Source organism: Dyadobacter endophyticus (genome assembly GCF_014641595.1).
GTDB classification, from domain to species: Bacteria; Bacteroidota; Bacteroidia; order Cytophagales; family Spirosomataceae; genus Dyadobacter; species Dyadobacter endophyticus.
Window position 1 is genome coordinate 173,015 of record NZ_BMIA01000001.1, and the last position, 922,746, is coordinate 1,095,760.

The window sequence follows — 922,746 nt, forward strand, 5'->3', positions numbered from 1 at the left end:
CGACAACCATTACAGCCTGATGTATTTCCCGCAGGCATTTTTACCGTCCGACCTGGATGTGGCAACCAAAGCGGCGATTGGTCTCCCGGCAGGGCAGAATTACTGGGCACCGTCCGCGACGATCCGGAGCCAGTTTACTGCGGACGATACCCGGAAGAATGCTTCCTTTATCGAAGTATACACTGCTGCGTCAGGTACCCAAAAGTTCGTCGGGTCGCTTGCTGTGAAGTTCAATGGTTTTGTCAATTCCGGTATTCGGCTGTTCCTGGATGATGTGATCCTGTACCGGTATGCGGATGTATTACTAATGAAAGCGGAGGCAAAAAATGCGCTGGGACAGGACCCTTCCGCCGAAATCAACAAGGTGCGGGAGCGGGCCTACGGCGCAGCGTATAAGCAGCATGTATTTGTAAGCGGCAGCAAGCAGGCCAACGACGAAGCCATTCTTCAGGAGCGTCTTTTCGAACTCGTTTTTGAAGGAAAAAGATGGTGGGACCTGGTGCGTTTTGGAAAAGCATTCGAAAAAATACCCTCATTGAAGGACCGCGTAGGCAAGGATTATCTGCTGCTTTTCCCGATTTCAGAGGCTACATTGAGCCTTGAACCTCAGGTTAAACAAAATCCGGGCTACTGATCAGATTATTACTGAATTAAACTCTTAACCTCATGAAACATCTAATCCTTACTGCTTTTCTCTCGCTGCTTGTAGCGCCCGGTATTTGTACACACGCTCAAAAGCTACCAGCCGGCGGGCCGCAGCTTGCATTGCAGCTCAATCCCGGTCCGGACAATCCGCGAAACAGCGAAGGGGATTTTATCACACTCAAAAACGGCGATATCCTTTTTATATACAGCCGCTATACAGGCAGTTCCACCAGCGATCACGCGCCGGCCTACCTGGCCGGAAGACTGTCCCGCGATGGTGGTAAAACATGGACGACTGCTGATAGATTGATCGTGGAGCAGGAAGGGGATATGAACGTGATGTCAGTATCGCTGCTCCGGTTGAAAAATGGGAAGATAGCCCTGTTTTACCTGAAAAAGAATTCGGAAACCGACTGTATCCCTCAGATGCGGACTTCGGCCGACGAAGGCAAGACGTGGAGTGAGCCCGTGCCGTGCATTACCGACAAGAAAGGGTATTTCGTGCTGAACAACAGTCGGGTGATCCAGCTGTCGGATGGCCGGCTGATGATGGCTGTTGCGCTGCATCGGGCTGTGGACGGCAAATGGCAGAACCAGGCCACGCTGTACAGCTACTATTCCGACGACCAGGGTGCCAGTTGGAAGTCGTCTTCGGCCATCCCTAACAATTCTCAAATCATCACTCAGGAGCCAGGGTTGATCGAATTGAAAGACGGCCGGATTATGATGTTCATTCGCGCCAGCGGTGGTGTGCAGCAATTGTCCTATTCGTCGGACAAGGGAGCCAGCTGGTCGCACATCGAGCCGAGTAACATTGCTTCGCCATTGTCGCCGGCTTCTATCAAGCGAATTCCGGGTACGTCCGATCTGCTGCTGGTGTGGAACAACAACGACGGCAGCCAGCCCCAAACCAAAGACAAACGCACGCCGCTGACCGTGGCCATTTCCAAAGACGACGGTAAAACCTGGATCAACACCCGGAACATCGAAACCGACCCGGATGGCTGGTACTGTTACATCGCGATCCATTTTACCAAAAATGACGTGCTGCTGGGGTATTGCGCGGGAAGCCAGGTAAAAAAGACGCATCTGTCGGTAACGAACGTGAAGCGGTTTTCGCAAAAATGGCTGTACTAATAAGCAGTCACATGAAAGAGCGTCATCGTCGGTCACGGAGATCTTTTCTGCTGCGTGCGCTGGCAGGTACGTTCGCGGGAGTGCTGCCTGCATGGGCAACCGCGAATGTACCTGCGGGCAGGAAAGCGGGCCCGGTAGAAGAGGATTTGAAAAAGATTGCGGCTTTGCTGAGCGGCAAGACACGCAGCATCTGGGTTTTTGCCGGAGACAGCATTACCCAGGGAGCCAAGCATACCCACGGGCATCGGAGTTATCCCGAAATTTTCGCGGAGCGCCTCCGGTGGGAGCTGGCGCGGGTAGGCGACATTGTGGTCAACACGGGAATGAGCGGGCACACTACCCGGCATATGCTGAATGATATGGATTGGCGTGTGGGGCAATTCAGGCCCGGGGTGGTATCGGTGATGCTGGGAACGAATGATTGCGCACGCAATCAGGTAACTCTGGCGGATTTTGAAGCTAACCTGCGGTCCATCCTGGCGCAGATCAGGGCGATGAATGCCGTGCCGATCCTGCATACGCCCAACCCGATAATTGTCGGCAAAGCCCCCGAGCGTGCATCCCTCCCCGAATACGTAGCGGTAATCAGAAAAGTGGCCGGGTCGGAAAATACAATCCTGGTGGATCATGACGCCGGATGGAATACCGAGATACAGAGCCGCGCTGCCGAAACAGTGTACCGTGAGTGGCTGAACGATCCGCTGCATCCCAACCAACGCGGGCACCAGCAGCTTGCCGCAGCGCTATTTAAAACGCTGAACATTTTTGACCCAGCCCAACCCACTTGCGGAGGAGCCTATTATGAAGGAGAACACTGAGAACGAACAAACCAGCGTCATTACCGCGACGCAGCGGGGCCCCGCCGTGCTGATTTCCGCAGGCGTGCATGGCGACGAATACGAGCCCATGGTTGCGGCGGCGGAGCTTGCAGCAACTTTGCCCGGGATGCTAACGTACGGCCAGGTCACGATCGTCAAAGTCGTAAATCCCGACGCCTATGGGCATGGGACACGGCAAGGCAGTGATGGGCTGGATCTGGCCCGGATTTGCCCGGGGGACCTTGGTGGGGCGGTTTCCGAGGCCTATGCGGCCCGGATCAGCAATAGGATAAAACAGGCAGACTACTACGTGGATATGCACACCGGCGGTTTGACCTACGAAATCCACCCGTTGGCAGGATATATGCTTCATCCCAATGAGGCTGTTCTGGATGTGCAGCGGCAAATGGCACGCTGCTTCGATGTGCCGGTGATTTGGGGCACCGATTACCGGCCGCAGGGGCGGACCTTATCGGTCGCAAGAGATGCAAATGTTCCGGCCGTGTATCTGGAATTCGGCGGTGGGGCCGGTTTTCGCCGGGAAGTAGTCAATACCTATTTGGCCGGGGTGATCAATATGCTCAGGTTTTTGGGGATGATTACCGGAGAGGCAATCAAGTCGTCTGAGTCCTATTGGCTGGAAGATCACCGCCCCGACAGCGGCTATCTTCAGGGAAAAATGCCTTCGCCCGCAGAAGGTATCCTGATGACCCAGGTAGCATTGGGAGAAATGGTCAGCGCTGGCCAATGTTTCGGACGCATTTTTGATCCGGTGTCGGGCGTCAGCCATTCGGTTTATGCGGAGCTCGGGGGAATGGTTTTTCTCAAAAGAGCTATCGCGAAAGTGAAACCCGGCGAAGCACTAGGCGGCATTCTGCCCATTACGCAAAAAGGAAAACATACGATTTATGAATAGAGACCAGGTGGTATTGATTACCGGTGCTACCGGAGGCATTGGCCGCGCCACAGCCTGGGCATTTGCCTCGGTGGGTTGCAAGCTGGTGTTAACCGACACAGACCCATCGCAATTGTCGGCATTGGAAGAGGAGTTGAAAGCGGGGCATTATCAGCAGGTTTTATCCTTGCCGGGCGATTTGGCAGAAACCGGTTTTTGGGATGAACTTATAGGCAATGCTTTTGCAAAATGGGGAATTGTCGATGTCCTGGTAAACAATGCGGCCTGGCGGACGATCGAAACCATGCGGACAATCCCGGTTGAGACCTGGGAGAAAACCCTGCGCATTTGCCTGACTGCACCGGCATTCCTCTCACGGGCGGTAGCGGGGCGGACGGAGGCATTGAAACGCCCGGCTGTGATTGTGAACGTGTCGAGTATGATGGCCGACCGGCCTGCCGGCACTTCCCCAGCCTACATTGCCTCGAAGGGCGCACTCGACAGCCTGACGGCCGAATTGGCGGTCACCTACGGGCGCAGCGGGGTCAGGGTGGTAGGCGTGAGCCCGGGTTATGTAGAGACCGCATTGAGCCGTGATTACCAGGATGCCGACGGAGATAATGTAAGCACACGCCTGATCGACGCGGTAAATGACAACATACCGCTTGGAAGAGGGGCAAGCCCGGAGGAAATCGCGGCGGCAATATGCTGGCTGACCTCGGAAGGAGCCTCCTACATTACCGGGACCACATTGGTTATTGACGGCGGCTTCAAACCCAATTTCAGCGGATACAGTGTTAAAAGAAATCAATTCCCTGATCAGTTTTGAAAAATATCTGGAGACATTCCTCACTATTGCCGCAGGTGGCCGCAGAATACCGGATCTTGCTCGGTGAGGCCGAGACCCCATTGGTGCGTTCACGAAGTATAGCAGCCGCGCTGGGCCTGGATGCACTGTATTTCAAACTGGAAAACCTGAATCCGACCGGTTCGTACAAGGACCGGTTTGCGGCGGTGCTCGTTTCGGAAATGCATATGCGCGGCCAGAAAATTTGCATCGCCACGTCAAGCGGAAACACAGGGGCAGCGCTGAGCGCCTATTGCGCGGCGGCGGGCATTCATTGTGTGATCGTCGCGGTAGACGGAGCGCCGGTTCAGAAGGTACGGCAAATGCAGCTTTATGGGGCGGAGGTTATCATGGTGAAAGACTTTGGCAAGGATCCGCAGACTACCACCTTCGTTTTCGATCAGCTGGAAGCGCTTTGCGATTCGCATAACCTTCCTCTTCCGATTAGTGCGTACCGGTATTGTCCGTCGGCCATGAGGGGCGTGGAAACGATTGCCGCCGAAATAGCCGAGATACTGCCGAGCGGTGTACAGATTTTTGCACCGGCCGGCGGCGGAGGCCTCACATTGGCGGTATGCCGCGGAGCAGAGCAGTGCGGAGCCGGTTATACGGTCCATTGCGTTCAGCCCGAGGGGAATGATACGATCGTGAGCGCGCTGCGAAACGGCGACGTTGCGGCTGTTCCGGTGAATGCGTCCACCACGGCGGTCAGCGGGTTGCAGGTAGCGAGCGTGATCGACGGCAATGCGGTGATCAGGCATTGCCGGCGGTCGGGTGGCAATGGGTACAGCGTCAGCGACGAGCAGGTGTTTGGCTGGCAAAGGGCGCTGGCGCAAAAAGAAGGTATTTTTTGCGAGCCTGCCGGTGCGGTAGCATTGGCAGGACTGGAAAATGCCCTTCGGCGAAATGAGCTGGATAAAAGCCGCCCGGTAGTGTGCCTGGTAACGGGCAGCGGTTTTAAAGATATGAACGCGGTGGACCAGCGTTTTCAACTCCCCCCGACGGACACTGTGCCGTCACATCAATGGATAAAAACAATTCAAACTCTTTTTAATCAAGATTATGCGTGAGCAAAGTTCTATTTTTCAGGGCCTGTGGCCGGCGCTTTTTACACCGGTCAACCCCGATGGAAGCCTAAATCCCAAAGAGCTCGAAAAGCTCATCGAACTGCTGATCGCCCAAAAGGTGGACGGGCTGTATTTGCTGGGCTCGACAGGCCAGGGCTTCCTTTTTTCAGAAGAGGAGCGTAAGCAGATTACCCGGCTGACGCTCGAAATAGCCGGAAAGCGTATTCCGGTAATGGTACAGGTTGGAGCCCTTAATACGGAAGAATCTATTCGCCTGGCACGGCATGCCGCCGAACATGGTGCCGACGGCATTTCGGCTGTCGGTCCGATCTATTACGGCGCTTCGGCCGACATGGCCTTTGAGCATTACCGGCGCATCGCGCAGGCTACCGACGTACCTTTTTTTCCTTACCAGATCGGCAATGCGGCCAATATGCAGGTGATCGACCGGCTTCTGACCTTGCCGCAGGTACATGGGATGAAACTCACAACCGACAAGATGTTGGAGATCAGTACGATTAAAAATAGGGCAGGGGAGCAATGGAAGCTATTCAGCGGGGCCGATGAGCTGATGTGCCAGGCGGCGCTTTGCGGTACTGTGGGGGCGATCGGCACGAGTTATAACCTGTTTGGCCCAACCTGTAAATTCATTAGAGAGTCGTTCCTGGCAGGAGAAACAATGCATGCCATGGAGTATATGCTTACTTTTCAGAAGTTTATCGAGACGATCATTCCGGTCATCTGGTCCTTTTTTAACCGCGCAATGTATTTACGCTATAACATCGTCATTGGCGAACCCAAGCCGCCGCTGCTGGCCAAGCAACTGCCCTGGACCGACGAGCAGATTATCGCCATGATGGAAGAAATAGAGAGTTTCTATACGCCTGTCAGCTAATTAAGCGGAGGCATCGCCTGATTTTACTGAAATATCCTGCAAAACCCACGGTTCATGAAAATCGCAAAACCCATTTCGGAAGGCCGGCCGGCTTTGTATGCCTGGCTGGTGGTTGTTATGCTCTGCCTGGTGGGCTGTCTCAACTACCTCGACAGGATGATGATTACCACCATGCGCAGCTCGATTGTGGCTGCGATTCCGATGTCGGAGACGCAGTTCGGGTTGCTAACTTCCGTCTTCCTTTGGGTTTACGGACTGCTTAGCCCCGTCGCGGGTTTTCTGGCCGATCGTTTCAGCCGCAGCAAAGTGATTATTATCAGCTTGCTGGTGTGGTCGCTCGTAACCTGGCTCACCTCGCAGGCGGTTACCTTCGAGCAACTGCTCGCGACCAGGGCATTGATGGGCATCAGCGAGGCATGTTACATTCCCGCTGCATTGGCCCTGATCATGGACTACCACCCGGAAAAGACCAAGTCGCTGGCCACGGGTATCCATATGGGCGGCGTGATGTTCGGGCAGAGCCTGGGCTTTATCGGCGGATGGCTTGCCGAAAACCACTCCTGGAATTTCGCATTCAAGGTATTCGGAGGTTTCGGCATCGTGTATGCCATGTTGCTGGCACTTACGCTGCGTGATTCTCAATCAGCCATTCAAAAATCAGGCGAGGGTATCAATAAACCCACGGGTTTTGCGGGAGCAATCCGCAAGCTGCTCAGGACACGTTCCTACCTGTTTGCGATCCTGTACTGGGGATTGGTCAGCATTGTCGGCTGGCTGGTGGTGGCATGGCTGCCGACCTATTTTAAGGAGCATTTTGCCTTGTCGCAGAGTATGGCAGGTGTGTATTCGACGGGGTATTTTCACAGCGCGTCGCTGGCGGGTGTGCTGCTGGGTGGTTTTCTGGCCGACCGGTGGAGCAGGCATAATCCCCGCGCGCGGGTGCTGGTACCCCTCTACGGTTTGCTGATCGGAGCGCCCGCGATCTTTCTGGCCAGTAATACGGCGGTGCTCTCTGTGGCAATCGGCTGTTTCATGTTGTATGCGCTCACACGCACGTTCACGGATGCGAACATGATGCCTATTCTGAGCATGATCGTCGATGCGCGCTACCGGGCCACGGCATATGGCATTCTCAATATGTTCAGCTGCATTGTCGGCGGTTTGGGGATTTACGCGGGAGGGATGCTCCGCGACGCGGATGTGGCGCTTTCTGCGATGTTCAAAGTTGCCGCAGGCTTGATGCTGGTCTGCGTGGTGGTATTAAGATATATCAGGACGGAGCCTGTTGAGAATCAGGTATTAAATCAAATAGAAAAATGAATATTGAAGAGCTAAAAGACAAATTGTATGTAGCCGTGCTTGCTGACGTGCTCGATCAGCTGGGGTTTACTCAACAGGCTACCCGAACGCCTTTTTTCGCCTACACCGGTACCAATAAGCTGATGGGCCGCTGCAAGACCACGCTTTGGGCGGATATGTACCATCAGGATCCCAACCCTTATGAGCTCGAATTGAAGGCGGTCGATTCATGCCTGCCCGGCGATGTGCTGATCTGCGCGGCGGGCGGCTCCAACCGGTCGGGTATCTGGGGCGAGCTGCTTTCCACCGCCGCAGGTAACGCCGGCTGTGTGGGGGTAGTGGTACACGGCTCGGTGCGTGACATCGATAAAATGACTGCCATGGGATTTCCTGTATTTGCGACCGGTAAAAACCCCTATGACAGCCAGAACCGCCAAAAAGTGGTGGATCTGGATGTGGTCGTGGAAATTGACGGGGTGAAATTTGCGCCCGGTGATCTGGTCATGGCCGATCAGGACGGGATTGTGGTAGTACCGCAGCAGGTTGAAGCACAGGTGCTGGCCGCGGCACTCGAAAAGGTTTCCGCGGAGAATGTCACCCGCGATGCGATCAGGAACGGTATGAAGGCGGTGGAGGCATATCAGAAATTCGGTGTATTATGAAAACAAAACACGTTGTGACCGGCCCGGTCCCGCAGAGTCATTTACCTTTTTCTCCCGGAATCGTATCGGGGGAATATCTTTTTGTGTCCGGACAGGCGAGCGTCGATGATCAGGGCCAGATTATCGACGACACTTTCGAGGGCGAATGCCGCAGGTCGTTCGATAATCTGAAAAGGATCGCCGAGGCCGCCGGGGCAACACTGAACGATGCCGTACAGGTCAGAAATTACCTTGGTCGCCAGCAGGATCTGGCCAGTTTCAATGCCATTTACCGGGAATACTTCCGGGAGCCGTTTCCTGCACGTACAACGTTGATTGGGTGTCTCGGGGATCTGCTCAAATTCGAAGTCGACGCGGTCATTCATTTAGGTAAATAGTCCGGCATGGCTGAATTAACACCACCGAAGTCTGGTTTGCAGGGCGCACCCCGGCGTGTGGGATTGCTGGGAATTTATCATGAGACCAACACATTTATCGAATCCGCCACGACCCTCGCTGACTTCCAGAATGGATATTGGCTGGAAACGAGCCGGATCAGAGTCGAATACCAGGGAGCCAACCATGAGATCAGCGGGCTGATCGAGGAGATAGACAGCGCTCCGGATATGGAACTGGTGCCGATATTTTATGCGATGGCCACGCCGGGAGGGCTGATCACGAGAGATTGCTACCTGGCATTGCTGGATCGTATGATGCAGCTTCTGGACGAGGCGGGGCCATTGGATGCCTGCCTGGTCGCGCCGCATGGTGCTGGTGTGGCCGAGGGGTACCCGGATATGGACGGGCATTGGTTGTCGCTGCTGAGACAGACGCTGGGAGCCGGGGTGCCGATCATCGGCACGCTGGACCCGCACGCCAATGTAAGTCGGGCGATGGCCGATGCCACCGATGGCCTGATCGCCTATGCTACCAATCCACACATTGATCAAAAACAGACCGGTATTGCGGCTGCGCGGCTGCTGGTGAATACCTTGCGTGGTGAGATTTCGCCTGTGCAGCTGCTGGTCAAGCCGTCCGTGGCCATTAGTATAGAGCAGCAGTTTACTTCAAGTCAGCCTTGCCTGGGGCTTTATGCGCTTGCGCAAGAGCTGGAACAGCGTATGGCTCTGGTTTCGGTGAGCGTATTGCTTGGCTTTCCCTATGCGGATATACATGAAATGGGGTCGGGGTTCATCGTGATCGCGGATCGCAATCAGTCACCGGTTGCGGTCGGCCGGGCGGAGGAAGCTGCATCTATACTTTCAGCCTTTTTGCTAGACCGCAAGCAGGCATTCAATGGGAGAAAATCGGGCATTCAGGCCGTGCTGAATGATTTGGTAAATCACCTGCAACCGGTGCTGCTGCTGGATATGGGCGACAACATCGGAGGCGGAGCGCCGGGAAACAGTACTTTGATTCTCGAACAGCTTGAAGCAGGCGCATTGTCGGGCTTTTTTGTTTGCCTTTATGATCCGGAAAGCGTGGAAAAATGTCAGGACGTGAGCGCCGGGGCAGTTGTTCCGCTTTTTCTTGGAGGAAAAAAAGGTTTTCAAACCAGCGTGGAGGTGCTTGCATTACACGATGGCCGCTTCACAGAGGATACTCCGCGGCACGGAGGGTTTGTTCATTATGATATGGGCCCTACGGCGGTGGTCCGTACGCCGAGCGGCAATACGGTCATGCTTACGACGAGGCGCACGCCACCGTACAGCCTGCGGCAGCTCACGGCTTTTGGCCTGGATCCGCGTGGCTTCAGGGGGATTGTAGCCAAAGGGGTCAACGCGCCGATTGCTGCTTATAGCGATGTTTGCCCGTCGATTGTTCAGGTCGATACGCCCGGGGTGACCCAAGCCGATATGACCCTCTTTACATACCAAAACCGAAAAATACCTCTGTTCCCTTTTGAAGAATATGTTTGACCGTTTATGAACCTGCAAAGCACCATAGTAAAACTACTGGATCTGCCTTTTTACACGGAGGGGCCCTGTGCGGATGATGCGGGCAATTGGTTCTTTACCACATTGAGCGGTGGTCAGCTCCTGCGCATGCGGTCGGGCGAAGCTCCGGTAAGATGGGCCGAAGCCGGTTGTCCGAATGGTCAGCTGATCACCTCAAAGGGTACGCATCTGGTGTGCGACAGCGGGGCGGGTACCATTGTGCAGTTTGATCATACAGGAAATCGTAAGGGAGCGCTGGTGAACAAGCAATGCGCCGGGCATACAGTCTATTGCCCTAACGACCTGATCGAAGACCGTGACGGCAATGTGTTTTTTACCGATTCGGTACGCGACAGCGGCAGGGTTTTCAAAGCGGGAAAAGACGGGTTGCAGAATTGCATCGCCGCTGGCCTGGACTATCCGAACGGACTGGCACTGTCGCCGGACCAATCGCTGCTCTATGTTGCGGAGAGTTATCAAAACAGGATACTGGCCATTTCGTTGAACGGGAAAGCGGCCCCGTCGGTATTTGTTTGGGCCGTGTTGCCCGGGCATCGATCCGGCAGGCCCGTTGATAACCTCCCCGACGGGCTGGCAACCGATGCACAGGGGCGTGTTTGGGCGGCCCATTACGGCATGCAGGCTATTCAGGTATTTTCGCCTGGGGGAATATTACTGGCAAGCTTGGATACCGCATTACCCCTTACCAGCAACCTGTGCTTTGTTTCTGACCAACCGCATCGGAAATCAGTTTTGATCACCGGTGGGTATGCAGAGCCAGGGCCGGGAGCTGTACTGATGATGACTGTCGATGTGATATGAATGATTTTATGAAATATTTTTCAATTATAGTGATGATGATGATAGTTGAAGCGGCTGTTGCACAAACCGCATTGGAATGGAAGGCATTCCCCGATTTGCCTGACGAACGCGGGTTTGCGGGCATGTATGCGGGCGTAAGCCATGGCGCGCTGCTGTGCCTGGGCGGCGCGAATTTTCCCGATGGCTATCCCTGGGAAGGAGGTGTCAAGAAATGGTATGACGGGATTTATCTGCTCGAACAGGGCGGTAAATGGAAAAAGCTGCCCCAAAAAATGGAAATCGCCACCGGCTATGGCGTTTCGGTTTCCTATCAGGACAAAGTGATTCTGATCGGCGGCAGTAATGCACGTGAACATTTGAGCCGGGTGATTGGCTACGAATGGGACGGCCATGCGCTTGTCCGACATAAATATCCTTCGCTGCCCTTTCCCCTGGCTAATATGTCCGGTGCGGTACTCGAAGACCTTCTGATTGTGGTCGGGGGAAATGTCTCGCCGACAGGCGCAGGACTCACTAAGTGCCTGATGCTGGATTTAAAGCAAGTTGAAGCGGGCTGGACTGAAATGGAAGCCTGGCCAGGCCCCGGACGTATTTTCCCTGTTTGCGCGACATTCGATGGGGCGTTTTATATGTTCAGCGGCGAGACGACCGCGATCAATTCCAAGGGCAATTCGTACAGGCTGATTCACCAGGACGGCTACCGGCTGAGCATTCAGTATTGGGCCGGACGGCGGACTGCGCATTGGGAAAAACTGGCCGCCATGCCAAGGGGCATGTCGGCAGGTGGCGCTGTGCTGCCGGTGGTAAAGGGCGACCGGTTTTTGTTCTGGGGTGGGGTCGATGCCGTAACAGCACAGCATAAGACGCCATCCTCGCATCCGGGGATTACCAACGACCTGTTGTATTACTTCCCGCACACCGATTCCTGGGAGTTTGTGGGCCGGCAGCAGCGTTTTCCGGCCCGTGTGACGCTGCCTGTGGTGCATTGGCAAAACCAGTGGCTCTATATTAGCGGGGAGATCAAACCCGGCATCAGAACGCCCGCCATTACGGGGATTAATTAACACCTTATGAAAACAATCACATTCAAAGGATACCGCTTTTCCCAGCTTACGTTAGGAACCGTCCAGCTGGGGATGCCCTACGGGATATCCAATTCGCAAGGCATGCCCAACGACCGGGATGCATTGGATATGCTGCTTATGGCGGCGGGTGCAGGGATTACCACTTTCGATACGGCGCGGCAGTATGGGGCTTCCGAGGCGCTCCTGGGCCGCTTTTTAGAAGGCCATATGGGAAAAGGCCTGAATATGGTTTCCAAGTTTAAGATTGCGCCGCAAGATGCCGGTTCATTGGAGCGGGCCTGGAAATCGGTAGAAGCCAGTGTCAGAGCGTCCATTGAATGCCTGGGAATCAGTAAACTGCCTGTATGCCTGCTGCACAAGGGAGAAGAACCCATGGAGACAGTGGCGGGTGTACTGCCTGAAATCATTTCGAGGCTCAGGGAACAGGGGTTGATCGATATAGGCGGAGTGTCCGTGTATGAATCGGAGGATGTTGCTTTTTGCCTGTCTGAGCCTCTTGTTGAAGCGGTGCAGGTGCCGGTAAATATCTTCGATCAGCGGCTGGTCGTTTCGGGCGCATTGCAGCGCCTTGCAGAGGCGCGGAAGCTGGTTTTTGCCCGCAGTGTCTTCCTGCAAGGGCTGTTTTTTATGGATCCCGGGCAAATCAATGGTAACCTTAAACCCGCAATGCCGTTTTTGAGGCAGCTTCATGCATTCGCCAGCGAATATAACCTCGATCTAGCGGGAATGGCCTTTGCTTACGTCAGAGACCTGCCGGGGATCGATAGTATCGTAGTAGGGGCGGTTACTTCGGCGCAGCTGGCCGAGAATGTGAAGTTGCTAGGCACTCCGCAGGTTCCAACAACGCTTCGGGAAGAATTTATTAAAGTATTTACAGCTGTCCCCGACGAAATCCTTACGCCGGGACGATGGAAAATTTAATAAGATGATGAACCAGTTATTTAGTTTGACCGGCAAAGTGGCGATCGTCACGGGAGGAGCCGGCTTTTTTGGGACACCCATATCCACAGCCTTGGCAGAGGCCGGGGCTCAGGTAGTCATCGCGTCGCGCAATGTCGGCACATGCGAGCATTTAGCGTCCGGGTTGTCGGCCCGGGGGCTGCTTGCCACAGCCATGTCGGTAGACCTGGAAGATGAATCTTCCATCCGGGCACTTGTCGAAGCTGTGATGGCCATGTTCGGGCGCATCGATATTCTCGTCAATAATGCTGTTTCGAGGCAGGGTTTTCAAAATCTGGAAGAGATAGAAATGGAAGGCTGGGAAGCTGCCCAGCGCGTCAACGCTACCGGGCTCATGTTGATGACCCGCGCGGTTATAGAGCCTATGAAGGCGGCGGGCAGGGGAAGCATTATCAATATCGGATCAATCCAGGGAGCGGTAGGGCCGCATTTCCCGGTTTACGGAGAGACCGGAATAACAAGTCCGGTTAACTATACCTACGACAAATGGGGCATGGTGGGTTTCACCAAATGGCTGGCCAATTTTTACGGCCGGTACAACATCCGGGCCAATTGCATTAGTCCGGGTGGGTACGGGCCCGGGGTTGCCCAGCTGGTAGGGAAAGAAGAGTTCATTGAAAATTACAAACGGCTCACCCCGTTGGGACGGTTCGCCGATGACGCGGATATCAAAGGCCCCGTCGTATTTATGGCCTCGGACGCGTCAGCATTCATAACCGGGCACAACCTGCTTGTCGATGGCGGCTGGACAAGCTGGTAGCCGCCGATGGAGGTACGATCAGTTGGTCGAGATTCTATTTCTTTAAGATGTTCCTAATTTTTTACCAGGATTATTGTGGCGCCATATGCTTACCTGAAATTTCAGGCAAGCATACAAATACAGGAAAGTCTATGAATAACGGCATTATGTTTCGGGAAAAATAACTTAAGAGGAGCATCGTGAATTTGGCAGGGCGGAGTGCTTTGCAGCTAGGACTATTGTAAGCATTGAATCCCGAATTCTTGGGGAAGTTTGGTTCTTCTGGTTTCTTAGGTTTCAAATTGGGGTTCGACCCCGTATAGGAGAATATACTTGATCAAACCGGAGGGCTTCGCACTTTGCCTTTTGATTATACCAAAATCTATGTTTGCGATGAAACAGGTAAAAGGGTATCAAAAGTCAGCAGTAAAAGCAGCTTCGATGACGATCGTAAATCCGAATGCGGCCGGTATTGACATTGGTGACACCATTCATGCAGTCGCTGTACCAGGGGACAGGGCGCAAACGCCAGTCCGAACGTTTGGGACGATGAGTTGTGGTTTGGATGAAATTGCCGATTGGTTACAGGAATGCCGTATTGACACGGTGGCTATGGAATCCACCGGCGTCTATTGGGTTCTTCATCGCTTTTGGTGGTGGTTCTGTCTATTTTGAGCCAGTAACATTTTTGTAAGCAGGTCAATTCCGGCCCCGTCCGTACGCAGATCTTTTGATTGTTTTCAGTTTGTTAGTCCTCTACTTTCTCGCTTGAGATATCAGAATTAATTGCTTGTCCGACGGCGTGATGGTCATCCTTGATGCCTTTTGCAAAGTTTTTCAAAAGCGACTCCTAATTGGGGTGATCAGTGGCTTCGAATTCTCCACGTATCGACGCCCCCACCCAGCTTAACTTATTGAGGCCCGTATACACTTATTTGGGTTGTGCCGCGGCTATGGCCGGAACCTTATCTTCATAAAAAAGCCCCCCACCCAAGTCTCGTGCAAAACTTAGGCGGGGAGCGCTGAATGATTTAATGTATAAATTCGTAGAATTGCCGTTGTGACATTTTACGGATTGATCTGTACGTAATGTTTGAGGAACTTAAAACACATTTTGGTAAACTGGTATCGCTCACACCCGAAGAGTTTGCGTATGTCAGTTCGCATTTTACCAGCCGTAAATTCAGGAAACATCAGTTCCTCGTCCAGCAAGGCTCGCCGGTGAGCCACGACTTTTTTGTAGTAAAAGGCCTGTTGAAATCGTCATTTGTCAATGAGCAGGGAAAAGACCATATTCTTCAACTGGCAATGGAGGACTGGTGGATATCCGACTACCAAGCGTACTTCAACCAAACCGATGCTACGCTCGACATCACCTGTGTGGAAGATGTGGAAGTGCTCTGCTTGTCGCTCGCGAACCGGGAAAAACTTTGCAGGGAACTTCACCAGATCGAGCATTTTTTCAGGAAGAAGTCAAATGCTGGCTATGTCGCCCTACAAAGGCGCATCCTGTCGTTTATGAACCAAAGCGCTTCCGAGCGTTACCACGAATTGCTGCAAATGTACCCCTCACTGGCGCAGCGCCTGCCGAAAACCTTGCTGGCCTCTTACCTGGGCGTGTCGCGCGAAACGCTCAGCCGTTTGTCTGCCTAGTGTGACCTACATCACACCAAAGTAGTGACATGGTTCCTGTCGCATCCCGGGCGCGGGTGGCAACTTTGCATTGTCAAAACAATTCAGAAAACATGGCAAATGCTTTGGTGAAACTCGCTCTCGCAGCTTCTGTGATCAGTTCGAACAGTGACGCGATGGCCCAGACAGGACAAAAAATGGAAAAGAAAATTCTCTTCGTGGTGACCAGCCACGATACAAAAGGCAATACCGGCGAGCCTACCGGCTATTATCTCGGTGAAGTATCTCATCCCTGGGAAGTGCTCAGCGAGGCAGGTTATGAAATTGATTTTGTAAGCCCGAAAGGTGGAAAGGCTCCCGTCGACGGTTTCGATCTGACCGACCCGGTTAACAAGAAGTTTTGGGAAAATGAAGAGGCACGCAAGAAAGTAGAGCATACACTGGCTCCCGAGGCTGTGAAACCGAAGGAGTACCTGGCAATTTTCTACGCCGGAGGGCACGGGGCAATGTGGGACCTCGCCGACGATGTCAAGATCGCAGCCATTGCCTCTGAAATTTACGAGCAAAATGGCCTGGTGGCGGCCGTTTGCCATGGCCCGGCCGGTTTGGTCAATATCAAACTCACCGACGGCAGTTCCCTGGTGAATGGTAAAAAAGTCAATGCATTTACCAATGAAGAGGAGGCTGCAGTAGGAATGGAGAAAGTCGTACCATTTGCTCTGGAGACGAAGTTGATAGAACGTGGGGCAAAATTCGAGAAATCAGGCAACTGGCAAACGCACGTGGTGACCGACCAACGATTGATCACCGGCCAAAACCCGCAGTCGGCAAAGGCGGTAGGGCTAGCGATGCTCGAAGTGTTGGGTAAATAGGAGAGAGGCAGCATTTGACGAGCCGGTATCCGGAACCAGGAATGGTTTTGGGTACCGGCTTTTGTATGTAAATTAGCTCTTAACCTTTTGATTATAAATTAGATGATCAATCCATGATTGCCCACAATCATTGGCTTAAATAAAAAGCCAGCTGCAAAGTCCCGCCCGCCTTTTAAAACGATCAATTTCGACGATCTTTCCAGCACGCACCCATGTAACCCGTTGGAGCCAGCCAGCCAGCATGACATCACCGATGAGGCTGAATCGGCCAGAGCAACCCTGATGGGGCTCAACCGAGAAGGTATAAAAAACAGGGCGATCGCAGTTATCTGGTTTCGGAGGTGTTATCGGGATGCCGAGTGTATTGTAGGTCGCAATTAATTACGAATGAATTGTTTAGCATAGTCAGTTTCTCCCGAAATGACATTTCTTTGAATTCCGAATTGGGATGATCAGAGGCTCTGGATTATCCAGATACATCGATAGCTGTCGTGTATTTACAAATTACTACAAAATTGTTTGCGTTAGAAAGAGGACGTTTAATAACTGTTTAATTTGGTTTGCCTGTAATTAGGTTCTTCGCTGCTTCCATCTCCAGGTCTCTTTCAGAAAGAACGTCCTTTATCGAATAATTGATCTGGTGGGTCGGCAGGACACCGCGGCCGATGGGATGTTTCCGGTATTTGTATCCTATATGGATATTCGGAGAAATACGGACCATTATTTTGCTATTTGGAAGTTGAACAACTATGTTATCGCCGCCGGTCGGCCCTTCGTACGCTCCGCCGCTCTCTTCGCCAATAAAGATGGTATTCGTCGTTTTCTCTATATCAGCGATGAGATCTGCCGCGCTTGAAAAACTAACGCCGTTCATCAGTACGTATAGTTGGCCTTCGAAAGCATTTTTTTTTGGTAGTTGTAACTGAAGACTTTTGTCGTAATCATAATTGTTGATCCAAAGCGTTTCTGTGAGCTTCCGCATATATTCGTCGCTATTATCAAATAATAGTTTAGAGGTATCCCTTTCGATTATGACTTCCCGGAGTGGGCGGAAATCCAGGTGGCTTAAAAAGATGTTCTGGTAAAGTTTGAAGGGACGTTTCGATAAATATGAGATGAGTGTTTGCTGTTGCTGCTCGCTGCCCCCCTCGTTGTTCCGAAGATCCAATATCAGGTTCTTGATTTGCAAATCCTTGATCCGGGCGAAGGCTGCGCTCAACAGCGAGTCAAAATTTGGGTCGGTCTTCGAGTAAAACGAGCGGGGAACTGTGAGTGTAGCATACTTTTCTTTTTCGTTGATCTTAAATTCGGGAGAAGGTGTGGTGAACCAGCCCTGTTCGTCACGGTTGTAGCGCTCCCGCAATGTTCTTTGTCTTTCGTCAAACGTCAAACCGTTAAGGATAGCAGTACTGGACTTACCGGAACCGTGTTCAATATACTCCACTTTGAAACTGTCGCTGCGGTCGATGTGTAGATGATAGTATAAATCAAATCCATGGAACAGGCGGAAATGATACCGCTCTAACAGCCCTATTTTTCTGGTATGAATATATCCGTCCGCGGCGATGCGCGGCAGCAGGTTTTCCAGTATTTCGTCAATTGTCCTGCCGTTGATCGAGGTAATTTGTGAGCCTCGTTGAACTGACTTGTCACTGCAATCGAATAGGACGTACAGTTTTTTGTCAATAATTTTGAAATACAACGGCATCACTTTTTTGTTAAGGACTTCGTCAGCCAGCTCATATTGAGGAATCGTATACAGATGTCCGCAACGAACAGATGCGTTCATTGTACTCACCAGCGAAAGAAAGTCTATTGCTTTAATGTCGCTTTGGATCATGCTGCCCAGACTGTCGAATCGGGCATCAACGGTATGTTTACTATCGTACTTGTATAAGCGCGGATGAGCGTATTCAAGAGCGCGTCTGAGCCACTTAAAATCGTCCGCGGCTTGCTCCTTGGTTAAAGTCAATTGCATTTTTTGGGCAACTGCCACGCCCCCTATCGCGATAGTCAGCACTAGCAACGGCACGGTGACGAGCAATAGGTTATAATGCTTCATTTTTATATGTGATATTAAAAGTCGGTATCAACAAGATACGAATAGAATTCAGAAAACTTAATGTATCAACAGTGAATTGGAGCTCTCTGTCAGTGACTTACCGAGTTGTAAAGTCTTATTAAACGAGGCCCTTGCCACCCTTACTCTTTTTGCCGCAGCCAGCGAGCCAGAAGAGATGGATATCGTGACAAATCTCATCATAAGTATACTCGTCAGAAACCAGTTGTTTTTGTATCTTATTTGATTCTTAAATTGGTTAATTTGCTGATAATGAGTTATGTAAATATAATATACCGTGCAAATAGGTAAATACAGTATCCGCAAGGAATAATATGCAAGCGCCTGAAAATTAGATAATTGATCTAGATTTTCAGACGCTTGTGTATTGTTCTTCTCCCGGTGATATAGGTGCATCCGTACTATTGCTAATTTTCGTAATTGGAGGCATTTGTATCGCGCTTCTGACAAAAATTAAGGACCTGAAATATGGATGTCAATGCATGAAAGACGGGACAAATCTGCTTTCCTGCATTGTCTTTAGTCCCGTTTCTGCCAAACCAGTAGGCCAAACTTCGCTCCGAACGAAACCAGCCGTGTCCATTTTCTGCCCCGGAAAAACGAAAATAATGGCAATTCTCCATCAACCTGTACCATAAAGCGTTTTCTTTAAGACATCCATCGTTTTCTGCTGTCTTTGCCTTACCAATTTTAAAGCCTTGGCGGCTTTGGATTTTGCCAGTTTTGGATTTTTGGCCATTTTCAATACAGCCGGGGTGATACCTGCTACATCCCCGGGCGTGTCCATATCAAAAAGCCAGTCGTCAAGCCCAATGTCTTTCCACATAAAACCTTTGCTGGTTTGCTCTTCAAAACGGCACACGATGGCTGGTATGCCCAATGCAATGCACATGATCGGCGAATGCATTTCCAGGCCGAACAAACCCGCCGAGCGGGCATACGTACTAACAGCTTCATCGGTCAGCCAATAGTGGTCCCTCCAAACCACTTTTGCTTTTACGTCCTCCGGCAGGGGATCGTAGAGCATTTCCCTGCCAATATGCACCTGTGTCTCGTTCTCGGGAACAATCAGCACTTTCAAGTCTGTCTGGCGGGCCACCGCGATAATGGCATTACGTATCGGAGCATTATCGTGCTCTTTCATTTTCGTATTGTAGGCATTTTTAACCTCATTTACTGGCAGCTTTTTCGCAGGGATTTCCCACCAGGGCGAAAACCGGAACTGCGGGATCACACATAGAAACTTGCCGTCTTCCAGCTGATGTTTCCTAAGAAAACCAATCGCCGACCGATCATCTTTCACATCCACAGAAAATGCGCCATCAGGGCAAAACTCCATGACGGGACATTTGGCTCCTTTATCTTTTGCAAATTGAAGGGATACCGAATCGCGGAAATACGCAAACCGCGCATTGGTAATCAGTTCAATGTCTCCCAGATCGTATTTCTCCCGATCGTCAGCAAAACCGTAAATTCCCGGAAACGTAATGCCATAAATACCGTAAGGTTTCCCCGACGATTCGGCCCATAACTTCAATTCTTTTCTACCAGTGAGCGATGGCCCGGAGCCGTGCAGAAAGAAATCAGCTTCATTGATGGCAGCCGTTTTTTGTTCATGGGTTTTAAGGATGATAAGCTTGGGAAATCTACGCATGAGCATTTCCTCCACGCCATCGCCTACATCCGTTGGCCAAAGCCTGATTTCCGCATCCGGGAAGTTTTGTTCTAGTAAGGTCAGAACGCCAGGCGTATGGGCAATGTCCCCGATGTTGACCGTTTGCCAGGAGGATCTCAGAATGATCGTTTTTTGGGCCCTCCCCTCGCCGGCAATAGCCCGGATACTGGTCAGCAAACTAAATAATGCAGGTATTTTTTGTATAAATGTTCTTCGGTTTTGCATTAAAGCTGATATAAAGGGTTAGGAATAGAGGTTTTTCTTTAAAACAGCCATCGTTTCCTGTTGCTTTTTTACAACAAAGTCCCGGGCTCTGAGCGCCTTCTTTTTTGCATCTTTCGGGTTTTTTGCCATTTCCAGCACGGCAGGTGTCATCGCCGCCACATCTTTTGGCGTGTCCATATCAAAAAGCCAGTCTCCCAGACCAATGTCTTTCCACATAAAACCTTTACTGCTTTGCTCCCCGAACCGGCCCACCGTAGCCGGGATACCGTTTCCTATGCACATAATCGGCGAGTGCATTTCAAGGCCGAACAACCCTGCCGAGCGCAGGTAAGTGCTTACGGCCTCATCGGTCAGCCAGTATTTTCCACGCAGCACCACTTTCCCTTTCACATCGTCGGGCAGTTTATCGTAGAGCATCTCTTTCCCAATTTCCACCTGGGTTTCGTCTTCCGGGCAAATCAGCACTTTCATCGAAGTCTGGCGCACGACGGCCACAATCGCATCCCGTACCGGACCATTGTCATGCTCTTTCATTTTTTGGTTTATCGCGTCCTTTTCCTGGTCGATCGTTCGCTTTTTGCTCGGAATTTTCCACCACGGCGTGTAGCGATAACGAGGTATGACGCAAAGAAATTTACCCTCTTGCAGGTCGTGTGATTTCAGGAAAGCATCCGCCGAGGCCTCATCCCTGACATCCACAGCGAAAGCGCCATCGGGGCCAAAATCCATAACAGGACATTTTACGCCCAGTTCTTTGGCAATTTCCAGCGAAACAGAGTCCCGGAAAAATGCGAAACGCGCATTGTTTAACAACTCAATGTCTTTCGGAGAAGCTTTTTTAGCCTGGTCCGGGGTGCCATAAACACCTGGAAAAGTGATGCCGTATACACCATAAGGCTTGCCTGTTTTGACCCAGTCTTCCAGCGTTACCCGCGCCACTAGCGAAGGCCCCGAGCCGTGCAGCATAAAGTCTGCTTCTGCCATCGCTTGTGTTTTATCCTGGTCGGTCTTGATGATTTTTAAGTTTGGAAACCGCTTCATTAGCATCTCTTCCACACCGTTTCCAACATCGGAAGGCCACAGCCTAACATGGGCTTCGGGAATGTATTTTTCAAGAAGCGCCAGTACGCCTGGTGTGTGTCCAATGTCGCCAATGTTAACTGTCTGCCAGGACGAACGAAGTATGATAATTGGATTTTTATGGGCTGAAAAACCTTTCAACGGCGCCAGTAAAGTAATAGCAACCGCTGCCGAGTTCTTCATAAAGTCTCTTCTGTCCTGGTTAATTGCGTGATTGATCATGTTTTTTGGTTAAATATTTTGCTAAAAAGACAGAGTTTTCGGGTTCCAGACTTGTATCAGGTCCAGCATCGAAATAAGGTTTATCTGGACAGATCAGATCAATGAGCTGATGATGGAAATCAATGAAATGTAGGGCATCTTCTCGAGCAGAACCTGCCGAAGGGTCTTGATCGCCCTATAAATCGTATTGCGCAGGATCTGATAGTCTAGACCGGTTACCGAGGCGATCTCTTCGTAGCTAAGCTTTTCGAAAAAACGGAGAAAAATAACTTCCTGCTGACGCGTCGGCAGTGATCGTACTGCCTGCTGCAAATTGCGGTGTACATCTTCTTCTATTTCCTCGGCAAAATGCTTTTCATGACACCGGTAAGAAAATGAATCGTCAGAAAAGGCATCAGTGGAAAGCAGCGAATTCCTAACCTCCTTTAAGATAATCCGGCGCAGTGAAACCATCAGATAATATTTCACCGACTCTGGCACGGTCAGGTTCTGGCGCCGGTTCCATATATGAACGAAAAGCTCCTGAACGGCATCCTGGACCATCTCCCTGTTATAATTGACCGACAAGCCGTATTTCAAAAGCACGTCAGCATATTTTTCGTAAAAAAATGCCAGTGCCTGCTGATCTCCTTTTAAGAGTCGCCGCCAGATTTTAGCTTCATCTACAACAGGTAAAAACGCGCGCATCAGGTTTGAGAAGGAACTTAGGGAAGTTAATAATCTATAACAATAAAAAGAATAACTATTTATAAATAAATATGTTAGCTCGTCCCTAATCCCACACTTTTGGGAATGGTAACCATAGCCGCTCTCTGGATTGGCATCTAACTATCGCGTTCATTTGTATCCCGGATTTTGTACCAGTTTCGGGTTCACATCCATATCATTTTGCGGGATGGGCAACAATACATGATGCGGTAGGATCAGCGCATTACGGTTGAAACTGTTTTCGGCCTTTACCGCCTCTATTAATCTGCCCGTGCGGACCAGGTCGTAACGGCGGCTGTTTTCAAAAGTGAGCTCAAGCCGCCTTTCCAGCCAAACTGCTTCCTTAAATGCCTGGTAGGTCAGTGCTGACAACGGGGTAAGCCCTGCCCGGGTACGCACTTTATTCAGCGCAGCGTAAGCCTCGGCATTGGGCCCGTCATTACTTTCATTGAGTGCTTCCGCATACATCAATAGTACATCCGCGTAGCGCAATACCGGTCTGCTGGTACCTTCCCCTCCATTGGTTTTAGCCGTTTTGTCCCAGAATTTCTGAAAAGAAACCGCCTTGGTAAAGTCGGGGTCGGAAATCGAAAGCGTAGTAGTTACATTGTTGTAGACGAAAGAGGTAATGAAAGTGACTGCCTTTCTTTTGTCATTGCTTGTGTAGGAATTGTAAAGGCTTTCGGTGGGCCTGGCAATCCCGGCCCCGCCTCCCGGGTATATCTGCGCCGAGCGCACGCCGAAGCCCCGGCCAAGGCCGTGCCCCCGTACGTCGGTCAGATATTGTACCTCAAAAATATTCTCTTTACCACCACGGGCAGTCAATGCAAAGGCATCCGCAAATTCAGCATAAAGATCATAGATGTCCAAGTCGATTACCTCTTTGGCCTTGGCTGCGGCCATGGCCCAAAAAGGAGATGCCTTCTTGGCTCCTGCCCTATACAGATATACCCTGGCCAGTATGCCCTTGGCAGCTCCCTGTGTTGCCCTGCCTGATTCGCCTGCCGGGTAAGTCTTAGGCAAAATACTATCAGCTTCCTTTAAATCAGCCTCGATAAGCTCGTAAACCTGCTCAACGGGTGAGCGCGCAATTTCAAGACCTTCCAAGGAAGCGGTTTCCTTTGTTACTATGGGTACCTCCCCGTAATACTGGACCAAAGTAAAGTAATGCAACGCCCTTAAAAATTTGGCTTCGGCCATGTAACGTTTTTTCAAATCCTCGTCCATCGTAATGCCCGGAAGACGTTCAATGACAATGTTGGACCGGTTTATACCCGAGTACGCCCCAGCATAAGCCGTAATCAGCGAGTTGGAAGGGGTGATGTCGTAACGCCAGAGCAACGGTCTGTCGGCAGCGCCGGTCAGGAATGGCACTGCATCGTCGGATGTGGTAATGTCTAGATTAGGGTCAGGATTGCTGATGACCGCGTAGCAAGCACCTAGAGCGGCCTTGGCATCCTCGGCCGTTTTGTAATACGTGACATTGGTCAGGTTGGTGACAGGCGACAAGTCCAGCTTGCTTTCGCACGCATACAATAAAATGGCCATTGCAGGTAGTACTTTATAAATCTTCATAATAAATGACAGGTTTAAAATTCAAGATTTATGCCAGCCAAAATAGTTTTGGCCGCCGGGTAAGCGCCGTAGTCAAGCCCCTGGCTCAATGACGAACTTCCGTACCGGTTTACTTCGGGGTCTAACCCGGAATACCTAGTGAAAGTCATGTAATTCTGTAAGGTGACATATACTTTTGCAGAGCCGACAGAAACACGGTTAAGCCATGATTTGGGAAGGTTGTAGCCGAACGAAATATTTTTGAGACGCAGGTAAGAACCATTTTCGATGTGCAGGCTCGACAGCAAGCGAGAACCTCCCGCGGCGTTTGCCCTTGGGACAGAATTGCTGGGATTTGTCGGCGTCCATCTCTGCAATGCTTTGGCAGACTGGTTATTCCCACCGGTCATATTCAGAAGGTCAAATGTGCCATAGTTCAGTATTTCGTTCCCATAGCTTCCCTGAAGGAAGAAATTAAGATCAAAACCTTTGAAGGATAATGTGTTGTTGAAACCACCGAAAAAATCGGGATTGGAGTTACCGATAATGTCCCTGTCCAAATCACTGATGGCGCCGTCTCCATTGAGATCCCTATAACGAAGGTCTCCCGGCCTGGCACTTTTTTGCGAAGAAGCGTCCACCTCTCCCTGGTTTTGGAAAATACCATCCGTTACCAACCCGAAAAAGTCTCCCAGGGGACTTCCGACATGCAAAAGGATCGGGTTCTGGGAAGTGTTGTGAATGGTCGCATCACCACCGGCCCTGAACTCCTGGCGTCCGTCCAAGGTAAGAATCTTGTTTTTGTTAAAGGTTACATTGAATTCTGAAGACCACCTGAACCCTCCTTTATCGACATTGATGGTATTGAAGGAGAATTCAAATCCTGAATTTCGGACGCTGCCAATATTTTTCAATGTTGAGGAAAATCCTGATGAAGTGGGCACGCCCACATTGAAAAGTAAGTCGGAAGTATTTTTGATATAGTAATCGGCCGAAAGCTGGATGCGGTTATTGAAGAGGCTGATGTCAAACCCCGCGTCAAATTGTGCGTTTTTCTCCCAGCGAAGGTCAGGATTGGCAATACCCGCAGTGGCCGAGCCTGTGTAAAGCGTGCCTCCGAGCACGTAAGGTGTGGAGATGATGTTGGCCAGGTAGCGGTAATTGCCAATATCCTGGTTACCGGACAGGCCATAGCTTACCCTGAGCTTCGCATCTGAAACCGCGCTGATGTTTTTCACCCATTTTTCATTGGCAATTTTCCAGGCTAGGGCGCCGGATGGAAAAATACCAAATTTGCGGTCCGGGCCAAACCGGGAAGAACCATCCCGTCTTGCCGTAAAAGTCGCCAGAAAGCGGTCGTCAAAGCCGTAGTTGACACGTGCAATGTAAGAAATCAGGCTCCATTCACTGGCTCCCGTACTGGGTGCCACCAAAGTAGATCCCGCACCCAGGTTATTGTATTCTGCAAAATCATCTGAAAAGGTATTCGCCCTGGCAGTCACAGATTCGACATACAGGCCCTGTATGGTGTAGCCCAGCAGTGCACTTAAACTGTGCCGCGGACTTAGTTGCCTGCTGTAATGGAGTGTATTTTCATTAAGCCAGTTAAGGTCCTGCGAGTTGGATACCACCCCGCTTCCTCCCAGGCTTGCCCCTGCAATGGCCTGCCGGGTTATGTAGTTGTTGGCTTTGTCGATGATCAGGTCTGCCCCAAAACTGGTCCTGAAATCCAGGCCTTCTATAATTTTGTAATCAATGTATGAATTGGCCAGAATGCGGATCGTAGTCGCCTTGTTTTTGAATTCATTGGCCAGCGCCAAAGGATTATCCACCGCCAGGCCGTTCAGGGTGCCTTGGTTCTTAAAGTATGAACCGTCCGCGCTCCATATTGGAAACGTGGGAGAATAGCTCAGTGCCGAGCTGATAATACCGCCGCCTGCATTGCCATCTACTTCGGTACGGGCATTGCTTCCGGTCGTGTAAGCGCCCTGCATACTCAGGCCTACTTTGATTTTAGAGTTAAGATCGTTGTCCAGGTTGGCCCGGAGCGTGTATCTTTTGAAACTGGAATTTAAAATGATACCATCCTGACCAAAATAGCCAAACGAAATGGCATATCGGGATTTTTCGGTTCCGCCCGACACGGATAGCTGGTGGCTCTGGATCGGCGCGTTGCGCATAACAGCTTCCTGCCAGTTGGTCCCTTCACCCAAAGTAGCAGGCAATGGTTTGTCCGCACTGCTGCCGTCAAAATAAGGTTTGCCACCATTGTTGACCTGGGCTTCGTTGACCAGTTCGGCAAACTGCCGGGCATTGAGCAAATCAATCGTATTACGCACCGATTGACTTCCATAATAACCATCATAACTGATGCCTGTTTTTCCTGCTTTGCCTCTTTTGGTCGTAACGAGTATAACTCCGTTCGCGCCACGCGAGCCGTAAATGGCAGTTGCTGAGGCATCCTTCAAAATTTCGATGGATTCAACATCATCTGTATTGATGCTGTTGAGGTTACCTGTTGGAAATCCGTCGATCACATATAACGGGTCATTACCTGCGTTTACAGAGCCTGAGCCGCGGATGCGGATCGTGGAGCTTCCGCCCGGACGCGCCGAATTGGATACTACCTGCACACCGGCGGCACGCCCTTGCATCGCCCGGTCCAGGGACGCAATCGGCGTAGCTTTAATGTTCGCCTCGCTCACCTTGGCAACCGAGCCGGTCAGGTCACTTTTCTTTACACTCCCGTAACCCACAACGACGACTTCCTCCAATGCTTTGGTATCCTGTTTCAAAACGATGTCAATAAGCGTCCGGCCGCCCACCCTCACTTCTTGCGGCAAGTAGCCGACGAAGGAAAATACGATCTGGACATTTGCATGGGGTACGTCCAGGGAATATTTGCCGTCCGTGTCGGTAATCGTTCCTTGCTGGGTTCCCTTCATGATTACGCTGACGCCAGGCAGCGGGTCACCCTTTTCATCGGAAACTATTCCCTTCAAATGGATGTCAACGGAGGCTTTTGATGTTTCCGTTTGTTCGATGGATGGCTGTGCGAGGTTGGGATGTTGATGCTCCACGTTGACCGGAGATAGGATGCTTTCATTTTTAATGTTTCTCGCCTGTGGTTTCTCGCCGGGTCTTCCCGTGCTTTCTTGCTCAAAGATCACGTAAGAGTTTTTACCAAAACGTTCGTATTTCAAAGATAACGGAGCAAGTATACGTCTAAGCTTTTTATCCAGGTTTTCATTTCCATTGAGCAGTTTGGTATTGACAACCTTATCCTTCATCAGGCGGTCGTTGAACTCAAAATTGACGTCATAATTTTTGCTAAGCTTGTCGAGTGCATCACTCAGGGAAATGCTCGTGGGCGACTTGCCTTCTTCCTGTTCATTTTTTTGAACAAAGTTGGCTGCGAGCGTCTGTCCGTGTGTTGGTTTGGTCATTCCGCAGAGGTAGTCCACCAGCAAGAGAAAAACAACGATATGTAATTTTCTATACATTTTGCTATTGAGATTTGAGTTATCGGATTTCTTTTGAACCCTAGATCGAACCGGTTAGCGACCTGTTTATTTCAAATGGTATTCGTTCCCGACCTGGCTGACTTGCAAAGGGTACATCTTTTCAAGTTTTTCAAACAGGACTTCTGATGAATCAGTTGGGAATGATCCGGTGAAGGTTTCAGCCCCGAGGGCAGCATTATCGATGATGACCTTCATATCGTAGAGGTCCTCCATCATTTCGGCGATTTCCTTCAGTGATTTTTTTCTAAAAACGATTACCCTGTTTTTCCAGGAAGAATAATCTTCAACGGCGACTTTTTCTTTATGAAGGTGAGGTTTCTTCTCAGAATGCGCAACTGCTTCGCCGGGCCTAAGAAGCACATTGTTTGCGTTATTGTGTTGGTCAACCACTTTCACCTGGCCATGCTCAAGTGTTACATTCACTCGCCCACGGCGATTGTTGACGTTGAATGCAGTCCCTAAAACCTGAATCGAAAGATGGTTTGCATGAACCGTAAAAGGTTGCTTTTTACCATTTACTACGCGTTTGCTAACTTCAAAATAGGCTTCTCCGTCAATCCATATCTCTCTGTTTTTACTGAGAAAATCCCTGGCATATCGCAGTTTTGAATTCGCATTCAGTGTGATCACAGATCCATCAGCCAGCGTTATTTTGCTGATCTGTCCAAATGAAGTCTGCTTTTCACTCATTCGGAATTTGGTCAGAAGAATGCCTGCGGAAGCTAAAATGAAAACCAGACTGGCCGCAGCGAGCCATATTTTACGTCTGGCAATGAAAGGTAATTCCTCCGTTTCTACCGCTGGTATCAGTTCCTGCTTGATCGTTTCCCACATTTGAAATCTTTCCTGATCGGTCCATTTTTCGGAAAAATCAATATGGCAGGCTATCCGTACCGCTTGTTGTATGACGATCCTTTTATCAGGATTTTCTTGAATCCAGCTTTTCCAGAAAGTGTCCGTTTTATTGTCAGGAGCAAGCACCCATTGCTGGAAAAATTCGTCGGCCAGGAAGTCTTCAATTGTAAAATTTTTGTAATCCATCTTCAAATCGGACAAAAATAAAATTGAATATTTAAACTAGTGCTAAAGAACAGATACAGCCCGCTTTGTAACCCTTGAAAAATTGAAAAATTTCAAATTATAGTACATTAAACTTTAAGGAGTTGATAATCAGTGTGGAAAGCATCGGCTAGCGGCCATAGTGGAAAATACGGCACCACAGCCCCCCATTCCGTGGTGAATTGAGCACCAGCCACAATTCGCAGCCTTTGGGGCAACTTTCTGGTGAGAAGAAAGGTAGAATGGTCAATCTAGTCCGAAATGATCTGGTCAGCCCAAATTGAAATCAGTTCGTTAGTATCCCCTTAATCTCCAATGTAGAGTAGCGATAAACGGAATCCCTGACGGTTTTTCTGTCATTTAGTATTCAAGTCAGCCTAACTAGATAATGCTGCCTCGTCCGTAAACTAACAAACCCTGATTTTTGGGTAAAATATAACCCTTTCTGTTTATCTTGATATTGGTATTAGCCTCATTTGACCGTGCAGGCGATACCGCATTTCGGCTATTTGCCTGTCCTGCTCCTTACGACACGGATGAAAATCCGCGTTGACCTGAATGCACTTCCCTTAAAGTATTATCATTCTTTCAAAACGGTAGCACCATGAAATATCTGACTTTACTAGCACTTATTTTGTCAGTTGCACGCGCCTTCGCAGGGATTTTTGATCACAAAATAGCAATCGAAGGAGAGTCTTCCGTTTACAGCGTCGTCAATGGAAGATATTCCTTTTATGAAACAGGGCCGGATCGTTACACCGAATTTCGTGCCAATCGCACATACGGAGAATACCTGTCCCCACAAAAGATCAAATGGGACGTATCAAGTGGCCGGTGGGAGCTCAGGACATACAGAAACATTGGCGGCGCCATTTCTGAACAAGTTATGGCGATTTCCCGACATGCAAGCCGGTTGCTTATCGAGTCTGGTATAACTTACAAATTTCCTCCTCTCACCGGATGGACTTGCTCCCCTGTGCCAAATCCGTTAACCGCCTACATTCCAATCCAACTTACAAGTATCAGAAGTTATAAATATCAATATTGGGACGATCCTGCTGCCTGGTCTACCGGGTCTATACCTCGTAAATACGACGATGTGATTATCAATGGCTTTGTCCTCATAAGGTCGAATGCTTATTGCTATCAGCTTTTTGTTGGAAGGGATTTTCTGCTCCGGTCCGAAGGGGCTGTAACGCTAAATGTGCTGGGCGATTTGGAGATTGTTCCGTGGGGGCGATTGAGCGTTCATGGCATTCGTTTCTGCGGAATGTCCCGCCAGTCACTTAAGGCAATCGCAGGGGGTGATCTCGTCTACAACCGCACCAATTTCGAGAATGTGGCTGTTGACAATCCCGCCGGGGTGGAATTATATACGGGCAGTTCGTTTCATTTTGAAGAGAGGAGCGGTCCGACCGAGTGCACTTTCAGGTTTGTGAAGGGAAACTTGTTTGCGAGATCCTATTCGATGGTCTTCGTTGAAAGAATTATGGGAGCTAGCAATCAGAATTTTTTTGTTTTAGAGGATAGCCCGACCCTCCTAAGTATTTTGGATACACGCCCCGATTTCAGCAGAACGTTTCCAGTAGGACCTACCCAGCACCTGTATACGCCTGCTACATTGACCAGTATTGAATCACCATTCAGGGGCGGCCGCGTTTCGGTTGGCGTTAACCGGGTGGCTGACAGCGGGACCGCGCCTGGAAGGGTCAACGTTGAATATCAATTGCCTGCCGGGCGATGGAACGTTTCGCTCGGTTGGGAACCGGCGGCTGAGTCATCGGGCTATCTTGCGGGCCTACCTGTTCAAATGAAGATGTGGCGTGGGGCATGGGAGCCTGTCGGTGATGCTGAAATTCCTTGGGGAGTATATCGGGACGGTCGTTATTTCTATTCTATTTATGAACCGGCAATTGTTTTGGACGCTGGAACCAGGTTTGGTTTGTTCCAGACAGCGACCACAGCGACCACAGCGAAAATGTCAGCAATGGCGACCGATGACAAACCCAATCAGTTCAAGTCGACTAAACCATTTCCCAATCCGGCCGATAAAGGTGGTTTCAGGGTTTGGATTCCTAATGGAAAAACGGCAATGACCCTCACAGATAAGATGGGGATAAATGTCGAGATGAATGCCACCGCCGAAGCAGGTGGTATGATCCTGATCAAACCGTCCGAACAACTTCAAAAAGGCATCTACCTTCTCAACATCGAGCAGGCAGGCCAGCGCAAGACACACAGGATTTATTTCCATTAGGTTGATAGGTTAATGAAGCCTTACCCTAAATGTAGGCTTCCCATTTTTAGAGGAGCTGTGATTTAGACTTCGTTGTTGATTGCAATGGTTAATTCTTCTTTTTTCATAGCACTTTCTTTCAGCTGTATGCGCTTTTGATTTGGTGTTAGTCCCTTCAATGATCTGTGCGGATGCTTGACGGTAGAAGTTATCAGCCGGAACATTCTCTGAAAGTTGATGAATAATCGTTCCTGTTGAATCTTTTTTCCTTGCATGTACTGAAATTAACCAAAGCCGTGGTTTTAATCAATACTTCTAAATCCTTGACTGGATCGTACAACATGGAAATTCCTCAAAGTGGGTTTAATCCCGATGAGTTGTGCAACAGTCACCAATTACGGAGGGTTTGTAAGAAAAATTTTGAAGACACTACGGGAGAATGCAATGAAGTATTTCAGTATGCGCTACTAGAAGCTTTTTTCCTAATTTTGAAAGCCGAACAAAGGGTCTGGGCACCAGGGTGAGAGCTAGCACCGGTTTTCGGTAGATCGATTTGAAATCCCTAGATTGCATTGTATCAATCGGATGTGCCAGTCAACATAAATCTAATTCAGAAATGAAATTGATATCTTGCCTATTTTGCGTTGGACTAATGTTTGTCGCTGTCGATGCATTTGCTCAATCCGGCGCAGGGAGTAATGACAAGCAATATCTAGTCGGCTGGTTTGTCAGCAACGAAGAAACGAAGGCCGATATCGACACTTCCATAAGGGTACGTGAGCATAGCGTAGCGCAAATCCGCGACTTACTTTCAAAAATGGAGATGGTTGACCAGCTGTATCGGGATAGCTTAATGAGTGTGCCTGGCACAGATAAACGTTACTTGGGTTATGTTTCAAAGCTGATAGTAAATGACAAAGCCAACCAGGCGATTTTGACAAAGATTATAGCGCATATGGGCTGGCCAAAATTAAGCGTGGTTGGAAAGGAAGGAGTCAATGCTGCATGGATGATAGTATGGCATGCGAACAGGCCATATCAGGACCAATATTTCCCATTAATAAAAAAAGCATATCACTCCGGCGAAATTCCTGACGATCATTTCAGGACATTGGAAAAGGAACTCTCGAAAGCACCTTGAAATTGGTGATGCTGTGTGCTTAGATATGATTTTTTGAAAGAGACTCTCTTCCAACGTTACAACAAGCGTAGGTGTCTTTTTGGAAAACAAAGTCTGAGCGTATGAAGAGCCCTGCATTTAACAAATTGCCTTACCTCGTTTTGCTACTGGGTTTGTATGCCTGTCGCGATGCGCGGCCAGAGGAGAAAGCTGCATACATTGGCAGAGCAGATCCGTTGTTTTGTGGTTGGTGCGGTGGATGGTTTGTGACGGTTGATTCAATTACATACCGGGCGAATGTTTCCGAGCCGTATAAGGGAGGGAATCAGGACGTGTGGATACGTTTTGAAAAAGATGAGAGCGACGGAGCGAAAAAACAAGGAAACTGGATCACCATATCCTCGATTCGTCCCAGATAAAATCACCAGACCATGACAGTTCGAAAATTTTTACGCGCGCCATTTCTACTGCCGGTACTCATGGTGGTAGTAGCTTCAAGTTGCCACGGGGACAAAGATCCTGATCCCAGCTGTCACGAGCAGCCCCGAAATGACTCAGGATGTTAATATTTACCACCCGGTTCGTGGTTGCAACGGCAAAACATATGGCAACGAATGTGAAGCGCTCGCCCATGGAATTACTTCTTATCAAAACGGTGAATGTTCAGGATCCAAGTGATGATACTTGCTATTATCCAATGCTTGCATAGAAGATCATAGTTGAAATATTTTTGACAAATAGCTAGTCAATGAGCAACATCTTACGATTTGCATTAATGCCGGCTTGCCCTAGCTGTAAAGAGGATGCGCCGGAACCGCTTAATTGCCCGGATATTTACAGGCCGGTTTGCGGGTCGGACGGAAAGACATACGGGAATATTTGTGAAGCCCAGTATCATGGCATCATGTCCTATACCAACGGAGAATGCTTGTAGCCTGTATTTTCTGTAAAAGCATATTTCACTTACTTTGCTGCAAACCTACCCGCAAGTCCCAGTGATCAACTATGACAACGTCCAGCGCCAATTCGCCAGCGATGGCTTTTTTGTAATCAATGAGATTTTTACTGGTGACGAAGTTGAAATGTTGCTGCAAACCATTTCCAATGCCGATGCCAGCAATGATACATTTCGTCAGAATGGCGACCTGTTCGCAATCAGGCAGTTTGTAAAAGAAATTCCGCAGATTCAACATCAGATTATTTCTTATCACAAAGCCGGTTTGAAGAAAAATGGAATCAGTTACTGAGAACCTGTTGAAGGAACATGTGATAGGGCAAAACTTCAATTTTCCCTTTTGTTGGGATCATTTTCTTCCATACCCAATTGTAATGGTCAATCACCTGGCGTGCGTTCATATTTGGTCTGTTTCCAGTGGTATGACCGTCTTCGATGACTGTGATGTTATAATCCTTGGAAACTGCTGACTGAATCGTGGATTCAACACAGAAATCTGTGGCGCAGCCTGTAATGACCAATTCGTTAATGGCTAACAGGCCGAGCTTCTTTTGGAGTTCGGAGCGATAGAATACGTCATTGGCATATTTGTCAATGCGGATATCATCGGTATCAATTTTCAGATCGTCCAGCAATTCCCACTCCGTAGTAAAGGGCACGAATTCGTTCATTGCGCTACCATCATGCTGAATAAATAACACGGGCCACGATTTCGCACGAAAAGCCGCAGTGAGCGAATTAATAATTTGCACGACGCCTTCCGTGTTATAACGAGGCGTGGCTTCTGTAAAAGAGCCCTTTTGCATGTCAATTATCAGGAGCGCTTTTCTGCTGATCATCTCGGTTGGTTTTAAGTAAGGTTATGAGCTGGTTCTATTCAGGACTTCCAGAGTAAATCAATCAATTTTCTCCATTCGAAGTAATCGGAAAGCTCCCCATTCATCAAAATAATCAGACCCTTTTTTGAAAACGGGTCGTAAAGCATGTAGGTGGATATACCGGGGCCATGCCCGCTATGGCTGTACGCGGGTGTCTCCGTGTTAAGCAAATACATAAACCAGGTGTGAAACCCCAGGGTCATGTCCTTTGGCGTCAGGCTTTGCACTGACCTGGCTTCAATTACACGCTTACCATCATACGTTCCGTCGTTTGACCAGCAGGCAAGAAACTTCGCCAGATCACTTACCGTGCAGCGGAGCTGACCTGCGGGATAATCTGGATATTTGCCTTGGGGTAGTTTTTGATACTGGCCAAGTGAGTCTGAATACTGATAAGGTACTGCCAGTCGGTATGGTTCGAGCGTTTCTAAAAACCAACTGGTATGATGCATTTCAAGCGGAGCAAATAGATGCGTTTTGCAGTACTGATCGAATGGCATCTTCGCAATCCGTTCGACAAGATAACCTAGCAATGCAAAATCGATATTGGAATATTCGAACCTGCTACCCGGTTCGGCGCCGGCAAAATTCTTGTTTGCGTGATAGTGCTTGCCACCGGCAGATAGATAGTCTGCAAGAAATGTTCCCAATGGGATGTCGGCTCCCTTATATTGATTCTCCCAAAATGGGAGCAGGTAGTCCATATTATCGGCTATTGAGGAGCGATGCCGTAACAGTTGCCTGAACGTGATCGGAGCAGCTGGAAACGATGGATTGACAACTTGAAACGGAAGGTACCGGTTAATGTCATCATCCAGCTTGAAGTATCCCTTTGCTTCGAGTTGCATAACCGCCGCGGCCGTTACTGTCTTAGAAATAGAGGCTATGTGAAAAACGGTTGAATCCGACACCGGTATTTTTTGCTCCATGTTTTGGAAGCCGTAATAGCGTGTCCAGGAAATCTTGCCATTTTCAACCTTTGCTGCGGCAAGGCCTGGAACATGCAGGTCTTTCAACTTCCCGATAATCAACGAATCAACCTTTGATGTCTGAGCATGAGCTAATCCAGCCAATAAGGAAAGTGCAACTAACAGCAAAGGACATTTCATAAACTGCGGAATGAATGATACTTGAATGTGAGCCGAAGTTAACAATGCGATCAGTGCAAACGAAAGTTACAAAGCAAAAAATGACGGTTGCAAGCCTGCACTCCGTCATCCGGCTTTTTAGCTGGCCACACGGCAGCCAGCCGCGCCTTAAACCGCCGGATGGGCTTACAACCAAGGGGAGGAGCCCCGTCATTTTTCTTCGATCGATAGGCAGCGATTGCCCTGAGTACAAAGCTGGGGCGGCCCCGCCGGGCCAAAGCAACTTAAATGCCTTTCAATCATGAGAAATCTCGAAAATGCTCCTAAAGTCTATGCGGGAACCTATGGTCAGTATAACAGTGGTTCGCCTTCCGGAAAGTGGTTTGACCTGCCAAAATTCTAACGGAATTACCTCAACATCGCCACCTGAACAGTTGAAGCCTTCCATGGGATTGGAAGGTATGTACTTCTTTTTTGACTCCAATTTTGACGATCTGGCGTGGCGTACTCATTTCACCTCTTTCCTCGCTGTAACTTCCGCTAGTGGTTTAGCGATGTGTAGCGTCAGGTATCCTCAGCAAAGGCGTCAGGGTTGAATTAAAGCGCACAGGCTTATCAAGTAAGCCGCATTTCAAATTTTCTCGCTTCAAGAAATAATACAAAATGTAAATATCAGTTACTTAGTAAACTATCATATTCTATGTTGAAACGGTATATACTCATCATACTTGTGGCACTATCCGACACTGGCTGCAAACTCATAGACAATGTTGTCCCGAAGGTGGAAGAATTTAGCTACGAACTTAATGCCCAGAAGGACACCTCATTTGTTATAAGAAGCAAAGGGCCAAAAACGCAGGCATCCTTTACAATCCAAGGCGAAATCAGCGAACAGGCAAAATTAATTTGGGATAGCATGCCTCTTGATACAATAAAATATTCGTCACCGTTACCAGTAGCTACGAGAGAAATTGTAATTAATGCCGGGACTGTGGATACTACCAACACGCAGGAAAATTACAGCGGACTATTGTATGTTAAATACATGCCAAGCAACGGTTCAACATCAGGGATTTTGAAAGTGAAGGTAAAAATGTAAGTGGGAGCATAGCTACTTGCTTAATGCTAGTTCGTGACGAATTATTGATAGGTGATACGCTTATGCTTGATTGACCTCTTTATAAAACTAACAGGGTCTGTCTTGAAAAATCGTCAGATATTTCATCCGTTGGAAATTCCGGTGAAACAGGTTCAGCACCACTTTGGGGGATACGTCCATTTCGTGTCAACACCCGCAGTCGTAATAAATCAAATTTTGCTTTGCCATACATCGTTCGTTTGATTTTTACTTGCCCTTCCATTTGACCACTACTCCACTCGAATGATACAATTCCTTCAAATGCTTCTGGAAGCATGTTTTGGATATGAGTAGACTTCCCTGCATCGTTCGGACCTGAGATTACCAGCAAGGTGGGTTCAGAATAATTCATACTCCTTTCTGACGCGATCTGCTTCCGAACTAGGTTGCTTTGGCTTGGTTTACCAATGATTCGATTGATTGCCAATCCTCTTTTTCGAAACGCTCCGACGAGAATACCGATTCTAAGATTTCTTCTCGGAGCGTTATGTAAAGTGCATGCGAACTTATTCAGCAAAAAGAAATCTTCCATTTCAAAACTATCAGCTGCATAGTCCGGATACGCGGATATGAAAACACAAACGGGGATCTTCATCATTTTGCTGTGGAATTCCAGGCCATTCAACTCAGGCATATCGATGTCACTGAGCATCACATCAACCGGCATTTGATTCACCGAAGAAAGTGCCTGCGTGGCCGACGAGAAAACTCCGGCAACATTCAGAAATGGATATTTTTCGCATATGACAGTGTCGTAAGACGGTCAATTTTGTCATCGTCGACAAAGATGCAGGATAGCTGCGGCCCAGACATTGTTAGAAGGCGAGTTTTCAGGCTAAAGATAATGAAAACCTGTTGTTCATCTATTTAAAATGCAGTTGAGCGATTCGTTGCGATTTGTGAATTCGGGATCTTATAGTTTTGACATGTCACAAAAAGATCACTAACAATAAAGACTTAAATGAAAAATCTCACATTTATCTTTTTGATAGCATCGGGAGCTTTCACAACGTATGGACAATCTCCGGTGGGTAACTGGAAAATGCTCTCACACATGGCCACCTATGAGGGGAAAGCCTTTGACTCACATGCCGCCTTGCTTAGTCAGCGTCCCTGCGCATCCAAAATCGTATATCGGATTACCTCAGACGGTAATTACCGCCTTGATGCTTCCGCTTCGGGCTGCGATGCCAGTTATGTCAATATCCAGCAGAGACTTTACTCAAAAAACGTGTGGAAAATAGATGGCTCAAAAATATTTATCGGCGGGAAGGAGGGCATCGGACATACGTATACCCTGACATTCTCCGGAAACAAGATGATCTGGAAAAGCGAGTACGGCGAGGTGATCACCTATCAGAAACTTTGATTCAGAACAAAAACGCAACGACGTACTATGAAAAAGCTACTATTTCTCGCATTACTGACTGGTTTCTTTGCATGTTCAAAGTCAGGCACTGATCCGGATGGTTCAGGCGACCCTGATCCCGAACCGATTGGGGAACAAACGGGCCCTGGCAAAGGAGAACCGGGAATCGTGGGCATGTCGGGCATTGAGGCCTGGGACAAACTTACCTCAGCGGAAAGAAACCGGGTAAAAGGATGGAACGCCATATTCATGCACCAGTCGGTCGGTGGTGACCTGGAAGACGGGGCCGAAGCCAACGGATTCAAGTTTGAATATTTCGATCTAGCCTCTGCGCCAAAAGGTCCGTCTGGAAACGTGTTCAGCGTGTCTAATGGTGATCCAATGGGTAAGATGGCAGAGTTCAAAAAGAATGTAATCGCCCACCAGGCGAGTGTCAAGATTGCCATTTTCAAATTCGGGTACGCAGACATCAGCGATACCAACAAGGAGGATATAAAAACAGCATACAAAAAGATGATAGACGAACTGCGTACACAGGTTACCGGTATCCGTTTCGTCCATATCACTCCGCCGCTCATTTACATCGTAACAAGGGACGACGGCAATGCAGCCAAAATGAATGTCGCCCAGTGGATGAAAGACACTTTTAAGGACAAGGATGTAATCTACGAATTACAGCAGATCGAATCAAACAACGGCACCTGCAAGTTGGGCAATGTGCTCAGGATCTGTGACGAAAACCGGTCTACGGCAGGTTGTTCCAGCAAAAATCAGGGCGTGGACGCAGCAGAAGGGCAGGGACACCTTTGTGAAAAAGCCGCGGTGCGAATCAGCAAGGCATTTTTAATGAGTATTTACAATGCAGGTAAATAAAATGAACATGAAAAAGCTACTCTCTTATCTGATACTTTCCGGAATAGTTTTCCTGAACATGGGCGCCGGGTGCGGCGATAAAAGTGAAGATCCTGCACCTGATGAAAAATATATTAAGCTCCTTGTCGGCGGACGTTGGGATGTGTATAAAACCTATTCTGAATCGGAAAGTGACAAAGTAACCCTTACCATTAAAGACGGGGCTCTGGGCTATAAGTTCTATGCCGACGGGACTATGGATGGCTGCCACAAACAAACCTGTGCGAAACAGGGCCGATGGAGCTATAAGGTTAAGAACGCGGCTGCGGGAACCGGGGAGTTAACGTTCTTCAACGACAATAAGGACATAGCCTCCGTGTACGGTGAGAAAACTGTCGGGCACTTGGAAATAATTGACGATAACGAATTTGGCTGGGTGATTACCGGTAATCCATACGTTGGAAGCTCTGACTATAAAGTACTAAGATGGTGGATGAAAAGAAAGCCATGATGCAATATTGCTGTTAGTGCAATTTTACCTGTAAATCAAGCGGTAACAACATTCTGCCTACTAATCCGATTACATTTTAAAACCAACATCATGAAAACCTTAGCCAAGGCGTATGGAAGATCCATGTCCATAGCTGCCATTTTATGCGTGATTATCTTTACCGCCGGCCTATTTTCCTGCTCCAAAAGCAACGAGCCCATAGCGGAAAATCCGCTGGAAAATAGCTATTGGTATGGCCGGTTCCATTATTCCTCGGGCACGCTGGAACGTGTCATGTGCCTGTACCTGAAAGAAAGTGATCGCTTTGAATGGCATGACGCCTCAGGCATGTATACCGGTAGCTGGAAGCTAACCGATGGTAAGCTGACTATCATTTTTGATCTCAACAAACACGAAACAACGTTTATTGTTTCTGACAAAAAACTGACAGGCCAAGCGAACGTGAATCACAACGACTGGGCCATTCTGGAACTTAGCAAGATTGAAAAGTACCCCGTAAAACTGAGTGATTCAAAGTGGTTCGACCCTTACTCCTGGCTGCTCACATTTACCAACGACCGCCTGGTGTTTTATTATGCGGGAATACCGACCGTCATCGGCGGTGGTGGGAATTACACACTCAACGGCCCAATTCTGACAATCAGCAATGGGAACTTCGAAGGCAAGGATAGTGCAGGTCTGTTCGGCGTGTTCAGAGATGAAAGCCTGATGGCCGCCAATATCATGTCGGCACCGGGGCTGGGAAGTGTCCCGACTCGCATCAGCGCCGCTGCCTCATTTGCCAGGCAATAATTTGTTTTAACCCGATATCAACCAAACCATGAAATACCTGGGACGTTTATTTTTTTGGGTGTTGTTTCTACCCCTGTTGGCTTGCCAGAAGCAAGAGGTTGCTACCGACGAGTGCAATGCCGCCCCCACTGCCTGCGGATGCCCCGAAGCACCGGCGAGTTGCGAAACTGAAATTAAAAACCCCGGAGCATTGAGCGGCAAGGTTTACGTCTCCCCTTCGGGCAACGACAACAACGACGGTAGCGAAAGCAAACCATTTAAAACCATCCAAAAAGCTGCCGACAGCGCCGACCCTTCAAAGGGAATTGAAATCATTTTGCGAGACGGAACCTACGAAAGCAGGGAAATAAAATTTCGCACATCCAATGTGTACATGCATTCCTTTCCGGGGGAGTGGGCCGTGATCAGGGCAGTTACCAACGTGGAAGACATTGCCAGTTGCATCTGGTTCCGAGAACCCGGCACAGCCAATGTAACTCTTGAGAATCTGGAAATTACAGGGGGATTCTACTACGGCATCAAGTTTGAAAGCGACTGGGACGATGACCGGAGCGTTTCGTATGCCAACAAAAAAGGGATATCCAATGTCAGGATACTAAGTTGTAAAATTCACGATACAGGTCGCGATTGTATCAAGATCACCCCCGGTTGCAAGGATATCCAGATTCTTAACTGCGAAATTTATAAATCGGGTGTTGGTCCAGCGAACATAGAGGCCCAAAATGCCGAAGGTATTGACAATGTAAATGCTGACCGGATGGTTGTCAAAAACTGCTATTTCCACGACATTGCCACCAATGCACTTTATGCCAAAGGGGGAGCAAAGGATTGCGTTTTTGAGCAAAACCTGATCATGAATTGTGGCGAGGGCGGTCTGCTTGCAGGCTACCTGGATACAGACAGCGAGTGGTTCAATACAACGACTAATCCAAATTATTACGAAAGCATCGACATCATCATCCGAAACAATATCGTAGTCAATACCAAACGCGAAGGCATTGGGTTATATGCCGCCTCCGGAGCGCAGGTTTACAACAATACGATTGTCAATGCGGCCACCGATGAAGGTAGTTCTGCGCTGATCATCTCCCGGGGTGAAATTTACGGTACCCCGGGCGGCGACCGGCACCCAGTTTGCAAAGACCTGAAAATAGCAAACAACATCTTTATCCAGTCTGCGTCTGCGAAGGGCTCCATGGCCCGGCTTCGTCTTAAGCCAACCGGAACCAACGATATTGGGAATAACTTCTATTACCGGCAAGGGGGCCTTACTTATCGGATCGACAGAGGCGAGGATGATTACGAAGAATTTGAGGGTTTTTCACTCTGGAAATCTAAATCCGGCTTCGACTCCAATAGCTCCAACGTTGATCCTAGGCTAAATACACAGTATCATTTGTCCGGCGGCAGTCCGTGTATCGGAAAGGGCAAATCGCTGGGGAATCTCGTGGAAAAGGATTATGACGGAGCCGACAGAGGGAGTATACTGGATATCGGTGCGGATCAGCTGAATAACGGCAATGCCTTGACAATCCCTCCAACCGCACTACCTGTCGGAACAAAAGGTACGGGTGGGAACTAAACCCGTTAAATGTCTTGATGGTCAACATAATACCAATTAATATCACCGTACTCCAATAAAAACTAGTGTGCACGTACAAACACCTTTGGCAAGCATAGCCTACAAGAGGTGACCGGTTCGAGACCGTTTAGCTCCACCAATATTTTCATTTATTTATTTGTTGAGGCAGGTACTAACAAGCAACGTATTCGGGTTTCGTGTATAATCCTGTGCACCAGCTTTATAGGGGCCGTAAGGCGTTTTGCAAAGGGAGCCCAGCAGCAAATTATTGTCTGAAAATCGGGACACTTACATATCAGTCTTTGGACGATCACGCCATCCAGCGCGTCTAGAAGCCTGGGGGCCGGGTTTGGCGGCTGACTTCGGGAGGATATGACTCAAAATTACAAGGCAAAAGATTCAGAACTGGCCCGAGCGAAAAGATCGGAAATGAGGAGGGCAGGTTAAGAATGTTGATGTCAGGAAAAGAAAAATACCCAATGTCGCGCTCCCCGTGATGCTCGTTCCTGTCGTAGCTAAATGTCCATCCAGCTCGCCTTCGAGCACCTTCTCATACCTCGCTTTTGCAACTGCCAAGGGACTCATTTAGCGCATCACGGCTTTTGAACTGTTCTTAAAAATCATCGGCTAACAGATCCTCTCGTCTATAAGCTGTGTTTTTGTTAAAAAAAATCGAGATCATTAACCTCGATTCTTCACTTACACAGTTTTTGAGATAGCGTCTTTACAAATCGCCCTTATCCAAAAATACGCCACTGCCGTTCATTTTCACTGGTCCGTAATAAAGACCGTGATCGGCTTTGATTTTAAATTTTTCCTTCAATTTTTGTTGTAGTTCAACCGGTTGTTTGTTTCCGTTGACAACCAGTTCATCTTCGCTGAGGCCGAACCATTCCAGATCTGTCGGTTTGGAAATTACCTTTTCCTGTACCAGCTCCGAGATTACGCCTCTGACGCGCTCCTGATCGGCAGAAATATCGGCTGGCTCTGGCATTTTTTTTACTCTTGCAGCCCTGTGGACATCAGGACTCGATTTACTGGGTTTGTATTCCCACTTTCCATCCATTCCCTTCTCTTTTGCCCAAACAGCCTGATCCGTCTTAGAACCCTGCTCGAAGTCAGCCTTGGAAAATGCTTTGTCCTTCTTGAATTTTTTATCCTCTTTCCACTCCTTGTCTTTTTGTTTCTCGAATTTGGGATGCTTTTGATTGTCCTTATCTTTTTTGAATTCTTTCTGGCGATTTTTATCGATCTTGAATTCTTTGCGAACTTCCCTTCCACCTTTACCATTCCAATCCCGGCCCTCGCCTTTTTCGAGCTTCTTTTTTTCGTAGGCAAAATCACCCGACTTTTCAAATTTAGATTTAGCGGAGTCCGTGTCCTTGCTGAATTTAGCCCTGTCCCAGTCCTTGCTTTTTAACTCCCTGATTTCCATTTCCTTTCGGGAGTAATTATGTGCCCTTTCCATGGAGGCACGCTTGCTTTCACGTGCCGCGTAATACGACTTATCGATTTCTGCCAGGAGTTTTTCGTATTGCCCCAGCTCGCTTTCCGGAATCTGAGCGTTATTTACTTTAAGGGAGACCACCTTGCCGTTTTCGATTTTCACGCGATACATATTATCCTTATCGTCACGTACTTCCATGTCGCGGTTGGCAGGGTCTTCATTGGTATAAAAAAACCTGAAACTTTGAAACTTCCAGCTCGTATCAACTGGGATTTCCTCTAAAATATCCTGTGCAACACCAACATTCCCAGACCTTTCAGTCAAACGCTCTTTTCCGTTAAAACCTTCTTGTTTTGTGGATGTATGTTCCTGCGAAACAACCTGAGTCACTTCATGGCGCTTGACCTTTTGAGATGCAACAGCTTTAAGCAGCGGCTCCGGATTTGGGATGTAGGAAAAGGCCGAAACAATCAGCAGTCCTGCAAGCAAAACGATTTTTTCCATCTTGTTCAGTCGTTTATTTTCATGGTTGATAATTCTCTTTAAACGGTTTACCAATTGATTGCTGCCAAGCCCGAGAACCAGATCAGACCTCGCTGGTTGCTGGGAATGGAAGGCAAGCAAAGCTTCCAGGTAGTTGCTTTTGACGGTTGTATTGGTAAGTACAATATCGTCGCAACAAGTTTCTCTCTCTTCCTTTATCAGAGAAGACAACCAAAGCAATCCCGGATTAAAAAAGAAGACCGTTTCCAGCAAACTCTGTAAAAGGTTGACCAGATAATCTCTTCGCTTTATGTGAGCCAGTTCATGGATGAGTATGGTCTCAATCTGTTCGGCAGGAAGTTGAAAAATCAGACCAATGGGAATCAGAATTACTGGTTTGAAGTGTCCGACCGTGACCGGGACCTTTACCAACTCAGATTGCAGTAGGCTGATTGATTGGTAGATACCAAGTTTTTGAGTGTAATTCCCCATTCTCTCCTTCCATTCTCTGCTAACCTGGTGCACTTTGTAAAAGCGTATCCGGTGCACATAGAACAGTCCGCTGATCAATCCCAGGCTTTTGAGCGCAAAACAAAGAAACCAAACCGTAAATATCCACCCCGCGTTTTGGTTGATAAAGGCGTTCAGATGAACCAGGACGTCGATGTCCCTGCGGACAAATGCACTCTCGGATGACGAAAAAACGGTTAACGTTATACGATCCGGAATGCTGGTGACCATATTCACCCGATCAAACGATCCGCTTTCCTGATAAAAAACAAAACCGGTAATCAGGACAAAAATGATCAAACAACCACACAGCAAATGGTAGCGAAGATGTGAAGACGATTTTTGAGCACAAACGAGAATTGCACCGGCCAACACAGCAGCAATTAGACCAATCCATAATGAATGGATCAGCGTCCAGCAGATGACCCGGATGTGTTCATCTTCAAAAATTCCTGGAAGCAGGGATGCATTCATGTTTCGCTATTTTTCATCTATCTTTTTAATCAATTCCCTGAAAGCCTCCATTTCCTGGTCAGACATCTTTTTGTTGCCGAGCAACTGCATCATCAAATTACTGGCAGAACCATTGAATATGGTATCCACTACCCGGTCAAGAAGCAGGCTTTTCGTTTTGGATTCTTCCTGTGCAGCCCAGTAAATATGCTTCATCTGGCTTTCGTCCTTTTTCAAAAAACCCTTTTCTACCATGATCTGCATCAGCTTCAAGGTCGACATATAAATGACCTGCCGCGTATGTTGGTTCAAGTGGTCATTTACAAAGCGTGCCGTTGACGGACCGAATTCCCACAACACTTGAAGGATTTCGAGCTCCGACCTGGTCGGCTCCTGATTGGTGTCTTTTTGCTGGTTTTTATCTTTCATGTTTCAAACATAAGAAAAGTTTCTTAGAAAACATAAGAAATATTTCTTATGTTAAATATTTTTTGATAATATTGTCCGGTGCCCTGTAAATCAATGCACTGAACATAAGAAATATTTCTTACTAGCGGTAAAAAATAATACACTTATTAGATCCATGAAAAGAAAAACTGTTTATCCGGGAGTCCTGACCAGCTTAATGGTCCTTTTAACAATCGCATCGTTCGGTCAGCAACTTGCCCCTGTAGGGCAAAGGGTAGCCAAAATTGACTCATTTCTCACCTTGATGGCACACCACAAACTATTTAACGGGAGTATATTGGTTGCAGAAAAAGGAGAGATCGTTTACAAAAAATCATTTGGCTATGCGGATAGGGGCCGCCGCATCAATCACTCAGAGAACACTCCATTCAACCTGGCTTCTTTATCAAAACCATTTACTTCCCTTGCTATTTTACAGCTGATCCAGAAAGGAAAACTCAAATTGGACGATTTTGTTACATCCCACCTGCCCGATTTTTCATACAAACAAATAAGCATCCGGCACCTGTTAAACCAAGCCTCGGGACTGCCTGGTTTGGAAAGAAGTGAAAGAGAATACATTAAAAGCCACCCTGGCGAAATCGTTGCCAATGAAACGGTCTATTCACACCTGGTCGAGTCGAGACAACCATTGTCATTCATCCCCGGGACACAATGGAACTACAACAACATGAATTATCTGATTCTTGCACTGATTGTGGAAAAAGTAAGCGGTGATGATTTTGCCAGTTATATGAAGAAGAACATTTTTGAAGTTGCCGGAATGAAGGGCACCTATATCAGGTCACGTGAAATGCCTAATACAACCAGATATAACAGGCCGGTTATGTACGAGTCCGAATTTCGAAATGTTGATTCACTCGATCACAATCGTTACCAGACTTATTATCATTTAGGCGGAATTACGGGTTCAAATAACGTCGTGAGCACGATACAAGATCTTTGGTCTTTTGACAAAGCGCTATCTAATGGAAAACTAATCAGCCCGGAAATGATGGAGATGGCATTTACTCCGCTAACATTGTCAGATGGTAAGGCTTTCAGAATGGGGAGCAGTACACGATCCTATGGATTGGGTTGGAATGTCTATAACAGTAAAACCGAGCCGGTAGAAAAGTTTGTTTTTCATGACGGCCATATTGTAGGCCTTTCCACGGCCATGCACAAAAACCTTACTTCCGACCAAACCATCCTTCTTTACGATAATATGGATAACAACCCGATACAACTGATAATTTCCGTTTCAAATATCATGACGGGCGCCGCACCTTTAAAGATCCGGCAGACCCGCTCTCTGGCCAGAATCTATGGAGAAGCACTCGTGAGTAAAGGAATTGATTTCGGAGCAGCGAGATTCAACGAAATGAAGAGTGATACGCTAAATTACCATGTAGATGAATCCGAACTGAACCGTCTGGGCTATGATTTTATGAACCAACCCTCCGACAAATTCCTGCCTTTGTCGCTGGAAGTTTTTAAGTTGAATACCGTCATTTACCCCAGAAGTGGCAACACATACGACAGCTACGCAAATGCACTTGAAAAAGCGGGCAAAAAAGAAGAGGCCATTCTTATGTACAAAAAATCAATTACACTTTCCCCGGGAAACGAGGATGGTAAAAAAGCGCTCATGAAATTGCTTGAACAAAAAGAGTAGGCAAGACACGTCTGAAAATAGCCTTTCTCTAAAAACAATTTTGCCCGGAGTACCCGTGTGAAATGAAAACCTCGTGATGCCGGCAGTATTGAGAAGTCAGGCTTGGAGCACGCCTTGTCAGGAGAACTATACGCAAAATGCGGTAGGCTCGGTGGTGAAAGAGTTGTTCATCGATATCGGGGAAATTAATCGGAGCGTTGAGTCGGCTAATCATTTGTTCCCGGTCTACTGTTATTGCACACGACTGCCAGATGTTGTGACCGGGTATAATTACTGGGTTTTTGTCTGTAAATTCTCAAGAAATAGACCACGCAAATCTGTTTTGGACTAACCATCTGGTTTCCGTATAGTTTGATTACTTATCTCTTTTCAATAACGACTTATTTGAAAACCACGAAATTTGGCGGGGAGCAACCTGCTACGGAAGCGGCAATACCACCAGTGGTGATCTGTGGCATCGAGTTTGTTAAACTACAATCATTTTTAAATTACGTAAGCTGGCCAATCGATATGAGGGCCTTATGATACGGAATGGCGATGGTAGGTAATTTGTTAAAAATGAGCGAAAATTGTTATTTGTAAGTTACATAATTGCCAGATTTTGTATTTTACAGATAACACTTTTATGGTTACTCATTAAACGGGTGTCTGGCTGGAAAATACGGTACCACAGACCACCCCATTCCGTGACAGATTGACCACCAGCCACAATTCGCTGCCCTTGGGGTAACTCGCTGGTGAAAAGAAAGATAGAGTGGCCAGTATTCCTGTAATTTCCACCTTAATACGCGATCATATTTACATCGTTTGACATTATTTTCTTGTAAGGATTAGCTAGGAATGATTTAACAATTGGTCGCATGGAATTGCCGATCACGCCGTGCCCCTTGTTTTTAAGCAGGAAACGCTGACTATTGGGCATGTAATGGCTAATGCGATCGATGTACAAGGGGCGGCAGGCGGGGTCGAGCTCGCCGTCTGCGAGAAGGGCTGGGACAGCGGAATAGTATGGCTGTTTCGTGTTTAGACTGACCGAAGGCACTTTCCAGCAGTCGCACATTTCGCGATAAACGTCGTTGATATGGAAGCCCGCCAGATAGGGGTAGATCTTGTCCAGTTCTTTTCGAACTTTTTCGGAGTGGTAGGCCGTCTGGTCGGCGCAGTAGACGGATAGCCGCATGCCGTCCGGCGCACCGTTTCTGCGGAAGAAACCATCGAAATAGGGACGGATGTACGGTTGGTGGTTCCCGTTTACCATATCGGTGATGATGCGGGGTAGCTCCTTTCGGCCGGAGTCATCGTAGAGCTTGTCGAGGATGATGGTCAGCAGCTCGTTTTTGGTGTACTTGATGCGTATGGAGTCTTTGGTGCCTGGTTCCAGGTACGGTAGTTCAAAAGTTTTGGCGGCGATGGAAGTGAAGTATTGGTGAAAAAGGCTCCTAAGCCCACCGTAATGCTGCTGGCTTGTGGAATCCCGGGCAATATTTTCAAAATAGATATGCAATGCCTCCATAAAATTCACCGGTTCGTCTTCATCGATAGGGACAAAGGTTGGAAGCGGCGAGTCCAGGATCAGCGAGCGGATACGGTCAGGGTCACGTTGCAGCACGGCCGTCATCAGGCCACCGCTATATGATACCCCGAACAAGTTCACCGAATCGATCGCCAATGCTTTCAGCAGGTCGTGAATGTCCGAAACGGTTTCGTCGGTATTGTAGCCGGCAAGGTCAATGCCCCGCTTTTCCAGCGCGACCTTGTATTTTTTCAGACCCACAATGGCCATGCTGTCTTTGTTCAGGTTGCGGCGGGTGGCTTCTTTAAGTGTTTTATCGAGCTCGAATGTACGCAGGTAGGGCAATGCAAAACGCGTGCCTCTCTGTTCGAAAACAATGCAGTCCCGGTCTTCGATGAAGGGGCTTTTGGCAAGCCCAGCAGCCATTCCCAGCGAGCTGCCACCCGGTCCGCCGGCCGTAAAAAGTACCGGGTCACGGCGCTTGTCCGGGTTTTTGCTCCTGACGACAATGAATGGCAGTTTGATCATCCGGGCGTTTTTCTTGCTGCGATTCTCGGGAACAAGCAGGTAGCCGCATTGCTTCTCAAAAGTGCTGTCCGGCAGGCTGGGGCCGGAAGTGTAAGATTGCTTCGCATTGTCGGGGACCGTTTTCAAAAAATCGGGATCAACCCTAAAATCGCAGCCCGATTGCTCGATTTTGACGAACTGCGCAGAAAGACGGCCGATGCAAAGGATAATGATCAGGAAAAGGGTGGTAAGACGAGGCATATAATTTTTTTTCCAAATCTAGTTGACTGTCAGTATCTTCGTCAAGGTAAAAATCGGACAATTGAAAGAGATCTTCGACCCTATCCGCGATCACTATACATTCGCCCAACCTTGCGGCGAGCTTGCGAACCATATCGATTTTTTCTCCGAATCCATTGTCAACGACAGCGAATTCACGGTCGAAATGTTCCCAAGCTGGACACCTACGATGTACATCAATCTCGGTAATCCTTACCGGATTTCTCTTAACAAGTCGACTTGGGACATACACGCCGGTACAGACATTCTTGTTCTTCGTGACCTGCCGACCACACGGCATAACCTGCCCGGCGACCGGATTTTTACGATCAAATTTCACCCTGGCGGATTGGAGGCCATTCTGGGTATATGCCAGGTCCAATTCAAAGAAAAGCTTGTGCCGTTGCATAAAATATTGCCCGCAAGCGTGATTAGCCAACTAAGAGACAGCCCCACCTTCCACGTGCGCAGGAAGGTAGCAGAAGCGTTTCTTCTCGAAAAACATCAAAAAAGGGCAAGTGACCATTATCTGACTTTTGTGCAGGATCTGACGGAGACCTATCATCAAACACGTTTACAACTCAACGTGAGCCAGCTTGCAGAAAAGCATTTTGTTACTTCGAAGAGCGTCAACCGATATTTTCACCGCGTCATCGGCATTAATCCCAAAGGTTATTTCTCAATACTCCGGGCCAGGACTGCACTCACAGCTTATGTCGCAAGCCAGGAGTTTGATCCATGTGCATTTGGCTATTACGATAGCAGCCATTTTTATAGGGATGCGGTGAAATTCGCGGGTACCCATTTATCAAGCATTTAATACCACTTTGCGCTGATGTATCAACGACAGATTTGAGTGTTAGCCTGTAAAGCTGGGGATGAATTCGATATCTGGTGTTGGCTCTATATGATCTTGTAGTGAGTATCTAAACTGCTTAAATCTTTGAAGGTCGCTTTCGGATTTAGCTCATCACTGAACAATTCAAATTTGACCGGCCCGTCTTGTCACTCATAGATATAGGAATTTTCATCCTTGAAGGAGTAAATAATGATACCTCAACGGTTCCTTTCAATCGAATCAGCTGTCTTCACAAGCTTTCTGCATTTCGTCCCGGAACAGGCACGTTCGTCCCTTTTTTTTGACTTTATAGCTACCCAAAGCCACCTTTGGGAAAGCTATGGCACTGATCGATCTGGATAAAATTATTGTAAAAAGAACCATTCTGGGTATTCGCTGTACTGTATGCGGAGGAAACCTGCTTGTTTCTGAGAAAGAATCTGCCATTAGCAAGCTTGCCAGGATCATTTCTCTTGGCATCGTCAGACCAAAAGACTATGCATGCGAAACCTGCAAAAAGCGGTACATACTGCTTTGACGGCACCGGCGTGTTCGATTCAGACCTGTTTGAAAATAGTTAATTATAAACCATTAAACCTTTAATCATGCCTACCTACCTGGTTGAAATTCGTCATTCCGAGAAAGTTTCGGATTGCTTGCACGTCATCAATGGTTTCTGAGCTTAGGTTCGCACCTCATTTCACAGGACATTGGGGATGTAAGGATGGTGTGCACAAAATGTGGTTTGACAGCAAAGAACAAGTTCTTCAATTCATTCCCCCGCTAATGCGGCCTCAGGAACACATTGTCGAACTGAATAAGTTCCGTGTCGAGGATGTGGCACAGTATGCCACAGAATGACTCCAAAGCATATATACTCAACGTTTGAAATGATCAAATCCAGCCTGGAAAGGCGGAAACAAATGCCAGGTCCGGAGACGGGTCTGGTTTCGTCCTGTTTAAAATTCAACGAAATGAAACAAACTGTACTTGCTTATAAATTGCCAAAAGCAGTAATGAGACTGTTGCTTGCGCCCCTGATGCTATTATCCGTGGAAGGCGCTTTGGCGCAAACAACCTGGAATGGCAGTGAGGATTCGGATTGGAGTAAGCCGGCCAACTGGTCGGCGGGTGTGCCGGACGCCAACGTGAAAGCAACTATCCCGGACGTGACCAATGATCCCGTCATTTCCGGGATGGCGCTGGCGAATTCTGTACTCGTGGAATCGGGAGGCTCATTGACGATACAAGCGGCGGGAAATCTGACGATTGACGGTTCTTCGGTATATACTACTCCGTTCAATGCCACGGCCACACTTAACAACCTTGGAAACGTCACCAATAACGGCACGCTGACCATCGGATCGGCAACGGGAGCAGGTGCTTACGGTATCGCCAGTCAGGGCGTTTTTACAAACACTTCAACCGGTGTGATCCGTATTGACCGAACAACCGACACTGGCTTATATGTCGTTTCCGGAAGCTTTACCAATAGTGGAGATATCATTATAGGCAGCAGCCAAACTGTTGGGTACCACGGTATCTGGAATGACGGGGCGTTTGTCAACAATGCAGATGGCGACATTCAGATTGACCGTTCCTCGTTGAGAGGCCTTGTAACCAATAGCAACAGCTTCAATACGGGCGGGATAATTACCATTGGTGCCATGGCTAACGTAGGTTCTAATGGGGTTGAGAACCGGGCTACCCTGAATGTGGATGCCTGCGGGAAACTGCTTGTGCTGAGAGGAGGCTTTGTCAATGAAAGCGGTAAAAGCGTGACCAATGCCGGATTGATTCAGATCAGCAACAGATTGACGAATAATGGCACTTTTACGAATGCTGGTGTTCTCAAATACAGTGATTTGAGCGGATCGGTGTCCAACAACTATGTTATTGTCAAAAACGCGCCGACACCAATTTTTAGTTACGGTGTAGGAGCGTCAGAAAGTGTTGAAGGCATCTACAAGGACAGCGACGGCGCGGTGTCGGCAGGTGTATTCTCTGCTCCGAATAATTTTGTTCCCGATGCATCTTTACCGGTCGGTGCGAATACACTTTATGCCAAAGTGGCCATTGCAGCCGGTAGTTGCGAATATCTTGTGCCATTTACCTACGTTGTATCGCCGCCCGCAACGGCAAACCAAACGACCTGGACTGGCGCCATAAACGGGGCCTGGAACGAGCCTGGCAACTGGTCCAATGGTACGCCGACGGCGGATTACCTGGCGATTATTCCAGGGACTTTCAGTAATGCCCCGGTCATTTCCACTACTACGCAAGCAGTGGCTTATGCGGTTCATGTTCAGGAAGCTGCCTTGTTGAATATTGAAGCAGGCGGCAGCCTTACAATCAGCGGTTCAGCACCATATGCGAGTCCCTTTAATCTGACCGCTGCGTTTTATAATGCAGGCGTTTTCAAAAACAGCGGTAATGTGATCGTTGGAACGACGGAAACCGCAGGGTCTTACGGCCTTTTTAACCTGGGACTATTTTATAACAACGGGGGAGCTATCCAAATCGATTATATCTCGCAAACCGCGCTCTATAATGCGTCAGGAGCCTTTTCGAATTCGGGAAGCCTTATTTTAGGAAAAAAATCAAACATCGGCAGTGTTGGAATTTGGAACAGGGCCGATTTCTTCAATTCAAACACAGGATCGATTAGCATAGACCGATCTTCCAGCAGTGCAATCACGAATGAATCAGCCGCTGGTACCTTATTTACCAATAACGGAACGATCACGATTGGCGGGGAAGCTTCCGCAGGAACCTACGGCATTGATAACCGCTTCGATTTCGACAACAATGCCGGAGCAGAGATCAGGATTGACCGGACAGCAGAAGCTGGCCTTTACAACGCCTACACTTTTAATAATGCTGGAAATATTATTATCGGAGAAAATGCGGCTGTTGGCGCCAATGCCATTTACAATCAAGGACTGATCACCAATAAGGCCTGCGCAACGCTTCGGTTGCCTCGTGGCAATTTTCTGATCGTGTATCCAAATCGGGTCGAAAACAATGGGCTGCTACTGATCACTAATTCGCTTGTCAACGGGGGGATGGTTACCAATAATGGGGTATTGAATGTCGGAGACAACAGCTACGAGGTAAATGTTTTCAATAATTCGGTTTTCGTTCAAAATGAGGCACTTCCGATCTTTCGGTACGGCAGCCCATTTTCCGGGACCGTCGACGGCATTTTCAAGGATAAGGAAGCCACGCAGTCCGCGGGAATTTTCACCGCACCGAACACTTTCGTGCCGGACGTAGTTAACAACACAGTCCTGGCGCTATATGCCAAAGTAACGCTCAATTCGGGGTCGTGCAGTTACATCGTACCGTTCCGACTTCCGGCGGCTGCTCCGGCCATCAGCATAAAAGGCAAAGGTGTTATTATTAAAAACGGAGATCATATTGCCGATCCGGTAGACGACACCGCGTTCGGCCTGTTATACCCCAGTGAAGGAACGTCAGTGCGTACCTATACCATTGAGAATGTGGGGCCCGCTGTGCTGAACCTGACAGGAACTCCCGCAGTAAGTCTGACAGGATCCGGCGATTTTACGGTCACCGTCCTGCCGGCCACGACTGTGCCGCCGGGCGGAAATACTACTTTTCAAATCACTTTTGATCCGAGTTCGGCAGGGCACAAAGAGGCAATTGTAACTGTCGCAAGCAACGATTCCTATAAAAATCCCTACACTTTCGGGGTAGCTGGCGACGGAGCTGAGGGCTGCCTCCCGAAGACAGCTAACGGTCAGATGGTTTGGACCGGCGCTGCGGGGACCGACTGGCAGGACCGCTGTAACTGGTCTCCTGCATCGATTCCCGCGGAAATTAATGACATCGTAATCCCGGCTACTGCTAACCAACCGGTGATCCCTGCGGGTTATGATGCGAGGATTAAGGCCTTGGAGGTCCAAAGTGGCGCAACGCTGGTAATCGAAGCCCTCGGTAGTCTTACGGTGATGAGATCGAAACTGACCGGGGATTCAGAAACGGCACTTTACAATGCCGGCAGTATTCAAAACAACGGGCAGCTTACATTGCTGGATGCGGCTGGCACCGCGACTTATGCCATATCGAATGCTGGAACATTTGCAAATACTTCGTGCGCAGAACTTTCGATATCAAAACCACTAAAAAACACTTCTGCATTTGATAACAATGGGCTGATGACGGTCACAACGGCCTCTGCACATATAAATACGGGCACATTCACTAGCGATGGGATCATCGTGTACCCTCAGGGAAATGCGATCCCGGCTGTAACCAACAATGAAATCATCGTCGTGCCGGGCACGGTAGCGTCGTGTGAAACATTAAGTCCCGCCTTTAACTTCAACGGGCCTACAACATTTACGATCTCGGGTGTTTTCAAGGATGCGTCCGGTTTGGTGAGTGCGGGCGCCTATAATGCAGGCGCCAATGCGTTTACAGCTGACGCCGCCTTGGGGGAAGGCATTCATGGGTTATTCGTCAAAATTGAAGACCCCTCTAACAGCTGCGTGAGAACTGTTCCCTGGCAGTTGACTGTGACAAAATGCTGCATCCCACCCGTTTTCGCTGCTCCCACTGTAACGCAACCCGCGTATCCTGTGGCCACGGGAACGATCGTGATCAACATCACGGCTGCGGAACCCGTTGAATATAGCGTGGATAATGGCAGCAACTGGTCTGGAAATGCGACATTCGGTAATCTGCCGGTTGGCAGTTATCGTCTCAAAGCAAGGATTACCGCACTTCCGGCTTGCGAGAGCACTTATGCAAATAATCCTGTCGTGCTTACGGAATTTACAACAGCCATGGATACCTGGACTGGTGCTATTTCGGATGACTGGAACCTGGAAGGAAATTGGCAGGATGGGACAGTTCCGACCACATCCGACGATGTGACTATCCCTGACGTCGCTAATGATCCCATCATCCGGGCGCAAATCACTGGCGTAGCGAAGTCGATATTTGTGCAGGGGGGGGCCTCGCTTACTGTTAATGCCGGAGCAACGCTAACGATTAATGGCTTCGCATCCTACGCATCGCTGCAATCGGGTGCGGCGCCATTCAATTTTACGGCTGGACTCAATAATCTGGGAGCCTTGAACAATAGCGGTACCGTCGCCATTGGTTCTTCGAGTGGGGTAGGGGCTTATGCGGTTGTTAATCAGGGTAATGTGATCAATAAATCCGGAGGAAGCATTCAAATTGACCGCTCGGAGGATACCGGTATTTATAATGCTGCCGGAAGTTTCACCAATGGCGCCGCGATTACCATCGGGGCTGCTGAAAACATAGGTAACCACGGAGTATGGAACGACGCTACATTCACAAACAGCAGCGACGGTGTCATTAAAATTGATCGATCGACGCTGAGGGCATTGATGAACAATGCGGATAGTCCCAAGTCTGTTTACGCAACCTTTCACAATGAAGGGACAATAACCATAGGCCAAAATGCCACTACCGGGGCAAAGGGTGTCGAAAACCTGGCCGACTTCAACAATATCGGTGCGGGTAATATCAACATCGATCAGACGAGCGAAAACGGCCTTTACCACGCGTCAGGCAAGTTTATTAATAGCGCACGCATTACCGTTGGTGGTTCCGCAACTACCGGACTGAATGGCCTGGTGACCTGGGGTAACTTTACCAATAGCGCTAACGGAGACATTCAAATTTACCGGGTGTCTAATATCGGGCTGCATAACGCCTCGGGTACTCTTCAAAATCGAGGAAAAATCATCATCGGAGCAACAGCGGGTGCAGGAAGGACCGGTTTTCAAAACAATGGCACATTCAATAATACAGGCGCGGCAGAGCTTAGGGTCGACCTCACATTGGCGACAGCAATCCATCATCTTGAAGGGGACTTCAATAATGAGGCGCAGATCGTGATCGGCGCACTGGGAACTGTCGGCCGGTACGGCATCACGACAGAAGCACCTTTCACCAATGCCGCCACGGGAACGATCCATATTGACAGAAGCGATCCATACCAAGGACTTGGGATCTATCAGAACCAGGGCGTCTTTGAAAATTTTGGAGATATTATAATCGGGACAAACGCTGCGGGAGGAAAGACCAGTCTGCTCATCGATAAAAACGGGACATTCAACAACAATGCTGGTGGCCTTCTTAAAGCCGATCATAACCAGACTTTGGGGGTAGAAGTTTCAGGAACGCTGAACAATGCGGGCAGCATCGTGATCGGTTCGGTGGAGCTACAAGGGAATTATGGTTTGTATAACAACAACGGCATCATTAACAATAACTTAGGCACAGGCGGCGTCCGTGGTCAGATTCGGATCGACGGATCTAGGGAAGCGGGATTTGAAAACAGGGGAAAGCTGGTCAACAATGCCGATTTGTTCATTGGTTTGACATCGTCTGTTGGTAAAGCCGGAATAGATAACCTTGGCAATATTGAAAATAATACAGGCGCACTAATCGGCGTCGACCAAAGTACTGTCAACGGCATTGCGATTTTGGCTGGAACGGTTTCCAACTCCGGTTCTTTCGTGCTTGGTGCAAACAACGCGTTGGGCTCAAATGGAATTCTTAACAAAGCTACTTTCAATAATCTGAATGGAGGTAAAATCCAGATAGACCGCTCCATCCGGAGCGCGCTGCAAAACTTGGCCAGCTTTACGAATGCAGGTGAGATCACAATCGGGTCGATTGCCGCCGCAGGGGAAGTCGGCGTTGAGACGCATTCCGTATTTAACAATAACACGGGCGGGCATATCCGGATCGACAATACGACCGATATCGCTTTGTCAACACCCGCCGGGACCTTCACTAACGCAGCCGAAATTACAATCGGTGGCGTGGCAAATGTAGGCCGTTACGGTCTGGTAAACCGGGCCGCATTCAATAACAGTGCTGGCGGCAACATTCGGATCGATCGTTCTACCGACACCGGCTTGTATGAATCTGCGGGCACATTCAGCAACAATGCGGTCATCACCATCGGTGGCTCTGAGCAAATAGGTGTTCATGGCATATTCAACGAGGCTACATTTATGAATGCGGGGGAAGGCAACATTCACATTGACCGCAGTACTGCCGCCGGGCTTCGTAATTTCAACGGTGCTTTTAGCAATGCGGCACGCATCTCAATCGGCTCCAAAACTAGTGTCGGCACGTTCGGCATCCGAAACCAGGCCGCTTTTGCAAACAATGAGGGAGCAAGCATCACGATCGACCGCGCGGCTGAGGGGATTTTAGTAGAAGATAACACCTTTGCCAATGCAGGTACCGTCACAATTGGTGGGGTTGAAGCAATGGCCACGCTGCTAACACGGCAGGGACCGGGTAATTTCAGTAATAATGAAAAAGGTATTTTTAAAGCTTCCGGACAGATCGCAGCGGCCGGGTTCACGAATGCGGGTGGCAAGCTGTCGCCAGGCTATTCGCCCGGCAAATTGACCTTTAACGAAAGCAAGGATTTTAGTAGCAGTATCATGGACATCGAGATCAATGGTCCCGGTACAGCCGGCGTGAACTACGATCAGATAGAGGTGCTAGGGATGGCGACGTTGGGTGGTGCATTGAAAGTGACTGTCAACTACGCGCCAATGGACGGCGACGAAGTGATTATACTGAATGCAACAGCCATTGTTGGCAAGTTTAGTACCGTAACCGGTGCCACGCGCTGGCGCATGGAGTATGGATCTGGAACAATCAAGCTGGTGTATGACTCGACTTTGCCTGTTAATCTGGCAGAGTTCAATGCGAGCGCGGCGGGGTCTGTTGTTGAATTGCAATGGCGTACCGCTTCCGAAACGGACAATGCAGGATTTTATATAGAACGCAGTACAAATGCTGCCAATTGGCACGAGATCGGTTTTGTCAAAGGAAATGGGACAGCTAATACTTCAAAAGCCTACCGCTTCGAGGATATCAATCCAATGCCGGGCATGAACTACTACCGTTTAAGACAGACAGATTTTGACGGCAAAACAGAGCACTCTCGAATCAGGGCCGTCAAGTGGCTGACCTCCGGTGCGGAGATTACTGTCTGGGCAGACATTGCCCGCCAGGGTCACATCAAAACAGAAGAGGTTATAAAACAAGTAACAGTATTTGATCTGTCGGGAAGGGTAGTGGCTGTTTCGAAACAGAAAAGTTTTGACCTGTCTCAAGTCGCTGCCGGTGTATTGCTGGTGCGCATTCATACCAACAACGGAATTGTCACGAGAAAGCTGCTACTTTGGCAATGATGTTCATCTGAGTGCGATATTCGGTGCACTGGCATATAAAGGGATTAAGAGCAATCTAATGGGACAAGTTAATCTGGTCTTAAACTCCTGCTGATGTGATCATAGAAAAATACGGGTTGAAGAGTGATCGAGGTAGTCCGAGGCCTTCAACTTTAAGTTCGTGAGATGCTTTCGTAGTCAGATGCGTGTTTTCGTAAAGAATCTGCCAGTATCAATGCTGATTTCTTCCGGTAGGCATCTTTCGGCCAAGCGATGGTTGCCTCCCGGGCCATACCGTCCCCGCTGATGGCGATGGATTTCAGCTCAGGGTCATGTTCGACCGTGGAGCTCATCAGTACTGTCACCCAGCGGCTGGTTTTTACAAGTTGCAACAGCATGTGAATATCATTGACTTCCATGCTTACATCCGGATGTAGGCCTTCACTTTGAAGGATCGTGTCCAGTTGATGGCGGATACTGTAACCGCCCGAGGGCAAGATGAGCGGAAGGGAAACCACTTCTTTCAGGCTGACAGAATGATTTGCATCGACGGGATGTCTGGAATGGACAATCAGGGACAGCCTCGATGAAAATAGTGGCTCGATTGTCACGTGATCATTGTTATGCTGGCCGTAAAAGGAAAGCATTAAATCCAGTTTTCCTGTATGCAATTGGTGGAGCAGTTGCTGTGTCGTACCAAAACTGACGATCAGCTTTACTTTGGGATATTGCCGGCTCAGGTCGGATACGGCTTTTGTCAGCAGGTTGGTCAGGCCGTAAGTTGCGCCGATATTTAAGACGCCCGTTCTCAAATCCATCATATCACGCAGCATCACCCTGCCATCCTCCGAATCCTGCACCGTCTTCCTGGCATAAGGCAGGAAGGAATTTCCTGCTTCGGTGAGCCGCACACGCTTGGCGACCCTATCGAATAGCGGCAGCCCGAGCTCTTCTTCCAATTGCTTGATTTGCTGCGATAGAGTGCTTTGCGTGATGAACAGCGCCTCGGCTGCATTGGTGAAATTCTGCAGCTCGGCTGCCTTGATGAAGTATTTCAACTGTCGTAGTTCCATGAAGACAAGTTAAACAGTTAATCGGTTTTAACGATGAACTATATTGAAAAAATGAGTTTAGACGATTAAAAGATCCATGCGACCTTTGATTCATCAAAAATCAAAAAACAAACAGATCATGGAAATCCAACAAACCGCAGCTAACGCCTTATCTCATGTTGTAGCCAAAGCAATCATCAACGCTCCAATTGAAAAAGTCAACATCGCCGATTGGCTGCTGAACCTGCCTGACGCAGAGTACCAGAAATGCTCGGTCAACCATATTGCTGCTGGGGTAACGACTACCTACCAAGGACAACCGATGTCCATTAACGTGGAAATGATTGGAGACGCGCTCGTTATCCAGCACTATGTCGCCACAGAGCACCGCGCCGACTATTGCCGCATGCTATCCCAATCAGATGTGATCGGAAGGAATGGTCGTAGTAAAGTGCAGGTGCTTTGGGAGTTGAGGGCCACCAGGATTGACGACAACACCTGCGAGTATACCAACGAGATCCACGCAACTGCAACACAAGAATTCCTTGACTTTATTGCGACTCATGGCATTACATTGGCAGAGGCAGCGGCGGCAAGGCAAGCTGCATCCGACCTGCACAACCAGGAAGAAACACCGCTTTTTGCCAAAAGCATAGAGAAGAAGGCATTAACCCGTAGGTACGGAATCTGATCAACCACCCTGAATTCCGCAAAGCATTTGCTTGTTAAGACTAATTGACCTATCGTCCCTACGCTTTGAATGGAAACGCCTTCCGAGGTTTTTGGGGTTATATAAAATTGTCTGATGATTTTTAACATGAGAAGATTACACTTTAAAGATCCAATGACGCCCTCCCAGGTATTCAAACGGCAGAAAGTAGAGTTTCCGGTCACGCTATCTTTGGTAAATCCGTGCTGGGGGATCACCTGAATCTCAACTCAGGCGCCATCTAAAAAGGGAGGCATGATTTTGGAGACAAGCTCCCTTAAATGCTATGCTGTAAATGAGGATTGCCACGTTCAATATTAATGGTATCAATGGCAGGCTGCCGGTGCTAGTTCGCTGGCTTGACGAGCAGCAACCTGATGTTGTCTGCCTTCAAGAATTGAAAGCGCCGACAGACAAGTTTCCACAGCGCGAGCTTTCGAAATTGGGCTATAACGCGGTCTGGCACGGGCAAAAAATGTGGAATGGGGTGGCGATCCTGACCAGGGGGATAGAGATACAAGAAGTCCGAAACTCATTGCCTGGTGATCTGGCTGATGACCATAGCCGGTACATCGAAGCGATCGTAGACCGGATGCTGATTTGCTGCCTTTATCTTCCCAACGGCAACCCTGCACCGGGGCCGAAGTTTGACTATAAACTGGCCTGGCTAAAAAGGTTAAAGAAGCATGCGAAGTATTTGCTTTCAGAACAAGTACCTGTCGTGCTGGCAGGCGACTACAACGTAATCCCAACGGATATGGACGTTTACAAGCCCGAGCGTTGGGAGGATAACGCTTTATATTTCCCACAGGCCCGTAAAGCGTACAAAGAGCTGGTCGGCCAGGGATGGACGGACGCAATCCGTCACCTTTTCCCTGATGAAAGGATTTACACTTTTTGGGATTACCTGCGCAATGCCTACGGCCGCGACGCCGGCCTTAGGTTGGATCACCTATTGCTGAGTCCACAAATTGCGCCGCGGCTCGTCGGCGCAGGCGTTGACCGGCACGTAAGGGGCTGGGAGAGGGCAAGTGACCATGCGCCGGCCTGGATCGAGCTAACCGACCAATGAAATGGTTTCAACTTAAACTTGAATGTTATGCCTTGGTATAACGGGGACTATCCGCCATCCTATAAAAACCAACCAAAGAAGATCCGCGAGAAAGCGGTCGAAATTGCAAATGCCCTTCTGCTGGACGGAGCAGAAGAGGGTGTTGCCATCGCAACCGGGCTGAAAAATGCGAGGGAGTTTTTCAAGCACAAGAAAAGCGAGCAGTAAGCTACAACTCGCGCATGTATTCAATCCTAAGGCATCGGGACGACTTACCGGATCACGTTTGGTACGATGTTTTTTAAATATTGTGACTGTTTAACGTGTAACCATAATATAGAGAGTCATGGGAATAAAGCCGGGACCGAAAAGAATCGCAGATTCGACAGGTAAACCAGACAAGCGCCAACGAGATAATAAAGAATCTGCTGGCAACACACCTTCCTTGAAACCGCACAAGCATAAGAAGGGGGACTGATTGGGGGATTTGAGGGCTATCTGCGTCGCAGGGTGTTATTTATTGCGCACAAACCAAAAAAATAGAGGTCTGATCAGTCACTTCTATTTAACATAACATAAACTTATGAATCCGGTCTGAGCTCGTCTCCCAGGTCACTGAAGCGCCATTGATCGAATGGATTGCCTTCATTGTCACGGGTTGGAACGGAAATCTGCATGAGGTACATATTGATAAGTTCTGTTTCGCCAAATCTCGTCCACAAGCTAATTAACGTTGATAATATCCTGGATGCTATCCACCAAATTGGGCAGCGAATCTGTCTTTTGCAAAAAATGGTCAACGCCGATTTTAGAAAGCCGCTCTCGCCATTCATCGGGAATGGAGGATGAGTAAATCACGATCTGGGGACTGTCGAACCTGCGAAGCTGTTGTAGTTCCTCCAAGCACTGATCGCCATCGATCCGGGGAAGTTTCAGGTCAATTAAAACGTAGCCGGGCGCGACAACGGCATTTTTACTAAAATGGGCGATCGCGGATTCGCAATCCGGGAAAAATAGGCACTGCATGGGCCTATCCAGATCTTCGACAGCCATTTTGAGTATTTCGTGGTCATCGGTGTCGTCATCAATCATTACAAGAAGTCCTTTATTTCCCATAGCGGCGCTGAAAATTTAAGTTTGACGCTCACTTAAAAATCTATGCCGCCGGTCAATTCATGCCTTCGGCGGAACGGGGTAAACGAGGGGATGTGAAGATCAGTCCGTTTGTTTACAATTATTGGGGTGCAGGCAGTATTTCCAGTAGTTTATGATCAACCGAAGGCGATCTCTGCCTTCCTGGAAGCTGTGAAACTTTTTGAAATATCCCTGGATATTACCACTGTAAGCACGACGCACTAGTATGGGACTATCGGAAGTGGTCAGGAAAATGAACGGAATTGACTTCTTTTTCAAGTAGGGGTCAGCATCGATTTGATCGCGCAGTTCGAGCCCATTCATGACCGGCATGTTGATATCACACAAAATCAGCAGCGGGCTTTCAGCTGTATTCAACAGATAATCCAATGCGGCTTGCCCATTTTCAAAATAGCGGCACGGGTTAATGATTGCAAGCTCGTCAAGCATCGCCCCGATCATATCCCGGTCGTCGACATCATCATCGATAATAACAATAGGACCTATCAGTGACATGTAGAAGAAGTTTGACTACTGCAAATATCGGATTTAAAGTTATGCGTTGTGAACAACGGCCCGTTCTGTAGCGCAATTTTTGAATATCACGACCCGCACGTTGCAGCGGAAATTACAAAAAGAAAATACTTCGTTACGGGAACTAAGCGATGCCGTGAAATACGAGTTTGCTTCCGCATTGCTAAGGCATGGAGAGTACACTGTTTCGGAAATTTCTTACAGACTTGGTTATGCTGACCCGGCCACTTTTGGAAAGGCATTCAAACAATGGAGCGGGGTGTCTCCGTTGAGTTTCCGGAAGGTCCGCGAATGAGTCTCCGGGAAGTAGAGTTCCCGGGAGGTGTTTAATGCGATATCATTTATTTCTGAGCAGCCTCGCGTCCAGACTATATTTCCCGCCACACATAAACGAGATTACCAAAGCCAGCAAGACGAAAAGAAACGGGTGCTGATCTTCGTATCATATTATGACTCAGACTGACCTGATTTCCCGCAAAATGTGCTGATTATTAAATCGTTTTTAACCAGAGAAGGCACACTTACAGTGCAACTTGGCAGGTATTAGCCAACTAATGCTTTTCGCTACGATTATCACAGAATAATCTATTTTATTCGCTTCGCAAACTTTTTACAGGATTTGTCAGGGCTGTCCGTACGGATTGGAAACTTACCGTCAGGAAAGCTACGGCAACAGCTAACAGTGCGGCTTCCAGGAATATGAACACGTCGATGCCGATCCTGTACGGATAGTTTTGTAACCATTTATCGATGGCATAATAGGCCAGCGGGAAAGCGAAAACTAAGGAACTCGAAACAAGTTTCAGAAAATCGGAAGTCAGTAACCGGGTAATACTGGCGACGGACGCTCCCATGACCTTACGGATACCTACCTCCTTACTGCGTCGCTGGGCGGAAAGCGTTGCCAGCCCGAAAAGGCCGATGCAGGAAATAAAAATCGTAAGAACCGTACCGAAGAGCATGATTTGCCTCCATTTAGCCTCGGATTCGTATCTTTTCACGTTCTCATCGTCCATGAATTGATAGGTATACGGATTGAGCGGAAACAACCGGGTGTAGGTTTCGGCGATATGCCGGAGGCTGGAAGTCTCAGTTCCGGGTTTGATCTTGACAAAAAACCTTCCATATGGATTGCTTGGTCTCATTGCGAAGAGCTGAGGACCAATTTTCTCATTTAAATCGGTGTAGTGGTAGTCTTTCACAACGCCGATAACCTTACACTTGAAGTTTTCATATGAGAAATCCACAATTTGCCCGATCGGGTCTTTCCAACCGGCTTGCCTGACAAACGCCTCATTCACAAGTACTGAGCTGGTAGAGTCGGCCGGAAAAACAGTCGAGAAATTACGGCCTCTCACAACCGGTACCTGAATGGCCGGCAGGTACTCGGGATCGACAGTTTCGTAGGTAAAAGCTAGATCCGCGCCTCTGTTTACTTTCACTGACGTATTCCAGCGGCCGTTGTTTTTGGGTGCTACCGCGATGATACTGGGGTCTTTTTGAAGTTCCTGCCGGAGCAGTTGGGCTTGCTCCCTGGTTAGGTTGGGTTTTTCGACGCTGATCAAATGCTCATCGTTATAGCCCAAATCCTTGTTGATCAGATAATTGAACTGGGAGTTGATCGTGAGCGTGCCGATGATCAAGAAGGATGCAATGGTAAACTGAAGTACCACCAAGCTAGTGTGCAGATAGTTTTTCCCAGAAAGCTGCAAACGTTGGTAAAGGGTTTTGACAGGATCATAACCAGACAACACAATGGCCGGATAGAACCCGGCCAGTAAGCCCGTGGTCAGGAAAAGAGCGAGATAGCCTAGCACCAGGTTGATGTCAAAAAGGTATGAGAGGGCAAGGGCCTTATCGGCAAGATGGTTAAAGGTAGGTAACACCAACTGTACCAGCACAAGCGCAAAAATGAATGAAACTATACAAAGCAGAAAAGATTCGCCCAAAAACTGGATGACCAGTTGCATACGCCCGCTACCGACCACTTTGCGGATACCGATTTCCTTCGCACGTCTCAACGAACGGGCGACGGTCAGGTTTACGAAATTGATGCAGGCAATTGCGAGTATAAAAAGGGCAATACCGGTCAGAATATATGACCATTGTGGATTGCTGTGCCTCACCAACCCGTTGTCGGAGGGTAACTCGGCGCTCAGGTGCATATCCGTAAAGGGTTGAAGGCTGTATTCCTTCTTATCCTTCATTCCATATTTTTGAGCCACTTCCTTAATAGCTTCTTTCGCGTCTGCATTGTAAACCAGGTTCATCTTCCGCTCAACCTGAGCCAGATTCGCTTCGGGATTGAGCAGGACGAAAGTGTTCATGAAAGTATTGAACCAGTTGGTAGCGCGGTATATTTCACTCTGACCGATGATCATCGGAATGAGGATATCGAATCTAATCGAAGAATTTTGGGGGGATTTTTTTGCAACGCCCGTGACGGTATATGGTTCAAAGCGTGCATCTTTATCAAAGCTATCCTTCATCAAAATCGTCCTTCCGAGCACGTCTTTGCTGCCGAAGTGCTTCTCAGCCATATCCTCGGATAATACCACCGAACGAGGCTCTTTCAATGCCGTTTTCGGATTCCCGCTCAGCAAGGGAAAGGAGAATACCGAAAAGAATGAAGAGTCCACTCGAAAAATTTCCTCACTCTTGATTTCCTCACCTTTTTTAATATCGTTACGGTGTCCATGGTAACGCACGAATGCCTTGATTTCCGGTACGCCCGCAGCAAATTTCGGACCTGCCACATAGCCCGTGTTCCCCGTTGCGCCTACCTGCTTCCCTGCTGGATTGATGTATTTGTTGGTGATGCGGTAGATGTTTGGACTGTTGGCATGAAACTGGTCAAAACTGACCTCGTCTTTGGCGTAAAGCAAAATCAGCATGGCGGCGGCAAGACCGATGCTCAGGCCAACCACGTTGATCAACGAATAGACCTTGTTGTAGGCAAGGGTTCGTCGGGCCATAGTGAAGTAGTTGCGGATCATATCATGGCTGAGTATAAAAGTGGATGGATAGCGTTTTTTTGGTCTTTTGATATACCTCCATTTTAGAAAACCCAAAGCCTCGCGCCAATAGCGCATCCGCGCTTTTCGCTCGCCGGATTCTCCAACCTGGTAATCAAACTCTTCATGCAGGTCGCCCAGGATCGATTCCAGCAAATGTGGAGCGCAAACCAGGCTCAGTAGCTTGTCGGCCCAGATGGGAGGCTGCGGGGGCAGTTTTGATTTCATAAGTCGATAGCCAATGTAAATGGTTTTACAATACGGGACCAAAGATTTTCACGGACTTCGCGCACTTGCGTAAGCGTGTGCTCACCGTAGGCCGTGAGTATATATAATCGCTTGCGCCGCCCGCCACGTTCGGGAGTGGGCTCGCTCATATTGGACCTGATCATCCCTTTTTCCTCCAAACGCTGTAAGGCCGAATGGATCTGGTTCAGCCTTACTGGGCGTCCAGTATTTTCCGCAATCTCGTGCATGAGCAGCACACCGTATGCACGGCCGTCGAGCGCCGCAGTAGAAAGCAACACAATTTCTTCGAACTCTCCCAGATAGGCTCTGTTCATGTTGTCAATTAGTTTCATATTTGCTGATAAAATAGCTTGCCAAATAGCATAAATAAGAGTAAAGAACTCGTATTCAACATGTTAAAAGTCATAATGACTGACGGGGATGTTCATTTTCGGACAGTCGATGTCCGACTCTGTTGTGTTGGTAAAAAATAATGAGGTTAGCAAAACGGTGTAGTTCATTGAATTTTGTGCTTCAATCCGATGTCCTTAACGAATCAAGTAGAATGAGGTCCGAGTGAGGCTGCCTCGCAGAGCCAGATTTCCCGTCTGACAGTTTTCAAATAACGCATTTCTGATATCTCATCCAGGTAGATATCGAAGTCCGGAAACCGGGCCTTGTCGGGGTTCAAGCCGCAGACGCGAAAGCATAAAGTTTCTGGATCATAGCCGCGTATCTCGCAAACCGTGAGGCTGCGGCCGCGTCGGATGATGCAATGCGGAAACTTTTTGTCTGCGAAGTCGATGGTCCAATGACAGCCGGGTTTTTCTTTTGCGTGTGATTTGTTGGAAATCCAACAAGTTCGATTCAAATAAAAATCCGGTTAAGGCTTATCCCGCTGACCAACAAGCTCCCGGTAAACACTTAGCCCAACAACTGCAAATTTCGCCTCGGACTTTAAAGTATCAGCGACGTTCTTTGGGCCACCTAAATTCAACTCACAGTTGTTATATCGAGCTGTTTCGCTATCAATATTGTAGAACTTTTTCTATCATGCAGCAGTTTTCGGACGGCCACTGTTTTTCGTGAGGAGTGCCTTCATCAAAACGTCATCGAATGTGACCTTAGGGTTCCAGGCGACATCAATAGGTCTACCGTTGATATTAGCAATACAAATGCGCACAATACCCATCCCGTTAGCACAATTATTTTTTTGCATTTTCTTTAGCCTAAATTTCGCGCTGGGTCAGCAGATCGAACAAACGTCCTTGCCCGGCTATGAGGTTAAGCATTTCACAGACGAGAACGGATTGCCTCAAAATAGCGTTCGATCGATCATTAGCGACTCACGCGGGTACATTTGGCTTGCTACTGAAAGGGGGTTGGCCCGATTTGATGGAAACCGTTTTTTGAACTACGACAACCTGGGGAACTCATTTGCAGCCCGGAGCATTTACGGCTTCAACCTTGACCCGCAAAGTCGTAAAGGAAGTGTGTTGGCAATGACCAGCAACCAAGTTTGGGTCCGCATCGTTGATGGCAAAGCGGCGATCGACTCTACCCTAAGAGGGTATCCCTTGCGCAGGTCTGCAAATGTGTCAAAAGCTCGTGATCTGCATTTGATTGAGTCCCTACCTGATCTCAACGAGGCCGCCGTAACACATTATCGTCACGGCATTGCCGCCGTATATCCCCTACCAGCCGGAAGGCACTTCGTGTACGATGAACAAAACATTTGCTACTATGTAAATAACAAGGTGGCACAGCTCCTCCCATTTCCCGGAAGGAGTTTTTTTCGCTTTTTCCGTCTGGGTGAAAATCTTTATTATCTGGACGAGAAGCTGAAACCGACGCGTTTTGCTGGAACGGGTGATAATAACGGACCGGAAGAAACAATACTTACTGGTCCCCTTTTAGCCGATGCAAATTATAATTTGACAGGACAATACCAGATTTTTTGGAACAACTGTTCCAATCAGACTTTCATATCTACCGGCTCGCGCCTATACGAACTGCGGCCTTCGAAGGATGGCTCGCTGGTTAGCACTTTGATTCTGGAAGGATTCGATTTTCGCGGCAAGGATATTAAAACCGTATTTCTGCAGAGCGAAACAGGCAGGTTATTTTTCGGGAGCCAGCTCAATGGCCTATATATCCTATCTAAGAAGCCGTTTCGGACCTTAGTGGACCCATCTGCTCAATCAAATAATGTTTATTATGGTCAGGCATTGATCGAACACAACAAGATTGCAACCCTTACAGGGACGGCTTTCTCACTGGATAGCAGAAGTCTCGGGGCTATTACACCTCTGACATTAATTAAAAAACATGTCCAATGGGACCAATACTCTATTATTAGAGACCGCGCTGGCACAATATGGAGCAAGCGAAGAGAAACTTTATTCAGGTTCAATGGCGATGGTAAACGGATCCTGTCAAGCTGGAAAGTACCCGACGAGATAAAGCAGCTTTACCAAAGCCCGAACGGCGGGATCTGGATCGGCACTAACTCGCTTGGTCTGTATTATCTTGATCCCGACAAGATCGGTGCACAACCACATTTTTTTGCAGGCCGACAATTGTCCAACATCTCATGGATGCAACAGCAGGGAAACGAAATAATGTGGATCGGAACAGGGAAAGGACTTTACAAAATCCATTTACCTTCCAAGAAATTGTCTCAGATCAAGGGATTTTTCGACATGTACATACGGAGCCTATACATTCCTGACAACCATGACGAAATCTGGGTTACCACTTACTCTAACGGGGTGTTTCTTTTAAAAAATGGCAAGCTGACGCGATTCCCTCTGGATAAAGAACAATATCTTTCCAGCGCCCATTGTATTATTGAAGATAGCAGCGGCTACTTTTGGATAACGACCAATAAAGGTCTGTTTCAAAGCAGGAGAACGGACCTTTTATCCTATGCAACAAAGCCCTTTGATCTGTATTATCACTATTATTCCAAGATCGCTGGTTTTAACACAAATGAATTCAATGGCGGGTGTCAGCCATGTGGATTGAAAGCATATGGAGGTCTCATATCGTTCCCTTCCATCAATGGATTGGTCTGGTTCATTCCGGAACGAGTGAGGCCAGAGCTTCCAAACGGACAGATGTTCATCGACAATCCGGACATACATGATAGTTCATTTGTGATTAACAGCGGAAAAATATTAGTCAAGTCTGGGGTACCGCAGATCATCCTAAAAGTAAGTACGCCATATTTTGGTGAGCCTTATAATCTAAGGATCTCATACCGGATTTTTAAAGGCGACGAACCATTGTTCGAATGGCAGCCATTACAGGAAAACAGAAGTATCTCAGTCCCTTTTTCCGGTGGTGGAAAATACAAACTCGTTGTTCGGAAGCTTGGCGGTTTTGGTGTCAGAAATTATTACACCATGCACCTGGATATCTCTGTTAGCCAGCGGTATTATGAAACATGGTTGTTCAAAGCGTTCGTTGTGACGTTGGTTCTTTTGCTGTTTTACGTCATTATGAAATAGCGCCTCAAACTCGTAAAACGGCAGAACGTTGCTTTGGAAATGAAAATTAGAGAAAGGACGGAGCATTTGGAAAAAACACTCAGCATCCTGAGTGATTCGGAAAAACAACTCGAACAACAAGTCAAGCTGCACATTCATGTGATCGCCTCTATTTCGCACGACATTCGCGCTCCTGTCAGGCACACATCCTACGTGCTGGAATATGGTCAGAGATTAATCGAAGAGAAGAAGTATGACAGCGCCGTAACACTTCTTAAACAGATAAGACAGGCCGTCGACAATATGTATAATATGATTGACAATCTGGTTACTTTCGTTAAGCCTGAGGTACGAGGCGTAACTAATGCCGTGACACAGGTGAACCTCGGCGAGCTGATCAACAACAAGATTTTGTTATTTGAACATATCGCTGCAGCAAACAATGCCAATATCAAGTACGAAATCGCTGGTGGCGAAACCATTCTTACCGATCCAAAGCTGCTGGGCATCATCATTCATAACCTGATCGATAATGCCATCAAGATTAGGTATGGTAATACGCTGCAAATTTATATAAGGCGCACGCCTTCCGACCTACATCTTATTTTTGAAGATAATGGCCCAGGCCTGCCTGCTGAACTTATCAGATGGCTCAATTCTTCTAATTCTGAGGAAGATTCCTTTCTGCCAGCCGGTTATGAAGGTCTGGGTTTACTGCTGCTGAAACAAATTTCCAAAATATTACATGTGGATTTGGACGTTACAAATCGGCCAGGAGCAACTATCCAGTTGATATTCAGGGGACAATAGCTTATAAGGCCTAGTTCAGGGGTGGTCAGCGGTATTTTCCTCCGGATGCGAGAATTTTTTAGCCAGATATACGATGGAAAAATATTAGAAGAAGCATCTGGCCTCACATAGGGAACGTTTCAGTCTCTGTTGGGAAATTAGATGCTCGAAACGTGAAAAAGGCCATCTATGATCCGGGAAGTGAGAAAATTACGATCTGGGGAAGCCAAGAACCCATATCAAAATACCGGACAGTAGCATTTGGACCTACTGAGGATAGGGGTGTATGTGCTCGGATCCAGAACGGTCAGAGTATTTTGAGGCAAATTAAGACCTGCCTGTCAGACGCCAATACCTTATCCAAAAAATCATTGCGGTTTATAAGTGCCTTTAAAAAGAGCAGCCAGCTTCCTAAAATTATCCAGCAAAAAGTTCGGCTTTTGTGCCGTAGGGCGCACAACGCAAAAAAGAGCGATCAGTTTTTACAAATTGGCCGCTCTTTTTTGCGTTTAAGTTGGTTGGTAATCAGCTTATTATAAACCTTGTATTGTTTTTTTATTGGTTCGAACGAATCTCCTGCTACTGAACATTGCTTTGGTTAAGATATTGATTTTGAGATTGTCATTGGTTCGGATGCGGGCGAAACGCGAAGAATTACAGGAAGGTAGTTCCTGCCATAATGATAATACCGACAATGTGGATTACCAAAGCCGCATTATAGACTGTCGGGTTCATGATCTGTCTGCTTTAACAAATTTTTTTGTGCTTTTTCCTTGCCTGACACGTACCTGATGCAGATAAAAACCAGTGCAAGATCCAGACAGACGAAGATGATCTTACTCGCCGGATCACCGCTGCATATATGTGCTGTGAGTGCAGAGACCATCGTAATTATGAACCCGGCATAAACCCATTCTCTCATTCGCAAAGTACTGAATGGCATGATCAGCACAAGTGCGCCGGCGACTTTGGCAATGACCAGTTCAATTCTGAAATAATCCGGAAAGCCCAGCTTTCGCAGATCGCTGGCATGCGTGTAAGAGTAGTAGGCGCTGAACAAAATGAAGAAAATAATGAAACCCTTAGCGACCCAATAGAGCCGCACTTTGTTGATTGAAGCTTCCATGTGTTTGTTTCGTTTACGTAATAAATTTAACAAAAATAATACGAAAACGAATTAAAAAAAATAATATCGGAATTATTTATTTAAATTTGCTACGATAACGAAGTAAATTAGAATGAACAAGACGGTCGAGCTCGTAAATCATTGGGCAGAATTTGAAAAGAAACATCCCGAAGGGACCATTGATGACTTTTGTCGTTATCATCTGGCTCATCAACAGCACCGGGTGGCCGACGGACCACTGGTTGGTGGCGTTGTTCCGTCTTTTAATGACGGGCTTTTGATGAAAATTATTGGCCGGATAAGCAAGCTCAATATGGCATATGCCAACATAGCTTTGAGGGATACGGGCCTTAACCAAATCGAGGAGTTCGGAATACTCATGACGATCCGCAAGCAGGGAAACCCCAGAAAAACTGACGTGATCAATGCGAACCTCTTTGAGCTGTCGAGCGGCACGGACATGCTCAACCGAATGAAAAAGCGCGGCCTGATCAAAGAGTATGGCGACCAGGAGGATAAGCGCTCAAAACGGATTGAATTAACAACGCTGGGGGAGCAAGTTGCTACGGAGTGCTCGGGTCGAATTGGCAAGAATGCAAAAATGCTCATGGCTCAGCTTCATGAAGAGGATAAAGCACTCTGCATCCAGATTCTCAAAGATGTCGAGATAAAGCTGTCGGCTTCCTGGCAGAAACATAGAGGTAAGGAGTTCAGCGACATATATGATGAGCTAATGGTAGGGTAGCTCATTTCACCATGCAACGAATAGCCCCACTGAAACTGTTTGGAGATAAGTGACCTGGTTCCGTGACACTATCTCAAAAACTGTGTTCAACTCAAAGTCTTCTCCAAATCTTTCAATTTCTCGGGATCCACAATGGTGTTGATGCGGCTTATCTTGCCATCATCCAACAATTCAAACACCTGACAGCTTATCAATCGCTGGCCCGAATAGAATAGCACTGCGGATTGATGATTGACCTCTGCCGAGACGACGAAAAAATTGGTTTGATATTTATCGTAAATGTATAGTAACAGATCGGACACCGGCTGTATACCACTTAATGTTTTGGCTACTACGTTAAGATTGGGGCCACCATCCGCAAAAAACGCTATCTCATTTGCTAAAAGACTTTCCAGTTTTTCCATATAACAGAATCAACGACTATGTTTTAAGGTTTTATTTTTGGCTGAGACCTTTAGTGGAAATACAGCGTTGCGCTATTTAAAGCAAGGAAAAGGGCAAATCGATGAATTTCGATTTGTCCCTTTTTAGTAATTGCTGTGAATCAGGCAATAGCGCCTAACGGCTTCTGTCTTCCGGCCTCGCAGCCAACAACTGCTCCTCCCGTTCGCCTTTACGCCAGTAGCTCACGATCGAATAGCTATCCAGCGGCCATTCCGGCTTTTCCCTCATTCCGGACTCGTTTTTGGTATAAGTCCTGAATGAGGCTGTATTGCACAAACCTGGCTGACCTAGTTCTTCAATATCTTAAAACTTTTGCCGTTCACGACCACGACGTAGATGCCGGGCTTTTGACCGCTGAGGTTAATCTCCCGGAAATTGCGCCCGGGACCAATGATAGCATAGCCCGATTGATTGCTGTCCCACGTTACCTTCGAACCGTCGGCCCGAAATACCTCCAACGATTGAATCCATTATGAAACTGTAAAGATGAGAATCTAAACGCTGTTGGATAGAATAATCTTTGCTTGAAAACTGATAGAAATTTTGCGGCCGGTGTAAGGTACGCTGGAGGGTGCAAATAGGTAAGTGGGAAACGAGGAGCTCACTAAATGGCAAAACCGATTCTAACTTTTGCAATTGCTTCGGCAGAGCTGATTTTTGAGAATCGCTACACCAATATCACAAACAAGACGTTCGTAAATGTTTAACTTAGCCATTTTCAAATCAACAACTAATGGGCATTACGATACAGCATTCCGGGGTGCAGCAACTGCTGGAATCACGTTTCGGTCAATTTGAACCGGAGCTAATCAACAAACTGGCAGAACATTGCGTTGTCCGCGATTTTGACGCTGACCAGCAATTGATGCGTCCGGGCCAGTACTTCAAATCGACGATGCTGATCGTTGAGGGGGGCGTGAAAATATACCGCGAAGACCAGGATGGCAATGAGTTTTTTATGTACCAGCTCGGCCCCGGGGATGCGTGCGCGCTATCGATGATTTGCGCAACGCGGAAAGAACAGAGCCAGATTTCCGCCAAAGCCATTGAGCCTTCCAAGGCTTTACTTGTACCGATCGCATTAATGGATGAGTTGATGACCGGCTATAAAACATGGTACTATTTTGTGCTGGAAACCTATCGTTCCCGCTTCGAGGAATTGCTGGAAGTGGTGGATAACATCGCTTTCAAGAGCATGGACGAACGCATTGAATTTTACCTCAAAAATCAGCGCAAGCTTTCCCGTAACGATGAACTGGCGCTCACACACCAGCAGATCGCCACGGATATGAATTCTTCAAGGGAAGTGATTTCAAGGCTTCTTAAAAAAATGGAGCAGCGCGGCATGGTGCGACTGGGCCGTAACACGATAACCACCCTTTTTTGAAGGACTTTTCCTGCTGTGTAACATTTGTCACTAACCCGCCGGTATCCGTATTGCAATTTTGTGCTCAGTCAGAGCAAAAGCATATGGAAACCATTGGTTATATCGCGTCGGTGTTAATCGGCATTTCTTTGGGGCTTGTTGGTGGGGGAGGGTCCATCCTGACCGTGCCGATCCTGGTCTATATTTTTGGTATCAGCCCGGTCGTATCCACTTCGTATTCGCTGTTCATTGTCGGCTCGACCAGCCTAGTAGGGGCATATGGCAACTACCGGCGCGGACTTGTCAATTTCAAAACGGCATTGTTCTTCGGACTGAGCTCCATGGTGACCGTCTACCTGACCCGGAAGTTCCTCGTTCCTGTCATTCCTCAAAACCTGTTCCGCATTGGTCATTTCCAGGTTACTGAGCCTCTGCTGACGATGGCCTTGTTTGCAGTGCTGATGCTCGCGGCGTCGATCGGGATGATCAGTGGCAGGCAAACTCAGCCCGGCTGCCTGGAATGCGACCTGGGGCGCAATATCGTAAAACTGGGCCTCAGTGCGGTAGGGATCGGACTTACAACCGGGCTGCTGGGCGCGGGCGGCGGCTTTTTACTGATCCCAACATTGGTACTGGTGCTCGGTATGCCCATTCGGGAAGCAGTAGGAACTTCGCTACTAATCATCGCGCTGAATTCACTGGTGGGGTTTGCCGGGGATTTGGGCCATTTCGTCATCGACTGGTATTTTCTGCTGACGGTGACGCTCGTCGCCGTGGCCGGCATCTTCATAGGCGGCCGGCTGGCACGTAAGCTGGACAGCGGCCAATTGAAAAAGAGCTTCGGCTGGTTTGTGCTCGCAATGGGGTGCTTCATCCTCGTCAAAGAACTGGTCCTGTAATTATTAAATGAAATAAACCTGTGTGACAAAGATCACAGACAATGGCCGGCTGTCTGGCGAACTTTGTCGCATGGTTTTCCTACCTATCACTCAAACAGTTAACGAAAAATGAAACTCGAACAAATCTATACAGGCTGCCTGGCGCAGGGGGCCTATTATATTGAAAGCGAAGGCGAAGCGGCGGTTATCGATCCGCTACGGGAGACAGGGCCTTATTTGGCGCGAGCAGAAAGGAACGGGGCAAAAATAAAGTATGTGCTGGAAACCCATTTCCATGCTGATTTTGTGAGCGGGCATCTGGACCTGGCCGAAAAAACAGGCGCTGCGATCGTGTATGGTCCTACGGCTATGCCTGGTTTCAAGGCGCATATCGCGGAGGATCGGGAGGTGCTCAGGCTGGGGGGAATTTCTATCGAGGTCATCCACACCCCGGGTCACACGCTGGAAAGCACCTGTTACCTGGTATCCGACGAAAATGGCCGTCCGAGTGGGCTATTTACCGGCGATACGCTCTTTATCGGGGATGTGGGCCGGCCTGACCTTGCACAAAGGGTCGTACGAGATTTGACCCAGGATAAGCTTGCAGGTATGCTCTACGATTCGCTTCACGATAAAATACTGCCGCTATCCGATGATATCATGGTGTATCCCGCGCACGGGGCCGGCTCGGCTTGCGGTAAGAATATGAGCAAGGAAACCATCGATAGTTTGGGACATCAGAAGGCCACGAACTATGCTTTGCAGCCCATGGATAAGCTGACATTTATCCAAAAAGTGACCAACGGCCTGACGCCACCGCCCGCCTATTTCCCGGCGAATGTGATGATGAATATCCAGGGGTATGAAAGCATTGATGAGGTATTGAGCCGGGGAATGCAGTCCATGACACCCGATGCATTCGAGATAGCTGCCAATGAAACGGGAGCGCTGATCCTCGACACCCGTGCGGCGCAGGTATTTGCCAAAGGTTTTATTCCTAATTCGATCAACATTGGTATTGACGGCAGCTTTGCTCCTTGGGTAGGCGCCCTCATTGAAGACATCCGGCAGCCGATCCTGCTTGTGACCGATCTCGGCCGGGAGGAAGAGGTCGTGACGCGATTGGCACGAGTAGGTTACGATAACGCCATCGGGCATTTGGCGGGAGGTTTTCAGGCGTGGGAAGAAGCCGGAAAGGAAACAGACCGCATTCCATCGGTGGAGCCCGGCGACATACCAGCCCTGCGGGAAGCTAATCCCCGTTGGCAAATCCTGGACGTAAGGAAGCGCAACGAATATCTGGCCGAGCATGTGGAAGGGGCGCAAAACCTGCCGCTGGACTATTTAAATGAACATTTGGCTGAGATTGATAGCAATAAGACCTATCTGGTGCATTGTGCGGGAGGCTACCGTTCGATGATCTTCAATTCAATTCTCCGGGCGCGTGGCTACCATAATTTGATCGACGTAGCGGGAGGCTTTAAAGCTATCAGCGAGTCGGGGCGTATGAAAGTCACAGATTACGTCTGCCCGACCACACAGGAGGCCGCGGCGGACAACGCCGCTGATAACGGCCAGGTTTCACATTCATTAAACGAGGAGACGAAATAAGGATGCTGGAAATGATCAAACAACCCTGGCCGTGGTACGTGGCCGGTCCGCTGATTGGCCTTACGGTACCAGCCTTGCTGATTTTAGGTAATAAACATTTCGGGATTTCGGCCAATCTTCGGCACGTCTGCGCGAGTTGTTTTCCGGCAAATGTTCCATTCTTTCAATACGATTACAAGAAAGAAATCTGGAACCTGTTCTTTGCGGCGGGCATCGTGTTGGGCGGTGCATTGGCAGCTTACTTTCTGGCAAACCCCGCGGCAATTCGAATCGATCCGAAACTGGCCAACGAACTGGCCATCTATGGTATCAACGATTTTTCGGGGATGGTGCCCGTGCAGCTCTATTCGTGGGACAGCCTGCTGACGGTCCGCGGGCTGACGATGATGGTGGGTGGCGGGTTTCTGGTCGGATTTGGCTCGCGCTATGCGGGCGGGTGCACAAGCGGACACTCGATCATGGGGCTAAGCGCGCTGCAATGGCCCTCGCTGGTGGCAACAATCTGCTTCATGGCCGGAGGCTTCCTGATGGCCAATTTTATTTTACCCATAATTTTAAATAGCTAATCCATGCAATCTTCCAATGATAATACCGCCGAGTTGGAAGCCCGGTCGCTAGACACGATCTGCATCAACGAATCGCATTTGCAGCATAAATGGTACTATAATTTTAAATACCTGATCGTCGGCGTGCTGTTCGGCATCGGTTTAGTGAAGGCGGAGGTGATCAGCTGGTTTCGTATCCAGGAAATGTTCCGGCTGCAATCGTTTCATATGTATGGCATCATCGGTTCGGCGGTCGTGACGGGCATTATCTCGGTTTGGCTCATCCGGCGGTTTGGTATTAAAACCATCTACGGAGAGCCGATCACCTTCACGCCGAAGAAATTTAACAAAGGTCAAGTATACGGCGGGCTCCTGTTTGGGCTGGGATGGGCACTTACCGGGGCTTGTCCCGGACCCTTGTTTGCACAGGTCGGAACCGGGGTCACGGTCGTAGCAGTGGTGCTGGCCAGCGCTGTGGCAGGTACCTGGATGTATGGCCGCTTCCGCGACTCGCTGCCGCATTGACCCAGAATTGTTCAGGATATGTGATCTGTATATTTAGATACTTTGCCAGTGAGGGTACGCTTTTCTTACTGCGTTGAATGTAGTTTGGATCTTCTTACAAACCTTCCTTCCGAAACGGTTGCCATTTTCTGTAAGTCAGCGATCTCCAAAGCCATTCTGCCGGGCCGAAATGGAAATAGCGCAGCCATATAGGGCTGTAAATCAATTGGCCAATGTAAATCGCCAATGCGATGAGAGAAAGTTTTGCGGGGCCGACCAATGCTTCCATGGCCAGGCCGTAGCTCATAAATAAGAATGCGCAGATGATAGATTGCATTAGGTAATTGGTGAGTGCCATTTGTCCCACCGGCGCAAAAACGCTGAGCCGCTTTTTCCAGTTCGGCTTTTCAAATAATAAAGTAAATGCAGAAGCATAAAAAAGGCATAATGCCGGCACGCCAAACGCGTACACAATCGGCTGAATAATACCGATTGGTTCAAGTTCATAGTATGCCTCGGAAGTCATCATTATCGCAAGCACAAAGTTGCAGGGAATCCCGATCACTACGCCCCAGATCATCACCTTCCGGATGAGTGGACGATATGCCTGCACATTAGCGTGGATCAGGTTTTTTGATATATAAAAACCAATCAGGAACATCGCCAGCACTCGGAAAAATCTACCGGTGAAGAATAGGTCCGGGTATCTGCCGATGATCAGGCCGCCGAGATTATTTGTTATAATTTCGAGATAAGTGCCTGTGCGATATGTGTCGATCACCTGGTCCAGAAAACGCGGTCCCGATTCAGGCGGGGAAGGAGCAGGAGGATTGGCGAGGTTGACTCCCAGCATAATCGCGTATTGCACGATCGGCAGTAAGGTAAGGATAACAGCAGCCCGCAAGATGAACCGGTCGGATTTGTTTCGAAAAAGGATCAGAAAAAGTCCGGTGATCGCGTAAACTGTCAGAATATCACCGACATAAAACAAAATGGCGTGCAGCAATCCGAGTACGAACATGATAAGCAACCGTCTGCGGAAACGGGAAGCAAAGTTGATATCCGCAGAGGACGCCCGTTTCATCTGCAATGCAAATCCGATCCCGAAAAGCATCGAAAACAGCGAATAGAACTTACCATCGATCAGGAAATGCTCAATCCACTCCACGTAATGGTCTATTTTGGCGGTGTCGAATGCGGCTCTTTGGCCCTCCGAGAGAAAGAAATACCCGGAATGTGAGACCATATTGGCAAGCAGCACGCCGAGCAATGCGAAGCCGCGCAGCGAGTCCAATAAAGAATGCCGTTCGGTGACTTTGGTTGGTTGTAGCATGTTCGGTTGGTTTTTGTCATTTACTGTTTGGTATAGCTTTGGCAGCTAAGAGTAGTTTCAAAAATCCGTCGATCTGATTATCTTCTATCCATCTTACCACAGCGACAATATCATTTTCAGGATCGACATAAATCACGTTGGTGCCGTTTCCGATGTGAGCAAATGCCTTTTCTGGCGCGCTGGGATATAATTTCTTTCCTGTATTTAAAAACCAGTTCATAAAGCCATAAGTTGGCTCCGGCGTCGACGGCGTCTGCGCCCATTTGTTCCATTGCTCGGAAACCAGCTGACGGTCTCCCCATTTTCCGTTACGCAAGGTCAGATAGCCGAAACGCGCCATATCGTAGGCGTGCAGGTACATGCCGCCGCCCCAATGCCCGCCACCTGAAACGGATTGTACCGCTTTTCCGTCTAGTACGATCCAGGAGTTTTCGTAACCATACCACCGCCAGGTATTCGAGGCGCCGATAGGATCCATAATGTGCTCTTTAAGGACTTCGGGTAACGGTTTCCGCCAAACGTTGAGGATCGCGAGTGCCAGTGCGTTTACGCGTGTATCGTTGTATTCGTAAACTGTTCCGGGGGTGTTTCGTTTGGCGAGCCACACTTTGTAATCCTTGTCGGGACGGTCGGCCCAGTCGGGTTTGCCCCATAACGTACCTTCCCAATCGCTGTTTTGCTGCAGCATTTGTCGCCAGGTGATCTTTTTGTTGTGTGGCGTATTGAATGGTTCGAAGAAGTCTGACTTTTTACCAAAATCATCGGCTTTGTTGGCAGAGGGCAATGGATTGTAAAGCTCAATCGGCGGCACATATTTGTAAACCTGATCGTCGATATCGGGGATCAGTCCTTGGTCATAGGCTAGTCCCACTACACTGGATAGAAGGCTTTTACTCACACTGTTCACAATGTCTATTCGATACGGGTCTCCCCATTCGGCTATGACATAGCCATTTTTGATAATAATCCCGGACTGCGCGTCACGTTCTTTCAGAGGCCCGACTGCGTCGCCAAAAGGCTCTCTTCCGAATGTCCGGTAATGGTTTAATTTCAAATCCCTTGGCGCACTGCTTTCATTAGCGATCGCGAACTCGATCGCTGTTTTGAGCAAAACCGGGTCAAAACCCATTTCGGACGGCTCTTTTTTCTGCCATTCTTTATCAGGATAATAGACCCGCGGCGCGGTATTTGCGATTCGCTTTACTTTCTGAGCAAAACCCGGAATGGTGGCAAGAAATAGAAGTAGTAAAAATTTGTTCATACGTTGTGTTTTGCAGGTTGACCTGATGAATTCTGACTTCCCTTTCATTCGATTCAAACAGCCTTTTTAAATTATATCCAATTCCTTTTTTAATACATATCATACTTTCCGGATATCGTAGATGTTCTTGGAGGGATCACTATCGACAACGAGCAGGTCTACGGCCTTTTCGGTTTCAATCGTTCCGATACTCTGGTTCATTCCCAGCGCCGTTGCGCCATTTAAGGTAGCGATTTTAATGGAGGCAAGGGCGTGAATTCGTCAATTTCTACCGGCAATTCAATCGCTTGCGAGTTACCGTGACCGCCCCGACAAGGTACATCAATTTAATATAATACCAGGCCAAATCAAATTGGTAGGGCTTGAATCCGCTTCGGGCGCTTTTGGGGTACAGGTGGTGATTGTTATGCCATTCACCTGCTAGGATGCCCGGCCAGATCTGGTTAATAGAACTGTCTTTGGTGTTAAAATCTACCCCTTCAACTTGTCTGTTGCTGCCTTTGCCACATCCTTCGTAGTTGAAGGTTCTAATCCCGGCAGCCCAAAAGCCAGCGGCTCCGAAAAAGCAACAGACAAGTGCAATCCCATCAACGAAGAGCCAGATATCAGCAATTATTTGGAGCCTCGCATTAAAGCTAAATGCACGAGATGTTCCCTTACCATCTTGACCCCATCTCTGAAACTCATCCGTCCAAAGCCAATGCGCATATTTTTCATGCTGATTTCACATAATATTTCCCAATGCCGGTAAATTTCTCTCCAGGCGAAGTGTAGCGAATGTGCCGGATCGTAGATGTGCGTCGGTTCGCTGGCGGCGCCGTTGAGTTCGATGATGGAGAAATGCTGCCCGGCTTCGAGGTCGTACCAGCTTTTGAAACGGATATCGAGCCGCCCGAAATGGAAGCCGGGTATGCGTGTGCCTATGCGGTCGATCACGTGCGTGAGCGCGGGGGTGATGCGATGGCTTTGGTCGGTGAATTTCGAGCCACGACTGTGGTTGCCGTACGGGACGAGCCCTACCTTTTCGCCGGTGGCCGGAATGGACCTCAATTTTTCGCCCAAAGCTGCATGCAGGGCCGGGAGTTGCAGAATGGCCCGGTCGTTTTGCAGGATCAGGGTCAGAATATCCGAAATCCCGTCGCCGGTAACGCTCAGGAGCTCTTTGCCGACAATGCCTGAAATGTGCCCACTTGGCGCTCCGGGCATCCGGTAGTAGAATATGCCGGCTTCATTCGGGTAATCGATATAGGGCTGTAAAAGGAAGTCGACCCGGCTGCGCTGGCGGTAATCTTCCAGGTCGCTGGCCGTCTCCAAGAGCTTTACCTGCACGCCGCGCTCGCCGATGTCTGGTTTGGCGATCAATGGAAATTTCAGGGAAGTTCTCTTTAATAAAGACTGTACCTTGCCTGTGGAAATGCCAGCTTCACACACCAGGGTTTCAGGATAAGTCCCTTCCGGCATCAGCGAATAAATCCTGCTCTTGCGTTCCTCTGCGAATCCTGCATACCGCATCGAAGGATTGGCGGCACCAAAAAAGCAGACGGAGCGTGCCTGCATGCTCAGCCGAAGCCATGCCGGTACCATGGGCAGGTAAACGAATTCCAATGGCCAGTATTCCCAGTTCTGTAAGCGGATCAGGAACCTTTTTACTTTCCAGCGGAAGCTGTCGAATGCAGTATCCTGGCCGGGAGCTACTGTTTCCGGCCGGGTCACGAAGGTCGCTCCGGCGCGGAGGTCATGGTAATGCACGGCAGGCTCGGGATTGGTGAGATCAATGGATGTGACACTTACCGTAGCTATTGCGGTGCGATCGGCATTAAAACTTTGGCTGGCGTCAAACCTGATGCCTTTCTGGCGGTGGAAATCCAGGATGCTTTTCGTGTTAATGGCGGTTTTGCCATACCATTGTTGCAGCTTTTGCGATCGCATTTGCTGTGCTTGGCGATTGTATAGCGTGGATGAAGCCCAGATGTGCGGCTGCTGCGGGTCGAGTTCGTTCCGGTGCTTTTGGTTGCCGTCCCAGGTGTAGCGCATCAACTTGCCATCCGCAAACAGGATCAGCGTAAAGGGTTCGACCTCTTCGAGTGAAATCGTTTCAAAACAATCAGCCGAAGAGGGAGCTTCGAGGACTTCAAGCATGACGAGCCCCCGGCTTCTGCGGTACGAAGGCTTACGCACATGATTGTTAAAGCCTCCGTTAAGGAGCACTGCGGCATCCCGCCGGCCCTTCAAGGCGATCCAGGTGCCACCCGCGTGGGCGTCTCTCGGGTAGGTGAGCGCCTTGCCTGCGTAGCGGGTTACGGGTGGCTCCGCAGGTGCGCGATCGGTGCGTTCGTCCCGGTTGGAGGTTAGGAATGCACCTTTTTCGGTCGGAATGTAGGTTACCGTGCACATTGCGCCTGACGGTATCGGATGGTGGAGCTGGCTACTCCGAAACTTTCCGGCAGTGGCAGGGAGGTGAGCGCCCGCATACCGATTTTCATCAAAGCCATATGATGTACCGCATGTTCGAGATTGTAAACTAGTTCCCGTTCATAGTTGGTGGCAACCTGAAAACAGGCAGCCTCGGTAGCAGTCGTTAAAAGCAGTGCCTTATTTTCTTTGCCCAGCAAAGCTGCAATGCTGCCTAACTTGGCCAGTGCGACTTCCCGCTGCTGCTCAATGGCTTTATCCCTGCGTCTGGCGTCGTAATTCACATCACCGGTTCGGTAGCCGCGGTCGAGCTCAATAAAGAACTCGATTACGTGGCGTACGTGTCCGCCCAGGGAGGCACCTGATAGCACAGGTAAGCTCCGCCCGTACTGCTCGTCGGACAATGCGTCCAGCATCGCGCCGATCTGCACCAGCAGTGCCTGGATTGATTTTGTTAGTTGTCTGTTCATGTCGTTCATTTTGGAAAAAGGGAACAAAAACAATGCCCTTTTGGGGAGGTTTGGTTTACGTGTTAATCGCGCAACTTCACGCCCGAAATGCTGCTGCGGTGCCGGTACGCAAGCATCAGACAGGTTACGAGCACAATTACTGCCATAGCAAAAAGCTTGCCCGAGTCGTTTTGCACGACAATACCCAGGCGCGTCAGGTGCATAAAAACGGCGCCGGTCATCACGCCGATGCCGATCAGCGCCCCATAGGCAGTTGTGCGGGGAATGAGGATCAGAATCGAGGCGATCAGCTCCAATACGCCGACGAATATACGTCCCCAGGGCTCCATACCGACCGTTGAAAAGATGTACACGGATTCGGGGGCCGCCGAAAATTTGAAATAGAGGGTCTGCAACATAATCACTGCCGCTACCAGCCGGAGGACCCACGACCATTTCGGATGTGTTTGGGGTTTCATCACTGTTTGTCTTTGATCAATGGCCATTGTATATCTGCTTTTTCAATGAATTCTTCCCGTGTTTTCGACCAGTTGTTTTTGACTTTCATATTGTAATTGAAATACAACTTTTCATCCACGATCGTCCAGGTTTCAGCCTCCGTGGGTGCCTTGTGGCCTTCGGAAGTTCCGTAGGCGCAGTAGCCGCCATATTGGGGTATATACATGTCGGGTGCTGCTTTGAAGGCTTCGAGATTGGCGCGACTGCTGAAGAGCCAATCCGCATCTTTGTAATGGTAGGTCAGACTGTCGGCGCCTTCCACCGGTTTGGCGTCTTTGAAAAACGAGACGACATCATAGCCCTTGATGGCTTTGCCTTTCGGCGCAAAAATTTCGGATTTCTGTGCAAATGTTGCAGGGCCCGCCAGCATCAGCGCGGCAGCAAATAGTACTTTGTTCATGGATAATGCAGGTTGATTTAAGGTATAAACTTCATCCAGTTGTGGTCGGCCTGCGTTTTCAGTCGCGCCTCGTCCTGGTTCCAGCTTTTGAGGGTGTTGCTGAAATATTTGTTGTAAAAAAGATAGAGCTTGCCGTTCAGCACTTTGAATGTCTCTGGATCGATCTCCACTTTTTCTCCTTTCTTGCCCATTGCATATGCGCACCAGCCGCCGAATTGCGGTTCGTAGCGTGCGGGGTTGCGTGTGAATTCGTCCTTGTTTTGCTTCGAAGCGAAACGATAGGTAATGCCGTCGTAATTCGCTGAAAGTTCCTTTTTGCCTTCCACAGCCTTGTTCATGGTAAAGTAGGCTACCGGGTCATAACCCCCAATGGCAAGGCCGGATGATTCGAGATTGTACTGCTTTTTGCGCACTTCCGGAGTCTGGGCGAAGGCGGTGGCCGAGAGCACCAGGAAGAGGAAAAGGATATTGATTTGTTTTTTCATTGCAATGTCACTTTGATAATATTGTTAATGGTCGGAAGTGTCGTGAATTTGTTGGGGTTAGGTACGGGGCCGATGGCTTTGCTTTCGTTCAGCGGGGTTCCTGCGAGGTTGAATTGCGTAATGCCTGCGCCGGGGAACTGGTCGATGGCCGTTCCGTTGTCGTAGAGTCGGATGGACCCTGAAACGTCGCCGCTGGCATTGCCATCGATGTCGCTACCGCCTGTGGCAAAGAACCAGTCGTTGGAAAAGCCGTACATGGTGGCAATCGCAATGCGGTCACCGAATGCGAGCGTGAGTGGTTGTGAAACCTTGCCGCCGGCATTTCCGCCGATTTTAGGCAATAGTACTGTGCTGGTCGGTTCTTTGAGCACGTACACATTCTTAATGCCAGCCTTCATTTTCAACGCGGCGGCCAGTAAGTCTGCATTTCCTTTCTGGGCGAGTTCCTTAAGCCCTTCGCCGCGGTCGTTTTCACCAGATTTGAAAAAAGGATTTTCACTGCCGTTGTAAACCACCACCAATACCGGTGAAAGGGGCGTGAAGATGCCGGTTTGTGCTATGAGCCCGATATTCATGGGGCCATTGTCGCCGGCTTCGGCAATGCGGGTCAGCGCTTCGGTGGAAGCTTTGCCTTCCGAGTAAACAGGCTCGGGTAGCAGCAGGTTGCCGCCGGCTACATAGGAAATCGCCCAGGCGCCGGGGCTGAAAGGCGTTTCGTTCGCAGTGCCGCCCGACTGGTTTTTAATGGTGATGGTGAACATCGAATTGCCGTCATAAGCCAGCGAAACATTCATAAGCTGGGATGCAGGCAGAAACGCGTGTCCATAGTCGTCCATACCGGCTACTTCCTTGATATTGCGTGCGGTGGCTTCGGCCGTGCCCGGGTGCGTCACGCTCATGCCGGGCGCCTGGTTTACGCGCGTGCCATTGTCCCAAAGTTTGATTTGTGCTGAAACATCGCCGGTAATGGGGGTGCCATTGTCCTCGTACAACTTGATGCCCGGATTGGCGGGGGCCAAGAACAGGTCGTTGCTCCAACCGTACATCGTAGCAAAGGTGAGGCGCTGGTTTTTGGCGGCTGAAAACGAGAAGGATACGGATTGGCCGGGGAATATCACCGGTGGTGTACCGGTACCTTTGAATGTGCCCGATTGCACGAGCGGTTTGCTGTCGAGGACGTTTTCAATGGTCAGGGTTTTGGTGGTTGGCTGCGGATCGTGGTCTTTGGTACAGGCCCCGAAAATGAGGGCGGTCAGCGACAGCCCTAGCAGAGATTTCATCATATCTGTTTCCGTTTTGAATGTTTGGATGATGCAAAGCAACAAACACGGTATCCCGGCGGCGTAACGGAATTATAACAAAAGTATCACAGCCGCATTCGGCGCTGTTTTATTTGTAAACTTTGCACAAAATCAGCGGATATGGATACCAAAACTGTTCTGATCGTCGAGGACGATACCAACATTACCGAACTGCTTTCAATCCATCTTTCAGACCTGGGATGCAAAGTGGTTTCAGAAAAAAACGGGCAGAGCGGCCTCGCGCGGGCACAGGAGGAGAACTTCAACCTGATCATTCTCGATGTGATGCTGCCGGGCCTGAACGGCATGGAGATTTGCCGGAAAATCCGGCTGGGGGACAGGCAGACGCCCATTATGATGCTCACGGCGCGTTCCGAAGAAATAGACAAGGTAATGGGCCTCGAAACCGGTGCGGACGATTACCTCACCAAGCCGTTCAGCATACGGGAGTTCATTGCCCGGGTGCGGGTGATATTCAGGAGAAGCGAAGAAAAAGCACGGTATGCAACGCCCGTACCGCAGCTGATCAGCGTAGCAGGATTGGAAATCGATATTGACAAGCGGAAGGTCATGCTGCGGGGCGAGCGGCTCGATTTATCACCCCGTGAGTTTGAGTTGATCGTGTTGCTGGCGTCGAATCCGGGGAAAAGTTACAGCCGGAAGCAATTGCTGAGCCTGGTATGGGGGTATGATTTCGAGGGGTATGAGCACACGGTCAATACGCATATCAACCGGTTGCGAGGAAAAATTGAAGCAGATGCTTCGAATCCTGTATTTGTATTAACCACCTGGGGCATTGGCTACCGGTTTAACGAAGAACTGTGAAATGTCAGTAAGAACCATCGGGGGAAACCTACTCTTCTGGAAAATAAGTGGTGTTTTTGCGAGCCTGCTGATCATCCTGGGCATCATATTCGTCATGATCGCCTCCCGGTTTTCGAAGTCGTACTATATGACGGCCCATCAGCAGTTGTACGGCGGTATCGCCCAGCACCTGGCGACGTTTACGCAACCCATTAAAAACGGTAAGCCTGATACCACCGTCACCCACGACATCATTCATTCCACAATGGTCGCCAATCCGAGCGTGGAGGTTTACCTGCTGGATACGCTGGGGAATATCACGGATTACGTCGTACCCGAAGCGACCGTGCAGATGAAGAAGGTCGACATGGCAAAAATACAGGAATGGCTGGCGTCGGATGCCGGGAAGCCCATGGGCGACAACCCCAAACAGCCCGGTGAAGCCAGCATTTTCTCGGTAGCGCCGGTGCTGGAAAATGGCGTGAAGGTGGGGTATGTGTACGCTGTGCTCGCCAGCGAGCCCCAGAAGCAGATACTCGCCTCATTGACCGACGACCTGAATTTCAGATTGGCTGCCTACATATTTTTCGCCGCATTACTCGGGGCATTTGTCGTGGGCGTGGTGACGTTCTTTCTGATCACCGACAGCATTTGCAGCATTGCCGGTGTTGTGAAACGCTTTAAAGACGGCGATCACGCGGCTCGCGTACATGGGTACGCGAAAGGGAACCTGGGCGTGCTGACTTCCACATTCAACGATATGGCCGACGTGATCGTTGGTAACATCGAAAAGATCACCGCCACAGACCGGCTCCGGCAGGAGCTGATCGCCAACGTTTCGCATGATTTGCGGACGCCGCTTTCGATCATGCAGGGTTATGTGGAGACGATGATGATCAAGAAGGATACGCTTTCCGAGCAGGAAAAAGAACGGTATTTGTCCATTGTTCAGGATGGTACCCGGAAGCTTTCGGGGCTGGTGGACCAGTTGTTCCAGTATTCGAAGCTGGAAGCCAATGTGGTGTCGGTACAAAAAGAGGGGTTCCCGCTGGGTGAGCTGGTTTCGGATATACTAAGCTCCTATCAATTGAAGGCGGCGGAGCGGCGGATTCGGTTGTCGTTAGAGGCAGCTGATTCTTTGCCTCCGGTTTTTGCCGACATCGCATTAACTGAACGGGTGTTCCAGAACCTGCTCGACAACGCATTTAAATTCACGCCGGATGGTGGGCAGATTACCGTATATCTGGCCCAGGCCGCAAACGGCATCAAGATCAGGGTGGCCGATACAGGCGTGGGTATTGCGAAAGCTTATCAGGAGCAGATTTTCGAACGTTACAAACAGGCGGAAATGTATCCGTCGGGGCAAAAGGGGGCAGGTCTCGGTCTGGCGATCGTGCGGAAGATCCTGGAACTGCACCAAACGACGATCGAGGTGGTGAGTGATAGTGGCAAGGGTGCGACTTTTCAGTTTGTGATGTATCGGGAATAATTGTTAGTCCTAAGAATACCCTCCCTGAATTGATTCGTGCGGAGATAGCAGGGAGCCTTCTAAAAATGACGCAACTGAGTCTTGGGTGCTCACTTATGGGAAGGATCGTAGGCTACCTGAATAAGGATTCCCTTGGCAATGCTCCATTTAAGGAATCCAGAGAGCTTCAACTTCATTCCCGAAGATGAGAATAAAGGGAGCACTATTTCGAGCTATTACCATTACTCTTTTCAAGGTTAACCCCGACTTTTCAACAAAGCATATTGCGCCTTTTAAACAAAGTTAGCAATATGCCTTTAAACCGAATTTTGTTTCATCAAAATCAAAGAAGATGAACATGAATTCGAAAAATGAAAAATTAGTGCTGGTTACCGGTGGCTCCGGCTTTATTGCAGTGCACTGCATTCTCCAATTATTAAGTGCGGGTTACAAGGTGAGAACGACTTTGCGTTCCCTGAGCCGTCAGGATGACGTACGGTCGATGCTAAAAGAGGGTGGTATTGATGCAGGTGACCGTCTTACATTCACTGAGGCCGATCTATCTTCCGATACGCATTGGCCAGAAGCTATGAACGGTTGTACCTATGTATTGCATGTAGCTTCGCCCACACCAAAACTTAATTATAAACATGAGGATGAAATGATCATCCCGGCACGGGAAGGCGTGCTGCGGGTATTGCGGGCCGCAAGGGAGGCCGGTGTTAAACGCGTGGTATTGACCTCTGCCATAGGTGCGGTTGTGTACGGACATCCCAACCAGACCGAACCCTTTGACGAAGCGACCTGGACAGATACGGCTAATGCACCGGCATATCAGAAATCCAAAACCCTGGCGGAAAAAGCGGCATGGGAATTTATCGAAAAACAAGGGAATGGGTTGGAACTTGCTGCCATTAACCCCGCAACAGTTGTTGGGCCAGTATTGGGGCCCGATTATTCGCACTCCATATATCTGATCAAAAATCTGTTGACGGGCAAGATGCCAGGTTGTCCGAAGATTAATTCCGGTTTTGTAGATGTGCGGGATGTAGCCGATTTGCACCTGCGGGCGATGGAGCATCCTTCGGCAAACGGCGAGCGCTTTATTGCCACCGCAGGCGAAAGTATTTGGTTGGTGGCTGTGGCAAGAATACTTAGGGAGAACCTGGGCGCTGCTGCCAGTAAGGTCAAGGTTAGAGAGCTGCCCAGCATCTTACTGCGTATTGCAGCGCTAACAGACCCGATGGTCAGATCAATGATCCCGCTGTTAGGCAGGGTGATGAACGTCAGCAGCGCCAAAGCCATTAGTATGCTAGGCTGGTCGCCCCGTTCTACCGAACAGGCCGTGCTGGCCGCGGCGCAGAGCCTGATCCGTTTGCAGCTGCTCCACCCATAATTTGTAACTTTGTAAAGATGGAAGTAGCCGAAGTATTTATCGCTTGCAAGAAGCAGGCCCATTACAGCCGGGAACTGATCCTACCGCAACCGGCCCTGGTTCATATCGTTTCGGGTGAAATGCGGGTTGCGACCGCCGAGCGCAGCTATCATTTCTTCGCAGGCGACACCGTACTATTGCCCCGTAATCAGCTTGGCAGAATGAGCAAACTCCCATTGAACGCAGAGCCCTGCATCGCTATATCAGTGCTGTTTCGCAAGGAAAGGCTCCAACATTACTATTCAGCTAATGAATATAAATCAAATGCGCATCATAGCTGTGAGCTTAAAAAGTTCGGAGCGCATCCTTTACTGAAGAGCCTATTTAATTCGTTGCAGCCTTATTTTGAACTGACCGATGCTTTACCGGAAGACATTGCTGCTTTTAAGATCGAAGAAGCAGTTCGTATCCTTCGCGCCATTGATCCGGATGTAGATGAGCTGCTCGGGCAGTTTGACGAGCCGGGGAAGCTGGATTTGGCCGAATTCATGGAGCAGAATTATATGTTCAACCTGCCGCTGGAAAAATTCGGTTATCTGACCGGCAGAAGCCTGACCACATTTAAAAAAGATTTTAAACGCATTTTTCAGAATACCCCCGGCAGGTGGTTGACGCAGAAACGATTGGAGTTGGCCCATTATCAGATCTTCGAACAAAAAAGAAAGCCATCAGACGTTTACATAGAGACCGGGTTTGAAGATCTTTCACACTTTTCCTTTGCCTTTAAAAAGCATTTTGGTTATAGTCCAAACCAGCGTGAAGGCGAGTTAAGAAATCTCCAGACTTTACCCAACGGGACTTTGCCCGCCAGTTCCAGGTAATTAAACGGCAGTAGCCTAAACCACTGCCGTTCCCGTTAAACCTATTTCATTACAATAACTCACCCATCCCGAACACGGTCAATCCTTTGGCAAATTGTTCGGCTACGGCCTGGTTGGCGGCCTCAATGTAGTGGCCGGTGATGGGGTCAACCACGGTGCGTAATGGCCGGGTACCTTTCGGGGCGCCGATCAGTTTTACAATGGCGTCGGCCACGTCCTGCGGATTAGGTTTTTTGTCCTGCATCTCTCCGCCCAATGCGGCTACCATTTTGTTGGGTATATCGGCAATGGCACCGTATCCTTCGAATACCCCCTGATCGGATGCGGGGTTGTTTTTTTGCTGCATTTCGGTCGGGAAAGCGCCGGGCTCCAACAGGGCCACATCAATGCCTAAACGCTTTACCTCGTAATGCAGGCCCTCGCTTATTCCTTCCAGCGCAAATTTGGAGGCCGCATACACGGTAGCGAACGGGAACGATACCCGCCCGAAACCGCTGGTCACGTTAATGATCAGTCCGTCGGCCTGTTTGCGCATGGCGGGCAGCACCTGTTTGATCAGTCGCCAGGGCGCGTAAACGTTGATGTCAAAAGTGGTATGCACATCGGCAGTAGTAAAGCTCTCGGCCACACCAGTCATGCCGTAACCGGCGTTGTTTACCAATACATCGATAGTGCCTTCTTTGACCAAAATGGATTCAACGGCCTGTTTTACGCTCTGCTCGTCGGTCAGGGTAACGTCCAATACGGTCACGTTCTCCACGGCCGCAAGGGCCTGGGCTTTATCGGCATTACGGCCATCGGTATCGCGCATAGTGGCGTATACCTGATGTCCCGCGGCAGCTACGCTATGGGCGGCAAGCCAGCCAAAACCACTATTTGTTCCCGTTATTAATACGATCTTTTTGCTCATCTTTTTTACTTTTACATGAATAAGCAAAGGTTGAAAACGGCAACAACAAAGCATTTATCATTTGGTAAAAAGCGCCGCTAACGGATATTCCGGCGTATCCGGCTGAGCGATTGCTGGGTGATGCCCAGGTATGAGGCCACGTATGAAAGAGGGATGCGGTTGATCATGTTGGGAAACGCCTCAATGAACGAAAGATAACGCGTGGTGGCATCTTCTGAAACCAGCGGACTGCGCCGTTCCATGGCCAACGTAAGGCACTTTTTTACCATGTTGGCCTTCATCATTTCCCAGCCCACAATGGTGTCGGATATCTGGTCCCAGTTCTTTTTGTTGAAAACCAGAACCTTGCAGTCGGTTACGGCCTGCACATATTCGGACGCTACGATCTGCGATTCGAACTTTTGATTATCGACCACAAAGTTGCCTTCGTCCACAAAATAATTGGTGATTTCCTCGCCCTTGTTGTTGTAATAACAAAAGCGGAACACGCCTTCCAGCACGAACGCCACATACCGGGGCACCTTCCCGGCTTCCGAGAGGTAGTCGTCTTTTTTGAATTCAAGCATTTCAACCTTGCTTAGCAAAAACTCGATCTGCTGTTTGTTCAGGTCACCAAATTGCAGGATAAGATTTATGAGTGCTTCCATCACCTAAAAATAGTACACATGGGGGGGCATCCATTTATCATATGGTAAAAAATGAGGCAAGCCGGGCACATAACGATAGACAATGGAAGGCATAAGGACTGCCGTGACAGAGAGTCATTCAGATTTATTGGTAAGGGCTTGTAGTTTTAGATAAGTTACATAAGACGTAACAAGTATGGTCAAGACAATAAGGGGAGCGATGAAAACGGAAGCCGGATCGCCAATAGCAACGTGTGCAATGAGCGCAGACACGAAACTAATTGATAAACCAGTGTAAGCGACTTCCTTCGCTAAACGAAAAGGTATCCAAAGGGCGATAGCGGCAAGGCCTTTCGCGATTCCCAATTCTACCCTAAAGTAATCGGGAAAACCCAAATGTTGAAATCCCGCTTTTGTTGCTGGATTTACCAAATACGCATAGGTTGACAACGCCATTGCCAACGACAGCAATCCTGTCGAAACGTAGTAAGTGATTTTTATTTTATTCATAATAATAGCTTTTAATCAATAACAATACTTTCAAGACCTTTTTGCAACGCAGTTTCTTGAAGACCTGGAATTCTTTGTCCTTCCACACGAAACGTAGTAATGTCGGTAATGCCAAGAAAACCGAGTATGAATTTCAGATATGGGCTAACGAAATCAAACGACTGCATTACGCCTTGAGAATACACGCCGCTTGAAGCGATTGCGATATATGCTTTTTTGTTTTTCAAAAGGCCTTCAGGCATTCCGTCCTCTTTATAGCTAAAAGTTATTCCTGGTCTTGCAATGTGATCTAGATAGGCTTTTAATGTGGACGTTATCGCAAAGTTGTAAAATGGCGCACCAACAACATAGATATCCGCTTCTCGCATTTCCGCAATAGCTTCGTCTGAAATCTTTATCGCTTTTATTTGTTCAGGTGTGTGATTTTCGGCAGGCGTAAACCACGAACCAATTTGCAGTCCATCTAAATGTGGAAAGGATTCTTTTGCCAAATCTCTTTCTTTGACAAAACTGTTAGGGTATTTCGCTTGAATTTTCTCAATGATTACATTACCCAATTGTTTGCTGACTGAAGCCTCACCTTGTGGGCTTGTAATAATATGTAATACTTTTTTGCTCATTATTTTTTGTTTTTTAATGAAGCAAAATTACCTATGTTTGCTAACTAATAATTAGTAGTAAACAAAAGGTTAGTAGTAATATTTAGGTTACCTTATAAGATATGAAAGAAAGAACGCTGTATTCAGAAGAGCAATGCACGAGTCACATCAACGGAGTTGAAGACGCGCTGTATGTGGTAGGTGGTAAATGGAAATTGAGAATTGTTATTGCATTGGTCGGCGGACACACACGTTTCAACGAATTGCAACGAATAGTTAATGGCATTTCGGCAAGAGTGCTTTCCAATGAGTTAAAGCAATTAGAGTTAAACGGATTACTAAAACGGATGGTGCAAGCTGACCAAACCCCCGTCGTGGTAGAATACGTTCCTACGGAATATGCAAAAACACTCAAAGACGTTTTTGCTGTATTAGCAGACTGGGGACAAAAACATAAAAAGAAAATTACCGCTAAATGATAATATTTAGTCTCGACGGGCAACCGGCTGACATCACCGTACGGTTGTCAAACAGAAATTAACCAGCATTCAACGGCCCGTTTACCTGCTCATGGGGAGAATGGCTGAACCCGAAGAAGTTGCTGACCTGGCAGTCTTCGGAAGCTGTTTGACCATATCAGTTGAAGGACTGCCGAAAATCCAATGGGCTTTGTTTGGTCTTGCTTTTAAATAGTTTATTGAAAGACTGAGGATGCTCGAAACCCAGCTGATAGGCGATCTCACTGACAGACATCGTCGTTGTAGATAATTTTTCTTTGGCCTTCTCGATCAGTTTTTCGTGGATGATCTGCTGCATCGTCTGGCCGGTCAGTTGTTTCAGCAGGCTACTTAAATACTTTGAGGATATGTTCAAAGCATCGGCAAAGTATGCTACGGTTGGCAGTCCTTCGGAAAGCAGGGCTTCGTTGTTTAAATAGGTTGTTACGATCTCTTCGACCTGGTTTAGGACCTGGTGGTTGGTGATCTTTCGGGTGATGAACTGACGCTGGTAAAAGCGCTCGGCGTATTTGAGCAAGGTCTCCAGGTGCGAGATAATAATGTCCTGGCTGAATTTATCCATATTGGAATAATATTCAGCTTTAATGTTTTCGATCAGGTCATTGATCACTATTTCTTCCTTGTCTGAGAGGAATAGCGCTTCACTGGTGGCATAGCTAAAGTATTCGTACCGCTTGATCTTGGCAGCAAGCGATGTGTTCCAAAGAAAGTCGGGGTGTACGAATAGCATCCAGCCCTCCAGAGCCTCGGGTACACCATTCTCTTCGCCGCGCAAGATCTGGCCGGGAGACAAAAAGGCCATGAGCCCTTCATCAAAGTCGTATTTCTGTTGCCCGTAATGTAAGCCGTCACACCCTCTTTTCATAGATATTACATACAAATCGAAAATGACCGCCTCTATACCTGTATCATTCTTCAGGCCTTTCAGGTCGACGATGCTGATCAGCGGGTGATGGGGTTTAGGGAGCCTCATCAAACGGTGTATCTCCGTGATGGAGCTGATCCGGTAGGGTTTGCTGTTTGCCATCCTGTGAGCTATTTAAATTTAAACGGATACCATCATCTTAACGGACTCGGGATTGTTTTTGTAATTCAGGGTATCCCAGGCGTGTCTGAAACTGAGCGATACCGAAATGAGCAGCAGCAGCGCGGAAGCTATGTTTTTGATCATGGTTCATATCTGATATTTATGATTGATTATTCAGTTTTTTGAATTTCTCAAATTCCCTGTGTCCGATTTTTATCAATTGATTGGGCATCAAGCGGCTTAAAAATTTGATCACATTCACCAGCAGTGGCTTAATCTCGGGTGTGTCGTTCAAAAGTCCTTTGATGGCTACACCGACGAGTTTATCCACATCCATCATTTGGCTGGGATTAGGTGGCAGCACCCAATCATTCTGAAGATTGGTGTTCACGCCCGGAGGGACCAGTTCGAATACCTTGACACTGGTTTTGTTTAATTGCAGGCGAAGGGCAAGGGAGTAAGCATGAACCCCTGCTTTTGAAGCGCTGTAAACCGGAGCCGTTGAGTAAGGCATAAAAGCAATGGCAGAGGAAACATTCACAATCGCCGCAGAAGGTCTGCTGATCAGGTGCGGTAGAAATTGATGAACCATCCGGATCGTTCCCGTAAGATTGATATCTATCTCACGGGTTATGTTTTCGAGGTCCTTACTGGCGTCCTGAATGTCGAGCAACCGCATTTCACCTGCATTGTTAACGATCATATTCAGATCAGGAAATTGTTGTGTTACCTCTTTATACAGGCGCTCAATATCCTGCGGATCGCTTACATCGCTCTGAAAGGCGTGTATTTTGGGGAAACGCCTTTTGGTATCATTCAAGGCGTCTTGTTTACGACCTGTGACGATGATTGTTGACCCTTGCCGGGTAAGTTGCCTGACAAGTTCCAAACCTATACCGCTGGTTCCTCCTGTGATCAGGATGGTGCTATTCTTTAAGTCCATATTTTTCTTGCTGTTGTTGATGCAAAGTTCAGCAAATGTCAATTAGCGGATGTATCCAAAAGTCGCCAGGTTGTAGTGAAAAGGAAGATTAAGAGCTTCTGTTTCCATCCGTCGATGTCCAGGTTCGGGATTGCTGCTGATTTTGCCTTGATAATTAATGAGACAATAGGCTGCTCAGGCAGATCATATTCCTTTTGGCTACATCAAAAGGCGTTTAGGCTAATTCCGCTTTTTATTCCTGCTGCAATTTTGTGCAAACGAAATCAGGATAAAATGAAACAAAGAAGCAAGATGAAGCTCCATGTGCTGACCCTACTTTTCAGTATTGCGAGCTTGGCGTCATTCGCGCAGGCGACAGGGAATTTCAAAGGTAAAATTTTGTATCAATCCACCAAACAGCCCGTTATCGGCGCCACTGTGCAGATCGATCATTCACAATTCGGGGCGACCACCGATACATCGGGGATATTTACACTCAATAATATCCCAGCCGGTACTTATGCGGTAACGATTTCTTATATCGGTTTTCAGACCAAGAATATCAGTGAAGTAGTCATCACACCGGGTAAAACCTATTATTCCGAATTAGAAATCCTGGAAGCGGTGGCCAACTTAAACGAGGCGACGGTCCGCGCATTTAAGGGAGAAAACAATCTTTTGACTCCAGTCTCCACTTTTTCCTATTCGAGGGAAGAAATTTTCAGAAATCCGGGTGCCCAAGGCGACATTATGCGGGCTTTGGGAAGCCTGCCGGGTGTGGTAAGCAGCGGGGCCCAATTTTCTGCTATCGCCGCAAGAGGGCAGGGGACTCAGGACAACGTTTACATGGTCGATGATATACCGATGTTCAACTTGTCGCATTTGGAGGCGGAGGGTTTCAACTCTGGTTTTAACGACCCTAATGGCGGACGGTTTAGCATTTTTGCACCCAGGATCATTGATAACGTACAATTTCAGAATGGCGGCTTCGATGCGGTGTATGGCCGAAAATCTTCGTCCTATCTCGCGCTTGGCATCAAGGAAGGGAATAAAGAAACCTGGTCATTTGCCGGACAGTTCGATTTGCTGGGGGCTACTTTGATTGCCGATGGCCCGATCTCTAAAAAGACAAGTGTATTCGCCTCGGGAAGGTATCAGAATTTTGCATTGCTGCAAAGGGTTTTGGATCTGCAAAATCCGGTGAGTATCGGCTTTGGCGATTACCTGATTAAAACGACAACAGAGCTCAATGCAAAAAATAAACTTTCATTTATTGCCATGTATAATCCGGAAAGGCCAAGGCGGAGCATTGAAGATATCGATCCAAACTACAATATTAATGATGACAACAGTGGCGGCACGATGCTCTTTAATCACAGGGGTAGCAAGACGCTGGTCGGACTGAATCTGAGGACCCTGATCGATAGCAAAAGTTACATCAAGAACGTCCTTTATTTCCGTACATCGAGGGTGGATAACAACTTTGGCAATTTCACGCCATCCCTGAATGAAGAAGGCATGGTCCTGAACCCAAGACATGGCAGATACGAAGACGATCTCAGGCGGATCAAGAACAACCAGGCAGAAATGGGTTACCGCTCGGTTTATACCAAACGCTTCAATAAAGTCACCTTTACCGCAGGGATAGATGCGGCCATGGTAAACCTGGATTATGAACGGGCCCTTAAACGGGTAGATACGGTCTACACTTTCCGCCGTACCGATCCAAGACCAGGTGCTGGCCAGTATTATCAGATACTGAATCCGGCACAGTACAATTCAGATTTCGATAACAGTGCCTTCAATGGTTCGGGCTACGTAGCGGTATCATGGAAAATTGCTGATGGCTTTACCCTGAACCCAAGCATTCGCTACGATTACACGGGCTTCACAGAGCAGCATACCGTTTCGCCAAGGCTGAGCGGGAGCATTCTGTTGGGGGATAAACAGAGCGTCAATTTTGCTTCCGGTATCTACTTTCAGGATGCTGCTTTCTCCGATCTGGCAGGTCAGAGCGCTGCCAATAAGCTGAAAAATGAACGGACTTTTCAAAACATTGTAGGCTACAAATACCAATTTTCAGGCGATCTGAAACTGGTCGTGGAAGGTTGGCATAAACAGTTCGACGACGTGGTTGTCCAGCCCAACCGGGTGCAGAGCTACCTTAATAATAATGGCACGGGTTACGCATACGGCGCTGACGTGAGCCTTACCAAAAGACTTTCACAAAGCTGGTACGGTACTGTCAGCTACTCATATATGGAAAGCAAACGGGATGATCATAACGGTCAAGGCCGATACGACTACACCTTTAGCGTACCACACAACTTTTCATTGCTAGGCAGCTACAAGCCTAATAACAAATGGATCTTCTCAGGTAAATTCCGGTACAGTACCGGCCGTCCTGCCGATGTGTATACCCTTCACTCCAATGTGCTCGGCGATCCTGATATGCTGCGTTATTCGCAGGAAATCACGGAGATTAATGGCAGAAGACTACCTGATTATGTCAGCCTGGACGTTCGCGTCGATTACAATGTGCCTTTGAAAAGAGGAATGTTCTCCGCTTTCGTAGACCTTGCTAACATCAACAACCAGTTTAATGTGAATTCCGAGGTATTCATTCCCAATACCGGAAACGTGTACAGGGTCGGCCTGGGGATGTTTCCAACATTTGGGGTAAGGGTTGAACTATAAATAACATGCCTATATACGTGGTTGGAGAAAAGTTACCCTTTTAGCGACCTTACTATTTGTAAGCATTGTGTTACACACTTGCCGCCCTGCCACTCGCGCGCATCTCTGATAGGGGTGGTGCAAAAAAAGTACTGGTTTGTTGTATCGCAAACAAAAAAATAGCTGGCATTTGATTTACCATTAATTGTATTTATAAAATCTCTCCAATGAAAATAGTAAGTGTGATACTTATTCTGGCATCCGCATTTTTGAGCGTCAAACATGGCTGGGATGCGTTTCAGCCGCCAAGTCCGGAGCAGGCAAAAATGATGGGCAACCTGGGCGTTACCGAGTCTATCATGCCGTATTTCGGCGTGTTTTCAATCATCATTGGCTTGATGTTGTTATTTCCGCAAACCTTTTTTCTTGGTAATGTACTTAATGCCGTTACCATTGTTCTGATCATGGCTTTGTCTTTACGAGCGGGCGACTTTAAAACCGCTTTGATGGAAATCCCTTTTCTGGCCTTGCCTTTGTTATTGATCTGGTTCAGATATCCTTTCAAATTCTAAGAAAAATATGATGAATGCACCGATTAGAATAAGTTCCATCTCTCAGGCCCATAAGATGCAGGGGTTCGCACCGCCGCCGCATCCCATGATCAGCATTATCGAATGCGGCCAGCTAAAAGACAGTCCTGGCATGAGCGTCGTGCTGGATTTTTATATGATTTCGATCAAACGGAATTGTAACAACCTGATATATGGGCAGCAGAAATACGATTTTGACGAGGGCTTTATGGCCTTTGTGGGACCTAACCAAATTTTAAGCGGGCAAGAGCATGCCCCCGGGTATGAACCCAAAGGATGGATGCTGTTTGTGCACCCAGATTTCTTCTGGGGAACACCGCTTGCCAAAAAGATTAAGCAGTACGAATTTTTTAATTACTCGGTAAAGGAAGCCTTGTTTTTATCGGACAAAGAGGAAAAGGTGATGAACGAAATCGTTGCAAATATTATCCACGAATGCAACGGGAATATCGACCCGTTCACCCAGAACATCATCGTATCGTACTTGGAGACCCTGCTCAATTACTCTGAACGCTTTTACCAGCGACAGTTCATTACCCGGAAGATCACCAACCACCAGATCCTTGATCGGCTCAATGATTTATTGAACAATTATTTTGAAAGTGATGATCTGGTGACCAACGGCTTGCCGACAGTAGAGTTTATTTCCGAGGCGCTTCACGTTTCACCAGGTTATTTGAGGAGTTTGCTTAAAAATTTGACCGGACTAAGCACGCAACAGCACATTCACGAAAAGCTGATTGATAAGGCCAAGGAAAAACTGTCTACGACCACCTTGTCGGTCAGAGAGATTGCCTATGGCCTGGGCTTTGAGCACCCGCAATCGTTCAACAAGCTTTTTAAGAGCAAAACCAAAGTTTCTCCTTTGGAATTCAGGGCGTCGTTCAACTGATGATCTTTGATGAGACGCCAATGTGAATTACAGACTGAATTTCTATGTTGGATCTTTCTGCTTTTGCTGCTGACGGGCTGCGGCAGCTTCGAATTTAGTCCCAACCAGGTCAGCGACAAGGACTCGCCCAGAGATCTGAATTCGAAAAATCTGATCAAGCTATTTGCTAACCCGACCGACGATACGGTAACTGTTGTTTTCGTCGGTGATTCGCAGCGCTGGTATGATGAACTCGACCGGTTTGTAGAAAAGGTAAATACACTGGATGATGTCGACCTGGTTCTCCTTGCAGGCGACGTCTCGGATTTTGGCCTTTTACAGGAGTTTGAGTGGGTGACTGGCCGGTTGGGCCATTTGAAAAAACCATACATCGGCGTAGTCGGAAACCACGACCTGATTGCGAATGGCGAGAAAGTATTTACAAGAATGTTTGGACCGACCGATTTCTCGTTCGTATATGACAGCGTCAAATTTATCTGTCATAATACAAATAGCCTGGAATACTCAAATCGTAAAGTACCGGACATGACCTGGCTTTCCCGGGAATTGTCCGGTACAGAAGATGCTGCGTATATTGTGACCGTTTCTCATGTCCCACCATTCAGCCCGCTGGAATTTGATCGTGAGCTGGCTGAGTCGTACCCATTATTATTAAGCCGAACGCCAAAAATGTTGCTGTCACTTCATGGGCATGTTCACCAGCATCTGGATTTTTACCCATTTGAGGATGGTATCAGGTATATGACCAGCTATGCTTTTAACCAGAATGCTTTTGTACTGCTTAAAATGGTAAACGGAAGAGTCTTCAAATCGATAGTGGGATACTAGAATGAAACCGAAAGTATGGGTAATGCTTGCGCTGCTGATCGGATCAGCAGATCGGAATTGCTGTGCGCAATTTCTGAAAAATTTAGTACCTGATCACTTAGGGGTTCAATATGCAGGGAGCATCGGGTGGGTCAGTGTGGGCACCGGTTACGACTTATTTCGCAGCCGGATACGGACCGGCCTGCATTACGGCTATTTACCCAAGGATTTTGGTGGGGAGTTGCACATACTTTCCGCCTCGGTTTATTGCCAGCCATTGAAGATAAAGGTGGCCAAAGCCTTTACTATTCATCCGCTGGATATTGGAATAAAATCCGCGTACCATTTTGGCGACCAGTTTTATCTCAACTGGCCCGAACGCTTTCCCCGGGGTTATTATTGGTGGAAGTCTGCGCTCCGGCTTCATTTGGCCACAGAGTCCTCTGTTACCCGTGAATTGAAAAACGCAGGTAGCATAAAAGCGGTAACCGGATATATCGAGTTAAATACCAATGATCTGTATCTGGTCAGCTATGTGCTCAATCCAACGGTACTGGCAATCACAGATATCATCAAGATTGGATGTGGGATCAGGATCCATTTTTAAAGCCATCCGTTTTGGCTACAACAAAAGGTGTTTAGACTAATTGCGCCAACTGTATATACAGCACTTTTGTATCGTTCCCGCGACCGGCGAAGTTGAAGAAGTCGCGACCGCACACACCTTGTTGCCATAGTCTCACGAAGTGCTTTTAAAAGTCGATGAAATCTTTACTTTAAAAACATGAAAATAGCGCTCAAAATTAATACCGAAGCCAGCACATTTGAAGCGGATCCTGATATGCCTCTCTTGTGGCTTATCAGGGACGAAGCGAAGTTAAAAGGAACCAAGTTTGGGTGTGGTAAAGGAATATGCGGCGCTTGTTCGGTTCATATAGACGGAGAATTGGTTCGCTCATGCCTGTATCCGGCACATATGGCCCATGAAAAAGCGGTGACCACCATTGAGGGTTTGTCAAAGGGGCAGGATCGCCTGCACTTCGTACAGCAGGCATGGTTGGAAGTGCAGGTGCCGCAATGTGGATATTGTCAACCCGGATTTATGATGGCTGCTGCCGATTTTCTGAAAAGACACAAAAACCCTACGGAAGAAGATATTCAAAACAGCATTTCCAACATTTGCCGTTGCGGGACCTATCCGCGCATTATCAAAGCGATTCTCCTGGCTGCCCAAACAAAAAATCATGAAAGTATCGACTGAAAAGCCAAAAAAGGGATTTTCCAGAAGGAAATTTCTGGCCCGTTCCGGTGCAACAATACTCGGGTCGGTTGCCTTACTTTATTTTGGACGGTCCAGAGTTCGCGGTGCGCTGAGCAATTTGGCCGCTGGTATGAAGTTTGACTCCGGCGTCACTGATTTTGATCCGACGGTGTGGTTTGAGGTTAATGCCGACAATACCATCACATTGAAGTCTCCGAAAGTAGAAATGGGGCAGGGTATTTTTACAGGTTTTGCTATCCTGGCGGCCGAAGAACTCGATGTAGACTTTGCCGGTATCAAGGTCGTTCATGCATCGACGTTATCGGGCCCGCAAAGCACCGCGAGCACCGGAATGAGCAACAGCACCGCTTCTTTGTACACTGGTATCAGAGAAGTGGCTGCCACATTGCGGGAAACCTTAAAACTGGCCGCATCGAAGTTATGGGGCGTTCCAATAACCACTTTGCAAACTGCCGATGGTGTGATCACATCCGGAAGCCATCGGGCGACTTATGCAGAAATAGCGCAGCAAACCAAAAAATGGAAGCTGGCTCAAACTCCTGCTTTACGTCCGGCATCCACTTTTAAACTGATCGGTAAGGAGCACAAACGGGTCGATGCCGAGGAAAAAGTATTGGGCAAAGCAGTTTATGGAATTGATACGGACATTCCCGGAATGCTTTACGGTTCCGTTTTGTATTGTCCGTACTTTGGCGGTGAGGTAAAAACGGCGGATACCTCGCGTGCCTCAGATAGCCCTGGCGTCTTAAAGATTGTTCAGGATAAGCAGTGGATTGGTGTGGTGGCGAGAACAAGGTATGCAGCGGAGCAAGCTGTCTCAAAAATTGAAGTCTCCTGGGCTTTTGAACCAAATTATTCAACAAGGGACGCAATTGAGGCTATTACGGTAGGCAATGGAGTGGCAGTAGTTATGCAAGACGAAGGCGATGCTACGGTCGACTCAAAAAGTGAACGGATGATCGGTGAGTACCGGACCCCGCTTGGCTATCATGCGTCCATGGAACCCAGTGTAATGATTGCAGATGTATCTGGCGAAACCGTAACATTATATGCCTCTACACAGAATTCAGCTTTCATGCGCGAAACTATTGCCGCTGAAACTGATTTCAAAGAGGAAAATATTGAAATTATTCCAAGATTCATCGGAGGAGGATTTGGACGTAGGGGATACAAACACAATGGAATTGAGGCTGTCAAACTTTCCAAAGCTGCGGGTAAGCCGGTACACCTGCTTTATACCAGGCAACAGGAATTTCAAAACGGACATGTAAGGCCCAACACGCATCATATCATTCACGGCCAATTGGATACAAACGGTAAAGTTTCGGTTTTACAACATGAATTTGCGACTGGCTCTATGGCATTCTTAGCTGTTCCCATCGCAAAAACCATCATTGGAGCCGACTTCCCGGCGGCGGGTCACGGAGCCAGGATTCCCTATACCATTCCAAACAAAACCACCAAAATATGGGGCGGTGATCTCCCTTTTCAGACCGGTTTGTGGCGGGGTGTAGGCATGTTTGCCAATACATTTGCTATGGAAAGCTTTATGGATGAAATGGCAGAGAGGGCAGGCGTTGACCCCTTAAAATTTAGAATTGAACATTGCGGCAACACTGAACTGCTGCAACGCCGTAAAAAGTTGTTATTGAAGCTTGGAGAAGAGGGCGGATGGAATACACCTAAAACTGATTCGCTTGGTCGGGGCATAGCGGTCTGTGAGGACCGGGGTACCATATCGGCGGCGTTGGTTGAGGTACAAATTATAGATAAAAAAATAAAGGTCACAAGAGTCGTCCAAGCCATTGATGCGGGAATAATCGTAAATCCAAACGGTGTCAGACAGCAGGTAGAGGGAGCCACGATCATGGCCATCAGCGCTGCCATTTATGAAGAGGCTACGATTGAAAACAGTCAGTTTGTGCAAACAAATTTTGTTGATTATCAGGTAGCTACGCTCAGGGATACGCCTCAAATCGAGGTGATCATCCAGGGAAGTCTGGAATTGCCCTCTGGTGTGGGAGAACCTCCAATTTCGCCTGTGGCGCCCGCTATTGCTAATGCTATTTACAATCTATCCGGGATACGTCTAAGATCGCTTCCATTGCAGGCCGCATTGGAGGCTCATTACCGGGATTCAGAAAAATAGAATAGTTAATCAACACTAATCTGATGGCAATGGAGTGATTTAGCTCTCCAGGTTTCCTGGTGGCTTTGTGTAGGTACAGTTAAAATAAAGGTGGGAGTTTATGACTTCCACCTTTATAGTTGATTTAGTCATTGACAGCAAAGCATCAACGCCTATAAAAACTCCGTTATTTTGCCCTTTGCGGAAGCATGTTCCGGTAGTAGCGACTTTCAGTTAAACAATTGAACAAACTTCTGATATCCAGGCTGCATCATCGGCGGGTAAATCACTTGACCGTAGAGACAATACGTTCCTGCAACGGAAGGGGCACGCGACGATTGTCCAGCATTATAATGTGGTGAACCCTTTTCTTGTCGTCATGAGCTGGAAAAAGGAATGGCTAAATTAACCATTCCCATTTATCCTGTAATTCTCAACGACTGTATCAAATCATCAACTATTTCCAGGTGATAGCTCAATATAATAGGGCTTCCGTCAAATTTTCCCGAAGCCTCCGCCTTTAAAATGCTTTCCGTTCCTTTTTCTTCATAGCTGACAGGCTGCATGGTAGCCTCGTATCGCGCGTTGGCATCCGCAATCCAAAGTTCTATCTCTTTCCGTCCTGTGTGCGTTTTGCCTTCATCATAGACTACGGCTGTTTCAGAAAAACAATTTGAGTAAGCAACGCTATCAAAGGCGTTTTGTGTCTTTACTAAGTCTGATACTACCTTCGGTAAGTTCATATTTTTTATGTAAGGATATTAAATGGTTGGTACTGTGCCGCCGTCAATGACAAAATTTGTTCCTGTTAAATAATTGGCTCTTGGTGAAACCAAAAAGCCAACCAATTCGGCTACTTCTTCCGGTTTGGCGGGCCTGCCGTAAGGTATCCCACCCAATGCATCTACGACACCTTGCTGAGCTTCTTCAACAGTACTATTAGCGTTTCTTGCGATCTCGCCCAACCAGGCTATCGATGCAGTAGTATTTATCCATCCTGGTGAAACAGTCAGCACGCGGACACCTTTTGGCGTAACTTCATTCGATAAGCTTTTACTGTAATTGATCAACCCTGCTTTTGCAGCTGCATATGGCAACGTAGAATCGTACAGCGGCAATATGGCTTGTATGGAAGCTATGTGAATAATAACACCGCTTTTCCGATCGATCATTTGCGGCAAAAATCCTCTGTCAAGCCGGACAGGAGCAAGTAAATTAGCTTGCAGAGTTGATATCCAATCCTGATCATTCAATGCTGAAAAACCACCGGCGGGTGTTGATGAACCACCCAGATTGTTTACAAGGATATCCAGCCTACCATAAGTTGATAGCACCTCGCTTATCACCTTTTGTGATCCTTCTGCCTTACTTAAATCCGAAGGAATGAAATGAAAATTGCTGTTTTCCTGTTCCGGTGCGTTTCTTGCGGTAATAATAACCGTTGCACCAGCTTGTACAAGCCTTTCTGCAATTGCCTTTCCGGCCCCTTTTGTACCTCCTGTTACCAAGGCGATCTTGCCTGATAGCTCATTGTTGAACTTAAACTGTTCCATCTATTGTCCTACTTTTAAGAATTGATTATAGGACAAAATTGACGTATAAAAGAAGTTGAGACAAGTACGGCATTACGATTCATATAGGGATAAATTATTCTCCTATTGTCCAAATCGGAACATACGCTTATGTTTGCATTATGTATGAGAGAAAAACGATACCGAACTTGAATTGTGGACTTGATCTGATAGGTGAGGTCCTTTACGGCAAATGGAAAATCCGTTTGCTGTGGTTTATCAATGAGGGTCATAAACGCCCAAGCGAATTGCAGCGCAAAATCCCCGACGCTTCACGCAGGGTTTTGAATATTCAGTTGAAAGAATTGGAGGAACATGAACTGATTACGAGAAAAATTTATCCCGTTGTACCGCCAAAAGTAGAATACAGCCTTACCGATTTTGGTAAGACGATGATCCCTGTGATTGCCGCATTAGGGCAATGGAGTAATGAACATGAAGACCGTTTACGGGATGTAATTTTAAGACATGCTGTAAATTCCGATTTGGACGTACCCATAGTAAGTTAATCTGTATATCAGTACAATAGCTCTAATCTTTGAGTTTCTATACTACGAGGTATGTATATGTGGACAGACTTGAAGTAGGCAATAATCTTCTTCGCTAAACGATCTATTTATTTTTTAAAGTTAATGCAACCAACTATTTGTTAGCAGCGGACGGTCCCGTTTTTTTCAATTAACTCGGTTGGCCTAAGGCCAAATGTTTTTTGAAGGTGAATGAGAAGTGCGACAGATTTTCAAAACCGACTTCCAGATAAATTTCCGAAGGCCGCATCTCCCTTTTTGAAATCAGATAATGTGCTTGCTCCAAATGCTTGTGTTAAAACCACTTTTCGGGCGTCGTTTCAAAAATCTTTGTAAAATCCCGTTTGAGTGTCGACAGGCTGCGACCCGTGAGTTGGGGCATCCAATGGCAGCCTGATTACTACCAGACAGTTTATGGCTATTTCCAGGCTGCCGTTGCGAAAAAAGCCCCGGATAATTCATCATCGAGAATGCCAAGCTGTTGTCCGCTTTCTAAGGCCATTGATCAATTAAATCTGCATCTACGTAAATCATTTTTGGGGGGTAACCAAAAACAGTGCTGTTTTAGTGCCAAATCAGGACACCAAATGAAGCTGTCTAAAAAAATACCGACCCTCATCTTGTCACTAGGACTGACTGTGCTTAGCTCCGTCTGGATTGCCGGGAATGCCCAGGGTGATCACCCCGCCAAAGGCGAACTGGTGACCCAAAATTTGATTTCAGAGATATTGAAGGAGAACAAGATCGGTATAAATCCCGAACGAAACCTGAAAGTATATCTCCCAACGGGCTACCACAGTTCTACCAGACGTTACCCGGTTGTGTATTTGCTTCACAATATCTTCTGGAACAATGACCGCATGTTTGAGGATGGACGGATTATGGAGCTGATCGACAGTGCTTTCGGTAGTGGTCTTGTCGGGGAGTTTATTCTGGTCGCCCCAGACTATCGCACGGTAACTACCGGAAGCATTTACGATAATTCGCCGGTAAGCGGCCGGTGGTTGGATTACACGACCGAGGAAGTCATACCACTGATCGACCGAAAATTCCGGACAATCGCCAAAAGTGAAAGCAGGGCTGTGATCGGCGAGATGATGGGCGGCAGAGGTGCTTTGAAGTTTGCGATGGCGCGACCGGATGTGTTTGGCTTGGTCTACGCAATGCACCCTGTCGCAACCGGCATGGGTGAGCTTCCATGGAGTTATTCACAGATCGACTGGAAAAAGATTTATGATCAAAAAACAACTTCGCCGGCAAGCCTGGACGGAATTGCACAAATCTTTGTTGCTGTCTGCCAGACTTATCTTCCCAACCCTGACCGACCGCCATACTATTGTGACTTTTTTATGCAGCCCGAAGGGAATACGTTCATACCCAATCCTATTAATATGGCCAAGGCAAGGCGCGGCTTTATCATTGGGGAGTCGTTGGATGAATACACAGATAACCTGAAAAAGCTCCGAGGGCTGGCCTTTGATTGGGGAAGGTTTGATGCCATCTACGCACATGTGGATTCCAATCGTGAGCTCAGCAGAAAATTGCAGGACCTGGGTATTACCCATCAGGCGGAAGAGTATGCCGGCGGGCCGAACGAAAATACGTGGAGCCAGGGGGGGAGGTTTTATCAACGCGTGTTGCCTTTTTTGGCGGCCAAAATGGACTTTGGGGAGAAATAGTAGGAGCGTTTGTATCGAACCGAAATCAAATTGATTCATTTCATTCGGAATTCGCATGGAGAGAGTCTGTGTGAAAGCCGAATCTTGGTCGGAAAACAGATTCTGTAAGGCTAACATAAGTGAGCACAAAAAGCATATTTTTCTATCCAATGAACTGGGTGAAGTCGGAACTGTTCGGAATTTCCGAACAGTTCCGACTATAAGCAACGAAGTGTTGACATGCCAACAAAAAATCTCGTCACCAGCATACTATCGATGCATTTGATCAAGCTTTTTTAGAGAACTAACTAGGTATTCTGAAGCTGTTTGAGCCGGCCCTGATAAGCCTGCAGGTAATTTCGTTTTGTTGTCTGGTCAAGGAATGATGCAAAAATTAACTGCTCCACTTGTTCGGATCCGCTGAGCATACGTGAAACTATTCCGTCCAATACTTTCGAATTAATTCCTGCTATCCGAGCTAGTAAGACAAATTGCTGTATCACCGTACCCTGGGCTAGTTTTTTGGGTAAAAGGCCGTCGTCCAGTGCAAAATCTTTATCGCCGATATGTATACGGCTATTGAGCAAATCATAAGCTGGACTCAAACGATAATCTCCCTGATCTGTTTCAAGCAATGAGAAGTTTTTGAAATGCGCATCACCGTTAGAGAATAAATAGTTGAACATTACTGTGCGGAGCAATTTTGGTGATTCGACTGTGTAGGCGGGAACAAACTTTTGCATCAGCTCAAAAATATCTAGATAATTTCCTAAATATTTATAGTGTTCTCCATGGGTTTGGGGCGTGCGTCCCGCCAGTGATGCAAAATCATCTTGCGCACGTTTCCTGCCATCAGCAAGCCTGTCAAATCGTTTCGTAATGTAGGCCTGGGCTCCGTCCGCAAAAAAGATCAATGCGTTCTCCGCTGTTTCGATACCATAAACCTGCCTGGCGATCTGCATAGTCAGATGTTCGTTGGCCGGCATCTGATCTGGCCGGCGACCGGCGGACGGTATCGGCTTTAAAATATAAGTTCCTTGCTCACCTTCTTCGATCAATCGTAGCTTATTCTTATCAAGGGTTACAGAAAACTTTTCCTGAACACCCGATATTGAGATCCGCTTGCGGTTTTCTTCAAAAAGTTCATCGGTATCTTGATTGGTCGTCGGCGAACGATAACTCAGGATATGGCTTACACGCTTACCATCGAAGACCCGCTTTAGGCAATTTTTGCTATAAGTGTCATAGCCCGGCGCCAATGTGCCTGGGCAAAATTTAATATCCGGTAAGCTCATTGCTTTTCGATTTTAATAATTGTCACAGCTCCAATCGTGTCGCTTTTTGCAGTCGTGAGCAGCAAGCCAAAGTAGTCGTTTTGATCTATTCGGTTTAGGAGACATACCAATTGTTTATTGGAGCCTTCCGGTAACATGTTATAGAAAAAAGGGAATAAGTATTCAGACTGATAGGCTTCAATCGTTTTTGGTAAAGTCAGACTGATAGCAGGTTTCGAACTTTCTTCTACCCATTCTTTGTGGTACTGGAACTCAAACGTACCGTTGTCATCTTGTGATAGAATACCAGCCTCTTCTCCCCTGAAAAGAACTTTTGCAGCTCTCATGGATTAATTGTTTTTTTTACGCTTAGCGTGATTTCAAGGCCTAGGGCGTCACACAGCTTTTTCAGTGTTGATAAAGTAGGGTTGCCTCTGCCAGACTCAAATTTTTTTAAAGCGCCCAGCGCTACACCAGATAAGTCGGAAAGTGCTTTTTGCGTAACCTGCAGTGATTCCCGCCTTGCTTTGATCGCCTCTATGATAGATAAAAAGTGCATTATAGTGTTCTTTTTTGTGTAAAGGTATTGTTTTTTTGCGAGTTCTCTATAAAAAGTACATTATGATGTACTTTTGTGAAGTGAGCTGATCTGAGGTAGAGCATTAGTCGAAAAAGTACACTAAAATATACTTTTTTAAAAGGTCAAGTGGAGATCCGGCGAAACAGGATTTTTCATCACTATCAATGGCTTGCGGTTGTAGATCCTGGTGTACCAAATACCACTCTAATGTAAAGAAATTAATGAACCACGATAACTATGCTTCATTCCGCCAGGCATTACAACCCGCATTTGGTAGGTAAATAAACCTTCAGCAACAATTCCCCTGTAGGTGCCTTTCCAGAGCGTTCCGTGGCTTTCATTCCAGTAGTGGCTATCGGGATAGCTCGCCGTATATCGCGGTCCCGACAGGGAAGGATGTTTACAGACCTGAACGATGGATAGATAACGCATTGTTTTTCCCATAGCCTCGCAAAGCCTACAAAGATCTGGTTGACCAGGGATGGATCGATTCGATCGGACATCTTTATCCCGACGAAACGATTGACACTTTCTGGGACTATCTTAGAAATGCTTACCGCCGAAATGCCGGTCTAGGATTAGATCATTTACTTTTGAGTCCCCCAAATTGCTCCGCGTCTTGTCGCGGCAGGCGTAGACAAGCACGTCCGGGGTTGCGAAAAATCCAGACCATACACCTGCGTGGATTATTTTGGCGGATTTAGAAGAAAGATGCCTTTTTTTATAATGAGAACATACCACTGCCTGATGATCTTTTAAATGACGGCCCATCACAGCGTGCAATCGGAAGTAGTGATTACTTCGGATCGTCTACGAGATTAATTGGAACAATCATGAACTTACCAAGATCAATTAACCAGCTCTTTGTGCCTCAGTTGAAGCTCGCCCTGAATTCCAGGGGGGAAAAGTTTGTCTTTGATTTAAATAATTTACTAAAAGACTGCGGGTGTTCGAAACCGAGCTGGTAGGCTATTTCTCCTACTGTCAGGTCACTGAATGTAAGCACTTCTTTTGCTTTCTCGATAAGCTTGTTGTGGATGTGCTGCTGCGTATTCTGGCCGGTCAGTGCGCGGAGCATGTCGCCCAGGTAGCGGGGCGAAACGTGCAGCTGGTCAGAAAGATACTGGACGCTTGGCAGGCCTTTCAGCAAGGCAGTTTCGTCGTTGAAATAATTGTTCAGCAACTGGTCTAGCTTTTCCAGCAATGCATTGTTGATCGACTTGCGGGTGATAAACTGGCGTTTGTAAAAGCGCTGACTGTAATTCAGCATCAACTCCAACTGTGAAATCAGCACATCCTGACTCAGGTCGTCGATCGCCGTTTCGAGCTCGTCGCCGATGTGCATGGCAATGCCTTCGATGATCGACTTTTCTTTGTCGGACAAATGCAGCGACTCGGTCACCGAATAGGAGAAAAAGCCATACTGCTTGATTTTGGCGTCCAGTGGATAGTTTCTGAGGAAATCAGGGTGGACCAGCAAGGTAAATCCAAGGGTCGATTCGGCCACTTGAATGCCCGTCAGCGGCTGGCCCGGCGAGGAGAAAAACATCCCGCCTACCTGAAAATCGTAGGTGGTTTGCCCGTATCGCATCCGGCAGCCCGCCGATTCATTGTAGGTGATGTTATAAAAATCCATGGCAAAAGTATCAGCCAGCATTTCGGCCGTGATCTGCACCTTATTGAAATCGAGCAAGCTGATCAGCGGGTGCAAAGGTTGCGGCAGGCCAAATGCCCGCTGCATTTCTGCAATAGAGCGGTACACGCGCGGTTTAAGATGTTCCCTTTTCATAATCACATAATTGGCTGCCGGCGCAAATCGTTCCAACCCACGCCGGCAGACCATTTGATTTTAAACAGCGGCTAACAATTGTTTGATTGTTTGGCGAAAAGCCTCGTCGCCCTTAGCCAGGCGCTGCGCATACCATTCCTTGGCATCGTCGCCACAGACGTATCTTAATGTGTCGGTACCATCGGTAGCCGCACCGTACACCACTTCGGCGATTTGTTCGGACGTCGTCGCGGCTTTGTCAGGTGCCAGCATCGCTTTGAATTTGTTCGTCAATGCCTCATAAGCCGCGTGCGTGGCAAACACCGACTTCGTGCCGATTTCGGTCGCCACCAATCCGGGTTCGATGGTTTTAATCCCAATTCCAAACTCATTCAGCTCATAAGACAAGCTTTCAGCCCAGCCTTCCAGCGCAAATTTACTGGCATCATACATCGAGCTTACCGGGAAACCCATCAGCCCTGCCGATGAGCCGGTTGTGATAAAAAGTCCCGCTTTCCGCTCACGGAAATGGGGAATAAAGGCCTGCGTCACCCGCACGACACCGAAGAAGTTGGTGTCCATTTGTTGCACCAACTGCTCGTCGGTCATCGCTTCCAATGCGCCGAACAATCCATAACCCGCATTGTTAAACACCACATCAATATTGCCCAAAGCCAGTGTCTGCTGTGAGGTTTCGCGGATTTGCGCCAGGTTGGTTACATCGAGCGGCAGCAAGGTTACGTTATCCAGCGCATTGAGTTCCGTTTCATTTTCGGGCTTGCGCATGGTTGCGATCACCTTCCAGCCTTTGGCTGCAAATAATTTGGCCGTAGCCCTTCCTATACCTGTTGAAGCACCGGTAATAAAAATCGTCTTTGTCATCTGTCTCACTTGTTATTTTAGTAAGGCAAATTTCCGCGACGCGCGGCCGGCGCTTGTAGCAGATGTGGAAAATGTTGTAGCCGAAATGGTCTTGCGAAACACGGCCATAGTTCAGCTAGTCTTGGGAAAATTCTCCTGTGGATGGTTTGAGAGGCGTTTTGGATGATCAAAAATTAAATCCAAAACGTGATGAACGCGAAGGAACTGACAAGTGTGTATGATACCATCAAGTATCCCTTTCGATAATTTTTCGCGATAGATACTTGAGTCTCTTATGGAAAAAGATATTTGTGATGTCACAAAATGATACCAAAATATCCATCACCTCACTTCGTCAACAGACTTCTACTACCATGACATTTGCATCGCAAACGAAAGTACCAGACATATTTCGAATTATCGGCCTTTCTGAGGAAGATCTTTCGAAGGTAAGAAAGCGGTTTGGACACTCTCCAAAGGAAGTCGTCAAATTAAACCGTTGATGGCGCAATCTCCACAATCCTATTGCACAGAAGTGTCTATTGGTTGATGAGCTAGAAGCCTACCAAGCAGTTGTAAACAAAGCGAGTTACCGAAAAGGTTACCAGATGCTTTGACGTGGATTAGACCGTAATGATGGGCTTATCTTTTAAAAACCCACAATAACTACTTTTTTGAATGAAAAAAGCGACCTTTAAGTCGCTCTGGATTATCCCGCTGGGATCATACAATTCGAAGCAACAAATTGTTTATCAACTCTTTAAGGCCTGTCAAATCTTTTACTCACCTTGTCACTCACCAATTTGTGGTGGTCGGCTTGCAATTGCCTCAAAGATAGAGAATATCGTGAAGGCTTTCCTGAAATATTAACGGGTATCAAGTATGTATCGCCCATTGACCTCGCGAGATTTCTAATTTCGAGGAAATTAGGTTTATCAGGAGGACTCAAGGAAGAAGTGAGTTTACTAACTTGTGCATGTATAAGTCAAATTATCGTCCTATGAAGGTAATCACTGTTCCTTTAACTCATTCCGCTGTGCGCCGCCTTGATTATGATGTTGCCGAGCCCGGAGATTTAATAGAGATGAAATTGGAGGATGAGACATTCCATGAATTGGCTAAATGTGGCCTTTTTGATAAGATCAATGCTCTTTCAAACAAGATTATTGATGAATTCGAGGATGAAATGATAGTAGAACAATCGCAGCTGCAAGCGATACTCGAGAGCCATGTTTTTGAACCTGGCAATTATCCTGCTAGCTTGTCTGACGTTTTAGCTCGAATTGAAGCCATGTTCAAAGAAGCACTTACCAGATCTACTGGTGTATATTTCTATTTTTAGGGTTCTCGGAGACCAGGGCCTCCGTTTGAGGTGGACTTGGAATATTTATAAAAATTCTCCTGCCCGCGACTTCGGAGCGAATGGGCGGCCAGATTCAATTGTCCGACAATTGTACATCTGGCCGATTGCGGGTAAGAGGCAAACGTAGCTTTACATTGATGGTATGGCAATGACGCGTCATTCGAAATCGTCACATTAATGTTTTCAGGAGCAGGACTTCCGGGGAAAGTACAGCAACACTTTTTGTACTTGCGAAAACTTCCGTCTACTGCCCGGTCGGCTATTACATACTTACGACCAGTTTCGTTTTCGCAACAAACCAAGGGACTGGCTCACAGCCATTGCTTTCGTCATTTAGATAGGCAAGAACTTGACCGGAATTCATGTCACTGTCAAAGAGTCCATATTCGTTCAAGTTCAAGTCGAATTTGTTTGAAAATTCTCCTCCGAGATCATGACAATGAAAAGTGTGAAAGTCTCCGCTGAACTCGATACCTATATAATCAAAGCCTAAAAACTGATCATTGTTTGTTTCTTCAATGCCTTTCAGAAGTGTAAGCCGAAGTCCGATTTCCCCCATTCCGTCCGACTGAGGTTTAAATTCGTCAAGGAGGTCAGCACGCTCGCGTTCGTTAAAATACAGAGCGAATACTTTAATATCACTTAAATGAGGAAAGAACGTATTTTTGTATTCCAAAGCCGTGTCAATGTCGGTGAATACATTGATCCAACCTAATTTATGTTCATTGTGATTCTTGTCAACCCAAGCCCTGACTAAGTCGATCTCTCTGTTTGAAAGCTGGAAATTTTCTTTTGCCTCTTCTGCTTGTTCATCATTATCAGTTGTCCAGCTGTAAGACCAAATATTGACCAGATGATCATTAATACACTTACTACAAGTGTGAATCATTGCGTCGCTATATGTTCCAAAATTCATCGGAATAAGCCTTGTCAGAAAATACCCGCCTAGGTAGTGCTTTTGTTTAAGATCTATCATTCTAACTTCGATGTGTACTGCACTGCCACGGTTCTTCTTTGGATTATTGGCCGCCATTAATATACGTAAATTCGTTTGTGTTTGACGTAATCAGGTGTCTGTTTGTTTCAAGTTAGAGTGTGCAATTAGCCCAAGCATTTCGTTCAACTGCCCAAGCGATCATTTTCACGAGATTGGAATTTTCACAAACTCTCCCGCCAGCGACTTCGTAGCGTTTGAGCGGCTAGATGAGATTATGATACAATCTGACATCTGGCCAATTGCGGGTATGAGGCAATCAATAATCTGGGGTTAACCGTTAGGCTGTTAACGTACAACGGAAAAGTGAAATTTATCGGTACAGTCAAGCGTTCCCACTTGAGCAGCAAAGCACCTCGCTTGCGTTGATATGGTGTACGTAATTGATATGGATAAAAATAAAATGAGGTCGCTATGGATAGAGAATGGTTAGAACCTTGGGAAAAGATTTCTGACGATCAGGCTATGTTTTTCAAAGGCCAATTGGTCAAAGAAATTACGTCGACTCACCCTCTTTTTGGTTTGCAGCTTATGCCTATCGGCCGCAGCGAGGCAAACGATGATATTCTGGTCAGTTTAAGCACCGGGAAGTTGGCAGTTGTGCATTTAACCTGGGGGAATTCCGGAGACCATTTATGGCCAAGTACAGAGTTATACGACAGTTGGGAGGAGTTTGTAGATAAGAAGATGCTGGAAGATAACTTTGGCTATTAGGAGCTACCCGAATATTACCAGCCGGTTATTTTCACCTTTTCTCTCGCGATCCCCTCTCACCAATCGGAGGGGTCGTGAGAGAGAAGGGACTTTTCGAGAACTGATGTTAACGGTTCGGCTATCACATTATCACATTATAGAGGACGGTATGTTTTATTGGATTTTTGGGGAAGTTGGTGTGGCCCATGCCGCGAGGGGAACCCACATTTGATAGAACTTTACGAGAAATTCAGTGGGGATCATCTCGAGTTTATTGGAATTGCCTGCCAGGATCGATTTAGCCCCTGGACAAAGGCTATTGAAAAAGATGGCATCGGTATTTGGAAACATATTCTAGATTTAGATCAAAAGGAGATAAATGATACTAAGCAAAAAAAGACGATTGCGGAACGTTTCGCCGTCAATTCATTTCCCACTAAAATATTGATTGACCGTTCGGGAAAGATTGTTGCTCGTTTTCATGGAGGTGACGATGTAAAGTTAGAGGCCAAACTAAAAGAATTATTGGATTAAGATATTCAGAATTTGAGAATAGAGGTAATCTTTATTCAAGTCAAACAGCCTGTCGAAATACGTTTCATTCTCGAAACTTAGCTATTCTACCTAGACACACCCCGTTTTGTGCCATAGAACCCATAGATCATGTTCTCTGATCATCCTAGCCTGGTCAGCAAGTCATCTCGGAAGGTAGCGGACAACGGCAGGACACGATCGGCCAGGGTGATCTGATGTCTTTCAATCTTATCGATTTTGGATATAGATATGACAAAAGATTTATGAATCTGCATGAACGCTTCACGAGGTAGTTTTTCAAAAATCTCTGCAAGTTTCATTCGGGTCAGCACCTTCCGGCCGGATGTATGGAAAGTGAGGTAATTCCTGTCGGCTTCAATATAAAGCAGCAAGTCGAGATCAATGCGCGCCCAGTCGTAACCGGTTTTGACGAAAATATAATCACATGGCTTTAACCCGTTTACAACCTTCGAAAATTGTGCAGTAATCCGGTCGGTGGTCTGCAAGAAGCGGCCAAGGCCTATCGGTTTCAGCAAATAATCCGTTGCAGCAAGGTCAAACTCCTCTACGGCATATCGCGGATGAGCAGTGGTAAAGACAATATGTACCGACGGAGAAAGTATCCGGGCCAGTTCCAAGCCCGACAAATCGGGCATCTGGATGTCCAGAAATATCAGATCCACCGGATTATTTTTAATAAAAGCCAATGCCTCCGCTCCGCTGAAAAACGAGCCCAGAACATTCAGAATAGGTACTCTGCTCGCGTGGGCTAGTAAAACGCTTAGGCCTATGGGCTCATCGTCCACGAAAATGCAGCGAATATGCGCCAGATCTTTTTTCACAATAACTGCTCGATTTGCTTGTACAAAGCCTCCCGGTCGGACGGTCGATTTGCATGGATCGTCACAATTTTCCCCGACTTGTCCACTAATATATAGGAGGGAAGCTTCCGGCTTCCCTGGCACTTTACGAAGAGCTGTGGCTAGAAACCTTTAAAACCAAAGGACACCACATGCGCTCAGTTCGATAGCTAAGAAACCTCAATGAATAAAAACGGCAGATCTGGTTGCGCGTTGGGAATCAGCTTTTATTAGCTATTTTCGCATATCCCTTACTATCGGTTACAATTGTATGATTTCAAGAAAGCAGACGGCTTGTCTATTACTCCTGCTATTATTCTCTTCACTCAAAAGCATTGCTCAACGCTCGTCAGGGCATCAATTATTTCTGAAAAACGGAGTGGTAACACTGCCTGAAAGCACCGCAGACGAAATAGTTACCAGCTACGGCCATCAGCGGTCGACGCCTGAGCGAAAATCGCTGGTGATTATTCAGTTTAACAAAATACCCGATCAGGAAACGCAGTCGCGATTGAAGGATTATGGCATTGAATTGCTGGAATATGTTCCCGATCATGCGTATACCGCAACGCTGACCAGGCCCGTTGATGGAAAAGCCCTGAAAAAGCTGGGCGTACGGGCCGTGTTCAGACCAAGGTCGGAGGATATCGTAGAACCTTCATTGTTGTCTGGGATTATACCAGACCATGCCCGCAAAGTCGCAGGTAAAACAGATGTGAAACTGAGCTTTGCCCGATCATTTTCCCTAGATGAAGTGACGCGTGACCTTATCCAAAATGGCTTCGAGGTGACCAACGACGGCCTGAAATCATATCAGGTTATGGACGTCAGAATTCCAGAGGGCAGTATCCGTCGCCTTGCCGAACTTCCGTGGGTACAATACATCGCCCCCGTGGCGCGCCCCTCCGAAATGCTGAACGACAAGAGCACGACGGGTACCAAGGCCAATGTGCTGGGTTCCGTGGCGCTTTTGGGTTACAAACTGACTGGCGAGGGTGTGGTGATAGGCTTGGGTGATAATGCCAACCCGTTGCTACACCCGGATATTGGTAAGCGGGTGATCAGCTACCAGTCTCTAGGCGACAACACATGGCATGGCATACATGTGGGCGGAACGGCAGTTGGATCTGGCTTGCTTAACGAGAAATACCGGGGTTATGCGCCAAAATCGAAGGTCGTATTCGAGACGACGGCGAATATTTGGACCAATGCCGGGTCGCTGATCAGGGACCATGGAATGGTAGTCACCAGCAATACATATGGCGGTTTAAGCAGGTGTTCTGGTATGGGTATTTATTCGGATGGAGCCGCAGCACTCGATCAGCAAGCGTCTGAATTCCCTTACTTGCAGCATGTTTTTGCGGCCGGTAACAGTGGAACAGAGACGAACTGTCAGGGCCTAGGTTATCCGGCTGGTTTCGGTACCGTTCTTGGCGATTTTCAGTCGGCGAAAAATATCCTGACCGTGGGCAGCACCCTGCCAGTCGGGATCATTAGTCCGACTTCGTCCAAAGGGCCGACTACCGACGGACGGATCAAGCCGGAGGTGATCGCTCCCGGCGGCAGCATTGTCTCAACCATTCAGAACAATGCCTATCAGTCGGCTTCGGGAACGAGCATGGCCACGCCGGCGGTGACGGGCGGCGTAGCGCTATTATACGAGCGGTACCGTCAATTGCATCAGCTGAATAATCCCAAAAATGCATTGGTCAAGGCACTGATATGTAACGGCGCTACCGACATGGGTTTGCCAGGACCCGATTTCAGCCATGGTTTTGGCATTATGAACCTGCTCCGATCGGTAAAAATGCTTGATAAAGGCCATTACTATAATGGACAGCTAACCCATTCTGGCATCAATACGCATGAGATCGTCGTGCCAGAGAACACGGCCAAATTGAAGGTAATGCTTTACTGGAATGACCCAGCCACATCTATGCTCGCAGGAGGTAAAACATTGGTGAACAACCTTGATCTGTCGGTAACCCGCCCCGGAAATACCAAAGTTTTACCCAAATTCCCTTCGGCGGCGGCGCCCCTTGCTGCGGCAGTTCCCGGCGTCGATTCGGTCAACAATATCGAGCAGGTCGTGCTGGAAGAACCGGCGGCGGGCACCTATTCGATCAAGGTCGAAGCGACGCGCATTCCGCAGGGTGTGCAGGAGTATTTCTTGGTGTACGATGTAATTGAGTCTTCGCTAACTGTCACTTACCCCCTGGCGGGAGAGCATCTCACGAAAGGGGATGCCGTTAATATCTGCTGGGATTCTTACGGCGACACGCTCAGCACCTTCAACGTGGCCTATTCCCTCAATAACGGGACGGCCTGGACCACGCTCAATGCCAACGTTGCGGCAGATCAGCGGCAATTGGCCTGGACCGTACCCGACGCCGCCACGGGAACCGCGAAGGTGCGGATCATGCGGAACGGGACGGCTTTTACGAATACCGGCGGCTCCTTTGCCGTGCTCGGTATTCCTGCAGTTACCTTGCAAGCCGTTCAATGCGAGGGGTATATAGCATTACAATGGAATGCGGTTAGCGGGGCTTCCGATTACGAGGTGATGATCTCGACCGGCGATGAAATGAAGTCGGCTGGTGTCACAGCAGCGTTGAAATTCACATTGTCGTCTCTGTCAAAAGACTCGACCTATTATGTATCGGTCAGGGCGCGGAAAGATCAGGCGCCGGGCCGTCGGTCGGTGGCATTGATCCGAAAGCCCGATAACGGCACTTGCCAGGGCACCATTTCGGATAACGATCTCGGTATCGAGGCTGTCGTAGCGCCTTTGCCAGCGGTAAGAGCTTTTACCAAATCAATTTACACTACCGAACAGGCCATAACCGTTCGCATCAAAAACCTCGACGATCAACCACAAACTAAACCATTCGAGGTCGGTTATTCGCTGGGCGGGGCCATGCATTGGGAGCAGGTCAATATCACGTTGCCGCCGACGGCGACTACCGATTACACTTTTCAGCGGCGCGAGAATCTGGCGTCGGTCAGTCAAGCGACATTACAGGTACGCGTACGCCATGCGGGGGATCCCGTGCGAATCAATGACTCGCTCGTGGTGAAGCTGCGCCAGATCCCGAATCCAAAGCTGGTGTTGCCTTATTTGCAGGATTTGAAATCCGTTCCTTCTCAGGATATACGAGTTTCCACCGCGGGGATTCCCGGCGCGGATGCATTTGACTTTACCATTGTCGCCGGCAGCAGCCGTTTAAGGACCGGTGGGGATGCAGGTTACGCTTCCCAGGGGGGATTTGTCCTGGATGCCATCCCGTTTCCGGTTACGTTGTCCCGAAGTTACCTGGATGGGACGTTCAATCTCTCGGGTTACCGGGTGCAAGACGACGAAGTATTGCTGCGGTTCAGGTACCCATGGGGATATTTCCATCGTAATGCCGCTCCGCAAATTCGTGGTAGCAGCAGCGATCCCTGGATTACTGCTGATATTCAGGAATACTGGGATTACGGGAACGCTGATGACGGTTACAAAATAGCGCAGGTGGAAATCACTCCATTGCTTCGAAAAAACGGACAGGAATTTACGACGGATTTCCAGGTGAGGTGGAGCAGTCAGGCATTCGGCATGTTCCCATCTGATGGCGTCGTGTTCGGTGACATACAGCTCTTAAAAGCGAAAAGCGATATTACAGCAACCACGCTGGTTGCCCCCTCTGTCTCACTTTGTGATTTGCCCATCGGCCCCGAGATGAAGGTGGTATTTAAAAATAATGGTACACACGATTGTTATGACTTGCCTTTTAAGCTGTCATTCGACGGAGAGGTATATGATCGCGCGATAGCTTTCATCGCGAAGGACGGCGAGAGCGAGATGGGATTTATATACCCGGAAAAAGTATATCAGGCGGGAAAGCATGTGATGAAGGTTTGGTCCGAAAAAGCGATGGATATCAACCCGGCCAATGATACGCTCACAGCTGAGTTCTTCACGACTGGAACAGTTAACGCCAGCCCGTACCGTGAAAGCTTCGAATCGGGAAATGGCGGATGGTATACCGGCGGAACCAACTCCTCATGGGCGTATGGCGCGCCTGCAAGCGCAGGTTTTTCGGATGTCGTCAGCGGTCGTAATGCATGGAAAACCAATCTGACAGGGCTCTACCACAATAACGAGGAATCCTATCTTTATTCTCCCTGCCTAGATACGCAATATTTGCAAGCGCCGATGCTGAGTTTCATCGCACAGATGGACATCGAACGATGTAACGGCGAACCATGCGACATGCTGTACATCGAATGTAACACCGGTTATGGATGGTTCCGACTCGGTATGAAAGACCGTGGCGTAAATTGGTATAATGCCGAGAACGGTGGCCAGGGCTTCTGGCAGGGCAAGGTGACCGACGGATGGCGGGTATTTTCAGCGGAGCTACCGCGTACCAGCTCCTTGAGACTCCGGTTTGTTTTCAAAAGCAATGGGGCGGGAACGACCGAGGGGGCGGTAATCGACGACATCAATATCGCCGATATGTTGAGTTCTGAGATTTACTATGGGGCAACGCCGCCGAACGCAATCGCACCGGTTCCGACTGTTTATGACGCCTGGTCGCATTTCAGATTGGGAAACTTCATTGTGGCATCTGTCAATACGCATGGACAGGACATTGCGGGGCTAACCCTCCAGACCTTCGTCAACGACGGGCCTTTACGGGTGAGTGAAAATGAGTTGGCAATGGACCGGAATTTTGTATTTAATTCTGCTAAAACCTTTGAAAAGCCGGTCATGGTGCGGCTGTATGTTCCTGAAACGGATATCCAACGACTGATCGCCGCGGCAGACCAACCGAATGTAACGAAACCCAAGTCGGCTTATGACCTTGCCGTAACGAAGTACTCCGGTGCGAACCAGGACGGCTCGCTGGAGAACAATGCAAGAGAAGGATGGGACTATTTCGCGCCCGATAAAGTCACAAAAGTCCCGTATTTAAACGGCTACTACCTGGAATTTGAAACAAAAAGCTTCTCGGAATTCTGGGTGGCGAGAAATTACATAGGGACGGGCAAGCCCTTACCTGTGACACTAATCAATTTTGTCGCGGAGAAAAGCATTTCCGGGGAAAGCGCAGTCGTCGGCCTGAAATGGTCCACCGCTTTGGAAACGGATTTTAGCCATTTCGTCGTGCAGGTCGCGACCGGTGCGGAAAATGTCAGAAAGGGAGTTTTCCAGGATCTGGGGACGATCGCTGGACAGGGCGGAAATGGAACGCGCCTTTACACTTTTACCGATGGCCCATTGAGTTCCTGGGGAACACGCTATTACCGGCTGAAAATGGTTGATCGCGCGACGGACCGCTCCGACAGTAGTTTTGCCTATTCGTCCATCAAATCAGTCGCTTTCGATCACAATCAGGAATGGCACATTTTCCCAAATCCATCAAAAGGAATTTTCAGGCTTGAACGGAAAACGGAAATACCGGGGCCGGTTCTAATTGAAGTGATTGACCTGAATGCCAAGCTATGCAAGAGACTGGAATTTCAGAAAGCTATGCCTGCTCTGGAAGTGGATCTCGGTTCACCGGACCTGGCCAACGGGCTATATGTGATTAAAGTGATATCAAAAGAGGGAGAAAGGCGATTTAAGGTTGTAAAGGAGTAAATCCGAATGTCGTCCACTTACCTCACGAAAACAGCGGGCTTCGTATTTACGCTCATTCCGGCAGGTCGCCGCGAAAAGATGATCGATTTTTGGATGTTCAACTGTTTCTAATAATAGATATTTCCGCATCCCTGTTTGAAGGCTTTTGCGATGGTTTAAGTCTCTAAAATCCAAAATTTACGTCTTCTAACCAAAGCCGAATGAGTTCCGAATGAGGCTGCCTAGCAGAGCCAGATTCCCCGTTTGTATAAAAACGGTACATCTGGCCTACCACGGAAAGACAGGTGGTAGCATCTAATTTTTGAATGTCTGCTCTGAGAGAAATTCCAGATCTGAAAGCAGGCGTTGGCGCCCGAAGCGTCAATATTGAGTCAAATTGAGCGGGAAAAAGAAAATTTAGTCAGAAATGCGTCTTCGAGATCGTTTGGGACAAAAATGCTCCTTTAGGCGCTTTCCGGGCTGCTTTTTGCTCAATCAAGACGTTTTCGCCTCAAAAACAGCTTTTTCGCTTGCGAGCAGTTATGCATCGATGAAATTGGTGGTCAGATTTCTAGCTCGAAACTTATCAATCATCGTTCATAGGAGTTAACCAAATTTTTTCTTGCAAACCTCTCTCGCAATTACGGAGGGGTTGTAAGAAAAAATTTTAAAGAAATAAAAGTGTCGGAATAGGAACCTCGGTAGCGAGTAACTACCCCAAAGAAATGCAAACGCCTTTGGCTGACCCGTCAGAAAGATTGAAAGAGTTCGCAGATAGTCTTTGCCAGTTTCGGCTGATTGCGATATTTCTTTAACCGGTCTTGAATTAGTGCAGTCGATGGAAACCTCAGAACTGCATTGAACCGGTCGCTCATTTGGAAAATTTCGTGCTCTGTAAATTCTTCAGGATTACGTAGGAGCAAGTTCCATCCCACGGCATTATCGCTGTTTTGTGTAACCTGGTTTCTGATGAATTGTCTACTAAGGTTATTATAATGTGCAAACATCGATGAAATTGCGCCTGAATTGCTGCGATTACCCATAAGCGAGGCAAGTGAATCCGAGCGTTGGTGATAGAGCTCCTGCATTTCGGATAATATCGACTTGTAGCGTAGACTCAACGGTGAATTCACGGCTTTGCTTTGCCGAAAGTTCTGTGGATCAATTGATATTTGAACATGATCGGAATCAATGAAAATATAAAAGCATCGGTTGTTCTTACACACTTCGACAGGACAGTATTCGTCTACCGTTATCTCGAAAATCATTGAATAACCAAGGTCAGCGTCTGCATACTCCCGTACCGGTTGAAAGGGTTCCTTGACATAAAGTGTTACGGAGTCAGGCTCGTCTAGGTAAGCGGCCTTAGCGAGCTGTGGTTCGAGATAAAATAAGTCGACCTTGACTTTTTGCTGTGAGAAGACCAGATTGCCAGCCGCCACTGTCAGTAGCACTGTTTGATAGATAGTCGCAAGAAAAAGTCTATTGGCATGAACGAACATGACGAGTCGGATCATTTTACTCATTTCTAAACTCTAAATCAGTAAATATCATTGCGCCGACTGATGCGAAAATATCCAGTGTGTTTTGAGTTTCGCTTTTATTTCAAATAAAATTATCTTTGCACCCAAAATTCTTCGGAAACTCCATAAATGCACCGCGTTAAGTGCCTGTGACCTTCTAACATATCGCCAATCCCAGCTGTCAACCGGCAGCTTGCTTGCAATTGTTTAATTCAACCAAGAATGCAGACGACTTGTAGGATGGTATTGCTATACCCATCTGACTGTTGTCCGCTTTTCCAAGGCAAATTGCTTTGGACCAAACGCGTTATGCTATGGAATCAAGAAAATACGAAAGGACATATCATTTACCCTGGTCGCCGGGCATAACCAGTGACGACAAAGTTCAAATAGATTACTGGCAACATTTGAGCCGGATGAATCAGGTCGTCTTTACCGAAAAGCTCGATGGGGAAAACAACTGCCTCAGCCGCTATGGCGTTTTTGCACGCTCGCATGCCGTACCTACGACTTCTCCCTGGACAGCGCGGCTGCGGGAAAGATGGGCGCATATCAAAGGCGATCTGGGTGAGCTAGAAATATTTGGAGAGAATGTGTATGCTGTGCACTCCATTGAATATACGCGGCTGGAAGACTATTTCTTCGTCTTTGCAGCCCGGTACCTGGATCAATGGCTGGATTGGGATGAGGTGTGCTTTTACGCAGATGCGCTCGGCTTATCAGTAGTACCGGTTCTGGGCGATTTATCCGTACCCGCAGATGAGCAAACATTCAAAAAGACGGTGCTGGAATTTGCCGGCTCGGAAAGCGTGTTTGGATCGATCGATGCGAATACCGGGCTGCATTGCAACCGGGAGGGCGTAGTCGTGCGCGATTTCTACGCCTTTCCCGTGGGGCAGCTATCAACACATGTATTGAAATACGTCCGCAAGGACCATGTGCAGACCTCTGAGCATTGGACGCGCAATTGGCGACCTGCCAGACCTATTAATCAATATTAGCATCAAGGACATGAAAGAACTATTATATAAAAACTGGGAAGAGCTGGCGGGACGTTACGATTGGATCGAAGATATGCATGGCGTGCCACAGGACCCGGTCCATCATGCAGAGGGAGATGTGGCAATCCACACGCAAATGGTACTCGACGCATTGGTGGGCCTGGAAGAATTTAAAGACTTGCCGGAAGAGAAAAAAGCAATATTGTGGATTGCTGCTTTGCTGCATGATGTAGAGAAGCGCAGCACGACCTATCAGGAAACCAACGGAAGCATCGTTTCGCCCGGTCATGCCAAGAAGGGGGCACTGACTGCACGGCAAGTTTTATTCAAAGAATTTGACGTTCCGTTTGAAACCCGGGAACAAATTGTCGGGCTCGTCAGACACCATGGTTTGCCGCTATGGGTATTTCACAAGCCTGATCCACAAAAAGCGCTTTTGCAGGCATCGCTGGAAGTAAACACGAACCTGGTGGCAATCCTGGCCAAAGCAGATGTATTAGGCCGGATATGCAACGACCAGCAGGAGCTCCTTGACCGCATAAGCCTTTTTGAGGAGTATTGCCGGGAACAAAGATGCGCTGGCCAGCCATTTCCCTTTGCTACGGATCTGTCCCGCTTTCACTATTTCCATGCAGAGTCACCTTCCGTGGATTACGTTCCTTTCGATGACACGACATGTGAGGTAACGTTGATGAGTGGCTTGCCAGGGATGGGAAAAGACAGCTATATTCAGCAGCATTTGTCGGGGCTTCCGGTAATCAGTTTGGATGAAATCCGTCAGGCCTATAAGATTAAACCCGAGGATACTTCTGCTAACGGCTGGGTAGCTCAGCAAGCTAAGGAACAGGCGCGGGTATATCTGCGTGCGAAGACTGATTTTGTCTGGAATGCGACCAATATTTCAAAGCAGATGCGGAGCCAGCTCATTGAATTGTTCGCGTCTTACCGCGCCCGCGTAAGGATCGTTTATATCGAGCAGCCCTATAAGCAATGGAAGCTTCAAAATGGATCGAGACAAGAAATGGTGCCTGCCAAAGTGTTAGAGAGGATGCTGGCGAAATGGGAAGTCCCTAAGCTGCACGAAGCGTATTCAGTGAAATATGTTGTTGCGGCAAGAGCAACCCGGTAGGCTTTAAACGACCGTGTTTAGTGTTTGAATGCGATTGACGATCGCAAGTTAGCCTTCTCTTTGTGCAGATAAGGGCTCTCAAAAGAGCCGTTCACCGGCAAAACACCTTGTCCTTCAATCCAAATATCGCTAAACTTGAATCATTGGGAGAACATCAAAGGAGAGATAATATGTCCAGACAAGTGATTAATGACGGGAATGGCAAACCGGTTTCGGTACTAATCGACTACCAGGAATGGCTCAAAATCGAACAGCTTTTAGCAGGGAAAGAGCTTGACTTCGCTGGCCCGGCAAACCCATTGGACTGGTATGTGTTAACAGAAACTACGAATTCACTTCTGAATGAATTAATATCCTATTCTTCAAGGGAGCGTAGAAAGGAAATGAAGCGGACCCAACCCGATCATGGTAAAATCAGCGAGCTCCAACAGTTATTTGAAGAAGTCCACACCATCAATTCAGACCCGGAAAATTTCAAAAGCATCGGCAGGATGGAAGCAATTATCGGCCAATATGGGTTCTTCGTCACTTTTGATGGTGGGCTTATCTGTTTTTAGCCAGTAACATTTTTGTAAGCAGGTCAATTCCGGCCCGTCCGTACATAGATCTCTTGATTGTTTTCATCTTATTAATATGGCCTTCTACTTTTCCGCTTGAGATATCAGAATTAATTGCTTGCTCAACGGCATGATGGTCATTCTTGATGCCTTTTGCAAAGTTTTTCAAAAGCGCGTCGGGATGCGAGGCACTTTCCAGCCATTCGTCAAAACTGGCGTGGTGCTGCTTACCCAAGAGCGCTTTGAATTGTTGGGCAAGCTCGGCCGCCTTCTGAATTGAGCACTGTGTTGGCAGAGAAAAGTAAAGAATTCCAGATCGGTGATTGACCAGGTTGGCTGTCTGGCAAGTCCTGGGGTTTATCCAGGGGTTGCCCCACTAAGTTTTGCGCCACAAGCCGGTTCATTCTTTCGCAAAAGCTGGTGTATTTGTCGTTAAAGCCCTGTGCTATCATGTCTGCAAGAAGCTGCTTATAAGTCGTCTGTGGCCGGTAATTCTGTTGGATGTATGGAATGAAGTGATCAAAATTGGTCGAATGTTCAGAGGTGGGTGGGGTATTCCGACCTGGCAAGACATCCAAATGGATGTATCTCCTTATGGATTTCCTGTTGGACTTCAGATGAGCAGCTATTGCGTTGATACTGTGCCCCTGAGCATAGAGTTTCTTGGTTTGCTCAAATTTAAACTGCCTACGGGGGTTAACATTTCCCGTAAACAATCCAGAATTTTCAGTTTGCATGCGCTTGCTGGTTGCAGTTTCATGGTTAAGAGGAATGGATTGATTATGTGCTTTTTGCTTGTCATGAAAGGCTACGAAACATTTTTTGATCGTTTCGCTTTGTCTTTGCATTGCTCTATCGAGTGCTTCTCTAAGGTTAACCAGCAAATGAAAGCGGTCGGCCACTTGCTTAGCTTGCGGGGCACCTTTGCGAATACCTATTGCATAGGTCGATGCCCGGTCCCTGGCCACAGTATACACCTCCGGGTGTTGTTTGAGCCAAGCTTCAAGCGCTTCGGCACTGCGACCTTCCCATAAGCCGATAACCCTATTCTGATGTAGGTCCACCAGGATTGTACCATAGGTTCGGCCCTTTTACAAAAAATTAATCGAGAAAGCAAAAGAGCGGCTGACGACGACGCAGCTAAGCATGTCCGAAATTGCTTATGAGCTCGGTTTTGAACATTCGCAAAGTTTCAGCAAGCTATTTAAAAACAAAACCAATCAATCTCCGATGGAGTTTAGGGCTTCGTTCACCTAAAAATATTCGCTCAGGGGAGTCAAAGTAAGAATGGCAGAGGATTGATTTTATTAACTTTGCCGCATGCTAGAAGAAGAAACGACTAGAATACCCTGGCTGAATGAAGTGGACCTTCGACTCAAAGGTTTTAAAGTTCATGCCCTTCCGGAATCAACAGAAGTCCCAGTTAAAGCTGGGCGGCGCGACTTTTACAAAATGGGTTTGGTCAATGGCGAGATGACCATTAATTATGGTGGCCAGCTACTGGACATCAAAGGAACAGCACTGTTTTTCGTCAACCCGCATGTACCGCACGCTCTTGTCCGCCGTATCAACCGTACCGGTGGTTACGCCTGTATCTTTACCGAAACCTTCCTCAATGGGCGGGACTTACAAGACTCCCCCCTTTTCAGGGTCGGCGAAAACCCAGTCGTATCCCTTAATGCGGAACAAGCTGCATTTATGACCGGCCTTTTTAAGAAAATGCTGTCAGTATACGATGGCGACTATCTTTATAAAAGCGATCTGATCAAAAACTACATTGCGCTCATCATCCACGAGGCCCTTCGAATACAGCCCGCGCAGCATGTCCCTGCCTTCAGAAATGGCGAAAGCCGCATTTCACACCAATTCACTGACCTGCTGGAAAAGCAGTTTCCAATAGAGCGCAGCGACGAACCGCTCCGCTTACGCAGTCCACAGGACTATGCCAGACATTTAAATGTACATGTCAATTACCTGAATCGGTCTGTCAGGGAAACGACGGGCAAAACCACTTCGGCGAATATATCCTCGCGCATTATTGCCGAAGCAAAAGCCCTGTTGCAACATAGTGACTGGGCCGTGGCCGAGATCGCTTACGCGCTTGGGTTTGAATACCCTGCCTACTTTAACAACTATTTCAAACGGTTGACTGGCAGCACACCGAATACTTTCCGAAAGGTTTGAAAATCATAGTTACTGGTTTGATATTGATTGGCTGTCTGCCAAGCTACGGTCTAATTTTGCCGTATCATTATTAAATCATCCAACAATGAAAATTTTAGTAACAGGAGCAACAGGAAAAGTAGGAAGCCGTTTAGTGCCACGCCTGATAGCCAAAGGCTATGATGTATCGATATTGGTCAGGGACATTGCAAAAGCTGGCGGTCTGATTGAGCTCGGTGCGACACCCATAACCGGCGACCTGTTTGAGCCAGCCACACTGCCGGCGGCCGTATCCGGTATGGATGCCGTGATCCATCTTGCCGCGTTATTCCGGACCTTTACAGATAATGAAGGTATCGTCAAAACCAACCGCGAGGGAAGTATCGCGTTAGCGCAGGCAGCACAGGAGGCCGGAGTCAAACGATTTGTTTTTACCAGCACCTCAAATGTGTACGGTTCAGGTTACCACCGGCCTGCAAAAGAAGACGAACAGGTGGATGTTAACGATCCGCGGGCCTACTCTTCCAGCAAGATCGCCGCAGAAAGGGAATTGATCGGGATGCAGCAAAACCAGGGATTTGACGTCCGTATCTTGCGTCTTGGCTTTGTTTACGGTGACAAGGACCCGCACATCGCCGAAATTATCCCATATATTAAAAAGCTGAACATGCATTCTGGTTCACGCATGCACATGGTACATCACCTGGATGTCGCGCAGGCACTGATCCTGCTGCTCACCACCGAGGGATTGGATGGAGAAATCTTCAACGTAGCCGACGATGCACCAATCACTTTTTACGAACTGGCTGAGTCTGTCGGAAAAGCAGCAGATACCTTTGATGAAATAGAAGGTCCGCTTAAAGACCCTTTCCATGGCGTTCAGGATATTTCCAAACTTCGAAGGAAAACCGGCTTCCGGCCATTGGTGCCAAGCTACTATGTGGCCCGCGATCTTGATATTTTGTAACCATAAACCGTGTGCTGCGCAGCATTGGAAAATTCGGATACCTTTTCCCCGGATTTGGATAATTGTGGCCGCCAGCTGCTTCCTAAGTTTGCATCATAAAAACAACTATGATGATAACAGCAAAAGGATATGCGGCGCAAACGGCAGAGAGCCCACTAACGCCCTGGGAATTTGAAAGACGCGAGCTCGGCGCGCAAGATGTACAGATGGAAATTCTATACTGCGGGGTTTGCCATACCGATATTCACCTGACCCGTAACGAATGGTTTGAAGGAATTTTCCCGATGGTTCCAGGGCATGAGATCGTTGGCCGTATCAGTGCCCTGGGTGCTCATGCTAAAAAGTTCAGCATCGGTGATCTGGGTGGCGTGGGCGTGATGGTAGATTCCTGCCGGGAGTGCCCTGACTGCAAGAACGGGCAAGAGCAGTTTTGCAGTGTAGCCCCGGTCCAAACCTACAATAATCTGGGCCACGATGGCCAGCCTGTTTACGGCGGATATTCCAATACCATTGTTGTCCATGAAGACTTCGTGCATCGCATTTCTGAAAAGCTCGACCTGGCCGGAGTGGCCCCATTGCTTTGCGCGGGGATAACTACCTATTCACCGCTAAAAAGATGGAATGTAGGTAAAGGGCATAAACTGGCTGTGGTCGGCTTAGGTGGACTGGGCCACATGGGCGTTAAATTTGGGAAAGCTTTGGGCGCAGAAGTAACGGTATTGAGCACTTCTCCCGGCAAAAAGGAAGCGGCCATGCGGCTCGGGGCTGATCATTTTATCATTTCCAGGGAGGAAGCAGAGATGAAAGCAGCCTTCAAAACATTTGACTTTGTGCTGGATACCGTTTCGGGCAACAGTGATGTCAATCCTTATCTGGCCGTTTTAAAAAGCAATGGCATTTACGTCAATGTCGGTATGCCGGCCAAGCCCTGGGAGGTAAGCTCCTTCTCGCTGGCAACGGGCAACAAGGTTATCGCCGGGTCTGGCGCCGGAGGCCTGCCCGAAACACAACAGATGCTAGACTTTTGCGCAGAACATAATATCGTCTCCGACATTGAGCTGATCGATATCAAGGATATTCACACTGCCTATGACCGAATGCAAAAAGGTGATGTCCGCTACCGTTTTGTCATTGATATGAAAACCCTGTAACTTCAATCAGTGAACAAGCCATACCTCATCAATTCCATATCCGAGCAGCACCGGCTTCTCGGATTGCCTAAGCCTAAACATCCGCTGATCAGCGTATTCCGGCATGAAAATGCTGATTACGCCAGACTGGTCGATCTGCAACATTTTACCCTCAATTTTTACTGCATATCCATCAAAACGGACTATGACGGCAAGTTGAAGTACGGGCATCGCCATTACGATTTTGAGGAAGGGATGATGGCCTTTATTTCTCCCAACCAGTTGCTGATGAAACTGGACCCGGGATCCAAGCCGCCGGGTGGCATGACACTAATGTTTCACCAGGATTTCATTGCAGGCACTTCGCTGGCTACCAAAATCCGAAATTTTGGCTTTTTCTCCTACGAGCTCCACGAAGCCCTTCATTTGTCAGAGCAGGAAGAGGCGAAGATCAAGGATCTGTTTGCCAGCATAGAGGCGGAATACCAAAGCAGCATAGATCATTTCAGCCACGAAGTGATGGTTGCCCATATTGAGCTTTTGTTGCAGTATAGCAGCAGGTTCTACGCCCGTCAGTTTATCACGCGAAAAGTGGCTAACGACGAGATCCTGATCCGATTAGAAGGTGTGCTAAACGGGTTTCTGGAATCGCAGAAAGGCCTACCAACTGTACAACAGGTCGCCAGGGAGTTGAACGTGTCCGCTGATTATCTCAGCGATATGTTACGGACCGTTTCAGGACAAACAGCGCAGCAGCATATCCAAGCCCGGGTGATTGACAAGGCGAAGCAGCTACTGGCGACGACGAACTTACAGGTTAACGAAATTGCCTATCAGATGGGCTTTGAGTATCCGCAATCCTTTCATAAGCTATTTAAGAACAAGACGAACATGTCTCCGATACAATACCGTGAAAGCTTGAATTAGACCGTGATGCTTGGATCTATTTGCGGGACGCGGTTTGGGATCAGCTTATTGATTGGACCGGGGACGTAACTAGCGCACCATAGAGCATCGCGGAACCATACAACGACCTGCGCTCCCCAAGTTTTGATATCGAATAATTCCCGACACGGCCGAAAATGCTTTTTAAACCTTTGAAGTCAATGGGATATGGCACCCAGGGATTGGATGCTGTTGTGTCATACTCGACAATCAAAAACCTTCTACCTTTACTAAAATGGTTTTCCAGACGCCGGATTAAGGATTCTTTATCCCTGATGAAATGAAGGGAGTTCGCCATCAGGATCCCGTCTAATCCCGTCACCTCCAACGCCTCTGTTTCAAAATCGGCCTCGATGAATTTGATCGAAACCTGGTTACCCATTTGTGGCGGAAGCTGGTGGTTGTTTTTGTCCACGCCGGTAATCTTGCTTTGCGCTGGCAGCATTGTCGCCAAGGCTTCGGTGAAAGTCCCCTTCCCACAACCTAAATCTAACCAGTACTGCGCATGCTCGCCATTGGCACCGCCACCGATTAGTTCAATAGCCTCTTGATTTGTCATGGTTTCTAGATAATTGATTGCTATGGTTGAGAATCAAGCCGTGATCAGGCTATGCTGCCTGAGCCGACCGTAACAAATATAAGAGACAATGGCCCGGGGAAGCATGACCAGCTACGCGATTAAGTTAAATGCAGGGTCGCCCACCATATGGTGCGCAATAGAGGCCGGAAAGAAATGTTGATCTATACTGCTCAGAAACAGTATTGGGTTCCCTTTGCGAAACGCTAACCAAACTAGTTCAGGTTAGGCAGGTTACCGAAAAGGTTACCAGATATTTTGACCTGAATTGAATCGAAATTACACGTAAATCTTTTTAAGAAATCACAATAGCGACTATTATGAATGAAAAAAGCGCTCTCTGAAGCGCTATCAGTTGTCCCGCTGGAACGCCGGAAACTCTACTTTCAGCCGTCTGAATACCTGGGAGGAGGTCATAGTGTCAACGTCCTTGGATTGAAAAATACCCTTCACCCTCAACAATTCCAGAGAAGTTACCGGTGGAGGACTAAAAAATCATCAGATTTCTCGAATGAAGAATGAGCTTAAATACAGCTCATGTTAAATATTTTTCGTATTTAACTATCTGATTATTAGTATATTAAATTCCTTAATTTAAACACTGTTCAAAAAAAATCCCATATAATTTTTTCTATTGAACACTGTTTAATAGATTTGCATATCAAATGAGTTTGACATGTCGATAGCGAAAAGAAAAGAGCAGGAAAAAATAGAAATGCACAAACGAATACTGGATAGTGCCCGTAAGATTTTTCTTGAAAAAGGATATGAGCAGACCAGTATCCGTAACATTGCCAGTGAGATTAATTACAGTCCCGGTTCAATATATTTCTATTTTAAAGATAAGAACGAGATTTTTCATGAGCTTCATAAAGAGGGATTTCGGTTGTTTTTGAGCCAGATGAAAGCTTTGGATATTATTGAAGACCCTTACGAACGTTACAAAGCCCTGGGTTTGGTCTTTATTCGTTTTGCACAAAACCATACGGATTATTACAATTTGATGTTCCTGGTGAGTGAAACGGGCAAATCAGAGGGGGAAGGATTTCAGATAGCGCAGGATTCGATTGAACATTTGTCTGGTGTGATCAAGCAGTGTCAGGACAAGGGAAGATTTCAAGGATTAAATAATAAGTATCTGACACTTATGACGCTGTCGTTGGTACATGGTATTTGCTCGCTATACTGTAAAGACCGGATGTCAGGATTTTTTGAAAAATCAAGTGAAGAGCTGATGCTCCATGGATATGAAACATTTATTGCGCTGATAGAAAAAAGCTAGGATCAGCAGCATTTATATTTTAGTCAGAATGAGTTAATACGGGCCGATTGTAACAGGGTGTTTTTCACCCTAAATAATTAGCCTATTATTTTAGATATTTATTGAACAGTGTTTAAAATTATTACAGTGAATAATTAATTGAAAATTTGTCTAACAATACAATTAAAAATTAAAAAGATGAATGAATATTTTGTGCTCACCGGTGCCTCATCCGGAATCGGTTACGAAATGGCGCATGAATTGGCGGCCAAAAAAATGAATCTGATATTGGTTGCCCGCACGGAAACCAAATTGCAGCAAATGCAAGCTGAATTAACAGACAAGTATGGAATTCTGGTGCAATATTTCGCCGCAGATCTCACTGATGTAAATGCTGCGACAGGCCTTTATAAAGCGGTGAAACAGGAAAACTATTTGGTGACTGGTTTGATCAATAATGCCGGGGTAGGTAACTATGGTAATTTTATTGAAACGTCATTGGAAGAAGAACTCAGCATGATTGAATTAAATATTTCCAGTTTGGTGGCACTTACCAAGCTCTTTGCGAAAGATATGGTTAGCCGCAAATCCGGCAGAATTATGAATGTATCTTCAGTGGTAGCATTTTTACCAATGCCATATTTTGCTGTTTATTCTGCTACCAAAGCTTTTGTAAAGGCATTTAGCGAAACGCTTGCTGCCGAATTGGATGGCACTGGCGTAATCGTTACATCGCTTTACCCAGGCACGGTAGACACAGGCTTTACCACAGCTGAAATGCAATCTACAAATCTTCATAAAGCCAAGCCCATGCACCCCAAAGAAGTGGCAGCGCAAGGTGTGAAACATCTTTTATCTGGAAAAGGGAAAAAAGTAGTGGGCTTTCAAAACTGGCTTAACTCCAACCTACCTCGTTTTATGCCTGATAGTATTATGATGAGAATCAAAAAGAATCTCGCAAGTGTTAGATCATAATTAAGTTATAAATAACACATTCGAAAAAATGAGAACGACAAAATTATTTACACTAGCTAGCTTAACTAGTATGTCATTGCTACTTCCCTCATGTTATTCACACAAAAAAGTAGTTCAATCAAGTTTACCTTATTCCGAAAAAATCAACTGGCCGGAAGGATTTACACCAGCAGAATCTGATTTTTTTATCCACAACGAAATAGACATTAAAGCCTCGCCTCAGGTAGTTTGGGATATTTTCATCCATGCTGCCAAATGGCCAGAATTGAACAAAAAGTCCGAAGGTATCAAGCTGATAAATTCACCCGATGGTAAGCTTAATTCATCTAGTGTTTTTATCTGGTCTCCGGCGGGGAAATTCAAGTCCACTATAAAGGAATTCAAACCTCCTTATAACGTAGCCTGGCTGGGGGAAACCGATAATAAGAAAATGACCATTTATAATGCATGGATGATTATCCCAACCGCAGAAGGCTGCAAGGTTATTTCAGAAGAATCTCAAAATGGACCTAAAACAAAAATTGAGAAAATTTTCGCACCTAATATGGTTAGTAAGGATCTTAAGAATTGGTTAATAAGGCTGAAAGAACAGTCAGAAAGCAAGTAAAGAATTAAACCACAGGAACTGGGCCATGCCTAAGCACAGGGTTAAGAACAAAATAATCGGCCTACATTCATTTTCGTAGCGGTGGTGTTAAATCTAAAAAAGATAAATTTTTTTGCCCCGCTATTAAACATCGTTTAAAGTTATAACAGTGATTAAAATGAGACAAGTATCAGCTACCTTTTACCGGGTTGTCTTAATGGTGGTGGCGCAGGTTTTTGCCACGCACCTGGCAAATGCCCAGGGGCAACTCGATGAGTACATTCGCCAAGGTATCGCCTCGAACCAGAGCATCAAACAGCAGGGTTTTATTCTTGAAAAGAATATCCACGCGCTCGGCGAGGCAAAAAGCATGTTTTTGCCCAGCGTGACCTTCTCGACGGCCTACACGAAGGCAGGTGGAGGCCGCACGATTGACTTTCCTACCGGTGATTTACTGAACGGGGTTTATGCTACGCTCAACCAGCTTACAAGCACGGACGCATTTCCTCAGCTTAAAAATGAACGGATTCTTTTGAACCCGGACAACTTCTACGATGCTAAGTTTAGAACGAGCATGCCCATTCTGAACGCAGAGCTTACCTACAATAAGCGGATCAAATCGCAGCAGGTCGACCTGCAAAAAACGGAAGTACTGCTCTATAAACGGGAGCTGGTCAAGGAGATCAAAACGGCATACTACAATTATCTGAAAGCAGCCAATGCGGTTCGGATCTACCAGACTTTTCTGCAACTGGTGTTGGAAGGCGAACGGGTTAACAAAAAGCTTTATGGGAATGATAAGATCAACCGGACGGCAGTCATCCGAAGCGAGAATGAGGTCTCCAAAATCAATGCGTCACTTACAACAGCCGGAAAAAATGAAGAGTCTGCCCGGTACTATTTTAATTTTCTGCTTAACCGGCCTTTAACGGACAGCATCCTGGTTGATGAGATTGTAAACCTGCCTGCCCAAGACCTGCTGCAAAACAGTGATGTTAACGGCCGCGAGGAACTGGTAAAACTTGGCATCTCAAAAGAGATTAACCAAAATCTGAATGGGCTTGCCAAATCATATATCATTCCCAAAGTAGGTACGTATATAGATTTAGGTTCGCAAGCATTTGACTGGAAATTTAATCAAAACAGCCGCTATTACTTTCTGGGAGTATCACTGGAATGGAATGTGTTCTCTTCTGGTAAAAACAATTACCGCATTAAACAGACCATGGCTGACAAACAAGCCATAATTACCCAAACCGATTACGTACAGCAGCAATTACTGACAGAACTTAAAGTCCGGCAGGCTGCTATGCAAAGCGCAGTCGCCCAATATCAGGCAGCCCAGTCGCAAATAAAAACAAGCCAGACCTACTACAACGATGTCGCAAAGCTATACAAGGAAGGAATGGCGATATACATCGAGCTATTAGATGCCCAGAATCAGTGGGTTGATGCTCAGCTTCAAGCCAATATTGCACTATTTGACACCTGGGCTTCTTATACCGCCATTGAACGTGCGAACGCCAGTTTTAACATACCATAAAAACATGAAAACATTTCAATTAACACTCGCCGCAGCGGCATTGCTTTTATTCTCGTGTAAGAAGGAAGAGCACAAAAATACGAATCCCTTGGGCGAGCCAGACATCATTGCTGTCAAGATAGCTCCATTGTCCACCTTCAATGTTCCTGATGTTATTCAGGCAACAGGCCTTGTCAGCACTGAAAACGAGGCCAATTATGCCTTTAAGATTGGCGGGGTTATTAGCCGGATCCTTGTTGATGAAGGACAGTTTTTCAAAAAAGGTCAGTTGTTGGCTACGCTCAATACGACAGAGATATCGGCTGGTCTGGCCCAGGCCGACCTGGGTGTTAACAAAGCGCAGCGCGATTATGACCGGGCCTCCAACCTTTACAAAGACAGTGTTTTTACGCTGGAACAGTTGCAGAATACTTTGACCGCCCTGGAAGTGGCCAAAAAATCCAGAGAGGCCACCGCTTTTAACGAGCGTTACTCGAAAATTTACGCGGCATCTTCTGGATTTGTGACTAAAAAAATGGCAAACGAAGGTGAAGTGATTGGCGGGGGCATGCCGGTGCTGCTTACCAATGCAGCCGAACAAAACAATGGTTATCTGCTCAAAGTGGGTGTAACAGACCGGGAATGGGCCGCGGTAAAAACCGGCCAAAATGCCAAAGTGACCCTGGATGGCTTTCCGGGACAAATATTTAGTGCCACTGTACTGAGAAAACTGCAAGCAGCAGACAGGGAAATCGGCTCTTTTCAGATCGAGTTAAAGTTGAAACTGGGCAAGCTGGTTCCTGCCGTCGGCATGTTTGGAAAGGCAGAAATAGCGACCAATCAAAAGGAAAGTGCCACTGTGATCCCATACGGCTCGCTGGTGGAAGCCGATGGGGAGAAGGGGTTTGTATTCACGGCAGTTGGCAAAGACAAAGTCAAAAAACTGCCGGTAAGTATTGTCAGGTTCGACAACGAGAACGTGTATATAAAAGATGGACTTGACGGGGTAGATAAAATAGTTATTTCCAATAGCGCTTACCTGAATGAGCAGTCGGTCATTAAAATTATTGAGTAAATCGCTAAAAACATGAAGATTACAAATTTCTCCGTCAAGAATTACCAGTTCACCCTGGTCATATTTCTTCTTGTCGCGGTCGTTGGTTTGCTTACACTTTTTACCATGCCAAGATCCGAAGACCCTACTACGCATCCCCCGCAATATCTGATTACCGTTATTTACCCGGGGACCAGTCCTAAGGATATGGAAGAGCAGGTGGTAAAGCCCATCGAAAATAAAATATATGGGTTAGAGAATATCGATAAGATACTGACCACGGTAGAAGATGGTGTAGCCGCAATCCAGCCCAAATTCAAATACGGTGTTGATGTAGACAATAAATACCAGGAGATATCAACTGAAATAAATGCGCTGAAAAACAGCGAGCTTCCCAAAGATATTTACCTGATCAAGACAGAAAAGATATCTTCCTCGGATGTAAAGATTTTGCAGGTCGCGCTGGTTTCAAATAACGCCTCAGCCAAAACCCTGCGCGATCAGGCGGACATACTGAAAACCAGGCTTGAAAAAATAACCAATCTGAAAGAAGTAAAATATGCCGGGATGCCTGAGCAGGAAATCCGGATCGATATGCAGCTCGATAAACTTGCCAGGCTGAAAATACCGCTGAACCTGGTGATGGGAAGCTTGCAAAGTGAAGCAGCCGATATTCCCGGTGGAAGCATCAACCTGGACAGTAAAGTGTTCAATGTAAAAACCAGTGGCAAGTTTAAGAACGTGGAAGATGTGGCTAACACAGTCATTTACAATGCGAATGGAAAAATTATTTACCTGAAAGATGTGGCCAGTGTGCGCTACAAAGACGGCACAGTCAATCACATCACACGCCTGAACGGGCACCGGTGTGTACTGGTAACGGCCGCAATGAAGGATAATATCAACATCAGTTCGGTGAAGGAAGAGTACATGCCTGTGCTCGAAGAATTCAAGAAAATCCTGCCTGAGAACATCAAAATGGTCAAAAATTTTGATCAGGCCGATATGGTCGCCGGGCGGTTGGGACACCTTGGTTTCGACTTTGTTCTGGCAATCATTCTGGTGGTGGTGACGCTACTGCCTTTGGGTTTCCGCGCCTCGCTTATCGTGATGATTTCCATTCCGCTTTCGCTGGCCTTAGGTTTGATCGCCCTGAACGCGCTGGGTTATTCGCTGAATCAGCTAAGTATCGTGGGGCTCGTTGTGGCATTAGGACTACTGGTGGATGACAGTATTGTGGTGGTGGAAAATATTGAGCGGTGGCTCAGGGAAGGCCACTCGATCAAGGACGCAGTACTGAAAGGTACCCGGCAGATTGGCGTGGCTGTTGTGGGATGCACGGCGACTTTGGTGATTGCGTTTCTGCCTCTTGCATTTTTGCCTGATGTGGCCGGAGATTTTATCCGCAGTTTGCCGATGGCGGTAATGACTAGTGTGCTTGCCTCAATGATCGTTGCGCTTACGCTGGTACCCTTCATTGGTAGCCGGATATTGAAAACGCATGCCAATGGAGAAGGTAATTTCTTTCTTAGGAAATTGCAGAGCTTTCTAAGTTTTTCCTACCGTGGGGTGATGCCAGCGGCTTTGAAATGGCCGAAAGTAACCATTGGTTTATCCATCGCATTGAGCGTGCTTGCCTTTATGCTTTTTCCGTTAGCGGGCTTTAAGCTATTTCCCACATCGGAAAAACCGATGTTTCTGGTCAATGTAAAAATGCCTTTGCAGGCAGACATCCCTGAAACGGACCGTGTGACAAGGCTTGTTGAGAATGAGCTGAAAACGCACAAGGAAATTGTCTATTATACCTCCAATGTCGGTAAAGGCAATCCGCAAATCTATTACAATGTACATCAACAAGATATCAAGCCCGATTTTGCGCAGGTCTTTGTACAGATGGATGAAGAGGCAACGCCCGGATCAAAAACCGATTTGATTAAAAGGCTCAGAAACAAGTTTAAGGATTTCCCGCACGCCAGGATCGAGGTGAAAGACTTTGAGCAGGGAACACCTATTGAAGCGAATATCGTCGTAAGGGTATTTGGAGAAAACCAGGATACGCTGCGGTCCCTTTCGTTTAAAGTAGAAGAAATTTTGCGCAAACATCCCGGCACATTTTATATAAATAATGAGTTGAACGCCTACAAATCGGATGTGAAAATTAAAATCGACAAGGAAAAAGCCAGGACACTGGGGGTGCTTACCAGTGATGTAGACAAAGTTGTGCGTATGGCTGTCGCCGGATTAAACGTCGGCGATTATATAGACGACCGCGGTGATTCGCGCAATGTGGTCATCACGCTTCCCCGGGATAAGTTTTCAAACCTTGATGCTTTGAAAAACCTATATGTCAACAGTATCCAGGGCGCTCCGGTGCAAATTGACCAGATTGCCACCGTATCCTTTGAGACATCTCCAACAGCTATCAACCATTTCAATAAGTCACGCTTTGCCAAAGTAACCTCCTTGACAAAGGACAATTTTCTGGCCAACGATATATTGAAGGACATTGTGCCTCAGCTCGACAAACTAAAATTGCCCTCAGGCTATTATTACAAATTATCCGGCGAGGCTGAATCAGAAGGTGATGCGTTGGGTGGAAATTTTCTGTCGGTGATCATATTGAGTGCGTTTCTTTTCATTGGGGTTTTACTGTTGCAGTTCAAAAACTTCAAGGGGATTATCATTGTACTGTCGATCATACCACTGGGTATATTGGGCGGTGTGGCCTTGTTGCTTTTGACCGGCAACCCGATGTCTTTGGTCTCCATAATCGGTTTTATCGGGCTCTCGGGAATCCAGGTTAAAAATTCATTACTGCTTGTTGATTTTACTAATCAGCTGCGCGCCGAGGGACATAGTATCGATGAAGCCATTGCCATTGCAGGTGAAACGCGCTTTCTGCCGGTGGTACTGACTTCAATTACAGCTATATGCGGGCTGCTGCCCATTGCACTCAACCCGAATCCGCTCATCGCACCACTGGCCATTGTTCTGATCGGTGGACTGATCAGCTCGACAATACTTTCAAGAATCGTCACGCCGGTGATGTACAAGCTGATCCCTCCTAGTTTGGAAGAGGAAGAATAATAGATAGGGGCTGATAGAAATTTATTTCTGTCAGTCTTTAAAATGCATACAACCGGAAATTTGAAAATACAATATGGGCGGGATCCGCGCGCTTCATGGATAAGGAAGAATTTTCTTGCAACACGCAGTAACGTTTTACATTATTTAATAGACGAGTTGAAATGGGATCCATTACTGTGGGAGCTAAAAACAGGCAATGAAGCATTCAAGCAACAACCTGGTAGCTCTTCCGGCTCCAAACCTTTTTCCCTACTCCGGGCGTTGCGAGAAGGTTGGAGTTAAGTGCAACCTCCTGTCCGATTTTATTTTATACTTACGCACTCGTATGTACATTGCTTGGTGATGGCAAAGGAAGGTAGTTGCGAGCGGCAAATCTTTTTGATTATGGACATTTATGGCTTGATAAGTAGCCTAACCAAACTGGTGACTGTGCGCAAGGCAGGTTACCGAAAAGGTTACCAGATGTTTCAACCTGAATTGAATCAAAATGATATGCTTATTTTTTGAAAGCTCACAATAACGACTTTTCTAAATGAAAGAAGCGCTCTTTGAGGCGCTCTTGGTTATTCCGCTGGGATTCGAACCCCGGATCCTTGCGGGTTTGATTTTACGTCAACAATCCTATTTGTCTGAAACATGAACATCACTTAATAGTCGCTCCACTTGCGAGTAAATCATATATTCGGTATGTTGATTGAACCTGTGTCTGAATAAGAGAACTAATTTCCAGCCATGGATTTGGCTCGAACATGTATACCATCAATTCAAGAGTCTTGTCCGATGCTTTTTGCCTGGCTTCTGCAAATTCTTTTTCGTCAGGATTTGTAATATGTTTGTTGCTTGGTTTTTGGCTCATTTGACGATAAGAAAGATTTGACAATGCCTGGGCATCATTGGCTGATTGCGAGAGCAGAAGCTGGTATTTACCTGTTTCGGCTCAATAATTTCCTTATTACAAACTCATCAAAAAACTGAGTCCGATAGGCATCGCCAATCGGGATCTCGTACTTGTCGATAAAAGCGGTGTTGTTATCAAAGGATGTTACCTGGCTCATGTTGATAACGTATGACTTGCTTATGCGCGCAAATGTATTTTGAGGGAGCTGCTCATAAATGGTTTTGATATTCATCGCAGTGATTACTTTTTGCGATACGGTCTGAATGACCACATAGTCCTTTAACCCTTCTATGAAAAGGATATCATTAAACTGTATCTTGAAAATGCGTCTTTCGGCTTTTACAAAGAAATAGTCGTCTGTTATCTGTTGTATACGGTTGGTTGATGTCGAGCTTGATTTTAATAGATCCAGGTAGTTCTATGCTTTGTTAACAGCTTTTTGAAAACGCTCGATTTTGATCGGCTTGATCAGATAATCTACCGCCTCAACTTCATAACTATCCAAAGCATATTCCGCATATGCAGTAGTGAAAATCACCAATGTCAACGGAGGTACGGATTTAGCAAAATCGATGCCGTTCATTCCCGGCATTTGAATGTCCAGAAACAATAGATCAACCGCCTCGTTAGACAGATACCTGGCTGCGGCGTTGGCACTGTTAAAGCTTCCGACCAGCTCCACTCCTGGTGTTTTACTTACCAGGGATGCGATGCCTTCTCTTGCCAATGGCTCATCATCAACGATGATACATCTCATAACTTTACGGTTAAACTTAGCGAATAGCTTTGTGCGGAATCCTCTGCCTTTATAATGTGCCTTTCCGGATAAAGCAAGGCAAGCCTGCGCCTGACGTTTCCCAGTCCAAGCCCTCCCGGACCTTGAAGTATTGCCATCAATTGCGGTTTTGAGTTGATGCACTTGAAGTTCAATTCATCCTCGTGGATACCAAAATAGATATGAATCCAGGACCCATTGTCGGCATCGAGGCTGTGTTTCACCGCATTCTCGACGAAGGTCATAAACAGCAGGGGAGCGACCTGGATGCCGGTGAGCACTCCTTCATTGGAAATGGTAAACTCAAAGTTGTCCCGTCTTATTTTCTCCATGTTGAGCAGGTCCTGAATAAAGCGTATCTCGGAGGTTAACAACACCCTGGGTCTGGCGCTGTCATATAATTGGTATCTCAAAAAGCCGCTGAGTTTCTCAAGTATCTGGGAAGCTTTTTCCGGATCTTTTTGAGTGAGTACATTGACATTATTGAGCATATTGAACAGGAAGTGGGGATTAATCTGATTTTTTAACTGCTCCAATTCGGCAGATTTCGTCAGGTGCTCCAATTCGCTGATACGTTGGGAGTCTATTAACCAACGTTGAAATAGTTTGATCGCAGCCGAGGCTGCAACCCACACCAGGGATATGAAGACATATTTAGCCACTCCCCAATAGGGTGTGGTCGAAAAGCCACTGGCTTTGTAGTTGAAAAATACCAGAGGATATGCGATGGTAATAAACAACGCGATAGCCGCTATAAACTGGACCGGTTTATTCTTGAAGAGAAAATGCGGTACGAGTAAATACATGTTCGCATAAAGAAGGGACATAAAAAAAATGAAGAAACGCAACTTTATCAGGTCCCCTGAAGTGTTGCCGCCGCCTGGCTCCATGCTCAACACAAAAGCCCCGAGCATAAATGCCAGTATCAGGTGCCTATATATCCCGTACCTTCCGGCAATCAAAAGCTCCATGTATTTATCGCGGACTGAAAGCCCATTGGCTGGTTCCATTTGATAGTCTTCACTTTTGCAACTCCAAGATAACGTACTAAATGCTCCCGCAAATGCTGAATTATACAAACGGCTTGCTTTATTATACCAACACAGCTCCCTGATTTCTGTTGCCCGGACACAGGTTGCGGTTCTATAATGGCCGGCATCTTTGGTATAAAAGTTAGCCTCCTTGCTATAATTCGCCGAAGCCGCTGAGGTATAGAAAAGTAGTTTTGTCCGACTTCAATTCTATGTTATGAACAAACTACTGATAGTTGGCATGTTGCTTTTTGCCAGTCTGAGCAGCATCGGGCAGAAAATATATACGATTAGTGGAACAGTAACCGACAAAGCGACCGGCGAGTCCCTGATTGGGGCCACTGTCGGCATCGAGGGTACTGATAAGGGGACGGTAACGAATGAATACGGTTTTTTCTCCATCTCCCTCCCGGCAGCCTCCTACACTATCAATGCCAGCTATATAGGATATGCACGATATGCTGAAAAAGTGGTGCTTGATAAGGACTATAAATTGAAGATAATGTTGGCCACCGAAGGTAACAACTTACAGGAGGTACTCATCAGTGAAAAAGCTAAAAATGAGGCGGTGACCTCGGCGCAGATGGGAAAGGAGAATTTGAATGTGAAACAACTGGCTTCACTCCCTGTATTATTCGGCGAAAAGGACGTCATGAAAATCGTACAGCTCTTGCCGGGAGTGAAAGCCGCTGGTGAAGGCGGCACTGGTTTTTATGTAAGAGGAGGCGGAGCAGATCAGAATCTTGTTCTGCTGGACGAGGCAATCGTGTATAACCCATCACATCTTCTGAGCTTTTTCTCGGTTTTCAATTCGGATGCGATCAAGAGCCTTACCTTATACAAGGGCAATGAGCCAGCGCAATATGGCGGGCGGTTGTCGTCGGTCATGGATGTTAAAATGAACGATGGCAATGATCAGTCGTATCACGCAAGCGGAGGAATAGGCTTGATCGCCGCCCGGCTGAATGTGGAAGGTCCGATCGTAAAAAGCAAAGGATCATTTCTGGTGAGCGCCAGACGGACCTATGCAGATGCATTTCTAGGGTTGTCCGGCGATTCGACCGTCCGTAATAACCGCCTGTATTTCTATGATCTGAACGCCAAGTTAAACTATAAAATCACCGACAGAGATCGGATTTATCTCTCCGGGTACTATGGTAAAGATATCTTGTCATTTGGGGACGTTTTGAGCATAGACTGGGGTAATGCGACAGCTACCCTTCGATGGAATCATATTTTTAGTTCGAAACTATTCTCAAACACCTCCCTTATTTACAGCGACTATCGTTACAAAGTCAAGGTAAATACGGCAGGCGTTAACGGTAATATGTTGTCGTCCATCCAGGACTGGAATTTCAAGCAAGGGTTCGACTACTATATGGACACTAACAATTCCTGGCATTTTGGATTCAATGCTATTCACCATTCAATCGCTCCGGGAATTATCAGTGCCAGTCCCGCCGTATCCGACAGTGCAAATTCAAAGACGTGGGAGAATGCGATTTACATCAGCGACAGCTGGAAGGCGAGCCCAAGACTTAACATCGATATCGGAGCGCGGTTAAGCGCCTTTCTGGTCCTTGGCGGTAATTCCAAATTTTACACGCTGGATGACAGCCGCCAAATCGTTGATACACTTCAATATTCGTCAGGGCATGTATATAAGACCTACCTGAATTTCGAACCCCGGATATCGGCCAGTTACCAGTTGGGAAATGCTTCATCAGTCAAGGCAGCATATGCGCGGAACGCGCAGTACCTGCACCTGTATTCCAATTTCATTACAAGCAACCCTATCGATAAATGGGTGGCGACCAATAACATTATCAAGCCGACGGTGGCCGACCAGGTATCGCTCGGCTTTTTCCGGAACCTCAGCGAAAATGCTTATGAATCCAGTATAGAGACCTACTTTAAAGCGATGCATAACGTCGCCGATTACAAAGACAATGCTCAAATTTTGAACAGCAACGAACCCATCGAGCCGCAGCTTTTATTTGGGCAGGGGCGTGCGTACGGTATTGAATTCAGTCTGAAAAAAAATGAAGGCCGGTTAACAGGCTGGCTGTCTTATACATTATCGCGAACAGAGCTTCGGATCAACGGTGTCAATAATAACAGCTGGTACCCGGCCACGCAGGATCGCACCCATGACTTGGCCATTGTAGGAATGTATAAATTATCGAAAAAATGGATGGTATCGGCCGATTTTGTTTACTACACGGGCAACGCAGCTACCTTTCCAAGCGGTAAATATGAGATCGACGATCAAGCTATACCATATTACACCGGGCGAAACGAGTATAGAAGACCAGCGTACCACAGACTGGATGTGGGCGCGACGGTCAAATTAAAGGAGCGTAAGCATTTTTCGCCGGAACTTTCTATCAGCATCTATAACGCATACGGGAGGCAAAATCCTTACATCATCAACTTCCAAACCGACCCCGACAACCCCGCCAAAACCCAGGCACTCCAGACCTCATTATTCAGATGGGTGCCTTCTGTTTCTTATAATTTCAAATTTTAGTTATGAAAACATTAGTTTGGACGCTCGTATTGGGCGTAATCGCACTTTATTCATGTCAAAAAGTGATTGATATCGAGCTCAATCCGTCTTCTCCCAGATATGTCGTCACCGGAAATATCACCGACCAGCCCGGACCGTATGAAATAAAAATAACGAGCTCCATTAATTTTGATCAGGATAACAATTTTCCGGCAGTCAGTGGCGCCAAAGTCTGCATTACAGATCAGAACGTCGGATTGACAGATACCTTGACGGAGGTGGCCCCTGGCCGGCACCGGACTTACTTTTTGGAGGGCATCCCCGGGCACACCTACAAACTGGTGGTGATGGTGGGAAATGAAATATTTTCCTCCGTTTCCACAATGCCGCTCCCCATTGCACTGGACAGCGTGTACACGAAACCAGCTGCATTTGGCGACGGCACGGACATTGTTGCCATCTATGGTGATCCCGTCGGGCGGGGAAACTTTTATCATCTCGTGTTAACGGTTCAGAACAGACCATCGCGAGAGATATACCTGCACAACGACAAGATCAACAACGGGGCAAGGGTAAGCCACGTTTTAAATAATGACGTAGATATCAGAAAGGGCGATGTCGTTACAGTGGACCTGCAATGCATCGATGCCGCCGTGTATGACTTCTACTACACCCTGGATCAGGCTCTGAAACAAAACTCAGCAGTGATCTCCAACCCCAAAACCAATATATTGGGTGGCGCGATGGGTTATTTCTGCGCACATACCATTAGAACAAGAAGCTTTGTGTTTAAGTAAAAGCTCACCAGTTAAAGGAAAATATGCCACATTCCTGGAGAGTAAGACAGGGCAGTATTCCATCCGGGCTCTGCGAGAAATCATTTGCCCTTATCAATAGCCATACGAACAGCCAGCCCTGTCAGAACACCCGACATAATCCATTTCTGCACGCTCACATAGGTGGGCCGGGTGTGAAACCACCTGGCTACGCTGGCCGCCGCGAAAATAATGATGGTATTTACAAAAGTGCTGATCAGCAATTGCGTAAAGCCCAGCGTCAGATTCTGGCTTATCAGCGATCCATATTCCGGACGGGTGAACTGAGGGAAGAAAGACAGATAGAATACGGCAACCTTGGGATTCAATGCACTGGTTACAAAACCCATGCGTACCAGTTTGGAGTCTGAGTCAATCGAAAGGTTACGGGTCTGAAATGGAGAGGTACTGCCGGGCCTTATACCCTCCCAGGCCAGATACAGCAGGTATCCCACGCCAAGCCAGCGCAACACCTCGTAAGCAATGGGAATAGTCAAGAACACGGCAGATAACCCCAGGGAAACCAACATGATATGTATCAGGAAACCTAACACAATACCTATCAATGACAATAAGCCGGCTCTGCGCCCCTGGCTGATAGAACGCGATATCAGATAAATCATATTGGGCCCCGGGCTCAGCACAAGGCCTAAGGCGGCTAAGGCGAAAATCAAAAGGTTATCAGCTGGTATCATGATTTGTTTTTTCAAAGCTCACATAAAACCCGCTGTTTGTGATAGTCCGTTTTTTCAGAAGTGAGCAGTCCAATCATGTCTGAGCGGCCATTCTACCGGGTTCTGCCTCGATATTTACTGCCGCTACGTCAGGCAATTGAGCGAGTATATTTATATCCGCTAAGAACCCTAGTTCAGCTGCGAACAGGCCAGCATAATCCATCTGGGTGACCGCGGGCCACATGAAGGGGCTTTGCGACCGAATTTTTGCCAGAATGGCGATTGCCGAATCCCAATCAGGGAAAAATATACACTTATGCAAAACCGGCGGTGTATCAAGAACCGCCGGTTTTGCATTTCTGATTTACTTTCATTTATCCTTATCAATGATTTCCTTGATTAATGCATCGCGTTGAGCGACTGTATTGTTCAGCTCGGGTGCCTGCTGCTGGGGCGTTGTACTCTCTGGGGGCTCAATTGAAAAGGGTTGTTGGCGAAGGCGTTGTTCCTGCGGCAGCGGCCTGTCAATGATCCTACTTTTTAGATACAAACCGCGTGCGTCCACGCTGTTAGGCGTTAATTGATCGCCGTCTGAGACACCGGGTGGATTAACAATCGGATCTTCATATCGCTTGCCTGGCTGGGAAACGGATTGACTGTTGGTTACGTCAATGGCGCCGAACTTGTCCATGATCTGGGCGGCAGCGACTGCCTCATCCGAGCTTCCGGCATGAACCGTAACAATACTGCCTCGTTTGCCGGCTTCCGTATATCGTTCGGTCTCGTGACGATCGCCTTTGAAAAGTTCTTTGAAGAAATTAGTAATCCTTTCAAACGCATTTTCATCCGAGTCGGCGGATGAATCATTGTCCCCGGACTTGTAGCTTGCAATTTTAATATCTACATCGCCATCACCGAACCCGTTAGAAAGCAAGTGATTTTGTGCATTCTGCGCATCACTTTCGTATTCAAAAATCCCTACGACTGTCTTTGCCATAAAACAAAAGGTTTAATGTTCATAATTTATTGATTGCTGATGATCAAAATATCTGTGCCGAGTACGCATGCGATAGGAGCTGGACCGTCTTCCGGAAATGGTGCCATGCTGATTTGGTTTACCTCAATGCGGTTACCTATTGTTACAATCTGATTTAATTGATTGATGTGTATTCCGACGATTTGGTTCGAACCGGCATAGTTTTTGACGAGGTGCTTAATAAACAATCAAACATTACATATGGGAATCATCACATGGATTATTATTGGACTTGTCGCAGGTGCAATTGCGAAGGCCATCCACCCGGGCAAGGATCCGGGCGGCTTTTTCCTGACAATTATAATTGGAATTGTTGGTGCGGTCGTTGGTGGATGGATTTCCTCATTGCTAGGCTACGGAACAGTTGATGGCTTCAATATTGGGAGTCTGTTTGTCGCAGTTTTAGGTTCGGTTCTTCTTCTGTTCATTTACAGAAAGTTTGCTGCCGGCCAGAACCGGTCTTAAAGAGGCTGCCGCATCTAAGTGACTGGATTTGGGATTGTACTATTCTTGCAAAAAGCGCATCAACTTAATTGAGCATGAAGGCGGAGCTAATCGGAATTTCCGAACAGTTCAACAGAGGGAGTGATTGGAGGAGTAGAGATGGATACAGAGTCTCATCTGTCTATTTCACATGATTGGTATCTGTGACGTTGCCAAACGGCTTTAAACGGAGACGATACTTCATGTCCGGAGCCCGCAGTAGGTGCAAGGGCCGTAGAAAGACTTATGTTGAATGCTTTTTAGAGTTGATCAGCCATATACGACAAGCGATCCGGGCGGGATCGTAAGCCGGACTGCTTTTCCATTCCTGTCTTCCACATTTAGTTCACCAGGACTAGGGGCCGACGCATACAAGCAAGTCATTCGGGAGCCACTCGGATGCAAACTGTTATCCAACGTAACGTAAACGATAGCGTCATCTTGATGATGAAGGTTGATCGCGCACAATATTTCCCTTCCACTTAAAATTCGGGAAAATGCGACTACATTATTATGAGGCCTACCGGTTTCAGGGAAGCTAAAATTAGTCCCATTTTCAGAAATAGTCCGCCAGTGATGTTCCCCAAATAGCAGATCCGGGCGCTTTTCTATAAGTGTTTGAAGGTCTTTCATCAAATCAGGTCTGAGTTGAAAGGCAGTCAAGAAAGCTGAAAAGCGTTTGTCTTTTGTTCCTTCCATGGGGAAGCTATTTTCTAAGGTCATCATCGATTTGTCCTGCTTTGATATTTTGTTTTAGTTTGATATTGCTCATAGATTTTAAAAAATGAGCAATCGTAAGTACAGTCGCTAGCCATCAAAATTATTCGGAGCTGCACACTTTTTCCAATATTCGATCATGATCCTGATGGTTTCTTTTATTTCCTCGAATGCTCCGGGTTTTACAAAAAAGCCTTGCGCGGAAGTACTATACGCATCGATAACAACCCGCTGATTAATGGCTGTTGTAAAATATATGTAGGGAATACATCTAAGACTTAGTGCGGCATCGGTCTGCACTTTTTTTCTGAGTTCAAGTCCGTTTAATTTCGGCAGATTGATATCAGAAATTATGATAAAAGGCCGTTCAGTGGTTCTATAGAGATAGTCCAGGGCCGATAATCCATCTGCGAAATAAATTCTTTTGTTTGAATAGCCTAGTTCTTTAAATACTTCTTCCAGCACAAACTGATCGTCGGGGTCATCTTCGATAATGATAATTACACCAGTTTTATCCATGGGATTGCCATATATGAAAAGGGAAGTATAAAAAAATGGTGCCACCTACACTTTTTAAAGTTCTCTTCGCCTGCGCCCATACCTAACCTTTGTTGTCCCGAAGTTTTCTGGCATGGCTTTTATAATTCCGCTTGCCATGGAAACGCCCTCGGCCTTTGAGATTCACAAACTTGTAAACGCATTTTATCATGAAAACTATCAGACTTTTGGGGGCATTGCTGCTGGGCCTGTGCATAGCTGTATCTTCCTGCGGGACAGGGAACGATGATACCAACAGGAGTGCCGGTTCGGGAAGTGCATCGCAAACTACCCCCAACGACAGTAGCGGGGCGACTAGCAGGTCAACCTCGGGCGTAGGTGAAGATAACCAGGACGACAGCCTTGGTTATCCTTCCAACCAATCTAATCTGAACGCTGACTCAACCAGCAGAAAGCACGATGTCAAAGTACCTGAGTAACGAAAAAAAGAAAAAATGACGACTAAACAGCAGAACTGCGAGCTGCAAACAAATTTACTAATCCCACTTTCTCAACAGACGACATGCCGGACAGACACATAGAAAATGAACTGCTTGAGGCCCCGGCTTCCCGGCAACTTAAAGCATTGCCGGGAAAACCATTTCCGCTGGGTGCGACCCCCGATGAAAACGGGGTGAATTTTGCAGTTTTCTCTGAAAACGCCGATGGAATGGAGCTTTGCCTGTTCGAAAGCGAAAACGATAAAGAGGAATATATCAAAATTAAAATTGAGGAAGTTACACACCACGTCTGGCACGTTTACGTACCTGGCCTCAAAGTAGGGCAGCTATACGGCTACCGTGTTCATGGCCGGTATGAGCCGGAAAACGGTCACCGCTTCAATCCCAACAAGCTGCTGGTAGACCCTTACAGCCGGGCACTCGCCGGTGAATTGAAATGGGATAAAGCTTTATTTGGCTACCAGATAGGGAGCGAGCAGGAGGATGCAAGTTTCAGCGAAAGCGACAGCGCCTCATTCATTCCCAAATCTGTCGTCATTGATAGCCGGTTTGACTGGGAAGACGACGCCCGCCTGGAAATTCCCTACCACGACTCTATCATCTACGAGGCGCACGTCAAGGGCATGACGGCCTTGCATCCCGATATTCCGGAAGACATCCGTGGAACCTACGCGGCACTGGCTCACCCGGTTGCCATCGATTACTTGAAATCACTCGGTATTACAGCCCTTGAAATTATGCCAGTTCACCAGTTTGTGGCCGATCAGCATTTGCTCGAAAAGGGCCTTACCAACTATTGGGGGTACAATACACTGGGCTTCTTCGCCCCGGATGCGCGTTACAGCGCCAGCGGTCGCGGCGGGGAGCAGGTTACCGAGTTTAAAAATATGGTAAAACAGCTGCATAAGGCGGGTATCGAGGTGATCCTGGATGTTGTCTACAACCATACCGCCGAAGGTAACCATTTGGGTCCGACGCTTTCCTTCAAAGGCTTTGACAACGCTTCCTATTACCGGCTTATCCCGGAAAACCAGCGCTATTATATGGATTATACCGGTACTGGTAACACACTGAATGTACAACTTCCCAATGTGCTCGCTCTGATCATGGACAGTCTGCGTTACTGGATCACCGAAATGCACGTGGACGGTTTCCGGTTTGATCTTGCCTCTACGCTCGCCCGCACGTTACACGAGACGGATACCCTTAGCTCCTTTTTTAACATCATACATCAGGACCCGGTCATTTCGCAGGTCAAGCTCATTGCCGAACCCTGGGACATTGGTGAGGAGGGCTATATGGTGGGCAAATTTCCTGCTGGCTGGGCAGAATGGAACGACAAGTTCCGGGACGAGATCCGCGATTTCTGGCGAGGGGAAGCGATCAGTTTCAGCACATTTGCAAACCGGTTTACAGGCAGCCCGGATCTTTACCGGGGCGACTACCGTCGGCCTACTGCAAGCATCAACTTCATCACAGCACATGACGGCTTTACGCTTCATGACCTAGTTTCCTATAACGAAAAGCATAATGAGGCCAATGGTGAAGACAATAAGGACGGCGCAGACGATAACCGGTCATGGAACTGCGGTGCGGAGGGCGAAACCGATGATGAAAGTATCAACCACCTCCGCCGGAAGCAAAAACGCAATTTGCTGGCGACCATGTTCCTCTCGCAGGGAGTGCCGATGCTGGTGGCAGGAGATGAGCTTGGGCGCACCCAGGGTGGTAACAACAACAGTTATTGTCACGATGACAGAATCTCCTGGATCTCGTGGCAAAACGCAGATTCGGCACTGCTCGATTTTACCAGAGGTTTGATCAGATTTTGTAAAGATCATCCCTCGTTCCGCCGCCGGCGCTGGTTTCAAGGGCTGTCGCTTCACGGTACGGACGCCAAGGACATCATGTGGCTACTGCCGGATGGCAGCCAGATACGCGATGAACAGTGGGAAACCGAGGATGCAACCATCTTGGGCGTTTACCTAAATGGTCGGGGTATCCGGTGCGTAAATATGGATGGAGAGCGGCTGGTGGACGACAGTTTCTTGCTTATTTTCAATCGTACCAGCGATCGCATCGATTTTATGCTGCCCTCCGATGAATGTGGCGATGGCTGGCACGTGGTGATCGATACCGATGCGGGAATGATCGCTGAGAAGGGTGATGATTTCAAGTCCGGCGATAAACTTACAGTTCCTGCGCGTACTGTAATGGTATTGAAATGCTCAGACGCAGGAAGCGACAAAACCAACACTTAATTTCAGTTGCCTCACTCAATTTGAAATGAAAAAGGAAGATATTCTTCCTTGGGAATGAGATCGCATACTGTTTGGCCAGGCGCCGCCGAGTTTCTGCTGGAAGTTCTTATCCGGACCGCTATCATTTAACCTTGCTTTGCTGATTGGTGCAATCGCATCACCTTCCACGCAAATTCCCCAACTCGGGGTGCTGATGGGAATCATGATCCTGGTTTGTTCACTGCCCTTCAACGCAGCCTTATTTAGTTAAAGCCGATGCGACGGGCGAAAACGTGCAGGCAACGGCTGTTTTTCACGCTCAGAAGCGGGCAGCCTTGGGAGTGTAGGCCACGTATATATGAAAGCGTGCGGAATTTTCAGTATTTACAAAAATGAGGGACCAACCGCTGGCCTGATGTGTTTCCACTCCAACATAAAGGTCACCTTGCAGTGACCTTTATGTTTATTGCGGGCCGGTTTTAATATCGTCCAGCCATCAAAAATTAGAGACGGTCTCCTGCTGGTCGTGTCCCTGTGTTTTGACGATCTTGTTGTAGACCCCCATCAGTAAAATCGGTGAGGCCCATTGCCCGACAAACAGAGCGGTGTGTTTACGTCCCATGATCTTTAGAGCAAGCGACACTCCCATAACGCCCACTGATGCCCACAGGAAAATATCGGAGGGTAACTTGGAAGTCTGTTCTTCAATTGCTTCCGCCACTTTGCCTTCTCCATGATCAGCCTTTCTTAAGTTTTCCATAAACATTAATCTTTTAGTACGCGGCCGCCTAACAAAAATCATACCCATTTCAATGAATACCATCAGATTTGTCGCTGCCAGGCATATCTTTGGCTCAATTATAGTACCTGAAACAGTGAGGGTAAGAAAGCGGGGTATACTTTATCATTGGCTACGTATGAAATCGATTGAACCACATCACATTGTTGCCATCGGCGCATCGGCCGGTGGGCTGGATGAGCTGATTTCATTTTTTGAAAACACACGCCTGGACGGCGTTTCCTATATTGTTGTCCAGCATTTGTCTGCCGACTATGAAAGCCGGTTGGCAGAGGTCTTGTCCAGATACAGCCAACTGGTAATGATACAGGCAGAAGATGGCATGGGGCTGGAAACCAATTTTGTCTATATTATCCCAGGCGACAAGTTTATGATCGTTAGAAACGGTCATTTACATTTAAGTGAAAAAGGCAATGTCAAAGGTCCTCACCTGACCATTAATACATTTTTTTCCTCCCTCGCCGTCGATTACGGTCCCAAAGCGATAGGGGTGATCTTGTCAGGCCTTGGCTCCGACGGTAGTGACGGGCTGAAAGCGATCAAGAGGGCAGGAGGGATGGTAATTGCCAGAAACCCGGAAACCACCGAATTCAACAGTATGCCTTCCAATGCGGTTGCCACAGGCTTGGTGGATTTTATTGTCGAGCCGGAAGCTATGCCCAAGGTCATTGAGGACTATGTGAAGCGGGAAATAGAACTGCTGGCAGCAGGCATGTCCGATGTTGAGAATATGGCCGGGTTGGTTGAGCTGATCAGCCAGCAACTACCGCTGGATTTCTCCGACTACAAGGAATCGACCATTTTGAGACGGATCAAACGAAGGGCCGCTTATAATAACTTTGAAAAGCTAGACAACTACCTGGCCTTCGCCAAGGGTTCCCCGCAGGAGATAGAAGCGCTGGCCAAAGAGTTTCTGATCAGTGTGACCGCTTTCTTCCGTGACACGGAAGCATTTGACTGCCTCGAAAAGAAGGTGCTCCCCGCAATAGTGAACGGTCTTGCACCTGATCAGGAAATCAGGATATGGGTGGCCGGTTGCGCGACAGGCGAGGAAGCGTATTCGATGGCGATCATGGTAAGTGAAATTTTAGGAGAAAGTATCAAAGACCGTCAAGTAAAAATTTTTGCTACCGATATCGATACTGCTGCGCTGACCCATGCGGGTAAAGGTATCTACACACCCGCCGTGGTTTCCCAGACAACACCAGCACATCTGGAAAAATACTTCGTGCAGGAAGGCAATGGCTATAAGGTGACGGCCGAAATACGGAAAATGGTCATCTTTTCCAGGCACGATCTTGTGAAAAATCCACCATATTGTAATATGCACCTGATCAGCTGCCGTAACCTGCTGATCTACATGACACCCACCTTGCAGCAGAAAATCTATCAAATGCTTTTTTTTGGGCTTAAACCCGAAGGCTATTTGTTTCTAGGTTCGAGCGAGAACCCGTTACCTATATTGAAAGGTCTGAAAATTGTCGACAAGAAATCAAAAATCTACAAGAAGCTCGACGCTGGTCCAACCGTAAATTTTGAGGGCTTTACCATACCCGAATACATATATCACAAGCCGGCCAGCTTAGGGCCGTCCCAACCGGAAGTCGCTAAAACTCCTGAACGCACCCTGGATGGAGCGATCAATGAAACGGTATTCAGCGAGGAGCAGCGACTGATCGTCTGCATTGATGAAAACAACAAGGTGCTCAAATCCTACGGCCCTACAAGCAGGTTCTTGCATCAAAGGAACTTTACTTCCGATTTAACAGAACTTTTACCTGGCCCTCTCAACATCGCATTTAAGACGGCGCGCAATAAGGTCGGTGAAACCCAGCGAAGAGCGCAGGTAACTGGCATCTTCATCCAACAAAACCAGGAAACGATCAAAGTAAGCCTGTCGGTAAGTCCCATGATTTACAAAGGCCGGCCGAACGGGTTTCTGGTTATCCAGTTTACCGAGGATGACCGGTCGGATTTGCTCTCTGGCACAATGGAGTTTGACGAGAAGCTCTACCTGGACGACTATTCCAGGTTTTTGGAACAGGAAAATAAGGATCAAAAGGACCAACTGGCTACCGCCAGCGAAAAGCTGTTTGCGCTCAACGAGAATATGCAATCTTTTAATGAAGAGCTGCTATCGGCCAACGAGGAAATGCAGAGCACCAACGAAGAAATGCAGTCCATTAATGAAGAGTTGCATACAATCAATGCTGACTACCAGCTCAAGAACAAGGAGCTTTTAGAGCTTAATGACGATCTGAACAACTATTTCAAAAGCAATATTAACGGGCAGCTCTTTGTTGACTCGGAACTTCGGCTAATGCGGTTTTCCCCTGGAACAGTCCTGCATATCAACTTGCTGGAAAGCGACATTGGTCGGTCGCTGAGTAATATCTCGACTAATTTCAGGTTTGAAACCATTGCAGATGATGTCGGCCAGGTCGTTGAAAATGGTTATCCCGTTACCCGGGAGGTACAAGCTAATGATGGTAAGTGGTATCAGGTCATGACCATGCCTTACATCCAGCAGCTTGGCAACAAGAGGACCGGTGCAATCATCACCTTTAATGACATTACGAACCTGAAAGATATTCAACGCCAGCTGGACAAAAAGAATGAAATCCTGACGCGCATTAACGCCGATCTGGACAATTTCGTCCATACTGCATCCCATGACCTGCTTGAACCGCTGGGAAGTATCGCGGCAGGTATTGGTTTAATCGAGCATATGCAAGTTGATAACCCCGACATGCAACCTCTCATAGGGGCCATCCGCAATTCAGTTGAAAAGTTCAGGTCCCTGGTTAAGGATATCGGTGCAGTAGCCAGCATTGAAGATGAAGCAGGATCAAAGGAAATGGTAGAACTGGATGAAATTGTAGACAACATTCTATGGAGCCTTGGGGATAAGATAAAGCAAACTGGTGCTGTCATTCAAAGCGATTTGAAAGTCGGTCAGATCCATTTTTCGAAAAAGAATATGAGAAGTATTCTTTTTAACCTGGTTTCAAATGGCATTAAATATCGCTCCGACGAAGCACCGGCAATTACCATCCAGACATCGGCAGGTAACGATTTCACCGTTCTGTCCGTTCAGGATAATGGTATTGGCATGGCAGAAAGTGATCTCGACAAGATCTTTGATAAATACGGCAGGCTCGGGATTGACCGTGAAGGACAGGGGATAGGGCTTTACCTTGCCAAAAAGATCATTGACGCCGCTGGCGGAAGTATCCGTGTTGAGAGCACGCCCGGCGCCGGAAGTAAGTTCGTAATCTATTTTCCTGTGGCAGGGCTTTTGTAATAGCTCTCAAAATTCTCTTTTGACGTATTGTTATGACTAATCAGGTAAACAGGCAAGGTCCAATGGGAAAAGTGATAGTGATAGGCACATCAGCGGGCGGGCTCAGTGCGTTAAAAGCATTAATCAATCAGCTCCAACCGAGTTTCCCTGCACCGATATTAGTCGTCATGCATATTTCAGCCGACGCGACCGGGAATTTGCTTTTAGATGCACTTGATCAGCAAAGCAACATAAAATGCGAAAAGGCCGTAAGCGGGGCAACCCTGAAAGACGGGCATTTATACCTGGCACCTTCCGATCATCACCTGATGGTCGGCGACGACCAGCGTATCCTGGTGACGAAGGGCGCGCAAGAGAACCGCTCCCGGCCTGCGATCGACCCCTTGTTTCGGTCGGCTGCGGTAGTATTCGGCAATCGCGTGATCGGGGTTCTTTTAACTGGTTACCTGGATGACGGGACGGCCGGTCTGATTGCTATCAGGCGATGCGGCGGGACTTTGATTGTGCAGGATCCGCAAGACGCGGAATATCCTGATATGCCCGCTAATGCTTTAAGCCAGATAAAAGTGGATTATTGCGTCCCGATTTCTGAAATGGGAGGTTTGCTTTATCAGCTTTTGGGGTCGAAAACGGCTAAGAAGATACCAATCCCGAAAGATATACTGATTGAGGCAAAAATCGCCAAACGTGTATTAAGCGATCTGCCCGCCGTAAACGCATTGGGCGAGCAGGTCCCTTTCAATTGCCCCGGTTGTGGGGGCGTTCTCTGGAAAATGGATGACGGGCCCTCCACCCGGTTCCGCTGCCATGTGGGTCACGCTTATACCGCACAAGCATTGATAACCGAGCAAACATTAAAGATCGAAGAGACCATGTGGACTGCGCTGCGCATGTTCGAGGAGCGAAGGAACCTGCTTACCACTTTTGCAAAGGGGCAAACCGGTGCAGTCAGCACGTCCGCATTGGAACGGGCAAAACTGTCCCAGATCCATATTGACCGGATCAAGGCGATCCTGCTTGCTGACGGCGAGGAAGCTACCCAAGACGCATCCGCTTGAAGCCCTGAATTCTCCCCGCCGGCCTCACATTTCCGGATTTGCTCTCAACCTGTGACATGTTACCGCCAGCTGATTGCAGAGCCTTATCGAATATGCAGCTGCCAGGGTATCAGCATAATCATTTTGATTAGCGCTGATATACACTTTATCCTTCCGTTGGATGATGGGCTCACTCTCGGGTAGTACTCTGTCAGCCTGTTGGTCTGTACAAAATACAAAGGTAGTTGTCAGGCGAACGTTTTGATTTGCTTTAAACTTCAAATTCAGTTAGCCAGAAGATGAGCTTCACGGGATTGTCAGAAAACTTTTAGAATTCAGCCATCAAATGCAGCACATTCTTCTGGCGCAGTGTCAAAAAAAACGAATGCTTTTTCAGTGGGTAATTCTGCTGGAAAGCTCACAGGGTCGGATGATTCCACTGATTGTTTGGGCAAATTCAGCAGCGATTATTTCTTATATCCAATATCCAAAGCGCCCTAAAACCCTTTACTAATACAACATGACTCAAAATAATATTGATACTGATCTCAGCCAGGAGGTCTGCCGGCTGCTGAAAGACTATCTGAGCCAGGTCAGTCAGTCCGGGCTTACTTCCCTTTCAATAGCTGTCTATCAGACGCATGCTACTAATTTTGTTAGGTGGATACATGGAGAATTTATTCCTGGCGAGACGTTGTCAAAAAAGCAGTTGAAAACGCTGGCAGCGGCCGATCAAGCGCGATAAACCATCAGCGAACGCGGAATTCGAAGCTGTTTTCTTAAGGGGGCACCGGTATACTATTCCGCCACCACAATTTTCCCGGTATATCCGCCGGTGTCCGTATCAATTTCTACCACATATACTCCCGCTGGTACACCTCTTAGCCCTATCTGGTGGCTAGAAGGCTTTTCATAGCTGCGTACGGTCTTGCCGGCTGCGTTCTTCAACCGCACCGATTGAATTTTTTGCGCGGCGGGTATTGCCATGCTGAAACTAGCAGAAGTCGGGTTAGGGAAGATGGAAACCTGATTTGTCCATTCAAATGTCAGGCAAACAGCTTTTGAATGGGTATATGTACCATCAGTATCCACCATTTTCAGGCGGTACAGGTTGGTGCCCGGGTGGGGATCTGTATGGCTGAATTCGTACCTGTTGCCGCCGGTGAGTCCTTGGGCAACAGTTTCACCGATCTGCCGCCAAGCCTTACCGTTAGTGCTGTGTTCTATTTCAAAACGTTCGGCATTGATCTCTTCGGTGGTCGTCCAGGTCAGTAGTGCCCTGGTTTCGGATTTATGTGCCTCGAATGTCGCCAAGGTCACCGGATACGGGGCAGCTATACGCAGCGTGAGGAGCGGGTCCCCCAGGATCAGTTCGGCTTCGTTGTAGCCATTGAAATACCGGTAGGCGCTTCCAATGGGGTAGTCTTTCGCTAAAAAAGTATAGGCACCTTCTGATTTGTAGAGGCGTTCGAGGCCGCTTTTACCGGTTTCGGAGACCAGGCCGATGTTTTGCGAGAATGCATGCACGTTCATCACATTGCCTTTTCCGAGGTAGAGTCCTCCCAGGAAACCGGGAGCCGTGTAGCCGCCTACCGAGCATGAATAGAGGTCGATCAGCCGCGTGTTGAGGCTGGGTAAATTAGTGATGTCCTGGCCGTATATCCCGAAAGAATGGTATTGCGGCGCGCCATGAAGCGTAAGTGTGAAGATCTCGTAGGAATTGTTGCTCAGCTTGGCAGTGAAATCGTTTTTCCAGACGATGTCGTCGCCTGAATAAACCGGGTCTTTCTCGCGGCCGTATTGAAGGGCTTCGCCGGAAATCCAGTTGCCGCTGCCAATCGCGAGGTCTATGATGCCCTGTTCGCTCACGAACCCATCGGTAGCCAGCATCCGGGGCTCGAAGTTGAATTGCTTTTGCCGGAATGCATGTGCCTTCTCAAGATAATCAACGATATAATCAATCTGCTGATCGGTGTCGTGCAATACATCGGGCAAGACCATGCCCATTGAAAGGGCCGCGTTGTTTTGCTGGAACACCGCAGGGCGAGCGTCCGCAGACCGCACCATGCAGATATCCTGATAGGTTGATTTCTTAAATGCATCCGTCCGTGCGTCATATTGATAAGTCGAGTACAAAGGATGGGCGTAGTAGGAGAATGTCTCCCCGGTATAAACCCAGGCAGCCTGCTCATTGGCGTCGAGCATTTCGGTGTAGGCGGTGATGGATGCGTTGCTGCCCAGAAAGAAAAGCGTCGAAAGGTTGTCGTGCTCAAAACGGTTTTGAATGTCGAGGTAAAGCTGGGCCTTTTTGATATTGCTGGTCTGCTGGTAGTACCGTTCGAAAATCATCAACGGCATAGTGCTTTGGATGTCGGCCTCATACTGATCAAGGGCCGCATTGAGACGTGCATTACCTTCATATTCCTTGTTAATGATAATCAGCATCTTTTCGCTTTTGGACGCGGGCGGTGGCGCAGTGGTGAAGGACATCATGGCTGCGTCCGATCCATTGCACCACTCGCCGTCCAGCCCAAACACGTACGATACAAATGAATAGTTCTTACCGGGAATCAGGCCGCCCATGGTAAAATCGAGGGTCCGGGCCGATTTGTTGATCATCTTCGCAGTTACGTAGCTTGATGCGACCGACTCTTCATTGCAAAATGGCGATGCGCAGGCGGGCTTGATAACGAAGACAAAATAAGCGATCGAATCGACGGGCGTGGCGGGGCCGAAATCGAAGTGGATATCTATCGCACTCTCAGGCCGAAGCGAGTTCTGTGTGATAGAGCCATGAATGTCGTGCGCGGCCGTCCTCAGGCTTGCGTCCGTAGTCGGCATAGCCTCAAGAGCGAGTTCACGACCATTCCAGACGACTCTTTGCGGTCCCTGTGCACGAAGATGCGGAGTGGCAAGGACAATCAGTAGCAAAGCAAGCAGGTGGAAGTATTTTTTCATGACCGGGTTTGGTTTGAAGTTCAGGCTAATGCGTCCGAGGTAACCCACTGGCGTAATGAGTGGTTGTACCATGGCGTTCGAAGTAAAAGGACACTCAAACTTCGCCCGCACGTGGCGCTTTGCTTAAAAATTTAGAAAACCGGCGATTATTTTATTCCTATGAAGCTCACTGGCTCTGCCCCCTCAACTCCCGTCAAAATGGATGGGCTTAGGGATTCCAGTGGAAATTACATCCGAACAGGGATATATATGTTAATCTGTAATGGATTATCGACCACTATTTCCAGCAGGTAATACTTTCCTGCCTGTGTTTTGCAGGCGATAATCGTTTTGGCAGGCATATAGTTGATCCAGGATGCGGATCCTGCTGGTGCGTTGCCAATTACGTTTTGATTAAATGCGAGTTTTGCGACGCTCAGCGGTGTGAGAGTTGAAATATCGACGATTCCCAGATTGTGGAATGCGACTTTTACAGGTTTCAATTCAGGGTAACAAACAGATATACTCCAATTGATGTCGCCAAGCCCCTTGTCGGTGATCGCGTACGGATGGCCAATGTTGAAGCCCTTGCCTATGGGTACAGAGAGCGTTTTTGCCAGGCGCCAGGCGGTCTGACTAGGCTGTTGAATTGTATATCCGCTAGCGAGAGAAGCGGTTCTGAGGTTGGTCGTCAGACCGTCCGCCTGGGCGGCGTTTACATTTCTCTCCGGTAGTGGCTCTTCACTGCTGCAATTGAATAGAATAGACGAGATACCAAGCAACACAAGACTTTTTAATAAAATTTTCATGACGTGTAAAATTTGTTTTGTACTATTTGAATATGTAATTAAAAATTGAAACTGACTGTATTGATACCAGAGGCCATCCATTTGAATTATCGTGTTTTTTGGTGGAGGTGCTGTAAATCAATACCGAAATCCGTTTCGGATGCAAAACAATACGTCGTGACCGTGAATAGCAAATCAATGAGTCTGGTTGTGATTTAGCGGTAAAGTGCAATTTTTTTCACTAATGGTAATTGCGCTTGTAACCCTTAGGGGATAACCCTGATGAGAAAACAAATCCGGTTAGGATCGGGTGCTTGGATGAAAATATCCATTGTCCCCATGTTGATGATCGTCAAATCGCTTTTTGGGGCTCAAATGCGGTGTTTTTGGCGGTAAAGACTGCGGATGCCATTTACAAAATTGATACCCAACCGGCCGCGGTCTCTGCATCGTTGTAAAATCGGTCCTGGCCCGTTGTTGGCTCTGCGGTTAGTAGCAATTCTCGAATGCCCGGCATTTGCGAATTATTTAGTGGTATTCTACTCGGGTCTTAATGCCGCGGGATAAACCATTGGCATAGGTATATTTAAAATAAAAAATGTACTTAAAACCAGGATTTCGAACCACTCACATCACCTCGCCAACAGTGAATTAATCTGGGCCTCCAGTCCCTGGCTTGGCTTATCCGCATTCATTTCCGCAATCTCGTAGTCCCGGTTTATTAATACATATCTCGGAAATACATTTAGATCATATTTTTCAATAATAGTCTTCTCCCACTCCGTATTTGCCCAAAGATTGATGGTTTTCAGACCAAAATGCTCACTCCATGTCTTCCAGACGTCTTTGGAGGTATTCAGGCATACACTAACGATCCTGACAGGTTTGTTTCTGAATTTTTCTGCCAATGCATTTTCAGCAGAAAACTCTTCGATACAGGGCTTACAGCCCGCAAACCAGAAAGACAGTACAATCACATTTCCTTTCAAAGACCTTAGCCATGTAAGCGAATCTTTCGTGTCAGCAAGTACAAAGTTTGGGGGGATTTTACCCTTCGCGGCACGAACCACTTTCGATTTGAAGTAGGCTTCCAGTTCTGCTTTCCAAATATCTTCGCTGAAAATATCGCCGTGAATTTTGAGATATTCAGTTGCGACTTCTCTCTTGTAGTGATTGAAGGTTAATTGAACAATAAAAGCTTTGAATAAATCCGATACCTCCGATGACAATTCCCGGCCTGCCTGATTAATGTGATAATCAATAAAACTGGATTTTGTGCCGTTTGCCAGGTCATTCGCGTTCATTCTTTTGTTAAAAGCCTCGTACAGGAAGTAATAGTATGAAGCGCAGCTTTTGGCCGCTGGATTATTGATATTGAGAGAATCTAAGAAGCGGTAATAATGGACAGGTACCCGCTCTTTTACATTTTGTGAATGTTCCCGCATAATAACCGCATTCATTCGGTCGGTTGCATCAGCATATCGGATGTCCCAATATTCGTGCTGCTGGTACCACTTAGGTAATCTACCGATGTTTTTGTTAAAGAATTGGAGCTCTTCAAGATAAAGCGCATCCATTTGGACGCTTAATTCTTGCAAGCTAGCCGCCGTATGCAGTACACTAGCTCGTCGTGCGCTAAAGGGCATGCTGGCGGAGAAGTTCTTTTTTATCAAGTACTCGTTGATAACCCCCAGGCTGTCGGTTCCATGGAACCTGGCCATAGTGAGATCGGTGAAATCCAGATGGCATATCAGGGTGGAGCCGGGTGTCAATAGCAGTGTGAGGGTCTTACCGGAAGTTGCCAGAGTAACTTTCTGCGGTAAGCTAACTGGCAAAACATAAGTCTTGCTTCCCGACCCGGAGGGAATAGTGTCGCTAAGCCTGGTCTCCTGGTCAGGAACCATTTTAATGGTGCGAATGAACCAGGTTTTGCCGGGACTATTCTCGTAGTTAATTATAAGATTGGCGGTTCCTTTGAAACTATACCAGTTCGCACTTTGCGCAAATAGGGGAGTAGGAGCTTGCAATGAACACCCTACAATGAAGACGAGAATCCTAAGATAAGCCATGAAATTCCTCAGTTTCTAGGTTAGATTAACTTATGCAGATGTAATTTAAATGTATATAGAAATTACTTCCATGAAAAGATAATTGTTTGATTAGGCGTAAAACGCCGGTTCCGTGCGAGACTACGCGCTGGCCGTCAAGTAGGTCAAAACCGGCAGAATGGTCGTCCTCGAAGATAATCGCCTTGTGAACTCGTATGTGCTATGCACGCCGCTGGGCACTTTGGCAGAGAGTGCAGATGCGCTAACGCCAGACTACATCAACGCACTTCTATCAGCTTCTCGGGTAATATCCCGGCTTTCACAACCAACAAAAATGTGTTACCGAAAAATAACTTTGTAATTATTTAATATCGGTTACAAATCTATTTTCTAAATTACGGTCAATCTCGCCTACCTAGCTAAATCACGAACTTCTAATCGGAAAATTTCAACTGCCGTCTGCAAAGCGGTAACGGTTTTCTATTGCCTCCTGCTTTGTTGACGCTAATCCACAATCCACTGGTTTTGTATTGTTCCACTCTAAAAAATGTTTTATGGCAGTAGATTTTGCGGCCCTGGAAGATCAGGGCTTCGTTCAAAAGAGAAGTGAAATGAATTCTCCTGTTGAGGCCAAGGTTGCCGCTTTTGCATCCAATTGGCGCAAGAGAACAAAAGATGTGAACATTGTCCTGCTGGATGGCTCGGTGTCGACCGACATGGATTATGCCAGCGAGCGGGCCGACCAACCTTACCGGCCACCAATGTGTACCGAGCTGAACCTGCCCTCGTACATCGAAGAAAAGTTGCGTTGGAAAGGGCAGCAGTATAGAAGATTCGATGCGAATGGAGAACAAAGCCAGACCAATAACCCGGTTTTCACGGAATCGGGTGGCGTTGCGGTCACTACAAACATCGATACGGCATGGGACTGGCAATTGATTCCCCACGAGACGAATTATAATGGCATTACAAGGCTCATCACCGGGGCCAACCCTCAGGTGAGCTATCTCTTCCGAAGTTCTTACCGAAGATGTGATTTTGTTTATCGGACGGACTATTTATCGTCGGCTAATTTAAGAGTGACGATTTCGGTCGGTAATGGAAAGGTAACCGTCTTCGACGAAACGTCGGGGACTTGGGTGGAAGCTAACGGCTACTCATTCTCGGCCAAGGAATTGGATCAGATTATTCCGGTACTTGCGGGAACCTTCAAGACTGCCACAGGATTTAGAAAAACCATCTTTCAAAAGCGCCTGAAAATGCGAAGAACGGAAGTCGAAACAAGCTGGCAAATCACGATTCGCAGCCAGGATGGGGGGCGTCTTGGTTATTGGGGAATTCAGTATTCGGGCCATGATAACATGATCAATTTCATCAATAGCGCGCGGGGCTCGCACAACATAGCCGCTTTGAGGTGTTTTGAACAATGGTCCGTAGATGATTGGAAGCCGGATCTAATCCTGTACGCTTGTAATACGATCAACGAGATGATCAGCCAGGCTGGCGGGACCAACGAAACCGATACTCCGGCCACGTTCGCGGGCAGGTTTGGCAGCTTCATCAACGCGCTTCGCGCCAAGAGTTATGCGCCCGAAATCTTCGCCTACATGCTTTTTGTCAACAGATGGCAGCAGCCTGTTGACCCGACCGACCGGGTACTGTTGCGCAGGACTTCCGTCGCTGCCGGCCTGAATGGATATACACTATTCGACTACTACGATTATCTGCATGATACGTTAAAATCCCTGCCTATTGCCTCAGTTAACACCTTCTACGAGTTTTTCAATTATGGTGTCCTGAGAGCGGCTGCATCGGCGGGAACCTCCACCATATTCAAAGAACTGTTCGGATATGCAAGCGCGGGCGGCAATGACCCCATTGCGGGCAAAACAGGAAAAGAAGGGACAAGCCTGGTTTCAGATGGTACCCACCTGAACGATGTCGGCAATTTTGTGGGGTGGCGCTTCCTGGAAAAGTATTTCGATTTGTAATCTTTTTTAATTCACAATCACAACAAACAATCATAACACGAACATGCAAGCATTTGTCGATTATTTCACCGATAAGATATTAGCAGACAGGCAAATCATCTGGAGCCCTAATGTGGTTGCCAACGTTTCAGGGACACCGGCCGGTGGTGGCCAGGTTGACGCCGCAAAAAAGACGATTACCATTCCGGTAGGACAGTCGGGCGCAGGCAGCTTTTTGGGAAAGAGCTTCAACATAAGTCAGTTTACAAACTATAACCCTGGCGACGAAATCTGGATCAGGCTTTTATTAACGGAAAGTGCAACGGCGCTGCTCGGCGTGATTACAGCCGTTACGCTTAAATCCGGCGCAACCGATGTAACGCCACCAGCTGCCAATATCATACTGCGTTCTTATGCGGAGAACCCCGCCTGGTTCGAGCTTATTATTCCTTACACGCTCCAGAGTGCCTCGGAGGCATTGGAAGTTCTGCTCAGTATCAAGACCGCCGCGCCGCCACAAAGCACACCGGAGAAAAAAATCACCTGGGAGTCGTTGAATGTCTTTAACGCGACAGACGGTTATACAACTGCCATCGACGTGGTCGATAGCGGTGTAAGAAAGGCGGAATATGTGTACGCGTTTTTCGAAAGGGCCGCCAGGGTTTCAAAGGCGATCGACAATGGCACGACTGATAATACACAAATTCTGCAGACTGAAATCAACGATGCCATTGAAACCAGTGGGGAGCTTCTGTTTTTGCAAAAAAATACCATTTTGGTAAAAGGCACGCTGAATGTCAACAAGAGGCTTGCCATTAAAGGCAAAGGCACGACTTTCCAGATAGATAATCCGGTCGCCAATAAGGAATTGTTCAATATCAATACAGCCGAGCGGTTTGAGTGCTCGGACATTGTTATTATCCCTAAGGCGGCCAATCTGCACCCGACCAGCTTCAAATTTAGCATAGTGAATTACGACAGTGTCTTGGATCACGTTACTTTTAAAAATCTGCCCGAGGCGCTCTATGTTGACAATGTCGATGGACTTTTGCTGAAGAATTGTCTTTTCGTTGGCGGCGAGGAAGGCTTACTGATAGGACATATTGCTCCTACCACTACACGAAATGTTACCGTTGACCGGAACAGGTTCGAGAGTAACTCGGAAAAGAACATCTGGGCGCGGGCATCGAACAATCTAACCATTACAAGGAATCTTTTTAGAAAAAATGTCGACCCTCTTCTGGGGCACAGCAAGCGGAATATTGTCATCGATCTGCTTGGAGAAACGAATGATAATCTTAGGATTGTCGAGAATACCTTTCAGTCGTTTACCGAATATTCCGTGCGGTTTTACACTTCGAATGCCGGGCAGCTAAACAACACGGTCGTATCCGGCAATACATTCAGGGACCTTTCTTCATCTACCACCTCAGGGCCAATACTGATCACGGGCCTGAATCCGCATCCGGCGAATCCGCCCTATACGATCGACAGCCTGATGATCCAAAATAACCATATCACCAACAAGACTGCCGCTATTCAGATAAATGATGTGACGAATCTGAATATTGCAGGTAACAACTTCATCAAAGAAGTAGGGGCAACCTCTGTGGCAGTCGGGTTTATTCTTAATCGCTGTCCTGATCCAAAAGTTTTGTCTGCCGATAACCTGTACTCGTCCGGGCAGGGAAGTAACGTGATCAATCCCTAAATAGAGATGATTGAAATAAAGTGCTTTTTGAATAACGATCAACATTGTCATGCTAATGATCTATGGCCGAAATAACCATCACTACCACTTCGTCCAAAAACCAGGACGACTATCTGTTGCATAAAGACACTGCCTTGTATCCCGCATTCCTGGATAACCTTCCTTATGAATCCTGGGTAGAAGGCACTACGATCGGGGCATCTAAGAGGAGCTATTTTCAACTTCAAGCGACCGGAGCAGCCTCCTATACCTGGACCCCCGCAGGGGGGACGCTCCCTACCGGTTTAACACTTTCCACCGATGGGAAAATATCAGGAACCCCCAGTGTGGAAGGCCTCTTTGCGTTTTCTGTGAAGGCTACTTCCGGAGCAGACTTCGCCACGAAGGAATTGGAATTCAGGGTTTATCCGGAGCGCTCGCGGTGGTTGCGCGATGCGCGCCTGGGCGTCACCGTTCACTGGGGCCGGATGACCGATCCGAGTATTTACACGAATACGCAAGCAGCAACATTGGAATTTGAGGGAAGAACCCTGGCGATGAATGGTGCTCATTTGAATACCTGGGCGCCGGCCTGGGCCGATCAATTTGTTGCCTGGGGAGCAAAGTTCATCGAGTTCTCTACGCTTTGGCAGGACAGTTTTCGCAACTGGCCAAATGGCTTTGATACCTGGAAAAATTTACACACGATTAACAGAGACTATGTCGGACCCCTTGTTGATGCTTTTCACGCTAAAGGGTTAAAGTTTATCTCTTATTTTCCCCCCGACTACCATTCAATCGCCCCCGGGCTTCCTCCGGGAGATCGTGGAGATGTCGATGGTTACCTAGAGGGGTACCATAACTTCGGCGGGATGAATACGCAACTCATCGAAGAGCTCGTCAAGGTGAAGAAAATAGATGGTATCTGGATGGACATTGGAGGAGCATCGGACGTATATCCGGAAAGCGCGGTGCCCGAAGGATGGCTCTATTGGGACAACGTCATGCCGATCATCAGGTACAACAACCCGTTTTTTATCTTTGGCGTTAACCCTGGAACAAGGGACGCTGCACTAAAGGTGAAAAAAGGGGGGACGCAGGTGAGGTTCCCTTATGCCGACTTTGTGATTTATGAAAGCGTACAGAGCGACTCCACCAGTGCGACCCTTCTTGAGAAGGCTACTCCTCTGATGTCAAAAAAGAAAATGGCTATTTATGTCTCAAACCAGATCAGCAACCGCTTTGCATGGGGGCCGGGTGGGGACGCCGCGCCTATCAAGGACATCGAGGGTACAAAAGAGAACATCGGTAAGAATTGGGAGGCCGGGGCAACTGTTTCAGTCGCGCTGCCCGTTCAGGCGGACGGGACCTTGCTCGACGATCACTATGCGCCAATGATGACCGCCATAGGAGCGTATGTTAATGCAAATAAAGGATTCAGTGTGGACCCTACCATTGTTTATGCGAATGGAACAGCTACTGTTTCGACCTCGGAACCCGCCCGCATTTTTTACACGCTAGATGGGACAGAGCCTAATAGGGATAGTAATATATATGTAGGCCCGTTAACGATTCAGCGAAATTCGAAGTTGAAGGTGAGAACATTGCAGGAGGGGAAACCGATCGGATACGTGAAAGAGTTAACAGTTGAATCTTTCTCAACTGCCGATCCCATGCAGAGGTTGTTTGTGTCCAGCGGTACTGACGTTGAGGCGACTCAAGGGGAAAGAAATTTTAGAGGCATGTTTTTAACGGTTGGGAATGCTCCGGTAGTGATCACCGGTATCGGTAGAAAGGTTGTCGGTTCAAATATTCCTCGCGAAGTGATCATCAAGAGGTATTTTGACGAGTATCCGGTGTATTCCGGCCTAATCCAGGCAAATGATCCTGTTGAGAACAACTACCAGTTCTCGAAAACCGCCGAGATCCGATTAGAGGCAGGCATGAGCTACATTATCTGTATTCAGGAAGAGGCTTCGTCAACCGAGCATTACGCCTCCAACACTTTTGCAACTGTGCCATTTACCCAGGATATTCGGATCGTATCTGCTTTTAAATTGAGCATTAATGGCGACTTCTTTCCGGTTCCGGCAGATAATTTAGGCCAAATAATCAACCTGAAATATCGCGCGCTGGAGATTGAACGGAGCTACAATTATGCTTTGGGAAAACCTGCTAAATTTCTGACTAACAGCGTTAATCCCAGCGAGCTTAACCCATCCGCCGGGATATACTACGCGATCAATGCTACCGATGGAAATCCAGAGTCTGTCGCGCGGGCAGGGGGAGATTATGCCTATACCTTGAGGGTAGATTTACTGGATTCATACAAAATCGACAGGATTGAATTGCTTTTCACGACCGAAACCTACGCCACCGAATTCAGTATCTACACTTCCCTGGTTGAAAATGGAAGTAATCCCGTTACGTTACTAAGCCGGGCGAATAACACAGAGGTTGTCTTCTCATTTCGATTTCAGCCCGTGTTTGCCAGATATATTTTTGTTCGGGCGACAAAGCCTGACAACCAAAATCAGCCGGGAGGGCAAATGGTCGTTACAGAACTGGGTGTTTACTGTGATAACCCGTCGTTTGTTTCTCTGGACAGCGAGCTTGACTAGGCCGAGGTGTTATCCGAGATTAGAGTGACTGTCCTCTAAGAGTGGTCGTTGCACAACCTCAGATTGTGCAGATAGAAAATACAGCAAGCCAATTTGGTTTGCTGTATTTTTATTGAATGATTTAGTGTCGCAGGATCTCAGTTGACATCCTCAGAGATGCCAGGGTAGAGACATCTTTGTATCAAAATCATAGTCGGGTACCTGCTGTGAAAACACCGGTGAGGTGGATGTCAAATGTGAATTTTGCCTTCCATTACGATGACGGCCGAGCCGCTTATCCAGATGCCATCCGGCCCGGCGTTAAAGTGGATGACCGACGGGCGCCCGATTTCCACCCCTTGCAATATTTGATAATCTGTTGCAGGTTTTACATAACCCATTTGCTGTAAATACCCTGCCAGAGGGCCTGCGGCGCTGCCGGTCGCGGGATCCTCATCGATTCCGATACCTGGATTGAAGAAGCGCGCTTGTGCCAAATAATTGGGGTCACTATCCAGTATGGTAAAGCAATAAAATCCTTCAAAACCGTAATGCTCGGCGATCTTGATCAGCAGCTTTTTTTCGACAGTTGCAGCCCTGAGTGCGGCGGTATCTTTCAGTGGCACCATCAAATGCGTAGCTTCTGTTGAGACCACGGCGGGATACAAGTCTTCTGACAATACCTGGCCGGCGTCCAAAGAAAGCGCCCTTGCAACGTCTTCCCTGGGCACTGTTGCCAAGATGCTGGCCGGACTCTGGCGCATACCGATTATCGGCGCCTTTCGTACTGATAGGTCAATCGATAAATCGATAACATCATCCTTCATTACCACAAACTGCGTTTGCTCCTGCCCGGAGAAAATGTCGAGCTCGATCAGAATCGCAGCGGCCACCGCACCCAGCAGGTTATGGCCCGCACCACCGACCTCAAATCCGGTAGGTGTAAACGAACGCACCTTTAAGGCTTTTTCCCTCTTGGAATAGTAAATGAAAGAGGTTTCCGAATAGCCAAATTCACGGGCGATGTCTGCGTAGCTTGCAGTATCCAGATCTGAATCAGTTAGCACGACGGCCAATGGGTTTCCTTTGTACCTTACATTGGAAAATACGTCTAGTACGTAGTAAGAATAGGTTTTCATATAGGCAAGGTAATCCTTTATCTTCCCGGCGAACCAGTCGGGTATTTTTGGATGTTGTTGATATCTTTGGTTAGCTTTTTTGAAATTCTCCGAAATGCCATAATATTCCGGAAGGATCATGGACAAAACACTCCCGTCCCCAATGCTCGACACGGATCGGTGTCAGACGAACATTTCTGTATTTGCTTGAAAGATCCAGCTTAATGAGCTCATTCCAAAAATACTGGACATCTTCCACTTCGACAAACACCATTGTGTTGTCAATCCAATCGCGGTTAAACGCATTTTGCAGATAGAAACCATAATTTTCGGTTTTGAACAAGGATAGCGCCGGTGTCAATTTTACCTCCTGGAAACCCAGGTCATGGTAAAATGCCCGTGATAATTCGAAGTCGGCAGCCCCGATGAATGGGCGGATAGATAATGCTCTGTGTTTCATTGGACATATGGTTTTGCCAAAAGTAGCGCATTGCAAGTATCACTCATATTGATCCAAATCAAGAAATGGTGCCATTCGCTATGCTGTTTTTTTCGAATTGGCAAACGCGGGCCTCTTTTTCAAAAAGCAGGGTCTCTTCATCAGTATAATTGCCTGTCGCTCGTAAAATGGCAGGGTATACCGGCGGGAGTTTGCTGACCATACGCGAAAATATGACTTCTCCGGGACTTGAATGTATTCAATTAATTATGCTCACAGCCTTCTTCAAATCAAGGTCGTTTTGCGTGACTATATCGTTTGGGCTGTAATTAACCGGATAGTTGGGCATTATGCCACGGCCGGGAACAGGTTTTTTTGCCATTGATACAACCCGCATTAATGGAAAATCTACGACGATCTTTGTAGCGGGTAAAGTTAACTTTTGCAGGGTTACGCCATTACAACCCTCTTCGCTCCCGGCCGTTTCCCTGCCGATGAAGATTACGCCTTTGCGCTGCGCTTTAAGTGCCGCTGCGAAAAGGGCACCCGATGAAAACGTGGCGCCGCTAATCAAAACCAAAAGTTTTCCCTTGAAGTGGTCAGCTTTATCCAGTGCAAACGGGCCATACAGATTGCCGAAAGCGGGTTTGGGTTCAATATGATACCAGTCTCCTTCTTTGTGATCTGGCCTAAAACCTAACAAAAATCCCTGAGCTGTCGATCTGTCAAAGTATTTGGCAAAACTATTAAGTGCAGGGTTGGGAAGCCTTGATTTTACATCTTTCACAATTTGGAAAGGGGTATCGGCAAGGTAAAAAAGTAATTGTGTGGCCACTCTGATATCACCGCCGGTATTCTGCCTGATGTCCAGGATCAGTGTTTTTACCCTTTTTTGATGGATCAGCTTAAAAGCGTTCTTAAAGACGACGGTATCCGCATAGGCAAACGGGGGAGATTGAAGTAATGCCACCGGTGCATTACCCAGAAATCGCAAACGTGAATCGGGTATGCTCTTTTCAGTTATCCAGCCAGCATAATTGTCAACTTCCTTCGCCGCAGGGTTAATGGGGATACCACGCCCTATATCCTGGATCTGCACTGTCCTGACCGCCCCGGAGATGGTGCGGAGTGTTAGCTGATAAGGTGCATGCCAATGATAATACTTATTGCATACATCTTCAAAGCCGTCGTATTGGCTTAGAAACAGCTCTTTGAATGTTTCATTGTAACCATCATCGCCGTAAAAATCATAGCCACGGTTAATGATTGTTTTGGCTGGTACATTATTCACACCTACTATTTCATCACCGGTGTGAAGCTGATTGGTCTGATGGGTTGTGATCCATGCCCTGTGATTTCGAACCAGCACTTTGAACGGAAGTTGAGCTGTTTGGGAGGGGATGGATCGCTTGTAGCCTTCTGAATGTCTAATTTGTGTGTGACCGCATCGCAAACCACACAAAAAAGGGCAAATAGCTGTGATGAACTGGCTTTCTGTTAACGGGGTTTGAATGGCCGCATATGTTTTACTATACAAGTCTCGCATGTCATCTGTGGTGGTGTAAATACCATAACCCGGATGCATTTCCTGTATCGCCGACCAGAGAATGGCAAGATCATTACGCATGCTTTCTACCGATTTGATCGAACCAGTATCAACGGACGACTCAGAAGGTACTTTGCCTTTTTGCGGATTGGTATTGCAACCGATCAGCATTGCAAGCACCAGCAGGGCGCAACCTAGTTTAACTGTAACTTTCATTTGTCGGATCATCAGGCAACAAAGGTAAGCGCTATTATGAGCTTGCTGAAAATGAGCTAGTCACTAATTTTCTAGTTAGATTTCTATCAACCTGTTGTCTTATTTCAGCAAGGTTAAACACGTGTTGAGGGCATGAGCCAAGCCGGGGTTCAGGGCTTGAAAACCCTGAACGATCGCTCCCGCTTTTGCTCTTCGACTGTCAGGATATAAATTCCCGACGGCCACTGACTGGCCTGGACTTCGTGTGCTTTTGCCGTAATGCCTTTCTTCTGCATCAGCGCCCCGGAGCTTGTGTAGACGCGGATAGTCCTTTTTGCCGCATGTTGAAAATCCAGTCTGATGACATCACCGAACGGGTTTGGCGAGAGCCTAACCTCGAAATTCGGCAAAGGATTTTCGGATGCAAGGATTTCTTCAAATCGCAGTGTGGACGGCTCCTCCACGGTCCCGGCGCCACACACATTCCAAACACCCAGCAGCCTGTAAACTGTCGCGCCCGTACGCTGAACGATCATCGTATCCGGGGAATTGCCGGTTTCCCTTGTTGGGAACGCAGTGGTTGTCCCTACCGAATAGTGCCAAGGCGAATCACCCTCGAATTCCAAAGGCAGCCGCACCAACAAATTGTTGTGGAATGGAATGGAGCTCGCTCCGAACCGGGCTTTGGCGCGCTGACGCAGGAAAAGCGGCTCAGCATAGGTGCTAGCTGAGGTGCCCGGGTCGGATGCGGTTACCCTGAGCCGGTAACCGCGACCGCGTGGCAGATCGCCGGGTATCACTGCGGCGAGCGGCGTTGTGTTACCAATGGTAGTGATATTGCGGAAATTCTGCCCGTTTACATCGGAAACCTGCACCGTGAAGCGGTTGGTAGCCGAAAAACTGCCGCTGGTGCGATACGCGACATGGATGGTATCCATGCTGCAAAACGCAGTCGAAGCAGGCGACCACCAGTTTGCGACGCTTATGTTGCGCTCCGAACGGGGCTGGACGCTCACCACCGACGAGCCCGAGAATGTCCCGGCCCCGCATTGGTTTGTAATGGAGGTAATCTTATAAGTCGTAGTTTTCGATGGATTTACCAGGATATAGCCATCCGGAGCGATGAAGGAACCTTTGCTACCATCAGACAATACATATTCGATACGCTCGTAAAAATCCATATTATTGATGCGAATGCCCAGGCCAGCAGTGTCGCCTGCGACTACGGTCATATCCCCGAATAGCGTAGCATCGACGACCGTGTGAACATACATCGACAGCTGCTGTTTAAGGCCGTATTTGGGCACATTGACAATCATATTGTATTCTCCGGCCGCAATACCTTTGGGAATATCGAAAGCGCGCTGCCCCGATGCCAATTTGGTTGAATCGAGCAGATATTTTTGTTTCGTCAATTGATTTTCCAGTTCGAAACGGATAAAGGAATCCGACAGGTCGTAGTCACCGGTCAGATTGTAGATAATGTCCAGAGATTTCCCCCCGGCACAGACGGTGCCCACAACCACCATGGACATAGTCAGAGCTGGCTTGGGGCTAACCACGACGGCTTGTGAGGGAGGCCCGAAACCGCAGGCATTGCTTACCGATTTGATTTGAAAGGTTGTCCTGCCGGAAGGTGAGTGGGAAAACTCTTCGGGTGTCTGATATTTGCTTTGCTTTTCGTTGTATTGATTCACGGTTGTGATCGGGAACGAACCAGTGTAATCGATGCGGAACAGTAGCTGCTTACTGCCGTCAAGTATGATCGGATTTTCATTAGGATGATTAGGGAAGGTCAGTGAGGCTGCCGGTAGCTGCCCGATTGTTACAGCCACCTCGTTGGATAGCGGACCCTGTTGCGAGCTGATGCGTGAAATGTATTTCCCAGGCCCCAGGGTTGAAGGGATAACTCCGCTTAGCCGGTTGTTGTCGCTGCCGGTAAATATCGTTTGAAAGGCGGAATCATTTTCTTTCCTTACCTGCCAGGAATAAACCGCGCCGCTGGCATCGCCATCCTGAATTACGAATGGCACACTCACGTTTGCTCCCGGGCAAAGCGTCACATCCATAAATGTTTCGGTCATAACGATCCGGTAAGGGATAACTGTCATCGTTTTGCTGACATTTACTTGCTGCCGGCCACAAGCCGTACTAACCGACTTGATGGTGAAAGTGTTCTCACCCACTTTCGGCCTGATTTTGAATGGCGACATCCCCCCGTTTAAACCGGTGAGTGTGTAATCCTGCTGCCCGTTGGAATACACCAGCGTATCAATCGATCCGCCTTTGGAATTGAAATGGATATAAAAATCCCCGTTAGAGGTAAAATCCGGCTGATTAGTTGCCCGGTTCACGAAATCGATAGACATATCGAAAAGCGGATAGCGGAGGTATGGAAAGAACTCCGAGCCGATCACCTCCGGTTGTGTGGAGGCAACCCGGAGGCCGAAATTTTCAGTTCCGTCCCCGGAGGTTCCTCGTGTATCGTCTCCTGGGATTTTCAACTTGACCCTGCCGCCGCGCGTTACCGTAGCGATCGTCTCGTAGTTACAGCAGTTGTCACCCTTCACGATCTGGACCCTGAAAACATTTCCCTCTCCGAAGGTTCCTGCGGTTTGAATGTCCAGTTCAAGGCTGTCGCGGTGGCACCCGCTGAATGCAACAGGCAACACGGAAATAAATGGCTTGGGGCTCGTTGGGTTTTTAACAGTGAGTTTGGCTTTGGGAAGGTCAGTAGTGGTAAAACAGGCATTTCGGACGGATTTTATACCAAAATCCATGCTTTGCTTAACGAACAGTGCTTCATAAAAGAGGGATTCTGCCGGTCGCGGCGGTAACTGGATGCCCGAACTGGTAACCACGTCATACGGTCCTCCACCGGAGATCTCCATGTAAATCCGGGTATTAGTGGGCGTATCGAATACGAAATCGTTTACATCGGTGGGATAAATAAGTTGCGGTTTGGATTGAATGGAAATGTCACCTACTGCCAGCGAGCGCACCGCTGGCGCACTGCTCACAAGCCGGAACTTGAACCTGGCGCGCACGCGGGGATATTGAGTGGTATAATTGGCAAAAACGGGGATTTTGAAGGAAACATAATCTCCCTCTCTGATGACAGAGACCGTTTTTACTTCGCCATTCTCATGACTAATCTCCATTGAAAGTGTGCTGGATGCCGGTATGGGCACGTTGGAAACGAAATGCAAGCGGGCAGTTTGTTGTTCGCAAAAGGGTTTGGCCGGGTCCAGATCGTCGAGTATGGTGCCAGGAAGCACGGTAACTGTGGCCGACGGTGCCGGTGAGGGCGTGCTCACTCCGCAAGCGGAGCTTACCGAGCTGATCGAATAGGTGGTGGTTTGGGCAGGCTTCTTATAAAGCGGGTTGCTTTCATCAAACTCGGTACTGGCACCATTGAAGTAATCCCGGCCGTCGCTCAGTTTCACCCGATAATTCCCGGCGCCACCATTTTGCAATTCCAGCAAGGTAGCTTCTCCAAATGCAACCGTGTAAGCCGCTTTTGCAAATGAAATTTGCGGCGGCAGCTGCACTTGTAAAAACACTTTTCCACGTCCGCCGACGATTTTAGCATCAGGTGTGATTACCCGGATATTCAGCGGCGTGTTGTATTCTGGCACAAAGCCTGCGGGTAGCGCAACTTCAAGCGTGTTTTCGGAAGTTCGCTTTGCCGGCAATTCCATCGTACGGCCACCGGGCTTGTCTTCTCCTGTATAAATCGCTTCTTTCAACCGTACCTTCCAGCCGGCGGCGCCTGCTGGCAACGGACCGTCAGATGAAAAATGGACAGATACATTGTTTCCAGGGCAGACAGTGGATGGTGAAACAGATGCGGTAATCAAAGAAACCGCGTTCACCACCGCCCGCGCCACACCGCTGGTTTGCATCGCCCCGCAGTAATTTTCTGCGCGGGCAACCGTAAAGTTGGTAGTCCGCTCTACCATTCTCGAATCCTTTTGCTCAGGCATTCCAGGGCCATAACTGGCGTAAACACTAATACGGCTACTATCGCTTAACAGCCCAAATCCATCCGACGAACTAATCGTCTGTATCTGGAAGCGGTGGTCTTCATATTTGTTCAGTGTATCGGAGGCAAGCGAGGAAATCATGACCAACCCCTTGCCATGCACATGGAAATTCTCCTGCCAATTGCTGGTTACAGCCGGGGCGGTGGCAGCAATCCGTAACCAGAGCTGAGGGTGCGAGGTGAGTGCAGAATCAGAAAACGATACTTCAATAGCCCCGTTTTTGAGCGTAGCCGCATATTGCGTAAAGCTCCCGGATTCAGCACTTGTTTTGATCTGTACCCAGAATTGATTGCCGGCCTGAAAGGACCCTGTGAGTTTTACGGGGATGCTGTGGGCTGTTCGCAGACATGCGGACCTTAATTCGGAAATAGTAATGGCGGTATTTTGAGCAAAAACCCTGGAAACGGACAGCAGAATAATGAAAAAGCAAGTAAAATGTCTGATCATAACTGATTGAGGGGAACGGGGAAGTTGGTTGTATCTGTCAGGCACACAAATGTACACAATGGAACCATTCTTCCAGTCGAGTCTTGATGAAGATTCCCTGTACCAGTAAAATTCGATGCAAGATTCGCTTTTGTCCATACTAAGCGGTGAGTTGGAAATCTTCGAAACGCAACCTCCTTCATTGTCTTTACAGCCATAGGGCAAAGGAAGCCAGACTGGCAACGATCAGTGCCCAAGTTGCAACAACTGTTTCTTGCAAACTAAATATCCGGCTCATATAAATAAGCTTATCCTCTTGCAAGGATCGCACTAAACACTACGATAATTTCCTCCTCTTTTGTTTTATTTTCTTGATTAGTTTAATGTCAAGTCACTAAACTTAATCGATGGCCTCAATTTGAGAAGTATTACTTATTCATTGATGTTGTGTGGTTTCTAAATTAAAACTGGTATAAAAAGCCTTACTGATTTCGCAAGCTTGATAAACGGAGAGAATTGGATGAAAACTGCTGGAATTCTCAATAAAAAGTGAGATTAAGTTGTGGGTTGTTGTTGCCAAATCACTGTACAATTTGATAAAATAGCAGATCACATGCCTTGATATGTAATTCGTAAACTTGTTTCAATACTGGCCGTATGAGGCCATACGGAATATGGATGTACCGGAACTAACCTGCTAAAAATTCCGATCGAGGCAGCTGTATTCAAAATACTTTAATGCCTTCGAGCGTGACTGCTCATGGCTTCATTAGCAGGGTTCTTGCTCAGCCCAATACGGGATTGTGTGGCCGGGTTTGCCTTCCGGATAATGGACGAAGCGGATTTCTGGCCCGCTCGACCGGAATCTATGTATGTGCCGATATGGCCATTCCACCGATGTTGACTTTGAAAGGTGGCATTTTATTATGTAACCATCGGACTCATATTTGGCTGCAAAGTGCCTAATTATGTCCAAGTGACACTTTTGTTAAATTTCAATAAAAATTTGTATTCATTTTTGACCAAAATTTATAATTTATTATTAACTCTGCACTAGAATAGCTGCAATCATACTCTGTTTCCAATTTACACCTAACAATATGAAAACAACTTTTGCTGTTAACGATGTTGTTCAACTACATCAAATTTTTCTTAGTCATTATCTTCACTTGCGTTTAATTATCATGGAATCGGTCCTCTGAACCAGTGCATTCTATGATAAAACCTAACTAAGAGCCCACTTTTAGTTATCATCTATTGAGCATTAAGCGCCCCTCTATCACATTTCTTTTTATCAGAACATCGCCGGCCCCGCTGTATTTTATTCCAATTTGTTGGTCTATTTCTGTATTCTAAACCTGTGCCTATGACTAAATAAAAAACCAGACTACACTTATATCCATTGTAAGGCAACAACCGGTTTTCGGTAGGGAGGATTTGTTGTGCCCAACAATTAAAATGACGCTACCTAATCATTTATTAACTGAGATTTATGAGCAAAATCATTTACTTAAAACGGCTATGCCCACCTGCTGTGTGCCTGGCTATGATGGCAGTTGCTGTAAACCAACCTTTGCCGCTTCTGGCGGCTGGTCTGCCGGGCGTTAAAACCACTGTTTTCCAGGCGGAAATCATCGTGAAGGGAAAAGTTACCGAGGAAAACGGAACGCCACTGCCGGGTGTAAGTATCCTCGTAAAAGGGACTAACACCGGTACTACCACGGACGCTTCCGGAGAATATACGATCGCAGTTCCTAATGCAGAAGCTATCCTCGTATATAGTTACGTTGGTTTCGTTAAGCAGGAAGTCGCAGTAGGCACAAGGAATTCCATCAATGTAACGCTGCTGGGTGATTCACAAGCCCTTAGTGAAGTGATTGTCGTAGGCTATGGAGAACAGAAGAAAGAGACATTAACCGGAGCTGTAACAACAGTGAAAGGATCTGACGTTGTTAAATCTCCGGCCGTCAACGTAAGTAACAGTCTTGCCGGACGTTTACCGGGGGTAACGCTGGTTTCACGCAGCGGTGAGCCGGGACAAGATGGGTCGACAATCCGGATCCGCGGGATGAATACATTAGGTAACAACGACGCCCTTGTGGTAGTAGATGGTATTCCGGGACGATCACTTGATCGTATTGACCCCAACAGTATCGAAACGATTTCAGTTTTGAAAGATGCTTCCGCTGCGATTTATGGAGCTCAGGCCGCAAACGGGGTTATTCTGATTACCACCAAACGCGGTAAAACAGGAAAACCTACTATTACCTTTAATGCCAATCAGGGTTTCAGTCAGCCTACCATTCTGCCTAAAATGACCAACTCGTCGGAGTATGCCCAGGCATTGAATGAGGTGGATCTATACAGAAATCGTCCGCCCCGGTATACCTCTGAGGACATTGCCAAGTTTGCCGATGGCTCGGACCCATGGAAATATCCCGATACAGACTGGTTCGATGAAATATACAAAAACTGGTCAGGTCAGCACTTTTATAACGCTACCGTATCAGGTGGCAGCGAGGCTGTGCGCTATTTTGTCTCCCTGGGTACAAAAACCCAGGATGGGTATTACAAGAATAGTGCGACCAAGTACACCCAACATGATTTCAGAACAAACCTGGATGCTACTATCACCAAGAATATAAGCCTGCGCTTTGACGTATCTGGCCGCATGGAAGATAAAAATTACCCCACGCGCTCAGCGGGAGATATATTATGGATGGTGATGAGGGGCAAGCCGAATATGCCCGCTTACTGGCCAAACGGTGCTACCGGGCCGGATATCGAGTATGGAAATAACCCTGTTGTGGTGAGCACCAACCAAACTGGGTACGACCGTGATAAGTGGTATGTTTTGAACAGTACGCTACAATTGAATGTCAAAATTCCCTGGATAGAAGGACTTTCATTCACTGGTAATGCCGGGATTGACAAAGGATTCAATTTCAGAAAGCGTTTTCAGACTCCATGGTATCTCAATTCCTGGGACGGGACCAGCCGTGACGCGAATGGAGAGCCCATACTGGTGCGTGGAAAGAAAGGCGTGGGAGATCCCAACCTGACGCAATACACAGAAGACAAGCAGGATATTTTGCTGAATGGTTATCTTAATTACGAGAAAACCATAGGAGCTAACCATATGGTGAAGTTCTTGGTGGGTAGTGAAAGGAGAACTGGTAATGGCGACAGATTCAATGCGTTCCGCCGCTATTTCGTATCTACTTCCCTTGATCAGCTAAATGCAGGTGGGGATGCCGAGAAGGACAATGCCGGGACAGCAAACCAAAGCGCAAGACTGAACTATTTCGGACGTGTCAATTACAGCTTCAAGGAAAAATACCTGATGGAGTTTGTGTGGAGGGTGGATGGATCCTACATTTTCCCCAAAGCAAAACGTTTCGGGTTTTTCCCGGGTGTGTCTGCGGGCTGGCGCATTTCGGAAGAGGGCTTCTGGAAAGATAACATAAGCTTTATTAATCAGTTCAAACTTCGCGCTTCGTGGGGACAAACCGGTAACGACCGTATCGAAGAGTGGCAATATCTTGGAACCTACGGCTTCCAGAACCAAAACATGGTATTTGGTACCAATATTGAAAGTAAAACCCTGGGAGAAACCCGCATTCCGAATCCCAACGTGACATGGGAAGTAGCCAGCCAGGCAGATATCGGTTTTGATGCAAGCTTATTGAATGATCGCATCAATATTACTTTCGACGTATTCGATTATCGTCGCTCGGGATTACTTTGGAAAAGAAACGCGTCAGTTCCTACTTCAACGGGTTTAACCCTTCCCAGCGAAAATATTGGCAAGACGTCAAACAAAGGATTTGATTTCAATGTGTCCTATCGCGGCAGTGTGAAGGACCTGAAATACACGTTCTTTGTGAATGGAGGTTATGCGATCAATAAGGTGAACTTCATTGATGAAACACCGGGGCGTCCCGACTACCAACAGGTTACCGGGCACCCGCTCCCCACTAAACCCAGCGATCCCAATACGCCTTTCGATCCTGATCGTGATCTGTACTATCAGGCGATTGGCATCTTCAAAGACCAGGCTGCTGTTGATGCGTATCCGCACTGGGGAGGTGCTCGTCCGGGTGATGTAATTTTCCAGGATGTGAACAATGATGGCAAAATCGATGCGAGTGACCGGGTTCGCAATTACAAAACAGATGTGCCCCGCTTCCAGGGCGGTATTGGTGCTAACCTGAGCTACAAAGGCTTTGACCTTTCGATCCTGTTCCAGGCGGCTACGGGCGCGCTTCGTTATCTGTCTTTGGAAAGTGGTGATTTCGGAAACTACTGGAAAGAAGATTTTGACGGTCGCTGGACTGCTGAAAACATCAATGCTTCCAAACCGCGTGCGAGCAACAGAAGTGATGAGTATTGGAGATCACAGAGAAATACGCACCTGCTTTTCAACACCAACTACGTAAGGCTGAAAAACCTGGAATTTGGTTACACCCTACCAATGGGACTTGCCAGCCGTCTTGGCTTGCAGAACGTTCGTTTTTATGTGAATGGAAATAATCTGGCTACCTATTGCCCTGGCCTGAAAGGATTCGATCCCGAGGATAATAACACTGGTGGCATCAATTACCCACTTTCCAGAGTCGTAAATGGCGGTTTATCGTTGACTTTTTAATGAATTATATATGAAAAAGATTGTAGCTTTTTTAACAGTTGCGCTGAGCATTGGCAATCTGACTTCCTGTAATCAAGATTTTCTTGACAAGCAGCCACAGGACCAGTTTTCAGAAACCGCAGTATGGAGTGATCCCGCACTGATCCAAACGTTTATCAATAATACCTACCGGGGACTGGGCCATGGTTTCAACAACGTGATGTTCTCTACTTACAGCGATGAATCCATGGCTGTTTGGGGACCTGTTGTAAACGTGACCAAAGGCCTTATCAATGCCAGTGATATCAATGACTGGGCTTATGACCGGGCCGGATATTTTGTCTGGGACAATGTTTACAAAAATATCCGCGCAACAAACCTGTTTTTCAGCAAGATTGACGATGCAACAACGCTGGATGCTGCTACGAAAAACATGTACATGGGCGAAGAGCATTTTGTCCGGGCCTATCTGTATCACAATCTGGTATCGGTTTATGGTGGCGTACCGCTGGTTACGCAGGCGTATGGCCTCGGCGAAGAATATTCAATGCCCCGTAACACCTATGAAGAGTGTATCAAGTTTATCGCTGATGAATGTGATAAAGCTGCTGCTTTGCTTCCTCTAACGCAGTCTGCTGCTAATGCGGGCCGCGCCACCAAGGGGGCTGCCCTGGCACTGAAAGCACGTACGCTGTTGTATGCGGCCAGTGATTTGTATGCCAATCCAACCTGGTCGGCCGGTTATGCCAATCCGGAGTTGATCGGTTATAAGGGTGGTGACCGTGCTGCAAGATGGAAAGCAGCCAAAGATGCTGCCAAGGCCGTTATGGACCTGAACATTTACAGTCTGAACGCACCCAATCCGGCGACACTGGCCGAAGCTTCAAAAAACAGAGCTGACATGTTCGTTTCCAAACAATCGCCTGAGGACATACATGTACGTTTCTTCCTGGCAAAACTGGACAACGACGGTGCCTGGCCGGGACGTTCCAATGGCCCTAATGGCTATCATAACTGGGGTGGAAATACACCACTTGGCCAGCTGGCCGATGATTATGAAATGAAGGACGGTACTAAATTTTCGTGGTCGAACCCGGCGCATGCCGCAGATCCGTATGTTGGGCGCGATTCGCGTTTCTATTCGGACATTTTATTCGAAGGCGCACCATGGAGACAACGTCCGGCTGATGTGATTGACAAAGATCCCAAAGGTATCATTCAAACAGGTTATTGGGAAAAATGGAACGCCACTACTTCAAAAGTGGAAGTTGTGGCGGGGCTTGACACCAGAAAAGGGCCTATCGAAGACTGGAACGGGACCTATTCAGGATATTATCTGAAAAAGTTTATGGATCCTGCGGTGGACGCCCAGTTTTTCAGATCTGAGGTGCCGTGGAGATTTATCAGGTATACAGAGATTTTGCTCAACTATGCAGAAGCATGTATCAATCTGGGTGAAGAAGCCGAAGCTAAAAAGTATCTGAACATGATCCGTAAACGAGCTGCAATGCCTGAAATTACTGAAACCGGCGCAGCGCTGATGAAACGTTATCAAAATGAGCGCCGCATTGAAATGGCTTACGAAGAGCAGCGCTTTTTCGACGTTCGCCGCTGGATGATCGCTCCCCAGATTTATTCCAACGCACGCGGCGTTGAACCGACTTACAAGTTAAATCCCGATAAGACAACCGCCGCAAAAGCGACTTATAAGATCATAGAAGTTCAGGAACGTAAATGGGTGGATAGGAATTATTTCCTCCCTATTAAACTGGATGAGATGAATAAGAACAGCAAGCTTATTCAGAATCCGGGGTATTAATGAAAGTACATAAAAATAAATGCCGGTCACAGACCGGCATTTATTTTCTCTCCCGGCTGGCAACTTATTGCCGTAATGATCAATTCTGCCTTGCCTAAGGATGCTAGCTACCCATCGCTATGCAGCGATATATTACCAAGGGCGACATTGCCCACCATGGTGACCGATCCGACAACCTACATTACCCACCGCGTCGATTTTAGTCAGGTCAATGCGGAACACTTCTCATTGCAACGACCAACTACATTCAAGGTAGGCTGCCGGCTGGCTGCGGAGGGTATGGATTAGTCCCAATAAAGGGGTTGAAAAGTCCGGGCGGGTGTACAAAAAAGCCTCACAGCTGATCCGTACTGCCGCTGAATCAGCTTCGAAATTTGGCAGCTGTGAACGGAAGATCTGACCGGTTGCAGCGATAGGCCGCGCCAGAAACTCCGTAGAAGCCGACAAAATAACGGTAGCAGGCAACATTTGCACCCCTAATTGGAAACAAAACATACCCCTCCGCCAAGTTGACCATTTCTAAATTTGTCCAAGAAATTTTTGGATAAAAAGAAGGTGTCTGCCCCCCATCTATGATTATCCCTGGAATTTCTGCAATTGTTTATCTGTGTAAAATGAAAATTAACTTTTATGAAAAAAACAATTACCAGACAGATGTTCCTATCGATAGCCGGACAAAGCCGCCATTTTCTTGTCCTTAGCTCGATGCTGCTTTTCTGGACTTTTGTTCCGGCTTTTGCGCAGATTTCCCAAGTACACACTTTTAAAAATGTGCGCATGGGTGGTGGGGGATTGGTATCGGGGGTCGAATACAGCCTCGCCGAGCAAAACCTGGTTTATGCCAGGACCGACGTGGGCGGCGCCTACCGCTGGGACCAGGCTTCTCAGGAATGGATACCCATCACCGAGTTTGCGGGAAACAATACAGCCGACGATATGGGGGTGCTAAGCATCGCGCCTGATCCGGGTGATGCCAATAAAGTATACATTTTAACTGGTTTATATACACAGTCCTGGGCCGGGACGGGCGCTGTTTATGCATCTTCTGATAAGGGAAATACTTGGACGCGAAGTCCGCTGAGCATAAAAATTGGAGGTAACGAAGACGGGCGCACCATGGGGGAACGGTTGCAGGTGGACCCAAACCTGGGGAGCACGTTGTTTCTGGGATCTAGCACAGACGGGTTATGGAAAAGTGTAAATTCTGGTTCAAGCTGGGCCAAAGTCAATAGCTTCCCGGTGAGCTCCTCAGCCATTTCATCCGGAGGGATCTCATTTGTACTTTTTGATAAAACCAGTGGTAGTGCTGGCCTTGCCAGTCAGACCATATATGTCGGGGTGGCCGTTACCGGAACGTCGAATCTTTACCGCTCTACCGATGGCGGCCAAAGCTGGTCGCCCGTCGCTGGCGCCACCACCGACTACATGCCGCATCATGCCACGTTGGCATCCAACGGTACCCTGTACATTGCTTATGCCAACGGAGCTGGCCCCAATGGAGCCACGGCGGGCGCCGTTTTCAAATACGCCACAGGTTCGGGTAGCTGGACGGAAATTACGCCAAGTCCGCACACCGACCAGGGAGGGTATGCCGGAATAAGCGTTTCGGCCAGTAACCCTGACGTGGTAATAGTGAGCACACTTGACAGATGGTCTCCCAGAGATGAAATTTACAGAAGTACCGACGGCGGTGTGAGCTGGCAGACGCGTCTCAACGGCGCCGGATACACCTACACGGATGCGCCTTACGGTGCAGCTTCCACACCTCACTGGATTGGTGATGTGGACATAGATCCTTTCGATGAGAACAATGCATGGTTTATTACAGGGTATGGCGTTTTCAATTCTGAGAATATCACGGCCTCGGTCCCCACATGGAACTTCAAGGTGAAGGGCATCGAAGAAACCGTTGTGCTCGAACTGGCAAGTCCGGCTGCCGGCCCGCTGCTGGTGAGCGCGATGGGCGATATTGACGGTTTCCGACACGAAACAAATCTGGATCAATCTCCGCCTTCGGGAAGACTATCACCACATTATGGCACCAACACCTCCATTGCCTACGCCGAGCAGGTTGGCGGTAAACTCGTAAGGGTTCATAACAATGTTTCAGGAAATTATGGCGCCTATTCAACCGATGGGGGAGTGAACTGGACCGCATTTGGTAGCTTCCCGGCGGGTACAACGGGTGCTGGAAACATAGCGATCTCTTCTGATGGCAATACCTTGGTATGGCAGCCTGCTAACGCTGCTGCGTTTTATTCAACCAATAACGGAACTTCCTGGACGGCAGCGTCGGGCCTTCCAGCTGGCATCAAACCAGTAGCCGACCGGGTGAATCCCGTTAAGTTTTACGGTTATGATGCCGAAGCAGGGAAAATTTACCGCAGTACAGACGGTGGCGTGACTTTTTCACTTGCCTCCTCCGGGCTTCCTACGGCATTCAGCTGGGAGTTATGGAAAACAGGCATCAAAGCGGTGCCGGGAATCGAGGGGGAGCTGTGGATTTGCAATACGGCCGGACTTTATTATTCCACTGACGGCGGTGCTAACTATACCCAGGTAGCAGGCATAAACAGCGCTTCGAAGGTTGGTTTTGGCAAAGCGGCCAACGGTAGCAGTCATCCCGCGGTCTACATGGTGGGTTTCGCGGAAGGTGTTTACGGTTTTTATCGTTCCAATGACGTGGGTTCATCCTGGGTGCGTATCAACGATTCCCAGCATCAGTATGGGAATATCAATGATATCACCGGTGACCCTAATATGTACGGCAGGGTGTATTTGGCAACCAATAGCAGGGGTGTGGTGTATGCGACCACCACCGTAGCACAAACCGGTGGCGATAGCCAGGCGCCTTCAACGCCCCTTAATCTCTCGCCAGCCAGCATTACGCAGACAAGTTTTGTGCTATCCTGGACCGGTTCAACGGACAATGTAGGGGTCACCGGGTATAATATTTACAGAAACGGTGTGAAAATTGGCGAAACGGCCGCTACTAATTTTGCCGTATCCGGACTTTCGGGCAATACCATTTACAATATGGCCGTGAAAGCGAAGGATGCTGCCGGCAACACCTCCGATTTTAGCGTATTATTGGCCGTTACCACCAGCAATGCGCCAACGCCGGACCTAGTGTTATACGATGAAGAGATCCTGGCGGGATGGAACGACTGGAATTCCTGGGCGGGCGTGAAAGATGTGGCAAGTACTTCACCTGTCAAAGTGGGTAGCAAAGCCTATAAGGTGAGCTACACCGGTGCTTGGCAGGGTTTCAGATTATCTGTAACGGATGTGGCCAATGCACTTTCGACGGTAACCTATCCGGAAGGTATCGGCTTTTGGGCCTATGCGGAGGGCAGCGCCGGGGTAGAATTGAATGTGCTGACCACCAATGCCTCCGATGTGGCCAGTACTTCCAAATCCATCTCGGTGCCGGCAGGAGCGTGGACCTACTTTAAAATCTCGTGGGCGGATCTGGGTAACCCCGGTCAGGTTAAGTCGGTGTTGTTTCAGGAAACGGGGGGTACAGGCGGGGTTGTTGTCAACTTTGATGCTATCAAATTGCTGGCCGAGCTTCCACCTGTTGCCGTAAATCCCGATAAGGTGATTTATGGGGATGCGCTTCAAACAGGATGGTCAAACTGGTCTTATGCGGTAACACAGGACGCAGGCAGTACTGCCCAGGTGAAAGTGGGGACCAAATCGTTGAAGGTAACTCCCACCGAAACATGGGGAGCGCTCAGTTTTTACAACAGTTCGGCACTGGATATCAGCAGTTACAAAGGCGGGATTTCGTTTTGGATATTCGCAGAAACAGCCTCGGAAGGGACTACGGTCAAATTACGCGTTTATACAGAAAGTACAGGCGGTGGCGTACCGGCCAGCAGCATCAAGCAGATCGAAGTGCCTTTGCATGTGTGGACAAAAGTGATCATCCCGTGGTCTGAACTTACCCTGAATACCACAGCCCGCCTTGGATCGGAAAATGCCCGGGTGATGGCGGATATGGTCCAAAGGGTCACCATTCAGAATGGCAGTAGTGCATTAGGTCAGGTATTCTATATCGATCAGCTGCAATTATCCGGAGAAATTCCCAACCCGCTCCCTGTCCGGCTGGTCGGGTTTAAGGCAGAGCAGGACAGGGACGCTATAAACTTATCGTGGACCACAGCAAGTGAAAGCGGTTCGGCGGGTTTTGAAGTGCAGGCCTCATCGGATGCGTTGCATTGGAAGCGCATTGGATTTATTGCTTCTGCGGGCAGTGAGGGCAAAAGCTCCGATGTTTTACATTACAAATTCAGGGATTCGAACCCGGTCGCTGGTATCAATTACTACCGGTTAAAACAAATCGACCTAAACGGAGAAACCGATTACAGCCGCATTGAAAATGTTCATTTTTCAACCAAAAAATTGCTTATTGCTTATCCGAATCCAGTTGTCAGTGAGGTGAATTTTTCGTTTCCTGATTGGAGCCAGGTAGTGGATTTGCGGGTTGTTGATCGGGCAGGGAAGGTGATATCTACCCATGTTTTAAAAACAAACAAGTTTGATATGAAAGCCTATCCCGTGGGGCAATATCTGTTGCAGTTTAGGCTGAAAAATGGCGAATCTGCGGTAGGTAAGATTATGAAAGTTAACTAGTTGCAGCGGGTGGCTGCAAATTAAAAGTAGGTTTCTGATCTCGAAATTTAGTGGTAAAGCGATCAAATTTATTGAAGGGTGTCCGGTTGCTGATGATGTTTTTACTGATTCACACCGCATTTAGATCGTCCGGGCAGGAGCGTCGGTTTGTTCACATCGACGCCCGCCAGGGGCTTTCCCATGCCCATGTAAGAGCCATTTATCGCGACGAAACGGGTTTTGTCTGGATTGGTACCGAATCGGGGCTCAACCGCTTTGACGGCTACACGATCAAAGTATTTCGTAACGATCCGTCTGATTCTACTTCCCTTTTTCACGACGATGTTGCCGAGCTATTCAAAATGCCTGGCGGGAAAATGGGCGTTCTTACCACCATTGGCCCGTGCGTTTATGACCCGGCAACAGAAACCTTCTCGCGGCCTTTGAAGGGTTTTCAGGCGTATTCCATTCATAAGCCGGAGAACCTGCAAACTGTTATTTCGGACAACAAGGGTAACTATTGGTTTATCATCCAGAACCAGGGACTGGTCTGCTACAATGAGAAGAGCAGAAAGGCTTTTTCTGTTAAGCATCTTGACCGGGATACTTCTTCTATTTCCAGCAACGACGTCACGAACATTGCACCGCACCCGGATGGTACTTATTGGCTGGTACATTCCAGTGGGCTGGTCGAAAATATAATTCTTGAAAGGCAGGGTGTGAGGGTGGTTAAAAGGCTCAATTTCTTTCGCGACAGAAGGGTCCGGAAGCAGGATCTGCTACATTGCCTGCTGATGGTGGACAGGGATGGGGACATTTGGGTGCATCCGACCAATTATGACATGGGTGCCGCCTATTGGAACAGACGGCAGGGCAAGATCCATTATTTTGGGAAGACCTTTGGAAGCCCGCGCCTAAGCTCAGATATGGTAACCGATGTAATAGAGGATCAAAATGGTGATATCTGGATCTCCAATGGCCAAAGCGGTATCGACGTGTTGAACAAGGGGAAGCTATCTGTGACCAATATCAAGCATGCGGTGGAAAATGACCACACGCTGAGCCATAATTCGGTGACCAGATTGCTTAAAGACCAGGAGGGCATAATCTGGGTTGGAACCTTCAAGAGCGGCCTGGATTATTTTCATAGAAACATCAAGCGCTTCCCGCTCATCAACCGGTACAGCAAGCCTGCCGGCCTGCCTTTTGAGGACATCAACGCATTTGTCGAGGATGCCAAAGGTAATCTGTGGCTTGGAACCAATGGGGGAGGACTGACCTATTTTGACCGGCAAACGGGAAAATTTACGACTTATCGGCATAATCCGAACGACCCGCGAAGCCTGAGCAACGATGTCATCGTCAGTTTGTGCCTCGATCATAAAAATCGACTGTGGATAGGGACGTTTCTTGGCGGACTGAACTGTTTTGACGGACAGAAATTCAAACGGTACCAGCATAACCCTGCCCAGGCGAAAAGCCTTTCGGGCAGGAGCGTCTGGGAGCTATTTGAGGACTCGCAGCAACAACTCTGGATCGGCACCCTCGACGGAGGCCTGTGTTTGTTTAATCCAAATACAGAAAGCTTCACCAGGTATCATCATCCCAAACAGCGGGCACTTTACTCCACCTATGTTCCTACCATTTTTGAAGATTCGAAAGGTAATATGTGGTTTGGGACCTCCACCGGGATAGACATGTTGATCAGGTCGTCGGGCGCGATGATCCATTTTGAAACGGAGAAGAATAAAACCAACTCCATTGCCAGCAACGACGTCTTTGGCATACTGGAAGATTCGAACGGGCGGATATGGATAGGAACAAGAGGAGGACTTAGCTTGTGGCAGCCAGCAACCAACACCTTCGCCAATTACACCGAAAAGCACGGACTCCCGCACAACGCCATTTTGTCGATGCTGGAAGACGACCAGGGGCGGCTGTGGCTGGGTACCCCAAACGGACTTTCACGCGCAACCATTGCTTCGGGAAAGGCAGGCTTGCAGGTCAGCTTCCGCAATTATTCGGAGATGGATGGGTTGCAGGGGAGGCAATTCACCGAGGATGCCGCTCTCAGAACACGCAATGGAGAATTGATTTTTGGCGGCGCCAACGGTTTCAACATATTCAAGCCGCGAGACCTGGGTGAAAATAAGGTTGTGCCCCGATTGGTATTTACCGATTTTCAGCTGTTTAACCGAAGTATCCGTCCCACAATTCATGGGAAGTCGGTCCTTCCCACCTCCATCACAACGAAGCCTTCCATTGTGCTGCCGGCGAGTGATAATGTCTTTTCTATCGAGTTTGCCGCCCTGGGTTTTATCCAGGCCGCCCAAAATCAGTACAAGTACAAGTTGGAAGGCTTCAATGACGATTGGTTGGTCACCGACGCAGGCAACCGGAAAGTTACCTTTACCAATCTGGACGCCGGCGATTACGTTTTTCGTGTGGTTGCATCCAACAACGATGGGCTTTGGAATAAAGAAGGCATAGCACTTCCCATCAAGGTGCTTCCGCCTTTCTGGAAATCGCCAATCGCCTATGCCCTTTATGTGCTGGGTATGGTTTTGCTTCTGCTGGCAACACGCAGGCTCATCCAGGAGAGGGAAAGGATGAAGTTTGCGATCATGCAGACACGTGAAGAGGCGAGGCGTTCCCAGGAGCTGGACCTGTTAAAGACAAAGTTTTTTACCAATGTAAGCCACGAACTTCGCACGCCACTTTCCCTTATCCTTTCCCCGATCGAAAAGCTTAGTGAGAAGGCCATGGACAGTCAGGATCAAAAGCATTTTGATCTGATCCAAAGAAACGCGAAGCGATTGCTGAATCTTGTCAACCAGCTGCTCGACTTCCGAAAACTGGAAGTGAACGAAATCAGGTTTCATCCCTCAGAAGGCGAAATCGTCCGGTTCATTAGAAATACGGTCTATTCATTCTCTGATCTGTCTGAGAAAAAGGATATCCGGCTCACCTTTCATTCAAACATCCCGGTACTGGAAACGATGTTTGACCATGACAAACTCGAAAAGATCCTATTTAACCTGCTCTCTAACGCCATAAAGTTTACGCTCGGTCCGGGCGACGTATCAGTAAGGGTCAACGTTCAGGATGCCGGCGAGAGTCACACGGTGGAGATCAGAGTAGAAGACACGGGCATTGGGATACCTGCCGAAAAACAAGAGCTGATCTTCGAGCGGTATTTTCAAAGTGATCTGCCGAATTCAATCATCAACCAGGGCAGTGGTATCGGACTGGCTATTACCAGCGAATTCGTGCGTATTCACGGCGGTTCTGTCCGGGTGGAGAGCGAAGTGGGGAAAGGAAGCTGTTTTGTGGTGGAGCTTTCTTTGAAGAAACTCAACCAGTCAGTGCATGAAGTCATAGCCGAGAACGCCCGAACCACTGCGCCGACCGATCAGCTTCAAACAGAACAGGAGCCGGTAGGGAAACCGCTCATTTTACTGGTCGAGGACAATGAAGATTTTAGGTTCTACCTCAAAGACAACTTGAAGCAATCCTATTCGGTCATTGAGGCTGCAACCGGTGAGCAGGGGTGGGACAAGGCTCTGGCTCAACGTCCGCTCCTGATTGTGACAGATATTATGATGCCTGGTCTGAATGGGCTCGACTTGTGCAGAATGGTAAAGTCGGATCAGCGGATTTCCCATACGCCGGTCATTTTACTTACCGCACGATCGGAGGACGAACAATTCCTCGAAGGATTTAAAGCGGGAGCCGATGATTACATTCCCAAGCCATTCAACTTTCAGGTGCTCGAATCGCGGATAGAGAACCTGATCTCCTCACGCCAAAATCTGCGGGCCCTGTTCGCGCCCAAAAATGGAGTTAAGGCTAGTGAAATTCCAATCACGCCATTGGACCAGCAATTTCTCCGGGATATGGTTCAGGTGATAGAGAAACATATTTCCAATGCTGAATTTACGGTTATCGATCTTGCGCGCGAAATGGGCGTGAGCCGCTCACAATTTTTCAAGAGGGTCCAGACCCTCACCGGGAAATCTCCGCTTGAAGTGATCCGCGATATCAGGTTGCAGCATGCTGCGCAGCTATTGGAGAAAAGCCAGCTTTCGGTTGCTGAAATTGCCTACCAAGTCGGTTTTAACAACCCCAAATATTTCGCGCGCTACTTCAAGGAGTTTTATGAAGTGCTGCCGTCCGCATACTCATCCGGTAAAAGGGCAGCTGGTAAAAACTGAGGCAAAACCGGTGTCGGTTAAAAATCAATTTTTTTCAGTTTTTTGGCTTTTTAATACCATTCTGGACTTTTTATCCCCCTCATTCGGACTAATTCATACCCCTCCGAAGCCCGTTGGTGCTCTACCTTTGATGCAAACAATCCCTGTTATTATGCTAGTCCGATAAGGTACGTGGCGCGCCTACCCCAGGACTATTATGATTGAGGGAATCCGTTTTAAATCACATTGTGTAACGTACTTAAGGCAAATCAATGATGAAGAAAATTTACAGATGCTTCTGTATTACTGCGCTTATTTTGTTCTCGTGTATCATGGCCCACGCGCAGCGACAGCCTGTGTCAGGAACGGTGAAAAGCGAAACGGGAAGTCCGATGCCCGGTGTGACCATCCTGCTAAAAGGAACCACAATGGGAGTCTCAACCGACCCGGAGGGAAACTTTGTTATCCAGGCTGCACCTGAGGATGTCCTCAAAATATCCTTTATCGGCTACCTGTCAGAGCAAATTCCGGTGGGCAATAAGACCCGTTTCGATATTACCATTCAGCCCGATATTGCTACGCTTTCCGAAGTCGTAGTGATCGGGTATGGAGAATCCAAAAGGAAAGATGTTACAGGGTCCATATCCTCGGTTAGCGGCGCTGAAATCCGTAAGACAAATCCGGTCACCTTCGATCAGGCATTACAGGGAAAAGTGGCGGGTATGGTGGTACAGCAGGTATCGGGCCAACCTGGCGGAGGCGTTTCAGTACAGATCAGAGGGATTTCTTCCTTCGGATCGGGCGGGCCATTGTATGTTATCGACGGCGTGATCCTGGGCGGAGCCTCCTCGATGGGCGCTGGTACTAACCCGTTGGCAGCCATTAACCCATCGGAAATCGAGTCTGTCGACGTACTGAAAGATGCGTCTGCTACCGCTATTTATGGCTCGCAGGCTACGAACGGCGTAGTGATCATTACAACAAAGCGAGGCGCGGTAACACCTCCGCGGATCTCTTATGATTTCTACACGGGTTTTCAGCAGCTGCCAAAGAGAATTCCTACCATGAATTTACGGGAATATGCCACCTTCATCAACGAGCGGAACGCCGGTTTGGGCTGGGGCTTTGACACGCGGCCCGAATTTGCGAATCCTCAATACCTGGGGGAAGGTACAAATTGGCAAAAAGTGTTATTTAAGAATGCACCCATGACTAACCATACCGTCACGATCAACGGTGGGGATGTCAAAACGCAATACCTGCTTTCAGGTTCGTATTTTAAGCAGGAAGGAATTGCTACGGGCTCTGATTTCAGAAGAATATCCGTCAGACTAAACCTGGATAACAAGACGACCAATTGGTTGAAGATTGGCACCAGCCTCCAACTTGCCAATATCCGTGAGAATGTAAACGCGACCAGTTCAAATGTCATCAACTCCGCGCTCAGTCAAACGCCCGACATCGCAGTCAAAAATTCGGACGGTAGCTGGGGGGGCGCGTATAACCCTAACGGTTGGGTGAACAGCACGATCAATCCGCTCGCTGTGGCGACTATCAACAAGGATCAGGCCAACAGGAATCAGCTATTTGGAAACGCCTATGCCGAGATCGCTTTCAGCAAATCGCTCACATTGAGAAACGAGGTAACAGGAAGCTTTTCGATGGGCACAGAGGATAGATTTAATCCAAGCTACACGATGGGGCTTGTAAAGAACAACAGTAACAGCGCCTCATACAATTACAATCAAAGCATTTATACAACCGTCAGAAATTACCTCACTTATTCGCATACGTTCAACGACCGGTATAATGCCAATGTGATGGTGGGACACGAAGCGCAGTTGAGCAAGGGCGAAAATGTAGGCGCAAGCCGCAATAATTTTCCCTCCAATAATGTGCAGGTTATCAACAGCGGCGATCCGACCTCGGCAACCAACTCCGGTTCGAAAAGCCAGAATGCCCAGGAATCATACTTTGGCCGGTTGAACCTGGGATTGTTTGACAAATACCTGATAACAGGCAATGTCCGCGCCGACGGCTCTTCCAGATTTGCCGCTGGAAACCGGTGGGTAACCACCTATTCGGGCGCGGTGGCCTGGAAGTTACACAATGAGGATTTCTTTAAAAACTTCAAAGATATCAACGAGTTGAAGCTTCGCGTGGGCTATGGCTTGACCAATAATCAGAACGTCAGGGACTTTGCATATACATCCACGTTAGCTACTGTGGCCACCGGTTTGTCGGGTATATCCCAGCTCACCGAGAACATTGGAAACCCTTACGTGGAGTGGGAAAAAACAAAGTATACCAATATCGGTCTCGACGCCGCATTGCTATCCTGGCGACTCAACTTCTCCGTCGATTTTTATGACCGGAAAACGGATGGTCTTTTAATGCAGATTCCGTTGCCTTTCTACTCGGGAACTGCCGTTGGCTGGTCTCCGGGCGCGCTGGATGCCCCTTATGTCAATGTAGGAACGATCAGCAACAAGGGATTTGATTTTAAAATCAGCTCGACCAACATTCAAGGAAAAGAGCTTACCTGGAAAACCGATCTGACGGTATCACGCAATGTCAACAAGGTATTGAAACTGAATACCGACGGCGCCTCACTTGTTGGATGGCCGTACAGCCAGACTATCGTTGGGAACTCGATCGGCCAATTCTACGGGTACAAGGCAGACGGCGTTTTTGCAAAGAAAGAGGATTTTGAAACCCACGCATTGCCCACAAAGAACGGTGTGCCTTTGCCTGTCGGTGCGGCCGGAGGCAGTATCTGGTATGGCGATCTTAAGTTCAAAGACATCAATGGCGACGGGGTGATCGATGAGCGCGACCAGACCTATCTCGGATCGCCGATCCCCAAGTTTCAATTCGGGCTTAACAATTCGATATCCTACAAGAAATTTGACCTGAACGTATTCTTAACCGGCAATTACGGCAACAAGGTGTTCAATCAAATGCGTATGAACGGCGAGTATCCCGGAACAAGCTTTGGGTATCTTAAAGCACTGAACAATTACGCGAAGACTGCTTTGATCGATCCCGAAAAACCTGCTACCGATATCAATAACGTGTATGTAGTGAATCCCGATACGGATATTCCGGGCATCAGAAATGACAATACCAACGGAAATACCAGGGCTTCCGACAAATATGTCGAGGATGGGTCTTTCATTAGATTCAAAACCATTTCGCTTGGCTACACGCTGCCGGATAAGCTCCTGGAAAAAGCGCACATTCACGCCTTGCGGGTTTATGTGAACGTCTCCAACGCGTTTCTTATCACCAAGTACAAGGGAATGGACCCCGAGATTGGCTCCTGGAACCCATTGAATGCGGGGTATGACAGCGGTTTTTACCCGCAACCGCGCGTGTTCACCGTAGGCGCAAGTTTGCAGCTGACCAAATAGCACCTGATCAATGCGTGCAGAAGCGCCTGAAATGATTTCCTTGGCGCTGTTACTTCTAAATGATGTAATCTAAAATATTGAGAAATGAAAATGAAAAATAAACTGGCGACGGCGTTGCTTTTCGCTGGCGTGTGCATGGCTGGATGCAGTGAGAGCTTTTTGGATCGTCCGCCTTTGTCGCAGATCAGTGCCGATAACTTTTATCAGACAACCAATGACCTCAGACTGGCGACGGCTGCCCTGTATGGCGGTAAGCCGTGGGCGGAATGGAATTATACCTGCTACTTGCCCATCGGCGAAGTTTTGAGCGGCAACATGGCCGTTAATTACTGGGGGGATGCGGTTCAGCTGCATACTTTTTCCGTCAGCGGAAGTAACGAAATTATGATTGCGAGCTGGAAAGCGATGTACAAGATCATCGCACATTGCAATGTTACCATCAAAGCCATCCAGGAAAAAGCGCCTGCTTCCATTCCTGAAAAAGACCGGAACGGAGCTCTTGCCGAGGCAAAATTTTTGCGCGCATACGCCTACTATAATCTGGCCCTGCAATGGAGGGATGTCCCGATAATAGAAGACAATACCAAGCTGATCAATGCTCCATTGGTGTACCGCAATACTGTCGAGGATGTTTACCGGTTTGCCGCCAATGACCTGCTTTTCGCTGCGAAACACCTCCCGGCCAAAGATGCCGGAAGGGTAACAACCTGGTCTGCACAAGGCATGTTGAGCAAAGTGTACCTGACCTGGGCGGGTCTGGATGCAAAAGGCAATGGCCCGCGAAACCAGGCGCTGCTTGATAGTGCCAGGTTACATGCAGGCAACGTCTGTAAGCAAAGCGGGCTAACGCTGCTGGCCAATTATGCGGATCTTTTCAAGACGCAGTTTAACGATAACCAGGAATCCTTATTTGCCTTGCAATGGGCTGCGGGTGCCGGGTGGCTGGAAGGAAACATGCTCCAAATCTATTCGCCGGGAGGAGCCGAGATTTCAGCCGCCGGGCAGGCCGGTTGGTTTTCAATATCGCCCACCTACGATTTGTATAAGCAATACCTGGGAGGAGACTCGCTCAGACGCAAGGCCACGATCATGCTCAAAGGCGACTATTATCCCGAGCTGAATGCGGCAGGAGGAGGATATAAATTTTCCGGCAACACCGGTTTGAAAAAGCACATCATCGGCACAAGGGTAGATAACAGCGCTCCGACGATGTCATTGACATCGTCGACCGAGCACAATGCATTGCTAAGGCTTGCGGAGGTGTACTTAATTTACGCGGAAGCGGTGATGGGCAACAATACCTCGACGACCAATGCCGACGCGCTGATGTATTTCAACAAAGTGCGCACAAGGGCAGGTCTTGCCCCGGTAGCATCCCTTGACGCTGAAACCTTGTTCAAAGAAAGAAGAGTCGAATTGGCGGCCGAAGGGCATTTTTGGGAAGATCTGGTCAGGCTTTCTTATTACAACGAACCTAAGGCCATTAAAAAGCTCAACGAGCAGGAGCGGATCCTGTTTACCTATGATGACAAGGGTGTTGTGACAAAAGGCGACGCGCTGGGAAGCATTACTCCGGCCAACACGACCACATTCAAATTCCCGATCCCTTCGCCGGAAGTGACGGCTAATCCCAAACTGCTGGAAGCTCCGGTGCCTTACTCGTTTTAAAAACTTAGAGAAATGAAAAAGAACATATACGACAGAACATGTTTTCTTCTGTTTTGCTGCCTTGCCGCGGTTGCATTCTTAATGTCTGGTTGTGAAAAGGACGAAGTATCCCCGCCCGTTATCAGCGAAATACGGAATTATGCCGCATCGCCCGGCGACACCATCGTGCAAACATTGGAAGCCGGGCAATGGGTAGTGGTGCTCGGGCATAACCTGGAAGATGTTTCACAGGTCTATTTCGGTAGTATCCCCGCAACCATTAACCATACCTTACTTACTGCTCAAAGCATTGTGGTACAGGTGCCCGCGATCCCCTTTGACTCTGTGGCCAGAGATAAGGTCAATATCGTTACTGTGGTGAATGGCAGTGGCTCGGCTTCTTTCACAATCAATATCACCGGTGCGCCTATGATTTCGCGGGTTAGAAATTACGCTGCCGCCCCCAGGGATACTGTTACCAATACCATCGTTCCGGGCCAGACGATCAACATCGTTGGGTATAACCTAAAAAACGCGACTAAAATAGCATTCCAGGGTCTGGACGCTAATTTGGCGGGAGCTGTCTACACCGATTCGAGTGTGATCGTAAAGGTTCCGGCTAATTTCACCGGAGCCGATCCTTTGCAGGCGAACAAAATCACTTATGCCACAGCAGTCGACACAATCAATTATTCCATCCGAATTTTTGACCCCGCTATCCTGGAATACTACAAAGACCCCTTGTTTACATTGCTTGCCGGCGGAATAGGTAAAGAAAAAACCTGGGTGCTCGATCTGGACGCGAAGGGTGGTTCAGCCAAATTCAAAGGCCCATTGTACTTCTCCGGTGTCGATTACGGCTGGGATAATCAGTGTACCAAAACAGGAGGGGATTGCTGGCTGTATGATGCGAATTATGAAAGCTGGATGGGTGCGGTTCAGGACTACGGCACGATGACATTCGCCATCAAAGCCGGTTCGGCCGAGCCTGTTGTAAAGGTTGTCCAAAAAGGGATAACCAGGAGCGGGACTTTCCTGGGCAGCTACTTTTTTGATATCAAGACAAAGACGATCTCGTTCATTGACGCCGTCCCGCTTAATATGGGCAGGGATCAGGTTTGGTCCAAAGCATATGTTATCAGCCTGAAAGAGGACAGGATGCAGCTCGCTTTCAAGGATCCGAATAAGGCGGAATTGGCTATTCATAACTATGTCCGTAAGTAATAAATGACCGCATGGGTCAGCAGCGGCTAAGGCGCTCTTTGGACAGAGAAAACAAACCAATCAGAAGATTTTAAAAATGATAAAACCAGTACTTCACCAGGCAAAAATGTGCCTGGTCAGTGCATTCTTGTGCAGTATTTCGATTAAGGGATTTGCACAAAATGTAACTATTTCGGTGAATGCCACACAGGACAAGCGCCTGATATCTCCCAACATCTATGGGAAAAATGATTTTCTTGACCACTCCGTGCAATTCTACAAAGATGCAGGGCTGCGCTTCGCGCGGATGAACGGAGGTAATAATGCATCGGCTTATAACTGGCGTGCAAAGCTTGCGGTCCACCCTGACTGGTACAACAACGTATATCCGGCCGACTGGGACGGATTAGCACAAAAAATCAATACCAACTTTCCCGACATGCAGGGTATGTTTGCCTTTCAGCTGCTGGGTAGAGTTGCATCCAGTGGAAGTAACAACTTCAACGATTGGGCTTTCAACCAGTCCCAATACTGGTCGGGGGTTGGGCAGAACCTAGCCGGTGGGGGGCAAGTCAACACAAGTGGCGGAAGTCAGGCGCTTGTTGATGGAAACATTGATCTGTTCAGTAAGCCCTGGCCAGCCGACTCTTCGGTGGCGATCCTTGATCACTGGTTTGGTACGGGTGGTTTAGGACTTAACAAAACCCAATTCCGCTATTGGAGCATGGACAACGAGGTGGATATCTGGAATGGTACGCACGATTGGGCGATGCCGACCTTGATATCGGCCTCTGCCTTTATGGATCGCTACATTGAACTGGCGAAGAAGGCGAAAGCGATCGATCCCAATGTCAAGATCTGTGGCCCTGTCACCACCTCGGAATGGCAATGGTACAGGTGGTCCAATGAAAGTATATGGATCGACGGCAGGTACTATCCCTGGATGGAGTATTTTATCAAACGCCTCGGAGACGAGTACAAAGCGACCGGAGTCAAACTGGTAGATGTGCTGGATATTCATAACTACCCATGGTACAACGGTGATGATGCCGCCGCCTTGCAGGGCCACCGGATTTACTACGATCAGACTTATGACTACCCGGGTTCAAACGGCATAAGGACAATGAATGGCGGGTGGGATACCTCCCTTACCAAACAATACATTTTCAAGCGTATCGACGACTGGCTGACAGAGCATTTTGGCCCTAATCACGGCATAACGCCCGGCGTAAGCGAATGGGGCACCATGTCCGGTAGCAATCCAAGCCTGGAGTCCGTTATTTACGCTTCCCATCTGGGTACTTTTGCAAATCATGGCGTCGAAGTGTTTGCACCATGGAACTGGTCTGTTGGCATGTGGGAAACGTTGCACCTGTTCAGCCGAAACGCCAAAAAGTATAGTGTAGCCAGTACTTCTTCCCTTGATAATACGGTTTCTGCGTATTCCTCGGTCACAGAAAACGCCGACTCACTGACAGTGATGCTGGTTAACCGTGATATGAATGCTCCCCGCACCGTTACAGTCAATCTAAGCAATTTTACGATTGCCAATGGAAACTACAAAACATTGCAATTGGCATCGCTGCCGGCAACGGAGACATTTGTGTCGCACACACAGAATGCCTTGCAGGAAGGCACAGCAGCGGTAAATTCAAATTCTCTGACTATAACCGTTCCCGCACTGTCTACGACGGCCATTTTGCTGGCTAACCAAACCACCTTACCGGTTACATTGATCAATTTTTCGGGAAAGGCTTCATCTGAGGGGAATGTATTGCTATGGAGCACGGCCGAGGAAGTAAACAACCAGGGATTTGAAATTGAAAGAAGTTTGAATGGTGTAAGGTTTGAAAAAATCGGTTTCGTACCAGGTAAAATTAGCGCGTCGGCCAGGGTTGACTATCAGTTTGTTGATAAACAACCGCTTGCGAATGGATACTACCGGTTAAAACAGCTGGATATTGATCAAAGCTATACATTTTCGAAAAGTATTAATGTGAAAAATGAATCCGGAATCAAGGGTGAGGTGTACCCGAACCCGGTCAGCGGGGTGTTGCATTTTGATGTGCCTGCTGCCAAAAGGCGATTGATCGTCCGCAATATGGCAGGCGTGGTGGTGGATGACAAAGTGGATTTTTCGGCGAGTAGCTATGAAACCGCTCATCTTCCCAAAGGGCTATACCTGATCTCACTGGGGTCCTACACGTTTAAAGTAGTGATAGAATAAGTAAGAGGAAGTACACAATTAAAAATTACCGGATTAACCATAAACTGTAACCAGTTAAATGAAAAGTACCACCAACAGACGTACGGCTTTGAAAAATGTCGTCGCCGGAGCTTTGAGCTTGCCGCTATCGATGACCAACCTCATAGCTGCTTCCCAAAAAGCGTTGGGCCCGAAACTCAACGGAAAAATCAATCACTCGGTTTGCCGCTGGTGCTATGGCAAAATTCCCTTGGAAACGCTTGCATTGGAAGCAAAGAAGATAGGACTTACTTCCATAGAACTTTGCGGACAGCAGGAATGGCCGGTGCTGAAACAATATGGTCTGACGTGCGCGCTTCCATGGGGAGAGGGGCTCACCAGAAGCCTGGACAGAGGGTTTAATGACCCCCAGAATCATGAGGAGCTCATCAAGGGTTTTACCGATATCATTCCGAAGGTACAGGCAGCGGGGTACAATCAGATCATTTGTTTTTCCGGTAACCGCCGTGGTATGAGCGATGCAGATGGTATGATGAATTGTGCCGTCGCACTGCGCAAATTGATGCCGCTTGCTGAAAAACATAACGTTACGCTGGTGATGGAACTGCTCAATAGCAAAGTAGATCATAAGGATTATATGTGTGACCGTACACAATGGGGCGCGGGGCTGTGTGAGATGGTTGGATCAGAAAAATTCAAACTGCTTTATGATATCTACCATATGCAAATCATGGATGGCGACGTCATTGCCACCATCCGGAAATACCATAAGTACATCGCGCATTACCACACAGGAGGCGTTCCCGGCCGCCATGAAATCGATGATACGCAAGAGCTGAATTATCCCGCTATTATGAAGGCTATTGCCGATACGGGTTATACAGGCTTTGTTGGCCAGGAGTTCATCCCAAGCCGTAACGACGATCTCGCCTCTCTGAAACAAGGTGTTACCATTTGCGACATTGCCTGATACAGTTAGCAGGCTGTCAACAAACTTCAATTCCATCCGCTGGCCTTCACTCCGGCCAGCGGAATCCTGGTGAATGCATACCCTCCCCATAATTCAAAAAGGAAAGAGAAAGCAAACCAACTAAAAAAATCGAGATGGGAAAAAGAGTACTTTACCTGGCCAAAATGGCCCTGGGATGGGCATTGCTATGCTCAACGCTCACGGCCTTCGCACAAAACGTCACTATTTCAGTGAACGCGACTCAGAACAAGCGACTGATTTCACCTTACATTTACGGACGCAACGAAGGCTTTGACAAATCAGACCAGTTTTACAAAGATGCCGGGCTGCGCTTTGCGCGTATGAACGGGGGAAATAACGCATCCGCATATAACTGGCGCGCCAAGCTTGCGGTTCATCCCGACTGGTTTAACAATGTATACGGTGCGGATTGGGACGCTTCTGCACAAAAAATCAATAACAACTTTTCCAACATTCAGGGCATGTTTGCTTTTCAGCTACTGGGCAGAGTCGCATCCAGCGGGCAGAACAACTTCCCTGACTGGGATTACATGCAAGCCCACCCGGGTTGGAATGGTTACGGACAAAACCTAGCTGGTGGAGGAACACCCAATCCTAACGCCGCAGGTGCGGCCCTGGTTGAGGGGAACAAAGATTTATTCTCCAAGCCATGGCCCGCCGATTCCTCAGTGGCAATTCTGAATCACTGGTTTGGAGCCAATGGTAAAGGGTTTAACCAAAACCGATTCCAGTATTGGAGCATGGATAACGAGGTGGATATCTGGAATGGCACGCATGACTGGGCAATGCCTACACAGATATCTGCCTCTGCTTTCATGGACCGCTATATAGAATTAGCCAAGAAGGCAAAGGCGATTAATCCGGGCATCAAACTTTGCGGGCCCGTTACAACTTCTGAATGGCAATGGTACAAGTGGTCTAATGAAAGTATATACATCAACGGTAGGTATTATCCCTGGATCGAGTACTTCATCAAACGCCTCGGTGATGAATATAAGGCAACTGGGATTAAACTGGTGGATGTGCTCGATATTCACAACTATCCATTTTATAACAATGATACAGAGGCCTTGCAGGGGCACCGGATCTACTACGATGAAACCTATGACTATCCGGGTTCAAACGGGATCAAGACCAGTACCGGCGGGTGGGATGCCTCCCTTACCAAACAATACATTTTCAAGCGTATCGATGGCTGGCTAACGGAGCATTTCGGCGCAAACCATGGCATTACACCCGGTGTTAGCGAATGGGGGACCATGTCCAGCAGCAACCCAAGCCTGGAATCGGTCATTTATGCTTCGCACCTGGGCACGTTTGCAAACAGCGGTGTTGAACTGTTTTCACCATGGAACTGGTCTGTTGGCATGTGGGAAACACTACACCTGTTCAGCCGGAACGCGAAAAAATACAGTGTATCCAGCACTTCTTCCCTTGAGAATACGGTTTCTGCTTACTCGTCGGTGAATGAAAATGCAGACTCTCTGACGGTGATGCTAGTAAACCGTGACATGAGCGCTTCCCGTACGGTTACGATCAATCTGAGCAACTTCAATGTAGCCAACGGAAATTACCAAACGTTGCGTTTGGCCTCCCTACCGGCAACAGAGACGTTCGTGTCGCACACGCAAAATGCATTGCAACAAGGCACTGTTGCCGTGAATTCAAACTCGCTAACGGTCACGGTTCCGGCACTTTCCACGACGGCCATTCTCCTGAAAGCTCCGGCCAGTTCGTATGTCACGCTGGTCAACCGGGCTACCGGCCTGCTCATGGACGGGCTGTATCGGTTCTCGGATGGTTCGCTGGCTGGCCAGTGGAATTCCAGCGGCAGTACAGCACAACAATGGACTATTGAAGCGGCCGGAAGCTATTTTAAACTTAAAAACCGGGCTTCAGGCTTGTATCTGGACGGGAATGGAAGCTCGGTTAATGGCACGGCAGTTGTCCAAAAAGCCGGCAGCAGCAGTTTCAATCAGCAATGGACGCAGGAAGCCGCAGGCAGCTATGTCAAATTGAAAAACCGGGCGACCGGGCTGTACATCGACGGTTTGGGCCAATCACAGAATGGCGTGGACCTGGGCCAATGGCAGACAAGCAGCAGCTCAAACCAGCAGTGGTCGATAACCACGACGGCAAATTCCCAGAACGGAGCGCGTCGTTACCTGGTCGAGGAAAACGTCGCGACGCGAGAACCCGGTAGCCTAAAGATGAATGCTTATCCAAATCCTTTTGTCTCTAATTTCAAGCTTGATGTGCCGGATTCGGGTGAGCCGCTAGAAGTTGTATTTTTCGACTCAGCTGGAAATGTAGTCGAAACGACCAAGCATTCAGGTAACGCCAAGACGGTGACGCTTGGCACTGCTTTGAAGCCAGGCTTATACATAGTTCACCTAAAAGGCTTAACCTGGTCAAAATCGATTAAAGTATTTAAAAAGTAAAAATTGCCAACATAGGCCGGTACGTTCATGAGCCTTTATGGCCACGTTATGATCGCACAACAGTCAACCCGGGGCCTCGATTCTTATTCGAGGTTCATTTAGATGTAGTAGTTAATTTTGGCCGAAGGATTCACTTCGGCCAATTTCTTTTAAGGCATTGACCCTGGCAGGCGATTACTTCTTTGCGAATTTGTCGATGCTGACCCTAATCTTCCTATCAGGCATCTCCTGGATTTCCATCAGGAATGTGATCTTACCAGCTATTCCTTCCACTTTAAGGGTTGCATGCCGCGGTTCAGCCGATGGGTCGTCAAATGAGGCATGGATCACCGTTAATCCCTCGGTGTAAGGTGTCTTCCAGTTGCAGGTATCGGAAGTGATGGTTCCTATCATCACCTGATCGACATTTCCTGGTTTAATAACGACTTTGGTTTTGCTTATTTCGATCGTGCTCGATTCGTCGACAGTTCTTTGCAAAACATCCGAGCCGTTCAGATATTCTGTTTTGGAAGCCGAGAGGATCACCTCTTCGCTGCATTGGGCGAAACTATGGAAATGTACAGCAAGCACCAGGACGGGCAATAGTAATAGATTTTTCATATTTCATGGCAGTTTTGATTTATGTAAATATATGCAATACCATGTACTATTCAATACAAAGTACATGGTATTGCATATGTTTTGAGTGTACGGCATCACCGGCCTGCAACCATTGAATTAACTCGCTGTTGTACAAACGAACCGGACCAGTTTCACTGCGCGACAGGTTTTTAACGCACGGTGTTTTCCAGGAGAATAACTGATGGCCCGTCGGAAAGCCATTTTTTCCCCAGACCAGTTGTATCGCCCTGCGGTATCAGATATACGAATGAGCCGAGCACCAGATCGATGTCCCCGTCCGCATCCATATCACCCGCGTCCATGACTATCCATCTTCCTTTGAAAGATTGGGGGAATGAATAATTCTCAAATTTTAACTTTCCTTTATTTTCCAGGTAAATAAAACTTTCATAACCGCTGAAATGGCGCCGGGCCTTTCATTTAAAATCCTTTTTTGGTAACTACCCCTTCCGCTGTTTTCAAACCAGGCCAATTGCCCGGTTTCATTGCCAAATTCGCAGGCAACAACGTCTTCATGCCCGTCTTTATTCAAATCCCCATAAGCGACAAACACGGGACGTCGCAAATTGGCAATGGCCGTCGCGCCGGGCTGGTAGCCCTGTGTTAAGCCTCTTCTGACCAACCGATGCACGGCACCATGGGCATTATCAGTGGGAAAAACACCGTTTCCTATCGTCGTCAAAAATAGCGTATCTGATTTTTCATAAAACCCGATTGGTGTAGCACCTAGCCAAAACCGGGGTTTCCGGGTAAATACCGGCAGCGTGAACCACTTCGCCACCGGTTTTGGGGTCAAACAAACTGTCGGGTCTGATACCTCTACTGTAAATACCCATTCGGTGACCCATAGCCGGAAGCACGTCCTGCCAGCTGCTTTTTGGTAATAGTTCAGGGGTAACCAATCCGTGGCAACGGCTGCAATGGGCGATCGCTAATTCTTTCCCCGAAAGATTGGAAGCAGGCAGACCTTTAAATTCTACTTTTTGATTTTGTTTTTTTGTATTGCAGCAGACCAACAGGGACATTACAAAGCAGAACAGGAGTGGTCGTCTCATACAAAAATCAGAATCGGGATGGCCAAAATTTCAACGAAAGATGAAGATAATATGCGCAGATTAATTTTGGCAGGGCGACCCTGAGCGGCCACAGACCAAATTGAATTGGCCGCCGAGGGTTGCTTGCCTTAGTTGTAACCCGGATTTTGTTTCAGTAATGGCGTACCGTTCACCACACTCATGTCGATCTGGTATTGAGGGATTGGGAAGTAGTTGTTTTTGCCTTCGAGGTATTTACCGCCGGCGAGATCGGTGGTAATCTTGGACTCGTAGCCGAAATAGGCATTAATTGCCGTACCGGCTTTTCCCCACCTGACCAAATCGAAGAAGCGGTGACCTTCCATTGCCAGTTCAATGCCGCGCTCGTAATAGATCGCATCTAGTAGGCCGTCTTTGCCTTTGGCGGCAAGCGTGCCGGTTGGGTAGGGTTTGATCACGTAGTTTGCTGCCGGAGTGGCTGAGAATCCGCCCAGCGGGTTGGAATCGTTAATATACTTGTACAACCAGCCGGCCTTATCCGCGGCGCGGTTTCTCACCTTGTTCACATACTCTTCGGCCTTTGCCAGACTCCCGCCATTTGCTTCGGCTTCGGCCGCCATCAGCAGTACGTCGGCGAAGCGGATCACCAGCACGTTGATCGCATTGCCGGGTGCCCAGGAGCTCAGGTCGGCGTAAAGGTCTTGTGTTTTCTGGCGGTGAATGTTCTTCTTAGGGGCATATGGCCCGCCGTAAGGCTGGTCTCGCACCCAGTTCATGCCCGGATAGATGCCCCAGTCGTGGTAAGGAATACCCCGGCGACCGACGGTCCAGTCCAGGCGTGGGTCAAGGCTGCCCGCATCGGGGGTGAATGCGGCGGCCGAGGTAAGACCCATATCGTTTTTAACGGCGTGACTGTTGAAATCCACGTAGGGCAATCCATTTGCATCGGTGCGGTACATATTCACCAGCATTTGAGTCGGTTGGAAAAATCCGCAGCAACTGAATGGCGCGCCAGTACCATAGGGGAAATTGAGCATTCCGCCCTGATTGGCATTGGTAATATCCAAAGTTCCGTCATTTGCGACCATCTGAATTGCAAAAACCGATTCTGCATTGTTTTTAGTGGCCGCGTCAAAGTTATCCTTAAAAGATACCAGCTCATACTTCAAGCCATTTGTGGTAACACCACTGGTGATCACCTCACCGAACACTTTTTGAGCGTCGGCGTATTTTTTCTGATACAGAAAAGTTTTTCCCAGGTAAGCGCCTGCTGCCCATTTGTTGGCCCTGCCGACAAGGGTTTGCGTGGCAGGGAGCTGTTCGTAAGCTGCTTTGAAGTCTGCTTCGATCATCGGCCAGATGTCCTTGTCATTGGGCTGGTTAAAATCCGTAGTCGTTTCGTCGATCCAAGGCACCATATTCCACATTTTTTTCAACTCAAAATAGTAGTGACCCCTCAGAAACCGCGCCTGAGCTTCGATATTGGCTTTGTTTTCAGCCGAAACGTCGGTCGCCAGCGCGAGTACTTTAAGGACGGTGTTTGAGCGGGAAACACCTTCGTACAATGCTTTCCATTTACTATTAAAAAAGCCATTGTCGGCGCCAGTAGCGAATGTTGCAATGGCGCTGATGGGCGTCTGGTCACCGCCGTCGCTGCCTTTGTGCGCATCCCCGCCGGGAATCGCGCCGTAAACCCAGTTGTCGGGTGGGGACTCCCAGCCGCTGCCGCCGGTGAAGTCGCCCTGGCCGTCGAGCGCGGCATAGGCGCCGGTGAGCAGGCCGTCGATACCTTTGGCATTGGCAAGCACATTATCGCCCAAGGCGCCTTGTACAGGTTTATCCAGGAAGTCATCCTGACAAGCCTGCAAAATTGTAAAACCGCCGATCCAGCAAAGAACGGCCATATATTTGATGAACTTCTTCATATCGCGTCGTTTTGAGATGGGTTAAAAAGTAAGGTTCAGGCCCACGGTGTACTGTCTGGATGACGGGTAGGAACCCTCGTCGATACCGAACACGGTCGGGTTGCCGCTGGCGTTCCGACTTACCTCCGGATCGAGTCCCGAATATCCGGTAAGGGTGAACAGGTTGGTCGCTTGCAGGTACAGGCGGAATTGCTGGATCCTCACTTTCTTCATCAGCGAAGCAGGGAAAGTATAGCCGATTTGCAGGTTCTTTGCGCGCAGGTAGGAGCCGTCTTCCACAAAATAGGAGTTGGGTACATTAATGGTGCTGAAAGAGCTGCTGTTTTCCTGGATCGGGGCTTTGGCATGGTGGTTTTCGGGTGTCCACGAGTCGTACAATGCGGTTTTACTTTTAGCACCGGAGCGCGAGGAGTTGAAATCGCTCCACCACAGGGTCTGGTTCCAGAGCTGGTTACCCTGAACACCGTAGAGGAACAGGCTGAAATCGAAGCTTTTGTAATTCAATGCCAGATTCAAACCGTAGCTAAAATCGGGGTTCGGGTTGCCGAGCACCTGGCGGTCGGCGGCCGTGATCTGGCCGTCGCCGTTGATGTTCTCGTAGCGGAAACGTCCTACCGAAGCGCCGTCCTGGAATACCGCATTGGGATCACCGGTTAGCCGTATGGCGTCGGCATTGGCCGTTGCAATCTCTTCCTGCGAATTCCAGAAGCCAATCACCTTGTAGCCGAAGAACTGGCCGATCGAATTGCCCACCTGGTTTCGAACGATAGATGCGCCGTCGAAGCCACGGCCTTCCAGATCAAAGTAGTTGGTGCTGTTGGTGACCTTCTTAATCTTGTTGTTATAGGTCGTCAGCGTCAGTGTCGCGTTCAATTTCAGGTCACGGGCAAGGTCGAATTTCGAATCGATTTGAAGGTCGATCCCCTTGTTTTTCATTTGTCCGATATTCACATAAGGTACCGAGCCGCCACCCGCTGTACCGATCAGCGCAGGGTTGAAAAGCAGATCTTTGATCTCTTTTACATAATAATCGGCGATTACGTCCAGCCTGCCCTTGAAGAAAGTCGCGTCGATACCGATGTTGGTGCTTACATTCTTTTCCCAAACAGCATTAGGGTTCCCGATCTGGCTTTTTTCGAAACCTTCCAAAGCGCCCGAACCGCTGGTGCCGCCCAAGTCATAGTAAGAGCTGCGGCGATTAGAGCTGTAAGTGGTAAATGCATTACCGGAAGTTACGTTGATCTGGTTACCCATGATGCCGTAGTTGGCACGTAGTTTCAGATCGTCGATCCAGCTGATGCCACGCATGAATTCCTCGCGCGAGATACGCCAGCCCGCGCTCACGGCCGGGAAGAAACCGTAACGCTCGTTGATGAACTTGGATGAGCCGTCCCTGCGGATGATCGCACCAAACAGGTATCTGTCATTATAGATGTAATCCAAACGGCCCAGCAGCGAGTACAATGCGTCGGCTGAGCGGCTACTGGAATTGGTGCGCGTGCCCGAGCCGGTGCCCAGGTTCATATAATTGGGGTCAAAGGAGAAATAACCCTGCGTGCTGCCGCCCAACTCGTAATACTTGCCACTGTAAGCCTCGGTGCCGGCCGCTACGGTCAGATCGTGGTTGCCCATGGTCTTGTGGAAAGTCAGCAAGTTGGTCCATGTCCAGTTGAAGCCCGAGTAGGAGCCTTCTGAATATGTGTTGGTGTTGCTGTTTTCCTTGTTTTCGTAGCTTGGGAAGGCAAACGAGCTCCATCTGCCGGAATAGTTCTCGCCGCCAAAGCTGGTACGGAATGTAAAGTATTTGAAAAGGTCGACCTCTGCAAAAACATTACCAAAAAGCCGGTTGTCCAGGCCTTTGTCGTAACGTGTGCGGTCGCGCATAGCCACAGGGTTGAAGGCGTCGCCCATACCCGAAGCACGACTGCCCGCGTAGTTGCCCATAATGTCGTGTACCGGCACGATCGGCTGCATACGGAAGGAGAATGCAATGGCTGAGCCGCCATCGGAAAGGCTGGTCTTGGGGTTGTCTGAAATCGAATAGGCCAGGTTTTCTCCGATCCGCACATGCTTGCCAACGTTGTACTGGCTGTTGGAGCGGAGCGTATAGCGTTTCAGGTAGGTGTTCGTTAGTGCACCCTGTTGGTTGAAATAATTCAACGAGAACAGATAATTACCCTGATCGCTGCCCCCACTGAGCGAAATATTATGGCTTGTAGAGGGTGCTGGTTTGAAAATCTCGTGAAACCAGTCAGTACCCTGTTTGTTGGCTTTTACGATCTGATTGAATGTATTGAAATCATCCACCGAAGTATAATTCGGGTTCACATAATACAGCGCCGGATTGGTGCCCGGGTCGCCTTCTTTGGCGCCGGCCGGTAAGATGTAATCCGGCAAAACCGGCGAAGTGCCATGACCGTATTGGTCATCGCCCACGGTCAGGCCGGAGTTCTTCTGTACTTGAAATTTGAGCTGAGCCTGTTCAAGCGGAGTGAGCGTGTTCCATACATTGCCTCCGGGAGGCGTTTGCACGCCAAACCACGCGCTGTAATTGACCTTGACCTTATCCTTGCCCTTTTTGGTAGTGATTATAATAACCCCATTTGCCGCCCGTGAACCGTAGATCGAGGCCGAACCTGCATCTTTCAACACCTGCATCGAAGCTATGTCGTTGGTGTTCAGGTCTGTGATCGAGGTTGTAGGTACCCCGTCGACGACATACAATGGTGAGTTGTTCCCAAATGTGTTCAGGCCTCGGATGCGGACCTGCGGGGTTTCACCAGGCTGCCCGGAGCTAAGGATCGTAACGCCCGAGGCACGCCCTTGCAGCTGGTTGGTAACCTGTCCGTCGGGAGTTTGCTTTAATTGCTCCACATCCACAACAGAGACTGCGCCGATAAGGTCCTTTTTGCGCTGCGCTCCGTAGCCGGTCACTACCAGCTCTGTCAAAGTGGAAACATCCGGTTTGAGGGAGACCTCCACGGTGCTGCGCGAGCCGACCATTACCTCCTGCGCGGTAAAACCGATAAAGCTGAATATCAGAATAGATTCGTCCCCGGGCACATCGATCGTGTAGTTACCCTCCACGTCGGTCATGGTCCCATCATTGGTGCCTTTCACGCGAATTGCCACAGATGGCAGCGCCTCGCCCTTCTCGTCGGTAACCTTACCTTTGACCGGTCGCGTCAGCGTTTGCGTTAACGGAGCAATTTCGCGTGTAATTTCCAGTTTTGGGCGTTCGGTAATGCCAATCATATTTCCCACCTGCCTGAATTCCAGGCCGGTTTGCTTCTCGATCATCTTCAATATGGCCGGCACAGGCTGGCCCAGGGCGTAAACAGTGACCTCGGGCGCTTTGCGCACCAGTTTCTCATCGAACGCAAAAGTGAGACCGGTTTGCTGTTCGATCTGCCTGAGGACCGTCTTTACCCGGCTCTGCCTCACATCCATGCTCACATGCTGGGCCTCCGTAGGTCCGGCCGTCAGCAGAGCGGTTGTCAGGACATTAATACCCAGTATTAGCGTAGAAATGCGCATACATTTTTTGAACAAGGGGATTCCCTTATGGTAATAATTCACCATATTTGTCTGATGTTTAATGGTTAAGCTGTTAAACCGCGTCCACCCGCCGTTCATGGTTCCAAGCATTGGCTGGCAGGGAACATCCGATACCGGGGACATTCGCAGTGTTCCCGGTATTCAACCGGACCAGCCTTCCTGGAAAGCCAGCCCGCATTTTGTGCTCCTATCTGATGACTATCGTGCTATCGTTTAGTTGTGAATAATTGAAATTCTTGGAAAAGCCCAGCACTTTCAGCACGTCATTCATCGGCTGATCGTTGAGGGTAAGCGATATCTTTTCGGTTGAAAGCTCCGGTTTTTCAATGATAATGTGCTGATCGTATTTTCTTTCCAATGCGTGCAGCACCTCTACCAACAGCTCATCCTCGAACACCATCCGGTTGTCCTTCCAGGGGGCAATGGCGGGTTTGCTGATCTCGTTTACCTGGATGTTCTGCGCTTTTTCGGCGACCACGGCCTGCTCGGCCGGAAGGAGCATCAAAGCGGGTTGCCCGGGTTTGTCGCGCACCTTTACGCCCACCTTGCCGGTTTTGACTGTCACTTTAATGTCCGGGTCGTTTTGGTAGGCTTTCACGTCAAATGAGGTGCCCAGTACCGTAATATCCAGCGTTTTGGCATGAACTATAAATGGCTTGGTGGTATCGCGCGAAATGTCAAAGAATGCCTGACCTTCGCGCAGGACAACTTCCCGTGTCTTACCTTTGAATGCGACGGGGTAGCTTAGAGAGGATCCTGCATTGAGCCAGATATGCGAGCCGTCGGGCAGGCTTACTTTCAATGTTTTTCCAAATGGTGCCTGCACCAGTCGGCTAAGCGCAGGGGCGGGTTTGCGCTCGTTGGCCCAGAGCAAAAACCCCACAATTACCACCGCGGCTGCGGCCGAAGACCATGCCGTGAGCCGCCGTACCCAACCGAAGGGTTTTGCCGGACGTTGCTGCTGACGGTTCCTTATGTTGGCCTGCATCCGCTCGCGTATTTCATCCGGCCCCTCGGGTTTGAGGGTGGCGATATTCTGAGGGCCTTCATCTTCGATGAGCTGATCGTACCACTCGTGCAATAGTTGTTTCTCCTCTTCCGAGGCAGTCCCTTCGAAGAATTTCCTGGCGAGCAGTCTGATGTATTCCTGTGTCATCGCAAAGCGGTTTTGCCCTTTGCAGAACATAGAGGGATGTAGTGGTGAAAACCCCTTAGTGTTAGGGTAAATATTTTTATCGGCCGTCGGTAGCCTATCGTCCGGCCCTTACAGCAACAGCGCTACCACATTGCTCAAACTCGCTCTGACGATCTTTAATGCCTTCGTCAGATGTGCTTCGGCGGTTTTTGGGGAGATATTCAGCTCTTCGCAGATATCGGGCAGAGAGCGGTCCTGCAATTTGTTGTACTGAAAAACCAGCCTGCATTTCTCGGGCAGGCGGTTGGTGAGGTTGGTAATGATTTCAAGCAGCAGACGGTTCTCGATTTCCTGGTCGATTGACACCGATGGGGCAGCTTCGTGCCGGATCGACTGCTCCATCTGTTGCGCCTGTTTGGATTTGGCAAGATACCGGTACACCTCGTAGCGCAGCATTGCGGCCAGATAAGGTCCCAGTGAATGTATTTCAAGCGTTTGGCGCTTCATCCAGAAAAGCATGAATGTATCCTGGGTAATCTCTTCTGCCACAGCTGCCGATTTGACCATCCGGTGGGCGGTGTAATAAAGCTTGTCCCAGTACCGGACGTAAATTTCATCGAACACCCGTTCCTCACCCTCTTTGAGTAACGCCGCGAGCTGTTCATCAGATAAAGAGGGGAGCAGATTTTTCATCGTAGGTTAGCGTCAAACCAATTGTCAGTAATCAAATATATATTAATGCATCCATAATATTGTTCGATGTTTCAAATAAACAGAATAAAAAGTATGGAAATTTGCGAATAGTCCTTGGTGTAGTTTTGAAATTGTAAAATTTCAATATTTTATTCTGTTGAATAACTGGTTTTAACACTCCTTATCAGAAGCAGTTGTCTCTGGAATGTGTTTGCGAATCGAAGTTCAGAAACTATTTTGCCTGAATGGCGTAAGCGGTTGCTTTCAACAGATACAAGTAAATAAAAAGGGCGCTTGTATTTATAAGACAAATCAATGCAATCAAAATGAGAAAGGTAGTTTTATTTGCGCACATCTCCCTGGATGGCTTTGCAGGAGATGTCAATGGCGGACTGGGTTTTTTGTCGTATGACCAGGAATTGCAAAAATATGCCGGGGAGCTGGTAAAAACAGTGGGCGCTCCGTTGTATGGCAGGACCACCTACCAACTGATGGAAGGTTATTGGCCTACCGTACTGGGCAACTCCGGTGCTGGTAAACATGAGCTGGAACATGCGCAATGGGTGCATGATATCCCCAAAGTGGTATTTTCAACTACGTTGGAAGGTGTGAGTTGGAATAACACTACATTGATCAAAGAGAATATTACCGAGGAGGTGAACAAACTCAAACAGCAACCGGGAAAAGATCTGGTGATATTCGGCAGTCCGGGCCTGGCCAAAAGTTTTATGAAGCTGGGGTTGATAGATGAGTATAAATTGACGCTGCATCCTATCATATTGGGCGGTGGTATTAGTCTGTTTGATACCAACATAACCACCAGTAACCTGAAATTGCTGGCATCCGAAACGCTCAACTCGGGCGTGGTTACCTTGCATTATGCAAACAGGTAAAGGCCGTCCTAAATCATTAGTGGTGCGCAACCATAATCTAACAGATAAAAATGCGATTATATGAGCTTACTTGAATGGTTGTTTGAATCTTTTAACCCCGGCCCTGTCGGTAAAATAGAGGTACATCAGCAAGATCCGGATGATAATGGCAGGCCGCCCAAAAAGTGGCTGATTTACGTCGTAACCCTAATAGGTTTGTTTTTTGCGGGCCTATGCTTTTACTTGATTTTTCACAACCGGCCCCATGATGACGTTGGTACTATCATAGTGAGGCTTTGCTATTTTTCGATATACGTGATGGCGAGTCATTTTTTTGATGCAACACCGGAACCTACAAATATGGGGTGGGTTAGTGGATTAATTGACAACCCGTTCCGTATATCAGAGGATTACAACCGACTGCTACTATTTTTCCAGGTTGTTTTGCTACCTGGAAAGCTAATTGCATTTAGCCTAATCATCGGTTGGCTGTTAAGCCGGCAACTTTTCAGAGCAATATCTAATTTTACAGCCACCTTTCGAGGCAGGTAATGAAAAGCACGGCTTTCAAATGCATCTGTCTCACCAGACGAGTGTAACGTTATGGTTCTTTGATCGGCTGCGGGAAGCAAAACCTTCCAAGAAATTTCGAGGTTGCCGACTTGGCGAATATTAGATAGCTTACAGATTTAGAGGCGGTCGTTGATTTACTTAGAGCAAGTACTTGGTCATCAGATGGTATACAATAGAAAATAGATCAACCGGGGTATTGATCGACTGTTTTGATAAAATTTTTAAAAATTGGTGACTTCATAATTTGTTGAAAATCATATGTAGGTTACATTTACGTGCTAAACGCATTAACACGTAGACCTCATCTATATCTTCGGAACGGTATGAAACACCTCTTCAAATCCTTGATTGCGAGCCCGCTATTGTTCCTGGCTACGGTTTGTGCGATTCAAGCACAAACGACATGCCCGGCAGACAGGTCAGCTTGTGCAAATGAAGCGCCTTTCACACTTTCGGGCGCCAGCCCCGCCGGCGGTACGTATAGCGGCCCGGGTGTTTCTGGTGGAATGTTTTCTCCTGCCGTTGCCGGAACAGGAGAAAAAACCATTACATACACCTACGACGACGGTGGTAATACCAGCACATGTACATTTGTTATTACCGTCAATCCTACGCCGGAAGCAAGGGAATTTTTAGGAATAATTCCCATATGTGTCAATGACAGCCCAGATCTTCCTGAACAGTACACCACATTGACATTTTTAACTACACCTGCCGAACCTATCTCCGTGTCATGGTCAGGGCCTGGTGTTACAGGAAATTCAGCGACAGGATACCTGTTCGATCCTGCGATGGCGGGTACCGGCCCCCAATATATCTACGCTACTGCCACATCGAGTCATGGATGCACCTCCGGTCCGTTTCCTGGTTTAATTGCTGTTGATGGCGCTCCTGCTGTTTCCTGTCCAAAGGATACGACAATCTCTGTCCTTGACAATGCTTTCACGCTAACCGGGGCGAAAAACCTTACTGTGACGGCGCTACCTCCTTCGTCAGCACTGCCCGATGCAGGAGGGATGTATACTGGGACAGGTGTGAATAGTGCGACTGGAATTTTTGACCCGTCGGTTGCAGGCGAAGGGGTGCATCCGGTCACATATACTGTAAATAACGGTTGTGGTCCCGCCGCCTCGTGTATCTTCAATGTCAAAACGACGACATTACCGGTCAGACTCCTGAGTTTTGTGTCAAAGAAAAAGGAAAACAAAATTCTTCTTAGCTGGAAAACATCGGAGGAAACCGGTTTTGACCGATTTGAAATTGAGAAAAGCAAAAATCCTAAGAACGGCTTCATACAAATCGGCTATATCGCGGGAAAGGGTACCACCCATGATTACAGCTTCGTGGATAACACCATGGTTGCACCAGGTAAGCCACTTTACTATCGCCTTAAAATGGTGGATCTGGATGGGACATATGCTTACAGCAAAATCGTCCGTGAGGCGGTGGATGGCACCAAAGCTATGAGCGTCTACCCGAATCCGGCTTCTGGCGAACTATCCGTTATTTCTCAGTCAGATTTGGTGGATATTCAGTTGATCAATTTGAAAGGTTTGACTGTTATCGCCCAAAAACCGGAGCAATCGAAAATCAACTTCCTGGATGTTAGACGCCTGCCAGTGGGTACGTATATTGTCCGCATGAAGGATATTTATGGTCAGATTTATCAGTCGAAAGTGGCAATACAGAGATAGCACAGCATACTCGGATTAAGCCAGGCTTTCAATTAACATTTTTTATGTTGTCGATGTAATATTCGGTTAGTTGCTTGCTGCCTGAAACTATAAAGCAAGCCATGAAAACCATTCACAGACAACTAGCCTCCTTGGCGATGTATATCGCGTTGGCGTCTACCCCGGCAGTATCTGCTCCTATTTTTGGCAACCAAGCGCTCGTCACCAGGGATACGGCCAGTAAATTAACAAAAAGCGATAGAGTGGTAAATCCAAAAAAGGCCACCATCATGGCAATCATACCAGGCCTGGGGCAGATCTACAATAGAGAGCTATGGAAAGCTCCAATCGTTTACGCGTCGCTGGGGGGAAGTATTTTTGCTTATCATCTAAATTCCATAAAGTACCACGATTTTTTAAAAGCATATTTATCATTTTATGATATGGGCACTGGAAATTTTGGACAAGGTATTGATCATGATACACCCAAGCCCGTCATTGTACGCAATACATTCAATACAAAGGCAACCCTAGCCTCGCTGACGGTAGACCAAATCGCCAGGAGAAAAAATGTGTGGCGTAGGTATAGAAATATTTCCGTTTTGGCAATCGGGATCATATACGGTCTCAGCATTATTGAAGCCAATGTGGCAGCTCATCTTAAAACATTTGACATCTCCGATGATATCTCCGTCCGTATTTCACCAAGCCCGTTGAAGTTCACATCCGCTACCTTCACACCAGGTGTTCAGGTTGTTTTCAACTTCAAATAGATTGCTGGCCAAGTAATTGTGGACAGGGTACAGTGCTTCCCATAGCGGCTGTATATATACGAACGAGGTGGAGCATGTACCCGGTGCACGGTCATATGACCTCCCCGACATCTGTCAAAGGCTCTTCATGGTACCGCCATCTACACGGATAATTCCGCCGCTGATGTAGTCAGCCAACGGGCTGGTCAGGTAAAGAACCGCTCCGGCAACCTCTTCGGGCCGGCCAAATCTTCCGGTGTCGTTGGGTATCAGGTCCATGACGGCCTTTCGTTTGATTTCTTCCAGTTCGGTGCCCCAGCCGAACTTCGGTGCGGCGTTGATGAGCCATTCCTCGACCATCGGGTTCATGATCGCCCCGGGTGATACCACGTTGCTGGTAATGCCGGTGCCCTGCAATTGCCTGGCAAGGGAAACGGACAGGTTGTGGCGTGCGGCCAACGTCGCATTGTAGTGGGGTTGTTCTTTGATCGGCTGGATGGCCAGGCCGCCGCCGATATTGATCACGCGCCCCCAGCCCAGCTCCTTCATTTGCGGGATGATGCGTCTGATCATGCGCACGTACGATACGACGTTGGCGTTGTAGACTTCCAGCCAATCCCCAGCCATTGCGTCCGACCAGTTTTTGTGGCTCACCACGCCGGCATTGTTGATGAGTATATCGATGGCCCCACCTTCCAGGGCGGCATCGGCAACAGCATCTGCCCCCGCGTCGGTGGCCAGATCGCCCAGCGCCACCACGGCCAGGCCGCCTGCATCCCGGATGGCACCGGCTACCTGTTCGGCGCGATCTGCATTGCGGCCGTGTACAATCACTTCCGCGCCTTCAGCGGCGAGCATGCGGGCGATCGCCTCGCCCAATCCTGAACTTGCGCCCGTCACCAGGGCGCGTTTTCCTTTCAGTTGTAAATCCATTTCAATTTTTGTTTTAGTAATTCAATAGTGTCCAACAGGATGAGCACTCAATAATTTCGGACACAAATTTCGCCGGTAGGCAGCATCTCCGTTTTGTCAGAAGGCCCAAATCGCTTTGTTCAAAAGTTCAACGTGCAGGCCTGAGGCGATGTATTCGCAAGAGTGGTGAAGGGGGCTCAAAAACGAGCGATATTGGTAATGGAAAAATTACCAGCAGTTATTTTTCAAATCAATTCATCTGCTTAAATTGACTCCATTATATATCGTCAGCAGCTACACATGAAACTTAGACTAACATTGGCATTACTTGCCCTTGCGATGGCTTCAAGGGCGCAGAGCGTTGTGGTTAATTCGGATGGGACGCATTCTGTTGTCATCAATAACGGCAGTACATCCGTGATCGTTAACCCGAATGGAACACATTCGACGGCTTTCAACAACGGCAGCACATCGACGATCATAAACCCTAATGGAACGCACGCAACTGCATTTCACAATGGTAGCACCTCAATTATCGTAAACTCTGACGGCACGCATGCTACTGCCTTTCACAATGGCAATACATCGATCATCGTAAATCCCAACGGGACGCATTCGACAGCTTTTCATAGCGGAAGCACTTCTGCTCAGTTCAAAACTGACTTGAACCGCAATAAAGAAGAAGAACCCGCGCCAGAGACGTCCTATGGCTATTTAAGTGCATGGGGAAGGGGTCCGGTTGTTCCGCAAGCCGCTTTTGTCGATCTGACTCAATGGAAATCCGGCCCTGTTATTTGGGTTTTTGTAAAAAAACATAAGCGGAAACGGGACCGATAAGGATTGCCTGACAGGCTTGGCGCAGTAGCGCTCGACGGTTAGGGACAAATTAAATATGCGCCCGGGATGGTCCGTTTCAGGAGCCGTATTGCGATAGCTGCCAGATCCCCGAATTTTCAACAGCCCCCATTTTTGGGCATTGCGTAAATCACGTTCCCTGAAACAGATAAATCGAAGACTTTACTTTCAATAGAGGGAAGCAAGAGTGTCCATGTTTTCCCCTTATCTGATGATCTGAAAATACCGGTCGGATGACCACACAAGAAGTACTCACCAAATTGTATTATCGAAGCAATAGATAGGCTTGCCGGCAGGCCGCCATCGATGGGCTGCCAGATTTTACCGCCATCGTAGGAGACCCGCACTCTTCTGGTTTCAGACGCTGTATTGTAAGTGATCGCAGCGAATCCGCCTTTGATCCGTTCTATGGCGATGCCAATACCGCCTTCATTGATCACATTATCCCAGTTTTCTCCATCATCGGCCGACCGTAATATACCGCTTTGGCTGGTTGCCATCAGTACGCCGTCTGCCGCCACCAATTTCATTACCCGGCCGCCGGTATATACCTGCCTCCAAATTTTCCCACCGTCGGTGGATTTAAAAAGCCCGCTGTCACAACCGATGAAAACTGTGCTTCCGTTCTCGAAAACGGTGCGCGCCTGTCTTGTTGGGAAATTCGTCAACATAGGCAACCATAGGCTTGTTCCGTTTATTCTTTGCAAGAATTGGCCGCCGTAATTATATGCAAATATCGCTGTGCTGCCAGGAACAATACTACTGGGTTGGTCGGGGTAAATCTCTTTTCTCCAAAAAGGTGCTTGTGAATTGGGTTTATTGTGATAAATCCCATTTCCTGCACGTATATAGAGCTCACTATCTTTTTCAATGAAACTGTCTGCCTGCAAATTTTCAGGCAGCCCCTCGCTAATGTCCTGCCATGTCTGTCCACCATCCGTAGATTTTAAAATGATGTTTGCAGCTGTTGGCCTCTTAAAGCTCTTGTTTTTTTGTTGACTTTTTATGCGAGGGGATGCCTTTGGGGACTCTAACGACTGATCAAAGACGAGTGAGAATTGAAAAAGGAGCAAAAAAACGAATTTGGAGATAGTCATGACCATAATTGATTTAGTGAACCAAGAATGTAAAGGTAGCTGGCAGGAAATATCGGGAAGCTTTCAAAAGTAAAATGTTGTTAATGAAATGTAAAATGTTTACAAAACAACCCAAAGCTTGCGGCGGCCGGCAAAAAGGAACTCACAAGCTCATTAAATGTTTCTACTGAGAAGATCCGTTTAGTTACTTAATCGATATGGCAAACAAACTTGTTCAGCATATACCACTTTCCATTCTTGACCTTGCACCGATCACTGAGGGTAATAATGCAGTCGTCACATTTAGGAATAGTCTCCGGCTCGCGCAGCGCGCCGAAGAACTTGGTTATCGAAGGTACTGGCTTGCCGAACACCACAATATGGAAAGCGTCGCCAGCTCAGCTACGTCCGTACTGATTGGCTACATTGCCGGCGGCACCAATACCATCCGTGTGGGCAGCGGCGGGATTATGCTGCCCAATCACGCGCCGCTGGTAGTTGCCGAACAATTCGGCACGCTTGCCTCACTTTACCCGGGACGTATCGACCTGGGGCTTGGGCGTGCCCCTGGGACCGATCAGGTTACTGCCCGAGCGCTTAGGCGTAACCATATGGAATCCGCCCAGGATTTTCCAGATGATGTGACTGCATTGCAAACCTATTTTTCGGCAGACAACAGCAGCTCCAAGGTGCGGGCTATTCCCGGCGAAGGGCTGGACATCCCGATCTGGATACTGGGTTCGAGTACTGACAGTGCCCGACTTGCTGCCCATATGGGATTACCTTATGCATTTGCGAGCCACTTTGCACCTACACATTTCCTGAATGCGATAGCACTTTACCGGCAAAATTTCAGGCCGTCGCAACACCTTGCCCGCCCGTATGTAATGGCCTGTGTAAATGTGATTGCCGCCGATACGAACGAGGAAGCCGAGTGGCTTGCGACCTCTTTTTTTCAATTGGCTACCGGAATCATTACCGGCAGGCGGCGGGCATTACAACCACCTGTGGAGAGTATGGAAGGACTTTGGGGAGAATATGAGGAGGAGGCAGTAAGACAAATGATGAAGTTTACATTTATCGGCGACAGGAAGACAGTAGGCAGCGGGCTGGCCGATTTTCAACAACGCACGCAGCTGGATGAGTTGATGGTCACCAGCCACATCTACGATCCTCAGGCCCGTATCCACAGCTACGAGGTGTTGAAAAGTATTCAGGATGAAAGTTTTTTCAGCAGCTAACCCTGGCAGGGTTGCATTCTTACGAAACTTCGTGGACCAGGACGGGTTTTAGTAACAGTTTTGGTAAATTTTTGCAAAATATCAAGTTCTAATATGGGGATTTTTCTTTTTGCTTGTCTGTAAGAGGTGTTTTACGAGTTACATCTTACGAAAAGCAACATTTATGAAAAGATCAATCCGAATGGTGGCCCTGTTGATTGCATTGACAGGCGCCTTACATTTTTTCGCCAGCGCACAGACTTACAACTGGCGGCCCGTGAAAATGGGCGGAGGCGGCAACGTTACAAGCATTAAAGCGCATCCAAAAGTCCCTAACCTTTTTTTCATTACCACCGATGTAGGTACGCCCTATCGGTGGAACCACGCAGCCCAGAAATGGGAAGACCTGATGTGGTACGACAAAATTCCCACTACCTACTGGAACTGGGAAGCCGCGGCCAAATGCGGCGACCTCGCATTTGACCCAAGTGATGCGACCGGAAATATCTTGTACGCGACCCACCAGACAGGTAAGGGCACCGTTCCAGGCGGTGGAACTTCCCCGGGAACGGTGCTGAAATCGACCGACAGGGGCGCTACCTGGACAGACTGCCAGCTCCCGATACAGGTGCTACCCAACAGCGATCAGACTTATTCGGACCGGCTGGCGGTGGATCCCAACAATAGCAATGTCGTGTATATCACCACCCGCGCAAATGGAACCTATAAAAGTACCGCCGCGGGCGCGGTTGGCTCGTGGACGAAGGTAAATACGACATTGCCGGATAACTTGCCGGGGCGTTTTATCTTTTTCGACAAAAGCGGTGGGGTAGTGAACGGCGTCACCCGCAATATCTTTCTGGGCAGCCGCGATGGCGTGTACCGGAGCACCGACGGCGGAAATACGTTTGCATTGATGGCTGGCAGCCCCACTGAGCCACGTCGCGCGAGCATTAGTAATGACGGTACCTTTTTCGTGACGAGGTTGCCGCAAAATGCGAACCGCCCGTTGGGAGGAATGACGCTAAACAAATGGAATGGCAGCAGCTGGGTCGACATTACCCCGGTTACCGGCAAGGAATTCAGTGGTGTGGGTGTGAATCCTGCCAACAGCAACGAGATCATAGTTACAACGACCGGTTCATGGAACCACGATATCGCTTACCGCAGCACGACGGGCGGAAGTGGCGGGAGCTGGACGGCGCTGGTGCCCGCTACCCGGGATGTAACCGAGGCCCCGCATTCAAGTGGAAGCGGTGCCGACGGAAATATTGGTCACAATATCAATGGCTTTGTGTGGGACCCATTCAATGCAGGCCAGGTCTGGTTTTCGGATATGCTCGATGTAGGCCAGACGACGAATGTGTGGGCGAGCAGGGTTACCTGGAAATTGCGTAATAACGGCCTGGAAGAAATAGTCGTAGCCGGTCCGTTGGTTTGCCCGCCTTCCGGCTCCAATTTTCTGGTATCGACCACCGGTGATGTCGGTGGTTTTGACCATAAATCGCTGGATTTGCCACCGGCGAAAGGAATATCCAGTTTTTTTGCAACCAATACGGGTACCAACACATCCGGCGGCGCAATCCAATACTCAAATCCTGACTTTATCGCCAGGGTAGGCAGCGATGGCTGGAATGGTACAGGGATAGGCGGCTATTCCACCAATGGCGGAGCTTCCTATACTAAATTCGCCTCACTGCCCGGAACAAGGGGCAGGATTGCCGTTTCGGCAACGAGCACCAAAATGGTTTGGGTGACCCAAGGCGGCCTTACCTATCAGTCCTCCAACCTGGGGGTAAACTGGACGGCTTGTAACGGGGTGCCCAATGCAGTTTTAAAACCGGGCAGTATTTACGAGATCTGGGCGGGAATGAACCCGCTGGCTGCCGACAAGGTGAACGGCAACAAGTTTTATATCTATGCTGCGGGCAAGATGTATGTGAGTACGGACGGCGGTGTGAACTTTGCGGCAACTGCTGCTACGAACCTGCCTAATGTGGGCAATGTGGCGCAAATGAATGTGGAAACAACCCCGGGCAAGGAAGGAGATTTGTGGATCGCATTCTCGGGCGACGGGCTTTTTCACTCTACGGATGGTGGCCAGAGTTTTACCAAAGTAAACCCCACAGTAATTACCAAACCCAAATGGGTAGCTGTCGGGAAGGCGGATACGACGGCTGCTTCCAATCCGGTAATCTACGTGAGCTCGGAAGGCACTGCCATCAACGGTGTCTCCTACGGTGTGTTCCGTTCCGATGATAATGGGGCCAGCTGGACGACGATTGCCAACCCGGTTCCGGGGATCGTGAGCAATATGGCTGCCGACTTGCACGGCAGGGTATATCTGGGCATCGGCGGAAACGGAATTTTTGTAGGTGAGCCATCGGGCGGGCCAGTAGTTTCGGTGGCAGTAACACCCGCTGCGGATTCTGTGATAGTGGGTTTTACCAAACAACTGAAAGCTGCGCTCACACCCACTTACCCGACCAACAATGCCGTGAGCTGGACATCCTCCGACGCGGGCATTGCTGCCGTTAACGCAAGCGGATTGGTTACCGGCGTGGCTGCTGGTGTAGCCACCATTACCGTCACCACGCAGGATGGTGGGAAAACAGCCCAGAGCAGTATCAAGGTCACGCCCGTCATTGGTGTGACGGGAGTAGTGCTTGACCCTGCGATCACAATAGGATTAGGTACGAGCAGAAATCTGACCGCAACGGTGGCCCCCGCCAATGCAACCAACAAGAAAGTAAGCTGGGCTTCATCAGACACAACCGTTGCCCGGATCAACCCCAGCGGACTGGTTACAGGCTTAAAGCTGGGCACAACGACCATTACCGTTACCACAGATGACGGCGCAAAAACAGCGACATCCCTGTTGACAGTTGGAACCGTTGTTATTGCCAACAACTGCGGCGGCCCTACCATCGGCAATTTTATCGCAGATACACCGCAATCCGCATCTATGTGGACTTCTACTGTTACGACAGCGATAGATCTGAGCGGAGTAGTAAACCCTGCGCCTGCTGATGCCTACAAAACCCAGCGTAACGCCGGACAGCCGCTGATCTACCAATATGATAACCTGATCCCGAATGCATTGTATGTGGTAAGACTGCATTTTGCAGAAATCTCAACGACTATTACAGCAGGAAAAAGGAAATTTCATATGACGGTCGGCGCGGACACACTGCTTAAAAACTTTGACATTTTCACGGAAGCTGGCGGCAGAAATAAAGCCATCGTTCGGGAGTTTGCCATCAGATCAACTACTGCTGGCCAGATCCGGATGGTGTTCCGGCCTATTGCAAATTTAAACTATCCCGCCATCAACGCGATAGAAGTAGGATTGACGCCATTGACCTCAGTGGCCGTAAACCCGGCCACGGCTTCGGTAGGTGTGGGGGATACCACCAGGTTATCAGCCGTGATACTGCCGGCCAATGCGACAAACCGCAAAGTTACCTGGACCTCGTCGAACACATCCGTTGTGGGGGTTGATGCAAACGGTCTTTTGCGGGGAATCTCGCCGGGCAATGCTACCGTCACCGCCACCACCGACGAAGGCGGCAAAACAGCCTCGTCGACGATTACAGCCTATAACATTGACGTAACCGGCGTAACGCTGCCCTCTACCGCTTCGGTCGGGGTCAACAATTCCACTACACTTGCCGCAACCATTCAGCCAGCCAACGCCAGCAATAAGGTACTGGCCTGGTCGAGCTCCGACGCGGGCATTGTTTCAGTAGATCAAAACGGTGTACTCACAGGTATTGCGCCCGGCACGGCGACTGTGACAGTTACCACACAAGACGGCGGCAAAACAGCAAGCAGCGTCGTTACCGCTTCCAATGTGCTGATTACCGCTGTTACATTAAACAAACCAGCCGCCACCGTTGGCGTGGGCGACACGACAACCATTAAGGCGACGATCGCTCCCCTAAATGCGAGCAACAAAACGGTTGTCTGGACGTCTTCGAACCCTGCGATTGCGACGGTGAACACAGCCGGCATCGTAACGGCGGTGGGAGTCGGCACGGCCAGCATTAACGCGACTGCACAGGATGCAGGCGGCGTTTCCTCCGCCTCGGCCCTTACGGTGGTGAGCGCAGGATCTTGCGGGGTGCTTACCAACAATGGTTTTGAAAGCGGTTTTGTAAACTGGATCAGAAACCCGAACAACGGAGTGGCAACGATAGGCACATCCACCCAGAGCGGATTGAAAGCGGCCGTTATCACAGCAGACCAGGGCGCTATTAATTATGGAAAAACCATTACGGTTACGGCAGGCTCGGAAATCACTTTCGATGTTTGGGCCAAAGTGGAAGGTACGCCGAATCCCGGTAACCCTGCCCAACTGATCATGCCGTGGTGGGCTGGTGTTGGGATTGATTTCTATGATGCGCAAGGTGCTAAAATTACCACCGCCTCCACGCAGTTTCAGATCTATCCTTCGCCTACGGCCACGGTTTATACCAAATATACTGTCACCAAACTCGCCCCTGCCAATGCCGCTACCATCGGTTTCTGGGCTTCCAAAGCCGGCCCGACCGGTAATCTTTTGCTGGACGATTTCTGCCTGGCCATCACGCCTCCTGCATTGATCGGCCAAACCGTTTCGCTGGACAGCTTGCCGACCAAGACATTCGGTGATGCTGATTTCGACCCGGGTGCGGTGGCAAGCTCCGGTTTGCCGGTGAGCTATGCAAGCTCGGATACGACCGTGGCCGTTGTCTCGAACGGAAAAGTGCGGGTTGTTGCACCGGGAAGCGCCGTTATTACGGCCTCGCAAAGTGGTAATGCCACATACAGCCCGGCCCAGCCTTCAAGCCGAACGCTGGTGGTTTCATCGGGCTTGAAAGTGCTTTACAAGGATGGTGACAACGGGCAGGTGAATAATAACAACATCAAACCTTACCTGACCATTGCCAACGAAAGCCCCGCTGCCATTCCTTACAGCGAGCTAACTGCGCGTTACTGGGTTACCGCCGAAAATTACGCGGGCATCAGCAAATGGATCGACTATGCCGAAATCGGGAATGGTAAGGTTTCCATGGCTTATGTAGCGCTTGATAAGCCACGCCAGGGCGCATTGGGGTATGTCGAATATACATTCAACGCATCTGCGGGTAACCTGAATGCGGGTGCGAACTCGGGAGCGATACAGTCGAGGTTTGCCAATGCGAATTGGGAGAACCTTGCTGAGGCCGATGACTATTCGTTCAAAAGTAGTTCTGAATATGTGGTGAACAACCATATTACATTGTACCGCAACGGTAAGCTGTGGTGGGGCATTGAGCCCGACACGGCTGCGGTGGTGCAGAGTTTGAAGGTTTTTTCCGAAAACAAAAACACCAGCGCTTCACCGACCTCGCTGAGCACGTGGATCAAAGTGGAAAACGCCGGCAATGTGCCGGTGGACTATTTGGATCTTTCTGTTCGCTATTGGTTTACGTCCGAGGGCACCGCGAGCCTGAACTACTGGGTCGACTTTGCCAAGCTCGGCGCCGGAAATATCTCCGGCCAGTTCACAGGCAACCAGCAGAGAGCCAATGCCAACACCTATTTCGAGCTGAAAGGGGCGCCTTCACTTGGAAAACTGTACCCGCTCAGCAGCACCGGCAACATTCAGTACCGGATCGCGAAATCGGATTGGTCTGCATTTGATGAAACCAATGACTATTCCTTCAAAGCAGCGGCGCCATCTGTGGAAAACAACAAGATAACCGTGTATTACAAAGGGCAGCTCGTGTATGGCCAGGAACCGGCAGCTCAGGCAAATGGCCGGTTTGGTGTAATCGAAAATGAAATAGCACCAGCCAAACTGACCGCGACGCTGATGGGAAATCCAATAAGCAGCGATGAGGCCGAGGTTGTCATAACCGGCGCCAATGCGTTGCCGCTTCAAGTGACGGTTACCGACGTGAATGGCCGTTCTTTGTTTAGCAAATCAATCCCAAAACCAGCCGACCAGGAGCGACATACATTGCCGCTCGGCAAAACCGCAGGGCTTTACCTGATTAAGGTAGGCTCAGCGCGGGAAGGCGTTGTATTGAAGGTTGTGAAGCGCTAGTAGCTTAGTCTCAGTTCGTAATTAATAGTTTCCGTCCGGATCAGCCCAGGTTGATCCGGACTTTTTATGGCGGTTGATTTAATCCGGACCTTCACTATAATAGTGTGCGTATAGCAAGGCCAGCCCGGGCTACCGTTTCACTATCTTCATCACATCAACTGATCCGTTCGTGTGTGTCACCTTTACTATGTATAAGCCGGAAAGAAAATTATTCACATTGAAAGAAGTACGGATATCTGATAAAGAACTTCTTTTTTGATCCAAAATCAACTTTCCGGACATATCATTGAATTGTACACGCTCAATCTTGCTGATATCGCTCACCTCCAATATTAATTGAGCAGTGGTTGGATTGGGATATAAAGCTGTTTTGCTTTTCGAATTTATACTAATGCTCCGTATACTGCTATACGTAAAACTCTCGTCCTTGTCTATCATCTTTAAACGATAAAGATTATTCCCTTCTTCCGGCGCCGTATCAGTGAAAGAATAGGACATCAGTTCGCGGCTTTCACCTTTTGAAGTAACTGTTGCAATCTCTTTCCAGATTTTACCCTTCGAACTGTGCTCAACTTCAAAGCGGTCACTATTTGTTTCCGCAGTAGTAGCCCAATACAGCAAAGCAGTCTGATTTTCTCCTTTTTTGACGGTAAAAGCTACCAGCGTAACAGGCAAAACAACCTCTTCATTGGAAACAATATTGTTGTTAAGCGAAATCTTTCCTGCCGTTGAAAAGGCTCTGCCGGAAATGGAAGCTCCCGAGGCAAGTGAAATCGCGCCGACATTGATTACGGTCCCCTTAAAAGCTGCCCCGGCGTCTAAACTGACCGCACCATTAACTTGCCAGTAAACATTTTGAAGCGATGCACCGTCCGTTAGTATAATGTTTACCGGAGCGGTTACCGAAAGCGCACCGTCTATTTTTATAATAAATATTGCGTTCGGATCGCCTCCTGCATCCAAAGTCAGGTCTCCGGTCAAGACCGTAGCCGTTGTACTACAATAAACCCCGGGAGCAAATGTAGCGCCACCGCCGATAGGGGAAGTCAGAGTATTTCCGCATGGGTTTAAAATGGGGTTTGTCAGTTGCGCGTAGGCTGCTGCAACGGCTAACGTAGCAGCGACTCCCTCCACATCTCCGAAGTGCGTATTACCTGTAACTGTTACTGCATCCCCCGTTACGGCACCAGCACCATTGCCAATATCACCTGTTACGGTGGTGGTACCGGTGTTGGCAAACTCCCCTACGGAGGTAAAAAGGGCGAATCCGGCTGCGGTTCCTAAGCTCGGCGCCGTTTGGGCCAAACCTGGTGCAGCAGTGAAAGCGGCTGAAATAATGACGGCCAGCGTGATGAATGTAGACTTTTTCATATCATTTGGAATAGCTGTGAAATAATTTTCACAATGCAAAGATGAGCCCTTTGCTATCCAATAGTGTTACAAAAAGTGTAGAAATAGTTACCATATTCACACATTTCTTTTGGGATAAAAAGTGATAGGTTTTCTTTACTATTACCTCTTCAAATCATATGTTTTCAAGATTCCCGCTTCGTTTTCCTTTTAATTGCTTATAAAAGGATGGGCTAAGACCTGTAATTCTTTTAAACTGGTTAGACAAATAAGCGACACTGCTGTAATTCAGCTTATAGGAAATCTCTGTGAGGTTGAGCTCATCGTATAACATCAACTCCTTTACTCGTTCAATTTTGTTTATAATAATAAACTGCTGTATGGTAATACCCTTCACTTCGGAGAATATGTTGGCAAGATACGTATAATCGTAACCGAGCTTATTGCTGATGTATTCGGAGTGATTGATTTTAGGCGATTCGTCGGAGTAATGTACCATTTCAACGATCACATTTTTTATTTTTTCGATCAGTATACTCTTTTTGTCGTCCAGTAATTCAAGTCCTGATTTGAGCAGATTTGCTTTCAGCCGCTCCCGCTGTTTGACTGTCATTTCTTCAAGTATTTCCACCATACCCAGGTCAAGATCAGTATACCTGATGCCAAGCTTTTTCAGTTCTTCTTTTACCATCATTTTGCACCGCAAACTGACCATATATTTAATGTAAAGTCTCATCCGTGCACAGTTTAGTCATCAGCCTTGTCAGCCAGTTTAGATTTTATTGCATATGTCTTTAGTGGGTTAAATGCGGTTCTAATTTGTTGCGTCAAATTCGGATCACCTATTATGCAATCCATGTCGGACGGGACTTAATTCAATACCAATGATACACTAGCAATAACCACGCCAAACGGCCGGATGAAATTTCAATTCACCACAAAAATGTCCCAAAATTTCAAAACATAATACTAGCTCTGCGGACAGAAAAACACGCCACAAAAGAGTTCTGCGACCAGGGTATCGTCGATTTCCTGATTTAAGAAGTAAAAAACTCAGTCAGGAAAACAGAGAGAATAATTTATGCAATATAAATCCTATCGCACAAACTGGTGTTAATTGAATTATTTGCTGAAAAAAAAATATTATTTATAGTATGGGGATGGGTCATGCTGACTTGTCTGTAAGATCGAACTGCAAAATCTGCAAATGGTTTAATGAAACGCTATGGCCATTAATTCTACCAAAAAATTACCGCTCCAATCGCCCGAGATCGTGGATCTTTCTGCGCAGGACAACGAACCGGTCATGCTCCACGATGAATACCTCATCCGTGAAATGTTCAGCCGGGAGCCTCAAAAGGGATGCGAGCTGCTTTTCAGGAAGTACTACACCAATTTATGCAACCACGCGATCCGCTTTGTTCATTCCAGAGAAGTGGCCGAGGATATCGTCTCGGAAGTGTTTGCTGCATTCTGGCAAAGCCGCACTTTTGAGCTGGTCACCACTTCCTACCGTGCTTATCTGTACAAATCGGTCCGTAACCGGTCGTACAACTACCTGAAATGGGACTTGAACCGCACTTCCCCGATGGAGACGCTGACGGCGCCTTTCGCGGCCCATGCGCTTAATCCCTGCGAGGCATTGCAATATAATGAGCTCTACCAGCAGGTGGAGCGCATTGTGCAGGAGATGCCGCCGCAATGCAGGAAAGCGTATTTGCTGAAACGTGTAGAAGGCAAAACGCTGGAAGAAATCGCTGCCGAGCTTCAGATTACCCCCAAATCCGTGGAGGCACTCATTACCCGTGCCATTGCAAGGCTTCGCAACGGGTTGAAAGACAGTTGGTTTATATGTCTTGTCTTCTGCTTTCAATAAAAGTGTGAGGCCCGGCATGGGGATGCGCGCATCCTGCTTGTCTGTCCTTTGAAATAAACATCACCGTGTCCTGCCGGACAATGGTGTTGTGGTTGCCCTGAAAGGATCCTAAAAGCCCGTAAAAGCTAAAAAGCATAAAATGAAAGATTCCCTACCCAAAGATGTCCTGTTCGATTTTTTTGATGGACGGACCACATCCATTCAGCGCAAGCTCGTCGAGGACTGGCTTGCCGATCCGCATAATGAGGAGCTTTATTATCAATATCTGGATGAGTGGGAAAGCCGCCATCCGCAGTTCTCACCGAAGATGGATCACGCGCTGTCAAATTACATTTCATTGATCAACAACGAGGATGCCGGCAAGCAGGCCCCATTGTCGCAACCTGTGTCGACGCGGTCTATTTTCTGGAAAAACCCCTGGTTGTACAGCGCCGCGGCCGCCTGTGTGCTGATGGTAGCCGGTTTTGTTTTTAGAAATGAGCTGCTGTACCAATCGCTGGTTTCCGGTAACGGGCGTATCTCGTCCTATCAGCTCTCCGACGGCACGCAGGTGGTGCTCAATGCTAATTCTGTCTTGCTCGTTCCGAGGCTCGGTTTCGGTTCGGGCAACAGGGAGGTGACATTGGAAGGAGAGGCGGAATTCAAAGTCGTTCATACCAGGGAGGATAGCCGCTTTATCGTGCGAATGGATCATGATTATGTGATAGAAGTGCTTGGTACCGAATTTGTTGCATTTTCCAGAAAACGAGGCACCAAAGTATTCCTGACAAAAGGCAAAGTAAAACTGAGCCTGCCTAAGGGAAAGCAGCTTTACATGAAGCCTGGCAACCTCTTCGCTACCGGATCCAACGGCGCGTTTACCCTTACGTCCTCATCCAAACCAGCCGCATTCGTGGCCTGGAAGCAGGATATGTTCTATTTCGACAATACCCTTTTATCGGAGGCGGTGGAACAGATGAACGACCGCTTCAAAGTAGATGTGCGTATACTTGATCCCGTTCTGGGTAAGCGCCGCATTGGCGGCGTCTACAAAGCCAGGCAGGCCGAAGACTTGCTGGCCATCTTATCCGAGCTGCTCCATCTGGAAGTGGTAAAACATAGCGAATTCATCGAATTGAGAACATCAGTAACTAACCCGAATCATGAGTAGCAGATTTCTACAAAAAACCCGTATCGTGCTGACCATGTTATCTGTTCAGCAACTTTGCATAGCGCAGGGCATTTCGTTGGCCAGCCAGCCTATTGCGGCCCAGCCGATTGCGGCCCAGGCTGGTTCGCGCCAGGGCCAGCATGGAGAAAGCCGCAACAGGGCCAAAAACCTGAAAGACCTGCTCGTGGACCTGGGCAAGCAGCACCAGGTGAGTATATTGTTTGAAGAGGAGACAGTACGAAATATCACAGTGACGGGAGCGGATTACCGCCAGGATGGTAGCAAGCTGGAAAAGCAGTTGACTGACCTGCTCAAACCATTCAACCTCCGTTTTAAAAAGGCAGGAAAAGAGGCATATGTGATCGTGCCAAGGTTTGAGAAAAGGACCTCCGAAACCGGAACTGCCACCCTCGAAAGCGCTAACTCGGCACCGACGATGTCGACCGAACCCGTGGGAAGGCCTACTATTGCCGTTTTGAAAACCGCCAAAGTGAGTCCCGAAGAAGTTACTGTAAAAGGCAAAGTGACCGATGAACGCGGAGATGGGCTTCCGGGCGTGAGTGTGGTACTCAAAGGCTCGCAGCGCGGGGTGATAACAGATATCGCCGGTAGATATGAAATCACTGGCGCAGATGCGAACGCCGTTTTGATCTTCTCATTTGTGGGATATTTGCCCAAAGAAGAGATTGTTGGCAATCGTGCGGTGGTAGATGTTTCGCTATTGGTGGATACCAAGGCGTTAGAAGAAGTGGTCGTGATCGGTTACGGAACGGCTAAAAAGAAGGACCTCACGGGAGCAGTTTCCGTAGTGGGCCGCAAGGAATTCGGCGATGTGTCGACCACCTCCGCCCAGCAGCTTTTGCAGGGAAAAATTGCCGGCGTGCAGATCGTGAATACAGGCGGTTTGCCGGGTTCCAATGCCAAAATCATCATCCGCGGTGTAGGCTCCCTTACTAATTCGGACCCGTTGTATGTGATCGATGGCATTCAGGGAGGTGATATCAATTCTGTAAGCCCGTATGATATCCAGGATATTACGGTGCTGAAAGATGCCGCTTCGGTGGCTATTTACGGTGCATCGGCAGCGAATGGTGTGGTTTTAGTTACTACCAAAAAAGGCAAAGCCGGCACTCCGAAAGTGACATATAATGGTTACGTGGGCGTTTCGCAACCATGGAAAAAACTGGATATGCTCGATGCTGCACAGTATGTTCAGCTGGTGAAGGACATCAATGAAGCGCAAGGGAACAAGGTACCCGACAAGCTCAATACGCCCGATGTACTGGTAACCCGCACCGATTGGCAAAAGGAGATTTTCAGGAATGCGAAGATCACCGAGCACCATTTAAATGTGACAGGCGGAAGCGAAAAAGCGACCTATAATTTCTCTGCCGGTTATACCAATCAGGATGGTATTATGAAGGATTACGGCTACCAGCGCATCAATTTGCGGACGCAGCTGGAAGAGCAGATCGGCAAGCGGATACGGCTGGGGCAGACCATCAATTTTAAATATACCAAAACAACAGGTAACGTCGCCAGCTTCGTGGAGGCGCTTCGGATGCCGCCTTACGCGCCTACGCTGGACCCGACGAACCTGGGCGGATACAGCAGAGTTACCACCATTCTCGACCAGAACGACGCCCTGAACCCCTTGCCGGGCATTTACCTGACCGAGAAACTTTCCCGCGGCGTCTCCAATCTGTTCCAGCTTTGGGGAGAGGTAGATATTATCAATGGCCTCAAATTCAGAACGCAGGCAAATATTGGTCTTTCTAATAGCAACAGTTACAATTACACAGGTGAATATCTGAACGGCAATACCAGAACGGACCGCAAGATCGATGAGAGCTATTCATTCGCGGTCTCGCCGATTGTTGAAAATATTCTGACCTATTCCAAAACGATCGGCCGCCACGACTTCTCGCTCATGGTGGGTAACACTTTCAATGAAGGTAACAGAAGTCGGAGCGTCAACCTCACAGGGGCGGGTTTTACCAATGACCTCATCAAACAGATCGGCGTTTCCAAATCCAACAGCATTACCGGTGCCGGCTCGGGCATTTATGCGTCGCGATCGTATTTCGGCCGTATTACCTATGCTTTTCATGACAGGTACCTGGTGAATGCCTCCATACGGCAGGATATTAACCCCGCATTTGGGAAAGCTTACAGGAAAGGGAACTTCCCGTCGGTAGGGGTGGCGTGGAAGTTAGCCAACGAGGACTTTATGAAGAACGTCACCTTCATTTCCGACCTGAAACTCCGCGGAAGCTGGGGCATTACCGGAAACGCCAACATCGGCCTTTTCCTAACTGACCCGACCGTTTACCGTGGTTACGGAAACAACAACATTGTCTATTCTTTTGGAGAAAACAAGGCATTCCAGCAAGGTGCGACTGTTACCCGCGTGCCCAACCCGTTCCTGAAATGGGAAGAGACTACACAGGTCGATTTCGGTGTTGATTTTGATCTTTTGCAAAACAGACTTCAGGTAAGCCTGGACTACTACAAACGCAACAGTAAAGACCTGCTGCTGGATGTAAAACTCCCGGTTTCGACGGGCCTGGGCGATGTTTACAACGATGCGAGCATGGTACAGAATGCAGCCAACGCCGTCAACAAAGGCTTTGAAGCGGCAGTTTCCTATGCGGGCCAGGCGGGCGATTTCAGTTACAGTATTTCAGCGAATACCGGTTATAACAAAAACAATGTCGTTTCGCTGGGCAACGGGGCGCCGATCATCAGCGGCGGTACCAATGGAGGGATTAATATCACCAAAACCGATGTGGGTGCGGCAATCGGTTCGTTCTATGGTTTCAAAGTCGACCACGTCGTGTCGAGCGCTACCGAGGTGGCCCAATACAACGAGCAGGCCATTGCGAACGGCTTTAAAGCCTATCAGGATGGTTTGAAGGCGGGAGATATCGTATACCAGGATCTGAACGGGGACGGGCGCATTACCGATTCGGACCAGGCATTTCTGGGCTCGGCCATTCCGGTCTGGACTTATGGCGGCTCGGTGAGCCTGGGTTATAAAGCCTGGGACCTGTCGATGGGCCTTGCGGGGATCGGCGATGTGAAGGTTTATAATGCATTGCGCTATTGGACAGAGGGAACAACCCGCCCCTTCAACTCCTCGACGGCCGTTCTGGACGCCTGGAAAAAGGACGGTGATATTACCGACATGCCAAGGTCCGGCCAGAACACGCCTTCCAACCTGCGCGCTTCCGATCGCTTTCTCGAAAACGGCTCATTTATGCGCCTCCGCAATCTGACTGTCGGATTTTCCATTCCAAAAGCATTACTAAATGCCGGCAACACAAAGGTGTTTTCAAGCTTTCGGGTCTACGCCACGGCCATGAACCTGCTTACTCTCACCCGTTACAAGGGCTATGATCCGGAAGTCAGCGCGAGTGTGAATGACGCCAAGTCGTTCATTTTCACCAAAGGCGTTGATACCGGTCAATACCCGCAACCGCGTACTTTCCTTCTCGGGGTCCAGGTTGGGTTTTAAATTCTTAACATTCATTTTCATTGAGGCATCATGAAAAAACAGATAATTTCACTGGGAACGCTGGCCTGCCTGGCCATGGCCGGATGCGACAATTCACTGGACAATGTCGTAAACCAGGTGAGCTACAACGACGATACCTATTTCACTACACCAGCCACTATTTCGGAAGCCGTAACGGCCACTTATGGTCTGATGCTTTACAAAGGGCTGTATTCGAGGGACTTCTACTATCTCATGGATCTGACCGGCAATGAGGCCGAGGCTGATGCGCCGCTTTTGGGGGACGTGTTACAGCTGCACGATTACAGCTACGCACCCAATCATGCGCAGATCAATGATCTCTGGTCTACTGCCTATAAAGTCACATTCAGGGCGAACCTGGTGATCGATAAGGCTGCGAAGGTGGTTCCCGCCAACGACGCCGATAAAGCGAAACTGACGCAGTACACATCCGAGGCTTACTTTTTAAAGGCCTATGCGGAGTTTCTGCTCGTAACACTTTGGGGAAGGGTGCCGATTCGCAAGGATTACACTGAAAACAGCGAATTTTATTTGCCGCGAGCCAGCACGGAAGAGGTCTGGAAACAGGTGGAATCCGACCTGGCGAATGCCATTGCCGGATTGCCTGTCGCTTATGCGAACCCTGCTGCCGACCTGGGTAGGGCTACCAAGGGTGCAGCCATTGCATTGCTGGGCAAATCCTATTTGTACCAGAAAAAATATGCCGAAGCAGCCGCCCAGTTCGAGTTGCTGACCAAAGCGCCTTACGCTTACGACCTTGTCCCGAACCTGGATGAGCTCTTTACCAAATCGCCGGTAAAAAATGCTGAAACGGTTTTCGATATTCCTCATAAGGCATGGGGCGGCTGGGCAGAAGGAAGCCCTTATTATATGTTCGGGTCGCAGGAAGGGTCGGGAAGCGGAAAAAATACATTGACCGGCCGTGCTATGGAATACGGGTGGAACGACTGGCGAAATGTATTTATCTCCGACGCCGCCGTTAATGCTTTCACTTACAAGGATGAAGCAGGTAAAACTTACGTGGACCCGAGAGCTAAAAACACGTTCTACGGCGATAAGGCGAGTGGGGGAGACGTCACCTATTGCGACAACTGCACAGGAGGTGCCAAACCTTACCCGTATGCGGAAAATGGAAACGGTTACCGGTGGCGGAAATATGAGCCTTACGAATACAAAGAGAAAGGAGAATTGCCTCAATCGGACATCAATTCGCAGGTTGTCCGCTATGCCGATGTGCTGCTGATGCTGGCCGAAGCACATGTGAATTCGGGTAAAATCGCCGAGGCCCTGCCGCTGATCAATAAGGTGCGTACGCGCTCCGCTGCATTTGCCTACACCACGCTCGGCAGTAAGGATGAAGCGATGAAAAAGATCATGCTGGAACGCCAGCTTGAACTGTCCGGTGAGCAGGTGCGCTGGTTCGACCTGATCCGATGGGGTATCGCAAAGCAAACCCTGAATGCAGAAAAGAAAGCCAAATATCCTGCTTCCAGCCAATCTTTCTTTCAGGACAAACACGTTTTATTTCCCATTCCCCTGACCGAGAAAAATACCAATCCGCTCGTGGCCAAAGACATCAGTGATGATTGGAACTAATTGATGAAATCGTCTCCTGGCTATTTTAAAACAAAACCCGCAGAGACCTGCGGGTTTTGTTTTAAATCAGGTGGCGCAGTTTTTGCCGACTTCTCATAGAAAAGCAGATGCCCTCAGTACAAGGGCATCTGCCAGTTATTATTTAATATGGACGAATTTGTGTGTGTGAACAGATCCGTCAGTGTGTGTGATGCGCAGAATATACACGCCCGCATCGAGCTTACTTACATCAACCTTACCTGATAAGGCCGCTCCTGAGCTGTAAACCTGCAAGCCTGCCAGGTTGTCGATCCGGATGGCTCTCACCTGCTTCCAGCTGGTAACTTTGAGCGTGAGCTCATTGCTAACCGGGTTAGGGTAGATGCTGCTTTCCAGCTTGCTTTCAAAGCGAACGCTTCTGATAGCGCTGAATGCAAACGTGCCATCGATATCGATCATTTTCAGGCGGAAGAGGTTATCGCCAACCTCCGGTTTGTGATCAACAAAAACGTAGGTCTTTCTCACCTTGCTTTCGCCTTGCGCCTGTACGCTGCCGATGGCCTTCCACGACTTGCCGTCAATGCTGCGTTGTACCTCGAAACGTTCCGAATTGGTTTCTTCGGAGGTTACCCAGTTCAATTCAGCAGTATTTTCACGCGCGGTTGCAGTGAAGGACACCAGCGTGACAGGAAGCGGTTTTTCCCAGCGGATCGTGTATGGTGCAGGCGGTGATTGCTCGCCGGCTTCATCCACGTAAGCATATTCAAACTTGATGCTGGTGTAACCCGTGCCTGTGAGCTTGATAGCCAGCGAGTCAGGATTGTAGTTCGGGATCACTTGTCCCGCCGTTACCAGCACACCGTTGTAATACAGCTCGCCATTGTCAGGAAGGGTTGTGATCACCACGGTGCGATCTCTGCCTGAACCATTCAATGTACCATCCTCGGGGTCGGTACCTGTCAGCTGAGCAGGCGTGGTGGTGCCTGTACCGGTGCTGGTATGCGTCCCGTTGAGCGGGATGATCGCATCGGTAGTCGGCTGATCGATCAGGTAATCCTTCGGATCTGCTACCGGCGGCTGCTGCACACCTAAGTTTGCATTGGTCACATCGGTAGTGGTCACTGTGATGTTTGGCAAAATACCATTCACCGTTCCGTCGCTTCCCGCATTGGCGCCCAGGTGTTCACCGGTGTTATTCCAACCGGTAGGCAGGCTAGGTGTCGTCGAGCCGGCCGCTGTCTGATGCAATACCACGCTGTAAGTACCTGGCACTACATTACCGAAGTCGTAAGAACCATTTGCATTGACAGGAACGGTCGCCACCGCATTTCCGGTGCTATCCACGAGCGTCACATACAATCCACTAGGAATAGCAATGGCCGAGGTGGTGTTGACTGTACTGTCGGTCAATGCATTGGCATCGTGGAAGACATTGCCGGAAAGACCAACTGCCGGTGCAGTGAATGGAGCCGTTACCGTGCTTTCATTGCTTACCGCACCACCGTTATCTGTTACTACAAAAGGAACAGAGGCGGTCACAGCGCCGTCGATAGGGTCAATCAAAACAGAAAGACCTGTTACCGGAACCGTTAATGAGTCCGGCCATGCGGTTTGCCCTGAACCCGGTGTTTCACCCGGAGCTACATAGGTAACACCATTGATGGTCACCGTTGTCACATTCTCTGGGAATTCAGTGAATGTAATGGTTTCGACTGTTCCGTCAGCGTCTGTAAAATCAAACTCGTCCGAAATATCGACCGTTACCACACCCCCCGGATTGGGTTGTGAAGGCACTGCTGCATTTGTCGTAACCGGTGGGACCTGTACCCCGAAATTGGCATTGGTCACATCCGTTGTTGTCACTTCTATGCCCGTCAGCACACCATTGACCGTTCCGTCGTTACCGGCAGCGGTTCCCAGGTTTTCACCTGTGTTGAGCCAGCCCGATGGGAGCGAAGGCGTAGCCGATCCGGCCGCAGTCTGGTGCAATACCACACTATAAGTACCCGGAGTAACATTGCCAAAGTCATAGGATCCGTCAGCCTGTATTGGAACAGTGGCTATCACAGTGCCAGTAGAGTCCACAAGCGACGCATACAGTCCGGCCGGTATGGTTATCGGGCTTGTCGTGTTCACTGTGCTGTCAGTCAGTGCATTGGCATCATGGAATACGTTACCAGACAAGTTCACAATTGGCGTCGTGAACGGTTTGGTTACCGAACTTTCGTTGCTTTCCAAACCGCCGTTGTCAGTCACGGTGAACGGTACATCCACAGTCGGGTTGCCATCGATCGGGTCGACGAGCACTTCCAAACCGGTTACGGGAACAGTTACACCCGAATCAGGGAATACTTGCTGCCCGGCTCCGGGAGTCTGGCCTGGTGCCACATAAGTCGTTCCATTGATGGTTACCGTGGTCACATTTGCAGGGAATTCTGTGAATGTGATGCTCTGTACGGTCCCATCCGGATCGGTGAAGTTGAAATCATCGGAGATATCCACGGTCACCGTGCCGCCAGGGTTTGGCGAAGAAGGCAGTGCCTCGTCGGTCGTAACCGGCGGCTGCTGCACACCAAAGTTCGCATTGGTCACATCGGTAGTGGTCACTGTGATGTTTGGCAAAATACCATTCACTGTTCCGTCGCTTCCCGCATTGGCACCCAGGTGTTCACCCGTGTTATTCCAACCGGTAGGCAGGCTAGGTGTCGTCGAGCCAGCCGCTGTCTGATGCAATACCACGCTGTAAGTACCTGGCTCTACATCACCGAAGTCGTAAGAACCGTCTGCATTCACAGGAACAGTCGCTACCACAGCACCAGTGCTGTCGATAAGCGATACGAAAAGGCCAGTCGGGATCGTAGTCACCGAGCCGGTTGTATTGACTGTATTGTCAGTCAATGCATCGGCGTCATGGAAGACGTTGCCGGAAAGTTGTACAACCGGTACAGTGAAGTCGGCGGTTACAGTGCTGACGTTACTTTCCAGTCCGCCATTGTCGGTCACAAAGAACGGGATTTCTACTACCGCGCCGCCATCGACAGGATCGACAACAACAGACAGGCCTGTCGCAGGAAGCGTTAGGTTACCAGCCGGCCAAACCTGCTGTCCAGCACCCGGAGTTGTGCCCGGGGCCACATAGGTTGTGCCATTGATGGTGATCGTCGTAACATCCTCGGGGAATTCCGTGAAGGTAATCGATGCAACAGTTCCATCAGTATCAGTCAAGCCGAAATGCGAGGTCAGGTCAACGGTCGTCGTACCACCAGGGTTTGGCTGGGTCGGCTCTGTCCCGCCGGTGGTTACCGGTGGCAGCTGAATACCGAAGTTCGCATTGGTTACATTGGTTCCCGCTACGGTTACACCGGTAAGGATACCATTCACACCCGCGTCGCTACCTACGCCTGAGCCCAGGTTCTCGCCCGTGTTCACCCATCCCGCAGGAAGGCTTGGAGTAGTAGAACCAGTTGAAGTCTGGTGCAATACGATGCTGTAATCGCCGGGAGCGGTTACACCGAAATCGTAAGTGCCATCTGCATTCACAGGAACTGTTTTTACAGCCGCACCGGTGTTATCCACCAAAGTCACAAACAGACCGGTCGGGATAGCTGGGTCGGTGGCTGTGCTGTTGACAGTCACATCTTTCAAAGCATTGGCATCGTGGAATACATTACCTGTCAGCGTTACCGGTGCAAAACATGCCTCAGGCGCATTGATAGCTACATTGACCTGTTTCACCAACTGGCATTGACTTGCATTATCGGTCACAGTCACTGTGTAAGTTCTCGGCGAGCTGGTAGTGACGGTCGGGTTGGCGATGAATGCATTGGAAAGGCCTATAGACGGGCTCCATGCGTACGAGTAACTTCCCGACGAGGTTACATTCAAAGGCAGGCTTGCCGAAGTACCTTCACACAATGTCACATCGCCTGTGGTAGCGGAGATGGTGTTCGCGTTCACTACAACGACTACCTCTTTATAGTTGCTGCAACCGGTTACCGTGTTAGTCTGCGTAAGGCGGTAAGTTTGGGTAGAACTAGCGGCGATCGTAGTAGACGTCGCGTTCGGGCTGGTTACGCCAGCGACAGGGCTCCATTGCCAGGTACTGTTTGCAGGAGCGGCTCCGGCCAGCGCCAGGGTTGCCACGCCGCCTTCGCAAATCGCAGTGTTACCCGTGATGGTAAAGTTGTTAGGCGTATTGACGGTTACTATTACCTGATCGGTCGTAGTACAGCCATTTATAGTAACGCTAACCGTGTAGGTGGTTGTTACGGTCGGCTTCACTGTCGGCTGGGCCACATTAGCGGCGCCTACGATGCTCGCTCCTGTCCAGGAATAGGTCGCACCTGCGATGGCAGGGGTGCCGATTACGGCGGATTCACCAGGGCACAAGGTGGCGTCGCTGCCAGCATTGGCCGACGGGCTCACTTTAACCTGATCGGTGAACACACAACCGCTAGGCAGGGTCACTGTTACCGAATAGATCGTTTCTGTGGTCACGGTGGCAGTCGGATTAGCCGCAGTTGCGCTGCTCAAACCGGTTGCCGGTACCCAAAGGTATGTCGCACCGGCAGGGGCCGCCGGGTTTCCGGCTGCTCCGTATCCTATCGCAATGGGACCCGCAGGGCATACGCTCTGGTCGGCCAGATCCAGGCCGGTTACGGGATTGACAGTCAATGTCACCTGATCGGTCAGCGGGGTGCTACATCCGGGATAACTTACTTTTACCACGTAGGTAGCCGTTGCTGTCGGGTTGAGCACAGTCGGGTTGGCAGCTGTGGTGCTGCTGAGCCCAATCGCGGGCGTAACGCCATCGGCCATAAACCATTCGTATTGTGCCAACGGCTCGGCCGATCGTCCCAGCTGCGCAGGCTCTCCCTGGCAAGTGGTGATAGCTGCGCCTGCATACTCGCCGGTGGTAACGGTGTTGCGTAGTACAACCGTATCCTTGTCCATACAGCCCGACAACGGGTCAGTAACGGTCACAATAAAACTTTGGGGCGTCGCAGCTGCGAATTGTACCTGTGGCTGGGCATCGGTTGGGCCTGTACCATTGGTCCATGCTGCATTGGAAGGTTCCCATGCGTAGGTCCAGTTGGTACCGGCGGGGCCGGGGCTGCCCAGGGTCACGGTCGCGCCGTTACAAACTGCACGGTCGTTGCCTGCGTCGGCAACCGGTGCGGATACATTCACCATCAGGGTGTCGCGGTTGCGGCAGCCGGAAGCGGTTTCAGTAATAGCCACACGGAACTGGGTTGTACCATTGACGGTTGCGGTCGGGTTGGAAGCCGTGCTGCTGCTCAACCCGGTAGCGGGATCCCACAGGTAAGTAAAGCCTGCCACCGCCGTGCTGCCGATTTGAATGGCCGTTCCCGGACAAGTGTATTTGTCTTCCGCTGTGAATACCGGTAATGACCATCCCGGAGGGTTGATCACAATTGATTTCTGGCAGGAGATAGACCCATCAAATTTGTTGGTAATCGTGACGGTGATCGTCGCTTGCGCGGTGGAGGTAATGGTTACCGTCGGTGCACTTGCATTGTCAACCAGGTTGGCAGGGCTCCATGAGAAGTTGTAGTTGGATGGGTCAGCGATGCTGGTACCCAGTTTCAGGGCCACTGCGCCGAATACTTTCGGACAAGCCTGGCCTGAAAGTGTGAGTATTTCAAAATCACAGCCTCCCGTACCTGTGCACGGCTGCACCGACACGTCAGCCGAGCAGGTCACGCCATTCAGGGTGACTGTGCGGCGGAAGACGGTTACACCGCTGTTGCTTTTCAGGTAAGCATCCTGGCCCGCGTTGGCGGTTTGCAGAATCGAACCGTCTCCGGACACGACGCTCCACGTATAGGTTGCGCCTGCCGCATTTTGTTCATCCATGTGTCTGCTCCAAAGAGGTCCGCAAACAGTTTCATCCTGGTTAGTGATGCGGTTGTTCAGCACTGATACTTTCACTTCGTCGGTGAAGGAGCATCCTCCTTTAATGGCAGATACCGTATAATTGATCGTCCCACCAGCCACGGCTGCGGTTCCGGCATTGAACACGGGATTGGCCACCTGCGAAGCGGAAAGATACTGACCCGATGTCCAGGTATAGGCAAATGTAGCGTCCGCGGTGCCGCCCAGGGTGACAGAGGTATTCTTACAAATCGTCTTGTCCGTGCCTGCAAACGCCAATGTGCTATTTGGGGCTGTCACCGGGGTTACGGTGATGTCATCTGTCGTAACACAAGTTGTTCCGCTCTTTTGCTGCACCGTCACTGTCAACCGGTATACGGTCGCGGTTGTTGGGTTAGCAATGGGCTGCGCACAGGTGGTACAGCTTAGTGATGAAATCGGGTCACCGGAAATCCTTGTCCAAACATATGAAACCGAAGGGCTCGAAACGGGTGGCGCGCCGATCTGAACGCCACCGGCCCCCTGGCAGATCGCCTTGTCGGTGCCTGCATTGGCGATAGCGGGAACGATTGTAACCTGATCGATATCCACGCAGCCTACAGCATCGGTTACCTGTAATGTGTAGGTCGTTGCTTCGGTAATGCCCGGTGTAGTCCAAGTGCCGGTAGAAGCGAGCGGTGTACCGTTGCTGGTGCTGCCTTCATACCACGCATAGGTGTAGGAAGGCGTCCCGCCGGAAGCGGTACCTGCGAGCTGTACCGTATTCGAGCCGGGCCCGCAGACAAACCACTGAGGCCCGTCGGCATTGGCAATAGGCGATACATCGGTACCGATGATCACCGATGCCACCCCGGAGCTGTCTACTGTTTTGAAACCGCAAAAGCCGTCGTTGACCTTCACGATCCGGCGGTAGTAAGCCGAGGTATTTCTGGCCAGTGGCTGTAAATCCTTGAAGACCTCACCGGGCATGTCGGTCCACGGCCCTGTCGCGCTTTCAGCAATTTGCCATTGGTAAAGCATCGTCGTGCTGTACCCGGCCGGAGCAGTAATCGTTGCCGGACTGGCATTGATCACCTGTGGAATACCCAGGATACAGGCCTGCTGACTGGCCGGCGAAAGCGTAGTTGTAGCGAACTGAAGGTTAGGAATGGGCTGTGCTGAAAGCTTCCAAACATACTGGGAGCGAATATTTACGTTCGCCGTCGGCGTGACTGCATAGTGGCAAGGGCCGAATTGGGCGTCAGTCAAATAAGTCCCGGCCGCATAGATATCGCCCGCAGCGTCAACACCAACGGATAGCCCGTCATCAAGGGCTAAGGTAGCGGCTGCCCCTCCCGCTGTTTTGATCCATACGAAACCCGCATCGGTGGTGTATTTGCTTACAAAAATGTCTGTGCTGGCGATGAAAGAGCCCCGATTGGTCACCTTAACAACCCCTGCGCCCGGATCCCAGTCGCGATCCAGGAGCGCGGCCGCATTTGAATAGCGACCAGTGGCCAACAGGTTTCCGGCATTGTCGAGCGTAATGTCTCCAACAACATTACCCTGAAACATTCCCCAGACGTAATTCCCGCTTCCATCCCATTTGGTGATGAAACCGGCTGCTGGGATGTCGGTGGTACCCGGACCCGGGTCCAGGTCCATAGTTCCTCCCGCGTTTCCGCCGATATAGATGTTTCCGGCATTGTCTGCCTCGATCTCGCTCACCGAGCTGGAGCTGGTATTGGCAATCGTCTTGACCCACTGAAATGTTCCGGCGCCGTCCAGCTTGGTGACAAAGCCCGTTTGGGTGGTCGTTGCAGGAATAGTAAAGGGCCCAAAATCGGAAACTCCAGCAGGTGAGAACACAGTTCCTCCGACAAATACGTTACCATTGCCATCAACATCCAGAGTAGATCCATTGTCGCTAGTTGGGCCACCCATTCGCCTGGCCCATATAAATGTGCCATCCGAAGCCAATTTTAAGACATATGAATCTGTCCATCCACCCGCGGATGTCAACGCGGACACACCGGCGCCCGGGTTGAAGTCGACCGTATTGGCAAAGTTACCAGCAACATAAATATTTCCTGCGCCGTCGGTCTTGATGTCATTCCCAGCGCCAGTGATCGTTACCTCTACGGAAACGTCCGCTAACCGGATAGCCCAGGAATAATTCCCGTTACTGTCGAGCTTAAGTACAAACGTTTCCGTGCCGCTTGTCACTCTGGTCGAAAGTTCTGCCACGCCACTGCCGGGGTTGAAGTCGGCGGTTCCTCTGAAGGACCCGGTGATAACCAGATTTCCGGACGCATCAACCGCGATGGCGGAAGTGCTGACCAAAACTGTAGCGCTGATCTGTTTGACCCATACCAGGTTTTTGTTTTTATCCAGCTTCTGGATATAAGCATATTGGCCGGAAGTGCCTACGGTCAAGGGGCTTACGCCGGGGCCCGGATCGAAATCAACTGTTTCGACGGAACGCCCGATCATATAGGTATTTCCGGCCGCGTCCGTAATGCCGCCTTGCGGAATGGCTTGTGCTGCCGGTGTAACAAGGCCGGCTTCTGCGATCCAGACCTGGCCTACATCCTGCGCTTTCGCGGGAACGGAATTAAGCCAGAGTATCAAAAAGCAGCATAAAATGGCCAGCCCGGGGAAGCCAGCCATTCGTGTTCGATTCACCAACCGCGTGACGGTGGGTACAACGAACTTGATAAATAATTGTTTCTTCATTTAATGTAGAGTTTGGTTCGTGAAAAGAGCCTTTTGAACGTGCATTTTTATTTTATCATAGGCAACAGCGGATTAGGATGAACGACTTTCAGGGTTGTGCGTTAGCGCTCGACTTTCTTTGCCAGCTCGATGACACTTGATACGCCCAGTTTTTCGAATATTCTGGCTTTATAGGTGCTGACCGTATTTGCGCGGAGGTTTAAACTCAATGCGATTTCTTTAACCCACTGGCCTTCTATCAGCCTGTCCATCACTTCCTTCTCACGACCGGATAGCCCGTTAGCTTTTTTCACGCGTTTTGCGGATCGGTTGTTTGCGGTAACGGCTTCCAGCAATCGCTCTTGGACCGCCAGGCTCACATACCGTCCGTTTTTCAGGACCGTAGCGATCGCACTAACCATTTCCTCTTTTTTGGCTGATTTAGACAAGTAGCCGTTCGCCCCGGCAGTGATGTATTCCAGGGCGTGCGTTTGTTCATCTGCGGCCAAACATATGAGTATGATAGTGCCAGGTTGTATTTGCCTAATGCGTTCGATCGTCGACCTGCGTTTTTCTCCCGGGATGTCGATATCCAGGATAACCAGATCAAACTGCGACCTTTGGATATGCGATATTCCAGCCTCAAAACTGTCGACTTCCGTGATTGTTGCCTCACGATACAGTTCGTTAAGCACAATCTTCTGACTCATGCGGACCAACAAGTAGTCTTCAATCAATAGAATTTTCATCATTTGGAAATGTGCTGATTAGGGTGCTGAGAAATGGTTGGCTGTTATTGTCTCTTGTTAAGCAAAACCCGGTTAAGCTTGATGGCCAGTTCAACGATGTTGTCAACTTCGAGTTTGCGGAAGATTTTACGCTTATAGTAGCCCACGCTTTTGGGACTTGTTCCGGTGATGATTGCGATCTCCTGGTGCGACTTGTTGATCACCAGCAAATCGGCCATTACTTCTTCTCTTTTGGTCAATTTCTGGTTAAGTGGTTTTTCGACAATATGTGACAGTAGCTGCTGCTGAATATCGGAACTGACGAACCTGACATTCTTTTCTGCCCTTCTGAGCCCCTCATTGATTTCTTCCGGCAAAGCCTTATTTGAAAAAAGCGCTGCTACTCCCGCCCGGATAAAGCGGTACATAAATTGGGTCTGCTCGCCCAGGTTAACCAGAATGGCTGTTTCGGGATTCTGTTTTCTGAATACGCCCAGCAGTGATATATCCTTTGCGTCTGAGGTGCCTGCATCCAGTATCATAGCCCGGAACTTTTGCCTGGCTGAATATTCATTGGCATTTCGCAGAGAATCGGTTTCATCAATGAGGCTTTCGGGGTCTTCACGTTTGATGACCGCACGTATCGCGATGGAAAATAAATGGTTATCGGTAACGATTAATATCGTCATGGTTTGGTAGGGTTATTCATGTAAATGGTGCTTGCGTAATCTGCGTACGAGAATGAATGCGAAATCCGGGTGGCGATTTTGCCACCCGGAGCGCATTCCCGTCATTACCTGGTAACGGCTATTTTGTGTGTGTTGATAGTGCCGTCAAACAGGGTCATAGTCATGATGTAAATGCCTTGGGGGAGCATTGTTACATCAATTCCGGCGGAAGACGGCTGCTGGTTTTTGATCACCTTTACACCGCTCGTATTCACGATATCTATTTGCTTGACCAGCTCATGGTCCCGGATCAGGATTTTGTCCACGGCTGGGTTCGGATAAGGCGCTATACCTTTTTCACTTTGAAATGAGACCTCACGTATTTGGCTATACGCAAACGTATTATCTAAATCGACCATTCTAAGCCTGTAAAGATTCTGGCCTGCCAGCGGACTCGCGTCCACGTGGGAATAATTGACGAGCACTCTGCTGTCTCCCTGCGAAGCCACCGAGGCGATCCGGCTCCATTGCTTTCCGTTGCTGCTGCGTTCGATATCAAAACGGTCGCTGTTGGTTTCCTCGGTTGTCGACCAGTTGAGCACCACAGTCCTGCTTTCCGCAGCTGCTGTGAATTTGGTTAAAGTGACTGGCAACGGCAGAATCAGCGATGCAAACGTATAGGCGGTGTAGGTATCCGGCGCCAGTGGTGAGCTCGTTGTGATAGAACCGGCAGAGAGGTCGCTGCTGCCGCCCAATACCGAGGTAACATCCACTTTGGAGGGAATGGCTACCCATTGCGTCCCGTTCCATCCGACGATCGTGAGTTTGGCAAGGTTACTGCCTGTCAAAGAGGCTATGGCGCTTCCTGTGCCCCAGGTCAATGTCAGCGGCGTTGCATTTGCCCCATCGATATCCCAGTATTCGACCGTACTGACGACATCGACATTAGTTCCCATGCTGCTGGTAGCAAAGGGGCCTCCGCTGGGAAGGGCTGTATAGTTGGATCCTGTAAAAAGGTTGCTGGTAACGGCAGTGTTGGCATCGGCGTGAAAGTAAGCGCCCATAACGCCATCGGCCGAAGCAGCAAACTGGCCAACAAAACCGTTGTCGCCGACAGGAAAGACGAATGCGCCCGCGCCGTATTTGCGCACGTACCCGTCCACGTAACCCGCATCGGAAGCACCTGTGGAAGTGAGGTTGTCGCCGGCGAAGTTGAGCACGCCGAAATTACCTGCTGCGCGTTCGGTCAGAATTACGCCCGGCTGTGCGCCTCCGCCTCCGGTGATGAAGTTATGGTTGCTGAAAAAGGTCATCTGGGCACCACCGAAGATGGTGGTGTTCCCCTGGCTGCCTTCCTGGGCCTGGGCAAAATGCCCGACTAGAAGCAATGCCGAAGACACTGCCATGCTAATCCATCCTTTTTTGGATGAGATGGTATAGTTTTGTTTCATTGGTCCGTCTATTTAATGGTATCTGGGGATACTAGTTACCCAGTGCGTTGCAATGGAAATTTCCTGCTATGGATACTTCTCTCCCAATATTCCAAGGCTCGGATGATTAGCTGATCAACAGGTCAATTCGAGATTTTGTAAGCATAAAAGGTTGATACAGCGACGGCAAAGGTAGCACCAGAGGAAACCCCTGCACCGGCTCGTAGCGTTACTGTATCGCCAGCATTCAATCTCACGAGATTTGAGATGGAAGTGGATGAGAAAACCGCGGATGGAAATGAACATCCTTGCGTGACAGAAGTATTATTAACATAAAGATGTAAACATGTCCGGTCCAAATTAGGGACTCCGGGGAGTGCGGAGTTATCAAATTGTGTTGAACCGAATAACACATAGTGACCTGCAGCGGGTGTTATAAAAGTTCCGGTAGAAGGAGTAAATGAGTTGGTAGGATCAGTCGTTTCTCCGGGGAATGTAATCGTTCCGAGCTGGCCCGCATTGGGTGACTGTGGAAAGTTTTCTCGACCACCCTGTGAAGCAGCAAACGCGGTAAGAGATACACTTTGCCAGCTTCCACCACCGACAGCATCAGAGGTGAAAATCTTCCCTTGACCTTCTGTACCATCCTGAATGGTGACCTGTCCGGTTGTCTTGTCAACCATCATTTTGCGGCCTGACGTTGAAGCTTCAACTTCCAAATTGGCATTTGGAGAAATCGTTGTAGGGTTGCTGCCGATTTTAACCTGTCCAAAGCTGATAGACGATACGCCCAGCATCATAGTGACGAGAAAAGCAGAAGCTAGTCGAGCTGTTTTCATAATCGATTTGTTTTTTGTCAAAATATATGATCAGATGATTTTGAGAATTGCTATTGAGCGAGCAGGGAAATACTGGCCCTCAGGCATCGTAGCTTTTGTTGCGTGACAATGGAAATAGCAATAATCTCCATGGGATCAATTCAGTTTTTATTACAGTCGATGCGGGTGCCCGAGAAAAAAATCGCGGCAGTTGTAACCGAATCAGGCTTGACCCCGCTGACGTGATCAGAATTTATTTGAAACGTGACCTTGTCGCCCGCTGTAAAATAATTGGCAGATGTTACATCCTGCCAGGCGCCGACCCCATATACTAATTCGGGCGAAACAGTATGGCTTAAAAGACCCTTGGAAGCTGAAACTAAATCTATGGAGGTATTTCTGCTGCCGGTAGTTCCGATAGAAACATTATAGGTACCCACAGACCCGTGGAAGAGGTAGAATCCATCCGCAGGGATGGTATACTCCCCGGTTGCGTTGTTATAAGCGCCGGATGCCGAGTAAACAATATTATTGGCTATCAGGGTAACAGGCGTATACTCGCCGGTATTGACTACTGGTGTGGTTGTATTATCCCCCTTCGCATCAAAGCTGGCACATCCGGCCCCGCTGGTTTGCCAGCTTCCACCCCCATTTGCATCGGAGGTAAATACTTTTCCGGCTGCCTGTGTTCCGTCCGTGATGGTCACCTGCCCGGTTGTTTTGTTGATAGCCGTTTTTCTTCCGGGAGTGGAAGCTTCTACTTCCAGGTTGTTATTTGGGTCAATTGTCGTAGGATTGCTTCCAATCTTAACCTGTGCGAAGGAAAGCGATGATGCAGCAAGCCCCAGAGCCAATACGAATGCTGAAAATAAAGTAGTTGTTTTCATAATCGATTTTGTTTCAATAGAAGTAGTTTGATAATAATGAATGCGAAATCCGGGCGGCGATTTTGCCGCCCGGAGCGCATTCCCGTCATTACCTGGTAACGGCTATTTTGTGTGTGTTGATAGTGCCGTCAAACAGGGTCATAGTCATGATGTAAATGCCTTGGGGGAGCGTCGTTACATCAATTCCGGCGGAAGACGGCTGCTGGTTTTTGATCACCTTTACACCGCTCGTGTTCACGATATCTATTTGCTTGACCAGCTCATGGTCCCGGATCAGGATTTTGTCCACAACTGGGTTCGGATAAGGCGCTATACCTTTTTCACTTTGAAATGAGACCTCACGTATTTGGCTATACGCAAACGTATTATCTAAATCGACCATTCTAAGCCTGTAAAGATTCTGGCCTGCCAGCGGGCTCGCGTCCACGTGGGAGTAATTGACGAGCACTCTGCTGTCTCCCTGCGAAGCCACCGAGGCGATCCGGCTCCATTGCTTTCCGTTGCTGCTGCGTTCGATATCAAAACGGTCGCTGTTGGTTTCCTCGGTTGTCGACCAGTTGAGCACCACAGTCCTGCTTTCCGCAGCTGCTGTGAATTTGGTTAAAGTGACTGGCAACGGCAGAATCAGCGATGCAAACGTATAGGCGGTGTAGGTATCCGGCGCCAGTGGTGAGCTCGTTGTGATAGAACCGGCAGAGAGGTCGCTGCTGCCGCCCAATACCGAGGTAACATCCACTTTGGAGGGAATGGCTACCCATTGCGTCCCGTTCCATCCGACGATCGTGAGTTTGGCAAGGTTACTGCCTGTCAAAGAGGCTATGGCGCTTCCTGTGTCCCAGGTCAATGTCAGCGGCGTTGCATTTGCCCCATCGATATCCCAGTATTCGACCGTACTGACGATATCGACATTAGTTCCCATACTGCTGGTTGCAAAAGGGCCTCCGCTGGGAAGGGCAGCATAATCGGATCCTGTAAAAAGGTTGCTGGTAACGGCAGTGTTGGCATCGGCGTGAAAGTAAGCACCCATAACGCCATCTGCCGAAGCTGCAAACTGGCCAACAAAACCGTTGTCGCCGACAGGAAAGACGAATGCGCCCGCGCCGTATTTGCGCACGTACCCGTCCACGTAACCCGCATCGGAAGCACCTGTGGAGGTGAGGTTGTCGCCGGCGAAGTTGAGCACGCCGAAATTACCTGCTGCGCGTTCGGTCAGGATTACGCCTGGCTGTGCGCCTCCGCCTCCGGTGATGAAGTTATGGTTGCTGAAAAAGGTCATCTGGGCGCCTCCGAAGATGGTGGTGTTCCCCTGGCTGCCTTCCTGGGCCTGGGCAAAATGCCCGACTAGAAGCAATGCCGAGGACACTGCCATGCTAATCCATCCTTTTTTGGATGAAATGGTATAGTTTTGATTCATTGCCAAGTCTGTTTAATGCTTTGAGATTGATGTTTGTGTTTGAAAGCTATTAGCTTTCAATCCGCGATCAGCTAAGCGAGGATATTAGAACGGCCCTATAGCGTAGGTTTCAAGAAATTGGACGGTACCGGTAAAATAGCCCGTGTAAAACCAAAAATAGAGTGTCTGAGGCCCGGCCACAGTAACCCGGAATGATGGCGTTGTATGGTGAGCGCTAGACGCAATAACTACCCATTCTGTTGCAATGCCGGCTTCAAGGTAAGTTGAAGAACTGGTTGACAAAGCGGTGTTAATAAAAGCTTGATTCCCGGCCGGATAAGTTGTGGCAGCGGTTGGCGTCATCCACCTGGCGGTAACCATGTAGGTACCTGCTCTAGGAAGAGTGATGCTTGCACCTGAATAGGTTTGCGTTCCAGCACCAGTTGCAACTGTGATCTGATTCCCAAGCGTACCATTGACCATCGCCCCCGACAAAGGATATTGCCAGGCCGTTCCACCGACCGCATCCGAAGTCAAAACTTTCCCCGCGCCCTCTGTACCATCGGTAATGGTTACCTGGCCTGTTGTTTTGTCGACTTTCGTCTTACGTCCGGGAGTAGACGCTTCCACTTCCAGGTTGGAGTTAGGCTCGATAGTGGTCGGGTTGGTTCCGATCTTCACCTGGGCAAATGCGGCGGATGAGCCCAAAAGCATTGCTGCTGCAAATAGTAGGTTTTGTGTTTTCATGTGGTTACAGAGATGTTTTATAGCGTTTATGTGAAACTGTCGTTAGGTCCGGTGTTCCGGCGTCTTACCGGCTTACGGATTTTGTATTTTCGCCACTGCTTAGTATCTGTTCCATTCGGGATATACGGTTGTTGAGGTCCGTGTCAGAGGCTTCCTTGCGTTTTAACTCGGCACGTAGCTGGGCTCTTTCGTTTTTTAGCGATTCTACCTCCTGGCTAAGCTCTTGCACCGATTTCACCAGCATGGGAACGAGCTTGCTGTAATCGACCTGCCAAGGCTTAATCTTCTCATCGTCGCTACCCACGCTGACGGCCTGCGGATATATTTGATGCAGCTCCTGAGCCAGTACCCCTGTGGCCAGCGTTTTTTTGGAATCGGCTTTGTAGTTGTAATCGTACACTTTGACTGCTTTCAGCGCTTCCAGTCCAAATTTCGTAGCGTGGATGTTTTCCTTCAGACGCTTGTCCGAAGTAGTACCGTAAATTACCCCACCCGCGCCGTTGTATGTGATTGCGCCAACACCACCCGGAACGCCATCTACACTAAAAATAGCGAACGAATTTTCAATGGTACCCGAAGGCTTGGAAAGGTGGAGCGGGGCGCCGCCTCTACGCTGGATACCAACCCAACAATCGCCAGCGCCGGCGCTGATCTCCACACCGTCTATATTGGATGTTCCAGTCCAGATGGTTCCGGTTTGTTCGCCGGTTTGTGAGAGGATCTTGGTAGTTCCCCGGATATCCAGCCAGGCTTGCGGCAGTGCGGTGTTAATACCAACAGCCCCGGATTGCAATACCACCGTATGCGTGTTACTACTGGATTCCACATCCAGATGCGCTCCCGTACTTATCGTGGTGGGATTCGCCCCAATTTTTACCTGCGCAAAGGAGCCATTCGAAGCCGCTACAACGGCGACAAAAGAAATGACGGATAACAGTCGTCTTGTTTTCATAGGGAATCGTTATGTTTTAATTTGACAATGAATGAGAACCGTATTGATGGACCCGTTAATCGATCTTGGTAAAGATCATGTATGCACGTCCGAAGGTGGCGGTCCAGATGGGGGGACCGGTGGGTTTTCCGTCAGTCTGCATGATGCAGGCTGGGATCGATCGTCGTTGCGTTTGACCCGATCTTGAACTGAGGATAGGTAGCAGGCCCGTGCAGCAGTAAACCAGCTATTAGTGTAGAAAATAGTATACGTGTTGTCATAGAATTAGTGTTTTGGATTAACTATTCACGTGTTATCTATTCGAAATCCTCCGCGTATAAGAAAATTCGGCTTGATCTGTCGAATCGGAATTAAAGTGGGGTGTCAGGTAAGCAACGCCCGCTTGTGGATGTTACTTCTGGAAGCAAACATAGATAGAGTAGTTCAAATCTGCCTATCGACATCTACGAAACTGACTAAGAAATAGATCGACAATTGTAGTATTTATACGACAAATAATGCTCCTGATTTTGGGTTGTAAGCGCACGTTACCACTAAGGGTAAACTTCGATTATTGAATGAGGGGCGGCCGGGCAGCCAACGGCCCGGAGGAGTGGTTATATCCGTGTTGAAGGCTTACGAAGCTTAAATCGAGCCATTCGCGTTACAATCACTGCCAGATTCGCAATTGTGTTGCGCTACCTTTGATGAAGTTGGGCAGTAACCAACCCGGCTTCTTATTCTTCTGAATGGAGTAAAAATTGGAACCGAAGATATTGCAGGTCTCTATAGTGTAGGGTAATATCTACAAGTGCGCACCGGTTGTGCAGCAGCTGATTTTCAAAACGATTGCATATTCCTGTCATTTCTGACATTAAGTTCTATGTTTGTTTCTTAAGTCATTTTTTCGTGCCGTTTTGTAATTGAACCGCATTGTATTCAATGAATTCCGCTTGTTGCTCTACCAATTCCGCATTCTGGTCTATGAATTGGTTTTTTTGATTAAGTTCCTTATTTTCTGGAACTTAAATGTATGATTGGTCAATCCGTCGCTGTTTTATGCCTATCTATCGAATCTGTTTTTGAAGGTGAGGTCCGGTGGTTAACATTGTGTCGGAAGTCGGGAGCGGAGCCGCCCCGATCGGTTTTAATCAATCATATTTAAACATAAGCAACCATGAAAACGCTCATCGCATTAGTGCTCTTAACAGCATCTCTTGTCTTCTCTTCAACGGGATATGCAAAACCCGGAACAGTAGCCTCGAACCTCGGCGGGGAAGAGGTAAAAACCAGATTTTGGGTTGTAACCACCACCAATGGAAAAATTGAAGTCAACGTTGTAAAAGCAGAAAAACAGGTTTTGGTAAATATTGTCGACCAGTTAGGGTATACCTTAGCATCTAAAACCATCGAAAAGGACGATGCTGCTACCCGTACAAGATTTGACCTTAGCGAGCTACCAGACGGGACTTACAAAGTTGTCTTGATTGACGGCAAACACAAAGAAGTAAAAAGCATCGAGTTAAATACCCGGTCGGTCGAGGCGCAGCGAATCGTATCTTTGGGATAACACATAAACCGGTAGGCAGCCTTTTCGCTCATGTTCAGCGGAAGGGCTGCCGCCTGCACACACGTAGCCTGAGCTATCATGTCAACTTTCTCAAAAATTCATGGCAGACCAATCCATACAAGCTGAATGGAGGAAATTCGGTTACTTGTTCACGCGGGAGGAAGTTCCGGCAAAGACCGTGCTGCTCGACGAAGGTCAGACCGCTAAAAAGGTTTACTTTATTGAAAAAGGGTGCCTTCGGCTTTCCTTCAACAAGGACGGGAAAGATATCACTTTTCAGTTTTTCTTTGAAGGAGAGGGGGTTTCTTCGGCAGAAAGTTTCCGTTACAACCAACCAAGCCTCTATTCGATCGAGAGCCTTGAACCTTCCATTGTGCATACGCTCACCAGGAAGGATTACTTCGAGATCATCGAAGCCTCGCCGTTGATCAGGGAAGCGATGGAAGAGCAGACCCTCCAAAGGCTGCTGTATGTAGAAAAACTGTTTCTTTCAAGGATCAAAAACAGTCCCGAGGAAAGATACAGGGAATTGGTGGAGCAACGCCCGGAAATCCTTCAAAGGGTGCCTCAACATTACATTGCCTCTTTCCTGGGTGTTACTTCCGTTTCTTTGAGCAGGATCAGAAACAGAAGGTAGCTTTATTAACAATTGTTATCGTCGGCCGGCTGCATGGTGCCGATTTTTGTAATGTTATCAGTTTCACATTCAAAACTCGACAATCATGCGACCATTTAAAATTCAAATCTCCGACCAAGACATTGATTACCTCAAAAACAGACTTTCCAATGCCCGTTGGCCCAACCCGACAACGCAGAGCGGCTGGGAAAAGGGTGTTCCGGTGGATTATCTCAAGAAAATTGCCGACTATTGGCTAAACGAATTTGACTGGAAAAAGCAGGAGTCCAGATTGAATCAATACCCCCATTTCATCACTCAAATTCAAGGGCAGGACATCCATTATTTGCTTATTAAATCACCCAAAGCAAATGCAATTCCCTTGATGCTGATACATGGCTGGCCGGGGTCATTTGCGGACTTTACCAGCGTTATTGAACCGCTTACGAATCCTCAGGACTCCGCTCAGACCGCATTTGACCTGGTTATTCCTTCCATCCCCGGCTTTGGATTTTCTGTGCCAGTCCATAGCAAAGGTTATAATATGTTCAGGATCGCAGCGACATTCACCGCTTTGATGGACCAGTTAGGTTATGAAAAATTCGCCGTGCATGGAGGTGACATGGGCGCTGGCATCGCCGGGATCATGTCTGGGGTTGCTGCGGATCATTTGATTGGGACACACATCAACTCGGACTTTTTCGCAGTAGCCGGACTGGGCATGTTTCCTTCAGACCACTCGTCTTTTACAGATCAAGAAAACGTCACACTGGAACGCATGAAGCAATATAAAAAGGACGGGACGGCCTATTTGGAAATACAGGCAACCAGGCCGGAGACGGTCGGGATTGCCTTGTCGGACAGCCCGCTGGGGCAGCTTGCATGGATCGTTGAAAAATATAAAGAGTGGACCGACCAGGACAAAAACCTGCCGGAAGATGCTATTGGTTTGGATCAGATGTTGACGAATGTCTCGTTGTATTGGTTCAATCAGTTGGGCGCGTCGAGCGCTGCAATCCTCTCTGAAAACATGAGTATGGCATTTGATTGGGGCGGCGACAAGTCACAGCAGGCCAACCAGTGGGCGCCTCCGAAGATTCCTTCCGCAATCGCTTGTTTTGGGAAAAAAGAAGATGAAAGCCTTTTGAAGAAATTGGCTTACTCCATGGGCGAACCCGACAGATGGTCTTTTTATGGAAAAGGATGCCATTTTCCGGCAATGGAGGTCCCCGATTTGCTGGTAGACGATCTCCGGCATTTCTTTTCAGCTATCCACAAATAGCTAGTTGGCACTAGTCGGTTGCGTTCGAAGCAACCAAACTTGCAGCTCGTAAGTGAGGGACCAGCTGAAAACCATTACTTGGAGAACAGTTGTTTAAATCTGGATTGTATGATTGACGAACAAGTTAAATTGAAAAGTATTACGGTTGCTCAATGCATAATACTGATCTGGTGTATCGCCTCATGCAATTTTTCGGAAAAAGAGATATACCGAATTTCTTACAATTATCAAGGTAATATCTTGATTTTGAGTGGCCTCAAAGATGGTTCGCAACGGTTATACGAGGGGGGGCGCGTATTTACGATATTCCATCTACCGGTATATTGGTAACTCAGTTTGAGAAGGATTATGGAATGATCAATAAGCAGTTTACATACTTCCACCTTGGCCAGATAAAGCGCTTACCTGGAGTGCATTTCCAGGATGACAAGACAAGACTTGACCAAAATAAAACCTATGCGTTTTATGGTAGGGGTTATAACATAGCTTTTCCACGAGAAGGGCAGATTGGCGTAGAAGTTCTGACTATATGTAAGCCGACTGAACTGCCAATTTATTCGAATGAACCATTCATAGAGTGCATAGCAAGTTTGCCATTAAAGGAGATCTCGTACGCAAACCTTGTTAAATTAAAGCGACAAATGTCAAAGTGAAATAGGTGCACTGGCGAGCAACAAAAGGCAAAACCAACACCGGCGCGGGAGTTTATCTCTCACCATTGCAACTTTGATCGCCTGCGGAGTGTCTGGGCTTAAATCCGTTGCAATTTATCCGATGAATTTGTAGGATTCTCAATCAATTTTAATCTGTGATCAAATGCAAATCGCCCAGATCTCAATTAAGCTATCCGTTGCATTTGTGCTGATAGCACTCACGGGGGGATGCAACAAAGATGAAATCAACCCACAGCAAGCTATCCTTGGCAAATGGGAAAATTTCTACTCGGGTAACGGCGAATACCGACCACCGTATGACAAACCGGGAGGATATTGGAACTTCCTTACTGATAGCGTGCTGGTAGAGTACGATTTGACCACCAATCGAACGAACACCAGGAAATACTGGATTGATACGCTTTTGAATATAGGGACTCCCGGTGGAAGCATATCCTATTACACCGTCAAATTTTATGCTGACACGATGGAGCTTAATATTGAGAATAGAACAGCCATCAATTACGTATCAAAATGGAAACGAGTCAACTAGGCAATAAGGAACAGATCTTTACTGTTTACTGGCAATAATTTTAATACTGCCCCCGGTTGGATCAGAAATGTCTTTTAATGGGTAATTTTCAGGAAGCAGGACGAATCCTAGACCTGCGAGCGAGGTGCGCTCGGTATAAACGCCCTGAAAGATTGTTCCCTCATAAAAATGTGGTGTTGCCGATGACATCGCCAACTGATATTGACCATCCTTGCCTGACAAGCGTAACTGTCGGAAATAAACTGAACTTTGTTTTGATTTGTTGGTCCAGGAATACCCAAGGCTGAGCGAATCGGCACTTTTCCTGCTTACAATCACCTTGAAGTCTTCTACACCAATTTTGTTGATTTTGCCTGCCGAAAAGAGTGTATCATCATTAATAATGTAGGTCTGGACAGGATATTCGCCTCGAAGGCGAGCCGCATCGTCGTCTATGACACGATCCTTTTGGCATGCACAGAAAGCTAAAAGCAGTATGGGAAATAGTAATCTCAACATGACTAGAAAATTTTGTAACCAAAAGTATCGTAATTTATAATATTTGAACGAAAATTATTACACAGATGCCAAGTGTAAAGTCATTTTCATAGTTCAGGAATGGACGCAATTTGTGCGATTTTGGACAAATAATTCACTAAAAATAAGTTAATGTTTTAATATTGAGGTTGTTATGTTTTTGGCATGCGATTTGTTTAGCAAATAGTAAGAAAATAAAAGTGATTGCCGAGAACTATGAGCAGAATCTACCTGGGTGAATTTGAAGAACTCGTTCTGTTGACGGTTGCGATCCTGAATGGAGCCGCGTATGGTCTCAATATTGCCGAAGAACTCAAACAACGAACCGACCGATCCATTAATCTCAGCGGCGTACATGTGGCATTGTACCGCCTGGAAGAAAAGGGTTTTGTGAAATCCGAACTGGGCGGGGCCACAGCCGCCAGGGGAGGGCGTAGAAAGAGATTATTTTCGATCACGGCACACGGAAAACGCACGCTGGATGAAATGCGGCAGGTTCGTGAAGATTTGTGGGGAGCAATGACAAACCTGAATTTCTCATAATCTATGTCAAATCGCTCACAAAAGCCGCTTCCACCCGGGTGGGCTGATCGGCTGCTTCGATTCGTGTGCCCGGCCGGACTGCAAGAAGAACTGATCGGTGACCTGCGCGAACAGTTTGAGCAGCACGTAGCTGCACTCGGAGAAGCTGCCGCGCGCAGGTTGTATGTCCGGGAAACCCTCCGGTTTTGCAGGCCTTACTTTATCAGCCGCCAGCTGCGGGCAATGGCAGCTGAATCAAAAACAGAATCATCTTCACCTTTTTTGAACCCTGCCATGATACAGAACTATCTGACGATCGCATTTCGCAACCTTGCGAAGAACCGGGTGTATTCCTTCATTAATATTTTCGGACTGGCTTCCGGCATGGCCGTGGCTATGCTCATTGGGCTCTGGATCTACGATGAACTGTCGTTCGATAAGCAGTTTAAACATTATGACCGGCTGGCCAAGCTATGGCAGTTCGTCAAGTTCGATGTGGAGAAGTCGTCTTACGACGTAATGCCTATTCCGCTTGCACGGGAACTACGAGGTAAATATGCCGATTTTGAAGCGGTCAGTCTATCGGTGTCGCGGGATGTGATTATGGTCGCCGGCGAGAAGAAACTAATGAGGCAAGGCAGTTATGTCGAACCCGATTTTCTCAATATGGTTTCTTTGGATATAGTGGCAGGCAGTCGATTCGGAGACAATGATGTAAATTCGATTTTGCTGTCGCGATCGCTCGCCAGTGCCATGTTTGGGGCGAGTAATCCTATTAGTAAACTGATTAAACTGGACAATAAACAGACGGTCAGGGTGGGGGGTGTTTACGAAGATTTTCCGGCCAATAACTCGTTCAAAAATGTAACATTTTTGATTCCCTGGAAATTTTTTGCGGCGAATGATCCGGGCGCGAAACGCGACCGCGATGAATGGGATTCCAATTCTTACCAGATTTACGCCCAGCTTAAACCGGGCGCAGACTTCGATCAGGTATCGGCCAAAATCAAGGACATCCGCATGAAACGGGATGATCCGCCGGGCTATAAACCGGAATTTTTCCTGCATCCGACATCGAAATGGCATTTGTATGCAGATTTTAAAGATGGCGTCAACACGGGAGGGACTATTACTTTCGTCTGGCTGTTTGGCAGCATTGGTGTCATCGGACTACTGTTGGCCTGCATCAATTTTATGAACCTGAGCACCGCGCGATCCGAGAAACGGGCCAAGGAAGTCGGGATCCGAAAGGCAATCGGTTCCTTGCGCAGCCAACTGGTTGGCCAGTTTTTCAGCGAATCGCTCCTTATGGCGATGATGGCATTTATCCTTTCTCTGCTGTTTGTCCAGCTCGCATTGCCGTTTTTTAATCAGGTAGCAGAGAAAAGCATGGTTATCTTATGGACAAATCCGCTGTTTTGGCTGGCCGGACTGGGTTTTAGTCTGCTGACTGGGGTGATAGCGGGTAGCTATCCCGCGCTGTACTTGTCGGCATTTCAGCCTGTCAAAGTTCTCAAAGGCATTATGCGCAGCAGACGTTCGGCCACTATTCCACGCAGGGTACTGGTTGGTTTCCAGTTTACAGTTTCCGTTACACTCATCATTGGCACCATCATCGTGTTCCGCCAGATCGAACACGCCAAAGATCGCCCGATAGGTTACAGCCGCAGCGGACTGATCGAAGTTAAAATGAATGTGCCTGAACTATACGGGCACTATACGAGCCTTCGCAATGATTTGCTGAACACGGGCGCTGTAAGCGGCATGGCCGAGTCGACGGGTTCGATGACCGAGCAGTCGGGCGGCACGACCAATATCTCTTGGAAGGGTAAAAGAAGCGATACCAAACCATTGCTGATGGCAAATTTTGTTTCACACGACTTCGGACAAACGATTGGGTGGAAACTAGTGGCAGGCCGGGACTTTTCCCGGGAGTTTACGACGGATAGCTCATCGATAATTCTAAATGAAGCAGCCGTAAAACAAATGAATTTTAAGCGCCCGATTGGCGAGATTGTTCGGACGAACGGTAAGGCATACTCGGTAATTGGTATTGTAAAAAACATGGTTAAGGAAGATCCGTTTAGCCCCGTCAAACCGAGCTTTTTTTTGCTGGATTATCGCAATGTCAATACCATTAATATCCGCCTTGCTCCGCAACTGTCGGCCAGTGAAGCCCTATCAAAAGTTGAGCGGGTCTTCAACACTTACAGTCCCGACGCTCCTTTCGAATATAAATTTGTAGACGACCAATACGCGCGCAAGTTTGGAAATGAAGAGCGTATCGGTCGGCTCGCTGGTGGTTTTGCTATCCTTGCGATATTGATTAGTTGCTTGGGATTGTTCGGCCTGGCCTCCTTCATGGCTGAGCAACGCACCAAGGAAATCGGCATCCGGAAAGTGCTGGGCGCATCGGTATTGAACGTTTGGGGATTGCTCTCGAAGGAGTTTTTGATGTTGATCCTCGTGTCATTTTGCCTGGCTGCGCCGATTTCGTATTATATACTTTCGGACTGGCTCAAAAATTACCAGTACCGCACCGAACTCTCATGGTGGATTTTTGTTCTGGCCGGGCTGGGTGCATTATCAGTAACACTGCTCACAGTCAGTTATCAAAGCATCAAGGCCGGGCTGGTAAATCCAGTAAAGAGCTTGCGCAGCGAATAATGTTGCTTTACATTTTTTAATGTGGCGTCAAAAGCCCTGGTGATAGTCGTCGGCTTCTTTGAGAGGAGCTTCGCTTTCAGCCGTTCATATGCAGCAGTTAGGATGGAGCCGTGGCAGTTCAAGCTGTTGGTTGATTCCAACCAACAAGTGATTTGCAGCGTCTTAGGTTGAAAACTAAATCCTGACATTATGAAAAAAATGTTACGTCTCCTGCTCTTGATGCCGCTTTGGATAGGATGTCAGTCAAGTGACCCTTCTGAGTTTGGAATAGTACCCAATCACGTCGCCTATGACGATGAGGCCCCATTGAAGATAAAGGCATCTTGCAATGATGCAAACTGTAAGGAGCCAAGCTACGAAGAGCGTTACACATACACTACCGAAGGTAAGCTAAGTAAGGTCGAGACTTTTAGCAGGGACGCTTCCGGTGTTTTGCAGATGCAGTCATATACTGACTACTTTTTTGATGTCAACGGCATAACAACGGGTAAAATCCAATACTACAGGCACGGATCCTTGCCGGGCTGGGTGGCTTATTACGAATCGGAATTTGTGTATAAGGATGGTGTGCTGAAATTTGAAAAGACATATTTCAACAGGCACCAGCCCGAACAAAAGATGCTGACCGGAGCGGTCGAATATGAATATAAAAATGGGAAAAAAGTCGGTCAGAGGTGGACCGATGAGCACAATCAATTGTATCGGCGCGTGGAATACGGATACAACAACGCCGTCGTGAACCTGGAAACGTGGTATGATCAGAAAAACAATGTGATCAGAATTTTTGAACACAAGTTTTCAGGGAACCGCCGACAAATAGGGGAGTATCTGCTCAATTCAAAAGAGCTGCTCGCCATGATAGAAAAGACGTACGATGAAAAGGGAAGGTTAGCTACCCAAGAAACCAAGGTGCACAACCCACTGCTTTGCGCGATGACACCGGGACTAATAAAGTATACCTATTAGGGCGGCAGGTGATCGGGGTTTTATGGCGAAAAGTATTTGACATCCGTTAACTAACTTCTTCCGCGGATTGCCCGCAGATTCATTGCAACCGCTCTCAAAATGCAATACTTTTATTTATTATACCATTTACAGACCAGCTTTTCGAGCGTCTTGTTGGCCGGGTATCGATGAACCAAAGAAAATCCAGGTAATCAGGTTGCATTTCCAGGTAACTGTGGCGCATCTCGCTACCACAAGTGGCTCGGCGCGCTTACGGTAGTCTTCAACGACACAAACCCATGAAAAGAATAATTCTGCTTTTCGCTCTGGCGATGGGCCCGGATGTTGCGGCGCAGAGTCCTGAATCGCCGCTGGCCCGCATCTGGCAGCAGAGTCTTCCTTTTATCACTAATTACTCCACAAATGAATATAAAGCAGCGTTTCAAAACTGGGCGCTGGCCCAGGGCGAAAACGGCGTCATCTATGCAGCAAATAATTCCGGGGTGCTCGAATATGATGGGGTTTCATGGAAGCTCATTCCAACTACGGAGGGCAACCCGGTACGGTCGCTGGCCAAAGATTCGACGGGGCGCATTTATGTGGGTGGATCTGGCGAGGTGGGTTACCTGGCGATCAATGACAAAAATAAAACGGATTTCCACTCCCTGAAAAACAAACTGAACCGCTCCGACTGGAACTTCGGAAACGTCTGGTTCACCTTTGCCCACAATGGCTCTGTCTATTTCGTTTGCGATCTGCACATTCTCGAATGGGTGAATGGCAGGTTCAGAGTTTGGAAAAGTGATATCGGTGCGCTCGGTTTTGCCTGGCTCGTCAATGGGGCGTTGTATGTGAGCACAAGTGAAAAGGGTTTGTTGCGAAAACACAAAGATGGGCTGAAACCGGTCCCGGGAGGGGAGGCATTCAAAGGGATGGGGCTCAGCGGCTTGCTGCCATATCAAGGAAACAAGCTACTGGCAGTCGGGCTCAGTAAGGAGTTTTTCATTTACGACGGATCAAAGCTGGAACCGTTCATGAGGAATGGGCAAAGGGTTCGGATCCGGGATGCTGTCTATCATGGTCTGCGGCTGAGTAATGGGGACTACGCCTTGGCTACCACCGGTTCGGGCCTTTACCTGATGGACCGGAACGGCGCGATCCGTAGTAACTTCTGCCGCAAGGAGGGGGTTTCAAGCGATGCGGTCTATTCGGTTTTTGAAGACGCAGAAAAGGATTTGTGGCTTGCAACCGACAATGGGATCAGCCGTCTTGAAACCAACTCGCCGCTCCGGATATTGAACGAAAATCATGGCCTCGACGAAAATCCAATGGATATCGAGGTATTCAATAACAAACTGTTTACGACCAATAGCAAGGGGCTTTTCGAGCTGAACCGCGTGCCGTCACAAGGTTTGCTAAAACCCTATTTTAAGAAAATTGAAGGAATCGACAACTTGACGATGCATTGCCAGGTGTTTGGTGACGAATTGATTGTATCTAACTATGACGGTGTTTTTAGGCTCGATCAAAAAGGAAACAAATCACTACTGGCAAAAGAGCACGTTGTGCGTGTTGAGGAATCGCGCCAGGCGCAGCCGCCAACGCATTTGCTGGTTGGCCTGGAAGGAAACGGACTTACAGAGCTGCTCTTTTCCAACGGGAAATGGGTACAGGGCAGCAGGCGCGAGGATATGAAGTTTTACTCGGAAAGTTTTGCGCGGGCTGCGGACGGGACGATTCTGATAAACAGTCGCCGAAACGGAATCTATGAAATAGCCTGGCAGACGCCTGAGAACATGCGCTCGCAGCAGCATACCCTCGGAGAGGAATTCAAGTTGATCCACCACGGGCCGGAGAATGGACTATCATCGAATAAAATCCGCTGGCTCGAAAGGGTGGGAAATACCGTCTACGCATCCACCGACGAAGCAATGCACCGCTTCAATTCTGATAAGCGCGTTTTTGAAGTGGACTCGCTGATCACGACCAGTGTGGCGCCTTACAAAGGCGGGTGGATCAATGAAATCATCGCAGGCCGCGACGGAACGATGTGGTTTACGCTTTACCACAATTATCAAAGCCATGTTTTCGAGTACAGTTATAACCGGATGCGGCGACTGCCGATTTCGGGCAGGCTATCGGATGCGCTCATTTCCAAAATCCACGATAACGGGGATGGGTTTATGCTTTTTGGGTCCAACAAATGGATCGTGCTTTTTGATAGAAACTTGAAGATCAGCGCCGGGAAGTCGTTTAAAACGCTCATCCGCCAGATTTCAATCGACCAGGACTCGCTGGTTAGTTTCCGGGGGCGTCAGTCGGTGCCAGAAATCGCTTATGGGCACAGGCTACGGTTTCAGTTCGCATTGCCGAGCTATGACCTTTCAAACAAAAATCAATTTCAATATTTTCTTGAGGGTTTTCACGACCAATGGTCGGCCTGGACGGAAGAGTCCTTTGTGGATTTTACCAACTTACCGGAAGGGAATTACGTGTTTCGCGTGCGTGGCAGGGACGTATATGGCAATGCGGGAGCCGAAGACCGGCTGGTGTTTATCGTCCTGCCACCCTGGTACCGCAGTTGGTGGGCACTGGCGATTTACGCGCTGCTTTTGGTTGGAATGGCAGCCATACTGGTACGTTTTCGGGAAAGAAAGCTAAAAAAGGAGAAGCTTGCCCTGGAAGATACAGTACGCGAACGGACGGAAAAAATCTTGCTCCAAACAGAAGAGCTGAAAGAAATGGACCGGCTGAAATCGCGTTTTTTTGCCAATATATCCCACGAGTTCCGCACGCCGCTAACGCTTATCTTAGCACCTCTCGAGGAAGAACTGGCCAAAAAACCACCCGCCGAACAGGGCAGGCTGCTTATTATGAAGCGTTACGCTAACCGGCTGCTAGAGCTGGTCAATCAACTGCTTAACCTTTCAAAGTTGGAAGCCGGAAAAATGGAACTGCAGGTGCAAAATGTGGAGCTGCGCCAGTTTCTGAGTGTGCTGTCATCTTCTTTCGACTCGCTGGCGCAGCATAAAGGAATCTCTTTTGAAAAATCAGTCGGCGTGCCTGAGGGGTCTTTCTGGTTTGATCCCGACAAGCTGGAAAAGGTGATCATTAATCTGCTTTCAAACGCATTCAAATTCACACCGGCAAGTGGTTTGGTGAAGTTTGAGGCGAACATGGATGAGCAATCAGGCAGACAAATGCTTTGCATTGCCGTATCGGATACCGGACGTGGCATTGCTCCGGAAGAGCAGAAACAGGTGTTCGAATCGTTTTACCAGGCCCGGCAGACTGTCGAGAACCAGGATGGCGGCACCGGTTTGGGGCTTGCGTTTGCCAGGGAGCTCGTCAAACTGCATAAAGGCGATATTTCGCTCCAAAGTCAGGTGGGGAAAGGATCTGTTTTCTCTATCCGGATACCGGTCAGCAAGGAGGCGTTTGATGCGAAGCAAATCGTCGAAGCGGGGTTGAGCGGATATACCTTGCCGTCCGCGCAGGCCATATCGCTGCCGCTGGACGAACGGGAAGAAAACAAACGAGATGCTAGCGGACCCAAAAGCCGCGGCTCGGCACAGCGCGAAACAGTGTTGATCGTGGAGGATAATGCCGAACTGCGCGGCTACATGGCGTCATTGCTCGAAAACGACTACATCATTTACAAGGCGCCGGACGGTGCCGAGGCGCTTGCATGTGCACGGAAAGTATTGCCCAGCTTGATCATCAGCGACCTGATGATGCCCAAAATGGATGGTATGCAGCTTACCGCCAGCATCAAGTCCGACGAACGGACCAGCCATATCCCAGTGATTTTACTGACGGCGAAAAGCGGCCAGGAGTCGCGGATCGACGGGCTGAAAACCGGTGCGGACGACTACCTGACCAAACCTTTTTCGGTGGAAGAGCTCACGGTGCGGGTCGCGAACCTAATCGAGCTGAGAAAGAAACTGGCCGAGCGTTACCGTGAACGCATCCGGGTACAAGTGACGCCCGCGGAGGAAATGTCGCTTGACGATAAATTTTTAATGAAGGCCAAAGAGATCGTTGAGGCGAACATGGAGGATGTTTTATTCTCGGTTGAAAAAATGGCCGAGGAAATGAGCCTTAGCCGTACCCAGCTGCTGCGAAAGCTGAAAGCCCTTACTGGCCTTGCCCCGAATGATTTTATCCGCGACCTGCGCCTGCAAAAGGCAGCGGAAATGATCCGCCAAAAGGCTGATACGATCACCCAGATTGGGTATGCCGTGGGCTTCAACGATCAATCGTATTTCAGCAAAAGCTTCAAAAAGGAATTCGGAGAAACCCCCACCGAGTATTCCGCAAGGGTTTCCCACAAAGAAGCGTAAATCAAAGAATGCGTTTGACGAACCGGTAAACGGCGGTGTAAGGCACTTCGGCAGTGGAAGCTATATCGGCCGGAGGGGTTACCGGCGCTTTCCCGCCCTTGGTCGCAATCCTGAAAATGTAACCTACACCCTGGAATATGCCGGTCGGTTCTTGTCCGGTTTTGTTGCTCAGCAATAGCCAATCGATGCTGTTCGGATCGCTCGAAAATGTTTTGGCAGGACTGAATGCCTGTCCCATGATCGTATGGCCGGGACTTGCCAGTTTCCAAGTGGGACCGGCGTAATGGACGCCTATCTTAACATTGGACGCATCATAAAGATCTGCCTGCGGTGCGACAAACACCCATTCGTACTGAACCGGAGTTACACCTGCCTTCACTTGCGCCTTGTATTTCTGCACACCCACGGCAAAGTAGGTCGCCACGCGTTGATAACCCTTCGTGTCGGGGGGAAGAGAAAATGCGGCAGGCATCGCCAGGTTTTCACTTAGCTGGATGTGATCGGCTGGCGTAATGACCGGTTTGGGATCATCGTGATCAGTGCATGCATCGAAGAAGCCAAGCAAAACGACGAATGCTAGCATGTGGCCGGTGCGGCGGAAAAAGATTTTGTTTTTCATAGCTGTTTTTAATGTAAATGATTTGGGTAAGCGTGGTTGATTTAACCGGTGGCAAAACTAAGGGCCGCCGACGGGCGCTGATTGTAATCCGGATGCAAATCCGGGTAGTTATGCGCGGCGCATTCTCAGGCTCGGCAGCTGACGCATAATTACCTGGATTTGCTTCGTCATTACAAGTTTTTGCCAGCCGCTACACCCCAATTTTGCAGCCTCAATTATCTATTAAACATGAAAAATTTAAGAGTCATGAAAAATGCAAGCGTATTGAAACGCATCAGACAATCGGCGATCGGGTTGCTTGGTTGCACCCTGTTCACCCTCTCGTGCACGGACCACGATGGCCCGCAAGTTCCGGCTGAGCCGGTCAGCTCTCCCGAGGTAGTTACCTCGTGGCTCAACATGCAATTGAAAATCGCGCAGGCCATGCCCGCCTCACCGCCCGTTCATGCCCGCAGGTGGGCTTACAGTGGTGTCGCACTGTGGGAATCCCTGCAGCCTGGGTTACCGGGTTATCGGTCGATTGCCTCGCAGCTCAATGGCTTGCCTGCACTGCCGCAACCGTCCCCGTCGCTGACCTATTATTACCCGGCCAGCGCCAATGCAGCGCTTGCGGCTATCAACCGGGCGATTCATCCCGGGATTTCCGCTATCACCCTGGCCCGCATCGATTCGCTAGAAGCCGTCAACCTGGCGAAGTACCAGCAGCACCAGCAACCGGATGTGCTCGCGAATTCCGTCGACTTCGGGAAGAAAATTGCAGCAGCGGTCTTCGAATGGTCTAAAACCGATGGCTATGATAGCGCCACACCTTATACGCCACTAGGTGGAGCCGCGTACTGGAAACCCACGCCGCCTGCATTTGGGCCTGCCATACTTTCGAACTGGGGCAAGGTACGTACGATTGTTTCAAACAGTGATGCGGGGGCGGAACAAGGCGCGCCGATAGCTTATTCGGAAGATAAAACTTCGGAATATTACAAACAGGTGGAGGAGCTCTACAACATTTCCCAGTCACTCACCCAGGAGCAGCGGACGATCGCCACGTACTGGCCGGACAATTCATGGCATAATGTGTTAAGCCAGGTGCTGGCGACCGAGAAGCCAGGGCTGGCAGTTGCGGCAAAAGCATTTACGCAATTGGGAATAGCGATGTCGGACGGTGCCATCAGCCTTTGCAAAGGGAAATACGTCTACCAGGGAGTGCGCCCCGTCACCTACATCCGGACCATCTTGAACCATCCTGAATGGAATACTGTGATCCCGACGCCGCCTCACCCGGAATATCCCTCGGGGCACTCGGTGATGTCGGCGGCGGCCGCCGAGGTATTGACAGCTACTTTTGGTGAACACTACCATTACACCGACAAGCCCTACAACCTCCCCGCTTTCGCGCCGAGACAATTCAACTCGTTTGACGAAGCTGCCGCCGAGGCTGCGGTTTCGAGGGTGTACGCCGGGATTCACTACCGCAAAACGTGTGAAGTGAGTTTGTTGCACGGCAAAATCGTGGGGCAAAATGTGATTAATGCATTGAAATTCGAATAATAAATCGATGCCCGGCTAACCCGCCGGCATACTTAAATTGGCCATGAAAATTCTTAATTTAACAACCCTGCTTCTCGCCCTGTTTCTCTCCTTGATGTGTTATTTGGGAGTGGCTTGACGAAAATCTAAATCAGTATCTATTAACTATAAATGAAAAATAAAATGAATGCAAACAAAGCACTTTGGGAAAAGGGTGATTTCACTCGTCTTGCAGAAACAATGCGCGAAAGCGGCTCTGCATTGGTAGAAAAATTAGGGATAAAAAAGGGCATGGACGTGCTGGATCTTGGCTGTGGCGACGGCACCACAGCGATACCTGCTGCCAGGCTGGGCGCGAATGTTCAGGGTGTGGATATTGCCCGGAACCTCGTCGAAGCCGGCAATGCTCGGGTAAAGCGGGAGGGGCTGACCAATATCACATTCCGGGAAGGCGACGCGATTGACCTCAATGACATTGCCGATGAATCGTTCGACTTGGTAGTAAGTGTTTTCGGTGCAATGTTCGCGCCCAAGCCGTTTGACGTAGCGAAAGAAATGTTTCGCGTGACGCGTCACGGTGGCAAAATTGTGATGGGTAACTGGATACCTGGCGACCCGACCCTTGTTGCACAGATCCTCAAAGTAAGCTCGGCTTACACGCCCGCCCCGCCGGAGGGCTTCGTCAGTCCGATGCTGTGGGGAGTAGAAACCAATGTAATAGAACGTTTCGTTGCGGCAGGCGCCTCGAAAGACAACATCTCTTTCGAAAGAGAAACATTCACATTTCGGGCGCCATTTTCCCCGGCAACATTTCTCGACACGTTCAGAAAATACTATGGCCCTACGATGAATGCATTTGAAGCGGCCGAAGTAAATGGAAAACAAGCCGATCTTCTACGTGAATTGGGAGCTTTGTTCGAAAGCCAGAATCAGAGTAGCGACAAAAATGTGACATCGATTCCTGCCACATTCCTGAAAGTTACAATTCTTCGATAGAAAAACTTGGCGAGAGAGGTCTGTACTCATTTTGCGGCAGCAATTTGGGTACAGGCCTTTTTATTTGTTGCAAGTGCGGTTTACAATGAATTTCAGAACGGACCGATGGCTATTGCCAAAACATCGTCACACAAGAGCCGGGTTGACCCCACTTAGCTCCACAATTGTCAAAGCTCCCAGACCTGCAATGATCCTTTTTGGATTTCTCTAATGTCAATATTGTACAATAGTTTGATAAAATGCGCTAAGTGTAAATTTGTAGACAAAAATGTCAGCTTTTAAATTTTTCTATTGCATTATCCGAGCTATTTGTATTAATTTACCTTCGGTTAAATCAGTAAATGTTATTTGTTATTTGAATAATGCTCTTTTTATTGACTTAAAGCTTCTTTCTTCTTCGACTCAGCAGAGTGGCAGCGTTGCTTAGACTTTACACCCCATTCTGCTTTTATGACCTGCTTTCGTCTACGATCGTACGCACGCTGCCCGTTAGCGTGAACAGGGAACTATTGCCAATGCCTAACTAAAACCAAAACTAAAAACTCCATGTATGCTTCCACCTGACCGCCACCTGATGGCCCGACTCTCGTTATTTCATTCTTCAAACACTAACTAATTTCTTTATGATGAATTTTTCTCAGCGTCTTTTTCGCCCCGTCGGAGAGAACGCGCAAAGGTCCGTGTCTTATGGCATAAAAGGGCTTGGCGCGTTGATCATGATTTGTACATTGTTTCTGGGCAAGGTGTACGCCCAGGACATCGCTATCAAAGGAAAAGTGACAGATAGCAAGGGTAATGCCTTGCCGGGGGTTTCCATTACGATCAAGGGAACCAGCAAGGGCACATCCAGTGATATGGAGGGCGGCTATACGATTACTACACCACCAGCTTCCACGCTGGCGTTTAGTTTTATCGGGTTCACTTCCAAAGAAGTAGTGGTTGGCAGCGAGTCGACCATCGATGTGGTTTTGAACGACGATATAAAGGCTTTGGAAGAAGTAGTCGTGATCGGCTATGGATCTGTTAAGAAAAAGGATGTGACAGGTTCTGTTGTCTCACTGCAACCAAAAGACTTTAACAAGGGGGTCATTACAGCACCCGACCAGCTGATCCAGGGGCGCACGCCAGGGGTTATGGTTATCAATAACACAGGTCAGCCGGGTGGTGCTACCACGGTTCGTATCCGTGGAAACTCTTCAATTCGTGCCGGAAACAATCCCTTGTTTGTCCTTGACGGAATTCCGCTTTCAGGTAGCTCGGCGCGTCCGGGTGGAAGTGGGGGATTTGGCTCAGACGGCGGTAACCCGCTTGCATACCTGAATCCGAATGACATCGCCAGTATGGATATCCTTAAAGATGCTTCTGCGACAGCCATCTACGGTTCGCGCGGTGCAAACGGGGTTGTAATTATTACCACCAAAAGAGGTGCGTCCGGTGCTCCCACAATCAGTCTCAATGCGTCAACCGGGGTATCAAGCCTTTTGCGGAAACCGGAAGTGTTGAGTGCCAATGAATTCAGGGAAGCGGTGCAGTTTTATGCGCCCAACGACCTGAAAGGCGCTGATTTCGGAGGAAATGTCAATGCTTTCGATGAGATAACGCGCGTGGCGCCTGTTCAGAACTATTCAATGGCCATCACGGGTGGTACCGACAATGGCAAGTACCGCGTTTCGGCCGGCTATATGGATCAGAAGGGTATCATCGAAACTTCCAGGCTCAAAAAATATACGGCCAGCATTAACAGCAGTTTCAAGTTCCTTGAAAGCAAAAAACTCGGCCTTGATTTCAACGTGTTGTTTACCCAAACAAACGAAAACCTCGCACCGATCGACGTGGGCGTAGGTTTTACCGGTAATGTAATCTCACAGGCGTTGACCTGGAACCCAACCCGTCCATTGCGTGTGAACGCCGATTCGCTTACCTATGTGAGCCCAACGACGATCAACCCGCTGACCTCCCTGAAAGCTTATAAGGATATTGCCGTTGTCAACACGACCGTAGCCAGTATCGCGCCTTCCTATAAGATCACAGATGATCTGGAATACAAGCTTATTTACAGCGTTACCCGTCAGACAGGTAACAGAAAAGGCAGGTACATAGCAGGAATGGTTGACCCGGCGCAGGTAAGAAACGGTTTCGCTTTTATCGGGAATAATTCGGAAACCAACCAGCAACTAACGCAGACACTGAGCTACAACAAGGACATTAGTAAAGATTTGAATATCAATGCGGTGGCCGGTTACGAATTTTTGGATTATGCTAATAGCTGGAATTCCCTGAGCGGCAGCGGATTTACTGATGTCGGCCTGGATTTTTACGATTACCTGAACTACTCCGTAGCCAGCAACCGCGGAATCAATTCGTACAAATCACCTACCAACCAGTTGCAATCGTTGTTCTTGCGTGTTGGATTGAACTACCAGGACAAGTATCTGCTCACCGGTACTATCCGCAGAGATGGCTCAACCAAGTTTGGAGAAAACAACAAGTACGCCAATTTCCCGGCGCTGGCACTGGCCTGGAACGTCTCGAATGAGTCTTTTCTGAAAGGCAACAGCGTGGTCAATAGCTTGAAGCTGCGCCTGGGATGGGGTAAAACCGGTAACCGGGAGTTTGATTCGGGCGCGTCGCGTGATCGTTACGTGTTTGGCACGCAGAGCATCAGTCAGGCCAATTTCGGAAATCCGGACCTTAAATGGGAAACGTCCGAGACATTTAACGGCGGAATTGACTTTGGTTTGTTCCAATCCAAAATCGTAGGTTCGATCGATTTCTTTAATAAGAAGACGACCGACGGATTGTTCGAAAGGACACTCGCCCAGCCTGCGCCAAGTGGTAAGATCTGGGTCAATCTGGATGGAGAAGTGGTAAACAAAGGAGTGGAATTGGCGTTGACTGGTACGGTACTGGAAACAAAAGACTGGACCTGGAACGTCTCTGCAAATGCAACCTACCTGAAAAACAGCGTTTCAGGCCTACCCGGCTTCTATGAAACCGCCGCGTTGAGAGGACAAGGCTTCTCGGGCGTTTTAGGACAAAGAATGGTAAGCGGCCAGCCGCTCAACGTCTGGTACCTGGCCAAATATGCGGGCCTCGATCCGGCTACCGGAACCAGTATGTACGAGGGAGCGGATGGTAACGTAAGCACTTCCGTGGACCCTGCACAGAACAAATTCTATGTACATAGCCCCAACCCCAAATATCTGCTGGGCTTCTCCACAGACGTGACTTACAGGAAGTTCTCGGCAGTGGTCAATATGAACGGCGCGTTTGGGCACTATCTGTTTAATAACACCTTCGCAACGGTGCTGGGCATCAATAACCTGTCTACCAAAAACATTGCGAAGGATTTCTTCAACAAGGATATCAAGGAAGCCACTTCCAACTCGGCAGCGCCTTCGACCAGGTACCTTGAAAAAGGTGATTACATGAAAATGTCTAACGTTACGCTCAGTTACCGCGTTGGTAATATTGGGAAAGTTTTCAAAAACCTGAACTTTTCATTGACCGGCCAGAATTTGTTTGTCCTGACCGGCTACAAAGGTTTCGACCCGGAAGTAAACACCGATGGTTCCAACGGCGGAATTCCGTCTCTTGGGATAGAATACATTCCTTACCCATCGGCAAGAACATTCCTGTTGGGCGTAAACTTCTCGTTGTAATTCATCAAAAACAAAGATTTTATGAAACTTAAATCATATTGTGCGGCAATTTTAAGTTGCTCAATGCTACTTTCCTGCACCGATCTCGACGAGAAACTCGGCAGTGCATTGGAAAAGGGTACCACAGGAAACATTAATCCGGCCGAGCTGCTGATAAGCGCCTATTCGTCACTGAACGGCCCTTACCAGCAAGACAACCGGTGGTGTTTGCAGGAGCTTTCTACGGATGCGGCTGTGGCACCCACTCGCGGTGGCGACTGGGATGACAATGGAACCCACAGGGCTATTCACCTGCATACGTGGAATGCCGATAATTCGTATATGAGTAATACATTCGGTGGATTGCTAACAGCTATTTATCAAGCTTCCAATGTGTTGCGCTATGCACCCTCGGCCCAGCAGGCAGCGGAAGCTCGCTTCATCCGGGCACTGGCTATGTTCGACGTACTGGATTTGTGGGGCGTGGTGCCTTATCGTGAGAGTCTGGAAGATTTTCGCGAGCTCCCCAAAACGCTTGGTCCACAGGAAGCGATCGACTTTATCATATCAGAAATAAACACGATCATGAAAGATCTGCCTTCGACCGGCCAGGCATATGTTGCCAATAAAAATGCTGCGCGGGTGTTGCTGATGAAAGTGTATCTGAACAAAGGAGCATTTCTGGATAGGCAAAATCCTAAATTCGATGCTGCTGATATGAGTAAGGTGGTCGCGCTCGCCGACGAGATTAAGGACTACACAATCTCTGCTCCAGGCAAGTATTTTGACAATTTTGCTCCGGATAATAATACCAAATCCACTGAAAATATCTTCACCCTATACAATGAAGAAGGCGTCCGGGGCGGCGGTGTGGACAGGGCCTACTGGACGGTATCGCATTACAACATGACCCCGGGCGGATGGAACGGTTGGGCAACGCTCTCTAACTATTACGACAAATTCGCGGCTGGCGATGAAAGAAGAGGTATTTATTACAACTATCCGGCCGATACCACTTCGAACCGCAGCAAAAACTACAAGATCCAGAACGTTGGTTTTCTGGAAGGGCAGCAGACCAGCTGGGTGACAAACAAGCCGTTGATGGCCAGAAACCCTGCCACGCAACCGCTGGTTTTCACAAGGGACATTACGATCCGGACCAGCGGTGCTACATTGGAAACGGCGGGGATTCGGGTTATTAAATATCCATTCGATTATGCTTCAAAAGGCCAGAGAAACAACGACTGGGTGGTTTACCGTTATTCGGATGTACTATTGATGAAAGCGGAAGCGATTTTGCGCGGGGGAACACCGGGCGGTGCTGCCGACGCCCTCACCATTGTAAACTCAATCCGGACCAACCGTGGCGCAGCCAAGTTGGCGACCTTAAGCCTTGATAACCTGCTTGATGAACGCGCAAGAGAATTGTACTGGGAAGGTTGGAGAAGACAGGATCTGATCCGTTACGGTAAGTTCCTGCTCGCAGGGCAAATCAAACCCGCCGATCCGGACCCGAAAACGCTTGTGTACGCAATCCCAAGCCCACAAATAGCCGTTAACAACAATCTCAAACAGAATCCGGGTTATTAGGGTTTATATAGAGCTTTGCAAAAGCCCTTCAAACACGCGTTTGAGGGGCTTTTTACTTCCCTCGGCCCAGGATTTCAAGCAGTGCTTTACGCAGAGAAAATATAGCTTGGCTGACGGGTAAGTCTCTATTGAAAAGTATAAGTCTTCCCGAGAAATCTATAAGCCCGACGCTTCTGGACCAACCACCTTTGCATCATTCAAATAAACAACCAAAATGATGACAAAGAAAGTTTTGATTACAGGCGCTTCTTCGGGATTTGGGAAGGATGCGGTGCGGTTATTTCAAAAAAATGGGTGGAATGTGATCGCCTCGATGCGCTCGCCGGAGAAGGAAACGGAACTGGCCGGGCTCGATCAAGTGATGCTCGTACGTTTGGACGTTACCGATAGCGAGAGCATTCAGCATGCAGTTGGAGAAGGGGTTGCGCGCTTTGGCGGTATCGATGCATTGGTCAATAATGCGGGATACGGGTCACTGGGTGTGCTGGAAGCAGCCCCAGAAGAGGTGGTGCGCCAGCAGTTCGATGTGAATGTGTTTGGAGTGATCGAGGTCATCAAGGCGGTCTTGCCGCATATGCGCAGCAACAGGAGCGGGGTGATCGTCAATGTGTCGTCGATGGGTGGACGGATTGCCTTTCCGTTCTCGACGCTTTACCATGCTACCAAATATGCGGTGGAAGGGATTTCGGAATCTCTGCAATACGAGCTCGAACCGCTGGGTATTAGGGTAAAGATTGTGGAACCGGGCGGTTATAGAACGGATTTTGCAGGCAGGTCGCTGGCAACTTTTGGCGCCGGTGATTTGTTGGACTATATGCCTGCTTACGATGCCTTCGCAGCACAAGTGGACAATTGGCCGATGTCGGATCGAATTTGGGAGGTAGCCGAAGCAATATATCAGGCGGCCAACGACCACTCCCAGCAGTTGCGTTATCCGGTGGGCGCCGATGCAGTGCAGTTGCTCCAAGCCAGAAAGGAAATGGATGATCTCGCGATCAAAAACCTCATTGCCGCCCACATTTAGCAGTTATTATTCAGCCGTTTCACTGTTATGACCAGCCAGTATCTTGATATCGAGTCTATTAGCGGCCTGCACAAATACGTAGGCGCCCCCAGTCCCAAGCATCCGCTGATCAGCCTGATCGACAATACCCGTTTCTACGCGCAGTGTCCGCGGCAGCTTACGGCCTTCCGGTTTGGTTTTTACACGATCTCCTGCAAGCGCATTCACGGTGTATTGAAATACGGCAAAGGACATTACGATTTCAGCGAAGGGTCGCTCATGTTCACAGCGCCATGGCAGGTCATAACGGGCAGCATCGAGGAAGGAGGCGTAGAGGAAGGGTGGGCGCTGTTCATCCATCCGGACCTACTCAATGCCACCGAACTTGGACAAAAGATGCATCAATACTCGTTTTTTAACTATGATGTAAATGAAGCATTGCACATTTCCGACGACGAAAAGCAACTGATCCGCGATTGTGTGGCCAAGATCGAGCGGGAGTATTCCCAGAATATCGACAAGCATACGCTCAGGCTCATTTCCGGCAACATCGAGCTGCTGCTCAACTACTGCGATCGGTTCTACGACCGCCAGTTCTACACCCGCGCCAAGGTTAGTAACGACCTCGTGCAGCATTTCGAAAGGCTGCTGAACGATTACTTTGCCAAGGACACGTTGGTTGATATCGGCCTGCCGGGTGTCAAATACTTCGCTTCCGAGCTGAACCTGTCGCCGAATTACCTTTCTGATCTGCTCAACCGATTCACCGGTAAAACCACCCAAGAGCACATTCACCTGAGGATGATCGACAAAGCCAAATCGCTACTCTGGGGGACAGAGCAGTCGATCAGCGAAATAGCTTACGATCTCGGTTTTGAGCACCCTTCTCATTTTACCAAAATATTCAAAACCAAAACCGGCAAATCGCCCAGCGCATTCAGGAACTTGAACTAACGGTTGGCGTGAAATGCTACAAACTTGGCGGGAAATATTAACTGGTCTGGGATCGCGACCGGCTTATTTTGTTTGATCAAATCAGTCGAAATATGCGTACGGAAGGTTGTCCGGTGGTATTGCGCTCGTCTCCCACCGAGGGTGAATTCAGGATAAAAAATATTTTCAAAACTGGCCGCGAACCGGCTCCCATGGCTAACTTTAAAGGGATGTAAAACCTTTAAATCAATAACGTATGGCAGTCCAAACAAAACGCATTTATGAACCCGCAGCGGCCACCGACGGCTACCGTGTATTGGTAGACCGCCTGTGGCCGCGGGGCCTCACCAAGGAAGCGGCCCGTATCGACCGCTGGATGAAAGAAGTAGCGCCCTCCAACGAGCTGCGAACCTGGTTTCATGCCAACATGGAACAATGGGACGAGTTCGGCGCCCGTTACCGGGAGGAACTGAAAGGTTCGGACGCATTGAATGCATTGCGCTCGCTGGTTGTAGAAAATCAGGTTGTTACCTTGCTTTTTTCGGCCAAAACAGAAGACCGTAACCAGGCGCTGGTTTTGAAAGAGCTGCTGGAAAAAGCATAGTAGCCGCACTCAACGTTCCAATTTTACGATCAATCCCTCATCTCCACTCAAAAGCAGATTGTTTTCAGTGCGTAACCCGATCCGCTCCGCCTCGGTGCTGATGATGATTTCTCCATCAAAAGTTTCATTTTTAGGCAGTAAATAGCAGGGCCTATGGCTGAGGTTGAGCACCACCAGGAAACGGTCGGTGTCGTTTTCGCGAATAAAGGCGAGCAGCTGTTTATCCGAATAGACTGGGGTGTATTTGCCTGTTTGAAAAGCAGGTTGCCTTTTGCGAAGCGTAATAAGGCTGTGGTAGAAGGACAGCATCGAGTCCGGATCCTCTTTTTGTAATTCTACATTTACCCGGCGGAAGCTACGAGGAAGGCGCAGCCAGGGCTTACTCCCCGAAAACCCTGCAAACTCATCCGTGTTCCATTGCATAGGCGTACGTGCAGGGTCGCGGCTTACGTTACGGTCTGGCATATAGAGGCCCTGTGGATCCACGAGCTCGTCTTGCGGGATCGGCACATCGCGCATACCGATCTCATCACCATAATATAAGGTAGGCGTCCCGCGCAGCGTGAGCAGGAGCATTGCGGCCACACGCGCCTGGGAGCGACCCACGCGGCTGGCTATGCGCGGCCGATCATGGTTGCCGAGCACCCAGTTGGGCCAGCCGTCCATCGGTAATGCACCTTCGTATTCCTCGACGGCCCGGGCAATTTGTTCCGAATCCCAGGGTAATGCAAGCAGCTGGAAATTGAATGGAAGGTGTGCCTCCGATTTGTCGGCGCCGTAGTAAGTGATCAGCTTGTGAATGGGTAGGTATATCTCTCCGATCAGTACACGGTCGTCGTACTGGTTTGTTGTCCGCCGCATCATCCGCACGATCTCATGGACTTCCGGCTGGTCGGTGGAATATGCCGGATCGTGGTATTCGTAGATCAAGTCGTTTTCATCAAATGGAGAATTGGCTACCACCGGATTGTTGCGTAGCTGCGCATCCTTGATTATGTGCCACATTACATCTACGCGAAAACCGTCGACGCCCTTCCGGAGCCAAAAGTGCATGACGTCCGTCATCGCCTCGTGAACCTCGGGATTGCGCCAGTTGAGGTCGGGCTGCTGTTTCAGGAAGGCGTGATAATAGTATTGTCGGGTCGCTGGGTCCAATTCCCAGGCGTGGCCGCCGAAAACGCTGAGCCAGTTATTGGGCAATGCGCCATTCTCGCCAGGTTCTTGCCAGATGTACCAGTCGCGCTTGGGGCTGTCCCTCGACGAGCGTGATTCGAGAAACCACGGGTGTTGGTCGGACGTGTGATTCGGGACAAGATCCAGGATCAGTTTCATGCCCCGGCGGTGGACCTGCTCCAATAACTCGTCGAAATCTTCCATCGTGCCAAACAGCGGGTGAACGCCCTGGTAGTCGGAGATGTCATATCCGAAATCGGCCATTGGCGAGGGGTAGATGGGCGACAGCCATACGCAATCCACCCCCAGCCATTGCAGGTAGTCGAGCCGTTGGACGATGCCTTTGAGGTCGCCGATGCCATCGCCGTTCGCATCCTGAAACGAGCGGGGGTAAATCTGGTAGATTACGCAGGTTTGCCACCAGAGGTGATCGATGTCTGCCGGATTGTTGTCTGTGATGGTTTCCATCGGAAGTTCGGTTTGCTGATGCAGTGCGCCCTTAAAAAATCACACCACGCCCAGATCAAAAGTTTTATATGAATTATTTGATAAAAAACATGTATAATCAAAGCAAATTGACTATATTCAGTAAATCAAAAAATTACTCAGACCATGATGCCTTTCATAAAAGTTACCGGAGAATTCGACGAAAGCCTGAATGTAAGCGTTGAGAAAATTCTATACTACATGGGGTATAGCCATGGGTGCACAATTTTTCTCGGCACCAGTATTTCCATTCGCGTGAAAGAATGCGAGGAAGACATTAAGAGGCTCATTGAGGAAGCATATATGCAGGTGGCGTAGGCCGCAGGCTGCATCAGGCATGCAGCATTGACCCAGTACCAAACGGCAAGTGATCGCTGATGGGGAAGCATCCCTGTCGGCGATTTTTTTATGCGGTAGTAATTTCCTGGGAGGTTAAGGTTGCTTAAAAATTGTATTATTTTAATAAATAGAAACGGGTATATGAAGAATTTTGAGCAAATCAGGGAAGAATTAGTAGTTTTGTAAACTATTGATATACAATAATAGTTAATAGATGTAGTGGAGAAGTTGTTTTAAAAAATGCATTGTGACTGATAAATATAATTTAGTATTTTACCGTTGTTTTATGAGCCATTATCAGATTCACTAAAAACCTCCTGAAAATATCGCCCGATGGGCATTTAGTAAAATTCAATACCATGAAACAAGTAAATAAGCGTAGAAGTACTCATGCACCGGTAGGTTTCCGGGCATTTCTGGGTCAGTTTTTCAACGACCGCACAGAAGTGAAAGAGGAGGAATATTCAGCAAACCGGTATTCGGTCCTATATACTTTGAACGATCAATACCAGCATGTGGGTTGTCCGACGCAAGAAGAGGCGCAACTGGTTCAGAGTTTGATGCTCACTGATGAGAACCGCGTGCCTGTGGGTATTTACGATTCCCGCACCGATTCGTTTGAATGGGAGATCGTGGGAGAATATCTCGGCGGCCAGGGCTCCGACGAGCACCAGCGTAACCGTGAAGACGCTATCCTGACTGTCGCACGTGCACTGCGTCGCCGCGACGCAAGCTGGCATCCGGAATATTTGCAACGTCCTAGCTTTTTCGCCTGAACCGAAAAGTAACCCGCTGTGCCGTATAAAAAGCAACGAGGCCGTCTCACAAGAGTACGGCCTCGTTTTTAATGTCTTTGGCTATTACCAGGTAAGGATAACAGAAACATTAGGAAGTACAGAATCAAGCCATAAAAGAAGCTGAGTAAGAGAAAGTCCAATTCCTACCATGATATTGATGAGGTTTGTGTTTTGTTGCCTACTCGTTTCAAGTGGTTTTCGGCTGTCCCACACCTTGCAAGATGTTGTAATATTAGTGCGACATTAAATAGAAAACAAATTCTATAATCGATGCTTGTTCATTGCATTGGCCGGTAAAGCCTAACTTATTAGTCAGGGTCAAATCCGAAACAAGACATAGATTTCTACAATTTGATTTGTCAATAATATGCCTATTATGGGTCTATTGTAACCATTTAATAGTAGCGGTTGGCTTTTGGCCGGCTAAAAAGGGTTGTCGAATAGTGTAGTATTTATGTAGAATAAATTCACTGCATATGAATTAAATTTGACTCCATTTTTGTAATCATGCCACAGATCTCTGGTCTCCCTCGTTAGGATTGAGAAGGGTTTGATTTGCAATGGAACGATGGTTCAGTTAACTTTCAGAAAATTCTAATATTTGGAGTTGATGAAAAGATCTCTGCTACTTCTGCTGCTTTTATTTATTGTTGCGGCATCAAAACCGCGAAAAATTATCTGGGTCGCCATCGGTGATTCGATTACCTACCTGAACGATCATCAAAACGAAACCGGGAATCGGGTCACGAAAGGGTATCTTACCCTGATCTCTGAGAAATTTCCGCAGATTACCTATATCAACCAGGGGCATAACGGCTGGACCTCAGTAAATATCGCCGACAAGATCGAATCGCTCGGGCTTGTGCAGGCCGATGTGTACACAGTTTTCCTCGGTACCAACGACTGGTGGCAGGGAAAGCCGCTCGGCACACTCACCGACTATAAGGAAGCAAATGGCAATGGTACGGTCTACGGCGCGTTCAGGGTTATTACCGATAAACTGAGCCAGCTCAACAAAAAGGCGAAAATTATACTCATTACGCCGATGCAACGTGGGGATTTCGTGTATATCAATAGCTATAAAAACAACGCATTTGGCTCTTATAAGTCCAAAAAAGAGCAGACGCTGGAACAATTTGCCAACGCAATACTCGAGATCGGACGAGAAGGGAGGATGCCGGTTGTGGATCTATACCATGATAGTGGTATCAACCTGGACAATATGGTACGTTTTAAAAGACTAAAAGACCCCCAGACTGGCCTCTATAAGGACTTCGTTTACCCCAGTTACGTGGATGTTCCCTTTAATCCCGAATCTGACGAATACCCATATCCCGTAGAAGCTAGCGACATGACTTACGACGGCCTGCACCCCTCCGACAAGGGCTACGAGGTGATCGCGCAAATGCTGATGAAGAAATGGAAAGGGTTGAAATAATACCCGGTTCTAGTCTGCCTTTGAGCCGACGATGTATGTCTTAAGATCGGCCAACAGGTTATACAATGATGTGTTGATGCCGTCATTGTCGGCTTTTGCTAATTGAAGAGCTAGTTCGGCGTCCTTGCGTTTTTTACGATTATTTTCAGTTTTAGCGATTTGCTCTTTGGCTGTAATATTATCGTTTTCCTTTGCATTCAGGCGCACTGGGCTATGCTCGGCAGAGACGCCGTCGAGCGTGGTGATGCGTGCGTCATATTGGTTGTCTTTATATTGAACGCCCAAATCGAAACGAACATATTGGTAATCTGAATGAATAACCGGTATGTAGCTGGTGATAAGTATGATGCCTGCCTGTTTGTCGTCGCTGGTGATCGCATTCTCTGCGTTCCCAAACTTTTTTTCGACCCATTCCCTGACTTTTTGATGCAATTCGGCTTTGCCGAGTTTGGGCTGGCCGGAATCGGTGTAGTTAATGCTATTTTTGGAATCGAGTGGCAACCGGCCGTCCTGTGCGAAAGTGTGGGTAGTTGCAGCGAGCAGCGCGAAAAGGAGCAGATGTTTCAAGATGAAGTATTGAGTTGGTGACCGGGCAAATATAGCGGAAAACATTTTGGTCGTGCTTTCAGTTGCTTTCTATTTGGTCCGGTTTTTTAAAACGAATGATTTGGTTACATTTAACTATACTAAATTCAACAGGTTATGGCTAAGCTCAAAAATGTTTCGCTTGCAATTGCGCTTCTCATCTGCGCTTCGTTCACCGTCCTGCACCACGGCTGGGCCGACTACGACCAGACCAAACCAACCGATTTTAAAGCCAAAATCGAAGATCTTACCTATGAGAACCCGCACGTATTGGCCAAAGTGAAGTACAACAAGGAGCTCACCACTGTGTACCTCGCACCCGTTACCCGAATGGAATCACGCGGATTGAATGCGGATATGATCAAAAAAGGCACGACGATCCGTTTTGTCGCCTACCCGCACAAAACCGAAAAAAACGAAATGCGCGCTGAACGCATTTTTGTGGGAAATGATAAATACGAACTCCGCTAGGCGTGCAGTCGTATCATCAATGGCTCGAATGGCTGGAAAAATCCGCATGGGCTGTAAGCATCAGGCAATCGCTGTGGTTATACCCGGCCTTGGAGATCGTACATATATTAGGCATTGTGCTACTCGTAGGCGCAGCGTTCCTTTTCGATCTGCGCCTGCTGGGTTTTTCGCGTAACCTGCCTGTTACCGGCTTGTCGAAGCATTTGTTGCCCTGGTCGCAGCGGGGGCTGATACTCATTATTCCTTCCGGCCTGCTGCTCTTCATTACCAATGCACAGGCGCTCGGCGCCGATCCGGTTTTCTGGACGAAGGTCGGGCTGATATTGTTTGCCGGGCTGAATGTATTCGTATTTCACCGGTTTGTTTACGAGCCGTTCAAATTCCGCGGTGCTTCGGGTGATATGCCGGGGATGGCACGGCTCTGCGCAGGTATTTCGATTGTGGTTTGGGTTGCGGTAGTGACTTGCGGGAGGTTGCTGGCTTATTGAGCCGAGCGGTTTGCTCATTTGTGCCTCCGGCACTTATCGTTCGAAGAGCCCAGAGGCACGGACGTTTTTTAAACCAGGTAATTCATTGCCTGGTTTAAAAAGTAAAAAAGACGTACCTTTGCGCCTTAATTGGACATCATGATTTACTTCTTCACTGGCGGGGACGACACCGTCTTTGCACTACAAACCGAGCGAACGCTCACTGCCTCCGATTCCTCTAAATTAAGCTGGCTTTTCGGTGGCGCAGAACTCCGGAAGGAGACCGTTCTCACAGACTATTTCGTTGGGCCCCGCGCTGCCATGATTACACCATGGAGCACCAATGCCGTCGAGATTACCCAGAATATGGGTTTGGAAGGCATTGTTCGCATCGAGGAGTTCAAGAAGGTAGGCGCTGATTTTGAGGACTTCGATCCGATGCTCTCGCAGAAATACAGCCAATTGAGCCAGGATATTTACACCATCAATATCAAACCTGAAAAAGTTCAGGAAATCGACGATATTGCTGCCTATAACAAGCAGGAAGGCCTTGCGTTGAATGAAGAGGAAGTCGACTATCTCATTGGTCTCTCCGAAAAGCTTGGCCGCAAGCTGACCGACTCCGAAGTATTCGGCTTCTCACAGGTCAATTCCGAGCACTGCCGCCACAAGATCTTCAACGGGGTATTTGTGATCGACGGCCAGGAGCAACCTGTTTCACTTTTCAAGCTAATCCGTAAAACATCCGAAACCAATCCGAACTCGATTGTCTCGGCTTACAAAGACAATGTAGCATTTCTGAAAGGCCCGGTAGTACAACAATTTGCGCCTAAATGCCCGGACGTGCCGGAATATTACGAAATAAAGGATTTTGAGTCTGTCCTTTCCCTAAAAGCGGAAACCCATAACTTCCCGACCACGGTCGAGCCTTTTAATGGTGCTGCAACGGGTTCGGGAGGCGAAATCCGTGACCGCCTTGCCGGCGGCCAAGGTTCTATTCCGCTTGCGGGTACGGCAGTATATATGACAGCGCTCTCGCGACTGGAAGAAAACCGGGCGTGGGAAAAAGGAGTTGAGGAGCGCCAATGGCTTTACCAGACGCCCATGGACATTCTTATTAAGGCATCTAACGGCGCTACGGATTTTGGTAACAAGTTTGGCCAGCCGTTGATCGTTGGCTCGGTGCTTACATTCGAACACGAGGAAGGCGGTCGCACGCTGGGTTATGACAAAGTGATCATGCAAGCAGGCGGTATTGGCTACGGAAAAGCCGAACAGGCCAAAAAACATACCCCTGTCACAGGCGACAAAGTGGTGGTAATGGGTGGGGAGAACTACCGGATCGGCATGGGCGGTGCGGCTGTTTCGTCTGCCGACACCGGCGCTTTCGGTTCGGGAATCGAGCTGAATGCGATCCAGCGCTCCAACCCGGAAATGCAGAAACGTGTTGCCAATGCAGTGCGTGGGATGGTTGAAAGCGGAAACAATACAATTATTTCGATCCACGACCACGGTGCGGGCGGACATTTGAACTGTTTGTCTGAGCTAGTGGAGGAAACAGGCGGCAAGATAGACCTCGATAAGCTGCCGGTAGGAGACCCTACGCTTTCAGCCAAAGAGATCATTGGCAACGAATCCCAGGAACGAATGGGCCTGGTAATCAGCCAAGATGATATCGACTTCCTGCAACGCATCGCCGATCGCGAACGCGCGCCGATGTATACAGTGGGAGAGGTGACCGGCGACCACCGTTTCACATTCGAATCCTCGACCACTGGTGCTAAGCCGATGGACCTTGCGATGGACGAAATGTTCGGTAGCTCGCCTAAGACTTATATGCACGACAAAACAGTGGATCGCACTTATGAGCCCGTTCAATACGAGACCTCGAAACTGCATCAATACCTGGAACAGTTGCTGCAACTTGAAGCAGTCGCCTCGAAAGACTGGTTGACCAACAAGGTGGATCGCTGCGTAGGCGGGCACGTGGCCAAGCAGCAAACTGCCGGACCGCTGCAATTGCCATTGAATAACGTCGGCGTAATGGCGCTCGACTTCCAGGGAAAGGACGGTATCGCAACTTCCATCGGTCATGCACCGCTTTCGGCATTGATCGATCCGGCGGCCGGCAGCCGCAATGCGGTAGCCGAAGCACTTTCCAACATCGTTTGGGCGCCCTTGAAAGACGGACTGGCAACGGTTTCGCTTTCGGCTAACTGGATGTGGGCATGCAAGAATGAAGGAGAGGACGCGCGTTTGTACAAAGCCGTGCAAGCTTGCTCCGATTTTGCCATCAGCCTTGGCATCAACATCCCGACGGGAAAAGACTCCCTGTCGATGAAGCAGAAATACAAAGATGGCGACGTGATCGCGCCGGGTACCGTCATCATTTCGGCGGGTGGCCATTGCGACGACATTACAGCTGTTGTGGAGCCGGTACTGCGCAAATCGGGCGGTTCTATTTATTATATCAACCTGTCGGGTGATCGTTTCAAACTTGGTGGCTCATCGTTTGCCCAAATCCTGAATAAAATCGGTTCTGAAACGCCGGATATCCAGGATGCCGCGCAGTTCAAGGCGACATTCAATGCGATCCAGCAATTGATCAAAGCCGGAAAAATCCAGGCGGGTCACGATATTGGCAGCGGTGGTTTGATCACCACATTGCTTGAAATGTGCTTCGCGGATCGTGATTTGGGTGCATCCATTGATTTGTCTGTACTCGGCGGTCAGGATATTATAGAGAAATTGTTCTCCGAAAACATCGGTATCGTATTCCAGGCTGACGAATCGGCCGAAGCCGTGCTCGCGGAAAGCGGGGTCGCATTCCACAAGATCGGGACCGTGAATCTCGCTTCGACGCTAACAGTGAAAGACGCGACAGGCAAATGGGACTTTGATATCGACCGTCTGCGCGATGTTTGGTTCAAAACTTCTTATTTGTTAGACCAAAAGCAAACAGGCAACGGCCTCGCGAAAGAGCGTTTCGACAACTACAAACACCATGTGCTGCGCTACAAATTCCCTGCGCAGTTCGACGGCAAGAAGCCAGTGATCGACGCTTTTAAACCACGCCCGAAAGCCGCAGTACTCCGCGAAAAGGGCAGTAACTCCGAACGTGAGCTTGCCAACGCCATGTACCTCGCTGGTTTCGATGTAAAAGACGTCCACATGACCGATCTTATTTCCGGCCGCGAGACCCTGGAAGATATCCAGTTCATCGGAGCCGTAGGAGGTTTCTCTAATTCTGACGTTTTGGGCTCTGCCAAAGGCTGGGCCGGTGCATTTTTGTACAACGAAAAAGCTAAAATCGCGCTCGAAAACTTCTTCAAACGCGATGACACGCTGTCTGTCGGCATCTGTAACGGTTGTCAGCTCTTTATCGAGCTCGGCCTCATCAACCCGGATCATGAACAAAAACCGAAAATGCTGCACAATGCGAGTCATAAGCACGAGAGTATTTTCACTTCAATGACTGTCCAGCCCAATAACTCGGTTATGCTTTCCTCGCTTGCGGGAGCGACTCTGGGCGTGTGGGTGTCACACGGGGAGGGTCGCTTCCAATTGCCTTTAGCTGAGAATCAATACAATATCGTTTCCAAATACGGCTACGAGACTTACCCGGCTAATCCGAATGGGTCGGATTATAATACTGCCATCCTTTGCGACAACTCAGGCCGCCATTTGGTGACTATGCCCCATATCGAGCGGTCGCTCTTTCAGTGGCATTGGGCAAATTATCCGGAAGGACGCAAGGACGAAGTTTCGCCATGGATGGAAGCATTCGTGAACGCGCGAAAATGGATTGAAGAGCGAAATAAATAGGTTTTAGGAAGAAAGGGGAGGATATTGGCAAGTTCCTTCTGATAATCAGGCCCGTCTCGATGGTAATCGTGACGGGCTTTTTTGTTTTGCTACGGATTCAATTCCCCCACAAACCGGTCTATATCCCCAATCCCCTTCTTGGTAGCATAAGGCCGAAACAAATGTGCCTTCATTCTCAGATAATGTGTTAGCTGCCGCGCAAGGTGTTGTCTTGATTCGGTTAGAACGGCCTCGGAAAGCCAAAACCGGCTTTGCAGACTATTGCTGGAAATGATCAACAACTTATCATCCCCGGAGCTGAATTTCAGATATTTGTTTTCTTCCAAAAGCTCGATATCGTGTACCAGCCCCGATATTCTGTTCTGCATCACATTGCCCTGGTAGTTGGCTGCGATGCGCGTGTTTTGTTCCATTAAATGCACCATGCTCAGCAGAAGGCATTGGTATTTCAGCCCATTTTCAAATAGCAACTTGTTCTTCTGAAGAAAGTCATACAGGCTATCCACAGGTAAGTTGCTGTGAATAGCTGAATTAGACTCGGTGTAGGCCTGGCTGATATTGAAAACAAGGTCGTCCTTGGTAGGGAAGTAGTAGGTGAGGTTACCGATGCGAATGCCGAGGTCAGCGGCAAGCTCGCGCATGCCTACATACTCGATACCTTTGAGATTGAAGAGCTCCAATGCCCGTTTAATAATTTTTTCCTGGGTTGCGTTCACGATGATTTGGTCAATGTCCTAAATTGTTATAATTTTAGGTCGTTGTCCAAAAATATAACATTCCAACCTCATGACGAAATCATTTCCAAACATCTTGCAAATTCTCGCGTCGATCGCCTTCATTACCATCATCGGCGCCGCTACTTATGAACATGCCGCCGTGGTACCAGTGTGGAGCGCTGCACCACCGCGTTCACTTTCCATGTTCCAGGGCGAGTATGGTCTCCAAGCAGTTAACTTTTGGAAACCAGTACACCCGGTTGCTATTCTGTTACTCGCGGCCGCATTGGTTGCGAATTGGCGACAGCCGAGCCGCAGGCAATTGTTGATCGTTGTCAGCGGTTACGTGGTGATACTTGGGCTTACCGCAGTCTATTTCGTCCCTGAACTGCTGGCCATCACCACGTCAGCTTACTCGCCCGCGGTGAACGGCGACCTTGCCGAACGTGCCCAAACATGGGAAAAGCTGAGCCTCGTCCGTTTGAGCGGGTTGCTCGTGCTGGCGGTGGTGTTATTGCATGGTTTAACGACAAAACAGACAAACAAATAATGGAAACCCTCACAATGGAAAAAAACTATCCTGTTACGATCGACAATGGCCACGGTGAGCGGCTGACTTTTCTCGGTCGGGAGCTACGCGACGGCGTCGAGTACGTCCAGGTCGAAAACCAGGTAAGTCCCGGCGCAGGCCCACCCATGCACGTGCATCACCAGCAGCACGAGAGCCTTCATATTCTGGAAGGCAAGATGGGCATCGAAGTCCTCGGCAAGCAACCCTATTTCGTGCACAAAGGAGAATCTGCGACTTTTGAGCCGGGCATCGCGCACCGTTTCTGGAACGCGGGTGATACGGTGCTTCACTGCAAAGGTGAAATCTGGCCGCCGCATAATATCGAGTATTTCCTGGGAGAAATCTACCGCTCGTCGCGCGAAAACGGCCATGGTCGCCCCGGCGCATTCGACTCCGCGTTTCTGTTAAAGAAATACCACACCGAGTTCGATATGCTGGGCATTCCTGCGTTTGTGAAAAAGGTTGTTTTCCCCGTCATATTGTTTTTGGGTAAAATGCGCGGGAAGGATAAGCCTTTTCAAAATGCGCCGGAAGCACAACCAGCTCCATGAGTTGGTAAAGGTCCCAATAATCCATTCTGGAATACCGGTGCTGCTGCACCGGCTTCATGGTGGCCCAAAGTGAGCTAAACCACGACCTGCCCAAGCGACCTATTCCGCACTTTCCTCGAGCTGGTCTTCTTCCAAAAGCTCGGAGAACGAAGTGGGCATAGGAGCAATGGATGATTGGTAAAGCCTCTGGTCACATTCGTAATCACTCATGTTCCTCTATTTAGAGATCGCACTATTGCGCCCCATCAATCCCCGATTTCGAAGTCTTTTTCTCTTCCGGTGCCTTAAACTTCGCATTCGAAATCTTCAAAACCACCGCATTAGGCCAGGTTCGGTTGGTATAAAACCGCTGCCCGTTCACCGCGCTCACAGCCAGCCCAAGAGGCGTAGCGACAGACCGTATCGAAGCATCAAAATTGTTCACGTACTCCACCAGCTCGCTGCCGTAACCCAGTACCTCGACTTTGGTGGCGGCAGTGCCTTCGATTATCGGGAACAGGAATTCTCGGCGTTGACCGTATTTCCATTCGTCGTCGCGCTTCTTGGCGATAAAGGCGTAAATGGTTCTTTCGTCGTTGGACTGCGTGAACCAGATGTCCTTGTCGCGGATGACGGGGAATGGTTTGACGGCGTATATGGATTCTCCGTTCGCGAAGTTCCAGAGGGCGATTTCGCGGAGGAGGGCTTCCTGCTCGATCTGGATCTCGCCATTCGGTTTCGGGCCGACGTTCAAGAGGAAATTGCCGCCCTTGGCGCGGATCTCGATGAGCATGTTGATGATCTCGGTGCCCGATTTGTGCGGGTCGTTGGTGGGTTTGTATTGCCAGTCGGTACCCATCGTGTAGCAGGCTTCCCACGGGCGCGGTGAGGCTTTGTCGGGGATGTTCTGTTCGGGCGTGTTCATGGCGTCGCGCGTGATCACGAGCTCGGGCTGCAGGCTCCACGCGTACTCGCGCAGGCCGTCGCCGGGACCGTCGAAGAACATAATGTCGATTTTGCCGTAATTGGTAAGCAATTCCTTGATCTGCGCCTTGTCGTATTCCATCAGTTTGGGATTGTTCATCGGGAACTGGCGCTTATCCTGCAAGCGGCCGAGCGGGATACCGTTCTGGTGGAAAAACAGGAAATCTTCCGGCGAAAAATACAGTCCGATGGCAATGCCCTGCTTGCGGAATGCGTCGATGATCTCCTTCGTCACGTCCCGTTTGAAAGGTGTATTCATCACATTGAAAGTCGTCGTTTTGGTATCGAACATGCAGAAACCGGCGTGGTGCTTGGTTGTGAAAACGACATATTTCATTCCGGCAAGCCGCGCCATCGTGGCCCATTCGTCGGGATCGAACTTTTTGGGGTTGAAGAACGTCGGCAGCTCCTTCATGTACCGGTTCACATAATCGTCCGAAGCCCCGGCGAGCGAATGGCTGATCACCGTCCCGAGCGACACATCCACATTCCAGTGAATGAACATCCCGAAACCCAGGTCCTGGAACCATTTGACGCGGTCGGGTTTGTTGGCGGTTTGCTGGGCGTGGGTGGCGGTGGCGAGGCTGAGGAGTAGTAGGAGTGATAAGAGTCTGGTGCGCATTGTTTGAAAAGGTCTTTTTGGAAAGACTGGATTTGGCGCTTACGATACTCTGTTTTGGGCGAGTTTTTGAAAATAGTTTCAGGCCCATTGGTTATATTAGGGTTTTCGAAAACACTTCATCATGCATGAAAATCTTCAAATTGACATGGCTGTTTATCTTTGCGACCGTGACAGTTGCGGCAGCGCAGAGCGGTGAAATTTACCGGCTCACATTCAGCGATCCGACTAACTTTGACATTATGAATAGTCTGTCGCACAAACAGCCGAAGACCATCCTCATTTCAAATACAACGAACAGATGGGATTACACCGTTTTCTGGAATGGGTTTGTAGGTGGCGAAACGCAGGACCAGATTGATACAGAAACGAAGACAAGTCGCCATGAATCCTATGATCCGGAATACCTTTTTCGTGATCCGCAAATGTTGAAAGCCATTAGTGGTACCGAGCGCAAATCGCTTCGAAAACGAACTTTGAAGCCTACGACAGCCAAGAAAATAGTCTTAAAAGGGACCAACTACCGCACGATAGCCTCAATCAAACATGTAAAGGGCTTTTGTGTGTCCACCACCGAACCTATTTTTACTTCTGATGGACGCTATGCGTTTATTGATGTTGCAATCTATTTTGGTGGCCATTACCAAATCGACGGCGCGTGGTACGGGGACTTTGGCTCGGTCACGATCGTATACGCAAAGCAACCGAACGGTAAATGGAAGAAGTTTAAGAAGTTTGATCATCTGATTTTGTAGATCAATCTTGATACATAAGCTTATGACAAGAAAAATTGCCATGGTTAAACGCGTCGTTGACATGAAAACGCATTGCCAGCCAAGCGACGACCTGGAATATTGGCTCAGTAAAACACCACAGGAAAGATTGGCGGCAGTTACCTTTCTAGTGAATCAAATGTTAAAGCCTGGCGAACGAATGGACAAAACTGTGTTTATTCGTAGAAAATTAAAAGAATAAGTCATGTCTGGCATTTGCTCATACTCCCTGGCGATCATGCCCCCGTCAACAATTGCCGAAGACGTCCGCGGCTTTAAACAAGACTACCGCAACGCCATCGGTAAATCCTACGGCAGCGCTAATGCCGATGGCCACATTTCGCTGGACGGCTTCGATGCGGCAGAGGCGGATTACCCACTGATCCTCGCCGAATACACGCGCCTTGTGTCCCCATTAACCGCGTTTCAGCTCAACTTCTCCGGCTTCGCCGATTTCGACCGCGCCAACTTCTCCGCATTCTACATCAAACTCACAGAAGCATCATGCGACGCCATTCGCGAGCGCACGCAGGCGATCATGAAGGCTTTTGACAAGAAGTTCAAAAAGCAGTACATGCAGAAATGGGCCGACGAGTCGAAGAACCCGCACATGTCCATCGGGCGCAGGCTTACGCGGGAGTGGATTGCATTGGGCTATACCATTTTCATGGAATATGAGGCTGGGTTTCTGTGCAACTCGTTCGCGATCCGGAAGTATAATGAGAAGCGTCGGCAGTATGAGGTGATTGATACTGTTCCGTTGCTGGGGCAGAATGCATCGGGCGGGCAGATTACTTTGTTCTAGTCTGGAATACTGATTTCCGCATTCTGCCAATGTGCAGCGCACCGCCAAATACTTAATCACAGGCTTCAGCCTGTGGACCAAGCCAATGCAAATGCCGGCTTTAGCCAAAGCTGCTCCTTTTATCTTTGGCTAAAGCCGGAATGCTGATGTGAGTGGCTAACCCTGGGCTGAAGCCGCAGGGTTGGTGGCCAGTCTTCATGGCGTAAGTATACGAAAAGTACAATCTGCCTCTGTTTCAGTGATTCGCAAATAATCCTAAAAAACAATGCTCCAACACTACACCCTCAACGAATTCTACGCCGATGCGCTTTCGCACCGCCTTGCCCTAGCGAAAAAATGGTGGGACAGGATACTCTTTTTCACATTTGCCGCCGTGTTTATAACAGCTTGGCTGGGCTTGTTTTTGAGAAAGGAGCAAACCGGTGCGCTAATGGATCGCTATGGTGGGATATTTACCCAATGGATTTTTGAAGAGCCCTATTCCCAGCAGCGTATGATCGGTATTTTCGGGTTCGCATTCCTGGCTAACGTAGCGCCGACACTTGTGTTTTTCGTGCGGAAGAACTGGATTTTTCCCAAGGCTTCCATGAATTTGCGTGGATATGCGACCGTTCAATCCAAAAAAGAGATAAGGCTGCCGCGGAGCCGCGGCGCAACTAAAACCCCGAAGGCATTTTATGTATACGTCGGACATCCCGTGAGCGGGAAAGTAGTGCCGGTGGAAATCCACGAGGGTTGGTATAACACATTGAATGCCGGAAATTAGGTGAATACATACTACCATCCCAGTAGCGATAATGTCATGTATCTGGTTAATAATCAGCACCCGGTCGCCTCAAACTGACTAATATATAACCATTCCTGACTTGATTTTGATAAAATTTCCGGGAACATTGTCGGGTGGTTCAGAGAATTACTCGTCTATGCCAGTTAATAAACAACTGCGTATTTTTAAGTTTTGGGGAACTTCGAGAGAATAATTGACGACAGCGAGCTTTGGCTGGATTACCGCAACGGTGACAATGAGGCGCTGGGCCTGCTCGCCGACCGTTATTATGGTGCGTTGCGGCGTTATGGCATGAAGTTTCTCGTCGACGAAAGTATTGTCGAAGATTGCATTCAAGACCTCTTCCTGGACCTCTGGCAGAACCGTGAGCGGATCAGTCAAACGCCGTCGGTTAAGTTTTACCTATTCAAAGCCATTCGGCACAGCATTCTGGGGCATATGCGTTACCAACAGCGATTCGCCAACGAGGAGTCGCAGGATTGGGACAGTGCTATGCCCGAAAACTTCAATGCGGAATCGCTGCTGATCGAGCAGGAGACTTTGAATAGCCTTGTAGCGCAAATGCATGCACAAATGGAGGCTTTGCCCAAGCGCGAGCGGGAGGCGCTGTTCCTGCGCTACTACGAGAATATGAGCGTGGCGGATATTTCCGGTGTGATGGGAGTCAATAGGCAGTCAGTTTCTAATTTTCTTCAAAAGGGCATCACCCGCATTCGTGCAAAGTGGTTTGTAACAACGGTATTTAACCTGTGCTTCTTTTAATTTTTTTCTTCATCCGAGGGTATATCGGTTCTTGTCATTCATAATATCATAGAAATCATTTGAAAAATGAAGAATGGACAGGCCAGACTACGATTTGAATACTCCCGAAGACTTTCTGCAAAATGACCGCTTCCGTCATTGGATAAAGCATCGGTTATCACAAGACAGGACTTTTTGGGAAGAATTTTTAATGCAGTACCCCGAAAAACGTCCCGCCTATGAAAGGGCTGTGGCGATGCTGCTGGTAATCTTTGGAAAGGAGCAGGCTGAGACAGGCGCCCTCAGCGATGGTGCAGGGAAGGTTCGTGAAATGCTGAATGCGGCGACCGACTGCGACGAGGCCGACCGCTCCGAGCTCGGCCGTGATGAGCCATTACCACTGTGGCGCTGGCTGCGTTGGTCCGCGGCTGCGGTGTTGGTGATCGGCTTGGGGTTCTGGTGGAGCAAGACAGGGCGTGAGGCCGCACTTGGCGATAAGGGTGTTGCTGGCATTAGCAAGCGCGAGAATGGCAAGTGGGTTATCCATGAAAACGAGTCGCAGGCTATTATGCTGGTGAACCTGCCCGACGGCTCCTCAGTATTGCTCAGTAAAGGAAGCAGCATTCGTTTTGGAAAGGAAATGAATGAGTCCGAACGCAATGTATTCCTTGACGGCGAGGGCTTTTTTGAAGTAGTCAAGAATCCTGCGAAACCATTTCTCGTGCATACCGACAAGCTCACGACGCGTGTATTGGGTACGAGCTTTCGCGTAAGATCTTTTCCGGGCCAGGCGGAGGCCGAAGTAGCTGTCAAAACAGGCAAGGTAGCCGTGATCGCGGATGACGACCGTACCGCAGAACCGCTTATGCTTTATCCCAATCAGCGCGTAAGCCTGGTCCGCAAAAATGACAGGCTGATCAGCTCTGTTACCGGGCCGGCGCACATTGAAACAACTACTCCGATCGAGACAGAGCCATTTTATTTTCAGTTCACGCCATTATCGGAGGCTTTTAAAACACTGGAAACGCATTATGCGGTAAAGATTCTTTTTGATGACGAAAAGATGAGGCATTGCACGGTTACCGCATCGCTGAAAGACGAACCGTTTCTGGAAAAGGTCCGTCTGATATGCCTGGCTACGGAGGCCTCATTTGTGCTCAAAGGCGATACGGTCGCCGTTTCGGGAGCCGGTTGCCCCTAATGCCCGCTGGCCGGGTGCCTATAAAATTCTCACCTAACTTTTGTTTTATGCAAAAAACATCTGCGATTAATGGCTCATAGCCGAATCTGAATGCGTGCCGGGCAGATACAGTGCCGGCGACGCGCTGCTTTTCTAAACTTTAACCAATCATGAAAATTCTTTTACAATGAAATTGAACGCAACAGGTTCCAAACAATCCGTGCGCAGTTTGCTGGGCATCCAGACGCTGCTCATGCTGCTGTTCATGCAGTTCAGCTGGGCCAAAAACGGTGCCGCACAGGAAATGCTCAACCAGCGAATCTCGATCTCGGTCGAAAATGAGCGGATCGAGTCAGTCATTTCGAAACTAGAAAAATCGGCTAATGTCCGTTTTCTGTACAGCCGGGAAATTATTAAATCGCAGCGTAAGATCAGCTTTGAAGCGGAGAATAAACCGCTTTCGGCAGTGCTGGAAAGCATTCTGCAACCATTGGGACTGAAATATGAGGTGTCCGGAGATAAAATTGTTCTCAAAAGACAGCCGCATACTTCCGAAGCGCAGATCGGAGAAGCAACAGCCCCTGAGGCCACCCAGGCCAATGCAGATATCAACGTTTCGGGGACAGTGACGGACAATACCGGCACCGGCCTGCCCGGCGTGAGCATTCTCGTGAAGGGCACACAAACGGGTACCACTACGGATGCCGAGGGTAAATATAAACTCTCGGTTGCGGATGGTAGTTCGGTGATGATATTCAGTTTCGTGGGTTATGTATCACAAGAAATCGCAGTGGGTGGGAAGAGCACGATCGATGTGCAATTGCTATCCGATGACCGCGCGTTGGAAGAAGTGGTGGTGGTAGGTTATGGAACGCAGAAAAAGGCGAACCTAACCGGAGCAGTGTCGACAATAGACTCGAAGGTAATTGAGAACCGGCCATCGAGCAACCTCGCAACGGGTATGCAGGGTGTCACTCCCGGTTTGGTGGTTACGCGCCAAACAGGGCAGCCCGGTCGGGAAAACGTCAATATTCAGATCCGTGGTGCTACTTCGGCCAATGGTAATGTGAACCCGCTTGTGTTGCTGGATGGCGTCAGTGTGCCCATCAGCACGATGCAAACCATGAACCCTAACGACGTTGAGAGCATCAGCGTGCTCAAAGACGCTGCTGCGGCGGCGATTTACGGTGCGCAAGCTGCCGGCGGTGTAATTTTGATTACAACAAAAAAGGGAAAATCCGGTAAAGTTACATTCGATTATCTGGGACAACAAGGTATAGACTGGTCGCTGAACGTTCCCGATCGGATGTCGCTGATGGACGAAGCTTTGTTCTCGAACCTTGCGCGACTCAACTCGGGAAGCAGCCCGGAATATAGCGATGAAGAAATGCAACGTATACGTGACAGGGTACCTTACGCGATTAATCCCGCCGATACTTCGTCCTATTTGTATTACAACCAGGATCCGATTGCTAACCAAATTCTGCGCAAATACACCTCCATGAGCACGCACAACATTACCGCGCGGGGCGGGACTGAGAAGCTCAACTTTCTCATTTCAGGGGGGTACTACAACAAACAAGGCGTTTTTAAGGTGGGGCCAGACAATTATAACCGCTATAATGTGCGGATGAATCTTGGGTCGCAGCTCACAAAACACCTGACGCTCGACAGCCGCTTGGCCTACACCAATGACAAGGCAAGAACGGCTTCGGCAGAGGTGAATGGCGGTGGTTTGATTTACCAGGTCTACCGTTTCCGGACCAGAAACCCGTTTTTTACACCTGAGGGCCGCTATAACACGGCGAACAATACTTATGCGATCCTCGAATCGGGTGGCTATAATGAGAACCGCAGAAATTACTTCGACGGGGTATTTACACTGACAGCCGCCAACTTTGTCAAAGGCCTGCAAATCCGCGCCATTGCCGGAACGCAATACCGCCGCGGTGACCGGCAGCAGTTCAACCGCACCGTGCCGCTTTGGAGCAAATCCAAGGTTGCAAGTTATGTGAATCAAATCAACGGATACACAGTGACCAACGATGTAACCAAGAATACCAACTTGCAAGCATTAGTGAATTACGACTTTGCGGTAGGCAAAGACCATAACTTTGGCCTTTTTGCAGGTTACCAGTGGGAAGACTTCCGGACGGATACATTATCTACCGGTGCTACTAATCTGGTAAGCAACGATTTGCCTACGCTAAACCTGGGCGACGATAAAACCAAAAGCAACCGTCAGATTATCGCGACTTATGCGTTTCAGTCTGTTTTCGGAAGATTTAATTATAACTACAAAAACAAATACCTGCTGGAAGCGACGATCCGTCTGGACGAGAGCTCGAAGCTCGCGCCGGGCTTGAGAAGGAAAGTATTTCCGGCCGCATCGGTAGGATGGAATGTGCATCAGGAAGACTGGTTTGCGAGCCCCTTGCCGTTCTTCTCCGAATTTAAACTACGCGGCTCGTGGGGACGGTTAGGAGGAGCATTGGGCACAAACATCGGCTACTATGATTACCTGAGTCAGCTTAGCCGTGGCAATAACCTGGTGCTGGGCGATTCGCGGACTTCCTATATTTCGCAGGGCTCGATACCCTCTGCTGCCCTTTCCTGGGAAACGATTGAAACGACCAATGGCGGTATAGATATCGGTTTGCTGCAAAACCGGCTGCAATTCAGCGGGGATTATTATGTGAAATACAACCGGAATATGCTTACGCCGCAGCAACTGCCTGGTGTGATCGGGGTAGGAACGCCCAGAAAGAATAATGGGGAATTGAAATCGTGGGGTTGGGAAACCGAGCTCCGTTTCAGGGATAAAATTGGCAAGGATTTCAATTACTCAGTGGCGATCAATTTCTCGGATAACAACAACAAGCTGATTAACTTCTCGGGCAGGACCGTGGTGTCGGCCGGTACCAATGGTTTGATCGAGGGTTATGCCTTGAATACCGTTTGGGGCTACCAGACTAATGGTTATTTTAACAATGCCGATGAGGTGAAACAGTGGGCATTCCAGGACAACCGTGCCGGGGCTGGTGATGTCAAATATGTTGACCTCAACGGTGACAAGCGCCTTTCGGTAGGTAAGGGAACTGTGGCCGACCATGGCGACCTTGTTTTGCTTGGTACCACTGCGCCGCGTTACCTGTTCGGGGTGAATTTGGGGGCAAGCTGGAAAGGGTTTGACTTTACGGCATTCTTCCAGGGAGTGGGCAAACGCAGCTACCGCTCCACGCCCGAGTCTATCGCGCCGCTGCTTGTTACCTGGAAACAAGCCATGGGCATTCACAGCGATTACTGGACACCCGAAAACACGGATGCGTTGTTCCCCAGACCTTACACCGGCGCGACGCACAACTATGTCGCTTCGGATAAATGGACGCTGGATGCGAGCTACATACGCCTGAAAAACATCCAGTTTGGCTATACCGTGCCATCGCGCATTACCGAGCGCATTAAAGTGTCGCGCGCAAGGATCTTCTTCTCCGGACAGGATATTTTGACGTTCTCCGGACTGGGCAAATTCCAGGGCTATTTTGATCCTGAAACGCGCGACGGCGTGGAGAACGACTATCCGTTCTTCGCGACGGCTTCGGTGGGTATTAATGTCTCGTTCTAAAATTCTGACTGATCATGGTTTCTAAGAAAATACCAATGAAAAAAACAATGAAAAAAGCTCTGCTGGGCCTTTCGCTGCTGGTCGGCCTGGCCGCGTGTGATGTGAACAGGCTGCCCGAAACGAATATCAGCGACGACAGTTTCTGGACTTCCGAATCTGACATCAAAGCAGCCAATAATTACCTCTACACGTTCCTGCCGGGGTTTAATAATGACGATGTATGGTCTGACGATGCATTTGGGCTGGCCTCCAACACTGTGAGCGACGGGTCGAGACTCGCCCCAGCAACGGCGGGTGGAGACTACAACACCCCGTACAACCTAATCCGGGCGGCAAATAATGTTTTGGAAAAAGCGCCCCGTGCTGCCGTAACGCCTGCCGTGCTAGATCGTTATCTGGCCGAAGCACGTTTCTTTCGTGCATGGGGCTATTTTGGGCTTGTGCAGAAATATGGAAGCGTTCCGTTGATCCTGAAAACACTCGACGAAAATAGCCCTGAACTGCGCCAACCAGCCAGCCCGCGTGAAGCGATTGTAGATCAAATGTATGCCGATCTCGACTTTGCGATCGCCAATTTGCCTACGATTACCTCGCTTGGCAATCCCGATTACGGCCGCATTTCCAAAACCGCCGCGCAGGCATTCAAAGCGCGGGTAGCACTGTTTGAAGGCACCTTCGCGAAGTTCCACTCAAAACGCGACGCTACGAAGCATTTGACACTCGCGGTGGCTTCCAGCAAAGCCGTGATTGACAGCAAGGAGCATGCCTTGTACGGCAACTATTTCGATCTTTTCCAGCTCGCGGGCGAGGGCCGTCAGAACAAGGAAAACATCATCGTGCGGCAATATGGGGTGTCGACCACCGAGCGCGTTGCGACGCATACTTATTACCGGGGTTCGCTGGAAAACGGGAATGTGAACCCGACCAAGTCACTGGCCGACTCGTATCTGATGAGGGATGGCCTGCCCCTAACCAAATCGAAATTGTGGACTTTACCCGACTCGTCCCACAAGGTATTCCGCAACCGCGACACCCGCATGAGCGCCACATTTATGAAGCGTGGGGATGCGATGATGACTACCAAGCCGATCTTCGACATTGCCAATCTTGTATTCAACAAAACCGGCTACATGTTCCGCAAATTCGCCAATGTGGACGACTGGAATACACAGGCCTCGACCATTGACCGCCCGTTGCTTCGCTACGCCGAAGTGTTGCTGATTTTCGCCGAAGCGTCCTACGAGCTGAACAATGCGGTTACGGATGAGGAGCTGGATATGTCGGTCAATCTGCTGCGGGAGCGTGGCCAGATTGCAAAATTGACCAATGCATTTGCCAAAACCAATGGTCTCGATTTACGCGAAGAGATCCGTCGCGAGCGCCGCGTCGAGCTGGCCCAGGAAGGTTTCCGCTACTGGGATATTATTCGCTGGAAAATCGCCGAAACCGAATTGGTAAAGCCAGTTTTGGGTAATTTCTATTTTAAGAGTGAATTCGCCGCAGCTACCGTTAACCTTACGCCGGATAACATTATCCTCGTCCAGGCTGCCAGCTTCCGCAAATTCGATCCTTTAAAAGATTATCTGTGGCCGCTTCCGATTAACGAAATAGCATTGAACCCGGAGCTGGCTCAGAATCCGGGATGGTAGACTTCCTGGGCGCTGGCATTGGATTCACGTCCAGCAGCCAGCGCCTATTTTTATCCCTTTCTCACCCTGAATGACTTCTTAAAAGCATGGGTCATTGGAACTGACTGTGGTTGAAGGTCGTCAACGAGTTGCTCGTGGAGTGGCAGGAGATGATATCATTCATACAGTCGCTGGCAATTCTCGCAAAAATAGCTGCGCCGTTTCGTACGCCCGAGGTACTCCTTGTGGAACGGAATGTCGCATCGAGGGCAAATCTTCTTAGTATGCGCCAGCCAGTGTTTCTTTAATGTAAATTCCTTCTTCCATTCCAAAAAATCGAAGGCGTAGTTCCGGGTTTCCTTGACCATTTCCTTCAATTTGGCGTCGGGTATTTCTCCGAGCTTGCTGAGCGGGTGGAGCCTGATGCGGAAAAGGACTTCGTTTTTAATGATATTGCCGCTGCCCGCGAAAATATCCTGGTCCAAAAGGGCATCGCAGGCCAGCATTTTAGGCTTTTCCTTCAATTTCCTGAATGCAGATGAAGGCTTCCAGGTCTTGGACATAATGTCCGAGGACCAGTCGTAGATTTCATCGGCCGGTTGATCGATCAGTTTCACGGCCGATGCGTAAAAGTTCAGCACGTTCTTGTCGAAAATAAGGCTCAGCCGCGGCGGAGTACTCTTTCGTTCGTCGATGAGGTATGAGCCGAAGAGCATAAAATGGATCCGGACGGTAAAATCCTCGAAGCAGATCAGGAAATGTTTTCCCCACGACCTAAAATCGGTCACTTTCTGGCCAATCAGTTGATCTTTATCAATCTTTGAATTACCCTCTGCGTACCGTACAGCCTTCCCTTTCAGCCCCAGGTCTTCAACAGCTTCTCTTAAAATAACAATGGACGGTCCTTCGGGCATAGTGCGTATCGTTTTTATGGCGCTATGCTAAAAATGTGCCAAAGGGAAGGGGAGGAAGGGGCTCTCCTCCCTCCCCTTCTTTATCTGGCATCATTCTTTTTATAATTGACAAACATCAACTACCATCAACCATGCGCGATTTCATTACAACGTAAACCTAACCTATCCACTACTGACACCGTATTTATGGGACTATTTTTCAAAAGCCGCAAGCACGAATCTGCACCGGAACTTCCCGAATGGCTCACGGCAAGGGACGGTTTTCCTTTTTACATCAAGGCGCCGATGGTACTTATCGGCCTCCATTTGTTCTTTTATATCCTCAATACCCTACAGGAGATCATCGTCCCATTTGCGTTCGCCGGACTGATCGCCGTGCTGCTTAACCCGGTCTATAACCGTTTTCAGAAATGGAGGTTCAACAAGGTCGTAGCCATCGTGCTCACGATCTTTCTGGCGATACTGGTTGTGGCCGGTATTATGTTTTTCCTGTCGTCGCAGATCGTTCAGTTCGGTGATATGATGCCGCAGCTGGAAAAGAAAGCAGTGAAACTGCTTGGTAATCTACAAGTTTGGCTCTCGACCAGCTTTGGCATTTCTACCGAGAAGCAAATGAGTATGCTCGACGAGGCAGTCAACAACAGCCGGATGTATGTGGGCAAGACGGTCAATACACTTTTCGGTATTATCAGCTTTTTTGTATTGATACCGCTCTATGTATTCCTTCTTTTGTTTTACAAGCCGTTGATACTCAATTTTATTTTTGAGGTTTTTGATGAAAACAATTCCGAGCAGGTGGCAGAAATCTTACAAGAAACCAAGGGCGCGGTACAGAGCTACATTGTAGGGTTGATGATCGAAACGACGATCATCGCAACCCTTAACTCGGTCGCATTGCTCATTCTTGGAGTTGAGTATGCGCTGTTGCTGGGGGTGATCGGGGCGATCCTGAATCTGATCCCTTACATAGGAGGCATTATAGCGATCGCATTGCCCGTTCTTATTTCTTTCATCACAAAGGACGGATATACCACACCGTTACTGATCATCGGTGCGTACACAGTGATTCAGTTTCTAGACAATAATATCATAGTTCCACGGGTTGTGTCATCAAAGGTTTCAGTTAATGCATTGATATCCATATTGGTTGTGTTGCTGGGGGGGACGCTGTGGGGCGTAAGCGGGATGTTTTTGTCGATACCGTTCGTGGCGGTATTAAAGATCATTTTCGACCGTATCGACGAGTTGAAACCATGGGGCAAATTGCTGGGGGATACCATGCCGGACGACCCGCCGGCGAAGGTTGTAAACCCGCAAGAGGCGGAGGACAAGCAGCAGACATTGCTTTAAAACAAGCAGGCAGGCATTCGATCATGAATGCCTGCCTGCCTTGGTTTTAAAGTATTTCAAAAATCAAAAATCCAGCTTCTTGATCGTGCCGTCGCCGAGGCTGAGAACGTAGAAAGTACGGTCTCCCCAGCGTTTGATATCTGTCGGGCGGTCCAGCCCGCTGAATAGCACCGCGCCATCTTCGTTGAGAACCGAGCCGGTATTTGCCTTGAATCCAGGAGGATTGCCCGGGCCGCCGGGAGGCATTGTGAAGTCGGCATAATGCAGCAGAAGCGGTTTGTTGTTAACCGTCAAAGCCAGGTGCGTTAGCGTTGTAAAGCCCGATTTATAGGGGACCATCACACCGCTCATATTGACCTTGTAGATGTTTGCCACCCCCGGAGAGAACGGAAAGCCCGTAAGGCTGCTCAGTACGAAGTGGTTACCATCAAAAACGATTCCGGTTGGAACCGGATCCCTGTTGGGCGCCACGGGAGGAAAGGTGGTGAACAGGCTGAGCGTATGGGTATCTTTATCGCGCTTGATGACCGCGTTCGCGCCGGCATCCGCTATGTAAAGATGCCCGTCCGGCCCCTTGGTGAGGCTAAATGCGTTCGAGTTGTTGTCAAACGTGAGATTGAGTGTGGATACGAAGGCTCGGATATTCTCCTTAGGTATCGTATTCTTAGCAATGGCAGGGCTTCCCGAGCTAAAACCGGAGACGTCGATAATATAGAGGAAGCCTTCAACACCATGAAGCAAGTATATTGTGCCGTTTTCATAGTACAAATGGCTGATTCCTTCGACATTACCCTGGTTAATGATTGATTGGAAACCAGTTACGACCGTTGTCTTGACTCCCTGTGGTGTGATCATCACCAATGAGCCGTCGTTCTGTCCGGTACCGCCTTCGGTAACCCAGAACTGTCCTTTTTCATCGATAACCATTCCGATAGGTGCACGCAGGCCACTGGTAAAATTGCTGACGCTAAATTGGGTGGGTTCCGGAACCGGCTCACCGTGGTCGGTACAAGCTTCGATGGCGATCAGGGCTGCCATCAATGCAATTAAAGAGAGGAAATGCTTTTTCATCGCAGTTGAGTTTAGAGTGAATAGTGTAGAAAGGCAATTGTAGAAGTTGTGAGCAAAAGTAGGGGTTTGAGCTTCTCTACTACTGTGTAAATGCGTCATTATCAGGCGAATTTACTAACCGGTAAAGTTTGTGCCCGGATGCTTTTATATGTCACCAAAAATGGATTGTTTGCAAGACAAAATCCACCACCAAACCGCTCATGAACCAGGACATCCGCCAGCCGTTACCGGCCGCTTACCTTTCCATCGACGAGGCTACCAATGCCTCAGGTTTCACGATGGCTTCCGACATTCACACCTGTTCGTTACTCAAAACCCTCGCAGCCTCCAAGCCCGGAGGCAAGTTCCTCGAACTCGGCACGGGAACCGGTCTTTCCACAGCCTGGATCCTCGATGGTATGGACGCGCGATCCACGCTGGTCTCAATCGATAACGACGCCAGCTTTCTCGAAATCGCAGAAAACCACCTTGGTGGCGACCCGCGTCTCACCCTCGTTCATACCGATGGCGAAGCATGGGTGAATGCACATTTGAGAGAGAAATACGATTACATCTTCGCCGACACCTGGCATGGCAAATACCTCTTGCTGGATGAGGTCCTGGACATGCTCAATCCCGGTGCATTTTATATCATCGACGACATGCTTCCTCAGTCCAACTGGCCCGAAGGTCACGATCAGAAAGCATTGAAGCTCGTCGAATACCTCGACAGCCGTCAGGACCTGGCCATTACCAAGCAAGTATGGGCGACAGGCATTATCCTGGCGGTGAAGCTGTAAGCAATGCCGTTCTTTCCAATCATTTCCTGAAATCGCCCTCTGGCACAACCGGAGGGCGATTTGTAATTTTTTATGGTTTATGTAGGAGTAAATTAAGGGTTTTGTGGGCTTGACTTTGATAATTGTAAGATGATCTTGTAATGATCAAAGATTTAGTGCTAACCCTTAATTACTAGTTTATGTGTCAAAATCATGGAGTAGCTTACATCCGTCCCGGCGAGGTCGAGGTGCAGGAAATCGAGTACCCGAAGCTTGCTATCGGCAACCGGAAATGCGAGCATGGTGTTATTTTGAAAATCGTTTCTACCAACATTTGTGGTAGCGATCAGCACATGGTCCGCGGGCGTACGACCGCACCGGCCGGACTGGTGCTCGGGCACGAGATCACCGGGATAGTTATCGAAGCCGGCCGCGACGTCGAATTCATCAAAGTCGGCGACCTGGTATCCGTTCCTTTCAACATAGCCTGCGGTCGCTGCCGCAATTGCAAGGAAGGGAAAACCGGCATCTGCCTGAATGTGAACCCCGCGCGCCCGGGCGCTGCATACGGGTATGTGGACATGGGTGGCTGGGTAGGTGGGCAAGCCGAGTACGTAATGGTGCCCTACGCCGATTTTAACCTCCTGAAATTTCCCGACAAAGATCAGGGTATGGCATACATCAAAGACCTCACCCTGCTTTCCGATATCTTCCCGACCGGCTACCATGGCGCGGTCACTGCCGGGGTAGGGCCGGGCTCGATCGTGTATGTCGCAGGCGCGGGCCCGGTTGGTCTTGCGTGCGCGGCCTCATGCCATTTGCTCGGGGCCGCCGTGGTGATCGTCGGAGACATGATTCCCGAACGTCTCGCCCAGGCGGCCAGCTTCGGTTGCGAAGTCATTGACCTCACCAAGGACACGCCATTGGAACAAGCGATCGCTGAAATCATCGGTGTCCCTGAGGTAGATTGCTTCGTCGATTGCGTTGGGTTCGAAGCCCGCGGTCACGGTGCGCATGCCGTTGAAGAACGCCCTGCCACAGTTCTGAACACCGCCATGGCCGTCACCCGCGCCGGCGGCGCGATCGGAATTCCGGGCCTCTACGTCACCGGCGACCCGGGAGCCAAAGACAAAGCAGCCCAGGAAGGCAGCCTCAGCATCCGCATTGGCCTCGGCTGGGCCAAGTCGCACTCGTTTTACACAGGACAATGCCCGGTGATGAAGTACCACCGCAACCTGATGAACGCCATTCTTTACGATAAAATCAAAATTGCGAAGGCTGTGAATGTGGAAGTGATTACCCTACAAGACGCGCCGCGAGGCTATGCGGATTTTGATAAGGGTGCAGCGAAGAAGTTCGTGATTGATCCGCATGGGATGATTGTTTGATCTTTGTGCAAAAACAGAAAGCGGCTCCTGTCCTCAAAATTCAGGAGCCGCTGCTATTTCTCAAACCCACTGAAATGGGTCTCCCGACGCCACATGCGTCACCTTAATCCCTGAAATCTTCGGTTGCAACCACTCCACAAAATACTCCATCCCAGGTTCCTCGCTTACGGCGTGCCCGAGTACGATCAATGCCATTTTAGAACCCAGTAGGCGACCGTCCCGGGCATATTCTACACCTTCCCATTCGGGCGTCTCACCCACGATAAGCACATCCGGTTTTTCGGCCTCGGCGATGGATACTTGCCGCTGGCCGCCTGCCGCGCCGGGCATGATGGCGAGCTTGGAACACGGCTGGCTGAGGTCGCCGACGACGCGGAGTTTCTGGATGCCTAATTTGGTTTTGAGGTGCTTCACGAGGTCGCCTAATGTGGTGGCGGGGATGGTGAGCGCAGGAGATTCGTTTTTATAATACTGCGTCCAGCCGGCTTTTTTTACTACACCGTAGCGGATTGCGTCCGGTTTAAGGGAATGGCAGTAATCGTGGAAGCGCCAGACGGCGATTTTGTGCTTTTCGAGTAAGGCCTGCTTCTTTTTAACGATTTCGTTGCCTTTTACCCATTCCGGATCGTCCCGGTGATTATAGAAGGTCGGTTCGTGGGCGATGATGAAATTGGCTTTTAGTTTCGCTGCCTGTTCAATGACGCTCGCAGTGGCGAACATGGTGGTGACAATGCCGGTAACGGCCTGGTCGGGACTGCCGGATTTGATGGTATCGACAGTGTCGGGGATCGGTTTCAGGTTGCCTTCTTTGAGGATCAGGTCGATGATCTGCTGGACGGTATACGCCTTCGGTGCCTGCGCAAAGAGTGTTTCGGGCGTAAGGAATGTGAATGCGGTGGCGGATAATGCGGCCTGGCCAAGGAAGCGGCGGCGGGTTGGAGCGGGTGTTGTCATGAGTAGTCAGGAGTTGTCAGGAATAGTTTATCGAGAGTTATTTCAAGATTTCTCCCAATATAAAACAATTAATAAACACATCTGACTACCCATGTCCACACCTGACCATTCCTGACAATACCTGACCACACCTAACCCAATATCACTCGCTCCTGAGCGACTTTACCGGGTTCACCAATGCGGCGCGAATGCTCTGGAAGCTGATTGTCGCCAGGGCGACCAACGCTGAAAGCAATGCGGCTGCGAGAAAGATCCAGAGATGGATAGGCGTTTTATAGGCAAAGCTTTCCAACCAGCGGTGCATGACAAACCACGCCAGCGGTGCAGCGATCACGAATGCAAGGCCAACCAGTTGAAGGAAATCTTTAGACAACAAGCCAACGATGCTCGCCACAGAAGCGCCCAGGACTTTCCTGACGCCAATCTCTTTGGTGCGCTGAACGGTGGCATAGGAGGCAAGTCCAAGCAGGCCCATGCAGGAAATAAAGATCGCCAGGGCGGCAAAGTTCAGGAAAAGTGCTTCGAAGCGCTCGTCGGCGCGGTATTGGCGGTCGTAGAACTCGTCGAGGAAGTAGTAGCTGAACGGTCTGTCGGGGTATTGGGTTTTCCATTGCGTTTCAATGGCTTCCAACGTTGCTTTCACATTGTGGCCATCCAGTTTGACTGATAACAGATCGCTGTTCCACGGATCGAGCATGCGGAAGGTGAGTGGTTTTACATTTTCCTTTAATGATTTGAAATTAAAGTCTTTAACTACCCCGACGATCGTGCCCTCACGGTCCCACTGACTGAATTTTTTGCCGATTGCCTCGCGCGGAGAATGGTAGCCGAGCAGTTTCACAGTCGCCTCGTTGACGACCAGCGCTTTGGTGCTGTCGGAAGTGAATTCGCTCGAAAATGGCCTGCCTGCTACTACCTTCAGGCCATATTGGGGAATAAAGTCAAAGTCAACGCGGTAAACATCCAGGGTTGCTATTTGCATCTCGCCCCGGGCGTTTTCGAGCTTCGAATGCGCCTGCGAGTTTGGCCCGCCAGGAACCGCAGAAGAGCCGGCCACGGATTTGACGCCGTTCACATTTTGCAGCATGGTTTTCAACGCATTGCGGCTATTTCCCGTGCCCGGCTTGATGACCACCGTCTGGTCTTTGGCAAAACCCAGCGCGTGGCTGCGCATGAAGTCCAGCTGGGAGTAGACGATCATCGTGCCGATGATCAAGGCGATTGAAATGGCAAACTGTATGGTAACCAATCCTTTTCGCAGCATAGCGCCGTTGCCGGTCATCGCTAATTTACCTTTCAAAACTTTGACAGGTTCGAATGATGAGAGCACCAGTGCGGGATAGATGCCCGAAGCCAGCCCGATAAATATGGATGCCAGGAATAAAATGCCGACAGAAAGTGGCTCCTGACCCAGCCCGCGACTGATCGTTTTGCCGGAAAGCTCATTAAACAGCGGGAGTAATGCCGCAGAAAGTATCACAGAAAGCAGAAAGCCCAGAAACGACATTAGCAGCGATTCAGCGATAAACTGCCGCGCGAGCAGCCACCTTCCAGCACCAACCGCCTTGCGCACGCCCACTTCCCGGGCACGTTCCAGCGACCGTGCCGTGGTCAGGTTAATGAAGTTGATACAGGCAATGAGCAAAATGAATATGGCGACGATCGTGAAAATGTAAATGTTCTCTATGCTGCCCGACTGTTCGGCCTCCCGTTTGGAATACAGGTAAATATCCCGAAGCGGTTCCAGCAGCAGGGTCATAGAGATGTTTTCCTGCTGCAACAGTCGGCCCATGTGGTTGTGCAGGAATGCCGGAAATTTTCGTGAAAGTGCGGCAGGGTCGGTTCCAGGTTGTAAAAGCAGGTATGTAGTGGTCCCGAAATTACCCCACTCGTCATTCACTGCCGTGTTGTAATGGCGCGTGTGGGTGGTCATGGAAAGGAACACGTCACCCCTCAATTGTGAGTTCACAGGAGGGTCTTGCATGATACCGGTGACCTGGGCAGCATCCCCATTGTCGCCCACAAGGAGCGTCTGCCCCATGGCTGGATGCGCTCCGAAGTATTTTTTTGCGGCACTTTCGGTCAATACTACGCTGAACGGTGCTTTCAACGCGGTTTTGGGATTGCCTTGAAGCAGTTTCAGGTCAAATACCTGAAAAATCGACGAATCGGCGAGCACCGTGTTCTCCTCGTTGAATTTGACATCACCTTTCCGGAAAAGGTAGTTCTCTTTACTAACCCTGGTAAATGCTTCTATTTCAGGAAAGTCATTTTGCAGGGCAGGACCAAATGGCCATGACGTGATGCTGTATTGCAAAGTGCCCGCAGAGGATTGGATGTCCGAAGAAAGCCGGTAAATACGGTCGGCCTTTTTGTTGAATGCATCATAAGTCAGCTCAAAATGTACATATAATGCGATGAGAAAGCAGGCGGTCATGCCCGCTGATAGCCCCAGTACATTAATAAAGGAGAACAACTTGTGCTTGACCAGGTTTCGGAAAGCGATTTTGAAAAAATTGCGGATCATGGCTGATTGAATGAATGCGGGTTGCGGATATTTTTCTGGTTTTTCCTTCAAGGTGAACGGGCGTATCAGCGAGATCACATCCCGCACGTAACGCCTGCGCGCCTCACGCGGCCCGTGTGTGCGGACACGCTGTGCGAAGAGTTCCAGCAGGTCGCCTTCCAGATCGTTTACCAGGTGCGAAGCGCAGAACCAGTGCAGGAGCCGGGTGGCCCATCGGGGCGGTTGAATAGGGGTGTTCATAGCTCAGGCGGGTTTAGGGATGGCGCTCCACATGCGATTGCGGATCTCGCGGATATTGTCCAGAGCCTTGGTACCGGCCATCGTGACGGTGAAGAACCGCTTGCTTCTGCCGCCACGCTCGGCGGTGGCTCCGCCCAGCCGTGACGACAGCAGGCCTTTCTCTTCCAACCGGTGCAATGCGGCGTGTACCGCGCCCAGATTTACCGACCGCCCCATTTGCTGCTCGATCTCATTGGTAATCGAAGCTCCGTAAGCATCGCTGGCCAGTATGGCGGTGGCGAGTAACACTACTTCTTCAAACTCTCCCAGATAGGTTCCTTTCATAGGGGTTTTATTATTTCTATAAATGTATAACAAATGGCGTGCCTATGACGGAAAATGCTCTCTGTTCGCTCCTAATACACTTTTTTTAAAAACACCATGTTCGAAACCGGACATCCCGTGCAAATGCCGGACAATGCGTGCGGCCATTTGTGCCGAAAGCCTTTTCTTTGCCTCAGCATATTCACCCAACTGTTAATTCATGGTTTTCGACTTCCGTTTGCAGGTTTTCCAGGCCGTAGCCCGCCGCCTGAGCTTTACCAAAGCCGCATCCGAGCTTTTTATCACCCAGCCGGCCGTCACCAAACATATTCATGAACTGGAAAATCAGTTGAAAACCAAGTTGTTTGAGCGGAGTGGTTCCAAGATCAGCCTGACAGCCGCGGGTGAAATCCTGCTGCATCACGCCGAGCAGATTTTTGATATTTACAGAAATCTTGAATTTGAAATAAACAGCCTTTCACAACGGACAAGCGGCAAATTAAGGCTGGGCGCGAGCACTACGGCCGCGCAGTACATTCTGCCACCCATCCTGGCGGCATTTCACCGCAAGTTTCATAATATCGAGGTCACGCTTACGACCAAGAATACCGAGGAAATCGAGCATGCATTGCAGCAAAAGGAGATCGACCTGGGTGTGATCGAGGGCTTTTCCAGGAATGCGGCTATTAAATATACCGAGTTTCTGAATGACGAGATCGTGCTGGTGGCCAATAGCAAAAACCCGCTGGCCGCGACAGGCGTGATCAATGCCGCCCAATTGCGCGAGATACCCTTGCTGCTCCGCGAGCCCGGTTCGGGCACGCTGGAAGTAATCGCGCACGCATTAAAATCGATCGGATTGGGGCTTGGCGATTTGAATGTCGAAATGCAGCTCAGCAGCAGTGAAAGTATGAAGTTGTACATTCTACATTCCGACAGCATGGCGTTCATTTCCGTCCATGCGGTTCTGAAAGAACTGCAGAGTAAGGAGTGCCGCATTGTGGATGTCGAAGGGCTCTCGATCGACCGCCACTTTCATTTCACGACGCTGCACGGCCAGCAGGAGGCTTTACCCGAGCTTTTCATGCGTTTTGCCCTCTATCAGCGCAAATAGGGCTTTTTTTTTAGAGTAGTTCTGACCTGCATCCTATTTTAATAATTTGTGTACTGTACCAATTAATTCTCGTTGAGAGGGTTGAATTATTTTTGTTAAATTATTTATGTTAAAAATTACATTAAGTGTGTCGGCGTTCCTGCTCATGCTGTGGACGACGACCAGCACCCTTCAAAAAGAAGAAAGGTCTGAACTCCGGACCCTGACCCGGGCTGACTCCCTTCCTAACGCGTCTGCTTGGCCGGCAGAGCTGAATCTAACGCATTTCGCTGGCCATGATCTTACTCCAAGCCCGGCTTGTCTGGCCGTAGCGCCAACTGGTGAAGTATTTGTCGGGGTCGATATGATCGGCTCTTTAGGCAAAACGCCCGGTAAAGGCAGTATCGTGCGGCTTGTCGATACCGATAATGATGGCAAAGTAGACCAGCATACTACCTTTGCGATGCTGGACAATCCCCGCGGGATCATTTCTCAGGGAGATCAGGTGTTTGTTTTGCACACCACTTTTTCCAAAGAAACCGGCAAGGCCTCCGGAATGGACCTGGTTGTTTTAGAAGATAAGAACCACGACGGTGTGGCCGACGGCCCTGCCAAGCCACTTATCCAGAATGTATGCTCGCCCAAATTCCTTCAAAGCCGGGGCACCGACCACGCGACCAATGGTATCCGCATGGGGATCGATGGGTGGATCTATATTGCCGTGGGAGACTTCGGTTTTCATGATGCGGTTGACCGCTCTGGTAAAAAAATGACCCAACTCGGCGGCGGCATTGTGCGTGTACGCCCTGACGGTACAGAAATGGAGGTATATACCCATGGATTGCGAAACATTTATGATGTGGCGATTGACCCGTATATGAACATTTTTACCCGCGACAATACCAACGACGGCGGCGGTTGGAATATCCGTTTCAGCAATCAGATCCAGTCGGGCGAATACGGCTATCCGGTCTTGTTCAAGAATTTTACGGAAGAAATCATTCCTGCATTGATCGACCTCGGCGGAGGCTCGGGGACGGGTTCGCTTTTTATGGACGATCCGAACTGGCCCACCAAGTATAACCGTGTTCCGATGATGGCCGATTGGGGCCGGAGTCAGGTCTATGTGCACCGAGTAACGCCGGATGGGCCTACTTTCCAACAGAAAGAGGAGGAATTTATCAAACTTTCACAAGTGACAGACCTGGATATCGACGCCTCGGGGCGCGTGTACCTGGCCGCCTGGGATGGTGCCGGTTATTCGGGTAATCCGGGCAAGGGTTTCATTACGCGCGCAGTGCCGAAAGGATGGCAGTACAAGGCTTTTAAAGATATCAGCAAATCGCCGGTAAAGCAGCTGGCGTCATTACTAAGGTCGGAAAGCGCTGTGCAGCGCTTGGCAGCACAGCAGGAACTGCTGAAACGCCCGGCAAAGGATGCGGCGAAAGCGGCCTGGGCTGTCGCGGATGACAAGAAGGCTCCCTTATATGTACGCGTAGCGGGTATGTACACCTATGCGCAGGCGGCTGGGGCGGACGGGATCGATAACCTGGCGAAACTGGCGTCGGAAACCGATATGCGCGAATATGCATTGCGCGCGCTGGCCGATCGCAAACCTTATGTATCAAAAGTGGCGGTTGATCCGTTCCTGAAAGCGCTGGAAAATGGTAACGCCCGTGAGAAACTGGCAGCGGCAATCGGCTTGGGCCGTTTAGGCAGACCGGAAGGCGCACAGGCATTGCTTAAGGTGAAAGTGCCCGGTTCGTTTGTTGCGCCGCCAAAAGGAAGCGAAGGGCCTCATGCGACGCCTAATTCGGCTATCGTAACTCCGCATATCGCCGTCCGCGCACTCGTAGCGTTGAATGCGGTGGATGCCTGCGTGAAAGCAGTTGGTACCGAAAATTCGACGATCGCATTATGGGCATTGCGTTATATGCACGATTCCAAGGCAGTTGACGGACTTATCGCGGCTTATGGGAAGACCAAAGACAAGGCATTAAAAGACCAGATATTGACAACATTAGGAAGAATCTATAAAAAAGAAGCCGACTACGATGGTTCATGGTGGTGGAGCACGCGCCCGGATACGCACGGACCGTATTATAAAGCTGTTGAATGGGAGTCTTCGGCAAAAGTGAAAGACTTTTTGGTGAAAGAATGGAACAATGCCAGCGATAAAGAGTTTTTTGCCGACCTGAATGGACGCAACCGCATGGGTATTACCGAGTTCGGCGGGGAAGAAGTGGTGGCAGCCAAAGAGGAAATAAAAGTTGACCTTGAAAAAATCCGCAACAAAAAGGGACAGGTAGGAGAGTCGTCGATCGAAGACGTAATGCTGGCCATTGCCAAAATACAGGGTGATCCAGCAGCAGGCCGAAAACTGTTTACAAAGCAGGGCTGTGTTGCCTGCCACAGCCTGAGCCGTAGCGAGGTGATGAAAGGGCCGTTCATGGGCCAGATAGGCTCGATCATGAACCGTGAACAAATTGCAGAATCGATTTTGAAGCCCAATGCTTCTATTTCTCAGGGTTTCGCATCGGTGATGATCACCACAAAAGGCGACAAAACCTACATGGGATTTGTTTCGGAGGAGTCAGCTGAAAAGCTGGTAATCCGTGACATTACCGGTCAGGTTAATACGATCAAGGTCGCAAATATTACCTCACGGAAGGAGATGGAAACATCTATGATGCCTCCTGGATTGGCCAACGAGCTATCTTATGAAGAGTTTGCGTCGCTGATCACTTTCCTTTCTCAACAGAAGAAATAGAAAGGGATAATACTACCTAAAAGCCGGCTCGTAACCACGACGCCGGCTTTGTTTTTCTTTACAATCCTCACTACTAACTAATGAAAGCTCAGGTTGCGATTTGGTAGGATTTCGACGTAAAAAGTGCGAAGTCGACAAAAATCGACGAATTTTTTCGTGATTGTAACCGTTTTTTTTGCGTCATATGCAAAATTTGCGGTAAATTAGTAGTCTGATAGAAGTAGTTGGAAATTGTTGAGTTACACATCTTTTGCACCCATTGTCTCTTACTCGACGTTTATTTATACAGCATTCCCCGGCGAGCCCGCTTTCGCCGGGGTTTTTTGTCTGTGAAGACATAGTCCAGTCTTTGGTTTGATGAGATCAGATTACCCCTTGTCCCGTGGCATTTTACGATTTGTCGAAGTCTGAAAGAGTCGATCGTGTACTGGCGATCCGGAGTGATATTAAGAAAGCTCTATTGAGTCGAAATTTTCAAAAAATACATTCCTACTACGCGGATGCTGATACTTATATACGAAAATCGGCCTATTTGGTGACCGGCCGATTGTATTCGGATGAGGTTGCACTAGGACCAGTCATACTGGAAATGCTTTTTGAATTATTCTCTGATCCGAATTTTAAAGTAAGGCAAACTGTGATAAATGCCGCGGGAGAGATTGGTAAAACGTATTTCGAAGAAGTTCGTACCATTTTTGACGAAGGATTGAAAGACCCACATCATTCTCCACGCAACGCGGTGATAGGTTCGGTGAAGAAAATGGGAGAGGTTAACCCCGGACCAGTTCTTACCTGGGCAAAGCAGTACCTGCATCATGAGGACAAGGAAATCCGCCGTGAAATTTGTCACGGGATCGAATTGCGCGGTCGTAAACACCCCGAAGACATTCTTCCGTTATTGCAGGAGCTCCAACATGATCCTACCGCCCGCGTACGGAATACGCTCGTGCACGTGATTGGGCAGATAGCCTATAAAAAAGGCTGTTTGATCAAAGTACTCGCGCATTTGAAAAATTGGCAAAACCCCGCGCTCGTCGAGGCGGCCCTGGCAGAAATTATCGATGTGCATGACCGTTATCGTAATTTTGCCGCACTAACCCAGGTTGAGGCCATCAAGTTGATCGACGATTATTACGTCGACCAAAAACGGAAATGCTGATGAATGGCCTATAAATTCAAATAAGATATGACTGTAATATCCAGGCTTGCCTCGTCGATGAACCGGCGGGATGAATTGCCCAACCAGGAGCTTGCCGTTGAAATTGCTACAAATGCCGACGGCAAGGCAGTAGCTGAACTGGTCGAAAACCTCAACCATCAAAGCAAGGACATTCGTCACGACTGCATTAAAGTCCTCTACGAAATAGGCGAGCAAGTGCCCTCGCTGATAGCTGCCTATACCGACCACTTTGCGGCTTTGCTTGACAGTAAAGACAACCGTATGCAATGGGGCGGCATGACGGCCCTGAACGCAATTGCACATGAAAAGCCAGAGATCGTATTTGCCTTTATTCCCAGATTAGCCACCGTTGCCGACAAAGGCTCAGTAATCGCACGCGATAATTTTGTCGCGATCCTCATCAAGCTTAGCGGTATTCCCGCTTGCCTTGATCAAACCCTTCCTCTACTCAACGAGCAAATGCTAAGCTGCCCGCCCAACCAGCTCCCGATGTATGCAGAAAATGCATTACCGGTTATGGGAGGTGCTCACAAATCAACATTCGTCCGGACACTGACCAGTCGTTTAGGGGATTTTGAAAAAGAATCGAAGCGGAAGCGGTTGGAAAAGGTTTTGAAGCGGCTCGGATAGGGTAGTTACAAGGTGGATTGGGACCGTCAGTACGACCGTCGTGGCATCTCACGGCTTTTTAATGACGGTCTTTTTTCGCTTAACGGTATATGACGTTGTCGTATCGGCGTCAGGTCGGCCGGTGCTGCTGCGGCTTCCGTCGACACTGCCGGTTGAGTTAACATTCCCATTATCGTTCAGGATGGGGCCGGTTTCTGCGTTGGCCGAATCTTTCAGGATAGCATTCAGGTCAGACGAGTCAGCTGTTTTGATCTGGTGTCGTTTTGTCTTGCGCTGGTATTTTTGCTCCTGCCTGGACGATTTCGATGAAGCGTCGCTGGATTGTCCGAATGCGCAGGCGGGTACAGTAAGTACGAGAGCTAAAATAAGCGTTTTAAGCAGTTTCATGGTAAATGGCTTTTAGTTTGCTTTAAGTCCTTAGCAAATACCGTTCCCCGAATGGAATTCCCAGAATTCCAGCGCTTTCGGGCGCCATTTATACAGCCGCTGCCACCCGGCGTTTGCGACGGTACTCACCAAGGCTCATTCCCTTGCTCTTTTTGAAAAACCGGTTGAGGTGACTTTCATCGGTAAATGAGAGTTCGGTCGCAACCTCGTTCATACGCATATTGCTGTGCAGCAGCCGGGTTTCGACAAGTTTTAACCTCGAATTGATAATGTATTCTTGCATTGTCTCGTTGGCGTGTTTTTTGAAATACCGCCCCAGATACGATTCGGATATCCCGAAATGTTTGCTGATGCTAGCGGCTTTTATCTTTTCGGGATAGTAGATATTTGCCTGGATGTATTGTAGAATGTCGATCGCCTTTTCTTCGCTGCATTCGGTGATCTTTTCGGGCAGGTACATGGCGATGTTCCTGGCAACCAGGATGATCATTGTATTGACGTACTGCCTGATGAGCTCTTTGTTATACATATCGCGGTTGACATACTCACGAATTATCGCCTCGATTAGCGGTTTGACTATGCTCTTGTCTGCCTGGTTTTTGAGAATGCACCCGGGTTGATGGCTGGCATTTTGCAAGATGAATTCCAGCCTTTGGAGCAGGTCTTCCCGTTGTGACGCGCTCAAAAGCGAGGTATTGCTTTTGAGATACACATCATTGAACCGAATGAATACAAATTGCGTGGTGGTTTCGATGTTGAATGAGTGGGTGTCCTCAGGGGTGAGCAGGAACATATGGCCGGCATTGTACGGGAATGTATGCTGGTTGATCTCCTGCACGCCGGTTCCTCTTAGAATATAGATGAGCTCGAAAAAATTATGCTGGTGCGTTGGTTTGGGGCATTCGTCGAGTTCCTTGTAAATTATTTCAAAGGGTTCGTGCAGGTTTTCTTTCATGGTTGAAGCAAGTGTACCGGATTTTGGAAAAATTATACCGTAAAATTAATCGAAATCCGGTACAATTTTGCATTGTCAAACACAAAATCGTTTAACTCATGAAAGCAACATTTTTGACAGATACAAATACCCCACTCATTGTCAAAGAAGTGGAAACGCCGAGGCCGACTGATAACCAGGTTCTTGTCAAACTGGCCTATTCTTCACTGAACCATCGCGATGTTTGGATACAGAAAGGGCAATATGCTGGTCCCAAGGCAGGACTGATCCTGGGTTCGGATGGTTTTGGTAGCGTAGTCGAAATCGGCAGGAATGTCGATTCGGGATGGATCGGTAAGGCGGTGATCATTAACCCGAGCCACGACTGGGGCGATAATCCGGCTGCATTTGGGGATCAGTTCAAGATCCTGGGTAATCCTGAGCCGGGTACTTTCGCAGAATACATTGCGGTAGATGTAAAATATATCCACGAAAAACCGGCGCATCTCACCGACATCGAAGCCTCGGCGTTACCGCTGGCTGGCATTACAACGTACCGTGCGTTGTTTACGCGGGCTGCATTGAAGGCGGGCGAGCAGGTATTGATTACCGGTATCGGTGCAGGTACTGCATTGCTGGCGCTGCAGTATGCGGTCGCGGCCGGCGCGAAGGTGTACGTTACTTCCGGTTCGGAGGAAAAGATCGAAAAGGCCAAAGCACTCGGGGCGATAGAAGGGTTCAATTACAAGGAAGAAAACTGGTTCCTTAAAGTGAAAGAAGCTACCGGCGGCTTCGATGTCGTATTGGACAGCGCATCCGGCAAAGGGTTCGGCAACCTGATCGAAACTGCGAAGCCTGGCGGCAGAATCGTATTTTTCGGCGGAACTGACGGACCCATAGGCAATATCATCCCAAACAAAGTGTATTGGAAGAACCTTTCTATCCTGGGCACGACTATGGGGACATTGCAGGAATTCAAAGATATGCTCGCATTTACGGCAGAGCACAAGATCAAACCCATTGTAGACATAGTTTACCCCTCATTGTCGGACGCCCAGCAAGCCTTCGATTATATGCATGAGGGCAAACAGTTCGGAAAAATCGTGTTGACTAACGGGTAGAGGGAGGAAGGGGAGGAAAGGGAGGAAGGGGAGGAAGGGGAGGAAGGGGGACTGGGCACTCAGACCGACATATCGTCCCTCTTCTCCTTCCTCCCCTTCCTCCGTCCTCCCTTTCCTCCCTTTCTAAAAATTACTCAATCGAAATACCGTCCATATCTTCCAGGCGGGCTATGATTGCCCAGCCGTAAAAGTCATTAGCCAGCGCCACCATCAGCTCATTTTTTCCCGCTTTTAAGGGTATTATAAATGAAGAGTTTTCAATAGAGCATCTGCCTGCGGGTTCCTTCATAATGGGCGCGCCAAATGTGTTTTTATCGACATACAGATAGCGACCGTTTAAAAACACCCATATATCGTCGCTAAAACCCATTGCGATCTTTTTCCTCTGGTCTGTTTTGGAATTAATATCAACCTTCATCCACACGATCCGGCGCTCCTTGCTCATGCCGAACTTGCGCGTGAGGTTGATCATCCCTCTTCTTTCCGCCCAGATTGTCCCCCACATTGTTTCTGCCTTTGGTGCAAAATCGGTGCTGAAATCCACATTTTTGGGCAATACGGCTGGCTCTGAGACCTGCCATTTTCGCAAATAGCGCGGGTCATTCGCAACCGGGTCGGTGCCCTCATACGCGGGAAGCCCCTCGGTTTGGCCGGGTTTGATCACAAGGTTTGACACAATGCCCTCACCTTCGAACGCAAGCGTGCCTTCCATGACATTACCTTCCATTCTTGGGACTTCCATTGTAGGCCGCTGCATATCGTTGACAAACACCCGCAGCTGGTAGCCAGAGGCGATTAATTTTACGTGGTTCCAGGTTTTGTTCTGGAAATTGGCCTTCCCCTGATAGTGTGGCAGCAAATCCCAAAGGTTAACACCATCGATATTGGGGGTGTATTGTACTGCTTCGATGCCGGTTGTGTCGCCCGATCGGTGGGTCCGGAAATAAAATAGCTCCGTTTCTTTGCTATCCTTATACCTGAAATAGAAAGAAGCAAACCTCTGGTCGGTGGGAATATAATCGAACTCGATAGTGCCATTGGAAAATGTGGTGTTTTTCAAAATGACCTGGCCTGGTTTGGGCAGAACTTTCATGGCTGGGCGTCCATCGTGGTTGGTAAACTCTGCATTGGCGCCGGGTGCGTCCCAGCTCCCGGCTGTGAGGTCTACCCAGGTATTGAGGTCTTTCTCTGCGGTTTTTGTTTTTTTCTGACCAAATGCAGTGAAAGTAATGATGCTGAGCGCAACTAATACGAGTTTTTTCATGGCTAATAATGCAAATATGTTAAAGTGAGACTATTTCTTGAAAATGCCCGCGTTCAGCTCTTTTCCGGCCGAATTTGGAAGTGGGTTGAGATAATCTCGGGGCAAGCCGTTGGTTGCTACCTCGCTGAGCAGCAACTTGCCTGAGCGCCCGACATGTACTTCGGAATGCGCGTTCTTTTCCGCCGGTGCTGCGCCGTTCTGACCATAGTAACCCATTTCATGCTGCATACCGGTAAAAAGGCAGTTTTTGAATTTGTATTTCGGGTAGGTCTTTTCCGCGCGGAGCCACAGGTATTCGGAGTTGGCGACGATGTTGTTTTCAAATACAAATGGCTCATGGAAAGTGCCGAACCACACCGCCGATTCGTAGGCGCCTGCAATGACCGAGTTTTTAAGTGAAAAATCCCTGATGGCTGCAAAAAGGAGCAGCGCATTCTTGGTACCGTAAAAAATGCAGTGGTCGACATGAACGCCCGCGCCGTGCGCCCAGATGCTCCCTTGAATGGGGGCCGAATTGCGTTCGCCGATAAAATAGCATTGTGAAACATCCAGGCCGGTCAGGGTCGAGTCTTTGCGGCTCACAGGATAATAGTACTGCACCTCCGGATTGCCGTTGCCGATAAATTTCAGTCCGCGGATACGCACGTGATCGGCTGCTATCAGAAACCCAACCGCATGCTGGAACTGCGTTTTGTTATTGTTGGCCGATATTGACTGGATCACCGGCATTTGCGCGGGCTTCCAGTCCGCATCATCGGGCATAGTAGCTGCTTCGATCGTGAGCCACGCCTCGTCGGTATTGCGCTTGTCGATCACCACCTGGTCGCGCAGTGTGTAAAGGCCCGGTGCGACTTTGATCGTAACGCTTTCGCCGGTTTTAAATGTCTTGGCCAGCTCAACGGCTCGCTGCAACGTCGCTATCGGCGTTTCGACCTTGCCATTGGCTGTGTCGCTGCCTGTGGATGCATTTACGTGAAGCGTCTGCGCCTGCATCCGGCAGACGACGAGCAGTAAGATAATGGACAATAAATAGCTTAATTTGTACATCTTTTAAATATTTGTTGGTCGTTTCGGTTACACGGCCGGTCGGCTGGTTCCTTTGTCTGTTCAAACATAATCAGGCCGTCTGTAATGTCGTTTTCAAGTTCGGATCAAGTTTTGTCAAGTTTTATCACGCTCATTTACAATGGTTTCTGAAATAAATGAATTGCAGCGTTGCAAGGCTGTCATCGAGGATAAACTAGGCTGGGGGCCGGGGGATGGTTGGCAAACGGTCGATTTCGAAAACCTGAGCGAACTGGTCCTGAACGAAACTGGTGTGTCGCTCAGCACAAGCACGCTCCGCCGAATTTGGGGAAGGGCCGAATACAACCATTTGCCAAGCGGAACTACGCTCAATACTCTGGCACGGTTTGCCGGTTCGAGCGACTGGCGTGCGTTTGTAAAGCAAAACCAAACTGCCGTAACGGAACACAACGAGGAAACACCGAAGGATGCCGTTGCCCAAAAACCACGGAGCTGGAGGCAGTTGGCGTGGGCTGCGACTGCCGCTTTGATTGTTATTCTGGCAAGTATGCTCGCATTTGATAAAGGAGAGCCGCAATTGGAAAAGAGTGCCTATTCCTTCGAAAGCCGCTCGGTTACGCGGGGTATTCCAAACTCCGTCATTTTTACTTACGACGCATCGGCTTCACCGACCGATTCGGTATTTATTCAGCAGTCCTGGGACGATTCCAGAAGGGTTTTGGTCGACAAAAATTTGCACAAGCATACCTCGGTGTATTATGAGCCCGGTACGTATCAGGCCAAACTATTAGTCGGCGATCAGATCGTGCAGGAGCATAAACTACTTGTTGGAACTGATGGTTGGTCAGGGCTAATCGATCGGCCGAAAATGCCGGTTTATCTAAGAAAGGAAGAATTTTTACGCGCTGGTGCCATTGAAATCAATACCGGGACTATTGAAAAGAAAAATATTGCAATGCAGCCTGATCCACCTATGATCAAGTTCTTTAATGTCGGCAACTTCGAACCGGTACCGCTTGGTGATTTTTCCTTTTCAACTCAAATTAAAAATGAATATAGCGAAGGTTCAGCAGCTTGCCAGTTAACTTATATTTCACTTATCACCGACGATATGCCCATTGTCATACCATTGTCCGCAAAAGGATGTGTTTCGGAGCTTAATTTGATGAGCGTCGACAATTACGTGTCAGGCAAAAAGGCGGACTTGTCGGCATTTGGGGTAGATTTCTTGGACTGGGCTAGTGTGTCTTGCACAGCATCTGCGGGGAAAATCCGGTATGCTATCAACAACGAACAGGCATTTGAATTTCCGGTCCCCGACCGCCAGATTAAGATACTCGGCATTGCATTTGGCTTCCGCGGGACCGGCTCTGTGCGGAAAGTAAGCCTGCAATCTGGCGGAAAGTCAGTTTTCAATGCATTGTAAAATCATAGCCCCGGCACAAACCGGGGCCTGATTTAATTATGCATCAACTTGAAAATCTTGACGGCTCCGTCGGCCTGCTCAAAATGGATATAATGCATGCCGGTTGGATATTGTTTCATACTGATTGTAAATGAGGGCGAGGTGACCGCCTGTGACAGCCTTACAATCCCTGAATGGCTGATCACTCTAACGTTGCTCACTTTTTTGTTACGTATCACAATGCGTAGCTGATCCTCAACCGGGTTTGGATAAACTTCGGCCCACGAAAAATCGGGAAAATTTATCGAACGCACCTGGCTATAAGTGAAGCTACCGTCAGCGTCTACCATTTTCAGCCGGTAGTAATTCAATCCCTGCCCTGGAAAGCTGTCTATGAAGGTGTAGTTGCGTACCGTATTACTTTCATAGGCCGCCTCAACCGTACCCAGCTGGCGCCAGTCGCGGGTATCATCGCGTCGTTGCACATCGAAATGAGCACTATTGGCCTCCCCTGTAGTGCGCCATTCGAGCAATGCCAAGTCCTCGGTTTTCTGAACATCGAAATAAGCTAGTGCTACCGGCAACGGGTCGGTGAGGATATCGATTTTGACCTGTGCGACGTTGGAAAGCTGTCCGGTCTGGTCGCTAACAGTGTAGCTGATCGTCACCTGGCCGAGGAAATCACGTTCAGGGGTATACGTTATCTTCCCATTTGTACTTGTCGCATTGCCTGAGACGGGGCCTTGCACGACGGCGAGCGACGCAGCGTTAAGGCTGGCGCATTCGGACAAGTCGTTTTTCAACACGTCGATCACCACCGTTGCATTTGTTTTTCCCGCTATAAAGTCATCAACTGCCGATGGCTTATAGTGTTTAACCACGATGTAAACCGACTCCCCGGATTCGCAGCCATCGGCATTCACGCCTAATGCTTTGTAGGTGCCCTCTTCGTTCACGAGTAATTCGGGCGCCGATCTGCCCGTGATCACCTGATTATCCAGAAACCATTCATAACGCACCGCACCGGTGGATTCGGCTTTGATCCGCAATGTGGCATCTTTACACATGAATACTTCCCTGATCTGGCTTTGCGCACAGGCCCAGCCCGATACCAGAAGCATCCATATTAACAGGTAGTAGCGCATAACTGTGAGATTTCGCTCTTTTGGGTTACCCAAATTAGTTAAGTGTGATGGCCGGAACAGTTGGCACCGGCAGGTTATGCAGGATTTCTTTGGTTCCGCCTATTACTGAACCAGTCAGTTTGGAAGCGGTCGGAATAAAATCACCGACGGTAGGGAGTATGTAATTCACCAGGGCACTGTATGTGCCGGCTTCGGTCACGTTCAGGGTCGAACCGGTCTGTCCACTAATCACGGAACCTCCCTTGCTCCAAGCGAACGGGGAAATAGTTACACCATATGTGTCGAGGCCGGTTGTGGCCGAAACTGTTGCTGAAAGGGTTGCGGCTACCGTTTTATCAGTACAGAAATTCTCCTTATCGGCGGTAAGACTTATCGTCAGCTTGGGAAGCACAATAATGGTGTGTTCAACGACATTAGACAAACAGCCTTCGAATACTTCAATCACACCGAGTGTTATTTTGTGTATGCTCGGAGAAGTGATGGCATCCGAGAAGGTGTGGCTGAGAACACCGCCGCTGGCTTGGTCGAGGGTTTCGATTGTTTGGCCGACACCAGGGTCTAGTGTCCAAAGGTACTGGAAGAAATTGGAACCGGCGGCGGGCGATAGCGAAAACGATTGCCCGTTCACGACATAGTAAGTGGCGGCCTTCGATACTGGTGCCAGGCAAGAGAAAAACAAAACTGCGAGGAGGGTGGTAAACAGTGTTTTCATGATTGAAATGATAAAGATGAACAATTATAAAGGACGGTTTAAATTCAAACTGATCAGGGGTTCAGTGCGACGCCCGGCGATACGGGCGGGCTTGACACGATGATATCCACTTTCTTGCGGGGGGAAGCAATGCAACCGGAACCCGACTTGGTTGTCTCAACATAATAGGATGCCGTGCCGGGTGTGCTAAGTCCACTCGCAGTCCAGCTTTGCGCGCTTGAAACAGCACTGCTACCATGCGCAGTAGTGTACCATGCATAGGAAAAGCTACCAATCCCGGAGATGCCCAATTGCTGGGCTAGCGCCGATAATGCGGCAGTGCCTATGTTGCTGCAAGCTTTGGGGCCGGTTGCAGCAGGGATATCGGGCGAGCGCCGCACGTCATGAATATTCAGACCGTTACTGCCAAGCCCCACACCGAGCAGGCCAATATTCAGATCAAGCTCTATGCGATCGAATATCACGGAGTTGCCGCTGGCATCTTTTGGTGCAAAATAGAAGGCCACTTGATTATTGTTCCCAGCTAAAAGCCCTAGTAAGTCTGTGTCCAGCAGTGCATTGACGAGTGTCGAAGTACCAATCGGTGTGCTGCCGTTGTAGCTCTGCAATGTAATGCTCGATGCGAGATTCACTGCCAGGAACGACCCGCTTTGCGACAGGATGACCCGCACCGCATCGGCATTGTTGGAAACCCCATTGAAGAAGAACGTCTGCTTAATATGTCCGCTTAGCAAAGCAACGCCCGTCGAGACGAAGGACGACTTTGAATTCAAATCATTATCAACAGCATTTCCTGCATTCAGCACATCAAAATTTCCAAGCGTCAGACCCGAATAGTCTTTGGTTGAAACGTTGGGGCTGCCGCAATCGGCGACATTGAAAGGATAGGGGTTAGACGTATTCGTTGCTCCTGGCCCGTAAAATGCATAATAAACCTGTAAAGTATTGGTCCCCAATGCGACCGGCGACGAGAGTTTAGTCCTAATGTACTTAAATGTGGCGGTGGGTGTAACGGCCAGAAATACCGACCCGTCCGGAGTGTAGTAGGTTTTATAATTAGCAGACTGAACAGTTACCTGAACCCCATTTTTGTCGTGCGCGGTTAGCTCTACCCCTCCACCCAGCAAGGCATTTGTGTTGTTGTTGGTACGCACATACACAGTCACCGGAGCCGCTGCACCGCTGGTTACCTCTGCGGGAAATTCGAGCTGTATCCAAGCCGTGGAAGTTCCCAACGTGCTGCTGGCAGTAAGCACTGCAAAGTTATTGTTTGGCTTGATATTCCCGGTAGCGTTTCTGGCATTGTCGGCGTTGGCCACCGAATAGCTTCCGGTGAGGCCACCGCCCGCCGCACTACCACCGTTGGTTTGCTTATCGGGATATACTGCATTTGCAGGCTGAGCAAAGGAAAATTGCACAAATCCCCCACTGCCGGCCAAAGCCAGAAGTAGTTTCAGGTAAAATTTTATCAAATGAAGAAGAAGGTTTACATTTAAAATTACTTCTACAAAGTAAGGAGCGGAATGGTGACATGCAAATTTTCTTCAATAATTTATACGAAATTTTACAAAGTGCCTCCCAGGCTCCGTTTGGCAATTAATCCTACTCGGCAAAGATGAAAATGACTAACTTCGGCCTGTTAAACCGATCTAGCTGTTTCAAGTGGACAACCAACTTTTTAGCCTGCGAACTGTCAATGTGCTTCGTTACCTGACCCCGCTTAGGGAAGGCGGTTCGCTGCCGGCCATTGCCGAGGCCAACGATGATTTTCTTTACGTGCTGAAATTCAGAGGAGCGGGGCAAGGTACAAAAGCTCTGATTTCAGAAATGATAGGAGGGGAACTAGCCCGTATTCTGGGACTCAAGGTTCCCGAGATAGTCTTTGCGAACCTCGACGAAGGTTTTGGCAGAACGGAGCCCGATGAGGAAATCCAGGATTTACTGAAAGCCAGCACCGGCCTGAACCTGGCAATGCATTACCTCTCAGGGGCTATTACATTTGATCCGGCTGTAACAAAGGTGGGGCCTCGACTGGCATCCGAGATCGTGTGGCTTGATAGTTTTCTAACCAACGTCGACCGCACCGCCCGCAATACCAACATGCTCATGTGGCATAAAGAGCTGTGGCTGATCGACCACGGGGCAGCACTTTATTTTCATCATTCATGGCAGAACTGGCAGGAGCAGGCTCGGCGGCCATTCATACAGATAAAGGATCATGTTTTATTGCCAAACGCGTCGCTACTAACAGAAGTAAATGCTGAATTTCGCGAGCGGCTGGCCAATGGCGTTATTCCAGCGGTTGTATCCCTTATTCCCAACGACTGGTTGTCGGTGGATTCTCCATTTGAATCTGCCGATGAGCACCGGCAGGCCTACATTTCATATTTGCAGGCCCGCCTCTCAGCGTCTGAAATTTTTGTGAAAGGAGCCCAGGATGCCAGATAGATTTTTATACGAATATGCGGTGTTGCGCATCGTCCCGCGGGTTGAGCGGGAAGAATTCTTGAACGTGGGTGTCGTATTGTATTGTCCTGCGAGAGGATTTCTTGCTTGTGTTTCCGAAGTCGAGCCAGATCGCCTGACAGCTTTCGCTAGTGGCATAGATCTGATCGAGGTTGAAAGATATCTTCATGCATTCAGGCAAATTTGCGAAGGTAACCGGCAGTGCGGAAGCCCTATTGCTGCATTGCCCGCTGCATCTCGCTTCCGGTGGCTTACAGCTACCCGCAGCACGGTTTTGCAGACATCCAAAGTCCATCCCGGTTTTTCTGCCGACCCGGCAGAAACATTGGAAAGGCTTTTTGTGCAGCAAGTAAAATAGTCAGCCATTTCAGTTTAAGGTATTGCTGCACAAGCTCCTTGTTGCGGCGTGAAATCTCGATTCTTGAACCATCGGACAACAGCAAAAAATGTTTATTGTGCGTTACCTGCTTAATATACTTCGGATTGACGAGGTGTGATTTGTGTGTCCGGATGAAATTGAACTCGCCCAGCATCTCATCGAACTATTCTAGGGTTTTACTGGCCAGAAACGGCCGCTTGCCGATCAGGTGAATACCCGTATAGTGTTTGTCGGCTTCCACCCGGAGAATTTCGTCGAGCGTGAAAAAGAACACGCTCTCACTTGAAGACACTGCAAGTCGGAATTCCCTGATCTTCTTTTCGATGTTGTGGACCAGGTTGTCGTACAATTGCTGGGTCTGCTGTTGCGGCTTTTCCTTTACCTTATAGACATGGCGATTGATGGCGGTTTGCAACTCTTCCGGGTCGACCGGTTTCAGCAGATAATCTAATGCGCTGAACCGGATCGCCTGAATGACATATTGATTGAAGGCCGTTGCAAATACAATGTCGTAGGCGGTTTTTGCGGGCCAGCAGGAACTGACCTGTTGCATCTAATCGTTCCCAAAAACAAAATTAAGTACTCCTAGTAGCTTGTCAATTCGACAATTAGTGCGTGTTATTGCGTATTCCGAGCACCAAATTGAGGGCCCCAAATTTTTTGTTTCGAGTGGTTAGTGGTCTGGAAACTATCAATGCCGTTAAAGCCAGTCAAAGACTTTTTTGTATTTCAATACTATTACACCGAGTGGAGGCAATGTCAACGGTAGGGAATGCATATGTCCATGTTTTGGAATAGGGTAGGTTTCAATTTTTTCAAAATTCATAACATCGGCACCACCATAGCGCAGGTTGTCACTATTGAATACTTCTTGATAATAGCCCGGCTTCGAGACACCAATTCGATAATTATTCCGCACCACCGGTGTAAAATTGGCAACAAATAGCAGTTGATCTGATAAGGAGGCTCCTTTCCTGATCCATGCAAGTACACTATTGGTAGCATCCTGGTGGTCGATCCATTCGAATCCTTCTGCTGAGAAATTTCTTTCATACAGCGCCGGCTCGTTGCGATAAAGCGAATTAAGATCCTTAATCAGCTTTTGGATGCCTTCATGCGGCGGATGCAGGTTTTCATTCCAGTCGAGGCTGTAATCATGCCGCCATTCGTGGTGCTGTCCGAATTCCCCTCCCATAAAGAGCAACTTTGCACCCGGGTGCGCGTACATGTATGTATACAGCAAACGCAGCCCGGCAAAGCGTTGCCAATCGTCCCCGGGCATTTTTTGAAGCAATGAACGCTTCCCATGGACTACCTCATCATGCGAAAGGGGCAGCACAAAACGTTCAGAAAAGGCGTAATGCAAGCTGAACGAAAGTTGCTCGTGGTGATAGCTGCGGTAAACGGCGTCTTTTTTTAAATAAGCGAGAGAATCATGCATCCAGCCCATCATCCATTTAAGATCGAAACCAAGCCCACCACTGCTGACCGCATGGGTAACGCCGGGCCAGGCTGTGGATTCCTCAGCGATCGTGATCACATCCGGGAAAGACTGGTGAACGGCCCCATTGAATTCCCGCAAGAATTCTATTGCTTCCAGATTCTCCCTGCCGCCATAACGGTTTGGAATCCATTCGCCTTCTTTCCGTGAGTAGTCAAGATAAAGCATAGAGGCTACCGCGTCCACTCGCAGGCCGTCGATGTGGAATTTGTCCAGCCAGTAAAGTGCATTGGAAATTAGAAAACTTTTAACCTCATGACGCCCCGGGTTGAAAATGGCGCTTTTCCAATCGGGATGCAAACCCTGCCGTGGGTCGGCGTGCTCGTATAGATGCGATCCATCAAAATAGCTCAGCCCGTGCTCGTCGGTTGGGAAATGAGAAGGCACCCAGTCAAGAATTACGCCAATGCCAGCCTGATGCAACGCATTGACAAGAAACATAAAATCCTGAGGCGTTCCGTAGCGGCTTGTTGGTGCATAGTAACCGACTACCTGGTAACCCCACGATCCATAGAAGGGGTGCTCCATTACGGGCAGAAACTCTACATGGGTGAATCCCAAAAACAGGCAGTATTCCGGAAGCTCGGCCGCTAGTTCACGGTACGTCATCTCGCGTCCGTCCTGGTCGTTCACCCGACGCCATGAGCCCAGATGCACTTCGTAAATTGAAATTGGTTTGTTCAGCGCCGGAGATTTCCGTTCTTCGAGCCAGGCTTGATCACTCCATTCAAATTCCAGCCCCCACACCACCGAAGCGGTGCGCGGCGGAACTTCCCAATAAACCGCATAAGGATCACCTTTTTCGACTTCATAGCCATTATTGGAGCGTATGAAGTACTTGTAGAGCGCTCCCTGCCCAACGTCTGGAACAGTACCTTCCCAGATACCAGAGCCATCTGCACGGGCCAAAAGTAAGTGAGCTGCCCTGTCCCAACCGTTGAAGTTACCGATCACAGAAACTTCGGCAGCATTGGGCGCCCACACAGCGAAATGTGTTGCTTGGCCTTCTGTTTGGTGCTGAATATGTGCGCCGAGCTTATTGTAAATATGATAGTGTTTGCCGGATCCGAACAGCTCAACGTCGTGGACGGTAAGTTGCGGTTTGTTCTGCTGTTGTAGCATCATAATACGATCAGTTAAACGATTACCCCCGCCTCTTTGTCGTTAAGAATGGCTCGGATGCCCCTTAAAGGCACCAGTACCCACGATGGTCTGTTGTTTACTTCATAGTTGAGCTCGTAAATGGCTTTTTGAAGCAGGTATGTTCTTAAAAGTGTTTCCAGGTCGCCTTTCTGATGCGGAATGATGGGACTGTTACCGACCGTCTCCAAATATGCCTTCATAAAAAAACCGCTCATGTAGTGATACCATTGCTCCACAAAGGGTAGTAGTTTGTTCACATCCTCGGGCCTGATCTGGTTGTCCAGATACAGACTGCCGTGCGCTGCATAATGGAAAGACCGGAGCATGCCGGCCACGTCCCGCAAGGCGGATCGCTTCAACCTTCGTTCACTATAACTGCGCGCAGGTTCACCTTCAAAATCAAGAAGGACGAAGTCCTTCCCGGTAAACAGCACCTGTCCGAGGTGGTAGTCGCCGTGAATGCGGATTTTAGCAGTGTCGATCTTATGCCTATACACTTTTTTAAGTTCTGTCAGGATTTCTTCCCGGGACTGTATTATCTCCTCAGCCGCTTGCCGTGTTTCGGGATCCAATTTCCTGATATTCCGGTTGACGCTTTGAAATGCCACACGGACCAATGATTGCAGCGATGAATATACTGAGCGTTGGTAATGCAGAGAGAATTCCTCCGGTTTAAAATCGGCATCATCCTTTTCTCCTGCAAGAGCCAGGTGCATTTCGGCAGTACGGACGCCCAACAGTCGGGCTTGCTCTGCGACATGTACATCTAGTAGTTCTTTAAGCATTTCGGGGATCTCCTCGTAGCTTGCCGGGTTAGTAAGTGTTCCCAGGAGTTCGCCCGGAAGCTCAAGGCCAGTAGTCGAGAGGACCTTTTCATTGAAACTATCCAGCCGGTCGAGCATGTTTGCCCAGGCATCTGTGGCATTTGGGACCATTTCCTGCATCATTCCCAGTACCATCGAATCTTTTTTGTATTTCCATTCAATAACCCCAACGTAAGCCGGGATATTCTTAAATCGGGCCTTATTGGTCAGGTATTGTGTGATTTCCACGTCGGGGTTAATGGCCCTGTCGACCTTGCGGTAAAGTTTGAAAAAATATTTTCCATCGTAAGCAATGGATGTATTGCTCTGCTCTCCCGAAAGTACACGAGGCTTGATGCGGTCGGTTTCATTGATATGCTGGGCAAGCTGCCGGTGTGCCGAAAAGTGAATCTGGCTGTCTTTGGCTTGCAACCGCTCGTTTCCGGCCATATTCTGGATCAACGCCTGTTGCAGTTCAAGACCGTAGATAGCATCGAATAATACACCTTCTTCCTCGCCTTTAATCTGAATGCGCGCCAATACCGCCTGCGGGCAGTTTTCACGGACCTTAAACGCGAAGGGCACCTTGCCAAACGCGACAGGGAGCTGGTACATCTCCGGCAGGTCATTCTGATAGGAGATTTCCAGTAAGAACAGAAAGCATGGCGGGTTGTCTCCCAACGGAATGGAGGCATGCGATATGATACTGATTCGCTCCAGACCTTTCCCCTTTCCTCCAAACCACCTCATTTTCATTAGGTAAGAAGGCAAGATGCTGGTTTCCAGTTGTTCAATCACGGAGGGCTCCAAAAGATCTTTCCATCTTTCAAGCCTGATCAACGGCAGCTGCTGGTTCACGTCGATTTCTGGATGCGTTTTCTGCATTATAAAACACTGACAGCCATACGCTTCCAGGGTGAAGAAATAGGGGATATTGTCTTTGACAGAGGGAAATTTGTTTTTGCTATAAATTTCTACCGGCTGAAAACCCGTGTATTGGTCCAGATCCAGTTCTAAGGGCTGCGGAAACCTGGAAAGGTTGGCGATCACCAGCATCGTTTCGTTTTCGTATGTACGGGTGAATGCCAGTACTTTCGCATTCTCATGGTTTAGGAATTTGATGTCACCACGACTGAACGCCTTATACCTCTTACGCGTACTTATCGCCCGCCGCATCCACCACAACAACGAAGAAGAGTTCCGCGATTGTAATTCGACATTCACTGATTCGTAGTGGTATTGAGGATCCAGGATTAGCGGCAAGTACAGGCGCTGAGGGTTGGCCTGGGAGAACCCGGCATTGCGGTCGGGACTCCATTGCATGGGTGTGCGCACGCCGTCACGGTCGCCGAGATAGAAATTATCCCCCATCCCGATCTCGTCGCCATAATAGATGATAGGTGTTCCCGGAAAAGTAAATAGCAAGCTGTTCAGAAGCTCAATCTTCTTCCTGTTGTTTTCCATTAATGGGGCAAGCCGATGCCGTATACCAAGGTTGATCCGGGCTTTGGGATCTTTGACATACACCTTATACATATAGTCGCGCTCCTCGTCAGTCACCATTTCAAGCGTTAGCTCGTCGTGATTACGAAGAAAAATTCCCCATTGGCAATTTTCGGGGATGGCCGGGGTCTGGTCGAATATGTCGGTAAGAGGATAGCGGTCCTCCATTTGTAGCGACATAAACATCCGTGGCATGATCGGGAAGTGGTAGTTCATTTGGCATTCATCACCATCGCCGAAATAAGCTGCCGAATCCTCAGGCCACATATTGGCCTCTGCCAGCAGCAATGTACCCGGATATCGGCCGTCGACGTGCTTTCTGAGTTTCTTCAAAAAAGCATGCGTCTCGGGCAAGTTCTCGCAATTGGTGCCGTCCCTTTCAAACAAGTAGGGTACAGCATCCAGCCGGAAGCCGTCGACGCCCATTTTGCACCAAAAATTAATGATCTTGAAAATCTCTTCCTGAACGTCCAGGCTATCGTAATTCAGATCAGGCTGATGATGAAAGAACCGGTGCCAGTAGTATTGCTCAGCCTCGGCGTCCCAGGTCCAATTGGATTTTTCATAATCCTGAAAAATTATGCGAGCATCCTTAAATTGTTTGGGATCGTCAGTCCACACGTAGTAATTTCTGTAGGCAGAGCCTTTCGGAGCGCGACGTGCCCTTTGGAACCAGGGGTGCTGATCGGAAGTGTGATTGATCACCAGCTCGGTAATCACTTTCAGGCCCCGCTTGTGTGCCTCACGCAGGAAGGTTTTAAACTCCTGAATATCGCCGTATGAGGGATTAATGGTGTAGTAATCAGCAATATCATATCCATCATCGCGCAGAGGCGAAGGGTAAAAAGGTAGGAGCCAGATTGCCGTAACCCCTAGGTCCTCAAGGTAATCCAACTGTTGCATCAGGCCCTGAAAATCGCCTATCCCATCGCAGTTTCCGTCCTTGAAAGCTTTGATATGAAGTTCATAAATAACTGCATCTTTATACCAATGCAAATTTTTCTCGGGCATTCCTTTGCTGTATTCCATCTGCTCTCTTAATTCAATCGTTCAATTTTTAGAATGTGCGCCGGCATTTCGAAGGGATTCATCTGCACGTAGTTATACTCCCCTTGCCATTTGTATTTTTCTCCGCTCAGCATATCGAAGACCAGGTAGGATTGATCGTGTCCGAGCCCGAACTGTTGGAGTGGCACCCGGATGTGTGCGCCCTGTGTATGGTGATGATCCAGATTGACGGCGATAATTAAAGGCTCACCATCGTCCGCTGCGACTTTCGTGTAGCTGATCACCCTATCATTATCGGTTTGATTAAAATCAATATTCCAGGTCGACTGCAATGCGGAATAGGCTTTCCTGATGCGATTTATACGGGTGATAATCTCACGAGTGCGGCTGTAACGGTTCCAGTCCCAATGTTTGATCTCGTACTTCTCATTATCGGTATATTCTTCCTTTCCCGGGTAGGGTGCATTAATGCCGTACTCATAAACCGGCCCGTACAGGCCATAATTGGAAGAAAGGGTAGCGGCAAGGATGAACCGGATGATGTGCGCGTTCTCACCACCTTCTACCAGATGGTGTGGCAGGATATCGGGCGTGTTAGGCCAGAAATTGGGACGGAAATAATATTGCTGGTCGGTTTTGGTGAGCTCGTACAGGTATTGTTCCAGTTCCCATTTGCTATTTCGCCAGGTGAAATAGGTGTATGACTGGTTAAACCCGATTTTCGCAAGCCGCTCCATCACCCGTGGACGTGTGAATGCCTCGGCAAGAAAGATTATCTGCGGGTTCACTTTGCGGACTTCACCAATCATCCATTCCCAAAATGCGAAAGCTTTCGTGTGTGGATTATCGATGCGGAAAACGTTGACTCCCTGATCTATCCAGAAATCTATCACACTTTTAAGCTCACTCCACAGATTTTGCCAGTCTTGTGTTTCGAAATCAAACGGAAGGATGTCTTCATATTTTTTGGGCGGGTTTTCGGCGTATTGCACCGTACCGTCCGGGCGCCATTTGAACCACTGCGGATGATCTTTCACATAGGGGTGGTCGGGTGCGCATTGGTATGCGATGTCCATGGCGATCTCAATATCAAGAAGTTTCGCTTCGCTAACCAGCTCGGCAAAATCCTCGATCGTACCCAACTGGGGATGTACAGATTTGTGTCCGCCAAGTCGGTTGCCTATCGCCCAGGGAGAACCCGGGTCGGCGGAGGACGGGACCAGAGAATTATTTTTTCCTTTGCGATTCAATTCGCCAATCGGATGAATGGGAGGAAAGTAAAGCGTGTCGAAACCCATTTTGGCAACTTTCGGCAACAGCCTAAGTACGTCGCGAAATGTGCCGTGTTCTCCCGGAACCTCAGCTGCCGACCGCGGGAAAAGCTCGTACCATGTGCTGAAACCGGCTTTTTTACGCTCGATTTCGAGGCGAAATGTTCGGTCAAAAACGCTGATGCGATCAGTGTAACGAATCTTTGACATGGCTTCCGCCAACACCTCGCTAAGGGCGAGATCGACAGCTTCCTGTGGATCTGCGGCATTTTCCAATGCTGTAATCCATCTTTCAAATGCAGACTGATACTCCATTGCCGCCAGTCTGGCTGCCTCTTTTAAGATATCAGCTCCGATCCGCAGCTCGATACCAATATCCTGGTTGGCATCGAATTTCTTAAGCAAACCCTTTTTCCAGGCCGTAAAATGGTCGACCCAGCCAGTAAAACGGTATTCATAAAAACCTTCCTTTCCAGGCGTCCACCTCGCATGCCAACGGTCATTGCCCGCGTGCGACATGGGAATGTCGTGCCATAACTGATCGGATCCGTAACGGAAAATCACACTCGCTGCAACCGCATCGTGGCCATCGGCGATGATATCTGCTGAGAACACGACGCTTTCTCCGATCGCCCTTCTGGCTGGAAATCTCCCTTCTTCGATCTGTGGCCTGACATTGCTGATCACCACCCGCTTTCTACCGTCCAGCGTGCTCATTACCAATTCGTTTTTAGTTCTTTTATGATGAATGCCCGAATGATAATCAAAATCGTGCCTGCAGTGGAAGGAAAGAGGTAATGGGCGCCGACTCGAAATCCGGGTTTTATCTTGAGAGTAAAAAAACTATTCATTAACTTTTACATTCAATAACCCACTTCCATCAAAATCTCACAACTCAACGATCACTTTCACCAGGCCAAGGGAACCAAGACAGTACCTGCTCATGAGTTTGCCGACTCTGTCGCCCGGAATCATTGACTACATTTATGCCAAATTTGCCGCAAGACTAAAGAAACAGGTCAATATTTGCCGATTGTCAGTTAGATTTAAAAACTTAGTAGCTTACTTACGACAACTATTTCTACAATTTAATGGTGTGTAGAGATAGGAAGAATCTGATTGGCGTGGAGTAATATGGATATTCTGAACCCCCTTCTCTTACTGTAAAATGGAATTTATTATCGTTGATGACAGTGTATTTGATCAGTTTACCCAGGAAAAACTGCTGCTAAAAAGTGGTTTGACCAAAACGGTAAGGACGTTCAGCTCGGCGCAGCAGGCAATAGATCACCTGCGGGATCAGGGGGCAGATATGCCTGAGACGGTGATCCTTTTGGACCTTCAAATGCCCGGTTTGAACGGCTTCGAATTCACAGAACATTATGGTTTGTTACCCGATGTGGTTCGAAAGCGGATCCGCTTGTTCATGATTTCATCCACCGTTGACACGTCCGACATCGAGGAAGCCGAAGCCAACCCATACATTATCCAACTCTTGCCTAAACCCCTCGAAATACCGTTGCTGAGGGAGCTTCTCAAAAGATAATATCCGATTGTCGGGCCGTTTGCTGGCATAATATTTAACGAGCTGACGATATACTTATCATCAGCATTCATGAATAATCCGGTCTCTACTTACCGCCTTCAGTTTCATAAAGACTTTTCATTTCAGGATTTTGAATATTTGATTCCCTATTTCCGTAAGCTGGGCGTGGGGACGATTTATGCATCCCCGATTTTGGCCTCGACAACAGGCAGCACGCACGGCTACGATGGCGTAGACTCCGAGCGGATAGATACCGAGATAGGCACCCTGGATCAGTTGCGTAGTCTGATATCAGCCCTTCAGGATTCGGATATCGGCTGGTTACAGGATATTGTCCCCAACCACATGGCCTTTCATGCCGAAAACCCATGGCTGATGGACGTTTTGGAAAAAGGAAAACAATCAGTCTTTGCGCCATACTTTGATATCGCATGGAACAGCGGCCTTTTTCATGGCAAGCTTATGGTACCGTTTTTAGCAGAAGAGCTGGACGACTTGATTGCTGAGGGGGAAGTAAGGGTGCGTTACGATGGCAGTCGGTTCGGCCTGGATATTGGCGGACAAACCTATCCGCTCAACCTGAGGTCATACGTTTTGTTGCTGCAAAATGTAGAAGGAAAATCACAGGCTCTTACCCAATTGCTTGACCAGCTGGAAGAAATGAACCGTATCGAGGATGCGCCGGCATTCTCGCAGTGCTGGGGCGAATGGATCTTGCAACTCCGCGCACTTTATAGTACGGAGGGAGCGAAAATTGCGGTTGACGCCACATTATCAAAAATAAATGAAGATCCGGCATTGCTGACTGCGCTGGCAGATCAGCAGAACTATGTACTCTGCCACTGGCGACGAACAGAGGAACAGATCAACTTCCGTCGTTTTTTTACAGTAAACGGACTTATTTGCCTAAATATACAGGATGACGCCGTTTTTGAAAAATACCATACACTGATCAGCCAATTGACCGCAGAGGGTCTCTTTCAGGGCCTGCGAATCGACCACATCGACGGTCTTTTTGCCCCAACGGCATATCTGGAAAGGTTGCGGGGGAAAGTGGGGAACGATACTTACATTATCGCGGAAAAAATCCTGGGTGAGGGCGAAGATTTGCCTGCTCGATGGCCAGTACAGGGAACAACTGGTTACGAGTTTCTAGCAGTTGTCAACAATCTGTTTACAAATCAATCAGCGCGGGAGCCATTTACCGCATTTTATGCAGAGCTGACGGGAGATGATCGGCCAGTTAATGAGCTGTTGCTGAGCAAAAAAAGCGAAATTCTCTATGGGCACATGGCCGGAGAGCTCGATAACCTGTTTGAGCTATTGGTGTCCTTGGAGCTTGTCGACCAGCAAACCCTGGAACGCATTGGAGCCGAATTTATCCGTCAGGCAATTGGCGAATTCCTGATCCACTGCCCGGTTTACAGGTACTACGGCACTGCAATGCCGCTCCCCGAGCAGGAATCCCAGGATGTAAAGCGCATTTTAATCGATATTAATAAGTACCATCTTGACTTGTCTCCGGCAGTGGAAGTATTGGAACAGTGTTTCATTCACCGGCCTGCATTAGGCGATGAGCAGTACAACAGCCGCGCAGCTGAATTTTACCAGCGATGTATGCAGTTTACTGGTCCGTTAATGGCCAAAGGAGGTGAAGATACGCTGATGTACACCTATAACCGGTTCATTGCCCATAACGACGTAGGTGATTTTCCAGATCGTTTTGGGATTACTGTCGGTGACTTTCACAAGTATATGAAAAAGCGCCGGAAAGAATGGCCGATGGCGCTGAGTACCACTTCTACGCACGATACCAAGCGTGGAGAAGATGTACGTGCCAGGCTAAACGTGCTCACGGATTTGGCCGATGAATGGATTGAAAAAGTAAAAGAATGGCGGAGGATCAATAGCACATTGCGCGAATCTGCGGAGGTACCTGATGCCAATGATGAATACCTAATTTACCAAACGGTGGCAGGTGCTTATCCATTGCCGGGGCAGAACCTGGATGATTTCGCGGAGCGGTTGTGTGAATATCTCCGGAAAGCATTGCGCGAGGCGAAAACCAACTCCTCGTGGTCATCACCTAAGGAAGACTACGAGAAGGGGATCCATGATTTCGCCAACGGAGCGCTGAAAGAAGGTTCCGCATTTGCGGAATCACTTCGGAAGTTTCTGGAATCCATCGCGGACTTTGGCATAATCAATTCGTTGGCGCAGCTGGTACTCAAATTCACTTGTCCGGGAATTCCTGACGTGTATCAGGGTTGCGAATTATGGGATCTGAGTCTTGTCGATCCCGATAACCGCCGTCAAGTTGACTTTCGTAAACGCAAAGAATGGCTCGACCAACTAGAAAGCTACGAACCAGACCAACTCCTGGAAAGAATTTGGGAAAGCCGTCACAATGGACTGGTAAAACTGTGGCTGACGCAGCGCTTATTTGGACTGCGCAGAGAGAACCCAATGCTTTTTATTCAGGGCGAATACATTCCGTTGCAAGTAAATGGGATCTATAAAGATAACCTGCTTGCCTTTATGCGGATATACAAACGTGATGTGTGCGTGACGGTAGTGCCGCTGCATACGGCTGTGATGAGCCGGGCGCAGCGAAAGGATTTCTTCGAACTGGATTGGGAGGATACGTACATCACGTTGCCAGAAAATATTCTTTCGGAGTGGACCGACTTGCTCACAGGCAGCGAAGTTACTTTCCAGGCAAAACTTTTCCCCTCGGCTCTCTTCGGGGGTATGCCTCTGGCAATCCTGAAAGGGAAACGGGCGCATAATGAGCGCAATGCAGGTGTGTTGGTGCATATCAGCTCATTGGCGACACCGTTCGGCATCGGGGACATCGGTCCGTCGGCGTACCAATTTGCTGATTTTTTAGAAAGGACTAACCAAAAAATATGGCAAATACTCCCGCTTAACCCCACGGAGCCCTCCCAAGGCAACTCCCCGTACAGCGCTTTATCGAGTCGTGCCGGGAATCCGCTGCTGATTAGCCCGGACATACTGGCAGGCGAAGGGTACCTAGCGGATGAGGATCTGAAAGCAAACTATTTACCGGATTCGTCGACAGTGGATTTTGAAGCGGCCGGCCGGAAGAAGAAGTTCCTATTGGAACGAGCATTCCAGAACTACAAGGCCAGTCCGGGGGAGGCCTCCGGAGAGTTTGAAGCGTTCGCAAAAAGGAATGCGAGCTGGCTCTACGATTTTGCGCTCTATATGGTATTGAAGAAGCGGTTTGAGAATCAACCATGGTACGCCTGGCCGGTAGAGTTCCGCAACAGGGAGCAGGCTGCGCTCGACAAATTGAGCGCGCGCGACCGGGACCAAATCCAATGGATCGAATGGCAGCAATATATATTCGATAAACAATGGACAAACCTTCGGAAGTATTGTAACGACCGGGAGATCAAACTACTTGGCGATATTCCGTTCTATGTCAGTTATGATTCGGCTGATGTGTGGGCTAACCGTGAACTGTTTTGCATAGATCCGGACGGTCAAATCACGGGCATTGCCGGAGTACCGCCCGACGCATTCTCCGAGGTCGGTCAGCTTTGGGGTATGCCGGTTTTCAATTGGAATGCCCTGCGTTCGCAGGGGTATCAATGGTGGATCGACCGCTTGGCGCGGAATATCGAGCTATTCGACCTGATTCGATTGGACCATTTTCGGGCATTTGCAGATTATTGGCAGGTGCCAGGAGGCGAGAAGACCGCTATCAAAGGCGCGTGGAAAACAGGTCCGGGTGAGGATTTCTTTCATAAAGCAGAAGCGGTCCTGGGTCAGTTGCCGTTCATTGCAGAGGATTTAGGAGAAATCAGTCCTGAGGTTTACCTGTTGCGTGATAAATTCAATCTCCCTGGAATGAAGGTGCTGCAATTTGCATTTGACGATAATATGCCGCAATCCCACCACATTCCGCATCATTTTAAGTCGAATTTCCTTGCCTATACAGGTACGCACGATAATAACACGACCAGAGGCTGGTACCGTGAGCTTGCAGCCACGGGTAGGCAGGAGTATGTCGAAATGTATTTGGGCAAACCCGTTTCGGAAGAAAATGTGGCAGTAGAACTGGCCAGGGTGGCCTTTGGCTCGGTAGCAAAAACGGCGATTTTACCCATACAGGATATTCTTAACCTGGATGAAACGGCTAAAATGAATATTCCGGGCTCCAACGAAAACAACTGGGCATGGCGGCTATTACCCGGGCAGATCACAGAGGACGCCGCTCAGTTTCTGTCATCCATTACACAACTTTACAACCGAGAGTGAGTATTCGGGAATTTAAATCGAAAGTGCGATGCAGTTGTGGCTATATTTGCGGATAGTCATCAGCCCTGGATCTCTATGCTTATCAGAAAAATTTTCTTTTTCATATTGCTAATCCTAGCAGGCGCTCTCACCGTTTCCTGCAACCAACCAGCCGACTCGCCGCAAGAGGCAGCCGAATTGCTCACGGCCGTTCCCCAGTGGAAGATAGAAGAGATCGTTGTCAACGACGCTGTCACTTTCAAAGATGGTAAAATCACGCAGCAATTTGGCAGCATAGACTTTCAGAGGTATATGGAAACTGTCCAGGTGAAAAAAGACGGTGTGTTTTCAGGTATTTTCAAGGGGGATTCTAAGTCTTTTTTGCTCAGGTGGCAGGTCAACGATCAAAATATTACTATCGGAGCGACGGACGGCAGTAATAAAGGGGAATGGACGGTGCGTCCGGATGATGTCCGAAAAGAATCTTTCGTGATGAAAACACAAAGTACCGCCTACGATTACCCGCGCATGACAACCATTGTTCTGAAATTCAAGGCAGTACAATAGAATTTACCTATACCAGATCACCATGAACAAGCTCGACAAAGCTTTTGAACTTTTTGACAACTACAACAAACGCTCGCCGGAGCACATTCTGTGGGACAATGTAGACTACCCCGTCGAATATTTTTACGCTGTAAAGCTCCACGAATGGGTTGCCAGGCTGGACCCGCTAGCCGATGAAAGCCTGCTTTTGGCATCGCGGTGCCAGCATATCGGCCGTTGGGAGATCGCGCGCAAAAGTTATCCGGATGGTCGTGTGGGGTACCTCAAATGGCGAAGCGACCTTGCAAAATATCATGCGGGAATCGCAACAGAAATTCTTTCCGAAGTAGGCTACGATGAACAAACCATCAACCGCGTGAAACAGATTGTCCTCAAACAGCGGCTCAAAACCGATTCGGACGTCCAGACGATGGAGAACGCGCTGTGCCTTGTGTTCCTTCAATACCAATACGACGAGCTGATCGCCAAAACGACCGAAGAAAAAATGATCGATATTCTGCGAAAAACGTGGGGCAAAATGAGCGATCCGGGACGCGAAGCAGCATTGTCGTTACAGTATAGCGAGCAAGGGCGGGATTTGATTTTAAAGGCTTTGAAAGAAGACTGAATGCGTGCAACTTTTACAAACACTAAGCTGGAATTGTCTGGTAGATCGAGTCGGAATGGAGTCGGCAAGATCACTACGAGTTTCACTGCCTTGCCTGAGATTTGACGACTTTCTTTGAAAAGGCTGAGTCAGAGCAATAGTAAAAAGCCGGTCGATCATTCATTGACCGGCTTTTGTTTTAACATTATTCTATCACTTCCGTGCCGTTCCCTGCGAGCCGTCCAGGCTCTGTGCCGCCTTTACCAGTTGCACGAACTCTGAACGGTAGCCTTCTTCATCCTTGCCAAATGCGTTTCTGGCGCGCTGGATCACATCCGCATAAGTGGCCTTACCTTTGTATTCAGAGCCTCGCAGGAGCAAGCCGAACTCGGCGACCGCACTGGCAAACCTCAGGTTTTCAGAACATTTTTCAAACCCGACAGATTCGGTTTTTACCGGCAGGTCGAAAAGCACACTTTTTTCGCTGTCCGCTTTTTTGTATCGGACTTTGATCGTCATCATTTCCCCGCTATTGCTGGTGGTCAAGGTGCGGTTCTGCTGGTATTTTAAGGTGTCTGTCGTTTTGACGTAGACGCTTTCTGCGCCTTTGGGGACAATCTCGTAAATGGCCGTCACCGTGTGGCCGGATCCCATATCGCCTGCGTCCTTTTTGTCATCGTTGAACTCGTCATTGCGCAGTGCGCGGTTTTCGTAGCCAATGAGGCGGTAAGCCGCTACATGAGCAGGGTTAAATTCGATCTGGATCTTGACGTCTTTGGCAATAGTGAACAAGGTACCGCCAAATTCTTGCACAAATTCTTTTCGTGCTTCCTGAATATTATCGATGTAGGCATAGTTGCCGTTTCCCTTGTCGGCCAGCGTTTCCACATGGCTGTCTTTGTAATTACCCATTCCAAAACCCATAACGCTGAGGAAAATGCCCGCTTTGCGTTTTTCCTCAATGAGCTTCTGCAATTCTGATTCATTGGAAATACCCACATTGAAATCACCATCGGTTGCCAGGATTACGCGGTTGTTGCCCTTGGGCAGGAAGTGTTTTCGGGCAAGGTCATAGGCCAACTCGATGCCTTCTCCACCTGCTGTCGAACCGCCAGCTTCCAGTTTGTCGAGCGCATCCTTGATGGTTTTTTTCTCGCTTCCCGATGTCGGGGACAATACCATGCCGGCCGAGCCGGCATAGGCAACGATTGAAATTTTGTCTTCTGCGCGAAGCTGGTCAACCAGCAGTTTGAAGGCCTGTTTGAGGAGCGGGAGTTTGTTAGTTTCGCTCATCGAGCCGGACACATCAATCAGAAAGACCAGGTTGGACGCTGGCAGATTTTCGGTCGAAACGCTTCTGGCCTGCAAACCAATGTGTACCAGTTTCAAACCCGGGTTCCAGGGCGAATCGGTGGTTTCGGTAGTGATAGCCACGGGGTGTTCGCCGGCAGGCTGAGGATAGTCATAATCGAAATAGTTGATCATTTCTTCGATCCTGACAGCATCCTCCGGCGGCATCTGGCCATTGTTCAGAAAACGCCGCACATTACTATAAGCGGCACGGTCGACATCCACCGAGAACGTCGTTACTGGTTGCTGGCTAACAGACAAAAAGCCGTTTTCATTGATCGGTTTGTAGCTTTCGGTAGGAACAGACATTTGCATTACGGCTCCTGAAAATGTAGCAGGGGCGGAGGCAACCCTGTTGAACGCGAGCGACTTGCTCACGCGCCCCGGTTGCTCGGACTGCTTGATTTGTTCATCTGCCAGTACTTCTGCTTTCAGTGTCTTTTGCGTTAAAACGATATTCAAAACAGAATCTGAGGGAACAGGCATTGTCAATGGAATGTACCCGGCCTTTTTGAATACCAATGCTCTGGCCTGGTTTGGTATGCGAATTGAAAAGCGGCCGGTACGGTCGGTCACCGTGCCGGCACCGCCGCCTTGTATGGATACGCTCACGCCGGCGATGGGAGCATTGGCACCGTCCTTCACTGTGCCATTGATAATGCGGTCGGGCCGTAATGCGAAGGCGCTCAAAACGATGGCTAACAGAATAATTACTCTTGTTTTCATGGTTTACGGATTTCGTTATTTATCCCCTGGATGCGGGCCGGCAGGTAATTCCATAAAAGTTTTTAGAACATTTTTATGGAATTTTGACTAAACCGCATCCAGTAACCGGAAGGCCGGAAAACATTTCCCAGGGCACACGTGAAGTTTTTGAAATTCTTTCAGGGCAAGGTCAAAGAACCGGTTCCAGAGGCCGAAGGGCTTGCTGCGTACCGGCGCAATGGCGATGTTGCCGTGCTGGGAGCATTGTACGAGCCTTACATGGATATGGTTTTCGGGGTGTGCTTCCAGTATTTGCGGGATGAAGATGAGAGCAAAGACGCTGTCATGCAGATATTTGAAAAGCTGGTAGCCGATTTGAAGCAGCACGAAGTTTCAAACTTTAAGAGCTGGCTGCATAGCGTAGCGCGGAACCATTGCCTGATGAAGCTGCGAGTATCCCGGATTACCGTAGGCGCCGAATCTGTGGACGACCGGGAACAGGAATTGCAGATCGGGGCGCTGTATGATGAGGACACATTCGCATTGGATGGGCAGCTCAATGCATTAGATGAATGCCTTCAAAAGCTGGTAAGCGAGCAGCGAATCAGTATCGAGCTGTTTTATTTGCAGAACAAATGCTACCGTGACATTGCCGGAGAGACCGGTTTTGAAATGGGTAAAGTGAAAAGTTATATCCAGAATGGAAAGCGGAAACTGAAAATCTGCATTGAAAACAATGGCAGCTACTAACGACCTCATACCGGATTTCGACGATTTCGAGCGCTATTGCGGTGGTGAAATGTCCTCAGCAGAACAGCGCTCGCTGGAAGGAAGGATGCTGGCCGAGCCGCTGGTAGCGGAAGCCTATGAAGGTTTCCTGGCCTGGCGGGCACAGCATGCGGAGGTGACAGGCGTACGTGCCGACCTGCGCGAGCGTTTGCACACACGTATGGCGCACGCGCGCAGAAATGCATTACCGCTGTGGGCCTACGCCTCGGCTGCTTCGGTATTACTGGTTCTGTTCGTTTATTGGAATATGTTTTTGTATGATAAAAAAGTTGCTATACAAAAATCTGCGGTTGCTGTAAAGCAGGAAGAAACAACATCATCCACGTCTGAACAAGTAACCCTTCCTACGCCCATAAAGCTCGACAAACCACTCGAATCAGCCGCTCCGGCCCCAACCGGTCCAAATACTTCAATTCCTACTAAACCAGTTCCCGCAAGCCAGCCCAAACAAGCTCCCCAGACTTTGCCAAAGCCTGAAATTGCATTGGCACCTTTCGTTCTGGCAGATGAGAAGGCTCGGCAGGAAGCCGGGCTGGAAGCAATCGATACCGCATTGGCGGATTCGTTCCAGGCTGAAACAGCAATAGCCCAGGCACCTCCGCAGCTCGCCAAAGCGTTGGCTGCGCCAGGATCGGTGCAGGCTGTGGCGAAATCGATGGCAGGGAGGGTAAAAACCGAGCCCTCATCCTGGCACACAATCTCGAAAAAATCAGAAGAAATAAATAAACAGTATGCCAGGCAGGAGCTGCTAGCCTCCAAACCGGTCGCTGGCGATAAGAAAACTGATAACATCGTAGTGCCTGCCGACACGCTGGCGCCCATTCCGGCGGCGGGGTGGGCATCCTACCGTGCTTATCTCGATAAAAACACGGGCTCTGCTTCTACAACTGGTCAAATTGTGGTGACATTTATCGTCAGTTCTTCGGGCACCTTGTCCGGCATTGTGGCCAAGGGGCCTCAGGAACTTCAAAAAGATGCCATTCGTATTATTAGCAACGGTCCCGCCTGGGCACCCGCACGTGCCAACGGAATGCCTGTTACTTCTGTGGGGGAAATACAACTGTGGTTCCGGCAAAAGCAATAATCCCATCCAAATCAGACGGTTATGTGGTGACTTGTAGAAGTAATTTTAAAATTTTTCTAAAATGGGGCGGTTATTTTTTGTTGTCTACGCCGCAGTAGTTAATTTTACTACAAGCTCTTAATTACCCTTCTCTTGATATGTTACCAATTTGAATTTGTAATTTCTACTCCTATTCGCTTGATGACCGTTTTCGATCCGGTTCGGGGTGATGCACAGATGAAATCTGCAATTTTCTGGCTTAAATTTTATACAGCAAGTATTATGACTAATCTTACGAAATAATTATTTGCCATTTTTTTTACAGTACTACAACGAATAATTGCATTTTTATACTCAACCTATGGACAATAGAAGGAATCTGTTGATTATAGACGACGAACCCAGCATTACCAAGATACTGGAACATTTTCTTAAAAAAGACTTCAATGTGGTGATCAAAAGCGACGGCTCCGAAGGAATGCTGTGGCTGGAAGAAGGGAATCAAGCCGATTTGATCATCGCAGACCTTCATATGCCCAACCTGAGCGGTAAAGAGTTTTTGAAGGTAGCGAAGGCTAGCAACCTTTATTCGGAAATACCTGTAATTATACTGTCGGGTTCCGACGAAAGCAGCGAGCGCATCCAGTGCCTCAACTTGGGCGCCGACGACTTCATGGTCAAGCCGTTCAACCCCATGGAGGTGCACGCCAAGATCAACGCCGTTTTGCGGCGCAGTAAACGCTTCTCTTAAACGACGTTGATATCATGGAACTGGCCGGCACAACGACAGAAACGGTAACGGCAGGCAAGACCTACGTTGCCCAGTTCAGGGTTATTTTTGTTCATAACAACTTTCAGGAATACCTCAGGTTTGCCGAGCGCTTTGCCGACTACCTTCAAGTGGAGTATTTTGATACACCTGGTGGCGCACTGGAAGCACTAAGAGAAAACTTTCCCACAGACGTGATCGTGGCCCACGACGGAAGCGGCGGTATTGAGCTGCTCGACACGATCCGTAAAAGCGCCGGGTTTGGTAACATACCATTTGTGCTGCTGGTTGACAGACTCTCCCGCCAGGCCATTGATCTTGCACGTAATAAGCAAGCAGACGATGTTTTTTCTGTGAATTTCGATGATGGCGATCTGATCACCCGCATCAAATATTTCAAAAAACGGCAATGGTATGTGGCCAGCAAAGCGTCGCAGAAAATTGGTTCTCAAGGACACAAAACACCGGTTTGGAAACGCACGATCGACATTGTTACTACCGGCACGGCGGTGATCCTTTTGTTACCCGTGTTTATCATCGTGGCCATCCTGATTAAGCTGGATTCCAAAGGGCCCGTTTTTTACAAATCTAAAAGGGTAGGAAGCGGCTACAAAATTTTTGACCTGTACAAATTCAGGACCATGCGTACGGATGCCGATCAACTGATCCGGAAAATGGCCGCATTGAATATGTACTCCAAGGCTGAGCCTGTCGCGCAGATCGAGACACATGGGCTTTGCGACGAATGCCTTGCCGGAAACCAATGCAAAAGCCTGCTATTCCACGATGGTAAAGAAATCTGCGAAAAGCTTTACCACTTCCAGAAGGAACAGAAGGCCGCTTTTATGAAATTTCAGAACGACCCGCGCATTACGCGCCTGGGTAGTTTTCTAAGAAATTCCAGCATCGATGAGCTCCCCCAACTGATCAACATCCTCAAAGGCGATATGTCGCTGGTAGGTAACCGTCCGCTGCCTTTGTATGAAGCTGAAAAAATGACTACCGATGACAAAATTCTGCGTTTTGCAGGCCCGGCCGGCCTAACCGGATTGTGGCAGGTCACCAAACGCGGAAAAGGCAAGACCGATATGACCGAAGAAGAACGTACGCAGCTCGACATCACTTACGCCCGGGAATTTTCCTTTAAAATGGATATGGAAATCATCCTGAAAACGTTCCCGGCGCTGTTGCAGTCGGAGAATGTGTGACGGGGCAAACGGTATGTCAGGACGTCTTAACCCAATCGTTGTATTCGGGATCGTATTTTTTAATGATGCGCGCTGGATTTCCCACAGCGACCGAATAGGGCGGTATATCTTTGGTAACAACCGCGCCGGCAGCAACCACCGAATGCCGGCCGATCGTGACACCGGCGGTAACCACGGCATTTGCGCCGATCCAGCATTCGTCTTCAATAACAATAGGTGCAACGCTTACGCCTTGTTTATGAATCGGTTGCTGAATATCCTGATAATTGTGGTTCAAACCGCTGGCAACAATATGCTGAGCAAGGATCACATCATTGCCGATCGTGACCGGACCGATAATAACATTTCCGAGACCGACCAGCGAGTTGGCTCCAATATGCACTGCCCCCACACCATTGTTGATTGTGCTGAAATCCTCGATCATCGAATTGTCGCCGATCGAAAACGGATTGAAAGGCAGCACGTCCATCCTTACCCACCGGCGGACGATGACATTTTTGCCCTTTTGATGAAAGAAACGGTTCAAAAACACCCGGACCCAAAGCCTTGGACGGGCCTGATCGGTTGGTATCAGCATCCAGTGGACAAATTTTTTCAGTCCCGGACTGTTCCGAATTTGGTCGGATAACGACATTTTGCCTAGATTAGTGAGATGTAGTAATATTTTTACCAAAAGTATTTCGCATCGCTTCAAAATCAAGCAAAAGTGATTTAAATAAATATTGTACCCTGATATGCCAATAAAATTTACCCTTTTGGGGCTTCTGTTTTTTTTTACCATCCAAGGTGCCCGCGCCCAGGAAACTCTTAGCAAAGACCTGGATTACGCCTACCTGGACAAGCTGATAGCAATCTGCAGAGCCAATTATCCCAAAATCAAGATGTACCAGGCGCATGTCGAGGCCGCTGAGAGCGGCGTCAAAAAGGCAAAGCTTTCGTACTTCGATATTTTCAATTTCTCCTATTTGTATAATCCCAAAAACAACGGAGCTCCTGTATCTGCATCGTTCCCATTCACCTATCAGTTTGGCTTCTTTGTCAACATCGGTGCGATCCTTCAAAAACCTGCCATGGTCAAGCAGGCTAGGAGTGAACTGGCTTCGGCCGAGTACGATAAGCAGTCGTTTGACCTGAATATGGAAGCGGAAGTCAAGAAGAGGTATTTCACCTACATCCAGAAAAAAGCGGTGTACCGTGTACGCTCGAACGCGTCGCTGGACGTCGAAAGTATGCTCACCAATGTGAAGAAGCGCTTCGAGATGGGCCAGGAGACATTGGAAAAGTATAACCAGGTGCTGATCATGCAAACCGACCACGCGCAGAACCTGTTGAATTCAGAAAGCGAGGTACTGGTTGCCAAAAGCAGCCTGGAAGAATTAGTAGGACAAAAATTAGAAGATATCAAATGACCGAGGTTGTACAGTTTCTAAGATTGCTGCAGAGGAATAAAATTACCCTGATCCTGGTTCCGTTGATCACAGTTATTGTCTGCTACTTCCTTGTCAGACGGTTACCGGATACCTACGAATCCCATGCTCGTATTGCGACAGGGTTGGTCGACAAAACCGATCAGGTGGTGACCCGCGCCAGAGACGAGCAGGACCAGCAGATCGCACGTAAGTTTGAGAGCCTGATTCAGGTGATGCGTCTGAAAAGGACGCTTGATCAGGTTTCTTACCGGTTAATCCTCAACGATTTGAAAGGATTGAAAGACTCGACCTGGCGTGAGCCGGTGCACACGCTGGAAGAAATGAGCAAGGCTGACAAGGCGAAAGCCATCGCGCTCATCACCCAGAAATATCAAAAGCACGAGGAACTCCTCTTGTCGAAGCCGGAAGAAAAAAAGCTCAATGATATCATCGTGGACATGGGTTATGGCGCGAACACTCTTCGTGAAAAGCTTACCATTTACCGCACCGGGGTAGGTGATTACATCGATATCCAATACGAAGCGGAGCATCCCGAACTGTCTGCGTACGTGATCAACACGCTGGCGCAGGAGTTTATTTCTGACAATTCCTTGCGTGTGGTGGGCAATAACAAGAAGACAATCGATTTTCTTCAGAGCTTCATGATGCAAAAGCTCAACGCACTGAATGCGAGGATGAACACACTGAAAAATTTCAAGATCCAGAACCGCGTATTGAATCTGAACGAGCAGGCAAAGAGCATTTACGGGCAGATGGCCGATTTTGAAACCCGACGCCAGATAGCACAGAAGGACATCATTGCCTACACGGCTGCTATCGGCAATATCGACCGGCGCTTCAACCCCACCGAGCGCAAGTACTTCGAGAGTGCCTTGACAGACATCAACCAGAAGATCATAGCCACCAAGAGCAATTTGAAAGCCCTAAATGAGCGCTACATTCTGAGCAACTTCGATAATCGGATCAAATTCAGCCTGGATTCGCTTAGAAGCCGGCTTTCAGAGGAAATCAATGAGGCTTCGGACAAGTACGCCTACAATCCGATGGTGGTCAAGCAGGATCTGGTGACGCAGAAACTGGGCATGGAAATGTCGCTGGAGTTAGCCAAAAACAGTGTGGCCTCGATTCAGGGGGAGCTGGACCGCCTGAACCGTAAGTTCGACGGGCTCGTGCCCAATGAGGCCAAGATCCAGGAATATGAGACCTCGATCGATATTGCCAGCAAGGAATATATCGAAGCGCTGCAGCGCTACAACGAGGCCAGCCTCGAATTCAGCTTTCCTGTTTACCTGCGGCTGATCGAGCGCGCCATGCCAGGCGAGGTGCAAGCCTCCAAGAAGATGGTGCTTGTGATCCTTTCCGGGGTGATCAGCTTCACATTCTGCGTGTTTGTTTTCTTTATTCTGTATTATCTGGACAAATCCATTCGCTACCCGTTGCAACTGGCAAACGAGACAGGTAGGCCGGTGCTGGGGTATTTAAATGCGCTGGAAAAAGACTCGAACCTGAGCCTTTCGGGTATGAATGCATCGGAGGACAAGGCCGTGCGCCTTTACAAAAACCTGGTTCGATCGATCCGTTATGAGCTGGACAACGAAATGGGCGATCCCAAGGTTATCGCCGTAACCAGTCTGGGTTACGGGGTAGGCAAAACCCCGTTTGTGATCGCGTTAGCCTGGGCATTTTCGAAGATCAACAAAACTGTACTTATTATCGACGGCAATTTCAGTCAACCTGATATTTCAAAACTGAACCCGGACAGTACTCCGTTTGAAAATTTTGTCAAATCCAACAACCTGCCCGAAGCAACGCCGGGGCAGATCAGCATTCTTGGTGCAAAGACGGGTGACATTTCGGTGCTGGAACTGGCCGACGAAAAAGTGATCAGTGAGCGTTTGCTGGCATTGAAGACCCGATTCGATATTATACTCATTGAAACCGACTCCCTTCGGGCGATGAACCGGGCAAAAGAATGGGTAAGATTCTCGGACTTGGTTGTTTCAGTGTTTGCGGCGGGACGCTCGATTGGCTCCGAAGATCAATCCAAAATACAGTACCTGGACAGTTTGAACGGCAAATTTGCTGGCTGGGTGCTGACCAACACCGAAAGCATCCCCGAACAGGCCGGCAGGGTGGCTAAACCCGTGGAAGCATGAAAATCATCGAATGGATAGGACTGGCGATTCAGGCAGGAATTGGGTATAACCTGGTGTTTCCCGTATTTCTGCTGCTGATCTATGGACTGAGAAAGGCAGTCGTATCCCGTGGCGCGGCGCCTGACAGTCAGCCGCTACTGGATTACGGGATAATCGTGACAGCCTACGAATACACCGCGCAGTTGCCTGCGGTAGTAGGCTCACTGCTGCAGCTGAACTACGACCGCTTTCACATTTACGTTGTCGCCGATAAATGCGACATCAGTAACCTGCATTTTCCTGCGGATAAAGTGGCATTGCTTCGTCCCGAGCAGGTTCTGGGGAGCAACACGCGGTCGCACTTCTATGCAATCCGTCGTTTCATCCGCCCGCACACGCATCTGACCATCATCGACAGCGACAATCTGACTGATCCCGAGTATCTGAATGAGTTGAACAGGTATTTCAATCAGGGTTACGAAGCTGTCCAGGGCGTGCGTGAAGCCAAAAATTTGGATACCACCTACGCCTGTCTTGATGCCGCCCGCGATATTTATTATCATTTTTTCGATGGAAAAGTATTGTTTGGCGCAGGTTCCTCAGCGACGCTGGCGGGCTCGGGGATGGCGTTCAGCACCGGATTGTATGAAAAAGTGCTCGGACATCTGGATGTGACCGGTGCCGGTTTCGATAAAGTTTTGCAAGATGGCATCGTAAGCCGTGGCTATCGCATTGCATTTGCCGAAAAGGCAGTTGTCTATGACGAAAAAACAACCGGTTCCGACCAACTGGTAAAGCAGCGCGCCCGGTGGATCAATACCTGGTTTAAATACTTTGGTTATGGATTTAAAATTTTGTTCAAAGGCATTACCCGTTTCAGCCTCAATCAGATTCTTTTCGGGCTGGTGCTGTTGCGGCCGCCATTGTTCATTTTCCTGCTGCTCTCGGTATTTTTTATGCTGATCAACTTGCTGATCGCCCCGGTAATGTCGCTGGTATGGCTGATAGGGCTGATCGTTTTCGTGCTCGGTTTTTATATATCACTAAAAAGCTCGCCCACCGACTCTAAGATTTATCAATCGCTGATCAATATCCCAAGATTCATGTTCTACCAGCTCACGGCGCTGGTCAATGCAGGACGGGCGAACAAGATTTCGGTGGCCACACGCCAGGAAAACAAAACGCAGGGCTAAATTTTACTAATATGAAGATTTATCCAGAAAAAAAGGTCAGCGAGCAAAAACGGAGCTTCGATGCGCTTACCCCCATACAGCAAAAAATACGTCAGGCTGCATTGCTGCTGGCGTTAGTGAGCACATTCATCTGGTTTTTTAAAATTCTGTTCTTTTAGTGAAAGAAATTCAGATTGCCATTCCGGGGAAAAGTAGCCAGGGGCTGAGCCGCATCGAAAGAGTGCGTGCCCTCTTCGATCGTAAACTGGCCGGGCTAGTGATTCTGTTGCTGATTTCGCTGGTATTGGGCGCACTTATCGCCTATCAGGGGATTATTGCCGGAGTGGGTATTCTGGCGCTGATGTTTGGCCCACCAGCGGTGTACTGCATCGTGGCATTTCCCGAATTTGGCATCACCGTGCTATTGATGTTTGCCTACTTGCTATTCTTTATTGGTAGGCTAGGTGTGAATTTCCCGCTCGGGACAGTGATGGACGGTGTTCAGGGGCTGCTGATCCTGGGTTTCTTCATTCATCAGAAGCGCCGGCCCGACTGGAAGGCGTTTAAGGGGCCCATCAGTGTGATGATCCTGATCTGGATTGTTTTCAACCTTATTCAGGTTGCCAACCCTGCGGCCGAATCCCGGCTCGCGTGGGTATACACTATCCGCGCGGTTGCGATCGTGATGCTGACCTACTTTGTATTCATGTATCAGATCCGCACGGTTCACTTTCTGCGGTTTTTGCTCAAACTCTGGCTCGGACTTGCGCTATTCGCTGCATTGTATGCCTACAAGCAGGAATACATTGGTTTCTCCGCCGCTGAGGACGCCTGGCTGAATTCTGAGGGCGTTGCGGATTTGCTTTTTATTGCTGGTCACTGGCGCAAGTTTTCGATCTTTTCCGATCCTGTCGCATTCTCCTATAATATGGTGGTAAGCAGTATTATCTGCATCGCATTACTCACGTTTGTGAAGAAAATCTGGCAGAAAATTGTGCTCATGCTGATGGTTGCATTATTTTTTTCGTCAATGCTTTTTTCGGGTACACGAGGTGCGTATGTACTTATCCCCGCGGCAATGATATTGTTTGTGATTTTGCGGATCAACAGGCAAGTAATCATCTTTTCGGGCATCGCGGCGCTGTTTTTCTTATTCCTGATATTTGTTCCTACCAGCAATTCAAACATTGTTCGGTTCCAGACGGCCTTTAAGCCGAACGACGATATATCGTTTCAGGCACGTAAGAACAACCAAAAACGGATTCAACCCTACATTCTCACGCATCCGATCGGTGGGGGGCTTGGTGCTACCGGCGCTTGGGGGCAGCGGTTTGCGCCGCAATCTTATCTTGCCAACTTTCCACCCGATAGCGGGTATGTCCGCATCGCTGTCGAGCTAGGCTGGGTCGGCTTGTTCTTGTTCTGCCTGTTGATGTTTTTTATCCTAAGGGAGGGTATCAACAACTATTTTCTGATCCAAAATCCGGAGCTGAAAACATACTGCCTGGCTATGTTATTGGTTGTATTTGCCTATAATGTAGGCAATTATCCGCAAGAAGCGCTCGTGCAATTTCCGTCCAATATCTATTTTTACCTGGCAGCAGCTATCATAAACATTACCCGCATGCTCGACGAACGAGAGCAGAAAGAGAAGATATAAGCTATGAAGGTCGCCCATTTGATTCTCGCGCACGCAGCACCGGCCCAACTCTCGAAGCTCATCGGCGCGCTCGAAGATAAGCACGCATGGTTTTTTGTCCATATCGATCGAAAAGCCGACCTGGACGCATTCTCATTCTTGCAAAACAGAGAGCGGATTACCGTGATAGCCGACCGCGTAGATGTTGGATGGGGCGCATATAGTATCGTGGAAGCTACAATCCGTGGCTTCAAAGCGGCCGTAGATTCGGGGATTGATTTTGGCTATGTGAACCTGCTCAGTGGGACTGATTACCCATTGCGAGCGCCATCGGAAATCCATGATTTTTTTGCCAGGAATACAGGAGAAAACTTCATGGAATACTACCCTGTCTACCATGAATGGGCAGAGGCAATCCCGAGATTGACCCAATATCACTTTACCAATTACAAATTTCCGGGAAAATATCTGGTTCAAAAATGGGTCAACAAGCTATTCCCAGCCCGCAGGATGCCCGCCGGACTAGAACCGGTAGGACGCTCGCAGTGGATGAGCCTGACGATGGATGCAGTTCGCTATTTGCTGCAATATCTGGACGAGCATCCAAAGGTTGTCCGTTTTTTTAAACATACATGGGCCCCGGATGAGATTGTATTTCAAACTATTTTGTACAATTCGCCATTCCGCCCTTCATTGGTGAACGATAATTTGAGGTATATTGACTGGTCGAAAGGCGAGCCGAGCCCGAGAGTACTCACGGGCGAAGACCTTGGCCGGATGTTGTCATCGGGCAAACTTTTTGCGCGTAAGTTTGATCTGTCCCGGTTTCCGGAAGTGATCGCAGCGCTCGATCGGCAAATGAAGGACCATCAATCATAAATAAGCGAATCTCAACGAGGTGGGGATATTAAAACCCACGCATTAGCTACTGCAATATGGATATTGTCATTACAGGACAACAGGCCTGGGATGTAGAAATCGGGAGTAACTGCAAGAATATCGCCCTGGAATTCAGTAAGAACCACAGGGTGTTGTATGTCAATTCTCCTCTGGACCGAATCTCGCTGCTCAAAAATGGCGATGACCCTAAAATTGTGAAACGCAGGAAGGTGGTTCACGGCAAAGCCGACGGCCTGGAAGAAGTACAAAAGAATCTATGGGTGCTCTATCCCGACAAGATGATCGAATCGATCAACTGGCTGCCGGAAATGCTTTTCGATATTTTAAACAAAAGGAATAACCAGCTCTTTGCCGGATCGATTGCCCGTGCCGCCAAGCGGCTTGGCTTTACCGACTATATTCATTTCAATGACAATGACATGTTCAGGAGCTTTTTTCTGAAAGACCTGCTCAAACCGAGGCTATCCATTTACTACTCGCGTGATTATATGCTGGCAGTGGATTACTGGCGCAAGCACGGAGCCCGCCTAGAACCGAGCCTGATTGCCAAAAGCGACCTTTGCGTAGCCAATTCGACTTATCTGGCCGACTATTGCGCCAAATTCAACCCGCGTTCATTCTACGTGGGCCAGGGCTGCGACCTGGATATTTTCATGGCCGGCAACCAGGCCCCGGAGCCTGCCGACATCGGCGCGATCGCTCGCCCGCGTATCGGGTACGTAGGTGCGCTGCAAAGTATCCGGTTGGATATGGAACTGCTCGAATACATTGCCCAGTGCCGGCCCGACTGGAATATCGTGCTGGTGGGCCCGCAGGACAACGAGTTTTTACAAAGCAGCCTGCACAAGCTTTCGAATGTGACTTTTACCGGTTCTCGCAATATTACTGAACTGCCTGCCTACATCAACGCATTTGATGTGTGCGTGAACCCGCAATTGCTCAACGAGGTCACAATTGGCAACTACCCGAGGAAGATCGACGAATACCTGGCTGTTGGCAAGCCCGTTGTAGCTACGGCGACCGACGCAATGAGTGTGTTTGCAGACCATGTATATCTCGGTAAAGGAAAAGAAGATTACGTCAGGCTGATCGACCTTGCACTGGCCGAAGATTCGGACGTGCGGACTGCAGCCAGACGGTCTTTTGCCAGCTCGCATACCTGGGAAAATAGCGTGGAAGAGATATACAAGGCCATCGACCAGGCCGCAGCGGACCGGTGATGGCTTTGAATTAATTACAGTTTTTTGAGCTGAACCAAGCCTGCTTCGGCCTCCTCCTTCAAATCTACCAGCTTCTGGTTCAGTTCGCTGGTCCATTTTCCTTGTTTCAGCGTCGCTTCAAGCTCTTTATACTGATTGGCGGTGTTGAGCAATCCTACCGAAAACAGCGATGAGCGGAATTTGTGAATTGCCTGGCGGAGCCGTTCAAGGTCGCTGGCGGCAGCTGCCTCGCCGATACTGGCGAGCTGCAACTTGCTGTCTTTGTCGAAGAGCGCGATCAGTTCGTCGCGCAGTTCCTGATCACCTCCGGTGATTTCAGAGAGATAGTCGAGATTCAGTATTGTATCTGTCATTTTAGTTGGTGGAGGTTGCTGAGTACTGTTTGGGGACTGCGGTGCTTCGTAATTCTCTTTGTTTCCAAGGTGTGCAATGGTATATAAAAGTTCACTTTCTTTAAAAGGTTTCGAAATATAGCTGTTGGCGCCAATACTCAGGCATTCTTCTTTCTCGCCCACCATCGCATGCGCGGTCATTGTGATGATCGGAATGGTACCCGAAATCGTCCGGCGGATCTCCTTAATAGCTGTATAGCCATCCATAACAGGCATTTGAATGTCCATTAAAACCATGTCAAAGGTTTCTTCGCGCAGCCTGTCGAGTGCTTCCTGCCCATTGTTTACGACGATCAAACTGATATTCAGCCGCTCGAAAATGGCCTTTAACAGCTTTTGATTAAGTGAGTTGTCTTCCGCCGCGAGGATTCGCAGCGAAGTTACCGATGCGTTGATATCTATATCTTTTTCAATACCTTCCAGTAGATCGGCCTCCTTCACGATCCTGAAGGGGAAGTCCATGGTGAAAACAGTTCCCTTGCCCAGCTCACTTTCCAGGTTTAGTGTGCCTTCAAAAAGATGTACGAGCGATTTTACAATGCTTAGTCCCAAGCCCGTTCCGCCAAATACCCGGGTAGTACTTTCGGTGGCTTGCACAAAACGGTTAAAAACCTCTTTGAGCTTATCCTTCGGGATGCCGATGCCGGTGTCTATTACTTCAAAACGAATGTTCTGAATATCGTTAACCGGCTCGCCTATCGGTTCTATGCGCAGTTTCACACTGCCGCGTTCGGTGAATTTGACGGCGTTCCCGCATACATTCAGCAATATCTGAGTAAGCCGCAGCTTGTCAGTTTCGATGTATTCGGGTAAGCCTTCTTTTAGTAAAACTTCATAATCAATGCCTTTTTCGACAGCGCGGTGGTGGATGATGGCCGATATCGAATCGACGAGCTCGCGGATCGGGACCGGCGTTTTTTCCAGATGTACCTGGCCGGCTTCGATCTTGGAGAAATCAAGGATGTCGTTGATTAGTTCGAGCAGGTTTTTACCCGCATATTGAATGTAGCCAACATATTCAAGACTTTTCTGTTCGGTGACCTCGCCCAGCAACAGGTTGGTAAATCCGATGATCGCATTCAAGGGCGTTCTGATCTCATGGCTGACATTAGAAAGGAAGATATCCTTCACACGCACGGACTTTTCGGCCAGTATCCGCGCTTTTTCCAGCGTCGCTTCATAATTCGCACGTTCGGTAATATCCCTGAAAACCGTAATAGCGCTTTTTATCTGACCGTCCAGGCCGATTACCGGCTGCACGTTTGTTTCCAGGTGGTATATCTTGTCATTTTTAACCAGGTCGATTTTGTTGCCCGTTAGTTTTTCCCCTTGTAAAGCGCGTGCCACCGGCAATGTGTCGGCCGAAAAACGGACGTGATAACGGGTCGGGTCAAGCAGTTTAATGCGTTTCACCTGCTCGTCGAGTGTCTCTGGCCTTTCGCCGGCTACGCCCAGGATTTCCCGTCCTGATTGATTAAGAACCTCTATTTTTTGTTCATTATTGATAACCATCACCCCGTCCGGGATTGCTTCGAGGTACTGGCTCACTGTTCGCTCTCTTTCATTGATCTCTTTTTGAAGCAGCCGCTGCTTGCGTTTGTCAAGATTCAGAAACACGATGGAAAGGATCGTAAGGATGAACCCGACTGCCCCCGTAAGTAGTATGAACAGGACCGAGTTCTGCTGGGTAGCCGATACCAGCTTTCTCCGCTGGTCCATATTATGGTTTTCATAGTCCTCGATTTCATTGATCTTACGTGTCAGTAAGTTGTTGAGCCTGATCCCTTCACCTTCCTGTATTTTGGTAAATGCCTGCTGGCTTCCTTGTATGCGATAAATACTGATCACATTTTGCGAGTATGCTACGATCTGACTGGATATTTCAAGCAAGTCTTTGACACGCCGGGTCTGAATCTCATCGGTCTTGACCAGATTGAAGAGCGTGTCGGTAATACCTACGAGCTGGATTTTTTTGTTGTAGTTATCGGTCAGCAGCTCCTTGTTCTGCGAGATCAGATAGCCACGCATATTTGACTGAAAGTCTTTTGTCACCAGGCCGAAATTGGCTGTCTGGTTCAACACACCGATCGTAACGTTCAGGCGCTCGTTGTTCAGCGAGAGGTCACGGACGTTTTTGTAGGTAAAGTACTGAGAACCGAAGATCAGGGCCAGTCCCAGGTAAATGCTCGCGTAATACCATCTGAATGAGTCATTTTTTGCATGGGTCGGCATATCTCAGGGGCGGAAACATTGGATTTGATGGCACCAAGATCGGAATAAACGGAGACTATATTCAGGTCAGGTAATCAAAATTAAATTTCAGATGTCGGTAAATGTGCCTCATTTGCGTGAGTAGAAAGCTATCACTTTCCCGCCAGATATTCCTTTTCATTGTACTGGGCTCGGCCTCGGAATTCTTTTGGACAAACAGACCGGTGAAGTCCTTGTAAAAATAGGCTTTGCCATTGTTTTTCAGGAACGACATCATCATCTGGTACTCGGTCACATCGCCTTTCTGGCCTTCGACATATCTTCCGAACTTGCTAAAAAAATTGCTCCTGCGCAGGTGCGGGTGGTCGCTGTAAGCGTAAAACTTACGATAACCCGGTTTCCAGAGTTTAAAATCCATTTCGTAATAGCCGTGCTCGGGGTTGCGCAGGCAGGGATATTCGAAATAGGCGTAGAACCGAACCACATCGATGCCAGGTTTTTCCCGCATAATGTCCAGCGCGTGCGTGAAGCTTTCCGGGAAAATGATGGTTGGGGTGAAGTCCTCCTGCACATAAAGTGTTAGCGGCGTCTGCACGGCATCCTGGCCCTTATTGATATTGTTGCCCAAACCCCTGTTCTGAGGCGTGGTAATAAGCCTGAACTCATGCTTTTTCTGCAATTGAAGCAGGTAATCGATATGTTCAGGTTTGCTTCCGTCGTCGGACACGACGATGTCGCCGAACCGACAGCCCAGGGCTTCAAACGAACGGAGCAACTGTTCCAGCGACTGGCTCCGGTTGTAATGGGTAATGAGCAGCGTCACCTCCCCGAAGTAGTATTCCTTGTTCATGTAGGCAGTCTATTTCATGAAAACCAAGTCGAGCGTATTTTTTAGCCAGCGATAGCGCAGGTACGTCAGCCGTGCAAGTTTGATCAGCGGATTCTCGCTCAGTTTCCAGTCTGCGCGCTCCATGGTACTCGGCTCATCGGAAGAGTTTTTTTGATAAAACAGTTTAGTGAAATCGTTAAAAAACAGCCCCTTCCCTTTATGCTGTAAAAAACTGACAGCCATTTTGTATTCTGTCAGATCGCCTTTGATCCCCTCGGGGTAGCGGCCGAACTTTGAAAAGAACGAGCTGCGCCGCAAATGCGGATGGTCGCTGTAATAGTAAAATTTCAAATGGTCCATATCCCAGAACCGGTACACCATTTGCGAGTATCCTTTTTTAAAGGGCATCAGGGTAGGGTAGGCAAAATAGGCGTAAAATCGAACGATATCCCATTTTGGGTCCTCTCGCATAAAAGTGAGCGCGTCTTGGAAATGGACGGGGAAAATCTCGGAAGGCTGAAAATCCTCCTGAACGTACAGGGTGTATTCGGATCGCACCGCATCCTGGCCCTTATTGATGTTATGGCCCAGCCCGCGGTTTTTCGGTGTGGTAATGAGCCGGAAATTGAAGCGATTAATGAGCGATGTTACTTTTTCCAGGTGCTCGGGTTTGCTGCCGTCATCCGAAACGACTATCTCCGCAAACTGGCAGCCAAGCGATTCAAATGTGGCAAGCAGCCGTTCGAGCGATCCGCTACGGTTGTAATGGGTGATCAGTAAGGTGGTATCGGGAAAATGGTGCTGCATCATAAATTATTAGAGATAGTCGCGCATGCCTTGCAACTGTCGCTTGGCCCGATTAAAAAAAGCCCTGGAAATGCTGCCGTCGTCGAGCAAGCGGCGAGGTGAGGTGAAAACCGTGGCTTTGGAGCTGGTAACCTGTCTCAGTTCGCCCTCCTTCTTCAGGTTCAGTGCCATCCGGCCATCTTCGGCCTCATTTTGGAAATCGCTGCCGACGATATTGGCATACACCCGTGAGCCGCTAACTCGGAAACCGCCCGTTCTTCGGCCAACCTCGGTCACAAAGCCCATATTAAAGCCGTACACATTGAGGTATTCCCGGTTCTTCTTCCGGATGCGGATCATCAGCCCGGCGAATTGCTCGTATAGCCACAGACCTAACCGGCCTTGCCCGGTGGGCGGAATGAATGCGTAATTGCCGTAAACGCCGGTGATGCCAGCGTTTTTTGCCATCGGCTCCACCATCAGGTCAATCCAGTCGGGTGGGTAGAAGGTGTCAGAATCGGCGCAGAGGTGGTATTTGCCACGGGCCTGGTCGAGGCCCATTTGCCGGGCGAATGGTGTGCCCTGGACAGTTTGCAGGTAGTTTCGTACGCCCAGCGTGTCGAGCACTTTCTGGGTGCCGTCGGTCGAATTATTGTTGACAACAACGATCTCGACCTTGTAATTGGTAATGCTGGCCGAAAGCGAGGAAAGCGTCCGGTATATATTGTTCTCTTCGTTCCAGGCCGGGATCACGACCGATACCTCGGGTGCTTCCTCTCGGAAACGGTTGATGCGGCTGCGCAAAACCTGAATCTCGCCCTCGGTGAGATCTTCGAAACGCTTGTTTGTAAAAAGGTGTGGCAGAATCCATTTAGGTAAGCCCAATAAACTCATATTCTGGCAATCGGTAGGTTTTGTACATCTTTACAGTCAAACAAGCCCTTGTAGCGGGCAGAGGGAGGAAAGTTAAAACAATAATCCTGCTTTGTGCAAAAATATTGTAAAATTACTTCGCATATTGCGTTTGGTACCAACATCGGTAAATAGTTTAATAATCCGTGGACGTAGTTCGTGGTTACCATAATATACAGCCTACAACCTGATGGCCTTTCAGCTTTTACAAAAATTAAGGAACAAACATTTTCTTTCGCTGGCCGGAAACGGCATTATGTCCGTGCTTGGGATGCTGAACATGATCATCCTGTACCGGGCATTGCCTGTGGCAAGTATTGGGATGTGGGTATTCTTTTTGTCAATATTACTGCTGGTTGATACTTTCCGGTCCGGCTTTCTTACAACGGCATTTATCAAGTTCTATGCAGGTGCGAGTGCAGCACGGAAGCGCGAGGTCGTGGGTTCGGCCTGGTTTATCGGCGGGGCGATCACGGGCATTCTTGCGCTGATCAATATTCCGGCGTTTCTATTCTCGGATTGGTTTAAGAATCCATCCGTCGTGCTGTTTGTGGAGTGGTTTGGCATAATATATGTTGCTTCATTGCCTTATTTTATCGCTTCCTGCGTGGTGCAGGCCGAGCAGCGGTTCGATCAGCTCTTATGCATCCGTTTCCTGAGCCAGGGCTTTTTCATCCTTTTTGTGATGGTTATGGCCTTTACCCACACCGCAAATCTGCAAAATATCATCTACGCCTATCTGGGCGGTGCTGCGCTGACGAGCATTTTCACCATCGTCATGGGCTGGGCCAGGCTCGGTAATTTCAGGGACCGTACCACTGAGTGCATCAAGGAAATCTTTCATTTTGGTAAGTTCTCGGTCGGTACCACATTGAGTTCCAATCTCTTCGGTACTTCCAATACGATGATTATCAACTTCATGCTTGGACCTGCCGCATTGGCGGTTTTCAACCTCGGTCAGCGGCTGATGGAGATTATTGAAATACCCCTTAGGAGTTTCGCCGCTACGGGGATGCCCGAACTCTCGGCTGCCTATAACGAAGGCAACCGGCCGAAAGTGATCGAAACCATGAAACGCTACGCAGGTTTGATCACCATAGCGCTGTTGCCGGCCTGTATTGGCGCGGTGATCCTGGCCGACGTGGCCATTCACATCATAGGCGGTGAAAAGTATATAGAATCAGAAGCAGCGAATATTATGCGACTGTATATGACATTTGCGCTTCTATACCCGCTCGACCGCTTTTTTGCATTGACACTCGATGTGATCCATCAGCCTAAAATCAATTTCATCAAGGTGCTGATCATGCTGGCCGGCAGCGTTGTTGCCTCCGTAACGGCTATTTACATAACCGGTAGCGTCTACGGTGTAGCGATCGCCGGTGTAGTGCCAACACTCATCGGCGTGGCCATAGGCTACTGGGGCCTTAACCGCTTCGAGCCTTTCTCTATTCTGAGCGTTTTTACAACCGGTTATGCCGAGGCGGTCGGTCTGGTCAAGATCTGGTGGGGGAAGCTGAGGGTTAATAAGGCGCATCAGTGAATATCGCTTTTTTAAGGCCGGCTTGGCAGCTACTAGCAGTGGGACTTGTAAAAAGTATTAAATTACTGGACAAACAAAGGAGGCGCCCGATCTGATGAGAGCTCATGAAGATGCTTTGCCAATGAAACTGAAAGGAAATCAGATTTTGATTTTTGGATTTGCCCGGTTTGACGCACCCAACGAGTCTACCAGCTACACTATCGCCAAACTGCTCGCGCGGGAGAATCAAGTTTATTATATCGAGGACCCAGTGACGCTTCGCGAATTTTTCAAGTTGCGCAAAACAGCTGGATACCGGTCGCGTGAAGGGCATTTCTCCTTTACCAGCCATTCGCTGGTCGAAACCGACCTGCCTGGCCTGAAAGTGATTATCCCGCCGATACGATTGTCTGCAAACTTTCTTCCGGAGAACTGGCTGTTTCGAACTGTATTAAAGTTCAATGAGTTATTAATCCGTACCAAGCTGAAAGGCATTCTGAAAACCTATAAGATCAGGGATTATATTTTCATGAATTCCTTTAATTTTCATTATCCGACCCTCACCGAAGGCCTGACGCCTAAGCTGAAAGTGTATCATTGCCTTGACCAGGCAGTGTTGCCATTCAACCGGAGGCACGGCGTTGTGGCGGAGGAGATTCTGGTGAAACAGAGCGATGTGGTGATTTGCAGCAGCAAGCAATTGAATGAGGAAAGAAAAAAGCGAAACCCGCACACTTATTTTGTGGCCAATGCCGCAGATCTGGGCCATAGCAGCAAAGCATTGAACCCTGATTTACCGGTGTACCCCGTTATTGCCGCATTGAAAAAGCCCGTGATCGGTTACTTGGGCGCTATCGATCACCGGATGGATTATGATTTGCTGAGAAAAGTAATACTGGCCAATCCCGACAAGAGCTTCGTATTCGTGGGCCCGGTATCCAGAGAGTTTGTGCCCGATTGGATCTTTGCTGCCGGAAACGTCTATTTTCCCGGCCCGATCGATTATCAGTATATGCCTGCGGTGATCAAAGGGTTCGATGTGGCGCTGATCCCGTTTAAAAAGAATGAAGTTAGCAGCAGCATTTTCCCGCTCAAACTTTTCGAATACCTTGGTGCTGGCAAGCCGGTAGTGTCAACCGACTTTAATCCTGATCTAATGGAGTTTACCAAAGGTGCGGTGACGTTCTGTGAAGATTCCGAAAGCTTTTCTCTGGCTATCAATCATGAATTGCAGACCGACAGCACCGCCAAGCGCAAAAGCCGCTTGACAATCGCCGCAGAAAACACCTGGGAAAACCGCATAGATGCCATTGCGGATATCATACATTATCACCTCGAAGAGGTGATCCACCCCTGACCGCCGGCCGCCGGATCGCCGTGCCGCGGGACCGCCAGACCGTCATTATTTGCGGACTACTTCTGCTTCCTGCACTTTTTTGGGTGATTTATATTGAAACCGCATTTCGATGTGTTTGTAGGTCCACGACGAGACAAAGTAGATCAATATGAAATTCAAAATGAACAGGTACGAGTAAGCTTCCGGCGGGAATTTGATTATTCGGATGAACAATACATTGAAAAGACTGATCAGCAACGCGTGCGTCATGTAAATAGAGTAGGAGTACTGGCCCAGCTTATGCAGCAGTTTTACGCTTTTCAGCCCCTTTGAAATAATGCCTTTTTCATAGGAAAATGTGTAAATGCAGATGAAGAAAAGTATTTCAAATACAGCGCCCCAAGGCTTCATAATCTCGCCGTTATAAATGCAGAGAACGATAAGGAGCAGCGATAGGATTTCTATGACTGAAAACAATGCGGGAGACCATTCACGCACCTGCACATGTGTGTTACTGAATAGATTGAAGCAAAGTACCCCGGTAAAAAAGCCCAGAATCCCTCTCAGAAACCCATAATCAAAGCTGTAATTGATTTGAAAACTGCCGGAAACAGACCAGAGTGCTGCGAGCGAGAGGATGATCATCAGACCATACCAGGCGTTGCGGACCCGGAATTGTCGGGTTTGATAAATGTATACAAGCAGACTACCGAAAACCAGGTAAGCCATCATTTCCGCACTGATCGACCAACTGGGAATATTCCAGCTGACATCCTTCACGCCCGGTACCGGGGTGGAATTGACCAGGAAAATCGAGGTGAAGAAAGTATAGACGTTGTTCGCCGGGTTCACCAGATTGTTGACCTTGATGTAGGGGCTGAGCATATTCTTAGCCACTTCCATCCCTGCAAATGCTATCAACATCACGAAATGAAGCGGGTAAATGCGGTAGACGCGTTTTTTGAGAAATAGCCTGAACTGCGCCCAGTCGGCCAACGACTGGTAACTGTAGGCGATTACAAATCCGCTTAGAACAAAGAAGAAATCCACAAACATGTCCGAATTCTCGACGAAGCGGTTGTTCAGGATGGGGGTGTTGGCAAATGGGCCCAGATGGAACAGGAACACAAGCGATGCGAACAAGCCCCGAAAAATGTCCAGTACTTCGAAGCGGTGTTTCATGTAAGTGGTTGGGTGAAGTAGAATGTGCTGATAAACCGGTTGATACCGGTGTCTTGTTCGTATTCGTAGGCGAACTCGTCAGAAGCTTTTGTCATGATAAGCAGCCCAAAATGCTCGCTGGTATCGGAGAGCAATGCGGGCATTTCCAGTTCGGCAAGCTCTTCGATGAAGAATATGGCCCGGCCCCGCTCGTCGGTGCGCACGCAGAGTGAATCCATACCATTGTGGTAGATAGGAAAATCCACTGGCCGCACCATTTCCTGCAGTGGCCACATGATCTTTTTCTTGTGATGCCCCACGAGTGCAAGTGGCTTGCCATAATCTTCCTTTTGAAGAACCACTCCATAGGCCGTCAGGCCGATTCTGAGCACAGATTCCCGCTCGCCTGAATGCTTCACCGCGTTGGTGAGCAGTTCTATGATCACCCATTTGATCTTGGCCATCAGATCTTCGTCAAGCAGTGATCGGCTTACGTTTTGCTGGATGTGGTTTAGGCACAGGTTCAGTGTTCCGGGGATGCTCTCCCGGTTACTCTTGAAAACAATTGTGATCTGATCCGAATCTTCGCTCATAGACTAGTTTAGTGTACCCATCGCCTCCTCAAAATCATCGAATATCCTGAACACCTTGTCCATCCTGATGAGCGTAAGCAGGTTTTTAACATCCGGTTTTAGGGAAACCAGGCAAATATCGGCATTGCGTGGCATGGCGTATTTCAATGCCACTACCAGACTGCCCAGGAAAGAGCTATCGATGTAATTCACATTCTCAAAACTGACGATCACCAGACGGATTCCCTTGCCGATGATCGTGATCATTTCTTCCTTGAATGCATCCGCATTCGAAAGACTCGCCTCATCTGGTAAAATAGTGGCTTGTACCACCCGGTTCATTTCTTCAACTTTCAGTATCATATCAGGGTCATTGTTTTTCTATAAAAATGATGCTTGCATCGTCCATCTGGTTGGTGTCGTCGATTAGTTCAAGTACATGCGTCCTGATCAAGCCGAAACTATCGGGTTTGCCCAGATATGGGGTTATTTTTTCCACAAAAAATGGGTAATCACTTTTCTTTGATCCGTTGGATGGAATATCTATCATGCCATCGGTGAAGATTGCCAGCTGGTCACCGGCCTTCATCCGAACGACGCGGTTGTCGTACATGCCGTCTTCGAGTAGTCCGAGCAGCAGCCCGGTGGATTGTACCGTCGCCGTTCTGCCCGTCTCGGGGGAGTGACTAATCAGCGGCAGATCGCCAGCGCCAGTGTAATGCACTTCGCCGGTGCAGGTATCGAGCAGCAGCAGCGAAAGGCTCGAAAGAATGTTTTGCAGACTCTCATCGAGGTAAATCAGCTTGTTGATCTTTTGCACGATTGTAGCCAGGTCAAAATCATGGTCGAGCACGCAGAAGCGGATCGCGGCGCGGATATAGCTCAGAAAACCGAAGGTGAAGAACCAGGCTTTCCATTTTTTACCCATAATATCGCCCAGGAAGGCGAAACAAAAACGGCTGTCGACCTGCACAAAATCGATAAAATCACCCCCTGGATAACCGCGGTAGCCCTTATGCCAATAGTGGATCCGGTAGCCGCTTACGGTCGGCGCATGCGAGGGGATCGATTTTACATTCAGCGCTTCGGCAGCAACCTTCAATTCTCTTACCGACCTCAGGTGTTCGTTTTCAAGGGTTTTAATGATATTGTTTAGCTTGGTGATGATCACCGGGATCGGCGTTTCTTTATTGATGAAGTCCAGCGCCGACATATTCAGTCCTTCCAGCACCAGTTTGTTGTCGGTGAAAGAGGTCAGAAAAACGAACGGGATGTCTCGGATATTGGGATTCAGAAGCACTGCCTGCCGGAAATCGAAACCGTTCATTTCGGGCATATCGTAGTCGGACAGAATCAGATCGGGCGTTTCTACCAGCAACATTTCCAAAGCTTCCGTCGCCGATTCGCACAACACGCAGTTGTACCCTGCTTTCAAGAGCGCATGTTCAATTACAGTACGGAACAGCAGGTTGTCCTCTACGAGCAGGATTTTCTTAACGGTGGTCGGCGCATCGGGAAAGCTGATCATTTCTTGTTGAAGTTTATTACAAACAAAAGTACTCCACCGAAGATAATCAGCAGCGACACCAGGTCCATAATCGTGACCCCGTCGTTGATATTGAAATGATATACTGTGAAAAGCTCGAAACTGGGCGGCGCGGGCATAATAATCATCGCGAAGCCGACTATGATGAGCAAAATTGAGAGAATAAACATGACGCCTTTCTGGACCAACCTGCCACGCTTGGGTGTATTGATCCGGCTGTCGAACTGGTTTTCAGCCAGCAACTTTTCCAGGCCTTCCAGAAGCTCCTCCCGCGACAGGTTATTTTCCTGGTCGAGCTCTTTGAATGGTGCTAATTTCTTTTGAGTGGTAGCCGAACGCTGAAAAGCATCCGCGATCTGTTTCTGGTACTGTTTCGAATGTTGCGCGCCGATGTCTGCTTGCTCGATCGCTTCGATTAGTTCCGAAACCTTCTTTTCGACCCGAACAATGTCCTGTCGCTGAGGATCATGTGGGGCTTGGTCGGAGTGGTGATCGTTGAGCAGACGTTTGAGTTTCACGCTTGGCACGGTTTGTTCTCGAAAAAGGCTATCAGGGACGATTCAGGATGTTTTTACAAAAACTGGAGGTCATTTCCCGATTTTGGTTAAAGCTATGTTTTTATTATTAAATTTGAAATAGTTCTACAAATCAATATAAATATTCCTTCGTAGTCCGCAATCTAGTGGCACAGTCTTGCGCATGAAAAAAGTTTCCATTGTGACGGTGAATTTCAATCAGCCAAAGGTTACCGAAGACTTGTTGAAATCGCTGGCAGAGGTCAATAGCTATCCCAATCTGGAAATCATCGTCGTCGATAACGGCAGCAAAGTAAACCCCGTGCATGAATGGCGGGAGCGATACCCGGCTGTAACGTTTATCCGTTCTGAGCTAAATACTGGTTTCGCGGGGGGAAACAACATCGGCATTGCGCACGCAACCGGCGACTACCTTTTCCTGATCAATAATGACACCGAAGTAACCGGCGGATTGATCGGCAGGCTCGTGGATACCATGGTGGCCAACCCAAAAATCGGCATGATCTCTCCCAAGATCCACTATTTCGATCAACCCGGCATGCTGCAATACACGGGTTACACCCCAATGAACTACTATACTTGCCGCAATGCGTGTATCGGGCAGTTTGAGCAGGATCGAGGGCAATACGACTTCCTTACCGGCGTAACCGGCTACGCGCACGGGGCGGCGATGATGATCAGCCGGGAAGCGTTGCAGAAAGCGGGAGGGATGGCCGAAAATTATTTCCTTTATTACGAGGAGCTCGACTGGTGCGAGCGCATCAGAAAGGCAGGGTATGAAATACATGTCGACCTCGGCGCATTAATCTATCACAAAGAATCGGTGTCGGTCGGCAAGCGCACAATTTTGAAGGAGTTTTTTATGAACCGCAACCGTATTTTGTTCATAAGAAAAAACGCCCCGGGTTTTAGGTTCGCCGTTTTTTGCTGCTACTTTATGCTGGCTGTGGTGCCTCGGAATATGATCCAGTACATCAAAAACAAGGAATATAATTTTATCGCGGTTTTCTGGCAAGCAATCATCTGGCACTTCAAAAACAAACCCGATAGCGAAAATTTAGGCTTCCCATTGACCCGTTGATTTATGGAGATACTTTTCTGGCTCAGTCTGTTTATTGTTTTCTACACTTTCCTCGGTTACGGCATCCTGCTCTACATGCTGGTCCGCATTCGCAGGGCATTCAAGGGAAAAAGGCTTGCCCCTGGGCTCGATCAGGATTTCCCGACGCTCACACTTGTGATCGCCGCTTATAATGAAGAGAGCATTATCGAAGAAAAAATCGCGGATACGCTTCAACTGTCGTATCCCGCAGGTAAGCTGAACCTAGTGTTCGTCACCGACGGCTCCTCCGACCGCACACCGGATTTGGTTGCCAACTACCCGCAGATCAAGCTCATGCATACGCCCGTGCGCAGCGGAAAGATCCTGGCCATTCACCGGGCCATGGATGTAGTGGATACCGAAGTTGTGGTTTTCACCGATGCGAATACCTTTCTGAACAAGGACGCACTTCTGCTCATTGCAAGGCATTATGCCGACGCCACTGTGGGTGCTGTCTCCGGAGAGAAGCGGGTAATGCAGGACGCGCTCTCGGATGCGACAGCAGGGGAGGGCTTCTACTGGAAATACGAGTCGGTGCTTAAAAAGTGGGACTCTGAGCTGTATTCTGTCGTCGGGGCGGCAGGTGAGCTGTTCAGTGTACGGCGGTCGCTGTACCAGCCGGTGCAGCCGGACACGATCCTGGACGATTTCATGATTTCAATGCAGATCGCCGAAAAGGGTTACCGGATTGTGTATGAACCTGACGCCTACGCCTCGGAGCTTTCTTCGGAGAATATTAAAGAGGAGTTGAAGCGTAAGGTACGAATCGCCGCTGGGGGTATTCAATCGATCCTTCGGTTAAAGAAATTGATGAACCCGTTTCATGATCCGCTGCTCTCATTTCAGTACATCAGCCATCGTGTATTGCGATGGACTGTGACGCCGTTTCTGATGATTCTGGCACTTGTCTTCAATATACTGATCGTAATACAGTCAGGCGGTTTGATATACCAGCTTCTTCTGGCTGGGCAAATCGGATTTTACGGGCTTGCGCTGGCCGGTTGGGTACTCGAAACCCGAAAGATCAAAGTGAAGGCACTCTTTGTACCCTATTATTTCTGTATGATGAACTATGCGGTGCTGGCGGGTATCGGAAGATATTACAAGGGCTCGCAGAGCGCTGCCTGGGAGAAGGCCAAAAGAAAAAGCGCATAGCCGGAAGGCCATGCGCTTTAATGCTGTACGTAGCCACTTACAATTGTTTCAAGCGCTCGGATTCCGATTCCAGGATAGGGATCAGGTCCTCTATCTCGGTTGAAATGCGCTGGTACATGTCCAGAAGCTTTTCTCCTGATTCATTTTCCTTAATAGCCTTTTCCAGCACTTCTACCTTGGGCCGCACCTGCGTGAGGCCGGTCATGGTAAACGAAGGTTTCAGCCCGTGGACGATGCTAGCCGATTCTTTGAGGTCCCCAGATTCTAATGCGCCTTGTAATGTTTGCCAGCGCGGGACAGAGTCGCTCAGAAATGCATCAAAAATCATGTACAGGATTACAGGATCTTCTCCGTAGGCCTGGTCTATGTACGCAAGGTCCAGGGCGGGGTTGAGTTGTAAGGCCATCGGTTTGTGTTAAAGTTTTGCAGAAGCTTAATTAGTGGGATTGGTAAGGTATTATTCGAAGAAATACTTCGACAATATAACCGGTTTCTGCAAAACTATCACATTATTGTTGGTTCTCCTGCGCTTTAACTTCTTCTTTGGCGGGCTGTTTGGCTTCTTCCTTTGCTTTTTTGCGGAAATACCTGCGGAAAAGGAAATTGGAGCGAAGCGCCGTCATGTTTTCATCGAGCTTTTCGGTAGTACTTTCGAGATTTTTTAGCGTTTCTTTCAAGTTTGACGCTGTTGCTTCATCGTGCAGTAATACACCCAGTGGGCTGGTTTTGTTGGAGTTAAGATCGGCGCTGGCAGTTTTAAGGTTATTCACCATGACGTTGGCGGAGGAGACGGTTTCATTGAGCCTGGCAATGGTTCCACGCAGGTCCTTCATGATCACTGTGTCTGTGGCGAAGTCGTTGGCCAGTCCGCCTTTTTCGTTTAACTTGGAAGTGTAGCCTGCCAGCGAGGCCGTTAGAGCCTGCGCATTGACAGATGCCTTTTTCATCGCACCCAAAGTCTGGTCGAGGTCATTATACAGGCGCTCGTCGTTGAGCAGCATTCCGACGGTGCCTTTTCCGGCCAGGATATTTTTGCTGATGGTCTTGAACGCGCTGGTAATGCCAAGCAGGTTCTTGTTGTTTTCTGAAAGTACAGCCAACATTTCTTCCGTGCTTTCCATTTTTTCGACCGCGATTTCGTCGCCGTCTTCAATGGAAGGCACTTTTTGGGTCCCGCCATAGATAACGATGATCTTGTTACCAATCAGACCGTCGGTGCTTACCTTGGCCTTGGCGTTCTTGCGGACAAATTCCTGTGATTTTTCCTCGATGTTCAGCATTACCTCCACCTTGGAGTTGGCCAGGAAACGGATGCTTTTGACAGTCCCGATTTTAACTCCCGAGTACCAGATATTGTTGCCGACTTTTAGCCCGTTCACGTCGTCAAAAATAGCTTTGACAGTGATAGTTGAAGAAAAAACCTTCTTCATACTGCCGACGGTGAGAATCCCAACTACGAAAATCAGGATGCCAATCACGACGAAAAGGCCTACGTTTATGGATCGTTTGGATGATGTTGCCATTATTACTGAATAAAATTATAATCGTAAAAACTCTTGATCCGCTCTTCGTCGGTATCAAATACTTCTTCAAAAGTGCCTGTTTTCAGAAACTTGCCATCCAGCAGCATTGCAATGCGGTCGCCCGTCTCCCGTGCACATGTGAGATCGTGCGTGATGATGATCGAGGTTGTCTGGTATTTTTCCTTAACCTCGTTGATCAGCTCGTTGATTTCCAAACAGGTAATCGGGTCAAGGCCGGCCGTCGGTTCGTCGTAGAGCATCACTTCCGGTTTCAGAATCAGTGTCCGGGCGATGCCTATCCGCTTGCGCTGGCCGCCAGAAAGCTCAGCTGGAACCTGGTTGATCGTTTGGAGCAGGCCTACGGCGTCGAGCACGGACTCCACCTGCTCGTTAATTTCAGCGCGGGTGAGGTCTTTGATATTGCGTACGAGTGGAAATTCAAGGTTCTCGCGCACGGTCATACTGTCGTACAAAGCACTGTTTTGAAACGAAAACCCGATTTTTAATCGCAAATCGCGTAGATCGTTGCCGTCCAGCTTGGAGACCTCTTTCCCTAAAACCAAACAATCGCCACGGTCTTGTTTGAGCAAACCTATCATGATCTTGATCAGCACCGATTTTCCGGTCCCGGAACGCCCGAGTACGACCATATTTTCTCCTTTCGTCACAGTCAGATCGACTCCTTGCAGCACATGCAGATCTCCGAATGACTTGTACAGGTCGCGTACTTCGATAACCGGCTCTCCGGGTTTAAAATCTTCTTCCATATTAAATTCTGAAGTAATTGGATACCTGTACGATGATCACCTCCTCGACGAAAATCAGGAACATGGAGGTCACGACAGCTGCGTTGGCCGCCTTACCGACACCCTCGGTGCCTTTGCTGGCATTGTAACCCTGGTAACTGCCTACCATCCCGATCGTGAATCCGTACGCGACCGCCTTCGCCACCGACGTCCAGATATCCAGGAACGTGATCTGCTCGAATGCATTCTCGAAAAACGCTATGAAACTTGTGCCTTCATTCAAGGTTACGTTCAGGAACGCCCCCATCAGACTTACCATTGAGCAGTAGAACATCAGCACAGGAATGGCAATGGTACAGGCCACCACGCGTGTTACCACCAGGAATTTAAATGGGTTTACGGCCGACACTTCCATCGCATCGATCTGTTCGGTCACACGCATGGAGCCTAGCTCGGCCCCGATGCTGGATCCGATCTTGCCAGCGCTGATCAGGGCCGTTACCAGTGGAGCGAGGGCGCGAACGATCGCGATCGCTACCAGGGAAGGGAGCCAGGACGTTGCCCCGAATTCGGATAGTGAAGGGCGCGACTGTTTGGTGAATACCATTCCGGTGATAAAGCCGGTAAGACTGATCAGCAGCAGCGACCGGTTTCCGATCGCATAGCATTGCCTGACAATCTCCTGAAATTCCATTCGGCCCCGGAAGATCTCGCGGAAAAAACGGATAAAGAAAATATACGCATCATAAACCGCCAGTAAGGCATTATCCAGACTTTTGCCGTATACAAATTGCTTTTTGTTAGCGCTCATTCAATCGGTACATTGTATTAAACTTTATTTATCAGGCGGTTGTGGTCAGAAGCTCCTTTGTGCCGCCGAACATCTGCTCTTCGAACCACCGCATTCGGTAGGCATTCATAGCGTTTTTGCCCAGCTGATCCAGCAGCCGGTAGTTGACGATGACGCCCACAGCCGCGCCGATACCGGGGATAAGCTGCGCCATTTTTGCAAGGTCAATATAGTCCCGGTATTCCTGCTGGAAGGTCTTCCAGTCGAATCCGTGAATGTCTGTCGGAAGGTCCTTGCTGCGTAGGTCCCATCGGATCATTCGCGTAAAGACCTCCTGACGCCCTTTCTGGCTCGAAAACGTCAATTGGAAAATATGAAGTATAAAAAGCCGTTCCCTGTAATCGTTGACCGACCTGCCATACAATGCAGCAATCTCAAAAAGAAGCTTGATCTTGATGCCAATCAGGATAGGGAACTCGGCCAAAGCAAGCCAAAAGCCGCCAGCGCCGGTAATACCGCCTTCGGCTGCGCCGGCCTTTTTGTAGAAATCGATTTTTTTGCGGACAGCCGTTTCAATTTCTTCCAGCGAGGCACCCGGGATAGCCTGGGTGGTCGTGTATTCGGCCCCGGTAAGCACGCCGCGTACCATTTGTTTGATGGTACCGGTGATTATCGAGTGAATTTTATCGGGAATGATGTTATTGATTTTGTCCTGAAATTTCTTGGAAGTCCTGTCTATAAAATTGGGCCGCTTCTGCATTTTTAGCTGCCATTTGGTCAATTCAGGTCTTATCTGCTCTTCATAATTGTGGATGTGCATATCATTTCAGGGCTAATGTCGGACAGGATAGAGCAACGGTGGTCTGCTAATGATTAGCAAAAATCATTCCAATATCGTATAAAGTCATCAAACAGCCGCGAAATTCCCGATTACGCGACCCGCAAGATATGCAGGTGGTTGCCCACTCTGTAGTTCCGGCATGTAACAACGCTTAGTATTATATGTTCAAACTATCTGATCCATAGTTTCTTAGTGAAGGTTCTGCCATTTGATTCAAATCTAATCAAATGCATTCCCGAAACCAGCTTTGGAGCTGTAAAGCCGCTTATGATGCTCCCCGAGACTTTACGGTTTAGTAAAAACTGTCCACGAAGGTCGACCAGACTGATCTGACCTGACTGTGGCTGGGCAAAATTAATGGTTACCTCTTCACCGCGCAGTGCCGGGTTTGGAAATATTTCAAATACTGTGTCCGGATTTGTTTCTGCACCCAATATCAATGTTGGTGCAACCTCTGCGTAGGCGGGGGTTGCAGATTCGGCAACATCGTTTACAGCTACCAACCTGTAAATAATAGGAAGGGTGGATTCGCCCGGTTGGTCATTCCATTCAACACTGCCACCGATCCTTGCGAGTGGGATGAAACTGCCGCTCTCTCCAAATTTGCGTTCGAGAACGTATCCCTTTGCGCCTGAAACCGGCTGCCAGGAAAGCCTAACGCCCCCGTTTTCACGGCTTTGAGCAGAAAGCACCGTGCCATCCAACGCGGCAGCAATAGGTACATTAAAGAAGGTAAATGCACGCATGCCCCTCGCGTTGGTGAGGTAAGGCCCGGTGAAGGGGTAGTAGGGACCCTCTTTTTCCAGGTAGGGAGGCAGGTAGTCGAGCGTAGTCGCGTTCTGCGAGGCCTTCAGGTCAAGGATAATGCGGTTTCCATCGGCTTTACCCGCAGTTACCGCGCCGGATTGATGGTCGAGGTAGAAAAAATCCTTTAAATTCAAAACCGGCCCGCCGGGGTGTGGATAGGGCTCGGGATATTTTAAATTCTGGCCTTCACCGAATACCAGGGTAATACTTTTCCTCTCGGTAGAATTGTAAAATGCCTTTTTCAGCCCCGGCGAGTCGATATTGAACGTATCTGCGGATGCATACAAGTCGCGGAGCATCAGGTGTGAAAGCTCGACGCCACCTTGTTTGTTGCCCTCGCGGTTATAATGCAAGCCGTCGAATCCATTCGTGCCCACGGTTGCGATATTGATAATGTCAGGGTAAATATCGGGCAAGCGCCGTTGATAATCGCGTATGAGCGTACCAACGAGTGATGGCCAATAGATGATATCGATCTGAAATACATATAACTTTTGCAGGTTGGCAAAATCGGTTTTCAGGTTTTTATACAAAACGTCAAAATGCCCTTCCCAATTACCTCCCTCGCCATAGGCCTCGCTTTCGCCTTGTCTGAAAATATAGGCCTTTACTGCATGTGCCACACCAGCTTTCTGCGCGCGGTAGAGCATTCTGCCGTAGCCCGTGGTGAAATCGGTGGGGTTGTTTTCCGTGCGCAGTGAATGCGAATAAGCCGAGGACCAGTGGTACCCCGCGTTGATAAGGCAGTTGGGAATGCCCGACTTTTCCATCAACTGCTTCTGGATTTCAAAACCCATTGTTCCCACGCCATTGTCATAGGAGCGCAGGTTGGAAAGTGCCCAGAGTGTATCGGCAGCTTTGTAAGTGTCATTGTTGAGATTGCCCGTTATTTTCCCGAATGTTCTGCAAAACATGCTGGTATCAGCCTCGCCGAAGAATCCGGTCGCATTGGATTGACCCGACAATATGTATACATCGCCGCTGACCACCCGGGTGCGGGTGATGAGCAGCGTCGAGTCGCGGTCATTGCATAGAAAAACCTTAAAATCATAGTTGGCCAGTTCGGCTTTGATCGTGGTCTCCGTGCTGAATACGCCCTTCGAATTCGACCCGTATTGGACGTTTGCCTTCCGGTATTGGTAGAGCTGGCCGTTTCGGGAGACAAGCACCGACACATACTTCCAATCGGGCGCATCCACAACTCCCGCAATGGGCACGCGCGCCTGGCCGCTGGCATCGCGTGGATAGAGCTGATAATCCTGCGGCAACTTCCCGAAGAGTACCGGGGTGAACTGCTGCCCGGTTCCACGAGTAACCGATAGGAGCGTTAAAATAAAGGAGAACAGAAAGTATGTGGCGGGCCTTTTAAAGAACCAGCCCCGGAGGAGAGTTTTTAGCACAGGGTTTAATTATTTATTTGATCCGAACAGGTTTGACCCCTTCCCGCGTGATTTTTACCGGGTTAATCATGCCCTTATCGTCGAAAGACATAATGTCTATGCAGGTTTCGCGATGGTTTCCGTCGGTTTCGGTCAGCGGACGACGGTGGTAAACAATGTACCATTCGTCCTTTCCCGGAACCTGGATCACCGAGTGGTGGCCTGCGCCGGTTGCTACCTTCGGGTCCTGTTGCAGGATTTTGCCTACGCGCTCAAACGGTCCAAAAGGAGAATCTGCCACAGCGTATGCGACCGAATAGTTGGGGCCTGTCCAGCCGCCTTCCGACCACATGAAATAGTATTTGCCATTGCGGATAAACATGAATGGGCCTTCCACATAGTTTTCCGGCGTGATCTCGCGGAACATTTTGCCGTCTTCAAATGGAATGAAACCGGTAAAATCGGTTTTCAGCTTTGCGACATTGCAATGCTTCCAACCACCGTAAAAGAGGTAATACTGGCCGTCTTTGTCTTTGAAAACGAACTGATCGATGGGCTGCGCGCCGTTATAGAACTTGTCGATCAGAGGCTTGCCCAGGTAATCCTTGAACGGGCCTTCCGGACGGTCGGCCACAGCTACTCCGATGCCGCCTTTTTCGTTGTCATTCTGAATGTCGTTGGCCCCGAAAAACAGATAGTATTTCTTGTCTTTTTCGATGATAGAGGGCGCCCACATGGCCCTTTTTGCCCACTTGATAGCCGAGGTATCGAGAATGTTCGGGTGCTTGGTCCAGGTTACCAGGTCTTTGGAAGAAAATGCATCCATATGCACCTGCTTGTTGTAGGGCGCCGAAAATGTAGGGTAAATCCAGAATGTTTTATTAAAAATAATGCCCTCCGGATCGGCATACCAGCCTGGAAAGACTGGGTTACCGGATGTTTTGGCGGCCGTTTTCGCCGATTGTGCAAAAGCGTGGTAACAAAGGAGGTTTAAAAGTGTTAAAACAAGCAGTTTTTTCATGAGTTAAGTTTCGGTGATCGGCAATGTAACCGCTGCAAGTTCCAAATTTTTGTTCAATTAATAAGCCTCGCCTGCTCCGCCACCGCCGAACGTACCACCACCGAATTCGAGCCCCGGACCGGAAAGTCCTCCGCTGACGGGCGTGGCACCAAGTTGCTGCGCCGCAATGACCGCTTGCAGGTTTTCGAGGCTGCTTTTGCGGTCTTGCTCATCGGATATTCCGTGTTTGGGGGCGTGTAAATATCTGATTACAGCTATTGAAGCGACGATCATGAGCACACCCGCGAGCACGAGCTCCTGTGAGGCGCTTAACGTGCTGAAATAGTTGACATAAGTGTAAGCTGAGAACGCAATGGCCAGCAAACCGATGACAAATGGAATGCGCTCAGCCCGTTTCAACCCTATTATAATGTACAAGAGTGGTATTGCGAATGTGAAAAAGTAAAACAGCGGCGCAAAGGTGATTTGCGGGGCCACCGAAACATTCAGGCCGCTGATCAATGCGTTCAATTCCCTTACTACCAGGTAATTTCCGCCGAGATAGAAGGTGACCAGCGAAAGTACTTCCAAGATCTGACGGCATTCGTGGTAATAAATGTCTTTGCTTTTTCTTGCCAGCCCATAAATCACTGCCGATACAATCATCACGGCGAAAGGCAAAAGAGCTTTCCCGAGTGGAAATTTCATCATCAAATCAGCCATTATGCTGAATATCAGTCCGAAAATGACGATCGGACCAAGCAAGTCGGCGTAACGCAGGGTCGCCGGAATGATGATGGCAAGCGCGATAAGGCAATATGCCCAGAATGGCGCTTGTTGGAAAAGGAGGAAGACAGGCACCATTGCCGCCGTTACACCGGCATAAAGCAATGCATTGTCGACGCCGGAATGGAATAGGAGTTTGGTTTTAATTAAGGATTCCAACACAAAAAAGAAGCAGGCGCAGCAAATAAGGCTCAATGTCGAGAAACCCAGGTCGGAGCCAGTGTCGTAAACAAATAAGGACAGGAAGCCCACAAAGAACGAAGTGGCCACCACGGCAAAGCAAAACAAGCCGATTTTAACAAATAGGCCCGGGCGATAGAATCTTTCGGGAAACAGCTCTTTTACCTGCGCTTCCTGGTCGGCGGTAAGAAGATGCTTGGTTGTCCATTCCGCGGCCTGACGCTGCAAATGCAGGTTTTCAACCCAGGTTTCGTTGTATGCCTTTTTCATTTCTTAAGCTCCGTTTTAATCCCAAGGAATTTTTTAAAGTTTAGCAGAAAGTAAATCACGCCGACACTGGAAAAGAGGAAATAAAAGATTCCAAGAGCGAAGGCCGCATCGGCTCCGAGGCTGGTAAAAATGGAATAAGTGATAATGGAATAGCCGTAAACCGTACCCATCAGCAGGAACAGCAACGACTGGGCATGACGCGCGCGATAGACAAAAAAGGTGCAAATCCCGAGGCCGATTATGAAATATAGCACCTTCGCGTGCTCGCTGAACAGCCCGATCTGCGCCGCAATGCAGGCCAGGTTCCCACCCATGAGCATGTAGGTGAATGCAAAATGCTTTTTGATGTTCTGCTGTTCGGAAATCCATCCCACAACGGTGAGCACGCAGCCCAGCGCAATGGCCGGGATGATCACTTTGCCGTCCGAAAAATCATTGTCGGATAGCACCGAAAGTGGCGCAATGGTAAGTCCAAGCCACGATGCAAGCCCGGTAATAGCCATCGACAATGCCCCACGGTGGTCGAAACGGTAGGCGCAAAGGAAGAAAATGATCGTCGGAATGATGACGGCAAGCCCGTGCCGGGAGCCGAAAAGATTGTATTGGAATTGCAGGTAACCTTCGAGGCCCAGAAACGTCGAACAGCCTAGCAAAAGCACGTAGTCGATGAGCTTGTTGGGGTTTTGGATTTGTTCGTGTGAATAGGGAAGGCTGTTTTTATATGTATAGTAAAAACAGCCTGCGGTAATTATGGCGATGACGGCGATGATTGCCTGATGGCCGATCGTGTCGATGTTTTCGTAGATCAGTATACCGGCGCCGGAGCTGAAAATCAGTATGCCCAGGTACAATATTGACCGCAGCTCCCAATGAACTGAAAAGGCTTTTTCGTGTTCGAAACCGGTGATTGTGTCGGCCTGTTGTTCAGAAATAACTCCCTTGCTTTGCAAGGAGTTAAGGATGGATTTTGTGGTCATGGAAGTTGAGACGAGGTATGGTAAAGTTAACAAACTTTGCCATGAACGCTGCTTCGCTCTGCTCCGGGAATTATTTAATGGAAGATTGAGATATTTAACGGTACAACATCAAAAGCGAAGTGTGAAATTTTCCTTCACCTGCTCGCTACGGAAGAACACCAGCCCGATCCAAAACAGGTCGACGGTGACTGTGACCTGCGGATGCGCCTTAATATATTCCCAGGCCCTTGTCATTTCCTCCGACCAGTATATGTCGTCAAAAACAAACAACGAGCCGTTTTGAATATGGGGGAGGCATTGTTCGAAATATCGGACGGTCGGTTCGTAACGGTGGTTGGCGTCGAAATAGGCAAAGTCGACAGGGCGATCAAGTGTTTCGAGGCGTTTGGGTAATGTCTCGTCAATATTGCCCAGCACGATTTCAATATTATCAGCATGTTCGCGCTGGAAATGCTGCTGTGCTTTTGCCGCTGTTTGCGGACAGCCTTCGAAGGTGATCAGTTGCGCGTCCGGGTTTGCTTTGGACATATACAATGTAGTGAGCCCAAGAGAGGTACCCAATTCGATAATCGTTGCCGGTTGAAAACGGCGTATTAGCCGGTGGAAAAGCATGCCGAACTTGGCCGGTTTTTCTGCGTTTTTGGCGATCGTTTTGATCTTTCGCAGATTGGACTTGTTCACGCGCGAGCCAGCACCCAGGTCAAGTATTTCGATTTGCTCGTCGGAACGCAGTAACTCTTTACGCAGCGAGCGGATCGCCTCGTATTCGGGATTGTGATCCTTCCTGGCCGCGATCACATTGTTGTAAAGCTCAAACAGAAATGGGGAATGGATGGAATGCTCGTTTCCGGAGCGTAAAAGGTACTTGATATAAGCAGCAATCAATGCAGTGGAATTTTAAAATAAGCCGGTGCCCGGCCGGTGATTCAGTTGAGGCGGTAAGGTGCGACGAGCGAAAATGCGGGTATTACGACGCGAAATTGCCGACCGTCGAGCACACGTTCCATCAGGTAGGTTCCGGCCATTTTACCCATATCGGTACGCAGATTGCAGCCGGAGACGTAATCATGTACATCACCGGGTTCCAATACGGGTTGAAGCCCTACGATACCTGCCCCTTCCACTTCGCGTACGGTTCCGTTAGCGTCGTAGATCAGCCAATGCCTTCTGAGTAACTTAACTGTGTGCTCGCTGTGGTTTTCAATCAGAATCTTGTAGGTGAACACAAAATGATCCTGACCCGGATTGGAGTAATCGGGCTGATATTCCGTCAAAACGGTGACCTTGACACCATCTGTAACCTTGGAAACCATATAGATCGAGGGTGTTGGAAAGTAGTGGGACTATTGGAGCTGCGGCAAATATACCGGTTTGCAACGCACCTTTAACGAAAATAGTAATCAATTGCTGATAAAACCAAATCAAAAAACACATAATTTGGTTTCCAAAACAAATTCAACAGGATGGATGTAAAAATTGAGCAGTCGTGGAAAGAGCGGCTTGCCCCCCAGTTTGAGATGCCTTATTTTACCTCGCTTACAGCCTTCGTAAGGGAAGAATACCAGACTAAACAGATATTTCCGCCGGCCAAGCAGATATTCAACGCATTCAATTACTGCAGCTTCGACGAATGCAAGGTGGTAATCCTTGGCCAGGACCCGTACCATGGTCACGGGCAGGCGAATGGCCTGTGTTTTTCGGTGAACGACGGTGTGCGGATGCCTCCCTCACTGATGAATATCTTCAAGGAAATTCAGCAGGATCTGGGCAAGCCCTTCCCTCCGACGGGTAATCTCGAGCGGTGGGCAAAACAGGGCGTCCTGCTTTTAAATGCAACCTTAACGGTACAAGCGGCCGCTGCCGGCTCGCACCAGGGAAAGGGTTGGGAGCGCTTCACCGACGCGGTCATCAAATGCGTGTCCGAGGAGAAAAATAATGTGGTTTTTATGCTCTGGGGCAGGTATGCCCAGGAAAAAGGCGCGGTGATCGATGCGTCGAAGCATTATGTGCTCAAAGCGAAGCACCCCTCACCGATGTCTGCCAATGGAGGCGGCTGGTTTGGTACGAAGCATTTCAGCAAGGCCAATGAATATCTGGAAAGCAAGGGGCTCGACCCGATCAACTGGTAAACGTGTTAATAAAAAGAGAGCCGGGATGCCCGGCTCTCTTTAAGATTTTCACTCCTATTACTATTATTAATTACTTCTCTATGTTGGAATTCATCTCCAACACTTTGTCCCAGTGGCCTTCATTGGCCTTCACAAATGCTAGTCTGTCAGCATTCAGTTTGTATTCCTGGGCAGCTTCGTTGGTACGGAAAGTCAGGTAGTGGATCACGTCAAATTCTTCACCACTGTTATCTGCTTTCTGCACGTGTCCTGCCGAATAGGCCACGACATCTTTCACCGATTTCTTCATCACCGCAAAATCGCGCAGGTGTTTTTCCACTTCCTGTGTAGTAGTACCAGGTTTAAACTTGATACAAACTACCCGCTGGATCTCGGCAGGTTTGTGGGGCACATAAGCGCCGTAAATAACCAGCATAAATACGCAAAGCGCGAAAATGGGGACTAAGTATCCTAATGTTTTATTTCTAGTTTTCATTATAGCAAATTCAATAAATGCAATTATCTATTTCTCTTGCTACAAAGGTAAAACTTAAATCTATTATTGTATTATTTGGATATTAAATATAAATAATTTTGAAAATTTGATATTTAAGAAAAGAAACAACCACTGAAAATCTACTTTCCAAAATATTATTCGGAGAAGAATTTTTTGCGAAATTTTCTAATTGTTCTCTCACTCAGCTAGCTGCATATGGCGATCCGGCTAAAAATTTGCCGTTTGAAAAAAACAAGTTTCAAAAAGGCGCATTTCTGTTACCTTTTTTTGCAAATGGCGTCTCAACAGGTGTAATAATGATGAAAACCACCTTCCGAATATTGTATGGCGTCATTTCTCCAACAAGGCCGAAAAAAATCTGAAAAAGATCGATTTTTTTTCAAAAATGTGCTGAATTTCAGTCTTCTGATCGCCTCAATCATGCTTTTTTGTGGTTTAAAAGTCCATTGGGGCTTCTGGGCACATAAGCGGATCAATCGTTTGGCCGTTTTCCGGCTGCCGGTTGAGATGCAGGGATTCTACAAAAAGTACATTGATTACCTCTCAGAGAACGCAGTCAATCCCGACCAACGCCGCTATGCCGTACCAGGCGAAGCCGAGCGCCACTTTATCGATCTGGATGCTTACGGTGATAGCGCATTGAACAACCTTCCAAGGCATTGGCAGGCCGCAGTTAGGAAAATAGGAGAGGACAGTCTGCGAAAACATGGCATCGTGCCCTGGCATGTACAGGCAGCTGCCTTTCAACTCACGGCAGCATTTAAAGAAAAGAACCGGCCGCGTATCCTCCGCATTTCCGCAGACCTGGGCCATTACATTGCCGACGCGCACGTACCGCTGCACACCACGCGCAACTATAACGGCCAGTTTACAGGTCAGGAGGGTATCCATGGGTTCTGGGAGTCGCGGCTTCCGGAACTGTTTGCCGGGCAATATGACATGTGGCTGGGCCCGGCCATTTACCGAAAGGATATCGCCGGGGATATCTGGAAAGCGGTTGCAGCTTCGCATTCGGCGATGGACTCGGTGTTGCTTTTTGAAAAGCAGCTCACAGAAGCCTTCAAAGCAGATAAAAAATTCAGTTTCGAACTTCGGGGGAATACCCTGACGCGGACGTACTCACACGAGTTTTCCGAGAAATACCACCTAATGCTTGGCCGGCAGGTCGAGCGTCGAATGCGGGCCTCGGTGCAAATGGTGGGCGATGTATGGTACACTTGCTGGGTAGATGCCGGCCAGCCAGATCTTGGCCCTCTGGCAAATGCGGGAGACGATAATGCAGATCAAAATGCAGAATCCGCCGAACAGCAAACTTGGTTACAGCGGCTTTTGAATGTGCGGCCGGAATCTGATAATTAGCAATCGGGACGATTATTTTTGAGGATCTCGTAGCCTGGATCAATGATCGGGACCGGTAGTCAGCACTTTGGCGGTCACCAAAAGCTGGCCGACATGCCGCTGGGTATGTTCGGCAGCATGGAAAAGCAGCCCCAAATGCGTCGAAGGTACCATGGCCCGGCCGACGTAGCGTATCTCAGTCAATGTCTCCGGATTGGTTTCCCGGAGCTGCGTTAACGCAATTTCCAGCTGCTTGCCGAACTGATCGAGCAAATCATTGTAGCTACAATCTTCAAACGGTTCCTTTCCTTCACTTTTGAGGTAGACCATCTGACTTTCGCTGAGCGATTCTTCGCGCGCATAGGTAAACAGGCGGTCGAGCACGCCCGCGAGGTGCTGCAAATGAAAACCCACCGAGGCGAGATTGGCCGGTTTTTCCCAGAGCAGCTTCGAGGGGAATGTATGGCTGAAAATACCTAGTTCCTCGCGCGCCTGCAACAATGCGTGCGCTACGGGTTGGAGCAGATCAGGTATTCCGGGAAGCGGCCCGCGGAGCCATACTTCGAGTTGGTCGTTGTTTTGCATGCCTGAAAATAAACGAAAAAGGGGCCTTTTTACAAGCCCCTTTCCGCACTAGTTGTTGTCAGAATTTATTTTGCAATATCGATTTGCACCGGCTTGCCTTTGATGGTGTTGCCATCCATCGCACGCAATACCGCACGTGCATCGCGCTCAGGCACGTCTACGAACGTAAATTTGTCATAAATGTCGATCGCACCGATCGTCTTGCCAGGGATGTTTGCTTCGCCGGCAATAGCGCCAACGATGTCTTTCGGCATGATGTGGTCTTTACGGCCAAGGCTCAGGAACAAACGGGTCATGCCAGCCTCAGGTGCCGATTGACGACGCTCTCCACGGTCAGCGCCGCGCTCACCACGTGGTGCATAGCGGTCGGTACTGCGGTCTCCTCCAAAACGGCTGCCACCGTCACGACGGTCTCCGCCTTTTTCGAAACGGCTTCCGCCTTCACGACGTTCGCCTCTTCCGAAACGCTCATTACCGCCTTCGCGACGGTCGTTGCGACGCTCTTCCCATGCGAGGTTGCTATCGGCATATTCGTTTTTCTGAACGCCCATGATCTGTTTCGCCATTGCGCCCACGATCTGCTCGGTCGTGAAGCCACTGTGGTGGAGCATTTCAAGTACGTCGTTGTACAGTTCCTGATCGCTGCTTTCTTTGATAGAGGTTGAAATAGTCTCTACAAAACGAGCTTTACGAACACCTACGATATCTTCGAAAGAAGGAATAACGCCTTTTTCGATTTTTACTTTGGTGTAACCTTCAATGGATTTCAGACGGTATTTTTCGTCACGAGCCACAAGAGAGAACGCCTTACCCGACATCCCTGCACGACCCGTACGACCGATCCGGTGTACGTAATATTCTTCGTCCATCGGAATGTCGTAGTTGATAACGCCATCCAGGCCGCTAACGTCGATACCGCGAGCCGCAACGTCGGTAGCCACCAAAATGGTAGTAACACCTGCTTTGAATTTGCTCATTACGTTGCTGCGTTGCTGCTGGCGCAGGTCACCATGGATGCCTTCGGAAGCATAACCGCGCAATTGCAGGTCTTCCACGATCTCGTCCACCTTGCGTTTGGTATTACAGAACACCAAAAGGGATTTGATGTGGTGCATATCGATCAGACGGGTCATTACTTCAACTTTCGCCTGTGGTTTCACTTCGAAATAAACCTGCTCGATATTCTGGTTGGTCAACTCGTTACGAACAACCTTGATCAATACAGGGTCATTCAGGAAGCGCTTGGTGATCGACATGATCGGCTTCGACATGGTTGCCGAGAAAAGGATCGTCTGCCGATCTTCTGGCATATCAGCCAGAATGCTTTCGATGTCCTCACGGAAGCCCATATCGAGCATTTCGTCGGCTTCGTCAAGCACCATCATGCGGACTTCGTTAAATTTCAGTGTTTTACGCTCCATGTGGTCCATGACGCGGCCCGGAGTTCCTACTACTATATGTACTCCTTTTTTCAAAGAGCGGATTTGACGATCGATCGAGTCACCTCCGTAGATCGCTTCAATGCGCACACCACGCATATATTTGGCCAGGCGGCCGAGTTCTTCGGATACTTGAACCGCCAATTCACGGGTTGGGCAAAGGATCAGGGCTTGTACTGCATTGTTAGAAGTATCTATTCTTTCCAGCACGGGAATTCCGAATGCAGCCGTTTTACCGGTACCAGTCTGGGCCTGACCAATTACGTCAGAACCCTGCATTACTGCGGGGATTCCCTGTGCCTGTATCGGTGAGGGTTTAGTGAAACCCATTTCTAGCACGGCTTTCAGGATGTCTTCGTTGAGTCCGAGCTCTTCGAATGTTTCAAAAATTTCAGTAGTCATTCTATTGCTTTTAGTATTAATTCTTGATTTGAACGGTTGTTCCGGAGAGAAGGGCGATGATGGCAGGCCATAACACAATAATCCTCAGGGCGAAGCCCAGCATATGCGTTAGTTCCAATGAAATTGGACCATATCACCGGGATTCCGGTTGTAATCGGTAAATAAGTGAAAGGGATCGCGCAAAGCCCACCACAAACCATCCGTGGGGCTCTGCATGTGAACGGTAGGTCCAGCCGGGACGAATTTTTGAGGCTGGCAGGTGATCTAAAAAAATGGTAGACCGTTTATGAAGCAGAGAAGCGAACGGATGTTCCTTCAAATTCGATGCAAAAGTAAGAAGATAATCCGAAACTGCAATGCTATCGAAAAAATATAATAGTAATATTTTTAGAAAACAAAAACCCGGCGCATTAGAAATGGCCGGGTTTATCTAGTCAGGTTTGCTGATTCAGAATAATTCCTTGACGTCCGTATAAGGCAAATGCCAGGCTTCGGCAACGCCTTTAAATACTACTTTTCCGTGAACGACATTTAACCCTCTGCGCAGTTCCTCGTTGTTCGAACAGGCCTGTTTCCAGCCCTGGTTGGCCAATTGCAATGCATAGGGAAGCGTGGCGTTGGTGAGTGCAAGTGTGGAGGTGTAAGGCACCGCGCCCGGCATATTGGCTACGCAGTAATGTACGACGCCATCAACCTCGTAGATCGGGTCTTCGTGCGTTGTAGCCTTCGAAGTTTCGAAGCAGCCGCCCTGGTCGATGGCCACGTCGACCATGACAGTCCCGGGTTTCATGAGTTTGAGCATATCCCGGGTAATGAGCGACGGCGCTTTTGCACCGGGGATCAGTACGCCGCCGATAATGAGGTTAGCACCCTGGATCAGCTCGCGGATATTATACTCGTTGGACATGACCGTGTCGACGTTCGCGGGCATGATATCTTCGAGGTAACGCAGCCGCGCGAGGCTGATATCGACGATTGTTACATTCGCTCCCAATCCTGCGGCCATTTTCGCAGACTGGGTTCCTACAATCCCGCCGCCGAGTACCAGCACATTCGCAGGTTTCACACCGGCCACACCGCCGAGCAGAATGCCAAAGCCTCCCATCGGTTTTTCCAGGTATTTAGCTCCTTCCTGGACCGCCATGCGTCCGGCAACTTCGCTCATCGGTACGAGTAGCGGAAGGCTTCTATCTGTTTTTTCGACTGTTTCGTAAGCGAGGCATATGGCCTTGCGTTCGATCATGGCATGTGTGAGGGGCTCGGAGGAAGCGAAGTGGAAGTAGGTGAAAAGGAGCTGGTTTTCTTTAATTAGTGGGTATTCAATTTCAATGGGCTCTTTAACCTTGATGATCATTTCGGCGATGCCGTAAACTTCTTCGATCGTTGGGAGAATGCTGGCGCCAGCTTGTGTGTACTGTTCGTCGGTAAACCCGCTGCCTTTGCCCGCCTCTGCCTGCACGTACACCGTGTGTCCGTGCTTACGTAGCTCTGTGACTCCTGCGGGCGTTAAAGCTACCCGGTTCTCGTTGTTTTTAATTTCTTTGGGGACACCAATGATCATCGGTATGTAAGTGTTTATATAGTTTAGATTAACGGGTTCAAAATTAATTTTTGGCAGAAAAACATACTATAAGGACTAAAAAAGACAGAAAAGAAAACTATTTTTGGCCTTACCTGTAAGAAAAATTTCTGTCGGTAACGCTCACAGCCTACACACAGCCACAAAAAATACTTTATGCAGCCCGACCAGACCGACCGCAAAATTCTGGATCTGTTACAGCAAAATGCCCAGATGACGATCAAGGAAATTGCCAGCAAAATCAATTTGTCGGTTACGCCGGTGCACGAGCGCATCCGAAAGCTTGAAAAAGAGGGGTTTATCGATAAGTACGTATGCCTGCTCAACCGACGTAAGCTGGGTAAAAGTCTGGTGGTTTACTGTAATGTGACGCTGGATAAACAGCGGAAGGAAAGCTTTGAAGACTTCAACGAGGCGATCGTAAAAATGCCGGAAGTGCTGGAATGTTCGGTGGTTTCGGGCAACTTCGATTACATGCTGAAAGTAGTCGTCGAGGATGGCGAGGCTTACAATCAGTTTTACCAGCATAAACTTTCTGCCCTGTCGAGCGTGTTACACATCAGCAGTTATTTTGTAATTTCCGAGATCAAGTACACCACCGGAATCGCTGTATTGTAATTATCAACGCTATTTGAATTGATCATCAGGCCGGTAGGCGCGAGCTGATCGCTTAATGCACAGCATATGAACAAGAATTTTAAGGATGGCCTGAACCTGATGTCGAAGGTTACCGTGAAGCGTGCCTGGAATGCGATGCAGATATTGGGGAGCTATTTTTATTCCAAAGCGACGGGAAATCCCGTCCATTGGGGAATGCCCATTGCCATTTCTTTCGAGCCCACTACTTCGTGTAACCTCCGTTGCCCCGAATGCCCCAGCGGCCTGCGCTCATTCACCCGCCCGACGGGCATGATGGAGGAGCAGTTGTATAAAAGGACCATCGACGAGTTGGGTGACACGCTGTTATACCTGATATTCTATTTTCAGGGGGAGCCCTATCTGCATCCCAAGTTTTTTGAGCTCGTCAAATACGCGCACGACAAAGGCATTTACACGGCTACGTCCACCAATGCACATTATCTCACCGACGAGAAGGCGCGCAAAACTGTGGAGTCAGGTCTGGATCGCCTCATTGTGTCCATCGACGGAACTACGCAGGATGTCTACCAACAATACCGTGTTGGCGGCAACCTTGAAAAAGTGCTTGAAGGCACGCGTAATATTATTAAGTGGAAGAAAGAATTAAAATCCGCCACGCCGCATGTGATATTCCAGTTCCTGGTCGTGAAACCGAATGAGCACCAGATCGAGGATGTGAAAAAGCTGGCCGAGGAAATGGGGGTGGATGAAGTGGGACTGAAAACCGCGCAGATTTATGACTACGAGGAAGGTTCGGATCTGATCCCAACCATTGAGAAATACTCGCGTTACCAGAAGCATGAGAATGGCAGCTATTCCATCAAAAACAAGTTCGTGGACCACTGCTGGAAAATGTGGCATTCGTGTGTGATCACCTGGGACGGAGCCGTCGTGCCCTGCTGCTTCGACAAGGATGCCGAGTACAAGCTCGGTGACATGAAAACCTCTACCTTCCGCCAGCTCTGGAAGGGTAAGAAGTACCGCGACTTCCGCGCTTCGCTGATCAGATCTCGTTCAGAGATAGAGATGTGCAAGAACTGTACGGAGGGTACGCAGGTGTGGGCGTGAAACATTCACCCTTTTTTCTGTCCAAATTATTTTTAATTAAATAATAATATCATTTAAAAATCTGACTTTCAGCAATATAAGTGTTTTCTTGAAAACTCCGTGGAACATTCCTTGGTAGATTGCCCCGAATAATAGAAATTTGACATTGGTAACTCAAATGAATACATGGGCAAAGTAATTGCAATTGCAAACCAAAAAGGAGGAGTAGGGAAAACCACCACTGCTATTAACCTGGCGGCCAGTCTGGCTGCGCTTGAATTCCGCACACTCATTATTGATGCCGACCCTCAGGCGAACTCGACCTCGGGGCTTGGTTTCAACCCGCAGGAGATGGAGAACAGCATTTACGAATGCATGGTGGAGCAGGCGCGAACTTCGGAGATCATCCTGCAAACCGATTTTCCAAACCTGAACCTGCTGCCGTCGCATATTGACCTGGTAGGTGCCGAGATCGAGATGATCAACCTTAAAAATCGTGAGCATAGAATGAAGGACGCCATCGCGGAGGTTCGCGATGAGTACGACTTTATCATCATTGACTGCTCTCCATCGCTAGGCCTTATCACCATCAACAGCCTCACCGCCGCCGATTCGGTGATCATTCCGGTACAATGTGAATATTTCGCCTTGGAAGGCTTGGGTAAGCTGTTAAACACCATTACAATCATTCAGTCCCGGCTGAATACCGGCCTGATCATCGAGGGTATTCTGCTCACGATGTATGACCTCCGCCTGCGTCTGTCCAACCAGGTAGTGAACGAGGTTACCAATCACTTCGAATCTCTTGTTTTCAATACCATCATACCTCGAAACGTACGTATCAGTGAGGCGCCGAGCTTCGGGATCCCTGTCATGGCGCAGGATTCGGACAGCAAAGGGGCCGTTAGCTACCTGAACCTTGCAAGAGAGATTCTCAGTAAAAACGGTTTGCTCTCTTCCGATAGGGTGAACTGATCACGATAGTACGAACAGGCAATGGAGAATAGCAGCAAGACGAAAAAAATGACCGGACTGGGAAGAGGGCTAGGCGCTCTTCTGCAGGACTCCGAGAAGATGAACCCGCCAAGGGCCAGCGCACGCATTTCAACAGCCGAGGTCATCGGTTCGATGAACGAGATCGAGGTCAGCCAGATTGAGGCCAACCCTTACCAGCCGCGGACGAAGTTTGACCAGGAATCACTTAATGAGCTCGCCGATTCGATCCGGGTGCAAGGCATTATCCAGCCGATTACAGTGCGCCAGCTTTCGGAAGATACTTATCAGTTGATTTCAGGGGAGCGCCGTTTACAGGCTTCCCGGTCGTTGGGTATGACGACGATTCCTGCCTACATCCGCACAGCGAATGACCAGCAAATGCTGGAAATGGCACTTATCGAGAACATCCAGCGTGAGAACCTGAATGCGATCGAGATTGCACTAAGCTACCAGCGCCTGATCCTCGAATGCAGCCTCAAACAGGAGGAGCTTGGGGCGCGCGTAGGGAAGAACCGTACGACCGTCAACAACTATATCCGCTTGCTGAAACTGCCTCCGGTGATCCAGGCGTCATTGCGTGACGATAAAATCAGTATGGGTCATGCCCGGGCGTTGATCACGATCAACAGCGACCAGAGCCAGCTCAAAATTTTTAACCAGATCATCGAAGAAGGATGGTCGGTAAGAAAGGTGGAAGACGAGGTGCGCAAGCTCGGAATGATGAGTAATATCAGCACCGAGGCCAAAAAGCAGCCGACAATTAATCAGGAAATAAAGTCGTTACAGTTCCAGCTTTCGTCCTATTTCGGGGCAAAGGTGTCTGTTAAGAGCAATGAGCAGCATAAAGGGGAAATCAAGATCCCTTTTGGCTCTCAGGACGAACTGAAAAAGATTTTAGAAACACTGAAATTTAAATAAGCGTTGAAAAACTGGGTTTTGTTAGGGTTGATTTTGCTGTTTTCAGGTCGGATCTCAGCACAGACAGAGGGTAAAAAGGACAGTCTGAAAAGCGAGAAATTGCCGACTATCGTATTAGACAGTACTACTCTGGCCCGGGCGGATTCGTTAAAAAACGTTAAAAAGAAATGGATGCCGGTGCCGAAAACGGCCACACGGTTGGCTCTGATTCCGGGAGCTGGGCAGATTTACAACCGGGATTATTGGAAGGCGCCGATTGTATACCTGGCGTTCGGCGGAGGGCTTTATACCTATTACCTGAATACCATCAAGTACCACGACTTTCTGAATGCGTACAAGTCCTTTTATATTCTGGACAAAAACGATCCTGCTTATGGTACGAAAAAAAAGGAATTGGCAAGTGATGACGCTACGGTAAATGTGAGGGTGAGAAACCTGCTGAATACGAGCAGCGAATACCGGGATGCGACCGAGAGCCAGATCGTGCGTCAGAAAAACTACTGGCGGCGAAACCGCGGCTTTGCCATTATAGTAACTGGCCTGATTTATACGCTATCCATCATCGAAGCCAACGTGGCAGCGCATTTGAAGACCTTTGACCTTTCGGACGACCTTACTTTGAATGTGAGCCCGAAGCTGAACCAGCCGTCTATGCTGACCCCGACGCCGGGTGTTCGACTGGTTTTTAATATGAAGTGATTTAAAAGAGTACTGATTTCAAATAACAGATTAATGAGAATACTATTACTCGGGTACGGAAAGATGGGGAAGACGATCGAACAGATTGCCCTTGACCGGGGACATTCGATCGTTGGAAAAATTGATGTGCAAAACCGGGCAGAAATGGACAAGCTGCAAACTGCCGACGTGGATGTGGCGATCGAGTTCAGTTCCCCCGAATCCGCTTTTGAAAATATCATTTATTGCCTCAAAAAAGGCTGGCCGATCGTGTGCGGCACCACAGGCTGGCTCGACCACCGCAGCGAAGTGGAGGCACTTTGCAAAGCGCAATCAGGGTCCTTTTTCTATGCATCCAATTACAGCATTGGCGTAAACCTGTTTTTCCGCCTCAACCGTATGCTGGCGAGGCTGATGAACGGTCATGAATACCAAAGCTCGATGACCGAGGTGCATCATATTCACAAGCTCGATGCACCAAGCGGAACTGCCATTACACTTGCCGAAGGCATTGTGGAGGAAATGGGAAACATCGACGGCTGGAAGCTGGCCCCCGATAATGAGGAAGGTTACCTGCAAATCCTGGCCGAGCGCCGCGGCGAAATACCCGGGACCCACATTGTCCGCTACGAATCGGAAGTGGATACCATCGAAATCTCCCACACGGCACACAACCGCCAGGGTTTCGCATTGGGCGCCGTTGTAGCTGCCGAATGGCTTCCGGGCAAATTCGGGGTATTCGGGATGAACGACCTCCTCAAAATTTAAAGTATTCTAACTATCAATCATCGCATGGCTGTTAATAAAGAGTTGACTTCCAGTTCAGTTGAATCCAAGAAGAAAAAGTCGCCTGCACGGGAGTGGTTCGACTCCGTTTTGTTCGCGGTAGTTGCCGCAACCCTGATCCGCTGGCTGTTTTTTGAAGCATTTACCATCCCGACGCCTTCGATGGAGAACAGCCTGCTCGTAGGCGATTTCCTTTTCGTTAGCAAGCTGCATTATGGTACCCGCACGCCCAAAACGCCTTTACAGGTGCCACTCACGCACCAGACCATCTGGGGGACCAACATTCCTTCCTACACGAGCCTGGTCCAGCTGCCGCAATACCGTCTGCCGGGTTTTAGTGAAGTGAAAAGAGGCGATGTGGTAGTGTTCAACTACCCGCCCGAATTGCAACATCCGGTTGATTTAAAAACCAATTATATCAAACGCTGCGTAGGTATTCCAGGTGATAAGGTTGAAGTGCGCGATTTGCAGGTCTACGCCAACGGCCAGGCGATGGAAAACCCTGTGCGCATGGAGAACGAATACTTCGTGGCGACCACAACGGCAGTCAATGAGGAAAAAGTTTTCCGCGAAAACGGTGTTTCCGAATTCAATACCTATACGGAAGGCGATAACGACACGATCAAAGGCAATGAGCAAATGGGTTACCTGGTTTTTACGACCACGGAAATCGCGGCAAAGCTTAAAAGCTATGATTTTGTGAAGAGCATCACCCTGGTTAAATCGCCCAAGGATATCAGCGAACCGATGCTTTACCCGAACTCATCGCTTTTTAAATGGAATCGCGACAATTATGGCCCGATTACCGTTCCGAAGGAAGGCATGACCGTGCAGCTGACGCCGGAGAATATTGCAACTTATGGCCCGGTCATCAAAAATTATGAGGATAATGAGGATGTGGTAATCGATGAAAAATCGGTGAAAGTGGGTGGCAAGGCCATCACCAGCTATACGTTCAAGCAGGATTACTACTTTATGATGGGGGATAATCGTCATAACTCGGCCGATTCGCGCTATTGGGGCTTCGTGCCGATGGATCATATCGTTGGCAAGGCGGTATTCGTATGGATGTCCATCGATCCGAACCCGACGAGCTTCTTCAACAAGATTCGTTGGAGCCGCATTTTCCGGGTGATTAATTAGTGGTTTGAACAGACATTGCGAAAGGGGAGAGCCGAAACGTTCTTCCCTTTCTTTTTGCATTAATATATAAAATAATAATATATAATGTTTGTTGCGTTATTGTGTTTAAAGTTATATTGCAGGTAGAATATCGGCTTTTATGCCGTCCAAACATAGCGTCCTCATGTCACTTGCAGAGATAATTTCTAAACCGACCAGCACTCCTGCACCAAAGAAATCAGCCTTCCGGGAATGGTTTGACTCGATTCTTTTCGCCGTAGTCGCAGCCACATTGATCCGGTGGCTGTTTTTCAGCGCATTTGTGATTCCAACGCCTTCGATGGAGAATAGCCTGCTTGTGGGTGATTACCTATTTGTGAGCAGGTTGCATTATGGTACGACCACGCCTGTCACACCATTGCAGATGCCGCTCACGCATCAGACGATCTGGGGCACGAGCATTCCTTCCTACCTCGACTGGATCAGGCTTCCACAATACCGGTTGCCTGGTTTCACCGATGTTAAAAATGGAGATGTAGTCGTGTTTTACCTGCCTGTCGAACATCCGGATATGTATCAGAAATACAGTAATGTGCTACCCGACCTGCGCCCACATCCGACCGATCTGCGGTCGAACTACATCAAACGGTGCGTAGGTATTCCGGGCGATAAACTGGAAGTCCGGCACGGGCAGGTGTATGTGAACGGGCATGTGCAGGAATTGCCGCCACGCATGCAGAACGAATTTTTTGTTTCAGTTAAAACAGCCGTGAATGAGGAGAATGTGTTCAGAAAGAATGGTATTGTCGATTACACTCAATTTACGGAGACATTTGGCGACAGCGTAGCCGCCAACGATGAGGCAGGTTATATAGTGAAGACAACCGCGGCGCTTGCAGAAAGGCTCAAAACCTATGATTTCGTAAAACGCGTAGAACCGGTTTTTATGGAAAAGGGCCTGAAAGAGCCCTACCTGTTCCCGACAACCGATGCGGTAGACTGGAATAAGGATAACTACGGACCGATTGCAATACCCGAGGCAGGGATGTCAGTACCATTAACTGAGGTCAACATCGCGCTTTACGGAGATATTATCCGGAATTATGACGGCAATGAGAATGTCGTAATCGAGAATAACAAAGTTACAATCGCAGGTAAGCAAATCAGCGACTATACATTTAAGCAAGATTATTATTTCATGATGGGTGATAACCGCCACGATTCCGCCGACTCGCGGTACTGGGGCTTTGTACCCAAAGACCACATTGTAGGGAAAGCAGTTTTTGTCTGGATGTCTATTGACCCAAACCCGACCAGCTTCCTCAAAAAAATCCGCTGGGACCGTATTTTCAGGATTATAGAATAGGAGGAGAAAGGGAGGAAGGGGAGGAAGGGTTGATTAGACTGATCCCTTTCCTCCCCTTCCTCCATATAATTACTCTTCCTGCGAAAAGATCAAAGCCGAGTAGGGGGGAATCTGCAACGCCCCGAACTGGCTGCACCCGTCCATTTCTCCCTCCACCGTATCTATGTCAAAGACGCCCAGGTTGGAGAAATCCGCATCGTAGTGTTCATTATCGCTGTTAAACCGCAAGGGCCATTTACCCGCCCGAGGGAATCCGACCTTGTAATCGGTGAAAGTTTCGGTTGAGAGGTTAAATACCACTACGACACTATCTTTCGGCCCGCCTCCGTCCCAGCGGTGCATGACGATCACTTTTTTCTCATCATCCTGTCTGATAATCCCGACGTTCTGGCCTTGAAGACCTTTGGTCACGCCAAACCAGTTTCTCCGGATGTGGATCATATCACGGTGCAATTCGGCGAAACCGCTGAATTTTTCCAGCCTCGACCAGTCGATTGGATCACTGTCCGAAAACCATTTGTCTTCCAACAGTGGCTGGCCCTGAAAAATCATCGGAATACCCGGTGAAGTGAGTACCAATGCGACGCCCAGCGCAGCGCGTTTTTTGGAATACCAGTTATTCACATCACCATCGGCGATTTCTTCCGCTACGCGTGCCTTGCCATTGGCTACTTCGTCGTGTGATTCGGTGTAGATAATGCGCTGGAAAGAATCCGAGTTGTAGCGGTTAGTAATTGCTGCGACTACGCTGTCCATATTGCGGTCCTGATCGTTGGCCGTGATAATCGCATCGCGTATCGAGTGGACGAATTCTGCGTCCCATTGCGATCCGTAGCCCAGGCCGCCATTTTCGACCGAGTTGGTGATAAAGTCCAGCGAATGCATGTCTTCGGCAATGGTAATGCAGTTGCCGTAGCTGTCGCGAATGTCTTTATTGATCCACTGCATCAGCGAAATACCTTCGGGAATGTCATCACCGGGGTTGCCATTGGCTTTCACATTCCGGATGTAGGGGACCATGTCCATCCGCAGGCCATCGATGCGGTAATCCCGCAGCCACATCATCGCATTATCGTGGATGTATTGGCGCACTTCGCCACGGCCGTAGTCGGGACGGGTGTTTCCCCAGGGTGTTTCCGAGCGCCAATCGTTGTAAAAGTAAATGCCGCCGCCGTCGTTTTCTTGCCAGCCGTCGAACTGCCACAGGTCGAGGTCCGACGGACCGAAGTGGTTGTAGACAACATCTAGAATTACGGCGATGCCCGCCTCATGTGCGGCCTTTACAAATGCCTTCAAGCCATCCGGGCCGCCGTAATCGGATTCTATCGCAAAGGGGCTTGCAGGATTATAGCCCCATGATCGCGAACCAGGGAATTCGGAGCAGGGCATCAGTTCCACTGCGTTGAAGCCCATTTCTTTCAGATAAGGAATACGCTCGATTGCCGTATAAAATGTTCCCACCTGTCCTTCCTCTTTTACATTGAAAGTACCAACATGCAGCTCATAAATCACCACTTCATGCCAGCCGGGCATTTGAAAAGTGACATCCTGCCAGTCGAAAGATCCATGGTTGTATACGAGGCAATTACCCGCAGAATTAGTCATCTTTAAGGCATAGGGATCATTGCGGTGCAGCTCGCCGGCGGGCGTTTTGAGGAAATACTTATATTCGTCCCCTTCCTTCGAATTTTCGACCAGTGCGCCCCACATGCCATTATCTTCGGATTGCAGCGGGTTGGCGGAGGCATCCCAATTGTTGAAACTTCCTATGACCGAAACGCTTTCGGCATGTGGCGCCCAGACACGGTAATAAACTCCTTCGGGATGGCAGGTGGCACCCATGCCTTGGTAATGCTGCTCTGTTTCGGCGACTTCGGTTTCGAGGTTTTCCATATATGGTTTTCAGATTATTGTTATATTTTTGAAAATGAACTGTTGACGTATATGGGCAAAATGCATGCCAGCCGTCAGCAGTCCACAAACTCAACCAACACACTATATCATGCAACCATCCTCCGACGCAGAGAAAATCTGCATCCTCGCGCTTATGCACACGCCCGGAATCGGCGCCGTGACGATCCGTCAACTCATTAGCCACTGCGGCAGCGCCTTCCAGGTCTTTCAGGCCGATTACAAAAAGCTTATCAAGATTCCCGGAATCGGCGATAAGATCGTGAAATCGGTTTTGAGTAAAAACACATTGGAACTGGCTGAAAGAGAGCTTGCCGAATGCCGCAAAACCGGAACGCAATTACTTTCCTTCAATGATCCGGATTATCCGGTGCGTCTCCGGGCGCTGTATGATGCGCCTGTTGCCTTATATACAAAAGGCACTACCGATTTCAACTGGCCGCGTACAGTTGGGATCGTAGGTACGCGGAAAATTAGTGAGTACGGGAAGTTGATTACCGAAAATATCATTCGAGATCTGGTGCCTTATCAGCCGCTTGTGGTAAGCGGGTTGGCATATGGTGTGGATATCACTGCACATCGGCATTGTCTGCGGAACAACCTGGCGACGTTAGGTGTGATGGCAAGTGGGCTGGATGTGATCTATCCGGCCCCTCATCAGCGTACTGCTTTCGAAATGCAGGACAATGGCGGAATCGTTACCGAAAACGCGTTAGGGACCAAGCCCGATTTTATGAGATTTCCGGCGCGAAACCGAATTATTGCCGGCCTTAGTGATGTTATCATTGTAGTGGAGTCGGGGCGGACCGGCGGGAGCCTGATCACCGTTGAATTTGCCCAGAATTACCACCGGGAGGTTTTTGCGGTTCCGGGCGCGATCAACGAGGCGCAATCGGAGGGATGTAACTTTTTGATCCGTGATCACAAAGCTTCTATTTTCACGTCGGTAGAAGATATGGCCGAAACTTTGGGGTGGCTCAAAGGAGCGCCGCAAATTGGGTCAGGCGTGATGACAAACGACCCGGTGATCACATTTGAAGGCTTTACACAGGAGGAAGCCCAGGTGCTTTCGCTGTTAAAACAGCGGGGCTCGATGCAGCTCGATGAGCTAGCCTGGCAGTCGGGCATGCATTTGAACAGGCTTGCTTCGCTGCTGCTAAACCTAGAATTCCAGGGGATGGTCCGGTCGATGCCGGGCAAGAAATATGGGTTGATTTAAATGCATGGATAAAAGTATCATTCAGTTAATAAAGGAGGGAGAGGGGCTTACCATCGAGTTTAAAAGGACTGTCGACAGCCCTTTCAAGATTGCCAAAACCATTGTATCCTTTGCCAACACGTCGGGTGGCAATCTGCTGATCGGCGTGGCTGATCATGGTGCTATTATGGGCGTACAGTCAGAGCTGCGCGAGCTACAAAAGCTTGAAAAAGCACTTGTGAAGCTGATAGAGCCGGAATTAGTCGTACAGATCAAGACAGAGAACCTGGACGGCAGGAAGGTTTTGTGGGTGACCGTCAGTGAAAGTGATGACAAGCCGCATCACACGCTAAATGAGAAAGGGGAGCGCATTATCTATGTTCGCGTCAAAGACAAAAGCATGCCTATTCCCAGGCTGCTGCTTTATAATGGAGTCGATACCGAAACAGAAAAATTACTAGCTACGCGGCACGTCAAAACGCTTATAACATACCTCAAAGAAACAGATTCGGTGACAGCGAAGGCGTTTTCAAAAATCATTAATATCTCCGAAAAGAGGGCCGAGCGAATGTTGCAGGACTTGGCCGCACGACAGATTTTACTGAAACTTTCCAGAGGTAAACCGGAAAGTTTCAGCCTAAAATGGACCGAATAAAAACGCGGTCGGCGCCCCGGATTGCCGGGCGGCCGACCGCATACAATTTTATCGGACTATTAGTTGATACCAACCAGTTCCAGTTCAAAAATAAGGTCCTGACCAGCTAATGGGTGGTTTGCATCCAGCACCACGTACTCCTCAGTCACTTCTCTCACAACAACCGGGATAACCTGGCCACCGTCCTGGTGCATATTCAGTGTTCCTCCGATTTCCAAAGGAATGTCAGCCGGAATCTGTGCACGTTCGAATTTGACGATCATTTCTTCGTTCAACGGCCCGTATGCTTCCTCGTTAGGAATATTGATCGTTTTTTTATCGCCGATTACCATGCCGGTCACACCGTCGTCGAATCCCTTGATGACCTGTCCGCTTCCCAGCGTGAAACTCAAAGGCTCCCGTCCCTCGGAAGAATCAAAAAGTTGCCCGTCCGGTAAGGTACCTTTATAATGTACCAGCACTTTGTCACCAGCCTTTGCCTGACTCATAGTTCTATATTGATTTGGTTAAAAAAGTATTCGTGAAAGGTTTCCCGGAAAGTCTTTCCGGGAAAAAACTTTCACGAATAATGAAAATATAAATTAGTATGCCCGGGCGAAAACCACACGTCCTTTCGACGGTTTGCCCGAGTAAATGCAAACGCCCTCTTCGGCCTCCTGGTCGAGAGGAATACAGCGGATCGTTGCCTTGGTTTCTTCCTTGATCTTATCTTCGGTCTCGGAAGTTCCATCCCAGTGCGCAAGTATAAACCCGCCTTTGGTATCTAGAATACTGTTGAATTCTTCAAACGAGTCAACCTTATAGGTATTCTCTTCGCGGAAAGCCAATGCCTTGTCGTAAATGGCTTGCTGTATATTATCGAGCAGATCCTGAATGTAAGTTGCGATACCTTCGATTGAAACCGTTTCTTTGGTTTTAGTATCGCGGCGCGCTACTTCTACTGTCCCGTTTTCAAGATCACGCCCGCCCATCGCAAGCCTTACAGGCACACCTTTCAGCTCATATTCGGCAAATTTGAAACCAGGTTTGTTGTTATCACTGCTGTCATATTTGACGCTGATGCCCAGCTTTTTAAGCTGCTTTACAATTTCTCCTACTTTTTCGGAAATCTGCGCAAGCTGCTCCTCGTTGCGGTAGATCGGAACGATTACCACCTGGATTGGCGCCAGTTTAGGAGGTAGTACGAGACCTGCGTCATCGGAATGGGCCATCACCAGAGCGCCCATCAGCCGCGTGCTCACGCCCCAGGACGTTCCCCAAACGTAATCGAGCTTGCCTTCCTTGTCCTGGAATTTTACATCGAATGCGGTTGCGAAGTTCTGGCCCAGGAAGTGGGAAGTACCTGCTTGCAATGCCTTTCCGTCCTGCATCATCGCTTCAATACAATAGGTGTCTTCTGCACCCGCAAAACGCTCGTTGGCAGTTTTAACACCCTTTACAACCGGAAGGGCCATCCACTCTTCGGCGAATTGCGCGTAAACTTCCAGCATTTGCTTCGTTTCTGCGATTGCCTCCTGTGAAGTGGAGTGCGCAGTGTGGCCTTCCTGCCAGAGGAATTCGGCCGTACGCAGGAACAGGCGCGTACGCATTTCCCATCGTACCACGTTTGCCCATTGGTTGATCAGCAACGGCAGGTCCCGGTAGGATTGGATCCAGTTTTTGTAGGTGCTCCAAATGACCGTTTCGGAAGTCGGACGCACGATCAGTTCTTCTTCAAGCTTCGCCTCAGGGTCAACGATTACACCTTTGCCGTCAGGATCGTTTTTAAGACGGTAATGCGTCACTACGGCACATTCCTTGGCAAAACCTTCCACGTGTGAAGCCTCTTTGCTCAGGTACGATTTCGGGATGAAAAGTGGAAAATAGGCATTTGTATGGCCTGTTTCCTTGAACATGTCATCCAGCGCGCGCTGCATTTTTTCCCAGATAGAATAACCGTAAGGTTTGATCACCATACAGCCCCTTACCGCCGAGTTTTCGGCCAGGTCGGCGCGTTTCACTAATTCATTGTACCATTCGGAGTAGTTTTCACTTCGTGTTGGCAAGGCTTTACTCATTACTTTGTATTATTTTGGAATTGAAATGGAGTATTACGTTAATCCGAGCCCATTTTTCAAGGCAGTTGCAAAGATAGTTTTTTATGTTAACTTTGGAATTAATGTATAGTTACGCACGTTTACTTCGTATTGGGAACGCCTTTTTTAACTACATTAGCAACAAACTTTTAATCCTTAAAAGCCATGAGTATGTTCAATAAAGCAAAATATTTGTCTTTACTGGTGCTGTTGGGAGCTTGGGGATGTACTTCAAATCAATATGCATCACGATCAGGCGACGGATATGATGATCTCTACGGAGGAAGTTCCGGCGGAGGCCTCGTGTTGACGGACAGGGGTGCAGACCAGGAAGTCTCCCGTCTGGACAATCCGGATTATGCCTACACGGGCAAGAACTCCGAAAACGGTACATCCGATTATTACGACGAAAATTATCTGTCATCCAGAGGTCTTAAGCGTCAGGTTTCGACAGATGTCGGTTACAATGCCGGTTTTGTCGACGGATATAATTCAGCCAGCCTTAATAACCCTTATTACGGTGGTTTGGGCTCGTATTGGCCCGGAAGCTATGCAGGTCTTTCGCTTAACTTCGGTTACGGTGGTTTCAGAATGCGTCCTTCGTTCGGCTTCGGTTACGGGTCGATGTTCGGCTACTCACCATGGGGCTACGGCAGTATGTTGGGTTACGGAGGTATGATGGGCTATGGCTACGATCCATTTGGATACAGTCCTTGGGGATATAGTCCTTGGGGTTATAATAGCATGTACGGTTGGGGTGGTGGATATTACGATAGCTTCTACGGCGGCTACGGCTATTCGCCCTGGGCTTACAGCCGCCCTGTTATCGTGATCAATAACCCAGAAAGAGGTATTTCAAGAACTTACGGTCCACGTGTGGTGGATGCGAGCGGAAACCGTGGCAGGGAACGTTACAACTCCAATTTTGTAAACTCTTCACGCTCACGTTCCGAAACTTCAACGAGAGGTAGCCGGGATGGCAACCGTGTGATTTCGGGCGATACATATTCTTCGCCGAGATCGGAACGTTCAGGGCGCGGCAATGCTGTGGCTAACGGCGGCGGAAGAACAAGCGGGGAATCTTACGGCTCCCGCGCCGTAGTGGATGGCGGTAATACTTACTACTCACGTCCGCGATCTGCCAATTCAAGCAATTATTCGTCCGAAGGCGGAAATACCAACGGTGCAAGCTACTATTCGTCTCCTCGTTCTTCGAGAAGCTCTTCGACTTACAGCGCACCGTCATACAATAACAGTACGCCATCGAGGAGCCAGTCGGATTACAGCACGCCGAGTAGAAGCTACTCGACACCAAGAAGTGAATCGTATAGCGCGCCGACCCGTACTTACAGTCAGCCGTCGTACAGTGCTCCTTCCAGAAGTTACAGCGCGCCATCTAGCAGTGGCGGCGGTGGTGGTGGTAGTTCGAGCCGTTCTTCGAGAGGTCCAAGATAATCTACGATTGTCCTGAAACAGAGATAGTCAAGTCAAACCCTGCAAAATGTCATAATTTTGCAGGGTTTTCGTTTAAATTGTATTGAAATAAGTATTAACTGCCATGTCGAAAACATATTCAGGAATTGCGTTCCTATTTTCGCTGCTCGCATCATCTGCGGCATTTGCCCAATACGCTACCGACGCGCTTCGCTATTCAGAAATTAATCAAACCGGGTCAGCCCGTTTCCAGGGACTCGGTGGAAACCATGCGTCTATCGGAGGTGACCCAAGTTCCATTCACGGTAACCCGGCTGGTTTGGGTTTTTATACCAGGTCGGAGCTCACGCTTAGCCCGGCAGTAACGATCGCAGGTACCAAATCCAACTACCTCGGAAATGACACCAAAGAGAGCAGTAGCCTATTTAACATTCCCCAGGCCTCGGTTGTGTTCGCCAGCCAGCCGGGATTTCAGCGTAAGTGGAAGCGGTCAGCGTTCGGGATTTCATTCTCCCGGCAACAGTCATTTCAGAACGGATACACCTACGGTGGGCGCAATAACAACAGTGCTTACATCGATAATGTCTTGGAGAATATCAATAATGCGAATCCCCGATATACCACAGATGAGCTCTCGAAAGGTTTGCAAAACGGCACGAATGGAGAACAAATTGCAAACTCGTTGCCAGCGGCGTATTATCATATGTATCTGATCAATCCTACAACGCCAGACGGGTCTCCATTCCAAGCCATCGACGATAGGAGTGTAGTAGACCAGACAGGCACATTTACCTCCAAAGGCGCTACTTCGCAATGGACCCTGGCCTACGCTGGAAACTTGAACGACAAGTTTTATCTGGGTGGTAATATTGGTTTCAGTCGGATCAGGTACGAATATTCGAATACATTCAGTGACGATTATGTCAATAGTCCGGCATTGACCTATATTGATCAGTTTGAGGACTTTACGGTCCGGGGGAGTGGCGTCAACCTCTCGTTGGGCGCTATTTATAGGTTCAATCCCATGTTCCAGATCGGGGGAACGCTTATAAGCCCGACTTTTAGTGCGATTAAGGAGACTTATAGCCAAAGCGTAGGCGCGGGATATGTCAACGGAAAGGTAAAGGATGCCGATGGAAAGTTGATAACGCCTCCTTACACTTCCCTTGCCGTTCTCCCCAATGATTTTGAGTATAATCTGATTGGCCCGATACGTGGTAATTTTGGAGCGACCGTATTATTTCAAAACAAAGGATTTCTGACGGCCACAGTGGAATATGCGGGCTACTCTGGTATGCGGCTGAGAACCAGCTTCCTCGATGCTGACGGCAACAGGGATTTTAAGAACGATAACAACGCCGTGGTCAAGGATACTTTCCGCAACACGGTTAATTTCAGACTAGGCGGAGAAGTCAGGGCAAACATCTTCCGGGCAAGGATCGGAGGCGCGTATATTTCTGACCCTTACCTGACGCGTGACGACGGCATTGACCGTAGTAAAATCCTCGCTTCGGCAGGGGTGGGTGTGCGTACGGACCGTTTTTTTGTGGATTTGACAGGTACCTTTACGACCTACAAATCGGCATATACGCCTTATTATCTCAACAATCCCAACAACTATGCATCCGTCGAGATTACCAACCGGCCGGTAAATGTCATGGTGACAGGCGGTGTATTCTTCTGATCTTATTTGTAGAGCCTGTAAACGTAAATACCTGCGATGAGCAGGTTTTTACGTTTATAGCAAAGGTGTGAGTATTTCCAGCAAATGGCTGACGTCTATTTCTCCTTTCAGTGTAAAGTCAGCCTGCGAGTAGTAGGGGAGCCTGTCGGTAATGCGGCTTTGCAATGTATCGACAAGTGAAGTTGCACCGGACAGGATGGGGCGGTCGTCTTTGCCATGGTTTTCGATCCTTCTTGCGAGATCTTCCGCAGGAACATCCAGAAAAATGCTGACGCCCATTTCCCGGATTACATTCATATTGTCGAAAAAGCACGGTGTTCCGCCACCGGAAGCCAGTACAATACCTTTTTGGGAAGAGGTTTCTTTCAAAATCCTGCTTTCGACTTCCCGGAAATAGGGTTCTCCCTTTTGGGCGAAAATGGCAGAAATCTCCATTCCCTGATCTTTCTCGATCAGCTTATCAAGATCTGCGAATTGGTAGTTCAATGCCCGGGCGAGCTTTTTGCCCAAAGTTGTTTTGCCGGATGACATCATTCCGACTAGGATAATATTCTTCATCTGGGTTGGTGTAGGGCATTATTTGACAAGATCCACCACTTCTTCGGCGGTAGGCGTGTCGTTGTAGTGCCATTTGCCTTTTACAACGCCGTCTTTCAACAGCCACAAGCCGGGGTTTGACCGGGAAATGGTTTTCAAGACAGTCGCGTCGACATAATAATAGGGCGCGGTTAGCTGGTGCTGCGAAAGGAAGTTTGCTATGTCTGCGCTGTTGCCCGAGGTGAGGATGACCGGCTCCACACCCTTGCTTTTGACCGCGTTGATGAGCTTGTTGATATCCGGCAACGCAGCAGTGTTAATGTCCGTCAGGCTTTTAATGATCAAAAAGAGCTTTTTGCCCTGGAATGTACCTTCGGTGAAATCGCCGGCATCGTTCCAGACTTTGTAATCGGTGATCTTGGGCTTGGCGTCCTCGTTGAGAACCACCATTTCCGTGAATTTTAGCGTAGTGTCACTCGGATACTGCTCATATTTAACTGTTTTGCCGTCTTTTTCAAAAATATACAAATAGCGTAGCGGCTCCGAAGGCTTCATCTGCGCGGGAATGCTGGCACCCACCCGGTAGGGCAGCATATCTACAATAGGTAAATGCCTTAATGAATACACGGCGACACCCAGCGAAACCAGCGTAGAAATCACCACGATGATACCGGTAGGATAGGATTTGAATTTTTTCCTGTAATATACGATTACCAATATCAGCCCCAGCAGGAATATATCCTTGCCAAACGAGGTCCACGGCGTGAGTTTAATCGCCGCACCGAAGCAGCCGCAGTCGGTCACCTTATTGAAATAGGCCGAGTAGAATGTTAGGAATGTGAAAAAGACAATGATCGCCAGCAGCAGCCAGGATATTGTTCTGGGCTTGTAAGCGACCAGCAGCGCAATGCCCAAAACCACCTCGGCCGTGCAAAGGAAAACCGAGAAATACAGCGCCAGCGGCACGAGTGCCATGAAAAAATCATGCAATGCGGGAAGATCGGTCGCGAAAACCTCAAAGTATTCTTCCAGTTTATACTGTGTCCCGATCGGGTCATTCAGCTTGATTATTCCGGAAAAAATGAAGAGTAATCCTACTACAACTCGTGAGATCTGGGCAAAGATTTTCATTGCAGGTTAGACGGCGGTTTGGAGTGTCTTGTTAATTGGTTTTTAAGGCATTCGATTTGATCAGGCAGAATACCGAATAGTTGATTATATCCTGGTAGCCAGCTTTTACACCCTCGGAAACTAGGGTAAGTCCCTGATTGTCTTCGATTTGCTTGATCCTTAGAAGTTTCATGAGAATGATGTCGGTCATGGAGCTCACACGCATGTCGCGCCACGCTTCGCCATAATCATGATTTTTATTAAACAACAATTCCTTTACTTCGTTCACCTGCTGATTGTAAACAATTGTTAATGCCGAATCGTCGATCGGTCGTTGTTCCTCTGCCGCGCCGATCTGGATCAGTGCCATCACGCAATAATTGATGATCCCGATGAACTCCGAAGACACATCCTCATTCACTTTCTGCACGCCTTTGTCCTGGATGGTACGGATGCGCTGGGCTTTGATAAAGATCTGATCTGTAATGGAAGGGAGCCGCAGGATGCGCCAGGATGTTCCGTAGTCCTTGTTTTTTTTTGTAAAAAGATCTTGGCAATACTGAATGATTTCCTGATATTCCGATTCTGTGGATTTCACTGTTTCAAATGAGTTAGAGACTTTCAGACGGTAGGAAGAGAATGCTTTGATATTCATTCCTTTGCCTGTTTTTGAAAAGAATTTATGCTGCAAGTTAGTAAAAAAACGCTCAATATCCGGGGCACACTGCTCGATCTGTCGACGCCTCTGGTGATGGGCATTATCAATATCACTCCCGACTCGTTTTACTCCGGGAGTCGGGTGGTTTCGTCGGATCAGATTGTCGAAAAAGCTGGTCAAATGGTGTTGGACGGGGCGGCAATGCTCGACATTGGCGGCTACTCCACACGCCCGGGAGCCCGCGATGTGAGCGTCGGGGAGGAGGGCGATCGTATCGAATCGGCGGTGGAACCACTAGCTAAGTATTTTCCCGACCTGATCATTTCTGTTGATACCTTTCGGGCCGAAGTGGCCGAAAGAGGCATTGGCAAAGGCGCCCATGTCGTTAATGATGTCGCCGGCGGCACCCTCGATGATGCAATGTTTGAGACTGTCGCCCGTCTGCGCGTACCGTACATATTAATGCATATGCGCGGGACGCCGCAAACAATGAACCAACTGACAGCCTACGAGCGCCTGGTGCCGGATATTCTAAGGGATTTGAGGCAAAAAGCGGCGGTTCTGCAAAGCAAAGGAGTTGGCGACCTGATCATCGATCCGGGCTTCGGTTTTGCGAAAACCATCGCACAGAATTTCGAGCTGATGCGGGAGCTGGACCAATTTAAATTGCTCGGTTACCCGGTACTGGTGGGCATTTCACGCAAGACGACAATTTATAAAACACTTAATATTTCGCCAGAGGAATCGTTAAATGGCACAACGGTGCTCAATACCCTTGCATTGGAGCGGGGGGTGTCGATCTTGCGCGTGCACGATGTGAAGCCGGCCGTGGAAGCGGTAAAACTATGGATGGCCGCCGGTAACTATCCAAATTAAAATAGTAATTTAGTCGCTTTAAAATATCACCTTTCGTATGCGTGTGGGTTTTCTGAACATCAATTGGGCTGATATCCTGGATGTTTTTTTAGTGTCCATTCTTCTTTATCAGGTATATACCCTTGTTCGGGGAAGTATTGCAAGCCGGGTTTTTCTGGGGTATTTGTTTGTATATGTCTTCTACCTGGTCGTTAAAGGGCTTGGCCTGGGCCTGCTGACGGCCATCCTGCAATACTTTATGGGCGTGGGAGCAGTAGCTTTGATCGTGATTTTCCAACAGGAGATCCGCCGCTTTCTTCTGATCATTGGAAAATCGACGATTTACACCAACAATGGTTTTCTTAAAAAGATCATCGGCAGCTCGATGCTGGATTTCAAGGTCAAGAACCTGAAAGAAGTGATCGACGCAAGCAAGACGATCGCCGCTAATTTCACCGGTGCGCTGATTGTATTGAACAAGCGTGATGATCTGGGTAAATATGTGGAAACCGGAGAGATGCTGGATGCGAGGGTTTCCAAGCCGTTGCTCGTGTCCCTTTTTAATCAATATAGCGAGCTGCACGATGGTGCGGTGATAATTGTCGACGGCGTTTTGAAAGCTGCGCGCTGCGTATTGCCCGTCGCCGACGGAGTAGACGTGCCTTCTTCATTGGGTTTTCGGCACCGGGCAGCAATGGGCATGAGTGAGGCTACCGACGCGATTGTGATCGTGATCTCAGAGCAAACCGGTAAGATATCGCTGGCAGTAGAGGGCGAGCTTCATAGCAATATTCCCTATAACGAGCTCGAATCCCGTATAGAGGAGTATCTGGCTTCGGATGTTCAGCGTATGCCGAAGTAGATTATTTAAGTTGAAAATATATTTTGAAAGGAAATTTGGCGTTTTGAGTTGCAATTTCTATTTTTGCAGACTGAAATGAGAAATAGAAAAATATTCATTACCAATGGCAAATCATAAATCAGCTTTAAAAAGAATCCGCGCTAACGAGACTAAGCGTTTGCGTAATCGTTACCAGCACAAGACTACTCGTTCATACATCAAGAAATTGCGTGAAACGTCTGATAAGGCAGTAGCTGTTGAAGTATACAAAACTGTATCTTCAATGTTGGACCGTTTGGCGAAGAAAAATATCATCCACAAGAAGAAAGCTTCTAACCAGAAGTCTAAACTGGCGAAATTCGTCAACGGACTTGCTGTTGCAGCGTAATTTTTACTTCCTGTGATCCGAAACCCCGGCAAATGCTTGCCGGGGTTTTTCTTTTTATTGTATATTGCGAATTCTGAAAAGAACCTTGCAGGGTATAAATGTCCCTGCAAGGTTCTTTTTGATGTAAACTCAAATTGTTCAAACCACCTAAAACTTAAATTCTTTTCTATGAAAAAAGTTGCATTCTTTGCTGGTTTGGCTGCGTTGGGAAGCATCCCGGCGATAGCCCAATCACCCATTACATTCAATGCACGGGGCTTGGTAGTAGTGTCTGATGCCGATTTGGCAGCTTCTGCATTGGTGGATGGGAAGCTATTAAGAGACAACACATCAAAAGACCAACTCACGACCATCAAGTTTCCGGTGGAAAGAGGAAGCAGAGGCCTGGGGACTGCCCTGGTTTCCAATTCAGCGCTGGGTTATTCCAAAACGCTGGCCGTGTCCCCGACGGGAACCCTCGCATTTGTGCTTGAAAACCGGATCAGACCCGAAGACGGGGTAGGTGAGTATAAAGACCTGTCAAAAGATTTCCCCGCAGGAGAAAAGCTGTTTGTGGTCGATATCAGTAATCTGGCGGCACCGAAAGCTAAGTTCGGCTTCCCGGTTGGTAAAAAGCCGACGGCTATTGATGTCAACAAGAACGAGCTGATTCTCTCTACCAGCGATACCGGCAAAGAACTGGTGTTTATTGAGGCTGGCCCGGACGGTAAGCCGGCGCGTTTTTTGAACCTGCCTGCGGCATTAGATACGACTAGTCGGATTATAGACGTTTCGTGGCATCCATCAGGCGATTTCATTGCATTTACCCTCGATAATTCCAATGAAGTTGGCTTGTACAAAGTGATTCGTGAGGCAGGCAAGCTGAAAAACGTGGAGATGGTAGGAAAGCCGGTAAAAGTGGGTGTTGATCCTTCTTTCGGAAAATTCACCGCCGACGGAAAGCATTATCTTGTTCTTGACACAAAAGGCGCGCAAGGAAAAGGTGCTGGGGAAGGGGAAGTCATTGTGGTTGATTTCTCCATGGATGGCGCCGTTGAGCACAAAGTGTCCGGACAAGCACCGGCAGGTCTGAATACCGGTTCGTTTGCATTGAGTCCCGATGGTACATTGCTTGTAACCGCGAACGCAGGCAAAAGTGGCTCGCCATGGGCGGAAGCAGGCGCTGGCACAGGCGCTTCACTCTCATTGTATAAAATAGCTGCCACCGGCGCGTTGACAAAAGTAGCCGATTATCCATTCGATGGCATTTATCCGCAAAGCGTAGCATTCGATAAGGACGGCTCCAACCTGGCAGTTTCTGTATTTGAATACCTCGAATACGGCAGCGGTAATGGTGGCGTCGAATTCTGGTCGGTAAGCAAAGGCGATACGCCGGCTTTGAAAAAGCAGGGGGCAAAAGTGAGTGTGGCCAAAGGGGCACACACATTGCGCGTGATCCCTTGATCAGTAGCAAATAGCCCATTTTAATAGGCAGGCCGGTATGTTACCGGCCTGTTTTGTTTGTATTTAGTCCTCCCAAGGATGCTAAATCAGACCGATTTTTGTAATTTTGCGGTCTCATTCATAAATAATCAATTTACAGATGATTACGGTTCAGAACGTATCGCTGCGATACGGTAAAAGGGTATTGTTCGATGAAGTAAATATAAAGTTTGTCCCTGGTAACTGTTATGGCGTAATTGGTGCCAACGGAGCCGGGAAATCAACATTTTTGAAGATTCTTTCAGGTGAAATCGAGCCGCAGACGGGGAATGTAAGCATGAACCCCGGCGAACGGATGACGTTCCTCAAACAGGACCAGTTCGAATTCGACGCCTATTCTGTGATGGATACGGTGATCCTCGGTCACGAGCGCCTTTACAAAATAATGAAGGAGCGTGAGGCGATTTATGAAAAGGAAGAATTTACCGACGCTGACGGCGAAAAAGCGGCTGAACTCGAAGCCGAATTCGCCGATCTGAATGGCTGGGAGGCTGAAACCGAAGCTGCACAACTTCTGAGTGGCCTTAGCCTGGGCGAAGATCTGCACCATTCGCTGATGGCCGACCTGAATGCGAACGATAAAGTGCGCGTGCTGCTCGCGCAAGCACTTTTCGGTAACCCCGATGTGCTCTTGCTCGATGAGCCTACCAACAACCTTGACGTTGAAACGGTATTGTGGCTGGAAAACTTCCTGGCAGACTTCAAAAATACGGTAATCGTGGTTTCCCACGACCGTCACTTCCTCGATGAAGTTTGTACACACGTAGTGGATATCGATTTCAGCAAAGTACAGATGTTCTCTGGTAACTATTCATTCTGGTACCAATCGAGCCAACTTGCATTGAAGCAGCGCCAGGATGCCAATAAAAAGTCGGAGGACAAGCGCAAGGAATTGGAGGAGTTTATCCGCCGGTTCAGCGCGAATGCCTCTAAGTCGAAGCAGGCTACGTCCCGTGCCAAGCTTTTGGAAAAACTTACTGTGGATGATATCAAGCCTTCGTCCCGTAAATATCCTTATATCGCTTTCAAATCGGAGCGTGAGGTGGGTGACCAGATTCTCCGCGTGGAAGGTCTTTCGAAAACTGCCGAAGACGGTACCAAGCTGTTCGATAACCTTACCTTTACCATTAATAAAGGCGATAAAATTGCATTTGTGAGCCGCAATGTAATGGCGATCAGTGCATTGTTTGACATTGTGACTGAAGTGGATAAGGCTGATAAAGGAGATTTCACCTGGGGGGTTACCATTACGAAATCCTACTTCCCGAAAGATCCCGGACAGTTCTTTGATGTAGATTTAAATCTGGTAGACTGGCTGCGTCAATATTCCGACGAAAAAGACGAAAGCTTCATCCGGGGCTTCCTGGGCCGGATGCTTTTCTCCGGTGAGGAGTCGTTGAAAAAGGCGAAAGTACTTTCAGGAGGCGAGAAAGTGCGTTGTATGCTCTCGCGTACAATGCTCTCGGGTGCGAACGCATTGGTACTCGATGACCCAACCAATCACCTCGACCTCGAATCGATCACGGCCTTGAACAACGGGCTGATCGACTTTACGGGCGCATTGCTGTTCTATTCTCACGACCACCAGTTCGTCGAAACCGTTGCAAACCGCATTATCGAGATCGGACCTAAAGGCATTCTCGACAAGCTGATGACTTACGACGAGTTCCTGACCGACGAGACCGTGAAAGAGCAGCGTCAGAAGTTGTATTGATTTTCAGTCGGGAGACCACTCTGCGGTCGCCTATAAAAACGAACGCCCCGTTTCGAAACGGGGCGTTCGTTTTTATACAAGAAGATATTATTCTCAAAAAATAGAGAGTTGCTTGTCGGTTTTTTGCGTCAGTACCGCGTAAGAGCTTGGTTTAATACCCCTTAAAAAAGGTACCATATTTAACAATGCGAATTTGATTTTCGTAATGTAATACGCCGATTTATTCTTCCCATAAAGCAGTTTTAACACATCATCGTGATAGAAGTAGTTAATATCATCTTTCACTTCAAAGTTTTCCGACTTCAACAAAAACCGGAACAATGAAGGTGTGTAAATATTAATGTGTCCGTACGAGAGGAAATGCGTCAGCTTCCGGTCCACATAGAACGAAAAGTCTATGGGTACTTCAAAAATCTGGTATTTCGATACCCTTTTGATTTCCCGCAGTAACATTCTCTCATGCTCCACGTGCTCCAATACGTGCGAGCACACGACCAGGTCAAAATGATTATCGGGGTAAGGAATCTGGTATCCGTCGAACAAGAGAACATCGTGAAGGTTTTTGATGTTCTTGGACTTGATCTGCTCGATCCCGCTTTCGGAAATTTCAATGCAATTGAGGTCGTCGCAAAAATTGAGTTGCGATAACCAGTTAAGCACACTTCCCTCACCCGCACCGACTTCCAGCACATTTTTGAATTGAATTGATTTAGACAACTCGATGATATTAAGCGCCTTATAACGCGCACCAGTGTTGCGCCATTTTACAGAACCTTCATTGTACTGGCTTGAATAGGAGTCTTTTATGTTTTCAGATAACTGCATGTGTAGAATGTCGAGTTTGCCTCAAAGTTAAGAAAAGTGCGCCATTGACATTCAATGGCGCACTGCTTACTCCCAACATTTTCAACGGGAACCCTTAATCGTAGCTCAAACCGTATTGTTTCAGTACATCTTCGGGTACACCTTCCCACACATTAGGCGTGTTACCTTTGTAACCAAGATCAGCGATACCGATTTTTGAGGTGTAGAAACCGGAAGCTGTCAGGTTACGCATAAAATTGAAGAATGCCACACCCTGGCTGTGGATCGGTTTTGCTTTCTCAGGATACGCAATATCATCCACGATCTGAATCTGCTGTGCCTTGGTAGCGAGTGTAAATCCCTTGCCGAAGCGGTTGAGCGATTCTCTTTCGAGCCATCTCAAACCTCCGCGCAATGGCGTTTGGTGTTGAGGCATATCCTTGACGATGAAGTCGATAAACTCGACCACACCTGCCTGCGATGCGCTCGGGGATTTGTCGTCGGCCGGGATGATAATGTCCACCAAAACCTTGATCGTAGCCAGCTCTGCTACCGTCAGGAACTTCTCCTTAGCTAGTTTGGCATCACGGATTGCTTCCTCCTTCGTTCTTCCTCCCGGAATTTTAAGCGGGGTTTCCGGCGGGTTTTGCGTGTCGAGCTCACGTTGCTCGGCAAGGGCCACCTGCGGGCTTAACGCCACCATTCCCAGGGAGCTCAATGTCAATGACTTTAATGAATCTCTGCGTTTCATATGAGTATGATTTGAACAGGGTTCAAATGTTAAATATTTTTCTGTTTAACCTGATTGATAATGTATTCCGAAGCACGCATCGATAGCGCCAGGATAGTCCAGGTCGGGTTTTTATCGGCCTGTGAGACGAACGAACCGCCGTCTACGACAAAAACGTTCTTGGCATCGTGTGCCTGCGAGAATTTGTTCAATGCGGAAGTTTTCGGATCGTCGCCCATGCGCACGGTTCCTACTTCGTGAATGATACGTCCTGGTGCTGCCAGGCCGTAGTTGGTATCTGCGCCCGGTTTGGTTCCGTTCGCTACGCCACCCAGCGCGTGGATCATCTCCTCGAAAGTATCGTGCATGTGCTTTGCCTGTTTGATTTCATAATCAGACCATTTGTAATGGAAACGCAGTACAGGAATACCGAATTTATCCACAACATTCGGGTCGATCTCGCAGTAGTTATTATAATCAGGCACCGCCTCACCGCGACCGGCCATACCGATGTTGGCGCCATAGAAACGACGGTAATCTTCTTTCAGCGAGGAGCCGTAGCCGCCTGCCGCTTTGGTTACACCATCTTTGGTCGGATACTTGCCATTCAGGTTTTCAATGCCTGAACCGAAACCGTAGCTCGGCATACCCATACCGCCTCCATACTCGATGTGGTAACCGCGTGGGAAGTCGAGTTTTTTGTTGTCAAGCCACCAGGGAGTGTACACGTGCATACCGCCTACGCCATCCTCATTGTAACGCTTGCGGTCCATCAGGTGAGGCAGGAATGCGCCGCGTGAAGCACCGGTCGAGTCGTGCAGGTAGTGGCCTACCACGCCGCTTGAATTCGCCAGACCATTTGGATGGCGGGCTGATTTCGAGTTGAGCAGCAGACGTGAAGATTCCGCGGCACTCGCTGCGAGTACGACAACTTTTGCTTTGATCGTATGCTCGGTCAGTTTTTCACGGTCGATGTAGGAAACGCCTGTTGCCAAGCCTGTCGTTTGATCGGTAAGTACCTCGCGGCACATGGCATTGTTGATCAAGGTTACGTTACCGGTTTTGATCGCAGGGATACACAATACCGACGAGGAGGAGAAATCCGCATATGCCTGGCAAGCGCGTGAGCATTGGCTGCAATAGAAACAAACCCCGCGCTGGTCGTTAATAGGCTTGGTAAGGATCGACAGACGCGAGGGAATTACCGGAATATTTGCCTTTTTACCTGCCTGTTTCAGGAAAAGCTCGTGCAGGCGCGGCTTCGGCGGAGGTAGGAAGATTCCGTCCGGTTCGTTATCAAGGCCTTCGACGGTGCCAAAAACCCCAATCAACTTATCGACCTGGTCATAATAAGGCTTTACATCGTCGTAGCTGATCGGCCAGTCATCGCCGAGCCCGTCAATGCTTTTTCTTTTGAAGTCTTTTGGTCCGAAACGCAGGGAAATACGGCCCCAGTGGTTGGTCCGGCCACCAAGCATCCGGGACCTGAACCAGTCGAATTGCGTTCCGTTCTTGCGTGTATAGGGTTCTCCCTCGATTTCCCAACCTCCCCAGGCAGCATCGAAATCACCGAAAGGGCGGTGGGTACTGGCACCACGACGGGGCGATTCGTACGGCCATTTCAGCTGGGTAATGTATTTTGGATCGGCAGGATCGAAATATCCACCTGCTTCCAAAAGAGCCACCTTGGCACCCGCTTTCGCAAGTTGATAAGCTGCCATTCCGCCTCCCGCGCCCGAGCCGATGATGGCGACGTCGAAAACGGCAGGTTGTTCTTTGATTTGAAACATAGTAAAGGGTTGTTTAGATAGTACTATTTAACCAATAAATATAAACACGTATCAGGTAACGGAGCGCCTACTTTCAGACATTCAAGGTCTATTTAAAAACAATCTAAATGCGGATACTCGGATTTCTTCCGCGCCGCCGTATTTTTGTATTTTTAAAACAGAATCATACTTTGGCAGTTACGGGCAGCGACCTTCATGTCGCAAAAGAATTTCTGATAAAAGGCGAATTAGTAGCCATTCCTACCGAAACCGTGTACGGGCTGGCGGGCAATGCATTGAACGAAAAAGCAGTACTTTCTATTTTCGAAGCAAAGAACCGGCCCGCATTCGATCCGCTCATTATTCATACTGATTCGATCGAGAAAGCGGCTATTTACGTTTCGGACATCCCCGAAAAAGCGCGGGTACTCGCCAGCCGTTTTTGGCCCGGGCCGCTGACTTTGCTGCTGCCCAAAAGGGACATCGTGCCGGACCTGGTTACCTCGGGGCTGGATACGGTTGCCGTACGAATTCCTAACCATCCGCTGACGTTGGAGTTGCTCTCTCAGCTAAGTTTTCCCCTTGCCGCTCCGAGTGCAAACCCATTCGGATACATCAGTCCTACCAAACCTGAACACGTCAATCAGCAGCTCGGCGACCGCATTCCCTACATTCTGGACGGCGGAGAGTGCGAGGTAGGGATCGAGTCGACAATATTGGGTTTTGAAAATGATGAAACGATTGTCTACAGGCTGGGTGGGCTTGATATCAATGAAATCGAATCGCTGATAGGGCCGGTGGTGCTGATGCCGCATTCTACGTCCGACCCGAAGGCGCCGGGAATGCTCAAAAGCCACTACGCCCCGCGAAAGCCATTACATTTATATAGAAGGGATGATATTGTGCCAGGCGGTGCCGAAACAGGCTACCTGATGTTTGACCGGTACCTGGAAGGGGCCGACCGGGAATACCAGCGCCTGCTCAGCCCGAACCGCGATCTGAAAGAGGCGGCACATAACCTGTTCGCATATCTGCGCGAGCTGGATACGCTACCCGTTTCAGAAATCAAAGTAGAGCTGGTGCCTTCCAGCGGGCTCGGACTGGCTATTAATGACCGCCTGCAACGCGCTTCCGTGCCTGCCTGACAGGGGCTATTTGAAAAATTGCTGGTGAAAATTCATCAGGAAAACTTCGTCGGTGGCGCGGGTAATTGCCGTATAAAGCCACCTGATAAATTCGGTGTTGATCTGTTCCTCTGGCAAATACCCCTGATCGATAAACACTGCGCTCCACTGGCCGCCCTGCGCCTTGTGGCACGTAAGGGCGTAAGCGAACTTGACCTGCAATGCATTCAGATAAGGGTCTTTTCGCAACGCCTCGACGCGGTCTTTTTTAGATTTAATATAGAAATAATCCTGCTGCACGCTTTCGTAGAGCTTCTTATTATCTTCTGCGGACATCGATGCCGAGGGAGAGTGCAATGTGTCCAGGAAAATCTTCGCGTCGAATTCGGGTTGTTTTTCGTAGTCGGTCAATCGCAGCGTTACGTCTGCGAAACGGAAACCGTGTATTTCCTGTGTTTTGCGGATTTTCAAAAGCTCCACAAAATCACCATTTGCGATGAAACCGGCAGGAGAGTCTTCGTCCAGGATATTGTAGTTGTTGCGCACAACCATTAGCCTGTCGCCGGCATCGAGCTCGTCTTCCGAGAAATTAATCACCCGCCGGATGTACTCATTATATTGAACCGCCGATTTGTTTGAACGTGTCAGGATAATGGAGTTTTCAGTCCCATATTTATCGTAGGCGTACCGTAGGCCTTCTTCCAGCTTTTCGCCGGTCATTTTAAAAACATCGCGGAAGGAGCGGGTGGTAATATGAATATCCGCCACCCCGGCACTGAGTTGACTACGCAATTGGGTCGCATTGAAAAGAATACCCGATTGCTCGTCCTGGCGCATGACCTCCTTTAATTCCTCCTGAAAAACAGACATATAAAATGTTCTTTCCAGATAATCACCGTCCAGCGCCGGGCTCAGTTCCTTTCCGACTGGCGGCAGCTGCGCGGTATCACCCACAAGCATCAGCTTGTTGCCCGGGTTTTCGAATACAAATTCAACCAGATCCGCCAGCAGGCTTCGACTTCCGAAATCAGCTTCGTCGGTAATCATGGATGCCTCATCGACGATGAAAAGGGTGTTATCGTGGTAATTTTTCTGCCGTTGGAAAGTTAATGTGCCCGAAAATGCATCGGCGGTTTGTTTGTAAATCTTCTTGTGGATCGTGAGCGCGATCTTTTCAGAGTAACCCGACATTACCTTCGCCGCCCGGCCGGTGGGCGCCAGGAGTACCGATTTATACCCGAAGTTTTTAAGGACTTTGATAAGTGTGCTGATGATCGTGGTTTTGCCCGTTCCCGCATATCCTTTGAGCAAAAAACAATCCCGGTAACGTTCCAGGCCCTTTTCTTCGACAAGGAAATTATTGGTCAGCTCAAAGAAGCGAAGCTGCCCGTCGGTAGGTTTGAAAGGGAATTGTCTGCGCAGTAATTGGGAAGGCAAAAGTTTGTCGGTGTCCATGGAACGAATCTAGCGCAAGGATTTTGAATATCAAAAACGGGATTTTTTTTACAAAATAATACTCAGAATTTATTGGATTTTAATAGGCTAAATCCATATATTAGACTCCCTTATCTGAAAATCCCCAAACCTAAACATCTATGCTGGTACAACATGTAATGGGCAACAAGCCTGTCAATGCGATTTGGTCGGTTACGCAGGACAACACAGTGTTTGAGGCTCTGGAACTCATGGCCGAGAAGAACATTGGGGCAGTTTTGGTAATTGAAGATAATGAATTGATCGGTATCTTCTCCGAGCGCGACTATGCCAGGAAAGTGATATTGCTCGGACGCGGCTCGAAAGATACGCTGATCCGCGACGTAATGACCAGTAGGGTGATTACCGTGGAGACGGACGAGAAAATCGAGGAGTGTATGCAGATCATGTCCGACAAGCATATTCGCCACCTGCCCGTGAATCGCGATGGTCAGCTAGTCGGTATTATTTCGATCAACGACATCGTTTCCGCGATCATTAACGAGCAGAAAGAGCATATTAATACCCTCGAAAGCTATATCTCCGGAAGCCCGTACTCCTGAGCGCCGGCCCATTTTACTGAAAGGCCGTCGTTGACCAACCCGTACCGCAATGCGGAAAGTGGGGCGGGATAATTATGTCTTGCCTATTCTGGACGGTTGGTTATCTTTGCCCGTGCAACAAAACAAGCTTTGCAGACCTTAAACGCAGACATAGGAACTATTTTTGGCGGCTCCGTACGTGTACGCGTGTGCGGGATTTGCATTGACGGGGACCGCATACTGCTTGTTAACCACGCGCTTTACGGCCCTGATGATGCGTTCTGGTCGCCCCCGGGCGGTGGCGTGTACTTCGGTGAAATGGCCGAGCACGCATTAGCCCGCGAGTTCCGGGAGGAGACCGGTTTGGAGGTGACAATAGGGGAGTTGCTGTTTGTGAATGAGCATATTGGCGACCCGCTGCACGCGGTGGAGCTGTTTTTTGCAATTAGATCCTTCACGGGCACGATAGCTTCCGGATTCGACCCGGAGCTGGCGGCCGATGGGCAGATTATCCGGGACGTCCGGTTTTTATCCTGGGAAGAAATTCAGGCATATGAACCGGAGCAGCGGCACAGGATTCTGAATATAGCCGGTTCGCTGGCAGGGATTTTTAAGTTGAAGAACTATATTACCGGCGATCAAAACCCGGCTTGACCTATAAACAACACCACCCCACGACGTGGCAAATTCTGAAAACCAGTTAATTGAAGTTATTCCGACGCTGTTGGTAGGAGACAATTCCTTTGATGCGGCAAGCATACCGCTCTGTACGCTCTGTGTTGAGCTGGACGAGCGGCGTATCCGCTTCTGCATTGTCAGGGATGAAAACATGGAATGTATCTGGTTGGAAGACTATTTCTTTGAGAATGCGCTGACTCCCGCCGAAATTTTCGAGCGGCTGAAACGGATTTTTAGCGGGCATTTGTCGTGGTCGTCCAACAACTGGAAGAACGTGCGTGTGACCGTGAACTCGCATGCATTCACGCTGGTGCCAAACGTGCTATTTAAGCCGGAGTCTGCTTATGAATATCTTTCGTTTGCATTAGGCAATCCGGTTTCCAAGCACGAGAAAGTGCTCTGGCATGACCTGCCGTTGGTACACGCGCAAAATGTTTTCAGCATTCAGGAATTGTGGTACGACTGGGTCGTGAACCACTTCAGCGCCTCGACGGTAACCTTCTACCACCTGACGAGCGCCCTGGCGATTGGTTCGCTGGTGAACCACGTGGAGCACCAGGAAATGCGGATGATGTCTTTGTATTTCGAAAAGGACCATTTCACATTGGTGGTCAGCGAAAGCCAGCAGCTGATGCTTTGCAACCGTTTTAAATATGCCCAGGTTCAGGAACTTGCTTATATTATCCTGTTCACGTTGAGCCAGTTGAATATCCTGCCGGAGGAAATAAAGGTTCTTTGTTACGGAGAAATTACACCTGCGACGGATTCCTACCAGGAGCTTTCGCGGTTTTTCCCGAACTTGCATATGGGTACCCGGCCTACAACACTCAGGTACAGCCCGCAATGCGCGGAAGTGCCTGGTCACAGGTACTTCGGTTTGTTCAATACTTATCTCATATCTTCCTAATAAAAGCCTCCTATGACACGTGTTGCATTATTTCCGGGATCGTTCGATCCATTCACAAAGGGGCATGAAGATATCGTCCTGCGGGGGCTGCGCCTGTTTGACCAGGTGGTGATCGGAATCGGTAACAACGCGACGAAAAAGCGCTATTTCCCGCTCGAAGTCATGCAGGAAATGATCCAAAAGACATTTGCTTCACACCCTGATGTGAAGGTAGTTACCTATGATGACCTAACGGCGCACACAGCGAGAGAATTAGGGGCCAGGTTTTTGCTGAGAGGGCTGCGAAACACAACCGATTTTGAATATGAGAACGGTATTTCGCAAGTTAACAGGTATTTATATGAAGAGATCGAAACCGTTTTTCTGATCACCTCGCCAAGTCTTGCCCCGATCAGTTCGAGCATCATCCGCGACCTGCACCGCTACGGACAGGCCGTGGACAACTTTCTTCCCTATTCACTATCCGAATTGAAAAAGGCGGAGCAGAACATCTAAAATAGTGTTCTGAACGCCGTTTTTAGGATTCTTTCAGGTTGTGCATCTTGTTGAGGCTGTCGATCACGTAGCGGATTGAGCTGTAAGACTTGATGAGCAGCGGCTTTACATCCGCAGGCTCGTACCAGTCGAGTTTCTCGATTTGCTCTTCGGCCTGCGGGCTCATTTTAGTATCGTCGATGCAATCGAAAAGGTACCACTTCGTGCGTTTAAGAATGCGGCTGTTGTTGAGCGTATAGGTGTGCCAGGTGGTGCAGATTTTGTCGCGGATCAGCGCTTTGACGCCGGTTTCCTCCTCTATTTCGCGGGTAGCCGCCACTTTGGAATTTTCACCCTTGTCGAGCTTACCTTTGGGCAGGTCCCACATTTTGCGGCGGTACATAAAGAGCCATTTGCCACCTTTCACAACTACGCCGCCCGCAGCTTTGATCACCTTGTATTGTGCCTTGATTTTTTCTTCCACTTCCGCCTTTTCCCGGGTTGCCATTGTGATAGAAAGCATATCTTTCGGAAAATCTTTTTCGAGCATCTGGATCACCTGAATGGCGCTCGCTGTAGTGGAATTCAGGAATAGGACGTGACCTGTCAGCATGCTTCTCTGCAACTTTTCGAGCCGAAGATCCACGATGTGTTCAAATCGTGAGGTTTCGGAAGCAGACAACTGATTGGTCCGTACAATTCTGACAGGACGGTCGTCGAAAAAAATGATCATTTTGGAATGGGTACGTGAATGGATCGCAAAATTAAGTAAAGAGTTTAGTTTAGGCAGAGATTATTATTGATAAATTTGTACTTGTAACAACTAACCAGTTCTTGGAACTCCTTATAATTCTATTTCTGGTGCTGCTCAATGGTCTTTTTTCCATGTCAGAGATAGCATTGGTTTCTTCCCGAAAATCGCGCCTGGAAGCAGCAGCCAAGAATGGCGATTCGAGTGCGAAAGCAGCATTAAGCCTTGCAAATTCACCCACAAAATTCCTTTCCACTGTCCAGATAGGCATTACGCTCATCGGTTTGCTGACTGGTATGTACAGTGGTGATAACATTACTACTGATTTCGAGCAGTTCATTCAAACCGTTCCGCTCCTGGCTCCGTATAGCCATTCATTAGCCGTGGGCACTGTCCTGGTTTTCATCACTTATTTGTCGCTTGTGCTCGGCGAGCTCGTCCCGAAACGAATAGGGATGTCCAATCCGGAAGCCATTTCGAAAGTAATGGCAACGCCGATGAACCTGCTTTCCAAGGCAACCGCACCTTTTATCGCGCTGCTTGGCTTTTCAAGTGATTTGATCATCAGGGTTTTAAATATAAAACAAAGCGAGAATGCGGTCACAGAGGAAGAGATTAAAAGCCTGATCCAAGAAGGGACTTCCGGGGGTGTTTTCGAAGAAATCGAGCAGGAGATCGTGCATAATGTGTTTCAGCTCGGCGACCGAAAGGTAACTTCGCTGATGACCAACCGGCAGGAGATCGTCTGGCTTGACCTGGAAGATACCGTTGAAGAAAATAAGGCCAAGATACTCGATGCGAGGCATTCCATTTACCCGGTTTGCCGCGGTAATGTCGACGATGTCGTGGGGTTGGTGTATGTCAAAGACTTAATAGCGACCGACCTGGAAGTGCAGATGGCCCATTTGAATTCGATCATGCGCGACCCGGTGTATCTTCCCGAGAGTAACAGGGCCTACCAGGCGCTCGAAAAATTTAAAGAGCAGCGCGTGTATTACGGCATTATTGTGGATGAATACGGCGGTACGCTCGGTGTGGTAACCATGCACGACATTATGGACGCCCTGGTTGGCGATATATCCGAAGACATCGAAGAGGCATCGGAAATCGTGAAGCGAGAGGACGGCAGTTACCTGATAGACGCGCAGTTGCCCTTCGATGATTTTATTCAATATTTCAGTATTAATATCCAGGAAAGTGATCGCAGGGAGCTGGTAGGGTTTAATACCTTGGGCGGCTTTGTGCTGCATGTTCTGGAAAATATTCCCCAAACCGGTGAGAAGTTCAAATGGCGACAGTTCGAATTCGAAGTGATCGATATGGATCGCAGCCGTATAGATAAGCTTTTAGTAACCAACCATAATAAACAGGAAGAATCCGAAGATTAATAATGTCGAACGATCTGGATATTACCAAACGAATCGCCGAGCTGCTTTTGGAAGCACAGGCCATCAAGCTCAGTCCCGAAAAGCCGTTCCAATGGAGCTCTGGCTGGTTTTCACCAATCTATTGTGACAACCGCGTGGCATTGTCATACCCTGACACCCGCACTTTCATCAAAAAGGCGCTGGCCGAGCTGATCCGCGCGAAATATCCGAATGCACAGGCGGTGGTAGGTGTGGCCACCGGTGGTATCGCACAAGGTGCATTGGTGGCAGATCTGCTCGAATTGCCCTTTGCTTATGTGCGTCCAGAGCCTAAAAAGCACGGAATGGGTAACCAGATCGAAGGCAGGTTGGAAAAAGGCCAGTCTGTGGTGATCATCGAAGACCTGATCTCAACCGGCGGAAGCTCTCTCAAAACGGTAGACGCCCTGCGCGAAGCCGGCATTGAAGTAGCCGGAATGGTAGCCATATTCACCTACGGTTTCCAGGTAGCAGCCGATAATTTCGCCGTCAAAAACGTCCAGCTCGACACGATCAGCAACTACAATGCGCTGATCGAGGTGGCGTTAGAGCATAATTACGTCAGCGAAACACAGCTTGAAAGCCTTGCCGCATGGCGCGTAGCGCCTGAACAATGGGGCAAATAAAGTTATCGGCGGTCGTCGGCGGTCAGGTTTCTTGACCACCGACGACTGACCACCGGCCGCCGTCTAATTTATCCCCGATGATTATCCAGGCTCTCATAAAGCCCCCCAAAAGCCTCTTCCTTCACCCCGTCGGATTTCAGGAATTCGTGCGGGAAGCCTAATTCTATTTTACTTACCTCATCTAATTTTTGTAGTGCTGCTGCCGGAAGTTGGAAGTCGAGGCAGCCAAGAGAATCAATCAGCTGGCTTTCTTTCGATGCGCCGATGATTGGGATCATTACCTGATCCCGGTGCCGTGTCCAGTTGATTGCTACCTGTGCAGGCGTTACGCCCAACTCTGCGGCTACGTCTACAACGGTCTGCGCTACAATGCTGCTTTCCTGGTTTCGGCGCGTGCTGTTATCAGGTACGCGACCGGTTTCCCCGCGAAGGTATTTACCCGTCAACGCGCCGCCACCGATCGCTCCCCAAGGTGTTACGGCCAGGTCGAGCGCCTTTGCCATGGGCAGCAGGTCGCGCTCGGGTGTGCGCTGCAGGAGTGAGTACTCGAACTGAATTGCTGCAAATGCATTCCAGCCCCGAAAATCAGCGATGGTATTGGCCTGTGAAACGATCCAGGCCGGGGTGTCGGAAATGCCGATGTAGTGCACGATCCCGCGGGTGACCAGGTCGTCCAGCCCGCGCATTACTTCTTCGGTAGGGGTGGTATTGTCCCACATGTGCACCCAAAGCAGATCGATGTACTCGGTATTGAGCCGTTTAAGGCTCGATGTTACCGAGCGCATCATGTTTTTGCGGTGATTACCGGCAAAATTAAGGTCATCGTTGCGGTCCTTGAGCGTAAACTTGGTAGCCAAGACCCAATGGTCGCGGTCGCTTTCGATGAATTCGCCCACATATTTTTCCGAAGTACCCTCGGTGTAACGGTTTGCGGTGTCGATGAAGTTACCGCCTGCGTTGGCGAATGCCTCAAAAATTTTGAAGCTCTCATGTTTATCCGCTCCCCAGCCCCAATCCTTTCCGAACGTCATGGCTCCCAGGCAAACTTCTGATACCCGCAAGCCTGAGCGGCCTAATAATTGATAACGCATAGTAATTTACTTGTGGTTTTGAATGAAGATACAGCTTCTAAAACTTACCGGGCAACGTTGTTTTTTGTCCTGCAAAGTTATATCCTTACCCGCCAAATGTATTTATATTGTACCAAATTTTGAATCTTTTACACCACACTCAATGATCGACGTTGCCTACCCGTATTTTGATACCAATCTCAGCTGGCTTTCGAACAATTACAGGTTGCTGCTGGAAGCAAACGATGAAACGGTACCGGTAAGGGAGCGGTTGCGATTTTTGGGTATTTACGCCTATCAGACCAAAGAATTCTATCGTGTTCGTATCCCAAATCTGCTTGCGATGGGCGAAGTAAGCGAGGATATCCGTTCCAAACTGAATATTTTCCCTGAGTCGTTGCTGGAACATGTCTACGAAACCGTTGAGAACCAGCTTCGCGAATTCAACGACATTCTCATATCAGGTATCCTGCCGGCACTGCTCGAACAGGGCGTGCATTTATACTATCGCGAAGCGTTCGTGTCCGAACATGCCGCATTTGTGAGGCGTTTTTTTCTCGATAGGCTCTTCCGCTATTTGCAGCCGGTGTTTCTGGACAGCCGCCGCACGCTCAAAACGCCGGCTTTCGAGTCTAAGCAGCTGTACCTGATCGTGCGCATGCAGCACCGGCAAGATGCGGAAGAGGATTGGTATGCGTCCGTGAATGTGCCCTCGGAGCATTACGGCCGCTTTCTTGAACTGCCTGAATGGGAGGGGAAGCGCCACGTTGCTTTTTTGGAGGACATAATCCGCGAAAACCTACCTGTCCTTTTCCCGGGCTATAATATCCTGGAAAGCTATGCGTTGCGGGTCGAGCGGGAAACGGAGCTGTCCATCGAGGACGAATACCCGATGCAGGTTGCACAACGTATTTTAAAGCAGCTTGAAAAGCGAAATTTCGTGCAGCCTTCCCAGTATTTTTACGAATCCGGGATGCCCCTGTATGTCCGCGAGTACTTGGTGGGAAAGGTATCCATTCCGATGAACGACTTCCACGAACGCGGCGATTACCTGTTTATGCAGGATCTGGCCAAGTTTCCGGTAGTATCCCGGCGGCTTGATTATCCCTACCAGCGGCCCGTTCAAAACCCGGAATTCGAGGAAACCAAGTCTATCTTTGAGGCCATTCAGCAGGCGGACCAGATGCTGCATTTACCTTATCAGTCATACGAACCGATCGTTAGGTTTTTTAATGAGGCGGCGGTGGATCCTTATGTGCGCGAGATCCACGTTTCTTTATACAAGATCAGCCCTAATTCATTTATATTAAATTCGTTGATAAGCGCTTCCAAGAACGGGAAACGTGTCACCACTTATGTGGAGCTGAATACCAAACTGGACATCCAGGAGAACCTGCAATGGTCGAAGAAGATGCGCGATGCGGGCGTCAAGATATTGCTGAGCGTTCCGGGCTTGAAAGTGCATGCGAAAATGGCGCTGGTGAAGCGAAAAGTGCAAAAGGGATGGGAGCGGTATGCGTTCCTGGGTACGGGCGGTTTTTACAGGCTGACCAGCCGTGAGATCGTCGATCATGCGCTGCTCACCTCACACCGTGAACTAACCAATGAGTTGGAACTGCTTTTCGGGTACCTGTCCACACAGGACGAACCGAAGAAATACACGTATTTGCCTTTCAACAGCTTATACGTAACACAATTCAACCTTCAGAAGCGGCTGCTCGACCTGATGGATCGTGAAATTGCGAATTGTAATGCAGGGCTTAAATCATTTATCACCATTAAAATCAACCAGTTGCAGGACCGTATCTTGATCGACAAGCTCTATCAGGCGGGCAAGGCGGGCGTGCCGGTGCATGTGATCATAAGCGAGAGCTGCGGGCTGATTTCAGGTCTACCCTCTATCAGCGACAATATTGTTGTGAGCCGTCACGTCGACCGGTACATCGAGAACACACGGATATTTCATTTCGGTAACCGGGGTAACGACGAGATTTACCTCACATCCTGCGACTGGACGCACCGGAACCTGCACCGGCGGATCGATATCTGTTTTCCGGTACTGGATGAAACATTGAAAAACCAGATGCGTATTGTGCTCCGGAACTATGTGAACGACAACCAAAAATCGGTGCGGCTTGACCTGTATCAGAATAACTTGCGTATTGCCGACGACGCCCGGGGGAAGGTGCGAGCACAAGAAGCTAATTACCGGATGGTGGAGAAAATCGAACGCAACGGGCTGGCGAGGCGTCCAGAAATATAAGCTTTCCGATGGCTTAAAAAAATTTTATCAGCATTAAATTTCCGAATCGCCTGTCAGATTTAATGGACGGCATTTGTAGAAAACATAAAGAATTTTGAAGGACTTTTTTCGTCGCCGCTACTTGCCTGGCCTTGAAGTGTAAAGGGTATATGCTTATATTTGGATCACATCATTCTGAATCAATCCTAAAAGACATTTTTAAGCATGGGAATAGTAGAGCGAAGAGAGCGGCTTAGAATACAGGTACGCTCAGACATCGTCAAGACAGCCAAGGACATCGCACGGGAGGATGGCTGGACGGCTGTTTCGATTCGAAAGATTGCTGATGTGATTGAGTACAGCCCGCCTATTCTCTATGAATATTTTGAAAGCAAGGACAAGCTCCTGGAAGCCATCCGTCTGGAAGGTTTCGATTATTTGCAAACGGAGTTTGTAAAAATAAAAGGGCATTTCAGCAATCCGCAGAAGCAGCTTGTGGAGGTTGCGCAGACGATCTGGCATTTCGCTGTCGAGAATCCGGAGGTCTTCCAGGTGATGTTCAATCTCGAGGGTGCTTACTGCGACTCGAAAAAAGCCTATTCACAGGCAATGAGCATCAAGGATAACCCGGTTTGGGAAATGATTGCAAGCCTTCGCCCTAAATCGGGAGACCTGGTTACCAAAACTTATTATGAATGGTGGTGCCTTACCTTCGGGTTTATAAGCATTACCATGACCACACAGCCCCGCTACGCATTTCCACAGGCAGAGCCTGTGTACATGGAAGGGATCCGGAGATTCATCCGGAGCATTATGTAATAGAAGGGGAAGAATGTTGGCGTATCTCTATTTTGCTTTGGTGATAAACCAGGGAATATGGAGGTACGCTTTTCGTTAGCCAAGCATTCCCGCCGATAATCGAGTCGTGGCCGATCACGGTCTCTCCTCCCAGAATGGTCGCATTGGCATAAACTACTACGTTATCTTCAATAGTGGGATGGCGCTTGTGCGATGCGAGTGACTTTGAAACATGCGTCGCACCGAGCGTAACTCCTTGATACAGTTTTACATTATTCCCGATATGGGTCGTTTCACCGATCACCACGCCTGTTCCGTGGTCGATGAAGAACGAGTGGCCAATTGTCGCATTCGGGTGGATATCGATGCCGGTCTGGCTGTGGGCGAATTCTGTAAGCATACGCGGCAGCAAGGGAATCCCACTTTTGGCAAAAGAATGCGCAAAGCGGTAAGTCGCAATGGCCATAAAACCCGGGTACACCGAAATCACCTCCTCAATGCTCACCGAAGCAGGATCGTTGTCGGTAATGGATTTGGCGTCGGTCAGAAGTGCTTCATAAATACCGGGGATTTGTGCAAACACTTCGTCCAGTATTTCCGCTGAATCGCGTTCGAGCTGGGGCAGAAGCGGTTGCAGCATGCAATTCAGGTCGTTGCGCAAGTCGGCATACTTCATAGCCAGGTCCTTGGCGGGGCAACTGGGGCAATCCTTGCTGATCGGGAAAAGGAAATTGATCAGGTTCTGGATAAATTTCCCCGCGTCCTGCCGTGAAGGCAGCTTGTACCTGTATTCGTCGTTCTGGGCGGTTAGGCGCTCAAAAAAAAGTGCTTGCTGGGTGGCTGTCATTAAAAATAGAGGTTGAACTATACCGTTAAACCATTGCTGGCATTGCTTTTGCATATCCAACAACGAAATGCACTGAAAAATTTTGAGAGTGGCGTTTTCTTTTCAAAAATGGCCAATTGTCAGCTTTTTCTCCCGATAAAATTGTATATTGAAATATCCTGTGAATTTAGGAAATAAGGCAAGATTCTTTAGGGCGTATGTTAAGTTTTAAATTACTTCGGTCGGTTATCCTGTTCCTTTCTTTGTCTGTTTCACTGAGCTCCTGCTTTTCGAGGTACATTATTTCAGCCAAGGAGGTGCGGAGGCATTATGCTGATAAGAAGGTCAAGCCGAAGGAAATATTTATCAGGAACGACACACTTTCACTTTCGCTGGCCAGCATGGGGCCCGACACGCTGCCGATGTTGCTGCTCATTCATGGTGCGCCCGGCTCTTTGTGGGGGTACATGAATCTGATGGACGATGAAGACCTGCAAAAACATTTTCACATTGTGTCCGTCGATCGGGTAGGATACGGCAAATCCCGGCTAAAAAAGCGGAGGTATGTGACTTCCATCGAAACGCAGGCTAATGCTTTGCTGCCGGTGTTCTCACTCAACAAAAGCGATCAGAAGGTGATCGTGCTCGGCCGGTCTTACGGCGCACCTATTGCCGCCAGACTGACCTCCATGGCACCGGATAAGGTGAAAGAGCTCATTATGGTCTCGCCTGTTATTGATCCTGAAACCGAACGGTTCTTCTGGTTTTCGAAATGGGGCAGGATGAGTTTCGTGCAACTTTTTTTGCCCAGTGCATTCAATGCGGCGACGGCCGAGAAATACAGCCATGCCGCTGAGTTACGCAAAATGCTACCGGTTTGGGAGCAGTTAAGTGTGCCGACTACGGTGATTCAGGGCGGCAACGACTGGATTGCAGACCCGTCAAATATTGATTTTGCTAAAAAACATATTAAGAGCAAGCGCGCTCAATACATTTTCCTTTTCAATGCGGGCCATATGATTACCTTCTCACATGCGGCTATGATCAAGGAAATGCTGCTGAAAAGCCGGTTATTCCAGGATAAGGTCTCTGTATTGGAGCCGAAGGGTGCTGAAATTGATAACTAACAGCTTGTTAAAGAGTTGAAACAAAGAAAGCGGCAGGTCACAGGACCTGCCGCTTTTCTGTTAATAATTAACCTATGGTAGTAGGCGAAATTATATTTCACCTAAAACAACTATATCCCATAGGACGACATTAATGCCGGGCACCATTACAGGCAGGGGCATTATCTTAATACTTTTTGTGTCACAGAATCCTTCGCATTGCTGGCTCGGATCAGGTATATGCCCCGCGCAAGGTTGCGCATATCAAATACTTCCTGGACAGCGATTTCCGGCGCTTTACTGGCAATCTCCGTCAGCACGCGACCATTCATGTCGATCAGTTGCAGGCGGATGATCGCCCGTTGCTTGCTGTATGCTTTCACAGTTACAAAGTTCTCGGTTGGTACCGGGTATGCCTGGACCGCCATCGAAACCTCCGATGAGCTGACAACCGGTGTGGAAGTGATCAGGCCGCCGTATTCCGATGATTCGTAAGGTGGGACTTGGACTGTCTCCCCCGGCCGGTCGATTACAGATACCACCCCTTCGCGATAAGTTTCCGAGATTCTTACGCCATCGCGCCATTCTGCGACAACTATTGCGAAGAGGTAATGACCGACTACCTCGGGTGCAACCCAAATCAATTTCTTCTGTCTGGCATCGACGGTAAATGTTCCGGTGGAACTGATTTCATTGGGGAATAGGTAAGTGTGATCGAGCATCCGAACGCCGCATGTTCCCGGCGATGGTTTACTCAGCCGGACTACTTTCGCTGTAATGCTATCATTATCAGCAACGATCGGTTTGAGATCAACGGAAAAAACCTGACGGACGCCAGCTACAAATTCGAGATTAGGGAGGATTGGGGTCGAATTGGAAAGCTGTGTATCAATCACCGTCCACAGAAACTGCGAGGTCATTCCGGACTGCGGCAAGTTCAGAATTCCGCCTGTGCGCGTATCGAGCGCCACCGAAATCTGATAAATGCCCGAGGAAGGGTAGGTGTATGTTGCCTGGTATTCGCCAACGGATACACCGTTAGAAATGGCTGTAAGCGAAGTTCTTGGAAGATCTTTGACCCCTCCGTCGCCCATGCAAGCCGTTACCGCGCTCAATGCATCAACAGCACCTTGACCGCTTTGCGTATCAAGATAGAGCCTTACCTTGATATTATAGGTTTGCCCCGATACGTGGCTGGCCAGAATTTCCCCGCCTCGCAGGTGCGACGCGTGCGCGTATGCGGAAAGCAGGATCAGTAAGAGAATGCTGTAAACTGATTTCATATGGAGGAAAAGAAGCCGTGAGGTTACATAGTATATGTTCAAAACGCGGGAAACGTTCGTTTTTGTATGGCTTCTTTCCAAAACAAATGCAAAAAATGACGTGGCAAAATTCTGTTTCCCCTGGCGCGCATTGTTAATCCTTATAAATCAATATTTCACGTTTCCCATCGCCTTTAATGTAGCCCCTGTACATTCCCTCGCTGTTGAAGGGCATGGCTATATTGCCGTTCCGGTCGACGGCGATTACACCCCCTTCACCCCCTCTTTCGACCAGCTTGTTCATGACTACCTCATTCGCCGCATCGACCAGGTTTATTCCTTTGTATTCCATTAATGCCGAAATATCGTGCGCTACAACCGAGCGGATGAAATATTCGCCGTGGCCGGTTGCTGAAACCGCGCACGTTGCATTATTGGCGTAAGTACCGGCACCAATGATCGGCGCGTCGCCGATGCGGCCATATTTCTTGTTGGTCATTCCGCCGGTAGAGGTTCCTGCGGCGAGATTGCCATATTTGTCCAAAGCCACACAACCCACGGTCCCAAACTTCCTGCCTTCCATAAAAATCAGGTCTTCCGCAGAACGAAAACCCGTTTTTGGCCTCTTTTTAATTTCCCTCTCCTCCTTTCCTCCCTTTTCTCCCTTTCCTCCTTTTTCTCCTTTTGCATCATGATCGAGCTCCGTTTTCTCCTCTTCTTTGGCCCGTTGTAATGCCTTGTAGCGTGCTTCAGTGTAGAAATAGGAGGGGTCGACGATTTCCAGTCCTTTCTCTTTGGCAAACTGCTCGGCACCTTTCCCGGCCATCATCACGTGAACGGATTGATCCATAACCGCAATTGCTGCCGAAATTGGGTTTTTGATCGTGGTAACACCGGCAACCGCGCCGGCCTTGAGTGTCTTGCCTTCCATGATGGCGGCGTCCAATTCGTTTTTGCCTTCATTGGTAAAAACGGCGCCTTTACCGGCATTGAACAGTGGGGAGTCTTCCATGACATGGATCGCCGCTTCTACCGCCTGCACGCTGGTACCGCCCTTTTTGAGCACATCATAACCTTTTTCCAACGCGTTATTCATTGCTTCACGATATGCCTTCTCGCGCTCCGGGCTCATGTTGGCACGGGTGATCGTGCCGGCGCCCCCGTGTATTACGAGCGTGATCTTGTCGGAAAAATCCTGCGCGAATGCGGAAATACAGGATAGGGTAATCAGCAGGGCAAGGGAAAGTGTTTTCATGAGTAGTAATTTGAGTGATGCTTTCAAATCTAGTAACTAAAATCTTATATCGCTATTCTTCTGATATTCGGATGGTTTGGCCTTTACGGGGGCAGATGTTGCGGTTTTTTGTACAGTAGAGCACATTTAGGCTTTACTTTTGGTAGTTCTAATTGAATTTATAAAAAAACCGAAACTCTGATGAAGAAAGTAGTGCTTAGCCTGGGAGTTCTTCTGGGCAGCCTGTATGGTCGGGCTTATGCGCAGCAAACGGCCGAATTTAAGTCCGGATGGAAGTATGTGCAAGGTAAGATCGTAACGCCATGGGCAGAAAAAGTGGTTGCACAAAATCCCCACCCCGATTATCCCAGACCACAAATGATACGCCAGAACTGGCAGAATATGAATGGTCTGTGGGATTATGCGATCGTGCCGAAAGGTGCAGTAGACGCTAAGCCTGCGGCATTTGATGGTAAGATATTAGTACCTTTTGCAGTAGAGTCCGCCTTGTCGGGAGTAGGGAAGACTGTGGGAAAGGATAGCATTCTCTGGTACCAGCGCTTAATCGATTTTGCGCCGAAACTGAAAGACCAGCGCGTGCTGATCCATTTTGGCGCAGTGGACTGGAAAGCGGAAGTATTCGTCAACGGTAAACCCGCCGGAAGCCATCAGGGTGGCTTCGATCCTTTCACCTTCGACATTACCGACCTGCTGGTGAAGAAAAAGCAGCAGGAAATCGTGGTAAAAGTTTGGGATCCAAGCAGCGACGGCCCTCAGCCCCGTGGTAAGCAGATCAAGAATCCGCACGGGATCTGGTACACGCCGGTAACCGGTATCTGGCAGACGGTTTGGCTTGAAACGGTTGCAACCAGCCATATCGCGAGGATTACCCCTGTGGCCGATATTGATAAACAGACACTTACTGTAAATACGGAAATAGTCGGCGCCGGCGCATCCGATAAAGTGAAAATCATTGCCTGGGATGGTAGTGCGAAAGTCGCTGAACAGGAAGTAGCTGCCGGCCAGCCCGCCAGCCTGACGATAGGCGATGCAAAACTCTGGTCGCCGGATTCCCCGTCCCTATATGACCTAACCGCTACGCTTACTCGAAACGGAAAGGTGATCGATGAGGTAAAAAGCTATGCAGCGATGCGTAAAATCGGTGTGCAGGTGGATGAGAATGGTATTCAGCGAATGACTTTGAATAACAAATTCCTTTTCCAGTACGGCCCACTGGATCAGGGCTGGTGGCCGGATGGCCTTTACACGGCGCCAACCGACGAGGCTTTGAAGTTTGATATATTGAAAACCAAGGAAATGGGTTTCAATATGATCCGCAAGCACGTAAAGGTAGAGCCCGCCAGATGGTACCGCTATTGCGATGAGCTGGGAATGCTGGTGTGGCAAGACATGCCAAGTGGTGATCTGGGCAATAACTGGGAAATGCGTCCGGGTATTACGGGCAACGAAACAGACAAGAAACGTACGCCGGAGTCTGAAAACATCTACAAAACCGAATGGAAAGCCATTATGGATGCCAACCGCTTTTTTCCGTCGATCGTGGTTTGGGTCCCATTCAACGAGGCTTGGGGGCAATTCAAGACGGCTGAGATTACCGACTGGACCATGCAGTATGACCCCTCCCGCCTTGTAAACAGCGCCAGTGGCGGTAATTTCGAGCCGGTGGGCCATATTATCGATTTGCACAATTATCCCGCACCGGTAATGCCGCGCCCGGACTTGTTCGGTCGGAAGCAGATTATTGTTTTAGGTGAATTCGGAGGCTTGGGCTTGCCGGTTGACCAGCATGTTTGGCAGCAGAAGGATAACTGGGGTTATCAGAGCTTTAAAAACCAGGAGGAGCTCTACAATCGTTATGAATCGTTCATTAACCGTTTCGAGCCTCTGATCAAAAAGGGGCTTTCGGCAGCGGTTTACACCCAGACAACTGATGTCGAGGTCGAAACCAATGGGTTGATGACCTACGACCGTAAGGTGATTAAATTCTCTGAGGCTAAGTTAAAGCAAATCCATTCGAAGCTCTACGATCCCTCATTGGTGAAGTTGAAGCCTTAACAGGCCGTTGTAATAAAACGAAAATAGCCCGGAGCAGTCCGGGCTATTTTCGTTTAAAATATCATGCATTAATTGCCTTTCAGCTGCGCTTCTACTACGGCTATCGCAACCATATTTACGATTTCCCTCACAGAGCTGCCCAATTGCAGCACGTGTACAGGCTTTTTCAATCCCAGCAGGATCGGTCCGATGGTTTCGAGCTCCGCAGCCTCTTTCAGCAGGTTGTAAGCAATGTTACTAGCCGAAAGGTTGGGGAAGATCAATGTATTGGCACCGCCGTCGACCAGGTCGCTGAAAGGGTGATTTTCCTTCAATAATGAGGTATTGAATGCAAGGTGCGCCTGCAATTCGCCTTCCACGATCATCGACGGGTTGCGTTTTTTCAGGATGGCCGTCGCGTCGCGCATTTTTTCGGCGTCGGCACCTTTGGCGCTGCCATAGTTTGCATAGGTCACCAATGCAATGCGCGGCTGGATATTGAAACGTTCAACGGCTTTTGCTGTCAGTTCGGTTATTTCAACAATATCCTCTGTTGTCGGATCGAGATTTACGGTCGTGTCCGAGAAGAACAACGGACCCTTGGGAGTGAGCAGAATGTACATACCAGCGACTTTGTTTACGCCCTCCTGCTTGCCGATCACTTGCAGGGCAGGTCGAATCGTATCGGGGTATGTCCTTGTCAATCCGGAAATGAATGCGTCCGCTTCACCGTTTTCAACCATCATCGAACCGAAATAGCTTTTGAAATACATCGAACGGCGCGCCTCGATAGGAGTGAGACCCTTTCTTTTGCGTTTGTCGAACAATTTCGCTGCATATTTCTCGATCATCGGATCGCTTTCAGCTGCGCGAGGGTCGATGATCGATACGTCGGCCAGATCAAGCTTGCTTTCGCGGATCAAATGAAGGATCGTTTCCTTATTGCCGAGCAAGATTGGCGTCGCAATGCCTTCGTCGCGTACCTGCTGAGCGGCACGGAGCACCTGAATATTCTCTGCATCGGCAAAAACGACCTTTTTCGGGGCCAGTTTTGCTTTGTTAAGTATCACGCGGGAGATCTGCTCATTGCGTCCCAAACGGCTCGAAAGCTCCTGGTCGTAGGCATCCCAGTCGGTGATAACCTTTCGCGCGACACCGGTCGCAATTGCTGCTTTCGCAACAGCAGGCGCTACGGTGGTCAGCAGGCGAGGATCCACCGGTTTTGGAATAATATAATTTTTGCCAAAAACGATATTCGTCTCATTGTAGGCGAGGTTGACAATATCGGGCACCGGCTTCTTGGCCAGATCGGCCAATGCGTGCACAGCAGCCAGCTTCATTTCCTCGTTAATCTCCGTTGCACGCACGTCGAGCGCGCCCCTGAATATGTACGGGAAGCCGAGCACGTTGTTCACCTGATTGGGGTAATCGGAGCGGCCGGTAGCCATGATCACATCCTCACGCGCTTCTACCGCATCCGGATAAGGGATCTCTGGATTCGGGTTGGCCATTGCAAGCACGATTGGGTCTTTGGCCATAGATTTAACCATTTCCTTCGAAACGATATCGGCCGTAGAAAGACCCAGAAACAGGTCGGCGCCTACCATTGCTGCTTCCAGCGATTCATAAGCGAGGTCGGTTGCAAACTGCTTTTTCATGTCGCTCAAATCCGTCCGGCCATTGTGAATGTGGCCTTTGGTGTCGAACATGGCGATGTTTTTCGGACTGGCGCCCAACGCGAGGTAGAGCTTCGTACAGGAGACTGCCGAAGCGCCCGCGCCCGAGACGACTACACGAATATCTTCAATCTTTTTGTTGACCAACACTAACGCGTTTAGCATCGCTGCGGCGCTGATGATCGCCGTTCCGTGCTGATCGTCGTGCATCACGGGAATATTGAGCTCTTTTTTAAGCCGGGCTTCTATCTCGAAGCATTCGGGCGCCTTAATATCTTCTAGGTTGACACCCCCAAAAGTTGGTTCGAGGATTTTGACTGTCCTGACAAATTCGTCGACGTCTTTGGTGTTGAGTTCTATATCGAAAACGTCGATATCAGCATATATTTTGAATAGCAGTCCTTTCCCTTCCATCACGGGTTTGGAAGCTTCCGGGCCAATATCGCCCAGGCCGAGCACGGCAGTACCGTTGCTGATAACTGCTACCAGGTTGCCCTTGGCGGTGTATAGATAGGCATTTTCGACATTTTCGGCAATTTCCAGGCAGGGCTCCGCCACGCCGGGCGAATAGGCAAGCGAAAGGTCTCGCTGGGTACTGGTTTCTTTGGTGGGGATGACCTGTATTTTTCCTGGCCTACCCTTGGAATGGTAGTATAGCGCGTCTTCTTTTCTGATCTTTTTGTTCATACCTAAGTGGACGATGTTTCGTGCAAGGTACAAACATTCGGTTCACCGCAATGAATTCTCAGAAGGTATTCGCGAGAATTTCATCACGGCTTTTCGGACAGTAGTTTACCGTATTTACTGAAAGGCAGAAAGGTCATCGTCGGCCAGTGAAGGGCTTTTGACCAATTTTTTCCGCTCTTTGACAGAAGCAATGCGTTTTTTGAGAAAATAGGCAAATACCATATACAAACCGAACATTCCGATGTAAATGTACATGGAAGCGGTGTTGGTAATATCGCCGTGGAAGGTGAAGAATAGTGCCGTGTTGAGGATCGTAACCATCCAGAGGGTGAACGAGGCCCAAAAGTGGTTCAGGCCGTTGTCGATCAGGATATGGTGCATGTGGTTGCGGTCGGCCACGAATGGGGAGCCACCTTTGAAAATGCGAACGATAAAGACGCGTAAGGTATCGAAGATCGGGACAATAAGCAGTACCATGACGATGATCGGCGCATTGAAATAAGCGTTGGGATCATGCAGGTAACCTACGTTCAGTGAGAGGAACTCTACCGCGAAGATCGAAAGCAGATAACCGACGATGAGCGAGCCGGTGTCACCCATGAAGATCTTGCTGGTTTTGGAAAAATTGAAACGCAGAAAACCGAGCAATGAACCCGACATCGCGAATGCCAGGCAGCCGAACGAAAAGTGGTCGTTAGCAATGAACCAGATTCCAAATCCGAGACCGGCGATCAGGCTGATACCACCCGCCAAACCATCAATCCCGTCGATCAGGTTTATTGCGTTGATAATGGCGATAAATATGAATACCGTAAGCGGAATACTGATAAAGTCGGAAACGCCGTGAATGCCGAAAATTCCATAGAAGTTATCGACTTTGAAATTGCCCATCGCCACCAGGATCAGGGAGGCGAAAATCTGGATAATGAGCTTTTTAGTAGGGTCTACTGCCAGGATATCGTCCTTGATTCCCAGAAAAAACAGGATGATCATCCCGGTCATGGCCAGGCTGATCAGGTTTGAATCGAGGATATTCTCCGAATGCGGCCACAGGAAGTAGGCGATCAGGGTCGCTGCAAATATGGCAATTCCACCCAAAGTTGGCGTTTCTGTCTCATGTGAACTTCTGAAACCCGGTTTTGCAGTTAAATGCAGCAGGTTTGAGAGGTTAATGATAATGGGTATTGAAATGATCGAAAGGAAACATCCGATCAGAAACGAAAGAAGGCATTGATAGATGTCGTGATGGACAAGCGTATTGACGTTTCCTTCGGTCAGTATCTGCAGAGGTAATTGTAGTTCCATGTGCCTGTCAAATTAGGAAGTGCGTTGAGGACGGATCTGAAAATCCAAATTCAAATGTCGAAATATAAACCAATAATTGTAATATGCAAATGCCTGAGTATCAAAATATTTACTGTTTGGTTTAAGCTACTTCGGTTAACTTCCGTGTCTTAGATAAATTGTATAATTTTTCTCAAAGGTTTTAACCACAAAGTGTAAAACCGGGGTTCCAGATTGTTGACTTTCCAGGCCATTCTGTCGTTCCGGTTGGCCGCAATGCGATTTTTGAATGTGCTGTTGCTGACTCCGCCTGCCCGCATTTTCACGAGTACTTTGGGCAGGTAAGCGAGCCTGATGTTTTCACGATGTACAAACCGCAGCATTAATTCATAATCCGCTGCACTTCCCAGATCGAGGCGGAAACGCCCGTGTGCGTTATAAACCTCTCTCTTGACAAAAAAGGTCGGGTGTGGTGGCATCCAGCCATTCAGGAATGCGCCAACCTTGTATGCACCTGAGACCCACTTTCTGCGCACCACCGTTGCATCGTTCGCATCAATATATTCAAGATCGCCATAGGAAGCGTCGAAGTTGCTGGAAGCCAGCAATCCGGCCACTTCGCTGATCACTGACGGGTATGCGTAAAAATCATCGGCATTCAGTATCCCTATCACATCACCGGTTGCCAATTGTATGCCTTTGTTCATGGCATCATAAATTCCGGCGTCAGGTTCGCTGAGAAAACGGGCGATTTTCTCTCCGTATGACAACACTATCTCCTGGGTGCCGTCCTTCGAATTGCCATCTATGATGATGTATTCGATGTCCTGATAATCCTGTCCAAGGACGGATTCGATGCTGTGGCGGATAGTCGCTGCACCATTATAGACAACAGTAAGTATGCTTACTTTCAATTCGTTATAGTTCTGGTTTTGACATATTTCGCAGGGTTTCCCTGATAAATCCCATAAGGTTCTAAATGGCTTGTGGCTACCGAGCCGACAGTCAACAGTGCGTGCGAGCCTACTTGGACACCCGGACAAACCGTCGCTTTCGCACCGATCCAAGCGCCAGGTCCAAGTGTTATGGGCTTGACTATCAGGTCGAAAGTGCTTTTTCGGTAATTATGATTTCCTGTCAAAAGCATCGCGCCTTGCGAGAGGCACGCATTTGATTCAATAGTCACCAAAGTGAGGTTATCGATCCACACCTCTTCGCCAATCCAGACGTGGTCGCCTATTTGCAGGAACCATGGATATTTTACGTTTACTTTTGGCTTGATCACCACCCCTTTGCCAATCTTTGCGCCGAACAACCGGAGCAATGCAATCTTGAATGAGGACGGATAGGGAATGTGCGTATGAATGAACAACCGGTTTATCAAATACCAGATCACCATCTTTGGGTAGCCGCCCGGCTTATACCAATCGATGTTATAAACGGACAGATTGGTTTGGGTTCCTGAGGTCTTTTCCATATTCTGTCCTGAAATGTGATATAATAGCTTCCTTGTCGCGTCCTACGCGGTGATACACTTCATAAATCTTTGCATCAACCAGGAAACGGTACCAAAACCCCTGTAAAACGTGCCAAATGAGTCCTTTCGTTCCATCGAGAAACCCCAACTTGATGAAGTATCTGTATGTGAAGTAGATAAATGGCCGTGTGAAAAGCGGCAAATTGGCATATTTGATTTTCAGGAAACGCGTGCGCTGTTCCTGGCTGCCCCAAAAGCTCGGTTCTACGGTCTCCTTGCTATCAAAGTTATATGTAATGTTCAACAGGTCTATAACCTCCCTGATTGCGTAATTGTTATGCTTTTGTGTCCACCATGTCAGGTTGTTGAGGGTGTGGTCAACGATGTCATGCTGTAACTGGGCGGTCGTTCCGCTGCTGAGCTTGATATGCTCGTCCATCCAGAGCTCTTCGCAAGTGCCCAGACCACGGCGCCAGATACGCAACAACCAGATCGGGTAGTAACCGCCCCGGTGAATCCATTTTTCCATGAAAATCACCCGGCGTTTCAAATATAGCCCGGAAACATTGTCTGGCACCTGTGAAAGGGAGCTGTTTAACTCCGTGGTAAGCTCGGCAGTCAGATACTCGTCGGCGTCCATCCGCATGAGCCATTGGGTCTGGAACGGGTTGTTACGAATACCGAAATTGAATTGGAATGCGTAGGAAACCCAGGGATTTTGTACCACGATAGCGCCTAGGCTTTCGGCGATCGCAACGGTGTCGTCGGTGGAAAACGAGTCGACAATGAAAATCTTATCGGTGACCTGTAACAGGCTTTGAATGCACCGGGCAATGTGCTTTGATTCGTTGTGTGTTAAAATGATGACGGATAAATCAACCATAGTTCAAATGTAGCTACTTTTTTGAACTTTCTTGTATTCTTCCAATAACTGGTTGGCGACCACGCGGATGTCAAAGTTTTCGGCTACCATCTTTTGGGCTCGATTTGCGATGGATTCGGCATAGGGCTTGTCTTGTAATATTTTAAGAAGACCATCGGCTACCCCGTCGCTGTTCAGCGGGGTAAGGTAGGCCGCCTCGTAACGCGCAATGTAGTCGCCGAAGCCCACGCGATCAGAGACGAGGGCGGGTACGCCGGAGGTCATTGCTTCGAGCACCGCGATCGAAAATCCCTCGGAATAGGAAGGCGAAACGAAAAGATCCGCGTCCGCCAATGCTTCCTTTTTGATGGTATCCGTAAGCATTCCTACCAGTTTGATGCGGCCTTCCAGGTTGTGTTTGCGGATAAAGTCTTCGGTTTCTGCCTGGTATCCGTCATCCGGGCCGGCTAATATCAGTTGTGCATCCGGCAACTGTTGATGAACCTTCTGAAATGCAGGTAAAAGCAGGTCAAGACCTTTCTTGATATTTAATCTTGCCAGGAAAAGAACCATTTGCTGATCAGGCGAAATGCCGTGCCTGCTCCTGAAAAGACCTTTTGCGGGTAAATTAGACCGGGTGTACTCATCGAGCTTCATGCCGTTCGGCACGATCACCATGTTTTTGGGACGGTAACCCAGGTAGCGGATCACATCTTCTTCCTCGTCGGTGTTATTGATCTGGATCAGGTCGGCTTTGCCTAGCAATCTTTTTTGGTATAAGAGTGTCACCAGGTCCTTTTTCCACTTGCTGTGCGCTACTGCCCATTTGTCGAGCAGACCGTGAATAGTGATCACCTTCACGGCCTTGGAGTGGATCAGGAATGGGGCCAGACTGCCGAAATGCCAGATGCCGTGCATATGGATCACATCGTACTCATGGATATGTTTTTTTAAATATTTGTACAACTCGACAGAAAACTCCCGGTAAAAATTGCTGAGAGGCCTCGTACGGGCAACCTCAATTAGGCGTGCACCCTCGGGTACGGGGTACATCTTCTCGCCGGGCGTCATCGGGCTCAGGATATCGACCTGGTGGCCTTGCCTTACGACCTCTGTGGTGTGGTCGTAGATAATGCGGGCCGGGCCTCCGATTGCCCATGTATATGCACAAATATTCAGTATTCGCATGCTTTGTGTTAATGTATAGTTGTGTTCGTTATGCTTCCCATCGTTTGGCCGCCAGTTCGCGGTAGGCTTCGGCCATTTGCGCCGCCACTGGGCCCGACGCGAACGGAGCGATCAATTTCAAAGATTCCTGCCCCATTCCGGCAATGCGGTCGGGGTTTTGGACAAACCACGTTAAATGTTTTTCCAAATCAGCCTGTTGCATATGGTCGAATGTAAAGCCGTTGACACCATCGCGCACGAGGTCGTCGGCGCATCCGCACGTTTCCGAGACGATTACCGGCAGACCGCACACCATCGCCTCATTCACCACCAGCCCCCAGGGCTCCGACTTGCTCGGCAGCACCAGCACATCGCTCTGCGCCAGCCAGCCCGGCACTTGGTACCACGGAAATCCTCCGGCGAAAATGACTTTGCCCGCAATGCCAGAGTCGGCGGCGAGCTGTTCCAAATTGTCCTTTTCAGGACCGCCGCCTACAAAAAGCAACTGCCAGTCCGAGCCGGTTTTTTTTAACGTTTGGGCAAATGCGAGCATTAAAGTATTCAAGTTCTTTTCCGGTGCCAGCCTTCCTACATACACGAATTTCTTTGAAACAGCATTTGCGTTGTTACCAAGCTCTTTTTTAGCATCGTCGTAGCGCTGCCGGATCACCTGCTCATCGATCACCGCCGCATTCCGCACTTTAATAGCGCTTTTCACGACGCCGAGGCTTTCCAGGTATTCTGCCGATGTTTTTCCAAAACAAAAAAATGCATTAGCACGGCCAACGATCACTTTTTTGATCGTCTCTTTCCAGCCGGACCGGTTATGGTCGACAGAGGACGATTCGGATGAAATCACCACTTTCACACCTTTGCGGCGTGCATAGAACATGAGCAGCACCTGCGCCCAGTCGAAATAGCCCGTGATATTGAGCACGTCGGGCTGGTATTCATTAAATATCCTGAAAAGCGCTTCGCGCCGCTCGCGAAAGCTCACCTGATCGAGGCTGCGCTCGAAAAGAACTTGGTAAGGATAGTCATAAGTGATCGTATCATCATTTTGCATTACTTTCCGGCTCGCCTCGTATAGGGCGATCTGTGCAACGAGCAGTTCGTCTGCCGGGTCGGCCCATTGGATAGCGCGGTCGATCTCATGGAACAGCTTCGATTTGTAGTGCGCCCATAATTGGTTGTGAACAATCAGTACGCGCATCATTTGGAAAGGTTAAGGTATTCCTGAAACAATGGATACAAGTTGTTGGCAAGAAAAATCTGCCCCTGGCTGTTGAAATGCACAACGTCCATCTTGCGGTACCTTTCTTTTGAAACACCGAACTTGAATTCGTCGATCAGCCTGATATTCTTCTCTTTGGCAAATGCGATAATCTCCTGTCCCTGGTCATTGAAGTGCCCAAGATCGATCTCGGAAATCTCCGGATGCAGGTAAATAAACATGGGAATGCTATCCTTTTGCGCGATTTGGTAAAGTTGCTCGTAACCCGGATTGAACGTCAGGCCGGATTTGCGGATGCCGGCATCATTCAACTGCGCGGCTCTTACAGTGTCTTCGACCGCCTTGGCATCTGATGCCACGTGGGCGCTGTCGGTCACGTCGGGCTTGATAATCGCAATTTTTTCCTCTTTCTGAGGCTCGGGCGCAAGGAAAAGGGTATTCAGAAAATAGAAGAACATCCAGCGATAACGGTCCCAGAGCTCATAAAGCGCTACTTTATATTGCTTGTCGGGCCATCCCGGGTCGATGCCCACAGGGCTCTGAGGCGACATGATGTCGTGTGCATCGTGGCTGCTTGTCACCAGGCACATTAGTTTAGCTTTGAAAGTGCCGTATTTTTTGAGATAGGCGGCGATATTGTCCGGTCCCCACGAGCCGGCGGAGATGTTCAGGATGCGCACCCGTTTTTTGAAATCCTTTAAAAAACGTTTTTCGAGCAGGGTGGAAGCAATGCTGTCCTGATCGGTAAGGCTTCCGCCGTTGACGACCGAATCGCCGATCAGCAATATCACAACACTGTCGGTAGGCAGCACTTCTTCATTCCGCATGGAGAGGCTGTTGGTTCGCAGCACCTTGCCGAACCTCTTTACGTCCTGGTTTGGAGCGTATATGTATTCAAAATCCGGATCGGATACGTAGAGTGGTGAGTTACAAAAGCCATATTTTACCCTTAATACAACCTCGGTAATCCCCGCAAGAGTGACAATAGCAATTAAAAAACCGTAAACAAACTTTAACATCAAGTGAACGTCTTCTGCGTCGAAAGTGACTGCAAATTTAGGATTACTTTTGCCAATTACTGCTTTTTCGGTTTTCGTTAACTAAATATGTGGGCATTTATCGGGGCATAGCCCCCCTTAGGAGATCATCTCGATCAGTTCAATGCGGTTTCCGAAGGGATCGCGGAACGAAAAGCGGTTACGGTCGGGGATTTTGCTGTCATTTTTGACGGAAATGCCTTGCTGTAACAGTAACGCGCGCGCTTCTTCCAGGTTGTGCACCTCAAACGCCGGATGGCGCTGCGAAAGATCGTGTACCTCTTCGGCACGGATATGCAGTTGAATATCACCCATTTGAAACCAGATCGCGCCATGGGGTAGCGGGTAACCCAGGTTGGTAAGTTCTTCGAGGCCTAGTACCCCGCCATAAAATTCCCGCGCCTGCTGTTCGGTGCCCGGCGGAATACAAAGCATGATATGGTCGAGTCTTTTGAATTTAATTTTCATGATCAGGAGTGAATTTGGGCGTTAAAACTACTTCCTTATTTTGGATTAATATTATTTTCGCAGAGGCCCTTTACTCACCTCTTTACCATCTTTCCAAACGGATTCGATCTTTCTTGTGTTGCGGATGTCGTCTGTCGGATTAGCGCTCAGGATAAGGAAATCGGCTTGTTTGCCTTTTTCAAGCGTGCCTTTTTTATGCGCGATGCGCAAAGCCGCGGCGGCATTGCGGGTGCTGATGGTGATGGCCTGCGCGGGCGTGAGGCCCGCTTTTACCATCAGTTCCATTTCCAGGTGCTCGGTGAAGCCCTGCGTGCGGATCGGAAACGCGCCCGAGTCGGTTCCGAGCGCCACATGGATGCCGGCATCATGAATTTTCTTCAAATTAATCATCGCTGTCTTAAATGCAGATGTATTACGCTGGAAATCCGGTGAATTTTTGATTTTCTCGCCATAGGCCGCATCCGTGATCATTTCGAAGACACCCGGTTCGAGCGAGGCCTTGAAAAACTCGTCGTTGAGCCAGTCGGGATTGCCGGCGTAGGCAAACTGGTATTCATCCAGAGAAAGCGTGGGAATATAGATTACCTTTTTCTGCTTCATTTTGGTGAGCAGGTCCTGATCCACTTCCTTGTCGCGGATGCTGTGGGCGATGATATCGATACCGGCTTCGGTGAGCTTGCGGGCATCTTCGAGATAGAAAAGATGCGCGGCCACGTGGATATTACGTTTATGCGCCTCACGGATAATGGCCTGGTAAATTTCCGGTTTCATTTTCTGGGCATTGCCGCCGTGGTCATCTACCCAGATCTTGACCACCGTTGGTTTGACTTCCGCCAGCTTTTCCATCATGGCCGGAACTTCGTCGGGCGTATTAGGGCGCAAAAGCAGGTTCATCCAAGAAGCCGGGTTAGGATCGGGGGTGTTGAAACCGTAGCCTGCTGAGTAGAGCCTGGCACCGGGCAGCAGCCCAGCCTGGGTGGAATCAATAAACCCATTGAAGATGAGCGGACGGTCGGTTCCCATTGCCAACACGGCGCCGACGCCATAATTCTCGTATTTTTCCAGATGCCGAAGCAGATTTTTACGCGTGTAATTGTCTGCAGATGAAGTAGTTCCTTTGAGCGTCCCCACATGCGCATGCGCGCAGATGAGCGAAGGCATGACCGTCTTGCCGGCCAGATCGATTTCGTGGGCACCATTGACTTTGATACCTTTTTGAATAGATACGATTTTGCCGTCAGTAACCAGGATATCGGTGTTAGCGCGGGGAGAGGAGCCGGTACCGTCGATCACGGTCGCGTTTTTCAGCAGTACCGTGCCGTTATTTTGGCCTATTGCCTCGGAGCAAAATAATGCACCGGCCAATTGAAACAGCAGTCGTATTTTTTTCATGAACTATGGATTTGGGACCATTAAATGCGGAATAAGGCAGCCCGGGCTATTGGTATGCATTTTGATCAACAAAACACGCGCCGTTGCGGTGCGAAAATTAAAAACATCAACACCTAAAAAATAATATCATGGCCAAATATTCGAAAAAAGCAGGAGAAAAGGTGGAAGAAGCCTTGCACGAGCAGAAAGAAGGAAAGCTAAAATCGGGCTCAGGGAAAAAGGTCACCTCTAAAAAGCAAGCGATCGCCATCGGTTTGTCCGAAGCCCGCAAAGAAGGAGCCAAAGTCCCGATGAAGAAAGATTAGCAGTGAGAAGTGCCCAAAGCCCTTTTTTCCGCCAGTCGGGAAGAGGGCTTGCAAAAAGATAGATGTAACGGACGCGACTGTCGAATTTATTTTAGAATAATATAAAATTAGCTCCCGCATAGATTTCCACTCTTCAAAATCGTCGGATAAATCCTATATTGTACGATCAAGGATTTACCACTACCACTACGTTTCTAATTGTAAGTTTTTTTGAGAATGAATGATCTGAAGAGGGAGCTGTTAAAGCTGCTGCAAAAGGATGAATGTATTTTCGACTTCATTCAGGACTCAGCCATAGACGGATTACTGATTTGGAGGCATTCGGATCCGTGCGATTGCTGGGCCGATGCAAGGTTGCGGCAGATGCTCGGGCCGGGTGTTCAGGAAGGGCCCGGCGGGGTTTCTTCACTTTTTAAGAATCAATCTTTTACATTTCATCTCGATAAAGCCCGCGCAAGTTTCCCGGACAATCCGGAGCCCCGCCATGGCATTATTCGGATTCTTCAGAATAATCAGCAATCGCTGCGCTTGGCCGTTACCTCTGTTTGTACCTATTCCGAGCCGCATGGCTGGCTTGTATTGTCGGGTTTCCGCCGCGATTTCCTGATGCCTGAAATGCCGGGGCTGGCTACGGGCACGGAGCTATACAAGTCGTTATTGAACAGCCATGCGATTTTTGTTACAAGCATTGATCTGGAAGGAAACTACAAATATGTCAACGATCATTTCAGCGAATTTTATGGCATGGAGAGCAGTGAGATCATCGGCAGGTCGTCACTTAGCGGTGTTGTTCCTGAGGATGTCGTCAAATGCCTGCAGGCGGGTGAGCAGTGCTTTATCAATCCGGGTATACCCAATCCGGTAGTACTTCGGAAGTATTCATCTCCCGGCGGTGTCAAAACGACGCGGTGGGAATTCACGGGTATTGCAGACGAGAATGGGGTTGTCTCCGAGATTTTTTGTGTGGGATACGACATTACCAAGCAGCTCAAAGTGCAGGAAGACCTTTCGGTACTTGTGTCCAATATGCAGGATGTCCTCTTTACAATCTCGCCGCTGGGCGTTTTTAGTTATGTTTCGCCGAGTTGGACATCGATGTATGGGCACACGGTTGAAGAAACCGTCGGGAGGCCATTTACCGAATTCATACACCCCGACGATTTTCATATCTGTTTTGAGGCATTGCGGATCACCTCAGAAACCGGCGTACCCGTGCCCGGGGGTGTCGAACATCGGATCAGGCATAGTGACGGATCGTGGTCGTGGAGCAATACCAGCGCCAATATAGATCCGGTCAGCAGGGACATCATCCTTACCAGCCATGACATTACCGAACTGCGAAATTCCCGCGAGCGGCTCAAAGAGCTGGCCATTGTAGCCTCGAACACGACGGACTATATTGTGATCACCAACAGCAAGGGATATATTACCTGGGTCAATAAAGCCTATGAGACGCACACCGGTTATGACCGAAAGGAGGTCAGGGGCAAGAACCCGCTTCATTTACTCCGTGGACCTGAGACCGACCCTGACACCCTTGACAGAATCGCGCTGTATTGCAAGGAGAAGAAGGTCGTCAGGGAGGAAGTGCTCTGCTATACCAAAACGGGTGTGGGTTATTGGGTGGACCTCAAAGTTACTCCTGTATTCGACGATTACGGCAACTGCATCAACTTTATCGCGGTAGAAAGGGATATAACCGACCGCAAAAAGGCGGATATGGAGCTAAAAAGGATCAAGGATATCCAGGAACAGACCCACAGCGTGGCGCATGTGGGTGGCTGGGAATACTATGTGCGCACCGGCGAGCTTTATTGGTCTTCGACGACCAAGGAAATGCATGAAGTACCTGAGGACTACGTTCCCAGCCTCGAAACAGCTATTCATTTTTACAAAGAAGGACATAGCAGGGAGGAGATAGGGCGGGTGGTAAACGAATGCCTGGCAAATGGAACTCCCTGGGACAGTGAGCTGCAAGTTGTAACGGCCAAAGGCAATGAGTTGTGGGTAAGGACGATCGGGAAGTCAGAGGTGATCGATGGTATATGTGTGCGCATTTATGGCGCCTTTCAGGACATTACCTCCAGAAAGCAGGCGGAGGTGGATATTAAGAGCTCGGAAGCCAAATTCCGGAGCCTATACGATTCCACGAGCGATGCTGTAATTCTTTTTGATCATACCGGCTATCTGGATTGCAATAATGCCGCATTGAAGATGTTCGGGATCGATTCAGTTGATCGCTTTGTGAATATGCCGATGGGCGACTTGTCGGGCTTGAACGAGGTAGGTATGGAGAATAACAAAAGCGAGGGCAACAGGCATGTGAAGGCAGTTTATGAAAAAGGTACACATAGCTTCGAATGGAAATACAGGCGTTTCGGCGAATCAAAAGAATCGTTCGTTGCCGAAGTCTTGCTTAATCTGATGAAAGTCAATGACACCGAGATCATCCAGGCGGTGATTCGCGACATTACGATGCGGAAACGCGCAGAACTCGAATTGCTCGAAGCCCGTGAACATGCCGAGGCAGCCAGCAAATTAAAGTCGCAGTTTCTGGCTAATATGAGCCACGAAATCAGAACGCCACTCAACGGTGTGGTCGGGTTTACGGACTTGCTGATGAAGACCAATCTGGACGAAACCCAGCAACAGTATATGTCGATGGTATTTCAGTCGGCCAATTCACTGATGGACATCATCAACGATATCCTTGATTTCTCCAAAATAGAAGCCGGCAAGCTCGAACTAACGCCTGAAAAGACCGATCTGCTCGAAGTTTGTGGCCAGGTCGCTGATATGGTAACCTACCAGGCGCAGCAGAAGCACCTGGAAATGCTGCTGAATATCCCAGGGGACATTCCGCAGTTTGTATGGTGCGACTCAGTGAGGCTGCGGCAGATTCTGGTGAACCTGCTCAGTAATGCGGTCAAATTCACGATTCGGGGCGAAATTGAATTGAAAATAGAATTACTGCATAAGGTAAGCGGATTGGAAAATACGTTCCACTTCTCTGTCCGCGACACAGGCATTGGTATCGATCCTCAGAACCAGCGACGAATTTTCGAGGCATTTTCGCAGGAAGACTCCTCCACCACGAAGCGGTTTGGTGGCACAGGGCTTGGACTGACCATTTCTAATAGCCTGCTTGGTTTGATGGACAGCCGCTTACAACTTTCGAGCACTCTTGAGAAGGGCAGTACCTTCTTTTTCGATGTGACATTCCGCGCCATTGAAGGCGAGGACCGGTTTGACTGGGAGAATGTCGAACAGATCGGGCAGGTGCTGATCGTGGATGATAACGTGCGTAATGGTCAGATTTTGCAGGACATGCTCACCAACAAGTGCATAGCATCGGACTATATTCGTAGCGGTGAAAAGGCTTATGAAATATTGTCTTCGGGCAAAAGATATGATGTGATACTGATAGATTGCCAGATGCCGGGATGGGACGGGATCGAAACGATTCGGATGATCAGGAAACTGGGAGACAGGGGTGCAGGACAACCTGTAATATTACTAAATGACTCGCTTGACGATGAGGCTCTCAGTGCTTTCGGCAATGAGTTGGATGTCAAACATTTTTTAGTGAAACCGGTGAAAATCCAACAGCTGTTTCACGCGCTCTCCGATCTCGGGCTCAAATCGAAAATCTCTCAGCAGCCAGAGAAAATATCTGCAAATGAAGAAATTCCGAAAGCAATTTACGAAACAGGCGAAGTGAAAATACTCATCGCAGAAGATCACAAGATCAATATGTTGCTGGTTAAATCGATGCTTAACAAAATATTACCTGGCAGCGAGCTGATCGAGGCGACCAACGGCAAGGAAGCCATCGAGGCATTCCGCAGGACAAGCCCTGATATCGTTTTTATGGATATTCAAATGCCTGAGATGAACGGGTACGAAGCTACGCGCGAGATCAGGCAGGGGGCGGGGCTCACCCACGTGCCGATCATCGCACTCACAGCCGGTACGGTCGTGGGCGAGCGTGAAAAATGTATCGAAGCCGGAATGGACGATTATCTCACCAAGCCGGTTCTGAAAGATACGCTCGAAGCTGCGGTCCGAAAATGGCTGCTTAAATAAGATATTCGTCCGCGACTAGCCGTCCGCGACTAGCCGTCTGCCACTATCCGTTCACAACCTGCCCGCCATTCGGGTGAAGTACCTGCCCGCTCATATAGGAGGCGTCCTCGCTGGCCAGAAACACGTAACATGTCGCAACTTCGCAGGGTTGTCCGGGCCGTTTGAAGGGTGTGTCTTTGCCGAACTGCTTTACCCGCTCCGAATCAAAGGTCGACGGAATAAGCGGCGTCCAGATCGGCCCTGGTGCTACTGCATTCACCCTTATGCCTTTTTCGGCTAGGTTATCGGCCAGCGACCGGGTGTAAGCAACAATTGCCCCTTTGGTAGAAGAATAATCGAGCAGTGACGGACTACCATGATATGCCGTCACCGAGGTTGTATTAATAATCGAATCCCCTTCGTCCAGATACGGCAAAACGGCCTGGGTGAAATAGAAAAAGGAGAAAATGTTGGTGGCAAATGTGTCATTCAACTGATCGGGTGAAATCTCGGTCACATTCTCCTTAGGATGTTGCTCGGCGGCATTGTTAACGAGTATGTTTAATTTTCCGAACTCGTTCACTGCACGGCTCACCGCTTCTTTGCAGAATACCTCGCTACGGATGTCGCCCCGGAGCAGCAGGCAATTTTTACCTTCGGCCTCGACCATTGCTTTGGTATCGGAAGCGTCCTGGGACTCGTCCAGATAGACGATGGCAACATCGGCACCCTCCCGGGCGAAATGAACTGCCACCGAACGACCTATGCCGCTGTCGCCACCGGTTATAAGGGCTGTTTTACCTTGTAGCTTGCCGCTACCGCGGTAGTTCTCCCGGATTACGACCGGTGCCGGGTCCATAATTTCTTCTATGCCAGGGCGGGTGCTTTGCGTCTGCCCGCGGGTATCGATCTCGAAGCTCATAGTATTTGAATGTTTGTGGATGCGGCATTGTCAAAAAGCACATGCCAATAGCAAACCGAAGCCCGTCAAGCCCTGGGAGCGGCGTAACAGCGGGAGATGAGTAAAGATTTTCACAGTTCACTGTATGCATTAAAACCCCAAAAAAGGGCTGTTGCACCTCTGGAAGCGTTCGGCATAGTTATTAATGCTGTCACGCCATACGGCTGAAAAGACCGGCTAGTAAACAGGTAAATTATGGATGTAAAAAAGGTAGTAATAATAGGCGGAGGCTTCGGCGGGATCAACCTCGCCCAGAAGCTTTCCCGCAATAAATTGTTTCAAATCGTGCTGGTGGACAAGAACAACTACAATTTCTTCCCGCCATTGCTTTACCAGGTAGCGACAGGCTTTCTCGAGGCTTCGAATATCAGCTATCCGTTCCGCAAGTTTTTTCAGGACAAAAGTAATCTCAGGTTTAGTCTCGGAGCCTTTGAGAGGATTTTTCCCGATGAAGGAAGGGTGGCGACCGAAAGTGGCGATATCTATTATGACTACCTCATATTCGCAACCGGCACCGAGAGCAATTATTTCGGGATGGAAAACGTGCGGGCGAATGCGGTACCGATGAAAACTGTACAGGATGCGCTTGCCTTACGGAACCACATCCTGCGACTGAAAGAGGTGGCGGCCAAAGAAACAGACTCCGCTGCCCGCAGAAGGCTGCTATCCATCGTAGTTGCAGGCGCTGGGCCGACCGGCGTCGAAATTTCGGGAATGCTGGCGGAAATGCACAAGTCCATTTTCAAAAAAGACTATCCTGAATTAAGAAAGGAAGATGTGCAAATCTATCTCGTCGATGCATTGCCGGTGGTTTTAAACCCGATGAGCAAAAAATCGCAGGAGGAGACGCTTGCCGAGCTGCGGGGGCTGGGGATAGAAGTGCTGCTGGATCACGCGGTGAAGGATTATGCGAATGGGACTGTCACATTTGCCACTGGTAAGACAATCGAAACCGAAACACTGATATGGACCTCGGGTGTGACCGCAACTGCATTGCCTGGTTTGCCGGAGGAAGTGCTCGGCAAAGGCAAACGGGTAATGGTGGATGCTTACAATCGCGTGAAGGGGTCGGATAATATATTTGCCATAGGCGATATTTGCTTGATGGACGCGGACAAAAAGTACCCGAACGGACATCCGCAGCTAGCCCAGGTAGCAATTCAGCAAGGCAGAAACCTGGCACATAACCTGCGGTTGTGGCAGGAAGGAAAGCCGCCAAGGGAATTCCGATACGTCGATAAAGGTACAATGGCAATTATTGGCGTTAATAAGGCTGTGGCCGATCTGCCGGGCTTGCATTTCAAGGGCCTTATCGCTTATTTTCTGTGGATGGTCGTGCATTTGTTTTCGCTGATCCGTTACCGCAACCAGATCAAAACTTTCTATAACTGGATGGTAGCCTTTTTTACGAGGGACCAGTCACTCCGTTTTATCCTTGATGCGAAGCCTGAAAAACCGGCCCGCTAGTCATGAGCATTTTATTTAACAGTGTAAGTTGTAATCCATTATGATCCAGACTATTGCAGATTCATCCCAATATCCATTCGAATGGATTGACGTCACAGACCCGGATGATGAAGAATTAAAACAGATCAGGGAAAAACATGGATTGCACGAATCCTCGATTAAAGATTGGCTGCAACCCGACCATTTGCCCAAATATGAAGATGTAGGCTCTTACGTATTCATTATTTTCAGGATACACAGCGATAAAGTGGGCACCGAGGCCGATACCGTCGCAGAACTGACCAACAAACTGGCGATCTTTATGACGAAAGAGTTCGTGATCACCATGCATAAAAAAGAGTGGGGCGCACCGGAAGTCATTTTGGAGCAGCAGGTAGACCAGCATTCTTGCGAGGACACGATTCAGCTGGTGAATGAGATCATTAAAAGCTGCATTGCCACCTACGAGGCTCCATCTTTGAAGCTGACCAAGGATATCGAGTTTTATGAGGAGAATATGTTCCTCAAAACCCGCAAAGCGTCACTTCTAAAGGGCTTGTATTATCTGAGGAGAAGGGTGGAGGTTACACGGCGCATACTGATGCTTTCGCACGAGATTGTCGATAAAATGGATGTTCCCGGGCATTCCAATACCTATACGCGCGACACGCGTGACCTGTATGTGAAGTTGCACAACATCTATGATACCCTGTTCGAAAACATGAATCATCTGGTGATGGTTTATTTCTCGATTTCCTCCCAGCGGACCAATGAGATTGTGCGGGTACTTACCGTATTTTCGGTCTTTTTCATGCCGCTCACATTTATTGTCGGCATCTATGGGATGAATTTCGATTTCATGCCTGAACTACGGCTTAAATGGGGGTATCCGGGCGTAATGATCCTGATGGGCGCAATCACTTTCGGGATTTATGTCTGGTTTAAAAGGCGCGGATGGCTCTAACGGGTGGCATAAATGCTTTTAACCCCTATTTTTGCTTCCCTATTTATCCCGAATCCATGAACCAAGCCCGCGCATTTTCGCTTTTAGTAACCTTTCTCATTGCCCTCTTACTTCCATTTAGGACTTTGGCCGTCATTCCAAAAGCGCCCACGACGCTGGCTGCCCTGCCCGCGTCGGCAAGCCAGATTAATCTCACATGGCTGGATCTGGCGAGCGACGAATCGGGTTTTGAGGTAGAACAGTCGACGGACGGGACGAAATTTGTAAAAGTAGCCGATCTGCCCGCCAATAGTATCACTTATCAGGATAAGGGGCTCAAATCCGCCAGCAAATACTGGTACCGGGTGCGCGCCAAAAATGCATCCGGGGCATCCGCCTATTCCAATACCGCTAACGCTTCCACGTTGCAGGCAGCGCCTAATGCACCGTCTAACCTGATCGCCACAGCTGTTTCGACTTCACAAATAGACCTGAAATGGACCGATCATGCAAGTAATGAAACCGGTTACCAGGTGGAACGCTCGCCGAATGGGACCACTTTTACTAAAATCGCCGACCTTGCCGCTAACGCGACTGCATACCAAAGCACCGGCCTGGCTGCGGCGACTGCGTACTATTATCGTGTTCGGGCTGTGAATGCAGTTGGGGCATCGGCATATATCAATACGGGCCCGGTCAAAACGCAGAACGTTCAGGTGCCGGATGCGCCGGAAAACTTCACGGCAGTACCCACCGCGCCGGACCTGGTCCAGCTACGTTGGTCGAAGCCGACGGGCAATGCGACCGAAGTCGTAATTGAGCGCGCGAAAGGCGACGGTAACTTTGCGCAAATAGGCAAGGTCGCGGCGACCGTACTTCAATATGAAGACAAATCGGAGCTTGAAGCGGCCGACTACTTTTACCGTATTAAAGCCATCAATGCAGGCGGGGAATCGCCTTACAGTTTGCTAGGGATCGTTCGCGCGGCTTCCATTATTACCAGTGTAGACACGCCAGGCAACCGGTATTTGATATATATGGCAGGTAGGACCCTTGTGGTGAACCTTAACGGCGCAGCGGAGGCAAAATTGTCGGTATATGACCTTACTGGCCGGCCACATAAGGCAAAGCGAATCAAGCGGGAGGAGCGCGTGGATCTGAGCTTGCTGCCAGCAGGGGTGTATGTGGTTGTAACCGATAATGGTAAGGAAGTAATATCGAAGCGGATACTGCTTTATTGATATATCCTGAACCTAAATTTACTGACCTTTATGAGATGCTGTCCTCCGAAGCCATTTCCGGGCTTCTCTTTCCTGGCGCTTGCCTTGTGCCTGCTCGTGTCCAGCGCCGTTTCGGCCCAAAAGAAGAAGAAATACATTGTGAATGCTTACGTGGGCGGGTTTCGCGGGCTGGCGAATGTGGAAGAAATCGATGCTGAGAAGCTGACGCACATCAATTATGCATTTGTGAATGTACACGACAGCATGGCCGTGCTTACTAACCTGGCGACCGATTCCACCAATTTCAGGAAACTGAATGTGCTCAAAAAGATAAACCCGGACCTGAAAATCGTCATCTCGATCGGCGGCTGGGCTTGGAGTGAGAACTTCTCCGATGCGGTGCTGACCGAATCGTCCCGTCTGAAATTCGCGAGATCGAGCGTTGACATTGTGCGCCAGTTCGACCTCGACGGGGTGGATATTGATTGGGAATATCCTGGTATGCGCGGAGAAGAAGGCAATATCTTTCGCCCGGAAGACAAGCAGAACTTTACGCTGATGTTCAAGGCATTGCGCGATGAATTAAATTTACTTGAAAAGGAAAAAGGAAAGAAATACCTGCTCACCACAGCTGTGGGAGGTTCGAAATCTTTTATCGAACACACCGAAATGGGCCTCGCCCAGGCTTACCTGGATTACGTGCTGATCATGACCTACGATTACGGCGGCCGAAACGGTACCGTAGGGCACCATACCAACCTTTACGATTACGACCCCTCGGGCGAAGGCTCGTCGGCCGACCGTTCTGTGAAGAATTTCATCGCCGCGGGTGTGCCTGCGAGCAAGATAGGGCTGGGCGCCGCTTTCTATGGCAAAGGCTGGGAGGCTGAGACGGCCGATCATCACGGCATGGGTGCTAAGCGGGTGAAATCGGTGCAGGGAGGCGGCTACACCAAACTGAAAGATACGGTCATTGACCAAAACGGCTATAAAAAGTACTATGATAAAAAGGCCAAAGCGCCTTATCTGTTCAACGATTCTACCAAAATACTCATTACCTATGAAGACGAGAAGTCGATCAAAGAGAAATGCAAGTATGTGAAAAAGAATAACTTAGCTGGCATTTTCTTTTGGGAGTATTTCAATGATCCCAAAGAATACCTGGTTAACGAAATCCATAAAAACCTCGACTAACGCGAGATCAGCGCCATTAAATCACTCCTGGTCAATGATTTGAGGATATCCGTATCGGTTTTCACGAGGTCGTTGGCCAGGTCTTTTTTTGCTTCCTGCAATTCCATCACTTTCTCTTCGATCGTTCCGGGACAGATCAGCCGCACCGCGATCACGTTTTTCTGTTGGCCAATACGGTGGCTGCGGTCGATGGCCTGATTTTCGACGGCCGGGTTCCACCACGGGTCGATCAGGTATACGTAATCGGCTTCGGTAAGGTTCAGCCCCGTTCCGCCGGCTTTCAGGCTGATCAGAAACACGCGTACCTGCTCATTCGTCTGAAAATTATCCACGCGGGCTCCGCGGTCGCGCGTCTGGCCGGTCAGGTACTCGTAGCCTATTCCACGTTCTTCCAGTTGGGGCCGGATCAGGTCTAGCATGGAGGTGAACTGCGAGAAAATCAGGATCTTATGCCAGGGCGCCGTGTCTTCTATTTGTTCCATTAGCACATCGATCTTCGCCGAAGAATCGCCATAATACAGGTCGTCGCGCAGCAACGCCGGCGAGTTGCAAATCTGCCGGAGCTTGGTGAGGCCCTGCAAAACGTGCAGTCTGCTGCGTTCGATGTCGCCGTCATTTTTAGTATTCAGGAAATTGTAAAATTCCAATTCGTAGGCATTGTAAACCTTGCGTTGCTCTTCACCCATTTCGCAGTAGATGACCATTTCCGTCTTTTCGGGTAGCTCCGAAGCTACCTGCTGCTTGGTACGGCGCAAGATGAACGGGTTGATCCTTTGTTGAAGTTCTACCGCCCGCTCATTGTCCTTGAACCGGTCGATCGGGATCGAGAAATGGTTGCGGAACTGCGTTTTGTTGCCCAGTAGCCCGGGGCAGGCAAACGAAAGCTGGCCGTAAAGATCGAAAGTGTTGTTTTCGACCGGCGTTCCGGTCATCACCAGCTTGTTGCGCGATTGCAACAGCCTCGCTGCTTTATAGCGTTGCGATTCGGGGTTTTTGATGGCCTGCGATTCGTCGAGGATAATGTAGTTGAAATGGTATGTTTTTAAAAAATTCACATCTGAAAGCAGCGTGCCGTATGAGGTTAGCACGATCTCGTACCGATCGAAGTCGGTTGCTTCCTTCACCCGGTCGGAACCGTAAATGGTAAGTATTTTAATGCTGGGGGCAAACTTTTCGACCTCGGCCTGCCAGTTGAAAATCAGCGAAGTAGGCACGATGATCAGGTTGGTGTTTTTTACCTGTTTTTTTCTCTGTAATAATATGAATGCAATGATTTGTAAGGTTTTGCCTAACCCCATATCGTCGGCCAGGCAGCCGCCGAAATTGTATTCGTCGAGAAAATTGAGCCAATTCAAACCTTGTTTCTGGTAGTTGCGCAGGCTCGCTTTCAATGTCCTCGGCACGGGTACTGCCTGAATGGACCGGAAATCCTCGACTCGCGACTGGTAGAAGGCGATCTGCTCCTTCACCTCGCGGTCGAGCATTTCGCCTTCGTACATTTCTTCTACCGACGCGAAACGGATTTTGGGCGTTTGGATCACCTCGCCTGCAATGTCGCCCGCTTCGAAAAACTTAGCAAATTTTTCGACCCATTTGTCGGGCAGGATACCGATTGTGCCGTCGCCGAGCTCTACATATTTGCTGCGGTTCTTTACAGCCTTGTGCAAATGTTTGAGCGTAACTTTTTGTTTGCCAAATTCCACATTGGCCGTCGTATTGAACCAGTTGATGCCGCTGGCCATGTGTACGGAAATTTTGGCTTTGTGCTGGTTCAAACGGTTTTTGGTCAGTTTGTTAAATCCGAGGATGGTGACACCCTGGTTTTGCCATTCCTCGAATGCGTCGGGAAACCAATCTTCGCTCAGGAATCGCGCGCGGTGTAGGTAAAAGAACTCCCTGCCCAACTGCTCTTCAAAATCGGGGTGTTGGCGCATTACCGCGCTGCCAAACCGAAGTTCGGCTTCCTCGTCGCGCCGCACCATGAACGGATTACCGTGGTTATCGACCGCGTAAATGTCGTTTTTGGAGAAAAGCGGCACTTCTATCTTACCATATTTAAGCACGGGTGTGATCATCACGTAGTTACCGACGTCTTCGAGATAAATAATCTTTTCAATGCCCTGATCAAATCCCTGCTCTTCACGTTGCGCAGGTGTGGCCGCCTTCACATAGGTATAGTTGATCCGGATCGCATTGCCCAACTTCGAGAGCAAATTGACCCTGAATGCTTCGAATTTGGATTCGTGAATGTAAATGCGCTGGTTATGCTGCCTGAAAAATTGCAGCGTCCTGAGAATGTCCTGGCTTTCGATCAGGTGGAGCGAATCTTTGTAGAGCACAAAGTAATCGTAGCGGAACTGTACGTCTTCGATGTCAAGGTGGACATTATTGAGTATCAGCTCGCCCTTGATCTGGAAAAACGGGTCCTTCTTGTCGATCGTCAATTGCAGGTCGGCCGGGGTCGCAGCGAGCTTTACCGGTACAAGCGAGGCGGCATTAAGATTTTCGGAAACCGAAGGGTTATGGTAGTAAAAATCGAGTTTCAGCGGGTTCTGAACAATCGAATGCAGTCCCGGTAGGTCGGTTTCCGGGTTCTTTTTCCTAAATTTGTTCTGAAAGGAAGCAATAGCCGTGTGAAATTTGATTGAATCGGTTTCCTGCGTTTTCCAGATCATTTCGAGCGGATTGAGCAGAACAAAAGGATTTTTTAGCTTTCCCTGCCGCGTTACCGGAGCCTCGTACATTTCCATGTAAAAATGGTCGTAGTATTTGTTCAGGCCAATGGCGACGATCGTTCTTGTATCGACGGCCTGTGGTTTGGGGCCGGGGAAATCGCGCGCCGTTTTGGGTAGAAGCTGTTCCTGCAAAGCCTCCACCGACAATGTATCGACCGGGATCAGCTCCTTCAACTTCGGTTTGACCTGCAATTCGCGGGCTCCGTATTCCAGCTGGAAATACCGGTCGAGCTCAGGCTCATCCTGCATGCCGTAAATAAATGCCACCTCCTTGATTTTCTCGCGTCGAAGCTTTTTATCGAAGAACGCACGCAGGTCCCTTCGATTGAGCAGGTTATACAAAACCTGGCTCTGGTGTTCGCACAGCTTCCGCTTCGGGCGGATGCATTCGCAGTAAAGGTTCACCGATTTATGGTCCTGTTTGACCACCACCTTGAATGTCTCCGTAAGGTTGACGGCTACACGGAATGCAGCATAATCGACATCGATTTCATGAGGCTGAATGTCGAAATAGCCTCTTTTTTCGGTCTGAGGCATTTCAGAACTGTTGTTCAGAATATGCGAAACAGACAATTCGGAAATATTGAAATCGAGAAAAATGAAATTATGCTGTCCGGGTACCGGCATTCCCGCGGGGTCATTCTGGTTCATAAGGCAAATTAACAACTGCGGGTACGTTTGGCACCATTATTTTGCAAAATTTGCGTTAATGAAAAATCTGATCTGCTTCCGTTTCTTCCCGCTTGCCGCGTTTCTTTTTCTTCTAATATCCGTCCCCACACTGGCACAGGACGCTAAACCGGACACGACGGTTCTGAAATTGCTGCCAGCCGACTCCGCTACAAGCGCCAGGCTCGATACGGCCATTATTCTGCCCCGCTTGCTGATTGACACTGTCCGCTACCGGTTCATTGGCGACGGCAACTTTACCAAAGGAAATGTCAACCGGAGCCTGATGGTCCTGCGGGCCGAGCTGGTTTTTAGCGGGCCGATGATCAACATCGCCACCAATCCGCGGTTTACCTACGGAAAGCAGAACGGCATCCTCGCTGAGCGGGATACTTACGTGGATCTTTTTGTGGATGTTTTCAAAAAACGAAAAACTTACGTTTTCGGCCTTGCAGCGTTGGAAACCAGCAATCTGCGTCGCATCGATTTACGGCAAATGGCCGGGGCGGGAATCGGGTACCGGGTGGTCAAGTCCAAGTCGCACGACCTCAGCCTTACCGACGCGCTACTCTACGAATCGACCAACTTTTTTGAAAAAGCGACGGTATCCACCATCCGGAATTCCTTTCGTATCAAGGGGAAGCATTCCTTTTTATCGGACAAATTCCGTTTGAATCACCTTACATTCATCCAGCCCGCGTTGAATGACCTGTCGAACTTGCGATGGAATACGATTCTTTCGGCAGAACTGCCGCTCAACAAATGGGTGACACTCCGGACGAGTTTTGAAAATTCGTTTGAAAGCGTGGTAGAAGCCGGTCGCAAGCGGAACGATTCACGCATTACATTTGGGATTTCCATGGGAAATAAATAGACGATTCCGATATTGAAGTTGTCAGGGAAAGAGGCCTAGAATACTGTCCATAGGAGTAGCACATTATATCTGCCAAAAATGTGCTTTACTAAGTATTCACTACATTCCAAATCGAGCAATGAGAGACCAACAGGACAATCGCCGTGACTTCCTGCGCAATTCGCTTTATTCAGCCGCCGGCCTGGCGATGTTTCCGCAACTGACCCCTAATGCCTACGGGTCGATCAAGACCGTCTTAGCCGACCAGCCTTTTGCGCTGGCAATGCCTCCGCGTATCAAATTTGCGGTGATTGGCATGAACCACGGGCATATTTACGGGCAAGTGGAAGCCGTAACGCGGGGCGGCGGAGAGCTGGTTTCGTTTTTTGCCAAAGAAGCCGATCTCACAGCGGCGTTTGCCAAACGCTACCCGGACGCAAAACAAGCCAAGTCGGAAGCGGAAATCCTGGACGATAAATCGATTCAGCTCGTGCTTAGCTCGGGAATACCCGACGAGCGCGGACCCCTGGGCGTGCGCGTGATGAAGGCGGGTAAGGATTATATGGTAGACAAACCAGGCCTTACCACCCTCGAACAGCTCGCAGAAGTGCGCAAAGTGCAGAAGGAAACCAAGCGCATTTACTCAATCATGTACAGCGAGCGGCTCGAAAACCGCGCGACGGTGAAAGCTGGCGAGCTTATCAAAGAGGGTATCATCGGTAAAGTCGTCCAAACGATCGGCCTCGGCCCGCACCGGATGAATGCCAACACGCGCCCTGAGTGGTTTTTTGACAAAAAGCGCTTCGGCGGTATCATATGCGACATTGCCTCGCACCAGTTTGACCAGTATTTGTTTTTTACCAATTCCACCAAAGCGCAGGTAGTAGCCTCGCAAGTAGGTAATGTAAATCACCCGCAGTATCCTAAATTTGAGGATTTTGGTGATGCGATGCTGCGCGGTAATGGAGGCTCGGGCTACATCCGCGTTGACTGGTTCACCCCTGATGGCCTTAAAACCTGGGGCGACGGACGTCTTACCGTGCTCGGAACGGAAGGATTTATCGAGATTCGCAAGAATATCGATATCGGTGGTCGGGAAGGCGGAAACCACCTCTTTGTGGTGAACAACAAAGAAACGACCTACGTCGATTGCAGCAAGGTGGAACTGCCTTACGGCCGCCAACTTGTGGACGATGTGCTGAACCGTACCGAAACGGCTATGTCGCAGGAGCATTGTTTTCTGGCGACGGAGTTGTGCCTGAAAGCGCAGAAAAACGCCCAGAACGTTTCGGTGGTGAGCTAATGCAACTATCCCGTTCCTGACCATTTTATAAACACTTCACAAACTATGGTACGCAGACTAATCTTCATCTTCGGGTTAATGGGTACTCAGGCTGCGTTTGCGCAGGGACCCGTCAGCAATGTCGACCGCGATATTGTTTTCAAGTCGGTGAATGTGATCCCGATGGACCGCGAGACGGTTTTGAAAGGTCAAACCGTGGTGGTCAGGAACGGAAAGATTGTTTCCATCGGCAGTAGTACAAAAACGAGCGCAAATGCATTAGTAGTGGACGCCAAAGGCAAATATCTCGTGCCTGGCTGGTCGGAAATGCATGCCCACGTGCCTGCTATCGACGATTTTGGACCGATGAAGGATGTGCTGACGCTTTACCTGGCCAATGGCATTACGACGATCCGCGGAATGCTGGGTAATGCGAAACATCTCGAACTACGGGAAAAAGTGCGGAGCGGGGAAGTGCTGGGACCCAATTTCTACACTACCGGCCCGGCATTCTCCGGGCAGACCGTCAAAACGGCCGCGCGGGGAATTGAAATGGTGAAAGAAGAAAAAGCGGCCGGTTACGACTACCTGAAATTGCTTCCGGGACTTACCAAAGAAACTTTCCCCGGCATTGCCAGAACATCCAAAGAGCTGGGTATCGGCATGGTTGGACACGTTTCATTCGCTGTTGGAGTTTGGGCCGCAATCGATGCGGGCTATTCCTCTATTGATCACCTCGATGGATTTGTGGAAGCCATCGTGCCCGGTACAGACACGCTGGCTGAACAGGAAACGGGTCTTTTTGGCACCTGGATAGCCTATGCGGCCGATACCACCCGCATTCCGAAGCTGATCAAAGGCTTGAAGGACAAAAACATCCGCGTGGTGCCTACGCAAGCCATTGCCGAACGCTGGCTTTCGCCGCAGCCAGCATCAGCCTACGAAAACGCTCCGGAATGGAAGTATATGACGTCCGACGAAAAGAAAAATTGGCTGAATGCGAAAAGCAGTTATGTGAACAATCCCAAATTCAATAAAGAACGGGCAGAGGCATTTGTAGCCATCCGCCGCAAACTGATCCTGGCCTGCCAGAAGGGAGGAGTACAGCTGATGCTCGGCTGCGACGCCCCTCAGGTACTGAATGTGCCGGGTTTTGCGACTCACCATGAATTGAAATACCTGGTCGACGCCGGACTGACACCCTACGAGGCATTGAAAACAGGGACAGTGAACGTCGCCAGTTATTTAAACAAAACGAATTCAGGCTCTATCAAAGCCGGTTATGTGTCGGACCTGGTGCTGCTTGCCGCAAACCCACTTGAAAATATTGGCAATACCAAAACGATCGAAGGCGTCATGATCGGCACCAAATGGCTGCCTAAAAGCTTCCTGGACAGCGAGCTAAAAAAGATTGAAAAGTAGCTATTCTTCGTAAATCATTTTGCGCGTCATACCGCCGTCGACGATCAGATTGGCGCCGGTGATGAAATCATTGTCTGGGTCGGTGAGGTAAATACAGGCTCGCGCAATGTCATCGGGCCTGCCAACGCGGCCTGCCGGATGTTGCGCGTGGTCCGAGGTTTTTAGCTGGCTGTAATCGCCGGTTTCGATCCATCCGGGGCTGATCGCATTCACGGTAATGCGGTCGGGGCCGAGGGAGATCGCCAGAGCGTGTGTTAATGCCAGAATCCCGCCCTTTGAAGCCGCATACGCCTCCGTGTTGGGCTCGGACATGAGCGCGCGCGTGGACGCAATGTTCACGATCGCGCCCTTGCCTTGCGCGCGCATGATGCCGGCTGCTTCCCGCGAGCACAGAAATGCGCCCCGCAAATTGGTATTCAGCACGTAATCCCAATCGTCGACGGCAAGCTCATAAGGCGACTTTGTACGCCCCAAACCTGCATTGTTGATCAGCACATCGATCCTTCCCAGCGATTCTTTTATCTTTCGTATACCGGTGACGATTTCATCGGGATTAGTCAGATCGATGGCGTGGGAAAGCGTTTTGATACCTTCCTTTTCCAATGCTTCCTGCACAGTCTGCAGTCCTTTCGGGTCACGGTCCCATAGCGCGACCGCAGCGCCTCGCCGAGCATAATGTGTGGCAACAACGCTGCCGATTCCGTTTCCGGCGCCGGTCACGATTACCACTTTATTTTGGTAGTCGTTCATGATCAGGACAATGCTTTGAAATCTTCGTCAGACAGCTGAATATTTCCTCCCTGCATGTTCTCTTCCAAATGTTGCAGCGAGCTTGTGCCCGGGATCAGCAGGATATTCGGGGCGCGTTTCAATAGCCATGCCAATGCAATTTGAGCGGTTGTGGCGTTGTGCCTACCGGCAATGCCGGAGATTTTAGTCTTCAACTTTTCGGGCCCGGATGCGAGCGGGTACCAGGGGATGAATGCCATTCCGCGCTCAATAGTGTAATCGAGTACGTTTTCCCACTGCCGGTTACCCAGATTATACAGGTTTTGAATCGACACAATCGGCACGGTCTTTTCCGCAAGTTTGATCTGCTCCACATCCACTTCCGACAATCCTACATACCGGATCTTGCCCGCTTTCACGGCATCCACCACAGGCCCGAGCGTTTCCTCGACCGGGAAACGCGAATCGATCCGGTGTAGTTGCCACAGATCGATCACGTCCCTTTTCAACCTTTTGAGGCTTCCTTCGATGGCCTGCCTGATATGTTCGGGATTTCCGTTGACACGCCACTGGTTGGGTCCGGTGCGTTCGAACCCGCCTTTCGTGGCGATCAGCAGATCTTGCGGATAGGGGAAAAGCGCGTCGGCGATCAGTGTTTCGTTGGTGTGAGGGCCGTAAGAATCGGCGGTGTCGATGAAATTAACGCCGGCATCGAGCGCGGCACGAAGTACGTTCTTTGCATTTTCGCGGTCGGGCGCATCTCCCCAAACTCCCTTGCCGGTGAGTTGCATGCCGCCGTAACCCAGCCTGTTGACTTCTATTTCTCTACCGATCCTGAATTTGCCGGCATATCGATGATCATTACGCATATTGATTTTTAGTTAAAGGTCACTTCGCAAGAACTGTCGAATGAGGTTTTCATTCAAGGAAAGGTGAATATATATCTTACTCATTTTTCACAAAGCAAATGTCGGGCCATAAGTTTGAAAAGACCGTTAGCACAAATGTTTGGCATGGTTTTATTCTTTTCATAACAAAACCAACTATCATCAACAAAATGGAAACGACAGTATTTGAAACGCGGGCAAAGGAATTGGTAGCCGACATTCAGGAAATTGTTAAGGTGAAGGGGATCGATCTGGCAGACGCGTTGGAAGAGGTGGGTATTTCCCGAAAATCATCCGAGAGGATCCTTAATCGGGGCGTAATGCCAAACTTGTCAGAGTTTTTGGCACTATGCCAGATTTCGGGCATTACTTTCCATTTACCTTACGTAGAGACGAGCAACAACCCGATGTAGACCTTATCCTACTTCAAAATTGAAATCTCCGTTCATAACCAGCCGCGCGTCGGTAGGATCGGGGTTCCCGGGGATTTGAAGGCCTTTGATTTTGGCCGTTTTGCCTTTGCTTAGCAGATCGAAGACGTGTTTGTCAGTCAGTTTTTTGCCAAGAAATTCGAAGGGTATTTTAAAACCGCACACTTGGAAGTTGCTGCATCCGTAGGCTGTCTTGCCTTTCTTTAGCAAATGTTCCCTGCATTTGGGGCAATTGAGTGCTTCAATCGAAACTTCTTCTTTCGGCTCACGTGGTTTGCGCTCTTTTTTGGGCTTATCTTCCGTCTCGGCAACCGGTGTTTCTTCAATAATGGTAATCGATCGTGCACGTTCATTCTTGACTTCGTGGGTGAGCTTTACTACCATCTCGATCAACTCCTGTTTGAAAGTGTCCATCGCATATTCACCCTTTTCGATCAGGCGGAGCTTACGCTCCCAGTTGCCGGTGAGCTCGGCACTTTTAAGCAACTCGTTCTGAATGGTGTCGATCAGATCGATGCCGGTTTGGGTCGCAAAGACATTCTTTTTCTTTTTCTCTATGTATTTACGCTTAAAGAGCGTCTCGATGATATTGGCGCGCGTAGAAGGGCGGCCGATGCCATTGTCCTTCATTAATTCGCGCATCTCCTCATCTTCGACCTGTTTACCGGCGGTTTCCATTGCGCGCAGCAAGGTCGCTTCGGTGTAGGCTTTTGGCGGGGAGGTCTTGCCCTGGTGAACGCGCGGCTCGTGCGGGCCGCGTTCGCCTACTTCGAAAATTGGCATTACTTTTTCTTCTTCGGCCTCTTTTTTCGCTGCATGATCGTTCACATACAATTCCCGCCAGCCCAGTTCGAGGATTTGCTTGCCCGTAGCCTTAAATTCCACCTGGCCGACCATTCCGAGTACTGTGGTATTTGAAACCTTGCATTCGGGATAGAAAACAGCTATAAAGCGCCTTGCAATCAAATCGTAAATGCGCTTTTCATCTATACTGATATGTGCAGGCAGTACGCCGGTCGGAATAATGGCGTGGTGGTCGGTTACCTTCTTGTCATCGAAAACGTTCTTTGATTTCGGTATTGGCAGGTTGGCAAGGAGCGGAGCGGTAAACTGGGCGTAATAGGTTAGTTCGCGCAGTATGCCTTCTACTTTCGGGTGTAAATCTTCCGAAAGATAGGTGGTGTCAACCCGTGGGTAAGTGACGAATTTCTTTTCGTAGAGGTTTTGAATGTGTTTCAAAGTGTCCTCCGCGGAGTAGCCGTACTTTTTGTTGGCTTCCACCTGCAATGAAGTAAGGTCAAAAAGCCTTGGATTGCCTTCTTTTCCCTCCTTTTTTTCAAATGCTGTTATTTCAAAATCATGCTGTTGCAGGTAGGCAAGACCCTTGTTGGCTTTTTCTACGTTTTTAATGCGGTCGATTGTCGCGGTAAATTCGGTTTCCCGGTAAATGGTTTTTAGCTCCCAATATTCCTCTGAAATAAACGCGTCGATTTCCTTCTGCCGTTGCACGATCAATGCCAGGGTAGGGGTTTGCACACGACCGATGGAGAGTACGGCCTTTCCTCCGCCAAATTTTTTGGTAAAAAGGCGCGTCGCGTTCATTCCCAGCAGCCAATCGCCGATGGCACGGGCGCTGCCGGCTGCATACAGGTTGTCGTACTGGCTGCCTTCGCGGAGTTTATCGAAGCCCTCGCGGATAGCCTGCTCGGTGAGCGATGAGATCCATAGCCGTTTGACGGGCACGGTGCATTTCGCTTTAAGCAAAACCCAGCGCTGGATCAGCTCGCCTTCCTGGCCCGCATCACCGCAGTTGATCACCTCTTCGCATTCGCGCACCAGCTTTTCGATCACACCGAACTGCCGCATTGCGCCTTCGTTATCTATGAGCTTGATTCCGAAGCTGGACGGGATCATCGGCAAATCTTCCAGTCGCCATGATTTCCAGCGCTCGGTATAGTCGTGCGGTTCTTTCAATGTGCAGAAATGGCCGAAAGTCCAGGTCACCTGATAGCCATTGCCCTCATAATAGCCATCGCGACGCTGGCTTGCGCCGATTACTGCTGCAATATCTTTGGCTACGCTGGGTTTTTCCGCAATGCAAACTTTCATAGTTCTCTCTCCGCGGCCGTCTTTTCGCCCGACCGGTGTGTCTGTTCCCGTTACTTTATGAGGGGTGCAAAGATGGTTATTTTTGTCCGAACTTCCCGCCCGCAGACCAGCGATTTGCCCATTTGCCAAACGTCTCGCAGTCCCTGGCGCAAGGATTTTGACCGAGTAATCAATCCCCGGGAAAAAATTTCAAAAAAAATTAAAAAAAATTTCGCGGTTTCTGGTTTCTATGGGGCAATTCTACGGTGATTTTGTGTGTTGGTAGAATCCACTCCAAAGATAATTTGGTTTTTCGTGTTTGGCTTAGAATAAAATCGAGGTGTTTAATATCGCTTAACAATAAGGTAATATAAGCGCTCACCGGGACAAAATCTTATCAGGGCGAAAAAATGAAAATTTGGTGTTTTTTGGATTTGAAATCTTTAAATAATTATATAATTAAAATGCAGTAAAGGTAGATTTGTGGCCCATTTTTGTATTGTATTATTTTGTTGTAGAGTGCCTTGAACGTTTGTTTTCAGAATATTGTATTATATTTGTACTCGAAATACGATGACGAACACAAGTAAAAACACAAAACACTATTACCAATGAAAAATGCAAAAAATCTGCTAGCCGTTGCTTTGATAGCATTAACTAGCGCAGCTTATGCCAACAACAATTCTACATATACAGTTGAAGAGAAAATCAAAGTAGCTGTTGTTAACAACACATTGCCTGCTTCGGCACCAGTATTGGACAGCCCGGCACCGCAAAAAGTGAAAAATACGCCTGACACCAATAACCATAGCGCAGCGCAGAAAGCCGCTATCGTAGGCCTCCAATTGAAAAGTGTAACTACGAAGTAAGTGATTGAACCTCATAGGTTCGGTTAAGATTGATTGATGGTTTTAAAAAGGGGGAAAATTTTCTCCCTTTTTTTGTGGTGCTTAATATCGGATAGGATCAAAAATTAGAAATACGTATGTGAGCCTGTTGGCGCGGCAGGGGAAGATTGATGCTTACAAGGAGGGGAATGTTTGGGTATACTATACGGGAGGCGGTGAAGGATTATGTGGAGAATCGGAAGCGGAAGCGTTAGTCGGCCGGAGGCCTAGTAATAGCGGGGACGAAGCCGGAGCTTTGCACCATCCTATCTGAAAAAGCTTCCGATGGAGATCATCAGCAGTAAGGATTCTTCTTTGGATGTTCCCGCGCTGATGTTGAATGCGAATTGCTCGCGGAAGGGGGTGATGTATAACCCGCCGCCGTAGCCCTGATGCCAGTAGTTTGCGCTGTCCTGGTCGTTTTTGGCCCAAACTCTTCCTACGTCATAAAATGCCCGCACGCCCATTTTGAGTGGGATGAAAGTATTCCGGGTTTCGGTGAGCTGCCAACGTAGTTCGGTGTTGAGAAAGCCTTTTGATTCGCCGGTGAAGCGGTTACGTTTGAATCCGCGCAGGTCGTTGAGCTGCCCGAGCGAGAATAGTTTGTAGAATGGCAGCTGTCCTTTCGCTATGCCGCCTCCCAAGCGCAGGCCTAATGTGAGCGGGTTTTTGCTGTGTGTCGAAAGGTATTGCTCCATTTCAACCTCTGAAATGGATGCCAGATCGTTCCTGGATTGTGAAACGTGGCCGGCCTGCTGGGTCAGTTGAATGCGGAAGCCACGCTCGGGTAATGCGGTGCGGTCGCGGAAATCGAGGTTAAGAATGCCTTTCGCGAATAGTAAATGCAACTGTTCGGTGCCGAAAATTTCGGAGTGGTCGGAGAGGTAGCTGTTGCTCCTTTGAATGCCTTCATCGAGCTCGTAGCTGGCCGTCACTTCAATTTTGCTTTGCTTCCAGAACTGGCGGAGCAGGCCGGCAGAAACGCCAAACGAGTTGTATTGGGCGCGATAGTAGTTAGACGGCAAATCGTTGTTTTTGGGTGTGTTGTTACCTACTCCGAAAAAGAAGTTGTAGTTGAGCGGTCGTGAGAGCGCAATTTGAGAAATTCCGTCCCATTTGCCCAGTAATTGCCGGAACTGATTGTTGTAGGCGAACTCATAATTTCCTTTCACACTCACCGACGCGCTGAGCGAGTGTTTCGAGGCAAAATCGGGCTTACCAAAGCGCTGGCGAGTGAATGTAATGCCGCCATGGACGGCAAACCCTGTAAATGGGTTGTAAGTAAGCAATGCCACTGGCAGGTAAGTGTTGTATTTAAATGCATTGCGGTCATATTCATAATAGCGCTCGTCGACCGGTTTCATTTCCTGCGCCTCGGCACCGAGCACATGGCTTGGGTTTGGGTCTTTTTCATAAACAAGCGTCCGTTTGCCGCCTCTTCGGACATCGGATTGGTCGGAAATGTAATCATCGCCGCCGCCGCTGATGATCCGGATCAGAATCGATCGCTCCGATTTTCCCTGAATATCGAAAATATCATCGCCGCCCAGACCATTCAGCCTGATCTCCCGGGTTTCGGCAGGGTCGAAAATGCGCTGGTAATAGATTTTAGAAGTGTCGGCCTGCCGGCTTTGTTTCGAAACATCATAGACAGACACCTTTACCTGCCCATTATTTTCGCGCATTACTTTAAAATATTCCGCTTTGTTGGAGCCTACAACGTCAACTTCCCTGGCAAGCAGCGTGTAATATCCGGCAGCATATTTTTGAAGGTCTCCGATGCGGGCTTTTAGCTTTTGCTCGATTTCACGGCCATCCTTTTCATAGATTTCCGAAGGCATATTATGCACAGCGGCGGTAATGTCCTGTTCTTTAATGGCGTCCTGGATCTCTTTGGCGGCATTCAGCCAATCAGTCTTGCTTAGCTCACTGCCTACGAAGCGATCAAGGTGGCGCGCTTGCCACATGAGGCTGCGGAGGCCTCTGATGCGTTCTGCGAAGTTTTCCCCGTTTGGCATACCCCATTCCCGGTCGGCGAGCCACGGGATAATGCCGTCCCAGCGCGAAAATGCATGGTCGCGATCGCGCGGGATAGGGCGGTACAGCTCCCCTTCCGCTGTTTTGTATCCTGCCCACTTCCAGTTGTCTTCGTGTTTGCTCCAATCACCGATCCAGAGGTCGAACATGCGTGCCCGCGCGAATTCGTGTTTGTCTACTCGGTTGTCGTGGTCGTGGTATAGTTTATTAAACAATTTAAAACTCTTCTCGATGTCTTTGGCGCCTGCAAACACTTTGGTTTTTTCGATCTTGTCGGTAGGCCGCTCTTCGAGCATACCGAAAAGGTTACCGTACTGATCCCTGAATGCCCCGAGCTTAGCATCTTTGGGCAACACAAACAAACGGGGATTCGCATGCAGAATACCAATCTTGTCGAGCAATGGGGCTACGGCCATGGCGCCGTAGGGTTGCTGGGTAGAGGTCTGATCTTTGAGCACCTGCGAAACGATGGTCCCGCGCAGCTCATATGCGAGCGCACGGAAAGGGTCCTTGTCTACCGAACGGAAAACATATTCTTTTCCATTGCCCGCAACGAGTTTAAGCGAGGTAGTCTGCCGGCCACCGCCTTTTCCTGCAATTACCAGACCGCCAAAGGTTGTGTCCATATCGAGATAGGGAACTTTAACAGGTACAGTCCACGAATCGCGGTAATGTTTTCCCAGCCATTTTTCCTTGAAACGCTTGCTTGCGTATTCGCTGCCGGCTGCAACGGTTACCAGCTCAGGGCGTGGCGTGTCCATTCTGTCCGAGGGCCTGATCACAGGATTGCAGGGTTGAAAGAGTGTATTTTTAATGCCACTACCGGCAGCTTCACAGGCCGATGCGAAGAGCTGGCCGGTTTCCGTTTTGGAAACCTGACTGCCATCAACCGCCCAATGCCGATAGCTTACCTGCCCATTGTCGGAGTAACTTACTTCCACAAAACCGGCTGCCGATGAGGCTAATGCGGCTTTGCTACTGTGCGCAGTAAAGGCGCCACCGGCAATTCCGCCGCTATTGATGTAAAAATTGTTGTCTTTCTGTACCACGGACTGGTTCCGCTCCTGCCCCGAAGCGAGGATTACCGAGCCGTAGTCCTTTAATACATCATTCAATTTGTATAACAACGGTCCCAAGCGGGTATTCGAAATATCGCGCGTGGTACCGATGTTTTGCCGGAAACCCACCAACGCGTTTCCAACCAGGGGTGGGGAGAAGTAGGAAGCTGCTGAAAACCTTCCGCCATAATTCCCCAGCGATTCAACCGGGAAATGAGAGAGCAGCAGGATATTTTTATCGGTAGTTTCGTCGAGGATGCCTTCCAGTTCTTCCACGAAGTTATCCGTGTCGGCAATGGTGCATGCGTCCGAAGAAGGTTTGGGTTTTTCGTGCGGGTGGTTCCACCACTGCGAATTGATCACCACCACTTCCAACATCGGGAAGGAAACCGTCCACGGGCCGGGGCAGCCGTGACCCAAGAAGACTTGAAAACGCGGATGCTTTTCCCGATCCAGCGCTTTTTCCAATGCGACTACCCGCTGCCAGCCTGCTTTTCCCGAACTGAGCCACTCACGGTCGCCCTGGTTCATTAGCATATGCAGTTCAGGATTACGGTCGAGCAACGCATTGGCTTTCCTTTTCCAGTGGGCTACCTGCTCGATGGTCATTTGCTCGGGAAAGACGTCACCATTGAAAACCCAAAGCAGCGGCCCGGGTTTGGTGGCGAGGTAGTTTTCCATAATAGGAAAAATGTCTGCGGGGTTTTTGAAGTCTGCGGTATTGCCTGTGAGTATTACCTTAAAGTCGCCGGCAAAAAGGTTGCAAGCAACCAAAAGGACAAATATGACGGATAATGCCTGGCGTTGTGCGCAGCCTATTAGTCTGTTAATGGGGCGTAGTAGAAGTGTAGCCAAGGTTCGGGAACGTTGCGTGTGAAAACACCGACAATTTAACAGGAATCCCGACAGATTGAAATGCCCCTACCAACGGAAATGGCGGAAAAATATCTTGCCATGCGGTTTTTTTATACCTTACGGGTTAAAATCTCTATTGCAATGCCGTTTTCCAAGCTACCCATGAAGCTCTTGCTCATTGAAGATGAGCCGAACGTAATATCACTGATTCAGCGCAGCCTTACAGCCAATGGCCATGAAATTACGGTTGCTATGGACGGCCAATCGGGCCTGCAAATGGTTTTGCAACATGAATTTGACGTGATTATCCTCGATCTGATGATCCCTATCATTAATGGCATGGAGGTTTGCCGAAGAGCCCGGCAAGCGCAGGTTACGACGCCGATCCTGATGCTCACCGCGCTCGGAACGACCGAAAACATCGTGTCGGGTCTGGATGCGGGTGCCGACGATTATATGACCAAGCCATTCAAACTGGCAGAACTGGAAGCACGGCTTCGGTCGCTGATCCGCCGGGGCAAGGAGCCCGAAAAGGAGAAAAACGATAAAGTACTGACGCTGGGCGACCTCATACTCGACAAGGTAACGAAGACCGTTAAACGCGGAGGGCAGCCAATCGAGCTGACAGCTACTGAATTCCGCCTTTTAGAATACCTGCTTTCCAACACCAACCGCGTGTTAAACAGAATGGAAATCCTTGAAAATGTATGGGATATTAATTTTAATCTGGGCACAAACGTGGTGGACGTCTACATCAATTACCTCCGTAAGAAGATCGATAAAAATCATGATATCAAGCTGATACACACTGTTTTCGGGATGGGGTACGTGATCCGTCAGTCGTATGAAGATACAAAGTAAGATTGCCCTGATTTTCACTGCATTGTGTGCGGGTATTATCCTGGCATTGAGTGTATTCGTGTACTTTTTTGCGTCGGAGAGCATATCTGTGAGTTTTTTTCACCGCCTTGAAGTGCGTTCGGATATTGTCGGGCACGCGGCTTTGCAGAAGAATAAGTCGCTCACATCTATTTATTACGACATTAAAGAGCGTCACCTCGGGAGCCTTCCCCACGAGAAACACCGCATCCTACCCGACCCACCCGATGAAGCCACCAGAAAACGGCTTTCGTTGCCTTCGTCATTCTATGAAACAGCCCGGAACAATATCCCGGTAAGGTTTTTCAATCATGATACCTCGTACGTGGTACTCCGCATTGCGCGTGACAACCAGAAAGTGATGGTCGTGTCGTCGGCACTGGACACGTATGGAATGCAGGAAATGGGTAATCTGAAAAACCTGTTGCTCGTAGGATTTTTCATCGCGATGGTTTTTGTATTCACATTTGGGAAATTGTTTTCCAACGAGATCTTCAAGCCGATTCGTCGCATTATCCGTAATGTGAAGGGGATCAACGCGCATAATCTGCACCAGCGGTTGGTGGTTGAGCCTACGGACGACGATGTGGAGGCACTTTCAAGGACTTTCAATGATATGCTGGACAGGCTGGAAGTGACTTTTGAAATGCAGAATAATTTCGTCAGCAATGCTTCCCACGAGTTTAGAACCCCCCTGACGATCGTAAGCGGCGAAGCAGAGCTGGGGATGTCTATGCAAGGCTTGCCGGCTGGGGCGCGCGATTCATTTATGAACATTTATAAGGAAGTCGAAAAACTCGAACACCTGACCAACAGTATGCTCAGCCTGGCGCAGACTGGGTTTGACGGTAAAAAAGAGCAATGGGAGGAGGTCCGCATCGATGAGCTGATCCTTTCGGTGAAAGAGGCTGCCGACCGCATTATCCCCGATAACCAGGTGGCTATTGATTTTGATAACCTGCCCGAAGACGAATGCAAGCTCACCGTAAATGGGAACCTTGCACTGCTGAAAGCCGCCTTTTCCAATATTGTGCTCAATAGTTGTAAGTATTCAGACAACAAGCCAGTGAAAGTCAAGATCAGCGCCGACAACAAATATGTGATTGTCGAGATCACCGACCAGGGCATCGGCATCCCAGACCGTGAGATAGGGCAGATATTCGTGCCGTTTTTCAGGGCTTCCAACACGGCCAGATATAAAGGTTACGGCATTGGTTTGCCACTGACTCACAATATCATACGCATGCACCAGGGGAAGGCCGACGTACAGAGCCGTGTGGGTGAGGGAACGCGCTTCACAACCTATCTGCCTTTCAAGTATTTTTAGAAGCTCTTACCTCATTTTAATATTCTTATTTCATTCTAATAAGTCTCTCACAACATTATAATGCAGCTCTTAAACAGGGCTAATGTCTCGGCTGTAACATTGCATTGTCAATTGATTATCAACGCTTTGTTAACTTAAAAAGACGGCATTTATATGAAGACAGTGGTGATACCTACCGACTTTACAAATGAAGGCATCCAGATTGCCGAAGGTATTGTGAGAGACATTCGCGATGAGGTACGCGTGATTTTTACACACCTTTTCCACGTGGCGGACGACATACAGGATTTGCTCTTTTCGACCTACCGCGAGAAGGAATATGAGCTTATTCCGGAAGAATTCTGGCAGGAATGTCAGATGCTGAAAGAAACCTATCTTGAAATATCCAGCATCAAGATCGACTTCTTCTATGGTAACAAGCTGGCGCTTCTGAAAAATTTCCTGGAATACTATGAAACCGATTTCATCGCCTACTCCGAACAATACGGCATTCCCAAACTGACCAGGAGCAGTCTGGACGCCCTGCCGGTGCTGAAAAAGACAGGTTACACGATGATCAACGCCGATATGGTCCGTGCATCGTCGCTGGCGGATAGCTACCGGTAAGGCACTTTGATTAACGATGAGATTGTGAAAAAGGTAAATATCAGTGAACTATGCTTCTCAAAAAGAATATCCCGATCCGCTATATTTTTGGCAAAATCAAATATGAAATCCTGTTCGTGACGATCTATGGTATCGCTATTGAGGTCATCTATCAGAATTTTCATATTACCAATATTTCAATCCCGATGACAGTGCACAGCGTGCTGGGGACGATCATTTCGCTGCTTCTCGCGTTTCGCTCCAACCAGGCTTACGACCGCTGGTGGGAAGCCCGGATCGTCTGGGGCGCTATTGTGAATGACTCCCGCACCTTTGCGCGTCAGATTCTCTCATTGATGGAGGATCCACTCGATCCGGGACGCATTGATGGCTTTAAGAAACGGATGATCAAGCGGCAAATCGCATGGTGTTACGGGTTGGGTAAAGGCCTTCGCAGGGACGATCCGATGCCAATGATCAGCAAGTTTGTTTCCGAGGAAGAACTGGAATATCTGAAAGACTATGATAACAAACACGTTGGCCTGATCCAGTTACATGCCCGTGATCTGAACAATGCGCTGAAACAAGGCTGGTTAAACCCTTATCAGCAAGTGGAGCTTGATCAAACTCTAACCCGCCTTTGCGACCATATGGGTAAGTCGGAGCGGATTAAGAACACGGTTTTTCCGTCGACTTACAGCCTTTACATTCATTTAGCATTACATTTCTTCATCCTGTTGCTGCCATTTGGGCTTGTTCAGCTTTTTGGTTTCCTGATGGTGCCAGTGCTCGTGGTGATTACAGCATGTTTCTTCCTGATCGAAAAAATGGCGATCCATTTGCAGGACCCGTTCGAAAACAAGCCTACCGACACGCCGGTGCTGTCGATCTCGCGGAATATCGAGCGTGATTTAAAGCAGATGATGCGGGATCAGCATGTGCCACAGGCTTTTCAGCCCGAGAAGTTTTATATTTTGTAAACGCTGGTGCGAAGCTCGGGCTTCGCACCCATTATTCGCAGGCCTCCGGCCGGCCGGTACCGCAGGATAATCGCTATCCCGGTATCGACCGGCCGGAGGCCTGCGAGTCGTATACATGAAGCAGGAGCTTCGCGCCAGCGGCGCTTTTTGCACCGCTGCTATTTTCGCTTCATGCCGTTGTGAATATCAACCAGAATATGGTGATCATCCCGCACCCAGTTGCCGGTTTTGTATTGCTTATGCTTCGCGGTGAAGAGGTAGTCCTCAAACATGTGGTAGGCCTTGTGTGCTTCCGCAGTAGAGTAGAAGGAACTCAGCCAGGTTACCGGTATTTTTTCTTTCTTGACAACTCCAACACCCACATTGTAAAGCTTCACGATTCCCTGCGAAAATTCCATGGAGATATAATCCTGCTCCCTGACCTGCGCACTGCTGAGGATCGATGCGGTATGTGCCAGATAGTTGAGCAACCTGGCACGGATTTGGGCCTCACTTTCCGATCGCGCGGGCTTGACACGCCACCAGTTGTTTTTTCCAAAATAGGGATCATCCTGAAAACGCAACAGTTTGTGACCATACTCGATCAGTGAAACGCTTTCATTCGGCGAAAACTCGAAATTGATCAGCCGCATTCCATTGTCGGCATAGGAGAAAAACACGCCGATTTCTTCGGTTTTCCGGTTTGAGGTGAGGAAAATGGTATGGGCCGAAGTATCGAAATCCCATTTGCCTGTTGCGTATTCACCCTCTGTTCCTACTCTGGTGAAAGTACTGTCGGGAAAGAATGAGATCAGCATATTATGCTTGCCGCCTGGCTCATATTGCCTCACCGGTCGGCCGTCGGGCTCAACGACTCCGGGGTTGGTCGTGCTCACGCCGGAGATTCGCCACGTGCCCAGCATATTCACGGGCTTTGGTTTTATGCGGTCTTCCCTGACCTCGCGTGGTTGGCGCGCGGTGCGCTTGGAGCCGGTGCGGTAAATGATCCCGTGATGCTGCATCATGGTGATCATCACGAAGAGGATGAAGAGTTTTAAGAAAGTCATGGCGCGGCTATTGATGGAGGTAGCAATAGCCTAAAGTTAGCTATTTTCTTTCAATCAAAAAGAAGTAAACAGATAGGAACATGAAATTTTGAGTAATTCACGGACACTTTTTACTTATCTCCGCATATCGGGATGGTCATACTGCATCCGCATTTAATCCTAAAACCAAGGACTTCTGCCCATGAACTTGCTCAGGTTGCTACCGCTGCTATTTGTTTTTGTATTGTTTGGATTGGAAGATGATTTGAAACAGCCTGAATCTGAATATGCAGCGCTCCATACTGCTGATACGCCCTTACGCGCCGTCCAGGATGCCCAAGGCGAAACCATCAGTATTTTTAGAGGTAACGAAGTCAAGCCGATTTTGACGCAAAATGCCAAACCGGATTTTCGTCCCTATTTGCACCCGATCGTCGCCCCGGATGGCAAAGGCGTGCTTACCGAGTACAGCCCGGGCCATCACAAGCACCAGACAGGCATTTATTGGGGTTATACCCGCGTCAATGGCCGCGACTACTTTCACCACCCGAGTGACGGCTACTGGAAAAAAGTGTCCGCCAGCGTGATTGAAGCGAAAGGCAAGGAAGTAAAATGGCAGACCGTCTACGACCTGCTCGATTCAACGGGTAAAGCGGTATTAACCGAAACACAAAATTGGTCGATGCGCGTGAAAGACGGTAAATATCTCCTGGATCTGGAATGGAGCGGGGAGGCGAGAACGGACGTAACCATCGGCAAGTATGATTACGGCGGCCTTTTTGTACGTATGCCTTGGAAAGAAGGCATTAAAGGTGATGTCGTGAATGCTGCGCGCCAAAAGAATGAAAAGGCAGAAGGGCAGGCTGCTATGTGGGTAGATATTGGTATGCAGGTAGCAGACCGAGATGACCTTGCGCATATTGCCATTCTCGATCACCCATCCAACAAAGGTTACCCGCAAACCTGGCGCGTGGATGGTCAGCTGGGCGCCGGACCTGCGCGTGCACGCAAGGGAGACTGGCACATCAAAAAGGGAGAAACCGAGACCATTAAGCATGAACTGGTTGTTTACACAGGCGACTTTAAGGATGTTGAGTTAAATAAAACATTTGGGGAGTTCATTGGGAACACCGGCCAGTATAATACTACGGCGCTGTGGGCATTGGCGCAGAAGGAGGGTAGGGAGGCCAAGTTCCTGAGTGCGCAGGAGGCTGTTGCTGCCATGACAGTTAAGGATGGATATCAGGTAAATGCATTTGCATCCGAGCCCATGATGACCCAGCCAATGGCATTCTGCTGGGACGACCGGGGCCGGATGTGGATCGCCGAGAACAAGGACTATGAATCACGTGGAAAAGGCTTTTCCAACGCTGGTACCAGCCGCATTCTGATCCTCGAAGATACCGATCATGACGGTGTGGCCGATAGCAAGAAGGTATTTATGGAAGGCATTGCATTTCCGGCTGCGCTGGCGGTTGGTTTTGGCGGGGTGTTCGTTGGGGCACCGCCTAATTTGCTTTTTGTGCCTGATAAAAATGGCGACGACAAGGCCGATGTAGACGATATCGAAGTCCGCCTTACCGGCTGGGGCATCCGTGACCGGCATGAGACACTTAACAGCTTCCATTGGGGGCCGGACGGTTGGCTTTACGGCTTGCAGGGCTTTGCTACGCCTTCCAAAGTCGGAAAACCGGTTGGGAAAGGTAAGCTGTACAGGCATAACGACGCATTTCCTGAGAATGTCGAGGTAGAAGACGGCGTCGATATTAATGGTGGAGTGTGGCGATACCATCCTACGAAGCGCAAATTTGAAGTAGTCGCACATGGTTTTAGTAATCCCTGGGGTATTGATTACGACGCTAAAGGCCAGCTATTTATCACTGCGTGCGTGATCCCGCATTTGTGGCACGTGGTACCGGGCGGTATTTACCACCGGCAGGGCGGGCAGCATTTCAATCCGTATGTGTATAACGACATCAAAACCATTGCCGATCACAGCCACCGCTCGGCGCATGGAGGCGCACGCATTTATCTTTCGGACGCGTTCCCTGTCTCTGAGCGCGGCAAAATTTTCATGGCCAACATTCATGAGCACGGCATTCTATCCGACCAGCTAATACCGAAGGGCTCAGGCTTCTCTGGTAAGCACGGCGACGATTTTCTGATGGCCAACAACGCCCAATGGGTTGGGTTCAGTATGGAAATAGGGCCGGAGGGAGGCATGTACATACTCGACTGGCACGATGCCGACATCTGCGGCTCGGACGTATTGAACGCCGAGACCGGCAGGATTTTCAGGGTAATGCCCAAAAACTCCCTGGCTGAAAACTGGAAAGGCCGCTACGAGGATCTGAACAAACTCCCTGACGCAGACCTCGCTGCATTGCAAACCAGCAAGAGCGAGTGGCATGCCCGCCGCGCCCGGGTGATTTTGCAAAGTCGGGCTTCCACGGGTAAAATATCGCCAGTTGCGGTGCAAAAACTGAACGCATTATATCAGTCCAAAGACAATTCCGACAACCGCCTCCGCGCCATGTGGGCGCTTAAAGTGACCGATAATCTTGATGATACGATATTGAAGCTGGCCTTATCTGACCAGGACGCTCACGTACGCGCCTGGGCGATCCAGTTCCTGTGCGAAGATGCGCAGCCCGCCGCGGACGTAATCAATCAATTTGCAAAAATGGCGGTCAATGACCCTTCGCCCGTCGTACGTTTGTACCTGGCCTCGGCCCTGCAACGCCTCGACGCCAGTGCAACATGGAATATTTCAAAGGGCTTGCTCACACACGCGGAGGACGCACAGGACCATAATCTGCCCAAAATGGCCTGGTTCGGCATTGAGCCTTTGGTGAAAGATAATCCTTCCAAAGCGTTGGAACTGGCCGCGGGGAGTAAAATACCAATGGTAACCCAGTTCATCGCGAGAAGATTGGTGGATGCAGATCAAATCAATACGCTGATAGCAACCCTTGGCAAATCGACAGCCAATCGCGTTGATATTCTCACAGGCATGCGCGACGGCCTCGAAGGTCGTACCGACATCAAAACACCCGAAAATTGGAATGTCGTTTACGCCAAACTCAAACAAGCCGATAAGCCCACTGTCCAGCTTGCCGCCGATCTGGGCCGCCACTTCGGCGACACCGAATCCGCGAAAACTGCCTTAGCGACATTAAAAAACAAATCTGCGGCATTGGCAGAGCGTAAAAAGGCCCTGCAATCCCTCGCCGCCCGCCAGCGGCCTGAACTTGCAACAGAACTCCCCGCATTGCTGAACGACAATGCATTGCGCCTCGACGCGATTCGTGCCGTAGCCGGTTACGACAGCGAGCCATTGGCAAAGCAGCTCATCGATGCCTATCCGAAATTCAGCGCCACGGAAAAATCCGAAGCCGTGCAAACGCTGGCATCCCGTCCGAAATCGGGCTGGTTACTTACGCAGGCTATTTCGAAGAATGTAATTCCTAAAAAAGATGTCCCGACATACGTCGCCCGTCAGCTTCGCCGGGTCGTTGGCAGCGGCTTTGTGGAAGTGTGGGGGCCGATCGACCACGTCGCATTCGATGAAAAAACTTATAGAAAATACCGTACACTACTCACGGACAAGGCCGTTGCCGACGCCAGTAAAACCCAGGGCCGACTCGTTTTCCAGCGCACATGCGCCCCATGTCACAAACTCTACGGTGAAGGTGGGATCATTGGCCCCGAACTCACCGGCTCCAACCGTGCCAACCTCGACTACCTTCTTGGCAACATCCTCGACCCCAGCGGCGAAATTCAGGACGACTACAAGATGGTCGTCATCACCACCCGCGACGGGCGTACCTATGTAGGTAATGTTACCAAGGAAACTGACAGGCAAGTGACGTTGCGGATTGTAGGGCAGGATGCAGTTTCGATTAACAAATCGGACATTCAAACGCGCGAAGTAACGCCGTCGTCGATGATGCCGACAGGCTTGCTGGAAAATCTCTCAGAGAAGGAGGTGACGGAGCTTATTGCGTATTTGCGGACTACGGCACAGGTGCCGTTGACGAAGAAGTAACTTATGGCGCGAAGCTCCGGCTTCGTGCCGGCTATTCGCACGCCTCCGGCCGGAACGAAGACGGAAATTCTCGGATCGGACGGAGGCCGATACATGAGGCAGGGAATTTACTCCTCGTCCTCAACCCCCTCAAAATAATTCAAAACTGTCATCAGCGGCAGCGTTGTCTTATCCGCGGCGTTTGACATTTGTATCACCGCCCGGTCAATTGAATTAGGGTCGAATCCTGAAAAATACCCTTCAATAACCTCCCCGGGCCGTATCTGGTAGGAAATAGCCTTGTTAACATATTTCGAGGCGCGTTTTTGCAGGCCGGTGAGTTGCGGGGCAGACATGGTTGGTATCGGGTTGTTTAGTCAGAGAATGCGGGCATTCTTGCTAACAAAGGTATCGACGCCGTGAAAAGTTTCCGCAAAAGGGCGAACTTTCAAAGATCAGAAACCATCGCGTGCCGCCGCGAACCCTCTGAGCCAGGTCTTAGGATGTATGCATGCGCTCAGCGCGGGTGGTTGGCGCGTTCGTTGCGTGATGCCATTTCTACGGATTGGGTAATGCGTCTCTGACGCGTTTCCGGCCTTTTGGCATTCAAAATCCATTCCAGGATCAGCCGTTTAGACGAAGGCGCGAATTTACCGAAGTTTTCAAATGCAGCAGGATTGGCATCAAATGCCTTTTGCAAATCGTCGGGCACCACGGCATTGCCTGCCGTTTCAAGCGAATCCCAGGCGCCCGTTTCCCTCGCAAGGTCAATCATTGCCTGGCCTTGGGGCCGCATGAGACCCGCTGCTATCATCCGTGCGGCGCGCTCCTTATTAACGGTGCTCCATTTGCTTTTGGGATTGCGCTTCGTGAAAGTGAGGTAAAAACTCTCCTCGTCCCGCTTGATGGCCTTGCTGTCGATCCAGCCATAGCATAAAGCGTGCTCGATTGATTCCTTGTATCCGATGCTCGGTGTGGGGCTATCCTTATGGTAAATAATGAGAAAAACGGCGTCCTTCTTCGTGCCGTTTTTTGCCAGCCACACGCGCCATTCCTTATTGCTCGGTGCTGGGATGGCCTCGATGCCGTTTTTAGTTTCCATTGATGATCGACAGATAATGCTTATTGTACATCACACCCAAAATATTACCGAAAGGATCCACCACTGAGGCTGTCACAAATCCCTCACCCCGCGTTATGACCGGCTGATAACCCGTAGCGCCAAGATCCAGCAACCTTTTGTAAGCTCCTTCCACATCGTCGACATGCCAGTAAATGATCGCGCCTGCTGGGGTGCCGGTAGCCCCGGGAGGCGCCCATTTGGCGTCGATAATGCCCATTTCATGCTCGTAGTCGCCTACGCGGAATTCAATGTAACCCGGTTTTTCGAAATAGGGAGGTATTTCAAATACTTCGGAGTACCATTTCTTGGCGGCATCCAGGTCGGTGGCATAAAAATTGACGGTTGCGAATCCTCTCAGTGATGTTGCCGTGGCCATATTTGTGAAGGTTTTTGGTTTGAAGTTGATACAAAGCTAGATGCAAGTTGTGACAACCTTATGTCAGGAGGTTTTGAGGTGTTGAAAAAAGCTTGCCAGTTTATCCTCTTCTCTTTTCTCCATCCTCCTTACTCCCTTAATAGTGAGCCCAAATTTCAATAGTACAAAAAAAGTATTTTATTGCAATGTGCCTGCTTTTGGTTTAAATTCATAACTCAACCAAAAACCAGGACTATGCGCGCATTTGGTAAATTGATATTTGTTATTGTCTTCTGTGCCAACGTAATCGGGTCGTTGGCTGCCGATCAGCCGGAGACTTTGAAAATTGGAGCGCAGGCGCCTGACTTTAATTTGCTGGGCGTAGACGGCAAGCGGTATTCTTTAAAGAGCTTTGCTAATGCCGACATCCTCGCGATTGTCTTCACCTGCAACCATTGCCCCACGGCTCAGGCCTATGAGGAGCGCATCAAAAAACTGACCTCAGACTATAAGGCGAAAAAGGTCGCGGTTGTCGCTATTTCATCCAATGATCCCAAAGCGATTCTGCTTGACGAATTGGGTTATACCGACATGAGCGACACTTATGATGAAATGAAGATTCGAGCAAAAGATATGGCTTACAATTTCCCATATCTGTACGATGGTGATGATCAAAAGATCGCTCTGGCTTACGGACCGGTGGCTACACCACACATTTTTATTTTTGATAAAGCGAGGAAGCTGCAATACAACGGCCGCATCGACGACGTAGAAAAGCCGACGGGTACGCCGAAAAACCTGGACGCGAAAAATGCCATTGAAGCATTGCTGGCTGGAAACCCGGTGCCGGCACCTGCCACTAAAACCTTCGGCTGCTCGATGAAGTGGGCGGCGAAAGAGGATAATGTGAAAAAAGAACAAACTGCCTGGGCAAAGGAGCCGGTGACATTGGAAACGATCGATGAGGCGGGTTTGAAAGAACTGATCCAGAATAAAACCGACAAATTGCGGCTCATTAATGTGTGGGCGACTTGGTGCGGGCCGTGTGTGACGGAGTTTCCCGATTTTATGGTGATGCACCACATGTACCGTCGCCGTGATTTTGAATTTATTTCGATCAGTGCGGATAACCCCGACAAGAAGGACAAGGCGCTGAAATTCCTGCAAGGCAAGTTTGCTTCCAACAAAAACTATATTTTCAATATCGAGGACAAATACAAGCTCATTGAAGCGGTAGATTCGAAATGGCAGGGCGCTTTACCCTATACCATACTTGTGGAACCGGGCGGCAAAATCGTCTATTCGCAGCAAGGGCCGATCGACCCCGCGAAAATGAAGAAGCTCATCGTAGAGAACAAGTATATCGGACGGTACTACTAACCCATATTCAAACAACTAACCTGACATTATGGAAGACCTGGACATTTCAAGACGCCGATTTATGGGCGCATCGGCCCTTGCGGCGGCGGGTTTTGTGATGGCGCATACACCTATTTTCGGCGCGCCGGCTTATATCAAAAGGCTCGGCAAACCCAATTCGCTTTTCAATGGGGTGCAGGTGGGGGCCATTACCTATTCGTGGCGGAGCCTGCCCGGTAGCGCGGAGGATATTTTGAAATACTGTATTGAAACCAATATCAGCGCAATCGAACTTATGGGACCCACAGGCGAATCGTTCGCCGGTGCACCCGAAGCGCCGCCGCGCCCGAACCTGGCACCAGGCCCGGATGGCAAGCGCCCGGAAATGACGGACGAGCAAAAGGCCGTTCAGAAAGAGTATGCAACTAAAATGGCCGAATGGCGCGCGAAAGTGTCGATGGACAAATTTGTACAGCTTCGTAAAATGTACAACGATGCTGGTGTGAGCATTTACGGTTTCAAACCAAATGCATTGAATGCGAACAGCACCGACGCCGAAGTGGATTATGCATTCCGCGCGGCCAAAGCCCTGGGCGCTAACCAGGCAAATGTGGAGCTGCCCAACGATCCGGCACAGACGAAGCGCCTTGGCGAGATTGCCGCTAAAAACAAAGTCTATTGCGGCTACCATGGCCACACGCAACAGACGCCTACCTGGTGGGATACTGCATTAAGTCAGTCGAAATACAATGCGATGAACTTCGATATGGGCCATTATGTAGCGGCCGGCTTTGATCCGTTCCCGTTACTTGAAGCGAAACATGATCATATTGTAAGTATGCACGTGAAGGACCGCAAGAACAAGGAGCACGGGGGGGCCAACGTGGTATGGGGCCAGGGCGATACGCCGATAGTTGCGGTACTCGAAATGATGCGCGCGAAAAAATATAAGTTCCCGGCCACAATAGAGCTCGAATATGAGATTCCGGCGGGCTCGGACGCCTTGAAGGAAACCGCAAAATGTGTGGAGTTTGCCCGGAAAGCGTTGGGCGCATAGTATTTATAAGTCAAATAAAACGGGTCGTGTAGCGCTGTGCTTCACGACCCGTTTTATTTTTAAATCAAGGAAAATTTTACATAAATATTTTTTCGTACGAAATTTTTCCTACCTTTGAAGAGTTGATTGAAAAACTACCGATGGAACCTACAAAATCAGAACTGGAAATACTGCAAGTGCTATGGGAACATGGCCCGTCGACGGTGCGGTTTGTGAATGACAAGCTCAATGAAGAGAAGCGCGCAGTGCAATACTCATCGACGCTGAAACTGATGCAAATCATGGCCGAAAAAGGCATTGTGATTCGCGATGAGCGCAGTATGAAGCATATTTACAGCCCTGCCGAGCCGGAGGACAAAACGAAATCGGCATTGCTGGAACGTTTCGTGGATTCGATGTACAAAGGTTCGGCATCGAGCCTGGTGATGCAGCTTTTCGGCAATAAGAATACCTCCGCCGAGGAGCTTAGCGAGATCAGGGATTTTCTTAAAAAACTGGATTAGTAATTATCAAACTGCTCATATCCGTTAGCCATGAATTGGAATATCATCGATCAGCCCACAGCCCATGAATGGGTCCGCGCACTTTGCCTCACATTGATGCACTCGCTCTGGCAGGGTCTTGTTGCCGCTATCGTGGCCGGCGGCATTCTGCTTTGCACCCGCAAGAGCAAGCCTGCACTCAGGTACAATATGCTTGCATCGGTAATGTTGCTTTTTGTCGTGGGGACGGTGCTGACATTCAATTTGATGATGCGGGATATAGGTGCTGGGTCGGCAGTTGTTCTTTCCAGAGATTGGGTGATGCACGCTGCTTTCCAAAACACAGAGAACGCCGCTATCGCCGCTGCGGAAAGTGATTGGATGATGCAGATAATGGCATTTTTCAGCGAACATGCTCAGCTGATCGTAGCTGTTTGGTTCGTCATTTTTGCGGTAAAATCCCTATTGGCGGCCAGCGGGTTACTATACCTGCGAAGGGTCGCGCAGCAGGTTTCGACACCGGAAATGAAATGGATTGTCCGCTTTTACGAGCTCGCGGAACGGATGCGGATCGGACAGGAAGTCGAATTACGCGAATCGGTGCAGGTGGCTGTGCCGATGGTGATCGGTTTTTTGAAACCGGTCGTACTAGTACCGCTCGGGATGCTGGCCAATCTTCCCGCAGCGCAGGTGGAGGCCATTTTATTGCACGAACTGGCTCATATCCGCCGGCGCGATTACCTAATTAACCTTGTGCAGATATTCTGTGAAAATGTCTTCTTCTTTAACCCGGCGGTCTGGTGGATCTGCAAACTGATCCGCGAAGAACGTGAGCATTGCTGCGATGACCTGGCTATCAGTGTCATGCAGAGTAAGACCTCATTCATTCACGCCCTCGTCTCTTTTCAGGAGTTCAACTTGTCGCGGCCGGCATTTGAAGTGGCTTTTTCCAAAAAGCGTAACCATCTGCTCGACAGAATCAAACGCATTGTCAATAACAATAATAAACCACTTGATGCCATGGAAAAACTATTTGTAACATTCAGCCTGGCGGCGGCAATCGCACTTTCAGCAGCCACAGCGCCGGAAACGGCTGTTAAACATGTGAAAATTCCCGCTATGAGGGAATACCGCCCTGAAGCCGCCGTTTCTTTGCCGGAAAAAAGCGGAAACTTGTCCTTACGGGAACAACGCCATCTCGTAATCCCGATGCCGGATACACTTCCGAAAAAGAAACTGCGATCGGGCGAAACGGAGATACATTCTGCCAACCTGTACTCGGCACGGCAGGGAATCAGTACGTATAATGTCACACGTAACAACAAGCAATACGAAATTGTCAAGCGTAACGGGAAGATCATCTCGCTCTTTGTGGACGATCAGGAGATTGCCGAGGGCGATTATGCGAAATACCAGCCTGAAATCGACAAGATCATGGAGGAGGTGAGAGCCCAGCACGAACTGGCCGAGAAGCATCGTGAAGAAGCAGAGCGAATGCGCAAAATCGCTGACGAGCAACGTGAACAGGCTGACATAATAAGGCAGGATGCGGAGAAACAGCGGGAGCACGCCGGCCAGATGCGGCTGGAAGCAGAAAAGCAGCGCGAATATGCCAGTCAAATGCGGCTTAACAGCAATTCAAATCGTGATGAGGCAGCCAAGATGCGGGTGGAGGCAGAAAAAATACGTGAAGCCGCCGAGGGGATACGCAAACAGGCCGAGGTAATGCGCCTGGATGCGGAAAAGCAGCGTGAGCATGCCGGCCAGCAGCGGGCACAGGCCGAAGTACAACGTAAACAGGCTGAGGAAATGCGTAAGTTAGCCGAAAAGCAGCGGGAAGTTTACATGAAAAAACAGGCCGCGGTCATTGATGATCTGGCCAGCGCAGGATTGGTGAAAGATAAGGATAACCTGTCATTCAAACTTGGGGATGACGAACTGATCGTCGACGGTGTGAAACAATCCGCCGAGCTGCACCAAAAGTTGAAAGCCAAATACCTGCATGGCGAAGCAGGCGAGAAATCCGAAATGTATTACAACTATAACGGCAGAACGGGTTATTCGACCAAAGCCCGCTAGACTTGCCATCGGGCATCCATCAGTAAAACTACGGTCCGTCTGCGTTTTGTAGGAAGTTACCACGAATAACTTTCGAACGGCATGTATCGCAGGACATTCATTAAAAATACATCCATAGCAGTAGCCGGGGCCGCATTAGCTCCCGGTTTTGCTGTTCCACCGGCAACGGCCCCGGGTCAGGTCGCCCAGAACAAACTACCTAAATGGAAGGGTTTCAATCTTCTTGATTTCTTTTCGCCCGACCCTGCTAAGGGCCGTAAAGCCACCACGGAGGAGCAGTTCAAATGGATGGTCAACTGGGGCTTCGATTTCGTGCGTATTCCTATCGCTTACCCCGCTTACCTGAAATTCGACCGAAGCCGGAACATCACCCCGGAAGAGGTTTATCAGATTGACGAGCAGGCCGTTGACCGTATCGATCAGCTGGTGGCAGCTGCCCATAAGCATAACATCCACGTAAGCCTGAACCTGCACCGTGCGCCGGGTTACTGCGTCAATGCGGGTTTCAACGAGCCCTACAATCTCTGGACCGACCAGAAAGCGCTAGACGCATTTTGTTTTCACTGGAATATGTGGGCCAAAAGATATAAGAACTCTTCGTCGAGGCGCATCAGCTTCGATTTGCTTAACGAGCCGAGCATGCGCGCCGATATGAACGACCAGCATTCGAGACGGTCGTCAGTTCCCGGTGGTGTTTACCGCAAAATGGCCATTGCCGCTTCGGAAGCGATCAGAAGGGAAAACGCCGGGCATTTGATCATAGCCGATGGCAACGACGTAGGCACCTCCGTGATCCCCGAGCTGGCCGACCTGGACATCGCGCAAAGCTGCCGCGGTTACCATCCGGGTATTATCTCGCATTATAAGGCCCCGTGGGCCATGAAAGACCCCGATAATGCCCCTGAACCGAAATGGCCGGGGCAAGTGGGCGACCAGTACCTGAGCCGGGCAATGCTCGAAAAGTTCTACAAACCCTGGATCGAACTGGTCGGAAAAGGAGTAGGTGTACATTGTGGTGAATGCGGCTGCTGGAACAAGACGCCCCACGACGTTTTCCTGGCCTGGTTCAACGACGTGCTTGATATTCTTTCGTCCAACGGCATCGGCTTCTCGCTATGGGAATTCGCCGGAGACTTCGGCGTGCTCGATTCCCGCCGCGAGGATGTCGTTTATGAAGATTGGCACGGGCACAAGCTGGATAGGAAGTTGCTGACGTTGTTGATGAAGTATTGACCTACTTATTCAACTCTGCCAATAACCCGGGTAAATTCAAACTCCTGGTATACATCTCGATAGAGCCGTCGGGCAAGTATTCCCATTGATCCTTTGGGCGGTCCCAGTAGAGCTCGACGCCGTTGCCGTCGGGATCGTTAAGATATAGTGCTTCGGAAACACCGTGATCACTGGCGCCGGTCAGCGGGTAATTGGCCTTTACAAGACGGTTTAATGCAACCGCCAAATCCTTTCGGGTGGGGTAGAGGATGGCCGTGTGAAACAAGCCGACACCGTGGGGGGATGCGGGAGGTGCGCCTTTGCTATACCAGGTGTTTAGGCCAATATGGTGGTGGTAGCCCCCGGCGGAGATAAAGACGGCCTGGGTGCCGTAGCGAGTCGTGATTTCAAAGCCTAGCAGACCACAATAGAAATCGATGGCGCGGTCCAGGTCGGCTACTTTGAGGTGTACGTGACCTATCTTTGTCTGGGCTGGTATGATATAGTTATCTGTTTCCATGGGAGGTGTAATCGATTTGGTATAACAATCAATTTACATGGATTTGCGGTAAAAAATTCCGGAAAGCGGCTTTACAGTTAAATCAGTTAACCATTCAGAACACATTAATGAACCGCCGAGAAGCATTATCCTCGATCGCTGCCGTAAGTGCAGCAGGCATAGTTCCCGCCGAAGCTGCCAAAGCCAAAGTTCAGCCATTTATTTATTCCCTCAACATGAGCACTTTGCGCGGTCAAAAGCTGGGCTTTCGCAAGGAGCTGGAAGTAGCGGCAAAGGCTGGTTACGGCTCGGTGGAAATCTGGATCAGCACTTTGCAGGATTATCTCAAAGGCGGTGGTACCTTGCAGGAAGCCAAGCGCATTATCGGCGACCTCGGATTGAAAGTTGAAGATGCGATCGGTTTTGCAACCTGGATCGTCGACGATGAAACGGCTCGTGCCAAAGCATTGGACCAGTTGAAAGGTGAAATGGAGCAACTGGCAGCCATCGGCTGCCCGCGCGTTGCCGCACCGCCCATGGGCGCCACCACGGGTGCATCACTGGATCTGGCGCGCGTAGCCGAGCGCTACCGGGCTATTCTTGAATTGGGAGATAAAACCGGCGTGGTACCACATCTGGAACTCTGGGGTTTTTCCAAAAACCTCAGCCGGGTAGGAGAAATATTGTATGTCGCCGTCGAATCGGGCCATCCGTCGGCACGCTTGCTGATGGATGTCTACCATTTGCATAAAGGCGGCTCGGGGATGGAGGCCATCCGGGATGTGGGCAAGCCATTGATCGAGATTTTCCATGTGAACGATTATCCTAAAACCCCTCCGCGCGAGTCGATCACAGATGCGGACCGCGTGTACGTGGGCGATGGTATTGCCCCATGGAAAAACGTAATACAAAGTCTTAAAAACCCTGATAAGCCTATCATTCTGTCGTTTGAAGTGTTCAACAAGGACTACTGGGCGCAGGATGCATTGGAGGTAGCAAAAACGAGCCTCACCAAGATGAAGAAGATTGTCGAGGCAGCAGTCTAGCACATCATGGGCCGGTAGTAATACCGGCTCTTTTTATATTTTATCCAAAAACGTCAGTACGCTCAATACTAGCCCGGCAATAGTGGCCATGGCTGAAACGATGATCGCAAAAATCATCAGAAACCCTTTCGAGCCGGTCTTTTTCATGATAACCAGACCATCCCCCTTTTTGATTTCCGGAAGTTGCCCGATCGTTAACCGGTAAGTGCCCTGCGCATCAATATTGAATTCTGCAACCGGCACAATGCGGCTACCGGTCATATCTTTTCGTGAACCGAGGTGGTTGGTCACATTGGTTACATCAAAATGCCTTCCGTCTGACAGGGAAATCAACTTATACAGGACTTGGGTAGGTATGATGCCCAGGAGCGCCGGGCGGCGATAGGCGATCTCATATTCTCCGGGTTCGGTAAGCTGGAATTCGGGAAGCGGTTTGTCCAGCGGCAACATGATTTTTTTACCTCCGTAAATTTCAATGATCCTGCCAACACTGCGGATAAGGAACCATAGCCCGGCAATAAACAGTAACGGGAAAAGGATTTTCAGCATCATAACCATTGCTTATAATGCACTGAAAGTAAGCAATTATGAAGTCAACTTCTGATCAAGCTTGTGATAATCAAAGTATTTTTTGAGTAAAAGGTTAATGAACCTTTTCAGGTATATTTCATTCAAAAACACATTTGACCAATTGTCATACCGCCGCGACTGAATGCCCAGGTAAAAGAAATACAGGCAAATTCCCAGCATCGGGATAAGCCGTTTTTCTTCCGCACTTACGGGCGAAATCGATTCGTAGCCTTGCAAAAACCGCGCGGTTTTGCCCTCGCGTTCATCGTCGTCCTTTTCTGTGGAATATATTTGCAGCATATAATAGGCCATATCCATACAAAGCCAACCATTCCCGCAAAAGTCGAAATCAAAGAAAGTAATGTCGCCCTCGGGTGTGATGTTCATGTTGTCGAACCAGAGGTCCAGGTGGACAGCGCCTTTTCGCAGTTGGCTTTGATCCGAGTTTTGAAGCTCGGCCATGAGATATTCCTGCACTGTTTTCATGTATTGCATTTCCTCGGTCTCGGCTGGCAGGAATTTGCCCAGCTCCGCAAGCGAGTCTACCAAAAGCTCTTTTTCCGTATAGGTAACGCGTTGCAATGCGAAGTCTTTTGTCAGCAAATGCATTTCGGCCATTAGCTTCCCGGCACGGTAATGCGTCTCTGCGTCGAAATTGAGCACTTTGGTTCCCTCGGCAAAAGTGAATAGTACACCAAAACGTTCGCCTTCGGGCGCAGCGAATGAGTGTATCAATGTATTTTCCAGGTCAGGAATTGCATATGAAACCGAAATACCATTTCCCCGCAGGTGCTCCAACAGGCGCAGTTCTTCCGAAATTTCGGCCGGAGTGCGCCATTGGAAGCTGTAAATTCGAAAAATATAGCGTTTGGTGGGTGTGCTGATCAGGTAGGTATCGCTGATTCCCGTTTTCAATATCCGGCATTCAACCTGTTGGCCAGGTAAATAATGTTTTTGAACAAAACGACCCAGGTGAAAAGGGGAGAGGTTGGAATTGGTGACAGGAAAGACGTTCATGGCGCACAGCGATTGGGGCCGCAAAATTATGGATATATTTGCCCCCGACGTAACGCACTTTAAACAAAAATTTATGGCTGAGATCAAATTCAACTTGGATAACCGTCGTCGTGGGGCTTTTTATGTCGAAGAAGACGGAAAACAGGTAGGCGAAATGGTGATTGGGTTGAGTGAAACCGTATTGACAGTGTATCATACCGAAGTCGATCCGGCCATGGAAGGTCGCGGTCTGGCGCGGAAAATGCTCGACGCGATGGTCGCCTATGCGCGCGAACACGGCTTGCAGGTGCTACCGCTATGCGAATATGTGCACGGACAATTCCGCCGCCACCCGGAAGAATTTTCAGATATCTGGCAAAAGTAGCCCTGCCGCATTAGCGCGGTACCGGCAGGTATACGATGAATGTGGCTCCTTTTCCGGGTTGACTCCGTGCGGTAATATAACCTTGGTGGTTCTGAACTACTTTTTTGCACAAAGCCAGTCCAATGCCCGAGCCCGAGAATTCACTGCGCCCGTGTAGTCGTTGGAACATCTGGAAAATGCGGTCGAGGTAAATTTCATCGAAACCAATGCCGTTATCGCTCACTTCCAGCCGAATGTATTTGTGATCCGGTAGCAACTTTGGCAATGTTTCCTTTTCGGCTCCGTCCAAAGTCCGATATGAGAGTCTGATAACCGATTCCTGATCTGGCAGCCGGTATTTAACCGCATTACTAATCAGGTTTTGCACCAGCTGCGTAAGCTGTGAACGATTTCCCCAGACAACGGGCAGGCCCTCGACAATAATATCGGTCTTCTGCTCCTGAATTGATATTTCAAGATCCGCCAGCACCGAATCGACAACATCATCCAGTGCAACTTTTTCAAATTCGCCTTCGCGCGTGGTAAGCCGGGAATAGGCCAGTAGATCGTCGATCATTGCCGACATTCTTTTGGAGGCATCCTGGATGCGGTTGAGCATGTACTTGCCATTTTCGTCGAGCTTGTCTGAATAGGTCAAAAGCAGGCGCGAGCCAAACGACTGGATCTTTCGCAGCGGTTCCTGCATGTCGTGGCTGGCGGCGTAAGCAAATTGTTGCAGGTTATTGTTAGAATTCATCAGTTCGATATTGGCCTGATGCAGCTCGTCGGTGCGCTGCCCTACACGCCGCTCCAACTCGGCGGCAAGTTGCCGGTACCGTTCTTCACTTTGTTCGAGCTCCTGGCGTGAGATGACCTGCTCGGTCACGTCGACGGCCATATCCAGGATCGCGTATACCTCGCCCTTTGCGTTTTTCAGGGGTTTGTAGGTGTAGTCGTAGTAAAATGTTTGTAGCTGGCCGTCCACCACCAGGTCAGCCCTTGCGCCTTGCTCGGAATGTGCTTCGCCGGTTTTGTAAATACGGTCCAGGATGCTGAGGAACGGCTGGCCTTCCAGCTCCGGTAACGCTTCGCGAAGCGGTTTGCCTATGATCGACCTTCCTTTACCCCAGAATTTCAGCATAGCCTCGTTGGGAATATCGATCACCATCTCTTCCCCGACAAATAACGCGGTAGCGACTGGTGCCTGTTCGATCAATGTCCGCAAATGTTCTTCATTTACTTTCAGCCGCTGTTCCGACTCGATACGGTCGGTAATGTCCATCACAATTCCCGACAGCGAAACTGCCTTGCCCAAGCTGTCGTACAAATAGCGCCCTAATACGCGCACCCAGTGCACGGAAGTGTCGTTCCAGATAAACCGTGCCTCGTAGCGCAGCTCTCCGTTGTCCTCCGCCTCGGCATAAGCCTGGTTTCGGATGTGTATGTCGTCGGGATGAAGGCTTGCCAGGAGAATGTTCCTGGTCATGTTGGCCGACTCGCTGCCAGTAATAATCCGTGCCATCGTCGGAGAGTATATTATCTCGTTGTTAGCCAGCGTCACCATGAAAGATCCCGCTCCCGACCCTTCGATCGTCATAGCGGCTTGTTGGTCAGCCCAGGCGATTTTCTCCTGGCTGGTAATCTCTGAGGTAATCTCGCGGGAAATTCCTGAAAAGCGGATAGGTTTCCCCGATGGGTTGAAGTACGCCTGGCCAGTGCAATGTAGCCAGCGAAGTTTCCGGTCGCTGGCGCCAATAACCCGGTAACGAATATCGTATGGCACCCTCAGCGACGGGTCTAGCGTGCGCCCGACAGCTTCCATTACCCTGGTGCGGTCATCGGGGTGGACGAACTGTATCAGGCGTTCGTAATGCATGTCTGTATCGGCCGGATAACCGTAGAGCTCCCGGCAGCGGTCGTTGAATAGCACCGTTTGATCAGCGGGATTCAGGTTCCAGGTGCCAAGTTGAGCCGCCTGGATCGCGAATGTCAGATTTTCCTCGCTTTCCTGCCGGGCTTTATCGGAGCGCAGTTGCTGGGAAATATCCATCATGGAACCTACCATTCGCACGGGCTTTCCTCCGCTCTGGATTGTGTAGCCACGGTCATGCACGTGGGCATACGAACCGTCGGCCCGCCTGAAACGGTAGAAATCGGACCAGTTGCTTTCCCCTTTTTCGATGAGTGCGTGCATCTTTTTTACCACCTGCTCCTGATCGTCAGGGTGAATGCGGTCGAACCAGGAATTGGGGCCGGCTTCAATATCTTCGGGGCGGTACCCGAAAATTTCCTGCATGCCCTCGTTCCACCAGACGGTGCCCCTTGCCAGATCCCAGTCCCAGATTACATCATGGGTAGCTTTTGCCACAAGTTTAAACCGCTCTATCGCCAGCAGCAGGTCATTTTTACGCTCATTAAGGGTAATATCGGTCATTGGTAAAACTTCCTCAGGTTTACGTTTGCGCCAATTATTGGCCGTCACACGTTGTGAAAATACAGATATTAAGCTAAATGCAATGGCGAGTTACTTATAGGGACCATTCAGTAAAAACCTCCCTTAAATCTCTTTAACCATCATAAGAAAAAAGTGTACTAGCATCAAACCTACCGTGCCATGAGGAAACTCCTGTTCTATTTTTCCTTCCCTGTTGCCGTGGCATTTGCCGGCTGCATTATGATCCAACCCCAAAAACCGGCGGCTCTTTTCGATGGGAAAACATTCCGTGGGTGGGAAGGAGATACCGTCAAAACCTGGAAAATTGAAAATGGCAGCATTGCCGGAGGCTCGCTGGAAGAGAACGTGCCGCATAACGAATTCCTGTGTACGCGGAAGCAGTATTCCAATTTCATATTGAAGGTTAAGTTTAAACTGACGGGTCACGAAGGCTTTATCAATACAGGTGTTCAGTTTCACAGTATTCGATTGCAAAACCCGGCCTATGAAATGACTGGCTACCAGGCCGACCTGGGTGATAAATACTGGGCAAGCCTTTACGACGAATCGAGGCGGAATAAGACCCTGATCGCACCCGATTCTGCGTTGATCGAGAAAATCGTGAAGCGAAATGACTGGAATAATTACGAAGTGCACAGCCGCAACGGCCACATTCAGCTGTTTTTGAACGGTACAAAAACGGTCGATTACACCGAGCCCGACAAATCTATCCCGCAAAAAGGGCTTATTGGCCTGCAAATCCACGGCGGCGGAAAGGCGAAGGTGTTTTACAAGGATATTATTATTGAAGAGCTTTAATAGCAGAGAAGTTGTATCAAAATGAGCTTAATCACATTTGATACAACCTCTTTGAAATGCCTTACTTCCAGATTCCCAGTAAACGCCGGGCTACGACAATCTCTGCAATGTGATAGGAATTGTGGTCGGCAATCAGCATGGCTTCTCGGACGATATTCTGCCCGCTACCCCACGGCAAAGGACTGAAAAGGTCCTTTTCTTCATCTTGTAACAGTCGAAAAAAACGTTGCTGATCGTCCCCGATCTCCTTTACACTGTTTTCCCATTGCTCGTCGCTTACATCGTCGGTCGGCTCCGGCCAGTATTCGTCGGGCCAGATGAGCGTTTTATAATCTCTCGATAGTGAAAAATCGACAATATCCTTCTGAGCGATCCGGATGTGTTCAACGAGTTGCCAGATGCTGTATGGCAGGTTGTCGGGTATCGTCGTCCGCAGGTGGGCGGGAATGCCGGCAAGGGCTTCTCCAAGCGTAACGTGCGCGTTTCCGCCCTTGATGAGGTCGGTCAATTCATTAATCAGTTTTTTTCGCTGGTCGGCGTGCATGGAACGTTAGTTAATTAGTAGGGTGGGGAATAAGGTAGCAAAATGTACATATTTTTGATTTACCGGCGCAACAAATCCTGAATTGTTTAAATTAGGGGATCATCTTCTTAAACCTTTGAAATTCTTCAAATGAAGCCTAACCGCCGTAGTTTTCTCAAAAATGTAACAGCAGCGTCTGCACTGTTAGCCACGGAAAGTATTGCCAAGCCATTTCACATTATTAAGGACCTCAAAAAGATCAGTCCTAATGACAAAATTCGTTTCGCGACGATCGGGATGGGTATCCAGGGGCACAGCGATACAAAAGCGGCGTTGCGCAGCTCTCAGGATGTCGAGTTCGTCGCCGCTGCCGACTTGTACGACGGCCGTCTTACCCGCGTGAAAGAGCTTTACGGAAAGGACATTTTCACGACCCGCGACTATCGCCAGATCCTTGAAAGGAAGGATATCGATGCGGTGCTTATCGTAACGCCCGATCATTGGCACGACCACATTACCAAAGCTGCATTGCAGGCGGGAAAGAATGTGTATTGCGAAAAGCCGATGGTACATCATATTAATGAAGGATTATCGGTGATTGACGCCTGGAAAAAGTCGGGTAAAACCATGCAGGTAGGCAGCCAGCGAATCAGCTCGGCGTCTTTTAAGGAAGCCAAGCGCCTTTTTCAGGCAGGGGAGATCGGAGAAATTAATTATGTAGAATCCAATAACGACCGTTTTAATGCCATCGGCGCATGGAACTACTCTATCCCAACCGATGCTTCGCCCAGCACTGTTGACTGGGATACCTATCTGGGCGACGCGCCCAAGCGAGCATTCGATGCGAAACGGTTTTTCCGGTGGAGAAACTACCAGGATTATGGTACAGGCGTGGGCGGTGATCTTTTTGTGCACCTTATCACCGGCGTGCATTTCGTGACCAATTCGCTGGGCCCCGAGCGCGTGATGTCATCGGGAGAGCTCAGCTATTGGAAAGATGGCCGCGATGTGCCCGACGTACTCGTGTCGATCCTGGATTATCCAAAAACCGATATTCACGCCAATTTCCAGATGGTACTCCGTGTGAATTTCGCCAATGCAGGCGCTATTGCCAACAATACCCGAATTATCGGAACAGAAGGGCAAATCGAATTCACGGAAAACAACCTTGTACTAACGAAAAAGAAATTGTCGAAAGCGCCTGGTATGGGAGGGTACGATAGCTTCAATACCTTCTCGGAAGCGCAGCAGAAGGAATTTAAAAAGCAATATGATGCCCAATATCCCGAAGATACCCGGAAAGCAGAGCCGGTAAAGGAAGTGCGGTTCGAGGCTCCGAAAGAAGATGATGCACATGCCAACCATTTCAGGGACTTCTTCGAAAATGTGAAAAAGGGCAGCGTAGGTACCGTTGAAGATCCGGTGTTCGGCTTTCGCGCGGCGGCTCCGGTGCTGGCCTGTAATGAGAGTTATTTCAGCAAGAAGATCGTTCACTGGGACCCGGTGGCCATGAAGATGAAGAAGAAATAAAACCTTCATACAGAGCGGGAGATGCACAACGTCTCCCGCTTTTCTTGTTTCCAACCCTAATCCAACTGTTCCTGGTATGAAGATCATATCTACGATCGCGCTGGCCGCGTTGCTAGCCATTCCTGCGCTTGCCCAGACGGGTAAAGTGCTCGACAATCTGTCGGTGCCATCCAAGCTGCTCAAATCCGAAAGGAAATTTGCCGTATACCTGCCGCCCGACTACGCCACTTCCGAGCGGAGCTATCCCGTGATGTACCTGCTCCACGGCGCGGGCGATGATCACACCGGCTGGGTGCAGTTCGGAGAGGTGCTGCACATCGCCGACAAGGCCATTAGTGAAGGCGACGCCACTCCGATGATTATCGTGATGCCCGATGCAAACACGGGCAGGAGAGGGTATTTCAATGATGTGAAGGGCGACTGGAACTACGAGGACTTCTTCTTCACCGAGCTGATGCCGTATGTCGAAAAGAAGTTCCGTATAAAAGGAGAAAAGCGGTTCAGGGCCATTGCCGGGTTGTCGATGGGCGGCGGGGGCAGTTTTATGTACGCGTTGCATCACCCCGAATTGTTTTCCTCGGCATGTCCGCTCAGCGCATCTACCGGCCCGATTACCCTGGACGATGCCAAGAAGAATCTGATCAGAAATAACCCCAGTATCGCCGATTCTACCGTAGAACGATACTACAACCGCCATAGTGCATTGGCATTGATCAACAACATTGCCGAGGACCAGAAGAAAGCTGTCCGCTGGTATATCGATTGCGGCGATGATGACTTCCTGTACGAAGGCAACAGTCTTGTTCATATCGCATTGCGAAAAAAAGAAGTGCCGCACGAGTTCCGTGTACGCGAGGGCGGGCACACGTGGACCTACTGGCGCGAATCGCTGCCGGAGGTGCTTGCGTTTGTTTCCAAAGCATTTCATCAGTACTGATCGCCATGGTGCAGGACGTTTTACCCGGTATCAAACAATTTGACCTCACCGGGAAGGTCGCCATTGTCACGGGAGGCTCCAAAGGGCTCGGGTTGGCCATGGCGGCCGGCCTGGCCTCTGCGGGATGTGATATTTTGCTGGTCAACAGAAGCGCAGTGGACGGCGAGCGTAGCGCTGCCGAACTGTGCATCTCTTTCGGTACGCGCGTGCTTTCCTATGCGGCCGACATTACCAGCGAAGAGCAGGTAAATGCGATGGTAGCATTTGCATTGGATAGTTTCGGCAAGATCGATATTCTCATCAACAGCGCTGGTATCAATATCCGCGGGCCTATCGACGAATTAACGTCTTCGGATTTCAAACATGTGATGGATGTGAATGTGACCGGTACCTGGCTGGCATGCCGGGCTGTTGCACCGCATATGAAAGCGCGGCACAAGGGCCGCATTATCAACCTGGCCAGCACGCTGGGCCTCGTCGGACTGGCGAACCGTACACCCTACACGGCAAGCAAGGGTGCCATTGTGCAAATGACCCGTGCGCTGGCGCTGGAACTTGCCCCATTCGACATCATGGTAAACGCTATATGCCCCGGCCCATTCCTGACCGAAATGAATATTCCGATTGCCGAAAGCGACGACGCCCGCGATATCATCCTTGGCGCCACGGCGCTGCGCCGCTGGGGGCATCTGCATGAAATTCAGGGTGCTGCCATATTTCTGGCCAGCGAGGCAGCCAGCTACATGGTCGGCTCGATCCTTGCGGTCGATGGCGGATGGACGGCACGTTAATCACTTTTTAATCTGTAAAATATAATTTTTAAAAGATCTATTCGTTGTCGATCCTACCGGTGCTGACGTAGCTGCAAAAATCAGGTAAGTTTCTGCAAAATTGCTATTGATATTCCGACAATCGCCGTTTCCATGTAATGGAAGCGGTTTTTTGTTGCCTATGTAACTAGTTGCTGCGTATAGAGACCGGTTAGTAATATACGTTAAGTAACTACTGGTTATTTTCCAAGAAAACATAGTCAGAAAGCAGGAATCCTTGTTTATGTGAATAATTTCATATCTTTTTGTACATCCGGTTACTCACATCGTTCCATTCGGTACTGCCGGATTAGAAAATATAACATTTTCGAGTTAAGCCCTTTTTTCTAGTATAACAAACACCCGTACCGGTTACGAGCGATGGATTGGAAATTGGATTTTAATGAGTAATAGTAAGACAAATTGTGTAAGGCCGACACTTCTCTGACTTGTTGAAAAACAAGGACTTATATACTAATCGTGGTTGTAATATCTTTTCATTTTTTTATAATTTTTTAACTATTTACTATCTATCTACTTAATCTATGAGGATTTCTGAACGGGAAAAGTACCGGAGCCTAACACGGTATTTTTACTCCCTTCTTCTGACCCTGTTGGTCATGACCGGTGCATACGCTCAGGATGTAACGGTGAAGGGAAAAGTGAATGATGAGCAGGGGCAGGGACTGCCCGGCGTGAGTGTCCTGGTAAAAGGGACGTCGGCGGGTACGGTCACAGACGTCGAAGGTAACTACACGGTGAATGCGCCGGGTACGGCAACGCTCGTATTTTCTTTCATCGGCTACATTACGCAGGAAATTCCGGTAGGGAGCAAAACCAGCCTGGATGTGAAAATGGCAACGGATACCAAAGCACTCGACGAAGTTGTGGTAGTGGGTTATGGTACTGCCAAGAAAGCTACCCTGACCGGCTCGGTAACGGCCGTGAAAGGTGCTGAATTGCAAAAAGCACCTTCGACGAACCTTTCGAATACATTGGGAGGGCGTTTGCCGGGTGTTTCTGCGGTACAATCGAGCGGGGAACCTGGTTACGATGGCTCGGCGATCCGTATCCGCGGTACCAACTCCCTCGGTAACAGCAATGCGCTGATCGTTGTGGATGGAGTGCCCAATCGTTCGGGTGGTCTCGACCGTCTGAACCCTGCCGACATCGAGAGTATTTCGGTACTGAAAGATGCGGCTGCGGCGATTTACGGCTCACGCGCGGGTAATGGGGTTATCCTCATCACGACAAAACGCGGAAAGAGCGGCAAGCCACAGCTTTCTTACGACTTGAACCTGGGTATCGCACAGCCTACGCGCACACCGCAGATGTCGAATGCAGCCGAATACGCGACTATCCGTAACGAGTTGCAGATCTACGACAACCTTCCGGTAGGACAGTGGCAGGGTGCGTTGCAGGGCTTCAATACCAATGGCTCGTACACCCGCACTGACAATGGCAATGTGCTAAGCGCCGTGTTTACGCCAAACGACCTTCAAAAATTCCGCGACGGTTCCGACCCGCTGACCCACCCGAATACCGACTGGTACGGCTCGGTGATCCGCAACTGGTCGCCGCAGCAGCGCCACAATCTTCAATTGACCGGCGGTAGCGAAAATATCAAATACCTTGCTTCATTGGGTTATATCAATCAGGATGGTAACTATGTGAATTCGGCAACGGGTTACAAGCAGTACGACATGCGTGTGAACCTCGATACGAAAATCAACAAATACGTGACCGCCAAACTGGGCGTAGTATTACGTGAAGAATTCCGTCGTTTCCCAAATGGCGGTGGCGCGGGCGATATCTTCCGTATGCTGATGCGCGGTAAACCTACCGAAATCGCCATCTGGCCGGACGGTCGTCCCGGTCCCGACATCGAGAACGGACAGAACCCTGCGGTAATTACAACCAATACAACTGGGTACAACAACGACAAACGTGATTACATCCAGACCAACGGCCAACTGGACATCGATATCCCTGGCGTACCAGGTCTGAAAGTAACCGCAATGGCCGCTGTTGATAAGCAATTGCGCCGCCAGAAGTCATTCCAAAAGCCGTGGACGCTTTATTACTGGGATAAAAAGACTTACGAGGCGGATGGAACAACGCCCCTGTTGACGGGAACGGTACGTTCGACGTTCAACGATCCGCGTTTGACGGAAACTTCTTCACAAGAGCTTTCGATCCAGCTGATGGGCCAGGCTTCTTACGAGAAGTCGTTCGGCTCGCACAACTTCAATGCCATGGTGGGTGTGCAGCGCGAAACCGTAGACGCCGATGGTTTCTTCGCATATCGCCGTTACTTCATCTCTCCGGTTGTCGACCAGCTTTTCGCTGGTGGTACGCCTGAGCAGAACATCGGTAACTCGGGTACCAACAATGGTGATTTGTACAAACGTGCACGTTTGAGCTATTTCGGTCGTGTAGGTTACAACTTCAAAGAGAAATATCTCGCCGAATTCCTTTGGCGTAATGATTATTCATGGGTGTTCCCGAAAAACGGCCGCTCGGGTTTCTTCCCGGGGGTATCAGCCGGTTGGCGTATTTCCGAAGAAGGGTTCTGGAAAAACAATATCCGTTTCGTCAACAACGTGAAACTCCGTGCATCGTGGGGACAAATGGGTGCTGAGCCGTATTTGCTTGGTACTGAAACATTGGCTGAATACCAATATTTGAACACCATGGGCTTTGGTACCTATATCGTGAACGACCAGGTTGTTAAAACGCTGCTTGAATCGCGTGTGGCCAACAACAACTTCACCTGGGAAGTTGCCAACAATACCAACTTCGGTATTGAGGGTACCTTGTGGAAAGACCGTATCGCATTCGAAATCGACTACTTTATCAATAACCGTTCGAAAATCCTGATCCCGATGACGGGTTCAACTCCTTCTACGGCCGGTATCGATGGCAAGCTTCCTCCTGTAAACCTGGGTAAGCTGCAAAACAAAGGTTTTGAATTCAAGGTGAGCTACGATGGTTCTGTCGACAACTTTACCTACTCGGTGGGTGTGAATGGTGGTTATGCCAAAAACACCATCAAATACTGGAACGAAACGCCGGGAATTCCTTCTTACCAGACAACAACCGGCCGTCCCTACCAGGCATTTCTCGCCTACCAATATGACGGCGTTTTCCGCGATCAGGCTGATATTGATGCCAACAAGATCGATTACAGTGGTATCACAGGTACGCTTCGTCCGGGCGACATGAAGTTCAAGGATGTGAGCGGCGATGGTAAAATCACCAAGGATGACATGATGCGTTCGGAAAAAACCAACCGTCCGCAATTCACCGGTGGTGTGAACATCAACCTCGGCTACAAAGCATTCGATCTGTCTATCCTGTTCCAGGGTGCTGCGGGTGGTTTGCAATACGTGGGCCAGACAGAATCGGGCGACATTGGTAACTATCTGAAATACGCTTACGACCACCGCTGGACGATCGACAACCCAAGCTCGACAGACCCGCGCCTGGCTAACCGTAACAACACTTACTATACCAACCTCACGAACGCAGATTCACCAGGAGCGAACACTTATTACCTGAAAAGCAATAATTACCTGCGTTTGAAAAACATCGAACTTGGCTATAACCTGCCATCCGAAATCGGTTCGAAGATCGGTGTGGGCAACCTGCGCGTGTATGTGAATGGATTGAACCTGATCACGTTCGACAAAATCAAGATCTGGGACCCGGAAGCGACTTCTACCAACGGACAATACTATCCACAGTCACGAGTTCTTAATGCAGGTGTACGTGTAACTTTCTAAGATTAAAAAAATGAAACTGAGTTATAAAAATTGGATTTTTCTGGCGGCGCTGGCCACAACCGGGCTGGTGTCGTGCGACACTGACTTTCTGGATGTAACGCCGCCCACCGAAATCCCTACCGAGGAGGTCTGGAAAGACGGTGCATTGGCTGAGGGATTTGTAACAGGCATTTATCAGGGATTACAACAAGGCGGTTTCAGCGAGCAAATGCTGGCATCGCTGACCGACGAAGCGGTATTTACCCACACAGGCCGTAACATCAATACCATCAATGAGGGTAGTTTGAGCCCATCCAACCTTGGCTGGGTGGACGATACTTACGGATGGGGCCCTATGTACACCCGCATCCGCGCCAGCAACCAGGCGATCCAGGAGCTGCCTACCTCTACTTTCACAGATCAGACTTTGAAAGACCGTTTGAAAGGTGAAGCGCACTTCCTACGTGCTTATTACTACCAGCAGCTGGTTCGCTACTACGGTTCTGTGCCTTTGATCACGAAAGTGTATGCGTTGAACGAAGATTACTCCGTAGCAAGGAATACCTTCGAGGAATGCGTGAAGTTTATTGTAGCAGATTGCGACAGCGCTGCTGCATTGTTGAAAGGCAAAGCGGATCAGAAAGGCCGTGCGTCGGAAGTGGCAGCTTTGGCATTGAAATCACGCGTATTGCTGTACGCTGCGAGCGATTTGCACGATGTACCTACTGCCAAAGCGAAATCGGCGGTGATCGCTGCTTATCCGAATCCTGAGTTTCTGGGCTACACTTCCGGCGACCGTAAGGCTCGTTGGACGGCCGCACAGGCTGCTGCAAAAGCTGCCTTGGATGCGAAAGCAGGTTACAAGCTGAACCTCACCGCTCCTGTAACAGGTGCCCAAGGCAAGATTAACTACATTTCGATGGCTATGGCCGGATATAGCGCTGATAAAACCCTGGATGCTTCCGGTGGCGACGACATTATCTTCGGTCGCTATTTCACAGCCAGCCAGACTTCTGACGGTGCGCGCCAGACAGGCTTGAACAACGGTCCGAACGGTTACCACAACTGGGCCGGTAACACACCGATCGGTTTGCTGGTAGATGATTATGAAATGATGGATGGTACGCCATTCTCATGGACAAATCCTACTCACAAGGCTAGTCCTTACGTGAACCGCGATCCACGTTTCTACGCAACTATCATGTATGACGGCGCTACCTGGAAACCACGCCCTTCGGATGCGAAAGATCCTGCTAACCAGATCCAGACAGGTGCTTATGACCTGCTCGACGAAAAAGGCGCATTGTTCAACCGCAAAGGACTGGATACCCGTAGCAGTACCATTGAAGACTGGAACGGTAGCCGCACCGGTTATTACATGCGCAAGTTCATCGATCCGAACCCTGCATTGTACGATAACACCGACCGTCAAAATATCCCATGGCCGTTCATCCGCGTAACCGAGGTTGCATTCAACTACGTCGAGGCGAGCATTGAACTTGGCCAGGACGCGGTAGCGCTTGATCTGCTGAACAAGATCCGTTTCCGCGCCGGTATGCCTGCATTGAAAGTTTCGGGAGCGGCTTTGAAAGAGGCCTACCGCCACGAAAAACGCATTGAAATGGCTTACGAAGAGCAGCGTTACCACGACGCACGCCGCTGGATGGTCGCGCCTACGACCTTGGGCCGCTCATTGCAGTTCATTACCGTGATCGGTAAGTTCAAGGCAGGCAAGTCGATGAAGGAACCGTACCACTACGATCCGACCGTTTACGACTATACCTACACGCCGACGGAGGACAAATCGCACGAAAACCGCACTTGGGTTGACAAGATGTATTTCCGTCCGTTCAGCCGTGATGAGATAAACCGTAATGCGAAGCTGGTTCAGAACCCTGGCTACGACAAGTAACAGGTCCAGCAAGATAGGAATGCAACTGCCCGTGCTCTTTCAGTACGGGCAGTTATCGTTATGGTGGGTTTTGAAGACAAATTCCCACAAAACGTGGAGTTTGGTAAACACTATTAAATTAGTAGGATAAATTTAACTTCCTGAAAGCTAGTCATTTGGTTGTTTTGGCATAATCCTGTTGAATGAGATGCAACAGTGCAAATGCACGAGATCAGAAACATTAATAGTTGTCTAAAAAACAAGGATTATGAAAAAGCTAATAGTATCGGCATTGGCCCTGACACTCATCTCATTTGCTTCCGCTCAGGCCCAGACGGCCAACCAGACAACCGCTGACCATTCAGCACATAAGGAAGCGACGACTCAGAAAGCAGCTAAGGAAGAAAAGGTAGCTGTAAAACCGGAGGATCTGCCGGAGGCCATCAAAAAAACCATCAAGAGTGACGAATTTAGCGGGTGGACTGTTAAAAAAGCATTTTTGGTGACCGAGCCGGACAAACCGCAATATTATGAATTGCAAGTCGCCAATGGCAGCCAAAATGCCAGAGTGAAACTTGATAAAGACGGAAGAAACGTAGGATAACCATAGTATTCCTTCATTATTCAGTGAGTAAGCCGGAGCGATCCGGCTTTTTTTGTGTTCCAGTTGCTAACTTTGACCCCGCTTTTATTAATTCCTAACCATCGTTCAATGACCTTAACTCTACGTTCTTTTTGCTGCGTTGCCCTGGCCTCGTTCCTGCTGCTCAACTGCGTGGGCAGAAAGCAGTCTACGCCCGCCGGCAGCCAGCTCACCAGTGCCGATTCCCAGGGTAAAGAGCTATTCACAACGCACTGTGTTGCCTGCCACAATATGGACCAGGAGGAGATTGGCCCTCGACTGGGCGGAATCACAAGCCTGCTATCGGAAAAAGAGCTCATTGCATTTATCAAAAATCCTATCCATGCCATAGAATCGGGCAACGTACGGGCGGTGAGCCTTTCGAAGCGGTATAAGATGATTATGCCTCCGTTCGACTTTTTAAAGGACGAGGAAATTCGCTCGATCCTGGGGTACATTGCATCAGAGACCAGCCTGCATCATCTTGCGCCGATGGAAGTAAAAATCGACACGGGTGCTTCCAATGCCCGGTTGGGCCAGCCGGTCATTAAAACCGGTCTGAGAATCGAACTGGAAGACTTTGTGACAATCCCGCCATCCAGCGAAAAGATGCCCCGCACGCGTATAGCGAACATGCGCCCGCACCCGTCGCAAGACGGTACGCTGTATGTGAGCGACCAGCGCGGTCTTATTTACCGGATCAAAGGGAAAGAGGTAACGACTTTCGCCGATCTGAGACAAGACGTAGAAAATTTTGTCAACGAACCTGGCTTGGGAACCGGCCTGGGCAGCTTTGCATTCCATCCGGATTATCTCAGTAACGGCTTGATATACATTACCCACACGGAGCCATTCAAAGGAAAACCCGCTGACTATTCCTACAATGACACGATTAAAGTAGCATTGCAATGGGTGGTGTCGGAATGGAAAATGGATGATGTGCAAAGCCCCGTTTTTAAAGGAAAACGAAGGGAATTGCTGCGGATCAATGTGCCTAATGTTGTCCATGGCACGCAGGATATTGGCTTCAACCCGGAGGCCGCCAAAGGGGATAAGGATTATGGCTTGCTCTATATTGGTACCGGCGATGGCGGCTCCACGATCAGTAAGCATCCCGAACTTTGTCATAACCTGCATTCTCTGCTCGGGACGATCATCCGTATCGATCCGTTCGGGAATAATAGTAAGAACGGGCATTATGGTATTCCGTCTGACAATCCGTTTGTCGAAGATAAGGCCGCTACTTACAAAGAAATATATGCATACGGTTTCCGTAATCCGCACCGGTTGTCGTGGCACAGTGGCAAGCTGTTCAGCGCAGAGGTGGGCGAGTCTAATTTTGAAGAGGTGAATGTGATCGTTAAGGGCGGCGATTATGGCTGGAATGTGCGGGAAGGAAATTTCGGGATATCTTCCAAAGACCTTAAAAACGTGTATCCACTGCCCGAAAATGAAACAGGAAAGTTCCAGAAACCCTTTGTGCAGTACGATCATGTCGATGGCAATGCAATCAGTGGCGGATATGTTTACGAAGGCCCGATCGCGGCATTAAAAGACAAATACATTTTCGGGGACATCGTCAATGGCCGTATTTTTTACGCCAACATCGATCCGAAATTAAGCGATCAATCGGTATATGAGCTAATGATTGTCCGGGGCGGCAAAGAAACCAACCTGGTCGAAATGTCTGGCTCGAAGCGGGTAGATATCAGGATTGACTACGACCGTTTTACAAAAGAGCTGTATATCATGACTAAAAGCGATGGCAAAATCCGGCGTGTTGTGAAGGCATATACGTTAACTCAGCCCTGAAGTCGCTAAATAGCTGGCAGCGGCCGCTAAATAATTGAATTGTCTTGATTCTCAATGAGCTTTGTTTCTTTGCAGCCCTCATTAAAACGAAATCAGGACAATTCTTATGGCCAATGTAAAAACAGTACTCGACCAGTGGTCTGTAAAAGACCTCGAAGACAATTCAAGCATTAATGTACTCGTAGAAGGCTGTACCGAGCTTGGGAACAACGCGCAGCCGGGCGTGCAGATTATTTGCATGGGCCAATACGTTACCTACGAACCCAATATTGTAGAACAATGGGCTTACAAAGCCAGTAAGCAGGGAATTTCGGACTATTTATTGGAAGACAAATCGTGGACTTACCATGAGGACCAGTACGTCAAATACTTTCTGGTGCTGGGTAGTCCATTGAAGGCGCGTATTACGGTCAAAACGCGTAGCTCCAAACCGAACACGAAGGAATATGAACTTCCATTTGACGTCTGATCCGGAATACACAAACACACACCGAAACTGAAATGATCAAGTTTACCTACCTCGGCCTGCTGGGCATCTTCTCACTTATTGTGCTGGCAGCCATAGTATACTATCTCTTCAAACCCACCCCGACCGGCGATAGCTCGGTTGGGTGGGCGATCGGGATCTTTTATTTGGCCGGCTTGTTCGGCATACTGCTTTTAGCATTGCTTTTCTGGAAAAACAAGACTGTGGGCCTGATCATCCTTTGTATCCCGCTGTTGTTTTTACTGCTACCTGCATTGAAAAGCCGCGTGCGCGATCTCTATGCCTGGCTCCCGTCCCCGCGCAGTACGCAGCTGACATTACATATTGCGAATAACACGCAAGCGCTTGTAAATGTGAAGCTTGAATGCTGGTTTGGAAAAAAGGAGGGTGAGCAGCAATCTTTATACAAAACACTTGAATTTACCTCAAAACCGCTGGCCGTTAATCAACACTTATTGTCCGATTACGACGCGCAACTGCTTTCGTCCAAATCAGCATTTGTCCGGATTGTTTTCTTCGAATGTTTGCAGGAATCTGGCGATGGTTATTCCTACGTCCGTGAAATCCAGCCGTGTATGCAATACCGTGACGTCGCGACCGAGGCTTTCCAGGTGAGCGACTTTTTGATTGCCATTGACGGTGAAAAGAATTCGGAGGCGTTTCGGGCGGAGGTGAGAAGGTTGAAAACAGATAGTCTTTACAAGAATGGTGTGTTCTGAAATTCCAATTAAAATCCCATGCAATTAACTTTATCGAAAGTAATACCTTCTCCGCTCGACCTGCATTTGCAGTTGGCGCGCACGCTTGAAAAAAGAGGTGCTTTTCTGCTCGCCGACCGTTGGGAGATATTGCTTCTTCACCCAAGCGGAACCTTGGAAGTGATATGGCAGACTACCGACGAAAGCGTTGCGTATCAATGGAGAGGCTTCTTCGATAACAGGCTCGACGATTCGCTTTACGACGAGATCAGGCAATTGCCGAACGGCTTCCAATGGCTGTCAAAGCAAAACTACCTGCGAATTGAGGCATCTGACATTTATAAAGCCGCCAGAGTTACGCCAACAATATATGAAGGGCGCGATGGAATAATTGTTGTTTTTGCAGGAAAGAAAATTTCGATTTTGAACGTGGAAGAAGGAAATGTCAGCGAGCAGACTAACACAAAAACGAAAGGCAGGGACCTGATTTGCCACGCTTTGCATCCCCGGCAAAATTTGATTGCTTATGGTACCAACCACGGCGAATTATTTGCTCAGCCATTTGATCAGGCCGAATTTGGGAAAACTATCAAAATTGACCAGCTTCCAAATACGTGTTATCAGATTACCTTCACTGCGGACGGTAAAAAAATGTTTGTTGGCGGCTTGGGCTACCTTAAAGTGTTTGATTACGATGGTAAGGTTTTTACCGAAAATGCATCCATCTCTTCTGCACTCAGATCTTTCGAGCTCGTCGAAGACTTTCTTGTGCTCAACAAGGGAATGCACGGCATCGATGTCATTCAGGCCACAGATAAACTGCAACGAGTGGCTTCACTGGATTTACCATTTTCGATCGACAAAATGTTTTATCTCGCGTCACGAAAAGTCTTTTTGCTAACTTCTGGTACGACGAATGAGTGGGCATTGCTCAACTGGACAACCTGATCATAAATAAATCTTCACCATCTCCCGCCAATACCTCGGCCGGTGCGCCTCGTCATCCCAAATGTAAAACTGGTGGGGCACGCTGATCTGATGCAACGAATCGCTCAAATGGCGGTTGTTGTCCAGGAAAGTATCCTCCCGGCCGATCACGAGGGTGATCTCCATTTCTCGCAGTTGTCGGAGCAACCCCGGATCCGAAATGCCCGGCACGAAATGGTTCGGCATATTGAAATAGATGTTTTCATCGAAATAGCCGTCGAACAGATCGGCGAAAAAGGGGAGGGGCTGCGTGAGGTCGTAGCGGGCGCTCATACCGACGACTTTGGTGAAAAGCGCGGGGTGTTTCAGTGCAATATTTACAGCATGGTACCCGCCCAGACTGCAACCAGCTGCCACCAGTTCCTGGTGTTTGTTTTGAATACGAATAAAAGGGATCACCTCATCGAGGATGTATTTTTCATATTGAATATGGCGGACAATGCGCAATGGCGGGGGAGCGTCGGAGTAAAAGCTTTCGCTGTCGATGCTGTCGACACAATAGACCTGGATGCTCCCAGCCTCAATCTTTTCCTTCATGGCCTCGATCACGCGCCAGTTTTCAAAATCATAGAAATGTGCCGACCGGGTCGGGAAAAATATCACCGGAATACCCCCGCGACCAAAGACGAGCATTTCCATAAATCTGTCCAAAGTCGGGCTAAACCATTTGTGATAAGTCCTTTCCATGAAAAGAGGCTTGTTTAAGAAGTTTTTTGAAGTGTTCCGTTTACGGCATAGATATTTTCAATAATCACTTTCTTCCAGATTGCATAGCCATCCGAGCTCAAATGCAGTCCGTCCGCTTCAAATAGCGATTTGCGCGGATAACCCTGGTAATTCACCATTAAGGGAAAAATATCGATATAATGCTGGTTGGGGTCCCTGCCGATTTCCTCCCGGATCAGTTCATTGGCGCCCTTAATGGAATCGATGATGTCCCAACGCTGCAAGCTGGGTTTTATGGATACAAAAAAGCATGGAATGTTCCCGTAACGTCCGCGTATCAATACGATGAGCTGCCGGTAGAACAATAATACCTCTGTCGGGTGACGCCCGTCGCCCAGATCGTTATCGCCGGCGTAAATAATGATGCGTGTCGGATCGTTCACGGTGGCCATAATACGTTCGAAGAACCAAACGCATGCAGCGAGCGTCGAGCCGCCAAATCCCAGATTGACCGGCTTCAATTCCGCAAAATCTTGATACAAACCCGTCCATAATGTAAAACTAGAACTCCCATAAAAGATCGTGTCAGGCTCGTAATTTAACGTGTATCGTTCTTTTTCTACTCTTTGTACTTCCTCTTCGTACCAGACCATATTTTCCTGATTTTCGGTAGCGCACTGATTGTGGGTGCTAAATTGTAAAAATAAGCGTGCCAAATTAACATATGGTTAAATAATGGTCAACGGAATGAAAATATCAAAATTTCAGGCAAATCGGTTGGGAATTCGTCTGCTGACTACAAGGAATGTAATTTTTTATAAATCGGTTACAACCATCGGTCCGCCTTCTGTTTCTCTGCATTATATTAAAAACTACTATTGGCATGAAAAAGACGATTTTACTCGCATTAATCTGTATCGCAGCCATTTCCTGCGACAAGAAGGACGATGCTGCACCGCAGCCTGACCTGAATCCGGTCAGCCTTTCCTATCAAAAGGCAGCAACGGTCCGCACTTCCGGAAGTGATTTGAAAGTTGAGCTCAAAGAGGTGAACGACAGTCGCTGTCCCATCAATGCCGATTGCGTTTCGGCTGGAAGTGCAAAGTTGGTGTTCGCAATCTCCGACGCTTCGAATCAGGTGAATGTGAATTTAGAATTCAAGGGCGGTTCCAAAAATGAACAGGTGTTCAGGCTGGGCGGAACAGAGTATGTGCTGACCGTCTCGGAGGTTCTTCCTTACCCCGAACTTCCAAAATCGCCCAAGCTTGAAGATTACAAAATCGCAGTATCCATCGAAAAAAAGTAATAGATTCAGATTTGGTGTGAAGTGCAGCAAAAGGAGCCAGGACTGTCCTGGCTCCTTTTCTCATTTTTGATCCCACAAGTGCTCCCAATGCAATTTGTTTGTAACTTGAAGACTTCAAAACCCATTAACCATTCAATGAAGCATATTTTTTCAAGGCGGGAGGCACTGGCCGGACTGGCCGCAGCTGGTGCTGGACTGGCATTGAACCCGTTTTCTTCCTCGGCAAAAAACGATCTGAAAATGATACTGGAAAGAAAGATCCCGTCTACCGGCGAGCACCTGCCGGTGGTAGGCTTGGGCTCATGGCAGCAGTTCGACGTTGGAGCGGGCACTGCCGAGCGTGCACCATTGAAGGAAGTTTTGCAAAAAATGCAGGAAATGGGTGGCAAGCTCATCGACGCCTCGCCTATGTACGGGCGCGCGGAGCAGGTACTCGGCGATCTGACCACGGATTTGAAACTGAATGACCGGTTTTTTTTCGCCACCAAAGTCTGGACAACCGGAAAACAGGAGGGGATCGACCAGATGAATGCCTCGTTGCAGAAAATGAAGCGCAAAAAAATCGACTTGATGCAGGTACACAACTTGCAGGATTGGGAGACCCACCTCAAAACGCTGAAAGACTGGAAAGCAGCAGGGAAAATCCGGTACACCGGAATCACGCATTATACCGATGCTTCCCACGCGCGCCTGGAACAGATTCTGAAATCGGAAGATATCGACTTCGTACAGTTCAACTACTCCATACGTTCCCGGAATGCAGAAAAGAGCCTTCTCAAAGCAGCAAAGGACAAAGGTGTAGCCGTGATTATCAACGAGCCTTTCGAGCAGGGTGCATTGTTCCGTGCAGTGAAAGGCAAGGAGCTGCCAGCCTGGGCCGGCGACTATGATATCAAAAGCTGGGCGCAGTTTTTCCTGAAATACATTGTCAGCAACGACGCCGTCACGTGTGTGATACCAGGCACTTCGGATGGGAAGCACCTGGTCGACAATCTCGCCGGCGGTGAAGGGCGCCTGCCCGACGAAGCTGGCCGCAAGAAGATGCGCGAATGGATTGCGGGAATTTAATTATTCCAATGCAAAGGCTACATACTGGTTGCCTTTTTTTGTTCCCAACTTGGTTCCGCCGCAGGCAATCACCACATATTGTTTTCCATTTACTTCATAAGTAGCGGGTGTAGCAAACCCGGCAGCCGGCAATTGTGTTTCCCAAAGCAATTTGCCGGTTTTTTTATCAAATGCCCTGAACTTCCCGTCCTTCGTAGCAGCGATAAAAAGCAGTCCGCTGGCGGTGACCACCGGGCCTCCGTAGTTCTCCGTACCGGTAGTCGGTACGCCTTTTGCTTTGAGTAATTCTACTTCTCCGAATGGTATTTTCCAAAGAAATTTGCCTGTGTTCAAATCGATTGCGTTCAGCGTACCCCACGGTGGCGAGATGGCTGGCAGGCCGTTAGCATCGAGAAACTTGTTGTAGCCAGTGCTTTGATATGGCAAGTATACTTTTTTCGAAACCGGTGTTTCAGAAACCGCTTCCACCTTTTCATCGCCAAACAGGAATGAAACCAGCGCCTGTTTTTCCCCGGCAGTCAGCATGGTGAAGCCGGGCATCATACCTTTGCCGGTTGTGAGCAACTGGTTCACAAATGCCTTATCGCGGCGCGCGCCAATGTCGACCAGTGAGGGATAACCGCTTTTTGCATTGCCTTTGCGTTGAGGCCCATGGCAGGTCACGCAATAGGTGGTGTAAACCTTTTCGCCGGGACTCAGGTTGGACAGCTCGCTTTCTTTCGGCGTATCTTTCATTGTCAGAATCCACGCCATTTCATTGCTGTTTACATACAGAATACCCTCGTTCGGATCGGCCGCCGCCCCGCCCCATTCCGCGCCGCCATCGAAGCCAGGCAGTATCACCGTACCTTCTTTGCTGGGCGCCGTGAAAAGTGCTTTTTTGTAGCCTTTGAATTTAATCTTCAAAGAATCTCGGTCGGGTGCGTGAATGCTGATATCGTTCTCGGTCAAGGTATAGGCTTGCCGCGCATACGGTGCAGGCTTGCTCGGAACTGGTTGGGTTGGCCAAGGATATTCGCCGGGTAATGCCGTTTTAGGAGCGGCGACTTCCTTGATCGGAAATAGAGGCTTGCCTGTTACGCGGTCGAAAATGAAGATATACCCCTGCTTACTGACCTGCGCCACGGCGTCGATTTTGCGGGGCTTGCCATCAGGGCCGGTTTGTGTTACAGTAATCAGGTTGGGCGGCGCAGGAAGGTCGCGGTCCCACAGATCGTGATGCATGGTCTGGTAATGCCAGAGGCGCTTTCCCGTACGTGCATCGAGTGCGAGAAGGCAGTTCGCAAACAGATTAGCACCTTTGCGTTTGCCGCCATAAAAATCGTAACCTGCCGAACCTGTTGGTACATATAAAATGCCTCGTTTCCGATCGATTGCAGTACCTGCCCAGTTATTAGCTGCGCCGGTGAATGTGTTCTTGTAAGCATCCGGCGGGAAGGTCTCGTAACCGAATTCACCGAGATAGGGGATGGTGTGAAAAGTCCAGACGAGCTTGCCCGTCCGTACGTTAAATGCCCGCAGGTCGCCGGGAGCCGCATCGGAATCTTCCGAGAGCCGCAATGGCATCACGATCAGATCTTCAAAGATCGTCCCGGGCGTGTTGGAAACCATGTATTTGTTTTTGGCGGTTTCGGGAAGGCCTGTGTGCAGGTCAATGCGTCCGTTATCGCCAAAGCTCTCGATGACTTTGCCCGTGCCTGCGTCGAGCGCGTACAGATGAGAGCCCATTGCGTGCAGGATGCGTTTGTCGTTGCCATCTTCCCAATAGGTAAGCCCGCGGCTGGTATTCGAGCCGTTTTTGGATTTGTCTCCAAAAATCCAAAGTTGCTTGCCGGTTGCCGCATCGAGTGCAAATGCCTGCACCCCCGCGGTTACGCCATACAGCACGCCATTCACCACGATAGGGTTCACCTGCGTTTGCCCCGAATCAGGCATGGACCAGGTCCAGGCTACTTTCAGGTTCTTGACATTATCCTTATTGATTTGTGTTAATGCCGAGTAATGGTTGCGGTCGGGGCCGCCGAGGTATTCGCGCCATTCACGTTTGTCGTCATCTGGGTCAGGCAAGGTTTGTGCGCCAGCCAGTAGCAATGCCAGGCCGCCGATATACCACGATAAGGGTTTCAACATAAAAACTTAAAATCAGATTAGGTAAAGAGCTATTCAAAACGGGCATTTACGGTGATGCCCGGCCAGGCATCGGTACGGAATGCGCTGGCAGGAAAGCCGTCGGCATTGTACAGGTTGGCCTCTTCGGGCGCATCCGACCATGCGTAGCGCACCGCTGCGGGTTTACTCACTTTCGGGCTTGATACTACGACCTTATTGCCCTGAATTTCCGCTTTGGCATAATAAAATACCTTATCGTCGCCCGCAATTTCGAAGCCCTTCAAATAACCGTAGCGGTCCTTGATGGTTAGTCCGTTTTCCGCATTTTTGAATGAAATAACAGCCTTGCTGCCATCAACCTGCATTTGATCATAAACCGGAGAGGCGTACGGGATATTCTGGCCGTAATCGTTTTTTAATGCATTGGTAGCCAAGCGGTGCGCCACGTCCTGTTTGTTGGTCGGGTGAATGTCGTTGGGATTACCTACGTCGGTAGTGACGGCCATACCTGTTTTGGGGAGGCTCAATGTCAGGTTTTGCGCCTCTCGGAGCTCGGCCCAGCCGCTTCCCTTGTTGCTATCGCGGTCGGTGCCGAAGCTTGATAACTGTACCCAGTAAAACGAAAATTCGTCATTCCAGCGCTTGCGCCAGTCGTTGATCATCAAAGGGAACGACTGACGGTACTGGTAAGCACGCCCCGCATTGCTTTCGCCCTGATACCAAAGCGTACCACGGATCGCGAAAGGAAGCAAAGGCGCGATCATCGCGTTGTAAATAGTGGTACCTACATTGTTCATCAAATGCGCGTATTCGTGTTTTTCGGCAAATGCGGGCATTAGGTACCAATCCTTGGCAAGGCTCGTTTTGCGGTTTCCGTCTTCCAGATAAAGGTCGTTGGCCGAACCCATCAGTCCGGGTCCAAACCATGCTGCGCTCACCATATTCCCGGTTTTGATGGTCAGGACATTCTTACCTTCTTTCCAGGTATTCGCAGGAATCTGGATTTTACGCGAGCCTTTGGCTGTGCCTTCATAGACCGGTTTGCCATTGACATAAACCTCGACAGGCCCATCGTTTTCAGCAAGCGACAGCGTTGTCTGCTTCGATGCCCAATCCGATGCGATCGTTACTTCTTTCGCCATATATCCTTTGCCCCGGAAGCCCATCAGACCCTTCCAGTCCCATTGCCCGACGCCGTCGGCTGTTTTTTGCCAGCTTGCAAAATCTACATCCGGCGAAAGGTATTTCTTCTCATCTTCCCAGGTCGGATCGTAAACTGCATTTTTGAAAAGCTGTTTTTTGAGTTTTTTGTCCATAATCACATCCGCTTCTTCCCAGGTTTTGGGCAGATTCTGGGCATAAGAGTGCAGTTCATCATTGCCCAGCATGGCTTCCTTACTAATCCAGCCTTCGATCTGGGAACCGCCCCACGAGGAATGCAGGATGCCGATGGGTATATTCAGTTTTTGATAGAGCTCCCGGGCAAAAAAGAAGCCAACCGCGGTAAAGCCGCCTACCGTCTCCTGGCTGGCAATCTTCCATTCGCCGGCTTTCAGGTCCTGCTCGGGTTGGAGTGTCACCTCATGATCTACGCGAAAATGTCGTATTTGCGGGAATTCGGCATTTTTGCGCTCTTCTTCAAAGTTTTTAGCTGCCGAAACGGGCCATTCCATATTGGATTGTCCGGAGCAAAGCCACACTTCGCCGATAAGCACATCGTTCACTGCGGCATTCCCAGATTTGGCGCTTACCTGTAACGAATGCGGCCCGCCGGCTTCCAGGGGTTTGAAGCTCACCTGCCATTTTCCAGAAGCGTCTGCTTTCACATCCATCGTTTGCCCGGCCAATGCCACTTTTACTTTTTCGCCAGGCTTGGCCCATCCCCACACCGGAATAGGTTTCTGACGTTGCAACACAACGTGATCGGAGAACAACCGGGCGAATTTGACTTGGGCAAACGAAGAGGTTGTGCAGGCAAGCAGCAGCAGTAGTAGTACGCGTTTCATGAAGAGCAGAAATGTTTTATGGTTACCTATAAATGCCGGAAGTGGTCATATTCTACTGGAATAATAGGTTGCCCGAGCCCGGATTATGGAATTTGCCATTATTTTTGGCCAGAATTCAAGTATCAGCCATGATCTCCATCATTATTTGCTCGGCCGATCAGACCGAGTTGTCCAAAGTTTCCGAAAATATCAGCAGTACAGTTGGTATTCCTCATGAAATAATCGCCATTGACAACCGCCAAGCGCGTCGCGGGATTTGCGACGTTTATAATGAGGCGGCAAAGATGGCCAGGTTCGATCTGGTGTGTTTCATGCACGAGGACATTGAAATCAGGACCGAAAATTGGGGCGTCGTCGTCTCGCAAATCTTTGAGCGGGACCCAGACATCGGCATTGTGGGTGTGGCTGGTGGCGGTTACAAGTCGCTTGCACCCGCCGGTTGGTACCAATTGGAATTTCATTCGGAAGAAAGGTCCTACCAGAATGTCCTTCAAGGTTATAAGTTCAACGAGAAGGAGGAAATCCATGCTTATCATAATCCGCGCAATGAGCGGCTTAGCCGGGTTGTCTGCGTGGATGGCCTTTGGTTTTGTACCCGACGGGTTGTAGCCCTCCGGTTTCCATTCGACGGCAAAGTGCTTACCGGCTTTCACGGATATGATCTCGACTTCTGCCTGAGCGTATTTCCGCATTACAAAATCATGGTGACCTACGACGTGCTGATGAAGCACGCCTCGGAAGGGAATTTCAACAGACAATGGCTGGACCATATCCTCAGACTGCACAAAAAATGGAGTTTCGCACTGCCGCTGACGACATCCGTTATGAGGGGAAATGAGATGTACGATATCGAAAAGCGGTCATTCAAAAAGCTCGTAGAGCAAATGATGCGCTGGAAGTACAGCTACTGGCAAATTCAGACGATGCTCTGGCACAGCGCCAAAACAAAGCAGATGTCTACCCGTGTGGTTTTCAAGGGTTTTCTTCACCTTTTGAAACTACATCTACATATTCTTCCGTTTCCGGACGAGCAAAGAACCTAGCCCAGATCAATTTGGAGCGCAAACCCCAGATTTGCCGATAAACGAAGCTCAGTTTATTCGACTTTTTATAAACAGGAATGTAGTAGAGCTGCTCATAGTTGTCCTGGATGATTCCCGCATATTCAAATGAAAAGAATGATTCGAGCCGCTCTTCGAACAGCGAACGCAGCCGATCCAGAAACGGCTGGTCGCGGTTCTTTTTGAACGACGCGCATTGCTGTACCCATGCCAGGTCTCTTTTCAGCTTCTTGATATCGCGGTTTTCGTGGTAATTCTTCCGGATCTTCTTGCGCTTGTTGAGAATATCGGTAGAAGTGGTCGTATGCTGGCGGTATCTGACCAGCGTTTCCGCGATCACTTCTATGCTGCCGAGGTTAACGGCCACATAGGCAATCCAATGGTCGTGGAAATGATTGGGATTGAATGGCAGGAATTCGTCGCGCAGGTCACGTTTGAAGAGGATACTATGGCCTGAGACGCAATTGAAATACAAAAAAACCTTGGGGTCGTCGCCACGGTAAAGGTGGATAATATCCGACATCTTTCGCTTCCAGGTCATTTGCCGGCCCTGCTCGTCCATAAATGCCGAATCGTGGTAAATCAGCAGGTTGTCGCCAATTCCCGCCACCTGTTTACTGATTTTTTCAAGATCCCAGATATCGTCCTGGTCACACAATGCAATGTATTCGCCTGCGCACAAGCCGATTGCCTTTTCGAAATTCTTTACATAACCCAGGTTTACCTCATTTTCAAAAATCCTGAAAAACGGATACTTCTCCTGGTAGGCCCGCAGGATATCAAGCGAACGGTCCCTGCTGCCGTCGTCCACGACCACGATCTCGATGTTCGGATAAGTCTGGTTTACGAGTGAATCGAGCTGTTCTTCAAGGTATTTTTCACCGTTGTAAACACACAATGCAATCGAAACGAGCGGGTAGGGGGCATTATGAATATCAGAATCGGGTCGGTTGTTCACTTTCCTGTCGTTTTAGCTTTCGCGCCCCAGGCTTTTCGGAGCGCATAAAAAAACTTGCTGGTGTCCGGCTTTTTCAAAAGCCGGAGCAATGTGTCGCGGCGCTTCCAGAGGAGTATCCCGAATGCTGCGACGAAATAGCTGTTGTTTCGGCGGAGGCTATGCTTGTATAATGCATAGATCAGCCCCTGCGCTTTTCCGGTACATTGGCGTGCGCAAAGCAAGAGCCAATGGCTTTCCATTTGCAGTGCGGCTACCTTCTGATCAACACTTTTCTCCGCCGTTTTCAATGCAAGAATATCGGTATTGTTGCCCGAATGCTGGCGGTATTTCACCAGTGCTTCCGGCACGAAATCGATGGTACCGAGGCAGGTGGCGTTGAATGCAAGCCACTGGTCGTAGTGGAAGTCATCAGGGAACGGCAGCGATTTTTGCAATACCTGCTTCTTTAATAAAATACTATGGCCAGATACGCAGTTCAAAAAAAGAAACACCTCGGGGGCGTCGCCTCGGTAAAAATTCAGCTTGTCCGAAATGCGACGGTTTATAGATTGCCCTTCGGCATTCACAAACTCGGAATCGTGGTAAACCAATGCATGGTCACCGATCAGCTTTACCTGCTTTTCAAGCTTTTCGGGATGCCAGATATCGTCCTGGTCGCAGATGGCAATGAGCTCACTTCGGCAAAGGCCTAATGCCTTTTCGAAATTCTTGTTGTAACCCAGGTTCTGCTCGTTATAATGCAGACCAATGCGTGCATCGCTTCCAGCATACTCCTCTAAAATAGCAGGTGTGGAATCAGTGGAGCAATCGTCCACAACTACCAGCTCCCAGTTGGTATACCGTTGCCCGAGGATCGAATCCAGCTGTTCTGCAAGAAATGCGCTGCCATTGTAAGTACATAGGGCAATGGATATCAGCGGCTTGTTTTCCATTTAAACGTCGGTGAATTGCTGCATATCGATCAGGCGCTTGTAGAGCCCATCGCGCGCGATGAGCTCGGCGTGGTTACCTTGTTCGATTATTTTACCCTCTTCCAGCACCAGAATCGTGTCCGCGCTCTGGATCGTGCTCAGGCGGTGTGCGATCACAAGCGAGGTCCGGTTTTTCATCAGGTTGTTTAATGCTTCCTGCACCAGTTTTTCCGATTCGGTATCCAATGCGGAGGTAGCCTCGTCGAGCAACATGATCGGTGGGTTTTTTAAAACAGCCCTGGCAATGCAGATACGCTGTTTTTGTCCGCCTGAGAGCTTCATTCCCCGGTCGCCGATATTGCTGTAATAGCCGTTCTCGGTTCCTATGATAAACTCATGCGCATTGGCAATACGGGCGGCGGCCTCTACCTGCTCCATGGTAGCATCCGGACTTCCGAAAGCGATATTCTGAAAGATATTATCATTGAAGAGCATCGATTCCTGGTTCACGAGCCCGAACATCGACCACAGCGATTCCTGTCTGATCTGCCGCACATCCACGCCGTCTATCAGCACCCGGCCTTCTGCTGTATCGATAAACCGGGGCAGCAGATCCATCAGGGTCGATTTACCGCCGCCGGAAGGCCCGACCAGGGCGACCGTTTTCCCTTTTGGAATAGTGACATTGATGGACTTAAGGACCGGCCGGGAAGGGTAGGAGAACGAAACGTTTTCTAACCGGATCGATTCTTTGAAGTTGCGCATATCGACAGCGTCCGAAGCATCGCGGATCTCCGGCTTTTCGTCGATCAGTTCGAGCACACGCTCGCCTGCGGCGATCCCCGCGTGGATGGTGCTAAAAGAGTCGGTCAATGCTTTCGCGGGGCGCATTACCTGGGAAAAAATACCGATGTAGGCTACAAATTTGGACACGTCGAGGTCCGAATTGTTATCGATAATGAGCGAGCCTCCGTACAGGACGATGATCGCTACCATGGTAACCCCCAAAAATTCCGATACCGGCGAGCTGAGTTGCTGGCGTTTGGCCATCTTGCGCCCGAGGTCAGAATAGCGGATGTTTTCCGAGTGGAATTTGTCCTTAATAGCCTCGGTTGCATTGAATGCCTTGATGATCTTGATGCCAGTGAGCGCCTCGTCGAGGTAGCTGATCATCAGCCCGAAGTAATGCTGTGCCAGCGCGGCTTGTTCTTTCAGCCTTTTTACGATCTTCGAAATGAGGAATGCCGAAACGGGAATAACCAGGATGGCAAAAAAAGTCAGCTTGGCGGAAGTGGCAAAAAGCATAAACACGTAAGCAAGTAATTGCATCGGTTCCTTGAAAACTACCTGTAAAGTACTGGTAACCGAAAACTGTACGACCCCGACGTCGGATGCGATCTTTGAGATAATGTCCCCTTTCCGCTGGTTGCTGAAATAGCCTACGTGCAGGTCCATCACGTTGTCAAACACTTGCCTGCGCAGGTTCAGCAGCGTATGGATCCGGAGGTTTTCCATGATCCGTTGCGAGAAATATCTGAAAATATTCGAAAGTAGTACCGAGCCTACGATCACCGCACACACGATCTGCAATGCGCCATGCGGGCCGAAAGTAAGGTTGGCCTGCTGCGCGTAATAGTTGAGCATGCCCGTAGGATCGAGCCAGCCGTTTTCCGGCCTGGGATCCAACTGCCCGCCCTGGTTAAGAAAAAGCGTATTCAGGAGCGGCGCCAGAAGGGCCAGGTTCAATGTATTGAATACGACTCCCAGCAGGGTACAAATAATGTATGGGACAGCAAAACGGGCAATCGGTTGAGCAAAAGATAATAATCTGAGGTACGTTTTCATTCTTAGATAATGGCACACTCGCTGTGTGCCGGAAGTAAAAAACACCGAAACCGGGTTTTGAGATTAACGCGCAAATTAATGCTTATCTGGCGAAAACAACTGTCGGTGAAAGCAATTAATTCCCGACAGGCTGTTGGTTAATACGATACCCGGGTAGGACGAAAGGTTGGAACGAATGAGCAGAAATAGGAAAAAAGCGGACAATCGACGCCGAAACCAACTTTTTAAAACAAGTCGTTGTTCAAAAGTAAACCGCCAGACAATGATTACTAATTCCGATATATTTCCGATTGAAACAGGCGACTCCATGCCTGTAACCACCTATAAGGCAGCCCGCTCGGTTGCCGGGCTTGTCGCCAGCCATTTCGAGCGGCACCACCAGGCGGTTTCCAAATATTACGAGCAGGAACTGGCCCCTATTCCCGATGCCCGGATCGTAGAGACGATCATCGATACGACGTTCTGGGCGAGCCTTCGCCGGGAAGAAGGCCGTTCTCCCAAGGTTTCGATTGCCTATCTGCCGCCCGAAGCTGCCGAACATCCTCTTATTTTCACCGAGAAACTCGCATTGACTGCCAACACTCTTACCAAGCTCGCACCCGCCGTGGAGCGCTCAGGTATACACCTGGGCGTGTGGCTGGAAGACGGCGAACTGCGGATTTGGGGCACGACGCGCGTCATTCCGGGACTGTGCTTCGTACTTGAAGTGATCGAGCCGGGAATGCTGGTGGTGAAACACCGAAGGGTGGAAGGCTTTGGCAAGTTCGTCAATATGGCTGTGCTGAAAGGCGATCAGGTGAAGATCGTCAACGAAGAAAGCCGTAAAGTGAAAGACTGCCCCTCGCTGATCAACTCTTTAATGGGTTTTTCTTCCACTACCTTATGGAGCGATTACCCGAACCTGCTCGTACAGCTTGCCGCATCCATGCGCAGCCATGAGCGTGGTGGAATATTGCTGGTGGTTCCCAAGGGCAAGGACCGCTGGCGCGACTCGATCATCCATCCGATCACCTACGACGTTCAACCGCCATTCTCCGAGCTGGCCGACCTGCACCGTAAGTACGTGGAAGATCCTAATCCGATCACCTGGCAGAACCAGTTCAGTTCGGCCGTGCATAATATGGCAGGCTTGACGGCCGTGGATGGGGCGACGATCATCAACGACCGTTACGAATTGCTCGCATTCGGCGCGAAAATCGGCCGTGCGCAGGGTGCGAAGCCGGTGGAGGAAATACTAACAACCGAACCGGTGATCGGCAATACCGCCTTAGTTGTGCACCCAGTGCAGAATGGCGGTACGCGGCATTTGTCGGCGGCTCAATTTGTCCACGATCAGCGCGATGCGATTGCGCTCGTTGCATCTCAGGACGGCCGCTTTACGATATTCTCATGGTCGAAATGCGAGAATATGGTGCAGGCCCACCGGGTAGACGCCCTGCTGCTATGATCCGAAAGGGAAGAGTTCCAGCTGCTCAGGGTCTTTGTATTTCCGCGATTTGACCTCTGGTTCATGGAAGTTGGACAATGAGATACCGAGCAATCGCACCGCCTTCCCTTCCAGGTCAAGCTTTTCGAGCAACTGTTTGGCCGTGTCGGTAATGGTATCGAGGTCCCCGATGGGGTGGGCGAAAGAATAGTTGCGGGTGATCTGTGTAAAATCGCTGAATTTGACTTTTAATGTGACCGTCCGGCCTTTCAGCTGGTTTTTTTCGAGACGATTAGCAACTGTTACGCCAATGCGGTCAAGTTCTTTGTTCATTTCGTCCGGCGTGGTAAGGTCGTAGGTGAATGTGTCCTCGGCCCCGAGTGATTTCGTTTCACGGTGCGTTTGCACCTGCCGGTCATCGATCCCGCGCACGATTTTGAAATAGAAGTGGCCGGTTTTGCCGAAATGGTTCACCAACTCGTCCTCCGAGAGCTTTTTGAGGTCCGAACCATTAAAAAGTTGCATTCCCTTCATTTTATCGGCGGTGACTTTCCCTACCCCGTGAAACTTCTCGACCGGCAACTGGTCCATGAAGCTTTCAATTTTGGATGGACCAATAAATGTCAGCCCATCGGGCTTGTTGATATCCGAAGCGATTTTTGCGACAAACTTATTGACAGACACGCCCGCCGAAGCGGTGAGGCTAAGTTCTTCTTTAATGGATTGTTTGATCTGCCTGGCAATTTCCATCGCCGAACCGATGCCCATTTTGTCCTCGGTAACGTCCAGATACGCCTCGTCCAGAGAAAGCGGTTCAATTAGATCTGTATAGCGGGAGAAAATCTCCCGGATGCTTCTGGAAACAGATTTGTAAATCTCAAATCTCGGATGCACAAATATGATCTGCGGGCAAAGCTGAATGGCCTGCCGCGAGGGCATCGCCGACCTTACCCCGAATTTACGCGCCTCGTAGCTAGCCGTTGCCACTACACCACGGCCAGTAGGAGAGCCGCCCACCGCGAGTGGTTTGCCCCGGTATTCAGGGAAGTCGCGTTGCTCGACCGACGCGTAAAATGCATCCATATCGATATGGATGATCTTGCGAACCGGTGAAGTATTTGGCGTTTCCTGCATTGAAAAAGGCAAGTTTTCGGGTTAAAGAGGTTTCTGCAATTAAAAACAAATTAAATAACATTGCATTCGCATCACAAGGCACTTTTTTTTCGTAGTAGGTGAATAAATCCGCAACCTGTCTGTAACTAGCCGGTTATTCATTTACTCAATTCCTTAGAATATTTCGATGCGATACACTATACCTCTGTTCAATTGCTTTTTTGCCACCCTTTTTATGCTCTTCATCAGCCTTGGCACGGCGGAGGCGCAGGATCGTTGCGGTTCGATGGAGTTGCTTCAAAAACGGTTCACCGATAAGCCCGCTCTTAAACTGATGTTCGATCAGCGGCAGGTACGGATTCAACAATTGGTCAATGAAAGAATAGCCTCGGGCAAGATGCTCCGCACAACCGGCCCCATCACGATCCCGGTAGTATTCCACGTTGTGCTCAGCCGGCAGTCGATGGTGACCGATGCCCAGATCATGGCCCAGCTGGACACGATTAACAAAGACTACGCCGGAACCAATGGCGGAGCCGCAAAAATTCCTTCGTATTTCAAATCGCTTTTCGGGCAGTCGGGCATTCAGTTCTGCCTTGCGCAGCGCACACCCAATGATGCCCCGTCGACAGGTATCGAGCGCTACACCACTACGCGCAACTCATTTGACTACACCAATAATCAGGTGAAGCACGCCGAATCGGGCGGGGCCGATGCCTGGGATACCGATAAATACTTAAATGTTTGGATCTGCGACCTTTCGGGAAGCACATTGGGTTATGCCACTTTCCCCGACGACGGCGTAAAGGACGAGCAGGGCGTGGCTGTCGACTATGCCTCGCTGCCGGGCGGAGCCGCTACCGGATTCAATCAGGGAAAAACACTGACACACGAAATAGGGCATTATTTTGATTTATACCACATCTGGGGTGACGACAACGGGGCTTGCACGGGAACCGACAATATCGACGATACCCCCAATCAAAGCAACAGCACCACAACCTTTCAGACCGGCATGGTGACCGATCGCTGTACTTCTACGGCGCCGGGAATTATGTACCAGAATTTTATGGACTATTCCCCGGATGCCACCCTTTTCATGTTCACCCAAATGCAGGTAGCGCATATGGAGGAGATCTTTGAAAAATATCGTTCATCCCTTTTACTTTCCAACGCCTGCACGCCGGTCGATGTCAAGAAAAAAGATGCGTCCCTGAAAACAATTCGTCAGCCGGCACAGCGCATTTGTACCAATACACTCACACCGCAGATCACTTTGGTTAACAGGGGTAGCGAGACACTCACTTCACTGATAATCCACGCCGTGATTGATAATGGAACCGTGCAGAATTATAATTGGACGGGTTCCCTGGCTACTTATGCGGAAACAACCGTGACTTTGCCGACCCTTGCAACAGTGGAGGGCAATCACATTCTGAGTATTTCCACCTCGAACCCGAACGGGGCTGCCGACGAGGACACTTCGAATGATGCACTAAGCCTCGATTTTATCTATTACGAACCTTTTGCCACGCCTGTCAAGGAGGGTTTTGAAGGACTTTTCCCGCCGCAGGGCTGGGATATTGTAAACGAAGACAACGGTTCTACGTGGGAAAAAACAACTTCGGCCTCTAAAACTGGCAATGCGTCGGTGAAGATCGGGAACTTCGGCAACCAGGTAGTAGGCCAGCGCGATTACCTCCGCTCGCCGACGGTCAATACCGCAGGGGCAGACTCCGCATTCGTCTCCTTCCAGGTGGCAGCTGCGACATATACCAGCACTTCCACCCAGAACAATGTGTGGGATACCTTGCAGGTGCTTATTAGTACAGATTGCGGACAGACTTACACAAGTCTCTACAAAAAATGGGGATCGAGCCTGATTACACGCAACGCGGCCACGCGGACTGCATTTACGCCCGGCATAAATGAATGGCGGCGTGAGGAGATTAATATCGGCAGCTTCATTGGCCAGGGCGAAATACTCGTGGCGTTCCTAAACACCAATGGAAACGAAAACGATATTTATCTTGACGATATCAATATCAGGACCGTTACGGTGAATCCGAACCTGAAAGAAGCGGGATTCCTGGTAACGCCCAACCCGACGAGCGGGCAGGTTTCGGTGCAGTTCTATCCGCATCCTGAAAAGCTGAAATCTGTTTCGATTTATAATGTAGCCGGGCAAAAAATAGCCGAAACCGTCATTACGGGAGAAGTAGCTTCCAACGTGTATAATTTTGACCTGACTACCTTTCCCTCAGGCCTGTACATAGTGAAAGCGGAGTTCGAAGACCGCGTACTGACGAAGAAGATTGTGAAGAATTAATGGACCGCCGTCGAATGGTGAATTTTGACTGAGTGACCGGCGACCCGGTCACTCAGTCATCAATATATCCTCTTAACGATCACCTTGCTGTTGGTTTGCGAAATGGCAAACTCCTTTGCGTTCTCGTTGGGTGGCGCGATAAAAATCTGTCTTTTTTTCTTGCCGTCGGTATTCACCCAGTTCGCTGAATAGAGGTCCGGAAGCTGCCCGGTGTAGATCGGGTGATGGTCCGAGTACATAAACACTTCTTCCTGTTCGAAAGCCTGTTCGAGGTCGCTACCTTCTATTACGTCACAGATAATCTTCAAACTGCCTGAATCGTCTTCTACCAGACCTTTAATCCGGGCTTTCCCGTAAAAAGGGTCTTCTTCAAATTCCCAACGGATATAGTATTCTATTACGTTTCCGATCTGAGACTCAATGTAGTCGGCAGTTAGTAATTGTTCCTGGTGCATGGTCGAAGTTGGTTTTTTACACTCCTTAATACTTAGCAAATCCAAACCGCCCCTTTATGGGCGCTTTTGACAAATGTAATCGTAAGCACGATGTTTCCAAAAATAATAGGACGCGTTTCATAGATATTTGAAAAATTACGATCAAAGGGACATTTGCAATGCTAAGAGCGGTTGGGATGGTCCTGCACATATAGTTGCATAGGTTAGTTGTGTAAATGTATTTCTAATGTTATTTGTAGAACTCTTTTGTTGCGGCGAAGTGCCTGTTTTATCACCTCGGGAAACATAGCGGTATGGTTTTTGTCGGTAAAGGCTAAACAAATTACTTTTCGGGACGCCGTCCCGTCACTTAGCCAAGAATGATATGAGAAAAACTCAACGAGCCAATGAGCCTGTGCCGTGTCCGGTCCCGCTCATTTTCCTGAGGATCGGCTTCTTTTTGCTACTGTTTTCCGGTCCGATATCCCGAAGCAACGCACAGCAGGCCGGGCCGGATTCAACCCGAAAAACAAAGCCTGATACACTCGCAAATCCGGCACCGGTACTGAAAACGAATCCTGCAACAGCCCGCCCCGCCCCCGATACCCTCCCCAAGCCTCAAAATACCACCGATTCTGCTTCCAAATCCTCCACTTCACCACTGGTGAAACCCACGCAGAACTTCGATCCCCTGGTTAAGCCAGCCCCTCAAAAAGATACATTAAACAAAGCCAGCACTCCGGCTGCCGGGGTTCCGGCCGCCGGGACGCCGGCCGTAGTCAAACCCGACAGTGCCCTAACGCCTGCACAGACGGGGAATACGAACGCCGCGCAACCTGCACAGCATGCAGCGCAAACACCCGATTCAGCCACCGCGCAGAAACCTTCTCCCGGCGGTCCGACCGAAGCGGGTCCTGATGCGCGTGACATAAAAGGGGTGGTAAAAGACGAAAAGGGTGCTGGAATGCCCGGTGTGGCAGTTTTGGTAAAAGGTACTCAGATACAGGCTATTACCGAACCTGATGGCTCTTTCCAGATGAAGGTGCCTGCGAAGGGCGGGATACTGGTGTACAGCTTTGTGGGTTTTACGACCAAAGAAATGCCCATTACCGATCTTACAACATACAATGCCCAGCTTACCCCTGAGGCCAGGGCTTTGAAAGAAGTGGTAGTGGTAGGGTATGGCGCTCAAAGCAAACGCGACCTGGCCAGTTCGACATCCCGGGTTGCATCCCAGGATTATAAGTCGGCGGTTATCAATACGATCGACCAGGCTATTCAGGGACGCGCTACCGGCGTGCAGGTGGTCGAAAGCTCGGGTGAGCCGGGAGCTTCTGCGGTGGTCAGGATACGCGGTAACAACTCGCTGAGCGGGAATAACGAGCCGCTCTACGTGATTGACGGTTTTCCGATGCCGCCTCACCGTGAAGCGGGGACCAATTTCTATGGTTCCTATACACAAAACGGTTTGTATGGGATCAATCCGAACGACATCGAAAGCATGGAAATCCTCAAAGATGCTTCTGCAACGGCCATTTACGGTTCGCGCGGTGCAAATGGGGTGATTTTGATCACTACAAAATCGGGCAAGCGGGGAGAAGGTCGTGTGGAGCTTGTCAACAAGACCTCCTTCGGACGGGTAGCGAACCCGATCCGTATGATGAACTCCCGCCAATATGCGGAGGTGATCAACGAAAGCTTCCGCGTGTCCAACCGGAATCCGCCGTTTGAAAACCTGGACAGTAGCATGACCAACACCGACTGGGTGGATGCCATTACACAGCCCAGTTTCAGGCAGGATATTACGTTGAGCCTTTCGGGAGGCAGTCCCAAATCGTCCTATTACATTTCCGGCAATTACCTCAAAGACAAGGGGACTATCATCAATTCGAACAATGATCGGGCGAGCTTGCGCGTCAATCTGAACAATGAGATCAACGACTGGTATACGGTCAAAGGCCAGGTTTCATTTAGCCGCCAGAAAACCAACCGCGCTGTAACAGCCTCGCGCGCGTGGCCAAGCTCGGGTGGGCTAATGGACGGGCTGCGCGCTGCGCCTACGCTGGAAATCGATTATCTGGGCAATAACAGTCTGGGTATTCCGAACTACCAGGGGTATTATTTTTCCAATCCATATAATGAGCTGATGGCAAAAACCGATGTCACGCAGAGCGATTACTCGATTTTGAATATTGAAAACTACTTTAAAATCGCCAGTGGACTGCAGCTGGTCGTGAGCCTGGCGGGCAACCAGAACCTTACACGGCGAAAAGTATTCCTGCCGCCTTCCACGGCCGAGGGGAACCAGGTGAAAGGAAAAGGCAGTAACAACACGGCTAATACGTATAGCTATAACTTCAATTCGTATCTGCAATACGAAAGGACGTTTAAGAAGAATCATTACCTCAATGCGACGCTGGGTGTGGAATATAACGACCAGACTGTTGAATTCGTCAACACCAACTCGTCGGGTTTCGCGGTACCGTTTTTCGGGGTCGACAATATCGGCAGCGCGTCATCGCAGGTAATCGCTTCATATAAGGAAAAGCGGATTCTGCAGTCCGGTTTCCTGCGAGCGAACTACTCTTTCAAAGGAAAGTATGTATTGAACGCCTCTATCCGTGCAGACGGTGCTTCGGCATTTGCGGCCAATAAAAAGTACGGGGTTTTTCCGGCGGTGGCGCTTGCATGGAACCTGGATCAGGAGGAATTCATGAAGGGGGTTACGTTCATTTCGAATACCAAGTTCCGAGCTTCCTATGGCGAAACTGGCAGTCAGGCTATCGGACCTTACTCGTCGCTATCGCTTTATAGCCCCGGGTTTTATGAAATGGGGCCCGGCGGCGATGGGGCGGTGATCAATACAGGTGTTTTTCCCAACACGATTGCCAATCCGAACCTTTCATGGGAGCGGACAAGGCAGTTCAATGTCGGGGTAGATTTCAATGCCGTTAAAGACAGGGTCGTGCTGAGCTTCGATTATTACAATAAAGTCACTTCGGATTTGCTTCAACAGCGTAAAGTACCGACGCAATCGGGCGTGAGCACGATCATCGACAACTACGGTACCATGCGTAACCGTGGTGTGGAATTGAGCATTCAGGGAAACATCATTCAGAAAAAGAATGTGACCTACTCGACGCGCCTGAATATTTCGAGGAACGTAAATACGCTGGTCGACCTTGGTGACCGCACCCAACCCGATTATGTGAATATCAATGGTAACCTGCTGGGAGGCGTTTCTGGTATACTGGTTCCCGGGCAGGAGATCGGCCGCTTTTTCGGTTACCGCGTGGACGGTTTGAGCCAGAAAGATGACTTCGACGCCGACGGCAATCCTAAATTCGCCACTTTTGAAGGCCCGCGGCCGCCCGGCTCGAAGGGCAGCCCGCTTTACGGCGCATGGAAGTATTCGGATGTAAATGGCGATGGCATCATTACCGCCGACGACCGCGTGGTGCTCGGCAAGTCTACACCCGATTTTACATTCGGATGGAGCCATGACCTAACGTGGAAGAATTTCGCGGTCAATGCATTGTTTACAGGTTCGGTCGGAAACGATGTGCTGAACCTGACCCGCTTCTATATCAGCAATGGTGTCGTCGATTACGGCGGAGTAGGGTTCAACCAATCTGAGGAGTGGTTTGAGAACCGTTATACTGAAGCCAAACCACACAATAACCCCAAATATCCGGGTGTGCAGCGCGGCATCGCCTCAGGAGATATCAACTCGGTGATGCTGGAAGACGGCAGTTTTGCCCGCTTGAAAATGCTTACGGTTTCTTACACGTTCCCTAAACTCGGCCCGATCCAGAACCCGCGGTTATTTGTAACTGGCACCAACCTCTGGACCTGGACCAACTATTCCGGTTTCGATCCCGAAGTGAGCTCCTATGCGCAGTCGCTGCTGCAACAGGGTATCGACTATGGTGCCTATCCGGCTCAGCGCTCGTACACCATCGGGTTCTCCTGCAATTTCTAGTGTTGACCAACGCATTTGAAAAACATGAAAATACATATCAAGATATCCGTAATGCTGCTCGCTCTGCTGGGCATTACATCCTGTAAGGATAATCTGGAAGAGTCGCCCTATTCCTCGCTGGGCAAAGATGTGGCCTTCAAAGACGAGGAAGGCCTGAACCAGGCGACCATTGGCGTGTACCAGGCCTGGACCACCACCGATCATTCCGATATTTACAACCGGTTTATTCTCGCCGAGTCGGGTCACCGGTATGCGACTGCCGGCATTCTGGGTTCTGGCGCCGATCCTTACTACCGTTTTGCGCATACGGCCGTCTCGGGCGCGTTCGAATCGGTGTGGTCGCGGTTTTACAAGATTATCTACCGCGCCAATACGGTGATCGACAATGCTAAATTGGCTGTTCCGGGCGAGGAAGAAGAAGCCGACCCCTATATCGCCGAAGCGCGTGTGCTGCGGGCTTACGCCTATTTTAACCTGGTAAGGTTGTTTGGCGGGGTGCCGCTGATTTTGAAAGAAATCAAATCGTTCGAGGAAAAGGACCTGATTTTTGCGCCTCGCGCTACGGACGCACAAGTGTACGAAGCCATCCTGGCCGATCTGGCTTTTGCTGAAACGGTTCTTCCCGATTCGCGCGGCGGTGCGGAGCTGGGGCGGGTATCAGCTGGTACTGTCAAGGCATTAATGGGTAAAGTTTACCTGACAATGGCCGGCAAGCCTTTGAACAGGACAGAAAACTACCAGAAATCCATCGAAAAGCTGAGCGAGCTTGTGGGGCCGGTGAATGAGGAAAAGTACGATATGGAGCTGCTGCCGGACTTTGCCGATGTTTTCGCATTGGCCAATGAGCGCAATCGTGAAATTGTCCTTTCGTTCGGCTATTTTGTCAATCCTTCGAATCAGAACGGGAATATTTTGCCTTTCCATTTGTTTCCCTCGGGTTTGGTGAACGGCGATGAGCAGACCAATTATGGTTTGACTTACGATTATTACAAGCTGTTCGACAAAACAGATACGCGCCGCGACTATACGCTGGTATCCAGGTACGCTTTCACGGGCGGCGCTCGTGCGGGAGCCGAGCCGGGTGATAGCATTATTTACGACCCGAAAACGTCGCATTACCTCAACCAGCGGACCAAGCAGCCGTTTTCACACGACGATTTCAAATACGGGATCGCATTTGGGAAACTTGCGCGCGAGGCGCGACCTGCGGGAGCCCCCGTGCAAGGTTACAGCTCGGATCTGATCGAAATGCGATTTTCGGATGTGTTGCTCATGCTGGCCGAAGCATTGGTAGAAACTGGCAAACCTGCCGAAGCGCTTCCGTTGCTCAACCGCGTCCGCGCCCGTGCAAAAGCGGCGCCTTCGAAAGCCGCTGGTGTGCCCGCATTGCGTGCCGCTATCCGCACCGAACGCCGGCTGGAACTAAGCGGGGAATTCAATACGGTGTTCGATATCCGCCGCTGGGGGATTTTAAAGGATGAGATAGCTGCTATGTCAGACGACCAGATCGTCGACAATGTGCTGATCCCATACACGCCGCGCCTCGAACTGTATCCAATCCCGCAATCGCAGATCGATGCCAACCCGAATCTGACGCAGAATGAGGGCTGGTAGCGGAAATCCGGAGTTTCAGATGTAATTTCAGGTTTTAAATTACACTATGAAAACTTCTTTCAGACCGGTTTACGGTGCGGTACTTCTGACGGGCCTCGGCCTGCTGGCCTCATGCCAGAAGCACCTGGCCGTTTCCAAAAGCGAATACAAACAGTACGGCATCGACCAGCAGGTCGGTGCCGATTCTGCTATAATCCGGTACTACCAGCCTTTCAAGGACAAGATGCAGGCTGAAATGAACCGCGTCGTGGGTCAGACTGAGGAGGCGCTCACAAAGCCCTCCAACCCTGAAACACTCATGGGTAATTTCTTTGCCAACGCAATGCTTAAAGAAGGCTTGAAGAAAGACCCCACCATACAATTCACGCTGGCCACCAAGGGCGGCCTGCGTACCACATTCCCGAAAGGCAATATCACCGTGTCTCATGTTTTCGAACTTATGCCGTTTGAAAATGAAATGGTTGTGCTTAAACTGTCGGGACAGAATGTGCAGCAGGTCATCGATTTCATAGCCAGAAAAGACGGCGAGCCCGTTGCCGGCATCCGTATGAAGATCAGGGACAACAAGGCCTACGATGTCACGATCGGTGGGGAGCCGTTCGATATCAGCAAAACTTATAACCTGCTCACCTACGACTACCTTGCCGACGGCGGTGACGACCTCGAATGCCTCCGCAACCCGCTCGAACGCCGGGAGATCAACCAGAAAGTAAGGGAAGCATTGTTTGAAAATATTAGTGACCTGACCCGGCAGGGCAAGAAAATAACCGCTCAACTCGATGGAAGAATTATTTCAGATAAATAGGAGAGATTTCCTCAAAAAGAGCGGTCTGGCTGCCGTTGCATTGGGCTTTGGCACGGTATCCGCCTTCGCCAAACGTGACTCGGTCGTTCAACTGACGATTTTGCATACCAATGATGTTCATAGCCGCATTGATCCTTTTCCGATGGACGGATCGCGTAACCAGGGGTTAGGGGGCGTGGCGCGTCGTGCTGCGTTGGTGAAGAAGATCCGCTCCGAGCAGCCCAATGTGCTTTTGCTGGATGCAGGCGACGTTTTTCAAGGTACGCCCTATTTCAACCTTTATGGCGGCGAGCTCGAATTTACGATCATGAGCCAGATGGGTTACGATGCTTGCACGATGGGTAACCATGATTTCGATAATGGCATTGCCGGTTTTGTAAAGCAGCTCCCGCATGCCAACTTTCCGTTTTTAGTCAGTAATTATGATTTTAACAATACAGGGCTGAAAGGTAAGACGCTGCCTTATAAGATCTTCAAAAAACAGGGTCTGAAAATCGGTGTGTTCGGGGTATGCATCGAGCTGGAAGGCTTGGTCAATAAAAAGAATTACCTGGAAACGGTTTACCTCGACCCGATAGCCAAAGCCAACGAAATCGCCTCGTCGCTCAGAAATGATCAGCATTGCGATTTTGTCATTTGCCTCTCGCATTTAGGATACAAATACAAAGAAAATAAGGTCTCAGACCAGATTTTGGCTAAATCGACACGAAATATCGACCTGATTATCGGCGGACACACACATACATTCATGAAGGAGCCGGAGCCAATTTTGAACCTGGATGGCAAGGTTACGACCATCAACCAGGTAGGCTTCGCGGGCATTAACCTCGGCCGTCTCGACTATTTCTTCGACCGCGACAGCGGAAAACAGAAAATGGTATCGGCCGTGCTGCCGGTGCGTGACTGTGTGTGACTGCGTGAGTGATTTTGAATGAGTGACCGGCCACTCATTCAAAATTAGAACTCATTCGATATGCAGGAATTGCTGCCGTACCTTTTCCTCTTCCAGGTCGAGCTGGGCAAGGTGCTGGCGGATGATCTCTTCTTCGTAAGCCTCTTTCTTGTTGAACTGGTGCAGAATATGCCGTTTATGTTCGAGAAGTTCTTTGGTTATTTCCTGGTAACGGCCAATGTAAGGGTGCCCGGCGTCGCTGACTTCCGAATCCCGGACGTGGTCAAGAAAACCGATGTCGCTTTCCAGCTTAAATTTCAGGCTCTGCAATAGTTCGTTCTCGTCTACTTCCCTAAGATATTTGGTATTGATCAGATCCAGCGAAGCCTTGGCGAGTTTCCGACGGATAATCACGTCTTGCTCCTGCGCGGACACTTCGTAATCCCGTTCCTCCACTTTTAACAACCTCACTAATGCGGGAAGTGTAAGGCCTTGGAAAACAAGCGTTACCAGGATGACGATGAATGTTATAAAAAGAATTATGTTCCGCTGCGGAAAGGGCTGGCCACTATCGAGCAAGATCGGTATCGACAAGGCGGATGCCAGCGAAACCACCCCGCGCATGCCGGCCCAGCCGAAAATCAGCGGCATCCGGTACCCCGGGCTGCTATCTGCGGTCGTGATGAAACGGCTTATAAATACCGTAAAAATGGATGCGCCCAGCGTACTGGCAATGCGGGTGATGATCACGACAGCCGAAATGATGAGCCCGTATTTGATCGCCTCGCCCAGCGAAGCTTCCCCGAAGCCCTGGATGATTACCGGCAGTTCGAGGCCGATGAGCATAAATACAATGCCGTTGAGTACAAATCCCACGGTCGACCACACATTAATGCCCTGAATGCGGCTCAAATGGCTGAGAATGCTGTGCTGGTTGCGTGAAAGGAACAGCCCGCCGGTAACCACGGCGATAACCCCAGAAAAATGAAATTCTTCCGCTGCGATATACATGGCATATGGCGCAACGAATGTCATGATCGTGTCGATGCTCGGCGTAGTAGGGAGCCAGCGGAGGATGGCGTAAAAAATGAGCGCGATGCCCAGGCCCACGGCAAAGCCCATGCCGATCACCAGAAAAAAGCTGCCGACCGCATCGGTCAGCACGAATCTGCCGGAGGCGACCGCTACCAATGCGAAACGGAAGACGATCAGAGACGAGGCGTCGTTCAGCAGGCTTTCACCTTCGGCGATGGCAATGAGACGTTTGGGCACTTTTACATTTTGCAAAATGGAAGTGGTGGCCACCGCATCGGGCGGCGAGATGATACCTCCCAGCAGAAAGCCCAGCGCGAGCGTAAACCCGGGTATGATTGCCTGCGATACGTAAGCGATCACGCAAGAGGTGAATATCACGATAATGAATGCGAATGACCCGATCACGCGCCGCCATTTCCAGAAATCTTTCCAGGATGTTTGCCAGGCGGCCTCGTACAATAGCGGCGGCAGGAATATCAGGAATATCAGCTGGGGATCGATTTCTACCGACGGCAGGCCGGGAACCAGGCTCAATGCGAGCCCGCCCAGTACGAGCACGATCGGGTAGGCGATTTTGATCCTTTGCGCCAGCATGACCAGGAACATGATCACCACTACCAGTGAGAGGTAAAGAATTATGGATTCGTGCATAAAATTCGTTCAGTGTCGGCTTATCGAACGTACAATTTAATACCGTTCGTCGATTTTAATACAATCTGCGGATGCATTCCCACGGTAGCCCCCGGCTCGCGCACGAAGTCGAAACGTTTTACCAAGGCGGCCAGCACGAGCTGCATTTCCATCAATGCAAACTGCTGTCCGATGCAGATACGCGGCCCGGCGCCAAATGGCAAATAGTTGAATTTTGCCCGGTTTTTAACGGTTTCCGCCTGAAAATTTTCGGGATTGAACGCGCCGGGGTTGTTCCAGAGGTTCGGGTTTCGGTGCAGCTCGAAAATCGACATGAATACCGAACTCCCTTTTGGAATACCATAACCTTCAATCTCCTGGTCTACGGTGCTTTCGCGCGTCATCGTCCATGCGGGTGGATACAGACGAAGGCCTTCCTCAATAACCTGCCGGGTATAGGGCATTTGAATGAGTTGTTCAAAACCGGGAACATTGTCAAATATTTCACTTTCTTTCCGGATCCGCGCCACGATATCCGGTTGCGCCGCGAGTTCCCAAAGCAGCCAGCTCAGGCCGGTTGCGGAGGTTTCGTGGCCTGCCGCAAACATGGTAATGGCCTCGTCACGGATTTGCTCGTCGTTCATTTGCTCGCCTGTTTCCTCGTCCTTGCTGTCGAGCAGGAGTTGAAGCAGGTCGTTGGGTGTCTCGCCGGAAAGCCTGCGTTTACCTATAAAATCATAAACAAGGCTATTGAAATAGGCCAGGTCGGATTTGAACCGCCGGTCCTCGCCGTTGATCGCCATCAGCGGCAGGCGGTAGGGCTTGCGTACGCGCGTAACGAGGTAGGTCTGTGTGCGGCTTACCTGCTGGTAAATCTGCTCCTTATCCTCGGTATTCATATTTCCGAACAGCGTTTTCAGGGCGATATCGGAGGTAATACCCATCATTTTAGCATCGATATCTACGGCCGGCTTCCCGCGAAATTGTTCCAGTTCTTCCAGAAAAGCAGCCGTTAGCTCGCCCATTGTGGCAAACAGCTCGTGCAGGCGCTCACGATGGAATGCGGGCTGTACCAGCCGCCTTTGTCTTAACCAGAAGTCCCCGTCGCTGATCACGAGCCCGTTACCCAGCACCGGCCGCAGCAGTTTTACTGAATTGCCTTTCTTGAAATTCTTATGGTGCTGTTGCAGCACGTGCCGGAAAAAGGCCGGGTCGCGCGTTACAATAAATTCTCTGAACAGGCGGATTTTGAAGGTATCGCCACATTGGTCGAAGCCCTGCCGGAGAAAACGGAGCGGGTCGCGTGCAAAGCGGATCGCGGATAGCAAGGGAATAGGGCCGATTTTGAATTCGGGAATGGGACGCATTGTGTAGCAAATATTGAGAATGACCGCAAATAAACCAATCCCTCGCAAAATGCAATGCATAAAAAAAGCCGCGCTTCATTCGAAAACGCGGCCCGGGGTGTGCATAGGTTTCATTTATTTTTTTCCGGCGAACGAACGCAGCATCCAGGTATTTTTTTCTTTGAACTGCATGAAACGGTTCACCATGTCGTTGGTGCCGTCGTCGCTTGCCTCTTCGGTGGCCGTAAGAAGCTCTCGTTCGAGGCTGATCAGCTTGCTGAAATCGTCGAGGACGGCATCTACCATGTCGAGGTCTTTCATACCGATCGTGTTGATCTCTTTGATCTCCGATTCGTTGATATAGTCTGCAAACCGGCTGTGCGGCGGCTTGCCCAGGGTCAATACACGTTCAGCAATCTCGTCGATCGTTTCCTGAGCATTGGTATACAATTCCTCAAACTTCACGTGCAGGGTAAAAAAGTTTTGCCCTTTGATGTTCCAGTGGCAGCCTCTCAGTTTTTGGTAATGAATGTGATAGTTGGCGAGGTAGTCATTCAGCAGATCCACAACGGGTTTCACGTCGGTTTCGCTCAGACTAATTGCTTTGGCATCCATAATAAATAAGATTGGGTTGACATTGTTTCATGTAAAAATGTCATCAAAATCATACCAACGGATCAGAAACGGTCAAGTACTGCGTTTAAAGTTGCGGATAATGCCCAATTGATGTCCGAAGGCTGGTTCTTGTTGTCGGAATACGGTTTTGAACGCTTGCGGGCATGATCCTTGAAGTACCTTTTTATACCCATTAATTACAGCAATTTATGTTCCTCAACAATTTGAAAACCATGAAAATGCAAGCCCTCCTGATAATCGGACTGGCTGTTTCGTTGCCTTCTTTCGCGCAGAACAAAGAAGAAGAAAAGATAAACGCCGCCACTGCGGTACTGAGCGATTTTAACGGAATGCAGATTCCCGTACAATTGCTGGAAGCCTCCAAGGGCATCATCATCATCCCGAGAATGATCAACGGCGGTCTGATCGTGGGCGGAAAGCATGGCAAGGGTCTTGCCATGATTAAACGGGAGAATGGCCAATGGAGTGACCCGGTATTTGTGACCATCACAGGCGGAAGCGTAGGTGCGCAGATAGGCGTGCAGGCGGTGGACCTGGTTCTGGTATTTAAAAGTGAGAAATCACTGATGAACATCGAAAAAGGCGACTATACCCTTGGCGGCGACGTGTCGGTAGCGGCCGGGCCGGTAAGCAAAAACGCCTCGGCCACCACCGACTATAAACTGGAAGCAGAGGTTTATTCCTACTCACGTGCCAAAGGCCTGTTCGCCGGCGTGACCGTAAACGGGGCAATGCTCGATGTCGATGTGCGGGCGAATACCGGTCTGTACGGCAGTAAAGCCAACGTCCAATCGATTTTTACGGAGTCAAACATTTCATCCAAAGCCGTGGATCAACTGCGCGAGGCGTTGGATGATTTCAATTAAAAATTGGTCATGCCATCCAGCGTCGTTTCCAAAATGATCTACAACGAGGAGACAGAAACATTGCGCATCGTGTATGTTTCGGGGATGGTATATGACTACAAAAACGTCCCCTGGGAAGTGTACCAGGCCATGAAGACCTCGGGCTCGAAGGGGACGTTTTTGAATAAACATATTAAGGGGAATTTTGAGTTTGAAAAAGTCGGTGATCAAATGAGTGAAGATTGAATGATTCCCGACTTTACAAAAAATGAGTGCTGCACGCATTGAAGGTGTGTTTGATTTTGCATTACTTTGCGATATTTCCGATTGGATATAACGGTATATCGAAAATATGCAGAGAATTCTTACTGCCATCATGTTTATATTGCCGGTAATGGGCCTGGCTCAAAATCAGCCCGACACACTCAAAGCGCGTGCGCTCGATGAAGTGGTGGTAACCGCCTCGCGGGTAATCGAAAGCATTCTGGTATCGCCGGTGAGCGTGCAGAAGGTGAGTGCGAAAGCAACTGCATTATCCCCGGCATTGTCGTTTTTTGACGGGCTGGAAAATGTGCAGGGTGTGCATATGATTACACCTTCGCTGGGTTTCAAGGTGCTGAATGCGAGAGGATTTTCGAATACGACCAACGTGCGTTTCGCGCAATTGACCGACGGGATGGACGTACAGTCGCCGCACATCGGCGGGGCTATCGGGAACTCGCTTGGGCCGACTGATCTTGACATTGCCAGTGTTGAGATACTTCCAGGCACCGCTTCGGCATTGTATGGCATGAATACCGTGAACGGCGTCGCGAATTTTTTTACCAAAAATCCCTTCAATTCCGAAGGACTTTCGGTGCAGCAGAAAACGGCCGTCAACCACTTGAACGACAGCCATCACAAGGCAAAGCCGTTTACAGAAACGACAATCCGTTTTGCCAAAATCATCGCCCCAAAATTTGCATTTAAAGTAAACGGCGCATTCACAAAAGGCTACGACTGGATCGCCTCCGATCAGACCGAGCTGAATGGTAATGCCAACAGCAGCACACAGCTTTTCGGTACGGATAATCCGGCCAGCGATCCCGTAAATAAATATGGCAATGAGAGTTCCAATCGGAAAACGATTACGCTGGGAGGCAAACGTTATGTGGTGAGCCGCACTGGTTACCAGGAGGCTGAGGTGGTGGACTATAACTTACAGAATATCAAAGGCGATGTGGGCCTTTACTATAAAGTGGCGCCTGGCGCCGTGCTGACCTATACTTATCATTTTGGCCTGCTGGACAATGTATACCAGCGCGCCAACCGGTTCCGCCTCGAAAATTACTTCGTGCAGCAGCACGGCATTCAGTACCAATCGGCTTCGGTGCAGGCCAGATTATATGTCAATTCCGAAAATACAGGCCGTTCCTACAACCTGCGCTCGATGGCCGAGAACATGGACCGCAGCTACAAGTCCGACAACGACTGGTACGCCGATTTTACCAAAGGCTTCAACAGCGCCATCACTGGCGGGGTCGCGGTGGCCGATGCGATGCGGCAAGCCCGCACAGCCGCCGATGCTGGCCGTTACCTGCCAGGCACCAGTGCTTTTAATGCCCAGTTACAGAAATTGCAGGACATCAATAACTGGGACGTGGGCGCCGCATTGCGCGTAAAAGCAGATTTTGTACATGCCGAAGCGCAGGTAAGCCTTACCGAAAAGTACCTCAAAGCCTGGAAAGACAAATACGAACTGGACATTCTTCTGGGGGCCGACCACCGGACCTACATCATCGTTCCGGACGGCAATTACTTCGTGAACCCGGAACCTGGAAAAGAAGGCAAGAACATTACCTATGGCAAAACCGGCGGATTCATTTCGCTGAATAAAGACCTGTTTCAGAAAAAACTGCGGTTGGGTATGATCCTGCGGGCAGATAAGAACGACTATTTCAAAACGACGTTCAACCCGAGGTTATCGGTTGTTTACAGTCCGGTACATGACCATAATATCCGCGTTTCGTTCCAGACGGGCTACCGCTTTCCGAGTATTTTTGAGGCTTACAGCAATGTCAACAGTGGAGGGGTGAAGCGGGTAGGGGGGCTGCCGGTGATGTCGCATGGCATTTTTGAGAATGCGTGGCTGGCCAATTCCATTACGAGCTTCCAGCAGGCTGTTTTGAATGATATCAACCAGAATGGCCTCACGCAGAACGCCGCGATCGAGAAAAATAAAGGTTTGCTCAAAAAAAACTCCTACACCTACTTGAAACCCGAGCACACCAAGACCTGGGAAGCTGGCTACAAGGGTCTTTTCATCGATAGGGCACTGTTTGTGAGTGCAGATCTGTATTTCAACCGGTACAGTAATTTCATCGCACAGACCAACATGAATGTACCGTTATCGACCGATGCAGCCGCTATTCCGCACGACCTCTACGACAAAGCCCGGCAGGCGCAATACCGGATGTACACCAATTCGCGCTCGGTGATTAACAATTACGGTTTCAGTGTAGGTTTGAACTATCAATTGGAGAAAAAATGGGTATTCGGCGCCAATACTACCTTTGCGAAACTGAAAAATGCTGAAAATCAGGACGGGTTGGAAGATGGTTTCAACACACCGAAATGGATCTGGAACGGCTCGGTATCCCGTACCAATATCGCCGGTAATCTGGATGCGACGGTGTCTTATAAATGGCAATCCGGATACTATTCGCAGACATTCCTCGTAACCGGCAACGTGCCATCATACAGCAGCCTCGACGCACAGGTAACCTACCGCGTTCCGGCGTTAAAAAGCCTGGTCAAAGTCGGCGCGAGTAACTTGCTCAATAAGTATTACGTATCCTTCCTCGGCGGGCCGTCGGTTGGGGGGATGTATTATGTGACGTTGGCGGTTAATGTGCAATGACATGTCACCCCGTGCGCTCAGGGTGACAACGGCGATCAAATATTACCCTTCCGCATTTGGCCAACCGCATAATCCGCTGCCCGTGCGGTCAGCGCCATGTAGGTCAGCGATGGGTTTTGTGTGGCGGTGGACGTCATACATGCGCCGTCGGTAACGAATACGTTCGGGACGTGGTGCATCTGGTTCCATTTGTTTAGCATGGAGGTTTTAGGATCCTTACCCATTCTTGCTCCGCCCATTTCGTGGTTTTCGCTGCCAGGGTTCCGGTGGGTATCCGAGGTTTTGATGTTTTTAAAACCGGCTTTATCAAGCATTTCGCTGAGTTCGGTGTAAAAATCCTTCACCATTTTCATGTCGTTGTCGTCGAACGAGACATTCATGCGTAGCTGCGGAATGCCCCAGTCATCTTTCAGGCTTTCGTGCAGCGCCACGAAATTGGTTTCTTTGGTCACCACCTCGCCCATCATTTGCGCACCAAGCGACCAGCCGCTTTCATCAGGTGCAAACAGGCTGGCTTTCAGCGATTCCCCGAGCCCGTCGTTGGCATTCCCGACTTTGGAAGCCGAAAAAGACGTAGCATACCCGCGCAGAAAGTCGGTTTCCTGCTTGAAAACATTGCGGAAGCGCGGAATGTAAGCGCCATTGGGTCGGCGGCCGTCAGTGGTGCTGTCGTGGTAGCCGTCGAAATCTGCCTGCACCCTGCCACGGTAGTTGTGAAAACCAATGAACTTGCCCAGCACTCCACTGTCGTTACCCAGCCCATTCGGGAAACGGCTCGATTTGGAATTGAGCAAAATTAGATTTGAATTAATGGCTGAGGCATTGATGAATATGATTTTGGCATAAAACTCTGTCATTTCCTTCGTCTGAGCATCCACCACGCGCACACCAGTGGCGCGCTTTTTCTTTTCATCGTAAATCACTGAATGCACCACTGAATGCGGCCGCAAGGTGAGATTACCCGTCTTTTCGGCCCAGGGTAATGTGGCCGCGTTGGTACTGAAATACCCGCCGAATGGGCAACCACGCTGGCACATGTTCCGGTGCTGGCATTTGGCGCGGCCCTGCTGGGTATGGATCGGCTGCGGATCGGTAATATGCGCGGCACGACCGATGATCACAGGACGCGTGCCTTTGTAATTTTTCGCGGTCTGGTCGCTGAAATGTTTTTCCACACAGCTCATTTCGTGGGGAGGCAGAAACTCACCGTCGGGCAATTGCGGCAAGCCGTCTTTGTTCCCCGAAATACCCGCGAACTTCTCCACGTAGCTGTACCATGGGGCAATATCCTTGTAACGGATCGGCCAGTCGGTGGCGAAACCGTCGCGCTCAGGGCCTTCGAAATCGTAATCCGACCACCGTTGCGTTTGCCGTGCCCACAAGAGCGACCGGCCTCCTACCTGGTAGCCGCGCATCCAGCTGAATGGCTGTTCCTGCACATAAGGATGCTCGTAATCCTTCACCACGAAATGCATGGCATCCTCCCTGAAAATGTAATGCTTGCTGGCCATAGGGCTTGCTTCGCGGACCGCTAGCGGTGGCAAACCCCGGTGCTCAAATTCCCAAGGCATCATATTCGTGGTGGGGTAATCTACAATATGCTTCACATCGCGCCCGCGTTCAAGCACGAGGGTTTTCAGACCTTTTTCGGTTAATTCCTTCGCTGCCCAGCCGCCGCTGATCCCGGTTCCCACGACAATCGCATCGTATGTCTGTGCCTTGGCAGCGTCAATATTGAAATAGCTCATGAGTGATATTTTAATGATAGATTTACCGAAACAGCCCCGGAAGTAGCTTGTCGTGCAGCAGCAATCGCCAGGTGCCCCAGTCGTGTGCGCCTTCGCCGCCGATGAAATAGTCGTGTTTAATGCCGGCCTTTTCCAAAGCTGCGTGTGTTGCGGCGGATCTTTTTCCTACGAAATCAAGCTCACCGCTGCCTAGCCCGACGAGTAGGTAATCTATCTTGTCTTTGATTTTAGGATCATTGAAAAAAGCAGGGTTCAATTTTTCGGGTTCAAGATCACCCGCACTCAATATGCCGAATGAACTGAACAAGTCTATCGCATTGAAACCCACCGCTTCCGCGTGTCTGCCGCCCATGGAAAGCCCCGAAATAGCCCGGCCTTTGCGGTCTTTGATAGTGCTATAATGGGCATCCACAAACGGTACGATCTGTTTGCGAAGTTCTTCTTCAAACAGTTTATAGGTCTTATCCAAATGTTTTGGGTCACTGCGGTGAATGACCTGGTTGTTGGGCATTGCGATGATCATGGGCACGATTTTTCCCTCTGCCAAGAGGTTGTCCGCGATGAAATTGGCCCGTCCGTCGAGCGTCCAGCCCGAAGCCAGCTCGCCGCTGCCGCCCAGCAGGTACAGTACCGGATATTTTTTCTTCGGGTCATAACCCGGCGGCGTGTACACAAACATTTCTCGTTCGCCATTCAGTACACCGGAATGGTAAATGTGCCTTGCAATGCTGCCATGAGGCACATTGCGTGCGTCGTAATACGCGGGCCCGCTTCCGTGTACAACGAGGTTGCTGTACCCTGGCTGGTTGGAAGCGCCTGTGAGTGTGTTATTTGGGTCGGCCACCGCCACCCCGTCGACCAGGAAACGGTACACATAAATATTGGGCGTCACCGGTGCGACAGTCAGCGTCCAAAGCCCTTCGCTGTCTTTTGTGAAAGGGATATTGGCTTTGCTTTTCAATGCCAGCAGGATTGGTCCGCCCGTCAGTTCCACCTTCTGTGCGTCCGGCGCTTTGATGCGGAAGGTGACCGTGTGGTCATCCCTCACCTCAGGCGAGATCACATTACCGCCATAAGGCACAAGCTGCTCAGTGTTTTTCTGCGGCGCCCAGTCGAGGTTGACGTTGGCCTGCTGGGCTGTTACGAGCATGGGCGTCAGCAGCAGGGATGTGATAATGTATTGTTTTAAGGGCTTCATCGGTAAAATGCATTTCGAGAACAAAGACGAGGAAATGGGTTGGATACTCTACCGGAAGGGGGATGATTTTCCGGTTGTCTATTCAAAAGTACCGATTGAGCATCGTATATAGCAGAGCGGTTGCGATGGATGTAATATGCCTGAGAGCAGGCTACTCCTCACGCCAGAATGTCTTTCACCAGTTTGCCATGAACATCTGTCAGCCGGAAGCGCCTTCCCTGGAATTTGTAGGTCAGGCGCTCATGGTCGACGCCCATCAGATGCATCAGGGTGGCGTGGAAGTCGTGGACGTGAACAGGGTCTTTGATGATATTGTAGCTAAAATCGTCGGTTTCGCCGTAACTGATCCCGGATTTGACTCCCGCACCGGCCATCCACATCGTGAAGCAGCGCGGGTGATGGTCGCGGCCGTAGTCGGTGGCGCTGAGCTTGCCTTGTGAATACACGGTGCGGCCGAACTCTCCGCCCCATATCACCAGCGTGTCATCGAGCAGGCCGCGGCGTTTCAGGTCCATGATCAATGCGCCGGTAGCCTGGTCGGTCGCTTTGCACTGCTGGGCGATGGCTTTCGGGAGCCCGCCATGCTGGTCCCAGCCCTGGTGGTAAAGTTGTACGAATTTGACATCCTTTTCCAGCAACTTACGGGCCAGGAGGCAGTTGGCTGCATAGGTGCCCGGGTCGCGGCTGTCGGGGCCGTAGAGTTCGAAAACCTCATCGGGCTCCTCAGAAGTATCCATTACATCCGGCACGGACGTCTGCATCCGGAACGCCATTTCATATTGTGCAATGCGGTTATTGATCTCCGGATCACCATAAGCATCGTTTTGCAGCTGGTTGAGCCTGGAAAGGTAGTCGAGCATTTCCTTTCGGTCATGGCCGTCGTAACCCTCTGGATTGTTCAAAAAAAGCACCGGATCTTTGCCGGAACGGAACTGTACGCCCTGGTGCCGCGATTCCAGAAACCCGTTTCCCCACAAACGCGCGTAAAGCGGCTGGTCTTTCGGCGCATTTTTAGAAACCAAAACAATGAATGTCGGCAGGTTATTATTGTCGGTACCAAGCCCGTAACTTACCCAAGAGCCAATCGAGGGCCTGCCGGGAAGCTGGTTGCCGGTTTGGAAGAAAGTGATAGCCGGATCGTGGTTGATGGCCTCTGAATAAATGGATCTGACAATGCAAAGGTCGTCGACCACCTTGGCCGTGTAGGGTAGCAGCTCGCTTACCCAGGTTTGGGTTTTGCCATGCTGGTTGAAGCCGTAAACAGAAGGCGCCATGGGCAGTACGCTCTGGCTGGCGCTCATACCCGTGAGCCGTTGGCCCTTGCGCACAGAGTCAGGCAGGTTTTGCCCCGCCATTTGAACCAGTTTTGGTTTATAATCAAATGTTTCGAACTGAGAAGGTCCACCGGCCATAAACAAATACACCACGCGCTTGGCTTTGGGTGCGATATGCGGCAATGCTTTCAGAATCTCGGATTCCAGGTCCCCGGCGGACATTGCACCGGCCGATTGCGACGTAGCCTGGCGTGCGGCCGAGCCATAAAGCTTGTCAAGCCCGAAAAGAGATCCCACGGCCAATGCGCCCAGCCCGAGCGATGTCTGGGTCAGGAAGCGGCGGCGGTCCAGTTTACGGTGCAGTTCGTTGAACTCGGGTGTATGCAGGCGAAATTCTTCGTCGTGATGATGGTGCTGCATGGTTATCTTTTGGTTAAGCAGGCGTCGGAATTGAGAATGGTGCTGGCAACCACGCTGTTTGCGGCGAGCAATGCCGGATCGAGCGTTTTGTCGGTGACATGCTGACCCGAATGCAACCAGCCAGCTGCCTTTTTCGGGTCTTTCCTGAATTTATCTTCCTCCACTTTTCGCAGTGCGAGCAGCAGGTCGACTTCCTTCACGGGCGGTTTACGGCCGGTGAGCTTGCGATAGGCGGTTGTGATGGATTGGCGTGCGTCGGAAATACGTGCCATTTGCTCGCCCATTACCCGCATCGCTTCCACGAATGTCGGGTCGTTGAGCGTTACCAGCGCTTGCAATGGAGTATTCGTTTTTTGCCGGCGCACGACGCAAAAGCTCCGCGAGGTGGCATCGAACGTGGCCAATGTGGGGTTAGGGACCGAGCGTTTTACGATCACATACAAGCTGCGGCGGTAAACGGCATTGCCGGAATCGGGGGTGTAAGTAGTGTTGTTGATCGACCATAATCCCTCCGGTTGATAAGGCTTTACGCTCTCCCCGCCGATTTTGGCATTTATCAATCCGCTCGCCATCAATGCATTGTCGCGGATCATCTCGGCCGACATTCTGTTCGCAGGCCCGCGCGCGTACAAGCGGTTCTCGGGGTCGCGCTCGCGTATGTCTCTGCTTGTGCGCGAATCCTGACGATAGGTGGCCGACATAACGATCAGCTTGTTGAGTTTTTTGATATCCCAGCCCGAATCGCGGAAGGTAACCGCCAGCCAGTCGAGTAGTTCCGGGTGAGTCGGCATCTCACCCTGGTTACCGAAGTCCTCGGTAGTTTTGACAAGGCCTGTTCCGAAGAAATTCTGCCAGTAGCGGTTCACGGCCACTCGTGCCGTCAGGGGGTTGTTGGCGTGGGTGAGCCATTGTGCCAGCCCATAACGGTTTTTGGGGAAATTTTTTGGATATTCCAAGATCGAAGCAGGTGTGGACGGAAACACTTTTTCGCCCGGCGCATCATAATTCCCACGTAGTAATATGTGCGCCTGCTTGGGTTTGGGCATTTCCTGCATCACCATCAGCTCGCGGACAGGTTCGGTAGAATCCGAAAGCTGCGTGCGTGCGTCACGCAGGGTCGTACGCGCTTTTGTCATAGCCGGATCGACTGCGGAGATGTAGTAGTCCTTCAATGCCAACATCTCGGCTGCACTCATTGCCGCCGCGTTTTTAGAGGCGACTGCCGACCATGCCGATTTACGGGCGAGAATACGCGTTTCAAAGGGCGTTAGTTCGCGGTTGTAGACGGTAATGTCATCGACTTGCGCGTTTTTTAACCCAAATCCCCTCCACCACGCACCGATTTGCAAGCCTGGCTGTACCGCCGATCTGAACAAAATATCCCTGGTTAGTTGATCCATTGTCGTTTCCATTGCGGCCTCCTGTCCATTGAGATACAATCTGAAACCCGCCGCTTTGGAAGAACCGTCATAGGTAATGGTCAGCTGCACCCATTGATCTTTCGGAATTGGCTGTTTGCTGATCCTTGTCAATGCGTCGGACGGCGCGGTGTGCGCCATGTTCAGTTCGAGGCGGTCGTTTTTGAGGTATAAATGATAGCCGCGGAAATTGTAAAGTCGCTCAGCCTGGCTTTTGTGCAGGATCACACCTTCTTTCAGTTCTTTGGGAATGTTTACCCAAATCCCGACGCTGAACGGTTCCGATTTGCGGAACACGCCGTTTTGCCCCAGGTCGAGGTAAACGTCGCCGTCGAGCCGCAGCGCTTTGCCGTCAGATTTAGCGGTAAATACGGGATCACCGCCAGGAGATCCGGCCTCCCGTTTCATAACGCCGCTCTCTTTGGTATGGGCCGCATTGCGCAGGGTGCCGTTTTCAAACGAATAATAAGCTTGCAAACCTGCGTTTGGGAGCTGTTCTTTGGCCAAATTGCGGTATCCACCCGTATTGAGCCATTGTTGAAACCCGGCCTCTGCATTGCGCTTGCTGGTTGCGAGCTGCTGTTCCCTGGTTTTGATCGTGGTTTGAATAAATCGCAGCGTCTGTTCCTGTGTGGCGGTCGGCAGGAGCATGGTCGGCGTCGGTAGCGCATCGTCCCAGGATATCTGACCTGCTTCTTTTACATTATTGAAGAAGCTGAACAGTTCGTAATAGTTCTTTTGCGAAATAGGGTCGTATTTATGATCATGGCATTTGGCGCAGCCTACCGAAAGACCCAGAAATGCGTCGCCAAAGGTGTTGGTGCGGTCGACCACGTATTCGGTCTGGAACTCTTCCTCGATAATACCGCCTTCCATATTCTGCTGGTGGTTGCGATTGAAGGCGGTTGCAATCCGCATTTCTTTCGTTGGATTCGGCATAAGGTCACCGGCCAGCTGCCATTGTATGAACTGGTCGTAATGCATGTTTTTATTGAATGCTTTGATCACCCAGTCGCGGTAAGGCGACATGTCCCGTAGCCTGTCGACTGTATATCCGTGCGAATCGGCGAAACGTGCCAGATCGAGCCAATCGACCGCCATTTTCTCACCATAATGCGGCGAAGCCAACAGTCTGTCTACCTGTTTTTCATAAGCATTTGCCGAATTATCTTTTAAAAATGCATCCGTTTCGGCCATTGTCGGTGGCAGGCCGGTCAGGTCAAGGGAAACCCGGCGGAGCAATATTTCCTTTTCAGCCTGCGCCGAAGGTTGCAGTTTTTCTTCTTCCAGTTTTTTAAATACAAAATGATCGATCGGGTTAACCGCCAGATTGTCGTGCTGCGTTTCTGGGATTTCGGGCATTTCAGGTTTTACAAATGCCCAGTGCGGTTTATACTCGGCACCTTCGTCGATCCATTTGATCAGAATCGCTTTTTCACGCGCAGAAAGGATCAGGTGCGATGCAGGTGTGGGCATAACATAATCCGGGTCGGCGGATACGATACGATGGAAGAATTCGCTATCGGTCAGGTCGCCGGGATCGATCGCCGTCCGCCCTGAATTTTTGGAGACTTTATGGAATGCAGATTCGGCCATGTCCAGGCGCAGGCCGCCTTTTTGTTTGGCCTTGTCGGGCCCGTGGCATGCAAAACATTTGTCGGAAAGTACGGGTTTTACATGCTGGTTGTAATCCAGCTTATCGGGCAGCTCCTTCATGGCAACCTCCACATCCTCGGGCAACTCGGGCGCACATGCGTAAAAATGCCCGGTCAGCAACATCCACAGAAAGAAAACTTTAATATGTTTCATGCCATCCAAATTAAACCCATATCGTGGTTTGAGCGCTGCTTTTTAATGACGTAAGTATCTTTCCCCTGAACCTTCTTCAAGACGACCGGGACCAACCAGTCAAATGTCAACATGATACGGGTTTAGCCTCTGTCGGATTTAGCGGTTGATAGACATAGCAAAAGCCGGTCGTAGTACTTTTTTACGCCTTTCGATCCGTGTTTTGTTTTGGATGTGGTTGTAAAGGGTTTAGGAAAGCTGAAAGTGATTTTTTTTGTTGCCAGAAGTGGTATCGATTTTATGCAAAAATATAGGCAATAAGTACTGTAAGTTGATTGCGGATTGATTTGTTGTGGTACTAAGTTTGCGTAGTACCTCAGCTTTGAGCAATGGGAGTGCGCCGGGTGTTGACCCGCGGTAGGCGTCGATGGTTGGCCGGAGCGGCCGAAGGAGAAGAAAAAAGGAGGGAACGTTAAGCTTAGAGTGATTACGGCCGCGAACGCACTACGGCTGGTTAACGAGGGTCGTGTCGTTGTTTCGGATGGATACGCGGATGTCCTCGATCTTGTGATGGTTAAGCCAGCGCTGAAAATCCAGTGCCTGTTCAGGCTGGTGGTGAATAATTGCCCCATTTGTCAGCATTAGTGTAAATGTGCTGTACGTCTGCAAGAATTTACAGACTTCATGGGAGTGATATTCAAATCCCGCAAAATAAGGTTTAGTGAACGACATAAGCTGATTTAATTAAATTAACTTCAGTTGCCGAAATTTAAGTACATCGCACTTCCGTCGAAGAATTTATTGAGCTATGTTTTGGAATTACTTATTTAACGGCTTTAAAAGTTATTGTATGGGTTATTTGCGTTACAGAATCTACAAATTGTAGCGGTAAATGGCAATATTTGTACACCAGCACGCATATTGTAAAATTATCGCGGTACGGCTCTTTTCATAGCTGGCATTATTTCTATATTTGAATAAGACGGGTTTGGGAAACCACACCGTATTAGATTTATTGTTAACCTAAAATACATCAACAACATGCGTTGGCAGGATTTACGCAGAAGTAGCAACGTCGAAGACCGCCGCGGAATGTCGGGCGGGGGAAAAGTTGCACTAGGTGGTATCGGGGTGATCATCGTGGTCGCCATCGGGTTGCTTACCGGTCAGGACCCGCAGGAGATCCTTTCCAATATACAAGGCGCGCAAACCGAACAGACTGAAAACCGGCCGGCCGGGCCGCGTCCCGACGACAAGACAGCGGAATTCGTTTCTGCCGTATTGGGGAGTACCGAGGATGTATGGACGCAGATTTATGCGCAGAACAACGCAGAGTACGAAAAGCCGGTGTTGCAAATGTTTTCAAACGAGACGCAAAGTGCTTGCGGCGGGGCGTCATCGGCCATGGGGCCATTCTATTGCCCTGCCGATCATAAAGTTTATATCGACCTCACTTTCTGCGACGAGCTTCGTGACCGGTTCAATGCACCGGGTGAGTTCGCGGTCGCTTATGTGGTGGCGCACGAGGTAGGGCATCACGTACAGAACCTGATGGGCATTTCCCAGCAAGTGCAGGAGCAACGTAGCAGGCTGAGCGAGGCCGAGTATAACAAGCTGTCGGTGAAGTTGGAATTGCAGGCAGATTTCCTAGCAGGCGTGTGGGCCAATCACGCCAACCAGATGGACAAGATCCTTGAACCAGGCGATCTGGAAGCTGCCCTGACCGCGGCCAATGCCATTGGTGACGACAAGCTTCAACAGGAATCGCAGGGGCGGGTAGTTCCCGACGCATTTACCCATGGCACCTCAAAGCAACGGATGTACTGGTTCAAGAAGGGTTTTGAAACCGGCGACCTGAATCAGGGACGTTACCAGGACATCCAATAAGCGGCTGGCTGGCCACCTAGTCGCTGTTTTCGTCCTTAATACCTTTCAATAATGCGTAGATGGCCATGGCGTGTCCCTGGCCAAGGTCGTAGTCTGCTTTAAGCCATTGTACAATATCACCGGCCTTCGTGCTGGCCAGTAATTGTCCGTTGGCAGTGAAGCCTTTTTCTTCGGCCAGCTTGCGGAAATCGGCAGGTCCTTTGCCGGTTTTGGCAAGAATGGTTTTAAGGTATCCCTGGAATGACATATTGTCTGGTAAGAGGTTAAGAATTTAAAACTGCAAAATATAGCGCATATTAATGCTTGTGGCAAAATTTTACTTGATTTGGGCTCTTTTGTAATATAATTTGCAAATGGATTTCTTTATACTCTCAGTTAATGCTCTATCAGAATATCCTCCTCATCGATGATGATGAAGATGATCAGGAAATTTTCCTGACCGCGTTGGAATGTACACGAAAGGCCGTCCGTTGCACTGTCCTGGATAGTGCCAGGAAGGCATTGAACCAGATATCAAAAGGAGAACTCGAAACCGACCTTATTTTTCTCGACCTCAATATGCCCCTGATGAACGGGCAGCAATTCCTGGCAGAGATCAAAAAAGATGAAAAGCTCCGTAAAATCCCAGTGGTGATCCTTTCCACCTCTTCCAATGACGCCACCATAGCTCAGATGAAACAATTAGGCGCACGTCAATTTTTTACAAAGCCGGGCCGTTTTGAGGACCTGGTTGCAATCCTGGAAAAAGTTTTGGAGTAACCTCCATTCATTAAAAGCAGAAGGTTTTCGTCTATTTCCTTCGAGTCTGCAAGTACCCATCAGTATACGTATTTAGATTTCGCCTTTAAAGAATATTTAATCTTTAAATTTTGCAAATATGGCGCAATCGATACGAAGTTGTTTATCGGTCTTACTGGCCGTGCTGTTTTGTGCCTATGAGGCAGTGGGGCAGGACAGGCGTGTGAAAGGAAAGGTTACAGACGAAGCCAGCGCCGGTATACCCGGTGTGAGCGTGCTCGTTAAGGGCACCAACAATGGTACCAATACAGATGCAGACGGCAATTTCAGCATCATGCTTCCTGCGGGTAGCCATGTGCTTACCGTGTCGTCCATTGGTCATGTGACCCAGGACGTTAACGTTACCGCGAGTTCGACCGAGATTACCGTCAAGCTCAAAGCGGATGTAAAGAGTCTGGGAGAAGTAGTGGTGACGGCACTTGGCGTGCAGCGCAGCACAAGGAATGTAGGCTACGCCGTGCAGCAGATCGATGGCGGGGGCATTCAGGAAGCGCGGGAAGTGAACTATATCAATTCATTGCAGGGAAAACTCGCCGGCGTGCAGATTGGAGGAAACAGCGGCTCTATGGGCGGCTCGTCGCGCGTAACGATTCGCGGTTTGAAATCCATTTCCGGCAACAACAATGCATTGTTTATCGTCGACGGCGTGCCGATGGCCAATATGAACCTCAATTCATACGGCGTTACCGGCGGGCAAGGGACAGGTGGCGGCGGGTACGACTACGGCAACCCTGCACAGCTTCTCAATCCCAACGACGTGGAGAATATATCGGTACTGAAAGGTGCCGCCGCAACTGCGCTTTATGGCAGCCGCGGGCAGAATGGGGTGATTTATATTACTACCAAAACAGGCAAAGGCTCCGGCAAGCTTTCGTTAAATTATGACCTTAATATCCAGACCGACCAGGTTTCGCTGCTCCCCAAATTCCAGAACCTGTATGGTGGCGGGGGAAGTCCGAACTTTACGAAGTTGTATGTCGGCCAGAACCCGTCGGGATTCCTGCCGGGCGGCGGTACGTACGACGATGGCGATGGCAAAGGCCGCTACGATCTGATTCCCGACTACGGTACCGACGAATCGTGGGGGCCGAAGATGGAGGGGCAGCTGGTGCGGCATTACTGGTCGTGGGACCAGGACCGTAACAACCCGAATTTCGGTAAGACGGCCCCCTGGAGCCCGCATCCTGACAATGCGAAGAATTTTTTCAAAACCGGCGTAACCTTCTCGAATAACCTTTCGGTTGCAAGTAGCGGCGATAATGGTTCGATCCGTTTTTCTGCGGGGCAGACTAAACAGAACTTTATTTATCCAGGCAGCAGCCTGAGCCGCTTTTTTATCAGCCTTAATACGGTTTATAAATTCACAGAGAAGTTTACTTTCAGCGGCGGGATCAATTATATAAATGACCATTCCAAAGGCCGGCCGGGAACGGGTTTCTTCGGCAATAATCCGATGTTGTTTTATGTGATGTTCGGCCAGCGGCAGATCGACGATGCTTACCTGCGTAACTATAAATACGCCGACGGTACCGAGCAGTCGTGGAACCGCACGGCATGGAATATCCAAAAACCCGCATTTACGCAAAATCCCTACTGGAACCAGTACGAAAACTATAATACCGACCAAAATAACCGCTATTTCGGCAATGCGGGCCTTACCTACAAAATCACCGACTGGCTCTCGGCCGACGTACGCGTCTTCTCCGATTACCTGAACCACCTCGACGAGGTCAGGAGCGCGAAAGGCTTTTTTGTAGGGTCATATGCCAAGCGGGCGGTGATTAATAACGAGAATAACTACCAGGGAACGCTGAATGTCAACAAAGCTTTCGAAGACTCGAAACTGACGCTTGAAGCCGTGGCAGGGGGTAATATATTGAGGATTAAATCCAGCATCGATGCCGGCAATACCAACGGCGGGCTGCAAAACCCGATGGTATACGTGCTGCAAAACTCGGTAACACCGGCGACTGTTTCAAATTCTTACGGCAACAAACAGATCAACTCGTTTTTTGGCTCTGTGACATTGGGGTATAACAAATTCCTCTACCTCACTGCAACAGGCCGGAACGACTGGGCTTCCACATTGAAACAAACCGGCAACTATTCTTATTTCTATCCGTCGGTGTCGGGTTCATTCATTTTTTCCGACCTGATCACCGACGCGAAATGGCTTACGCTCGGGAAGGCGCGCCTTTCGTATGCACGCGTGGGCAACGATGCCGATCCGTACGCCGTGTCGAGATATTACGATTACGTGGCGCCATTTGATACCTATCCTTTGCAGAGCACTTCCGATAAGCTTTTCAATAGCGGCTTGAAGCCGGAGTTGTCGTCGGAAACGGAAGCTGGCGTAGATTTTAAATTCTTCAACGACCGGCTTGGGGCAAACTTTACCTATTACAACCGCAAGACCAAAAACCAGATATGGAATGTGCAGATCCCATCCGAGAGCGGTTTTACGACGAAGGTCGTCAATGGCGGTACGGTGCAGAATAAGGGGATCGAGCTGACACTTTCGGCTACGCCTGTGATGACTACCAATTTCAGCTGGCGGGTAGGGCTCAATTTTTCTAAAAACAATAACACTGTCGTCGACCTGAACAGTACCGGCGATAATATCGCGGGTATCGAACGGTTCATTATCGGTACCGAGCGCCGAACCAACAAAGTGTCAATGGTGGCGCAGAAAGGGAAGTCGCTCGGCACGATGCTGGGGACGGACTATGTGTATGATTCCAAAGGCAACAAGACCGTGGCCGATAACGGTACTTACAATGTTACCGCCACGCCGGTGATCATCGGCGATGCCAACCCGGATTTTATAGGAGGCGTGTCCAATATGCTGAGCTACAAGAATTTTTATCTCTCGGCGCTGGTCGATTTTCAAAAGGGTGGAGATTTCTTTTCATATACCAATTTGTACGGAAACAAATCGGGGATGCTGAAAGAAACGGCTGAAAATGGTATCCGTGAGAATGGCGTGATCAATCCGGGCGTGAAGGCGGACGGCTCGCCGAACGATATTGCAGTACCGGCGCGGACGCATTTCAATGCCGACGGCGGTAACCGGATCAGCAGGGCCAATCTCTACGACGGCAGCTTCGTTTACCTGCGCGAGGTGCGGCTGGGATGGTACCTGCCCGATAGCTGGGCGAAGAAGGTCCGCATGCAGGCGCTGCGCGTGACACTTACCGGGCGGAATCTCTGGCTTATCAAGAGCAATGCACCCAACGTCGACCCGGCCAATATTACCAATTCCATCAGCAACCAGATCGGCTTTGAGGGTGGCGCACTGCCAGCGGTGCGAAGCTATGGTGTGAACCTGAATGTTACTTTCTGATCCGGTTTAAAATCGATTGATATGAGAAACAAGCTATTAATACTGATAGTCATACTCGTGACATTCACGGGATGCGACAATTTTGATTCGCTGAATACCGACCCGGCGCGGTCGAGCGAAACACAGCCTGAATTCCTGCTTTCCAATGCCGAAAAGCGCGCCAGCGATCTGATGTACGATACCTATTTCAACGGGCGGATCGGCATGGAGCTTTCGCAATACTGGATGGGTACAGACAAGACCTCCGACGGGCGTTTCCTATTCACCAACGACGGTCTCTGGGCAGGGCTCTATGCCGGCCCGCTGATGGACCTGAAAGAGATCAGCAACTACTACGACCGGCATCCGGCTGAAAAAAGCCCGCATACCCTGGCTGTGGCCGAAATATTGAAAGCCTGGATTTTCCATGTGCTTACTGATGTGTACATCGATATCCCTTACACACAGGCGTCGCAGGGAGAGCGCATTCCCCAGCCCGTATTCGACCAGGGTAAGGACGTTTACACGGCGTTGCTGACCTCACTGAAAACGCAGATCGATGTACTTTCGGGCACTTCTTCCAGCGTGGTCCGCGGGGATATAATTGCCAAAGGCGACGTGCAACAGTGGATCAGGATTGCGAACGCATTGCGCATGCGGATTGCGATGCGCATGGTGGACGCTGCGCCTGCGGAAGCGAAGGCTGTTATTGAAGACGCTGTCAAGAATACATTGACCGGTACTGTCCAGGATGTGTATTTTCCTTACAATGTGGCAACTACAACCAACCGTTTTCCCTATAATGACGTAGAAAGGCCGTTGGTCGAATTTGCGGTGACTTCTACGCTGGTGGATTACCTGCAATCGGTCGACGATCCACGTCTGCCCGTTTTTGCGCGGCCTGATGACACCAATGGCAAATATATTGGGAAGGTTTATGGCACCGAAGCTAATTCGCCTACAATGATCGGCCTTTCCAAACCGGGCGTAATCGCTTACAGTGGTTCGGCCAAAGGTTATGTGATCACCTTCGCGGAAATAGCGTTCATCAAAGCGGAGGCTGCCGCGCGCGGCATGAATGTAGGGAATGATGCAGCTGAAATACTTTATAACGAGGCTGTGAAGGCATCGATGGCACAATGGGGCATTACGGATGCGAGGACGGTCGAAACTTATCTGAAAAGTGTGCCTTACAAGGCAGGAGCGTGGAAAAATGTGATCGGTACGCAGAAATGGATCGCATTGTATATGCAGGGGCTGCAATCGTGGCTGGAACGCCTGCGACTCGATCCGAAGAAGCCGGATGGCAGCGTGCTGTTTATCCCCCCGGCATCGGGTAGCCTCGATCCCGACGTTACGGATGTGCCCAAACGGTTGAAATACCCCAGTACCACACGCGCCAGCAACGCACTAAACAGCGAAAGTGCTGCCAAGCGGATAGGCGGTGATACTCAGGCAGTGAGGAACTGGTGGGACGTCCAATGAAAATTAAGATATTGTTAAAGCATCCCGTATCTTGATTCGGCTCCTTACCTTTGGCGCCGAATTAAGTTTGGATGTGAGATGACGCACGAAAAAATATTTGTCTTAGAAACCGGAAGAGCCGTGAAAGTAAAAGTGGAGGGTGTACTGGCCGACGACCTCTCGAAAGTAAGTATCCAGGTCGGTGTTTTGATTAAAGACGGGAAAGAGGAGGAGTTCAGGCCACCCATCGGGCTGACTCATCCTAAGTATTGGAAACTAAAAAATCTGGATCCGGAGAAAGCCAGTCTGCTGCAGATACAATACAGCGGCGTGCATCCGAAGCAAATCAGAAAGACTATCCGGGAGTTTGATAAATTGCATGCATTGGAAATACAAGACTAACCCTTTTCAAATTATCGCATGAAATACACCGCTATTGTTAAAATGGGCCTGGCTCTGCTTTGGCTGGGCTTTAATGTGCCGGTTGCCTGCGCGCAAGCCCCGGGCCAACCGCTACCGGCCTGGCAGGAGGGCGAGCTGGACATTCACCATATCAGCACAGGAATGGGTAATGCCACCTTCATGATCCTGCCGGACGGTACGACATTTCTTGTGGACGCCGGTGCGCTTGATCCCACGGAGGCGCGCACGCAAAGCCCCCGCAACACGAAAGCAATGCCGGGCAAGGAGCGGCAGCCAGGCGAATGGATCGCCCGGTATGTTCGCAAAGTTGCTAAAACACCGGTGGTAGATTACGCCCTGATTACCCATTTTCATGATGACCATATGGGTACACCGACTTCGATTTCCAAGAGATCGGAACAGGGTAAATATGCATTGGCAGGCATTACCGAGGTGGCGGAGTTTGTGCCGGTGAAAAAGATCATCGACCGCGGATGGCCAGCTTATGCCTATCCGCGACCGGTCAATGACAGTATGATGCTTAATTACCGCAGGTTTCTCGACTGGCAGGTAAAGAATAATGCATTACGTGTAGAGACAAGCGTTCCGGGCCGCAATGACCAGATCGTTTTACTCTATGATCCCCAGAAATATAAGGACCTGTTCGAAGTGCGGAATATTTCTGCCAATGGTGAAATATGGACGGGCGTGGGCAACCTAACCCGCAAGCATTTTCCCGATTTGAAAGACCTGAAACCAGAGCAGTATCCGAGCGAAAACATGTGCAGCATTGCCACAAGGATCAGCTACGGGAAGTTCGACTACTTTACCGGCGGCGACACGCCAGGTGTTCTTCAACCTGGTGTTCCGGCCTGGCATGATGTGGAAACGCCTGTGGCAAAGGCCGTTGGCCCGGTGGATGTACACATTCTCGATCACCACGGCAACCGCGATTCACAAAATGACTTTCTGCTCGGAGCATTGCGGCCGCGCGTGCTGGTAATCCCGGTGTGGTCATCGGATCACCCCGGCCACGACGTGCTAGACCGTATTTATTCCCAACGCATCTACCAGGGTGAACGAGACGTATTTGCTACGGGTATGCTTGAAGCGAACAAGCTGGTGATCGGAGAAATGCTGAACCGTTTGAAGAGCGACAGCGGGCATGTGGTGATACGGGTAGCGAATGGGGGAGATAGTTACAAGGTTTTTGTGCTTGATGATCGTGATGAGCAGCTGACAATCAAGGCGATACACGGGCCCTACGCTTCCCGGTAAAACGATCGGGAGGTAAAAGGCCTCAATTCGTTGTCAAGTGCCGTTGGGACATTCCCTGGGCGGAGCTTTTGTTCATAGACAGGTGCTTAGGTGCCCGCAGGATAAACGGTGTAATTCCCCGGCACCCTTTCCGGCACCGGGGAACGAAGATTATAGCGTAGCCATATCAATCACGAACCGGTACCGAACATCACCTTTGAGCATACGCTCGTAGGATGGGGTAATGTCTTTGATATCGATCAGTTCAATGTCGGACACAATGTTGTGTTCGGCACAGAAATCGAGCATTTCCTGTGTTTCGGCAATGCCCCCGATACCGGAGCCTGCCATGCTGCGACGACCTGTCAGCAATGAAAACGGGTGAACAGAATAAGGCTCCGTCGGCACTCCTACATTGATCAGCGTTCCGTTCGTGCGGAGTAACGACAGGTACATATCCATATCGTGCACCGCCGAAACAGTGTCGAGAATAAAATCGAAACTGCCTTTTACGGCATTTACCTGCTCAGGATCAGAAGTTACTACGAAATGGTGCGCACCAAGGTCTTTTGCTGCTTGTTCTTTTGAAGCGGAAGTGCTTAGAACGGTCACTTCGGCACCGAATGCGACGCCGAACTTTACGCCCATATGGCCCAGGCCGCCTAAACCGAGTACAGCCAGTTTATGGCCTTTTCCGACTTTCCAGTGGCGGAGAGGGGAGTAAGTCGTGATTCCCGCACAAAGAAGGGGCGCGGTGGCTGCCAAAGGTAGTTTGTCCGAAACCGAAAGTACAAACTCCTCGCGTACCACAATCGTGTTGGAATAGCCGCCGTATGTGGGTAGACCGCTGCGGTCGAGATTGTTGTAAGTCTGCGTATTTCCCTCGAGGCAGTACTGCTCCAGGCCATCCTTACAATTTTCGCAGACCTGGCAGGAATCTACCATACAGCCCACACCGGCAAGGTCCCCGGTTTTGAATTTCTTTACGTGCGCGCCCACCTGCGTAATTTTCCCAACGATTTCATGGCCTGGCACCATCGGGAAAACGCCCGGAAACCATTCGTCCCTGATCTGGTGAAGATCGGAGTGGCAGACGCCGCAAAAGTGGATCTCGATCTGAACGTCATGGGGGCCGACGTCCCTTCTTTCAAATTCCCAGGGAGCCAGGTCGGTTTCGGGTGTTTGAGCTGCGTATGCTTTTGCTTGTATCATGTCAGAATATGAGGTTGAATGCAGCTACAAAAATAGCAGCCTCCTTTCGATCAGGATTAATACTTTCAAATCATTACTTATAGTTTTCAAACAATGCCCTTAACAGGCCATTTTCGAGCCCTTTCTTTTTCGTGAGTGGGAGATCGGATACTGCGACGATAAAAAAAACAGCCCTGTGCATCCTAAAGGCGCGTGCGGAGCGTTTATTAATGCATGTGGGCTTGACGTATATCAGTGGTGCGTTCTTACACCGGATTTCATCAGGAACTTAATGGATATGTTGATACGTTACCGGCTCATAGCGAAGAATTTAGTGCAAATTAGAACTATTACAACCATTTACAGGCAAAGTATGCAGTTTCGGAAGCCGGAGGCGTTTGCAATTTTCTTATCCTTGTGGGGCATAAGCATGGTTTGTTGTGCCCAGAAGCCCGGTTTGGCTGGAATGGCTCCGTCCAAATGGATCACATTTCGTACGACGCATGCACCCGGAAAGGTGTACCGTTTCGCCAACAGCGGTACCAAGACTTTCACGAACGAGGAAATGTACGTCCGGGCGTGGATTCCGGTGATTCATAAAAAGAACTTCGCCTTGGTTCTTGGGCCTAATTACCGTGCTGAACAGCTGGAATTCAAGAGCAGTGGCGAAAACCCCGCGAAAAAGTTCGAGGGGTGGAACTTGCGGACATTCGCGCTGGACCTCAATTCATTTGTACGTCTCGACAGTACTTCATGGCTTTTGTTGACTTCCCACATCAATAAAACGGGCAATTTTGCCATGCTTTCCGCCAAGCAAATTCCGCTGAACTACACCGTTTCCGCATCCTATTTGAAAAGACAATCACCTAACAAGGAAATCGGCGCAGGGATTATTTTTAATAAAAGCTATAAGCTGACCTTCCTGCCGGTTTTTGTCTTTAACTACAACTTCTCAGAAAAAGAGGGCGTGGAAATCATGCTCCCTAAGAAAATGGCATGGCGCCATAATCTTTCCCCCTACGACCGGCTGTATTTCAAAGCCGAGGCAGTCACGCGGACGTATTATCTTAACCAGGTCGCCGAAGGTACCCCCGATGTGTGCCGCCGGATAGACGTCGACATGGGAATCTCCTACAACCGCAGGTTCGGGAATTTCGCGGGCGTGGAGGTCTTTGGCGGTTACCGCAAGAATATATCCAACAAAATGGTACAGGATGCGGTGCCGGTGCGTGCTTCCGGGCTTGCTGCGACCGTCGAATTCTACATTCAGCCGCCCAGTTTCAGGGGAAAAGCCCGGAAATAACGCTTCACAATATGTTGATTTGAGAGGGTACGAATTAACTTTCGGGTAAAATCGGCCGGTGTAGTTTTACGCAAACTAACCTGGATACAGATGAAGCCCTTTTTACTTTCCCTGATTTCGACAGCTGCTGCCGTTGCGATATTAAATAGCTGCGCAGACCATAGCGTTCCCACAGAAAATTATCCCGATAGGGCAGAAGCACAAAACCCGGCGATCATCACGCAAGTCGGTAATGTAAAAGTATACAACGGTGGCTTCGGATCGGCTGTGGTGCAGGACCCGAACGACCATATGGTTTTTTACCTGCTTACCGATCGCGGTTCTAATATCGACGGCACGGTTGCCGATTCGAAGGTATTCGCAGATCCTGGCTTTGCGCCGCAAATCGGCAAGTTCAGGCTGATCGGAGACCAGCTGGTTCTGGAAAAGACCATCGACCTTAAAAATGAGAGCGGAGCAAAACTCAACGGCCTCCCAAACCCTCCCGGATTTGGGTACAGCGGAGAGCTGGCGCTGGATGTAAACAATAATACGCTCCCTAAGAGCGTCGATGGGCTGGATTCGGAAGGTCTGGCGCTCGCACCTGACGGGACCTTCTGGGTGAGCGATGAATATGGTCCTCATATCGTCCATTTTGATGCGAACGGCAAGACGATCGAACGGATTAATCCATTCGGCAATGGGACAGGAGGTCGGAAAATACCTTTGGTACTGGCTAAAAGGCGCCCAAACCGCGGAATGGAGGGGCTTACAATTACTCCCGACGGCAAAACCCTCGTAGGCATTATGCAATTCCCGCTCTACAACCCTTCGGCCAGCGACGTGTCCGGCTCGCTGGTAACGCGTATTCTTAGCTTCGACATCGCCACTGGCCTCAGCAAGGAGTATGTGTACCTGATCGACCGCGCCAATTTGCAGGCGAACAGCGAGATCGTAGCGATTGACAACACATCTTTCCTCGTGCTCGAACGGGATGGTGAATACGCAACCAATGCCAATCGCGCGTCAGTGATCAAAAAAGTGTACAAAGTAGACCTGAGTAATGCTACCGACATCTCCGATCCGGCCAACGGTGCCAACGGCAAGTTATTTGGCGGGCTTACGGTGGAGCAGCTGAAAACTGCGGCTAACCTGACTGCCAATGGTATCAAACCTGTAACAAAGACGCTTGTCGCTGACCTGATGGCCGATATTCCGGCGCTTTATCCGCACGACAAGGCCGAAGGCATCACGATCATCAACTCGACGACCATCGCTATTTCAAACGACGACGATTTCGGCGTAGTTGGGGCGGGCGGTGTTTATGCGCAGAAACTTCTGCCGGCTACCGGCGCTGTGGACCGCAACACGATCTACTTCGTAAAACTCAAACAGCCACTTTGGTAATAATCCCAATTTTCAAGCGGGTGCGGGGCTTTGCGCTGCACCCGTAATTTTTATTGGCACTTCTTCGAAAGGCATTGCAGTGAAGTAGTCGCGCAAAAGCAACGTATATGAGCTGCGCGTGCGTTGGTGATCGGTTTTTTCTGGTTCTTTAAAACTTTACATTTTCATAATAAACAGGTTTGATTCGCTTAATAGGTAAAAAATACTTTTGCGCTCGATTTTTAAACACAACGCAGAAAGGTTGTAAAGCGAATCGAAATGTGTTTTCTTGTTTTTGTTAAATTTTTTAAGACTATTATGAAGAAACTGATACTACCAATTGTTCCGTTGGTCATCACAGGTATCCTGGTTTTCAGTCCGGGTAGGTGTGCAGTGGCTTCTGGTAAGGGCCGGATGATCTTTGAGATGCCAACCCGCGCATTGACCGTGACGGGTAAGGTGGTGGATGAGACCGGTCAGCCGCTGCTCGGCGTTACGGTTTTGGAAAAAGGTACTCACAAAGGTACGGTAACCGACGCTGCGGGTAGTTTTTCGCTTGAAGCCGGAGCTGGTTCTACGCTTGTGTTTTCTTTTGTTGGCTTCATCGCGCAGGAAGTGGTGGTTTCGGGCAATGCACCCCTGGCCGTTACTTTGAAAGAGAATGCGATGATGCTGAACGAGTTTGTAGCGGTGGGTTATTCGACGATGCGGAAAAGCGACCTCACCGGCGCAATTTCCAGCGTAAAGGCAAAGGAATTGAATCTCAGTACCCCGACTGTCGGACAGGCGCTGGTGGGTAAAGTGGCAGGTGTGCAGATCTCGCAGGTGAGCGGCGCGCCTTACGTGGGTACGAAGATTCGCGTGCGTGGCGTAGGATCGGTGAATGCGAGCTCGGATCCTTTGTATGTGATCGACGGCTATCCGGCTGGCAACGATGTTTTCATTAACCCTAATGATATTGAATCGATCGATATCCTCAAAGATGCCGCGTCGGCGGCCATTTACGGTTCGCGTGCTGCGGGTGGGGTCGTGCTGATTACCACCAAGAGAGGGAAAGAAGGAAAGGGCCGGTTGGAGTACGAGTATCAGTTTGGCATGCACCAGCTCAGTAAAAAAGTTGACCTTTTGAACTCCTCCGAGTTCGGTCAGCTGATGATCGATGGCCGGAATGCGAGCTATCGCGACCTGATGGTGAATGCGGGCAAAACCTGGAACGACGGGATGTATTCCGACGATAATGCCACCCGTATCAAAAATGTGGGTAATGCGGGTTCGGTAAGCATTCCGACTGATTTATACGATTTTGCGAACCAGAAGCTGATTACTCCGAAATACAATACAGACTGGCAGAACGAGCTCTACCGAAACGCGCCGGTGCACCGTCATAACATTTCGTTTTCGGGCGGGAAAAATGGCTTGCGTTATGCGATCAGCGGCGGGCAGCTCAACCAGCAGGGGATTATTCTGAGCACCGGCCAGCACCGGACGAATTTCCGGACGAACCTGGATGCGGACATTAACAAAAAGCTGAAAGTAGGCGCCAACCTCGCATTTACCTATAATACCAACCGTGAAGTGCAGGAAGGACGTTTCGACAAAGGCCCGATCCTTGGCGCATTGATTTACATGCCGATTTTCAAGGCGTACAATGAGGATGGTAACCTTTCGAAAAACGAAGCGGCAGCATTAAGCTCGGGGTATGGGTACCAGTCCATTGAGAATCCGGTCGCATTGGCAACCGAAACGCATATCAATCGCAAAGGCCAGCGTGGGACGTTTAATGGTTTTGCTACCTATGAGATCATTCCAGACCTGACTTTTAAGGTTAACCTCGGTTTACAGACCTACAACGAGAAATACGAATTTTATGCGCCAACCAGTCTGAGCAGCGGCGCGAACCCGCCGGGATCACCACAAGCCATTGCGGCGGCAAATGCCGTGTCGACGATGACGACCCAAATGGACAAGCTGGCAGAGTTTACATTGAACTACAAAAAACAAATCGGCAAGCATAGCATTGATGGTTTAGTGGGGTATACCGCGCAGGAAAACAACCGCGACATTGTTTCGGTAACTGCTCGCGGGTTTTCCAACGACCGCATCGTGGAAATTACCGGAAAAGGTGCCGATGCGACGCTTTTCTCTCTTAACACAGGAACTGACCAGACCGGCAAAGTGAACTGGACATTGCTTTCGTACCTGGCACGCGCTGCCTATAACTACGATGGCAAGTATTACCTGACGGCTACATTCCGTACCGATGGTTCGTCGCGTTTCGGCCCGAATAACCGCTGGGGTAACTTCCCGTCGGTATCTGCCGGATGGAATATCTCCAACGAGCAGTTCTATAAAGATGCGTTAGGCAACAACTCGACTTTGAAACTGCGTGCAAGCTGGGGGTTGAGCGGTAACAACAATATCGGTAACTATAACTTCCTGCAGACCATGGCTGCGCCGGGTGGGGTAGTGTATGGAAACGGAACCGTGAATACCGCCCTGTGGGCAACGGGCATCAAGGACCTGAACCTGGGCTGGGAGTCGACCTCGCAGTATAATTTTGGTGCCGACCTGGGCCTTTTTAACGACCGTTTGTCGATCATGGCGAACTATTACATCAGCCGCTCGTACAACCTGTTGTTCAATCAGCCATTGTCGGCAATTTCCGGTGCTTCTACGATTTTGACCAACCTCAGAAACTCGAAAGTGCAGAACAAGGGTATCGACCTTCAAGTGGATGCCCGGGTGATCTCGACCCAGGATTTTGACCTGAATGTAAGTGGTAATGTTTCGGTAAACCGCAATAAAGTACTCGATATGGGCGGCGCCAGCACGATCATTACCAACGGTGCCGAGCGCTCTTACCTGACCCACATTACACAGGAAGGCCGGCCGATCGGTATGTTTTATGGTTTTAAAGTGAAAGGAATGGTTCGGGAGTCGGATATGGAGAATATTGCCGCAGATAATGCGGTTTATAATTCGTCGACGCAGTCGTATCCGGCTGGTTATCAGCTTAAAGGTCCTGCCCGCTCATCGGCTTCTACCAATCCGCTTCGCCCGGGAGACCTGTATTTCGAAGACGTGAATAACGACGGTGTGGTAAACGATGCGGACAAACGTGTGATCGGCTCGCCGCATGCGAAATTCACTTACGGGTTTGCGATCACTGCCAGCTACAAGAACTTCGATTTCAGCTCTTCTTTCAACGGGACCTATGGAAATAAGGTGCTCGATGGCCAGGATTATTACCTCTATAACATGGAAGGATCGGGTAACCAGTATGCGAAGGTGGCAAACCGCTACCGCTCCGAATCTCAACCGGGTGACGGCCATGTGTACCGCGCCTCACGTGGGGGAACGCAAAGCAACAGCACGCGTCTGTCAACCTTCTATTTGCAGGACGGTTCATTCCTGAGATGTACCAACCTGACATTAGGCTACAACATGAGCAGCATCGGCAGCCTGACCAACAACGCCGTCAGCGCGTTGCGCTTGTACGTGGGTGTAGACAATGCTTTCACTTTGACCAAGTACCTGGGTTACAACCCGGAGGTAGATTATAACAACGGGGCTAACCTGACGCCGGGTGTCGACTACGGAAAATACCCGCTCGTGCGTGCCTACAACATCGGTGCCCGTATCACATTTTAAGCAGCAGAAGAGATGATCAAGCGTAAATACATTTTCAATACATTATTTTCTGCATTCGGGCTGGTAGTGCTGGCGGGTTGTTCAAACGACTTTTTGGACCAGGAAAATCCCAATGCGGTGTCGGCGCCCACTTTTTACAGGTCGCCCGACGACGTGGCACTGGCCGTGAACGGTATCTACAACTCGCTCCGCGATGGTAACGGCATCGGCGAGAATAGCGGTTTGTTCAGTGAGGAGCGTTCCGACAATACCGGCCGCAACGATAACCAGTCGAATGCCGGTGAACCGTTCCAGTTCAATGATTTTTCGCTTTTGCCGAGTAATACCTACCTGAAATCGCACTGGCTGACACTGTTCCAAATGGTGACGCGCTGCAACCAGGTGCTGGCGGGAATTGAGCGCGTAACTTTTGCGGACAACAATCTGAAAGAGCAATACAAAGCCGAAGCGAAATTCATCCGCGCATTGACCTACTTCCATCTCGTGCGCAAATGGGGCGACGTGCCTCTGGTAACCAGGGAGCTGCTCAGCACCGAGGAAGTAACTGCGGCGACCTTCCGCGAAAAGCAGGATGTGGTATACAACCAGATCGTGCAGGACCTGAAAGATGCGGTAGCTTCGACCCTGCCGGATAAGCAGACTGCCAATACCAAAGGTAAGGTGACCAAAAATGCCGCCAATGCATTGCTGGGCCAGGTATACCTGACCATGGCGACCACATTGAATGCCGCGAACCGCGCTGTATACCTGAACGAGGCTAAAAAATATCTGACGGCTTCGTACAACCTGCGCTCTTTCGGGGAGTTGAAGGAAGTGCCGTATGCAGACGTTTTTGATGTGGCTAAAAAATCGACGAATGCGGAGATCATTTTTCAGGTTGTGAACAAGCAGGGTGATATCAACTTCTCATCTTCTATCGCCCGTAATAACCAGGCGAAAGGCGAGACGATTAATTCATTGTTCGCATCGTCAGGCTCGGGCGGTAATGTCACGCCGGACCTTGTGCAGGACTATGAAGAAGGCGATATCAGAAAGGAATTTTCGATCAAATATGCCAATGACCCGATTGTGAAGGACTATTTTATCACCAAATACCGCGACGCCAGTTCGGCAGCGACTACCAACGGCTACGGCGGCAATGACTGGATACTGATCCGCTATGCCGACGTGCTCTTGATGCTCGCCGAAGTAAATATGCAACTGGGCGACGAACCCGCCGCCATCGCCTTTCTCGACCAGGTCCGCGGGCGTGCAGGCTTACCGAAATATGCAGCTGCCAAAGCGAGCGCGGATTATGCTGCCAAATATCCGACTTTGAAACTCGCTATCCTTCATGAACGACGTGTAGAGCTAGCGTTTGAAAATCACCGCTGGTTCGACCTGCTGCGTTACTTTACGACCGACGAACTTGTGGCTTATGTCAAAAGCAAAAAACAGGAGAATTTCGGTATAGCCAAACTCAGCAACTTTGGTAAAAAGGACCGTTACTATCCGATTCCGTTTGATGAAACCAAACTGAACCCGGAGAAAATGTACCAGAACGAAGGCTACTAAAACCTAAACCGGCTATTGCTAACCCTGCGCTTCCCAAGCGCAGGGTTTTTTGTTTTGGAGCATAGTATATTTGAATTGATATTCTAAAAAAGTATTATGCCTCAAAGACTAATTTCGATCCTGCAACTCACCAAAGCTATCCCGTCCGCAGATCAGGAAATGATCCTGAATGCCTTTACAATGCGGGAGTTCCGGGAGGGTGATGTGCTATTCAAGGGTGGGAAGATTTGCCAGGAAATGTTTTTTGTGCTGAATGGCGTTTTGCGCATCATGGTCACCAATGAGAAAGGCAACGAGGTAACGCATTACTTTTTAAAAGAAAACCAGTTCTGCACGATCCTGAACAGCTTCAATAACAATGTGACGGCGCACGAAAGCATTTGCGCGGCCTGTCACGTGCAGGTGCTGAGCATTTCCAAGACCGAATTGTGGACGCTTTACTCCCGCGTGCCCTATCTGAAGGCGTTGATCGACACGATTACCAACCAAACATTGCTGGAAAAGATCCAGATCCGGAACGCCTATCTTGGTCAGGATTCGGCCACCCGGTATCACCAATTTCTGATCAGGCAGACGGATATTGCTACCCGCGTCCCGCTTTCAGATGTCGCCTCCTATCTTGGCATTACGCCGCAATCGCTCAGTCGCATCCGGAGAAACCTGCGCTGAAAACCGTTTTTACCAATTGTTAAGTGCTTTGGCTGTCCGGCAGGGGAGATTTGTGCTGTCAAAACAATCAGAACAAATGGAAAATTTAGATTTCTCTCTAAAAGGTAAAAAAGTAGTGATCCTGGGCGGCAGTTCGGGACTAGGGCTGGCCACCGCAAAAGCCGCAGCCGCAGAAGGGGCGAACGTGGTCGTGGTATCGAGCAATGCGGCGCGGGTGCAGCGTGCGGTGTCGGAATTATCTGGCAGCTGTTGCGGGATGCTGGCCGATCTTTCGGATGAGACCTCGGTAATGCGGCTTTTCGAGGAAATAGGGGCGTTAGATCACCTCGTTTTTACGGCGGGTGAAAGCCTTCTGTTGAGTGAAATTGCTAAAACAGAGCTGGTTACGGCCCGTTCGTTTTTCGATCTCCGTTACTGGGGTGCATTCATGGCGGTCAAATATGCGGCGCCGCGGATGAATGCGGGCGGTTCGATTGCGCTTACGGGCGGGATTGTGAGTGCGCGTCCGAGTGCGGGATGGTCCATAGGTGCGAGCATATGTGCGGCCATGGATGGCTTTACACGTGCCATGGCGGTGGAGCTGGCCCCGTTGCGTGTAAACCTTGTCTCGCCCGGCGTGGTCCGTACCAACTTGTGGTCGTCGATGGCAGAGACGGAGCGCGATGCCTTCTATGATCAGGTCGCGGCTGCATTGCCCGTAGGTTATGTGGGCGAGGCGGAGCATATCGCACAAACCTATATGTACTTGATGAAGCAACCCTTCGTTACAGGCCAGATCCTGGTTACCGACGGCGGCGCGGCATTGGCCTGATCAACCGGCGATTTCCACATTCAAGCCGCTTTGTTGCAAGGCCGTGGTCTTGGAAGCGCCGGCGCTGGAATCGGTGATGAGGGTATCGATAGCCGAAAACTCGGCAAATTTCACATAGCTATCCTTGCCGATCTTGGAAGCGTCGCACAGCAGTATTACCTGGCTCGCATTGCGGATAAATGCCGTGGTAATGGTCGATTCGTGCTCGCTATGCGCAGTAAGGCCGTTTTCTGCCGAAATACCATCCACGCCGATAAAGGCTTTATGGGCATGATAGCCATTGATGTGCTGGACTGCCTTGTCGCCATGCACCGCCTTTCGGGCCTTATTCAGCTCTCCGCCGATGAGGTTGATCTGGATGGAAGGGACATCGATCAGCTCGGCCAGGATAGGCAGCGAATTGGTAATGACGCGAATGCTTTTCTTTTTCAGAAACCGGCACATCTGAAATACCGTGCTGCCGCAATCCAGAAAGATAATATCGCCGTCTTGAACATGGGAGGCCGCTTTTTCTGCAATCTGCTCCTTGGTTGGGCTGTTGATGCCCGATTTCTCCGAAAACCCGGTCAATACCGGGTTTTCCATTTTCATGGCGCCCCCATGCGTGCGTATGAGCAACCCTTCTTCGGCAATATCGCCCAGGTCGCGACGGATTGTTGCCGGCGACGATTCTAGTATTTCGGCCAGTTCGAACACGCTCAGGCTCTCGACTTCGTCGAGTGCGGCGAGAATTTTTTTCTTTCGTTCTTGAAAGTTCATCCTAATTATTTATTTTTGATCAAAAATAATCAAAATTGATTAAAAATAATCAATTCTATTAGCCTTGAATGGCCCTGATGCTTGCCAAAAGTAGCATATGATCATTTTTAATAAAAACTTTTCATTTAAATCACGATTAGCCATGAGTGGATTGATGATCCTGGTCGCCGGCCCTTACCGGTCGGGTACGAATGACGACCCTTTATTAATGCGTAAAAACCTCGATAAGCTCGAATCGGTCACCTTGCAGCTCTTCCGGGCCGGGCATTTGCCGGTGATCGGGGAATGGGTGGCGTTGCCGCTGTTGAAACTGGCAGGCTCGAAAGTGCCAGGGGATGCCCCCTATGAGGAGATCCTGTATCCGGTGGCGAGTCGGATGTTGCAGAAATGCGATGCGATCCTCAGGCTGGAAGGAGAATCAAAAGGGGCCGATGAAGACGTCAGGATCGGCCGCGAGCGTGGGTTGCAGATTTACTTCAATATTGCCGAAGTGCCCGGTTGTGCTTGATCAGCGCAAATTGGCCTGGGGTACTGTGTTTTTTTCGAACATTGGTACCAGAATGTAGAAGCAGGTACCTTCTCCGGGCGTGCTTTCCAGCCAGATCTTGCCGTTCTGGGCCTTGATGAATTCCATGCAGATCATCAGGCCCAGGCCAACCCCTTTCTCGTTGTTGGTCCCGAAAGTGGATTCGACGTTGAGAGAAAAAATCGACTGCTGTTTTTCTTCCGACATTCCAATTCCGTCGTCCTGTATGGAAATCAGGCAATTGCTGCCACGGCCTTCCGTCTTCACGACAATATGCCCGCCTATGCCGGTGAATTTGATCGCATTACCAACGATGTTCCGCAGGATCAGCTGCATCATGTCACTATCGGCGTAAATACCCGCTGAAGGGTCGAAATAGTAGTCCAGGCTGATGTTCTTGCGGGCTGCGATGTCGCGTTCGAGATTCAGGGTCGGTTCGAAAAGCGTTTGGACATCGAGGTATTCCATATTCACCGAGACGCCGTGCAGTTGCGATTTAGACCAGTCGAGCAGCTTGGATAGCATTGCCATCGTGTTCTTGGTCGAATTGAGAAGGTCATTTTCGATATCGAGCTTTTGTTCTTCATCGAGCTCGTGCTGTGTGAGAAGTTCGAGGAAATTCTGAATACTGGCCAGCGGTGAGCGGAGGTCGTGCGCCACAATGGACATCAGCTTGTTTTTCTCCGCGTTCAATTTTTCGAGCTCTTCGTTTTGCTTGACGATCTGGGAATTTTGCAGCTCTATCGCCTTTGATTTTTCGCGCGCCGATATCTTTTCACTTTCATAACTTCCCCGGATATAATCGATGCAGAAATAGGTGATCGCGGCAACTACCGCGTAGGCCGACATATGGTCGACAAAGCGGTTGGAGCGCGTGGTATAGGTGTCCGGAACCAGGTGAGGATAGTAAAATTCGACGAGATTGAGAATGATCAGAATCGTGACGTTGATAGGAATCCACACTTTGTATTGCTCGGCAGGGGAGATCGCAATGCTGAGCAGCAGGAAAAGCAGAAAAAACAGGTCGGTAGGCCCGCGAAGACCCGAATTCAGGAAATAATTAACGATAAACAACGTGAGTCCGACAATATTGGCCAGTAAAGTACTGATACTGACCATATTTTTAAATCGTGACGCATAGTACAAGGCCACTGTGATCAACATCACGATAAGACTGGCCAATGCTATTTTGGGCAGTCCTATCGCATAGTTGAAAGGTACATTATAGGTTAGTGCAAAAGTCGATATCAGGCATACCGAATGGAATATCCGTGCATTCAGGGGGAAGACCGACGGATCACCGGATAAATTAATCCATGTTCGATAGATTGAATCTTTGAGAGGCAAGACGTTTAGGGTTTCGTTCCTGCAAATATAACGTACGTGATTCCATTAAACACAAGTAGAATTAATATTAATTGGCCTGTGGATATCCCTATCCTTTGATACGGTTTAACTCATCTTCCGACCCCGACCTCCGGCTACGTGCCGCTTTGATCTCCTTGCTTCCGAAGCGGTAATTGAAGTTGATACGCAGCATCTGACCTTCGAAACGGAACCGCAGGCGTGTTTCAATTCCCGCGTATGAGGAAGTGTAGCCGCCCCTAGCGGTATGGAAAACGTCGCTGAACGTGGCTTTCAGGCTTGCATTGTCCTTCCAGAATTTTTTCTGGACACCCACATCCACCATACCCATTTGCCAGTTGTAGTCGATCCGGCGATAGGGCGAATTGTACCAGCCCGACAGCTCGATTGTCCAGCTGTTTTTAAGCTTGAAGGTGTTCTGCCCGTTGAGATTGAATGCGGTCGTCCGGTTGTTGACAACGATGCCGTTGTCGAGCGCCGCTTTCCAGAGATTGTGGTATCCGCTGATATTGAAGTTTAATTCCCACCATTTGGTGATCGGGGTGGTAAGGCTCACGTCGAGGCTGAAACCCTGCGAATAATCGAGGTTTTCAGTGATAAAGTAGGTGCGGCTGCTGTCGTAGGGAATACGGAGGCCCACTACCGGAAACCTGGTGCGCCGGTAGCCAAAAGAGGTCGTGAGTATGCCCTTGTACACATGCGAAAGTTTAAAACTATTGGCATATTCGGGTTTCAGGAAAGGATTACCTTTAGAATACACCAGCTCGTCGACGCGGTATTCGAACGGGTTCAGGTTCTGATAGCTCGGGCGGTTGATACGACGGCTGTAATTGAGGTTCCAGGTGTGATTTTTAGAGGCACGGAATGAAATGGCGCCACTTGGGAAGAAGCTCAGATAGGTCGTGTCGACTTTGTTGAGGTCGTTATGCTTGTAGCTGGTCAGGTCACCCAGCGATTTGGTATGTTCGGCACGTAGCCCGGCTTGCAGATCCCATTTTTTACCGAGCGAAACATTGTAATTGATATAAGCCGCATACACGCGTTCGAGGTACTTGAAACGGTTGCTCCGGTTGGTATCGATCACCTCTACATTTTGCAAGACATTGTAAAAATTAAATGTATTGTCGGATTTTACGTCGGAAAGTTTGATGCCATAACCGAGCTTCCCTTTTTTGAAAGGCTGTTCATAATCGACTTTAAATGACTTAATGGTAATATCCACGGGCGTTTTCGAGACATAATTTCGCTCGATCGGCTCGTCGCTGCTCGTCTGGAAATGGTATTTATTGGGTTGGTAGCTGATCCCGCGCGAAGAAAACCGGCCATAATCGGCGTCGATATTCAGCTCGTGGCCGGTGGTGTCGGCATAACGGTAGTTGATATTCAGGTTCAGGTTCTTGTTTTTCTCCGGGTTCGATGTCCGCGACGACAGGATGAGCGAGTCGGCAGTCAGGTTATTGCGTTTGCTGATAAACGTCTCACTTTCCCCGCCGCCATTGTGGTTGCTGATACGGCCGTTCGCGCTGAAACCGAGAGTGTTTTTAGAATTGATGAAATAATCGGCCCCGATTTTGGCGCTGTGCGTAGTATCGCGCCAGATGCCCTGCCATAGTTTGTTGTAGGCCACGTTGTTAAGGATCTGGTCGTCATAGGTGGTATTATGCCACGCACCCTGGTTGAAACCGTAATTCCCAAAGATATTCAGCTTCTTATCGCGGTGGTTCAGGTTCACCGAGGCGTTGTATTTTGGGGTTATACCAAACATGCCTCCGAGGCTGATATTACCATTGGTGCCCAGCTTGGCATTCTTTTTCAAACGGATATTGATGATACCCAGGTCGCCTGCCGCGTCGAATTTGGCGGATGGATTGGTGATAATCTCAATAGCCTCGATGTCTGCAGAATTCATGCTTTTTAAGGTGGATGCAAGATCTTTTCCCGCCAGGGGCGAAGGGCGGCCGTCGATATAGATCCGGACACCTGTTTTGCCCCGCACCAGAATGTTTTCGTCCCTGTCGACCTGTACGCCCGGTGAACGTTGCAAGAGATCGAGGGCATTGGAGCCGGTGGCGTTGATGCTCGCTTCCACATTGAAAATCATCCGGTCGTTCTTGACCTCGATGAGGGGCTTTGAGCCGGTTACTTTCACCTCATTCAGCTGCTTCGCTTCGGCTAACATCGAAATCGTAGGCAGCGTCACATCCCGGCCGGCTACGTCGAACACGGCAGAAGCATACATTTGCTGGCCTACCGCCGAAACACGGACGAAATACCTGCCGTCGGGGATGCCGCCAATTTTGAATGTGCCGTGCTCGTCGGCAACGTCGGCTTTGACCAGGGTGGAGTCTTTGGACTGATTAATGGAAACTGCGGCGAATCCGACAGCTTTATTTTGCTGGGTTTTTACAAGGCCGCTTACCGCGGATGTCTGTGCAAAGCCGGCGAAGGAAAGTCCATGAATTAGCAGGCTGAGTAATGTTTTTTTCATAAATGGCTAATATTCGTATAGCGTAAGGAGCAAGAATTAGTTGGAATGTTGCATTAGGACATAATTTTTCTACTTTTAAACTGATAATTGACGTTCCTCTATCCAGAATGAAAGAAGTGCCATGAAAGCGATCTTTTATAAGGTAGTGTTGCTATGCATCCTATGCCTTCAGAATGTTGTCGCACAGGAGTTTACACCACGATTCAGGAGGCTCACTACCGAACAGGGGCTATCGCAAAGCCATGTGAGTGCGATCCTGAAAGGAAGCAGGGGCTTCATGTGGTTCGCTACGGAAGATGGCCTCAACCGGTTTGATGGCTATAAATACACCCACTATAAACACGATCCGGCGAACCCGGCTTCCATTCATGACAGTTTTGTATTGTCGCTCCTTGAGGACGAAACAAGTCAGATGTGGGTAGGAACCTCCACGGGCCTCGATCGGTACGATCGGAACACCGATAGCTTCGTGCATTATCCGCATCCGCGACGCAGCCTTGCGATCAATACCATATTTCGGGATAGCCATAACCGCCTGTGGTTGGGTACCGATCAGGGCCTTTACCTGTTCGATCGTAGCCGCGCCACCTACCAGCTTTACAGGTACGCCGGCACCGATGGAAGTGCCGGAAGCCAATTTGTTACGAGCATTGCCGAAGGAAAGGATTATATGCTTTGGGTTGGCACGGAGAAAGGTTTGTTTAAACTCGATGTCAGATCGGGCAGTCTTACGGCCTATGAGCATGGCGCCCGCACAAGCGACGGGCTGCAATCGGATTGGATCAAGGTGCTACATCACGGCCCGAAGGGAAATCTCTGGGTAGGGACGCACGGCGGGGGGATTTCGGTGCTCGATCAGTCGGGCAAAATTGTTCGGCATTTTGCTCACGATCCGGCAAACCCATGGAGCCTGGCGCACAACGATATTCTTTCGATGGCCGGAGACGGCTCAGGAAAGCTCTGGATCGGTACCGAGAATGGGGGCATTAGCATTTATGATCCGTCGATGGACCGTTTTGCCTCAGTGCGAAATAACCCCGATGATCGCTACTCTCTCAGCAACAACTCCGTCTACACGATTTACCACGATAATGCAGAGAACATGTGGATCGGGACCTATGCAGGTGGCGTATCATTTTTACCCAAGTTCGGTCCCAAATTCGATTCTTACCGACAGAAAATAAATAATCCTAACAGTCTGAGTAACAATACGGTATTGGCTATCTGTGGGGATAGCACGAGCGACGATATCTGGATAGGTACTGATGGCGGCGGGCTGAACCGGTTCAATCGCAAGACCAAGAATTTTACTTTCTACCGGCATCGGGAGGGCGATTCCCGTTCGATTTCCAATGATTATGTGATCTCGGTGATCTGGGTTGCACGGGATGTGCTAGGCCTGGGTTTTCACAATGGAGGGTTTGATTTTTTCAATGTAAAAACCGGCGAGGTCGAGCATCATATTTCGGAAGAAAATAACCCTAACAGCCTTTCGATTTCGGACGTTAACAATATGACCCGGGACCGGGATGGCAACCTATGGATTGGCACGTGGAAGGGCGGACTCAACTTTTTCAATGTCAAAACGAAGGAGTATACGCATTACCGCCACAGTCCCGACGATCCGACAAGTATTAGCGGCGATATCGTAGCGACCATTTTTCAGGATAAAAAAGGAAATATCTGGGTAGGAACGTTCAACGGCCTCGACCTGCTTTCCCCCGACCGCAGGGGTTTCAAACATTTTCGCAACAACCCGAAAGATCCGTCTAGTATTTCTCACAACAAGGTACAATCCATCCTGGAAGCGGAGAACGGCGATCTTTGGATAGGAACGGTGGGCGGTGGGCTTTGCTATTTCGATCAGAAAAAACGGGCATTCAGGTCGTTCAGCGAAAAGGACGGGCTGGCAAGTAATGTAGTATTTGCCATTCAACGGGACAGTAAGGGTAATTTGTGGCTTAGTACGAATAAAGGTATCTCCAAATTCAATCCTCACACCGGCGTGTTCCGGAATTTCGGGGTTTACGATGGTCTTCCCGGTAACGAGTTTCGTGACAATTCCCGTTTCCAGACCGCCGACGGGCAAATGTATTTCGGGGGTATCAACGGTTTCGCCAGTTTTTACCCAGACAACCTGCGGTACAATGACTTCGTTCCGCCTGTTTACATTACCGACTTCCTGATCTTTAACCACCATGTCGTCACCGGTGCCGACGACCATATTCTTAGCAAGCAGATCAGCGAGGAGAAAACCATTACCATCCATCATGACCAGTCGGTGATCACCTTTGAGTTCGCGGCATTGAGCTACACCATGGCTGAAAAGAACCAGTATGCCTATATGCTGGAAGGTTTCGACACGCGTTGGAACTATATCGGAAACAAGCGCACGGCTACCTACACCAACCTTGATCCCGGTACTTATACATTCAAAGTTAAGGGTTCCAACAACGATGGTTTGTGGAATGAAACGGGTGTTGCCGTTGAATTGATCATCACGCCACCTTTCTGGCTGACGTGGTGGTTCCGTTTGGTGAGCGTCATATTGGTTGTGGCATTGATCATTGCATTATACCAGATCAGGACTTACAGGATTCGCAAGCAAAAGTGGGCATTGGAGCAGCAGATCCAGGAAAGGACAAGGCAGCTCGAACGGGCGATAGATGAACAGGAAATGGCCGTGGAAAGGGCGGAATTGGCAAATCGGGCTAAAAGCGCCTTCCTGGCCACGATGAGCCACGAGATCCGGACGCCAATGAATGGGGTGATCGGCCTGGCGTCTCTGTTGGCGGAAACGGAACTTACTGAGGAACAGCGCAATTTTACCAAATCGATTCAGACTTCCGGAAAGGATTTGCTGAACGTGATCAACGATATTCTTGATATTTCCAAAATAGAATCCGGGAATATGGAGCTCGAAGAAAAGGAGTTCGGCTTGAAGAGCTGTATTGGTGAAGTGATGGACCTTTTCAGTGCGAAAACAGCTACCAAACCATTGAACCTTACTTTGAAGATCGACGACAATGTGCCCTCGTATATCGTCGGGGACCGGCTGAGGCTCGGGCAGATTGTGACCAATCTGGTAGGTAATGCGGTGAAATTCACGCCCCGGGGTGAGGTGCGCGTGCATGTGTATGTGATCGGTCAGGAGGGTAAGGATGCCAGGCTTGGATTCGAAGTGAGCGATACGGGTATCGGCATTGCAGGGGACAAGCTCGACAAACTTTTTAAACCTTTTTCACAGGTTGATTCGTCGACAACCAGGCAATACGGCGGCACAGGCCTCGGATTGGTGATCTGCGAAAAATTGACTGCGCTCATGGGCGGGGCGATCGAGGTAAAAAGCGAGCCGGGCAAGGGAAGTACTTTTCGGTTTAGTATTGTCGCGAAGGTCGCTCCGGATATGCACGAACCGAAAACCACTACCCAGAACCATGACGACTCACAAAAAAAACTGCATTCGGATTTTGCCGACCGGTATCCGATGACGATCCTTGTCGCAGAGGATAACAAGGTGAATCAGATCGTGATCATGAATACCCTCAGTAAGCTCGGTTACCACGCCGACTTGGCGCAAAATGGTCTGGAAGTGCTTGAACAGGTACAAAAAATCGATTATGACGTGATTCTGATGGATATGCAAATGCCGCAAATGGACGGGCTGGAAGCTACCCGGCGGATCAGGACGGATAATACCGCACATCCTTTTATCATCGCCATGACGGCCAATGCATTGCAGCAGGACAGGGAGAAATGTTTTGAGGCCGGGATGGACGATTATCTCAGCAAACCGGTGATCCTCGACGATCTGGTGGTGCTGCTCCAAAAATGGGCTACCCGCCTTGAGACCCGCGCTTCGGGCGATATTTAACAATCTTCCGATAGGCCCCAGCGAGCCATAACCAGGGCATGAAACAAAAAGAGCAGCTTTGGGGGCTGCTCTTTTGCGTTCGTTTATGATGAAGTGTTAATAAAGCTTTGGTTTCAATTTGTAATTTTATGATGTCCTAAAAAATCCGTTCCAATCACTCCCGGCCCCGGTTCTTTTCCCGCTTCGGCACGTCTGACAAAGGCAACGGCATCATCCGCAAGCAACTCTTTGAGGTGCTTACCACCGAAGCTATCGTAGTACCAAATCCATACCATTTTTTCGGAGATGATCGAGTAATGCAGGCTCGTCATAGTTTCTGTTTGTTGATGATGCAAATATATGGAATATATCCATTTGAATGGATATATTCCATAAGATATTTTTTAAATCGATTTTAATGTCGCCGTAAGGCACAATAACCGTCTGTAAATCAATTCAGGGAAGCCAGCGAGTTGCGTAGGGAAACATCCTCATGCGACGCATCGTAAATGCATGATCCGTTCTTTACGACTAAAATCTGGGGAGATTCGTGCTCGATGCCGAAGCTGTCCGCAATGGCCATAGATTCTTTCCGGTTCTGGATCACGTCCACGATGTAAATAGGAATCTCAATGTCCGAAGCGGCGTTCACTTCGGATTTAAGTTGACGGTAAGCCATCAGGCTGGTCGCGCAACGGGGGCTGTGTTTATAGATAATGGAGTAATCGGCCGATTGATAAATGCTATCTACTTCTTGTTCACTACTAATGGTAATCCAGTTCATAACCTGTCAGAAATTTCGTCAAACTATTTGCAACAGGTTACACAACACACAAAGTGTGGCTTTTCATTCCATTATAATCGAAAAAGGCTCCTTGCTTAGTCACGACGGATAAATATCCATTCGGAAAACCTGGATTTGGAGATAATCTGAAAAATGGAAAAGGTGCTTCAAATCAAATTGATTGAAACACCTTATGCTCATTTGCGTGAGGCTAGGCCTTCTTCTCCACCGGAACAATAATAAAATTGAGTAGTTCGGTGTGGCGGACAACCGAAATGCCTGTAATGCTTAAAATGTCGCGGTTGGTAAGCGCTTTGAACAATTCATTGGAATTACTTACCGGCTTTCCGTTGAAAGAGACGATAATGTCGCCCTCCAAAAGTTGCGAGCGCGATGCAGGTGTGTCCGGCTCGATGTGCGTGATGAAAATTCCCTGGTGGTTGGGGAGTTTGTGATGCTGCCGAACCCGCTCGTTGATCGGAACATCCTGTAACTGCAGGCCCAGGTAGGCTTTGAATACCCTGCCGTCGCGAATAAGTTGCCGTGCGATCTCTTTTGCGGTATTGATATCCACCGAAAAGCTAAGCCCCTGAGCCCCTTGAATCACGGCAGTGTTCACACCGATCACTTCTCCATCAGTATTGATCATCGGGCCGCCGGAATTGCCCGGGTTCAGCGCCGCGTCTGACTGGATCACATTATCGACAAATCGGCCCGATTGCGTTTGCAAGGTCCGTCCTAGCGCACTTACTACGCCGGTGGTAACCGTGTGCTGGTAGCCATAGGGATTTCCGATCGCAATCACGAACTGTCCGATCTGCAATGCACCCGAGTCGCCGAGTCTGGCGACGGAATAGCCTTGTGTGTAAATTTTCAGGATCGCCAGGTCGGTATCCGGGTCTTTCCCCACAAGCGTCGCCTCGATCTCGTTCTCATTCAGCAGGCTCACCATGATTTTCTCCGCACCGTCGACCACATGGCTGTTGGTGAAGATAAGCCCGTCCGAGGAAAAGATAAACCCCGATCCGGACCCTGCCGGACGGATTTTTCCATTGATTGTTTTAAATGTATCGATTTTTACAACCGCATTTTTAATCTGATCAACCGCGCCGATGATCATGCTTGAAAAGGTGTCCATAGCTGCTGGGTATTGTTTTGCAATGCTCATTCAAAAAGCTAACCAACGGACCATGAATGCCAAAGTGGCGCGCCGCGGATGTGCAACACGCCAAAAGGGCATAGGTTAGATCAGGGCAGAGTTACTACAATTTTTCCAAGCGTTTTCCCGATCTCTATTGCGTTGTGTGCCTGAGCTATTTCCTCAAAAGGATAGCTCGCAGACACGTGCGACCGCACTTCCCCGGATTTGAGCAGCGCGGCGAGTTGTTGCATATGTTCACCATTCGAAGTAACATTCAACGTATGCGCATATAGATTCTTTTCCTGCACTTTGCCGGCCAGTTTTTCATCGGTAAATGGCACGAGAAGCGCTATGATCCGCCCGCCTTCCCTCACAGCTTCCAACGACCGGAATATGTGGTCGCCAAAGAGGGAGTCGATTACAACATCGGCGTCGTTAACGATCGTTTCGAATTGCTCGGATGCGTGGTCGATGAAACGATCTGCCCCGAGACCAAGAATGAAGTCTTTTTTGGAGGCGGAGCCGGTACCGATGACGTAGGCGCCCAAATGCTTCGCAATCTGGACTGCATAATGCCCCACCCCCCCGCCGGCGCCGTGGATCAATACTTTTTCTCCGGCCTTTACTTTTCCATAGGTAACCAGCGCCTGCCAGGCGGTCAATGCGGCCAGGGTAGCTGCGGCGGCTTCTTCGTGCGAGACGTTCTCTGGCTTTAATGCGAGCTGATCTGCCGGAGCGGCTACATATTCGGCGTAGGCTTTACCGTGCCCCCGAAAGTTGACCATACCAAAGACCTCATCGCCCGGTTTCCATAGAGTGACTTGCCTGCCAACTGCCTCGACCACGCCTGAAATGTCCCAACCAATAATGACTGTTTCGCCGGGTTGAGGCTTGATGAACATTTCCAGGGCAAATTGATGGTTCCTAACAAAGGCATCGACCGGGTTGATGCCTATCGCTTTCACGCGGACAAGTACTTCATTTTCATTGATTTTTGGCGTGGGGATTTGGGTTAATATCAGGTTTTCTGTCCCTCCGTTGTTAGCTAAGGTGATGGCTCTCATAATTTGCAATGGTTTTGGTTTGATGGCTGCAAATTTCAAACGCCAGGTGTATTTTCAGGTTGTAAAATTTTGGGTTAAATCGGTACCTTTGCCGGTATGCGCATACATCATATCCACGAGCCTTTCGATGTTCTACTGGTAACAGTCGACGAATGCCCTATCAAGGAGCATAAGAATACCTTTATCGAGTTGGTGTACATGTTCGACGGGACAGGGACTTATCATATTAACCAGAACCAGTTCAGGTATGGTAAGGAGAACCTGTTTCTGGCAATGCCTATGGATTTGCATTATACCAAGGTGACGGAGACGACAGCGTTTATGTTTATCCGCTTCAATAATATCTATCTGAATGCGCAGAAGACCCGTGATGAGTATAGTAACTTAGGTGACTGGATTCATAAATTGGAATATATCTTCCATAACAATAATCATTTGCAAGGATGTATCCTTCGCAATCCGCATGACAAGCCGCTGGTGAGGGCATTGATGGAGGCGATCAGGCAGGAATATGCCAATCGGCAAACGCTGCATAAGGAGCTCGTTCAACAGCTGCTTAATACCTTGCTGACAGTCGTTGCAAGGAATATCACCACACACATTCCGGAAAAAACCAAGCTTACTCAGAATACTTCCCTGGACATTATTCACTACATCCACCAAAATATTTACAACCCTGAAATGCTGCGTGCCGAGCGCATTGCCGCGCACTTTAATCTATCGCTTAATTACCTAAGCGAATACTTCAAAAAGCACACGCATGAAACATTGCAGCAATACATAATCAACTACAAAATTGCCTTGGTTGATATTCGGTTGAAACACAGCGATATGCGCATCAATGAAATAGCTGCCGAACTGGGTTTCACAGACGACAGCCATCTCATCAAGACTTTCAGGAAGCACCGCGGTATGAGCCCGCTTGAATACAGGCGGGAAACCTTTGCAATGACGGAGGTTTAATTATTTCGCAATTTTTAGCTCCCGGCCATCCACAGATACTACATAGAGACCCTTGGGAAGGTTGGCGATATTCAAACGAATAAGTTTTTCTCCCGTCTGAACGCTTCGTACCAGCTTACCTGTGCTGTTAAAGATGTCAATGCGCTTCAAAGCCTGCGCCGATTCCACGGTGATCAGATCGGAGGCGGGATTAGGGAAAACGCGCACCGTTTCATTTCCTTCAACCCGGACACTCACAATGCGGGTCATATCAGACTTACCATCGCCGTCCACTTCTTTCAGGCGGTAATAGTAAATTCCCCTGGGAAGAAATTCGTCTTCATAGTGATAAAAAGAGCTATTGACGGAATTACCCATCGCATTTACACTTTTAACCGTTGTAAAAACGCGTGAATCATTGCTCCGCTGAATTTCAAAATAGGAGGCATTAACCTCGGAAGCCGTTGCCCAGTCGAGCGTGACGCGTCCATTGTTGCCCATGCGCGCGCTGAAAGATTGCCAGGTTACCGGTAACGGGGTAGAAGACACATTCAATGCAGGAGAGAAAACGGTGTTTCGGTTTGGGTCGATGACTTTCAATTTATACTGACCAGCTCCCACCGTCCATTGTTGGGCCGTATTTTGTACCTGATTACAATCGCCGTTGTTGAGCCAGTTGTACTGGTAACCACCAGGTAGTCCGGGACCCGTAAATGTAATTTGCGAACTGCCCGATACGTAGGCGGCATCCACAGCCGGCGGCGGCGTAGCTGCGTAAGGGTTCGACTGGCTTAGAAAATCGGGTGTAATCTTGTCCGCCCACAGTCCAGCAAGAAAAATCAGTCCGGAATAGATTTGCCCGTCCGGTGAGGGTGTTACGCCGTCGCCGCGGAAATGCGTCTCATCATGGCGGTATTCAATGGTGTAATAGGGGTCTGTTTCGGGGCCTTGGAACACGTGTGGATAGAGCCCATCGTTATTGATCAGCTCGTTCTGTGCGTTCACTACGTTAGCAGAAACGCGCGTGGCACCGTTGACGGTAAAACGGGAAGCGCGCGCAACAACCCAGTCAAGGTTAGGCTTGCCGGTGAGATTGCGGCTGGCACTCACAACGTCCCAGAGAGCCGATAAATACCGGTTGTAGGTATTGTCACCAGGTTGTTCCATGAAATTGTCTGTTTCGCCCTGGTGCCACAAAACTGCCCTCAGGCCCAACTGCGCAATGTAGTTGTTCAATGCAAGCCGTAAATGCCCGAACGGCAGTCCCACTGGGAACGTATAGCCAAATGGGCTGGTAGTTACCCCGTTTGGATCAATAGTCTGTTTCCAGTTATCAACGCCGGTGCTCGACCAGCCACCGTTAAATATCATCACGGGTACCCGAAGCTTTTCATAGATTTTGTCTCCAAAAGATCCCCAGCACCAGGCATAGTTACCGAAAGGTGCTGTCTTGACATTAGCATCGAGGTGAACAAACTCGGGGCAGGGCAGCTGCACGTTTAAATAGGGGGTAACCGTTGATGTGGAGGGATCGAAATTCTGAAAATTGACGCTATTGACCTGGTCGTACGCCGCGCCCGGTCCGTTGGGGTTCGAGTCGCCGCCGGTCGCGTTAGACTGCCCGGCAACTACAAATACTTCGCCTACGCCCACGCGCGACAGCGTCGTAACGGCCGAAGTACTGCCAGATGAGACACCGCGTGCTTCCAGTTGATACCAGCCGCCCTTTATATGGACAGACCCCATGAACTGGCCCGCTGAAATCTGATCATCCAAGGTAGCCCAGTTGCCGTCGGCCGGAAATGGCTCACCCTCGCCTGGTACGCGGGGTGTGAGGCGCACCTCGATCTTCTGAAAGGGTTGTGTAACGTACCCACCTATATATACGTCGGCTTCATTTGCGTTATTTCGCTGAAAAACGGCCCGCTCGGCCGGAAACGTTACTACAACCTGGGATAAGATTTTGTGTGAGCTTGATAGAATGAGCAGTAAAATGAGAAGTGGTAGATTTCTTTTCATATGTGACTTTTTAGAGAATGAGTAGAATTAATTTGGTCTTTAACTCGTTTGAAAATGGCAAAAACCGCCCCTACGGTCTCACAATGAGTGTATACGTGATTTCTCAGCAAGTTGTGGAATGGTAATAGCTACGGAAAGTTAGATAAATAAGTGTTCCAAAACGCGCTGAATACAGCATACATTTATTTTATGGCGCACGGGCGCTCCGGACAAAAGCTCTAAATTTGCCGTATGTCAAAAATGATCCCGCAAAATCTGATCGAAATTATGATCCACAATGCGCAAGAGGTGCAAAACCAGCTTGCGAAGGATCACGCGCCTGTTGTGAAATTATATTCCCAATATGGTAAGGCTATCTGGCTGCTCTCTGAGCTGGATGCTGTCAACAATATTGCTTTCGGCCTTTGCGACCTGGGCCAGGGTAATCCGGAACTTAGCTACGTCTCCCTTTCCGACCTGGCAAGCCTCAAACATGCCCGCCTTAAAGTGCCCATGGTTGAAACTGACCCGGCATTCGATGGGAAATATCCGATGAGCGTGTATCTGAAAGCGGCGAAGGCTGCCGGCAGGGTAGTGGAGGAGGAGGCAGTGCTGAGCCTTATAAGTCCCCTGGAATAATTTCCTATATGTGTTTTTCTTGTCCTAGTTCAATGCCCTGCCCCTGCCCGGGGATGTACCTTTGTATCATCAAAAACAAAGAAACATCTTAACTGAACAAGACAATGGAAAATACAATCAACGGCATCCACCACATTACAGCTATCGCTGGTGACGCTAAAACCAACTACGATTTTTATACCAGGGTATTGGGCCTTAGAATGGTGAAAAAAACCGTCAATTTTGACGACCCCAATACATACCACTTTTACTATGGCGATGAAAACGGTACCCCCGGTTCAATCCTGACTTTCTTCCCCTGGGGTAATCAGATTCCGGCAGGCCGCCGCGGAACCCGTCAGGCTACCGAGATCGGTTACTCAGTGCCAGAAGGAAGCCTGGATTTTTGGTTGAAAAGATTGGAAGCCAATAAAATAACTTATAACAAACCTGCCGAGAAATTCGGGGAGCAATACCTGACTTTCCTTGATCCTGACGGTTTGAAGTTTGAACTAACAGTCCCTAAAATCAGCGATAACCGGATTCCATGGACGACTTCGGAGGTGACTGCCGATTATGCGACGCGCGGTTTTCACAATATAACGATCACCACGAACAATATCGAAGAGACTGCCAAAGTACTGACCGATATATTCGGGTACCGTCTGGCCGAACAACATGTGAACCGCTTCCGTTTCGTGACCGACGCCGTTGAAAATGCCAATATTGTCGACCTGGTGGAAGCTCCCGGTGAAAGAGCGGGTCATGTGGCCAAAGGCTCGGTTCACCATATTGCGTTCCGCGTTGCGAATGACGATATTCTGATGGAATTCCGTCAAAAAGTACTGGATGCAGGTTTGCAGATTACCGATAAAATCGACAGAAACTACTTCTATTCGCTCTATTTCCGCGAACCCGGTGGCGTCCTGTTCGAAATCGCAAGCGATAATCCAGGCTTTGCAACCGACGAAACGGTGGAACAATTAGGTTCAGGCTTAATGCTGCCCCCTCAATACGAACCTCGCAGAGAGCAGATTGTCAAAGTATTGCCGGTGCTGAATCAATGATTGAAAGGTTGAATGACCGAATGTTTTTTGGGGTTAATGATTCAACTTTTGAATAGTTACAGAGGTCCCTTTATTCGGTCATTCAATCATCGCTCCGGCGACTCGGTCAGTCATTCAAATTCAACGTTCATTCAGTCATTCAATCATTCAAAATTGACTCATGTACACCCATAGCAAACAAATCATCACCAGCGGATTACCTGTTCAGCAGGCTAAAAAGGCAATTGTAATGTTGCATGGCCGGGGAGGAACTGCTGCCGATATCATTTCCTTGCAGAAGGTTTTGAAACTGGAAGATATGGCGATTTACGCGCCGCAAGCGACTGATAACAGCTGGTATCCTTACAGTTTTATGGCCCCGGTTGCACAAAACCAGCCAGCGCTGGACTCTGCACTGGCGCTGGTCGGCGAAGTTGTCGCAGAAATTGAAGCCGCAGGAATCCCAACCGATCAAATCTATTTCGCCGGCTTCTCGCAAGGAGCTTGTCTGACGCTGGAATATACTGCGCGCAATGCCCGGAGATATGGAGGGATTATTGCTTTTACGGGAGGTTTGATCGGCCAGGAGCTGGCAATCGGAAATTATAAGGGCGATTTTAAACTAACGCCCGTATTTGTTTCTACCGGTAATCCCGACCCTCATGTGCCCGTCTCGCGCGTGCAGGAGAGCATCACGATGCTGGAAGATATGAATGCGGTAGTAAACCAGGCGATTTATCCTGGCCGGCCGCACACAATTTCTGGTGAAGAAATCCAATTGGTGAACAATACCATTTTAAAGAAATCATGAAAAAAAACGTACTGCATCCGGCAGCGTCGCGCTTTTTTGCCGACCATGGGTGGCTCAAAAGTGCACAGACTTTCAGTTTTCATGGAAATTACGATCCTCAGCGCATCCAGTTCGGTGCGTTGAGGGTGTTGAATGATGATACGGTCAACGGCGGTAAAGGCTTTGGCCGGCACCCGCACGATAATATGGAGATCATTTCGATCCCGCTGGAAGGTACACTTGAGCATCAGGACAGCCTGGGAAACGTGGCTTTGATCCGGCGGGGAGAGATTCAGGTAATGAGCGCCGGTACAGGCGTTTATCATACTGAATTCAATAAAGACCAGGATGAGCCCGTTACTTTTCTTCAAATATGGTTATATCCCAATAAACTGAATGTGGCACCGCGCTACGACCAGATGGAATATGCCTCTGGCGACAGGCACAACCGCTTCCAGCAAATCCTCTCGCCCGATCCCGACGACGACGGCGTCTGGATCAACCAGGATGCCTGGTTTCACCTGGCTGAGCTCGATAAAGGTTTTGAAATTGGTTATCAGCTTAAAAAAGATGGAAATGGCGTGTATGTTTTTGTTGTTGGAGGGAATGTAGAGGTGGAAGGCCAACCGTTATCGGTACGGGACGGTTACGGGTTCTGGCCTGAGTCGGTAGTTTCGTTCAAATCTTTGGAAAAAAGCTCTTTACTTGTGATGGAGGTTCCCGAAAAATGGTAGATTGTTAACCTGCCGGCCCGGCACAACGATCAGTAACATGTCGCAAATCAACATATTGGCGATTGCCAATCACCCCGAAATCCTGGAAACTATCATCCGGTTAATCAACCAGAACGAATCCTGGTGTGGGTTACCGGCCGGTTCTTTGGAAGAAGCGGAAGAGTTGCTTCGTCTAAATTCCATCGATTTAGTACTTTTGGGCGTCGGCGTAGATGAGGAGGCAGGCGAGCGTATATCTTCGTTGTGCCAGTCCATCGACCCGCGGATCGTCTGTTTACGCCATTTCGGAGGCGGCAGCGGGCTGCTTTATTCCGAGATCCGGCACGCACTTGTCGGCGGCTAACCGCCGGTGGCTAACCTATTACCTGAATATGTTTGAAAAGATTAACAACTATGCGCTGAGGTGTTTGCCGTTCACTCCGGAAGATCTCGACTTGTTCGACTCATTACTTCAATTCAAAACATATCCCAAAAAAACATTCCTGTTGCAGCAGGGGGAAGTTTGCCAGTTTGAGGCTTACATTCTCAAAGGCTGTATCCGTACCTATTATATCGACAGCGCCGGCGCGGAGGTTACGCTGCAATTTGCCGTCGAGGATTGGTGGGTTAGTGATATTACAAGCTTTCATAACCAGACGCCGAGCCACGTATACATCGAAACGCTCGAAGACTGTGAAATGCTGATCCTGACACCGGAAACCAAAGAAAAGTTGCTGTCAACCGTCCCTGGTTTCGAGCGGATGTTTCGCCTGATGGTGCAACGTAACCTCGCGCAGACGCAGGAGCGGCTGTTCAGGACGATATCTACCAGTGCCGTCGAAAAGTACCTGGATTTTCTTAATCGATATCCTGCTATCCCACAGCGTGTTGCACAGCACTACATTGCCTCATACCTGGGTTTTTCACCAGAATTTCTCAGCAAGGTCAGAAGAAAGTTGAGCGAAAAGTAGCGTTCAATGGTTCCATTAAGCGGCTCATCACCCGCATATACGGAGCAAAAACCTCCACAAATCACCGGCCCGACGACGTCATACTGTGTCTGGGTGGCATGGAACAATAGTTTTTAGGAATGCCGCATCACTAATCATGAACAATCATGGCACAAAATGCAGCAATCATAGAAGCTTTGAATGACCTGATCCTGATCAACAATGACCGTATTGTCGGCTATGAAAAGGCTTACGACGAAACGGATAGCAGCGACACCGATCTTCGTTCGCTTTACACCAGCCTTGCAAACCATAGCCGTGACAATGTGCTCGAATTGACTGGCGAGGTTACCGCTTTGGGCGGCGAACCTGCGACCGGCACAATGGTATCGGGCAAGTTGTATCGCATTTGGATGGATGTACGCGCTGCATTCAGCAGCGATGGCCGAAAAACCTCGCTGGAGAACTCAGAATTTGGTGAAGACGCCGCGCAAAAAGCCTACGATTCAGCACTTGAATCAGATGAGCTGACCCCTGAACTTCGCGCACTGGTAACACGCCAGAAAGCGACGTTGAAAAGCGGGCACGATACGATCAAGCGGCTCCGCGATTCGGAGAAAGCATACCACTGATAAAGCTTACATTTCATCAACAGCAAAAAGGGGCGGCGTTACACCGGCCCCTTTTTGTTTTCCAGTTGCTTTTGTCATGCTTGCCGGCATACGGCCTTTTGGTTTTTGACAGGGGGCTGCCTTTCCCATCCTACGGCCTTAAATTACCTTACTCCGATTTCAAAGTTGGTTGCCGGTAACCGGCATTTCGGACAGCATCAGTTCAGCAATCCTGTCAATACATTGAAGCACAACTTCCTCGGGTTGGCCTGAAAAAATTTCACGGATGGCCACCGATTTTCTGTGGGTGCAGAGGTGGGCGAACATGGTACCGACAGGTTTTTCTGGTGTTTCACTGCCGCCAGGGCAGGTAAGGCCGGTTACGGCTATGTGAATGTCGGCAGGAATGAAGGTTTGCAGCCGCTCGGCTAATTCGCGGGTGACTTCCGCGCTCTCCGGCGTGAAATGGCGGAGCATGTCTTTGGGTACATGTAGTATGCTTTCCTTTAATGAGGCGTCGTAACACACCAGACCTCCTTTCAGGATACTTCCTGACTCGGGGCACATGGAAAATTCGGCGGAAAGCCTGCCGGCGGTGGCACTTTCTACAAACGCAATCGTAAGTTGGCGCTCGGCGAGTGCCTTGCTGCATTGCATTACAATCGTTGATGGCATAGTCGGCTTGTCAGTTTTTGGCTTGCACGATCAAAAACTCTGCCAGATAGCCCACGCTATCCCTTGTAAGTAGTAATGAGTATTTCCGAATCCGTGAGTGCGCTTATTGAATGGGCAAGTTGCGCGTGGAAGGACATCATCTGGCCACTTGTGGTGTAAAATACCCGCCCTTCTGTTTCCACTTTCAGTTCCCCCGACAACACCTGGAATGTGAGACATTCGTCGATTGAGTGGTCGTTGACCGTCGCGCCGGATTTCAGGATGGCGATCACAATGGTGATTTTGTCCGATTTGTAGACGGTAATCGCATTACGGTCGTTTTTTGCCCATGATTTTTCTGACCTGAGCTGTTCGAGGTACATGGGAATATCAGTGAAAACGTACGGCGCATCCAGGATACGGTCTCCCTCCGGACGATTGCCGGTCGAGTGGTTGGATTTAATTTCCATTGACATGGTGGATAAAGGGTTGATCAATAGATTTTGCAACGCAGGAAAATCATGCCATTATGATATTAATAATTTTTTTAATAAATTTTATAAAAAAATCCTGTTATAGCAACTCTTTGCCCATATAAGCCCAGAGCCGTTTCCTCCCTTATGAATTGCTTTTTACCATGAAATACTTGGCTCAAACGAATGACTTTTGCCATTTGATCAGAAGATCGACCGTTGGATAAATGAAATGGGACTTTTTCTAGAATTAATCCATTATTTTTGGGCATCACACTCTTAACTAAAATCTAGCTGTGGAAATTAATAACAGGGAAATCGGCGCTACACTTATTCTGGTCTGCATGGTAGCTTTTTGGACTTTATCGTCTATTCGGAAGCGGATCGCAGAGGAAAGAAAGAAGAAGATTCTCAGACAAGGCGTTCAGGCGAACGCTACCGTTCTGGCCATTCGCCCGACGGGTGAATACCTTAACAATCTGCCCGAATTTCAGGTGCAGGTTCAGGTGAAAGCGAAAGCGGGTAACGATTTTGTGTCAGAAATGCGAGAGGTGCTTCCTTTTGCAAAGTATGATTCCCTCCGCAAAGGCACTCAGGTACTCGTTAAATACGATCCGGAATACTACAAAAGAGCGATCTTTCTGCAAATGGCAGAGACGCTGATCTAAATTTCGATCTTCATTTTTTCTTCATAAGGGCCCGAAAGGCCCTTTTTTATTTGAAGAAAAAGTAAAGTGTGTGATAGTGCTTGCTGTAAGTGTGTGCGATCTCGTCAGGCTGACTGTTACAAATCAAACACCTAAAAACGATCTTCCCAAAGTTGTTGAATGATAGGCATGGCTCAATTAGCGATCGGCTTTCGGGCACCTGAATGGTCTGTTTTTGCTTACTTTATGTTATTGTTAAGGCCGCCTTCGGAAGCACTTCCATTAATAACTTTGCCATCTTAAAAAGATCGTTCATGAAGCAACTTCTCTCCTTAATTCTCGCCTTTGTTCCGTTAATGTACCTTACCAGCGTATATGGACAGGGTAAGACGGTAGCCCTGATCGCGCACCGGGGAGGGGTAGTGGATAGCACTTTCACGGAAAATGGTCTGCCTGCGCTGCGGGAGGCTGCCCGGCAAGATTACAAAATGGTCGAAACGGATATGCGCGTGACGGCCGACGGTGTTTTGATCGCCAACCATGATGCAGATTTTAACCGGTTCTATGGCGATCCGCGCAAAGTAACGGAGACGAATTGGGCGGAGGCGCGCAAGCTGACCAGCAAGCTGGACGGCAACCACCCGATGCTTCTCGAAGATGTGTTCAGGTTTTGTGCCGAAAATAACATGGCCGTCATGCTCGATAACAAGATCGCCGGGCTGGATTCCACTCTTTTTTATAAATTGATGGGGATGCTGGATAAATATCGCCTCAAAGATTCGGCCCTGATGATCGGTACCGACGAATCTACTGCATTCTTTACGGGTAAAGTGCGGCTGAGCTGCTCGCGGAAACAGTTGGAGGAGAATATGCAGAAGCCTGGCTACCGTCCCGGGCATTATTACCTGTTCGAAAGACCGGCCAGCCTCACGCGGGAGGACGTGGCGTGGGCGGGGAAGATCAACATTCGCGTCGTGGCGGCGATCAACAAGTTTCACTACCGCAAATCAGCAGATATGATGGCCGATGCGAAAAAGGACTGTGAACGTATGCTTCAATACGGTGTGGCTGAGTTTCAGGTCGATTCGGAGTTCCGGCAGTTCGTCCGGGAATAGCATAGCAAAAAAAAATCTCGCATACCGTTTAGGGGTTTGTGAAAGTTGTTTGACTATACATACAGACCCGGGTAATGAACCACCTCATGACTAAATTTCTTACCGATGAACAGCTGGTGACGCAGCTCCGCGAAGGCAATAAACGTGCTTTCGAGGAGATCTACGACCGTTACTGGTACAAGCTGTTCTGCATTTCCTATCACCAGGTAGGATCGCGGGAGGAATCGGAAGAGCTGGTGCATGACATATTCGAGAGCCTTTGGAACAAACGGCTTGATACCGAGATCCGGAACCTGGGCGTCTACCTGGTAATTGCGATGAAATATCGGGTGACCAATTTCATTAAGTCACAGATCACTTGGCGGAGGTATCAGGAATATCTGATCCTCAACAAAATACAGGAAACCTACTCGACCGACGAAATCGTGCAGTTTTCGGATTTGTCGCGTGCCGTGGACGAGGTAATGCGCAAGCTGCCTGAAAAGACCAGCCGGGTATTTCAGCTAAGCCGCTTCGAAAACCGTCCTGTGAAGGATATTGCCGAGGAACTGAATATTTCCGAAAAAGCAGTGGAATACCATATTACCAAATCATTGAAAGCATTAAGAGAAAACTTATGGATGTATTATTCCGCCAACTAAAACCTATACACGCCTCCGCAAATGACACCTGATAGCTACGAAAAATTAATTGAGAAATATATCGCCGGGGAAACCACAGCAGAGGAGGATTTGCATGTGGAACAATACCTGAGAGACAATCCGGCGGATGATTCGGAAGTGCTGCTATCTGAAAAAACGGAGATTGGCCAGCGTATCCGGCAGAAACTTTTGGCAGCTACAACGCGAAAACCGGTAAAAATTGGCTGGTGGGTCGCAGTAGCCGCCTCGTTGTCGTTGCTGGCGGGGGTTATCTGGTATAATGCGCCCGGGCAGGTCCCTTATTTTCCAGCATTGAGCTCGATCTGGAACGGCGATGACGAAGGTTTTGCAGTTAGCAACACTTCGCACAAGCCTCAGCGGCTGACGTTGGAAGATGGAAGCGTGGTGATCTTGCAACCCAACAGCCGGATCAGCTATCCAGATCATTTCGGGGAGCGCAAAAGAATGGTCTATTTGCATGGGGAGGCCTTTTTTCAGGTAAAAAGGGATGTGACAAAACCGTTCATAGTGTCCACGGAAAACCTGGCTACACAGGTTCTAGGGACGAGCTTTAATGTGAAATCCTATGATGGCGCAGGCTCTATCGAGGTACAGGTGGCTTCCGGACGGGTTTCCGTTTACGAGACCAGCAAGACATCTGGCAAGAACGGTTTTATCCTGACGCCCAACCAGAAAGTCGTATTTGACAAGGAGTCGCGGAAAATGGAACTGGGCATTGTCAGAAACCCCGTGGCCGTCAAGAAGGCCGAGTCCGCGGCAAGGTTTGAATTCGCTGAAACGCCTGCCGTCGATGTGCTGGCATTGCTGGAAAAGACCTATGGTCTTGATATTGTCGTGGAGGGCGATGTGCTGCGGAATTGCCTTTTCACAGGCGATCTCAACGAGCTGCCGATGTTTGATCAGCTCGATCTGATCTGCAAGGCAGTGAATGTCGAATACGAACGCCGTGGGGCTTCGCTGTTCATATTCGGTGAAGGTTGTAGTAATTGATTGGAAAATAGTAGGTAAGCTTAAATAAAATGCCGGCCATGCGCTAACATGTCCGGCCGTTTAAATACCCTTCCTGGCAGAAGGATACCATTTGTTTTTGAGTTGTTCAGTTCACAAAAACCTTTAAAATTATGCATAAAAAAATACCCTACAAAAGGGTTGTTTACAAAGTCATGAGTGCTACCGCTAAACAACTTTTGCTTGCTTTGATATGCTGCGGAATTTCCATGGCGCACGGTGTTTATAGCCAGGAGTTGCTAAACAAGGAAATTTCGCTGAAAGTCGAGTCACTCGAAATCAGGCAGGTATTACGTCAGATCGAGAAACAGGCCGACGTCAAGTTTGTATACAGCTCAGGCAGCATCCAGGGCCGGAGCACCGTTGCTGCCAAACAGCTGCAGGGTTCGCTGAACCGTGTGCTCGACCAACTGCTTACTCCCCTGAACGTTTCCTACGAAGTCGTAGGAAATTCACGTATTCTTCTCAGAAAAAAGGGCGACCCGCAAAGTGCAGCCCCCTTTCAGGCCACAACGGCGGGTACCATAGCCGACCGGACAGTTACGGGAAAGGTTATCGACGAGAAGGGCGTTGGTCTTCCGGGGGTGAATATCCTCATCGTGGGCAGTCAGCAAGGCACGACTTCCGACCAGAATGGCCAGTTTCAGCTCAATGTGCCGGATAACGGCGCCACGCTGCGGTTCTCTTTTATTGGCTACGTGAGCCAGGATGCTGCTGTGGGCAACAATTCAGTGATTAATATCACGATGGCTCCTGATGAGAATGCATTGAAAGAGGTAGTAGTGGTGGGGTATGGAACTCAGGAAAAAAAGGACGTAACAGGTGCGGTATCTTCTGTGAAGGGTTCTGACTTTCAGAACCTTCCGTCGGGAGGTGCCCAGCAGGCATTGCAAGGCCGGGCAGCGGGCGTGAACGTGATCCGTAACGGCGGCGCGCCGGGCGACGCAGGCACAATCCAGATCCGCGGTTTCGGAACGGTGAACAATGCCGATCCGCTGGTGGTGATCGACGGCGTTCCTGCCGGTTCGATGAACGACGTGAACCCGAATGACATCGAATCCATCGAGATCCTGAAAGATGCTTCGGCATCCGCTATTTACGGAACGCGTGCGGCGAACGGGGTGGTGATCATCACCACCAAACGTGGTACTTTCGATAATCCAATTGCCGTAACTGTCAATGGATATGCCGGTATCAGCAACCGTATCAAGATACTCGATATGCTGGAAGCACCTGATTTGGCCGCATTAAAACGGGAGGCATATAAAAATGATGGCCTGCCTGTTCCGCCGATCTGGGAGGATACGCAATACCAGACCCAGAAAACCAACTGGCAGGACGCATTACTCAAACAAGGCGTTACCCAGAATTACGACGCGGCGATCCGCGGGGGCGGCAAGTACTCGTCATTTTCGATTTCGGGCGGCTACTACAATGAAAAGGGGATTATCGGGAAATCGTATTATAAGCGGTATACATTCCGCGTCAATTCGGATCATAAGATCGGATCGAGGCTGAAAATAGGGCAGAACCTGCAATTCACCAATACACACAACACCTCGCCGAATACGACTTCGTCGCAGACTGGTTTGCTTTGGAGCGCTATCCGCTTCCATCCGGGCTTGCCGATCCGTAATGCCGATGGTTCTTATAGTTCAACAAAAGGTATCGGCGCATTCGGGGACATCAATAACCCGATTTTTACCGTCGATAACCAGGACCAGAATAATATCCGCAACCGCATCCTGGGGAGCCTCACCGGCGAGCTGGAACTCTTGAAAGGCCTGAAACTGCGCGCAAACCTTGCCATGGATGCGACTTTTTCAGAGAGCACAAATTTCGAGGTCAAGGTCAATGATCAGTTCCGTACGAATTCCTACAACCAGCTCGACCTGACACATGGTAAATACTGGTCGTTCTTGCAGGAGTATTTTCTTTCTTATGACAAGAAATTCGGCGCGCATAGCCTGAATCTAGTCGGAGGTTATACTTCACAGACATTCAACAGTATTTCTTCCAAACAACGCGGCCGCGATTTCGCAAGTGAGGACCCTACGCTGCGCTACCTGCAATATGCCGGAACGATCGTGTCTGTGGCAGGCGAGGATGGTAACCGCAGCTACGATGCGCTCGCTTCATGGTTTGGCCGTGCGAACTACTCTTTCATGGACCGCTACCTGCTTACGGCCACATTTCGTTCCGATGGCTCATCCAAATTCGCGCCCGGCAACCGCTGGGGTTACTTTCCGGCATTTTCGCTGGGATGGCGTCTTTCGGAAGAGGATTTCTTCAAAAGCGCATTGCCGGTATTCAGCAACTTCAAGCTAACAGGCGGTTGGGGCCAGCTGGGTAACCAGAACGTGAACTCGCTGCAATATCTGGCACTGATCAATTCGTCTTACCGCTATGCTTTGGGTGCGGGCGGCACGCAAAGCCCTATTTCAGGCGCTGCGCAAAGCCGGCTGGCAAACCTGCAAATTGGCTGGGAGACGGCGGAAATGGCCAACTTTGGGGTAGAAGCAGGACTTTGGAAGAATGCATTGTATGTCTCGGTTAACTATTTTGTAAAGAATACTAAAAAAATGCTGCTGGCGCCGCCTTCTGTCGGAACCATCGGTACTTCTGTTATTCCTGATCAGAATATCGGTCAATTGCGTAACAAGGGTGTGGAGATCGAGGCGTCCTACCGCCACTCGTTCGGCGATCTGACCCTGAATGTTAGTGGAAATGCGACTTTGATCAAAAACCGTATTACCCAACTGGCCACACCGGGCGGCTTCCTCGCATCGCAGCTGTACGGCCGTGGGCAGCAGGAGATCGTCCGCACGTATGAGAACAATCCCTATGGCACATTCTACGGGTATAAAGCAGATGGTCTATACCAAAGTCAGGCGGAAATCGACTCCGACCCGAACATTGCCAACGATTCACGTAAAACCAATGGACAGATCCATCCAGGCGATGTTCGTTTCATGGATCTGAACGGCGACGGCATTGTGGACGACAAAGACAGGACGATCATAGGAAGCCCGCAACCGAAGATCAATTATGGTTTGAATGCAGGCTTGAATTACAAAGGATTTGATTTCAACCTGTTCTTCGTAGGCGTAGGCGGGGTTTCCATTTTCAATGCGGACCGTATGCAGGGGCTCGACGCGAGCTATTCTTTTAATTTGTATAAAGAAGCAAGCGAACGCTGGAATGGCGCGGGTACCAGCAATACCGTACCACGTTTGAGCATCGACAACCCGAACCGCAACTTCCGTCCTTCCGACCTGTTTATAGAGAAAGGGGATTTCTTCCGCCTGAAAAACTTCACTTTGGGTTACAGCATTCCAAAAACGGTGATTGAAAAGGTGAAACTGTCGCAGGTGCGGATTTACGTTACCGGGCAGAACATTTTTACGATCACGAAATACACCGGCTTGAACCCCGAGTTAGGTTATGTAGGCAATGATGCGAGTTCCAAAGCTGCCGGCCTTTACAGCCAGCTGAATGTAGATTACGCGCAATACCCGCAAGCACGGACATGGACCATCGGCGCAACATTGTCATTCTAACCAGGACGGGAACAACCCTAATTGATATCAAGATATAACCGACATGAAAAAGATATATGTACTGGCCGGATGGGTTTTTCTGATGGCCGCAACCAGTTGTAACGACGATCTGCTCGAAAGCACACCGTACGGGCAGGTTACTTCTCAGCAGTTTTGGCGCAACGGCGATGACGTGGTAGCCGCCACCAATGCCATTTACGCCCCGCTGCTGAACGAAGACGGTTTCGCGCATACCGAATACACGTTCGACAACTGTTCCGACGACATGAACCGCGCAGGCGACCATTCTGATGAAACTTCGCTCGAAATGTTCACGTTCGATGCCGCCAATTCGCACATTCTGGCTACCTGGTCCACCAAATACGAGGTAATCTCTCGCGCCAATGCAGTGCTGATCAACGCCCCGAAAGTGGCCATGGACGACGCATTGAGGAACCGCACCATGGGTGAGGCATATTTCCTTCGCGGATTTGTCTACTGGCGTCTTTCGTTGATTTACGGCGAAGTGCCCATTATCCTGGAAGAGGATGCCCTAAACAACAATTATAACAAACCCAAGGCAACACTCGCCGAAGTACGCGCGCAAGCGGAATCGGATTTCCAGAAGGCCGCAAGTCTGCTGCCGGTGAGCTACGCCGATGGCGAAGCAGGCAGGGTAACACAGGGTTCTGCGAACGGCTTTCTGACTAAATTGTATGTATACCAGGAAAATTGGGCAAAGGCAATTGAAGCGGGGCAAAAAGTGATCGGTAATGCAGCCTACAAGCTGTCTGGTAACTACGACGAAAACTTCCAGCTCACGACCGAGAATAATCCCGAAATCCTGTTTTCGCTGCAATACGAAACCGGCTGGACTACCGACAATTCACCTACCTTTTACCACACACCGCAGGTATTTGGAGGCTGGGGTTTCCATGAACCGATCGAAGACCTGGTGCAGGAGTTTGAAAAAGGCGATCCGCGCCGTTCGTACTCGATTTATAGTCCTGGTGACAAGGTAAATCGCGGGTCTGCGGGCACCACTACGTTCGCTGCCAACATGACCCGGGTGACCGGCTACTCGTTCCGTAAATACACCAGTTTTACCGATGCCGGGGATATGAGCCAGAGCCTGAACGCACCTTTCCTGCGTTCGGCGGACGTGTACCTGCTGGTGGCCGAGGCAAAAATCCGTTCAAGCCAGAGTGGTGATACCGAACTGAATGCCGTACGGAAACGTGCCGGACTTGCTGCTAAAACAGGCGCGAAAATGGCCGACATTATGCATGAACGCCGCGTGGAACTGGCCGGCGAAAACGAACGTCACCAGGACCTGATGCGTTGGGACAAAGCCGGGCTGATCGACATCGCCGCCCATTACAAAATCGCCCGTGGCCCATTCAAGCCTAGCCGCAATTTTATCAAACCCAAACATTACTACTTCCCGCTTCCGCAACGTGAGGTGGATTTGAGTAATGGGGTTTTGAAGCAGAATAGTAATTATTAATAAAGGATTGTGAAGGATGTTCATGTCATCCTGAGCGCAGTCGAAGGATAGTAGCGATAACCCGAGTGCTTCGACTGCGCTCAGCGTGACATTTGTCGATTTACCCCAAATGACTCGTTGACCCAATGACTCTGTTTTCCAAACTGCCATTTATCATAATCGCCGTTGCGTTTGCCAACCTCACTGCCTGCAACACGCGTGAGCGGGAGCTTACAGGCGTGTGGCGCACGGACTCGATCAGCAACTTTGTCAATGGGTTTAGTTTTACCAACAATACGTTCGACGAGCATTGGTCTACGTTCGAGTATGGTGCTGACGGCGTGATGACCGAACGGAAAAAAGAGAAGTTCAAAACCTACCGTTACCAGCTTCCAACCGCCGATTCGCTGGTTTATACCGATTCGACAGGCCACCGGCTGAGCGGTTTTCAGATCGTGAAGCTTTCGGACGAGCACCTGATATTGAAAAAGGCCCAGAAGCCTTACCTTCCCGGGAAGAACCAGGAACTGTACGAAGTCAGGTTTTTTACCAAAATCCCTGCCGCAGGGTCGCCTGCCGCAGGGCCGCAATAATTGCATATGCCGATGACCCGCCCGTTATCCCTGTTTCTTTGCATAGCCTCGCTGATCGGAGCATGCACATCAAAGAAAGACGATCAAAAGCTGTTTGAACTGCTGTCTGCCAATGAAACGGGCATCGATTTCAATAACCGGTTGCAGGAGGACGACCAGCTCAACATACTCACCTATGAGTACTTCTACAATGGCGGCGGGGTAGGGGCCGGCGACATCAACAACGATGGCCTCACGGACCTGTTTTTTACCGGAAACATGACCGAGAGTAAGTTGTATATCAATAAAAGCAAAGAACAACGGATTCAGTTTGAGGATATAACCGCCCAATCGGGCATTCAGATACCCGAAGGCTGGGCAAGGGGTGTGGCTATGGTGGATATCAATGCCGACGGCTTTCTCGACATTTATGTTTGCCGGGCAGGCCCCGCACAGGCTGGCACGCTGCCGAACCTGCTCTTCATTAATCAGAAAAACAACACATTCAAAGAAGAAGCGAAGGCCTACGGACTGGATTACAGCGGAAACACCACGCAGGCGGCATTCTTCGATTACGACCACGACGGCGACCTGGATGCCTATCTCGTTACGAACGTGATGAATATGCGCGGGCCGAACAATATCCGGCCAAAGATCAGCGATGGCTCTTCGCCCAATGCCGATCGCGTTTTCCGCAACAATGGAAACGGTACATTCACCGATGTTTCGAAGGAATCCGGCATCCTGGAAGAAGGTTACGGCCTGGGTATTGCGGTTACCGATGTGAATAATGACGGCTGGCCGGATGTCTATGTTTCAAATGATTATGTCTCGAATGACCTGCTTTATATTAACCAGCAAAACGGCACCTTCAAAAATGAAATAGCTTCCTATTTCAAGCATCAAAGCTATTCCGCAATGGGCAATGACGCCGCCGATATCGATAATGATGGCTTGATTGACTTCATCACCGTGGATATGCTGCCTCAGGACCCGGTCCGCCGCAAGAATATGTTCGGACTGATGAATTATGACCGGCATTTGTCGGAATTGCGGATGGGTTATGAGCCGCAGTTCATGCGGAACACATTGCAGCACAATGAAGGAAATATGCCGGGCGGTAATCACCCGGTTTTCAGCGAAATTGGACGTTACTCGGGTGTGGAAGCCACGGATTGGAGCTGGGGCGCATTGTTTGCTGACTATGACAACGACGGTTTCCGCGACCTGATGATCACCAATGGCTATCCCAAGGACATTACCAACCGGGATTTTGTGATTTATCGTATGGCCGAATACGAGATGCAAATGCGCTCGGGTGGAGGCGACAACCGCAGGCTTGCGGAGGCATTGAAGAAAGTAGAAGGAGCCCACGTGCCTAATTACCTTTTTTCCAACAACCACGACCTCACTTTCGCCAACAAATCCGCCGAATGGGGCTTTGACATCCCTTCATTTTCCAATGGCGCGGTGTACGCCGACTTTGACAATGACGGCGACCTCGATGTGGCGATGAACAACATCGATCGCGAGGCATTTTTGTACGAAAACCACTCCGAGCGTAAACAGGACCGGCATTGGCTGACAGTCAAACTAAAAGGCCCTGCCTTGAACCGCGACGGTTTCGGCGCCAAAATCTGGCTCTGGACGGCTAAGGGCAACCAATATGCCGAGCATTCGCCCTATCGCGGTTACCAATCGACGACGGAACCCAACCGCGAGCATTTCGGGCTTGGTAATGCGGCTCAAATCGATTGCCTGACGATCATCTGGCCCGATTCACGGATGCAGGTTTTGAAGAGTATTAAAGCCGGGCAAATGCTCGAACTGGATCACGCAAAGGCGTCGGGCAATGCGCCCGCAAACTATCTCAAGACTGGTAACGACGCAGTTAATGCACCTTTATTGGTAGCGTTAAACAGCGACGGCATTGATTTTCAGCACAAAGATGATTTGTATATTGATTTCAAAATACAGCCGTTATTACCGCATTTGTTATCCCAAAATGGTCCGGGCATTGCCGTCGCGGACGTAAATGGCGATAGACTGGATGATTTTTACGTCGGTGGCGCATTTAACCAGTCGGGCCGCGTTTTTGTGCAGGACAACCAGCAGCGCTTCAATTCAAAAGCCCTGGTGGCGGGGCAGAAGTATGAGGAAGATATGGGCACGCTGTTTTTCGATGCCGACGGCGATGGTGACCAGGATTTGTACGTCGTGAGCGGCAGCAATGAATTTGAGACGGGTTCCAGATATTATCAGGACAGGCTCTATACAAATGACGGAAAAGGTAATTTTAGCATGAATACCAATGCATTACCGTCCCTTGCAGCCAGTGGCTCAACTGTAAACGCCGCCGATTTTGACCACGACGGAGACCTCGATCTGTTCGTCGGAGGCCGGCTCGCTCCCGGCGCCTACCCGATGCCCGGCGAAAGTTATGTTCTTAGAAATGAAGGCGGCAGGTTCGTAGAAGTAACGCAAACGGTGTGTCTTGAAATCAAAAACATCGGTATGGTTACAACCGCCTTATGGACTGATTTCGATCAGGATGGCTGGGTGGATCTGATCGTGGCAGGGGAATGGATGCCCGTAGTTTTTTACAAAAATAAGCAGGGAAAGCTGGTTAATGTGAGTGCGCAGACCACTTTGAAAAACACAACAGGCTGGTGGAACAGCATTGCTTCCGGAGATTTCGACGAGGACGGTGATACCGATTATGTGTTGGGCAACGTCGGACTGAATAGTGAAGGGAAGCCTTCCAACGACAAACCGCTGACATTGTTCGCCAAGGATTTTGATAAAAGCGGGACAATGGACCCGGTAATGGCCCGCTACATCGGAGAGGATCTCTATCCGGTGCACCCGCGCGACGAAATGACCAGCCAGATGAATTTTCTCAAAAAACGATTTATTTATTACGCCGATTATTCCAAAGCGAAAATCACTGACATTTTCAAACCCGAAGAACTCGAAGGTGCCAGGAAACTGATTTGCGAAACCATGCAATCAGTCCTGCTCGAAAACAAGGGTAGTGGGAAGTTTGCATTAAAATTCCTTCCTTCTGCCGCCCAAATGAGCCCGGTTTATGGCTTGTTAGCCGAAGATTTCAACCAGGATGGTCACCTGGATCTCTTACTTTCCGGCAATAGCTATGCAACGGAATCAATTAGTGGTCGCTTGGATGGTTTGAATGGATTGTTAATGTCCGGTGACGGCAAAGGCGGGTTCAAGCCGCTCAGTTCTGCTCAGAGCGGGATTTTTGTGCCCGGCGACGCCAAGGGAATGGCGCATTTGCGGTTAGGTAACGGCCGGTCGTTGGTTTTGGCTGCTCAAAATAATGCCCCGTTGCTGGCGTTCGCTGGTGGTCTTGGAGATAAAATGGTTTATATCAAACCCATGCCACAGGATGCGGTGCTGCAAGCAACCTATGCCAACGGCCGTTCGAAGCGATTTGAATTAGGTTATGGCTCCGGCTACTTATCACAATCGGGCCGGAATATTGCTTTGCTGCGTGAAGGATTAAAGAAAGTTGTATTAATCGATTTTCGCGGACGCACGCGGGAAGTTGCGTTTTAGTTGTTTTAGCCATACCTAATCGCAAAAATGCCCTTGGGCATGTAACAACAAATGCGACCTGTGAGAACGTCGCGCTGGACAACCATCACCAAACAAACGTCCCGACAGAACCAGCTTTCAGACTAACCACCGTAACATTCCCCTCATCCTGAATCGTAAACTTCCTTTCGGCATCCGAATCATTCAAAACAATTAAAACCTTTTTTCCCTCAGGCGTGATGAACGCTACATCGAGAATTTTTACGTCGGCAGCCCTGCCGACGGTGATATTATTACCGGATGCGATCCGTGTCGAACCCGGCCGCACGAACTTCGACGCGTGCGCGACCACGTAATACGCTGCATTGCGCGTGACCTTATCGCCGTCGATGGTGACGCCGCCCAGACAGCGGTCGCAGCCTCCGCGGTCGGTGAAGGGGCGGTTTTGCGGGTTGCTCGTCAGGTTCCATTCCAGCACGGTACGGGCCCAGTTCCGGGTCGCGCCGATGGTGAGGTTTTTGATATGATCGGGGAAATCTTTGGCAAAATTGCCGGGTGCGCCCATCCATTGCTCGGTGAAATAGAGATTCTTGTCGGGATGCGCGTCGTGGACTTTCGATAGGGCGTCAATTGTTCCGCCGTACAAGTGAAATGCGGAACCGTCTATATATTTCTTCGCGTCCGGGTCGTCGAGGACCGAAATCGGGTACTCCGGTTTGTCGGCATTGTGGTCGTAAACAATGATTTTGGTATCGATTTTAGCCTTTTCAAATGCGGGACCCAAATGGTTTTTGATAAAAACGGCCTGGTCTTTTGCCGGCATCAGCAAACTCGGGTTGTTGCCGGGGTGCAATGGTTCGTTCTGAACCGTAACCGCGTCGATGCGGATGCCCTCCTTTTGCATATCCTGAATGTAGCGCACGAAATAGCTGGCGTAAGCATCATACCACTGCGGTTTCAGACTTCCGCCGCGGGTGTCGCCATTGTCTTTCATCCACACCGGCGGGGACCAGGGCGAGCCCAGGATTTTCAGTTTGGGATTGATGGCAAGAATCTCTTTCAGGATCGGGATCACATCATTGCGGTCGGGACCGAGGTCGAAGTGCTGCATTTCGGGGTCGGTCTGGCCTTGTGGAATATCGTCATAGGAAAATACTTTTTCATTAAGATCGGAGGCGCCTATGCTTACGCGCAGGTAAGCCATGCCAATTCCATTGCCTGCCGTTGAAAAAAGCTCTTTCAGCAAAGCGGTGCGGGCAGGTTTGCTCATCCCCATCAGGTGTGAGGCGCTGCCGCCGGTGAGCGTAAAACCGAACCCGTCGATTTCCTGATACCTTCTTTTGGTATTAACATGGATAACTGGCGGCTCTACGGGGGGCGCTACTTTCGACGTTTTCCAAAAAGTCAATTTGGGCTGCCTCTGAAAAAGGACGGACTTATCCGAATTGGTGAGCCAGAAATCCGCGGTGACTTTCTTCGACTGGGCCGACGCCATCGAGCAGGTCAACAGATAAATACTCAGCAACAGGGCAGGTTTAGGATATAAAATGTTCATGGGTTCAGAGTTCGTGAGTTCATAGTTTGCTTTCTAAACTTCTATTGAAATACACTGATAATAATGTAATATATTGCGAGTTCAAATGTAGGGTAACCTGCACAACAATGTGCATACCGGGCTACTACATTACTACAACAACCCGACAAAAATTGCTAAATAAATGCCCAGGCGTAGTTCGGAAATACGTCAATCCTCTCATCGGTGTACTGCAATGCTGGAATATGATACGAATTGTCGCTGTCCTGTTTCTGATCCTGTTGGCCCGGCAATTGCGTGCCCAGAATACGATCGGTTTGCCCGAGGTTGTGAACTATTCCAAGCAAACCTATCATGCCGGAACCCAGAACTGGGCAATCCGCCAGGGCCGGAATGGTATGATGTATTTTGCCAACAATGAGGGGCTGCTCACTTTCGACGGCATTTACTGGCGCACTTATCCATTACCCAATAAAACGAAGGTCCGCTCGCTGGAAATAGGGGCGGATAACCGCATTTACATTGGAGGTGAGAACGAATTCGGCTATTTCACGCCCGACCAGCGCGGGGTTTTGCATTATGTATCCCTGCGCAATCTCGTACACGAGCGCGACCGCGGTTTTGCCGATATCTGGAATGTGGCCGTGTTGAACGGCAGCGTCTTTTTCAGGGCCAGTAACCGCATTTTCGTGTATGAAGACAATGCTGTGAGTGTGTTCAACGGCGGTTCGCATTGGCGCTTTATGGGCGTTTGCAATGGCATTGCGGTGGCGCAGGACGCGGCGAGCGGCCTGCTGCGTTACGATAACGGCCGGTGGATTCCCTGGATTACGGCGGGGGAGCTGCCGGCCGAATACCTTACAACAGGCCTGCTGCCGTTGGATAAGGAAGCCTCCCTGCTCGTTACGATGGACGCGGGAATCTTTCGGCTCTCGGGTGAGCGTGCTACACGCCTGCAATCCGCATTCATCGACCGGGTTAAAAGCGAACGGGTCTATGCGGCAACACGGGTGAACGACAAGCTGATCGCCCTGGCAACGAGCCTTGGAGGATGCTATATCGTCACCAATGAAGGGGAGTTCGTACACCGCTTCGCCCGCGCCGATGGTTTGCAGAACAACAACGTACTCAGTGTTTTCCGTGATCAGGACAAAAACCTTTGGTTGGGACTCGATAACGGCATCGACTTTATCGCTTACGACAATGCCATCAAAACCATGTACCCGGCCGTAACCAAAGATGAAGCGGGCTACGCATCGGTGATTCACAAAGGCCGCCTGTATCTGGGTACTTCCAACGGCCTGTATTCGGTGGCAGTGGAGCATTTTGATGATCTGAGTTATGTGAAAGGCACATTCAGTTTTGTGGAGCACTCGCGCGGGCAGGTGTGGGGGTTGTCCGAAATTAATGGGAAATTGCTGATGGCGCACCACGAGGGCATTTTTGAGGTGGAGGGTAACCAGGCTCGGCCCATCGAAAAGCGGAACGGTTTCTGGGGCTTTTTACCGCTTTCGCGGATCTATCCGGTCAAAAAGGTCGCAGTAGGGAACTACAACGGGGTCAATTTCCTGGAATACGACGGGCATTCTTTCCGGCCTTCCGGCGCGGTTGCGGGATTCGACGTGGCCTCGCGCTTCCTGTGTGCGGACGTGCGCGAGGAGGACGTGATCTGGACATCGCATCCTTATCGCGGGGTATACAAGGTCACGATCTCAGATAATGGAAGGTCACGGGCGCGTTTGTATACGCACAAGGACGGCCTGCCGCTTTCGCTGAATAACAATTATATATATAAAGTTAAAAATAAGATCCTGGTAGCCACCGAAAAAGGTATCTACGAGTACAATGCGGCGGCCGACCGGTTTCTGTCATCGGGGTATTATAATACCATATTTAAGAATCCGGGCGTGCGCTATCTGAAAGAAGATCAGTCAGGTAACGTCTGGTTTGTACGGGGAAAGGAGCTGGGGGTAGTGGATATGAGCAGCGGTAATCCGAAGATCATTTTCCTTCCTGAAATCAACCAGAAAATGGTCTCGGGCTTTGAATACATTCACCCGTTAAATGAAGAAAACATCCTGATTGGCGGCGAAAAGGGCATTTACCATATCAATTACAAAAAATACAAGCAGAACAAGAGCCATATCAATGTGCAGATTAGCGCAATGCGCTCTTTTGGCACCGATTCGCTGCTTTTCGGCGGGTATTTCGGAGAGATCAATGAATTGCAAAAACAATCCGACGATCAGGTGCCGCGCATTGCAAACCGCTTGAATTCAGTGGGGTTTGAGTTTTCATCGACGCTGTTCAGCCAGCAATCCAGCATCGAATATGCCTACTTTCTGGAAGGTTTTGATAGTAACTGGTCGAGTTGGTCGGCACGAAGCTCGAAAGAATACACGCATTTGCCACCAGGCCATTACACCTTCAAAGTGAAAGCACGTAATAATTTTGGTAGCGAATCGGAAATAGCGGGCTATTCATTCATGATCCTCCCGCCATGGTACCAGACGATCTGGGCATACCTGGGTTATGGACTGCTGATTCTCGGATTGGTCTGGCTATCCTACAAGTGGCAGGAAAAACGTTTTTTGCAGCAGCAGCAAAAACATTTGGAAGAACAAAAAAGACTGCAATACCTGCATCAGCTTGAACTTGAAAAGAGCGAAAAGGAGATCATCAAACTTAAAAACGAGAAGCTGGAAGCCGAAATCTTGCACAAAAACACTGACCTGGCAACCTCAGCCATGCATTTGGTACAAAAAGCTGAATTACTTTCCAAGCTCAAAACGGACCTGGTCAAAATCACCAAAAGTGCAGAAGATGACAAGATTAACGATGATCTCAAAAAGATGATCAAGGTCGTGGGCGATGAGAATAAAGTCGATAAAGACTGGGGCCAATTCTCCAAGCATTTCGATAGTGTGCACAGTAATTTCCTGATCGTATTGAAGGAAAAGTACCCCAACCTTACAGCCAATGAGTTGAAAATGAGTGCCTATTTACGCATGAACCTGTCGAGTAAGGAAATAGCGCAGCTTATGAACATTTCGCTCAGGGGCGTGGAGGTGAGTCGCTACCGGCTGCGCAAGAAGTTGCAGCTCCCCACTGAGGTGAATATGTTCAATTTTTTCCTCGGGTTTCATGTGGACGAGTCAAAAGAAAAGGCTTAGAGCAAAGCTCCAAGCCTTTCTGATCTGGGTACGGAACAGCTACCTCGTCCCGCCCCATTCTTTACTCTGCTCGATTTTCGTGTTTTCCAGTTCCAGCAAAGGAATAGGAAGAATTTCATGCTTGCCCGCTACGAACCCTTTCGGTCCGAGCACGGCAGCCGCATCGCCCCAGCGTACGAGGTCCATCCAGCGGTGGCCTTCGCCTGCGAGTTCAAGACGGCGCTCTTTTTTGATGTTTTCAAATGTCGCTGCCACCGGCTTCAGACCTACGCGGGCGCGCACCGCGTTCAGGAGCGCTGCTGCGCGGGTGAGGTCGCCCGACCCGCGTACGAGGGCTTCGGCTTCCAGCAAATAAGTGTCGGCCAGGCGCGTATCGTACATGTTTTGCGGGAAGTTCAGCTCAGGTGCACCGGCGCCTGTCCAGCGGTCGGACTGGCGACCTGCGAATTTTTCCAGGAAATAGCCCGTGTTCATATAACCTTTCTCATAGGCCACCGCCCCTGCCTTTTCGAGGCTATCGAGGTTAGCTATGGTCGCTTTGTAACGCGGATCGAAGTGAATCGCTTCGAACAGCGAGGGCGTAACCGGCAGGAAGCTCCATCCCGAAACATAGTCGGGCGCGGCGTCCGACTTGCGATTATAGCCACGCGGGCCGGTGATGATGTTCATCACATTCCCCTCGGTACAGGATACGCAGCTCCATCCTCCGGCAGAAGTGTTGGTATAGGAAAGTTCAAAAATAGATTCGCTGTTGAACTTGTTCTTCGTCTTGAAAAGGTCGCCGAAATTGTCTAGCAGCTTGTAGCCATAGGTGTTATTACCGCCCGGTGTTCCATTCACTTTTGCCAGTTCCTGCGCTGCCTGGGCGAATTTGTTTTGATACAAATACATTTTACCCAAAATAGCATGCGCCGCTCCTTGTCCTGCACGGCCAGCTTCCGTGGCTACATTGATAGTTACCGGAAGATCAGCGACTGACTCCGATAAATCTTTCTCGATCTGCGCGTAAACTTCCGCCGGCGCTGCTTGCAGCACCTCGTACATCTCCTGCGTGGAAATGGTGCGCGTAAATAGCGGAACGTTTTTGAACAGCCTCACCAGCTCAAAATAGAAATACCCGCGCAGGAACTTCGCTTCGGCTGTGTAGCGCTTTTTGAGCGTTTCATCCATCGGCACCCCAGGGAGTTTTTCGAGAATGGCATTCGCGCGGAAAACGCCCGAGAAGCCTTTTCTCCAAAGTTCTCCCTGTGGTCCGGTGGTTGGGTTTAGGGTATAGTTGGAAATGACCTGGAAATCCATGATGTCGCTCGGGCCGCCGCCGCCTGCGAAATGGTCATCGGAAGCCGCATTCATCGTAGCGATGGTGGAAACGTAGCCGTTACCCTGCCAGCCAACCACATCATACGCTGCCACAAGGCCATTGAATGCCTCTTCCTGATTGCGGTAATAGTTCGCCTCGAGGTTCAGCCCCTTGGGTTTCACGTCGAGGAAGCTGTCCGAGCAGGACATGAGCTGCAAACCGGCGGTAAATGCCAGGGCAGTCACGAATTTGTTATATCTCAATTTCATCTTATTCGTATTAATCAATTAAAAACCAATGTTCAAACCTACCATGAAGGAGCGCGCCTGGGGATAAATGCCCTTGTCGATGCTCAGTACACTTCCGCCGATCTCCGGGTCATAGCCGGTGTATTTGGTGAGGGTAAACAGGTTCTGGCTCATTATATACACACGTGCCTTTTTCATCGCTACCTTGCTGATCAGCGCTGGCGGCAGCGAGTAGCCAATTTGCAGCGTCTTCAGTCGGAAGAAGTCGCCTTTTTCCAGGTAGAAACTTGACGGGTTCTGGAAATTCTTGTTCGGGTCACCGTTCACGATGCGGGGAAAAGTGGTGGAAGTACCCGGGCCTGTCCAGCGGTCGAGGGCGTCGGTTTGCCAGTTCGCATTGGCGATATCCAGGCGGCGCAGGCCCTGGAAAATCTGGTTACCGGCGACGCCTTGCCCGAATACCACAATGTCGAAGCCCTTGTAGGCAGCATTCAAAGTCAAGCCATAATTCCATTTCGGCGTAGGATTGCCGATGAATGTGCGGTCGGTTTCAGTAATCGTACCGTCGCCGTTCAAGTCCTGCCATTTGAAATCGCCTGGCTTGGCATTGGGCTGGATTTTCTTTCCTTCTGCAGAAACGTGTGCATCCACTTCTTCCTGCGTCTGGAAAATGCCCTGATTTACATAACCAAAGAAAGAACCGATCGGCTGTCCAACCTGGGTGCGCGTAATCGGGGGCGCTCCCTGAAAGCTTGCGCCGCCCGACAAATACTGCACACCATTACCTAGGTTTGTTACTTGGTTCTTGATATAAGAAACGTTTCCGTTGACGGAGAAATCAACCTCTCCAAGGCGCTTGCGGAAACCCAGCTCCAATTCTACACCCGTATTTTCCATGTCGGCAATGTTGGCTGCCGGGTTTGAGATAGCGCCAACGTAGCCCGGAATGCGCGGATTTTGCAAAATATCCTTGGTGGCTTTCTTAAACCATTCAAAGGTCACACTCACATTATTGAAGATCGTCGCGTCGAAACCGATGTTGGTCTGGCTGGTCTGTTCCCATTTCAAATCCGGGTTGGCAGGTGCATTGGGACTGTAACCGATAATGTAGCTGCCGGAGGTACCAATGGTATAGTTACGTCCACTGCCAATGGTGGACAGGTAAGCGAAATCGCCGATACCGTCGTTACCCACCACGCCGTAGCCTCCACGGAATTTCAGGAAGTTGACCGCATTGTTGGTCGGGAAGAAAGCCTCGCGCGAGAGCACCCAGCCCAGCGAAAATGACGGGAACACACCGTACTTATGGTTCGAGCCAAAGCGCGAAGAGCCATCGCGGCGTACCAGGGCCTGTAAGAGGTATTTCTCGTCATAATCATAGTTCACGCGGGCGAAAAGCGAGCTTACCGTGTGTTTCGCGCCTTCGGAACCGTCGGAATTACGCTGGTCGGCGGGTACTTTAAAGTTCAGGGAGGCGTCGTCGAAGTTATCGGCCGGCACGTTGAAAAACGTGACGCTGGTCATGCGGGTGTTGTTGTCCAGGTAAGCGCCTTGCCCAAGTAACACATTTACATTATGCAGGCCGAACGGGCGGGTGTAGGAGATCGTGTTTTCCAGGTTGTAGTCCAAACGACGGTTGTTGGTGCGGTTGAAGCTCGTCTGCGAGGTCACCGAAGCTGCATTGAGCCACGAAACTGGGTTGAAGCTCTCGTTGCCCCAAAACGCCAGCTTGCTGCCCAGGGTCGATTTCAATTGAAGGCCCTTAACCGGCTCGGCCATCAGGTAAGCGTTGCCTACGATATTATCCGACCAGCTGTAATTTCCCAAACGGGTTTGTATATACGCGAGCGGATTGCTCATCTCCTGGCCGACGGCCTGAGAAATACCGTATGGATTGCCAATCGCATCGCGGCGGATGCCCTTGTTGGTATAAGGAGCCGCATTAGCTACCGCCGGATCGGTGATCACAGCCGGTGTGATAGGGTCAAGGTTAATGGCAGAGCTCAGCGGGCCACCGAATTCACTGTTGGTATTGCCCAATCCCACCGATTTATCATGTGCGTAACCCAGATTCTGGCCGAATGTGAGCCATTTTGCCAGTTTATGCTCCGAGTTGAGACGAATGCTCGTTCTATTGTATTTGGAAATATCGGTCGCAACAATTCCTTCCTGGTTGAGGTAACCCAATGAAAGATAGAAGGTTGATTTCTCCGATCCGCCACTGACGCTCAGTTCATGGTTCTGGCGTTTGGCACTGTTGTTGAAGATCAGAGATTGCCAGTCGGTGCCCTTGCCGAAGGACGCCGGATTAGCATATGGCGCCGTCTGACCGGCATTGACAGCCGCTTCGTTGCGGATTGTGGCATATTGGGTCGCGTCCAGCAGGTCAAGTTTCCGGGCCGGGCCCTGTACACCGATGAAGCCATTGTAATTCACGCGAATGCCGCCTGCTTTCCCTTTTTTAGTGGTAACCAAAATTACACCGGCAGCAGCCCGTGCACCGTAAATAGCCTGGGAAGCAGCATCTTTCAATACTTCGATCGACTCAATGTCGGACTGGTTCAAATAACCAATCCCGCCATTGTCGACTACAACCCCATCCACCACATACAGAGGATCGTTGTTGTTGAGCGTTGTGATGCCCCGCACGCGCACGGTCGCGGCCGAGCCGGGTTGTCCGGAGTTCGAAGCGATTGTAAGGCCGGATGTCCGGCCTTGCAACGCTTCTTCCAGTCGGTTAATCGGCATTGATTGTAAGTCGGAAGCTTTTACGCTCGAAATAGCACCGGTTACCACGCTTTTCTTCTGCGCGCCGTAACCCACTACCACGACTTCGTTAAGATTATCGATCGATTCTTCGAGTTCGAAATTGATTTCCGATTGGTTGCCCACGGTGACTTTCCGGGTGATCATTCCGATGAAACTCGCTACAAGGACGGAGTTGGGCTGCACCTCGATCGAGTAATTACCGGTTGCATCGGTGATCGTCGCATAGTTGGTGCCTTCTACTACCACCGTAGCGCCTACCAGCTCTTCCCCCTTCGTTTTGACCGAGACCTTGCCCTTGACGACCCGGCTTTGGGCAACGGCGGTCTGTACAAGGCCATATAGCATCAGCACACTACATAATAGTACAAATTTTTTGCTCATAAATATTAGTATTAAAATTTAGTAGATCTGGCAAATGAACTTTGCCCAATTAATTATTGAAAAAGTAATACTCGCGTACTGCCGACAAAGGTATAGGCGCAAAGAGGCAGCGGGGTAGCAATGCATTACTACATTACTACCTCATATTGCACAAGTCAAATGTATTCACGGAAAAATCACCCCTACATTACTACTACAATGAGGGTCTGGCTGGTTATTTATTAGCAAGAAGTAGGAGGATTTTGATTTAGCCAGTGGCGCCATCCATTCTTCCAATCACTTCTTCCAGGTCGATTCCCTCGCCCAAAACAGGTTTAAAGAGGTCGCCTTCAAGCTGGATCCGCTCTATCGCATTGTAAATTGTAAAGTCTTTCAGTTGAAGTCCTTTCTTCACCTCATCCCAATGCAGGGGCATCGAAACAGTCGCGCCGGGTTTCGGGCGGACCGAGTAGGGAGCGGCGAGCGTCGCTTTGGGCCTGTTTTGCAGGTAGTCGATGTAGAGCTTGCCTTTGCGGTTTTTTGTGAGTCGCTCCACGCTGGTGAAATCCGGGAGTTGGTGCTGTATCTGCCCGGCCACCCATTCGGCGAAGAGCTGGCATTGATCGTAGCTGTATCGGGCACCGAGTGGAATGTAAATATGCAGACCCGTGGAGCCGGAAGTTTTGCAGTAGGAGGGAACATTTAAAGAATCCAGCAAGCCTTTGATTGCCTGCGCGGTTTCGATCACCTGTTCGAAGGTGTTGGTCGCGTCCGGGTCGAGGTCGAGCAGGCACCAATCGGGATTGTCGGGGGTTTCGATGCGGCTGTTCCAGGGATTTACGTCTATGGCGCCGAGGTTAGCCATGTAAAGCAGCGTTGCTTCATCGTTGCAGAGCATGAAGTTCTTGTTCTCGCCTTCGGATATGTAAGGTGTGGTTTTGATCCAGTCGGGTACCTTTCCGGTAAAGTCTTTCTGGTAAAAGCTTTTACCCTGGATGCCGTTGGGAAAACGGTTGAGCGAAAGCGGCCGGTTTTCGAGATAGGGCAAAATGAATGGTGCGACCTGGTAGTAATAGTTGATCAGCTCACTTTTGTGAATCTTATCATCGGGCCAGTAGAGTTTCTTCAAATTTGAAAATTTGACCTCATGCCCATTAATTTTCCGTACCTGGGTTTCTTCTTTCGGGTTTAATAGTGTCTTTCTTTTCGCTTTGGCGGGTTTTTTAATAATTTTCTCCGTGTCGTGATCTGCTTCGTCGACAACTTCATCGGTTGATTTTTCTACTTCCCGCACCACGTCTTTCGCCGACTTGTCCTCCCGCATTCCCTCGAATGACGGATGCCTGAACACTCCGTCGGCTGTGATTTCGGCAAAGCTGATCTCGCAAACCAATTCAGGTTTAAGCCAGGTCGCATTCGCGTGCGGCGGGTTTGGGCGAAAACGCGAGGGTTTGTTATAGTCGGGCGTTTCTTTAAACGGGCTCTTCTTGGTAACCAACGGCTTAAAAAGCGCCATCATCTCCTTTTGCTGCTTCTCTTTGAACCCGGTACCGACCTTACCCACATAATGCAGCTCGCCGTGTTCGTAAGCCGCTAGCAGCAAGGCGCTGAAAAGCTTGGAGGAGCCTTCGTTGAGTGTATAGCCTGCGATAATGACCTCCTGCCGCTTGTTGATCTTGATTTTCAGCCAGTCGCGCGTGCGGATGCCAGGGTAGTATTCGCTGTCTGATTTTTTAGCAATAACGCCTTCCAGGCCCATTTTTTGGGCTGCCTCGAAAAATGCGTTACCCTCTGACGACACGCTGTAACCAAGTTGTACCGGGCTATTTTCGTCCACAATGCTTTGCAAAATGGCTTTCCGTTCCGTTAACGGCAAATGAATGAGGCTCTTGCCTTCCAGCCAGAGAATATCGAATGCATAGTAGACCAGTTCGCCATCGGCCTCGCTCCGCCAGTTTTGTAATGCATTGAAATCCGATAATCCTTTCTCGTTGATCACGACAATTTCTCCGTCTATCACGCCATTGATTTTCCAATCCTGCAATTGCTGGTAAATGGGGTAAAACTTGTCGTTAAAGGATTTTTTGTTCCGCGACCGCAAGTTGGCCTGTCCTTGATTGAGGTAAGCCAAGGCGCGGTAACCGTCCCATTTCACCTCATATTCCCAGCCTGGATCATCAAACGGCCCGTCGACCAGTGTAGCGAGCATCGGTTGCAGGTCATCGGGGAAGCTTTGCTTTTTTCCCTTTTTCAGAATCGCCGCTACGTCGAAGTCCGGGCTTTTTTTTTCTGCCGCGGCTTCTTCTGCCGGATCTTTGGCCTCGGTTTTGGGCGCTTTGGACTTGGCTGAACCTTTTGTCTCGGCAGATTTCTTCTCTTCGTGATTGCTTTCCCAAACGGCATCGCCATCCTTTTCAATACCCTGCAAGGTCCTTCGCGTCACGGCCGACCGGTCCTTTTGGGTAATATCATCTTCGGAGGCGAATTTATCGCGGTGCTTAATGAGAAGCCACGCGTTTTCTTCCATGCCTTTGGTTTTCACCAATGCATATTCTCCCTTAACCTTCTTGCCATTGAGCCGCACCTTCAGAGAGCCTGAATGCAGTTCTTTAAGCGCAAGTTTCTCCCTGGCTTTTTTGCCTTCGACTGCTCTCAGCTTGCCATCTACTTCTTCCAACGGCTCATAAGTGCCAAAATCCCAGACCATTACTGTTCCGGCGCCATAATTACCTTCTGGAATAATGCCTTCAAAATCCTTGTAGTCATATGGATGATCTTCGACCATCATCGCCAGCCGTTTCACCGACGGATCGGTAGAAGGTCCTTTGGGCACCGCCCAGCTTTTGAGCACGCCGCCCATTTCCAGTCTGAAATCGTAATGCAGACGGGACGCATCATGTTTCTGGATTACGAAAATAAGCTCGCTATTGTCCGCTTTGCCGCCTTTGGGCTCCGGAGTTTTGTCGAAGGTGCGTTTCTCGTTGTATTTGGTAAGGCTCATGATTTTGAAAGTGTGAGTGAGTAAATGAGTGAATGATTGAATGACCGAATGAGCTGCCGTGGAACGGGGATGGGTGAGCAAGGCCGCAGCAGATCCGCGTAACTATTCATTCATTCGGTCATTCATTACATTTCAAGTCGCCATTTCGTGGATTTTCGCATCTATCAGTCCTTGCAATTTTTTGGCGTTAGCCAGGGCGTGCCCGCCGACGTCGTTATTAAAGAATGCCCAGACTTCATGCCCGTTGTCAGCCCAGGCGGCAAACTTTTCGGCGTAATCTTCCAGGACATCGTCGGAATAGGATGAGCTGTATAACGACTCCGGGCCGTGGAAGCGCAGGTAAATATCCCTGGCGGTGATTTCTTCGTGGTAAGGGAACTGGTCGGCTTGTGAGAAAACAAGAGTAATGCCGTGTTTCTTCATTAAACTAATACTTTCTTCGGAAAACCAAGACGGATGCCGCACTTCGAGTGCAAAGCGGAAACCTTCGTACCGGTCCGTCTCTTCATAAAACATCTCGGCCACTTCCGTATGAAACCGGGAGTTTGCGGGCAGTTGAATGAGGATCGGGCCGAGATGCTCTTTAAACGGACTAAAAATATTGAAAAACCGCTCCAATGGTTCCTGCGCGTCACGTAGCTTCTTCAAATGGCTGAGATACCGGCTCATTTTGGGGCAAAAGACAAAATCTGCCGGCACCATATCGGTCCATTTCGCCACTATTTCCTTCGTTGGCAACTTATAAAAGCTATTGTTGATTTCTGAAACGGGGAAATGTCGGGCATAAAACGAAAGGTATTCCGCAGGTTTTACATTCCCGGGATAGAAAATGCCTTTCCAGTGTTTGTAACTCCACCCGGATGTGCCGATGTGTATCTTTTGCTCCACTTTCATTATCAGTTCGTTGTGGAGCGATAAAGAGCAATAATCGTACCGAAGAATAAACAGTGGCGCCCGTATGATAACGGGAATGGTTTTTGAATTTTAGATACCCAATCAAAACAGAAACCAATGGCAGTTAGCGATATTCCAGGGATCGATATCCTTGGCGACCAGGAAGAAACGCTGGGCACAGCCGAGGACCTTCGTGAAGAGGTAGTGCTCGACACGATGCAGTATGAGATTGTAGGCAGCATGGTAAAAATCGAATTTGAAACCTCGCTCGGCCTGTGTACAGGGCATTATCTGTCGTCGGAGCTGGGGCATGAGGAGATCAATCTCGAAGCGGAGTCATTCGACCGCTTGCGGAAGTTATTCCCTGCCTGCAACGGTGCATTCGTGCATCCGCACAACCGCGATTGGGTAGAGGTAAGCCTGGCGGAGCTCACCGGTGCGCTGCCGGAGTACAAAATTTACACGCGGGTGGTGACAGGCGGAATCGTATAAAGGAGGGATTTCGTTGTGCATTCGGAAGGTTCGCGCGAAAAAGTCCGCGTTTATTTCGAAATTGGCCCGTTAACTCACACTTTACCGCGTTCGCTCATGAAGGATATCAGTGTTCAGGATTTGCTCGCCATCGAGGTTTTCAAGGATGTCCCTGAAAGCCAGCTGGAATGGATGATCGATCGCAGCCAGCATTATGAATTGCAGGAGGGCGATATGATGATCAGGCCGGGAGAGCCGCTGGTGGGCACGCACGTCATTTTTTCGGGCCGGATAGAGCTGTACCGGCTTCAAAACAATACCAAACAGATCATCGCCGAACTGCTGCCAGGTACCGTGACAGGCATTCTGCCGTTTTCGCGGGGAAAAATGGCCATTGCTTACGGGGTTTGCCTGGAAACCGCTCAGTTGATGACCTTTCCCAAAGAGTTGTTGCGGGAGCTAGTGACGTCGCACTATGAACTTACACAGGCGCTGGTAATCGTGATGACGTCACGCGTGCGGGAGTTTACCGAGCTCGAACAGCAGAATGAGAAGATGATGGCCCTTGGAAAGCTGTCGGCAGGGCTGGCGCATGAGCTAAACAACCCCGCAGCGGCTATCGTGCGGAGTTCGGCTTCGTTGAAGGAGCATTTGCTGATGCAGCCCGATTCGTTCAAATCGCTGCTTTCGATCCATTTGTCGCACCAGGAGATCGATCTACTCAATGATAAAATGGTAAGCCTGCTGAACAACACTGCGCGCCCGGTGTTGTCGATGATGAAGCGCTCCGAAAAAGAGGATGAAATACTCGACTGGCTCGATCAGAACAATATCGACGGCTGCGAAGATATCGCCGATAACCTGGTGGAGTTCGGAGTAGGGGAGGATGACCTGGAAGACCTGAAAGGGAAGATCAATCACGACGATCTTTCGCCCGTGCTGACCTGGATCAATAACAGCCTGACGACCGAGCGCATGGTAGCGGATATCCAGGAGGCGTCCAAACGCATTGCTGAACTCGTAGGTTCTGTCAAAACCTTTACACATATGGATCGGGGGGGCGAGCGTGAGTTCGTGGACATTCATGTGGGTATTCGCAACACGCTCATTATGCTGAATTACAAGTTAAAAAAAGGTAATATCAAGGTGGTAGAGGATTTTGATCTGACGCTGCCGCCTGTCAAAGCGATGGTGGGCGAGCTGAACCAGGTATGGACAAACCTGATCGACAATGCCGTAGACGCGCTTGAAAATCAGGCTGATCCGGAGCTGACCGTTATCACACGCCGTGACAAGGACTTTGTGAAGGTAACGATTTGCGATAATGGCCCCGGCGTACCGGCAGAGATACGTTCCAAGATTTTCGACCCGTTTTTTACGACCAAATCGGTTGGAAAAGGCACGGGCCTTGGTCTTGATGTAGTGAACCGGATTGTACGCCAGCACCGCGGAACGGTGACGTTGCATTCTCAACCCGGGCGTACCGAGTTTGAGGTTTGTTTCCCGTTTAATGGCTAATTTTAATTCTCAACCAACTCTTAATAGAAGCTCCTATGGCTTTGCCCATTATATTTTCGATTGACGATGATCCGCAGGTGCTCCGTGCAATTAGCCGTGATCTGAAATCCCATTACCGAGAAAAATACAAGATTTTGAGCACAACTTCCGTGGCCGAAGCGATGGAGAGCCTGCTGGAACTGCAGAATCGTGGCGACGAGGTAGCGATGTTTATTTCCGACCAGCGTATGCCTGAAATGCAGGGTGTGGATTTCCTTCAAAAGGTCATGAAAATGTTTCCTTTTGCCAAGAGGGTGCTGCTGACGGCCTATTCGGATACCGAGGCGGCTATTAAGGCCATCAACGACGTGCAGCTCGATTATTACCTGATGAAACCCTGGGACCCGCCGGAAGAAAAGCTTTATCCGGCTATCGACGAGCTGCTCCGGGACTGGCAGGGCAATTACCGTCCCGAGTTCAAGGGTATTAAAGTGATAGGTTATCAATTCTCGCCCAAAGCGCACGAGATCAAGGACTTTCTGGCCGGTAATCTGGTGCCATACCTATGGCTCGATGCCGAATCGAATGAGACCGGCAGGCAGATTTCAAAAAGCAATAGCCTCTGCCCGGTGGATTTTCCGGTGGTAATCTTCGAGGATGGCTCTTTGCTGAAAACGCCTTCGCTGATTGATATTGCGGGGCGCATAGGCCTGAATCCCAAGACAAAACAACAGATCTACGATGTGGTGATCATCGGGGCGGGACCAGCCGGTTTAGCGGCGTCGGTATATGGGGCTTCGGAAGGTTTAAGTACTTTATTAATTGAACGGAAAGCGCCTGGGGGCCAGGCTGGTACCAGTTCGAGGATCGAGAATTACCTTGGCTTTCCAACGGGCCTGAGCGGGGCGGAGCTCACCCGCCGGGCGATCACGCAGGCGACGCGTTTCGGAACCGAGTTCCTTTCGCCGCAGTTCGTGAAGGAGATTAAATTAAAGGATAAATATAAAACGGTGGTTCTCGGCGATGGTAGCGAGATAAATGCTAAGGCGGTAGTGATTACGACGGGCGTCGATTACCGCAAGCTTGAAACGAAAGGTGTAGAGGATTTTACCGGAAAAGGTATTTACTACGGCGCGGCAAGTACGGAAGCCAGCTCATGCGGCAATAAGGATGTGTATGTGCTTGGTGGAGGGAATTCCGCCGGGCAGGCGGCAATGTACCTGTCTAAATTTGCCCGCAATGTCTACATTTTGGTCAGGCGAAACGATCTCACGTCGTCGATGTCGTCATATCTGATCGATCAGATCGCAGGCACGGACAATATAGCCGTTTTGGGTTGTACAGAGATTGTGGAGGCGCAGGGCGACGGGCATCTTGAAAACCTAAAATTGGTCGATTTGAATACTAATGAGGAACGAATCGTTCCGGCTGACGCGCTGTTTATTTTCATTGGTGCGAAGCCTTACACCGAATGGGTAGGCCTTGAAATCATTAAGAATAAGAAGGGTTTCATCGAGACGGGGCGTGAAATGAAAAATTACGAGAATTTCAAAGAAGTATGGAAGGCCGATCGGGATCCGTATCTGCTTGAAACGAGCTCGCCGGGTATTTTTGCTGCGGGTGACGTGCGTGCAGGCGCGATGAACCGCGTTACGTCGGCAGTGGGCGAGGGATCGATGTCCATCAGTTTTGTTCACCAATATTTAAGCGAAGTGTAATGGCTCAGATTTGTAAGCATATCGAAGATATTCAGCAGATTAAGGTCGCCGGCGAGCTGGTTTGCGAAGAATGTAAAAAAGTAGACGGGTGGTGGGTGCATTTACGTACCTGCCAGACCTGCGGCGCCACCCTTTGCTGCGACAGCTCGCCCGCCAAGCACATGACTAAGCATTTCCATCACACCGGACACCCCGTAGCCTCGTCTGCTGAGCCAGGGGAGAAGTGGTTGTGGTGCTACGCAGATGAAGTGTTTGTTGAATATCAGTAGTTAGTTTGGGAGGAAAGGGGAGATGTCATGCTTTCTTCCCTGTTTTGAATTTCGTAACTTTACCACATGACGAAATCAGCGACGATCGAACAGTTTTATAGGGACACTTCCATGCTGATTCCCGAGCAGGTTCAGAAGGAGGTGGGGCATTTTAATATTTTCAGGACGGACGAGTTGTATCGCGTGGCTGCGAAGAACAGGGTAATGCCGTACAATAGACGGGCATATTATAAAATAAGCCTGATCCTCGGGCGGAACAGGGCCGAATATGCCGATAAGGTGATCGATATCGAGCACAATGCGTTGCTTTTTGCTACGCCCCTGATTCCCTACCACTATGTGCCGCAGGACGAGAACCAGGCGGGCTTTTTCTGTATTTTCTCCGAAGACTTCCTTACGCAGGACAATAGCGGCGTCCGCCTGCGCGAGCTGCCGGTGTTTAAGCCGGGCGGCAACCCGATATTCTTTCTGAATGACCAGCAAATAGAGGATATCCGGTACATTTTCAGCAAGATGTTCCGGGAAATCGAATCGGATTACGCCTATAAATATGATTTGCTTCGAAATTATGTCATCGAGCTGATCCATTTCGGGCAGAAGTTGCAGCCGGCGACCTCGCTTTTTAAAGAAACCAACGCTTACAAGCGCGTTTCGTCGCTCTTCATTGAGTTGCTCGAACGTCAGTTCCCGGTAGAGCCGCCGCACCAGAAGCTGAATCTTCGTTCGGCCAAGGATTATGCCGACCAGCTTTCTATCCACGTCAATTACCTCAACAAGGTATTAAAGGAAATAACGGGCAAAACCACCACCGAGCTTATTAGTGAGCGCATTATCAAGGAATCCAAAATCCTTTTAAAACACACCGACTGGAATGTGTCCGAAATCGCATACAGCCTCGGTTTTGAGGAGGCTTCACATTTCAATAACCTCTTCAAGAAGCATACTGCGCTAAGCCCGCGCACATTTCGGGCTTAGATTTGAATTTCGTAAGTTTTGATTTGAAGCTCGCAAATCCGGCTACGTAGCGCCTGGTACCTTTGTTCCATCAATTTTTAACAACAAAAAAGATGGAATCAGCAAGTAAAATAGCATTGGTTACCGGCGGCAGCCGCGGTTTAGGAAAAAACATGGCGCTCCGCCTGGCAGAGAAAGGGAACGATGTAATCGTTGTTTATCGCAGCAAGGAACAAGAGGCCGGAGAAGTGGTTGCGGCCATCGAGGCGCTCGGGCAGAAAGCGGCTGCCCTTCAATTGGATACCGCGGAAGTAAAATCTTTCGACGGCTTCTTTTCCAGACTTTCAGGTATTTTGAAAGATAAATGGAACCGTACGTCTTTTGATATTCTGGTAAATAATGCAGGAATCAGCCGTCCTTCGGCATTCTCTGAAACCAGTGAGCAGGATTTCGACGACCTGATGAATGTGCATTTCAAAGGCGTTTATTTCCTTTCGCAAAAGGCCTTGCCGCTGCTTGCGGACGGTGGGCGGATCGTGAACCTGTCCACAGGCCTCGCGCGCTTCTCTTCGCCCGGGTATGCGGCGTACGCATCCATGAAAGGGGCGATCGATACTTTAACACGCTATATGGCCAAAGAGCTGGGAAGCAGGGACATTACCGTGAATGCATTGGCGCCGGGGGCGATCTACACCGATTTCAATAGCGACTCGTTCGACAGCCACCCAGGTCTGACCGACTTCATCAGCAGCATTACCGCCCTGGGGCGCGTAGGCGAGCCCAACGACATTGGCGGCGTAGTGGCGTTCTTGTGTTCGGATGATGCGCGGTGGATTACCGGTCAGCGGATCGAAGTTTCGGGCGGGATGTTCCTCTGAAATAATGAAGCGGTTGTATTTGATAATACAACCGCTTTGTGTTTTGACCTCCCTTCGGCTACATTTTCTTCCCCGCAAGTTTCAAATGCACCTCGATACCCGGCTTAATGGACGCATCGTCCGGCAGACCGGGTTCTGTGGCATAGTTCATACCCCACAATGTGCGGTCGAACTGGGTAATCGCTTCCAATTTGAACGAATCGCCGTTCAAATCGATCCGGGCAGGGAAAGTGACCGGATTGCTCTTTCCTAACAGTGTTAAATGACCTGTCACCTCAAAATTGGCACCTGAAACCACGCCTGGCCCGGTGCCCGAAAATGGCGCTACGCTCATAATTTCGAAGGTTACGTTTGGATGAAGCGCCATATTAAAGAAATCGGCGCTTTGCAGGTGGTGCACAAGCTGGTGTTTCAACTCGTCAGTAGGCAGGTTGAAATTGACGATCGACGAGAGCGGGAGGGAGAACGATCCGCTCTTCACTTTCCCGTTCTCGATCACAAGGCTGTTGCTCTCGACATCCATCGCGCCTTCATTAAAGTATCCTGTTTTGAGATACCCTTTCCATTCCGCTACGGATGTTTCGTCAAGGTGGTAGTTGGATGTGCTAATCGGCGCGTCGTGGTCGGTGCAGCTTGTAAATAGTGTGGCAAGTGTTAACAGTGTTAGAAATTGTTTTTTCATGGTTTGAATTGTTTTCATGGCTGACTGTGATTTCGATACAAAGCTAATGGCGTATCTGCTACCGGAGCCTACGCGGGACGGATCGAAAACTACGCGCGGCGGATTTTGTGAGATTCCGGCGCGGATTGGTATTGGGACCAATAATTGCGTTATTTGTGACCAGATTTCAGTTATTAATCCCCGGGCAATGTCAATTAAAGGACCCATTATTTCAATCGAGGACGACGCCGATGATCAGTTTCTAATCAAGAGCGTCATGGAGGAGCTTGACATACCCAACGAGCTTTTGTTTTTCAATAACGGCGTTGAAGCGCTGCTTTACCTCGAAACCACGCGTGACCAGCCTTTTCTGATCATTTGCGATATTAATATGCCGATTATGAACGGCCTGGAACTCCGCGAGCGGATCGATAAGAACGAGTATCTGCGGAAAAAATCGATTCCGTTTGTGTTTTTGAGCACGGCCGACAACCCCCTGATAATCGAAGCGGCGTACGACTCGACCATTCAGGGTTTTTTCAAGAAAGAAAACAGCTTCGGCGACCTTAAAACCAGGATCAGGGTCATTTACGATTACTGGGCATACTGCCTGCATCCCAACCATTATCTATAACCAGGGGTTTAAACCCCCGGCAATTGCGCATGAAGAAAGTACTGATCGTCGATGATGAAGAGAAACTGCGCGGGCTGATGGGCCGTGTGATCAGGCTGGAAGGCTTTGAAGTGATCGAAGCAGGTGACATTAAAACCGCCTGGAAGAAGCTTGACCAGTCGGATATCGATGTGGTGCTTTGCGATGTGAAACTGCCCGATGGCAACGGCGTGGATTTTTCGAAAGCATTGAGGGAGAAGTATCCGTTGCTGGAAGTGATCCTGCTTACCGCCTACGGCAATATTCCTGATGGCGTGCAGGCCATCAAGAACGGCGCGTTCGATTACATTACCAAGGGCGACGATAACAACAGGATCATCCCGCTTTTGTATAAAGCCATTGAAAAAGCCGAGCTGAACCGCCGGGTGACTAGCCTGGAAAAACAACTCGGTGAAAGACGGTCGTTTGACACGATTATAGGTAAGTCCAGAAACTTGCAGGCATGCATCGACCTCGCTCGCCGCGTAGCGCCTACGGACACGACGGTGCTGTTACTGGGTGAGACCGGCACGGGAAAGGAGGTTTTCGCCCAATCGATCCACCAGGCGAGCAATCGGGCCAAGAAATCGTTTGTAGCCATCAATTGCTCCGCATTTGGCAAAGATTTGCTCGAAAGCGAGATGTTCGGGCACAAAGCCGGTGCATTTACCGGAGCCGTACGTGACAAAAAAGGACTTTTCGAAGAAGCCAGTAACGGTACTATTTTCCTTGACGAAATAGGAGAACTCGCGCCGGAGTTGCAGGCGAAGCTATTACGCGTGCTCGAATCCGGGGAGTTTATCAAAATTGGGGAAACGCATCCTACCAGGGTAAATGTGCGGGTGATCGCCGCCACGCACCGGGATTTACCCAAACAAATAGCGGCAGGCGAGTTCCGCAGCGACTTGTTCTACCGGCTTTCCGTATTCCAGATCACACTGCCCGCATTGCGCGAACGCACGGCCGACATTGGCGCGCTGGCGGAAAGTTTTGCGGCCCAGTTTGCATTGAAAACCAACAAGAAGATCGCGTCGCTTTCACCGGATTTTATCAATGCATTGAAAAAAAATCCCTGGAACGGCAACATCCGCGAGCTTAAAAATGTGATCGAACGCAGCGTGATCCTTACCGACGGCCCTGTGCTGGATACGGAAAGTCTTCCGTTCGAAATGCAGCACCCGCGGCAGGAGGGCGGTCAAAACATGTCCGCATTCTCGCTGGCGAGCTCCGAAAAGCTGCATTTGCAAAAAGTCCTGAACTACACCAACGGCAACAAGGCCGAGGCCGCAAGGCTTCTGGAAATAGGTATTGCGACGCTCTACCGCAAGATCGACGAGTATAAACTATAACAAAGCGGCTCTCCCGACAGGGCTCGCCAACACAGCGTCGGAGCAACCCACACACCAGTACCGGCATTTCCATTCTGATAAAAAAGCTTATCATTTTGATAGGCTTTTTTTATGCCCAAAAAATCATTATTAAATCATCTGGCTGTAAATCAACACCTTATCGTCTATTTAAGTCGACGGAACAAGAGTTGCTATATGCTGTAATGATTTTGTTATAAAAAATTTAAAAAGACAATGACAACACTCCTTCTCCTGGCAGTCGGCGCTTTAAGCTTCGGGCTGTTTTACAAAACTGTTCACTATTTCGAAAAGATCTGAAATCATGCTTGCGCTATTCATCATCTCGATCCTGGTCTTCGTGTACATGTGCTATGTGCTAGTGAAGCCTGAAAAATTTTAAAACACCCAATCCAATGAACACCGAATTATTTGGCATCATCGCATTGTTCATCGCTACGGTCGCATTGGCGGTACCGTTCGGCAAGTACATTGCGAAAGTATATGGAGGAGAAAAAACACTTCTCGACCCTGTTTTTGGCCCTTTGGAAAAAGGGTTCTATCGTTTGAGCGGCATTCGCCCAAACGTGGAAATGAACTGGAAACAGCATTTGTTTGCATTGCTGACGATCAATATGGTCTGGTTTTTCCTGGGCATGTTTGTATTGATGAACCAGGGCTGGCTTCCGCTTAACCCCGATGGCAACCCGTCGCAATCGCCTGACCTGGCATTCAATACCACTATTTCGTTCGTCGTCAACTGTAACCTGCAGCACTACTCCGGTGAAAGCGGCATGAGTTACCTCGGACAACTTTTCCTGATGTTCCTTCAGTTTGTCAGCGCAGGCACCGGTATGGCCGCGGCAGCGGTGGTGATCATCGCATTAAAGGAGCGTACGACCGAGAAACTGGGTAATTTCTATGATCTGATGGTGAAATCGTGCACGCGGATATTGCTGCCGGTTGCGTTTCTGGTCGCCCTCATATTGCTTGCCAACGGAACGCCAATGACTTTCGAAGGCAAGGATACCATTTATTCAATGCAAGGCGATACGATCCGGGTTTCAACCGGTCCGGTGGCTGCGTTCGTGCCTATCAAGCACGTGGGTACCAACGGAGGCGGGTTCTTCGGCGCTAACTCCGCTCATCCGTTCGAAAACCCGAACTATGCCACCAACATGGTCGAAATGTTCTCGCAGATGATCATTCCGCTGGCGATGATCTTTGCACTGGGTTATTATGTTAAAAGAAAAAGGCTGTCCTGGATGATTTTCGGCGTCATGACGCTTGGCTTCCTGCTGCTTACCATTCCTACGATTACCACCGAGCTGCACGGCAACCCGAAGATCGCGCAAATGCATGTGGATATGTCGTCCGGCGCCATGGAAGGGAAGGAGACAAGGTTCGGTACTACCGCCTCTGCATTTTGGAGTATAGCCACTACCGTTATCTCCACGGGCTCGATCAATTCCATGCACGATAGCTTTATGCCGGTCTCCGGCCTTACACAAATGCTGTCGATGATGACGAATGCATTCTATGGCGGCGCGGGCGCGGGAATTCTTAATTTTTACATATTTATCATCCTCGCAGTGTTTATCAGCGGTTTGATGGTCGGCCGTACGCCGGAGTTTATGGGTAAAAAGATTGAAGCCAGGGAAATGAAGATCGCCATGATCGTTGCTTTGCTGCATCCGCTACTGATCCTGGCCGCCACCGCATTAGGTGTTGCGATGCCCGAACTGACAGCCAGCACATTGAACAACCCGGGCTTCCACGGTTTCAGTGAAATGCTCTACGAATACACTTCCTCGGCGGCCAACAATGGCAGCGGTTTTGAAGGGTTAGGCGACAACACGCTCTGGTGGAACATTAGCTGCGGCATCGTACTCGTCCTCTCGCGGTTCATCCCGATCATCGGTCCGGTGGCCATTGCGGGCATTCTCGCATCCAAAAAACACGTTCCGGAGAGTGCAGGAACGCTTAAAACAGACACAGGTACCTTCGGTATCATGGTGTTTGCGGTAATTGTCATTATCACTGCATTATCATTCTTTCCCGCATTGACCCTCGGGCCTATTGCCGAATACTTTTCAATGCAATAATCAACTGAATAGCAGAAATGAAAGCTCAAAATACATCCCTTTTTCAGGGAGACCTCGTACGGGAGGCGCTGGCGCAATCCTTTGTGAAGCTCAATCCCCGCATTATGTTCCGTAACCCGGTGATGTTCACCGTCTGGATCGGCACGTTTGTCATGCTGATCGTCAATATCTGGGTAATATCAGGTGAAAAAACGCAGGGGAGTCTGGTTTACAACCTGGTCATTTTCCTGATTCTGTTGCTTACGCTGCTGTTCGCCAACTTCGCGGAGGCCATTGCTGAGGCACGCGGTAAAGCCCAGGCCAACAGCTTGCGCAAAACCCGCGAAGAGACGCCCGCCAAATGGATCCAGGTTGTGGGTGATATGTACGTGAATGAAATCAAAGTGGTGCCATCATCGCAGCTGCGCAAAGGGCACATCTTCCTTTGTGAAACGGGCGACATTATCCCTACCGACGGAGAAATCATCGAAGGGCTGGCTACTATCGACGAAAGTGCAATCACCGGAGAGTCCGCACCGGTAATCCGTGAAGCAGGGGGCGACAAAAGCAGCGTCACCGGCGGTACCAAAGTGCTTTCCGATCGTATTAAAGTGAGGGTCACTACCGAGCCGGGGGAAAGTTTTCTGGACAAAATGATTGCACTCGTAGAAGGTGCCAGCCGCCAGAAAACACCGAACGAGATCGCATTGACGATCCTTCTGGCCGGTTTTACATTGGTATTTATCATCGTGTGCATCACATTGAAGCCATTCGGCGATTTCGCAAACACGCCGATTACCATCGCCGCATTCATTTCGCTGTTCGTCTGCCTGATCCCTACCACGATCGGCGGGTTGCTTTCTGCTATCGGTATTGCGGGAATGGACCGCGCATTACGCGCCAATGTGATCACCAAAAGTGGTAAAGCCGTGGAAACCGCCGGGGATATCGACACACTACTGCTCGATAAGACGGGTACCATCACCATCGGGAACCGTAAAGCCACCCATTTTTGGCCAGCCGAAGGTGTTGACAAGGGCTATTTCATCAAAGTGGCGGCATTGAGCTCCATCGCCGACGAAACGCCTGAGGGAAAATCAATTATAGAACTCGCTGATTTACAGCCAGATCAGCTGCGCGTCGAGAACCCGACTTTTATCGAGTTCACCGCTGAAACAAGAAGCTCAGGTGTCAATTTCCTGGACACCCGCATCCGTAAAGGGGCGTCCGATGCCATTCGTAAGCTGGCCGAGAAAGCAGGCAACGCATTTCCGGCCGATACCGCGGAGAAAGTAAGGGACATTTCCAGCAATGGCGGTACGCCGCTGGTAGTGGCTGAAAATGAGGCCGTCATAGGCGTGATCGAATTGCAGGATATTATTAAACCGGGCATTCAGGAGCGTTTCGAGCGGTTGCGTAAAATGGGCGTCAAAACCGTGATGGTGACCGGCGACAACCCGCTGACAGCCAAATTTATCGCCGAGAAAGCCGGGGTAGACGACTATATCGCCGAAGCCCGACCGGAGGATAAAATGAACTACATTAAAGCCGAGCAGCAGAAAGGCAAACTCGTAGCTATGATGGGCGACGGCACCAACGACGCGCCTGCCCTCGCGCAGGCAGATGTAGGCGTGGCCATGAACAGCGGTACCCAGGCCGCCAAGGAAGCCGGTAATATGGTCGACCTCGACAACGACCCGACCAAACTGATCGAAATCGTAGAAATCGGCAAGCAGTTGCTCATGACCCGTGGTACGCTCACGACATTCAGCATCGCCAACGACGTCGCCAAATACTTCGCCATTGTGCCCGCATTGTTCATCGCATCCATCCCGGCCCTGCAAGGCCTCAACATTATGCGCCTCCACACGCCTGAAAGCGCGATTTTGTCGGCGATCATTTTCAATGCGGTCATTATCCCGCTGCTGATTCCGCTGGCCTTGAAGGGCGTAGCCTATAAGCCAATCGGCGCGAGCGCATTGCTCAGACGCAATTTGCTGATTTATGGATTAGGGGGTGTACTGGTGCCTTTTGTGGGGATAAAGGCGATTGATTTACTAGTAAGTATTTGGTTATAAGGTAAATGCACATTCGAGGATTTAAAATACAGAAACCATGAAACAACATATTCTCTCAGCGATCCGGTTGACAATCGTGACGCTGATATTCTTCTCAGGCGTGTATACGCTGGTGATTTTGGGCATTGCCCAGCTCTTTCCTAACCACGGCAAAGGAGAGATTATCGAGCAAAATGGTAAACGGTATTATACCAATATCGGGCAATCGTTTACGGATGATAAGTACTTCAATTCACGGCCTTCGGCGGTGGGGTATAATGCGGCCGGTAGCGGTGGTAGCAACAAGGGGCCTTCTAATGAGGAGTATTTGGGTGTTGTGCAGGCGCGTATCGATACATTTCTGTTGCATAACCCGGGCGTGCAAAAGGCCGATATTCCGGTAGAACTGGTGACGGCGAGCGGCAGCGGATTGGACCCGGATATTTCCGAAAAAGCGGCGTTGGTGCAGGTGAAGCGGATTGCAAAGCTTCGTAACCTGCCGGAGCAGAAGCTCCAACAGCTTGTGAAAGAACATATCGAGGGTCCCCTGCTGGGATTGTTCGGTCCGACGAAGATCAATGTCTTGAAACTGAACCTGGCGCTGGAAAACCTGCGCTGACCTGATAAGTATCATTGCACACAGCCCGTTTCCAGTGCCGTCGCAGCGGGCTGCGTTTCGTCTTACCGCGCGGCTATGATTGAACAGATTACCTTTTTTATGAAAACCTTGATTTTAAGTGCGCTTGCCATTGCCTCCATTTTACATGCGAATGCCCAGGATTCTACCGTCGCTGTGGCCGGCAATGCGCCACCGTTCGCAGTGAGCGCCTATGTGGAGTCGTATTACTTGCAGGATTTCCGCAAAACCGATAGCCATACCATGCCCGGTTTCATTTACAACCATAGCAGGACCGGCGAGGTGAACCTGAACCTGGCTTTCCTTAAAGGCAGTTACACCGGCGACCGCGTGCGTGCGAACCTGGCCTTGGCAGCAGGTACTTACATGAATGCGAACTATGCCGCCGAGCCGGGCGTATTGAAAAATGTATTCGAGGCAAATGCCGGGGTGAAGATTTCCAAAAAACACAACCTATGGCTCGACGCTGGCATTATGCCGTCGCATATCGGCTTCGAGAGCGCGATCGGGAAAGATAACTGGGCTTTGACGCGTAGCTTAGTGGCAGAGAACACGCCCTATTTTGAAACCGGGTTGAAATTGGGATACACCACACAAGATACCAAATGGTACCTCTCGGCGATGTACCTCAATGGATGGCAACGCATTCAACGGCTGGATGGCAATTCGACGCCCGCATTCGGGACACAGGTTACCTTTAAGCCTAATGCAGCCGTAACTTTGAATTACAGCACATTTATCGGCAGCGACAAGGCCGACAGCACGCGACAAATGCGGTATTACCACAATATTTACGGTGTATTCCAATTGGGTGGCAAATGGGGCCTGACGACCGGTTTTGATATCGGCAGCGAGCAGAAAGCCAAGCACAGCAGCGCCTACAATATCGTTTACGTGCCGGTCATGATCCTGCGATTTTCACCTTCTTCCAAAATCAATATCGCGGCCAGAGGGGAATATTATCATGATCAAAACGGCGTGATCATCGCCACAGGAACCGATAATGGCTTCCAGACTTTCGGCACGTCACTGAATTTCGACTATCAGATCACCCCGCAGGTAATTTGGCGGATCGAGGCGCGTAATCTTAGCAGCCGCGATGCGATATTTAGTGGTAGGAGTACCGAACTTTCCAAGAGTAAGACGTATCTCACCACTGCACTCACTTTCGCGCTCAACTAACACCCAGACCCTGAACCGTGGCGGCCGACCGCTCTAAACTTCGAAAAACAATGGAAACCAGCGCCGAACATTTTCTTGAACTGATCAAGAAGTCGAGAAGAGGCAAATTCAAAATCTACATCGGAATGAGCGCCGGGGTGGGTAAGACCTACCGGATGTTGCAGGAGGCCCACGCGCTGATGCGAACGGGTATCGACGTGAAGATCGGGTACATCGAGACGCATAACCGGAAGGAAACGCAAGAATTGCTCGAAGGCCTGCCGGTAATCCCGCGGCGCAGGTTGTTTTATAAAGGTAAGGAGTTGGAAGAGTTCGACGTGCAGGCGGTAATTACCCTACGGCCGGAAGTTGTGATCGTGGATGAGCTGGCGCATTCCAATATCGAGGGCAGCAAAAATGCCAAACGCTGGCAGGATGTGCTGGATATTCTCGAAGCGGGGATCAATGTGATCTCCGCCGTAAATATCCAGCATATCGAAAGCCTGAATCAGGAAGTGCGCAGTATTACGGGCGTGGAAGTGGCCGAGCGTATTCCCGACAAGGTGCTCGGCCTGGCCGATGAAGTGGTGAATATCGACCTCACCGCCGACGAACTGATTACCCGTTTGAAAGAAGGTAAAATTTATAAAGAGGAGAAGATACAGGCCGCATTGCAGAACTTCTTCAAGCCGCAGCACATTCTTCAACTGCGTGAACTGGCTTTGAAAGAGGTCGCCTCGCAAGTGGAGCGGAAGGTGGAAAGCGAAATACAGCCGGGAATGGCGCTCAAACACGAGCGTTTCCTGGCATGCATTAGCAGTAATGAAAAGACTGCCCGCAATGTGATCCGTAAAACCGCCCGGCTGGCCAATTACTACCATAGCAGCTGGTTTTTGCTGTATGTGCAAACACCCGCCGAATCGGCGAGCCGCATCGGATTGGCGAAACAGCGGCATTTGATCAACAACTTTAAACTGGCCACCGAACTGGGCGGGAATGTGATCAAAACCGAGAGCGGTAGTATCGCCAAAACGATCGTAGAAGTGGCCGAAAAGAATAAGATCACGACCATATGCATCGGAAAGCCGCATTTGAACCTTTTCAAGGTCATTCTGGCCACGAATGTCTTCAACGGACTTTTAAATAAAATGTCTTCTTCCGACATTGACCTCGTAATACTTTCCTGAAATGAAGATCAAAACCAAACTGAGGCTGGGTATAGGCCTGCTTTTCGCCATGATCACCGTGCTTGCGGTGGTGGGTATCAGGCAGGTGAGCCTGCTTTCGGCCGACTCGCGCAATATTCTCATTGCCAACCACAATTCCCTCGAGTACAGCCGCCAGATGCTCCGCGCGCTCGACGAGCTGCAAGTGCACGCCGGCGCATTGGATACCTTTAAAAAGAACCTGGAAGCCCAGCAGAAGAACATCACCGAAATAGGGGAAAAGGAGCTGACCGAGCAGTTGACAGACCATTTCGAAAAGCTGAAAATGAATGTGCGCGACAGGGAAATGGTAGAGCTGATCCGCAACGATGCCCTCGAAATCATGAGTATCAACCTCGACGCGATCAATCGCAAGAGCCAGATTGCCGGCCAGACGGCCAAAAGCTCGATGGTCTGGATCGGCATCACGGGCACATTGTGCTTCATAATCGCATTTACATTGTTCGTAAACCTGCCGGGCAACATCGCCAATCCGATCCGCGAGCTTACCGAAAGTATTCGCCAGATCGCCAATGAGAACTATACCGAGCGGGTGCATTTCGGCAGCGGCGACGAGTACGGCCAGCTCGCGCAGTCGTTTAATACGATGGCCGAGAAACTGGAAGAATACAACAGCAGTAACCTGGCCAGGCTGATGATCGAGAAAAAACGCGTGGAGACGCTGATTGACAATATGCATGACCCGGTAATAGGCCTGGACGAAAACCGGAAAGTGATTTTTGCCAATGAAGTGGCCCGGAAGGTTACCGGTCTGCAGGTATCCGAGCTGGTGGGCCGCAATGCGATGGACATTGCCTTGCATAACGACCTTGTCCGTTCGCTGGTCAAAGACATTTCCGATCCGCAGGCGAGGGGCAAAGGGCAAGGCACCGCTATGAAGATCTACGCCGACGACAAAGAGAGTTATTTTGAAAAGGAATACGTCGATATTTCGATCGTCCCGACCGGCGAGCAGCAGCCGCGTTCAATCGGGCATGTGATCATTCTGCGCAATGTGACGCCTTATAAAGAGCTTGATTTTGCCAAGACCAATTTCATTGCCAATGTGTCGCATGAGCTCAAAACGCCTATTTCTTCGATTAAAATAACCCTTGACCTGCTTCGCAACGAACGCGTGGGCGACACCAACGAGGAACAGCGCAGCCTGCTCGACAGCATCCGCGAGGACGCCGACCGGCTTTTGAAGATCACCGGAGAACTGCTGAATATTACACAGGTCGAAAGCGGTAAGATCCAGTTGAATATCGCAGGCACATCGCCCCGGGAAATCGTGCAGTATGCCATTGCCGCCAACGAAACCCAGGCCGAAAGCCGGGATATCAGCCTGCAAATCGAGGATCGTGGTGTGCGGTCGAGCGTTTTGGCCGATTCGGAGAAAACAGCCTGGGTGGTTACCAACCTGGTTTCCAATGCGATCCGCTATTCCTACGACCATTCCAGCATTCGCATTATACTGGAAGAAGATCCGGAGTCGGTGCGCATTGCCGTAGCCGACAACGGCCAGGGCATTTCGCAGGAATATAAGGATAAGATCTTCGACCGTTATTTCCGCGTGCCGGGCTCTACCAAGGAAGGTACCGGCCTGGGCCTCGCGATCAGCCGCGAATTTATGGAAGCCCAGGACGGCACACTCACAGTCGAAAGTGAGCTGGGAGCAGGCAGTACTTTCACTATTGCCTTGAAAAAGTCCGCCTGACGCGCGCTACTCGACCACGCGCACGCCCACGTACGAGGACGCCGCACCCGAGAGGTAAATACGGTGTGTCGCCTTTTGAAAATCGGAGGCATTGGCTTTGTAAATGTTCACAAACTTCTGCGGGTTGCGATCCACGAGTGGAAACCAGGAGCTTTGCACCTGCACCATAATCTTGTGGCCCTTTTTAAAGCGATGGGCCGCATCCTGCATATCGAATTTCACATTTTCGATCTTACCGGGCCTCATGGGCTCGGGTTTGGAAAAGCTTTTGCGGAATTTGGACCGCATGACCTCGCCTCGGACCAGCAACTGGAATCCACCCATTTTCATGTTGGGGTTGATAGGGCTGTCGTTCGGCGCGTCGCCGGGGTAAATGTCGATCAGTTTGACGACGAAATCCGCGTCCGTGCCGGTGGTGGAGACGAAAAGGTCGGCAAAGACATTCCCTGAAATGGTCACATCTTCTTTCAAAACTTCGGACTCATAGACGAGCACGTCCGGGCGGCTGGCCGCGAAGCGCTGGTCTTCATACATAAAATCACTGCCGCGGATAATGCGGATTTCAGAAGTGTATGGCACCGGCTTGGCGGGGTCGCTGAGGTATTCGTGAAACGAAGGTTTGGCGCCCACCTGCATGGTGGTCATAGTCGGCGAAAAGGACAATGTGCCGTCCGGATGCAGGTAGAGCTTTTTCTCGACTGTATTTTTGGGAGGCCATTGGTCGTATTTGCGCCATTCGTTCGATCCGGTTTCGAAAATGTAGGCTTTGGGCAGTTTCGGGTCCGGCTGGTCTTTCAGGTAATGGTTAAAAATGGGTAATTCGATTTCCTTTTGATAAAACGAGCTTGTTTTAGCACCAAACCGGATATTTCCAAGCGATTCTCCTGTGCCGCGCGCCCAGCCGCCATGTATCCAGGGGCCCATAATGAGCCAGTTGGGCGTTTGCGGGTTTTTGCTGGAAACAGCATGATACGTTTTCAATGGCCCGTACAAATCCTCCTGATCGAACCAGCCGCCTACTACCATTACCGCAGGTTTGACGTTCTTCAAATGCGGTACCGGCGTGCGGGCTTTCCAGAAATCGTTGTAGGTTTCGTTCTCCATCATCTGGTTCCAGATGCGGTTCTGTCCTTTGAAGATCTGCTCGTCGAAGTTTTTCAATGGCCCCATTTTCTTGTAAAACTCATAGGAATCAGGCGTTCCCCAGGCCGAAAACTGGGGCGAAGGCTTAGTGGTGGGAACAGGCCGCGGTGCGCCATACGACGACAGGAACGCAAATGTACCCATCAGAAAAAACGCGCCGTTATGATGCCGGTCGTCGCCCATGAACCAGTCGGTAACCGGTGCCTGTGGCGAAGCGATTTTCAATGCCGGATGTGCTTCTACGGCCGTCATGGTAGTGTAGTAACCCGGTGCCGAAATGCCCCAGGTGCCTACTTTGCCATTATTCCCTTCGATATTCTTAATGAGCCATTCGATCGTATCGTAAGTGTCGGAGCTTTCGTCAGTATCGGTTTTTGCTTTTTTAACCGGTATAAACGGGCGGTAAGCTTCGAAATCGCCTTCTGACATAAGTTTGCCTCTTACGTCTTGATACACAATGATATAGCCTTCCCTTGCAAAGAGCATGCTCGGCCCGAGTGAAGTCTTGTACAAATCTTCCCCGTAAGGTGCCACGCTGTAAGGCGTGCGGTTGAGCAGGATAGGGTAGGTTTTTGTTTTGTCTTTTGGTAAATAAATGGATGTGAAGAGTTTGACGCCGTCACGCATTGCGATCTGACGTTCTATTTTGGTGTAATGCTCGCGGATGTAGAGGGAGTCTTCTTTGGGCGGGGTTTGTGCGCGAATGATTTGGGAGGTTCCCAGTGTAAACAGCACGAATACGTGCAGGGCTATCAATCTGCGGATCAAGGAGTGAAGTAACGCTGTTTTCAAGTCGGTAGCAGGATTAGTTTTAAGCCAATTTAATACAAAACCTTTTGAAATCGCAGTTAACGGCATTAATGCACCGTCTCCTTCCACAAACCATTGCCATTCATCACATGGCTATTGCAATTTCAAAACCAGTACTGTATATTGCATAGTACCTTGTAAACAATTGTTAGCTATGAAAATTAAATCATTACTGATCTCTCAAATTGTGGCGCTTGTGATGCTGATCTCATGCAACAACGGGGACGTGAGCATTGCCGTTAAGGATGAAGACGATTCCTATCGGTTCAAGGCCCACTTCGATGACAATCTGTCCCCGATGGTAGCCGAGTTTCTCAGTGACCGCATTTCGCCCATTCGGATCGATCCCGAACGGGAATCCAAGATCGTCACCGTTCTCTCGGATCATACCAAACTGACGGTCGAATCGTCGCCGGGTGAGCTGATGATTTACCTGGACAAGGACGAGAATAGCCGCGATTCCTACCACCGCGTTAAAAACCTTTGCGAAGGAGTCAAGGATGTGATCCTGAAACACAATAAATAGGAGTCTGGAAAATGCCGGTCAAACTAGACCGCTGACCGAAAATTTTTATTTTTGGTAAACCAACGGACTGGTTACAAATGGCTTCCAAGGCAATCAGCGATTTTTACCGCAGACACAGGCAGGAGCTACTCTACGGAGTATCGCTTGCCTTGTTGCTTTTTGTGCTCAGATGGCTCGAATTGCGGTTTCTGATCATCGACCATCTCATTGAAATTTATGTAGGGGCCATTGCGCTAATGTTTACCGGGCTGGGCATATGGCTGGCCCACAAACTTACTGCGCCCAGAGCCGAGACGCGGATCGTGGAGCGCGAGGTGTACGTTACGGCGGGCGAAGAATTCATTCTCAACGAGCCGGAGCGGCTGCGGCTGGGTATCAGTCAACGCGAGCTGGAAGTGTTGCAGCTGGTGGCCGAAGGGTTGAGCAACCAGCAGATCGCCGAGCGATTGTTCGTTTCGCTAAACACGGTGAAGACGCACTCCTCCCGGATTTTCGAGAAATTGGAAGTCCGCAATCGCACGCAGGCTGTGGAGCGCGCAAGGCGGCTCGGACTTATTGGGTGATGCGGGTATCTGTTGCGTTGGCCTGGTCAGGTGTGGCAATGTTTTGTCAGGCGTGGTCAAAGAATGGACGATAAATTCACCTCACTGACAAAAAATCACCTGAAAGTATGACTGTAAAACGGCCATAACGCTTCAATTTCGCAGTATTACAGGATACTTAAATCAAAATGATATGAACAGGATCATCGTTATCTGCGGGTTGATTTCGGGCGTGGTGGTGTCGACTTTTATGGTTTCTTCCATGGCGGTTTGCTATCAGAAGGAAAGTTTTGAAGGCAATATGCTGCTTGGCTATGCGGCCATGCTGCTGTCGTTTTCTATGGTTTTTGTGGGGATTAAAAACTACCGCGACAAGTACAACAGCGGCTCGGTCTCTTTTGGAAAAGCATTTAAAATCGGGCTCTACATTACATTGGTCGCGTCGACGGTATATGTGATCGTCTGGCTGGTCGACTATTATCTTTTTATCCCCGATTTCATGGACAAATACACGGCGCATTTGCTGAAACAGTTCCAGGCCGAAGGGCCCACGGCGGCCGAGCTTGAAGCGAAGGTAACCGAGCTCGCTGGCTACAAGGAAATGTACCAGAACCCGGTCATGGTTATCCTTTGGACATATGCCGAAATTCTGCCAGTAGGGCTGATTGTCACGCTCATATCGGCATTAATCCTCAAAAAGCCGGGCAAAGAGGTGCGGGCGGTCTGATATTGGAACTAATACTACGAAAAGGGTTTGTGATACGAAGGTTTTTAGCTATAATCGCCTGAAAATCTTTAAGTAAACACAAACCCTTCTTTTTTGTGAAAAAATTCTACCTCCTGCTGGTAGCGCTGCTGCCGCTTGCCGTACTGGCACAATGTCCCACCGACCTCGTCATCAACGATCAGGCCACGCTGGATAATTTTGTTACGAACAACCCGGGCTGCATTAACTTGCCGGGTAATCTCATCGTGGAAGGGTCTGATATTGTAGATCTTAGTGCGCTGAACACGCTCACGAGCGTGGGAGGTAGTATCACGATCCGGAACAATCCGGCGCTTACAACCCTGACCGGCCTTGGAAATATCCTTTCGGCCGGTTCCTCCGTGAAAATATATAGTAATCCGTCACTGGAAAGCCTCGACGGCCTCGAAGGCCTTACCGCGGTGACGGGCAGCCTGGTGATCGATACCAACGCCGTGCTGAAAGACCTTGCCGGTATCGGAAATATTGTTTCGGTAGGGGATTCGCTTGTGATCGCGCTGAGTGATTCCCTGAAATCGATCGGCGACCTTACGATTACTTCGGTGGGATCCGTGGTGGCAATATATGACAACCCGGTATTGGAAAGCCTGGCGGGGCTCGAAGGCCTGAACATTGTGCCCGGCGATCTGATCATCGACGGCAACCTCGCGTTGAAAAACCTGGCGGGAATCGGGAATATCGGCGCGGTAGGCGGGTCGCTGATCATCGGTACGACGGATTCGCTGACGACGCTCGATGATCTCACGATTGCATCCGTCGACAATTCGCTCCGCATTGGTTTCAATGCCAACCTTACCTCGCTCGCGGGGCTGGAAAGCATTACGCAACTCAATGGCCTTCTGGAAATCACGAATAATTACTCGATCAAAGATCTGAATGGTCTGAACGGGCTGGCGTCGGTAGGAGGGAGTGTTTATATTGATTTTAATGACAGCCTTCTCAATCTGCAAGGCCTTAACCAACTGACCTCGATCGGCGGCGAGCTTTTTCTGGAATACAACGTGTTTCTTCAAAACCTGGACGGGCTCAATCAGTTAGCCTCCATTGGCAGCCATCTCACCATCGCCGACACCGATAGCCTGACAAGCCTTTCTGCATTGGCCAACCTTTCTTTCGTGGGTGGTGGGTTTTATTTGTTCATAAATTCGTCGCTTAAAACCCTGGACGGCTTGCAGAACGTGCCGTCTTTCGGCAGCGAAATAGTAATCACACTCAATCCCGTGCTGGAAAACCTGGACGGGCTGAATGGGCTGACTTCTGTCGGATATTTGGGTATACAAATCGCACTCAACTTTGCATTGCAAAATGTGGACGGGTTAGCTTCGCTGACGTCCATCGACGGCGATTTGATAGTGATTTATAATTTTTCGCTGACAAGCCTTGCCGGCCTGAGTAGCCTGCAATCACTCGCACCGGACGGAACCCTGGTGGTCGCCGCGAACTTATTACTACCAGATTTGCAGGGGCTCAACAGCCTGACGACGGCCGACCGCGTTTTCATCGAGGCGAATCCAAGCCTCAAATCACTGGCGGGTCTGGATAACCTCACCTCGATAACCGACTCTTTGTCAATAACCTCTAATGATAGTCTGGCCAATCTCAATGGCCTGGCGGCATTGCAAAGTATCGGCGGCGGCTTCCTGCTAGCCGAAGACTCGCTGCTGACGAGCCTGGACGGTTTGAGCAGTCTCGATGTGATTGGCGGTACGATTACGATTGCCGACAATGCCGCGCTCGAAACTTGTGCTACAACGAAATTCTGCGCGATATTGAAAACCAAATCCGTCGATGAGGTGCTGATCGAGAATAACCTGGGAGATTGCGAGACGCGGGAAATGGTGGATCTCGCTTGTATACAGTTGCCGGTCACATTAATAACTTTTACGGCAAAGAAAGAAGGACGAACGGCAGTACTCGAATGGTCAACGAGCGCCGAGTCGAACAGTGATTATTTTGAAATACAACAAAGCAATGGGAGTGGCAAGGCGTGGATAGCGGTGGGTAAAAAAATGGCAGCCGGGGAGAGCGCCGCCATTACAACTTACAAATTTGTACATCCTAACCCGCTGCCAGGCATCAACCTGTATCGCCTGAAAATGGTTGATCGGGCCTCGGGCCGCACTCCGGATTTCGCCTTCAGCGGCATTCAGGCGGTAAGGTTCGATGATCTGCCAGTGCTTGAAATCTATCCCAATCCCGTCGCCGCCAGCCTGATCGTTCGTCCGGTGAATGGTGCTACTATCCGGGAGATAACATTATACAATGCAGCCGGCAAATGTGTCGTAGTCAAATCGCTGAGTACAATTTCTTTACCGCAGTCGGAGACGATCGATACGAGTCATTTGCCGGGCGGGATGTACGTGGCAAAAGTCGCGTACGCCGATGGCGCAGTGCATACCGGAAGGTTTGTTAAGAAATAAGTCGTTACCGGATCGCGAGTTTTTTGACGGCGGTCCGGCCATTGATACTCACTTTCAGAAAATAAATGCCGGTCGTGAGCTGGCTCGGCAGAAATGGGACGGGCGTCTGGCTGATCGTCATTTTCCGCGTATCTAACGTCCTTCCTGAAACGTCGGAGAGTATCAGTTCAGCTATCTGCGTCGTTTGCGCGGTCGTCCGGATCTGCATTTGGCTTGCCGATGAGGGGTTTGGAATGATCTCGATCTGAAGCGAAATGTCCGGTTCTCCGGCGAGGATCGGATCGATCAGCATTTGGGCGACGATCCGGGAGTAGATAATCCGGCCATCCAACGCATTCATAGCCAGACGGTAATAGTAGGTCTGATTAACCGGCAACGTCTGGGCCTGTGTGTCTGTAAACGAATATTCCCGCTTTTGCTGCGAGTTCGGCCCGCCTGAGACTTTGCCTATTTCCGTAAAATTCCGCGCGTCGTCGGAGCGCTGGACGGCATAATGTGCCAATTCGGTTTCTGTTTCGGAAGCCCAGTCGAGTGTTACTACATTTTTGGCGTCTTTTTTCGCAGAGAAACTGACCAGTTTTGCAGGATCAGGCTTAGGGACTTTTACGTGAAAAACGTCCTGAATGCAGTTTTGCTCGTCCCTTACAGTATAATCCGTACTCTCCTTGGGCTGCACCGTGATCGTCTGTGTCTTTGAACCATTGCTCCACACATAATCACCCACGAACGAGGCTTTCAGCTCCACCGATTGATCGCGGGCTATTTCGTGGGTTGTTTCCTTGTTTACACCTTTTTCCATTGTAAACCGGTCGCGTATGACGCCGTCGTTTCCTATCCATTTCAAATCGAGGCGGTTGCCTTCCACTTCGAGCATGAGTCCCCCGCCATGCTGGGCGTCGGAGTGGTACATGGCTTTATGCGGGAAATCGGGCTTAGGACTACCCAGGTGACCGCTTGAACCCGCCACTACGTAGACTGTACCGCGGCTCTGCGGGGTGTTTTTGATATACGGGCACGAATTGTCCGATCCGTCGTACCGTCCAGAGGAGCCGTCAATGACGTGTTTTGCAGCATCGAAAGTGTTGGCGTATCCGTAATGTCCGCCCATCAGGCGCGAGCGCTCGTACACGTGGCTATGCCCGCAAAGGATCAGGTCCACGCCGAGCCGTTCGAGAATGCGTATGAAGTTCTGGCGAATGGCCGTCATTTCAGGATCGCCATCCGATTCGCGGGAGCCTTTCGAATAGGGTGGATGGTGCCAGTATGCCACCACCCAATCTTTGTTTTTGTTGGCTGCAAGGTCCTTTTTGATCCATTGCACCTGCCTGCCCAGCGTGTCGTAAAGCCGGGTGGAATTGTCTTCGCGGCCATAGGAATCCAGCGAGAGGAAATGGACGTTGCCATAATCGAAGGAGTAAAATGCCTCGGTGCCGGATGGTTCTCCGCCGGCTTCGCCCTTGGTAGGCATCGTAAAAATATCGTAATAAGGAATCTTGTGGTCATTTTGCCGGGCCGGATTATCGTTGTCGTAATCGTGGTTTCCCGGGCTTGGGAAGAGCGGATTCTTTTTGAGGAAATTGTCTTTGTAATGGGCAAAGAAATTGGATTGGAATTCGGCATCGCGGCCAAATGAATAGGCATTATCGCCCAGCAAAAGCCACGCATTCATGTAATTCGCTCCCAGGTATTCGCCTATCCGCGCTCTTACTTCGTCCTGTATAATGGAATGGGTGCCGCAATCGCCCAGCACGCCAAAACGGTATTTGCCCGGCTTGCCGGCCACGGCGGTGGTCTGGAAATAGTTGTCGTCCCCAACCTGCAACACCGTAGTTTGCGAGCCGATCGAGTAGTAGTAGCGGGTTTCTGCTTGCAGGCCGGAGACCTTCACTTCATGTTCGGTCGTTTCGGCATTGTCGGTGAAAGCCAGGTCGAGCGACTGCGGGCCGCCTCCGATTTTTACCACCGAACTGGACGGCTTATCGGTACGCCACCGGATCACCATACTGGTTGGGGTCGCTACCTGCAGGTACGGCCCGCGCAGAAGCGTACCCTGCCCGTGGGCGACAATAAAGAAAATGGATAGCAGGAAGGTGAGTAAATATTGTTTCATATGCGGTCGGTAAGTGCCTTTAAAAAGGCGATAATATCGGATTTCTCCTGGTCTGTCATATTTAACGGTATTGGGGAAAGCGTTTGATCAGGTATTTCCAGACCGAGGCCTGCGCCACCTCCTTTGTCGTAAAACTCCATCACTTTTTCGAGCGTGGCGAATGCTCCGTTGTGCATATAGGGCGCCGTTACGGCTGCATTGCGGACAGTAGGTGTTTTGAATGCACCACGGAAATAGGGGGTAGGGCGGACTTCGAAACGGCCCTCATCGGGGTCGGCCCTTGGATGCAACCAATCGTCCGAGGCGGTAGTGCCCAGTATTTCGAACTCCGTGAGCGCATACGTAGGCGGAATCAGTCCATTGAAAAGCGGCGCAAAATGGCAGGTGCCGCATTGCGCTTTGCCCATAAACAGGTTGAAACCATTGACCTGGCTATCCGTCAAAGCCGTTTTGTCACCTGCCATATAGCGGTCGAAATCTGAATTGAAGGGCTGCAAGGTGCGCACGAAAGCGGCAATGGCTTTATATATGATTGTGTCGTTCAGTGATTTGCGGTTGGGCGCCACTTTTCTGATCAACCGCCGGTACTGTCGTTCCCTGGCTAACTTTCGGATGGTTTCGGCAGGTCTGCCATTCATTTCAAGGGTATCGTGGATTACGGTGCGGATCTGTTCTTCGAGCGTTCTGGCGCGCCCGTCCCAGAATTGCGCGTGTTGAAATGAGCCGTATAATAACGAAGGCGCATTACGCCTCACCGCCTGGCCGGAGTGGATGCCGATGCTTTTAGGCAGGCCGTCGGTAAAATGCAGGGCGGGGTTATGGCAAGAGGCGCAGCTGAGTGTTCCGTTGGACGATAACCGCGTTTCGGAAAACAATTTTTTACCTAATTCAACCAAGCCGGGGTGGTTGTTCGCAGAGTCGCCGAAAGCAGCCCGGTTAAAAGCATCGGGACTGAAAATGTTTTTGGCATTGTAATTTAAAATACCCTTCTCATTGATCTCTAAACCCATTCCGTTGATCATCCCGCCGAGGTGTTCCTGCAACGGTAATGCATAATGCGTCAGGAAATAAAGTCGGTCAAAACTGTCGAAATCCTTTGTTTTGACCAGATCGATTTGACAGGAGACGATGAACTTCCAAACCTTGTTGTCGTTGGACCGCTTCATATAGGGTTCCAGCACCTTGTCCATTACTTGAAAAGACACTACCGCTTCGTCCAGGCCGCTTTTCAGTAATGGGGCGTCATAGCCGGTGATACTCAGGCTCATAATTCGGATCAGTTCAATGCGTACGCTTTCCAGGATCTGGGCATCAGTAGCTTTGAAATTGTGAAGCAATGCGGGCAAGTCTTCCGCTGCCGCTTCAAGAAACCGGCATTGGTGGATCATTTCAGCTTTGTGCCCGCCCGGATCGTCAAATAGCAGCGCTTCTATGTACTGGAATCCGGAGGGGGCCGAATATTCGAGGTGTGGCTCTTCGATCTCAGTCTTTGGCGGGCGGTTGTAAATGCGCGAGGAAGTGAAAAAGAAGTATTCTAAAAAAAATGCGATCCGCTTGTAGGACAATCGGGTGTCTTTCAGTTTCTGTTCTGCATTCGCCAAGCTGAGGGCATTCGTGGAATCGATTTTTTCAATGGCAAGCCTTAATTCCTTCACTTGCGCCGCAAACTCCCTGGCATCGGTCCGGAACAGCTCGGTGCAGTTTTGTACGCCTATATCCTCCTGCCGCGATGCAGCAACGAGCAGTACCAGCGCAAAACACAGTGCAAGGGCCTTCCACATGGCGGGAACGAAGTTTAGGAAACATTCGCAAGATAACGAACAGGTGTCAAATCATGAATAAACGTTAACTTACCGGCCCTGACCCAATTTCACTATTGTCATGCACGGTTCATTTCCCCGGCTCGATATCGGCCCGCTTTCCGAATACCGCGAAGATCATATCATGATCGCACGCTTCTCGGATTATGTGCACGAACATCAGAGCCTTGTTTTTCCTCACCGCCACAGCTTTTATCATTTGGTACTTTTCACCGAAGGCAGTGGCCGGCACACTATTGATTTTCACCATTTTCAGGCTTCACCTTTTCAGATCTATTTCATGATTCCCGGCCAAGTGCATACGTGGGATTTTAATGAACAAATGGAGGGTTACGTCGTCAACTTTTCGGACTCTTTCTTTCAATCCTTCCTGTTGCAACCGGAATACCTGGATTCGTTTTCATTTCTCGACCAGGACAGCAGCAACAATGTCCTGATGCTGTCCGAGGGCATCCGGGGGCGTATTTGCGAATTATTTGAAGAATTACTCAGTCAAAATACGCAGGCGATTGCATGGCGCGACGATATGGTGCGGGTGCTACTGCTGCAAATCTTCCTGCTGATCGAACAGAGCGATTCGGTCGACAGAAAAAGCAATGGAGGGAAAGGGAAAAATGCGACGGTGCGGAATTTCATCCGTCTGATTGATAAACATTACGACCGCTTGCGACTGCCCGGGCAATATGCCGACATGTTGAATGTGACGCCCAACCACCTGAACGCGTTGTGCAAAGAACATCTGGGGATACAGGCGGGTGAGCTGATCCGCAACCGGATCGTTTTAGAGGCAAAAAGACTGCTGATCAACCTCGACCTGACCGTATCGGAAATCGCCTACAAGCTCAATTTCAATGATAACTCCTACTTTACCAAGTTCTTCCGGAAAGAAACCGGCATGACACCGGAAGATTTCCGGAAGAGTCCGGCAGTGTAAACGCATTATGCCCGTTCTTTGGACGAAGCCGGCTTGATGAACAATGCAAGCCAGGTCCGGCGCGCCATGCGGTAAAAGAGCGGTGTCAGGATCACCAGAATCGGTATAATGCTTATCAGGAAATAATCGAGATATTCTCTGAAAAGGTTCACGAATATCAGAAAGTAAATCACCATAAATGCCACGTACAACGCGTAGCTGACGTATAATGCGCCTTGGTAGAAACCTGGTTCTGGCACGAAATCGGCGCCGCAGTTAGGGCAATGCCGGTTCATTTTGTCGAAATTCCGGAGGTTATAGGCGCTTTTGGTTATGAAAAAATCACCCTCACCGCATTGCGGGCATTTGTTGAATAAGACGCTATATATTTTACTGGGCTTTGCCATGATCTTACTGGTTTAACTCTCCACAAATCTCCTCATTTACTCTTTTAAAAAGAAAGACTGAATCTCGCTTTTATGGTAGAAATCAACGGTCGCTAATAAAAATTATGCCAGTGAGTTAATGAATGCGGCCATTTGTATGGTATCAAAGACGTAGTCGACAGGCAGGTGGGTAAGGGCATAGTGCGGCATGAAAGGCATTTGCGCAGTATCAGGATTTTGCACTGCTGCTATGCCTCCGGCGCGTTTCACGGCTGTGAGGCCCCTGGTACCATCTTCATTGGCACCCGAAAGCAGTATGCCCACGAGTCGCGGCCCGTAGACCTCCGCGGCCGATTCGAAGGTGACGTCGATACTGGGCCTGCTGAAGTTGATTTTTTCCGAGTAATCCAGCGAAAAAGTGTGGTCATGTTCGATGAGCAAATGGTAATCGGCGGGTGCAAGGTAGATCGTGCCGGAAGTAATGGGCTCCTTGTCTTCCACTTCCTGGGTAGGGTTTAAAGTTTTGGAAGCCAATAACTCCGACAGCGAGGAGTCGGCCGAACTGCGCCGGTGCAACACCAGGGCGATAGGAAACGGCAGGTCCGCGCGCAACAATGGAAGCAGCTTGAAGAGAACTTCCAGGCTACCCGCCGAACCTCCGATCAGAAGGAACGCACAAGTATGGTTCAAATGATCTTCTTCCATATTTTTTCCCGGTTCAGTTGCTTGAACTTATTTTGTACAGCCGAGAATTTCAATGTCTCTTTCGTTCCCAATGCCAGGTGACCGAGCGTTCCAAGGCTTGCATCGAACAGTTTGAGCACCCTGTCCTGCAATTCCTTGTCAAAGTATATGAGCACGTTACGGCACAGGATCAGATCAAATTCATTGAAAGAGCTATCCGAGACCAGGTTATGAGTCGAAATGATGATCTTTTCCGAAAGTTCATTATCAAATTTAGCCTGGCCATATTGTGCCGTGTAATAGCTTGAAAAATCCCTGGTACCTCCCGCGTTCATGTAGCTTTCGGAATACTGCTTCATCAGCGCCAGGGGAAATATGCCTTTCCTTACTTTTTCCAGCACGCTCGGGTTAAGGTCGGTTGCATAAAGTAGCGAGCGCCGCAGCAGGTTGGCTTCTTTGAGCAGTATCGCCATCGAATACACCTCTTCGCCCGTAGAACAACCCGCGTGCCAGATCCTGATAAATGGTTTCGTACCCAACACGGGAAGTACATCCTCGCGCAGTGATTTGTAGAAACCAGGGTCCCGGAACATTTCGGTTACATTCACCGTCACTTCCTCTACAAACCGTTTGAGATACGAAGGGTCGCTGCGAACACGGTAGCGCAGTTCTGCAAAACTGGGGAACTTATCGAGCGAGCACAGCCGGATGATCCTGCGTTTCAACGAAGCGCGTGAATACCGCGTGAAATCGTATCCGTAAAGATCGAACAGGTCATTCAGCAAAAGATCGATATCTTCCTCTTCAATCATGGAGTCAGATGCTGCTAAGTACTTTCAATAGTTTGTCGACATCAATCGGTTTGGAAATATAATCGTCCGCGCCGGCTGCCAGGCATTTTTCGCGGTCGCCCACCATAGCCTGCGCGGTTACGGCAATTACCGGTAGCCTGCCGTCGAGTTTTTTCATCAGCGGAATGGCCTCGTAGCCGTCCATTTCCGGCATCATCATGTCAATCAGTACGGCATCCACAGGATTCTCGCGCCGCAGAATGTCCAATGCTTCGGTCGCCCCGGTGCAGGCAATGCAGTCGAACCCCTTTGATTTTAGCGTAGCTTTAAGTGCGAAGATGTTCCGTGCATCGTCGTCGACGATCATGATCTTTTTCTTTTCCATTATGAGGGTCACGATTTTTCATATAACCATACCCGCAGCAACGACATCAGCTGGTCGATGTCCACAGGCTTTGTAATATAGTCAGAAGCGCCTGCATTAATGCATTTTTCGCGGTCGCCTGTCATGGCTTTGGCTGTAACGGCGATCACGGGCAGGTTGCGCCACTGCGGGTTTTCGCGAATGCGCCTGGCTGTTTCATAGCCGTCCATTTGCGGCATCATCATATCGAGCAACACCACGTCCACCTCTGGGTTTTCCTGCAATTTTTGCAGTGCTTCTTTGCCGTCGAGCGCAGTCAGGACATTCATTTTATAAGTTTCCAATGACTTGGAAAGCGAGAAAATGTTCCGGACGTCGTCATCTGCGATCAGCACTGTTTTATTGTTCAAAATCTCGCTCAGTCCGCCCAGCCTTCGACCTTCGGTTCCCTTGCGGGCATTTTTCTTATTTTCTTCCACCACATGCAGGAATAGGGAAACCTCATCGAGCATGCGTTGGTAGGAATGCGCTGTTTTGACGATGATCGAGTCCGCATACTGCCTGATTCGCAGTTCTTCGGTCATTGAAAGGCTTTTTCCAGTAAAAATAATAATAGGAAGATGCTCCAAACCAGGATTCTTTTTGGCCTCTTCCAGGATTTCGTAAGCCTTTTTGTCGGGAATACCCATGTCGAGGATCACGCAGTCGACCTCATTGCCGGAAAGCGCCTTAATACCGTCGTTGATATCGCTTTTCAGTTCGGAATGGATGTCGAAGGTGCCCAGGTAGTAGGCCAATGCTTTTGCATGCATGGAATTGTCCTCGACGATCAGCACCTTCTTCGATTTCTTGCTGATCACATATTCGATTTTGCGGAATACCTCGTCCATTTTCTCGATTGCCACCGGCTTGTCGATAAAGTCGACCGCGCCCTTTTGCAGGCTCTCGTTTTTCATACGGTGCGACGACATAATGTGTACCGGAATGGGACGGGTTTCCGGATCGTTTTTCAACTGGTCCATTACTTCCCACCCACTGACGACCGGCAGTTGGATATCGAGCAGGATGCCCATCGGCCTGAATGTCCGCGCGAGTTCCAGCCCTTCGTCTCCCCGTACTGCTACAATGCCTTTGTACCCCTGTTTACGGGTATAATCGAGCAATGATTTGGCAAAAAAGGTGTCATCCTCGATGATCAGGATCGTTTTTGAAGCTTCATCCACTGTCGAGCGGTCGTCGGGAATGCTTTCGGGGATAACCGTGCTGATGAAGCGGTTCTGGGTTGCCGCTACCGCGCTTGGAGCCGTTTCCTCCTGATAATTCCCGAAGAAATTGACCGTTTCCGGTTCGGGACTGCCATAAGAAGCCCTGACAGGAACGAAGAGTGTAAATTCACTTCCCTGGCCGACAACGCTGGTGAGCGATATTTCCCCGCCCAACAGCTTGGCCAGTTCGCGGCTAATGGATAACCCCAGCCCGGTACCGCCGTACTTGCGTTTGGTAGAACCATCGGCCTGCTGGAAGGCTTCAAAAATATGATGCTGCTTTTCGGGCGCGACACCGATGCCGGTATCACGGACTACGAAACACAACATTTCATCATTGCCATCATTGGGTTTGGCGACAATGTCCACCGAGCCTTGCGCTGTGAATTTCAACGCATTGGATATCAGGTTTTTCAGGATCTGTTCCAGCCGCATTTTGTCTGTCTCGATCACCGGAGGAACCCCATCCGCGACAGTTACTGAGAAGTCGAGATCTTTTTCCCGTGCGACCGGTGCAAACAGGGTCTTCATATCGTCACAAATTTCTCTGACAGAAACGTTGACGTAATCCAGCTCCATTTTTCCTGCCTCAATCTTGGAGAGGTCAAGGATTTCGTCGATCAGGCCGAGCAGACCGTTGCCCGAGGATTGAATGACCGTCGCATATTCGATTTGTTCGCCGGTAAGGTTCTTATCGTCGTTTTCGGCAAGCAGCCGGCTCAAAAGCAGGATAGAGTTCAGGGGCGTGCGCAATTCATGCGACATATTGGCCAGGAATTCCGATTTGTACCGGGTGGTCAGTTCCAGTTCCTCGGCCTTTTTTTGTATTTCAATATTCTTTTCTTCCAGTAATCCGCTCCGCTCTTCGAGCTCCTCGTTGGTCTGTTGCAGTTCCTCCTGCTGTACTCTCAGCTCTTCCTCGGAAGCCTGCAATTTCTGCGATTGCGCTTCCAGCTCCGCATTCAGGTTTTCTAGTTCGTTGTGCTGCGTCTGAAGTTCTTCTGCCTGTGCCTGGGTTTCTTCCAGAAAATTTTGAAGTTTGACATAATCCAATGCTGAATTGACCCCGCTAGCCATTGTTTCCAGGTTTTCTTCCAGGAAACGCATGGTAAGTTCCTCCGGGGTTTTCAGGAAGCCCAGTTCAATCACGCCTATGCACTCATAGGAGTACACGAGTGGGAGAATCGCCAGTGCTACCGGACTGGTTTCCCCAAGACTGGATGTTATTTTAAGGTAATGGTCAGGAACGTCACGGACGAGCAGGGGTTTCTTTGAATCGATCACCTGACCGCACAATCCCTGCCCGGCCACGATGGTTTCCGGTGCATTTTGAGCCGCAAAGCTGCCCGTCAGGCGGAAATTCCAGTCGGTGTCTAGAATATACATCGTCCCCAGATGCGCGCCGGAGTATGCGGTGAGGGTGTTGATCAACTTTGAGGAGAGCTTTTTGAGCACGCGCTCACCTCGGATCGCATCGTTGATCTGCACATCTCCGGCCTGCAACCAGTTCTGAATACTCAAATCGTGGAATGTCTGTTCGAGCGAGCCGGCCATGATATTCAGCGCCGTGGAAATCCGGCCGAGTTCATCGTCGGTTTCGTCGGTGCTGCGGGCCGAATAGTCGCCATCGGACACCTGCCGTGTAACCTGCTCTATATGGCCGATGCGGCGGCTGGTTTCGGCGTACTTTTCTTCGTCCAGTCTCTGTTGTGCGATCCGCTTGCCGATATCCGCGCGGATGCGCAAGTAGGAGGATATCGTGATCAGGATCGATATCAGTGCGGCGGCTATCAGCAGAATAGGGGTATACTTAATATAAACCTGCTGCTGCTCGAGGCGTTCGGCCAGTTTGTTACTTTCTTCTTCCTTGATCCGTTCGGAAGCGAGCCGCAGATCGTCCATTATTTTTTTGCCCCTCACCATTTCCCGCAGTCGTGCATCGGTGTCGTCCACGAAATTGGAGTTCTTTTTGGCCATATCGATGATATTCTGCATCTGGCCGAATTTAGCTTCGTAGAGCGCCTTTATCTCCCGCAGGTTCTTTTGTTGTAGCGGGTTATCTGCGGTTAGCTCCACCAGGTTGTTGTAGCTGTTGGTGGTTTTTTCGTAAGCGCCCTCATAAGGTTCCAGGAATTGGGGCTCGCTTGTTATCAGAAACCCGCGCTGGCCGGTTTCCGCATCTTTCATATGCGAAATAATAGCCTCCGCCTCAATGAGCACTGCATTGGTGTGGTTGACGAGCTCCGAGTTATTGATCAGTTTCTGCGTACTGTAATAGGACGCCAGAAGGCTGAAAAAAAGGAGCAGGATGGAGAAGGAAAAGACGATCTGTAATTGTTGGATGATCGAATTGGAAACTTTCTTCATAAAGGGCGTCTGCTAATGGTCGGTTTTAATGGTTGTCAGCGTCTGTTCCTGAACAAACGGAAGTATCAAAATGAATTCGGAACCTTCGTTTTCGGTGCTCCTGGCTGAGATCAGGCCGTTATGTTTATCCATAATCTTTTTCGCGATCGCCAGCCCGATGCCCGTGCCTTCGTAAGCATTGATATTGTTGAGCCGCTGAAAAATGACGAAGATCCGGTCGAGGAACCTCTCGTCGAACCCGATGCCGTTGTCGGCAATGGTGATCCTGCAATACGGGCCGTCCTGTGAGACTGCCCCGGAAAGTTCCTTGCTATCGATGACTTCGTAGCGAATATCGATGACCGGCGCCGTATCAGGTCTGGAAAATTTCAGTGCATTACTGATCAGGTTCTGGAATACCTGCCGAATCTGGCTTGGAATCGTTTCGAGGACGGGAAGCCGGTCTTTCCGAATGCTGGCTTTCTTCTCCCGTATCGTCTCATCGAAATCGGCGAGCAATTCGTCCGCAAGCGCATTCAGGTCGGTTGGCTGGAAATAGGCAGTCACCGAAAGCCGTGAGTAATCGAGCAAATCACTGATAAGCCGCGACATCCGGGCCGAGGAACTGATCGATCTGTTGAGATAGGAGATTGCCTCGTCGTTACCGGTGAGGTATTTGTCTTTAATTAAGTGGTTGAATGTCTGAATTTTGCGAAGCGGCTCTTTCAGATCATGCGAAACTACCCATGCAAATTGCTGTAACTCGTGGTTGGTCGTTTCGAGCTGTGAATTTTTATCGACAAGCTCCTTAGTCCGCAATTCCACTTTGTGTTCGAGCAGTTCGTTCGCCATCTTTTGCGGATGTATATCGGTAAATGTGCCTACCCAGCGCACAATGGTCCCGTTTTGAAGTACAGGGATGATTTTGAGCAGAAAATACTTGTAATCGCGGGTAGTCAGGTGCCTTAGGCGCGTCTCGCAGGAGAACTCCAGGCCATTTTTGAAATGCTGCTCCCAGCGTTTGCAGGTTTGGTCCTCGGGATGCATCTCTGGAAAAGCCTCGGCGTCGGTCGAATACTGGAACCAATGCTTGTTCATGTATTCGATCTTACCGTCGGGCCGGATCGTGAATGCGATTTGCGGCAGCGATTCGAGGATAAAGCGAAGCTCGTCCATCCGGGTGGCGAGTTCTTCCTGTGCATGTTTGCGGATATCGATCTCGTGGCGGAGTGATTCCTGAATGGCTTTGAGCTCCTGTTGCTGCTCAAAAAGCCGGTAGAATGTCTTGACTTTCAGCAGCAGAATATCGGGATCGACAGGCTTGGTAAGATAGTCGATACCGCCTGACGAATAGCCTTTTGTAATAAACTTTTTCTCTGTATTAACCGCCGAAAGGAAGATAATAGGCGTGTCTCTCGCTTTTCCAAAACCCGCTATCGCCTCGGCAACCTCGAAACCGTCCATCCCCGGCATTTGTACATCGAGGATAATGACTGAGTAAGTTGTATTAAGCACTTTTTTCAATGCCTCTTCACCCGATTCTGCGGTATCGGTCTTGAAATTGTGGAGTTCCAGGATTTTTTTAAGCGGTAAAATGTTTTCCGGCCTGTCGTCGACAATAAGGATCATGGTTTCGGGTAAAATGGGCACTGTTTTTCGACTCGGCGAATCATTCCGATGTCGGCTAACCGGTGGATCGGCAGGGACTTCCGGTTAGATTACTTTCAACACAGTAATTTTAAGTGTGCGTAAAAGTGCTGCTGTGCGTGTGTAGGCGCATTTTTTAGTAAAAAAATTGTACCAGTGACTACTTATGCGGGCCCGTAACTGATAATAGGCTCTGTGAAAGCGTGAAGTATACCGGGATCGACTTCCTGCCCGTCGCACAAAGGTATGCCACCGCACTGGCTGTTGGGGAATTTATTGCCGGAACTGTTCAGCGCTTGTTGGCACAATTTTGTATTAATACGTGAGCTGTCACCATTTTTTTTCATTAAAAAAGCTGCTGAGGTTACTTAGGCAAACCCGTGCAGACGCTGTGGAAAAAGGTGTATCCGAACTCAAACAAACTGATATGAAGAAGATTGCCAATAAAACACTAGTAGATCAATCTGTTGAAAGTAATGTGACCGTTTACCCGGGCGAACCGTACCCGCTCGGGGCGACATGGGATGGGGAAGGGGTGAATTTTGCGCTGTATTCCGAACATGCCACAGGTGTGGAATTGTGCCTGTTTGATAGTCCTGAGGCTAAAAGTGAACATATTAAAATACAGGTAAGGGAAGTGTCACACCACGTTTGGCATGCCTATGTTCCCGGCTTGAAACCCGGTCAGCTGTACGGTTACCGGGTTCACGGACCCTACGAACCGAGCGTCGGATTACGCTTCAATCCAAATAAGCTACTCATCGACCCCTACGCCAAAGCCATTTCAGGCACCGTGCAATGGCACGACGCGCTGTTTGGCTACAACATCGGCGACCCCGAGGAAGATTTGAGTTTCAGCGAGCTCGACAGTGCACCATACATTCCCAAATCGGTAGTTGCAGACCATTTATTCGACTGGGAAGGTGAGCAGGCGCCGGAAATCCCTTACCACGACACGATCATCTACGAACTGCATGTGAAAGGTTTTACCAACCTGCATCCCGACATCCCGGAGGAAATTCGCGGTACCTACGCCGGGCTTGCCCACCCCAGCAGCATCGCCTACTTGAAAAAGCTGGGGATCAATGCCGTGGAGCTCATGCCTGTGCATCATTTTATTTCGGACAGGCACCTTCAGGAGCGCGGGTTAACCAATTACTGGGGCTATAACTCCATTGGTTTTTTTGCACCGGACGTCCGTTATAGCAGCTCTGGAACGCATGGGGAGCAGGTGAAGGAATTCAAAAATATGGTGAAAGAACTGCACAAAGCCGGCATCGAGGTAATTCTGGACGTCGTCTACAACCACACGGGCGAGGGAAGCCACCTGGGGCCAACGCTTTCGTTCCGCGGAATCGACAATATGGCCTATTACCGCCTGATGGACGGTCGCTATTATATGGATTATACCGGTACAGGCAATACGTTGAATGCCAGGCTCCCGAACGTGCTCCGACTTATTATGGACAGCCTGAGATACTGGATCACCGAAATGCATGTCGACGGCTTCCGGTTCGATCTGGCCTCGACGCTCGCGCGTGAACTGCATGAGGTCGACAGGCTAAGCGCGTTCTTTGATATTATTCATCAGGACCCTGTGATATCGCAGGTAAAACTGATCGCTGAGCCATGGGACATTGGTGACGATGGCTACCAGGTCGGCAAGTTTCCCATTGGCTGGGCCGAATGGAACGGCCGTTACCGCGATTGCATGCGCGATTACTGGCGCGGTGCCGACAGTATGCTCGCCGAATTCGCCGAGCGCTTCACGGGCAGTTCCGATCTGTACAAGGGCGAAGAACGGTTCCCTACTGCAAGCATCAATTTTGTAACGGCACACGACGGTTTTACACTGAACGATCTGGTTTCGTATAATGAGAAGCGTAATGATGAAAATGGCGAAGAAAACCACGACGGCGAAAGCCATAACCGTTCCTGGAACTGCGGTGCCGAAGGACCTACCGAGGACGAGGAGGTGATAGAAGTCCGCAACAAGCAGAAACGCAATTTTCTGACCACCCTTTTTCTCTCCCAGGGCGTACCAATGCTCGTAGCCGGCGACGAATGGGGCCGCTCGCAGAACGGGAACAACAATGCCTACTGTCAGGATAATGAGATTTCCTGGCTGAATTGGGATCAAATGGACGAGAAATTGCTGACGTTCACGCAAAAGCTGATTGCATTTTGTAAAGCCCACCCCACATTCCGCCGTAAGCACTGGTTCCGTGGAGTGCCCATCAAAGGTGTTGGTCTCGAAGACATCGCCTGGTTTTTGCCTAGCGGTGAGGAAATGCCCGACGAAAACTGGAGCCACGATTATGCGAAGTCTCTGGGCATTTTTCTAAACGGAAAGGGGATCAGACACATGGACCCGAAAGGCAAGCCTATTTACGACGACAGTTTTTACATCATTTTCAATGCGCATTACGAGCCGGTCGAATATACGCTGCCGCCGGGGAAATACGGCAGTGAATGGAGGAAGGTGATCGATACCGTCGAGGCCTGTGTGACCGGCGACGGCCAGGTGCTGAAACCCGGCGATAGTTTTTCCGTGGAGAGCCGTTCGATAGTAGTATTCAGACATGCATTGAAGGAACAGAAAATATGAGTTATGAAGATTTGATGGCCATTCGGCCGGGTGTCACATTTAACGAACAGGGTGAGGCGCAGGTGCTCGTGTGGGCGCCAAAGGCCGAGCAAGTGCAATTGCTGTTTGGCGAGGAGACCAACATACTGGATTTGGAACAAAGGGACTATGGTTTCTGGACATTACAGACCCGGGCGCTTTGGCCCGGCGATCGCTACGGTTTCCTGCTGGATGGCAAAGGCCCCTATCCCGATCCGGCGACTCTTTACCAGCCGGAAGGCGTACACGGGCCCTCGGAGACCTTCGATGTTCAAAAAATTGAATGGACTGACCGCAACTGGCAGAATCCTGCCATGAAGGATTACATTATTTATGAGATTCACACGGGTACGTGTACGCCCGATGGTACCTTCGCGGCCATGGAAGAGAAGCTCGATCACCTGGTTGAATTGGGCGTCAATGCAATCGAGATCATGCCCGTTTCGCAGTTTGCCGGCGATAGGAACTGGGGTTACGATGGCGTTTTTCCATACAGTGTTCAGGATTCTTATGGCGGGCCTGGTGCTTTGCAGCATCTGGTAAATGCATGCCATGAAAGAGGCATGGCCGTGATACTGGATATGGTATATAACCACCTGGGGCCGGAGGGCAATGTCCTGGGTGATTTTGGTCATTATTTTACCGAAAAATACCACACGCCCTGGGGAGATGCGATCAACTTTGACGATGCGTGGTCGGATGCGGTGCGGCATTACTTTGTACAAAATGCATTGATGTGGTTCCGGCATTTTCATATCGATGGTCTGCGCCTTGATGCGGTTCATGCGATCAAAGATTTCGGCCCTGTTCACATTTTGCAGGAAATCAGGCAAAAAGTGGAAGAACTGTCGCGGAACACTGGTCGGCAGCACTACCTGATCGTCGAAATGGACTTGAATGATACACGTTTCGTCAAACCTATCGATGCAGGCGGTTATGGAATGCATGCGCAATGGGTTGACGAATTTCACCATGCATTGCGTGTGAGCTCAGGGCAGGAGCGGAGTGGTTATTATTCTGATTTTAAAGGCGTTGTGTCGCTTGGGAAGTCTTTTGCAGACGCTTATGTGTTCGACGGGGTTTATTCAGATCACCGGAAGCGGAAGTTTGGCATGAAAGCCGATGGTATTCCGGGGCAGCAATTCATTGTCTTTTCACAAAATCACGACCACGTCGGCAATCGCATGCTCGGCGAGCGGACGAGCCGGTTGGTGAGTTTCGAAATGCAGAAGCTCCTGGCCGGAGCCGTATTCGTCAGCCCTTTCGTACCCCTGCTTTTCATGGGGGAAGAATGGTCTGAGCCGAATCCTTTCCAGTACTTTGTGAGCCATACCGACGAAGAACTGGCCGAAGCCGTGCGAAAAGGTAGAAAGAGCGAATTTGCCGCATTTCACCTCGAAGGAGAAGCACCCGATCCCGTCGCTGTTTCGACATTCGAGAACTCAAAATTGCAATGGGACCTCATCCACAACCCACCGCACCGGACGATGTTGCAATACTACCGGAAATGGATCGCCCTGCGAAAAGAACTGCCGTTATTCCGGGAATGCGACCGCAACGGACTGTCGGCAGAGGTTTTGGAAGAAAAGGAGCTGATCTGTATCCAGCGGGTTTGGGGCCGGCAGTATTTGGTTGGTTTTCTCAACTTTTCGAAATCCCCGCACGAGGTATCTCTGCCGCCGGGGCATTTGTCATGGCATAAGCTGATCGCCTCCTCCGATCCGATATGGGGTGGGGTGCAGGAGATGCCCCAACAGGCCGGTGCAAGTGCACTGACTGTCGCCCCGGAATCGATTACGGTATACACCAATACTATAAATTCCTGATTTTGATCTGCATATTATGGGGCGCAGTTTCGTCGCCGCCGAAATAGGGGAGAAGCTTGTAGGCCACGCCTACACCGCCGGAGCAATGCCGCGGCATGACGGTTTCGATACCTCGGTAAGTAAATACATACGAATTGTCGCGGATATCGATCCGGAAGCTGGTGGTTTCGTTCAATTCGGCGGTGCCTAGCTCGCGCTCCTGTCGCACGCCGTTCACATATATGTACGCGTATATGCGCAACGCGCCTTCGCGCCAGTTCCAGCCGAAGCGCGCACTGTTGTTCTGGTGTTGCGAGCTGCAATCTGAAAATCCGTACAGTTTGTTGATATCGTTCTGGTTTTCGGGTACCGAAGTTTTGTACACACAACTGCTATCAAACATCGCCTGGAAACGCATGGACGATGAAGTGAACGGCGTATTCAGGTTATGGTCCACCTCGTGGTTGCCCGCCTTGATATTGTAGGTAATGAAATCATCGCCAAAACTGGGCGTATTGCCAATCCATTCGCAGGAAACGGCGCCGATCAGGAGGGTGAGCGCTATCAGATATCGCTTCATTGGTTCTGTTTTTTTATGTGAATGCCCGCCGAAAGGCGAGAACCCAGCATAGGAACGCTCAATTCTCCTGAAAATTGGATGCATGCGGCTTGTCCCGGATTTTTTTACAGAGTCCTTGGAGAGCGGCCAGAGCTGGCGGTGCAAGACGGGTTAAGCACAAAAAAACGAAGTCCGGATGTTCGTACATGCGGACTTCGTCTCAACTTAGGAGCCATTTAATAAGGTGCTTTGAATGCTACCTTTGCTGTTTTCCCAGACTGTGACGTTCTTTTTGGTTGCTGGTAATATGGTTACCTTTCACCATTTCTTCTTCACGACGTCTGCTATCCAGATTGTCTTTGTTTTCAGGCCGGTTCCGGTCCTGGCCTTGCGGCATGGTTCCTGAACTTTGTGAATGTTTCATGACAATTTTCTAAATGGTTATGTATTATATTATCTAAATATTATGCCAAAGTAACTGAGAAGTAATGCCAAAGTTATCGTTCTCTCCCGTCAAGTAAGCTTTAGATCCTTCTCGTGCCTTCGTAAAGTTCATATTCCAGCAGCCTGCAATCGATTCTTCCCGAATAAAACTCGATTCTGCGCTTTGCTTTGAGGCCTATTTTTTTGGCCAGGTCCAGGTTTCCGGTGAAGACATATCCGAAATATCCTCCACACTTCTGTTTCATAAAATCACCAATCCGTCCATATGTTTCTTCAAGTTGGCTGATTTCCCCGAGCCGTTCGCCATACTCCGGATTTACGAAGAAGACACCCTTGTTGTCGACCGGTATTTCTGTGTCCGCAAAATCGCAGAGGCTAAACTCGATCATGTCGGCCACACCTGCCGCGATGGCGTTCTTTTTAGCATTGGTAATGGCATTCTGGTCGTAGTCGGTAGCGATAATCCTCGCTTTTGGCGCCTCGATGATCTGTGCCTCGAGCTGCTCCTGCGCCCCGAAATACACTTCCTCGTCGTACCCCAGCAAATGCATGAACGAATAGTTATCCCTGAAAAGCCCTGGGCGGCTGTTAGTGGCGATCAATGCGGCCTCGATTGCAAGCGTGCCTGAGCCACACATCGGATTGACAAATGCCGAGTGGCGGTTCCACTGGCTGGCAAGGATCGTCGCCGAGGCAAGCGATTCAAGCATGGGAGCCTGGCCGGGAATCTTACGGTAACCGTGGCGGGCCACTGTTTCGCCAGAGGTGTCGATGAAGATCTCTGCCCGGTCGTCCTTCCAGAATAAATGCACTACCGCGCCTTTCAGCTCCGAACCGGTCGATGGCCTCGCGCCCTTTTTATCACGCAACCTGTCCACAATGGCATCTTTCACGCGCAGGTTCGCGAACATGGTATTGTTGACCGTCGCCGTCATTACATTGCTGGTGACCGAGAAGTACGCATCGTCGGCAAGAATATTCTCCCATTGCATTTTCAACAAAAACCTGTAAACATCATCGGGATGCTGTGCACTGAATGTGCCGAGACTGTAAAGTACCTGACTGGCGCAATACAGGTTCAAATTCAATTTAATGCAGTCATTCACCGTGCCGTTCAGCCGCACACCCGTCGCAAAAGTTTCTTCAACCTGGTAACCAAGCTCTGTCACTTCCTTTTCAAGAAATGGCACTAGACGTTTGTAGCAGGTAATAGTAATAGGGGCGGTTGTTTTGAATAGGGACATTGTCTGGCTTTCGGCTTTCGGCTTTTGGCCGTAGGCTCTTTTATTAAATAGTACAGAATAACAGTTCGATAGCCGCCAGCCGATGGCCGCCAGCCGAAAGCTGCAAAGCTACCATATTGCAACACGCCAATCAGTACTCTTCATTGATTAATTCATGATTGAGCCTCGCTCCGGCGATGGTGCCAGCGGCCATGGCACCGGTTAACCCCCTGAATGCGCCGCTGTTATCACCCGCCGCGTAGATGCCGACGACCGTTGTTTTTTGGGCGTCATCGACTTTGATAAAACCCTGCGGATTGAGCTCACAACCCAATGCTTCGGGCAGTAGCGAATGCTGCACGAACGCCGGGCGGTGGTAGAGCGCCGTAATGTCACGGGTGATGCCGTTAGCCAGGTGGAGCGTTTTGAGGTAGCCGTTTTCATGTTCGAGCGAGGCAATGGGCTCTTCTACGATTTCCGCGCCGAATGCGAGCATTTTTGACCGCGCCGCCTCGTCGAATGTCGCAGGGCCGTTGGTATAGAGGGTAAGGTCGGCCGTCCAGTTGCGGATCATTTTCAAGTATTCCAATGCCATATCGCCATTCATGAGCACGCCTGTGCGGGCGTCGCTGTATTCGTAGCCGTGGCAGTAGGGGCAGTGGATGGCGCTGATGCCCCAGCTTTCGGCAAAGCCGGATATATCGGGCATAATGTCGCGGATACCAGTGCTGAAAATCAGCTTTTTAGCTTGCAATATCTGTCCATCACCGGTGGCGACGGTAAACGCGCCATCGCTTCCCGATATGTGCTTGGCGAGTCCCTCACGCATATGCACGGTTGGGTAGGCGAGCACCTGCTTGCGCGCGAGGGCGGAGATTTCAGCGGGCGTCTTGCCGTCGTGTGTGATCAGGTTGTGCGAATGGGGCGTCTGGCGGTTGCAGGGCTGGCCGCTGTCGATAACGACGACATGCCGGCGGGCGCGGCCCAATGTCATGGCAGCCGATAGCCCGGCATAGCTTCCGCCGATAATAGCGACATCGAAGGTTTGTTGATCAGTCATAGTTGAAATACGTATTTGTCTCAAAAATGAGACATGATTGGGCAATTTTTTAAATACCAATTCCCTTACTGAATGAAAACCACGCAAGCTGCCGGGCCTCCGCACGATCGAGCGCCCCATTTTGCTGTGAGTTAATGAACACCACAACTACACTCTGGAAGAAGTTATGGATCCAGTCGACCGTCATTCCTTGGTTGATAACGCCTTTTGTCAGAAGCACTTGCAGATTACCTTTCCAGAGCTCGAAGGTGTGATCATATTCAGAGCATTCTTCGTTGGCTACCTGGTGTTTATGGTCGTGCAGCGTGTGTAGTTTATGCAAAAAGGTGTTTTTCGAACCGCAATCGAGTCCGGCATAAAACATCGTTTCCAGCCTCTCCCTTGGATTTGCCGAGGCATAGTAAGCATCCGACATTGCAATCGCGCAAGCCTTCCGGATCTCTTTCTGACATTTGTCCATCAGCTCCTTACGGTCTTTGAAATACCTATGCAAAGTCCGCCGCGTCACCTGCGCCCGATCCGCCACTTTTTCCAGCGGGGCAGATAAATCCTCGTTGAAAATCAGGATCGCGGCTTCGATAATGCTTTGCTCGGTATCTTTCATGATGTTGCAAAGGTAGTGTAGTGTCTCAGATTTGTGACATAATTAGTCAGTTATTTTTATTTGAAACTAAAAAAACGCCCCTTGCGAGGCGCCTTTCATTCAAAATCAACAACATACCATCAAATGCCGTTCAGCTCCGCTTCGGTAAATGACTTCTCGCGGCCGGTGAGCTTGGTGCGGACTTTGGTTACTTCTTCGGTGGTAACCTTGTCGGCATTGTTGCGCCAGGAGCGGCGGATGAAGCTTAATAGCTGGGCGATGTCTTCGTTGGGCATGTCCTTGTCGTAGCCGATGCCGGGCATGTCGCCGCTTACTTCGGGGGTCTGGTACACGTGGCCATTTACCTTCACCGGGCCAGTGAGGCCGAAAAGGACAATGGAAATGAGTTTATCCTTGCTACCCGTTACCCATTCCGACTGGTTCAATGGCGGTGCGAGCGATTTCACGCCACCGCCGTCGGCACCATGGCAGGTTTGGCATACGGAAGTGAATAGTGCTTCGCCTTTGGGAAACTCTTTTTTCAGCATTTCAGGGTTGCGGTTGCCCTGAGCGCTGCGGATAGCGGTTACCACACGGGTAAGCTGCTTGTTGATCACCGCATTCTGGTCGGATACCGAGGCCGAAATAGCGCCATGGAAGAGCTCTTCCTGATCCTGTAAGTTGCTGATCACCGCATCGGAGACGTAGCGGTTGTTGGGGTATTTGATCGCCAGCTTGTTCAGCAGCCCGCGGGATGCATTCTGGTCAAATTTTTCGATGCTCTTGCACAGCAGTGCAACGTAAGGCGCTGCGAGCGTATCTCCCGAATCGACGATGCCGTCAAATGCAGTTGCAAACTGCTGGTAAGTGCCAGGCGTGATCACCGCCGCAGACGCGTAAAGTCCCTGCGCACGGAAAGTCCAGGCCGATTGCCGGATCCAGCTTAATGCCTCTTCGGGTTTTAGGGAATTCAGGCCTTCAAGGGTCCACAACGCGTGGATCGCCAGCAATGGATTGGCTGTTTGTTTTACAGCTTCTCTAAGGGCTGGTACAGTTTGGTTGTATTTTCCGTCGATCAGTTTTTGTTGCGCCCGGTCGCGTACCCAGCCGTTGGGGTGGCCTAGCAGTTTCACCAATTCCTGCGGGCCGTCCGGAATAGTTACCGGTTTGGATTGTGAACCCTTTGGAACGATCTTGTAAATGCGGCCTGCCGAAAGGGGCTGGGTAAGGTCGCGTTTGCCGATCTGGTCTTTCAGATAGGGTGTCAGATAAGTTTTGTGCTGGATAATGCCGCGGTACATGTCGAGCACGATCATACTGCCGTCGGGGGCGTTGTAGAGGCTTACCGGGCGGAAACGCTCGTCGGTGCTGGCCAGAAACTCTTTACCCTTATAAGCAATATCGCCTTTTACAACGTAGCCTTTTTCATTCAGGAAGTTGCGTTTGATCAGGTTCGCCGAAGGCTCCGGTACGAATGCATTGAAATCGTAATTTTTGCCAAACAAATCACCACGATAAACGACAGGGCCGGCAGCGGCGGTAAATTCGTTGAGGCGCAGGCTGTCGTCGAGAACATTCTTCATATAACCACGGTTGACGCCCGGCGTAGGGTGCAGCGGGTATACCTTGTTGTTCGCCACCGACTTTTCGTTGTAGCCGGCCACACCTCTCTGGTTCTTGTTCCATGCTCCCAGACCGGCCGGGAAATAGTCGCCTAGCAGGTTTTGGGAATTGTTGTTGTAATAAAGGCGGCCATAATTGTCCTGGCAAATCCCCCATTGTCCGCGGAAATGGGTATGCTCGATCACCCACTTACCACCCACACGGCGGTAACGCTTGTCGGATTTGGCATTGTATATCCAGTTATCCATCGCGCGGAGTAAGCCGTTGGGCTGGTGCTCCACGTTGCCGCCCTCGGTGTATTTAGGATCGACGAGCGTCTTTTTAAAGACCTGATCATTTTTCAGTTCATAAAACCAAAGGTTGGTTGGCTCAGCTACCAGGATACCGTTATCGATCAGACAGATTGCGCGCGGAAGCACGAGTGAGTCAATGACGACTTTACGGTCGTCGTAAACACCGTCCTTATTTTTATCGTCGAGGATCACAATGTTACCATTGCGGATATCCTCACCGGTACCGATCGTGTCGGGCATATAACCTACCATTTCCACGACCCACATTCTGGCCTTGTCGTCGAACTGCATGGCCACCGGTGCGCTCACCAGCGGCTCGGCGGCAATTAGTTTTACTTCAAAACCATCCTCGATAACCATTTTGCCAATGGTTTCAGACGCCGGTATAAATGGCGATTTGCCGGTTGTTCGGACGGGCTTCTCTTCTTTGGCCACGCTTGTAGCGGCAGAGGATGCAGTTTGCTGGCTGGTTTGTTTATTGGTTTTACAATACACCAATAAGGACGAAACCGCCAGAATAAAAAGGGGATAACGGTACTTCTTCATCAGAATGCTATGCTGGCAATAGTTAACGGCTTTTGTAATTTTTTGGTAGATCAGTTCTTTAACGATTCTTCCACCGGTTTCATGCGGCTGGTGAGGAAATGGATGATCAGCCAGGCAATAATGTAGGCTAATCCGCAGATAATGAATAGGATATTGTAACCTGCGCCGATATTTCCCGTGCCCTTGTAATAGTCCAGCAATGCGCCCACCAGCAGCGGGAAGAAGGTGGATCCAAGCGAACCGGCCATCCCTCCGATGCCTACGACGGAGCTTACTGCCCGTTTTGGGAAAATATCGGATACGATTGTGAAAATATTGGCGCTCCATGCCTGGTGGGCGGCGGTAGCGATGGCGATAATACCCACCACCGTCCATATATCCGTAGCGAATTGGGCCAGGATGATCGGCATTACGGCGAAAGCCATCACCAGCAATGTCGTTTTACGTGCTCTGAGAGGTGTCCAGCCTTTCTTGATCAGGTAGGATGACAAATACCCTCCGCCGATGCTGCCAAACGTCGTAGCGGTGTAAACGATCGCCAGATGCAGACTAGGTTTCTTCAAATCCAATGCGAATGTGGTCGCAAAATAGGAGGGTAGCCAGAAGAGGAAAAACCACCACACGGGGTCTGTCAGAAATTTACCTACAATAAAAACCCAGGTCTGAGGCAATGTAACGAGCTTGGTCCAGTGAATGGGCTGCTGGTGCTCGCCGTCGCCGGCTTCGTTGTCGCTGTGGATGAACGCATATTCTTCGGCCTGAACCTTTTTGTGGCGCGACGGGATTTCGTACATCAACCACCAGAATATCAGCCAGATAAAGCCAAGCGCACCGGTGATCAGGAACGCACCTTGCCAGCTGTAAGTGGCTAACAGCCAGGGAACCAGAATGGGTGCGGCTACGGCACCGATACTTGTTCCTGAGTTGAAGATACCGGTCGCCAGCGCGCGTTCGCGTTTTGGGAACCATTCGGCCGTCGCTTTTACCGCCGCAGGGAAGTTGCCCGCTTCGCCCAGCCCCAGAATCGCACGGACGGCACCAAAGCCGAAGGTGCTTTTTACAAATGCGTGCGCAACGGCCGCCACGCTCCATATAATGATAGAGACGGCATAACCGAGTTTCGAGCCGATCTTATCGATGATATTTCCAAATACAATATAACCTGCCGCATAACAGCCCGCAAACACCATGACGATGTTGGCATAGTCGGTTTCTGTCCAGTTGAATTCTGTTTCGAGGGTCGGTTTTAGTAATCCAAGAATTTGTCTGTCGATGTAGTTGATGGTAGTTGCAAAGAAGAGTAACGCGCAAATAACCCAGCGATAATTGCCAATATTGGTTTGTTTCATGGTGGGGAATAACTGATTTCTTGGATTCAGGAATTAATGAAAATACGTCTGTCTTGGGGATAAGACGGCATTTTAGCCATTCTACCCCTTAATGTATTTGCAAAAGACTTTAACAAAAGGAATCCCGCACCAGGATGGCGCGGGATTGGGGCATTATAATAGGGAACGTCTCGTAAATAGTTTAACATAACAAACCACGCTAAAAAGTCTCGGCGCAGCGGAACCTACTTATGTAATCGGATACGCCAGCTGCGCCTTGATCAGCTCAGCTTCGTTGGTCAGGTCAAGGCGAAGCGGTGTAATGGAAACGAAATGGTTTTCAATGGCCCAGCGGTCGGTGCCTTCCTCGGCGGGTTCCAACGGCACGACGGTGAACCAGTAATGCTTGCGGCCCATGGGGTCGAGGGCGGGGACGATGTTGTTGTCATAAAGCCGCACCGATTGGCGAGTCCAGCGCACGCCTTTGGGGTCGTGCGGGAAATTGACATTCACCAGGTTTAAATGTGGGTTTTTAAATAAAAGGTCCAATGCCTTTTCTACAAACGGGTCGAGCGCGTCAAAATCAGGTTCGATGTCGGTGGGCGTGCTTAACGCAATGCCTTTGATTCCGAACAGTACTGCCTGCTTAGCTGCGGCGAGTGTGCCCGAATGCCACATCGCATTCCCCAGGTTCGGCCCCAGGTTGATCCCCGAAAGTACCACGTCGGGTTTATCCCAGAGGTGTTGCCCCAATGCCACGCAATCTGCCGGTGTGCCATTCACACGGTAGGCATCGATGCCCGCAAAGTCAATAGGAGATTTTTTGTAGGAAAGTGGTCTGGATGCCGTAATCGCGTGGCCCATAGAGGATTGCTCCACATCGGGGGCCACAATTTTTACTTCTCCGAACCGTGAAGCGATTTTGGCAAGCGCCGCAAGGCCCGGGCTGTATATTCCGTCGTCGTTCGTTACCAGGATTTTCATAACGTATAGCGTTTTCAGGTGATTATTAATAAAATTATGCCTGGTATGTTTTTTATGAAATCGAGGTGTGCTACACATCCTGATATGAAAAAAACGACCCTTTTACACAACCCGACAGCCGGAGACAACGAATTTTCCAAAAAGGAACTGGTCAAACTCATCACGAAAGAAGGTTTCGAATGCGCCTATGCGTCTGTGAAGGAGGAAGGCTGGGATAACTTCGATAACGAGACCGATTTCCTGATCATAGCAGGCGGTGACGGCACCGTCCGGCGCGCTGCAAAAGCGCTGATGAGGCGAAAGCGGCTCGATAAGCAATTCCCGCTGGCTTTGCTGCCACACGGAACGGCCAACAACATCGCGACCGCATTGCAGATTGAAGGGCACCCGAAGGACATAGCGCCGCATTGGCACCATTACCGGCTGCAACCGTTCGATCTCGGCCGTGTACACGGTGTGAGCGATGACCTTTTCTTCCTGGAAGCATTCGGTTACGGCATTTTTCCGCGCCTGATGAAGGTAATGGGCAAAATCGAGAACGATATCGGCGAGACGGCCGAGGAAAAACTGAAAGCCGCCCGGGCGGTGCTGCTCGAAATTGTGCAAACTTATGAAGCCAGGCCCTGCACCATCGTTGCCGACGGCGTGGAGCATTCGGGTAACTATATTATGGTCGAGATCATGAATATTCGGTCAATAGGCCCTAATCTGGTGCTGGCGGGCAAAGCCGACCCCGGCGACGGCATGCTCGATGTGGTAATGGTCTCGGAAGAAAGCCGCAACAAATTCGAATCCTTCCTGGTCAGCCGCATCAATCATGAAGACAAGGAATTTAGTTTTTCGACCATCCGTGCCAGGAATGTGAAGGTATTTTGGGACGGAAAGGACGTCCACGCTGACGACGAGCGGCTGAAAATAGAAAAGCCCGTCGAGGTAGAGATCGAAATACTGCCTGATATGCTTCAATTTATGGTTACCGAACGCTGACTTGATAACTTTTAGTTATAGCGGATAACCTATTGTGATTGGCACCTGATGTGAATGACGACTACCTTTGAGCTATCAAAATGTTCCAAGATTCTCATTCACATTACGTTATGATTCGCACAGACATTTGCATTATCGGTGCCGGGCCGGTTGGACTTTTCGCCGTTTTCGAGGCAGGACTGCTAAAAATGCGTTGCCACCTCATCGATGCCCTGCCGGTGGTAGGCGGGCAGCTTGCCGAAATTTATCCTCAAAAACCGATTTACGATATTCCCGGTGCGCCGGCCATTATCGCGGAAGACCTGGTGAATAATCTCATGAAGCAGATCGAGGAGTTCAAGCCTGGCTTTACATTGGGTGAAAGAGTAGAAGCGCTCGAAAAGCAGGACGATGGCAGCTACATCGTCCGTACCAACGAAGGTACCGACGTGCATTGCCAGGTAGTGGTGATCGCCGCGGGGCTTGGCAGCTTCGAGCCCCGCAAACCTGCCGTGGAGCAGCTGGAATATTTCGAAGGGAAAGGGGTGCATTATATGGTGAAGAAACCGGAGCAGTTCCGGGGACGGAATGTGGTGCTGGCAGGCGGTGGCGATTCCGCGCTCGACTGGACGATCTTCCTGGCCGATATCGCTTCCCGTGTTACGCTCGTGCACAGGGGGGATACTTTCCGAGGTGCGCCCGACTCGGCCGAAAAAGTCTACGAATTGGCTGGAAAGGGTAAAATTGACCTTATTCTGCAAGCGCAAGTGAATAAGCTGGGAGGAAACGGCGTACTTAAAGAAGTGTCGATTTTGGGAAATGACAAGTCTGTCACCACCATTCCTACCGATGATTTTATTCCGCTTTTTGGCCTCAGTCCCAAACTCGGCCCCATTGCCGACTGGAAGCTGGGCGTGGAAAAGTCGGCAGTCGTGGTCGACACCTTCGATTACGCCACCAACGTCGAACGGATCTACGCCATCGGCGACATCAACACTTATCCGGGTAAGCTGAAACTGATTTTATGCGGTTTTCATGAGGCGGCCATTATGATGCACAGCGCATTCAAGTACGTTTATCCCGATCAGAAATTAAGTTTCAAGTACACCACAGTTAACGGTGTTAATCCATTTTAGTCATGATCAATATATTCATAGAGAGTGATTTAGGTGAACGTCAGGCGCTTGAAGTACCTACCGACATGGGCTTCAATCTGATGGAGATCCTCAAAGCATACGAATACGATATCCAGGCAACCTGCGGCGGAATGGCACTCTGCGCGACCTGCCACATTGAAGTCCTCGAAGGCAAGGAAAACCTGCCGGAATCCAACGATCAGGAACTCGACACGCTCGACGCATTGCCCAATTCGGACAGTAACAGCAGGCTATCCTGCCAGCTCCGGCCGTCAGATGAAATGGATGGGCTGGTGATCCGCCTCAAAGCATTGCAGGAAGTTTGAAATAAGGTTATTAGAATTTTGGAATAATAGTACATAAACCCCCGGTGATCATACAGCGGGGGTTTTTAGTTTATCAAAAAAGCTGTTTTACCTGTGGAAGGGCTTCGTTGACCCACAAACGGTACATCTTGCCAGAGAAATGCAGCTGGTCGCCGGCAATCATCGAGGGGTTGTTCAACGCTTTCCGTGAGATGTCGGTAATGTCGATAAAAGTGATTTTGAGCTTACTACATTCGTCTTTTGCGATCGCATTGAAATCGTTTATTTCTGCGGCAATATGCTCACGGTTGCCTTCGCCCATGGCTGTAACGCCCCAATCGGGGATTGACAGGACAAATACATTTCCCGCGTCGTTGCCAGCATAGGCAATCGATTTCAAAAGCAGCTGGCGAAATTCGATGCGGTATTCCTCCTTGTTTCTGCCCTGGTACTGGTTGTTGACACCAATCAGGAGCGACACCAGGTCGTAGGTTTGCGCTGGCGGGCTTTCTTCGAGCGCATCGAGCAAGTTGCGCGTCGTCCAGCCCGTTCTGGCGATAATTTGCGGCGTAGCGACGGGTTTTCCGTTTCTTTTCAGTTCCTCCGCCAGTATTACAGGCCAGCGTTCGTCGGTAGAGACGCTCTGCCCGATGGTGTATGAGTCACCCAGGGCCAGGTATTGCGGCCTGACACTTTCCTCAGACCCGGCGGGTACCGACGGGACGGGGCTTTCGTTGCCGCCGCACGCCAATGTGCATAGTATGATCAGAATTTGATACAGTTTCATGCCTCATATACTTGTTTCCTGGCTGTTTGGATTAAACTAAAGAAAATATCGGACCTGGAAAGCTGTATTTTTTTCTATAAACATATTCGGGGCCTATGCCATCACTGCAATCAAGTTTAATGTAACGCCTGCAAGTTCTTTATTTCCAGTTAAATGTGCCATGGCTAGTGCTTCATCCGGTTTAATGGCTTTGGTGAAAAGTTTCCAGGCCGTATCGGCATCGAGAGTTACGGAAGCTGCGGTTTCGCCTTCTTCCGTATCAGTGATGAGCCAGCCGTCTGCCGCTCTTACCAGAAACCATTCAAAAACTTCGTCGAGCTTGATTGCAATGCGTACGGCCGTGCCTATGGGCGCCTGGGTATGCCTATACGTATGTGGGAGCCCGCGAAGAAAGGTTTCGATCAGCGGGCGAAATAGCCGGGGTGTCATAATGTCCCGTTGAATATCGGGCTTATCCACGGCTTCGCGGATTTGCTGCTGATGATGCCATTTTTCGGTGTATTCGCGGGCGATATGAAACCAGTTTTTGGAAGTGGCCTCGCCGGCCCAGGAAACGGAGAAAATGGCATCTGCTTCGAGGTCTTGCCGCCGCATTATCTCCGAGTATTGCTTGCCCGTGCTTTCGAGAAGTTCGGTAAGCAGGGCGGGACTCATTCGTTTTGAGGCCTTTACCCAGTCTCCGTTCAACTGGTTTAAATACGCTACCAGATCGTCGTAACTGTTTATCTCCCGGTCGGGTGCAGTGAAATAGCCGTCACGATACATGGAAATGACGCGGATATTGCCATCCAGCAAATGCGCCGCCACGTCGCGGACTTTCCAGAGCCGTGCTACCGTCGGCTTTTCCCACTCTTCGGGTGCGAGTGATTTGAGCAAAGTAATGAGGCATTCGTCGAGCTCGGGGAAGAGGTGAGTGGTGTGAATCATGGCGGCGGTGTGGATTTGTTTGTCCTAAATATCGTTGAAAAAGCGATTTATCGTGATGTTCAGGCTGCGATTTGGTACTTTTGGGGCTTGTTTAAGTAATTGTAGTCAAGCCCTGCGCGCCCTAATGGCCGTACCCAGGCTGATAAAAAGATTGAGAAAATGACTTATTGTTTAGGAATAAAAGTGAAAGAAGGCCTTGTTGCCCTGGCCGACACACGGATTACGGCAGGCACCAATACAACGACAAAAAAGAAGATGTATGTAACCCAGCAAGACAACTATTCGATGTTCATTATGACCAGCGGATTGAGGTCTGTGCGCGACAAAGCGGTACATTACTTTGAAGAACTGATCAATGAAGGCGTCGTTTATAATAAGCTTTATAAGGCGGTAAACGCATTTGGCGAGCAGATTAAGCGTGTAGCCGAGGAAGACAAGGCAAGCCTTGAAAGGGCTGGCCTCAAATTTAACCTCAACACCATCGTGGGCGGCCAGCTCAAAGACGATAAGGACCATAAGCTATTCCTGCTTTACTCGGAAGGCAATTGGGTGGAGCTCGATGAAGGCTCTCCCTACGTGATCATAGGCAACTCCGGCCAGGGAAAAGCCATATTGAACCGGGTATTAAATGAAAATTCGACGATGAAACAGGCGCTTAAAGCGGGATTCCTTTCATTCGATTCCACGCGCGTAAGTAATAATGATGTTGATTTCCCGATTGACGTGGTATTGTACAAAAAGGACAGCTTCGCCATCGCCGAACATCGCTATGAGCAGAAGGACATGGAAGAGATATCGAGGATTTGGGCCGAAAAACTAAAACAAGCGCTCGACGACATCCCCGAGGAATGGATGGATACTACTTTTAGCAAGATGGCCAAGGATTAAGCCTTGGACTCTGGGCAGAGATGCTGGAGCGCTGGCGTCCCCCAACCCGAGGCCTAAGCCTTGGGTTGGGGGACGTATCATCTAGAGTCCATACTTGTCGATCAGGTACAGCATTGAAGCCATAGCCGCCGCGCCGAGTTCCAGCTCCCGCTTGCTTACGGTCTCAAACTTGTCGTTGGCAGCATGGTGATAATCAAAATAGCGCTGCGTATCGGGCATAAGCCCCAACAAGACTGTACCCTGCTGCGCCAGCGGGCCAATATCCGCCCCACCGCCGCCTGGGCCCAGCTCATGAATGCCATAAGCAGCAAAAAGCCTCGTCCACAGCTGTATTTTCGCCTTTTGTGCAGGCGTACCCACGATCCCGAACCCGCGAGGCGAAAACCCCCCATGATCAGACTCGATCGCCGCAATATGCGTTTCTCGTTTGGATTTAGCCGAATCCGCATAAGTGACACCACCTCTCATGCCATTCTCCTCGTTCATAAACATAACCGCTCGTAACGTGTTGTTGGGTTGATAACTCAATGTTTTCAAAATACGGACGGCCTCGATGGATTGCACGCAGCCAGAACCATCGTCGTGCGCGCCCTGGGCAAAATCCCACGAATCGAGGTGACCGCCTACGGCGATGAATTTGTCGGCATTTGTTTGTCCCTTTAATTCCCCGATTACATTGTGGGAAGCAGCATCGGGAAGTGTTTCACAATATTGTTCGAAGTAGAATTCTGTATCGGGATTTTCTTTTATAGTTTTGCTAAGCAGTTCTGCGCCATTGGTACTGATGGCCGCTGCGGGGATCATGGGCGCGCCGCTCGCATAGCGCATGCTGCCCGTGTGCGGGAAATCGTCGAGGCGGGTCGTCATGGATCGGGTAATAGAACCAATCGCCCCCAGCTTGGCTGCTTCACTGGCCCCTGCTGCGCGCTGTTCTACCGCACCCGCGTAGGCTTCGAATGTATTGATTTTTGTCGGATCCATCGGGCGGTTGAAGAATACGATTTTGCCTTTTACCTTGTCGCTACCCAGGTCGCGAAGCTGCTGGAAGCTCCTGACTTCTATTATTTTCCCTTTTACACCGCCTTTCGGTGTGGCGACCGAGCCGCCCAGGGCTGCAATGGGTACCTCTGTTTTTTGTTTGCCGTTGATGAGCTGCGCCTTTTCCTTCGCACCGCGTACCCAATGCGGTACCAGCACATTTTGCAGAAACACATTGTCAAAATGCGCTCCTTCCATCGCTGATTTGGTATAAACGACAGCCTTGGCTGCCCCTTCCGAGCCGCTCAGCCTCGGGCCCACCTGCTGGGTAAGGTGCCTAAGCCATTCATAGGCCTTGCCTTCGGCGAGCGCCGTGTCGTAAATTTTACGGATGAAGACGGAGTCGGTCTGGAAGTCGGTTTGGGCCGAAACAGGCAGCGCTATCCCTGTGATTGAAAGGGATAGCGCTGTTATAAGTTTTTTCATGTGATGATAGGAGTTAAATGTAACGACGGCTAATATACTAGCTCGGTTTTACATTTTTCCCCTGCCGCTTCGCAATCGAGAGCAATAATGCAGGTAGCAGAATCAGATTCGTACACATTGCAACCAGCAAGGTGATCGACACCATCACGCCCATCGCCGCCGTGCCGCCGAAGCTGGATGCGGAAAAAATGGAGAAGCCACAGAACAGGATCACGGCCGTGTAGATCATACTCAAACCCGTACCGAAGATAGAGGCTGTCACCGCTTTGGAAGCCGTAAGGCCATTCTTATAGAGTTCTTCACGGTAGCGCGTCAGAAAATACACCGTCCCGTCGGATGCGATACCGAACGTAATGCTGAAAATCAGGATCGTGGTCGGTTTGAAATAAATATCAAAGTAACCCATGATACCGGCCGTCAATGCAAGCGGGATCAGGCAGGGCAGTTTGGATAGCAGGATAATCGGGATCGAGCGGAAAAGCACCATTCCTACAATGGCTATCAGCACAATTGCGATGAGCAGGCTTTCATACAAATTGCTCAGCAGGTAATCGTTGCTTTTCAGGAATACCAGGCTGTGGCCGGTAAGACTCACTTTATACTTTTCAGGACTGAAAATCGAATCCACCTTCGATCTGATTCGGTTTGTAAGCTCCTTGATGCGTTCAGAACCTACGTCGGCCATCTGGAAACTAACCCTGGTGATGCTTTTATCCTCATTCAGGAACGAGGTAAGCTGTTTTGCGGCGCCCTGCTGGCTTTGCAGGTATGGGGCCATTTTGTTCAGTTCCAGCACGCCGGGCAATGCGTAATATTTGGCATCCCCGCCGCGGTAACCCTGGTAGAGGAATTTGGATGCCTCCACAATGGATACAGGCTTCGAAAATTCGGGGAACTTGGCCATCTCGTTCTGGAATGCCTTGATCTTGTACAGCGTCCTGGCCTGGTCGGCGAAAACCCCGTTTGGTTGCCGGGTGTTGATCATCACCTCGAACGGCAGCACGCCATTGAAGTTCTTTTCAAAAAAGCGGAGATCGGTGTAAACCACATCTTTTTTAGGCAGGTCGTCGACGACGTAGCCGATCGTCTGGATTTTAGTCATTCCAAATGCCGAAACGACAATCAGTACCACCATCGCAATGTAAATCTCTTTCCGTCGGTTGTGCACCAGGTTATTCACCATCCGGAGAAAGCCGTACGCCCACTTGCCTTCCAGGTGTTTCAAATGGCGCGGCTTGGGTGTGCTCATGTAATGCAGCGTGATGGGCAGCAATACCAGACAAAGTACGTAGGTTACCATTACACTAATGGCCGCCACGACGCCAAATTCGACCAGCAGGATACTATTTGTGAAGTAAAACACACCAAAACCGATCGCCGTGGTCATGTTGGCAAGGAAGGTCGACAGCCCGATCTGCCGGATCATTTCGCTCAATGCTTCGTCCTTGTTACTGTGCGATACGAGCTCCGTCTGGTATTTGTTGATCAGGAACACGCAGTTGGGAACCCCGATCACGATCAGCAGAGGAGGAATCAGGCCGGTTAATGCGGTGATTTTGTAGTTGAATAAATGCAATATCCCTACCGAAAACACTACACCGATCAACACCACTATGATGGACAGCAGCGTGAGGCGCAATGACCGGAAAAATGCCCACAGAATGAGCAGTGTTACAAATACGGCCAGTCCCATGAAAAGCTCCATCTCGCCGGAGATTTTCTTCATATTGACCGTCCGGATGTATGGCATCCCGGAATAATGCAGATCGGTATTGTATTTGACGGCGAAAGTGTCCGCCATTTTCTCGATGTCGTCGACGATCGTCAGGCGGCGTTTCGAGTTGAGTTCCTTGTCGTTGAAGGTAATGACGATGAGCGTCGCATTGGTTTTGCTGTTGAGCACCAGTCCTTCGTAAATCGGAAGGTTGGCTATCTCCTTTTTGATGCTGTCGGCTTCCGCCTGCGTATTGGGGATATCGCGGATAACCGGCGCGAAATCGAAGCGGGTGAGGCTGTCGTTACGTGCTATTTTATAGACATTGGCAAGGGAAAGGACGTTTTTGATCCCCTCTGTTTCCCTGATTTGCTGGGAAAGCTTGCACCAGTCGCGGAATTTGTTGATTTCAAAAAGCTGCGGGTCCTGCCAGCCTATCACCATTACGCTCCCGTCCTCGCCAAAAAGCTTGCGGAAGTCCTGGTATTCTTTCTCTACGGGGTCGTTGGAGGGAAGGATGCGTGCGAAATTGTAGGAGAGTTCAATTTTGCTTGCTTCGTAGGCCATGAAGACCGTCGATACTAACACGAGTGCAACCCACAAAAGCCGGTAGCGGATAATGTAAGTTGCTATTTTATTCCACATAATTAGTTATTGAGTTCACAAAAAGTTGCAAATATAGCTACGGAGACGGGAAAAGGGGCACTTTTGAGGCTTCAAATGCCCGCTAATCTTTCAAGGTGATGGTACTCAATGCCAAAGAACCGCTTCGCTTCCCGGATCTTTTCGAGCGCCGCAGCCTGTGATTTTTCGCTCCTTTTGCCCCTGGTTCCAACTATAAGAACGTTTTTTGGGGTATGGGCATCGGAAATAAATTCGAATACCTTCGTTTTGTAGCCAAAATATTCAAGCACCAGCGCGCGGATACCATCGGTCACCATTTCCGCCTGTCTTTCCAGGAAAATACCATGCCGGGTCAGGAAGCTGACGTCGTTTTCAGTCTTGTGCTTCTCGATCTGCCGGCGGATTTGTTTGTGGCAGCAGGGTGCGACCACGATCAGGTCGGATTCGGCCTCAATACCTTTGAAAATGGCGTCGTCGGTTGCGGTATCGCAGGCGTGCAGGGCAATGAGGATATTTGTACCCGAAGCGTCGAACTGGTCGATCGTGCCTTCGCGAAACGACAAGCCGTCGAAGCCCGCAGTTTGGGAGATCTGGTTGCATAATGTGACCAGATCCTCGCGGAACTCGATGCCTGTCACCTGCGGATCCAGTTTTAATACATTTTTGAGATAATCGTACAAGGCAAATGTCAGGTAACCCTTCCCCGAACCCATATCGGCGACTTTCACACGATTACCCGGCTCTATTTCTCGGATCAGGCTGCTGAGAATATCGATATAATGGTTGATCTGCCGGAACTTGTCCTGCGCATTATGAAAGACATTGCCTTGCTGATCGGTGATTTTCAGGTCGAACAGGTAACCCTTATCTGTGGGCGAAATCAGCCGGTTTTTGTTCTTATCGTGGCTCAGAGAGGGCGTGCCCCGGCCGGCGATGGTCTTTTTTTTGAGGGTCGTTTTCCCGCTTTGGTGGGTTTCAAAAAGGATATCCGAATCGACCGTTTGCAGCGTCGCGACACGGAAGTCGCTCTGGAGCCATTGCTTCAACATTTCAATAACCTCTTCAAATGTGTGGTTTTTGGTAATATCGCGCGTTTTGTGCCGGTAGGTAAGGCTTAGTCGTGGCTCTTTCCTGATCAGGACTTTTTTGATGTAGACATTTTTCAGGCTTTCATCCGTACCGTGGTAGTTTCCGAGCGAGAGTTTGACAAATGAGCCATTGCGCAGGCTATTTTTGCTCTCGGTGATAAATTCCTGAGCTTTTTCGGTAACATTCATGAGGGTGCTTCAATCTTTTGTATAAGAAGTAACGAGCCAATGTGCCGTTACAGTCTTGATGAGCGGGAAAATCACTTGATGATCACTTTCGGGATCTCAATCGCGACACGGGTGCCGCTTTGTTCCTCGCTGTGGATTTGTATTTTACCGTGCAGACTTTCTACACGGCTCTTGATGTTTCTTAGCCCCACGCCCTGACGGTCGGGTTCGATCATTCCCGTGCCATTGTCGCTCACCGTAAGAACGATCGTTTTGAGGTTTTCGGTCAGGTCAACCGATGCTTCGTTGGCCCCCGAGTGTTTGATAATGTTATTGGTCAATTCCAGGACAATGCTGTAAAGCTCAAATTCGATCTTGTTGTTAAGCCGGCTATTCATTCCTTTCTGGTTGAAATTGAATGCGATATTCTTGTTTTCATTCAGCTTGCTGATCAGCCGCTGCAAGGCCGTGATCAAGCCGTGTTCTTCCAGTTCGGCGGGCATCAGATTGTGCGAGAGGCTCCGTACCTCCTTGTATGCGGCGCCCACCATCTGATGTACGCTTTGGTAAATCTTTTGCTCTTCTTCCGATAGCACTTTCTTATCGATACCATACAGGTACCAGTTCAGCGATGCCAATGTTCCGCCCAGGTGGTCGTGAAGTTCGGCTGCAACGCGCTTCCTTTCAATCGTCTGTCCCTCGATCAACGCCGCCTGTATCTCTGCGTTTTTCCTGCGGAGTTTTTTGTTATTAAACCAAAGGAAAATAGCGAACAGGATGACCAGACAGGAAAAGCCGATGAGGAAACGCTGTACAGTGCGCTGTTCGCTGATTATTTTTTGCTGGATTTCGGAGTCCATCAGCTTGTTGTCGTACATGAGCTGGTACATGGTGTACTGGCGCTTGATCGTTTGGTCGTGAACCATCCGGCGCACATAGTTGACCGCCTGGCTGTAATCCAGTGCAACATCGTGCATTCCTTTCGCCTTGTAGGAGCGCGAGAGCGTTACCAGGGCCCAGTTGGTCTGCTGGGTCGAGTGGTAAATCTTTGCGTAAGCTAATGCCCGTAATCCGGCCTGAATAGATTCGTCGTACTTTTTCTGATAATAATAGATATTGCTCAGATCGTTGAGGCAGTTGAGCTCTCCGTACCGGTTGCCGATTTTCTGAAACAATGCGATGCTTTTCAGAAAATAGGTTTCCGCTTCTGCGTAGTTACCCAAGCGTACGTGCATATAGCCATTGCTTTGCAGCACCGTAGCCCGGCCCCAGTCGGAGTTCATTTTATCGAACATCTTGTACGATTGGTTATAGAGCTTAACAGCTACATCATTCATGTTTTTTTCACGGTAGCAGTTGCCCAGGTTCTCGATGCTCAATGCCAGCGAACTATCGGCTTTCAGGCGGGTGAAAATCTGTACGGCATGTTCGTAGTTGATCCGTGAGGAGTCCCATTGTCGGTACTCGGAGTAGCTTTCTCCCAAAAAACGTTTGCCGTGGGCGGTGAACATCGGCAGGTTAAGCTGCTTCGACAGCGTGATCGTCTCGTTCGAAAGCTCTCGCAGTACGTCGTAGCTGCCATCGAGCAAGTAGTACGTACTCAGAAGGTTATAAGCGAGCAGCTTACCCTTTCCCCACTGATGTTTTTGAGAAAGTCTCAATACATTTTTAGAATAAAACATCGACTTCTCCGCATCCTGGAAAAGATATTCGGAAGCAAGTTTGTGGTATTTGAGGATCAGAAGTGTGTCTTCGGCAAAGTCTTCCTGCGGTTTGGATTCGACCACCTCTACCTTCCGGTTGGCACCCTCGTCCTGTCCGATCGGAGTACACTGGGTAGCTGAAAGAATACACCCTAACGAAAAGAGAAGAACTAGTTTGTAGAATTGATTCATATAGTACTGATCTATCGATAGTTAGGGCGTAGTTGGTTGTCGAAGGTTCGTTTAATAAGACGTGCCCCATTAACCTTTACTTACAAAAATATTGTCTTTTATGTAATATCTGTAAGGAAGCTCGCGCCCGACGTTGATCCCCACACGCGGACCGGCGACAATGGTCTCGGGACCGATACTGGTGCTCGCAGATATAGGACGTTGCCAGAAAGCAATGTAGCATTATGCAAGTCCCGTTCGATACCCATTGCACGCACGAGTTTGCCGGGGCCGCTGCAAAGGTCTTTGAGCTTAATTTTAGCCGTCGACAGGGTATCCAGTGTCTTCCCGGGCCGGACACTCCGTCGCAGTTCCATCAATTCGATGCCTGCGGTGGGTTGCAACGCGCGGATCAGCACCGCTTCCCCGATGCCTTCCGCGTTGCTGACGATGTTGAAACACTGGTACATGCCATAAATGAGGTATACATACACCGTACCCGCGATAGCGTACATCGGCTCTGTCCGCACGGTACGCCGGTTGAATGCGTGGCAGGCGGGGTCGTCTTGTAGATAGGCTTCCGTTTCAACGATAATGCCGCTCGTGAGGCCGTCGGGGCTTTCGTGTACGAGTTCGCAGCCCAGCAATTTTTGCGCCAGGGTGCGGGTATCATAGACGGAGAAGAAGGAAAGAGGAAGCTTCTCTCCGGGCATCAGATAATGTTCATCGTTTGCTCCTTAATCTTTTCGAGCTCGTCCTTCATGCGTACAACCAGATGCTGGATCGTAGCGTCGTTGGCCTTCGAGCCGATGGTGTTGATCTCCCGTCCGATTTCCTGAGCGATGAAATTGAGCTTCTTGCCGTTGCTTTCCGAGTCTTTCATTGTTTCGAGAAAATAGGTAAGGTGGTTGGCCAAACGGATCTTTTCTTCCGAAATGTCGAATTTCTCAACATAGTAGATCAGCTCTTGCTCAAAACGGTTAGGATCGAAATTATCGTCGGTTAGCAGTTCCCTGACCTGTTTTTCGAGTCGCTCGCGGACGGCCGGAATCCGGGCTTTGTCCTGTTCGGCCACCTGGTCGAGCAGATCCTGAATCGTATTGATGTATTCGACAAATTTTTCGGCGGTCATGCGTCCTTCCTGTTCACGGAAAACGGAACATTTGCGGAGCGCTTCCAGTACTGCCACCTTGATCTGCGACCAGTCGTCTTCCTTGCTGGTATCGTCTACCGTCTCGTTGTTGTAGGCATTGGGCAATTGCAGCGCGATGCGGAGCAGTTCGGTCCCGTCGGGTGCAAATCCCAACCCGGTGGCAGTATCCGTCAAATCCTGGTAATAGGCACTCACAAGTGCGCGGTTCACCGACGTCGATGCTACCGTCTTCCCTACCGGCTGGACTGAGAGGGTAAATTCAACCTTGCCGCGTTCGAGCGACTGGGTAATGAGGTTACGGATTTCTATTTCCCTTTCGGAGAAGTTGCGCGGTATGCGGCAATAAATATCCAAGAATTTGGAGTTCAATGTCTTGATTTCCACCGTGACATTGATCGATTCGGATTCGATGTTGGATACACCGTACCCGGTCATTGATTTTAACATAAGGATGTGCTTTGGTTCTGGTTAGGAACGGGTTGTTGCAATTTTTTGATTTTGACCACCGACCGCCGACCGCGGATTTGGGTTGCCTTTCGGCAACTGGCCATGAACGATGGACGATAGGCCATGTTTTCGTTGTCATTTGTTAATGCGTATCAGACTTGGACCATGGTCGGCGATCCATGGTCTAAGCCTGGCCTTAATTGAACCGCTGCTTCCCCCCAGACTTGGCCGGGTGCTGGCTTTCGGATGGTTGTGGTTTGGAGATCAATGCATTTTTTTCCATATCGGCATTGAAAATGCGGAACCTCGATATGTCGCAGGCCAGGTACAGCGCTTGAAGCAATGAACCGGGTTCTGCAAGGTTTTTTCCTGCGATGTTGTAGGCAGTTCCGTGGTCGGGCGAGGTGCGGACGGCCGAAAGTCCTGCGGTGAAATTCACACCCTCGTTGAATGCCAATGTTTTGAATGGAATAAGCCCCTGATCGTGGTACATGGCGAGTACGGCATCGTACTGGCGGTAAGTGCCTGCTGCGAAGAAGCCGTCGGCGGGGAATGGGCCTACCACGAGATGGCCCTTTTCTTTGAACTGCTTGATTACCGGCTGAATGATTTCGATTTCCTCAGATCCAAGCAAACCGTTCTCGCCCGCGTGGGGGTTTAGGCCCAATACAGCTAGTTTAGGTTTTTTTATACCGAAATCCCCTTTCAATGATTGTAATATCTGCTCGATCTTGGCGGCAAGTTTTTCAGCCGTAATGTGTTCACGGACGTTTTGCAATGGCATATGGCCGGTAAGCACACCTACACGTAAGTCGCCAGCTACCATGAACATGAGCGCGTCGTCCTTTCCGAATGCCTCGGCCAGGAATTCTGTATGGCCGGGGAATTTGAAATCTTCACTCTGAATGTTGTCTTTATTAATAGGGCCGGTAACGAGTGCCTGTATTTTTCCCTCTTTCAGGTCTTCCACTGCCCGTTTTAAGGAGGCAAAGGAACCCTGGCCGGCTTCCGCGGTGATCTTTCCGGGCTCTATTTCCGTCTGATGGTCGTGCCAGCAGGTGATTACGTTGGTGAGTTTATGGTTGACCTGCTCGGGCTTCTGGATGCCGTGCAGGTTCCAGTCTTTCATTTCAAGCAGGTTGCGATATTGGTTCAATACTCTCAGGGAGCCGTAGATGATTGGTGTGCACAATTTAGATAACTGGTTCCCTTCTAATGCTTTAAGGATTACTTCCGGGCCAATGCCGTTATAATCGCCGATTGTGATCCCGATTACCGGTTTATCACTCTGTTGTTCGCTCATGTAGGTAAATGCTGTTGTATGTGTTCTCCTGCGTAATTCTGTATTACTTTTGCCGAACGGTTCAACCGGCAAGTTACAAAAAATCCTGTGCTACTATGAAAATCCTGATCGCAGACTCCATGCATACCTCACTATTCGGGATGCTGGATGAGCAAAAGTGGGAGTATGATTACCATCCTGAATACAAAAGAGAAGACATAAAAAATGCATTGCCCCGCTACGACGGGCTCGTGATCCGAAGCAAGACCTTCCTTGATCGCGAAATGCTCGAAAATGCGCGAAATCTGCGTTTTATCGCGCGCGCCGGTGCTGGTCTCGACCTCATTGACCTTGAAGTGGCCAGAGAGCGGAATATCGAAGTGTTCCATGCGGGTACAGGTAACCGCGACGCCGTCGCGGAACACGCATTAGGCATGCTGCTGGCCTTGTTTAACAACATCCTGCGCGCCGACCAGCAGGTGCGCAACGGCGTCTGGGACCGAGAAGGCAATAGGGGAGTGGAACTGATGGGTAAAACCGTCGGGCTGATCGGTTACGGAAATAATGGCTCTGCTACCGCGAAACGCCTCAGCGGCTTCGGCTGCAAAGTGCTCGCGTATGACAAGTACCGTGATCATTATGGCGACGCGTTCGCCGTGGAATCATCCATGGAAGAAATTCAGCGTGAGGCCGACATTCTCAGCCTGCATATTCCATTGACCGACATTACGCGCTACCTCGTAAATGAAGAATTTATTCGCGCTTTTACCAAGCCATTTTATTTGTTGAATTTATCCAGAGGTGAAGTCGTAAAATTAAAGGCGGTAACCGAAGCTTTGGAAAGCGGCAAAATCAAAGGTGCGTGCCTGGATGTGCTGGAAAACGAAAAGATCGCAAAGCTGACCGCCGAACAGCAGGAAGTGTTTGACGACCTGCGGGCTTCGGATCGCGTGGTGCTCACGCCGCATATCGGCGGCTGGACCCATGAAAGTTATGTCCGGATCAATGAAGTACTGGTTGAACAAATCCGAAACTGGCTATAAACAAATATGCCGACCAATGGTCGGCACGTTTGCATCTATTAGCCATGAAAAATAAAATACTTACTTACCAAGTGTACCGCGAAGCGCACGTGGGATTTCAACTGATGCGATCGGGTTGCTTGCCGCTGTCAATATAACAAAATTTTCAGCTTTCAGTGCACCAACCTTCACAGATTTTCCTAAATCCAGTTCAGTTACGTCAACATTTACATAGTCAGGGATGTTTTCCGCAAGACCTTGTACGCGCAATTTACGCAATTTTTGGTTCATTTTACCACCTTTCATAACCCCGCTTGATGTGCCTGTCAATTTAACAGGAACTTCAACTTTAATTTCCTTTCCGGGAATGATTTGCAGAAAATCCGCATGGATCAACGCATCGTTTACAGGGTGGTATTGTGTTTCCTGAAGAATCGCATTGTACTCTGTACCTTCGATGTTCAGTGTAACGTTAAAAATATCCGGTGTGAAAAGCAATTCACGGAACAACATTGTTGGTGCATAGAAATGCACTTGTTCGTCACCTCCGTACAGCACAGATGGAACATAACCTTGAGCGCGCAAGTTCTGTGATTCCACCTTGCCGAGATTCGCTCTTTTAAACCCTACAATCTCAATACTTTTCATAAGATTTTTTTACTATAAGTTAAATAAAAGAAAATTTACTGATTATTTATAAACAATGAACTAATAGATTCGTGATCGCGGATCCTGCCTATTGCCTTTGCAAAAATTTCTGCAACTGACAGTACGCGGATTTTTTCATTCTGTTGCTTAAGAGGGATAGTATCTGTTACAATCAACTCTTGCAGCACCGAATTGGCAATATTTTCATGCGCCTTGCCCGACATGATCGCGTGTGTGCTGATCGCCCGAACGGACGATGCGCCCTTTTCCATGATAATCTCGGCTGCCTTGCAAAGCGTTCCACCCGTATCGATCAGGTCGTCTACCAGTACTACATCCATCCCTTCCACGTCTCCGATCACCTGCATACTCGCGATTTCATTGGCACGTTTCCGGTGCTTGTCGCAAAGGATCATGTCCGCATTCAGGAATTTGGCAAAATTCCGTGCCCGGGCAGCGCCACCCACGTCAGGAGATGCGATCAGGAGGTTTTTAAGTTTCAGGGATTTGATATAGGGAACAAAAATCGAGGTTCCTTCGAGGTGGTCGACAGGCAGGTCTAGAAAGCCCTGAATCTGTCCGGCATGTAAATCTATGGTCATCACGCGGTCGACTCCTACTGCTGTGAGGAGATTGGCAACGACTTTCGCTGCGATAGCCACGCGTGGCTTATCTTTCCTGTCCTGGCGTGCGTAGCCGAAATAGGGGATCACTACCGTCACGTAATGCGCCGAAGCACGACGGGCCGCATCCACCATCAGCAGCAACTCCATCAGGTTATCGGCAGGAGGGAAGGTGGATTGGATGAGGAAAACATCGCAACCCCTGATCGACTCCTCGAAACTAGGGGACAATTCTCCGTCGCTGAATTTGCGCAACGTGTAGCCTCCCAGTTCCTTACCATAATACCTGGCAATATCTTTGGCCAAATATTCGGACTGACTCCCCGAAAATATTTTTACTGTATTGAATGAACCCATGGCCAAACTAAAATTTGCGCAAAATTAACAAAAACGAGTTAACTATGATAGTATCTTTTTAAAAAAATATAATAAAGCTGCACAAAGCTGTACCCGACGAGCAATCCAACCAGCGCTCCAACGAGAATATCAAGCGGATAATGCACACCTACATATACGCGACTATACGCATAAACGACCGCCCACAGGAACAAAAAACCCATTTGCGGCACCTTCCGGCGCAGCAAACTGAACCAGGCAATGGCCAGCGCGAAACTTGTCGACGCATGCGAAGAGGCGAAGCCGTACATGCCGCCGCAATCGGTGACGTGGTGCATTACAATCCGGATCGATGGGTCATGGCAGGGCCGTAACCTTAGGAAATAGGGCTTCATTAACCCGGAAGTGATCTTGTCGGCGGCTACAACGGCCAATACAACCGCGATGACGATCAATCCCCCCTTTTTCCAGCCTTCTGCGCGGATCGTCAGTGCAATGAGCAAAATATAGAGCGGGATCCAGGTGTATTTGTAGGTAATGCAGTTCATCACCGAATCGAGCCAGGGCGTGTGTAGGCCATTCAGCCATAAAAACAGCTCCTGATCGGCGCGGACTATGCTATGTACCGCATCCGTCATGAACTGAAGCCGAGCACTTTTCTCACCTTACCGATCGTATCCTGCGCAATTTCGCGGGCTTTCGCTTCGCCTTCCACGAGAATGCCTTCCAGCTCTTCGGTGTTTTCCATGTAATAATTGAAAATGCGGCGTGGCTCAGCGAAAACCTCCAAAAAGCACTCAAAAAGCGCCTGTTTTGCGTGCCCGTACCCATAGCCGCCATTCAGGTAATTCTGGCGCATGGTTTCCACCTCGGCCTGGCTGGCTACCAGGCTGTAAAGCTGGAAGGTAATGTCGTTGTCGGGATCTTTGGGTTCTTCGAGCTGTTTCGAGTCGGAAAGGATCTTTTTCGTGATCTTTTTCAGCTCGTTTTCCGGCAGGAAAATATCGATGTAATTATGATACGACTTGCTCATTTTCTGTCCGTCGAGGCCGGGGATGGTCATAATGCGCTCGTCGATTTGCGGCTCCGGCAGCACCAGAATATCCTCACCCGCCAGAATATTGAAACGGTGGGCAATGTCTTTGCTCATTTCCAGGTGCTGTTTCTGATCTTTGCCTACCGGGATAATGTTGGCATTATATAGCAGAATGTCAGCCGCTTGTAATACGGGATAGGTGAAAAGTCCCGCATTCACATCAGCCAGCTTCTCCGATTTGTCCTTGAAAGAGGTGGCATTTGCCAGCATCGGAAACGGGGTGAAGCAGTTCAGGTACCAGCTAAGCTCGGTATGCTCCTGTACCCGGGACTGGCGCCAGAATACATTTTTTTGATAATCGAATCCGAATGCGAGCCAGGTGGCTGCGATTGCGCGGACGTATTCGGCACGTTCCACGCCGTTTTTCAGCGTAGTGAGCGAATGCAGGTCGGCGATAAAGAAAAAAGATTCGTTCTGCGGATTTTTGGAGAGTTCGATCGCAGGTTTGATGGCTCCCAGGATGTTACCCAGGTGAGGTCGCCCGCTGCTTTGAATGCCTGTTAGGATTCTGGCCATTAATCGTCTTTAAATTTGATGCTAAGGCTTCAAAATTCGGTAAATTGAACCAGAAAACGTAGTAAATTTGAATTTTATACCTTCACCAACACGACATGGATTCTAAAACGCTGCACTTTCTCAGTCAATTAGCCGAAAACAATAACAGGGAGTGGTTTCAGGAAAACAAGAAACATTTTGAGGCCGCGAAGGCGGATATGGAGAAGCTGGTCGGGTACCTGATCGGCGAGGTGGGGAAGTTTGAGGACCTCGGAAATGTACAGGTAAAGGATTGCATGCTGCGGATTTACCGCGACGTCCGTTTTTCTAAAAATAAAGCTCCTTACAAGAACAACCTGGCTGCGGGCATCGGTCCGGGCGGGAAGAGTTCAGGCAAAATCGATTATTACCTGCAAATTCAGCCGGGCGATCAGACGTTCCTCGGCGGGGGAATGTGGGAGGTGACCACCGAGCAACTGGCACGCTTCCGCCAGGAGATCGATTACAATGCGGATGAGCTCAAAACGATCATCGAAGAAAAGGAATTTCATGACTATTTTCCTGAAATCCACGGCGAAAGCCTGAAAACGGTTCCTAAGGGTTATTCCAAAGATCACCCGGAAATTGAGTTGCTGAAACGCAAACAACTGTTTTTTATGCACCGCTATACCGATAAAGAGGTGGCTTCCAAAGACTTCGGTAATCTGGTTTTGAAAGGCATTCAATTGCTGAAACCCTTTACCGATTATATGAATTATGTATTGTACCAAGAGGCGGAAGAGCTGTAAGCCGCAAGACCTATTACAACCCAGTTAATATGCAATTTTCACATTTGCACTGCCATACACAGTTCTCGCTGCTTGACGGTGCGGCCGATATCAAAAAGCTTTTCAAAAAGGCCAAGGAGGACAATATGCCCGCCGTCGCCATTACCGACCACGGTAATATGTTCGGGGTGTTCGAGTTTGTGGCCGAGGGGAACAAGCAGGGCATCAAGCCGATCGTCGGTTGCGAGTTTTATGTGGTGGAAGACCGGCATGTGCGGCAGTTTACCAAGGATAAAAAGGACGTCCGCTTCCACCAGTTGCTGCTTGCAAAGGATGAGATAGGCTACAAAAATCTCGTAAAAATGTGCTCCCTGGGGTTCATGGAGGGCATGTACGGTAAATATCCGCGGATCGACAAGGAGCTGATCGTGAAATACCACAAAGGGTTGATCGCCACGACATGCTGTATCGGTGCGATGATCCCGAAAACGATTATTCGCCAGGGAGAAGAGGCTGCGGAAAAGGAATTTCGCTGGTGGCTGGACCTCTTCGGCGAGGATTTTTATGTGGAATTACAGCGCCACGATATTCGTGATCAGTATATTGTAAACGAGGTGCTTATCAAGTTTGCGAGGAAATACAATGTGAAGATCATCTGTTCGAACGACTCGCATTATGTTGATCAAGAGGACTGGAATGCGCACGATATCTTGCTGTGTATCAATACCGGTGACAAACAGAGCACGCCCTCGGCCAAGGATTTTGACGATGATAAAGGTATTCCGAAAGGCTCGCGCTTCGCATTCTATAACGATCAGTTCTATTTCAAAAAAACGAGCGAAATGCTGCAACTGTTCAACGACCTGCCCGAGTCGCTGGACAATACCAACGAGATTGTAGACAAAATCAAAACGCTCGATCTGAGGAAAGATATTCTGCTCCCTAACTTCCCGATCCCCGACGAGTTCAAGACGCATACTTTATCGGAAATGGTGGGCAAAAAGGAGCTTACCGCCGATGTTCTGAACCAATGGGAATACCTGCGACACCTGACATTCGAAGGAGCGAGAAAGAAATATGAGGTGGTAACGCCGGAGATCGAGGAGCGGCTCAACTTCGAACTGCAAACGATCCGTAACATGGGTTTCCCCGGCTACTTCCTGATTGTAGCGGACTTTATCGATGCGGGGCGCAAAATGGGTGTATTCATCGGGCCGGGCCGTGGTTCGGCGGCAGGCTCCGCGGTGGCTTATGCGATCGGTATCACGAACATCGACCCCGTGAAGTACGATCTTCTTTTTGAGCGTTTCCTCAACCCCGACCGTATCTCCATGCCCGATATCGATACCGACTTCGACGACGATGGCCGTCAGAAGGTGATTGATTATGTGGTTAAAAAATATGGCTACAACCAGGTTGCGCAGATCGTGACTTATGGTACGATGGCCGCCAAATCGGCGATCAAGGACGTGGCGCGCGTAATGGACCTGCCACTGCCGGATGCGAATATGCTCGCGAAGCTTGTTCCCGACAAGCCTACTTATAATATGACGCTCAACCGCATTTTCACAGCGCCATTGGAAGGGGAGGGCAGCCTGATGAAAAAGGAAGGTATTTCACCCGACGAATTAGAGAATGTGAAGCGGATGCGGGCTATTGCATTGGGTAATGATTTGCAGGCCAGTGTTCTGCAGGAAGCCCGACGACTGGAAGGAACGGTACGGAACACAGGTATCCACGCCGCTGGTATTATCATCGCACCGAGCGATTTGACAGAGATTATTCCGGTAAGTACTTCGAAGGACTCCGACTTTTTGATTACCCAATACCAGGGGAAAATCATCGAGGACGCCGGCGTTATCAAGATGGACTTTTTGGGGCTTCGAAACCTTTCGATCATTAAGGAAGCTCTTCGGATGATCAAGAATAACCACGGGGTGGATATTGTCATTGATGACGTGCCGCTGGACGACCCCAAGGTTTTTGAGCTGTTCCAGCGTGGCGAGACCAACGCCATATTCCAGTTCGAATCCGACGGGATGAAGAAGTACATGCGCGACCTCATCCCTGACCGTTTCGAGCACCTGATCGCGATGAACGCGTTGTACCGCCCAGGGCCGATCGCCTACATTCCTAACTTCATCCGCAGGAAAAACGGACAAGAAGAAGTGACCTACGATTTGCCGGAATTGGAGGAGTATCTGGCTGATACCTATGGGATTACGGTTTATCAGGAGCAGGTAATGCTTTTGTCGCAGAAGCTGGCAGGCTTTACGAAAGGTCAGGCGGATACCCTGCGGAAGGCGATGGGTAAGAAGCAAATAGAGACGCTGAACAAGTTGAAAGGCGACTTCATGAAAGGTGGCACCGAAAAGGGCCTCGACGCGAAGAAGCTGGAAAAGATCTGGACCGACTGGGAGGCATTTGCATCGTACGCATTCAATAAATCCCACTCGACCTGCTATGCTTTCGTGGCTTATCAAACGGCTTATCTGAAGGCGCATTACCAGTCGGAATACATGGCGGCGGTATTGACCAGCTCGCTGGGCAGTATCGACAAGATCACGTTCTTCATGGAAGAATGTAAAAACTTAGGTATTACCGTTTTGGGGCCCGATATCAATGAATCGGAGCGTCAGTTTGGTGTAAACAAGAAAAGAGAGATTCGTTTCGGGCTCGCAGGCGTAAAAGGAAGTGGCGACGCAGCGGTCGAGTCGATTATCGAAGAACGCACAAACAACGGGCCTTTTAAAGATGTTTTCGATTTTATGACTCGTGTCAATCTTCGCACGGTCAACAAAAAAACATTGGAAAGCCTTGCCTATGCAGGGGCGTTCGACTGTTTCCCGGAATATCATAGAGCTCAATATTTTGCGGTGGAGACGGGTGAGACAGGTACTTTTATCGAAAAGCTGATCCGCTACGCCAACAATTATCACGCCGAAAAATCATCCGCACAAGCATCACTGTTCGGTATGCTGGGTGATAGCGGCTCTACGCTCGCTAAACCCAAAGCTGCCGACGTGGGCGAATGGGACGATCTGGCGAAGCTACGGTATGAGCAGGAGGTGGTAGGCTTCTATATTTCAGGTCACCCGCTGGACACTTTCCGGACCGAGCTGGACAATTTTTGCAGTTGCACAGTCGGGAAAGTATTGGAAATCCATGAGGGTGAGCGTGCGCCGCGGTTTTATGGAAAGGAAATCAATGTTGGCGGTATAGTCACCAGTGCGCAGGAAAGGATGTCGAAAAACGGTAGCCTTTTCATGATTTTCAAAATTGAAGATTACCAGGGAGCGATGGAAATGCTGATCGGCGGGGAGGATTATATCCGGTTCAAGAATTACCTGCAGGTGGGTCAATTCCTTTATATCAAAGGAAAAGTTCAAAACCGTTGGAAGCAGGAAGACCAGTTTGAATTCAAGATCTCACAGATCCAACTGTTGCCTGAAATCATGGAGAAAATGTGCAGGAAAATTAGGATCAACCTTACGCTGGATCAGATCGACGCACAGTTCATTCATGTGCTTAATGAGACCTTCGGAAGCCACCCCGGAGGATGTCAGGTAAGCATGACCGTGAAGGATCCGGAGACACATCTGGAAGTGGAAATGTTGTCACGTGGTTACCGCGTAGCGCCTAGTAGTGAGCTGTTTAAGGTGCTAAGGGGCTTCCATGGTGTGAATTTCTCCTTAAACTGATTTGTATTGGTTTAAACGAGGAACTTTTAGATATTAATATTCCTTATTAACGCAGATTGATAAATAACATTTAGACACTTAAAACATGGGAAAAGCACTTGAAATTACCGATAGCACCTTCGACGAACTGATCCAGGGCGACAAACCAGTACTTGTTGACTTTTGGGCAGAGTGGTGCGGGCCTTGTAAAATGATCGGACCGGTTGTGGAGCAACTCGCAGGTGAATATGACGGCAAAGCTGTTATCGGTAAAATGGATGTGGATATGAACTCGTCGGTACCTGCAAAATTCGGTATCCGCAGTATCCCTACGCTGATGATTTTCAAAGGCGGCCAGCTGGTAGATAAAGTAGTAGGCGTTGTTCCAAAAACAACCCTTGAAGATAAATTGAATGCACAGATCGAAGCGACCGTTTGATGATCGCTGATTTCTGAAAGAGTTAAAAGCCCCGGAATTTTCGGGGCTTTTTTATGCCCTCCACCTGAATCCTATAGGGATGATTTGACGACCAGGTAAATTATAAGCGTTGCCGGCCGCTACTCGTTAATCTCAATGGTAAAACTGGCCTCGAAAGTCCCGCCAGCTTCCAGCTTCAATATCCCTTCCTTGGTCTCAAAATTCTGATCCGAGTCGTCGCTGTCGGCGATGCCTAGCCATGGCTCGATGCACACGAAATGACCGCCGGGTTTCGCCCAGATGCCGAGGTAAGGGAAATCTTTATAATATACCGTCACTACCTGCCCCGATTTAGTACTTCTCAGACTTACCTGTTTTGAGATTAAGTGCTTGAAAATTAATGCATCCTTATCGAACAGGTGCTGGTTCAAATGCAATACATTGGTATGTTCAAGAACCGGTTTGGTTGTGTTTCCAACGAGGCCGTTCTTTTCGAGTAGCCAAGTAGAGTCGTTTTCGATGGCCTCGAATTCAAGATAGTAGTCTTCATAAGTCTCGTCGTCATGCAACGGGCATTTAAATGCCGGGTGACCGCCGAGAGAGAAAAGCATTTCGGAACTGCCGTGATTGATAACCTTATGGTCGACGAAAACCTTCTTGCCGTCGAGGCGGTAAGTAATCTGAAATTCAAATTCAAAAGGGTAAATGGCAAGCGTCTCTTTGCTGAATTTTAAGGTAAACGTAAGGCTGTCAGCTGTTTGATGGGTTAGTTTTACATTTGCGTTATTGCGCACCATTCCATGGCGGGGTACGGCGTAATCACCGCCTTTATATTTTACAAACCCATTTTTTATGGCGCCGATCACCGGGAAAAGTACCGGTGCATAGCTGCCCCAAACGGCGGGATCGGCATTCCAGAGAAAATCCTTACCGGTTATGGTCGACTGGATCTGAGAAAGCTCGGCGCCGGTCTCCTGCACGGAGATTTTTAGATGGTCATTTTGAATGGAATAGGTCATATGGTTCAAGAATTCAGGACGTTGAGAATGATTGTACAAGCCTCGCGGATTTGGGTTTCTGTGATGGTCAGCGGAGGTGCAATGCGCATGGAATTGTCGCAGAACAGGAACCAGTCCGTGACCACGCCCAGCGCAATGCATCGGTCGATGGTAGTCTTTAGTTTATCGAAGGATTCCATTTCGGCTGCAAGCATAAGGCCTTTTCCGCGGATTTCTTTGATTTCCGGGTGAATTAATAATGATTTGAATAGCGCTCCTTTGGTAACCGCGGCTGCGGGAAGTTGCTCGTCGATTGTTACGCGCAATGCTGCCAGCGATGCCGCGCAGCTAACCGGATGCCCGCCAAAAGTAGTGATGTGGCCCAGGATTGGGTTGGTTTTCAAAACTTTCATGATCTTCCGCGAAGCCATAAATGCACCGATTGGCATGCCGCCACCCATTCCTTTCGCGCTTAACAAAATATCCGGATAGATTCCGTATTGTTCAAATGCCCAGAAGCTTCCCGTCCGTCCAAAACCGGTCTGAATTTCATCCAGTATCAGCAACGTACCCGTTTGCGTGCATTTCTCGCGCAACGCGACCAGATAACCCGCCTCAGGCACACGCACACCCGACTCACCTCCGACTACTTCAATGACCACAGCGGCCGTCTCTTCCGTAACTTTTTCCAGGTCGGGCAAATAGCCGTGCCGGATGTGCTTTACTCCCGGTAACAGCGGACGGAAATTTCGTTTGAAAAACTCGGCCCCTGCAAGGCTCAATGCGCCTTGTGTAGCTCCATGGTAAGCATTATAGCAGGAAATAAATTCACGCCGTTTGGTAAACCGTTTCGCAAGTTTCATCGCACCTTCCACTGCCTCGGTACCCGAGTTGGTGAAATACACATTATCGACGAGGCCGAAAGGAGAGGGGTGCGGGGCTTCGAAATGCAGGGTTTCAGTCAATGCCCGTGCAAGCTGCACCTGCGCGCTTTGCACGTACTCCCCGTACACGAGCAGGTGCATGTGCTTGTCGAGTTGCGCATGGATGGCGGCGAGTACTTGCGGGTGCCGGTGGCCGACGTTGCTGACGCCGATGCCGGAAATAAGGTCCATATAGGACTTGCCGTCCGGACCGTACATATAAACGCCCTCGGCCTTTTCAATTTCAAGGGCAAGCGGAAAATCGGAAGTTTGCGCCAGATGGTCGAAAAAGTACTGGCGATGTGAAATATGCATTCTATTGTTCAAAAAAACTGGCGCTGCCGCCTACCCAGGTGAAATCCTTGTTGTAACGCACGCCGATCATTTCGCCGCGACTTAACCGGCTGAGACTGATCAGCAGTTCGGGTTTTTCGGCGTCGTCGGGCCAACCGTACATCATGCGGATCTCGCATTTGACGAGGCCGTCGGGTGCCTGGATCACGGGTTCGTAGACAACTTTTCGCTGCAATATATAATTTTCCGGGTCGGCAATGGCTTCCAGATCCGCTTTTGTGAGGTGCAGCTGTACGCCCGAGCCGGCGAAAGAGAAGAGGGGTTTCAATACATAATTTTGAAGGTTTTCAGGAAAGCTACCTCCATAATCGCTCAAAAAACGGGTTTCGGGGACAAATTCCCCATTGAGAAATGGCATAGCGAATTTACTGATCCGGAAAAACCAATTCGGATGCCCCACCCATTGCACATCTACGTCATCGGTGAAATGGTAGCTGGTTTGCAAATCGGGATAATTGAGGAGATCGTCGAAAATGAGTCGGTTGTAGATACGATTGACCTGTATTTTCCGGCCGTCCTTTTCATAGAATAATTGCCTTCCTTCACGGATCAGTTTAGTATAACAAACCGCTTTAACGCCCAGCATTTGCTCGGTTACCGCAAAATCGATCCGCGTTTTCTGTTTTTCGGGAAAGATTTCAAGCAGGATTACATTCTCCGGTTGCTCATCACCGAGGATCAAAGCTTTTAGTGTTGACACATATTCATCAAAGGAATTTGTACCCAAGAGGTAACCGAAGTTTTCCTGTATATCAAAAAACTTCCTGAATGTCTCGGACAAGAATGCCTGATATCCGAATATGGATGGGAAGCCCTGTAATTCGATAAGCTGCGGGACAAGTTCGCCGGCAGCATTCCTGCAAATCGCATAGTCGATCGCCAGGAACGAGGTATGTGCATTTTCACCGGGCACATCCTGGCTGGAAGCGACGGCACGATCGGTTTTTGCACGGAAGTCAGGTGATATTAATGTGTTAATAATTTCATCAGAGGCTCGGGAAATCCTTTCAGCCAGTTCTTTGGGTACAAAAACAGGCGTTTCTGCAACCCTGAAATCCAGGTGGCCGGGAAACGCAGAACTAAGTGACGATACGAATTGCTCGTAGCCTTCCTCCGTGAAGGAGTTGTTGAACGCTTCCCGGGCTTGCTTATGCATAGGCTGGCTGGAACGTTTTGTTGAATGCGTTTTTCAGAAATGTTGGGATAATGACAGCCTCGGTCAATGAAATCTTGTCGGGGTCGTTCAAATGTGCGATCATATCATTGTATTTCTGTTCACCGTGCGCTTTGATAATAGCTTCCTTTTTGTCTTCTTTCAAAAAATAACGGAGCATCCCTTCTGCATCGGCTTCCGGGTGAAACTGTGTACCCACAACCTCGTTGGAGAACCGTATGGCCATCACGGCGCGTTCTAGCCGCACGTGGGGACGTATCTTTTCCAGGCAAAGCAATTTGGCCCCTAAACCGTCGAATGCATACTGATTTGGCTGGGTAACCTGAAAATCACGGGAATCCACTATCCAGAAAGGATCGCTCAGCGCGCCTAAAAGCGGATCTTTGCGGCCCGTCGATGTCTTATGGACCGGAAACGTCCCGAACGACGTTTTGCGTCGCTTACTTACAGCCGCCAGGTTCCAGTGGATGCAGGCCATTTGAAATGAATGGCAGATGAGGAACAGATGCTTCTTAACCCGATTTTGCCGTTTGGTATTGTAAGCCAGTATTTTGTCCAGGAAGCCAAAGAATTTCTTTTCCCAGGCCTCACCGACAGGGGCCGGATTGCCCGGACCGCCGGTGGAAATATATGCATCAAAGTCCATTCCAGGCACTTCGAGCTTTTGCCTTACATCAAAGACAGTGAATTCGACGGGCGTGCTTTCCTGCTCTCCGAATGCGGTGATGATTTTTTTGATACATCGCATTCCCTCGTTGGGGTGCCCGGCATACATGTCCAGAATCGCGATCCGGAAATGATTTTCATGAGTGGTCATTGTCAAATGGGGCCCGACGTGTCAGCAATCGGGCCGTTAGTGTTATAGAATCGGGTAACCTATTTTAAACAAATGTGTTACTGATTAGTTCGGTTTCCGGGTAAAAAGTTTGATTTAATTCTACCTAGATACCGATTTTGGTTTCGGAAACAATATAATCTACAACCGCATTCAAACTACCGGTTTCTTCGAAAACGGCTAGCTGGCGGTCGGCACCGGTGCCCATTTCGAGTATTTGATGAATGTATTCGATTTCCATCCGACTGCCTAGCTCGTCCACCACATCATCGATAAATTCCAGCAGTTCGTGGATGAGGATTTTGTACTCCACCTCTTGCTGTTTCCCGAAATCGATCAGTTTGCTGCTGATGCCGTACCGCGCAGCCCGCCATTTGTTTTCGTTGATGAGCATCCTGCGATAGGGGCGGAAGCTCAGGTTCTGGCTATGCAGCTTGTGGATTTTGGCTACGAGCGCCTGCATGATCGCGGCCAGGCAAATGGTCTCGTCTGTGCGCATGGGCACGTCGCACATGCGGAACTCGATCGTGTTGAAAAATGGGTGGACACGGATGTCCCACCAGATTTTCTTGCCATTGTCGATGCAGTTGGTCTTGACCAGTAATGCAACATACTCGTCATACTCGGCCGCGCTCGAAAAGAAATCGGGGATACCGGTTCTGGGGAATTTGTCAAAAACCTTGGAACGGTACGATTTGAAACCGGTATTGCGCCCGCACCAGAACGGCGAGTTGGTAGATAATGCGTAGATGTGTGGCAGGAAATAACGAACCGCGTTCATGATCTGTATCCCCTCGTTTCGGCTCTCGATGCCTACATGCACGTGCAGCCCGAAAATGAGGTTGCCACGTGCCACGTCGCGCATTTCGTCGATGATCTCGTCGTAGCGTGGGTCGGGCGTTATCAACTGGTCGACCCAGTCTGCAAAAGGGTGCGTTCCGGCGGCGGCCACTTGCAGGTCCTGCTTTTCGGCCAGGTCCAGGATCATTCGGCGCAGGTAGGTCACTTCCTCTCGCGCTTCCTGAATATTGTGGCAGATATTTGTCCCGACTTCCACTACGGCCTGGTGCATTTCGGCCTTCACACGCTCCTTCAACGTTATTTTTCCATCCTCAACCAGCTTTGACATATGCGACCGCAGGTTCCGGGTAACCGGGTCGATCGTTTGAAATTCCTCTTCAATTCCCAGGGTGAATGTTGCCATAGTGCAAAAGCGGCTGAATTTTAATTTGTCAGGATTTCTTCAATTTGGAATTTTTCGCAGGCGCTTTCGTCGCAGCCGCTTTGGTAGTAGAGATTTTGGGTTCTGCCGGTTCGGCTACGGCGATAGGCTCCGTAGCGATGGGGCCCAGGGATTTGGCCGGCTTTTTCGGCGTTACCGTTTTTACCTTCACTTCGGTGGCGGAGGCTTCTTTGGAATGACCAGCCTCTTTTGTGGGTGCCGGCGCTTTTTCTGCCGTTTTAATTGGTTTTGCCGGAGCTTTTGTCTTGGCTGGGGCCGCCACTGGTTCAGCTGCCGCTACGGTCGGCGGAGCTACTGCCGCCGGAATGCCATTCACCGCCTGATTAATGAATGTGCCCCAGGTAAGGTTAATTTGCCCCGGAACTTGCGTTTTTGCCCTTTCGATGGCCATATTGGCCGCGGCTTCCACCACCCATTCGAAATTATCGCGGCCAACCGAGTAAATGTCGGCATCCGGTGCAGGGTTGCAGAAGTCGATCGCATAAGGAACCCCGTTACGTACCGCAAATTCGACCGTATTGAAATCATAACCCAATGCGACATTGAGTTTTAATGTGTAATCTTTAATGGTTTCCAGCAGCTTTTCCCGCTCCTCGCCCTGGGCTTTCAAATCGGCGGCGTAGCGTAAATGGTGCGGGTTACGCGGTTCATAGGGCATTACGAGCACATCTTTCTGGCCAATGCAATAGCAGCGCACATAGTCGTCGAAGATGATCTCTTCTTGCAACATCATCACCAGCTGGCCCGTTTCCTCATGTTTGATCCACATATCCTGTGGGTTTACGACCCGGTAAACGCTCTTCCAGCCACCGCCGTCATGGGGCTTCATGTAGGCGGGGAAACCTACATATTGAAATATTTCCTCCCACGCCATCGGAAATGCGAGGTTACGGAAGGAGGTTTCGGTCGTGTTGTCAGGGCGTTGTTTGGAAGGTAAAAGCACTGTTTTAGGCACAGGGATACCGATCTTCTCTGCCAATGCATTGTTGAAGAACTTCTCATCAGCGCTCCACCAGAACGGGTTGTTGATCACCGCCGTGCCGGAAATTGCGGCATTTTTTAGGAACGAACGGTAAAAAGGCACGTCCTGCGAAATGCGGTCTATAATCACGGCATATTCGCTCGGCGCGGCTTGTATCACTTTATCGATGGTGACGGCCTCTGCGATAATGCCGTCCTCACCTTTACTGTTGACTCTTTCGATAAATGCGTTCGGGAAGGTGTTTTCCATTCCAAACAGGATTCCAATCTTTTTCATATCAGGCTTTTGAGTTGTGTTTTGATTATTGCAAAACGATACGTGACAGGTAATCGGGAAACATTTTGTTCCAGAGCGGCCAATCGTGCTTTTCCCAGCCGCGAATGTCGAGCCAGTGTTCGATACCGTTGTTGTTGAGGATGTTGGACATCCGGATATTGCTGTTCAGGCAAATGTCCCAGTCGGAAGTACCAAGAACGATCTTCATGTGGCCGAAACGCCAGCCTTGTTCATTAGGCATAAAATCAACAGGATTATTGAAATACACCGTATCATCATAAAAGCCGTCGAGAAAACCGCGGATATCGAATGTGCCGCTCATACTGATCAGGTAGGCAACCTGGTCGGGATGGCGAAGGGCGAAATTAGCTGCATGAAAACCGCCGAAACTGCAACCCGCAACGCCAATCTTATCCACATTGCATTCCCTACTGATATAAGGTACCAGCTCGTTTTTAAGGAATTTGTCATATTGAATATGGTTCGCGACGCGAAACTCCGGGTTGAGATGCTTTCCGTACCATGAGTCGGCATCGATCGTATCCACACAATATATCTTGTATTTACCCGATTCGACGAGCCACCGGACCGACTCGATCAGCCCCATGTCTTTGGCCTGATAATACCGGCCGAGGGTTGTTGGGAAAAGAAGGATAGGGTAGCCCCAGTTGCCGAAAACAAGCATCTCCACTTCCTTGTCGAGATGATGAGAATAGTATTTAATGTGCTTCTCTTCCAAACAAAGACGGTTTATAGTTGATAAATGAAATATACAAAACAAATCATAGGAAGCAAATTATTAACTTTCAGGTTTTATTTTCATCCATAGCCGAGTATTTGCAGTGAATCGAGCCGCGTCTTCCTCCGAAATAGTGTCCGTCAAAATCGCCTTGCATTCCGCCTTCCTGGAAAGGGAGGTGACTGTGACCGTATTGTTGCCGCCGGGGTTTTCGGGGGCGGACAAATATCCGCTGATACTTTTCAACGACGGCCAGGATTTCGAAGCATTGCGAATGGCCGAAACTGCGACGACGCTGCAATCGGAAGGGAAGATCGCTCCGTGCGTAATCGCGGGCGTACACGCGCACGATGCACGCATATCTGAGTACGGGACCGCCCACCAGCCCGATTACGCGGGCCGAGGGAGCAAAGCAGGCCTTACCACCTCATTTATTTTGGATGAATTGCTGCCGTATCTGGCACATCATTATTATACCGTTGCAAACGGTATAACCTATGCCGGATGCTCGCTGGGTGGGTTAATGGCGCTGGACGCGGTCTGGAACCATCCTGAGGTATTTTCAAAAGCAGGGACCTTTTCCGGCTCGCTGTGGTGGCGGCAAAAGGCGCTGGATAAAGGTTATTCCGAGGCGGATCGAATTATGCACCGGCAAATCCGGGACGCCAAAAGGTTTGCTCCGCTGAATTTCTGGTTTCAATGCGGGACCTGGGACGAGTACGACGATCGCGACGGCGACGGGGTGATCGACTCGATACAGGATACGCTCGAATGCATTGCCGAGCTGGAACGGAAGGGCTATGCGTGGGGCCGGGATATCCGCTATGTGGAGGTGAAAGAAGGAATGCACAATCCCGAAACGTGGGCAAAAGTCCTTCCTGATTTCCTTGTGTGGGCATCAGGAAGGTCAGGGAAGGCTTAGGCGATCTCCGCCAGGAAAGCCATCGTATCAATACCGTCGGCATAATCCGAGAGGCCGGGTGTTTGCGCGCCGCCAAATGGCAGGGCTTCCGGCAAATGCAGTTCGGGCCCGGCCACAATGCATTGGATCTTATCCTCCCATTCCCGCAATAGTACTTTTAGCTGTTCTACCGAATCATAGGGCTGGTAATGCAGCACGCTGATGGGCGAGACCAGTGCTTCGCTTTCGGTGGCCAGTAAAAAGCCATTGTCCGAATGGGCGATGCGGTTTACGAGGTAAATGGACTTGTTGTATTCGTAATTATTAAAATACTTGTGGTGATTTACAAAGTCGTCCGCCATTTCTTCGATCGACTGGTAAAACCCGGTAAAATCATATCCGGACGGAACGAAGATTTTAGAAACGTTGCGGCATCCGAGCCCGAAATATTGGAGAATATCGGTAGCTAAGTCCCTGAGTTCCGCACGCGTTTCATGGCCGGTGAGCACCGCCACAGAAGTCCGGTTCTTACGGATGATGTTAGGCTTTTTGGCGAAATAATAATGGAAATAGCGTGCCGTGTTATTGCTTCCCGTGGCGATGTATGCGTCCGAATCGTTCAGTCTTTCTACGAAATCAATGTATTTCTCAAACTCCGGTTCGATTTCTGTCAGTTTGCCAAGCAGCGCGCGGATCAGCAGCGGGTCGTCGGAGCTGGGTTTGGCCAGTAAAGTATGCCCGCTTACCAGCACGCACAGGGCATCGTGAAAGCCAACCGCTGGGATATTTCCAGCCATTACCACGCCTATTTTGCGGGATTGGGCGGGTTCGGGGTAGCTTTCAGCCCAACTTTTCAGTTTTTCCCCGTTTAAGTAGTGTTCGGCAATCGCATTCAGTGACAACCTTACGTTAGCGGGCGTAAACCAGTTATTCTTACTCTTGGCGCCTGCAACCCATTCCGCGATCGTTTCCTCGTTGGTCGGGTCGCCGATGAACTGGCCCAGACGGATGAATGCATTTATCCTCCGAATTCTTGATATCATTCTACTCTGACTCTAAAAAGTTAAATGGCATGTGCCGTTTTTATTTTTCTGATTGTTGGGAAACTATAAATAGTTATATTTGTTACCCTAATCAGAAGAATAGCAACAAATATAAACAATCCGGCGACTATGGCTATAATGATAACCGATGAATGCATAAATTGTGGGGCGTGTGAGCCAGAATGCCCAAATACAGCAATTTATGAGGGAGGTGTAGAATGGACTTGGGGAGATGGAACGAGTTTAGACGAAGTGGACTTTGGAGATGGCACCATCGTTAGCGGCAAGGAAAAGCAGTCCCCTGTTTCAGACGAATTTTATTACATAGTTTCAGATAAATGTACGGAGTGCGTTGGTTTTCATGAAGAACCACAGTGCGCCGCGGTTTGTCCGGTGGATTGCTGTGTGCCTGATCCGGACAACGAGGAGGAAGAAGAAACTTTGCTTGCCAAAAAAGCATGGATGCACGGTGAATAGACCCTGCTGAATATAAAAAATGCGAAGCCTGCTCCACAGCAGGCTTTTTTTGTGCCCTTTCGATTCTGCAAATGGCATTATAATAATAAAATTTCTTAATAAATACAATAGCTCCTTTTGAAGAAAATTCTGTTTTGTCAGACTTATGCAGAATATTCAATTTTTTATATAAATCGTATTTTTTTAGTTTTTGTGTTTCAAAAACGATAAAAAACATGATAAAAATCAGAAAATTGGATTTTTTGATATAAATTTTGACCAGATTATTTGATAAATATAATTTAAGTACAATATTTGATCCAGTAATGCAGCCGGAGAACAATATTAACTTAAACAGAATATAATTATGAAAAAAGTCTATTGTACAGTATTATCTTTGATGGTTCCTTTTTTGGGTTTTGCGAAGGCGGAAGAAGATAAGAAAGCGGTGAAGGCAGATACTGCAGTGGTGACGGAAGCAAAGGATGGGGAAGAAGCAAAAGGAGCATTCGCTTTCTCTGGCTATCTGGATTCCTATTACATGGCTAATTTCAACAAACCTGCATCCCGTTCCAACATGGGTGCCTCAAATGCGAGGGTGTTCGACCAGAAATCGGGCCAGTTCTCGCTCGGGCTCGTGCAAGCTAAGGTGGCTTACACCAACGCGAAGTCAGAAGCGGTGGTAGACCTTACTTTCGGTCCCAACGCCAACCTGGGTAACTACGGCAACGCGCTGTTCAGCACCGCATTGGCGATCAAGCAAGCATACTTTACATACAAGTTTACCGATAAATTCTCGATGACAGCGGGACAATTCGGTACGCATATCGGGTACGAAGTGATCGACGCACCGGCCAACTTCAACTACTCTCTTTCGAACCTGTTCAACAACGGTCCATTCTACCATGCAGGTTTGAAAGCGACTTACGCATTCTCCGACAAAGCATCGTTAATGGTGGGTGTAGTAAACAACGTAGATGGATTAGGCGATAACAACCGCGCAAAGGGGATTATCAGCCAGCTGTACTTCAAGCCAGTTGAAAACTGGAACGTTTATCTGAACTATATCGGAAGCAACGAAGCTAACACAGATTCCCTGGGTAAGCAGCCAGACGGTTTCTACCAGGTATTTGACCTGACTACCAGCTTCCAGGTGACCGAGAAATTCCTATTGGGTCTGAACGCCGCGTACGGATCTCAAAAAGGTGACTATCAAGGCACAGGTGGTCCTCTTAAGACCGAATCATGGGGTGGTGTTGCGGTATATGCCAACACAGCTATCACAGAAAACTTCGGAATTGGAGCACGTTATGAGTACTTCAATAACGATAACGGAGTAAGAGGTTTGCTCACAGCCGCCAAAACAGGGACCAAAGTTAATTCGGTTACTTTGACCGGTAACATCAGCCTCGCCGACGGACACATTCTCGTAAAACCTGAATTCCGCCTGGATGCATATCCTAAACTGAGCGGTGCAGGAGAAGCGCAACAATTTGAAGATTCGAAAGGTGCATGGACCAAAAACAGCCAAACTACTTTCGGATTGGCATTCATTTACAAATTCTAAGAGAGACACACAGCATTTCAGGAATACCTTCTTAATCTAATACAACAACAATAATTTACTACAATGGAAAAACGTAACTTTATCCCACTGATTATCCTCCTGGTAATCAGCATCCTCGGTGCCTTCGTCCCCAATGTTCCGACACAGATCGTGACGGAGGGCATCAATTCCGGCGACACGGCATGGATGCTGGTTTCGTCAGCGCTGGTACTGCTCATGACTCCCGGTCTTGCCTACTTCTACGGAGGAATGGTCAATACCAAAAACGTCATTTCCACAATGCTCCAAAGTTTTATCGCGATGGGTGTAATCAGTGTGGTGTGGGTAGTTTTCGGTTTCAGCCTTGCGTTTGGTGAAGACATCGGCGGTTTCGTAGGAAACCCAATGTCACACTTCATGTTCAAAGGTGTTTTGGACGGCCCGGTTTGGGGTACTATTCCTTTCGCCCTGTTCGCAATGTTCCAGTTGAAGTTCGCGGTAATCACTCCTGCGCTCGTTACTGGCTCGATGGCTGAGCGTATCAACTTCCGCTCTTACGTTCTTTTCATTATCCTGTTCTGTGTTTTCGTCTACTCGCCATTGGCTCACATGACATGGCATGCAGATGGCATCCTTTTCAAAATGGGTGTGCTTGATTTCGCTGGTGGTACTGTTGTTCACATGTCGGCCGGTTGGGCTGCATTCGCTGGTGCTTTGTACCTGAAACGTCGCAAGTCGCTCCTGGAAGACCACGTGCTTCCTCCTGCAAACATTCCATTCGTATTGTTGGGAACAGGTTTGCTGTGGTTCGGTTGGTTCGGTTTCAACGCAGGTTCTGCTCTGACAGCTTCTCCATTGGCGGTTTCGGCTTTCGCTACTACTAATACCGCTGCCGGTGCTGCTGGTTTGGCGTGGGTTCTTTTTGATGCTGCAAGAGGCAAAAAAGTTTCTGCCCTTGGTTTCTGTATCGGTGCCGTAGTGGGTTTGGTTGCCATCACGCCTGCTGCCGGTTTCGTAACTGTTCCTGCATCTCTTTTCATCGGTACTGTGGCTGCGATCACCTCTAACTACATCGCTCACCTTCGTACACGTTCGACATTGGACGATACACTCGACGTATTCCCTTGCCACGGTGTAGGTGGTATGGTAGGTATGCTCATGACCGGTATCTTCGCAACCAGCGGTGTTAACTCACTGGTAGTTGACCAGGGTCTGGCATTCGGAGAAACGAAACTGTTCATCAACCACGTGATTGCGCTGGTAGGTGTATCGGTATTCGCGTTCGGCGGTTCATTCCTGCTGCTGAAAATCACTGACCTGATCCTCCCGCTTCGTGTGTCTGAACAAGATGAGAAAGTAGGTCTGGATGTAAGCCAGCACGACGAGTTTCTTGTAGAAGCTTAATCTAAACTATAAGAATAAATAACAAAGCCCGGCCAAATTGGCCGGGCTTTTATGCTATTGGGCTTTGGCTACTACGCTATCCTCAGGCTATCCTATCCTCAGGCTGAAGCCTTGGGTTGGGCTGCGATATCCCTCAACTCCGGGCTTCAGCCTGGGGTTCGACGGCTGCCCACGGACATGGGCTTTAGCCCAAGCCGATCGCGCGGAGCCTAGTGTACCAGTATCTCTTCGGCAACTTCAGTGACTTCCATCAAGCCTTCCGGATTGATATGATCAAACCGCACATCTTTGGTCTCATTGATCAGCAGCGGATCATATTTCACGGCTACGCGAACGTAGTTGCCTGTAAAGCCGAGCATCCGGCCATTCTGCACTTCGTCTTCAAAAAGCACCTTGCTTTCTTTGCCAATCTGGCTTTCGTAGAAGAAGCGTTTTTTCTTGTCCGAAAGGATATGCAGCATTTTCGAGCGTTCGGCGCGTTCGCTTTTTGAAACTATGGGGCGAATAGCCAGCGCCGTTGTATTTTCCCTTTCAGAGTAGGTAAATACGTGTAAGTAGGATACTTCCAGTTCATTCAGGAAGTGGTAGGTTTCTTCAAAAAGCTCCTTTGTTTCACCTGGATGGCCTACGATTACGTCCACGCCAATGCAGCAATCCGGCATAAGCGCCTTGATTTTCGCAACACGCTCGGTGTACAATTCGCGTTTATAGCGGCGTTTCATCAGCCCCAGTACCTTGTTCGAACCCGATTGCAGCGGAATATGAAAGTGCGGGGCAAAACGTTTGGACTGCGCCACGAATTCGATGATCTCGTCGGTGAGCAGATTGGGCTCGATGGAAGAAATGCGGAAGCGCTCGATGCCTTCCACTTCGTCCAAAGCCTTGATCAGGTCGAGGAAAGTTTCTTCGCGTACACCGTTACGCAAGCCAAAATCACCGATGTTGACGCCGGTCAAAACGATTTCCTTCACATCACGGGAGGCGATGTCGCGGGCGGCTTTTACGATATTTTCAATACTGTCCGAGCGGCTTTTTCCCCGTGCGAGCGGAATCGTACAGTAGGCGCACGGGTAGTCGCAGCCGTCCTGCACTTTCAGGAACGTACGTGTGCGGTCGTTGAGCGAATAGGAGGTGTGGTATTCTACGGCATGGTCAATCGTCGAAGCGATTACCTGTGCCGGCTGCCCTGATGGCGTTTTCTCGAATGTATCGATCAATTCTACCAGCCGAAATTTCTCTGCGGCGCCCAAGACCGCATCTACGCCCGGTATCTCGGAAATTTCTTTCGGTTTCAGCTGCGCGTAGCAGCCGATGATCGCCACGTAGCCGTCCGCATTGATTTTTTGGGCCTCACGGACGATTTTGCGGCATTTCTTGTCCGCATTCTCGGTAACAGAGCAGGTGTTGATGATAAATATATCCGGGTTTTCGTTGAATTCCACTTTGGTATACCCTTTATCCTCGAACATCCGGCCGATGGAAGAGCTTTCGGAGTAATTCAGCTTGCACCCTAATGTATAAAAAGCGACTTTTTTCATTGTTTTTAAATATCCTGCAAAATTACACCTTTATTATCAACGCTTTAAATAATCTCCAAAAGAAGATTGCAGGTAGGCCTTGCCCAGCGCTTCTTCCTGCTGTGGCAATGCGCCGTTTTTTTCGGTGATATTCCCTCCGATGTTGTCCCGCACGAGAAACCCGCCGGGGCGCATCCAGCCCAGGCCGTTGTTGAATGCGAAATAGGCAAAATCGTGGCGGCCTGTCTTGAAAATGTCGTTACTCCACGCAAAAGTTCCGGAGGGAAGCTGCATTTGGTTCAAAATCGTGGCGGCCAGGTCAGTTTGCGACGCCAATGTGTCCACGCGGGCAGGTGCGACCGTGAGCGCCCCGCCGAGCCAGAGCATGGGAATATGAAATTCCGAGGGCTTGTCCTTCCGGGTTTCCGGCAGCGGATGCCCGTGGTCTGCGATGATAACGACAAGCGTATTCTTCCACCACGGTTTGGTTTTAGCCTCCCGCAAAAATGCTCCGAGAGATTCATCAGTATAATGTAATGCGTTCAGGAACAAGTGTTCCGGATCGTTGCCCGGGATCACCGTTTTGGTGGGTACTTCAAACGGCTCGTGACTGCTTAACGTAAATATTGTTGAGAAAAATGGCTGCTTTTCACGGTCGAGATCATGCATTAACCGCTTGAAAACCACATGGTCGTGTGCCCCCCATTTAGAGTTCATGTCTTTGGAATCGAACTCGGCTTTGTCGATAATGCGGTCGAAACCCTGTTGGAGGAAATAGGATTTCATATTCGCAAACTCGGTTTCGCCCCCGTAATAAAAGGAAGTTTGCCAGCCACGCTCCTTGAAAATGGTCGGTAGAGAAGGCAGCGAGGCGGTTTTTTTGGGTATTTTAATGATGGAAGTGGTCGGTTGTGCGGGATAACCGCTCAAAATAGCCACCATACCCTTGTCGCTACGGTTGCCGCTCGCATATATATTGGTAAAGAGCAGGCCTTCTTTCGCAATCCGGTCAAATTGCGGGGTAACCTCTTTTAATCCCCCCAACGAACTCACTGCTTTGGCCGTAAAGCTTTCCCAAATAATTACGAGCACATTCTTTTTACCGGTGGTGTCGATGATTTGCGTTGTTTCGCCGTTTGCTTTATACAGATTCGCCACCGTATGGTTAGCCTCCGAATCTTCACCGTATTTGAAAGGATTTTCATTGGAATAACCCTCATTGAGCAATGACCGGACGTAATTCCATGGCACGTTCACGGCCGCGTAATTGGCAAAACTCTTATCGCTGAAAAAGACTGCACTCTCGTTCATCGGAGCGAGCTGGAAGCCGCCGCGAATTGGGATGATCAGGCTCCCGGCTATGACAAGAAATGCGGGGATCATGTATAGGTGTGCCGACCGCCGGAATGAGCCGGTTATTCGCCGGACAATGGTTTGTAAAATACGGTTGATCAGAAAAATAAGCCCGACCAGCAGCAGCAGCAGCGGAAAAACCGGTGCCGCACCCATCGATGCCATCGCTTCGGAGGGCGTTTCGAGGTAATGCAGCGAAGTAGCGTCGATCCGGAAACCCCAGGCACGGAAGAGTTCGAGGTCGACGACCGACAGCAATGTGATGAGCGATACGATAATGATCGTGTAAATGGATAACGTCCTGCGGTACCAGTCCCAGCGATGCCCCGTGAACATCATTAACAATGTAGGGATCGCCAGAATATAGGCGGCGAAGGAAATATCCATCGGTAGGCCGTGGCTCGCGCTTGCGACCCACAGCGAGGAGGGAAGTTCGAGCGCCTTTTTATAATGATATGCCAGGAAAATGATACGGAAAAACTGGAAAATCAGAACCCAGGCAAGCCCGTACAAGGCGACAAATTCAAGTCTCTTAAGCATTGGTGTCTATGAACAATTTGCAAAGTTCTTAAAAATGCGTTAACCTGTGGTAACCGTTGGACAGCTATTGTGAAAATGTAGAGAGGATTTGTGGTTCGTATCGGTAAATAAATAATTTTGGGGAGAATTAATATAAATCAATAAATACATGACTTTTCGTTCCAAAGCTTTTGAGATCGCGCAAGGCCGCGTCTCGCCTGTTTTGACCCCTCCCACAGAAAAAGTAGCCGACCTTTATGGTAGCAATACATTCAGTGATGATGTGATGAAGACCCTGCTTTCGGCAGAGGCATATACCAAAATCTCCAACGCGATCCGCTCCGGCTCGACCATCGACCGTGAAGTGGCGGAAGAAGTGGCGGCCGCGATGAAATCGTGGGCGATTTCGAAAGGGGCAACGCACTACACCCACTGGTTCCAGCCGCTCACCGGAACGACGGCCGAAAAACACGATTCGTTTTTCGACCTCACAATGGATGGGAAGGCGGTAGAGAAATTCAAAGGCAGCGCATTGGTGCAGCAGGAACCGGATGCTTCCTCGTTCCCCAGCGGCGGCTTGCGCGCTACCTTCGAGGCAAGGGGTTACACAGGTTGGGACCCAAGCTCGCCCGCATTCCTGATGGACAATGGTGCAGGCGGAAAGACATTGTGTATCCCGTCGGTTTTTATCTCTTATAATGGAGAGGCACTGGATTACAAAGCGCCTCTTTTGCGCTCGCTGATGACGCTCGACAAGGCGGCAACAGGCGTTTGTCAGTTCTTCAACCGCGATGTGGCCAAGGTAACACCGACGCTGGGCATCGAGCAGGAGTATTTTTTGGTCGATAAGGCATTGTACTATGCCCGTCCCGATCTGCTGATGTCCGGCCGGACGGTTTTCGGGCATAATCCCGCACGCGGCCAGCAGCTCGACGACCATTATTTTGGTTCGATCTCACCACGGGTGAATGCATTTATGGTGGATTTTGAGTTCGAAGCGTTGAAGCTCGGTATCCCGGTGAGAACGCGCCATAATGAAGTGGCTCCCGGCCAGTTCGAATGTGCACCCACTTTCGAGGAAGTCAACCTTGCTATCGATCACAACGCATTATTGATGGACTTAATGCAGAAAATCGGGGACAAGCATAACTTTCAGGTCCTTTTCCACGAAAAGCCATTCGCCGGTATTAACGGGAGCGGAAAGCACAACAACTGGTCGCTTTCGACGGATACAGGCATTAACCTGCTTGCACCAACTTCGAAACCAAAAGAGAACCTCCGCTTTCTGACGTTCCTGATGAATGTGGTGAAAGCCGTTCACGATCATGCCGATCTGCTGCGGGCTTCCATATCGTCCGCGGGTAACGAGCATCGCCTGGGAGCGAACGAGGCACCGCCGTCGATCGTTTCGGTGTTTTTGGGGGGAGAACTTACGACCATGCTGGAAGAGCTCGTTAACAAAGGGGAAATTACACTTGAAAAAGGGGAGAACTTCTACTATAAACTGGGTATTACCCGTATTCCAAACCTACAACGCGACAACACCGACCGTAACCGTACGTCGCCATTCTGTTTTACGGGAAATAAATTCGAATACCGCGCCGTAGGCAGCTCACAAAACAGCGCGTCGCCGATGATCATCCTGAACACGATCGTCGCTAATCAGCTGCTCGACTTCAAACGTGAAATGGATGAGCGCCTTGCAGCTGGTGAGGAAAAGAAAGTGGCGACCGTAGAGATACTGAGACGCTATTTCCTTGAATCTAAAAACATCCTTTTTGAAGGAAACGGGTATTCGGATGAATGGATTGAGGAAGCAGCGAAACGCGGGTTAAGTAATATCCGTGAGACTTATGATGCACTATACCCGTATAAGACAGACAAGACCGTCGGGGTTTTTGAAAGAACCGGTGTGCTGAGCTCCCGTGAACTTCACGCGCGCTACGAGATCGAGCTGGAAAATTATGTGAAGAAGTTACAGATAGAATCACGCGTGATCGGTGACCTGGCGTTGAACCACATTGTGTCGACGGTCGTGAAATACCAATTCAAACTCGCACAGACGGCCCGCTCGCTGACCGACCTTGAAATGCTGGAAGAAGCCGAGCCGATCAAGGAAATTATCCGCGACATTTCTTCGCACGTGGTGGTGATAAAAAAGCTGGTGCACGAAATGACCGAAAGTCGCAAAAGGGCCAACAATATCGAAGGTCTGTTCGAACGCGCCAAATGCTATGGTTCGGAGGTGAAAGGCTTTTTCGATGAGATCCGTTATCACGTCGATAAGCTCGAATTGTTGATCGATGATGAAGACTGGCCGCTTGCCAAGTACCGCGAAATGTTATTTTTGGAGTAATTTTGCAATTGAATCAAAAAACAATGAATATGAATCCCGGATTTGATCCAGAAGAAATCGCTCAACTTAAAGAGGAATGCAAGGCCGAGAATGCGAACTTTATATATGTAGAGGACGAGTTTGAGGATGACGACGATAATAACGAACATGCACACGTCCAGTTTGTCGGTAAGTATAAAGATCAGGAGGTCATTTACGACGCATTGATTTTTACATTGCGCCTGCACCACTCAACGCTCGTGTACGACGAAGCGCTGGAACGGTTGAAGAAGGAAATGCCAAACTATGTGTCGCCTGATGAGCGCCCTGCAAACTATAAGATCAGCGACGAGCAGGAAGACGAAGCTGAACTGCTCCTGACCGAATTCATCGAGGAGATCGAAGAAAATGAAGAAATTACGGTCCGCGAGCATGTCGAGATCGACGACCAGTTCGAATACGGCGTAGGCCTGGAAGTGGGATTAAATAAAACGGAGATCAACGACAAGATCATCAGCGATTTCGTAAAAGCCTTCACTACCGGTAATGTACAGCTCGATCCGACGTTGTACTCGTTCACTGGCAGCGAGGACGAAGACTGATTCCAATGCATAATTTGTAAAAGAGTGCCTTTTACCGAAGGCGCTCTTTTTTTGTGCAAATCTTTCAGGCGTTAAAACAAAATGACCACCTCGAAAAGGTGGTCATTTTGCAAAAATATGTTTCGTTCTGCGAATTAGATAGCAGATTTAACAGTCTTGATAATGCGAGCTGCTACTTTGTAAGGATCAGCTGCCGAGTTTGGACGACGGTCTTCCAGGTATCCGTTCCACCCTTTTGCAGGGACAGTAACAGGGATACGGATAGAAGCACCACGGTCGGAAACACCGTAGCTGAAATCGTGGATAGAAGCAGTTTCGTGCTTTCCAGTCAGACGGAGGTGGTTGTCAGCACCGTAAACTTCGATGTGCTCTTTCACCACAGGACGGAATGCTTCGCAAATTTTGTCGAAAGTATCTTTGCTTCCGGCAGTTCTCAAAGTAGTGTTTGAGAAGTTAGCGTGCATACCTGAACCGTTCCAGTCGAGCGCGCCAAGCGGCTTGCAGTGCCAGTTGATGGAAACACCATATTTTTCACCGATTCTTTCCAGGAGGTAACGGCCAAGCCAGATCTGGTCACCAGCTTCCTGCGCACCTTTTGCGAAGATCTGGAATTCCCACTGTCCTGCTGCTACTTCTGCATTGATACCTTCCACGTTCAAACCTGCTTCGAGGCATGCGTCAAGGTGTTCTTCTACGATCTCGCGACCGTACGCGTTAGCTGCGCCAACTGAGCAGTAGTATGGTCCTTGTGGAGCAGGGTAACCGCCCGCAGGGAAGCCGAGAGGCTTGTTGGTTTCGTTATCCCAAAGGAAATATTCTTGTTCAAATCCGAACCAGAAGTCGTTGTCACCATCTTCAATAGTAGCACGGCCGTTTGATTCGTGAGGAGTTCCGTCAGCGTTCAATACCTCGCACATTACCAGGTAGCCATTCTTACGCTGTGGATCAGGAATAATGTAAACCGGTTTCAGCAAACAGTCGGAAGAACCGCCAGGAGCCTGCTCAGTCGATGAACCATCAAACGACCACATTGCGCAATCTTCCAGTTTTCCACTAAAATCGTTTTCAATTTTGGTTTTGCTGCGTAAACTTTGGGTCGGCTTGTAGCCATCCAACCAAATATATTCCAGCTTGGACTTTGACATAATAGTACTAGATAAAGTGGTGACGAATAATTATAACGGCACAATATTAATGCAAAAATGTATTTACAAAAAATAAATGCTAGGAAAAATTAACCTTCCACAAAATATTATTGCGTTCGTGGTAGTATTGTCAGTAAAAAATGCACTATTCCAATAAAACAACCCTGTTTCAAAAAACGCGGTTTCGAAGGATTTTTTTGATAAAAAGTCGGAAACAGGTTAAAAATATGCCTTTGAAAATATAAAATAGCGAGAATATCCTATAAACTGTAACTTTTGAATCCTCGTGCAGATAGAATTCTGCGGGGATTGTAAATTTTGTGCTGTTGCCGATATTTTGTATATTTTTGAAGGCTTCATCGGTATTTGCCGACATCACTACAATATTAGAAAAATGCATTTGTTTTACCAGCCTGACCCTCACGTTTTTGAACTCGACGAAGAGGAAGCAAGGCATAGTTCGAAGGTTTTGAGGCTGGGTTCCGGCGACATGATTTACGTCACAAATGGCAAAGGCCTGCTGCAAAAATGCCGGCTCAACATTCAGGGACGTAAAGTAGGTTATGAAGTGATAGAATCCAAAATGACGGACCGGAGGAATTTCGCCGTCAATATGGCGATCGCGCCCACGCGCAAGGCCGAACGGAATGAATGGATGGTGGAGAAAATGACCGAAATAGGGGTGGAGCGCATCGATTTTGTTGTGACGGAACATACCAACCCTGAGACTTTGAATCGCGTCGTGAACCTGACCAGGCTGAACCGCATCGCCGCCGCCGCCATGAAGCAGTCGCAGCAATATTATATGCCGGTAATTACAGTAAATAACAAGTACGAGCCGTTTATTAAAAGCATTGATGACGCTATCCGTCTGATTGCCTATGTTCCTGAGCAAAACATCGTGGAGCACGTTTTTGGTAGAATTAAAAAAGGTAGCGACACCAGACTGCTGATCGGCCCGGAGGGAGATTTCAGTCCAAGAGAAGTGGAGTTGGCCCTTGAAAACGGTTTTCAAACGGTTTCACTTGGCCCTACTCGCCTCAGAACAGAAACCGCCGCCGTCGCAGGATGCCACGCCATTAACCTGGCGCAGATTTTGTAATGAGGGAATGAGTGAATTTTGAATGACCGAATGACTGACCGGGCCGCCGGTGCGATGACTGAATTGTTTTCAGGTTTTAGCAAAGGAATTTTAGTCTTCATGGATCAACTCAAGATTATTCAATCATCGCACCGGAGACCCGGTCAATCATTCAATCTTTTAAAAATTATTCGCACATTCACTCATTAAACCCATGAAGCCCCGCCTCCTCGTTATCGCCTTTTTACTCTGTACCGCCGTCACCTCGTACGGGCAATCGTCTCTAAAGATCGCCAAGCTCAAATATGGCGGAGGGGGTGATTGGTATGCCAATAAAACATCACTTCCCAATCTGATAAAGTTTTGCAATGCGGAGCTTAAAATGAATATCAATCCGGTTGAAGACGTGGTGGAAGTGGGCAGTCCTGATATTTTCTCCTACCCGTTTGTGCATATGACCGGGCATGGGAACGTCGTTTTCAGCGATGCGGAAGCACAGAACCTGAGAAACTACTTGCTTTCGGGCGGGTTCCTGCATGTGGACGACAATTATGGGCTCGACCAGTTTATACGCCGGGAAATGAAGAAGGTCTTTCCCGAACTCTCGTTTGTAGAACTTCCGTATGATCATCAGATCTACAATATGAAATACAAATTCCCCGACGGCCTACCCAAAGTACACGAACACGACGGAAAACAACCGCAAGGCTTTGGGCTGATCTGGCAGGGACGGCTGATCTGCTATTACAGCTACGAAACCGATTTGGGAAATGGCTGGGAAGACCAGAGTGTATATAACGATCCCGAAGAAATGCGCCGGAAGGCGTTACAAATGGGGGCGAACCTGCTTAGCTACGCATTCATGATCGAGTAGGCGAGTGATGCTTCGGGTGCCCGTAAGGCCTATGGCTATATTCCAAATTTAGTTTGGGAAATTTCGGTTTTCTAACCTTTGGCACTTACTTTTGTACAAAGTTTAGTATATTATTATTTTACGCCGTTCCATGTATATAGTCCTGATTGTATTTGTTGTACATTGGTATTTGTCACTATTCTGTCAAACCTTTTTCCTGCACCGCTATTCCGCTCATAAGATGTTCATTATGAGTAAGCCCTGGGAACGGTTCTTCTATTTGCTCACTTATTTATCTCAAGGCTCCTCGTACCTGAGCCCGCGTGCATATGCAATCCTGCACCGGATGCACCACGCGTTCAGCGATACCGAAAAAGATCCCCATTCTCCGCATCATACCAAAAACGTGTTTACGATGATGTGGGAAACGAAAAATATCTACAATGCGGTTCTGAACCGCAAACGCGCCATCGAGTCGCAGTTTGAAAGAAATTACCCTGAATGGAATTTTGTAGAGAAGCTCGGTGATTCCTGGATTTCCCGGGTTGGCTGGGGACTTATCTACCTCTCATTTTATGTGCTTGCCTACATTTATCTGGATATGCACTGGGCGTTCTTCTTCCTGTTGCCGATCCACTTCCTAATGGGCCCGATCCACGGCGCGATCGTTAATTGGAGCGGACATAAATACGGCTACCAGAATTTCGATAACGACGATAAGTCCAAAAACTCCCTGATCTTCGATTTCCTGATGATGGGAGAACTTTTCCAGAACAACCACCACAAACGGCCCAACTCGATCAACTTCGGTTCAAAATGGTTCGAAGTCGATCCGACCTACCCGGTGATCAAGCTGCTGAGCAGGTTGAAGATTATTGAGATTCGAAAGAAGAACTGATAAAATGACATTTTGCAAAGCCCTTCGTCGATTCGGCGAGGGGCTTTTTGCTGTAAAGCTCGTCTTCGATTGCGCTCAGACTGACAATTTCCGATAGGTCACCCCGAGTGTGTGCCTATGTCAGTCTGAGCGCAGTGCGTATGTCGGTCTGGGCGTAGTCGAAGACAGCCAGAACCGCAAGACGCTAGAATACCCACAAAAAATAGGCAGGCGTGAGAGACGCCTGCCTATTTGCTTATTAACACCACAAAAAATGAAATCCTTTGAATTTGCGATTGGGATATCTTTACGCCCTATCGACAATACAAATAAGATCAACAATACTTAAAAAGGCGTTAATAATAAGTTAGAATTTGCTTAGAGACGCAAAAAAGTTAGGCGAAAGGTAGTACCCTTGGGAATGTTGGATTGGATGCTAATGCTGCCATTGTGTAGCTTTACGATGCGTTCGACAAGGGAAAGCCCAATGCCGTAGCCCTTGATGCTCGCGGTGTTGTCGCTGCGGTAAAATGGCTGGAAAACGAGGCTTTTATCTTTCTCAGGAATTCCCTTTCCAGTATCGGCAAAAGTAAGCCCGAGCTGCCCGCGCGAGGGGTGCAGGCAAACGTTCACCGTGTTGTCGTCCGAAAATTTGCAGGCATTGTCCATCAGGTTCAGGAAAGCCGTTTTTAGCAGTGTCGTATTGCCGGTGATTTCGAGCCAGGTATCGTCCTCCGGGAGCTCGTCGAAGTTGAGGTAAATGTTGTAGGCCGGATTCGCCTCCGCGAGGTTCATACGGCAGTCGAGCAGGAGGTCGTCTACGCGGATAAGCTCCGTAAGCAGGTCGCGCTGATCTTCGCTTACCTTGGCAAGTTCCAGCAATGTGTTCGAGAGCTGGCCCAGCTCCTGAATGTCTTCGAGCACGGAGCGGATCGTCATCTGGTATTCGAGCGGATTCCGTTCTTTCAGCATGCTGACTTCCAATTGCGATTTGATCTTAGTAAGCGGGTTTTTCAATTCGTGCGAGACGTTTGCAACAAAGATCTTTTGCATCTGAAAGGCCGTTTCGATACGGTCGAGGAGTTTATTGAATGTGACCGTCAACCGCCCGATCTCGTCTTTCTGGTTAGGTACATTCAGCCGCGTATCCAGCTTTTGGGGCAGGATGCCTTCCACCGCATTCATAACCTTTGAAATAGGCCTCAATGCACGTTTCGAGAATATCCATCCTACGATCGCCACCACGAACGTGACAATGAGGTAAAGGACGGTCAACAACGTTTTAAGGTTCGAAAGGTTGGCCTGCCCGTACAAATCCTTCGCCCCGAGCATAACCACCGCCTTGTTGAAGGGGTATTTGTAGTAGAGCCCAACCACTTTGTAGTCTCCGTCGTCGTACCGGATCTGGCCTGCTTTGCGGATTTCGTCGAGCCAGTAGTTGGAGACGTGCAATGCTTTGAGCTGCGGAGAGGTGGAGTTACTGTAAATGAGCCGGTTCTTTTCGTCGAAAATGAAGATATTCTCGTCGTAGATCAGATCACGGTTGGTTTCGTCGAGGGCTTTCAGCACCTCTGCATTGATGAGCGGCACCTGTACTTTCAGCAGAAGCTCCGCCTGAGACTTGGCTTTCGAGCGTAGCCGGTCGTAAAAGTCCTCGGTTACGTTATAATAGGTGAAAAAGTAGACGGCCAGAAAGGTGACCAGCAAAATACCGCTTACCAGCAAGGAAAACTGAACCGTAAGTCGGGTGCGGATTTGCATAGCTTATTCTACTTTGAGCACATAACCCATGCCGAACTGGGTGTGGATCAGTTTTACCGGGTAATCTTTATCGATCTTTTTGCGAAGGTAATTTACATATACTTCAATGACATTGGTACCTGTGTCGAAACCGATGTCCCAGACCTGTTCCGCAATCTCGACCTTTGAAATAACTCTTCCCTGATTGCGGATCAGGTATACGAGCAGGTTAAATTCCCGAGCCGTCAGATTAATCTTATTACCCGAACGATAAACGGTTTTGGCGTCCAACGATACTTCAAGATCCGCAAATTTTAAAACTTGTGCCGTATGCGAAATGGTCGATCCACGCTTCGTAAGCGCACGTACACGCGCAAGCAGCTCTTTAAATTCGAATGGCTTGACCAGGTAATCGTCCGCGCCGGCATCAAGGCCCGTTACTTTATCGTCGGTAGTGCCAAGGGCTGTCAGCATGAGGATAGGGGTCTCATCGCCCCAGCTGCGTATTTCCCTGCATAGCTCGATCCCATTAATGCCGGGAATGATAATGTCACTGATAATTAGCTGGTAAACATTGCTGCGTGCCAGTTGCTTTCCGATCAGCCCATCATAGGCTATATCGACATCATAGCCATTCTCTTCCAGCCCCTGCCGAATTGATTGCAATGTTTTCGGCTCGTCCTCTATCAATAACAGTTTCATACGCTATGCAAAAATAGTTCTGACACATCCTTCCAACTTGAAACGCGCTTATAATTGGTTTCCCTTAGGTTATGCGGGGCTGAAAAAAGGATTCCCTTGCCTTTGAATGCCGCCAGGTTACGCACATGGTCGTCGATCAGGTAGTCCGACTGGATAATACTTTTATATCCGCAGAAAACTACATTCGTCCACGGAATAAATGGAAAATGCTTTTTAAGCCAATCGAACTTATCGCGAAATGAATTGGGGAACTCCATGCAGGCTGTGGCGACGAATAGTTCGTAATATCTGGAAAGCTTGTGCACGGTTTCAATTGCGCCTTCTTTTACCGGGATATCCGCAAAAAAGCCGGGCGTATCCATGATCTTGTGCAGCTTCGATAGCTGTTTCGGGTGCAGCAGTTCCCTTAATCCCTTTGTCTGGAAATCCTCCCGGTTCAACACGGTCGAAAAGTCTGCGAGGACGATGTCGACGAGCTTTTCGTGGGTATTCGCCAGCACATCGTCCATGTCCAGGGTCAATCTCAGCATCAGATTATGGTTCGGCTAATATCGAAGTTTTCGAGATAATCGTTCACGCGTTTCAGGAACAAGCCGCCCAGCGAGCCGTCCACCACGCGGTGGTCGTACGAATGTGAAACGAACATCATGCTGCGGATACCGAGCAAATCGCCCTGCGGTGTTTCGATCACCGCTGGTTTCTTTTTGATCGCTCCGAACGCCATGATCGCCACTTGCGGCTGAACGATGATCGGCGTTCCCATCAGGTTTGCAAATGCCCCGATGTTTGAAACTGTATAGGTACCGCCTGCTAGGTCGTCAGCTTTTAACCTATTCTCCCGTGCTCGTTTCGCGAGGTCGTTGACTTTGCGGGCGAGGCCTGGCAGGTCATAACGGTCGGCATTGTGAATGACCGGTACGATCAGGTTCCCGTCCGGTAATGCCACGGCCATTCCTATGTTAATGTCTTTCTTTTTAATGATTTTGTCGCCCTCCACCGAAATGTTGATCAGCGGATAATCCTTGATGGCTTTTACGACCGCTTCAATGAGAATAGGGGTAAATGTGATGCTGTCGCCCGTTTTCTTACGGTAATCTGCCTTGACGTGCTCCCGCCAGCTGACAACCGGCGTCATATCCGTTTCGATGAACGAGGTAACGTGCGCTGAAATCCTTTTCGATTCCACCATCCGCTGGGAGATCATCTTCCGCATGCGGTCCATTTCGATGATCTCGTTGCTGCCATTCAGCGAAGTGGCTGGCGCAGCTATAACCGGTGCCTTTTTGCGCCGGTGCTCCACATAGGAGAGAATATCGTCTTTGGTAACCCTGTTTTCGAGCCCCGTTCCTTTGATCACTTTCAGTTCATCCACCGGGATTTGTTCGTTGCGCGCAATGCTAAGCACAAGCGGTGAATAGAAGGAGTTGGCCGCGGTATCTGTTGGAGCATATTCATAAACCGGCTCCGGTGTTCTGCTGACAGCCGTTTGAAAGTCTTTTTCAAGTACCGCTACCGTTTCAGCTACGTCTGCTTCTTCCTCCACAGCTGTTAAAAGCGGCGAGCCGGCATCCTGTGCAACCACATCATCGTCAACTTCTATCTGCGCGACAGCACTGCCGATCGGAACCACATCGTCGATCTTGACGAGCCATTTGGTAAGTGTTCCCTCGTAAGGGCAGGGGACTTCGGTATCTACTTTATCGGTAGCCACTTCCAGGATGGAGTCATCGATCCGCACTTTCGCCCCCTCTTCTGCAAGCAGGTGAAGCACGGTGCATTCCATGATGCTTTCCCCCATCGGAGGCATTACCATTTCAACTATTTTCATACTGGGTGTTTTTTCGAAGGTAATGAAAACATGCTTTCGTTACCTCTTTGATGCTGATCTTCGTTTACCCCTTTACTGCGAGAGAAGTTTTTAAAATGGTTTTTCTCAACAGATTGAGTGCGTAAGAGCAGGTTAATTCTATATTGATTTTTCTGTTGTTCCTTAATGTCAGTAATTGGGTAAAGGTCTCCTCGGGCGTCGCGCAGGCGATCCACACGGTGCCCACCGGCTTTTCTGCTGTGCCACCGTCGGGCCCTGCGATACCGGTAGTTGAGATGGCAAATGTGGTGTTCAGCAATCGGCGTGCGCCCTCGGCCATTTCGCGCGCCGTTTGTTCGCTCACCGCACCGTAGGCTTCAAGCGTTTCGCGCGATACACCCAGCACATTCATTTTAACATCATTACTATAACTCACCACCGAGCCTTCGTAATACCGCGATGAGCCGGGAATACTCGTGATTTGGTTGGCAACATAGCCTCCGGTGCAACTTTCAGCGGTGCCTACTGTCGCATTGCTATTTATCAGAAGGTTGCCGATCACGGTTTCGAGCTCGTCTGAATCGTAACCGAATACGTGTTCTTCGATCAACGGCATAACCAATGAAACCTGCTGGGCCAATTCTTTTTCCAGAACATCCTGATCCGTGCCGGTACCGGTAAGCCTCAGCCTTACCTGCCCGAAATGCGGCAGGTAAGCCAGTTTAATGTGCTCGGGCAATGCGTCCTCCCAGGCGGAGATTTTTTCGGCAAGAAAAGATTCTCCAATGCCGATCGTACGAATCGATTTATGCTGAATGATGTGGGTAGAAAATCGGGCTTTGAGCCGTGGCAGGATTTCGAATTCCATCAAACTCTTCATTTCATAAGGAACGCCGGGGAGCGACACATAAATGACCCCGTCCTTTTCGAACCACATGCCTGGCGCTGTTCCCCAGAGGTTCGGAATGTAGGTACAGTTTTTGGGAAGCGCTGCCTGTTGAATGTTCAGCTCGGTCATGGCGCGGCCCCGTTTGGCGAAAAATTCGGTAATGAGCGTCAGGGCGTCCTGGTTGATTTCCAGCTCGGTACCGAAATATTCGCAGAACGTGTGCTTCGTAATATCGTCCCGCGTGGGCCCGAGGCCGCCGGTTACGATCACCACATTCACACGCTGGCTGGCTTGCGTAAATGCATCCAGGATGTCCTGCTTGTTGTCGCCAACAGAAGTTTTCCTTGCCGGACGGATACCGATGTCAGTCAGTTGGGTGCCAATCCATTGCGTATTCGTGTCGACGATTTGACCAAAAAGAATCTCGTCACCGATCGTGATTATTTCAGCCCTGGCGGAGGAAATCATAGGTTTTCAACAGGTTAAATGGGACCGTTATTTTCCCAAAAATAAGTAAAATTAATCGTTATTGAGTACGTTTGAACCGTAGTGAAATATTAACAAACTCTATTATAATGAAATACAAAATCCTTTCATTAACGCTGTTTTGGCTCATTTTAGGACACACTTCGCAAGCACAGTTCAATCTCGGGAAGTTGCTCGGCAAGGGAGGTGGGAAAAGTGGCGGACTCAGTGAGAATGAGATCGTTCAGGGCTTGAAAGAGGCGTTGAACGTGGGTGTCAGTATCGGTTCGGACTCCGCTTCGAAGTTGGATGGTTTCTTCAAAAATGAGCTGATTAAGATCGCTGTACCGCCCGAAGCGCAAAAAGTGGCCGAAACGCTGCGCAAAATGGGACTTGGGGAACAGGTTGATAAATTTACATTGTCGCTCAACCGCGCCGCAGAGGACGCTGCCAAAAAATCCAAGCCGATTTTTTTTAAGGCGGTTAAATCCATGAACGTCCCCGACGCATTAGGCATTCTGAAAGGCTCTGACGACGCGGCAACGCAATATTTGAAGAAAAGTACTAACGATGAGCTTTTCAAGACATTCTTTCCGGTAGTTGACAGTACCTTGAAACTCAACAAAGCGACGCAGTATTATGCGGACATTGTCAAAACTTATAATCAGATTCCCCTGGTTAAAAAGGTGAACCCCGATTTGAAGGCGTACGCGACGCAAAAGACGATCGACGGCCTGTACGTGTTGATCGCGCAGGAGGAAAAGAAAATCCGTGAGAATCCGGGTGCGCGGGTGACCGATTTACTGAAAAAAGTGTTCAGTCAGTCGGGGAAGTAAGTTGGGCTTCCCTGATTTGGACTGCCCGTTTGGGTTCAAATGCTTACTTTTGTAAAAATTAACACCTCTTATGAAAAAGTCAGAAATACATTTCACCGTTGAACTAGACGAAAAAAATATACCGGAGAAGATCTTTTGGGACGCGACCGATAACCCGAATGAAGGTATCAACGACACCCGCGCGATCGCGATCGGCGTATGGGACCATTACCACCGCGGAACGCTGAAAATCGATCTCTGGACCAAGGATATGGAGGTTTTCGAAATGAAACGCTTCTATATCGAACTCATGAGCGGTATCGCGGACACCCTGCTGACTGCCACAAACGACCGGGGAATGGCCGATCTGATCGAAGGCGTTTGCGACACGTTGAGCAAGCGACTGGATGAAGAAATGAAAGCGGCGAAATAATCGGATATCAGTCTGAGCGCATGGGACGGCCCCATACGCTCAGACTGACATTACACAATATCTTTTAATTCCAGTTGCGATTTTTTCGGTAAACCGGCCACAACCAGGTCGTAGGAGTCTTTCACCCAGCCAAAAAGCGCTTCGCTCGGAATGCTGCCGGTCACAAGCACCGTATTCCAATGCTTTTTACTCATATGGTACCCCGGCTTCACGTCGGGGTATTTTTCTCTTAATTCTTCCGCTTTTTCCGGGTCGCATTTCGCATTGAACTGATGCTGCGGCGAATCCAGCGGCGTAAGCAGGAATACCTTTCCCACCACTTTAAATACCAGCGTATCGGGGCCAAATGGTAATTCTTCCGTTACGCCGGGCAATTTCAGGCAGTAATCCCGCAGCGATTCAAGGTTCATCGTGTTAAGGCTCTGACGATCATGATAATCACACAAATCAAAAACATGACGATCGAGATACGATTGATCCCGTGCATCATGCGCAAGTTGAACGAATCGGGGTTATTCGGGTCGCGCTTTTTGAAAACGCGGATGAAGTAAGAAAACACTTCGCCCAGTTGAAAATACTTTTTCATTGTATTTGTTTAAACCAAAATTTCACGTTCCTCCGGCTCTATCCACCGGCCATCTTCCCGGATCAGCTCGATCAGCTCCTCCACCGCTTTGGATGAATGTACCGACCGTTTGATCACTTCCTGGCCCCGGTACAGCGCAATTTTGTCCTTGCCCATTCCCACGTAGCCGTAGTCCGCGTCGGCCATTTCTCCCGGGCCGTTCACAATACAGCCCATAATACCGATTTTCACACCTTTCAAATGCTCCGTATGTTTGCGGATCATCGCCGTTGTTTCCTGCAAATCGAATAAGGTGCGGCCGCAGGAAGGGCAGGAGATGTATTCCGTTTTCGACATCCGAGTGCGCGCCGCCTGCAAAATGCCGAATGCAATACTATTATAGGAAGCGGCAGCTTTCAACTTGTCTGCGTGCGTAGTACCTTCCGCGAATTCAGGCGAAAGCAACGTTCCGTCGCCGAAACCGTCCACTAGCAAGCCGCCAATGTCTGTGGCGGAGTATAAGGTCAGTTTATCGCCAAGATTAGTTTGATACCTCCCGTTTATGATCACCGGGACTTTGATGTGCAGCTCTTTCAGTTTGTAAAAGAACCGCCGCATTTCCGGCATCGCGTGCGCATTATGCGTATGTAGCAGGAGCACAACGTTCTTTTTATCTGAAATAGCATTCAGAAATGCCTCGTCGAACGTGTGGATATCCCCTTTGATAAAATTCAGGCCGGAAGAAGTTTCCGCTGCGGCATTCCATTCTGAGATTTCGAATAGCGGGAATTTGTTGCCTTTTTCAGGATGTACCAGCCATTGGGGATAGTCCAATATCTCGCGCAGGCCGTTTGGCAGCATGAAAGGCACCGGTTTTTGCCCTGTGTAGATAAAATCGGCACCCTGGTCGTTCATGGCCCATTTGTCGGGAACCGGCAGAAAGAAGTGCCCGATACTTTTTAGATTGTCGAGCTGCTGAACATCGATATTCGAATAGTCGGCAATAACGCGCGGCACATTCAAATGGCCGATATTGTAAACTTCCTGCGTATCGCGACGGGTATATTGGAATGGATTGATCGGGCAATGGTCAATCGGCTCGATCGGCGCATGCGTAGCGCGCGACGTGTACCGCTCGATCAACGCACGAGCCACAGGCGCCTCTTTTTCCGGTGCCTCGGTCAATGACACCCGCACCGTATCGCCCAGGCCGTCTTCCAGCAAAGTACCGATGCCAACCGCCGATTTAATGCGGCCATCCTCTGCCTCACCTGCCTCGGTAACCCCCAAATGCAGCGGATAAGGCTTCAAACCTTCCTCATCCAGCCGTTGCACCAGCAAGCGATAAGCTTCCACCATCACCTGCGTATTGCTCGACTTCATCGACAATGCGATGTTATAGTAATTGAACTCCTCACAAATCCGCAAAAATTCCAGCGCCGATTCCACCATTCCCAGCGGGGTGTCACCATAGCGGCTCAGAATCCGGTCCGAAAGCGAGCCGTGGTTGGTGCCAATGCGCATTGCCGTGCCATATTCCTTACAAATTCTCACCAGAGGAATAAACTTCTCCCTGATCCTTTCCAGCTCGGCGGCATAGGAAGCGTCGGTATAATCGATCACTTCAAAACGCTTGCGGTCGGCATAGTTACCGGGGTTGATCCGCACCTTTTCGACGATCCGTGCGGCTAGTTCGGCTGCGTTGGGCGTAAAATGGATATCGGCAATCAGCGGCACCTGAATGCCCAGCTTGTGCAATCCATTGCGGATATTTTCAAGATTCTGCGCCTCCTTCACGCTCGGTGCAGTGATGCGCACATACTCGCAACCCGACTCTACCATCCGGATCACCTCGTCGATCGAGCCCTGTGTGTCCATGGTATCGACGGTCGTCATCGACTGCACGCGGATGGGGTAATCGGAGCCCATTGGTATATCGCCGATATGGATGGAGATCGTCCGGCGCCGTTCATAGGCGGTCAGCGACGGGCAGTAAATATTGGTCTTTTGTTCAGAAGGTGTGATCACGGTCATGGAATGGTAATATCGACAAAGGTCTTAAAACTAAAACACAATTGGAATCCCAATGGTGCATTTTTCCATTGCCGCCTGCTGGTTTGTAACCAATGCTTATCGTATCGTAGATTTCCTACGCGGCGACCGGTCGTATATTAATTCCAGCCGGACACTCATATCAAATATGAATGGTTATGTTTTGTATTTGAAAAGTTAAATATTTGTTTCCGCCACTCCGATAGCACATAGGAAAAATCACTTACTCAATGTTCCGAAAAGGGCCGCTGAATGGTCGTGGCATATGCATGCATTATTCACCATGTAAATCGGAGCTATATGAAGAAAGCAAGTCTATGTTTAGTTATCACACTGCTGTCACTGGGCGCATCCGGGCAAGCATTACCGCGCTGGAACTACCCGTGCAAGCCCGGAACTCCATGCTGGAATGCGCTTACGTCCGTTGCGGAAAGGCAGAATGCCTGTCAGATCACGGGTATCGATTTGAGCACATTGAGTACCGAGGAGTTGCTGTTGATCACGATGGAGCATCCGTTTTTTCGGAGTTATGTAGCGCATGACAGTCCGCTTGAAGGGCTAGCGTTCGCGTTGGAAGGTTTCAATGGTTTTTTGGAGTTTCAAAAGCGGCCTGAGGCGATGAAAGCATTATGCGACGTCTATTTCAGCGAGGATTTCAGTAAAGTCGAAACAATGCCGGACAGCGCGGAAATGGGCGCGTACTCTCTCAAATGGATAGGGGTGGAGTTGATCATGAGCGATGAAAGACTCTTGAATCAAATGTCTTCTCTGGAAAAAGTCGATTTTTTGAAACGGTTGCATTTGCAGTTGCTTGTAAAGCAGCGGTACCGGGATGTGTTCGGAGGCATTTCGGACGGGACGAGTGCTTACATTTTTGATAAAGTAATGCATTCAATGGGCATCGAAATCTTGGAAGACGAGTTTGAGCCAGATACGATTAGACCATTTCAAAACCGATTGATCCTAAGGCCTGCCGAACCGCTCGCATTGTTATTGAACAAGTTTGATGAGTACGTAAAAAACAATTGAATTTAACTAAAACTAAAATGTCATGAAAATATTTACATCTTCCGGCAGGCAGCAAAATGCCTTTGTAATCAGATTTTTGCCATTGACTATTATTGCATTGATGCTAATCGGGGAGTCCTGCACTCAAACTGAGGTAAGGGAATACGAGGCCACCGAGGCTTGCTTTACCAAAGAGGCGCTGGAAACTGTTCCTTGGATAAAAGACGAGCTGGCCTGGTTTCAGCAACCCAAAATGGGCTCTTTGCGCGTCGCGGTATACAGCTATAAATCAGATTACTATCTGGCGTTCGAAAATTCCTCCTTATCCGGTCCCCAAAGTCATATATTTAACTGCACGGGTCAGAATCTGGGAGATTTGCAGATTCACTATAATGACTTTTATGACAATGGCGATTTGATGGCGGTTTTATTAACCGGTAACTACTGACAACATGGATAGGATCAATATCGTAGCACTAATGGTGCTCACGTGCATGCAGATATCTAACGCACAGGTAAATACGCCAAACGGAGTGGCGGTACCTTCATCGGCTCTTTTCGTGTATCCAAATGCAGGGAAATACACAAACGCTCAACTACAAGCCGATCAAAATGCCATTCAGAACGGACTTTACGGCCCAAGTTGTGTTATTCTGGCGAACTACTCGAGGCAGTATAACTGCCATGGATATGCGTGGCATGTTTCAACCGGAGGCAATCAGATTTGTATAGATCAACCGACCTACGGCGGCGTTACTCCCTATGTCGCAGGCGCAAATCCAAGCTATGTGCAGGGAAATTACAGCGGATCGCAGGGAAAAATGAGGGTTCGCTATTCGGGGGATCACTCGGCCGTAACTACCTATGACCCCGGGAAGTTTATTTCGAAATTTGGTCCCGGCCCATTGGTCAAGCACAATTCAACCGATGTACCACCAGGATATGGCACGCCATCCACTTACTGGACATGCAACTACGCGCCGCCGCTAACAAGTGTCTACCTCGACGGCAAGCTTATCTCCGGAAGCTTCCAAAACACGACGTGGGGAGCGCACAATATGCAAATATTCTGGGGCCTCGACCCTGATACAGGCCCGATATTCAGTTCAACTGCCGGTAGCACCATCATCAATAATCAGAATTCAGGTACTGTGAATTTTACATTTAATGGCCCTTCGAATAATGGCGGTGTTTCGATCGCATTCTGTGGAGCGCCGCGGCATTCGTTTACATTCTTCAAACCAAGCGGTGCAAAAATGCAGGCTTATCCAAATCCAGTTCAGGACGAAGGTGTTATCTCGATACTGTCTGATTCACAGGAGGATATTCGAGCGGTTAATCTCGATAATCGGGTTAATAAAATGATCAAGTTAAGTCTGCTGGATGACCGGCAACAGGTTTTGCAGGACTATTTGCCAGACGGCGAAGGGAACCAAACGACGGTCAAGTTGAAAGCAGGATTGAAGGGAGCTTACTTTTTAAAAGCAACTTTCGAAGACGGAACAATCCAAACAAAGCGAGTGCTGATCGAGAAGTGAGGCGACAAAGCGCCCCGGATGGAAGATTATCCTTCGATCCGGGTGCCTTCGTCGACTGTAATGATATAACTCTTGCCACCTTCGCGTTCGATGGCTTCGGCCACTTCCTCTGCGTGCGTGGGGGCATATGCGAACATGCAGCCGCCTCCGCCGGAGCCGTTGATCTTGCCGCCCAATGCGCCGGCACCGAGTGCCGCGTTCATCATACGTTCGATTTTCGGCGTGGAGGTCCGTTTGTGGTCGCGGAGGTTTTGGTAATGCTTGTAGAGCAAGCCTCCGAATTGCTTGTCGAAATTCTGGGTCGCGTGGTCTTCGGCGCTGTCGATCAGCAGGGCTTTCCCTTCGACGAGAATATCTCGATCTTCAATGTTCGCTTTAAGCAGGCCTAGCTGGTCAGTAGATAGCAATGACTTGTAATCTGCCAACTGGTCGATCGCTGTCGTGAAAATAGAAAACGAGGGATCGTAATCAGTGACGATTTTGATCACATCCTCCATTCCGTATCGACAGCGGGCTATAATGCCTAGGGTGTCCTTCGGTTCCAGCGAATCGCCCAGGACGAATGTCCCCAATTTGGGCGTCAATGCTTCTACCTTTATTACGGGCGTCGACTCCAGGTAAATGACGTTGCCAATGGCAGTGGAATAATTGTCCATCATCCCCCCGGGCTCGCCGAATTCCAGCACCTCGGCGGCATTGGCGATTTCTCCCAATTCCTTTTTGGAGAAATTGAGGGGATTGTCGCTTAGCTGGTCCAGGAATTTTGCCCAGGAAACGATCAGCGCAGAAGAGCTGGACGTTCCCGAATTGATAGGGATATTACCGTGGATGGTCGCTTCGAAACCTTTCGAGAATGTCAGCCCTTTTCTTTTGACAACATTAACCGTGCTGCGGAAATAATCCCGCGGCTTGACGTAAGGGAAGGTTGTGTCGAGGGAAAACGTTTCTGTCGTGCCCAGATCGGGCAAATGCAATACTATTTTATGATCATCGCGACGGTCGCCATCAACGCTAATCCTTCGCGATATGGCCGCTGCGATCACGGGGAGCCCCAGGTAATCCTGGTGTTCCCCGAAAAAGCAAATACGGCCGGGAGTTGAAATCCTCATTGAACTACCAGCTTTTCTTTTTGTGGCCTGCAAAGCCGAAATACAGCATGTAAATGTAAAGTGGAACCAAAATCCAGTAAGCTTTCTGCGTACTGCCGATCGAGTCGGCGATGCTTCCGTAGACCAAAGGTAATACCGCACCGCCGGAAATACCCATTACAAGCAATGCAGAAGCGATCTTTGTGAATTTGCCCAAGCCGCTCAAAGCCAATGGCCACAATGCGGGCCAGATCACCGCATTGGCAAAGCCGAGTATTGCAATGCAGATCACAGAGGTGAAACCGGTAGAGTTGATGGCTATCACAGTTACAATCAGTCCCAGAATAGCCGAGAATTTTAAATAGGCCTGCTGCGATACATATTTGGGGATCAGTACAATACCAAGCAAATAGCCGGTCATCATACCATATAATGTATAGGTTCCGAACAAACGGGCCTCTTCCTCAGGAAAACCGAGTGAAACCCCATAGCTGATGATCGTGTCGCCGGCGATTACCTCGGCACCTACGTAGCAAAACAATGCTAACACACCCAACACGAGGTTAGGGAACTGCAATACACTTGTTTTCTGTGCCGCTACCGGCTGGCCCACTACGGGCGCATCATCTTCTTCTTCGCTCACTTCTACCAGTCCTTTCGACATTCTGATCACCAGTGCCAGAATCACCAATACGGCTGTCAGCACCAGGTAAGGCATTGCCACTTTGTCGAGCTCCGACTTTGGATCTCCCGTGGACGCGCCTGCGAGAAGGAGTTTACCGAAGATGATCTGGCTGAAAATACCGGCCGATTTGTTGGCGATACCCATAATACTGATACGCTGTGCAGCACTTTCGCGCGGCCCTAGTATCGTCGCATATGGATTGGAAGCGGTTTGCAACACGGTAAGGCCGATCCCGATCGTGAACAAGCCGACCAGAAACAGCGGATACGAGGCCATTTCCGCAGCCGGAATGAAAATCAGCGTACCTACTGCCATAACCCCAAGCGCCAGCGACATACCGTTTTTAAAACCGGTTTTTTTCAAAACCATCGAACACGGGATTGCCATGACTGTGTAGGAAATAAAAAACGCGAACGTTACCAGGTAGGAACTGGTGTTGTCGAGTGAGAATGCTTTCTTGAAGAAGGTGATCAGAGTTCCGTTAACCCATGTGACGAAACCCATCACAAAGAATAGAATGCCGATAATGAAGAGGGGACCCAGGTAACTGTTCTTTTTGCTCATTTAAGTCGTATTTGGATAAGTTGTTCAGGTTATTCGGTATGGGTAAAAATTTGGATTTGTTATAATACTCAATATTCATCATTCAGGCCAAATATTGGCTTGTTTGTTCGCCATTTTCCCCGCGTAAAGTCCGGGATCTCAACGGGCGAGCTTCCACGGGCGATGGAAAGCTCGGACAAGGGACTGATCGCGCTCCAAACCGCTGCGTCGTAAACGTCGATCGGTGGGGCTGTTTTGCGCTTGATAGCCTCTACAAAGCCTCTTAACACAAAGTAATCGATACCCCCGTGACCTGCATTCTCGGCTTCTTTGGCATATTTTGTCCAAAGTGGGTGATCGTTCTTGTCGAGGTAAGGCTTGTCGGGTTCGCCGATGTGCTCTTTGGGAGATACGCCTTCGAGGTAAATCGTGTGGCCGTCGTTCATCCAGATCCCCTCAGTCCCCTGTGCACGGAATGCGAGCGAGTAGGGACGCGGTGAGTTGGTATCGTGGACGAGCACGATGTTTTCGCCATTATAGCATTGAATGACGGTTGTCACGATGTCGCCCAGTTTAAAATTCACTTTGGCATTAGGATGGTCCTTGCCGCCGTGGTCTACTATATATTTATGTAAACCTCTGGATTTGGTGCTGGTGGATGTTAGATGCGTAAAACAGTTGCCCCGGTTGATATCTAGCCAATGCGCCACTGGTCCGAGCCCGTGGGTAGGGTAGAGGTCCCCGTTACGGTCGACGGAATGCTGGGTGCGCCATTTTGCCTCGGAGAAGCCTTTCGTACCGAATTCGACGCCGTGGCCTTCATTGCTTTTGCCGGTGTTGAACTTAATGGCCCGTAAATCGTGCTGGTATCCGCAATGCGCGTAAGTCATTTCGCCAAACATGCCTGCCCGGATCATTTTGAGAATGGCCATCACATCGCGGCGGTAGCACACATTTTCGAGGATCATGCAATGCGAGCCGGTCTTCTCGAAAGTATTGACCAGGTCCCAGGATTCCTGCAACGTAACGGTAGCCGAAACTTCCACCGCCGTATATTTCCCTGCATTCATCGCCGACAGCGCCATCGGCACATGCCATTGCCAGGGTGTAGCAATGAGTACACCGTCCAGATCGTCGCGTTTGACGAGGTTCAGAAAATCTTCCTCGCCTTTGGAATACACGGCTGGTGCTTTGCGCCCCGCTTTTTTGATCTTGTCAAGCGTGATGTTGACGGCGTCGGGGTCGATATCGCAAATTGCATTGATCTCGACATCCGGGCGGAAAAGTGCCTGCTCCACATGGTTGCGGCCTCTCAGCCCGACCCCGATAAATCCCAAGCGTACATTTCCTGCTGGTTTTGCTTTTTTTAAGTTAAGCGATGGGATGATCCCCGTGATGGGTGCCGCCAATGCTGTTTTTTGCAGAAAATCACGTCTATCCATATCAAAATCTCTTGAAAGTTTGCGGCACGGATAGTAGAAGATTATTTGGTCTTATCCGGTCCGGGGCTGCAATTTACACGCAAAACCCAGATTTTTAAATTTTTTTATTAATTAAAAATTGACATTGCGGACGCTTTGCGATAACACGAAATAGGAACGCAGTGAACAATTTGCTAGCTTACAGCGTTTACCCAAAGCAAGAGACTCCTGAGAGCGACTCACAGCATGCTCGGACCCTTAAATGTGTTGGACACAAACTTTGTTACGACATTTAAGGCAAACTAAAATTTTAAGTGGTTTAAAATATGGTGCAAAAGGTGGCGGTGTTCCGCAAGGAGCATTTCAATGCAGCCCATCGTCTTCATAATCCGGAATGGTCGGAGAAAAAGAACGGGGAGGTTTTCGGAAAGTGCAACAATCCCAACTTTCACGGACACAACTATGAACTGATCGTGCAGGTAACGGGTCCGGTTGACCCCGAAACAGGCTATGTGATGGACATGAAAGTGTTGAGCGCCATATTGAAGGAATCCGTTATCGACCGGTTTGACCACCGGAACCTGAATCTCGACGTTGATGAATTCAAAACCCTTAATCCGACCGCGGAAAATATCGCGATCGTTATTTATTCAATTATAAGACCCCAAATAGAAGCAGGTCTTGACCTGAAAATCAGATTGTATGAAACAGAACGGAATTTTGTCGAGTATCCAGTCCAGTGAAGCTTTGGACATCGAGGAGGTTGGTGACGATCATTTGTTTTCAGGAATAGAGACTCCCCTTCGTAAGGACGCGTTCGCGATGGAGGACGAGCTTAAAATGGAGCTTATAGAGAAGCATTTTCGCCACATTATGGAGATCATGGGTCTGGATATGACCGACGACAGCCTTAAAGGCACGCCAAAGCGGGTTGCGAAAATGTATATTAAAGAAGTTTTCAGCGGTTTGGATCCCAAGAACAAACCGGCCATCGCGCTCTTTGATAATAAGTATAAATACAACCAAATGCTGGTTGAGAAGGACATTACCGTGTTTTCGAACTGCGAACACCACTTTGTTCCGATTTACGGCAAAGCGCACGTTGCGTATATTTCGAGCGGGAAGGTGATCGGCTTGTCGAAACTGAACCGCATCGTCGAATATTATGCTAAACGCCCGCAGGTGCAGGAAAGGCTGACCGTTCAAATCGCCAATGAATTGAAGCAGGCGTTGCAAACCGAGGATGTTGCCGTGGTAATCGACGCGCAACACATGTGCGTACAGTCACGAGGGATACGCGATTCCGGTAGCTCGACCGTTACCGCTTATTATGGCGGTAAGTTCGAGGAGGAGATGACCAAGAAAGAATTTTTGAGCTACCTCGGAATGTAATCCCCAAAGCAATATCTGACTATAAATGACAACACCTGACAAATAGCTTGTCAGGTGTTGTCATTTTGGTCAAGTTGTCACTTGTTGCTCCGGATGCGGTTATACGGTCGGTCCAACACGCTCCAACAAGGCCTTTGTCGCCTTGATACCGTCATATTCCGAAAGCTTGCTTCCTTCATATTCGATACCTGCGATGCCTTTGAAGCCGCTATCCTTCACCACTTTGAGGATTTTAGTGTAATCAGTTTCGATACAGTTGCCTTTTTCATCGAAATCGTAAGTTTTCGCGCTCACACCTTTTGCAAAAGGCATCAGTTCCTGTGTTCCCAGGTAGCGGTCGTAGGACTCCGCGCAGCCATCGGCCGAACGTTTGATACAGAAATTACCGAAATCCGGCAGCGTACCTACATTTTTCATGTTCACTTGCTTCATCACGCCCGACAACCATTTGCCGTTTGAAGAAGAACCACCGTGGTTTTCGACGATTACATTAATGCCGGTTTTGGAAGCAAATTCGCCCAGTTTACCCAAGCCTTCCACCGCTGCTTTTGCGATTTCTTCGTCGGAACCTTTACCGAATGCATTCACGCGGATGGTTTTGCAACCCAGGTATTTGGCAGCTTCTACCCATTTGTAGTGGTTTTCAACCGCTTTGTTACGTACCGCCGCGTCTAGCTCGCCCAGCCCGCCTTCGCCGTCGATCATGATCAGGTTGTTGGTCACGCCGTTGTCTTTCGCTCTTTTCAGAAGCTCGGCGAGGTAGGTTTTGTCTTCTGCTTTGTCTTTGAAGAACTGGTTTACGTATTCTACGATAGAGATACCAAACTCTTTTTTAGCCAGCTCAGGGAAATCCAGGTTGGTGAGTTTTTTCGCGAAAAGAGCCTTGTGCAGCGACCATTCGGCCAGTGAAATGTCAAACCAGAGTTTTTTTGCAGCCGGGTCGGCGAACAGATCAGTGAATGCGGTGGCAGCAAGCGCAGTGGCTCCGGCCTTTTTAAGGAAATCGCGACGAGAAAAGTCCATGATTGGTTAGAATTTAGATTAATTATTATTCCTGAATATTGATTCTGGCTTCGCGGTACAGCTTCTCGTTTTTGGTGAGCTTGGCTGCGTCCCATTCGATGTCCTGCACGAATTCGTGTTGGCGGACGGGACAATTGTCGATCCTGCAAAAGTAGCAACATTGGTATATGCACGGATCGGCGTGCACGAAAATTTCAGTTTCTCCCGGCTGCGAGCCTTTCAGAATATTCTCGAAGTCGTGGATTGTCTCGTGTACCTTTTGTAATTCCCAGTAATAGGGTAGTGTCAAATGGCAGTCGATATGCAAATCGGAACCGTATTGCTGGGCGCGGAGGTTATGGACGTCGATCCATTCGTCCTTTTTGTTTTCATTTAAAACATGGATCACTTTGTCCAGCAGCAGTTCGTCGCTAGCATCCATGAGCCCGGCGACCGATCTGCCGACCAGCTGAGACCCGCTATAAGCCAAGAAAATGCCAAAAAGGAGGGAAGCAACGCTGTCGATCCAGACGTAGCCGGTTAGCATGATTAACCCGACACTTAAAATAAGCACCACACTACTGATGCTATCGGACATTAAGTGTTTTCCATCCGCGACCAAAGCGAGCGAATTCGCCCGGCGGCCTTCCGTCAGCAGTTTATAGCCGATGGCGGTGTTGACAAAGATCGTGAAAATGATAAAGACCGAACCTTGCGCCAGGTTCTCGATCGGCGAGGGATCCATAAGCCTTTTCACAGCCTCCACGACAATAAATATCGAAGCGATGATGATCAACGCGCCCTCGAAGCCCGCCGAGAAAAATTCGACTTTGCCGTGGCCGTAAGGGTGGTTCCGGTCTTTGGGTTGGGACGAAAGATAGATGCTGTAGAACGCAAAACCACTGGCGATTACGTTGATAATCGATTCGAGCGCGTCACTCAGAATGGCGTTCGAAGAGGTGAGGTAGAATGCAAAAAACTTCAATCCTGTCAACAGGATGCTGGCTACAAAAGACAGCATGATGAGACGTTGTTTAAGCTTATTTTGGTTTATTTGCATTTGAGATTTGTCAATGAGGAGCCAAAAATACTAAGAAAATGCGGGTTATATCCACTGAAAATAACTGGAAAACACTATCGTCTGAAACCGTGTATGAGAATGCCTGGCTGGAACTCAGTCACCGTGACGTGATTAACCCCTCCGGCAATAAAGGCATTTACGGTGTGGTTAAGTTTAAAAATCAGGCGATAGGGGTGATCCCGGTGGATAGCGACAACAATATTTACCTCGTTGGCCAATACCGTTACGCGATCGATGAGTATTCCTGGGAAATCCCCGAAGGCGGCGGCGCGCTTAACGCCGACCCGCTCGACGCTGCTAAGCGTGAACTGAAAGAAGAAACCGGTCTTTTGGCTAACAAATGGACCAGACTCTCCCGCATTCATACATCCAACTCGGCAACTAACGAAGAAGGGTTCCTGTTCATTGCCGAAGAACTCACACAAGACCAGGCCGAGCCCGAAGATACGGAGGATTTACAGGTATGGAAGCTGCCTTTAAAAGATGCAGTAGAAATGGTCATGCGATCCGAAATTACCGATTCACTTTCGGTAGCGGCCATATTGATGACTGCCAGACTGAAAGGTATCTGATATGCTGCAAGCGCTACTTTACGGGACGCTGACGGGCGTCGCATTGTGTCTTACTTTTGGCACCGTTTTCTTTTCATTAGTACAAAACAGCGTCGATAACGGTTACCGGACTGGTGTCAAGATCGCACTGGGCGTATTTGTGTGCGATATTATCTTCGTTTTCTTCGCCATTTTCGGCACGGCTTTGCTGCCCGATATCCCCAATTTTCAGCAATGGATGGCCGGCGCCGGGGTTGTCTTTCTGACTGCATTAGGTTTGAGCAATATCATCAAAGGACAGCCTCAGATAGCAGAACCGCAGACGCGTTTTGGGAATTTTCTATATTATTTTACAACCGGCTTCCTGTTGAATGGCCTGAATCCGGTGAATTTTATCAGCTGGGTAACTATCGCCTCGTACATCCGCACGAACCTGCATTATGACCTGAACCAGGTACTGCTGTTTTTTACGGCGAGTGTAATTGCCGTATTTTTGGTTGAGAGCGCTATCGCAGTCTTCGCGCACAGGCTGAAAAGGGTTTTTACGCCCAAAGTGGTCACTATATTTAACAAAGTGACAGGCGTGGTTTTCATTCTCATCGCCTGTCAGATTGCTTATACCAATTTTTTGAAGTAGCGGCTATTCTTTAATATAACCTTCGGCTTTCAGGAAGTTTTGCCACTCACCGATCAGGTCTTTCTTGAAAACGCGGGGAAATTTGTTTTGTCCGCCGAGCTTGCCTTTGGATTCCATCCAGTGGTAGAATGCCTGATTGGGCAGCACGGTCACGAATATTTCTTTCAATGCGTGACGGCGCTCTACTGCGTAATCGTCGTTCAGTTCCGAAAGCTTCGCATCGATTTTTTGTTTTAGAATTTCAGCGTCCACATCGGACTCTTCCACACCTACATACCAATGGTGTGCAAATAAAGTGCCGTGCTCAATGCCGCAGACCGTGAATTCCTTCACCGTCAACCCCATTTCATCGGAAACCAGGTCAATCGCCTTATTCATATTATCGACCGAAAGGTGCTCGCCGCAAAGGCTGAGATAATGCTTCGTTCGGCCGGTGATCACTATCTCTCCGCGCGATTTGTCCACGAATTTCAGCGTATCGCCGATCAGGTAGCGCCAGGCACCGGAGCAGGTCGAGAGCAGCAATGCATATTCTTTCCCTTCTTCCACCTGATCGATCATCAGCGTCTCCGGGTCATCGAGCATTACACCGTCTGAATCGAAGTTTTTAGGGGTGAAAGGGATGAATTCGAAGAATATGCCGTTGTCGCACACCAACTCCATTCCTGCCGCACCCGGCCGCGACTGGTAGGCGATAAAGCCTTCGGAAGCCAGGTAGGTATTGATGTAGGTCATCGGTTTACCCAAAAGCTTCTCGAAACCTTTGCGGTAGGGTTCGAAAGAAACGCCCCCATGTGCAAAAACCTGCAAGTTGGGCCATATTTCATGGATGTTCTTCACATTGTAATGCGCGATGATCTTCTCGAAAAGCAACTGGATCCACGCGGGTACACCTACCACGAACCCAATGTCCCATTCGCTCGCGACGCGGGTGATTTCTTCCAGTTTCAAACCCCAGTCGCGCTGCGCGGCGATTTTCTGGCCGGGCTTGTAATAGGGGCGGAACCAGCGCGGGATTTGCTGGATCTGAATACCACTTAAATCACCTGCCAGACTGCCGGTATCGTGCGGATTCAAATTTGTGCTTCCGCTAAGCATCAGGAAACCCTTTTCGTACAGATCCGGCGGAAGATCTTTGTAATGGCCTAATGACAGAATCTGACGGATACTGGTCTTCTGAATGGCTTTTGTCATTGCTTTGGTAACCGGGATCTGCTTGGAAGCAGCCTCCGAGGTTCCCGAACTTAATGCATAGTATTTCACCGTTCCCGGCCAGCACACGTCATTTTCGCCTTCGAGCGATTTGTGCCACCACTCGTTGAATATCTTGTTATAGTCGTAAACTGGCACGGTACGCTTATAAAGCTCGTAAAATGCGCCTTTTTCACCGAAAAGAATAGAAGAAAGCAGCTCGTCGAAGTTGTATTTCTCGCCGAACTCGGTATATCTGGCCTTGGCCAGCAATTTGGCCAGGGTTTTCTTTTGCTGCTGATGTAAACTTGCCTTGCGGCGGTTGGCAACGATGTTGCTGAAATGGATGCCTTTCTTTAATAAACTGCCTACTAATGCCATAGCTGTTGGTTAAATTACAAATCCCAGGTCGATAGCTTTTTCAACGCTTCATACTCTGTCAGATCATATTGACATGGCACCACTGAAATATAGTTGTTATCCAGTGCCCAGACATCGGTATCTTCTTTTTCTGTATCGAAATTGACAAACTCTCCGGCCATCCAAAGGTAGCCGCGACCGTTCGGGTCGACGCGGTAGTCGAATTTCTCCTGCCATTTGGCATGCGCCTGGCGGCAAACTTTGACGCCCTTCAATGCCAGATCAGTTTTTGCCGGAATGTTCACATTCAAAGCAATCCCGTTTGGAATACCATTTTTTAAAGCTTCCTCGGTAATAGACTTGATGAAGGGCACTGCGTGACTGAAATCCGCATCCTCCCTGAAATCACAAAGCGAAAAACCGATGGCCGGAATGCCTTCGATGGCCGCTTCGATCGCTGCCGACATCGTGCCGGAATATAGCACGCTGATCGAACTGTTGCTACCGTGGTTGATCCCGCTCACCACGAGGTCGGGCTTGCGGTCGCGCAACACGTAGTTTTTCGCCAGCTTCACACAGTCGGCCGGCGTTCCCGAGCATTCGTATTCCGTTATATCATCAAAAATATGGGTGGAATATAGCCTGAGCGGTTCACCGATGGTAATGGCATGGCCCATTCCGGATTGCGGGCTATTGGGAGCGACCACGATCACTTCGCCCAGCGTCTGCATAATTTCAACCAGTGTTCGGATTCCTTTTGACGTTATTCCGTCATCATTAGTAACTAAAATGAGGGGTTTCATATATTTCTACTGATCGGGTGCTTAGCTGCTTCTTGCGATCTCGTCTGCCGGCTCAGTAACATGGTTTTTTAGTGAATAAATATTTAATTGCGCTCTTCAAGCTGTCAAATTTAAGCAATATGCCTTCATTCGCAACACTACAAGCCTCGGTCAGGGACATTCCGACCATCATCGAAATCCAGGAAGAAACATGGGAACCGACTTACCGTGACATCCTTAGCAAGGAGCAGATCGATTTTATGTTCGAAAAAATATATTCTCCGGAATCCCTCACGCAACAGATGCAATCGGGCCAGCAGTTCATGATCCTGCTGAGTGACCAAACCTCGGTCGGCTTTTCGTCGGTGTCGGAAGAGCAGCCCGGGAAGTTCAAATTACATAAAATATATGTGCTTCCCGCCACACAGGGGACCGGCGCTGGTAAATACCTTTTGCACGAAACAGAAAATTACGTGAAGTCGGTGGGAGGAACGGTGCTGTCGCTGAATGTCAACCGCTACAATAAGGCTCGGGCATTCTACGAAAAAATGGGTTTCCGCGTCGTGGACGAGCAGGATATTCCCATCGGGCCCTACTGGATGAACGATTATATCCTCGAAAAAGCATTGAACTGAACCGGCTATGCCGATTCAGTTTTCAACGCGAGTTTCATTTTTTTGATATTCTTCTGCTGGCTTTTCAGGCCTTGTAACGGATTGTAGTTGTTGCTGTTGACCACGTAGTAACCTGTTCCGTCGTAGGTGCGTTTGCCGGGGTGCGATTTGCATTCCGCTGAGCATGTGCCCTCCATTTCCCAGCCACATTTTTCGCAAATGGGCAGATGGTTGTTACATTCGGCATTGGCGCAATTCACCATGCGGTCGCAGGGCTCCTCGCAAATGTGGCATTTGGAGATCACCGTCGGGTTTACGCTGTTCACGTCTACGGTAATGCGGTTGTCGAACACGTAGCATTTGCCATCGAAGTTCTCGCCGCCTTCCTCAAGGCCGTAGCGTATAATGCCGCCGTGTAGCTGGTAAACATCCGTAAAGCCCTGGTCGAGCAGGTAAGCACTGGCCTTCTCGCATTTGATACCTCCCGTGCAATAGGTTACTACCTTTTTGTCTTTCAAATGGGCGATCTCATGCACGTGGTCTGGCAGCTCGCGCAGGTTATGCATATCGAAGGTGATAGCACCCTTAAACTTGCCCACTTCGTGTTCGTAATCCGAGCGCATATCCACGAGCACCACATCCGGGTCGTTCAGCAGCTTCTTGAAATCGGCAGGTTCGAGGTGCTTGCCCGTGCGAACGAGCGGGTTGACGGGGAGGTCGGAGTTCACGATCTCCTCCTTCACACGCACATGCAGTTTTTGAAAAGCAATGTGGTCCGACTCCTCTACTTTAAACTGAACGCCCGCGAATCGTGCATCCGAACGTACGTAGTTCATATATGCCTCGCATTGCTCGGGCGTGCCCGAAACAGTGCCGTTCAGACCTTCCGGCGCCACGATAATGCGGCCCAGCAGGTTGTTTTCTACACAAAACAGGTGATGCTCGTCGCGGTAGGCGTCCGGGTCCGCGATCGTCGTATAATAATAATATAGGATAACCTTGTAAGGTTTCATCGATTGTCGATTAAGTATTCCAAAAGAGAAAGACCTGAGATTCCGCTCCGGAGCGCCGGGCTGCCGCAGCGCCGGCTGCCGGATAGCAGCTCTTTTCTCTAAATCAGCCGCAAATATACGAATAATGCAAGTTTTAAGAAAATGCCGAAAATCAGTTTTGTAGCTGAGCGCTTATCCGTTGAAATACATATTTTTGTACGCACTCGTTCATTCACTCAACTTATCCTATCTCCTTATGCACATCGCTATTATTGGTAATATCGGCGCAGGTAAAACCACTTTGACCCAAATGCTGGGCGATTATTTCAAATGGGAAGTGATGTTCGAGGCGGTGGAAGGGAATCCGTATCTGGCTGATTTTTATCAGGATATGGAACGCTGGGCGTTCAACCTGCAAATCTATTTTCTGAACAACCGTTTCGCACAGGTTCAAAAAATCCGCGAAACGACTTATTCGACGATCGTTCAGGACCGGACTATTTTTGAAGACGCCTACATTTTTGCCCGCAACCTATATGAGTCGGGTGTGCTCGTAGAACGCGATTACCAGACCTACCTGCTGCTTTTCGAATCCATTATTCGCACCGTATCCCAGCCCGATTTAATGATTTACCTCAAAGCGGACATTCCCAAGCTCGTGTCGCAGATTAAAAAGCGTGGCCGCGAGTTTGAGTCGGACATTTCGGTTGATTACCTCAAAAACCTCAATCACTATTACGACGATTTTGTGCACAACTATGAAGACGGCAAGATCCTTGAAATAGACGTCAATAACATGGATTTCGCCTCGAATCCAGCAGATTTCGACTACATTGTTTCTTTGCTGAACAAGGAGCTGTTCTACGTATAGGGGGAGGCATTAATACATGCAGGCGATCGCCTTGTTCAGCAATGCATTTTTTGGGGCGTCGAGATTGAATACCTTCTTGTCTTCGGGAAGCAGTATCTCAATCTTCGTGGCGCTTTTCATCCTTTCGAGTTCTTTGGGAGTAATAGGCGAGGCGAGGACGAAAATCGGGTGCCAATTGCTGCGGTCGTTGGCAGCTGCATAGAGCGAAAAATGCCCCGGAGGCGCCCAAAACCTGATTTCGATAAACATCTGGGTATAGTAGACCAGCCCGATTTTTTCATTATGGTAGCTGAGAATACGTTCTTCTCCCGTGCGTGTGAGCGTCAGGTATTCCTTCTTGTCGGCAAGCTGGATCGTGTGATAATGTACTTTCTTGTGATTCGATGGGCTGATCGTTTCCCGGCATTGGGCAAAACAATGATTCCTGCCAGCCACCAGCAAACCAACCATACCAAGCAGGAAAGTAAATTTCATGCAGAGGGCATAATTCAACACTTTCTTATATCGGGGTTATTCAAACGTTTGTAAAGATAATCGCCTGATAAGTAGAATGCAACATGATCAGGGGAAAGTTGTATTTCGAGGAAAACTTATGCTTGACGGATGGGGGTATTTTCTATTTGACTCGAAAAGTATGTGACGGATACTGAGAACCGGAAATGGAGCTGGGAAGGAGCCGAAAAGGCATAAAAAAAGTGCGTTGGTTATTCCAAACGCACTTTTAAACGTGACCAGAAGGAGAGTCGAACTCCTATACCCGAAGGCACTACCCCCTCAAAGTAGCGTGTCTACCAATTCCACCACCTGGCCGTCTATCGTGATGCAAAAGTAGTATTTAAAAGATACGGCGCAACAGTTATACCCCGATTTTTTTGAGAAAATATCGCGAATTGCGCATGAAAACCTTCGTATTTGCGCAATTTGGTCGTAGTTTCGCGGCTCCAAAACGAGCTAGTGTTCGGCAGATCAGCGTGTTCAGCCATTCCGGAAAAATGGCTTCGAGATATTGAAAATTTTAGATTTAGTAATTAGCATAAAAGCCCTGGCGTCGATCCAAGGCTTTTTATGTTTATTAGCGTCATGTGAAATCCGATACTAGGTCGACAATGGCCGTCCAGCAGGAATATTGATCCGCTGGCGGTTGTTGGGGAAGGTCGCTTTTTTAGCGGTAAACTTCGCATTGACATATTCCACCATATCGATCTCGCCGGTAATGGTGTCACCCGACAGTTTTCCGTGGAATGTCATCGTCAGATTGTCGCCCGGTACGCTAAACCGGCTCTGAAAGCGTACTTCATCGCCATCGATGTTACCGAAGAGCTCACGTGTAGCGAATTCGCCGTTGTGCGTTCCGTACAGGTAGTTTCCGTCCTGTTTTTCGATGATAAAACTATGCTTGCTGGTGCTGGTGTAGAATTCGATTGTCACATCCCAACGGCCGGAGATTTCGGCGGCCGGGGCTTTCATAGAAGCTTCCGCTTTGGGTGCGCTGCGTTTACGGGTGAGGATCTCATGCACGCGTTCGGCCACGATCTTATCGTTGCCCGGGCCCATCATATAAGCAGCGATCGTGATGGACGTCGTAGGAGGGCCTGATTGAGCCGATGCCTGGCCTCTGCGGTAGCCGGTTCCTACCGCCACACGCGGCTTGGTGGTTTGCAGTTCGTCGGCCACTTCCTGTCCCGTTATATTGAGTTTGGTAGGGTCCCAGGTAATCGTCAGCGTTGGCGTTGCATTGTCTAACGCACCTTCTTTGGGTTCGCGAATCTCCACTTGGGCGCTTGGGATACCACTCATTTTTTTGGAAATCGTGTCGAGCCACGACACCCAGGTCCTCATTTCCGCTTTGTGGTCACGCGTCGCCCACGCTTCAACGGCCGCGAGCATACCTATCATTTCTTCGCGACCTACTTTATTATTGCGGCAAGGCCCGTGGTGCGGTGCGCTGGCCTGCCATGCCGACATCAGAACGTCCTTGCTTCCCAGCATCAGACCTGCGCATTGCGGTCCGCGAATAACTTTCCCACCACTGTAAGCCACTACGCTGGCGCCGGCTTGCAGGTGGATATTGGGGATCGTCAGACGCTCGGCGGCGGCGTCGACCAGTAATGGTACACCCGCTGGTTTGGCGATATCCGCTACCGCTTTTACTGTCCACGGTTCATCGCCCGGCATCATGTAGATCATCGCCGTGCGTGGGGTGATGGCTTTTTTTAGTTCTTCAATGGTGTCCACGGTAATGATTTTCACACCCACATTGCGGATCGCGTGGTCGTATACGTTGCGCGAGGAGCGTGGAATAATCACCTCCGTTTTTTCAAAGCCTTCCAGATTTGGAATACGGATAAGCTTTTCGGGGTTGCCACCCGCGATAATGCCTGCCGTCACCTCGTTCATCCCTGCTGCGCAACCCGATGATACCATGCCCCATTCCGAGCCGACGATCTCGGAAAGGCGCTGGCCTACGCCAAATGCAAGTTCGTCGATCTGTACATTATACTGGCATGCATATTCCATTGCCTGACGCACTTCCGGCAGTTCGATGGACGCGCCGATAATGGTAAATGTCCCCCGGCAATTGATGATCGGCTCCACACCGATGGACTGATAGATTTGCGGTCCGGCTTTCAACGGACCCGGTGCCGACACGGCTGCCGAAGCCTTCTGAAACCATTTCGGTTTGCTGCTTTCGGCAAAGGCGGCCGATGTGCTCAGAACGCCTCCCGCGAGCGGGATCATGGTGAGTTCTTTGAGAATTTCTCTGCGTTTCATTGATGTTAAGGTATATGGGGGTTTTGAATGGTTAAAGGGCTTTGTAAGGAAACTTCGTCGGACGCAGTCAGGTCTTGTCAGACATTGTCAGGTGTTGTGATAAGGATGCCCGATTTGGTTGGGAATACCCTTTTTTGTTGAATAATATCTTAATTCAGGCCCTCCTTGTCCCTGGCTTGCAGCCGAACGCTTCTGACGAGGCAGGCTGATAGGCTCCACGCGTGCATTGAGCATGCAGGTATAATACGGTTGCAAACAGGCTGCATATATAAGTATAAGATGAGGACAACTATTTGAAAGCTACCCCCTCATCCTACGCCTGTAAATATTTTCAACGATGTAAGCACGCGGATAAAAGCAGTGACGATGTTGCTTTTACGCTGGTAACCAGCTCGAAACACCGGATTTTTTTTCCGGTCGCATTTGACTAGCACGTAATGCAAAAACATTGCCCTTGTCACGCAACGGCTGTGATTATTAAAGCGTAAAATATTTGCAAAGAACCCCGGACCCTTATGATGCATATTTTACTTTTAACCATCATTTCCTGCCTTTTCTTACAAGTGGCCAATGCGCAAGTGGATTGCAGTAACGTGGGCTTCGAGCAGGGGAATGCCAACGGCTGGGTGCTTACCTACGGGACTGTTACCGACGCTAACCAGCAAACCGTTTTCCAGTCGGAACAGAACGGCACGCAGAACAACGAACATTATATTACCAGCCTTTCCGATGGCAATGACCCGAAGATATCATCGATCCCGATGGTTGCTCCCGGCAGTACGCACTCCATCCGGATCGGCAATGTCAATGAGGGAGGGCATTTCAGCCGCATTCACACCGAATATACTGTAACGGCAGATAACACGCTTTTTCAATATAAGTTCGCCGTCATTTTGCAGAATACCGGTGTCGATGGCAGGGCTAATCATGCACCCTATCAAAAGCCTGGGTTTAATATCCTGATATTCGATAGCAACGGCGAAGAACTGCCTTGCAGTAGTTACGATATTCAACTCGAAGGTACCAACACAGTGGAGGGCTTTCAGGCCTCGGGCGATATTCAATACCGCAACTGGACGGTTGGCGCCATCGATTTGCGCGATTTTGTGGGGAAGAAGCTGACGATCGTTGTGACCGCCCACGGGTGTACGCGCATGAGACATTTCGGCTATGCTTATTTCGATGCCGAATGCCTGAAATCGGAGATTAGACAGGTGGCAGATTGCCCTGATGCCGACGGCTACATTACGCTGGCAGCGCCGGAGGGATTCGGGAAATATAGTTGGAATAATGGCGAAATCTCGCAACAGATCCGAGCGAAGGCTAGTGTGGGTGATAAGTTTCACGTAGAGATGGTGCCGCGCGGCAGTCTGGATGAGTCGTGTGCATTGGGGCTTGATTTTACGGTCGGCTTTAAAAAGAAAACGGCCGTTCTGGCGCAATCCATTTGCGATGGCGAGGCCTTCGCATTAGGCGATACCTTGCTGAAAACGAGCGGTACCTATGTGCGGAATGTGAGCAAAAGCAATATGTGCGACAGTACCGTAACCCTGACGCTCACCGTGAACCCGGTAGGGAAATTTATACAACACCTGCGCATTTGTGAAGGCGAAAGCGTGCACGTGGGCGACAGCACCTACACGCTTCCCGGAACTTACATCCAGCATATCCCGCAGACAACTGGCTGCGACAGCGTCGTCACAACCGTCCTAGAGGTGATCAGGATCGATCTCTCGATGACGCCCACGCTTTCTATCACACAAGGCGACAGTGTGCATGTAGAGCCAATCATTGAACCTTCGGGTAGCTATGCCTACCACTGGGACCAGTCCGGCCTTTCCTGCTCGGACTGCCCTGATCCCTGGGCATCCCCGGGGCAATCGACATTGTATCAGCTGGATGTGTCGGACCCGGATAAGGTATGTATGAGGCAGGCGCGCGTGCAGGTGTACGTGAAGCCCTGCGGCATCGAAATACCCGACGCATTTTCGCCCAATAACGACCAGTTGAATGAAATTTTCTACGTGTACGGCAATGCCTGTGTGAGGCAGGTGAGGGAAATGTTCATTTACAACCGGTGGGGCGAAGTGATTTACCAAAAATCCAATTTTGCTGCTTCGGATCCTTCGGCGGGCTGGGATGGGTCCTATCACGGCCAGAAGACGGCGCCGGGCGTTTATCCGTACAAAATCAGGGTAGAACTGACTAACGGGTCGTTTTTGAGTTATAAGGGCGTTGTGAATCTGCTGCGTTGAGAAAAAAAGTGACGCCCCTGTCCTGTTTCAAGATTCCCGTTTGTAATGGGGGTAGTTGAAATAGTATTTATCTCAAAAACAGAACATCATGGGAAAGCTCATTGCCTACAATTTCACGACACTCAACGGTTACTTCAAAGGCGTCGACAACTATATCAGCTGGCACCGGCATGGCGAAGAGGAAAATGGGTTTGCCGCCGATAACCTCGAAGCGAAAGCAACCCTGCTATTCGGCCGGGTAACCTACGAAATGATGGCAGGTTTCTGGCCGACGTCAATCGCTGCTGACAATATGCCGGAAGTCGCCAAAGGCATGAACGAAGCCGAAAAGATCGTCTTTTCAACTACCCTTGAAAACGTCGATTGGGAAAACACCACGCTCGTCAAAGGTGATCTGATAGAAGCCGTTCGGAAACTGAAAGCCATTCCCGGAAAAGTCATGACCATCCTGGGCAGCGGCAGTATCATTACGCAGCTCGCGGAAGCGCGCCTGATCGACGAGTATCAGTTCATGATCGATCCCGTCGCCATCGGCAAAGGCACGCCTTCATTCCAGGGACTTACGCAGAAGTTGGATTTGAAACTGACTGCCCACCGGGTGTTCGAAAGCGGGGTGGTGCTGCTGAGTTATGAAGCGAGTTGAAATGCACTGTAGCACTGTATTTCAGGATGGCTGGCCGTTGTGATAAGGAATAGCCTTGATAAGCCGGATATTGTTGTATTCGGGTATAGTCACTATATTTTCTTTTGGCACAATCCCTCTTTGAATCCAATTTGTAACAGTCTGTGTGTTAGAGATATTGAATCGCTTGCAATACTCAGAGATGGTAACCCATTGATCCATCGGGTACTGAATCCCTTTGTATTCGCAATAGTCTTTTAATGCCTGTTTGCTGTCTGCCAGTAGCTTTTCGAGCTCTGATTGGTTTGTTTCTGTCGTCATGATTTCTAATCTGGATTAATCAGTATCACCATTACCATCTTCATTCAGCACTTCTTGAATTAGCGCAATGATGTCGAGCACGTCATCCAATTCCTTTTGAGTCAACGAATCCTGTCGGTCTCGAAGATATTGTCGAAGCGCTGCCAACTGCATACGGAGGTGGAATTCTTGCATTATGATAATGTGTGTATTAGTGTTTAAAGTTAAGACTTGTTTCGTTACGAATCAAATTGTATTTTAAGGGTAATGTCTTAGAATTTATTGGAATATTTATTTTCACAATTAAATCTAAAAACACCATGGAAGAATACCTCATTCTGATGCGCCTCGACCTTCTGACAAAGGACGCGCAGCCTTCTCCTGAACAAATGCAGGAATATATGAAGCAATACCACCACTGGGTCAACAGCATTGTAATGGAGGGGAAGTTTGCGGGAGGGAAAGGGCTTTCTACGGAAGGTAAGGTGTTGAAAAGCAACAATGTAGTGACGGATGGGCCCTATGCCGAGACGAAGGAGTCGCTGGCGGGCTTTATCGTGATCCGGGCGGAGAGTTTTGAGGATGCTGTGCGGCTGGCGGGGCAATGCCCGATCCTGAATGGCGAAGGGAATAGCGTAGAGGTACGAAAAATCGTTTCAGTACATGAACAGTGAGCCGCTGATCCCGCATTTGTTTAGGACGGAGTACCGGAAGATCGTTTCAGTGCTCTGCAGGCATTTCGGGTTCAGGGAAATAGAGGTGGCCGAGGATATTGCTAGCGATACGTTTCTGGTAGCAACGCAGGCCTGGGGCATCGAAGGGCCGCCGCCGAACCCGGCAGGCTGGTTGTATAACACGGCAAAAAATAAGGCGAAAAATTACCTGCACCGACATTCTGTTTATGAAGAGAAGGTTTTGCCGGAAATTCAGGCCGGCCTGGACGCAGATTTAACGTTCGACATCGACCTCACTCCCGCGAACATCACCGATAGCCAATTGCAGATGCTGTTTGCAGTGTGCCATCCGGCGATATCGGACGAATCCCAGGTGGGACTGGCGTTGCGGATACTTTGCGGATTTGGTATTCAGGAGATTGCCGATGCATTTCTGACGACCAAAGAGGTAATCAATAAACGATTAACCAGAGCAAAAGAACGGCTTCGGGAGGCGGATATCCGGATCGAAATGCCCGGCCCGGCAGATATGGGCAGGCGGTTGGAACCGGTGTTGACTGCCATTTATTTACTATTCAATGAAGGTTACTATTCGGTAAGTCAGGACCGTACCCTTCGGAAGGATGTTTGTATGGAAGCAATGCGGCTTTGCACAATGCTGGTTGAAAACAATGCTACCAACAAGCCGCAGGTCAATGCGCTGTTGGCCATGATGTGTTTTCATGCCTCGCGTTTCGACGCGCGTACCGACGCTTCCGGTGCGCTTGTGATGTACGAAGAACAGGATCCGGGGTTGTGGAATGTTGATTTGATCAGAAACGGTGTTGTTTTCCTGCAATGCGCGGCGAAGGGCGATACGGTCTCTAGATACCACCTTGAAGCAGGCATCGCGTACTGGCATACGCAGAAGGAAGACAGCCATGAAAAATGGAGCAATATCATCTATTATTATGACCAACTGCTGAGCCTCTGTTATTCGCCGATCGCAGCGCTCAATCGGGCATTTGCACTGTCCAAAGTCAAAGGGAAAGCCGAAGCAATCCGCCAAACGGAGGCACTGGCGCTCGAAGGCAATCATTTTTATTTCGCATTGCTGGGCGAACTCTATGACGGAATCAACCAGAAAAAAGCATTGGACAACCTCGAAAATGCACTACGACTCGCCAGAACAGCCGCTGATCAGCAGGCTATCCGCAAGCGGATTGCGGCATTGTGAAACAAATCGAGCCTATACTATTTCGTCGTTTTCTTTACCAAACGCCTTTTTAACACTCTTTGGTAAAACAGATTATTCAGCCAGACGAAAATAAGCACCCCGATAATGATAAAAACGGCATTCAATTTGTAGGAAAAGCCTGCAAATTTTTCCTTGCCATCCAGCGAGAGCTCGAAACGGAGCCAGGAACGTTCAACAGTAGTGGTGAGGTTGTCGAAAGGAAGCGCTTCGTCGTAAATGATTTCGGTGATGAAATGGCCCGTAGTATCCATATAGCCATACTTATCATCGATGCGGATCATCGAAATGCCGTGGTTGTAATAGGACGCAAAATCGTATTTCAACGGGGTCCGCACTTTGCCCGACTTATCGATATGCCCGAACTTGCCATTGATGGCGACGGCAGAACGGTTTTCGGCAGTGAAACCGGTAGCCTCGTCATATAAATGTTGGATATGCAGCTTGCCGGTTTTGTCTATACAACCCCATTTGCCATTTTTCTTAACCCAAAATAAACCATTGGTGGGCTTGCGGGTGTCGGTATACTCGAAAGGAACGATGAGATCGCCGGTGAATGGACTGATATAACCGTACTTATCGCCATATTGTACACGCTCCATGCCCTGGCCGGAATATTTATATTCGGGATCGATGTCGTCTAGGGCTACCGGCACTTTCAGCATCATGTTTTTATCAATAATGCCGAACTTGCCTTTGTAATTGAAGTGGTAAATAAATTTTGCGGCTTTAATCTCCTTTTCTATAAAGCGGCTGAAATTGAAATTCAGTATGTGAAAGTCCGTCGGTCTTGCTATCCACCAGAGTACATCCTCTTTCGTGTCGTGGTTGCAGAGGAAATCGATATCCGAATCCTTGATCAGGTAGTCTTTAGAATAATGGTGAATGGGTATTCGGTAAAGCTCTTTTCCGGTGAGGTCGATGTACGATAATCCGTAATGCTTGCCAGACGGGTATATAACCCAGGTTTTGCCGTCACGGAACCGGTCTGTGGAGGTATATTTGGGTTCGATTACAATTTTTCCGCGCTTGTCGATGAAGCCGTGCAGGCCTTGGCCTTCCGCATTGAGTTCCAACGGCACGAATTCAGCAACGCCTTCGGCAAAGTCGCCGATATCGCGGTAGGCGGGTGTGAGCTTTCGACCGCTCTTGTCGGTAATGAAGGTCTCGTATGAACGGCAAGGGATGCTCACCTTCTTGACAACGTAGATGTCGTCATATTCCCGGTATTCATTATATTCTTTCAGCCATGCTTTGTTGCCTGCGGGTGTTATCTGAGCCGGGGCCCAGGCCGATTGCAATAAGAATAACAGGAGTGTAAGATGATTAAAAGTCGGTCGAAGCATTCAAAAAACGCAGGTTTCAGGTTAGTCGCTGCCATTACCGCATCATATTGGCATGGCCGGGAACGCGGCAGGTATTCAATTTCAGCCTGCAAAAAACAAAAACTTGACAGGATTATCGATTTTCCAAGGGGTAATTATTTGAGAAAATAGGTTTAAATTAACCTCGAACTTATACAAAAACCATGTCGCTGGCCCGGAACGAACAGTTTTATTCGCGTTTGCCTGCAAACCATATTTCGCTGGGCGAACTGCTTACCGAAGAGCACCTCTTTTACAATGTGCCCGAGTCGTGGCATGTGGTGGTTACCGACATCCGGAATTCGACCGGCGCCGTGGCGGGCGGGATGCACGAGACGGTCAATCTGATCGCGACGGGCAGTATCGTGAGTGTGCTCAACATCGCATTCAAGGCGGGCATTACCGTTCCATTCTTTTTTGGCGGCGACGGCGCCACATTCATCGTGCCGCCATTGATTGCGGACGCGGCCATGCGTGCCTTGGCAGTTTTTAGGAAGAATACAAAGGAGAATTTCGAGCTGGACCTCCGCATTGGCATCGTTGCGGTGAGCGAAATTTACGCGAAAGAATTTGAGCTGAAACTCAGCAAACTTAGAGTATCCGGCGCGTTTTCGATTCCCGTCATATTAGGCGACGGACTGTATTGTGCCGAAAAACTCATCAAAGGAGAGCATTATCGGTTCGACTATGAACCCAACCCGGAAGACGAGCTCGACCTGAGCGGTATGCAATGCCGCTGGGACAAGATCGGCCCGCCGGAATTGAACCAGGAAGTGGTAACGTTGCTCGTAATCGTACCAGCGGGAAAAAAGCAGGCCGCATTGTTTGCGAAGGTCATGGAACACGTTGACGGCATTTATGGCCCCTACCCACGGCGGCAACCTATCTCAGTTGCCAGGCTGATCTGGCGGACTACTTTCAAAAAGATGGAAATGGAGATGCGGGTCAGGGAGGGGAGCACGAGCATCCTCGGTCTGGCAGCATCTTGGATTGCCTGGCTTTTCGGTTACGTATACTTCCGGACGTCACACGGAAGAAATTACCTGAACAGTCTGGTCGAAATGTCGGATACGCTGGTCATAGACGGGAAAATCAACACGGTGATTACCGGTACGCCCGAGCAGCGGGCGCAGCTTCAAAACGCCCTCGACGTCATGGAAGCAGCGCGGGAGATCCATTACGGATTGCACGTGAGTAGCGAATCCGTAATGTCGTGCTACGTCCATGACCTCAAAGACGGCCATATCCATTTCATCGATGGCGCAGAAGGTGGCTATACCAAAGCGGCAGGAATGCTGAAACAGAAATTGCGGAATGCGGGCGTTTAGAGGCTATTGTGGGGGCCCGACGGGCAGCATGTTCTGCACATCTACGGGGAAACTGTCGTATTTCTGATACAATTTCAGGTATTTTGCCGCGTCGATCACGGGCTCGGTCAATATCGATTTTAGTCCGTAGAAAAACCCTTCCCGCTGCTGGCCGGGGTTGAAGATCAGGTTGATAACAACATCGTCGCCCGACTGATTGGAAAACCCGTGCGCAGTCATGCGCGGCACGTACACGACTGCGCCCTCTTGCGCAAGGACCGGGCCGTCGGCCAGGTCGATCGTCAGCGTGCCTTTGCGGACGATAAATGTCTCGTCCATAAAACGGTGGTAATGCAATCTCGCGCCGATCGTTGCGGGGGCAAGTTGGATCTCGTAAACACCCAGCTGATCATTGGAGATGTCGCTGGTTACTTTGAACGTGATGCTGTTTCCGCCCATGGTAAGCATTTTGCCCTCACCTGCGGCAAACAGGACGGCTTTGTTTTCCAGTGTATCGGAGAGGAAATCGGTTTTATTTTTCATAGCATTTGTCATTGTTTTGTTTTGAACAGGACAAATGTCGGATCTGCCGAAACCGAAAACATTTACAAATGTTGAGACTTTAAAAAATTACATTTCCGCGCGGATGCGGCTGAGCTGGGTGGGGGTAATGCCGAGGTACAACGCGATTTCGTGCTGTTTGAGGCGTGGTTCCAGATTGGGGTATTCTTTCAGGAAATTGAGGTAACGCGTTTTTGCATTGTCGTACCGAAAAGAAATTTCCAACGGCTCCTTTTCGATGATCCAGTGCAGTTCCATGTAGCGGATATAGAATGCGGCAAGGTCGCGATGCTTCTCGGTGAGTGTTTTAAAATCGTAGAAATTGTATTCCAATGTCTCAGCAGGTTCGAGCGCCCTGATCGCGAAAATGCTGGGAGAGTTTGTGAGCATAGCGGGTAAAGAACCGGCAAAATAGTTTTCGGGAAAGAACCTTTTGATGACGATGTCCCCCTCCGGCGACGCATAATACTGAGAAAAAAGCCCTTTAACGACAAATGCGACAGTTTTAGGTGTTTGTCCTTCGCGCAAAAAATACTCGCCTCTTGCGTAGGAATGCGGCCGGAGAAGCTGGGTCATATCCTCCATCGCCTCTTCCGAGAGTATGCCATAAGTCCTGAACTTCGCGCGGAACTGTTCCATTGGTATTTTGCTGGATGGGCGAATATAAGTTTCTGCCGCGGATATCAGGATATCAAGTGTATTGAAATTAAAAGGACGATAACGCGGTACAAAACCCAGGTGGCGGTTGGCAAATAGCCTAATCCAAGTAATTTACACCTGCGAAGGTGTTCCCGGATCATCAGGAATAGCACTGGTAAAAAGCATAATCCGGCAATGTACCATCCTGTTCTGAACCAAACGCAAAGGAGGGTGGAAATCAGAAATATTAATGCACCGGCCAGTGAGATGGTCATTAAATTGCCAAGATAATCCCACATTTTGTCCTTCCGGTAAAGAAAAATCACCGAGGCTTGGAGGAGAATATGTCCGGCATTGATGGCCAACTCCCGGCTTATCGCGCCTTCGGGGTAAATTCCCGCCAAAAGCCAAGGGAAAGCGCCCAGTATACAGGACGTTACCACCCATGCAAATACCAGCCACGCAACACGATATTTAATATTGAAAGACGGCTGATACCCAAATTGTTTTTTAGAAACCTGCGCCGGGACGATCACACGGCGGTTGTAGGAAACGAATGCATAAGCTTTGCGGGCCAGCCACAGAAACGGTTTCCAGCCAAGCAACGGCGCAAAGAAAGGCGTGGCGTTCCCGCATACTTTCAGCAGGCTATCGACACCGTAGGTCACTTCACCTGTGGCCTGGTTCACCAGGGCGATTTCGTTGACGGCCCGCTGCCAATCGAGATTGGGGCAGGCTGCATCGGTATATTGCTGGTATGCCTCGCGACCATTGGCGTCCAGCACTCCGGTGCGGACAAATGCGCGGGTGTACAGGTTGCACATCGGACATTCGGCATCGTAAAGAATGAGGTGGTTGTGTAGTGTTTTCATTTGTATTGTATATTTTGAATTTTCAGAAAAAAATGAAAGTTTGCTTCAAAAAAATATTACTTGAACATTTTGAAAATACCACCCCAAAACCAGTTCTCTTCCGCACCGAGCATGGTTTCAAGGGTTTTGTCGACGTTCTTAGCCAGTTTGTTGATGTCCGTAACCGACTTGTTAAATGTGGCGAATTCCGGGTCCCTGTCGTCGCCGGTAACCTTTGACAGCTCATCAAGAACCTTGATAACCGGTTCCAACTCACGCTTGCGACGTTCTTTGGCCACTTGTTTTGCGATGTTCCATACGTCTTTATCGGCAAAGAAGTACTCTTTTCTTTCGCCCGGTTTATGCTGTTTTTCGATCAAACCCCATCCGATCAGGTCGCGGAGGGTCATATTGGCATTACCTCGGGAAATGCGCAATGTTTCCATAATTTCCTCGGTCGTAAGCGGGTCAGGGGAGATCAGAAGCAACGCATGAACCTGGGCCATGGTGCGGTTAATGCCCCATTCAGAACCTAGTTTGCCCCATGATTCGATAAATTTCCTTTTCGCTTCTTCGAGTTCCATATTTCAAAGGTAGCAATGTATTTAAACTTTCAAAACTTTTTGAAAGTTTAAATACTCAACATTGATGTGATGCCGGTTATTACCGCCGCGGGAGTAAATCCGAAATGCATTTGACTTGTAAAGCCGGCAGGAAATCTGCCGGTCCCTTTTACGTCAAATCTGATACGCCATGAAACGTTTCATCCAAAGCAGCCTGGCAGGCTTTGCGCTATTGGTTACCTGTAATGCATCGAGGCCACATGAGCCTCGCCAGGACACAGCGGCGGCCGTGAAGGTCGTGGAGGCTTTCCCCAGGTTGCATTTCAATAATCCTGTCGACCTCACCCATGCGAACGATGGTACGGACCGCCTGTTCGTGCTGGAACACGAAGGAACGATCCGGGTTTTTGAAAACGCGGCAACAACCGGGGCGTCCAAGGAGTTTCTGAATATCAAGAAGCTGGTCAGTTATGGCGGTGAAGCCGGCCTGTTAGGCATCGCTTTTCACCCCGATTATAAGCGTAATGGTTATTTTTTTCTAAACTACACCACCAAGGTTTCAGGAAAGCTGGAAACGGCCATTGTCCGTTATCAGGTGAGTGGCAAGGACCCCAACCGCGCTGACCCGGCCACTGCAACGGTGCTTTTCACATTCGACCAGCCTTACGACAACCATAATGGGGGCGCTGTCAAATTCGGGAAGGACGGCTACCTCTATATTTCGACGGGTGACGGCGGAAGCTGGGGCGACCCAAGCAACAACGGCCAAAACAAAAGTGCCTGGCTGGGCAAGATCCTGAGGGTGGATGTAAACAGCAAAACGAAGGGGAATTATGGAATCCCGGCCGATAACCCGTTTGCGGGGAATAAGGAGGAGTTCAGGGAGGAAGTATATGCCTATGGCTTGCGTAACCCGTGGCGAATCAGTTTCGACGAGACCACCAACACGCTCTGGGCAGGTGATGTAGGGCAAAACAAGCGGGAGGAGATCGATATCATCGTTAAAGGAGGCAACTACGGGTGGCGGTTGAAGGAAAGTGTGGATTGTTACAATCCCAAAAGCGACTGCGGCACCGAGGGGCTTATCGATCCCGTTCTGGACCTGCCGCAGGCTAATGGTGAACACTCCATTACAGGCGGATATGTATACCGCGGCAAAGCGGTGCCGGCGCTGGAAGGCAAATACGTATTCGGAGACTACGTGAGCGGACGGCTTTTTGCTTTGGAAACCAGAGACGGCAAAGCCATACAAAACAGTGTGATTGCCGAAGGGGTAGGGCAAATATCCGCCTTCGGGACCGATCAGTCGAATGAACTTTATATCTGCAATTACACTACCGGCAAGATCATGAAACTGGCCAGGCCCTGACGATTTTCGCAAGATCCGTTAGTGTTATCTGTGCGCGGTGGCAGCCTGGCCGAAAACCCGGTCCAGAAAACCGTGGATGGTGGCCAGCGTAGGTTCGAACCACGGGTCGAAAAACATGAAAGTATGTGGAGCGTCGGCGAAAGTCCGGACTTCGCTGTATGTGCCGAATGTATTCAGCTTTTTGATAAAATCCTCCCTGCCCGCGTGCATACGGTCTACTGAGCTGTTGATAAACAGAAACGGAGGGGTTCTTGCGCTCACGTGCGTAAGAGGAGAGGCTTCATTCCATAAATCGGGCCGCTCGGCTTTGGGATACCCAAACCAATAGGTGGCAGCGGAAATCGATTTAGAATCGTCACCCTCACCCGATTCGGGGTGAATGAAAGCCAGCGTGCCGTCGATGTCGATTACCGCCTGAACGGCGCTGGAAGCGTCTTGTTCGCGGTCTATGCCCTCAAATTTGGGATCGCCATTGGTCGCACCGACAAATGCCGCGAGTTCTCCGCCGGCCGAAAAGCCCAGAATGGCGATGCGGGCTGTATCGATGCCGGGGGCGGTGGAGCGAATCCAGCGTACGGCAGCTTTCAGGTCATGCACTGCGGCAGGGTAGAGGGCGTGGGTGGAGAGGCGGTAATCGGCTGTGATACATACGTACCCTTTGGCTGCCAGCTTGCGCGCGAGCGTGTTGTTGTGCGTGCGGTCGCCCGAGCGCCAGCCTCCGCCATGCACCATCAATACCGCAGGTTGCGGCGTTTTTCCCTTTCTCTTAGGCCTGTAAATGTCCAAAAGCAGCTTTTTCCCGTCAGGCGTCGTGCGGTAAAGTACATTCCTGATGACCTGGATCGAGGCGGGTAGAGTGGAGTCAGCCATGCGGACATTCGGGTGGCGGGTGATCTCGTGCCGGTAGGAGCCTTTCACCGAAAAGCTGGTGTCGGGGATGCCCGAAGGCTGTAAACGCAATTTTTTGCCCGGTACCCAACCGGAAAGAATGTTTTCGAGCGTGTATTTTTCCCTATGGCGCGCAGTGAGCTGTATCGACCACGCTGCTCGCGCGTCCGCATTGGCGCCCGGGCCGGTGCTGTTGTATTCGGCGTAGAATACGGTCTTTTCCTTTTCGGGGAACATATTGTCGCCCTTCCACGGGTCCCAGCCTTCTTTTACGATATGGCTCCCCATTTCCGTGTCGATAAAAACGGTTTTGGCAAACGGCCGCCAAGGCCGGCCCAGGTATACTTTGGTTGCTTCATCGTTGGCCGTTAGTTTACAATTGAAAAAAACATAACCATACGCTTGCTCGCGGGTGGTGGAGGCGGCGGTAATGTACGAGTTGGTGAGGCTACGGATGGTGCAATTCTGAAAAACGGCTGTTGCTTCACCAAAAATGAAATCGGTAGTACCGGTAATGAGACAGTCCTTGTAAAAATTCCTGCCGTCTTTGGAGGTGTACAACGTGTCCTGGTTGCCCAGGATCCGGCAATTGTAGACCTCGATCCGGTCGCCCTCGGTGGCCAGCGCTACGGCCTGGCCGACGCGTCCCGCAGTATTTTCGATGGTAAGGTTTTGCAGGGTGCAGTCGTTGGCTTGCACCAGTACCGTGTAGGATGTGTAGGTACTGAATTTTGCATTGCCTGTAAAATCACGGTTAGGGAAATCCTTGCCAGAATAGTCATTGTTGCTAATAACGGTATGCTCAGCGCTCTCGCCGATAAGCGTAATGTTCTTTTTCCAGGCAGGTATCACGAGCTTTTCGCGATACGTTCCGCTTTTCACGTTTATTGTGGCGCGTACCTGCGAATGGTCGCGCACGGCATTGACGGCCTCCTGGATTGTCCTGAAATCGCCGCTTCCATCCTGTGCGACAGTGAATTGCTGCTCAACGGCTTGTACCTGCGCATAAACGTGCAGGTGGAGGAGCAGCCAGGCCAGCAGGAGACCGATTTTCTTTGACATATTCAACGGGTTTGCTTTTATCAATACAGTCAGCGAAGGTACCGCTACACCGCAAAGTTTTTTTAATATTATTTTATTATTATTTTTCATTTATATTGTTCTAAATGATTGAAATCATTTTACAACCTAATGGAAACCCTGATCGTTTTCGCCCTCTATTTATATTCGCATTTATGGTTTGACCTGCATAAAACGCAGTATTATGCAGTGGAGGAGGGCCGTTTTTTTGCTTTGCCAAAATCGAACGAATTGATCCCGTTGCAAAATCCGGATACATTATTTCTGGATGCGGCTGTCTTTCATGCCAGTAACGAAGTGAGGAGACAGCATGGTTTGCCGGCATTTCAATATGATCCCGGTTTATATCTGGCCTCGTCAGGACATGCCACCTCGATGGTGTACCGCATGTTTTTTAATCATACTAATCCGTACAGTCCCTACGAACGTACCGCTCAGCGGCGGGTTGAATTGTATACTAAAAGATTTAAACGTATCGGCGAAAATATAGGAAAATATCAGACAGTTGTAAGTGGTGATTTCATGATCGCACGATGGAACCGCCGTCAGAACCAATATGAGTTTTTAAATGAAAGCGATAATAAGCCCTGCATTCCGTTCACCTACGCGGCCTATGCAAGATTTGTAGTGGAGCAATGGATGGCTTCGCTGCCGCACCGCAATAATCTGTTGAATCCCGCTTATACTTACCTGGGTTGCGCTGCGAGGTTGTCGCCGGAACCCTATCTGCATAAAAAAGCCCCTTACGCAAGTCTGGTTCAGAACTTCGGCGGCGAGCGTTAAATTTTCTCTTTTCTTCTTTCAAGCCACAATTATATTAAAGAATGCAACACCGCTAAATAAATGGGTGTCCGTTTATTTAAATGGATATGCTCGCTAATCGTATTGATGTTGAGATAAGTAGCATGCCATCAACGTATATGCATTAAAATTGACTTTGTACCTGGTAGGTTCCGTTAATTTTTTGTTTGCTAACTTTAATATTTTTTTAATTTCTATTCTGCTGCCATTTTCCGGTTCGGAATCGAAACATCAACTAGCTGCTCAATGATAGAAAATTTTACCAGACCCAGGAAAAACGTCGCAAAAACTACTGAACGTATTTTCGGATTAGATCTCATGCGTGCCGTATCGATCCTGATGGTTTTCCTTTCTCATTCGATGGCATTGAACCCCCTCGATCGTTATTTTCCATTCGGCTGGCTGGGGCTTGGTGTAGAGGCTTTTTTTGTGCTAAGCGGCTTCCTGATCGGACGCATTATATTACGGACTGTGCTGCAACCCGGGATTTCCTGGGAGGCAGTGAAAGTTTTTTGGGTAAACCGATGGCTGCGGACTTTACCAGCGTATTTGCTTGCAATTGCCATTTACTATTGCTTTTATTCCGATATGCGCAACATTATTTTTTATGTGTTTTTTGCGCAAAATCTGCTTACTCCCGCTCAGGGCTTTTTCCCACATTCATGGAGCCTGGCAGTCGAAGAATGGTTTTATTTGACCTTCCCTTTGGTATTACTTGCCGTTGCCGCCATATGGGGAAACCGCGGTAGCCGGTACCGCATTTACTTGACAACGATTGGCGTTTTTATCTTCACCGGGCTTGTTACAAAGTCCATTTACCACTGGATGTACCATCAGGACTTGTTTACGTATTTTTTGAATAAAGGCCTATTGATGCCCAGCTGGAAGACTTTTGTCCCGCCTACTGGTGACTGGGACAGCATGCGCAAAATGGTCGTGTTCCGAATCGATGCGATTGCTTACGGCTGCCTTGTGGCCTATATTCTCGAAAAGGGTAATATGGCGTACAAATCTCGGGTGTGGTTATTTGCAGTGGGTGGTATGCTGCTGCTGCTGTGCTTTGAGATTATCCAGCATACGATCGCTGGCAGTAAGATCAATTATCTTGTAGATGTGCTATTGCTGCCGATGTTTTGTCTTACTTTCGCGCTGATGTTGCCTTATGCAATTTCATGCCCGCGTCCGGGAAATACGTTGGTGAAAGTCGTTACAAATGTGAGCCAGACGTCCTATTCTTTCTACCTGATGCATTTCCTGGTTTTAGACTTTGTCATTAAGTGGTATGAAAAGAGTGAGGCGGCTGGTTCGGGTTGGCAATGGTTGTTTTTTTTAGGAACATATATTTTTATTTATTTCATAGCTTATTTAATGTACAAATTCGTAGAATTGCCGTTTATGAATTACAGAAAAAAACTATTCCCGAATTCTGTGCACGTAAGCAGGTCATGAAACAAATTTTTACACTACTATTAATTCTTACGACAGTATTTTCCTGCGGACAGAAAAATACGCCCCAGCCATTGCCCGAAGACCCTGACGATGGTGTCGATACCGGGTGCAAAACTTGCCCCGGAAGTGGTTTTTCTCAACTCGATTCTACGCCCATTCCTATCGCCGACCGCGATATCAGAAGCATTTTCTTCAAGGACGGGCAGGCAGGCAATTTACCCGATCTTTCTCCCTACAAATACCGCAACCGTCTGGATTTCTATAACTTCCTGAAATCGCATTCAAAAGATTACGATAACAACCTGATGGTGTACATCGGTCGTCGGGATACGACAGAGTTCTGTTTCCGGATGGGGCAATACAATGCAGATACCAGACTGCCGATCATGTCCGCCTCGAAAGCGGTTACGGCGGCGGTGATCATGAGTATTGTAGAATCGGGCAAACTGACGCTGGACGACAAAGTGAGTAAATACATTCCTTCTTTCAACAACGAGAAAAAGGACATTACGCTCAGGCAGTTGATGTCCCATACTTCGGGTATTTTGGTGGAATCGCGGTTCGACAGCCGAAGTGACCTTACCCTCGCGCAGAATGTAGACAGTATCGCCCTTCGCACACAATTGCTTTTTGCGCCCGGCAAGCAGGCCCAGTACGGGAGTGTCGCCTATGCCGTAGTGGCACGGGTTGCGGAGGTCGTCGAGAAGAAGACCTGGGCGCAGATCTTCCAGGAACGGGTAGGGGTTAAATGCGGCATGAAGGACGTCGTATATAGCCCCGGCCATCCTTTGAACCCCGAACCGGGCTACGGTATCGAGTGCTCGATGAACGAGTACCTGCGTTTTTTGACTATGATCTACAACAAAGGGACATACAACGGCGTGCGTGTTTTGAAGGAGGAGTCGATCGCCATTATGGAGCAGGATAACAGCAACAAAGTCGATCCTACCTACGGGCTGGGGTTGTTCCGGTACGAAATCCAGAACGGGGTATCTACCGAAGTGGCCTGCCTGAGCGCACGCGGCGTCCACGCGTGGGTGAACCGGTCGAAGAATTTCTATGGGTTGATCTTCACCCAGGCAGGTTTCGAGAAAACAATATTGACAAACCTGGCCTTCCGGGACCTGGTGAGAAGGAAGATGTGACGTTTGAGTGTACATGATGGTGGTACAGTGCCGCAAACCCCGCGTTGCGGGTTTGTAAACCCAAGTAAAATGGTGGGATAAGTATGTAAATTAGTATCCAACCTTTTGTTTGTGTTTAAACCCAAATTCAAACCCACTTTGAAAAGCCTCACAAGTCTGCACTGGCTGTGGGCCGTCTTGCTGGCCGCACCTTTGTTCTTCCAATACTTTCCTGAAAAGCAAACGGCATACAAACCTGCCGCAAAACCCAACATCCTTTTCATTTTCGCCGACGACCAGCGGGCCGATGCCCTGGGAATAGCCGGTAATGCGGTGGTTAAGACGCCGAATATCGACCAACTGGCAAAATCAGGCGTCCGGTTTGCAAATTGCTATGTTATGGGCGGGCATCACGGAGCCATTTGCGCGCCCAGCCGGGCGATGCTCATGAGTGGAAAAAGCCTGTTTCATGTGTACGATGTGCTGGACGGCGTTCATACCATGCCGCAGCATTTTGCTGAAAACGGGTACGAAACTTTCGGGACCGGGAAGTGGCATAATGGTGCAAAAACTTTCGAAGCGTCGTTCCAGAAAGGAAAGGCGGTCATGCTGGGCGGCATGAGCGACCATTTTCAGGTGCCCGTCCGGGATTTGAACAATGGCAAACTCGGCGAACCGGTGACAAAGGGCTTTTCGACCGACATTTTCACGGAGGCTGCGCTTTCCTATATTGATGAATATGCAAAGAGCAAAAAGGCTAATCCTTTCTTCTGCTACATTGCCTACACCGCCCCGCACGACCCACGCTCGCCGCGTGAGGACTACATCGGCAAATATCCCGAAAAGGACATTCCGCTACCAGGTAATTTCAAACCCGTGCACCCGTTCGATTATGGTGAGGCGCAGGTAAGGGATGAAAATCTGGCTCCCTGGCCCCGTACGCCGGAAATTATCAAGGCCACATTGTCGGATTATTATGGGCTGATCAGCCACCTGGACGCCCGTGTGGGCGACATTATCCGCTCGTTGAAGGAAAAGGGCCTTTACGAGAACACGATCATTGTTTACGCCGCCGACAATGGCCTGGCTGTGGGTAGTCATGGCTTGCTGGGCAAGCAGAGTTTATACGAGCATAGCATGAAAGTGCCTTTTATTATTACGGGGCCTGGTATTCCAAAGGGCCAGGTATCCAATGCGCTGGTGTACCTCTATGATATTTTCCCTACGCTGGCATCGGTAACCGGCATTCCCAAACCCGGCGCGGTGGACGGCAAGAGTCTTTCGGAGGTAATCAGCGGGAAGGCCAGAAGCGTGCGTGAAAGCAGTTTTACAGCCTACCGAAACCTGATAAGGGCAGTGCGGGACGATGAATGGAAGCTGATTCGATACCCGAACCGGGACTATACACAGCTTTTCAACCTCAAAAAAGATCCGCTGGAACTGGAAAACCTGTCGGGAAAAGCAGCATACCGCCAAAAAGAGGAAAGTTTGAAAAAGCTCCTGGTCCAATGGCAGCAGCAGACCGGCGATACCGTTGCCTACACTGCGAAAACGATCCTGCCCATGAAGTACGAGCCCGAAAAGTTCGAGCGCATTATGGATAAGAACCAGCCCAAATACACGCAGGACAAATATTTTAAAAAGTAGCTGTTGAAAATGAAAAATGCCCGCATCATCCGCACGACGCTTCTGGCACTGTGCGCGACATTGTTCTGGAATGCAAACGCCCAGGTGCACCCCAATATCGTTTTCATCCTGGCCGACGATCAGGGGTGGGGCGATTTGAGCATCAACGGCAATACCAATGTCCGTACCCCCCATATCGACAGGATCGGGAAGGAAGGGGCGCAATTTTCGCGGTTTTACGTCTCTCCGTTGTGCGCTCCCACGCGTGCGGGCCTGCTCACGGGGCGCTATCATTACCGTGCGGGTGTCTGGGGCGTTTCCAATTCGCGCGAATTTATGAACCTTGATGAGGTTACTCTGGCAGATTTGCTCAAAAGCGCCGGCTATTCCACCGGCTGCTTTGGTAAATGGCATAACGGAAGTCAATATCCCTACCATCCCAACGGGCGCGGGTTCGACGAGTTTTACGGAATGCTCAGCGGGCATTACGCCAATTACTTCAATACGACCGTCGACCATAATGGCGAACCTGAAAAAAGTACCGGCTACATTGCCGACGATCTGACCAGCAAAGCCATTGGGTTTATTGAGAAAAGCAAGAAGGCGGGTAAGCCATTTTTTTGCTATATACCCTACAACACGCCGCATTCGCCCTTCCAGGTGCCGGATGAGAACTACAACAGGGTAAAGGTGCGGGGTATCAAACAGTTCAGCGATAAAAAAGGAGAGGAGGATGGGGAGACGACCATTACCGCGCTTGCGATGTCCGAGAATATCGATGATAATGTGGGCCGGATCTTAAAAAAGCTCGACGACTTGAAACTGACCGACAATACGATCGTCATTTACCTCAGCGACAACGGCCCCAACTCCTGGCGCTGGAACGGCGATATGAAAGGTCGGAAGGGCACAGCTGGTGAGGGCAGCGTGCGGGTACCGTTCCTCATCCGTTGGCCGGGCGTGATCCCCGCCGGAAAAGTGGTAAATGGCAATGCAGCATATATCGACTTGCTTCCCACCTTGATCGAACTGACGGGTGTCCCAACTAAGAAAAGCGGCAAACCACTCGACGGGATCAGCCTCCAACCTGCATTGACGAAAGTGGCCGAACTGCCCGACCGGTTGCTGTTTTTATCCATTAACAAAAATAACAGCGTAAGAAAGGGCCACTACCTATATCAGAGCAATGAATTATATGATCTTGCCGCCGATCCGGCGCAACAGCATAACATAGCTTCCGGGTACCCCGGACTGGCCGACAGCCTCCGCACCGCATTCGACAATTGGTATGCGGATGTTTATAAAAATATTGATTCTACGCGTTCGCTGCCAGTGGGTTACAGCCAGTTTCCAAAGACGGTGCTGCCTTCCCAGGACGCTATTCTGCACAGGTCGGCCAGAGGCAGCCTCTCATACAGTGCCTCCGCGCCAAACTCTTCCTGGATCTCAAACTGGTCGGACACCGCTTCTTACGCGAGCTGGAATGTGGAAGTGCATACCACTGGCAGGTATCAGGTGAACATCCGCTACACCAGCGCCGACGCGGGCGACGCATTCACCATTGCTTTGAACAAAAGCCACATCTCCGGCAGCATTCCCGTAGCATTCGATCCTCCGCTGATCCCCAGTCCTGATCGTGTGAAGCGAACTGCGGAATCTTATGAAAAGGAGTTTCGGACACTGAAAGTTGGTGAAATGAGGCTGGAAAAGGGTAAAGGCGAGCTGAAATTGTCGGCCACTGAGCTGAAAGGCGGCAAGTTCGCTGATATTCGCTCGGTAGAGCTGGTGCTTTTGAAGTAGCAACATCAAAACGGCCCCTTCACATTAATGCGGTCTGCGTGCTTTGCGGCGCCGGGCATTTCGCCACGCTTGTCCTTCGCGGGCAATGCTTCGCCGGTTTCACGGTCGTACCAGTCGGGAGTGAGGTGTTCGGGGACGGTATCGCCGGTGTCGTTTTGCCACAGAGCGAGCACCTTTTTCAGTGTTTGTATTTGTTGGGAATAGGTATGGTTTCCGAGCAGGTTTTCAACTTGCAATGGATCTTTAAAATTGTCAAAAAACTCCTCCGAAGGCCTTGGTGTCGTGAATGCATCTTCTTGCAACGGGCTTAGCTTGCCGGATTTACGGGCGGCTTTCAATGCTTTGGCCGATGGGCTCTGGTTGGCGTCGATCGGGCCGCCATTGTCGAGTTTCGGCCTTTTATTCATGATGTACAAAAAATCCTTCGTACGCACTGAGCGCTCGTAAGCTTCGTAATCGTGCCAGTTGTGCTCGGCGAAAACGTATTTCCTGAATTCCAGGCCCGGGTTTTTGAACAGGCGAGCGAAGCTTTTTCCCTGAAACGTAGGTCCGGCATCGATACCTGCCAGCGCCAGTAATGTCGGTGCAATATCGACGGTGCTGACCAGGCTTTGGCAGGTTTGGCCCGCCCCGATACCCGCGGGCCATTTGACGAGAAACGGCGTTTTAATGCCCGCGTCGGTCAGGCGTGTTTTGCTTCCGGGGAACGGGCGGCCGTTATCGGCTGTGAAAATGATAAGCGTATTCTCCGAAAGCCCCTGCGCGGCGAGCTCCTGTTCGAGTTCTCCCACACAACGGTCGAGGCGGGCTATTTCATTGTAGTAGGCCACCAGATCCTGCCTCGTTTCACGGGTGTCCGTGAGCGTAGGCGGTACCTCTACGTCGCGCGCGGGGTCGTGCTGCGGGCCGTTGGTGGTGGCCGACCACGGCCGATGCGCGTCATAGGGAGACAGCCAGAAGAAGAATGGCTTGTTTTTGGGTCTGGATTTCAGGAGGTTAATCCATTGTGCTTCACCACCTTCACCATTCTGTGTCTGATTGACCAGCAGCGTGTCGTAAGCGCGGCGGGTATTGGGGCCTTCGTGCCATTTGCCGGCTAATGCGGTGTAATATCCTTTTTGTTTCAGGAGTTCGGGGAAGTATTTCAAATGCGCGGGGAGCGGTGAATGAAGCTCGGCAGCGCCTGTATTGTGCGGGTACCGACCCGTAAGAATGCTCGTGCGGCTGGGGCTACATGAGCTGGCCGTCAGGAACATGTTGGTGAACTTGATTCCCTCGCGTGCGAGCCTGTTAAGGTTTGGCGTCTTCACCTTGCCGTTACCATAAGCACCAATATCGTCCCAACTGATGTCGTCGCCGATGATGAATATAATATTGACCGGCTGCGCCGCGTGTGCGACAATGCCTAACAGGAAGGTTACAACCAGAAGAAAATAGCGCCGCGTCATATTTGCCGGATTAGTTGAAAAAGCCCAATACGCTCGCAAAAAGCCATTTAACTATTAATTTTTCAAAAAAATACATAAAAAATTTGCGTAGTTAAGTGACTACATATAAATTCGTAGCCAAATAACTACGCAATGAACCTGAGACGAGATGTATTTCAAGCCATAGCAGACCCTACCCGAAGGGCCATATTGCTACTACTGGCATCGCAATCCCTGACGGCAGGGGCGATTGCCTCGAACTTCGATACGGCCAGGCCTACGGTTTCCAAGCACCTGCAAATTCTCACAGAATGCGAGTTGCTGAACCAGGAGCAAACAGGTCGGGAAATTTACTATCACTTAAATCCCAAAAAAATGAAAGAGATCGCCGACTTCATCGAGCCTTTCCGGCGAATGTGGGATGACCGGTTCAACAAGCTGGAATCCATTATGAAAAACTATCAATCCAAAAAATAGAACATGGAACGGAAAACGAAAATCAATGCTGAAAACGGCAGGCAGGACCTGGTGATCACCCGCGAGTTTGATCTGCCGCTGGACTTGCTCTTCAAGGCATATGTGGAGCCGGAGATCGTCGAGCAATGGATGAGCACCAAAGTTGTGAAACTCGAAAGCAAACCCCACGGCGCCTGGGCATTCGAAACGTCCGATGCGGGGGGCAATGTGGTGTTGAGGATGAATGGCGTGATCCATGAATTTGTACCGGAGCAGAAGATCACGCGTACGTTCCAGATGGAAAACACCCCTTTCCCGGTTCAACTCGAATTTCTCGTATTCGAAAGACTCACCGACGAGACCAGTAAGCTCACCATGCAGATCGTCTACAAGTCGCCCGAGGACCGTGAGGCAGCGCTGAAATTACCTTTCGCGGCGGGTATCAATATGGCGCATAACCGGTTGGAGCAAGTTGTCAAACAATTAATATAAACAGCAATGGAAAAGAGAAAAAGAATCATTTACTGGATTTTTACCGCCTGGCTCGCGCTTGGAATGACGTCTACCGGCATTGTGCAGCTCATGAAAATGCAAAAAGAAGTGGATATGTTCGCACACCTGGGCTATCCCGAATACCTGCTGACGATTATCGGTGCCTGGAAAATTCTGGGTGTGGTAGCAGTACTTATTCCTAAATTTCCGCTTATAAAAGAGTGGGCGTACGCCGGTTTTTTCTTTTGTATGACAGGCGCGATCGTCTCGCATATGGCACTCGGCGACCCCATCGGCGAAGTGGCGCCGCCACTTTTGCTGCTGGTATTGACGGTGATATCCTGGTATTTCCGGCCCGCCGGCAGACGACTGATCCCTGTTCAAATCTAAATACACATGATCATGAATACCAAAGTCGATGCATATGTGGTCCAGGCCAGGCAATGGCGGGAAGTGATAGAACAGTTGAGAACCATCGCGCTGGACTGCGGGCTGACGGAGGAGTTCAAATGGGGAAAGCCGTGCTATTCGTTTGAAGGTACCAATATCGTCGTCATTCAGGGTTTCAAGGCCTATTGTGCGCTGCTGTTTATGAAAGGCTACTTGCTGAGCGATCCCGAAAATGTGCTGATCAAAACCGGTGAAAACACGAAAGTAGGACGGCAGATCCGTTTTGAGACGGCACAGGACGTGCTCGCGTTGGAGCCAGTCCTCAGAGTTTACATCCGCGAGGCGGTTCAGGCAGAGCAATCGGGCTTGAAGGTGGAAATCGACAAGTCGTTGCCGGCGCCGGCCGAATTACAAGACACATTCGACGAAATTCCCGCATTGAAAAAAGCTTTCGATGCATTGACGCCCGGGAGGCAGCGGGCATATATCATCTATTTTTCCGCTTCCAAACAATCCCAGACCCGCCAGCTGAGGATCGAAAAATCCATCGAACGCATCCTGAACGGCAAAGGTTTGAACGACTAGCGTTTTTAGTGAATTAATTTAAAGCAAAATATACTATGGCCATTGATAAAAAAGAACTCTCGACGGAAGGTCGCAACGAACTGTTTAAAACTTTAAAAGCACGTTTTGAAAAACACAAAAGCCGCCATGAAGGCATTCAATGGGCCGATGTGGACGCCAGGCTGAATGCAAAAAGTGAAAAATTGTGGTCGCTCGACCAGATGGAGCTCACTGGCGGCGAACCGGATGTGATCGGTTTCGACAAAAAAAACGGGGAATACATCTTCTGTGATTGTGTGGCGGAAAGTCCCAAAGGCCGCCGTAGCCTCTGCTACGACCGCGATGCCTGGAATTTCAGAAAAGAACACAAACCCGAAAACACGGCATTGGACGTGGCTGCGGAAATCGGTATCGAAATCCTGGACGAAGAAGAATACCGGCACTTGCAAACGCTCGGTAAATTCGACCTCAAAACATCGAGCTGGATCAAAACCCCCGCCGGCATCCGCAAACTCGGCGGCGCGGTGTTCTGCGATCGCCGGTACGACACGGTTTTCTATTACCACAATGGTGCCGAATCATACTACGCGGCCAGGGGCTTCCGCGGCACCTTGCGGGTTTGACAGGATATTCATTAAAAAGGGGCCCGTTTGTGCATTTACAGACGGACCCCTTTGCGTCACTCAATCTGGGGGCGTTCGCGAAGTAGGTTTGGTTTTTTCGAACCGCAGGCCCAGCGTCCGGACTGTGGTCAATTCAAGCGCGGTAATTGTATTCTCTCCGTTTCTTTTAAAAAGCAGGTCGGTTTTCAAATCCGGAATCAGATATCGGTCGCGGGAGCATGGTATTAGTGTATAACGTGCCCCGCTCACAAGTTGAAGCTCCGGCCCCGTTGCCGATTCTGTGATTTCTATCGGCGCTCCAACCTCGTCGGAAAGGTATCTACCGGCATAATCCCGAATTGGCGTTTTTATCGCAGTGCTATCCACCAGGTAGTACGCCATCGGTTCGGTCGAAGGTGGGGTTACAGTTAGCCCGCCTGCATGATCGAAGGCGAGGAGTATGTTAAAAAAATAAAACCGCTGATTGATAATAGGTTCCAGTGGAATGTCCGACAGAAGCAGGCCATCTTTGCCGAGCGCAATATCGACATCCCGCGTGGACTGAGCACTTTTGTAGAGCCCTGCAAGTCCCTGCAACTTTTTAGGTTCTGTCTGAACAATTTCTGACTTTTTGCGTGGAAAAGCGGCGAGATCCTCCGGTTTTGCCAGAATTTGCAGAACGGCCGTCGCGGGATTGAAACCGATGGTATCCAACATGGAAGTATTGCTGAGCCACGCGATCGATAGACCGAGTGCGGGCGAACAGATCAATCTGGCGCGGTAAGCGGCCGTGGCTCCGCCGTGATGAAACGTGGGTTTGGCGAGATTATGTTCAATAAAGAGCCCTGCGCCGTAGTTGTTAATGTCTCCGTTGTTGAGTGTATCCAAAGCAGTCTGTTTATCCAGCAATGCCGCGCCGTGTAGCTTGCCTTCTGAATAAAATGCGGTCCATTTCAGTAAATCTTCGGCGGTTGTCAGCAAGCCGCCCGGGCCGTGAACGGCGTTGTCCGGCATAAGTGTACGGAACCTTCCTTTGACGATCTCGTAAGCCTGGCTGCGCCCGGGAACCACTTTGCCATAATCATTTTGCCACTGGGAATGTGTCATACCGGCCGGCCCAAGGATATGTTTCTGTGTAAAATCAGCGAAAGACATTCCGGAAACTTTTTCGACAATGAGCGGGAGCAGAATGTAATTGGAGTTGCTATACCGGAATGCTTCGCCTGGCCGGTTGTTGATACTTTTCTGTCGGCAAATGATGCGAAGCGCCGCATTGTTGTCCATCACGCGCAGCACCAACGGGGAGCCTGCAAACTCTGCGATGTCACTCCATTCACGCAACCCGCTGGTATGATGGATCAGGTGGCGGATCAAAATCGGCTCGCCGTAGCGGGGAAATCCGGGTATGTATTTATCCACCGGGTCGTCGAGTTTCAACTTTCCCTGTTTTTCGAGTAACAAAACTGCCGCTGCCGTGAATTGCTTGGAGACTGACCCTGCTTCGATAAGAGATGCTGTTGTCAGCGAAGTGCCGGTTTCAAGATTGGCCATTCCCCATGCTTTCGAATAGACGACCTGCCCGTTGACACTTACAGCCAGCTGGCCGCCCGGCTTATCGGGGGAATAGCATTGAAAGAGGCTGTCGATCTTTTGTTGGGTACCGCTCAGATCGCCCTGGGCAAGTGAATTTGTGTGGGTCACCAGAAAGATAGCGGGCAAGGCAAGGAGCTTGTATGGCTGCATTTCAGATACTTTGAAAGGTGGTTAGGATATCCGACTCGTTTAAAGTAATCCGTCGGAATGACTTGATGCATTTGGATTTGTTAATATATAAATTAATTCAATATAGCAACACTTCTGTTTTGCTCATTAGTAACCCTGCGTTTATTTTTTTTCTGAATGAGCCAATTCTTTGCAGCCATTTCGCCGTTTCGATTTATATTTGTGAAGTTTATTTAAACTAATTACAAATAATTTCTTGCAAATTTCTCATAACCAATAGCTAAGATACATTTCTTCACCGAATGCGTCTTCGAACCAGCCCTATGTTCAGTACCATTTGTTTACTATTTCTTCTCGGGTTCATGTTCTGGATGAACACCTCCAAGCGAATTTCCTGGCCGGGTAAAAATGAGGTAATGGCCAATTTGGCTGACAATCCATTGTACAGCCGGTGTGCGGCGGGCGCATTGTTCTTAATTGCCACCGGGCTATGCATCAGCCTGCTCGGGGTAGGGAGCGGCTTGTTCGCTTCGATCGTGATCCTGATGATGACCGGCTCGGTGTCGGTGCTGTTTTTTCCATTTCGTTACTTCGGTTCGGTCGGAGTTGCGATACTTTACTTGTGTGCGGTGACGCTTGAACTTGTTATCCATTGATTTTATGCCTGCCAATAAGAAATATCTGACCCAATCGCCCTGGCTGCGCCTGAGCAAGATCCTCGCGGGGAGTGTCGGCGGATATGCCGTTACCATAAGCTTGCATCTGTTTTTCACTGCATTCCTGCCCAAGGAAGACGTCATCATAACCGCTTGTATCACCGGCTACATCCTGTGGGCATTCCTGTTGCTATACGCGTTCATCGCCACGAACGTATGGCGGGTGTGGGGCCTCTATCTGTTGCTCACGCTCGTGTTTGCCCTGCCTTACCTACTGAAATTCAACTTTAATCATGGATACTAGGAAGTATAACATCTATTTTCACACCCATACCATTAGCGGGATCTTCATTGCCGGGTTGCTGTATGTCATATTTTTCGCTGGGTCCTTTTCTTTTTTTAAAGATGATATTTCTGCCTGGCAAAAGGGCCGGCCGGAGGTAGGGCATAAGTTCGACGCACCGTACAATCACCTGCTCGACTCGCTTTCTCAGCACTATAACCTTCGCGGCCGCAACTTCAATTTCTACCTGCTTCGCCAGGGCCAGGGAAGCTACGTGGACATGACTGCCTCTCAGGACACGACCGTCAGCAAACCCATGCCTAAGCTCAAAAAGGAGGAAGGAAGAAGGGGAAGAGGGAGAAGGGATGAGGGCGATGCGGCCTATTTCCGCTATCATTTTGCGGATAAAACAACAGGCGACTATTCGGACAGTTACGATATGGCCGAGTTCTTGTACCGCCTGCATTTCCTGGCGCAGCTCAACCAGGTCGGTATCAATATCGGAACGCCGTTCGGGTATCTGGTGGCGGGGATTGTGGCATTTCTTTTCCTGTTCGCGCTGATTACCGGCCTGCTGCTGCATTGGGATAAGATCAAGTCCAATTTCTTCCTTTTCAGGCCAATGAGTAAATGGAAGACCGTCTGGACCGACATGCACACGGTACTTGGTGTGATCGGTTTTCCGTTCCAGTTCGTATTTGCGGTAACAGGCGTTATCCTGATTGTGAACTATGTGCTGCTTGCGCCTTTTGCCAACCTGCTCTACAATGGAGATAGTGAAAAGCTGTATGAGAGCCTGCAATACAACCGGACCGTGAACGTGGATTACACCTATAAGTCAATGGACGGAACCTTCGATATGGACGCATTTGTGGGAAAATGGCATAGCGAATGGAAAGACAGCCAGGTCTCGCGCATTTACATCCGCAATTATATGGACAAGAGTATGCAGGTCAGCCTCGAAGCCAAGCCGAACCCCAGCGCCAACTTTGCCGGATCGGGATTTGTGACGGTTGATATTGCCAGCGGTAAAATACTCGAACAAAAGTCACCCAATGCCGGGGGGAATTACATCGATGGCGTCAAGAGCCTCGTATACCACCTGCATTTCGGCGATTTCGGTGGGCAGCCGTTGCGGATCGTGTTCTTTTTACTGGGGTTAATGGGCTGTGCCGTTATCATTTCGGGCATTATGATCTGGCTCGTTGCGCGTGACAAAGTTGCTACCGAGCTTCGCAAGCGCAGGTTCAATTTCTGGGCGAGTAACTTCTTTCTGGCGGTTTGCCTGAGCATGCTACCGGTAACGGCATTTACTTTTATCATGGTCAAAACGCTCGATCATGTGAACCAGTCGGTTATTTATAAAACCTATTTTTACAGCTGGCTCGTGCTGGGCATTTACTTGATGGTACTCCGCAGCCTCCCCCGGATGAATCGTCACACATTACTCTTATCGGCCGTTCTCTGCCTGGGCGTGCCTATTGCCAACGGCATTTCAACCGGCCTGTGGCTCTGGAATACCTGGAAGCAGGGCGCATCCGATATTTTCTTTATCGATGCATTATTCCTCGTTCTGGCGGGCTCCTGTGCGTATGCTTATACGAGGGTGAATGCGGAGGCGAAGCCTTTTAAGGTGCTGAGTTTGAGCAAAGTGCCAGAAAAAGTATTGAAAACCAGCGAAGTAAGAGAATAACTATGGCTTCTTACGGATTTGCCGTTGGTAATCCTCGCCCCAGGCGCAAAGCGAATCCATAATGGGGATCAGGCTTTTGCCGATCTCCGTCAGCTTATATTCAACCCGCGGCGGCGATTCTGCGTAGGCTTCACGGCGCAGAATACCGTCTCGCTCCAGTTGTTTCAGCTGTGCCGTAAGCGTTGCCTGTGTAATGTGGGGGAGCTTGCGGCGCAGCACACCGAAACGCATCGGGCACTCCTCCCGGATCTTGTTGAGCAGCATCAGCTTCCATTTCCCGCCAATAATGTCCAGCGCGATATTCATTGTATTATTTTTTTCTGAAAAAGATCCGGAATCTTCTTTTGTAATCGACTGATCTGCACTGATAGTATCGTCCGTCATACCTGGTATTGTCTTATAAACTACTTGATTACGAGCGTTGGCTGCGTGAATTTTGGCCGTAAATGAATGCAAACCGAACATTTCGGTCCGCCATGATCATTCAACAACGCAATGAATACACAAATTTCAAAATGGCTGTTGCTGGCCATTATTTCTTCTTCGGTATTCCTGTCCGTGCTGGACATTTTCATCGTAAACGTCGCTATTCCGGCTATTAAAACCGGCATTCACGGTACCGACAGCGACATTCAGCTTGTGATTGCCCTCTATCTTCTGGGGTATGCGACCTTTCTGGTAACGGGAGGTAGGGCAGGGGATTATTTTGGTCGAAAGAGGGTCTTCGTCGTGGCGATGCTGCTGTTTGTCGTAATCTCGGCAGTCTGCGGTTTCGCACAAACATCCTGGCAACTGAATGCCGCCCGTTTTTTCCAGGGCGTCAGCGCCGCGTTGATGATCCCACAAGGCATAACGTATATTCAGGAGCTTTTTCAGGGCAACAAAGAGCGGGTCAAAGCGCTGGGTATTTACGGAAGCGTGGCCGGGAGCGCTTCTGTGATCGGCCAGTTTCTGGGTGGTTTGTTGCCCGAAATTGACTCCTTCCTGGAAGGTTGGCGGCTTATTTTTCTCATCAATCTGCCCATTGGGCTGGCGGTGGTGCCCATGGCGTTGCTCTTCCTGCCTCCCGACGATCGGCGTTGCTGCAATGTCGGCTTCGATTATGCGGGCGTTCTCCTGCTTACAGGCGCGCTCGTGTGCCTGATATACCCGCTCATACGCGGTCGCGAACTGGACTGGCCATGGTGGTGTATCGCAATGCTCGCTGCGGGAGGCATTGTGCTCGCACTGTTTGTCAGGGACCAAAAGCAAAAACTGTCGACCGGTAGGCAGCGGCTTCCGTTGCTGGATGTGCGCTTGTTCGGCTTCCGCGATTTCAATATAGGGATGGCGATCGTGCTGTTCTATTTCATGGTGCAGGACTCCTATTTTCTGATCAACGTCGTACTGCTGGAAACCGGTCTGGGATTCAGTTCCTCGGAAACAGGTATATTGTTTGTATTTCAAGGCGTTGGCTACGTGGTGGCGTCACTGGTCTCATTACGGTTGGTCCCGTTGTTTGGCAAAAAAGTATTGCAGGGTGGCGTACTGACGATGATCATTACATTAGCTCTACATATCATCGTGCTGAATGGCCCGGAAGTGAACCGGCGACTGCTTTACCCGGTCCTTTTCTTATACGGCGCGGGCTGCGGATCGGTACTGCCGTCGTTACTGGCTGTGGGCCTGAAAAATATTCCTGTTGAGCTCGCAGGCACCGCTTCCGGTACTTTTTCGACCTTCCAGCAAACTGCGATAGCTTTGGGCATTGGCGTGATAGGAGGGATTTTCTTTTCCAATCTCGGCCCGCTGCCGGATGTTACGGCTTACATTTCAGCCTATCGCGTTGCCACCTTTACCAACATGGCATTGCTGGCGTTGGTCGGGTTGTTTATGTGCCTGCTACCGGTAGAGGGAATGGTTCGCAGCGAATCGGTCACACATTAATGTAGCGTCCGGCACCTCTGTAAGCCTGCCCGAACGCACCTCAGAGCGTTGGCTCGCCCTGAATGTACCCGAGCGATTTCAGGAAAACATCAGTGTCGCGTAGGGTTTTGGTGAACCATTCGCCCCGGTTGAAAAAGCCGTGCGGTTGATCGGGGTAAAGGATCAGTTCGCCCTGGCTCCCTGCCTCAGTCAGCTTCGCTTTGTATGCCTCGGCCGTGGCTACCGGCACCAGTTTGTCCTTCGTTCCTAGCATGACCAGCGTAGGCGCGGCGCCTTTCCGGATGTTGTGGTAAGGTGAAATTTCAGTGTAACGGTTACCAACACGGTCATAGCCGTATTCGCCCGGACCATTGTTGAACACCGGGTTAAAAAGAACCAGCGCATTGGGCCGCGAGCTGACCGCCGCGTTTTCAGTCGGCTCGTCGAGTTTAGTCAGGTCGGTAGCTGCCGCAACATGCCCGCCGGCCGACCCACCCGCTGCTACAATGCGGTCGGGATCGATGCCTAGGCCGCTGGCGTGTGAACGTACGTACCGGATCGCCGATTTACCGTCCATCACGGCTTCGAATGGGGTGGTATGATGCCGGGATTGCACGCGATAGTCGGCCAGAATGGCCACCATTCCACGTGATGCCAGGTACAGAGCCTGTTTTTGGAACTGTCCGGTATTGCCGCTGATCCAGCCGCCTCCAAAGAAGAAGACAATGGCCGGGTACTTGTTCGTCGCGTTAAACCCTGCGGGCCTAAACACCCGCATATGCAGGCTTAACGTATCGATCTTTTTATAGACAAGCACCTCAGGGATAGTATCCTGTTCGGTCTGGGCGTGTAAATAGCCCAGACCGAACAGGAGGAACAGGAATGTGAGTTTTAAATGCATGGTCGTTATTTTCCCGCCGGTTGCTGCTGCGCAGGCTGCGGCTGTCTTCGTTTGAGGACATCGTCCCAGGTGATGTAGGGATAAATGTTGTATTTTTTTGCCTGTTCTTCAAAAAGTGCTTTCAGTTCTTCCAGCTTCTTCGGATTCTTTTTGGCCAGATCGATGCGCTCGTTGAAATCCTCATTCAGGTTGTAAAGCTGCCAATCGTTATGATCCGGGTTAGCGACGCTGATGGCACTCACAAGGTTACCCGTTGCCGCTGCTGTGGGTTTGTAGGCAAAACCGGCCTTCCATCCATCCTGGTAAATCGACCGCGACCCGAAAATGTAATAGTACTGTGTTTTGTGGCGCGAGGCGGCTTTGGCGTCATTAATCGAATAGGCCAGCGAGGTTCCCTGGATTGTGTCCTGTTTGATGCCCCTGATCAACTCTGGTGCTTTGATACCTGCTATTTCCAGCGTAGTAGGCAACAGGTCGATCACGTGCCCGTACTGGGTGCGGACGCTGCCCTTGTCGGTAATGCCTTTTGGATAGAATGCAATCAGTGGGTTACGTGTGCCACCTTCCGAATGTGCATCCTGTTTCCAGTATTTGAACGGCGTATTGGCCGCCTGCGCCCAGCCGAGCGGATAGTTGGCATTGGTACCTTCCGGTGATCCGATCAAGTCGATCTGCGCCAGGTTGTTTTTAACCTGCTCGGCCTCCGAAAGTGGCGCTGCAATTGCCGCCGCCGAGGATCTTGCAATCACACCGCCCAACGCGCCTTCCTTACTGGCTCCATTGTCGCCGATTACCACCAGAATAAGTGTGTTATCGAGCTGGTTGATCTTTTTGAGATGGTTTACAATCCTTCCCACTTCGTAGTCGGTATAGGTAAGGTAGCCCGCATAAACCTCCATGAAACGTGCATACAGCTTCTTTTCATCGGCCGAAAGGCTCGCCCAGGCGCGGATATTCGGGTTACGCTCGGGCAGGATCACATTGGCGGGAATGATGCCCTGCTTCTTCTGTTGGGCAAACACCTTTTCGCGAAACTCGTCCCAGCCGCCGTCGAACTGGCCTTTGTATTGCTCGCTCCATTCTTTTGCTACCTGATGTGGGGCGTGGGTGGCGCCAGGCGAGTAGTATAGAAAGAATGGCTTGTTAGGCGCGGCCTTTTTTTGTCGGTCGATAAAACTGATGGCTTTGTCGGTGATCTGGTCGTTCAGGTGGCGGCCGTCCGGCGTCACGTGGGCGTTGTCTTCCACGAGGTCAGGCTTGTACTGGTCGGTTTGCGAGCCCAGAAAGCCGAAGAAATGGTCGAAGCCCTTACCCGACGGCCAGCGGTCGAATGGCCCGGCGTCGGTGGCGTCCTGGTCGGGCGTAAGGCCATATTTGCCGACGGCGAAAGTATTGTAACCGGCTTCGCGGAGGATTTCGGCGATGGTTCCCTTGTCGGAAGGAATGCGGCCATCCCAGCCTGGGAAGCCAAACGACGACCAGGTGTGGGAGAAGCCGCCCTCATGCACCGAATGCTGGTTGCGGCCGGTAAGCAGCGCTGCGCGGGTCGGGGCGCAAATGGCAGCCGTGTGGAAATTGGTGTAACGCAGCCCGTTGTTCGCCAGGCTGTCGAATGTAGGCGTGCGGATCACCCCGCCAAATGTGCTCGTAGCACCGAACCCGACGTCGTCGAGCAGTACCCAAACCAAGTTGGGCGCTCCTGCGGGTGCTTTCACGGGGTTAGTCCAGACTTCCTTCGATTCAGCCAGCGTTTTGCCGACCGTGCCGGTAAACGGCTGCTGTTGTTGCGTGATGTTTTGTGCGGATGTGCGCGAGGTGAGCCCTGCCGCCAGCAATGCCACCAGAAGTATTTTTTGAGAGTGCATATGTGAAATGTTTAATGAAATAGGACGTGAATGCTACCAGGCCCGCTTTTCTTCCAGCGGGTATTTCTTTTCTATTCAAAACGACAAACAGCGAATCGCGGCCCTCATTCACGCCGCGCAGAATGTAACGGCCCGGTGCAGGCTGCTCATAATGCAGGGTGATATGCGCAGCGGTATCGACGCGGTTGTGCAAATGGAACACCTTGTTGACCGTATCGGCCTTATAGCCATAGTAATAGCGGCCGATATTGCCGTAGTACTCCGTCGTACGCACGGCATTGCGCGTATCGAGCCGGAAGTTTTTGTTCACTTTAATGCTGATGGTGTTGAACTTCTCGAAAATCACATTATCCCAGCGGACAGAATCGGTTGGCGAAGGCGCCAGAAGCCGGTTGTTCAGCCGGAATTCCGTGACCTTGTAAAGACCTGTTGCGGAGGGCAGACCATCGTCGAGCGGCAGTTTGAACGACTTCCCACTGGCGAACAGTTGACCGTAGCTGAAACCTCGGAATACCACAAAAAAGAAGATGAAGCCATACTTGAATGCGATTCTCAGGCGGTTTGGCCAGATGTTGCGAAAATGGAATGCGGGAACGAATGTGAGCGCCACGGCTCTGTGTTCGATGAGGATGTCGTAAAACCTCCGGCTGTCGCGGACAAGCAGTAGCAGCGACAAGGAGAGCAAGTGGAGGCTGGTAAGCTCCACGCCCGCGTCATAACCGATGTTGACAAACCAGATCGGCAGCAGAATAGCGACCATCATCAAGGCACCCAGCGTGGTAGTACGCCGGAAAAGCAGCAGCAACGTCGCTACTAGCTCGAAAATGCCTGCGAACACCTCAAAAAAAGGAGAAACGCCGGTTGTGAGCCAGTAGAGCTTGCCCGGCGTGAAATCGCCAAGGTTGGTATTGAGCTGGCTGATGGTAGGGAAAGGCATTTGGACCGGAAACACCTTGGCCCAGGCAAACCACGACATTCTCAGAATGATCCCGTAGCGGGCCGCGACGTAAAACCAATAATACAGCTTTTCAAAATCCTTCCGCCGACGATCGATCAGCTCCCAGCCGAAGCCAGCTGCCAGGCAAACGAGCAAAGTCAGGAACCAGCCCGTGTAGTTTTTGCCTTCCTGACTGGCAAAGAACCACGGCTTGTTCTGTGAAATCACATCCAGCCAGCGAAAGGGGTAAGAGTTTACATTAAACCCCGCATCAAAGTCCTGTTGATAAAACTCGGGATTAAAGGGAATCGTACTGATCACCGCATAAATCAGCGCAACGCGCAAGAGGATTTTTTCATAAGGCTTCCAAACGGATGCCGGCAAAGGGGTAGAAACGGGCATAAGTAAAATCGGTATTGGTGGCGCAAATTAGCTAATTTTAATATTAACCAATTTGATCTATAAAATAAATAGACTAATATTTCGGAACGTTACCACTTGACTGAATGACTGAATGACTGAATCGAAGGAATGGAATGAATTTTGATCGGTCCGCCAGACCGCCGGACGGATGACCGAATTGGTTAAGTCAGGAGATCAGAGGTAGTCATAAATTGTCAAGATTAAATAAATACAACACTTCACTAGTCTTGACCATACGTGACATTCACTCATTCAGTCATTTAATCATTCACTCATTCAATCATTGAGCTGATCCCCCGCAAACGCCAGACATTGCATCGCCGCAAGGCTCCATTGCGCCACGCCGTTGGTGGATATCTGGGTTGATTCCCCTCGGAAAAACTCCTGCCATGCCCGCTGGCCCAGTACTTTGTCGCCCGTTGCCCGGGCCGCGAAAGCAGTCAGGCGGGCGTGGCCTTGTTGAAGGCTTAGCTTTTTGAGGCTTTCACCCAATGCCTGCTTCTGCGCGTCGGGCGTCGCATTGTATAACCGGCAATAATCCAGCCAGGCTTGTCTGAACGCCTTGTCCTCGACGAGGTAGCTTAGCTCGTAGCACACCTCCGCGAGGCCGAAGACGGCGCTCAGGTGCGATACCGATATTTTCCCGGTCGGCTCGGGCTGAAATGCGCCGGTTTTCAGGTTTAATAGAGACGATCCCGTGAAAAATCCGTGCGGTTGGGCGGCGATGGTGCGCATGCTGTTCAGCAGCTTGTCGCGGATGGCATTGTCCTGCGTGCGCTCCCATTCGGTGAGCCAGGCTCCGGCTACTGCGCCCCAGTCGGTGCCGAACGAGACCGTAGCGAGATCGGAGTTTTCGGTATTTTTCGGCGCTGCGGCATTCACTTTTCGCACGGGCACGACTGTTTGAAGTGTCTGCACCGCATTGATCTGCTCCCGCATGAGCTCGCCCACGCGCTCGTCGCCCGTGAGGTAATAATAAAACCGCCGGTTGGTAGCCGTACTGATCCGCAATTGCTTGGCGCTGCAACCCCAATGCATTACATTATGCCGCGACCCGAGCGGCGCGAACGGGCCTATGTGATGTACATCCACCTCGCCGGTATGGCGCGTCATAGCCTCGGCCAAGCGAAATGCGTCGGCGCGTCCGGTACGCAGGAAGTAGTACCAGAGCCAGATATCCGTCGATAGCTCGGAATTGTCCCAGGCGAAGCCGCCGACGTCGTATTTCCAAACGTGCCGGTCGGTGTCGTAGGAATGCATAAAATCCCCGTAGTTCCAGAAACCGTACCAATGTCGTGCTTCCACTTCATTTTTATAATAATCAAAATAGGAATCCAGCTGTTTCTCGATCTTCTCTTTCTTTGGCGTGGCACGGTCGGGGAGGCTGAATGCACCTCCAAAAACGCCCGTCGATGCCAGGTATGCCGGCGTCGGTAATAGTAACGGGGGCGACTGTATTTGCCGCGCGATCTCAGCCAGCGCCGCGTTGGCAGGCGTTGCAGGCAATGCCCAGAGCTGGATCTCGCTCGTGCGTGCAACCCCGTAGGGGCGCCCGAAGCCCGGTTCATAATCCTCATAAGTGATTTCCAGCCCTTCCAGTTGCTTGGCGTGGGTGTCCTGGCCCATGCCGTCGTGGTAAAAACGGAGGTCCATCGGCTGAGCACGCGGCGCCCAAAGCCAGAGCGTGACTTCGCCGTGGTCCTTGTCCGCATTGCGGACGTCGAGCTGAGCAGGGTGGCTCTGCCAGAAATTCCGGATACCGAAAGCCGCCCCGCCCGCTGGTGTACCCACATAACCTGTACCCGCCGACCGTTTTCCGTAAGCCGATTGCAGCCAGCCGTGACTGGCCGTAGTCTGTTTTTGTATTTCAAATGCATCCGGTGTCGGCTGGAAAAGCGTGTAATTGCCGAATGCGGGAATGTATTGCAGCCTTTTGGATACGTTTTCGGGAAGCTTATCATTCGCGGGCGTGGCCTGCCCTGCGATCTGCGCTTCGGTAAATGCCTTGCCCGGATCGCGGCGAAGGCCCGTTAGCCCCCGCACGGCTTCGGCGAATATGCCGTCGTTTTCGCCCGCGAACCGGATATGCCGGTTGTGCAGTTCCTGTTGTTGGAACGGCACCTCGAAGCGGACGCCCAGGCCCCGGATGAAATCCTTGTTTTCGTCGGCGTCATATATAACGGTGTGCATAATCCGCACTGCCTCGCTGCCAGCATAAAAATAGAGCCGCACCGTAAATGGAAGCAACTGCCGCCCGGCGTCCGCATGGCTTCCTTCGACTTTCACCACCGCACGTATAGGGCCATTTTGTTCGATTGTAAGCTTATTGATTTTGCCCTCGAAACGGTTAATGGAAGTGTTGGTCTCTTCAAGGTCGGAATCCTGCCGCTGAACGAGTAGCACCAGCCGAGCACTACCGGCAGTGATATTGCCGCCGGTAGCCAGTGTTTCGAACAATGTATTTTCATTTTTCCGGATCAGGCACTGCAACTTGCCCGTATCGATTTTCAAGTGTGTTCCATTTTCTTCGATCAGCGGTTTAACGGGCCGGTTTTGGGGTTTAATGGGTTGGATCGTCCAGTTGCCCTTTGGTATCTCAGTCGCTGCTAGCGCGTGTGCGGTCCATTTCAGTGAGCCATCGGGCCAGTAGGCCAGGGGCCAGGTTTGTACGGCTTGCTCGGAGTTCCCCGCCAGAAACCGGAAACCGCTGGTAGCCTTCACCGACCCTTTCGGCCAGGGAACGCCCCAGGTCGTGCCGCGCATGGAGTGGCTGGGCTGGTCGAGCCAATGGAGCGGGGCGGCCGGAGCATCGGGCGCACCGGTCGGATATAGGTTCGGTAAGTTTGCTAAGACGGGGATGCCTGCTGCGGCCGTGACTGAGTTTTTTACAAATTTCCTTCGTGTTACTTTTTTCATTTGTATATCGGTAAGGGCACTCTAATACCTTGTTTGCCTTCAAAAGCGAGGCAAATTAGCAAAGTTTTTTAGTATATATTTCTTGTAGATTAAATAGATTATCTATTTTTGTGTCAAACCTACAATTATTCTATAAAATTGTATATTTTGAATATATAGTTAGTCAATTAGTGAAATTTACGAGATTTCATTGGACTCCGTTGATCCATTTTAAAAATTCATTTTAGCTGAGCACGTCAGCGAAACCGGCATGATCGCGACACGCCGGTGCATTTGCCGACAATTCTTTCCGTGTAGAACCGCCCTGCACGGCCAGGGAATGCTTTATTCAAATAATCCCAAAAAAAAGAAATGAGTACCAACCGCAGCGACCGAAGGTCACCGATTTTATGAAGCAACTTTTTTATCATTTCAGCATCGTCGTCTGCCTGGCGGGGGCGTCGGTCGTGGTGCATGCCAAGCCCGCCGAAACAAAGCGGAATGCACCGGTAAGGCCGGGCCGCAATGCCGAACGGACAGTAAAAGGTACTGTAAAGGACGACAAAGGGGAGGGGCTACCCGGCGTGAGCGTAGTGATCAAAGGCTCCACACGCGGCTCGCTTACCGACGAGACGGGGAATTTCGAACTGTCTGTCCCTGAGCATGGAACCGTGCTGGTGTTCTCGTTCGTAGGCTATGTGCAGCAGCAAGTTACCGTAAACAATGAATCACTTTTAAATGTGGTATTGCTCTCGGACACCAAATCCCTTGAAGAATTCGTGGTGGTAGGGTACGGGACCCAGAAGAAAAGTGATGTAACAGGAGCGATTTCGAGCCTTTCGGAGGCACAGCTCCGGGAGCGACCTGTGCAGAACGTGGTGCAGGCCATGCAGGGTAAGGTGGCCGGGGTGGATATTACCACCAATCAGCGGCCCGGCGAGGTTGGGCAAATCCGCATCCGCGGTAACCGGTCCATCAATGCGTCCAACGAGCCGCTTTATGTGATCGACGGTGTGCCCCTGTCGGCCAGCGAGGTCGGGGCAATCAACCCGAACGATATAGCCTCGGTAGAAGTGCTGAAAGATGCTTCTGCCACAGCCATTTATGGTTCTCGTGGTGCTAATGGGGTCATTCTCATTAACTATAAAGAAGGAAAAAAGGGTAAGACCAATATCAGTTACGATGTGAGTTACACTGCTACGAAGATTCATTCGACGACTGACTGGATGAACTCGGGCCAGCTCCTGAACTGGCAGAGGCAGTCGCATATCAACGGCGGAACTTATACCGGCAAATACGGCACCGCGCCCGACCCGGATTTCGATGTACAAAACTTCGGAGGCGGCGAGCAATACGGTATCAACAGCATTCGCACTGCCTATGAATGGAACGAAGATGGTACTGTGAAGCTACGCGCCGCTACCTCCCAAGAGCAGGCCGCAGGCTACGCCGCGCAAGTGCCGGTTTACAATGCAGCCAATTTATTCGATCAGAAATGGTCCGACCTGGTGACCCGCACCGGCCAGACCCAGAACCATTTGCTTTCCCTGTCATCGGGAACCGACAAATCCCGCGTCTATCTTTCACTGGGCTATCTCAACCAGCTCGGGACATTGAAAGATCAGGATTTTAAACGCTATTCATTGAACCTGAAAGGCGACATTACGCCCCGCAAATGGCTCACCGTCGGTCTGGCATTGAACGGGGTGTATTCGCTGCAGAACTACGGAACTTCCGAAAACTCGTCGAACAGCGGCGCCAAAGACTCGTACGGGCAGGCGCTCGCGCTGATGCCTTATGCACGTGCCTACGACGACAATGGCAATATCCTGAATACCAACCGCGAGGGGCTTTCGGCGCACAACGTTCTTTTAAATATTAATAACTCTACCAACGAGCACAAGCTTGCCTCGCTGCTTTCGAATGTGTATGCTGAAATCCGTTTTACCGAATGGCTGAAATTCTCGAGCAAGTTCGGCGCACAGTACAGCGACAAGGAGTATGGCTCTTTCTACGGAGCCAACTACACCAACCCGTTCAGTGCCGTGGGTACCGCGCCACTGATTGGTTATAATTCGCACAACAAGTCGTTGGGTTGGACGTTTGAAAACCTTTTGTTTTTCAATAAACAAATTGGAATACACAACATTGGTATCACCGCATTACAGTCTGTGCAGCAGAACACCAACAACTCCATCAACATCCGCGCCCAGGGCATTACCTTCCCGTCGTCGCAATGGTACAACCTGGCTGCGAACGCGATCGGTAACCCGATGGGTTATGGAACGTCTTACGGCCGTTCGGCGCTGGCTTCCTACATGGGAAGGATCAATTACGGCCTGCTCGACCGCTTCCTAGTGACGCTGACCGGTCGCTGGGATGGTGCTTCAGTACTCGCCGAGGGGAATAAATGGGAGTTTTTCCCTTCGGCCGCCTTGGCCTGGAAGCTGGAAGAAGAGACATTTGTGAAGCAGATCGACTGGATCAGCCAGTTGAAACTGCGATACAGCTGGGGCCGTACAGGTAATTCGTCGGTCAGTGCGTACTCCACCGGCGGTTCTATCATCGGCGCAGCGTATGTTTTTAATGAAACCCAATATGCTGGCTACAAATCGGCTACGATGCCCAATACTGCATTGCGTTGGGAGAAAACCGCGCAGCAGAACATTGGTCTGGATTTTGGCTTGCTGAGAAACCGCATTTCAGGGTCGATAGAGGTTTACAAAGCCCGGACGAGCGATTTGCTCATGTCGCGCTCTATCCCGCCGGTACTGGGCTATACGAGCATTCTAAGCAATATCGGGAAGACCGAAAACCGCGGTATCGAGATCACGATTTCTTCGGTGAATGTGCACCAGAAGGACTTCACCTGGCGGACGGATTTGAACTGGTCGCGCAACCGGGAGAAGATCCTCGAATTGACCAACGGCGCAACGGACGATTTGGCGAACGGTTGGTACATCGGTCAGCCGATCTCGGTTTTCCGTGATTACCGGTACGACAGGCTTTGGCAAGACACGCCGGAGGATCTACGGCTGATCGAGCTTTACAAGAAGATCGGCAACATTACCGCGTTGCCCGGGCAGGTGAAGATCAAAGACCAGCCATTGGTGCAAGTGGCTGAGGGCGCGGCCGGTGCGAAATCGGTGACGCTGGCAAGCGGAGAGGTGGTCAATTACCTCGATAACGGCTTTGGAACTATTAATGACAGCGACAAGTCGATCCTCGGCAACAACCGCCCTTCCTGGACGGCGGGTCTGACCAACACATTTGGCTACAAAAACTTTGAACTGAGCTTCCTGCTGCAAGCGCGCATGAACAACCTGTATTACGGTGCATTGCAAACCTATGGTCGCCGCGTGGAGAACGACACCTGGAGCCCGTCCAACACTGGCGCGGCTTACCCGCAACCGACCACCGCGACATTTACCAACTACAATTACGTACGCAACTATGTGAACGGCTCGCTGGTGGCATTGCGCAATGTGTCGCTCACCTACACGCTCAACCAGGGCATTGCCGACCGCTACAAGATCGGCAGTGCGCAGGTTTACGCGCAGGTACTGAACCCGTTTATGTGGGGTGCCGGGGCCGTGAAGGCAGGATTGAATCCCGAGGACCTTACTGGCTGGGATACTACCGCCGGCGCGCAGGCTGGCGGGCAGACGAACAACACCATCCTGAACCGCAGCCTGGTGCTGGGCCTGAGAATTACTCTTTAACAAAGCATTTCAAATGATGAAAAAATACATCCTACCCATTCTCTTTTTGCTTCCGCTAAGCTCCTGCAAGGAGTTTCTGGAAGAAAAAATGGTATCGACCATCACGCAGGATTATTTCGAAACCGAAAAGGGGGCCGAAGAACTTGTGGTGGCTTCTTATAATACGCTTCGCTGGAAATACGGCTTCATGGAGGGGCCTTACCTGTTCGAAACCGGCACCGACATTACCGAGCCGACCGATAACAACTGGGCGACGATCAGCCCGGCCGTGTGGGCGCCAACTGGCGAGGCGGGAAGCTATGCCAACAACCTGATGGGCTATTATGCGACGCAATTGCTCGGCAGCTATCCCATTATCAACGACTGCAACAAGGCTATTGAGATCATTAAGGAAAAAGCGCCGGGCAAGTTTGGTTCGGATAAGGCATATGCCAATCAGCGCTTGTCGGAAGTGTATTTCCTGCGCTCGTGGACATTCTATATGCTTGTGACACAGCTCGGCGACGTACCAATGCCGCTCCGGAGCAACAACTCGCTGCCTGCGGTTTTCAATTTTCCAAAATCGACCTCAGCGCAGGTTTACAGCCGTATTATCGCCGATCTCCGCTTCGCACACGAGCATTTGCCAGTGAGCCAGACCGAGCGCGGGCGCATTACGAAAGGCGCTGTTTCGCATTTGCTGGCCAAACTGTATTTGCAACGTGCCCAGGGGCAGGAGTTTAAGCAGTACCGAAATGCGGACGGAACCATTAACCCGGGCGATGCCAATGCACATTTGGGCCTGCTTTTTAAGGGAGAAGGAACGGGCGACCTGGATTCGGCACGGATTTTCGCGACAGAGGTGATCGATACCTACGCATCTTCGAATGGCGGCCAATTTGGTGGTTTGGCAAGCAATTATTGGGATTTGTTCAAAACCGCGCGCGGTGATTGGAGTAATGAAGGTAATAAGGAGATTATTCTGCAAGCTTCTTACGGAAACAACCTCGACAACGGCCGCTACGGAATGCGTACCACTGCCGCATTTACCTGCGATTATACCAATGCAGCCTGGAACATTCCTTCTAAAACCTGGGCATATGGCCTGCGCAAAGGCACCGGCTTTTTGCCTTCCGACTGGGGTTATGATGTTTTTACAGACAAAATCAATGATTCACGCTTTGAAAAAAGCTTTCAGATCGAGTACGTGAGCGCTTCGTTCGACAATGCGGCGTTGCAGGACGGTCCGGGGCTGGCTTACACCGATGCTAATAACAAATCGCTGACGTGGACCGCCGATGAGGCGGGTTATTTTAATTCCCATATCCAGGCGGGCTACAACCGGCCGTCGTGGGGTGGGCGCAAGGCTGTGGCCGGTCAGCGGAAGATCGGACAGGGCGATTTGGGACTGGTATTTTTGGAGAACACCAAGGAAACGGCGATTGATATCAGCGAAGCGGTGGCGCAACCTTATGTGCTGTATCCGCGCTGGGTGAAAAAGGGCGGCGAATACTACTACCGCAAAACGGGTGTGGACAGACTTTCGTCGAACACCGGCTTGCTGATCGGCCGTACCATACGCCCATCGTCCCGGAAGTTTATCGACCCGAACCGCAGCACCGTGGATAACCATTTCGGAACGCGCGACGTGGCCATATTCCGTCTGGCCGAAACCTATCTGATCCGCGCGGAAGTGTATGGAAGGCAGGGCAATTATTCGGCAGCGATCGAAGATATCAATGTGCTTCGCGCCCGCGCAGCCTATAAAACCGGCGAAAGCCGTGCGGAAGTGCTGGCAAGATTGTACCCGGGATCGGAAAACCTCGCGCCTGCGGAAAAAAGCTATCCTTATGCCGCTATGACAGATACTTACAGCAAAATCAAGGTGGATGCCTCGTATTGGGACGGGGCTTCGGCCAAGTCGCGGCTGGAAAATTACCCGCCGGAAGCAAATAGCGCTGCCAGGCGTTTTATTCATTTTATTTACAATGAATACTCGCGCGAATTCAACTCGGAACAGATCGTGTACGAAGGCATTCATCACGCGGGCATACAGCTCGAACGCGTGCTGCACCATAACCAGCTCGCGTCGTCCAAAACCGGCAACTGGCCGGTAGCCGATAACCCGGTGAATGCCAACGGGCAGAATGGAAACGGAAAGGGTGTGTTCAAAGCTAAGGACACTTTCAAACCTTTCCCGCAGTCGTATATCAATATGCTGACCGATGAAAAAGGGGCACCGCTGACCACGGACGCCATCAGGAATTACCAGAATCCGGGTTATAATTGATTTTGAGATACAAATAAAATACTGATGCTGAAAAGACTAAGTACATGGGCGCTGGCCCTGCTGATCGGTGCCCGGGCGATGGGGCAGACACCCAATATCGTTTTCATCCTCGCCGACGACCTCGGTTATGGCGACATCGGCGTGAACGGCCAGAAGCTGATCCGCACGCCGAACATCGACACGCTGGCCAAGGAGGGTATTACCTTCACCGATTTCCATGCAGGCGCGCCCGTGTGCTCACCCTCCCGCAGTGTGCTCATCACAGGCCTGCACACGGGGCATACCACCATCCGCGGGAACGCGACGATCCGCGGCGGTGTTGCCGGTAGCAAAGGCAAGCAGACCGTTCGGAGGACGAACCTGGCCGTTGACGATTTCACGATCGGTACGCTTATGAGCCAGTCGGGATACACGACGGCGCTGACGGGCAAGTGGCACCTCGACGGTTACGACACCCTCGCCACGCCCATTCACCGCGGATTTGATGAATTTTCGGGCTGGCTGATTGCTTACCCGGGTACTTATGCGAACGGTTACTGGCCTGCGCAACGGTACATTAATGGTGAACTGAAAAACGTGAACGGCAATCAGAACGGTCGAAAAGGCTATTATGCCGATGATCTCACGACTGACGAGAGCATTGCATTCATGTCGAAACAAAAGGGTTCTAAAAAGCCTTTTGTGTTGATGATCAACTACAACAGCCCGCATTCACCGCTGGACGCTGCGGACAGCACTATTTATAAAAACAAGGACTGGCCAGAGGATATGAAAATCTATGGCGCCCAAGTACACCACCTCGATGAGAACGTCGGCCGCATTAAAAAGTATCTCATCGAGAGTGGTTTATCCAAAAATACCATTGTATTCTTCTGCTCCGATAACGGTCCGCGCTCCGAAGGCACCCCACAACAAACCGCCGTGGCCGAGTTTTTCGACTCGAACGGCCAGCTCCGCGGCTACAAGCGCGACATGTACGAGGGCGGCATCCGCGTGCCCATGATCGTATGGGCGCCCGGAACTGCCAAAGCGGGCACCGTAAGCAAGGAACCGGCCTATTTTGCCGATATTATGCCGACGTTTGCCGACATTGCGAAGTCCAAAGTGAAGTATAACACCGACGGTGCCAGCGTACTGCCGGCCATTAAAGGGCAGAAGATTTCGAAGCCCCGCTTCCTGTATTGGGAGTTTTTCGAAAAAGGCTTCGAACAGGCCGTGCGATATGGCAACTGGAAGGCAGTGAAAGCAAAAGGGAAACTCGAACTGTATGATCTGGATAAGGACATCAGCGAGACGAACGACGTAGCCGCCGGGCATCCTGACATTGTTGCAAAAATTGAAAACTATTTAAAAACCAGCAGGACAGAATCGCCATTCTGGCCGGTGGAAGGGGAATGAAAGGAATGTTTAACTTAGTAGGCAGGGCAGCGCTGGGCGTTGTCCTGCTCTTTTGCATTCGGGCAAATGCGCAAACGGCCAGCAAGCCGAAGGATAAGCTGTTGTATTCCGAAGATTTTTCGGGAGAACTGGATAAGACGCGCTGGCATGCGGAAATCGAGCCGGTGGGGCAATCGGAAGTGCGTACCGACAAGGGCAGGCTGATACTGAACACCGCGGGAGGCGTAACGGTATGGTTCAAACCCCGGTTGGAAGGAAACATCCGCATTGAATATGACTGGACCGTGCTGGTCGACTCCGGGCGGAATGACCGGCTTTCGGATTTAAATCAGTTTTGGATGGCTACCGACCCACGTAATGCAGACGTTTTTGGGCGAAATGGCAAGTTTGAGAATTATGATTCGCTTTCGCTTTATTATGTCGGTTTTGGGGGTAATACCAATTCAACTACGCGTTTTCGGAAGTACTATGGGAATGGGACGAAGCCGTTACTCAAAGAATATCTGGATAGCGCGCATTTGTTGAAGGCTAACCATACTTATCATATTGTGATAACGGTGATTGATGGGCGGACGACCTTTTCGGTGGATGGCGAAGTGCTTTTCGATTTTATTGATCCGGCGCCGTTAAGGAATGGGTGGTTTGGGTTTCGGTCTACTGGGGCAAGGCATGCGGTGAATGGGTTTCGGGTGTGGGGGGAGCAACTTTAACATTTCATTAACCTTCTTTAACAAGTCATTTGAAATGCCCGATACAAAAACTTGTAGGTTTGTCGAAATCCTTGATACCCAAAAGAAAAATGATGAAATGTGTACACTTGATCGCATTGTTGCTATTTGTCTCCATCACCTGGTGTGAAGGACAAAATGCAACGAACCAGCAAAAGGATATTGCCAAATCCGACACGGCCGGTATGGTCAGCTCCCACGGGCCCGAACGCATCACCCGTAATATCATACAGGACCGAAAAGGCAACATCTGGATGGCCGCATTTGACGGGATTTTTCGATACGACGGAAAGTCGTTCACCAATATCACCAGTAAAGTAAGTTCGGCCCGTTTCTTTTCCGTTTTGGAGGACAGGAAGGGCAACTTTTGGTTTGGTACGATCGGTTCAGGTGTTTATCGTTATGATGGAAAATCCTTTCAACATTTTACAACCGCGGAGGGGCTCGTCGATAACCAAGTCCCTCATATTTATGAAGATAAAACCGGCAATATCTGGTTCGGCACGTTGAAGGGGTTAAGTCGCTATGATGGTAAACAGTTCAGGAACTACAGGGCGAATTGGGGACCGCCTTTCACGAGTCTGGAAACGGGTGACCTTCCGCCTGACGACCATGATGATGTTAATTCCATCGTCGAGGACAAAAACGGGAAATTTTGGCTTGGCACAAGGGGTAATGCCCGTGTTTACGATGGGAAAACATCCTCGGTCCTTGTCCATAACGGGCAAACGTTTACAAATGTCCGTACGATAATAGAAGATAGTAAGGGTAATATTTGGCTGGCCGGGCAGGATGGTCTTTGGCGTTACGACGGTATTACATTTACCAATATCACGGATGATTTTGTGGGTTATGTCTACGAAGACCGGAAGGGAAACATTTGGACGAGCTCTGAAGATGCCGTAAGCGGGAAATGGGGGATTTCCAGGTACGATAAAAAGTCTTTGTCCGATAAAAAGCCAACCGCCACCAAAATAGAGTCGGAATATGAGGTTAATGAACGAATGACTTTTGGAATTCTGGAAGCGAATGACGGAAGTATCTGGTTTGGCTCTCTGGGCGGTGTGTATCGTTATGATGGCAATTCTATTAAGGATTTTAAAGGGAAATAGCGCCGCGGCCGCCAATTTGAATGCTTCCCTGCGTAAAACAAAAGCCAGGCCATCGTGCAGATAGCCTGGCTTTTGTTGTGATGGGGCAGTCACTCAATGAATTTCCTACTTATAGCCCTCATTCTGTTTCAGACTCGGATTCCGGTCAATCTCGCTCTGCGGGAGCGGGAATAATACCTGGTGGTCGAATGCCGTTTTTCCCCTTCCCTTGGCCAGTTCAATGAACTTCCCATGACGGACCAGATCCTGACGACGCAGTTCTTCGGTGAAGAATTCCCAACCTCTTTCTTTGAGGATATGCGCCCTCAGTGCGTCTTTCGAGACAAATGCGGAAACGGATAGCGCAGCAACGCCTGCTTTGGCACGCACCTGGTTGATCAGCTCCACAGCCGCTTGTGTAGGGCCTTCGAGCTCGTTCAATGCCTCGGCTTTGCTGAGCAGGATGTCGGCATAGCGAACGACCGGGAAGTCGTTGCCGAGGTCGGCACCAGTGGCGGGGAGGTCTTCTTCAAATTTGAAGCTGCGCTTGTCGTCTTGTCCCAATACAATGTGCTTGCCGTTCAGGTCGTCGTATTCGGTCAGGAATGCTTCACGGCGCTGGTCTTTCGGGTCAAATGAGTCGTAGAAGCCGGACAGCGTTTTCAGCTGCGTCGCGTAATTGGCTTTGGTCGCACCCTTGTATTTGTAGTTCGGGGGAGCGGCGTGCGGGAGGTAGTTGGTACCCAGCCCCGGCTGCGCCACGTGCGGACGTACGTAAATGAACTCGCTGTTTTTCTCGTTGGCGAGTTTGAAAAGGTCCGTCCGGTTAGCCGAATTGAAGAGGTTGTACGCGTTCAGGTCGATCACCTTCTGGGCGGTTTCGTTCGTTTTCTGCCAGTTTTTGTTGTTCAGGTAAAATTTAGTCAAGAATGCGAGCGCGGCTCCTTTGGTAGCGCGGCCATATTGCTTGGCGGTAACGGGCAGAATATCTGCTACTGCCGTCAGTTCATCAGCCACAAACTTGATAAATTCTTCCTTACCCGCACGTGCAGGCCGGTCTTCGCTGCTGCTAATGCTGTTGGTGATCAATGGGGTAGGGCCAAAGAGGTCGTAGAGCGAAATGTAGCCACTCGCGCGCAAAAAGCGCGCTTCGGCCACGATCTGCTTCTTACGTTCTTCGTCGAAATCGATGTTAGGCACGTTGTCGATCACGAGGTTGGCGCGGTAAATGGCCGCATAATAGCGGGTCCAGGCTACATCGAAAAATTCGTGCGAGGCATTCCAGGTAAAATCTTCTAGCGGCTGCGCGAGCCCGCGTAGCCCACCCTCGCGGATGATGAGGAGGTCAGTTGTGACTTCGGCCATGACCAGGATGTTACGGAAGCCGTCGGTTCCCTGTTTTTGTTCGAGGGCGTAGGCGGCGTTGAGCAATGCTTCGGCGTCGTCGGCGGTTTTGAAGAAATTATTGGGGCCAAAAGAAGAATACACTTCCTCTTCGAGCGGCTTGTCGCAGGCAGCGGCGCCCAGTAGCAATAGTATATAAAGTAACTTTTTCATTGTCTCACAGGATATTAGAAATTGATGCTCACACCCGCGGTGTAGGTGCGCGATAGCGGAAATGCATTGTAATCGGCGCGTACGTTGGAGGTCCCGAAGGCACTTACCTCAGGGTCATAGCCCGTGTATTTCGTGATCGTGAACAGGTTCTGGCCTGTTACATACACTTGCAAGCCTTTGATATGCTTCCATTTAGCCGACGGGAAATTGTAAGTGAGCTGCACCGATTTCAACCGCAGGTAAGAGGCATTCTCCACGGCCCGGCTGTTTACATTGCTCGTGTAGGATACGGCCACGGGTACACCGGAGGAATTGGCATTGGTAGGGTTGGCTGGCGTCCAGCGGTCGGTGTAGCTTTCGGCGAGACGGTTCCGACGGAACGAGATCGGGTTCTCCGATTCGGTGCGGTTGAGGTTGAACAGCTTGTTACCCCGAACACCCTGAAAGAAGAACGACAGATTAAATGCGCCGTAAGTGAAATCGTTGTTCAGACCATAAGTGAAATCCGGGAATGGCGAGCCGAGGATCGTCCGGTCGGCGGAGTTGATGGTACCGTCCTTGTTCACATCGCGGTATTTGTATTCACCCGGGCGCGAGAGCGGCTGTGCGGATTTTGCGATATCCTCGCCCTGCTGGAACACGCCGTCGACAATGTAGCCGTAATAGGCATTCAGGGGATCGCCCTTTCGGATAATGGTGAAATCATTGGTAAAACCGGCGGAGCCGCCCAGAATGTAAGGCAATGCGCCCAGGTCGGTCACCTCATTTTTCACGACCGAGAAATTCAGGCTCGACCGCCATGTGAAGGGCGCAGCGATGTTGATGGACGTCAGCGAGAAGTCGAAACCGGAGTTTTTCAGACCGCCCACATTTTTAAAAGTGGTCGTAAAACCGCTGGTTCGCGGGATCGGCAGTTGCAGGAGCAGGTCTTTGGTTTGCTTATGGAAATAGTCGATGCTACCCGATAAGCGGTTGGCGAATAGACTGAAATCTACTCCAATGTCCAGCTGGGTGGTGGTTTCCCATTTCAAATCGGGGTTGGGAAGCTGGGTAGTGGAAATGCCCACGTAAGGTGCGCCGTCGAAAATAGCCTGTCCCTGTGGCCCGAGTAGCACCAGCGATTTGTAGCTGCCGATGTCCTGGTTACCGGTTACGCCGTAGCTCGCGCGGAGTTTCAAGTCTGTCAATGCATTCACATTTTTGAGAAAAAGCTCATCTTTGATCCGCCAGCCGAGTGCCACTGAGGGGAAGATACCGTACTTCTTGTTGTCGCCGAAACGCGAGGAACCATCGGCCCGGATGGAAGCGGTGAGCAGGTATTTGTCGAGCAAATTGTAGTTCACGCGGCCGAGGTAGGACAACAACTGGTTCTTGGTGCGGCCGGAACCGAGTGAGAAAGTGCTCTGCGCGCCCGCCGCGAGGTTGTCGGTGCCCAATGCATCGAGTGGGAAGTTCTGCGCGCCTGCCGAAAGCGAGCTCACCACAAATTCCTGGTAAGTATAACCGCCGAGGATTTCGAGCTGATTGTCCTTGTTCAGCGCCTTGCTGTACCGGGCCGTGAATTCGACGAGGTTGTTGGAAGCATTGCTCGTGAGCACGCTTGCAATGCCTTTGGTACCCTCTGCCCGTTTGGTGAGCCGCGAGGTGAAAATGTCACGTCGCGAATCCTGGCGGTCGGTACCGAAATTGATCTTGGCGGAAAGCTCCGGCAGGAAGTAATATTCCGCAAAAACGCTGGCGAATGTGCGGTTGGTAGATGCAAAATCGCTCACCTCATTGGCAAGTCCTACGGGGTTTTCCAGGTTCACGATCTGCGTTTGCGTCCAGGTGCCGTTCGGGTTTTTGATGGTAAGGGTAGGGTCTTGGAAAATAGCCGTATTGATCACGCCCGCACCTTCATTGACACTCACGCCATTGGGGACGAAATCGTCCTTTACCTGGCTGGAATTGAGATTTAATCCGAATTTAAACTTGTCGCCCGTGTAATTCAGATTCACCCGGCCAACGTATTTTTTGATGCCTGAGCTGATCACAACGCCCTTCTGATCGAGGTAATTGAGCGAGGCATAATAAGTGAATTTGTCCTGCCCGCCCGAGAACGAAAGCTGGTGGTTTTGCAAATAACCTTTTTTAAAGATCTCATCCTGCCAGTAAGTACCCTGGCCCACGGCTGCGATTTGCTCTGCAGAAAATTCGGGGGCTTGCTTCTGGTCCGCACGCAGGTCGTTGAGCAGCGCCATGTATTGAACAGCATTGAGCATCGGAACGCGCCTGGTCACCTCCGACACCGCGCCGGAAAGTGCGTAATTGACGTTCAGCTTGCCCTTTGTGCCTTTTTTTGTCGTGATCAGGATCACGCCGTTCGCTCCGCGCGAACCGTAAATGGCCGTCGCAGAAGCGTCCTTCAAGATCTCGACCGACTCGATATCGTTCGGATTTAGTGCATTCAGCGGGTTCCGGGGCGCTTGTTCGTTCACCAATGTGGAGCCTGGTACCACCGAGGCATTGTTTACTGGCAGCCCGTCGATCACGTACAGTGGTTCGTTGTTGGCATTAATGGAGTTGGCGCCGCGGATGCGGATCGTCACGCCGCCACCCGGTTCCGAGCTGGATTGCGTTACCTGCACACCGGCGGAACGACCGGCAATGAGCTGGTCGACAGATGTTTGTATGCCTTTATTAAAGTCTTTGCTATCCAGCGAGCTCACCGAGCCGGTAACGTCACGCTTTTTCTGGGTACCATACCCCACGACCACCAGCTCGTTTAGCTGCCGGGTATCGTCGCTGAGCTGAACGTTGAGTTGTGAACGTCCTTTCACTTCGAGCTCCTGGGTAATGTAGCCGATGCCCGAAAACACCAATACGGCATCGCGTCCGGCGGTGATCTCAAACCTGCCGTCGGTATTGGTGGTGGTCCCGGTGGTGCTGTTCTTGATGAGCACATTAATGCCCGGCAGAGTCGATTGGTCGGTGGCAGAGGTAACTTTTCCCTGAATGGAAACGGACTGGGCGTGGCTTTGCAGGGCCATTATACCGCCCAGAAAGGCCCAAATCAATCGAATGTGATTTGAACGGAGAAATTGAATCATAGGTAAGCTCGTTAATAACTATACTTGTTTGATCGGCAAAGTAAAGTTATTTTAAACTTTTATACTACTAAATTGGTAGATTAAATAGTATAAAAACGTGAGCCCTTTTGAGCTGTATTTAACTATAATATTTAAGGAGAACCCCAACCACAGCAGCAATCACAATAATATAAGGCTCCTGCAACTTCTTCACATAAATCAACGCCAGCACGGTGACAATAGCAATTACAGCCGAAGGAACATCCACGATAGACCGGCCGGCGATCACAAAAACCGATCCGACCAGCGCACCTACCACACTGGCGGTGATGCCGTCCACGAAGGCTTTGATGCTTTCGTTTTTAGAGATCTTTTTAAAGTAAGGCGCGGGGAGGACTGTGAAGACAAAGCAGGGCAGAAAGACGCCGAGCGCGGCTACGATGGCACCCGCGAAACCCGAAACGAGAAACCCGATGAAGCCCACTGTAATCACCACCGGGCCAGGGGTGATCATGGCCACTGCGACTGAGTCCAGGAACTGCTGCTCGTTGAGCCAGGCCATTTCATTCACCACACCGGCATGCAGAAACGGGATGATCGCCAGGCCGCTGCCGAAAACAAATGCGCCGGCTTCGGTGAAGAATAGGGCCAGTTGCAGCAGTTTGCCCGGTTCGAAATGCCAGAAACCGGTTGATGCCAGCAGTATTACCGAAAGGGGAGTGCTGCTCCGTTGAAGCCATTTAGGCGGTGCTTTGATCACCATATAGGCCAAGCCCAATAGGATAAATAGCCACACTTCCTCGCGCTCGGTGATGGCTGTTACGAGAGCCATAAGCATGAAAAAAAGCCATAGGACCCATTTGCTTTTGATAGCCGGTACGTCAAGTTTGCTAACCGATTTGATTGTCAGCTTATAGCAACTCAGACCGATAATGCCGATCACTGCCGAACCGACGCCGTAGAAAACCGATTGCATCCATGGCAACCCGCCGAACGACTGATAGGCCATTCCCAGTAAAACGACCATTACGAACGACGGAAGCACGAAAGCGAGCCCGGTGAGCGTCGCGCCCCAGACACCGTAATGCACATAGCCAAGGTAAATGCCCAATTGGGCGGCAAGCGGACCAGGCGCAAGCTGGGCCAGGGCGAGTCCTTCGCGGTACTCTTCTTCGCTGATCCACTGTCGTTGCTCTACAAGGTCGCGGTGCATGTAGCCGATGAGCGCAACAGGGCCGCCAAAGCCGAATGTGCCCAATTTGAGAAAATACCTGGCAAGTGCTGCCAGGCTGTAAGCATGTATGCGGGTGTCGTTGGAAATGTCCATTATCTGAAGGTTCGTTGTCAACATTGGCATTGCAATGTTAAACAGCCGCTATCTCAAAATATAGAACGCAGATGACGGTTTTGTACAGACTTTACCTTTAATGCCATTTTCCCGGGCAAACTACCACCCCTTGATCGCCCCGCCCTGGAAAATCCGCTCCGCCGCTTCTGCTACTTCCTTGGATTGGTAAGCCTTTACATACTTTTTAACCTTTTCCTCATCCTTGTTGTCCTCGCGGGCCACGATCAGGTTTACATAAGGAGAGTCCTTATCCTCGATCAACAGGCCGTCGCGGGTGGATATAAGGCCAGCTTTGCCTGCGAAGTTGTTGTTGATGATCGCCAGGGTTACGTTCGCGTCGTCGAGGGTGCGCGGAAGCTGCGGGGCTTCAAGTTCGAGGATTTTGAGGTTTTTAGGGTTTTCAACAATGTCGATGACCTTGGGCAGGAGGCCTACACCTTCTTTCAATTTGATCAAACCATATTTTTGAAGCAACAGCAGCGAACGGCCGCCGTTGGTAGGGTCGTTGGGGATCACGACGGTGTTGCCGGGTTGGAGGTCAGCGAGCTTTTTGATCTTTTTGGAATAACCGGCAATGGGGTATACAAAAGTGTTGCCCACAATGGCGAGCTTGTAGCCGCGCTGTTTCACCTGCTCGTCGAGGTAGGGTTTGTGCTGGAATGCATTCACATCCACGTCGCCATGGCTCAATGCTTCGTTGGGTACCACGTAATCGTTGAAGGTGATCAGCTCTACATCCAGGCCGTATTTTTCCTTTGCAACTTTCTGAGCCACCTGCGCGATTTCCAATTCAGGCCCCACGGCAATGCCGACTTTAATATGGTCGGGATCATTATCCCGGGTGGCTTTTTTGTTGCAGCCAATCAGTAGTGTGGTGCCGATGCCCAGTAACAAGAGGATGTTTTTGCCGTAGTTCATTTTGATATATGTTTGAAATACAAATGATTGAAGTGTGTTGAGCGCGTTTCGCATTACCTGTGATCGACGCGTTTGGAAAGCCTGTCACCGAAAAACTGGATGACGAAAACGAGCGCTATCAGCAGCAGCAGTACAATGTTCATGATCACGGCGTCGTAGCCGATGTAGCCATACTGATACCCAATTTGTCCTAGCCCGCCGGCACCCACCGCACCGCCCATGGCCGAGTAGCCGACCAGCGTAATGAGGGTGATCGTGGCGACGTTAATCAGCGAGGGTAATGCTTCGGGAAGCAAAACTTTGTACACGACCTGAAACGGCGTCGCGCCCATCGCCCTTGCGGCTTCAACCAACCCGCTTGGGACTTCTATCAGGCTGTTTTCGACCATCCGGGCAATGAATGGCGCAGCCCCCACGCTCAGCGGGACTAATGCAGCTCCGACGCCAATGGAGGTGCCCACCACGGCCCGGGTGAACGGTATCATCCACACAATGAGGATGATAAATGGGATCGCCCTGAAAATATTGATCATTACGGATATCGAATGGTTCAAAGTCCGGTTTTCCAAAACCTGTCCCTGCCGGGTTAGAAACAGGATAATGCCGGTGGGAAGACCAAGCAGGAAACCAAAAATGCCGGAGGTAATGGTCATGAAGATTGTTTCCCCTAGGCCAGCGATCAGGAGCGACACCACTGGATCAGACATATCCTAATAATTCAACTTTAATGTGATGGTAAATGAAAAAATCGATGGCTTTCTGGTAGTTATCTGGTCGACCCGAAAGGGCGGCGAGCATCACGCCGAAATGCTTATCGCCGACATGGTCCATCTGGGCGCTGATGATCTTGGTATCGATCTCGAAAAGCCGCGCGGCTTGTGACAGCAGTGGCTGGTCGGCGGTGTCGCCGGTAAGGCGCAACCGGAGCAGCGGCGACATGCCGCCTTCATTGATGGCCGTGACCCGCTGCCGGTAATGCTCGGGAATCTCCACATGCAGCGACGCACTGATGAACGACCGTGCCAGCTCGGTCTTGGGGTTGGAAAAGACCGCATTCACGGTCCCCTTCTCCACAAGCTTCCCCTGACTGATCACCGCCACATCGTTACAAATCGATTTCACTACATTCATTTCGTGTGTAATAAGCAGAATGGTGATATGCAGCCGGCGGTTAATGTCTTTGAGCAATTTGAGAATAGAAGCCGTCGTGCCCGGGTCGAGTGCGCTGGTGGCCTCGTCGCAAAGGAGCACTTTGGGGTTGCTTGCAAGTGTGCGCGCAATGGCGACGCGCTGCTTCTGCCCGCCCGAAAGGCTCGACGGATAGTCGCCCGCTTTTTCCTCCAAACCCACCAGCCGCAAAAGCTCGGTAACGCGCTCCCGGGTCTCGTGTTTGGGTGTATGGTCGAGTTCAAGCGGGAATGCGACGTTCTCAAAAACCGTCCGGGACGAAAGCAGGTTGAAATGCTGGAATATCATCCCGATCTGCCGCCTTTCGATCGCCAGTTCGCGGTTGGTGAGGCGGGTAAGGCTTTTCCCATCGACAATGACCTCACCGCTCGTCGGCTTTTCCAAAAGGTTTACGCAGCGGATCAGCGTACTCTTCCCGGCGCCGGATGTCCCGATCACACCAAATATCTTTCCTCGCTCCACTTTCAGCGACACCCCGGCCAGGGCTGTCACCTCCCGGTCTTTCTGTTTGAAAATTTTGGTAACATTCTTTAATTCGATCATCGTGCAAACCGGCATATTCGTATTCAGCCTGCAATGTAATCTATAAAGTCTATGGATTAATAGAATTTTTGATTTTGTTAATCGAGCGTGACGTTGTCCAGCTGCACGTCCCAGTGCGCGTCGAGAATCTCAAACCGGCGCTGCTCTTCCTTTTTAAGCTTTTCGAGATCAGGATAGAGTGCTTTTTTGTAAGGCTCGGTCAGGTTTGGATCAAATGCAGCGTCTGCGTTTTTGAATACGAGCGTCACACGGTAGTCCCAGCGGCTTTCTTCGGTGGAGTGCAGGCGGGGTTTCTCGGCTTTGATCGAGAGCAGGTCTCCCTTTTCGAGTGCTTTTTTCAATAGCGGGTAATGGTTCTTTTTATAAAGTGCGATAAACTCGTCGGCCAGTCCCCATTTCACTTTGTAATAACCTTCGACGATAAAGCCGGAGTCGGCCTTTTGTGCGAATGCAGGGGAAGACAAGGACCCAATGAGCAGAAGGAATAGTAGCGTACGGATTTTCATAACAGACTGGTTAAGTGACGTTCTTTTCGCTCTAATATTGGAAAATAATCTATAAAGTCTATGGATTAAAGTATAAATTTTAAGAATTGCTTGATTAGTAAAATGCAATTGCCTTATTTTGGCTGCATGGGAAAGCCAGCGGACTCTGCGTATAGATATAATCGGTAGTGCTTTGAAAAAAATTAGGGCAAGACTTTTCATACCGCTGCTTGCGCGTTAAAATAAATAGGTCTTTATTTGTCTATTAGTTTTGTAGAGTACTCTTCTTATTTAACCACCAATAAGAGCTTTTCGGTTAGTTACATGCCTTTAATCGGGTGCGATGCTTTTTCGTGGGCATCACTGAGCAATAGTGTTTAATCCATACCAAACGGCAGTTGTCAAAATTCTCCGGAAGTGCATGATTTAGGTGATTTATCGGACCAGAAACTACTGAAAGCATTTCAGCAAGGCTCCGTGGCGGCGTTTGAGGAAATCCATCGGCGCTACTTCGGGCGACTGTATGCGCATGCATTCAAAATGCTGGGCAACGCCGCCGACGCGCAGGACGTTGTGCAGGATGTTTTCATTACGCTCTGGACGAAAGGCACTGCCATTCAGCTGCATACCGGTCTGGCGGGATACCTGTACACGGCCGTACGTAACCGTGTACTTAACCTGATCGAGCAGGATAAAACTTACCGGCATCACCTCAGCGCGCTCGCGCGATTCCTCGATGAAACTCCCGTTCAGGGTAGTAATGCAGCGGACGAAGAGCTGCTATTTTCTCTTTTTGAAGCCGAAATCGACAAATTGCCACGGAAAATGAAGGAAGTTTTCGAGCTTCGGCGGCAGGGGGATTTGTCTTACTCTGAGATCGCCGACCAACTTTCTCTCTCGGACCATACTGTAAAAAAACAAATCGGTAATGCAATCAAGCTATTGAGGGATAGGTTGGTACAGTGGAAATCGCAGCTGGTAGTTATTTTTTTTTGAAAAAAAACTACTACCAAATGCATTCCGCCCTGTCATAGTGTCGAATTGCAATTCAAACCAAACCATCATGGACCAGCAGCAGGTTAGAGATTTGTTGACGAAATACCGGCTCGGGCGATGTACGGAGGAGGAAAAGGCGCTGATTGACCAATGGTATGGGCGAACAGCCCGGCAGCAGGCCTATCCTCCGCAACAACTGGACCTGGAAGCAGCACGGGCACATTCGTGGACAAATATCCTGGCGCGGGTACAGTCACAGCACACTTTTGAGGCGCGCATCCATCCGATGCGGGTCGTTTATCTGGTCGCAGCGGTAGCCGCCATGCTTTGCGTCGGTTTTTTCTGGTTCAGCGGAAGCCTTACGCGTCCGGGGAGCGATGGGGCTGGTCGGATGATTACAGCCAGCGCACTACCGGGGGAAATCAAGACTTACCGGCTGCCCGACAGCTCGCTGGTGACGCTTAACGGCGGCTCGTCCATCCACTACCCGGAAGTATTCGGGCAAAAAAGCCGGGAAGTGACTTTGACCGACGGCGAAGCCTATTTCGATGTGAAGCACAACGCGTCGCATCCCTTCATCGTGGAAGCGGGCCGGACACGGACACAGGTGCTCGGGACGGTATTTTCGGTACGCGCCTACCGGAGCCTGAGCGACGTGCGGGTGACGCTGGCGAGCGGCAAGGTAGGTGTGCGTAATGCGAGCGGCTACCCGGAAATGCAGACTACTTTCCTGCTTCCCGACGAGCAACTGGTGGTCGACAACCAGAGCGGGGGGGTACGCAAGGGGCATGTGCATGCGCGTTCGCTTGCCGGATGGATTCGCGGTGCCCTGGATTTCAATAATGAGGAACTGAAAACCATAGCATTGCTGCTGGAAAAGAAATTCGATGTACCTGTCCGAGTAGACAGTAACAACCTGGGGGAACAGCGGCTTACGGCCCGGTTCAGAGCGGAGGAAACGCTGGACGATATCCTCGGAACGCTGGCCATGGCGGGCAGTTTCAGCTACCGGCACGTCGCCGGGCAGGTACTGATCTCAATGAACGAGCATTAAAAAACTAAAATTATGACGGTATTTTTCCGACACGAGGGGCATCAGCCCCATTTGAAAAGGTTCTGGATGATCCTCGTCCTGATCCTGCCGCTGCTTCGGCCTGCGCTGGCAGACAGCGAGAAGACGATCAAAGATGTAAAGATCTCAATCAAGGCCGAAAAACAATCTTTGAAGGCTATTTTAAGACAAATTGAAGAGAAAAGCGGATTCGTTTTTATTTACCAGGATAGACTAGTAAATCCATATACTAACCTAACTTTTGGTGCCCGCAACGAACCGGTTGAGCAGGTACTGAATCGGTTGCTTCGGCAGCGGAGCCTCGATTATGAGCAGCAGAAAGAAAAAGTAATCATCCGCGAAGCGCCAAAGCAGACCGGCGAGGCCACCGATACCGGTGAGGCGATCGACCAGGCCATTAACGGTGTGGTGAAGGACGAGAAAGGTGACGGGCTGCCGGGCGTGACGATCCGAGTGAAAGGCACTAACAAGGGCACGCTCACCGATGCCAACGGCGCATTCACGATCTCGGTTGGCGGTAACGACGTGCTGATCTTCTCCTACATCGGTTATGTAACGGTGGAGCGTCCAATAAGCGGTTCAACGAACCTGAACATCACCCTGAAACCCGACGAAGGCCAGCTGAGCGAGGTGGTCGTAACGGGTTATACCCAAACCAAACGTAGCGCGCAGACCGGCGCGGTGACCACCATCGATTCCAAAGATTTTTCCCAGGTTTCCTATAATAGCGTGATCGAGAAATTGCAGGGAACTGTACCAGGCTTGCAGATTTCGAGCAACTCTGGCGTGCCAGGCACTTCGGTGCTGGTGCGGCTGCGCGGCGCAACGTCCATTAAAGCAGGTAACGATCCGCTGTATGTGGTCGATGGGGTTTTTATCAATAATGAAAACTTGCAGGGCCTTTCGCGCGGCATGGGCGGGCAGACGCCCAACCCGCTTTCGGACCTGAATCCGGACGATATTGAATCGGTATCGGTCCTGAAAGACGCTAATGCGACGGCACTTTACGGAGCCCGCGGCGCGAATGGGGTGATCCTGATCACAACCAAGCGCGGGGCGCGCAACTCGCGAACAAAAGTGAGTATCAATGTAGAGCAGGGGTTTGCCAAAGCCACCAACCTCTGGCAGCTGGTGTCCGGGCCCGAGCACGCCGAACTGGTAAACCTCGTGCATGTCAACGACGGTAAAACCTACGCAACGCGCCCGTTCCGACCTGTTTCAGAAGCGATTCCGGGCTTCCCGGCATTCGGCAGCCCCGAGGAACAAGGCACCTACGACCGCGTGAGCGACATTTTCCGCACGGCTTCACTGAGCAAATACACGTTATCGGTCTCCGGCGGCGATTCGCGTACCAACTTTTACCTCGGCGGCGAGTATCAAAGCCAGCAATCGACGCTGAAAACGCAGGATTTCAAGCGTTATTCCTTCCGTTTCAATATCGATCATTCGATTTTACCTAATCTTAAAATCGGAACCAGCAACACGCTTTCGAGCGTGCCTCGCCGGCTCGTGCGGGTAGGGGATGGCCCGGCGGGGTTGTTCCAGGCTGCATTGCACACGCCTACTTTTTATCCGTTTTATAATGAGGATGGCAGCTACGCCAAACCCACAGTTTTTGACAGTCACCTGGCCATTCTCGAAAACTCGGACACCCATTCGGTGAGCTTACGGAGCATTAACAATGTGTACGCGATCTGGAATATCCTGCCGAATCTGTCCTTCAAATCCTCGTGGAGCAACGATTATAACAACTACCACGAAAAGGCCTATTACAATACCAACCTCGTGTACGGGCAGCCTGCGGGCGAAGCGAATGACGTGACGACCATTAAACAGTCGCTCATCGCCGAGCAGTTGCTGAATTTCAATCTTTCCTCCACCAAAAGCGAATTTTCGGTTTTCGTAGGTAATACCGTTCAGAAAACCACTACCGAGCGCGCTACCCTGACCGGTACCGGCTTCCCGAGCAACCAGTTCAAACGCATTGCCTCGGCGGCGGTGCAAACGGCCTCGTCCACGGGGTCTTCCTATGGTTTGCTGTCGTTTTTTACAGGGTTTAATTATAGTTATGACAACCGGTACAGCATTGATGGTAACGTCCGTGCCGATGCTTCCTCACGCTTCGGCGCCGATCACCGCTGGGGCTATTTCCCCTCGGTCGGTTTGGGCTGGAACATCTCCAAAGAGGCATTTTTTCCTGAAAACAATACCCTTACCGATCTACGCTTCAAGGCCAGTCTCGGCCTGACCGGTAACCAGGATATCGACGATTTCGCTTCCCGTGGACTTTGGGCAGGTGGTACCAACTACGGCGACCAGCCCGGTATTGCGCCCAGCCAGCTGGCCAACCCCGATCTGAAATGGGAAACCACGCGGCAATACAACTTCGGGCTTTCGGGTACATTATTAAAGCAGCGGCTCAATTTTGAATTCAATTATTACGACAAATTCACCTACGACCTGCTGCTTGACCAGCCGGTGGCGCCTAATACCGGCTTCTCGTCGGTGGTGCGCAATGTGGGCGAGATCAACAACCGCGGGATCGAGATTTTGCTCAATTCGGTGAATGTGCGTACGAAAGACTTGGAATGGAAAACCGTGCTGACCGTTTCCCGCAACGTAAACCGCGTACAAAAGCTGCTGACGCCTATTACAGCCAGTTACGATATGTTCCGCGTCGTGGAAGGCCAACCGCTGTATTCGGTATATGCCTACAAGGAGATCGGCCTGAATGCGGAGAATGGCAATGCGGTTTACGAGGACGTGAACAAAGACGGCAAGATCACGGTTGACGACCAGCGCATTGTAGGCAATGTGTGGCCTAAGTTCGAAGGCGCATTTCGCAACACATTGTCTTTCAAAGGCCTGGACCTGAACCTGAATTTTTACTACAAATACGGCAGCTCGGCCTACAACTACACCGCCTACTTCCTCGAAACGGCCGGTACCCGCGGGGTAACGCGCTCGATCCAGAAAAGCTCGCTGAACTACTGGCAGAAACCGGGCGATACTGGTGTGCTGCCCCGCCCGACCAACCTGACTAATCCCGACGGTAGCCTGAACTACTTCCGTACCGGCAATAGCCGCTACTTGGAAGATGCTTCCTACCTGCGGCTTCGCGATGTGACGATCAGTTATAATCTGCCGAAAGGCGTTGCTTCGGCCATTCGCGCGTCGGGTGCGCGGCTGTACCTGACGGCTTCGAATCTGTGGACGCTTACCAATTATTCGGGCCCGGACCCGGAGGTGAACGTGGCCGCAGATAGCCGCAACGGACTCGTGCAGGGGCTGGATTTCGGCACGCCGCCGCAGCCAAAATCGGTGGTAGTGGGTGTGAATCTGAATTTTTAATGGAATGATGATGAAAAAGATAAACATAGCATTGATACTAGCCGCATTATGGCTCTCGTCCTGCTCCGATCTGCTGAATACCGAGCCGGAGCAGAACATTTCCGACGAAGCGGTCATCGTGCACGAGAAATCAGCCAATACAGCGCTCGTAGGCGTTTACGACGCATTGCAGGGATACGCCACTTCCAATATCATCGGCGTCGACCTGGCTTCCGACAATGTGATCAACTACAATAACCAGAACAACCTGGTGCCCGATCTCACGCCCAACAATGCGGGCGGAGGCTTTTCGGCGATCTACAAGATGATCAACCAGGCCAACTTTATCATACACCTTGTTCCAGGGGTTCAGGACGGTTTTTTTACCCAGGAAGAAAGAAACCAGGTGCTCGGCGAGGCTTACTTCCTGCGCGCATTAGGTTACCTCGATCTGGTGAAAACCTACGGCGGGGTGCAGCTCGTGCTCACCCCTGCGACCGGCCCGGATACGCACAAAGGCACCAAACGGAGTACGGCGCAGGAAACCTACGCGCAAATCGGCGCCGACCTCGACCAGGCAGAGCAGCTTTTAAAGGAAACCATTAACCGCACCCGTGCGAACCGTTTTTCGGTGTACGCACTGAAAGCCAGGTATTTCACCTATATCCAAAACTGGGAGCAGGCTGAAAATTACGCCTCCAAAGTAATTGCCACTGCGGGTTTTAAACTGGTAAAACCCTATTCCGCATTCTTTACCGGCAAGACTACCGACGAATCGATCTTCGAACTCGTTTACAGTACTTCCGACCGCAATTCATTCTACACCAACTGGCTTTCACCTGCCGACGGTGGTCGCCACGATTACATTCCGGCGCGGGAATTCGTAAGCCTGCTGCTCGATCCGGCCAAAGGGGGTGCACGTAAAAGCTTGCTGAAACAAACCGCCGAAGGCTCGTGGGACTTGATCCAGTATGGAAAACCCGACGGTTCCAGTTCGGTATTTGTTCTGCGCATTGCGGAGCAATACCTGATCCGCGCCGAGGCCCGCGCCAACAAAGCCACACCGGACCTCGCGGGAGCACTCGCAGACCTGAACACGATCCGTACCCGCTCGGATGTGCCCGCATCCGCACTCACACCTGCGTCCGGCAAAGAAACAGTCAACCTGGCGATTCTGGAAGAACGCCGGCTCGAACTGCCTTTTGAAGGGCACCGCTTCGTGGATGTGGTGCGCACAGGCCGCTCGGCGACGATTTTCGGGGCAGTTAATGCCAACCGCAAGAGCCCGAATTTTAATATTCTGCCCATCCCGCTGTCAGCGATCCAAACCGACGCGGACCTCGTGCAAAATCCCGGCTATTAACATTTATTCCTACGAAATATGAAAACCAAGCTGCTCTTTACCGCATTGCTCTCCGTGGCCATACTCACAGCCTCCCGGGCACAGACCCCGGTTACCGTCAAGAAAAACGCCACTACCCGGCATGGCCCGGAGAAAGGCTCGCTGATCATCATCGGCGGGGGCGGGGCCACACCCGAAATATGGAAGCGCTTCGTGCAGCTTGCTGGTGGAAAAGAGAAGGCCAAAATTGTGGTGATTACGGCGGCAGGAGGAGATTCTGCGGCATTCGATACCAAGTCGGTGGATTTGGTCAAAAGAGAAACAGGCATTGCCAATGTAACCTTGCTGCATACCAACGACCTCAAAGAAGCCAACAGCGAAAAATTCGTAGCGCCTATTCGCGCAGCCACAGGCGTTTACATCGTGGGCGGCCGCCAGTGGCGAATTGCCGATTCCTACCTGAACACGCTGACCCACCAGGCATTCCAGGAACTGCTGGACCGCGGCGGTGTCATTTCCGGCACCTCTGCGGGAGCCAGCATTCAGGGGTCTTTTCTGTGGAGGGGCGACACTAAAGGCGCGCACATTCTCGTGGGCGATCATACGCAGGGGCTTGGCTTCCTGAAAAACTCGGTGATCGACCAGCATTTGTTCCGCCGCAACCGGCAATTCGACCTGGTCGAATTTGTGAAGAATGCGCCGGAACTGATCGGCATCGGGCTGGATGAGGCCACCTCCATTGTGGTGCAGCACGATACGCTCGAAGTGGTGGGCCGCTCGTATGCTTCCATTTATGATTACAACACCATCATCGGCAGCGGCGCGAAGCATGTGCAGGGGAGCCGTGAGATTTCGACGGCCAGCAACGGGCCTTTCTTCTTTTTGCATGAAGGGCAGAAGTATGATTTGAAGGAGCGGAAAGTGATCGAAGCGCCGCGCAAACAATCTGAACAGGAAGTGATTTCCGGCAACAAGGGAAAATAACAGCATTCAAATCCACCCCAATTATAACCTGATTTAATGAAAAATTATTTATTCAAAAGTCCCCGATCTGGAAGATCGAGGCAATGGATTTCCTTGCTGGCTATGCTGTTTTGGTTGCCTGTTTCGTCCGCTTTTGCGGCTGGACCGGCTTCTGAGCTGACAGGGAAAGTGACTGACAAGGATGGCGCCGCTTTGCCGGGTGTGAATATCCAGATTAAAGGTACTACGCAGGGAACCGTGACGGATACCGACGGGAACTTTCAAATCGATGTGGCCGAAGGACAAGAGCTCGTCGTGTCGTTTATCGGCTATGTGAGCCAGCAGGTGCGCCCGGGCGGGCAGAGTAACCTTACAGTGAAACTAGATGTAGACCAGCGGCAGCTCAATGAGGTGATCGTGGTGGGTTATGGCACGCAGGAACGCAAGAATGTGATCGGTTCCATTACCAAAGTGGACCCTACCGATGTGAAAAGTATTCCGGTGGGCAGTTTCGACGCTCAGCTACAGGGAAAAGTCCCCGGCGTGCAGATTACCTCCAACACCGGCGTGCCGGGCGAGGCGGTAACGGTGCGCGTTCGGGGCGCTACATCTATTAACGGCGATAACGACCCGCTGTACGTGATCGACGGCGTGTTTATGAATAGCAACAGTATGCAAACCACCAACACGGGTGGTAAGGCTACTTCGCCGATCGCTGACATTAATCCCAACGACATCGAAAGCCTCGAAGTACTCAAAGACGCCGAAGCCACCGCATTGTATGGCTCTCGCGGAGCGAACGGAGTGATTCTGATTACCACCAAAAGGGGCAAATACAACCAGAAGGCCAAAGTGAGCCTGAATGCCTCCTACGGCTGGGCCAAAGCGGCTAAGCTCTGGGACCTGACCACCGGCCCAGAGCACGCTGAGCTCGTGAACGAGTGGTGGATCAACACCGGTAAGGACACGCCTTCGCTGAACAGAACGGAGGCCAACCGCCCGTTCCGCCCGGTTTCCGAAGGCGGCCGTGGGTTGCCCGAGGAGCAGAAAACTTACGATAGGCTCGGCGAGATTTTCCAGACCGCCCCGTTACAGAACTACGACCTCTCCGTTTCTGGCGGGACTGCTTCTACCAAATACTACATCGGCGGAGGCTACACCAAACAGGAGTCGATCCTGAAACCGATCACATTCAACCGGGCCAGTTTCAAGGTCAACCTGGACCAGAAGATTTCGGATAAGGTGCATGTGGGCGTGAGCAACAGCTTCGCGCGCACGTTCCGTAACCAGGCGCGCGCGGGCGATGGGCCAGCGGGAGGGCTTTTGCAGGCGGCATTGCACACGCCCACATACCTTTCGCCTACCAACGAGAATGGCGAGTTGGTAGGCCGTGCGGGCTTTGACAATGTGACCTTGCTGCTGCAAAACTACGATGTCAAATCCGTGAGCTTGCGCTACATCGGTAATCTCTATGCCGAGGCTGAGATTTTGCCCAACCTCAAATTCCGCACAAGCTGGGGGCTGGATTTTAACAATTATGATGAAAATGAATATTGGAATACCTACCTCATCACCGGCAGCCCCAATGGCTTTGCTTCCGCGAACAATGGGCAGGCCACGACCTGGCTCAACGAGCAGACGCTTTCGTTCCGTCAGAAACTGGGAACGAAACATACCTTCGGCATCCTGTTGGGTAACACGATCCAGAGTGACCTGAACACCGGTACTGCGGCAACGGGCCGCGGTTTTGCCAATAATTCTTTCAAACTGATCTCGTCCGCGGCTACTACCACAGGTTCGAGCAGTTGGTCGAAGAAAAACCTCGCTTCGTTTTTCTCCCGCGTGGATTACAACTACGGCGGCAAATACCTGCTCGATTTCAGTATCCGTGCCGATGGCTCATCCAGCTTCGGTGCCGACCGCAAATGGGGCTATTTCCCGTCGGTAGGCGGCGGTTGGCGGGTGAAGCAGGAAGATTTTCTTAAAAATGTGGCTGTGATCAGCGACTTGAAGATTCGTGCAAGTTATGGTGTGACCGGTAATCAGAACGGCCTCGGCAGTTTCGCGGCACTCGGTCTTTGGAACAGCGGCGCGCCGTACCAGGGTAATCCGGGCATCGCGCCGCAGCAACTCGCGAATCCCGATTTGCAGTGGGAGCGTATCAACCAGCTGAATGCGGGAGCCGACATTGCGTTCTTCGGCGACCGGCTGGGCGTCGAGTTCAATGTGTACCGCAAATACACCAGCAACGGGCTGCTTTCGCTCACATTGCCTGCTACCACCGGTTTTGCCAACTATCGCAGCAACACCGCCGAGATCAGCAACAAGGGTTTCGAGCTGGCGATCCGCTCGGTGAATTTCCAGAACAACGCGTTTTCATGGATTACCACATTCAATGTGGCGCGTAATGTGAACAAGATTGAGAAGCTGGAAAATCCGCTGGAATACGGCAGCCGCAGCCTGATTTTATTGCAGCAAGGCCATCCGCTGTACTCGTTCTGGGTTTACAAACAGCTTTATGTGGATCCGCAGACGGGTAACACCGTTTATGAGGACGTCAATAAGGACGGTAAGATCACTGTCGCCGACCGGCAGATCGACGGCAGCATCTGGCCTAAGTTCTTTGGGGGGCTGACGAACTCGGTGATTTACAAAGGGTTTGATCTGAATGCATTCCTGGCATTCAGCTACGGCAACAAGGTTTATAACCACAACAAGTTCTTCGGAGAAGGCGGAGGTGCCCGCGACGCAGCGCGCGTGATCTTCGCAAGCAACAATGCCCGCTGGCAGAAACCGGGCGACGTTACCGACGTGCCCCGGCCCGACGGTGTGAATGTCAACAACTACCGCGATGGCGGCAGCCGCTGGCTGGAAGACGGCTCATTCGTGCGGCTGCGCAACATTACACTGGGTTACACGGTTCCGGTGCGCCATATCAGCGCACTCCGCATTTACGCTACGGCCAGCAACCTTTTTACCATTACCAAATACACCGGCCTTGATCCTGAATCGAGTGCGTCGAGCGCGCAGAATGAGCAGGGGATCGACCTGGGTACGCCTCCGCAGCCCCGCAGCTTTCAACTGGGCTTTAACCTGACTTTTTAATGAATTACAATATGAAAGCAATTAGATACATCCTGCCGTTTTCCCTGCTGATCGGGCTCGGCTCCTGCGATCAATTCCTGGATGTTCAGCCGCGTTCGTCCATTTCGGACGACCAGACGATCATCGATAAGGCCTCTGCGGAAACTGCCGTCAATGGCGTTTACGATTCGTTCCGCGGTTATTACAGTATCAATTTTCAGTCGATCGGTTATTTGTCGGGCGACAATATCCAGTGGACAGGCTCACAGTCGCAGATCCAGGAGTTTATCAATCACAAGGTAAATGCAGAGAACTCGACCATATCGTCGGTTTGGAGCGGCATTTACGGCACACTCAACCGCATTAACCACGTCATCGAAAAAGTACCGAAGGTGCAAGACCCGATGCTAACCGACGCTTTGAGAAACAAGATCATCGGCGAAGCCTATTTCCTCCGCGCATTGGCCTATTTCGATCTGGCGCGCATCTGGGGCGGTGTACCGATCATCACCAAACCCACCGCGACGCCATCGGACAACCGCGGCATCGAGCGCGCCACGCAGGAGCAGGTGTACGCGCAGATACTGGCCGACCTGAACGCTGCCGAGCCCTTGCTCCCGGCCACTACGGATCGTTTCCGCGCCACGCAAAAGACGGTTTGGGCATTGAAATCTCGGTATTATCTGTATCAGAAAGATTACGCGAAAGCGGAAGAATATGCTTCCAAAGTGATTGCTGATGCGGCCAATTATCAGTTGGTAAAACCTTACAATGCATTCTTCGCGAACGATGCGCGGGGCACCACTGAGTCTGTTTTCGAGATTTTTTACAGTGTAAATGAAACCAACGGCCACCGCGGCCAGTGGCAGCCGCAGGAAAAAGGTGGTACCCGACAATGGGCACCCAACGACGCTTTCGTGGCTTTGGTAAATGACCCCGAGATAGGCGGCAACCGCAATACGCTTGTAGCGAAGGACAACCAGAGCCGTTGGTATGGCAATATGTATTACCGCAGCCCCGCTACCGATCCGACTTTCGTGATTCGCATCGCTGAGCTTTACCTCATACGTGCGGAGGCGCGGGCGCAGACAGGCGCCCTCACAGGTGCGCTCGCCGACCTGAATGCGATCCGCGAGCGTGCGGGAATTGCCAAAAGTACCGCAGCGACGGCCGACCAGTTGCTGCTCGCCATCGAGAACGAGCGCCGTATTGAATTCGCTTTGGAGCCGCATCGCTGGTTCGACCTCGTGCGTACCGGCCGCGCCGACGAAGTACTGAATGTGACCGACGCTAACCGTCTCTTGCTGCCCGTTCCGGCCGAGCAGTTGCTGATCGACAAGGCTTTGAAACAAAATCCCGGCTATTAATCCCCGACCTTATGGCACAAAACACAGTTTATCCGCACACGGCAGACGCCACAAACGGCACCGCATCCCGTCCGGCCCGGCCCGAGTTGGCGGCGCCCGGGGCATGGAGCGCACTTGAAAAAGTGCTGTTCCGCGTCGCATTTATCTATTTCGCCATCCAGAGCATTCCGCTCGACTGGAAATATTTCCGCCGCGTTTTGCAGATCAACTGGCTGAACCTGACCTACGGCGATATTTTCGACCTGGCGCGTTACCAGCCGCGATTTTTCGGCGACACAGACACTTTTGCCAACTGGCTGGTGGTGCTCGTCATTGCCATTGCAGGGGCGGTTGTTTGGGGCAATCGCGACAAGGACCGCCGGGATTACAACCAGCTGTATTACTGGCTGCGCGTGATTGTGCGGTACCGTCTGGCTGCGGGCCTGATCGCCTATGGTTTTATCAAATTCTTTCCCTTGCAGGCTCCGCTGCCGTCGATCAGTAACCTGAATACGGCCTACGGCGATTTCAATGCATGGAAACTATTTGCGCTGAGCCTGGGCGTAGTGCCGAATTATGAGTCGTTTCTAGGATTGGTCGAACTGCTGGGGGGGCTGTTGTTGCTGCACCGCAAAACCACGACGATCGCAACGCTGATTATCATTCCGTTTACAGGAAACGTATTTTTCTCCAATCTGGCCTACGAAGGCGGGGAATATGTTTACAGTTTCTACCTGATCGTATTGGCATTGTTCCTCTTTGCATTCGATGCGAACAGGCTTTACCGGCTGCTAACGCTCGAAAAACCGACGGTACCGAACCTGGTGAAGCCGGATTTGCATGATTCGAGGCTGAAATATGGTCGCATTGCATTGAAAGCGACATTCATACTCTTTTTTGTCGTGGTTTACGGTTCCAAAACCTATGCCGGTTACCATTCCAATCCGTATCAATATCCTGCGAAACCGGGCCTTTCGAATGCGGCGGGCGTGTATAATGTGGAGCAGTTTGTCGTCAACGGGGATACGCTGGGATATTCGCCACTGGATTCGGTGCGATGGAGGGATGTGGTGTTTGAAAAATGGTCGACGATCAGCATCCGCTCGGCCAGACCGCGGGTGATAGATTCTACGAATGTGGAGCAAATTCATTTCGACGATGCCAAAAGGAACTTTGAATTCGCGGGATCGGGTGGGCGAAACTACTATGGCTACGAGTTCGATGAAAATGCTAAGACATTGGACCTGACCAACAAAGTAAATGCCGCCGATCAGTTGCAGCTGCATTACAGCCGTCCCGACAGCGCTACTATCCTGCTTTCGGGTGTTGCGGGCAACCGCGATTCTTTACAGGTGGTTTTGAAAAAAATCAATAAAAAATACCTGTTCGAAGAAGTGAAGAAAGTGGGCCGCCGCGGAGAGTTCAGACTGTAAGCGAAGGCGAATTCAAACTGTAAATCAAAACATTAGAAATATGTCAACGATCAGAACAAGCGCAGACGACGATGTGACGCTGGCCGACGAGGCAACTGGCCAGGACACCGGACGTGCGATCAGCCAAAGCTGGCCCGAATGGCAGAAAGTCCTTTTCCGCATTGCCTTCGTGTTTTTCCTGGCGATGTCCATTCCCAATAGCCCCGGCTGGTACACCGACCTCGTCACTTTCGACTGGACGCGCCTGCATTACCGCGATGTATACGACATTGCCCGCTTCGGTTCGGGGCTCGATTTGTTTGGCCGCACCCTGTTCGGCAGCTCGCTGGAAGGCTATGCTACCTGGATCATTACCGCGCTCGCGTCCATCGCGGCAGGCCTCATCTGGACTGTGATCGTGAAGGTGATCAAACGGGAGCCGAAGGAATATAACCTGCTGTATTACTGGATCCGCGTGGTGGTACGGTACCGGGCGGGAATCGGTATCATCGGTTTTGGTTACACCAAACTAATGCCTACCCAAATGCCATATCCCTCATATGGTCTGCTGAATACCAACTTCGGCGATTTTACATTGCAGAAAATCTACTGGCTTTCCGTAGGTATTGTGCCCTGGTACCAGGTATTTGCGGGCGTCGTGGAGCTTACAGCCGGGATCTTGCTCTTTTTCAGGGGTACTACCACACTGGGCGCGATCCTGTTGCTGGGGGCATTGGGGGATATTGTATATGTAAACTTCGCCTACGACGGTGGCGTGCACGTGTACAGCTCTTATTTCGTGCTGCTGGCCGCGTTTTTGCTGATCAAGGATATTCCAAAACTCTGGAACCTGCTCATTCTCGAACGGTTCACCGTTCCTAACAGCTTTTACCCGGTATTTTCTAAAAAGTGGCAGCAATATGTTCGCTATGGCTTGAAAGCAGGCGTTTTCGGATTGTTCGTGTTCTATTTGTTTTATCTCCAATATGGGAATTTCAAATACGATCCTTACAAACAGCCGTCAACGGCAGGGGTGAAGGCGCTGCGGGGCAACTATAACGTGACCGAGTTTAAAATCAACAATCAGGAAATTGCCTATTCGCCGACAGATACTGTCAGATGGCAATGGGCGACGTTCGAAAACTGGACGACATTGACTTTTAAAGTAAACAAACCCACGCCACTGGACCTGTCCAATGGCGGCGGCGCTCCCATGCGCGATCTGGGCCGCACTTTCGAGCTGACAGGCACCGGGGGCGGCCAGCGGGTATTTCATTACCTGGCCGATACCCTCGAACACACGTTGTATTTGCAGGATAAATATGCCCGCGGCGGCCCGCGCGACGGGGTAGGCCAGCTGCAACAGCGTGAAGCCCGACAGGGACAAGGTGGTGTAGGCGGCGGTACGCGAGGCGCGAGAAGCCGCGGCGAGGGTGAACAAGCCCGTGAAGGTACCGAAAGTGGTAATGGCAGGGGCAAAAAGAAAGAGGAAGGCCGGGACTGGATCAGCAAGGCTGCCTGGGCAAGAATAGGGGACGAGAACAAGATGATCGACCCGTTGGGGCAATCGGCCCGCCGCGACCGCGAGTTTGCCGCCAAGCCCCGCCGCGACAAGCGCAACCGGATGGTGCTTTCCTACTCGACCACCGACGGTTCTCGCGTGATCCTGAAAGGTATCAATGAGAAAAAAGATTCTATTTACGTAGTTCTGGATAGGGTGGAAAGACCTTATGTCCTGGCTAAAAGCACGCTCAATGCAGGAAAGTACGATTAAATTCATCAGCAGCGCGTTGGTGGTCGTGGCGGTATCGCTCACGGCCACGGGCCTGAAAATCAGCCGGCAGCATCCCCGTATGTTGTCGGCTGATACCCTTTCACAGCCAGCCCAATTCGGATTTGGGCGACCGGCAACGGCGGCGGAAATAGCCATCCTGGATATCGATGTCCGTCCCGATGGCAAAGGCTTGCCCGGAGGGGAAGGTAATGTAGCGGATGGTAAAGCCATTTTTCAGCAAAAATGTGCGTCCTGCCATGGTATTACCGGTACAGAAGGCCCTAACGACCGGCTTGTAGTAGGCGATACGACCAAAGGTGGCGCCCGGAGGATTAAGGCTATCGGCAACTACTGGCCCTATGCAACTACCGTTTTCGACTATATCCGGCGGGCAATGCCTTTCAACCAGCCGGGTTCACTTACCGATGAGGAAGTGTACAGCCTCACCGCCTACCTTTTGAATGCCAATGGTCTGCTAGCAGAAAATGCCAGACTGAATGCAAAGACCCTTCCCCAAATCAAAATGCCTGCCCGCGACCGCTTCGTACCCGACGACCGGAAAGACGGCCCTGAAATACGATAATATGCAACAATCCAACGATAGAAAACCAGTTGTAAGCTCCGCCAAGATCAGCCGGCGAAATTTGCTGGCCGGTGCGGCCGCGGCCTCCATTGTGTTGGTACAAACCGCCAGTGGCAAAGCATTCCAGGCCGCATTGACGGCCTCCGAGCTGGGCTCGGAAGACCCCACCAAAGTCCCCGGCGTGCCGCCCGGAACCCTCGGCACGCGCTCGCCGTTTGAAAAACCCACGAAAACCCCATCCGACACGTCCTCGCGAACGCCGTTGCAGGACCTGCATGGGATGATCACGCCCTCGGACCTGCATTACGAGCGTCACCACGGAGGCGTGCCGGCCATCGACCCCGCCAAATACGAACTGGTGATCCACGGGATGGTCGAAAAGCCCATGGTTTTCACGCTCGCCGACCTCAAACGTTTTCCCTCCGTGTCGCGCATCGCGTTTCTGGAATGCTCGGGCAATTATCGGGGCAGCAGCGACGGCAAGATCCGTCCGCAGGAGATATGCGGCCTTACCAGTCAGAGCGAATGGACGGGCGTCGCACTGTCGACACTCTTCCGAGAAGTAGGCGTAAGCCCGAAAGCGACCTGGTTCCTGGCAGAAGGTGGCGACGCCGCCGTAATGACGCGCAGTGTGCCGGCACACAAGGGCTGGGACGACGCAATCATTGCCTACGCCCAAAACGGGGAAGCCATACGCCCGGAGCAAGGCTATCCCGTTAGGCTTTTTCTGCCGGGTTGGGAGGGGAATGCCAATGTAAAATGGCTCCGCCGCATCGAACTGGCCGACGCGCCGTTCATGACACGCGAGGAAACTTCCAAATACACCGAGGCGGTAGGCGGCGGCAAGATCCGTCAGTTCAGCTTCACCATGGATGCCCGCTCGATCATCACCTATCCAGCGTATCCCGCCAAAGTCGAAAAAGGCTGGATCGAAATCCGCGGTATTGCATGGAGCGGCCGGGGCAAAGTAACCCGTGTGGAGGTAAGCACCGACGCCGGCAAAACCTGGCAACACGCCGCATTACAGCAGCCGGTACTGGACAAAGCCATTACCACATTCCGCTACCTCTGGAACTGGGACGGCACCCCCACCGAAATTATGAGCCGCACTGTGGACGAAACCGGCTACGTGCAACCTTTCCTGAAACAATTGCTCGCCGCGCGGGGTGGGAATATGGGGTATCATTTCAATCCGGTGACGGCCTGGTACTTGCAAAGGGATGGGCTGGTGCTGTTTAGGGGAACTTGATGGTCTGCGCGTTTTACATTCGACAAGACTTTTTAATATCTTGTGTCCGGGTGTATATCATGTATTATGAAAATCCACATTATGGGCGCCTCTTGTGCGGGGTCGACTACTTTGGGGAATGCATTGTCGGAAAAGCTGGGAATACCGTATTTCGATACCGATGATTTCTTCTGGGAGCGGTCGGAAGTGCCTTACACCGTGCGCAGAGACGCGCTTACTCGTAGCAGAATGCTCCGAGAGGCTATTTCACGGGTCGACAGCTACATTGTCGGCGGGTCGTTGATCAGTTGGGGAGAGCAGTGGCTGTCGACGTTCGATCTGGTGGTCTTCCTGCACGTTCCGAAGGAAATCAGAATGCAGCGCCTTGTAAACCGCGAACTCGAACGGTATGGCGATATTATTTACAAAGATCCTGAGCGCAGCCGCCTTTTCAAGGAATTTTACGATTGGGCGTCGAGATACGATGACCGGGACTTCACCGGTCGGAATATCGGGGTTCATGAAGAATGGCTGAGTAAGGTTTCTTGTCAGGTTGTTGCCATTCGCGGCGATACGACCGTGGAGGAGCGGCTGGGAGTGGTAATAAATCATTAAAAGAAAAAAGCACTTAACCTTGTGAGTTAAGTGCTTTACTTTTAAGAGCCCCCAGTCGGGATCGAACCAACGACCTACTGATTACAAGTCAGTTGCTCTACCAGCTGAGCTATGGAGGCCTCTTTTCTTTGTGATACCGTTTGTTATTCCGTTATCATGGTGCAAAAGTAGTAGAGCGGGATATACGATGCAACCTTTTCAAAGTAAATTTTTTAAACTTTTTTTCAGGTTTTAGATAGCCTCCTGAATAATAGTAAGTTGGTGTTTCAGCTCGTTCAGCTGACTTACCGCATTATTGATCTTTCTTTCGAATTCCGCCTTCAAACGATCCGATGTTTTCGATTTCGCGAAGAATTCGATGTTATTCTGCCAAAGTGAAATATCGTTTTCAAGCTGCGTTATCTTGCGGCGGATGTCGTTTTCCTTCCGGTAGAGGTTCCGGCCGCCTTCACCGTCGCGAACGAGTTCTACTTCGCTTTCAAGCACAGCCTGCTCTTTCTCCTTGGTGGAAAGCTGGCCGATAGCGCTTACATAGGTGTTAATCGCCGCGATATAACGCTTCTGAACGGCTTGCATGTCCTTTTTGGGTACAAACCCTATGGATGACCATTCCGTCTTGAATGCGCTGAGCAAATTGAGCGACGATTCGTCCTTATCCTTCGCTGCGGCTTCAATCCTTTCGATCAGGTCGGTTTTCAGTTTCAGGTTTTGTTCGAATTCTTCCTCCACTTCACGGTTCTTGGCGCGTTTCTGGTCGAAATAAGAATCGCATGCTTTTTTGAAGCGGTCGTAGATCGTGTCTTTGAATTTTTCTGGAACCTGACCGATGCCTTTCCATTTCTTTTGCAGTTCAATCACCTTCTGCGTGGTAGACGGGGTATCTTCGCCTGTTGACAGAACGGCTTCCGCTTCTTCGCAAAGCTGGTTTTTTAGTTCAAGATTCTGTTCCCGTTTCGATTCCAGCTGGCGGAAAAATTCGCCTTTGTTGTTAAAGAACGTTTTCAGCGCAGCCCAGAATTTCTTACTCAGCTCTTTGCCTTCCTCACGCGGCATAATGCCTTTCAAAGCCACCCATTGGTCCTGGAAGGCCATAATGTCTTTGGTTTTGGCATTCCACTCCTTAATGCTTCCTGAGTTGTAGCTGGTGAACGGAACGATCGCTTCGTAGATTTTCAGCTTCTGCTCATAGTTCTCCTGCATCGATTTCTTCTGCTCAGCAAACTGGCCCCGTTGCGCATCGTAGAGTACGTCGAGCGCTTCTTTGAAGCGTTGCCACAGCTTTTCCTGGTCTTCTTTCGGCGCGGGACCAAGGTGTTTGTATTCCTCAAAAATATGATTCGCTTCGTTCAGGATCTCCCGTGTCATCGGTCTGCCTTCCAGCGATTTACCCAGTTCTTCGACTTTCTCGCACAATTCGGCTTTTAATTCAGCGTTGCGTCGGCGGTCGAGTTCTTTGAGTTCAAAATAGATATTACGGTTGCTAAAATAGCGATCGATCAATGCATTATACGTCGCCCAAAGGGTGCCGTTGTGCGGCGATGCAACGTTGCCCGCGGCCTTCCATTCTTCCTGGATCTTCTTGAATTCCTCCCAGCTTGATTTCAGCCCACTCGCATCCGTTTCACGCGTACCTTCCTCGTCTACGAGTGCGCGCAAACGACCGAGCAGCGCCGTTTTTACATTGAAATTCTTCTCTTTTTCCTTTTCCTGACTTTGATAGAAGGCATTTTTGAGGCCGCGGATCTCCCGGCTCAGGGCGTCGATCTTCTGTGTATCCGCGTCGTATTTGTATTCGAATCCGTCTTCGCCGCCTGTTTCTTCGACAAACGTTTTCAGCGCGGTTTCACGGTCTTTTTGTTTGAAGTGATCCACTACCGCACGAACTCCCTTGGCAACAGCTTCCGCTTTCTTCAACTGAGCGGCAGTTGCAGCTTCGCCACGAATGGCTGCAAGTTCATTTTCTAACAAGTTAACCAGTTGTTCCTTAGATAATTGGCTGTAATCTACATCAGGCGTTTCCTCCTCGTGCTCCTCCGTCAACTCATTGTTAAGATCAATTTCAAGGGTATCAATCGTTTTTGGTGCCAGGTCGTCCTGCTCTTCGCTCTTGACCCCTTCTTGTTGTTCTTGTGCCATCGTGATGCTTGTTTCGTACGTACGGTCTCTTATAGATTACAAATCTAATAATCTTTCCTCTGAAATGGCTACTTTTGGCATCGTAACATTGAACATATTAGTATCCAATGGATCATAACATTGCAAATATCCGTTACGACTACCAACTCAGGGGCCTGCTGGAAACCGATCTGGACCCTGACCCGCTGACACAGTTTAGGTTATGGTTTGAAGAAGTGCGTGAAGCGGGCATTACGGAAGCGAATGCGATGCTGCTCAGTACCGTGTTCGAAGGCCGCCCGACGGGCCGTATCGTGCTGCTGAAAGACCTCGATGAGAGGGGCTTTTCCTTCTTCACCAATTATGACAGCAAAAAGGGACATGAGATCGAAGCTAATCCACATGTAGCGCTCACTTTCTTTTGGAAAGAGCTTGAAAGGCAGGTGCGTATCGAAGGGAAAATCGAAAAAACTTCCGACGCGGAATCCAGCGAATACTTCGGGGTGCGACCCCGGGGAAGCCAGATCGGCGCCTGGGCATCGGCACAGAGCGAAGTAATTCCAAACCGGGAGTTTCTGGAAGAAAAAACAGAGGAGCTGCAAGCCCGTTTCGAAGGTCAGCCTGTGCCCCGTCCGCCGCATTGGGGCGGCTACCGTGTAATTCCCGATTATGTAGAATTCTGGCAGGGAAGACCAAGCCGTTTGCACGACCGGTTAGCGTATACGAAGATGCCGGATGGGTGGAAGATTGAGCGGCTTTCGCCGTGATCAATTTTGAATGATTGAATGATTGAATTTATGTAAAATGCAAAAGGCCCATCGAGAAATCCCGAAGGGCCTTCTTTGAATGATCGAAAGATATATTCAGTCATTCAATCATTCAATCGTTACTATTTCCTCTCGCTAATCGAAACGAACTCGCGCTTAGGTGCTCCGGTATAGATCTGACGCGGGCGACCGATCGGCTCCTTGTTCACGCGCATTTCTTTCCATTGCGCGATCCATCCCGGCAGACGGCCGATCGCGAACATCACCGTAAACATATTGGTTGGGATTCCCAATGCGCGGTAAATGATACCTGAATAGAAATCTACGTTCGGATAGAGCTTGCGTTGTACGAAATATTCGTCTTCCAAAGCTGCTTTTTCGAGTTTTTGGGCAATTTCAAGAACCGGATCGTTGATCCCAAGCTTGTTCAGAACATCGTCCGCCGCTTTTTTGATAATGCGGGCGCGAGGGTCAAAGTTTTTATAAACACGGTGGCCGAAGCCGAACAGGCGGAAGCCGCTGCTCTTGTCTTTGGCCATGTTGATGTATTTCTGCGTATCGCCGCCGTCAGCTTTGATCGCTTCGAGCATTTCAATTACTTCCTGGTTGGCACCACCATGGAGCGGGCCCCATAATGCGCTGATACCTGAGGAAATGGAAGAGAAAATGTTGGCGTGCGAAGATCCTACCAGTCTTACCGTCGACGTAGAGCAGTTTTGCTCGTGGTCGGCATGGAGGATGAGCAATTTATTCAATGCTGCTGATACAACCGGATCTACATTATATTTCGCTACGGGTAGCGAGAACATCATATTCAGGAAGTTGGAGCAATAGTCGAGGTCGTTTTGCGGGTAATTCACCGGATGGCCTTGTGATTTCTTATAAGACCAGGTGGCGATTGTCGGCAGTTTCGCCAGCAGGCGGATAATGTGCAATTGCGTCTCCGCTTCCGAATTCTGAGCGTTGGCGTCCGGGTAAAAGGCGCTCATGGCACTCACCAACGACGACAGCACGCCCATGGGGTGCGCATTCACGGGGAAGCCTTCGAAAATCTTGCGCATGTCCTCGTTTACGAGCGTATGCGTACGGATTTCATGTTCAAATTCAGCGAATTGTTTTTCAGTAGGAAGCTCTCCGTAAATAAGCAGGTATGCTACTTCAAGGAACGAAGATTTTTCAGCCAGGTCCTCGATCGAGTAACCTCTGTAATTCAGAATGCCTTCTTCTCCATCCAGAAATGTAATAGCGCTTTTGGTCGCGCCGGTATTCTTGTAACCTGGATCAATCGTAATATACCCTGTCTGGTCACGTAATTTGGAAATATCTATCGCCTTTTCCTGCTCACTTCCTTCAATTATCGGGAACTCGTACTTTTTACCTTCAAGGGTCAATTCAGCTATTTGGGACATAGAAATAAGAATAAAATTAAAAGGGTTAATGACAAGGCAGGCCAATCGGTCAATTCAAGCCAAAGTTTTTCGTTAACAGCGATTTACTTGCCCAACAAATTAATTTTGTGTTAAATGGCTTCGGGTTTAACCATTTCCCGGTCCGACACAAGCCGCAATATCCTAAAAAACCACGTACTTTCTATTATTATCCATGGTTTATTTGTGAAAATTCAAGACGGAAACAATAATATTACACAATTTGAAGGATTTATGAGAATATTCTATTGTCTTGTGCGATTTGGACAACTATTCATGCTTTCGGCCCCCCTTTTAATCCTTCAGGGCCCCTTTTTTCGTCTTTTAAGGCATCGTTAACAGGCTCGTTGACGAGTATCCTTTTGATGAGATACCTCAGTGTCAGCCCCGTTAATATTACCGGCAGTAAATGCGCGCCGTAAATGAATGCCTTGCCTGTGATCCGGTAGGAAAATGACGAAAAGGTCACAAGTACATACATAAACCAGAATAGGGACACAGCTGTCAAAGTGAGATAGCTGAAAATCGCCGTCTTCTTTTGCGCGAACCTGTAAACCAGCTCACAAATAGCCAGCAGCACACCCACCACGATCGTCACTGTAAGCAACGCCCGTGGAAAATTGCGGATGTAATGATGCTTGTAAATCAATACCCCGATTTTTCCGATCAGATTCGGATGCGCGAGGAGGTATGCATCCGTGACGCTCAATACCAGCAGCAATAACAAGCTGCTCCATTTACGATTCATTTGTTTTGACGACGTTTTTTTGATGGGGTTACACTTACATATTACTTGTATTACCGCTTTTAAATTCCCGGTAATGCGCAATTACGAAACGGATTTTCTCGTTCTCCGCCCACTCGTGGGGTATCCAGTTGATTTTCAGGCCGTCCTTTTCCATTTTCCTGAAAAACGTCATTTGCCGCTTGGCAAACCGGTGTATCTCGGTTTCCAGCTTGACGCACATTTCTTCATAGGACAGCCCGCCTGTCAGGTACAAGGTTACATATTTGTATTCCAAGCCGTAGTAGATTAATGATTCATCACTAATACCTTCATTAAGAAGATTTTGCACCTCTTCTATTAAACCCTGCTTTAACCTGGCCGCGAGTCTTTGGCTAATGCGTTCGCGCCGCGTTTCGACTGGTGGGTTCAGGCCGAATATCATGGCGGGATATGCCTGATCTTTTGTACCAAACCTTATTTCTTGCCCGGGATGCTCGCTCAGGAATGTGGCGATTTCGAGCGCGCGTATGAGGCGCTTGCGTGTGGATGTATCAGCCAGCGAGTGGTAAGGAGAGTTGGATCGATGAAATTGTTCCAGCAGTTGTTCGGTAGTTTGGTTTTCAAGGCTTTCACGCAATGCTTCATTGACGGGCACGGTGTCGTTGGCATGCCCTTTCAGTAATGCATACATATAGAACCCGGTTCCCCCGCAAACGACAGGAATGTGGTTTGCGGCAAGTATTTCCCGGTAGGAATCCGCGAAATCATGCTGAAAATCATTGACATTGTATTTTTCGCCGGCGTCACGGATGTTGATCAAGTGATAGGGGATGCTGCGCCCATTCACCCGATACTCGTCCAGGTCTTTGCCTGTTCCGATGTCCATTTGCCGGTAAACTTGCCTCGAGTCGGCGCTGATGACTTCGCCGCCGATCTCGTATGCGACGCGTGTGGCCAGGTGCGTCTTCCCCGAGGCCGTCGGCCCGAGTATGACCAGTAACGGTGTTTCAAGGTTCATCAGGTGCTGGCTTAATGGTCTTCACATATTTGGTGCTGCCCAAATTAAACACTGTTAGATAATCAACCGATGAAATTTCGGCCAGTTCTGGTGTTTTGGATACGCGCGCCATATTGCGCAAATCCACGAGGACTTCCCGCGGGGCCATGCTTCCCCTTTCTTCGAAGTTCAGCCGCAGGTAGCTCCGGCCGTCGGACCATTCGTGGTCGGCGTAAGTCATAATATCGTCCGGTGCTTTTTCGCGGATAAATGCATTCAGCAATTTATCCAGCGCTCCAACAACATTGGTTCCCTGCAAGCTCGCAAACCGGATCAGCTCATGCGACCGGAAGGGTTGCGCCCCTTGTTCGAAAATGCGCGCATTGCTGAAAGTCGCGATGGCCACCAGCAGTTCTTCCGGCAGTTGATCAAATGCAAAATTGGAAGGCAAGACCCGGTAATATCGCTTTGGCAGAAAAAGGCCATAGCGAAATTTAGACGTCGTAGGCCCATTCAGATGATTGTCGTCAAGGAATTGCGTTGTGAGGGCGTTATCGATCCGGCGAGCAAGTGTGAGCCGCGCGGGAATCCTCGCGGATCGTCCGAGGATAGACGTCAGCCGGGATTGGACGATGCTTCTTTTAGCCAACCAGTAATCTTCCCAAAGCACAACGCCCAATATGCCCGCATTACGGATGCTTGCCAGTTTGAGGGTAATGTCGTGAAGCAGTTTTGTGCCGTCCGACTTCCGCCACGCTTCGAATTCGACCGGAATTATCTTCATCACTACACGATCACCATCGCCGATCAGGGCAACGGGCAATGTAAAATCAGGCTCGCGCACAAGGTTGCACGGGAACGAAATGGATATCAGCCAGTTGCAAAGTTGGTCGGGAAAGGGTAATGTGTCAGCCAATAGAATGCCCTTAATTGAGCCGGCAATTTAATGCGGGAATGTCGGACAACAAAAAAACGCGCCGTCGGGCGCGTTCTCAATTCAAATGCATTGAAGGGATTTATTTGCCTCCCAGTCCGAATATGACACCTACATTCACACCGCCGAACTTAGACGTGGATTCAAAGTCGATATTGTTGGGCGAGCCGGTTTCGGAATCGTGGTTTTTGTTTCCAAATACAAAATGGTAAATACCTTCAACCTGGATACCGACATTTCCGAACGCGAACACCAGACCGGCACGGGGCGCGGCACCAAAGTTGCTGCGTTTAGACGATTCCAGCACTGTTTCACCGTTCCATTTCGCCTTGTACTTTGAAAAATAGACCCCGGCATCGCCACCAATGTAAGGGCGGATCACGCCCTGGGTGAAGAAGTAGTCAAGGGTGCCGGTTACGGGCATAAGCGTTCCGGTACTGCTGAGCGTTTGGCCGGCCACGCGGTAGTCACTTCCGTCGGCATAGATTTTACCGGCAACCCCAATGGCAAATTGCGGAGAAGCGAAGACGCGAAGGTTTACACCACCGCCTGCCACTGTCTTGGAATCTTCCACGTTGGATTTGGCGATCCCACCCTGTAATCCCAGCGAGAACTGTGCAAAGCTTGCCGACGTCGCCGTGAGGATAAGAGCGAAAACTGCGAGCGAAAAGATGAGTTTCTTTTTCATGTTGATGTTTTGATTTTGGTTGATAGTTTGTAAACCGGTCATCCATAATCAGTCCAACACGGAAAAATTGCATTGTACAGGCTCTATTAAATTGTCATACAATCCATTATAGTGACAATTTATTTTTATTGTGCTATTTTAAATTGCTTGTTTCTGTGCAAAATATTCCTCATCCTGACGGGCAGCCTCCCAACCAATCAGCGCCTTTTTACGCAAACTGCCCCAACGGTATTCGCCCAGAATGCCTTCTTTTCGGATCACCCGGTGACAGGGGATAATGTATGCGATAGGGTTGTCGCCGACGGCGGAACCCACGGCGCGAACGGCTTTGGGGTGGCCGATCTGTTGGGCAATCTGTTGGTAGGTGGTTACCGCACCTTGTGGGATGCTGAGCAATGCTTCCCATACCTTTAACTGAAAATTGGTCCCTTGCACGAGCAATGGGAGCTTTTCGAGTGATTGTTCCGCAGGGCTGAAAATGCGCCGAACGAAGCCAGCAGTCAACTGCTGATCCGGACGGATGGTGGCGTAGTGCCATTTACGTGCGAGTTCGATCAACTGGAAGTCACGGGTGGCATCGTCCACAAATGCCATGGCGCAAATGCCCCGTTCGGTGGCGGCGATGAAACAATCCCCGAAAGGTGTTTCATGAAACCCATAGCTGATTACCAATCCTTTACCTTCGCTCTTGAACTCCTGTGGCGTAACGCCTTCTATTGAAATGAAATGGTCGTAGACCCGGCTTTGGCTCGACAACCCGGCCGATTCGGCCAGCTCGACGAGGTTGTTCGATTCCCTGATCCGGTCTTTCAGATAGCCCGCAGTAATGTATTGCAGGAACCGCTTCGGGCTCACACCTGCCCATTCCGAAAACATGCGCTGGAAGTGAAACTGACTGATGTTCACCTCGCCGGCGACCTCGGTAAGCGTAGGTTGTTCTTTTGCGTTTGCCACGATGTATTCGATGGCTTTCGCGATTTTGTCGTAGTTATAAGCTTGCTGGTCCATGGGATGTTTTAATTTGTTGATACAAATTTGGCTTGCCCCTCCCGGGAAGCCAACCCGAAACTTGCGCAAGTATCTTGCACCAGTCACTAAGCAGGCCTGGTACTGTTTATGTATGCCGGTTTATATTCGCATCAGTTTAAATACCACAATTGAACGTTCCTTACAGCCATGAAACTACTCTTTGCCAGTCTCTTTGCACTGTTATTAGCCCACAGCGCGCATTCGCAGAATTTCAAAGCCGATCTCCGGAAACTGAACGGGCAGATCGAAACGGCCTACAAGAGCCACAAACTTACCGCTAACGAATACGCCAAACTGAAACGTGAGCGGGATATGATCCAACTGACGATCGACAAATCGCTGGCCGACGACATCCTGACACCCGACGAGAAAAACAAGATCCATTCGAAAATCGTCCGTTCGCGGAAGCGGCTTTCGAAATACAAGACTAACAGGGAGATTTATTAAAGCAAAATGGCTCCTGCATTGCTTTGCGGGAGCCATTCGGAATGGACGGTCCGGACGGTCAGTATTCTTTCTTACCATCCTTTTTCGCCTTTTTATCGGCTCTTTTTTCTTTCAGGGATTTAGTCGCCTCTTTTTTGTCGCTCCCCTTATCCAGGTTTTTTCCTTTGGCCATGACTATTGAATTTTAAAGTTGTGTAATCTTTCAAATAACAGCAATAACCTGCGCATTTGTATCCATCGCCAGGAAAATTATTGCTTTTGGGTGATCCTGTCCATGATCAGGTTCGCCCGCGCGCCGGTATCGCCACTACTCGGGCACTTGCCCTCGCCGCGGAGCTGCCCCACGATCGATTCGATGAGTGGCTGCTGTACGTGCTGAGGATAAGGGATATGAAAAACCTCGATGCCTTCCGAAGTTTCGACATGTATATCGAACTTCTCGAAAAACGAAAAGGTAATGCGCCCCTTCGAACCGACGATCTGTGCCTGGTCTTCGCGCTGGTCTTTATCTATGGTGTAGCACCAGCTTCCTTTTCCTAATATGCCTGATTCGAATTCGAAATTGGCCACCACAATATCGTCGGCCTCATACAGGCCCGCCTGGTTGCGGGCGATGCCCGATGCGTGGCGAATGGGGCCGAAAATGAATTCGAGCAGGTCGAACTGGTGAGAAGCGAGGTCATGAAAATGCCCGCCGCCGGAAATTTCGGGATTTACCCGCCAGCGCGGCTTCGGATTTGGCCCGACTTCCTCTTCGTATGGCTGCCATTGGAGGCAAATATCTACGAATCGGATATCTCCGATTACTTTTTTGTCGATCAGTTCCTTTACTTTCAGGAAGTAATCCAATGCCCGGCGGTAATAGGCTACGAAAACCGGCACGCCGGTGCGCTTGCTTTCGGCATTGATACGGTCGCATTCTGCGGCGGTACGTGCCATGGGCTTCTCGATGTAAACCGGCTTACCCGCCTGCATTGCCTTGATAGCCAGGCTTTCGTGGGCGTCGGGCGGCGTGGCGATGTAAATTGCGTTGATATCGGGGTCGTTGATAAGCGCCTCGGCGTCGTCATACCATTTGGGCACGCCGTGCCTTTCGGCGTAATCTTGCGCCAGTGCTGCGTCCCGTCGCATTACCGCTACCAGGGAAGAATTGGGTACCTTGTTGAATGCAGGGCCGCTTTTGACTTCGGTCACATTGCCGCAGCCGATAATACCCCATTTAATCTGATCCATCGGACAGGTTTTAGATTTTGAACTAATCAACCTGCATAATAATTATTTATAAAGAGAAATCTACTTTAAAACAGACAGCAACATTTTTCGAACGGTACGCATGGACACACAACCGAATAACCCGCTCCACGGCAAAACGCTGGAAACTATTTTGAATGAACTGGTGGACTATTATGGCTGGGAGCAAATGGGTTATTATATTAACATCAACAGTTTTCAGCACGAGCCTAGCGTCAAATCGAGCCTGAAATTTTTAAGAAAAACACCCTGGGCACGTAAGAAAGTCGAAGACCTGTACCTGGAAATGCTGGAACGAAAGTAGGTAGCTTTGTCAACCATTATCACTTCATACATTGATTATTTATGGCTTTTGTAGATTATTATCAAATTCTCGGACTCGATAAAAATGCCGACGATAAGGCCATCAAGAATGCATACAGGAAACTGGCGAGGAAATACCACCCCGACCTGAATCCGAACGACAAGGAGGCTGAGAAGAAATTCAAAGAGCTGAATGAGGCCAACGAGGTGTTGAGCGACCCGGAAAAGCGAAAGAAGTACGATAAGTACGGCAAAGACTGGCAGCATAGCGAGGAGTTCGAGCGAGCGCGGCAGGCGCGCAGCCAGGCGCGAGGGGAGGAGGGGCAGTGGTACGGCGGAGGGAACGAAGGGTTCTCGGATTTCTTCGAATCCATGTTCGGTTCCGGTTTCGGTGGCGGTCGTCAGGCTCGTTTCCGGGGGCAGGATTATCAGGCGGAGATCCAACTGGGCCTTCGCGACGCTTACGAAACGCACAAGCAAACGTTGACCGTGAACGGCAAGAACATCCGCATTACCGTTCCGGCGGGTGTCGAGAATGGCCAGACGATCAAGATCCCGGGGCATGGAGGCCCGGGAAGCAACGGCGGACCGAATGGCGATCTGTACATCACGTTCTCCGTGGGTACCGATGACAAACTCAGAAGATCGGGCAATGACTTACATTTGAAAGCCGAACTGGACCTTTATACGGCAGTGCTGGGCGGGGAATTGGTGGTTGAAACATTGAGCGGCAAAGTGAAACTTCCCATCAAGCCGGAAACACAGAACGGCAGCATTGTGCGTTTGAAAGGTAAGGGGTTCCCGGTTTATAAAAAGGATGGCCAATTCGGCGATCTCTATGTGACTTTCGATGTCAAAATACCCACTAACCTGACCGAGCGGCAAAAGGAATTGTTTACAGAATTGTCTAAATCCTGAAAACGATATGGAAAATGATCAATTGATTGCTATCGAGGTATTCTGTGCGAATTATGACGTGGAATATGCATTTATAGAGTCATTGCAGGAACACGACCTGATCGAAACGGTGACCGTCGGCAATACCCGCTTTTTGCAGGTGCCGCACCTGAACCAGATCGAGCGCATTATCCGCTTTCACCGTGAGCTCGACATTAATCTGGAAGGCATCGAGGCCATTCAGGGCCTGCTGAGCCGCATCGAGCATCTCGACCGGGAGATGGCCTTGCTGCGTAACCGGTTGCGGTTTTACGAGCCGGGCCTATAATAAATCATGCATTGCCGGATAACCGGTTATCTTTGCACTCCCATTAAAACGAAGGGCGGACCGGCGTCGGTCTGCCCCATTACTTGCCTATGAAATTTGAAGATTACCCCATTGCCGCGGAGATTAAGCGGAGTCTGGACGCAGCCGGGTTTAAAAAACCAACGGATATTCAGTTCAAAGCCATTCCGGCGGTGATGAAGGGGGAAGATGTGCTGGCCATCGCGCAGACCGGTACAGGTAAAACGGCCGCCTTTGCGATCCCGGTGGTTGATAAATTACATAAACAGAAATCGTCGAGCCGTTCCGAAGGGATCAAATGCGTGGTGATGGTGCCTACCCGCGAGCTGGCGATTCAGATTGCCGAGGTGTTTACGAGCATTTCGAAATATACCAAAGTCAAGACATTCAGCGTCTTCGGAGGGGTAGAGCAGGGGCCTCAGATCGCAAAGCTTGAAAAAGGAATCGATATTCTCGTCTCTACGCCGGGGCGGATGTTTGATCTGGTGAGCCAGGGTTATATTAAGCTGGACCGCGTTGATACCCTCATTCTTGATGAGGCTGACCATATGCTCGACCTCGGGTTTATCAAGGACATTCAGGACCTGATCCGGCATTTACCTAAAAGAAGACAAACGTTGTTTTTCTCGGCGACGATTGATGAAAAGATTAAGAAACTAGCCTATTCGCTGGTCAGGAACGCAATCCGCATTCAGATTTCTCCGAAAAATCCTGTCGCGAAAAATATCGACCATTCCGTAGCATTTGTAGCGATGGACGACAAGCGTTTTTTTCTGGAACGCGTCATTCGCCAAAATACAGAAAAAAAGATTCTTGTGTTCGTACGCACGAAGGTGCGGGCGGAACGGGTGTACAAGGCGCTCGAACGCATGGAAATCAAAAGCCTGACTATCCATGGCGATAAGGAACAAGCCGACCGGCTCACCGCCATGAATGAGTTCAAGAAAGGCAATGTAAAAGTGCTGATCGCAACCGACGTCAGTGCGCGGGGGATCGATATCCCGAGCGTGGATTATGTAATTAACTACGATTTACCAGAGCAGCCTGAGAATTACGTCCACCGTGTAGGCCGTACCGGTCGTGGCACGCAAAAGGGGATCGCCGTATCATTTTGCAGCGAGGAAGAAAAGCCCGTTCTCGACGAGATACAGCAGTATCTCGACAAACCCATTGCGGTGCTGAAACTAACCGCCGGCGAATACGCCGAGACGCTCGAACTTACGACCGACACGACCGACGATCTCGGGGCGCTGATGCGTGAGATCGCGGAGTTTGAAACGAGACAAAAGAAGAAAGGTAGAAAGTAAGACAAGAAAAAAGGCTTTCAGGATCGCTCCCGAAAGCCTTTTTCATATGGTGGATTATCGCTTATTCTTCGAATTTGTCCGCCAGGATTTGTCCACGGATTTCTCCGTATGGGTACAGGTCGGTAGGGATGTTAATGTACATCAAACCCAGGATCAGCTGTGTTTGTTGTTCCGTATTAGCCAATTTGTAAGTACCGCTTACCTGGCCGGTAGGTTTGTTGGCCAGTTCTTTAATGATCCCGCCGCGCTCCCAGGCTGGGTTTGCTGCGTTAAGGGTTACCGAGCTTGGAGTGATATTTTGGAAATTGATATTGTATTTCAATTCCATCGTATTCTTGTTATACTCAAATACCCCTGTGCCCTGTGCTGACGATGTAGCCTTTGGAACGGTTGGGCTACTATTGATAACAGCCGAGAACTTCACAATGTCATCTTTGTGAGGTCCTTCCTCTTTACAGGAAGTTACAAATCCTAACATCAAAACCCCCGCGATTAATAGTAAAAAACGTTTCATTGGCTTTCTCATACAATTTAAATTTAAAATTTAACTCCTAAATATACATACAAACTTAAACGCTGCAAAAATGATACCAGTTTGCTGTCATATATTCCAAAGATCACTTTTACGGATATAAACGATCCGGTTGTTCCAAATAACCCTGTCCCAATGATCGACGGAACCGATTATTGTCAGTTTATGTCCTTTTCCGACCTTTTCAACGACGCCCGCCGCTGATGAGGGCTCGTCGCGCAGGAAGGTATTTTCATTCACTATTATGCACGTTTGGTAAAGGGAAGGGACATTTAATATCCCCAGTAACGCCAGCAAATAAACAATAATGGAAACTTTGTGAATCTGCAAAATTGGCTCCTTCCGACGTGTCTTTGTAACCATTATGACAACTATATAGGTGCCCAAAGTTAGAAGCAATATTGGAATGTAGTCGCCATACCTTCGATAAAATATTATGAAATAGTTGTAATCGTCGAATTCATAGCCACTTAGATTCTGCTCCTTTGCAAGCTTATCCATTTTTTCAAAAAGGTGCCTTGACGGCTGCACGAGGGCCAATTTGCTGAGGAAAAAAAGGCAGTCGGTATAATTGTTCGTTTTCTCTGCCAGGAAAGCCAGCTTCAAAAGCAGCGCCTGGCTATTTTTTTCGGTGAGGTTGAAATTTTTTTTGTAGAGCGTCTGTGCCTCGGGATATCTGGCGATAGCGAACAGAGAATCAGCCATTTTAAGCTCCTTCTGATTGGCACAAAAGGCAGTGGCAGGCGCGAAAAAGGCCAGGAACAAAAACGAAAAATACAGGTTTTTCTTGTGGGGTACTTGCATTATACTTTAAAGAATTCTACTTTTGCATCGCAATTACGGAAAAGGCCACGGCTAATCCAAGACTGCAAACCTTCGAAAGCAGAAGCAAGTAGAAAATGATTCCGTAGCTCAGCTGGTAGAGCAATACACTTTTAATGTATGGGTCCTGGGTTCGAATCCCAGCGGGATCACTGAAAGCGCCTCAAAGGGCGCTTTTTTCGTTTAAAAACGTCATTTTTTCACTGTTTTCGAAGATAAGCATATCATTCTGATCCATTCCAGATCAAAGCATTCGGTAACCTATTCGGTAACCTGTTTTGCTTACTAAATTAGGTTACCGAATGGACATGTTTGACAGAGGCGATTTTGACCAAGGTTTCTCAAACATCAATGTTTTTCTAACCTTAAACTGTGAGGATGATGAATTTCAAACAGAACCTGACTGTACTCTTCTGGCTGTACAGACAAAAAGCGAAAGCAGACGGCAAAGCTCCCATTTACGCCAGAATCACAATCGACGGTAAGTACACCGAAATTTCAACAGGCAAGAAAGTAAACCCGGCATCCTGGGACTTGGATACCAAACAGGTTACCGGCTCAGGACTGGAAGTAAAGCTGGCTAACCAGAAACTGGCCCAACTGCAAACTGATGTCGAACGGATTTTCAACGGCCTTCAGACTCAGTTCCGTGAGGTTACCCCTGCAATGGTTAAGAATGTTTACCTGGGCAAACCTGCGATCGAGCAGCCTAAGCTAGCCAAGCCTGCTGCCAAGAACGAGCAAACCGTACTGGAAGTCCTCGATGAATTTATTGCAAAATTCGAGAAGCGCGTTGAACGGGAAAATGTCTCGTATGAGACCTTGAAGCACTGGCGCAGCACCAAGAAGAAGGTTGCCGGTTTTATCAAATATCACTTCGATCGTGAGGACATTCACTTTTCCTCTCTTCCAGACACATTTGCGGATGACCTCTATGATTATTTGACGCTACATGTTGCGAAACCGCTAGCCGAGGTAACAGCGCGCAAGGAAGTGAAATGGGTACGTCAGATCGTGAAAATTGGGGTAAAAAAGAAATACATCCCTTCCAACCCCATGGAAGGCTTCAAATGCTCCGGCGGCGATGTGGAGGTAATCCCGCTGGAATTCTGGCAAGTCGAGAAAATCCAGCAAAAGCAATTTAGCGTTGACCGGATTTCTGAGGTTAGGGATGCATTCATTTTTCAGTGTTTTACCGGCTTCGCCTATCAGGATATATACGACCTCAGTCCGGAAAATGTCGTCCTGGTCGGAACTAAGAAAGAACGCTGGCTTGTGAAGCACAGAGGTAAGACAGAGGTTGGCGAAATGGTCCCTATTCTGCCGATCGTCGACCAACTGATATCCAAATACCAAGACCATCCTTACTGTATTGCAAATCGCAAGTTAATCCCGGTAAACAGCAACTACCGCTACAATGTGTATTTGAAGGACATCGCTCAACTATGCGAAATCCGGGATGTTAGTGGAAGCATCAGGCGGCTGGACACGCACGATGCTCGGCATTTCTTCGCGGATATGATGCTGAATAATGGTGTCCCTTTGGAGGATGTTAGCAAGATGTTGGGACACAGAAGTATCAGGACTACCATGCGCTACTGCCGAGTTAGAAAATCGAGGATAAGTGAAAGTGTCGCAACTCTAAGAGACAAGTTGTTTGATCCATGTGGTTCCTTACGGGCAACCACATAGTGTGGGACTGATATTTTTTCCCTAAAAATCGGCCTATGGCAATACATTGATAATGTAGTTGACATAGGCCCTTTTATCAGCCGTATCTATGAAACTTGAATAGCAACTCAATGTAGAATCTCTGTCTAAGCATAGTTTTGACCATAACGTCCAACATTTCCTTGCCAATATTACCATCGATAGCGCACATGACTCCGCTAACAGATTAGAGGGCAAAGAATTCAGTCGGCGAATTCAAACTCACCCGCTTATGTTTTTTTCTACATGGGAAAATAGATCATTGCTCCTTGCCTATAAAATCCGAGGCCCGGTCAGAATCATTATTGCCTGCCTCAATCTGGATTTTGTCCGCCCGATGAAGAATCCACTATGATCAGACCACCGGTACGGCGAGATTTGCTACCTCCAAATCCGACCAAAAGCCATAATTCAAAGCGCCGAGATCACTTTTTACGACTTTTCGCTCAGGTGTTGCCAAAGACCCATAGCAGCTCATGCGGACCGGTCTTCCGGAGTTGACCAACAATGATGTATCTTAGCTATGAATAACTCAAATGTGAAGCGCGCAGTTTACTCTGAATCACCATTCGGCACTGCGCTTGACAACTTTAGTTTTCATAACCTAATGATGGTCACCATGCCCGATCAGATACCCGTAAAAAGCTTGATCAGACTCAATTGGATGGTTTCCATCATGGCATCTATTGTGATTTTTGCATTCTTAATTACTCTCACCGAAGATTTTAGCAAGGCAATCAACAGCGGTTTTCAAGCCTTTCTATTCTTCACACTTGCCAGTTTTATCAACCTGCTGCTACTCAGGATATTTCAAAAACAAAGGGGGGTGTCCGAAAGCTCCGCGAATCGCAAGTTCTATGCGCTCAGTTATAGCGCCTCACTGACTATAGGAATTTTGACCCGCATAATCTACCCGGCTTTCACCGGAATGCCAATTGAAGTTGAGCGTTTCGACGATCTGGAAGATTACCTGCCTTCTTTACTTTCGGTTTTTACCTTGAACACGCTAATCCTGATACTGCAAAACCTGGTAATCATTCAGCAGAAAAAGATCAAATCAGAAATCGAAAACCTTCAATTGAAAGCAGCGGCAAGCGAGACGAATAATTTACTTCTTCGCCAGCAAATTCATCCCCATTTCCTGTTCAACTCACTAAACGCAATTAAATCTCTATACAAAATAGACCCGCGGCAGGGTGAAGACTACCTGGTTCATCTGGCTAATTTTCTCAGGGTTACGATATCTAATCAGGGGACAAGCACCGCGTTAATCAAAAACGAACTTGATTTTTGCCTGGACTATCTGGCTATGCAGAAGATAAGGTTCGGTATCGCACTCAATTATTCGATTCAAATCGATGAACAGATCATCAGAACACGTTACATTCCGTATTTCTCGCTACAACCATTGGTCGAAAATGTCATCAAGCATAATGACTTGACAGAAGACAGCCCTATCGAAATCAGAATCCAGGAAGTCGAAGGCTATTTGTGTATTTCCAATAATTTCCAACCTCGAAAATACAAAGAACCTTCCACCGGCCACGGCCTGTCCAACCTTTCTGAGCGATATCGCCTTCTTGTAGGGGAAGATATTCACATTGAGCGGGATGATTCTTTGTTTTTAGTACGCATAAAAATTCTTGAACGATGAAAATTGTAATAATAGAGGACGAGAGGGCCACCGCCGTAGATCTCACCCAAACAATTACACAGCTAGACCCTGCCCTAGAAATTGTAGCTGTTCTCAGATCGGTCAGAGAAGGAAAAGAATGGTTTAACCATAACACAAAGCCTGACCTGATATTCAGCGACATTCAGTTAGGGGACGGACTGAGCTTTGAGATACTTGGAAACGAGTTCGTCCCGGTTATATTCTGTACCGCATACGACGAGTATGCGCTGAATGCCTTCAACGCAAATGGCATAGACTACATTCTAAAACCCTTCACAACTGCCTCGGTGGCAGCCGCTTTACAAAAATTCAAAAACCTGACCAAAACGGCAACAAACGCGTTGACAGGGCAATACGAATCGATCCGCCGGCTTCTGTCGGAAATTAAATCTCCTAAGCCGTCCTCACTCCTGATACAGTATCGGGATACAATAATGCCTTTAAAAATCGAAGAGGTTGCCCTTTTTCGGCTTGAAAACGGTAACGTCCACCTGCTCACATTTGACCAGGAAAAGTACTATCCGGGAAAAAGCCTGGAGGATCTCGAAGAAATCGTCGGCGAAGACTTTTTCAGGGTCAACAGGCAAAGTCTTGTCAATCGGAAGGCAATCATCAATGCTTCCAGTATATTTTCCAGGAAGCTTTCACTGAACATCTGCGTACCACTCGATGAGGGTATCACAATCAGTAAAGAGAAAGCGCCCGCCTTTTTGAAATGGCTGACCGGAAATTGATCAGGAGCGAAACGTGTAACCAAACGGTCATTGACATTCACAGCCACCTTAGGGCTCATCCTTGTGAGCGGCAATCTTAAGCGCATGCGACCAATACCTGCTTTAAGCTCATCCAGTAGTTACGGTTTACGAATCAGCTCCAAACTTACAACGCCCGTCGGAGCAGCCTTACCTTTAAGTTGAATCATTCCCAACCTTTCTATTATAAAACTGTCCTGTGCTTCAATACAGCGAAGAAGGTATTCAGAAGTAAGCAATCTTCTATCGTAATCGTTACAGAGGCTCTGCAGGCGGGCTGCCGTATTGAGTGTGTCTCCATGATAAGCAATGTCTCTTTTGATGTCTCCGATTTCAACGGCTACGACGGTACCCATGTGCAACCCGGCTTTAAACTGTGGGACACGCCCATAGTTTTGCAGATAGTATTGTGCTTTATCCTCAAACTGCTTTTCACAGGCGAAAAAAAAATGCACACATGCAAGTTTCCTCAGTCCTTCGGTAATAGTCCAGCTCATCACGATCTCATCTCCTACGTATTGATATACTTCTGCATTATAACGGGGAATGACCTGATTAATGTCATAAAAACTATCCCGGATAAAAGCACTGTACTTCAAATGGCCGCAGGTTTCGGCCATACTTGTCGATGACTTTAAGTCCATAAACAGAAACACACGTTCCTGTTCTGCCGGATTTCGATATTTCCCCCATAAAAGCGGTAACAGGATACCGGGACCGAACTTTTTATTGACCTGAATTGCTAAGTTTATTATCAAAGTCATAAACAGGTAGTAGACCACCAGCATCACCAAAACGTAGTGCCAGAATTCGTCATTACCAGGAAGCGCAGCCGGTAGGGAAAGTCTGGCAGAGAGAACATCATGAAGCTTATCCAGGATCAGCCATAACAACGCCGTCAGCGTCGTTATGGACAAAACCGTTTTGACCAGGATGATTTGGCCAATGGATCTGTTTTGAAAAGAGAATTTTCCAATATAGTGATCTATCAGACCAAGCGTGGTGCCATATAGCGCCCCGAGTGTCATTGCAATGATCAAAACTGGCCCCAGTCTCTGTTCGCCGATCAGAGGATAGATAGCAACAAGGGACCTGACATATAGATGAATAATTAGTCCCAGGACTGCATTGGCTATTATCCAGAAGCTAATCTGAGTCATCAGCGAGCTCAGCAAAGGGTACTGTGATGCAAAACGCCGGGCGGCAGAGCCGTAATCCAATTGATTTTCCATGATAGTATAGTTGAAGACTTTTACAAGACCGCGAAGTAGAATTCACCTGGAATTTCCTGTCCGATCTGGCAGTATAATCATAACACCCGGCCAACTTTTAAAACTGCGGCTGATGATCTTGTTTAATCACTTAAACTAAAATGGCCAAATATTGGCATATTACAATCATAAACAGACTAGTAATGCACAAATCAGATTCAAAAAGCAGCATTGTTCTACCCATATCCACAGAGGCGATGCCGGTTTCCAGTTGCAATTACCAGCGTACCTAATTGATCTAAAACAAACTTCGAATCGAGCCGCTAAGGTAGCTGGTCCATTTCGTTCCTTTCATCAATCGATTCTGTTTAGTATGCTCAGGATCGCAAAATCAAAAGTAGGTGGTTGCTGAATACTGATTCAGCGGTTTGCTCTTGAAGCTGACAAAAACGATGATAAAGCGGCAACCTACTGTAAGCAGGCTGCCAAAATCCTCATTAGGAACGGAGTAAGATTAAAATCACCGGATAAATAACGGCAGCGGGCAGCTGATCAGATTGCTAACATCCCTGAGTCAGCTCTGTTAGGAGAGAGATTGCATTTACAACTTGTGAGTGCTCAGAGAGCCTTAGCCTTTTCATTTTACAGCACGCCGACTTAAATCCCTTTTTGTCTGCTTCATGCGTAAAGGGCTTCTGCTCAAATATTCTAATAATGACCTTTGTATCTAGTAAAGAGGAAAGCCCGGCCCTCTAACATTAGCCATGTCTGAGAAAGCCTTCCGTTAACGGCGTTATCATTTTAGTCTGCCAATTGGCCTGTACCGGCCACATGCCGACTGGCTAAAAATTTAACGGTGTCCGCATCAAAGCAACAGTGATAACCCACACAACTTTATCATACTCATATAACAAAACACTTATGCGTAACATTAAAATTTTGATTCTTTTTTTAATTGTTTCTGGCTCTGTCCAAGCCCAGCAGCAAGTCGACTCGACCAGGCAAAAGATGATTGATGCTATTAGGCGAAAGATGATCGATTCGGTTAGGTCGGCACGCATTGACGAAGCGGCGCTGAAGTATCCACGGATACGTCAGTTGACGGTCACCCACCAAAACAATGCCGAGGGAGATATGAGCTCTAAACTTTTAGGCAACAACTTCTTCCGCGGGCGGATGCGAACCAACAGGACAACTGTCAACATGAACATCCCTCTCCTTACTCAGAATAAGAACATCGCTGTGGCAAGCATTGGATTTGTCCATCAGTTTTTCGACCTAAATAAAGTTACCACCGAAGCCCCTGGATACGTGGTTTCAGAAGAAACGCGCTATGTACCCATGGTCAATCTGGCGGCCAGCTTCACCAGGCGGGATACGCTCTTTAATATTCCGCTTTCTCTAACCGCTTCTTTGGGAGGTCTTTTCAATCCTGATTTCCAAAGCGCACAGCTACGGTTCCTTGGTATACTTACCGTACCGATTATCCGGCGAGAAAACACAAATATGACGGTCGGTGTGATACTTAACATCGACCCTTCATCACTGACGCCGTTCATTCCTTTAATCAGCTATTCGCATAAGTTTAAATCCCTGGATATCGATCTGATGGCTGATCTGCCGTACCGGGTCGCTTTGCGGAAGACAATAGCAAAAAAGAACTCACTAAGCGCATTCAGTGAAATGGCCGGGAATAATTCGTTTTTCGGATTTGACGGACCAAATCCAACGCTGCCCCACCGGATGACCTTTGCTACAACCGAGCTAAAATCCGGTCTTATGTTTGAGCACAGGCTCACCAAAAAGGTGGTATTAAGCTTCTCAGGCGGAGTGAACACGACCCTACAATCAAGGATTTTCAAGGTCGGGGCCAAACAAAATGATTACTTGATTAAGAACAAGACAGGTGCCACGCCATTTGTGCAGGTAGGCTTTTCAATGCTTCCCTTCTGGGATCCCTTTAAAAGGTAGGCCACCCTGTCCTGACAATTCAAAAGCTTCTCATACCAGACATTGCAATGGAATACCAGATCCCACCCCCATCCGTGATCAGGCTGCTGATGCTTTACAATGTTGTGATCATGATGGTCAGGCGTGATATCGCTCGGCACCAGCTACCTGTCAGCGTCGAACAGCTCATCATACTGATGCACATCAAAGACCACGAATCGATATCCCAACAGGACATCGCAAAGCTTACACGAAAAAACAAGTCATCGATTCACCGGCTGGTCGGGATACTAAAAGAAAAGGGGCTGCTGGAAATCAGCCTGAACAAAAACGACAAACGTCTGCATGTTCTCACGCTCACTGTAAAAGGTGTTCAGATTTGTGAGGTATTCAATGATCAGGCTAACGCTCCCTTTCCGGGTGGCGACCACTTTTCACCTCACCGACCGGCAGACAAAAAATAACGCATCAAACTCACTCATGATCTTATGATTTGCAAGAGTAAAGGAAAATTCAGTAGGCTAACTCTCATTGCGCTGCTACTGACTCATTTGAGTGCCTTCTCTCAAAAGCAGACGCTAACTCTGCCGCAGGCATTGCAACACGCGCTGCAAGCGAGCCAAACAGCGAAAAAAGCCATGCTTGACGTTGAAAACGCCATTTATAAGAACCAGGAAGCCCGCGGCAGAGTCATGCCCCAGTTGAGTGCAACAGGCAGCATGAACTATAACCCCATACTACAACTGACAGCCCTGCCAGGCGAGTTGGCGGGGCAGCCAGGCAAAACGCTTTTGATCGCCTTTGGCCAGAAATGGAATACCGGCGCCAGCCTGGCATTGACTCAAAACCTTTTTGATAAAACCGTCTTTACCGGTTTGAAGGCTGCGCGTTCCAGTATCGAGTACTATCAACTCAATGCGGCCCTGACCCAAGAGCAGTTAATTGAACAGGTTGCCAGCGCTTATTACCAGGTGCTCGTTGAACGGCACAAGATTTCAGTAATTGATAGCACCATTGCATACACGATTAAAGTTCAGAATGTAATCACCGGTCAATACCAAAATGGGCTGATCAAGGAAATTGATGTCGATCGTATAGGGGTTAACGTGACCAATCTGCGCACCCAGCGTCAGCAGCTAATTAATAGTGTTGAGCAGAAAGAGAACCAGTTAAAGTACGCTATGGGAATGGACATTCTCTCGCAGATCAACCTTCCGGCGATAGACCTGGACAGTATACGACCATCCATGGCTACCTTCGCCGATGCCGGCGTTCCCGAAGACCGCACCGAGATGATGCTGATCAAAAAGCAGGAACAGTTACTAATCCTTCAGAAAGACACCTACAAAGCAGCTAATTTCCCTGTTCTTTCCTTCTCAGGCAACTATGGCTACCAGGGGCTCGGAAATACATTTCCTTTGTTTAAAGGTCAGCAACATGGCATCAACTGGTTTGATTATGCTTCCCTAGGCATGAGCCTGAAAATACCCATCTTCAACGGCTTTACAACACGGGCGAAAATAAGGCAGGCCGATGTTCAGATCCGCAGGCTACAAGAGGACATTTCCCAAACCAGTCTCTCGCTCAGCCTTGAAAGTGAGAATGCAAAAGCACAGGTTCGGAACAGCCTGGTCATCCTCGACGATCAGAAAGAGAACATCAGGCTTGCTCGAAAAGTATTTTTAAACACTAAGAACAACTACGACAATGGCCTGGCCACACTGACTGACCTGCTGGAAGTGGAGAAGTCGCTGACCGAAGCAAACAACAACCATGCGGCGGCAACCCTAGACTACAAGCTGGCTGAAATCAAGTTGATTAAGGCCCAGGGGAATTTAAAGTCTTTGTTAAACCCATAGTAGATATGAACAGGAAAACAGTAATCAATAGCCTCATCACCCTGATAATTGTTGTAGGCAGCGCCAGCATCATTCGATGGGTGCTGCTGAGCAACAAGAAAAAAAATGATGAGAAAACAGCAATCGTCGCCCAGGTTGAGTCCAGCGTTTCTGTAAGGGGAAGCGTCGTCTCCAAAAAGCCGCTTACGCAGGATCTTTTGGTCAATGGCAGCTTTATCCCCACGCGTCAGCTGGATTTTCCCGCTGAAAACTCAGGCCGGGTCCTTCAGGTGCTCGTCGCAGAAGGAAGCCGGGTCCGCGCAGGTCAAACCTTGGCGATCATCAAGGGGGAACAGCTCAATATCGATAAGGAAAGCGCACAAATGGCATTCGAGCTCGCCGGGCGCGATCTGCAGCGCTACGAAAACGCATTCAAAACCGGAGGGGTTACCCAGCAACAGCTCGACCAGGCACGCCTTGCCGTCAGCAACGCCCAAGCGAGGCTGAAAGACGCTGCAATTCGTGTTGGCGATACTCATGTGCGCTCCTCCATTAATGGCATTGTCAATAAAAGGTTGATCGAGCCGGGCTCGGTTGTCTCGCCCGGTACCGTTCTATTTGAGTTGGTGGATGTATCCCGCCTGCGTTTGCAGGTGATGGTCACCGAAGACCAGATTGCAAGGATTCGGAGCGGCCAGCAGGCAACCATTGCCGTCAGCGCCCTTCCAGAAAAGCAGTTCACCGGTAAGGTCACTTTCATTGCTTCCAAAGCTGGCAATACACTTGGTTTTCCCGTTGAACTCGAATTGGTCAATGACCCAAAACACCTGGTGAAGGCGGGTATGTATGGTACTGCACGATTTGAATTTTCATCGGCTTCAACCGTCATACTCATCCCCCGCTCGTCCTTTGTGGGCAGCGTCAGTAGCAATGAAGTTTTTGTGATCAGAGAAGACAGCACCGTCTCGCTGCAAAAGGTGGTAGCCGGAAGGATCACCGGCGATCAGGTTGAGGTCCTTGAAGGGCTGAAAGACGGACAGACGGTGGTTACCAGCGGTCAGATAAACCTGGATGAGGGTTCAAAAGTGCGCCTTGTGCATTGAGCCGTTGCCAACACTAAATACTCAGTTATGAAAATTGCAGAAATGTCTATCAAACGGCCTACCCTGGTCATAGTCCTCTTTATTATTCTCATATTGGGAGGGCTGCTGAGCTATTCGACGCTCAATTATGAACTGGTGCCTAAATTCTCAAGGCCCATCGTTTCGGTGACCACCGTATACCCGGGCGCCTCCCCCAGCGAGGTCGAGAACACGGTTTCCAAGAAGATTGAAGATGCTGTTTCTTCAATGGAAAATATCACCAAACTTGAAACCCGCTCCTTTGAGAGCCTTTCCATTGTCACCATTACCCTTTCGGGCGATACAGATGTGGACTATGCCTTAAATGAAGCCCAGCGTAAGGTTAACGCTGTTCTAGGAGATTTGCCCGAGGATGTCGATCCGCCTTCCCTGAATAAGTTCTCCATTGACGATCTTCCGGTGATGACCCTTGCAGCAACCGGCTCGATTGATGATGCTTCATTTTATGATCTAATCGACAAGCGCATCGCGCCGGTGCTCTCACGCGTTTCGGGGGTCGCCCAGGTAAAGCTGGTGGGCGGACAGCAGCGGGAAATACAGGTCAATGTAAATGCAAAAAGCCTGGAAGCATTCGGGCTCTCGCTTTCGCAGGTCCAGAATGTGATCCTCTCATCCAACCTGGACTTTCCCACCGGTAGCGTACAAACCCGGCGCCAGGATATCCTGATACGCCTGGCCGGCAAGTATCGCGACATCGATGAGCTTAGAAATCTAGTTGTGGCTACCAGGGCCGGTAGCCAGATCCGGCTGAGCGATGTTGCCGACGTTCAGGACGTGCAAAAAAACGTGGAAAAGCTCGCCAGGGTTAACACCCAGAGTGCGATCGCCCTGCAGGTCATCAAGCAATCAGATGCCAATGCGGTCCTGGTCAGCGAGCAGATCACAGCCAGCATACTTAAACTACAAAAGGACTACAAAGATGCGGGGCTACACATCGATATTGCCAATGACAGCTCAATCTACACGCTTGCGTCCGCCGATGCTGTGATCCATGACCTGATCCTGGCAGTTGTGCTGGTGGCCTTTGTGATGCTGTTTTTTCTCCACAGTATCCGAAACGCATTGATTGTCATGGTGGCCATCCCGGCGTCGCTGATCGCCACCTTTGTTGGCATGAAACTGCTGGGCTACTCACTGAACCTGCTCTCGCTACTGGGGCTCTCATTGGTGGTAGGTATCCTGGTGGATGATGCCATCGTGGTTTTAGAGAACATATACCGGCATATGGAAATGGGAAAAAACCGTGTACGTGCCGCCTATGATGCGACCAGTGAGATTGGCTTTACTGTTACGGCTATTACATTGGTCATCGTGGCAGTGTTCATTCCTATCTCGCTAAGCACAGGTCTTGCTGCCGACCTGCTCAAACAATTCTGTGTTACAGTCTCCATGGCAACACTACTCTCGCTATTGAGCTCATTTACAATAGTCCCCTGGCTATCCTCCCGGTTTGGAAAGTTGGAAAAGATATCAGCAGATAACCTATTTGGCAGGATCATTCTGGGCTTTGAGAAAGGGCTCGACCGGCTGACAAACTGGATCACCGGAATTCTTACATGGAGTTTAGGTCACAAAAAAATTGCCCTAGGACTGGTCAGTTTGCTGTTTATAGCTTCTTTTGGCCTGGTAGCAGGCGGGTACATCGGCGCTGAATTCTTTGCAAAATCCGACCGGGGAGAATTCCTGGTTCAGATCGAGATGCCCAAAGATGTTTCCATCCAGCAGACCAATGCCATGACCCGTGCCGCTGAGGCCATACTGCAAAAAAAGCCGGGAGTAAAAAAGCTGATCACAACCGTCGGGCAAAGTAGTGACGGCAGCGCTTCCCAGTCAACTGCCTACAAGGCAGAAATAAGTGTCCAGCTGGTGCCGCGCTCCGAGCGCGCGGACGAAGCCAGCATCTATGCCGTCAAGGTCAAGCGGGAATTGCAACGGGCTCTGGTGGGCGCGAAAATAAAAACCGTTCCTGTCAGTATGTTAGGTACTGCCGAAAGCGCGCCGCTGGCGCTCATTGTCACCGGTGCAGATCTGGACAGCGTCATGCATTTTGCGCAGTCGGCGCTAGCTGAACTGAAAAAAATACCGGGGGCGACCGAAATGCGGCTCTCGGTTGAATCAGGTAACCCCGAGATCAATGTTCAGGTTGACCGCGATAAGATGTCTGCTTTGGGCTTGTCACTGGCCACTGTGGGAGGCACCATGCAGACAGCCTTCAACGGAAATACCGACGGCAAGTTCCGTAAGGGAGAATATGAATATGACATCAATATCCGTTTTGATCAGTTTAACCGGCAAAGCATCGAGGATGTCAGCAATCTGGCCCTTGTCAATGAACGCGGGGATCAGGTCCGTCTTTCCCAGTTTGCCACCGTGCGGGAGGCCAGCGGGCCCAGTGAACTGGAGCGCCGTGACAAAAGCACGTCGGTAACTGTACAGTCCCAGGCAGTTGGCCGCCCGTCAGGAACCATAGCCAATGAATGGCAAGCACGCTTTGAAAAGCTGCCCATGCCACAAGGGGTATCCTATCTGTGGGGAGGCGATATGGAAAACCAAAGTGAGGGTTTTGGCTCCATGGGAATAGCGCTACTGGCAGCCATTATTTTGGTCTACCTGATCATGGTTGCGCTCTATAACAGCTTTGTCTATCCTTTCGTGGTCCTGTTTTCGATTCCGCTCGCTGTCATCGGCGCTTTTCTGGCGCTGGCGCTCACCAACAACTCCCTGAACCTGTTTACGATCCTGGGTATGATCATGCTCATCGGCCTGGTGGCAAAAAATGCGATCATCCTCGTTGATTTCACCAATCAGCGCAAGGCCGAAGGAGAGACCACCTACCAGGCCCTGATTGATGCCAACCATGCCCGTTTGAGACCGATTTTGATGACTACAATTGCGATGGTGATCGGAATGCTACCTATCGCGATGGCGAAAGGTGCGGGCGCAGAATGGAAGAACGGGTTGGCATGGGTGATAATTGGTGGCCTTCTCAGCTCGCTGTTTCTGACACTGATCATCGTTCCGGTCATGTATACACTCTTTGATAAGCTTGTCACAAGGCTCGACCGCAATAAGGGCGACAAGTCCATTCAGCAACAAATGCAGGAGGCTTATCAACCAACTGGGCACCCATAGAATGGCCTATCCCGTTAGTCTGCCTCTGATTAACGCTAGATTTTGCCTCTCTGAAACAAGATCGGGGTAAGCTTTCCTGCATAAGATGTTCGCTTTAAAGAAAGCCATTTTATGATGCCTGCTGAAAATTACTGGCCCACCTGATAGGTTGAAATCAAAAGCAACACTTAACGGTACCATCAACGGTTCGAACATATTTTAAGATATCGCATTCTCATTTGGAGCAGGTATTGGCTTTGTGTGCAGAAATGCTTTACGGCTTGGCCAATGGCACGCCGCATCTTCTCGGAACGAGACAGGCTGACCCGCTCACAATCCGGTGCTGATCTTAGTGGCAGTACGATCCAGAACAGCATTATTTGGGTTATCAGACAGCAGAGGGTTTTAAATTCCTCTACCGCTAAGCTGTCGGCTAAATTTGATACATCCGTTCAAAACGATGAAAGAGCAAAACTGTGAGCAATGGGTGACCGGTTTCATAGAAGACATATGGAATAACAACCGGATTGAGATGTTGTCAAAATATCTGCACGAAGATTTTATAGATTATTCGCTTCCCTGTGGCTTACAGAATGCCAAGGGGCTTTCGGCCTACCTGATGGAATTAAAAAAAAATATCTGTCATAAAACTAAAATTCAAAAATTAACAGTAATGCAAGATTTAGTGGTGGTTGATTTAAAAATTTTGCTCAGTCCCCTGCCTGACCCTGAGGATATCGAGTTCTGCAACAAAGCCGGCGAGACTATGAGCGGCTACCGTATGTTTAAGATGTTGGGAAACCAAATAATTGCTCACTGGGAATACCTGGAGCACAGCGTATGCAATTGAGGATGGGCTCGTCGAATGTTTAACTAAAGCGAAACTTCACTTTACTAGGCTGACTTTAAATGCGGTTGAACATTCAAATTACAGCGCCATCAACTTTTAGTACTAAAATCAGGTATCCAATACCTTATCCGGTATATGCTTATGGCATCACTCCCTGATGTGCTCAATTAAGAAGCAAGCCATAACGGGTCTTGAACGATTAGGTATATTTGCAATAATGTTTTAACCAACAAGATAATTGCTGATGTACAACGTCTTTTTTCAAAAATTCAATCAAAAAGTTTCATTGACAGAACAGGAAGAAAATGTCATCAAACAATACCTTACTCCTAAAAAGCTAAGAAAACGCCAATATTTACTTCAGGAAGGGGACATCTGCAAAAGTATCGCACTGGTAGAGAAGGGCGTGATGCGGAGTTATCTTGTGGATCCGGATGGCCAGGAACATATTACTGCTTTTGCCCTGGAAGGCTGGACCATTGGCGATTTGTCCAGCTTTCACAGCCAGCTACCTTCGACTCAAAACATTGATGCCCTGGAAGATTGCGAACTGGTCTTGGTCAGCAAATCTGCTCATGATGAACTGCTTAAAACAATGCCCAAGTATGAAACATATATCCGGCTTTTGATCACAGACGCCTATATGGCACTTCAAAGAAGAATTCTGAACATGATCAGCTTGTCCTTGGATGATCGTTACAAAGCCTTTATAGATACCTATCCAAACATCGCCCAACGTGTTCCCCAGCACATGATTGCTTCTTATATGGGCCTATCTCCGGAAACTCTAAGCAGGATCCGGACCCGGATGAACACCTCAAAATAATAAACCCTTGATTCTAATCAACAATTTTCATTGATCGGAATCAAGATAATTTCTTGTCCAAACGCATTGGCCCACGGGTCTTGATGCTGGTAGTTTTGTGTATCAAAATCGATACAAAAATGAACACAAAACAAACCATCGCCATTATTGGAGCCACAGGGAATATGGGCTCTGGTATATCCAAAAATCTTTCCGCCGGTAACTACCGCCTTCTCTTATTCGCAAACGAGCTCAGCAAGTTACAGACGCTCGAGACTGAAATACTGGCAAAAAATCCTACTGCCGACATTGAACTAAGCGAGTGCCCCACTGAGGCTTCCTGGGAGGCTGACGTCATTATTCTGGCTTTACCTTATCCTGCACAACAGCAGATCGCGGAGAAAATCAGGGAAGTGGCCAATCAGAAAATTGTGATCAGCATTGCCAATCCGCTTAACGAAACTTATGACGGGCTGGTGACCGCTCCCGATACAAGCGCGGCTGAAGAACTTCAAAAATTGCTGCCCAACTCGAAAGTTGTAAAAGCATTTAACACGGTCTTTGCAGCCGACTTCGTCCAGCCGGTCATTGCCGAAAAACAAGCCGATGCATTCATCGCCGGAGATGACCAGGATGCCTTACAAACAGCAAGCGAGCTCGTAGTAACAGCAGGGTTCAATCCCATCATTGCAGGTGGATTGCATGTGAGCCGGACGTTGGAAAATATGTCGTTGCTGCTGATCCAGCTGAATATGAAAAATGGGTATAAATGGCTTGCGGGTTGGAAAATATTACACCAATAGTCATCACTCTAAATAATTATTAATCATAATAAAACGATCATGAAATTGACATTCATAAAAAATATTGCGCTGACAGCCTCCATTGCAGCAATTCTTGCTGGGCTATTGAGCTGCCAGACATCGTCTTCACAATCTGAAAGCGCTGCTGTAAACATTGACAGTCTCAAAACAATCGCTTTGAATCTGGCGGCCTCCAATGATAGTACTGCCGCTTATCTGAAAACTTTTGACGCATTGGACTTCGATGTATTCAGTAACCAGAAATGGGACCGGTTTAAAGAAAGTCATGCTGAGAATATTAAAGTTTATTGGCCCGATGGGCATGTAACAGAAGGCCTGGATAAACATATTTCAGACATGAAAAGCCTTTTTGTATATGCCCCGGACACCCGCATAAAAGAGCACCCTATCAAATTCGGCTCTGGCGACTACACCATCGTTACGGGCGTGTTTGAGGGCACTTTTACCAAACCAATGCCGATCGGCAATGGAAAATTTATTCAGCCAACAGGTAAAGCCTTTAAGTTTCCGATGGCAACCGTTGGCCTCTGGAAAGATGGAGTCATGATCGAGGAACACCTTTTCTGGGACAACGCAACCTACAATAAACAAATCGGACTTTAATTGCCAGACATGGTATGCAAAGGAAACAATTCATAAAAACCGCCCTGACAGGCGCAGTGGGGATGAACACTTTATCAGAATTTAAGAATTTCACGGCAAGTTTGCCAGCACAGCAACAATTGATGCCTGTCTTGTTTATTGGTCATGGTTCTCCTATGAACGGAATTGAAGATACTGCTTTCAGTCGAAGGTGGACACAGATGGCGAAAGAAATTCCAACGCCTTCGGCAGTACTTGTTGTGTCGGCTCACTGGTTCACGCAGGGGACGAAGATCACTGCAATGGATTTTCCGGAAACGATTCACGATTTCGGAGCCTTTCCACCAGCGCTATTTGCCGTACAATACCCAGCACCCGGAAATCCGATGCTTGCCAGGGAAACCGCTACGCTTATCCATTCGGCAAAAGTCGAGCTTGATCATGACTGGGGACTTGACCATGGCACCTGGACAGTGGTCAGACACATGTATCCAGATGCAAAAATCCCTGTGCTGCAACTGAGTATCGATTACACTAAGGGGCCTCAATATCATTACGATTTGTCTAAAGAACTTTTGGCCTTGCGTAAAAAGGGGGTTCTGATCATTGGGAGTGGGAATATGGTACATAATCTGAGAATGGTGGCCTGGGATAAGATCAACCAATCTGGTTATGGCTACGATTGGGCACTTAGCATCAATGAAAAATTTAAGTCGCTCATCACAGAAAATGATCACCGTCCTTTGATTAATTATTCGCAAATGGGCCGGGAGGCCATGTTGGCAATACCTACGCCAGAACATTATCTACCCTTGATGTACACATTGGGCTTAAGATCAGGCCAGGAAAAAGTTTCCTTCTTTAATGACCAGGCCGTCGGCGGATCGCTTACGATGACATCTGTTAAGATTGGATGAAAATCAAGAGGGAATACATTACAGTCCTCCTACTTGCCCTGGCTATTGCAGGACTATCTTTTAAAGAGATCACTAAAAATATTATGGATCAAGATAAAATAATAGCAACCAAAAAATTAGCGCTGGAATACTTGGTTAAGGAGCCAACCCTAAAAACAGCTAAGCGAAAAGGAATCATTCTGCTCCATGGAGTGGGCAGTAATGAGAAAGATCTGTTTGGGCTGGCAGGTTACTTACCCGAAGATTTTTACATTATTTCTGCAAGAGGCCCCTTTAATTTGGGAGGCGAACGGTTTGCATGGTATAATGTTGATTTTTCGACCGGGAAACCTGTTTATGATGCCAGACAGGAGGAAATCAGCCGCGACAAAATCCTGACATTTGTTAGGCAGGTGAAATTGGAATACATGCTTAGCGAAGTCTATTTAGGCGGCTTCAGCCAGGGTGCTATCATGAGCTATAGCATTGGTCTGACACAACCACAATCCATAAATGGCGTAGTCGCATTAGGTGGCAGGCTGTTAAGTGAAGTTCAGCCGCTAGTAAAAAAGAGCGATGAGCTGAAAGGGTTGAAAGTGTTTGTAGCGCACGGAAAGCAAGACCAAACGTTGGGTATTTCATACGCGAAAGAAGCCCGGACGTACTTACAAGACTTGGGCGTCCGGCTTTCCTACCACGAATATCCCGTCGGTCATCAAATTAATGCGAGCGTCCTCAAAGATCTGCACGACTGGCTCTCATTGGAATAACAAACCCCGCGCGCTGAAACCAAGCATGATATTTTTGTAGAGACGTCCCGCTCTCGTAAAGGGTCAACACCTTAACATAGTTTAATGGTATTTGTTAAACTATGTTATGAGCTTAATCTAGACATTGACCCTAATTTTGTGATATTGAACGACTTAAATTTAAAAACATGACAACCAATGAAGTGCTGATGCACCACCTCACTGCTTTTGGCAATAATGACCTTGAAGAGATCTTAAAAGACTATACGCCCGCGTCAGAATTATTAACACCAAATGGCCCTTTGAAAGCGTTAGATGCGATCAAGGGCTTCTTTGAAGAATATTTTGCTGCAATACCAACCGGATCAGCCTTTGAAATGAAACAGCTGACGGTGACGGGAAATGTGGCTTACGTAGCCTGGACAAGTGAGTCGGCTACGTTCAAGTTCCCAATGGGCACAGACACTTTCTTTATAGAGGATGACAAGATCATATTTCATACTGTGGCCGATTACCGGATTGGCAAATAATCTAATGTCAAGGCCGCTGCAATCAGCGGCCTTTTTCATTCATCATTCTTCTAAAAATACTTTATCATGAAAACAATCATCTCTAAAAGCATCTTATTGCTTATGCTCATTGCTGCGGCATCCGCTGCCAGCGCTCAGGAATATGTAGCACCAACAAGGCCGGCCCAGACCGGACGTTCTCCGGGGGTGAAAGTGAAGCTTCTGAGTACTAACGGAGAGACCAAAACCTACGTTCTTATTTTTTCAAAGAACGACGAGATCGTTTCAGGCCTAACCGAATTTGCACAAAAATACAAAGTCCAAAGTGCACATTATACTGGCATTGGAGATGCATTCTCTGCCAAAGTGGGCTTTTTTGACTACGGTCGCAATGAATTTAAAGTTATTCCAATCGGTGAGTCAGAGATTTCATCATTGATGGGTGACATAGCTGTATTCAATGGCAAGCCCGTCGCACATACTCACATCAACCTGGCCGTTTCTGACGGCACCATTCGGGGTGGGCACCTGCTGGAATGCTTTGTAGGACCTACATTAGAATTGTTTGTAACCGTGGAGCCCACTCCGTTATACAAAAGACTCAGCCCGGAATTTAAAGCCGGTATCATTGATCCAGCGCTGGAAAATTAAATCAGAGGTTTATAACTAAACATTAATCACAATGGAAATAACAGCAGCTGTTGTAAAAGAAAAGGGCAGTGACTTTAAGCTCGAAAAAGTAAGATTGGATAAACCTGCTTCCGAAGAAGTATTGGTAAAAATAGTAGCAACGGGAATTTGCCATACTGATATGGTAGCCAGAGACTTTGTGATGGGAGCCCCCGGCTTTCCTGTCATCTTAGGTCACGAAGGAGCAGGTATTATCGAAAGTGTAGGTGAAGATGTGCACCACCTAAAGGCAGGAGATCATGTCGTCTTAACTTATGGTTTTTGCGGTGAATGTGAAGTATGCCGTACGGGCAACTCCCCATATTGCTATGAGTTTTTCCAAAGGAATTTCTCAGGTGCTCGCGTAGACGGATCTCACAACCACCACGATCATGATGGCAAACCCATTAACCATAACTTTTTTTCCCAGTCCTCCTTTGCAACCTATGCCATTGCACATAAAAACAATGTTATTCAGGTGCCAAATGAAGCGCCATTGGAAATACTAGGCCCCTTGGGCTGCGGTATCCAGACAGGTGCCGGTGCAGTGATCAACACCCTGAAAATTAAAGTGGGCAGTTCGATTGTTATCTCTGGTACGGGGGCTGTGGGGTTAGCTGCTGTGATGGCGGCCAAGGCATCATCAGCAACAACCATTATTGCAGTGGACATCAATCAGCAAAGGCTTGATTTTTCAAAAGAACTCGGCGCAACCCACACCATCAACAGCCTGAATGAAAACGTAGTTGAACGGATCAAAGCGATACTGCCAAACGGAGTGCAGTACGGTGTAGATACTACGGGCAGAAACGACGTGATCAACAATACACTGGCCAGCTTTGCCCCCGTGGGTGAGCTCGCTGTGATTGGTGTTGCTACCCGTCCAATGGAGCTTGAAACCAACATTTTCCTGACTAAAGGCTATAAAATCAAATTTGTCAACCAGGGAGACAGTGTGCCGCAGGAGTTCATTCCCAAGCTGATCAAAATGTATCAGAACGGTCAATTCCCGTTTAATAAGCTGATCAAAACATATCCTTTCGAAGAAATCAACCAGGCCGTTGAAGACTCGGAAAAAGGACGAACCATAAAGAGTGTGTTGCGCATTGGCGAGTACAATGCTTAAAATGTTAATCGGATCAAAGCCTGCTTCTCTTTTCATTGAAGCAGGCTTTTTACATAAATATCATTCATGAAAAACAAGCTTCTGACTATCGCACTCTTTCTAGGCATTCACGGCATATCTCTTGCTCAACGGGTTATCGACCTGTCCAGTGGAAAAGATATTGCCGCCATGCCTGCCAATAACACGGAATTTGTAATGACAGATTCTATTAGCGGTAACCGGACAGTACTTAACGTTACCAAGCCAAGCCTCACAGTTTACACCCCTAAAAAGGAAATATCCAATAAAACCGCGATTGTTATCTGTCCGGGTGGGGCATTTCATGCGCTTGATATTGATAATGAAGGCTATTCGGTTGCAAAATTGCTCGTTGCAAAAGGTTACACGGCGATCGTATTAAAGTATAGGTTGGTGCATATCAACATGGAAGCAGCAAACCCGCTGGCAAAATTGGGGAAACTAGCGAGTGATTTTAAAGTGCTTGAGAATCGAATGGCACCTGATGTGCCGCTGGCGATAGCAGATGGTAGAGCTGCAATTGACTATGTCAAGAAAAATGCCGCGAAACTTGGAATCAATCCGGCTAAGGTTGGTATTGTTGGATTCTCAGCTGGTGGGACAATAGCTGCCGCAATGGCTTATAGCGATGATTCGCAGTCCAGACCTGCGTTTTCCGCTCCAATTTATCCTTATCTTGCTCCGTTCGATCAGCAAGCGGTCCCATCAAACGCGACACCTCTGTTCATTTCCGTAGCTGCTGATGATGATTTCAAGTTCGATGGCAACAGCGCGAAGCTATATCAGAAATGGAAAGACTCAGGTGCAAGTGCCGAACTTCACATTTATGCGAAAGGTCACCATGGCTTTGGTACAAAAAAACAAAATCTGCCTGTTGATCAATGGATAGACCGATTTACGGAATGGCTTGCCTTCCTGGGTTATGGTGCTAAGCAATGATACGATTGCTTGACAGCTACTGGGTCGCAAAAGATAACATAAAAAACACACCTGCCCAGATGTGTTTTTTGTTAAAATCCCTGGATTTTTCCATCTGATTACATCGTCATACCACCATCAATTGCAATCGCTTGCCCAGTAATGTGCTTGGCCTGTGCAATGAAAATAACTGCGTCAGCGATGTCTTGCGGACTCTGGTCGACGCCCTGTGGGATCAGGGCTTTCTTGTTGCGTTCCCAGGATTGCTCCTCTGTTTCACCTTCGAGTTTCCACCGATCTGCTACGCCTCCTTCTCCGCGCCACATACCGGTTCCAACAATACCGGGACAAATAGCATTAACGGTGATACCATCCATGGCGACCTCTTTGGCGATACTGTTGGTAAAGCCAATTACAGCAAATTTAGAAGCAACATAATGCGAAAGGTGAGCCATGCCTATCTTTCCTGCAATGGAAGCCGTATTAATAATGGCCCCCTCTTTTTGAGTCTTCATAATATCGACTGCGGCCTTCGTACATACAAATACCCCTTTCGCATTAACAGTCATTACACGGTCCCATTCCTCAGGTGTAATCTCTTCAATGCTGCCAATTCCTACAACTCCGGCATTGTTGACCGATATATCCAGTCTACCGAAAGTTTCAACCGTTTCTTTCAATGCAGCCTTAACCGAATCATAATTGGTTACATCGACTACAACACTAATCACTTTGCCTCCTTGCTCTTTCACTGCCTGCACGGTACCTATCAAAAATTCTTCTTTGATATCAGCTGCTACAACCGATGCTCCTTTACCAAATGCAACAGCGATGGCTTTACCCAAACCGCCGCCAGCACCAGTAACAAAAACTACTTTACCTTTTAAATTTGACATGATATTATAATTTAGTTGTTAGATTTTACTGCTCTGCTTTTGCACATCCAATGTTGCTATCTTTCTGCTCAGGCCGGATGATCATCCTCAAATATTGATCTTTGGTTAGGTATGCTGAAACCCAGCTGGCAAATGTTTTGATCTTATTTCTTACATTAATGAGGGAAAGCAGATGTATAAATAGCCACATAAGCCAAGCCAGAAAACCTTCAAAATGCGCATGTGGTTTGGCCAGATCTGCAACCGCCTTATTTCTGCCAATAATGGCCATTGAACCTTTATCGTTGTAATGGAAAGGCTTCAATACCTGCTGACGGCTGGCCAAGTGCATATTGTGAGCAAGATTTTTCCCCTGTTGAATGGCGACCTGCGCAAGTTGCGGATGGCCATTTGAAAATGGCTGGTCGGTCGTCTGAATGCAGGTATCTCCAATGGCATATATGTTTGAAGTTCCCGTCACCATATTGAATTCATTCACAATGAGCCTCTTTCCCCTTCCGTAAACTTCGTTGGGAAGCCCCTCAAAAACGTGGACCGTCACGCCCGCGGTCCACAACAGATTTTTAGTTGCGATTCTCATCCCGCTTCCAAGAAGCACGGAATCACCATCGAAATCTTTGACGAGTTCATTGAGCCTGATTTTGATACCCATCGCTTCCAGTGATTTATGGGTGTATTGCTGGGATTCTTTGCTCATCGGACCAAGCAAGGTCGGCAAGCCATCAATCAGGTAGATGTCAAAAGGCAAACCTGATAGTTCAGGGAAATCTTTTTCAAGTATGTTTGCTTTTAGCTCAGAATGCATCCCTGCGATTTCAACACCTGTTGGCCCACCGCCCGCCACTACAATGGTAGTAAGCTTTTGCCGCTCGGCCGGGTCAGTGGTGCGTGTTGCAAGTTCGAACCTTTCCAAAATTGCATTCTTCAAGTAGATTGCATCAGCAACAGTTTTCATTGGCAATGCATGTTTCTTTACATTATCATTGCCGAAAAAATTACTTTCCTTCCCCGTCGCCAAAACGAGCTTTGAATATTGAAGCTCGCCTGTTGTAAGTACCACAGTATTATTATCAGGCTTAATTTCCAGCAGCTCACCCATTCTAAAATGAAAATTAGAATGATTGCGGAAAAGCCTCCGATAGGGATAGCTGATTCCAGATACATCCAGGAACCCTGTCGCAACCTGATAAAGTAAGGGTGGAAAGAAGTTGTAATTATTTCTGTCTACCAAAGTAACCTGCACTTGGAAGGGGTTCTTCAAAAGTTCTTTGGCAAGATTAATTCCACCAAATCCCCCACCAATTATGATTATGTTTTCTTCTGTGGTTTCCATGATTTGCTTAAAAGTGAATGTATATCAATGATGCAGCCTTCATTGTTGATTACGGAGAAATGTGATTTCCTAGCTTCGGCGGACAGTCAGGAAAATCCTTCGCCATGATGGGAAAGACTTGATCACGGGCGCTGAAAAATGATAGGTGCCGATGGCGGCTAAAACAAACAGGCCAAACACCGATATAGTCCCAAAAATATCTTTCCCGGCAAGCAGCATAGCTTCTCTGCTTACTCTTCCATAGATCACTTTGGATGATATCTGCGAAGCTTCAAGACTTGAAGAGCCGTGTTTGATCGCCTGCCCGTATAGTTGCTGCCAAAGTGGTTGCAGCGCGCTTCCATCCATTTTGGAAGAAAGTTTTTGTTTATAATCCTGTAAACGGGTATATGCATTTTCATTGATGATTGCTCCCATCACCGCATTCCCTAAAGCATTTCTGAACATGGCCATGTAACAGAGCATCTGGGTAAATATGTCGAATCCCACGCCCAGTGTCATGTACTTGCCAGCAGCAGCAAAGATGATGATGTTGCCAAAACCTTTGAAGAAATAGGGAATATATAACTGCTGCTCTCCGGCACTGGCATCGAAGGAAAAATATAGCCAGACATGGTGCAGGGTCAGCATCACAAAACCCAAGGCAAAAACGGTACGGAACGGCCCATTGACGTATTTGAACCACCAATAACCAAATGCAGCACCGGCCAGAATGCCAGCAGCAATCCACCAGTTAAGCCCTCCAATATGCAGGTTGTCCAGGCGCATCACCGAGCTCGTAAAAGGTCCCAGTACACTTCCAGTTGTGTTCAGCATCAACTGGGCGGCCAGGATAATGATGATGGCGACATTTACATTCGTCAGCCTAAAAACGCGCGGCAGCATAAGCGAACGCTTTTTGGTATACGTACGGTAAAGAACAAGAATTACCCATATTAACCCCGCGATGGTGGCAACCATAATTTTTTCTGACGCATACCAGTCCAGCACTCGCCCGTAGGTAAGCACGTAGCTAAGTAGTGAAAACAGGATTGTCCAATGAAAAACGCCCATCCAATCAATGCCCACCAAAGGCAGTGGTTTAGCAATCCTGAATGGCCTTAATAACACCAAAATGACAAGTGCCTGCGATGCGAGAAGGGCAGCCATAAGGTAATATATCATTTCCCACTCGTATCTATCGGCAAGCAAAATCGCCAGTGTACTGCTTACCTGGGCGGAAAGCAAAACAATGCCAAGTGCTACACTGAAAAACATGCCATAATCTTTATGCTGGGTAATAACCAGTTGAATAGAGACGAGCGTTTCGAAGGTGCCGATCATCTTTAATGCACCGATAAAAAAAGCGCATAGGATCAATACCGGAATGGATGAAGTGTAAGCACAAACCAGTAAAAGCAGGGCAAGCAAAACCGAGCAGACTGCCAGGATTTGCTGGGATGTGAAGCGAAATTTGATCCTGAACAGTAGTGGAAAAATGAAGGTGACACCAATGGTGCTGACCTGATAAACAAACGTCAGATCTTCTTTATAAATCTGATTTGCTCCTACAATATCACCCATCAAGCTCAGGTAAACCGGATTTGCACATTGAAATAGGATTGCAAATAGGACAAACAGGGCTACCCGTACCCAACCGGGTACAAATTCTTTGAAACATTGTAAGGGCTGGTTCATGGCTTTTGATCAAAATAAACGACAGCATTCATGCCTGCTTTCAGCTTTGCAAGTTGGGCCTGATCTTTTGCGTCCATAAAATCCAATCTTACCGGCACCCGCTGTTGGATTTTGACAAAATTTCCGGTGGCATTATCAGTGGGTACCAGCGAAAATACTGATCCTGTTGCGCCGGCAATGGAAGTAATGGTAGCAGTGAAGTCGTAACCGTCAATGGCATCGATCTGAACGCGCGCTTTCTTTCCCACAGCCAGGGATTGCAGCTGCTTTTCATTGATATTAACTGTGAGCCATTTCTCGTCATTGTTCACTACGGCAGCAAGTTGCTGGCCAGCTTGCACAAGTTGGCCTTCTGTAATATTCTTCCGTCCTATGTATCCGTCACAGGGTGCCAGAATAATTGTATAAAGCACATTCAGTTTTGCTGCTTTTAGCTGGGCTTGCGCCCGTTTGATGGCAGCATCATTAACGTGTATTTTTGCACCAGTTTCTTTGACTGCCAGCCTATTACCATTTTCGGCATTTTGCATGGCGCTTAACTTTGCAAGCAAAGCATCATAATCACTTTTCACCTGATCGTATTGCTGCTGGGTTACAGATTCTTGCGCCAGCAACGTTTCATAACGTCGCAGGTTCTTTTCGGCATTCCAAAGCCTGGCCTTAGTCTCTTGTAAATTTGAGGTGGCTATGGTAACCGTGTTTTCTGCCGTTGTTACCGATGACCGGGTCACATATTTTCCCGCCAGTGCGTCCAACAGGTTTGCTTCTGCCAGCTGCTGCTGAACCAGGTAATCAGTATTATCGATGACCACCAATGTATCCCCCCTTTTGACCTGTTGGAATTCCACAAAATTGATTTTTGTAATGTAGCCTCCAACTCGGGCATTTACCGGCGAAAGCAATTGCTGTACCTGCGCGTCATCGCTATAAGTGGCCTGATTGAAGGAATAAAAATATCTTAGACCGATAGCCACAACTGCAATGGCAGCCAGGCCAGTCAGCCAGCCGAGCCATTTATTAGGTTGATGATCTGTTCTATGATGATGCGTGCTCATTTCTAATTGAGTTGTCCTGTAACTTTTTGAAGTTCGAAATAGCGCATCACCCGTTGGGCCTGCGCGTTGGTTAATTGCAATTCTGCCGCCAATTTTTGATTACTGGCATCGGTGATATCTGTGATGAGCGCAACCTGCTGATCATAAGCATTTGTGATGCGCCGGTAGTTTTCGGTTGCCAGTTCAAGTTTCTTTGCTTCGCTGGAAAGCTGGTCGCCTGCTTCATTCCAAAGTGTGTATGCATTGAAGACAGCCTTTCGCATATTTTCTTGAGCAAGCTGCTCATACTGGGTGGCTGCCTGCAAGCCTTTTGTAGCAGCATCCACTCTTGCTTTATTTTTATATAATCCGCTAAGGCTGTAATTCAACCGCACACCAACTGTTAGATTATTGGCGTAGATGTCTTTTGCCGGTATATCATATACGTAAGGTCTTGCCAGTCCATTTGTTGCATACAGTGAGGCCTCTGGAAGATAGGCCGCCTTTATTTGTTGTTGCCTTTTCTTAGCCATTTCAGTATTAAGCTGATTAATTTTAAGCTCAGGTTGATTTTGCAGGGCTACTTGCTGCAGCGTGTTTAGTGCCAATTCTGTGACATTATTTTCAGGAAGAATTGTATCTGGCTCAATGATTGTTCCCTCAGGCAATACGAGTATCTCTACCATAGCATTGTTAATGATCCTGATACGGTTACTGACTTTTACCAATTGCAGCTTCATCTCTTCAAGCAGCAGCTCACTACGAATTTTATCGCTTCTCAAAACGATACCGGCCCTCATACGATTATCAATTTTTTCCAAGAGCATGCTAGCCTGGTCGATGTTGCTTTTGTAGACATCGCGTTGCCCCAGTAAGCGGAAAAGGTCAAGATAATAGCCTACCAGTAGGAGCTTTACCTCCATTTTGTTTTTTTCATAGTTCAATCCGGCTACCCGGCCTCGCAGCTCAGATATTTCAATGTCCCGGCCAACTCTGCCACCGCTGAAAAGCAGGTAGCTTGCTTGCAGCACATAGCTATTTGAAAAATGGGGCATTTCGTAAAAGCCCGTCTTCATTGTACCCATTCCTATAACACCCACATCGGTAAGGTAACCCGCCGTGACGGCCATATCTATATCAGGAAGCCGGTGATTTTTGGAAACGTCTATACCTGCTTGGGCATCTTGTATTCTAATCGCGTCCAGTTTCAGCTGACGATTATTGTTTTCAGCTAATTCAAAAAGCTTCTTGACCGTTATATGTAGGCTGTCCTGTCCGTGCGCCATATTGGTAACGCAGAATAAAGTGGCCAAGATGATTAATGCAATTCGTGTCTTCATCGCTAAATTTCTATGCACAAAATTGCATTTACTTGTAGCTATAAAGAATGGGCAAAAGATGAATTATATATCAAAAAGTAAGAATTGAATAGAAATATTCCTCGAAACAGAGAATCATCTTGGGGGATAAAGTTTCTCATATATCAGAAACTCAAAGTCAAAACGAATTATAGCCGTTCCTATATTCGGAAGGAGCAAGCTGAGTGTACTTTTTGAAGAAGCGGCTGAAATGAAATTGATTTTGGAAGTTTAGCTGATCGGCAATGTTGCCGATCGTAGTTCCTGGGTAATCCAGAAGGACCTTCGCTTCTAAGATAACCATCTGAATAATGTAGCTACGCGCCGTATGCCCTGTATTTTCTTTGAGCACCTGTGACAGATACTTTTCGTGAATATTAAGCGAGCGGGCATAAAATGAGACCTCACGCTGTTGTTTGTAGTGTTTGACCAACAGGTCGAAAAATTGCTGCACAATGCTTTTCGTTGGCGGATTGGGCATCTGCTGCTCCTGATAACAAAAGCCAATCTGCGAAATGGTCGCTTGAAATGTTGGGCGAAGAATTTCTTCTTCCCCTTTTTGAGCCCCTTTAAAACGAATCAGTAACTGGTGGATCAGATCAATCATTTGACCAATGATAATCTGGTCCTCTGTTTTGAGTACGATTAACGCTTGCTGGTCATCACCGAAAAGAGGTAACTGGGCTACGCTTTTGGTGTAGTGCGCGGAAGTAAGGATAAAATCGGGAGCAAATAATAACGACAAGAAATGCACTGAGTTCTCCTGCCAGCTCATTTCCCGGATCGCTGATGGCGGCACAATAAGTAAATCGCCCTGATTAAGGTTGTGCTTCTGAAGATTCACCTTGACTTGCATCTGACCATCCTGTACCAGAATGATCGAGTAATGATTAGACCGGAACGGGCGATCCCATATTTTTTCAACAGAATAAATTGCTGAATCAAAAACCATTAACCCTGGCGTGGCTTCGCCTAAGCCAAATGCACCGCGCAGGTGTGGAATTTCCAGATTGGACGGCAGCGATTTTTCGGGGGATTTCATGGCATTTCACTTCATAGTAAACAGTTGTAAATATGGGCAAAGTATTACTGCCAAACTATGACGTATTTTGATTTGAACAACTGCCCACGCAAAACAATAGCCCGTACAGCTTATGTGAACGGGCTATTGACCAATAACGATAACGGTAAGCTTATGCTACTAAAACAGAATCGATAGCCTCACGGAGTGCTTTTGCCGCAACTGCCGGATCTTCCGCGCTGTAAATAGCTGCACCTGCAACGGCAACCTGGGCACCGGCTTCAATTACTGCTGTGACGTTGCTAAGGTTTACCCCTCCTGCAATCGAAACCGGGACACCTGCTCGGGCTGCTTCATCGATCAGCACCTGAATCGAATAGCCTTCGGTCCATTGCTCATCCAGACCGGCGTGCAATTCCACGAATTCAACACCTAATTCTATCACTTCCTGCGCTCTTTTTACACGGTCAGGATAACCGATGGTGTCAACCACCACGCCTTTGCCATGGGCCTTTGCTGCCTTCACAGCCCCAATAATTGTTGCATTTCCTGCTGCGCCCATTACCGTTACCAGATCGGCTCCGGCCTTGAAAGCGATATCGGCTTCCAGTTCACCTGCGTCAGCCGTTTTAAGGTCGGCAAAAACCAGTTTGTCAGGATGCGCAGTTTTCATCGCGGTGATCACACTTGATCCCATGTTCTTGATCAGCGGAGTGCCGAGTTCAATGATATCGACGTAAGGGGCTACCTTTGCAGCAAGTGCTAACGCATCTTCTGTTGTCAATAAGTCTATTGCTACTTGCAATTTGGCCATTTTGAATATATTTAGTTGTACAGTTTATTAATTCTTACTCCATGTTGGCATGTCGCTTCCAAAGCGTTTCTGCCGGGGATCCATCCAGTTTCCATAACTCCATAAAAATGGCGTCTCCGATTAACAGCAATGCCTGCTCGAAAAGGCTGCCTGCATATTGTTTTGATCTGCTGCCAGCATGATCTTCCTTTTCTGCTGCTGGCAGCAGGATATGCGTATCCGAAATTCCCGCCAGTGTTGATGTGGGGTTGGTTGTGATGGCGATCACATTGGCTCCGACTGATTTTGCTTTTTCGGCAGCCCGAACAATCGAGCCCGTAGTTCCCGATCCGGAAGCGACCCACAAAAGGTCTGCGGATTGTATGGCGGGCGTAGTGGTGTCGCCGACGAAATAAACCTTGAAACCCAGATGCATCAGTCGCATCGCAACAGAGCGCATTGAGAATCCCGACCGCCCCGCCGCAAGTAGAAATATCGACTCCGCCCGCTGTATGCCTTTTACAAGTGCTCCAAAATCTTCATACTCCAATGCTTCCGAAAGCGCATTATTCTCGGCCAGTATTTGTTTTAGACTTTCATGAATGTCAGTCGAATGAAGTAGGTATTGTTGATCATCTAAATGCATAATTGCCTCGTTTTATCTGATGACAAATGTACTGTATCCAGGCTTTTTGAAGGTTAGACAATCATCCAGATAAGGTGGACAATCTGGAACATTTGAGGTTAAAAATTTATATATTTGGATATTAAAAAATTAAATTTCCGAATAGTCCACCATAATTTCCAGATCGTCCACTAAGGACGTCTCTGATAGTTTTATCCAAAATATGAATGCATCGACAAAAGAATCACGGCTTGCCAGCGCAATGATTTATATCCGTAATCTTCGTGATTGTCCGCCAAGCTACCTGAATGATCCTGGCAGAAAAGACTTTTTTGAAATTGTCTGGTTAAAGAATGAAGACCCTTTGCATGATACGAAAAACGAAAATTTCGAGATTAAAGGCGACTGGATATACCTCATACCACCTTACCGCGTACATCAGGTCAATAAAGCAGGTAAAAACGGTGAGCTGTTATCCTTCAAAAGAGAAGTTTTGGAGGAAGATGACAAAGAGTTTTTGCTGGATATTTTCAAAATTTTCAACGTTCAGGGAGAGTTTTCTTGCCTAAGGCTCGAAGAAGAAGCAGCTGCCGATCTCGGTAATGTGTTCCAGTTATTGAACGACGAGTATCAGAAAACGGCAGACGACCTGGTAATTGTAAAAGCGATACTTAAGGTCTTTCTGTTAAAGCTGATAAAAGTAAAAGAGCAGCAGTTTACCGGACATGATATTCATCAAAAACGAGTTTACGAATTCTTAATGCTGCTGGAAAGCAATTATTTGGAGGTTCGTAATACCGATTTTTACGCCGGAAAATTGGGCATCAGCTCCAAGCGACTTAATCAAATACTCAAAGGCAAGCTGGGCAAAACCGGGATGGAGTTGATTCATGACAGGATTATTCTCGAAGCAAAGCGAATGATTATCCACAGCGAACAGACCATCAAAGAGATAGCTTACGAACTTGGTTTTTCAGACCGGCCATATTTCAGCCGGTTCTTTAAGAAACAAACTGATCAAACACCTGACGAATTTCAAAAACAGACTCGTGTTCATCAGAAATTGAAGCTTAACACCTTATCTGATAGCACTGCCATTTAGTAAATCAAAAAAGGCTGCCGGAGATCCAGCAGCCTTAAAATATGTTGAAGGAAAGCAATAATCAGCTAGATTGATTATATGCGTACCAAGAAATTTTCCAAACCCCATCCACTTTTTTTACTACAAAAATCTCGCGGTAGCTTGCAGGAACGGTTTGGCCGGTGGCATTGATCAGGGTAGTCCCTCCCGAATGAGATCTCACATAACTATAATCTCCGTCAATCACGATCTCGTCAATTGTGAAGGCCAGGGTGAGCTTAATCGCTGAAAAAACGCCTTCATAAGTGGCTTTGATCGCGGCAGCGCCCTTCATTGTCGGCGCATCAGGTGCCGTCAGCACACGGTTTGTCTCAAACAGGTTGGAGACAGCAGCCGCATCGGACGAAGCGAGCGCACTGGAATGGGTAGCGGTTGTGAGTGAATTGATAGCGCTTCTGTCTGCTTCTGTATAGCTACTAGCCTTATTTTCGGTCACATCTGTACTAACTGCCTGACTGAGTGTACCCATCTTGTTGTACAGGTATCTTGCGATTTTCCACTGATCATCTGCCTTTTTCACTATAAACACTTCTCCGTTTTCCTCGGTAGCAGTTGCGCCATTTGCTTTTATAGTGAGGGTCCCCGCAGAAGTTGACCTGACAAAGCTATCTTCTTTACCGACAATGATCACTTAATTGGATATTCCTCTCCAAAGTGCTCAGGAACACTGGCGTACTTTCGCACGAATATCTACTTAATCAACAACCAGACGTATCCCGGTAAATTGCCAGCGCAAATGGGGGTGAAAGAAATTGCGGTATGTCTTGCGGCTATGTCTCTGGGGTGTTGCTACGGATGCCCCCCTAAGAACCATTTGACTGACCATAAACTTGCCGTTGTATTCACCTATTGCACCATCTGCTTTTTTGAAACCCGGATAAGGCAGGTAGGCACTGTTGGTCCATTCCCAGCGCGAGCCCCAGTCGAATGCAGCAGACGCAACCTCCCATTCAGCCTCAGTTGGCAGTCGGAGACCTTTCCAATTGGCAAATGCAGTTGCTTCGTAAAAGCTTATGTGGCAAACAGGATTTTCCGCAATTGTCTCTGTAAGCCCGCCCAGGTCGTAGTTCATCCACTTGCCATCAACAAGATGCCAATACAATGGAGCTTCAACGTGTTCACGCTTTACCCAATCCCAACCCTCGGCGTGCCAATAACTGAAATTCTGATAACCGCCGCTGTTGATAAATTCCAGGTATTCACGGTTGGTAACCAGACTGGTTGAAATCTTAAATTCGTCAATCCAAACCTGGTGCCTGCCATGTTCATTATCAAAAGAGAAACCTTCGCCTTCAAATCCAATCTGATAATTGCCTGCCACAACCTGGTGAAAAGCGCTTGCCGTAGACTTCTGACCAGTAGGAACATACTCCGTGGCGTAAGAGGGAAACAGCGGGTTATGCCCCAGAATGTACTTAATGTCAGTCATCAATAACTCTTGATGCTGTTGTTCATGGTTCAGACCAAGATCCACCGTTTCTATTAAATCCAGGCTTAAATCACCATTTTCTAAAAACCGGCCCATGTGCTCATCAACATATTTTCGGTAGGCGAAAACATCCTCAACGGTAGGCCGGCTTAGATTTCCCCGGTCGGTGCGGATAACCCTGGCGCCAACAGTTTCATAATAGCTATTGAACACAAAGTCATACTGACTATCATACACCTTGTATCCAGGCAAAAACGGTTTTAAAATAAAGGTTTCAAAAAACCATGTTGTATGTCCCAAATGCCATTTAGGCGGGCTCACGTCTGCGCACGGTTGCACGACGTAATCCTCTGTTTTAAGCGAACGGCATATAAATTCGGTGTGCTGCCTGATCGCAGCAAACCGGGCTGACAAGTCTTTGTCAGCCTTTACCATAGTTTCTTCCATTAGTTTGAAATTGTTTCTCTTAATCCATCTCCTATACCGCCTTCCATACTACATCGGCAAACCATCCTTTGGAGTCCGTAAAAGTAGATATGGGTTCAAAACCGCTGTTTAGTGCCATCTGGCTAATCTGGCTAAGCGAGTACTTTTGAGAAATTTCCATCCAAATACATTCTCCTTCGTTAAAATGAATTTGAGCGCTTGGGAAGGAAACAGTATGCTTGCGCTGCGACACTAGGTAACTTTTGCAAGCGCCGGTTAATGGATCATAACTGCAATAATGATCAAACAGATTAAGATTAAAGTCTGCTCCCAGTTCTGTATTAATCCGTTTTAACAGGTTTAAATTGAATGCGTTGGTGATGCCTTGTTCATCTGAATACGCCGCACGTATTGTATAGGGATCTTTAACCAGGTCAAAGCCGATGAGGACCATATCGCCAGGCATTATTGATTGCCTGATCCGGGTGCAAAATTGTAGTGCATCCTCGGGCGGCATGTTTCCAATATTTGAACCCAGAAACATGACGACCTTATGTAACGCTGATAGTGAAACTGCCTGATCGAGCATCTCGAAATATTCGCCTTCGAGTGGCTCAATATCCAGTTCAGGATTCTGCGCAAGTAAATTATCTGTCAGCTCATTAAGGATATTTCCAGAAATATCAATCGGCAAATAACGGAACGATTTACCTCGGCGAGCAAGACCATCCAGGAGGTGTACCGTTTTTGTCCCGTCCCCCGCGCCCAATTCGATGATCTCAAAACTATCATCACCATCCCGGATCGTCTCGCAAATCTGTTCCCGCTGATTTTTCAATATTTCAGCCTCGCAGCGTGTGAGATAATACTGATCACAAGCCATGATCTGCTGGAATATTCGGTCGCCTTGCTGATCATAAAAATATTTTGAGGGGAGCCTTTTAAATTCGCTGGTAAGGCCTTCTATCACATCCTGGTAAAATTTGTCGGTTTCTTCCGGTGCTTCGGTTTGGCAGAGCGCTTCTTGAACAGTTTGTTGCATGATAATTCATTGATTCAATCGGTAATAACTACAATTTTTCCGCCCGCCATATTGCTATCCATTAGTTGATGCGCTTCGACTATTTGGTCGAGCTTGAACACCCCGCCGATGCTTAGTTTTATTTCGCCGTTTTCTACCATCGATATAAATTCCTGAAGTGCATCCACTTCGACTTTTATTTGCCCGGTGTCAAATACCGTTAGGTTTACAGTAGCAGGAATGTAGTCCATTGGAGCAAAATCTTTAACGCTCCAAATCTCCGAAAGCATGCCGGTCATACACACGCTCCCTCCCGGTTTGGCGCAGGAAAGTGAATCCTTTAGTGTATTGGCTCCTACCAGCTCCAATATTTTGTCGATTCCATCTGGATAAAGATTACGAACCTGTGCTTTCAGGTTGCCATCATCAATCAATACTGCTTCTGCGCCTTGTTCGAGCAAAAACTGCTTTTTTTCCTCGCTGCGAGTTGTTGCAATTACGCGTAAGCCTGCTTGGCGGGCGAGTTGTATGGCCAATAGCCCGATGGAAGATGTTCCCCCGCGAATAAGAATGCTTTCTCCTTTTTGTATCCGCAATGCAAGGTGTAGAGAACCATAGACGGTCTGAAACATTTCAGGTATAGCGCCGAGCATGTCCCATGAAAGTTTGCTTGTGAAAGGATAAATAATAGAGCTTGGCAAAACAGCATATTCTGCATAGCTGCCATCGTAATCTCTGCCCATGCCTCCCATGCAAGCAGCAACCTGTTGTCCAGGCTGCCATTTGCCGCTGTGGTCGCTGACAATTTCGCCCACACATTCAATACCTAATATCCTCGGGAAAGCTACCCCGGGTGAATATCCTTTACGGGTCATCAGCTCCGAGCGGTTTAAGCCAAAAGCCTTTACCTTGACCAGCACTTGGTCAATTTCCGCTTTCGGCACTGATCTTTCCTCGAGCGTAAGTTGCTCCGGCCCACCAGCTGTGTAAATAATCGCTGCTTTCATAAATACCTGTTTAGATATCAGAAAGTATTAAAAATGTACCGCGCTATTTTCCAGGTTCCTGCCTGGCGTTCCAGCACGAACAAATCACGGGTTTTCATGGATGTAGAATGACCAGCAAAATTTTTGATGGCGACGGTGGCTACGCTTTCAACGATACTAAAATCCTGATCAACCGACACATTAATGATTTCAAAGCTAGCTTCAACCGTCCGTTGCTGAAAGAATCTTTTGGCACTTGCCGAAATCTTATCAGTCCCTTTAATTGTGGGAAGGCCGTCAGGCATAAAATGTCCGTCTTCCTTGTATAGTGCTGCAATTGCAGCGGCATCACTGTTGTTTAGCGCAGCAGAATAGGCATTCAACAATTGCTCAATCACTTGTTGGTCTTTTTCCATTGTCGTTCATTGTTTCTTTGGTTCTGGATAATTCTCACTCTTCACATTTCGAAGCTTGCTTCTTGCGGCGAGAGATCAGGAGTTATTCAGCAAAGTTCCAACAAGGCGCGAGAATGCACCCATAAACAACTGCAAGAAAAAGTCTTAAACTAATTTAAGATTTGTCTTTGGAAACGAGTGAGCTACGAATTTTACTGAGAAATTCAGGGGTGATCCCCAGATAAGATGCAATTTGAGAGTTTGGCAATCGGCTAGCCAAATGAGGATATCGCGCCAAAAATGACTGGTAACGTTGCTCGCCCGTAGAACTAATGTTTTCAAGTACACGGTTTTGAAGCTCCATGTATTTCTGTTCAGTAATGATGCGGAAGTTCCGGTCAAACTTATGGTGATTGATAAAGAGATAGAGAAGATCGGCTTTTTTGATTTGCAGAATAGTCGATGGCTCAATAGCCTCAATGTACATCAGGCTGGGTTTCTCCGAATAAAAGCTGCTCAAATCGGCTATCCAGTCACTCTCAGCGACAAATTGCAGGTTGTGCTCCACACCCTTCTGATCCACGTGGTACATCTTAAAGCAGCCCGTCACAACAAAAGTGTAGTATTGGCACACATCGCCCTGTTGTAATATATAGTGGCGTCGTTTCACCTGCTTCTCAGCAAATAACCGGATTAGTTCATACCGCTCCTTTTCATCGAGTGGAAAATACTGCTTGAAATATTCTATAAGTTGAGATGTTGCCAAGATTGTCAAGTCCAAGTAAAAACCAAGATCCAGGATTATCCAGACAACAATTTATTAAAGTTTTTGTTACATCTGTATTTTTGAACGATATTCAAAAACGTGGCAATCAAGCCATCAGGCGTCAAAATTTCTTTCATCCTTGAAGTAGTTTAAGAATATTTCTTAATATAGGTTATGGGTGCATGGACTCAAAACCGAGCATCTTTGTATCACAATTGACAGCCGAAGAAACCATGACTGGCGGCTGAACTTAAACATCTACGCTATGAAAGTTATCATATTCGTTTTGTTGAATTGCCTGTTTGTGGTCTGCGTAGCAAGTGGGCAGAGTATCAAACTTGACCTTAACAGGCTTGAACCAATTCAGGCATCCGTCTCCATTCAGACGGTAGCTGGAAAACAAGCTTTCAGGGTGTTGAAAGATACCTTGGTAAGGAAGGTGGATGAGCCCACATTCGCCAAGGTGAAAGGTGTCGACTTCAAAAATGGCACTATCGAGGTGAAAGTGCTAAGCAGGTTGCTCAATGATGCGCCTGATTATGCCCGTGGATTTATTGGTGTCGCCTTTCGTATCGACGGACAAAATTCCAAATACGAGAGTATTTACATCCGACCGACCAACGGACGGGCAGACGATCAGGTTCGAAGAAACCACTCCATACAATACTATTCATATCCGGAATACAAATTTGACGTACTACGAAAACAAGCACCTGAGAAGTATGAATCGTACGCCGATATGGAGCTGAACAAATGGATCTCTCTCAGGGTCGAAGTAAAGGGTTCTAATGCCAAATTATTCATCGACAATAACCCGCAGCCATCGCTGGTTGTCAATGATCTCAAACTAGGCTCCGACACATCGGGTGGCATAGCACTATGGGTGGAAGTGGGAACGGAAGGTTTTTTTTCCGATCTAAAAATTTCGAAGCAAGATTAGTACAAAACAACGATGAACAAACTACGATCAGAATTTTTATTGATATGCTGCTTGCTAGTTCTGGCAGGTGTTAATGCCCTTGGACAGGACTCGAAACAGCTCAGGCATTTTATGCAGCAAGGCCCGTTGCCCTCCACCGCCGTCCCTTACGGAAATAACCCTAAGGCGGGCCACTATGTAAAATCTGGTGATGCACGGATCTATTATGAAGTTTATGGAAGGGGAAAGCCGATTGTTATTATGCATGGAGGCATATTTGGGTCGACTGTCGAAATGGGCCGGTTTATCGATAGCCTTTCTAAAAACAATAAGGTCATGGCAGTATCCACAAGAGGGCATGGAAAATCAGAAATGGGAAAATCAGAGCCTAACTACGAGCAAAAGGCAAGAGACATCAACGCCATCATTCAAGAAGAGACCAGCGACAGCGTAACTGTCCTTGGGTTTAGTGACGGGGCTTACACGGGATATTATCTGGCTGCCACATTTCCAGCGAAAGTGAAAAAGCTGGTCGCTATCGGGGCAGGCACCTGGAAGAAGGGGTGGCGAGACTTCAAAGTCACCAAAGAAATGGCTTTTGGGCTGGACAGTCTTTACTGGAAACAACAAGTAACATTAAGCCCTGAGCCTCAGCGCATCGACGAGTGGTTTACTTCAATTAGCAAGATGTATAGCTCCATTGAGGTGAAAAAAGATCTTTTTAAAGCGATAAAGTGTCCTGTTCTGGTATTGTCAGGTGAGCTGGATCAAAATGCGCCACTTGAAACAGTTATTGATGCGTATCGTTTGATACCTCGCGCCCAGCTAGGAATTATCCCTAGTGCGCCACATCCCGTTTTCCTGGTTAATTTTGACGCGGTTTGGGCTAGTATGAAGCCTTTTCTGTTACTTTGAGATTTCAATAAGCCTTCCGCTCACGTGAACATTTTAGGGAACCTTTGTCTGAATGTATTGAACCGGAATATCCCTGAGGGATGAAAAAGTACTTTCTTAACATGCATTCCTCAAGGCAGTGAGAACTACTGGATAATTCTCTTATTATCAATTAGTTAATTATTTCATTGATTGCGGATCATCAAGATTCCGGTTCCACGTCCAATTCTTTGATATATAGCTGACTTTTTGCACTGGTAATAGTTTGTCGACTGGCATAAAGTGATTTGCAGTTTGATCTCCTGAGTACAGCTGATTACGTATAAAATATCCATGTCCATGCAAGCTTTTTCCAATTTTTGAGGAGGTGGCCACTGCAATTTGACCACCTCAATTCTTGATAGTGATCGAAAAATCTCGCGGCTTCATTTAGTGTAGAATGATGCTGTAAAAAATAAACCCTGACTTGCCTTTCGTCAGGGGGACACTGGCTTCCAAAACCAGTTGGACGTTGTCTGGATTTCATTTAGAAGCGGATGTTCTAAACTTCTCAAACATTTTGTCAATATCAGCCCTGTCATAATAAATCACACCGCCGATCCGCATGTAACTGAGTTGGCGACTTACACGCATCGCATGCAGCTTGCCGGGCGATACATCTAGTAACTTCCTAACCTCCCTAGATTTTAGCCATTGCTTGGAAAGCTGAGCGCCCCCGCCCGAAAGTAGCCGTCTCATTTCAGATAGCATTTGCTCCTTAAATTTTTCAAGATCTGCCAAAGCGACTAATTGATGGGTGAATAACGTTGAATTCTCCTCTAATTGCTTACCCTTCTTTTCCATTGCTGCTTGCTTTACGTTAACAATCAAAAACATCGATTGACATGCGCAGTCGATGTTTTTGATCGGAAAATAATAGCCAGCATTTGATACTTGTTTCCTCTTTTTCCTAGCGGAACAAAAAGAATAAAAGGCAGTCGATGCCGGAGACACCGAACTGCCTTTTGGGCTTAATAATCAGCGAATACATGGCCTTCGTAGACACTGTAGCCTTCTAAAAATAAATCCTTCGCGAAAGCTTCGTAGTCAAAATAACGTTCGAGAGCCTGTGGAACTCCTGACAACAAGCCGGTCTCGTCGATATACTGGTAAGCATACTCAAGCTCTGGATCTTTCATCGATCCGCCAAAGAATCCACGGTAGCTTTCCCGAAAGCTTTCAAGTTGGTCATCTAATTCGTACCCGTTGGATGGCCAGAAGCTAATCTGCTTACAATAAATCTCGAATGCTTCGGCAGCCTCGTCGTCCATTTCACCCGTGGCCTCAAAGTATGCGAACGCTTCTTTGTGCAGGCTGCATTCTGATATCAAAAAATCCGGGATGTCTTCCCAGTCCTGGAACATCAGCTCCGGATCAAATTCATTTCGATGGAATTCATAGCAGTCCTGTAGGAATTCTTTTAGACCTGCGTAGTCTGTCAGGTCAAACCATTTACCGAATAGCGATCCACTGTTGTACTGACCATAGGTTCCAACATAGATTTTAGGAGCATTTTCGAGATTTCTCATGATTGAAAGGCATTTAAGTTGCTTCGGCCCGGCACTGTGCTCAGGGCAATCGCAGCCTTCCACTCAAAGAAAAAATGACGGGGCTCGTCCCCTTGGTTGCAAGCCCATCCGGCGGTTTAAGGTGCGGCTGGCTAACGTGGGTTCAGCTAAAAAGCCGGATGACGCAGCGCAGGCTTGCAACCGTCATTTTTTGCTTTGTAACTTTCGTTTGCACTGAACGCATCTTTTAGTGATTCTTTTCAGCAATCCGAGCAACCTAAAAAAAGGCATGTAGTCACCTCTCCCACTAAACTCCGATTGCAGCTATTCGCTCTTTGAAGACCGCTTCGGCTAATTCCAGCAAGCGTAACACCCGAGAGGAAATTGAATGAACTTCTTGTTCGCTGATCTGATAGTCTGGATTGTATCTGGCCCCGAGATATGCGTCTTCCAGAAGCTCTAAAAGCCGTTCTTCATCCGGCAAACCGCCAGGAAAGATGTCATTCAGCTGGGGTGCTAATCTATGGTTAAACCTTTTAAGCGATCTGATGGAATGCGTGCGCCGTTCGCTTCCGTAAAGCGCCATGGCAGTGCTACGAAATGTTGTTTCAGCAGCTTGTTGCAACATAAACATCGACAGCGCATACTCACTTACTTGTTGGTAATACGCTGCTCCGTCAAAGAACCTTCGGGCTTTACTCATTCCGGCCATAAACGCTTGCCTCGACTTCTCGATCAGTTGCCTGAGGGTTTCGGGAAGCATTTTCGGTAATGGCGTAATACTCCGTTGGTATACCAGATTTTCGGTGGTACAGGCGAAAGAGAAATATACTTGACCACTGGTAAGCGCCTGATGGATATCCGACAACTTGTGAACCGAGCAACATAGCTTTTCATCACCGGCACTGAATAGCTCAACGATGGGCTGATGCTCTTTGAAGGTCTTTTGATTATCATCGGCAAACACAATCAGCAGATCCCTGTACGGCTTCTGTTCCGTTGATTGTGGCGCAGGATGCTTGACCTCAAATATTAGTAGTGGGTCGAGCGCCGCAATTAGTAATTCTATGATTGCCTTGTCACTCGCCAGCTTCCCAAGGCGGCGTTTCTGAAATGGAATTCCTTGATCGATTCTTGAAATCAGGTAAACGGCTTCGAGAAGTGATTCCAATAACTCGTACTGGATGATTTCAGCACATTCGCCGGTAGCTTCACAGATACTCACTTTGCTCAATCCATATTCCACCCAGTCTTCCAGAATCTCTTGCCACTGGTCATAGCCGTAAATATTAAAAACACGCTTGATCGCTAGAAGGGGCTGCTCGGTCTCAGCGAGCGACAGCCTGCGGATCATGCCGCCATGCCGGTCGTTGAGCTCCCGGACATCCCGCATATACTGCCGATCAGCTTCAATTTGTGCATGACTGAAAGGCTGAAAATCGCTGGTATTCAAGTCGATTCCATCTTCTTCGGCAACGTCCAGCAGCAACCTACAAACCTTGATGATCTTTTGTAAATGCCTTTCCAGGCAAAGTACCGTCGACGGATCTCCTAGAAATGAAAAGGGTTTCTCGGTGGTCACGGCTTTCAGGAATTGCCACAATTCGACACGTATGAAGTCCAGATCGGTTGCCTGAAAAAATTCGGCAACCAGACCGCGGGCATCGGCCAGCTTCTGCTCGCTTGAACCCAGGTTCTCGTTTGTTGTTAAGTTTACAGTCTCCATAGGCTTCTCTTTTTTTGGCAAAAAAGAGGCAGCGGATGAACGTACCGAACCACAACAAGTTGTATACTACCAATGGTCATTGGTAAAACACTTTCTCTTGCCTGTTGACCTTAGCGCAGATATTTCCTTTATTTGTAACCATGAGCACAGCAACAAAACCCAATCATATTGGTCATAAGATCTCCCGCATCCGCGAATTACGCGGACTGAAGCAGGAGTTCGTGGCACACGAACTGAAGGTTAGCCAACAAACGGTGTCGAAGATCGAACAGAGTGAAACTGTTGATCAAGAATTGCTCGAACAGATCGGTAAGATCCTGGGCGTTCCTGCGGAAGGAATCAAAAATTTTAGCGAAGACGCTGTGTTTAACATCATCGGCAATACAGTTAACAACCATGATAATGGTTCACTGTTCAATTATTTCCCCACATTCAACCCGATAGATAAGTTGGTTGAACTTTTCGAGGAAAACAAAAAGCTCTATGAGAGACTACTCGAAAGCGAGCGAGAAAAAGTTGAGCTACTTAGAAGCATGCAATAACAAGGAAGCCGCGTCAACGCGGCTTCCTTGTTTATAATGAGAATCTACCTACTGACGTCGCTTTCTCCCGCGCGGCTTGCCTGTGTATTCAGGTTTCGGAGCCTCAGCTTCAATCGTCAGCTCAAACCCCTTCGTGGTCTGATTAAAATCAAAGGTCGAGATTTTGAAAATCAGCTTTTGACTTTCAAAATCAACTACGCCTTTTTTCAATATAACAGCCAGCGGGATTACGTGCCCCCGGCCACTTTTCTCGAACGAAAATGTCTGATCCGAATGGGCGGCCGGAACAAGGTATACGGATTTGATTTTACGTTTTCCTTCCTGCGTACCGATTTTGAATTTGGTGGACTCTGGATCAATTCCTAGATCACGCAGTACAGTTGCCGGAAAAACAAGCTTGCCTGAGTTAGAAATGTAACCCCTCGGAAGCGACGCTGCTTTTGGCGCGGGCTTGACTTCGGGAACGTTTTCCTCTGGGGAAAAGAATTTGATAGCTTTCAGTTTCATGGTGTTATGGGTTATTTTGGGCTAAAATAAGTCATTCTCCCTAGAAATTGGCATTTAAATCCCAAGACCCTGCTTCTTCTGCCTTTTTTGCTGTTGCTGTAACTGCTCTTTAACCTCGATTCCGATGTTTTGAGCCAGCCGTTTTTCGATGGAAGCAAGGGAATAGCTCCGTCCTAAGTCGGAGCCCTTAATCTTGATATTTTTCCGCATATGATAGAATGCGATCCCTCTTCCAACATAAGTCTTATACCCCTGGGTTAACAATTTCGCTTTGAGCTCATCGATCAATACCACTGTATTTAGAAGCTGGTCAATAGATGATTTGAGTTTCAGATGCTGCTTGTCGGTTAGCATATTTTCAAGCTCCTGCCGCTTATTGATTTTCATTTCTGGTGCCTGGATTAATTCAAGACGTTGTTCCATTCTGCGGCAGAATTCTCCGGTTCTGACGTAGTTATGAAAATGCTTTGAGGTGTTTTTGCCATTCGAATCAATGCGGTTTGCCACGATGTAGGCTAAGCATCCGGCGCCTTGCCATATTACTATGGTAGTATTTCCAAATGCTCGCCTCCGAACCGTACGTACACCTCTCGATGTATACGGCTCTCCGTCAATATTATCAGTCCATTTTGCCATTGTGTATTTTCCTATGGCAGTTGAAACATACAGCCAGCGTTTTCCTGCGTCGGGCAATCATGTGTCTTTCCCAATCCTGTTTTCCTTTCAGGTCTGCGATTTTCCTGACATGGTGCATTTGCAGGTCTTCATTAGCTCCACAAAACTCACATTGCTTGGCTTTTAATCTGTCTATCAGACTGGTGCGCTTTGCAAATATGCCGTTAGGTATCGCGTCGGCATGATTGTCAATAAATGACTTTCGTGCGAATCCCTCATTATAGAATCTACTTTTCAGTAAGCGCCCTTTCCTGTTTTCGTATTTCACTATGAAATCCCGGCCTTCTGTGTATTTCCGAATGATTTTCCGGGTTGAAGTCTGGTACTTACAGGCGTAGGTTTTATACATGCTGTATTCCATAATGTTGTAGAATGAGTCGATCGTACTGCTATTGTTGGCAATCGAGTAGTAATTACGCAAGCCACGTATTTCAGCATTGTACTGAGTCAGGATTTCCAGATCGTCGTTGTTTTTCATGCTAGGTCTGGATTTTGGTTTCCATACTTCTTTACCATTTCGGACCGATATGGTCATGGCATCGTAGTCGAGAAGTTTCTTTCTCATGGTGGCGTTACCTATTTCCAATTGTACCTTGGCACCAAACGTCCGGTTCAGTATCCCGTTCTTGTTCCTTTTGGCTGCGTTGGATTTTCTTACCCATACTTCATACCCCAGGAATTTTGCAGGGGATTGGGCATTTGTGATTAAAGTTTTTTGCTCGGATAGTTCTAATTTCAACCTTTCGGACAGGTGTATCTTGAGGTCTTCTTTGACTCTTTGAGCATCCGCTTTACTCCCAATAATGCCTACCAGGAAGTCATCTGCATATCTGACGTACTTCATTCTCCGGTAATTTTCGTCCATCGCATCGCTGCACGGCACAAGCATACGTTGCTTTTTCCACCCTTTAATTTTAGCCAACAGTTGGCTTCTTATCGCCTGATCTTGTTCAACTTTGAGCTTTCTTGCTACAAGATTCCTTGCAAACGATGTGAGTTTGGCATATTCAGAATTTAGCCTTTTGGTTTTTCCTTTGTTGAATGCGGTGATGTATTCAGCTATGTACTTATCTAGTTTGTCCAGATAAATATTGGCCAGGATCGGGCTGATAATTCCTCCCTGTGGCGTGCCACTGTAGGTCTTGTTAAATACCCAATCCCTACATATCCCGCGTTCAAAAACTTCCTGATAAGGCGCAGGAAGCGGTCATCAGCAATACGTTCTGCTAGGATCGCTATCAGTACGTCATGATCGATGTTATCAAAGAATCCTTTAATGTCTCCCTCGATAAACCACTTCGTGCCTGTGAAGGTCTTCTGAATACTTATCAGTGCGGTGTGGCAGCTTCTCTTCGGCCGGAAACCGTGTGAGCTATCTTCAAAATAGCCCTCGTATATCGCCCCAAGAATCATTCTGATCACTTCCTGTACTAATTTGTCTCCAAAAGATGGTATTCCCAGAGGGCGCTTTTTCCCGTCTTTTTTTAGGATATACGTCCTCCTTGATGGTGCTGGCTGGTAGCTTTCATCTCTGATAGCCTCAATCAGCTGCTCAACGGTGGAAATGCTCATGCCGTCGATGGTCTTTCCATCGGAACCCTTGGTCATGTTGCCTGGGTTGGCGTACAGCTTTTGGTACGCCTGGTAGTACATTTCCTCGTTAAACATAATCCTGTAGAGCCGCTCAAACCGGTAGTTCGTTTTCTTGTTTTGCTCTGTCAGACTGTTTAACACTCTCTCTGGATTTCTCATAATGTCTCTCACATTTTCCTTCGATCGCATTAAAAAATATTAACTGCTTCCCTTCGCCATGTGCAGGGCTTTCCCCTGCTCGGACTACTACGGAAGCTCCGTTACCTTGCCGGATATTCAAGGACCCAAAGTCCCATAGCCACATTGTGGCATTCCGGTTTAGGTAATCCCCATTTAGACATATAGTAACATAGCTTGACAGATTGTCGGATACGATTTCCGCCCTTTACTACTTATCGTAGTTGCGCTGTACTCCGTTTTGGCTCGTGATCTTTTCATATCGGATTCGAGTAGTACAGTCCGACGTTGATAACTGTCTTCCGTCGGAGCCGTCGCATGTAACCGCTTAGGCTATCGTTCAATCAGTATGGATTTTATCCTCATATCTATCATTTTATCTCCCCATTCAGTCGCAGCCTGACAGTTGGCTGACTTATAAGTTTACCGACATGCTACACTCCCTTTCAGGTTTCCCTTCCAGATAAGTCGGTTGATAATTGACGTCTAAACGCTTGTCAAAGAACTTGCTAATGTTCTATTTACTATATGCCCTTATGGGCGCACATGGAAATGCACGTTAGCGGTATCTTCATGCTTGAAAACCAGCATCTGGTTCTGTTCAAACCCAAAGTCCCTGGCAAATTCGGTGGAAATTTCGGCGATCGTTTCGTTGCCGGGCTTTTCGCCTGGCGCAAAGCTAAATGACTGGTGCCACATGAATTTTTTAAGGTTCGTATTTTGCATATGATTACTAGTAAACTGGTTGATTAAATATTCCAGGTCCAGCTTCCCGTCTACATGCATTTTTATACCCAGGTTCTGAATATAAACCAATTCCCCTCGGACATCTTGTTCGTCCAGCCTTTGCCGCATCTTTGCGGAGACATGCTTGTCGTAGTAGCAGTATTCAATTAGCCCTTTGGCATAGCTGCCAAGGCTTGCTTTTCCAATCATAACCTCATCTTTTTCAGGGTTGCATTTACAGCTTTTTCGATCTCAGCGTGAACGGAGCCTGCATCGGTTTCACCCGATTTCCAGAGAGGCGCGAGCTCTTCAAGTGGCTGCGAGTAATGGGTCTCATATTTTTGCTGCAAGTCACCGATCAGCCGGCTGGTCGCACTGCATCTTAGCAGTAGCTGATGTTTGCCTTCGGTTTCAGGTAGCATTTGAGAAAGATAAGAGGCGAGGTCATTTGACCATTCAAGCAACTCCTCGAACGCCTTCTTCATGCTGCGGATCTCAAAGCTTTCAAACACCCAAAGCGTGATAAGATCGGCGAGCAGCCGAACCCGCAGGCTACTGTGCTGCCACTGGTCTGTAAGCATCTGGTGTCCCTTGGTTTTTAGAACTGCGAGTGATAAAACGCCGGAAAGTTGTTGGAGCACCCTGACCATCTCGGCAGTTGCCTTGGGCAGCGCCCTTTTCTGCGGCCTTTTAAAAGGCACATCAAGCGCCAGGGCTAAGAAATATTGACTGGCGGAAAGCCCGCTTTTTTCAATGAGCTCATTAATCTGTCTTTTCTGATCAGCACTTACCCAGACTGAAAAGTGTTCCCGTTTGGCAGTACCTTTTTCCTTGGGCGGTCTGCCTTTTTGTTTCTGATTTTCCATGTGTCTTTTTTGATTAGCTATGAGCCGGAAGGCGAATAGCAGGGGTCCAGGGGTTTTCCCATGGCCAGCTCCCGCCGGGGAGTCGCTTTTCGCGACGTACCGGCGATAGCTGGCTGTGGAGAAAACCACCGCGCAGGATCTTTCCTGACCGTTTCTGGCTCAATTTTCCTTTTAAATGATTTTTCTGGATTACTTTTTGACTCTTTGGAGCACTTTCTGACTCTTAATACCCCTTAAAGACTCCTTTGGTGCGCATTTAGACCTTTCTGTATCGCTTTTGGATCAATTTTTCCTCTGCAAAGGCACTTTGACCAATTTTCGTCGCGAGTCGAATTCGTAAGACTTGCCGAATACATATTTGCCGCGTTTCGACGGCGAAAGAATGAGATACTCGATGCCACCTGACGTTTCCGTCTCGCCTTCGCGGATCAGGGCCACATAGTCCGGTGCATTTTTGTAAGCTGAAACGAAGTCCTCGATCCGCTGGTAATCCACATACGTAGACATGTATACGTAGTATAAGATTCCCAGAACAAGTGCAGTAATTGAATACGGCAATCCCTTACCTAGGCCATGGATGAAAGCTTCCCAAATCGAGTTGAATTGGACCGTCTTGACAGATTCCCTGATCTTATCATTTAGCTTTTTGTTCTCATCCAGGACTGCCCGGAGCTGGTTATCCATGTTTTGAAACTGGGCCTGGTTGTCCAGCAGAATGACTGCCGACCAATCGTCCATCTCGATTTCGTACCTTGCCAGGTAGTCCGCTTTGATCCTGGCCAGGGTTTGTTTGGTGACCTGCTGGCTAGACATCGGCAAAATTGATTTGTAGTTCTCTTTGAAGTCTTAGTCTCGGCCCAATGGTGTAGGTATCTAGCGCCAAGCCTTTACGGATGCCTGTCAGGATTTCTGCTCCGAGAAATGACTCAGGCTCGAAATCTCCAAACCTGCGAAAAGCCAGGCCTGAGTCCTTGCAGTTTTCCCTTAGTTCCTGGGTCAGATGTGGAAATTTGCGAAAGGTGGCCATACTTTGCCAGACGACGATTTCAAAGTCTGTTTTAATAAGATCGAACATTCTTAGCAAATAATCGATGGACGGATTGTAGGCACCTCCGCCGCCTATGACGATATGAAACGTGATTTCAAAACCCAGCCCCTCAGCAAAAGCTTTGAGAGGGATGTCGTATTCAATTAATGCTGGAAGCTGTTCACTTTCGGGAGCGCCAAAATCAAAATAGGCGTCGTCGAAATCTTCCTTCGCGAGGCTTTGTAAATAGGCCAGCAAATTATCACGGATCAAAAGGCCTTTCTCGTCTAGTAGGCTGGCAACATCGGATTGATCCTGATGGACGAATTTCAGCTGACGTGTACTGGTCTGCGTTGAGGCGTCCACATCAATGAACAGGCACCTGGGATCTTGGTAGTGTTTGAGGGCAAACAGGTACATCAGAATGGATTTTCCTACGCCTCCCTTGGCTTGCACTATGAAATGTAAGTTTTTCATTTGTTAATATTTTTTAGATGGTTTAACATATGGCTCAGGCTCAGAGCGGGGGAATTTCATTGCCGCTTTGGGCTGGGCCTCAGCTTCCGGCTTCTCACTTTTTTGAACTGGCATCTGCTGATCACCCCACTTTTTCATTTTAGCGCGGATGTATTTGACATCATACAGCGACACTGCTACGATAGAAAGTTTTTCGTTAATCACGTCCACAAGAAACCTGGCTGACATATTGGAAGCAAACAGGTCTCGATACAGCTCAAAAAGCATCCGCTTGCGCTTGGGGTCCTTCCGCTCACAAAGCTTTAGGACCAACTCCTTGGTTATCTCCATAGCGTCAATGATTAAGCTTGCGACGTTTCTGGGATTCAATCCTGTGATACCAGTGCCAGAGGACTGTCTCAGAGAAATACAGTTTTCCTGCTTGGCGGATAAATGGAAGATGTCCCTTGGCGCAATGATAGTAAAGCTTCTGTGCAGAGACTGTTTTCAACATCCGCTTTGCCTCATGTACATCGACGAGACGATCAGAGTTGACCGCAGGATCGGAGCGAATTGTTACAGGGGCTACGTCCTGTACGGTGGAGGTAGCGTCTGGATTGTGGATGCACGAATCCGGAGTTCTCTTTTTCATTTTGCCTTTCTGTTTGATAAAACATGCTGGCAAAATTCAGAGTCAAGTGCCAGGAATTCCTTCCTGTGATTCGACCGGGAACGAAAAGAAGTTTTTATTTATAAGTCGCGAAGGAGCAATCGTACCTCCGTTAGATATTTAGTGCGGGCATTCCCTTCTCTACCGTCAAACTGACTTAGCTCTTCCGCCTGAAAGGCTTTTACAAATGAGCTTTGCTCAAAATCATGTATCAACCAGGAGTTGAAGGAGGCGGCAACCTGAGGTGCATCTGTTGTCATCCTGATATAGCCTTTTTCCATCAGCACGTAGTAAAGCGCGGCAATGTAAAGCCTTCCACCCTTGGATTGTTTGCAATACCGGTAATTATCCGAGTCCCCGATTGGCGCAATCCATCGCTCCGTCAACAAGATACGCTTCAAGCGTTTAAATTTGAGCAGCCTTTCGGCTGCATCCCCGTCGGTAAATTGTTCCTGGAAGCTGTCCGACGCCCGCATTCGTGAAACCTTCTTCGTAGTGGTCCCTGGCTTTGGCATTTGTTGAACTAAAATTTTCAACTCCTTTCTCCACCCTTCCAGATCAAGCAATTTGTCTGCAACGGCTTCCGACGATAAGGTTTGAACCCAATTTGAGATTGAAGTGAGAGTTTCATAGATGGCTTTTTCAGACCCATAGTCCTCTCTTGACAAAAGGTACTCAATTACCTCCCGGTTATGTCGTAGTGTGAATGCCGTGCGACGCTTGACTTGTCGAATCCGATCTCGCTTAGACTGACCGAACCACCAATGAAGCCAGTCAGGCTTGGAAATGCCTTGCTCGTGAGAAGTAATAAAGTCACCGATATCGTTTCTCCTAACTGTAAATGAATACCTGTTATGATACAGAATCAGCAGTCGGTTCAGGCTAGTCAAATCGTCTTCATAGAAAGTGCCTGCAAATTCTTCAATAATGTATTTCAAAAAGGGATACCGAAGGTTGGAGTGAAGATTCATGGTCTTGCGGTCAAATAACGTCACTACAGCAATATAATAACTATCGGTTACAAAAACATGATCCGCCTACTGCGTGGCATTATAATTGATGTTGATCCTCCACATCTGCCGACCAAATTCATCGGCAATAGCAGCGACATGCAGCGCACTATTCCCTGTACTCCATCAACGAGCGAGATCAAAGCAATGTACATCGAGTCCACAAATAGAAGGGCCAGGAAGACTTCGAGAAAATCCCACATAAGTGTATCTTGAACAACGAACGCGAGCTTTTCGCAAACTGGACATGGATACTGCGCCAGTTGTCTTGTACGAACCGGATAATAAATTTGGTAGGTATTCTATCGTTCTGAACTGCTTATTGTAACGTACCATCCAGCATACGTAAATGTACATTTCAAAACTCTCCATTCGAAATTTTCGCAACTTTAGAAATACAACTATTGGATTTAAGAAGGGAATTAACACGCTAATCGGCGAGAATGGATCAGGTAAATCCAATGTTCTATACGCACTCAGGCTCCTAATCGACGAGAGCCTTCCTCGTGCGGTGAGATTCAACGAATCCGACTTCAACCGCAGTTTGGGGAGCAAGTGGCATGGGCACTGGATCATCATCCAAATCGAATTCTTGGAGCTAGATGCAGCCGAGGAAGCACAGGCAATTGCGATGCACCAAATCGGTGACATGGAAACATATGATTCCAAGGTCGGAAGTTATGCGTTGATATTTAGGCCGAAGGAAAAGATAAGGCAACAGCTTTATGAATGCGCCTCCGATCGTCGAAAATCGCAAGAGTCGCTGGCTCAAATACTCGATGCCATAACCCTAAACGATTATGAGGTGACCTTTCGCGGACGAGGAAATGTAGATTTTTCTATCGACACAAACTATCAAAAATATGTGGGGGATTTCGATGAAATACAATTTCCTGATCCGAATGATAAACAGGAAGATGTTTACGGAATCAGGCTGCAAGGATTCTCAATCCCGAATGAACTCTCCTGTACATTTATTAAAGCACTTCGAGATGTTGAAGCGGATCTTAGGTCATTTAGGGACAACCCACTCCTTAGTCTTTTACGGGGGAAAGAAAAAAGTATTCCGATTGTAGAAAAAGAGTCAATTGTGCGGAAGGTTGTAGACCTCAACGATGAAATTGGAAAACTGGATGAAATTAATGATGTTGCAGCGGGAATTACCCACAGTATCAAGAGCGCTGTTGGAGAAACATATGCACCCGGCATTGAAATCAGGTCTGAAGTGCCCTCTGATATAGAACAACTTCTGCAATCGCTTAAATTATGGGTTGGTGACCCAGATGAGCCGGGGTACAAAGGAAGGATTCGCGAATTGAGCCTCGGGGGTGCAAATCTTATTTTTTTATCCCTTAAACTACTTGAATACGAAAGGGTTAAAGCGCTAGATAAAATAGCTAATTTTCTGCTCATCGAAGAGCCTGAGGCCCACATCCATACTCATATCCAGAAAACCCTCTTCCACAAAGTACAAAACAGCGACACACAAATAATTGTAACTACCCATTCAACCCAGATATCTTCGGTCAGCAAGATTAGTTCTGTCAATATCCTTTCTCGTTCGCAAAACCAAGCACAAGTCTTCAACCCGTCAAACGGATTGAGTGAACAAGAAGTGGTTGCTATTGAACGATACTTGGATGCGGTGAGAACCGATTTGCTGTTTGCTAAAGGGGTCGTCTTGGTTGAAGGGGATGCTGAACATATTATTATTCCAACCATGTTCAAAAAGATATTTGGAGCTTCTCTTGACGAAATCGGCGTCAGCCTTGTAAATATCGGTAGCACCGGATTCAGCAATATAGCATCGATATTTCACAATGATCGGGTTAGGAAAAAGTGTGCCATTATTACCGATGAGGACAAATCGATTCTGGATCTTCCAGACGACAAAAATGATGATACATTGGAAGAACGATCATGTAGAAACTCGGAAATATCCGGAGCGCGTAGGAAAAGGATATTGGACCGTTTTTGCAAAACAAACAAATGGGTTTCCCCATTTTACGGTAAACACACATTTGAAGTTGAATTTGTCGGTTGTGGAAATGATCACGAAGTACGGATGCTTGTTGAAAAACATTACAGCAACCCTAGTTTGATAAGGGAAATTAATGATGCACTAAAAAGTGAGCACGTTGACATTTATGGAAAAGAAATCCTTCGTTTGGCCAATCGTTTTAAAAAAGGATGGTTCGCACTAAAGCTTGAGGAGCATATCACACATTTGACATTTATGCCTACATACATCTTGGAAGCTATAACATTTGCTTGCCCTCATGTATCGTTTGAGGTACTACGAAGCATGGCGTTGTTTCGTTTGCAAGCGTTCGCGAAACGCGCCTATGAGGACAATAGTATCGACTACGCTATGCTAACGAAAAACTTACAGGCGATTTCGGATGCGCAGGAGTCAGTTGATTACTTTGCCACAGAACTTCCTGATGATCAACTTAGCAAATTCATAGAGCTTACAAATTCTCAAAAATGTTTCAGGACCTAAATAAGCAACAGAAAACGGCAGTCTTGACGGCTGGTCATGTTTTGTTGAGTGCCTGCCCCGGTAGTGGAAAAACACGAGTGCTTGCTACCAAAGTGGGATTGGAACTTGATAAAATCAGTAACACAAAAAAAATGGTTGTCGCTTTAACGTTTACTAACAGGGCAGCAGAGGAGATAAAACGTAGATTGGCTAAAATTGATATCGACGCTGAGAAGCTCTGGGCTGGTACCATTCATTCATTTTGCCTTGAATGGATAATCAGGCCATACTCTCCGTACCTTGAAGAGGTCAAGAATGGATTCGTAATTGCAGATGAATACAAATGCGAGGACTTGATAGCGTCTTTGAAAGACCAATACGGCTTCGAGTGGTGGGAAAGCATTTCCACTCGGCGAAATCTTGATGGAGCGTTTTCCGAACGGGATCCAAGGTTTCGCGATCTTCTTTCTAATTATGATCAAATGCTCGCAGGGCAGCGGTTGATTGATTTCGATCTAATACTTTATTTTTCTTACAAGCTGCTTCATCAATATCCAAAAATTTGCAAAAGCCTTAGCAATCTGATCCATCTGCTAGCAGTTGATGAATACCAGGACACCCAAGAGCTACAGTATGCGATACTAGCGAAGATAGTCTCCGCAAGAGAGAGTACGACTTCGCTATTTATGGTAGGCGATGAAGATCAGGCAATTTATGGATCCCTCGGAGGGGTAGCTAAATCCTTGCCAGACATCAGCGTTCAATTTGGGAAGATTTCGATCACGCCCTTAGAGCTTTCTGGGAATTATAGAAGTACTCAGCGTATCATCGACTACTACCGAAATTATCAGAGTCGAGCAATTTCCATTGAATCTCTGGCAGCTCATGCCGAAGAGGCTGGACTCCTCACTTTTAATAACGAGATCCATAAAGATGATCTGCCGGTTTATATCGCGGAGATCATTCAGCACAATATTGCCATGGGCGTCCCTGAGCATGAGATATGTGTATTAGCTCCTCAATGGCCTTTGGTAATACCTATGGGTAAAATGCTGAAATCACGACTGCCGGATGTCAACTTTGACGCCGTTGGATTATCTCCATTAATGAAAAATAAGGAGAACATTTGGTTTAAAGTAGCCAGGCTCTTTCTAGTACCTCCGTCGCCGAGAATGTATTTTGTCCGAGCCCGATGGACTTTTGAACTTATTGACGAATTTGTGGCCTTAGGTATCGAAATATTACCGGGGGTGGAGAAAAAGGCCAAAGTCTTTCTCCGGCATCTCAACAGTGTTACGTGCGACGAAGATGACGGTCTTGCGCATTTAGAACATTGCTTCGGTGAATTAATGGAGCGCCTGGGAATAGAAATTGCGCAGAATTCGACCTTAAAACAGCACTGGGAGTATTTTTTCGAGAGCACAAAAAAACGCATGGACGACGCACGCTTTGATTATGCGCGGGATATCGGCAGTTTCAAGAAACTATTTAGCCACGCGACCGGTGTTGTGGTCAATACATGTCATGGAGTCAAGGGGGAGGAATTTCATACTGTAATTGCTTTTGGTCTGTTGCATGGGTATGTCCCTAACTGGAAAGATGACGATCATTTGGCAACCTCAAAGAAGCTGCTTTATGTGATCTGTAGTCGGGCTAAAAATCATCTTCATCTTATCTCTGAAAGGGGGCGGAAAACTAGGAAAGGATCCCCATATACAACTACCATGCATTTACAAAATGTGCGCTACCCCTATGACTAGTACACTTCGGCCTCGCACTGAACTGCTTGTGAGCCTCTCCCAGGTATTAGACGGTTGAAAGTAGAGTTTCCGGTGTTTCTCATGATGTACTTTCAAGGACTTTGCTTCACTGTAAAATTGAGCGGTGCAGCGAAACGGGCGAATAAAGTGTGTATTTCGAAAAGGCTAGAAACTCCTTTACCTACCTTGGCGGCATTATCGACACTACGAATCCGGAGTGACTTTAGCAGAACAAAATTAAAAGACCAAATAAGCAAATGAAGAAGCTATCTGTCAAAGAAATTATTGAATTCAGAAATAAGTCTGCGAGGCGTAGAAAGAGTTTCATAGATTCGTTGAAATCAGATACCCCTAAACTAATTTTAGAAGGTGGCGACTATTGGGTGACCTGCATAAGTGCCATTAGCAACAGCTACAAACTAAATGACACAAGACCGATAGTAGCCAAAATAGTTGAACTTGAGGGAAAATTTGAACATAGTAAATATAGCAGGACAAAAATAATGTATAAAAGGAACATTGACATTCTGCGCACTTACGAAACTGCTAATTTAGCGAATTGGAGACCTTTAAGCGAGTTGAGATTTATTAGAAAGAGTAAATACAACTCTATAATCCTAATTGAGGGGTTACAAATTCAGGTAACTCCAAATCATGTTTTTGCCTTTAAAGAGGACGACACTGATAAAATTGGTGCAATTTGGTTTATAGCAAAGTTGAACGGCTTTAAGGCAAGTGAATTAGGGATGTTTACTGATATTTTGTACCGTTACCTAAAATTAAACTTCTCTAGCGATTACGTAATCGATATGAAATATTGTATTGCCGTCGACGTTTGCAGCGGCCTTGATGTGAGATTCTCTCAACTATCGGACGGCGAAATTCCGGCTCTGCTGAATTCGACTTTAGGAGAAATAAGAAAATTATTATAGTATTTTCTCACTAGTAATAAAATACTAAGCTAAAAAACAGATATTTAGGCAGTTCAAGAAAGACGAGTTATACTAGAATCCCGATTGGATTGCATGTAATGAAGCGGTCGTAATCTACTTCGGAAGCAACTAACCGGTTGGGATGATGCAATTCACCGTGTAACTTCAGCAAGGTGACAGCATCAGAATCATTCGAGATAGTAATTGATCCTCATCTAGGATAGGTCGCCAATAGTTGGAGAGGGAAGCGTATCCTTATTCGAGTAAAAATTCGAAATTAGTAGTGCAGACGATGTCAAACTGCAAGTCACAAAATGCCACGTGTGTCTTGCCCGCCTTTACTGAATTTACGAGCAACAAATGCTTGATTATCAAATTATTGAATACTATATCATACTCAAATATAAGGGTAAAATACTTGCTTTCTGAATTGAGACTGTACCGGGAATTTCTGTGCAGTTGCAGAAATTAGTGTCGCGTCTGATGAATTTTCTTGCCTGACATCACCCGTATCACTAAGCGAATAAGCTCCTGTTAGACCGCCTCGCCAAAATGTCAGGAAAACTCATAGAAGTTACCTTGTACGGTGACCTACCTGAGCCGTTTACCAATACTCGCCTGCATATCTTCTTCCTTTGCGTCGTGCTCATAAATGTCCTCCAAACGTTGATAAATCGTTGCGGCAACAAATGGCTGAGTGAATTCGACGGCGGTTTTCCACTTTCTGTATCTTGCCGCAATTGACCGCTCCTGGTCGCCACCTTCGATTTTCGAGTGCACGCCACGCGAGTTGTACAAGCCTGTAACCACCGCCTCCGCTATTTTCTCAGATTGCACATGTTCCAAAACCTCTCTGACAGCCTCACACGGACGAATTCCATCGATACCTGCTGGTGCATGGGATAACATCTTCCCAATCGCAGAATCTCCTCCATCGTCGCGTCCAAGTTCTGCACATGCACTCCTGACTGCTTTTACCCAATTTAGTAGCAGCTCCGGGTCAATATCTCCATTTCTATTACGGCCAGGTACTCTATGTAGACTTTCAATTAGTTTGTACCCGCGCAACGACCGCCTTGCAAACTGAATTGGATCATCGACCTGTAAGTCGGCAGTGTCGGTCTTACCATCGCCTCTTTTGTAAAACCAAGCGACAGCTAAGGCGAAAATTTTTGGGTTATTTTCGATGTACTTTTCCAAATTTGGAATGCCTCGATGTCCGGCATATCCCCCTCCATCCGCAAGCACGTCAAGATATCCAAACTCAAGAATAGCCAATTCCTCCAAAGTAAATTCACCGCTTGCCTCGAGATACTCGAAAGCCTTTTCTATTTCCCAAATACTTATTCTGTTCAGTTCCTCGGAGGTATCGTCAATAGTAACTAGTGCATCGAGTAGCTTGAACAATGTTGTTGGATGCAGGTTTTCAAGACTTCCTGCGACGAAATCGAAGGCAGCAGCGGGACGCTTAAATGTTATCAATTTAGCGACTATTTCATTTAGATCGTCCTTAGTCTGGCGCTCCCACCGCAACCTTACCATTGTCCAATACTGCTTTTGCAGGGAGTCTGGGAGCTTCGAAACCAAAATCCAAGTAGTGGAGCGGAATGGGGCGAATTCGAGCACCTTTGCGTATTCCTCTTGGGTAGTGACTTTTTCAATCTTTTGGATAATGGCAGTCAATGATTTATCATCATGTAGCGCGATTAATGCACCACCTATCAGGTTGTCGCACGTAGCCCGATTCGAATTGTTCAAAGACCGAAGGATGCTGACGATAAATTCAGCGATATCTTTCGTTTTGAGGATGTCTGAGGTCATCAACCAGCCAATGATAAAAGCAGTTTTGCCAGATTCTGCAAGTGCCATAATACCTGCGACTCGCCGTTCCCCCCAAATTATTCGCAGCGCATTGATCCTTTTCTTTTTTATCCGTTTATCTCGTGCTTGAAGGTTAGTTTCTCCATCAATTATCTCGTCATAAGACTCGTCAACCCAATTTTGTTTAAACAACCATTCATGACGACTAATGACATCGGTAGGCTCAAGGAGGGCGTACGCAGAGTTGGCAGCTTCCACCAGTTGAGTTGCGTTTTTCTTTTTTATCCGAGCGATGCCCTTTGCCGACATAAGAGTAACTCTGATTCGTTCGCGAATGACTGCCTTGTCTCTATCGGACGCGCTCTTTCCCCAATCTTCAACAATCCGCCAAACCGATATTTGGCGATCTCGATCCAAAATGTGAATCCGGCAAATCAGATCGTCTACAGTTGACAGATTGTGTTTTGGCCAGTTCAAGCAAATATCTGCAACAGTGCTGATGAAATTGTAAGCTTCCTCGTGAGATACTGGATCTCCATGACCCTGCCCATCGTTTCTCCACCTAGGTTTATAGCTATAAGTGCCATAGCTAGGCTTATTGCTGAATTGCTCCACACAAAGAGACCAGCCAATCTCAGGATAAGCTTTAACTATGTTGCGCAAAACCTCAATTCGCTGGTCCACATTCGCTGCCGTTTGAGGCATCCAAGCTCGGAAAATGGCACTAAGAGATGCGATAGGTGTATTAGCCCAGTTGTCTTCAATCTTAGTTTCTGACAGCTTTGCTAATATTAATGCCGTCCGGTATATTGTTTCTGGTGACCAAGCCAAGCTTTCCAAGGCGCAAAGCAAACCAATTCTAGGGCACGAACTAAATATCCCTGAGTCAACGGGGCGTAAAAGGGCAGTGCATGCGGAAGCGTTACTTCTTAAATCATGTTCAATCATTTTCAGGAATTGATCAGGCGAAGCTTCAGCATAACTTGCTAAATCTAGGCCATGCATTTCAAGCGTTCGACTCGTCAATGGATCGCCAAGAAGCTTGCGCACTGTCTTTGCAACGAACTGCTCCACATCAATTCCAAGCCTTCTTTGAAATAGATTGTTGCCATGTACTGCCAACAAAACCAGCGTTTCCGCTATTCCATTTCGCAGAGCTTTCGAGATCTCTCGCCTCTTGCTATAAATACCAAGGGCGAAGAGGTGTCCAGGTGGGTAGTCGATCGCTGGATCATCCTCGCTTAAGACAATTTCGGCAACAGTGAAGAAATTTGAAATCTCGTCCTTAGTGAGGCTGGTGCTTATAGCAAACAAAACGTCAATCTTTGATATCAGTCCCCTGTATTCACCCTCCGACCAAAGTGGGGTGTCATTAATCTGTGTAATTCGTTGGAAGGTTTTTTCCAGCTCGTTATATTGTTTCCTGTTAGCAAGAATTGATAACAATTCGCGATCACGTGCATTTGAGGAACTCCATGCTCCCGCAAATAGGTAGGGCACCATGCTTGACGCCATTTCGTCGTTCGATGCCCATTCGGGTCGCCGAATTTCTGGCACATTTGAAAGCCGACGACGCAATACCGTCAGAGAACGGCCAGATTCTATCTCAAGCCTGTTGACTTTATCGTTATCAAACGCCATCTTTTCAAGAGCCTGACGAAATGTGACCGTGCTCACCGGCTCAAGAAGGATATGCGGTTCATCATGAATAGCATTTCGCGGGTAGACTATGATTGTGTGGATCGATTGCAGATACGGGCCAACTTCACGGGCAACTTCCCCGGGAGTGATAACTGCAATAAAGTCTGACGCCCCGTCTGCCATAACAGGTAATATGCCGGGTTTATCGAAGACGACTACCTTGTCCCTAAACCTAAAGAGGTCAGTATTTTCTGAAAACAAGCAACTAAGAAATCCCAAAGCTTCTTCTATTGAGTCAGCTTTCACAATTATTGGTTCACGAGGATCCTGTGTTAGAATCTCAACTATTTTTTTTTTGAAGATATTCACCGAGTCATTGAAAAAATCTTCTACGAGCGACGGAGTAGAATGTTTTGCCCATTCGATCCAACATTTATCCAGAGACCTAGTTTTGCTTTCAGGACGCTTGGTCTCGTCCGCGAACCATGTCTGACCAGGAATCGATTGTGCGACCCACTGTTCGAGATCACTTGCGTCGTAAGCCCGAACGTTCCTCCAATGTGGACCATTTTTGTGATCATTTATCCACTTAACTTTCCCCTGCCATCGCCTTGGCGTCACGAATATGAATGTAGAATTTTGCCTTTCTTCAATTTCGATAAGCCGAACGCTCTTTTCGTAATCCTTTTTAGCTTTCACATTCGGATCTTCGTTGCAACCAAACTCCCAATACGAATTGCCTTTGGGGATCCATTGAGTTTCTTCCCGGGCAATAACCAATCCATCCGGGCCTGGCCGTTCGGAATCGTCATTTCCTGGAAAATCGACGTGAGTGAGACCACTACCTGTCGAGTTTACAAGCGTGCGCAAAAACACAGCTAGCCTGAAGCGAGCAACAATTCGAGATGCCCAAACGTCAATTTCGCTAGAGGTAATATCAAGAAAGCGTGGTACATATCGCTTCACTGTCGCCGATACGTTGGTTTCCGTTGCCTCTTGCGCATCGATGTGTACCTGCAGTTCAAGGAGATACTTTGCCGGCAGGTTAAAGACTCTTTCAATACGAGAAGCCATTTCGGTCGAAAGACTCGCTTTTCCGTTTAAAAAATTCGACAATGCGGGACGACCTACTCCAAGTAACTTGGCTGTAGCCGACACTGACAGGCCGCGAGGGATCAGAATTTCTTTCCTGACATATTCGCCTGGGCTAAGTAATTGTGCTGAGTTCATGCATCAAAACTTGTATTGTGTAGCGTTACACAATACAAGTTTAGCAAATGTTCCTACATGAGCAAATATTTATATGATATTTTGGAGTTTTAGCTGACCAATAAAGGTTTTCTGGTTATATCTAAGACAGTCTCGGACTGAATGCTTAAAGTATAAGATGAAGTTTATGAGGGCTTTGGCGCAAATCCGCAACGACCTTATAGCGGGGCAGTCGGCGGAGTGTATTTGTTCGGAGCTAAATTGGAAATAATGAATTTTGCAGAAATTATTGACAACAAGCTAGAATGATCTAACGGAACCCATTGCCCATAGCTTCGAAATTATCGTGGGAAAATTAGACGGGGTCCTAGGACTTTTTGTTCAAAGCCATTTCACGCGAGAAATTCAATATAGCGTTAATAAGTGTCCCTTGCAAGTGGGACCCAACACCTGAGTCCTTGCCAAATGGAAAGCTTTTTGGGCTCCGCTTACGAAGGATAGACATGAAAATCAGGAGCCAAGTTGACAAGTTGGTGGATAGCCTGTTATCTTTGAAGTAGAGAAATCTATCAAATTTCTCCAAAATTGATCATTTCATCTGGTAACCTATCCGGTAACCTGGAAATTGAAATCAAAAATATTGCTGCTCCTGAGACAGTTAGGCGATAAAAATGATTCCAGCGGGATCACGAGAAGCAATAACAAAAAGCATCAAAAGCCTGCAAATCAACAGATTAGCAGGCTTTTTTTGTTTTTCGAATTATGCCAAAATATTCAATTTTCTACAAATTTTTGGTGAGTGATTCGCTGAGTTCAAAGATCTGCAAATTTTACTCACCAGAATCGCTACAACTGATTGTATCACAACCTGTTTACGGCGTAAACATCTTGTGCTGACTAGGCTTGCAAGACTACTTTTGTTCAACTTTTTAACCTGAAAAAGGTATGAAAACAAAGATCAGTCTGCCTTTCTATTTGAAGAAGCCGAAGAATTATCAAAAAGGGCCGGTGCCGATTTACTTACGGATTACGGTTGAAAGTAGAAGAGCAGAATTTACGACCGGCCGAGAATGCGAGCCTGGTCGGTCGAATGCATTCGCAGGAAGAGTCACCGGAGCTAAGGAGGCTGTTAAGTCGGTTAATGCTTATCTCGGCAACCTTGAACAGCAATTATTAGATGCACAAGCTGCATTGGTTCGCGACAATGCTTTGATAACAGCGGAAACAATCAAAAACAAATTTCTAGGCATTGGCCCGAAGCAGCGTTTTCTAATGGCAGTGATCGCTGATCATAATGAGCGTATGAAAGCATTGGTCGGCCAGGAATATGCGATAGGCACATTCCACCGCTACAAGGTTCTTGAACGCCACACGGCGGCATTTTTAAAGAGTAATTACAGCACGATCGATTTTGACATCAGCCGCATAGATTTTGCTTTCATAGCAGATTACGAGTTCTATCTCCGCTCTGTCCGCAAGATGGGCAACAATGCTGTGGTGAAGCACATGAAAATGTTCCGCAAGATTGTCAATATCTGCCTGAGCAACGGCTGGATGAATCTTGACCCGTATCTAAACTTTAAAGGCAAATTCAAGAAAGTCGATAAGGCCATTCTTACCAGAGCAGAACTGGACTTAATGGCGAGCAAAGACTTCGCTAGTGACCGACTCACCCAAGTGCGGGATACGTTTCTCTTTTGTTGTTTCACCGGCCTGGCTTACTCCGATGTCCAGAAGCTCGAAAAAAGCCAAATAGCACGAGGGATTGATGGTGAGCAGTGGATTTTCAGCCAGCGGACGAAAACGAATGTCAAGCCTCACATCCCGCTGTTGCCGGAAACCCTTCAAATTATTGATAGATACAAAGATCATCCGCTTTGTGAATCGCGCGGGCTCTTATTACCTGTGCCGAGTAACCAGAAGATGAATGATTACTTGAAAGAAATTGCAGTGATCTGCGGGATTGAAAAGATGCTCACCTCACACGTGGCCAGGCATACGTTCGCAACTACCGTGACGCCGCAAAATGGCGTTCCGATTGAAAGCGTCTCTAAAATGCTTGGACATACAAACATTCGCACGACGCAGATTTATGCGAAAATCTTGGATACGAAGGTTAGTGAAGACATGCAGGCTTTGAAAGGGCGGCTTTCAAAGAGGTATGGCACGGAAGGTCAAAACTCATGGTAGTCAATCAAATTTGACATAATTATGGAAGCTAGGCGCATTAGACTCTACTGACATAGCAATTGATGATTATCGTCGTTCTAACGGTTTCCAATCGCCCTTCTTGAAAAATACGTTGCCGAATTTTGGTGAAGTAAATACCAAATAAAAGTTCCATATCCCACGATATGTGGTAGGGTTATCTATCACGATGTGATGAGTAGGCGCAGCCATGACAATATTCAGCCGCTTGGAATGGTACGGGGCAGTCATATCGACAGCTCCTCGATATGTCTTTGTGATTTTTTCTCCATCCGTTACGTGGAAGAAAATGGAATCATTGCTTTTTATCTCAAATCGAAAATTGTTGTATTGCCAATCGGCTTGCTTGCCTGGAAAATAATCTCGGTTAACGATATAGCTACCATAGTAGTCGTTTTTATTCAATACTATCTTCGAGGTGAGTGCTTGGACAACCGTAGAAAGTAACGCAATGCCCAATATCCCAACCCAACCCAACGCACTGGCAATCAGCAATAACCTTCTTTTTGTTAATAGCCAAATGATTACACTAACGACAGTGAAAGGAAGAAGGACAAAAACGACAAATAGATTAAAGCCAAATCCCATCTAAGACCAAATTGTTTTCTGAGCTGGCAATATGCTATTGTCGGCTGGATTTTCAACAAAATATCAATTCAGATTGCACAACTTATTAAGCACCCTACGAATTGTGGCTGACTGGGGCATTTCCAAGACATTGATTGCCTCTTACCCGCAATCGGCAAGATGTCAGATTGGTGTCACAATCTCATCTTGCCGCCTAAACGCTCCGAAGTCGCTGGCGGGAGAATTTTATAGAAATTCCAGTCTCTTGAAAATGATCGCCGACAGCCGAACTAAACAGGTGGGTTAATTGCAAAGTCCTAGATAGAAATAAACAGACACTTGATGGCGGCCGACACTGACGAATTTACGTATATTAACGCCCGTCGATGGGTCAATGAAGACCCGCGGCGAGGATCGACTTAGTCAGAGCTTGGGTTGACAAGAATCACAACGAACATAAATTAGGCTGGGGCAACGTATTCACTAACCTTGAGACGGCTTTGGAATACAAAACCAGGTTCTTTTCGCATTTAAATGATATTAAGATATTTGCTCTGTATTTTAATATGACAATTTCGAGTGGCGCTTCATTTGTCATGCCCTCTATGTAAAGCTACGATTGCCTCTTACCCGCAATCGGCTGGATGTACAATTGTCGGACAATTGAATCTGGCCGCCCATTCGCTCCAAAGTCGTGGCGGGAGAGTTTTATGATTTTTCCTATCTTTGAGCTGCTTGCCAGCCAGTTAATTGCAAGTTGAGAGGCCGTTTAGAGTTTAGAAGATGCTGAAATGTGTTAGGCACATATTTTGGAGATTTCAGTCCACTTAATAGTAGTTACAGAGCTTTCGTAATGTATTCTAAAACCTTCTGAGTCAAAACCATCTACCCGAATGATTCTTGGTGGACTACCATGCAAAGAATGCCAATTCATCTTTGCCCAATCGCTAATTCTGCCAATTCGAGGAGACAGTCGAGCCAACCACGTCATCGTATATAAATTATGGTTCAATATCTCAATTTACAGTTTTTTGATATCAGTAAGCTCGATTTTTCCGCCCTCGTAGGGAAGTTCCAGCTCTGGATTAGGGCCGAAACAATGCTTTTTAAGATTGGCAGAAATACGGTAATTCCAGGTATTTTCTTCTTTACTAATCTCCCAAGTAGTATCTAACTCACACGGGTATAGGCGCAGAAAGCCCGCCATGCTATCTGGAACCACGAAGACCCCTTCACCGACATATCTGGCTTGTACATTTTCAAAAATACGGCGTGTTGAGCCGTTGCACCCACAGTCCTGATCTTCTTTTGAACATGATGACCCAAAAGAAAGTAAAAAGAAACTGTAACATGAAGCCTTGAGAATGAAATGCATATATTTTTTGCCAATAGTTACATTTGAAGACCCAATTGCCCGAAAAACAGTTGGAGTTATTAACAAAATAGCCCTTATGCACGAACAATTAAGATCTTCGCCTAAACATAGACCATCCCTATAAGTGATCCCCGGCAAAATTTCCCAATTGAAGCAAAATATCAACTCCTCGTATGCAGAGCATGCCTGAATTACCTCAATTTGGTAGAAGCGAAGAAAAATTGAGGGATAACGATGTATTCAAAGCTCGGCTAAGTTCATAACTTGCAATCCGTCAAGAAACCAGTCATATACGAGATCACCACAACAGCTAGTGAGTAGAGCGGAAGAAATCCTAAACCAATTAGATAAGTGCAACGCTGACTACGTCTTTCCAATGTTAGACAACTGATACATCTATCCGGCACTGCGCCTAACTTCGCATTGCCGAGGAAGCCACGCAATTTTTCAAGGCCTCCCTAAGTTACTGAGAATAAACTCCCATGCGTCCTTACAGGTTTCAGCTTTCGGTATTGCTCGCGGCCTTGCTACTAATGTCCAGCTTAAATGCCTTTGCATGCAGCATGTGCAAGGTTACAATCAATGGCAAAACATATCTTGGTAATAATGAAGACTCCTGGCGAACTGGCTCACGAATAAGTTTTGTAAATGCCCCAGTAGGAAAACTCGGAGCTTTGTATATGAGCTACGGTGATATGTTTCCACAGGGAGGGATGAATGAGGCAGGCCTGGCTTTTGATGGACTGACTATCTATAAGAAAAACATCAAAATTGATCCGTCCAAACAAAATATCACCAACTTCTCGGAGTTTGTCCATTACATTATGCAGAACTGCACAACGGTCGAAGATGTAAGGCGGTATGCAAACCGGTACAACCGACACAGAATGCCCAATGGCGAGTTGTTTTTCGCGGATAAATCTGGGCGGTACCTGATTATGGAGCCGGATACCGTGCTGTTGGGAAACGACGGCAAATACATCATTTCCAACTTTTGCCCTTCCATCACACCTGAAAATGAGCGTCTGAATTGGGCTCGCTATCGAAGAGGACGAGATTTTATCAACTGGCAACAATCTGATAATGGAGCCGACTATTGTCTGGCACTAGTCGATACCATGCATGAATGCCGTGAAAAACTAGGAGACGGTACGATGTATTCTTCTATTGCCAACCTTTCCGAAGGCGATTTCAGCCTGTACTTTTATCATGACTACACGAGAGAAGTTAAATTCAACTTGAAGCAAGAGCTTGCAAAAGGAGATCGGGTTATCGAATTAGCGTCTTTGTTTCCAGACAATATCGAATATGACCGATTGGTGAGGTACAAAGTACCCCAAAACGATCGGCGTATCTTCCTTTTCCTGCTTTCCTGTGGCGGGATTTTTGGCGTGTCGGCTATATTTTTCCTGCTGAGCTATCTGATCAATATTTTTCGAGCGCCGCGCGCTCCGGATCCGTACTTAAAATTGCGGCTAGTAATAATCATGATCTGCCTCCCAATGCTATACTATATGTTTGCGCTAATACGCACACCTGCCATGTTTTACAGTAAAGCACCATTTCAGGATTTTCAATTTTCATTAAAAAACGTTGCTGCCTACCTGCCATTTATTCTGCTGTTGCTTATCGTTCCATTGATAAGGGTGAACCTGCATCTGGCCCGTCGAAAAATATGGGGATTGTCTTCAAAGCTGATATTTACCCTTAATAACCTGGTTTATATCACTTTGATTTTGATGTTTACCTATTGGGGCTTCTATGACGTTCTATGACAGTATGTAGCTATTAATGCCAAGCCGGCGGTAATCAAAAAATGGTCTTGTCCAAACGTAACCATATGTCAAATCTGATCTCATGCCGTGCCTGTAATCAGCCGGTTTCACGCGCAGCTGAATTTTGTCCTCATTGCGGCGAAACCGAGCCGAACCAAACTGTGTTTAGGGTCCAGTCGATATTTACGACCATCGTCTGTTTAATTGCAATAATGGTTATCCTTTACCAATGCGTTTCATGACAGCAAAATGAAATTAGAAACAATGACATTTCGGCGTTTTTATTAACACACAACAATTGCCTAGTTATGCGATTATAGTACCTTTGCGCCCCCTTTCGCAAAACATCCCACCATGACCGCTACCAATCAACTCGGACAAGCTCCCATCAGGACCTTGTTTTTTCAAAACTATGGCCCGGCGATAATTAGCCTGCTGTCTTCGATCATTCACCAGGTTATTAATGGAATTATACTTGGACAACAAATCGGAAAAGACGGTCTTGCAGCGGTTGGATTATATGGACCTGTCGTGATCGTCTTGATTGCACTGAGTTTGCCTATTATGATAGGCGGCGGAGTACTGATCGGAAAAAGTATTGGAGCCGGGGACTTTGAAAAAGTACAGGAGGTCTTTCAATTCGCTACTACGCTGGTAGTTTTGATTGGAGGCTGCGTAGCTGTCAGTGCACCGTTCATAGCAACTCCGCTTTCTCGGTTCCTGGCCGGAGCAGCCAACGTTTCATTGGCAGACAAAACGGCCGAGTATGCCTTTTGGCAATTGCTGGGTCTTCCTTTTTTCTTCCTGGGAATGATTTGGGGTAATTTCGTTCGTGCAAACGGAGCACCAAAGGTGTCGCGAAATGCGTCTATTTTGGCTGCCGGAATCAATATTCTACTGGATCTGATACTGATTATTGGTTGCGGCCTGGGCGTAAAAGGAGCATCGATCGCAACATCAGTAGCGTTAGCCGCAGGCGCAGCATATCTTTTCGTGTATATTTTTAAAGGCAACACGCATCTTAATTTTTTTTCATTTCGTTTCACCTTAAAACTTTCACAATGGAAGGAGTACTTCAAAATAGGTCTGCCGTCGTTCGCATCTGAAATCGCATTCTCATCTGGCTTGCTTCTTATCAACCAATCGTTGATCCATTACGGCGCCACAGCCGTGGCCGCTTTTGGGCTGGTCAATTACCTTAGTTTTCTACTCATTCGCCCCTTTACCGCCGCGATGATCGCCGCGCTTCCTATCATGTCATTCAACATAGGTGCAAAACAGCCAGAACGTGTATTAGAAACTTTACGTTTTTCGCTGGTTTTTACGCTATTGTTGGGAATTATCGTGACATTGATCGGCTTGTTTCTGTCCGACCCGCTAATTGTATTATTTTCTGGGGACCAAAATATGGCCTATCGGAAAATTGCGAGCCAAGCAATGGGCTTGTACTTCCTGCTGTTTTTAGCAGTTGGGCCGAACTATTTGCTGGCTGCCTTTCTACAAAGCACAGGTAAGACAACCCCGGCCCTTTTTGTAAACTTGTTAAAAGGGCTTTTGCTAGTTGCGCCGGCGCTTATGATTCTTCCGGACTATTTTGGCCTACCAGGCATCTGGCTATCCCGTTCTTTGGCCGAAATACTGACGTTGCTCCTTTTTGCGGCCTATACAATGTATTACAATGATCGATACTATGCGGTTGGTGCCATCACGCCTGATAGTTAGTCACACATAGTACGTCCATGCCAAATCCATGTCCATGCAAGCCGTTTCCAGTTCTTCAACGGCTTGCCATTATTATTCAACCATCGTTTTGCATTATAATGTCGGTAAATCTAATGGTGTAGGAATCCAGTAGGGGGATATTGCGAGCATAGGGGTTACACTGTACCTTCGCATGTAAATTTCGAACAATGCGCAATACCAAATGTGGCATTGGAAGCCTCCAAAAGGAGTGGCTGTGAAACTTTTAATGAAAACATATCCAACATATTAATCACATGAGTACAATCGAAAAGGCTTCCGCACCGGCAGTGCCGATTTCAAAAGCATTGGTGTCCAACGGGTTTTTGTTCATTTCGGGTCAGATCGGCTCTGCTGGCGGGCAGTTGGTGAGTACCTCTTTCGAGGACGAGGTAAGGCAAGTGTTTGCGAATATCGAGACAATACTTAACGAGCACGGGCTGACTTTCGGCCACATTGTCAGTGTTACCGTGTATTTGACGGATATGAGGTATTTCGACCAGCTCAACGCAGTGTACCAAACTTATTTTGTTGACCGCTATCCGACCCGTACATGCCTGGCCGTGGCAGGTTTGCCCAAACAAGCGCGTGTTGAGTTGACCACAATTGCTAGTTTAGAGCTAAAAACGAGCTAGTACGCACCGGATGTAGTAGATAACGTGGTTGCTGACGCGCTCAGTAACCACGAACCGGATAAGGAGGCCTGTTTGATAAGTACTTAGGAATTTTGTAATGCTTGACGGATCGAGCAGGAAATCGTTTTGTAGCAGATTTTCGACAAATAATGGCTGGTTATCACTACATGGCCTTTTTTTCTGTTTTGTACCTTGCGGGTGGATAATTTACTGTATATCCGTTTTTTGTTTTGCGAGTGAAACTGGAAATTTTACCCTCCTGGCCCCATTCTGGCTTTTTCGAGTCAACAAGGCCCGGTCTTAAACTGTTTCTTCGTCTTTCCCAAGAATCAAGGTTATGAAAAGAATAATAGTCGCTGATGATCACCATGTCGTCCGCTTTGGATTAGCCATGATGCTTGTGGAACTCTTCCCCGATTGTATCATCGATGAAGCCTGGGATACAGAAAGTGTAATGGCCCTGATGAAGAAAAACACCTACACGTTGGTGTTGCTGGATTTGGTTATGCCCAATACAGATCCCACTATTTTGATGTACCACATCAAGAATTTTCATCCCAAAACCAAGGTGCTGGTTTTGTCAATGAATGAAGAAACGCTTTACGGTGCCCGTTTTATTCAACTGGGTGCTCACGGTTACCTGAAAAAGGATGCACCGAAGGATGAAATTGGAAAGGCAATCCATATCATTCTGGCGGGCAAGAAATATGTAAGCCAGAAACTGGCGGACATCTTGTTACAAAACTCTTTGGAGGGGAAATCGAACCGTCCTTTTGACAGATTGAGTACAAGGGAATTTCAGGTAGCCATGTACCTCGTGCAAGGCCACACCCAGGTGCAAATCGGCGACCTGATGAAGCTCAAATACGGCACAGTAAACACGCTAAAACAGCGTCTCTATGAAAAGCTGAACATAGAAAGCCATAACGAACTTGCCGAACTTGCTTTCATTTACGGGGTTTGATAGCCCTTCTTGATTTGAAGACCAGCCGGCTGCAATGCAATCCCGCTGACGACGACGACGGTACCCTTGTTCTCCTGACTATCTATTGCCAAATGCATACCCAAGCGAGTGACAAAATCAATAATGAACTGGTACCCCATTCTATTCCCAGACTCAAAATCTAGGGTTTCCCCGGAGTGTCGGATCAGGTTGTTTATCTTTCCCAATATTTCGGGTGTCATACCCTTGCCTGTATCCGACACACGAACTGAGCAGGTGTTGTCACTATCCCTGTAACAATGCACGCTTATAACGCCCTGATGGGTATGCTTACGGGCATTTTCTACAAGGTTGCGTAATATTGCCTTCAGCAGCTCCTTGTTGGTATATAGCTCGTAATTCTCTTCAGTTGTAAATTCAAAGGTATTACGCTGATGCCCCAATATCTCTTTGAAAAAAAGGTCGAGTTCGCCGACGAGCGAAGTAAAAGAAAAGGTTGTTTTCTTTAAATTAAATCTTTCGTCCTGTACCCGTGCCCATAGACTTAACTCATCGACAAAGGCATAAATTTCCCGGCTGGCGTTTTTCATTTCCCTGCTTATTAAACCTGCCTTCTCGTGTTGATTGGACATGACGGCTTCATAATTGGTATCGGACAGGTACCCGAGAAAATGCAATGGTGATTGGAGGTCATGCCCTACCATCATCAGCATTTTTTCTTTGAGGCGGTTCGCGTTGTTAAGATGGAAAGTGCGGTTTGCCACTTCCTGTTCCAGTTGTTTGTTTTGCTTCAAAAGGTACGCATACCTTATTTTCACAACCAGATAGATCAGCAAGAGAATCAAAATAATGGCGGCCAGTTTAAAATAAATGGTCTGGTAAAAGAACGGCTCGACAAACAAAGAAATGCTTGTCGTGGTGATGTTACCCGGGCCGAATCCCGCAGTTTTCCGGAACTGCAAACCGTATTGTCCGTGCGCGAGGTTATTGAACACCACCTTATTGTCTTCATTCAAGGGATGCCAAATGCTGTCCAGGCCCGTTAGCCTGTATTCAAGATACTGGTTGGCCGGGTTACCGTAAAATGGCGAGGCCGCCTCTACCTCAATGTATTTGAAGTCGGGCCGGAGCTGGATTGAATGGCCGTTCAGATATTGCTGTTTGCCGTCGACCAGCAGTTTATCGACAAATATTTTGCTGGTCGGAAGTAATTCCTTGATTGCGTCCGGATAAAATTGCACCAGCCCATCGATGGAAGGGAAAGAAAATTTACCATTGCCTAATACGACAGCGTAAGGGGTGCAGTTTCCATTGAATTCATTGATATTAAAACCCGATTCCTGTTTGAAACACTGGTAATATACGTCGGAGGTCTTTCCAGCTACAAAGAGGTCTAGGTCTGCTTTTCTGCATCGGAAAAGGCCGTTGTTTGTACTCATCCAGATAAACCCGCTATGGTCCTCCATGAAGGAATGGACATCTTTAAGTGAAGCCTTCCTATCCAAAGGCAGCTTTATAACGCGGTCGCCTTTAATAGCATAGAAACCCTTGCCGGTAGTGCCCACCCAAAGCACGTTGTTCCGATCCAGGTGCAGGGCTTCAATGTTGTACTGTTCGAGTGTTTTGTAGTGAATTTGCTTTCCTGTCCTGATATTCAGCAGCGCCATCAATTCCCTTCCTGCGATCCAGAAGTGCTCATTATCAACGGGCAAAAAAGTTTGTGCTCCATAATTGATATCGCAATGTTCGGGCAAAGATCGCAGTGAATCGCCATCTACATGTACCAGGCGCCGACCACCGGAAGTCAATACCCATATGCGGCCGTCCGGTGTTTCGCGGATACAACTGCTTCCGTAGCGATTAAATCGCTGTTTTAATTCATGGAGTTTTTCATCCATCTCGATCAGCATCACATTGTAGGTGGTGCTGGATGTCATAAACACCCTATCCAGCCAGTAATGCCCCCGGCTATCCCTGAGCACACCCCGAAACGCGCCCACGTCAAAAGGAAACCCCAGACGTGACCCTCCCGGATAAAGGAGTCCGAAGGCGGTGAGGGCGCCGGTTTCGCCGTAAGGCACCTGGGGGTAAAAATTTCCATATCCATTGCTATGCCGATAGGCTTCGAATTGCTTGCGGCGCAGAATATACACCCCATGCGTCGCCGTACCTATCACATACATATTCAGCTCGGGGTAACGCCGAAAGCAGGTGACATCCGACAGGTCCGCTTCCAGCACCAGTGTAGCCTTCAATTCATTGCTCCCCGCATCTGTAAGCTGGTAAATGGCTTTATCGGTATGGTAATATAGCAGGCCGTCGTGTTCTAGCAGGCCCTGTACCCTCGGCTCATCTTTTGCGTAGGCTTTCAGGTGCAGGGGCAGGCCGGTTATTCTGACCGTTGTTCTACGCTTGTCGGCATCCACGCACGACAATAACCCGGGCTTGTTCAGGAAATAACATTGTCGATTTTGTATAGCCCAAAATCTACCGTGCCCACCCGCCACGAGCTCGGGCAGGATCATTGACCAGCGAAGCTTTTTCCCCGACGAGAATGATAGCGAGTAGTCCTGAACAGAAAGAAATCCACCCTGCAACCGGGTGATCCTTCCCAAATAGGCTTCTTGCGAAATTTGCTGCATCCGGCCTCTGCTGTCGAAGGTCAGACTAACTCCGTCTCGAAAGCAGAGTACCCCTGCAGTGTCGAGCGAAAGGTCTCCAACCCGGTTGGATTTCATCAGAGGATAGTGATCTGCATCGTAAAGCTTAAACCGTTGCCCATCGAAACGCACCAACCCCGCTTCTGTACCGATCCACAGGAACCCGTCCTTATCCAATTCTACCCCCTTGGCGCTGTTTTGCGGCAACCCGTTTTGGCTGGTATAATGTGTAATGCTGTAATCTGGTGTCGCCGCAGCCACTTTCAGCCCTGAAAAGAGTGCGATGAAAAGTAGTGTGGTACTACAAGAAACAAGATACCGCATTTGTCGTGACATAGACGGGCGCATGCCGTAGATGGATTTTTCTACAATATACAGCCATTTTGTATTGATACCACTACAAAAATGCACTGCGGATCAATACGGGAAATGAAGCGCTTTACAGACCAAAACTGCCGATGTATTAATACAAACTATTTCGAAGTCAAAGAGCAATTTTGGCACTGCTAATTTCAGCTCAACTAATCATTTCTATTATGAAAAAGTCCTACGCTCTGCTTGCATGTTCTTTGCTTGCAATATGTTTTCAAACCCATGCCCAAACCAAGGTAGGCGGCTCCGGAGCTCCTGACAACAGCGCCATGCTTGAAGTAACCGGCGGCACGGGAAACAATAAAGGCTTACTGGCACCACGGCTCACCACTGCCCAGCGCGATGCTATCGTCAACCCCGCGACCGCATTGATGATCTACAATACTACCACAAACCAGTTGCAGGTAAATACAGGCACGCCTGCTGCACCGATATGGACGTCTTCCAGTGTCAGCAATGCATGGAACATCGCCGGCAATGCAGGCACCAACCCGGCTACTAACTACGTCGGCACTTCGGATGCACAGCCATTGGTGTTGCGCACAAATGCTTCGGAACGTGTGCGGATAACGGAAGCGGGTAACGTCGGTATCAACAACGGGGCCCCGCTTGCACCTTTATCGTTTGCAAATGCACTAGGAACAAAAGTCTCATTCTTTGATGGCGGCACGACCGTGGACTTTCTCGGGATCGGCGTCAGCCCTACTCAACTTAACTATCACACTGCTACCAACTCGTCTCACGTCTTCTGGGCAGGCGGAAAAAACGGCGACGGTACGGAGCTCGTCCGGATCCAAGGCGGCGGCAATGTAGGTATAGGTACTAATGCGCCCAGCACGAAACTGCATGTAAACGGCACTGCGAGGATCACCGGCAGTACCGGCACGCCCACTACCATTGTGGGTCGCGACGGTTCGGGAAATATCGGCAGTATCACCCTAGGTGCAGGTTTATCCATCGTCGGAGGCGCGCTGTCGGCATCTGGCGGATCTTCGGGCTGGTCGCTGACCGGCAATGCGGGCATTAACCCGGCTACCAATTATATCGGGACTACGGATGCCCAGCCGCTTTTGCTGCGTACGAATGCAGCAGAAAGATTCCGGATCACGCCCACGGGTAATATCGGTATCGGCAATGCGGCACCACTTGTTCCGCTGGCATTTGCCTCGGTTGTGGGCGCCAAACTTTCGTTTTTTGATAGCGGCGCCAACGACCAGGTTGGTTTTGGTGTGAGTTCGAATCAATTTAACTACCACACTGTCCCAGGCGCCGATCACGTATTTTTTGCCGGTGGCAGAAACGGTGATGGCACCGAGCTATTCCGCATGAAGGGCAATGGTAATGTAGGTATAGGAACCAATACGCCCAGCGCGAAGCTTGACGTAAACGGCACGGCGCGCATTGCAGGCAGCGCAGGAACAGCAACCGCCATTACCGGCCGTGACGGCACGGGCAATATCAGCAATATCACTTTGGGCGCCAATCTTTCCCTTGCCGGTGGCGTGTTGTCGGCATCGGGCGGTGGTGCCACTGGCTGGGGACTTACGGGTAATGCAGCCACAAACCCTGCTATCAACTACCTCGGCACCTCGGATGCCCAGCCGCTGGTAATGCGTACTAACGCGGCGGAACGTATGCGGGTCACCGAAACAGGAAATGTCGGTATAGGTACTGCTACACCGACAGCCAAATTGGATATACAAAGTGGTAATGTGAATTTTTCAGCGGAGTATGGCTTGAATTGGGATGGTGGAAATTCAGCCCGGATTTATATGTATCCGGGTTTGGGTCTTCCGGGTAACAACCTGTTCATGGAATCAGGTGAAAATATGATCTTTATTAGTGACCTGAACGGCACTGCACCTGGCACCAACAATAGGGGATTTATATGGGCAACAAACGCTAGCTGGCTAAATGGTGGTACACCAACCGAACGAATGCGCCTGACCAATTCCGGAAGACTGGGTTTAGGTACTACTAACCCGAGTTATACACTGGATGTGGCGGGCGACATCAATGCCTCCGCCTCCGTGCGTGCCAATGGCGTGGTGCTTACATCCGATGCACGTTTGAAACGCAATATCCTCGGTACAAAGCACGGCCTTTCGACGATTATGGCGCTCAATCCTGTCGAATATGAAAAGAAGCAAACGATTAAGGACAGCATTTACGATCATCACGAAATCGGCTTCGTTGCGCAAGAGATCGCGAAAGTGTTGCCTTCGTTGGTAAAAGAAGGAAATGATGCCGACAAAACGCTAGCCGTTTCCTACACCGAACTGATTCCGGTATTAACCAAAGCAATTCAGGAACAGCAGGCGCAAATCGAATCACTAAAAGCAGCAAACAAAGAATTGAAAGATGGTCAAGCGGTTACTGCACAATTGGTAGAGCGGGTTAAACAAATGGAGCAAATGCTGGGTGTCAAAGGAGCCGAAGGCATTTCAAGAGCAGTGAGCAAATAGCTTTAATGCCATTCATTTAAATCCAGTTGATATGAAACGAATTATAATACTAATCCTGATCACCGCGGCAGCAGGCGGCGCACGGGCACAAAACACGACTTACGGTGGTGCCAATGCCCCTGCGAATATCGACGGCGGCTATTTCAGCGACTACTCGCCCGGCGGTACTATCGTGCTGCCCGACGGGTTGGTAACATTGGCCAACGGTGCGACTTACGAACACGGTAACAATCTGCTGCAAATCAACGGCAACTGGACGTCCACCGGCAGTCTGGATATATTTCAGGCAATCGGCCTGAACAGTATCATCGGCAATGTTGCCCCATCTTTCTCGAATGTGAGGTTCAACATCGGGGCTGGCAACACGATGGCCATAAGCAATACACAGGGTATAGGAATTACCGGAAATCTGCAATTCAACAATGGCATTACCACGACTGTCCGCACTATGCACACCACCGGGTCGCTCCGTTTCAGTGACGGGGCGACTTATACCGGTGGCAGTTCGGATGCGCAGCACGTGAATGGTTATGTTACCAAAGTTGGCAACGATGCATTCGTGTTTCCCGTCGGCAGCGGCACAGACCTTCGAACGCTTTCCATTTCCGCCCCGGCAGCGGCGGCTACCATCAGTACCGCCTGGTTTGCAGGTAGCCCCGACGCGGTAACCGATCCGTCCGACGGAGGAACTCACAGCCGCACAGCTATCGCCGATCCTGTCAAAGCAGTAAGCGAAGCAGGCTTCTGGGACTGGCTCAACCCCGCAGGAAGCGACGATAATATCACCGTTACCGTTTCGATTCCAGACTTATCCAATTTCGCACTGACGGAAAATCTGCGTTTGGTGGGCTGGAATGGGACCCAATGGATTGACCTGAGTGCTGGTTTCAATGCGAGCGGAAACACTGAGAACAGCACGCTGACGGGCATAATCCCGGCAGGCACGGCCATCACCGCCATCGCAGTGGGCAGTGTCGAGATGCCACTGCCTGTCACGCTGGTTAGTTTCACGGGCAGGGCAGTTGAAAACACGAGCGTGCTGCAATGGGCAACGACCGAGGAAGTCAATGCATCGCATTTCGAGATACAGCGCAGCAACGATGCGAAAAGCTTTGAATCTATTGGGGAAGTAAATGCAAAAGGTGAAAGTAAAGTGCTTGTCAATTATCTTTTTACAGACAAAACACCTTTACCCGGTATCAACTATTACCGCCTGAAACAGATCGACCAGGATGGCTCCCATGCCTTTTCAAAGACCATTTCCATTGCGTTTGACACAGATGCCAAAATACTTGTTTACCCGAATCCTGTAACCGATTTTCTTCGGGTAGAATCAAGTAAAACGCCAGGCTCCCTTGAAATTTTCAACCTCAGCGGTCTCAGATTACAAAAGAGGGATCAGGTGCGAAATGGCCCATCGGAGATAGTGCCCGGGCCAGCCTCGGTTGTGGTTGACCTGCGCAGTTACCCGATTGGTATTTACATTTTGAAAGTTGATGGACAAACATTCAAGATCATAAAAAAATAAGCCCATAAAACGCTACATCATACCGGAGGCTACATTCACAATAGCCCCTGGTATGATATAGCGTTAGCGTGACTAACCGGCAGGGTTTCGATTATGGCAATCCCCTCAGACTCCTTACGGGGTTTGCCAAAGTAGCTTTAATGGCCTGGCAGCTAACTGTTAACAGGGTGGTTCCTCGTAATAGAATTTTTGGCATACTCCGTATCGGTAAATTGATAATCGAATGGATAGGCAGGATTATATTTGTCGAAAACCGGTCGGATTTTTTGGATAGCTGTGTTTTGTTAAAACCGCTTCTTAATATATACAAATCTTAAGGTTCTCTCAACTCCATTGTTGTCGGTGGTTTTGACAACTGCTGGTAGGGCGTTATTGGCATCAAAAACCTGCGTTACATGATTTATATGAGTTGAAAAGCCAGAAGAAGTCAAATCATTATTTGATATCGAATAGGTTGCATACGACTCCAACGTCGGCATATTTTTCGATTCAGATGCCAAGACACTTTCGGAACTTGCTTTGGAGAAGTCATCAGTTATTAGGAGGTATAAGTGTTCACCAAGCGTTTGATATGGATTGTTATACGAATCACCATAGGCAAATGTATCGATAGGTTGATAGGAGCTTGTCTGGAGCGGAAACGTGCATTTTACTAAGTTTCTGTTCGAATACTGATAGGAGATGGTATCTGAATCTGAATACCTAGGGACTCCCGCGATTACAAACCCGCCCTGGCGTTTGACGATCGTTCCGTTTTCTAATGTATACTTTCTGCAACGTCCATAAGATCCCGATTTACTAATGACTTCAATCGTGTCTTTTCGATAAAAGTAACTGGTATAATATGTCGCACTAATGGCGTTATTAACGATTTGGCGACAAGAGGCTAAGTTTCCATTTGAATCATATGAGAGGGAATCACACGTAGTAAGCCCAGTAGTAAAATTAACTAGTTGATTTTTAATGTTGTAATCAGCATAGAGCACCGTATCATTATCAACTACTACGCGTGACAGCAGATAATCCGTATCGCTCGGAGGGGAGGGATTGCTAAGAATTTCTTTTTTACATGCTAATAGCGTAAGGCAATATGCCATAAATGCGAGTAAACGTAGGGAGGCAGTCATTTGGAAAATTTTAATAATCGACAACAACTTTTCGGATTAAAGCATATTCTTCTTGCGCCAACATATCCACTTCTGGATTAGTTGCCGTATTTCATTGATTTTCGGGGCTTTCCTTTTCTGTTTGTCACCTTATTTTAATTCATGTATTTTTTTAATGCTTGAAGCAGTTTCGGGGCGGGAGCCTTTGGGGCTCACCGCGAAAACCGGAGCTTAAAGGGTGCATACATAAAACTCTAACCGATTGATTACTTCTTTACCACTACCGCATTCAAATGAAAAGAGTTTCCACCATTTGGATATGTAACAAACCCAAAAGGTGACTGCCCTGGGCATGGAGGTACCGAAAATATCTGGCGCGGGTACACTCAATATGAAGAGATGGAAGTCATCATAACCTTTAAAAGGCTACATTTGCGTCATAAACAATTTGACTATTATGGCTGACTTTCCCCCTTGCCCACACTGCAAATCTACTTATACGTATGAAATGGATACTCTGCTGGTATGCCCTGAGTGCGGACATGAGTGGAATTCTGACGAAAGCAATGTGGCCGAGGATTACTTTGTTGTAAAAGATAGCAACGGCAATATCCTTCAAAACGGCGATAGCGTTGTAACTATCAAAAACCTACCGGTAAAAGGTACTTCCCAAAGTATTAAAGCCGGTACCAAAGTGAGAAATATCCGCCTGGTAGATGGCGACCACAATATCGACTGTAAGATAGAGGGCTTTGGAGCTATGGCTCTTAAGTCAGAATTTGTAAAGAAAGCCTAGGAGTTGCACGTATCTACACGGTGGATTTATTGTCGGGGTTCAGATCATGTTTGCTTTAACGAATTTAATCAGGCAAACCCTGGGTCAATTGCAACGATCATGACCCTGGATTACTTCATAAAGCTCTACTTGTTGACTTGCTGTGCCCGTTGACCAGTGTGGCAGTCGCCTACGATGGTAATCCTTGTCAAGGCGTCCGTTGCGTATTTCAATTGTATGAAGCAAAATTTAACTGACGTCTCCCTCGATCCGCTGCTACGGTATTTTAACGGGCTCATACCTTTGGACGAGACTGAGAAGGGGCTTGTGGAAAGTACCTTTCACCCGCGTCTTTATCGTCGCAGGCAATATGTACATCAAGACGGCAACATATGTACGCATCTGAACTTTGTCGTGCGCGGTTGTCTTCGTATGTATAAGGTCGACGATCGGGGAACGACCCGCATTGTACAATTTGCCCCGGAAAACAGATGGATAAACGACCTTGGCAGTTTCCATAGTAAAAAAGCGTCTACGCTCAACATAGATGCCCTTGAAGATACCCTCGTTTTACAAATCAGTTATGAGGACCTTATCAGCCTTTATACCCGTGCGCCAAAATTTGACCGCATTTTCCGGGTGTTGATCGAAGATAGTTTTGTCAATTTGCAGCAGCGGTTCCTGGAAACTATCAGTTCGATTGCCGAAGACAGGTATCTCTCTTTTTTAGAGGTTTACCCGGAATTATCCAATCGACTCCCCCAGACTCAAATCGCTTCCTACCTGGGCATAACTCCTGAGTTTTTGAGCCGTCTGCGTAACAAACGGGGAGCAAAATCTTAAACTAGATCAATACTATTTCTTAACGTAGTTCATTGGCAGCAAAAGCTTAGTCAGAGACCTTTGCATTATCAAAACAAAACAGGAAAACTGCCGTTAGGCCGAGTCCTGAGCCGGATAGCGGAAGCGATGATACGTTAGCTCGTTGGCGATTTGCCTCTCGCATACACCGGTCCACGGGACACTCGATCTCTAAAGGAGCAGTTGTAAACATCATTTCAGACATGGTAAGAGAAGACAAAATGCGATTGATGGACCGATTTTTAACGTTCATCAACACTGCAAACCCGGAGATGGCAAACGAACTGATCCACCCGGAGGTAATATTTTACGTACCGGGCAACCCCGAGCCTATGCGGGGACCGGGTGGGTACATGGCGATTGTAGGCATGATGCGCGACGCATTTCCTGACGTGCAATGGAAGATCGATGACTCGGTATTTGATGGCGAAAAAGTGGCTGTACGCTTTACTATGAGCGGGACCCACGAAAATACCTTTTTGGGCATCCCGGCGACAGGCAAGACATTCGAGGTAAAAGCCATGAATTTCTACCGGTTTGAAAACAGGCAGATCGTAGAAGAATATGGCTTGCCTGACATGTTCGGGCTGATCCGGCAGCTTGGTGCGGCTCCGGGGATTTAACCATATTATTACCTGCTGAGCTAATCGGCCTGTACCAACCTGATTCCGGTAAACCGCTATCGCAAATGAGGATGGAACAAGTTATGGTAGGTAGCACCGCAGTGGTCTTCGGCGGGCACTGTGTTCGCAACAGGGATGAAGTTGCACGCTCTGGCCAATTCCGCGATTCACTTCAAGTGATACTTTTGCGAATTACCTCGGTTTAAAATATCAATCATTGGTGATCACGATCTTGCCGCCGGCACTGTTGCTGTCCATCAGCCGGTGTGCCTCTACGATCCCTTCAAGCCCGAATACGCGTCCGACCGGGAGTTGGATGGTATCGGCCGCCACGTCTGAGATAAATAACTGCAGTGCGCCGCTATCCAGGCGAAACTGGCCACTATCATAGACCGTCAGGCCAACGGTTGAAGGAATGAAATCCATAGGTGCAAAATCCTTAACCGACCATGTCTCCGATAGCATCCCGGTCATGCAAACCAATCCGCCTGGCCTGGCGCAGGCCAGTGAGTCTTTCAGGGTGTTTGTGCCAATGAGTTCAAGGACTTTATCCGCTGCACCAATGCCTTTTATTTTAGTTTGCAGATTCCCGTCATCAACAAGTACGTAATCCGCATTTCTGTCACGCAAAAACGCGTCCTTCTCCGGGTTCCGGCTGGTGGCAATGACAGTTAGGCCGGCTTGCTTAGCGATCTGGATGGCCAGCAGACCGACGGACGAAGTAGCGCCGCGTACCAACAGGCTTTCTCCGGCTCTGATACCCAGCGCCAGATAAAGTGAGCCATAGGCTGTCTGGAACATTTCCGGTATCGCCCCAAGGACATGCCAGGGCAAGTCGCTTGTAAATGGACAGGTAATGGCTTTGGGAAGCACCGTGTATTCTGCGTAGCTGCCATCAAAATCTCTTCCCATACCACCCATGCAAGCCGCAACACGCTGCCCCGGCGACCACTGACCGGAGGGGTCGCAGACAACCTCTCCAACGCATTCGATGCCTAATATGCGGGGAAAAACCACATCGGGTGAAAACCCTTTGCGTGTCATCAGTTCCGAACGGTTAAGCCCAAACGCGCGTACACGTACCAACACCTGCCCATCTTCCGGCGTAGGGATTTCACGCTCCCTGAGTATCAACCGTTCTGGCCCACCTGCCTCGTAAATAATAGCTGCTTTCATCGATTTCATAATCTTGTTGGCCTTTACAAACCTTTGATGCCAAAGCTGTTGAACATGTAAGTCACGATTTTCTAATTGCCGGATTGCTTTTTAAATACAAAAAAGTCGCGGTCTTCCAAAACCTGGAACGATAGTCGTCGGTCTCCGGAACAACGGATTTATCTACAGTGCAAAGGTCAAACATTGCCGCGAGGTGAACCCTTAACCTATCATAAGAAATATCCTTGATCTAGTTTAAGTACCACGCGCAGATAGTGCATTTTACCGGGGATTATAAATTTGACCAGCTTCGTGATCGAAATAACGTTCGAGAATCGCTGGAACTCCTGACAACAAACCTGTGTCTCCGGCATATTGGTAGGTGTTCTCACCTCACGCCCGGCGGATAGGTATTTGCCGCAGCGTAGGCTTCGACGTTAATGTTTGGCAACTCGGGCGATCGTCTTTTATATCGGCCGTTTAGTGAGATGACCGCATTAAATGTCTTTTGCCAATAAAGCAGATTCATTTTCTACGTAACCTCTATCAGCGTCGATTGCTCCCGTCACTACGCAAAATGCGCCCCTCCCAATTGCAGATGATATTAGTTTGAACTGATTTCCTTCCAGAACGCCACGGAACGATTTCTCGGTATTCTGGGATGTCAAATTCTCTGACTTCCCAGTTCTGCGAGCAAGCGTATTCAACGTATCCTCATGCGTATCTATTAGTCTAAATTCTAGCCTTTTGGTAGGGAATAATTTCATTCTTTTAAAATTTAACGACTTCTTCAATTTCCTTCTTCGGTGTGCTCATCAAGGCGACATGTACGCGTTTTTTATGAAAATCAACTTTGCCCAAACTGTAAAATAAACTTGCTTTTTAGTAAAGCTAACTTTACATTTGATAAACTTCAATTTCGTGACTCATGAGACAGCAGGATTGGTTATTCCCACATGTATTTAGAAAAGTCGGCTGGTTGATCGTGGCCGTATTGTCCATCTTCTTTCTGGTGTTACGCAGTAATGCTGGTCAAGAATACTTTGACAGCTATCGAAACGGGCGTGACTATCCGTTGAGTTGGGCTGACTATACAGATATCATTGTCAATGTATTTATAATCGGATTTGCCATTGGGCTAATCTTGATTGCATTCTCAAGAGAGAAGCACGAGGACGAAATGATCCAAAAACTCAGATTGCAAGCTTTACAGTGGAGTGTTTACGCCAATTATATCGTGCTGATTCTTTGTTCTTTACTGTTTTACTGGACCGATTTTTTTAATGTATTGGTTCTCAATATGTACACCGTCTTGTTGGCTTTTATAATAGTCTTTCGCTGGACCTTGCACCAGATGAACAAAGAGTCATTATCATGAAGAACCGACTTAAGGTTGCACGTGCAGAACACAACATATCGCAGGCTGAATTAGCGGAAAAGGTTGGAGTAAGCAGGCAAACCATCAATTCGATAGAAGTTGGCAGATACACTCCTTCGGCGGTATTGGCATTGAAAATAGCAAGGGCATTCGGAAAAATGGCCGAAGAAATATTTCAGCTGGAAGATTCAGACTAGTTATCGCCGAAACCCCAGAACATTGATACCCGGCACATGGCCGAGGTCGATCGTCCCTATTGCTAGATTATTTCACCTATTTTATAAAAATCATAATTATATCAATCTATTTTGTTCAAACTCGAAATTAATAGACTGTCGATGCGGAAAACCTTGAAATTTTTATGAATATGTGGCTAAATTGGGGAGAAGATATTTGGTGGGATCAACGATTTATTTAAAAATGGACGCGCTCGATGAAACTTTTCTGCTGAGAGACATTGCTTTGGGAGACAGCAAGGCTTTCGATGAGGTATACCATCGCTACTACGGCGAGATACGCCGCTATGTGCTCAAATTCGTCAAATCGGCCGACCACACTGAGGATCTTTGCCAGGAAATCTTCCTGAAAGTGTGGGAAAAACGCGAAACGCTGCCCAACCTGCATTCGTTCCGCGCCTACCTTTTCACGGTTTCCAAAAACCGGGTCCTCGATTTCCTTCGTCACGCTGCTACCGAGCGTTCCGTGCGGGAGGAGGTCATCAGCGCTTCGCTGCAGCACGCGAGCCATGTCGAGGAGGCGCTGCAATCGGAAGAATATCAGCATTATCTGCAAAAGGTGCTTCGCGAACTTTCCCCACGCGACCAGGAGGTTTTCCGCCTGTGCCGCGAAATGGAGCATACCTACGACGAAGCCGCCGAAGTACTCGGCATCTCCCGCAACGCCATTAAAAAACACATGGTAAAGGCCATCAAGTACATCAAATATTCTGCCTGCAAGAGCTTTGGACTGTCGTTCAATTCGTTGGTTTTGTGTGGGTTAGTAATTTGGTGAGTATTGAAATTACGATTCTCACAAAAAAAATTACATAGGTGGGTACCCTGTTGCCCGTCTCGCCCGTCTTCATCATAAATAGCCGGAAAAATGGAAGAAAAGCAATTCCAGGAAATACTCGTAAAGCGTTACCTGGCTAATGCATTGAGCAAAGAGGAGCTGGACGTTTTCTTTCGATTCCTCGGCGAAGGCAAACTGGATGCGGAACTTCACCGACAGCTCGACGAAGAAAGTGGTTTAGAAAAACGGCCGGTTCAACCGCTCCGCAGCGGGCGATGGACGGTCCTTTCCCCGACATTCCGCATTGCCGCGTCGGTATTGCTGGTAATAGGCATGGCATACTTCGCCTGGAAACATAATACCTTCCAGTTGTTTGCAAACACGGTTTCGGTGGCGACGGGCAAGGGTGAACGAAAAGAAATAAAACTTCCCGATGGCTCGGTGGTGTGGCTCAATGAATCTAGCAGTATGGAATATCCGGCCCATTTCGAGGCCCACACGCGGAAAGTGACGCTGCTCGACGGCGAGGCGTATTTCGATATAAAAAGAGACGAATCAAAGCCGTTTTTCGTGGAAGCCTCAGGCACCACAACGCGCGTGTTGGGCACCGCATTCAACATCCGATCGTACCATTTTTTGAAAAGTATATTGGTAACCGTTACTCGCGGGAAGGTAGAAGTGCAGAAAGCCGAAGGCGGGCCTGACAAGAAGGTACTTTTGCCCAACGAACAGGTGTGCTATGATGTGAGGACCCGCCAGATCCGGAAAGTGAATGTCAACAGCGTCAACGCGGTGGCGTGGAAGGAAGGCAAGCTATTGTTCGATAATGAGAGCTTCGCCAACGTGATTGCTATTCTTGAAAATAAATTTGATGTAAAGATCCAGGCGGAAGGATCGATACGGGAATATCATATGTCTGCCGAATTTGCCTCAACCGACTCCCTCCCTCGCATACTCGATCTACTATCCCTCGCCAACAACCTCGAATACCGCATTGAAAACAACCTGATAACGCTTGTCCCCAAAAAAAGACCCATTTGAACCGGGCGCCTATGTAACGAACGATCGCCCTTCGACGTAAAAAATCCGGCAAGCCGAAGCCCGCCGGACTATGTGATAGTGAAAATCAGAACGTAACGCCAATCACTGACTGATCTTGCTATCCGGAAGCTGGAATTAATGTTTCACGATTATCCCAACTCATTCAAAGGTATGAAAAATTGTACCAGAAGTTTACTGTCCATACACAAATGGACACGCCTGACCGCGCTCTCCCTGTTTTGCGCGCTGCTGGTGACGATGCCTTCCGCCCGAGCGGAAAGAGACGTCAAGCAGAGCCTTCAGGAAGTGACGATCGACCTGACCCTACACGACAGGAGCCTGAAAGAGGCATTCAACCTGATTAAGAAAAAGACCGGCTTCAAATTTGTGTACAATGAGGAACTCGTGGCCCCTTACCGGGTCAATATCGCGGTGAGCCACAAGCCGGTGGACGCGGTGCTCGACGAGTTGCTCGGCCCGACCCGCCTCGATTACCGGGAGCAGCGGGGCACAGTGGTAATCGTTGAAAAAGAGGCGAAAACCACCGGCCAGATCCAGAAAACGGAAATCCTGCTCGCGTCGCTCGTACGCCCCGCGGACCGCGAAATAGCTGGCGTAGTGACTGACAACGACAATGGCGAGGCATTACCGGGCGTGGCGGTGCTCGTGAAAGGCACTTCCACCGGCACTATCACCGACATGAATGGCAAGTACACGATCAAGGTGTCGGACTCGGGTGCGCCTGTGCTCGTGTTCTCGTACGTGGGCTACGTGGCGCAAGAGGTGGCGGTAGGTAGCCAGTCGGCGGTCAGTATCAAGCTGGCGAGTAGTACCAAGCAGTTGAACGAGTTGATGGTCGTGGGGTACGGCACGCAATCCAAGGAGGAGTTTACCGGCTCGGCGGCGCGGGTGACGGGGGATAAATTGAAGGATATGCCGGTGCAGAGTTTCGACCAGGGACTGGCTGGCCGCGCTACGGGCGTGAGCATCGGTCAGCCCAACGGCGTGCTCAACAACCCGCCCGTGATCCGCATCCGGGGTGTTAACTCGATCTCTCTCAGCTCGTTCCCGTTGATCGTTGTGGATGGCATCCCCATTAATACCGGTGACGTTTCGGCCAACACCACGGTAGCCAACAACCCGCTGGGCGACATCAACCCCGCCGATATCGAATCGATAGACGTGCTGAAAGATGCCGCCTCGACTTCCATTTACGGCTCCCGCGCGGCTGCGGGCGTGCTCCTGATCACTACCAAAAGTGGTAAAACCGGCAAGGCCAAAGTAACCTACGAAGGCTGGACTGGCATGACCAAAGCCACGCGACTGCCCAAAATGCTCGACGCGCAGCAGTTTATGGATATTAAGAATGAAGGTGTAATGAATGCCAAAATCCTGGGCGGTAATGCGAATAACGATGCGGTAGCCTCGGCACTTTTCTTCCCGATTATCCAGGAAGATGGCTCCATTGTGAATACCAACTGGTACGATAAGGTGTACCAGACCGGCGTTTCCCAAAACCACAGCATCAGCGTTTCGGGTGGTTCGGAATCGACGAAATACTACTTTTCTACGAATTACAGCAACCAGAAAGGCATACTGAAAACCAATCAGTTTACCCGCAAGGCGGCCCGTTTCAATATCGATCACAAGCTCAACTCGTGGCTATCATTTTCGGGAAATATCAATTATAACACAAGCCTGAATGCCTCGCCCAATACGGGTTCGCTGAGCGGTAATGCGTTCGGTTTGGTGGGATCGGCCCGGCTTGCCTGGCTTTCGGCACCGAACGTGTACGCCGTCAACCCCGACGGCTCCTATAATGTGAGTACCTCCAACACATTAGGCATGGGCAACAACAAAGTGGCCAGCAACTTTTACAACCCCGTGCCCCTGCTCGATTTGAACAAATACACCTCCGAAAACGACCGCATTATCGCCAATTTTGGCACTACTGTGAAGATTTTCAAAGGTTTGCAATACAAAATGAGCTATGCTATGGACCGCCTGAAAGTCGAGAACGTGAGCTTCAACAGCCCCGTGCACGGACCCGGAAACTCTACCAACGGCAGCGCTACCAACAGCAGCAGGCTCATCGGTAACTGGAACTGGACCAACACATTGAATTACCAGACTACCATCGCCACCAATCACAACCTCTCCGTGCTGGCAGGTTATGATGTGCAGAAATTCGAAACAACCGCCTGGGGCGCTACCCGCACGCAGCTTTCGGACCCATTCTTCGACGAGTTCCAGGGAAGTTACGGACAAATCTCGCCCACAGCCAATGTGATGACCGAGAGTGCATTGGCATCGGTGTTCTCGCGCTTCACCTATGATTTCAGTAAAAAGTACTTTTTCACACTCAATTACCGCCGAGACGGAAACTCGGCGCTCGGTAGTGGCAAAAAGTACGGCAATTTCGGCGGAGTCTCGGCCGGATGGAGCATTTCGGAAGAGGAGTTTTACAAACATTCCAAACTGGCGGACGTGATGAGCAGCGTGAAATTCCGCGCAAGTTGGGGACGCGTGGGCAACTCGGGCGTAAGCGCCTACGGCTCGCTTGCATTGTACGAGTCGGGCCTGTATGGGGCCGTGCCTACGTGGAATTTCAGCCAGGGCGGCAACCCCGATCTGGGTTGGGAAACCAGCAACCAGACCAACGTGGGTGCCGACGTCAGCTTCCTTAACGACCGGATTACCCTCGAAGCCACTTACTATGCCAACAGCGTCAACGGGCTGATCCTCAATGTACCGCAATCGCCTTCGAAGGGGATTCCGGGCGATGCGATATTCATGAACATCGGCGCAATGTATAACCACGGCGTCGAGCTCGGCGTGAATGCTAATATTATCCGCAGGGGCAAGCTGAGCTGGAATGCGAGCCTCAATTTTACGCATAACAAAAACAAGGTTACCGAGCTCTACGGACAGGGAACGGAGCTTGTGGGGACCACTTCCACAGCGGCAGAGGCGACCAACATTACCCGCGTCGGCTATTCGGTAGGTAGCTTGTATGGGGCAAAAACCGACGGTGTGAACCCTGAAAACGGCCAGCGTATCTTCATCAACAAGGCAGGCGACCGTGTGCAGTATAGCCACGTGGTACCTGCGGGTGGCAGCCGCTGGACTTACCTGGACGGCTCTCCCGCACCTGCCATCGCGGTGGACGATTACTATCTGCTAGGCAATGCGCTGCCGACCTATTACGGCGGGTTCATCAATAATGTGAAGTACGGACAATGGGATTTGGGCATGAACTTCACTTATTCCGGCGGCAACCTCGTAATGAACGGCACCAAAGGCACCTGGCGCGACCAGCGTTTCTGGAACAACACCACCGAGGTGCTCGACCGCTGGACCACGCCCGGACAGGTAACCAACATCCCGCGCGTCGTGTACGGCGACCTGCTTTCGAACGGCTCGTCGTGGCCAATCTCCGAGAATGCCGAGAAGGGCGATTTCCTGAGGTTGCAGTCGGTGTCGCTGGGTTACCGTGTGCCGGGGACGATCCTGAGCAGACTGGGGCTAAGTTCGGTGCGGTTATATGCACAGGTTTTCAATGCATTTATCCTCACCAAATACACCGGTACCGATCCTGAGATTTCGGTCAATGGTAATTCTAATACGACTCCGGGGGTTGAGAAAAACTCCATTCCGCAGGGCCGCACTTTCACATTTGGTTTAAATCTCGGTTTCTGATCATGAAAAACATACTCAAAAACACTCCTATGAAGCCCGCAAATACCCTGCTGTTCCGGCTGATCTGCGTGGCATTGCCCATGACGGGCCTTATGACCTCATGCGACGAAAAGGAACTGCTGAACCCGGTGCCTAACATTGCCTTGCAGGACGCCTACATTTTCGACACGCCCGCCCGTGTGCTGGGGCAGGTGAATGGTTTGTATGGTGCAATGAAAATCGGTAGCCTGTATGGCGGGCGTTACCTCATGCTCGCCGATATCCGTGGCGAGGAGTTCATCAACCGCACGCAGAATGTATTTACCGGCTACGACGCGTGGAGCCACACCGTAACGTCGGGCTCGAACGACGCTTCTTCCGCCTGGGGAACTTCGTATACGGCCATCAATTCGGCCAACTTGCTGATCGACGGCCTGCCGAAGCATCCCGACGTTGTGGATGCGGCCACAGCCGCGCAGTATGTGGCAGAGGCGAAATTTGTGCGTGCATTTTGCTATTTCGGGCTTATTACCCGTTATGCCCAGCCATTTGTGAAGGACAAAGGAGCTTCTCCCGGCATTCCACTGCGCTTGCAGGGCGAAAGTACGCCGGCCAACAACGACCTCGCCCGCAGCACGGTGGCGGAGGTGTATGCACAAATCCTGAAAGACCTCGACGAGGCCGAAGCCGGATTGCCCGTCAACTATTCGACAGCCTTGCTGAATACCACCCGCGCCCATAAAAATACGGCTATTGCCATGAAAACGAGGGTGTATCTGACCATGGGCGACTATGCTAAAACGGTCACGGAAGCGAAGAAGATTGTTTCCGATGCAACGCCGTTCAGTGCCCCGACGGGCGTGAAACACCAGTTGCAACAGAATATTACCACCGTGTTTTTTACGGATTACACGACCACCGAGTCGATCTTCTCGATGCCGATGACCGCCCTGAACCTGGTAAGCGGCCAGAATTCGCTCGCCTACGAGTATAACCTCAATTTGGAATACAACCTCAACCCGACCGGCATTTTAGGAGAACCGACCTGGCCGGCTACCGACGTCCGGAAATCCGCATTCACGCGGGTAGCGGGCGGGCTTACGTATTTGAAAAAATACAACCAAACCAACCCGACCATTGATTACGTGCCGTTGCTCCGCTATTCGGAGGTGCTGCTGAACTATGCCGAGGCCCTCGCCAAAACCGGCGACTTGGCCAAATCGGCAGAACTGCTGAAAGCCGTACGCTTGCGCTCGGATGCTACCTATGCATTCCCGGCGGCCGATATTGCCACGGCCGAGGCATTGGTGAAAACGATCTGGATCGAACGACGCATCGAGTTTCTGGGAGAAGGCCTGCGTTCGAACGATCTCCTGCGGAATATGCTCACGATCCCGGCCAAAGGCAGCGGAGGGCTGTCGGCGCCGGCCATCGCCCCCGCCCAGCCCGAGTACATTTTCCCGATCCCGAATGCAGAACTGTCAACTAACAAACTGATCTAGGTATGAGAAAATATAGATTCAAGTGGCTGGCGGTGCTAGCCCTGCTCCCCGGCCTCGCGAGCGCGCAGGTGAAACTCACTCCCGCGAAAGTCGACGCGCTCAAAACCGAGCTGGCGAAGGACATCGACGGCCAGAAGAAGTTTACGCAGGAAATGGTCGATATGATTTTCAGCTTCGGCGAGCTGGGTTTTCAGGAAGTGGAAACCTCCAAGTACCTGACGGATATTCTCCAAAAGAACGGATTTACAGTCGAAAAAGGCATCTCAGGCATTCCTACCGCCTGGACAGCCAAGTGGGGCTCAGGAAAACCGGTGATCGCCGTTGGTAGCGACATCGATTGCATTCCAAAGGCATCGCAAAAGCCGGGCGTTGCCTATCACGACCCGATCATCGAAGGCGCCCCCGGTCACGGTGAAGGCCATAACTCCGGCCAGCCGCTGAATGTGACGGCCGTCCTGGCATTGAAAAAGATCATGGAGCGCGAGAAGATACCGGGCACGATTATGCTCTGGCCGGGTGTGGCGGAGGAACAGCTCGCTACCAAGGCCTATTTTGTCCGTGATGGCTATTTCAAAGATGTGGACGCCTGTATTTTCACCCACGTAAGCAGCAACCTGGGCACTTCGTACGGCGATGGCGGCGGTAATGGCATGATCTCCGTCCGTTTCGATTTCGAAGGCCAGGCCTCGCACGCTGGCGGCGCGCCCTGGCGCGGAAAGAGCGCATTGGACGCCGTGGAGCTGATGAATATCGGTTGGAACTATCACCGCGAGCACATGGAAACCACCCAGCGTTCGCATTATGTGATCACCGACGGTGGCGACCAGCCCAATGTGGTACCTTCCAAAGCGTCGGTGTGGTACTACTTCCGTGAGCGCAGCTATCCGAAGATCACGCAGATGCATAAAGACGGCATCCGCATTGCCGAAGCGGCCGCAAAAATGACCGAGACGAAAATGTCATACGAAGTACTCGGTAGCGCCTGGCCGGGGCATATGAACCAGCCCATTGCCGAAGCGATGTATGAGAATATCAAGGGCGTTGGCCTGCCACAATGGAGCGAGGAAGATCAAAAACTGGCACGCGCATTACAGAAAGAAGTGGGAAGCCCTGCTACCGGTTTTGGAGGCGAGCCCGCAAACGACGGCCTGAGCACTTCGCTGAGCCAGTTGAGAAAACCGATGGCAACGGCGTCATCGGGAGGAGGAGGGTCGGATGATATTGCGGACATTTCCTGGAATTTGCCGACAATTGTCCTGGGGTATCCGGCCAATATTCCCGGGTTGCCCGGTCATCACTGGGCCAACGCCATTGCCATGGCGACGCCTATTGCGCACAAAGGCGTTACCGCCGGGGCAAAAGCGGAGGCGATGACGCTCCTCGATCTGTTTGTAAAACCCGAAATCCTGACCAATGCCTGGAAGTATTTCAATGAGGTACAAACCAAGGATACCAAATACACGGCCCTCATCTCCAAAACCGATAAACCGGCTGTTCACCTTAACCAGAAGATCATGGAGCAGTACCGCCCGGAAATGAAGAAATTTTATTACGATCCCGCCAAATATCCGACCTATCTCGAACAGTTAGGTATTAAATACCCGACGGTCCGCGCGTTGGTACCCGGCGATGGAAAGAGTTCAGGGACAGGGAAATAGGCTGATATATAAACAATTCTAAATATGCTCTCAAAAACAGATGGTTTGTTCAGAAAAATGCGGCATTGGGGAGTGAGCTGTACGGCAGGCGTGATGATGGCTTTGCCGGTGAAAACAATGGCGCAGGTAAAAATGAGCCCCGCGAAAATCGACGCGCTCAAAACCGAGCTGGTGAAGGAGATCGACAGTCAGCAGAAGTTTACGCAGGAAATGGTGGACATGGTGTTTAGCTTCGGCGAGCTGGGCTTCCAGGAGGTCGAAACATCGAAATACCTGACGGATATCTTAAAGAAAAACGGTTTTACCATCGAGCAGGGCATTGCCGGTATTCCTACCGCCTGGACAGCAAAATGGGGCTCCGGGAAGCCGTTAATCGCCGTAGGCAGTGATATCGATTGTATCCCAAAAGCCTCCCAGAAGCCCGGTGTGGCTTACCACGATCCGATTATCGAAGGTGCACCCGGCCACGGCGAGGGACATAACTCCGGCCAGCCGCTGAACATTACCGCAGTGCTGGCATTGAAAAAAATTATGGAGCGTGAAAAAATACCGGGTACAATTATGCTTTGGCCTGGTGTCGCAGAAGAACAGCTTGGTACCAAGGCCTATTATGTGCGCGATGGTTTTTTCAAAAACGTGGACGCCTGCATTTTTACCCACGTGGCCAATAACCTCTCCGTTTCGTATGGCGACGGTGGGAACAACGGCATGGTATCGGTTCAGTTTAACTTCGAGGGACAGGCATCTCATGCGGGCGCGGCGCCCTGGCGTGGGAAAAGCGCGCTCGACGCAGTGGAGCTGATGAATATCGGCTGGAACTTCCACCGCGAGCATATGGAAACCACCCAGCGGTCGCATTACGTGATCAAGGACGGCGGCGACCAGCCTAATGTAGTACCTTCCAAGGCATCGGTATGGTACTATTTCCGCGAGCGGACTTACCCGAAAATCACCCAGATGTTTAAAGACGGTATCCGCATCGCCGAGGGCGCGGCGCAGATGACCGAAACCAAAATGACCTACGAAGTGCTGGGCAGTGCGTGGCCTGGGCATTTCAACCAGGCTATTGCCGAGACGATGTATGAAAATATCAAACGCGTAGGGTTGCCCAAATGGTCGGAAGACGACCAGATACTCGCCAAAGCGGCCCAGAAGGAAATGCAAAACCCGGAAGGCGGCGCGCTCGAAACCAATGGGCTGGCCACGACTTTGAGCCAGTTGTCCAAACCTTCGGCCACGCCTAATACCGGCGGCGGCGGTTCGGACGACATTGCCGACATTTCCTGGAACCTGCCCACTGTGGTACTACGCTATCCGGCCAACATCCCCGGCCTTCCCGGCCACCATTGGGCAAATGCGATCGCGATGGCGACGCCCATTGCACACAAAGGCGTTACCGCTGGCGCCAAGGTGGAGGCTATGACGTTGCTCGACCTGCTGGTGAAACCCGAAGTGCTACGCAATGCCTGGGAATATTTCAATAATGTCCAGACCAAAGACGTCAAATACAAAGCCCTCATTTCCGACACAGATAAGCCGGCGATCCACCTGAACGAAAAGATCATGTCGGAGTACCGGCCGGAGATGAAGAAGTATTATTACGATCCGACGAAGTATACGACGTATTTGGAACAGCTGGGGATCAAATATCCCACGGTGCGGGAAGCGGCAGGGGAGGGGAAGTAGCGGGGCGTTTATGTCGGGCATAATCAGTTGTTGTCATGCGTGGTTGGCGATGGCAATAACTGACTAAATCAGACAACGCCTGACCCTATCTGACAACAACTGACCAAACCTGATAAATCAATGCTGCAAACATCCCTTTTGACCAAAACCTTCGCGAATGGCACCACACTGCACTTTCCTGACTGGAACGTCGGTAAAGGCGAGCAATGGCTCTTGCTGGGCGAGTCGGGAAGTGGAAAAACGACTTTGCTGCATATGCTCGGTGGGTTGCTGCGGCCTTTGTCGGGGTGCGTGCTGGCGAATGGGACGGATTTGTATGCGCTTTCTGCCCGGGAGTTGGACCGGTTTCGAGGGAAACACATTGGTATTGTTTTCCAGCAACCGCATTTGATCCGCAGCATGACGGTGGAGGAAAACCTGCAACTGGCGCAAAGTTTTACCGGCGCGACGAAAGACCCGCTTCGAATCCGGGAGGTGCTGGATGCATTGGATATGGGCTACAAAAGGCGCAGCTATCCGCCGGAATTGAGCCACGGACAAGCGCAGCGTGTGGGCATCGCACGGGCGCTCGTGAACCGGCCGGCATTGTTGCTGGCCGATGAGCCTACCAGCAGTCTCGATAACCGCAACGCAGATGCCGTGATCCGCTTGCTATCGGACCTGGCCGGGTCGCAGGGTTCTACGCTCATTATTTCCACCCACGACGACCGGGTTAAGGAGGCTTTTTTCAAAGATTTTATGTTTGAACTTTCGCATGAACGCATTTCAGATCAGTTGGAAAAATCTTAAAGCCAACCCGCTGACGCTCGCATTGAACCTGCTGCTGATCGCATTCGGAACGGGCATACTCGCGATGCTCCTTGTCGGCATGGGACAGGTAGCCGACCGGCTGCGCAACAATGCGAAAGGCGTGGATCTCGTGGTGGGTGCCAAAGGCAGCCCGCTGCAACTGATATTGAGCAGCATTTACTTTATTGATTTTCCAACGGGGAATATCAGTGAACAAGAGGCACGTTCGCTGGTGGCTAACCCGATGGTTAAAAAAGCAGTGCCGCTTGCATTGGGTGATAACTATGCCGGTTTCCGCATTGTCGGGACCGACACGGGTTACGCAACCTTGCAAGGTCTGGAATTAGCCGCGGGCCGTTTCTGGGCCAAAGAGTTTGAAATCGTCATCGGGGAGCAGGTGGCGCGGGCGCAGCATTTGAAACCCGGCGACCGCATTTACGGCTCGCACGGACTTTCGTCGGATCAGGATATTCACGAGGACCATCCTTACATTGTTACCGGGATTTTGAAAATGAGGGGAAATGTGGCTGATAACCTGGTGCTCACCAGCCTGGAAAGCATCTGGGCGATGCATGGCGCGGACGGAAAACGCGAAGTCACGTCCATGCTTTTGCAATACCGGTCGAGGATGGCGATGGTGGCATTGCCGGCGATGATCAACCGCTCCACGAACATGCAGGCCGCCGCTCCGGCGAAGGAAAGTGCGCGGCTCTTCGCATTGATCGGCGTTGGTGTGGATGCGGTACGCTATTTTGCGGTCGCATTGATGTTGTTGGCCGGGGTGAGCGTTTTTGTAAGCCTTTACAACTCCCTCCGCGAGCGGGTGTACGACCTCGCGGTTATGCGCGTGATGGGTGCGTCGCGCGGGGCGATTTTTACAATGATTTTGCTGGAAGGCACGGTGCTGACCACATTAGGATCGATTGCCGGAATGCTGCTCGGCCACAGTGCGCTGCATGCGATGGGATATTGGCAGGGGTCGCCGCAGACGCGGCTGGACGGCCTGATGTTTTTGCCCGAAGAGGGCTGGCTGCTCATAGCAGGGCTGTGCATCGGATTAGTGGCGGCATTGCTGCCTGCCATACGGGCCTACCGGACCGATATTTCTGAAACCATGTCGAAAATTTGAAATGATTATTACCAAAAAATGGCTGTTGTTGATTTTCTTGCTGTCGGGATACGCCGGTATGGCCCAGCCGCCGGCGCATATCCCGCTGATGAACGACACCTGGAAGCTCATCGCGCAACGTACCTACAAGAAGAACGCCGAATTTAAGATGGTCCCCGCGTTTCCCGCCCGGCTGGAAGCGTTGCAGAATAAGGCCGTCGAATTGCCCGGCTACATGATCCCGATCAATGCCGACCTTAATCACAGGGAGTTTATGCTCGCCGTGGTACCGATGGACCAATGCCCTTATTGCGGGCAGGGCGACATTCCGTCGATGGTGGAAGTCAAAATGATGAGGGAAGTTGGGTATACCGACAAGCCGGTGAGGATCAGGGGTAAACTGATGCTGAACAAAACCGGCGATTACCGTTCGGAAGTATTCCTGCTTCAAGCGGAGCAGGTGAAATAGTATTCAAATCATTCATCCATAACCCGATTCCTATGAAGTCGAGATTTTATGCATTGGCTGTTCTGTTGGCGGCTGGTACCCTCAGTTTTGCACAAAACCCCGGCGCGGCACCAGGGGCCAGGGCCACGACCCCCGGGGCGGCGGCCCCCGCCACGAGTATTGCTTCCGCCACACAGGGCATGAAGAAGTACGAGGGCTTTTTCAATTTTTATTATGATGAAAAAACAGGCAAGGTGCTGCTCGAAGTAGATAAGCTCGACAAAGATTTTCTCTATTTCGCGTCACTTTCGGAAGGTGTCGGCAATGGTGGCCCCGAGCGTGGGCAGGCGTCATCGGCGCTGGCGAAATTCATCAAAGTAGGTCCGAAAGTACTGCTCGTGGAGCCGGTGACCAACTACCGGGCCATCACGCAGAATGCCGACGAGCAAAAAGCCGTTGATAATGCATTTGCCAAATCGGTAATCTGGGGCTTCGCACCGGTGGCCGTAGAGGGCGAAAAACTGCTGATCGACCTCACCCCATTTATAATCCGCGACAGCCAGAACATCGCCGCGCGCCTGGGTGTGCGCCGTGTGAGCGGACCTGTGAGCGTAGCGCAGCCCTCGGGCGGTGGCGGAACTTACCGGCTTGACGAATCACGCTCGGTAGTGTACCTCGAAAACACAAAAAATTTCCCTAAAAACACCGAGTTCGAAGCGATGGTCACTTTCATCGGAGGCTCACCGAACGTGAACCGCTTTGGAGGCGGTGGTAGTAGCCTCGCACCTGATCCGAGCGCGGTGACGATCAATATGCACCAGTCGTTTGTAGAATTGCCGGATGGTAACTACAAGCCGCGGCGTTTCGACCCGAGGTCGGCATTCGGGATGTTCAGCTACATGGATTTCTCGGCGCCAATGACCGAGCCGATCACGAAGCGGTTTATCCGCAGGCACCGTTTGGAGAAGAAAAACCCGGGTAGCGCGCCCAGCGAAGCCGTGGAGCCGATTGTGTACTACATCGACCGCGGTGCCCCCGAGCCGGTGAAAGCCGCATTGATCGAAGGAGGGGCGTACTGGAATGAGGCATTCGAGGCCGCAGGTTATAAGAATGCATTCCAGGTCAAGGAGTTACCCGCCGGTGCCGATCCGATGGATATCCGGTATAATGTCGTGAACTGGATCAATCGCACCGGTGCGCCGCGTGGGTTTTCCTCAGGCGCCTCGTATATCGATCCGCGGACCGGTGAAATCATCAAAGGCGTGGTAACCCTCGGCTCCGACCGGCACCGGCAGGATTACCTCATTGCGGAAGGTCTTTTGCAGCCTTATGAAGATGGTAAAAAGACCACCAACGCCATGCAGGAGCTTGCATTGGCGCGCGTGAGGCAGCTTTCGGCCCACGAAATAGGCCATACGCTTGGTTTTAACCACAATTTTGCCGCCAGCCCGAAAGACCGTGGCTCGGTAATGGATTATCCGTTTCCGAGATTTTCCCTGAAAGCGGATGGAACAGTCGACGTTTCGGATTCCTATGCAAAAGGCATCGGCGCCTGGGACAAGCGCGCAGTGATGTGGGGCTACACCGAGTTTCCGAAAGCAGCAGATGAGGAAGCGGGTCTTGAAAAAATCATGCAGGAAACGCTCAAACAGGGCTTTTTGTACATCCCCGACATTGGCGGCAATGCTCACCCGACGTCGCACCAGTGGGACGACGGCGCCAACCCTATCGACCAGATGACCAACATTATGAAGGTCCGCAGGAAGGTACTTGATAATTTCTCTGAAAAAGCCATCCAAAAAGGCGAACCGATGGCTACGATCGAGGAAGTGCTGGTGCCGATCTATTTGCTGCATCGCTATCAGGTGGAAGCCGTGGCAAAATCGGTGGGTGGCTTGTATTTTACCCACGCCGTGAAGAACGACGGCCAGGTAACCACGCGCATGGTGGAACCAAAGGAGCAATGGCGCGCGCTGGAATCACTTTTGAGCACCATTACACCGGAAGCATTGGCATTACCGGAAGCGTTGATCAGCAAAATTCCGCCTCGTCCGAGCGGCTATCCGGCCAGCCTCGAAACTTTCACCGGCCACACCGGCCCGACATTCGATCCCATTGCGGCTGCCGAAACCGCGGCAGGCACCACGATATCCTACCTGCTCAATCCCGAACGCGCTGCGCGCCTGATCGAATATAATGCGCGTGACCCGAAGCAGCCCGGACTAATGCCGGTGATTGATAAGCTGTTGGAAAAAACCTGGAAATCGTCTCCGGTGGACGGCTACAAGGGCGAACTGCAAACCCTGGTCAATAACCTTTCGCTGAAATATCTCCTGATGCTTGCTGCCGATCCCCAAGCGCCTGAAAACGTGCGTGGCGAAGCATTGTTGAAAGTAGGCGAGCTAAGCGAGTGGCTGAAAGGGCAGCTCGTCGCAGCTGCTCCGAAACAAAAGGCCAATATGCTGTTCGCATTGTCGCGGATCGACGAGTTCGGCAAGAACCCGGTCAAGTTCGAGCCAGGCTCGGTGCTCGACATGCCTCCGGGCGCGCCGATTATGGGGCATATTGATTTCATGGGCTGTTCGCAGACGCATTCGGCGGACCATATTTCCGAATAGGGGTTATAGGTAGCAAATGCAGGATTTACTTCATCGCCTGCTTTTCAGATAGTACTCCAGAATTAAGTGCTTGCAAACCTAGCTATGAGCCGAAGGCAAATAGCAGGGGTCCATGGGTCTTGCCACAGTCAGCTCCCTCCGGTATGCCGCATTTTGCGGCATACCGGAGGGAGCTGACTGTTTAGGAAACAGCGGCTGTTATTCAACAAACTTCTTCAATATTATAGTGTTGTGTCTCTAACTTGTAGTAAATAAAGCTGAACATCACTTTTATTTCTAAATCTCACATAGTCATGACCATAGAACAAATTGCCATTCGTTTGGCGGATTATTGCCGCAAAGAACAATTCACCCAAGCACTCGAAGCGCTGTACGCGGACAATGCAGTGAGCATCGAGCCTTTTGAATTTCCTGGTTTTGAAAAGGAAACCAAAGGGCTGAATGCCATGCTGGAAAAGGATAAGAAATTTAGTGCTCTGGTGGAGTCCCGGCACGGTACTACCGTTTCGGAGCCACTAATCGCCGGGAATTCGTTTTGCTTTGTCCTAATGATGGACATGAAAATGAAAGGTAGGAACCGCGAGAAGTTAACCGAACTCTGCGTGTACACCGTGGCGAATGAAAAGATTGTTTCTGAGCAGTTCTTCATGTAGTTTACCTTCGCTGAACTCCTGCAGGACGTTTGGAAGTGCGTCGGCAAGATAGCGTAAGCGTAGAAGAACGGAAAATCCGGTTGATACCTTAAAACCAGAAAAAATGAATTCGCAGGATAAAGTATTACACTGCTACAACCAAGTAGCGGACGATTATGCCGCCGAGCGTTGGGATGAGCTGTCCAGAAAACAGATCGACCGCTTGCTGTTGAGGGAATTTGCCGTTGTGAATAAAGACAAGGGGCCATGTGCCGATTTTGGCTGCGGTCCAGGACAAACAACCAAATTCCTTTACGACAGCGGCTTAAAAAACATCGTCGGCATTGACCTATCCCCGGGCATGGTCCGTGCGGCGCAAAGGCTTTCCCCGGAGATTAAGTTTGAAACCGGAGACTTGTTGAATATCGCCTATCCGTCCGGACACTTCGGAAGTGTACTGGCCTTCTACGCAATAGTACATTTCACTACTGAGCAGATCAGGAAGTGTTTCGAAGAAATAAACAGGGTGTTGAAAAGGGGAGGGGATTTCTTG

At 49.2% G+C, this 922,746-nt stretch carries 754 protein-coding genes, 3 tRNA genes and 3 pseudogenes (2 of these 760 only partly in view); 420 read left to right on the top strand and 340 right to left on the bottom strand.

Annotation, left to right across the window (positions count from 1 at the left end):
- The 18 genes from IEY24_RS00790 to IEY24_RS00875 form a co-directional block, all read left to right on the top strand.
- Positions 1-634, top strand: the 3' end of a protein-coding gene (locus IEY24_RS00790; RefSeq protein ID WP_188927712.1) for a RagB/SusD family nutrient uptake outer membrane protein. Its footprint begins 848 nt before the window's first position; 634 of the gene's 1,482 nt are visible here — the last part of the coding sequence; its start codon lies beyond the left edge, outside the window; its stop codon occupies positions 632-634.
- A 32-nt stretch (positions 635-666) separates the two neighbouring features.
- Positions 667-1,782 carry a sialidase family protein gene (locus IEY24_RS00795; protein ID WP_188927714.1) on the top strand — a complete coding sequence of 372 codons (1,116 nt, stop codon included), beginning with the start codon at positions 667-669 and terminating at the stop codon, positions 1,780-1,782.
- Between the two features lie 11 nt (positions 1,783-1,793).
- Positions 1,794-2,600, top strand: a complete 807-nt coding sequence (locus IEY24_RS00800) for an SGNH/GDSL hydrolase family protein (protein ID WP_188927716.1) — start codon at positions 1,794-1,796, stop codon at positions 2,598-2,600.
- Positions 2,548-3,516 carry a succinylglutamate desuccinylase/aspartoacylase family protein gene (locus tag IEY24_RS00805; RefSeq protein ID WP_229221084.1) on the top strand — a complete coding sequence of 323 codons (969 nt, stop codon included), beginning with the start codon at positions 2,548-2,550 and terminating at the stop codon, positions 3,514-3,516. Before IEY24_RS00800 ends, IEY24_RS00805 begins: the two co-directional genes overlap by 53 nt.
- Positions 3,509-4,324 (top strand): SDR family NAD(P)-dependent oxidoreductase, encoded by an 816-nt coding sequence (locus IEY24_RS00810; RefSeq protein WP_188927718.1) that lies wholly within the window; start codon positions 3,509-3,511, stop codon positions 4,322-4,324. The genes IEY24_RS00805 and IEY24_RS00810 overlap by 8 nt, the downstream gene beginning before the upstream one ends.
- A complete protein-coding gene (locus tag IEY24_RS00815) occupies positions 4,321-5,412 on the top strand; it encodes a threonine synthase (protein ID WP_188927720.1) in 1,092 nt (363 codons plus the stop codon). The genes IEY24_RS00810 and IEY24_RS00815 overlap by 4 nt, the downstream gene beginning before the upstream one ends.
- Positions 5,405-6,304 carry a dihydrodipicolinate synthase family protein gene (locus tag IEY24_RS00820; RefSeq protein ID WP_188927722.1) on the top strand — a complete coding sequence of 300 codons (900 nt, stop codon included), beginning with the start codon at positions 5,405-5,407 and terminating at the stop codon, positions 6,302-6,304. Before IEY24_RS00815 ends, IEY24_RS00820 begins: the two co-directional genes overlap by 8 nt.
- Before the next feature lie 54 nt (positions 6,305-6,358).
- Positions 6,359-7,624 (top strand): MFS transporter, encoded by a 1,266-nt coding sequence (locus IEY24_RS00825; RefSeq protein ID WP_188927724.1) that lies wholly within the window; start codon positions 6,359-6,361, stop codon positions 7,622-7,624.
- The gene (locus IEY24_RS00830) at positions 7,621-8,265 is read left to right on the top strand and encodes an RraA family protein (protein ID WP_188927726.1); all 645 of its coding nucleotides are present in this window, start codon (positions 7,621-7,623) and stop codon (positions 8,263-8,265) included. Before IEY24_RS00825 ends, IEY24_RS00830 begins: the two co-directional genes overlap by 4 nt.
- Positions 8,262-8,642, top strand: a complete 381-nt coding sequence (locus tag IEY24_RS00835; protein ID WP_188927728.1) for a RidA family protein — start codon at positions 8,262-8,264, stop codon at positions 8,640-8,642. The genes IEY24_RS00830 and IEY24_RS00835 overlap by 4 nt, the downstream gene beginning before the upstream one ends.
- Before the next feature lie 6 nt (positions 8,643-8,648).
- Positions 8,649-10,163, top strand: coding sequence for a M81 family metallopeptidase (locus IEY24_RS00840; RefSeq protein ID WP_188927730.1), 1,515 nt, complete (start codon positions 8,649-8,651; stop codon positions 10,161-10,163).
- A 6-nt stretch (positions 10,164-10,169) separates the two neighbouring features.
- Positions 10,170-11,003 (top strand): SMP-30/gluconolactonase/LRE family protein, encoded by an 834-nt coding sequence (locus IEY24_RS00845; RefSeq protein ID WP_188927732.1) that lies wholly within the window; start codon positions 10,170-10,172, stop codon positions 11,001-11,003.
- A 32-nt stretch (positions 11,004-11,035) separates the two neighbouring features.
- On the top strand, positions 11,036-12,067 hold the full coding sequence (locus tag IEY24_RS00850; protein WP_188927734.1) for a hypothetical protein: 1,032 nt from the start codon (positions 11,036-11,038) through the stop codon (positions 12,065-12,067).
- 6 nt (positions 12,068-12,073) lie between these two features.
- Positions 12,074-13,009, top strand: a complete 936-nt coding sequence (locus tag IEY24_RS00855) for an aldo/keto reductase (protein WP_188927735.1) — start codon at positions 12,074-12,076, stop codon at positions 13,007-13,009.
- A 4-nt stretch (positions 13,010-13,013) separates the two neighbouring features.
- Positions 13,014-13,808, top strand: coding sequence for an SDR family NAD(P)-dependent oxidoreductase (locus IEY24_RS00860; RefSeq protein ID WP_229221086.1), 795 nt, complete (start codon positions 13,014-13,016; stop codon positions 13,806-13,808).
- A 372-nt stretch (positions 13,809-14,180) separates the two neighbouring features.
- Positions 14,181-14,462, top strand: coding sequence for a hypothetical protein (locus IEY24_RS00865; RefSeq protein WP_188927736.1), 282 nt, complete (start codon positions 14,181-14,183; stop codon positions 14,460-14,462).
- Between the two features lie 414 nt (positions 14,463-14,876).
- Positions 14,877-15,440 carry a Crp/Fnr family transcriptional regulator gene (locus tag IEY24_RS00870; protein WP_188927737.1) on the top strand — a complete coding sequence of 188 codons (564 nt, stop codon included), beginning with the start codon at positions 14,877-14,879 and terminating at the stop codon, positions 15,438-15,440.
- Positions 15,441-15,532: 92 nt separating this feature from the next.
- Positions 15,533-16,291, top strand: coding sequence for a type 1 glutamine amidotransferase domain-containing protein (locus IEY24_RS00875; protein WP_229221094.1), 759 nt, complete (start codon positions 15,533-15,535; stop codon positions 16,289-16,291).
- A 550-nt stretch (positions 16,292-16,841) separates the two neighbouring features.
- Here IEY24_RS00875 and IEY24_RS00880 read toward each other — a convergent pair.
- From IEY24_RS00880 to IEY24_RS00910, 7 genes are all read right to left on the bottom strand, one after another.
- Positions 16,842-18,353: a S41 family peptidase gene (locus IEY24_RS00880; RefSeq protein WP_188927739.1), complete on the bottom strand. Its 1,512-nt coding sequence runs from the start codon at positions 18,351-18,353 to the stop codon at positions 16,842-16,844.
- 640 nt (positions 18,354-18,993) lie between these two features.
- Positions 18,994-20,271, bottom strand: coding sequence for a polysaccharide pyruvyl transferase family protein (locus IEY24_RS00885; RefSeq protein WP_188927741.1), 1,278 nt, complete (start codon positions 20,269-20,271; stop codon positions 18,994-18,996).
- Between the two features lie 18 nt (positions 20,272-20,289).
- Positions 20,290-21,573 carry a polysaccharide pyruvyl transferase family protein gene (locus IEY24_RS00890; RefSeq protein ID WP_188927743.1) on the bottom strand — a complete coding sequence of 428 codons (1,284 nt, stop codon included), beginning with the start codon at positions 21,571-21,573 and terminating at the stop codon, positions 20,290-20,292.
- A 93-nt stretch (positions 21,574-21,666) separates the two neighbouring features.
- A complete protein-coding gene (locus tag IEY24_RS00895; protein WP_188927745.1) occupies positions 21,667-22,260 on the bottom strand; it encodes an RNA polymerase sigma factor in 594 nt (197 codons plus the stop codon).
- Between the two features lie 150 nt (positions 22,261-22,410).
- A complete protein-coding gene (locus tag IEY24_RS00900) occupies positions 22,411-23,856 on the bottom strand; it encodes a RagB/SusD family nutrient uptake outer membrane protein (RefSeq protein WP_188927747.1) in 1,446 nt (481 codons plus the stop codon).
- A 14-nt stretch (positions 23,857-23,870) separates the two neighbouring features.
- Positions 23,871-27,338 (bottom strand): SusC/RagA family TonB-linked outer membrane protein, encoded by a 3,468-nt coding sequence (locus tag IEY24_RS00905; RefSeq protein WP_229221096.1) that lies wholly within the window; start codon positions 27,336-27,338, stop codon positions 23,871-23,873.
- A gap of 66 nt (positions 27,339-27,404) precedes the next feature.
- Entirely contained in the window at positions 27,405-28,193 is a 789-nt protein-coding gene (locus IEY24_RS00910) for a FecR family protein (protein WP_188927749.1), read from the bottom strand.
- An 829-nt stretch (positions 28,194-29,022) separates the two neighbouring features.
- Between IEY24_RS00910 and IEY24_RS00915 the strand changes: the two genes are divergently transcribed.
- The 5 genes from IEY24_RS00915 (at position 29,023) to IEY24_RS00935 (ending at position 33,021) form a co-directional block, all read left to right on the top strand.
- Entirely contained in the window at positions 29,023-30,675 is a 1,653-nt protein-coding gene (locus IEY24_RS00915; RefSeq protein WP_188927751.1) for a T9SS type A sorting domain-containing protein, read from the top strand.
- 595 nt (positions 30,676-31,270) lie between these two features.
- Positions 31,271-31,795 (top strand): DUF6624 domain-containing protein, encoded by a 525-nt coding sequence (locus IEY24_RS00920; protein WP_188927753.1) that lies wholly within the window; start codon positions 31,271-31,273, stop codon positions 31,793-31,795.
- A gap of 101 nt (positions 31,796-31,896) precedes the next feature.
- Entirely contained in the window at positions 31,897-32,193 is a 297-nt protein-coding gene (locus IEY24_RS00925) for a hypothetical protein (RefSeq protein ID WP_188927755.1), read from the top strand.
- A gap of 356 nt (positions 32,194-32,549) precedes the next feature.
- The gene (locus IEY24_RS32915) at positions 32,550-32,708 is read left to right on the top strand and encodes a Kazal-type serine protease inhibitor family protein (protein ID WP_262892345.1); all 159 of its coding nucleotides are present in this window, start codon (positions 32,550-32,552) and stop codon (positions 32,706-32,708) included.
- A 34-nt stretch (positions 32,709-32,742) separates the two neighbouring features.
- Positions 32,743-33,021 carry a hypothetical protein gene (locus IEY24_RS00935; RefSeq protein WP_188927759.1) on the top strand — a complete coding sequence of 93 codons (279 nt, stop codon included), beginning with the start codon at positions 32,743-32,745 and terminating at the stop codon, positions 33,019-33,021.
- Here the strand turns inward: IEY24_RS00935 and IEY24_RS00940 are convergent.
- The gene (locus tag IEY24_RS00940; protein WP_188927766.1) at positions 33,011-33,568 is read right to left on the bottom strand and encodes an isochorismatase family protein; all 558 of its coding nucleotides are present in this window, start codon (positions 33,566-33,568) and stop codon (positions 33,011-33,013) included. The genes IEY24_RS00935 and IEY24_RS00940 overlap by 11 nt on opposite strands.
- A 38-nt stretch (positions 33,569-33,606) precedes the next feature.
- The gene (locus tag IEY24_RS00945) at positions 33,607-34,761 is read right to left on the bottom strand and encodes a serine hydrolase domain-containing protein (protein WP_229221098.1); all 1,155 of its coding nucleotides are present in this window, start codon (positions 34,759-34,761) and stop codon (positions 33,607-33,609) included.
- A 235-nt stretch (positions 34,762-34,996) separates the two neighbouring features.
- Between IEY24_RS00945 and IEY24_RS00950 the strand changes: the two genes are divergently transcribed.
- Both IEY24_RS00950 and IEY24_RS00955 read left to right on the top strand, forming a co-directional pair.
- Positions 34,997-35,098 (top strand): antirestriction protein ArdA, encoded by a 102-nt coding sequence (locus IEY24_RS00950; RefSeq protein WP_229221100.1) that lies wholly within the window; start codon positions 34,997-34,999, stop codon positions 35,096-35,098.
- Between the two features lie 297 nt (positions 35,099-35,395).
- Positions 35,396-35,794 (top strand): hypothetical protein, encoded by a 399-nt coding sequence (locus IEY24_RS00955; RefSeq protein WP_188927771.1) that lies wholly within the window; start codon positions 35,396-35,398, stop codon positions 35,792-35,794.
- A 79-nt stretch (positions 35,795-35,873) separates the two neighbouring features.
- Here the strand turns inward: IEY24_RS00955 and IEY24_RS33215 are convergent, their stop codons facing one another.
- Positions 35,874-36,578: a LytR/AlgR family response regulator transcription factor gene (locus IEY24_RS33215; protein WP_438821068.1), complete on the bottom strand. Its 705-nt coding sequence runs from the start codon at positions 36,576-36,578 to the stop codon at positions 35,874-35,876.
- A gap of 216 nt (positions 36,579-36,794) precedes the next feature.
- Here IEY24_RS33215 and IEY24_RS00965 point away from each other — a divergent pair, with 216 nt between their 5' ends.
- The 5 genes from IEY24_RS00965 (at position 36,795) to IEY24_RS00985 (ending at position 40,939) form a co-directional block, all read left to right on the top strand.
- Positions 36,795-37,202, top strand: coding sequence for a hypothetical protein (locus tag IEY24_RS00965; RefSeq protein ID WP_188927772.1), 408 nt, complete (start codon positions 36,795-36,797; stop codon positions 37,200-37,202).
- 27 nt (positions 37,203-37,229) lie between these two features.
- A complete protein-coding gene (locus IEY24_RS00970; RefSeq protein WP_188927774.1) occupies positions 37,230-38,075 on the top strand; it encodes an SGNH/GDSL hydrolase family protein in 846 nt (281 codons plus the stop codon).
- A 7-nt stretch (positions 38,076-38,082) separates the two neighbouring features.
- Positions 38,083-38,565 carry a hypothetical protein gene (locus IEY24_RS00975; protein WP_188927776.1) on the top strand — a complete coding sequence of 161 codons (483 nt, stop codon included), beginning with the start codon at positions 38,083-38,085 and terminating at the stop codon, positions 38,563-38,565.
- A gap of 90 nt (positions 38,566-38,655) precedes the next feature.
- Positions 38,656-39,357 carry a hypothetical protein gene (locus tag IEY24_RS00980; protein WP_188927778.1) on the top strand — a complete coding sequence of 234 codons (702 nt, stop codon included), beginning with the start codon at positions 38,656-38,658 and terminating at the stop codon, positions 39,355-39,357.
- Positions 39,358-39,385: 28 nt separating this feature from the next.
- Positions 39,386-40,939 (top strand): right-handed parallel beta-helix repeat-containing protein, encoded by a 1,554-nt coding sequence (locus IEY24_RS00985; RefSeq protein WP_188927780.1) that lies wholly within the window; start codon positions 39,386-39,388, stop codon positions 40,937-40,939.
- 724 nt (positions 40,940-41,663) lie between these two features.
- Here the strand turns inward: IEY24_RS00985 and IEY24_RS00990 are convergent.
- Complete coding sequence (locus tag IEY24_RS00990; protein WP_188927782.1) at positions 41,664-43,853, bottom strand: M56 family metallopeptidase; 2,190 nt, start codon at positions 43,851-43,853, stop codon at positions 41,664-41,666.
- 6 nt (positions 43,854-43,859) lie between these two features.
- Entirely contained in the window at positions 43,860-44,261 is a 402-nt protein-coding gene (locus IEY24_RS00995; RefSeq protein WP_188927784.1) for a BlaI/MecI/CopY family transcriptional regulator, read from the bottom strand.
- A 154-nt stretch (positions 44,262-44,415) separates the two neighbouring features.
- On the opposite strand from IEY24_RS00995, the gene IEY24_RS01000 reads away from it, so the two are divergent.
- On the top strand, positions 44,416-45,957 hold the full coding sequence (locus IEY24_RS01000; protein ID WP_188927786.1) for a serine hydrolase domain-containing protein: 1,542 nt from the start codon (positions 44,416-44,418) through the stop codon (positions 45,955-45,957).
- A gap of 781 nt (positions 45,958-46,738) precedes the next feature.
- Here the strand turns inward: IEY24_RS01000 and IEY24_RS01005 are convergent.
- Positions 46,739-48,238, bottom strand: a complete 1,500-nt coding sequence (locus tag IEY24_RS01005; protein WP_188927788.1) for an alpha/beta fold hydrolase — start codon at positions 48,236-48,238, stop codon at positions 46,739-46,741.
- A gap of 61 nt (positions 48,239-48,299) precedes the next feature.
- On the opposite strand from IEY24_RS01005, the gene IEY24_RS01010 reads away from it, so the two are divergent.
- Both IEY24_RS01010 and IEY24_RS01015 read left to right on the top strand, forming a co-directional pair.
- Entirely contained in the window at positions 48,300-49,076 is a 777-nt protein-coding gene (locus IEY24_RS01010; RefSeq protein WP_188927790.1) for a helix-turn-helix domain-containing protein, read from the top strand.
- A 992-nt stretch (positions 49,077-50,068) separates the two neighbouring features.
- Positions 50,069-57,319, top strand: coding sequence for a DUF8693 domain-containing protein (locus tag IEY24_RS01015; RefSeq protein WP_188927792.1), 7,251 nt, complete (start codon positions 50,069-50,071; stop codon positions 57,317-57,319).
- A 152-nt stretch (positions 57,320-57,471) separates the two neighbouring features.
- Here the strand turns inward: IEY24_RS01015 and IEY24_RS01020 are convergent, their stop codons facing one another.
- The gene (locus IEY24_RS01020; protein WP_188927793.1) at positions 57,472-58,371 is read right to left on the bottom strand and encodes a LysR substrate-binding domain-containing protein; all 900 of its coding nucleotides are present in this window, start codon (positions 58,369-58,371) and stop codon (positions 57,472-57,474) included.
- Positions 58,372-58,489: 118 nt separating this feature from the next.
- Between IEY24_RS01020 and IEY24_RS01025 the strand changes: the two genes are divergently transcribed.
- The 3 genes from IEY24_RS01025 (at position 58,490) to IEY24_RS01035 (ending at position 60,338) form a co-directional block, all read left to right on the top strand.
- Complete coding sequence (locus tag IEY24_RS01025; protein ID WP_188927794.1) at positions 58,490-59,041, top strand: hypothetical protein; 552 nt, start codon at positions 58,490-58,492, stop codon at positions 59,039-59,041.
- A 313-nt stretch (positions 59,042-59,354) separates the two neighbouring features.
- Positions 59,355-60,131: an exodeoxyribonuclease III gene (xth, locus tag IEY24_RS01030; protein ID WP_188927795.1), complete on the top strand. Its 777-nt coding sequence runs from the start codon at positions 59,355-59,357 to the stop codon at positions 60,129-60,131.
- A gap of 27 nt (positions 60,132-60,158) precedes the next feature.
- Positions 60,159-60,338, top strand: coding sequence for a DUF2188 domain-containing protein (locus tag IEY24_RS01035; protein WP_188927796.1), 180 nt, complete (start codon positions 60,159-60,161; stop codon positions 60,336-60,338).
- Between the two features lie 495 nt (positions 60,339-60,833).
- Here IEY24_RS01035 and IEY24_RS01040 read toward each other — a convergent pair whose 3' ends face one another.
- Positions 60,834-61,226, bottom strand: coding sequence for a response regulator (locus IEY24_RS01040; protein ID WP_188927798.1), 393 nt, complete (start codon positions 61,224-61,226; stop codon positions 60,834-60,836).
- Positions 61,227-61,325: 99 nt separating this feature from the next.
- The gene (locus IEY24_RS01045; protein WP_188927800.1) at positions 61,326-61,760 is read right to left on the bottom strand and encodes a response regulator; all 435 of its coding nucleotides are present in this window, start codon (positions 61,758-61,760) and stop codon (positions 61,326-61,328) included.
- A 79-nt stretch (positions 61,761-61,839) separates the two neighbouring features.
- Between IEY24_RS01045 and IEY24_RS01050 the strand changes: the two genes are divergently transcribed.
- Positions 61,840-62,073, top strand: coding sequence for a helix-turn-helix domain-containing protein (locus IEY24_RS01050; RefSeq protein ID WP_188927801.1), 234 nt, complete (start codon positions 61,840-61,842; stop codon positions 62,071-62,073).
- 295 nt (positions 62,074-62,368) lie between these two features.
- Here IEY24_RS01050 and IEY24_RS01055 read toward each other — a convergent pair whose 3' ends face one another.
- The 3 genes from IEY24_RS01055 to IEY24_RS01065 all read right to left on the bottom strand — a co-directional run bounded on the left by IEY24_RS01055 (position 62,369) and on the right by IEY24_RS01065 (position 65,891).
- Complete coding sequence (locus tag IEY24_RS01055; RefSeq protein ID WP_229221108.1) at positions 62,369-65,020, bottom strand: ABC transporter permease; 2,652 nt, start codon at positions 65,018-65,020, stop codon at positions 62,369-62,371.
- Positions 65,017-65,355 carry a PadR family transcriptional regulator gene (locus IEY24_RS01060; protein ID WP_188927804.1) on the bottom strand — a complete coding sequence of 113 codons (339 nt, stop codon included), beginning with the start codon at positions 65,353-65,355 and terminating at the stop codon, positions 65,017-65,019. Before IEY24_RS01060 ends, IEY24_RS01055 begins: the two co-directional genes overlap by 4 nt.
- Before the next feature lie 221 nt (positions 65,356-65,576).
- Positions 65,577-65,891, bottom strand: a complete 315-nt coding sequence (locus IEY24_RS01065; RefSeq protein WP_188927806.1) for a hypothetical protein — start codon at positions 65,889-65,891, stop codon at positions 65,577-65,579.
- A 304-nt stretch (positions 65,892-66,195) separates the two neighbouring features.
- On the opposite strand from IEY24_RS01065, the gene IEY24_RS01070 reads away from it, so the two are divergent.
- The 3 genes from IEY24_RS01070 (at position 66,196) to IEY24_RS01080 (ending at position 69,839) form a co-directional block, all read left to right on the top strand.
- Positions 66,196-68,532 (top strand): ligand-binding sensor domain-containing protein, encoded by a 2,337-nt coding sequence (locus IEY24_RS01070; RefSeq protein ID WP_188927809.1) that lies wholly within the window; start codon positions 66,196-66,198, stop codon positions 68,530-68,532.
- A 39-nt stretch (positions 68,533-68,571) separates the two neighbouring features.
- On the top strand, positions 68,572-69,321 hold the full coding sequence (locus tag IEY24_RS01075; protein WP_188927811.1) for a sensor histidine kinase: 750 nt from the start codon (positions 68,572-68,574) through the stop codon (positions 69,319-69,321).
- Between the two features lie 152 nt (positions 69,322-69,473).
- Positions 69,474-69,839, top strand: coding sequence for a hypothetical protein (locus IEY24_RS01080; protein ID WP_188927813.1), 366 nt, complete (start codon positions 69,474-69,476; stop codon positions 69,837-69,839).
- A 176-nt stretch (positions 69,840-70,015) separates the two neighbouring features.
- Here IEY24_RS01080 and IEY24_RS01085 read toward each other — a convergent pair whose 3' ends face one another.
- Positions 70,016-70,426, bottom strand: a complete 411-nt coding sequence (locus IEY24_RS01085; RefSeq protein WP_188927815.1) for a DoxX family protein — start codon at positions 70,424-70,426, stop codon at positions 70,016-70,018.
- A 112-nt stretch (positions 70,427-70,538) separates the two neighbouring features.
- On the opposite strand from IEY24_RS01085, the gene IEY24_RS01090 reads away from it, so the two are divergent.
- The gene (locus IEY24_RS01090; protein WP_188927817.1) at positions 70,539-71,171 is read left to right on the top strand and encodes a MarR family winged helix-turn-helix transcriptional regulator; all 633 of its coding nucleotides are present in this window, start codon (positions 70,539-70,541) and stop codon (positions 71,169-71,171) included.
- A gap of 86 nt (positions 71,172-71,257) precedes the next feature.
- Here IEY24_RS01090 and IEY24_RS01095 read toward each other — a convergent pair whose 3' ends face one another.
- Together IEY24_RS01095 and IEY24_RS01100 are read right to left on the bottom strand one after the other, a co-directional pair.
- On the bottom strand, positions 71,258-71,575 hold the full coding sequence (locus IEY24_RS01095; RefSeq protein ID WP_188927819.1) for a sigma-70 family RNA polymerase sigma factor family protein: 318 nt from the start codon (positions 71,573-71,575) through the stop codon (positions 71,258-71,260).
- Positions 71,576-71,902: 327 nt separating this feature from the next.
- Positions 71,903-72,073: a hypothetical protein gene (locus tag IEY24_RS01100; RefSeq protein ID WP_188927821.1), complete on the bottom strand. Its 171-nt coding sequence runs from the start codon at positions 72,071-72,073 to the stop codon at positions 71,903-71,905.
- A gap of 275 nt (positions 72,074-72,348) precedes the next feature.
- Between IEY24_RS01100 and IEY24_RS01105 the strand changes: the two genes are divergently transcribed.
- From IEY24_RS01105 to IEY24_RS01125, 5 genes are all read left to right on the top strand, one after another.
- Positions 72,349-73,002 (top strand): Crp/Fnr family transcriptional regulator, encoded by a 654-nt coding sequence (locus IEY24_RS01105; protein ID WP_188927823.1) that lies wholly within the window; start codon positions 72,349-72,351, stop codon positions 73,000-73,002.
- Positions 73,003-73,085: 83 nt separating this feature from the next.
- On the top strand, positions 73,086-73,880 hold the full coding sequence (locus IEY24_RS01110; protein ID WP_188927825.1) for a sulfite exporter TauE/SafE family protein: 795 nt from the start codon (positions 73,086-73,088) through the stop codon (positions 73,878-73,880).
- Positions 73,881-73,988: 108 nt separating this feature from the next.
- A complete protein-coding gene (locus IEY24_RS01115; protein ID WP_188927827.1) occupies positions 73,989-75,470 on the top strand; it encodes an MBL fold metallo-hydrolase in 1,482 nt (493 codons plus the stop codon).
- 2 nt (positions 75,471-75,472) lie between these two features.
- A complete protein-coding gene (locus IEY24_RS01120) occupies positions 75,473-76,036 on the top strand; it encodes a YeeE/YedE family protein (protein WP_188927829.1) in 564 nt (187 codons plus the stop codon).
- A 3-nt stretch (positions 76,037-76,039) separates the two neighbouring features.
- Positions 76,040-76,540, top strand: a complete 501-nt coding sequence (locus IEY24_RS01125; protein ID WP_188927831.1) for a DUF6691 family protein — start codon at positions 76,040-76,042, stop codon at positions 76,538-76,540.
- Positions 76,541-76,634: 94 nt separating this feature from the next.
- Here the strand turns inward: IEY24_RS01125 and IEY24_RS01130 are convergent, their stop codons facing one another.
- From IEY24_RS01130 to IEY24_RS01170, 9 genes are all read right to left on the bottom strand, one after another.
- A complete protein-coding gene (locus IEY24_RS01130; protein WP_188927833.1) occupies positions 76,635-77,852 on the bottom strand; it encodes a DUF418 domain-containing protein in 1,218 nt (405 codons plus the stop codon).
- A gap of 16 nt (positions 77,853-77,868) precedes the next feature.
- A complete protein-coding gene (locus IEY24_RS01135; RefSeq protein WP_188927835.1) occupies positions 77,869-79,113 on the bottom strand; it encodes a serine hydrolase domain-containing protein in 1,245 nt (414 codons plus the stop codon).
- A 99-nt stretch (positions 79,114-79,212) separates the two neighbouring features.
- Positions 79,213-79,371, bottom strand: coding sequence for an amidohydrolase family protein (locus IEY24_RS32705; protein ID WP_188932043.1), 159 nt, complete (start codon positions 79,369-79,371; stop codon positions 79,213-79,215).
- Between the two features lie 354 nt (positions 79,372-79,725).
- Positions 79,726-81,507: an NRDE family protein gene (locus IEY24_RS01145; protein ID WP_188927841.1), complete on the bottom strand. Its 1,782-nt coding sequence runs from the start codon at positions 81,505-81,507 to the stop codon at positions 79,726-79,728.
- A complete protein-coding gene (locus IEY24_RS01150) occupies positions 81,495-81,995 on the bottom strand; it encodes a DinB family protein (RefSeq protein ID WP_188927843.1) in 501 nt (166 codons plus the stop codon). The genes IEY24_RS01145 and IEY24_RS01150 overlap by 13 nt, the downstream gene beginning before the upstream one ends.
- A gap of 62 nt (positions 81,996-82,057) precedes the next feature.
- Positions 82,058-82,453: a DoxX family protein gene (locus tag IEY24_RS01155; RefSeq protein WP_188927845.1), complete on the bottom strand. Its 396-nt coding sequence runs from the start codon at positions 82,451-82,453 to the stop codon at positions 82,058-82,060.
- Entirely contained in the window at positions 82,453-82,893 is a 441-nt protein-coding gene (locus IEY24_RS01160; protein ID WP_188927848.1) for a YHS domain-containing (seleno)protein, read from the bottom strand. The genes IEY24_RS01155 and IEY24_RS01160 overlap by 1 nt, the downstream gene beginning before the upstream one ends.
- 17 nt (positions 82,894-82,910) lie before the next feature.
- Complete coding sequence (locus IEY24_RS01165; RefSeq protein ID WP_188927850.1) at positions 82,911-83,378, bottom strand: YHS domain-containing (seleno)protein; 468 nt, start codon at positions 83,376-83,378, stop codon at positions 82,911-82,913.
- Positions 83,375-84,661, bottom strand: a complete 1,287-nt coding sequence (locus IEY24_RS01170; protein ID WP_188927852.1) for a spondin domain-containing protein — start codon at positions 84,659-84,661, stop codon at positions 83,375-83,377. Before IEY24_RS01170 ends, IEY24_RS01165 begins: the two co-directional genes overlap by 4 nt.
- 138 nt (positions 84,662-84,799) lie before the next feature.
- Here IEY24_RS01170 and IEY24_RS01175 point away from each other — a divergent pair, with 138 nt between their 5' ends.
- The 4 genes from IEY24_RS01175 (at position 84,800) to IEY24_RS01190 (ending at position 89,207) form a co-directional block, all read left to right on the top strand.
- Positions 84,800-85,504 (top strand): response regulator transcription factor, encoded by a 705-nt coding sequence (locus tag IEY24_RS01175; RefSeq protein ID WP_188927854.1) that lies wholly within the window; start codon positions 84,800-84,802, stop codon positions 85,502-85,504.
- 1 nt (position 85,505) lies between these two features.
- Complete coding sequence (locus IEY24_RS01180) at positions 85,506-86,972, top strand: HAMP domain-containing sensor histidine kinase (RefSeq protein WP_188927857.1); 1,467 nt, start codon at positions 85,506-85,508, stop codon at positions 86,970-86,972.
- Positions 86,973-87,309: 337 nt separating this feature from the next.
- Positions 87,310-88,347: an SDR family oxidoreductase gene (locus tag IEY24_RS01185; protein ID WP_229221114.1), complete on the top strand. Its 1,038-nt coding sequence runs from the start codon at positions 87,310-87,312 to the stop codon at positions 88,345-88,347.
- A gap of 17 nt (positions 88,348-88,364) precedes the next feature.
- On the top strand, positions 88,365-89,207 hold the full coding sequence (locus IEY24_RS01190) for a helix-turn-helix domain-containing protein (RefSeq protein WP_188927861.1): 843 nt from the start codon (positions 88,365-88,367) through the stop codon (positions 89,205-89,207).
- Positions 89,208-89,256: 49 nt separating this feature from the next.
- Here the strand turns inward: IEY24_RS01190 and IEY24_RS01195 are convergent, their stop codons facing one another.
- The 4 genes from IEY24_RS01195 to IEY24_RS01210 form a co-directional block, all read right to left on the bottom strand.
- Positions 89,257-90,117, bottom strand: a complete 861-nt coding sequence (locus tag IEY24_RS01195; protein WP_188927863.1) for an SDR family oxidoreductase — start codon at positions 90,115-90,117, stop codon at positions 89,257-89,259.
- A 77-nt stretch (positions 90,118-90,194) separates the two neighbouring features.
- A complete protein-coding gene (locus IEY24_RS01200) occupies positions 90,195-90,764 on the bottom strand; it encodes a Crp/Fnr family transcriptional regulator (protein ID WP_188927865.1) in 570 nt (189 codons plus the stop codon).
- A 114-nt stretch (positions 90,765-90,878) separates the two neighbouring features.
- Positions 90,879-91,253, bottom strand: a complete 375-nt coding sequence (locus IEY24_RS01205; protein WP_188927867.1) for a DoxX family protein — start codon at positions 91,251-91,253, stop codon at positions 90,879-90,881.
- Between the two features lie 11 nt (positions 91,254-91,264).
- A complete protein-coding gene (locus tag IEY24_RS01210) occupies positions 91,265-91,873 on the bottom strand; it encodes an FMN-dependent NADH-azoreductase (RefSeq protein WP_188927869.1) in 609 nt (202 codons plus the stop codon).
- A gap of 101 nt (positions 91,874-91,974) precedes the next feature.
- On the opposite strand from IEY24_RS01210, the gene IEY24_RS01215 reads away from it, so the two are divergent.
- Positions 91,975-92,331: a winged helix-turn-helix transcriptional regulator gene (locus tag IEY24_RS01215; RefSeq protein ID WP_188927875.1), complete on the top strand. Its 357-nt coding sequence runs from the start codon at positions 91,975-91,977 to the stop codon at positions 92,329-92,331.
- 157 nt (positions 92,332-92,488) lie between these two features.
- Here the strand turns inward: IEY24_RS01215 and IEY24_RS01220 are convergent, their stop codons facing one another.
- Genes IEY24_RS01220 through IEY24_RS01225 form a run of 3 tightly spaced genes read right to left on the bottom strand, consistent with a single transcriptional unit; the run spans position 92,489 to position 94,340 of the window.
- Positions 92,489-93,397: a helix-turn-helix domain-containing protein gene (locus IEY24_RS01220; RefSeq protein ID WP_188927877.1), complete on the bottom strand. Its 909-nt coding sequence runs from the start codon at positions 93,395-93,397 to the stop codon at positions 92,489-92,491.
- An 18-nt stretch (positions 93,398-93,415) separates the two neighbouring features.
- Positions 93,416-93,541: a hypothetical protein gene (locus IEY24_RS32920; RefSeq protein ID WP_262892313.1), complete on the bottom strand. Its 126-nt coding sequence runs from the start codon at positions 93,539-93,541 to the stop codon at positions 93,416-93,418.
- Positions 93,542-93,557: 16 nt separating this feature from the next.
- Positions 93,558-94,340 carry an SDR family oxidoreductase gene (locus IEY24_RS01225; RefSeq protein ID WP_188927879.1) on the bottom strand — a complete coding sequence of 261 codons (783 nt, stop codon included), beginning with the start codon at positions 94,338-94,340 and terminating at the stop codon, positions 93,558-93,560.
- Between the two features lie 273 nt (positions 94,341-94,613).
- On the opposite strand from IEY24_RS01225, the gene IEY24_RS01230 reads away from it, so the two are divergent.
- The 7 genes from IEY24_RS01230 (at position 94,614) to IEY24_RS01260 (ending at position 102,715) form a co-directional block, all read left to right on the top strand.
- The gene (locus IEY24_RS01230; protein ID WP_188927881.1) at positions 94,614-97,016 is read left to right on the top strand and encodes a TonB-dependent receptor; all 2,403 of its coding nucleotides are present in this window, start codon (positions 94,614-94,616) and stop codon (positions 97,014-97,016) included.
- Positions 97,017-97,222: 206 nt separating this feature from the next.
- Positions 97,223-97,567, top strand: coding sequence for a DoxX family protein (locus IEY24_RS01235; RefSeq protein WP_188927883.1), 345 nt, complete (start codon positions 97,223-97,225; stop codon positions 97,565-97,567).
- Positions 97,568-97,574: 7 nt separating this feature from the next.
- Entirely contained in the window at positions 97,575-98,477 is a 903-nt protein-coding gene (locus IEY24_RS01240; protein WP_188927885.1) for a helix-turn-helix domain-containing protein, read from the top strand.
- Between the two features lie 9 nt (positions 98,478-98,486).
- Positions 98,487-99,305, top strand: a complete 819-nt coding sequence (locus tag IEY24_RS01245; protein WP_188927887.1) for a metallophosphoesterase family protein — start codon at positions 98,487-98,489, stop codon at positions 99,303-99,305.
- Between the two features lies 1 nt (position 99,306).
- Positions 99,307-99,891 (top strand): hypothetical protein, encoded by a 585-nt coding sequence (locus IEY24_RS01250; RefSeq protein WP_188927889.1) that lies wholly within the window; start codon positions 99,307-99,309, stop codon positions 99,889-99,891.
- Between the two features lie 177 nt (positions 99,892-100,068).
- The gene (locus IEY24_RS01255; RefSeq protein WP_188927891.1) at positions 100,069-100,545 is read left to right on the top strand and encodes a (2Fe-2S)-binding protein; all 477 of its coding nucleotides are present in this window, start codon (positions 100,069-100,071) and stop codon (positions 100,543-100,545) included.
- Complete coding sequence (locus IEY24_RS01260) at positions 100,529-102,715, top strand: xanthine dehydrogenase family protein molybdopterin-binding subunit (protein WP_188927893.1); 2,187 nt, start codon at positions 100,529-100,531, stop codon at positions 102,713-102,715. The genes IEY24_RS01255 and IEY24_RS01260 overlap by 17 nt, the downstream gene beginning before the upstream one ends.
- Positions 102,716-103,113: 398 nt before the next feature.
- On the opposite strand, the gene IEY24_RS01265 is transcribed toward IEY24_RS01260, so the two are convergent.
- Together IEY24_RS01265 and IEY24_RS01270 are read right to left on the bottom strand one after the other, a co-directional pair.
- Entirely contained in the window at positions 103,114-103,437 is a 324-nt protein-coding gene (locus IEY24_RS01265; RefSeq protein WP_188927895.1) for a nuclear transport factor 2 family protein, read from the bottom strand.
- Between the two features lie 18 nt (positions 103,438-103,455).
- A complete protein-coding gene (locus IEY24_RS01270; RefSeq protein ID WP_188927897.1) occupies positions 103,456-104,247 on the bottom strand; it encodes an SDR family oxidoreductase in 792 nt (263 codons plus the stop codon).
- Between the two features lie 140 nt (positions 104,248-104,387).
- Here IEY24_RS01270 and IEY24_RS01275 point away from each other — a divergent pair, with 140 nt between their 5' ends.
- Together IEY24_RS01275 and IEY24_RS01280 are read left to right on the top strand one after the other, a co-directional pair.
- Positions 104,388-104,774: a winged helix-turn-helix transcriptional regulator gene (locus tag IEY24_RS01275; RefSeq protein WP_188927899.1), complete on the top strand. Its 387-nt coding sequence runs from the start codon at positions 104,388-104,390 to the stop codon at positions 104,772-104,774.
- Between the two features lie 605 nt (positions 104,775-105,379).
- The gene (locus IEY24_RS01280) at positions 105,380-106,471 is read left to right on the top strand and encodes an alpha/beta hydrolase (protein ID WP_188927901.1); all 1,092 of its coding nucleotides are present in this window, start codon (positions 105,380-105,382) and stop codon (positions 106,469-106,471) included.
- A gap of 287 nt (positions 106,472-106,758) precedes the next feature.
- Here IEY24_RS01280 and IEY24_RS01285 read toward each other — a convergent pair whose 3' ends face one another.
- The 5 genes from IEY24_RS01285 to IEY24_RS01305 form a co-directional block, all read right to left on the bottom strand.
- Complete coding sequence (locus IEY24_RS01285; RefSeq protein ID WP_188927903.1) at positions 106,759-107,745, bottom strand: HipA domain-containing protein; 987 nt, start codon at positions 107,743-107,745, stop codon at positions 106,759-106,761.
- Entirely contained in the window at positions 107,742-108,071 is a 330-nt protein-coding gene (locus IEY24_RS01290; protein WP_188927905.1) for a HipA N-terminal domain-containing protein, read from the bottom strand. The genes IEY24_RS01285 and IEY24_RS01290 overlap by 4 nt, the downstream gene beginning before the upstream one ends.
- Entirely contained in the window at positions 108,068-108,283 is a 216-nt protein-coding gene (locus IEY24_RS01295) for a helix-turn-helix domain-containing protein (RefSeq protein WP_188927908.1), read from the bottom strand. Before IEY24_RS01295 ends, IEY24_RS01290 begins: the two co-directional genes overlap by 4 nt.
- A gap of 892 nt (positions 108,284-109,175) precedes the next feature.
- Positions 109,176-110,093 (bottom strand): helix-turn-helix domain-containing protein, encoded by a 918-nt coding sequence (locus IEY24_RS01300; RefSeq protein ID WP_188927910.1) that lies wholly within the window; start codon positions 110,091-110,093, stop codon positions 109,176-109,178.
- 60 nt (positions 110,094-110,153) lie between these two features.
- On the bottom strand, positions 110,154-110,954 hold the full coding sequence (locus tag IEY24_RS01305) for an SDR family oxidoreductase (protein ID WP_188927912.1): 801 nt from the start codon (positions 110,952-110,954) through the stop codon (positions 110,154-110,156).
- 979 nt (positions 110,955-111,933) lie between these two features.
- Here IEY24_RS01305 and IEY24_RS01310 point away from each other — a divergent pair.
- On the top strand, positions 111,934-112,275 hold the full coding sequence (locus IEY24_RS01310; RefSeq protein WP_188927914.1) for a hypothetical protein: 342 nt from the start codon (positions 111,934-111,936) through the stop codon (positions 112,273-112,275).
- A 283-nt stretch (positions 112,276-112,558) separates the two neighbouring features.
- On the opposite strand, the gene IEY24_RS01315 is transcribed toward IEY24_RS01310, so the two are convergent.
- Positions 112,559-113,329 (bottom strand): hypothetical protein, encoded by a 771-nt coding sequence (locus tag IEY24_RS01315; protein WP_188927916.1) that lies wholly within the window; start codon positions 113,327-113,329, stop codon positions 112,559-112,561.
- Positions 113,330-113,704: 375 nt separating this feature from the next.
- Here IEY24_RS01315 and IEY24_RS01320 point away from each other — a divergent pair, with 375 nt between their 5' ends.
- Positions 113,705-114,004 carry a hypothetical protein gene (locus tag IEY24_RS01320; RefSeq protein ID WP_188927919.1) on the top strand — a complete coding sequence of 100 codons (300 nt, stop codon included), beginning with the start codon at positions 113,705-113,707 and terminating at the stop codon, positions 114,002-114,004.
- A gap of 99 nt (positions 114,005-114,103) precedes the next feature.
- A pseudogene (locus tag IEY24_RS01325) lies at positions 114,104-114,517 on the top strand (TlpA family protein disulfide reductase); the annotation flags it as partial.
- A 140-nt stretch (positions 114,518-114,657) separates the two neighbouring features.
- Here IEY24_RS01325 and IEY24_RS01330 read toward each other — a convergent pair.
- Positions 114,658-115,359, bottom strand: coding sequence for a LytR/AlgR family response regulator transcription factor (locus tag IEY24_RS01330; RefSeq protein ID WP_229221117.1), 702 nt, complete (start codon positions 115,357-115,359; stop codon positions 114,658-114,660).
- 289 nt (positions 115,360-115,648) lie between these two features.
- Between IEY24_RS01330 and IEY24_RS01335 the strand changes: the two genes are divergently transcribed.
- The gene (locus IEY24_RS01335; RefSeq protein WP_188927921.1) at positions 115,649-121,003 is read left to right on the top strand and encodes a S8 family serine peptidase; all 5,355 of its coding nucleotides are present in this window, start codon (positions 115,649-115,651) and stop codon (positions 121,001-121,003) included.
- A 728-nt stretch (positions 121,004-121,731) separates the two neighbouring features.
- Here the strand turns inward: IEY24_RS01335 and IEY24_RS01340 are convergent.
- Entirely contained in the window at positions 121,732-122,499 is a 768-nt protein-coding gene (locus IEY24_RS01340) for a hypothetical protein (protein WP_188927923.1), read from the bottom strand.
- A 320-nt stretch (positions 122,500-122,819) separates the two neighbouring features.
- Here IEY24_RS01340 and IEY24_RS01345 point away from each other — a divergent pair, with 320 nt between their 5' ends.
- From IEY24_RS01345 to IEY24_RS01355, 3 genes are all read left to right on the top strand, one after another.
- Complete coding sequence (locus IEY24_RS01345; protein ID WP_188927925.1) at positions 122,820-123,506, top strand: RNA ligase family protein; 687 nt, start codon at positions 122,820-122,822, stop codon at positions 123,504-123,506.
- Between the two features lie 10 nt (positions 123,507-123,516).
- Positions 123,517-124,635: an AAA family ATPase gene (locus IEY24_RS01350; protein WP_188927927.1), complete on the top strand. Its 1,119-nt coding sequence runs from the start codon at positions 123,517-123,519 to the stop codon at positions 124,633-124,635.
- A gap of 170 nt (positions 124,636-124,805) precedes the next feature.
- Complete coding sequence (locus IEY24_RS01355; protein ID WP_188927930.1) at positions 124,806-125,192, top strand: hypothetical protein; 387 nt, start codon at positions 124,806-124,808, stop codon at positions 125,190-125,192.
- Here the strand turns inward: IEY24_RS01355 and IEY24_RS01360 are convergent.
- Positions 125,179-125,427, bottom strand: coding sequence for a transposase (locus tag IEY24_RS01360; RefSeq protein WP_188927932.1), 249 nt, complete (start codon positions 125,425-125,427; stop codon positions 125,179-125,181). The two genes, IEY24_RS01355 and IEY24_RS01360, sit on opposite strands and share 14 nt — an antisense overlap.
- A pseudogene (locus tag IEY24_RS01365) lies at positions 125,420-126,271 on the bottom strand (transposase); the annotation flags it as partial. The pseudogene IEY24_RS01365 and the gene IEY24_RS01360, both read right to left, overlap by 8 nt.
- 13 nt (positions 126,272-126,284) lie before the next feature.
- Here IEY24_RS01365 and IEY24_RS01370 point away from each other — a divergent pair.
- From IEY24_RS01370 to IEY24_RS01390, 5 genes and pseudogenes are all read left to right on the top strand, one after another.
- A pseudogene (locus IEY24_RS01370) lies at positions 126,285-126,449 on the top strand (helix-turn-helix domain-containing protein); the annotation flags it as partial.
- 63 nt (positions 126,450-126,512) lie between these two features.
- The gene (locus tag IEY24_RS01375; RefSeq protein ID WP_229221126.1) at positions 126,513-127,376 is read left to right on the top strand and encodes a helix-turn-helix domain-containing protein; all 864 of its coding nucleotides are present in this window, start codon (positions 126,513-126,515) and stop codon (positions 127,374-127,376) included.
- Positions 127,377-127,461: 85 nt separating this feature from the next.
- Positions 127,462-128,322, top strand: coding sequence for an NAD-dependent epimerase/dehydratase family protein (locus IEY24_RS01380; RefSeq protein WP_188927939.1), 861 nt, complete (start codon positions 127,462-127,464; stop codon positions 128,320-128,322).
- 110 nt (positions 128,323-128,432) lie between these two features.
- Positions 128,433-129,473: an NAD(P)-dependent alcohol dehydrogenase gene (locus IEY24_RS01385; RefSeq protein WP_188932051.1), complete on the top strand. Its 1,041-nt coding sequence runs from the start codon at positions 128,433-128,435 to the stop codon at positions 129,471-129,473.
- 9 nt (positions 129,474-129,482) lie between these two features.
- Complete coding sequence (locus tag IEY24_RS01390) at positions 129,483-130,379, top strand: helix-turn-helix domain-containing protein (protein ID WP_188927940.1); 897 nt, start codon at positions 129,483-129,485, stop codon at positions 130,377-130,379.
- Between the two features lie 40 nt (positions 130,380-130,419).
- Here IEY24_RS01390 and IEY24_RS01395 read toward each other — a convergent pair whose 3' ends face one another.
- Positions 130,420-130,956, bottom strand: a complete 537-nt coding sequence (locus tag IEY24_RS01395) for a class I SAM-dependent methyltransferase (RefSeq protein ID WP_188927941.1) — start codon at positions 130,954-130,956, stop codon at positions 130,420-130,422.
- Positions 130,957-131,650: 694 nt separating this feature from the next.
- Between IEY24_RS01395 and IEY24_RS01400 the strand changes: the two genes are divergently transcribed.
- The 6 genes from IEY24_RS01400 to IEY24_RS01425 all read left to right on the top strand — a co-directional run bounded on the left by IEY24_RS01400 (position 131,651) and on the right by IEY24_RS01425 (position 139,459).
- Positions 131,651-132,256: a TetR/AcrR family transcriptional regulator gene (locus IEY24_RS01400; RefSeq protein WP_188927942.1), complete on the top strand. Its 606-nt coding sequence runs from the start codon at positions 131,651-131,653 to the stop codon at positions 132,254-132,256.
- A gap of 177 nt (positions 132,257-132,433) precedes the next feature.
- A complete protein-coding gene (locus IEY24_RS01405; RefSeq protein WP_188927943.1) occupies positions 132,434-133,210 on the top strand; it encodes an SDR family NAD(P)-dependent oxidoreductase in 777 nt (258 codons plus the stop codon).
- A gap of 28 nt (positions 133,211-133,238) precedes the next feature.
- Positions 133,239-133,817 (top strand): SRPBCC family protein, encoded by a 579-nt coding sequence (locus IEY24_RS01410; RefSeq protein ID WP_188927946.1) that lies wholly within the window; start codon positions 133,239-133,241, stop codon positions 133,815-133,817.
- A 157-nt stretch (positions 133,818-133,974) separates the two neighbouring features.
- On the top strand, positions 133,975-135,339 hold the full coding sequence (locus IEY24_RS01415) for a TolC family protein (RefSeq protein WP_188927948.1): 1,365 nt from the start codon (positions 133,975-133,977) through the stop codon (positions 135,337-135,339).
- A 4-nt stretch (positions 135,340-135,343) separates the two neighbouring features.
- On the top strand, positions 135,344-136,393 hold the full coding sequence (locus tag IEY24_RS01420; RefSeq protein WP_188927950.1) for an efflux RND transporter periplasmic adaptor subunit: 1,050 nt from the start codon (positions 135,344-135,346) through the stop codon (positions 136,391-136,393).
- Positions 136,394-136,405: 12 nt separating this feature from the next.
- A complete protein-coding gene (locus IEY24_RS01425; RefSeq protein ID WP_188927952.1) occupies positions 136,406-139,459 on the top strand; it encodes an efflux RND transporter permease subunit in 3,054 nt (1,017 codons plus the stop codon).
- 643 nt (positions 139,460-140,102) lie between these two features.
- Here the strand turns inward: IEY24_RS01425 and IEY24_RS01430 are convergent.
- The 4 genes from IEY24_RS01430 to IEY24_RS01440 all read right to left on the bottom strand — a co-directional run bounded on the left by IEY24_RS01430 (position 140,103) and on the right by IEY24_RS01440 (position 142,142).
- Positions 140,103-140,315 (bottom strand): hypothetical protein, encoded by a 213-nt coding sequence (locus IEY24_RS01430; protein ID WP_188927953.1) that lies wholly within the window; start codon positions 140,313-140,315, stop codon positions 140,103-140,105.
- Between the two features lie 67 nt (positions 140,316-140,382).
- Positions 140,383-140,769 (bottom strand): LytR/AlgR family response regulator transcription factor, encoded by a 387-nt coding sequence (locus tag IEY24_RS32715; RefSeq protein WP_308420578.1) that lies wholly within the window; start codon positions 140,767-140,769, stop codon positions 140,383-140,385.
- Positions 140,770-140,775: 6 nt separating this feature from the next.
- On the bottom strand, positions 140,776-141,114 hold the full coding sequence (locus IEY24_RS32720) for a LytR/AlgR family response regulator transcription factor (RefSeq protein ID WP_229221135.1): 339 nt from the start codon (positions 141,112-141,114) through the stop codon (positions 140,776-140,778).
- Positions 141,111-142,142 (bottom strand): sensor histidine kinase, encoded by a 1,032-nt coding sequence (locus tag IEY24_RS01440; protein WP_188927954.1) that lies wholly within the window; start codon positions 142,140-142,142, stop codon positions 141,111-141,113. The genes IEY24_RS32720 and IEY24_RS01440 overlap by 4 nt, the downstream gene beginning before the upstream one ends.
- Before the next feature lie 238 nt (positions 142,143-142,380).
- Between IEY24_RS01440 and IEY24_RS01445 the strand changes: the two genes are divergently transcribed.
- Together IEY24_RS01445 and IEY24_RS01450 are read left to right on the top strand one after the other, a co-directional pair.
- Positions 142,381-144,693: a TonB-dependent receptor gene (locus tag IEY24_RS01445; RefSeq protein ID WP_188927955.1), complete on the top strand. Its 2,313-nt coding sequence runs from the start codon at positions 142,381-142,383 to the stop codon at positions 144,691-144,693.
- Between the two features lie 2 nt (positions 144,694-144,695).
- Positions 144,696-145,469, top strand: coding sequence for a DUF4249 family protein (locus IEY24_RS01450; RefSeq protein ID WP_188927956.1), 774 nt, complete (start codon positions 144,696-144,698; stop codon positions 145,467-145,469).
- 80 nt (positions 145,470-145,549) lie between these two features.
- On the opposite strand, the gene IEY24_RS01455 is transcribed toward IEY24_RS01450, so the two are convergent.
- Together IEY24_RS01455 and IEY24_RS01460 are read right to left on the bottom strand one after the other, a co-directional pair.
- Positions 145,550-146,182, bottom strand: coding sequence for a LysE family translocator (locus tag IEY24_RS01455; RefSeq protein WP_188927958.1), 633 nt, complete (start codon positions 146,180-146,182; stop codon positions 145,550-145,552).
- 349 nt (positions 146,183-146,531) lie between these two features.
- Positions 146,532-147,158 carry a hypothetical protein gene (locus IEY24_RS01460; RefSeq protein WP_188927960.1) on the bottom strand — a complete coding sequence of 209 codons (627 nt, stop codon included), beginning with the start codon at positions 147,156-147,158 and terminating at the stop codon, positions 146,532-146,534.
- Between the two features lie 240 nt (positions 147,159-147,398).
- Between IEY24_RS01460 and IEY24_RS01465 the strand changes: the two genes are divergently transcribed.
- Positions 147,399-147,662, top strand: a complete 264-nt coding sequence (locus tag IEY24_RS01465) for a GlsB/YeaQ/YmgE family stress response membrane protein (protein WP_188927963.1) — start codon at positions 147,399-147,401, stop codon at positions 147,660-147,662.
- A gap of 288 nt (positions 147,663-147,950) precedes the next feature.
- Here IEY24_RS01465 and IEY24_RS01470 read toward each other — a convergent pair whose 3' ends face one another.
- Entirely contained in the window at positions 147,951-148,406 is a 456-nt protein-coding gene (locus tag IEY24_RS01470) for an alpha amylase C-terminal domain-containing protein (RefSeq protein WP_188927965.1), read from the bottom strand.
- A gap of 81 nt (positions 148,407-148,487) precedes the next feature.
- Positions 148,488-148,916 carry a response regulator gene (locus IEY24_RS01475; RefSeq protein WP_188927967.1) on the bottom strand — a complete coding sequence of 143 codons (429 nt, stop codon included), beginning with the start codon at positions 148,914-148,916 and terminating at the stop codon, positions 148,488-148,490.
- A 188-nt stretch (positions 148,917-149,104) separates the two neighbouring features.
- Between IEY24_RS01475 and IEY24_RS01480 the strand changes: the two genes are divergently transcribed.
- Entirely contained in the window at positions 149,105-149,374 is a 270-nt protein-coding gene (locus tag IEY24_RS01480) for a hypothetical protein (protein ID WP_188927969.1), read from the top strand.
- Between the two features lie 83 nt (positions 149,375-149,457).
- Positions 149,458-151,656, top strand: a complete 2,199-nt coding sequence (gene glgX / locus IEY24_RS01485) for a glycogen debranching protein GlgX (RefSeq protein ID WP_188927971.1) — start codon at positions 149,458-149,460, stop codon at positions 151,654-151,656.
- A 475-nt stretch (positions 151,657-152,131) separates the two neighbouring features.
- Here glgX (IEY24_RS01485) and IEY24_RS01490 read toward each other — a convergent pair whose 3' ends face one another.
- A complete protein-coding gene (locus tag IEY24_RS01490; RefSeq protein ID WP_188927973.1) occupies positions 152,132-152,395 on the bottom strand; it encodes a hypothetical protein in 264 nt (87 codons plus the stop codon).
- Between the two features lie 157 nt (positions 152,396-152,552).
- Between IEY24_RS01490 and IEY24_RS01495 the strand changes: the two genes are divergently transcribed.
- Together IEY24_RS01495 and IEY24_RS01500 are read left to right on the top strand one after the other, a co-directional pair.
- A complete protein-coding gene (locus IEY24_RS01495; protein ID WP_188927975.1) occupies positions 152,553-155,738 on the top strand; it encodes a CheR family methyltransferase in 3,186 nt (1,061 codons plus the stop codon).
- A 62-nt stretch (positions 155,739-155,800) separates the two neighbouring features.
- Positions 155,801-156,796 carry a chemotaxis protein CheB gene (locus IEY24_RS01500; protein WP_188927977.1) on the top strand — a complete coding sequence of 332 codons (996 nt, stop codon included), beginning with the start codon at positions 155,801-155,803 and terminating at the stop codon, positions 156,794-156,796.
- A 777-nt stretch (positions 156,797-157,573) separates the two neighbouring features.
- On the opposite strand, the gene IEY24_RS01505 is transcribed toward IEY24_RS01500, so the two are convergent.
- The 3 genes from IEY24_RS01505 to IEY24_RS01515 all read right to left on the bottom strand — a co-directional run bounded on the left by IEY24_RS01505 (position 157,574) and on the right by IEY24_RS01515 (position 162,569).
- Positions 157,574-159,805, bottom strand: a complete 2,232-nt coding sequence (locus IEY24_RS01505) for a T9SS type A sorting domain-containing protein (RefSeq protein ID WP_188927979.1) — start codon at positions 159,803-159,805, stop codon at positions 157,574-157,576.
- A 155-nt stretch (positions 159,806-159,960) separates the two neighbouring features.
- A complete protein-coding gene (locus tag IEY24_RS01510) occupies positions 159,961-160,521 on the bottom strand; it encodes a hypothetical protein (RefSeq protein WP_188927981.1) in 561 nt (186 codons plus the stop codon).
- 611 nt (positions 160,522-161,132) lie between these two features.
- Positions 161,133-162,569: a TlpA family protein disulfide reductase gene (locus IEY24_RS01515; RefSeq protein ID WP_188927983.1), complete on the bottom strand. Its 1,437-nt coding sequence runs from the start codon at positions 162,567-162,569 to the stop codon at positions 161,133-161,135.
- 533 nt (positions 162,570-163,102) lie between these two features.
- Here IEY24_RS01515 and IEY24_RS01520 point away from each other — a divergent pair.
- The 3 genes from IEY24_RS01520 (at position 163,103) to IEY24_RS01530 (ending at position 168,829) form a co-directional block, all read left to right on the top strand.
- Positions 163,103-164,539, top strand: a complete 1,437-nt coding sequence (locus IEY24_RS01520; RefSeq protein ID WP_188927985.1) for a hypothetical protein — start codon at positions 163,103-163,105, stop codon at positions 164,537-164,539.
- A 43-nt stretch (positions 164,540-164,582) separates the two neighbouring features.
- Positions 164,583-166,229, top strand: coding sequence for a right-handed parallel beta-helix repeat-containing protein (locus IEY24_RS01525; protein WP_188927986.1), 1,647 nt, complete (start codon positions 164,583-164,585; stop codon positions 166,227-166,229).
- A 62-nt stretch (positions 166,230-166,291) separates the two neighbouring features.
- Positions 166,292-168,829, top strand: coding sequence for an alpha-L-fucosidase (locus IEY24_RS01530; RefSeq protein WP_188927987.1), 2,538 nt, complete (start codon positions 166,292-166,294; stop codon positions 168,827-168,829).
- Positions 168,830-169,059: 230 nt separating this feature from the next.
- Here IEY24_RS01530 and IEY24_RS01535 read toward each other — a convergent pair whose 3' ends face one another.
- From IEY24_RS01535 to IEY24_RS01550, 4 genes are all read right to left on the bottom strand, one after another.
- Positions 169,060-169,947, bottom strand: coding sequence for a PhzF family phenazine biosynthesis protein (locus tag IEY24_RS01535; RefSeq protein WP_188927989.1), 888 nt, complete (start codon positions 169,945-169,947; stop codon positions 169,060-169,062).
- 70 nt (positions 169,948-170,017) lie between these two features.
- Entirely contained in the window at positions 170,018-170,386 is a 369-nt protein-coding gene (locus IEY24_RS01540) for a VOC family protein (RefSeq protein WP_188927991.1), read from the bottom strand.
- Positions 170,387-170,624: 238 nt separating this feature from the next.
- Positions 170,625-172,127 carry a S41 family peptidase gene (locus tag IEY24_RS01545; protein ID WP_188927993.1) on the bottom strand — a complete coding sequence of 501 codons (1,503 nt, stop codon included), beginning with the start codon at positions 172,125-172,127 and terminating at the stop codon, positions 170,625-170,627.
- A 149-nt stretch (positions 172,128-172,276) separates the two neighbouring features.
- Positions 172,277-176,599 (bottom strand): T9SS type A sorting domain-containing protein, encoded by a 4,323-nt coding sequence (locus tag IEY24_RS01550; RefSeq protein WP_188927995.1) that lies wholly within the window; start codon positions 176,597-176,599, stop codon positions 172,277-172,279.
- 1,471 nt (positions 176,600-178,070) lie between these two features.
- Between IEY24_RS01550 and IEY24_RS01555 the strand changes: the two genes are divergently transcribed.
- From IEY24_RS01555 to IEY24_RS01605, 11 genes are all read left to right on the top strand, one after another.
- Positions 178,071-181,226: a SusC/RagA family TonB-linked outer membrane protein gene (locus tag IEY24_RS01555; RefSeq protein WP_229221137.1), complete on the top strand. Its 3,156-nt coding sequence runs from the start codon at positions 178,071-178,073 to the stop codon at positions 181,224-181,226.
- A 10-nt stretch (positions 181,227-181,236) separates the two neighbouring features.
- A complete protein-coding gene (locus IEY24_RS01560; RefSeq protein ID WP_188927997.1) occupies positions 181,237-183,024 on the top strand; it encodes a RagB/SusD family nutrient uptake outer membrane protein in 1,788 nt (595 codons plus the stop codon).
- A 75-nt stretch (positions 183,025-183,099) separates the two neighbouring features.
- On the top strand, positions 183,100-183,312 hold the full coding sequence (locus tag IEY24_RS01565) for a hypothetical protein (protein WP_188927999.1): 213 nt from the start codon (positions 183,100-183,102) through the stop codon (positions 183,310-183,312).
- A 342-nt stretch (positions 183,313-183,654) separates the two neighbouring features.
- Complete coding sequence (locus IEY24_RS01570) at positions 183,655-187,662, top strand: fibronectin type III domain-containing protein (RefSeq protein ID WP_188928005.1); 4,008 nt, start codon at positions 183,655-183,657, stop codon at positions 187,660-187,662.
- A gap of 92 nt (positions 187,663-187,754) precedes the next feature.
- Positions 187,755-191,855 carry a hybrid sensor histidine kinase/response regulator transcription factor gene (locus IEY24_RS01575; RefSeq protein ID WP_188928007.1) on the top strand — a complete coding sequence of 1,367 codons (4,101 nt, stop codon included), beginning with the start codon at positions 187,755-187,757 and terminating at the stop codon, positions 191,853-191,855.
- A gap of 251 nt (positions 191,856-192,106) precedes the next feature.
- Positions 192,107-195,247: a SusC/RagA family TonB-linked outer membrane protein gene (locus tag IEY24_RS01580; RefSeq protein ID WP_229221139.1), complete on the top strand. Its 3,141-nt coding sequence runs from the start codon at positions 192,107-192,109 to the stop codon at positions 195,245-195,247.
- A gap of 90 nt (positions 195,248-195,337) precedes the next feature.
- Positions 195,338-196,915 carry a RagB/SusD family nutrient uptake outer membrane protein gene (locus tag IEY24_RS01585; RefSeq protein ID WP_229221150.1) on the top strand — a complete coding sequence of 526 codons (1,578 nt, stop codon included), beginning with the start codon at positions 195,338-195,340 and terminating at the stop codon, positions 196,913-196,915.
- 12 nt (positions 196,916-196,927) lie between these two features.
- Positions 196,928-198,118, top strand: coding sequence for an IPT/TIG domain-containing protein (locus tag IEY24_RS01590; protein ID WP_188928011.1), 1,191 nt, complete (start codon positions 196,928-196,930; stop codon positions 198,116-198,118).
- 76 nt (positions 198,119-198,194) lie between these two features.
- Positions 198,195-200,324: a glycoside hydrolase family 44 protein gene (locus tag IEY24_RS01595; RefSeq protein ID WP_188928013.1), complete on the top strand. Its 2,130-nt coding sequence runs from the start codon at positions 198,195-198,197 to the stop codon at positions 200,322-200,324.
- A 58-nt stretch (positions 200,325-200,382) separates the two neighbouring features.
- Positions 200,383-201,273, top strand: coding sequence for a hydroxypyruvate isomerase family protein (locus IEY24_RS01600; protein ID WP_188928015.1), 891 nt, complete (start codon positions 200,383-200,385; stop codon positions 201,271-201,273).
- A gap of 134 nt (positions 201,274-201,407) precedes the next feature.
- Entirely contained in the window at positions 201,408-203,735 is a 2,328-nt protein-coding gene (locus tag IEY24_RS01605; RefSeq protein WP_188928017.1) for an RICIN domain-containing protein, read from the top strand.
- A 174-nt stretch (positions 203,736-203,909) separates the two neighbouring features.
- On the opposite strand, the gene IEY24_RS01610 is transcribed toward IEY24_RS01605, so the two are convergent.
- The 8 genes from IEY24_RS01610 to IEY24_RS01645 all read right to left on the bottom strand — a co-directional run bounded on the left by IEY24_RS01610 (position 203,910) and on the right by IEY24_RS01645 (position 212,701).
- Positions 203,910-204,335 carry a hypothetical protein gene (locus IEY24_RS01610; RefSeq protein WP_188928019.1) on the bottom strand — a complete coding sequence of 142 codons (426 nt, stop codon included), beginning with the start codon at positions 204,333-204,335 and terminating at the stop codon, positions 203,910-203,912.
- Positions 204,336-204,505: 170 nt separating this feature from the next.
- Entirely contained in the window at positions 204,506-204,658 is a 153-nt protein-coding gene (locus tag IEY24_RS01615) for a hypothetical protein (RefSeq protein WP_188928021.1), read from the bottom strand.
- A gap of 50 nt (positions 204,659-204,708) precedes the next feature.
- Positions 204,709-205,152 (bottom strand): hypothetical protein, encoded by a 444-nt coding sequence (locus IEY24_RS01620; protein ID WP_188932349.1) that lies wholly within the window; start codon positions 205,150-205,152, stop codon positions 204,709-204,711.
- On the bottom strand, positions 205,058-205,411 hold the full coding sequence (locus IEY24_RS33050) for a hypothetical protein (RefSeq protein ID WP_188928023.1): 354 nt from the start codon (positions 205,409-205,411) through the stop codon (positions 205,058-205,060). The genes IEY24_RS01620 and IEY24_RS33050 overlap by 95 nt, the downstream gene beginning before the upstream one ends.
- 128 nt (positions 205,412-205,539) lie before the next feature.
- Positions 205,540-207,315, bottom strand: coding sequence for a RagB/SusD family nutrient uptake outer membrane protein (locus tag IEY24_RS01630; protein WP_188928025.1), 1,776 nt, complete (start codon positions 207,313-207,315; stop codon positions 205,540-205,542).
- 21 nt (positions 207,316-207,336) lie between these two features.
- Positions 207,337-210,852, bottom strand: coding sequence for a SusC/RagA family TonB-linked outer membrane protein (locus tag IEY24_RS01635; protein WP_188928027.1), 3,516 nt, complete (start codon positions 210,850-210,852; stop codon positions 207,337-207,339).
- A 208-nt stretch (positions 210,853-211,060) separates the two neighbouring features.
- Positions 211,061-212,029: a FecR family protein gene (locus IEY24_RS01640; RefSeq protein WP_188928029.1), complete on the bottom strand. Its 969-nt coding sequence runs from the start codon at positions 212,027-212,029 to the stop codon at positions 211,061-211,063.
- A 108-nt stretch (positions 212,030-212,137) separates the two neighbouring features.
- Complete coding sequence (locus tag IEY24_RS01645; RefSeq protein WP_188928031.1) at positions 212,138-212,701, bottom strand: RNA polymerase sigma factor; 564 nt, start codon at positions 212,699-212,701, stop codon at positions 212,138-212,140.
- A gap of 326 nt (positions 212,702-213,027) precedes the next feature.
- On the opposite strand from IEY24_RS01645, the gene IEY24_RS01650 reads away from it, so the two are divergent.
- The 4 genes from IEY24_RS01650 (at position 213,028) to IEY24_RS01665 (ending at position 216,592) form a co-directional block, all read left to right on the top strand.
- Positions 213,028-213,594 carry a dihydrofolate reductase family protein gene (locus IEY24_RS01650; RefSeq protein WP_188928033.1) on the top strand — a complete coding sequence of 189 codons (567 nt, stop codon included), beginning with the start codon at positions 213,028-213,030 and terminating at the stop codon, positions 213,592-213,594.
- 60 nt (positions 213,595-213,654) lie between these two features.
- The gene (locus IEY24_RS01655; protein WP_188928034.1) at positions 213,655-214,125 is read left to right on the top strand and encodes a hypothetical protein; all 471 of its coding nucleotides are present in this window, start codon (positions 213,655-213,657) and stop codon (positions 214,123-214,125) included.
- 344 nt (positions 214,126-214,469) lie between these two features.
- Positions 214,470-215,840 (top strand): T9SS type A sorting domain-containing protein, encoded by a 1,371-nt coding sequence (locus IEY24_RS01660; protein ID WP_188928036.1) that lies wholly within the window; start codon positions 214,470-214,472, stop codon positions 215,838-215,840.
- A 101-nt stretch (positions 215,841-215,941) separates the two neighbouring features.
- Complete coding sequence (locus tag IEY24_RS01665; RefSeq protein ID WP_188928038.1) at positions 215,942-216,592, top strand: DUF5683 domain-containing protein; 651 nt, start codon at positions 215,942-215,944, stop codon at positions 216,590-216,592.
- 114 nt (positions 216,593-216,706) lie between these two features.
- On the opposite strand, the gene IEY24_RS01670 is transcribed toward IEY24_RS01665, so the two are convergent.
- The gene (locus tag IEY24_RS01670) at positions 216,707-217,471 is read right to left on the bottom strand and encodes an SDR family NAD(P)-dependent oxidoreductase (protein WP_229221161.1); all 765 of its coding nucleotides are present in this window, start codon (positions 217,469-217,471) and stop codon (positions 216,707-216,709) included.
- Between the two features lie 312 nt (positions 217,472-217,783).
- Here IEY24_RS01670 and IEY24_RS01675 point away from each other — a divergent pair, with 312 nt between their 5' ends.
- Positions 217,784-218,320, top strand: coding sequence for a hypothetical protein (locus IEY24_RS01675; protein ID WP_188928042.1), 537 nt, complete (start codon positions 217,784-217,786; stop codon positions 218,318-218,320).
- Positions 218,321-218,436: 116 nt separating this feature from the next.
- On the opposite strand, the gene IEY24_RS01680 is transcribed toward IEY24_RS01675, so the two are convergent.
- Positions 218,437-219,435, bottom strand: a complete 999-nt coding sequence (locus IEY24_RS01680; RefSeq protein ID WP_188928044.1) for a WD40/YVTN/BNR-like repeat-containing protein — start codon at positions 219,433-219,435, stop codon at positions 218,437-218,439.
- 197 nt (positions 219,436-219,632) lie between these two features.
- Here IEY24_RS01680 and IEY24_RS01685 point away from each other — a divergent pair, with 197 nt between their 5' ends.
- Together IEY24_RS01685 and IEY24_RS01690 are read left to right on the top strand one after the other, a co-directional pair.
- Positions 219,633-220,655, top strand: a complete 1,023-nt coding sequence (locus IEY24_RS01685; RefSeq protein WP_188928046.1) for an LLM class flavin-dependent oxidoreductase — start codon at positions 219,633-219,635, stop codon at positions 220,653-220,655.
- A gap of 163 nt (positions 220,656-220,818) precedes the next feature.
- Positions 220,819-226,707 carry an Ig-like domain-containing protein gene (locus IEY24_RS01690; protein ID WP_188928048.1) on the top strand — a complete coding sequence of 1,963 codons (5,889 nt, stop codon included), beginning with the start codon at positions 220,819-220,821 and terminating at the stop codon, positions 226,705-226,707.
- A 129-nt stretch (positions 226,708-226,836) separates the two neighbouring features.
- Here IEY24_RS01690 and IEY24_RS01695 read toward each other — a convergent pair whose 3' ends face one another.
- Together IEY24_RS01695 and IEY24_RS01700 are read right to left on the bottom strand one after the other, a co-directional pair.
- Complete coding sequence (locus tag IEY24_RS01695; RefSeq protein ID WP_188928050.1) at positions 226,837-228,078, bottom strand: ice-binding family protein; 1,242 nt, start codon at positions 228,076-228,078, stop codon at positions 226,837-226,839.
- 154 nt (positions 228,079-228,232) lie between these two features.
- Positions 228,233-228,793 carry a helix-turn-helix domain-containing protein gene (locus tag IEY24_RS01700; RefSeq protein WP_229221177.1) on the bottom strand — a complete coding sequence of 187 codons (561 nt, stop codon included), beginning with the start codon at positions 228,791-228,793 and terminating at the stop codon, positions 228,233-228,235.
- 489 nt (positions 228,794-229,282) lie between these two features.
- Between IEY24_RS01700 and IEY24_RS01705 the strand changes: the two genes are divergently transcribed.
- The 4 genes from IEY24_RS01705 (at position 229,283) to IEY24_RS01720 (ending at position 236,217) form a co-directional block, all read left to right on the top strand.
- Positions 229,283-229,933 carry an RNA polymerase sigma-70 factor gene (locus IEY24_RS01705; RefSeq protein ID WP_188928052.1) on the top strand — a complete coding sequence of 217 codons (651 nt, stop codon included), beginning with the start codon at positions 229,283-229,285 and terminating at the stop codon, positions 229,931-229,933.
- 139 nt (positions 229,934-230,072) lie between these two features.
- The gene (locus IEY24_RS01710) at positions 230,073-231,083 is read left to right on the top strand and encodes a FecR family protein (protein ID WP_188928054.1); all 1,011 of its coding nucleotides are present in this window, start codon (positions 230,073-230,075) and stop codon (positions 231,081-231,083) included.
- Positions 231,076-234,600, top strand: coding sequence for a SusC/RagA family TonB-linked outer membrane protein (locus tag IEY24_RS01715; RefSeq protein WP_188928056.1), 3,525 nt, complete (start codon positions 231,076-231,078; stop codon positions 234,598-234,600). The genes IEY24_RS01710 and IEY24_RS01715 overlap by 8 nt, the downstream gene beginning before the upstream one ends.
- A gap of 30 nt (positions 234,601-234,630) precedes the next feature.
- On the top strand, positions 234,631-236,217 hold the full coding sequence (locus IEY24_RS01720) for a RagB/SusD family nutrient uptake outer membrane protein (RefSeq protein ID WP_188928058.1): 1,587 nt from the start codon (positions 234,631-234,633) through the stop codon (positions 236,215-236,217).
- 138 nt (positions 236,218-236,355) lie between these two features.
- Here the strand turns inward: IEY24_RS01720 and IEY24_RS01725 are convergent, their stop codons facing one another.
- From IEY24_RS01725 to IEY24_RS32925, 10 genes are all read right to left on the bottom strand, one after another.
- A complete protein-coding gene (locus IEY24_RS01725) occupies positions 236,356-244,806 on the bottom strand; it encodes a T9SS type A sorting domain-containing protein (RefSeq protein WP_188928060.1) in 8,451 nt (2,816 codons plus the stop codon).
- Positions 244,807-244,907: 101 nt separating this feature from the next.
- Positions 244,908-245,537 (bottom strand): response regulator, encoded by a 630-nt coding sequence (locus IEY24_RS01730; RefSeq protein WP_229221180.1) that lies wholly within the window; start codon positions 245,535-245,537, stop codon positions 244,908-244,910.
- A gap of 41 nt (positions 245,538-245,578) precedes the next feature.
- Positions 245,579-246,202 (bottom strand): response regulator transcription factor, encoded by a 624-nt coding sequence (locus tag IEY24_RS01735; protein WP_188928062.1) that lies wholly within the window; start codon positions 246,200-246,202, stop codon positions 245,579-245,581.
- A gap of 104 nt (positions 246,203-246,306) precedes the next feature.
- A complete protein-coding gene (locus tag IEY24_RS01740) occupies positions 246,307-247,632 on the bottom strand; it encodes a T9SS type A sorting domain-containing protein (protein ID WP_188928064.1) in 1,326 nt (441 codons plus the stop codon).
- Positions 247,633-247,754: 122 nt separating this feature from the next.
- Positions 247,755-248,450, bottom strand: coding sequence for a C1q-like domain-containing protein (locus IEY24_RS01745; protein WP_188928066.1), 696 nt, complete (start codon positions 248,448-248,450; stop codon positions 247,755-247,757).
- Positions 248,451-248,590: 140 nt separating this feature from the next.
- Entirely contained in the window at positions 248,591-249,316 is a 726-nt protein-coding gene (locus tag IEY24_RS01750; RefSeq protein WP_188928068.1) for a hypothetical protein, read from the bottom strand.
- Positions 249,317-249,404: 88 nt separating this feature from the next.
- Positions 249,405-250,730, bottom strand: a complete 1,326-nt coding sequence (locus IEY24_RS01755) for a T9SS type A sorting domain-containing protein (RefSeq protein WP_188928070.1) — start codon at positions 250,728-250,730, stop codon at positions 249,405-249,407.
- Between the two features lie 84 nt (positions 250,731-250,814).
- On the bottom strand, positions 250,815-251,456 hold the full coding sequence (locus tag IEY24_RS01760) for a hypothetical protein (protein WP_188928071.1): 642 nt from the start codon (positions 251,454-251,456) through the stop codon (positions 250,815-250,817).
- Between the two features lie 64 nt (positions 251,457-251,520).
- The gene (locus tag IEY24_RS01765) at positions 251,521-252,408 is read right to left on the bottom strand and encodes a tail fiber domain-containing protein (protein WP_188928073.1); all 888 of its coding nucleotides are present in this window, start codon (positions 252,406-252,408) and stop codon (positions 251,521-251,523) included.
- Between the two features lie 131 nt (positions 252,409-252,539).
- Positions 252,540-252,668: a hypothetical protein gene (locus tag IEY24_RS32925; protein WP_262892314.1), complete on the bottom strand. Its 129-nt coding sequence runs from the start codon at positions 252,666-252,668 to the stop codon at positions 252,540-252,542.
- Between the two features lie 896 nt (positions 252,669-253,564).
- Between IEY24_RS32925 and IEY24_RS01770 the strand changes: the two genes are divergently transcribed.
- The 4 genes from IEY24_RS01770 to IEY24_RS01785 all read left to right on the top strand — a co-directional run bounded on the left by IEY24_RS01770 (position 253,565) and on the right by IEY24_RS01785 (position 257,061).
- Complete coding sequence (locus tag IEY24_RS01770; protein WP_188928075.1) at positions 253,565-253,957, top strand: T9SS type A sorting domain-containing protein; 393 nt, start codon at positions 253,565-253,567, stop codon at positions 253,955-253,957.
- 100 nt (positions 253,958-254,057) lie between these two features.
- Positions 254,058-254,594, top strand: coding sequence for a Crp/Fnr family transcriptional regulator (locus tag IEY24_RS01775; protein ID WP_188928077.1), 537 nt, complete (start codon positions 254,058-254,060; stop codon positions 254,592-254,594).
- A gap of 85 nt (positions 254,595-254,679) precedes the next feature.
- Positions 254,680-255,855, top strand: coding sequence for an epoxide hydrolase family protein (locus IEY24_RS01780; protein WP_188928079.1), 1,176 nt, complete (start codon positions 254,680-254,682; stop codon positions 255,853-255,855).
- A gap of 816 nt (positions 255,856-256,671) precedes the next feature.
- Positions 256,672-257,061 carry a hypothetical protein gene (locus IEY24_RS01785; RefSeq protein ID WP_188928080.1) on the top strand — a complete coding sequence of 130 codons (390 nt, stop codon included), beginning with the start codon at positions 256,672-256,674 and terminating at the stop codon, positions 257,059-257,061.
- Positions 257,062-257,079: 18 nt separating this feature from the next.
- On the opposite strand, the gene IEY24_RS01790 is transcribed toward IEY24_RS01785, so the two are convergent.
- Complete coding sequence (locus tag IEY24_RS01790) at positions 257,080-257,559, bottom strand: hypothetical protein (RefSeq protein WP_188928081.1); 480 nt, start codon at positions 257,557-257,559, stop codon at positions 257,080-257,082.
- 234 nt (positions 257,560-257,793) lie between these two features.
- On the opposite strand from IEY24_RS01790, the gene IEY24_RS01795 reads away from it, so the two are divergent.
- The 4 genes from IEY24_RS01795 to IEY24_RS01810 all read left to right on the top strand — a co-directional run bounded on the left by IEY24_RS01795 (position 257,794) and on the right by IEY24_RS01810 (position 266,054).
- Positions 257,794-258,120 carry a PadR family transcriptional regulator gene (locus IEY24_RS01795; RefSeq protein ID WP_188928082.1) on the top strand — a complete coding sequence of 109 codons (327 nt, stop codon included), beginning with the start codon at positions 257,794-257,796 and terminating at the stop codon, positions 258,118-258,120.
- A gap of 3 nt (positions 258,121-258,123) precedes the next feature.
- A complete protein-coding gene (locus IEY24_RS01800) occupies positions 258,124-260,766 on the top strand; it encodes an ABC transporter permease (protein ID WP_188928084.1) in 2,643 nt (880 codons plus the stop codon).
- 189 nt (positions 260,767-260,955) lie between these two features.
- Positions 260,956-261,732: a hypothetical protein gene (locus IEY24_RS01805; protein ID WP_188928086.1), complete on the top strand. Its 777-nt coding sequence runs from the start codon at positions 260,956-260,958 to the stop codon at positions 261,730-261,732.
- Between the two features lie 278 nt (positions 261,733-262,010).
- Positions 262,011-266,054 carry a hybrid sensor histidine kinase/response regulator transcription factor gene (locus tag IEY24_RS01810; protein ID WP_188928088.1) on the top strand — a complete coding sequence of 1,348 codons (4,044 nt, stop codon included), beginning with the start codon at positions 262,011-262,013 and terminating at the stop codon, positions 266,052-266,054.
- A gap of 1 nt (position 266,055) precedes the next feature.
- Here the strand turns inward: IEY24_RS01810 and IEY24_RS01815 are convergent, their stop codons facing one another.
- Entirely contained in the window at positions 266,056-266,673 is a 618-nt protein-coding gene (locus IEY24_RS01815) for a DUF3455 domain-containing protein (protein ID WP_188928090.1), read from the bottom strand.
- A gap of 228 nt (positions 266,674-266,901) precedes the next feature.
- Here IEY24_RS01815 and IEY24_RS01820 point away from each other — a divergent pair, with 228 nt between their 5' ends.
- From IEY24_RS01820 to IEY24_RS01850, 7 genes are all read left to right on the top strand, one after another.
- Positions 266,902-268,218, top strand: coding sequence for a vanadium-dependent haloperoxidase (locus IEY24_RS01820; RefSeq protein ID WP_229221182.1), 1,317 nt, complete (start codon positions 266,902-266,904; stop codon positions 268,216-268,218).
- 162 nt (positions 268,219-268,380) lie between these two features.
- Entirely contained in the window at positions 268,381-269,193 is an 813-nt protein-coding gene (locus IEY24_RS01825; RefSeq protein WP_188928092.1) for a class I SAM-dependent methyltransferase, read from the top strand.
- 623 nt (positions 269,194-269,816) lie between these two features.
- Positions 269,817-272,855: a SusC/RagA family TonB-linked outer membrane protein gene (locus IEY24_RS01830; RefSeq protein ID WP_229221191.1), complete on the top strand. Its 3,039-nt coding sequence runs from the start codon at positions 269,817-269,819 to the stop codon at positions 272,853-272,855.
- A 63-nt stretch (positions 272,856-272,918) separates the two neighbouring features.
- Positions 272,919-274,424, top strand: a complete 1,506-nt coding sequence (locus IEY24_RS01835; RefSeq protein ID WP_229221201.1) for a RagB/SusD family nutrient uptake outer membrane protein — start codon at positions 272,919-272,921, stop codon at positions 274,422-274,424.
- Positions 274,425-274,638: 214 nt separating this feature from the next.
- A complete protein-coding gene (locus IEY24_RS01840) occupies positions 274,639-275,448 on the top strand; it encodes an SDR family oxidoreductase (RefSeq protein ID WP_229221203.1) in 810 nt (269 codons plus the stop codon).
- 27 nt (positions 275,449-275,475) lie between these two features.
- Positions 275,476-276,381 (top strand): helix-turn-helix domain-containing protein, encoded by a 906-nt coding sequence (locus IEY24_RS01845; RefSeq protein WP_188928096.1) that lies wholly within the window; start codon positions 275,476-275,478, stop codon positions 276,379-276,381.
- Between the two features lie 235 nt (positions 276,382-276,616).
- Entirely contained in the window at positions 276,617-276,964 is a 348-nt protein-coding gene (locus tag IEY24_RS01850; RefSeq protein WP_188928098.1) for a DUF488 domain-containing protein, read from the top strand.
- 9 nt (positions 276,965-276,973) lie between these two features.
- Here IEY24_RS01850 and IEY24_RS01855 read toward each other — a convergent pair whose 3' ends face one another.
- Positions 276,974-278,605, bottom strand: a complete 1,632-nt coding sequence (locus IEY24_RS01855) for an alpha-amylase family glycosyl hydrolase (RefSeq protein WP_188928100.1) — start codon at positions 278,603-278,605, stop codon at positions 276,974-276,976.
- Positions 278,606-278,749: 144 nt separating this feature from the next.
- Here IEY24_RS01855 and IEY24_RS01860 point away from each other — a divergent pair, with 144 nt between their 5' ends.
- The 3 genes from IEY24_RS01860 to IEY24_RS01870 all read left to right on the top strand — a co-directional run bounded on the left by IEY24_RS01860 (position 278,750) and on the right by IEY24_RS01870 (position 281,197).
- Complete coding sequence (locus tag IEY24_RS01860) at positions 278,750-278,941, top strand: hypothetical protein (protein ID WP_012779727.1); 192 nt, start codon at positions 278,750-278,752, stop codon at positions 278,939-278,941.
- Between the two features lie 380 nt (positions 278,942-279,321).
- Positions 279,322-279,738: a hypothetical protein gene (locus IEY24_RS01865; protein WP_188928103.1), complete on the top strand. Its 417-nt coding sequence runs from the start codon at positions 279,322-279,324 to the stop codon at positions 279,736-279,738.
- A gap of 631 nt (positions 279,739-280,369) precedes the next feature.
- Complete coding sequence (locus IEY24_RS01870) at positions 280,370-281,197, top strand: SGNH/GDSL hydrolase family protein (RefSeq protein ID WP_188928104.1); 828 nt, start codon at positions 280,370-280,372, stop codon at positions 281,195-281,197.
- 9 nt (positions 281,198-281,206) lie between these two features.
- Here IEY24_RS01870 and IEY24_RS01875 read toward each other — a convergent pair whose 3' ends face one another.
- The gene (locus tag IEY24_RS01875) at positions 281,207-281,764 is read right to left on the bottom strand and encodes a DUF4468 domain-containing protein (RefSeq protein ID WP_229221209.1); all 558 of its coding nucleotides are present in this window, start codon (positions 281,762-281,764) and stop codon (positions 281,207-281,209) included.
- A 135-nt stretch (positions 281,765-281,899) separates the two neighbouring features.
- Here IEY24_RS01875 and IEY24_RS01880 point away from each other — a divergent pair, with 135 nt between their 5' ends.
- From IEY24_RS01880 to purL, 3 genes are all read left to right on the top strand, one after another.
- Positions 281,900-282,253 carry a DUF6152 family protein gene (locus tag IEY24_RS01880; RefSeq protein ID WP_188928106.1) on the top strand — a complete coding sequence of 118 codons (354 nt, stop codon included), beginning with the start codon at positions 281,900-281,902 and terminating at the stop codon, positions 282,251-282,253.
- A gap of 2 nt (positions 282,254-282,255) precedes the next feature.
- The gene (locus tag IEY24_RS01885) at positions 282,256-282,741 is read left to right on the top strand and encodes a DUF6644 family protein (protein ID WP_188928107.1); all 486 of its coding nucleotides are present in this window, start codon (positions 282,256-282,258) and stop codon (positions 282,739-282,741) included.
- Between the two features lie 138 nt (positions 282,742-282,879).
- Positions 282,880-286,545, top strand: coding sequence for a phosphoribosylformylglycinamidine synthase (gene purL / locus IEY24_RS01890; RefSeq protein ID WP_188928108.1), 3,666 nt, complete (start codon positions 282,880-282,882; stop codon positions 286,543-286,545).
- 89 nt (positions 286,546-286,634) lie between these two features.
- On the opposite strand, the gene IEY24_RS01895 is transcribed toward purL, so the two are convergent.
- Positions 286,635-287,261, bottom strand: coding sequence for a TetR/AcrR family transcriptional regulator (locus IEY24_RS01895; protein ID WP_229221211.1), 627 nt, complete (start codon positions 287,259-287,261; stop codon positions 286,635-286,637).
- 70 nt (positions 287,262-287,331) lie between these two features.
- Here IEY24_RS01895 and IEY24_RS01900 point away from each other — a divergent pair, with 70 nt between their 5' ends.
- A complete protein-coding gene (locus tag IEY24_RS01900) occupies positions 287,332-287,811 on the top strand; it encodes a hypothetical protein (RefSeq protein WP_188928110.1) in 480 nt (159 codons plus the stop codon).
- Positions 287,811-288,383: a cupin domain-containing protein gene (locus tag IEY24_RS01905; protein ID WP_188928111.1), complete on the top strand. Its 573-nt coding sequence runs from the start codon at positions 287,811-287,813 to the stop codon at positions 288,381-288,383. Before IEY24_RS01900 ends, IEY24_RS01905 begins: the two co-directional genes overlap by 1 nt.
- Positions 288,384-288,615: 232 nt before the next feature.
- Here IEY24_RS01905 and IEY24_RS01910 read toward each other — a convergent pair whose 3' ends face one another.
- Positions 288,616-289,968 carry an alpha-L-fucosidase gene (locus IEY24_RS01910; RefSeq protein WP_188928112.1) on the bottom strand — a complete coding sequence of 451 codons (1,353 nt, stop codon included), beginning with the start codon at positions 289,966-289,968 and terminating at the stop codon, positions 288,616-288,618.
- A 125-nt stretch (positions 289,969-290,093) separates the two neighbouring features.
- Between IEY24_RS01910 and IEY24_RS01915 the strand changes: the two genes are divergently transcribed.
- The 8 genes from IEY24_RS01915 to IEY24_RS01950 all read left to right on the top strand — a co-directional run bounded on the left by IEY24_RS01915 (position 290,094) and on the right by IEY24_RS01950 (position 299,525).
- Positions 290,094-290,720 (top strand): hypothetical protein, encoded by a 627-nt coding sequence (locus IEY24_RS01915; RefSeq protein WP_188928113.1) that lies wholly within the window; start codon positions 290,094-290,096, stop codon positions 290,718-290,720.
- A 22-nt stretch (positions 290,721-290,742) separates the two neighbouring features.
- The gene (locus IEY24_RS01920) at positions 290,743-290,940 is read left to right on the top strand and encodes a hypothetical protein (RefSeq protein WP_188928114.1); all 198 of its coding nucleotides are present in this window, start codon (positions 290,743-290,745) and stop codon (positions 290,938-290,940) included.
- 36 nt (positions 290,941-290,976) lie between these two features.
- Positions 290,977-291,543, top strand: a complete 567-nt coding sequence (locus IEY24_RS01925; protein ID WP_188928115.1) for a 2'-5' RNA ligase family protein — start codon at positions 290,977-290,979, stop codon at positions 291,541-291,543.
- 265 nt (positions 291,544-291,808) lie between these two features.
- Entirely contained in the window at positions 291,809-292,309 is a 501-nt protein-coding gene (locus IEY24_RS01930) for a hypothetical protein (protein WP_188928117.1), read from the top strand.
- A 192-nt stretch (positions 292,310-292,501) separates the two neighbouring features.
- Positions 292,502-293,092 (top strand): RNA polymerase sigma factor, encoded by a 591-nt coding sequence (locus IEY24_RS01935; RefSeq protein ID WP_229221213.1) that lies wholly within the window; start codon positions 292,502-292,504, stop codon positions 293,090-293,092.
- 73 nt (positions 293,093-293,165) lie between these two features.
- Entirely contained in the window at positions 293,166-294,272 is a 1,107-nt protein-coding gene (locus IEY24_RS01940) for a FecR family protein (protein WP_188928119.1), read from the top strand.
- 166 nt (positions 294,273-294,438) lie between these two features.
- Positions 294,439-297,876, top strand: a complete 3,438-nt coding sequence (locus IEY24_RS01945) for a TonB-dependent receptor (protein ID WP_188928121.1) — start codon at positions 294,439-294,441, stop codon at positions 297,874-297,876.
- 35 nt (positions 297,877-297,911) lie between these two features.
- Positions 297,912-299,525, top strand: a complete 1,614-nt coding sequence (locus tag IEY24_RS01950; protein WP_188928123.1) for a RagB/SusD family nutrient uptake outer membrane protein — start codon at positions 297,912-297,914, stop codon at positions 299,523-299,525.
- Positions 299,526-299,680: 155 nt separating this feature from the next.
- On the opposite strand, the gene IEY24_RS01955 is transcribed toward IEY24_RS01950, so the two are convergent.
- Positions 299,681-300,418: a DNA-formamidopyrimidine glycosylase family protein gene (locus IEY24_RS01955; protein ID WP_188928125.1), complete on the bottom strand. Its 738-nt coding sequence runs from the start codon at positions 300,416-300,418 to the stop codon at positions 299,681-299,683.
- Positions 300,419-300,604: 186 nt separating this feature from the next.
- Between IEY24_RS01955 and IEY24_RS01960 the strand changes: the two genes are divergently transcribed.
- Positions 300,605-301,768 carry an AI-2E family transporter gene (locus IEY24_RS01960; protein ID WP_188928127.1) on the top strand — a complete coding sequence of 388 codons (1,164 nt, stop codon included), beginning with the start codon at positions 300,605-300,607 and terminating at the stop codon, positions 301,766-301,768.
- Between the two features lie 63 nt (positions 301,769-301,831).
- On the opposite strand, the gene IEY24_RS01965 is transcribed toward IEY24_RS01960, so the two are convergent.
- On the bottom strand, positions 301,832-302,839 hold the full coding sequence (locus IEY24_RS01965; RefSeq protein WP_188928129.1) for a ScyD/ScyE family protein: 1,008 nt from the start codon (positions 302,837-302,839) through the stop codon (positions 301,832-301,834).
- A gap of 200 nt (positions 302,840-303,039) precedes the next feature.
- Between IEY24_RS01965 and IEY24_RS01970 the strand changes: the two genes are divergently transcribed.
- Together IEY24_RS01970 and fdhA are read left to right on the top strand one after the other, a co-directional pair.
- Positions 303,040-303,618: an O-methyltransferase gene (locus tag IEY24_RS01970; protein ID WP_188928131.1), complete on the top strand. Its 579-nt coding sequence runs from the start codon at positions 303,040-303,042 to the stop codon at positions 303,616-303,618.
- Between the two features lie 179 nt (positions 303,619-303,797).
- Positions 303,798-304,985, top strand: coding sequence for a formaldehyde dehydrogenase, glutathione-independent (gene fdhA / locus IEY24_RS01975; RefSeq protein WP_188928133.1), 1,188 nt, complete (start codon positions 303,798-303,800; stop codon positions 304,983-304,985).
- A gap of 60 nt (positions 304,986-305,045) precedes the next feature.
- Here fdhA and IEY24_RS01980 read toward each other — a convergent pair whose 3' ends face one another.
- The 3 genes from IEY24_RS01980 to IEY24_RS01990 form a co-directional block, all read right to left on the bottom strand.
- A complete protein-coding gene (locus IEY24_RS01980; RefSeq protein WP_188928135.1) occupies positions 305,046-305,939 on the bottom strand; it encodes a Nif3-like dinuclear metal center hexameric protein in 894 nt (297 codons plus the stop codon).
- A gap of 142 nt (positions 305,940-306,081) precedes the next feature.
- Entirely contained in the window at positions 306,082-308,706 is a 2,625-nt protein-coding gene (locus IEY24_RS01985; RefSeq protein WP_229221219.1) for an ABC transporter permease, read from the bottom strand.
- A 3-nt stretch (positions 308,707-308,709) separates the two neighbouring features.
- The gene (locus IEY24_RS01990) at positions 308,710-309,030 is read right to left on the bottom strand and encodes a PadR family transcriptional regulator (protein ID WP_188928137.1); all 321 of its coding nucleotides are present in this window, start codon (positions 309,028-309,030) and stop codon (positions 308,710-308,712) included.
- Between the two features lie 199 nt (positions 309,031-309,229).
- Between IEY24_RS01990 and IEY24_RS01995 the strand changes: the two genes are divergently transcribed.
- The 4 genes from IEY24_RS01995 to IEY24_RS02010 all read left to right on the top strand — a co-directional run bounded on the left by IEY24_RS01995 (position 309,230) and on the right by IEY24_RS02010 (position 314,682).
- On the top strand, positions 309,230-310,123 hold the full coding sequence (locus tag IEY24_RS01995; protein WP_188928140.1) for a LysR substrate-binding domain-containing protein: 894 nt from the start codon (positions 309,230-309,232) through the stop codon (positions 310,121-310,123).
- A gap of 106 nt (positions 310,124-310,229) precedes the next feature.
- Entirely contained in the window at positions 310,230-312,872 is a 2,643-nt protein-coding gene (locus IEY24_RS02000; protein WP_188928142.1) for a DUF7133 domain-containing protein, read from the top strand.
- A 589-nt stretch (positions 312,873-313,461) separates the two neighbouring features.
- Positions 313,462-314,031: a HEAT repeat domain-containing protein gene (locus IEY24_RS02005; RefSeq protein WP_369009286.1), complete on the top strand. Its 570-nt coding sequence runs from the start codon at positions 313,462-313,464 to the stop codon at positions 314,029-314,031.
- 27 nt (positions 314,032-314,058) lie between these two features.
- Entirely contained in the window at positions 314,059-314,682 is a 624-nt protein-coding gene (locus IEY24_RS02010) for a hypothetical protein (protein WP_188928146.1), read from the top strand.
- Between the two features lie 48 nt (positions 314,683-314,730).
- On the opposite strand, the gene IEY24_RS02015 is transcribed toward IEY24_RS02010, so the two are convergent.
- Together IEY24_RS02015 and IEY24_RS02020 are read right to left on the bottom strand one after the other, a co-directional pair.
- On the bottom strand, positions 314,731-315,069 hold the full coding sequence (locus tag IEY24_RS02015) for a hypothetical protein (RefSeq protein ID WP_188928148.1): 339 nt from the start codon (positions 315,067-315,069) through the stop codon (positions 314,731-314,733).
- Positions 315,070-315,157: 88 nt separating this feature from the next.
- On the bottom strand, positions 315,158-316,024 hold the full coding sequence (locus IEY24_RS02020; RefSeq protein WP_188928150.1) for an AraC family transcriptional regulator: 867 nt from the start codon (positions 316,022-316,024) through the stop codon (positions 315,158-315,160).
- A 98-nt stretch (positions 316,025-316,122) separates the two neighbouring features.
- On the opposite strand from IEY24_RS02020, the gene IEY24_RS02025 reads away from it, so the two are divergent.
- Complete coding sequence (locus IEY24_RS02025; RefSeq protein WP_188928152.1) at positions 316,123-317,124, top strand: zinc-binding dehydrogenase; 1,002 nt, start codon at positions 316,123-316,125, stop codon at positions 317,122-317,124.
- 130 nt (positions 317,125-317,254) lie between these two features.
- Here the strand turns inward: IEY24_RS02025 and IEY24_RS02030 are convergent, their stop codons facing one another.
- Both IEY24_RS02030 and IEY24_RS02035 read right to left on the bottom strand, forming a co-directional pair.
- Complete coding sequence (locus IEY24_RS02030) at positions 317,255-318,388, bottom strand: 3-keto-alpha-glucoside-1,2-lyase-like domain-containing protein (protein WP_188928154.1); 1,134 nt, start codon at positions 318,386-318,388, stop codon at positions 317,255-317,257.
- A 30-nt stretch (positions 318,389-318,418) separates the two neighbouring features.
- Positions 318,419-319,435, bottom strand: coding sequence for a right-handed parallel beta-helix repeat-containing protein (locus IEY24_RS02035; protein ID WP_188928156.1), 1,017 nt, complete (start codon positions 319,433-319,435; stop codon positions 318,419-318,421).
- Positions 319,436-319,574: 139 nt separating this feature from the next.
- Here IEY24_RS02035 and IEY24_RS02040 point away from each other — a divergent pair, with 139 nt between their 5' ends.
- Positions 319,575-320,840 carry a hypothetical protein gene (locus IEY24_RS02040; RefSeq protein ID WP_188928158.1) on the top strand — a complete coding sequence of 422 codons (1,266 nt, stop codon included), beginning with the start codon at positions 319,575-319,577 and terminating at the stop codon, positions 320,838-320,840.
- A gap of 32 nt (positions 320,841-320,872) precedes the next feature.
- Here IEY24_RS02040 and IEY24_RS02045 read toward each other — a convergent pair whose 3' ends face one another.
- The 3 genes from IEY24_RS02045 to IEY24_RS02055 are packed head-to-tail and all read right to left on the bottom strand — an operon-like array spanning position 320,873 to position 324,148.
- Entirely contained in the window at positions 320,873-321,964 is a 1,092-nt protein-coding gene (locus IEY24_RS02045; RefSeq protein WP_188928160.1) for an Ig-like domain-containing protein, read from the bottom strand.
- 34 nt (positions 321,965-321,998) lie between these two features.
- On the bottom strand, positions 321,999-322,676 hold the full coding sequence (locus IEY24_RS02050; protein ID WP_188928162.1) for a hypothetical protein: 678 nt from the start codon (positions 322,674-322,676) through the stop codon (positions 321,999-322,001).
- A gap of 53 nt (positions 322,677-322,729) precedes the next feature.
- Positions 322,730-324,148: an immunoglobulin domain-containing protein gene (locus tag IEY24_RS02055; protein WP_188928164.1), complete on the bottom strand. Its 1,419-nt coding sequence runs from the start codon at positions 324,146-324,148 to the stop codon at positions 322,730-322,732.
- A gap of 190 nt (positions 324,149-324,338) precedes the next feature.
- On the opposite strand from IEY24_RS02055, the gene IEY24_RS02060 reads away from it, so the two are divergent.
- A complete protein-coding gene (locus IEY24_RS02060; RefSeq protein ID WP_188928166.1) occupies positions 324,339-325,124 on the top strand; it encodes a HipA family kinase in 786 nt (261 codons plus the stop codon).
- Positions 325,114-325,500 carry a DUF3037 domain-containing protein gene (locus tag IEY24_RS02065; protein WP_188928168.1) on the top strand — a complete coding sequence of 129 codons (387 nt, stop codon included), beginning with the start codon at positions 325,114-325,116 and terminating at the stop codon, positions 325,498-325,500. The genes IEY24_RS02060 and IEY24_RS02065 overlap by 11 nt, the downstream gene beginning before the upstream one ends.
- Here the strand turns inward: IEY24_RS02065 and IEY24_RS32725 are convergent.
- From IEY24_RS32725 to IEY24_RS02085, 5 genes are all read right to left on the bottom strand, one after another.
- Positions 325,400-325,675, bottom strand: coding sequence for a LytTR family DNA-binding domain-containing protein (locus IEY24_RS32725; RefSeq protein ID WP_229221221.1), 276 nt, complete (start codon positions 325,673-325,675; stop codon positions 325,400-325,402). The genes IEY24_RS02065 and IEY24_RS32725 overlap by 101 nt on opposite strands.
- Before the next feature lie 9 nt (positions 325,676-325,684).
- Positions 325,685-326,074 (bottom strand): LytR/AlgR family response regulator transcription factor, encoded by a 390-nt coding sequence (locus IEY24_RS32730; protein ID WP_229221223.1) that lies wholly within the window; start codon positions 326,072-326,074, stop codon positions 325,685-325,687.
- Between the two features lie 147 nt (positions 326,075-326,221).
- Entirely contained in the window at positions 326,222-328,147 is a 1,926-nt protein-coding gene (gene glgB, locus IEY24_RS02075) for a 1,4-alpha-glucan branching protein GlgB (protein ID WP_188928170.1), read from the bottom strand.
- Between the two features lie 11 nt (positions 328,148-328,158).
- Positions 328,159-331,500 (bottom strand): maltose alpha-D-glucosyltransferase, encoded by a 3,342-nt coding sequence (gene treS, locus IEY24_RS02080; RefSeq protein WP_188928172.1) that lies wholly within the window; start codon positions 331,498-331,500, stop codon positions 328,159-328,161.
- Positions 331,501-331,508: 8 nt separating this feature from the next.
- The gene (locus IEY24_RS02085; RefSeq protein WP_188928173.1) at positions 331,509-333,467 is read right to left on the bottom strand and encodes an alpha-1,4-glucan--maltose-1-phosphate maltosyltransferase; all 1,959 of its coding nucleotides are present in this window, start codon (positions 333,465-333,467) and stop codon (positions 331,509-331,511) included.
- A 451-nt stretch (positions 333,468-333,918) separates the two neighbouring features.
- On the opposite strand from IEY24_RS02085, the gene IEY24_RS02090 reads away from it, so the two are divergent.
- The 4 genes from IEY24_RS02090 (at position 333,919) to IEY24_RS02105 (ending at position 339,736) form a co-directional block, all read left to right on the top strand.
- Positions 333,919-334,296, top strand: a complete 378-nt coding sequence (locus tag IEY24_RS02090; protein ID WP_188928175.1) for a response regulator — start codon at positions 333,919-333,921, stop codon at positions 334,294-334,296.
- Positions 334,297-334,365: 69 nt separating this feature from the next.
- Positions 334,366-338,583, top strand: a complete 4,218-nt coding sequence (gene treY / locus IEY24_RS02095; RefSeq protein ID WP_188928178.1) for a malto-oligosyltrehalose synthase — start codon at positions 334,366-334,368, stop codon at positions 338,581-338,583.
- A 75-nt stretch (positions 338,584-338,658) separates the two neighbouring features.
- Positions 338,659-339,129, top strand: coding sequence for a hypothetical protein (locus IEY24_RS02100; RefSeq protein WP_188928180.1), 471 nt, complete (start codon positions 338,659-338,661; stop codon positions 339,127-339,129).
- A 22-nt stretch (positions 339,130-339,151) separates the two neighbouring features.
- Complete coding sequence (locus IEY24_RS02105) at positions 339,152-339,736, top strand: DUF4202 domain-containing protein (protein WP_188928182.1); 585 nt, start codon at positions 339,152-339,154, stop codon at positions 339,734-339,736.
- A 192-nt stretch (positions 339,737-339,928) separates the two neighbouring features.
- On the opposite strand, the gene IEY24_RS02110 is transcribed toward IEY24_RS02105, so the two are convergent.
- A complete protein-coding gene (locus IEY24_RS02110; RefSeq protein WP_188928184.1) occupies positions 339,929-341,791 on the bottom strand; it encodes a vWA domain-containing protein in 1,863 nt (620 codons plus the stop codon).
- Positions 341,792-341,929: 138 nt separating this feature from the next.
- On the opposite strand from IEY24_RS02110, the gene IEY24_RS02115 reads away from it, so the two are divergent.
- The 4 genes from IEY24_RS02115 (at position 341,930) to IEY24_RS02130 (ending at position 345,599) form a co-directional block, all read left to right on the top strand.
- On the top strand, positions 341,930-342,520 hold the full coding sequence (locus IEY24_RS02115) for an RNA polymerase sigma factor (RefSeq protein ID WP_188928186.1): 591 nt from the start codon (positions 341,930-341,932) through the stop codon (positions 342,518-342,520).
- On the top strand, positions 342,507-343,643 hold the full coding sequence (locus IEY24_RS02120; RefSeq protein WP_188928189.1) for an energy transducer TonB: 1,137 nt from the start codon (positions 342,507-342,509) through the stop codon (positions 343,641-343,643). Before IEY24_RS02115 ends, IEY24_RS02120 begins: the two co-directional genes overlap by 14 nt.
- Positions 343,644-343,983: 340 nt before the next feature.
- The gene (locus IEY24_RS02125; RefSeq protein ID WP_188928191.1) at positions 343,984-344,373 is read left to right on the top strand and encodes a response regulator transcription factor; all 390 of its coding nucleotides are present in this window, start codon (positions 343,984-343,986) and stop codon (positions 344,371-344,373) included.
- Positions 344,374-344,387: 14 nt separating this feature from the next.
- Positions 344,388-345,599 carry a sugar transferase gene (locus tag IEY24_RS02130; RefSeq protein ID WP_188928193.1) on the top strand — a complete coding sequence of 404 codons (1,212 nt, stop codon included), beginning with the start codon at positions 344,388-344,390 and terminating at the stop codon, positions 345,597-345,599.
- Positions 345,600-345,615: 16 nt separating this feature from the next.
- Here IEY24_RS02130 and IEY24_RS02135 read toward each other — a convergent pair whose 3' ends face one another.
- Entirely contained in the window at positions 345,616-346,233 is a 618-nt protein-coding gene (locus tag IEY24_RS02135; RefSeq protein ID WP_188928195.1) for an acyltransferase, read from the bottom strand.
- A 100-nt stretch (positions 346,234-346,333) separates the two neighbouring features.
- Here IEY24_RS02135 and IEY24_RS02140 point away from each other — a divergent pair, with 100 nt between their 5' ends.
- From IEY24_RS02140 to IEY24_RS02170, 7 genes are read left to right on the top strand one after another with little or no spacing between them, the layout of a single operon-like run.
- Positions 346,334-347,008 carry a TolC family protein gene (locus IEY24_RS02140; protein WP_188928196.1) on the top strand — a complete coding sequence of 225 codons (675 nt, stop codon included), beginning with the start codon at positions 346,334-346,336 and terminating at the stop codon, positions 347,006-347,008.
- Positions 347,005-349,185: an exopolysaccharide transport family protein gene (locus IEY24_RS02145; RefSeq protein WP_188928199.1), complete on the top strand. Its 2,181-nt coding sequence runs from the start codon at positions 347,005-347,007 to the stop codon at positions 349,183-349,185. Before IEY24_RS02140 ends, IEY24_RS02145 begins: the two co-directional genes overlap by 4 nt.
- Positions 349,182-350,357 (top strand): glycosyltransferase, encoded by a 1,176-nt coding sequence (locus IEY24_RS02150; RefSeq protein ID WP_188928200.1) that lies wholly within the window; start codon positions 349,182-349,184, stop codon positions 350,355-350,357. Before IEY24_RS02145 ends, IEY24_RS02150 begins: the two co-directional genes overlap by 4 nt.
- 11 nt (positions 350,358-350,368) lie before the next feature.
- A complete protein-coding gene (locus IEY24_RS02155; protein WP_188928202.1) occupies positions 350,369-350,515 on the top strand; it encodes a hypothetical protein in 147 nt (48 codons plus the stop codon).
- Positions 350,515-351,996: an O-antigen ligase family protein gene (locus IEY24_RS02160; RefSeq protein ID WP_188928204.1), complete on the top strand. Its 1,482-nt coding sequence runs from the start codon at positions 350,515-350,517 to the stop codon at positions 351,994-351,996. Before IEY24_RS02155 ends, IEY24_RS02160 begins: the two co-directional genes overlap by 1 nt.
- A gap of 3 nt (positions 351,997-351,999) precedes the next feature.
- The gene (locus IEY24_RS02165; RefSeq protein WP_188928206.1) at positions 352,000-352,854 is read left to right on the top strand and encodes a beta-1,6-N-acetylglucosaminyltransferase; all 855 of its coding nucleotides are present in this window, start codon (positions 352,000-352,002) and stop codon (positions 352,852-352,854) included.
- A 56-nt stretch (positions 352,855-352,910) separates the two neighbouring features.
- On the top strand, positions 352,911-354,095 hold the full coding sequence (locus IEY24_RS02170; RefSeq protein WP_188928208.1) for a glycosyltransferase: 1,185 nt from the start codon (positions 352,911-352,913) through the stop codon (positions 354,093-354,095).
- A 14-nt stretch (positions 354,096-354,109) separates the two neighbouring features.
- On the opposite strand, the gene IEY24_RS02175 is transcribed toward IEY24_RS02170, so the two are convergent.
- The 4 genes from IEY24_RS02175 to IEY24_RS02190 all read right to left on the bottom strand — a co-directional run bounded on the left by IEY24_RS02175 (position 354,110) and on the right by IEY24_RS02190 (position 359,207).
- A complete protein-coding gene (locus tag IEY24_RS02175; RefSeq protein WP_188928210.1) occupies positions 354,110-356,719 on the bottom strand; it encodes an ATP-binding protein in 2,610 nt (869 codons plus the stop codon).
- A gap of 61 nt (positions 356,720-356,780) precedes the next feature.
- Complete coding sequence (locus tag IEY24_RS02180; RefSeq protein ID WP_188928212.1) at positions 356,781-357,548, bottom strand: glycosyltransferase family 2 protein; 768 nt, start codon at positions 357,546-357,548, stop codon at positions 356,781-356,783.
- Between the two features lie 9 nt (positions 357,549-357,557).
- Positions 357,558-358,334, bottom strand: coding sequence for a glycosyltransferase family 2 protein (locus IEY24_RS02185; protein ID WP_188932072.1), 777 nt, complete (start codon positions 358,332-358,334; stop codon positions 357,558-357,560).
- Between the two features lie 9 nt (positions 358,335-358,343).
- Positions 358,344-359,207 (bottom strand): glycosyltransferase family 2 protein, encoded by an 864-nt coding sequence (locus IEY24_RS02190; protein ID WP_188928214.1) that lies wholly within the window; start codon positions 359,205-359,207, stop codon positions 358,344-358,346.
- Positions 359,208-359,415: 208 nt separating this feature from the next.
- On the opposite strand from IEY24_RS02190, the gene IEY24_RS02195 reads away from it, so the two are divergent.
- A complete protein-coding gene (locus tag IEY24_RS02195; protein WP_188928216.1) occupies positions 359,416-360,768 on the top strand; it encodes a lipopolysaccharide biosynthesis protein in 1,353 nt (450 codons plus the stop codon).
- A gap of 121 nt (positions 360,769-360,889) precedes the next feature.
- Complete coding sequence (locus IEY24_RS02200) at positions 360,890-362,104, top strand: glycosyltransferase (protein ID WP_188928218.1); 1,215 nt, start codon at positions 360,890-360,892, stop codon at positions 362,102-362,104.
- Between the two features lie 45 nt (positions 362,105-362,149).
- On the opposite strand, the gene IEY24_RS02205 is transcribed toward IEY24_RS02200, so the two are convergent.
- The 5 genes from IEY24_RS02205 to IEY24_RS02225 are packed head-to-tail and all read right to left on the bottom strand — an operon-like array spanning position 362,150 to position 365,880.
- Positions 362,150-363,265, bottom strand: coding sequence for an acyltransferase family protein (locus IEY24_RS02205; RefSeq protein WP_188928221.1), 1,116 nt, complete (start codon positions 363,263-363,265; stop codon positions 362,150-362,152).
- Positions 363,262-363,837, bottom strand: a complete 576-nt coding sequence (locus IEY24_RS02210) for an ATP-binding protein (RefSeq protein WP_188928223.1) — start codon at positions 363,835-363,837, stop codon at positions 363,262-363,264. Before IEY24_RS02210 ends, IEY24_RS02205 begins: the two co-directional genes overlap by 4 nt.
- A 3-nt stretch (positions 363,838-363,840) precedes the next feature.
- Entirely contained in the window at positions 363,841-364,179 is a 339-nt protein-coding gene (locus IEY24_RS02215) for an STAS domain-containing protein (protein ID WP_188928225.1), read from the bottom strand.
- Between the two features lie 7 nt (positions 364,180-364,186).
- Positions 364,187-365,344 (bottom strand): response regulator, encoded by a 1,158-nt coding sequence (locus IEY24_RS02220; RefSeq protein WP_188928227.1) that lies wholly within the window; start codon positions 365,342-365,344, stop codon positions 364,187-364,189.
- The gene (locus IEY24_RS02225) at positions 365,341-365,880 is read right to left on the bottom strand and encodes a hypothetical protein (protein ID WP_188928229.1); all 540 of its coding nucleotides are present in this window, start codon (positions 365,878-365,880) and stop codon (positions 365,341-365,343) included. The genes IEY24_RS02220 and IEY24_RS02225 overlap by 4 nt, the downstream gene beginning before the upstream one ends.
- A gap of 181 nt (positions 365,881-366,061) precedes the next feature.
- Between IEY24_RS02225 and IEY24_RS02230 the strand changes: the two genes are divergently transcribed.
- Entirely contained in the window at positions 366,062-366,979 is a 918-nt protein-coding gene (locus tag IEY24_RS02230; protein WP_188928231.1) for a glycosyltransferase family 2 protein, read from the top strand.
- A 3-nt stretch (positions 366,980-366,982) separates the two neighbouring features.
- Positions 366,983-368,155, top strand: coding sequence for a glycosyltransferase family 2 protein (locus tag IEY24_RS02235; RefSeq protein WP_188928233.1), 1,173 nt, complete (start codon positions 366,983-366,985; stop codon positions 368,153-368,155).
- A gap of 37 nt (positions 368,156-368,192) precedes the next feature.
- Here the strand turns inward: IEY24_RS02235 and IEY24_RS02240 are convergent, their stop codons facing one another.
- From IEY24_RS02240 to apaG, 11 genes are all read right to left on the bottom strand, one after another.
- A complete protein-coding gene (locus IEY24_RS02240) occupies positions 368,193-368,561 on the bottom strand; it encodes an Hpt domain-containing protein (RefSeq protein ID WP_188928235.1) in 369 nt (122 codons plus the stop codon).
- Positions 368,562-368,664: 103 nt separating this feature from the next.
- Positions 368,665-369,678 (bottom strand): MlaD family protein, encoded by a 1,014-nt coding sequence (locus IEY24_RS02245; protein ID WP_188928236.1) that lies wholly within the window; start codon positions 369,676-369,678, stop codon positions 368,665-368,667.
- Positions 369,679-369,680: 2 nt separating this feature from the next.
- The gene (locus IEY24_RS02250; RefSeq protein ID WP_188928237.1) at positions 369,681-370,445 is read right to left on the bottom strand and encodes an ABC transporter ATP-binding protein; all 765 of its coding nucleotides are present in this window, start codon (positions 370,443-370,445) and stop codon (positions 369,681-369,683) included.
- Between the two features lies 1 nt (position 370,446).
- A complete protein-coding gene (locus IEY24_RS02255) occupies positions 370,447-371,235 on the bottom strand; it encodes an MlaE family ABC transporter permease (RefSeq protein ID WP_188928238.1) in 789 nt (262 codons plus the stop codon).
- A 31-nt stretch (positions 371,236-371,266) separates the two neighbouring features.
- Entirely contained in the window at positions 371,267-372,034 is a 768-nt protein-coding gene (locus IEY24_RS02260; protein WP_426293978.1) for an EcsC family protein, read from the bottom strand.
- A 191-nt stretch (positions 372,035-372,225) separates the two neighbouring features.
- Positions 372,226-374,262, bottom strand: a complete 2,037-nt coding sequence (locus IEY24_RS02265; RefSeq protein ID WP_188928240.1) for a sialate O-acetylesterase — start codon at positions 374,260-374,262, stop codon at positions 372,226-372,228.
- Between the two features lie 13 nt (positions 374,263-374,275).
- On the bottom strand, positions 374,276-375,262 hold the full coding sequence (locus IEY24_RS02270) for a glycoside hydrolase family 43 protein (RefSeq protein WP_188928242.1): 987 nt from the start codon (positions 375,260-375,262) through the stop codon (positions 374,276-374,278).
- 57 nt (positions 375,263-375,319) lie between these two features.
- Complete coding sequence (locus IEY24_RS02275) at positions 375,320-376,477, bottom strand: hypothetical protein (protein WP_188928244.1); 1,158 nt, start codon at positions 376,475-376,477, stop codon at positions 375,320-375,322.
- Positions 376,474-377,454 (bottom strand): DUF2157 domain-containing protein, encoded by a 981-nt coding sequence (locus tag IEY24_RS02280; protein ID WP_188928246.1) that lies wholly within the window; start codon positions 377,452-377,454, stop codon positions 376,474-376,476. The genes IEY24_RS02275 and IEY24_RS02280 overlap by 4 nt, the downstream gene beginning before the upstream one ends.
- A 108-nt stretch (positions 377,455-377,562) precedes the next feature.
- On the bottom strand, positions 377,563-378,339 hold the full coding sequence (locus IEY24_RS02285) for an O-methyltransferase (RefSeq protein ID WP_188928248.1): 777 nt from the start codon (positions 378,337-378,339) through the stop codon (positions 377,563-377,565).
- Between the two features lie 41 nt (positions 378,340-378,380).
- The gene (gene apaG / locus IEY24_RS02290) at positions 378,381-378,767 is read right to left on the bottom strand and encodes a Co2+/Mg2+ efflux facilitator ApaG/CorD (RefSeq protein WP_090386807.1); all 387 of its coding nucleotides are present in this window, start codon (positions 378,765-378,767) and stop codon (positions 378,381-378,383) included.
- Positions 378,768-378,917: 150 nt separating this feature from the next.
- On the opposite strand from apaG, the gene ung reads away from it, so the two are divergent.
- The gene (ung, locus tag IEY24_RS02295) at positions 378,918-379,583 is read left to right on the top strand and encodes a uracil-DNA glycosylase (protein WP_188928250.1); all 666 of its coding nucleotides are present in this window, start codon (positions 378,918-378,920) and stop codon (positions 379,581-379,583) included.
- A 70-nt stretch (positions 379,584-379,653) separates the two neighbouring features.
- On the opposite strand, the gene IEY24_RS02300 is transcribed toward ung, so the two are convergent.
- Positions 379,654-380,058, bottom strand: a complete 405-nt coding sequence (locus IEY24_RS02300) for a Dabb family protein (protein ID WP_188928252.1) — start codon at positions 380,056-380,058, stop codon at positions 379,654-379,656.
- Positions 380,059-380,499: 441 nt separating this feature from the next.
- On the opposite strand from IEY24_RS02300, the gene IEY24_RS02305 reads away from it, so the two are divergent.
- Positions 380,500-381,438 carry a zinc dependent phospholipase C family protein gene (locus tag IEY24_RS02305; RefSeq protein ID WP_229221228.1) on the top strand — a complete coding sequence of 313 codons (939 nt, stop codon included), beginning with the start codon at positions 380,500-380,502 and terminating at the stop codon, positions 381,436-381,438.
- Between the two features lie 39 nt (positions 381,439-381,477).
- On the opposite strand, the gene IEY24_RS02310 is transcribed toward IEY24_RS02305, so the two are convergent.
- From IEY24_RS02310 to ald, 3 genes are all read right to left on the bottom strand, one after another.
- Entirely contained in the window at positions 381,478-382,002 is a 525-nt protein-coding gene (locus IEY24_RS02310; RefSeq protein ID WP_188928256.1) for a DinB family protein, read from the bottom strand.
- Positions 382,003-382,067: 65 nt separating this feature from the next.
- A complete protein-coding gene (locus IEY24_RS02315) occupies positions 382,068-383,843 on the bottom strand; it encodes a DEAD/DEAH box helicase (RefSeq protein WP_188928258.1) in 1,776 nt (591 codons plus the stop codon).
- A 448-nt stretch (positions 383,844-384,291) separates the two neighbouring features.
- Positions 384,292-385,404, bottom strand: coding sequence for an alanine dehydrogenase (gene ald / locus IEY24_RS02320; RefSeq protein WP_188928260.1), 1,113 nt, complete (start codon positions 385,402-385,404; stop codon positions 384,292-384,294).
- 174 nt (positions 385,405-385,578) lie between these two features.
- Here ald and IEY24_RS02325 point away from each other — a divergent pair, with 174 nt between their 5' ends.
- The 8 genes from IEY24_RS02325 (at position 385,579) to lepB (IEY24_RS02360) (ending at position 392,974) form a co-directional block, all read left to right on the top strand.
- Complete coding sequence (locus IEY24_RS02325; RefSeq protein WP_188928262.1) at positions 385,579-386,040, top strand: Lrp/AsnC family transcriptional regulator; 462 nt, start codon at positions 385,579-385,581, stop codon at positions 386,038-386,040.
- 66 nt (positions 386,041-386,106) lie between these two features.
- Positions 386,107-387,129 carry an SPASM domain-containing protein gene (locus IEY24_RS02330; RefSeq protein ID WP_188928264.1) on the top strand — a complete coding sequence of 341 codons (1,023 nt, stop codon included), beginning with the start codon at positions 386,107-386,109 and terminating at the stop codon, positions 387,127-387,129.
- Positions 387,130-387,294: 165 nt separating this feature from the next.
- A complete protein-coding gene (locus IEY24_RS02335; protein WP_188928266.1) occupies positions 387,295-388,083 on the top strand; it encodes a ParA family protein in 789 nt (262 codons plus the stop codon).
- Positions 388,084-388,104: 21 nt separating this feature from the next.
- Complete coding sequence (locus tag IEY24_RS02340) at positions 388,105-389,022, top strand: ParB/RepB/Spo0J family partition protein (protein WP_188928269.1); 918 nt, start codon at positions 388,105-388,107, stop codon at positions 389,020-389,022.
- Positions 389,023-389,025: 3 nt separating this feature from the next.
- Positions 389,026-389,721, top strand: a complete 696-nt coding sequence (locus IEY24_RS02345; protein WP_188928271.1) for a DUF5683 domain-containing protein — start codon at positions 389,026-389,028, stop codon at positions 389,719-389,721.
- Positions 389,722-389,754: 33 nt separating this feature from the next.
- Complete coding sequence (gene dapB, locus IEY24_RS02350; RefSeq protein WP_188928273.1) at positions 389,755-390,468, top strand: 4-hydroxy-tetrahydrodipicolinate reductase; 714 nt, start codon at positions 389,755-389,757, stop codon at positions 390,466-390,468.
- A gap of 24 nt (positions 390,469-390,492) precedes the next feature.
- A complete protein-coding gene (lepB, locus tag IEY24_RS02355; protein WP_188928275.1) occupies positions 390,493-391,629 on the top strand; it encodes a signal peptidase I in 1,137 nt (378 codons plus the stop codon).
- Positions 391,630-391,792: 163 nt separating this feature from the next.
- Positions 391,793-392,974 carry a signal peptidase I gene (gene lepB, locus IEY24_RS02360; RefSeq protein ID WP_188928277.1) on the top strand — a complete coding sequence of 394 codons (1,182 nt, stop codon included), beginning with the start codon at positions 391,793-391,795 and terminating at the stop codon, positions 392,972-392,974.
- 69 nt (positions 392,975-393,043) lie between these two features.
- On the opposite strand, the gene IEY24_RS02365 is transcribed toward lepB (IEY24_RS02360), so the two are convergent.
- Positions 393,044-394,867, bottom strand: coding sequence for an alpha-amylase family glycosyl hydrolase (locus IEY24_RS02365; protein ID WP_188928279.1), 1,824 nt, complete (start codon positions 394,865-394,867; stop codon positions 393,044-393,046).
- A gap of 109 nt (positions 394,868-394,976) precedes the next feature.
- Here IEY24_RS02365 and dprA point away from each other — a divergent pair, with 109 nt between their 5' ends.
- Complete coding sequence (gene dprA / locus IEY24_RS02370) at positions 394,977-396,104, top strand: DNA-processing protein DprA (protein ID WP_188928281.1); 1,128 nt, start codon at positions 394,977-394,979, stop codon at positions 396,102-396,104.
- 4 nt (positions 396,105-396,108) lie between these two features.
- Complete coding sequence (locus IEY24_RS02375) at positions 396,109-396,738, top strand: AlbA family DNA-binding domain-containing protein (RefSeq protein ID WP_188928282.1); 630 nt, start codon at positions 396,109-396,111, stop codon at positions 396,736-396,738.
- A gap of 59 nt (positions 396,739-396,797) precedes the next feature.
- Here IEY24_RS02375 and IEY24_RS02380 read toward each other — a convergent pair whose 3' ends face one another.
- Complete coding sequence (locus IEY24_RS02380) at positions 396,798-397,226, bottom strand: FKBP-type peptidyl-prolyl cis-trans isomerase (RefSeq protein ID WP_188928283.1); 429 nt, start codon at positions 397,224-397,226, stop codon at positions 396,798-396,800.
- Between the two features lie 93 nt (positions 397,227-397,319).
- Entirely contained in the window at positions 397,320-398,795 is a 1,476-nt protein-coding gene (gene proS, locus IEY24_RS02385) for a proline--tRNA ligase (RefSeq protein ID WP_188928284.1), read from the bottom strand.
- A gap of 189 nt (positions 398,796-398,984) precedes the next feature.
- On the opposite strand from proS, the gene IEY24_RS02390 reads away from it, so the two are divergent.
- Both IEY24_RS02390 and IEY24_RS02395 read left to right on the top strand, forming a co-directional pair.
- Complete coding sequence (locus tag IEY24_RS02390; protein WP_229221230.1) at positions 398,985-400,268, top strand: hypothetical protein; 1,284 nt, start codon at positions 398,985-398,987, stop codon at positions 400,266-400,268.
- 103 nt (positions 400,269-400,371) lie between these two features.
- Entirely contained in the window at positions 400,372-401,931 is a 1,560-nt protein-coding gene (locus IEY24_RS02395) for an OmpP1/FadL family transporter (protein WP_188928286.1), read from the top strand.
- A 54-nt stretch (positions 401,932-401,985) separates the two neighbouring features.
- On the opposite strand, the gene IEY24_RS02400 is transcribed toward IEY24_RS02395, so the two are convergent.
- Genes IEY24_RS02400 through IEY24_RS02410 form a run of 3 tightly spaced genes read right to left on the bottom strand, consistent with a single transcriptional unit; the run spans position 401,986 to position 404,176 of the window.
- Complete coding sequence (locus IEY24_RS02400; protein ID WP_188928288.1) at positions 401,986-402,489, bottom strand: shikimate kinase; 504 nt, start codon at positions 402,487-402,489, stop codon at positions 401,986-401,988.
- Positions 402,490-402,507: 18 nt separating this feature from the next.
- The gene (locus tag IEY24_RS02405) at positions 402,508-403,599 is read right to left on the bottom strand and encodes a BT_3928 family protein (RefSeq protein WP_188928289.1); all 1,092 of its coding nucleotides are present in this window, start codon (positions 403,597-403,599) and stop codon (positions 402,508-402,510) included.
- 31 nt (positions 403,600-403,630) lie between these two features.
- On the bottom strand, positions 403,631-404,176 hold the full coding sequence (locus IEY24_RS02410) for a DUF1599 domain-containing protein (RefSeq protein ID WP_229222063.1): 546 nt from the start codon (positions 404,174-404,176) through the stop codon (positions 403,631-403,633).
- Between the two features lie 84 nt (positions 404,177-404,260).
- On the opposite strand from IEY24_RS02410, the gene folP reads away from it, so the two are divergent.
- From folP to IEY24_RS02435, 5 genes are all read left to right on the top strand, one after another.
- Positions 404,261-405,112 (top strand): dihydropteroate synthase, encoded by an 852-nt coding sequence (folP, locus tag IEY24_RS02415; protein WP_188928291.1) that lies wholly within the window; start codon positions 404,261-404,263, stop codon positions 405,110-405,112.
- 37 nt (positions 405,113-405,149) lie between these two features.
- The gene (gene cdaA, locus IEY24_RS02420) at positions 405,150-405,953 is read left to right on the top strand and encodes a diadenylate cyclase CdaA (protein ID WP_188928292.1); all 804 of its coding nucleotides are present in this window, start codon (positions 405,150-405,152) and stop codon (positions 405,951-405,953) included.
- A 103-nt stretch (positions 405,954-406,056) separates the two neighbouring features.
- Positions 406,057-406,320, top strand: a complete 264-nt coding sequence (gene rpsT, locus IEY24_RS02425; RefSeq protein ID WP_012779844.1) for a 30S ribosomal protein S20 — start codon at positions 406,057-406,059, stop codon at positions 406,318-406,320.
- Between the two features lie 168 nt (positions 406,321-406,488).
- Positions 406,489-407,763 carry a lactonase family protein gene (locus tag IEY24_RS02430; protein ID WP_188928293.1) on the top strand — a complete coding sequence of 425 codons (1,275 nt, stop codon included), beginning with the start codon at positions 406,489-406,491 and terminating at the stop codon, positions 407,761-407,763.
- Between the two features lie 139 nt (positions 407,764-407,902).
- Positions 407,903-409,516 carry an ABC-F family ATP-binding cassette domain-containing protein gene (locus IEY24_RS02435; protein WP_188928295.1) on the top strand — a complete coding sequence of 538 codons (1,614 nt, stop codon included), beginning with the start codon at positions 407,903-407,905 and terminating at the stop codon, positions 409,514-409,516.
- Positions 409,517-409,609: 93 nt separating this feature from the next.
- On the opposite strand, the gene IEY24_RS02440 is transcribed toward IEY24_RS02435, so the two are convergent.
- The 3 genes from IEY24_RS02440 to IEY24_RS02450 form a co-directional block, all read right to left on the bottom strand.
- Complete coding sequence (locus IEY24_RS02440) at positions 409,610-410,341, bottom strand: class I SAM-dependent methyltransferase (protein ID WP_188928296.1); 732 nt, start codon at positions 410,339-410,341, stop codon at positions 409,610-409,612.
- Between the two features lie 94 nt (positions 410,342-410,435).
- Positions 410,436-411,071 (bottom strand): gluconate 2-dehydrogenase subunit 3 family protein, encoded by a 636-nt coding sequence (locus IEY24_RS02445; RefSeq protein WP_188928298.1) that lies wholly within the window; start codon positions 411,069-411,071, stop codon positions 410,436-410,438.
- A gap of 29 nt (positions 411,072-411,100) precedes the next feature.
- On the bottom strand, positions 411,101-412,840 hold the full coding sequence (locus IEY24_RS02450; protein ID WP_188928300.1) for a GMC oxidoreductase: 1,740 nt from the start codon (positions 412,838-412,840) through the stop codon (positions 411,101-411,103).
- Positions 412,841-412,947: 107 nt separating this feature from the next.
- Here IEY24_RS02450 and IEY24_RS02455 point away from each other — a divergent pair, with 107 nt between their 5' ends.
- The gene (locus IEY24_RS02455) at positions 412,948-413,964 is read left to right on the top strand and encodes an L-threonylcarbamoyladenylate synthase (protein WP_426293991.1); all 1,017 of its coding nucleotides are present in this window, start codon (positions 412,948-412,950) and stop codon (positions 413,962-413,964) included.
- 6 nt (positions 413,965-413,970) lie between these two features.
- On the opposite strand, the gene IEY24_RS02460 is transcribed toward IEY24_RS02455, so the two are convergent.
- Entirely contained in the window at positions 413,971-415,398 is a 1,428-nt protein-coding gene (locus IEY24_RS02460) for an ATP-dependent DNA helicase (protein ID WP_188928302.1), read from the bottom strand.
- 158 nt (positions 415,399-415,556) lie between these two features.
- On the opposite strand from IEY24_RS02460, the gene IEY24_RS02465 reads away from it, so the two are divergent.
- From IEY24_RS02465 to coaD, 4 genes are all read left to right on the top strand, one after another.
- Positions 415,557-415,979: a CBS domain-containing protein gene (locus tag IEY24_RS02465; RefSeq protein WP_426295913.1), complete on the top strand. Its 423-nt coding sequence runs from the start codon at positions 415,557-415,559 to the stop codon at positions 415,977-415,979.
- 129 nt (positions 415,980-416,108) lie between these two features.
- On the top strand, positions 416,109-416,612 hold the full coding sequence (locus IEY24_RS02470; RefSeq protein ID WP_188928304.1) for an NUDIX domain-containing protein: 504 nt from the start codon (positions 416,109-416,111) through the stop codon (positions 416,610-416,612).
- Between the two features lie 25 nt (positions 416,613-416,637).
- Complete coding sequence (locus IEY24_RS02475) at positions 416,638-417,543, top strand: DUF3822 family protein (RefSeq protein WP_188928305.1); 906 nt, start codon at positions 416,638-416,640, stop codon at positions 417,541-417,543.
- Positions 417,544-417,555: 12 nt separating this feature from the next.
- Positions 417,556-418,038, top strand: a complete 483-nt coding sequence (coaD, locus tag IEY24_RS02480; protein ID WP_188928306.1) for a pantetheine-phosphate adenylyltransferase — start codon at positions 417,556-417,558, stop codon at positions 418,036-418,038.
- 22 nt (positions 418,039-418,060) lie between these two features.
- On the opposite strand, the gene IEY24_RS02485 is transcribed toward coaD, so the two are convergent.
- Entirely contained in the window at positions 418,061-418,750 is a 690-nt protein-coding gene (locus IEY24_RS02485; RefSeq protein WP_188928307.1) for an NUDIX hydrolase, read from the bottom strand.
- A 101-nt stretch (positions 418,751-418,851) separates the two neighbouring features.
- Between IEY24_RS02485 and IEY24_RS02490 the strand changes: the two genes are divergently transcribed.
- Complete coding sequence (locus tag IEY24_RS02490; RefSeq protein WP_188928309.1) at positions 418,852-420,156, top strand: hemolysin family protein; 1,305 nt, start codon at positions 418,852-418,854, stop codon at positions 420,154-420,156.
- Positions 420,157-420,158: 2 nt separating this feature from the next.
- On the top strand, positions 420,159-420,800 hold the full coding sequence (gene pyrE, locus IEY24_RS02495) for an orotate phosphoribosyltransferase (protein WP_188928311.1): 642 nt from the start codon (positions 420,159-420,161) through the stop codon (positions 420,798-420,800).
- Between the two features lie 68 nt (positions 420,801-420,868).
- Here the strand turns inward: pyrE and IEY24_RS02500 are convergent, their stop codons facing one another.
- The gene (locus tag IEY24_RS02500; protein WP_188928313.1) at positions 420,869-421,891 is read right to left on the bottom strand and encodes an aldo/keto reductase; all 1,023 of its coding nucleotides are present in this window, start codon (positions 421,889-421,891) and stop codon (positions 420,869-420,871) included.
- A gap of 142 nt (positions 421,892-422,033) precedes the next feature.
- On the opposite strand from IEY24_RS02500, the gene ppk1 reads away from it, so the two are divergent.
- Positions 422,034-424,133 carry a polyphosphate kinase 1 gene (ppk1, locus tag IEY24_RS02505; protein WP_188928315.1) on the top strand — a complete coding sequence of 700 codons (2,100 nt, stop codon included), beginning with the start codon at positions 422,034-422,036 and terminating at the stop codon, positions 424,131-424,133.
- A gap of 204 nt (positions 424,134-424,337) precedes the next feature.
- Positions 424,338-424,931 carry a TetR/AcrR family transcriptional regulator gene (locus IEY24_RS02510; RefSeq protein WP_188928317.1) on the top strand — a complete coding sequence of 198 codons (594 nt, stop codon included), beginning with the start codon at positions 424,338-424,340 and terminating at the stop codon, positions 424,929-424,931.
- Here the strand turns inward: IEY24_RS02510 and epsC are convergent.
- A complete protein-coding gene (gene epsC / locus IEY24_RS02515) occupies positions 424,924-425,757 on the bottom strand; it encodes a serine O-acetyltransferase EpsC (protein ID WP_188928319.1) in 834 nt (277 codons plus the stop codon). The two genes, IEY24_RS02510 and epsC, sit on opposite strands and share 8 nt — an antisense overlap.
- 197 nt (positions 425,758-425,954) lie before the next feature.
- Between epsC and IEY24_RS02520 the strand changes: the two genes are divergently transcribed.
- Entirely contained in the window at positions 425,955-426,863 is a 909-nt protein-coding gene (locus IEY24_RS02520; protein WP_188928321.1) for an alpha/beta fold hydrolase, read from the top strand.
- A 161-nt stretch (positions 426,864-427,024) separates the two neighbouring features.
- On the opposite strand, the gene IEY24_RS02525 is transcribed toward IEY24_RS02520, so the two are convergent.
- Positions 427,025-428,125, bottom strand: a complete 1,101-nt coding sequence (locus tag IEY24_RS02525) for a T9SS type A sorting domain-containing protein (RefSeq protein ID WP_188928323.1) — start codon at positions 428,123-428,125, stop codon at positions 427,025-427,027.
- 133 nt (positions 428,126-428,258) lie between these two features.
- Positions 428,259-429,359 (bottom strand): isoaspartyl peptidase/L-asparaginase family protein, encoded by a 1,101-nt coding sequence (locus IEY24_RS02530; RefSeq protein WP_188928325.1) that lies wholly within the window; start codon positions 429,357-429,359, stop codon positions 428,259-428,261.
- 180 nt (positions 429,360-429,539) lie between these two features.
- On the opposite strand from IEY24_RS02530, the gene IEY24_RS02535 reads away from it, so the two are divergent.
- Positions 429,540-431,414 (top strand): glycoside hydrolase family 2 protein, encoded by a 1,875-nt coding sequence (locus IEY24_RS02535; RefSeq protein WP_188928327.1) that lies wholly within the window; start codon positions 429,540-429,542, stop codon positions 431,412-431,414.
- A gap of 68 nt (positions 431,415-431,482) precedes the next feature.
- Here IEY24_RS02535 and IEY24_RS02540 read toward each other — a convergent pair whose 3' ends face one another.
- The 10 genes from IEY24_RS02540 to IEY24_RS02585 form a co-directional block, all read right to left on the bottom strand.
- Entirely contained in the window at positions 431,483-433,756 is a 2,274-nt protein-coding gene (locus tag IEY24_RS02540; RefSeq protein WP_188928329.1) for an NADP-dependent malic enzyme, read from the bottom strand.
- Between the two features lie 114 nt (positions 433,757-433,870).
- Positions 433,871-435,061: an MraY family glycosyltransferase gene (locus tag IEY24_RS02545; protein ID WP_188928331.1), complete on the bottom strand. Its 1,191-nt coding sequence runs from the start codon at positions 435,059-435,061 to the stop codon at positions 433,871-433,873.
- Positions 435,062-435,210: 149 nt separating this feature from the next.
- Positions 435,211-435,954, bottom strand: a complete 744-nt coding sequence (locus tag IEY24_RS02550; RefSeq protein WP_188928332.1) for a glycosyltransferase family 2 protein — start codon at positions 435,952-435,954, stop codon at positions 435,211-435,213.
- Positions 435,951-436,517 carry a putative colanic acid biosynthesis acetyltransferase gene (locus IEY24_RS02555; RefSeq protein WP_188928334.1) on the bottom strand — a complete coding sequence of 189 codons (567 nt, stop codon included), beginning with the start codon at positions 436,515-436,517 and terminating at the stop codon, positions 435,951-435,953. The genes IEY24_RS02550 and IEY24_RS02555 overlap by 4 nt, the downstream gene beginning before the upstream one ends.
- Positions 436,474-437,400, bottom strand: coding sequence for a glycosyltransferase family 2 protein (locus IEY24_RS02560; protein WP_188928337.1), 927 nt, complete (start codon positions 437,398-437,400; stop codon positions 436,474-436,476). Before IEY24_RS02560 ends, IEY24_RS02555 begins: the two co-directional genes overlap by 44 nt.
- Positions 437,401-437,403: 3 nt before the next feature.
- Positions 437,404-438,567, bottom strand: coding sequence for a glycosyltransferase (locus tag IEY24_RS02565; RefSeq protein WP_188928339.1), 1,164 nt, complete (start codon positions 438,565-438,567; stop codon positions 437,404-437,406).
- A gap of 28 nt (positions 438,568-438,595) precedes the next feature.
- Positions 438,596-439,762: a glycosyltransferase gene (locus IEY24_RS02570; RefSeq protein WP_229221234.1), complete on the bottom strand. Its 1,167-nt coding sequence runs from the start codon at positions 439,760-439,762 to the stop codon at positions 438,596-438,598.
- Positions 439,759-440,799, bottom strand: coding sequence for a hypothetical protein (locus IEY24_RS02575; protein WP_188928341.1), 1,041 nt, complete (start codon positions 440,797-440,799; stop codon positions 439,759-439,761). The genes IEY24_RS02570 and IEY24_RS02575 overlap by 4 nt, the downstream gene beginning before the upstream one ends.
- Before the next feature lie 117 nt (positions 440,800-440,916).
- Positions 440,917-441,285 carry a VOC family protein gene (locus IEY24_RS02580; RefSeq protein ID WP_188928343.1) on the bottom strand — a complete coding sequence of 123 codons (369 nt, stop codon included), beginning with the start codon at positions 441,283-441,285 and terminating at the stop codon, positions 440,917-440,919.
- A 51-nt stretch (positions 441,286-441,336) separates the two neighbouring features.
- Positions 441,337-442,677, bottom strand: coding sequence for an amidohydrolase family protein (locus IEY24_RS02585; protein WP_188928350.1), 1,341 nt, complete (start codon positions 442,675-442,677; stop codon positions 441,337-441,339).
- Between the two features lie 128 nt (positions 442,678-442,805).
- Here IEY24_RS02585 and IEY24_RS02590 point away from each other — a divergent pair, with 128 nt between their 5' ends.
- Positions 442,806-442,982: a DUF6496 domain-containing protein gene (locus tag IEY24_RS02590; protein ID WP_188928351.1), complete on the top strand. Its 177-nt coding sequence runs from the start codon at positions 442,806-442,808 to the stop codon at positions 442,980-442,982.
- A gap of 216 nt (positions 442,983-443,198) precedes the next feature.
- On the top strand, positions 443,199-447,068 hold the full coding sequence (locus tag IEY24_RS02595; protein WP_188928352.1) for a PAS domain S-box protein: 3,870 nt from the start codon (positions 443,199-443,201) through the stop codon (positions 447,066-447,068).
- Positions 447,069-447,111: 43 nt separating this feature from the next.
- Here the strand turns inward: IEY24_RS02595 and IEY24_RS02600 are convergent, their stop codons facing one another.
- Positions 447,112-447,969: an SDR family oxidoreductase gene (locus IEY24_RS02600; protein WP_188928354.1), complete on the bottom strand. Its 858-nt coding sequence runs from the start codon at positions 447,967-447,969 to the stop codon at positions 447,112-447,114.
- A gap of 234 nt (positions 447,970-448,203) precedes the next feature.
- On the opposite strand from IEY24_RS02600, the gene IEY24_RS02605 reads away from it, so the two are divergent.
- From IEY24_RS02605 to IEY24_RS02620, 4 genes are read left to right on the top strand one after another with little or no spacing between them, the layout of a single operon-like run.
- Positions 448,204-449,475, top strand: coding sequence for an NAD(P)/FAD-dependent oxidoreductase (locus IEY24_RS02605; protein ID WP_188928356.1), 1,272 nt, complete (start codon positions 448,204-448,206; stop codon positions 449,473-449,475).
- 40 nt (positions 449,476-449,515) lie between these two features.
- Positions 449,516-450,418 carry a magnesium transporter CorA family protein gene (locus IEY24_RS02610; protein WP_188928358.1) on the top strand — a complete coding sequence of 301 codons (903 nt, stop codon included), beginning with the start codon at positions 449,516-449,518 and terminating at the stop codon, positions 450,416-450,418.
- A 56-nt stretch (positions 450,419-450,474) separates the two neighbouring features.
- Positions 450,475-451,638: a fibronectin type III domain-containing protein gene (locus IEY24_RS02615; protein ID WP_188928360.1), complete on the top strand. Its 1,164-nt coding sequence runs from the start codon at positions 450,475-450,477 to the stop codon at positions 451,636-451,638.
- A 30-nt stretch (positions 451,639-451,668) separates the two neighbouring features.
- The gene (locus IEY24_RS02620) at positions 451,669-452,811 is read left to right on the top strand and encodes a glycoside hydrolase family 18 protein (RefSeq protein ID WP_188928361.1); all 1,143 of its coding nucleotides are present in this window, start codon (positions 451,669-451,671) and stop codon (positions 452,809-452,811) included.
- Here the strand turns inward: IEY24_RS02620 and IEY24_RS02625 are convergent.
- The gene (locus IEY24_RS02625; RefSeq protein ID WP_188928362.1) at positions 452,808-456,197 is read right to left on the bottom strand and encodes a DEAD/DEAH box helicase; all 3,390 of its coding nucleotides are present in this window, start codon (positions 456,195-456,197) and stop codon (positions 452,808-452,810) included. The genes IEY24_RS02620 and IEY24_RS02625 overlap by 4 nt on opposite strands.
- 58 nt (positions 456,198-456,255) lie before the next feature.
- On the opposite strand from IEY24_RS02625, the gene IEY24_RS02630 reads away from it, so the two are divergent.
- The 3 genes from IEY24_RS02630 to IEY24_RS02640 all read left to right on the top strand — a co-directional run bounded on the left by IEY24_RS02630 (position 456,256) and on the right by IEY24_RS02640 (position 459,772).
- The gene (locus IEY24_RS02630) at positions 456,256-457,089 is read left to right on the top strand and encodes a DUF481 domain-containing protein (RefSeq protein WP_188928363.1); all 834 of its coding nucleotides are present in this window, start codon (positions 456,256-456,258) and stop codon (positions 457,087-457,089) included.
- Positions 457,090-457,207: 118 nt separating this feature from the next.
- Positions 457,208-458,371, top strand: coding sequence for a Gfo/Idh/MocA family protein (locus tag IEY24_RS02635; RefSeq protein WP_188928365.1), 1,164 nt, complete (start codon positions 457,208-457,210; stop codon positions 458,369-458,371).
- Positions 458,372-458,416: 45 nt separating this feature from the next.
- Complete coding sequence (locus tag IEY24_RS02640) at positions 458,417-459,772, top strand: amidohydrolase family protein (RefSeq protein ID WP_188928367.1); 1,356 nt, start codon at positions 458,417-458,419, stop codon at positions 459,770-459,772.
- Here the strand turns inward: IEY24_RS02640 and IEY24_RS02645 are convergent, their stop codons facing one another.
- Complete coding sequence (locus tag IEY24_RS02645; protein ID WP_188928369.1) at positions 459,773-460,522, bottom strand: SDR family NAD(P)-dependent oxidoreductase; 750 nt, start codon at positions 460,520-460,522, stop codon at positions 459,773-459,775. It lies immediately after the preceding gene.
- 2 nt (positions 460,523-460,524) lie between these two features.
- Positions 460,525-461,370 (bottom strand): aldo/keto reductase, encoded by an 846-nt coding sequence (locus IEY24_RS02650; RefSeq protein ID WP_188928371.1) that lies wholly within the window; start codon positions 461,368-461,370, stop codon positions 460,525-460,527.
- Positions 461,371-461,558: 188 nt separating this feature from the next.
- Between IEY24_RS02650 and IEY24_RS02655 the strand changes: the two genes are divergently transcribed.
- Positions 461,559-461,801 (top strand): transcriptional regulator, encoded by a 243-nt coding sequence (locus IEY24_RS02655; protein ID WP_188928373.1) that lies wholly within the window; start codon positions 461,559-461,561, stop codon positions 461,799-461,801.
- Positions 461,802-461,804: 3 nt separating this feature from the next.
- Here the strand turns inward: IEY24_RS02655 and IEY24_RS02660 are convergent, their stop codons facing one another.
- Positions 461,805-463,928 carry a type IA DNA topoisomerase gene (locus tag IEY24_RS02660; RefSeq protein WP_188928375.1) on the bottom strand — a complete coding sequence of 708 codons (2,124 nt, stop codon included), beginning with the start codon at positions 463,926-463,928 and terminating at the stop codon, positions 461,805-461,807.
- A gap of 590 nt (positions 463,929-464,518) precedes the next feature.
- Here IEY24_RS02660 and IEY24_RS02665 point away from each other — a divergent pair.
- Positions 464,519-464,776 (top strand): hypothetical protein, encoded by a 258-nt coding sequence (locus tag IEY24_RS02665; RefSeq protein ID WP_188928377.1) that lies wholly within the window; start codon positions 464,519-464,521, stop codon positions 464,774-464,776.
- Positions 464,777-465,060: 284 nt separating this feature from the next.
- Here the strand turns inward: IEY24_RS02665 and IEY24_RS02670 are convergent, their stop codons facing one another.
- Positions 465,061-468,744: a BamA/TamA family outer membrane protein gene (locus IEY24_RS02670; protein WP_229221236.1), complete on the bottom strand. Its 3,684-nt coding sequence runs from the start codon at positions 468,742-468,744 to the stop codon at positions 465,061-465,063.
- 162 nt (positions 468,745-468,906) lie between these two features.
- Here IEY24_RS02670 and IEY24_RS02675 point away from each other — a divergent pair, with 162 nt between their 5' ends.
- The 4 genes from IEY24_RS02675 (at position 468,907) to IEY24_RS02690 (ending at position 472,515) form a co-directional block, all read left to right on the top strand.
- Positions 468,907-469,605 (top strand): response regulator transcription factor, encoded by a 699-nt coding sequence (locus IEY24_RS02675; RefSeq protein WP_188932091.1) that lies wholly within the window; start codon positions 468,907-468,909, stop codon positions 469,603-469,605.
- A complete protein-coding gene (locus tag IEY24_RS02680; RefSeq protein ID WP_188928379.1) occupies positions 469,589-470,950 on the top strand; it encodes a HAMP domain-containing sensor histidine kinase in 1,362 nt (453 codons plus the stop codon). The genes IEY24_RS02675 and IEY24_RS02680 overlap by 17 nt, the downstream gene beginning before the upstream one ends.
- A gap of 153 nt (positions 470,951-471,103) precedes the next feature.
- Positions 471,104-471,556: a hypothetical protein gene (locus IEY24_RS02685; protein ID WP_188928381.1), complete on the top strand. Its 453-nt coding sequence runs from the start codon at positions 471,104-471,106 to the stop codon at positions 471,554-471,556.
- 50 nt (positions 471,557-471,606) lie between these two features.
- A complete protein-coding gene (locus IEY24_RS02690) occupies positions 471,607-472,515 on the top strand; it encodes a bestrophin family protein (protein ID WP_188928383.1) in 909 nt (302 codons plus the stop codon).
- Positions 472,516-472,673: 158 nt separating this feature from the next.
- Here the strand turns inward: IEY24_RS02690 and IEY24_RS02695 are convergent, their stop codons facing one another.
- Positions 472,674-473,561, bottom strand: coding sequence for a hypothetical protein (locus IEY24_RS02695; RefSeq protein ID WP_229221238.1), 888 nt, complete (start codon positions 473,559-473,561; stop codon positions 472,674-472,676).
- Between the two features lie 181 nt (positions 473,562-473,742).
- Here IEY24_RS02695 and IEY24_RS02700 point away from each other — a divergent pair, with 181 nt between their 5' ends.
- Entirely contained in the window at positions 473,743-477,588 is a 3,846-nt protein-coding gene (locus tag IEY24_RS02700) for a PVC-type heme-binding CxxCH protein (RefSeq protein ID WP_188928384.1), read from the top strand.
- Between the two features lie 107 nt (positions 477,589-477,695).
- On the opposite strand, the gene IEY24_RS02705 is transcribed toward IEY24_RS02700, so the two are convergent.
- The 3 genes from IEY24_RS02705 to IEY24_RS02715 all read right to left on the bottom strand — a co-directional run bounded on the left by IEY24_RS02705 (position 477,696) and on the right by IEY24_RS02715 (position 479,066).
- A complete protein-coding gene (locus IEY24_RS02705) occupies positions 477,696-477,923 on the bottom strand; it encodes a hypothetical protein (RefSeq protein ID WP_188928385.1) in 228 nt (75 codons plus the stop codon).
- Between the two features lie 161 nt (positions 477,924-478,084).
- Positions 478,085-478,669 carry a YdeI/OmpD-associated family protein gene (locus IEY24_RS02710; protein WP_188928386.1) on the bottom strand — a complete coding sequence of 195 codons (585 nt, stop codon included), beginning with the start codon at positions 478,667-478,669 and terminating at the stop codon, positions 478,085-478,087.
- A complete protein-coding gene (locus IEY24_RS02715; RefSeq protein ID WP_188928387.1) occupies positions 478,659-479,066 on the bottom strand; it encodes a VOC family protein in 408 nt (135 codons plus the stop codon). The genes IEY24_RS02710 and IEY24_RS02715 overlap by 11 nt, the downstream gene beginning before the upstream one ends.
- A 234-nt stretch (positions 479,067-479,300) precedes the next feature.
- Between IEY24_RS02715 and IEY24_RS02720 the strand changes: the two genes are divergently transcribed.
- The 5 genes from IEY24_RS02720 (at position 479,301) to IEY24_RS02740 (ending at position 485,255) form a co-directional block, all read left to right on the top strand.
- Positions 479,301-480,425, top strand: coding sequence for a redoxin domain-containing protein (locus IEY24_RS02720; protein WP_188928389.1), 1,125 nt, complete (start codon positions 479,301-479,303; stop codon positions 480,423-480,425).
- Positions 480,426-480,453: 28 nt separating this feature from the next.
- The gene (locus IEY24_RS02725; protein ID WP_188928391.1) at positions 480,454-481,461 is read left to right on the top strand and encodes a sugar phosphate isomerase/epimerase family protein; all 1,008 of its coding nucleotides are present in this window, start codon (positions 480,454-480,456) and stop codon (positions 481,459-481,461) included.
- A gap of 140 nt (positions 481,462-481,601) precedes the next feature.
- The gene (locus IEY24_RS02730) at positions 481,602-481,964 is read left to right on the top strand and encodes a BlaI/MecI/CopY family transcriptional regulator (RefSeq protein WP_188928393.1); all 363 of its coding nucleotides are present in this window, start codon (positions 481,602-481,604) and stop codon (positions 481,962-481,964) included.
- A gap of 30 nt (positions 481,965-481,994) precedes the next feature.
- Positions 481,995-484,022 (top strand): M56 family metallopeptidase, encoded by a 2,028-nt coding sequence (locus tag IEY24_RS02735; RefSeq protein ID WP_188928395.1) that lies wholly within the window; start codon positions 481,995-481,997, stop codon positions 484,020-484,022.
- A gap of 81 nt (positions 484,023-484,103) precedes the next feature.
- Positions 484,104-485,255: a glycoside hydrolase family 5 protein gene (locus tag IEY24_RS02740; RefSeq protein WP_188928397.1), complete on the top strand. Its 1,152-nt coding sequence runs from the start codon at positions 484,104-484,106 to the stop codon at positions 485,253-485,255.
- 1 nt (position 485,256) lies between these two features.
- On the opposite strand, the gene IEY24_RS02745 is transcribed toward IEY24_RS02740, so the two are convergent.
- On the bottom strand, positions 485,257-485,754 hold the full coding sequence (locus IEY24_RS02745; protein ID WP_188928399.1) for a VOC family protein: 498 nt from the start codon (positions 485,752-485,754) through the stop codon (positions 485,257-485,259).
- A gap of 107 nt (positions 485,755-485,861) precedes the next feature.
- Here IEY24_RS02745 and IEY24_RS02750 point away from each other — a divergent pair, with 107 nt between their 5' ends.
- Positions 485,862-486,779 carry a sugar phosphate isomerase/epimerase family protein gene (locus IEY24_RS02750; RefSeq protein WP_188928401.1) on the top strand — a complete coding sequence of 306 codons (918 nt, stop codon included), beginning with the start codon at positions 485,862-485,864 and terminating at the stop codon, positions 486,777-486,779.
- Between the two features lie 33 nt (positions 486,780-486,812).
- Here IEY24_RS02750 and IEY24_RS02755 read toward each other — a convergent pair whose 3' ends face one another.
- Together IEY24_RS02755 and IEY24_RS02760 are read right to left on the bottom strand one after the other, a co-directional pair.
- A complete protein-coding gene (locus IEY24_RS02755; RefSeq protein ID WP_188928403.1) occupies positions 486,813-487,331 on the bottom strand; it encodes a hypothetical protein in 519 nt (172 codons plus the stop codon).
- 33 nt (positions 487,332-487,364) lie between these two features.
- Positions 487,365-488,366 (bottom strand): phosphotransferase, encoded by a 1,002-nt coding sequence (locus IEY24_RS02760; RefSeq protein WP_188928408.1) that lies wholly within the window; start codon positions 488,364-488,366, stop codon positions 487,365-487,367.
- A gap of 28 nt (positions 488,367-488,394) precedes the next feature.
- On the opposite strand from IEY24_RS02760, the gene IEY24_RS02765 reads away from it, so the two are divergent.
- On the top strand, positions 488,395-488,730 hold the full coding sequence (locus tag IEY24_RS02765; RefSeq protein ID WP_188928409.1) for a GNAT family N-acetyltransferase: 336 nt from the start codon (positions 488,395-488,397) through the stop codon (positions 488,728-488,730).
- 10 nt (positions 488,731-488,740) lie between these two features.
- On the opposite strand, the gene IEY24_RS02770 is transcribed toward IEY24_RS02765, so the two are convergent.
- Entirely contained in the window at positions 488,741-491,143 is a 2,403-nt protein-coding gene (locus IEY24_RS02770) for a PAS domain-containing sensor histidine kinase (protein WP_188928410.1), read from the bottom strand.
- Positions 491,144-491,323: 180 nt separating this feature from the next.
- Between IEY24_RS02770 and IEY24_RS02775 the strand changes: the two genes are divergently transcribed.
- Complete coding sequence (locus tag IEY24_RS02775) at positions 491,324-491,962, top strand: 3-keto-disaccharide hydrolase (protein WP_188928413.1); 639 nt, start codon at positions 491,324-491,326, stop codon at positions 491,960-491,962.
- A 61-nt stretch (positions 491,963-492,023) separates the two neighbouring features.
- Here IEY24_RS02775 and IEY24_RS02780 read toward each other — a convergent pair whose 3' ends face one another.
- The gene (locus IEY24_RS02780; RefSeq protein ID WP_188928415.1) at positions 492,024-492,506 is read right to left on the bottom strand and encodes a DinB family protein; all 483 of its coding nucleotides are present in this window, start codon (positions 492,504-492,506) and stop codon (positions 492,024-492,026) included.
- Positions 492,507-492,635: 129 nt separating this feature from the next.
- Between IEY24_RS02780 and IEY24_RS02785 the strand changes: the two genes are divergently transcribed.
- From IEY24_RS02785 to IEY24_RS02830, 10 genes are all read left to right on the top strand, one after another.
- Positions 492,636-494,015, top strand: a complete 1,380-nt coding sequence (locus tag IEY24_RS02785) for a Gfo/Idh/MocA family protein (RefSeq protein WP_188928417.1) — start codon at positions 492,636-492,638, stop codon at positions 494,013-494,015.
- A gap of 76 nt (positions 494,016-494,091) precedes the next feature.
- Positions 494,092-494,952 (top strand): alpha/beta hydrolase, encoded by an 861-nt coding sequence (locus IEY24_RS02790; protein WP_188928419.1) that lies wholly within the window; start codon positions 494,092-494,094, stop codon positions 494,950-494,952.
- Between the two features lie 5 nt (positions 494,953-494,957).
- A complete protein-coding gene (locus tag IEY24_RS02795; protein WP_188928421.1) occupies positions 494,958-495,743 on the top strand; it encodes an SDR family NAD(P)-dependent oxidoreductase in 786 nt (261 codons plus the stop codon).
- Positions 495,744-496,306: 563 nt separating this feature from the next.
- Positions 496,307-499,546, top strand: a complete 3,240-nt coding sequence (locus IEY24_RS02800) for a SusC/RagA family TonB-linked outer membrane protein (protein ID WP_426294034.1) — start codon at positions 496,307-496,309, stop codon at positions 499,544-499,546.
- Positions 499,547-499,556: 10 nt separating this feature from the next.
- Complete coding sequence (locus IEY24_RS02805; protein WP_188928423.1) at positions 499,557-501,437, top strand: RagB/SusD family nutrient uptake outer membrane protein; 1,881 nt, start codon at positions 499,557-499,559, stop codon at positions 501,435-501,437.
- Positions 501,438-501,684: 247 nt separating this feature from the next.
- Complete coding sequence (locus IEY24_RS02810) at positions 501,685-502,020, top strand: hypothetical protein (RefSeq protein ID WP_188928425.1); 336 nt, start codon at positions 501,685-501,687, stop codon at positions 502,018-502,020.
- Positions 502,021-502,128: 108 nt separating this feature from the next.
- Positions 502,129-503,850, top strand: a complete 1,722-nt coding sequence (locus IEY24_RS02815) for a PQQ-dependent sugar dehydrogenase (protein ID WP_188928427.1) — start codon at positions 502,129-502,131, stop codon at positions 503,848-503,850.
- Positions 503,851-503,956: 106 nt separating this feature from the next.
- On the top strand, positions 503,957-504,319 hold the full coding sequence (locus tag IEY24_RS02820) for a hypothetical protein (RefSeq protein WP_188928429.1): 363 nt from the start codon (positions 503,957-503,959) through the stop codon (positions 504,317-504,319).
- A gap of 32 nt (positions 504,320-504,351) precedes the next feature.
- On the top strand, positions 504,352-505,056 hold the full coding sequence (locus tag IEY24_RS02825) for a hypothetical protein (protein ID WP_188928430.1): 705 nt from the start codon (positions 504,352-504,354) through the stop codon (positions 505,054-505,056).
- Positions 505,057-505,074: 18 nt separating this feature from the next.
- Positions 505,075-505,983, top strand: a complete 909-nt coding sequence (locus IEY24_RS02830) for a hypothetical protein (protein ID WP_188928431.1) — start codon at positions 505,075-505,077, stop codon at positions 505,981-505,983.
- On the opposite strand, the gene IEY24_RS02835 is transcribed toward IEY24_RS02830, so the two are convergent.
- Complete coding sequence (locus tag IEY24_RS02835) at positions 505,984-506,709, bottom strand: esterase family protein (protein WP_188928432.1); 726 nt, start codon at positions 506,707-506,709, stop codon at positions 505,984-505,986.
- Between the two features lie 14 nt (positions 506,710-506,723).
- Complete coding sequence (locus IEY24_RS02840) at positions 506,724-507,341, bottom strand: GDSL-type esterase/lipase family protein (RefSeq protein ID WP_188928434.1); 618 nt, start codon at positions 507,339-507,341, stop codon at positions 506,724-506,726.
- Positions 507,342-507,571: 230 nt separating this feature from the next.
- Between IEY24_RS02840 and IEY24_RS02845 the strand changes: the two genes are divergently transcribed.
- Both IEY24_RS02845 and IEY24_RS02850 read left to right on the top strand, forming a co-directional pair.
- Positions 507,572-507,994 carry a hypothetical protein gene (locus IEY24_RS02845; protein ID WP_188928436.1) on the top strand — a complete coding sequence of 141 codons (423 nt, stop codon included), beginning with the start codon at positions 507,572-507,574 and terminating at the stop codon, positions 507,992-507,994.
- Between the two features lie 135 nt (positions 507,995-508,129).
- Positions 508,130-509,062 (top strand): aldo/keto reductase, encoded by a 933-nt coding sequence (locus IEY24_RS02850; RefSeq protein ID WP_188928438.1) that lies wholly within the window; start codon positions 508,130-508,132, stop codon positions 509,060-509,062.
- On the opposite strand, the gene IEY24_RS02855 is transcribed toward IEY24_RS02850, so the two are convergent.
- Together IEY24_RS02855 and IEY24_RS02860 are read right to left on the bottom strand one after the other, a co-directional pair.
- Complete coding sequence (locus tag IEY24_RS02855; RefSeq protein WP_188928440.1) at positions 509,063-511,192, bottom strand: outer membrane protein assembly factor BamB family protein; 2,130 nt, start codon at positions 511,190-511,192, stop codon at positions 509,063-509,065.
- Positions 511,193-511,221: 29 nt separating this feature from the next.
- Positions 511,222-513,177, bottom strand: a complete 1,956-nt coding sequence (locus tag IEY24_RS02860; RefSeq protein ID WP_188928442.1) for a sialate O-acetylesterase — start codon at positions 513,175-513,177, stop codon at positions 511,222-511,224.
- Between the two features lie 128 nt (positions 513,178-513,305).
- Here IEY24_RS02860 and IEY24_RS02865 point away from each other — a divergent pair, with 128 nt between their 5' ends.
- A complete protein-coding gene (locus tag IEY24_RS02865) occupies positions 513,306-514,220 on the top strand; it encodes a glycosyltransferase (RefSeq protein ID WP_229221243.1) in 915 nt (304 codons plus the stop codon).
- On the opposite strand, the gene IEY24_RS02870 is transcribed toward IEY24_RS02865, so the two are convergent.
- The 3 genes from IEY24_RS02870 to IEY24_RS02880 are packed head-to-tail and all read right to left on the bottom strand — an operon-like array spanning position 514,150 to position 517,952.
- A complete protein-coding gene (locus tag IEY24_RS02870; RefSeq protein WP_188928446.1) occupies positions 514,150-515,196 on the bottom strand; it encodes a glycosyltransferase family 2 protein in 1,047 nt (348 codons plus the stop codon). The genes IEY24_RS02865 and IEY24_RS02870 overlap by 71 nt on opposite strands.
- Positions 515,193-516,128, bottom strand: a complete 936-nt coding sequence (locus IEY24_RS02875; RefSeq protein WP_188928448.1) for a glycosyltransferase family 2 protein — start codon at positions 516,126-516,128, stop codon at positions 515,193-515,195. The genes IEY24_RS02870 and IEY24_RS02875 overlap by 4 nt, the downstream gene beginning before the upstream one ends.
- A complete protein-coding gene (locus IEY24_RS02880) occupies positions 516,129-517,952 on the bottom strand; it encodes an ABC transporter ATP-binding protein (RefSeq protein WP_188928450.1) in 1,824 nt (607 codons plus the stop codon). It abuts the gene before it with no gap.
- Between the two features lie 262 nt (positions 517,953-518,214).
- Between IEY24_RS02880 and IEY24_RS02885 the strand changes: the two genes are divergently transcribed.
- Positions 518,215-519,399 carry a putative sensor domain DACNV-containing protein gene (locus tag IEY24_RS02885; protein WP_188928452.1) on the top strand — a complete coding sequence of 395 codons (1,185 nt, stop codon included), beginning with the start codon at positions 518,215-518,217 and terminating at the stop codon, positions 519,397-519,399.
- Here the strand turns inward: IEY24_RS02885 and dinB are convergent.
- Complete coding sequence (dinB, locus tag IEY24_RS02890) at positions 519,394-520,512, bottom strand: DNA polymerase IV (RefSeq protein ID WP_188928459.1); 1,119 nt, start codon at positions 520,510-520,512, stop codon at positions 519,394-519,396. The genes IEY24_RS02885 and dinB overlap by 6 nt on opposite strands.
- Positions 520,513-520,726: 214 nt before the next feature.
- On the opposite strand from dinB, the gene IEY24_RS02895 reads away from it, so the two are divergent.
- The gene (locus tag IEY24_RS02895; RefSeq protein WP_229221245.1) at positions 520,727-522,820 is read left to right on the top strand and encodes a M43 family zinc metalloprotease; all 2,094 of its coding nucleotides are present in this window, start codon (positions 520,727-520,729) and stop codon (positions 522,818-522,820) included.
- Between the two features lie 59 nt (positions 522,821-522,879).
- Here the strand turns inward: IEY24_RS02895 and IEY24_RS02900 are convergent, their stop codons facing one another.
- Positions 522,880-523,275, bottom strand: coding sequence for a hypothetical protein (locus IEY24_RS02900; protein ID WP_188928462.1), 396 nt, complete (start codon positions 523,273-523,275; stop codon positions 522,880-522,882).
- Between the two features lie 364 nt (positions 523,276-523,639).
- Between IEY24_RS02900 and IEY24_RS02905 the strand changes: the two genes are divergently transcribed.
- Genes IEY24_RS02905 through IEY24_RS02920 form a run of 4 tightly spaced genes read left to right on the top strand, consistent with a single transcriptional unit; the run spans position 523,640 to position 530,568 of the window.
- Positions 523,640-527,236 (top strand): SusC/RagA family TonB-linked outer membrane protein, encoded by a 3,597-nt coding sequence (locus IEY24_RS02905; RefSeq protein WP_188928466.1) that lies wholly within the window; start codon positions 523,640-523,642, stop codon positions 527,234-527,236.
- A gap of 24 nt (positions 527,237-527,260) precedes the next feature.
- Positions 527,261-528,850 (top strand): RagB/SusD family nutrient uptake outer membrane protein, encoded by a 1,590-nt coding sequence (locus IEY24_RS02910; RefSeq protein ID WP_188928468.1) that lies wholly within the window; start codon positions 527,261-527,263, stop codon positions 528,848-528,850.
- A 46-nt stretch (positions 528,851-528,896) separates the two neighbouring features.
- Entirely contained in the window at positions 528,897-529,655 is a 759-nt protein-coding gene (locus IEY24_RS02915) for a 5'-nucleotidase C-terminal domain-containing protein (RefSeq protein WP_188928470.1), read from the top strand.
- The gene (locus IEY24_RS02920; protein ID WP_188928472.1) at positions 529,630-530,568 is read left to right on the top strand and encodes a metallophosphoesterase; all 939 of its coding nucleotides are present in this window, start codon (positions 529,630-529,632) and stop codon (positions 530,566-530,568) included. The genes IEY24_RS02915 and IEY24_RS02920 overlap by 26 nt, the downstream gene beginning before the upstream one ends.
- Before the next feature lie 51 nt (positions 530,569-530,619).
- Here the strand turns inward: IEY24_RS02920 and IEY24_RS02925 are convergent, their stop codons facing one another.
- The 3 genes from IEY24_RS02925 to IEY24_RS02935 form a co-directional block, all read right to left on the bottom strand.
- Positions 530,620-532,233: a Na+/H+ antiporter gene (locus tag IEY24_RS02925; RefSeq protein ID WP_188928473.1), complete on the bottom strand. Its 1,614-nt coding sequence runs from the start codon at positions 532,231-532,233 to the stop codon at positions 530,620-530,622.
- A gap of 20 nt (positions 532,234-532,253) precedes the next feature.
- Positions 532,254-533,579, bottom strand: a complete 1,326-nt coding sequence (locus tag IEY24_RS02930) for a cytochrome P450 (RefSeq protein ID WP_188928475.1) — start codon at positions 533,577-533,579, stop codon at positions 532,254-532,256.
- A gap of 114 nt (positions 533,580-533,693) precedes the next feature.
- Positions 533,694-534,173 carry a Dps family protein gene (locus tag IEY24_RS02935; RefSeq protein ID WP_188928477.1) on the bottom strand — a complete coding sequence of 160 codons (480 nt, stop codon included), beginning with the start codon at positions 534,171-534,173 and terminating at the stop codon, positions 533,694-533,696.
- Positions 534,174-534,406: 233 nt separating this feature from the next.
- Here IEY24_RS02935 and IEY24_RS02940 point away from each other — a divergent pair, with 233 nt between their 5' ends.
- From IEY24_RS02940 to IEY24_RS02950, 3 genes are all read left to right on the top strand, one after another.
- On the top strand, positions 534,407-535,060 hold the full coding sequence (locus tag IEY24_RS02940) for a lipid-binding SYLF domain-containing protein (protein WP_229221246.1): 654 nt from the start codon (positions 534,407-534,409) through the stop codon (positions 535,058-535,060).
- A 9-nt stretch (positions 535,061-535,069) separates the two neighbouring features.
- Positions 535,070-535,285, top strand: a complete 216-nt coding sequence (locus IEY24_RS02945) for a KTSC domain-containing protein (RefSeq protein ID WP_188928481.1) — start codon at positions 535,070-535,072, stop codon at positions 535,283-535,285.
- Between the two features lie 106 nt (positions 535,286-535,391).
- Positions 535,392-537,938: a TonB-dependent receptor gene (locus IEY24_RS02950; RefSeq protein WP_188928483.1), complete on the top strand. Its 2,547-nt coding sequence runs from the start codon at positions 535,392-535,394 to the stop codon at positions 537,936-537,938.
- A gap of 35 nt (positions 537,939-537,973) precedes the next feature.
- Here the strand turns inward: IEY24_RS02950 and IEY24_RS02955 are convergent, their stop codons facing one another.
- The 5 genes from IEY24_RS02955 to IEY24_RS02975 form a co-directional block, all read right to left on the bottom strand.
- Positions 537,974-539,686, bottom strand: a complete 1,713-nt coding sequence (locus tag IEY24_RS02955; RefSeq protein ID WP_188928485.1) for a GMC oxidoreductase — start codon at positions 539,684-539,686, stop codon at positions 537,974-537,976.
- Positions 539,687-539,708: 22 nt separating this feature from the next.
- Positions 539,709-540,884 (bottom strand): esterase, encoded by a 1,176-nt coding sequence (locus tag IEY24_RS02960; protein WP_188928487.1) that lies wholly within the window; start codon positions 540,882-540,884, stop codon positions 539,709-539,711.
- A 158-nt stretch (positions 540,885-541,042) separates the two neighbouring features.
- A complete protein-coding gene (locus IEY24_RS02965; protein WP_188928489.1) occupies positions 541,043-542,578 on the bottom strand; it encodes a DUF1501 domain-containing protein in 1,536 nt (511 codons plus the stop codon).
- Between the two features lie 2 nt (positions 542,579-542,580).
- On the bottom strand, positions 542,581-545,805 hold the full coding sequence (locus tag IEY24_RS02970; protein WP_188928491.1) for a DUF1553 domain-containing protein: 3,225 nt from the start codon (positions 545,803-545,805) through the stop codon (positions 542,581-542,583).
- Positions 545,806-546,288: 483 nt separating this feature from the next.
- Positions 546,289-546,516: a hypothetical protein gene (locus IEY24_RS02975; RefSeq protein ID WP_188928493.1), complete on the bottom strand. Its 228-nt coding sequence runs from the start codon at positions 546,514-546,516 to the stop codon at positions 546,289-546,291.
- Between the two features lie 309 nt (positions 546,517-546,825).
- On the opposite strand from IEY24_RS02975, the gene ypfJ reads away from it, so the two are divergent.
- Positions 546,826-547,671, top strand: a complete 846-nt coding sequence (gene ypfJ, locus IEY24_RS02980) for a KPN_02809 family neutral zinc metallopeptidase (RefSeq protein WP_188928495.1) — start codon at positions 546,826-546,828, stop codon at positions 547,669-547,671.
- A gap of 16 nt (positions 547,672-547,687) precedes the next feature.
- On the opposite strand, the gene IEY24_RS02985 is transcribed toward ypfJ, so the two are convergent.
- Positions 547,688-547,918 (bottom strand): DUF4287 domain-containing protein, encoded by a 231-nt coding sequence (locus tag IEY24_RS02985; RefSeq protein WP_188928497.1) that lies wholly within the window; start codon positions 547,916-547,918, stop codon positions 547,688-547,690.
- 131 nt (positions 547,919-548,049) lie between these two features.
- Between IEY24_RS02985 and IEY24_RS02990 the strand changes: the two genes are divergently transcribed.
- From IEY24_RS02990 to IEY24_RS03010, 5 genes are all read left to right on the top strand, one after another.
- Positions 548,050-548,430: a response regulator gene (locus tag IEY24_RS02990; RefSeq protein WP_188928499.1), complete on the top strand. Its 381-nt coding sequence runs from the start codon at positions 548,050-548,052 to the stop codon at positions 548,428-548,430.
- A 118-nt stretch (positions 548,431-548,548) separates the two neighbouring features.
- Positions 548,549-551,812, top strand: a complete 3,264-nt coding sequence (locus tag IEY24_RS02995; protein ID WP_188928501.1) for a SusC/RagA family TonB-linked outer membrane protein — start codon at positions 548,549-548,551, stop codon at positions 551,810-551,812.
- A 21-nt stretch (positions 551,813-551,833) separates the two neighbouring features.
- Positions 551,834-553,276, top strand: coding sequence for a SusD/RagB family nutrient-binding outer membrane lipoprotein (locus IEY24_RS03000; RefSeq protein WP_188928504.1), 1,443 nt, complete (start codon positions 551,834-551,836; stop codon positions 553,274-553,276).
- A 120-nt stretch (positions 553,277-553,396) separates the two neighbouring features.
- A complete protein-coding gene (locus tag IEY24_RS03005; RefSeq protein WP_229221262.1) occupies positions 553,397-553,657 on the top strand; it encodes a hypothetical protein in 261 nt (86 codons plus the stop codon).
- Between the two features lie 18 nt (positions 553,658-553,675).
- Positions 553,676-554,935 (top strand): ComEC/Rec2 family competence protein, encoded by a 1,260-nt coding sequence (locus tag IEY24_RS03010; RefSeq protein ID WP_188928508.1) that lies wholly within the window; start codon positions 553,676-553,678, stop codon positions 554,933-554,935.
- Positions 554,936-555,085: 150 nt separating this feature from the next.
- Here the strand turns inward: IEY24_RS03010 and IEY24_RS03015 are convergent, their stop codons facing one another.
- Positions 555,086-556,126 carry an NAD(P)-dependent alcohol dehydrogenase gene (locus IEY24_RS03015; RefSeq protein ID WP_188928510.1) on the bottom strand — a complete coding sequence of 347 codons (1,041 nt, stop codon included), beginning with the start codon at positions 556,124-556,126 and terminating at the stop codon, positions 555,086-555,088.
- 445 nt (positions 556,127-556,571) lie between these two features.
- Between IEY24_RS03015 and IEY24_RS03020 the strand changes: the two genes are divergently transcribed.
- From IEY24_RS03020 to IEY24_RS03045, 6 genes are all read left to right on the top strand, one after another.
- Positions 556,572-557,408 carry a DUF6268 family outer membrane beta-barrel protein gene (locus IEY24_RS03020; RefSeq protein ID WP_229221264.1) on the top strand — a complete coding sequence of 279 codons (837 nt, stop codon included), beginning with the start codon at positions 556,572-556,574 and terminating at the stop codon, positions 557,406-557,408.
- A gap of 90 nt (positions 557,409-557,498) precedes the next feature.
- On the top strand, positions 557,499-558,794 hold the full coding sequence (locus tag IEY24_RS03025; protein ID WP_188928512.1) for an esterase-like activity of phytase family protein: 1,296 nt from the start codon (positions 557,499-557,501) through the stop codon (positions 558,792-558,794).
- Between the two features lie 297 nt (positions 558,795-559,091).
- Positions 559,092-562,424 carry a SusC/RagA family TonB-linked outer membrane protein gene (locus IEY24_RS03030; protein ID WP_188928514.1) on the top strand — a complete coding sequence of 1,111 codons (3,333 nt, stop codon included), beginning with the start codon at positions 559,092-559,094 and terminating at the stop codon, positions 562,422-562,424.
- A gap of 12 nt (positions 562,425-562,436) precedes the next feature.
- On the top strand, positions 562,437-563,978 hold the full coding sequence (locus IEY24_RS03035; RefSeq protein WP_188928516.1) for a RagB/SusD family nutrient uptake outer membrane protein: 1,542 nt from the start codon (positions 562,437-562,439) through the stop codon (positions 563,976-563,978).
- Positions 563,979-564,074: 96 nt separating this feature from the next.
- Positions 564,075-564,647 (top strand): Crp/Fnr family transcriptional regulator, encoded by a 573-nt coding sequence (locus IEY24_RS03040; RefSeq protein ID WP_188928518.1) that lies wholly within the window; start codon positions 564,075-564,077, stop codon positions 564,645-564,647.
- A gap of 76 nt (positions 564,648-564,723) precedes the next feature.
- Entirely contained in the window at positions 564,724-565,458 is a 735-nt protein-coding gene (locus IEY24_RS03045; RefSeq protein ID WP_188928520.1) for an SDR family oxidoreductase, read from the top strand.
- On the opposite strand, the gene IEY24_RS03050 is transcribed toward IEY24_RS03045, so the two are convergent.
- A complete protein-coding gene (locus tag IEY24_RS03050) occupies positions 565,459-566,217 on the bottom strand; it encodes a DeoR/GlpR family DNA-binding transcription regulator (RefSeq protein WP_188928522.1) in 759 nt (252 codons plus the stop codon).
- 142 nt (positions 566,218-566,359) lie between these two features.
- On the opposite strand from IEY24_RS03050, the gene IEY24_RS03055 reads away from it, so the two are divergent.
- On the top strand, positions 566,360-566,725 hold the full coding sequence (locus IEY24_RS03055) for a DUF4406 domain-containing protein (protein ID WP_229221266.1): 366 nt from the start codon (positions 566,360-566,362) through the stop codon (positions 566,723-566,725).
- Here the strand turns inward: IEY24_RS03055 and IEY24_RS03060 are convergent, their stop codons facing one another.
- Positions 566,726-568,090, bottom strand: a complete 1,365-nt coding sequence (locus IEY24_RS03060) for a sensor histidine kinase (RefSeq protein WP_188928524.1) — start codon at positions 568,088-568,090, stop codon at positions 566,726-566,728.
- A gap of 88 nt (positions 568,091-568,178) precedes the next feature.
- On the bottom strand, positions 568,179-570,596 hold the full coding sequence (locus IEY24_RS03065) for a TonB-dependent receptor (protein WP_188928526.1): 2,418 nt from the start codon (positions 570,594-570,596) through the stop codon (positions 568,179-568,181).
- Positions 570,597-570,717: 121 nt separating this feature from the next.
- Here IEY24_RS03065 and IEY24_RS03070 point away from each other — a divergent pair, with 121 nt between their 5' ends.
- Complete coding sequence (locus IEY24_RS03070) at positions 570,718-574,470, top strand: hybrid sensor histidine kinase/response regulator (protein WP_188928528.1); 3,753 nt, start codon at positions 570,718-570,720, stop codon at positions 574,468-574,470.
- 113 nt (positions 574,471-574,583) lie between these two features.
- Here IEY24_RS03070 and IEY24_RS03075 read toward each other — a convergent pair whose 3' ends face one another.
- The 4 genes from IEY24_RS03075 to IEY24_RS03090 form a co-directional block, all read right to left on the bottom strand.
- A complete protein-coding gene (locus IEY24_RS03075; protein ID WP_188928530.1) occupies positions 574,584-574,781 on the bottom strand; it encodes a hypothetical protein in 198 nt (65 codons plus the stop codon).
- Positions 574,782-574,900: 119 nt separating this feature from the next.
- Positions 574,901-575,233, bottom strand: a complete 333-nt coding sequence (ytxJ, locus tag IEY24_RS03080; RefSeq protein ID WP_188928532.1) for a bacillithiol system redox-active protein YtxJ — start codon at positions 575,231-575,233, stop codon at positions 574,901-574,903.
- A gap of 211 nt (positions 575,234-575,444) precedes the next feature.
- Positions 575,445-576,371, bottom strand: a complete 927-nt coding sequence (locus IEY24_RS03085) for a S1C family serine protease (RefSeq protein ID WP_229221268.1) — start codon at positions 576,369-576,371, stop codon at positions 575,445-575,447.
- 110 nt (positions 576,372-576,481) lie between these two features.
- Positions 576,482-577,438: an NADP-dependent oxidoreductase gene (locus tag IEY24_RS03090; RefSeq protein WP_188928536.1), complete on the bottom strand. Its 957-nt coding sequence runs from the start codon at positions 577,436-577,438 to the stop codon at positions 576,482-576,484.
- 96 nt (positions 577,439-577,534) lie between these two features.
- Between IEY24_RS03090 and IEY24_RS03095 the strand changes: the two genes are divergently transcribed.
- Positions 577,535-578,401 (top strand): AraC family transcriptional regulator, encoded by an 867-nt coding sequence (locus IEY24_RS03095; RefSeq protein WP_188928538.1) that lies wholly within the window; start codon positions 577,535-577,537, stop codon positions 578,399-578,401.
- On the opposite strand, the gene IEY24_RS03100 is transcribed toward IEY24_RS03095, so the two are convergent.
- Positions 578,402-580,399, bottom strand: a complete 1,998-nt coding sequence (locus IEY24_RS03100; protein WP_188928540.1) for a T9SS type A sorting domain-containing protein — start codon at positions 580,397-580,399, stop codon at positions 578,402-578,404.
- Between the two features lie 231 nt (positions 580,400-580,630).
- Here IEY24_RS03100 and IEY24_RS03105 point away from each other — a divergent pair, with 231 nt between their 5' ends.
- The 7 genes from IEY24_RS03105 (at position 580,631) to IEY24_RS03135 (ending at position 585,127) form a co-directional block, all read left to right on the top strand.
- Positions 580,631-581,017, top strand: a complete 387-nt coding sequence (locus IEY24_RS03105; RefSeq protein ID WP_188928542.1) for a DUF2958 domain-containing protein — start codon at positions 580,631-580,633, stop codon at positions 581,015-581,017.
- A 104-nt stretch (positions 581,018-581,121) separates the two neighbouring features.
- Positions 581,122-582,063 carry a ring-cleaving dioxygenase gene (locus IEY24_RS03110; protein ID WP_188928544.1) on the top strand — a complete coding sequence of 314 codons (942 nt, stop codon included), beginning with the start codon at positions 581,122-581,124 and terminating at the stop codon, positions 582,061-582,063.
- A gap of 160 nt (positions 582,064-582,223) precedes the next feature.
- On the top strand, positions 582,224-582,853 hold the full coding sequence (locus IEY24_RS03115) for an alpha/beta hydrolase (protein ID WP_188928546.1): 630 nt from the start codon (positions 582,224-582,226) through the stop codon (positions 582,851-582,853).
- Positions 582,850-583,566, top strand: a complete 717-nt coding sequence (locus IEY24_RS03120; protein ID WP_188928548.1) for a pirin family protein — start codon at positions 582,850-582,852, stop codon at positions 583,564-583,566. The genes IEY24_RS03115 and IEY24_RS03120 overlap by 4 nt, the downstream gene beginning before the upstream one ends.
- 37 nt (positions 583,567-583,603) lie before the next feature.
- Positions 583,604-583,909, top strand: coding sequence for a response regulator receiver protein (locus IEY24_RS03125; protein ID WP_188928550.1), 306 nt, complete (start codon positions 583,604-583,606; stop codon positions 583,907-583,909).
- A 28-nt stretch (positions 583,910-583,937) separates the two neighbouring features.
- Positions 583,938-584,516, top strand: coding sequence for a Crp/Fnr family transcriptional regulator (locus IEY24_RS03130; protein ID WP_188928552.1), 579 nt, complete (start codon positions 583,938-583,940; stop codon positions 584,514-584,516).
- 146 nt (positions 584,517-584,662) lie between these two features.
- Positions 584,663-585,127 (top strand): PA2169 family four-helix-bundle protein, encoded by a 465-nt coding sequence (locus IEY24_RS03135; protein ID WP_188928554.1) that lies wholly within the window; start codon positions 584,663-584,665, stop codon positions 585,125-585,127.
- Between the two features lie 159 nt (positions 585,128-585,286).
- On the opposite strand, the gene IEY24_RS03140 is transcribed toward IEY24_RS03135, so the two are convergent.
- Together IEY24_RS03140 and IEY24_RS03145 are read right to left on the bottom strand one after the other, a co-directional pair.
- Entirely contained in the window at positions 585,287-585,781 is a 495-nt protein-coding gene (locus IEY24_RS03140; RefSeq protein ID WP_188928556.1) for a CinA family protein, read from the bottom strand.
- 56 nt (positions 585,782-585,837) lie between these two features.
- Positions 585,838-586,236 (bottom strand): cupin domain-containing protein, encoded by a 399-nt coding sequence (locus IEY24_RS03145; RefSeq protein ID WP_229221269.1) that lies wholly within the window; start codon positions 586,234-586,236, stop codon positions 585,838-585,840.
- Positions 586,237-586,529: 293 nt separating this feature from the next.
- On the opposite strand from IEY24_RS03145, the gene IEY24_RS03150 reads away from it, so the two are divergent.
- From IEY24_RS03150 to IEY24_RS03185, 8 genes are all read left to right on the top strand, one after another.
- On the top strand, positions 586,530-586,901 hold the full coding sequence (locus IEY24_RS03150; protein ID WP_188928560.1) for a hypothetical protein: 372 nt from the start codon (positions 586,530-586,532) through the stop codon (positions 586,899-586,901).
- Between the two features lie 293 nt (positions 586,902-587,194).
- On the top strand, positions 587,195-587,995 hold the full coding sequence (locus tag IEY24_RS03155) for a glycerophosphodiester phosphodiesterase (protein ID WP_229221271.1): 801 nt from the start codon (positions 587,195-587,197) through the stop codon (positions 587,993-587,995).
- Between the two features lie 86 nt (positions 587,996-588,081).
- Positions 588,082-588,636, top strand: coding sequence for an RNA polymerase sigma factor (locus IEY24_RS03160; RefSeq protein ID WP_188928562.1), 555 nt, complete (start codon positions 588,082-588,084; stop codon positions 588,634-588,636).
- Between the two features lie 21 nt (positions 588,637-588,657).
- Positions 588,658-589,647 (top strand): FecR family protein, encoded by a 990-nt coding sequence (locus IEY24_RS03165; protein ID WP_188928564.1) that lies wholly within the window; start codon positions 588,658-588,660, stop codon positions 589,645-589,647.
- Positions 589,648-589,778: 131 nt separating this feature from the next.
- A complete protein-coding gene (locus tag IEY24_RS03170) occupies positions 589,779-593,225 on the top strand; it encodes a TonB-dependent receptor (protein WP_188928566.1) in 3,447 nt (1,148 codons plus the stop codon).
- Positions 593,226-593,268: 43 nt separating this feature from the next.
- Entirely contained in the window at positions 593,269-594,711 is a 1,443-nt protein-coding gene (locus IEY24_RS03175; RefSeq protein WP_188928568.1) for a RagB/SusD family nutrient uptake outer membrane protein, read from the top strand.
- Positions 594,712-594,836: 125 nt separating this feature from the next.
- Positions 594,837-595,283, top strand: coding sequence for a hypothetical protein (locus IEY24_RS03180; protein WP_188928570.1), 447 nt, complete (start codon positions 594,837-594,839; stop codon positions 595,281-595,283).
- 12 nt (positions 595,284-595,295) lie between these two features.
- A complete protein-coding gene (locus IEY24_RS03185) occupies positions 595,296-598,841 on the top strand; it encodes a VCBS repeat-containing protein (protein ID WP_188928572.1) in 3,546 nt (1,181 codons plus the stop codon).
- A gap of 85 nt (positions 598,842-598,926) precedes the next feature.
- Here IEY24_RS03185 and IEY24_RS03190 read toward each other — a convergent pair whose 3' ends face one another.
- Positions 598,927-600,375, bottom strand: coding sequence for a glycoside hydrolase family 30 protein (locus IEY24_RS03190; protein WP_188928574.1), 1,449 nt, complete (start codon positions 600,373-600,375; stop codon positions 598,927-598,929).
- 224 nt (positions 600,376-600,599) lie between these two features.
- Here IEY24_RS03190 and IEY24_RS03195 point away from each other — a divergent pair, with 224 nt between their 5' ends.
- Positions 600,600-603,527: a triple tyrosine motif-containing protein gene (locus IEY24_RS03195; RefSeq protein WP_188928576.1), complete on the top strand. Its 2,928-nt coding sequence runs from the start codon at positions 600,600-600,602 to the stop codon at positions 603,525-603,527.
- A gap of 39 nt (positions 603,528-603,566) precedes the next feature.
- On the opposite strand, the gene IEY24_RS03200 is transcribed toward IEY24_RS03195, so the two are convergent.
- The 4 genes from IEY24_RS03200 to IEY24_RS03215 form a co-directional block, all read right to left on the bottom strand.
- Positions 603,567-605,096 carry a RagB/SusD family nutrient uptake outer membrane protein gene (locus tag IEY24_RS03200; RefSeq protein WP_188928578.1) on the bottom strand — a complete coding sequence of 510 codons (1,530 nt, stop codon included), beginning with the start codon at positions 605,094-605,096 and terminating at the stop codon, positions 603,567-603,569.
- An 18-nt stretch (positions 605,097-605,114) separates the two neighbouring features.
- On the bottom strand, positions 605,115-608,225 hold the full coding sequence (locus tag IEY24_RS03205; protein ID WP_229221272.1) for a SusC/RagA family TonB-linked outer membrane protein: 3,111 nt from the start codon (positions 608,223-608,225) through the stop codon (positions 605,115-605,117).
- A gap of 247 nt (positions 608,226-608,472) precedes the next feature.
- Positions 608,473-611,205: a DNA ligase D gene (gene ligD / locus IEY24_RS03210; RefSeq protein ID WP_188928580.1), complete on the bottom strand. Its 2,733-nt coding sequence runs from the start codon at positions 611,203-611,205 to the stop codon at positions 608,473-608,475.
- Positions 611,206-611,337: 132 nt separating this feature from the next.
- Complete coding sequence (locus IEY24_RS03215; protein ID WP_188928583.1) at positions 611,338-612,099, bottom strand: DUF72 domain-containing protein; 762 nt, start codon at positions 612,097-612,099, stop codon at positions 611,338-611,340.
- 117 nt (positions 612,100-612,216) lie between these two features.
- Between IEY24_RS03215 and IEY24_RS03220 the strand changes: the two genes are divergently transcribed.
- The 6 genes from IEY24_RS03220 to IEY24_RS03245 all read left to right on the top strand — a co-directional run bounded on the left by IEY24_RS03220 (position 612,217) and on the right by IEY24_RS03245 (position 617,886).
- Complete coding sequence (locus tag IEY24_RS03220) at positions 612,217-612,591, top strand: hypothetical protein (RefSeq protein WP_188928585.1); 375 nt, start codon at positions 612,217-612,219, stop codon at positions 612,589-612,591.
- 96 nt (positions 612,592-612,687) lie between these two features.
- Positions 612,688-614,088 (top strand): ATP-binding protein, encoded by a 1,401-nt coding sequence (locus tag IEY24_RS03225; RefSeq protein ID WP_188928587.1) that lies wholly within the window; start codon positions 612,688-612,690, stop codon positions 614,086-614,088.
- A gap of 35 nt (positions 614,089-614,123) precedes the next feature.
- The gene (locus tag IEY24_RS03230) at positions 614,124-615,785 is read left to right on the top strand and encodes an NAD(P)/FAD-dependent oxidoreductase (RefSeq protein ID WP_188928589.1); all 1,662 of its coding nucleotides are present in this window, start codon (positions 614,124-614,126) and stop codon (positions 615,783-615,785) included.
- Entirely contained in the window at positions 615,785-616,054 is a 270-nt protein-coding gene (locus tag IEY24_RS03235; RefSeq protein WP_188928591.1) for a UBP-type zinc finger domain-containing protein, read from the top strand. Before IEY24_RS03230 ends, IEY24_RS03235 begins: the two co-directional genes overlap by 1 nt.
- 66 nt (positions 616,055-616,120) lie before the next feature.
- Positions 616,121-617,029 carry a helix-turn-helix domain-containing protein gene (locus IEY24_RS03240; RefSeq protein ID WP_188928593.1) on the top strand — a complete coding sequence of 303 codons (909 nt, stop codon included), beginning with the start codon at positions 616,121-616,123 and terminating at the stop codon, positions 617,027-617,029.
- 92 nt (positions 617,030-617,121) lie between these two features.
- Complete coding sequence (locus tag IEY24_RS03245) at positions 617,122-617,886, top strand: SDR family NAD(P)-dependent oxidoreductase (RefSeq protein ID WP_188928595.1); 765 nt, start codon at positions 617,122-617,124, stop codon at positions 617,884-617,886.
- Positions 617,887-617,944: 58 nt separating this feature from the next.
- Here the strand turns inward: IEY24_RS03245 and IEY24_RS03250 are convergent, their stop codons facing one another.
- Entirely contained in the window at positions 617,945-618,568 is a 624-nt protein-coding gene (locus IEY24_RS03250) for a YceI family protein (RefSeq protein WP_229221274.1), read from the bottom strand.
- A 187-nt stretch (positions 618,569-618,755) separates the two neighbouring features.
- Between IEY24_RS03250 and IEY24_RS03255 the strand changes: the two genes are divergently transcribed.
- The 8 genes from IEY24_RS03255 to IEY24_RS03295 all read left to right on the top strand — a co-directional run bounded on the left by IEY24_RS03255 (position 618,756) and on the right by IEY24_RS03295 (position 629,406).
- Positions 618,756-619,181: a response regulator gene (locus IEY24_RS03255; protein WP_188928600.1), complete on the top strand. Its 426-nt coding sequence runs from the start codon at positions 618,756-618,758 to the stop codon at positions 619,179-619,181.
- Between the two features lie 29 nt (positions 619,182-619,210).
- A complete protein-coding gene (locus tag IEY24_RS03260; RefSeq protein WP_188928602.1) occupies positions 619,211-620,548 on the top strand; it encodes a sigma-54-dependent transcriptional regulator in 1,338 nt (445 codons plus the stop codon).
- A gap of 413 nt (positions 620,549-620,961) precedes the next feature.
- Positions 620,962-622,650, top strand: a complete 1,689-nt coding sequence (gene kdpA / locus IEY24_RS03270) for a potassium-transporting ATPase subunit KdpA (RefSeq protein WP_188928604.1) — start codon at positions 620,962-620,964, stop codon at positions 622,648-622,650.
- A 17-nt stretch (positions 622,651-622,667) separates the two neighbouring features.
- Positions 622,668-624,707, top strand: a complete 2,040-nt coding sequence (gene kdpB / locus IEY24_RS03275) for a potassium-transporting ATPase subunit KdpB (RefSeq protein ID WP_188928606.1) — start codon at positions 622,668-622,670, stop codon at positions 624,705-624,707.
- A 37-nt stretch (positions 624,708-624,744) separates the two neighbouring features.
- Positions 624,745-625,305, top strand: a complete 561-nt coding sequence (locus tag IEY24_RS03280) for a K(+)-transporting ATPase subunit C (protein WP_188928608.1) — start codon at positions 624,745-624,747, stop codon at positions 625,303-625,305.
- Between the two features lie 99 nt (positions 625,306-625,404).
- Positions 625,405-626,505: a porin gene (locus tag IEY24_RS03285; RefSeq protein WP_188928610.1), complete on the top strand. Its 1,101-nt coding sequence runs from the start codon at positions 625,405-625,407 to the stop codon at positions 626,503-626,505.
- A gap of 50 nt (positions 626,506-626,555) precedes the next feature.
- Positions 626,556-627,671 carry a universal stress protein gene (locus IEY24_RS03290; RefSeq protein WP_188928612.1) on the top strand — a complete coding sequence of 372 codons (1,116 nt, stop codon included), beginning with the start codon at positions 626,556-626,558 and terminating at the stop codon, positions 627,669-627,671.
- A gap of 1 nt (position 627,672) precedes the next feature.
- Entirely contained in the window at positions 627,673-629,406 is a 1,734-nt protein-coding gene (locus IEY24_RS03295; RefSeq protein WP_188928614.1) for an ATP-binding protein, read from the top strand.
- Between the two features lie 6 nt (positions 629,407-629,412).
- Here IEY24_RS03295 and IEY24_RS03300 read toward each other — a convergent pair whose 3' ends face one another.
- The gene (locus tag IEY24_RS03300; protein WP_188928616.1) at positions 629,413-631,341 is read right to left on the bottom strand and encodes a CocE/NonD family hydrolase; all 1,929 of its coding nucleotides are present in this window, start codon (positions 631,339-631,341) and stop codon (positions 629,413-629,415) included.
- A gap of 172 nt (positions 631,342-631,513) precedes the next feature.
- Between IEY24_RS03300 and IEY24_RS03305 the strand changes: the two genes are divergently transcribed.
- From IEY24_RS03305 to IEY24_RS03320, 4 genes are all read left to right on the top strand, one after another.
- On the top strand, positions 631,514-631,885 hold the full coding sequence (locus IEY24_RS03305; RefSeq protein WP_188928618.1) for a hypothetical protein: 372 nt from the start codon (positions 631,514-631,516) through the stop codon (positions 631,883-631,885).
- A gap of 77 nt (positions 631,886-631,962) precedes the next feature.
- Positions 631,963-632,448 (top strand): helix-turn-helix transcriptional regulator, encoded by a 486-nt coding sequence (locus IEY24_RS03310; RefSeq protein ID WP_188928620.1) that lies wholly within the window; start codon positions 631,963-631,965, stop codon positions 632,446-632,448.
- A gap of 172 nt (positions 632,449-632,620) precedes the next feature.
- Positions 632,621-633,154, top strand: coding sequence for a DUF4199 domain-containing protein (locus tag IEY24_RS03315; RefSeq protein WP_188928622.1), 534 nt, complete (start codon positions 632,621-632,623; stop codon positions 633,152-633,154).
- Between the two features lie 95 nt (positions 633,155-633,249).
- Positions 633,250-635,613, top strand: a complete 2,364-nt coding sequence (locus tag IEY24_RS03320; protein ID WP_188928625.1) for a T9SS type A sorting domain-containing protein — start codon at positions 633,250-633,252, stop codon at positions 635,611-635,613.
- 4 nt (positions 635,614-635,617) lie between these two features.
- Here the strand turns inward: IEY24_RS03320 and IEY24_RS03325 are convergent, their stop codons facing one another.
- Both IEY24_RS03325 and IEY24_RS03330 read right to left on the bottom strand, forming a co-directional pair.
- Entirely contained in the window at positions 635,618-637,723 is a 2,106-nt protein-coding gene (locus tag IEY24_RS03325) for a metallophosphoesterase (protein ID WP_188928627.1), read from the bottom strand.
- Positions 637,720-639,504: a cytochrome-c peroxidase gene (locus IEY24_RS03330; protein WP_188928629.1), complete on the bottom strand. Its 1,785-nt coding sequence runs from the start codon at positions 639,502-639,504 to the stop codon at positions 637,720-637,722. Before IEY24_RS03330 ends, IEY24_RS03325 begins: the two co-directional genes overlap by 4 nt.
- A gap of 100 nt (positions 639,505-639,604) precedes the next feature.
- On the opposite strand from IEY24_RS03330, the gene IEY24_RS03335 reads away from it, so the two are divergent.
- A complete protein-coding gene (locus tag IEY24_RS03335; protein ID WP_188928631.1) occupies positions 639,605-640,477 on the top strand; it encodes an AraC family transcriptional regulator in 873 nt (290 codons plus the stop codon).
- A 5-nt stretch (positions 640,478-640,482) separates the two neighbouring features.
- Here IEY24_RS03335 and IEY24_RS03340 read toward each other — a convergent pair whose 3' ends face one another.
- From IEY24_RS03340 to IEY24_RS03365, 6 genes are all read right to left on the bottom strand, one after another.
- Entirely contained in the window at positions 640,483-640,863 is a 381-nt protein-coding gene (locus tag IEY24_RS03340) for a DUF983 domain-containing protein (protein WP_188928633.1), read from the bottom strand.
- 102 nt (positions 640,864-640,965) lie between these two features.
- Positions 640,966-641,547 carry a chemotaxis protein CheB gene (locus IEY24_RS03345; RefSeq protein ID WP_188928635.1) on the bottom strand — a complete coding sequence of 194 codons (582 nt, stop codon included), beginning with the start codon at positions 641,545-641,547 and terminating at the stop codon, positions 640,966-640,968.
- A complete protein-coding gene (locus IEY24_RS03350; protein ID WP_188928638.1) occupies positions 641,529-642,338 on the bottom strand; it encodes a CheR family methyltransferase in 810 nt (269 codons plus the stop codon). The genes IEY24_RS03345 and IEY24_RS03350 overlap by 19 nt, the downstream gene beginning before the upstream one ends.
- 4 nt (positions 642,339-642,342) lie before the next feature.
- Positions 642,343-642,702: a response regulator gene (locus IEY24_RS03355; protein ID WP_188928640.1), complete on the bottom strand. Its 360-nt coding sequence runs from the start codon at positions 642,700-642,702 to the stop codon at positions 642,343-642,345.
- Between the two features lie 8 nt (positions 642,703-642,710).
- Positions 642,711-646,313, bottom strand: coding sequence for a response regulator (locus tag IEY24_RS03360; RefSeq protein WP_188928642.1), 3,603 nt, complete (start codon positions 646,311-646,313; stop codon positions 642,711-642,713).
- 12 nt (positions 646,314-646,325) lie between these two features.
- The gene (locus IEY24_RS03365; RefSeq protein ID WP_188928644.1) at positions 646,326-647,921 is read right to left on the bottom strand and encodes a hybrid sensor histidine kinase/response regulator; all 1,596 of its coding nucleotides are present in this window, start codon (positions 647,919-647,921) and stop codon (positions 646,326-646,328) included.
- Between the two features lie 445 nt (positions 647,922-648,366).
- Here IEY24_RS03365 and glgX (IEY24_RS03370) point away from each other — a divergent pair, with 445 nt between their 5' ends.
- Together glgX (IEY24_RS03370) and treZ are read left to right on the top strand one after the other, a co-directional pair.
- On the top strand, positions 648,367-650,547 hold the full coding sequence (glgX, locus tag IEY24_RS03370; protein WP_188928646.1) for a glycogen debranching protein GlgX: 2,181 nt from the start codon (positions 648,367-648,369) through the stop codon (positions 650,545-650,547).
- Positions 650,544-652,391, top strand: a complete 1,848-nt coding sequence (gene treZ / locus IEY24_RS03375) for a malto-oligosyltrehalose trehalohydrolase (protein WP_188928647.1) — start codon at positions 650,544-650,546, stop codon at positions 652,389-652,391. The genes glgX (IEY24_RS03370) and treZ overlap by 4 nt, the downstream gene beginning before the upstream one ends.
- Here treZ and IEY24_RS03380 read toward each other — a convergent pair.
- The 8 genes from IEY24_RS03380 to surE (IEY24_RS03415) all read right to left on the bottom strand — a co-directional run bounded on the left by IEY24_RS03380 (position 652,378) and on the right by surE (IEY24_RS03415) (position 661,013).
- Positions 652,378-652,950, bottom strand: a complete 573-nt coding sequence (locus IEY24_RS03380) for a hypothetical protein (protein ID WP_188928648.1) — start codon at positions 652,948-652,950, stop codon at positions 652,378-652,380. The genes treZ and IEY24_RS03380 overlap by 14 nt on opposite strands.
- A 235-nt stretch (positions 652,951-653,185) precedes the next feature.
- Entirely contained in the window at positions 653,186-653,353 is a 168-nt protein-coding gene (locus IEY24_RS03385; RefSeq protein ID WP_188932351.1) for a hypothetical protein, read from the bottom strand.
- Positions 653,354-653,453: 100 nt separating this feature from the next.
- Positions 653,454-654,617, bottom strand: coding sequence for a THUMP domain-containing class I SAM-dependent RNA methyltransferase (locus IEY24_RS03390; protein WP_188928649.1), 1,164 nt, complete (start codon positions 654,615-654,617; stop codon positions 653,454-653,456).
- 130 nt (positions 654,618-654,747) lie between these two features.
- Positions 654,748-655,656: an NAD(P)/FAD-dependent oxidoreductase gene (locus IEY24_RS03395; protein WP_188928650.1), complete on the bottom strand. Its 909-nt coding sequence runs from the start codon at positions 655,654-655,656 to the stop codon at positions 654,748-654,750.
- A 49-nt stretch (positions 655,657-655,705) separates the two neighbouring features.
- Complete coding sequence (locus tag IEY24_RS03400; protein WP_188928651.1) at positions 655,706-656,260, bottom strand: TetR/AcrR family transcriptional regulator; 555 nt, start codon at positions 656,258-656,260, stop codon at positions 655,706-655,708.
- A 119-nt stretch (positions 656,261-656,379) separates the two neighbouring features.
- Positions 656,380-658,701, bottom strand: a complete 2,322-nt coding sequence (locus tag IEY24_RS03405) for a DUF7133 domain-containing protein (protein ID WP_188928652.1) — start codon at positions 658,699-658,701, stop codon at positions 656,380-656,382.
- Positions 658,702-658,751: 50 nt separating this feature from the next.
- Positions 658,752-660,050 carry an MFS transporter gene (locus IEY24_RS03410; RefSeq protein ID WP_188928654.1) on the bottom strand — a complete coding sequence of 433 codons (1,299 nt, stop codon included), beginning with the start codon at positions 660,048-660,050 and terminating at the stop codon, positions 658,752-658,754.
- A 228-nt stretch (positions 660,051-660,278) separates the two neighbouring features.
- Positions 660,279-661,013, bottom strand: a complete 735-nt coding sequence (gene surE, locus IEY24_RS03415; RefSeq protein WP_188928660.1) for a 5'/3'-nucleotidase SurE — start codon at positions 661,011-661,013, stop codon at positions 660,279-660,281.
- 84 nt (positions 661,014-661,097) lie between these two features.
- On the opposite strand from surE (IEY24_RS03415), the gene IEY24_RS03420 reads away from it, so the two are divergent.
- From IEY24_RS03420 to IEY24_RS03430, 3 genes are all read left to right on the top strand, one after another.
- Positions 661,098-662,000: a diacylglycerol/lipid kinase family protein gene (locus IEY24_RS03420; RefSeq protein ID WP_188928662.1), complete on the top strand. Its 903-nt coding sequence runs from the start codon at positions 661,098-661,100 to the stop codon at positions 661,998-662,000.
- Between the two features lie 110 nt (positions 662,001-662,110).
- A complete protein-coding gene (locus tag IEY24_RS03425; RefSeq protein ID WP_188928664.1) occupies positions 662,111-663,115 on the top strand; it encodes an NAD(P)/FAD-dependent oxidoreductase in 1,005 nt (334 codons plus the stop codon).
- A gap of 2 nt (positions 663,116-663,117) precedes the next feature.
- Entirely contained in the window at positions 663,118-663,441 is a 324-nt protein-coding gene (locus tag IEY24_RS03430; protein ID WP_188928666.1) for a 2Fe-2S iron-sulfur cluster-binding protein, read from the top strand.
- Positions 663,442-663,514: 73 nt separating this feature from the next.
- On the opposite strand, the gene IEY24_RS03435 is transcribed toward IEY24_RS03430, so the two are convergent.
- Complete coding sequence (locus IEY24_RS03435; protein ID WP_188928668.1) at positions 663,515-664,207, bottom strand: SGNH/GDSL hydrolase family protein; 693 nt, start codon at positions 664,205-664,207, stop codon at positions 663,515-663,517.
- Between the two features lie 93 nt (positions 664,208-664,300).
- The gene (locus IEY24_RS03440) at positions 664,301-665,134 is read right to left on the bottom strand and encodes a maleylpyruvate isomerase N-terminal domain-containing protein (protein ID WP_188928670.1); all 834 of its coding nucleotides are present in this window, start codon (positions 665,132-665,134) and stop codon (positions 664,301-664,303) included.
- Positions 665,135-665,293: 159 nt separating this feature from the next.
- On the opposite strand from IEY24_RS03440, the gene IEY24_RS03445 reads away from it, so the two are divergent.
- Positions 665,294-666,022 (top strand): proteasome-type protease, encoded by a 729-nt coding sequence (locus IEY24_RS03445; RefSeq protein ID WP_188928672.1) that lies wholly within the window; start codon positions 665,294-665,296, stop codon positions 666,020-666,022.
- Positions 666,023-666,103: 81 nt separating this feature from the next.
- Here the strand turns inward: IEY24_RS03445 and IEY24_RS03450 are convergent, their stop codons facing one another.
- The 7 genes from IEY24_RS03450 to pdxA all read right to left on the bottom strand — a co-directional run bounded on the left by IEY24_RS03450 (position 666,104) and on the right by pdxA (position 675,857).
- Positions 666,104-667,486 carry a M28 family peptidase gene (locus tag IEY24_RS03450; protein ID WP_188928674.1) on the bottom strand — a complete coding sequence of 461 codons (1,383 nt, stop codon included), beginning with the start codon at positions 667,484-667,486 and terminating at the stop codon, positions 666,104-666,106.
- A 37-nt stretch (positions 667,487-667,523) separates the two neighbouring features.
- Positions 667,524-669,845: an efflux RND transporter permease subunit gene (locus IEY24_RS03455; protein ID WP_188928676.1), complete on the bottom strand. Its 2,322-nt coding sequence runs from the start codon at positions 669,843-669,845 to the stop codon at positions 667,524-667,526.
- Between the two features lie 71 nt (positions 669,846-669,916).
- A complete protein-coding gene (locus IEY24_RS03460; protein WP_188928678.1) occupies positions 669,917-671,101 on the bottom strand; it encodes a class I SAM-dependent methyltransferase in 1,185 nt (394 codons plus the stop codon).
- A 71-nt stretch (positions 671,102-671,172) separates the two neighbouring features.
- Positions 671,173-672,975, bottom strand: a complete 1,803-nt coding sequence (locus IEY24_RS03465) for a tetratricopeptide repeat-containing sensor histidine kinase (RefSeq protein WP_188928680.1) — start codon at positions 672,973-672,975, stop codon at positions 671,173-671,175.
- A 98-nt stretch (positions 672,976-673,073) separates the two neighbouring features.
- Positions 673,074-673,667 (bottom strand): DNA-3-methyladenine glycosylase, encoded by a 594-nt coding sequence (locus IEY24_RS03470; RefSeq protein ID WP_308420558.1) that lies wholly within the window; start codon positions 673,665-673,667, stop codon positions 673,074-673,076.
- Complete coding sequence (locus IEY24_RS03475) at positions 673,667-674,554, bottom strand: YicC/YloC family endoribonuclease (protein WP_188928682.1); 888 nt, start codon at positions 674,552-674,554, stop codon at positions 673,667-673,669. The genes IEY24_RS03470 and IEY24_RS03475 overlap by 1 nt, the downstream gene beginning before the upstream one ends.
- A 196-nt stretch (positions 674,555-674,750) precedes the next feature.
- A complete protein-coding gene (gene pdxA / locus IEY24_RS03480) occupies positions 674,751-675,857 on the bottom strand; it encodes a 4-hydroxythreonine-4-phosphate dehydrogenase PdxA (RefSeq protein WP_188928683.1) in 1,107 nt (368 codons plus the stop codon).
- A gap of 8 nt (positions 675,858-675,865) precedes the next feature.
- Here pdxA and IEY24_RS03485 point away from each other — a divergent pair, with 8 nt between their 5' ends.
- Complete coding sequence (locus IEY24_RS03485; RefSeq protein ID WP_188928685.1) at positions 675,866-676,879, top strand: 2-hydroxyacid dehydrogenase; 1,014 nt, start codon at positions 675,866-675,868, stop codon at positions 676,877-676,879.
- 60 nt (positions 676,880-676,939) lie between these two features.
- Here IEY24_RS03485 and IEY24_RS03490 read toward each other — a convergent pair whose 3' ends face one another.
- From IEY24_RS03490 to trpS, 4 genes are read right to left on the bottom strand one after another with little or no spacing between them, the layout of a single operon-like run.
- Positions 676,940-677,506, bottom strand: coding sequence for a 50S ribosomal protein L25/general stress protein Ctc (locus tag IEY24_RS03490; protein ID WP_188928687.1), 567 nt, complete (start codon positions 677,504-677,506; stop codon positions 676,940-676,942).
- A 35-nt stretch (positions 677,507-677,541) separates the two neighbouring features.
- On the bottom strand, positions 677,542-678,486 hold the full coding sequence (locus IEY24_RS03495) for a ribose-phosphate pyrophosphokinase (RefSeq protein ID WP_188928690.1): 945 nt from the start codon (positions 678,484-678,486) through the stop codon (positions 677,542-677,544).
- Positions 678,487-678,524: 38 nt separating this feature from the next.
- Entirely contained in the window at positions 678,525-679,103 is a 579-nt protein-coding gene (locus IEY24_RS03500; protein WP_188928692.1) for a phosphatase PAP2 family protein, read from the bottom strand.
- Entirely contained in the window at positions 679,100-680,077 is a 978-nt protein-coding gene (trpS, locus tag IEY24_RS03505; protein WP_188928694.1) for a tryptophan--tRNA ligase, read from the bottom strand. Before trpS ends, IEY24_RS03500 begins: the two co-directional genes overlap by 4 nt.
- Positions 680,078-680,172: 95 nt before the next feature.
- On the opposite strand from trpS, the gene IEY24_RS03510 reads away from it, so the two are divergent.
- From IEY24_RS03510 to trxA, 3 genes are all read left to right on the top strand, one after another.
- Positions 680,173-680,844: a DUF2461 domain-containing protein gene (locus IEY24_RS03510; protein WP_188928696.1), complete on the top strand. Its 672-nt coding sequence runs from the start codon at positions 680,173-680,175 to the stop codon at positions 680,842-680,844.
- A gap of 29 nt (positions 680,845-680,873) precedes the next feature.
- Positions 680,874-684,524: a DNA polymerase III subunit alpha gene (gene dnaE / locus IEY24_RS03515; protein ID WP_188928698.1), complete on the top strand. Its 3,651-nt coding sequence runs from the start codon at positions 680,874-680,876 to the stop codon at positions 684,522-684,524.
- 85 nt (positions 684,525-684,609) lie between these two features.
- Positions 684,610-684,942, top strand: a complete 333-nt coding sequence (gene trxA, locus IEY24_RS03520) for a thioredoxin (protein WP_090157505.1) — start codon at positions 684,610-684,612, stop codon at positions 684,940-684,942.
- A gap of 119 nt (positions 684,943-685,061) precedes the next feature.
- Here the strand turns inward: trxA and IEY24_RS03525 are convergent, their stop codons facing one another.
- The 7 genes from IEY24_RS03525 to IEY24_RS03555 form a co-directional block, all read right to left on the bottom strand.
- The gene (locus IEY24_RS03525) at positions 685,062-685,940 is read right to left on the bottom strand and encodes an aldose 1-epimerase family protein (RefSeq protein WP_188928700.1); all 879 of its coding nucleotides are present in this window, start codon (positions 685,938-685,940) and stop codon (positions 685,062-685,064) included.
- Positions 685,941-685,945: 5 nt separating this feature from the next.
- Complete coding sequence (locus tag IEY24_RS03530) at positions 685,946-687,157, bottom strand: aspartate aminotransferase family protein (RefSeq protein ID WP_188928702.1); 1,212 nt, start codon at positions 687,155-687,157, stop codon at positions 685,946-685,948.
- A 1-nt stretch (position 687,158) separates the two neighbouring features.
- Positions 687,159-688,352 (bottom strand): ATP-grasp domain-containing protein, encoded by a 1,194-nt coding sequence (locus tag IEY24_RS03535; protein WP_188928704.1) that lies wholly within the window; start codon positions 688,350-688,352, stop codon positions 687,159-687,161.
- Positions 688,345-689,187, bottom strand: coding sequence for a type 1 glutamine amidotransferase (locus tag IEY24_RS03540; RefSeq protein WP_188928706.1), 843 nt, complete (start codon positions 689,185-689,187; stop codon positions 688,345-688,347). Before IEY24_RS03540 ends, IEY24_RS03535 begins: the two co-directional genes overlap by 8 nt.
- Positions 689,188-689,311: 124 nt before the next feature.
- On the bottom strand, positions 689,312-690,409 hold the full coding sequence (locus IEY24_RS03545) for a carboxylate-amine ligase (protein WP_188928708.1): 1,098 nt from the start codon (positions 690,407-690,409) through the stop codon (positions 689,312-689,314).
- Between the two features lie 28 nt (positions 690,410-690,437).
- Complete coding sequence (locus IEY24_RS03550) at positions 690,438-691,706, bottom strand: ATP-grasp domain-containing protein (protein ID WP_188928710.1); 1,269 nt, start codon at positions 691,704-691,706, stop codon at positions 690,438-690,440.
- A gap of 25 nt (positions 691,707-691,731) precedes the next feature.
- Entirely contained in the window at positions 691,732-692,445 is a 714-nt protein-coding gene (locus tag IEY24_RS03555) for an esterase family protein (RefSeq protein WP_188928712.1), read from the bottom strand.
- Between the two features lie 151 nt (positions 692,446-692,596).
- Between IEY24_RS03555 and IEY24_RS03560 the strand changes: the two genes are divergently transcribed.
- Positions 692,597-693,367 (top strand): alpha/beta hydrolase, encoded by a 771-nt coding sequence (locus IEY24_RS03560; protein WP_229221277.1) that lies wholly within the window; start codon positions 692,597-692,599, stop codon positions 693,365-693,367.
- Here IEY24_RS03560 and IEY24_RS03565 read toward each other — a convergent pair.
- The gene (locus tag IEY24_RS03565) at positions 693,364-694,389 is read right to left on the bottom strand and encodes an acyl-CoA reductase (protein WP_188928716.1); all 1,026 of its coding nucleotides are present in this window, start codon (positions 694,387-694,389) and stop codon (positions 693,364-693,366) included. The two genes, IEY24_RS03560 and IEY24_RS03565, sit on opposite strands and share 4 nt — an antisense overlap.
- Positions 694,390-694,518: 129 nt before the next feature.
- Here IEY24_RS03565 and IEY24_RS03570 point away from each other — a divergent pair, with 129 nt between their 5' ends.
- From IEY24_RS03570 to IEY24_RS03580, 3 genes are all read left to right on the top strand, one after another.
- The gene (locus IEY24_RS03570; protein WP_188928719.1) at positions 694,519-694,866 is read left to right on the top strand and encodes a 4Fe-4S binding protein; all 348 of its coding nucleotides are present in this window, start codon (positions 694,519-694,521) and stop codon (positions 694,864-694,866) included.
- A gap of 346 nt (positions 694,867-695,212) precedes the next feature.
- Entirely contained in the window at positions 695,213-696,412 is a 1,200-nt protein-coding gene (locus tag IEY24_RS03575) for a porin (RefSeq protein ID WP_426294150.1), read from the top strand.
- A 63-nt stretch (positions 696,413-696,475) separates the two neighbouring features.
- On the top strand, positions 696,476-697,795 hold the full coding sequence (locus IEY24_RS03580) for an ammonium transporter (RefSeq protein WP_188928721.1): 1,320 nt from the start codon (positions 696,476-696,478) through the stop codon (positions 697,793-697,795).
- Positions 697,796-698,004: 209 nt separating this feature from the next.
- Here IEY24_RS03580 and mtaB read toward each other — a convergent pair whose 3' ends face one another.
- Together mtaB and IEY24_RS03590 are read right to left on the bottom strand one after the other, a co-directional pair.
- Positions 698,005-699,333 carry a tRNA (N(6)-L-threonylcarbamoyladenosine(37)-C(2))-methylthiotransferase MtaB gene (mtaB, locus tag IEY24_RS03585; protein ID WP_188928723.1) on the bottom strand — a complete coding sequence of 443 codons (1,329 nt, stop codon included), beginning with the start codon at positions 699,331-699,333 and terminating at the stop codon, positions 698,005-698,007.
- Positions 699,334-699,369: 36 nt separating this feature from the next.
- Positions 699,370-701,205 (bottom strand): LTA synthase family protein, encoded by a 1,836-nt coding sequence (locus IEY24_RS03590; RefSeq protein WP_188928725.1) that lies wholly within the window; start codon positions 701,203-701,205, stop codon positions 699,370-699,372.
- A 148-nt stretch (positions 701,206-701,353) separates the two neighbouring features.
- Between IEY24_RS03590 and IEY24_RS03595 the strand changes: the two genes are divergently transcribed.
- Both IEY24_RS03595 and IEY24_RS03600 read left to right on the top strand, forming a co-directional pair.
- Positions 701,354-703,540 (top strand): glutamine synthetase III family protein, encoded by a 2,187-nt coding sequence (locus tag IEY24_RS03595; protein WP_188928727.1) that lies wholly within the window; start codon positions 701,354-701,356, stop codon positions 703,538-703,540.
- 29 nt (positions 703,541-703,569) lie between these two features.
- On the top strand, positions 703,570-704,121 hold the full coding sequence (locus IEY24_RS03600) for a hypothetical protein (RefSeq protein WP_188928729.1): 552 nt from the start codon (positions 703,570-703,572) through the stop codon (positions 704,119-704,121).
- 134 nt (positions 704,122-704,255) lie between these two features.
- Here IEY24_RS03600 and IEY24_RS03605 read toward each other — a convergent pair whose 3' ends face one another.
- A complete protein-coding gene (locus IEY24_RS03605) occupies positions 704,256-705,266 on the bottom strand; it encodes a glutamine synthetase beta-grasp domain-containing protein (protein WP_188928731.1) in 1,011 nt (336 codons plus the stop codon).
- 394 nt (positions 705,267-705,660) lie between these two features.
- Between IEY24_RS03605 and IEY24_RS03610 the strand changes: the two genes are divergently transcribed.
- The 3 genes from IEY24_RS03610 (at position 705,661) to IEY24_RS03620 (ending at position 708,098) form a co-directional block, all read left to right on the top strand.
- Positions 705,661-706,368 carry an RsmE family RNA methyltransferase gene (locus IEY24_RS03610; protein ID WP_188928733.1) on the top strand — a complete coding sequence of 236 codons (708 nt, stop codon included), beginning with the start codon at positions 705,661-705,663 and terminating at the stop codon, positions 706,366-706,368.
- A gap of 193 nt (positions 706,369-706,561) precedes the next feature.
- A complete protein-coding gene (locus IEY24_RS03615; protein ID WP_188928735.1) occupies positions 706,562-707,221 on the top strand; it encodes a DUF4159 domain-containing protein in 660 nt (219 codons plus the stop codon).
- A 130-nt stretch (positions 707,222-707,351) separates the two neighbouring features.
- A complete protein-coding gene (locus tag IEY24_RS03620) occupies positions 707,352-708,098 on the top strand; it encodes an acyl-CoA desaturase (RefSeq protein ID WP_188928737.1) in 747 nt (248 codons plus the stop codon).
- A gap of 357 nt (positions 708,099-708,455) precedes the next feature.
- Here the strand turns inward: IEY24_RS03620 and IEY24_RS03625 are convergent, their stop codons facing one another.
- The 5 genes from IEY24_RS03625 to IEY24_RS03645 all read right to left on the bottom strand — a co-directional run bounded on the left by IEY24_RS03625 (position 708,456) and on the right by IEY24_RS03645 (position 713,683).
- Entirely contained in the window at positions 708,456-709,838 is a 1,383-nt protein-coding gene (locus tag IEY24_RS03625; RefSeq protein ID WP_188928739.1) for a sensor histidine kinase, read from the bottom strand.
- Positions 709,839-709,841: 3 nt separating this feature from the next.
- On the bottom strand, positions 709,842-710,519 hold the full coding sequence (locus IEY24_RS03630) for a response regulator (protein WP_188928740.1): 678 nt from the start codon (positions 710,517-710,519) through the stop codon (positions 709,842-709,844).
- Positions 710,516-711,049 (bottom strand): 5' nucleotidase, NT5C type, encoded by a 534-nt coding sequence (locus tag IEY24_RS03635; protein WP_188928742.1) that lies wholly within the window; start codon positions 711,047-711,049, stop codon positions 710,516-710,518. The genes IEY24_RS03630 and IEY24_RS03635 overlap by 4 nt, the downstream gene beginning before the upstream one ends.
- Positions 711,049-712,347: a dihydrolipoamide acetyltransferase family protein gene (locus IEY24_RS03640; protein WP_188928744.1), complete on the bottom strand. Its 1,299-nt coding sequence runs from the start codon at positions 712,345-712,347 to the stop codon at positions 711,049-711,051. The genes IEY24_RS03635 and IEY24_RS03640 overlap by 1 nt, the downstream gene beginning before the upstream one ends.
- 64 nt (positions 712,348-712,411) lie before the next feature.
- A complete protein-coding gene (locus IEY24_RS03645; protein ID WP_188928746.1) occupies positions 712,412-713,683 on the bottom strand; it encodes a competence/damage-inducible protein A in 1,272 nt (423 codons plus the stop codon).
- 107 nt (positions 713,684-713,790) lie between these two features.
- Here IEY24_RS03645 and IEY24_RS03650 point away from each other — a divergent pair, with 107 nt between their 5' ends.
- Both IEY24_RS03650 and gldC read left to right on the top strand, forming a co-directional pair.
- Positions 713,791-714,516, top strand: a complete 726-nt coding sequence (locus tag IEY24_RS03650) for a DUF4197 domain-containing protein (protein WP_188928748.1) — start codon at positions 713,791-713,793, stop codon at positions 714,514-714,516.
- Between the two features lie 70 nt (positions 714,517-714,586).
- The gene (gldC, locus tag IEY24_RS03655) at positions 714,587-714,928 is read left to right on the top strand and encodes a gliding motility protein GldC (RefSeq protein ID WP_188928749.1); all 342 of its coding nucleotides are present in this window, start codon (positions 714,587-714,589) and stop codon (positions 714,926-714,928) included.
- A 50-nt stretch (positions 714,929-714,978) separates the two neighbouring features.
- Here gldC and IEY24_RS03660 read toward each other — a convergent pair whose 3' ends face one another.
- From IEY24_RS03660 to ispG, 3 genes are read right to left on the bottom strand one after another with little or no spacing between them, the layout of a single operon-like run.
- A complete protein-coding gene (locus IEY24_RS03660; RefSeq protein WP_188928752.1) occupies positions 714,979-715,338 on the bottom strand; it encodes an MmcQ/YjbR family DNA-binding protein in 360 nt (119 codons plus the stop codon).
- Positions 715,335-715,514, bottom strand: a complete 180-nt coding sequence (locus IEY24_RS03665) for a DUF6728 family protein (protein ID WP_090379576.1) — start codon at positions 715,512-715,514, stop codon at positions 715,335-715,337. Before IEY24_RS03665 ends, IEY24_RS03660 begins: the two co-directional genes overlap by 4 nt.
- Positions 715,515-715,523: 9 nt before the next feature.
- Entirely contained in the window at positions 715,524-717,527 is a 2,004-nt protein-coding gene (gene ispG / locus IEY24_RS03670) for a (E)-4-hydroxy-3-methylbut-2-enyl-diphosphate synthase (protein WP_188928754.1), read from the bottom strand.
- 318 nt (positions 717,528-717,845) lie between these two features.
- Here ispG and IEY24_RS03675 point away from each other — a divergent pair, with 318 nt between their 5' ends.
- The 3 genes from IEY24_RS03675 to IEY24_RS03685 are packed head-to-tail and all read left to right on the top strand — an operon-like array spanning position 717,846 to position 720,091.
- Positions 717,846-718,574: a hypothetical protein gene (locus IEY24_RS03675; protein ID WP_188928756.1), complete on the top strand. Its 729-nt coding sequence runs from the start codon at positions 717,846-717,848 to the stop codon at positions 718,572-718,574.
- A 22-nt stretch (positions 718,575-718,596) separates the two neighbouring features.
- The gene (locus tag IEY24_RS03680; protein ID WP_188928757.1) at positions 718,597-719,001 is read left to right on the top strand and encodes a hypothetical protein; all 405 of its coding nucleotides are present in this window, start codon (positions 718,597-718,599) and stop codon (positions 718,999-719,001) included.
- A 4-nt stretch (positions 719,002-719,005) separates the two neighbouring features.
- Positions 719,006-720,091: a T9SS C-terminal target domain-containing protein gene (locus IEY24_RS03685; protein WP_188928760.1), complete on the top strand. Its 1,086-nt coding sequence runs from the start codon at positions 719,006-719,008 to the stop codon at positions 720,089-720,091.
- A 26-nt stretch (positions 720,092-720,117) separates the two neighbouring features.
- Here IEY24_RS03685 and IEY24_RS03690 read toward each other — a convergent pair whose 3' ends face one another.
- From IEY24_RS03690 to IEY24_RS03700, 3 genes are all read right to left on the bottom strand, one after another.
- On the bottom strand, positions 720,118-721,200 hold the full coding sequence (locus IEY24_RS03690) for a GHMP family kinase ATP-binding protein (protein WP_188928762.1): 1,083 nt from the start codon (positions 721,198-721,200) through the stop codon (positions 720,118-720,120).
- A 4-nt stretch (positions 721,201-721,204) separates the two neighbouring features.
- Positions 721,205-722,428 (bottom strand): sugar MFS transporter, encoded by a 1,224-nt coding sequence (locus IEY24_RS03695; RefSeq protein ID WP_188928764.1) that lies wholly within the window; start codon positions 722,426-722,428, stop codon positions 721,205-721,207.
- Between the two features lie 68 nt (positions 722,429-722,496).
- A complete protein-coding gene (locus tag IEY24_RS03700) occupies positions 722,497-723,849 on the bottom strand; it encodes a Gfo/Idh/MocA family protein (protein WP_188928766.1) in 1,353 nt (450 codons plus the stop codon).
- Between the two features lie 305 nt (positions 723,850-724,154).
- Between IEY24_RS03700 and IEY24_RS03705 the strand changes: the two genes are divergently transcribed.
- Together IEY24_RS03705 and folE are read left to right on the top strand one after the other, a co-directional pair.
- Complete coding sequence (locus IEY24_RS03705) at positions 724,155-724,571, top strand: 6-pyruvoyl trahydropterin synthase family protein (protein WP_188928769.1); 417 nt, start codon at positions 724,155-724,157, stop codon at positions 724,569-724,571.
- The gene (gene folE, locus IEY24_RS03710; RefSeq protein WP_188928771.1) at positions 724,531-725,220 is read left to right on the top strand and encodes a GTP cyclohydrolase I FolE; all 690 of its coding nucleotides are present in this window, start codon (positions 724,531-724,533) and stop codon (positions 725,218-725,220) included. The genes IEY24_RS03705 and folE overlap by 41 nt, the downstream gene beginning before the upstream one ends.
- A 99-nt stretch (positions 725,221-725,319) precedes the next feature.
- Here folE and IEY24_RS03715 read toward each other — a convergent pair whose 3' ends face one another.
- Positions 725,320-726,243 carry a sugar phosphate isomerase/epimerase family protein gene (locus tag IEY24_RS03715; protein WP_188928773.1) on the bottom strand — a complete coding sequence of 308 codons (924 nt, stop codon included), beginning with the start codon at positions 726,241-726,243 and terminating at the stop codon, positions 725,320-725,322.
- 25 nt (positions 726,244-726,268) lie between these two features.
- The gene (locus IEY24_RS03720; protein WP_188928775.1) at positions 726,269-727,282 is read right to left on the bottom strand and encodes a cation diffusion facilitator family transporter; all 1,014 of its coding nucleotides are present in this window, start codon (positions 727,280-727,282) and stop codon (positions 726,269-726,271) included.
- A gap of 38 nt (positions 727,283-727,320) precedes the next feature.
- On the opposite strand from IEY24_RS03720, the gene IEY24_RS03725 reads away from it, so the two are divergent.
- Both IEY24_RS03725 and IEY24_RS03730 read left to right on the top strand, forming a co-directional pair.
- The gene (locus IEY24_RS03725) at positions 727,321-727,875 is read left to right on the top strand and encodes an NUDIX domain-containing protein (protein ID WP_188928776.1); all 555 of its coding nucleotides are present in this window, start codon (positions 727,321-727,323) and stop codon (positions 727,873-727,875) included.
- Position 727,876: 1 nt separating this feature from the next.
- Positions 727,877-728,491 (top strand): LysE family translocator, encoded by a 615-nt coding sequence (locus IEY24_RS03730; RefSeq protein ID WP_188928778.1) that lies wholly within the window; start codon positions 727,877-727,879, stop codon positions 728,489-728,491.
- A gap of 3 nt (positions 728,492-728,494) precedes the next feature.
- On the opposite strand, the gene IEY24_RS03735 is transcribed toward IEY24_RS03730, so the two are convergent.
- Entirely contained in the window at positions 728,495-730,063 is a 1,569-nt protein-coding gene (locus tag IEY24_RS03735; RefSeq protein ID WP_188928780.1) for a GH3 family acyl-acid amido synthetase, read from the bottom strand.
- A gap of 14 nt (positions 730,064-730,077) precedes the next feature.
- Positions 730,078-730,845 (bottom strand): 5'/3'-nucleotidase SurE, encoded by a 768-nt coding sequence (gene surE / locus IEY24_RS03740; RefSeq protein ID WP_188928783.1) that lies wholly within the window; start codon positions 730,843-730,845, stop codon positions 730,078-730,080.
- 119 nt (positions 730,846-730,964) lie between these two features.
- Here surE (IEY24_RS03740) and IEY24_RS03745 point away from each other — a divergent pair, with 119 nt between their 5' ends.
- Positions 730,965-731,459 (top strand): GNAT family N-acetyltransferase, encoded by a 495-nt coding sequence (locus IEY24_RS03745; protein ID WP_188928784.1) that lies wholly within the window; start codon positions 730,965-730,967, stop codon positions 731,457-731,459.
- Between the two features lie 5 nt (positions 731,460-731,464).
- Here IEY24_RS03745 and trhO read toward each other — a convergent pair whose 3' ends face one another.
- Positions 731,465-732,451 (bottom strand): oxygen-dependent tRNA uridine(34) hydroxylase TrhO, encoded by a 987-nt coding sequence (gene trhO, locus IEY24_RS03750; protein WP_188928787.1) that lies wholly within the window; start codon positions 732,449-732,451, stop codon positions 731,465-731,467.
- A 235-nt stretch (positions 732,452-732,686) separates the two neighbouring features.
- On the opposite strand from trhO, the gene IEY24_RS03755 reads away from it, so the two are divergent.
- On the top strand, positions 732,687-733,301 hold the full coding sequence (locus IEY24_RS03755; protein ID WP_188928789.1) for a deoxynucleoside kinase: 615 nt from the start codon (positions 732,687-732,689) through the stop codon (positions 733,299-733,301).
- 9 nt (positions 733,302-733,310) lie between these two features.
- Here IEY24_RS03755 and IEY24_RS03760 read toward each other — a convergent pair whose 3' ends face one another.
- The 3 genes from IEY24_RS03760 to IEY24_RS03770 form a co-directional block, all read right to left on the bottom strand.
- Entirely contained in the window at positions 733,311-733,775 is a 465-nt protein-coding gene (locus tag IEY24_RS03760; RefSeq protein ID WP_188928791.1) for a hypothetical protein, read from the bottom strand.
- A 254-nt stretch (positions 733,776-734,029) separates the two neighbouring features.
- Positions 734,030-734,111, bottom strand: a tRNA-Leu gene (locus IEY24_RS03765).
- Between the two features lie 285 nt (positions 734,112-734,396).
- A complete protein-coding gene (locus tag IEY24_RS03770; protein ID WP_188928793.1) occupies positions 734,397-736,073 on the bottom strand; it encodes a PLP-dependent transferase in 1,677 nt (558 codons plus the stop codon).
- Between the two features lie 515 nt (positions 736,074-736,588).
- On the opposite strand from IEY24_RS03770, the gene IEY24_RS03775 reads away from it, so the two are divergent.
- Together IEY24_RS03775 and IEY24_RS03780 are read left to right on the top strand one after the other, a co-directional pair.
- Positions 736,589-738,328, top strand: coding sequence for a T9SS type B sorting domain-containing protein (locus tag IEY24_RS03775; protein ID WP_229221279.1), 1,740 nt, complete (start codon positions 736,589-736,591; stop codon positions 738,326-738,328).
- 88 nt (positions 738,329-738,416) lie between these two features.
- On the top strand, positions 738,417-738,971 hold the full coding sequence (locus IEY24_RS03780) for a dihydrofolate reductase family protein (protein ID WP_188928796.1): 555 nt from the start codon (positions 738,417-738,419) through the stop codon (positions 738,969-738,971).
- A gap of 21 nt (positions 738,972-738,992) precedes the next feature.
- Here IEY24_RS03780 and IEY24_RS03785 read toward each other — a convergent pair whose 3' ends face one another.
- Positions 738,993-739,271 carry an aldo-keto reductase family protein gene (locus IEY24_RS03785; RefSeq protein ID WP_188928798.1) on the bottom strand — a complete coding sequence of 93 codons (279 nt, stop codon included), beginning with the start codon at positions 739,269-739,271 and terminating at the stop codon, positions 738,993-738,995.
- A 299-nt stretch (positions 739,272-739,570) separates the two neighbouring features.
- On the opposite strand from IEY24_RS03785, the gene IEY24_RS03790 reads away from it, so the two are divergent.
- Entirely contained in the window at positions 739,571-739,924 is a 354-nt protein-coding gene (locus tag IEY24_RS03790) for a YciI family protein (protein ID WP_188928800.1), read from the top strand.
- Positions 739,914-741,140 carry an RNA polymerase sigma factor gene (locus IEY24_RS03795; RefSeq protein WP_188928802.1) on the top strand — a complete coding sequence of 409 codons (1,227 nt, stop codon included), beginning with the start codon at positions 739,914-739,916 and terminating at the stop codon, positions 741,138-741,140. Before IEY24_RS03790 ends, IEY24_RS03795 begins: the two co-directional genes overlap by 11 nt.
- Before the next feature lie 17 nt (positions 741,141-741,157).
- Here IEY24_RS03795 and IEY24_RS03800 read toward each other — a convergent pair whose 3' ends face one another.
- Positions 741,158-742,504: a WG repeat-containing protein gene (locus tag IEY24_RS03800; protein WP_188928804.1), complete on the bottom strand. Its 1,347-nt coding sequence runs from the start codon at positions 742,502-742,504 to the stop codon at positions 741,158-741,160.
- 182 nt (positions 742,505-742,686) lie between these two features.
- Between IEY24_RS03800 and IEY24_RS03805 the strand changes: the two genes are divergently transcribed.
- Positions 742,687-743,850 (top strand): DUF3095 domain-containing protein, encoded by a 1,164-nt coding sequence (locus tag IEY24_RS03805; protein ID WP_188928806.1) that lies wholly within the window; start codon positions 742,687-742,689, stop codon positions 743,848-743,850.
- A gap of 3 nt (positions 743,851-743,853) precedes the next feature.
- Here IEY24_RS03805 and IEY24_RS03810 read toward each other — a convergent pair whose 3' ends face one another.
- The 4 genes from IEY24_RS03810 to IEY24_RS03825 all read right to left on the bottom strand — a co-directional run bounded on the left by IEY24_RS03810 (position 743,854) and on the right by IEY24_RS03825 (position 746,464).
- Positions 743,854-744,372 (bottom strand): cupin domain-containing protein, encoded by a 519-nt coding sequence (locus IEY24_RS03810; protein WP_188928809.1) that lies wholly within the window; start codon positions 744,370-744,372, stop codon positions 743,854-743,856.
- Positions 744,373-744,459: 87 nt separating this feature from the next.
- Positions 744,460-745,029 carry a Crp/Fnr family transcriptional regulator gene (locus tag IEY24_RS03815; RefSeq protein ID WP_188928811.1) on the bottom strand — a complete coding sequence of 190 codons (570 nt, stop codon included), beginning with the start codon at positions 745,027-745,029 and terminating at the stop codon, positions 744,460-744,462.
- A gap of 44 nt (positions 745,030-745,073) precedes the next feature.
- A complete protein-coding gene (locus IEY24_RS03820) occupies positions 745,074-745,901 on the bottom strand; it encodes a DCC1-like thiol-disulfide oxidoreductase family protein (protein ID WP_188928813.1) in 828 nt (275 codons plus the stop codon).
- A gap of 56 nt (positions 745,902-745,957) precedes the next feature.
- Positions 745,958-746,464 (bottom strand): GbsR/MarR family transcriptional regulator, encoded by a 507-nt coding sequence (locus tag IEY24_RS03825; RefSeq protein WP_188928814.1) that lies wholly within the window; start codon positions 746,462-746,464, stop codon positions 745,958-745,960.
- A gap of 169 nt (positions 746,465-746,633) precedes the next feature.
- Here IEY24_RS03825 and IEY24_RS03830 point away from each other — a divergent pair, with 169 nt between their 5' ends.
- Complete coding sequence (locus tag IEY24_RS03830) at positions 746,634-747,812, top strand: PQQ-dependent sugar dehydrogenase (RefSeq protein WP_188928816.1); 1,179 nt, start codon at positions 746,634-746,636, stop codon at positions 747,810-747,812.
- 24 nt (positions 747,813-747,836) lie between these two features.
- Here the strand turns inward: IEY24_RS03830 and IEY24_RS03835 are convergent, their stop codons facing one another.
- Positions 747,837-749,762: a pectinesterase family protein gene (locus IEY24_RS03835; RefSeq protein ID WP_188928818.1), complete on the bottom strand. Its 1,926-nt coding sequence runs from the start codon at positions 749,760-749,762 to the stop codon at positions 747,837-747,839.
- Between the two features lie 129 nt (positions 749,763-749,891).
- On the opposite strand from IEY24_RS03835, the gene IEY24_RS03840 reads away from it, so the two are divergent.
- The 5 genes from IEY24_RS03840 to IEY24_RS03860 all read left to right on the top strand — a co-directional run bounded on the left by IEY24_RS03840 (position 749,892) and on the right by IEY24_RS03860 (position 756,580).
- Positions 749,892-750,563: a CAP domain-containing protein gene (locus tag IEY24_RS03840; RefSeq protein WP_188928821.1), complete on the top strand. Its 672-nt coding sequence runs from the start codon at positions 749,892-749,894 to the stop codon at positions 750,561-750,563.
- Between the two features lie 264 nt (positions 750,564-750,827).
- Positions 750,828-752,030: an acyltransferase family protein gene (locus tag IEY24_RS03845; RefSeq protein WP_188928823.1), complete on the top strand. Its 1,203-nt coding sequence runs from the start codon at positions 750,828-750,830 to the stop codon at positions 752,028-752,030.
- Complete coding sequence (locus IEY24_RS03850) at positions 752,027-753,175, top strand: serine hydrolase domain-containing protein (protein WP_188928825.1); 1,149 nt, start codon at positions 752,027-752,029, stop codon at positions 753,173-753,175. The genes IEY24_RS03845 and IEY24_RS03850 overlap by 4 nt, the downstream gene beginning before the upstream one ends.
- A gap of 111 nt (positions 753,176-753,286) precedes the next feature.
- Positions 753,287-754,801 (top strand): sulfatase family protein, encoded by a 1,515-nt coding sequence (locus IEY24_RS03855; protein WP_229221295.1) that lies wholly within the window; start codon positions 753,287-753,289, stop codon positions 754,799-754,801.
- A 9-nt stretch (positions 754,802-754,810) separates the two neighbouring features.
- Positions 754,811-756,580, top strand: coding sequence for a sulfatase-like hydrolase/transferase (locus IEY24_RS03860; RefSeq protein WP_188928827.1), 1,770 nt, complete (start codon positions 754,811-754,813; stop codon positions 756,578-756,580).
- 5 nt (positions 756,581-756,585) lie between these two features.
- Here the strand turns inward: IEY24_RS03860 and IEY24_RS03865 are convergent, their stop codons facing one another.
- On the bottom strand, positions 756,586-758,028 hold the full coding sequence (locus IEY24_RS03865; protein WP_188928830.1) for a sulfatase family protein: 1,443 nt from the start codon (positions 758,026-758,028) through the stop codon (positions 756,586-756,588).
- Positions 758,029-758,160: 132 nt separating this feature from the next.
- On the opposite strand from IEY24_RS03865, the gene IEY24_RS03870 reads away from it, so the two are divergent.
- The 5 genes from IEY24_RS03870 to IEY24_RS03890 are packed head-to-tail and all read left to right on the top strand — an operon-like array spanning position 758,161 to position 760,532.
- A complete protein-coding gene (locus IEY24_RS03870) occupies positions 758,161-758,484 on the top strand; it encodes an ArsR/SmtB family transcription factor (protein ID WP_188928832.1) in 324 nt (107 codons plus the stop codon).
- A 3-nt stretch (positions 758,485-758,487) separates the two neighbouring features.
- Positions 758,488-758,955, top strand: a complete 468-nt coding sequence (locus tag IEY24_RS03875; protein WP_188928834.1) for an SRPBCC domain-containing protein — start codon at positions 758,488-758,490, stop codon at positions 758,953-758,955.
- 6 nt (positions 758,956-758,961) lie between these two features.
- Positions 758,962-759,345 carry a DoxX family protein gene (locus IEY24_RS03880; RefSeq protein ID WP_188928836.1) on the top strand — a complete coding sequence of 128 codons (384 nt, stop codon included), beginning with the start codon at positions 758,962-758,964 and terminating at the stop codon, positions 759,343-759,345.
- A gap of 12 nt (positions 759,346-759,357) precedes the next feature.
- Complete coding sequence (locus IEY24_RS03885) at positions 759,358-759,930, top strand: YdeI/OmpD-associated family protein (RefSeq protein WP_188928838.1); 573 nt, start codon at positions 759,358-759,360, stop codon at positions 759,928-759,930.
- 35 nt (positions 759,931-759,965) lie between these two features.
- Entirely contained in the window at positions 759,966-760,532 is a 567-nt protein-coding gene (locus IEY24_RS03890) for a DUF4256 domain-containing protein (protein WP_188928840.1), read from the top strand.
- A 60-nt stretch (positions 760,533-760,592) separates the two neighbouring features.
- Here the strand turns inward: IEY24_RS03890 and IEY24_RS03895 are convergent, their stop codons facing one another.
- On the bottom strand, positions 760,593-762,254 hold the full coding sequence (locus IEY24_RS03895) for a serine hydrolase domain-containing protein (protein ID WP_188928842.1): 1,662 nt from the start codon (positions 762,252-762,254) through the stop codon (positions 760,593-760,595).
- Positions 762,255-762,556: 302 nt separating this feature from the next.
- Between IEY24_RS03895 and IEY24_RS03900 the strand changes: the two genes are divergently transcribed.
- From IEY24_RS03900 to IEY24_RS03910, 3 genes are read left to right on the top strand one after another with little or no spacing between them, the layout of a single operon-like run.
- Entirely contained in the window at positions 762,557-762,889 is a 333-nt protein-coding gene (locus tag IEY24_RS03900) for a hypothetical protein (protein ID WP_188928844.1), read from the top strand.
- 4 nt (positions 762,890-762,893) lie between these two features.
- Entirely contained in the window at positions 762,894-763,193 is a 300-nt protein-coding gene (locus IEY24_RS03905; protein ID WP_188928847.1) for a hypothetical protein, read from the top strand.
- On the top strand, positions 763,183-764,865 hold the full coding sequence (locus IEY24_RS03910; protein ID WP_188928849.1) for a PepSY-associated TM helix domain-containing protein: 1,683 nt from the start codon (positions 763,183-763,185) through the stop codon (positions 764,863-764,865). Before IEY24_RS03905 ends, IEY24_RS03910 begins: the two co-directional genes overlap by 11 nt.
- Here the strand turns inward: IEY24_RS03910 and IEY24_RS03915 are convergent, their stop codons facing one another.
- Positions 764,866-765,171: a winged helix-turn-helix transcriptional regulator gene (locus IEY24_RS03915; RefSeq protein ID WP_229221297.1), complete on the bottom strand. Its 306-nt coding sequence runs from the start codon at positions 765,169-765,171 to the stop codon at positions 764,866-764,868. It abuts the gene before it with no gap.
- 189 nt (positions 765,172-765,360) lie between these two features.
- Here IEY24_RS03915 and IEY24_RS03920 point away from each other — a divergent pair, with 189 nt between their 5' ends.
- Positions 765,361-766,791 carry an MFS transporter gene (locus IEY24_RS03920; RefSeq protein WP_188928853.1) on the top strand — a complete coding sequence of 477 codons (1,431 nt, stop codon included), beginning with the start codon at positions 765,361-765,363 and terminating at the stop codon, positions 766,789-766,791.
- Between the two features lie 40 nt (positions 766,792-766,831).
- Here IEY24_RS03920 and IEY24_RS03925 read toward each other — a convergent pair whose 3' ends face one another.
- The 4 genes from IEY24_RS03925 to IEY24_RS03935 form a co-directional block, all read right to left on the bottom strand.
- A complete protein-coding gene (locus IEY24_RS03925) occupies positions 766,832-767,671 on the bottom strand; it encodes an alpha/beta hydrolase (RefSeq protein WP_188928855.1) in 840 nt (279 codons plus the stop codon).
- 5 nt (positions 767,672-767,676) lie between these two features.
- On the bottom strand, positions 767,677-769,512 hold the full coding sequence (locus IEY24_RS03930) for an arylsulfatase (protein ID WP_229222072.1): 1,836 nt from the start codon (positions 769,510-769,512) through the stop codon (positions 767,677-767,679).
- Positions 769,412-770,875, bottom strand: a complete 1,464-nt coding sequence (locus tag IEY24_RS32735) for a hypothetical protein (RefSeq protein WP_229221299.1) — start codon at positions 770,873-770,875, stop codon at positions 769,412-769,414. Before IEY24_RS32735 ends, IEY24_RS03930 begins: the two co-directional genes overlap by 101 nt.
- Before the next feature lie 297 nt (positions 770,876-771,172).
- On the bottom strand, positions 771,173-773,812 hold the full coding sequence (locus IEY24_RS03935; protein WP_188928859.1) for an exo-rhamnogalacturonan lyase family protein: 2,640 nt from the start codon (positions 773,810-773,812) through the stop codon (positions 771,173-771,175).
- A gap of 389 nt (positions 773,813-774,201) precedes the next feature.
- Here IEY24_RS03935 and IEY24_RS03940 point away from each other — a divergent pair, with 389 nt between their 5' ends.
- The 5 genes from IEY24_RS03940 to IEY24_RS03960 all read left to right on the top strand — a co-directional run bounded on the left by IEY24_RS03940 (position 774,202) and on the right by IEY24_RS03960 (position 783,020).
- Positions 774,202-777,513 carry a SusC/RagA family TonB-linked outer membrane protein gene (locus tag IEY24_RS03940; RefSeq protein ID WP_188928861.1) on the top strand — a complete coding sequence of 1,104 codons (3,312 nt, stop codon included), beginning with the start codon at positions 774,202-774,204 and terminating at the stop codon, positions 777,511-777,513.
- A 13-nt stretch (positions 777,514-777,526) separates the two neighbouring features.
- Positions 777,527-779,782 (top strand): RagB/SusD family nutrient uptake outer membrane protein, encoded by a 2,256-nt coding sequence (locus IEY24_RS03945; RefSeq protein ID WP_188928863.1) that lies wholly within the window; start codon positions 777,527-777,529, stop codon positions 779,780-779,782.
- A gap of 24 nt (positions 779,783-779,806) precedes the next feature.
- Positions 779,807-781,180, top strand: coding sequence for an arylsulfatase (locus IEY24_RS03950; protein ID WP_188928866.1), 1,374 nt, complete (start codon positions 779,807-779,809; stop codon positions 781,178-781,180).
- Positions 781,181-781,185: 5 nt separating this feature from the next.
- The gene (locus IEY24_RS03955) at positions 781,186-781,890 is read left to right on the top strand and encodes a DUF6250 domain-containing protein (RefSeq protein WP_229221301.1); all 705 of its coding nucleotides are present in this window, start codon (positions 781,186-781,188) and stop codon (positions 781,888-781,890) included.
- 89 nt (positions 781,891-781,979) lie between these two features.
- On the top strand, positions 781,980-783,020 hold the full coding sequence (locus tag IEY24_RS03960; protein ID WP_229221303.1) for a ligand-binding sensor domain-containing protein: 1,041 nt from the start codon (positions 781,980-781,982) through the stop codon (positions 783,018-783,020).
- 105 nt (positions 783,021-783,125) lie between these two features.
- Here the strand turns inward: IEY24_RS03960 and IEY24_RS03965 are convergent, their stop codons facing one another.
- The 7 genes from IEY24_RS03965 to IEY24_RS03995 form a co-directional block, all read right to left on the bottom strand.
- On the bottom strand, positions 783,126-784,556 hold the full coding sequence (locus tag IEY24_RS03965) for a RagB/SusD family nutrient uptake outer membrane protein (RefSeq protein WP_188928870.1): 1,431 nt from the start codon (positions 784,554-784,556) through the stop codon (positions 783,126-783,128).
- Positions 784,557-784,570: 14 nt separating this feature from the next.
- Positions 784,571-787,612, bottom strand: coding sequence for a SusC/RagA family TonB-linked outer membrane protein (locus tag IEY24_RS03970; protein ID WP_188928872.1), 3,042 nt, complete (start codon positions 787,610-787,612; stop codon positions 784,571-784,573).
- 151 nt (positions 787,613-787,763) lie between these two features.
- A complete protein-coding gene (locus IEY24_RS03975) occupies positions 787,764-788,951 on the bottom strand; it encodes a chromate transporter (protein ID WP_188932122.1) in 1,188 nt (395 codons plus the stop codon).
- 120 nt (positions 788,952-789,071) lie between these two features.
- Positions 789,072-789,890, bottom strand: coding sequence for a methionine ABC transporter substrate-binding lipoprotein MetQ (metQ, locus tag IEY24_RS03980; RefSeq protein WP_188928873.1), 819 nt, complete (start codon positions 789,888-789,890; stop codon positions 789,072-789,074).
- A gap of 53 nt (positions 789,891-789,943) precedes the next feature.
- Positions 789,944-790,597, bottom strand: coding sequence for a methionine ABC transporter permease MetI (gene metI / locus IEY24_RS03985; RefSeq protein ID WP_188928874.1), 654 nt, complete (start codon positions 790,595-790,597; stop codon positions 789,944-789,946).
- Positions 790,590-791,621: a methionine ABC transporter ATP-binding protein MetN gene (gene metN / locus IEY24_RS03990; protein WP_188928875.1), complete on the bottom strand. Its 1,032-nt coding sequence runs from the start codon at positions 791,619-791,621 to the stop codon at positions 790,590-790,592. Before metN ends, metI begins: the two co-directional genes overlap by 8 nt.
- A 77-nt stretch (positions 791,622-791,698) precedes the next feature.
- Positions 791,699-792,127: a hypothetical protein gene (locus IEY24_RS03995; RefSeq protein ID WP_188928876.1), complete on the bottom strand. Its 429-nt coding sequence runs from the start codon at positions 792,125-792,127 to the stop codon at positions 791,699-791,701.
- Between the two features lie 396 nt (positions 792,128-792,523).
- Here IEY24_RS03995 and IEY24_RS04000 point away from each other — a divergent pair, with 396 nt between their 5' ends.
- The 12 genes from IEY24_RS04000 (at position 792,524) to IEY24_RS04055 (ending at position 809,851) form a co-directional block, all read left to right on the top strand.
- Positions 792,524-793,102 (top strand): RNA polymerase sigma factor, encoded by a 579-nt coding sequence (locus IEY24_RS04000; protein ID WP_188928878.1) that lies wholly within the window; start codon positions 792,524-792,526, stop codon positions 793,100-793,102.
- A 67-nt stretch (positions 793,103-793,169) separates the two neighbouring features.
- Positions 793,170-794,156: a FecR family protein gene (locus IEY24_RS04005; protein ID WP_188928880.1), complete on the top strand. Its 987-nt coding sequence runs from the start codon at positions 793,170-793,172 to the stop codon at positions 794,154-794,156.
- Between the two features lie 12 nt (positions 794,157-794,168).
- The gene (locus IEY24_RS04010; protein WP_188928882.1) at positions 794,169-797,525 is read left to right on the top strand and encodes a TonB-dependent receptor; all 3,357 of its coding nucleotides are present in this window, start codon (positions 794,169-794,171) and stop codon (positions 797,523-797,525) included.
- 10 nt (positions 797,526-797,535) lie between these two features.
- Positions 797,536-798,867 (top strand): RagB/SusD family nutrient uptake outer membrane protein, encoded by a 1,332-nt coding sequence (locus IEY24_RS04015; protein ID WP_188928884.1) that lies wholly within the window; start codon positions 797,536-797,538, stop codon positions 798,865-798,867.
- Positions 798,868-798,885: 18 nt separating this feature from the next.
- Positions 798,886-799,830 (top strand): cyanophycinase, encoded by a 945-nt coding sequence (locus IEY24_RS04020; RefSeq protein ID WP_188928887.1) that lies wholly within the window; start codon positions 798,886-798,888, stop codon positions 799,828-799,830.
- Positions 799,831-799,866: 36 nt separating this feature from the next.
- Complete coding sequence (locus IEY24_RS04025) at positions 799,867-802,914, top strand: SusC/RagA family TonB-linked outer membrane protein (RefSeq protein ID WP_188928889.1); 3,048 nt, start codon at positions 799,867-799,869, stop codon at positions 802,912-802,914.
- An 11-nt stretch (positions 802,915-802,925) separates the two neighbouring features.
- A complete protein-coding gene (locus IEY24_RS04030) occupies positions 802,926-804,260 on the top strand; it encodes a RagB/SusD family nutrient uptake outer membrane protein (protein ID WP_229221305.1) in 1,335 nt (444 codons plus the stop codon).
- 11 nt (positions 804,261-804,271) lie between these two features.
- A complete protein-coding gene (locus IEY24_RS04035; RefSeq protein ID WP_188928893.1) occupies positions 804,272-805,672 on the top strand; it encodes a DoxX family protein in 1,401 nt (466 codons plus the stop codon).
- A 40-nt stretch (positions 805,673-805,712) separates the two neighbouring features.
- Positions 805,713-807,425, top strand: a complete 1,713-nt coding sequence (locus IEY24_RS04040) for a hypothetical protein (RefSeq protein ID WP_188928895.1) — start codon at positions 805,713-805,715, stop codon at positions 807,423-807,425.
- The gene (locus IEY24_RS04045) at positions 807,406-808,008 is read left to right on the top strand and encodes a c-type cytochrome (RefSeq protein ID WP_188928897.1); all 603 of its coding nucleotides are present in this window, start codon (positions 807,406-807,408) and stop codon (positions 808,006-808,008) included. The genes IEY24_RS04040 and IEY24_RS04045 overlap by 20 nt, the downstream gene beginning before the upstream one ends.
- 1 nt (position 808,009) lies before the next feature.
- Complete coding sequence (gene soxC, locus IEY24_RS04050) at positions 808,010-809,257, top strand: sulfite dehydrogenase (protein WP_188932124.1); 1,248 nt, start codon at positions 808,010-808,012, stop codon at positions 809,255-809,257.
- Between the two features lie 66 nt (positions 809,258-809,323).
- A complete protein-coding gene (locus IEY24_RS04055) occupies positions 809,324-809,851 on the top strand; it encodes a shikimate kinase (RefSeq protein WP_188928898.1) in 528 nt (175 codons plus the stop codon).
- Between the two features lie 46 nt (positions 809,852-809,897).
- On the opposite strand, the gene IEY24_RS04060 is transcribed toward IEY24_RS04055, so the two are convergent.
- Together IEY24_RS04060 and IEY24_RS04065 are read right to left on the bottom strand one after the other, a co-directional pair.
- Positions 809,898-809,970: transfer RNA gene (locus IEY24_RS04060), tRNA-Thr, on the bottom strand.
- A gap of 112 nt (positions 809,971-810,082) precedes the next feature.
- Complete coding sequence (locus tag IEY24_RS04065) at positions 810,083-811,987, bottom strand: DUF349 domain-containing protein (RefSeq protein WP_188928900.1); 1,905 nt, start codon at positions 811,985-811,987, stop codon at positions 810,083-810,085.
- Between the two features lie 107 nt (positions 811,988-812,094).
- Here IEY24_RS04065 and pdxH point away from each other — a divergent pair, with 107 nt between their 5' ends.
- Positions 812,095-812,733, top strand: coding sequence for a pyridoxamine 5'-phosphate oxidase (gene pdxH, locus IEY24_RS04070; RefSeq protein WP_188928902.1), 639 nt, complete (start codon positions 812,095-812,097; stop codon positions 812,731-812,733).
- Between the two features lie 122 nt (positions 812,734-812,855).
- Here the strand turns inward: pdxH and IEY24_RS04075 are convergent, their stop codons facing one another.
- The 6 genes from IEY24_RS04075 to IEY24_RS04100 all read right to left on the bottom strand — a co-directional run bounded on the left by IEY24_RS04075 (position 812,856) and on the right by IEY24_RS04100 (position 818,514).
- Positions 812,856-814,142 (bottom strand): citrate synthase, encoded by a 1,287-nt coding sequence (locus IEY24_RS04075; protein ID WP_188928909.1) that lies wholly within the window; start codon positions 814,140-814,142, stop codon positions 812,856-812,858.
- Between the two features lie 292 nt (positions 814,143-814,434).
- Positions 814,435-814,908 carry a hypothetical protein gene (locus IEY24_RS04080; RefSeq protein ID WP_188928911.1) on the bottom strand — a complete coding sequence of 158 codons (474 nt, stop codon included), beginning with the start codon at positions 814,906-814,908 and terminating at the stop codon, positions 814,435-814,437.
- 34 nt (positions 814,909-814,942) lie between these two features.
- On the bottom strand, positions 814,943-815,905 hold the full coding sequence (gene miaA, locus IEY24_RS04085) for a tRNA (adenosine(37)-N6)-dimethylallyltransferase MiaA (protein WP_188928913.1): 963 nt from the start codon (positions 815,903-815,905) through the stop codon (positions 814,943-814,945).
- Positions 815,895-816,800 (bottom strand): hypothetical protein, encoded by a 906-nt coding sequence (locus tag IEY24_RS04090; RefSeq protein WP_229221307.1) that lies wholly within the window; start codon positions 816,798-816,800, stop codon positions 815,895-815,897. The genes miaA and IEY24_RS04090 overlap by 11 nt, the downstream gene beginning before the upstream one ends.
- 100 nt (positions 816,801-816,900) lie before the next feature.
- Positions 816,901-817,506, bottom strand: a complete 606-nt coding sequence (locus IEY24_RS04095; protein ID WP_188928916.1) for an outer membrane beta-barrel protein — start codon at positions 817,504-817,506, stop codon at positions 816,901-816,903.
- A gap of 138 nt (positions 817,507-817,644) precedes the next feature.
- Positions 817,645-818,514 (bottom strand): methylated-DNA--[protein]-cysteine S-methyltransferase, encoded by an 870-nt coding sequence (locus IEY24_RS04100; RefSeq protein WP_188928918.1) that lies wholly within the window; start codon positions 818,512-818,514, stop codon positions 817,645-817,647.
- Between the two features lie 168 nt (positions 818,515-818,682).
- Between IEY24_RS04100 and IEY24_RS04105 the strand changes: the two genes are divergently transcribed.
- Positions 818,683-818,982, top strand: coding sequence for a hypothetical protein (locus tag IEY24_RS04105; protein WP_188928920.1), 300 nt, complete (start codon positions 818,683-818,685; stop codon positions 818,980-818,982).
- 249 nt (positions 818,983-819,231) lie between these two features.
- On the opposite strand, the gene IEY24_RS04110 is transcribed toward IEY24_RS04105, so the two are convergent.
- Positions 819,232-820,215, bottom strand: coding sequence for a Gfo/Idh/MocA family protein (locus tag IEY24_RS04110; RefSeq protein ID WP_188928923.1), 984 nt, complete (start codon positions 820,213-820,215; stop codon positions 819,232-819,234).
- A 100-nt stretch (positions 820,216-820,315) separates the two neighbouring features.
- On the opposite strand from IEY24_RS04110, the gene IEY24_RS04115 reads away from it, so the two are divergent.
- The 4 genes from IEY24_RS04115 to IEY24_RS04130 all read left to right on the top strand — a co-directional run bounded on the left by IEY24_RS04115 (position 820,316) and on the right by IEY24_RS04130 (position 823,086).
- Positions 820,316-820,537 carry a VF530 family protein gene (locus IEY24_RS04115; protein WP_188928925.1) on the top strand — a complete coding sequence of 74 codons (222 nt, stop codon included), beginning with the start codon at positions 820,316-820,318 and terminating at the stop codon, positions 820,535-820,537.
- A 41-nt stretch (positions 820,538-820,578) separates the two neighbouring features.
- On the top strand, positions 820,579-821,454 hold the full coding sequence (locus tag IEY24_RS04120; RefSeq protein WP_188928927.1) for a DnaJ C-terminal domain-containing protein: 876 nt from the start codon (positions 820,579-820,581) through the stop codon (positions 821,452-821,454).
- Positions 821,455-821,461: 7 nt separating this feature from the next.
- A complete protein-coding gene (locus IEY24_RS04125; protein WP_188928928.1) occupies positions 821,462-821,761 on the top strand; it encodes a chaperone modulator CbpM in 300 nt (99 codons plus the stop codon).
- An 89-nt stretch (positions 821,762-821,850) separates the two neighbouring features.
- Complete coding sequence (locus IEY24_RS04130) at positions 821,851-823,086, top strand: DEAD/DEAH box helicase (protein WP_188928929.1); 1,236 nt, start codon at positions 821,851-821,853, stop codon at positions 823,084-823,086.
- Positions 823,087-823,147: 61 nt separating this feature from the next.
- Here the strand turns inward: IEY24_RS04130 and IEY24_RS04135 are convergent, their stop codons facing one another.
- Together IEY24_RS04135 and IEY24_RS04140 are read right to left on the bottom strand one after the other, a co-directional pair.
- On the bottom strand, positions 823,148-823,600 hold the full coding sequence (locus IEY24_RS04135) for a CHRD domain-containing protein (RefSeq protein WP_229221309.1): 453 nt from the start codon (positions 823,598-823,600) through the stop codon (positions 823,148-823,150).
- A gap of 87 nt (positions 823,601-823,687) precedes the next feature.
- Positions 823,688-824,323: an SH3 domain-containing protein gene (locus tag IEY24_RS04140; protein ID WP_229221315.1), complete on the bottom strand. Its 636-nt coding sequence runs from the start codon at positions 824,321-824,323 to the stop codon at positions 823,688-823,690.
- A gap of 196 nt (positions 824,324-824,519) precedes the next feature.
- On the opposite strand from IEY24_RS04140, the gene IEY24_RS04145 reads away from it, so the two are divergent.
- From IEY24_RS04145 to IEY24_RS04160, 4 genes are all read left to right on the top strand, one after another.
- Positions 824,520-824,592, top strand: a tRNA-Lys gene (locus IEY24_RS04145).
- Positions 824,593-824,818: 226 nt separating this feature from the next.
- On the top strand, positions 824,819-826,132 hold the full coding sequence (locus IEY24_RS04150; RefSeq protein WP_188928932.1) for a site-specific integrase: 1,314 nt from the start codon (positions 824,819-824,821) through the stop codon (positions 826,130-826,132).
- A 541-nt stretch (positions 826,133-826,673) separates the two neighbouring features.
- Entirely contained in the window at positions 826,674-827,804 is a 1,131-nt protein-coding gene (locus tag IEY24_RS04155; RefSeq protein ID WP_188928934.1) for a sensor histidine kinase, read from the top strand.
- Positions 827,801-828,559, top strand: a complete 759-nt coding sequence (locus tag IEY24_RS04160) for a LytR/AlgR family response regulator transcription factor (RefSeq protein WP_188928936.1) — start codon at positions 827,801-827,803, stop codon at positions 828,557-828,559. The genes IEY24_RS04155 and IEY24_RS04160 overlap by 4 nt, the downstream gene beginning before the upstream one ends.
- A 119-nt stretch (positions 828,560-828,678) precedes the next feature.
- Here IEY24_RS04160 and IEY24_RS04165 read toward each other — a convergent pair whose 3' ends face one another.
- Positions 828,679-829,809: an adenylate/guanylate cyclase domain-containing protein gene (locus tag IEY24_RS04165; RefSeq protein ID WP_188928938.1), complete on the bottom strand. Its 1,131-nt coding sequence runs from the start codon at positions 829,807-829,809 to the stop codon at positions 828,679-828,681.
- Between the two features lie 900 nt (positions 829,810-830,709).
- On the opposite strand from IEY24_RS04165, the gene IEY24_RS04170 reads away from it, so the two are divergent.
- The 15 genes from IEY24_RS04170 to IEY24_RS04240 all read left to right on the top strand — a co-directional run bounded on the left by IEY24_RS04170 (position 830,710) and on the right by IEY24_RS04240 (position 845,796).
- Entirely contained in the window at positions 830,710-831,759 is a 1,050-nt protein-coding gene (locus IEY24_RS04170; protein ID WP_188928940.1) for a DUF6268 family outer membrane beta-barrel protein, read from the top strand.
- Positions 831,760-831,806: 47 nt separating this feature from the next.
- Positions 831,807-832,202: a MarR family winged helix-turn-helix transcriptional regulator gene (locus IEY24_RS04175; protein ID WP_188928942.1), complete on the top strand. Its 396-nt coding sequence runs from the start codon at positions 831,807-831,809 to the stop codon at positions 832,200-832,202.
- A gap of 24 nt (positions 832,203-832,226) precedes the next feature.
- A complete protein-coding gene (locus tag IEY24_RS04180) occupies positions 832,227-833,597 on the top strand; it encodes a TolC family protein (protein ID WP_188928944.1) in 1,371 nt (456 codons plus the stop codon).
- A 5-nt stretch (positions 833,598-833,602) separates the two neighbouring features.
- Complete coding sequence (locus IEY24_RS04185) at positions 833,603-834,679, top strand: efflux RND transporter periplasmic adaptor subunit (protein ID WP_188928946.1); 1,077 nt, start codon at positions 833,603-833,605, stop codon at positions 834,677-834,679.
- A 42-nt stretch (positions 834,680-834,721) separates the two neighbouring features.
- On the top strand, positions 834,722-837,850 hold the full coding sequence (locus IEY24_RS04190; RefSeq protein ID WP_229221318.1) for an efflux RND transporter permease subunit: 3,129 nt from the start codon (positions 834,722-834,724) through the stop codon (positions 837,848-837,850).
- A gap of 439 nt (positions 837,851-838,289) precedes the next feature.
- Complete coding sequence (locus IEY24_RS04195; RefSeq protein WP_188928951.1) at positions 838,290-838,679, top strand: nuclear transport factor 2 family protein; 390 nt, start codon at positions 838,290-838,292, stop codon at positions 838,677-838,679.
- A 244-nt stretch (positions 838,680-838,923) separates the two neighbouring features.
- On the top strand, positions 838,924-839,505 hold the full coding sequence (locus tag IEY24_RS04200) for a Crp/Fnr family transcriptional regulator (RefSeq protein WP_188928953.1): 582 nt from the start codon (positions 838,924-838,926) through the stop codon (positions 839,503-839,505).
- 119 nt (positions 839,506-839,624) lie between these two features.
- Complete coding sequence (locus IEY24_RS04205; protein ID WP_188928955.1) at positions 839,625-840,287, top strand: NADPH-dependent F420 reductase; 663 nt, start codon at positions 839,625-839,627, stop codon at positions 840,285-840,287.
- A 39-nt stretch (positions 840,288-840,326) separates the two neighbouring features.
- Positions 840,327-840,911, top strand: a complete 585-nt coding sequence (locus IEY24_RS04210) for an ester cyclase (protein ID WP_188928957.1) — start codon at positions 840,327-840,329, stop codon at positions 840,909-840,911.
- A gap of 62 nt (positions 840,912-840,973) precedes the next feature.
- Complete coding sequence (ygiD, locus tag IEY24_RS04215; protein ID WP_188932128.1) at positions 840,974-841,807, top strand: 4,5-DOPA-extradiol-dioxygenase; 834 nt, start codon at positions 840,974-840,976, stop codon at positions 841,805-841,807.
- A complete protein-coding gene (locus IEY24_RS04220; protein ID WP_229221320.1) occupies positions 841,804-842,556 on the top strand; it encodes an alpha/beta hydrolase in 753 nt (250 codons plus the stop codon). Before ygiD ends, IEY24_RS04220 begins: the two co-directional genes overlap by 4 nt.
- Before the next feature lie 167 nt (positions 842,557-842,723).
- Positions 842,724-843,065: a nuclear transport factor 2 family protein gene (locus tag IEY24_RS04225; RefSeq protein WP_188928959.1), complete on the top strand. Its 342-nt coding sequence runs from the start codon at positions 842,724-842,726 to the stop codon at positions 843,063-843,065.
- A 66-nt stretch (positions 843,066-843,131) separates the two neighbouring features.
- Positions 843,132-843,695 carry a PPC domain-containing DNA-binding protein gene (locus tag IEY24_RS04230; RefSeq protein ID WP_188928961.1) on the top strand — a complete coding sequence of 188 codons (564 nt, stop codon included), beginning with the start codon at positions 843,132-843,134 and terminating at the stop codon, positions 843,693-843,695.
- 31 nt (positions 843,696-843,726) lie between these two features.
- On the top strand, positions 843,727-844,839 hold the full coding sequence (locus tag IEY24_RS04235; RefSeq protein WP_188928963.1) for an NAD(P)-dependent alcohol dehydrogenase: 1,113 nt from the start codon (positions 843,727-843,729) through the stop codon (positions 844,837-844,839).
- A gap of 66 nt (positions 844,840-844,905) precedes the next feature.
- A complete protein-coding gene (locus tag IEY24_RS04240; protein ID WP_188928966.1) occupies positions 844,906-845,796 on the top strand; it encodes an alpha/beta hydrolase in 891 nt (296 codons plus the stop codon).
- Between the two features lie 98 nt (positions 845,797-845,894).
- Here the strand turns inward: IEY24_RS04240 and IEY24_RS04245 are convergent, their stop codons facing one another.
- From IEY24_RS04245 to hxlB, 8 genes are all read right to left on the bottom strand, one after another.
- Positions 845,895-846,671 carry an SDR family NAD(P)-dependent oxidoreductase gene (locus IEY24_RS04245; RefSeq protein WP_188928967.1) on the bottom strand — a complete coding sequence of 259 codons (777 nt, stop codon included), beginning with the start codon at positions 846,669-846,671 and terminating at the stop codon, positions 845,895-845,897.
- A 25-nt stretch (positions 846,672-846,696) separates the two neighbouring features.
- Positions 846,697-848,004 (bottom strand): NAD(P)/FAD-dependent oxidoreductase, encoded by a 1,308-nt coding sequence (locus IEY24_RS04250; protein WP_188928969.1) that lies wholly within the window; start codon positions 848,002-848,004, stop codon positions 846,697-846,699.
- Between the two features lie 69 nt (positions 848,005-848,073).
- On the bottom strand, positions 848,074-849,681 hold the full coding sequence (locus IEY24_RS04255; protein WP_188928971.1) for an efflux MFS transporter permease: 1,608 nt from the start codon (positions 849,679-849,681) through the stop codon (positions 848,074-848,076).
- The gene (locus tag IEY24_RS04260; RefSeq protein ID WP_188928973.1) at positions 849,678-850,736 is read right to left on the bottom strand and encodes an HlyD family secretion protein; all 1,059 of its coding nucleotides are present in this window, start codon (positions 850,734-850,736) and stop codon (positions 849,678-849,680) included. The genes IEY24_RS04255 and IEY24_RS04260 overlap by 4 nt, the downstream gene beginning before the upstream one ends.
- A 2-nt stretch (positions 850,737-850,738) precedes the next feature.
- Entirely contained in the window at positions 850,739-852,055 is a 1,317-nt protein-coding gene (locus tag IEY24_RS04265) for a TolC family protein (protein WP_188928975.1), read from the bottom strand.
- A 157-nt stretch (positions 852,056-852,212) separates the two neighbouring features.
- Complete coding sequence (locus IEY24_RS04270; protein WP_188928977.1) at positions 852,213-853,115, bottom strand: helix-turn-helix domain-containing protein; 903 nt, start codon at positions 853,113-853,115, stop codon at positions 852,213-852,215.
- Positions 853,116-853,266: 151 nt separating this feature from the next.
- A complete protein-coding gene (gene hxlA, locus IEY24_RS04275; RefSeq protein ID WP_188928979.1) occupies positions 853,267-853,908 on the bottom strand; it encodes a 3-hexulose-6-phosphate synthase in 642 nt (213 codons plus the stop codon).
- Between the two features lie 34 nt (positions 853,909-853,942).
- Positions 853,943-854,533, bottom strand: coding sequence for a 6-phospho-3-hexuloisomerase (hxlB, locus tag IEY24_RS04280; protein WP_188928981.1), 591 nt, complete (start codon positions 854,531-854,533; stop codon positions 853,943-853,945).
- A gap of 202 nt (positions 854,534-854,735) precedes the next feature.
- Between hxlB and IEY24_RS04285 the strand changes: the two genes are divergently transcribed.
- Positions 854,736-855,614 carry an AraC family transcriptional regulator gene (locus IEY24_RS04285; RefSeq protein WP_188928983.1) on the top strand — a complete coding sequence of 293 codons (879 nt, stop codon included), beginning with the start codon at positions 854,736-854,738 and terminating at the stop codon, positions 855,612-855,614.
- A gap of 61 nt (positions 855,615-855,675) precedes the next feature.
- Here IEY24_RS04285 and IEY24_RS04290 read toward each other — a convergent pair whose 3' ends face one another.
- The 6 genes from IEY24_RS04290 to IEY24_RS04315 form a co-directional block, all read right to left on the bottom strand.
- Complete coding sequence (locus IEY24_RS04290) at positions 855,676-856,284, bottom strand: YybH family protein (protein WP_188928986.1); 609 nt, start codon at positions 856,282-856,284, stop codon at positions 855,676-855,678.
- Between the two features lie 63 nt (positions 856,285-856,347).
- On the bottom strand, positions 856,348-857,529 hold the full coding sequence (egtB, locus tag IEY24_RS04295) for an ergothioneine biosynthesis protein EgtB (protein ID WP_188928988.1): 1,182 nt from the start codon (positions 857,527-857,529) through the stop codon (positions 856,348-856,350).
- A 31-nt stretch (positions 857,530-857,560) separates the two neighbouring features.
- Entirely contained in the window at positions 857,561-858,550 is a 990-nt protein-coding gene (gene egtD / locus IEY24_RS04300; RefSeq protein WP_188928990.1) for an L-histidine N(alpha)-methyltransferase, read from the bottom strand.
- A gap of 14 nt (positions 858,551-858,564) precedes the next feature.
- On the bottom strand, positions 858,565-859,536 hold the full coding sequence (locus IEY24_RS04305) for a zinc-binding alcohol dehydrogenase family protein (RefSeq protein ID WP_188928992.1): 972 nt from the start codon (positions 859,534-859,536) through the stop codon (positions 858,565-858,567).
- A 17-nt stretch (positions 859,537-859,553) separates the two neighbouring features.
- Entirely contained in the window at positions 859,554-859,931 is a 378-nt protein-coding gene (locus tag IEY24_RS04310) for a YybH family protein (protein ID WP_188928997.1), read from the bottom strand.
- 154 nt (positions 859,932-860,085) lie between these two features.
- Positions 860,086-860,676 (bottom strand): Crp/Fnr family transcriptional regulator, encoded by a 591-nt coding sequence (locus IEY24_RS04315; protein ID WP_188929000.1) that lies wholly within the window; start codon positions 860,674-860,676, stop codon positions 860,086-860,088.
- 265 nt (positions 860,677-860,941) lie between these two features.
- On the opposite strand from IEY24_RS04315, the gene IEY24_RS04320 reads away from it, so the two are divergent.
- Together IEY24_RS04320 and IEY24_RS04325 are read left to right on the top strand one after the other, a co-directional pair.
- Positions 860,942-861,616: a hypothetical protein gene (locus IEY24_RS04320; protein ID WP_188929002.1), complete on the top strand. Its 675-nt coding sequence runs from the start codon at positions 860,942-860,944 to the stop codon at positions 861,614-861,616.
- A 12-nt stretch (positions 861,617-861,628) separates the two neighbouring features.
- Positions 861,629-862,510 (top strand): alpha/beta fold hydrolase, encoded by an 882-nt coding sequence (locus IEY24_RS04325; RefSeq protein WP_188929004.1) that lies wholly within the window; start codon positions 861,629-861,631, stop codon positions 862,508-862,510.
- Between the two features lie 501 nt (positions 862,511-863,011).
- Here the strand turns inward: IEY24_RS04325 and IEY24_RS04330 are convergent.
- The 3 genes from IEY24_RS04330 to IEY24_RS32740 all read right to left on the bottom strand — a co-directional run bounded on the left by IEY24_RS04330 (position 863,012) and on the right by IEY24_RS32740 (position 865,762).
- Complete coding sequence (locus IEY24_RS04330; protein WP_229221322.1) at positions 863,012-863,332, bottom strand: helix-turn-helix domain-containing protein; 321 nt, start codon at positions 863,330-863,332, stop codon at positions 863,012-863,014.
- 167 nt (positions 863,333-863,499) lie between these two features.
- Positions 863,500-864,057 (bottom strand): antirestriction protein ArdA, encoded by a 558-nt coding sequence (locus IEY24_RS04335; protein ID WP_188929007.1) that lies wholly within the window; start codon positions 864,055-864,057, stop codon positions 863,500-863,502.
- Between the two features lie 286 nt (positions 864,058-864,343).
- Positions 864,344-865,762 (bottom strand): HEPN domain-containing protein, encoded by a 1,419-nt coding sequence (locus IEY24_RS32740; protein ID WP_229221332.1) that lies wholly within the window; start codon positions 865,760-865,762, stop codon positions 864,344-864,346.
- A gap of 140 nt (positions 865,763-865,902) precedes the next feature.
- On the opposite strand from IEY24_RS32740, the gene IEY24_RS04345 reads away from it, so the two are divergent.
- Positions 865,903-866,304, top strand: a complete 402-nt coding sequence (locus IEY24_RS04345; RefSeq protein ID WP_188929009.1) for a helix-turn-helix domain-containing protein — start codon at positions 865,903-865,905, stop codon at positions 866,302-866,304.
- A gap of 48 nt (positions 866,305-866,352) precedes the next feature.
- Here IEY24_RS04345 and IEY24_RS04350 read toward each other — a convergent pair whose 3' ends face one another.
- The 11 genes from IEY24_RS04350 to IEY24_RS04395 all read right to left on the bottom strand — a co-directional run bounded on the left by IEY24_RS04350 (position 866,353) and on the right by IEY24_RS04395 (position 873,939).
- Positions 866,353-866,811, bottom strand: coding sequence for a hypothetical protein (locus IEY24_RS04350; protein WP_188929011.1), 459 nt, complete (start codon positions 866,809-866,811; stop codon positions 866,353-866,355).
- 54 nt (positions 866,812-866,865) lie between these two features.
- Positions 866,866-867,198: a hypothetical protein gene (locus tag IEY24_RS33220; RefSeq protein WP_438821066.1), complete on the bottom strand. Its 333-nt coding sequence runs from the start codon at positions 867,196-867,198 to the stop codon at positions 866,866-866,868.
- Positions 867,199-867,430: 232 nt separating this feature from the next.
- Positions 867,431-868,375, bottom strand: coding sequence for an HNH endonuclease (locus tag IEY24_RS33225; protein WP_438821069.1), 945 nt, complete (start codon positions 868,373-868,375; stop codon positions 867,431-867,433).
- A 182-nt stretch (positions 868,376-868,557) separates the two neighbouring features.
- The gene (locus tag IEY24_RS33230; RefSeq protein WP_229221338.1) at positions 868,558-869,238 is read right to left on the bottom strand and encodes a reverse transcriptase domain-containing protein; all 681 of its coding nucleotides are present in this window, start codon (positions 869,236-869,238) and stop codon (positions 868,558-868,560) included.
- Positions 869,239-869,790: 552 nt separating this feature from the next.
- Positions 869,791-870,192: a relaxase/mobilization nuclease domain-containing protein gene (locus tag IEY24_RS04365; protein ID WP_229221340.1), complete on the bottom strand. Its 402-nt coding sequence runs from the start codon at positions 870,190-870,192 to the stop codon at positions 869,791-869,793.
- The gene (locus tag IEY24_RS04370) at positions 870,189-870,848 is read right to left on the bottom strand and encodes a plasmid mobilization protein (protein ID WP_188929014.1); all 660 of its coding nucleotides are present in this window, start codon (positions 870,846-870,848) and stop codon (positions 870,189-870,191) included. The genes IEY24_RS04365 and IEY24_RS04370 overlap by 4 nt, the downstream gene beginning before the upstream one ends.
- Before the next feature lie 282 nt (positions 870,849-871,130).
- The gene (locus tag IEY24_RS04375; protein WP_188929015.1) at positions 871,131-871,661 is read right to left on the bottom strand and encodes a hypothetical protein; all 531 of its coding nucleotides are present in this window, start codon (positions 871,659-871,661) and stop codon (positions 871,131-871,133) included.
- On the bottom strand, positions 871,654-872,352 hold the full coding sequence (locus IEY24_RS04380) for a P-loop NTPase family protein (protein ID WP_188929017.1): 699 nt from the start codon (positions 872,350-872,352) through the stop codon (positions 871,654-871,656). The genes IEY24_RS04375 and IEY24_RS04380 overlap by 8 nt, the downstream gene beginning before the upstream one ends.
- Before the next feature lie 3 nt (positions 872,353-872,355).
- A complete protein-coding gene (locus tag IEY24_RS04385; protein WP_188929020.1) occupies positions 872,356-872,682 on the bottom strand; it encodes a hypothetical protein in 327 nt (108 codons plus the stop codon).
- 4 nt (positions 872,683-872,686) lie between these two features.
- Positions 872,687-872,983, bottom strand: a complete 297-nt coding sequence (locus tag IEY24_RS04390) for a hypothetical protein (RefSeq protein ID WP_188929022.1) — start codon at positions 872,981-872,983, stop codon at positions 872,687-872,689.
- 98 nt (positions 872,984-873,081) lie between these two features.
- Positions 873,082-873,939 (bottom strand): hypothetical protein, encoded by an 858-nt coding sequence (locus IEY24_RS04395; protein ID WP_188929024.1) that lies wholly within the window; start codon positions 873,937-873,939, stop codon positions 873,082-873,084.
- A gap of 421 nt (positions 873,940-874,360) precedes the next feature.
- Here IEY24_RS04395 and IEY24_RS04400 point away from each other — a divergent pair, with 421 nt between their 5' ends.
- From IEY24_RS04400 to IEY24_RS04410, 3 genes are all read left to right on the top strand, one after another.
- Entirely contained in the window at positions 874,361-876,514 is a 2,154-nt protein-coding gene (locus IEY24_RS04400) for an ATP-dependent nuclease (RefSeq protein WP_188929026.1), read from the top strand.
- The gene (locus IEY24_RS04405; RefSeq protein WP_188929028.1) at positions 876,499-878,253 is read left to right on the top strand and encodes a UvrD-helicase domain-containing protein; all 1,755 of its coding nucleotides are present in this window, start codon (positions 876,499-876,501) and stop codon (positions 878,251-878,253) included. The genes IEY24_RS04400 and IEY24_RS04405 overlap by 16 nt, the downstream gene beginning before the upstream one ends.
- A 257-nt stretch (positions 878,254-878,510) precedes the next feature.
- Positions 878,511-879,185, top strand: coding sequence for a hypothetical protein (locus IEY24_RS04410; protein ID WP_188929030.1), 675 nt, complete (start codon positions 878,511-878,513; stop codon positions 879,183-879,185).
- 591 nt (positions 879,186-879,776) lie between these two features.
- Here IEY24_RS04410 and IEY24_RS04415 read toward each other — a convergent pair.
- Complete coding sequence (locus IEY24_RS04415) at positions 879,777-883,877, bottom strand: HigA family addiction module antitoxin (RefSeq protein ID WP_188929032.1); 4,101 nt, start codon at positions 883,875-883,877, stop codon at positions 879,777-879,779.
- Between the two features lie 924 nt (positions 883,878-884,801).
- Here IEY24_RS04415 and IEY24_RS04420 point away from each other — a divergent pair.
- On the top strand, positions 884,802-886,046 hold the full coding sequence (locus IEY24_RS04420) for a site-specific integrase (RefSeq protein WP_188929034.1): 1,245 nt from the start codon (positions 884,802-884,804) through the stop codon (positions 886,044-886,046).
- A gap of 66 nt (positions 886,047-886,112) precedes the next feature.
- Here IEY24_RS04420 and IEY24_RS04425 read toward each other — a convergent pair whose 3' ends face one another.
- A complete protein-coding gene (locus IEY24_RS04425) occupies positions 886,113-886,652 on the bottom strand; it encodes a hypothetical protein (protein ID WP_188929037.1) in 540 nt (179 codons plus the stop codon).
- Between the two features lie 1,000 nt (positions 886,653-887,652).
- The gene (locus IEY24_RS04430; RefSeq protein WP_188929039.1) at positions 887,653-888,006 is read right to left on the bottom strand and encodes a hypothetical protein; all 354 of its coding nucleotides are present in this window, start codon (positions 888,004-888,006) and stop codon (positions 887,653-887,655) included.
- A 533-nt stretch (positions 888,007-888,539) separates the two neighbouring features.
- On the opposite strand from IEY24_RS04430, the gene IEY24_RS04435 reads away from it, so the two are divergent.
- From IEY24_RS04435 to IEY24_RS04450, 4 genes are all read left to right on the top strand, one after another.
- Positions 888,540-889,781, top strand: a complete 1,242-nt coding sequence (locus IEY24_RS04435; protein ID WP_188929042.1) for a hypothetical protein — start codon at positions 888,540-888,542, stop codon at positions 889,779-889,781.
- A gap of 354 nt (positions 889,782-890,135) precedes the next feature.
- On the top strand, positions 890,136-891,503 hold the full coding sequence (locus IEY24_RS04440; RefSeq protein WP_188929044.1) for an MATE family efflux transporter: 1,368 nt from the start codon (positions 890,136-890,138) through the stop codon (positions 891,501-891,503).
- Positions 891,504-891,778: 275 nt separating this feature from the next.
- Positions 891,779-892,156, top strand: coding sequence for a RidA family protein (locus tag IEY24_RS04445; protein WP_188929047.1), 378 nt, complete (start codon positions 891,779-891,781; stop codon positions 892,154-892,156).
- A 337-nt stretch (positions 892,157-892,493) separates the two neighbouring features.
- Positions 892,494-893,120: a response regulator gene (locus tag IEY24_RS04450; protein WP_188929049.1), complete on the top strand. Its 627-nt coding sequence runs from the start codon at positions 892,494-892,496 to the stop codon at positions 893,118-893,120.
- Here IEY24_RS04450 and IEY24_RS04455 read toward each other — a convergent pair.
- Positions 893,108-896,083 (bottom strand): ligand-binding sensor domain-containing protein, encoded by a 2,976-nt coding sequence (locus IEY24_RS04455; RefSeq protein WP_229221342.1) that lies wholly within the window; start codon positions 896,081-896,083, stop codon positions 893,108-893,110. The genes IEY24_RS04450 and IEY24_RS04455 overlap by 13 nt on opposite strands.
- A 212-nt stretch (positions 896,084-896,295) precedes the next feature.
- Between IEY24_RS04455 and IEY24_RS04460 the strand changes: the two genes are divergently transcribed.
- The gene (locus IEY24_RS04460) at positions 896,296-898,596 is read left to right on the top strand and encodes a tail fiber domain-containing protein (protein ID WP_188929053.1); all 2,301 of its coding nucleotides are present in this window, start codon (positions 896,296-896,298) and stop codon (positions 898,594-898,596) included.
- Between the two features lie 31 nt (positions 898,597-898,627).
- Positions 898,628-900,124 carry a T9SS type A sorting domain-containing protein gene (locus IEY24_RS04465; RefSeq protein WP_188929055.1) on the top strand — a complete coding sequence of 499 codons (1,497 nt, stop codon included), beginning with the start codon at positions 898,628-898,630 and terminating at the stop codon, positions 900,122-900,124.
- Between the two features lie 284 nt (positions 900,125-900,408).
- Here IEY24_RS04465 and IEY24_RS04470 read toward each other — a convergent pair whose 3' ends face one another.
- Positions 900,409-901,251, bottom strand: a complete 843-nt coding sequence (locus tag IEY24_RS04470) for a hypothetical protein (RefSeq protein ID WP_188929057.1) — start codon at positions 901,249-901,251, stop codon at positions 900,409-900,411.
- A gap of 436 nt (positions 901,252-901,687) precedes the next feature.
- Here IEY24_RS04470 and IEY24_RS04475 point away from each other — a divergent pair, with 436 nt between their 5' ends.
- From IEY24_RS04475 to IEY24_RS04485, 3 genes are all read left to right on the top strand, one after another.
- Positions 901,688-902,026, top strand: a complete 339-nt coding sequence (locus tag IEY24_RS04475; RefSeq protein WP_188929059.1) for a zinc ribbon domain-containing protein YjdM — start codon at positions 901,688-901,690, stop codon at positions 902,024-902,026.
- Positions 902,027-902,242: 216 nt separating this feature from the next.
- A complete protein-coding gene (locus tag IEY24_RS04480) occupies positions 902,243-902,848 on the top strand; it encodes a Crp/Fnr family transcriptional regulator (RefSeq protein WP_188929061.1) in 606 nt (201 codons plus the stop codon).
- 248 nt (positions 902,849-903,096) lie between these two features.
- Positions 903,097-903,489 carry an ester cyclase gene (locus IEY24_RS04485; protein ID WP_229221344.1) on the top strand — a complete coding sequence of 131 codons (393 nt, stop codon included), beginning with the start codon at positions 903,097-903,099 and terminating at the stop codon, positions 903,487-903,489.
- A gap of 210 nt (positions 903,490-903,699) precedes the next feature.
- Here the strand turns inward: IEY24_RS04485 and IEY24_RS04490 are convergent, their stop codons facing one another.
- Complete coding sequence (locus IEY24_RS04490; RefSeq protein WP_188929065.1) at positions 903,700-904,665, bottom strand: zinc-binding alcohol dehydrogenase family protein; 966 nt, start codon at positions 904,663-904,665, stop codon at positions 903,700-903,702.
- 907 nt (positions 904,666-905,572) lie between these two features.
- Here IEY24_RS04490 and IEY24_RS04495 point away from each other — a divergent pair.
- The 14 genes from IEY24_RS04495 to IEY24_RS04560 all read left to right on the top strand — a co-directional run.
- Entirely contained in the window at positions 905,573-906,022 is a 450-nt protein-coding gene (locus IEY24_RS04495) for a hypothetical protein (protein ID WP_188929067.1), read from the top strand.
- Positions 906,019-906,219 (top strand): helix-turn-helix transcriptional regulator, encoded by a 201-nt coding sequence (locus IEY24_RS04500; protein WP_229221346.1) that lies wholly within the window; start codon positions 906,019-906,021, stop codon positions 906,217-906,219. Before IEY24_RS04495 ends, IEY24_RS04500 begins: the two co-directional genes overlap by 4 nt.
- Before the next feature lie 223 nt (positions 906,220-906,442).
- Positions 906,443-907,033 carry an RNA polymerase sigma factor gene (locus IEY24_RS04505; RefSeq protein WP_188929069.1) on the top strand — a complete coding sequence of 197 codons (591 nt, stop codon included), beginning with the start codon at positions 906,443-906,445 and terminating at the stop codon, positions 907,031-907,033.
- 90 nt (positions 907,034-907,123) lie between these two features.
- Complete coding sequence (locus tag IEY24_RS04510; protein WP_188929071.1) at positions 907,124-908,074, top strand: FecR family protein; 951 nt, start codon at positions 907,124-907,126, stop codon at positions 908,072-908,074.
- 171 nt (positions 908,075-908,245) lie between these two features.
- Positions 908,246-911,773, top strand: a complete 3,528-nt coding sequence (locus IEY24_RS04515) for a SusC/RagA family TonB-linked outer membrane protein (protein WP_188929073.1) — start codon at positions 908,246-908,248, stop codon at positions 911,771-911,773.
- 2 nt (positions 911,774-911,775) lie between these two features.
- Positions 911,776-913,254 carry a RagB/SusD family nutrient uptake outer membrane protein gene (locus tag IEY24_RS04520; protein ID WP_188929075.1) on the top strand — a complete coding sequence of 493 codons (1,479 nt, stop codon included), beginning with the start codon at positions 911,776-911,778 and terminating at the stop codon, positions 913,252-913,254.
- Between the two features lie 2 nt (positions 913,255-913,256).
- Positions 913,257-914,912: an amidohydrolase gene (locus IEY24_RS04525; protein WP_188929077.1), complete on the top strand. Its 1,656-nt coding sequence runs from the start codon at positions 913,257-913,259 to the stop codon at positions 914,910-914,912.
- A gap of 93 nt (positions 914,913-915,005) precedes the next feature.
- On the top strand, positions 915,006-916,598 hold the full coding sequence (locus IEY24_RS04530; protein WP_188932136.1) for an amidohydrolase: 1,593 nt from the start codon (positions 915,006-915,008) through the stop codon (positions 916,596-916,598).
- Positions 916,599-916,718: 120 nt separating this feature from the next.
- Positions 916,719-917,387: an ABC transporter ATP-binding protein gene (locus tag IEY24_RS04535; protein ID WP_188929079.1), complete on the top strand. Its 669-nt coding sequence runs from the start codon at positions 916,719-916,721 to the stop codon at positions 917,385-917,387.
- Complete coding sequence (locus tag IEY24_RS04540) at positions 917,353-918,516, top strand: ABC transporter permease (RefSeq protein ID WP_188929081.1); 1,164 nt, start codon at positions 917,353-917,355, stop codon at positions 918,514-918,516. The genes IEY24_RS04535 and IEY24_RS04540 overlap by 35 nt, the downstream gene beginning before the upstream one ends.
- 1 nt (position 918,517) lies before the next feature.
- Positions 918,518-918,964, top strand: coding sequence for a hypothetical protein (locus IEY24_RS04545; protein WP_188929083.1), 447 nt, complete (start codon positions 918,518-918,520; stop codon positions 918,962-918,964).
- A 32-nt stretch (positions 918,965-918,996) separates the two neighbouring features.
- Positions 918,997-921,561 (top strand): zinc-dependent metalloprotease, encoded by a 2,565-nt coding sequence (locus tag IEY24_RS04550; protein WP_188929085.1) that lies wholly within the window; start codon positions 918,997-918,999, stop codon positions 921,559-921,561.
- 293 nt (positions 921,562-921,854) lie between these two features.
- Positions 921,855-922,214: a SnoaL-like domain-containing protein gene (locus tag IEY24_RS04555; RefSeq protein ID WP_188929087.1), complete on the top strand. Its 360-nt coding sequence runs from the start codon at positions 921,855-921,857 to the stop codon at positions 922,212-922,214.
- Positions 922,215-922,317: 103 nt separating this feature from the next.
- Positions 922,318-922,746: the 5' portion of a class I SAM-dependent methyltransferase gene (locus tag IEY24_RS04560; protein ID WP_188929089.1), read on the top strand. 210 nt of this gene lie beyond the right edge of the window; 429 of the gene's 639 nt are visible here — the first part of the coding sequence; the start codon lies at positions 922,318-922,320; its stop codon lies beyond the right edge, outside the window.

Coding starts and splice junctions, on each gene's coding strand:
- IEY24_RS01785 (WP_188928080.1), top strand. CDS start 256,672: ATGCAAATCGCCCAGATCTCAATTAAGCTATCCGTTGCATTTGTGCTG.
- IEY24_RS02605 (WP_188928356.1), top strand. CDS start 448,204: ATGGATGTAAAAAAGGTAGTAATAATAGGCGGAGGCTTCGGCGGGATC.
- IEY24_RS04120 (WP_188928927.1), top strand. CDS start 820,579: ATGGCTTTTGTAGATTATTATCAAATTCTCGGACTCGATAAAAATGCC.
- IEY24_RS04500 (WP_229221346.1), top strand. CDS start 906,019: ATGAAGAACCGACTTAAGGTTGCACGTGCAGAACACAACATATCGCAG.
- IEY24_RS03280 (WP_188928608.1), top strand. CDS start 624,745: ATGAAACAACATATTCTCTCAGCGATCCGGTTGACAATCGTGACGCTG.
- IEY24_RS01595 (WP_188928013.1), top strand. CDS start 198,195: ATGATAAAACCAGTACTTCACCAGGCAAAAATGTGCCTGGTCAGTGCA.
- IEY24_RS02905 (WP_188928466.1), top strand. CDS start 523,640: ATGAGAAAAACTCAACGAGCCAATGAGCCTGTGCCGTGTCCGGTCCCG.
- IEY24_RS04420 (WP_188929034.1), top strand. CDS start 884,802: ATGAAAACAAAGATCAGTCTGCCTTTCTATTTGAAGAAGCCGAAGAAT.
- IEY24_RS02770 (WP_188928410.1), bottom strand. CDS start 491,143: ATGACCGATATTACCCTTAATGAGCGTAAAAATGACCTGCTGCTGGCG.
- IEY24_RS01685 (WP_188928046.1), top strand. CDS start 219,633: ATGGCAAACAAACTTGTTCAGCATATACCACTTTCCATTCTTGACCTT.
- IEY24_RS00820 (WP_188927722.1), top strand. CDS start 5,405: ATGCGTGAGCAAAGTTCTATTTTTCAGGGCCTGTGGCCGGCGCTTTTT.
- IEY24_RS04445 (WP_188929047.1), top strand. CDS start 891,779: ATGAGTACAATCGAAAAGGCTTCCGCACCGGCAGTGCCGATTTCAAAA.
- IEY24_RS01265 (WP_188927895.1), bottom strand. CDS start 103,437: ATGAACTTACCGAAGGTAGTATCAGACTTAGTAAAGACACAAAACGCC.
- IEY24_RS01790 (WP_188928081.1), bottom strand. CDS start 257,559: ATGTTGAGATTACTATTTCCCATACTGCTTTTAGCTTTCTGTGCATGC.
- IEY24_RS01495 (WP_188927975.1), top strand. CDS start 152,553: ATGAAATCGATTGAACCACATCACATTGTTGCCATCGGCGCATCGGCC.
- IEY24_RS03090 (WP_188928536.1), bottom strand. CDS start 577,438: ATGAGAGCCATCACCTTAGCTAACAACGGAGGGACAGAAAACCTGATA.
- IEY24_RS01225 (WP_188927879.1), bottom strand. CDS start 94,340: ATGGACTTAAAGAATAGCACCATCCTGATCACAGGAGGAACCAGCGGT.
- IEY24_RS04115 (WP_188928925.1), top strand. CDS start 820,316: ATGGACACACAACCGAATAACCCGCTCCACGGCAAAACGCTGGAAACT.
- IEY24_RS01280 (WP_188927901.1), top strand. CDS start 105,380: ATGAAGCTGTCTAAAAAAATACCGACCCTCATCTTGTCACTAGGACTG.
- IEY24_RS00995 (WP_188927784.1), bottom strand. CDS start 44,261: ATGAAAGATAAAAACCAGCAAAAAGACACCAATCAGGAGCCGACCAGG.
- IEY24_RS04195 (WP_188928951.1), top strand. CDS start 838,290: ATGAAAGAGCAAAACTGTGAGCAATGGGTGACCGGTTTCATAGAAGAC.
- IEY24_RS00895 (WP_188927745.1), bottom strand. CDS start 22,260: ATGCGCGCGTTTTTACCTGTTGTAGATGAAGCTAAAATCTGGCGGCGA.
- IEY24_RS02535 (WP_188928327.1), top strand. CDS start 429,540: ATGAAGAAAGTAGTGCTTAGCCTGGGAGTTCTTCTGGGCAGCCTGTAT.
- IEY24_RS01205 (WP_188927867.1), bottom strand. CDS start 91,253: ATGAATAAAATAAAAATCACTTACTACGTTTCGACAGGATTGCTGTCG.
- lepB (WP_188928275.1), top strand. CDS start 390,493: ATGGCTGTTAATAAAGAGTTGACTTCCAGTTCAGTTGAATCCAAGAAG.
- IEY24_RS01300 (WP_188927910.1), bottom strand. CDS start 110,093: ATGAAAAGGGAACATCTTAAACCGCGCGTGTACCGCTCTATTGCAGAA.
- dnaE (WP_188928698.1), top strand. CDS start 680,874: ATGCAATTTTCACATTTGCACTGCCATACACAGTTCTCGCTGCTTGAC.
- IEY24_RS03180 (WP_188928570.1), top strand. CDS start 594,837: ATGACTCTGTTTTCCAAACTGCCATTTATCATAATCGCCGTTGCGTTT.
- IEY24_RS03155 (WP_229221271.1), top strand. CDS start 587,195: ATGAAGCAACTTCTCTCCTTAATTCTCGCCTTTGTTCCGTTAATGTAC.
- IEY24_RS02270 (WP_188928242.1), bottom strand. CDS start 375,262: ATGAAAAAACTGCTTGTTTTAACACTTTTAAACCTCCTTTGTTACCAC.
- IEY24_RS03805 (WP_188928806.1), top strand. CDS start 742,687: ATGTCGCTGGCCCGGAACGAACAGTTTTATTCGCGTTTGCCTGCAAAC.
- IEY24_RS04035 (WP_188928893.1), top strand. CDS start 804,272: ATGGCACAAAACACAGTTTATCCGCACACGGCAGACGCCACAAACGGC.
- IEY24_RS02305 (WP_229221228.1), top strand. CDS start 380,500: ATGCTTTTTTGTGGTTTAAAAGTCCATTGGGGCTTCTGGGCACATAAG.
- IEY24_RS01710 (WP_188928054.1), top strand. CDS start 230,073: ATGAAAGATTCCCTACCCAAAGATGTCCTGTTCGATTTTTTTGATGGA.
- IEY24_RS02240 (WP_188928235.1), bottom strand. CDS start 368,561: ATGGCCTTACAACTCAACCCCGCCCTGGACCTTGCGTACATAGACCAG.
- IEY24_RS02530 (WP_188928325.1), bottom strand. CDS start 429,359: ATGAAAACACTTTCCCTTGCCCTGCTGATTACCCTATCCTGTATTTCC.
- IEY24_RS00905 (WP_229221096.1), bottom strand. CDS start 27,338: ATGTATAGAAAATTACATATCGTTGTTTTTCTCTTGCTGGTGGACTAC.
- IEY24_RS03940 (WP_188928861.1), top strand. CDS start 774,202: ATGAAGCAACTTTTTTATCATTTCAGCATCGTCGTCTGCCTGGCGGGG.
- IEY24_RS02570 (WP_229221234.1), bottom strand. CDS start 439,762: ATGATGCGCGTACTGATTGTTCACAACCAATTATGGGCGCACTACAAA.
- pdxH (WP_188928902.1), top strand. CDS start 812,095: ATGGATCATAACATTGCAAATATCCGTTACGACTACCAACTCAGGGGC.
- IEY24_RS02450 (WP_188928300.1), bottom strand. CDS start 412,840: ATGTTTCAAATCAAAGAACAACCTGCCGTTTTCGACGTCGCCATCATC.
- IEY24_RS02915 (WP_188928470.1), top strand. CDS start 528,897: ATGAAAACTTCTTTCAGACCGGTTTACGGTGCGGTACTTCTGACGGGC.
- IEY24_RS02560 (WP_188928337.1), bottom strand. CDS start 437,400: ATGGTTGATTTATCCGTCATCATTTTAACACACAACGAATCAAAGCAC.
- IEY24_RS04260 (WP_188928973.1), bottom strand. CDS start 850,736: ATGAGCACGCATCATCATAGAACAGATCATCAACCTAATAAATGGCTC.
- IEY24_RS02675 (WP_188932091.1), top strand. CDS start 468,907: ATGAAGCTCTTGCTCATTGAAGATGAGCCGAACGTAATATCACTGATT.
- ispG (WP_188928754.1), bottom strand. CDS start 717,527: ATGACCGTGATCACACCTTCTGAACAAAAGACCAATATTTACTGCCCG.
- IEY24_RS02665 (WP_188928377.1), top strand. CDS start 464,519: ATGAAAAATGCAAAAAATCTGCTAGCCGTTGCTTTGATAGCATTAACT.
- IEY24_RS04515 (WP_188929073.1), top strand. CDS start 908,246: ATGAAAAATTGTACCAGAAGTTTACTGTCCATACACAAATGGACACGC.
- IEY24_RS00860 (WP_229221086.1), top strand. CDS start 13,014: ATGATGAACCAGTTATTTAGTTTGACCGGCAAAGTGGCGATCGTCACG.
- IEY24_RS01465 (WP_188927963.1), top strand. CDS start 147,399: ATGGGAATCATCACATGGATTATTATTGGACTTGTCGCAGGTGCAATT.
- IEY24_RS04180 (WP_188928944.1), top strand. CDS start 832,227: ATGATTTGCAAGAGTAAAGGAAAATTCAGTAGGCTAACTCTCATTGCG.
- IEY24_RS04130 (WP_188928929.1), top strand. CDS start 821,851: ATGAAATTTGAAGATTACCCCATTGCCGCGGAGATTAAGCGGAGTCTG.
- IEY24_RS04415 (WP_188929032.1), bottom strand. CDS start 883,877: ATGAACTCAGCACAATTACTTAGCCCAGGCGAATATGTCAGGAAAGAA.
- glgB (WP_188928170.1), bottom strand. CDS start 328,147: ATGATGCTACAACAGCAGAACAAACCGCAACTTACCGTCCACGACGTT.
- IEY24_RS01240 (WP_188927885.1), top strand. CDS start 97,575: ATGATGAATGCACCGATTAGAATAAGTTCCATCTCTCAGGCCCATAAG.
- IEY24_RS01410 (WP_188927946.1), top strand. CDS start 133,239: ATGAGAACGACAAAATTATTTACACTAGCTAGCTTAACTAGTATGTCA.
- IEY24_RS01930 (WP_188928117.1), top strand. CDS start 291,809: ATGCTCCAACACTACACCCTCAACGAATTCTACGCCGATGCGCTTTCG.
- IEY24_RS02835 (WP_188928432.1), bottom strand. CDS start 506,709: ATGGAAAGGACTTATCACAAATGGTTTAGCCCGACTTTGGACAGATTT.
- IEY24_RS02300 (WP_188928252.1), bottom strand. CDS start 380,058: ATGAAAACTAGAAATAAAACATTAGGATACTTAGTCCCCATTTTCGCG.
- IEY24_RS04320 (WP_188929002.1), top strand. CDS start 860,942: ATGAAAGTTATCATATTCGTTTTGTTGAATTGCCTGTTTGTGGTCTGC.
- IEY24_RS01150 (WP_188927843.1), bottom strand. CDS start 81,995: ATGAACAGACAACTAACAAAATCAATCCAGGCACTGCTGGTGCAGATC.
- IEY24_RS04550 (WP_188929085.1), top strand. CDS start 918,997: ATGAAGTCGAGATTTTATGCATTGGCTGTTCTGTTGGCGGCTGGTACC.
- IEY24_RS02900 (WP_188928462.1), bottom strand. CDS start 523,275: ATGCACCAGGAACAATTACTAACTGCCGACTACATTGAGTCTCAGATC.
- IEY24_RS02815 (WP_188928427.1), top strand. CDS start 502,129: ATGACCTTAACTCTACGTTCTTTTTGCTGCGTTGCCCTGGCCTCGTTC.
- IEY24_RS01135 (WP_188927835.1), bottom strand. CDS start 79,113: ATGAACAAATTTTTACTACTTCTATTTCTTGCCACCATTCCGGGTTTT.
- IEY24_RS04075 (WP_188928909.1), bottom strand. CDS start 814,142: ATGTCCCAAATAGCTGAATTGACCCTTGAAGGTAAAAAGTACGAGTTC.
- IEY24_RS02435 (WP_188928295.1), top strand. CDS start 407,903: ATGATTACGGTTCAGAACGTATCGCTGCGATACGGTAAAAGGGTATTG.
- IEY24_RS03935 (WP_188928859.1), bottom strand. CDS start 773,812: ATGAAAAAAGTAACACGAAGGAAATTTGTAAAAAACTCAGTCACGGCC.
- IEY24_RS04015 (WP_188928884.1), top strand. CDS start 797,536: ATGAAAAAGATAAACATAGCATTGATACTAGCCGCATTATGGCTCTCG.
- IEY24_RS01070 (WP_188927809.1), top strand. CDS start 66,196: ATGCGCACAATACCCATCCCGTTAGCACAATTATTTTTTTGCATTTTC.
- IEY24_RS02000 (WP_188928142.1), top strand. CDS start 310,230: ATGTTAAAAATTACATTAAGTGTGTCGGCGTTCCTGCTCATGCTGTGG.
- IEY24_RS04025 (WP_188928889.1), top strand. CDS start 799,867: ATGAAAAATTATTTATTCAAAAGTCCCCGATCTGGAAGATCGAGGCAA.
- IEY24_RS03225 (WP_188928587.1), top strand. CDS start 612,688: ATGAAGGATATCAGTGTTCAGGATTTGCTCGCCATCGAGGTTTTCAAG.
- IEY24_RS00915 (WP_188927751.1), top strand. CDS start 29,023: ATGAAATATCTGACTTTACTAGCACTTATTTTGTCAGTTGCACGCGCC.
- IEY24_RS01540 (WP_188927991.1), bottom strand. CDS start 170,386: ATGAAACACAGAGCATTATCTATCCGCCCATTCATCGGGGCTGCCGAC.
- IEY24_RS01815 (WP_188928090.1), bottom strand. CDS start 266,673: ATGAAAAACAAAATCTTTTTCCGCCGCACCGGCCACATGCTAGCATTC.
- IEY24_RS03350 (WP_188928638.1), bottom strand. CDS start 642,338: ATGATTGAAGAGGAAGATATCGATCTTTTGCTGAATGACCTGTTCGAT.
- IEY24_RS03075 (WP_188928530.1), bottom strand. CDS start 574,781: ATGACGAGCCTGCATTACTCGATCATCTCCGAAAAAATGGTATGGATT.
- IEY24_RS03170 (WP_188928566.1), top strand. CDS start 589,779: ATGCATAAAAAAATACCCTACAAAAGGGTTGTTTACAAAGTCATGAGT.
- IEY24_RS01950 (WP_188928123.1), top strand. CDS start 297,912: ATGAAAAAAACAATGAAAAAAGCTCTGCTGGGCCTTTCGCTGCTGGTC.
- IEY24_RS03035 (WP_188928516.1), top strand. CDS start 562,437: ATGATCAAGCGTAAATACATTTTCAATACATTATTTTCTGCATTCGGG.
- IEY24_RS02845 (WP_188928436.1), top strand. CDS start 507,572: ATGAAAAAGACGATTTTACTCGCATTAATCTGTATCGCAGCCATTTCC.
- IEY24_RS04465 (WP_188929055.1), top strand. CDS start 898,628: ATGAAACGAATTATAATACTAATCCTGATCACCGCGGCAGCAGGCGGC.
- IEY24_RS02125 (WP_188928191.1), top strand. CDS start 343,984: ATGGACAATAGAAGGAATCTGTTGATTATAGACGACGAACCCAGCATT.
- IEY24_RS04370 (WP_188929014.1), bottom strand. CDS start 870,848: ATGGAAAATCAGAAACAAAAAGGCAGACCGCCCAAGGAAAAAGGTACT.
- IEY24_RS01795 (WP_188928082.1), top strand. CDS start 257,794: ATGAGCAGAATCTACCTGGGTGAATTTGAAGAACTCGTTCTGTTGACG.
- IEY24_RS02165 (WP_188928206.1), top strand. CDS start 352,000: ATGAAGGTCGCCCATTTGATTCTCGCGCACGCAGCACCGGCCCAACTC.
- IEY24_RS02645 (WP_188928369.1), bottom strand. CDS start 460,522: ATGAACGACTACCAAAATAAAGTGGTAATCGTGACCGGCGCCGGAAAC.
- IEY24_RS01055 (WP_229221108.1), bottom strand. CDS start 65,020: ATGAAATCAAAACTGCCCCCGCAGCCTCCCATCTGGGCCGACAAGCTA.
- IEY24_RS01420 (WP_188927950.1), top strand. CDS start 135,344: ATGAAAACATTTCAATTAACACTCGCCGCAGCGGCATTGCTTTTATTC.
- IEY24_RS02755 (WP_188928403.1), bottom strand. CDS start 487,331: ATGATGCTGAAAATCCTTTTCCCGTTACTGTTTATTGCCGGGCTATGG.
- IEY24_RS01870 (WP_188928104.1), top strand. CDS start 280,370: ATGAAAAGATCTCTGCTACTTCTGCTGCTTTTATTTATTGTTGCGGCA.
- coaD (WP_188928306.1), top strand. CDS start 417,556: ATGACACGTGTTGCATTATTTCCGGGATCGTTCGATCCATTCACAAAG.
- IEY24_RS03595 (WP_188928727.1), top strand. CDS start 701,354: ATGACTTTTCGTTCCAAAGCTTTTGAGATCGCGCAAGGCCGCGTCTCG.
- IEY24_RS00850 (WP_188927734.1), top strand. CDS start 11,036: ATGATGATGATAGTTGAAGCGGCTGTTGCACAAACCGCATTGGAATGG.
- IEY24_RS32725 (WP_229221221.1), bottom strand. CDS start 325,675: ATGCTGGGCGAGTTCAATTTCATCCGGACACACAAATCACACCTCGTC.
- IEY24_RS32925 (WP_262892314.1), bottom strand. CDS start 252,668: ATGACAACACGTATACTATTTTCTACACTAATAGCTGGTTTACTGCTG.
- IEY24_RS03470 (WP_308420558.1), bottom strand. CDS start 673,667: ATGCCCGGAGAGAAGCTTCCTCTTTCCTTCTTCTCCGTCTATGATACC.
- IEY24_RS33050 (WP_188928023.1), bottom strand. CDS start 205,411: ATGAGACGACCACTCCTGTTCTGCTTTGTAATGTCCCTGTTGGTCTGC.
- IEY24_RS02930 (WP_188928475.1), bottom strand. CDS start 533,579: ATGCGTCCCATTCCCGAATTCAAAATCGGCCCTATTCCCTTGCTATCC.
- IEY24_RS00875 (WP_229221094.1), top strand. CDS start 15,533: ATGGCAAATGCTTTGGTGAAACTCGCTCTCGCAGCTTCTGTGATCAGT.
- IEY24_RS00800 (WP_188927716.1), top strand. CDS start 1,794: ATGAAAGAGCGTCATCGTCGGTCACGGAGATCTTTTCTGCTGCGTGCG.
- IEY24_RS02945 (WP_188928481.1), top strand. CDS start 535,070: ATGCCATCCAGCGTCGTTTCCAAAATGATCTACAACGAGGAGACAGAA.
- IEY24_RS03770 (WP_188928793.1), bottom strand. CDS start 736,073: ATGAAACGCAGAGAAATTCTCAAAGAACTCACCATGATCCCGCTCGCG.
- IEY24_RS02720 (WP_188928389.1), top strand. CDS start 479,301: ATGCGCGCATTTGGTAAATTGATATTTGTTATTGTCTTCTGTGCCAAC.
- IEY24_RS01315 (WP_188927916.1), bottom strand. CDS start 113,329: ATGGCGGCCAATAATCCAAAGAAGAACCGTGGCAGTGCAGTACACATC.
- IEY24_RS02695 (WP_229221238.1), bottom strand. CDS start 473,561: ATGACTTTCTTAAAACTCTTCATCCTCTTCGTGATGATCACCATGATG.
- IEY24_RS02255 (WP_188928238.1), bottom strand. CDS start 371,235: ATGAGCGCTAACAAAAAGCAATTTGTATACGGCAAAAGTCTGGATAAT.
- IEY24_RS01340 (WP_188927923.1), bottom strand. CDS start 122,499: ATGATCCGACTCGTCATGTTCGTTCATGCCAATAGACTTTTTCTTGCG.
- IEY24_RS02050 (WP_188928162.1), bottom strand. CDS start 322,676: ATGAAAACACTGTTTACCACCCTCCTCGCAGTTTTGTTTTTCTCTTGC.
- IEY24_RS03630 (WP_188928740.1), bottom strand. CDS start 710,519: ATGAAACTGTTATTGATAGAGGACGAGCCGAAAACATTGCAATCAATT.
- IEY24_RS02010 (WP_188928146.1), top strand. CDS start 314,059: ATGACTGTAATATCCAGGCTTGCCTCGTCGATGAACCGGCGGGATGAA.
- IEY24_RS01345 (WP_188927925.1), top strand. CDS start 122,820: ATGGAATCAAGAAAATACGAAAGGACATATCATTTACCCTGGTCGCCG.
- IEY24_RS01395 (WP_188927941.1), bottom strand. CDS start 130,956: ATGACAAATCAAGAGGCTATTGAACTAATCGGTGGCGGTGCCAATGGC.
- IEY24_RS00910 (WP_188927749.1), bottom strand. CDS start 28,193: ATGTGGGAAACGATCAAGCAGGAACTGATACCAGCGGTAGAAACGGAG.
- IEY24_RS01400 (WP_188927942.1), top strand. CDS start 131,651: ATGTCGATAGCGAAAAGAAAAGAGCAGGAAAAAATAGAAATGCACAAA.
- IEY24_RS01840 (WP_229221203.1), top strand. CDS start 274,639: ATGATGACAAAGAAAGTTTTGATTACAGGCGCTTCTTCGGGATTTGGG.
- IEY24_RS00955 (WP_188927771.1), top strand. CDS start 35,396: ATGTTGAAACGGTATATACTCATCATACTTGTGGCACTATCCGACACT.
- IEY24_RS03760 (WP_188928791.1), bottom strand. CDS start 733,775: ATGAAATTTACTTTCCTGCTTGGTATGGTTGGTTTGCTGGTGGCTGGC.
- IEY24_RS02180 (WP_188928212.1), bottom strand. CDS start 357,548: ATGAACAAGGAATACTACTTCGGGGAGGTGACGCTGCTCATTACCCAT.
- IEY24_RS04490 (WP_188929065.1), bottom strand. CDS start 904,665: ATGAAAGCAGCTATTATTTACGAGGCAGGTGGGCCAGAACGGTTGATA.
- IEY24_RS03730 (WP_188928778.1), top strand. CDS start 727,877: ATGCTGCAAGCGCTACTTTACGGGACGCTGACGGGCGTCGCATTGTGT.
- metI (WP_188928874.1), bottom strand. CDS start 790,597: ATGTCTGATCCAGTGGTGTCGCTCCTGATCGCTGGCCTAGGGGAAACA.
- IEY24_RS04055 (WP_188928898.1), top strand. CDS start 809,324: ATGAAAATCCACATTATGGGCGCCTCTTGTGCGGGGTCGACTACTTTG.
- IEY24_RS04210 (WP_188928957.1), top strand. CDS start 840,327: ATGAAATTGACATTCATAAAAAATATTGCGCTGACAGCCTCCATTGCA.
- IEY24_RS01610 (WP_188928019.1), bottom strand. CDS start 204,335: ATGAAAAATCTATTACTATTGCCCGTCCTGGTGCTTGCTGTACATTTC.
- IEY24_RS02400 (WP_188928288.1), bottom strand. CDS start 402,489: ATGAAGAATATTATCCTAGTCGGAATGATGTCATCCGGCAAAACAACT.
- IEY24_RS03390 (WP_188928649.1), bottom strand. CDS start 654,617: ATGTCCCTATTCAAAACAACCGCCCCTATTACTATTACCTGCTACAAA.
- IEY24_RS01730 (WP_229221180.1), bottom strand. CDS start 245,537: ATGATGAAAATTCTATTGATTGAAGACTACTTGTTGGTCCGCATGAGT.
- IEY24_RS03465 (WP_188928680.1), bottom strand. CDS start 672,975: ATGAATCAATTCTACAAACTAGTTCTTCTCTTTTCGTTAGGGTGTATT.
- IEY24_RS03095 (WP_188928538.1), top strand. CDS start 577,535: ATGCGCATACATCATATCCACGAGCCTTTCGATGTTCTACTGGTAACA.
- IEY24_RS01120 (WP_188927829.1), top strand. CDS start 75,473: ATGCTGGAAATGATCAAACAACCCTGGCCGTGGTACGTGGCCGGTCCG.
- IEY24_RS04435 (WP_188929042.1), top strand. CDS start 888,540: ATGTCCAGCTTAAATGCCTTTGCATGCAGCATGTGCAAGGTTACAATC.
- IEY24_RS01490 (WP_188927973.1), bottom strand. CDS start 152,395: ATGGAAAACTTAAGAAAGGCTGATCATGGAGAAGGCAAAGTGGCGGAA.
- IEY24_RS33225 (WP_438821069.1), bottom strand. CDS start 868,375: ATGCTTGTGCCGTGCAGCGATGCGATGGACGAAAATTACCGGAGAATG.
- IEY24_RS03955 (WP_229221301.1), top strand. CDS start 781,186: ATGTTTAACTTAGTAGGCAGGGCAGCGCTGGGCGTTGTCCTGCTCTTT.
- IEY24_RS02715 (WP_188928387.1), bottom strand. CDS start 479,066: ATGGCCACGGCAACATCACTGAGAGGATTCGCAACCGTCAATTTTTAT.
- IEY24_RS00840 (WP_188927730.1), top strand. CDS start 8,649: ATGGCTGAATTAACACCACCGAAGTCTGGTTTGCAGGGCGCACCCCGG.
- IEY24_RS01745 (WP_188928066.1), bottom strand. CDS start 248,450: ATGAAAACAGCTCGACTAGCTTCTGCTTTTCTCGTCACTATGATGCTG.
- IEY24_RS03880 (WP_188928836.1), top strand. CDS start 758,962: ATGGAAAAGAGAAAAAGAATCATTTACTGGATTTTTACCGCCTGGCTC.
- IEY24_RS01920 (WP_188928114.1), top strand. CDS start 290,743: ATGACAAGAAAAATTGCCATGGTTAAACGCGTCGTTGACATGAAAACG.
- IEY24_RS02245 (WP_188928236.1), bottom strand. CDS start 369,678: ATGGCAACATCATCCAAACGATCCATAAACGTAGGCCTTTTCGTCGTG.
- IEY24_RS02510 (WP_188928317.1), top strand. CDS start 424,338: ATGGGAATAGTAGAGCGAAGAGAGCGGCTTAGAATACAGGTACGCTCA.
- IEY24_RS01880 (WP_188928106.1), top strand. CDS start 281,900: ATGGCTAAGCTCAAAAATGTTTCGCTTGCAATTGCGCTTCTCATCTGC.
- IEY24_RS01690 (WP_188928048.1), top strand. CDS start 220,819: ATGAAAAGATCAATCCGAATGGTGGCCCTGTTGATTGCATTGACAGGC.
- IEY24_RS00880 (WP_188927739.1), bottom strand. CDS start 18,353: ATGAAGCATTATAACCTATTGCTCGTCACCGTGCCGTTGCTAGTGCTG.
- IEY24_RS03535 (WP_188928704.1), bottom strand. CDS start 688,352: ATGCATAAGCAAGCCCGGGAAGCGTTCAACAACTCCTTCACGGAGGAA.
- IEY24_RS02750 (WP_188928401.1), top strand. CDS start 485,862: ATGAACCGCCGAGAAGCATTATCCTCGATCGCTGCCGTAAGTGCAGCA.
- IEY24_RS04245 (WP_188928967.1), bottom strand. CDS start 846,671: ATGTCAAATTTAAAAGGTAAAGTAGTTTTTGTTACTGGTGCTGGCGGC.
- IEY24_RS02860 (WP_188928442.1), bottom strand. CDS start 513,177: ATGAAACGCGTACTACTACTGCTGCTGCTTGCCTGCACAACCTCTTCG.
- IEY24_RS04505 (WP_188929069.1), top strand. CDS start 906,443: ATGGACGCGCTCGATGAAACTTTTCTGCTGAGAGACATTGCTTTGGGA.
- IEY24_RS02020 (WP_188928150.1), bottom strand. CDS start 316,024: ATGAAAGAAAACCTGCACGAACCCTTTGAAATAATTTACAAGGAACTC.
- IEY24_RS02660 (WP_188928375.1), bottom strand. CDS start 463,928: ATGAAAGTTTGCATTGCGGAAAAACCCAGCGTAGCCAAAGATATTGCA.
- IEY24_RS01680 (WP_188928044.1), bottom strand. CDS start 219,435: ATGACTATCTCCAAATTCGTTTTTTTGCTCCTTTTTCAATTCTCACTC.
- IEY24_RS01945 (WP_188928121.1), top strand. CDS start 294,439: ATGAAATTGAACGCAACAGGTTCCAAACAATCCGTGCGCAGTTTGCTG.
- IEY24_RS04380 (WP_188929017.1), bottom strand. CDS start 872,352: ATGAAAAACTTACATTTCATAGTGCAAGCCAAGGGAGGCGTAGGAAAA.
- IEY24_RS03790 (WP_188928800.1), top strand. CDS start 739,571: ATGGAAGAATACCTCATTCTGATGCGCCTCGACCTTCTGACAAAGGAC.
- IEY24_RS00835 (WP_188927728.1), top strand. CDS start 8,262: ATGAAAACAAAACACGTTGTGACCGGCCCGGTCCCGCAGAGTCATTTA.
- IEY24_RS01275 (WP_188927899.1), top strand. CDS start 104,388: ATGTATGAGAGAAAAACGATACCGAACTTGAATTGTGGACTTGATCTG.
- IEY24_RS01845 (WP_188928096.1), top strand. CDS start 275,476: ATGACCAGCCAGTATCTTGATATCGAGTCTATTAGCGGCCTGCACAAA.
- IEY24_RS03365 (WP_188928644.1), bottom strand. CDS start 647,921: ATGATCCTTATTGTCGACGACAGGCCGGAAAACATTTTACCGCTTAAA.
- IEY24_RS01905 (WP_188928111.1), top strand. CDS start 287,811: ATGGAAACCCTCACAATGGAAAAAAACTATCCTGTTACGATCGACAAT.
- IEY24_RS03860 (WP_188928827.1), top strand. CDS start 754,811: ATGAAAAATGCCCGCATCATCCGCACGACGCTTCTGGCACTGTGCGCG.
- IEY24_RS03525 (WP_188928700.1), bottom strand. CDS start 685,940: ATGACCTATTCCATTCAAAATGACCATCTAAAAATCTCCGTGCAGGAG.
- IEY24_RS32740 (WP_229221332.1), bottom strand. CDS start 865,762: ATGGAGACTGTAAACTTAACAACAAACGAGAACCTGGGTTCAAGCGAG.
- IEY24_RS03885 (WP_188928838.1), top strand. CDS start 759,358: ATGAATACCAAAGTCGATGCATATGTGGTCCAGGCCAGGCAATGGCGG.
- IEY24_RS03255 (WP_188928600.1), top strand. CDS start 618,756: ATGTCAATTAAAGGACCCATTATTTCAATCGAGGACGACGCCGATGAT.
- IEY24_RS03745 (WP_188928784.1), top strand. CDS start 730,965: ATGCCTTCATTCGCAACACTACAAGCCTCGGTCAGGGACATTCCGACC.
- IEY24_RS03960 (WP_229221303.1), top strand. CDS start 781,980: ATGATGAAATGTGTACACTTGATCGCATTGTTGCTATTTGTCTCCATC.
- IEY24_RS03450 (WP_188928674.1), bottom strand. CDS start 667,486: ATGAAAAAACTTATAACAGCGCTATCCCTTTCAATCACAGGGATAGCG.
- IEY24_RS03165 (WP_188928564.1), top strand. CDS start 588,658: ATGACACCTGATAGCTACGAAAAATTAATTGAGAAATATATCGCCGGG.
- IEY24_RS02965 (WP_188928489.1), bottom strand. CDS start 542,578: ATGCAGCACCATCATCACGACGAAGAATTTCGCCTGCATACACCCGAG.
- mtaB (WP_188928723.1), bottom strand. CDS start 699,333: ATGAAAAAAGTCGCTTTTTATACATTAGGGTGCAAGCTGAATTACTCC.
- IEY24_RS01455 (WP_188927958.1), bottom strand. CDS start 146,182: ATGATACCAGCTGATAACCTTTTGATTTTCGCCTTAGCCGCCTTAGGC.
- IEY24_RS01600 (WP_188928015.1), top strand. CDS start 200,383: ATGAAAAGTACCACCAACAGACGTACGGCTTTGAAAAATGTCGTCGCC.
- IEY24_RS03635 (WP_188928742.1), bottom strand. CDS start 711,049: ATGCTGAGATTGACCCTGGACATGGACGATGTGCTGGCGAATACCCAC.
- IEY24_RS04430 (WP_188929039.1), bottom strand. CDS start 888,006: ATGCATTTCATTCTCAAGGCTTCATGTTACAGTTTCTTTTTACTTTCT.
- IEY24_RS03220 (WP_188928585.1), top strand. CDS start 612,217: ATGGCAGTTAGCGATATTCCAGGGATCGATATCCTTGGCGACCAGGAA.
- IEY24_RS04555 (WP_188929087.1), top strand. CDS start 921,855: ATGACCATAGAACAAATTGCCATTCGTTTGGCGGATTATTGCCGCAAA.
- IEY24_RS01755 (WP_188928070.1), bottom strand. CDS start 250,730: ATGAATCAAAACTATACCATTTCATCCAAAAAAGGATGGATTAGCATG.
- IEY24_RS03140 (WP_188928556.1), bottom strand. CDS start 585,781: ATGCCATCAACGATTGTAATGCAATGCAGCAAGGCACTCGCCGAGCGC.
- IEY24_RS01560 (WP_188927997.1), top strand. CDS start 181,237: ATGAAAAAGATTGTAGCTTTTTTAACAGTTGCGCTGAGCATTGGCAAT.
- IEY24_RS02875 (WP_188928448.1), bottom strand. CDS start 516,128: ATGGAAAACAAGCCGCTGATATCCATTGCCCTATGTACTTACAATGGC.
- IEY24_RS02935 (WP_188928477.1), bottom strand. CDS start 534,173: ATGGATGCCAAAGCAATTAGTCTGAGCGAAACCGACGTGAAACCCGTT.
- IEY24_RS02230 (WP_188928231.1), top strand. CDS start 366,062: ATGAAAAAAGTTTCCATTGTGACGGTGAATTTCAATCAGCCAAAGGTT.
- IEY24_RS02190 (WP_188928214.1), bottom strand. CDS start 359,207: ATGAGTTTATTGGGCTTACCTAAATGGATTCTGCCACACCTTTTTACA.
- IEY24_RS03145 (WP_229221269.1), bottom strand. CDS start 586,236: ATGTCAATGGAAATTAAATCCAACCACTCGACCGGCAATCGTCCGGAG.
- IEY24_RS02540 (WP_188928329.1), bottom strand. CDS start 433,756: ATGAACAAAAAGATCAGAAAAGAAGACGCGCTATACTACCATTCCAAG.
- IEY24_RS03575 (WP_426294150.1), top strand. CDS start 695,213: ATGAAAAAAGTCTATTGTACAGTATTATCTTTGATGGTTCCTTTTTTG.
- IEY24_RS03510 (WP_188928696.1), top strand. CDS start 680,173: ATGGATTCTAAAACGCTGCACTTTCTCAGTCAATTAGCCGAAAACAAT.
- IEY24_RS01865 (WP_188928103.1), top strand. CDS start 279,322: ATGAAACAAGTAAATAAGCGTAGAAGTACTCATGCACCGGTAGGTTTC.
- IEY24_RS01245 (WP_188927887.1), top strand. CDS start 98,487: ATGAGACGCCAATGTGAATTACAGACTGAATTTCTATGTTGGATCTTT.
- IEY24_RS01545 (WP_188927993.1), bottom strand. CDS start 172,127: ATGAAAGTTACAGTTAAACTAGGTTGCGCCCTGCTGGTGCTTGCAATG.
- IEY24_RS00855 (WP_188927735.1), top strand. CDS start 12,074: ATGAAAACAATCACATTCAAAGGATACCGCTTTTCCCAGCTTACGTTA.
- folP (WP_188928291.1), top strand. CDS start 404,261: ATGCTGCAAGTTAGTAAAAAAACGCTCAATATCCGGGGCACACTGCTC.
- IEY24_RS02170 (WP_188928208.1), top strand. CDS start 352,911: ATGGATATTGTCATTACAGGACAACAGGCCTGGGATGTAGAAATCGGG.
- IEY24_RS03570 (WP_188928719.1), top strand. CDS start 694,519: ATGGCTATAATGATAACCGATGAATGCATAAATTGTGGGGCGTGTGAG.
- IEY24_RS02145 (WP_188928199.1), top strand. CDS start 347,005: ATGACCGAGGTTGTACAGTTTCTAAGATTGCTGCAGAGGAATAAAATT.
- IEY24_RS02685 (WP_188928381.1), top strand. CDS start 471,104: ATGAAGACAGTGGTGATACCTACCGACTTTACAAATGAAGGCATCCAG.
- IEY24_RS01705 (WP_188928052.1), top strand. CDS start 229,283: ATGGCCATTAATTCTACCAAAAAATTACCGCTCCAATCGCCCGAGATC.
- IEY24_RS04185 (WP_188928946.1), top strand. CDS start 833,603: ATGAACAGGAAAACAGTAATCAATAGCCTCATCACCCTGATAATTGTT.
- IEY24_RS03205 (WP_229221272.1), bottom strand. CDS start 608,225: ATGAGCAAAAAATTTGTACTATTATGTAGTGTGCTGATGCTATATGGC.
- IEY24_RS03895 (WP_188928842.1), bottom strand. CDS start 762,254: ATGCAGCCATACAAGCTCCTTGCCTTGCCCGCTATCTTTCTGGTGACC.
- IEY24_RS01910 (WP_188928112.1), bottom strand. CDS start 289,968: ATGCGCACCAGACTCTTATCACTCCTACTACTCCTCAGCCTCGCCACC.
- IEY24_RS00925 (WP_188927755.1), top strand. CDS start 31,897: ATGAAGAGCCCTGCATTTAACAAATTGCCTTACCTCGTTTTGCTACTG.
- IEY24_RS02710 (WP_188928386.1), bottom strand. CDS start 478,669: ATGGAAACTAAAAACGGCATCGAGGCCATCCCAGCACCGAGCAATAAG.
- IEY24_RS00940 (WP_188927766.1), bottom strand. CDS start 33,568: ATGATCAGCAGAAAAGCGCTCCTGATAATTGACATGCAAAAGGGCTCT.
- IEY24_RS01770 (WP_188928075.1), top strand. CDS start 253,565: ATGAAAACGCTCATCGCATTAGTGCTCTTAACAGCATCTCTTGTCTTC.
- IEY24_RS04110 (WP_188928923.1), bottom strand. CDS start 820,215: ATGGATCAGATTAAATGGGGTATTATCGGCTGCGGCAATGTGACCGAA.
- IEY24_RS02310 (WP_188928256.1), bottom strand. CDS start 382,002: ATGCAAAACAACGACCAACTCGAAGTATGGCTCCGCGGGCCGCTTCCC.
- IEY24_RS03455 (WP_188928676.1), bottom strand. CDS start 669,845: ATGTGGAATAAAATAGCAACTTACATTATCCGCTACCGGCTTTTGTGG.
- IEY24_RS32920 (WP_262892313.1), bottom strand. CDS start 93,541: ATGATCAAAAACATAGCTTCCGCGCTGCTGCTGCTCATTTCGGTATCG.
- IEY24_RS04455 (WP_229221342.1), bottom strand. CDS start 896,083: ATGCGGTATCTTGTTTCTTGTAGTACCACACTACTTTTCATCGCACTC.
- IEY24_RS02130 (WP_188928193.1), top strand. CDS start 344,388: ATGGAACTGGCCGGCACAACGACAGAAACGGTAACGGCAGGCAAGACC.
- IEY24_RS01460 (WP_188927960.1), bottom strand. CDS start 147,158: ATGGCAAAGACAGTCGTAGGGATTTTTGAATACGAAAGTGATGCGCAG.
- IEY24_RS03340 (WP_188928633.1), bottom strand. CDS start 640,863: ATGGCAAAGCCCAGTAAAATATATAGCGTCTTATTCAACAAATGCCCG.
- egtD (WP_188928990.1), bottom strand. CDS start 858,550: ATGCAACAAACTGTTCAAGAAGCGCTCTGCCAAACCGAAGCACCGGAA.
- IEY24_RS02700 (WP_188928384.1), top strand. CDS start 473,743: ATGAACTTGCTCAGGTTGCTACCGCTGCTATTTGTTTTTGTATTGTTT.
- IEY24_RS02990 (WP_188928499.1), top strand. CDS start 548,050: ATGCTCTATCAGAATATCCTCCTCATCGATGATGATGAAGATGATCAG.
- IEY24_RS03690 (WP_188928762.1), bottom strand. CDS start 721,200: ATGAGGATTTCAACTCCCGGCCGTATTTGCTTTTTCGGGGAACACCAG.
- IEY24_RS02590 (WP_188928351.1), top strand. CDS start 442,806: ATGGCCAAATATTCGAAAAAAGCAGGAGAAAAGGTGGAAGAAGCCTTG.
- ung (WP_188928250.1), top strand. CDS start 378,918: ATGGATGTAAAAATTGAGCAGTCGTGGAAAGAGCGGCTTGCCCCCCAG.
- IEY24_RS03195 (WP_188928576.1), top strand. CDS start 600,600: ATGATACGAATTGTCGCTGTCCTGTTTCTGATCCTGTTGGCCCGGCAA.
- IEY24_RS01270 (WP_188927897.1), bottom strand. CDS start 104,247: ATGGAACAGTTTAAGTTCAACAATGAGCTATCAGGCAAGATCGCCTTG.
- IEY24_RS03665 (WP_090379576.1), bottom strand. CDS start 715,514: ATGAAAAAGTATTTTCAACTGGGCGAAGTGTTTTCTTACTTCATCCGC.
- IEY24_RS01550 (WP_188927995.1), bottom strand. CDS start 176,599: ATGATCAGACATTTTACTTGCTTTTTCATTATTCTGCTGTCCGTTTCC.
- IEY24_RS04170 (WP_188928940.1), top strand. CDS start 830,710: ATGCGTAACATTAAAATTTTGATTCTTTTTTTAATTGTTTCTGGCTCT.
- IEY24_RS03965 (WP_188928870.1), bottom strand. CDS start 784,556: ATGAAAAAGTTACTTTATATACTATTGCTACTGGGCGCCGCTGCCTGC.
- IEY24_RS03780 (WP_188928796.1), top strand. CDS start 738,417: ATGGGAAAGCTCATTGCCTACAATTTCACGACACTCAACGGTTACTTC.
- metQ (WP_188928873.1), bottom strand. CDS start 789,890: ATGAACTACGGCAAAAACATCCTCTTGTTACTGGGCATCGGCACCACA.
- IEY24_RS01575 (WP_188928007.1), top strand. CDS start 187,755: ATGATGTTTTTACTGATTCACACCGCATTTAGATCGTCCGGGCAGGAG.
- IEY24_RS03825 (WP_188928814.1), bottom strand. CDS start 746,464: ATGGAACTCGAAGAAGCGAAAAGGAAATTTATCGAATCATGGGGCAAA.
- IEY24_RS01405 (WP_188927943.1), top strand. CDS start 132,434: ATGAATGAATATTTTGTGCTCACCGGTGCCTCATCCGGAATCGGTTAC.
- IEY24_RS03530 (WP_188928702.1), bottom strand. CDS start 687,157: ATGCATATTTCACATCGCCAGTACTTTTTCGACCATCTGGCGCAAACT.
- IEY24_RS02065 (WP_188928168.1), top strand. CDS start 325,114: ATGCCAGATAGATTTTTATACGAATATGCGGTGTTGCGCATCGTCCCG.
- IEY24_RS03720 (WP_188928775.1), bottom strand. CDS start 727,282: ATGCAAATAAACCAAAATAAGCTTAAACAACGTCTCATCATGCTGTCT.
- IEY24_RS03030 (WP_188928514.1), top strand. CDS start 559,092: ATGAAGAAACTGATACTACCAATTGTTCCGTTGGTCATCACAGGTATC.
- IEY24_RS02855 (WP_188928440.1), bottom strand. CDS start 511,192: ATGTTGAAACCCTTATCGTGGTATATCGGCGGCCTGGCATTGCTACTG.
- IEY24_RS03335 (WP_188928631.1), top strand. CDS start 639,605: ATGCACGGTTCATTTCCCCGGCTCGATATCGGCCCGCTTTCCGAATAC.
- IEY24_RS03800 (WP_188928804.1), bottom strand. CDS start 742,504: ATGCTTCGACCGACTTTTAATCATCTTACACTCCTGTTATTCTTATTG.
- IEY24_RS02205 (WP_188928221.1), bottom strand. CDS start 363,265: ATGAAACACCGCTTCGAAGTACTGGACATTTTTCGGGGCTTGTTCGCA.
- ppk1 (WP_188928315.1), top strand. CDS start 422,034: ATGATCGACGTTGCCTACCCGTATTTTGATACCAATCTCAGCTGGCTT.
- IEY24_RS01985 (WP_229221219.1), bottom strand. CDS start 308,706: ATGAACACCCCTATTCAACCGCCCCGATGGGCCACCCGGCTCCTGCAC.
- IEY24_RS03235 (WP_188928591.1), top strand. CDS start 615,785: ATGGCTCAGATTTGTAAGCATATCGAAGATATTCAGCAGATTAAGGTC.
- IEY24_RS03700 (WP_188928766.1), bottom strand. CDS start 723,849: ATGGATAGACGTGATTTTCTGCAAAAAACAGCATTGGCGGCACCCATC.
- IEY24_RS04520 (WP_188929075.1), top strand. CDS start 911,776: ATGAAAAACATACTCAAAAACACTCCTATGAAGCCCGCAAATACCCTG.
- IEY24_RS04175 (WP_188928942.1), top strand. CDS start 831,807: ATGGAATACCAGATCCCACCCCCATCCGTGATCAGGCTGCTGATGCTT.
- IEY24_RS03285 (WP_188928610.1), top strand. CDS start 625,405: ATGAAAACCTTGATTTTAAGTGCGCTTGCCATTGCCTCCATTTTACAT.
- IEY24_RS02970 (WP_188928491.1), bottom strand. CDS start 545,805: ATGAAACATATTAAAGTTTTCTTTCTGTGGATGTTGCTGACCGGGCAT.
- IEY24_RS03360 (WP_188928642.1), bottom strand. CDS start 646,313: ATGAAGAAAGTTTCCAATTCGATCATCCAACAATTACAGATCGTCTTT.
- IEY24_RS02910 (WP_188928468.1), top strand. CDS start 527,261: ATGAAAATACATATCAAGATATCCGTAATGCTGCTCGCTCTGCTGGGC.
- IEY24_RS03065 (WP_188928526.1), bottom strand. CDS start 570,596: ATGAAAAAAACATTACTCAGCCTGCTAATTCATGGACTTTCCTTCGCC.
- IEY24_RS02045 (WP_188928160.1), bottom strand. CDS start 321,964: ATGCGCTACTACCTGTTAATATGGATGCTTCTGGTATCGGGCTGGGCC.
- IEY24_RS01255 (WP_188927891.1), top strand. CDS start 100,069: ATGAAAATAGCGCTCAAAATTAATACCGAAGCCAGCACATTTGAAGCG.
- IEY24_RS04310 (WP_188928997.1), bottom strand. CDS start 859,931: ATGGAAAAAGACCAACAAGTGATTGAGCAATTGTTGAATGCCTATTCT.
- IEY24_RS02185 (WP_188932072.1), bottom strand. CDS start 358,334: ATGCAGCACCATTTTCCCGATACCACCTTACTGATCACCCATTACAAC.
- IEY24_RS01725 (WP_188928060.1), bottom strand. CDS start 244,806: ATGAAGAAACAATTATTTATCAAGTTCGTTGTACCCACCGTCACGCGG.
- IEY24_RS02895 (WP_229221245.1), top strand. CDS start 520,727: ATGCTCTTCATCAGCCTTGGCACGGCGGAGGCGCAGGATCGTTGCGGT.
- IEY24_RS01155 (WP_188927845.1), bottom strand. CDS start 82,453: ATGAAACCCCAAACACATCCGAAATGGTCGTGGGTCCTCCGGCTGGTA.
- IEY24_RS03680 (WP_188928757.1), top strand. CDS start 718,597: ATGAAAATATTTACATCTTCCGGCAGGCAGCAAAATGCCTTTGTAATC.
- IEY24_RS01020 (WP_188927793.1), bottom strand. CDS start 58,371: ATGGAACTACGACAGTTGAAATACTTCATCAAGGCAGCCGAGCTGCAG.
- IEY24_RS03190 (WP_188928574.1), bottom strand. CDS start 600,375: ATGAACATTTTATATCCTAAACCTGCCCTGTTGCTGAGTATTTATCTG.
- IEY24_RS04265 (WP_188928975.1), bottom strand. CDS start 852,055: ATGAAGACACGAATTGCATTAATCATCTTGGCCACTTTATTCTGCGTT.
- IEY24_RS03835 (WP_188928818.1), bottom strand. CDS start 749,762: ATGTCAAAGAAAATCGGTCTCCTGCTGGCCTGGCTGCTCCTCCACCTG.
- IEY24_RS04190 (WP_229221318.1), top strand. CDS start 834,722: ATGTCTATCAAACGGCCTACCCTGGTCATAGTCCTCTTTATTATTCTC.
- IEY24_RS03130 (WP_188928552.1), top strand. CDS start 583,938: ATGTTTGAAAAGATTAACAACTATGCGCTGAGGTGTTTGCCGTTCACT.
- IEY24_RS03125 (WP_188928550.1), top strand. CDS start 583,604: ATGTCGCAAATCAACATATTGGCGATTGCCAATCACCCCGAAATCCTG.
- IEY24_RS01640 (WP_188928029.1), bottom strand. CDS start 212,029: ATGACACAGGAATACATCAGACTGCTCGCCAGGAAATTCTTCGAAGGG.
- IEY24_RS03200 (WP_188928578.1), bottom strand. CDS start 605,096: ATGAAATTGAGATATAACAAATTCGTGACTGCCCTGGCATTTACCGCC.
- IEY24_RS03240 (WP_188928593.1), top strand. CDS start 616,121: ATGACGAAATCAGCGACGATCGAACAGTTTTATAGGGACACTTCCATG.
- IEY24_RS02925 (WP_188928473.1), bottom strand. CDS start 532,233: ATGCACGAATCCATAATTCTTTACCTCTCACTGGTAGTGGTGATCATG.
- IEY24_RS01700 (WP_229221177.1), bottom strand. CDS start 228,793: ATGAGACTTTACATTAAATATATGGTCAGTTTGCGGTGCAAAATGATG.
- IEY24_RS04020 (WP_188928887.1), top strand. CDS start 798,886: ATGAAAACCAAGCTGCTCTTTACCGCATTGCTCTCCGTGGCCATACTC.
- IEY24_RS04545 (WP_188929083.1), top strand. CDS start 918,518: ATGATTATTACCAAAAAATGGCTGTTGTTGATTTTCTTGCTGTCGGGA.
- IEY24_RS01855 (WP_188928100.1), bottom strand. CDS start 278,605: ATGGAAACCATCACAGACAACAATCCGGCAGACATCGATCACCTCTGG.
- IEY24_RS01095 (WP_188927819.1), bottom strand. CDS start 71,575: ATGGAAAAACTGGAAAGTCTTTTAGCAAATGAGATAGCGTTTTTTGCG.
- IEY24_RS02340 (WP_188928269.1), top strand. CDS start 388,105: ATGGAGAATAGCAGCAAGACGAAAAAAATGACCGGACTGGGAAGAGGG.
- treY (WP_188928178.1), top strand. CDS start 334,366: ATGAATAATCCGGTCTCTACTTACCGCCTTCAGTTTCATAAAGACTTT.
- IEY24_RS01965 (WP_188928129.1), bottom strand. CDS start 302,839: ATGAAAAAGCATTTCCTCTCTTTAATTGCATTGATGGCAGCCCTGATC.
- IEY24_RS01750 (WP_188928068.1), bottom strand. CDS start 249,316: ATGAAAACAACTACTTTATTTTCAGCATTCGTATTGGCTCTGGGGCTT.
- IEY24_RS01830 (WP_229221191.1), top strand. CDS start 269,817: ATGATGAATTTTTCTCAGCGTCTTTTTCGCCCCGTCGGAGAGAACGCG.
- IEY24_RS03870 (WP_188928832.1), top strand. CDS start 758,161: ATGAACCTGAGACGAGATGTATTTCAAGCCATAGCAGACCCTACCCGA.
- IEY24_RS04365 (WP_229221340.1), bottom strand. CDS start 870,192: ATGATTGGAAAAGCAAGCCTTGGCAGCTATGCCAAAGGGCTAATTGAA.
- IEY24_RS01295 (WP_188927908.1), bottom strand. CDS start 108,283: ATGCACTTTTTATCTATCATAGAGGCGATCAAAGCAAGGCGGGAATCA.
- IEY24_RS00870 (WP_188927737.1), top strand. CDS start 14,877: ATGTTTGAGGAACTTAAAACACATTTTGGTAAACTGGTATCGCTCACA.
- IEY24_RS03905 (WP_188928847.1), top strand. CDS start 762,894: ATGCCTGCCAATAAGAAATATCTGACCCAATCGCCCTGGCTGCGCCTG.
- IEY24_RS01130 (WP_188927833.1), bottom strand. CDS start 77,852: ATGCTACAACCAACCAAAGTCACCGAACGGCATTCTTTATTGGACTCG.
- IEY24_RS01660 (WP_188928036.1), top strand. CDS start 214,470: ATGAAACACCTCTTCAAATCCTTGATTGCGAGCCCGCTATTGTTCCTG.
- IEY24_RS03830 (WP_188928816.1), top strand. CDS start 746,634: ATGAAACGTTTCATCCAAAGCAGCCTGGCAGGCTTTGCGCTATTGGTT.
- IEY24_RS02555 (WP_188928334.1), bottom strand. CDS start 436,517: ATGGAAAAGACCTCAGGAACCCAAACCAATCTGTCCGTTTATAACATC.
- fdhA (WP_188928133.1), top strand. CDS start 303,798: ATGTGTCAAAATCATGGAGTAGCTTACATCCGTCCCGGCGAGGTCGAG.
- gldC (WP_188928749.1), top strand. CDS start 714,587: ATGAAAAAGTCAGAAATACATTTCACCGTTGAACTAGACGAAAAAAAT.
- IEY24_RS04285 (WP_188928983.1), top strand. CDS start 854,736: ATGAATGCATCGACAAAAGAATCACGGCTTGCCAGCGCAATGATTTAT.
- IEY24_RS01695 (WP_188928050.1), bottom strand. CDS start 228,078: ATGAAAAAGTCTACATTCATCACGCTGGCCGTCATTATTTCAGCCGCT.
- IEY24_RS02100 (WP_188928180.1), top strand. CDS start 338,659: ATGCTTATCAGAAAAATTTTCTTTTTCATATTGCTAATCCTAGCAGGC.
- IEY24_RS03725 (WP_188928776.1), top strand. CDS start 727,321: ATGCGGGTTATATCCACTGAAAATAACTGGAAAACACTATCGTCTGAA.
- IEY24_RS02090 (WP_188928175.1), top strand. CDS start 333,919: ATGGAATTTATTATCGTTGATGACAGTGTATTTGATCAGTTTACCCAG.
- IEY24_RS03070 (WP_188928528.1), top strand. CDS start 570,718: ATGAAAGCGATCTTTTATAAGGTAGTGTTGCTATGCATCCTATGCCTT.
- IEY24_RS03460 (WP_188928678.1), bottom strand. CDS start 671,101: ATGAATGTTACCGAAAAAGCTCAGGAATTTATCACCGAGAGCAAAAAT.
- hxlB (WP_188928981.1), bottom strand. CDS start 854,533: ATGCATTTAGATGATCAACAATACCTACTTCATTCGACTGACATTCAT.
- IEY24_RS01200 (WP_188927865.1), bottom strand. CDS start 90,764: ATGGAAGCACTCATAAATCTTATCCTGCAATTTGGTGACCTGAACAAA.
- IEY24_RS01520 (WP_188927985.1), top strand. CDS start 163,103: ATGGCAGTAGATTTTGCGGCCCTGGAAGATCAGGGCTTCGTTCAAAAG.
- rpsT (WP_012779844.1), top strand. CDS start 406,057: ATGGCAAATCATAAATCAGCTTTAAAAAGAATCCGCGCTAACGAGACT.
- IEY24_RS01715 (WP_188928056.1), top strand. CDS start 231,076: ATGAGTAGCAGATTTCTACAAAAAACCCGTATCGTGCTGACCATGTTA.
- IEY24_RS02430 (WP_188928293.1), top strand. CDS start 406,489: ATGAAAAAAGTTGCATTCTTTGCTGGTTTGGCTGCGTTGGGAAGCATC.
- IEY24_RS03085 (WP_229221268.1), bottom strand. CDS start 576,371: ATGGACACCTTTTCAAGCATGATCATCGGCGCGGTTGATCAGATTAAA.
- trxA (WP_090157505.1), top strand. CDS start 684,610: ATGGGAAAAGCACTTGAAATTACCGATAGCACCTTCGACGAACTGATC.
- IEY24_RS03975 (WP_188932122.1), bottom strand. CDS start 788,951: ATGGACATTTCCAACGACACCCGCATACATGCTTACAGCCTGGCAGCA.
- IEY24_RS04485 (WP_229221344.1), top strand. CDS start 903,097: ATGGACCGATTTTTAACGTTCATCAACACTGCAAACCCGGAGATGGCA.
- IEY24_RS01190 (WP_188927861.1), top strand. CDS start 88,365: ATGGAAGTAGCCGAAGTATTTATCGCTTGCAAGAAGCAGGCCCATTAC.
- IEY24_RS02610 (WP_188928358.1), top strand. CDS start 449,516: ATGATCCAGACTATTGCAGATTCATCCCAATATCCATTCGAATGGATT.
- IEY24_RS03325 (WP_188928627.1), bottom strand. CDS start 637,723: ATGAAACAATATTTACTCACCTTCCTGCTATCCATTTTCTTTATTGTC.
- IEY24_RS02150 (WP_188928200.1), top strand. CDS start 349,182: ATGAAAATCATCGAATGGATAGGACTGGCGATTCAGGCAGGAATTGGG.
- IEY24_RS02460 (WP_188928302.1), bottom strand. CDS start 415,398: ATGGACACCGACAAACTTTTGCCTTCCCAATTACTGCGCAGACAATTC.
- IEY24_RS02155 (WP_188928202.1), top strand. CDS start 350,369: ATGAAGATTTATCCAGAAAAAAAGGTCAGCGAGCAAAAACGGAGCTTC.
- IEY24_RS01165 (WP_188927850.1), bottom strand. CDS start 83,378: ATGAAAAAACAAATCAATATCCTTTTCCTCTTCCTGGTGCTCTCGGCC.
- IEY24_RS03105 (WP_188928542.1), top strand. CDS start 580,631: ATGTCAAAAATGATCCCGCAAAATCTGATCGAAATTATGATCCACAAT.
- IEY24_RS04330 (WP_229221322.1), bottom strand. CDS start 863,332: ATGGAAAAGAAGGGTAAGCAATTAGAGGAGAATTCAACGTTATTCACC.
- IEY24_RS04150 (WP_188928932.1), top strand. CDS start 824,819: ATGATGAATTTCAAACAGAACCTGACTGTACTCTTCTGGCTGTACAGA.
- IEY24_RS02525 (WP_188928323.1), bottom strand. CDS start 428,125: ATGAAATCAGTTTACAGCATTCTCTTACTGATCCTGCTTTCCGCATAC.
- IEY24_RS01735 (WP_188928062.1), bottom strand. CDS start 246,202: ATGACGATATTAATCGTTACCGATAACCATTTATTTTCCATCGCGATA.
- IEY24_RS04005 (WP_188928880.1), top strand. CDS start 793,170: ATGGACCAGCAGCAGGTTAGAGATTTGTTGACGAAATACCGGCTCGGG.
- IEY24_RS01650 (WP_188928033.1), top strand. CDS start 213,028: ATGAGAAAGGTAGTTTTATTTGCGCACATCTCCCTGGATGGCTTTGCA.
- IEY24_RS02395 (WP_188928286.1), top strand. CDS start 400,372: ATGTCGAAAACATATTCAGGAATTGCGTTCCTATTTTCGCTGCTCGCA.
- IEY24_RS01515 (WP_188927983.1), bottom strand. CDS start 162,569: ATGGCTTATCTTAGGATTCTCGTCTTCATTGTAGGGTGTTCATTGCAA.
- IEY24_RS00810 (WP_188927718.1), top strand. CDS start 3,509: ATGAATAGAGACCAGGTGGTATTGATTACCGGTGCTACCGGAGGCATT.
- IEY24_RS04065 (WP_188928900.1), bottom strand. CDS start 811,987: ATGGCACAAGAACAACAAGAAGGGGTCAAGAGCGAAGAGCAGGACGAC.
- IEY24_RS02830 (WP_188928431.1), top strand. CDS start 505,075: ATGCAATTAACTTTATCGAAAGTAATACCTTCTCCGCTCGACCTGCAT.
- IEY24_RS03295 (WP_188928614.1), top strand. CDS start 627,673: ATGAAGATCAAAACCAAACTGAGGCTGGGTATAGGCCTGCTTTTCGCC.
- IEY24_RS01850 (WP_188928098.1), top strand. CDS start 276,617: ATGGCAGTCCAAACAAAACGCATTTATGAACCCGCAGCGGCCACCGAC.
- pdxA (WP_188928683.1), bottom strand. CDS start 675,857: ATGAGCGAACAACAGAGTGATAAACCGGTAATCGGGATCACAATCGGC.
- IEY24_RS04125 (WP_188928928.1), top strand. CDS start 821,462: ATGGAAAATGATCAATTGATTGCTATCGAGGTATTCTGTGCGAATTAT.
- IEY24_RS01350 (WP_188927927.1), top strand. CDS start 123,517: ATGAAAGAACTATTATATAAAAACTGGGAAGAGCTGGCGGGACGTTAC.
- IEY24_RS03580 (WP_188928721.1), top strand. CDS start 696,476: ATGGAAAAACGTAACTTTATCCCACTGATTATCCTCCTGGTAATCAGC.
- soxC (WP_188932124.1), top strand. CDS start 808,010: ATGCAACAATCCAACGATAGAAAACCAGTTGTAAGCTCCGCCAAGATC.
- IEY24_RS01105 (WP_188927823.1), top strand. CDS start 72,349: ATGGGCATTACGATACAGCATTCCGGGGTGCAGCAACTGCTGGAATCA.
- IEY24_RS02040 (WP_188928158.1), top strand. CDS start 319,575: ATGGTTTCTGAAATAAATGAATTGCAGCGTTGCAAGGCTGTCATCGAG.
- IEY24_RS01810 (WP_188928088.1), top strand. CDS start 262,011: ATGAAAAGAATAATTCTGCTTTTCGCTCTGGCGATGGGCCCGGATGTT.
- IEY24_RS02625 (WP_188928362.1), bottom strand. CDS start 456,197: ATGAACCAGAATGACCCCGCGGGAATGCCGGTACCCGGACAGCATAAT.
- IEY24_RS02195 (WP_188928216.1), top strand. CDS start 359,416: ATGGCCTTTCAGCTTTTACAAAAATTAAGGAACAAACATTTTCTTTCG.
- IEY24_RS02760 (WP_188928408.1), bottom strand. CDS start 488,366: ATGAACGTCTTTCCTGTCACCAATTCCAACCTCTCCCCTTTTCACCTG.
- IEY24_RS04325 (WP_188929004.1), top strand. CDS start 861,629: ATGAACAAACTACGATCAGAATTTTTATTGATATGCTGCTTGCTAGTT.
- IEY24_RS02375 (WP_188928282.1), top strand. CDS start 396,109: ATGGATAAAAGTATCATTCAGTTAATAAAGGAGGGAGAGGGGCTTACC.
- glgX (WP_188927971.1), top strand. CDS start 149,458: ATGCCGGACAGACACATAGAAAATGAACTGCTTGAGGCCCCGGCTTCC.
- IEY24_RS01720 (WP_188928058.1), top strand. CDS start 234,631: ATGAAAAAACAGATAATTTCACTGGGAACGCTGGCCTGCCTGGCCATG.
- IEY24_RS03490 (WP_188928687.1), bottom strand. CDS start 677,506: ATGAAAAGTATTGAGATTGTAGGGTTTAAAAGAGCGAATCTCGGCAAG.
- IEY24_RS04510 (WP_188929071.1), top strand. CDS start 907,124: ATGGAAGAAAAGCAATTCCAGGAAATACTCGTAAAGCGTTACCTGGCT.
- IEY24_RS03695 (WP_188928764.1), bottom strand. CDS start 722,428: ATGAGCAAAAAGAACAGTTACCTGGGTCCCCTCTTCATTATCGGCATT.
- xth (WP_188927795.1), top strand. CDS start 59,355: ATGAGGATTGCCACGTTCAATATTAATGGTATCAATGGCAGGCTGCCG.
- IEY24_RS03995 (WP_188928876.1), bottom strand. CDS start 792,127: ATGAAAATCCGTACGCTACTATTCCTTCTGCTCATTGGGTCCTTGTCT.
- IEY24_RS03175 (WP_188928568.1), top strand. CDS start 593,269: ATGAAAAAGATATATGTACTGGCCGGATGGGTTTTTCTGATGGCCGCA.
- IEY24_RS01585 (WP_229221150.1), top strand. CDS start 195,338: ATGAAAAATAAACTGGCGACGGCGTTGCTTTTCGCTGGCGTGTGCATG.
- IEY24_RS01505 (WP_188927979.1), bottom strand. CDS start 159,805: ATGGTACAACCACTCATTACGCCAGTGGGTTACCTCGGACGCATTAGC.
- IEY24_RS00965 (WP_188927772.1), top strand. CDS start 36,795: ATGAAAAATCTCACATTTATCTTTTTGATAGCATCGGGAGCTTTCACA.
- IEY24_RS04205 (WP_188928955.1), top strand. CDS start 839,625: ATGAACACAAAACAAACCATCGCCATTATTGGAGCCACAGGGAATATG.
- lepB (WP_188928277.1), top strand. CDS start 391,793: ATGTCACTTGCAGAGATAATTTCTAAACCGACCAGCACTCCTGCACCA.
- IEY24_RS03660 (WP_188928752.1), bottom strand. CDS start 715,338: ATGAACCTTGAATCGCTGCGGGATTACTGCCTGAAATTGCCCGGCGTA.
- IEY24_RS02200 (WP_188928218.1), top strand. CDS start 360,890: ATGAAACTGAAAGGAAATCAGATTTTGATTTTTGGATTTGCCCGGTTT.
- IEY24_RS01860 (WP_012779727.1), top strand. CDS start 278,750: ATGATGCCTTTCATAAAAGTTACCGGAGAATTCGACGAAAGCCTGAAT.
- ald (WP_188928260.1), bottom strand. CDS start 385,404: ATGATCATTGGTGTCCCCAAAGAAATTAAAAACAACGAGAACCGGGTA.
- IEY24_RS04535 (WP_188929079.1), top strand. CDS start 916,719: ATGCTGCAAACATCCCTTTTGACCAAAACCTTCGCGAATGGCACCACA.
- IEY24_RS01040 (WP_188927798.1), bottom strand. CDS start 61,226: ATGGGAAATAAAGGACTTCTTGTAATGATTGATGACGACACCGATGAC.
- IEY24_RS01635 (WP_188928027.1), bottom strand. CDS start 210,852: ATGCGCATTTCTACGCTAATACTGGGTATTAATGTCCTGACAACCGCT.
- IEY24_RS01665 (WP_188928038.1), top strand. CDS start 215,942: ATGAAAACCATTCACAGACAACTAGCCTCCTTGGCGATGTATATCGCG.
- IEY24_RS03810 (WP_188928809.1), bottom strand. CDS start 744,372: ATGAAAAATAAAACCGATTTCCTCTCCGATACACTGGAAAACAAAGCC.
- IEY24_RS03435 (WP_188928668.1), bottom strand. CDS start 664,207: ATGAAACTGTATCAAATTCTGATCATACTATGCACATTGGCGTGCGGC.
- IEY24_RS04425 (WP_188929037.1), bottom strand. CDS start 886,652: ATGGGATTTGGCTTTAATCTATTTGTCGTTTTTGTCCTTCTTCCTTTC.
- trpS (WP_188928694.1), bottom strand. CDS start 680,077: ATGGCCAGAATCCTAACAGGCATTCAAAGCAGCGGGCGACCTCACCTG.
- IEY24_RS02235 (WP_188928233.1), top strand. CDS start 366,983: ATGGAGATACTTTTCTGGCTCAGTCTGTTTATTGTTTTCTACACTTTC.
- IEY24_RS02250 (WP_188928237.1), bottom strand. CDS start 370,445: ATGGAAGAAGATTTTAAACCCGGAGAGCCGGTTATCGAAGTACGCGAC.
- IEY24_RS02690 (WP_188928383.1), top strand. CDS start 471,607: ATGCTTCTCAAAAAGAATATCCCGATCCGCTATATTTTTGGCAAAATC.
- IEY24_RS03820 (WP_188928813.1), bottom strand. CDS start 745,901: ATGAAAACACTACACAACCACCTCATTCTTTACGATGCCGAATGTCCG.
- IEY24_RS01335 (WP_188927921.1), top strand. CDS start 115,649: ATGATTTCAAGAAAGCAGACGGCTTGTCTATTACTCCTGCTATTATTC.
- IEY24_RS01035 (WP_188927796.1), top strand. CDS start 60,159: ATGCCTTGGTATAACGGGGACTATCCGCCATCCTATAAAAACCAACCA.
- IEY24_RS04235 (WP_188928963.1), top strand. CDS start 843,727: ATGGAAATAACAGCAGCTGTTGTAAAAGAAAAGGGCAGTGACTTTAAG.
- IEY24_RS03610 (WP_188928733.1), top strand. CDS start 705,661: ATGCATTTGTTTTACCAGCCTGACCCTCACGTTTTTGAACTCGACGAA.
- IEY24_RS01475 (WP_188927967.1), bottom strand. CDS start 148,916: ATGGATAAAACTGGTGTAATTATCATTATCGAAGATGACCCCGACGAT.
- IEY24_RS01235 (WP_188927883.1), top strand. CDS start 97,223: ATGAAAATAGTAAGTGTGATACTTATTCTGGCATCCGCATTTTTGAGC.
- IEY24_RS04385 (WP_188929020.1), bottom strand. CDS start 872,682: ATGGAGATAACCAAGGAGTTGGTCCTAAAGCTTTGTGAGCGGAAGGAC.
- IEY24_RS03445 (WP_188928672.1), top strand. CDS start 665,294: ATGACTTATTGTTTAGGAATAAAAGTGAAAGAAGGCCTTGTTGCCCTG.
- IEY24_RS02865 (WP_229221243.1), top strand. CDS start 513,306: ATGATCTCCATCATTATTTGCTCGGCCGATCAGACCGAGTTGTCCAAA.
- IEY24_RS02405 (WP_188928289.1), bottom strand. CDS start 403,599: ATGAAAATCTTTGCCCAGATCTCACGAGTTGTAGTAGGATTACTCTTC.
- IEY24_RS02725 (WP_188928391.1), top strand. CDS start 480,454: ATGGAAGACCTGGACATTTCAAGACGCCGATTTATGGGCGCATCGGCC.
- IEY24_RS01220 (WP_188927877.1), bottom strand. CDS start 93,397: ATGGCAAACAGCAAACCCTACCGGATCAGCTCCATCACGGAGATACAC.
- ligD (WP_188928580.1), bottom strand. CDS start 611,205: ATGAGCCTTACCAAATACAACGAGAAACGCACCTTCGACAAAACTCCG.
- IEY24_RS00825 (WP_188927724.1), top strand. CDS start 6,359: ATGAAAATCGCAAAACCCATTTCGGAAGGCCGGCCGGCTTTGTATGCC.
- surE (WP_188928660.1), bottom strand. CDS start 661,013: ATGAAAATCCTGGTAACGAACGACGACGGAATATACAGCCCGGGCCTT.
- ypfJ (WP_188928495.1), top strand. CDS start 546,826: ATGCGTTGGCAGGATTTACGCAGAAGTAGCAACGTCGAAGACCGCCGC.
- IEY24_RS03355 (WP_188928640.1), bottom strand. CDS start 642,702: ATGGAAAAGAAAAAGATCATGATCGTCGACGACGATGCACGGAACATC.
- IEY24_RS02955 (WP_188928485.1), bottom strand. CDS start 539,686: ATGAGCTATTTCAATATTGACGCTGCCAAGGCACAGACATACGATGCG.
- IEY24_RS00865 (WP_188927736.1), top strand. CDS start 14,181: ATGAAACAGGTAAAAGGGTATCAAAAGTCAGCAGTAAAAGCAGCTTCG.
- IEY24_RS02745 (WP_188928399.1), bottom strand. CDS start 485,754: ATGGAAACAGATAACTATATCATACCAGCCCAGACAAAGATAGGTCAC.
- IEY24_RS01290 (WP_188927905.1), bottom strand. CDS start 108,071: ATGAGAGCTGCAAAAGTTCTTTTCAGGGGAGAAGAGGCTGGTATTCTA.
- IEY24_RS02105 (WP_188928182.1), top strand. CDS start 339,152: ATGAACAAGCTCGACAAAGCTTTTGAACTTTTTGACAACTACAACAAA.
- IEY24_RS01525 (WP_188927986.1), top strand. CDS start 164,583: ATGCAAGCATTTGTCGATTATTTCACCGATAAGATATTAGCAGACAGG.
- IEY24_RS01450 (WP_188927956.1), top strand. CDS start 144,696: ATGAAAACATTAGTTTGGACGCTCGTATTGGGCGTAATCGCACTTTAT.
- IEY24_RS01250 (WP_188927889.1), top strand. CDS start 99,307: ATGAAACCGAAAGTATGGGTAATGCTTGCGCTGCTGATCGGATCAGCA.
- IEY24_RS01145 (WP_188927841.1), bottom strand. CDS start 81,507: ATGTGCACGGTAACCTACATTCCGACCGAAAAAGGTGCATTCCTAACC.
- IEY24_RS01170 (WP_188927852.1), bottom strand. CDS start 84,661: ATGATGAAATCTCTGCTAGGGCTGTCGCTGACCGCCCTCATTTTCGGG.
- IEY24_RS03330 (WP_188928629.1), bottom strand. CDS start 639,504: ATGTGGAAGGCCCTTGCACTGTGTTTTGCGCTGGTACTGCTCGTTGCT.
- IEY24_RS03400 (WP_188928651.1), bottom strand. CDS start 656,260: ATGAAAGATACCGAGCAAAGCATTATCGAAGCCGCGATCCTGATTTTC.
- IEY24_RS04095 (WP_188928916.1), bottom strand. CDS start 817,506: ATGAAAAAGAAACTCATCTTTTCGCTCGCAGTTTTCGCTCTTATCCTC.
- IEY24_RS04440 (WP_188929044.1), top strand. CDS start 890,136: ATGACCGCTACCAATCAACTCGGACAAGCTCCCATCAGGACCTTGTTT.
- IEY24_RS02030 (WP_188928154.1), bottom strand. CDS start 318,388: ATGAAAAAACTCGTATTAGTTGCGCTCAGCATCATTACTTTCACTGCA.
- IEY24_RS33220 (WP_438821066.1), bottom strand. CDS start 867,198: ATGAAAATCAATAAGCGGCAGGAGCTTGAAAATATGCTAACCGACAAG.
- IEY24_RS02085 (WP_188928173.1), bottom strand. CDS start 333,467: ATGAGCACGCTGGACGGTAGAAAGCGGGTGGTGATCAGCAATGTCAGG.
- IEY24_RS02800 (WP_426294034.1), top strand. CDS start 496,307: ATGAGGATTTCTGAACGGGAAAAGTACCGGAGCCTAACACGGTATTTT.
- IEY24_RS03260 (WP_188928602.1), top strand. CDS start 619,211: ATGAAGAAAGTACTGATCGTCGATGATGAAGAGAAACTGCGCGGGCTG.
- IEY24_RS00845 (WP_188927732.1), top strand. CDS start 10,170: ATGAACCTGCAAAGCACCATAGTAAAACTACTGGATCTGCCTTTTTAC.
- IEY24_RS03640 (WP_188928744.1), bottom strand. CDS start 712,347: ATGAAAATAGTTGAAATGGTAATGCCTCCGATGGGGGAAAGCATCATG.
- IEY24_RS02390 (WP_229221230.1), top strand. CDS start 398,985: ATGTTCAATAAAGCAAAATATTTGTCTTTACTGGTGCTGTTGGGAGCT.
- IEY24_RS00795 (WP_188927714.1), top strand. CDS start 667: ATGAAACATCTAATCCTTACTGCTTTTCTCTCGCTGCTTGTAGCGCCC.
- IEY24_RS03410 (WP_188928654.1), bottom strand. CDS start 660,050: ATGAAACAAACCAATATTGGCAATTATCGCTGGGTTATTTGCGCGTTA.
- IEY24_RS03385 (WP_188932351.1), bottom strand. CDS start 653,353: ATGAAACATTCACAAAGTTCAGGAACCATGCCGCAAGGCCAGGACCGG.
- IEY24_RS02595 (WP_188928352.1), top strand. CDS start 443,199: ATGAATGATCTGAAGAGGGAGCTGTTAAAGCTGCTGCAAAAGGATGAA.
- surE (WP_188928783.1), bottom strand. CDS start 730,845: ATGAAACCCCTCATTTTAGTTACTAATGATGACGGAATAACGTCAAAA.
- IEY24_RS03245 (WP_188928595.1), top strand. CDS start 617,122: ATGGAATCAGCAAGTAAAATAGCATTGGTTACCGGCGGCAGCCGCGGT.
- IEY24_RS03040 (WP_188928518.1), top strand. CDS start 564,075: ATGCCTCAAAGACTAATTTCGATCCTGCAACTCACCAAAGCTATCCCG.
- trhO (WP_188928787.1), bottom strand. CDS start 732,451: ATGAAACCTTACAAGGTTATCCTATATTATTATTATACGACGATCGCG.
- IEY24_RS03840 (WP_188928821.1), top strand. CDS start 749,892: ATGGAAACCCTGATCGTTTTCGCCCTCTATTTATATTCGCATTTATGG.
- IEY24_RS02280 (WP_188928246.1), bottom strand. CDS start 377,454: ATGACCACAAAATCCATCCTTAACTCCTTGCAAAGCAAGGGAGTTATT.
- IEY24_RS03705 (WP_188928769.1), top strand. CDS start 724,155: ATGGTGCAAAAGGTGGCGGTGTTCCGCAAGGAGCATTTCAATGCAGCC.
- IEY24_RS03250 (WP_229221274.1), bottom strand. CDS start 618,568: ATGAAAAAACAATTTCTAACACTGTTAACACTTGCCACACTATTTACA.
- IEY24_RS01015 (WP_188927792.1), top strand. CDS start 50,069: ATGAAACAAACTGTACTTGCTTATAAATTGCCAAAAGCAGTAATGAGA.
- IEY24_RS01260 (WP_188927893.1), top strand. CDS start 100,529: ATGAAAGTATCGACTGAAAAGCCAAAAAAGGGATTTTCCAGAAGGAAA.
- IEY24_RS03010 (WP_188928508.1), top strand. CDS start 553,676: ATGAAATACACCGCTATTGTTAAAATGGGCCTGGCTCTGCTTTGGCTG.
- IEY24_RS01820 (WP_229221182.1), top strand. CDS start 266,902: ATGAAAAATTTAAGAGTCATGAAAAATGCAAGCGTATTGAAACGCATC.
- IEY24_RS00920 (WP_188927753.1), top strand. CDS start 31,271: ATGAAATTGATATCTTGCCTATTTTGCGTTGGACTAATGTTTGTCGCT.
- IEY24_RS01185 (WP_229221114.1), top strand. CDS start 87,310: ATGAATTCGAAAAATGAAAAATTAGTGCTGGTTACCGGTGGCTCCGGC.
- IEY24_RS01195 (WP_188927863.1), bottom strand. CDS start 90,117: ATGAGCAAAAAGATCGTATTAATAACGGGAACAAATAGTGGTTTTGGC.
- IEY24_RS02785 (WP_188928417.1), top strand. CDS start 492,636: ATGAAGCCTAACCGCCGTAGTTTTCTCAAAAATGTAACAGCAGCGTCT.
- IEY24_RS01535 (WP_188927989.1), bottom strand. CDS start 169,947: ATGAAAACCTATTCTTACTACGTACTAGACGTATTTTCCAATGTAAGG.
- miaA (WP_188928913.1), bottom strand. CDS start 815,905: ATGAACCTTGAAACACCGTTACTGGTCATACTCGGGCCGACGGCCTCG.
- IEY24_RS02600 (WP_188928354.1), bottom strand. CDS start 447,969: ATGAGCTTCGAGATCGATACCCGCGGGCAGACGCAAAGCACCCGCCCT.
- IEY24_RS04045 (WP_188928897.1), top strand. CDS start 807,406: ATGCAGGAAAGTACGATTAAATTCATCAGCAGCGCGTTGGTGGTCGTG.
- IEY24_RS01800 (WP_188928084.1), top strand. CDS start 258,124: ATGTCAAATCGCTCACAAAAGCCGCTTCCACCCGGGTGGGCTGATCGG.
- IEY24_RS03045 (WP_188928520.1), top strand. CDS start 564,724: ATGGAAAATTTAGATTTCTCTCTAAAAGGTAAAAAAGTAGTGATCCTG.
- IEY24_RS03605 (WP_188928731.1), bottom strand. CDS start 705,266: ATGTCAAAGTCCAAGCTGGAATATATTTGGTTGGATGGCTACAAGCCG.
- IEY24_RS32915 (WP_262892345.1), top strand. CDS start 32,550: ATGCCGGCTTGCCCTAGCTGTAAAGAGGATGCGCCGGAACCGCTTAAT.
- IEY24_RS03020 (WP_229221264.1), top strand. CDS start 556,572: ATGGCTCCGTCCAAATGGATCACATTTCGTACGACGCATGCACCCGGA.
- IEY24_RS03645 (WP_188928746.1), bottom strand. CDS start 713,683: ATGATTTCCTCCGCCAGGGCTGAAATAATCACGATCGGTGACGAGATT.
- IEY24_RS01570 (WP_188928005.1), top strand. CDS start 183,655: ATGAAAAAAACAATTACCAGACAGATGTTCCTATCGATAGCCGGACAA.
- IEY24_RS03920 (WP_188928853.1), top strand. CDS start 765,361: ATGAATACACAAATTTCAAAATGGCTGTTGCTGGCCATTATTTCTTCT.
- IEY24_RS04350 (WP_188929011.1), bottom strand. CDS start 866,811: ATGAAACTGAAAGCTATCAAATTCTTTTCCCCAGAGGAAAACGTTCCC.
- IEY24_RS04390 (WP_188929022.1), bottom strand. CDS start 872,983: ATGAAAAAGAGAACTCCGGATTCGTGCATCCACAATCCAGACGCTACC.
- IEY24_RS04410 (WP_188929030.1), top strand. CDS start 878,511: ATGAAGAAGCTATCTGTCAAAGAAATTATTGAATTCAGAAATAAGTCT.
- IEY24_RS02520 (WP_188928321.1), top strand. CDS start 425,955: ATGTTAAGTTTTAAATTACTTCGGTCGGTTATCCTGTTCCTTTCTTTG.
- IEY24_RS02885 (WP_188928452.1), top strand. CDS start 518,215: ATGATTACTAATTCCGATATATTTCCGATTGAAACAGGCGACTCCATG.
- IEY24_RS03135 (WP_188928554.1), top strand. CDS start 584,663: ATGGCACAAAATGCAGCAATCATAGAAGCTTTGAATGACCTGATCCTG.
- IEY24_RS02465 (WP_426295913.1), top strand. CDS start 415,557: ATGGGCAACAAGCCTGTCAATGCGATTTGGTCGGTTACGCAGGACAAC.
- IEY24_RS03430 (WP_188928666.1), top strand. CDS start 663,118: ATGATCAATATATTCATAGAGAGTGATTTAGGTGAACGTCAGGCGCTT.
- IEY24_RS01005 (WP_188927788.1), bottom strand. CDS start 48,238: ATGCCTCGTCTTACCACCCTTTTCCTGATCATTATCCTTTGCATCGGC.
- IEY24_RS04405 (WP_188929028.1), top strand. CDS start 876,499: ATGTTTCAGGACCTAAATAAGCAACAGAAAACGGCAGTCTTGACGGCT.
- IEY24_RS02850 (WP_188928438.1), top strand. CDS start 508,130: ATGAAGCATATTTTTTCAAGGCGGGAGGCACTGGCCGGACTGGCCGCA.
- IEY24_RS03775 (WP_229221279.1), top strand. CDS start 736,589: ATGATGCATATTTTACTTTTAACCATCATTTCCTGCCTTTTCTTACAA.
- IEY24_RS04495 (WP_188929067.1), top strand. CDS start 905,573: ATGAGACAGCAGGATTGGTTATTCCCACATGTATTTAGAAAAGTCGGC.
- IEY24_RS00950 (WP_229221100.1), top strand. CDS start 34,997: ATGAGAAATCTCGAAAATGCTCCTAAAGTCTATGCGGGAACCTATGGT.
- IEY24_RS01995 (WP_188928140.1), top strand. CDS start 309,230: ATGGTTTTCGACTTCCGTTTGCAGGTTTTCCAGGCCGTAGCCCGCCGC.
- IEY24_RS01915 (WP_188928113.1), top strand. CDS start 290,094: ATGAAAATCTTCAAATTGACATGGCTGTTTATCTTTGCGACCGTGACA.
- IEY24_RS03550 (WP_188928710.1), bottom strand. CDS start 691,706: ATGAAAAAGATTGGAATCCTGTTTGGAATGGAAAACACCTTCCCGAAC.
- IEY24_RS00885 (WP_188927741.1), bottom strand. CDS start 20,271: ATGCAAAACCGAAGAACATTTATACAAAAAATACCTGCATTATTTAGT.
- IEY24_RS03845 (WP_188928823.1), top strand. CDS start 750,828: ATGATAGAAAATTTTACCAGACCCAGGAAAAACGTCGCAAAAACTACT.
- IEY24_RS00990 (WP_188927782.1), bottom strand. CDS start 43,853: ATGAATGCATCCCTGCTTCCAGGAATTTTTGAAGATGAACACATCCGG.
- IEY24_RS04540 (WP_188929081.1), top strand. CDS start 917,353: ATGAACGCATTTCAGATCAGTTGGAAAAATCTTAAAGCCAACCCGCTG.
- hxlA (WP_188928979.1), bottom strand. CDS start 853,908: ATGGCCAAATTGCAAGTAGCAATAGACTTATTGACAACAGAAGATGCG.
- IEY24_RS32720 (WP_229221135.1), bottom strand. CDS start 141,114: ATGAGATGTATCATCGTTGATGATGAGCCATTGGCAAGAGAAGGCATC.
- IEY24_RS02005 (WP_369009286.1), top strand. CDS start 313,462: ATGCTTTTTGAATTATTCTCTGATCCGAATTTTAAAGTAAGGCAAACT.
- IEY24_RS01060 (WP_188927804.1), bottom strand. CDS start 65,355: ATGAACAGAGCCTATCTGGGAGAGTTCGAAGAAATTGTGTTGCTTTCT.
- IEY24_RS32730 (WP_229221223.1), bottom strand. CDS start 326,074: ATGCAACAGGTCAGTTCCTGCTGGCCCGCAAAAACCGCCTACGACATT.
- IEY24_RS02995 (WP_188928501.1), top strand. CDS start 548,549: ATGGCGCAATCGATACGAAGTTGTTTATCGGTCTTACTGGCCGTGCTG.
- IEY24_RS02120 (WP_188928189.1), top strand. CDS start 342,507: ATGGCAGCTACTAACGACCTCATACCGGATTTCGACGATTTCGAGCGC.
- IEY24_RS04010 (WP_188928882.1), top strand. CDS start 794,169: ATGACGGTATTTTTCCGACACGAGGGGCATCAGCCCCATTTGAAAAGG.
- IEY24_RS03865 (WP_188928830.1), bottom strand. CDS start 758,028: ATGACGCGGCGCTATTTTCTTCTGGTTGTAACCTTCCTGTTAGGCATT.
- IEY24_RS01960 (WP_188928127.1), top strand. CDS start 300,605: ATGGGACTATTTTTCAAAAGCCGCAAGCACGAATCTGCACCGGAACTT.
- glgX (WP_188928646.1), top strand. CDS start 648,367: ATGAAGAAGATTGCCAATAAAACACTAGTAGATCAATCTGTTGAAAGT.
- treS (WP_188928172.1), bottom strand. CDS start 331,500: ATGGAATACAGCAAAGGAATGCCCGAGAAAAATTTGCATTGGTATAAA.
- IEY24_RS02210 (WP_188928223.1), bottom strand. CDS start 363,837: ATGAGCGAAGATTCGGATCAGATCACAATTGTTTTCAAGAGTAACCGG.
- IEY24_RS01480 (WP_188927969.1), top strand. CDS start 149,105: ATGAAAACTATCAGACTTTTGGGGGCATTGCTGCTGGGCCTGTGCATA.
- IEY24_RS03405 (WP_188928652.1), bottom strand. CDS start 658,701: ATGAAGAAGTACCGTTATCCCCTTTTTATTCTGGCGGTTTCGTCCTTA.
- IEY24_RS04470 (WP_188929057.1), bottom strand. CDS start 901,251: ATGACTGCCTCCCTACGTTTACTCGCATTTATGGCATATTGCCTTACG.
- epsC (WP_188928319.1), bottom strand. CDS start 425,757: ATGACAGCCACCCAGCAAGCACTTTTTTTTGAGCGCCTAACCGCCCAG.
- IEY24_RS02825 (WP_188928430.1), top strand. CDS start 504,352: ATGATCAAGTTTACCTACCTCGGCCTGCTGGGCATCTTCTCACTTATT.
- IEY24_RS03185 (WP_188928572.1), top strand. CDS start 595,296: ATGACCCGCCCGTTATCCCTGTTTCTTTGCATAGCCTCGCTGATCGGA.
- IEY24_RS02655 (WP_188928373.1), top strand. CDS start 461,559: ATGGAAACGACAGTATTTGAAACGCGGGCAAAGGAATTGGTAGCCGAC.
- IEY24_RS04250 (WP_188928969.1), bottom strand. CDS start 848,004: ATGGAAACCACAGAAGAAAACATAATCATAATTGGTGGGGGATTTGGT.
- IEY24_RS03625 (WP_188928739.1), bottom strand. CDS start 709,838: ATGCAAATCCGCACCCGACTTACGGTTCAGTTTTCCTTGCTGGTAAGC.
- IEY24_RS02330 (WP_188928264.1), top strand. CDS start 386,107: ATGAACAAGAATTTTAAGGATGGCCTGAACCTGATGTCGAAGGTTACC.
- IEY24_RS01090 (WP_188927817.1), top strand. CDS start 70,539: ATGAACAAGACGGTCGAGCTCGTAAATCATTGGGCAGAATTTGAAAAG.
- IEY24_RS02335 (WP_188928266.1), top strand. CDS start 387,295: ATGGGCAAAGTAATTGCAATTGCAAACCAAAAAGGAGGAGTAGGGAAA.
- IEY24_RS03000 (WP_188928504.1), top strand. CDS start 551,834: ATGAGAAACAAGCTATTAATACTGATAGTCATACTCGTGACATTCACG.
- IEY24_RS02795 (WP_188928421.1), top strand. CDS start 494,958: ATGGTGCAGGACGTTTTACCCGGTATCAAACAATTTGACCTCACCGGG.
- IEY24_RS02620 (WP_188928361.1), top strand. CDS start 451,669: ATGAGATGCTGTCCTCCGAAGCCATTTCCGGGCTTCTCTTTCCTGGCG.
- IEY24_RS01415 (WP_188927948.1), top strand. CDS start 133,975: ATGAGACAAGTATCAGCTACCTTTTACCGGGTTGTCTTAATGGTGGTG.
- IEY24_RS02445 (WP_188928298.1), bottom strand. CDS start 411,071: ATGAAACGCAGAGATTCATTAAAGTCATTGACATTGAGCTCCCTGGGA.
- IEY24_RS04230 (WP_188928961.1), top strand. CDS start 843,132: ATGAAAACAATCATCTCTAAAAGCATCTTATTGCTTATGCTCATTGCT.
- IEY24_RS03485 (WP_188928685.1), top strand. CDS start 675,866: ATGCTGTTGTATGTGTTCTCCTGCGTAATTCTGTATTACTTTTGCCGA.
- IEY24_RS00975 (WP_188927776.1), top strand. CDS start 38,083: ATGAAAAAGCTACTCTCTTATCTGATACTTTCCGGAATAGTTTTCCTG.
- ygiD (WP_188932128.1), top strand. CDS start 840,974: ATGAACACTTTATCAGAATTTAAGAATTTCACGGCAAGTTTGCCAGCA.
- IEY24_RS02315 (WP_188928258.1), bottom strand. CDS start 383,843: ATGACTACTGAAATTTTTGAAACATTCGAAGAGCTCGGACTCAACGAA.
- IEY24_RS03380 (WP_188928648.1), bottom strand. CDS start 652,950: ATGAAGCGATATCTGATAGCGCTCACCCTCCTGATCGGCGCCGTTTCC.
- IEY24_RS04400 (WP_188929026.1), top strand. CDS start 874,361: ATGTACATTTCAAAACTCTCCATTCGAAATTTTCGCAACTTTAGAAAT.
- IEY24_RS01780 (WP_188928079.1), top strand. CDS start 254,680: ATGCGACCATTTAAAATTCAAATCTCCGACCAAGACATTGATTACCTC.
- IEY24_RS01215 (WP_188927875.1), top strand. CDS start 91,975: ATGAAAGAAAGAACGCTGTATTCAGAAGAGCAATGCACGAGTCACATC.
- IEY24_RS02740 (WP_188928397.1), top strand. CDS start 484,104: ATGTATCGCAGGACATTCATTAAAAATACATCCATAGCAGTAGCCGGG.
- IEY24_RS02820 (WP_188928429.1), top strand. CDS start 503,957: ATGGCCAATGTAAAAACAGTACTCGACCAGTGGTCTGTAAAAGACCTC.
- IEY24_RS02455 (WP_426293991.1), top strand. CDS start 412,948: ATGCGGATACTCGGATTTCTTCCGCGCCGCCGTATTTTTGTATTTTTA.
- IEY24_RS03475 (WP_188928682.1), bottom strand. CDS start 674,554: ATGTTAAAATCAATGACCGGGTACGGTGTATCCAACATCGAATCCGAA.
- IEY24_RS01175 (WP_188927854.1), top strand. CDS start 84,800: ATGGATACCAAAACTGTTCTGATCGTCGAGGACGATACCAACATTACC.
- IEY24_RS03900 (WP_188928844.1), top strand. CDS start 762,557: ATGTTCAGTACCATTTGTTTACTATTTCTTCTCGGGTTCATGTTCTGG.
- IEY24_RS01835 (WP_229221201.1), top strand. CDS start 272,919: ATGCTACTTTCCTGCACCGATCTCGACGAGAAACTCGGCAGTGCATTG.
- IEY24_RS03055 (WP_229221266.1), top strand. CDS start 566,360: ATGAGTGGATTGATGATCCTGGTCGCCGGCCCTTACCGGTCGGGTACG.
- IEY24_RS02580 (WP_188928343.1), bottom strand. CDS start 441,285: ATGAAAATTAAATTCAAAAGACTCGACCATATCATGCTTTGTATTCCG.
- IEY24_RS03875 (WP_188928834.1), top strand. CDS start 758,488: ATGGAACGGAAAACGAAAATCAATGCTGAAAACGGCAGGCAGGACCTG.
- IEY24_RS02565 (WP_188928339.1), bottom strand. CDS start 438,567: ATGCGAATACTGAATATTTGTGCATATACATGGGCAATCGGAGGCCCG.
- apaG (WP_090386807.1), bottom strand. CDS start 378,767: ATGGTTTCCAAGGTTACAGATGGTGTCAAGGTCACCGTTTTGACGGAA.
- IEY24_RS01310 (WP_188927914.1), top strand. CDS start 111,934: ATGAAGGTAATCACTGTTCCTTTAACTCATTCCGCTGTGCGCCGCCTT.
- IEY24_RS03160 (WP_188928562.1), top strand. CDS start 588,082: ATGACTAAATTTCTTACCGATGAACAGCTGGTGACGCAGCTCCGCGAA.
- IEY24_RS03420 (WP_188928662.1), top strand. CDS start 661,098: ATGAAAAAAACGACCCTTTTACACAACCCGACAGCCGGAGACAACGAA.
- IEY24_RS00900 (WP_188927747.1), bottom strand. CDS start 23,856: ATGAAGATTTATAAAGTACTACCTGCAATGGCCATTTTATTGTATGCG.
- IEY24_RS02215 (WP_188928225.1), bottom strand. CDS start 364,179: ATGATACTGAAAGTTGAAGAAATGAACCGGGTGGTACAAGCCACTATT.
- IEY24_RS03685 (WP_188928760.1), top strand. CDS start 719,006: ATGGATAGGATCAATATCGTAGCACTAATGGTGCTCACGTGCATGCAG.
- dprA (WP_188928281.1), top strand. CDS start 394,977: ATGCAACCATCCTCCGACGCAGAGAAAATCTGCATCCTCGCGCTTATG.
- IEY24_RS04335 (WP_188929007.1), bottom strand. CDS start 864,057: ATGAGAAATCTCGAAAATGCTCCTAAAATCTATGTTGGAACCTATGGT.
- IEY24_RS03545 (WP_188928708.1), bottom strand. CDS start 690,409: ATGGCAACATTCACCCTGGGAATTGAAGAGGAATTTCAAACGATCGAC.
- IEY24_RS03440 (WP_188928670.1), bottom strand. CDS start 665,134: ATGATTCACACCACTCACCTCTTCCCCGAGCTCGACGAATGCCTCATT.
- IEY24_RS02220 (WP_188928227.1), bottom strand. CDS start 365,344: ATGATCAGCTTTCCCGATGCGCCGACCACCGTTAAGAAAATCCTGCTC.
- IEY24_RS02650 (WP_188928371.1), bottom strand. CDS start 461,370: ATGCGTAATGATCATCGATATGCCGGCAAATTCAGGATCGGTAGAGAA.
- IEY24_RS03620 (WP_188928737.1), top strand. CDS start 707,352: ATGTATATAGTCCTGATTGTATTTGTTGTACATTGGTATTTGTCACTA.
- IEY24_RS03215 (WP_188928583.1), bottom strand. CDS start 612,099: ATGAAAGTGGAGCAAAAGATACACATCGGCACATCCGGGTGGAGTTAC.
- IEY24_RS01110 (WP_188927825.1), top strand. CDS start 73,086: ATGGAAACCATTGGTTATATCGCGTCGGTGTTAATCGGCATTTCTTTG.
- IEY24_RS03850 (WP_188928825.1), top strand. CDS start 752,027: ATGAAACAAATTTTTACACTACTATTAATTCTTACGACAGTATTTTCC.
- IEY24_RS00970 (WP_188927774.1), top strand. CDS start 37,230: ATGAAAAAGCTACTATTTCTCGCATTACTGACTGGTTTCTTTGCATGT.
- IEY24_RS04040 (WP_188928895.1), top strand. CDS start 805,713: ATGTCAACGATCAGAACAAGCGCAGACGACGATGTGACGCTGGCCGAC.
- IEY24_RS03755 (WP_188928789.1), top strand. CDS start 732,687: ATGCACATCGCTATTATTGGTAATATCGGCGCAGGTAAAACCACTTTG.
- IEY24_RS03590 (WP_188928725.1), bottom strand. CDS start 701,205: ATGCTTAAGAGACTTGAATTTGTCGCCTTGTACGGGCTTGCCTGGGTT.
- IEY24_RS01765 (WP_188928073.1), bottom strand. CDS start 252,408: ATGAAAACAAGACGACTGTTATCCGTCATTTCTTTTGTCGCCGTTGTA.
- IEY24_RS04030 (WP_229221305.1), top strand. CDS start 802,926: ATGAAAGCAATTAGATACATCCTGCCGTTTTCCCTGCTGATCGGGCTC.
- IEY24_RS01775 (WP_188928077.1), top strand. CDS start 254,058: ATGGCAGACCAATCCATACAAGCTGAATGGAGGAAATTCGGTTACTTG.
- IEY24_RS02880 (WP_188928450.1), bottom strand. CDS start 517,952: ATGAAAACGTACCTCAGATTATTATCTTTTGCTCAACCGATTGCCCGT.
- IEY24_RS01425 (WP_188927952.1), top strand. CDS start 136,406: ATGAAGATTACAAATTTCTCCGTCAAGAATTACCAGTTCACCCTGGTC.
- IEY24_RS03815 (WP_188928811.1), bottom strand. CDS start 745,029: ATGGAACAGTTCCGCGCGAAGTTCAGGACTTATGGCATACTCTCGGAA.
- IEY24_RS04480 (WP_188929061.1), top strand. CDS start 902,243: ATGAAGCAAAATTTAACTGACGTCTCCCTCGATCCGCTGCTACGGTAT.
- IEY24_RS03100 (WP_188928540.1), bottom strand. CDS start 580,399: ATGAAAAGAAATCTACCACTTCTCATTTTACTGCTCATTCTATCAAGC.
- IEY24_RS02175 (WP_188928210.1), bottom strand. CDS start 356,719: ATGCCGACCCATGCAAAAAATGACTCATTCAGATGGTATTACGCGAGC.
- metN (WP_188928875.1), bottom strand. CDS start 791,621: ATGATCGAATTAAAGAATGTTACCAAAATTTTCAAACAGAAAGACCGG.
- IEY24_RS02735 (WP_188928395.1), top strand. CDS start 481,995: ATGAATTGGAATATCATCGATCAGCCCACAGCCCATGAATGGGTCCGC.
- IEY24_RS02765 (WP_188928409.1), top strand. CDS start 488,395: ATGGATATATTTGCCCCCGACGTAACGCACTTTAAACAAAAATTTATG.
- IEY24_RS04255 (WP_188928971.1), bottom strand. CDS start 849,681: ATGAACCAGCCCTTACAATGTTTCAAAGAATTTGTACCCGGTTGGGTA.
- IEY24_RS01645 (WP_188928031.1), bottom strand. CDS start 212,701: ATGAAAAATCTGCTCCCCTCTTTATCTGATGAACAGCTCGCGGCGTTA.
- IEY24_RS04240 (WP_188928966.1), top strand. CDS start 844,906: ATGAAAAACAAGCTTCTGACTATCGCACTCTTTCTAGGCATTCACGGC.
- IEY24_RS03915 (WP_229221297.1), bottom strand. CDS start 765,171: ATGAATATCGCGCTGGACATTATTGGCGGGAAATGGAAGCTGATGCTG.
- IEY24_RS02545 (WP_188928331.1), bottom strand. CDS start 435,061: ATGGAACTACAATTACCTCTGCAGATACTGACCGAAGGAAACGTCAAT.
- IEY24_RS01440 (WP_188927954.1), bottom strand. CDS start 142,142: ATGGAACCAGCCAATGGGCTTTCAGTCCGCGATAAATACATGGAGCTT.
- IEY24_RS03675 (WP_188928756.1), top strand. CDS start 717,846: ATGAAGAAAGCAAGTCTATGTTTAGTTATCACACTGCTGTCACTGGGC.
- IEY24_RS01580 (WP_229221139.1), top strand. CDS start 192,107: ATGATGAAGAAAATTTACAGATGCTTCTGTATTACTGCGCTTATTTTG.
- treZ (WP_188928647.1), top strand. CDS start 650,544: ATGAGTTATGAAGATTTGATGGCCATTCGGCCGGGTGTCACATTTAAC.
- IEY24_RS03910 (WP_188928849.1), top strand. CDS start 763,183: ATGGATACTAGGAAGTATAACATCTATTTTCACACCCATACCATTAGC.
- IEY24_RS01125 (WP_188927831.1), top strand. CDS start 76,040: ATGCAATCTTCCAATGATAATACCGCCGAGTTGGAAGCCCGGTCGCTA.
- IEY24_RS03315 (WP_188928622.1), top strand. CDS start 632,621: ATGAACAGGATCATCGTTATCTGCGGGTTGATTTCGGGCGTGGTGGTG.
- IEY24_RS03495 (WP_188928690.1), bottom strand. CDS start 678,486: ATGGGTTCATTCAATACAGTAAAAATATTTTCGGGGAGTCAGTCCGAA.
- IEY24_RS01500 (WP_188927977.1), top strand. CDS start 155,801: ATGGGAAAAGTGATAGTGATAGGCACATCAGCGGGCGGGCTCAGTGCG.
- pyrE (WP_188928311.1), top strand. CDS start 420,159: ATGTCGAACGATCTGGATATTACCAAACGAATCGCCGAGCTGCTTTTG.
- IEY24_RS04475 (WP_188929059.1), top strand. CDS start 901,688: ATGGCTGACTTTCCCCCTTGCCCACACTGCAAATCTACTTATACGTAT.
- IEY24_RS01380 (WP_188927939.1), top strand. CDS start 127,462: ATGAAAATTTTAGTAACAGGAGCAACAGGAAAAGTAGGAAGCCGTTTA.
- IEY24_RS03120 (WP_188928548.1), top strand. CDS start 582,850: ATGAAAAAAAACGTACTGCATCCGGCAGCGTCGCGCTTTTTTGCCGAC.
- IEY24_RS01160 (WP_188927848.1), bottom strand. CDS start 82,893: ATGAACAAAGTACTATTTGCTGCCGCGCTGATGCTGGCGGGCCCTGCA.
- IEY24_RS01940 (WP_188928119.1), top strand. CDS start 293,166: ATGGACAGGCCAGACTACGATTTGAATACTCCCGAAGACTTTCTGCAA.
- IEY24_RS00830 (WP_188927726.1), top strand. CDS start 7,621: ATGAATATTGAAGAGCTAAAAGACAAATTGTATGTAGCCGTGCTTGCT.
- IEY24_RS03310 (WP_188928620.1), top strand. CDS start 631,963: ATGGCTTCCAAGGCAATCAGCGATTTTTACCGCAGACACAGGCAGGAG.
- IEY24_RS03305 (WP_188928618.1), top strand. CDS start 631,514: ATGAAAATTAAATCATTACTGATCTCTCAAATTGTGGCGCTTGTGATG.
- IEY24_RS02840 (WP_188928434.1), bottom strand. CDS start 507,341: ATGGTCTGGTACGAAGAGGAAGTACAAAGAGTAGAAAAAGAACGATAC.
- IEY24_RS04525 (WP_188929077.1), top strand. CDS start 913,257: ATGAGAAAATATAGATTCAAGTGGCTGGCGGTGCTAGCCCTGCTCCCC.
- IEY24_RS03230 (WP_188928589.1), top strand. CDS start 614,124: ATGGCTTTGCCCATTATATTTTCGATTGACGATGATCCGCAGGTGCTC.
- IEY24_RS01375 (WP_229221126.1), top strand. CDS start 126,513: ATGCTAGAAGAAGAAACGACTAGAATACCCTGGCTGAATGAAGTGGAC.
- IEY24_RS01385 (WP_188932051.1), top strand. CDS start 128,433: ATGATAACAGCAAAAGGATATGCGGCGCAAACGGCAGAGAGCCCACTA.
- IEY24_RS01615 (WP_188928021.1), bottom strand. CDS start 204,658: ATGGACGCGGGTGATATGGATGCGGACGGGGACATCGATCTGGTGCTC.
- IEY24_RS02920 (WP_188928472.1), top strand. CDS start 529,630: ATGGAAGAATTATTTCAGATAAATAGGAGAGATTTCCTCAAAAAGAGC.
- IEY24_RS01990 (WP_188928137.1), bottom strand. CDS start 309,030: ATGAAAGGAACCTATCTGGGAGAGTTTGAAGAAGTAGTGTTACTCGCC.
- IEY24_RS33230 (WP_229221338.1), bottom strand. CDS start 869,238: ATGAGAAATCCAGAGAGAGTGTTAAACAGTCTGACAGAGCAAAACAAG.
- IEY24_RS02790 (WP_188928419.1), top strand. CDS start 494,092: ATGAAGATCATATCTACGATCGCGCTGGCCGCGTTGCTAGCCATTCCT.
- IEY24_RS01970 (WP_188928131.1), top strand. CDS start 303,040: ATGAACCAGGACATCCGCCAGCCGTTACCGGCCGCTTACCTTTCCATC.
- IEY24_RS02810 (WP_188928425.1), top strand. CDS start 501,685: ATGAAAAAGCTAATAGTATCGGCATTGGCCCTGACACTCATCTCATTT.
- IEY24_RS02960 (WP_188928487.1), bottom strand. CDS start 540,884: ATGAAGCCCTTAAAACAATACATTATCACATCCCTGCTGCTGACGCCC.
- IEY24_RS03925 (WP_188928855.1), bottom strand. CDS start 767,671: ATGCATTTAAAACTCACATTCCTGTTCCTCCTGTTCGGTCTGGGCTAT.
- IEY24_RS01980 (WP_188928135.1), bottom strand. CDS start 305,939: ATGACAACACCCGCTCCAACCCGCCGCCGCTTCCTTGGCCAGGCCGCA.
- IEY24_RS00985 (WP_188927780.1), top strand. CDS start 39,386: ATGAAATACCTGGGACGTTTATTTTTTTGGGTGTTGTTTCTACCCCTG.
- IEY24_RS04140 (WP_229221315.1), bottom strand. CDS start 824,323: ATGGCTGATTCTCTGTTCGCTATCGCCAGATATCCCGAGGCACAGACG.
- IEY24_RS02940 (WP_229221246.1), top strand. CDS start 534,407: ATGAAAATGCAAGCCCTCCTGATAATCGGACTGGCTGTTTCGTTGCCT.
- IEY24_RS01075 (WP_188927811.1), top strand. CDS start 68,572: ATGAAAATTAGAGAAAGGACGGAGCATTTGGAAAAAACACTCAGCATC.
- IEY24_RS01305 (WP_188927912.1), bottom strand. CDS start 110,954: ATGACAAAGACGATTTTTATTACCGGTGCTTCAACAGGTATAGGAAGG.
- IEY24_RS02500 (WP_188928313.1), bottom strand. CDS start 421,891: ATGCGTTATCAATTATTAGGCCGCTCAGGCTTGCGGGTATCAGAAGTT.
- dinB (WP_188928459.1), bottom strand. CDS start 520,512: ATGCAGGAAACGCCAAATACTTCACCGGTTCGCAAGATCATCCATATC.
- IEY24_RS01445 (WP_188927955.1), top strand. CDS start 142,381: ATGAACAAACTACTGATAGTTGGCATGTTGCTTTTTGCCAGTCTGAGC.
- IEY24_RS02775 (WP_188928413.1), top strand. CDS start 491,324: ATGAGGAAACTCCTGTTCTATTTTTCCTTCCCTGTTGCCGTGGCATTT.
- IEY24_RS02805 (WP_188928423.1), top strand. CDS start 499,557: ATGAAACTGAGTTATAAAAATTGGATTTTTCTGGCGGCGCTGGCCACA.
- IEY24_RS04460 (WP_188929053.1), top strand. CDS start 896,296: ATGAAAAAGTCCTACGCTCTGCTTGCATGTTCTTTGCTTGCAATATGT.
- IEY24_RS01740 (WP_188928064.1), bottom strand. CDS start 247,632: ATGAAACAAAACTATACCATCTCATCCAAAAAAGGATGGATTAGCATG.
- IEY24_RS01530 (WP_188927987.1), top strand. CDS start 166,292: ATGGCCGAAATAACCATCACTACCACTTCGTCCAAAAACCAGGACGAC.
- IEY24_RS03115 (WP_188928546.1), top strand. CDS start 582,224: ATGTACACCCATAGCAAACAAATCATCACCAGCGGATTACCTGTTCAG.
- IEY24_RS04200 (WP_188928953.1), top strand. CDS start 838,924: ATGTACAACGTCTTTTTTCAAAAATTCAATCAAAAAGTTTCATTGACA.
- ytxJ (WP_188928532.1), bottom strand. CDS start 575,233: ATGAACTGGATTACCATTAGTAGTGAACAAGAAGTAGATAGCATTTAT.
- IEY24_RS02680 (WP_188928379.1), top strand. CDS start 469,589: ATGAAGATACAAAGTAAGATTGCCCTGATTTTCACTGCATTGTGTGCG.
- IEY24_RS03540 (WP_188928706.1), bottom strand. CDS start 689,187: ATGACCACTCATGAAAATCATTTCCGGATCGCGATTCTGGACATGTAT.
- IEY24_RS01470 (WP_188927965.1), bottom strand. CDS start 148,406: ATGATGACCTTAGAAAATAGCTTCCCCATGGAAGGAACAAAAGACAAA.
- IEY24_RS02440 (WP_188928296.1), bottom strand. CDS start 410,341: ATGCAGTTATCTGAAAACATAAAAGACTCCTATTCAAGCCAGTACAAT.
- IEY24_RS32735 (WP_229221299.1), bottom strand. CDS start 770,875: ATGCCCGTTTCTACCCCTTTGCCGGCATCCGTTTGGAAGCCTTATGAA.
- IEY24_RS02950 (WP_188928483.1), top strand. CDS start 535,392: ATGCAGAGAATTCTTACTGCCATCATGTTTATATTGCCGGTAATGGGC.
- IEY24_RS02035 (WP_188928156.1), bottom strand. CDS start 319,435: ATGTACAAATTAAGCTATTTATTGTCCATTATCTTACTGCTCGTCGTC.
- IEY24_RS03945 (WP_188928863.1), top strand. CDS start 777,527: ATGATGAAAAAATACATCCTACCCATTCTCTTTTTGCTTCCGCTAAGC.
- IEY24_RS03500 (WP_188928692.1), bottom strand. CDS start 679,103: ATGACGGATGCGGTACATAGCATAGTCCGCGCCGATCAGGAGCTGTTT.
- IEY24_RS02630 (WP_188928363.1), top strand. CDS start 456,256: ATGAAAAATCTGATCTGCTTCCGTTTCTTCCCGCTTGCCGCGTTTCTT.
- IEY24_RS02135 (WP_188928195.1), bottom strand. CDS start 346,233: ATGTCGTTATCCGACCAAATTCGGAACAGTCCGGGACTGAAAAAATTT.
- IEY24_RS01180 (WP_188927857.1), top strand. CDS start 85,506: ATGTCAGTAAGAACCATCGGGGGAAACCTACTCTTCTGGAAAATAAGT.
- IEY24_RS02110 (WP_188928184.1), bottom strand. CDS start 341,791: ATGAAAACAAGAGTAATTATTCTGTTAGCCATCGTTTTGAGCGCCTTC.
- IEY24_RS02260 (WP_426293978.1), bottom strand. CDS start 372,034: ATGCACATCCACAATTATGAAGAGCAGATAAGACCTGAATTGACCAAA.
- IEY24_RS01210 (WP_188927869.1), bottom strand. CDS start 91,873: ATGAGCAAAAAAGTATTACATATTATTACAAGCCCACAAGGTGAGGCT.
- IEY24_RS02640 (WP_188928367.1), top strand. CDS start 458,417: ATGGTACGCAGACTAATCTTCATCTTCGGGTTAATGGGTACTCAGGCT.
- kdpB (WP_188928606.1), top strand. CDS start 622,668: ATGAAAGCTCAAAATACATCCCTTTTTCAGGGAGACCTCGTACGGGAG.
- IEY24_RS03615 (WP_188928735.1), top strand. CDS start 706,562: ATGAAGCCCCGCCTCCTCGTTATCGCCTTTTTACTCTGTACCGCCGTC.
- IEY24_RS01555 (WP_229221137.1), top strand. CDS start 178,071: ATGAGCAAAATCATTTACTTAAAACGGCTATGCCCACCTGCTGTGTGC.
- IEY24_RS03025 (WP_188928512.1), top strand. CDS start 557,499: ATGAAGCCCTTTTTACTTTCCCTGATTTCGACAGCTGCTGCCGTTGCG.
- purL (WP_188928108.1), top strand. CDS start 282,880: ATGATTTACTTCTTCACTGGCGGGGACGACACCGTCTTTGCACTACAA.
- IEY24_RS00890 (WP_188927743.1), bottom strand. CDS start 21,573: ATGATCAATCACGCAATTAACCAGGACAGAAGAGACTTTATGAAGAAC.
- IEY24_RS01565 (WP_188927999.1), top strand. CDS start 183,100: ATGATCAATTCTGCCTTGCCTAAGGATGCTAGCTACCCATCGCTATGC.
- IEY24_RS02780 (WP_188928415.1), bottom strand. CDS start 492,506: ATGCACGCCGACCAGCGAAAAAAACTGATTAATGAATTGACCGACCTC.
- IEY24_RS02025 (WP_188928152.1), top strand. CDS start 316,123: ATGAAAGCAACATTTTTGACAGATACAAATACCCCACTCATTGTCAAA.
- IEY24_RS04135 (WP_229221309.1), bottom strand. CDS start 823,600: ATGAAACGTTTTTTACTATTAATCGCGGGGGTTTTGATGTTAGGATTT.
- IEY24_RS01590 (WP_188928011.1), top strand. CDS start 196,928: ATGAAAAAGAACATATACGACAGAACATGTTTTCTTCTGTTTTGCTGC.
- IEY24_RS03795 (WP_188928802.1), top strand. CDS start 739,914: ATGAACAGTGAGCCGCTGATCCCGCATTTGTTTAGGACGGAGTACCGG.
- IEY24_RS01760 (WP_188928071.1), bottom strand. CDS start 251,456: ATGAAAACACAAAACCTACTATTTGCAGCAGCAATGCTTTTGGGCTCA.
- IEY24_RS04375 (WP_188929015.1), bottom strand. CDS start 871,661: ATGTCTAGCCAGCAGGTCACCAAACAAACCCTGGCCAGGATCAAAGCG.
- IEY24_RS01115 (WP_188927827.1), top strand. CDS start 73,989: ATGAAACTCGAACAAATCTATACAGGCTGCCTGGCGCAGGGGGCCTAT.
- IEY24_RS01805 (WP_188928086.1), top strand. CDS start 260,956: ATGAAAAAAATGTTACGTCTCCTGCTCTTGATGCCGCTTTGGATAGGA.
- IEY24_RS04155 (WP_188928934.1), top strand. CDS start 826,674: ATGAATAACTCAAATGTGAAGCGCGCAGTTTACTCTGAATCACCATTC.
- IEY24_RS04220 (WP_229221320.1), top strand. CDS start 841,804: ATGAAAATCAAGAGGGAATACATTACAGTCCTCCTACTTGCCCTGGCT.
- IEY24_RS01285 (WP_188927903.1), bottom strand. CDS start 107,745: ATGAGCTTACCGGATATTAAATTTTGCCCAGGCACATTGGCGCCGGGC.
- IEY24_RS02730 (WP_188928393.1), top strand. CDS start 481,602: ATGGAACCTACAAAATCAGAACTGGAAATACTGCAAGTGCTATGGGAA.
- IEY24_RS04450 (WP_188929049.1), top strand. CDS start 892,494: ATGAAAAGAATAATAGTCGCTGATGATCACCATGTCGTCCGCTTTGGA.
- IEY24_RS01655 (WP_188928034.1), top strand. CDS start 213,655: ATGAGCTTACTTGAATGGTTGTTTGAATCTTTTAACCCCGGCCCTGTC.
- IEY24_RS02365 (WP_188928279.1), bottom strand. CDS start 394,867: ATGGAAAACCTCGAAACCGAAGTCGCCGAAACAGAGCAGCATTACCAA.
- IEY24_RS03785 (WP_188928798.1), bottom strand. CDS start 739,271: ATGACGACAGAAACAAACCAATCAGAGCTCGAAAAGCTACTGGCAGAC.
- IEY24_RS03110 (WP_188928544.1), top strand. CDS start 581,122: ATGGAAAATACAATCAACGGCATCCACCACATTACAGCTATCGCTGGT.
- IEY24_RS01955 (WP_188928125.1), bottom strand. CDS start 300,418: ATGCCCGAAGGACCGTCCATTGTTATTTTAAGAGAAGCTGTTGAAGAC.
- kdpA (WP_188928604.1), top strand. CDS start 620,962: ATGAACACCGAATTATTTGGCATCATCGCATTGTTCATCGCTACGGTC.
- IEY24_RS00980 (WP_188927778.1), top strand. CDS start 38,656: ATGAAAACCTTAGCCAAGGCGTATGGAAGATCCATGTCCATAGCTGCC.
- IEY24_RS03950 (WP_188928866.1), top strand. CDS start 779,807: ATGCTGAAAAGACTAAGTACATGGGCGCTGGCCCTGCTGATCGGTGCC.
- IEY24_RS03650 (WP_188928748.1), top strand. CDS start 713,791: ATGAAATACAAAATCCTTTCATTAACGCTGTTTTGGCTCATTTTAGGA.
- IEY24_RS04270 (WP_188928977.1), bottom strand. CDS start 853,115: ATGAAATCCCCCGAAAAATCGCTGCCGTCCAATCTGGAAATTCCACAC.
- IEY24_RS02985 (WP_188928497.1), bottom strand. CDS start 547,918: ATGTCATTCCAGGGATACCTTAAAACCATTCTTGCCAAAACCGGCAAA.
- IEY24_RS02975 (WP_188928493.1), bottom strand. CDS start 546,516: ATGTCGTTCACTAAACCTTATTTTGCGGGATTTGAATATCACTCCCAT.
- IEY24_RS01025 (WP_188927794.1), top strand. CDS start 58,490: ATGGAAATCCAACAAACCGCAGCTAACGCCTTATCTCATGTTGTAGCC.
- IEY24_RS02485 (WP_188928307.1), bottom strand. CDS start 418,750: ATGATCATTTTTTTCGACGACCGTCCTGTCAGAATTGTACGGACCAAT.
- IEY24_RS02275 (WP_188928244.1), bottom strand. CDS start 376,477: ATGAAAAAGGCATACAACGAAACCTGGGTTGAAAACCTGCATTTGCAG.
- IEY24_RS01320 (WP_188927919.1), top strand. CDS start 113,705: ATGGATAGAGAATGGTTAGAACCTTGGGAAAAGATTTCTGACGATCAG.
- dapB (WP_188928273.1), top strand. CDS start 389,755: ATGAGAATACTATTACTCGGGTACGGAAAGATGGGGAAGACGATCGAA.
- IEY24_RS03715 (WP_188928773.1), bottom strand. CDS start 726,243: ATGGACTTTTCTCGTCGCGATTTCCTTAAAAAGGCCGGAGCCACTGCG.
- IEY24_RS04100 (WP_188928918.1), bottom strand. CDS start 818,514: ATGGACCAGCAAGCTTATAACTACGACAAAATCGCGAAAGCCATCGAA.
- IEY24_RS03565 (WP_188928716.1), bottom strand. CDS start 694,389: ATGATATCAAGAATTCGGAGGATAAATGCATTCATCCGTCTGGGCCAG.
- proS (WP_188928284.1), bottom strand. CDS start 398,795: ATGAGTAAAGCCTTGCCAACACGAAGTGAAAACTACTCCGAATGGTAC.
- IEY24_RS03395 (WP_188928650.1), bottom strand. CDS start 655,656: ATGACTGATCAACAAACCTTCGATGTCGCTATTATCGGCGGAAGCTAT.
- IEY24_RS02575 (WP_188928341.1), bottom strand. CDS start 440,799: ATGTTAAAGTTTGTTTACGGTTTTTTAATTGCTATTGTCACTCTTGCG.
- IEY24_RS01000 (WP_188927786.1), top strand. CDS start 44,416: ATGAAAAGAAAAACTGTTTATCCGGGAGTCCTGACCAGCTTAATGGTC.
- IEY24_RS03425 (WP_188928664.1), top strand. CDS start 662,111: ATGATTCGCACAGACATTTGCATTATCGGTGCCGGGCCGGTTGGACTT.
- IEY24_RS04530 (WP_188932136.1), top strand. CDS start 915,006: ATGATGGCTTTGCCGGTGAAAACAATGGCGCAGGTAAAAATGAGCCCC.
- IEY24_RS02615 (WP_188928360.1), top strand. CDS start 450,475: ATGAACCAAGCCCGCGCATTTTCGCTTTTAGTAACCTTTCTCATTGCC.
- IEY24_RS01355 (WP_188927930.1), top strand. CDS start 124,806: ATGTCCAGACAAGTGATTAATGACGGGAATGGCAAACCGGTTTCGGTA.
- IEY24_RS04105 (WP_188928920.1), top strand. CDS start 818,683: ATGAAACTACTCTTTGCCAGTCTCTTTGCACTGTTATTAGCCCACAGC.
- IEY24_RS03345 (WP_188928635.1), bottom strand. CDS start 641,547: ATGGAAGAAGATCATTTGAACCATACTTGTGCGTTCCTTCTGATCGGA.
- IEY24_RS04165 (WP_188928938.1), bottom strand. CDS start 829,809: ATGGAAAATCAATTGGATTACGGCTCTGCCGCCCGGCGTTTTGCATCA.
- IEY24_RS01230 (WP_188927881.1), top strand. CDS start 94,614: ATGAAACAAAGAAGCAAGATGAAGCTCCATGTGCTGACCCTACTTTTC.
- IEY24_RS02705 (WP_188928385.1), bottom strand. CDS start 477,923: ATGTCTGCCCCGCAACTCACCGGCCTGCAAAAACGCGCCTCGAAATAT.
- folE (WP_188928771.1), top strand. CDS start 724,531: ATGAAACAGAACGGAATTTTGTCGAGTATCCAGTCCAGTGAAGCTTTG.
- IEY24_RS02635 (WP_188928365.1), top strand. CDS start 457,208: ATGAGAGACCAACAGGACAATCGCCGTGACTTCCTGCGCAATTCGCTT.
- IEY24_RS04225 (WP_188928959.1), top strand. CDS start 842,724: ATGACAACCAATGAAGTGCTGATGCACCACCTCACTGCTTTTGGCAAT.
- IEY24_RS02015 (WP_188928148.1), bottom strand. CDS start 315,069: ATGAAACTGCTTAAAACGCTTATTTTAGCTCTCGTACTTACTGTACCC.
- cdaA (WP_188928292.1), top strand. CDS start 405,150: ATGCGTGTGGGTTTTCTGAACATCAATTGGGCTGATATCCTGGATGTT.
- IEY24_RS04305 (WP_188928992.1), bottom strand. CDS start 859,536: ATGAAAGCAGCGATTATTTACACAGCTGGTGGGCCGGAGCAACTTACG.
- IEY24_RS03735 (WP_188928780.1), bottom strand. CDS start 730,063: ATGGCATTAGTAGGCAGTTTATTAAAGAAAGGCATCCATTTCAGCAAC.
- IEY24_RS01630 (WP_188928025.1), bottom strand. CDS start 207,315: ATGAAGAAGTTCATCAAATATATGGCCGTTCTTTGCTGGATCGGCGGT.
- IEY24_RS03290 (WP_188928612.1), top strand. CDS start 626,556: ATGGAAACCAGCGCCGAACATTTTCTTGAACTGATCAAGAAGTCGAGA.
- IEY24_RS02140 (WP_188928196.1), top strand. CDS start 346,334: ATGCCAATAAAATTTACCCTTTTGGGGCTTCTGTTTTTTTTTACCATC.
- IEY24_RS03050 (WP_188928522.1), bottom strand. CDS start 566,217: ATGAACTTTCAAGAACGAAAGAAAAAAATTCTCGCCGCACTCGACGAA.
- IEY24_RS01430 (WP_188927953.1), bottom strand. CDS start 140,315: ATGAGCCAAAAACCAAGCAACAAACATATTACAAATCCTGACGAAAAA.
- IEY24_RS01510 (WP_188927981.1), bottom strand. CDS start 160,521: ATGAAAATTTTATTAAAAAGTCTTGTGTTGCTTGGTATCTCGTCTATT.
- IEY24_RS01045 (WP_188927800.1), bottom strand. CDS start 61,760: ATGTCACTGATAGGTCCTATTGTTATTATCGATGATGATGTCGACGAC.
- egtB (WP_188928988.1), bottom strand. CDS start 857,529: ATGGAAGAAACTATGGTAAAGGCTGACAAAGACTTGTCAGCCCGGTTT.
- IEY24_RS01085 (WP_188927815.1), bottom strand. CDS start 70,426: ATGGAAGCTTCAATCAACAAAGTGCGGCTCTATTGGGTCGCTAAGGGT.
- IEY24_RS03890 (WP_188928840.1), top strand. CDS start 759,966: ATGGCCATTGATAAAAAAGAACTCTCGACGGAAGGTCGCAACGAACTG.
- IEY24_RS01605 (WP_188928017.1), top strand. CDS start 201,408: ATGGGAAAAAGAGTACTTTACCTGGCCAAAATGGCCCTGGGATGGGCA.
- IEY24_RS04080 (WP_188928911.1), bottom strand. CDS start 814,908: ATGAATCGTAAATGGAGCAGCTTGTTATTGCTGCTGGTATTGAGCGTC.
- IEY24_RS01675 (WP_188928042.1), top strand. CDS start 217,784: ATGAAACTTAGACTAACATTGGCATTACTTGCCCTTGCGATGGCTTCA.
- IEY24_RS01900 (WP_188928110.1), top strand. CDS start 287,332: ATGACGAAATCATTTCCAAACATCTTGCAAATTCTCGCGTCGATCGCC.
- IEY24_RS02325 (WP_188928262.1), top strand. CDS start 385,579: ATGCAGCCCGACCAGACCGACCGCAAAATTCTGGATCTGTTACAGCAA.
- IEY24_RS04345 (WP_188929009.1), top strand. CDS start 865,903: ATGAGCACAGCAACAAAACCCAATCATATTGGTCATAAGATCTCCCGC.
- IEY24_RS03600 (WP_188928729.1), top strand. CDS start 703,570: ATGAATCCCGGATTTGATCCAGAAGAAATCGCTCAACTTAAAGAGGAA.
- IEY24_RS01825 (WP_188928092.1), top strand. CDS start 268,381: ATGAATGCAAACAAAGCACTTTGGGAAAAGGGTGATTTCACTCGTCTT.
- IEY24_RS02585 (WP_188928350.1), bottom strand. CDS start 442,677: ATGAAAAAAATACGACTGCTGTTTCAATTGGCCGGTGCATTATTTTGC.
- IEY24_RS02380 (WP_188928283.1), bottom strand. CDS start 397,226: ATGAGTCAGGCAAAGGCTGGTGACAAAGTGCTGGTACATTATAAAGGT.
- IEY24_RS04160 (WP_188928936.1), top strand. CDS start 827,801: ATGAAAATTGTAATAATAGAGGACGAGAGGGCCACCGCCGTAGATCTC.
- IEY24_RS03015 (WP_188928510.1), bottom strand. CDS start 556,126: ATGATACAAGCAAAAGCATACGCAGCTCAAACACCCGAAACCGACCTG.
- IEY24_RS01925 (WP_188928115.1), top strand. CDS start 290,977: ATGCCCCCGTCAACAATTGCCGAAGACGTCCGCGGCTTTAAACAAGAC.